Below are 922,746 nucleotides of genomic sequence, written 5' to 3'. Positions count from 1 at the left end.
TATCAGCAGCCGGTTTTTGCCGAACTGACAGCGGTCGAGCGACAGCGTCTGGTGGCCCGGCGGCTGAATAATCGTGGCGAAGACCTGGCGGCGATGCTTCAGGCGACCTCACTGTCGGCGCAGCCGGATCTGTTGCCCGAACTGCGGGAGAAAAATTTCCCATTCCGTTATCTGTGCGGTGAGTGGGATCAGAAATTTTTACAGCTGGCCCGGCAGGCGGCGCTGCCCCCGGCGGTCATTCCAGCGGCGGGGCATAACACACACCTGGCGAACCCCCTGGGGTTTGCCCATCAGCTTGCACGCGTGCTTAATCATAATTAAGGAGCCCTGATGTTGTATCCCGATGAAAAACAGCTTTATGCCCCGGCGCAGTGGCAGGATTGCGGCGCTGAGTTCTGCGATATTCGCTACCACAAAACTGATGATGGCATAGCGAAAATTACCCTCAATCGGCCACAGGTGCGCAATGCCTTCCGTCCGCAGACCATCGTGGAAATCCAGCAGGCGCTGGATAACGCCCGGCGGGATCCGGCTGTCGGGGTCATTGTGCTGACCGGAGAAGGTGACCTGGCCTTTTGCTCCGGTGGAGATCAGAAAGTGCGCGGCGATTACGGCGGCTATCAGGATGACGCCGGCGTTCATCATCTGAATGTCCTCGACCTGCAGCGGCAGATCCGTACCTGCCCGAAGCCGGTGGTGGCGATGGTGGCAGGCTACGCCGTGGGCGGCGGGCACGTACTGCACATGATGTGTGACCTGACAATTGCTGCCGATAACGCGCAGTTTGGCCAGACAGGGCCGAAAGTCGGCTCATTTGACGGCGGCTGGGGCGCTGCCTATATGGCGCGCATCGTCGGTCAGAAAAAGGCACGTGAAATCTGGTTCCTCTGTCGGATGTACGATGCCCGGCAGGCGCTGGATATGGGGCTGGTGAATACGGTGGTTCCGCTGGCCGAACTGGAAAAAGAGACGGTACGCTGGTGCCGCGAGATGCTGCAAAACAGCCCGATGGCGCTGCGCTGTCTGAAGGCGGCCCTCAATGCCGACTGTGACGGACAGGCCGGGCTGCAGGAGCTGGCGGGGAATGCCACCATGCTGTTCTATATGACCGAAGAGGGGCAGGAAGGGCGCAACGCCTTTAACCAGAAACGCCAGCCTGACTTCAGTCCGTTTCGGCGTAATCCCTGATGCGCCGCGCCGCGCTGTACGGATATCAGATTGCGCTGGAGGCCGGGGTGGTATTGCGCCATCAGCGGTTAAAAGTGCGACAGGGGATGCTGGTGAGGCTGTGCGATGGGCAGACGGAGGGCTGGGGCGAGATTGCGCCACTGCCGGAGTTCAGTCATGAAACGCCGGAACAGGCTCGGGAGCAGGCCACCGGCTGGCTGTCACAGTGGTGTGATGGCGTGATGCCTGCAGAAAGTGAACTGCCCTCCGTGGCGTTTGGCATCAGCTGTGCGCTGGCCGGGCTGAGTAACACACTGCCTGCTGAGGGGGAGTATCGTCTGGCGCAGCTGTGCAGCGGCGACCCCGATGAGCTGTTCCAGCGCCTGTGTCAGCAGCCGCAGCCGCTGGCGAAAATGAAGGTGGGCTTGTACGAGGCGGTGCGCGACGGGATGCAGGCCAGCCTGCTGCTTGAAGCACTGCCTCAGCTGACCCTGCGGCTCGATGCTAACCGCAGCTGGACGCTGGAAAAAGCGCTGAGTTTCGCCCGCCATGTCTCACCCGCGCTGCGTTCACGCATCGCGTTTATCGAGGAGCCGTGCAGGGATCGGCAGCAAAGCCTGGCCTTCGCCGCAGAGACCGGCATTAATATTGCCTGGGACGAAACCCTGCGTGAGGAGCAAGACGCGCTGAGCGCAGCGCCCGGCGTGGTCGCTGTGGTGATCAAACCCACGCTGACCGGCAGCATTGAGCGGGTGCAGCGGCAGGTGAGACAGGCGCAGGCGCACGGGCTGACTCCGGTGATCAGCAGTACGCTGGAGTCCAGTCTGGGGCTGACTTTGCTGGCGCGGCTGGCACACTGGCTGACGCCGGGGGTGCTGCCGGGGCTGGACACGCTGCAGCTGATGCAGCAGCAGGTGCTCAGAGCGTGGCCGGGCAGTGCGCTCCCCGTTCAGGGGCACGAGGCGTTATCATGTCTCTGGCAGCGATAACCGACTGGCCGTGGTGTGGCTGGCAGCAGCGTTGCCCGGAGGCGCTGGCGGTTGATGCCGGTCAGCTGCGCCTGACCTGGCAGCAGCTGGGGCAGGCCATCAGCGGACAGGCCGCCGGTTTCCGCCAGCAGGGGGTCAACCCGGGCGACCTGGTGGTCCTGCGCAGCGGCAACAGCCTTGATGCCCTGCTGGCATGGCTCGGGCTGCTGGCCTGCGGCGCGCGGGTGCTGGGACTCAATCCCGGACTTCCCGCTGAACAGCGGGACGCGCTGCTGCCGGGGTTGTCAGCACGTTTTATGCTGAATCTGGCCGGGCCTGTGGCCGCGCCGCTTCCGCCGCTGACGCTGTGCCGGGCGACGGGAAAGAGCAGTGCTCCGTGGCAGCCGGAGCGGATCGCCACGCTGACGCTGACATCTGGCTCCACCGGGCTTCCCAAAGCCGCCGCGCACACCTTTGCTGCTCATCTCTACAGCGCGGCGGCGGTGGCCGCGCTGATGAACGGCAAGAGGGATGACCGCTGGCTGCTGTCACTGCCGCTGTTCCATGTCTCCGGTATGGGGATCCTCTGGCGCTGGCTGTCGCTGGGGGCGACTCTGGTGATCCCGGATGCCCGCGGTTTCCATGCGGCCCTGGCGCGCAGCACGCTGGCCTCGCTGGTCCCTACCCAGCTCTGGCGGCTGCTGCAACAGTCAGCACTGCCCGCCAGCCTGCGTGCGGTGCTGCTCGGTGGCGCACAGATCCCGGGGGAGCTGACCCGTAAGGCTGAAGAGGCCGGGCTGCGCTGCTACTGCGGCTATGGTATGACCGAAACCGCCTCGACCGTCTGCGCCCGCCGTGCAGATCACCGTTCCGGTGTCGGGCCGCCCTTAGCCGGGCATCAGGTTCGTCTGGTGGAGGGAGAAGTCTGGGTTTGTTCGCCGGCGCTGGCATCCGGGTACTGGTCGGCGGGTGCGCTACGGCCGCTGGCTGACGCTGACGGATGGTTACACACCGGCGACCGTGGCCGCTGGCTGCAGGATGAGCTGGTGATTGACGGGCGACGCGATAATCTGTTTTTCTCGGGGGGCGAAGGTGTGCAGCCCGAACAGATCGAAAAAATAGTGCAGGCACATCCAGCGGTCACGCAGGTGTTTATCGTGCCGCAGGCGAGTGCCGAGTACGGTCAGCGGCCGGTGGCGCTGGTCGAAGGCGGAATTGCCCTGGACCGCCTGGCGGCCTGGGCCGCCCCGCGGCTCGCCGGCTATCAGCGCCCGGTGGCATGGTATCCGCTGCCGGCGGCAGAGGGGGGATCCCTTAAACGTTCCCGCCAGCAGCTGAAGGCGTGGGTCGCGCAGCAGCAGAAATAACCGGGCGTTGTCGAAAATGACATTGTGTTTCCCGGAAGGGCTTCCTACAGTGTCATGACATAAGTACACCGGAGAACAACATGATAAGAGTGGAAATGCTCGCGACGGGCGACGAAGTCCTGCACGGACAGATCGTCGACACCAATGCGGCCTGGCTGGCTGGCGTACTGTTTGAACACGGCTTGCCGATGACCAGCCGTCAGACGGTGGGTGACAGCCTGCAGGAGCTGGTCACAGTACTGACTGAACGCAGCAAGGTGGCCGATGTGCTGATCGTCAACGGCGGGCTGGGCCCGACCAGTGATGACTTAAGCGCGCTGGCGGCGGCTACCGCCGCTGGGGTAGAGCTGGAGATCCACCCTGAGTGGCTGGTGAAAATGGAAGCCTTCTTTGCCAGCCGCGGTAAGGCAATGGCCCCCAGCAACCGCAAGCAGGCGGAGATCCCACAGGGTGCCGAGATGATTGATAATCCGGTGGGGACGGCCTGCGGTTTTGCCATGCAGCTCAACCGCTGCTGGATTTTCTTCACCCCCGGCGTGCCCTCTGAATACAAAGTGATGGTGATGGATCAAATCCTGCCGCGCCTCAAGGCGCGCTTTCAGCTGCCGGAGCCGCCGTTATGCCTGCGCATGACAACCTTTGGCCGCGGGGAAAGCGATCTGGCCTCCGATATTGAACCCCTGCCGCTGCCGGAGGGCGTGGTGATGGGCTATCGTGCCTCCATGCCGATCATTGAACTGAAGCTGAACGGTCCGGCGTCAAAAAGAGCAGAGATGGAGCAGTTCTGGCAGCAGGTACGTGAAATTGCCGGGGACAGCGTGATTTTCGAAGGGTTTGAAACTCTACCTGAACAGCTGGCGCGTCGCCTGAAGGAACACAAACTGTCGCTGAGTATCAGCGAACAGTTCAGCGCGGGTCTGCTGCAGTGGCAGCTGATCTCCGCAGGGGCCTCGCTGGTCGCGGGCAACGTATTACCTAATCAGAGTGAGTCGCTGGGGGTGCTGGCGGCGCGCAGTCAGCAGCTGGCCAGGCAGAATCACGCCAGGCTGGCGCTGGTCGTGGGCGGTCTGGAAGACGATCGTCTGGGCTTTGCGCTGCATACCCCGGACGGCACCTTTGCACAAAAGGTGAAATTTAACGTCAGCCGTCACGGCCTGAAAGCCCGCCAGGACATGGTCGCCATGCTGGCGATGAATATGCTGCGCCGCTGGTTGAACGGGCAGAAAGTCACCACCGGACACGGCTGGATTGATGTGGTCGAAACGTTATAAGCATTAAAAAGGGCTGACCCTAAAGAAGGTCAGCCCTGGGGGATGTGTTGCCGTGCGTGGAGGGGGCCTTTTTTTCCGGTCGTGCCGGTGGCGGGCACCGCCGTCTACAACTCGATCTCAATATCCCCGTCGGCCTTGCAGCAGCAGGGCAGAATTTCACCCTGATTGACAAAGGCCAGCGGCGTCGCGTTGTAACTGACTTCTCCCTTCAGCAGGCGGGTACGGCATGAGCCGCAGTAGCCTTCACGACACTGATACTCCACACATACCCGGTGCGACTCCAGCGCGGCCAGCAGGGAAGGGTGCTCATCATCACACTCAAGCTGCGTACCGGAGGTACGCAGTGTAATGCTCGCCATCTTACAGCTCGAAGTCGCTGAGGTCGTCGGCATTCACTTCAGAATCAATCTGACCGACCAGGTAAGAGCTGACTTCCACTTCCTGCGGTGCCACCTGAACGTTATCGGACACCAGCCAGGAGTTGATCCACGGGATTGGATTCGAGCGGGTTTTAAACGGCAGATCCAGGCCGACGGCGTTCATGCGGATGTTGGTGATGTACTCAATGTACTGCCACAGAATATCTTTGTTCAGGCCGATCATCGAACCGCCGCTGAACAGATATTCCGCCCACTCTTTCTCCTGCTCGGCCGCCAGCACAAACAGGTCGTAGCACTCCTGACGACACTCTTTGGCAATCTCCGCCATTTCCGGATCGTCTTCGCCGCTGCGCAGCAGGTTCAGCATATGCTGCGTGCCGGTCAGGTGCAGGGCTTCATCACGGGCGATCAGCTTGATGATTTTAGCGTTGCCTTCCATCAGTTCACGTTCGGCGAACGCGAAGGAACAGGCAAAGCTGACGTAGAAGCGAATGGCTTCCAGTGCGTTAACGCTCATCAGGCAGATATACAGCTGTTTTTTCAGTGCGCGCAGGCTGACGGTCACGGATTTACCGTTGACCTCGTGCGTACCTTCACCCAGCAGATGCCAGTAGCTGGTCATCTCGATCAGATCGTCGTAGTAGCCAGAGATGTCTTTAGCGCGTGACAGGATCTGCTCATTGGTGACGATATCGTCGAACACCAGCGCCGGATCGTTGACGATATTACGGATGATATGGGTGTATGAGCGCGAGTGGATTGTCTCTGAAAACGCCCAGGTTTCAATCCAGGTTTCCAGCTCAGGGATTGAAATCAGCGGCAGCAGCGCGACGTTCGGGCTGCGTCCCTGAATGGAGTCCAGCAGGGTCTGATATTTCAGATTGCTGATAAAGATGTGCTTCTCGTGATCCGGCAGCGCCTGATAGTCGATACGGTCGCGGGAGACGTCAACTTCCTCCGGACGCCAGAAGAAAGAGAGCTGCTTTTCGATCAGTTTTTCAAAGATGTCATATTTCTGCTGGTCGAAACGCGCCACGTTCACCGGCTGACCGAAGAACATCGGTTCCAACAGCTGGTTGTTTTTATTCTGTGAAAACGTTGTGTAAGCCATGATTCAATCCAAATGAGTCAGGGCCAGCATGCTGGCCCCGTAGGGAAATCGTAAAAGGGGCGGCGCTGACCGCCCCTGCCGGTTAGATTTTGCAGGCACCGCTTTCGCAGCCGTCATCCTGAATGGAGGGCACCAGGTCTTCCTGCGTATCTTCCGCACCGTCGCGGGTGTTCTGGTAGTACAGCGTTTTCACGCCGAATTTGTAGGCGGTCAGCAGATCTTTCAACAGCTGCTTCATCGGCACCTTACCGTTGGCAAAGCGCGTCGGGTCGTAGTTGGTGTTCGATGAAATCGCCTGGTCGATAAATTTCTGCATCAGGCCGACCAGCTGCAGGTAGCCATCGTTATTTGGCATATCCCACAGCAGTTCATAGTTATCCTTTAGGCGCTCATACTCCGGCACCACCTGACGCAGGATACCGTCTTTCGACGCTTTAATGCTGATATGACCGCGCGGTGGTTCAATACCGTTGGTGGCGTTAGAAATCTGTGAAGAGGTTTCTGACGGCATCAGTGCAGACAGGGTGGAGTTACGCAGGCCGTGTTTTTTCACCGACTCGCGCAGCGCATCCCAGTCGAGTAGCAGCGGGGTATTACAGATCGCATCCAGGTCTTTCTTGTAGGTGTCGATCGGCATAATGCCCTGGGAATAGGTGGTTTCGTTAAACCACGGGCAGGCACCCTGTTCAATCGCCAGATCGTTTGAGGCCTTCAGCAGCCAGTACTGAATAGCTTCGAAGGTCTGGTGGGTCAGCTCGTTTGCACTGCCGTCGGAGTAACGAACACCGTTCTTCGCCAGGTAGTAAGCATAGTTAATGACGCCAATACCCAGCGTACGGCGGCCCATTGCGCCACGTTTGGCGGCCGGGATAGGGTAGTCCTGGTAGTCCAGCAGGGCATCCAGCGCACGCACAGCCAGCGTTGCCAGCTCCTGCAGGTCGTCCAGGCTTTCAATCGCCCCCAGGTTAAACGCCGACAGCGTACAAAGGGCAATTTCGCCATTTTCGTCGTTGACGTCCATCATCGGTTTGGTCGGCAGGGCAATTTCCAGGCACAGGTTAGACTGGCGCACCGGAGCAATAGCCGGGTCAAACGGGCTGTGGGTGTTGCAGTGGTCCACGTTCTGAATGTAGATACGGCCGGTGGAGGCGCGCTCCTGCATCATCAGCGAGAACAGGTCCACGGCTTTGATACGCTGCTTGCGGATGCTGCTGTCCTGCTCATATTTGGTGTACAGACGCTCAAACTCTTCCTGATTCGCGAAGAAGGCATCGTACAGGCCAGGCACGTCAGACGGGCTGAACAGGGTGATATCTTCGCCTTTCAGCAGGCGCTGATACATCAGCTTGTTGATCTGAACGCCGTAATCCATGTGGCGCACGCGGTTACCTTCCACGCCACGGTTGTTTTTCAGTACCAGCAGGCTTTCCACTTCCAGGTGCCACATCGGGTAGAACAGGGTTGCTGCCCCACCGCGCACGCCGCCCTGAGAGCAGGATTTCACCGCAGTCTGGAAATGTTTGTAGAACGGAATACAGCCGGTATGGAACGCTTCACCGCCGCGGATCGGGCTGCCCAGCGCGCGGATACGTCCGGCATTGATGCCGATACCGGCACGCTGAGACACATACTTCACGATGGCGCTGGAGGTGGCGTTGATGGAGTCCAGACTGTCACCACACTCGATCAGCACACAGGAGCTGAACTGGCGGGTAGGGGTACGGACGCCCGACATAATCGGCGTCGGCAGCGAGATCTTAAAGGTGGAGATCGCATCATAGAAACGCTTCACGTAGTCCAGACGGGTCTCACGCGGGTAGCCAGAGAACAGGCAGGCCGCCACCAGAATGTAGAGGAACTGGGCGCTTTCATAGATATCACCGCTGACGCGGTTCTGCACCAGATACTTGCCTTCCAGCTGCTTAACGGCAGCGTAGGAGAAGTTCATATCGCGCCAGTGGTCGATAAAGCCGTCCATCAGCTCAAACTCTTCCGCGCTGTAGTCTTCCAGCAGGTGATGGTCATATTTACCCATCTCAACCATGCGTTTCACCTGGTCGATCAGCTTCGGTGGCTCAAACTGACCGTACGCTTTTTTACGCAGGTGGAAGATCGCCAGACGGGCGGCCATGTACTGATAGTCAGGGGCATCGCGGGAGATCAGGTCAGCTGCAGACTTGATGACGGTTTCATGGATATCAGAAGTGCGGATACCTTCGTAGAACTGGATGTGGGATCGCAGCTCAACCTGGGAGACGGAGACGTTTTGCAGTCCTTCGGCAGCCCAGTCGAGAACACGGTGGATTTTATCGAGATCGATACGCTCGGTGCGGCCATCGCGTTTGGTTACAAGCAGACTCTGATTCATGTCGCGTTTTACCTGTCCTTAACAAATAATCCCCACGCTTATACACAGATTTCTCATTGTGAGTAACTCTGTGGATAAACACTATATATAGGGGTTGAGGGAAATCTTGATAACAATATGGTGAGTATTCTAGTAATTTCCGCGTGCTTAACAAGGCTTGATTTTCAGGGAAAACTACGGTTGTGGGGGGCGCATTTTTCCTAAGTCCACGTTTCTCAAGGCCCTGGCTCAATGTCAATGGGTTGAGAAATTTTTTAGAATTATGATCGAGCGCGGGTTTCTTGTTCAGCCTGAAAATTTCCAGCATTTTGTTGCTGGAAAAGTACACATAATGAGACGCCTCACGGCCGGGGTCGGCGTGACAGTGACAGCCTACGTCAATCCCGACGCACGCGGTAAGAGGAAAACGATCTGCCCCCTCCGGCGAGAAAACAGCCAGCGGCCAGCGCAGTGACCGGCCGCCGGATGCCCTTACGCGTCGATGGCGCGGTGCGCGTGCACCATATAATTAACGTCGACGCCCGGGGCCAGCTTGAAATGATTAGTCACGGGGTTGTAATGCAGGCCAATGATATGACGTTCCCGCAGTGGCGTTTCATCCACCCAGTTCAGCAGTTCCGCCGGGCGAATAAACTTTTTAATATCGTGCGTGCCGCGCGGCACCATGCGCAGGACGTATTCCGCACCGATAATCGCCATCAGCCAGGATTTGCTGTTACGGTTAAGGGTGGAGAAAAAGACTTCCCCCCCCGGTTTCACCAGACGCGCGCAGGCGTGAACCACGGATCGCGGGTCCGGCACGTGCTCCAGCATCTCCATGCAGGTCACCACGTCGTACTGACCGGCGAACTGCTCCGCGTGTTCTTCCACGGTCTGCTGAACGTAATCAATGGTGACACCGCTCTCCAGCGCATGCAGGCGTGCCACTTCCAGGGGTTCTGCACCCATATCCAGGCCGGTGACGTTTGCGCCTTCGCGCGCCATGCTCTCGGCAAGAATGCCGCCCCCGCAGCCGACATCGAGGATTTTTTTGCCAAACAGGCCATCCGCGTGTTGAGCAATCCAGCCAAGGCGCAGCGGATTGATGCGGTGCAGGGGTTTGAACTCCCCTTCCAGGTCCCACCAGCGTGATGCGACGGCTTCGAATTTGGCGATCTCACCGTGGTCAACGTTCTGTGTGCTCGTGTTTTGTTCTGCATTCATTGGGTTAATACTCCAGCCAAAGTTTGACGCAGTATATACCCGTCATACTTCAACTTGCATCTTTGTACGCGACGCAGGTGGGTGGGGGGCTGGCAGGGTGACGGATCCGCTGAGAGGCAGAATGCAATAAAGCGGCCAAAGCGATGCTTTCCATTCAACACCTGGACGCAATGTGATATACTTTCGCACCTTTGAATCCGGGAATAACAGTAAGGAAAGCGCGTCCATGAGCGACCTCGCCCGCGAAATTACACCGGTCAATATCGAAGAAGAGTTAAAGAACTCCTATCTGGATTACGCAATGTCGGTCATCGTTGGCCGTGCGCTGCCAGATGTCCGTGATGGCTTAAAGCCGGTTCACCGCCGCGTGCTTTACGCTATGAACGTGCTCGGTAATGACTGGAACAAAGCTTATAAAAAATCCGCCCGTGTCGTCGGCGACGTTATCGGTAAATATCACCCTCATGGCGACACCGCCGTGTACGACACCATCGTGCGTATGGCACAGCCGTTCTCGCTGCGTTACATGCTGGTCGATGGTCAGGGTAACTTCGGTTCCGTGGACGGCGACTCCGCTGCGGCAATGCGTTACACCGAAGTCCGTATGTCCAAAATCGCTCACGAATTGTTAGCGGATCTGGAAAAAGACACCGTCGACTTTGTGCCGAACTATGATGGCACTGAGCAGATCCCGGAAGTGATGCCAACGCGGGTACCGAACCTGCTGATTAACGGCTCCTCAGGGATTGCCGTGGGGATGGCGACCAATATCCCTCCGCACAACCTGATTGAAGTGATTAACGGCTGTCTGGCGTACATCGAAGACGAGAATATTACCGTTGAAGGCCTGATGGAGCACATCCCGGGCCCGGACTTCCCGACAGCCGCGATCATCAACGGCCGCCGTGGAATCGAAGAAGCCTATCGCACCGGCCGGGGTAAAATTTACATCCGCGCCCGTGGCGAAGTGGAAGTCGACGCAAAAACCGGTCGCGAAACCATCATCGTGCATGAAATTCCCTATCAGGTGAACAAAGCGCGCCTGATTGAGAAGATTGCCGAACTGGTTAAAGAGAAACGTCTGGAAGGTATCAGCGCACTGCGCGATGAGTCCGATAAAGACGGTATGCGTATCGTGATCGAAGTGAAACGCGATGCGGTAGGTGAAGTGGTCCTGAACAACCTCTATTCGCTGACCCAGCTTCAGACCTCTTTCGGCATTAATATGGTGGCGCTGCATCAGGGCCAGCCAAAAATTATGCCGCTGAAGGATATTCTGGAAGCCTTTGTGCGTCACCGTCGTGAAGTGATCACCCGCCGGACCATTTTCGAACTGCGCAAAGCGCGCGATCGTGCCCATATTCTCGAAGCTCTCGCGGTGGCACTGGCTAACATTGACCCGATTATCGAGTTAATCCGCCGTGCAGCATCGCCATCTGAAGCGAAAGCAGGCCTGATTGCCCAACCGTGGGCGCTGGGTAACGTGTCCGCAATGCTGGAGCGTGCTGGTGATGATGCTGCCCGCCCTGAATGGCTGGAAGATGAATTCGGTATTCGCGATGGCCAGTACTATCTGACCGAGCAGCAGGCTCAGGCGATCCTGGATTTACGTCTGCAGAAACTGACCGGCCTTGAGCATGAAAAACTGCTCGACGAATACAAAGAGCTGCTGGAGCAGATCGCCGAACTGCTGCGTATTCTGGGCAGCTCCGAGCGCCTGATGGAAGTGATCCGCGAAGAGCTGGAGCTGATCCGCGATCAGTTCGGCGATAAGCGTCGCACCGAAATTACCGCCAACAGCGCCGACATCAACATCGAAGACCTGATTAATCAGGAAGATGTTGTTGTGACCCTGTCGCACCAGGGCTACGTCAAGTATCAGCCTCTGACAGATTACGAAGCGCAGCGCCGCGGCGGTAAAGGCAAGTCAGCCGCCCGTATTAAAGAAGAAGACTTTATTGACCGCCTGCTGGTGGCCAACACCCATGACACCATTCTCTGCTTCTCAAGCCGGGGCCGTCTGTACTGGATGAAGGTTTATCAGCTGCCGGAAGCCAGCCGTGGAGCGCGTGGACGTCCTATCGTCAACCTGCTGCCGCTGGAAGCCAACGAACGTATTACGGCGATCCTGCCGGTGCGCGAGTATGCAGAAGGCTTCAATATCTTTATGGCTACCGCCAGCGGTACCGTGAAGAAAACGGCACTGAAAGAGTTCAGCCGTCCGCGCAGCGCCGGTATTATTGCCGTCAACCTGCGTGATGATGATGAGCTGATTGGCGTGGCTCTGACGAACGGCAACGATGAAGCGATGCTGTTCTCCGCCGCCGGTAAAGTGGTTCGCTTCGCAGAGAGTGCAGTGCGTGCCATGGGCCGTACGGCTTCCGGCGTGCGCGGTATTAAGCTGGCTGAAGGCGACCGCGTCGTGTCACTGATCGTCCCGCGTGACGATGGTGCCATCATGACCGTGACGCAGAATGGCTACGGTAAACGTACTGCTAACACCGAGTATCCAACCAAGTCGCGTGCGACCCAGGGCGTGATCTCCATTAAAGTGACTGACCGTAACGGGCCGGTTATCGGTGCTGTCCAGGTTGTCGACAGCGATCAGATCATGATGATCACCGACGCCGGCACGCTGGTCCGTACCCGCGTTTCTGAAGTGAGCGTCGTCGGGCGTAACACCCAGGGTGTTATCCTGATCCGTACCGCAGAAGACGAGAACGTGGTCGGCCTGCAGCGCGTGGCAGAACCGGTGGCGGAAGATGAACTCGATGCTATCGACGGCAGCGTTGCCGAAGGCGATGAGGACATCGCCCCGGAAGTGGAAAATGACGACGATGCACCAGAGGCAGACGAGGAGTAATCCTTAGTCCCCCTGGAGAAAGCCGGTTCATTGCGAACCGGCTTTTTTTTTGCAATCAGGGCTGGTGTGGCACGTTGAGAAAGCCATGCTGCTGCATAAACTGGTCGATGGCCGCCAGCGTCTGCCGATGGACCGCCTCCCGTTCTGCGCGCGGTGTTTCACAGATAAAGGCCTCGCCTTCTTCCGCCAGTATCGCCGTCGCCGCTGGCTGACACACCGGCAGGAAGTCAAAATGCCCCGCGTTCTGCAGCTTCACCTGCGGCAGGGGCAGGCGGTCGACGCCCAGCGTCATGCTGCCGGTGGCACGAATATAATACCCGGCGGCGATCGTCAGCACCGGAACCTTAATGGTCTGGAGGCTGTCGGGGGTCAGGACGTAGCTCATCGCCGGGTCAAGAGCGACGACCAACCGGAAGCGGCTGTCGCGATAGCTGGCCGCCAGTCGGGTATTATCGGTCTTTTCCAGCCGGACACCGCCCCGGGAGTAAAACTGGCAGTCCGGCATCTGCGGCATCGTCTGGCAGTAGTGGTTCAGTCGCTGACGGTTTATCCGGCCACCGGCCAGTGCCAGCACGCTATAGCCGCCTCTGGAGTGGCCCACCGCGCCGATTTTTTGCCGATCAATAGCCTGCTGCCACACGGGACTCGCCAGGTAGTGCGTCAGCAGAAAGGAGAGATCGACCGTCTGCAGGGTCAGGTCGGTAGCGGGCTGCGAGTCACCGGTGGTACTGCCGGGATGGCTGGCCGCCATCACCACGATCCCCCGGGCCGCCAGCGGTACGGCCAGCCAGGCCAGGCTGGTATTATTACCGCCGCTGCCGTGGCTGAGAATAATCAGCGGAAAACGCCCGGCGGCCAGCGGGGCATCAGCGATGGCCGGGAAGCCGGAGAAGACAGCGCTTACCGCCTGCTGCTGCACCGGTTGCAGGGTGCGGGTGGGGTAAAAGAGGCGGACACTGAGGCTGCGCTGTGTGTGCGGATCGACGATAATATCCTGCCGGGTGCCAACGGAAAAACTCCAGACGGGGTAACTGAGTACCAGCAGTATGGCGGAAATAATAGTGCGCATCATCTTCACTCCTGAGCTATAAAAGGCTTATTATCAGAACTTTACGGACGCGTGGCGTCCTCGATCGCGATAGAGTCCTATGCTGATACCGGTTAATTTTCTGCTCAGTCTGATCTGCATTCTGCTGCTGGTGCAGCGTGGCGATCGCGGGCGTCTGTTCCAGCTGCTGCTTGGCCTGTGTCTGCTGCACAGCCTGGTGGCCGGGCTGGCCGTGCTGCTGCCGCAGGTACCTGTCTGGCACAGGCTGCAGCCGGTGACCGCGGCCGCACTGCCGCTGCTGTGCCATCTGGCACTGGTACAGGCGGCAGGAGGCCCGCTGCGCATCGGGTACAGCGGACTGACCCTGGCGATGATGGTTGCCTGCGTGCTCTTTTTCCCGCAGGGCATTGACGTGCTGATGCCCGCGATCTGGCTGGGCTGCGCCTGTCTTATGCTGCGGCGACTGCGAAGCGCCAAGGGGGTGGCGGACAATCCAGGCGCACTGACGCAGCGCGGATGGCAGACGCTGGCGCTGCTGCTGATCGCCGTGGCGTGGCTGGACGTGATTATTTCAGGCTCTGTCGCCTTTGCCGCCGGAAAGGGCAGCGAGGGGTCAAGGCTGGTGGGTAATCTGGTGATGGTGGGCGTGATGTCGCTGATGCTGCTGCTCACCCGGCCGTCCCGGCAGGCTGTCCCCCGCATCGCCAGAACGGCCGGCCCTGAGGACGGGGCGGTGATGGCGCGGATTGATGCTCTGATGCAGGAGGGGCTCTACCGGGAACCCCAGCTGAGTCTTATCCGGCTGGCACGCAAGGCCGGGATCCCGTCGCGGCAGGTGTCGGCAGCAGTGAACGGACTGCATCAGCAGAGCGTGTCACACTACATCAATGGCTGGCGCATTCGGGAGGCGGGCGAACGGCTGAGGAGCAGCGATGAGACCGTCATTGAGGTAATGGAATACGTCGGTTTCCAGACTAAATCTAACTTTAACCGGGAGTTTCGCCGCATCACCGGGAAAACGCCGACGCAGTGGCGAAAAGAAGCCTGGGAACAGGCTGAAAATCACTGAAATAGCGTGCGCCGACGACGGGGATAACTGGCTTTTTTACCATGCTGACGCTACTGTATCGGCAATCATTTTCTTTTGTCCGTTATGGCTGCCAGTGGGTTACGCTTGAAATATCTTGTCTCTTTCCGAACGACGTTAAAGATCTCCCGCTATCTGTTCCGCGCCCTGGCGTTGATGCTGTGGACGCTGGGCGCGTTACTGACGACCTTCTATATCATTAACGTCGTTCACGAAAGAGAATCCCAGGTTCGTCAGGAGTTTAATACCAGCTACGATCAGGCCCAGTGGTACATCCGCCATTCCGCAGACGTGGCGCGCGAGCTGAAGTTTATTGCGGAAAACCGCCTGAACACCGCCGCTAACGGCGCAGATGCCATGAGCGGTTCGCTGTCGGGTAAAGTGACGCCGCCGCAGTTCTATCCGCTTTATGCTGAGTCAGACTGCAGTGCCATGAGCCAAACCTGGAATAACTCCCTGCAGCCCCTCAGCGACTTCCTGAATTACTGGAAAGAGAACTTCGCGTCTTCTTACGAGCTGAACCGCGTCTTTTTTATCGGCAATGACAGCACCTGCCTGGCCGATTTTGGCCCTGCCGCCGAGCCTGCGGAACGGGAACGCGTGCTGAAGTCCCTGCGTGAGCGCGTCCTGAAGTATCGCGGTGGCGATGCCGAGGCACGTAAAAGCAGCCTGTTCTGGGTCTATCCCGGCACGCAGCCTGGCGTGGGTTATTACTATATGATCACCCCGGTTTACGTGGCGAATAAGGTCGCTGCCCTGCTGGGCATTGAGCAGAGCATCCGCATGGATGACCTGATTATGCCGGGCAGTATGCCGGTAACGGCCACGCTGGTGGATGAGAATAACCAGCGCCTGCTCTCCTCCGCCCGTAACGGCCCGGAATTCTCGGCAGAGGATCTGCCGGACGAGGCCGGCTGGTTTGGCTATGTGTCTGACTATGACCAGCTGATTATGAAGAAGAGTCTGCTGCCGTCGTCACTCAGCATTGTCTATTCCGTGCCCACCAATGTGATGATTGAACGGCTCAAAATCCTGATTATCAACGCCCTGTTGTTGAATCTGGTCAGTGCGATCGTCCTGTTTACCCTGGCCTGGCTGTTTGAACGCAGAATGTTTCTTCCGGCCGAAGACAATGCCCACCGGCTGGAGGAGCACGAGCAGTTCAACCGTAAGATTGTTGCCTCAGCGCCGGTCGGGATCTGCATTCTGCGCACCAGTGACGGAACCAATATCCTCAGTAACGAACTGGCGCATAACTACCTGACGATGCTGACGCAGGAAGACAGGCTGCGCCTGACCGAGATCATCTGCGGGCAGCAGGTCAACTTCGTCGATGTGCTGACCGGCAGTAATACTAACCTGCAAATCAGCTTTGTCCATTCACGCTATCGTAATGAGAACGTGGCGATCTGCGTACTGGTAGACGTCAGCGCACGCGTCAAAATGGAAGAGTCGCTACAGGAGATGGCTCAGGCCGCCGAGCAGGCCAGTCAGTCCAAGTCGATGTTCCTCGCCACCGTCAGCCACGAGCTGCGCACGCCGTTATACGGCATTATCGGCAATCTCGACCTGCTGCAAACCAAATCGCTGCCGCCTGGCGTGGAGTCGCTGGTGATGGCGATGAACAACTCCTCCAGCCTGCTGCTGAAGATCATCAGCGATATTCTCGACTTCTCCAAAATCGAATCGGAGCAGCTGAAGATTGAGCCTGCGGAGTTTTCCCCGCGTGAAGTGGTGGCGCATATCACCTCTAATTATCTGGCGATGGTGGTTAAAAAACGCCTGACGCTGTGGTGCTTTATTGACAGCGATGTTCCCGCTACCCTGGACGGTGACCCGATGCGCCTGCAGCAGGTGATCTCCAACCTGCTGAATAATGCCATTAAATTTACCCATACTGGGGGCATTACGCTGCATGTCTACGTCAAGGATGGCTACCTGGCCTTCCGCGTACGTGACACCGGGGTGGGGATCCCGGCGAAGGAACTGACGCGGCTGTTTGACCCCTTCTTCCAGGTTGGAAGCGGGGTTCAGCGTAATTTCCAGGGGACCGGACTGGGACTGGCAATCTGTGAAAAGCTGATCAACATGATGGATGGCGACATTGAGGTCGACTCTGAGCCGGGTATGGGCAGCCAGTTTATTATCCGTATTCCGCTGTATAACAGCCGGGTGGTGACACCGGAATTGAATGACAGCCTGCATGAGAAACAGTGCTGGCTGGCGTTACGTAACGAACAGCTGGAGACCTTCCTGACTCGCCTGCTGCGTGCTCACGGTATTCAGGTCCGACACTATGCCGGCGAAGCGGCGGCAGATGATGTGATCATTACCGATTATGACCTGGAGCCAGCCGGAAGCGTCCGTGCGACCATCCGCTTTGATAACCGTCATAACGATGCCCCGCAGCAGAGGGTGTCAGGGCGCTGGGTGTGTGCCACGACCACGCCGCATGAGCTGCCTTCGCTGCTGGCGCGCATCTATCGCGTTGAGGCAGGTCTGCCGGAGGGCCTGCCAGCGGCACTGGCAAGAGAAGAACAGCACGCCAGCCACGACGACATTCTTATCCTGGTGGTGGACGATCATCCTATTAATCGTATGCTGCTCTCTGACCAGCTCGGGTCGCTGGGCTACCGGGTGAAAACCGCGCGGGATGGTCTTGACGCACTGAACGTGATTGCCCGTAATGAGATAGATATCGTCCTGACCGACGTCAATATGCCGAATCTGGATGGCTACGGCCTGACGCGGCGTTTGCGCGAAATGGGGAAAACCTTCCCGGTGGTCGGGGTGACGGCAAATGCGTTAGCGGAAGAAAAGCAGCGCTGTCTTGATGCGGGAATGGATAACTGTCTGTCGAAACCGGTGACCATGGATACGCTACAGCAGGCGTTAACGCTCTATGCGGAACAGGCGAGAAAGGGCAGGGCAGAGAAAGCGTGAGCGGAGAATAAAGGTCAGGGCTGACCCAGACAGAAGGTCAGCCCCTGCGTTCCGGGGAACTTAGTCTTTTACCGGTGACATGCTCACCGATGACAGATAGTTGAGCAGCGCAATATCGTTGTCCACGCCCAGCTTCATCATTGCTGATTTCTTCTGGCTACTGATGGTTTTAATACTGCGGTTCAGCTTCTTGGCAATTTCCGTGACCAGGAATCCTTCTGCAAACAGGCGCAGAACTTCACTTTCCTTCGGTGACAGACGTTTGTCGCCATAACCGCCCGCGCTGATTTTCTCCAGCAGTTTTGCCACGCTTTCCGGCGTATATTTCTTGCCTTTCTGCAGGGCAGCCAGCGCTTTCGGCAGGTCGGTTGGCGCGCCCTGTTTCAGCACGATCCCTTCAATATCCAGGTCCAGTACGGCGCTGAGGATTGCCGGATTATTGTTCATGGTCAGAACAATGATCGACAGATCCGGATAGTGACGCTTGATGTATTTGATCAGCGTAATACCGTCGCCATACTTTTCGCCAGGCATTGACAGGTCGGTGACCAGCACGTTGGCATCAAGCTTGGACAGGCTGTTAATTAAGGCTGTGGAATCTTCGAACTCACCGACAACATTGACCCACTCAATTTGTTCCAGTGACTTACGAATGCCGAACAGAACAATAGGATGATCGTCGGCAATAATGACATTCAGGTTATTCATATTATTGGTTACCTTGCTGCAGCAGTTCGTTGACGTAATTGTCAACTTCACTGGTGGTATTTTTAATGTTTGAATCGTCACACTGTTGAATGTGATGTTCTAACGTTTCACAAAGCTGCTTGCCGGGTAGCAAATTTAACATGGCAAACACGCCTTTCAGCCGATGCGCAGTCTGAGCAAGCGCACTAAAGTCCCTGTTTGCGGCCTCATTATACAGTCTCTTTACATCATCGGGTACTGTATCGACGAAAAGCTGAAAGTAGCCACTGGCGAAAAGTTGCGCCGTGTCCGGTTGTTCAGCATTTTCGTCATCCAGCCCGTCCTGGGCCAGCTGTTGTTCAATCAACGTCAGCAGTGCATCCTGCATCGCACTACTGATGTTGAAGTTGACCCGGTACTGGTACGGGGCAATCTGGCTGAATCCTGCCTCATCGTCCGTCAGCAGTAATGCCCACGGCGTTAAGTGTTCGGGTTCATCCGTAATCAGCACATCGTGTTCCTGACCGGAGAAACGTTCATCAGGAGTAATGCAGTTGGCCCCCCAGTCTTCAAGCTGGTGAACGACAATTTTGCGTACGTCATCCACCGTAATATCGATCAGGGCGTTAACGCCCTCCAGCAGTTTCTCTTCCTGAAGCAGCTGCGGCTCCAGCGGAACCTGCAGCTGAATGCTGTAACGGGTACCAATGTCCGGGCTGGCGCTGATATCCAGATGGCCACCCAGCTGTTTACACAGCTGTTTACACAGGAAAAAGGCCATGCCGGACGCCTGACCGTAACGGTCTTCGTGAGTTTCGCCCAGATAAGGGAAGTCGGTGTTCGACATTTCATCAGCGGTGAGACCGGCACCGGTATCCACAATCTCAATCATCAGGCGATCCTGACGATCGTCCGGGGCGCTGACAGTGACGCTGACCCTGCCCCAGGTGGTGGTGGTTACCGCATAGTGCAGCAGCGTTGAAAGGATTTTACGGATGGCCCGGCGATCGCCTAAGCGCGTCTCATCGCTGCTGCGGTGGTTAGAAATCATCAGCGTCAGCCCTTTGCGACGCATTACCGGCAGCAGTTCGCTGACCAGCTCATCCAGCAGCGATTGCAGATTGAAACTACCTGCATCCGGAGCCCAGTCGAGGGTCTCCAGTTGATTGAGCAGGACAATATCATCCACCAGGCGGCTCAGTGCCTGCGAGGATTCCAGCGAGACCGCCACTTCTTCCGTCGGCTGCGTCCCGGCCAGCGCCTCCAGGCGGGCAATCACCTCGGTAAGCGGGCGCTGCAGGGCGTGCCCCAGATTTTGAAGCAGCTGCTGGCGCGACTGGTGGTTTTTATCGAGCACCTGCTGCGCTTTCTGCAGCTTCTTATTCACCAGCAGTTCACGATCCTGGTCACGCATCATAAACATCTGCGTGTGCGAGGAGATCATGCTGCGGGCATGGCGTATCTCGTACACCTCGTTATTCACCGTAGCCTGCAACACGCCCTGGTGCTGATCGGACATATTGATAATTTTTTGCAGGTTAAGATGTGGCAGCAGGTGCTCGGCAATTTTATTGCTGATGATGGTCCGGTTATTGGCAAAGTCATATACCAGCAGGCCGACGGGCAGCGTACCTACAATCTCTTCATTCAGCAGCCGCAGTGATTCCAGTTCGGCACTCTGATTTTCGCTTGGGCGCAGCGACTGCTGGCGCAGCAAAAACAGCCCGGCCAGCGACATCAGCAGCAGCGCCAGGTTTGCCAGCAGCGGCCATAGCAGGTTGCGCAGGGTGTCGACGATAAGGCCGGTGACGGGCACCCGATAGACCAGCTGAAGCGGCGTGCTGGCCAGCGAACTGGTGATTTCAATATTAGGGTTGACCCAGCTGATGCGGGTGCTGCCGCTGCTGTCCTGGTTATCATCCCCTTCGGCCACCGGTGTAGTGTCCTGTTTTAACTGGAAATTCTCCAGCGGCATATTCACCGGAATAATGTCGTTGACCGGCAAATCAAAGGCCACCACCGTCGCCAGATGTCCTGGCTGATTAAAGGTGGTACGGACGGTGAAATAGTGGTCGTTCTGCCAGGTAAAGCGGCGCAGCGGCGAGAAGCTTTCGCGCTCATCCAGCGCATTGGCCTGCTGCAACATTTCGGCCCGGCGGGCCTCAACAATATTGCTGATCGCACTCTCTTTATAGCGCGAGGCCATATCTTTCAGCGGCAGGGTAGAGACCAGTATCAGGCTGTTGTCCTGGCCGTTGAGGAAATACATCGACCAGGTGCTGTTTTCTGCCCCCCACAACGTGTCGAGGTAGTTGGACATGCGCAGTGTCATATCCAGCGTGCCGCTGTCGTGCGAACCAAAAATCAGGGCTTCGGTTTTCCGCCGGGTTTTTTCCAGATAATAAACATCCTGACGCAGGCGGGTCTCCTGCAGGCTGTTGCTGGCGGTGCCGGCCGCGCTGGCGGCCAGGTTTTCATAAATTTGCCAGGTGGCGAAGCGATAGGTATCAACACGCTTTTGCATGGCGTGGGTGATATCCGCCATGGCGTAACGCTTTTCCGTCAGCCAGGCGTTAACCGCATTGTGGATCATAAATCCAGATGCCAGCAGCAGAACCAGAATAAACAACACAAAAAAGCGCGTTACATTGCCGGAAGTGAGTGGAAATTTATAAGGCAACATGCAGTAAAACCCCGGTTAACGAGTAATCTGTCGGGCGCTGGCCGCGACGACTAACAGCAGTGCAGCAATGCCGCTGAACGCCACGGACAGGCTGGAGCATTGAGCGATAAACCCGACCAGGGCAGGACCTGCCAAAATGCCGGCATAGCCAATAGTGGTCATGGCGGCGATGGCCAGATTTGCTGGCATCACCTGCTGTTTTCCTGCCGCACTGAACATAATCGGCACCGCGTTAGAGGCGCCAAAACCCACCAGCAGGAACCCTGCCAGCGTCCAGAAAGCATCCGGTACGGCTACCGCCAGTACTAACCCGGCTGCGGCGCAGAGTGTTCCGCAGAACAGCGTCGCGGTGCGGCCAAAAGTCTGCACAATGCGGTCACCGAACAGACGGCCAATGGTCATAGCGACGGAAAAGACGGCGTATCCCAGTCCGGCCTGCGATGCCGGCAGGTCGCGAGTATGAGTCAAAAACAGCGCGCCCCAGTCAAGAATAGCCCCTTCGGTTAAAAACAGAATAAAGCACAGCACGCCGAGGAACAGCACCCAGCCGCGCGGCATGACAAACATCGGCGTGTCCGGCTGGTGCAGGCGCTGACTGAGGATATGACGCTGGCAGTATAGCCACAGCAGCACCAGCAGAATATTGATCATCAGTATCGATATCAGCGGAGAAGCACCCAGTGCCAGCGCGACGCTGACCAGCCCCGCGCCAATAATACCGCCGGCGCTGAAGAAACCGTGAAAACCGGACATCATCGCCTGACGGGCGCTTTTCTCGACCTCAACGGCCTGAATATTCATCGCGACGTCGATCAGGCCGATGGCGGCCCCGAAAACCATCAGCGTCAGTGCCAGCGCCAGGGGAGTGGCAAGCGTCGCCAGCAGCGGTAAGACGCACAGCAGCAGCAGGCTTCCTGCGGCAATCACGCGTTTGCATCCCAGGCGACCGACCAGCATTCCGGACAGCGGCATGGCGATCAGCGATCCCAGTCCAAGAAAAAGCAGCAGGGTGCCGAGGGAGGCGTCACTCAGCAGTGCACGTTCTTTTGCATAGGGAACCAGAGGAGCCCAGGCGGCCATGCCGATACCGGCGATCAAAAATACCGCACGCGTGGCACGCTGGGTGGCCAGCGCTTTCGCCTGTGCGGCAGGGGCTTCCAGTATCGTCATTTTATCCATTTTGCCTGTCGCGTAATCAACCTCATTTTTTACCATAATTAGTGCCAGTTATGAAGCTAAACCCTGCCAGTTTACTACGTCTTCAGCCCGGGTCTCAGGCACCTTTGGAGGAAAGGCAATGTTAATAACCTGAAAAAATAGCGCGGTTAATCGGATTTATCCCTTAAAGCCAAATTTTAAGAAGACTCCTGGAGGTTGGCGGCTCGTCACGCGCTTAACTCAAATTACTGGTGAGATAGAAAAAAATCCCTTTTTTACGCCGCGGCTGAAGGCCGTCCGATGAAAAATTTTACCCGTCTTCACTTGTGCGGATGGTCACGATTCAACATGAAATTTTCGCGTCATTAACCTTACGTTATTACCTGGTTATGGGCGTTTTTTTACCAGAAAGTTGCAAAAAGTAACGTTAAGTAAAATTTTTTTCTGCGAGTTAAATCAAATCATTATTTCAGATTTCCCTTATTTATAGACGTTTTTTGACAACGGCGTAAAATTTGTACTAAGAAGTGAAATAAAAATCCTTTATCTTATCGATTAATTTTAATCAGGTAACACATTCAATTTATTAATTATATCTGTGTGAGGAATTAAACAAAAAAATTGCAGTTCAGGCTGTTTTTAGTCTTTTTTAGCGGGGAGATGCTCTCCCTGACTGTGCATCAGGTGAAAAGTAGCGCCCATCCCGGCGTGAAAAAAATTTATTTAACGTGGCTAAAAGTGAAGTTTTTTTTCACTTTCAGTGCGTTGAATTTTTAATCCTGTTATCTGGTGTACATGAGGTTACTAAAATGGCACAGCTCAATGATGGCCGCGTAGACATTCTCTCACGCGACGACGGAACACTCCTCTCCCAGGCCAGCGCGGGCTCGTCTAAATCCGTTCTTCTCAGCCAACCCAGCATCGTGAAAATCAATGGCACGCGTGACATGGTGGCTGAATTCGAACGCCAGGGTAATGACCTCATTCTGCACATGAAAGATGGCACCACCGTGCGCTATCAGCAGTTCTTCTTCGATGATGTCGATGGCGATCACAGCGAGCTGGTGTTTGACGACGGGGAAAATCCCCCGGAACATGCACTGTTCCCGCTCACCAGTGAGGTGGCCGATGCTCAGACTGCGATGGTTCTAACCCCGCAGTACGAATCACTGGGCAGTATTGAACCCCTGCTGCTGGCTGATACCGGTGCCGGCAATGGCGTGATCACCGCAGCCGGTCTCGGCGCGCTCGGGCTGGTGGGCTTAGGCGCAGCTGCCTTAGGCGGCGGCGGTGGCGGCGGTGGCGGCGATGATGATAACAACAACGGCGGAGGCACCAACCCTCCGGCGGCCACGCCGACCCTGACCATCGGTACCTTTGCCGGAAACAACGTGTTAAGCGCGGGCGAAAAAGACACCAGCCAGTTGTTGAGTGGTACCACCACCAACGTGCAGGCCGGGCAGATTGTGACCATCGTACTGAACGGCGTCACCTACACCGCCACCGTGCAGGCGAACGGCAGCTGGAGCGTGTCTGTGCCGTCCAGTGCCTTGCTGGCCCTGGCGAATGGCTCGACCACCATCACGGCCAGCGTTGCCAACAGCGCCGGACAGACGGCCACCGACAGCCAGGCCATCACCGTTGAACCGACCCAGACCGCGAACGAGCCGCAGATTGTGATTGGCACCTTTGCCGGGGATAACGTCCTGAGCGCTGGCGAAAAAGACAGCAGCCAGTCGCTAAGCGGCACCACCACCAACGTACAGGCCGGGCAGATCGTGACCGTCGTGCTGAACGGGGTTACCTATACCGCCACCGTGCAGGCGAACGGCAGCTGGAGTGTCTCAGTGCCGTCCAGTGCCCTGCTGGCGCTGGCAAATGGTGCCACGACCATTACGGCCAGCGTTGCCAACAGCGCCGGGCAGACGGCCACCGACAGCCAGACCATCACCGTTGAACCGAACCAGACCGCAAACCAGCCACAGATCGCCATTGGCGCTTTTGCTGGCAATGACGTGCTGGACGGCGCGGAAAAACTGGTGACGCAGACCGTGAGCGGGACCACCCTCAACGTTCAGCAGGGGCAGACGGTTACCGTCACCCTGAACGGGAAAACCTACACCACGGTTGTCGGCGCGGATGGCAAATGGAGCGTACCGGTGCCCGCTGCCGATCTCGCAGCACTGGCCACCGGTAACGCCTCGCTTTCTGCCAGCGTCAGTAATACCAGCGGCGTTTCCGCCAGCGCTGCGCACGACTTTAGCGTACAGGCCAGCACCACGCCTGCCGTCAGTATCACTTCACCGATCAGCGGTGATGGCTATCTCAATGCCGACGAAGCCCAGACCACGTTGACCCTCAGCGGGACCGCCAGCGGCGTCGCCCCGGGAACCCAGGTCTCCGTCACGCTGGGCGGACAAAGCTACACCGCGACCACTCAGGCAAACGGCAGCTGGTCCGTTCAGGTTCCTTCAGCCGATCTGCTGCAGCTCCCTCAGGGATCGAACCTGATCGTGGCCACTATCACACTGCCCAATGGCAGTACGCTGACCAACAGTACGACCGTCACCGTAGACGTGATCACCACGCTGCCCAGCCCGGCCATCGATCTGCCGTTCGGTGATGGCGTACTGAGCGGCCAGGAAGCGGGACAGCCGCAGACAATCACCGGGAATACCGGCGTCATCGGGGCGGGTCAGACCGTTTCTGTGGTGTTCAACGGCAACACTTACACCGGTACGGTCAGTAACAACGGCACCTGGAGTGTCACTCTTCCGGCGGGTGCCGTCGCCGGCCAGATAGATGCTACCCTGCCGATGGTGGTGAACGTCACCGACCCGGCGGGGAATACCGGCAGCACCACCCTGCAGGTCAGGGTGGACAGCGCTCCACCGCTGGTGAGCAATATCCAGTTTGATACCACGCTGAATGCGGCGGATATCAGTCAGCCACTGACGGTGACGGGGATCAGTGCGGGTGGGCAGTCGGTGACGATTACTCTGGAGGGGAAAACTTATACCACTACGGTGAATCCCGATGGCAGCTGGAGCGTGAATATACCGTCCTCAGCACTGCAACTGTTGGGCCAGGGTGGGCATAACCTGGTGGTCACTTCCACCGACCAGTATGGCAACGTCTCGACCGGCATCGGTAATAATCTGAACGTCGATACCCAGCCTCCTGCCGTGACGCTGGCCGCCGTCACCGGGGATAACTATGTCTCGGTCAATGAGTTAGGCAATCTGAGCATCAGCGGGACAGCAGAATCGGGCAGCATTATCCGCGTCTTTATTGGCGATCGCGAACTGAGTCTGACCGCCACTGCCAATGGCAGTAATGGCTGGACCATTGTCCTGTCAGATGCGGATAAAGCGGCGCTGGCCGACGGCAGCTATCCGATCAGAGTGGTGGCGACGGATGCGGCAGGCAATGAGGGAACGGCATTGGGTAATGTCGTTCTGGCCGTTGAGCCGGGCAGCCAGCCTTCCCTTACGATCAATCCGTTTGCGGGCGACGGTATCCTGCAAAACGGTGAGCTGCTGGTGGCCCAGGAGCTGAGTGGTTCGGTGCTGAACATTGCCCCGGGGCAGATTGTGACCGTCGTCTTTAATGGCAAAACTTACGATAATATCGTGGTTCAGCCCGGTGGGATCTGGCATGTCAGCATCCCGGCCAGTGAATTTACTGGCCTGGCGAACGGGGCAACCCTCAATTACAGCGCTTCGGTGACGGATCCCCGGGGTGGGACCATCACTCAGCCAGGTAGCGTCAGCGTGGTTCGCGATCCGCTGGTACCCGCACTGGGTATTGCTCCGGTCAGCGATGATAACTGGATCAATGCGGCGGAAGCGAAACTGCCGGTCACCCTCAGCGGTAGCAGCCAGAATCTGGCTGAGGGCACCGAGTTAACCGTCACTTTTAACAACAAAATCTACAGCGCCACGGTGGATGCCAACGGTAACTGGAGCACGACCATCCCGCCAGCCGATCTGCTGGGCGTGGCCAACGGTACCTATGCCATCGTGGTCACCGACCCGGGGAATACCAGCGTGACCGCCACGCTGAATATCGGTGTTCAGGCCAACTTCCCGGATAATGTCACCGTGAATGCCGCCTTTGGTGGCGACAACGTGCTGAATCTGACCGAGTCGGGTACGCCGCAAACCCTCAGCGGCAATACCGGACTGACGCTGCCGGACCAGCTAGTGACCGTTCAGCTTAATGGCAAGACCTATACGGCGACGGTCAATACCGCCACCGGGGCGTGGAGCGTCAACCTGTCGCCAGAGGATCTCAGCAACCTGCCGCAGGGAGGCAATAACCTGGTGGTGGTGGTGCGCGATGCCGCCGGTAACCAGGTCACCCACACTGCCAGCGTCAGCGTGGACACCCTGAGCCCCGAGCTGTCTGTCGGCCCGGTGGCCGGTGATGGCATTGTCAACCGCGCGGAGCAGGGCCAGCCGCTGCCCGTCACCGGTACGGCGGAGGCCAACAGCACCATCACCGTGGTGCTGAACGGCGTGACTTACCAGACCACCGCGAACGGTAACGGCAGCTGGAACCTGAATATTGCGCCTTCAGCACTGCAAACGCTGGCTGACGGCCAGTACGATATCCGTGTGACCGCCCGCGACAGCAGCGGCAACGAAACCACCACGCTGATACCGGTGACCATTGATACGGCCTCACCGACCGTCACCGTGGCTCCAGTTTCGGGCGACGGATATCTCAACGCGCTGGAGCACGCGGCTGCGCTGGCGATTACCGGTACGACCGAGCCGGGGGCTGCGGTGGTGGTTAGCGTGAACAACGTCAACTACACCGCGACGGTGGATCCTCAGGGTAACTGGACGGTCACGTTGCCTGCCAACGTGGTCTCTGGCCTGGCGGACGGGAGCTATACCGTCAGCGTGACGGCCACCGATGCCATCGGTAACACTGGCAGCAGCAGCCAGCCGCTAACGGTAATTGCCGGCAGTGGCTCTCTGCCGCAGATCGCCGTCGGGGCGTTTGCCGGTGACAATATTCTCGATGGGGCGGAAAAGGGCCTGTCCCAGCTGATGACCGGGACGACCAGCAATGTGCAGGCCGGGCAGGTGGTCACCGTCACGCTGAACGGCAGTCAGTACACCGGTCTGGTTCAGGGCGATGGCAGCTGGAGCGTTCTGGTTCCGGCGGCAGCACTGATTAACCTCGCCAACGGTACTGATAATTACACCGTCAGCGTCAGCGATGTTGCCGGAAACCCGGCCAGCAGTAACGGCAGCTTTACCGTGGATAACAGTTTCAGCGCCATCGCCATTGGGGTGATCAGCGATGACAATACCCTGAACGCTTCAGAGGCTCTGTTACCGCTGTCGATCCACGGTTTCAGCCGTTTTGTCACCTTTGGCAGTACGGTGACGGTCTCTTTCCGTGGCAAGTCTTACGTGACCACCACCAACAGCGATGGCAGCTGGGCGGTGAATATCCCGGCAGCAGATTTAGTTGGACTGCTGAACGGCAATCAGCCAGTGACGGCCAGTACCGTGGATGTCAATGGCAACACCATCACCGTGGTACAGGCCCTGAACAGTGAGGTCAATCCGGGCTTCCAGCCAGTGATCGATCCGCTGTTTGGTGATGGCTATCTTAATGCTGCTGAAGCGGGCAGTGTGCAGATCATCAGCGGCTCATCAGGCGTCGCGGGCGCAGGTCAGACGGTCAGGGTGGTCATTGGTGGCATTACTTACACCGGCACTGTCGACGCGCAGGGTAACTGGAACGTTTCTGTCCCTTCTGCCGCGTTGCAAAGCCTGCCACAGGGTGAGAATCCCCTGTCGGTGACGCTCGGAGATACTGCGGGCAACAGCGTGAAAGTCGATACCCTCTTTGAGGTGGACACCCGGGCTCCGGTGGTGTCACTGGACGCGGTCGCCACGGATAACCGTATCAACCTGGCTGAACAGAATGAGGTACAGATTATCGGTGGCTCCGGTGACGTGGGCGACCGCATCACCGTTACGCTCAATGGTCAAACCTATCTAACCATTGTGGACGGTACGGGTAACTGGCAGATTGAGCTGCCGGTCAGTGCACTGAAAGCACTGCCTGCCGGCAGTAGCAATATTCAGGTTACCAGCACCGACGATGCCGGCAACACCAGCACCGTTATTCGCACCGTTGAGGTGGACATAACGCCGCCGCCGGTCAGCGTCAACCCGGTATCGGGGGGGTATATCAATGCCGCCGAAGCGGGGCAGCCACTGACCATCACCGGTAGCGGTGAAGCGGGCGATCTGATCCGGGTTGAACTCGGGAATATCAGCGTTACCGTCGTGGTCGGCAGCAATGGCCAGTGGTCAGCGCTGATCCCGGGCACGGCGCTGTCCGGCGTGGCCGACGGCAGCTACAGCCTGACGGTCACGGCTACCGATCCGGCAGGCAACACCACCACCACCAGCACCCCGCTGGCGATAGATACCGGCGTACCGTCGATCTTCGTCAACAACGTCACGGCAAATAATGTGCTGGATGGCGCAGAACAGCAGGTCGATCAGCTGATCAGCGGCACGGCGTCCAACGTGGAAGCCGGACAGACGCTGACGCTGGTTCTGACCGGCAACGGGGGCAGCTTCAGCACCACCACGACCATTCAGTCCGGCGGTGCCTGGCAGGCCAGCCTGCCAGCCAGCGTGCTGGAAGGGCTGGCGAACGGCACTTATACGCTGACCGCCACCGTGACGGATAAAGCGGGGAATACCGGGACGACGGACAAGGTGTTCAGCGTTAATGATGCGGAGGTGGCCATCGCGGTCAGTCCGATCAGTGAAGATGGCTACCTCAACTTTACCGAATCTCAGGCGGCAGGTGGGCTGGATGTTACGCTTACCACCTCGAACGTGCCGGCAGGCAGTCGGGTCACTTTTGAGCTGAACAACATTACCTATAATGGCGTGCAGCAGCCTGACGGTTCCTGGACTGTCAATATTCCGCGCAGCGACGTGATCCAGCTGACGAATGGCACGCTGACCGGCACCGCGACCGTGCTTGATCCCGATGATGCCGTCCTCGCCACCAGCGAGGCTCCGCTGATCGTTCGCGTCTCCGACCTGCCGCAGCCGATCCTGGATACACCGGTCTTTGGTGATGGCACGCTGGACAATGCAGAAGCGGCGGGTTCGCAGATCCTGCAGGGTACCACCGGGGTATCCGGTAACGGCCAGACGGTAGAAGTGAACATTGGCGGTACAATTTTTAATGCCACCGTTAACAGCTCCGGCGTGTGGAGCCTGACGTTAACCTCCGCCGATCTTCAGGCGCTTCCTGCGGGCACGCAACCCATCATCGTGACGGCGACGGACGCGGCGGGCAATACCGCATCGACAGCGCCAGCCCCGGTGAATATCGCCACAGTTCTGCCTGAGCTGACGCTGGAAACCATCGCCGGGGACGGCATCATTAACGCCACCGAACAGACCCAGCCGCTGGATATCAGCGGCACCACGACGGCGGGGAATACCGTGGTGGTCACGCTGGACGGTAAAACCTATAACGCCGTGGTTGACGCCAACGGCAACTGGACCGCCACTATCCCGGCCGGGGATCTGGCCCTGCTGGATGATGGAGGCTATGACGTCACCGTCACCGTCACCGATCCGGCAGGCAACAAAACGGTCGATACCGAGCTGGTTCAGGTTAACACTGCGGCACCGGTCTATACACTGGATCCGCTGGCCGGAGACGGCATCATTGATAGCGCAGAAGCGGCACAACCGCTGAAAATCAGCGGGACAGGGACAGTAGGCGATACCGTCAGTGTGACCCTGGGCGGTGAGACGCTGACCACGACGGTAGGCAACGACGGCAAGTGGTCGGTCACCGCGCCGGTCAGCACCCTCAATAATCTCGATGAGGGAACCAATCCGGTCACCGTCGTGGTCACCAGTCCGGCAGGTAACAGCGTGACGCAAAACGCGACGGTGGCGCTGGATACCACGATCGTCAATCCACTGCTGGTCAACCCGGTGACGGGCGATGATGTAGTCAATGCTTCTGAAGCGGATGCGGGGATCACCATTACCGGCAGCGTGCCGGAAGGGACGACCAGCGTCGTGGTCACCTTTAACAATCAGTCTTACACCGCAACGGTGGGCAGCGACGGTCTGTGGAGTGCGGCTATTCCGGCGGGCGCGTTTACCGGCCTGGCCGATAACGGCTACACCCTGACCGTAGTCGCCACACCGCAGGGAGGCAGCAGTGTGACGGTCAACCGGCCGATCGTGCTGGATACCACGCCGTCTCAGCCAACCATCAATATCCCGTTTGGCGATGGTTACCTTAATCTGGCAGAAGCCAGTGCCGCCGGTGGACAGACCCTGAGCGGGACAACCGGGGCGGCCGGGGCCGGGCAGATAGTGACGGTCACCGTCAGCGGGCAGGATTACACTGTCACCGCCGACGGCAACGGTAACTGGACGCTGCCTCTCAGCAGCGCGACGCTGCTCAACCTGGGCCAGGGCGAGCTGCAAATCGAGGTGAAGGTCACGGACGCCAGTGGCAATGTGGGCACCGTGACCTCCACTGCAGAAGTGGATCGCACGCCGCCAGCGCTGGTACTTAACCCGGTGGCCACCGACAACGTCATTAATGCGACAGAAATTCTGCAGACGGTCACCGTGAGCGGCAGCACCACGCCGGATCAGGCGGGTCAGCAGGTCAGTGTGACCTTTAACGGTAATCAGCCTGCCTATCTGGCCACGGTGCAGGAAGACGGCACCTGGCGCTTAGACCTGCCGGGTAACGCCACGCAGAACCTGGCCGACGGCAGTTACGTCGTTACCGCCACCCTCACGGACAAAGCCGGTAACCCGTCACAGCCGCTGACGGAAACCGTCGAGGTACGCGCTGCCGCTGGCGATCTGCCGACGATCTCCATCGGTGTCGTATCGGCTGATGACTATATTAATGCCAGTGAGCTGGGCCAGCCGCTCAATCTGAGTGGCACGACCACCAATGTCGCCAATGGCCAGGTTGTTACGATTACCTTAAACGGACAGACCTATGAGGCCGTAGTACAGAACGGGGCGTGGAGTTACGCCGTACCGGCCCTGGCGGTGGGCAATATTGCCGATGGTGCGCAGCAGGTCAGCGTGACGGTGAAAGACCGCTATGACAATGTGGCCGATGACAGCCGTGACTTTACGGTGATTGCGCGGGGTGCCGATCTGCCCACCATCACCATCAATCCAGTCACCAGTGATGACATGATTGATTACAACGAGTCACGTGACCCTGCCGGTGTCACCATCACCGGCAGCAGTCAGAATATCCCTGCCGGTGGGACGATTACCGTCACTGTTAATAATACGCCTTACACCGCAACCGTTGACGCGGATGGAAACTGGACGGCAACTATTCCACAGAGTGCTGCGCAGGCATTGCCGCAGAACAACAATACCGTCACTGCTACCGGCAACGATGTGGCAGGGAACGTAGCGACAGCCAGTGATAACTTCACGGTTCACACGCAGCCACCGCTGCTGGTCATTGATGCCAATCTGGCGACGGACGGTATTCTCAGCCTGGCGGATGCCCTGACCGGCCTGCTGCTGGGGGGGACTACCGGGCCGAATCTTAACGTTGAGATCACTATTGGTAGCAAAGTCTACAGCGTGCTGGCCGATGGCCTGGGTAACTGGAGTACCACCATCCCCAGCGCCGATCTGCTGGCGCTGGCTAACGGTGAGCTGGATATCGGTGTCTCCGTTAAGGATGCTTACGGCAATACCACCAGCGAGGTTATTGAGGCGACGGTCGATGTGCAGGCTACCCTGCTGACGGTGGATACGCCGTTTGCTGACGGCCTGCTGAACGGCGCGGAGGCGACGGTGGCACAGGTGATTAGCGGGACGGTAGCGAACCTTCCGGCTGGCGCAAGCCTGGTGGTCAGCGTCGGTACGCTGACCAATATTCCGGCGGTGCTGGATGGTCAGGGGGGCTGGACGGTGACGCTCCCGGCGGGAGCGCTGGTGGGACAGGGCAACGGTATCATCCAGGTCAGCGTCTCCACCGTGGATGCGGTGAACCCGGTCAGCGTCTCGGTCGATGCCGAGCTGGTGCTGACCACGACACTTAATCCGGTGATTGATCAGCCGTTTGGCGATGGCCTGCTGAACGTGGCCGAAGCTGCGCTGACGCAGACGCTGACCGGTACGACAGGCGCGACGGGCGCAGGACAGACGATTGTACTGACCATCAACGGAACGCCTTACGCTGCCACCGTCGATGCTAACGGAGTCTGGACGGCCACATTAACGCCACAGCAGTTGCTCAACCTGGGCAACAGTCCTGACCACGAAATTGTGATTGTGGTCCGGGATGCGGCGGGTAACGTAGCAGATGCCTCCCTGGAGTTCGGTGCAATTGTCACCGGCCTGCCGACGGTTACCCTCGGTGGATTGCCGCTGGCGGGTGACGGCATTCTGACGCTGAATGAAGTGGCTGGCGGCATTACGCTGGGGGGCAGTGTGACCTACAGCGGTGATGTGGCAGGTACCCGGGTGATTGTTAACGTCAACGGTACACCGATTGAAGCCATCATTACCGGCAATACCTGGAGCCTGGAGTTGCCCGCAGGCACACTGACCACGCTGCCGGACGGAAACTGGCCGGTGTCCGTCACGGTGACGGATGGTGCCGGTAACGTCGGAGCGCCTGTAACGACCTCGCTCACGGTGGCGATTAACGATGTGCCAGACCCTGTCATTAATACCCCGTTTGTTGACGGCTTGCTGAGCCTTGCTGAGGCCACGGCGGGTCAGGTGCTGCGCGGATCGACCGGTATTACCGGCACCGGGCAGAAAGTGACGGTCAGTATTGACGGCGGCACGCCGGTGAATGCGACGGTCAATGTGGACGGAAGCTGGTCACTGAATCTTGACCCGGCGACGCTGACCGGGCTGGCGAATACCACCCATACGATTAGCGTCGTTGCAACGGATAGCTACGGTAACAGTGTACCGGTCAGCGGTAGCTTCGATGCCATACTGAACCTGCCGGATCCGACCATTGTGAACCCGTTTGGCCCGGGCCTCGGCATCAGCGAAGCGGCGGGAGCGGTGATCATCACTGGTACCACCGGTATTCCGGTCGTGGCCGGTCAGGATCAGACCGTCACGCTGAAGGTGGATATCAACGGGGTGGTCTACGACGGCGTGGTGGATGCCAGTGGAACATGGACGGTCACGCTGCCGCAGGGCGCGTTAAGTGGTCTGAGCAATGGGGCACACCAGATTACCGTGACGGTGATTGATGCTGCCGGCAACCCGGCGACGGAAACGCTGGACTTCAATGCCTATCTGACGCTGCCGCAGCCCACGCTGGCCGTGCCGTTTGATAATGGCTATCTCAATGAAGATACGCTGGCCGGAGCCGTGCTGACCGGGACAACGGGGGCGGTTGGCGCAGGACAGAGTGTCAGCGTCTCCTTTGGCGGTCTGGCGGGGTTGCCTGCCGTGGTGAATAACGACGGAACCTGGTCGCTGACCTTAACCGCCGGTGAGATGGCGGATATTCGTGGGCTGGGAGAAAGTCAGCAGAATGTGGTGATCACCGTCACCGACCCGGGGGGGAACACCAATACCCTGACGGAAGGCTTTATTATCGATACGCTGCCCCCGGCGATCACTGCGCTCTCCTTTGCCGGCGACAACATCCTGGATTACGTGGAAAGTCTGAATACGCAGACGCTGACCGGGACATCGGGTGTGAATGACGCGGGTGCCACGGTCACGCTGACCATCGGTACGCGTACCCTGACCGGAGTGGTGGGCGCGGATGGCAAGTGGACGATTAACGTGGGGGCTGAGGCTCTGACCGAACTGATCGCCGTTAACGGAAGCTACAGCGTGGCCATCACCGACGCGGCGGGTAACACTACCACCCTGAACGACACGGTAGCGTTAAATATCAATCCAACCCAGGATGCCTTTATCACCCTGGTGCCGGTTAACGGGGACAATATCGTCAATGCCCTCGACCCGGTCACCACTACGCTGTCCGGGGCACTGAATAACGTGCCTCTGACGGTGTCTGGTGTGATCTCCATTACAGTGGGGGGCGTAGAGGTCGCCACCATCCCGGTTGATGCGCTGCGTGCGAACAATAACTTCAGCAGCGAGCCGCTGGCAAACGCGCTGCTTGGAACGGGTTCGCAAACCGTGGTCGTCACCTTTACCCCGGATAACGGGACCAGCGTTTCCGCCACCAGCACCCTGCTGATCGATGTTGTGCCGCCGACGGTAGCGATTACGCAGTTTGCCGGGGATAACACCCTGACCGCCGCAGAAGCGGCGGTGTCGCAGACCATCACCGGTACGGCATCGGATATCGGCAGTACGGTTTCCGTTACGCTGGGCAGCAAAACTTACACCGCTGTGGTGCAGGCGGGCGGCACCTGGACGGTGAACGTACCTTCGGCTGACCTGCAGGCGCTGAGCCAGGGGGGAGGCACCATTACGGCCAGCGTGAAAGACGCCGCAGGTAACACAGGCGATGCAACACGGCTGGTCGTCATTGATACGGTAGCACCGCTGCTGGATGTGGATGCTCTGCTGGGCAATAACGTTCTCAACTCGGTCCAGGCGGTACTGACGCAAACGCTGACCGGGAAGGTGGAGGGGGCCGACGGACAGACGATTTCTGTCTATCTGGGCAACAGCGGCACGCCGCTGGCGCAGGGAACCGTCCTGAACGGGGCCTTCAGCCTTGCCCTGACGCCGACGGCACTGGCCGATCTGCTGCAGGGCGGTAATCTGCTTACGGTGAGAGTCCAGGATGAAAACGGTAACCAGACCAGCGCTTCGATCACCGTCAACAAGGTGTTCAACAGCCTGCTGGCTCTGAACGTGGATACGGTGTTTGGGGAAACCGGCCTGTCCGGTTATCTGGGGGCCGCCGAGGCGGGGCTTGACCAGCTGATCACCGGGACCGCCGTGTCGGCTATCGGCGGCTTAGTGTCACTGACGCTGGGTAACGGTGAGATCGTCACCGCCACGGTTGGCCAGGGCGGTCGCTGGACGCTGGTGGTACCGACCGATGCGCTGGCGGCATTAGGGGACGGGACGGTACCGCTGGACCTGGTACTGACGGATGTAGTGGGTAACGTGGCTAACGCAACGGCGTCGGTCACCAACATCATCAATAACCTTCCGGTTGTCGGTACGCTGACCAACCTGTTCGGCACGGATAACCTGATTAACGTGCTGGAAGCTCAGGCCGGGCAGACCATCGGCGGGACGCTGAATGCAGTGGCGGGATCGACCGTTACCGTGACGCTGGGAGCGAAAGCCTACACCACAACCGTTCAGGCGGGGGGCGCATGGAGCGTGAATCTCTCACCTCTCGATCTGCTGGCGTTGGGCACCGGCAATCTCTCGCTGGGGGTCAAAGTGGTGGATCCGGCGGGGAATACCGCCAGCAATTCAGTCACTGTCGGTGTGTTTAACAAGCAGCCTGAAATCACGCTGAACACCATCTTCGGTGATGGCGTGCTGAATCTTGCTGATATCACCAATTTTGCCAGCCAGCTGATTACCGGTACGGTGAAAAACGTCGCGGCAGGATCCATCGTGACGGTGAATCTGGGCGGCCTGGTGGATGTTCAGGCCACGGTCGATGCCAGCGGTAAGTTCAGTACCAGCCTGTCGCTGGGACAGCTGCAGCTGCTGACAGGCAATGCGCTGACCGTTTCTGCACAGGTGACGGATATTGCCGGCAACACGGCGACAGCCACAGGCGGGTTGCAGTTAAGCCTGACGCCGCCATCGCTGACCCTCAACCAGACGCAGCTGTTTGGTGATGGCCTGCTGAATGCGGCCGATGCGCTGACGACTCAGCTGATCAGCGGGGTGACCAGCGGAGGAGCCCGCGTGGTGGTCACGGTAGGGAACAGTACCACGCCGCTGGTTGCGGCCACGGCGGACGCGAACGGCGTCTTCAGTCTCGGGTTGACGCCGTCCATGCTGGCCAGCCTGGGTGACGGCAGCCTGTCGCTGAAGGTGACCGTGACTGATACGGCGGGCAACAGCACCAGCAATGCACTGAATGCCATTGTCGGCATCCACTCGCTGCCATCAGTGACGATCAATCCGCTGTTTGGTGACGGTATTTTGAGTGTTTCAGAAGCGCTCTCCTCACTGGGGCAACTGCTCAGTGGTCGCGTGAATAACGTGGCGGCGGGTACCCGGGTCGATATCAAGCTCGGCGCACTCTCGCTGGAAGCGGTCACCGATGCCAGCGGTAACTTCAGCGTGGCGCTCAGTTCCCTGCAACTGCTGTCACTGGCAACGGGTAACCTGACGGTGTCTGCCACCGTCACTGATGTGGTCGGTAATACGGCGAACAGCAGCCTGGGTGTCACCATCGGGGTGACCACGCAGCCAACGCTCACCGTGAACACGCTGTTCGGTGACGGCATACTGAGCGCATCTGAGCTGGCGGTAGCGCAGACCATCAGCGGGACCACCACCAATGCCGTGGCGGGGTCGACGGTCACCTTCAGCATCAACGGTAAATCCTACAGCACCACCGTCGGCAGCAGCGGCAGCTGGAGCGTCAGCGTTCCGAAAGCCGACCTCAGTGCGTTGCCAAACGGTCCGCTGACTGTAAATGCCACGCTGGCGGATCCGTACGGCAACACCGCCACGGGCAGCAGCACCGCGTCGGTCATTGCGCAGACACCGCCATCGATCAGTATCGGTACCCTGTTTGGTGATGGTGGTCTGAATGCGGTAGAAGCCCTGACCGCCCAGACCATATCCGGCACGGCCACCAATGCGGAAGGGTCGACCATCTCGGTGCACGTGGGTGCGGCCACCTTAACGGCTATCGTGGCGGCCAACGGCACCTGGAGCGTATCGGTACCGTCTTCGGCTCTGCTGGCGCTGGCGGATGCCACGCAGTCCATCACGGCGGAACTGACTAACGGCGCGGGCAAGTCGGCCAGCGGATCGGCATCGGTGATTGTTGGCACGCACAGTACGCCTACCGTCACTCTGGGCACCACCGCTGGCTTTAGCGATGGCTACCTCAACCTGGCAGAATCGGGTACGGCGCAGACCATTACCGGTACCTCCACCAATGCCGCTGGCGGTACGGTCAGGGTGGTGATTGAAGGCAACGTCTACAGCGCCGCCGTCGGCAGCAATGGGAGCTGGAGTGTGACGGTACCACCTGCCGGGCTGTCCGGCCTGAGCGACGGCGTTCATTCGGCGGCCATTTCGGTTACCGACCGGGCGGGTAACGTCGCCAATACCAGCGCCAGCTTTACCAGCGTCACACAGAACCTGCCGGTCATCGGGGTCGACCCGGTTGCCAGCCTGTTGAGTGTGTTGCTGACCGGCCTGACGATTTCGGGCGGTACCCTGCGGCTGGCCACCGGAACAACGGTGAATATCACGTTGACTCAGAGTGGGCAGTCGCAGTCAATGACGGCGACGGTGGGCTCTAACGGGCGCTACAGTGCCAAGTTCGTCGGTGGACTGCTGAGTTCGCTGAACCTGAGTTCGGTGGTGACCGTCACGGCGGTGGATACCGCAGGTAACCCGGCCTCGACGGTGACCACACTGCTGCTGGGTTCTCTGATCCCGCTGGCCAGTACCTCGGCAGTCATGATGGCCGCCGCATCTGACGATTCTCTGGCCGTGGTGTCAAACCATACGTCTTCAGCCACTACAGAGGAGAGCAGTGCGGCCACGACCGTGCATACGGCGGCGAAAGTGGCGTCAACGCTGGTGACCGATAGTGATACCAGCAGTACCGACAGTGCCAGCACCAGCGCAGCGGCCTCCACGGCGGCGGTGGCTGAGACGGCGGCGGCGGTGGACGACGGCAGCTACACCATCGGTGGGGTATCCATTCTGCTGGCCGACGGTCAGACGCTGCACGGTGAATCCGTCACCGGCAGTGAAGGCAGCGACACGATCAGTGCGACTACGCTGGACTTCACGCACATCGACGGGGGTGCCGGTATTGATACGCTGGTGTTAAACGGCGAGCATATGACGCTGGATCTCACCGCGCTCGGGCTGAAAATCGAGAACGTGGAGATTATTGACCTGGGCCTTTCGGGCAGTAACAGCATCAAGCTGGATCTGAACGAAGCGCTGAACATCACCGATAAGCCGACCGATGACCTGTTTATCAAAGGGACGCTGGGTGATCAGGTGACGCTGGCCAATACCGAGGGTGGCGTCTGGGCCACCACCGGACAACGCACGGTCGAAGGGCAGACCTTTGACGTTTACCACAACTCGGCGCTGTCGTCGGACAACACGCTTGGTGATGTTCTGATCCAGCACAATCTGCAGGTCCATGTCGTATAAAGAAAAAATAACGCCCGGGCGGGTCGCATTCCCGCTCAGGGTGTCTAAAGTTAAGAAGAAGTGATAGATTGTTAACGAGACAATCCAGCAGCGGCTTCGGCCGCTGTTATTCGTTGTGTGATTGAAAAACTAAAAGAAAAGCAGTTTTCATCCTTTTTCCTTGTTATGGATTACATTGTGATCCGTTGTACACCGGGTAACGCCTGGCGCTATTTTTGTGGCGCTGGCTAATGTTTTGCGTGGAAAAACGGCGTTCAGCCGGTCATTCCCCGCAGGCGTTGACTGATTGACCGGTGCACAAGGGGATACACCATGACTCAGCGTTATCTGGCCCATTATTGCGGCCTGAACACCATCGTTGCTGGCGTCTGCCGGCAGCGCAACCGCCGCGTGTGCGCGCGTGGCGATGCCTTATTCCCCACAGATTTTCCGTCTCTTGCCTGCCTGATCCCTGAAAAAAGTCCGCATCATGACGGACTTGCCCGGCTACATCTATTGAAAAAAAACGCGTAATGGTGGGGCAGAAGAGGCGTGGCAGAGCCCGCCTCTGGCCCGGAATGTCAGGATCACAGGTGTGCAAAATGAAAAACAGGGTAATTGTGCTGTGCTTGACGACCTGCCTGTTTACCCCCGCCCTGCAGGCGGCGAAACAGGAGCCGGTGGCCGAATTTAACTGGCGTGCTGCGCCCACGGAAGAGCAGATTGCCAGCCTGACGCTGCGGGATGCCATTCTGCGTGCGTTTGCCCGCAATCCGAAAATTTCTGAAGCCGCAGCCCAGATCCGCGTAGGGGAAGCCGATCTCGATGCTGCAAAAAGTGCATGGTATCCGCAGGTCTCTCTGGTGGCGAGCGGGGGGCGATCGCAGCAGACCGACTCCGCAGGCAGCCTGAATAACAGCGGCTCCGGCGGGATCACTCTCAGCCAGCTGCTGTATGACTTTGGCCGCACCGGCGGGGCTATCGACGAGCAGCATAAGCTGTCCGATGCCTATCGCTTCGCGCTGTATGACACCATGACCGTCGTGGCCCAGGATACCCTTCAGGCCTATCTGGCGGTGAAGCGCTACCAGGCGCTGGTGGATGCCGCCCGGCTGAACATCGCCTCGTTACAGCGGGTCAGGGACATGGCCAGACTGCGGGCCGATGCCGGATTAAGTTCGCAGTCTGACGTGCTGCAGGCGCAGACCCGTATCGCCGGCATGAATGCCAGCATGGAACAGTATCGTGCGCAGGCGCGTTCGGCGCGGGCGCAGCTGACGGTGCTGACGGGCGTGGTGTCCGAAAACCTGCCCGAGCTACCGCAGGCGCTGCTTAACCAGCAGGTGACGCTGGATAAGATCGCCTATGAAAAGAGTGCCGCAGTGCGCAGTGCGCAGGCCAGACAGGAGGCCGCGCTGGAGCGGGTACGCCAGGCCCAGTCGAACCACTGGCCGACCATCAAAGTGCAGGCGGGGCGCACCCGCTATGAGAACGAAAGCCGTTCTTACTGGGACGACGAACTGCAATTACAGGTGGAAGCACCGCTCTATCAGGGCGGGCTGGTCAATGCCAGAACCCGTGCCGCCGAGGGCGACCGTGCCGCGGCAGAAGCCGCCATCCAGCAGTCAAAACTGCAAATTAATCAGAATGCCTCCACCGCCTATGCCGACATGATCGGTGCGCAGCAGCGCAAAGAGGCCGGGGAGGAGCAGCTACGCAGCGCCGACCATACGCGGGATGTGTACGCTGATGAATATAAACTGAATAAGCGCAGCCTCAATGATCTGCTCAGTGTCGAACAGGATGTTTTCCAGGCCGACAGCAGCCGTCTGACGGCGCTGTACGACGGCTGGGATGCCACGGTTCGCTACGCCGCAGCCGTGGATAATCTGCTGGATATTTTAGGCGTGGATCGGGAAGCAAACAGCGGGCAGACGCTGCCCTCCCTGTGATGACGCTGTGCGAATGACAACCCGATAAGGCTGTTTTTATGACGAAGAAAACCGCAACCACGGAAAACTGGATCGATGCGATGCTGCGCGTGGCGGCCCGTTTTGGTAAACCGGCCGATGGCAAGACCCTGCGCCAGCAGATGCGCTGGTTCGAGCATCTTACCCCGCCGCAGCAGCTGGAGCGCCTGGCAGGGCTGCTCGGTCTGCATCTCACCATGTCCCCGCGTGACAAAATACGCTGGCGACAGGAGGTGACACCCGTGGTGCTGATTATGGACAGCGGCAGCGTGGTGGTGATTGAAAGCATTGATGGGGAGGGCAATGCCCGCTACTGGCTGAGCGACGGTGGCGATGTCGTGCGTGAAAGCGAACTGGCGTCGCTGCTGGAGCAGAGCCAGCCGGAGGTCGGCATTATCGGCGTCGCCGCACGCGGGCGCGATGCGCGCATCGATGAGTTTGTTCAGCCCTACAAGAAACACTGGTTCTGGCAAAATTTTAAAGGCATGGGGCACAAGATCGGTGAGATCTCGCTGGCGTCAATTGTCGGTAACGTGCTGGCGCTGGCGGGCATCCTGTTCTCGATGCAGATTTATGACCGGGTGATCCCGGCGCAGTCAGAAGCCACGCTTTGGGTACTGTTCGGCGGCGTGCTGATTGCCGCGGTGGTGGAATATCTGATCCGCCTGATGCGTACCCAGGTGTCGGATATGATGGGAAAACGCATCGATCTGAAAGTCTCCTCCATGCTGTTTGCACGGGCGATGAATATCCGCAATGAGGCACGGCCAAAATCAACGGGGTCGTTTATCTCCCAGCTGCGTGAAATCGATCAGGTACGTGAGCTGCTGACCTCCACCACCGTCGGGGCAGCGGCCGACATGCCGTTTGTTATCCTGTTCCTGTTTATTATGGCGTTTATTGGCGGGCCGCTGGTGATCGTGCCGCTGCTGGCGATCCCGCTGATCGTCATCCCCGGCCTGCTGATCCAGATCCCGATGGCGAAGCTGGCGAAAGAGGGGCTGCGCGAAGGGGCGCTGCGTAACGCTATTCTGGTGGAAACCATTGAAGGCATTGAAGATATCAAATCACTGCAGGCCGAACCCTATTTCCAGCGTCAGTGGGAACAGACCCATGAAGTGAGTGCAGCGATTGGGATGAAGCAGCGCCTGTGGGGCGCGCGTCTGACCGGCTGGGCCTCCAGTGTTCAGCAACTGACCTATGCCAGTATGCTGGTCTTCGGGGTCTATCTGGTGCTTGACGGGCAGATCACCACCGGGACGCTGGTCGCCAGCAGTATGCTCTCTTCGCGCACCATAGCCCCACTGATGCAGCTGACCATGGTGTTCTCGCGCTGGCAGCACGCCAAGAGCGCGATGACCGGGCTGGATGAACTGCTGAAGAAACCGCTCGACCAGCCGGAAGAGGGCGACATGGCCCACTGCCCGACGCTGACCGGGCATTATGACCTGCGCGGCGTGCAGTACAGTTACGACGAGGAAAATGTCAAAAACGTTATTGCTATTAATCAGCTGCAAATAAAACCGGGCGAACGCATTGCGATACTCGGCCGGGTCGGGGCCGGAAAATCCACGCTGCTGAAACTGCTGGCCGGGCAGGCGCTGGCCTCCCAGGGGAAAGTGATTGTCGACGGCGTTGATCTGCGGCGCATCGACCCGGTGGATCTGCGTCGCCAGCTTGGCTGGCTGTCGCAGGACTCCCGTCTGTTCTTTGGCACGCTGCGTCAGAACCTGATGCTGGGGAATCCCCATGCCAGCGAGCAGGATATGCTGAATGCGCTGCGCATCAGCGGGGCGCTGAGCCTGGTGCAGCAGGATGCTGCCAGCCTGGACCGCATCATTAATGAGGGCGGGCGCGGCCTGTCCGGCGGACAGCGACAGATGGTGATGCTCAGCCGTATGATCCTGCGCCAGCCGCAGGTGGTGCTGATGGACGAGCCGACCGCCTCGATGGATGAGCAGCTGGAAGAGCACGTGATCCGCCAGATGCAGGGCTGGCTGAGCGGCCGGACTCTGGTACTGGTTACGCACCGTCCTGCGCTGCTAAAAATGGTCGACCGCATTATCGTTATGGATAACGGCAGAGTGATTGCCGACGGCCCGAAAGATGACATTCTGAAACGTGCTGCCACCCAGACCGCACAGGCGTCGGCCAGTCCTAAAGGAGATGCAGCATGAGCCTTGTTCTGATGGATCGCAGCATGAAACAGAATGAACGGCGTACCTCAGCCATCATCTGGGTCTGTACTGCTGCGCTGGTGCTGTTCTGCGTCTGGGCGCATTTCGCCATTCTGGATGAGGTGACGGTCGGAACGGGCAAAGTCACGCCGCTCAGCCGCGCACAGGTGATAGAAAGCCTGGACGGCGGCATCGTCGACGAACTCAACGTGCATGAAGGCAATATTGTAGAAAAGGGGCAGATACTGGCAAAACTGGATCCAACCCGCTTCCAGTCCAACTTTGGTGAAGCAGCGGCACGGGCCCGCACGCTGCGGGCATCGGCAGAGCGACTGCGGGCTGAACTGACCGGCGCTTCGCTGAAATTCAGTGCGGAAACCCTGAAAGAACCTGACCTCGTGGCGCGTGAAACCCAGCTGTTCCAGTCCCGCCGACGTAACCTGCAGGAGACCGTCAGCAATCTGGAGCAGTCGAAGAAACTGGTACAGGATGAGCTGCGGATGACGCAGCCGCTGGTGGCTAAAGGGGCGGCAGGGGAGGTGGAAGTGATCCGCCTGCGCCGTCAGGTGGCCGAGCTGCAGGGGAAAATTGATGAAGCGCGCAACGACTATGCCGTCCGGGCGCGCGAAGAGCAGGTCAAAAACAATGCGGATCTGGATGCGCAGCTTCAGGTAATGACCGGGAAAGAGGATCAGCTGACCCGCGCCACGATTTACTCGCCGGTGCGGGGAATAGTGAAGGATATTCAGGTCACCACCGTCGGTGGCGTGCTGCAGCCGGGGGGTAAGCTGATGGAGATTGTCCCTCTGGAGGATCAGCTGCTGATTGAAACGCGCATTAACCCGCGTGATATTGCCTACATTCGTCCGGGGCTGGCGGCCACCGTCAAGGTCACCGCCTACGACTCGTCGATTTACGGCGATCTGCGGGGAGAGGTGGAAACCGTCTCCCCCGATACCCTGCAGGACGAGGTGAAACGGGACCAGTACTATTACCGTGTCTACGTGCGCACCGACAGGGCGGAGCTGACCAATAAGGCCGGGCGTAAGTTTCCGATCGTACCGGGCATGGTGGCCAACGTGGAAATCAAAACCGGTCAGAAGTCTGTGATGGATTACCTGATCAAACCGCTGAATAAGGTAAAAGAGTCGATGCGCGAACGGTAATCCCGTTGCCGGAGAGGGCGTGATGTCGCACCGGGCTGCCGGGACGGTATGCCCGCAGAGCAGGTTCAAAGGGGCGCAATCACGCGGATAATATTCCGGGGGCAGAGAGGACTATTCTGCTGGGCCCACGCAGGTCTGGGTACCTGAAATTTCCAAAAAAAGAGCAAAAAAATGCCAGGCACAAGGCCTGGCAACAATAATATTAGATGGTACAGCTCATTCGGGGTGAATGAAGATAATAATTCAATAAATGATGATAGCGGGATAATAATAGCTGTTAGTAACAGGAAATTTTTATCATTCAGTGCCTAATATTACAGATTGCTGTAATGCGATGAATAACAAGAATTATCTTATTTCTTGTCTTTAGGTGCGCTATTTTTTATCTGTTTGTGCTGTTGAAAAGTTCCCCGATATTTACATTTTGAGATATGTTTGAATCTCAATGAAACATTTTCGGAAGTTTAGTATCATTTTCTTGATGGATATTTACCCTACTCGCCTTAAGATGACACGAAGTGCTTAAAATGATTGATCGGCACGCAGTGGCAAAATAAATCTTATAATCGAGAGGGTATTAAAATGAAACTTCGCGTTCTTTCCCTGATGGTTCCAGCACTGCTGGTTGCCGGTACAGCAGGCGCAGCAGAAATCTACAATAAAGACGGTAACAAGCTGGATCTTTTCGGTAAAGTTGACGGTCTGCACTACTTCTCTGACGACGCCGGTTCAGACGGTGACCAGTCTTATGTCCGCTTTGGCTTCAAAGGCGAAACGCAGATTTCCGATCAGCTGACCGGTTACGGCCAGTGGGAATACCAGGCCGCGCTGAACAACGCCGAAAGCCAGGGAACCGCTGACAGCTACACCCGCGTGGGCTTCGCCGGTCTGAAATTCGGTGATGCCGGCTCTCTCGATTATGGTCGTAACTACGGCGTGCTGTATGACATCGGCGCATGGACCGACGTCCTGCCTGAGTTCGGTGGGGATACCTACGGTGCGGATAACTTTATGTTCCAGCGTGCCACGGGCGTCGCGACCTACCGTAACAATAACTTCTTTGGTCTGGTGGACGGTCTTAACTTCGCCATCCAGTATCAGGGTAAGAACGACAGCAACGCCGAAGTGGCCGGCAATCGCAGCGCGACTGCGCAGAACGGCGACGGCTACGGCCTGTCAGCGACTTATGAGATCGTTCCCGGTTTAAGCGCCGGTGCCGCTATGTTCTCTTCTGACCGTACGGATACCCAGAACAGCAACGCGCTGCTGGGCAACGGCGATAAAGCCGATGCTTACTCTGGCGGCCTGAAATACGATGCAAACAACGTCTACCTGGCGGCTATGTATACCCGTTCGTATAACGCCACCCGCTTCGGCAGCACCGACAACCCTGCGGCCTACGGCTTTGCGGATAAAGCCGATAACTGGGAGCTGGTTGCCCAGTATCAGTTCGACTTCGGCCTGCGTCCGTCTCTGGCCTACGTGACCTCGCGCGCGACCGACATTCAGAACTGGGGTACCCAGAACCTGAAACAGTACGTTGACGTGGGCGCGACCTACTTCTTCAACAAAAACATGTCGACCTATGTTGATTACCAGATCAACCTGCTGGACGACAACAACTTCACCCAGGCGGCCGGTATTAATACCGACAACGTGGTGGGGTTAGGCCTCGTTTACCAGTTCTGATCCCGAACGGGGTAACACCAGGGCTGACCGCAACCGCCGGTCAGCCCCTGAGGCAGAGGCCGATCGTCTGAAGCGATCGGCCTTTTTTATTGGCCGGTTCAGGCGATGGCGTCCGGCTTCTTCCTGCTGTTCTCTTCTTTTATCGGCAGACAACTGCCTTCCAGCCCGATGCCACCCAGCGTAAACAGTGAAAAGCGCAGCAGGCGACGCCTGACCTGGTTCTCTTTGATCGCGTGTTTATTGCGCATTCATTCTTCCCCACAGTGAACAGTGATCTTCACGTTGCAGAAAACGTGCCAGGTCATTTCATTGCGGTTGTCTGGCGGTTCAGGGGGAAAAGAGCAGGATAAGGGGGGCTGACGGGGGCAGGCTGCACCATAAAAGTGCCGGTGATCTCACCCCGGTAGGGCCGGGGGAGGTCACAGAAGCCTTAACGATGGCGTGGACGATGAAGCTGCCGGGTATGGGTGTGCTTGTAATGCTTAAAGCCTGCAAAGATAATCACAGCAATGGAAACCATGAGAAGCGCGTAATAGATCATTATGGCTCTCCTTTATAATAGTGAATGATGGGCACCGGGATGCCCTGTACAGCACCTATCCTGGTGACGTACGACGCTAAGATCAAGGTGTCGAATCTGAGTTTTCTCTGCGGCAAAGCCCGGTTCGGACCAGTTTTTAATCAAGATTACAGGCAGATATGAAGAGTAATTGGCGGTATTTTTTAGGTTTAATGGTGGTTTGCTTGCTGGCAGGCTGTGACAACACTCAGCCCTCAGCGGGATCTGACGGGATGGTACTCGAAGGCCGAACAATGGGAACATTCTGGAGGGTAAGTCTGGCGGGTGTGGCGCCTGAACGCCGGGAAGCGCTGCAAAACGCCATTCAGCTGCAGCTCGACCAGGACGATCGCGAACTCTCCACCTGGAAAAGTGACTCCGTACTGTCACGTTTTAACCAGTATCGCGGCAGTGCGCCACAGCCGGTGAGTGATAATATGGCCGATATCATAACCCTGTCGCTGCGTATTGGTCAGCAGACGGCGGGGGCGATGGACATCACCATCGGACCGCTGGTCAATCTGTGGGGCTTTGGTCCCGATAAACAACCCGTAAAAACACCAACGCAGCAGGAGATCGATGCCGCCCGGGCACAGACCGGGCTGGCGCATTTGCAGGTGATCAACACGGCCGGGCAGTCCTGGCTGCAGAAGGATCTGCCTGGACTCTACGTTGACCTGTCTACCGTCGGGGAAGGGTTTGCCACCGACCATCTTGCCCGCCTGATGGAGCAGGAGGGGATTAATCAGTATCTGGTCTCTGTGGGCGGTGCGGTGCTGACGCGCGGCAAAAATGCCCAGGGCAATGCCTGGCAGGTGGCGATCCAGAAACCCACCGATCAGGAGAATGCGGTGCAGGCGATAGTCGATCTGCAGGGGCACGGCATCAGCACCTCCGGCAGCTATCGTAACTATTATGAACTGGACGGGAAGCGTATCTCACACGTGATAGATCCAGCCACCGGCCGGCCGATCCAGCACCGGCTGGTATCTGCTACGGTGATCGCCACCACCGCGCTGGAAGCAGATGGCTGGGATACCGGGCTGATGGTGCTGGGCACGGAAAAAGCCAAAGCGCTGGCGCTGCGTGAAAAGCTGGCGGTCTATCTGATTTTTAAACAGGGCGACCAGTTCACCAGCTGGATGTCGCCGCAGTTTGCCGCCTTTATTCAGCCGTCACCCGCACACTGACAGCCTGAGGAGTGTTTATGTTCGATCTGTTTGCTGACGATGCCCCGTGGCAGGAACCGCTCACCGAAGGGGCTGTGATCCTCCGCCGTCGCGCCCGCGAATGCGCCACTGAGCTGATGGCGCAGGTGGAGGCGATCGCCGCGCTCAATCCTTTTGAACACCGCATTACGCCGGGCGGCCACCGGATGTCGGTCGCCATGACCAACTGCGGCGATCTCGGGTGGTCCACCGATTCGCGCGGGTATCAGTACAGCGCGCAGGATGAGGTCAGCGGCCAGCGCTGGCCAGCCATGCCGTCGGCCTTCCGCGAACTGGCCGTCGCCTGTGCGGCTGAAGCCGGGTTCAGCGGCTTCAACCCGGACGCCTGCCTGATTAACCGCTATGAGCCCGGCGCAAAGCTGACGCTGCATCAGGATAAAGATGAGCGCGATCTGCGCCAGCCGATTGTCTCGGTGTCGCTTGGGCTCCCGGCGGTGTTTTTATTTGGCGGGTTCGATCGCGCTGATGCCTGCCAGCGGGTGCTGCTGGAGCAGGGCGATGTGGTGGTATGGGGAGGGCCCTCGCGCCTGCGCTACCACGGCATCCTCCCGCTAAAACCGGGTATTCATCCGCTGACGGGACCTTTTCGCTATAACCTGACTTTCCGCCGCGCACGCTAGCGCGCGGCCTGAATACGTCCGAATGAGAATTGTTATTGATCTCGTCTTGCTTCTCATTAAACTGCAAGCTGCTTTTTACCTGCCGGGACGTTTTCATGGAGTTGCTTCACGTTGTTTATAAGCAGTATCGCTGGCCGTTTATTCTGGTTATTGCCCTCAGTCTTCTCAGTGCCGCGCTGGGAATTGGTCTGATTGCGTTTATTAACCGCGAACTGATCGTGACGCTCAATTCTTCGGTGATGGTGTTACCGCAGTTTCTCGGCCTGCTGCTGCTGCTGATGGCGGTGACCCTCGGATCGCAGCTGGCGCTGACCCTGCTCGGCCACCATTTTGTCTATCGCCTGCGCGGCGAATTTATCAAACGTATTCTCGACACGCGGGTTGAGCGCATTGAGCAGATTGGTAACGCCCAGCTGCTGGCCAGCCTGACCAGTGATGTGCGCAATATCACCATCGCCTTTGTGCGTCTGCCGGAGCTGATTCAGGGCATCATTCTGACGCTGGGCTCTGCGGCCTATCTGGCCTGGCTGTCACCGAAAATGATGGTGGTGACCTCCGTGTGGGTGGCGGTGACGATTATCGGCGGCTGGCTGCTGGTGGCGCGGGTGTATCAGCATATGGCGGTACTGCGTGCGACAGAAGACCGCCTCTACCATGACTTCCAGATCATTATCGAAGGGCGCAAAGAACTGGCGCTGAACCGCCAGCGTGCGCAGCAGATCTTTGAAAACGTCTACGGTGAAGATGCCCGGACCTATCGCCACCATATTGTGCGGGCCGATACCTACCACCTCAGCGCCGTGAACTGGTCAAACATTATGATGCTGGGTGCCATTGGCCTGGCATTTTACCTGGCGAACAGCCTGGGCTGGGCGGATACGGCCGTGGCCGCGACCTATTCCCTGACCCTGCTGTTCCTGCGCACCCCCATGCTGTCGGCGGTGGGCGCACTGCCCACGCTGTTAACAGCGCAGGTGGCGTTTGACAAGCTGAACACCTTTAATCTGGCGGCTTATGAGGCTGAATTCCCCCAGCTGCCGGCGGCGAAAAACTGGCAGACGCTGGAGCTGCGCAATCTGGTGTTTCACTACGGCGACAACGGTTTTCACGTCGGCCCGGTGAATATGACCCTGAAGCGCGGCGAACTGGTGTTCCTGATCGGGGGGAACGGCAGCGGTAAATCCACGCTGGCGATGCTACTGACCGGGCTGTATCAGCCGGTGTCTGGCGAGATCCTGCTGGACGGACAAAGGGTAGACACTGAATCAATGGAGAGCTATCGCCGTCTGTTCTCGGCGGTATTCACCGACGTGCATCTGTTTGACCGCCTGATTGACGATCGCGGGCAGGCCGTTGATCCGGCGCTGGTACAAAGCTGGCTGGAACGGCTGAAAATGCAGGATAAGATCAAGCTGGAAGGCAATCGGGTGCTGAACCTGCAGCTGTCGAAAGGGCAGACCAAGCGCCTGGCGCTGCTGCTGGCGACCGCCGAGCAGCGCGACATTCTGCTGCTCGACGAGTGGGCCGCCGATCAGGATCCGCACTTCCGCCGTATCTTCTACCGTGAACTGCTGCCGTGGCTGCAGTCACTGGGGAAAACGGTGTTTGCCATCAGTCATGACGATCACTATTTCCTGCACGCTGACCGTCTGCTGGAAATGCGCGACGGAACGCTGACCGAGCTGACGGGCACCGAGCGTGATGCCGCTACCCTCGATGCGGTCAAGCGTACCGAGACGCTGGGGTAGTTTCAGGCAACGTCCGGGTTGCTGGCCGACCGGTACAGAGGGCCGGCCACCACGGCGGTCACTGTTGCCCTGCAGGGGACGACCCATTTCCCCGGTAGTCCCGTGCTGATGGTGTGAACGCTGGCGCAGGCTGGCCTCACAATACCTTCGCCAGAAAACGCCGCGTCCGCGGATGCTGCGGCTGGTTCAGCACCTGCCAGGCGCTGCCCTGTTCCACAATCTTCCCTTCGACCATAAACACCACGTTATCCGCAACTTCACGGGCAAAACCGATCTCATGAGTCACCACGACCAGCGTCCTCCCGGAGCGTGCCAGCTGTTTGATGGTGTCCAGCACCTCGCCGACCAGCTCCGGATCAAGCGCCGATGTCGGTTCATCAAACAGGATAACCTTCGGATTTAACGCCAGCGCCCGGGCAATCGCCACGCGCTGTTGCTGACCGCCGGAAAGATGGCGCGGCCATGCCCCGGCTTTATGCCGCAGGCCAACGGTGTCGAGCAGCTGTAACGCCCGTTCTTCTGCCGCCGCCCGCGTTAATTGCTTATGGGCCAGGGGCGCTTCGATAATATTTTCCAGCACCGTGAGATGAGGGAACAAATTGAAATTCTGGAACACATAGCCCACACCGATACGCTGCCGGAGGATCGCCTTCTCCTTCAGCTCATACAGCTTATTCCCTTTGCGCCGGTAACCAATGTAGTCACCATCAATGCGGATAAGCCCTTCATCCACCCGCTCCAGATGGTTGATGGCGCGCAGCAGCGTGGACTTCCCTGAGCCTGACGGCCCGAGGATCACCGTGACAGAACCAGGGGGGAGTTCCAGCGATACCTCGTCCAGTGCCTTAAAACGGCCATAGCTTTTACTGACCCCGGCAATGGAAATATGACCCAGCGTGGCCTCACTGTGCAGATCGATAGCTTCAGACATTATGAGCTCCTGGCGGGGGCGATGGCGGCATGCAGCCGGGTAGATGAGAGGCGGCTGACCGGCTCACGGGTGGCCCCGCGTGCCAGCCAGCGTTCAACGTAGTATTGCAAAACTGACAGCACGGTGGTGATCAGCAGATACCAGACTGCTGCTACCATCAGCAGCGGGATCACCTGTTGCGTGCGGTTATAAACCATCTGGATGGTGTAAAAGAGCTCCGGCATCGCCAGTACGTACACCATCGCAGTGCCTTTGGCGAGGCTGATAATTTCGTTAAACCCGGTCGGAATAATGGAACGCAGCGCCTGCGGCAGAATAATGCGCAGCGTGCGGCGAGAAGAGGGCAGACCCAGCGCAGCGGCCGCTTCAAACTGCCCCTGATCCACGCCGGTAATGCCGCCACGTATAATCTCGGCGGTATAGGCTGCCTGCACCAGCGTCAGCCCGATCACCGCCGTGCTGAACTGCCCCAGGACATCAATGGTTTTATACTCCACCAGCGTCAACGGGGTAAAGGGAACGCCAAGTGACAGAGTGTCGTAGAGATAGGAGAAGTTATAAAGAATAATCAGTACCACGATCAGCGGCAGCGAACGGAACAGCCAGATATAGCCGAACGCCAGGCCGGAGAGCAACCAAGAGGAGGAGAGGCGGGCCAGCGCCAGCCCCACGCCCAGCAGAATACTCAGCAGGCTGGCGATCAGCGTCAGCAGCAGCGTCTGCCCGAGACCGCTGAGGATCGCGGGTGCAAAGAACCAGTGGGCAAATACCGACCATTCCCAGCGCGGATTAAAGGCGATGGACTGGATCACCACGGCCAGAATAAACAGGGCAACAACCGCCCCAACCAGCCGCAGCGGATAGCGGGCAGGCACCACGCGCAGGGTTTCATTCGGTTTCATGGGCGGCTCCTGACTCGGCGTGATGGTGAAGTGCTTTGGTAAAACGCAGGCGGCCATCGTAAGGCGGCAGGCTGTACTCTTCCGGGTCACGCTGCGTGTCGAACTGTGGCTGATAGCCGTGTGATAAATAGAGGCGTACCGCTTCCGGCTGACGAAATCCGGTGGTCAGATAAACCTGTCGGTAACCCGCCAGCCCGGCCCGTCGCTCCAGTTCAACCAGCACTTTCAGCGCCAGCCCCTGACGGCGCAGATCGCTGCGGGTCCAGATACGCTTTAATTCGGCCGTCTCCGCGTCGAAAGCCTTATAAGCCCCCATCGCAATAATGACCCCGTCGCGCTCCAGTACTACAAACATCCCCTGCGGGGGCAGATACCATTCGGTCAGTTCGACTTCGGCATCCCGGGCAAAAAAGTCACCGTAGCGGGCGCTGTATTCTCCGAAGAGTCCGTCAATAATAGATGCCAGCTCCGGTGCCTCCGGTGACAGCTGGCGAAATTGTTCATGGCTCATTCGGACCTCCGTTAGTCACCCAGCCCCGGCGGGTTGATTTCAGAACGATCGAGGCGCTCGATACCCTCGCCCCAGCGGTTGAGGACTTTGTCGTACTCGCCGCCTTTGATCACGCCATTTAGCGCAGCGTTTACGGCGGCCACCAGCCCGTTGTCTTTTTTCAGTGTCACCGCGATATGTGCCGCTTTCGGCCAGCCGCCATCCACGGTGCCCACCCGTTTTGTTTTACCGGTCAGTGCGGCTTTCCAGGCACCAATGACGTTCGGCCCGAAATAGGCATCGGCACGACCGGACTGTAATGCCAGCGTCTGGGCCGCATCATCTTTCACGTAGTTAGGCGTGAACGGCTTCAGCCCTTTTTTCTGATTCTCTTCATCCCAGGCCAGCAGGATCGCTTCCTGATTGGTGCCGGAACCAACAATAATGCGCAGTCCGGCAATGTCTTCGGCTTTGGTCAGTGAAGTGATTTTGCTGTCCGATTTCACGTAGAAACCGAGGGAATCTTTGCGGTAGGTAGCGAAATCGAATTTTTCTTTGCGCGCTTTGGTGACGGTGACATTGGTGATGGCGGCATCATATTTGCCGGAGCTGACACCCAGCGGCCAGTCTTCCCAGGAGGTCGGCACCACGTTCAGCTCCAGCCCGAGGCTGTCGGCGACCAGGCGGGCGATATCCACTTCACTGCCCTGCAGGGTTTTGTTGTCATCAGAAAACAGGGTCAGCGGCGGGGAGTTCAGCGCGGCCACCGCCACGGTAAACTTGCCCGGCACGGCCAGTTTAAGGTTCTTCGGCAGCAGGGCCACCGCCTCGGGATTGACCGGCGCATGCACGGGCGCTGCATTCGCCTCGACGCTGATGCCGGTGCCATTAATGTTGACGGTTTCTGCGTTTGCCGTGGTGCCAAGCCACAGGGATGCACTGAGCAGGCCCAGTAATACGGATGTTTTTTTCATAGTGACTGACTCTTATTATGATGAAACTGCAGATGAAAAGGGCCGGTTACTGCCCGTTAAGCGATCTCATTAAGTGCGGCTTCCGCCAGCTGGCTGAAGTACCCGGCGGCCGGCGAGAGCAGGGCCTCATCCGGGTTAAAGCCGGGATGGTGCAGACCGAACTCGCTGTTGCTGCCGATGCTGACAAAGGTGCCCGGCGTGTTATGCAGATAAAAGGCAAAATCTTCGCCGCCCATTTGCAGCTCGGCCTCCTGCACGTCGTAACCCTGACGGGCAGCCACCTGCTTGCTGAATTCTGCCCAGTGCCCGGTGTTGATCAAGGCCGGCGGGCCGGGGTGCCAGTTCAGTTCAGCACGGGCACCCAGCCCTGCGGCAATACCGGTTATCAACTGACGCAGCCGCTGCGGTAGTTCGCTGCGGATGTCGTCGTTATGGGTGCGTACCGTGCCTTCCAGTACTACCTGCTGCGGCAATACGTTCCAGGTATTCCCGCCCTCAATACGCGTTACGCTGACCACCACCGACTCCAGCGGGCTGTAGCTGCGGCTGACCAGGGTCTGTAAGGCACTGACGATCTGACTGGCGATCACAATGGCATCCACTCCTTCCTGCGGACGGGCGGCGTGCGCACCCTTGCCGTACACGTTGATATCAAAACGGTCGACATTGGCGTAAAACGCACCGCCGCGCGTGGCAAAGGTGCCCACCGGCAGCTCCGGCGCATTGTGCATGCCGAAGATCGCCGCGACGCCCGCCAGCGCACCCGCATCGATCAGGGTCTTCGCGCCGCCGAAGCGCTCTTCTGCGGGCTGGAACAGCAGACGTACGCGGCCGGGCAGGCTTTTTTCCCGCGCCTTCAGCAGCCTGGCTGCGCCCAGCATTACGGCGGTGTGTACGTCGTGGCCGCAGGCGTGCATCACGCCCGGGTGCTGCGAACGGAACGGCACCGGCACGATCTCGTCAATGGGCAGGGCATCAATATCGGCGCGCAGGGCAATCAGTGGTTCACCCTCGCCAATCTCGGCCACTACGCCGGTGTTCAGTCCGAAAGGCAGCAGCCGGATCCCAGCCTCGTTCAGCCAGCCTGTGATGCGCTCCGTGGTGGCAAACTCCTCATTGGACAGTTCCGGGTACTGATGCAGTTCGCGGCGCCAGGCCACCAGCTGCCGGGTCAGAGAGAGGGTCATGGTTGGGCTCCTTAAGCGGCTACCGGCTGGTGGGTGGCCAGCAGTTGCAGGGATTTCAGGCGTGGTACACCGGCAGCAATCGGGATATCAATAATGAATTCTTCCACCCCGAAACGCTGATGCAGCGCGTCCAGCTGGTCGTGAACCTGTGCAGCAGTGCCTTTCAGTACGGCAGCTTCACGCGGTTCAATCCGGTGTTGTTTCGCACCGGACTGGCGGATAAAGGCTTCGGCCTGGGCCAGATTGCCCACCGTGACGCTCTGGCCGTTATCTACATGTACGCGGAAGTGCTGTAAATCGGCCGCCAGCAGATCGGCTTCCGCTTCGCTATCGGCAACGATGATCTGCACGGCCAGCAGCGCAGATTGCCCCTGGCTGAGCGTGCGGAAAGCCGTCAGTGCGCGGTCCAGTTCCTGCCTGTCACCATTCAGGTGGGCAGCAAAGACAAACTGCCAGTTCAGCTCTGCGGCCAGCTGAGCGCTGGCTTCACTGGCTCCCAGCAGAAAGCGGGTTGCCGGACGCGGAGGCAGCGGCGTCGCCAGTAACGGATCTTCACCTTCAGGGGCAGGGGAGGCCGTCAGCCACTGATCCAGCGCGCGTAGCTGGCTGGCAAAGTCTCCCTTCACGTCGGGGTCAATACCCTGTTGCAAGGCTTTCGTGGACAGCGGCAGCCCGCCGGGAGCTTTACCGATGCCAAGATCGACCCGGCCCGGGGCCAGGGAGGCCAGCAGATTGAAGTTCTCTGCCACTTTATACGGACTGTAATGCTGCAACATCACGCCGCCGGAACCCACTCGAATGTGACGGGTGTGCGCCAGAATCCAGGCGATCAGTATTTCCGGCGACGGGCTGGCCAGCGACGGGGTGTTATGGTGCTCTGCCAGCCAGATGCGATGATAGCCGAGCGCCTCTGCGCGCTGTGCCAGCGCCAGGGTTCGTGCCAGCGCCGTCACGGCGGTTTCGCCCTCGGCAAGCGGACTCTTATCCAGTAAGCTCAGTCGGTAAGCCATAATGCGTCCTTGAACGGTATCAGTTGCCGGCAATTATTGAAGCCGCACCCGCCGCTGTAAAACAACAATTCTGGCTTAGATCAGTTCAGAAATGGGATTGGGGGCTTATGCCGGGAACTGGCAAAGGCTGTGCAAAATGGGTATTTTGCCGGGCAGAAAGCGTCAGGTTTAATAGAGGTCCACTTCACAGAGGAACAGATGATGAATGGTATCTGGCTGCACTTCACGCGATTCTTTCAGGCACCCTCAGGTATGACCACGCTGGACAGCTGTCGGGTGATCGAAGCAATGATGCCGATGGGTGAACTGTATGGCGTTCATCTGCACGATCTTCCTCCGCTGCAACAGCGCCCGGATGAATCGCGTTAATTTTCCGTCGACGACGAGGCGGTAACCCAGGTCATCACGCGATCGGCGTGCAGCAGGGCTCTGCCTTCGAAGATGCGCCCGACGGTCATTGTCGGGGAAAATGTTTGTGTCAGGCGCAGACGGAGATACTGCAAATCCCCAGTGCAGGCCACTATCTCCGCGGCGCTGAAATCCATAAACTGCTTTATCTGCGGATAGAGCGCCTTATACAGGCTCTCTTTGACTGAGAACGCCACCGTCAGCGCGGTGGCGAAGGGCACCTCACACTGCGCCAGCCGCTTTTTTTCCCCATCATCGATGAACATTCTCCCGGTTTCGCGGGCCATCTCTTCCGTCATGATCGTTTCACAGTCCACGCCCGGCATCACGTCCTGACGCGGCGTCAGCAGAGCACATATTTGCTGATGGGTATGAGACAGAGAGCCGTTAACACCCTGCGGCCAGCGCGGAGCGCGATCCGGCCCGTTACTCAATATAAAATCCGCAATCCCCCAGCTGGCCAGCACCTGTTGCAGGCCGTAGCGGCTGGCGAGGTATTCCGCACGACGCTTTTTAACCGCACGCTGCAGGTGGTCAGGTGGCGGAATATTCAGCTGACCAAACAGAGATTCATTAAAATGAGCGACGTCATAACGCACGTCCAGCAGGCTGATATCTGGGGTGTCAGGCAGCGGTTGCAGCGAAAAGTCAGTAATAAAGGGGGAGGAGGACGAAATGTTCAGTGCAGACATAGCCACTAACCTGTGCAAAAACGATAAATTATTTAAACAGGTTAGTGGCTGGATATCAAAAAACGCCTGGAATTAATGATTCGGTGGGATCGCGAAGCTTTTCAGCGATACGACAAAATGGTCATGCCCTTTGGAGATTTTGGCACCGCGATCGCACCACTGGCTGGCAAGCCGGAAAAAATCGTCACTGTCGATATCATAAGCCAGCTCCACCTTACTAATACCTGAGTGGAGCAGCTCTTCCGCATCTTTGAAGCTCTTAGCTTTAATCATTGCCATTTGAGTTATCTCTGTCTACACAATGCCATAAAAGTGTAACGACAGCGTATGATATTACTGTGACAGTTTTGTTGCAGAGACAGAGATTGAGAGTTTCGCCACGTTTTACGGCGGGGATTTCCTGCCCGGTGACGAATAATCGCCTGTAAAAACAGCAGGGAAGCTCTCCGGTGGCGAAACGCTGATGGTAAAACGGTCAGTCGAGGGTGATTAACCGTTGCCCGATTTTTGCTCCTGGCATCATCTGCTGCAGGCCGTCGACCAGTTCATCGCCGGCGCGGTGCAGTGCGTCCAGTGGCATCTCCGGCAGACTTTCCAGAATAAACCACATCTGGCGGGCGCTGGCATCTAACCGCGTGCGAACGCCCTGGCGCCAGTTCCAGCGGCGGCAGGTCACGCCGACGTCATCACACCAGATCACTTCCCCGGCTTCTGCCGTTTCATACACCGGCTCACCGTCTTTTAGGGTGTCAAACTGCTCTGTCCCTTCCGCAACGATCAGTCTGGGCTGGCCGACATAGGCGGCACTGTTTTCCCCGCCCACCGGCAGCGCATATTTAATGCTGATTGCATTATACAGATCCACGACCGGGTCGATGGCGGGTAGGGTGCCGTCTTTCAGAACGCGCTTGCGTAAGGCTTCCGCCGAACAGGGTGTGCGTTTGGGTTTAGCGCCAAAGGCTTTGAAGACCTCAGACCAGGCGCTGAGATGCGCCCCGGCCCAGGGGGCATCGACCAGCACGCCCTGACAGGCGGCGGCCAGGGCCTGCTGGCCGATGGCCGCATTCACCAGCGGGGCGGCCTCAACCACGATACTCAGCGCCCTGAAGTGGGGGGCGATGGTGGCAATGTCGGGATGGATTGACGGGTGGATGTTAAGCATCAGATAATCCTGTAATGACTATTTTATTGCATGGTAATGACTAATGACGGGAAAAGTCAATATATCGACTTATTCGGGCGCTGATGTGAAATCGGTGAGCCACGCGCTGGCCGCCAGAATAAAAAATTTCCGTAAGCTGCAAAAATTTACCCTCGATGAGTTATCACGTCGGGCGGGCGTCAGTAAAGGGATGCTGGTTGAAATTGAAAAGGGCACAGCCAACCCCAGTATTGCCATCTTATGCAAAATCTCTGCTGCGATGGGCGTATCAGTGGCGGATATTGTCGATGTCGCGGGTAAACCGGCGGTCCATCTTGTTAAGCAGGATGAGATCCCGGTGCTGTGGCGGGGCGATCGCGGGGGGACGGCACGGCTACTGGCCGGGACCAGTGGGCCAGATATGGTCGAGCTCTGGCGCTGGGAGATGTTTCCCGGGGAGCTTTTTTCTTCTCCCGGACACCCCGCAGGCACATTCGAGTTGTTCCATGTTGAGGAAGGAACATTAACCCTTCAGGTGGACGGTACAGAATTGAGGATAGAGAAAGGCTGTGCCGCTGTAGCCAGAACTGACGCCCCCCACCATTATACCAATGCCGGTAACACCACACTTATGTTCACCATGACAGTAGCAGAGCGACAGAAATAAAGACGTTTCTGTTTGTCCGGTTTACCCGCCGGACATTTCTCTTACGTAAAAGCACGATCTGAATTTTCTGTGTTTTAACCCCTGCAAAAGTCAGTCTGTTAATAAGCACGCTGTGGGCGGTACTGCTCACTTCTGAACCTCGTCTGAAGAGCCTTATTGTCACCCCGCTCGTGCAAGCGATGTGGGGTGAGTGGGCTAATTTCATACTGACGAAGAGGGGCTAAGCCTGCTGGTGGGCGGCAGCGCGGCATTAATGCAAACATAGTGACTTATTTGTGACTCTCATCACGATTTATTGACTTTAATCAAGAGGTACATTCATAACAAGGCTTAGATTAGTCAGTGGTTAGTGATTGCACTGACTTAATATAATCAGAGGCTAAAGTCATGAATGGTAAAGTGTTAGCAATGTGTGCTGTATCTCTTTTTTCTGTCTCTGCGGGCGCACAAATGTCCCTGAGCGAGGCTAATGCTAATGCCGATCGGCAGACAGAGAATGTCCATGCTGTCCAGTTGCACAGCGGCACAAACAGCGCCGCTGCCCTGCAGGCTGGCGCAGTCGCTGGCCAGGCAAGCGTACAGCGTCAGCAGGTCAGTCAGCAGGATTTTGGTGCCTACAGGCGCCAGCAGGTTCAGGACGCCCATCAGAAAACGTTTGGACAAGCTTATACGGACGCGAAAAATGAAGTGAACCAGCCCGACAGTCAGCCGTCTTCGGGTTATGGTCAGTCTTATACGGACGCGAAAAATGAAGTGAGCCAGCCAGCCAGTCAGCCGTCTTCGGGTTATGGTCAGTCTTATACGGACGCGAAAAATGAAGTGAGCCAGCCCGCCAGTCAGCCGTCTTCGGGCTATGGTCAGTCCTATACGGACGCGAAAAATAATCAGTCTGCTGGCTGGGTTCAGCAGCCGGGTAACATCACCAATCCGCAGGGTAATCCGGTCTCAATGGTGAATAGGGTGAAAAATGACCCTACCGGCACGCCGGTCTCAATGGTCTCGGGTGTTAAGCAAGATCCTACGGGTAAACCAGTGACGGGCGGCATGCCTTCTTCCGTACAAACTCAGATGCAGGGGATTCAGGCTTCCCTGACCGCCGCTAAATATGCGGCGGCTACGATCAATGTTGCGGCATCTTCTCTGCAGCCCACCACGCAGGTTAACGTGACGCTGGCAGGGGTGACCAAAACGTTACCTGCGTCTGTCCTGGCCCCTGACGTCCAGGTTGCGGTACCGCATATCCCCGCGTTGATCCATGAAGGTCGTGGTAACGGTGTCAGCCATGACAAGGCGACAGGTCGGGTTAGCGGCGATAATCGTGGCAGTGACAACGCTCACAGCCATGCTTTCGGTGGGCACGGTTACGGTGCGGATAACAGCCGTTCAGAGGGGTTCGGCGGGCATTCACATTTCCACTGATAAAGGTGTTTTCCCACGGATAAAACGGGCTTTAATTCGGCGTGATTGGATAAATAGTCACAATGGTTTGAGGCCAGTGGTCGGGCAGGGTTTGACGCTGAGTAAACCCTGTCAAGGCCGTGGCAAGTGCCACAATGCGGACCCGGGTCGGAAAGAGGGTGATACAGGGAGGTTACTGTGGGGAAGGTAAAAATTGGTCGGCACGGAGAGATTTGAACTCTCGACCCTCGCCACCCCATGACGATGCGCTACCAGGCTGCGCTACGCGCCGACGTTGAAACTATATTACTGAACTTCTTCCTGAATGCAAGATGCTAACGTCTTGACTGCTTTAGATTTATACAGTTAATCGGCAATAAAGCGTTTTTCGTCCGTCAGAACCTGAAGCAGAAGCGCCAGCTGGGGTTTATGATCCTTCAGTTTCTGTCCCTGTAAATTCCATGCGGCATAGTTGCCATTGTTATCCAGCACCAGCGTCTCCTGAGGTGTCGTTATCAGCAGTTGATGGTTGGTGCTGCTGGCCACCCAGTTGTGGCGGCGCTGAGCGGCAAACAAATCTTCGCCCTGTGAATAGTCCGCGGCTGGCGTACTGACATGCAGGAGGCGCTGCATCAGGGTGGTCATAATATCCTGATGGTCGGTCAGCTTATTGATGGTCTGCGCCGGTGTCTGCGGCCAGTGAACCACCAGCGGCACCTGCAACATTTCCCGGTTTCCCTGACCTGCTTCGCCATCCAGCACCACGCCGTGCTGGGCAGTGATCACCACCACGGTATTGGCCAGTAATCCTTTCTGCTCCAGCGTGGTCAGCACATTCTGGATCTGCTGGTCGACGCTGGCTGCTGCGCGGTTGTAGCGTCGTGCATTGTACTTCTCTGCGGCATCGCTGTCGTCAGAGGTGGACAGCGACAGATAGGAGAACCACGGCGTATCTTCGCTTTTATGCCCTTCCAGCCAGCGCTGCCACTGACGGGTGGTTTCCGCATTCGACTGGTTCTGCGTCGCCGGTAAAGAGAAGTCGGTGAGCAGAGCCTGACGATAGAGCGGCGAGTTAAAGCCATCGCTGGCAAACAGACCGAACTGATAACCCTGCTGCCCCAGTGCGTTAATCAGCGTGGACGGGATGCGCGATGACAGCACACCGTCCATATAGCTTGGCGAAATGCCGTAAAACAGCCCGAACAGCCCGGTATCTTCACTGGTACCAGAGCTGAAATGCTGGCTGAAGCGCACGTTGCTCTCGGCGAAGCGTGTCAGGTTTGGCAGTGACTTCGCCATAGACGCCTCATTCAGGCCGTCAACGGTGATCACCAGCAGGTTATTACGCGTGCCTCTGTCCCGGAAGGTAATGTCATTCAACGGGTAGGCAACGGAGACGGCTTCAGGATTACCCTGCTGCACCAGGCGGCGCTGATACTCCTGCGCATCCAGCAGGCCGTGTTTTTCCAGAAACCGCCGTGCGGTCATCGGATAAGAGAGGGGCAGGTTAGAACGCTGCATGGTCACAGGACGATAGAAATTGGCGTCGGCCCAGATGTACATCAGGTGGCTGGCAAAGAAGGCGCTGATGAACAGTGCGGCCAGCGGTTTACCAAAACGGCGGCGATTCAGGCTGCGCAGCTTCTGCCAGCTCCAGGTGGCGAACAACATTTCGACCAGGAAGATAGCCGGAACGCTGATAAACATCAGCTGCCAGTCACGCGCCATCTCACTTTGATCGGGGTTGACCACCAGTTCCCAGACTACCGGGTTGAGGTGCAGGTGGAAGCGGGCAAATACCGCGCTGTCGACCAGGATCAGCGTCATTCCGGCGGTAGCGATAATCGCCGAGAGAAAACGCAGCAGCCGCTGCGACATCACCACGAAGGTGAGCGGGAAAACAATCAGCAAATAGGCGGCGAAAACAATAAAACTGAAATGGCCAATCCAGCTGCTGAAGGCGTAAATGCGTCCGGCCAGCGAGGCTGGCCAGTCGGAAACGAACAGGTAACGGCTGCCCAGAATGAAGGCGAAAATGATGTTAAACAGGGCGAACCAGTGCCCCCAGCTAATCATCTGGGAGACTTTTTCACGGTAGCGCTGCCGATTTGTTACCATATTAGGATCAGGATCGTCTCATCAGTGGGCTTTGTCATCGCGTACCGAAGCCTGCAGGGCCTCGGCAAACGAACGTGCCATCGCCTGGCGTTGTGCCGGCGCCACGCTGGTATTCAGTAAGTTGGTCACCATATTTCCCAGAACCATCAGGGAAAGATCGGTTGGGGTCTGGTTTGTTTCCAGGACCTGGACCATTTCTGCGAGGATCTTCTCCACGCGCTCGTTGCTGTAGCGGGATGATTGTGCCATAACGTCTATTTTATTACTGAGGTTTAAAAAGCGCTATCTTACCGTAAGGACGCGCTTTTTTCTGCTTTTTTATCGCAAAGAAACGCGAATGAACTGCACATCATTCTGGCAGTTGATCGAAAGGGCGCACAGTGATTGAATACGCGCCTGTGTCTAAAGGAGAGTTTACCATGAGTCTGGATATCGCCCAGATTGCCCTTCACCAGATGATCAAGCGCGACGAACAGACGCTGGAACTGGTTCTGCGTGATTCACTGCTACCGTCCAATGCGCCGGTAACGGCAATGATGGAAGAGCTGCATCGGGTTTACAGCGCCAAGAGCAAAGCCTATGGCCTGTTCAATGAGGAGAGCGAGCTGGCCGATGCGCTGCGCAACTGTCGTAAGGGTGAAAATGACTTCCTTGCTTTCAGCCGCGCCGCCAGTGCGCGACTGCGCGACGAGCTCAGCAAATATCCGTTCGCGGAAGGTGGCGTGGTGTTGTTTGGCCACTATCGCTATCTGGCGGTGGAGTACCTGCTGATTGCGGTACTGAGCAGCCAGAACAGCATGCGTGTTAACGAAGAGCTGGATATCAGCAGCACCCACTATCTGGATATCAACCATGCCGATATTGTGGCGCGCATCGATCTGACCGAGTGGGAAACCAACCCGGAGTCAACGCGCTATCTCACCTTCCTGCGCGGACGGGTAGGGCGCAAGGTTGCCGATTTCTTTATGGATTTCCTCGGTGCCAGCGTCGGGCTGGACACCAAAGCGCAAAACCGGGGTCTGCTTCAGGCGGTTGATGATTATTGCGCAGAGGCCAGCCTGGATAAAAACGAGCGACAGAATTATCGTCAGCAGGTGTCGGCCTACTGCAATGAGCAGCTTAAATCCGGTGAGGAGATCGCGCTCAAAGAGCTGTCTGACGAGCTGGCTCCGCTGGGGGAGAAAACCTTCCAGGCCTTTACCCAGGAGCAGGGCTATGAGCTGGAGGAGAGCTTCCCGGCCGACCGTGGCACGCTGCGCCAGCTGACTAAATTTGCCGGTAGCGGCGGCGGGCTGACGCTTAATTTCGATGCGATGCTGTTAGGTGAGCGTATCTTCTGGGATCCGGCCACGGATACCCTGACCATCAAAGGTACGCCGCCTAACCTGCGTGACCAGCTACAGCGCCGCACCAGCGGCAAATAACCGACCCGTTACCCGGGTGGCGGGCCTGCTTTTGCGGCCCGCTTCGCATTCTGCTGTCGCAATGAGCGGAAAAGGTCATCTTCTGCCGCAGCGCAAGGCAACCCGACCGGGCTGCTTCAGACGAAAAAAAACGCCGCATAAAGCGGCGTTTTTTTCACATCAAACGAACGAGCGATTAAGCGCGAACGAAGTCGATGTGGTGCAGTTTTGGCTTGAACGGGTGACGCTGAACAGCCTGCACTTTTACTTTGGTTTCTTTGCCATCAACAACCAGGGTCAGAACTTCGTCGTAGAAACCAGGCTTCGCCTGCAGGTTCAGTACGGAGTCGTGGTCCAGTTCGATAGCAACAGCTGCTTCATTTCCGCCATAGATGATGGCCGGGAATTTGTTAGCTAAACGCAGGCGGCGGCTCGCACCCTTGCCCTGCTCTTTACGAGCTTCAACATTAATAGTGAACATTTTTAAGTCTCTTCAAGTTTTATTCCTGCTACAGGCGACCCAGCAACAGGTGGAGTGTTCAGCTTTTGTCCGGCAGAGCCAGGCAAAAGCGGGCGGGATTATACCCGGCTTTGCCCATACAGGCAATGTAATACGTCATAATGCAGGCAGCGCCACGCCGGAAGCCCGTTTTAACGCAATTCGTTCGCCCGCCGAAAGCGTCCTTGATAATCGAATACTTTCTCACGAATCTGCCAGAAATGGCGCTGCTTACGCGCAACGACAAAATCGGGGTGGCGCAGCAGCGGCTGGAGCGCGAGGATATCAGCGGCGTTCTTCCACCCCAGCGGGACCCCAGGGGCACGCTGATGAGGGCGCAGGAACAGCTGCTCAAAGGCGGTGCGCTGGGCCGGGGTTTTCAGTCGGAAACGTTCGCTGACCTCCGTGGCCTCTTCATCAAAGTAGCGCGCCTTGAGCCATTCTCCCTGGGCATCACTGCCGCTTTCCAGCACCATCGCAGCGCAGCGCAGCACCAGAGCGTCTTTCAGCTTCAGCGCGGCTTTCAACATATCATCCGGGTCGACCAGAATGGCATCGCACTCCCGGCAGCGCCGCGCGGCAATATCATTTTCAGCGTGACAGTGCGGACAGTTTTTAAAGCGAAAACGGTAGTCGCACTGTTCGCGCTGCCCGTCATCGTCTTCCAGCACCCCCTGACAGCGACGGCCAAAATGTTCGATAATCGTGCCATCTTCAGTCGCCTTTCCCCAAAAGGTGTTGGCAAAGCCACAGCCCGGACAGAAGACCTGTACCGGCTGGTTGTCGCTTTTTCCCTTCGGTGCGCCCACTTCAGGCGTAAAAAGATCGTGAGGGTTACCGGCATAATCGAGGATCAGACAGTCGGTCTTACCCGGGCTCAGGCGCAGCCCGCGCCCGACAATTTGCTGATACAGGCTGACCGATTCGGTCGGACGCAGAATCGCGATCAGGTCGACATGCGGGGCATCAAATCCGGTTGTCAGCACGGCAACGTTCACCATGTAGCGTAGTTCGCGGGCTTTAAATGCGGTAATCATGGCATCACGCTCTGCTGCAGGCGTACCGGCGCTGATCAGCGCTTTGCTGCCGGGCAGCAGACCGAGTACTTCGCGGGCATGTTCGACCGTCGCGGCGAAAATCATTACCCCTTCGCGCTGTTGGGCGAATTCCACAATCTGCTGGATGATATGTGGGGTGATACGCTGTTGCTGCCTGAGCTCTCGATTCAGGTCCGCCTCGCTGAACAGGCCATTTTCCTGCGCCTGCAAACGGCTGAAATCGTACTGTACCACCGGCATATCCAGCCGCTCAGGCGGGACCAGGAAGCCATGCTTAATCATATAGCGCAGCGGCAGCTCATAAATACAGTCACGGAAGAAAGCGCGTTCGTTGCCTCTGACCATACCGTGATAATGAAACTGATAAATCCAGCCTTTCCCCAGCCGGTAAGGGGTGGCGGTCAGTCCCAGCAGCCGCAGTTGCGGATTGTGCTGACGCAGCTGATTGATAATTTGCTGATACTGGCTGTCTTCCGCATCGCTGATACGATGGCACTCATCGATGATCAGCAGGGAGAACTCTGCGCTGAACTGTGCCAGATTCCGGGCGACGGACTGCACGCTGCCAAAGACCACTTTGGCCTGGCTCTCTTTACGCTGTAGTCCGGCGGCGAAGATATCGGCCTCCAGCCCGTAAGCCTGATATTTAGCATGGTTCTGAGCAACCAGCTCTTTGACATGAGCCAGCACCAGCACGCGTCCACGCGCCACGCGCGCCAGTTCCGCGATCACCAGGCTTTTGCCCGCCCCGGTGGGCAGGACGATCGCCGCAGGCTGGGAGGAGTGGCGGAAGTAGCTGATAGTGGCATCAACGGCTTCCTGCTGATAGGGGCGTAAGGTAAACGACATGAAGACCTGTAAAGCAGCAACAAAGGGACATTATGCCATGAAAGCGCCATAAGAATACGATACCCTCTGTGCCTCAGTGGCTTCTGCCGCTATACTTGTGGCTTATCTGTTGACGTCTCCATTCCCGATGAGCGCCCTGCGCCACATCATAAGACGATTATCGTCCGTTTCCATTCCAAACTAATTACAGGCAGTGCAGAGTTAATGCGACTTGATAAATTTATATCCCAGCAACTGGAAGTCAGCCGTGTCATCGCCGGGCGTGAGATTCGTGCAAAGAAAGTGACCGTAGACGGTGACGTTGTACGCGATAGTGCATTTAAACTGAGCCCGGACAGCGCGGTTGAATATGATGGCAACCCGCTGCAACAGCAGCACGGCCCGCGCTACTTTATGCTGAACAAGCCGGTGGGCTACGTCTGTTCTACAGAAGATCCGGATCATCCTACGGTGCTGTTCTTCCTGGAGGAACCCTCGGCCTACAAGCTTCATGCCGCCGGACGCCTGGATATCGACACCACTGGTTTGGTGCTGATGACCGATGACGGTCAGTGGTCACACCGCATCACCTCTCCGCGCCACCACTGCGAGAAAACCTATCTGGTGACGCTGGAATCCCCGCTCAGTGATGACACTGCGCAGCAGTTTGCTGACGGGGTTCAACTGCATAATGAAAAAACGCTGACCAAACCGGCAACGCTGGAGGTGATCGACCCGCACCAGGTTCGCCTGACGATCAGTGAAGGGCGCTATCACCAGGTCAAACGGATGTTTGCTGCCGTTGGTAATCACGTTGTCGGACTGCATCGTGAGCGCATCGGTGCCATTCAGCTCGATGCTGACATGGAACCCGGCGAGTACCGGCCGTTAACGGAAGAAGAAATTGCCAGCGTCGGACTGACGCGCTAGTTAACTTTTTGTCGATCAAAGGGGCAGTGCGTGGCAAAAGATAAAAACTCGTCCACCGGGTTAGTGGTGATCCTCGGCCTGCTGGCCATGCTGATGCCGCTGTCGATCGATATGTATCTTCCGGCCTTACCGCAGATTGCGCGTGAGTTCTCGGTCCCGGCGGGCAGCGTTCAGATGACGCTGAATGCCTATATCCTCGGCTTTGCGCTGGGCCAGTTAATTTACGGACCGCTGGCAGACAGTTTTGGCCGCAAGCCGGTGATCGCGGCGGGAACGCTGATCTTTGCCATTGCCGCCGCCGCCTGTGCGCTGGCACAAACCATCGATCAGCTGATCACGCTGCGTTTCCTGCACGGCCTGTCGGCGGCGGCGGGCAGCGTGGTGATCAGCGCCCTGATGCGTGACAGCTACTCGAAAGAGGAGTTTTCACGGATGATGTCCTTTGTCATGCTGGTGACGACCATCGCGCCGCTGCTGGCGCCGATCGTCGGCGGCTGGATGCTACTGATCTGGAGCTGGCACGCGATTTTCTGGACGATTTCTGCCGCAGCGGTGGTCACCACGCTGCTGGTAGTGACCCAGATAAAAGAGACGCTGCCAAAAGAGAAGCGGCAGCCCTTCAGTCTGCGAACCACTCTGCGTAACTTCCTGTCGCTTTTCCGCCATAAGCGCGTGTTCAGCTATATGCTGGCAAGCGGATTTTCGTTTGCCGGGCTGTTTTCCTTCCTGAATGTCGGGCCGTTTGTCTATATAGAACTGAACCATATATCGCCGCAGGACTTTGGCTATTACTTTGCCCTGAACGTGGTATTCCTGTTCCTGATGACGCTGCTGAACAGCCGCTGCGTACGCCGCTTTGGCCCGCTGGTGATGTTCCGTTTTGGTCTGCTGATCCAGTTCTCGATGGGGGTCTGGCTGGTGGTGATCAGCGCGCTTAATCTTGGCTTTTTACCGCTGGTATTTGGCGTGGCGATGTTTATCGGCTGCGTGGCGATGGTCTCCTCCAACGCGATGGCGGTGATACTGGAGGAGTTCCCCCACATGGCCGGAACGGCATCCTCGCTGGCAGGGACGCTACGCTTTGGCGTCGGAGCGCTGGCGGGAGCACTGCTGTCGACCTTTACCTTCACCAGCGCCTGGCCGATGGTAGGCGCGATCTTTATCTGCGCCACGGTTTCAATCCTGCTGTTTATCTACGCTTCACGCCCTCGCCATACCCAGGCCGCTGGCTGACTCCGCATCAGGGCGACGACGTATCGTCGCCCTGCACGCGCAGGCTGCCTCGCCATGTTGCTTATTTGTAAAAACCTTACCTGAAAAAAGTAACAATATCGGTTTAAAAACGATTGTTATCGCGTCACGAACGCGGTAAAAGTAACAAATAAATGAGATCTTGCTCTCAAAAAAAGGCCGGAGACAGGTTTTTTTTCGTCAGCCGGTCACTGTCTGCAGGGTAAATAGTACCAGTTATTAGTAGCTTGAACGGCTGGTGCGAAATGATGATTTACCTTGTGAATTATTTGTGAAAAAATTGTTTAAAAATCGCTCTGGGGAACCCTGTTGAATACGCTACAACATTCGGTGGTACATCGTTTGCCGCAACGCTATCGCTGGTGCGCCAGCCCCATCGGGCAGGTGATCGAAGCGCAGGCGCTGAACGGGCTGAACAGTGAAGATGACCTGATAGGGCTGCGTCTGCTGAGTCATGACGGTGCCTGTGCGTGGGAAATCATGCAAAAAATTGAAGCTGCGCTGGCTGAGATCCAACTGGCCTGTTCCGTTGTCGAGTGGGAAGGGGAACCCTGCCTGTTTGTGCATCGCGACGATGAGTCCGCCACCACCTGCCGGCTGAAAAGCTTCGGCGTGGGTATTGCCGAACCTTTTCTTATTGACCGTCGTGCCTGAACGTCTGTCCCTCAGGCCAGTGCCAGCAGCTGTTGCGTTTAACTCTGCTGCGGTGCGCTGAAAATCGCCTCACACCCGCCCTGTTCCACCACTTCTCCCTGACGCAGTACCACCACCTGATGGCACAGCGACCGCACTACGCGCAGATCGTGACTGATAAAGATATACGCCAGTCGGTGCTGCTGCTGAAGCTTTTTCAGCAGTGCAAGGATCTGCTTCTGCACCGATCGATCAAGGGATGAGGTTGGCTCATCAAGGATGATCAGTTGCGGCTGCAGGATCAGCGCGCGGGCAATCGCGATGCGCTGGCGCTGACCGCCGGAAAACTCGGACGGATAGCGTTGACGTGTATCCGGATCCAGCCCAACCTCCTGCATGGCGGTGATCACCCGCGTCTCGCGTTCGGCTGCGTTCAGCTCAGGGTGATGTACCTGCAGGCCTTCGGCAATAATCTGCAATACGTTCAGCCTGGGATTCAGTGACGAGTTGGGATCCTGGAACACCACCTGGATCTGACGGCGTACCGGCAGCATTTCCCGGCGGTTCCACCGGTGCAGCGGCTGCTGGTTAAACCAGATTTCACCCTCCGAGTGCAGCAGGCGCAGCAGGGCCAGTCCGGTCGTGCTTTTACCGGAGCCTGACTCGCCCACCAGGCCGAGGCTTTCGCCCGGCCGCAGGGTAAAACTGAGGGATTTCAGAGCGTGATGGTAGCCCACCGTGCGCCTCATCAGCCCCTGCTTAATCGGAAAGGCGACAGCCAGATTTTCCACGCGCAACAGCGGCTCTGTGTGCGCATCTGCCGGGTCAGGCTGTCCTTCGGGTTCGGCATTCAGCAGCTGCTGGGTATAGGCGTGCTGCGGGGCGCTGAACAGCTGGCGAGTGGTATTGTGTTCTACCGCCTGCCCGTTGCGCATCACGGTGACGCTGTCTGCCAGACGCTGAACAATATTCAGGTTATGCGTAATAAACAACAGCCCCATATTGAGCTCCTGCTTCAGCTCTTTCAGCAGCGTGAGGATCTGTGCCTGCACGGTGACATCCAGCGCGGTAGTAGGCTCATCTGCGATCAACAGTTCGGGCTGGGTCAGCAGCGCCATCGCAATCATCACGCGCTGGCGTTCGCCGCCGGAAAGCTGATGCGGGAAATCGTTCAGGCGGCTGGCTGCCTGACGGATGCCGACGCGATCCAGACAGGTCAGCATTTCGGCCCGCGCCGCCTCACGGCGCATTCCGCGATGCAATGACAGTACCTCGTACAGCTGTTTTTCAATGTTGTGCAGTGGGTTAAGCGATACCATCGGCTCCTGGAAGATCATCGCGATGCGATTCCCCCTCAGCCCGCGCAGCGTGCGTTCATCGGCGTGCAGCACACTCTGTCCGTCAAAGATAATATCCCCCTGCGGGTAAACCACTGGCGGAGTGGGCAGCAGGCGCATCACCGACAGGGCAGTCACGCTTTTTCCTGAACCGGACTCGCCCACCAGCGCCAGCGTTTCACCGGCGTCCACCGACAGGGACAGCCCGTCCACTACCCGGCGCTCTTCGCCGCCCTGGCGAAAAGCAATACTGAGATCCTGAATGGTAAGCAGCGCCATATCAATACACCTTGCTCGGGTCAAAGGCGTCGCGTACCGCTTCACCAATAAAGATTAACAGCGACAGTAGGATCGCCAGTGAGAAGAACGCGGTCAGGCCCAGCCACGGTGCCTGCAGGTTATTTTTGCCCTGTAACAGCAGCTCACCCAGCGAAGGCGATCCCAGCGGCAGGCCAAAGCCGAGGAAATCCAGTGAGGTCAGGGTGGTAATCGACCCGCAGAGAATAAAGGGCAGGTAGGTCAGGGTCGCTACCATGGCGTTTGGCAACATATGCCGGGACATAATGCGCCAGTCGCTGACCCCCATCGCCTGTGCAGCCCGGATATAGTCAAAGTTACGGGTGCGCAGGAACTCTGCCCGCACCACGCCCACCAGGCCCATCCAGCCAAAGAGCACGGTGATACCCAACAGCCACCAAAAACCCGGCTGTATCACGCTGGAGAGCAGAATAATCAGGAACAGGGTGGGCATTCCAGACCAGACCTCGATAAAGCGCTGTCCCCACAGGTCGACCCGGCCGCCAAAGTAGCCCTGCACCGCCCCGGCAAAAATGCCTATCACGCTGGAAGCTACTGTCAGCATCAGCCCGAACAGCAGTGAGATGCGTGTGCCATACAGGATGCGTGACAGCACGTCGCCGCCGTTAGCATCCGTGCCTAACCAGTTTTGCGCTGACGGTGGCGAAGGGAAGGGCACCGTGCTGGCAAAATTAATCGTATCATCACCAAAGCGGATCGGGGCCCAGAGTGCCCAGCCGCTCTGACTCAGACGGGATTTCAGCCAGGGATCCTGATAGTCGGCCGGGGTTGCCAGCGGGCCACCGAAATCGCTCTCCTGATACTTCACCAGCAGCGGGAAGTAAGTGCGGTCCTGATAATGCACGATTAACGGCTTATCATTGGCCAGCAGCTCCGCGCCCAGGCAGACAATAAACAGCACGGCAAAGATCCACAGTGACCAGTAGCCCCGACGGTTATGGCGAAAACGCGCCCAGCGCGCCTGATTAATCGGGTTTAAACGGCTCATGAGCGGCCCTCGAAATCAATGCGCGGGTCAACCAGCGTATAGGTAATATCGCTGAGAATATTCAGCAGCAGGCCAATCAGAGTAAAAATATACAGCGTGCCGAACATCACCGGATAATCGCGCTGAATGGTAGCATCGTAGCCCAGCAGCCCGAGGCCGTTGAGGGAGAACATCACTTCAATCAGCAGTGAACCGGTGAAAAACATGCTGATAAAGGTGGCAGGGAATCCGGCGATGACTAACAGCATGGCGTTACGGAAGACATGGCGGTAGAGAATTTTTTTCTCGTCCAGCCCTTTAGCCCGGGCGGTCACCACATACTGCTTGCGGATTTCATCCATAAACGAATTTTTCGTCAGCATGGTGAGGGTGGCGAAGCCGCCGATGACCGTTGCCAGCACCGGCAGGCAGATATGCCAGAGATAGTCGGTCACTTTGCCATACCACGGCAGGCTGTCAAACTGCGGCGAGACCAGCCCGCGCAGTGGGAACCAGTCAAGGTAGCTGCCCCCGGCAAACACCACAATCAAGATAATACCGAACAGGAAAGACGGAATAGCATAGCCGATGATGATCAGCGTGCTGCTCCACATATCAAAGGCGCTGCCGTTGCGCACCGCTTTTTTTATCCCCAGCGGGATCGACACCAGGTAGATAATGAGTGTGCTCCACAGCCCGAGCGTGACCGAGACCGGCAGGCTCTCTTTGATCAGCTGGATCACTGAACTGCTGCGGAAAAGACTGTCGCCGAAATCAAACCGCACGTAGTTCCACAGCATGGTGAAGTAACGCTCATGCAGCGGCTTATCGAAGCCGTAACGACGGGTAATTTCTGCGATGACTTCAGGGTCAAGGCCGCGTGAACCGCGATACTCACCCTCTCCCGGGGACGCATTGAGGGCGCTGCGGCCGTGAGCCGATCCTTCCCCGGCGGCACCCGGCATCCCGGTAGTCTGGCCGAATTCAATATTGGCAATCGCCTGATCCACCGGGCCGCCCGGCGCGATCTGCACGATAAAAAAGTTAATGGTGATAATCGCCCACAGTGTAGGGATGATCAGCAGTAATCGACGAAGTAAATAAGCACCCACAGTCTGACTCCTTAGCGACGTTGCGCCGGCAACTGTGCGGCTTTGTTGACATCGTACCACCAGTTATCGAAACCCTGCGCATAGGTCGGGCGCGTCACGGGCATCGAAAACTTGTTCCAGTAGGCATAACGGTCGTTGGCGGTATACCACATCGGTATCATGTAATAGTTCCACAGCAGGACGCGATCCAGAACCCGGCCCAGCGTCAGCAGCGCCGGGGCATCGCCCTGATGCTGGTTAATGCGGGCGATCAGATCGTCAATCAGCGGGCTGCTGACGCCTGGCGTGTTGTAGCTGGAATCCATATAAGCGGTTGCCCAGTAAAACTGCAGGCCGGTATCCGGAGTCGGGAAAGCGGAGTAAACGGTTGGCAGCATATCAAAGTCACGTTTGCGCAGGCGTGCCAGATACTGCGAACTGTCCACCTGGCGTACTGACATGGTGATCCCGACACGTGACAGATTATGCTGGAAAGGCAGCACCCACTGGTCATTACCGCCGCTGCGCAGCAGCAGTTCAAAAGCAAAAGGCTTGCCGGTTTTGACGTTCACCAGGCGCTGATTTTTCAGCTCCCATCCCGCCTGCTTCAGCAGTGACAGCGCCTGGAGTAATTTGGGCCGGTCGTAGCCGGAACCGTCAGAGGTTGGTGGTTGATAGATCTGGTCTATCACCTCTGGTGGATACTGCCCCTTCAACGGGCCGAGGATTTCCAGTTCTTTAGCATCCGGGTAGTGACGCGCCGCGTATTCAGTATTCTGGAAATAGCTGTCCACACGTTTGTAGGCGTTATAAAACAGCGCTTTGTTCATCCATTCAAAATCAAACAGCAGGGACAGGGCTTCCCGCACCCGGCGGTCGGCAAACTGAGGTTTTTGCGTGTTAAATGCCAGCCACTGGGTATTGGTTGCCACCGTGTTAGGCAGCTCTTCTTTACGGATATAACCGCGATCGAAGTTAGTGCCGGTGTACTGAGTGGCCCACTTTTTCGCCGCCCCTTCGGTGCGGAAATCAAACGCACCGGCTTTAAAGGCTTCAAACGCCACGTTATCGTCCAGATAATAGTCATAGCGGATGGTATCGAAGTTATAGCGACCTTTATTGACCGGCAGATCCGCCGCCCAGTAATTTTTTACCCGGGAATAGGTGATCGACTGGCCCACTTTATAAGCGGTGATCTGATAGGGGCCACTGGATAACGGCGGCGCAGGCAACGGTTCGCCGAGGTTATGATCCTTCCAGAATTTTTCCGGAAATACCGGAGAGGCGAGCAGAGACAGTATCTTATCGCGGTCACCTTTTGGCAGATCGAAGCGCACGGTGAGGCGGGAGAGGGCTTTTGCCGTGACGCCTTTATAGAACACACGATACTGCGGCACGCCCTGGGTCATAAACATGTGGAAAGTGAAGGCCACATCCGCTGCAGTAATGGGTGAACCATCCTGAAAACGTGCGCGGGGATTGATTGTCACTTCCACCCAGCGAAAATCATCAGGGTAGCGGGCAAACTCCGCAATCAGTGGATACAGGCTGCCCACTTCGTCATCCGAGGAGGTAAACAGGTGGTCATAGAGTGATTCGGTGCCGACGCCCGGGCTGCCGCGCATCGCGAAGCGGTTGAAATTATCATAGGTACCGATGGCCGACAGGGTGACTCTGCCGCCTTTCGGCGCAGCCGGGTTGGCATAATCAAAATGGGTGAAACCCCCGGCATACTTCGCTACGCCGAGCTGGGCAAAACTGTCACTTTGATTGATTTTCTCGGCCTGCACGCTGGCCGCAAACAGGCTGACGATGACTAAGACAAAACACCGCATAATCATGGTTCAACAGACTCCCACCTGAAACAAATTGGTTAATTTCGCCAGCCTGGCAGTAAAACCACGATGACACAATGATATTAAAAGGGTTACCCCGGTCATTCCCGCGCCCCGCTAAGGGACGGGACGGGTTCCTGCCGATAATAGTCGACCAGCTGCGGCACGTTAAGCGGGCGGCTGAACAGGAAGCCCTGCAGGTGCGTAACGCCACGATTAATCAGCCACAGGGCCTGCCCGGCGGTCTCTACCCCCTCCGCGACCGTTTTAAGATTGAGTTTTTTCGCCAGCGTGAGCACGGCATCCAGTACGGGGGTATTCACTGTTTCCATTCCGATACTCTGCACAAAACCGCGATCAATTTTAAGGTAATCAAACTGGAATTTCTCAAGATAGATTAACGCGCTGTGGCCGGTGCCGAAGTCATCAATGGCGATGCGGATATTCTGCTGGCGGATCCAGTCAAATATTTTATCAGCGTTATTATCATTGACCATCGCACTTTCAGTGATTTCAAAGATATATTCAAAATGGTTTGGCGGCATCATGGCTATCCAGTCCAGCACGTCCTGGCGAAAGCTGGGGTGGCTAAGATGATGAGAGGACAGATTGACCCCCATCCGCGTCCCGGCCGGGGCCACCTTGCACAGGCGATGTGCATCCTGTGCCACCAGCGTAAACAGATGCCGGGTCAGCGGCACAATCAGGTTCTGCCCTTCGGCATAGCTGATAAACGAATCGGGCGGAATACGCCCTTCCGTTGGATGCGTCCAGCGCAGCAGCGCCTCCAGTCCGTAAGGCTTGCCGTTATGGGTTTCAATGACCGGCTGATACTCAACGTGAAACTCACCGCGCTTGATACCCAGCATGATCTCTTTGCCAGGGCGCAGGCGAAGCGTGAACAGCTGGAAACATCCGCAGGTGACTAACAGCCCTAACACCAGTCCGGCCAGCAGAATAACAGGGATATCACGCTGTGGCAGGGCATCGCCATACAGATAGAGGGTCAGGGGGTATCCCGGTATGGCGATGGTCCGCAACGCATGCTGTGGCAGGGCGCTTCGCTTTATGACCCGCTCACTCCAGCTGGTCATCGCACTCTCACCGGCCGCCATCGCTATGCCGCTGATTTGCTGATCGCGCGATGCCAGTAAAAGATAGGGGGTGAGGTTGATATTGAGGGTGGTAAAGACGCCGCTGCCTGGCTGTGCAGGATTTTTAAGCCACAGGACGATAGCGGGGTTGCCGCGCATCATCGGCGTACCCGGGATCAGACGAATATCCGTCATGTTGCTGATATCGGTATGGGGGGAAATCTGATGGATATCCATCTGCATCGGCCCGGTTGCCGAGGAACAAAAGGCATTATTCTTACTGACTAACAGAATCGCCCGCACGTTAGGGGCAAAGGCTGAACGCTGCGTGAGGTCGTTACGCACCTGCTCACAGGATGCCAGGGTGTGTGCCTGAAGGGGTTGCAGGGTACCGCGCAGATCAGCGAATACACTGGCCACATAACTCTGTGTATAGCTGGCAAGGCGGTCATGCTCTGCAGATCGGCGATTCCAGGTCAGCGTCAGCATGATGATGATAAACAGCAGAAAAAAGAGAAAACCTGTGGTTGTACTGAGAAAGACTATCTTGCGCGGCTGAGTCACCTGCCGCCTGACGGGGGTAGATAGTGGCATTCGGTGATCTCTCCCGTTTTCGCCGGTTTTATTATTATGGGTTGCGCGCCATTTTATTCTGGTGTCAGCCAGTGAGAATATAACGGAGGGGGGATTCTGTCTCTATCTTATTGTTGATAAGTCAACGCTTTTACTTTTACCCCCTCAGATTATCCTCAGGATGGATCGTCGCGGAACCGTTTTACGGCTATTCCTGAAAATATCGGGCGGGCAGACCGTCAGCAGGGCAGGTGAGGGGCGGGAATAAAAGACAAAAAAAACGCTGCCAGGGCAGCGTTTTCTTATCTCGTGTTCGCAGACTTCAAGGGAATGAAATCAGCTCTGCGTTCGGCTCAGTACCCGACGGGCATCGCGGTAGCGGTTTTTCCAGTAGGAGTCATTCAGGTTCGAAATCATCACACCGCTGCTTGTGGAGGCATGAACGAAGTTGTCATTACCGATATAAATACCGACATGACGACCCGTGGAGCCTGCACGGAACAACACCAGATCACCGGGGCGCAGTTTCGCGCGCTGGATACTTTTTCCGGTATCTTCCTGCTCATAGGTCGAGCGTGGGAGATCCAGACCAAACTGTTCACGGAAGGTAGTCTGGACAAACGCAGAGCAATCAATGCCACGCTTGCTGGTGCCGCCAAGACGATATCGTACACCTTTCCAGTCCGCATACTGGTCCATCAGGCGGGATTTAATATCCACATTCTGAACCATCTGTTCGAATTCATCCTGAGACGCTTGAAGTAAAAAACCGTTCTGGTTTTTAACTGCATGAGTATCAGTTTGTTCATTGTGTCCGCTGTTCGAACTACAGGCTGACAACAGTGTCGCTAATGCGACCGCGGGGAGCACCCGCAAGATATATCTCAGTATAGGTTGAGACTTGACCATTATTTTTGTGATCCCTTGAAGTCCTTAACGACGCAGTCGTTAGCAGAATTGCGAAACGAGACGAGATTAATTAGTGCCGGAGGGTAAGACAATTCGGAAAACGTTAAAATGTGTTATTGAGCACAATTTAAAATGTAACATACCGAAATACTTTAGCCATTTCGCCTAATCGAAGACGAGGTTACCCGATTACAAAGCGCATGGCGAGGGCTTTTGAGCACTTTTTTGTAGGTTTTTGTGATGTGAAATCATTAAGTAACGAATTGATTACAATATCGTCAATTATCAGCTTATCTGTTTGTGCTTAACCGCAACTTTGCTGCGACATGCCACGGGTCAAGCAAAAATCAGAATTATCTGGCTGGACAGGTGCGACTTTCAGGGGTTTGCGCTGAGATCAGGGTGGAAGATAAGGAGCTGGATCTCTCGTATTTTGCCGCCAGATGATTTCTCTGACGGCAGAGTGAAAGACGCAGCATCCTGTTATCTGCGGGCGGGAAATAAGGATTTATTTAACCGGTTTATATTTCCCCGGCAGATTACGGTACAGCCAGTTCACCAGATAATCACTGGCCGGTGTCAGCAACCACCAGCTCATGCCCACCAGCACTATAGACAGGGAACCCACCGCAATATCGGTAAACCAGTGTGCTCCAATCATCACGCGCGGCAGGGCAAAGACCAGCACAATCAGCACCGACAAGGCAAAGGCGCGACGGGTGAAGTACCGCAGCATAAAGCAGGCGAATATCATCAGCATCATACCGTGATCGCCCGGGAAACTGTCTGCCGAAGCGTCCTTGGTGGGGATGCCGGTGAGCTGAGTGACGTGATTCACCTGCGGGAAGAACTTCGTCGGACTGGCGTGTGATACCGGGATCTGATGACCAAGCTGGTTCAGGCCAACCGCCGTGATCAGCATGGTGATGCCGATAGCAAACATGCGGCGACGGCCCTGAGGCGTCTCCCGACGCCAGAAGTGCAGGTACAGAGCCCCCATAGCCAGAAGCGATACGCCATCAAACGCGCGGAAGTTGGTGATGGCCACCAGCCACAGCAGTACCTGGTTCGTCACCAGACGCTGGTTGAACCAGTAGAAAATAGTTTTATCCAGCGTGAACCACTGCCCGTGATCGACGGGCAGATACCAGGAGAAAAACAGTGCCAGGCCAAGCACATTCAGCAGCAGGATGAGTAATAAACGTTTAATAGTCATATCGTTTTAAGGTTTTTTTCAGGAAAGTCGCGCGTAGAGTATGCCTGACATTATAAACGAAGATTCAACAGAGCTGTTTGCAAATCATTCCAGTCGGCAGGTTCTTCATGAATGAGCTCTATTCTGCTGTCCGGCGGCGCAGACTGGCGGGTTTCAATATGGAAATCTGCGCCCTGGCGATTAATGCTCACCAGCCCTTCCGCGATACGCAGCACGCCTTTCACCCGCGATACCGGGGCCAGCCTGGCCCACTCCAGCAGACCTGTGGTAGCAAAAACCGTTTCACTGTCGAAGATCCAGCCGCAGGCGTGATATCCCTGGCCCTGATTGAGCGCGCGTCGCCAGCGGGCCGCGTCGTTCAGCTTCAGGGCGGCCAGGCCGGATCGGGCGGCAGAGTGATGGTGCGACGGGGCTGGCAATACCTGGAGATTGGTCCGGGGAAGGTCCAGCAGCGCCGGGTCAATCTGGCCGTGATCGGTAGCGATCAGCTGGCGCGAGGGCGCAGCATGCTGATGCCAGCGCCGGAGTACTTCCCGGTCAGTCTCTGCCCAGCGGTCCTGCTTATTGGCAATAATAATATCGGCGGCGGCCAGCTGGTCGCGAAAGTTCTCATTGTGGATGACCCGTTCATCCGCCAGCTGTCGCGGATCCAGCAGGCACAGCGTGGCGCGCAGGTCTATCCAGGGCTCATAGACCGCAGCTGACAACATATCGAGGATCTGTCTGGGATGCCCGAGTCCGGTGGGTTCAATCAGCAGCCGGTCAGGTTTGACCTGCGTCAACAGCCTGTTCAGCCCGACCTGCATCGGCAGGCCATTCACGCAGCACATGCAGCCGCCAGGGATCTCCTTCAGCACCGCCCCCGTCTCGGCCAGCAGCGCGCCGTCTATACCAATTTCGCCAAACTCGTTGACCAGTACGGCCCACTGTTCGCCCGCAGGTTTACCCGCCAGCAGATGGCGCAGGGTCGTGGTTTTGCCACTCCCCAGGAAGCCGGTGATCAGATTGACGCGGGTCATGTGCGCTCCTTAGTAAAACTTTAATGATATTTACTGTTCTTCAGCCGTATTTGTTTTCATCACGAGATGGGGCGTTATTGGCTAAGGTAAGAGAGAAAAGAAAATAAATGTTACCAACGAGGTGAAAAATGAACAGCATTCATGCGGCCGTTGCCGTTATGCTTTTTGCCTCATGGACGAGCAATTCATTGGCAGGGAATAGTCAGGAAACAGCAAATTCGGGCACTATTCTTTTTACGGGCAGCATTGTTGAATCCCCCTGCGAATCTGAAATCAATCAAAGATCGGTTCAGGTTTCCTGTCTGCGTAACGGGCAGACACAGGTGACAACACTGGCGCTAAACACCCGCGCTTCAAAGCCGATGCCTTATAATATCGGCCATAGCCAGCTTCATTGGCTGGATGCTGAACACCGATTGGGAATACTCACGATGGAATACCGGTAATTGTTATAATATAACATTAAGGGGCGGTCAGGTGACAGCCCCTTTTTTGACGTCTCTAGTCGGCACGGCTCATGTAACGACGTTCGGGGATGTGGATACGGATCTTATCACCGTTGCTGAGGTACTCGGGCACCTGAACAATCAGACCTGTCGCCATTTTTGCCGGTTTGGTTCGGGCACTGGCTGACGCGCCTTTGATGCCGGGGGTGGTTTCAACAATTTCCATATCTACCGTCTGCGGCAGTTCCAGCGCGAGGATCTGGCCGTCCATCGTCAGAACCTGAATGCCAGGAATACCGCCTTCCGGCAGGAACAGCAGCTCATCTTCAATCTGCTCCTGCTTAAAGTTATAAGGCGTATAGTCTTCGTCATCCATAAAGACGTATTCATCCCCGTCAATGTAGGAGAAGGTGACCTGACGGCGGCTGAGAGAAATGGTGTCGATGATGTCATCGCCCTTAAAGCGCTCTTCCACTTTCATTCCGCTGCGGATATCAGTGAAACGCATCTTATACAGCGTGGATGCGCCACGTGCGCTTGGACTTTGCACATCAATATCTTTCACTAACAGCAGCTTGCCGTTAAAACTCACGGCCATGCCTTTTTTGATTTCGTTAGCTCTTGGCATAAAACAGGTCTCGTATGGAAAAGGATGAGGAAATTTATCGCGACACGTTACTCGCGCCGCTGTCACCAGGCAAGATGGCCCGGAGAAAATATGTGCCTGGCGGAACGCGCAGCAGCGTATTGGCCGCAAGGGTTCCGTCACAAAACAAGCATAGTATTCGCCCCGGCGGACTGCTATTGTCGCGCTTTCCTTCCGGAGGTCAGTCATGGAGTGTCGTGCCGCCTGTGGTGCCTGCTGTACGGCCCCTTCAATTTCATCGCCGATCCCGGGTCATCCGAATGGTAAACCAGCCAACACGCCCTGTGTGCAGCTCGACGAGCTGATGCGCTGCAAAATCTTCGGTTCACCGCTGCGTCCACCCGTCTGTGCAAGCTTGCAACCCGAGGCCGCCATGTGCGGGCACAACCGCGCGCAGTCGATGATTTATTTGCTGGATCTGGAGGCGCAGACCGCGCCCTGATTCAGGCGGCAGTGGCGTTTTCCTCCGCGTCCGGCTCCGGCACCCGTAACAGGCAGAGCAGGGAGGCCGCCATCATCACCACGGCAAACCAGAAAACGGCATGGAAACTCCAGACTTCTGCCACCATCCCCGCCAGCGACCCGCCAACAATCCAGCCCATACGGGTTGAGTTGGTGAACAGCGTCGTGGCCGCACCGGCCTGGCCTGGCATCATGTCCTGGAAGTAGATCATGCCGATGGCCGCCACCACACCAATAAACATCGCGTTCAACCCCTGAAGCAGCAGCATCGACGTTTCTCCGTTGAACAGCAGCGTGCCACTGTAAAACAGGAGTCCGCAGAAAGCCGCGCCGCACATCAATCGCCGCTTACCGCAGCGCCGGGCAAAATAACCGGCCAGCAGCATAACCGGGATCTCCAGTCCGGCGGCCAGCCCCATCATCAGCCCCGCCAGTTTCTCCGGCAGGTGCAGTTCATTCACCACATACAGCGGCATCGTGATCAGATACAGACCGTTGCTCGACCACATCAGGGTGCAGGCAATAAACAGCATCAGGGTGGCGCGGCGGTGGCGGCGCGGCGCCTGTAGAGGCTGGCTCAGGATCACCGTGGTTTTACGCATCGAAGGCAGCAGATAACGCACGATAACGGCACAGAGCACAAAGGCGATAGCGGCGCAAAGGTACATGGTGCGAAAACCGTAGCCCAGGGCGAGGGCAAAGGCCAGCGGTGGGCCAACCATCCACGCCAGTGAGATCTGCGCGCGCATCACCGAGCTGAACATCACATTCTCCCGTCCGATCTTATCGGAGTGCTCACGCGCCAGTGCAAACATCTGCGACGTGGCGCTGCTGCCAAAGCTGGAGAGCAAAACGCCGACGAACAGCAGGATAAAATAGTTACGGTTCCAGGCAAAAAGCAGGGAGGCCATGGCACCCAGCAGACAGCAGTAGAGGATCAGCGTTTTGCGGTCACCCCGGCGGTCGGAATAGCGGGCCAGCAGCTGGCTGACGACGATGCCAATCACCGCGCTGAGCGTGAAGAACAGGCCGACCATAAACGGGCGCACCTGCACTTCCGTGCTGAGGAACAGGCTGAGTGTCGGGGTTTGCAACGCCCCCGCCAGTCCGGAAATAAACGCCACAACAAGAAAGGCCACCGACTGGCTGTCGGGCAGGGAACGGGCGGGCGCAGCAGGAAGAGACATGTTTTGATTGGCCTGAAGAGGAAAAAACGGCGAGATTTTACGCCGTAATGCGAAAAGCGGGAATGGTTTTTCAATAGAAGGCTCGCCAATGCCCTGATTGCGCACTTTTTGCACCCTTTATGCGCTATTGTGCCTGTCAGCACCCCTTCAGCTTTTCTCCCTTCTGCCGCGCTTTTTTCTGAAAAGAAAGGATGAAATGTGCGGGACATCAAAAATCTGCTACGTCGTTCACAGTAAAACTTGCAACAAATCCCGTAAAGGCACCACACTCATTGAAACGTTTCAGCGTTGTCTCGTCAGCTTGTTAGTCCCGGGATAGCGCTTTTTTTCTCAAATTAGCTGAAACGATTCAAATTCAGCAGCGAGGAGAACCATGTTCCAGTTAGAACTCAACGCCATTAAGCCTGGAGCCCAGGCAGGCGACAAACACGATGCCATTCGTCAGGTGGCCGCCGCACTGACCGCCGCCGGTAACGTTGGCGAAGGGTATGTCGACGGAATGCTCGCGCGTGAGCAGCAGACCTCCACCTACCTCGGTAATGGCATTGCCATTCCTCACGGCACCACCGACACCCGCGATCTGGTGTTAAAAACCGGCGTTCAGGTCTTCCAGTTCCCACAGGGCATCGCCTGGGGTGAAGACCAGACGGCATATGTGGTGATCGGGATTGCCGCAAAGTCAGACGAACATCTGGCGCTGCTGCGTCAGCTGACGCACGTGTTGAGCGATGACAGCGTGGCCGAACAGCTGCGTACCACCGACTCGGCTGAAACCCTGCGCAGCATCCTGATGGGAGAAAAGCTGGCCGCAGAATTCAAATTTGACACCTCGCTGATCAGTACCGATGTCGCCGCCAGCGACCTGATGACCCTTCAGGCACTGAATGCCGGACGTCTGCAGCAGGCGGGAGCGGTAGACGCCTCTTTCGTCAGCGACGTGATTGCCGGCAAACCGCTGAACCTGGGGCAGGGTATCTGGCTCAGTGACAGCACGAACGGCAATCTTGCCAGCGCGGTGGCCATCAGCCGTGCGGCGGCACCCTTCAGCGTTAACGGTGAAACAGCGTCCATGCTGATCACCGTGTCCGTTACCGACGATCAGCCGCTGAACGTGCTGAACTACTTAAGCGATCTGTTGATTAAGCAGAAGGCTGACCGCCTGCTGAGTGCGGATGCCGCCGGTATCCTGGCGCTACTGACCAGTGAAGTTTCCGAGCAGGCTGATGTGCTGACCGAAGAGTTCACTATCCGTAACGAACACGGTTTGCATGCCCGTCCGGGTACGGCGCTGGTCAGCGTAATCAAACAGTTTAATTGTGATGTGACCGTCACCAACCTTGATGGCAGCGGGAAACCGGCTAACGGCCGCAGCCTGATGAAAGTGGTCGCCCTGGGCGTGAAAAAAGGCCATCGCCTGCGTTTCACCGCCAGCGGTGAAGATGCCCGTGCGGCACTGGATGCTGTCGGTGAAGCGATCGCTGCCGGTCTGGGCGAGGGTGCGGCATGAGCAGACGTGTTGCCACCATCACCCTGAACCCGGCTTACGACCTGGTGGGGTATACCCCGGAAATCGAACACGGCGAAGTTAACCTGGTGAAAACCACCGGGCTGCACGCGGCAGGTAAGGGCATCAACGTTGCTAAGGTACTGAAAGACCTGGGCATTGATGTGACTGTTGGCGGCTTCCTCGGCAAAGAGAACCAGGACGGCTTCCAGCACCTGTTCAGCGAGCTGGGCATTGCGAACCGCTTCCAGGTAGTGGAAGGCCGTACCCGTATCAACGTCAAACTCACCGAGAAAGACGGCGAGGTGACTGACCTGAACTTCTCTGGTTTTGACGTGACTGCACAGGACTGGGACCGCTTTACCGCTGACTCGCTAACCTGGCTGGGCCAGTTCGATATGGTCTGCGTCAGCGGCAGTCTGCCGGCCGGCGTGGACCCGGACGCGTTCACCGAGTGGATGACGCAGCTGCGCACCCACTGCCCGTGCATTATCTTCGACAGCAGCCGTGAGGCGCTGGTCGCGGGCCTGAAAGCCGCGCCGTGGCTGGTTAAACCTAACCGCCGTGAGCTGGAAATCTGGGCGGGCCGCAAATTACCGACATTACAAGATGTGATTGAAGCAGCACATGCGCTGCGTGAGCAGGGTATCGCTCATGTGGTGATCTCTCTGGGTGCCGAAGGGGCGCTGTGGGTGAATGCTTCAGGCGAATGGATTGCAAAACCACCTGCCTGTGAAGTTGTAAGCACCGTGGGTGCTGGCGATTCGATGGTCGGCGGGCTGATTTACGGCCTGCTGATGCGTGAATCCAGCGAGCACACGCTGCGCCTTGCAACTGCTGTTGCGGCCATGGCCGTCAGCCAGAGCAATGTGGGTGTTACCGATCGTACCCAGTTGGCCGCAATGATGGCGCGTGTCGACCTACAACCTTTCATTAACTAACAGCAGGAGACGCATAATGAAAACGCTGCTGATAATCGATTCCTCTCTTGGGCTGGCAACGGGCTACCTGGCTAAAAATATAACCACTGCGGCTGCGGCAAGCGCAGGACTGACGCTGACCGATAATCCGGCAGAAGCAGATCAGGTTATTGTCGCGGGCAAGAACATTCCGGCTGACAGCAACCTGAACGGCAAAGCCATCTACCTGGCAGATATTGAGCAATTACTGCGTCAACCGGCAGAAGTGCTGGCAAAAGCGCAAACGGATGCCCGCCCTTATCAGGCACCGGCAGCCACCGCCCAGCCAGCAGTGGCTGCGCCGGCGGCCGCAACCGGACCTAAACGCGTCGTGGCCATTACCGCCTGTCCAACCGGCGTGGCACATACCTTTATGGCCGCTGAGGCCATCGATACTGAAGCGAAAAAACGCGGCTGGTGGGTGAAGGTGGAAACCCGGGGCTCAGTAGGTGCGGGCAATGCCATCACCCCTGAAGAAGTTGCGGCGGCCGATCTGGTGATTGTGGCCGCAGACATTGAAGTTGATCTGGCAAAATTTGCCGGCAAGCCAATGTACCGTACCTCAACCGGCCTGGCGCTGAAGAAAACGGCTCAGGAACTGGATAAAGCCGTGGCAGAAGCCCGGGTTTACCAGCCTCAGGGCGGTCAGTCCTCTGCCCCGGATGAGAAAAAAGAGAAAGCAGGCGCATACCGTCACCTGCTAACCGGCGTGTCTTACATGCTGCCGATGGTGGTCGCTGGTGGTCTGAGTATCGCACTTTCCTTCGCCTTTGGTATTACGGCGTTTAAAGAGCAGGGTACGCTCGCCGCTGCGCTGATGCAGATTGGTGGCAGCAGTGCCTTTGCACTAATGGTACCGGTGCTGGCAGGCTTTATTGCCTTCTCCATTGCCGACCGTCCGGGTCTGACCCCGGGTCTGATTGGCGGCATGCTGGCGACCAGCATTAATGCCGGTTTCCTTGGCGGTATCATCGCTGGTTTCATTGCCGGTTATGCGGCGAAGTTCCTCAGCTCGAAGGTCAAACTGCCGACCAGTATGGAAGCGCTGAAGCCGATTCTGATCATTCCCCTGGTAGCGAGCCTGATTACCGGTCTGCTGATGATTTACGTGGTCGGTAAGCCGGTCGCGGGTATCATGTCGGGTCTGACCGCGTGGCTGGCGAACATGGGTACGGCTAACGCCGTGGTGCTGGGCGCTATCCTCGGCGGCATGATGTGTACCGACATGGGGGGCCCGGTAAACAAAGTGGCCTATGCGTTCGGTGTGGGGCTGCTCAGTTCGCAAACCTACGCACCGATGGCAGCGATTATGGCGGCCGGTATGGTGCCACCGCTGGCGATGGGTCTGGCAACGCTGGTTGCCCGCCGGAAATTTAACAAAGGTCAGCAGGAAGGCGGCAAAGCGGCGCTGGTACTGGGCCTGTGCTTTATCTCCGAAGGGGCTATCCCGTTTGCGGCCCGTGACCCGATGCGCGTATTACCTTGCTGCATTATCGGCGGCGCGGTGACCGGTGCGATGTCGATGGCGATTGGTGCCAAACTGATGGCCCCTCACGGCGGTCTGTTTGTCCTGCTGATCCCTGGCGCAATCACCCCAGTCGTGGGTTACCTGGCGGCGATTATTATCGGTACGCTGGTGGCCGGTCTGTCTTACGCGGTGTTGAAACGCCCGGAAGCGGAAGCGCTTAAGGTCTAATCCTGGAAACGGGATGACAAAAAAGGGGCTGACCTTCTTCTCTGGTCAGCCCCTTTTTCATTTCTTCGTTCAGGCAGAGTGTTGCTCTGACTTCAGCCAGGCAATCTCATCTTTCCAGATATCCGGATTGACCGTCTCCAGAATCATCGGGATACCGTCAAAACGCGCATCCTTCATCAGCCAGCTGAACACCGTTTTACCGATATTGCCTTCACCCAGGCTATGGTGGCGATCGACCCGGCTGTTAAATTCGCTTTTCGCATCGTTCAGGTGCATGCCGCGCAGATACTGAAAGCCGACAATGCGTTCAAATTCCGCAAAGGTCTGCACACACTCTTCTTCACTACGCAGATCGTAACCACCGGCAAAGGCGTGGCAGGTGTCAATGCAGACGCCAACGCGGGATTTATCTTCCACGCCGTCGATAATGGCGGCCAGATGCTCAAAGCGGAACCCGAGGTTACTGCCCTGGCCAGCGGTATTTTCAATCACTGCCGTCACGCCCTCGGTTTTGTCCAGCACGATATTGATCGACTCAGCGATGCGCTTGAGACACGCTTCTTCACTGATCTGGTGCAGATGGCTGCCGGGGTGGAAGTTAAGCAATGTCAGCCCCAGCTGCATGCAGCGCGTCACCTCATCATGAAAGGCCTCACGCGACTTCTCCAGCGCTTCCGAAACCGGATGGCCAAGGTTAATCAGATAGCTGTCGTGAGGCAGGATCTGTTCTGGCTTGAAGTGATGCTTTTCACAGGCGGTACGAAAGGCCGAAATCACTTCATCAGTCAGCGGGGCCGCGCGCCACTGGCGCTGGTTTTTGGTAAAAAGCGCGAAGGCCGTGGCTTCCAGCTCCACAGCGCGTAGTACCGCCTGATCCACACCGCCAGCCGCGCTGACGTGGGCACCGATATATTTCATGCCGTTCTCCTGTTGATGATCTGCTCAATGGCAGGCGGGTCATCATAACCGGAAAAGCGCGGAAATTATGCCATCAAATGCGCAACCAGCAGGTTGATCGCACCGCCCCCGACGATCAGCCAGACAAACAGGATCAGCCCCAGCAGGATCGGACGCAGGCCGGCGTGCTTCAACTGTCCGATCTGCGTGGTTACACCGAGTGCCGCCATTGCCATTGCCAGCAGGAAGTTGTCCAGTTGGTTAATGGCGCTGACGGTCGCTGCCGGCAGCAGGTGCAGAGAGTTAAACAGCGCCACGAGAATAAACAGCAGGGCAAACCACGGGAACGAGAGGGCGCTTTTTTTCGCGCCTTCTGTCACCGGCTGAGTACGTTTCATCCACCAGCCGAGGGTGACCAGAAACGGAGCCAGCATCATTACGCGCAGCATTTTAGCAATGACCGCTGCGTTTTCAGTTTCCGGGCTGATGGCATGCCCTGCGGCCACCACCTGGGCAACTTCATGCATGGTTGACCCTGCGTAGACGCCATAGTTTTCCGCCGTTACCCAAGGAAACAGCTGCACAACCAGCGGATAGAGAAGCGGATAAAGGAAAATCGCCACGGTACCGAAGATCACCACGGTGGCAATCGCCACGGCAACCTTTGACGCCTCGGCTTTCAGTACCGGTTCGGTAGCCAGCACGGCGGCGGCACCACAAATGCTGCTGCCCGCGCCAATCAGCCAGGCCGTATCGCGGTCAAGTCCGAGCACGCTGCGCCCCAGCCAGCAGGCCAGCATAAAGGTTGAGCTCAGTGTCAGAACGTCGATGATAATGCCGCTTGCGCCGACGTCCGCAATCTGCTGAAAAGTTAAGCGGAAACCATAAAGAATGATGCCCAGTCTGAGCAGCTTCTGTTTAGCAAAGATAATCCCGCCATCGCAATACTGAGAAATGTGTGGATACAGCGTATTGCCCGTGACGATCCCCGCCACGATAGCCAGGGTCAGTGCGCCCAACCCCAGCGAGGCAATTTCAGGGATGCTGGCGGCCCAGATAGCCAGGGCAGAAATCCCTGCGGCCAGCGCCACACCTGGAATAAAATTCCCGATCGGATGGTGTTGTTTATTGAGCACGATATCAGCCATATCTCTTCCTCCATTAATGACAGGAACAGAATGAAAGATGTTTGCTTAAAAGTGAAATTGATTATATTTTTATAATTAACAACTATAAGTGTTAAGGGAATGGCCGCTGCGTAGCATCATGACGGGCCACATGAAGAATGATTTGTCAGGGGAAGGACCATGCATATAACGTTGCGACAGCTGGAAGTGTTTACCGAGGTACTGAAGAGCGGTTCAACCACTCAGGCGTCTCAGGTACTGTCGTTATCGCAGTCCGCGGTCAGCGCGGCGCTGGCCGATCTGGAAGGTCAGCTTGGCGTACAGCTATTTGACCGGGTAGGTAAGCGTCTGGTGATCAACGAGCACGGGCGACTGCTGTATCCGCGTGCCGTCGGTCTGCTTGAGCAGGCGCTGGAAATTGAACAACTGTTCCGCGAGGACAACGGCGCGCTGCGTATCTCAGCCAGCAGCACCATCGGCAACTACCTGCTACCGGGGATGATCGCCCGCTATCGCCGCGATTACCCGCTGTTGCCGCTGGAGCTGAGTGTGGGCAACAGCCAGGACGTCATCACTGCCGTAGCCGACTTTCGCGTCGATATTGGTCTGATCGAAGGCCCCTGTCACATGGCCGATCTGGTGACTGAACCCTGGCTGGAAGATGAACTGGTGGTCTTCGCCGCCCCGGGGGCAGAGATCCTCAGAAAACCGGTGTCGTTACAGAGCCTGGCGGCTGCGCCCTGGATCCTGCGTGAGCATGGTTCAGGCACCCGTGAAATTGTCGATTATCTGCTGCTCTCCCACCTGCCGCAGTTTGATCTGGCGCTGGAACTGGGGAATTCAGAGGCGATCAAAAACGCAGTGCGGCACGGCATGGGGATCAGCTGCCTGTCCCGCCGTGTGATTGCCGAGCAGCTGGAAATGGGCACGCTGGTCGAAGTGGCGATCCCACTCCCTTCGCTGAAGCGAACGCTGTACCGGATCCATCACCGTCAGAAGCACCTTTCTAAAGCATTGAGTCGCTTCCTCAGTTACTGCACGGAATAAAACAGCAGGATCGTCACACACCGTCAATCTGTCTCAGGCAGGGGGCGATCTTTTTTTCGCTCCCCGTCCCCCGTCCCCCGGTCTCACCACGCCGCGCTAATAATTCGCCGCCGATTATGAAGCTAACTTATAACGTGGTGTTATCGCTATACGACCCCGGGCAGGTTGCTATAATCGCGCCTTATTTTTTGCAAGGCGCAGCGTTTAAACATGGATCATGACACAAAAACAACACAACCCCCTGGGTTAAGACGGGCTCTGAAAGCGCGTCACTTAACGATGATCGCCATAGGCGGATCGATTGGTACCGGCTTATTTGTCGCTTCTGGTGCCACCATTTCACAGGCCGGGCCCGGCGGAGCACTGCTCTCCTATATGCTGATCGGCCTGATGGTGTACTTCCTGATGACCAGCCTCGGTGAACTGGCGGCTTTTATGCCTGTTTCAGGCTCCTTTTCTACCTACGGCGCAAAATACGTCGAAGAAGGCTTTGGTTTCGCCCTGGGCTGGAACTACTGGTACAACTGGGCGGTCACTATCGCCGTTGACCTGGTGGCGTCCCAGTTGGTGATGACCTGGTGGTTCCCGGATACTCCAGGCTGGATCTGGAGCGCGCTGTTCCTCTGCCTGATCTTCCTGCTCAACTACATCTCGGTAAAAGGCTTTGGTGAGGCAGAATACTGGTTCTCCCTGATCAAAGTCGCGACCGTGATCATCTTTATTATCGTCGGCGTCGCGATGATCGCCGGCATTATGCGCGGTGCAGAAAGTGCGGGCTGGCATAACTGGGAAATCGGCGATGCGCCGTTCTCCGGAGGCTTTGCGGCAATGATTGGCGTGGCGATGATCGTCGGCTTCTCGTTTCAGGGCACCGAGCTGATTGGCATTGCAGCCGGTGAATCCGAAGATCCGGCGAAAAATATTCCGCGTGCGGTGCGTCAGGTATTCTGGCGTATCCTGCTGTTCTATGTGTTTGCCATCCTGGTGATCAGCCTGATCATCCCGTATACCGACCCCAGCCTGCTGCGCAACGATGTCAAAGACATCAGCGTCAGCCCGTTCACGCTGGTATTCCAGCATGCCGGTCTGCTGTCGGCGGCGGCAGTGATGAATGCCGTGATCCTGACGGCAGTGCTGTCAGCGGGGAACTCCGGTATGTATGCCTCAACCCGTATGCTTTATACCCTGGCATCGGAAGGTAAAGCGCCGCGCATCTTTGCCAGACTGTCGAAGGGCGGAGTGCCGCGTAACGCGTTGTATGCCACCACGGTGGTGGCCGGGCTGTGCTTCCTGACCTCGATGTTCGGCAATCAGACGGTTTATTTGTGGCTACTGAATACCTCCGGGATGACCGGCTTTATCGCCTGGCTGGGCATTGCCATCAGCCATTATCGCTTCCGTAAAGGCTATATGGCACAGGGACGCGACCTGGCAGATCTGCCGTACCGTTCAGGTTTCTTCCCGCTGGGGCCGATTTTTGCCTTCGTGCTCTGCCTGATCATCACTCTGGGCCAGAACTATCAGGCATTCCTGTCGGATACCATTGACTGGGGTGGTGTGGCGGCGACCTACATTGGCATTCCGCTGTTCCTGATTATCTGGTTTGGCTTTAAACTGACGCGCAAAACGCGCTTTGTGAAGTACAGCGAGATGGAGTTCCCGACGTTCGATAAGTAACGGGCGGCAGGGTAAAGAGAGGCGCGTATCCCGCGCCTTTTTTTACGTTACGAAAAAGACTCAAAATATTACTGATAAGTATTATCATTTGCTTTATTTTAAGCGGCATTACAGACACTGAACAGGTATTGAGTATGAGCTTAACCCAGGAACCCGTGCAGCACGCGGGCAAGGTACCGCCTGAGGGCGTCATGGGCCGTTATCACCAGCTACTGCGCCATCGTCTGTTGATCATGGCGGTACTGGTGGTGGCGATCCTGGCCTCACTGGTGCTGGACTTCACCCTCGGCCCGTCAGGGCTGTCATTGCCGGTGCTGTGGCAAACCCTGCTGTCGCCGGAATCGGTGGATGCCGGCACGCGGGTCATCGTCTGGGACATCCGGCTACCCTATGCGCTGATGGCGGTGATCGTCGGCCTGGGGCTGGGGCTGGCCGGTGCAGAGATGCAGACCATCCTCAATAACCCCCTCGCCAGTCCGTTTACGCTGGGTGTTTCCTCTGCGGCCGCCTTTGGCGCGGCGCTGGCGATCGTGCTGGGCATTGGTATCCCCGGCATCCCCGATCAGTGGTTTATTTCAGCCAACGCCTTTGTGTTTGCGCTGATTGCCGCCCTGATGCTGGATGCGGTCACGCGCTGGACGCAGGTGTCCACCTCCGGGGTGGTGCTGTTTGGTATCGCGCTGGTCTTCACCTTCAATGCGCTGGTTTCCATGATGCAGTTTATTGCCAGTGAAGACACCCTGCAGGGCCTGGTGTTCTGGACGATGGGCAGCCTGGCGCGCGCCTCGTGGGAAAAACTCGGCGTGCTGTGCGTTGCCCTGCTGATTCTGGTGCCGTTCTCCATGTTAAGCGCGTGGAAGCTTACCGCGCTGCGCCTGGGCGAAGATCGTGCGGTCAGCTTCGGGATTGACGTGCGGCGTCTGCGTCTGATGACCCTGCTGCGCATCAGCGTGATCTCTGCGCTGGCGGTAGCATTTGTCGGCCCGATAGGCTTTATCGGCCTGGTTGCACCGCATATTGCGCGAATGATATTTGGCGAAGATCACCGCTTCTACCTGCCGGCCAGCGCACTGACCGGGGCGCTGGTGCTGTCGATGGCGTCGGTGGTGTCGAAGAACCTGATCCCGGGCGTGATCATTCCCGTCGGCATTGTCACCTCGCTGGTGGGTGTGCCGTTCTTCCTGAGTATTATTCTGCGCCATCGGGGGAGTGTCTGATGCAGGGACTGAAAATAAGCGGCTTTCATGCCGGGTATCCAAAACGTCAGGTCATCGATAATCTTAACGTACCGCTGCTGCCACAGGGAAAAATCACCGTTCTGCTGGGCCCTAACGGCTGCGGGAAATCAACGCTGCTGCGTTCGATGGCCGGGCTTAACCGTGCCAGCGGCGAGCTGTGGCTGAACGGAGAAGACCTGATGGCGCTGCCGTTTGCCCGCCGCGCGGCGCGCGTGGTGTATCTGCCACAGTCGCTGCCCGCGGGCGTACACCTGCACGTGCTGGAGTCGATTATCGTGGCACAGCGGGCCAGCGGCGGGCGCAGCAATGCCAGCAGCGAAGCTGAAGTGATGGCCCTTCTGGAGCAGCTGGGTATTGCGCATCTTGCCCTGAGCTACCTTGATCAGCTCTCCGGCGGGCAGAAGCAACTGGTCGGTCTGGCACAGTCGCTGATCCGCCGCCCGGAGCTGTTACTGCTGGATGAACCGTTAAGCGCCCTGGATCTGAATTACCAGTTCCACGTGATGGATTTAGTGCGCCGCGAGACCCGCCTGCGCAATATCGTGACGGTGGTGGTGGTGCATGATATCAACATCGCGCTGCGCCACAGTGAACATGTCCTGATGCTGCAAAACGGTGAGCTGATAGCTGACGGATTACCGGAAGAGGTGATTACGCCGGACAGTCTGGCGCGGGTATACGGGGTGAAAGGGCGGATTGAGCGCTGTTCGCAGGGCGTGCCGCAGGTACTGATTGACGGCCTGGTGGAAGCGCCAGCGTTCTGATGCAGGGGCGACCGTAACAGAAGGTCGCCTTGCAGACAGCCTGATGTAAGGGCCGACCTTTTTGGGTCGGCCTTTTTTTACACCAGCAGGTGCTGCGCGTGGAAGCGCAGATGATCTTCCACAAAGCTGGCGATAAAGAAGTAGCTGTGGTCGTAACCGGGCTGAATACGCACGGTTAACGGGTAATTCAGCTCTGTCGCGAGGGTTTCCAGCCGTTCCGGACGTAACTGATCGGCCAGGAACTGATCGCTGTCACCCTGATCGACCAGCATCGGCAGCACCGCGCCGCCGTTACGCATCAGCCAGCAGCTGTCATACTGCTTCCACGTGCTGACATCCTCTCCCAGATAGGCGCGGAAAGCTTTCTGTCCCCAGGCCACTTCCAGCGGGTTAACGATCGGCGCGAATGCCGAGGCGGAACTGAATTTTCCCGGGTTGCGCAGGGCAATCATCAGTGCCCCGTGGCCGCCCATGGAGTGACCCATGATCGCCTGACGATCGCTGACGTTGAAATTACCGGCGATCAGGGCGGGCAGTTCACTGTTGATGTAATCATACATGCGAAAATGGTCTGCCCACGGCGCTTCGGTGGCATTGAGGTAGAATCCGGCTCCCTGACCCAGGTCATAGCCGTCATCGTTTGCCACGTCATCGCCGCGCGGGCTGGTGTCCGGCATTACCAGCACCAGGCCCAGTTCGGCGGCGACGCGCTGCGCACCGGATTTGACGCTGAAATTTTCGTCACTACAGGTCAGGCCCGCCAGGAAGTACACCACCGGAGGGGGCATGCTGCCCTTAGGCCCGGGTAAAAAAATACTGAAGGTCATCGCGCAGTTCAGGCTGGCAGACTGGTGGCGATAGCGCTGCTGCCAGCCGCCAAACAGGCGATGTTCTTCAAGCAGTTCCAGAGTTGATGGCATCCTTTCCTCTCTTATTTTTTCGCGAAATGCACCACGGAACGGATCGACTTCCCTTCGTGCATCAGGTCGAACGCCTCGTTAATCTCTTCCAGCGGCATGGTGTGGGTAATAAAGTCATTAAGCTGGAACTCACCGTTCATATAGCGATCGACAATACCCGGCAACTGTGAGCGGCCTTTTACGCCACCGAAGGCGGAACCCCGCCATACGCGGCCGGTGACCAGCTGGAACGGACGGGTGGCAATCTCTTCACCGGCACCGGCCACGCCAATAATCACGGATTCGCCCCAGCCTTTATGGCAGCATTCCAGCGCTGAACGCATCACGTTTACGTTACCAATACATTCGAAGGAGAAGTCCACGCCGCCGTCGGTCATCTCCACGATCACATCCTGAATCGGCTTATCGTAATCTTTCGGGTTGATCAGGTCGGTCGCGCCCAGCTTACGAGCCAGATCGTATTTGCTGGTATTGATATCAATCCCGATGATACGGCCCGCTTTCGCCAGTTTTGCCCCAATGATCGCCGACAGCCCAATACCGCCCAGGCCGAAGATCGCCACGGTATCGCCTTCTTTTACTTTCGCCGTATTGGTCACTGCCCCCATGCCGGTGGTGACACCGCAGCCGAGCAGGCAGACTTCTTCCAGCGGCGCTTCTTTGCTGATTTTTGCCAGTGAAATTTCCGGGATCACGGTGTATTCAGAGAACGTTGATGTGCCCATATAGTGGAAAATCGGCTGGCCGTCTTTGAAGAAGCGGGTGGTGCCGTCCGGCATCAGGCCTTTCCCCTGGGTAGAACGAATGGCCTGACACAGGTTTGTTTTGCCGGACAGACAGAATTTACATTTGCCGCATTCCGGGGTGTACAACGGGATCACATGGTCTCCGACGGCGACGCTGGTGACGCCTTCGCCCACGGCTTCCACTACGCCACCGCCTTCATGGCCCAGTACCGCCGGGAACACGCCCTCAGGATCTTTGCCCGAAAGGGTATAAGCATCGGTGTGGCAAACGCCGGTGGCCACGATACGGACCAGCACTTCTCCCTTCTGCGGAGGCATCAGGTCCAGCTCTTCAATTTTTAGGGGTTCACCGGCGGCCCAGGCGACGGCGGCACGGGTTTTAATCATCTGCATGTGTTGCTCCTGTCATTCGGAATAGTGTAATAAGCGTAACCAGGCTTGACGAAAACAGCTGTTAATCGCTGGACTTCTCATCAAATTGTTCAATAATCAGGTACTTCAGCGCCTCGACATTCGGTGTGAAGGCATCGCGACGCCACACCAGTCGGGTCTCGGTATCGCGCAGTTCGGGCGGCAGTGGATGCTGACGCACACGAACATGGCCGGGCATCTGCGCCAGTAGCGCCGCCGGCAGTAAGGCCACTCCCCCTCCGCTGGCGACGCAGGCCAGCATGGCGTGGTAAGACTGGATTTCCATTACGTTACCCGGCTGAATGCCCGCAGCACGGAACCAGTTTTCAAAACGTACGCGGTAGGAGCAGCCGGGACGAAAGGCAAACAGCGTACAGCCTGCGGCATCCCCGGGCGTCACAATCGACGGATGCTCCAGGCTGGAGATCAGTATCATCTCTTCCTGAAACGCCACGCAGCTGTTCAGTTCGTCGCCGTTAACCGGACCATCGGCGAGCGCAGCGGCCAGGGTGCCGATACGCACTCTTTCAATCAGTTCGGCGGAAGTGCCGGTGCTGAGCGCCAGGTTCACGGCAGGGTAGCGCTGGTGAAACTCCGCCAGCAGAGACGGCAGCCGTGTTGCAGCGGTGCTCTCCATTGAGCCCAGCGCAAAGTTGCCTGCGGGTTTGCCTCCGTGCGCCATATTCAGCGCCTCTTCACTCAGCGTGAGAATGCGTTGGGCATAGCAGAGGAAATTGTGGCCCATCGGTGACAGCCGCAGACGCTGCTTCTCGCGGATAAACAGATCGGTACCCAGCTCTTCTTCAAGCTGACGCAGGCGCGTTGTGAGGTTTGATGGCACCCGGTGCAGCTGCTCGGCAGCCCGCACCAGCGAACCGCTGTCGGCAACGGCGCAGAACATTTTTAGCTGGGTCAGATCCATTTATTCTCTTATCGTAAGCAACTTAGTTAGTATTATTCACTTTCCGTGATTCTAACCATCACGCATGCTGATGGCAACTAAAATAGGGCAGGAGTTAAAAATGGCGGTTCGTGTTGCTTTGTGCGCTTTTCTGACGCTGGTGGTGGCCATGGGAATAGGGCGCTTTGCCTTTACGCCACAGGTGCCATTAATGATAGCCGAACATCAGCTGTCGCTGACCAGCGCTGCCGTGGTGGCGGCCTTTAACTACCTGGGCTACCTGTGCGGTTCCTTTGATGCGATGCGGGCGACGCGGCGGGTGGAGTGGCGTCTGCAGGCGGGCGTCTGGGGGGCGGTGATACTGACGCTGATGTCGGCGTGGGCCTCCGGCCCGTGGCAGCACGGGCTGGTTCGCTTTCTGGTGGGCTGGGCCAGCGGCTGGGCGATGGTACTGATTGCGGCGTGGAGTAATGAGCAGCTGCACCGCTACCAGCGGCCCGGATTGAGTGCCGCGGTGTTTGCTGGCCCGGGTACCGGGATTTTCATCAGCGGCATGCTGGCGGTGTGGCTGCACAGTCAGCAGGTCAGTGCCGCCTGGGCCTGGTTTGCCTACGGCGTGCTGGCCCTGATCCTGGTAATGCTTATAGCGCGAACACTGCCGCGTACCGGTCAGCTGCATCGCCCGGAAACGGCCCCGGATCCCCTGCGTCTGACCTCCGGCCTCCGGCGGTTGGTATGGAGCTACAGCCTGGCCGGTTTTGGCTATATCCTGCCCGCGACGTTCCTGGCGCAAATGGCGACCACGCGCTTTCCCGGCCTGATTAGCCAGTTTGTCTGGCCGGTGTTTGGTGGGGCGGCGGTGGTCGGCATCATCATTGGTATCCTGACCCGCCACCTCGGCAGCAGCCACCGTCGTCTGGCCCTGGTGCTGTGGGTGCAGGCGGTCGGGGTATTTGCCTCTGATATGATCCCGGGCCTGGGCGGGCTGGCGCTGGGATCGGCACTGGTTGGCGGCGGTTTCCTCTGCGTGGTGCAGCTTTCCCTGCAGTATGCCCGCGAACTGGCCCCATTGCATACGCGCTATCTGGCCGGATTACTGACCACCGGTTATGCGGTAGGGCAGCTGGTGGGGCCGTTGCTGTCGGCACTCTCTACCGCGCTGACGCACCGGCTGGAACCGGCGCTGTATGTGGCGGGGGCCGCCCTGGTGGTTGCGGGTGCGCTGGTGTGGCGGCGTGAGCCTGCGGCGGAGTGACAGGGTTTCAATGACAAATACGCTGATTCACTGGATCGGACACCAAATGTGTACCAAAATAGCGCCTCAGAAATTCCACCGGGTTGCATTAACCTGGTCAGTCACACCAGCCGGAGAAGAGAAAAACATGGCGACGTTAAGTCAGGAAGCCACACAGGTTCATGAGGCACTGGTTGCCCGTGGCCTGGAAACCCCGCTGCGCGCACCCGCACGTGAAATGGACGATGACACTCGCAGGCAGCTGATCGCGGGTCATATGACCGAAATTATGCAGCTGCTCAATCTTGATCTGGAAGACGACAGCCTGGCGGAAACGCCGCAGCGTATTGCTAAAATGTATGTGAATGAGGTCTTTTCCGGACTGGATTATGCCAACTTCCCGAAAATCACGCTGATTGAAAATAAAATGAAAGTGGACGAGATGGTCACCGTGCGGGATATCACGCTGACCAGTACCTGCGAACACCATTTTGTGATTATCGACGGCCGGGCGACCGTGGCGTATATACCAAAAGATAAAGTCATTGGCCTGTCGAAAATTAACCGTATCGTGCAGTTCTTCTCTTCGCGCCCGCAGGTTCAGGAGCGCCTCACTCAGCAGATCCTGCTGGCGTTGCAGACCCTGCTCGGGACCAATAACGTCGCGGTCTCTATCGATGCCGTTCACTACTGCGTGAAAGCCCGGGGTATTCGTGATGCGACCAGCGCCACGACCACTACGTCGCTCGGCGGGCTGTTTAAGTCCAGCCAGAATACGCGCCAGGAGTTTCTGCGCTCGGTACGCCATCGTTAACAGGGCCTGACGCGGGCGGGTCCCTCGGGGCCGGCTTTGCGCCAGCCATTATCCCCTGTCGGGGCGGACCCTTTTTCGGTCCGCCTTCTTGCCGCAGCGTCGTTGTGGGGAACCTTTTATGTCCCGTATTCTTCCTCTGGATTTTATTCGCGGGCTGGCCATTCTCGGCATTCTGCTGCTGAATATTACCGTCTTTGGCCTGCCGAAAGCGGCCTACCTTAATCCTGCCTGGCAGGGGTTGCCCTCGCTGTCTGACTTCGCCGTATGGGCGGCCATGGATCTCTTCGCCCAGGCAAAATTCCTGACGCTGTTTGCCATCCTGTTTGGCGGCGGGCTGCAATTGCTGCTGCCGCGTGGCAAGCGCTGGATACAGTCACGCCTCTCCTGGCTGGTGATCCTGGGCTTTCTGCACGCGCTATTGCTCTGGGAGGGGGATATTCTGCTGGCCTACGGCCTGACCGGACTGATTGCCTGGCGCATGATCCGCGACGTGCCCGGCACGCGGCAGCTGTTTAATACCGGCGTGATGCTCTATCTGATTGGTAGCGGGGTGCTGGTGGTACTGGGTATGTCCTCCGGACACACGCCTAACAGCTCCTGGCTGCCGGGAGCGGCCGACGTCCAGTATGAAACGTTCTGGCGCACTCACGGCGGTTGGGAGGCGGTGGCCAATCGTCTGGATATGCTGGGTTCCTCGCTGATGGCACTGGCGGCACAGTATGGCTGGCAGCTGGCCGGGCTGATGATGCTGGGGGCGGCGTTAATGCGTTCGGGCTGGCTGCGCGGCAGCTGGAGTCTGCAACACTACCGTCGAACCGGAATACAGCTGGTGATCCTCGGGATGCTGATTGAGGCCGCGTCAATTGCGTTACAGTGGTACGTCAAATGGGACTTTCGCTGGGCCGGATTCTTCCTGCAGGTGCCGCGGGAGATCAGCGCACCCCTGCAGTCGCTGGGCTATGCCGCGCTCTGCTTTGGCTGGTGGCCACAGCTACAGCGCTGGCGTCTGACGCTGAGTGTCAGTGCCGTCGGCCGTATGGCGCTGAGCAATTATCTGTTACAGACGCTGATTTGCACCACGCTGTTTAACCACTTTGCTTTGTTTAACCACTTCAACCGCCTGCAGTTATTGCTGATCGTGCCGCTGATTTGGTGCGTTAACCTGCTGTTTTCTCACTACTGGTTACGGACTTTCCGTCAGGGGCCGGTGGAGTGGCTATGGCGGCGTCTGACCGCTGCCGGACTCTCTGCGGAACAGAAACCCCCGGCGGAAGATGATATACATCACAAACGTTAAAAAATTGTATGTAACCGTTTTCAAGCCTGTGACGGAATTCACGCAGCACACGGCTCCCGCCTGACAGAATAGACGCCAGAATGCGTTTGGGTCAGGAAGAGCTATGCAAAAAATATGCTTCTGTGGTGATTGCTCATGATTACCATACGTGATGTCGCCCGTGAGGCGGGTGTTTCTGTTGCGACGGTCTCGCGGGTGCTGAATAACAGTGCGGCGGTGACCGGCGATACCCGTGAGGCGGTGCTGAAAACGGTTGCCCGTCTTGGCTACCGGCCCAACGCCAATGCTCAGGCGCTGGCCACTCAGGTCAGCGATACCATCGGTGTGGTGGTCATGGACGTGTCCGATCCCTTCTTTGGCGCACTGGTGAAAGCGGTAGACACCGTGGCCCAGCGCCTGCAAAAACATGTGTTAATCAATAACTCCTATCATCAGGCGGAAAAAGAGCGTCACGCCATTGAGGTGCTGATCCGCCAGCGCTGTAATGCCCTGATTGTGCATGCAAAAGCGCTGGGCGATCAGGAGCTTGCCTCGCTGATGCAGCAAGTACCTGGCATGGTGCTGGTCAACCGTATTATCCCCGGTTTTGCCCACCGCTGTGTCTGTCTTGACAACGTGAGCGGGGCGCTGATGGCGATGCGTATGCTGCAGCAGCACGGGCATCAGCGTATCGGCTATCTTGGCTCGGTTCACCCCATCGAAGATAACGACCAGCGGCGCGATGGCTGGTCACAGGCGTTAAGCGAGCAGGACGTCACCCCCGTGGAGAGCTGGTGTGCAGCAGGCGAGCCGGATCTGCAGGGCGGTGAGGCGGCCATGGTCGAGCTGTTAGGCCGTAACCTGCATCTGACGGCGGTGTTTGCCTATAACGACAGCATGGCCGCAGGCGCGCTGGCCGCGTTGAAAGATAACGGTATTGCCGTGCCACAGCAGCTTTCGGTGGTGGGCTTCGACGATATACCCATCTCCCGTTATACCGATCCACAGCTAAGTACCGTTCGCTACCCGATTGTTTCTATGGCAAAACTGGCCACGGAACTGGCGTTGAAAGGCGCGGCGGGAGAGCTGGACAGCAGTGCCCGTCACTGCTTTATGCCAACGCTGGTCCGCCGTCATTCCGTGGCAACCCGGCAAAATGTGGCGGCCGTCACTAACTCAGGTGAATCTGAGATGTAACCGTTTCCAATCTGTGAGTAAATTCACAGTTAATTAACAACGCCTTCTCTATGATGACAGCGTCCTGCAGGGTTTGAAACATTATGTAACGGCAGCCAGGCCCCATTTCATGGTGACGTTGCCTCCCTGTGAAACAGTTTCACACACAGCATTCAGGAAGCATTCCGTACAGGGAAGTCGGGTTTAATGTGATCCATTGTCGGCGAAGCAGATCGTAAAATTAACATTTACGCCTCGCCGTCACCCCACTGATCGCCCCGTGCCCGGTCATCTGCCGGTACGTGGCGTTGAGTACTACCCTATAAAAACCGGAGATACCATGAATAAGAAGGTTTTCACTCTCAGCGCCCTGGTTGCCACCATGCTGTTTGGCGCAACTGCTCAGGCAGCAGATACCCGTATCGGCGTCACCATTTATAAATACGACGACAACTTTATGTCGGTTGTGCGCAAGGATATTGAGAAAGAAGCCAAGAATAACCCGGGCGTGCAGCTGCTGATGAATGACTCGCAGAACAGCCAGTCTACTCAGAACGATCAGGTGGACGTCCTGGTCGCTAAAGGCGTGAAAGCCCTGGCGATCAACCTGGTTGACCCGGCAGCAGCGGCAGTGGTGATCAGCAAAGCCAAAGCAAACGACATCCCGGTGGTATTTTTCAACAAAGAGCCAACGGCAAAAGCCCTGGCCAGCTATGACAAAGCTTACTATGTCGGTACCGACTCGAAAGAGTCTGGCGTGAAGCAGGGCGAGCTGATTGAGAAACACTGGAAAGCTAACGCGGCCTGGGACCTGAACAAAGACGGTCAGATTCAGTTCGTGCTGCTGAAAGGCGAGCCAGGACACCCGGATGCGGAAGCCCGTACCAAATACGTGATCGACACGCTAAACAAAGACGGCATCAAAACGCAGCAGCTGCATCTGGATACCGCGATGTGGGACACTGCACAGGCTAAAGATAAGATGGACGCCTGGCTGTCAGGTCCAAACGGTAACAAAATTGAAGTCGTTATCGCCAACAACGATGCGATGGCGATGGGCGCTGTCGAAGCCCTGAAAGCCCACAACAAATCCTCGGTACCGGTATTTGGTGTCGATGCGCTGCCAGAAGCGCTGGCGATGGTGAAATCTGGCGCAATGGCCGGCACCGTGCTGAATGATGCGAAAAACCAGGCAAAAGCCACGCTGGATATGGCGATTAACCTGGCGGCGGGTAAACCTGCCACCGAAGGCACCGACTATAAACTGGACGGTAAAGTTGTCCGTGTTGCCTATGTACCGGTAGATAAAGACAACCTGGCAGACCTGCCTAAATAAGTACAACCTGATACGGGTGCTGACTGTCAGCACCCGTATCAGGTGTTGAGTCAGGGTGACCTGACTCCACACCACTCAGCCGGGTAGAGATATGGGCAGCGATAACGTGCAAACACAGCGCGAATTTTTACTGGAGATGACCGACGTCAGTAAGTCATTCCCCGGGGTTAAAGCGCTCGATAATGTTAATTTAAAAGTCCGTCCACATTCAATTCACGCCCTGATGGGGGAGAATGGTGCTGGAAAATCAACACTTTTAAAGTGCCTTTTTGGCATTTACAGTAAAGATACGGGGAGCATTCTTTTTCAGGGCGAGGAAGTTAATTACAAGAGCTCTAAAGAGGCGCTGGAAAATGGCGTGTCGATGGTGCATCAGGAATTAAACCTGGTCCTGCAACGTACCGTAATGGATAACATGTGGCTTGGCCGCTATCCGAAGAAAGGTTTTTTCGTCGATCAGGAGAAAATGTATCGCGATACCAAAGCGATCTTCGACGAGCTGGATATTGATATTGATCCACGAGACAAAGTGATTTCACTGTCTGTTTCGCAAATGCAGATGATTGAAATTGCCAAGGCGTTTTCTTATAACGCTAAAATCGTGATTATGGATGAGCCGACTTCCTCCCTGACGGAAAAAGAAGTCAACCATCTGTTTACGATTATTCGTAAGCTGAAGGATCGCGGCTGCGGGATTATCTATATTTCGCATAAAATGGAAGAGATTTTCCAGCTGTGTGATGAAATCACTATTCTGCGTGACGGACAGTGGATTGCCACTCAGCCCCTGGAAGGGCTGGATATGGACAAGATCATTGCCATGATGGTGGGCCGTTCGCTGAATCAACGTTTCCCGGATAAGAGCAACGTGCCGGGCGAGACCATTCTGGAAGTGCGTAACCTCACCTCCCTGCGCCAGCCGTCTATTCGCGATATCTCCTTTGACCTGCGCAAGGGTGAAATTCTCGGGATTGCAGGCCTGGTCGGTGCCAAGCGTACTGATATTGTGGAAACCTTGTTTGGTATTCGCGAAAAGTCAGGCGGCACCATTAAGCTGCACGGCAAGGCGATTAATAACCACAGCGCCAACGAAGCGATTAACCACGGTTTTGCCCTGGTGACGGAAGAGCGTCGTTCCACCGGGATTTATGCCTACCTGGATATTGGTTTCAACTCGCTGATATCTAATATTAGTAAATATAAGAACAGCATTGGCCTGCTGGATAATAGCCGGATGAAAAGTGATACCCAGTGGGTGATTGACTCTATGCGGGTTAAAACACCGGGACATCACACGTCGATTGGCTCCTTATCAGGGGGTAACCAGCAGAAGGTGATTATCGGTCGCTGGTTATTAACTCAGCCAGAAATATTGATGCTCGACGAACCGACGCGCGGTATTGACGTTGGGGCGAAATTTGAAATCTATCAGTTGATTTCAGAACTGGCGAAGAAGGGAAAGGGGATCATTATTATCTCTTCCGAAATGCCAGAGTTGTTGGGCGTTACCGATCGTATCCTGGTAATGAGTAATGGCCTGGTAGCAGGCATTGTCGAAACGAAGACAACCACGCAAAACGAAATATTGCGTTTGGCATCGTTGCACCTTTAATGATGTAAGGGCTGTTACTATGAAAGCAGTGAATAAGAAAAGTGCACTCACCTGGCTGAAAGAGGGTGGGATTTATGTGGTGCTGATGGTATTACTGGCCATCATTATTATCCAGGATCCAACGTTCTTAAGTTTAATGAACCTGAGTAACATCCTGACCCAGTCCTCAGTGCGTGTCATTATCGCCCTGGGCGTTGCCGGTCTGATTGTCACCCAGGGAACAGACCTGTCAGCTGGCCGTCAGGTTGGTCTGGCTGCGGTGGTCGCGGCGACGCTGTTGCAGGCGATGGATAATGCCAACAAGGTGTTCCCGCATCTGGAAACCCTGCCAATTGCGGTGGTGATCGCCATTGTCTGTGCCATCGGTGCGCTGATTGGGCTGATCAACGGCGTGATCATTGCCTACCTGAAGGTGACGCCATTTATCACCACGCTGGGTACCATGATCATCGTTTACGGCGTTAACTCGCTGTACTACGACTTCGTTGGGGCTTCTCCGGTGGCAGGCTTCGATGAGAAGTTCTCCACCTTTGCTCAGGGCTTCCTGCGCCTGGGTGATTTCAAACTGTCGTACATTACTTTCTACGCGATTATCGCCATCTTTGTGGTGTGGATCCTGTGGAATAAAACCCGCTTCGGTAAGAATATTTTTGCCATCGGCGGCAACCCGGAAGCCGCGCGCGTGTCTGGCGTTAACGTGCCGTGGAACCTGATTCTGGTCTATGCCCTGTCCGGCGTGTTTTATGCCTTCGGCGGTATGCTGGAAGCCGGGCGCATCGGTTCTGCTACCAACAACCTTGGCTTTATGTATGAGCTGGATGCGATTGCGGCCTGTGTCGTCGGCGGTGTGTCGTTCGCGGGTGGGGTTGGAACGGTGGCAGGCGTGGTGACCGGGGTGATTATCTTCACCGTCATCAACTACGGTCTGACCTATATCGGCGTGAACCCTTACTGGCAGTACATTATCAAGGGCGGCATCATTATCTTCGCCGTCGCGCTGGACTCCCTGAAGTACGCCCGCAAGAAGTAATCCTCTGATGGCGTGGACAATCTCCGAAAGGTTGTCCACGCTTGACCGGCAGGCATTGCTTATCACTGACTTATCAGGATTGCCCTGATAAGTCAGTTTCAACTCTCCACCCACCGCTTCATTATTTCTTCTGCTGTAAATCCAGTAGCTGCTCTGGCGTGACTGCCGGGTAACTCTGCGCATCTTCAGGCACTTCATACCGGGCCGGAATAGGCACCAGCGGGCCGAGGAAACGGGGTTCCCGCTTCATAATATACAGATCGGCCAGCGCACCCAGCCGCGCACCCACCTCACGCATGCGCACGCTCCACATATTTTTGGGTGAAGGCACGGCGTAACACTGGGCCTGGATGCCCATATGCAGAGCAATAAACAGCGCGCGCTCGCAGTGGAAGCGCTGAGTGATAATAATGAAATCGTTGGTATCAAATACTTTGCGGGTGCGCACTATCGAGTCGAGGGTGCGGAACCCGGCATAATCCAGCACGATATCCGACGGGTCGACCCCTGCGGCGATCAGGTCGCGGCGCATGGTCATCGGTTCGTTATAGCTCTGTTGGGCGTTATCGCCAGACAGCAGCAGATAATTGACCTTACCGCTGTTGTAAGCGTTAATCGCGCCCTGCATCCGGTAAAGGTAATACTGGTTAATCACACCGGTGCGGTAGTACTTGGCCGTACCCAGCACCACGCCAACCTGGCGGTGGGGCAACGCCTTCAGATCGTCGTAAACGTAGGGGGCCGTTTTCCAGCTGATCCAGCGGTCAAGCCCAAGCGCGGTCAGAACCACCAGGGTAATGATGATAATCAGACCATAAGTCAGGCGTTTCAACATGCTGAACGGTGCTCGGGTTGCAAGAGGGAAGTGGATTCAAGGCTACTTGAGCCAGAGGAGTGAAGCAAGTAACAGTGTGTTGAATGGGCTTTTTTCACACAAAACCGGCCCGACTCCCCCTGAAAGGAGCCGGGCGGTGAGCCGTCAGATAGAAGTACGACGGTAATTACGGTACTGCGGCAGCCAGAAGTTGGCCGCGATGGCTTTAGAAAGCACATCTTCGGACGTCACGACCGCGACGCCGGCCAGTTGGGCCGCTTTGCCGACCGCCATGGCGATCAGTTTTGACACACCCTGAATATCTTTCACTTCAGGCAGTACCGGACCGGTACCGTCATTGGCCAGCGGTGAGCAGTCCGCCAGCGCGCGGCTGGCGGCCATCAGCATGCTGTCCGTCACGCGGGTGGCACCGGAGGCAATGACCCCAAGACCAATGCCCGGGAAGATATAGGAGTTGTTGCACTGGGCAATCGGATAGATTTTCTCTTTCCAGCTGACCGGAGAGAACGGACTGCCCGTGGCGACCAGCGCATTACCGTCGGTCCACGCCATGATGTCCTGTGGAGTGGCTTCCACGCGGGAAGTCGGGTTTGACAGCGGCATGATGATCGGGCGTGCGCAGTGCTTGTGCATTTCACGGACGATCTCTTCGCTGAACAGCCCCGGCTGACCCGAAACGCCGATCATGATGTTCGGCTGCACATTGCGCACCACGTCCAGCAGCGACAGGGAATCACTGCTGCTGTCCCAACCGGCCAGGTTTTCGCTTTTCTGCACCAGTTTGCTCTGGAAGTTCAGCAGGTTGGGCAGCTTGTCGGTCAGCAGACCGAAACGGTCAACCATAAACACCCGCGCACGCGCTTCCTCATCGCTCAGGCCTTCTGATTTCATCTGGGCGATGATCTGCTCGGCAATCCCACACCCGGCGGAACCCGCCCCGAGGAAGACCACTTTCTGCTCGCACAGCTTGCTGCCGGCGGCGCGGCTGGCAGCAATCAGCGTACCCAGCGTCACCGCCGCAGTGCCCTGAATATCGTCGTTAAAGCAGCAGACCTCATCCCGGTAGCGCTCAAGCAGCGGCATCGCATTTTTCTGGGCGAAGTCTTCGAACTGCAGCAGCACGTTAGGCCAGCGGCTCTTCACGGCGTGGATAAAGTCATTGACGAAGCTGTCGTACTCTTCGCCAGTGATACGTGGATGACGCCAGCCCATATACAGTGGGTCATTCAGCAACTGCTGGTTATTGGTGCCGACGTCCAGCACCACCGGCAGGGTGTACGCCGGGCTGATGCCGCCACAGGCGGTATAAAGAGACAGTTTACCGATGGGGATACCCATACCCCCGATCCCCTGGTCTCCCAGACCGAGAATGCGCTCACCGTCGGTGACCACAATCACCTTCACATTCTGTTTGGTGGCGTTTTGCAGCATATCTTCAATGTTGGCGCGGTTCGGATAAGAGATAAACAGGCCGCGCGCGCGACGATAAATTTCTGAGAAGTGCTCACAGGCGGCACCCACGGTTGGGGTGTAGATAATCGGCATCATCTCTTCCAGATGATTGTCGAGCAGGCGGTAAAACAGCGTTTCGTTAGTATCCTGGATGTTGCGCAGGTAAACGTGCTTGTCGTTATTGTTTTTGAAGTCCTGGAACTGACGCCATGCCCGCTCTGCCTGCTCCTCAATGCTTTCGACGGTTTCCGGCAGCAGACCATTCAGGTTGAAGTCGTTACGCTCTTCAATGGAGAACGCGCTGCCTTTATTCAGAAGGGGGAATTCCAGCAAGATGGGCCCAGCATAAGGGATGTATAGCGGTCGTTTACTTTCGTATTCGAGTTCCATGCAATTCATACTCTATTAGGATCGGGATGGTGTGGGGCCAATCCTAAAATAATTCATCTGAAAGTACAGCTTTTGTTAACACGCAATAACAAAAGCTGAGATCTTTCTCGAATTACAACGGGTTTTCTTACGACTTCACCAGGGGGAGAGTGCTGAATTGCGTGCATCCCAGCGCGGCCAGCGTGGCGGCGGTGGCGCTTTGCTGACTCAGTGTGGCATCCGGCGCTTCCGCCAGCACCCCACGCTGAATAGTGCTTAATGCGCGGCCGCTAAGATTGAGCAGGTTCAGCGCACCCTGCAACGGCGGCAGGCTGGGGTTGAAGGCGGCATTTTCTGCGTAGCTACCAGCAAAAAGGGCCCCGTCGCTGGTTTGCAGCGCCACGCCGCTCCATGCCTTACTGTAGGGCGCGTGGCTGCGGCTGGCGGCGGCCACGGCAGCCTGTTCCACGGCATCACCGCTGGCGACAAAGCCGTGATCAATCTTATCCATCAGCAGGGTGGTGATCGCCAGGTCACGCGGCCCGAAGGAGTCGGGCAGGTAGTGGCCCAGCGTGGCCGCTGCGCGGCCGGGCAGTTCAATGGTCAGCCCGGTGCCGCTGTTCAGCTCATTCATGAACTGACGGCAGTGGCCGCACGGCGTGTAGTTAACGGTAATACTTTCCAGCGCGCTTTCCCCCCTGAGCCAGGCGTGCGTCACGGCGCTCTGCTCGGCGTGTACGGTCTGCTGCATGGTCGCCCCGGCAAACTCCATGTTGGCACCAAACCACAGCGTGCCGCTTTTGCCGCGTGCTATCGCGCCCACTTTAAAGTCGGATAGCGTCGCTACCGCACAGGCGGCCGCCAGCGGTAGCAGGGCGAAGGCCAGTTCGCTGTCGCTGTAATTGCAATGTTTTTTCAGCGCCTGCGCCTGGCTGGCGGTGATAAATCCGGCAAAATCGTCTGCGGATAAAACCGGCTGCAACGCGCTCTGTAACAGGGTAGGTAGGGTGGCAAATGCCTGCTGATAACGTGGGTGCATAGTGGGGCCTCTTTCGCTGGATGCAGCCCATGGTAGCGGGCCGGCAGCCAGTTATATGTGATCTGCGTCTCCCTATCAATGTAATAAATGAAATAGATCAGCAAAATGCGAGACTTATCGCAAGTTTTAGCCCCAGAGCGCCATCAGCAAAGGGAAAATGAACGGGGCCAGCAGTGAGGTAATGATGCCGCACAGCACCAGCGCCAGCGAGCTGAATGCCCCCTCCTGATAGTCGATCTCGGCGGCGCGCGCTGTGCCCAGGGCATGAGAGGCATTGCCGATGGCCAGGCCGCGTGCCGATTTACTGCGCACCCGTAACAGGTTGAGCAGCATATGACCGAACACCGCCCCCAGTACGCCGGCCAGCAGCACGCAGATGGCGCTGATGGCCGGAATACCGCCCAGCGAACCGGAAACCGCCATGGCTATCGGCGTGGTCACGGACTTGGGCAGCAGGGTGGCAGCAATCTGCGGCGTGGCCCCCAGCCACAGCGCAATGGCCGTGCCTGAGACCATCGCCGTTATGCTGCCAACGAAGCAGACGCTGATAATAGACCGCCAGCGTGAACGGATCTGATGCATCTGCTCGTACAGCGGCAGCGCCAGCGCCACCACCGCCGGTTGCAGCAGATCGTTCAGCAGGGCGCTGCCCTGGAAATAGCGGGTGTAGGGCATCTGTAACAGCAGCAGAAGCGGAATGATCACCGCCATGGCAATCAGCAGCGGGTTAACGATCGACATTTTTACCCTGGCTGCCAGTTTACGCGCGCCCAGAAACACCAGCACGGTCAGCGGCAGCGACCACCAGATATCACTCATCCTGCGCTCCCGTGCGCCGCTGGTGGCGGTCGTTAAGACGTTGCGACATCAGCCCGATGGTCACCAGTACGATCAGCGTACTGACGACGCAGGAGACCACAATCGGACCAAACTGGGCGGTGAGAATATCCATATCGTTCATCACGCCAACGCTAATCGGCACGAACAGCAGCGCCATATAGCGGATCAGCAGGTGGCAGCCGGGCTTGACCCAGTGAACCGGCAGCAGCTGCGAGGCCAGGAGAGCAAACAGCATCAGCATGCCGAGAATACTGCCGGGGATCGCCACCGGCAGCAGGGCAGAAAGTCCGCGCCCGGCATACAGGCACAGATAGATAATGAGAAAAGCGCGGAGGTAGTGCCATAGCGTAACGAGGGCAGTAGGCATTCAGTGTCCTGAACAGTAGGGGGCGACCCTTTTACCGGCCGCCCCGTGCAGATGACTGACATCTTAACAACGGGTTGACCAGTACAGAAGGTCAACCCCTACACAGCATGAGAGTTACTTAACTTGCTGGCCCGGCTGTGCGCCGCTGTCAGGGCTGAGCAGGAAGATATCTGCTCCACCAGGACCGGCAGCCATGACCATGCCTTCGGAGACACCAAAGCGCATTTTACGCGGAGCCAGGTTGGCGACCATCACCGTCAGGCGACCCACCAGCACCGCCGGGTCCGGATAGGCTGCACGAATGCCGGAGAAGACATTGCGCTTTTCTCCACCCAGATCCAGTGAGAGACGCAGCAGCTTGTCAGAGCCTTCAACATATTCCGCGTTCTCAATCAGCGCAATGCGCATGTCGACTTTGGCAAAATCGTCAAAGCTGATGGTGTCCTGAATCGGATCGTCCGCCAGCGGGCCGCTGGCCGGGGCTTTCGCCGCCGCCGCATCTTCCTTTGAGGCTTCGATCAGGCCGTTCACTTTATCCATCTCAATGCGGCCATACAGCGCTTTAAACGGCGCAATGCTGTGGTTCAGCAACGGCTGCTGGATGCCGTCCCAGGTCAGCTCCTGATTGAGGAACGCTTCGGTACGCGCGGTAAGCGAAGGCAGCACCGGCTTCAGCCAGGTCATCAGCACGCGGAACAGGTTGATGCCCATGGAGCAGATCGCCTGCAGGTCGGCATCACGGCCTTCCTGCTTCGCGACAACCCACGGAGCCTGCTCGTCAACATAGCGGTTGGCGACGTCGGCCAGTGCCATAATTTCACGCACCGCGCGGCTGAACTCACGGCTGGCCCAGGCTTCTCCGATGCTGGCAGACGCATCGGTAAAGGTCTTGTACAGCGCGGGGTCAGCCAGTTCAGCGGAGAGCTGTCCGTTGAAACGCTTGGTAATAAAACCGGCATTGCGTGACGCCAGGTTAACGACTTTGTTGACGATGTCAGCGTTCACGCGCTGCACGAAATCTTCCAGGTTCAGGTCGATGTCATCAATGCGTGAGGAGAGCTTCGCCGCGTAGTAGTAGCGCAGGCTGTCGGCATCCAGATGTTGCAGCCAGGTGCTGGCTTTAATAAAGGTGCCGCGCGATTTAGACATTTTCGCGCCGTTAACGGTGACATAACCATGCACAAACAGGTTGGTCGGCTTACGGAAGTTGCTGCCTTCCAGCATCGCCGGCCAGAACAGGCTGTGGAAATAGACGATGTCTTTACCGATAAAGTGATAGAGGTCGGCATCAGAATCTTTCTGCCAGAAAGCATCAAAGTCGATATCGCCACGCTTGTCGCACAGGTTTTTGAACGAGCCCATGTAGCCAATAGGCGCATCCAGCCAGACGTAAAAGTATTTGCCCGGAGCGTCAGGGATCTCAAAGCCGAAGTACGGCGCATCGCGGGAGATGTCCCACTGCTGCAGGCCGGATTCAAACCACTCCTGCATTTTGTTCGCTACCTGCTCCTGCAACGCCCCGGAGCGGGTCCAGGCCTGCAGCATGGCGCTGAACTCCGGCAGGTCGAAGAAGAAGTGCTCAGAGTCACGCATCACGGGGGTCGCGCCGGACACCACGGACTTAGGATCGATCAGTTCGGTCGGGCTGTAGGTGGCCGAGCAGACTTCACAGTTATCACCGTACTGATCCGGTGCCTTACATTTCGGGCAGGTCCCTTTGACAAAACGATCGGGCAGGAACATGCCTTTTTCCGGGTCGTAGAGCTGGGAGATGGTGCGGTTTTTAATAAAACCGTTCTCTTTCAGTCGGGTATAGATCAGTGCAGACAGCTCACGGTTCTCTTCGCTGTGCGTAGAGTGATAGTTGTCGTAGCTGATATCAAAACCGGCAAAGTCGGTCTGATGTTCCTGACTCATATCGGCAATCATCTGTTCAGGCGCAATGCCCATCTGCTGAGCTTTCAGCATGATCGGCGTCCCGTGTGCGTCATCGGCACAGATGAAGTAAACCTGGTTGCCGCGCATTCGCTGGTAACGGACCCAAATATCTGCCTGGATATGCTCGAGCATGTGGCCGAGATGAATGGAGCCATTAGCGTACGGCAGTGCGCACGTTACCAATATTTTTTTCGCGACTTGAGTCATAGTAAGACTTAGCTCATACCTGTTGAAAAAGGGGGTTTAGATGGTAACCGATTGCCTGACCCTGCGTAAACAAGGGGTTCAACTCCTTGCGGTTTTTTCCCGGCCGCTAAGTTACCCCCGAACAGATCTGATATGCTTAAAGGCATAAATACAGAGTCGCCATATCAAGGAACCCAGATGACTTCACAATCCCAGGGGCATCACTCCCCCGAAGCGCTGCGCGCAATCGTGACGGGCGTGCTGACCACGTTTGAACACCCTACGCTGCTCCATAACCTCACCGCACTGAAGGCGCTGCATCACTGTGCGCTGATGGACAATACGCTGCATATAGAACTCAGCATGCCGTTCGTCTGGCAAAGTCCGTTCGAGACGCTGAAAGCCACGGTTAGCGCGGAGCTGCTGCGCCTGACCGGAGCGTCAGCGATTGCCTGGCGGTTAACACTGAATGTGGCCACGCTGCAGCGCGTGAAAAACCGCCCGGGCGTCAACGGGGTGAAAAACATTATCGCCATCAGCTCTGGCAAGGGCGGGGTGGGGAAATCCACGACCGCGGTGAATCTGGCGCTGGCGCTGGCGGCAGAAGGGGCGAAAGTGGGCCTGCTGGATGCCGACATCTACGGACCGTCAATCCCGGATATGCTCGGGGTGCAGGATCAGCGCCCGACCTCCCCGGACGGCACACATATGGCCCCCATTATGGCGCACGGCCTGGCCACTAACTCCATTGGCTATCTGGTCACGGAGGATAATGCGATGGTGTGGCGCGGCCCGATGGCCAGCAAGGCGTTGATGCAGCTGCTGAACGAGACGCTTTGGCCGGAGCTGGATTATCTGGTGCTGGATATGCCGCCGGGAACTGGCGATATTCAGCTCACGCTGGCGCAAAACGTGCCGGTGACCGGTGCTATTGTGGTCACCACCCCGCAGGATATTGCGCTGATCGATGCGCGTAAAGGCATCGTGATGTTTGAGAAAGTGAATGTGCCGGTGCTGGGGGTGGTCGAGAATATGAGTATGCATATCTGCAGCCAGTGCGGACACCACGAGCCGATCTTCGGCACCGGTGGCGCGGCAAAACTGGCGGAACAGTATCATACCCACCTGCTGAGTCAGCTGCCGCTACACATCAGCCTGCGCGAAGATCTGGATAATGGAGAGCCCACCGTTATCCGCCGGCCCGACAGCGAATTTACCGGGCTGTATCGCCAGCTGGCGACGGAGGTTGCCTCCCGGCTTTACTGGCAGGGTGAGGTTATCCCGGAAGATATTGCCTTCCGCGCGGTGTGAGGCTGGCGTGCCGGCCCGTGACAGGGCCGGCCATGATTAGCCTTATGTCAACCGGACATGCCTCTGCTGAAAGCCATCCACCATCGAATAATCAAAATCGATTTTACCGGCATCAAACAGCTGGACGATCAGGGTGAAGTCATTATCGGGCGTTACGTTACAGCGATGGTTAAGCAAGGTGTCCTGAATCGTGAACGCCCGATCGCCACGGGCGATACGGGTCAGGTACTGCAGCATCTCGTAAGCTCGGGCACTGACGCCAGCTTGTTCATGTGGGGGTCTGCTTATCATCGGGAAAGGCCATTCTCTGTGCTAAAACGTTATTATAATCCGTTGTGTTTAATCAACGGCAAGCCGATTTTATATTTTAATGCCATCAGACGCAGCAGCGTGCAGCCCGTAATGGCCAGCCAGGCACTCCACATCTGCGGAATCAACCTGGCCGACCCGGTCAGTTCAATGGCTGCCCCCACCAGCGCTGCACTGGCATAAATATCCTTGCTGAAGATAGCCGGGGGCCTGCCGGTTAACAGGTCGCGCAGACAGCCGCCGCCCACCGCACTGATACACCCCAGTAACAGCGCGAGCTCCACGCTGTGGGTGTGCTGCCAGGTTTTATTGGCACCAAAGGCGGCAAAAAAGCCCAGACCCAGCGCATCAAAAAACAGCGTGGCTTTCTCGAAGGAGAGGATCAGGCGCTGGAAGAAGGCGACGCAGAGGACGGCCACCACAATGATGACCAGATAGGCCAGGCTGACCAGTCCGGCCGGGGGCAGGCTGGCGATGCAGATATCGCGGATAACGCCGCCGCCCACCGCCGTCGTGGCGGCCAGCACAAACACGCCGAAGACATCAAAATCCTCCCGCACGCCTGCCGTGGCACCGCTGAGGGCAAAGGCCAGCGTGCCGGCCAGGTCAACCAGATGAAAGACATTCCACATGTCACAGTCCCTGATGAGCGTGAAAATGATTTTCCAGCGCAGGTAAAACGGCTACAGATAGCCCGTTCAGGGTACCGCGTCGTGAGCAGAAAATGCGCGGACAGCGTTACAGCACGTAGTGCATCAGCAGGTACTCCCCCTGATCGCTGTCTCCTTCAGCCACCACGCGCCAGCCGTGCATTTTGTAAAACCGCTGCGCCTGCACATTTTCCGCCAGGCACTTCAGTGCGCCGGTAGAGGTGAAGCTTTTCTGCACCGCCTGTAACAGGGCACTGCCGGCACCGCTGCCCTGGAAAGCCGGGTCGATAAACAGACTGTGCAGGAAGTTATCGTTATCCAGTACGGCGGCAAAACCGACACGATGACCGTCCTCCTCGGCAACCAGCACCCGCTCGCCAAGGGTGATCCTGTCGAAATCCTCCAGCTGCCACTGGCTGTTATCCAGCCAGGTCCAGTTTGCCTTGCGAGAGGCAAGAAACAGCGTGCGCAAAAAAGGCCGATCCGCTTCGGTAAAGGGACGGATTATCATGGTCATACTCCTGCTACAGATACGCCGGGTGGCTATGGCGCAGAGTGTAGCGCAAAAAAAAAGAGATGAACGCATCATCTCTTTTTTCTCACCCCGTTCGGGTGGTTACCGCATTTTACGTGCGATTTCCGCTACGTATTTACCCTGATGACTGGCAATAGCCAGCTCACGTTCGTCCGGCTGCCGTGAGCCGTCGCCGCCCGCCAGCGTTGACGCACCATAAGGCGTTCCCCCACCAACCTGTGAGATATCAAACAGCTCGGGAGTGCTGTAACCAATAGGCACAATGATCATCCCGTGATGGGCCAGCGTTGTCCAGGTGGAGGTAATGGTCATTTCTTGCCCGCCGCCGGTGCCGGTTGAGGTAAACACGCTGGCCACCTTACCGACCAGCGCCCCTTTCGCCCAAAGACCGCCAGTCTGGTCGAGGAAATTGCGCATCTGAGCGGACATATTGCCGAAGCGGGTTGGCGTACCGAAAATGATGGCATCATAGTCCGCCAGCTCTGCCGGGCTGGCAATGGCGGCGGGCTGATCGGTTTTACCGCCGTACGTTTTGAACGCCTCGCTATCCATGGTCTCCGGCACGCGTTTGACGGTGACCTCGGTGCCCGGGACGCTGGCTGCACCGGCAGCAACGGTATGGGCCAGGGTTTCAACATGGCCATACATTGAATGGTAAAGAACTAAAATCTTAGACATTTTATTTTCCTTATTGGGATGGATGGCATTTTCTTTTGGTGTAAAAAAGCGTGTTAAAAGACGACGTAACACAGTCACTGACAAGCACTCCGCTGAGGGCTAAAGATAAGCCACATTATTGATAAACCGGCACAGAACCCGACTGGGGCTTACCGCGCCTTGCGTCGCGCAGGCGATGACCGATCTCTTCAATTTTAGCCTCGCCTGCGCGTAATGCTGCTTCACTGGTGTGGACGGAGTAGTTGCCCAGTGACAGCGGCCAGGGATGATCGACGGCCGAGCCGATAACAAACCGCGTTTCTTCTTCTCCGGCCTGCAGGGTCACGGGCTTCGCGCCGGGGGTGAAGATGACCATCTCGCCCGTGGTTACCGCATCAGGGGTATGCAGCGTTCCATCACTGAGACTCAGCCACAGGCTGGTATGGTTTTCGGGGGGGATATAGTGCCAGGCAGTACGCGCAGGCAGCGTCACCAGCAGATAGTTGATCCCCTCCGGGGAACGAACCGGACTTTTGACGCCGTTATATTCGCCAAGGATGACCCGGGCCGGACCGGTTTGCGGCACCCACTGTGCTTCAAGATACTGGCTGTCGACAGGGCCGTTTTCCAGCGCCGGGGGCAGGGCCAGCCAGAGCTGAAAGCCTTCTACGCGGGCAGAATCCCCAGCCGACATCTCTTTACCGTGCCAGACGCCGCCGCCGGCACGCATCCATTCGACCCCGCCATAGCCAATGGTGCCCTGTCCCGCGTGCGGATCGTCAAAGCGCAGATCGCCTGCGGTAAGCACGGTGACCGTGGCGATGCCGGAGTGGGGGTGCAGGGGCATATGTTCGATCATCGTGCTGTCGCCGCTGAACCGATCGAGGAAAACGAACGGTTTGGCGAGGGTGCCGAAGTCAGAGGGGCTCATCAGACGAACGATCGGCCCCGTTCCCCGGCCGCGAGTCCGGTAGGCAATCTGGCGTGTAACGGCATGCTTATCGGGAGAAAACGAAGACATATCACTTCCTTATCAGGGAGGAAACGCAGACAAACGGCGGGTATGTCGGGCCGTTCATCACAGTCCTGTATCTTAATCCCCCGGACACGACATGATTAGAGGGTGTAATATCATTGCACTCATCCATTTTTGGACGTAATAGCATGCTCGATCTCAATGACGTTGCGATCTTTGTCCATATCGTTGAAACGGGAAGTTTTGCCGGGGCCGCGCGACGGCTGGGAATGCCGCCTAACACCCTGAGCCGGCGAATTAAGCAGCTGGAGGCGAGCCTCTCTGTGCGGTTATTTCATCGCTCAACCCGCAAGCTGACGCTGACCGGCGCCGGGCAGCGCCTGTACGAACACAGCGCACAAAAAATCAGTGAGCTGAACGCCATCAGCACGCAGCTGGTGGCCGAAAATCAGGCCCCGGCCGGGCGTGTAAAAGTGGCGGCCCCGGCTGATTTTTTTGATCTGTTCTTGATGGAGTGGGTGGCTGATTTTCTGGCGTTATATCCCGGTGTACACCTGGATTTTGTCCTCAGCGACACGCATGCCGATGTGATCGGCGAGGGGATTGATGTGGCCTTTCGCGGGGGGCACCTCAAGGATTCCAGCCTGGTGGCGCGCAAAATCAGCACCGGACGCCGTCTGCTGGCGGCCAGTCAGTCTTACCTGAATACCTCTGGCGTGCCTGAGGATATCCACGCGCTGCAGCAGCATGCCTGTATTACTCACTGCCATGCTTCCGCGCGCACGGTCTGGCATCTGATGGGGCCGGAAGGCGGGGTGCAGGTTGACGTCAGCGGGCGTTTTTCTGCCAATACCGCGCAGGCGCAGCTCAAAGCGGCGCAAAACGGCCTGGGGATCTGTTTTTTACCGGAATCACTGTTGTATGACAGCATCAGACGTCAGCAACTTATCGCGGTACTGCCGGATTACGGGCAGCTTAATAACGATCTGTCGATCGTCTATCCCAGCCGTCATCATATCCCACTGGCCGTGGCGACCTTTGTGGAGCATACCGTCGCGCTGCTGCAGAAGACTATTCTGCAAAAGCACGCCTTGCATGCCGCCGGCAAAGGTTAGGGGATACCGATAAAACGCAGCAGGGCAGTCACCGCCGCCGCCGCAAGGATCACCGCAATCAGCGGCATTTTACGCCAGGCCAGTATGACGGCCACTGCGACGCCGGTGACGCGGGCGACCCCGGCAAAATGGGTGCCTTCGTAGAAGGTACTGGCCAGCGCAACCGCAAACAGCAGGGTCGTGGCCGCGTCAGACAGCAGCCTGCGGGCATCCTCCGACAGTGCCATGCGGGAGCCCAGTTGAGCGCCCGCAAAGCGCATCAGCCATGTGCCCAGCGCCAGAACGGCAATACCGCCAATTAACAGGGTGTTATCTGCCATTATTTTTTCCTCGCCAGCAGGCCGATCATGGAGAGTAGTACGGGCAGCCCGGTCGGGGTAAAGGGCACCGCCAGCAGGGAGATTGCCGCCCCGCTGGAGGCGCGCAGCAGCGTCGTGCGTGATTTCAGTGCAGGGATCACCAGCGCCAGTAAGATCGCCGGAAAGACGGCATCCAGCCCAATCATTTGCGTATCAGGCAACAGCCTGCCAATCACGCTGCCCAGCACCGTCCCCAGCGGCCAGACCAGCGCCACGCCGAGGCCACACAGCCAGAAGGCGGCTTTGCGCTGCGCGGGCGTGGTCTGCGACAGCCCAAACACCACGCTTTCATCGTTCATGATATGGCAGCCCAGGACGGCGGAGAGGCGCGAACCGACGAGGTCGCGCACGGCAATACCAAAGGGAAAGTGGCGCGCATTGACCAGCAGCCCGGCGACGGCCGCCGCCAGGGGGTTGCCGCCTCCCGCGACGATAGCAATAAACATAAACTCCGAGGCACCGGCCAGCACAAACAGGCTGGAGAACAGCGGAACCCAGAGCGGGAAACCATAGGCGGTGGCCAGCGAGCCATAAGAAATACCCACCACCCCGACCGCCAGACAGATCAGATAGATGCCTTTACGTGTGTCCGGGCTGAGTGAAGAAAAATGACGGGTCATCATGAAGTTTTACCATAACGAACGAAGTTTCCATTATAATGAACGCAGTGCAGAAAGAGATCAACCCGAACGTAGCGTTCGATTTAACGAACGATAAGGCCAAAAATGACCCAGCCCATTGCAGTAATTGCAGAAAGTTTGATCCGGGAGCGTACGCTGACCGGGCTGTCCCTGGCGGAAGTCGCCAGGCGGGCAGGTATTGCAAAATCGACGCTGTCCCAGTTAGAGGCGGGGAACGGTAATCCCAGCATTGAAACGCTCTGGGCGCTGTGCGTGGCGCTGAATATCCCTTTTGCCAGACTGCTGGAGCCTGAGCTGCCTAAAACCCAGGTGATCCGGCGCGGTGAAGGACCGAAAGTCGTCGCCGGGGAAGCGAACTATCAGGCGATCCTGCTGGCCAGCTGCCCGCCGGGCGCGCGGCGCGATATCTACCTGCTGATGGCGCAGCCCGGCGCTGACCGCCTTTCACAGCCGCACCCGTCGGGCTCGGTAGAGCATATTATTGTCACGCAGGGACGGGCGCTGGTGGGGTTGAAGGACGAAGCTGAAGAACTGGCACCGGGAGATTACATTTGCTATCCCGCCGATCGTGAGCATATCTTCAGGGCGCTGGAGCCCGACACGCTGGCGCTGCTGGTGGCCGAGCAGGGATAGTGGCGCTTTTTATGCAGCGGTAATACTTATTATTTCCATGTCCTGAAACAGCGCGTCTCTCCCGTCTTCTGCGTGTTGAGGGGAAATAACGAATGACAGCGCTACGTCCGCTGTTCACTCGCTACTGAGCGTGAGTCCTGCATCCTTTGCCTGCCCTCATTGTCTGTCCTGTTCCTGATCAGGCCTCGCCGAAAGAGGGTGAGGCTTTATAACGTATTGCTTCCGGTAATGCCGTTCAGTGCATTCAGGGCGTCATCCGGCAGGTGGAGTGACGCCGCTGCCAGGTTTTCCTGCAGGTGGGCAACGGATGATGTTCCCGGGATCAGCAGGATGTTAGGTGAACGGTGAAGAAGCCAGGCCAGGGCGACCTGCAGGGGTGTGGCGTTGAGCTGTTCGGCAACGCGGGTCAGCGTAGCAGACTGAAGCGGATTAAAACCGTTAAGCGGGAAGAAAGGCACATAGGCAATCCCTTCCCGGGCCAGCGCATCAATCAGCGCATCATCGGTGCGGTGTGCCAGGTTGTAATGATTCTGAACGCAGACGATCTCGCAGATTGCGCGGCCTTCGGCAATTTGCGCCGGGGTGACGTTGCTCAGACCAATATGCTTGATCAGCCCCTGTTGCTGTAGGGCGGCCAGCGCCGTCAGCGGTTCTTCAATGGAACCTTCCTGCGGGCGGGCGGTATTAAACATGATCCTGAGATTGACCACATCCAGCTGCGCCAGCCCCAGGTTTCGCAGGTTGTCATGGACGGCATTGACCAGCTCCCCGGGGGACATGGCCGGGATCCATCCGCCTTTTTTATCTCTCAGCGCCCCAATTTTGGTCACCAGCGTGAGGTCATCAGGATAGGGCGCGAGTGCCTCGCGGATCAGTTTGTTGGTGATATGTGGGCCGTAAAAATCACTGGTATCAATATGATTGACGCCGGCCGCCACTGCTGCCCTGAGAACCGCCAGCGCGCGGTCAGGATCGTTGGGCGGGCCAAAAACGCCGGGGCCTGCCAGCTGCATTGCGCCATAGCCCAGTCGTTTTACCTGACGCGAACCCAGAGAGAAGAGGCCGGATGTACGGATGTTGTGCATAGTCATTTCCTGAAGGAGAGGTGGGATAACACAAGGAACAGCGAGGTTTAATCTTAAGCCCGCGCATCACGTCCTATCCATGCTATAAAGTCCGTATTATCTTTTTAATCGTCCAAAATTAATCATGGATCCTCTTTCTGATATTCTCGCGTTGCTCAAGCCACAACGGTATGTTTCCGGCGTCCTCGACGTGGGCGGAGACTGGGCGGTGCGTTTTCCGCCTAACGCAGGCATCAAATGTTATTCAATGGTGTCGGGCGGCTGCTGGCTGTCTGTCGAAGGGGGACCCGACCCGGTACGATTGTCGGCGGGGGACTGCTTCCTGCTTCCTACCGGACGTCCCTTTGTTATGGCCAGCGACCTGTCACACCCGGCGACAGACTGGGCGGTGGTGTTTGCCGCCCCGCGCGCCGGCGGGGTGATCCGTCACAACGGCGGGGGAGACTGCCTGATGACCGGCAGCCGCTTCTTCCTGGACGACCCCCACGCCACGATTCTGCTGACCATGCTGCCAGCGGTGATCCATCTGCGGGCGGAAAATGACCAGGCGACCCTGCGCTGGCTGGTTGCGCAGATGATGGCCGAGCTGGATGAACAGCGTCCGGGACATGCCCTGATCGCTGAACATCTGGCACATATGATACTGATACAGGCGCTGCGGCAGCATATGGAGTCGGGCGGTAAAGGGCACGCGGTGGGCTGGCTGTATGCCCTGGCCGATCACCAGGTGGGTGCGGCGCTGCAGGCCATGCACGCCGATCCGGCTTATCGCTGGACGCTACAAACGCTGGCACAGCGTGCCGGTATGTCCCGCTCGGCCTTTGCGCTGAAGTTTAAAACAAAGGTCGGGTCCTCAACGATGGACTACCTGACCCGCTGGCGCATGCTGCTGGCCGGGGACAAACTGCTGAATACCGACCTGCCCATTTCTGCGCTTGCTCCCTCGCTGGGCTATGAGTCTGAAAGCGCCTTCAGTACCGCCTTTAAACGCACGATGGGCTGTTCGCCGCGTGACTATGTGCGGCGTCATTCCCCGCCGGGGGGCAGATCGCGCTGAAGATACCCTGATGACCGACGGCAGGGCAGCACGGCCCGGGGCTTGCCAATACTCTGCCACTTCCTTATGCTGGCACCGACTGTAAAAAATCATCACTGACTCGGGGTGCCCTTCTTTGTGAAGGCTGAGAAATACCCGTATAACCTGATCTGGATAATGCCAGCGTAGGGAAGTCAGATGCCCGACCGGCATCGCCTTCTTGATCGCCGGTTGGGAGCGAAGAATGATCCAACCTCAAGACCTCAGCCACACCGATATGGCGCATTCCCTGCGGCTGTATCGTCAGCATTCCCCTCTGACCCACTGTATGACCAATGATGTGGTACAGGCCTTTACGGCTAATGTGCTGCTGGCGCTGGGGGCTTCCCCGGCAATGGTGATCGATCCGCAGGAGGCGGCACAGTTCAGCCCTGTTGCCGATGCCCTGCTGGTGAATGTCGGTACGCTGACCCGCAGCCGCAGCGAAGCGATGCTGGCGGCCATTAATGCCGCCAGGCAGGCCGGGCGTCCCTGGACGTTAGATCCGGTAGCCGTTGGCGCACTGGACTTCCGCACGGCCTTCTGCCAGCAAACGCTGGGACTGAAACCGGCCGCTGTCCGGGGGAACGCTTCCGAAATCATGGCGCTGGCCAGGCAGAGCGTCAGCGGCCGGGGCGTCGACAGCCGGCATGCCTCCACGGCGGCGCTGCAGGCGGCTGTTTCGCTGGCGCAGGAGACAGGCGCGATTGTGGCCGTCACCGGTGAAACCGATTTTATTACCGATGGCCTCCGTACCCTGAGCGTGGGCGGCGGCGACCCGCTGATGACGCGGGTGGTAGGGACCGGCTGTGCGCTGTCGGCGGTCGTGGCCGGCTTTGCCGCACTGCCGGGCGACCGCCTCACACATGTGGCCAGCGCCTGCCGCGTGGTGTCGCTGGCCGGTGAGCGTGCGGCCGCAGCGGTGGACGGGCCAGGCAGTTTCATTCCGGCCTTTCTTGATGCCCTGTACCGGCTGAACCCGGAGGTGCAGTGATGAAAAGGATTAACGCGCTGACAATTGCCGGTACTGACCCCAGCGGTGGGGCAGGGATCCAGGCTGACCTGAAAGCATTCTCCGCGCTGGGTGCGTATGGCACCAGCGTGATCACCGCGCTGGTGGCGCAGAACACCACCGGCGTGCAGTCGATCTGCCGCGTTGAGCCGGCGTTTGTTGCCGCGCAGCTGGATTCCGTTTTGTCGGACGTGCGCATCGACACGATTAAAATTGGCATGCTGTCAGAAAGCGCCATCGTCGAGGTGGTGTCCGGGCGGTTGAAACAGACCCGCGTTCCCTGGGTGGTGCTGGATACGGTGATGCTGGCCAAAAGCGGCGATCCGCTGCTGTCGCCCGAGGCGGTGAGTACGCTACGGGATCGGCTACTGCCGCAGGTCTCGCTGATTACGCCTAACCTGCCGGAGGCCGCCGCAATGCTGGAATGCGCGCAGGCGCGCAATGAGGAGGAGATGCGCGAGCAGGGACGGGCGCTGCTGGCCCTCGGCTGCCAGGCCGTGCTGATGAAAGGCGGTCATCTCAGCGAGTCGGAAAGCCCGGACTGGCTGTTCACCCGTGAGGGAGAACAGCGCTTTACTGCGCCACGGGTGAACACCCGTAACACGCATGGCACCGGCTGTTCACTCTCGGCAGCGCTGGCCGCGCTGCGCCCGCGCCATGATGACTGGCCCACGACCGTTCAGGCGGCCCGGCACTGGCTGCAGGGCGCACTGGAGCAGGCGGACTCGCTGGAAGTGGGGCACGGGCAGGGGCCGGTACACCATTTTCATCAGTGGTGGTAAGCGGTAAAACCCGGGTTCCAGGGGAAGATTTGTTGAAAACAGATCTTTCCCCTTCATCGGTTGGCGAAGGCAGTGCAGTATGCAGTCCACAGCGGGTGTGAGGGCCGTGATGACCAGGCCTGCGCGAGGCCTCTTTGGCCGGTCTGGTTTGCTCAGACGTTACCGATAAAAAAACTGATAATTCATCAGGGGGGCTTGCTTCCTCTTCGGCTACTAATACCATCGCCAGAGGAAGGGGGAGAAAAGCCCTTTACATTCGCCATTCAGCCGCGAGCATTGTGATAGATTTGGCAAACGCATAATCAGTTCTTACCGCAGAGGTGTGCTTTGCATCCTGAATCCGTGTTCCTTAGCCAGTTTAAAGCGATCTCACAGCAACTGATGATCGAACCTCGTGAGAAAATTAATCAACTGGCCCTTCTTTTATCAGAGAATAATATATTTCTGGATGAAAGTAGCGAAACGATTGACATGATTAACGCCATTTCTCATTCGATTGAGAGTGACTTCACAATAGCTTCTTTGCAGGCGATTGAAAAAAGTAACTTCTGTTTCTGGCAAAAGCTATTACTCAATAAGAAGATGGATATTTTCTTTTTCGGTGATGAACGTCATGCTGCTTTCTTTTTTGACATTCTTGATAAAGAAAAGGTCGGCAACCTTTTTTATATCAACGTGCCTGTCGGAGGGGAAATTGATACCGAGGCCTTCCTGCCCCCGTTACAAGAAAGCTGTCATCCGGTAATCATTTATGACCATGGGGCTGATGCGGTAAAGAGTCTCCCTGAAACCCAGGGAATAATGTTGATGGCTGATTTTCAGCAGGTGATGGTATTAAAGGCATTACCTTTCTCTGTTGAGCAGGATCCCTTCATCGCTTTTCTGCAGCATAAACATAATATGATGCTGGCAAAGAAGCCTCCTACGCTCGTGTTGGGGAACTCTTATGGCTATTATGCTTTACCAGCAAACCGTCTGAACAAGGCGGTTAACCTGTCAATGCATAGTCTGGATCTTCGACAAGCACACACCATGATTCAACATTATGCTGAAAGTAAAAAAATCAAATCAATCGTGCTGGTCTGTGGTTATTTCGATCTTTTTTACGAGTTATATAAAACGCGTGAGAAAGAAAACGTGCGTGTGGTACATATCATGAGTCATTATAATCATAAAAATAATATCATCCCTGATAATGATACTGTAACCAAATATCTGCACAATTCTGATGAAGCTCTGCTGACTCATTTTTTACCCGTGCTGAAGTCCAGCGATCGCCTGACGGAATTTAATCACGCACTGGATGATGCAGTCAGTCTCGCCAGCACCAGTGAGAACCTCGAAAAGCAGATTAATCAGGCATCTTCTATTGCCTGTGAATTGTATGAAACCACGTCTGAAACTCGTGCGGCCTTGCACAGTAAGCTTTATAAATACAAGGAAAGTAAAAATATTAATTCAAGATTGATCGCAGAAATGCGTGATCTGGCGAAAGATAAAGGTATTCGCATTCACTATGTTATTCCTCCTTTTCCAGAAAAGTACGTTGAATCCGTTCAACCCGCGATGATCGCTGAAACCCGGGCTTTCCTGAAAAGTATGGAAAGTTATCATTTCAGCTATCATGATTTTAATGAGGATAAAAGCTTTATCCGGACGGATTTTCGTGATGGCGATCACCTTAATTATCATGGTGCGGTTAAATTTGTAAAAGCGCTGAAGAAGAAAGGACTGGTGTTGTAAACCACACGACGTTAGCTCAACGATGTCACGGACAGCTTACCCCGATGTACGCTCATGACAACCGCGCTTTTTTGTGCGGATCGTTCTGAAAAATGGAGTCAGCAATTTGCCTTAGTGCCGGTTTTGGGTTCACCCTGTTGAGGTCAGAAAAACTGACCCGCGGGCCGTGGCAGCATGGCCCCGACACCACTTAACAGGAGTTATCATGACGGACATCGTTCAGTTATTGGGCAAAGAAGCGGATTCTCTTTTGCAACATCGCTGCATGACTATTCCAGCGGACAACCTCTACCTGCCGGGAGCGGATTATGTCGATCGGGTGATGGTCGATAACAATCGTCCCCCGGCCGTACTGCGCAATATGCAAACCCTGTACAACACCGGACGTTTAGCCGGGACAGGTTACCTCTCTATCCTTCCGGTCGATCAGGGCGTGGAGCATTCCGCCGGAGCCTCTTTTGCTGCTAATCCGCTCTACTTTGATCCGAAAAACATCGTCGAGCTGGCCATTGAGGCAGGCTGTAACTGTGTCGCGTCGACCTATGGTGTGCTGGCATCGGTATCCCGCCGCTACGCGCATCGCATTCCTTTTATGGTCAAACTCAACCATAACGAAACTCTCAGCTATCCGACCCAGTATGACCAGACGCTGTATGCCAGCGTGGAGCAGGCCTTTAATCTGGGGGCGGTTGCCGTCGGGGCCACCATCTATTTTGGCTCTGAGCAGTCGCGCCGGCAGATTGAAGAGATCTCGGCAGCGTTTGAACGGGCGCATGAACTGGGGATGGTCACGGTGCTGTGGGCCTATCTGCGTAACGATGCCTTTAAAAAAGAGGGCGTGGACTATCATGCCAGTGCGGATTTGACCGGGCAGGCCAACCACCTCGCCGCGACCATTGGCGCAGATATCGTTAAGCAGAAGTTGGCTGAAAATAATGGCGGCTATCAGGCGCTGAAATTTGGCCATACCGATGCGCGGGTTTACAGCACGCTGACCAGTGAAAATCCGATCGACCTGGTGCGTTACCAGCTGGCGAACTGTTATATGGGCCGTGCGGGGTTAATTAACTCCGGCGGAGCAGCAGCGGGCGAAACCGATACGGCAGAATCAGTGCGGACGGCGGTGATCAATAAACGGGCCGGAGGCATGGGGTTGATCCTGGGGCGCAAGGCGTTTAAGAAATCGATGAAGGACGGGGTGGCGCTGATCAATTCGGTGCAGGATGTCTATCTGGCGAAAAACGTCACCATCGCCTGACGGTAAAAAGGGCTGACCAATAAGGAAGGTCAGCCCCTGCATGACAGGGGACCCAGGCTCTGTCGGGGGCGACCTTTTTCCGGTCGATCCGCTATCGTTTATAGCGTTTCAAACCATTCGCTGTTCTGCTCGGCAATCGGGGTAATGGAGAAAATCATCTCCTGCAGATGACGACGCAGCGCCTGTCCGGCGGCATCGGCATCTTTTGCGCACAGCGCCTGATAAATCTGCTGGTGCTGCTCAATCAGGCTCTCCGGGGGAGAAACCTTACTCAGCGTCAGAAAGCGCACGCGGTCCATCGTCGCCTTGATATTCTCCACGGTCTGCCACGCCAGCTCACAGTCAATACTTTGCGCAATCAGCCGGTGAAATTCATCGTCCAGCAGCAGGAACGCCTGGCTGTCGTGACGATCGGCGGCCAGCCTCTGTAACTGCAGATTATGTTCCAGAGCCGCCAGCCCTTCAGGCGTGGCCTCTGTCGCCGCCCGGCGCACCACGGCAGCCTCAACGGCTTCACGAATAAACCGACCGTCAGCCACCCGCCGGGCGGAAATTTTACGCACAAAGGTGCCACGCTGAGGCAGGATCTGCACCAGGCCCGCCTCAGCCAGCTTGATAAAGGCTTCACGTACCGGCTGGCGGGAAACATCAAAGCGCGTGGAAACTTCTTTCTCGGACAGAAATGCGCCAGGGGGGATGACACAGGTGACGATATCCTGGCGCAGAAAACGGTAGATCTGCTGGTTGACCGGCTCACTGGCGGTAATGGTATAGACAGTCGACATTCGGCAACTTCCCTTTAGCGGCGGGGCGACAGCCCGCCCGCACGTGGCGTGAAAGCCTTCAGTCTAATCAGGCTGGCGCATCAGCGCCAGAGTTAAACGCGGGCAACCAGTTGATGCACGGTTTGTTTTGCACCCCGGGTTAACAACAGCTGGTAATAATGGTTCACCTGGCGCACAAAGGTGTCGTTGCCGGGCAGGTCGTCGCCAAAGATATTCTTTAACCCGAGCAGCGCCGCCACGCGCGGTTCACCCTCTTCTGTCTCCGCTACGCGCTTCGCCAGCTCGTCACGGAGGGGATCGTTGATGGTAACCGGCTGGCCCTGCTCGTCGCGGCCGCTGACGTAGCGGATCCAGCCTGCCACCCCCAGCGCCAGCAGATCGAAGCGGCTGCCGTGGGCCAGATGCCAGCGAATACTGTCCAGCCAGCGCTGCGGCAGCTTCTGGCTGCCGTCGTTGGCAATCTGCGCAGTGCGGTGCTTAATGGCACGGTTGTTGTAGCGGGCGATCAGCGAATCCGCATAGGCCGTCAGATCAACGCCGGTGGCGCGCAGAGTGGGGGCCTGCTGATCGAGCATCAGCTGACGCGCCGCGTTTTTAAAGTGCGCATCGGCCATACAGTCGCTGATGTGCTGATAGCCAGCCAGGCTACCCAGATAGGCGAGGAACGAGTGGCTGCCGTTCAGCATGCGCAGCTTCATCTCTTCAAATGGCAGCACGTCGTCCACCAGCTCCGCCCCCGCTTTTTCCCAGGCCGGGCGGCCGCTGACAAAATTATCTTCAATCACCCACTGGAAGAAGGGTTCGCAGGCGACGGCAACGGGATCGTCACAGCCCAGCTTTTCAGTCAGTGCCCGATGGGTCTCACTGGTCATCGCCGGGACAATGCGGTCAACCATGGTTGACGGGAAGGTCACGTGCTGACCGATCCATTCCGCCAGCTCAGGGGACTGCTGGCGAGCCAGCCCGGTGACCACGTTGCGGGTGACATGGCCGTTTTCCGGCATATTATCGCAGGACATCACGCTGAACGGTGGCAGTCCCCGTTCTCTGCGGCGAAGAATGGCGGCCAGAATAATGCCAGGCAGGGACTGCGGCGCTGCCGGATGGGCCAGATCGTGGCGGATGGCGGGGTGGTCGGGATTTAATTCACCGCTGGCCGGATGATGACAGTAGCCTTTCTCCGTCACCGTCATGGAAACAATCGCCACATCCGGCTGACACAGCGCCTCCAGCACTGCTTCAATACCGTCGCTCTGGCCGTGCAGCGCGTCGGTGACGACCCCGATAACGCGCAGATTAAGCTGGTCATCGGCCATTTCGGCCACGGTGTAGCACAGCTGCTGCTGACGCAGGGCGGTAATAAGCTCCCCGCTGTTCAGGTTGATTTCGCAGTAGCCCCAGTCGCTGCCCTGTTCTGCGGCGAGTCGGTCGCAGCAGACGGCCTGGTGGGCGCGGTGGAAGGCACCAAAACCAATATGAACCATGCGGGTGCGCAGTGCCTGGCGGTTGTACAGCGGGCGCTGCACGTCGGGTGGCAGTGCATCGGTAGATAACATAACCCATCCTCGGGAATAAGCGGGCAGGGCAGACCCCACCCGCGATGATCAGACGGACACCGGAGTATCCAGTTTCTTCGGCGGCTTGATCACAAACAGCACCAGGAAGGCCCCCAGCGCGGCGACGACGCCGGCCAGGATAAAGGCACTGTCGAACTTGCCGGTATGCTGAACGATGTAGCCGGTCACAATCGGGCCGATAATCCCGGAAAGGCTGCCGATCAGATGGATAAACCCGCTGATGCTGCCGACGCGACTCTTGTGAACCACATCCTGAATAATCGCCCAGTAGATCGCCCCGGTGATATACAGGAAGAAGATGGAGATCGACATCAGACCGACTGCTGAAGTGACTTCTTTTACCGTACCGGCAAAGGCGACACAAACCGCCGCTGCCATTAACGAGACCACCAGCACAATTTTGCGCGACAGCAGCAGCTTACCAGTCATCTTAAAGATTTTATCTGAGATGATCCCGCCCAGCGCCAGGCCTACGAAGCCGACAATCCACGGGATCATGGTGGTGATACTCATCGCCTTAATATCCAGCCCGTGCGCCTGTACCAGGTAGGCCGGGAACCAGCTCAGGAAGAAGAAGAGAATATAGTTGTAGCAGAAGAAGGCGAAGGCGGTGACCAGAATAATCGGCTGGCGCAGGTAGTAGCCCAGTCCGTGCTGTGACTGTGACAGTTCCTCTTCCGGGCTGAGCTGCTCGTCTTTCAGCTGGGCAATCAGGGCGCGTTCACGTTCACTTATTAACTTGCTTTTCAGCGGGTTGTCGGCGGCAATAAAGAACCAGATGACCATCCAGACAATACCAATCGAACAGATAATGGCGAACGCGGGACGCCAGCCGAAGGCGAGGGCCAGGTAACCAATAATCGGACCGGCTACCGCGCCGCCGAGCGGGGACCCGGCGCTCAATAGCCCCATTGCCGTGGCTGCCTGCTTTTTGGGGAACCAGCCGTTAATCGCTTTGTTCGCCGAGGCGCAGATTGGTCCCTCAGCCATCCCGAACAGCACGCGCAGGATTAACATCGACCAGAAGCCGGTAGCCAGCGCGGTAAAACCGCAGAAAATTGACCACATGCCGACGGCAACGCCCAGGGTGATTGTCGGGCCGAATCTGTCGGTGGCCAGCCCGCCGACAAAGTTAAAGATCGCATAGCCAAAGAAGAAGCTGCCGAAGATCAGGCCAAACTCTTCAGCGTTGAGCATCAGGTCTTTTTCGATCATCGGCACGGTCAGGGACAGCGCTACCCGGTCAAGGTAGTTGATCATGTAAACAAGGAACAGAAGCAGGACGATCGTCCAGCGCAGGTTTTTAAACATGGTAGTGACTCCTTCCCCTTATAGCGGGGATTATAGGTAGAGGTATTATTGTTAACCGCAGGGCAGGGTCATTCCCCTGCGGCGTTCTGGTGTCAGTTAACCTGTAAAATCACTTTGCAGCAGCTGCGCGGGTCCTTCTCAAACAGCGTCATTGCCTGTTCAATCTGCGCCAGCGGCAGCGTATGGGTCACCAGCTTTTCTGGCTGAATCAGGCCCTGTTCCATCCAGTCGATCACCTGCGGGAAGCGGTGGCTGTTCAGGCGTGAGGTAAACAGCGACAGCTCTTTACTGGTCAGGCTCTGCTGCGTCAGGGGGCAGGGCTCGCTGGAGAAGCCCAGCAGGCCGATACGTCCGGCCGGGGAGGCCAGCGCCGCAGCTTCTGACAGAATCGCCGGGTGGCAGGCCGCATCAATGATCAGGGTCGGCTGTATGCCGTTTAGCTGTTCAGCCAGCGGCGTGGTGCTGTTGTTCAGCGCCTGGTCCGCCCCGTTGGCCAGCGCCATGGTCAGGCGCTCTTCCAGGCGGTCAGCGACGATGACCGTTTTCACCTTATAGACCCCTTTCAGCACCTGAATAGCCGTCAGGCCCATCGGACCGGCCCCGTAGATCAGGGCAATATCCTCAGGCTGTGGCCGGAGGAAGGCGCTGATATTGGCCGCGATGGTAAACGGTTCAACCAGGCTGGCCAGGCTGTCCGGGATCGCCGCCGGCAGGGGGTAGGCATTGGCGGCCGGTGCCAGCGTGTATTCACTGAAGCCGCCGTCAAGATGGACGCCTATCACCTGCAGGGTGCTACAGACGTTAGGGCGACCCACTGAGCAGGGATAGCAGTGACCGCAGCTGACGACCGGGTCTACGGCGACGCGCTCACCGACACGCTTGCTGTCAACGCCGCTGCCCACCGCATCGATCAGGCCGAAAAACTCATGGCCGATCACGCGTGGATAGCGTGCAAAGGGGTTGTGCCCGTGCCAGATATGTACGTCAGATCCGCAGATACTGGCGTATTTCACTTTGATTCTGACTTCCCCGGCCGCCGGCTCAGGCAAAGGGCGCTCATGTAAAAACAGCTCACCCGGACGTTCAATCACCACGCTTTTCATCGGATCTCCTTACCAGTTCCACAGGGTGCCGTCTTCCAGACGGGCGACAGGAAGATAGGCCGGCTCATAGGGGTATTTCGCCGCCAGCTTTTCATCGAACTCAATGCCCAGACCCGGTTTATCGCCAGGGTGCATATAGCCATTATCGAAGCGCCAGCTGTTCGGGAACACTTCCAGCATCTGTTCGGAGTAGCCCATATATTCCTGCACGCCGAAGTTTGGCACCCACAGGTCAAAGTGCAGCGCGGCCGCCATACAGATCGGTGACAGGTCGGACGGGCCGTGGGAGCCGGTGCGCACCTGATACAGCGAAGCGAAGTCGGCGATGCGGCGCATGCCGGTGATGCCCCCGGCGTGGGTGATGGTGGTGCGGATATAGTCGATCAGCTGTTCTTCGATCAGCTGCTTACAGTCCCAGATGCTGTTAAACACTTCTCCTACCGCAATCGGCGTCACGGTGTGCTGGCGGATCAGGCGGAAACTCTCCTGGTTTTCCGCCGGGGTCGGGTCTTCCATCCAGAACAGGCGGTAATCTTCCACGCTTTTTCCGAAGCGGGCGGCCTCAATCGGCGTCAGGCGGTGATGCATATCGTGCAGCAGATGTTCGTCAAAGCCGAACTTATCGCGAATGGCTTCAAACAGTTTCGGCGTGAAATCGAGGTATTTTTCGGTTGACCACAGCTGCTCTTCCGGGCGGGCACCTTTGGTGGCCGGCTCGTAGGCTTCGCCTTTGCCTTTGGCCATCCCGTAGGTGGTTTTCATGCCCGGTACGCCGCACTGCGCACGGATAGCTTTGAAGCCCAGCGCTTTGTGCTTTGCGTAGTCGTCCATCACTTCGTCAATGCTGTGACCGGTGGTGTGGCAGTACACCATCACGCCCGTGCGTGAAGCGCCGCCCAGCAGCTGGTAGACCGGCATATTCGCCGCTTTGCCCTTGATGTCCCACAGCGCCTGGTCGACAGCGGAAATGGCTGACATGGTGACCGGGCCGCGACGCCAGTAAGCGCCCTTATAGAAGAACTGCCAGATATCTTCAATCTGATGGGCATCGCGCCCGATAAGCTGCGGGCAGACGTGATCTTTCAGGTAAGACGCCACTGGCAGTTCACGCCCGTTGAGCGTGGCGTCGCCCACGCCGGTCAGCCCCTGATCGGTAGTGATTTTTACCGTGACAAAGTTTCTTCCGGGGCAGGTCACGAATACTTCTGCTTTTACAATTTTCATTCTGAATCGCCTTGTGCGCCAACAATGATGAAAAAATACGCTGATAACGTACTACCATACAAGTTGCATCTGCAGGATTCGCGAGAGGGATCACATTAGTATCGACAGAGGCGGGGTGGGATGAAGACGAATCCTGGCGTTCAACGGCCAGGATTCATGGGGCTGTTATCGACGGATTACGCCAGCAGTTCACAGGAGGGCGGCAGACGGCACTCCAGTGCAGAGGGCATCACTTCAATACGAAACTCGGTGCCGGTTAACGGTTCGCCATCGAGATTAAAGGTCATCTCATTGGGCGCACGGATGGTCAGCCACGGCAGGGAGGCGGTGATCAGATTAGGATTTTCTTCGTCACTGGTTAACTTATGCACCAGCGCCTGAAGCAGTTCCTGTGAGGTCGCGATACTGAGCTCCAGCTTGCCGTCGTTAATCAGCGCGGTTGGACAGAGGCGCTGCCCGCCCCCCGCCTGGCGGCCATTGCCGATGCCGATCACCAGCGCATCACCCTGCCAGTGAAAATCCGGTCCTTCCAGCGTACAGCTGTCGGCTTTCAGCGTATCCATCCGCATCAGTCCGTGAATAAAGTAGGAGACGCCACCCAGCGCTGACTTGAGTTTTTCCGGCGTTTCGGTGGTAATGCGTGTGCCAAAGCCGCCGGTGGCCATATTGATAAAGTAACGGTCATTATTGACGCGTGCGAGGTCAATGGCGCTGGCTTTGCCCTGAATAGCCAGGCGCAGTGCATTGTCCATCTCCAGCGGGATGCCCGCGCTGGTGGCGAAATCATTGGCGGTGCCGAGCGGCACAATCCCCAGTACCGGCCGACGTTCGGGAGATAACCGCGCCAGGGCGGTCGCCACTTCATTGATTGTGCCGTCACCTCCGGCAGCGATCACTGTTTGTGCCTGCAGTTCAACCGCTTCCTGCACGTAGCGCTCACCGTCACCGTATTCCCAGGTGACGCGGATTTCCAGCGGGAAACCTTCCTCGCGTAGCGCAGCAACGGCTTCGCGCAGCGCCTCATTGCCGGCGCTTTTACCATTTAAAATGGCCAGCGTAAGTGAATGTTTTTCCATTTTTAATCCCTGAAAGCCAGTGTGATTTGCATCAAGATATAGCATACCCTGGGTAAGAAGGTGAGCCACGGGTGAAAAAGCGGAAAGTTTTCTGAAAAGCGCCCGGTGGGGAACCGATAAAAAAAGAAATGGCCCGCACGGGGGAGCCGTGAGAGCCAAATGAGGTGATACAGATCATTCATCATTCAGGCAGAAAGTTGAATGGATCATAACGCTATTTGGAATTATTCGTTAGGAGCGCGGGCATCATAGCGAGGAATCCCACACGGTAATGTGATCGCATTCTAAAATCAGTTACATCACGTAACTTCTTTTGCCAGAACGGCTCCATGAGGGTCCCGTGTGGTGGTCCCCGGCAGGTTGCGCATCAGCAGGGCATACTGTACATCCATCTCTTCCGGCAGGGGGAGCCAGACCAGATGCCCGTTGCCGGGTGCGACGTCAACCGGTTGCGCTTTGCCATTTTCCATTTGCGTCAGGGTGAAGTTGATATTGCCGGAAGGGGACATCAGTTCCAGGCTGTCACCGACGCTGAATTTGTTCTTCACATCGACCTGCGCCAGCGAACCGCGCCGTTCACCGGTAAACTCGCCAACAAACTGCTGGCGGTCGGACACCGAGTAGCCGGCATCATAGCTCTGATAGCTGTCGTGCGTGTGGCGGCGCAGAAAGCCTTCGGTATAGCCCCGATGCGCCAGCCCTTCCAGCGTTTCCAGCAGCGCGGGATCGAAAGGCTTGCCAGCGGCGGCATCGTCAATCGCCCGGCGATAGACCTGGGCGGTACGGGCGCAATAGTAAAATGACTTAGTGCGTCCTTCGATTTTCAGGGAGTGGATACCCATCTGCGTCAGACGTTCAACGTGTGCCACGGCCCGCAGATCCTTCGAGTTCATAATATAGGTGCCGTGCTCATCCTCAAAGGCGGTCATATACTCGCCGGGGCGCATTGCTTCCTCAATCATAAACACTTTGTCCGTTGGCTGCCCTTCGCCCAGCGTCGGTTCCACATTCTGAACGGCAATCGGTGCCTGACGGTGTACAATATTGCCGACCGCGTCCTCTTTGCCTTCCTGCACGTTATATTCCCAGCGGCAGGCATTGGTGCAGGTCCCCTGGTTCGGGTCACGCTTATTGATATAGCCGGACAGCAGGCAGCGCCCGGAATAGGCCATGCACAGCGCACCGTGGACGAAAATTTCCAGCTCCATCTCCGGCACCTGTCGGCGAATTTCGCCGATCTCTTCCAGCGACAGCTCGCGTGACAGGATCACCCGCGTCAGCCCCATCTGCTGCCAGAATTTTACCGTCGCCCAGTTCACGGCATTGGCCTGCACCGACAGGTGAATGTCCATCTGGGGAAAGGCTTCGCGCACCAGCATAATCAGGCCCGGGTCGGACATGATCAGCGCATCCGGCTGCATATCCACCACGGGTTGCAGATCGCGAATAAAGGTTTTCAGTTTGGCATTGTGCGGGGCGATGTTAACCACAACATAGAATTTTTTACCGAGCGCATGGGCTTCATTGATGCCCGTCGCCAGGTTCTCATGGTTAAATTCATTATTGCGAACGCGCAGGCTGTAACGAGGCTGACCGGCATACACGGCGTCTGCGCCATACGCAAAAGCGTAACGCATGTTTTTCAGTGTCCCGGCCGGAGAAAGCAGTTCCGGTTTGTTCATGGTGTCTCAGTCTGATGTCAGGTCAGACCCGCCATAATTCATGCTGCAGAGGCGTTGGCGGCACCCGTTCACCCTGGTCACAGCGTTCTTTCTGCTTCCAGGGCTTATGAGCCTCATCCGGGAGGCTCACCCAGCGGGCCTGCCGCCTGCCTGCAACGTGAATTAATCAGGGTTAATTCGGTTTTGCGGGGGATTGTAAGGCGGCGGCAGGTTGAGGAAATTGATCTAAATCAAACGACAGATATCTGCTTCCCAGCGATAACCCATGCCGTACACGGCGCGGATAAACGGCTGGTCGGCATCCAGCGACTCCAGCTTGCGGCGCAGGTTTTTTATATGGCTGTCGATGGTTCTGTCGGTGACCACGCGGTAGTCGTCATACAGATGGTTCAGCAGCTGTTCGCGGGAAAACACCTTACCGGGTTCCTGCGCCAGGGTTTTCAGCAGGCGAAACTCTGCCGGGGTGAGGTCAAGGGGTTTTTCATCCCAGCTGGCGTGAAAGCGCTTTTCATCGACTTTAAGCAGGGAGACCTGCCGGGCTTCCTCGGGGGTGCGCTGGCAGCGTTTGAGAATGGTTTTTACCCGCGCGACCACTTCGCGCGGGCTGAACGGTTTACAGATGTAATCATCCGCGCCGATCTCCAGGCCCAGCAGGCGGTCAATCTCTTCAATTTTCGCCGTGACCATGACCACCGGCAGGTCGGAAAAGCTGCGCAGCTCACGGCAGACGGACAGTCCGTCCAGCCCGGGCAGCATCAGATCCAGCAGCACCAGGTCCGGAGAGTGTTGTTTCACCCACGGCAGCACTTCATCCCCGCGCAGCAGATGGTGCGTGCGGAAATTCGCCGCCTGCAAATAATCGATCATCAGCTGGCCCAGCTTCGGTTCGTCTTCAACGATTAAAATCAGCGGTGCGGGCGTATCCATATCCAGAGTCATCGTATTACAACCATGTCAGTGAGTCTTATAGGGTAAGTGTACCGTAATTCTCACGCCACCTGCATCGGAGTGCTCCGCAAGGATGGTGCCGTCGTGGGCTTCAACGATGTTCTGACAGATAGCCAGCCCCAGACCGGAGCCGCCGCTGGCGCGGTTGCGCGAACCTTCCGCCCGGTAGAAACGCTCAAAAATTTGCTGCCGCTGCTCGTCGCTGACGCCGGGCGCACTGTCATCAAAGTGCAGCACGTTTCCGCTGGCGCGCGGATGCAGGCTGATATGCAGGCTGCCGCCGGGGTCGGTGTAGCGCAGGCTGTTTTCCATCAGGTTGGTAAACAGCTGCATCAGGCGGTCGGGGTCACCAAACTGCGGGGCCTGATCCGGTAAGGTCAGCGTCAGGGCTAAGGGATGCTGCCCGAAGCGGTGGCGGAAGTTACCGGAAACCAGCTCCAGCAGCGGGACGAGGTCGGTCTGGCTTTTGCGGTAGGCCAGAGCCCCTTCATCAGACATCGAAAGCTGGTGCACGTCGTCAACCAGCTTGGTCAGCGTGGCCACCTCGCCCTGTAATGAAATGATAGATTCCGGGGTCAGCTTGCGCACGCCGTCCTGTATGGCCTCCAGCTCACCGCGCAATATCGCCAGCGGCGTGCGCAGCTCATGCGAGATATCAGCCATAAAGGCGCGGCGCATTTTCTCATTTTTTTCCAGCGTGCTGGCAAGGCGGTTAAAGTCCTGCGCCAGACGGCCGAGCTCATCACGGCTGGAGGCCTGTACCCGGCTGGTAAAATGCCCGGCTGCCAGGTGATGCGTGCCTTCTACCAGTCGCTTAACCGGGGCCAGCAGCCCGCGGGACAGCAGCCAGGTGACCGCAGCGGCCAGCAGCATGGTCAGGCCAACAATCATCCAGCTGGTGCGTTTCTGTTGCTGGTCAAAGTTGATGTCGGCACTGCGCGTCAGGCGTTCCGACGGTGAGCCAATCACCCAGCCAACCACTTTACCGTTGCTGGTGGTAATGCTGCGTCTGGACCCTTCCTGCGGGACGGGCGCGCGCGGGCCAATCATCACGCGGTACTGCTGGTCGATGATCCAGAACTGGGTACGCCAGCCGTGCGGCGGCAGCTGGTTACTGGCATCCGGGTTCTGCTCCAGCGAGCGCAGAATATTGAAAACCAGCTTGTTGTTATTGCGCAGGAAATCCCAGTTGCCATGCTGTTCGTACTGGTCAGCCAGCGCATCGCCCAGCATCGTCAACCGCTGCTCGTTGCCGCGTTTGATGTAGTCAATAAAACCGTGCTCAAAGCTGAGTCGCACCCCCCAGTGCATGGTAATCAGCACCAGCATGCAGGTAGAAAAAATCGCCGCGAACAGCTTGGCGGTGATGCCGATACGTAATTTTGCCAACATTAAGGCTTTCTCCTGCGCGCCAGCAGCGCATTGGGGTGGGGCTCTTTGGGAACACGCCAGAAAACGAAGACCGGCAGGGCAATCACCAGTGCCATACACAGCCAGGTATACATAAAGGCTTCGGTCATCTGGGGGCTGCCGGTCAGCGTCTGGTGGGCGAAGGTACCCAGCAGCAGCCCGGCCACGGTGACGCCGATGCTCATCGACAGCTGCATTACCATCGACAGCAGGCTGTTACCGCTGCTGGCCAGATCGTCCGGCAGCGTTTTCAGCGTCAGGGTGTTCATGGCGGAGAAACGGATAGCATTGACCATTCCCTGCAGGAACAGCACCACCGGCAGCAGGGCAAACCAGCCCATCATCGCCACGGCGGGAAACAGCAGCACCACCAGCGCCAGCGCCAGGGTCGAGCCCACCAGCACGTTGCGGTAGCCAAAACGGTTAACAATCTGCACCACAATGCGCTTCATGCCCATATTGCCCAGCACCATCGGGATCATCATCAGTCCGGCGTGGAACGGGCTGTAACCCATGCCGATCTGCAGAAAAACAGGGGTCATAAACGGCAGCATACCGCTGCCGATACGTCCGGTCAGGCTGCCCAGCAGGCCGATGGCGTAAATGCGGTTATCGAACAGCTTCAGGCTGAACAGAGCGCCCTCGTTATGCCGGGCGTGCAGCAGATAGAATAACAGGCTGAAGACGCCGCAGAGGATCAGCAGACACAGCAGCAGGGGAGACATACCGCTCCCGCGCTGGCCGTCCAGTGCCAGGGTCAGGGTCGCCATGCCCGCAGCCAGCAGCAGATAGCCGGTAAAGTCAAAGCGTCGGGTTTGCAGGGTGAAATTGGACATCAGCATCAGGGTGGCGATGGCCCCGACGATCCCGACCGGGATATTGATCAGGAAAATCCAGTGCCAGCTGGCGTACTCCACCAGCACGCCGCCCAGCGCCGGACCGAGCAGCGGGCCAATCTGGCCCGGCAGGGTCACAAAGGTCATCGCCGCCATATATTCAGCCCGAGGCACCAGCTTCATCACCGTTAAGCGTCCGACGGGCACCATCATCGCCCCGCCAATCCCCTGCAGCACGCGTGAGAGGATCAGCTGGTCCAGCGTGGAGGAGAGCGCACAGCAGAGCGACCCGGCGCTGAACAGCACAATGGCGCTGAAAAACACGTTGCGCACCCCGAAGCGGTCTGCCAGCCAGCCGCTGATCGGCAGCATAATGGCGACGGTCAGCACGTAGGAGACGATCACCGAATGCATATTCAGCGGGCTTTGTCCCAGGCTGGCCGCCATTGAGGGCAGGGCCGTATTGACGATGGTGGTGTCCAGCGTCTGCATAAAAAAGCCGAACGCGACGATCCACAGTTGCCAGCGTACCGAAGCAGGAGAGGCAGTCATGGCATCAGCGTTCCTCTGTGACGGCCGTTAAGCGTGGTTTACGTCGCAGTTTATCCATGTACAGATAAACCACCGGGGTGGTGTACAGCGTCAGCAGCTGGCTCATCACCAGACCACCAACGATGGTGATCCCCAGCGGCTGGCGCAGCTCTGCCCCGTCACCGCTGGTCAGCACCAGCGGCAGTGCGCCAAACAGCGCGGCGAGCGTGGTCATCATAATCGGCCGGAAGCGCAGCAGGCTGGCCTGGAATATGGCGTCGCGCGCCGTCATTCCTCCGTTACGCTGGGCGTCGAGAGCGAAGTCGACCATCATTATGGCGTTTTTCTTCACGATGCCGATCAGCAGCATTATGCCTATCAGGGCGATCAGGCTGAATGGCGCACTGAACAGCTCCAGCGCCAGCAGCGCGCCCACCCCCGCGGAAGGCAGGGTCGAGAGAATGGTCAGCGGATGAACGTAACTTTCATACAGGATCCCCAGGACGATATACACCGTGGCGATGGCAGCGACGATTAGCCACAGCTGGCTGCTCTGCGTCTGCTCAAACACGGCGGCGGTTCCGGAGAAGCTGCCGCGCACGCTGGACGGCACGCCCAGCGACGTGATGCTGCGGTCAATCGCGGCCGAGGCCTGCGACAGCGACACCCCTTCCGGCAGGTTGAAGGAGACGGTAGAGGCCGCAGACAGGCCCTGATGATTCACTGATAGCGGTGAGTTCGCCGGCTGCCAGTGGGCAAACGACGACAGCGGAATGGACTTACCCTCGCTGTTAATCACAAACATCTGCGTCAGGGCGCTGATATCCTGGGTGTAACGCGGGTCTACCTCCATCACCACTTTGTACTGGTTCAGCGGCTGATAGATGGTGGAAATCTGGCGCTGGCCGAAGGCATTATTCAGCAGATTATTGGCATCGGCAACGTCAATTCCCAGTCGCGACATGGTGGCGCGATCGTAGGTCAGCGCCATCTCAGCCCCTTTATCCTCCTGGTCAGAATTGACGTCCGCCAGCTCCGGCAGGGCGGCAAAGGCACGGCGGATTTTGGGCTCCCATTCGCGCAGGTCGTCAAGGCTGTCTGACAGCAGCGTATACTGATACCCGGCGTTGGATTCGCGACCACCAACGCGGATATCCTGCACCGCCATCAGGAACAGGTTGGCGCCAGGTTCTTTTGCCAGCTTGCCGCGCAGGCGGGCAATCACCTGCTGCGCCGTGTCGCTGCGCTGGTTCAGCGGTTTGAGCGAAATAAACATCGAGCCGCTGTTGGTGCGCGACCCGCCGGTGAATCCCACCACGCTGGCGACCGCTGGATCGGCATGGACGATGCGCATAAAGTCTTCCAGCTTGCCGCGCATTGACTGGAACGAGATGCTCTGGTCGGCCTGGATAAAGCCCATCAGCCGCCCGGTGTCCTGTTCCGGCATAAAGGTTTTAGGAATGGAAATATAGAGGTAAACGGTCAGCCCGATGGTGGCCAGGAACACCAGCAGCGTCCAGCGCGCATGGTCCATCACGCGGTGCAGCGTGCGGCCATACCCCTGCTGAACCGCCAGCAGTATCCGGCCAAACCCGCGAATACGCGGCTGGGTGTGCCTGGGCTTATTGCGCAGCAGCAGCGCGCACATCATGGGCGTCAGAGTGATGGAAATCACCAGCGAAATAGCGATGGCCACCGACAGCGTGACGGCAAACTCCTTGAAGAAGCGGCCAATGATGCCGCCGAGCATCAGAAGAGGGATAAACACCGCGATCAGCGAGACGCTCATCGAGACGACGGTGAAGCCGACCTCGCGTACCCCCTGCAGTGCCGCCTGCAGCGGCTTCATCCCGGCTTCGACATGACGAGAAATATTCTCCAGCACCACAATGGCATCGTCGACCACAAAGCCGGTCGCCACGGTCAGCGCCATCAGCGACAGGTTATTCAGACTGAAGCCGCACAGGTACATCGCGGCAAAGGTACCGATCAGCGACACCGGCACGGCCACCGCCGGGATCAGCGTGGCACGGCCGGATCGCAGGAAGGCGAACACCACCAGGATCACCAGACCGACGGAGATGGCCAGCGACTGCTCCACCTCATGCAGCGAGGCGCGAATGGTCGGTGAACGATCCTGGGCGACCTCCAGGTGAATCGACGCGGGAATAATGTTGTTCAGTTCAGGCAGCTCACCCCGGATGCGGTCAACCGTATCAATAATGTTGGCTTCAGGGGCCTTACGGATCAGCAGCAGGATCGCCGGTCGGGCGTTGGACATCCCGGCGTTACGCACGTCCTGCACCGAGTCGGTCACGCTCGCCACGTCCTGCAGGCGCACCGCAGCGCCGTTATGGTAATGCACGATCAGCGGCTGATATTCAGCGGCGGTCTTCAGTTCATCGTTGGTCTTCAGCCACCAGCGCTGGTGGCGATCTTCAATCGCCCCCTGCGGCTTGCGCACGTTGGCGCTGGTGATGGCCGTACGCACCGCATCCAGCGAAACGCCCTGGTTAAACAGCGCCTGCGGATTGAGCGCCACGCGCACCGCTGGCAGTGAGCTGCCGCCGATGCTGACATCGCCGACGCCGTCGATTTGCGACAGTTTTTGCGCCAGCTGCGTCGAGGCATAGTCATACAGCTGCCCCGGGGAGTAGGTGTCTGATGTCAGCGTCATGATCATGATCGGCGCATCTGACGGGTTTGCTTTACGGTAGGTGGGGCGGCCGGGCATCCCGGTGGGGAGCAGGCTCTGGGCGGCGTTAATGGCCCCCTGCACATCGCGCGCGGCACCGTTGATATCACGTTCAAAATCAAACACCAGGATGATGCGCGTACTGCCGAGCGAGCTGGTCGAGGTCATCTCGGTGATCCCGGCGACGCGGCCCAGCGCCCGCTCCAGCGGGGTCGCCACCGAGGAGGCCATGGTTTCCGGTGAGGCACCCGGCAGCGAGGCGCTGACCATGATCACCGGGAAGTCCACCTGCGGCAGCGGGGCCACCGGCAGGAGCCGGAAGCCCAGGATCCCTGCCAGCAGGATCGCCACCGTTAGCAGCGTGGTGGCGACGGGCCGGTGAATGAACAGGGCGAAGAATTTCACTCGGCCTCCCGCTTCACCAGGCGACGCGTTGCCCGTGACAGACGGTCAAACAGCAGGTAGATCACCGGCGTGGTAAACAGCGTCAGCACCTGGCTGACCACCAGGCCCCCGACCATTGCCGTTCCCAGCGGGCGGCGCAGCTCCGCGCCAACGCCGGTACTGAGCATCAGCGGCAGGGCACCGAACAGCGCGGCCAGAGTGGTCATCAGGATCGGACGGAAGCGCAGCAGGCAGGCCTGGTAAATGGCCTCGTACGGGGTCATCCCTTTTTCGCGCTCGGCCGCCAGGGCGAAGTCGATCATCATGATGGCGTTCTTTTTCACGATACCGATCAGCAGAATAATGCCGATGATGGCAATCACATCCAGCTCGCTGCCGCTGATCAGCAGCGCCAGCAGGGCACCCACCCCGGCGGTAGGCAGCGTGGACAGGATGGTGACCGGATGAATAAAGCTCTCGTAGAGCACGCCCAGCACGATATACATCGCCACCACGGCGGCGACAATCAGCCAGACAGTGCTGGACAGCGCGGCCTGGAAGGCGAGCGTGCTGCCCTGGAACTGCGTCATGATCTCCGACGGCATGGCAAGGGATTGTTCTGTCTGGCTGATGGCATTGACCGCCTGCTCCAGCGAGTATCCCTTATTCACATCAAACGAGAAGGTGGTGGAAGGGAACTGGTCAAGGTGGTTAATCGTCAGGGCCGTGTGGCGCTGCTCTACGCTGGCAATCGTACTGAGCGGCACGCTGCCGCCATCGGTGCTTTTCAGCCGGATGCTCTGAAGCGCAGCCAGGCCCGGGGTCCGGGTCGTGTCATGTTCCAGCACCACGCGGTACTGATTGGCCTGGGTATAAATTGTTGATACCAGACGCTGGCCGAAGGCGTTATACAGGGCGTTGTCGACGTCAGACAGCGAGATGCCCAGGCGGCTGGCAACATCCCGGTCAACGCGGATATAGGCTTCCAGCCCCTGATCCTGCCAGTCGCTACTGACGGATTTCAGTTCGGGACGGGTGGCCAGCTTCGCCTGCAGTTTGGGCACCCACAGGCTGAGGGATTCAAGCGAACCGGCCTGTAGCGTGAACTGATACTGCGTCCGGCTGGCCTGGGTATCAATCGTCAGGTCCTGTACCGGTTGCAGCCAGAGGGTAATACCGGGCAGGTTGTCGATCTGCGCCTGCAGACGGGCGATCACCGCCGGAATGCGGTCAGCCCGCTCATCCAGTGGTTTAAGGTTAATCTGCAGTCGCCCGCTGTTCAGCGCGGCATTGGTGCCATCCACGCCAACAAAGGAGGTCAGGCTCTGTACCGCCGGATCTTTCATAATGATCGAGGCCACTTCCTGCTGGCGCTGTGCCATATTGCTGTACGAAACTGACTGAGGGGCCTGTAAGGTTCCCTGAATAATGCCGTTATCCTGCACCGGGAAGAAACCTTTCGGGATCGCCAGCCACAGCAGTACCGTCAGTGCCATGGTGCCCATCGCCACACCCAGCGTCAGCCACGGATGGCGGAGGACTTTTTGCAGCATGCGGCCATAGCGGGCAATCACCCGTTCAAACACCGCTTCGCTGGCGCGGGAAAAGCGGTTCTGCTTGCGCAGGGACTCGGCGCTTAACATGCGTGCGCACATCATCGGCGTCAGCGTCAGTGACACTATCGCTGAGATGAGAATGGCCACCGCCAGGGTAATGGCGAACTCGCGGAAAAGACGGCCGACGATGTCACCCATAAACAGCAGCGGGATCAGGACCGCAATCAGCGAAAAGGTGAGGGAAATAATGGTAAAGCCTATCTCGCCCGCGCCTTTCAGCGCGGCGGTCAGCGGTTTTTCGCCTTTTTCGATGTAGCGCGAAATATTTTCAATCACCACGATGGCATCATCGACTACGAAGCCGGTGGCAATGGTCAGCGCCATCAGGGTCAGGTTGTTCACCGAGAAGCCAAAGAAATACATTGCCGCGAAGGTGCCGATTAATGACAGCGGCACGGCGACGGCCGGAATAATCGTGGCCGCCACGTTGCGCAGGAACAGATAAATAATCATTACCACCAGCGCCAGAGCAAGCAGCAGCTCAAACTGCACATCATGGACGGATGCGCGGATATTGGTGGTGCGGTCGGTCAGCAGTCTGACTTCTACCGACTTGGGCAGCGAGGCGGTAAGGGCAGGCAGCATCTGGCGAATATTATCGGCGGTAGCAATGATGTTCGCCCCGGGCTGACGCTGAACATTCAGTACAATCGCCTGCTGCCGGTTGGCCCAGGCCCCGAGCCAGCTGTTTTCCGCGCCCTGTTCCACGCTGGCGACGTCGCCCAGCCGCACCGGTGCGCCATTCTGGAACGCGACGATCAGCTGCCGGTAACCCTCGGCGGTTTTAATCTGGTCATTGGCCGACAGGGTAATTGAGCGTTCCGGCCCGTCCAGGCTGCCTTTGGCCGAGTTGACGTTAGCATTGCTGATGGCAGTGCGCACGGTTTCGCTGGTGATATTCATCGCCGCCAGCGCCTGGGCATTGAGTTTCACCCGGACCGCCGGGCGCTGACCGCCGGAGAGGGTGACCAGGCCCACGCCGGTCACCTGGGAAATTTTCTGCGCGACGCGGGTTTCCACCATATCGGCGACCTGAGTCATTGGCAGGCTGGTGGTGGTGACGGCCAGGGTCATAATCGGCGGATCCGCCGGATTCACCTTGCTGTAAACCGGCGGGTTAGGCAGGTCAGACGGGAGCAGGTTGGTGGCGGCATTGATGGCAGCCTGCACCTCCTGTTCGGCCACGTCCAGCGGCAGCGCCAGCTGGAACTGCAGGGTGACGACCGAAGCGCCTCCAGCGCTTTGCGAGGCCATCTGTTTCAGGCCAGACATCTGGCCGAATTGACGTTCCAGCGGCGCAGTGATCGCCGAGGTGATCACGTCCGGGCTGGCCCCGGGATACAGGGTCACCACCTGAATCGTCGGGTAGTCGACTTCCGGCAGGGCAGAGACGGGCAGGGCGCGATAGCCGATAATCCCCGCCAGCAGAATAGCAATCATCAGCAGCGTGGTGGCTACCGGGCGCAGGATAAACTGGCGGGAGGGCCCGCCGCCGGGCGTTGGGGGCATCACCTGCATCAGTCGCTGGCTCCTCTGGCGGGCTGGGCACTTTTACCCGAGGTCAGCGGCGTGGCCTGCGGGGCGACCACTTCCACTTTTGCCCCTTCCGTCAGGCGGTCAATCCCGTCGGTGACCACCTTTTCCCCGGCTTCCAGTCCGGCTTTGATCACCGCTTTTTCGCTGTCCTGGAATTCGATGGTGATGATTTTTTTACTCACCTTACTGTCACTGTTGACCACCCAGACAAAGCTGCCCTCGTTGCCCATCTGCAGCGCTGCGGCCGGAATGACAATCGCATCCTGCAGCGTGCTGACTTTCAGGCGGGCGTTAACAAACTGGTTGGGGAACAGGCGGTCATCCTGATTGGTGAAGCGGGCTTTCAGCTTCACCGTACCGGTGGTGGTATCAATCTGATTATCCATACTCAGCAGCGTCCCCTGGGTCAGCAGCGTGCTGTTGCCGCGATCCCAGGCTTCGACCGGAACGGGCCCGCTTTTTTGCGCGCTGAGGATGGCAGAGATATCATTTTCCGGCAGGCTGAACACCAGATCGATCGGGTGGGTCTGGGTGATGACCACGATGCCGTTGGTGTCGCCGCTGGAAATATAGTTGCCGACGTCGACCTGTTTCAGGCCAACGCGACCGTCGATGGGGGCAGTGACCCGGCTGTAGGTGAGATTAAGCTTTGCGCTGGCGACGCTGCCTTCATCGGCTTTCAGCGTGCCCTGGCTTTCGCTGACCAGCGAGCGCTGGGTATCCAGCTCCTGCTGTGACACCAGACTGGTTTTAGCCAGCTTTTCATAGCGGGCGAGGTCGCGCCGGGCATTGGCCAGCGTAGCCTGACTTTTTGCCAGCTGCCCTTCGGCCTGCATTAGTGCTACCTGATAAGGACGCGGATCAATCTCTGCCAGCAGCTGTCCGGCTTTCACTTCCTGGCCTTCTGTAAAATGCAGCGCCATCAGGTCGCCGTCGACCCGGCTGCGCAGCGTAACGGTATTGGCTGCCGTGACCGTACCCAGCCCGGAGAGATACTGCGGCACGCTCTGCCGCACCGCTTCAGCCGCCTGCACCGGCGAGGCCATGCCACCCGAACCACCCGCCCGTCCCGCGCCGCGAGGGCCTTTGCCCCGCGCCGGTTGCGTCCCCTCTGCGGGCTGTGCCTGCGGGCTGCCACTGTGGCTGTACCACCAGTAACCGCCTCCGGCTATCAGCGCAACGGCTATCACCAGTGGGATCAGGGGGAAACGACGCGGTGTATTCATGTTGTTGGCTCTCAGTGGATCAGGCTCATGCCCAGGCAGGACAAAAAGGTGTCCCGAATTTTATAAGGATAGCGAATTTCAACCGCTGAAAAATGAAGGAATTAAGGATAACTGTATAGTTATCCGCTGTCGCGGCGGCATCTTTTCTTTTTTATCTTTTCTGGTAAATACATTGCCACAAATGGACGAAGCACGATCCCGCTTCTTTGTTAGACTTATGGGCTGCGTTACTGGCTTCCAATCAGGAGAATCATTATGAGTACTTTAGAACATCGCCAGCTGGGCCGCTCCGGTATCCAGGTTCCGGTGCTGACCTTTGGTGGTAATGTGTTCGGCTGGACTATTGATGAACAGACCTCGTTTTCTCTGCTGGATGCGCTGGTGGAGAAGGGGCTTAACTTTATTGATACGGCGGATGTCTATTCTCGTTGGGCACCGGGAAATAAAGGTGGCGAATCAGAAGTCATTATTGGTAACTGGCTGAAAAAAAGCGGTAAACGTGACCAGATAGTGCTGGCGACCAAAGTGGGAATGGATCTCGGGGATGGCAAAACCGGACTGGCACCTGCCTATATTCGCCAGGCGGTGGACGCCTCGCTGAAACGCCTGCAAACCGACTATATTGACCTGTATCAGGCTCACCGTGATGATGCTGATACCCCGCTGCAGGAGACGCTGGCCGCGTTCGATGCGTTGATCAAAGAAGGTAAGGTGCGCGCTATCGGTGCTTCTAACTATGCTGACGACCGCCTGCGTGAGGCGTTGAAAATCAGCGCGGACAATGGGCTGGCGCGGTATGAAACGCTGCAGCCGGAATATAATCTCTACGATCGCGCAGGCTATGAGAGCGGGCTGGAGCAGGTGGCGGTGGAGCACGGCCTCGGCGTGATTAACTACTACTCCCTAGCCAGCGGTTTCCTCAGTGGAAAGTACCGCAGTAAAGAGGATGCGGCGAAAAGCGCCCGTGGCCAGGGTGTCGTCGAAAAGTATCTGAACGATCGCGGCCTGAAAATCGTCAATGCGCTGGTCCAGATAGCCGATGCCCGTCATGCCTCGCCTGCGCAGGTGGCACTGGCCTGGCAGATCGCCCGTCCGTCGGTCACCGCGCCGATTGTCAGCGCCACGTCGCTGGCACAGGTCGACGAACTGGCGAAAGCCGCCGTTCTCAGACTGAAAGATGAGGATCTTCGTCTGCTGTCTGAAGTCAGCAGCTACTAAACGTCGCTGAGTATTGCGCACACCAGGCCCGCCTTTGCGGGCCTTTTTTGCGCCGGACAGTCTCCCCAGGCCTGGCCGATGTTCTTTCTGCAGGTTTCAATTCGTTACTCTCCTTCCCGGTGACTTATTGCCGTTTTCAGGCATGATAGGCGCATCTTATCGTTAACCTTTCGTGCCTTTTTGGGTCTCACTGACCTTTTCGCCAGGGGAAATACCATGTCCAAACGATCGCTTCAGGCTTTGTGTCTGATGAGCTTTTTTCTTGCCGATGTGCGTGATGGTCTTGGCCCTTTTTTAGGCATTTTTCTCACCGACAGGCAGTGGACACCGGATGATATCGGCCTGGTGATGACCGCCGGCGGTCTGGCCGGTCTGCTGGTCACTATCCCGGCCGGGATCATGATCGATGCCACCACCCGCAAGCGTCTGTGGCTGCTGGTCTGCTGTGCCCTGATAACCGCGGCCACGCTGTGGCTGTGGTATCGTCCTGAGCCGGTTGCCGTCACACTATCGCAGATAGCGACCGGCATCGCCGCCGCCTTTATTGGTCCGGCGCTGGCCGGTATCACTCTGGGGATTACCGGAGAGGCCGGTTTTAACCGCCAGATGGGGCGAAACGAAGCGTTTAATCATGGCGGGAATATGACGGCGGCGGTGCTGGCAGGCGTCGCCAGCTGGTACAGTGGCATTGGGGCCGTTTTTGTGCTGATGACCGGGATGGCGGTGCTGACCTCCGTTGCTGTTCTTGCCATTCGTGAACAGGATATCGATCATGCCGTTGCCCGTGGACTGACCTCTGCGCAGGAGGCCACTTCGGTACCGCGCCTGTCGGTACTGATAAAAAATCCGCTGTTGCTGATTACCGGGCTGACCCTGCTGCTTTTCCATCTTTCCAATGCTGCACTGCTGCCTATGTTAAGCATGCGCGTCGCCTCGGCGTCCGGTTCCGGGGCCATTAACCCCGGTCTGTATGCGGCTGCCACGGTGGTGATTTCGCAGTGCGTGATGATCCCGGTGGCGCTGTTTACCGCCGCGCGCATCGAGCAATATGGCTACCGGCGGCTGATTATGGTGGCGCTGATGGTGCTGCCTTTCCGTGCCGCGATTGCCGCCGGATTTGCCGAGCCACTGGCGATGATCCCGGTGCAGATTATGGATGGGCTGGCGGCGGGCATTCTCGGCGTGGCGCTGCCGGGTTACGTGGTCAGCGTGCTGAAAGGTACGGGGCATGTTAATGCGGGGCAGAGCATTATTATGTTTATGCAGGGGGCCGGGGCGGCGTTCAGTCCGGCGCTGGCCGGATTTATTGCCACGCGCTACTCGTTCAGCGCGGCGTTTAGCGTACTGGGCGGGGTAGCCCTGCTGTCGCTGATCCTCTGGTGGCGGGCGGGAAGGGCGCGTTCAGTAGTCTGACCGGGCTGGCCGGTCAGACTGCGAACGATTAACGGAACATCACCTGTGCCCAGCGTGCCAGGCCTGCGGTCACAGAGCCGAAGTCATCGCCGCTGGCCAGCGGAATATCCGGCAGCTGCTGCTGTAATGCCGCACGCAGCACCGGCGATTTCGCACTGCCTCCGGTCAGATAAATCACGTCAGGACGCGTGCCGCTGGTATTTAAGGCCAGGGTGACCTGCTCCTGAATGCGTTCCAGCGGCTGGCTGATGGCCGCTTCCAGCGCGGTAACGCTGATGCCTGTTTCCAGTCCGGCGTCGATAAAGTCCAGCGCGGTCTGCACCTCGTCACGCTGCGACAGAATGATTTTGCTCTCTTCGGCGGCACGCACCAGACGATAGCCCAGCCGCTGCTGCCACACTTTAAGCAGGCGCTGTACTTTAGCTGGTTCTGCAGCATCGCGGATCAGGTCCTGCAGCTGCTTGCGTGAGGCGGCGGCATAGAAGTCACTCTGCGCAGGCACATCGTTAATCGCGACGGCGTTCCACCACGGCAGGGCTGGCAGCCCGGTACCTTTCACGGTTTCACCGCCCAGCCCCAGCAGCGGCATCAGTTCCTTAAACGCCAGCATGATATCCAGGTCGTTTCCCCCCACGCGGCAACCGCTGTGACCCAGCAGACTGTCGCCACGATCCGCTTTATCGTGCCACTGCGGGCCCATCAGCAGCATGGAGCAGTCGGTGGTTCCCCCGCCGATATCCACCACCAGCACCCGGGTTTCTTTCGTCAGCGTCGCTTCAAAATCCAGCCCGGCAGCTACGGGTTCAAACTGGAACACCACCTCCTGGAAACCGGCGCGGCTGGCCGCACGTGCCAGAATGCCTTCCGCCTGCTGGTTGGCATCATCGCCGCCCAGTCCCTGGAAGTTGACCGGACGACCGATCACCGCCTGAGTGACGCGCTCGTTCAGATGACCTTCAGCGGTCTGGCGGATGTGCAGCATCATGGCGCAGACCAGATCTTCGAAGAAAGCGACCTGCTGTGGTTTCAGCCCGCTGGCTCCGAGGAACGATTTGGGGGATTTCACAAACCACACGTCCTCCGGGTCATCCATGTACTGTGCCAGTGACGCGAGGCCGAATTTGACGCTGCCCGGCAGGACGTCGATATCCTCTTCGCGGTTAAACGCCAGCGCACGGCGCAGCAGCGCCTGGTTTTCTGCCTGTGGGGTAGGGACCTGATGATGACGGAACAGCCATTCGCTGACGGCATCACGGGTGGGCGCACACAGCATTGAGGGTAAATAAGGCGAGTCCTGCTCTAACGGCAGCAGCTTAGGGGCACCGTTTTCCATGATGGCAATAGAGCAGTTTGCCGTACCGTAGTCGAAACCGATAAACATCGTTTCCTCCGCTGAGTGGGAAAAAAGGGGGCGACTTTAGCCTGAGTGCGCTGGCGGCGCAAGCGGCAAGAGAAGGTTTACCACGTCGTCTTTTATTTATCGGCCGGCTTTGTATAGAATCGCGTCCACAAAATGGAATAACCGCCCTGCCATCCGGCAGAGGGCAGGGAGTGGATGTGAGCTTGTCTGTATTTTTAATCCTGGTGTCGCTGACGATTGCCCCTCTGGCCCTTGGCATCACCGCGCTGGTGCTGGCCCTGCGCTGGCGTCATACCCGTTCCCGCTGGGTACTGCTGGCATCACTGCTGCCACAGTCGCTGATTATCGCTCTGTTACTCTGGCCGGCGGGGCTGAGGGTTGTGGAGTTTGCGCATGAGGTACTGCTGTTAATGGTGTCCCTGCTGACCTGGCTTACGCTGCTGCTGGCTCGCTGGCAGCGGCGCGATGTCCCGCCGGTAAAGGCGCTGGTCACCGGATGGCTGCTGTTTACCGTACTGACTGCCGCCTTCTGGTTTAACCCGGGCCACCAGAGCACCATGGCGTGGACGCGGCACGAGCGGCAGATGCAACATAACCTGGTGTTGCTGGAGCAGGGTGCCATCACGCAGCTGAACCGACTCCCTGACGACAGCGCCCGCGAGCTGTTTTACCGCGCAGCGGCAAAAGCCTATCCCGAACAGACGCTGCGCTATTTTATCCGGCGCGGACTTTCGCCGCTGGATAAAGGGGAAAATGGCTACTCTGTCCTCAGCAATGCGATTGAAAGCCATAATACGGTCGCCCTGAAGCTGTTTTTTTCGGTGATGACCCCGGCACAGATCCAGTCACTCTCCTTTGATTACGATCCGCTGCGCGATCTGCGTCTCGAGCCGCCTGCGGGCGAGGCGCGGCAGCAGCGTTTTTATGCGACGATGGCCCTGCTGCTGGCGGCACGTCCTGACTGGATAAAGCCCCGTCTCCCGGACGCACCCTCTTACATGACCACCGCCCTGTTTACAGGCATCGGCAGCACGGCGAATTTTCTGCTGGCGTATGAGTCAGCCCCGCAGGGCCTCTGGCGGCTGATGCTGCTGGCGCTGAATGACGACACCGCAACGCTGATGGCGGCAGTACGTCAGCAGCCGTTGCTACTCGAGCAAACGCTGTCCGACGGTAGCGGGCGCGATCTGACCCTGATGGCCTGGATGATTAAGTATGCTCCACCACCGACCCGGGCGGCGTTACTCAACAGCGGGCTGATTGTCTGGGATCATTACCTTGAGCCGGAAAGGCAATTTGGTGAGAAAGGGATGACCAATGCGCTGATTGATGAAGCCCGGGGTAACTGGCGCTACCGCGACGAGACCACCAGCGTGCTCCAGCAGGTACTGTCCAGCGCCATTGCACAGGGAGTGACTCTGACGCCGAAGCAGATGCTGGCGGTCTTTCGCTATGAAGATGATCCGCAAACCCTGCACATCATGCTGAAAGCGGGTTTGCGCTGTGCGCCGCTGATGTCGGCCAGCGCACAGCTGCTGACCGGCGCGGAGCAGGATGCGAAGGTGCAGGGCTGGATCACTCAAGCTTGTCTGCACCAGCCGAAATAAGGGTGAATTATTTGATGGCGAAGTAGCTGTTCATCAGCATCGACGCCAGCGGCTGGCGGGGCGCGATGGTATCGCCCCACACCACGTCGATGCCAATGGAGGAGAGCGTGTTAAGGGCCACCGGCAGCTCTACGGGCCCGGCGAGAGTGGCAATACCCAGCCGCCGGGCGTGGCCGTGAATGATCGACACCATCATCTCATCCATCAGGTTACAGTGGACGTTGGCCACCAGCTCGCTGGCGAGGTACAGATAGTCAATTTCGTCGGCCGGCAGCTGGTTAAACGCATCCAGATTGCGGCCAAAGTCGCGCAGGACAATCCGGCTACCGGCGGCGCGAAGGCGGGCAATATTGCGGTGCAGTGCTTCATCTGGCTGGCTGAGAACGTCGGCATTGAGGGCAAACCAGAGGGTATTGGCCGGTACGCTGTAGCGGGCAAACTGGGCCAGCGTATCGTTAATGAAAGCGTCATCGCGCAGCCCGAAGCCGGAGATCGGCAACGCCAGGGTCAGGCCTTTACTGATGGTTCCCTGCGCGTAGTGCTGGAAGAATTCTCTGATCAGCTTGCGGTCCAGTTCGACAAAAAGATCGCTGTCCTGCAGCCCGGCGCGGAAGCTGGTTTCATCAATTTCATCCCCTTCTGGCGTAAACAGCTGCATCTCTGCCAGCCAGAAGCTGGTGGCATGGATTTTTCCCGGCGGGGAGGCCGCCCACACCTGCAGGCGCATCGGTTGATGAGCAATGATATGCGCATTTTCAGCGCGGGTCATGACTGGCTTCAGTCGTTTCAGCAGGTGGCTTTCGTAGAAGGACAGTCGGCCGCGTCCGTTATGCTTGGCGTGGTAGCAGGCAAGGTCTGCCTGCGCCATCAGTTCGCTGGCGCTGTCCGTGCTGACCGGCGTGAGACCGGCGCTGGCACCGACGTGATGCAACCGGCCCTCCCACAGGAAGCCATAATCGCTAACGGCGCTAATAATACGGCCCACTGTCTCGCCGGCTTGCTCCAGCGTGCAGTCCGGCAGCAGGACGCCAAACTCATCGCCGCCCAGGCGGGCGAGGAAATCGCCGGTCCCCAGATGGCGCTGCATCACGCCAGCGATGTCACGCAGCAGGGCATCCCCGGCCGCATGGCCTGCGGTGTCATTGACGGATTTAAAGCGATCGAGATCGATAAACACCAGCACGTGCTGCTGCTCTGCCCCGGAGAGGGTCAGGCGTTTAAGCTGATGCTCGAAGCTGGCGCGGTTAGGCAGGCGCGTCAGCATATCGTGCGAGGCGCTGTAGCTCAGACGCTTCAGCATTTCACGGGATTCACTGACGTCCTGGATCACCATTACGCTGCCGATGTTTTCACCGGCCAGCGTTTTCAGCGGTGACAGGCTGTAATGCACGGCGAACTGCTCACCGGAGCGGTTGTGTAGCACCAGCTCGGCATCGGGCTCTCCCGGGGTTTTCTGCTGCGGCAGGTCGCACAGCAGCAGATTTTTACGCTCCGGGTCCTGGCTGCCCTGGGTCAGATGCAGGATCTCGCTCAGGGGTTTACCCGAGGCCTGATGCTGGAGCCAGCCGCTCATTTTTTCTGCCACCGGATTCATAAAGATCACCCGCATCTCTTCGTCGGTGCTGATCACGGCTTCACCAATGGCATCCAGGGTGATGTGCATGCGCTCTTTCTCTTCATAAAGGGCGTTGGTGAGCAGGCGTAAGTCGGTAACGTCCTGATTTATGCCAAGCATACGTTCGACGTTGCCATTCCGGTCCAGCAAAATATTGCACTGGGCGCGGATATGACGCACGCCGGTGTCCGTATTAATACGATACTCAACGTCGACCGGCATGGCATTTTTAGCGGCGTTATCAAACATGCGGATAGCGCCTTCCCGGTCGGCCGGGTGCAGCCGGTTAACCCAGTCCTGGTACGAGGCCTGGGCATTGGCTGGCATCTGATAGAGCTGGAACATACGCTTATCCCAGCTCATCACGCCGTTTTGTAAATCCCACTCCCAGACGCCGATCCCGCCGGCTTCATTCGCCAGGGTGATCCGTTCCATCAGGCGCTGGTTCACCTCCTCCGTCTTTTTCAGATCGGAGATATCTTCAATCTGCGCAATAAAGTAGAGCGGCTGCTGTTCGCTGTCGCGTACCAGTGATACGGCCAGCAGGACCCAGAGGATCTGGCCGTTTTTATGAATATAACGCTTCTCCAGGCTGTAGCTTCTGATCTCGCCTGCCAGCAGAGCGTGCATCTGTTCCAGATCGGCGTCGAGATCGTCGGGGTGGGTCAGCGTCTGAAAGTTCAGGACGCTGAGTTCCGTCCTGCTGTAGCCCAGTATTTTGCACAGGGAAGGGTTGACCTGCATCCAGTCGCCGCGGGTTGATACCAGCGCCATACCAATAGCTGAATACTCCATGGCGTGGCGAAAGCGCGTTTCGCTTTCAGAGATGTGCTTACGCTCTTCGCGAAATGAGTGCATCACCAGCGTCATGATATGGCTGGGGATCAGCGCCAGCAGGAACGGGACCCAGGGCATGGACACCAGCATCCGGGCATTAATGATGTCGTCAGGGATCAGCTGCAGGGCCAGCATCAGCGACATCATTGAGATGGTCGCAAGGTAGATCACAAAGGCTTCAAAGCGGGGCAGACGGACCGCGCTGTAAAACAGGATCACAATAACAAAGGTAAAAGGCCAGGGGACATAGCGCAGTGAGAGCCAGCACAGTGCCAGCGTGACAATCAGCGTGAGCAGGGTTTCAAACAGCACGTTCTGGCGCAGATGACGGCGCAGATAATCCGGCTGCCACAGCAGACAGACCGGGCCCAGCGCCAGCATGCCAATCACCTCAGAGATGCTCCAGGTGGTGAAGAAACGCAGCGACGAGTGGCCGTCAAAATGCAGCAGCCAGCTGGCCAGTAGCCCACCGATCAGCGGCGTCATAACGCCGACGGCGACCATCATTTTGCACCAGCTAAACAGCGAGTTCAGCGGTTTGTCACGATCCAGCAGCAGGCGCAGCAGTGCGCCCCCCAGCAGAGCCTGGAGCAGATTGACCAGCGGGAACTTCAGGTTGGCCAGCGAGGGACCGATGACCAGGGCGTTGGCCACGGAGACGCCGACAACGCAGCACGCCAGCAGCAGGGGCAGGCGGTGCAGGGGGTGACGGAATACTACGATGGTCATCAGCGCGGTGGAAAACCACAGCGGCGATATCTGGCCGCTGACCTTGATCAGCTCAAGACAGTAAAAAGTGACGACAAAACTTAACACTCCCAGCAGCAGGGCGTTAACCCACTGTTCGCGCCGGGAGGTTACCGGTGATAAATTTTTTGTCGTCATTACATATCCAGCATGGCGCCGATATAGGCATAATCTTAATATCTTATGCCCATGCTGGCATAACAAATAAGCACTATTTTCGCCAAAACCAAAAGATCGCGTTATTCGGACGATTGAACCCAGGTCTGCCGGTGAAAAGAGAGTAAAAATGCCCTCACTGACGCAGTTTGAGCAACTCCTCGCGGGTCCAGGCGTGGTCGATACCGGCAATCTGCACGGACAGCCGCTGCAGGAATTGCTGGGTGGTGGCGATGCGGCCGTGGCCGATCAGTAATAACGGCAGCAGCAGGGCGATCCCCAGCTGTAATGGTGAGAACCCGCGCGGGCGGATGTGACGCTGGCTGAACAGGAAGACGCTGCTGAGGGTAAACCCCAGCGTCAGCCCGGCAACCACCTCACTGACGGAGTGGTAGTTCAGCACCAGGCGGGAAAGACCGACCATCAGTGGGATCAGATAACCACAGGCCACCGCTACGCCCCGCCAGATGTTCGCCAGGCGGCCACTCAGCAGCCAGAGCATCACCGGCCACAGCGTGGCGGACATGGCACTGTGGCCACTGAAACCGGTGAAGTTGAAGCGCGCACTGCCAATGCCAAACCCGAGAAAGGCGATTTTAGACAGGCTGACCACGGCCCCGGCCGTGCAGAAAGCGAGCACCCAATACCAGGCCGTGCGTTTATCGTCGCTTTTATAGTGGAGCAATAACGCCATAATAGCAGCGGTCGGGATCAGCAACATGCTGTCGCCGAAATAGGTTAAAATATGGACGAGATGCCAGGACACACGGTTTCCTTTTTGCTGTTTTTCTGTCGGCCAGTTTATCGGTGAAAGTGATTGTCGCCTAACGGGAAAGTCTGAAAAGGTCCCAGGCGCTTTTTTCTGGCATCAGCAGGGCTAACTCCCTATAATTGCGCCCGCTATACCCTTCAAATTCATGCTGCAGGTGTGTCGGCAGCCACTGTCTGCCTGTAGCGCTAAATCTGCCGGGTGTGCTCACCCTTATATTGTCTCAGAATCAGGTCTTTAATATATGACTGACAAGTCACATCAGTGCGTCATCGTAGGTATCGCAGGTGCTTCTGCCTCGGGAAAAAGTCTTATTGCCAGTACGCTGTATCGTGAAGTACGCGACCGCGTCGGTGATGAAAATATTGGTGTCATCCCCGAGGATGCCTACTATAAAGACCAGAGTCATCTCACCATGGAGGAGCGGGTCAAGACCAACTATGACCATCCCAGCGCCATGGATCATAACCTCCTGTTACAGCATTTACAGATGCTGAAAGCCGGGCAGCCGATCGATCTGCCAGTCTACAGCTACGTTGAGCATACCCGTACCGCGCAGACGCTCTGCCTGAAACCGAAGAAAGTCATTATCCTTGAGGGGATCCTGCTGCTGACCGATGCGCGCCTGCGCCAGGAAATGAACTTTTCAATTTTCGTTGATACCCCGCTGGACATCTGCCTGATGCGACGCATGAAGCGCGATGTTAACGAGCGCGGGCGTTCAATGGATTCGGTAATGGCACAGTATCAGAAGACGGTACGTCCGATGTTCCTGCAATTTATCGAACCGTCAAAGCAATATGCCGATATCATCGTGCCGCGCGGCGGGAAAAACCGTATTGCCATTGATATCCTGAAAGCGAAAATTAATCAGTTCTTCGAGTAACCGAAGTGTCTGCTGGAGTCCCTCATGAGATTATGTGACCGCGATATAGAAGCCTGGCTCGATAACGGCAAACTGGGTATTGAACCGCGCCCACCGGTCGAACGCATCAATGGCGCGACCGTCGATGTGCGCCTCGGTAATCAGTTCCGCACGTTTCGCGGTCATACGGCACCGTTTATTGATTTAAGTGGCCCGAAAGATGAAGTCAGCGCAGCGCTGGATCGCGTGATGAGCGACGAAATCGTGCTGCCGGAAGGGGATGCGTTTTATCTGCACCCCGGTGAGCTGGCGCTGGCGGTGACGCTGGAGTCGGTGACGCTGCCGGACGACCTGGTGGGCTGGCTGGACGGACGCTCTTCCCTGGCGCGACTCGGGCTGATGGTACACGTTACCGCACACCGTATCGATCCCGGCTGGCAGGGCCGTATTGTGCTGGAGTTCTATAATTCAGGTAAACTCCCCCTGGCACTGCGTCCCGGCATGCTGATTGGCGCGCTCAGTTTTGAACCGCTGTCCGGGCCGGCCGCCCGGCCTTATAACAGCCGTCAGGATGCCAAATACAAAGGTCAGCAGGGCGCAGACGCCAGCCGCATTGATAAAGACTAAGCTTAACAGCAAGGCGGGCAGCGTCTCTGCGGGTTGAAAGCATGGGGTTTAAGGAGAAGGCATGAAAAGATTTATTACCACCCTGGCTATCTTACTGGTGGTGATGGTGGCCGGTATGACCGCGCTGGTCGTGCTGGTGAATCCTAATGATTTTCGCGCCTATATGGTTCGCCAGGTGGAGCAGCATAACGGTTATCGCCTGGCGCTGAACGGCGATCTGCGCTGGCACGTCTGGCCGCAGCTCAGTATTCTTTCTGGCCCGATGACGCTGACCGCCCCCGGGGCCTCCCAGCCCGTGGTCAGCGCTCAGAATATGCGGCTGGACGTCAACCTGCTGCCGCTCCTCTCCCATCAGCTTTCCGTTAAGCAGATCATGCTGAAAGGCGCGGTGGTGCGCCTGATGCCCGACAGTGACAGCCAGCGTCCGGCCGATGCCCCCATCGGCCCCGTCGATGACAGTGACGTGACCCGGGTCAGTGACGTCGCCCGTGGCTGGAAGTTTGATATTGCCCACCTGCGCATTGCCGACAGCCTGCTGGTCTGGCAGCAAAATAATGGTGAGCAGCTCAATGTGCGTGATTTTAATCTGTCGCTGGATCAGACGCAGCCGCGCCTGGCGCATCTGACCTTTAGCAGCCGGATTAATCGCGACCAGCGTGAACTGCAGGTCAGTATCGACAGCGATCTGAATATTGCCGATTACCCACGGCGCATTGATGCGGTGGTGAACCAGTTCGATTACCAGCTGAAAGGGGCCGATCTTCCCCAGGAGGGGGTCAAAGGCAGTGCCACCATGAAAGCACAGTGGAATGCCGCCAGCCAGCAGTTCAGCCTGGCGGACATGATGCTGACCGCCAATGACAGCAAGCTGACCGGTAGCCTGGCCGGCACCCTGGGTGCGCGGCCGCAGGTGAGTGCGGATCTGCATGCGGCCAGTCTCAATCTTGATGCCTTGCTGGGGCTGACTCAGGTATCACCCGGCGACGCCACCGGAGGGGACCAGCGTTCCGGTCCTGCGCCGGTGATCGCCGCTCTGCCAGAGTATGACAACGCCAACTCTCCGCTCAATGCGGTGGACGGCAGCATCAGGCTGGCGGCCGACAGGCTGAACTGGCGTGGCATGCAGATAAGTGATGTCCGACTGGATGCCATCAATAAGCAGGGACTGCTGACGGTCAACACCTTCAGCGGCCGTGCCGCAGAGGGGCGTTTCTCTCTGCCGGGAACCGTTGACGTGCGCAACGCTGTCACCAAAGTTACTCTGCAGCCGGAGCTGAATCAGCTGTCGCTCTCCCCACTGTTGAACAGTCTTGAACTGCCGGCCAAAGTCAGCGGGGCACTGTCGATGACGGGCCGTTTCTCAGGCGAGGGGCTGACGGTGGATGCCTTTAAGCGTCACTGGCAGGGCAGGGCAGATCTGAGCATTAAAGATGCGCAGTTTGCCGGGCTCAACTTCCAGCAGCTGATCCAGCGGGCGGTGGAAAACAGCAGTAATAAAGTGCAGGGCCAGAGCAGTGACAATCAGGCGAATCTCCAGCAGGTGCAGGCATCACTGGCCCTGAAAAATGGCGTTTTCGACTTCGGCAAGCTGGATGCACACTCCGGTACGCTTAACTATACCGGGGCCGGATCCATCGATGTGGTTAAACGGGCGCTGGATATTCGTTTTGGTGTGACGGTGACCGAAGGCTGGATTGGCGACAGCACGCTGATACAGCGCTTGCAGCAAACGCCGGTACCGCTGCATATCTACGGCCCCTGGTCGGCCATCAACTACAATCTTAAAGTGGACCAGGTTCTGCGCCAGCAGCTGCGCGATGAAGCGCGCGATCGGCTGAAAAAGTGGATGGAGGGCAACCCGGAAAGCGATAAGAAGGATGATGTCAAAAAGGTGCTGAAAGATCTGTAATGGCGGCTGAGTGACGGGGCAGGGGCCGACCATGCTTTCCGGTCGTCCCCTGCGGATAATCTGCATCCGTCAAAATTAACCTTCGTTGTGATTCGGGATAATCTGCACTTTCTGCACCCGGTGGCTGTCAACCTGCAGGGTGCGGAACAGATACTCCCCGACCTGTACCTCTTCCCCTTCCTGCGGCACGTCCTGTAGATGTTCCATTAACAGACCGGCCAGTGTGTTGTATTCACGTTTTTCATCCAGCTCCAGCGGTAAATGCATCGCCAGGTCATCCAGCGGCATATGGCCGTTGGCCGTCCAGCTGCCGTCAGCATTTTGCTGAATGTCATGGCGGGGGTCGAGCTTTTCCCCCTCATTCGGCAGATTACCGGCAATGGTTTCCATCACGTCACTCAGCGTGACAATCCCCTCGACCGAACCGAACTCATCCACCACAAAGGCGAAGTGGGTGCGGGCGGCGCGAAACTGCTCCAGCGCGGGCAGCAGAGTCAGCTGTTCCGGGAAGACCAGCGGCTGGCGGATCAGCCCCCTTATATCGAGGTCGTTGCCGTGCAGCGCCTGCTTCAGCAGGTCGGTCACGTGGACGACGCCGAGAGGGTCATCGCTGTTCTCGGTAATAATCAGGCGCGTATGCTGATTCTGATCGAGCAGGGCCATGATTTTTTCCGGCGATTCCGCCAGGTCAATATGCTCAATTTCATGTCGGGAGGTCATAATGCTGCTGACGCTGCGCTGGCCCATCGCCAGCACGCGCGCGATCATCATGCGCTCCTGTTTGTTAAAGATGGCTTTGCGTCCGGCGCTGTCGGCCACCAGTGAGGACGTTTCCGCATCCAGTTCCGCCTGCTCATGATGGCCGCGCAGCAGCCTGAGCACGGCTTCTGCGGTGCGCTTGCGCAGCGGTGAGCGCGCAGACAGGAAGCGGCGGCGGTTAAACTGTGCCAGCTGGTTCAGCGCTTCAATAATCACCGAGAAACCAATCGCCGCGTAGAGATAGCCTTTGGGAATGGAATAGCCAAAGCCGTCGGCCACCAGGCTGAAGCCAATCATCAGCAGAAAGCTGAGACAAAGAATAATGATGGTCGGGTGGCCGTTGACAAAGCGGGTGAGGGGTTTACTGGCCAGCAGCATCAGCAGGATGGCAATAATCACGGCTGCCATCATCACCGCCAGGTGGTCAACCATCCCGACGGCGGTGATCACCGAGTCCAGAGAAAACACGGCATCCAGCACCACGATCTGCGCCACCACCGGCCAGAATCGCGCACCGCGCTTTTGCGGCCCCTCTTCTTCATCTTTACCTTCCAGCCGTTCGTTCAGCTCCATTGTCGCTTTAAACAGCAGAAACACCCCGCCCACCAGCATAATCAGGTCGCGGGAGCTGAACGCGTGTCCGCTCAGGCTGAACAGCGGGCTGGTCAGCGATGACAGCCAGGAGATAGACGCCAGCAGCGCCAGACGCATCAGCAGGGCCAGCAGCAGGCCGGTGACGCGGGCACGGTCGCGCAGGGCAGGGGGGAGCTTCTCCGCCAGAATGGCAATAAACACCAGGTTATCAATACCCAGTACCAGTTCCAGCAGGACCAGCGTGACGAGGCCGGCCCAGATTGACGGGTCGGCGATCCATTCGAACATTATTTTCACCTGAACAGCATATGTAAGGATCAATGATGGGTCGTAACCGGCCCCATTTCAACCGCTAATCCGGGTTGAGGCCTCTGTTCCGCCCGCGCTGCACAGGAAAGCAACATGACTGGCCGGGAAATAACCGGAGATGCCGAAAGTCTTAAACTGTTTCTTTTCAGGAATAATCGTATAGGGCCAGATTGATTAAAGAGTAATACTTATCACCGGAATACAAGGAGGTAAGATTAATCTTATTTTTAGGCAGGGAATTAATCTTGAATTTACTTTAAGAGGAGAAAGGGAATGAGCGGTACTGACGCAGCATTAACGTAGTCTTAATCCTAAAAGAAGGTACGGGCGCGGGGAGCCTCTTGTAAACAGGCCAGTTATAACTAGTATAGCAACGTGTTACTGAATGTCTGCGTGGATGTTGAATTTAGCGCAGTGCAGGCGGACCCAATGTTGATTTATGTGAATGAAGACACATTTCCGCTGAATGAACGCTAAAGCCTGCCGTGAGAGATGACAGGTAAACAACATGAAACGGCAACATTTTACAGCGCATTGGCAGCTACAAGCCAGGGGCGGTAGCGTGTCCTGACGAGTCTTGAGACTGTTCAGGAAGCGCCGCGGAACAGTAAACGTTCATGTTGATTTTCTTGCCAAAATCTCTAGCCGCTATGCCAGCTACGATGACCTTTTTGTCAGACTCCCTAAATAAGTTTCCTGTGTAATAACTGATGTGTTGATTAAATACTCATCTCACCAGGTCAGAGACCAATAAAACACAGGCTTTCTAAGATAAAATTAAGAGTTAACTATGCGCGATATTGAATTTACCTTTAAAGGGTTGTTAATAAAACTGTCATTAGCTCTCTCAGATCTCATCTGTTTTAATGCAGCACTGGCCGTGGCCATTTTGCTGATTAATAGTTTCCCTGGTGATATTCTGTCAGATATTCCTTCTGTCGATCTTAAATTGACGATAGCGACACATATTATGCTTTCTGTTGTGTGTGTCGGTTGGTTCTGGGTGAGATTGCGTCATTATACATACCGCAAACCTTTCTGGTTCGAGTTAAAAGAAGCACTGAGAACAGTGCTGGTATTTTCCGTTATTGCCTTGTCCATCAGCGCATTGTCCAAATGGGAACTGTCCCGCTGGATTTGGGCATTAACCTGGCTGCTGGCGATGGTGTTGATCCCCGTCGGCCGTGCGGTGGTTAAACGGGTGCTTAACCGTAAAAACCTTTGGAAGAAACAATCCATTATTCTCGGCAGCGGCAAGAATGCCGAAGAAGCCTGGCAGGCGCTGCAGAGCGAAGAGGTCATGGGCTTTGACGTGGTGGCCTTCTTCGATGTCGACGGCAGTCAGCCAGCCCTTGAGCTGTTTGGTGTGCCGGTGATTAAAGACGAGCAGACGCTGTGGTCGCTGGTGAACAGCGAAACGCAGTTTATTGTCGCCGTGGAATATGAGCAGAGTCAGTCCCGCGATCTGTGGCTGAAAAATCTGGCCAAGCATAACTGCCGTTCGGTGTCGGTTATTCCTTCATTACGTGGTGTACCGCTTTACGGTACGGACATGGCTTATATCTTCAGCCATGAAGTGATGATCCTGCGCGTAAATAATAATCTCGCCAAGCGCACGTCACGTTTCCTGAAGCGCGCCTTCGACCTCGTAGGGGCTCTGAGCATTATTACCATGCTGCTGCCGGCGTTAGCCGCGCTGATCTTTATGGTCTCCCGCGATGGCGGTGCGCCGATATATGGCCACGAACGCGTGGGCTTAAATGGCCGCAAATTTAAATGTCTGAAGTTCCGCTCGATGGTGGTGAATTCGAAAGAGGTGCTGGAAGAAGTCCTGCGCACCGATCCGGCCGCCCGGGAAGAGTGGGACAAAGACTTTAAGCTGAAAAATGATCCCCGCATTACGCGCGTGGGGCATTTTATCCGCAAGACCAGCCTGGATGAATTACCGCAGCTCTGGAACGTGGTTCGCGGTGAGATGAGTCTGGTGGGGCCACGTCCGGTGATCGAAGCCGAACTGGAACGCTATGCGGGTGATGTTGATTACTACTTTATGGCCAAACCAGGCATGACCGGTCTGTGGCAGGTAAGTGGACGTAATGACGTGGATTATGAAACCCGTGTTTACTTCGACTCGTGGTACGTCAAGAACTGGTCACTGTGGAACGATATCGCCATTCTGTTCAAAACTGTTGGTGTGGTTCTGAAACGTGATGGGGCTTATTAAACGGGGCCAGAGGGCTGACAGATTATGACCTACAGATACAGTGCCTGATTTGAGCAATTAGCAACGCTTAGACGCTACACAGCGGCGGTCTCGCCACTATCATTCACATTACTGATAGCGATGAACTAGATGATTACAATCAAAACTAAATTGATTCCCCTGCTGGTTTCAGCAGCGTTCCTTTCCGGTTGTACTATCGAACCGGGTAGCCACCTTTCCACTTCGGGTAAAGATGTTGTCAAACAGCAGGACAGTGATTTCGACATTGATAAATACGTTAATGTCTTCCCGCTGACACCGAGTCTGGTTGAGCGTATGCGGCCAAAACCGGTCGTCGCTCAGGCGAACGATGCCCTGCAGCGTGAACTGCAGTCGTATGAATACCGCGTTGGTGTGGGCGACGTACTGACCGTCACTGTCTGGGATCACCCGGAGCTGACGACACCATCCGGCCAGTACCGTAGCGCCAGCGACACCGGTAACTGGGTCCATTCTGACGGCACTATCTTCTATCCCTATATCGGACGGGTGAAAGTGGCAGGGCGTACGGTGCAGGAGATCCGCGATGAGATCGCGCGTCGCCTGGCTCAGTACATCGAAAGCCCGCAGGTTGATGTCAGCATCGCCTCGTTTAAATCACAAAAAACCTACGTGACGGGTGAGGTGACCACCTCAGGTCAGCAGCCGATTACTAACGTGCCGCTGACCATTCTTGATGCCATCAATGCCGCCGGTGGCTTAACCGCGACCGCCGACTGGCGCAACGTGGTGCTGACGCACAACGGACGTGAGCAGCCGATCTCCCTGCAGGCACTGATGCAGAACGGCGACCTGTCGCAAAACCACCTGCTTTACCCGGGTGACATTCTGTATGTACCGCGTAACGACGACCTTAAAGTCTTCGTGATGGGTGAAGTGAAACAGCAGGCCACCCTGAAAATGGACCGCAGCGGTATGACGCTGTCTGAAGCGCTGGGCAATGCACAGGGCATGGATCAGACCGTTGCCGATGCAACGGGCGTGTTCGTTATCCGTCCGACCAAAGGGCCTAACCGCAGCAAGATCGCCAACATCTATCAGCTGAATACGAAAGATGCCGCCGCGATGGTAATGGGGACCGAATTCCAGTTAGAACCGTATGACATTGTTTACGTCACCTCGACGCCTCTGGCACGTTGGAACCGCGTGATTTCGCAGCTCGTTCCGACCATCAGCGGTGTTTACGATGCGACCCGTACCGTGCAGACGCTTCATAACTGGTAACCGCCGGGAAACATTATGATTAATTCAATCTTAGTTGTTTGTATCGGAAATATCTGCCGCTCCCCCACCGGGGAGCGGCTGCTGAAATCCGCACTTCCTGAGAAGAATATCGCATCCGCGGGACTGGGGGCCATGGTGGGCCAGGCTGCTGACGAGACTGCCAGCAGCGTGGCCGCAGAACGTGGGGTGTCACTGCAGGGGCATGTGGCACAGCAACTGACTTCTGGCATGTGCCGGGATTACGATTTAATCCTGGTGATGGAAAAAAAACATGTCGACCAGGTCTGCCGCATCAACCCTTCCGTACGAGGCAAAACCATGCTGTTTGGTCACTGGATCAACCAGCAGGAAATTGCCGACCCGTATAAAAAAAGCCGCGATGCCTTTGAGGCCGTGTACGGAATCCTTGAAAACGCTGCCCAGAAATGGGTCAACGCATTAAGCCGATAGTTGGGATGATCCATGAAAATAAAAAGTAAGGCACCGTCAGCGCCGCAAGACGATTCGAACGGGTTCGATCTGGCGCATCTTGTGGGGCAACTTATTGACCATCGCTGGATAATTGTTGCGGTTACCGCACTGTTTATGCTGATGGGCACGCTGTACAGCCTGTTTGCCACACCGATATACAGTGCGGACGCGATGGTGCAGGTTGAGCAGAAGAATGCCAACACCGTGCTGAATGACCTGACGCAGATGATGCCGAACGCACAGCCCGCATCAGCGACAGAAGTCCAGATTGTGACGTCACGTATGGTGCTGGGTAAAACCGTGACCGACCTCGGTCTGGATGTGCTGGTGCAGCAGGACTATTTCCCGCTTATCGGTAAAGGCCTGTCGCGCATGATGGGCGGTAAGCCGGAGCAGATCGCCGTTTCGCGCCTGAAAGTGCCGGCCGTATGGGATAAGCGCCAGTTGACGATCGAAGTCAACGGGCCAGACAGCTACACCGTAAGCAAAGACGGCGATGAGCTGTTTAAAGGCAAAGTCGGTCAGTTCGAGCAGCACGGTGATGTCACAATGCTGGTCAGCGATATCAAAGCGGATGAGGGCACCAGCTTCACCGTGACAAAACTGAGCGACCTGCAGGCCATCAAACTGATTTATAACAATCTGACCGTTGCCGATATGGGCAAAGACACCGGCGTGCTGGGCCTGACCTATACCGGGGAAGATCCGGTATTAATTAGCCAGGTGCTGAATCAGATTATCAATAACTATCTGTACCAGAACGTTGAGCGCAAATCTGAAGAAGCGGAGAAGAGTCTGGCCTTCCTGAAAAATCAGCTGCCTGAAGTGCGCGGTAAGCTGGATCAGGCAGAAGATAAACTTAACGTCTTCCGCCGCCAGAATGATTCGGTGGATATGTCGCTGGAAGCGAAGTCGGCACTCGACTCTTCCGTCAGCATTCAGAGCCAGCTAAACGAACTGACCTTCCGTGAAGCCGAAGTGTCGCAGCTGTTTACCAAAGACCACCCGACCTACCGCGCGCTGCTGGAAAAACGCCAGACGCTGGAAAACGAGCAGAAAAAGCTGAACGGCAAAATCAGTCAGATGCCGCAGACTCAGCAGGAAATTGTGCGTTTAACGCGTGACGTGCAGGCAGGGCAGGAAATCTACATGCAGCTGCTGAACCGTCAGCAGGAACTGAGTATCAGCAAGGCCAGCACCGTGGGTGATGTCCGCATCATCGATCATGCTGAAACGGCGGGAACACCTGTCGCACCGAAGAAACTGATGCTGATTGTCGCCAGCCTGCTGGCCGGTCTGGTGGTTTCCGTCGGTCTGGTGCTGCTGAAAGCACTGTTCCACCACGGTATCGACAACCCGGAGCAGCTGGAAGAGCTGGGCCTGAGCGTGTATGCCAGCGTTCCGCTCTCCGAGTGGCAGCGTAAGAAAGATGCGGAGGCCCTGGCCAAACGTAATCTTAAAGGGAAAACCGATCCGCATAACAGCCTGCTGGCGTTGGGTAACCCGACAGACCTTTCAATTGAAGCGATCCGCAGCCTGCGTACCAGCCTGCACTTCGCCATGATGGAAGCGAAAAACAACATTCTGATGATCACCGGTGCCAGCCCGGGGATAGGTAAAACCTTTATCTGTTCTAACCTGGCGACGCTGGTGGCGAAAGCCGGTCAGAAAGTCCTGTTTATTGATGGTGATATGCGTCGCGGTTATACGCACGAACTGCTGGGTGCGGAGAGCAAAACCGGTCTGTCCAATATCCTGTCAGGAAAGACGCCGTTCACGCCGGATCTGATCCAGCATGGCGACTTCGGCTTTGACTTCATTGCCCGTGGTCAGGTGCCGCCGAACCCGTCCGAGCTGCTGATGCACAGCCGCATGAATGAGCTGCTCGACTGGGCCAGCAAGAACTATGACCTGGTGCTGATTGATACGCCGCCAATTCTGGCCGTCACCGACGCCTCCATTATCGGCAAGCTGGCCGGAACCTCGCTGATGGTGGCACGTTTCGAAACCAACACCCTTAAAGAAGTGGAAATCAGCTACAAGCGCTTTGCCCAGAACGGTATCGATATTAAAGGGGTTATCCTCAACGCCGTCGTCCGTAAGTCAGCCAATGCCTATGGTTACGGCTATGACTATTACGACTACAGCTACAAGCAGGATGCGAAAAGCTAATAACCCTGAGGAACCTTTATACCCCGTGGGTAAAGGTTCCTTTTTTTCTGGTGAGTGTCTGTTTGTGACCGTTTATAAAGGTGCCTGGCAATGAAGGATATTTTCTTTTCGATCGTCATTCCTGCATATAATGCATCCGAATCTATCGTGACGACGCTGGACTGCGTGGCAGCCCAGAGTTATCCGCATTTTGAAGTGATTATCATTGATGATAAATCGGCTGACGCAGAGCAGCTGGCCGCTGTGGTGCAGTCAGAGCGATACCGCCATCTCAACATCAACCTGGTGCTGTCGCAGGAGAAGCTGAACGGCTCCGGCGCGCGTAATAAAGGCATTGAGCTGGCGACCGGGGACTATATCAGCTTCCTCGACGCGGACGATGAGTGGCATAAAGATAAGCTGGCGGAAAGCCTGAAGCTGATCCATCAGCTGGAAGAGCAGGGCCAGCAGCGTTTTATCATCTACAGCCAGGTTAACATTATTCAGGACGGTGAATTCCTGAAAGTGCTGCCGTTACAGCAGGTGGGGCGTAACGAAACCGTTGCCGAGTACCTGTTTGGCTGCTACGGCTTTATCCAGACCAGCACCATCGTGCTGAAGCGCGAGTACGCGCAGGAAATTCGCTTTGATCAGAAGTATATCCGCCATCAGGATTACGACTTCTGCATCCGCGCCGACAAACTCGGCTATACCTTCTTTATGATTGACCAGCCGCTGGCTAACTATCATCTGGTGACAAAGTTTGGCTCAAAGCATAAAGGCGAGTCAGTAAAATACTCGTTCTTCTGGCTTGAAAATATGAAGCCGTATCTGACCCGGCGGGATATTCACACCTATAAAGCGTATAAGCTGCCGCTGCGTTACAAGATGGACGGAAAATCCCTCCAGGCCAGCCTGAGCTTTGCCCGCTACTTTTTCTTAACCAATAAAGATAACCGCACCTACTTCCTCAACCGCGTAAAAGACAAATTACGGGCGCGGCTGGGCGGAAAGTAACGTGACCAGAAGAATAATAATTGGGTGGGAAACTCTATGGCAATATATTGGATAGTCAGTTACAGCATACTGATTTTATGCTTTTTTGAACTGGCGACAATCAACCAGGCGAATGAGCCAAAAATGAAGCGCGTGACCACCTACTTCTTCTTTATTGCGGTGGTGGCGTTGATCATGTTTGCGGGTTTCAGGGGCCCGAACTCCGGTATCGATGACTGGCAGTATCTCGGCTTCTTTAATGATTTCTCCCGTCAGACCAGCATCAGTGGTTACGAAACCGTAGCGGATATTTACCGCTATGAGAACCTGTTTATGCTGCTGGCCTGGGTGCTGTCGTGGTTCACCCATGAAAGCTACTTTTTCCTGCTGTTCATCGCCTTTATTGCGGTGTCCACTAACGCCTGGATATTTAAAAAGTACTCTCCGCTGATCCTGTGTTCGCTGTGTCTTTACTCCGCGCACCTGTTTATCAACAAAGATATGAATCAGATCCGCTTCGGCCTGTCCAGCGCCTTTGCGGTTGCCTGCCTCTGCTCGGCGGCGGGGCGCAAGTATTTCGTAGCGTTTGTCTTCCTGGTGTTAAGTACCCAGTCCCACTCCACGGGCTACGCCGTGCTGATGGTTGCACCGTTCCTGTTCCTGCGCGAGCGTAAATACTTCGGTATTGCGATGGTGCTGGCGGCGATCCCGCTGGGTCTGATCGGCGGGAAAAAACTGTTCCTCGACTCTCTGGGGATTGTACCGGTTATCGGTGACCGTGCGATGGGCTACAGCGGGACGGTGTTTGATGCCGCCTCGCCGGTGTTTGGCCTGGCGAACTTAAAAAATATTGCGTTTATCGCCTTCTTCACCGTGGTCTATTTTAACCGGCCGATTAAGCCGGAAGACAGGGTCGCCTATATCCTGTTTATCGCCTATTCAGCCGGTGCGGCCGTGCGCATTATCTTCTCCGACTTCTCTATTATCGGGGGGCGCGTCGGTAATCTGTTCCTGCACTGTGAACCTTTATTGCTGGCGTTCCTGATGACGCGCATACGAAATCCGCTGCTGAACTTTGGACTGCTGTTTGCCATGACCTCTTATTATCTGGCGTATAACACCATCCTCTCCGTGCAGTCGATTAATGGTTACAGCATTGCACCGCTGTTCCGTCTTTTTTAACGTCCGGGCCGGATAGCCGGCCCGAATGATGACTATCACTTAATGAATGACTCAGATTCAGGGTATCAGATGAATAATCAAATCGGCACGGTAGGGATTATTATCCCAATGTACAATGCGCGCGCGACCATTTTGCGGGCGGTACAGTCGGTGATTGATCAAACCTATACCGACTGGCGGATCTATCTTATTAACGATAAATCTACCGATGACTCACTGGAATTTGTGCAGCAGCACTGTACCGATCCGCGCATTACAATCCTCAGCAACGAGGTAAATCGTGGCGCAGCAGAAACTCGCAATGTCGGCTTAACCACAGCGACCGAGCCGTTTATTGCTTTTCTTGACAGTGATGACGAATGGGCCCGCGACAAACTGATGCTGCAGATCGCCCAGCTCAACGCGGGGCATGACCTGGTGATCAGCGATTACCGTTACCAGTCACGTAGCAAAGCTTATGACGTGCGCTACGGTAAGTCACTGTTGATGAAAGATGATTTTGTTAAAAAACAGTTCCGTATCTGTTTCTCTTCCGTTTGCTATCGTCGCCCGGCAAAGCCCGTACTGTTTAAGAAAAAAGGACATGAGGACTTCCTCTTCCTGTATGAACTGTTTGAGCAGTATAAGCAGGCGCGGGTGATTGATAAGAATCTGGTGACCTATTATGAAATGGGTAATTCCCTGTCGCGCAATAAAAACAAAGCGGCAAAGTGGCACCTGGACTTACTGAAATACATTTATAAAAATAATCCGCTTAAAGTTTATTACTACTACGTCTGGTACATGGTTAACGGCGTGTTATTTACCCTGAAGCATCGTTAATCTGAGGTGATGAAGACAATGAAAAAAATCGTACTGGTCATTAAGGATGCCTATTCCTATGCCGGAACTGAGAATATCTGTAATTTCATGTCTGAATGTTTTGGTGAGCAGCATGAGGTGACCATCTATTCGCTGGAAGGGTCGGGGGAACCGTTTTATCCTTTCAACCAGGTACAGCAAATTGTCAGCTTCAACGGCGAAAAAAATCCGCTGAAGGCCGCCGTGAACAAGATCCATCAGCAGCAGTTTGATGCGGTGTTTCTGATCAGCATGGGCCGCCTGAGCGTGATGTTTGCGTTATACAGCATGATGTCGATGAAAAAGAAGCCTGCCCGCGTCTACGCCTGCGAGCATGTGGCCATCAACTCCTTCAGCAAACCGATCAAACTCCTTAAATACCTGGCGCTGCGTTACTACGATCGCGTGATCGTACTGACCGATAAAGACCATCAGGTGTTTAACGGCTGGAATATTCCCAGCAAAACCATCCCCAATCCTGTGGTGTACAAAAATCTTCAGCGCACGCAGCGTCACTATCAGGCGCTGGCGGTGGGCCGTCTTGATCATCAGAAAGGGTTCGATCTGCTGCTGGACGTCTGGCAGGGGTTTGTGGCAACCCACCCTGACTGGAAACTGGTCATTGCCGGCGACGGTGAGCTGAAGGAGGCGCTGGTGGCTCAGGCTGCCCGGCTGAACATCAGCGACAGCGTCAACTTCGTTGGCCGCGTCAGCAATATCAATGACTACTACCGCGACAGCGATATGGCACTGATGACCTCGCGTTACGAAGGACTGCCGCTGGTGCTGCTGGAGGCCAAGTCGTGGTCGTTGCCGGTGGTTGCCTATGACTGCCCGACCGGACCGCAGGAAATTATTAACCACGAGAAAGATGGCTTCCTGGTGGCGATGAACGACAGGGCGCGCTTTATCGACTGTATGAACCGGCTCGCGAGTGACGATGCCCTGTTCTATGCCATGAGCGCGGCAACCCAGACCACCTCGCGCAAATTCGACGGCAAAGTGATTAAAGAGAGCTGGCTGTCCCTGCTTTAAGGGCGGCACAGCTCCGCAGTGAGTATCTCTGGACATCTGTTCCATGCCTGCCTTGCAGGCCCAAAAAATTGACCACGGGATAACACCAATGAAAAGAAGAGAATTACTGACGGCGTTCTCGTCGATTCTTGCCGGGCTGTCTGTCAGCTCGTTTTCCAGCGCCGCAGCGAAAAGCGAGCCTTCCCTGGCGCTGAAAGGGATCGGACCTGGCGAACTGCCTAAGGGCGATGTACCGATCCTGACGCCGGAAAACGTCTACACCATGCCGGATCAGTTCTGGAAGAATTTTAACGGTAAGCTCTGGATCGGTAAGGCGGGTGCAGATCCGACTCAGCCAGGCAACCTGATTAACCTCTATCTACGCGATGCCTCCGGCAAACTGTCGCAGGTACAGCAGCCGGTGGCGCTGAATAAAGGCAGCTTTGAGCAGTTTATTGCCGACAATGCCGCCCTGATCGCCGACCCTTCTCATTCGATGGCGGTGGTCGACGATGCGGGCAATACGCTGTTTAACATCCCGGATGTGACCCGGGGGGCGAATAATTTCAGCCAGCGCCTGGCGCAGCCTGCGGGCTATCAGCTGATTGGTGAAATTGCCTCGGTCGACGATCTGCGGAAAACGCGCCCGCTGTTCAGCGGCGCTAAAATCAAGCTTAAAAGCTGGCATGAAGGGCTGGAAGTGGGCGGCGGCGAATTTGTTGGCACGCTGGAAGCCGCAAAGGACGACGGCGGCGTGACGATCTCCTCCGGAGCGGATTACCACTGGCGTCGCGTGGTCGAAGACTTTAACCGGCTGACCCTGTTTGACTTCGGTGCCATTGCCGATGGTAAAACTGACGCTGCCCCGGCAATAAAAGCGATGTACCAGTGGGCGCAGGACGCCAGCCAGCAGATCTGCCTGCAGTTCCCGGCGGGAACGTTCTTTGTCAGCGGCTGTGATTTTTCCCGCGAGCAGACCCGCTTCTTCCGCGTCTCCGGGGCGATGGTCAACTTTGGCTACTTCCCGGCGACTACCATTGTCTCCGACGGCGAATCTGACTTTGTCTTTAAGGTAAACACCCGCTGGGTAGAGGTCAGTAACCTGCAGTTTAACGGCCGGACGGATACACAGGCGAATAAACAGGGCTTCTTCGACAACAAATGTGAAGGCGGCCAGTATTTCCGTGGAGCCTGTCTGCGCTTTGTACGCGTCGGCGGCACGGCGATCAGCCTGATGGATACCCTCGACTGTAAAATTGACCAGTGGTATGCCCTGCGCTGCAGCGGCGATGTCATTAAGTCGGTCTGGTCTAATGCGCCGAAGGGCAAATGGGACCACAGCACCGCCATCGAGCTGTCCAACTTTAACGCGCAGTACTGTACCGACGGCAAGGTGCTGAACCTGCAACGCTGCGGTCAGTCGCTGATCCACAACGGCTGGATTGAACATACTGAATTCCCGGGGGATATCTCCAACGGGCAGTGGATTATCGATGCCCTGAGCCTGGAAACCTGTAAAAACCCGCTGATTGCGCATAACTCGCGCCTCAACATGCGTCAGACCAATCTGCAGGCCGGAAGCTGGATTGATAATTCGCTGGCGGAAGGCGAGTGGCTGGGGGCCTGGGAGCGGGGGTCAACGCGCGTTGAGTCCTACGGTATCGCCGTTGACGGCAGTATGAAATACAACTACCTGACCTCGCGTTTTCGTATTGAAAACAACACGGCGCAACAGAAGTGGGTTGAACTCGGTAACATTTATACGCCGGACGTGGGCGATGCGTGGGAGATCGAAATCTTTGGTCAGTCCTCCTTCAGCAACGGCAGCGGCAGCGCACCGCTGAATAAGGTGGTGGGCGACAAAACGACCGGCGGCAGGGCGGTAATCAGCCTGCAGCGTAAAACGCACAAATTTGAAGCTGCCTGGCATGCCGAAGGGGCCAGCCCGGTGCTGGACGTAATGATTGAAACCCCGCATGACACGGATGTGCGGGTGTTTATCAAAATCGACGGCTGGGTGGCCTCTGCCGGCGTGCTGATCAAGACCACGGCGAAAGACCGCTTTAAAACCGGTCGCTGCGCCCGTTTCGACAGCAGCATGGCCTTTGGTCAGCCGCCCTCCGGAAAAAACGTCAGCCGTGCCAGCCAGCGTTTCAGCCTGCACAACGGTAAGGCCGGCATCGGGGCGAATGAGGCGGGGGATCTGCTGATGGCTTCACGACCGCTGAGCGCTGACCAGGTCAATACCGATCGCCCGGAAGGGTATGTGTCTGTCGTGCTGAACGGCCGACAGGTCGCCATCCCTTACTTTTCGCTGAAATAAGCGTCAGCTTCCGTTAATACCAGGAATTTTCAGAGTTATCAGGCTGTTTTTCCAGGGCAAGGACAGGCAGCCTGTTTTACATGGTTAGACTGGATCGATCGCATTTTGGCATTTTATAAACAATAAGACTTATTAATTAATCACTTATTGGCTAATTAGGCCTGTAAAAATTACAAAAATTTTTCTGGAGTAGTTATGAAGATTTTATTAGTTGGCAATCATACATGCGGAAATCGCGGGGATGGCGCAATTTTACGCGGGATTATTGATTCGTTAAACCTGGCAAGGAACGATCTCGATATTGATGTGATTAGCCGTTATCCAACCAGTTCTGGTTATCTGCTCCAGCAAGATATTCTGCCTGATGCGCTCTTTTTAGAAACTAAAAAGGGTAAAAATAAGCTGGTCGATAAGATTAAGCGTCGTCTGATGCCAAAGATTATGATGGCCCATATTGCGAATCGGGGGATTTTCAAGCTTTTCCCGGTGCCGGACTATCTCCAGACTTTCAGCGATAACCTGAAGCAATACGATGCGATTATCCAGGTGGGCGGTTCGTTCTTTGTCGACCTGTACGGTCCACTGCAGTTCGAACATTCACTCTGCGCGCTGCTGGCAAAAAAACCGATCCACCTTATTGGCCACAGTGTCGGCCCATTCCAGAAGCCGCGTTTTAATGAGGTTGCGAATTTCGTGTTCGACCGCGTCGACAGTCTGGTGCTGCGTGAGAGCGTCAGCCTGGAGATGATGAAGCAGGGCGGTATCACCACCGGGAAAGTGGTAAAAGGTGCTGATACCGCCTTCCTGGTGCGGGCACGTGAGGTGGCAGAGCCGGGCCATAACCTGGTTCACTGGCAGCAGGTGATTGGCCAGCAGAAGACCATTGCGATCACGGTGCGCGAACTGGCCCCATTTGATAAGCGCCTGGGTGTTACCCAGCAGCAGTATGAAGCGGCATTTGGCCGCGTGATTAACGCGATGATCGCCCGTGGCTACCAGGTGGTGGCGTTCTCTACCTGTACCGGCATCGACAGCTACAACAAAGATGACCGCATGGTGGCGATGACCCTCAGCGATCACATTGATGAGAAAGATAAATACCACGTGATCATGGATGAGTTTAATGACCTTGAGCTGGGTATTTTGCTGGGCCAGTGCCATCTGACCATCGGCACCCGTCTGCACTCCGCGATTATCTCCATGAACTTTGGCACCCCTGCGGTGGCGATTAACTATGAGCACAAGTCTCTCGGCGTGATGAACCAGCTGGGCCTGCCGGACATGGCCAGCGATGTGAAAAGTCTGATGGACGGCAGCATTATCACCCGGGTGAATAATGTGCTGGATAACTACGATGCGGTGAAACAGCAGGTCGACCTTGCTGTGGAACAGGAACGGATTCTGGGTAACCGTATTACCGACGACGTGGTTAAACGCTTAGGGTGAACCCATGAAACTGACATTCTTCACAATGCGATTTCCGGTTTCCTCTGAAACCTTTGTACTGAATCAGGTCACGCATTTTATTGATATTGGCTACGACGTCGAGATTATCTCGGTGTTTCCTGGCGATCTGGTTAACCGTCACGGCGCGTTCGATCGCTACAATCTGGCAGAGAAGACTCACTATCTGCTGCCCGAGGAGAAGGTCACTAATGCCGATAAGCTGAAACAGCGTCTGCAGATTGTCCTGCCAAAAATCCTCAATACGGCCACCTTAAAATCCTTCAACATCGGGCGCTACGGCGCCCAGTCCAGCAAGCTGCTGCTGCCGGCTATCGTCGCCGCTAACAAAAAGCCGTTCGTGGCCGATGTGTTCCTCGTGCACTTCGGCTACGCCGGTGCGCTGGCCAACAAACTGCGCGAGCTGAATGTGCTGCAGGGCAAGCAGGCCACGGTATTCCACGGGGCGGATATCTCCCGCCGTCATATTCTGGACGAGCACAAAGACGACTATGCGCGCCTGTTCACCCAGACGGAACTGCTGCTGCCAATCAGTCATCTGTGGGAAAAAAAGCTGATTACCATGGGCTGCCCCCCGGAGAAAATTCACGTCACGCGGATGGGCATCGAGCCGGAGAAGTTTAATCTCAAAATCCGTGATGCGCTGCACCAGCCGTTACGTATCCTCACCGTGGCGCGCCTGACCGAAAAGAAAGGTCTGGGCGTGGCGATTGACGCCTGCAAGCTGCTTAAAGCCCGGGGCGGCAAGTTTGAATACACCATCGTTGGCAACGGCGATCTGGAAGCGTCGCTGCAGTCAACGATCGAAGCCGCCGACCTGACCGACTGTGTAAAAATGGTCGGGTTCAAGCCGCAGGAAGAGATTAAACGCTATCTGGATGAAGCCGATATCTTCCTCCTGCCTTCCCTGACCGCTGCTGACGGCGATATGGAGGGCATCCCGGTGGCGCTGATGGAAGCGATGGCGGTGGGCTTACCGGTCGTCTCCAGCGAGCACAGCGGCATTCCCGAGCTGATAGAGCACAATGTTTCCGGCTGGCTGGCGCCGGAAGGCGATGCGGAGGCGCTGGCAGCGATCCTGCTGAAGCTGTCACGCGGTGAGGCCGATGTGGCTCCCGTGGTTATCGCCGCCCGTCAGCGGGTGGAAACCGAATTTAACCAGCATATTGCCTACCGTGAGCTGGCAGAAATTCTGGAGCAATTAGCGTGAGTAGTTTAAAAAATCAGGCCGTATGGCTGTTTGGCGGTACCTGTTTCGCTGCGGTGTTACAGGTCGTACAGCTGGGGGTGCTGGCACGCAAGCTGGAGACGCATGAACTGGGTATCCTGGCCATTATCAACGCCATCCTCGCGGTGGCAATGGTACTGCAGGATATGGGGATGAGCAGCTACATCGTGCATCGCCAGAATATTACCCGCAAAGAGCAGAGCACCATCTACTGGGTGAACGTTCTGCTCAGTCTGCTGACCGGGCTGCTGCTGATAGCGATTGCCTGGCCGATTGCCCATTTCTATCATATTCCGGAGCTGACCGGGCTGATCATGCTGACCAGCATCAACTTCCTGGTGCTGGGCTCACTTTCGCAGTATCAGGCCCACTTTGTTAAAGCCAAACGCATGGTGCTGCTGGCCAAAATAGAGATGGTCACTAAGTTCCTGGCGTTTGTACTGACGGTTGGGCTGCTCTACTACTCCCCGCTGAATGTCTCGGCGGTGATCCTCGGGCTGTTTGCTAATGCCGCCATGCGCATACTGTGTATGATCTGGTTTGGTGAGAAGTCGTGGCGGCCAACCTTTGAGTTTGATAAATCGACCTTTTTCAGTTCAATGAAATATGGCGTTTATCAACTGGGTTCGCAGACCATTAACCAGCTGCGTACGCAGGCTGACTCCCTGATTGTCGGTAAAGTGATGGGCGCCGAGATGCTGGGCGTCTACTCGCTGGCCAAGGAACTGGTGCTGCAGCCGCTGAAGCTGGTGACGCCGGTGATTAACCGCCTGGCGCTGCCGCGCTTTGCCGAGAAACAGCACGAACCTGCCCAGCTGCAGAAGCTGTTCCTGAAGGGCACGTTCATGATTATGCTGTTCAGCAGCCTGATGTATCTGGCTATCGGCATTCTGTCACCCGTCGTGGTGCGCCTGCTTTATGGCCCGGCGCATGAGGCGGTGGGGCATCTGATCCCGCTGATGCTGTTGTTCGGTATGCTGCGCCCGATGGGGGGGCTGACGGGAGCGATTTCTCAGGCAAACGGCCGGACCAACGTCGAGTTCTGGTGGAACGTGGTGGCAAGCATCATTGTGGTGATGGTACTGGCAACCACCTGGATCTGGCCGAACGTCTGGTACGTGGCACTGACGCTGTCGATTTCACAGGTGCTGATTTCTGCCTTTGCCCATCCGTTCTTCATTAAGCCGGTGATTGGCATTCCGTTTATCCCTTACGCCCGTCAGTGGATGTCGGTGGCGCTGGTATTTACCGGCATCATGGCACTGGTCAGTTATTTTAATCTGTTCATCAGGCCGGAATGGTTCACGCAGTGGCTGTAACCCGGTAATAAATATAAGGTCACCCGGCGGGTGGCCTTTTTTATTACCGGCCCTGGCTGATAATTTTTCAGATAAAGATTATACTTGTGAATCATCTCTTTATTGCATAATCAGTCAACGTTTTTACTTCATTTATATGGAAACACTATGACCAAGCTTAAAGCAGTTATCCCGGTTGCGGGTCTCGGTATGCATATGCTCCCTGCTACAAAAGCCATTCCTAAAGAGATGTTGCCTGTTGTCGACAAGCCGATGATTCAGTACATCATCGATGAGTGTGTGGCGGCGGGTATCAAGGAAATTGTTCTGGTCACCCATGCCTCCAAGAATGCGGTTGAAAACCACTTTGATACATCTTACGAGCTGGAAGCCCTGCTAGAAGCGCGTGTAAAACGTCAGCTGCTGAGCGAAGTGCAGTCTATCTGCCCGCCGGGTGTGACGATCATGAACGTCCGCCAGCCGCAGCCGCTGGGTCTGGCCAACTCCCTGCTTTGCGCGCGCCCGATGCTGCACGACCAGGCCTTCGTGGTGGTGCTTCCTGACGTGCTGCTGGATAACGCCAGCGCCGATCCGCTGCGTTACAACCTGGCCGCGATGGTGGCCCGCTTTGAAGAGACCGGACGCAGCCAGGTGCTGGCGCACCACATGCCGGATGACGACCTGTCTGAATATTCCGTGATCACTACTCAGGAGCCGCTGGACTTCCCGGGCAAAGTCAGCTCTATTGTTGACTTCGTGGAGAAGCCTGAGAACCCACAGACGCTGAACTCCGATCTGGCCGCCGTGGGCCGCTACGTGCTGTCTGCTGATATCTGGGCCGAACTGGAAAACCTGGAGCCGGGCGCCTGGGGCCGCTATCAGCTCACCGATGCCATCGCTAATCTGAACAAGAAACAGCCGGTTGATGCGCATCTGCTGAGTGGCGACAGCTTCGACTGCGGGCGTAAACTGGGCTACATGAAAGCGTTCGTCACTTGGGGCCTGCGTAATCACGCCCAGGGTCGCGAATTCCGCGAAGAAATTCAGAAAATCCTGGCAAAATAAATGTAATCGATGAGGGCCGCGCCGGGCGTGGTCTGAAGGAGTCAAAATGGCTATTTTAGTAACGGGCGGGGCAGGTTACATCGGTTCTCATACGGTATTGTCGTTATTGCAGCGCGGTGACGACGTGGTGGTACTGGACAACCTGAGTAACGCCTCTCGTGAGTCGATTCGCCGCGTTGAACAGCTGACCGGTAAGACCGCGACCTTCTGTGAAGGGGATATCCTTGACCGGGCCTGTCTGCGCGATATTTTTGCCAGCAACAGCATCACCGCGGTGATCCACTTCGCCGGCCTGAAGGCGGTAGGGGAGTCGACTCGTAAGCCGCTGGAATACTACCAGAACAATGTCACCGGTACGCTGGTGCTGCTGGACGAGATGCGCAGCGCCGGGGTCAATCAGTTTATCTTCAGCTCCTCGGCTACCGTATACGGTGCTGATGCCCCGGTTCCCTATGTGGAAACCACGCCGATTGGCGGAACCACCAGTCCTTATGGCACGTCTAAGCTGATGGTGGAGCAGATCCTGCGGGATTACGCCAGGGCAAACCCGGAATTTAAAACCATCGCGCTGCGCTACTTTAACCCGGTGGGCGCACATGAGTCGGGTCAGATTGGTGAAGATCCGAATGGCATTCCCAACAATCTGCTGCCTTATATTGCCCAGGTTGCCATTGGCCGTCTTGAGAAGCTCGGCATCTTCGGTGGGGACTATCCGACCAAAGACGGTACGGGTGAGCGTGATTACATTCATGTGATGGACCTGGCCGAAGGCCATCTGAAGGCCCTGGACCATATCGCGGCTATTGAAGGTTATAAAGCCTATAACCTGGGCGCCGGGGTAGGCTACTCCGTGCTGGAGATGGTGAAAGCCTTTGAGAAAGCGGCAGGCAAAGCCATCCCTTATCAGATCCTGCCGCGTCGTGATGGCGATTTGCCGGCCTTCTGGGCGGACGCGTCGCTGGCGGACAAAGAGCTGAACTGGCGCGTATCTCGCGGCATCGATCAGATGATGCGCGATACCTGGAACTGGCAGTCTCATAACCCCAATGGTTATCGTTAATCGACTCGCTTTTTCAACGTAATCAAAAACTCCCGCGTCTGGGAGTTTTTTGTTTTATCCGACTTAAGTGTTTTATTTGTTTTGATAATGGTTACACGTTCATAATGTGGAGGGGACGCTTGATTTCTCTCAGTTTGCTCAAAATGCGTGCGTTTTTAAAATTTATCTGTTCAAGAGCTGTTCAAATGAAAAGTTAAGTCAAAATCCTGACAGATTATGCTTGAACCGCCGCGGGTGAAGTATGAGAATTGCGACTCTTTGTGTCAGGACATGTGTGAAAGTGTTTCTGGGAATTTTCCTGGTAAAAATGGACAAGTCTCTTAAGATAGTCAGACTATGCTTATTGAGGACGACTGCGAATGGAGCGATCTGGCAGCTATAGTCAGGGGCGGTAGCGTGGGGGTCCGTAAAAAACACACACTTATACTTCGTGAGCGCGGGTACAGATATGGAAGATATCGTTCTCCTTTTTGTCGGGGCAATGACGCTGTTGTTTATCGCGCGTAAGGTGGCCCGACGTGTTGGTTTAGTGGATAAACCTAATGCCCGTAAGCATCATCATGGGAATATTCCCCTGGTGGGCGGCGTGTCGGTCTATTTTTCGCTGTGGCTGATCTACGCCCTGCAGCCCGGATGGCTGCCTGAATTCCCTGCTTATATGTGCTGCATCACGCTGCTGCTGATCGTGGGGGTGCTGGACGACCGCTTTGACCTTCCCGTGGTTCCGCGCATGCTCCTGCAGGTGGGCGTGGCCGTCATTATGATGTGCCAGGGACTGTATCTGTCTTCACTGGGGAATGTGCTGTTCGGCTATCCGCTGGTGATGGGGGCAGCAGGGTATCTGGTCACTATTTTCGCGGTTATCGGTGCCATCAACGCTTATAACATGGTGGACGGCATAGACGGCCTGCTGGGCATGCTGGCAAGTATCACCTTCTGCTTTCTCAGTATTATCTTCTTTATGGGCGATCGCGAAGACCTGGCCATGTGGTGCCTGGCGCTGGTGGTGGCCTGCCTGCCCTATATTCTGCTCAACCTGGGGATCCCGTGGGGGCGGAAGTTTAAGGTCTTTATGGGTGATGCCGGCAGCATGCTGATTGGCTTTACCGTGATTTGGCTTCTGATTATCGCCTCCCAGGGGCAGGACGCCGTCATGCGTCCGGTGACGGCGCTGTGGATCATCGCGCTGCCGCTGATGGACATGATGCGGGTGATGATATCCCGGCTGCGTCGCGGCCACAGCCCGTTCCGCCCCGACCGTGAGCATTTACACCATATTCTGTGCCGTACCGGGATTAGCGGGCGCGGTACCCTGGCTATTATGACGACCGGACAGGTACTGACGGGCATGACCGGTATCATTCTGGAAGGCTGCCATGTTTCAGATAACTGGCAGTTTATGCTGTTTATTTCCACCTTTCTTTTCTTCCTGTACGCGGTGAGGTCTGTTGAAAAAGTAAAGCACAGCGCTGAATGCAGGGAAGGCAGTGAAATCAGCGTGCAGATCGGTAATCCCCGCCAGTAATATTTTAAAGAGAGAACTCCAGCGTGAAAATTTTAGTCACCGGCGGTGCCGGCTTTATCGGCTCTGCCGTGATTCGCCATATTATTACTCACACGTCAGACAGCGTCATCAACGTAGATAAGTTAACCTACGCGGGCAATCTTGAATCCCTTATCAGCGTCAGCGATGATCAACGCTATACCTTCGTTCAGGCAGATATTTGTGACCGGGTAGCCCTGGAGGCTATTTTCACCACCCATCAGCCTGATCGGGTGATGCACCTGGCGGCAGAAAGCCACGTTGACCGTTCCATTACCGGCCCTGCGGAATTTATCCAGACGAATATCGTTGGTACCAGCGTGCTGCTAGAGTCTGCCCGCAGCTACTGGAATGGACTCGAGGGCGAACGCAAAGCGGCATTCCGTTTCCACCATATTTCAACCGATGAAGTCTACGGTGACCTGCCGCACCCCGATGAAGTGGTAGAAGGGGCAGGTCCCCTGCCGATGTTCACCGAGACCACGCCGTATGCGCCCAGCAGTCCATACTCTGCTTCTAAGGCTTCCAGCGATCATTTAGTCCGTGCCTGGCAACGCACCTATGGTTTCCCGACCATAGTGACTAACTGCTCCAACAACTACGGCCCTTACCACTTCCCGGAGAAACTGATCCCGCTGGTGATCCTTAATGCCCTGGAAGGCAAAGCGCTGCCTGTATACGGCAAGGGTGATCAGATCCGCGACTGGCTGTATGTGGAAGACCATGCCCGTGCGTTATACACCGTGGTGACTGCTGGTAAGGTAGGGGAGACCTATAATATTGGCGGTCATAACGAGAAGCAGAACCTGCAGGTGGTAGAAACTATCTGTGACCTGCTGGATGAAATGGTGCCGAAGTCAGAAAGCTATCGTCAGCAGATCGCTTACGTTGCCGACCGTCCGGGACACGATCGCCGTTATGCCATTGATGCCTCTAAAATCAGTGAAGAGCTTAACTGGCAACCTCTGGAAACCTTTGAGAGCGGCATTCGTAAAACGGTACAGTGGTACCTCGCTAACAGCGAATGGGTTAGCAATGTGAAGAGCGGGGCTTACCAGTCGTGGATTGAGCAGAACTATAGCGAACGTCAGAAATGAATATTTTACTTTTTGGCAAAAATGGTCAGGTAGGATGGGAGTTACAACGTTCACTCGCCCCGTTGGGCAATATCACAGCCCTGGGGACTAACTCGACTGATTATTGCGGTGATTTTACAGATACTGATGGCATTATTCAGACTATCCGTGCTCTGCGTCCGGATGTCATTGTAAACGCCGCCGCTTATACAGCCGTTGATAAAGCGCAAAGCGAACCGGAAAAAGCGCATTTAATCAATGCAACCACCGTAGAGGCCATCGCGAAAGAAGCTCAGGCAATAGGTGCATGGCTGGTGCATTATTCCACAGACTATGTTTTCCCCGGAAATGGCGAACAGCCGTGGTCAGAAGAAGATTTGACCGGACCATTAAACGTATATGGAGCCACCAAGCTGGCGGGTGAGCAGGCAATCAAACAGTATTGCCAGAAGCACCTGATTTTCCGCACCAGTTGGGTTTATGCGACTAAAGGTAATAATTTTGCTAAAACCATGCTGCGTCTGGCAAAAGAGCGCAGTGAGCTGGGGATTATTCACGATCAGTATGGCGCGCCAACCGGTGCGGATTTGCTGGCCGATTGTACCGCTCATGCGATCAGCGCAGCTTTAGGCGACCCAGAATGCGCGGGCCTTTATCATCTGGTCGCTTCGGGTACCACTACGTGGTTTGAATACGCGAGTCTGGTCTTCACTGAGGCGAGAAAAGAAGATGTTGAATTAGCGCTTATTGAGACTAAACCTCTCGCCACCAGTAGCTATCCAACTCCAGCTCAGCGCCCATTAAATTCACGCCTTGAAAACAGCAAATTTCAGCAAACCTTCAGCCTCAATCTGCCTGAATGGCAAACAGGCGTTCGGCGCATGCTGGCTGAGCTTGCAGCCCTTCAGGCAATTTAACCCTACATTCTAATTCTGAGATTTGCTCAGAATGACAGATTAGAGATATCCAATGCGTAAAGGAATTATTCTGGCGGGCGGCTCCGGCACCCGTTTGTATCCGGTCACAATGGCCGTGAGCAAGCAGTTATTACCCATCTATGATAAACCGATGATCTATTACCCACTCAGCACCCTTATGCTGGCGGGTATTCGCGACATTTTAATTATCAGTACTCCACAGGATACGCCACGCTTTGAGCAATTGCTTGGCGATGGCAGCCAGTGGGGGCTTAACCTGCAATATAAAGTACAGGATAGCCCGGATGGGCTGGCTCAGGCCTTTATCATCGGTGAAGAGTTTATCGGTAATGATAATGTAGCGCTGGTATTAGGCGATAACATATTCTATGGGCACGATTTGCCGAAAGAGCTGGAAGCCGCAGTAAACCAGACCTCGGGTGCCACCGTTTTTGCCTACCATGTCAACGACCCGGAACGTTACGGCGTCGTTGAGTTCGACAAAGATGGCATAGCCGTATCCCTCGAAGAAAAACCGCTGGAACCGAAGAGTAACTATGCAGTTACCGGGCTATATTTTTACGATAACAGCGTGGTGAATATGGCTAAAAGCCTTAAACCCTCACCGCGCGGCGAGTTGGAGATCACTGACATTAACCGCCTGTATATGGAGCAAGGGGACCTCTCTGTTGCCATGATGGGGCGCGGTTATGCTTGGTTGGATACCGGTACTCACCACAGCCTGATTGAGGCAAGCAATTTTATTCAGACTATTGAGCAGCGACAGGGTCTGAAAGTCTCCTGCCCGGAAGAGATCGCGTATCGTAAAGGTTTTATTGATGCAGAGCAGGTTAAGAAGTTGGCTGCACCTCTGTCAAAAAATGAATACGGGCAATATCTGCTCAAGATGGTGAAAGGATACTGATGCCATGAACGTAATTAAAACTGATATACCTGATGTACTGATCTTTGAACCCAAAGTGTTTGGCGATGACCGCGGTTTTTTCTTTGAAAGCTTTAGCCAGAAAGTGTTTGAAGAGGCAGTAGGGCGTAAAGTTGAGTTTGTTCAGGATAACCATTCTAAGTCTTCCAAAGGTGTTCTGCGCGGGCTGCACTATCAGGTAGCGCCACATGCGCAGGGTAAATTAGTACGTTGCGTTGTTGGTGAAGTATTTGATGTGGCTGTTGATATTCGGCCTCAATCATCCACATATGGAAAGTGGGTCGGGGTTAATCTCTCTGCTGAGAACAAACGACAGTTGTGGATACCGGAAGGTTTTGCACACGGTTTTTTAGTATTGAGCGAAAATGCTGAGTTTGTGTATAAAACTAACAGTTATTATCAACCTGTTAGTGAAAGATCGATTATATGGAATGATGAGACTTTAAATATTAAATGGCCGATAATGGAAGAATTTGTTTTATCAGCTAAAGATAGTGAAGCCAAGAAAATCGCGGGTAAAACCAGTAGGATTATATGAACAACCGCTTAGCAATAAAAGAAAATATCGCATATTATCTTCCTCAGTTTCATCAAATTGCTGAGAATGATCAGTGGTGGGGAGAGGGGTTTACTGAATGGACACAAGTGAAGTCAGCGCATAAATTATTCAAAGAGCATGATATCTTGCACCCACTGGATGAAGAATATTATGAATTGAACGATGCTTTAATTTTAGAAAAACAATACAAATTAGCTAAGGAACACTCTGTAACAGGTTTCTGCTTTTGGCATTATTGGTTTGGAAATGGTGAAAAACTGCTTGAGAAACCTGCTGAACTCCTATTGAAGAGTAATGCTAATGTAAGGTTTTGCTTTGGATGGGCAAACCATTCTTGGTGGAATAAAAGCATTAATAAACTATTGAAAGAACAAAAATATTTAGGTCGTACAGATCAAGAGTTGCATTTTAATTATCTTTTGGATTTCTTTAGGGATGAACGATATATAAAAATAAATGGCAAACCTGTTTTTCTAGTTTTCAAAATATTTGAAATACCAGATGCGGTTAATTGGGTTAAAAATTTTAGAGAATTCGCAAAGAAAAATGGATTCCCAGACTTATATATAATAGGTGAGTTTTGTAAGTTTGAGGACTTAGAAATATACAATATTGACGCAGTAGTGAACTCTCGTGGAATGTTTAAAAACAGGAGTTTCTACGAAAAAGTACGTGATAAGTTAATACGAAAAAAAATATTACCTGAGAAGTTCTTTAATCCTAGAGTTTATTCATATCCATCACTGGCACCCGGTTTTAATTATGCAGGAACCGCTAAAAAAAATGTGTTCCCAGTAATAATCCCCCGCTGGGATTCAACCATTAGACATGGAAAGAATGGGTGGCTTCTGAATGGTTCTACGCCACATACATTCGAGAATCATGTGCAACAGGTTAAAGAGATTCTTTCAAAGAAAGAGTTGGATGATCGTGTGGTAATTTTGAAATCTTGGAATGAGTGGGCTGAAGGTAATTTCATAGAACCGGATGAAAAATATAAAGACGCCTATCTTAAAGTTATTCAAAAGCATTTTGAAGTAATAAAATGAAAATCATATTGGAACTATACAGATTATTAGGTTTGGCAAAAATTAAAAGTAAAATTAAAAATTTAATTTTTAATATAAAAATGAGGAAAAAAAATATATATCTTTCTTTAGATGCGAGTGTTAAAAATTGCAGTTTTGAAACGAATATTGCAATACTAGGAAATGCAGTTGTATTGAATTCAAATATTGGGAGGGGTACTTATATAGGTAGTGGCTCCTTACTAAAAGGTTGTAAAATAGGGCGATTTTGTTCAATTGCTCCTGATGTGAAAATTGTAACTGGAAATCATCCCACCTCTGGTTTTATATCTACACATCCTATGTTTTACTCCGCTACTAACGAGACTCTACCACTTTTAGGGCTTGATACACTTAAAAAAGACAAGTTCGCCAATTACTCTTATGCTGATTCTGACAAAAAATTTGTTGTAATTAATAATGATGTGTGGATTGGTCAGAATGTTCTTATTATGAACGGTGTATCCATAGGTAATGGTGCTGTTATTGCAGCTGGGTCAGTCGTTAACAGAAATGTAGAGCCCTACTCAATTGTGGGTGGAGTACCAGCCAAGTTGATTAAGAAAAGATTCTCTGAGGATATAATAGATAAAATAAATGGCTTTGCATGGTGGGATCGTGAAATTGATGATTTGAAGATGGATGCGGAATTATTCGAATCAATAGAAGAATATTACAGTAAAAAAGCAAGGTATTTAAGTGATTAGAAAAAATGCTTTTGCCAACCTTCTTGGTAGATTGTGGGGAATTGTTTCTCTTTTTGCATTTGTGCCAGCCTATATATCTTATTTGGGTGAAACTAATTATGGATATATAGGTTTTTACGCAACATTAATGGCACTGTTATCATTTGCAGATTTAGGTTTTTCTTCTACAACCACTCGTGAGTTCGCAAGACTTTCTGTTGATCCTTCCAGGGGGAACGAAAAAGCAAATTTGTTATTTACCTATGAGATATTGTATTTGGGTATTTCTTTGTTTTTATTATTAGCTATGTATTTAAGCTCAAGTTATGTATCCTCTCATTGGCTTAATGTTGAAAATAGTTCAGGGTCAGTATCGTTATTAATATTCCTTATGGGAGCTTGCATTGCAGTTCAATTACCATCGAATCTTTATATTGGTGCACTCATGGGGACCCAATTGCAGGTCCAGGCAAACGTCATCCAAGTTGGATGGGGGGTCTTAAGAGCCGGTGGTGTTATTTTTGTTTTAGAGTATATATCAAATACTCTGTATGCATTTTTCATCTGGCAGTTGCTCACTAATGTTATTTATTTAATAGTTCTTCATCGCGTTACATGGAGAAAGATAGAATATAAATCTCGGTCTATAGATATACTGATTATTAAAAATACTTACAGATATTCATTAAGCATGGCAGGTATGGGGGTGCTATCATCCTTAGTGGTTCAAATTGATAAATTGGCGGTTTCTAAAACATTTAGTATAGAAATGGTTGGTTATTATAGCATAGCCGCCACCTTTTCTTTAATACCTTTAATATTAATAACAACTATAGCAAAAGCAGTATTCCCAAAGTTTACTGCAATGAGAGAAGCTGGTGATCTAACGCAGTTAAATGCCTTTTATTCTAAACTAACGCGCTATTCTTGCTTGATAGTAGTTCCATTATCTTTTGTTTTAGCTGGGTACTCTAAGACACTACTGCAAATATGGACTAAGTCAGAATCGATATCAAACAATATGGCATTAGTGGTTAGTTTTTTGATGATGTCCCAGATGTTGCAGGCGCTTACTGTTTTACCCTACTATTTGTCCTTAGGGTATGCACGAGTAAGAGCCAGTCTTGCTTTTAGTATGGTTTTATTAATTCTAATTCCTATTTTAATAAAAGTCTTATTACCAGACTATGGGGTCAATGGTGTTGCAATGTCAGTAATGATAGCTAATGCAATAATATTTATCCCATATATGGTGTCTATTCATCGGAAGATATTAGTAGGATGCTTGTCGAAATGGTTTGCTTATGTTTTAGGTTCAGTCATATTCTCATTATTGTCGATGTATATATTGACGTTACTTAACATCAAAGATGGTGGTGGGATTTATCATGCCTTCTTTAGTGCATTCTCAACATATTTAATTTTGATTTTGATAAACATTATTGTACTTAAGATATCGTTCAAAGATTTCTACAAAGTAAAAGAACGCGGATAGTTACCCAAATATATATAAGATTATCAGCTTCTTTATATACCTTCAATGCGTCAATTGGATTCGTTTATGTTATTCGTAACTTCACTAGTGCTAAGTTTTATCTTAGCAGCGTCTTTATCTCGTTTCCAACGGAACAGCAGGGTCTATCTAACAGTAGTTTCGTTTTCTTATATTTATAGCATATTTTTTATGTGCCTTATCTTCTTGCTGTTGAAGTTTAATGGTGAGAATGGTTTAGTGTTTCCTGATGAAAGTTTTTATGTCAATGAGAATTCTTCTAAACTACCTTTTTCTATTTACGTGCGGGAGATAAAAGAATTATTTGGACTTGATTTCATCAGGGTTGTAAATATTTTTGTTTTTACAACTGCATTTGCAGCATTAACCTCAGAGATTATGCTGAAAATAGAAAGTAATAAAGCCCGATGGTTAGTCATGACTTTTGCATTCTTGGGGGTTATTGTCGGCGGTTATTGGTCTTATTTCATACTGAAAGAAGCATTCAGTATTGCCGCGCTATCATTTCTTTTAGTTGCGTCTTTAAGAAAGAGTTCCATGTATTTTTTGGGCTCGTTAGTATTCCTAGGTTTTGCTAGGCCTGAACTTTTTATTCTTTACGTAGGCATAGTGTTTAGCTTCTATCTAAAAAAGAAAAACAAAAGTTTATTTTATTTTTTGGTTATAATTTTTTTGCTTGGTTTTATTTATTACCTAAATAGTCCGTATGCTCATACGTTGAAGCTGTTTACTTTGTCTAAGAGGTTTGGTGAATTAAATGTCAGCTATGACGCAGAAACACTCTCCGTTAGTGATTACAATTTAATTCCATTTGTTCTGTCAGGAGCTTTCCATCAAGCATTGATTACGAATATAGTCAGTACATTTTATCCTTTTTTGGATATGAACCCTTTGGTTATTTTACAAAGGATATTCAATATTCTAGCAATGGTGTTATTTTTAAAATGTATTAGAGGTCATTTGTTAAGGGATAGAGCCTTTACCTTTTTATTTGTAATATTAATTGGTCTCTTAACTACCCACTCTGTTTACAGATACATCAATACTTTGCTAATTCCTTTTTCAATATATATTATATATTTAAACGAACAAAAAATAAGAAAGGTTAGTAATGGAAAAGATTTCAATAATAATACCTGTTTATAACTCATCTCAATATTTGAAAGATGCCTTAGATTCTGTTGTCCAACAGGAATTATCAAATTATGAGATTATAATAATTGACGATGGTTCCACTGAAGAAGAACATAATAAATATCAACTTATAATCGATTCATTTAATGAAACGTTACTTTTCACAAAAAAAAATGGTGGTGCAGCATCTGCTCGTAACCTAGGCGCTCAAAAAGCCACTGGAAACATCTTGGCCTTTCTGGATTCTGATGATATATGGCTTCCAGGTAAACTAGCCAGTCAGCTTAAAATCATGAATGAAGAAAAAGCTGACTTAGTGCTTGGGAATATTCTGGTGGCGAACCATAATTTGAATGTTAAATATAAAGCAAAAAAAACTCTTCCTGCTGAATCTAAGAAATGTATGGAAGATTTTTTTTATGGCAAAATTCTAATGAATACACCCACAATTATTGTCAGAAAATCTTTCTTTGAAAGAATGAATGGCTTTTGTGAACTTCTCAAATACCGGGAAGATCATTATTTTCTTATCAACAGTGCTGCTGAAGGAAAAATTGCTCTTGATGATAAATTCCTTACTATTCGGCGCGAACGAGAGAATAGCTTAAGCATGGTTTCAGATATTAACGCAGAAGTATCAAAGCACGCTAAATTCTGGGAGTTGATAAGTAACAAATATGGATTCCTGAACATAAGAAAAGCAAAAATTATATTATTTATAAGGCTGTATGTTTATTATATTAGAAATAATAGAACACGTGACTTATCCGGAACCTTGAAATATATTAAGCTAGAAAGTACAGTATTATATTTCATCTTTAAACCTGCACAGTATTTCGGTTTGCCTGTGAAGATTTTGTTTAATCTTAGAGGAGTTTTAAGACGTGCTTTTAAATAATTCCATAAAACTCATAAGAAGAATTATTTCAGTGATTTATCTTTGTATTCTGAAAATTTTCTTCGGGAAATCAATAAAGTTACCGTGGCTTTTTAGATCTTTTATTGCTTCCGGTTCGCTAATAAATATCATTCAAGGCGACCTTATATTTCATGGGAGATTTTATTCTCGTAGGTTCTTGACTATAAATATTAATGGCGGTCGTGTAGTTATTGGTGATGGAGTTTTTTTTAATCAAAATGTAAGTATCAATTGTCAAAAGCTTATCACAATTGGTGAAAATACTATCCTTGGTGAAAATGTAAAGATCTATGATCACAATCATAAATTCCGTAGTTCTGAACCAATACTCCAGCAGGGATTCAAATCGAAGCAGGTTAATATTGGTAGTAATGTATGGATTGGAACTAATACAGTAATACTTTCTGGTGTATCAATTGGAAACAACACTGTTGTTAGTGCAGGGTCAGTAGTCAAAAAAGACATTCCTGATAATTCACTCTTTGTTGATGGAAATTTCGAGATGATAGTAAGGGATAAATTGTGAGTACTGCGATAGTAACGATAGAGCGAAGATATAAATACTTCAATGGTGAGTTTTACGTTCAAGGAATTGAAGATGATGATTTCTTTAGTCGTTATCTTGATACGTTCGATTTTGTAAAAATCATTGCTAGAGTTGAAACTGTAACTTCTACTCCTGAGAATTATAAAAAATTTAATAATAAGAAAATCAGTTTTTTGCCTATATTTACTACAGGTACAGGGATAAGGGAGTTCGCTACTATTTGGCGAATATTGACAATGCTTGAATGTAGCGGTCACTATTTAATTATTAGGACTCCTGGAATATTAGCATATTTAGTGTCATTGATATGTATATTAAGGAATAAAAGCTTTAGCCTTGAAGTTGTAACGAATCCAGAACAAGAAGCTCTCCATTCTACCAATATTAAATTAATAAACTACGTATTGTTCATCATATTTGGATTCATCTTTAGAATGCAGTTATATTTTTCAAATTTTGTTTCATTTGTCACTGAGCATGAGATTCAAGATCAGTATCTAAAAGAAAATAAAAAAGTGAGTGAAAAGTTTAACTCTTCGTACAGTAGCATAACTTTACCAAAACAACTTTATGCCACAATTGAATCAGTTGAAGAGCGTTCGAGAAGGTATGATCAAAGTGATGATGACATCGTTCTTCTTTTTATGGGTGTATTGGACAGGAATTTCAAAGGATTAGACGTTTTTATTAAAATAATCGAGAAGTTGCCAGTTAATTACAAAGGGATAATTGTAGGTGATGGTTTATTATTAAATAAGTATAAAGAATTAGCCAAGAAGCTAGGTGTTTATGAGCGTGTTTTTTTTACAGGGTACATAAACTCACCTCAGATGAAAAAAGAAATAATGCACCATTCGGATATATTTATCCTTTCATCACGTAGAGAAGGCTTACCAAGAGTGGTTATCGAAGCTATGTCAAATGGACTTCCATGCATTTGCACCAATGTTTCTGGTGTAAAGGAGTTAATATCTTCTTCTATGATATATCCTGTCGATGATTCAGCAAGTGCAGCAGTAATCATTCTTTCCTTGAGTAAAGATGAATACAAATTTCACTCCAATAACAATTATGTTAAAGCATTAGAGTTTGAGAAAAATGAACTTCAACTTAAGCGTAATTTCTTCTATTTTAAGGTAAAGAACAGTGAGAGTTCTTCATTTAAGTAAATATTATAAACCTTTCTCTGGTGGGCTCGAACAGGTTGTCGCTGATATTTGCGAGGGTTTGGTTGAGAAAGGTATTCCTACCAGTGTACTATGCGTAAATCATCTGAAGGAAAGTTTCAAAACCTATTCATATAATAATGTAAGTGTTTCGAGCTGTCCTTCTGATCTTCATCGACATTCCGCCGATTTTTCATTAAGTTATATAAATAAATGCAGGCACATGGTGAAGGATTTTGATATCATCCACGTCCATTTACCTAACCCTCTAGCTAACATAGCGTTGATGACATCTAAACTTAGTGGAAAAAAAATCATTGTCCACTGGCACAGTGATATTATCAAACAGAGAAAAATAAAGTTTTTTTATCAACCATTCCAAGACTGGTTATTACGTCGGGCAGATAAGATTATTGCTACATCATCAGTTTATGCTGAGAATTCTAAAGATATTATTAGGTTTCATCAAAAAGTCGTGGTTATTCCAATCGGTATAGCTCCTAATGGATTGATCCCAAATATAAATGAAGTAGAGCACATAAAGTCTAAGTATAAAAATAAAAAGATTATATTTTCTTTAGGTCGGTTAGTTTATTATAAAGGTTTCGAATATCTTATCGAAGCTGCTAAATTTCTCCCGGAAAACACAGTTGTTGTAATAGGTGGTACTGGGCCAGATAAATTAAAGTTGGAAAAGTTGATTGAGGTCAATAATCTATCTGGAAAGGTAGAGTTGCTTGGTTTTGTTAAAAATGAAGATTTAGCATCATGGTATGAAGCTTGCGATGTTTTTTGTTTACCCTCAATCGAGAAATCTGAAGCTTATGGTGTTGTACAATTAGAGTCTTTTTCACTCAACACACCAGTTGTATCTTGTAGTATCCCTGGCTCTGGCGTTGGCTGGGTTAATAGAGATGGTATATCAGGTTTAGTAGTTGAACCTAAATCTGCTAGATCACTTGCACAAGCCTTGAATTCTATACTTTCTGAGAAAGTAGCTTTTGATAACGTTAGAGCTTATTTCGATGATAATTTTAATTCCAAAATTATGGTCGATAAGACATATGAATTGTATAGATCTCTCGTCTGACTTAATCAACGATTCGCATATCAAATAAGGCATTAAAATGCTACTTCCTGTGATTCTCGCTGGTGGTTCTGGTACTAGAATGTGGCCTTTATCTAGAATGAGCTACCCTAAACAATTTCTTTCTCTGTATTCTGATGATTCAATGATACAGGACACTTTTAATCGAATTAAAAATTTTCATTATGATGAGTCTCTTGTTATCTGCAATGATGAACACAGGTTTCTTGTGGCGGAACAGCTGAGAAGGATTAATAATAAAAAAGTTGATATCCTCTTAGAACCTGTCGGTAAAAATACAGCACCTGCAGTTGCTCTGGCCGCAATAAAAGAGGTATTGTCTGGTCGCGACCCTATTTTGTTAGTGCTCGCTGCGGATCATATAATAAAGGACGTTATCTCCTTTGAAAATGCTGTTCGAGATGCAACAATACTTGCTGAAACGGGTAAGCTAGTTACTTTCGGGATTACGGCTAATAAACCTGAAACTGGATATGGCTACATAAAAAAAGGGGCAAAAATTTCAGAGTGTGGCTACGCAGTAGAGAGTTTTCATGAAAAACCCACCGTGGATTTAGCTCGCGAGTTTCTGTCAGAAGGGAACTACTTATGGAATAGTGGTATGTTTCTCTTTAAAGCTTCATCTTATCTTAGCGAATTAGAAAAATATCGCCCTGATATTTTACTTTCCTGTAAAAAAGCTTATGCCGGTTCTTATAACGATCTAGACTTCATAAGAATTGATGCGAACTCATTCTCAAGTTGCCCTTCTGAATCCATTGATTTTGCTGTAATGGAAAATACTAAAGAAAGTATAGTAGTCCCGATGGATGCTGAATGGAATGACGTCGGTTCATGGTTATCACTTTGGGATATTTCAAAGAAAAATGAAGATGGAAATGTCATCCGTGGTGACGTTATACAAATAAACAGTTCGAATAACTATCTACACAGTGATTGTGGTTTGCTAGCTGCCGTAGGCATTAATGACTTAATTGTAGTCAAAACTAAAGATGCAACTTTAATCGCTAATAGTAAAGACGTCCAAGATGTTAAAAAAGTTGTAGATAAGCTTAAAGAGCTCGAACGTACTGAACATATTAATAATCACGTCATATTTAAACCTTGGGGTGAATTTGACATGATTGAAAACGGAAAAGATTATCAAGTTAGCAGGATTATCCTGCGGCCCGGTAAAAAAATAAACAACCAAATTCATTACCATAGGGCTGAACATTGGATAGTTATATCTGGTACTGCATTAGTTCACTGTGGTGAGAATAAATTTGTGTTAGAGAGTAACAAATCCACGTTTATTCCGGCAGGCGTGAGCCACTCCCTTGAAAATCCTGGTAAAGTGCCATTGGAAGTTATTGAAATCAAGACAGGTAACTATCTTGAAGACGACGACATGGTTAGAATGCCTTAAGGTTTTTTTATTCTGCATACATGGACATTCACATGATTAGCTCTGATATCTTGAACAATAGTGATATTATTTTCGGCACCAGTGGAGCAAGAGGACTCGCTACAGACTTCACAACTGAAGTTTGCCAAGCTTTTACACATTCATTTGTAGATGTTATGCTTAGAAAGTATCAGTTTTCTAAGTTTGCACTTGGCATAGACAATCGCCCAGATAGTGAGATAATCGCCCGTCGTTGTGCTGCTGCTTTGAGTCAGTATGGAATTGAAGTAATCTATTGTGGTGTGTTACCAACGCCGGCGCTGGCCTTTTATTCAATTGAACTTGAAATACCATGTATAATGGTAACAGGCAGCCATATTCCCTTTGATAGAAATGGCCTTAAATTTTACACCCCTGAAGGGGAAATCAGCAAGGTTGATGAAGCTAATATTTTAAATAATAATAAAAATTTCACTCCACTACCACCATTACCATATCTTTTAAAAACGAATGCTGCCAGTGAGCGATATATATCACGCTACACAGACTTTCTTCCATTTGGCATATTAAAAGATAAGACTATTGGCATTTACGAACACTCCAGTGCAGGTAGGGATATCTACCCTGAGATATTTATTCGTCTTGGTGCTAATGTTTTCTCTCTAGAGCGTAGCGATAATTTTGTACCTATAGACACTGAAGCCGTTAGCCCAAGTGATATCCAAAAAGGTAAAAAATGGGCATCTCTTTACGATTTTGACGCAATTTTTTCTACTGATGGTGATGGCGACCGTCCTCTTGTAGCTGATGAAAATGGCGAATGGTTACGGGGGGATATGCTTGGCTTGCTGTGCGCAGAAGAATTGAATATCAATAAGCTAGCAATCCCTGTTAGTTGTACTACGGCAGTCGAATTAAGCGGTAAGTTTGAGAAAGTGTCGCGAACTAAAATCGGCTCCCCATTTGTAATTGAGGAGCTTTGCAGCTTACGTGACCAGAAATCTCGTATCGCGGGTTTTGAGGCCAATGGCGGTTTCCTTTTAGGTAGCGATGTGAATTACAAAGGAGGCTATTTACATTCTTTATATACTCGTGATGCTGTTCTTCCTGCTTTGATGCTTTTGGTGGCTAGCAGAGAAATTTCAATTTCCAAACTCCTCGCAAAACTTCCGTCGAGATATACATCTTCAGACAGGATTAAGGATTTTCCAACAGATATTAGCCTTGCGATTATCTCAATGGCTTTGGCAAATACGCAGGATTTCATTAATGAACTAGGTTTCCCTGAATTGCTAGTTACTAAGGTGGATGTTACTGATGGACTGAGAATTATCCTTAAGAATAATGATATTCTTCATTTACGTCCTTCTGGAAATGCACCTGAATTGCGTTGTTACGCTGAATCTGATGATGCGAATGCTGCTGCTTTTTATGTTAGTCACACATTGGCATACTTTAAAAAGCTTTACCTAAAGTAGGCTATTAGCCCTAAATTATAATGTTAACATCTGCTTAATTGTCTATAAACCATCATTTTTATAAGGTATTCATTAAGTGGTCTCTGTACTGTCTATCGCACCAATCACTACCATCAGCCCCTAAACCTGAGTTAACATGTTCAGAACATTGACCGCAGTCACAGAACTGCTGGTTTTCTCACCCAGACAGGAGTAGGTATGTCCAAGCAACAGATCGGCGTTGTAGGTATGGCTGTGATGGGCCGTAATCTGGCACTCAACATTGAGAGCCGTGGCTACACAGTTTCTATCTTCAACCGTTCGCGTGAAAAAACCGATGAGGTCGTGGCAGAGAACCCGGGCAAGAAACTGGTTCCGCACTACAGCATCGAAGAGTTTGTTGACTCTCTGGAAAAACCTCGTCGTATCCTTCTGATGGTGCAGGCCGGTGAAGCTACCGACAAGACCATCGCCTCGCTGACCCCACATCTCGACAAGGGTGATATCCTTATCGACGGGGGCAACACCTTCTATAAAGACACCATTCGCCGTAACCGCGAGCTCTCTGAGCAGGGCTTTAACTTTATCGGTACCGGCGTTTCCGGCGGCGAAGAGGGTGCCCTGAAAGGTCCGTCCATCATGCCTGGCGGTCAGAAAGAAGCCTACGAACTGGTGGCACCGATCTTAACCGAGATCGCGGCTGTTGCTGAAGGTGAAGCCTGTGTGGCCTATATGGGGCCGGACGGTGCGGGTCACTACGTCAAGATGGTGCACAACGGCATCGAATATGGCGATATGCAGCTGATTGCAGAAGCTTATGCCCTGCTGAAAGGCGCACTGAACCTGAGCAACGATGACCTGGCGAAGACCTTCAGCGAGTGGAACGAAGGCGAGCTGAGCAGCTATCTGATCGACATCACCAAAGATATCTTCACTAAGAAAGATGAAGAGGGTAACTATCTGGTTGATGTGATCCTGGACGAAGCGGCCAACAAAGGCACCGGTAAGTGGACCAGCCAGAGTTCGCTGGATCTCGGCGAACCGCTGTCTCTGATCACTGAATCAGTGTTCGCACGCTACCTGTCTTCGCTGAAAACTCAGCGCGTGGCGGCATCTAAAGTGCTGAGCGGCCCGACCGTGCAGACCGTGAGCGGTGATAAAGCTGAATTTGTTGAGAAAGTGCGTCGCGCACTGTACCTGGGCAAGATTGTTTCTTACGCACAGGGCTTCTCCCAGCTGAAAGCGGCTTCTACCGAAAACAACTGGAACCTGCACTACGGTGAGATTGCTAAGATCTTCCGTGCGGGCTGCATCATCCGCGCCCAGTTCCTGCAGAAAATTACCGATGCCTATGCGGACAACGCTGACATTGCTAACCTGCTGCTGGCACCGTATTTCAAGAATATCGCTGACGAATACCAGCAGGCGCTGCGTGACGTGGTGGCTTATGCCGTGCAGAACGGTATCCCGACGCCGACCTTCTCTGCGGCCATCGCCTACTACGACAGTTACCGTTCCGCGGTACTGCCGGCGAACCTGATCCAGGCGCAGCGTGACTACTTCGGTGCGCATACCTACAAGCGCACTGATAAAGACGGCGTGTTCCACACCGAGTGGCTGGACTAAACTGTTCTTCAACCTCCCGCATGGCGGGAGGTTTCCTACCTCCTTTTAAGAATCTATCCATAGCGTTTTATTCTCAACTCAACTACATTTATTCAGTTAACGCCTCAGGTTAATCTTATTTTCTTTTGCGCAGAGTTTACTGACTATATGAATCCCGATAATAAAAATGTTGAGCTGTCCTCCCATCACCAGAAACGTTTCAATACAGCCGATGAAATCGATTTACTGGAAGTTATTACTCAGCTATGGAATGGCAAAAAAACAATCATTATCGGCGTGATTGTTGCTATGCTGTTCGCTGGAGTATATCTTTTTTTCGCGGAAGAAAAATGGACCTCAACTGCTATTGTTGCTACCCCCACTTCAGGGATGATTGCTAACTACAACGCCTCTCTGAGCGTGCTGTATAAACAAACTCCGGCAGACAAACCACCTCTTCCCGATCTGCAAAACCAGTTCTTTGGCCGCTTTGCAGCCTCGATGACTGCGCTCTCATCAGCGTTGCGTAATCTTGCAGAACCCCAGATGCTTAAAGTTGATCAGGTGGTTAAAGGCAGCAACGATCAGCTTAGCGTTGCTTACACGGCAAATACATCGAAGGATGCGCAGGCGCAGCTGACCAAGTATATCGAACATATCAACGATAAAATCGTCGACGGCTACACCGCCGATCTCAGGCGCACGCTGGGGGTAAAAACCAGCGAGCTTTCCAGCGCGCTGGATACGCAGAAGCAAGTGGCGATTGATAAAAAGCAACAGCGTATGGATGCCATCAAACAGGCGCTGACTATTGCAGAAGCCTCCGGGGTGAAGACTTCGCAGCTGAATCAGGCGGAGTACCTGTCGGATGATACGCTCTATCTGCTGGGTACCAGCGCACTGCAGTCGATGATTCAGAATGAGGCGACTAAACCGTTACTTTACGATCAATCCTACTACGATACCCAGAGCGCCTTGCTGGCGGTGACGCATATGAAGATTGACCTGTCACATCTGCAGTCGTACCGCTACATCTCTACCGCCGACTTGCCCATTCGCCGCGATAGCCCGAAAAAGACGTTAGTGATGCTGCTGGCGATTATTCTTGGCGGGGTAGTGGGTTCAGGGATAGTGATTGGACGCAATGTCAGCGCCAGCTACCGCTTGCGGAAAAACAGTTAACTTTAAAGCATCTAACATTAGGCCGGGATCACCGGCCTATTTTATGTGTAACGATAAAGGCCGGTTAACCGGCCTTTGCTGTTTCTGCTGCCGTTATTTGTGACGCTGACGCAGATTCTCAATGACCGCCGAGAGGTTCAGATCCTGGTCCTGAAGCAGTACCAGCAGATGATAAACCAGGTCGGAGGCTTCATTGGTCAGTTCATGGTGGTCGTTGACCGTCGCGGCCAGCGCCACTTCCACGCCTTCTTCACCCACTTTTTGCGCAATGCGCTTGGTGCCGCTGGCATACAGGCTGGCGGTATAGGAGCTTTTCGGATCGGCGTGCTTGCGCTCTGCCAGCAGCTGTTCCAGCTGGTACAGGAACGTCCAGTCGCTGGCGGCCGGGGAGAAGCAGCTGGAGGTGCCCAGGTGGCAGGTAGGCCCGACCGGGTTGACCAGCAGCAGCAGCGTGTCGTTATCGCAGTCCTGGGTGATGCTGACCACGTTCAGGAAGTGCTCAGAGGTTTCACCTTTGGTCCACAGGCGCTGTTTAGTGCGCGACCAGAAGGTGACTTTGCCGGTTTCCAGCGTTTTGGCCAGCGCTTCCTGATTCATATAGCCGTGCATCAGCACTTCGCCAGAGACCGCGTGCTGGACGATAGCAGGCATCATGCCGTCAGTTTTCACCCAGTCGAGCCGGGACAGTTGTTCTTCAGTTAACACGCGCGAATCTCCACACCTTTTTCAATCAGGAACGCCTTCAGCTCCCCGATATTAATAATCTGTTTATGGAACACGGAAGCGGCCAGTGCGCCATCAACATTGGCATCACGGAAGGCTTCATGGAAATGTTCCGGGGTACCGGCACCACCGGAGGCAATCAGCGGGACGTTGCAGATGGCACGCACCTTCTGCAGCTGGACCAGGTCATAACCGTTGCGCACCCCGTCCTGGTTCATCATGTTCAGCACGATTTCACCTGCACCGCGCTTCTGCACTTCCTGCACCCAGTCGAGGGTTTCCCAGGTGGTGACTTTGGTACGGCTTTCGTCCCCGGTGTACTGATTGACGTGATACTTGCCGCTTTCGCTGTCGTACCAGGTATCAATGCCGACCACGATGCACTGTACGCCGAAGCGATCGGCAAGCCGGGTGATCAGTTCAGGATCGGCCAGCGCCGGGGAGTTAATTGAAATTTTATCTGCGCCGAAAGAGAGCAGCAGGGCGGCATCTTCCACCGACTTAATCCCGCCCGCCACGCAGAAGGGAATATCAATCACCTCTGCCACGCGCGAGATCCAGCTCTTATCGACGACGCGTCCGTCGCTGGAGGCCGTAATATCATAAAATACCAGTTCATCCGCGCCTTCCTGCGCATAGCGCTGTGCCAGCGGCACGATATCACCGATGATCTCGTGGTTGCGGAACTGCACGCCTTTCACCACCTGGCCATCACGTACGTCCAGGCAGGGGATTATCCGTTTTGCCAGCATGAAATTGCCTCCGATACGGTAAATTTATCTTCCAGCAGGGCGCGACCGACGATCACACCCTGTGCGCCACAGCCGCGCAGGGCGGCGATGTCCTCCAGTGAGCCGATGCCACCTGAGGACTGGAAGGCAATGGTCGGGTAGCGCGTGGAGACTTCGCGATACAGCTCAACGTTAGACCCACTCAGAGTGCCGTCGCGGGAAATATCGGTACAGAGCACGTGTTTCAGCCCGAAGGGTAAGAACTGGTCAATGACATCTTCCAGTGTAATCCCACTGGCTTCCTGCCAGCCGCTGATGGCCACGTCTTTACGCCCGCCGTCAATGCGTACGTCGAGGGCCAGCACAATGGCTTCTGCGCCATACTGACGGAACCAGGCCTGCACCTCCTCCGGCTGTTTCACCGCCGTGGAGCCGACCACGACGCGCGTAGCGCCCGCATTGAGCAGGGCTTCTACATCCTCTTTCGTGCGGATGCCGCCGCCCACCTGCACCGGTACGCTGACGCCCGCCAGCAGTTTGGTCAGCAGCGGGATCTGGCGCGCTGCCGGGTTTTTCGCTCCGGTCAGGTCCACCAGGTGCAGCAGCTGCGCACCCTGTGCCTCATAATCCTGTAAGCGCGGCAGTGGGTCGCTGCCGTAGTCACGCTGCTGGCCGTAATCGCCCTGATGCAGACGTACCACGTTGCCATCAATCAAATCTAATGCCGGGATAATCATGCCAGTTACATCTCCAGGAAGTTTTTCAGCAGCTGCGCGCCGGCGGCACCGGAACGTTCCGGGTGGAACTGCACGCCAAAGAAGTTATCTTTCTGCACCGCGGCGGTAAAGGCTTCGCCGTAATGGCATTGGGCAATGGTGTACGCATTCACTGGCATGGCGTAGCCGTGGACAAAGTAGAAATACGCACCGTCATCAATCCCGCGAAACAGGTGGTTACCCGCCTGGGCGGTGATCTGGTTCCAGCCCATATGCGGCAGTGGCAGGCCATGGTCGGTCATCCGCTGCACCGGATGCTCAATAATATTCAGCGTGGTAATACCGCCGCTCTCATCGCTGCCGCTTCCCAGTAGCTGCATGCCCAGGCAGATGCCCAGCACCGGTTGGGTACAGGCTTTGATCAGGTCAATCAGGTCGCGTTCGCGCAGCTGGTCCATCGCGGCCTGGGCGGTGCCCACGCCGGGCAGGAACAACTTATCCGCGTTGAGTACCACATCGGCTTCTTTACTGACGACGGGCTCATAGCCCAGGCGCTGCACCGCCCATTTAACGGAGGAGAGGTTGGCACAGCCGGTATCCAGGATCACCACATCCATCACAGCACTCCTTTTGAGCTGGGCAGCGTATTACCCTCTACGCGGATTGCCTGACGCAGCGTGCGGCCAAAGGCTTTAAACAGGCTTTCGACACGGTGATGATCGTTTTTGCCTTTGGTGCGCAGGTGCAGGGTACTGGCCATGGTGTAAGAGAGCGAGCTAAAGAAGTGCTCAACCATCTCGGTACTCAGGTCACCGACGCGCTGGTAGCTGAACTCGGCTTTATATTCGAGGTGCGGACGGCCGGAGATATCCAGCGCACAGCGTGCCAGACACTCGTCCATCGGCAGCACAAAGCCGAAGCGACCGATACCGCGTTTGTCGCCCAGCGCCTTCAGCAGCGCCTCACCCAGCGCCAGCCCGGTGTCTTCCACCGTGTGGTGATCGTCAATGTACAGGTCGCCTTTCACATCAATGTTCATGCGGAAACCGCCGTGCGTGGAGATCTGGTCAAGCATGTGGTCAAAGAAGCCGACGCCAGTGTTAATTTTGCTGTCACCTTCACGATCCAGCCACACCTCCACTTTAATCTGTGTCTCTTTGGTGTTGCGCTGTACCAGTGCATAGCGGTCGCGCTTTGTCAGCTGCTGTTCAATAGCGTTCCAGTTGAGATCTTTGCCGTACAGCAGGCCGGTAATGCCCATGTTCTGCGCCAGCTGCACGTCGGTGGCGCGGTCGCCAATCACATAGCTGTTGGCGGTATCGATCGCGCCTTCTGCCAGCCAGGCGTCGACCATTTTGGTTTTTGGTTTGCGGCAGTCACAGTTGTCTTCCGGCAGGTGAGGGCAGATCAGCACATCGCTGAACGTCACGCCCTGCGAGCGGAAGATCTGCATCATCAGATTGTGCGGACCGTCGAAGTCACTTTGCGGGAAACTGCGGGTACCCAGACCGTCCTGATTGGTGATCATCACCAGCTGGTAGCCCGCTTTCTGCAGGGACAGCAGGGCCGGGATGACGTCGGGCTCAAAGGCCAGTTTGTCCATGCGGTCGACCTGGTAATCTTCCGGTGGCTCAGAAATAAGGGTGCCATCGCGATCGATAAAGAGGACTTTCTGACTCATGCTTGCTCCTGAGAAACGGGGTAACCGGGTAATGATTTTAGTGCAGCAACGGCGCGTTCGCACTCAGCGCGGGTACCGATTGAGATACGCAGGCATCCGGCCAGACCTGGCTGCTTATTCTGGTCACGCAGGATAATACCCTGGTTCCAGAGCGCCTTAAATACGCTCGCTGAGTCGGCGAAACGCGCCAGGACATAGTTGGTGTCGCTCTCAAACACCTGTTCAACACAAGGTAAGGTACGCAGGTCGGCGATCAGCCGCTCGCGGGTGGCGATCAGCTCGCTGACATGCTGGCGCATCAGTGCGATGCCCTCGTCACTCAGTGCCTGGCCCGCAATGTCAGCGACCGGCGTAGAGAGCGGATAAGGAGCAATCACCTTCATCAGCAGCGCAATCACGTCCGCATTCGCCAGGGTGAAGCCACAGCGCAGGCCCGCCAGGGCAAAGGCCTTGGACAGCGTGCGCAGGATCACCAGGTGGGGATAATCCTTCAGCCAGCCGGCAAGAGACGCCTGCGGGCAGAACTCGATGTAGGCTTCGTCGGCCACGACCAGGGCTTTACCACGCGTCATCTCCAACAGCTGACGGAGATCGTCCGGGTTAATCAGGTTGCCGGTCGGGTTGTTCGGGCTGCAGACATACACCAGCTTTACGCCGTCCAGCTGCCCGGCAATGGCCGGCAGATTAAGCTGCCAGCCTTCACCGGCTTCCACCGTGCGGTATTCAATGCCAATGGTTTCGGCACTGACGCTGTACATACCGTAGGTGGGCGGGCAGAACAGCACGGCATCGTGGCCCGGCTCACAGAAGGCGCGCATCAACAGTTCGATGCCTTCATCAGCCCCACGGCTGACCAGCACCTGCTGTGGCGTCAGGCCGGCGTAGGCGGCATAACGCTCAATCACCTGCTTTGGCTGACATTCCGGATACCGGTTCAGCGTCTGCTGACTGAGCTCAAACGGCACGGCCAGCGGGTATTCGTTGGCGTTCAGCCACACGTCACCGTTACCGCCCAGGCGGCGTGCCGACTGATACGGCGTCAGAGCGCGGATGTTCGCACGGGCCAGATCTTCAATGCTGCTGCTCATGATGGCTCCCTGTTCAGTGCGGCCACCCGCAGGGTGACGGCGTTTTTGTGGGCGGTCAGCTGTTCGGCCGCCGCGAGGATCTCAATGGTCGCAGCCAGACCCATAAAGCCCTCGCGGGTCAGCTCCTGTACGGTCATCCGCTTCTGGAAATCCGCCAGCCCCAGGCTGGAGCAGGTCGCGGTATAACCGTAGGTCGGCAGCACGTGGTTGGTGCCTGATGCGTAATCCCCGGCAGATTCCGGTGACCAGTCACCAAGAAACACGGAACCGGCGCTGGTAATGCTGTCCACCAGGTCGCGCGCCTGGCGCGTCTGGATAATCAGGTGCTCCGGCCCGTAACGGTTGCTGATCTCAACGCACTGTTGCAGATCGCGCGTGACGATCAGGCGGCTGCTCTGCAGCGCTTTCGCCGCCGTTGCGGCACGCGGCAGTTCAGCCAGCTGACGCTCAACGGCGTCTGCCACCCTTTCGGCCATCTTTTGCGACGGCGTCAGCAGGATCACCTGTGAGTCCGGGCCATGCTCTGCCTGCGACAGCAGGTCGGAGGCGACAAAGTCCGGCGTGGCACCGTCATCGGCAATCACCAGAACTTCAGAGGGCCCGGCCGGCATATCAATGGCGGCCCCGTCCATACGCTGGCTCACCTGGCGTTTTGCTTCGGTGACCCAGGCATTGCCCGGGCCAAAGATTTTATCCACTTTCGGCACGGATTCGGTACCGAAGGCGAGGGCGGCAATAGCCTGGGCGCCGCCCACCTGGAAGACTTCCGTCACGCCACACAGCTGCGCCGCGTACAGGATTTCATCGGCTACCGGCGGCGGGGAGCAGAGCACGACGCGGCCACAGCCGGCGATACGCGCCGGGGTAGCCAGCATTAATACCGTGGAGAACAGCGGTGCCGACCCCCCCGGAATATACAGGCCAACGGAGGCAACCGGGCGGGTCACCTGCTGGCAGCGCACGCCAGGCTGCGTTTCGACATCCACGGCGGGCAGCTGCTGCGCGAGATGGAAGGTCGTGATGTTGGCGACCGCAACCGCCATCGCCTGTTTGATCTCGTCACCCAGTCGGGCACAGGCGTCGGCGATCTGCTGTTCGCTGACGCGCAGCGCATCGACCCGGGTTTTGTCGAAGGTCGCACTGTATTCACGCAGTGCGTCATCACCTTCCGTTGACACTCTGTCCAGGATGCCGCGGACGGTGGCACTGATGCTGTCAGAGGCTTCCAGCGCCGGGCGGCGCAGCAGCGCCTGCTGCTGTTCCGCACTGCAATCCTGCCAGGAAATGGGGGTCATCAGGGTCGCCATCGGGTTACTCCATCATCTTCTCAATAGGCAGTACCAGAATGGAACTGGCACCGAGCGCTTTCAGTTTTTCCATGGTTTCCCAGAACAGCGTTTCGCTGCTCACCATGTGCATGGCCACGCGACTCTTGTCACCGGCCAGCGGCAATACGGTCGGGCGCTCGGCCCCCGGCAGCAGGGCAATGATATCGTCCAGACGCTCGCTGGGAGCGTGCAGCATGATGTATTTGGACTCACGCGCCTGAATCACGCCCTGAATACGGGTCATCAGCTTATCAATCAGCTCCTGCTTGGCTACCGGCATTTCACCGTCACGCTGAATAAGGCAGGCTTTTGACCGGTAGATCACTTCCACTTCACGCAGGCCGTTAGCTTCCAGCGTGGCACCGGTGGATACCAGGTCACAGATCGCATCGGCCAGACCGGCGCGCGGGGCGACTTCGACCGAACCGTTCAGCAGGCAGGATTTGAAGCTGACGCCCTGCTTATCGAGGTACTTTTTCAGCAGGTGAGGATAGGAGGTGGCAATCCGGGTGTTTTGTAAGCACTGCGGGCCGGTATACTCATCGTCCACGTTCATCGCCAGCGACAGGCGGCAGCCGCCAAAATCAAGGCGGCGCAGCGTAAAGTAACGCGGATCGTCACCCTGTGCACGGCGGGTCAGCAGCTCTTCTTCCAGCACGTTTTCCCCGATAATGCCCAGGTCAACCACGCCGTCCATCACCAGCCCCGGAATATCGTCATCGCGCACCCGCAGAATATCGATGGGCATGTTTTCAGCGAAGGCGATCAGACGCTGCTGCTGCAGGTTAATTTTGATTCCGCAGCGGGCGAGCAATTCGCGTGATTCATCGCTTAAACGGCCAGATTTCTGCATAGCTATGCGTAAACGGGTGTTATCTAACATGGGTTATTGTCCTTTTCCTGTCTGATGTTGTCGCCGCGTTCTGCTGATCTCAGGGCATAAAAAAAGCCCCCGGAAGGCGATCTTCCGGGGGCTGAGTTTGCGTTCTGCACCACTGGAAGATCCTGATCGTCTTCCAGCACACATCGCCTGAAAGACTAGTCAGGGTGATGGTGATGATGGTGATTAAACTGAACGCGTTTCATAAAATTCTCTTGGATGAATGGATATTCATTTCGTGATAAATAACCTAACGAGAATAGGCGCGTGGCGCAACCCTTTTTTATGAATGTTGAAAAATTCTCTTATCATCTGTGGGTTGTCACCCGGGAAGGGCTGGCGTAGCCTGAGGGAATAACCGTCTGTATAAACAGGAGCTGAGGGATGAAACGAGTCGCAATTGTGGGGCTGGGATGGCTGGGAATGCCGCTGGCCATGTCGCTGACGGCGGCAGGCTGGCAGGTGACGGGGACGAAAACCACCCTCGACGGGGTGAATGCCGCCCGTAACAGCGGTATTGACAGCTATCACCTGGAGCTGACGCCGGAGCTGAACTGCGACGCCGATGACCTTGACGCGTTGCTGAGTGTGGATGCGCTGGTGATCACCCTGCCAGCCAGCCGGACCGCCGCCGGGGGCGAAAATTATCTGCTGGCGGTGCAGCAGCTGGTGGACAGCGCGCTGGCTTTTAGCGTGCCACGCATTATTTTCACCAGTTCGACCTCGGTCTATGGCGATGGCCAGGGCTTGACGAAAGAGAGCAACGTGCTGGAGCCGGTCAGCGTGGCCGGGCAGACACTGAAGACGCTGGAAAGCTGGCTGCATCAGCTGCCGAATACCTCTGTTGATATTCTCAGGCTGTCAGGGCTGGTCGGCCCGGGACGTCATCCCGGTCGTTTCCTCGCCGGTAAGACCGATCTGACCAATGGTTCTCAGGGGGTTAACCTCGTGCATCTGGACGACGTGATAGAGGCGATTTCCCTGCTGCTTCAAACGCCCAAAGGCGGCCATATTTATAACCTCAGCGCACCTGCCCACCCGGCGCGTAAGCAGTTTTACCCGCAGGTCGCCCGCCAGCTGGGCCTTGAGCCGCCTACCTTCGTCGCCGACAGCGACAGCAACACCGGCAAGCTCATTGATGGCAGTAAAATCTGTCGCGAGCTGGGGTTTGAATACCAGTATCCTGACCCGGACAGAATGCCGCTGTCGTAATGAACGACCGGCTGACCAAAACAGCCGGTCAGCCGTTGTAACGGGGGAGGCCAGTCGCGCCATTATCCGGCCTTTTTACGGCCGGCTTCTACACACCCAACCGGTCTCTTAACGCATACCAGGCCGCGCCGATGGCCGTTAACGGCACGCGCAGGCTTCGGCCGCCGGGGAAGGGCAGGTGGGGCAGCGTGGCAAAGGCATCAAAACGCTCTGCGTCACCGCGCAGGGCCTCGGCGATTAATTTGCCCGACAGGTGGGTGCTGGTGACCCCGTGGCCGCTGTCCCCCTGCATGTAGTAGACGCCGTTTTCCAGCCGCCCGAACTGCGGCATGCGCGACAGGGTCAGCAGAAAGTTGCCGCTCCAGGCATAGTCGAACTTTACCCCGGACAGCTGCGGGAAGGTTTTTAGCAGCTTCGGGCGGATCAGGGCATCAATATCCCCCGGGTCGCGTGCGCCGTAGATCACCCCCCCGCCGTACAGCAACCGGTTATCCGCGGTCAGGCGAAAATAATCCAGCAGATAGTTGCAGTCTTCCACGCAGCGGTGACCGGGCAACAGCGACAGGGCCTGGTCTGCTGACAGCGGCTCGGTGGCGACAATCTGCGAGCCACAGGGCAGGCTCTTTTTCGCCAGGCGCGGCTCAAGATGCGGGGCAAGATAGGCATTGCCGGCAAAGATCACAAAGCGCGCGCTGACGCTTCCGCGTTCAGTGCGAAGGTGATGGGGAGAACCATAGTTTACCGCCGTGACCGCGGAGTGTTCATAAATACGCCCGCCGTGGCGGCGCACCGCTTCCGCCTCACCCAGCGCCAGATTCAGCGGATGAATATGCCCGCCGCGCTTGTCCAGTAGCCCACCGACGTAGCGTTCTGAACCGACTTCCCGGCGAATACCGCTCTGGTCAAGCAGCTCAACGTCATGATTACCATAGCGCTGCCACAGCTGGTGCTGGGTCGTGAGATGCTGCATCTGACGGTTATTCAGCGCGGCAAAAATCCCGCCAGGGCGATAGTCACAGTCAATGGCATAGCGATCGATACGATCGCGGATGATCGCCGCCCCTTCAAACATCATGCTACCCAGCAGGCGCGCTGTTTCTTTACCGTAGCGCTGCTCAATGACATCAACATCGCGGCTGTAGGAGTTCACCACCTGACCCCCGTTGCGCCCGCTGGCACCGAAGCCCACGCGGGCGGCTTCCAGCAGGACCACATCGTAGCCCGCTTCGGTCAGAAACAGGGCGGAGGACAGCCCGGTAAATCCGCCGCCAATGATGCAGACGTCACACTGGATATCCTCTTCCAGCTGTGGCCAGGGAGCATGTGCGTTAGCGGTGGCGGCATAGTAGCTGTGGACATGTTCCATGCGCACTCCTTTGATCCGTAAGAAAGTCAGAAGGTGGCCGGCGTATGTGCGCTGATAATGCGGCACGGCCGGGTAGAAGCATTGGTAAAACTGTGGGGTTGACCGGTGTCGATGACGTAGCTTTGACCGGTATGCAGCCGGTAATCCTGGCCACTGAGGGTCAGCACGATCTCGCCTTCCAGCACCGTACCGGTTTCTTCACCCTGATGGCGGATCCGCTCACCGGTGGTCGCCCCCGGGTCATACGTTTCCAGCAGCATTGCCAGCGTACGCTGTGGATCCCCGTTATGGATCAGGCGCAGTGAGACGCCCTGACTGCCAATCTCAACCAGCTCGTGGGCATCAATGACCACTTTTGGCGCTGCATCAATGGCCTTTTCGGCAAAAAACGCCGACAGCGACAGGCCGTAGACCTTCAGGAGTTTTTGCAGGGTACTGACGGCCGGACTGACTTTGTCCTGTTCGATGGTGCTGATGGCGCTGTGCGTCAGCCCGGACAGCTCGGCCACGCGACGCTGCGACAGCCCCATCTGCTGGCGAATTTCTGCCAGCCGCCGTCCGGGGGCGAGAGAGATTTCGTTCATTGTCGTGCATCCGCTCTGGCCTGCAGGCAGGCCGCAATAAAGCCCTCAAATAGCGGGCGGGACAGGGGTGAAGAGTCGCTGTGCCATTCCGGATGCCACTGGACGGCGAGGGCAAACGGGTGCTGACGGTGGCTGACCGCTTCGATCAGCCCGTCTGCGGCGCGGGCCTCGACGCGCAGGCAGTCACCCGCCCTGCGGATACCCTGCTGGTGTAATGAGTTAACCCGGAATGTCTCACCGTCACCGGCCAGCGAAGCCAGCAGGCCACCGGGCTCAACCCAGACTTCATGGGCCGGGGCATACTGCTGGTCAAGGGGGAGCGCTTCATCTTCACGGTGTTCCTGCAGGCCCGGTACCTCGTGCAGCTGACGGTGCAGTGTGCCGCCGGTGGCTACCACCAGTTCCTGCAACCCCCGGCAGATCGCCAGCAGCGGCATGCGGTGTTCAAGCGCATAGCGGATCAGGGCAAAGGCGAGCCGGTCGCGCCCGGGATCAGCCAGTGACTCCGCGCCGCTTTCGCCGTAGTGCCTGGGTTCAATGTTGCTGGGGCTGCCGGTCAGCAGGATGCCATCCAGAACGGTCATCGCGTTTTCTAATAGATCAGGAGACGACATCAGCCCGTGGGGAAGGGCCAGCGGTACGCCGCCGTGCATCAGGATCGCATCGAGATATTTGTTATGCACCATCTGAGTGGGATGGCCGCCTTTGTCAATCTGGCACATCACCACGCCAATCAATGGCTTGTCAAAAATAATGCCCATTACTCCCCCTGTATGCCTGGTCAATATATCAACCACGCGGACCCCGAAAGGCCGGAAACTGTGCAATATATTTTCAATCTAGCAATCACCTGCTTAATATTCAAACGCAATAAGGCCAGAAATAAAGCGCCCTGTAACATTTGCACACTTTTTCTGTTAGCGCTATGTTAAGAGAGTGGCTGTTATTTTGAGCAGTTTTCAACAACCTGAAAGGGTGACGTGATGACCAATATTGTCGAAGTAGAAGACTTCACGCGGCACAGTGAAGAGAAACGAACCAGCGCGTTCCGGAATGAGGTGAAGGCCTATCTGGAACGCTATCCTGACACGCAGTATGCCGATATTCTCCTCAACGATTTAAACGGCGTTTTTCGTGGAAAACGCATCCCCATCGCCAGCCTGATCAAGCTTGATAAAGGCTGCTACTTCCCCGCCTCGGTTTACGCCATGGACATTCTGGGCAATACCGTAGAAGAAGCCGGACTCGGTCAGGCAATGGGGGAACCCGACAATATTTGTATGCCTGTTGAAGGCTCGCTTACCCCCTCTGCCGCCGACCCGCAGCATCTTGCACAGGTCCTGCTGACCATGTGTAATCAAGATGGCACTCCCTTTGACGTTGAACCCCGAAATGTCCTCAATCACCTCTGGCAGCGCCTGCGCAACCGGGGACTGTTTCCGGTGGTAGCGGTAGAGCTGGAGTTCTATCTGGTCGATAAGCAGCGAGATGCGGAAGGGGATATTCAGCCGCCGTGTGCGCCGGGTAGCGACGAACGTAATATGCAGAACCAGGTTTACTCGGTCGATAATCTTGACCACTTCTCTGCGGTGCTGAGTGATATTGACGCGCTGGCGCATCTGCAAGGGATCCCGGCCGAGGGGGCCCTGGCGGAGGCCTCGCCCGGGCAGTTTGAAATCAACCTGAACCACACGCGCCACGTGCTTAATGCCTGCGACTATGCCGTACAGCTAAAAAGGCTGGTGCGTCAGGTGGCCGAGCAGCACGGCATGAACGCCACCTTTATGGCGAAACCTTATGAAGCCTATGCGGGTAGCGGAATGCACGTGCATATCAGCATGCTGGACGCGGCAGATCATAATGCCTTTGCCGGGGATGACGGCAGTGATTCACCGCTTCTCAAGCGCGCGCTGGCCGGGATGATTGATTTGATGCCCGCCTCCATGGCGCTGCTGGCCCCCAATGTAAATGCCTACCGTCGTTTTCTGCCGGATGCGTTTGTACCGCTGCAGGCCTCATGGGGCCACAATAACCGCACCGTGGCGCTGCGCATCCCCTGCGGGGATCCTGACAACCACCGGATCGAATACCGGGTGGCCGGGGCGGATGCGAACCCCTATCTGGTGATGGCGGCCATACTGGCCGGCATTCTGCACGGTCTGGATAATCAGCTGCCGTTGCCCCCTGCGGTAAAAGGTAACGGGCATGAAGCTGAGGGGAACCCGCTGCCCATTCGTCAGAGTGATGCGCTGGCAGCCTTTGAGCAAAGCCATGCGATGCAGGCGCTGCTGGGTAGCCGTTTTGGCTTTGTCTGGCATCAATGCAAACACCATGAACTGATGCAGTTTGAACGGCTGATTACGGCGACAGAAATTGACTGGATGCTGAAAAATGCCTGAGGATTTCCCCCGGCGGGCGGGACTGTCACGCCGGGCTTACTGTTGAGATAACAATTAATTGTAAGTGAAGCTCTCGGGGGCTTGTCATCGTGCCTTAATCTGGTGCAAAATACGCGCCCTGCAAAACGATACCTGTAAACCGACGCTGATTTACCCGGCGGCGGTATTTTTTTATTCGTCGCTTAAGCAGGAACTTTTTTCGCCTTTAAAGAGGCCGGTCCAGAACCGGATAGATATTCGCTTTTAAATACACTTTGACGTGTCTTATTGAGGAAACAACCATGGGGCTTCACCTTCTTACTCCAGCGTTTGCTGGGATCCGCCAGCGCGATGACTACGGCGCCACAGCAGGTTATACCTTCACGCCTGCCTGTTATTCCCAGAATCCTCTTTTGAAAAGCTATCGCACCCTGCGTAGCTCCCCTGTGGTTCAACCCAGAACGGTTGATGCTATGGGGAGATTAAATCATGTCGCTTGATCACCTGAATCCCGCCGCCCAGCCGCGTGCAAAACTGAAAAAAACGCTGACGTTACTGCCTGTTGTCATGATGGGTCTGGCTTATATGCAGCCAATGACCTTGTTTGATACGTTTGGCATCGTTTCTGGCCTGACGGATGGCCACGTCGCGACCGCATACGCATTCGCGCTGATTGCTATTCTTTTTACCGCACTGAGCTACGGCCAGTTGGTACGTCGTTTCCCGTCAGCGGGTTCGGCCTATACCTATGCGCAGAAAGCGATCAGCCCGCACGTCGGCTTTATGGTCGGCTGGTCTTCGCTGCTTGATTATCTGTTTATGCCGATGATCAATATTTTACTGGCGAAAATTTACTGGGAAGCGCTGGTTCCCGGGGTTCCCTCGTGGATCTTTGTGGTGCTGCTGGTGGGCTTTATGACCCTCTCGAACCTCAAAGGCATTAAAACCGTTGCCAACTTCAACAGCGTGATTGTGGTGCTGCAGGTGGTGGTGATGGTCGCGATCATGGCGATGGTGGTCTGGGGTGTGGCGCACGGTGAAGGCGCAGGCACGCTGGTCAGCAGCAGGCCGTTCTGGTCGGAAAACGCCAACGTGGTGCCGATGATCACCGGGGCGACCATACTCTGCTTCTCGTTCCTCGGTTTTGATGGCATCAGTTCGCTGTCCGAAGAGACGAAAGATGCAGAGCGCGTGATCCCGAAAGCGATCTTCCTGACCGCGCTGATCGGGGGCGTCATCTTTATTGTTGTGTCCTACTTCCTGCAGCTGTACTTCCCGGATATCTCACGCTTTAAGGATCCGGACGCGTCACAGCCGGAAATCATGCTCTACGTGGCAGGCAAGGCCTTCCAGTTCGGCATTCTGATCTTCTCCTGTGTCACGGTGCTGGCTTCTGGTATGGCTGCACATGCGGGCGTTTCGCGTCTGATGTATGTGATGGGGCGTGACGGGGTATTCCCGGTCAGCTTCTTCGGCTACGTTCATCCGAAATGGCGTACGCCAGCGCTGAACGTGCTGCTGGTAGGGGTAATTGCGCTGTCCTCCATCACCTTCGATCTTGTGACCGCAACGGCGCTGATTAACTTTGGTGCGCTGGTGGCATTCACCTTCGTTAACCTGTCGGTGATTTCACAGTTCTGGATCCGTGAGAAGCGCAACAAGACCTTCAAAGACAACATCAAGTTCCTGGTGCTGCCGCTGATGGGGGCGCTGACCGTCGGGGCGCTGTGGGTTAACCTGGAAGAGAGCTCAATGATTCTGGGGCTGGTATGGGGGGCGATTGGCCTGCTGTATCTGGCATTTGTTACCCGCAGCTTCCGTAACCCGGTGCCGCAGTGCAGTGAAGATCTGATGTAATCCTGCGGGGTCATCAATCTGTTTTAAGGGCGGACCGCCTGTCGCGGTCCGCCTTTTTCATATCAGGACACCAGTTCCCTTGCATACTCAAACAGCGCCTTCAGCTGGTCGAGCTTCACTTGATCCCCTTCGTACTGATTAAACAGCATCTCCAGCTCCTGGACGTAGCGCTGTACCCGTTCCGGGTTCAGCATCTCGCGGCGATGCTGTAACCAGCGTTTCTGTTCCGCGTCGTCCAGCGTGCCGGGGAAGTTGCGTGCGCGGAAGCGGAATAGCAGCTTCTCGATACGCCCGTCATTAAAGGCTAAATCCAGCGCCGGCAGGTTTTCCGGGGCGGTCTGGCGAATGATATTCATCGCATTCCGGTCGGCGTCGCTGAAGAACCCGTTATAGAGCTGAGCATCTACGTCGTCCGACGGCGTAAAGGGTTCCGCTTCGGCAAACAGGGCCACCACTTTTTCGCGGACTTCAGGATGCTGGCGCAGCAGGGCAAGATTGTCCAGGCAGCGCTGGCGGTCAATGCCGATGCGTTCGGCATCTTCCGGGCGCAGTGTATTCGCCGGAGCCACCACCGGGCACTTGTTAATATGCACCAGCTTTAACGGCACCGGGGAGGCGTCGCCCAGCTCGCCGCGCGGGGTATACAGCCGTTCGCGCAGCGCGTCGGCATCCAGCTCAAGCAGGGGGGTCATATCCCCGCCGAGATCGCAGGTAATCAGGGCATTGCGGTTATCCGGGTGCCAGGCCAGCGGCGCTATCCAGCTGGTGTTGCCGCGTGCGGCACCAAACATGCCCGAAATATGCACCAGCGGCTTCATCTGGGGAATATCCACCAGCGCGCTGATCTTCTGCTTGTTGCGGTGACTGAACAGGAAGTCGTACAGGCGTGGTTGCTTCTCTTTGACCCGCTTCGCCATGGCAATAGTGGCGTAGACGTCCGACATGGCATCATGGGCGTTTTCGTGGGCGACGCCATTGGCTTTGGTCAGATGCTCCAGGCGGAAGCTGGGTAAACCATCGTCATTTTCCGGCCATTCAATGCCGTCCGGACGCAGGGCATAACAGGCCCGCATCACGTCCAGCAGATCCCAGCGGCTGTTGCCGTACTGCCAGCTCCAGGCATAGGGATCATAAAAGTTGCGGTAGAGCAGGTTGCGGGTGACTTCATCGTCAAAACGCACGTTGTTATAGCCGACCACGCAGGTATTGGGTTCGCTGAAAAGCTGATGAATGCGGCGGGTAAACTCCGCTTCGCTGACGCCGCGTGCGAGGGCAATCTGCGGGGTAATGCCGGTGATCATTACGGCTTCGGGCTGCGGCAGGTAATCGTCCGCAGGCTGGCAGTAAAACACCTCTGGCTCACCGATAATATTAAAATCCATATCGGTACGGATACCGGCGAACTGCGCAGGGCGGTCCAGCGACGGGCTTTTACCGAAGGTTTCATAATCGTGGAAAAGGAAGGTGGGTTGATTCGCTTTGTCTTTCACGGTTTCGCTGTCCACTTCTGTTTGTTAACTGTTGAAAACGCAGTGCCTGATTCCCTGTGTGAACCTTCCCGCATTGACATAGGCTGTCAGTGTAAACCATATCTGAAGATGCACGAAATAGGTCAGCGGCTGACCGCCCTGGCACCCTGGCACTGCCTCGCGGCAGGACGGAAACATCCCGCAGGCAGGAGAGGGAAGGCCAGCAAAAAAAATTTCCGCTAATCCCCTGATTTATTCATATTTTCTTGCAATTTAGTCACGCAAAGACATGGCGGATGCCGTACAACAGGCGCAGTTTTTTATTCTGCATATGTTGAGGATCGATCGTTGAAAAAGCATCAGCTTGCAAGTTTGTGTCTGGTCATGGCGTTGAGCAGTGCTGCCGTTACCGCCGGCCAGCCCGCGCAGGACGCGCTGGCGTTCCCGTTAACGTCCCCGGCGATTGATGCCGCCTCCTGGGTGCTGATGGATGCGACCACTGGCCAGATCCTGACATCAGGCAATCCGGATGAGCGGCGGAACCCGGCCAGCCTGACGAAGCTGATGACCGGTTATGTGGTGGATCGCGCCATTGATAAAAAGCGCATCACCCGTGACGATATTGTTACCGTTGGTAAGGACGCCTGGGCCGAAGGCAATCCGGTATTTAAAGGCTCATCGCTGATGTTCCTGAAACCGGGGGATAAAGTGTCGGTGCGCGACCTCAGCCGCGGGGTGATCATTGATTCTGGCAATGATGCCTGTGTTGCCCTGGCCGATTATGTTGCCGGTAGCCAGGCCAGTTTTGTCACGCTGATGAACCAGTACGTCGACAAGCTGGGCCTGAGCAACACCCACTTTGAAACCGTACACGGGCTGGATGCGCCCGGACAATTTACCACGGCTCGTGATCTCGCCGTCCTCTCCCGGGCCATTATCAGCGGGGAGCCAGATTTTTATCAGATGTACAGTGAGAAATCGCTCACCTGGAACGGCATTACCCAGCAGAACCGCAACGGGCTGCTGTGGGACAAAACGCTGCATGTTGACGGTCTGAAAACCGGGCATACCGAAAGTGCCGGCTTTAATATCATCGCCTCCAGCGTCGACGGCCAGCGCCGCCTGATTGCGGTGATCATGGGGGGGAAAAGCTCAAAAGGGCGGGAAGAGCAGGCGCGTAAACTGCTGACCTGGGGCCAGAATAACTTTGATACGGTGCAGCTGTTCCACGCCGGCAAAGAGATTGGTCATGAAACCGTGTGGTACGGTAACCCGCACCGCATTTCGCTCGGCAGTGAAAAAGATGTGTTCCTGGCGCTGCCGCGTGATGAGGTGCAAAAGGTGAAAGCCAAATATGTCATCGACCGTAAGGATCTGGAAGCGCCAATCAAACTGCATGAGCAGGTGGGCACAATCCAGCTGGTAGAAGGTGACAAAACGCTGGCCAGCTATCCGCTGGTGGCGCTTCAGCCGGTTGAGGAGGCTGGGATCGTGACCCGCATCAGCGACTGGATCAAGCTGAAGTTGTGATAAAAGTGTGAATGTCATCCGTCAGAAGAAAACGGGTGATTAATGCTATGTTTCCACAGGGTAAGTTAAGTGTTTTCTGCTGCTTACCCTGATTAAATGAGGGGAAAAACAGCCGTAAAACGGCGATTCTCCGTCTGCTCCCGTCCCCCGCTTCAGGTATGATGTCCCGCTCATTCTTCTTCTTTCGGAGCCACCTTTGCGACCGGACAAGCCGCTGACGGCGTTTGAATTCAGCCTGTATCGTAATTATCGCATCGTGCACGGCGTGCGTATCGCGCTGGCCTTCATTCTGACGTTCCTGCTGGTCAGGGTGATGGCGATCCCGGAAGGCAGCTGGCCGCTGATCACGCTAGTGGTGGTGATGGGGCCGATCTCCTCGTGGGGCAATGTTTTCCCCCGCGCGGTTCAGCGTATTGGCGGCACGATCTTTGGTTCTATCTCCGGGCTGATTGCACTCAAGCTGGAGCTGATCTCCCTGCCGGTGATGCTGATATGGTGTGCAGCGGTGATGTTTATCAGCGGTTTTCTGACACTGGGTAAGCACCCGTATATGGCGCTGCTGATTGGTATCACACTGGCGGTGATTTGCGGCGGGGTGCCGGGTGATATGACCACCGCTCTGTGGCGCGGGGGGGATGTGATCCTCGGGTCGCTGCTGGCGCTCCTGTTTACCAGTATCTATTCACAGAAGGCCTATACCCACTGGCGCATCCAACTCTCCGACCTGCTGCTGGAAACCGCCCGCGTCTATCATGCCGGATTTTCGCCTAACCTGGTGGAGAAACCGCGCCTGACGCGTCCGCTGCAGCGCCTGCTGAGTAATGTGATCAAAATGCGTGCGCTGATTGAGCCTTCCAGCAAAGAGACGCGTACGCCGCGCTCGGTGTTTGAGGGGATCCAGACCCTGAACCGCAACCTGGTCTGTACGCTGGAGCTTCAGCTGAATGCCTGGTGGGCATCGCGCCAGAGCCATCTGATTATGCTGAATGCGCCGGCGCTGCGCAGAACCCAGCAGATGACGGAAAATACCCTGCGCGCGCTGTCACGTGTGATCGTTGAAGGTGACACGGGTAAAATGGCGGCCAACAGCGAGGAACTGGCAGAAATCACCCGCGAATTACGTCAGCTGATCGCGGAATCAGACAGCGACGAGCTGGTGGAAACACCGATCCACGGCTATGTCTGGCTGAGCCTGGAAATGGCCAGCCAGTTAGAAAGACTGACCGAGTTGATCCGCCTGACGTTGCGAAAATAGAATGTTCCAGCAACAACTTACTGCGAGCTGACTCGCTTCAGGGTAAGATAGGGGGAATCCGGTTCAGTAAGTTTAAAATTGCCATCGGCAGCGGCTCGCCGTTAAGCTGATAGCCACGATAATGATGCCTGTATGCGCAGGCCCAAATGAAAGGTGTCTTCATGGAAAATGCAAAACAATCATTTCAGGACGTACTGGAGTTCGTGCGTATGTTCCGTCGTAAGAACAAGCTTCAGCGTGAAATTACCGACAACGAAAAGAAAATCCGTGATAACCAGAAGCGTGTGCTGCTGCTGGACAACCTCGGCGAGTACATCAAGCCAGGCATGAGCGTGGAAGCCATCCAGGAGATTATCGCCAGCATGCGCAGCGATTACGAAGATCGCGTTGATGACTACATCATCAAAAATGCTGACCTGTCGAAAGAGCGCCGTGACCTGTCCAAGAAACTGAAATCTCTGGGTGAACCGAAAGCGTAACGACGCACGGTCAGTTCAGCGCAACACGAGAAAGCCGGGCTTACGCAGCCCGGCTTTTTTATTGCCCGTCATTGTCCAGCTGCTGCGCCAGTCGCCGCAGCTCGGCCGCCACCGGATGCGCGAGGCGTTTTGCCGCACGCGGCGCGGCTGTGCTGGCCCGCACCACCAGGTCGGTGGCAAAGGGCGGCAGCAGCGCCTGCCTGCCGGGCTGTTCAAGCTGGTCAGTCAGCCACTGAACGCTTCTTTCACCCAGATGGCGCATATCCTGGCGCACGGTGGTCAGGGGCGGCTGATACCAGGCACTGTCGGCCGTATCATCGTATCCCACCACCGAGACGTCAGCGGGTACCGCTACGCCCATCTGATGCAGCGCCTGCATCGCACCCAGTGCCATCTGATCGTTTGCCACCAACAGGGCCGTCGGTAAGACCTGCCCCATTAGCTGCATCACGGCCAGATAGCCCGACTGTGCGCTCCAGTCGCCCTCAAACTGGCAGACAGGCGTCAGATGATGCTCCTCCAGCACCTGACGCCAGACCGCCGTGCGTGCGCGTGCCGCCACCGAGTCTGCCGGGCCGTTAAGCAGTGCGATACGCCGGTGCCCGAGCTGCAGCAGATGCTCCGCGCCCTGGCGCGCGCCGGTATGGGCGCTGAAGCTGCAGCTGGGCACGTCGGCGTCGTCAGCGACATCCAGAAACAGACAGGGCAGGGAGGCCGCCATCCGTTCGATCTGCTGCGCCGCCTGGGCATCCAGCGGCACATTGATTAACAGCGCGTCTACCCGCTGAGAGAGCAGATCGCTGACCGCCTGCTGCGCACCACCGTCGTCCGCCATGGCGATCACCAGATGATAGCCCAGCTGGCTGGTTCGCCGCTGGATGGCTGAGGCGATCTGCGCCGGGGCCAGCAGCGCCAGATCGCTGGTGGCGAGACCGAGCGTTCGGGTATTTTTCCCGGCCAGCTGCTGCGCGACCCGGTTGGGCACGTAGTTCAGCGCCAGCATGGCCGCCTCCACCCGTTTGCGGGTCTGTTCTGCGACCTGGCTTGAATGGTTCAGCACCCGGGATACGGTCTGATAGGACACACCGGCGGCGCTGGCGACATCCTCCAGCGTCACAGAGCGGGATCTCATGGTTAACTCCTGTTTTTAATAGCGCAGTTTAGCAATAAAAGGGATCCGCATCCGTTGCTGCGCGGCTGCACCGATTCCGTCCATCCGGTTGAACTCCGGTTTAATTTTGATTTAAACCGCAGAATATACTATTCGCTGAACTCACAGGATCTTACAGCAGTCTATAAGGATATAATATGTCTGAACAATCGTTAACCCGGGAGCAGGTCATCTGTACGCTGCCTCTGACCCGCTGGGATGAGTCCCTGCCCGATACGCACGCGCTGGAGTCACTGGAGCAGGGTAAAGTCCTGTTTCTTCCCCGTCTGACGTTCTCCCTGCTGCCAGAGGAACAGGCGTTACTGAACCCGGCACTGACCGATCCTAAACGCAAAAATATCAGCTTTAATGCAGATAAAGGCCAGCTGCGTGGCATTGCCCGCCCGGAAAATGCCCCTCAGGTTAGCCAGCTGCTGGCGCGTTACTATCGTCACTGTCTGCAACTGGTGGATGCGCTGTTGCCCGAATACAGCCATGTACTGCACTCGCCGGTCAATACGCTGCGCCTGCACCCGGTCACAGCGTGGCGGGAAAAGAGCTCATGGCGCAAAGATGACAGCCGCCTGCACGTCGATGCGTTCCCCTCCCGGCCGATTCAGGGGGAGCGCATCCTGCGTATCTTTACCAATATCAATCCCGCAGGTGAGCACCGCGAGTGGCGCGTCGGTGAACCGTTCCCGGTACTGGCACAGCGCTTTATGCCGCATATGAAAGGCTATTCTCCCCTGAACAGCTGGCTGCAACACCGTCTGGGCATGACCAAATCTTTTCGTACAGGGTACGATCATATGATGCTGCGGCTGCATGATGCGATGAAAGCGGATCAGGGCTATCAGGAGCAGGGGCCCCAGGTCGCCCTGTCTTTACCGGCGGGCAGCAGCTGGATCTGCTTCGCCGATCAGACGCCCCACGCCGCCATGGGCGGTCAGTTTATGCTGGAGCAGACGTTTCTACTGCCGGTAACCGGTATGAAACATCCTGAACAGGCCCCTGTCGCGGTGCTGGAAAAACTGCTGCACCGACGCCTGCTGTAAAGGGACCTGGCGGCCCGGACCGGCCGCCTATTTTTGCCGTATTTTGAAACATAAAAAGACTTTGCATATTGACCGGTCTTTTACCATCATCTGGTTAGCGTAGGCTCATTTTCCCCTGTGAAAAACTGGATCAATCTTGCAAAACCTCAGCGTTTCTCTGCAGCAGGCGATAAAGCGTACTGCATGGTATCCGAAAAGACGTTCTTCACGGGTACTGTTCTGGCGTGAAATAACCCCCCTTGCCGTGCCTATCTTTTTTGAGAATCTTTGCGTCCTGCTGATGGGGGTGCTCAGTACCTTCCTGGTCAGCTGGCTGGGAAAGGAAGCGATGGCCGGGGTTGGTCTGGCCGACAGCTTCAACATGGTGATCATCTCCTTTTTTGCCGCTATCGACCTCGGCACCACGGTGGTGGTGGCGTTCAGCCTCGGTAAACTTAACCGGGAAAGAGCGGTTGCCGCAGCCCGACAGTCGCTGATTATTATGACGGTGTTTGCCGTCCTGCTGGCGCTGACGATTGAGTTCGCAGGCCCGCAGATCATCGATCTGATTGCCGGTGAAGCCGAGCCGCAGGTGAAAGCGCTGGCGCTCTCCTATCTGCAAACCACGGCCTGGAGCTACCCGGCGGCCGCCATTGCACTGATCGGCTGCGGGGCTCTGCGCGGGGCGGGAAATACTAAAATTCCGATGCTGATCAACGGCGGAATGAATATCCTCAACATCATCATCAGCAGCATTCTGATCTATGGCTGTTTCTCATGGCACGGGCTGGGATTTGTTGGTGCCGGGCTGGGACTGACGATTTCACGCTATATCGGCGCGGCGGCGGTGATTTACGTGCTGGTGATTGGTTTTGTCCCGGCGCTGAAAATCTCACTGAAAAGCTATTTTACCCGGCTGAATATGAGCATCCTGCGGGAAGTTCTCGGGATTGGCATCCCGGCCAGTATTGAGTCCGTGCTGTTTAACGGCGGCAAGCTGTTAACCCAGATTTTTGTCGCCGGGATGGGCACCGACGTCATTGCCGGTAACTTTATTGCTTTCTCCATCGTGTCGCTGATTAACCTGCCGGGCAATGCGCTCGGTTCGGCCTCCACGATCATTGTCGGCACACGCCTTGGACGCGGGCAGTTAGGCCAGCCGGAGCGCCAGCTGCGCTATATCTTCTGGATGTCGACCTTCTTTCTCTGTGCGCTGGCGCTGCTGACGGTGCCGTTTGCCGGGCTGCTGGCGCAGTTCTATACCCGGGACGAAGAGGTCATCCATGTGGTGAAACTGCTGGTGTGGCTGAATGCCGCTTTTATGCCGCTGTGGGCGGCATCGTGGGTGCTTCCCGCCGGGTTGAAGGGCGCGCGCGATGCGCGCTATACCATGTGGGTATCCCTGCTGAGTATGTGGGGCGGACGGATTGTGGCTGGCTATCTGCTGGGCGTCGTGCTGGGGTTTGGCGTAGTGGGGATCTGGATGGGGATGTTCCTGGACTGGATGATCCGGGGTGCATGCTTCTACCGCCGGATGAACAGCGGACGCTGGCTGTGGAAATACCGGCCCCTGCCGGAACAGAAATAACGCACAGATTGCACCCTTTTTGCCCGGGGATCAGCACTGACAGTGCTTGCGTTCAAGATATATCATAGATATATTTTACTCTCGAATGAGAATGATTCCTGATTTCAACAAAAACGAAGGGTAAACATGTCCACTGATTCTGTGAAAGCAAGCCGGGTGCCGCAGCGCGTACGCAATGAGTTGCGTTTTCGCCAGCTGACCGTCACCGGCAAAACCCGTGTGGCCGAAAGCTTCTGGCGCATCGATTTTGGCGGCGAGGATCTGTCTGGCTTCATCTCGCCCGGGTTTGATGACCACATCAAGGTGTTCTTCCCCGACAGCAGCGGCACGCTGAACCTGCCGGAGGTCACGGAGGAGGGCGTGGTGTGGAAAGAGGGGGCGCGTCCGGTTTCCCGTGACTATACGCCGCTGTTTTTTGACGGGGTGGCGAACACCCTGACGCTGGATTTCTTTATTCATGACGGCGGCGTGGCCAGCGACTGGGCGGCACAGGCACAGCCTGGCGACAGGCTGGCCATTGGCGGGCCGCGCGGTTCGCTGGTGGTGCCGGATGATTATGCTTTCCAGCTGTATGTCTGTGATGAAAGCGGGCTGCCCGCCTTTAAACGCCGTCAGGAGACCCTCAGCGGTCAGCAGCATAAGCTGTTCGCGTGGGTGGATGAAGCCGTCGGTCAGGCTTATCTGGAAAAGCTGAATGGCGTTGATGTCACCTGGATGGGTAGCGGCAATATGCAGTCAGAAAATCTGGCTGCACTGATTGATACCTTCAATACGCTGCCGCTGCCGGCCGGGGATTACTTTATCTGGCTGACGGGTGAGGGTGAGTTTGTCAAAAAACTCAGTGACTACTTTATTGAACAGCGCGGCTGCGATGCGACCTATGTGCGTGCCGTCGCCTACTGGCACGACAAGTAAGATGCGGTCGGGATCCTCCGCCTGCCAGGCAGATAGTGCAGCCCGCGTGGGCCGCAGAAAGCGTCGGGAAAAAATAGTGGATGCCAGCGATATCCGGTTGCTGCTGCTGCATTTTCTCCATCAGCGCTCCGCGCATGGCTACGAGCTGATCAAAGCCATTGAGGAGCTGTCGAAAGGGGAATATACCCCCAGTCCGGGGATCATTTATCCCAATCTGACGCTGCTGGAGGAGATGGAGTGCATTGCCGTCGTCGACCCGCTGGCGGCGCGTAAAGCTTACCGACTGGAAGCGGCGGGACAGGCGCAGCTGGCGCAGCATCAGCCTGCCGTGACGGCGATTGTCCAGCGTCTTTCCACGCTGGCCGTACTGGTCAACAACCGCAGCCTGCCGGATGTGGAGCGCGCTATCCATAATATGAAGACGGCGCTCAACGTGCGCCTGTCGCAGGACGGGCTGTCACAGCAGACGCTGTTTGCCATTATTGATGCGCTGGATGAGGCCGCAAAGAAGATTGAACGTAGCTGAAACAGACCGGGGCGGTCGGGGATGAACGCCCCGGTCTTCAGTGAACTACTCTCCTAAACGATAGCGTTCCAGCCAGTGCGCATACGTCACAGGCAGAACCCCCGAGGGCTGCTCAACGTTAAGTTTCTTCGCCATGTAGTACGGATAGTGGGGGTTGGCGAGATGGGCGCGGCCAATCATCACCAGGTCCATCTGCTGTTCCGCAATGACCCGCTCGGCCACCTCTGGCACCTCAATGCCCCACGACGACGCCACGGGCAGATCCGCTTCACGACGCACGCGCTCTGCCACCGGAGCCAGGAAGGCAGACCCCCACGGGATCTCAGTTTCCGCAATCGAGAAACCGATGCTGACGTTAAGCATATCCAGGCCACCCTGCTTCATCAGCCGGGTCAGTTCAATGGATTCTGCCAGCGTCTGCTCGTCACGCCCGTCATATTCAATCACGCCAAAACGCGCCGTCAGCGGCAGGTTTTCCGGCCATACGTCACGGACGGCAGCCAGGGTTTCCAGCAGGAAACGGCTGCGCCCGGCGAAGTCACCGCCGTACTCGTCGGTACGCTGGTTGGCGTGAACGGAGAAGAAGCTCTGAGCCAGATAGCCGTGGGCGAAGTGCAGCTCCAGCCACTCAAACCCGGCATCGCGCGCGCGGCACGCGGCAGCGACAAAATCCCTTTTCACCCGGGCAATATCCTCCAGGGTCATTGCCTTCGGCACCTGCGGCAGATGATGGCCAAACGCCACGGCGGACGGGGCGAGGGTCTGCCAGCTGCGCGGATCCCCGGCGGCGATATGGTCGTCGCCTTCCCACGGACGATTAGCACTGGCTTTACGCCCGGCGTGCCCAATCTGAATACCCGGTACGGCACCTGCGGCTTTAATCGATGCGGCAATCCGCGCCATGCCTTCTGCCTGCTGGTCATTCCACAGCCCGGTACATCCCGGGGTGATACGACCTTCCGGTGATACCGCGGTCGCTTCCACGATCACCAGAGCGGCACCGCCGCGTGCCATGGCAGGATAGTGGACCTGGTGCCAGTCGGTGGTCAGACCATCTTCGGCGCTGTACTGGCACATAGGGGGGACGGCAATGCGGTTACGCAGCGTGACATCTTTCAGGGTAAACGGCGTAAACAGTGCGGACATAATCAACCTTTAATATTAATGGGTTAGAGAGACAGTCAGTAACATTACGCCACGAAGCACGCGGGCCGATAAGCGTCGAGTGCTAATCACGACGACAGCGTAGCGAACAGCAGCGCCCGCAGCCAGCGGTGTCCCGCATCGCGGTGGCTGCGCTCATGCCAGGCCACGGTTTTACTGAATCCGCTAAGGGTGACGGGCGGGACCATCTGCACCAGATCGGGAGCGCTGGCTGCCAGACGCTGCGGCACAACGGCGATCAGGTCACTGCTGCGCAGGATCTCCGGCAGCACCAGAAAGCTGCTGACCGCCAGCGTCACCCGGCGCTGCCGGCCGACAGCCGCAAGAGCCTCATCGGTGACGCCACGAAACTGCGTTCCGCTGTGTGAGACCAGCGCATGATCGAGCGCGCAAAAACGATCTAAGGGCAGGGTACCTGCTCCCGCATCCGGGTGCCCGGGGCGCAGCAGGCAGACGTACTGCTCGTCAAACAGGTGGCGGGCATGCAGTTCCGGCGGCGTGGTGTCCGGAGTGACCAGTGCCAGGTCGGTTTCACCCCGGGCCATCTGCTCTGCCAGCCGCCCGTAGATCACCTGCTGCACGCTGACGCGCACGCCGGGTGCCTGCTGGCGCAGCGCGGCAATAAAGGGGACGACAACGGCACTCAGCGCATAGTCGGTAGCGGCAATGTGCAGTGACATCTGTGCGCTGGCAGGCTGAAAAACCGTCGGCTGCAGCAGCAGGCTGACTTCGCCGAGGATCTGTTTCACCGGCGCGGCCAGCTCCAGCGCACGCAGGGTGGGGGTGATGCCGTGACGGGTACGGGTAAACAGCGGGTCATCAAAACACTCGCGCAGCCGGGTCAGCATCCCGCTGACCGCCGGCTGCGTCAGGGCCAGCCGCTGCGCGGCGCGGGTCACGCTACGTTCATCCAGCAGCGCGTCCAGAGTTTTCAGCAGGTTAAGATCCAGCGTGCGGATATCGGTCATGATGGCAGGCTCACGGATTAAGATATTTGTTTTTATGATATCTTAAATAAAAGATGGCGATTGGTTTTATGTCTCAGGCGGGCGCAGCATAGCCTTAACTTCACAACGAAAAGGCATCTCCCTGATGAACAGCATTATCTGGCCGCAAGGCTATATCCCGGGTTTAAGCGACAACTTTGCCTCCAATGAAATGATCGTTACCGGTGTCAGCGTCGCCGCCCTGTGGGACAAGCTGACCGATACGGCGGCATGGCCGGGTTACTACAGCAATGCCAGTGATATACGTTTCCACGATGGCACTGGCCCACGTCTGACGAATGGCGCACGCTTCCGCTTTACCACTTTTGGTTTCCCGGTCGAGGCCGAAGTAAACGAATTTGAGCCACCGCTGGCGGGCAGCGCAGGACGCATCGCCTGGCACGGCGGGTGCGGAGACGACAGCGAAAGCCGCCTGGATGTACATCATGCCTGGCTGATTGAAGCCCTGGCGGATGGCCGGGTACGGGTGCTGACGCAGGAGACGCAGAATGGCAAACCGGCACGGGAGCTGGCGTTAACCCGCCCTGACCCGATGATTAACGGTCATCAGGCGTGGCTGGATGGCCTGCTTGCAGCAGCCCGCACCGCGCAGCAATAAGCTCAGCTTATCAGGTAATAAGTAGAATGTTGCTGGAGGGATAGCGAAACTCTGCCAGGTTATTAACGTGTTTTTCCTCTTACCCTGACGTTAATAATAAAGGTACCCGCAATGAAACAGGACATTCTGATTATTCAGCCACTGATGCCGGAACTGAGCGAGGTTCTGCACCAGCACTATTACTGTCATCGTCTGTATGAACAAACGGACGTGGCCGCCTTTCTTGAGGAACATGCAGGCAAGATCAAAGCGGTTGCCACCCGGGGAGATGTCGGGCTGGCGGCCGATCTGATGGCTGCGCTACCTGCGCTGGAACTGATCGCTGTTTTTGGTGTTGGCACCGATGGTATCGATCTGTCGGCTGCCCGCGATCGTGATATCACGGTGACCATCACCTCCGGCATTCTGACGGATGATGTGGCGGATCTGGCACTGGCTCTGATGCTTGGTGTGTCACGGCAGATCGTGGCGCAGGATGCGTTTCTGCGCAGCGGGGCCTGGCAGGAACGCCCGCCGCAGTTGGGTTATAAGCTGTGCGGTAAACGTGTGGGGATTATGGGGCTGGGTAAGATTGGTGCCGCGATTGCCCGGCGCTGTGTGGGTTTTGATATGCAGATCGGTTACTGCAACAGCCGCCAGAGCAGTGAGCCTGGATGGCAGCGTTTTGGCGATTTGCATCAGCTGGCGCAGTTCAGTGATTTTCTGGTGCTGGCCGTGCCGGGAGATGCGCGTAACCGCAAGAAGGTAGATGCAGAGATCCTCAGCGCGCTGGGGAAAGAGGGCATTCTGATTAATGTTGCGCGCGGAGCGGTGGTGAATGAGGATGACCTGATTGAGGCGCTGCAAAATCATACTATTCGCGGTGCCGGTCTGGATGTGTTTGATAATGAACCGGGGATTGATGCGCGTTTTGCGGCGCTGACCAACACGGTACTGATGCCGCATATTGCCAGTGCAACGGTCGAGACGCGTCAGGCGATGGCACAAAATGTGGTGGATAATCTGGCGGGGTGGTTTGCAGGGAAGGGGGCGGTCACGCCCGTGGAGTAGAAATATCCCCAAAAAAATTAATGGCTTCCTGTCTGGCTTCAGGTCCGGGGCCAGTTTGAGCACGCCGGATCGGCAAGACCCGCCTCCCTGCTGGCCTCGACACGCGACGTTCTGTCGCGTGACGTCCGGCTTACTTCAAACTGGTCCCATCCCCGCAGAATCGTTGCTCGCTGTGGATTTTAAAACCGCAACAGCATGACGCTCTCTGTGTATTGGTTAGGGTTTTGACCTGGGTTTTGATGTTGACCTGGACAATCGTGCAGATCAGCAGAGCCTGCGACAGTTCGCAAAAGCTTAATACTGCCCGTCAATCACTTCTACGCCCTTACCGGCCAGCCAGGGGTCGATCCACTCCCGTTCCAGCTCCCCGCGCTGCGCCAGTTCAAAATTGCGCTCATCAACAATCAGGTAGGCCTGTGCCGCTTCCAGTATCTGTGCGGCGTCTGCTTTGGGGATCACTATCACGCCATCGTGATCGCCGAGAATGATATCGCCCGGCGAGACATGAATATTCCCACAGGCAATCGGCACATTGATCTCACCAGGGCCATCTTTAAACGGCCCGCCGGGCGTGACGCCGGCAGCGTACAGGTGATAATCCATCTTGCTGATGCCCTCAATATCACGGATCGCGCCGTCCAGTACCAGTCCTTCAATATTGCGCTGGCGTGCCCAGGTGGTCATCACTTCCCCCATCAGCGCCTGGCTGCGATCGCCTTCGTTCGACACCACGATCACATCGCCCGCACCTGCCATATCCATCGCTTTATGCAGCATCAGATTACAACCGGAACGGGCTTTGACCGTCACCGCCAGACCGCACATGGTGGAATGGGACGGATTGCTCATCAGCCGAATATCGCAGGCCAGCGCAGGCAGACGGCTCATGCAGTCTGCAACTACAGCCGCAGGCAGGGTGCGGAACGCCTCAACCCAGGGCGCGGCCTGTAAATCACGTTGTAAGAAAATACGGTTACCAACAGTCATAACAATCCTCGTTTAGTTCAGGCTGGCAACGGCAGCGGCAATCAGATCCGCGCCCTGTTGCAAGGCAGGTAAATCGGTAGCAATCGACAGGCGGAAATAAGGCGACAGGCCGTAAGCAGCCCCAGCCACCACCGCAACGCCAGCGGTATCCAGCAACCACAGCACCACGTCGTTATCCGTTGACAGACGTTGCCCTTCCGCCGTGGTTTTCCCCAGCAGACCCCCGCAGTTGACGTAAAGATAAAAGGCGCCTTCCGGCAGACGGCAGCTCAGCCCGGGAATGGCATTCAGACGGGCGGCCATGTCGTCACGGCGCTGGCGGTAAACCTCCAGACTGTGGGTGATAAATTCGGTGCCGCTGTTCAGCGCCGCCAGTGCCGCAGCCTGGCTGACGGAGCTGGCGTTACTGGTGGACTGCGATTGCAGCGTGCCCATCGCCGCGATCAGCGCTTTCGGCCCGGTGGCATAACCGATACGCCAGCCGGTCATAGCGTAGGTTTTCGACACGCCGTTGACGATCAGGGTACGGTCAGCAAGGCGCGGCTCCACCTCCAGCAGATGCACATTCGGCGCATTGTCATAGCGGATATGCTCGTAGATATCGTCGGTCATGATCGCCAGGTGCGGATAATCCAGCAGCACATCGGCCAGTGCGCGCAGCTCGGCACGCGTATAGCTGGCACCGCTCGGGTTGGAAGGGGAGTTAATCAGCAGCCAGCGGCAGCGGCTGGTAATCGACGCGCGCAGATTTTCCGGTGTCAGTTTGAACCCGTCCTGCTCGCTACAGGTGACAATCACCGGGCGGCCATCGCAGGCCAGCACCATATCCGGATAGGAAACCCAGAAAGGTGCCGGGATCAGCACTTCATCGCCGGTTTCCAGCGTGGCGGCAAAGGCGTTAAAAATGGCGCTCTTGGCCCCGTTAGTGACAATCACATCGTCGGCATTCACCGTCAGACGGTTTTCGCGCAGGAACTTCTCTGCGATCGCCGTACGCAGTGCAGGGGTACCATTGTTCTGTGTATAGCGTGTTTCGCCCCGCTCAATCGCGGCGCTGGCGGCCTGACGGATCACCGCGGGGGTGTCAAAGTCCGGCTCACCCACCACCAGATTAACAATCGATTTTCCGGCACGTTTTAGCGCATTGGCGCGGTCGGAAGCGGTACTGCTCGGCGAGGGTTTAATGCGGGTAACGCGATTAGCAATATGGATGGCACTCATGGCAACACTCCGGTCGGTGGCGTAATAGCCTTAAGTTACGAACACCGGCGCGCTTCGGCTAAGAGGAGTTTGTTCTGATTCAAGAGCGAAAGCTTATGGATGGGGCAGAGCCATAAGCAAAAGCCATTTATTGGTGCAGCGCTGCATCACAGAACGGAGAAAAAGGATGTTAAAAAACGGTTAAGATCGAGATCTATCTCACTGTTTTACATATTAACTTTCCTGGTGTGTCGGCGCTCACCCTTAGAGTGGTCTGGATCTTGCTATATTCCCCTTCACCCGATGGTTACCGCAGCGCAGCGCAGAAGAGGAAGGTCACGATGAATCTCAGGCGGCTCAAATACTTTATCAAAATTGTCGATGTCGGCAGTTTGACTCAGGCAGCTGATATTCTGCACATCGCGCAGCCTGCCCTCAGCCAGCAGCTGGCATCGCTGGAAGGCGAAGTCAAACAGCAACTGCTGATCCGCACCAAACGCGGCGTCACGCCCACCGAGGCGGGCAATATTCTTTATGCGCACGCCCAGGCGATCCTGCGCCAGTGCGAACAGGCACAAAGTGCTATTGATGGTGCCGGGCAGGCACTGAGTGGGCAGGTGTCGGTCGGGCTGGCGCCCGGTACGGCGGCCTCGCTGCTGGCCTTGCCGCTGATGGAAGAAGTGCGTAAACAGCACCCGGGCATTTTGCTCTATTTTAATGAAAGCTTCGGCACCACCCTCAGTGAACTGATCATGAGCGGGCGTATGGATATGGCGGTGCTGTATGGCAACCGTCAGGTGCACGGGCTGGCGTTTATCCCGCTGATGAAAGAGGACCTGTATCTGGTGACGCCGCAGGGCACCGCCAGCTTTGGTAAAACCGTTACCCTGCAAGAGATTGCACATCTGGAGCTGTTCCTGCCGCGTCCTTACAACATTATGCGCAAACTGGTTGATGAAGCCTTCGTGCAGAAAAACCTCTCTTACAGCGTAAAATGTGAAATTGAGTCAGCCTCCACGCTGGCGCTGGCGCTGGATAATAACCTCGGTGCCACTATTCTGCCGGAGTCCATTGCGCGCAACATGGTGGCGCAGGCCCATGCACGCATGGCGAAGATTGTCGACCCGGGCATTCAGGCGCCACTCTCATTTTGTACCTCGGATCACCTGCCGCTTTCACAGCCTGCCGAGGCGGTGAAAAAAATCCTGCTGGCGCTGATGGCCGAACGCACCCAGGACAATCGCCCACTGACGCTGGTGGGGTGACCGGCACTTATCCCGGGTACAACGAGTCAATGACTCAAAATCATTCGAGCTGCAGGAAGGCGGCCAACCCGCCAATCCCCAGGGGCATAGATAACTATGTGACTGGGGGGCAGCCAACGCCCCTACAGCTTGAAGGATGAAGAGTAATAAGTCTGTCTTATCCCCCTAAAGCGAAACCCTCTTACAGACTGGCAGAACGACCGGGCTACAGTGGCCTTATGTCGGGCTTTCCGTTGACGGATATGATGTTGAGGATGAGGAATGGATCCAGCAGGTCAGTTACAGGCACCGCAAATCAGCTGGCTGGGCACCCACGCGCTGCTGTTTGAAGCGCCGGGGGCACTCTCACTCGTGAACCAGCAGCGCATCTGGGCGCTGGCAGACTACAGCGCCAGGCTGAACAGTATTCGCGGCGTGGTGCCAGGGATGAACAACCTGATGCTGGTGTTCGACCCACAGTGGTGCGGGGCCGCATTGCTGCCGGAACAGCTGCTGCGCCAGTGGGAGCGTGGGGAGAGTAAAACCTTCTCCGGGCGCATCATCGAACTGAACGTCATCTACGGTGGCGAACCGGGGCCGCATATTTGCGATGTGGCGGAACACACCGGTATGACGATCCAGGAAATCGTTCAGCGCCACAGCGAACCCCTCTATCCGGTTTATGCTCTCGGTAGCCATCCCGGTTACTGCTATCTCGGCAATATGGACCCGCAGATCGCCACGCCACGTCGCAGTACCCCGGTGCAGAGCATTCCCGGTGGTTCAGTGTCGATTGGCGGTGTGCAGACGGGCGTTTCCGCCTCCGCCGGACCGAGCGGCTGGAACACCATCGGCCGCACGGATTTTATCTTCTTTGATGCCCACGCTGAACCGCCGGTGCGCTTGCAGCCCGGTGACAGCATTCGTTTTCGCGTGGAAAAGGTGCTGGCATGATCGAAATTGAACGCACCACACCGCTCACCAGCGTGCAGGACAATGGTCGCTTCGGCGCGCTGCATTACGGCGTCGGTACGGCGGGGGTGATGGACCCTCTGGCGCTGCGCCTCGGTAATGCGCTGCTGGGTAACCACCCGGACGACGCAGTGATTGAAGTCCCGCTGTTTCCTTTCCGTGTCCGTTTTCATAGCGATGGCCTGTTTGCCCTGAGCGGCGGTGACAGCCAGGCCTCGCTGGACGGCAAGCCGGTTCCCGCATGGTGGGTGGCATACGCCCGCGCAGGCCAAGTGCTGACGCTCAATGCCTCGCGTTTTTCCGCCCGCAGCTATCTGCACCTGCCGGGTGGGGTGGATGTTCCCCGGGTGCTCGGTTCGCGCAGCACGCAGTTACGCGGTGAATTTGGCGGCTGGCAGGGACGCGGCCTCAGGGCAGGCGACCGGCTGAACGCCCGCACCCCTGACTATCGCGGTGCCTCTGACTTCGGTATTCCCTCACCACGACTGACGTTGCAAGCAGGCCCATTGCAGGTGTCGGAAATCCGCGTGCTGCCCGCGACCGAATACACCCGCTTCACGGCGGAATCGGTCCAGCGCTTCTGGCAGCAGTCGTGGCGTATCACACCGCAAAGCAACCGCTACGGCTACCGGTTGGAAGGCGAAGGGCTGGTGGCAAAAGTGCCGCTGGAGATGCGTTCTCACGGCATCATCCCGGGCGTTATCCAGGTCACCCATAGCGGCCAGCCGATTATTCAGATGCGTGATGCACAACCCAGCGGAGGCTATCCGAAACTGGGGACGGTGATCGACGCCGACATGTGGCTGTTGGGACAGGTGCCGGTGGGCAGCCAGGTACGTTTTGTGGAAGTGGATCGGCTTCAGGCACAGCAGGCACAGCAGGTGCAGGACCGCTGGCTGGATAACCTGTGTCATCAGATTGAACGTTACCGCCGTAGCGCGGGCTGACCCGATAAAAGGAGAACGAATGTTAGCATTTCGAGAGTTACAGGGCCTGGTCAATCAGATGCAGCGTAGCGGCCTGACCAGCCTGCAAATTAACAGCGCGGACTATGCCATTCGCATGACCTGTCAGCCGGGAAGTCAGCGGCCCGCCGCCGCCCCCGAGCCGGTTGCTGCCATAGCATTGCCCGTCATGCCGGTTGCCGTCACGGCACCGATGCCGGGCCGCCTCTGGTTACAGGACCCGTTGAGCGGTAAAAACGTCGGCCCCGTTTCCGGGCCGGTGGAAGCAGGCTGTCTGTTGGCGCTGGTTCAGGCCGGGCCGCTTTGCCTGCCGGTCCGTGCGCCGCAGGACGGCATCCTGACAAGCATTGAGGCGACACAAGGTCAGGCAGTGGAGTACGCCCAGGCGCTGATGCAATTGCTGCCGCAGGAAAAACCACAGACAGAGGAACAGAGCCATGCGCAGCATCGATCTTAACGCCGACCTCGGCGAAGGCTTTGGCGACTACACCCTCGGGGATGATGCCGGACTGATGGCACTGATCAGCTCGGCGAACGTGGCCTGCGGATTTCATGCGGGGGACGCCACCATTATGGCTCGCAGCGTTGCGCTGGCGAAACAACACGGTGTTGACCTGGGTGCCCACGTTGGTTTCCCGGATTTACAGGGGTTTGGTCGCCGCCGGATGCAGATCGACCCGGCCCGGCTTGTGCACGATGTCACCTATCAACTGGGGGCGTTATCCGGCTTTGCCCGTGCTGCCCACTATCCGCTGACGCACATGAGTTTTCACGGCGCACTGGGCAATATGGCGGCAGAAGAGGAGACCCTGGCACGGCCGCTGTTACAGGCGGTACGGGCTTTTGATCCCGCGCTGATTATCAGCACCACGCCGGGCAATGCCGTTGAACGCTGCGCCCGGGAACTGGGGCTGCACGTTGCCTGTACCTTCCTGGCCGACCGGGCCTTTCAGGCTAATGGCCTGCTGGTGCCGCGCGGTTCGCCGGGAGCCGTTATTCATGATGTGGAAGAGGTGAGCCGCCGGGTGATCGACCTGCTGACCACCGGATCCATCACGGCCATCGACGGCACGCGGCTGCCGATGAATGTGTCCTCCATTTTGCTGCACGGTGACACGCCGGGGGCGCTGGCTCTGATTGCGCGTCTGCGCCGGGATATCCAGGCAAATGGCGGAGAAATCAGATCGCTGTCACAACAAAAAGGCCGTTAAGCCCGGTTATAAGAGTGGCTTATTGCCACAAAGGCTTTACCTCTTACCCCCTGGCAAGCCCGGGGGGATAGAGTCAAAACACCAGAAGAATAACAGGAGTGCATTATGCCTTTTTCAGATTACAAAACGGCCCTGGTCACCGGCGCATCCGCCGGCATGGGGGAAGCCATCGTCGAGCGCCTGTGTAAAGAGGGCATTGTGGTGCATGCGCTGGCACGACGCAGTGATGAGCTGGAACGCCTGGCGGCCCGCACCGGGTGTATTCCCCACGTGGTGGATGTATCGGATGTTAACGCACTGACCGAAGTCTGCCGCGACCTGCCGATTGACATTCTGGTCAATAACGCAGGGGTTTCGCATCCTGGCTCCATTCTTAGTGCCGAAGAACAGCATGTCGACACCCAGGTGGATGTGAACCTGCGCGCCGTGCTGCATCTCTGCCGCCTGCTGGTGCCGGGCATGATGGAGCGTGACTGCGGCCATGTGATCAACATCACCTCGATTGCGGCGATCTACAACTTCGGCGGCAACTCGATTTACCACGCTACCAAAGCGGGCGTACATGCACTCTCCCGTCAGCTGCGTGTCGACTGTTATGGCAAACGTGTGCGTATCACCGAAATCTGCCCAGGCCGTGTGGCGACCGATATCTTCGGTAATGTCTCCGGAGATAAAGAGGGCGCACGCCGCCAGTTTATCGATGGCTTTGAGCTGCCGCAGGCAAAAGATATCGCCGATACCGTGGCCTTTGCGCTGGCCGCCCCGGTGGCGGTGAATATTGGTCATATCGAGATCACGCCGACACTCCAGGTACCGGGTGGGCTGTCGACCATGCGTCCTGGCAATGCTACCCGCTGATAAGCTGATTAACTGAGGGGCAAGCGACAATGAACGGTTCACTTGATTTTAGCGTCATTCTGCATGGCCAGTACGGGCAGATGATCATCGACGGCATGCTGCTCACGCTGCAACTGGCGCTGGGTTCCTGGCTGCTGGCGATGGTACTGGCGATGCTGCTGGTGGTGATCCGCCTCAGTAATCTGCGCGTATTGCAGTGGCTGGTGGCCGCTTATGTCTCTTATCACCGCAATGTGCCTACGCTGATCCAGCTGATGATGTGGTACTTCGCTATCCCCACGCTGCTGCCGGAATCGGTGCAGATGTGGCTGAATGATTTCAACGCCGAATTTGTCTTCTCACTGGTGGCGCTGGGATTGTGCCAGGCGGCGTATTTTTCCGAGGACATCCGCAGCGGGCTGCGTGCCACGCCGGAGGGGCAGACGGAAGCCGCCCGCGCCCTCGGCATGGGATATATGCAGTCGATGCATCTGATCATTCTGCCGCAGGGCATTCGTAATGCGTTACCTGCACTGATTAACCACACGGTGCTGCTATTTAAAAACACCAGTCTGGCGATGGTGATTGGCGTGGCAGACCTGACCTACGTGACGCGGGAAATTGAAAACTACACCTTCCGTACCTTTGAAGCATACCTGGTGTCAACGCTCTGTTACCTGTTCTTCTCTTTGTTGTTGATGGGCGCGGGTGCGCTGCTGGCGCAACGTTTCCAACGTGTCTATGCGAGGTAACGTCTGATGACGGAAATGCTGACGATTTTACAGCAGAACGGCATGTTGTTCCTGATGGGGCAGTATCCGAACGGCCCGCTGGGCGGGGTGCTCTGTACCTTACTGGTGTCATTACTGGCGATTGTGTTTGCGCTGCCGCTAGGCGTACTGCTAAGCGTGGCACGTGTGTCACCTTACCGCTGGCTGCGCTGGCCAGCGACCGCCTGGGTGTACGTGCTGCGCGGTATCCCGCTGCTGATGGTGGTGTTCTGGACCTACTTCTGTCTGCCGCTGTTACTGGGGCACACCCTGAGCGGCTTCGGTACCATGCTTATCACCCTGGTGATCTATGAAAGTGCCTATATCGCGGAGATCGTCCGTGCCGGTATCCAGGCGCTGCCGCCGGGGCAGTACGAGGCATCACGTGCGCTGGGCATGAGCTACACCCGCACCTTCCGTCTGGTGATCCTGCCGCAGGCGCTCTACAACATGTTACCAAGCCTGGTCAGCCAGCTGGTCTCGATTATTAAAGACAGCACGCTGGGCTATGTGATCAATGTTCCTGAGCTGACGTTTGCGGCCAACCAGGTCAATAACCAGCTGCTGACCAAACCTTTCCAGGTGTTTGCCATTGTGGCACTGAGCTATTACATCATCTGTTTCAGTCTGACGTGGCTGGCGAACTGGCTGGAGCGGCGCATTGCGCAGAAACGTAATCGCAGCCATCCGGTGGCCTCTTCACAGTCCGGCACGTTGCTGGTGACCAAACCCGTTATTGAGGAGTAAGGCATGCATCCGATTATCCGGTTTAATCAGGTTAATAAGTGGTACGGCGCGTATCACGCCCTGGCAGACCTCAACGCGGAAGTGAACAGCGGTGAGGTGGTGGTGGTGTGTGGCCCGTCCGGTTCCGGCAAATCTACCCTGATCCGCACTGTCAACCGCCTGGAGCCGATCCAGGAGGGCCAGATCGTGTTCGATGGTCATGATATTCACAGCAGCGGCATGCAGCAGAACAAGCTGCGGGCGCGCATTGGCTTTGTGTTCCAGAGTTTTAACCTGTTCCCGCATCTGTCGGTGGTCGACAACGTGATGCTTTCACCCGTGAAAGTGCTGGGGATGAAGCGCAGCGAGGCGAAGCAACAGGCGCTGGCTTTACTCGACCGCGTGGGTCTGGCACACAAAGCCAATGCCTGGCCCGCTCAGCTCTCCGGTGGGCAACAGCAGCGCGTGGCGATTGCCCGGGCGCTGGCGATGAAGCCCCCAGTGATGCTGTTTGATGAACCGACATCGGCGCTTGACCCGGAAATGGTCGGGGAAGTGCTGAACGTGATGCGCGGTCTGGCACGGGATGGCATGACCATGATGTGCGTGACACACGAAATGAATTTTGCCCGTGAAGTGGCGGACACCGTGTGGTTTATGGATGAAGGAAAGATCCTCGAAAAAGCCCGACCTGAAGATTTTTTTACCCGGCCCGCACATGAGCGCGCCCAACGTTTCCTGACCGATCTGCGTCAGCACTGATCTCACCTGCACAATAACGGAGTCTGTCGATGATGAATAAGAAACTTCCGCTGTCGTGGGCGATCTGCCTGCCCTTACTGCTGAGTGCCACCCTGTCTGCGCAGGCTGATACGCTGTCTGATATTGCCAGCCGTGGTCAGCTTAACTGTGGCGTTTACGCTGATGTCCCGCCGTTCTCCTCACCGGATCCGAAAACCCGTCAGCTGGTGGGGATGGATGTTGACCTGTGCCAGGCGCTGGCGGGTCAGCTGGGAGTCAAGGTGAACCTGATGCCGGTTTCCGTTGAAGCCCGTATCGCGGTGCTGACGACCGGGCGCGTGGATGTGCTGATCGCCAACCTCGCATACACCAAAAGCCGTGCTGCGCAGATCCAGTTCAGCGATCCGTACTACATTGCGAAAGAGGTGCTGGTGGTGAAAAGCCCCAATGCTGATAAAACCCCGGCAGACTTCAAAGGCAAGCGTCTGAGTTCAACGAAAGGTTCCACCTCAGAACAATCCATTCGCATGGCGCAGGCAAAGCCGGTGACGTTCCAGGATACCGCATCGGCCTACTTAGCACTGCAACAGAATAAATCCGTGGGTTTTGTCACCAACGGTATGACCGCCACCCAGCTGGTGAACCGCGCTGCGGCTGACAATATCAAGCTGGCGATGATCAAAGAGCCGATGGCGCTGGAACCGGTCGCCGTTGGGATGAAAAAAGGCGATGAGGCGCTGCTGACCAAAGTGAATGCCGGATTGATGGCGATGGAGCAGGGGGGTGAAATTGACCGCATCTGGAACCGCTGGCTGGGGCCGGACACCGAATACAAAATGGTGCGTGAAGAGAAAGTGCAGCCGCTGAGTAAGCTGAAATTCGTGCCGCTGGAGTAGCACGGGAGGGACTTCCCCTGACCCGGGGTGATGGTGTGCACGACGGTCAACGTCAAGGGCGGTTCGTCCTGGTTCACATCGCTTCCTCAGCGCTGCTTAATTGCCGCCTCAACGTCAAAACCCAGGTCAACATCCCAACCAATGCACAGAGAGCGCCATGTTGTTGCGGTTTTAAAACCCACCGCGAGCAACGGTTCTGCGGGGATGGGGCCAGTTTGAGGTAAGCCGGACGTCACGCGGCAGGGACGCCGCGTGCCGAGGCCCGCAGGGAGGCGGATTTTGCCGATCCGGCGTGCTCAAACTGGCCTCAGACCTGAAGCCAGACTGCCCGCGACGACGTATATTCAGTAGCGACCGGATTTATCCGCATAAAGATGAGAGCCAGATCCCAATCTGTTATGGGAGTCATTGCCAGTTAACGCCGGAAATGATGATAATCGCGGCGCAACGGTTTGACAGGTTGCGCCCTTTTTTATTGCGGCATGTCACTGGTAAAGCAGGCAAGACCAAAATGAAAATGCACGTCCTCTTTGATGAGGCGCATTTTTATTTTGGTCTTTTTTTTTGGTTTTTTTTGAGGGAATACCGTGGATTACAAACAACTCGGCCATGAGATCCTGGCGCTCACCGGCGGTAAAAATAATATCAGCAGGCTGACGCACTGCGCCACACGCCTGCGCCTGGAGTTCAGTGACCCCCGTCTCGTACAGAAGGAGAAGATCGAAAAACTCCCGGGCGTGATCGGTGTGGTGGAGAGTGGCGGTCAGTTCCAGATTGTCGTCGGCAACCAGGTGCAGCAAACCTATCGAACGCTGCTGGATGCCCTCGGCACGGCAGCCCCTGCGGGTAAACCGGCAGCGGCAAAGGGCGGTATTTTTAGCCAGATCATCAGCGTGATATCCACCACCTTCACGCCCGTTATTCCTGCCATCACCGGGGCCGGGATGATTAAGGCGCTGCTGGCTATTCTCAAACTCAGCGGTGCGATCGAAGCCAGCAGCACCACCTATCAGCTGCTGGACACCATTGCCGATGCGGCCTTTTTCTTCCTGCCGGTGCTGCTGGCCTACGGGGCGGCGATCAAGTTCGCCTGTAACCCCATTCTCGCCATGACCATTGCCGGCGCGCTGTTGCACCCGAATCTGGCCCAGATGCTGGCGAAAGGCGGGGAGATCACCTTTATCGGGATCGACGTTCGTCTGGCCGATTATGCCGGTTCCGTGCTGCCAATCATCTTTACCGTGTGGATCATGTCGTGGGTGGAGCGCTTCGCAGAGCGCGTATCCCCCTCGATGATCACCTTCTTTACCAAGCCGATGATTGTGCTGCTGGTCACGGCACCGCTGGCGCTGGTGGCGATCGGGCCTTTCGGTATTCTTCTTAATGATCTCGTCGCCAGCGGCGCAGCGGCGATCAACGTCAAGGCCAGCTGGCTGATCCCTATGCTGATGGGCGGCCTGCAACCCTTCCTGGTGATCACCGGCACGGCCTGGGCGATGACCCCGATTGCCACCATGCAGTTAACCCGTCAGGGATTTGAAACCATTAACGGCCCGGGCATGCTGGCGTCTAATATCGCTCAGGGCGCTGCCACTCTCTGTGTTGCACTGAAAACGAAAAATAAAGATCTGAAGCAGCTGGCCTCTTCCGCCGGTTTTACCGCGCTGCTGGGCATTACTGAGCCCTCCCTGTACGGCGTGACGCTGAAGCTTAAGCGTCCGCTGATTGCCGCGATGATTGGCGGTGGCTGCGCCGGGATCTATGCGGGACTGAGTGGCGTGGTGCGCTATGCCTTTGTCTCACCGGGACTGGCCGCGCTGCCGGCATTTATTGGCGAAAACCCGATGAATATCGTCCATGCGCTGGTGACCTGCCTGATTGCAATTGTGGTCACCTTTGCCCTGACCTGGGTGCTGGGTTTTGACGATCCGGTTAACCCTGATGAAGCGGTACACCCGGATGCGGCAGCAACGCCTGCAGCCCCCGGGGGCGGGGCTCAGGTGAGCGAAACGTTGCTCAGTCCGTTGAGCGGGCCCGTGCTGCCGCTGTCGGCAGTGCCGGATGACGTCTTTTCCAAAGGTCTGCTGGGGCAGGGCATCGCCATCGTTCCGGATCACGGTGAGCTGCGCTCCCCGGTTAACGGCGTGGTGGTCACCTTCCTGCCGTCGAAACATGCCGTCGGGATCCTGTCAGACAGCGGTGCAGAAGTGCTGATCCATATCGGCATCGACACCGTTAACCTCAATGGCACCCATTTCACCTCTTCACTGCAGGTGGGCGATCGGGTACACACCGGTGAGGTACTGGTCACCTTTGACACTGCGGCGCTGATCGCGGCCGGATATGCACTGATCACTCCGGTGTTGATCGTCAACAGCGATGACTACTCGTCCGTGCAGGTGCTGGCCGGAGAGACGGCAGCGATGGGGACACCTTTATTAGCCCTGACCACAACAAAACAGGGGGATACCTTATGATTTATCAACAGTCAGCGCCTTTCCCGGACGGATTTTTATGGGGGGCATCGACCTCTGCATATCAGGTCGAGGGCGCGTGGAATGAGGACGGTAAAAGCCCGTCGATCATCGATATGTGCCAGCACCCGCAGGAAACGGCCGACTTTACCGTCGCCAGCGATCATTATCATCGCTGCCTGGAAGACGTGCAGCTGTTTGCGGAACTGGGCCTGAAAGCCTACCGTTTCTCTATTGCCTGGACGCGGATCCTCCCCGACGGCGTCGGCGAGGTCAATCCCGCCGGTCTGGCCTTCTACGATCGTCTGATTGATGAGCTGAACCGCCACGGTATTGAGCCGTTAGCAACCCTCTATCACTTCGACCTGCCCTGGTGCCTGGAGCAGCAGGGCGGCTGGGAAGATCGCGCGACCATCGACGCCTTTGTGGCCTATGCGCGCACGCTGTTCACCCACTTTGGAGGTAAGGTCAGACACTGGCTGACCATCAACGAACAGAACACGATGATCCTGCATCCTGGCGCTATCGGTCTGCCGCCGGGGGGCGAGCTGCCCTCAGCGGCCTCGCTGTGGCAGCAGAACCATCATATGATGCTGGCTCAGGCACGGGTGATGGCGCTGTGCCATCAGATGCTGCCCGGCAGCAAAATTGGTCCGGCTATCAATACTACCTCAATGTATCAGGCAACCTGCCGCCCAGAGGATGCGATTGCCGCTCACAACTGGGAAACCTTGCGCTGCTGGAGCTTTCTCGATGTGGCGGCACACGGGCGCTATAACTCGCTGGCCTGGCGTTATCTGCAGGATCGCGGCATCGCGCCACAGATGGCCGCAGGCGATGCAGAGATCCTGCTGGCCGGGAAACCGGATTTTCTGGCGATCAATTACTACTCCACGGCGACCATTGCCGCCAGCCGGGGCGATGCGTCGGACGTCAGCGCCCGGGCGGGTGACCAGCAAATCATGCTCGGTGAGCCCGGTGTCTATCGCGCAGCCGATAATCCGTGGGTGGAGAAAACGCCTTATGGCTGGGTCGTTGACCCGGTGGGGCTGCGCCTGACGCTGCGAAAAACCTGGGAGCGCTATCATTTGCCGATTCTGATCACAGAAAACGGCATGGGCGCGCCGGATGTGCTAGAGGAGGGCGATATCATTGCCGATGATTACCGCATTGATTTCCTGCGTCGGCATATTGAGCAGATGCAGCTGGCAATAGACGATGGCGTGTCGCTGATGGGTTACTGCCCGTGGTCTGCCATTGACGTGGTCAGTACCCATCAGGGGTATGGCAAACGCTACGGATTTATTTATGTCGATCGTGACGAGCAGGATCTGAAAGCATTACGGCGCATCCGCAAGGCCAGCTTCGGCTGGTATCAGCGGGTGATCGCCAGCAATGGTGCGGTCCGTTAAGTACGGGCGCACAGCAAGCCGCACAGGGGCCGGGTGGCAGTACGATGAACAAAATGACCGTAGAAAAGGTGCTTAACAACAGCCTGGTGTTATCCCGCAGCGCGCAGCATGGCGAAGTGATTGTCATGGGCAAGGGTATCGGCTTTAACAGCAAGGTGGGGGATACGCTGGACGCAGCGCAGATTGAAAAAATCTTCGTGGTGCAGGGTAGCCAGACCCGCCGCGATTATCTGCGGGTGATAGAAAACGCCCCGGAATCGCTGTTGCCGCTGGTGCAGAACCTGATTGACCGCGCCAGCGTGGCGCTAAACGCCACGTTGAGTGAGCAGCTGTTTTTTACGCTGGTGGATCACATCAGCTTTGCTATCGAACGTTTTGCCAGAGGAATAGCCATCCAGAACCGGCTGCTTTTCGAGGTAAAGCGCTTCTACCCGCGTGAATTCGCGGTGGCGCAGGCGGCGGTGCAGGAGATTAACCGGCAGCTGGAGATCGTGCTTCCGGAAGAAGAAGCCGGTAATATCGCCTTTCACCTGGTTAACGGACAGACCGATGTGCAAAACATGGAAACCACGCTGCAGTCGGTGAAGATGCTGAAGGATATTTTTACCCTGATAAAGTATCACTTTCGTACGGAAATTAATCAGGACTCACTGAATTATCAGCGTTTTGTCACCCACCTGCAGTTTTTTATTCAGCGGTTGATGGAGGGGCGGCAAATGGTCGCCACAGACGACTTTATTTTTACCCAGGTCAAAAGTCAGTACCCCGACCACTTTCGCGCCAGTCAGCTGATTGGTGAGTACGTCCATAACCAGCTGCAGGTGACGCTGACCCATGATGAACTGCTCTATCTGATGATCCATCTGGTGCGGATCGTCGGGCCGGATGACGATGAGTCAGACGCCGGATAAGGCCGGATAGCCTATTTTCTTTTATGGGCGACGGCCATCATGGTGCGGTTGAGCTGTTGCTCGGCGTGGGCGTAGTCGCTCTGGGCGACGACAACGAACAGGGCATCCAGAATGTTAAGCTGCGCCACGCGTGCGGCGGCATTCTCACCGGTGAGGGGCGATCCCTGCGCGGTGGAGCAGAGCACGGTATCGGCCAGATTGGCGAGGGGAGAGCCGGAGTAGTTAGTGATGGCAATCACCGGCACGTGGTTAGCCTGGGCCGCCCTGACCGCCTCAAGGATATCTTTGGTTTGACCCGAGTGCGAGATCGCCAGCACCACATCATTTTTTCCCAGCAGTGAGGCCGACATCAGCATCATATGGGGATCGTCCCAGGCGGTGGCGCGCGCGCCAATGCGCAGAAACTTATGTACCGCATCACGGGCAATCTGCGCTGACCCGCCGAAGCCGTAAAAATCCCGCTGCTGCGCTTTACCCAGCAGCTCTGCGGCGCGTTCAAACGCCTTCATATCGAGGATCGCCAGCGTCTCCTCCAGCGCCTGAGCGGAGGTACGGAAGACTTTGGTGACAATTTCGGCCGCCGTGTCGGTCGGCGACAGTTCCTGATGCATCTCATTGATGGGCAGCCGGTTATATTCCGCCGCTTTGCTGCGCAGCTCGCGAAAGCCGCTAAAGCCCAGCTTTTTCGCCGTCTTGACCACCATCGCTTCCGACATCTCACACCGGGCGGCCACGTCTTTCAGGGCCACGCGTTCGTCGAAGTCGTTCGCCAGTACCGCGTTAACCAGCCGGGTCTCCAGGGGGGTCAGCACCGATACCATCATCCGTAACCGGGGGCCAATCGAACTTGTATCATCGGCAGTATTGACCATGAGATAGCTTATTCCCTGACTAAGTGGTTGTTAATTCATAAAGATATCATGCCATACCGGGAGGGGCTATTGATTTCCCGCACGGTTCCGTGGCGGCCCGTGCGGGAAAAATCAGCGCGTCAGACCGTCCGTGTTCGGGTGGCGGTCTTCGCTTTTGACCGCTCTGACATCCACTCTCTCAGCACCAGTCCGCCCGAGGCCAGCAGCAGGATCGCCCCCCACAGTGCCAGGGTGATAAACTGGCTGAGGTCGAGCAGTATCGAGGCCGTGGACATCAGCTGCAGGATCAGCAGCGACAGGATCACGCCGCTCACCCGGCCAAACCCGCCCAGCGGATCGACCCCGCCGAGCACGGCGGCAAGGATAGCGACCAGCAGATAGCTCTCCCCGTAGGCGGCATTGGCCGAGTCGAAGCGGGCCATCATGATAATCCCTGCTACCCCGGCCAGCAGGGCCGAAATCAGGTAGACCCACACCAGGCTGCGGCGCGTGTTCACGCCGGAGTATTCTGCCGCGCGCTCGTTTGAGCCGATCATGGCGATGGCGCTGCCCAGCGGCGTTTTGTTGACAAAAACGCTCAGGGGGAACACTACCGCCGCAAAGATGATCAGCGCCACCGGGATACCGAGCAGCGTTCCGTTGCCGATAAACACGATGGGTGCCGGGAAACCGGAGATCACGTTACCGTGGCTGAAGCCAATGGCCAGGCCTTTGGCGGCAGTCATGGTGCCGAGCGTCGCCAGCATCGGCGGTACCCGCAGATAAGCCACCAGCACGCCGTTAAGCAGGCCGACCAGCGCGGCCACCAGCAGACCGGCCACCAGCGCACCCACCTGCAACATTCCCCAGCTGACGCCGTGGCTGTCCGGCATCAGCGGCATCAGCGCCGTCAGTGTCCAGGCCACGGTCAGGGCACACAGGTTTGCGGTGGCGATAATTGACAGATCGATGCCGCCGGACAGCATCGGGATCATCATTGCCAGCGCAAGGAAACCCAGTTCAGGCAGCTGAAAACCCATCGACTGCAGTCCGGCAACACCAAACAGTTTGCTGCCTTCCAGCAGACCGAGGCCGGTGATCATCAGCGCCAGCATCACCAGCAGCCGCGCATTGGTGGTACCGACGCGCCGCTGGATACGGTCGGAGAGACGGTTAACGTTATGCTTCATGGCACCACTCCTGCTTCAGCCTGCTTATGACGTTGACGTGTTTCTCTGGCCATCATGATCATGGCGGCAATAATCACCAGCCCGGTGCTGAACAGAGACCAGTACGACGAGACCCCGAGCAGGATCAGCCCGTTCTGTAAGATGGCGATGAGCGCCAGGCCGAGCACGGTGCCGAGCACGGTGCCGGAACCGCCGGTCAGGCTGGCTCCGCCGATCACCACCGCCGCCACCACGTCCAGCTCGCGCCCGACCAGGGCCGTGGGGGAGACCGACTGCACCAGCTGCGCCTGCACCAGCGAAGCAATCCCGGCCAGCGCACCCATGTAGCCGTATACCAGCATATTCAGGCGATAGACGTTGAAACCCACGCGCTGGGCCGCATCGGGGTTGCCACCCATGGCGTAAATCTGGCGGCCGACATTGCTGCGGTTAAGCAGCAGCCAGGTCAGCAGAAACACCAGGAACAGCGCCATAATCTGGAAGTTAATGGTATAGGGGATGCCCCCGGCGTCGGTATAGAAGACAAATTCAAACCCGGCGGTAAACCAGTCCGGCAGGGCGAAGATATCCGCGCCGCCGGTCACGGTGAGCAGAATGCCAAAGAAGACGTTCAGCGTAGCAATGGTGATAATCAGCGCCGAGGTTCTCAGTGAGTTCACCAGCAGGCCGTTAATGAAACCCAGCACCACGCCGAGGCCGACCGCAATAGCAAACACCCCGACCCAGCCGATGCCGAAGTGGTTAGCTACCGTCAGTGCAACAAACTGAGTAATCGAGGCCACGGCGGCAAAGGAGAGATCGATGCCGCCGGTGATGATCACCACCAGCAGACCGGCGGCGAGAATACCGGTAAAGGCCGTGGCACCCAGCACATCCACCAGGTTTTGCAGAGAGGCAAACTCCGGCGTAGAGAAAGCCAGCAACAGTACCATCAGGGTGATGACAATCAGCAGCCGGCACTCATGCGTCGGGATAAAACGCTGGAAAAAATCACGCATTGACCGCCTCCTTCAGCTCGTCTTCAGAGCAGCGCCCTGGGATGTATTCGCCGTTTAAGCGACCGGCACGCATGACCAGCACGCGGTCACTGTGGTAGTAAATTTCCGGAATTTCGTCGGAGATCATGATGATGGCCATACCGCTGGCGGCCAGGCTCCTGATGATGGCGTAAATGCCGTCTTTGGCATGAATGTCGACCCCCACGGTCGGACTGTCGAGGATCAGCAGGCAGGGATTGGTGGCCAGCCATTTGGCCAGCACCACGCGCTGCTGGTTTCCCCCGGACAGCGTTTTCACCTTATTGTCGGGGTTACCGGCCTTAATGGTCAGCGACTCGATGCCGTGACGCACGGTGCTCTCATACCAGTCATCGCGGATCAGGCCGCCTTTACCGACCAGTTGCTCCATCACGGATAGGGTGATATTGGCGCTGATCGACTGTTCCAGCACCAGACCCAGCGCCAGGCGGTCTTCGGATAAATAGGCCACCCCGCGCCGGATGGCATCGCGGTTTGACCGCAGTCGGGTGACCTCGCCGTTCAGCACAATCTCGCCCTGTTCAGGGCGGGTGAGGCCAAACAGCGACAGCGCCAGCTCCGTGCGTCCTGACCCGAGCAGCCCGGTCAGGCCTAAGATCTCCCCACGCCGCACATCGAAGTGAATGTCCTGATATTCGCCAGAGCGCGACAGCCCGCGCACCTCCAGCACCGTTGCCGTTTCAGGGCGATCTTTGGCCGCGCACTGATAGCTGAACTCTTTGCCGGTCATCAGGGTCGCCAGCTTGCGGTCCGACATGTCGCGGGCGTCGTAGGTGCCTAGCATCTTTCCGTCACGCATTACGGTGACCCGGTCAGCAATTTCCAGCACCTCATCCAGACGATGGCTGACAAAAACAATGGTGATCCCGCTGGCCTTCAGCTGCAGGGTCAGTTTCAGCAGCGCGTCCACCTCATAGCGGGTTAAGGAGGAGGTCGGTTCATCCATGATCACCAGGCGCGCGTCGGCGGCCATGGCACGGCAGATCGCGACCAGCTGACGCTGGGCGATCGAGATATCCGCCACCTTATCGTTCAGCGGCAGCGATACGCCGATGCGCTGCATGGCATCGCTGGCCAGCTGTTGTACTTTTTTCCAGTTCACCTGGCGCAGCCCGCCCACGTGCAGGCCGATGGCAATATTTTCCGCCACGGTCAGATTGGGAAACAGCGACAGATCCTGATAAATCACCTGCACGCCGAGGCGGGTGCTTTCGACCGGCGTCAGATGGGCGATCGGCTCCCCGGCGATAGTAATTTTGCCACCAGGTTCAGGCTGGTGAACGCCGGACATGATTTTGATCAGCGTGGATTTACCGCAGCCGTTCTGGCCGCACAGGCAGTGAACCTCGCCGGTTCTGAGCTGGAGCTCCACGTCAGACAGCGCATGGACGCCACCAAATATTTTCGAAATTCCATTTAGCTGTAAGAAAACGGACATCACGCGGCCCCTTGCAATAAGTGAGGGTACAGGGAGGCCGTCCCGGCGGGTCGCCGGGACGGTATCAGGCAAATGGAGTGGTTCAGAGGCCCAGTTTGATGAGCCCGGCGATGTTAGATTTGTTGATGGTCAGGATACGATCGACCATGACCACGTTATTCTCGCTGTCCACGGTCGCTTTCCCCAGGCCTGGGATGGTCATACCGTTTTCAAATTTGGCGTTATCCAGTGCCAGACGGGCAACGGAGGTCATGGCCAGACCGGCTTCTTTCGGGTTCCACAGGAAGCCTTCACGGATCACGCCAGACATAATGTAAGCCCGGGCCTGTGAGGGGATGGTGGTGCCGACCAGCGCAATCTTTTTCTCCAGATGGCGTTTTTTCAGCACATTACCCGCGCCGATAGGCCCGTTAGATCCCATCGACATGATGCCGGTCACTTTCGGATAGGCTTTCAGGATATCCTGGGTGACGCGTTCGGATTCATCAATAAAGTCCGCACCGGGGAAGCGGTCGGCCGCCAGTCGCATGTCAGGGTAGTGTGCTTTCTGATAGGCAATCGCCGCATCCGCCCACTGATTGTGTCCGGTGGTGGTCAGCGTGCCGACCAGTATCACGTAGTCACCCTTTTCACCCATCTCACGGGCCAGCGCCTTCATCTGCGCTTCACCGTAGGCCTGCGCGCTCATCAGCTCGACGTCCCAGGTTTTGCCCGGTTGATTGGGACCTTCCTGGGTGATCACCATAATCCCGGCGTCACGCGCACGTTTCACCACCTGCGCCGTAACTTTGGTGTCCAGCGGCACCAGGCCAATTACGTCCACTTTCTTGGCAATCAAATCTTCAATCAGCTTAACCTGCTGCGCGGGGTCGGCGCGGGTTGGCCCGACCATAGAGGTTTTCAGGTTAAACTGTTTACCGCCTTCCTCCAGCCCCTGATTGAGGATGTTAAACCACGGCACGCCGACGGCTTTCACCACGGTGACCATGGTTTTGGTTTCCGCGGCAGCGGCGATAGTTGACCAGCCGAGACCGGCGCTCATCGAGATAAGCACGGATAAACTCATTGCTTTAACAAAAATGCGGCGATTCATGGTGATACCTCTTCATTATCATAGTTATCTTCACGCATCGTTCTCTGGCAATACGCCGCAGAGGAGCAGGGTGACAGGCTGGCCTGTCGCCCCGGATCCCGTCGGGACAGTGAACGTGGCTAAACGGTAAAAAAGGGAGAAGGTAAGAAGAGGAAGTCCCGTCTTCAGCACCCCTGGAAAACTGTCTCGTCTTCTCTCAGTGCCTGGAACAAACCGCATTAAATGTCCCGCTGGCAAAATTGACTTTACTCAAAAAACTTTCAAAGTAAATTTTATTGCGTAACCAAAGTGTCCTTATTTGATTCAGCTCACAACTCGGATTTCCCTGAGTGATAAAAGCGCGCTAGCGCGACGCCTGCACCATTGCTGCTTCCTGCACGGCCTCCTGCGCGTTGAGATAGCCGAGGGTCAGGGTGAAGCTGGCCGACTCTCCGCCCCTGAGCGTGCGGACGTTGCCGCGCTGTTTTTCAGCCTGGTAGCCTTCCACTCCACAGGTGGCGGGCATGGCAAAAGCGCACACTTTCTGCCGGTTGTTGGCGAGGATCCAGCGCACCAGATGGGAAAATTCCTCCGGGTGGTAACACATTGAAAAGGCGTCACCTTCTGGCCGGCGCAGCATCACATGCACCCGGCCGTCCGGCGCGGTCTTCAGGTTTTTCAGATAGAAAACCAGCTCGGGATCCACGCCGAGGCGGGCGCTGATGGTGCGGGTGACAGAGGGATCTTCCTGCAGCGTTTGCAGGTGGGCCAGGTAGCTGTCGCTGGCCCTGACGAGGGCGGGAACCGAAGTGCGGACCACCATATCGGCGCTGCTGAAGCCGGTGGGCTGCAGGATTTCCCCCCCTTCAACAAACGCAAAGTTCGCGTGGCACATGTACATCAGGTCCATGTCATCCGCCGAGAGGTTTTCCACCGCCATGCGCAGCTCAAAGGTGGCCGCCGCCGGGCGCAGCACTACGCGCGGGCGGGCCATGTAGTGATCGCCAAAGCCCATCAGGTATTCCCGTTCACCGGCCAGCGCCATCCATGGCCCGTGCTCATCCTCTCCGGTTTCAATGCTGGCGCTATCCATGGCTGCCAGCGGCATCTCACCGTGCAGCGCGTGGCTATCCTGCGGGCCGGGATTGCCGTTGCGCAGCAGGCCGGAGTGATACATAAAGCAGCCATAGGTGCCGACAATGTCCGCTGCGGGCCGTGGCTCTTTGAAGGCGCTCTGCATGGTCAGGTCAACGCCATCAAACGTCGCCTGCCAGATCATCTGACCGTACCAGGGCAGGATCACCAGGTGCCCGCGGCGGTTACTCAGACGGACGGCCTCAATGCCGGACGTCGTGCGGTAGATTTCAGCGCGGCAGTCGCCTGACCGCACAATCTCACGCGGTGTGCTGCTGAAAAATGACTTTTTAAGGGTGATTATGGTCTGTGACATCGCTTTCCCCGCGCGGTTTGAATGCGTTAAAATTTACTGCTCGTAATGAAACAGTAAATCTTTCCTCCCGGACGCACAACGGGCAACGCTCCGCTCACGCCTTCCCCGATGTTCAAAATGCGACCTGCAACACAGTTACGCAGATTTTTGCCGTGGCCGGATTTCTGCCGCGCAGATTTCGTGAGGCAGCGCCCAAATTGCTGATGAAAACAGCGGCCGTGGTTGCGGGGAATTTTTGTTGGTGATAGTAATGCACTTGTTCACAAATAAATGTAAAGTTGTAAAGTAATTCACAACTCAACAACCAGGGACACCGATATGTCAGAACTGAAATTTGCTACCCGCCTCAACTCCTTTGCGTCCGGCGCGTGGCGCTACTGGCCAGAGCTGAAAGGCAAGCCTTCCGTGTTGCAGATGATTGAGCGTGCCGCTACGGCCAAAGGCCTGACCCATCTGGATCTGAACTATCCGCAGCACATCACCGACGATGTCAAAACCATGCGTCAGAAAATTGAAGACGTGGGTCTGGCGGTGAACGGCATGCAGATGCGCTGGGATGCACCGGAATTTAAAATCGGCGCGTATACCAACCCGGATGCCAAAATTCGTCGTCAGGCGATCGAACTGACTAAGCGCGGTATTGATGCCGGACGCGAATTTGGTGCCAGCATCATGACGCTGTGGATGGGGCAGGACGGTTTTGATTACTGCTTCCAGGTCGACTACAAAAAAGTCTGGGAAGATGCGGTCAGCGCGGTGCGCGAAGTGGCGGAATATGCCGGGGATATGGACGTCAGTATTGAGTACAAACCCAACGAACCGCGGGCTTTCGCCATCTTCCCTAACGTCACCACCTGCCTGCTGGCGGTGGAAGAAGCTGGCTGTCCGAATCTGGGGATTACCCTCGACTTTGCCCACGTGCTGTATGCGAATGAGATCCCGGCCTATGCCGCCGCCATGGTGGCCCGCCGTTCACGCCTGCTCGGCCTCGATCTGAACGACGGCTGGGGCAAACGCGATGATGGTCTGATGGCCGCTTCCGTTAACCCGCGCGCCACGCTGGAGTTCCTCTGGCAGATGAAGCGCGACGGTTATAAGGGCGCTTACTATTTTGACACTTTCCCGGATGCCAGCGGTCTTGACCCGGTGCGTGAAGCGGAAACCAACATTGCCACCGTTACGCGTTTACTGCGGCTCTGCGACAAGCTGGATAACAACCCGGCCCTGCTGGACGCCATCAGCCGCCAGGATGCCGTCACCTCTCAGCAGATTGTTAACGACATTATGCTGGCACCGTAACACGTCTCTCCCACGGGTTATAAACCCTATAAAAATAACAGGATAGATTATGAAAAAGCACTTACTCTCTGTACTCACCGCGACACTGTTCTGCTCGACCGTTTATGCAGCGGATCTGCCGCCGCTGCAGTCCGATACCGAAGCTGACCGCACCGACTGGACGCAGCTCACTGAAAAATACGGGCCGCTGCCGGCACCGGACAAAAAACTGAAAATCGGTGGCGTATCAAAAACGCTGACCAACGAATACTGGCGCTCGCTGGGTGAAGGATACAAAGCCGCGGGCGCAAAATACGGCATCACCGTCGAATATCAGGCGGCCGCTAACGAAGACGATCAGCTGGGCCAGCTGTCGATCGCCGAAACTCTGATCTCACAGGGCTTTAACGGCCTGCTGGTCTCCCCGCAGACCGATGCCAACCTGCAACCTGCCTATGAAGAAGCGAAAAGCAAAAACATCCCGGTGGTCAACGTTAACGATGCGGTGATGCCGAATGCGGCCCACTACGTCGGCAACGTGCAGAAAGACAACGGCGTACGGGTGGCCAACTGGTTTATCCAGCACTATCCGAAGGGCGGCAAGGTCGCCGTCATTGAAGGACAACCGGGCGTTTACGCCGCCGCACAGCGGACGAAAGGCTTCCGTGAAACCATCACTAAAAACGGTAAGTTCACGCTGGTGGCCAGCGTACCGGCCAACTGGAGCCGCGAAAATGCCTACAACGCCGCCTCGACCATTCTGCAGCAGCACCCGGATCTGATTGGCTTCTATGCCAACAATGACGGCATGGCGCTGGGCGTGGTAGAAGCCGTGCGCTCACAAGGTAAATCGGCGCAGACCGCCGTCTTCGGCACGGACGGTATTTCCGATGCCTATGCTTCGATCAAACGCGGTGAGTTGACCGGTACCGTTGACAGCTTCCCGGTGCTGACGGGCGAAGTGGCGATGGACGTGATGCTGCGCCTGGTCGCTGGCCAGAAACTGTCGCGCGTCGTCTCCACGCCGCAGGCGTTGATCACCAAAGACAATGCCGATGCCTTCTCGACCAAAGACAATAACAAGCTGCGTCAGCTTTTAGCACAGCAGTAATCACGGCGGAGGGTGTATGGAACAGTTTTGTCTGACGATGCGTGGCATCAGTAAATCCTACGGCAGTGCGGCAGCGTTACAGACGGTGGATTTCTCCGTCAGACCGGGTGAGGTTCATGCCTTGATCGGTGAGAACGGCGCTGGCAAGTCCACGCTGCTGAATATTCTCTCCGGCGTACGCCCCGCCGATGCCGGTGAGATCGCCGTCAACGGCGTGGTGGTGCAGATGAAAAATCCCCTGTCTGCGCGCCATGCCGGGATTGCGATGATCCATCAGGAGTTGCAGCACGTTCCTGAGCTCTCCGTGGCTCAAAATATGTTTCTTGGCCGGCCACTGACGCGCTTTAAAGGCTGCTTTGTTGACCGTAAGGCACAGCGTAAGCGGGCAATCGCCATCCTGCGGCGTCTTGATCCGAGCATTGACCCGGACGAGCCGATTAAGAATCTGAAAGTGTCGCAGCAGCAGATAGTGGAAATCGCGCGTGCGCTGCTGGATGAGGCCAAAATCATTGCGATGGATGAGCCGACCTCCAGCCTGACGCCGCGCGAGTTCGACCGGCTGGCTGAGCTGATCTCCGATCTGAAGTCGATGAACGTGGCGCTGATCTACGTCTCGCACAAGATGAACGAGATCTTCAAGGTCTGCGACCGCGCCACTATTCTGCGCGATGGCCGACAGGTCGGGGTGGTGAACATCGGCGATGAAACCGAAGAAACCATCGTCACCAAAATGGTCGGACGCAAAATTGAAAAGGTGCAGCATCAGTCTTACATCACCGGGAAAGAGGTGCTGCGGGTTGACGGACTGGGGCGCGATAAAGCGGTACAGTCCGCCAGCTTCAGCGTTAATGCGGGTGAAGTGCTGGGCATTGCCGGGCTGGTTGGGGCAGGGCGTACGGAACTGCTGAAGCTGATTGCCGGTATTGATCCCTGCACCAGCGGCAGCGTGCGGGTGGACGGCGTGTTGGTGAAAACGCTTAACGTCAGCACCGCCATCAAAGCCGGCATTGGCCTGGTGCCGGAGGACCGCAAAAAAGAGGGCATCATCAAACAGCGTGCGGTGAAAATGAATATGGCGCTGCCGTCGATGATGAAATTTACCCGAGCCGGCCTGTTACGCCAGCGTCAGCTCGATAAAGTGGCGCTGGAAGTGATGAGCGATCTGAATCTGCGTCCGTTAAATATTGAAAAGCCGATTGGCACATTAAGCGGCGGTAATCAGCAGAAAGTGATTATCGGCCGCTGGGTGGCAGCGGATAATAAAGTGTTTCTTTTTGATGAGCCAACCCGGGGAATTGATATTGGTGCCAAATCAGAAATTTATAATCTGATAGAGAAATTAGCCCGCCAGGGCAAAGCGATTGTGGTGGTATCTTCTGAAATGCCGGAAATTATGCGTATTTCAGATCGGGTGCTGGTCATGCGTGAAGGGAAGATCACCAAAGAACTGAGCGGTGAGGCTATCACCGAAGAAAACATCGCCCGTTACGCGATTAACGATCTGGCTTAAGACCGAATAAAGGTAATGATCATGATGACCCAAGAGAAAACTCAGCCAAAAGTGCCGGCCCCGGCACTGTTTAAATTTAATTTGCGCGATGCAGGAACGCTGATTGGTTTATTAATTATTGTGGTGACATTTTCATTTTTGTCACCGGTATTCTGGACCCTGCCAAACCTGCTGAATATTCTGCAGCAGTCATCCATTAATGCCATTATCGCGCTGGGCATGACGCTGGTGATTATTTCCGGCGGTATTGACCTCTCTGTCGGGCCAACGGCGGCATTATCAGCCGTACTGGGTGCCACGCTGATGGTGGCTGGCGTGCCGGTGCCGCTGGCGGTGATGGCGACGCTGGGCGTTGGTGCACTTTGCGGCGTGTTCAGCGGTACGCTGGTGGCCTATGCCGGACTGCAACCCTTTATCGTCACCCTGGGCGGGCTGTCGCTGTTCCGTGCGCTGGCCCTGATTTTTACCAACGGTAACCCTGTTTTCGGCATTCCGATGGCGTTCCGTAACCTGATCAACAGCACGGTGTTTGGCATACCGACGCCGATTATCGTGGTGGTGGTGATTGCCCTGTTCCTGTGGGTGGTGATGAACAAAACTCCGCTGGGCGAATACATTCTCGCCGTCGGGGGCAATGAAGAAGCTGCGCGTGTGGCAGGTGTCCCGGTTAAGCGCACCAAAGTGACGGTGTTTGTCATTTCCGGCGTACTTGCCTCGCTGGCGGCACTGATTCTGATTGCCCGCCTGGGGGCGGCAGAACCCACCATCGGTAACCTCTGGGAGCTGGATGCGATTGCCGCGGCAGCCATCGGCGGTGCCTCGCTGATGGGCGGTAAAGGCAGTATTGTCGGCACGCTGATCGGCGCGGTTATTCTCGGCGCGTTACGTAACGGTCTGACACTTCTGAATATTCAGGCGTTTTATCAATTGCTTGCTACTGGCCTTATAATTATCATAGCGATGTTGATTGACAGAGCGACACGAGGCAAGTAATGAAGCAGGACCCGCGAGCCATAGGCGCTCAAATACGTATGCGATTACCCAGCCTGACCCCTCTGGAAAGAAAGGTGGTTGACTCCGTTACGTCGAAAACGGATTTGTCTGAGCAGACGTCAATTAAAGAAATTGCCCAGATGAATAATGTTTCTGAAGCCATGGTAGTCAAAATTGCCAAGAAGTTAAATTTTTCAGGGTTCAGGGATTTCAGAAGTAGTCTGATTTATTATAACTATTCTGAAGTGGCCGGGATGCATGCGGAAATTGAAGCGGATGACTCGTCGGAGCAATTACTGGCAAAAGTCTTCAGGACGTCACTCCAGGCAATAGAAGAAACACTGACTATTCTTGATGTCTCTGAATTTAACCGGGCAGCGGATATTCTGTTTAAAGCGCGTCACATTGATTTATATGCCGTCGGTGGTTCCGCGACGGTCGCGCGGGATTTATCCCATAAGATGTTAAAGATTGGGATTAAAACCACGGTGTACGATGATGCGCATATTATGCTGATGTCTGCGGCAGTGTTATCGGATGACGATGCAGTGATCGCCATCAGTCATTCCGGCGCGACGCGCGCGGTAAATGACCCGATAAAGCTGGCGGCGCGTAACGGGGCCAAAGTTATTGCAATTACGAACTATGCCGAGTCGCCCATTGCGCGCAGCGCGCATGTGGTGCTCAATTCAACCTCTCAGGGCTCGCATTTGTTGGGGGAAAACGCCGCGTCACGCATTGCCCAGTTGAACATACTGGATGCACTGTTTGTGGCGATTGCGCAGAAGGATCTGAAGACGGCGGAGAAGAACCTGAAGAAAACCCAACAGGCAGTCCAGGATCTCAGAGAATACTAGTATGAGCCACATCTTAGTCATCGGCAGTCTTCATTACGATATTCTGCTGCAGGCCGACCATCGCCCGGAAAAAGGGGAAACGGTGATTGGCAGCGGCTGTGCCTATAAGTTTGGCGGCAAGGGCGGTAATCAGGCCGTGTCGGCGGCGCTGGCCGGTGCCCGGGTGCGCTTTGCCGGTGCCGTAGGCGACGATGTGCAGGGGGCGTTTTTACTCGACGTGCTGCAACAACACGGCGTGGATACCACGCATGTCGCGATCGGCGCGGGTCTCCCCTCCGGGATGAGCGTCGCCATTCAGGATGCGGAAGGCGATTATGGCGCGGTGGTGGTGTCGAATGCCAACAATCACATAACCCTGACGTCCCTCAGCGATGATGCTCTCTGGCAGCAGGTGAGTATGCTGCTGCTGCAGAATGAGGTGCCGGAGGCGGTAAACCATCAGGCCGCCGCCGAAGCGAAAAAGCGCGGCATCCGCGTGTGTCTGAATGCTGCCCCGGCGCGCCCGCTGACCCCGGAAATGCTGGCCGGTGTGGATCTGCTGGTGGTCAATGCGGTGGAGGCCCGCGATCTCAGCCAGATTACCGTGGCCGATTTAAGCGCCGCCTGCCTGGCCGCAGAGAGCCTGGGGCGTGATTTCCCGGCGGTGGTGGTGACGGCGGGGGAACACGGTGTGGCGTTCTGCGAGCAGGGTGCGGACAGCCAGTCGCTGCCTGCCCGCAAAGTGCAGCTGGTCAGCACCCACGGGGCAGGCGACTGCTTTATGGGCATGCTCTGTACCACGTTGCTGAACGGTGAGCCGCTGGCGGTGGCGGTGGATAAAGCCAACCAGGCGGCCGCCGAACACGTATCGCGCCCGTTGCTGTAAAACGGGCTGACCGAAACCGAAGGTCAGCCCCTGGGGGGATATCTCTGGCTGTGTGAGGGATAATGTCCACCTGCAGGGGGCGACCTTTTTTCCGGTCAACCCGTCTATCCGTCCCGGCGGATTAAAAATCCCGCAACCGATCGAACAGATCCATCATGGCGTGTCTGTCGAACCGTTCAGACGCGTCTTGCCCCAGCTGCTGCTCCATCTGGCACAGCAGCCCGTAAATCACTTCGGCAATCTCTTCCCGCTCAATGGTTTCAATACTGCTGCTGCGTCGATCCATCGCGTTGAAGGCCTCTGCCCAGCTGCGTACTAAGGTCTCCGCCGTGGCGTTAACGCTCGCGGCATCGCTGGAACCGTTGATCTCACGCAGGGAGATGCACGCCTGCTTATACAGCGCGGCGGCCTTTTTCGCGTGGGCCGGGCTGATATTTTCGCGGCCGTCCCAGTCGCGAAAGGGATTGGTCAGATTTTCTGCCAGCCACTCTGGCTTGCGTGGTTTAGTGATGGACAGATCGACGCCATCCACCTTTTTCCAGCGCTTCTTCACCGACGTCGCCACATCAGCGGGCATGCTGGTCATCCACAGCATCGCCATGTGGGGCAACGCCTCCGGTGACGGGACATCCTCAGGAGCGAAGCCGAACAGATCGACCGTGGTGAACATCTGCAGCGCAGACAGGCGCGCCAGGCTGTCCATATGGGTCAGAACACCCGGTTTACCCCACAGCCTTAATTGCGCCAGCGCCGGGAAGCGGTCAGCAATGGCGGCGATATCGGCCTGAGCCACCTGGGTAAGATGCAGTCCACGCAGCGCGTCCAGGCCCTGCAGTGAGGGCAGCGTCTGGCCGTGCATCAGCGTCAGATCCCGGCCCTGATGGCGGCTGTGGATCGTCAGATCGGGGGCCGGTGTAGCGCTCAGCGAGAGCAGGTTAAGCCCGTCGTTTACCCTGAGCGAGGTCAGCCCCGTCGGGTCAATAATCAGCCGCTTCAGCGGGCTGCCGCTCAGATCCAGCGCGGTCATACCGGCTGAAGAAGCCCAGTGCAGCTCCATGATAAACGGGTGCTGACGAAGATACGCGGCCAGCCCCTCGCTGCCCTGTGCTGTTTCAACCGTCGTCAGGCAGGGCAGCTGGTCCAGCAGCGCGTAATCCGTCAGGCCCGCCAGATGGGTATCGGTGATCTTTGTCGTATTCTCGGGCAGTACGCCAGCGGGCAGCGTCACCTGCCGGTCGCGCGAGGCGGCTTTAAACCGGGCGCGCTTATCCGCATCAATGGCGTTCCAGTGCCGCTGATTATACAGACTGTTGCCGACGTTCCAGCCGCCTGCATAGCTGTTAACTTCTTCATGGACCAGCGGCGGGACATTCCCGACCAGGGTGTAATGGGGCGGTATGCTGGCCGGCAGGAACGAATGATCGAAGCGACCGCGCCAGAAATAGTAATCGCAGACCAGGGGCCGCATGGCCGCCAGCGCTGCCGCATCCGGCAGGGACGCGCCGCACCAGTCGAGATCGAGCACGGCGACCATATTCTTGTCTTTCAGCGCTGTGATCTGACAGGCGACATACTGTTGAAGGAGGGGATGATAAACACAATAAATATCGCCTGGGGTGGGTTTCATACCGGCTCTGAGTAGTTGTTTAAGTTGTGGAACTATAGCCAAAAACACCCTTTGCCGATAGCGAAAATCCTGGCTGGCGGAGCCCGATCGTTTACCGATAATCAGATAAAACCTCTCTTATTGTAGGGGGACACTTTACTCCAGGCGAAAACGCCGTCATTGTCGTTATTCGCAGGGTGATGGCAAAAAACTCACATTCAGAGCTATCGAATACATAGGGTAATACTGGTGTGACCTGGTGAGCTCTGCGTATAAAGTAGCCATGACAATAAATAAGGGAGTGTGAGCATGAGCCATTCATTTGATGAAAAACCCGAAGAAGAAGCGAAGCCGATCGTTGAGGCTGACCGCGAAGCCCCGGCCGGGAAATGCCCTTTCCATGAAGGAAAGAGTAATAAAGCCTCCGGCGGCGGTACAACCAGCCGTGACTGGTGGCCTAATCAGCTTCGGGTCGACCTGCTAAATCAGCATTCCAGCCGCTCTAACCCGCTCGATGAAGGGTTTGACTACCGTAAAGAATTCGCCAAATTAGATTACTCTGCGCTTAAAGCCGATATTAAAGCGCTGCTCACTGACTCACAGTCCTGGTGGCCTGCCGACTGGGGCAGCTACATCGGTCTGTTCATCCGCATGGCCTGGCACAGCGCCGGCACCTACCGCTCGGTTGACGGGCGTGGCGGTTCCGGGCGTGGCCAGCAGCGTTTCTCCCCGCTGAATGCCTGGCCAGATAACGTCAGCCTGGATAAGGCACGCCGCCTGCTGTGGCCGGTGAAGCAAAAATACGGTCAGAAAATTTCCTGGGCCGATCTCTATATTCTGGCGGGTAACGTCGCGCTGGAAAACTCCGGTTTCCGCACCTTTGGCTTCGGTGCCGGGCGTGAAGACGTCTGGGAACCGGATCAGGACGTGAACTGGGGGGATGAAACCACCTGGCTTGAACACCGTCACCCGGAATCCCTGGCGGCTTCCCCGCTCGGTGCTACCGAAATGGGGCTGATTTACGTCAACCCTGAAGGGCCTGAGCACAGCGGCGACCCGGCGTCGGCCGCCCCGGCGATCCGCGCCACCTTCGGTAACATGGGGATGAACGATGAAGAGATCGTCGCCCTGATTGCCGGGGGGCATACGCTGGGTAAAACGCACGGTGCCGGCGATGCCAAACACGTCGGTGACGACCCGGAAGCTGCGCCAATTGAAGCGCAGGGCCTGGGCTGGGCCAGCACCCACGGCAGCGGTGTCGGAGCCGATGCCATCACCTCCGGTCTGGAAGTGATCTGGTCGCAGACGCCAACGCAGTGGAGCAACTACTTCTTTGAGAACCTGTTCAAGTATGACTGGGTGCAGACGCGCAGCCCGGCGGGTGCCATTCAGTTTGAAGCCGCTAATGCAGCGGATATTATTCCTGATGCGTTCGACAGTGGCAAAAAACACAAACCCACCATGCTGGTGACCGATCTGACGCTGCGTTTCGACCCGGAGTTTGAGAAAATTTCCCGTCGTTTCCACGGCGATCCGCAGGCGTTTAACGAAGCCTTTGCCCGCGCATGGTATAAGCTGACCCACCGCGATATGGGACCAAAAGCCCGCTATATCGGCCCTGAAGTGCCGAAAGAGGATCTGATCTGGCAGGATCCGCTGCCGGTACCGGTGTATCACCCGACGGTGGCGGATATTGCGCTGCTGAAAGAGAACATTGCTGCTTCCGGTCTGACCGTCAGTGAACTGGTCTCGGTTGCCTGGGCGTCGGCCTCAACCTTCCGTGGCGGTGACAAGCGCGGCGGGGCCAACGGTGCCCGTCTGGCCCTGCTGCCGCAAAGGGAGTGGGAGGTCAACGCCACGGCGGCCCGCGTCCTGCCGGTACTGGAGGCGATCCAGCAGTCAACGCAGAAAGCCTCGCTGGCCGACATTATCGTGCTGGCGGGTGTGGTCGGTGTGGAACAGGCGGCGAAAGCCGTTGGCGTGACGATCGAAGTACCGTTCACCCCGGGCCGCGTGGATGCGCGTCAGGAACAGACAGACATTGAGTCGTTTGAACTGCTGAAGCCGAAAGCCGACGGCTTCCGCAACTATCGCGGCGTTCACGGCCGCACGTCGACGGAAAATCTGCTGATCGACAAAGCGCAGCAGCTGACGCTGACCGTACCGGAGTTAACGGTCCTGATCGGCGGCATGCGTGCGCTGGGTGCCAACGCTGACGGCAGTCAGCACGGTATTTTCACCCAACGTGTCGGTGAGCTGACTACTGACTTCTTCGTCAATCTGCTGGATATGCGTACCGAATGGAAGGCGGCCGACGGCAGTGGAGAGCGCTTTGAAGGGCGTGACCGGCTGAACGGCGAGGTGAAGTTCACCGCGACCCGCGCCGATCTGGTGTTTGGCTCCAATGCGGTACTGCGTGCCTCTGCTGAGGTTTACGCCAGCAGCGACGCGAAAGAGAAGTTTGTAAAAGACTTCGTGGCTGCCTGGACGAAGGTCATGAATCTGGACCGTTTCGATATCTGAGCACGCTAACCCTGAAGGCCCGCTGGAGGAAACTCGGGCGGGCTTTTTTTTGCGTTAGGCTTTTTGTCTGGCGTGGTGTAAAGCGTTATCTCAGAGAGCGCAGTCGCTGAGGGGAAAACCTGTCAACGATAAGAATCAGCGCTAACTTCCGCTTTTTGCTCTGCGTTTCACCAGATCCCACTTCTCTGTCAGATTTTTTCCTTACTTAACTGCCCGTGTTGCTCAAGCTCATAGTCGATAAACGCGCCGATCATGGTTCGGTAGACTTTTTCGATAATGACGACGGGAAGGCCTTCCTCAACGGCTGTCTTACACACCTTATCAATAACCTGCTGGACGCGGTCCGGAGCGCGAACAGCCGAGGGGTCTTTTTTAAAAGACGCTGCCGCTTTCACACATTCGGCGCGTTGAGCGATGATGTGAACCAGTTCGCTATCAATCTGGTCAATACGATGTCTCACCTCTTCAATGGTGGTAAAATTCACTGTTGATCTCCATAGCTAGTACATAAGTACATAAGCATACACCAAACCCTGATTTGTTCTATGACTTCATCGCCGTCATGTTCAGACCCCCTTAATCTGCCGATGCCTGTAGAATACCGCCATACTCTCCTGTCTTTTTAACAAGGAACGCCTGTATGAATGCCCGGAATATTTTCGATGCGATAAAGAGGGGGGATGCCGGAGAGGTCAGCGCGTGCATTGCTACAGGTGCCAATCTTGCGGCAGTGAACGATTGGGGGTTCACCGCGCTTCAGGCGGCGGCGATGGGCACTCACAACCTGACGGCGACTCAGCACACCGCGATGCTGGACATCCTGCGTATGCTTATTGATGCCGGCAGCCCGCTGGAGGCCAGGGGCCCCTCCGGAGGCACGGCGCTTTACTATGCAGCCGAATTCGCCAGTGACGTTGCACATGTCCAAATACTCCTCGACGCGGGGGCTGAGGCGGATATCTGCGATGTGTGTGGTAATCACATCATGACGAACGCTTTCTCTGATGAGGTCATCGCGCTGCTTGCTCATGTTACAGGCAGGTCCGTCCCCGTTAAACAGCCAGAGCCTGACCCTGTCAGGATGACCGCCGGGCAGTGGCGAGCCGCTAAAACGCGCCTTGATACCCTCTTTGCCACCCTTGAGCAGGAAGGGCTTATCGCGCTGCAGGATGCGGGTGATACCCAGAGTGACGCCTTTGCGTCCTGTACTGAGCGGTTCCACCAGCATAAGGGTGAAAAAACCGGCATACAGGGGTTCTGTTTCTACACCCGGCAAGATCAAAACCGTGCTAAACGCACAAGCTATCTTTCGCTGGGGTTTTGGGGCGCGCCAGAAGGCGCCGAGGTGGATTTACTGCGCGTTGGCACACTTATCACCGACTGCTGCAACAAGTGCGGCTTTGAGGTGCGCTGGAACGGATCGGCCTCCACGCGACCGGAAGTCAGTCTGTTATGACGGCGTGACGGGCTTTTCAGCCAGTGCTGAGTGTGAGGAGGGCCGTCGGGAGATGTGCCCCTGAAAGCTCAGTCCCCTTCACCTGGCACAGCCCCGGCAATTACAGGTATAATCCCGGCAAATTTACAGCGGATTCAGAAATCACCATGACAAAACTGACCTTACAAGAACAGATGCTGAAAGCAGGGCTCGTCAGCAGCAAAAAGATGGCCAAAGTGCAGAGAACGGTCAAAAAATCCAAAGCGCAGGCCCGTGAGGCCAGAGAAGCGGTGGAAGAGAATAAAAAAGCCCAGATCGAGCGTGATAAGCAGCTGAGCGAACAGCAGAAACAGGCTGCGTTATCCAAAGAGTACAAAGCACAGGTGAAGCAGCTGATCGAAATGAACAGGGTGGATATCTCAAGAGGGGATATCGGCTTTAACTTTACCGATGGCAACCTGATCAAAAAAATATCCGTTGATAAGCTCACCCAGTCCCAGCTGATCAGCGGCCGACTGGCCATTGCGCGTCTGGTGGCCGATAACAGCGGCGAGAGCCAGTACGCCATTATCCCGGCCAGCGTTGCCGACAAAATTGCCCAGCGGGATGCCAGCAGCATTGTCCTGAACAGCGCACTGAGTCAGGAAGAGCAGGACGAAGAAGATCCGTACGCTGACTTTAAGGTGCCGGACGACCTGATGTGGTAAACGGCGCTGGCGGCTGATACGACATTCGCGCCGTATCAGTCCGTCACCGTCCTGTTATCGCCAGCTTGCGCCGGATGCTGCAGCTGTTTACTCAGCATCAGGCAGAAAGCCTCACTGGCCGGATTATGGCGGTGTTCATTGACCCGCAGCAGGGCGTCTACCGCCGGCAGCGGCATCCTCTGCTCCAGTTCTGCAACCGGCTGGACGCCGCGATCCGCGCTGGCTTCATTCAGAATGCCGACGCCCAGACCGGCATGGATCGCCGCCAGCATCCCGGCGATGGAAGGGCACGCCAGCATCACTCTGTAAGGGATATCAGCCTGGTGTAGCTGTTCCTCCGCCAGGCGGCGGTAAAAACAGTCCGGCCCCCAGCTGATAAGCGGCAGGGGCCGTGCGGGCGTGTAGCGCCAGGTCGCAGGCGCGCACCAGTACAGCTTCTCACTCCACAGCACGCGGTCTTCCGCTGAACGAACGCCGGTGAAATCCTGATGCAGTATCAGGTCCCGCTCTCCCGCGTCATAACGCTGCCGCAGCACATGGCTTTGTTCCACCTCCAGCTGAATCTCTACCTCCGGATGATGGTGGGTGAAACGCGCAATCGTCGCACACACCGTGGGCAGCGAGATCTGCTCCGTCACCCCAACGTGCAGCCTGCCCCGCAGCGCCGACGGGGAAAAAAAGGCCACGGCGTTGTCGTGTTCATGGAGTATTTTCTCCGCATGCTGCAACAGCACGCTGCCTTTTTCCGTCGGCGCGGCTTTGCCGGCGACCCGCGTCAGCAGCGGGCAGTGCAGCTGATCCTCAAGCCGCCGCAGCTTCCAGCTCACCGCCGACTGGCTCAGGTTGAGGAGCGAGGCGGCTTTGGTCATGCTGCCGGTTTGCACCACGGTTCTGAATACCCTGAGTGCATCCACTGAAAGACGTTTATTCATTTAAGTATGACAAAAGTGAGTTTTCATCGGTAAACAATGTCACTGGTGTCATACCCCGTCAAGCCGTAGCCTGCTGATACCACGTTAATGTGACTCAGGAGCAGACTATGCCTCGCGAACATTCATTACTGAACCAGCACGTTGTGATTCATGGCTGCCGCATTGCGGCGGGGGTTCACGGTTCCGGTATCCCTCTGGTGCTGGTTCACGGCACCCCAGCCCATACGGTTATCTGGCAGGCGCTTGTGCCGCTATGGGTAGACGCCGGTTTTCAGGTACACCTGTATGACCTGCCCGGGTATGGCGCATCCGAGCGCCCCCTGCAGGCCGATACCTCAGTGGCGGCGCAGGTCGCGTTCCTGCATGATCTGCTGGACCACTGGCAGCTGGAAAAAACGCATCTTTTTGGCCACGATATCGGCGGGGCGATTGCCCTCCGGCTGGCCCTGGACGAACCGCAACGTCTGCTGACCCTGACGGTTGCCGATGCGCCGTGCTACGACTCGTGGCCGTCGCCCACGTGGCGGGATATGCGGGATCGCTACGCAGAGTATGCGCTGACACCGGCCAGTGAGCATCGCAGCACGATGACGCGTCAGCTGAAGATGGCGGTTTTTAATAAGCCGTTGATGGCCGGGGAGCGGCTGGAACAGTTCCTCGCCCCCCTCTGTGGCACGCTGGGGCAGGCCTCATTTTATCAGCACCAGGTAGCCCACTATAATGCCTGCTACACGGCAGACTTCGCGGAAAGGCTCCCGCAGCTCCGGCTGCCCGTGCAGATCTTATGGGGTGCAGACGATGAATGGCAGCCCGTCCACTATGCCCGACGCCTGCAGCACGATATTCCCGGCTCCACCCTGCATATTTATCAGCACGCCGGACACTTTTTGATGGAAGATATCCCCCAGCCTGTCGCTGCACAGGTTATAGCGTTCGTTAATCAATCTACCTGGAGGTAAGCTATGGTTTTGATCGGCATGCTGGATTCGCCCTATGTCAGACGCGTTGCCGTCTGTATGAATGTGCTCGGCCTGCAGTACGAACACCGCCCCCTGTCGGTATTTGGTGATTTTGAGGCGTTCGCTAAAATCAATCCGGCGGTCAAAGCCCCGACGCTGATAACGGATGACCAGCAGATCCTGATGGAATCTTCACTGATTATCCGATATCTGCAGGATCTGTCGCCGCACACCTCTGCGCTGCTGCCTGAATCCGCAGAGGACAGGGTGAGGGATGTGAGCCTGACCGGCCTGGCACTGGCGGCCTGTGAAAAAGCGGTGCAGATCGTTTACGAACGGCGTCTGCGGCCGGAGGAAAAACAGCATCAGCCCTGGGTCGACAGGGTGACCCGACAGCTTCACGGCGTATGGCAGGCGCTGGAAGGGCATCTGCAGGTACACTCTCCCGCTATCCTCACCGACGGGGGGATCAGTATCGCCGTGGCGTGGCGTTTTACCTGCCTGATGCTGCCGGATGTGGTCAGCCGTGCGGATTACCCCGGGGTGGACAGCTTCAGTCAACTGGCCGAACAGCGACCGGCTTTTCTCGCCGCCCCGGCAAACTGAAACGGCAGGCCCGCCGAATTTTTTCCGGGCGGGATCAGAACGGGCTGGGGTGGCGGGCGGTCACCCGCTCTCCGCTGACGGGGTGAACAAAATCCAGTTCGCTGGCGTGCAGCATCAGCCGCGTGGTCTGCTCCGTTCCCGGCAGCAGACGGCCGCCGTACAGGTCACACCCCAGGATGGGGTGACCAAGCTGCTGGCAGTGAATACGCAGCTGATGGGTTCGCCCGGTCTCCGGCATCAGCTGCACCCGCGTTAACGGCACGGAGAAACCTTCCTGCGGTGCAGGGGACAGGCGCTCAATCACCCGATAGCGGGAGCGGGCGGGTTTGCCGTTAAGCGGGCAAATCGACATCCGTGGAAACAGCGCCGGATCTTTGGCAATCGCCGCGTCTATCACGCCTTCATTGTTCGCCAGGTGCCCGCAGAGCAGGGCGCTGTATACCTTGCTCACGGTGCGCTGGCTGAACTGACGGCAGAGGGCGGCATTCACTGCCTTATTGCGCGCCACGACCATCAGCCCGGAGGTACCGAAATCCAGACGGTGGACCAGAGTACAGCCTGGGAAGATCTTCACCAGACGGTGATGCACCGAATCAAGATTTTGCGCATTTTTCCCCGACAGGCTCAGCAGCCCGCCGGGCTTATTGATCAGTACCAGATGGTCATCCTGAAAGAGGATCTCAATGTCGTCATGGCAGGGTGGAGCAATAAAGTCATCAATAATGGCAGACATCAGGCGGCCCGGAGCGAGAGTGGGGGCAGGGAGTACCCCGGCTGAAAGCGTAAATGAAAAAGCCCGCTTAAGTTTCCTTAAGCGGGCTTCTCGAATTTGGCTCCTCTGACTGGACTCGAACCAGTGACATACGGATTAACAGTCCGCCGTTCTACCGACTGAACTACAGAGGAATTGTTGGAACGGGGCGCATCATATCCAGCGGGGCAGGGGATGTCAAAGCCTGATTTCACGCTTTTGGTTCAACTGCTGAATAAAGCAGCACCTTCCTGGCAGCGGTGTGAGTTTCCCCACAATAATGATGCTTTTGCGGCATGCCTTGCAGGGTGTGACGGGGCTTGCAGCCGTGTTGCACTTATTTTCGTCAGGGTGATCACGTTTATTTCATTTTGACGTTGATACGCTAAGTTTCGGTATATACATTCCATGGATGTTGAATGTTTGTTTCATTTTTCTCCCACCCTAAGGACCCACCATGAAAAAAGTCAGAATCGGGCTGATCGGTACCGGTTATATCGGACGCTGCCACGCAATCGCTTATGCTCAGGCCCCGACGGTCTTTAACCTGAAAGGGGAGCTGGTGCGTGAGATGCTGGCAGAGGTCAATCCGCAGCTGGCGAGCGCGCAGGCGGCAACGCTGGGGTTTAACCGGTCGACCGGTGACTGGCGGGAGCTGGTGGCGGATGAGAATATTGATGTGGTCGATATCTGCGCGCCTAACTTCCTGCACAAAGAGATGGCGCTGGAGGCAATCCGGCACGGTAAACATGTTTATTCAGAAAAACCGCTGGCGCTGGACGCGGCCGATGCTGAAGAAATGGTGCGGGCGGCGGAAAAAGCCGGGGTGAAAACGCTGGTCGGCTTCAACTATATGAAAAACCCGACCAGCCAGCTGGCGAAAGAGATCATCGCCCGGGGGGAAATTGGCGAAGTGGTGCATTTTTACGGCACCCACAACGAGGACTACCTGGCTGACCCGCTGACGCCGCTGGACTGGCACTGCCAGAAAGCACTGGCGGGTCTGGGGGCGCTGGGCGACCTGGCGGCGCATATCGTCAATATGGCGCACTATCTGGTGGGCAATATTGATGAAGTCAGCGGCGATATGATGACGGTGATCAAACAGCGCCCGGACCCGAAAAATCGCTCGCTGATGCGTGATGTGGAAAACGAAGATCAGGCCAGCGCACTGCTGCGCTTTGCTAACGGTGCGCACGGGGTGATTGAAACCTCGCGCATTGCCTGCGGCAGCAAAATGGGCCTGACCTACGTAGTGACGGGTACCAAAGGCAGCCTCCGTTACACGCAGGAGCGCATGGCGGAACTGGCGCTGTATATCCATGACGATCCGGCAGGCCGCCAGGGCTTCAAAACCATCCTCACCGGCCCGGCACACCCTGACTATGCGGCATTCTGCATCTCTGCCGGGCACGGCATCGGCTTTAACGACCAGAAAACCGTAGAAGTCCGCGATCTGATTAACGGTATTGCCGCCGGGGATCGCATGTGGCCTGATTTTGCAGAAGGCCTGCAGGTATCGAAAGTGCTGGAAGCGATAGCGGTTTCAGCCGCGGAGCGGCGCTGGATGAAAGTCTGACGCGCTGTCAGGCCGGGGGGACCCGGCCTTTTTCATTTCTCTTCCTGCCCGTCCGCACCGCCCCGCGATAAGCCGTTTAATTTGTTCGCCATTAAATGTATGATAATAAGACTCATTTGCAACGTAATGGCCAAGATGAAAAAACCCTTCTCCTTCCCGGTATTGTGCGCAGTACTGGTTGCCGCCGCCCTGATCTTTGTGGTGTCTGTCCGCAGCTGTTCAACACAGCATATCGCCGATCGGCCGGACGCTTCGCAGGCGGCTGTGGTGCCTGCTCCAGCCTCAGCGGAGGCACAGCAGGGCTGGCCGCGCACCCTGCAAACCCCCAAAGGGCCTCTGACCCTGAAGCAGGCCCCTGAGCGTATCGTCTCTACCAGCGTGACCATCACCGGCACCCTACTGGCCATCCATGCGCCGCTGGTCGGGTCCGGCGGCACCAGCCGTAACAGCACGGTGTCTGACGATCGCGGTTTTTTTAAGCAGTGGAGCGCCGAGGCCGCTCAGATCGGGCTGAAGCCGCTGTATATCACGGAACCCAACGCCGAGGCGATTGCCGCGGCTGCACCGGACCTGATCGTGATTTCCGCTACCGGGGGGGACTCGGCGCTGAAGCTGTACGATCAGCTCTCCGCTATCGCCCCGACACTGGTGATCGACTACGGCGATAAAAGCTGGCAGCAGCTGGCGGTACAGCTGGGGGAGATCACCGGGCATGAGAAGGACGCCAGTGCGGTGATTGACCGTTTCGAACAGCGGGTACAGGCGGTCAAACAGGCGATTGCGTTACCGCCGCAGCCGGTCTCGGCGCTGGTTTACTACGAAGACGGCCGTGGACTGAACCTGTGGACGGAGGCGTCTGCGCAGGGCAAGCTGCTGTCGGCGCTGGGCTTTACGCTGGCGATGCCACCCGCAGACGTACACGGTGGCACCAGCATGGGCAAGCGTAACGATATTATTCAGCTGTCAGGCGAAAATATGGCGGCAGGACTGACCGGGAAAAGTCTGCTGCTGTTTGCCGCAGATGATGCCACTGTAGGCAGGGTACGGGCGAATCCGTTCCTGGAGCATCTTACCGCGGTAAAAAACAACCAGGTGTATGCAATGGGGCCGGATACCTTCCGCCTCGATTACTTCAGTGCCAGCAATATGCTGGACAGTATCGAACGGCACTTTAAAGCCCGCTAAGCGGACCGTTTGACAGAAGGCCCGCCTGTTTGTCCGGCCGGCCCCTGTCAGATGATGCCGGTTACGAATGGGTTACCGGCTCTGACGCCTCCGACGGGGCAGGGGGCGCTGTCGTCAGCGTTGCCCGCCGCAATGTCCCTACCAGACCGGCCAGCACCACCGCGACACCGGCCGCTGCCGCACCGAACGACAGTACGCTCACCACCGGCGTAAACAGCTTACCTAATACGCCCAGGCCCAGCGCCCCTACGGAATCTCCCGTCACATCCTGAGCAGTACCCAGACTGTTGACGCGCCCCAGCAGGTGGTCAGGCGTATGGTGCTGAATCAGCATATATTGCAGCAGCGAAGCAATGGCATTGCAGTAGCCGTATACCACCAGGGCGAGCAGGGCAGGAATAAAGTGGCTGTAAAGCCCCAGCGAAGCAATCGCCAGGAACGCGCAGGTGGCGCTGACCAGCACCAGAATCCCCGGCCGTCCGTGACGCGGTACCCAGCCGCTGGTAAAGGCACCTATCATCGCCCCCAGCGGGACGGCGGAGTACATCAGGCCAATGGCGGAGGCATCCGCGTGATAGCTGATGGCCAGCGCCGGAAAGAGGATGCGCACCGCGCCAACAATGCTGACCAGCATGCCCAACAGCACCACGGAACCTACCACTTTCTGCCGGCAGACAAACTGAATGCCGCTGGCCAGCGCGCGCAGCGGGTGTTCCGGCTCCTGGGCGTCCGGTTTCATCGTCGGCAGGCGTACCAGGGGGATCAGCGTGGCCAGCGTGCCGATGGCAGCAACAGCAAACGCCCAGCCGACGCCACCGGCGACAATGATCACCCCGCCAATCGCCGGGGAGAGGATCGCCCCGAGGCGCACGGTCACCATACTCAGCGCCCCTGCCGCACCGAGATTTTCCCGGCCGACCAGCAGCGGGATCACCGCCATCAGTGCCGTCATCCCCAGCGCCCCAAAGAAGCCATCCCACGCCGCCAGCACATACAGTGCCCACAGCGACGGTGCGGGAAGAAACGCATTGAGGCTCAGGGCGGCAAAGCCAATACCGCAGGTACCGCGGGCAAACAGGATCAGCTTACGGCGGTCAAGGCGGTCCGCAAGGATGCCGCCGAGCATTAAGCCAATAAACATACCGACCCCATCCAGCATCACCGCGACCCCCACCTGCAGGGTGGAGCCGGTCATGGCCTGGATCTGGATCGGCACGCCGACGGCCAGCATGCCCAGCGAGAAGACGGACAGCATGCGGGCGCAAAAGATGGCGCGGAAAGGGGCGTTATTTTTCAGCAGACTGAAATCAAGCAGGATGGAGGGCTTAGCCATGAGTGTCCATGTGTGTTGATGGGCCGGTGCCTGGCGGCCGGAACGCTGTCCGGTGCGGCGCGTAAGGATGCCGATGTTTTTCTGGCGGTGCGCATGGTAACATATTCGGTTAGTAACGTTAATGATAATAATACTCATATTCATTTGCATGTATGGAGGATCTGTCAGGGATGTCATTGCAGCACGCTTCCCCTCGTACCACTCCACTGTCGGCAGGTATTTCACGCGCCGGCGGTGTCATTATCTGCCTGTGCCTGCTGGCGGCCGTCAGCCTGGCAAGCCTGATGCTGGGGGCCAAATCCATTGCGCCGGCCGTGGTGTGGCAGAGCCTGTCCGGTCAGTTGACCAGTGCTGACAGCATCATCATTCTCAATGCCCGTCTGCCGCGCACACTGGCCGGGATCCTGGTCGGCCTGGCGCTGGGCGGTGCCGGGGCGGTGATCCAGGCGCTGACGCGCAATCCGCTGGCCGACCCCGGCATACTGGGTGTTAATGCCGGAGCCAGCTTTGCCATGGCCGTGGGCATCACCCTGTTTGGCGTCAGCGGCATGGCCGGCTGGCTGGGGTTTGCCTGGGGCGGCGCGCTGATTGCCAGTATTGCCGTCTGGGCGATTGGTACCCTCAGCGGGGGACGGGTGAATCCGGTCCGCCTGACGCTGGCAGGGGTAGCGCTGAGTGCGGTACTGGGCGGACTGACCTCCTCACTGTCGCTGCTGAATCCGCAAACCTTTGATCAGCTGCGCTTCTGGCAGGCGGGAACGCTGGATATCCGCACAATGGACAATCTGCTTATTGTTGCTCCGGCGATTGTGGCGGGAGCGGTGCTGGCGCTGGCAGTATCGCGTTCGCTGAACAGCCTGAGCATGGGCGAGGACATTGCCGCCGCGCTGGGCACAAGGGTGGTGCTGATCCGCCTGCTGGCGCTGCTGGCGGTGATGCTGCTCTGCGGATCGTCTACCGCGCTGGTGGGGCCGATTGGTTTTGTCGGCCTGATGGTGCCTCATGTGGCGCGCTGGTGGGTGGGGGCCGACCAGCGCTGGATACTGATCTATTCATTTTTAATGGCCCCGGTGCTGCTGCTCACCGCCGATATTGCCGGGCGGTTTATGGCGCAGGGCGAATTACGGGTGTCGATTGTCACCGCGTTGATTGGGGCCCCTGTTCTGATTTGGCTGGTCCGTCAGCGCAGGCATTAGGCTTTGTTACCTGCCATTTTGCAGCCCGGTTGAGTTGAAGCCGGGCTTTAAGGGAGATCTGCATGCACAGCAGAACGTTAATAATAGGGCGCGCGGACGGCTGGCTGAATCTGCGCCTGTCATCCCGGGTGATGTGGGTTAACCTGACGCTGCTGCTGCTGGCCGTTGCGCTGGCGCTGTTTGCCCTGTGCTACGGCACGCTCAGTATTCGCCCCGGGCAGGTGTGGCAGGCGCTGCAGGGAGAGGGACCGCGCGGTATTATCACCGTCATCCGGCAGTGGCGTGCGCCACGCGCGATGTTAGCACTGGTGCTGGGGGCCGGCCTCGGCGTCAGCGGCGCAATCTTCCAGTCAGCCATTCGTAACCCGCTGGGCAGTCCGGACGTGGTCGGTTTTAATACCGGCGCTTTTACCGGCGCACTGGTGATGATTATCGCGTTTGGCGGCGGCTATTATCAGATTGCGGCAGGGGCACTGGTCGGCGGCATCGGTGCGGCGGCGCTGGTCTATCTGCTGGCCTGGCGTCAGGGCATTGTGGGTTTCCGCCTGATTATCGTCGGTATTGGCGTCGGCGCGGTGCTTTCCGCGCTGAATACCTGGCTGATTATCAGCGCTTCGCTGGAAAGTGCCATGAGTGCGGCGCTGTGGGGGGCCGGATCGCTGAACGGTATCACTTGGGCGAAAGGTCAGCCTGCGCTGCTGCTGGTGCCGCTGACGATTCTGGTCGCGCTGCTGCTCAGCCGCCGTCTGCAACTGATGGAGATGGGCGATGACAGTGCGCGGGCGCTGGGGATCAGTGCAGAATCCAGCCGCCTCTGGCTGATGCTGTGCGGCATTATCCTTACGGCGATTGCCACCGCCAGCGCCGGGCCCATCGCCTTTATCTCTCTGGCCGCCCCGCAGATCGCAAAGCGGCTGACCGGCGCACATGCTGTGCCGCTGTTCTCTGCCGCCACAACCGGGGCGCTGCTGCTGCTGCTGGCAGACGTCGTCGCGCAACATGCTTTTAACGGGATACAGCTGCCGGTGGGGGCCGTCACGGTCAGCATCGGCGGGCTGTATCTCATCGGGTTACTTATCAGGGAGTCACGTCGTTAACCATGGAACTTTCTTCCCCCTCACGCCTTCAGGCCAGCGGAGTGACGCTGGCCTACGACCAGAAGGTGATCGCCCGCGAACTCAGCGTGCAGATCCCCGACCGCAGGTTCACGGTGATCATTGGCCCGAACGCCTGTGGCAAATCAACGTTATTGCGCGCCCTGTGTCGTCTGCTGAAGCCGCGCAGCGGCCAGGTACTGCTTGATGGCGAGGATATTCACCAGATGGGCACCAAAGCGCTGGCGCGCCAGCTGGGTCTGCTGCCACAGCATGCCATTGTGCCGGAGGGGATCAGCGTGGCCGATCTGGTGGCGCGCGGGCGCTATCCGCACCAGAGCCTGCTGAAGCAGTGGAGCGAAGCCGATCGCCAGGCGGTGGACGGCGCGATGCAGGCGACGAACGTCAGTGAACTGGCAGAGCGCAGCGTGGATGAGCTCTCCGGCGGACAGCGTCAGCGCGTATGGGTAGCGATGGTGCTGGCACAGCAAACGCCCCTGCTGTTACTGGACGAGCCGACCACCTGGCTGGATATCGCCCATCAGATCGAACTGCTGGATTTGTTCCGTCAGTTAAATCAGGAACGCGGGCATACGCTGGTGGCCGTGCTGCATGATTTGAATCAGGCCTGTCGCTATGCCGACCATCTGGTGGTGATGCAGGAAGGGCAGATCGTGGCCCAGGGCCAGCCAGCAGAGATCGTTGATGCGTCGCTGGTCCGGCAGGTCTTTGGCATGGAATGCGTGGTGATTGACGATCCGGTATCGCACACGCCGATGATCGTCCCCTGCGGACGTTATCACCGGCCATAAAAAAAGGCCGACCGTTATAAAAGGTCGACCTTGATACGAGGATCCCAGAGGCGGACCGGGTTTTGGGTCCGCCTCTGTTTTAGGCCAGGTCTTTACACTCCACCATCAGCTGCGCCAGCAAGGGCCCCAGTGTGACCAGGGATGCCGGGGACAGGATATCCATGTGATCGCAGTCCAGTTCGTGTACCCGTAACTGCTGCAGGTAAGGTGCCCAGCTTTTCTGCACATCCATCCCGGCGGGCAGCGTCTTTTTCGCCACAAACAGCGTGGCCTGACCGGCAAAGCGCGGGGTAGAGGCGGTGCTCAGACGCTGGACCGCATCCGCGTAGTTCGCCACGATGGTACTGAACATCGCCGCTTTTTCCGCCTGTAACAGCGCATCGTCACTGTCGGTCGCTGCCATAAACTCCGCTTCCTCACGTTCGACTTCCGCGCGGGCCTCCTCCTCTGACGGCCGTGTCCAGTCCTGACCCTCTGGCGGATAGGTATCCAGCAGACCCAGGAAGCTTACCGTCTCCCCCTGCTGCTGCAGGCGGGTCGCTATCCCGTGGGCAAGGGTGCCGCCCAGCGAGTAACCCAGCAGATGGTACGGCCCCTGCGGCTGAATGCTGCGCAGTGTCGCCAGATGGCGATCGCACATTTCATCCACGCTGGCACAGGCGGCGATCACACCGTCAGGACGCGGCGACTGCAGGCCAACAATCGGGAAGTGACCGCCAAGATGACGCAGCATACCGGAATACTGCCACGCAAAGCCGGATGCCGGATGAATACAGAACAGCACCGGCCCGGTCCCGCTGCGGAAGGGCAGGCTTTCACCGTTGGCACGCGTCCCGGCGTTGGTGCCGTGGGCACCCTCATCCAGCAGACGGGCCATGTTCTCCACGCTGCGCGCAGCCATGATCTGCCCGATAGTGAGCGGCGTTGCCAGGCGACGACGCAGTTCGGCAGCCAGACGCATCGCCAGCAGCGAGTGCCCGCCCAGCGCGAAGAAATCATCATCGGCATACACGGTTTCACGCGCCAGCAGGCGGGCGAAAAGTTCTGCCAGCAGTTGCTCATGCTCACCGTGCGGCAGGCGGCCAGCCGACTGCGGGGCCTGTGGGGATGGCAGGGCCTTGCGGTCCAGCTTGCCGTTGGCGCTCAGCGGGAAACGGTCGGTCAGCACGTAGCTGACCGGCAGCATATGCGCCGGCAGGCGCTGCGCCAGCTGCTGGTGCACGACCCGGGTATCCAGTGCCAGCTCCGGTTGGGCAATCAGCCAGGCTACCAGCTGACGGGCATCGGCCCCGACGGCGGCCACGCTGCCCAGTTCGCGCGCGCCAACTACCGCCTGCGCCACGCCGTCCAGGGTCAGCAGCGCCTGTTCAATTTCGCCCAGCTCAATGCGCTGACCGCGAATTTTCAGCTGATCGTCGCTGCGGCCGAGGTATTCCACGGCACCGCTGTCCAGCCAGCGGGCGATGTCGCCGGTGCGGTACATGCGCTCACCGTCGGCAAACGGATCGGCGACAAAGCGCTGGGCAGTCAGGTCGGCACGGTACAGATACCCCTCCGCCAGCTGCACACCGCAGAGATACAGGTCGCCCGCCACGCCGACAGGCACAGGGCGCAGCAGGGCATCAAGGATGCGCAGTTCGGTGTTCCACACCGGGTAGCCAATCGGTACGCCCGCGCCGCTGCACTGCTTCAGACTTTCACCGCTGGCCGGATGCCAGGTCACATCAACGGCGGCCTCGGTCGGGCCATACAGGTTATGCAGCGGGGCGGCGATCAGGGCTTCATAGCTGGCGGCCAGCTCGCAGGAAAGGGCTTCCCCGCTGCAGAACACGCGACGCAGGCTGTGACAGCCTTTATCCTCGCCGTCGCGGCTTTCCAGCGCCGTCACCCACGCCGCCAGCATCGATGGCACGAAGTGCATCGTGGTCACGGCGTAGTCTTCAATCAGCTGTACCAGTGCCTCCGGGTCGCGATGGGCTTCCGGCGGGGCCATCAGCAGCGGCGATCCGACCATCAGCGGCCAGAAGAATTCCCACACCGAGACGTCAAAACTGCACGGGGTTTTCTGTAACACCACGTCGCTGGCGTCCAGCGGGTATTCGTCCTGCATCCACCACAGGCGGTTAACGATAGCCTGCTGGCCCACCACCACGCCTTTCGGTCGCCCGGTGGAGCCGGAGGTGTAGAGGACATAGGCCGGGCGGGTGCTGTCTGCCGGTGGCAGCGGGTGCCGTGGCGAATGCGGTTCCTCTTCCAGCTGGTCAAAGGTCAGTATCGGCCCCATCACGGCAAAGCGCGCGGCTAAGGCGCTTTCGCTGATAATCAGACGCGGCCGCGCATCGTCCACCATATAACCCAGACGGTCATCCGGGTAGCCGGTATCCAGCGGCAGCCAGGCAGCGCCGGCCTGCAGAATAGCGGTCAGCGCCAGGCTCAGGCGTACCGAGCGCGGCAGGGCGACGGCGACGATATCCCCGGGTTTTACTCCGGCATCAATCAGGCGGTCGGCCAGCCGCCGCGCCTGCTGCTGCATCTGGCGATAGGTCAGACGATGTTCGCCGTCCAGCAGCGCCAGCGCATCCGGCGTGCGATTCACCTGCTGCTCAATGGCCCCCTGCAGCGTGCCGGGGGCGACCGGGTAAGCGGTGTTATTGATGCTGGCAATCAGCGCCCGTTCATCCGGCGTCTGCAGCTGCCAGCGCGCCAGCGGCAGGTCAGGCTGTGCCACCAGCTGGGCAATCAGCATCAGCAGGCGGTCGGCAAAACGCTGCGGGTGCGGCACCGCATCGCGATACTCCATCAGCAGGTGCAGGCGCTCGCCCGGTAGCACCAGCAGGGTGAGTGGGTAGTGGGTGTAGCCCCGGTTGCTGATATGGTCGCAGCGCAGGCCGTTGTGCCCCTGCAACAGGTCGGTGTTATCCGGATAGTTCTCCACCACCAGCAGGGTGTCGAACAGCGTGCCGCTGCCGGCCAGCTGCTGGATCTCGCCCAGGCCCAGATCGTCATGTTCAATCAGCTGGATCTGCTGTGCCTGATGATCGGCCAGCTGCTCCAGCAGCGGTCGCTGGCTGTCAAAGCGAACCCGCACCGGCAGGGTGTTACTGAACAGGCCAACATGCTGATCCTGGCCGTCAATCTGACCGAAGCGGCCGGACACCGGGGAGCCGAACACCACGTCCTGATGGCCGCTTTCAATCGCCAGCTGCATGCCCCAGAGGCCCTGCATAACGCTGTTCAGGGTCAGGCCACGGCGGCGGCACAGCGCCAGCAGGCCGCGTTCCAGCTCAGGCTCCAGCACCAGATCAAGGTCGTGCACCGGGCCAGTGTGGGCCTCACTGCCGAACAGCAGCGTCGGGCGTACGTCCTGTAATACCTGCTGCCACCGCTGACGCGAGGCCGCCGCGTCGCGCCCGGCAAGCTGACGGACGATATCCGCGTAGCTGAAGCGGTGCGGCGTCAGCGCCTGCGGGCCGTGCCACAGGGCGGTAAACAGGTCGGCTAAAATCACCGGCGTTGACCAGCCGTCCACCACCAGGTGATGGGCGTTCAGCATCAGGGTAAAGCGGTCGCCTCCGGCGTGCTCCACCAGCAGCGCGTGCAGCATCACCGGCTGGCTGAACAGGTCCCGCGCCAGCTCGCGTTTTTCCAGCGCCAGCAGGGCGTTTGTTTCGTCCTGCGGGGGGAGCACCGGCAGCGTATGGCGGTCGAGCGTCCAGACGGACTGGCCGACCGGCAGCACCGGGATCAGCTGCAGCGGCTGAAGTGTCTGCTCGCTGTCAAAACGTGCTGCCAGCTGCGGATGGTGACGCACCACGGCATCCAGCGCCGCCCGCAGGCGATCCTCCTCCAGCGCGCCGCTAAAGGTCAGGCGGGTCAGGGAGTTATAGCTGCCGCTGTTATCGGCGGTGGCCGCATGGAACAGCAGCCCCTTCTGCAGCGGCAGCAGCGGCAGCACGGCGGCCAGCGGGCCGTGGCGGTCACCCAGCGCCACCACATCCTGCTGGCTGACATCGGCCATCGCGACCTCGGCGGCCACTAAGGTATCGCATGCCTGCTGAGGATGGCGGCGGGCAAACCCGGCCAGCGCATCGCAGGCGTCTGCCATGGCCTGATGCAGGGCATCAATATCCTCTTCGCTGAATACGCCGCTGAGCCAGCCCCAGTTGATCGCCAGCTGCGGCATCGCGCCGTTTTCATCCACAAAGATATTCACCTCCAGCCCGTGCAGCTGCGGCATCGCCGGGGACTGATACACGGCAAAGGCGTCGCGGAAATGCCTGCGTGTGCGCTGGGGTGTCCAGAGTTCGTCCCCGGCGCTGAAGCGTCCGAGGTAGTTAAACAGCACTTCCGGTGCGTGCTGCTGCGCCAGTGTCTTAAGCTCTGGTCCACGGACGGCGTCGAGGTAGCGCAGCTGACCGTAGCCAATGCCGCGATCCGGTACGGCCCGCAGCACATGTTTGACCGCGCGGACGGTGTCGCGCAGCGTGCCGTTATCGCTATTTCCCAGCGTGACCAGCAGCGGGTATTCGGCGGTCAGCCAGCCGACAGTGCGGGCCAGGTCACGATCGCCTTCCAGTTCAGCGCGGCCGTGTGACTCCAGCGTATAGCGCAGCTGGCGGACCTTAAAGCGATCGGCCAGTGCCAGCGACAGGGTGCAAAGCAGCGTCTCCTCCACGCTGGCGCGGAACTGTTGCGGCAGCGTGGAGAGCAGGGCCTGCGTCTGACTGCCGTTCAGCAGCGTGCGCTTCTCTTTCATCTCACCGTGGGTATCCTGTCCGTGCACAGCGCGCTGGCCGAGCAGCGGAACAGGATCCTGCAACATGCTCTGCCAGAACGGCAGCTCAGACGTCCGGTGGGCGGTATCGCGCAACAGTGCTGCTGACCAGTCATGCAGTGAGGTTTCTTCAGGTGGCAGCGTCAGCGGCGTGCCGTTGATGGCCGCTTCGGCCGCTTCGCGCAGATCTTCCAGCAGGACGCGCCAGGAGACACCGTCCACGACCAGATGGTGGATCACCAGCACCAGACCGAACGTCTGTCCCTTATGCTGCAGCAGCGTGGCCTGCATCATCACGCCGTTCGCCGGATCAAGACGGTGAACGGCCGCGTCAAACGCATCTTCGGCACAGGCTTCCGGTGCGTCATTCAGCATCAGCGTACTGACCCGGGGGGGCGGTCCGGCCGGAGGCGCTTCGCCGACCACCAGCTGGCCGTCGCGGGTAAAGGCGGCCAGTGCCGGATGTGCCTCGCTGAGGGTGGTCAGCGCCTGCTCAAGCTGCGCAGGCTGCAGCGCCGCCGGTACCCTTAACCAGACGCCGTGGGCAAAGCGCTGGTTAATACCGCCGTGTTGGTTAAACCAGTGCAGGATCGGCAGGCCAGCGATCGCCCCCTGTTGTTTCACCTGACTGAACGCCGCGCGGGTCGCCAGCGGCGGCATATTCTGCGCCATGCGCGCCGGGGTGCGCTGGGCAAAAATATCGCGCGGGCGCAGCAGATAGCCTGCGCGGCGGGCGGCGGTGCCGAGCCCCATTGCAGAAATACTGTCGCCGCCGAGGGCGAAGAAATCATCGTCAGCGCCGACGCGCTCCATGCCCAGCAGGTCGGCCACTGCCTTGCAGATCAGCGTTTCTTCCGCTCCCTGCGGTTCGCGGCCGGGAGTAAAGGCCATCTGTTGCGGTTCAGGCAGCGCCTGACGGTCAATTTTCCCGTTGACGTTAAGTGGCAGCTCATCCATCACCATCAGGATGGCCGGCACCATATAGTCGGGCAGGGTCACGGCCAGCTTCGCCAGCAGCTTCGCTGAGAGCTGCGCGTCGGCGCGCAGGGCATCGTCAGATACCGAGCAGTAACCGATCAGCCGGTTTGTGGCCCCGACAGGCTGGGCGATCACCACGGCGGTACTGACTTCTTCCAGCGCCACCAGGGCATTTTCCACTTCCCCCAGCTCGATGCGGAACCCCCGCACTTTGATCTGATGATCCACGCGGCCAATAAACGCCAGTTGCCCGTCGCTGCGCCAGCGCATCAGATCGCCGCTGCGGTACATCACCTCGCCCTCAAGGAACGGGTTGGCGACGAAACGGACAGCGGTCAGGTCCGGACGGCGGAGGTAGCCACGCGCCATCCCGGTGCCGGAAATGTAAAGTTCACCGACACAGCCCACCGGGACGGGGCGCAGCCTGCTGTCCAGCAGCCAGACCCGGGTGTTACCCACCGGGCGGCCGATCACCGGCTGGTCAGAAACCATTACGCTGGCACCCAGCGTATCGATAGTGTATTCGGACGGGCCGTAGTAGTTATGGATCTCCAGTTCCGGGTGCTGCTGCATCAGCTTCCACAGGGTCGGCGTGGCGGCTTCACCGCCGATCATCACAAACGCCGGGCGGTGGCTGTCGGCCTCAAACAGTCCCGCATCAATCATCTGCGAGAAGAACGACGGGGTGATATCCAGCAGGTCGACCGGCACCTGTTTCATTTTCTGTAACAGGCCCCACGCATCACGGCGCAGCTCTTCATCAAAAATGTTCAGCTCACAGCCCATCATCATGCAGAACAGCGGCTCCCATGACGAGTCGAAGGAGAACGAGGCGGTGTGGCCGGTGCGCATGCGGCGCGGCTGGTTGCGGTGGAAACGCTCAATGGCCGGGCCGAACAGGTTGGCCTGGTGCGACAGGAAGAGGTTCAGCAGGCCGGCGTGGGTGCTCATTACTCCTTTCGGGCGACCGGTAGAGCCGGAGGTGTAGATCATATAGGCGAGGTGCTCACCCTGCTGGGCGACGCGGCGTTCGCTGTCGCTGACCGGGGTGGCAGCGCGGGCATCACAGCGGGCGCGCACGTCGGCGTCATCAATACACAGACAGACCCCTTCCGGCATGCGAGCCACCAGGCTGCTGTGCGTCAGCAGCAGCTGTGGCTGCGCATCGTCACACATCAGCGCAAGACGTTCGCGCGGATAGTCGAGATCCAGCGGCATATAAGCGGCACCGCTGGCGAGTACGCCAAAAATGGCCACCAGCGAATCCACTGAGCGCGGAAGGCCAATCGCCACAACATCATCCGCGCCCAGACCGCGCGCTATCAGCTCACGTGCCAGCTGCATTGCCCGGGCAGAAAGCTGTCCGTAGGTCAGGCTGATATCACCGCAGACGACGGCGGTGGCATCGGGCTGTGCCTCCACCTGGCGCTGCAGCATGGCCAGTATCGACACCACGCCCTCCTGCGGCGTCACGGCGATCCCCTGCGACCACTCATCAATCTGCTGCTGCTCGTGCCCGGCAACCAGCGCCAGTCTGGCCAGCGGCAGACGCGGCTGCTGCGCCAGCTGTCTTGCCAGACAGACGATCCGTTCGCCGTGCCAGACCAGCGTCTGCGCGTCATATTTATCGGGGTTGGCGACCAGCGTGACCTGAAGCTGGCCAAGCTGGAAGCCGATCTCGAACTCCAGATCGTCCACCGGCCCCATCGCCAGGGTGTGGCTGACGGCATCAATGCCGTCAAATGCCAGGCTGTCGTGATAAATCTTGAGGTTAATAACCGGGCCATACAGGGGCTGGCCACTGCCGACCAGGCCGAGATCGCGACGCAGCTGCTCTGCTTCATAACGCTGGTGACGGCGCACCTGTTTGATTTCACTCTGCAGGGCCTGGCTGACATCGGCCAGCGTCATGCTGTCATTAATGTCAGGCAGCAGCGGCAGGACGTTGACCACCGGCCCCGTAGCGGCCAGCGCGGCCGAACCGATCCGGCGCATAAACGGGAAGCCGATGCTCAGACGGGATTCACCGCTGATGCGTGCCAGATAGGCAACCAGCAGGGCGCTGGCAATCTCCGCCGGGGCGGTTTCCCGCAGGCCGGGCTGCTGGGCCAGGGCCGCCAGCAGGGCGGGCGGCAGGGTGACCTGCTGTTTCAGCGGAGCCGTGTGGCCGTGGTGGCTGAAGGTTTCACCCGACAGGGAGATCGCCGTTGGAAAGTCTTTACCGTGCTGCTGCCAGAACAGCGCCGCACGCTCACAGGCCGGTGAGTGCTGCCAGGCCTGATATTCGGCAACCACCTCACCAAAGGAGATAAACGGGGAGGGCGACGGCGTCTGGCCCGCCCGCAGAGCCTGATAGACTGCCGCCACGCGGCGGGTCAGGGCTTCGAAGCTGAAGCCGTCCAGCATCAGATGGTGATAGCGCTGATACCAGAACCAGCAGTCAGCGCTGACGCGGATCATCACCTGCCGGTACAGCGGACGGTCACCGTCAGCAGGGAGGTCGGCAGCCAGGTCTGCCTGCATCAGATCCTGTGCCGCCTGCACGGCATCGCTGCGCTGGCTGACATCTACCCATTCAACAGGCTGTACCTGATCGGGGGTACGCGCATGCGGAAGCCGCTGAACGACGCTGCCGTCTTCCGCAAGGCAGAAAACCGCCTGCACGGTATCCGCCTCGGACATCGCCTGGCGGATCGCGGCGTCCAGGCAGGGGCGGTCAATGTTGCCGTGCAGCTCACTGTAGTGGGCGACGGCATAGCTGTTTCCTGTCGCGGCGATCTGATCGGCGATCCAGATCCCCGGCTGCGCGGCAACCAGCGGATATTCGGTAAATTCAGCCTGTATTTCAGGCGTGATCTGAGCTTCTGACACGGTGGCAATTCCTGTCGATAGAAAATGAAAATCCAGTGTGAAAACGGTGGGGCCAGGGCTGACTGAAACAGCAGGTCAGCCCCTGGGCGGCGTGAATTTTTCCGCCCGCCCCGCCGGGCAACGATGGCGTGATCAACCCGCCGTTTTCAGCCCGGCCGGGCGCATGTCCTGCCAGTGCTCTTCGATATAGGCGATACAGGCCACACGCGTCGTCGGGCCAGCCATGGTCTGCCAACCGGCAGGCACGTCGGAAAATGCAGGCCACAGGCTGTACTGCTGGCGCGCGTTGAGCAGCACCAGGAAGTCGATGCTCTCATCATCGAAGGGATTGAGTTGTTCAGTCATGGTCGTTACCTGTTCCTGCCAAAAGTGGTGGAGTGTTTAAGTCGGCCAGCAGCCAGCGTAAGCCGTCAAGCAGCCCGCCGCGCCAGCACAGGGCATCATGCCCGCCGGAGAAAATACGGAAGTTGATGTCATGTCCGGCCGCCAGCAGCGCCTTGCGCATCTGCTGGTTGACCCAGGCCATATCGCCTTCGCGATCGCCCGCTTCCTGGAAGATTTTTAAGTGGCTGTCAGGCAGGTGCCCGTTGATCGCCTGTTCGGTCAGCCAGCCCATGTCGTGTTCCTGAGCCTCAGCAAAATGGGTCACCAGACGGACGTTGGGCCACCAGAACGATCCGGACTGGCTGAGGACGCGGCCAAAGCGTTCAGGCCAGTGCAGTCCGGCATACATCGCGGCCAGCCCGCCATAGCTCTGGCCGGCCACCACCGTGCGGTCACCCCGTTCGCTGAAGGCCGCGTGACTGCGTGCCAGCGGCAGCAGCTCCTCCTGTACAGCCCGCCAGAACGCGGCATTGCAGGGCAGCTCTTTTTCCCGCCAGTCACCGTTGATCACATCGATAAACAGCCAGCAGGCGGCGGGCAGCTGGCCACTGCCGGTGGCGGCCTGCAGGGCAGAAAACAGGGGTTGTCCCTCTACCCAGTTCTGGCCATCCAGCAGGATCACCAGCGGACTGTCTTCCGCGACCGGGAACGTGCCGGTGGTAAAGAGCCAGATTCGGCGCTGGTTGCCGAGCAGGATGCTGTCCCAGCTGAAGGTGTGCAGGCGCTCTGCATCGGGCTGCAGCGGATGTCCGGCATCCGGCGCATGCCACAGCGACTGGTCGGGTGCCGCAGGCATATGGGCGGCGGACAGGGCCTGTCCGCGACTGTTGAAATGGGGGGCGCAGCGGTTAAGCGGGTCGGCGATCGCCAGCGGGAAAAGGGAGATCCACCATTCTCGCTGCTGTTTTCGCCGCGTGTCGTGATCGTCACTGAAGGCCGGGGGCAGGCGGTCGGCCCCGACCGGGATCAGGCTGTAGCTGCCGCGCCAGTGTTCATCAATCTCCGTTGACCAGTGCCAGACATCGGTGCCGGGTAAACGCTGCAAACTTTGCGGCTGCGGACTGTGGTGATCGGTCACGCAGTTAATGTCGATATAGACCTGGCGTATCGCCGACCGGCTTTCGTCCCCTGCCGGATCGCGCCAGAGAAAGGTCATCCTGACGCACCCTTCACGCACCGCTTCCACCCGCGGTGTACCGTGCGCGGCGATTTCCTGCCACCAGCGATCTTCACCGGCATCACCAGCGGCCAGCCATTTTGCGGTGCTGCCTGCGGGCTGACTTAGCGGCCATAGTCTGTGCCGTGTTGTCACGATAATTTTCCTTGATTTACATTTAATGACGTAAACAGAGAGACTTTAATCTCTCTTACAGTAAACGACGCTAATGCAAATACTATTGAGAATAGTTTGCATTTGCAATAAGATGCGTCGCAACTTTCTAAAGAGCCTGTTATTTGTGCGTCATTACGGGTTTTCTTAAGAAGGGAAGAGGAACTGACGCCAGGAGTGGCAAAGGGGGTTCTTTCTGACCACCGCAGCCAATCAGCGCAACTAATGAATTGGCGGGGTTTAACGTTTTTTTTATCGGCAAGTCTGTTCAGACGGGATAACAGAACATGTTTAATAAAATTAAAAAGCAGGCATCACCAGGCATTGCAGCATTCTCTGATAAATACAGCACGCGTTTATTACTGGCATCGGCACTGTTTATCGCTCCTGCCGCGCAGGCCGCCACCGATGCCGACAGTACGATGACGGTCACGGCAGAAAGCCAGGAAAGTGTCACTGCGCCTAACAAAGGGATTGTGGCGAAAGCGAGCGCCTCCGGCACCAAGACCGCCACGCCGCTGCGCAAAACCCCGCAGTCGATTTCCGTGGTGACGCGCGATCAGATGGACGACCAGGATGCACGCTCCGTGGCTGATGCACTGGGCTACACCAGCGGCGTGGTCGCCACCTATCGTGGTAATTCCAACCGTAATGACGAAGTGATCAGCCGCGGGTTTCGCTATGCTCCCAAGCTGCTGGATGGCCTGCACTTCGGTCTCTCTTCAGAAAACGGCGGGGCGGGGCAGCTCGATCCCTGGCTGTTAGAGCGCGTGGAACTGGTCCACGGCCCGGCCTCGGTGCTGTATGGCCAGGTCAGCCCGGGCGGTCTGGTGCTGATGACCAGCAAGCGCCCAACGGCAGAAAGCATTCATGAAGTTCAGCTCAGTACCGGTAACCGCCACTATGGCGAAGCGGCCTTTGATTTTGGTGGCAAGCTGAATGACGACAATACGCTGTTTTACCGCCTGAACGGCATTGCCAGCACCCGGAACGAGTTTGTGAAGAACAGCAAACAGCAGCGGATGGCGATTGCCCCGGCACTGACCTGGCTGCCAAACGAAGACACCAGCTTCACGCTGTTAACCAGCTACCAGGACGATCCGAAAGCGGGGTCACGTAACTTCCTGCCGCGAGCGGGCACGCTGTATCCCACCGCAGCGGGCTATGTGCCTTACGATCTGAACGTCAGCGATTCCGACTTTGCCAAATCAAAACGCCAGCAGACGTCCATCGGTTACAGCCTGGAGCACAGTTTTAATGAGGCGCTGTCATTTACCCAGAACCTGCGTTACACCCACCGTGATGAAGATTACAAATATCTGGTGTACAACGTCGACGATGGCGACCATACCCTGACGCGTCTGGCCCAGCATGAAACGGCGATGACCAACGAGTTCAATGTCGATAACCAGCTGAAAGGCGTGTTCGACACCGGCGAGGTGCAGCATACGGTGCTGACCGGCTTTGATTATCGTTACTCCCATATCAACAGCAAGCTGTACCGTGACTACGGCAGCAGCTACCCGATGGACTGGAGGACCCAGAGCCGCGTGGACGTGGACGAAAGTCTGTTAGCGCTGGCGACCGATACTAAAAAGACCCTGAATCAGTACGGCGTGTATTTGCAGGATCAGCTGGAGTGGAATAACTGGAACCTGCTGCTGTCCGGTCGTAACGACTGGTCGCAGGTGCGCAATCAGGATCAGACCACCGGCGGATCGGACATCACCTATAACGACAGCGCCTTTACCGGTCGTGCAGGTCTGTTGTACGCCTTCGATAACGGCATCTCCCCTTATGTCAGCTACAGCACCTCGTTCGAGCCGGTGCTGGAACAGGCCGCACCGGGAGCCGACCCCCTGAAGCCGACGACCGGGGAACAGACCGAAGTCGGGGTGAAATTCCAGCCGAAAGGCGTCGATGCCATGATGACCGTTTCCTGGTTTGATATTAACCAGAAGAACGTCTCCTCATATAACCGTCTGACTAATGCCTATGAGCAGATTGGTAAAGTGAATTCTCAGGGGGTGGAAACTGAACTGCATATGCAGCCCACCCCGGAAATTAAGCTGACGGCGGCCTATACCTACACCGACGTGGTGACTAAAAGCGCCACTGACCCGGATAAAGTGGGCCACAGCCCGAACGCCATTCCACGCCATGCGGCGTCGGCCTGGGGCAGCTACAGCTTCCTGAACGGCGCGCTGAACGGCCTGACCGTCGGTACCGGGGTTCGCTATGTCGGGAAAGCGCCGGGGGATGACATCGGCGAGTATACTGTGCCGCATTACACGCTGTATGACGCGATGGTGAAGTATGAGCTGGGCCAGGCTGTTCCGGCGCTGAAAGGCACCACGCTGCAGTTTAATGCGCAAAACCTGACGGATGAGCATTACGTTTCATCCTGTGCCGGTCAGTATGCCTGCTTCTATGGGGCAGGGCGGACGTTTGTCGCCTCAGTCAACTACCGCTGGTAATTCCCGCCGGCGACCCGCGTGAAAGATCATCGTGCAGCCACCCCAACGGGTGGCTTTTTTTTGCCTGTTCCCTGTCCGTTGCCTCTTCCTGTTTTTTCCCGGCCCTCGGGCCGGAAGGATGTCTCTCGTTCGACACGTTAATTTTCTTTGATTTACATATTGTTGCATTTATTTGCTGCGCTATCGTGCCTGCGGGATAAGGAAAGCTAATGCAAATGCTATTGAGAGTGATTTACATTTGCATTAATATGCGTCGCAACTTCGCTTAATTCAGCGGTAACGCTGTATTTCGTCAGGTTTTTTTTACGCTGATCGCGCGTGAGTACGGGCAGGCATGACTCGTACCACGCTGGGATCCAGCCCTCGCCAGTCAGAAATACTAATGGATGGGTGGGCTTTACCGGTGCTTTTCGCAGGCAAGGCTGTTTCAGACGAGATGACAATTCATGACTAAAATGATGAAAGCCCAGGCACGACCTGGTGTGGCAGTAACCTCTGGTAAGGCCAGTTTGCGCCTGTTAGTGGCTTCAGCGCTGGTGGGGGTACCGGTGTCTCAGGCCGCCACAGAAAATACCCTGACCGTGACGGCAGAAACCCGTGAAAGCGTCACCGGGCGTAACAGCGGGCTGGTGGCAAAGGAGAGTGCGGCAGGCACCAAAACGGCCACGCCGCTGCGCAAAACGCCGCAGTCGATCTCCGTCGTGACGCGCGAACAGATGGATGACCAGGCGGCCGCTTCGGTGTCTGATGCGCTGAGCTACACCAGCGGCGTGGTCACTAATTACCGCGGTAACTCCAATCGTAACGACGAAATTATCAGCCGGGGCTTTCGCTATGCGCCGAAACTGCTGGATGGCCTGCACTACGGCCTCTCCAGCTCCAGCGGTGGCGCAGGGCAAATCGACCCGTGGCTGTTAGAGCGCGTGGAGATGGTCCACGGCCCGGCAGGCGTGTTATATGGTCAGGTCAGCCCCGGCGGGCTGGTGGTGATGACCAGCAAGCGGCCAACGGCGGAAACCGTGCGTGAAGTGCAACTCAGTAGCGGTAATCATCATCAGGGGGAAGCTGCCTTTGACTTCGGCGGTCAGCTGGACGACGACAGCACGCTGTTCTATCGCCTGAACGGCATCGCCAGCACCCGGCATGAAGACGTCAAAAACAATAAGCAGGAGCGCGTCGCCATTGCCCCTGCCATCACCTGGCTGCCGGATGCCGACACCAGTTTCACCCTGCTCGCCAGCTACCAGAACGATCCGAAAGCCGGCTCGCGCAACTTCCTGCCGATGGCCGGGACGCTGAAAGCGGCCAGCACCGGCTATATTCCGTATGATTTCAATATCAACGACCCGAATTACTACGGCAACCGACGGGAACAGGCGTCCGTGGGCTATGAATTTGACCACAGTTTCAATGAAGCCGTGTCGTTCACCCAGAACCTCCGTTACACCCATCGTGATGAAGACTATAAATATATGGTCTACACCACCAGTTCTCCGGTGAACGATCACACTATTGAGCGTCGTCCCCAGCACGAAACGGTGATGACCAACGAAGTGGGGGTGGATAACCACCTGAAAGGGCTGTTTGCGACCGGTGACGTCGGGCATACGCTGCTGGGCGGGCTGGATTATCGCTGGAGCCGTGTTGCCAGCACCCTGTCCCGTCACACCTCCAGCCAGTATCAGCTTGACTGGGCGAACCCGACCCGGGTGGACGTGGACGAGGGTGATATGAGCGTCAGCAGTAATACGCTGAAGCAGCTACACCAGGTGGGCGTTTATCTGCAGGATCAGATGGAGTGGAACCACTGGAATCTGGTGCTCTCCGGCCGGAATGACTGGTCCCAGATCCGCACGGTTAACCGTCTGTCCGCCACCGATGAGAAGCAGAACGACAATAAGCTGACCGGTCGCGCCGGGTTGCTGTATGCCTTTGATAACGGCCTGTCACCTTACGTCAGTTACAGCACCTCGTTTGAGCCGAACCTCAGCACCGGAGAGCCGGGAAGCGATCCGTTCAAACCGACGACCGGTGAGCAGACCGAGCTGGGGGTGAAGTTCCAGCCTGTGGGCTCGAATACGGTGATGACCGTCTCCGTGTTTGATATTACGCAGAAAAATATCACCTCCGTTAACCCGGTAACCAAGTATAACGAGCAGATTGGTAAGGTTAAATCGAAGGGCCTTGAGGCTGAAATTCATGCGCAGCCGACGCCGGAAGTGAAGCTGATTGCCGCCTACACTTATACGGATGCAGTCACCAAAGAGACGTACAACGCTACGCAGCTGGGGCACAGCCCTGCCAGCATTCCGCGCCATGCGGCCTCAGCATGGGGCAGCTACAGCTTCCAGGATGGCGTGTTAAGCGGTCTGACCGTGGGGACGGGCGTGCGCTACACGGGCGATGCCCCTGCCGACAGTACCGGGACTGACGAGGTGCCGCACTTCACACTGTACGACGCCATGGCAAAGTATGAACTGGGCGAGGCGGTGGCCAGCCTGAAAGGCACCACGGTTCAGCTGAACGTGCAGAACCTGACCGACAAGCACTACGTCGCCTCCTGCAGCGGCAGTGAGGCCTGCTTCTATGGTACCGGTCGCAACATTGTCGCCTCAGTGAATTATCGCTGGTAATGGCCGCGACAGCGCTTACCGCTGTATGACGGCGAGACGCTGCAGTGCAGAATGATTGCCCGTTAACCACCCCGTTGGGGTGGTTTTTTTTGGGCGCTCTGTCAGACTGAGTGCAGCCGAAACAGGAGAAGACTATGTCGTCATTAACGGGCCGTCAGCGTGCTGGCGCACTCTGTTTTGCTGCGGGTGGGCTGCTGTATTTGCTGGCAGAACGCCTCAGCGCGCTGGCCTGGCATTACCCGGCCTATCGTTACAGCCACAACTATATCAGCGACCTGGGGATCCCGGGCTGCGGGCCACAAATCTGTTCTCCGCTGCACGACGTAATGAATGCTGGCTTTGCGGCGGAAGGGCTGCTGTTTATACTGGCCTGCGGGCTGCTGCGCCGGGAGGTCCCTGGTCTGACCGGTGGGGCCGCGCTGCTGGCAGGGGGTCTTCACGGCACCGGCGGAGTGTTAATTGCGCTATTCCACAGCGGCGGCCCGGCAGCAGGCATCACGCTGCATCAGATCGGCGCAGTCATGGCGATTGGCGGCGGTAACCTCTGCCTGATCGCCGTGGGCCTGGCAGGGCGGCGAGTATCCGGTGTTTATGCGTCTTTCAGCCTGATACTGGGGGGCTGTGGCCTGGTCTGTATGCTGGCGATCCCCTGGGTTCCCGTGCCCGTCGGCCTGATTGAGCGGGCCGCTGTCTATCCCATCACCCTGTGGCAGATCGTTACCGGAGTGTCGTTGCTGCTGGCGGGGTCCCGTTATCGTGTCGTTAAATAACGCTGGCAGAGGTATCCCTGCCACCCCACTGCGCCTCCGCGCAGGTTCCTGAGGAGAGTGTCTTGAATCATAGCCAGCGTGAACATATCGCCGCCGTGGCTGCCACCGTCAGCCAGCATGCCTCTTCCCTGGCGCTGCGCCAGCACGATAGAACGATCCTTGACTCGTGGCAGCGCTGTGTCGACCATCACGGGCTGGATCCCAGCCGGATGCAGGCGGCGCGGATCCTGCCGTGGCATGAACTGCGTGAGCACCGCCAGCAGCTGGAGGAGTTTCGCCACATTGCCCGTCACGGCCTGGAGGCGCTCTACCGGCAGATTGCGCCGGCGGGCTATGTCCTGCTGCTGACGGATGCCACGGGGGTCACGGTCGACTATTACGGTGATGACAGTGCAGAAATCAGCCTGCGTCGCGCCGGGCTGTTTCTGGGCGCACACTGGTCGGAGGCCTGGGCGGGCACCTGTGCGGTCGGCACGGCGCTGGCAACCGGAAAAGCACTGACCGTCCATCACAATGACCATTTCGATGCCACCCACATCGCGCTCTCCTGTTCGGCGGTGCCGCTGTTCGATCCCCAGGGACAGCTGTACGCCATCCTCGATGTCTCTGCGCTGACCTCGCCGCAGCCAAAAGCCGGTCAGCAGCTGGCGTTGCAGCTCGCCAGGCTCTGCGCGCAGCGGATTGAAAATGCGTGGTTTGAGTACCGGCACCGTCACGACTGGATACTGAAGCTCAGTGCGGAAACGCCGTTTGTGGAGGTCAGCCCGGACTATCTGATTGCCATCGACGCAGGCGGCCGGCTGGTGGGGCACAACCACCGTGCGCAGCGCATGCTGGAACAGGAGCTGGGCCTGACCGCGCCATCCCCCCACAGCCGCAGTGTGCTGCCGGGCATGCCAATCGAACAGCTGTTTCACACCTCGGTTGACCGCCTGCCGGACTGGCTGGCCAGCGCCAGCGGGCGGCACGGCCAGCTGCAGCGGATCAACAGCGGGGAGCGACTGTACGTAACGGCGGTGCAACCCGCTACGCGGCCTCAACGGCAGGCCGTTACCGTGCCAGCGCCGCTACCCGCCCCGCTGGCGTCACTGACCGGGGGCGATCCGGCTTTTCAACAGCAGTTACAGCGTGCGTCACGCCTGCTGAACGCGTCCCTGCACCTGGTGGTACAAGGTGAAACCGGCTGTGGCAAAGAGTATTTTGCCCGGGCGTTTCACCAGGCCAGCGCACGCCGGTCGCAGCCGTTTATTGCGGTGAACTGTGCTGCGATAGCCCCGACGCTGATTGAAAGCGAGCTGTTTGGCCACCTGCCGGGCAGTTTTTCGGGTGCCGGCAGCCGGGGCCGACGCGGGCTGATCCAGGAGGCCGATGGCGGCACGCTGTTCCTCGATGAAATCGGCGATATGCCGCTGGAGATGCAGACGCGTCTGCTACGCGTGGTGGCCGAACAGGAGGTGCTGCCGGTCGGGGCATCGCGTCCGGTGCCGGTCAATATCCGCATTATCTCCGCATCCCACCACGCGCTTGAGCAGCGGGTTGAACAGGGACGCTTCCGTGCCGACCTGTTCTATCGCTTACAGGGGGCGCGGATCTCCCTGCCGGCGCTGCGTCACCGCGACGATCTCGACTGGCTGATTGCTAAGCTGCTGGGCAACCGGGCTTCGCTGACGGTCGCAGCCCGCCAGCGTCTGCATCAGCATGAGTGGCCGGGTAACCTGCGCGAGCTCAGTAATGCGCTGGAGTATGCGGTGGCCATGAGCGACGGCGGTGAGATAACGGTACAGGATCTGCCGGAAACCCTGACCGGCCCTGCTGAACCGGCGTCGTTCCAGACGGATATCCCACCGGAGGCCGCGCTTCTGCTGCAGTCCCTGCGGGCCGCACGCTGGAACCACAGCGCGGTCGCACGTCAGATGGGCATCAGCCGCATGACGCTCTACCGCCGGATGCAGCGCTACGGCATTCAGTCGCCGAATACCGCCCCGGATCGCGGCGCAGAAGGAGAATGATGAAAGCATTTTCTCCTGTTACAGGTGAGGGGCCGTTTTCACTTCCTGAAGGGGGACGGCAGCACTGTGCGGACCCGACTCAGGCTGAGAGTGGGCTGTTTGAGTTAGCGGCCGCTGGTCAGAAAGTCGCCCGTATCTGGTCCGGGCCAGAGTCACTGGTGGTGCCCGCCAGCTACCGGCGTTTTGCCCGGCTGGAGGCGGTGCGTGAGCCCTTTGCGGCTGACGGCTGCCCGGTATTTTTACGTAAGTCCGGCGGCGGGCTGGTGCCGCAGGGGCCGGGGATCCTCAACCTCAGCCTGGCGTACCCGACGGCGCTCACGCTCGGCGAAGCCGCCGAAGGGGTGTATCGTCATCTGTGCGCGATCTTAAGTGATGCGCTGGCGGAGCTGGGTGTGGTAACGGGCTGGCAGGCGGTGGAAGGATCGTTCTGCGACGGGCGGTTTAACCTTGCCTGCGGGGAGGGCACGGCGGCACGTAAAATTGCCGGCACGGCGCAGTACTGGCAGGCGATACCCGGCCAGACCTTCGACGGGCCGCGTCGCCACGTAGTGCTGGCGCACGCGGTGCTGCTGGTGGACTGCGATCTGACGGCGGCGCATCGTCTGGCGAACCAGTTCGAAGCGGCACTCGGCAGCGGGCGCTTTTATCTGGCAGCGAAAACCGTCAGCGTGGCGCAGAGGCTGCCAGCGCCGTCTCCGCATCTGCGGGATGACGTCATGGAGGCGATCATCGCACAACTCGCGCAGGGATGACCCGGCTCATCCCGCACGGTCGTTGTCTGAACGACCGGAGGCCTGAGCGGGCGGGATGCCTGCTCAGGCCTCCGGTTTGCCGCTTTACCTGCCGGACACCGGCTTCGCATACCGCACAAAATACCCATACCTGACCCTTTATCCGGGGAAAAAGCTGCGCTACTCTTTTATCTTGCGCACTAGATAATCAAGCAGCAGATAAAAATCGGAAATGAAGATGCAGACACCACAGCAAATCGGTACCCAACTCTCCTTCGCGTTATACGGCGCGGCGAACCGCATGAACCGGCTGCATAAGCCTTTTCTCGATCCGCTGGGCCTCACGTTCCCTCAGTATCTGGTGATGCTTGAACTGTTTAACGGCACGCCGCGCACGGTGGGGGACATCGGAACCCAGCTCGGTATGGACACCGGCACCATCACGCCCGTTCTTAAACGGCTGGAGGCCGCCGGGCGCATCTGCCGCACGCGGGACCGCAGCGATGAACGGCGGGTGCTGATTACCCTGACGGAGGCGGGGAGTGCCCTGCAAACCGAACTGTGGCGCGTTACCGACCGCATTAAATCAGCCTGTCAGTTATCAGAGACAGAGCTGGTGGCGCTGCGCGACACCCTGAATAATTTCGCGCATCCTGCTGAAAAATAATATTTTTCCACTCAGACCCTAAGGTGTACTTATGAACATAGGCATTATCGGCGCGGGAAATATTGGCTCAACGCTGGCGCATAAACTCGCCGGGTGTGGTCACACTGTTAAGCTGGCGAACTCGAGAAGCCCGGATACCATCGCGGAACTGGCGCGTCAGCTGGGGGTAACGGCGGTAGAACGTCAGGAGGCCGTTCGCGATGTTGAGGTGATCATTCTCTCTACGCCTTTTGATAAACATGCTGAACTGGCCACCCTGTTGCGTGACGTGCCGCCAGCGGTGATTGTCATTGATACCGCCAACTACTATCCCTTCCGCGATGGTGATATTGAGGCGCTCCGCCAGGGCACCCCTGAAAGTGTTTACGCCAGTGGCCTCCTGCAGCGTCCCGTGGTGAAGGCGTGGAATGCTGTCCTGGCCGGGACGCTGAAGGAAAAAGGCGTGGCTGCCGGTTCAGCAACGCGTATCGCCATCCCGGTAGCTGGCGACAGTCCTGCAGCAAAATCCGTGGTGATGTCGCTGGTCAGTGACACCGGTTTTGATGCCGTTGACGGCGGCACGCTCGGTGAATCGTGGCGGCAGCAGCCCGGTACGCCCGCCTACTGCACGGAACTGGACAGTGACGGACTGCGTGCGGCGCTTCAGGCGGCCGATAAAGATCGTGCCCCGCTGAACAGAGAGGCGTTGCTGCAGGAATTTATGTCAGCGGGCGACAGGCTCACGCATGAGGCCATTGTTGAACGTAACCGGGCGGTCACGGCCTGAGCCTGAGGAACACAATATGAAACACACAGAAAATCTGCGTATCGGCATCCTCGGCACTGGTCACATCGGCAAAACGCTGGCGCGCACACTGGCCTCCGCCGGTCATCGCGTCAGGGTGGCCAATTCCCGTGGGCCAGAAACGATCGCCGCAGAGGTGCTTGCAACGGGTGCGGTTGCCACGGACGCCGCCGCTGCGCTGGCAGAGGTGCAGGTGGTGATCCTGTCGGTGCCGCTGACCCGGCTCAGCGATCTCGTCCCGCTTATTCAACAGCTGCCTGAAGACGTGATTATTGCCGATACCTCGAACTATTACCCGCATCGGGACGGCACCATCAGCGCGATCGTTAACGGGCAGGTTGAAAGCCTGTGGGTTGCCGGGCTGCTGGGGCGACCGATCGTCAAGGCGTGGAACGCAATCGGTTCGGACTCGTTGGTGAAGAAAGGCCTGCCTGGCAAAAGCGCGGCACGGCTGGCCATTCCCGTGGCGGGCGATACCCTGCAGCGCCGCACGGTGATTATGGAACTGGTGAATGACACCGGTTTCGATCCCTTCGATGCAGGAACGCTGGCCGAATCCTGGCGACAGCAGCCTGGCGCACCCTGCTACTGTACCGATCTCACCCGGGAAGAGATGGGACCCGCACTGGCCTCTGCGGAGATAGCGCGTTTACCGGCCCGACGGGATCTGGCGGTGGCGGCGATTCAGGAGCGGATGGGGGACAACAAAACCAACCCAGATGCGGATTATCTCGTTCGCCTGCACCGGGCACTGTTCATGTAGCGCAGTCCGGCGGCCCGCCAGCGCATCGTCTTACATCTTGTCTTCTAAAAACGTAATAAAGGCCCTGACTTTTGAGTTCAGGGCCGAACGTTCATTGACGCAGGCATAAATATTCATGGGTGAAGACTCGGTGTAACGCCCGTCACTGTTGTCTGCGCTGAATAACGCCGTGAGCTGGCCGTTAGCGATCAGTGGCCGGGCAATAAAACTGGCCAGCCGGGCAATTCCCCCGCCGTTAACGGCTATATTGGCAATAATATCAATATCATCGCTGATGAATTCCGGATTAAGCTTCGCGTTAACAGGCTGGCCGTCGACGATAAAATGCCAGGGAAGAAAACGGCCGTCTGTCGGATAGCGGAACACCAGGCAGGCGTGGCGGCTGAGGTCTTCGGGTGAGCGGGGAAGGCCGGCGCGCGCCAGATAAGCGGGGGCCGCACAAACGATAAACGGCAGCGAGGCGATTTTCCTGGCGATCAGCTGATCGTTCAGCTGTGCCTCGATGCGGATACTGACGTCAACGCCTTCCAGCCGGTGATCGACGTTGCGATCGGTACTGATAAGCTCAATATCAATATCGGGAAAAGAGGCTTTAAATTCGGGCATCAGTGGCGCGATAACGTAGCGGCCAAACGCCGCTGTGGTCGCGATGCAAAGGGGACCCTGCGGCCGGGACTCCATCGATGCTGCCTGCGAGGCCAGGTCGATATCATGCGGAATATGGCGCACTTTCTCAAAATAACGCTGCCCGCTTTCGGTCAATGTCATGCTGCGGGTGGTGCGCGACAGCAGACGCACGCCCAGATGGGTTTCCAGGCGGGAAAGACTCTGGCTTACTGCCGCCGGGCTCATCCCCCTGGCACGGGCCGCTGCGGCAATACTGCCGTTTTCCACCACGCGGATAAAATTGCCGATCAGCCCCAATAGGTCCATCGATCCCTCCCTCTCTGATTCGTCACATTTGCTTAATAATGAATAAAGCATAACGGCTCTACCGCCGCCCGGGCCGGCTTGTTAGGTTAGTCGCTGTTTTTCACTTACCCACCAAAGGGACCCGATGATGACCCCTGTTATTGCGAAAAATAGTGCCCGCACCCGCCTGCCAAAACCGGCTTCACCCTATATATTTGCGCTGTATATGGCAACGATTATGGCGTATTTAATGAGCCTGGTGATCACGCTGGCGGAATCGGGCATCGGCCCACATTACATGGGAAATGTGATGAATGCTTATAAAGTCGCCATGCCGTCGGCTTTTGTCTGCATCCTTGTTGTACGTCCGATGGTGATGCGGCTGGTAGGGCTGACGGTGCACGGTCACTGAGTCAGCCTGAGCTTCTGTTTGTTTGCGGCACGCTGTGAGCGTCGCGCACGTTAATGGCGCGGTAGATGAATGCCGTTGTGGACGGGGGCGGGCGGGAGAGTGGGGCAATCCCAGCGGGGGATTGCCCTGAGCAGTCAGTTACTGCGGTGGACGGACCAGGATTTTCACCTGGTTTTTCTCTTTCACCAGCGCGTCGAACCCTTCGGTCACCAAATCGTTCAGTTCAATGCGTTTGGTGACCAGCTTGTCGGCCTGGAAATACCCCTGGGTCATCAGCTCCATCACCGCCGGGAAAATATGGCGATAGGCGATGATGCCTTTCACACTGCGTTCGGCCAGTACCACCCTGTTCGGGTGGAAGGAGGCTTCGCCCTCCCAGATGGAAACGATGATGGTTTCGCCTTCGTAGCGGGTGGCATCAATACACTGCTTCAGCACCACCGGCACGCCGGTCACTTCGAACGACACGTCAACGCCGCCTTTGCTCAGTTCACGAATGGTGGCTACCGCATCCTGCTTGCCCGGGTCGATGACCACGTTAGCCCCCAGCTCGCGGGCTTTTTCGGCGCGCTGCGGCGACAGCTCGACGACGTAAATCTCCGAGGCACCCGCCGCACGCAGGGCTTCGATCACCAGCAGACCAATCGGGCCGGCACCAAATACCGCCGCTTTATCCCCGGCTTTCAGTTTGCTCATGCGCACGGCATGCAGGGCCACGGCGGCAGGTTCCACCAGCGCGCCCTGTTCGTAAGAGAGGCCGTCCGGCATACGGTGCACCATATGCTCATCGACCATGGTAAATGACGAAAATCCGCCACCGCCGCCGGACAGACCGTGGAAGCCCAGGTCGCCGCACAGATTGTATTTACCCTCGCGGCAGGCTTCGCATTCGCGGCACGCAAGGATTGGCTCGACCACCACACGGTCGCCCGCTTTAAATTTACTGACGCCAGCACCAACCTCAACCACTTCGCCCGAGAACTCGTGGCCCATCACGATAGGAGCAATGTCGTGGCTGATTTTATGCGGTTTATCGACCGGAACAAAGATCGGCCCGGCGAGGTATTCGTGCAGGTCGCTGCCGCAGATCCCGGTCCAGGCTACTTTGATTTTCACCTTACCGGCTGAAACCTCAGGCTCTTCGATATCGTCAATGCGGATGTCATGTGCTTTATACCAACGTGCTGCTTTCATCTTCTTTTCCCTTGAGATTGGTCTACATCCTGTCCACTGCCACTGATGGGGCCGGATCAGGAACTCAGGGCTGCATAGTGCGAAAAGCGTGCCAGAAGTGAGATTTTTGGTAACCTGTTGATTTTTTGAGAAGGGGTTTGGCGTCAAAGCAGAAAAATGCGTAAGGGTGTGACAGGTGTAACGGGGTGCGGGTGTAACAGGTGAGAGGCGGGGGGAGGGGGAGATTGAGAGTGTTCGGGAAAAGTGCGGGCGTCTTCTTTGTGCCAGGAGCGGAAATTATCATTTTGGAATCATCAATACTGCTAATGGCTTTCGGTTGTGTTAAAAAATTGCTTCAAGTCAGTAGTGTCTGAAATCTTATGGAGCAGAAATGAGAACGCAAAAGCGATGCATGGGGTATGTGGCTATCGTGGTCGACGACTATGACCGTGCAATTGATTACTACACCGACAAGCTGGGCTTTACGCTGGTAGAAGACACACCCCAGCCGGGTAAACGATGGGTCGTTGTGACGCCCAATCCCGAAAGCCACTGTAATCTTCTCCTGGCCCGTGCTTCAAACGAGCGTCAAGAAGGTTTTATCGGCAACCAGTGCGGCGGGCGGGTATTTCTGTTCCTGCAGACTGACGACTTCTGGCGCGACTATAACGCCATGAAAGAAAAGGGTGTTCACTTCTGCCAGGAACCGCGGGAGGAGGAGTACGGGATAGTCGTTGTGTTTGAGGACATCTACGGCAATCGCTGGGATCTTTACCAGAACAAGCAAGATTAAAGCTCTTTTACAGTTGGGGCATCACGACTTTTCCGGCCCCACTACAATGTCCGCTTTTCGCTCTTACCCGCCTTTCATCCCCTAACACCCACACAAAAAAAATGCCATCCCTCAACGGGATAGCATTCTGAATTTATCCAAACAGCGCTTACCTCAAAGGCATAAGCGGTTTTACCCTAAATATCGATCATCACCGGAACGGCGGCTCATTAAACGTCCGCAGCTTGCGTGAGTGCAGGCGGTCGCCCTCGGCGCGCAGCAGATCGATGGCGCGGATACCAATCTGCAGGTGCTCGGAGATCGCGCCTTCGTAGAAGCGGTTGGCCTGACCCGGCAGCTTGATCTCGCCGTGCAGCGGCTTGTCAGAGACGCAGAGCAGGGTGCCGTAAGGCACGCGGAAGCGGTAGCCCTGGGCAGCAATGGTGGCGCTTTCCATATCGACCGCCACGGCGCGGCTGAGGTTGAAACGCAGCGCGGAAGCGGAATAGCGCAGCTCCCAGTTGCGATCGTCGGTGGTGACCACCGTACCGGTGCGCAGCCGCTCTTTCACCGCTTCACCCGGCATGCCGCTCACCTGTTTGGTGGCGTCGTACAGCGCGCGCTGCACTTCGGCAATGCTCGGAATAGGGATATCCGGTGGCAGCACGGCGTCCAGAACGTGGTCGTCGCGCAGATAAGCATGCGCCAGTACGTAATCACCAATGGTCTGGCTTTCCCGCAGCCCGCCGCAGTGGCCAATCATCAGCCAGGCGTGCGGGCGCAGCACGGCGAGATGGTCACAGATGGTTTTGGCATTGGACGGACCCACGCCAATATTCACCAGCGTGATCCCCTGGCCGTCTTTGGCGATCAGATGCCAGGCCGGCATCTGGTGCTTTTTCCACGCCAGGTCGGAGATCGTTTGCTCCGGGTGCGGCGTGTCGTGAGTCAGGGTGGTGCCTCCGGCGCAGGACAGGGCCAGATAAGGGGAGTCCGGGTCTGCGATCTGTTCGCAGGCCCAGGAGACAAATTCATCCACATAGCGCGTGTAGTTGGTAAACAGCACGTAGGGCTGGAAATCTTCCACCGGGGTGCCGGTGTAGTGGCGCAGGCGGGCCAGCGAGAAGTCGGTACGCAGCGCGTCGAAGTGGGACAGCGGAAACGTTTCGCCCGGCACCAGCAGCCCGTCGGCGTTCTCATCACCAATCTGCGACAGTTCGGTGGTGGGGAAATGCTGGGCGATGCCTGCGCTCATACTGCGATCCAGCGCCAGTCCGGACCCGTCAATCACATAGGGGAACGGGATCTCCTGCTGCGAGGGCAGCACGTCGATCTGCACCTGATATTCACCGGTCAGCATGGTCAGCTGTTCGCTGAGGTAGTGGCGCAGCAGCGCCGGGCGGGTAATGGTGGTGCTGTAGCTTCCGGCGCGGGTAAAGCGGCCGAAAGCACGGGTCAGACGCTGCGAGGGTGCCACGCCATCCCAGGTGACGCGCAGCTGCGGGTAAACAAACAGCCCGGCGGCGCGCCGGGTCGCATCGGGCAGGCTGCCGTCAGCGACAAAAGCGGTGATCGCCTCGCGCAGGGCCTCAACGGCGGCGTTGTAATGGTTTTCCAGGCTATCCAGCGCTTCAGTGACGGTCAGGGATCGCGCTACGGGGTAAGTCATGGTATCTCCTTGAATCGTTTGCACGTTTGTCTCACAGACTACCTGAAGATAACAGCAAAAGGATAGCGCATGAAACCCCTCAGCTGCTGGCCCCGGGTTCCAGGCTGAATCTGACCTGTTCTTCCTGCGGCGACGGGGCATCATCCAGCATCGCCATCAGCTGCTGTCCCACCTGGTGTCCCAGCTTTTCGTAATTGAGGCGCATGGAGGTGAGGGCGGGGAAGGTGTGATCGCAGTTGTCAGAACCATCCAGACACGCCACGGCCAGGTCGTAAGGCACCTTCAGCAGCCGGCGCTGGCACTCAGACAGTACGCCAAAGGCGATCTCCTCATGGCTGCAAATAATCGCGTCCAGATCCGGCTGGCTTTGCAACAGCTGGCCCAGCGCATAGCGGCCAAACTGCAGGCTTGGCGCATCCGGAACGGTGATCATCAGATCCGCATTCTGATAGTGCATCAGCATCGCTTTGTGCCAGCCATTAAGCTGCTGTTTGTGCAGGCGGTTATCTGTCTGCGCACCGATAAACCCGATGCGGCGATAGCCTTTATCCAGCAGATGGGCGGTCAGCCGTTCAGCGGCATCGTTGATGGCAATATCCAGGGTGATGTCGGCGGAAAAACGTTCCGCACCGCAGACGTTCACCGTCACCAGTTCGGCGGATTCAATCAGCTCACAGGTCTTTTTCGACAGCTGTGCGCCAAACAGGACGAGGGCAGAGGGGCGGTTTTGCAGCAGTTTTTCTACCAGCGGCGTTTCGCCATACTGATGATATTCGTGGCAGGCCATAATCAGCTGGAAGGGCTGCTTACTCAGCGTCTGCTGCAGGGCCTGAACAAAGCGGGTGCTGGCGCGGTCGTGCTGAAAAGGGTACAGCACCGCAACGGTGTGCAGCTGCGAGGAGGCCAGACTGCTCGCGGCCTGATTGGGCACATAGCCCAGCTCCCCCACGGCCTGGCGGATTTTCTCCAGCGAGGCCGCAGAGACCTGGCCCGGATCGCGCAGCGCACGGGAGACGGTCATCGGGCCGACGCCGGCATGGCGCGCGACATCCTGTAGGGTCACGCGGTTTACCCCCTGCGCTGACAGCGCGCTGGCTTCCGTATTGGCTTCATAGCCGAGGACGCTGGCGGCCTGTTCAACCTGATTGCGAACTTTTTCAGAGACCAGCTCCGGCGTCCGCATGACGCGCGACACGGTCATGGCCCCGACACCGACATAATCGGCGATATCCTGCAACGTTACCCGGCCACTGCCGCGACGCTTGCGCATCCTGGTTTCTCCTTTACAACCCTGTTTATGACACCTTCGCAGTGTGCCGATACCGATATCCGGCAACAACTTATTCTCCGGCAGATGATAGGCCGGTCACAATTAATGATAGTTATAACAGTTAGCGTTATCTTTTTAGATATCCGTCACATTATTCCCTTCGCTCTGGCACTACTCTGCTCCTGCGATTAGAGAGAGGTGACAAACAATGCTTAAAGAATTACTGACAGCCGATGTTGTTCAGATTATCCCTGCCTGTGCTGACTGGCGTCAGGCTGTCTCACTTTCCTGCCAGCCGCTGCGTGATAACGGCACCATTGAAGCCCGCTATGTCGAAGCGATTTACCGCTCACATGAGGCCATTGGTCCATATTACGTGGTTGGCCCCGGCATCGCTATGCCTCATGCGCGTCCGGAAGACGGCGCGAACAAAATGGGCGTCAGCCTGACGGTGATCCGCGAGGGCGTTAACTTCGACTCTGAGGGTAACGACCCGGTGCATCTGCTGATCGTGCTGGCCGCGACCGACAGTAACAGCCATATCGGCATTATTACGGCGCTGGCCCATCTGTTCGATACCCCTGAGGATACCGCGTCGCTGATGGCGGCGACGCAGCCAGAGCAGATTTTATCCATTATTTCACGTTATTAATAATCTCCAGAGGACAATATGAAAATTACCGTGGTATGTGGCAATGGTTTAGGTACCAGCCTGATGATGGAAATGAGCATTAAGAGCATCGTTAAAGAACTGGGCGTGAATGCAGAAGTCGACCATGTTGATCTCGGTTCCGCCAAAGGGACCGCCAGCGACATCTTCGTCGGTACCTCCGACATTGCCGAGCAGCTGGTCGCCCAGCAGGTGGGCGGTAAGATTGTCTCCCTGAAAAATATGGTCGACAAAGTGGCAATGAAAGAGCGTATTTCAGCGGCTCTGACAGAGCTCGGCGCGTTATAACAGGGAGCCAAAAATGGAATTTTTCCGTTTTTTAATGAGTGACGTGTTATCGGAGCCGTCAATTCTGGTCGGCCTGATCGCGCTGATTGGCCTGGTGGCGCAAAAGAAACCGGCGACGGAAGTGATCAAAGGGACGGTGAAAACCGTCATGGGCTTCCTGATCCTCGGTGCCGGTGCGGGCCTGATTGTGTCATCGCTGGGTGACTTTGCGGCTATCTTCCATCATGCCTTTGGTATTCCTGGCGTTGTGCCGAACAACGAAGCGATTGTGGCGGTGGCGCAGAAGAGCTTTGGCACTGAAATGGCGATGATCATGTTCTTCGCCATGGTTATCAACATTGCGATTGCCCGTTTCACCCCGTGGAAATATATCTTCCTGACCGGTCACCACACGCTGTTTATGTCAATGATGGTGGCGGTGATCCTGGCCACGGCAGGTATGAAGGGTGTTCCGCTGATTGCCGTGGGTTCGCTGGTGGTGGGGGTCTCAATGGTCTTCTTCCCGGCGATTGTTCATCCGTACATGAAGAAGGTCACCGGCTCAGACGACGTCGCCTTCGGCCACTTCTCGGCCATTTCTCAGCTACTTTCCGCCTGGATCGGCAGCAAATTTGGTAACAAAGAGAAATCGACCGAAGATATGGAAGTGCCGAAAAGCCTGCTGTTCCTGCGTGATACGCCGGTGGCCATCGCCTTTACCATGTTCTTCATCTTTATCTTTACCTGCCTGGTCGCGGGCCCGTCAACGGTCAAGGAGATGAATGCCGGGGGTAAAAACTGGTTTATGTTCTCACTGATGCAGTCCATCACCTTTGCGGCCGGTGTTTACATCGTCCTGCAGGGTGTGCGCATGGTGATTGCGGAAATCGTCCCGGCGTTTAAGGGGATCTCTGACCGGCTGGTGCCGAATGCCAAACCGGCGCTCGACTGCCCGGTGGTATTCCCGTATGCCCCGAACGCGGTGCTGGTGGGCTTCCTCAGCAGCTTTGTGGCCGGTGTACTGGGCATGTTCCTGCTGTATGCGCTGAACATGACGGTGATTATTCCGGGCGTGGTGCCACACTTCTTTGTCGGTGCTGCTGCCGGGGTGTTTGGTAATGCTACGGGTGGCCGCCGGGGGGCGATTCTCGGTGCCTTCACCAACGGTCTGCTGATCACCTTTATCCCGGTGTTCCTGCTGCCGGTACTGGGCAGTATTGGCCTGGCGAACACCACCTTTAGTGACTCTGACTTCGGTGCCGTCGGCATCCTGTTAGGCCTGATTGTGCGTTAATCTTCCCGCAAAGCCGGTCATCTGATGACCGGCTTTTTTTCACTCCTCACTGCCGTTCTCGCCTTTCGTCCTTTCAAATGCCCGTAAAAGCACATTCATCGGGATCCTACGTTTTCTCTGGCTGAAACGGTGCGCAAGGCGGCCTGGGAAGAGGATATTTTCTACGCTTTTCGGCAGGGCTCGCAGAAAAATGCCGCCAGAAGCGGAGGGAGGTTACCGATAACAATTCAAATAAAGTTGTGTTTATATCGGAATTTTTTAGTTAAATTAGTGTAAGTACGTTGTAATTATATGTCAGTTAATAATTACGCACTTTAACACTAAGGGATACCAATGCTTAACAAGATAACCGGTATAGTCATCGCAATCGTTGGGATTGCGCTGCTCTATATGGGGACAAAACTGCTGCTGGTCGGCGGAACACCTTTTTATGTGCTGATGGGTCTTGGCCTGTTAGTCACGGCCATCCTGCTGTTGATGAGAAAGAGAATTGCGCTGTCTCTGTACGCTCTTCTGATGTGGGCGGTACTGGCATGGATGATTTATGAAGTCGGTTTCGACAAATGGCAGTGGATCCCCCGTGGTGACATCATCGGGGTCATCGGCCTGTGGCTGGCGCTTCCCTGGGTGGTTCGTCCGCTGTACCCCCAGCAGGGACGCCGCTTTCATCCGTTCCTCGGCACTACGGTTATCCTGATCGTGGCGCTGGTGGTGGGAATGATGTTTTACGATCCGCTGCCGCAGGCAGGCACCATCACCACGCAGCGTCAGAGCAGCGATACTGAGGTGGCGGGCAGGGACTGGACGGCCTACGGTGGCACCAGCAACGGTCTGCGTTTCTCCGACCTGAAGCAGATCACCAAAGACAACGTCAGCCAGCTGGACGTCGCCTGGACGTACCATACTGGTGACGTGCGTGACGCGGCCAAAGATGCCACTGAGTACACCTTTGAAGCGACGCCGCTCAAGGTGAACAACACGGTCTATTTCTGTACCCCGCACAATGAGGTTCATGCGCTGAACCCGGAAACGGGCGCGCTGAAGTGGAAATATCAGCCAGCGAAAGAGGCCTCGTACCTGCAGCAGCATCAGACCTGCCGTGGCGTGAGCTATTATGATGGCAGCAGCGTGCAGGCGGAGGCGACGGCAGCCCAGCCAGCGATATGTCGCAAGCGCATCTACAACGCCAGCAACGATGCCCACCTGATCGCCCTGGATGCGGATACCGGCAAGCTGTGCGCAGACTTTGGCGATAACGGCGTGGTGGATCTGCACGCCAATATGGGCACAGTCCGCCCTCATGCGCTGATGCAGACTGCGGCCCCGCTGGTGGCGGGTAACCTGGTGATTGTTGGCGGCTCGGTGATGGACAACGGCTTCAACAGAGGCAATCCGTCCGGTGTGATCCGCGCGTATGATGCAATAACCGGTAAGCTGGTATGGAACTTCGACCCGGCCAACCCGGAAAATACGCAGCCGATTGCCGCTGACCAGAACTACCCGCAGGATACGCCTGTGGCCTGGGGAACGCTGAGCGCCGACCTGAAAAATGGCCTGGTGTATGTGCCGTTTGGCAATGCCTCGCCGGATGAAGTCGGTATCGGACGTGATGCTAACAGTAACACCGAGAAATTCCGCGATACGCTGGTGGCGCTGGATCTGCAAACCGGCCGTTTTAAATGGCGCTTCCAGTCATCAAAAAATGACCTGTGGGACCGGGATAATCCGTCGCAGCCTTCGCTGCTGGATATCGACTATCAGGGCCAGAAACAGCCGGTGGTGATCCTGCCGACCAAAACCGGCAACCTGTTTGTGCTGAACCGTCTTACCGGGCAGGCCGTCTATCCGGTTAACCAGGTGGACGTCTCTACGCAGGGTATCAGCGGTGAGCAATACGCCCCGACGCAGCCGGTCTCCGCGCTGAACTTTATCCCGGCACCGCTGACCGAAAAAGCGATGTGGGGGCTGACCCCGTTTGACCAGATGGCCTGCCGCATCGACTTTAAGTCACTGCGTTATGACGGCAATCCGTGGACGCCAGCAACGGAAGCCGGGTCGATTATCTTCCCGGGTAACATTGGCGTGTTCAACTGGGGCTCGGTGGCGGTCGACCCTGAGCGTCAGATCCTCATCGCCTCGCCGGTGCGTCTGGCGTACAAATATAATCTGATCAAACGCACCCCGGCCAATGCGGATCAGCGCCTGTTCACCAAAGACGGTACGCCGTACTGGAATGAGAACTTTGACGGGGATTACGCGATCCACATTCAGCAGCTCTCCTCCAGCCTGGGCATTCCGTGCATTGCACCGCCGTGGGGTCGGATGGTTGGCGTGGATCTGAAAACCGGTAAAACCGAGTGGCTGCGCCGCGTGGGCACCACGAAGAACCTCAACACCAGTTTCCTGCCGGGACGCTTCCCGATAGGCTTCCCGATGGGGATGGTGGCACACGGTGGTCCGTTAACCACAGCGGGTGACGTGGTGTTCCACGGTGCAACGGCAGATAACTTCTTCCGCGCCTACGATGTCAGCACCGGTGAGCTGCTGTGGCAGACTGAACTGCCTGCGGGTGGCCAGGCAACGCCAGCCACCTACATGGGCAGTGATAACAAACAGTACGTGGTGATTGCTGCGGGGGGACACGGTTCACTCGGAACCAAAGCGGGTGATGCCGTGGTGGCTTACCGTCTGAAGTAAACGTTGTTTCACGCGGGCTGACCGAAACATCCGGCCAGCCTGAACCTGAAGGGCCGATCTTATTTTTCGATCGGCCCTTATCTTTTCAGTCAACAAGACAGATGCGGCAGGTATTCGCGCTGCCAACCTGCCCGACGCTGTCACCCTGCGACAGCACGACCAGATCCCCCGAATTCAGATAGCCTGCCTCACGCAGCACGGCAATAGCGTCCTGCGCCGACTGCACCCCTTCTGCATGACCGTTAAACAACACCGGCGTCACGCCACGGTACATCGCGGTAAGATTCAGCGTGGCCTGATGGCGGGAGAGGGCGAAGATCGGCAGAGGCGAGGTGATACGTGACATCATCCTTGCCGTGCGTCCGGATTCGGTCATGGCAATCACCGCTTTAACGCCGGTCAGGTGGTTAGCGGCGTACATGGCGGACATCGCCGTCATCTCTTCGATATTGCTGAACTCAACCTCCAGACGGTGTTTAGAGGTTGTCGTGCCGGGCACCCGTTCTGCCCCCAGGCAGACGTTATGCATGGCGGTTACCGCCTCTACCGGGAAGCTGCCTGCGGCGCTTTCCGCTGAGAGCATAACGGCATCGGTGCCGTCGAGAACGGCGTTCGCCACGTCCATGACTTCTGCACGGGTGGGCATCGGATTGGTGATCATCGACTCCATCATCTGGGTGGCGGTGATCACCACGCGGTTAAGCTGACGGGAGCGGGCAATCAGGCGTTTCTGCACCGCGACCAGTGCGGCATCGCCGATTTCAACGCCCAGATCGCCGCGCGCCACCATAATCACGTCCGAGGCGAGGATCATATCGTCCATGCTTTCCTCGCTGGCGACCACTTCGGCGCGTTCCACTTTCGCCACAATCAGCGCCTTACAGCCCGCTTCCCGCGCCAGCCGACGGGTGAGGCGAAGATCTTCCCCGCTGCGTGGAAACGACACGGCCAGATAGTCGACGTTCATTCTGGCGGCAGTGAGAATATCGGCTTTGTCCTTTTCGGTCAGGGCATCGGCGGACAGACCACCGCCCAGCTTATTCACCCCTTTGTTATTGGACAGCACCCCGCCGACGGTAATCTCGGTGTAAATTTCGTTACCCGCCACGCGCTGCACGCGCAGCTGAATGCGGCCGTCGTCCAGCAGTAAGATATCGCCGGGCACCACGTCGCCCGGCAGGGATTTATAGTCGATGCCGACGCGCTGGTTATCACCCAGGCCTCTCTCCAGCAGCGCATCGAGGATAAACACCTCGCCCACCGTCAGCATCGCCTTACCTTCTTTAAAGGTAGACACGCGGATCTTGGGTCCCTGAAGGTCGCCTAAAATCGCCACCTGGCGGCCAAGTCGGTGGGCGACATCGCGGACCTGCTGTGCGCGGGCAATATGGTCGTCGGCGGAGCCGTGGGAGAAATTCAGCCTGACGACGTTGGCCCCGGCCCGGATTATTTTTTCGAGGTTATTATCCCGATCGGTCGCGGGGCCCAGGGTGGCAACAATTTTCGTGCGTCGTAATACTTCAGACATGATCACATCCTTGGTTAAATTACATGTTAACGCCCCGGGCCACTGACGCATCAGTGCAGGCGGGGTGTGAAGTCAGATAGCAGCGGTTTTTTTAAGTAAACGGCCAATGTTTTCGCAGGTGCGCTCCATATTTTGCCTCCCTTCCTGCAACAGAGAGTGAATATCCGCCGCGTGCGGAATAATACCGAAAATGGCATCAATACCCGTGTCATAGAGTGACGCCACATCATCGCCAATACTGCCTGCCACGGCAATCACCGGCACATTATGCTGGCTGGCTATCCGGGCCACGCCGTAAGGCGTTTTGCCAAAACGGGTCTGGCTGTCAATGCGGCCCTCACCGGTGAAGCAAAAATCGGCACCGGCCATTTTGTCGCTCAGGCCACTGTACTCAACAACGATGTCAATTCCTTTGCGCAGCGTGCAGGGAGTAAACGCCATCAGCCCGGCACCCAGGCCACCAGCGGCCCCTGCGCCGGGCAGGGTGGCCACGTCCTTAGCCAACTGCTGCAACACCATTGCCGCGTAGTGTGCCAGGTTGCGGTCCAGCAGGGCGACCATCTCCGGGGTGGCTCCTTTTTGCGGCCCGAAGACGGCGGATGCGCCTTCAGGGCCGCACAGCGGGCTGGTCACGTCGCAGGCAACCTGTATATCGACACCGGCCAGCCTGCTGTCCAGCCCCGTGATATCAATGTGATGCAGCGCGCCCAGCGCGCCTCCCCCCGCCGGTAGCCGGTTGCCCTGGCGATCGAAAAAGCCGACACCCAGCGCCTCCGCCATGCCCGCGCCGCCGTCGTTGGTGGCGCTGCCGCCCAGCCCGAGAATGATTTTTTTAATGCCGCGATCGAGGCAGGCCAAGATCAGTTCACCGGTCCCCCGGCTGGTGGTCAGCAGCGGATTGCGGGTGTGCTGATCCACATAGTGAATGCCGCTGGCGGAGGCCATCTCAATCACCGCGGTATCACCGCTGCCCATGATGCCGAAGCAGGCGGTGACGGGGGTTCCGAGCGGGCCGGTCACCGACAAAGAAATCAGCTGCCCGCCGGTGGCATCAATCAGCGACTGGGTGGTGCCTTCACCGCCGTCTGCCATGGGAACGTGAAGATAGCGGGCATCAGGAAAGACGCGTTTGAGTCCGGTTTCCATCGCGATGCAGACCTGCTTTGCGGTCATGCTCTCTTTAAAGGAGTCAGGGGCTAATACAAAGGTCTTTTTCATCCGGGAGCCTTATTTTAATCTGCAAATCGTGGGGAGGATGATGACCAGCGTCATACGTTGCCGCAGGAATGTCAATAAACGCGCCGGTCAGGGTAACGGCGGCGGGGAAGGTGGGCGTCAGGCGGCACCCGCGAGGGTGCCTGCCAGAACAGAAAAGAGAATAAATTACAGGGAAAGAGAAAAGTGTTTATTCAGCTGTAAGCGGCCTTTTGCCGTCAGCGTCACCACCCGATAGCCGGGTGCTCGCGTCAGCCAGCCCTGTTTTTCGCCGTGCTGAAACAGTGCGGCCCCCACGTAGCCGCCCACGTGAAAGCATCGCTCACTCCAGTCCAGACAGGCGCAGCAGTTTTTACGCCGCGTGGCCGCCTCTGGTGGGATCCCCATGTCCGCCAGTTTCAGTCTGCCGGCGGCGGTCAGCGTCGCGCCATCACCGGTCAGCCACTGTTCCCTGAGCATGGCATCATAAATCTGTACCGCCACTTCTCCCGCCAGATGGTCGTAACAGGTCCGGGCAAAACGCATATCAAGTGGGGTACGGGATACCGGGCCGGGGACGCGCCGCCATGAGACTCCCATCATGGTTTCAATCAGCTGCGCAATATCACTGCCCGCCAGCCGGTAGTAGCGGTGCCGCCCCTGGGACAGGCAGACGATCAGCTGACTCTGTACCAGCCGCGCCAGGTGGGCGCTGGCGGTGGACGAGGCGACACCGGCCACCGCGCTTAACTCAGTAGCCGTCCACGCCCGTCCGTCCATTAAGGCACAGAGCATTTTGACCCGGGATGTCTCGGCCAGGGCCGCCGCCACGGCGACCATAGCCGACTCCAGCAGCGGTTCATCATCGGTGACTACCGTCAGTTTCTGCATATTTACTCTGCTGTTACGGCCCAGGGTCGGGTCACGCGTTCGGCGACGGCGGGGTTATCCGTCACCAGGATTAACTGATTAGCATGATCGCTGTACTGTGTGAAAACAGAGACCCCGGCCCCGGCCAGCGCGGCGGCAATCTCGCCCAGTTCCCCCGGGCGAAGCTGCGGCAGCTTGCGGATCAGCGGCTGGCAGACATTCTCTACCTGAAATCCCGCCGCCTCAAGCACCTGACGCGCGCGCGGGCCTTCTTCCACCAGAAAATGTGCATGGCTGACCTCGCCGGCGCTGAACACACCACCGCCTTCCAGCCCGATGCCGTTACGCCCCAGCAGGCCAGCCAGGGCGGCGAGGGCCCCGGGAGTATTGGGTAACAGGATATGGAGATCAAACATGCTGTAGTCCTTGCGTATCAGAGGCGTAGTCGCGCACAACCTGAGCAATGCGGATACGGTAATAAGAGAAGATCGACTCGCGACCTTCACGCTGTGCGGCCTGGTGGAAGATATTCTGTTTCCAGGCCAGTACGGCGGCTTCATCCCGCCACCAGGACAGTGACAGGATCCTGTCTTCGCAGGCCAGACTGCGAAAACGCTCGATGGCAATAAACCCGTCAATCTCATCCAGCAGCGGTTTCAGTTCTGCGGCCAGATGCAGGTAACGTGTTTGCCCGTCAGGGCTTATTTCGGCTTCAAAAAGGACGGCGATCATCAGTACGCTCTCTGTCAGGGTGAGCCACCAGATTACGCAATAAAAACAGCAATACTTCGGCCTCTGGCGAAGTATGAACGGCGGGGCAGACGCAGCGCTATCGCGGGGACAGCGCTGCGAAGAGGGGATTACAGCCGGGCAATATCCAGCAGGTCGTCTTTGGCACCCGGCGCTACGGCCAGCACTGGCGCTCCGCGCAGCAGGTGGTCACCCTCGGTGTTGAATGGGTGCGTCCAGCCGCCAGCCTCACTGACCAGGCAGTAACCCGCCAGGCAGTCCCAGGCGTGCATATAAGGTTCGTAATAGCCGACCAGACGTCCGGCAGCCACATAAGCCAGCATCATCGCTCCTGAACCGTTACGGAAAAAATTACCGCCGACGGCGATAATCCCGGCGGCAATTTCACCCACCCGCTCCGGGGTGACATAGCTGTTGGCACCAAAGCCGGTGACATGGTTCTGCATGGTACGCGCCGGGTCCACGCGCAGCGGCCTGCCGTTGAGCGTTGCGCCCTGGCCACGGGCAGCGACAAAGCACTCCTGCTGACACGGAGCCATAATCACCCCAATCACCGGCTCACCGCCGGCGATCACCGCAATCGATACGCACCAGTTCGGCATGCCGTTAACAAACGGGCTGGTGCCGTCAATCGGGTCCACCACCCAGGTGAAACCCGACTGACCCGCCTTTAAGCCGAACTCTTCACCGAGAAAACCGTCTTCCGGGAAGGCGGCGGCAATCTGTCCGCTGATCAGCTGCTCAACGTCGCGATCGGCAATCGACACCACATCCTGGGCATCGCGTTTTGTTTCAATCACCAGCTGGTCGCGGCGGTTAAAAAAGTCCAGCGCTTTAGCGCCAGCCTCGCGTGCCACCCGTTCGGCCAGCGCCAGGCGGCGGGAAATATCGTCACTCATATGCAGTCCTTATTAAAGAGGGATCACTGGGCAATCAGCGCCAGACCCTGAGGTTTGAAATCCACGGCGACACCGGTGCCCGGTGCCAGCTGGCCTTCCATCTGTACATCGATAATAAACAGTGCGCCCAGCGCGGTCTGAACTTCATATTCAATATGATCCCCCAGCCAGGTGCTGTGGGTGACTTCGCCGTTAAGCGCCCCGGTCGGATCGGTACGCAGCGTAATAAACTGCGGCCGCACCGACAGCTGCGCCGATCCGGGGCGGGCGTGAGCACCGGGAACGCGGTACTCGCGGTTGCCCAGAGCCACCACGGCTTCATTGCCTTCTATCCGGCGAATATCGCAGGGCAGGATATTGGCTTCGCCCATAAAATCAGCGATAAACACCGAGGCGGGCGACTGATACAGCTCCTGGGGCGCACCCTGTTGGGCAATATGCCCCTCTTTCATGACAATTATCTTATCGGAAACCGCCAGTGCCTCTTCCTGATCGTGGGTAACGTACACCGCCGTAAAGCCCAGGCGCTGCTGCAGGTCGCGGATCTCGGTGCGCACGCGGCGGCGCAGGCGTTCATCCAGGTTAGAAAGCGGTTCGTCCAGCAGCAGCACCTGCGGCTCCAGCACCAGCGCACGCGCCACGGCGATACGCTGCTGCTGGCCACCCGACAGCTCCGCCGGTAAGCGCTGGCCCATGCTCTCCAGCCCGACCAGCTTCAGCCCTTCACGGGCGCGATCCTGCGCCTCTTTTTTGGACAGCCCGCCGGACAGCAGGCCGTACATCACGTTATCCAGCGCGTTCATGTGCGGGAAGAGGGCATAAGACTGAAACACCATTGCCACGTCGCGCTCGTTGGCGGGCAGATGGGTGACATCTTTGCCGCCAATCAGAATCCGCCCGGAGGTAGGGTGCTCCAGCCCGGCCAGCAGGCGCAGCGTGGTGGTTTTGCCGCAGCCGCTGGGCCCGAGCAGCGTCACCAGCGTACCCGGCTCCACGGTCATTGACAGGCCGGGCAGGGCGTTAAAATCGGCAAACTGTTTGGTGACATTGTCAAATACCACCGAGCCTGAGCGAATGGTCGTCATACGGCACTCTCCTGATGTAAAGCCGGGGGCGTGGCCACCGGGGCTGCAGCAATGCGGGTGGCGCGGCGCAGGCGGCGTTCACCGACCAGCAGCTGGAAAGTGATAATCACCGCCAGCATCACCACAATAAGAACGGAGGAGTAGGCAATAGCCACGCCGTACTCTCCGTTTTCGACCAGGCCTACGATGTACGAGGTGGCCATGTTGTACTGCGCGCTGACAAGGAAAATCACTGCGCTGATGGAGGTGATCGCGCGGACGAAGGCATACACCAGCGCGGCGCTGATCGCCGGTTTCAGCAGCGGCAGGATCACCTTGCGCAGCGTACGGAAGCTGCTGGCCCCCAGCGTCAGCGAGGCTTCATCCAGGCTGCGGTCGAGCTGGCTCATGGCGGCAATCCCCCCGCGCACGCCCACCGGCATGTTACGGAAGACAAAGCACGCCACAAGGATCAGCGCCGTCCCGGTGATCTCCAGCGGCGGCAGGTTGTAGGCCATGATGTAGCTGACGCCAATGACCGTGCCGGGAATGGCAAAACTCAGCATCAGCATAAACTCGAAGGTCTGACGTCCGGCAAACTTCTGCCGTACGATCAGCCAGGCAGTCAGCAGGCCAACGATGGCGGTGAGCGGGGCGGCAATCAGGGCGATTTCCATTGTGGTCCAGAACGAGTTCCAGGCCACACCGGTCCAGACGATTTGCCCTTCGCCCCAGTGGAAGCCAAAGGCCCGGGCGTAGTGCGCCAGCGTCAGGCTGCTGTCCAGGCCCCACGACTGCACAAAGCCGCCAATCAGGATCATGCCGTAGATCACCAGGGTAAACAGGCCCCACGGGATCACCAGCGCATAGACGCCATAGCGCAGGGCGCGCGGCAGCCCGCAGTGCTGGCCGGAGTCCCCTTTGCCGGTGACGGTGGCAAAGTTTTTACCCGACAGCCACAGGCGCTGGAGAATAAAGGCGCTGAGGGTGAAGCACAGCAGGATCATTGCCAGCACCGCCGCCCGGCTCGGGTCGTTCTGCGCCCCGACCACCGAGAAGAAGATCTCCGTCGACAGTACGCCGTGGCTGCCGCCCAGCACCATCGGATTGCCGAAGTCGGCCATACTCTCGATAAAGCTGATCAGGAACGCATTGGCCAGCCCCGGGGCCATCAGCGGCAGGGACACATAGCGGAAGGTGCGCCAGCGGTTAGCGCGCAGCGTCTGGGAAGCTTCTTCCAGCGACGGGCTGACGCCCTCGACCACGCCAATCAGCACCAGGAAGGCGATGGGCGTAAACGACAGCACCTGGGCTATCCAGATGCCGGTCAGCCCGTACAGCCAGCGACCCGGTTCGATGCCAAACAGCGTTGCCAGCAGCTCGGTGACCACGCCAGCGCGACCGAACAGCAGCATCAGCGCGAGGCCAATAACAAACGGTGGCGTAATAATGGGCAGCACGGTCAGCATGCGCAGCGCTTTTTTAAACGGTAGCGGCGTGCGGGTAGCCGCCAGTGCAAAGGCCAGACCGAGCAGCGTAGAGCCTCCGGCGGTCATCAGCGCCAGCCACAGCGTGCGCCAGGCGGTGCCACAGCCGCCGCTGCCGGTCAGGCAGCCGAGGCTCCATATCGCCGGATCCTGAATACTGGCGATCATCCCGTCCGGTTTAAAGGAACCGTCCACGTCCTGTACCGAGGCGACAAACATGCTCAGTACCGGGTACAGCACGAAGGTGGTCACCAGCGCCACCAGCAGCACGATGGCTGCCACCACAAAGGCGTCACCGCGCAGCACGCCGCGCTCTGCCAGCGCAAACGAGAACAGCAGCAAAAAGGTGGTCAGCAGCAGAATCGCTCCGGCACCAAAGGCAGGCTGCCCGTCGCTGAGTGCGCCAAACAGCTGTTCGCTCCACAGCCAGTTCCAGCCGGTATAGCCGATAGCATGGCCTTCAAACAGCAGGAACAGGACGCCAGCGGTCGCGGCCCCCATGATCAGCCCGCTGCGCTTATTGCCGACGGGCAGCAGGCGACCCAGCCCGGCGGTCAGCAGCATCAGTACGGCGACAGCCAGCCACGGACGCTGGAACAGCGCAATCTGCCACAGGGCCGGTGCGCTGTCGCGATCCGTCCAGAGCGTTGTCACCCAGTTAAAATCGAAAAAACCGGCTTCCAGGCTGTACCAGGGCAACAGCAGGATGGCAAATGCGCCCAGCGCTAAAGCCCCGTTCAGGCGGCGGTTTTGAGCATTCATCATAACCTCGATCGTTCATTGCTCTGCCTCCCGCCAGGGCGGGAGGGGGAGGGGGCGGGATTATTGTGCGCTGGCACCGATCTCTTTATCCCAGCGGCTGAGCAGGGCTTTGCGTTTAGCCGAGTCGCCATAGGTTTTAAAGTCGTAGTCGATCAGTTTGATGTTTTCGAAGCGCGGGGCATATTCAGAGATGGCCGCATTTTTATTCGACGGAAGCTGGAAGGATTTGGCGTCTTTCATATGGGACTGCGCGTCAGCACTCAGCGCCCAGTCGTACCACACTTTGGCGGTCTTCAGGTTCCGCGCGCCTTTCACGATTGACATCGAGCCGATCTCATAGCCGGTGCCTTCGCATGGCGCGACGGCTTTGATCGGGAAGCCATCCACCTGCATGGCGACGGCATCATGCATAAAAACGATGCCGATGGTGGTTTCGCCGCGTGCGGCTGCTTTCACCGGAGCCGAGCCGGATTTCGTGTACTGGGAGATATTGGCGTTGAGTTTTTTCAGATAGTCGAAGGCTTTCTCTTCGCCCATGATCTGCACCAGCGTGGCCAGCGTGTTGTAGGCCGTACCGGAGGAGTTCGGATTAGCCATCTGGATCTCCCCTTTCCACGACGGGTCCAGCAGGTCGGCCCAGCATGCCGGGGCTTTGTGTTTTTTCTCTGCGACCAGTTTGGTGTTGTAACCCCAGCCCAGCGCCCCGGCATACACGCCGACGGTACGGTACTGCGCGCTTTCCGCCTGCTTACGCGCCCAGTCCTGCTGCTGGTCGAGCAGCGGGGACTGATAGGCCTGAGTGAGGCCTTCATCGGCGGCCTGCATATGCGGGTCACCCGTGCCTGCCCACCAGATATCGGTGCGCGGGTTGCGGGCTTCGGTACGGATACGGGCGTAGGCTTCCCCTGCGGAGAGGCGCACCATACTCACTTTGATATCCGGGTGCTGTTTCTCGAACAGGTTGGTCATCTGTTCACAGACAACCACATCGGCGGAGCAGATCATATTCAGCTTTTCTGCGGCCTGAGCCGGCAGGGCGGTGAGCGCAGAGCCGGCGGCGATGACCGCCATCAGAGTGACGCGAGGCATGGTGTTCTCCTTAGGTGTAGGGTCGGCGATACGTTGTCGCCGGTTTTAATGTGCATACGTTTTGCACGTGTGTGCAATTAATTAATGGTTAATAATTACCCTGTCAATCGTGCCGTAACGCAATTCAGTCACTGCGTCACAAAAATGAAACAATTACACAACATAAATAATTGCACAGCCGTGCAAAGTGCGACAGACTCACAGCAGGTCAACCCTGCGGACAACGTAAAACCATGGAAAAAGCAGCAGTCAGTGCGAAAGACGTCGCCGAGCGGGCGGGGGTATCCCGTTCGGCGGTCTCACGAACCTTTACACCGGGAGCCAGCGTATCGGCAGCCACGCGTAAAAGGGTGATGCAGGCGGCGGAAGCTCTGGGCTATCACGTTAACCATCTGGCGCGAGGTCTGGTGAGTAACCGCAGCGGTATCGTCTGCCTGATTGTCTCGGATCTGGCGACCCCGTATCGTGCCAGCCTGGTACGGCTGGTCACCCAGCACCTGCAGGAAGCCGGGAAAATCGCCATGCTCATCAACACTGACCGCTCCGATGACAGCGTGTCTCAGGCGTTGCAGCAGGCGATTAACTTCCGTGCAGACGCTTCGTTTGTGCTCTCCGGGATGCCGGAAAGCGCTATTGCACGCCTGTGTCATAAGCACGGGCAGCGCCTGGTGCTGATAAACCGTGACGATGTCCTGCCGGGATCACTGAGCATCAATCTTGATAACGGAGAGGCAGCCAGCCGGGTGGTGATGGCCTTTGCCCGGGCGGGCTGCCAGCACGTGGCGTTTGCCAACTCGCTGGCAGGAACGCCCAGCCTGATGGCGCGTGAAAACGGATTTATCCAGGCCGCCGTTGCTGCGGGTATGAAGGTGAGCGTGGAGCGCTTCGGTACGACCTCTTATGAGAGCGGGCAGATCCTCGCACATCGTCTGCTGACCCGCCGCGACCGCCCGGAGGCCGTATTCTGCGTCACCGATCTGCTGGCGTGCGGCTTTATGGATGAGGCGCGTCACCGCTTCTCGCTGCGTATTCCCGACGATCTCTGCGTGGCGGGTTACGATGACATTCCCCAGGCGGCCTGGTCCTCCTATCATCTGACCACCTTTACGCAGCCGGTCGAACAGTTTGCCCGCGACTCGGTCGCCTGGCTGGTGAGTGAGGAGCAGCGTGAAGACAGCCAACCCCCCGTGCTGGGGCAGGAGATGCCCGGTGAAACGCGGATGTATCACGCGGACTTTATCTGGCGCGGGACGATACGCGGCGGATAACCCGTACAACAATGGGCAACCCTTTGCCAGCCCTATTTGCCCACGCGTTACGGGTATCAGTGCAGTAAGGCGGGAAGGGAAAAAGTTACTGTATCAGCAAATCCCCACTCCAGGCCGGTATCATTGTCTACTATCTTTACCGCCCGCAGCGGTGGCTGACGTCAGCGCCCGCCAGACGACGGCGATGGAGTGGGGTTTTCATCTTGCCATGTTCTGTGCCGGCGTTGCCTGTCTGGCATCAATGTCGCGTGACAGCGCATAGTGCGTACCCGATGAGCGACTGTGGCGTGTAAGCTGATACTTTCATTCGCTGGCATCAGCCAGAAACAGATCAATCAGGAGAAGATGATGAAAGCAGTAGTGATTAATACCCCCTTTAATCTCGACAGCGTGACGCTCACCGAACTCAAGGATCCGGGGCAGCCGGGTAAAGGGGAGATCAGAGTGGCAATTAAAGCCAGCTCGCTCAATTTCCATGACCTGATGGTGGCCACAGGCGGCATGGCCGTTGACGATGGCCGTATCCTGCTGTCTGACGGTGCCGGTATTGTTGAGGCGGTAGGCGAAGGCGTAACGGAGTTCCGCGTGGGTGATGCCGTGGTTTCCACCTTCTTCCCGGTATGGGCGGCAGGTAAAGCGACCCCGGCCGTGGGCGGATTTGCCCATACGCCTGGCGATGGCGTCGATGGCCTGGCCTGTGAAAGTGTCGTGCGCGCGGAAAGCGCCTTTACCCACGCGCCGGCAGGCTGGTCGCACGTGGAAGCCGCCACCATCACCACCTCCGGCCTGACCGCGTGGCGGGCATTAGTGGTTAATGGCCGCTTAAAAGCGGGTGAAACGGTACTGGTGCAGGGCACCGGCGGTGTTTCCATTGCCGCGCTGCAGCTGGCCAAAGCGATGGGTGCGCGGGTGATTGCCACCTCGTCCTCTGATGAGAAACTGGCGAGAGTGCGCGAACTGGGCGCAGATGACACCATTAACTACCGCACGACGCCAGAGTGGGGCGACAAAGTCCTTGAGCTGACCGGCGGCATCGGTGTTGATCACGTGGTTGAAGTGGGCGGCCCCGCCACGCTGAATGAATCCCTGAAAGCGGTGAAGGTTGGCGGCCATATTGCCGTGATCGGCGTGTTGTCCGGCACGGATGCGGCATTGTCCGTCTTCAGCGTGCTGGCAAAACAGGTGCGCATTGAGGGGCTGATCGTCGGCAGCCGCCAGGATCAGATCGACTATGTCAATGCGCTGGCGCTGATGGCGCAGAAACCGGTCATCGACAACGTCTTCAGCTATGACCGCTTAGGCGAGGCGTTTGCCCATCTGCAAAGCGGCAAACACCTGGGTAAGGTGTGCGTGAGCTGGTGATTGTTGCTGGTTAAATTCCGAGGCCCGCTCCAAAAAAATGAGCGGGCTGTTTAATGTCAGGCACGGTATATCGCTAACCTGCAAGCCCCTGTTTGCCCGCTCTTATCCTCGCAATAAAATTATCCGTGATGACATCCTCACCGCAGGCATTCCAGGCGACGCCAATCTGCCAGCTTATCGACTTGCCAGTTAACGGAATAATATTTAACCCCAGAGGCGCAATGTGAATAACGCTTTGTGGCAATAGCGCAACGCCAATACCGGCAATCACCAGGGCGACGATGGTATGAATATCCTCAGCCAGCTGAGTGGCAGAGGCAAGCAGCCCGTTGTCCTGCATATAGCGATCAATCTGGGTATTCAGACCGCGGCCGCGTTCCGTGCGCAGCCGCAGCAGAGGCCACTTTTTCAAACAGTCAGCCACGCTGACCGACGAGGTATCCGCCGCGACCAGCACCAGACGGTCAGTAAACAGCGGCAGATAATCCAGCGGTGCAGCAGGGGGCACCCGAACAAATCCCACCTGGAGTTCGTTGTTTTGCAGCTGCGCATACTGCTGCGCGGAGGGCAGGTCGGTTAACGTGACCTCCACACCGGGAAAATGCCGGCGAAATTCGGCCAGATACTGTGGGGCCAGGTAAAAACTGGAGAGTCCGAATCCCACCGCCAGAGTGCCCTCGTGGCCTTTTGCCACCTGTCCGGCATGGTGCAGGAAGGATCGCGTCTGCCCGAGCACCTTCTGCGCCTCCGGCAGCAGGCGACGACCGCCGGACGTCAGCGCCGTACCGTGCCGTCCGCGTGAAAAAAGAGCGACGTTGAGCTGTGATTCCAGCAGGTTTATCTGTTTGGTTAATGCCGGTTGCGAGATAAACAGGGCCCGCGCGGCTTCGGCATAGTTTCCTTTTTCTGCCAGCATCACGAAGGCGTTCAGCAACCGAAGATTCATTAGGACATTCCAGAAAGTTATCAGAATTGAAAATAGTTTGATTATACCGTTATCAACCAGCCTGCTGTAATGTATTTCCGATCACTTCTGGAGTTTCATCATGTCAGAGAGAACCCCCCTCAAGGCCGCCACCGTACAGTTTCAGCATCAGGCCGGAAATAAGCAGTACAACCTGCTGGTCATGGAGAAGTTTATTCAGCAGGCCGCCCTGCAACAGGTAAAGATTCTGACCTTCCCGGAAATGTGTATCACCGGTTACTGGCATGTGCCCCGGCTCTCCGCCAGTGAGGTGTCTGCGCTGGCTGAACCGGTGAACAACAGCCCCTCGCTGGCGCTGATCCGTGCGCTGGCGATAAAACATCAGATGCTGATCGGTGCCGGGCTGATCGAACGTGCCGATGACGGGCGTCTTTATAACGCCTATGTGGCCTGTATGCCCGACGGTTCAGTGCATACGCACCGCAAGCTTCACGCTTTTGAGCACCCGGCCATCAGCAGCGGCGACAGATTCACCGTGTTTGATACCCCCTGGGGCGTGAAAGTGGGGATCCTCATCTGCTGGGATAATAACCTCGTTGAGAACGTGCGCGCCACGGCGCTGCTCGGTGCCGATATTCTGCTTGCCCCGCACCAGACCGGGGGAACACAGTCGCGCAGTCCCTGTGCCATGAAGCCGATCCCGCTGGAGCTCTGGGCGCAACGGGCGACGCGCAAAGAGGAAATCACGGCGGCATTTAAAGGGGCCAGCGGCCGGGAATGGCTGATGCGCTGGTTACCCGCCCGCGCCCATGACAACGGGCTGTTTGTGTTATTCAGTAACGGCGTGGGCGCAGACCAGGACGAAGTGCGCACCGGCAATGCGATGATCCTTGATCCCTATGGCCGGATGGTGGCAGAAACCTGGGCGGCAGAGGATGCGATGGTCAGTGCCGAACTCGATTTAACCCTGCTGGCGATGAGTACGGGCCGGCGGTGGATCCACGGCCGTCGCCCGGACTTATACCAGATACTGACCGAACCGCAGGGCTATGAGCGCGACGCGATCAGCGCCAGATTCTCAACGGATATCCCCCGCCGGCAGGATCGGTAACGGCCCGGTCGCCGGGCCAGCCCTTCATCCCCCGTGCGAGAGGGGCAGATCATCAGTGATGAAAGGCTGGCAGGGGGGAACTGTCGCCCGTTAACCCGGGATCATGGCCGGTTTTCAGCCATGATCCCGGTGAGGTTATGCGGCTGGTAACAGGCTTCGAGAAAGTGAATCTCGTCCTCACTCAGCTTCAGGTGAACCGCCTTAACCGCACCGTCAACGTGGTGTCGGCGGGTGGCACCGACTACCGGTGACGTCACACGGGTCAGTAACCAGGCCAGCGACACTTCGGTCATCGACACGCCCCGGCGCGAAGCCAGCTCACTGACACGGTTGATGATCGCCTGGTCCGCGTCGGCAGTACTGTCGTATTTGCCTTTTGCGTAGCTGTCCTCACGGGAACGCCGGGTCTGCGGGTCTGCTGCCCGTGACAGCCTGCCGCTGGCCAGGGCGCTGTAGGGCGTCATGGCAATGTTATCTTCCGCGCATAACCCGGCCAGCTCCCGCTCGTCTTCGCGCATGATCAGGTTGTAGTGGCTCTGCACCGACACAAACGGCGTCAGGGCTTCCTGCCGCGCAAGGGCATTGGCTTTGGCCAGCTGCCAGGCAAAGCAGTTGGAAAGGCCTATCGCACGGACTTTACCGGCGGTCACGGCCTGATGCAGCGCTTGCAGAATCTCCAGGATCGGCGTGTGGTAATCCCACCTGTGGCAGATATAGAGGTCAATGTAATCCATACCCAGGTTCTGCAGGCTCTGCGTCAGTGAGAGGGTAATGGCCTCTTTAGCCGTCACTCCCGCTGCCATTTGCTGCGCGGTACGCGGCAGAAATTTCGTCGCCAGCACCACCTCATCCCGTTTTGCCATATCGCGTAATGCCCTGCCAACATAGCGCTCACTGGAGCCGTTCTGATAGGCAAGGGCGGTATCAAAAAAATTGATACCGTTTTCCAGCCCGTAGCGGATGATGTCGCGGCTTTCCGCTTCGTCCAGCGTCCAGCTGTGTGGTCCGGTGGTCGGGTCGCCAAAGCCCATGCAGCCCATGCAGATGCGTGAAACGTTCAGGTCGCTGTTGCCGAGGGGGGTGTACTGCATGCTGCCTCCTTGAGGGGGTTATTTTCTGGCCAGCTGCCGGGCCAGTTTCCTGATCCCGTCAACGATCTCCGCCGGTGTATGTGCGGCAAAGCCGAACAGGATCGCCTGCTTTTCCGGCCGCGTCTGGCAGTAGCGTGAAAGGGGTTGCGCGCCCAAACCCGCCTGACGACAGTGCGCAATAATAACCGAACCGTCAAGGTGCTCCGCCAGCCAGCAGACAAGATGAATGCCGGAATCGGCGGGTTCTACGCTGAGGATGTCGGGAAGATACCGGTGGATGGCCTCCGCCATGACCCTCTGGCGCTCCTGGCAGGCTTTCCTCACCCGCCTGACGTGGCGGGCATAGTGCCCCTCAGCGATAAAAGTGGCGAGGAGGGTTTGATCCTGATAAGCCGTCCGCGTGTCCGCATAGTACTTCGCGATTTTAAAGGGTTCCACCAGATGTTCAGGCACCACCAGGAAACCCAGATGAAACCCCGGGAACATCATTTTTGAGAAGGTTCCGGCGTAGATCACCCGCTGGTGCTGATCCAGCCCCTGCAGCGCCTGAATCGGCTGGGCGGCATAGCGGAATTCACTGTTGTAATCATCCTCGAAGATCCACGCATCACGCTCTGCAGCCCACTCCAGCAGTGCCATTCTCCGGGACAGACTCAGGGTTCCGCCCAGCGGAAACTGATGGGAAGGAGAGGTGAAGATCATTTTCGCCCCGGGCCACTGCCGGATACCGCTGGCGATGTCCATTCCCTGTTTATCCCCGTTCACCGGGCGGATGACCGCACCCGTGGAGGTAAACGCCCCCCGGGCACCGTCGTATCCCGGTTCATCGAGCCAGACTTCATCCCCCTTCTGTAACAGCACCTGCGCGGCCAGATTCATCGCCTGCTGGGTTCCACTGACGATCAGGATCTGCTCCTCTGTGCAGTTCAGGCCCCGAGTGGTGCGGACATAGTCGCAGATAGCCTGTCTCAGCGGTCGGTACCCCATCACTTCATTGTGCCTGCCGTCCAGCTGACGATACTGCCGCCAGAGGCGGCCGGACAGCCGCCCCCACAGCGCGTAGGGAAATAAGTCCGTGCAGCCGATACCAATATTAAACGTCAGGTTTTGCCCGGAGTGGGGCAGCGTGGCGTCCCACAGCTGCTTCATCACCTGCGTCTGCGGATTCAGCCGGGGGCGGCTTTTTTCCCGCGTTGCCTGGGGGGAGGGGGCCACAGCGGCGGTGTGGATCATCTCATCAGGAATGACCGGGGCAACAAAGGTGCCCGCGCCCTGTCGGGTTGTCAGATAGCCCTCATCGCAGAGGCGTTCCAGACCCGACAGTACGGAGTTCCTTGAAATGGCCATCATTTCAGAAAACGTTCTGCTGGAGGGCAGCTTCCGCCCGGCTTTAAGCTCCCCGGTCAGGATCATCTCTTTAATCACCTGATAGAACTGTTCTTTAATTTTCCCTTTTTTAAGCAGCAGGCCCGGGAAGCTGGCAACGTTCTTTTCTGGGCGCAAAGTGGATCCATAAAATTTCAATAAAGTGTATCTTACAGGATACCACTGTGCGCGTTACTCTTGCATCTTCTTAACGATGAGGAGAATATAAATGATTGATAAAATGAGAGAAAGTGCAGAAGTTGCTGTCATGCCTGTTCAACAGAAAGATTACGCACAGTGGCTGCCACACTGGCTGAGTTATCAGGCTTTCTACGAAGTTCAGTTATCTGAAGACGCTACGGCCGCCGCCTGGCAGCGTTTTTTTGACGCTGACAGCCCCATTTTTTGTGCGGTTGCCCGGGAGGGGGAAACCGTTATCGGGTTTGCTCACTACCTGTTTCATCCCTCCACCTGGGCGGTCAGTGAGTACTGCTATCTTGAAGACCTGTTTGTTGCCCCCCACTGTCGCGGCAGAGAGACGGGAAAACAGCTGATTGAATATGTTCAGCAACAGGCCCGTGCGCGGCAGTGCGACAGGCTGTACTGGCACACCCAGGAAAAGAACGCCACGGCCCAGCGGCTGTACGATCGGGTGGCCGAGAAACCTGGCGTGATCCAGTACAGAATGCCGCTGTAAGGCGACGTATCCGTCGCGTCGTTTTCTCCATAATCAGATCGGGGCGGTCAGGGGAGGACGGAGAGCAGATGGCGCAGGCCGTTTTGCCCGCCTGCCGGGATTGCTTTACCCGTCGCGGGCTAATGGGTAAGCTCAGGCAGGTTGTCTTTCCCTGCCGACGCTGAAAGGATATCTGTCGCTATGCCCGTCAATTTTGATCTCAACGATCTCTACGCCTTCCGCGCACTGGTTGAATACGGTAATTTTCGGCTTGCAGCCGAGTCCATCTGCCTGTCTCAGTCGGCACTGAGCCGCAGGATTGAGAAGCTGGAGTCTGCGCTGGGCATCCGGCTGTTCGACAGAACCACCCGGCGCGTGACGCTGACCCTTTACGGGCAGACCTTCGCGGCGCGTTCCGACCAGCTGCTGTTTAATGTTGAGTCGCTATTAGGGGATATCACTAAGGTCAGTCAGGAACGCGTCGGGCTGGTTACCGTCGCCACGGTGCCCTCGGCGGCGTACTATTTTATGCCTGATGTGATCCGCCGTTTTCAGGCCCGCTACCCGCAGGTACGCGTCAGGATTATTGATAGCAGCGCAGGGAATGTTATCGAAGCCGTTGCCAGCGGTGAGGCGGACTTCGGCCTCTGTTTTGCGCGCAGTCTGCAATCCAATATCGAATTTCTGCCGCTGGTGGGGGATGTCTACGTGGCGGCCTGTCGGCGCGATGGTCCCATCGCCAGCAGAAAAAGCCTGACGTGGCGGGAATTCTATCAGCAGGACTATGTGGGGCTGGATAAGACCTCCGGCAACCGTAACCTGCTCGATCAGATGCTGGAACACATCATCCCTGAGCGCCCCAGTATCTGCGAAACCCGTCATGTCACCACCATGCTGGGCATGGTTGAAGCGGGGGTCGGTATTGCCGCCGTCCCGGCGATGTCGATGCCCTCGTCAGAATATTCGGTCCTGACATCCGTACCGCTGACTGACCCGGTGGTCAGGCGGACGGTGGGGCTGATCAGGCGCAGCGGACGGATGCAGTCTTACCTTGCTGCCGAACTGGAAAAGCTGATCACGGAACAGTATCACGCGGCGTAACAGGGTGTTCAGCGCTGACCGTGACCATGCCGCTGGCCTGTATAACGTTTTGTGCCGAAGCCGAAGATAAAAAAGCCAGTAGCGCTTTGCCTTCCCGGGGGTGATCTGCTTTCGCGGTGACCGCACCGGCAAAGCGGGTCACGTACTGCAGATCTGCCGGCAGTTTGCCAATAAAGGTGACCCCCGCAACGGGGAGCAGCTCACTGACCTGCTGGAAACCGAGCGTATATTTCCCTCTGGCCACTTCGGACGCCACCGGAATGCGCTCAATCATCTGCGCTTTGTGCTTCATTTCGTCTTCAATACCCAGTTTTTTAAACAGCTGGCCGCTGACATAGCGGCCGCTGGCGCTGTCTGAATACGCTACCGATCTGGCCTGCAACAGGGTATGACGCAGTGCCGCCGCGTTGTTAATATCAGGTTCAGGGTCCCCCTGTCTGACGACCATGCCAACCGGTGAGTCAGCCAGCTCCACGCGGGAACCAGGTTGCAGCCGGTTACCCTGTGCCAGATGAGTCAGCGCGTCACCGACCATGATCACCACGTCGGCCTTTTCTCCCCGCGCCAGCCGCGACGGGATCGCCTGTGGGCTGTTCCCCATTGAGGGGCCGGGAACCAGCCTGATCGTGTCACCGCTGCTGGCTTCATACTGCGGGGCCAGTTTTTCCAGGGCCGCTTTAAAGCCCCCTGAAATCATCACGGTCACTTCTTCGGCCGGTACGCGCTGGCTGACGGAAAACAGCAGCAGCGTAGCCGGGAGTAAACAATAAAATTTTTGCATGATAGCGTCCCTGTTTTAACCTGCGGTTTGCAGTGATAAGCCGATGCGGCGGTACAGATAAAGCGTTGCCAGTAAGGCACAGACGGCGGCAAAGCTCATCCAGTAGCCCGGTGAGGCCTTATCCCCGGTGTACTCAATCAGCGCGGTGGAGATGACCGGGGTAAATCCGCCAAACACGGCGGTGGCCAGACTGTAAGCCAGCGAGAAACCGGCCACCCGCACTTCCACTGGCATGATCTCCGTCAGCGCCGGGATCATAGCACCGTTATACAGGCCATAAAGGAAGGAGAGCCAGAGCAGCACCGCCAGCATCATCGAAAAACTGGGGGCCTGAGCAAGCAGGTGAAGCGCCGGATAGGCCGTGACCAGGGCCAGCAGCGCCATGGTCACCAGCACCGGTTTGCGGCCAAAGCGGTCTGACAGAGCGCCCCCTACCGGCAGCCAGAGGAAGTTCGATACTGCCACCAGCAGCGTGACCAGCAGGCTGTCCGGGGCGCTGAGCATCAGGACCTTCTTGCCGAAGGTGGGGGCATAAACAGTGATCAGATAGAACGCGGTGGTGGTCATGGCGACCATCAGCATTCCGGCTATTACCACCTGCCAGTTCGCTAACAGGGTGGTAAACACCTCGCGCATCGCCAGAGGGTTGCGGCGGCGGGTGAACTCTTCTGTCTCCTCCAGCTTACGGCGCAGTAAAAAGATAAAGGGCACAATCAGGCAGCCAAACAGGAAAGGCAGACGCCAGCCCCAATCGCGAATGGCACTCTCTTCCATCAGCATATTGAGGGCAAAGCCCATGGCCGCAGCGACCATAATCGCCACCTGCTGACTGCCGGATTGCCAGCTGGTGTAAAAGCCCTTACGGCCCGGCGTGGCAATTTCCGCCAGGTAGACGGAGACGCCCCCCAGCTCTGCGCCCGCCGAGAAGCCCTGCAGCAGGCGGCCCGCCAGCACCAGCAGTGGTGCCCAGAGCCCAATCGCCTGATAGGAAGGGATCAGCACAATCAGGAAGGTGCCTGCGGCCATAATCGACAGGGTGACAATCAGCCCTTTACGCCTGCCGACTTTATCGATGTAGGCACCCAGCACGATGGCACCAATCGGACGCATCAGAAAGCCTGCCCCAAAGACCGCGAAGGTCATCATTAATGAGGCAAATTCACTGCTGGCCGGAAAGAAGGTATGGGCAATGTAAGTGGCATAAAATCCGAACAGGAAAAAATCGAACTGCTCAAGAAAGTTGCCAGAAGTCACGCGCAGTATCGCGCTAATTCTTGCCCGGGTGGTCATAAGGGCGTGAGAGGAATGCATGGTTATCTCCAGTTTGTCGTTGACGCTTTTGCCGCGCCTGTTGCCGCAGACTGGATCAGAAAAATAAAGTAAATAAGCGCAATATAATCATCGACTGATGCGTCTGGCGCATCAATCGATGATTAACCTTCACGCGAGGTCAGCCGTAACAGCCCATTAACAGGGTTTACCTGGCTAACCCGTTTCATCACAGACGAAAACATTCATTACCGTTTTGTGACAAGGCGCATACGGGTAAAGCCGCGGATCGCGTACGGGAGAGCAGAAGGGCGGGCTGCCCGTCAGCGGGACGCTTACGCGATAATAATCTGGATGGCCGAGCAGCGATCGCCATTGGTCGGATGGAAGTCAACTGAACAGGCAGTGATAATCACCCAGAGATCGGCTTCAGCACGCAGCAATACATTTCCGCCAGGAGGATTGTCTGAGGCCAGCACCTCCAGCCGGCCATCTGGCTGCGGTTGCGAACGCTGGAACAGATTAACCGGGTCGGGAACGACAGGCAGGCTCAGGCTGGCGTTGCGCAGTGCGGCAAGAAAATTGTCGCGGCAGTTAGGATGATCAGTCAGGCCGGCACGCTGGTACAGGCCGGGGTTACAGGCCGGAAAAAGCATGTCATGGGGGCTGGGTGAGTTATCCTGGACCAGAGTGATCAGCGGTCTGGCCTGCTCGCTGTAAAAGGCTTCCCCAACGGCAGGAAATAAACGCTCGGTGATATCGCGTGTCTGAGAAGTACTGAGCCAGTCTGTTTCCTTATTACCGGTCGCGATTGCCCATAAGTCTGCCACCTGCTGCCCGTCGGGATCCACCACGCGAAACGTCTGGCCTTTTGCTACCTGAAATCCGCGACCTTCCTGTGGAGGGATGTCGATCTTCACCTGTTTGCTCACGGTATGATGTCCTCACTAATCATCTGGCATCATAGTGTAACCTGGTCGGCTCGCTGGGGGGACAATAACACCTGTCAGCCATGCCCGCTGGCCGGACGATGACAGATGACAGGTGAACGGGGTGGGACAAGCGTGACCTTCAGGTTTGCCCCGGGGCGCAAGGGAAAATGTCCCAGTTGCAGAGGATTGAGTGAAATACGCACGGGAATGCGCTTTAGCGTCTTGTCCCGGTCTGTTGCGCTTTTGGGCGCGGACAGACGCGGCAGTGGCTTATCCGGGGTCAACAGAATCTCTTCAATATGTCCGTCAAACACCACGCTGGCACCATAAACATCAGTGACAATCGATGCCCTTTGTCCGACCGTCAGTCCGCAACGGTGTGCCACACTGAAGTTGGCCATTATCCACATCTCACCGGCGGGCATCACCGTCATCAGAGGCTGGGCGGCAGTGACGCTCGCAGTATCATCAACATGGCGCTGGACAACATACCCGGCTACCGGGCTTCGTACCTGAGTGCGTAAAAGCGCCTGCTGCGCCTGCTGTCGTTCCTTCCTTGCCTGCGATATTTGCCGCTGATGAGCCGCATCTGCTGCCTGAAGCCGTTGCTGATTTTCACGGTATTTGCGGATAGCAACATCCAGGGCGTGTTTGGTGCTGTCGACGGCTTTGAGTGACTGTTGCAGATCGTGTTTTGCTATCACCCGCGCGCCTTTTGACAGGATCCGTCGGTGATACTCATTAAGTGCCTGCTGATAGGCCATCTGGGCTTTGAGTATACGGGTGTTATTCTGGTCAATGTTGACATAGCGGTCCTGATTTTTTTTTATTGTGTCCGACAATGTTTTCTCTGCCTGTCTGTACCGGTTCAGCGCGTCGGTGTTGTCCATACTCACCAGGATATCGCCATTGTTTACCCAGTCGTTGGAGGGTAGGTGGACGTGCGCCACCCGGCCACTGAGGGGGGCAGGTACGGTGATTTTGTTGCCGGTAATAGAAGCATCCCTGGTGCTGGGTATAGGGCAGTAGTTAAATTGCCCCCTGTTGGTGAAAAGAAAACACGAAATAAAAATAATCAGGCTGAAAAATAATCGTGTTTTATTTATTTTTTTGAGGGGCAACTGAATGCGATGTGTTTTTGCATTGTGCCGTTGTTTCATGAAAAATCTTATCCCGGCGGGCTATTGAATATAAAACCTCACGCGTTGCTTAGCTGGCCGTACAGAGCGAATTAAATGTCAGGCTTAAAATTTATCGAGTAAGATTAATCTTTAGTTCTGTTCAAATACAGGGGGTTTGTCGGAAGTTTTTGCAGGAGGCGTCCTACACATGAAGTCCAAAATACTATTTTAAATTAAAGCTGACTATTTCTTTTAACGCCAATGGCAATGGCTTTAGGGATGATATAGACTCAATATCAATCCGTTCCCGGAAAAGAAGAATGCTATAGCATGAGAAAAATAAATACGCTGAATGCTGTCATTGTTGACGATCACCCGCTGGCTCGCATGGCGATCAAAACACTGCTTGAAAGTGAAGGCATTTCTGTTGTCGGGGAAGCTGAAGATGGCGCGAAAGCGCTGTTACTGGTGGAGGAGCACTATCCGGACCTGGTCATCATTGATGTCGATATCCCGGTAATGAGTGGTATCGAAGTGGTAGAGAAACTCAGGAAGCAGGCTTTTAGCCGTATTATCATTGTGGTTTCTGCAAAAAATGATTTGTTCTATGGCAAACGCAGCGCGGATGCCGGTGCGAATGCGTTTATCAGTAAAAAAGAGGGAATGACGAATATTATCGCCGCCGTAAATGCCTCTCTCAATGGTTACAGTTATTTCCCATTGTCGCTGCACGCTTTTATGGGAAGCCTGTCTTCTGAGCAACAAATGTTACAATCTCTGTCGAGTCAGGAAATCAAAGTGATGCGCTATATTCTGAGCGGGGCAGAGAATATGAAAATTGCCTCTGATATGTGCCTGAGCAATAAAACAGTGAGTACGTATAAAAGTCGCTTAATGGAAAAATTGAATTGCAAGTCGTTGATGGAACTCTTCTCTTTTGCCCAGCGCAATAAAATTGGTTAAGGGCGTGAAAATCAGAGCGATCGGTTGCTTTATTATTCTTCTGTCGGTGTTATGTCCGGCACGGGCCGCCACGCCTCAACCGGAGACGCTAACGCTTGCCAGCGATTACGACGTTTATACGCCCGCGCTTCCCTTAAACCATTTCGACCTGTTATGGCTTGCCGCCAAACGCTCACTGACTATTGGGGTTTACGGTACCGAAACCCCACCGCTCAACATGAATACTTCCACGGGGCGTTACCGGGGAATGAATGCGGATTACCTGCTGCTGTTGGAAAAGTCACTGCAGGTCACGCTGTCCCTCAAACATTACGCTAATGAGGCAACAGCATTAACCGCGCTCCGGGATGGCAGCATCGACGCCATCCTCACGTCACCCGCTGGCGATGAGGCACTGAAACCGCCGTATCTGGCGTCATTACCGCTGGTCCGTGCCTTTCCGACGTTAGTGAGCCGTCAGTCCGATGTGATGAATCCTCTTTACAATGAGAAAGACGACGTCAGGGTGGCGATAAAGCGGGGATATCCCCCGGAACAGTTTATAAAACTGGCGTTCCCGAAAGCCAAAATCACTGCCTATGCTGATAATTATCTTGCGCTGGCCTCCGTCGCGAATAAGCAAAACGACTATTTCTTCGGTAATAACCTGACCTCCAGCTTTATTCTTACCCGTGATTTTTATCAGTCGCTGCAAATGGTGAAATTCTGGCGTGAACCTCAGACAGGTAACCACTTTGTCGTGCTGGATAATCAGCGGCAACTGCGGGGGATCCTCGACACCTTTATCAGTTCCCTGAGTGAACAGACACACAAACAGGTAGCACAATCCTGGGTCGATACCGGCAATGTGTCATTTTTAAATAAGGCGATGAAATTTACGCCACGGGAAGAACGCTGGATAGCCAGGCATCCCGTGTTGCAGGTGCTGATTAATCCGTATTATGCCCCGCTCAGTATGATGGATGACAACAATGAAATCAGAGGATTACTTGGCGATATCCTGAACCTGATCCAGATCCAGACCGGGTTAACATTCCAGCCGGTGATCGCGAATTCCAACAGCGACATGGTCGACCTTATGCGCAGGGGGGGCTGGGATCTGGTGCCGACGGCCACCTATAGCGTCGAGCGTGAAGAAGACATGCTGTTCACGCACCCCTTTATCGCCACTCCCTTTGTTTTAGTGACGCGCGCCAGCAGCGATGAGCCGGAGATGCTGATGCCCGGTTCCAGCGTGGCGATCCCCGCTTATCATCCGCTGAGTGAAAAACTCAAAAAGAAATACCCCGGCGTGACGTGGGTGATCGCCGAAAACACCAGTACCGCGCTGAGTAAACTGATGCTGGGAGAGGTGGATGCCGTAGTCTCTACCCAACTGGCTTCGCGGTTTATCATCGATCACTATTATCCTGAAAAAATGAGTTACACGCGGATCCCTGATGAGCCTTCAGCACAGATTGCTTTTGCTATTCCGCGCGGCTCGCTGGAACTACAAAGTATTCTTAATAAAGCGCTGGATGATATTCCACCGAAAGAAATTCTGAACGTCGCGGGAAAATGGGTTAAGGCACCGGATGTCAAAATCGGCACCTGGAATTTGTACAACCGGCCATTTTATCTGGTGGCCGGCCTGGCGGCCTTGCTGGTGATCAGCAGCCTGTTGTGGGGCGTCTACCTGCTGCGCGCCATCAGCCGGGGGAAAGCCTCTCAGGCCGCGTTAAGCTATCAGCTGATCTTGCGACAGACGCTTTCTAATGCCATCCCGGTGCCGGTTTACGTGATCACCCCCGAGGGAGAGCTGGAAAGTTTTAACAGCGCGTTTAACGAATTTTTTACCCCGACACTGCGTGATGCCCTGCGCTATTCCCTTTATGACCGGCGTAGTCCGCTGGCGGAAATATTCCCTGACGTTCAGCAGGACATCCAGCAGGGGCTGATCCCGGAGGAGGTGATCACCCACCAGATGATGCTGAACAACGGTGAAGAGGACCGGCTTATTCTGCACTGGCTCACCTCATGTCAGATGCCGGAAAACATGCCCGCCACGCTGATTTGCGGGTGGCAGGACATCACGGAATCACGGCAACTGATGAAAGCGTTGCAGGTGGAGAAAGATAAAGCTATCGATGCCAACCAGGCTAAAAGCCGGTTCCTGGCGGATATGAGCCATGAGATCCGCACGCCGGTCAGTTCCATTATGGGTTTCCTTGAGCTGTTAACCACGCATAAGCAGAGCCCTGAAGAAGCCAGAGAGGCGATTGATCTGGCCTACAGCACGGCGCAAACGTTGATTGGCCTGATTGGTGATGTCCTTGATATGGAAAAGATCGAGTCGGGTAACTTTATGCTGGTACCTGAATGGGTGGATCTCCGATCGCTTATCCACGCCACGGTGGCAAATTTTGAGGGGCTTGCACGCCAGAAAAACCTCCGGCTGACAACCGATTGCCGTCTGGAAGAGGGGAAGATGCTGTGGCTTGATCCTCAGGCGACGAAACAGGTCCTGGCTAATCTGATCAGCAACGGGGTGAAATTTACCTCAGAAGGTGCCATTGACGTGATAGCGCATACCCAGGCGGTGGGCGAGGAACGGGTGTTTCTTTCACTCAGCGTCAGGGATACCGGCGCGGGAATTAGCGAACAAGAGCAGCAGCAGCTGTTCAAGCCATTCCATCAGACCGCATTGGGTAAACGCAGTGCAGGATCAGGGCTCGGGCTGGTGATTTGTCGGGAGATAGTCGAGCGTATGTCCGGGCAAATCAATATTACCAGCCAGCCTGGTACGGGAACCACCATGACCGTCACCCTGATGACAGGCACTTCTGACAAGGCGCAGGGTGAGCCGCTGATGGCGCAGGAGGAGGTGGATCTTCCGGCGACGCTGCGCATCGTGATTGCCGAAGATAACCCGGTCAATCGCCTGCTGCTGCGCCGGCAGCTGGATACGCTGGGATATCACGTTGATGAAGCGGAAGACGGGGTGGAGGCACTGAATCTGATCAATTCACGTGAGTATGATTTGCTGATAACCGACCTTAATATGCCAGACATGGACGGGATCACGCTGACGAAAAGGGTTCGGGAAATCCATCAGCAGATCCTAATCTGGGGATTGACGGCTAATGCACAGACGGATGAAAAAGAGCGGTGCATGGCAGCAGGCATGAACCTGTGTCTGTTTAAACCCATCGACCTGCAGCAGTTAAAAGCCGCGCTCAGTGGTGCACATTTTCCCGCGAACCTTCTGATGCTGGAAGCGTTTGTGGATATGCCGACACTTGAGGCGCACAGCCTGGGCGATAAAAAACTGATGTGCCAGATGCTGGAACAATCGCGGGTGGAGAATGATAAGGATCTTACCGCCGCTATGCAGGCATTCGGACGACAGGAATGGACGTTACTGCAACACCATCTGCACCGCATCAACGGTACAATGCAGCTTCTTGGCGCGACGGAGTTACAGCGGCTGGCCGAGACGTTAGAAAATGCCCTGGCGAACGGAGAATACCACGTCATTCAGGAAGGTACTGAGCGGCTTAAACAGCAATTAACGGCGTTTAATGCCGCCATTAAACATTATTCCCATTCCACCGGACAGTAAGCTATGCTTTACCGGAGTTTTATTGTTCTCTGAGATGAGCTATAACATATTTTTTGTGTGCCGGTTCCATCTCAGGCTGGGTGTTAGTGGTTTGAAATAATCTACTGCCTACACGTGTAGTCTGAGCCTTTCATTGAAATAATCCCCCTCCCATATTTATCCTTCTTTAGTGTGTTTATTATACGCACATCAGTTGAGACAGACTGGTGTGCGTATTATCTCTGTCATAATGACATCTATTTAACGAAGGATTTTATAATGAAAAAAATTATCGCTCTTGCGCCTGTTGCTATTATTTTTGCGGTCGCGGGACAGGTTCAGGCTGCCACTCAGGCTGACGTTGAGCTGCAAGGGACAATTGTAGATACCACTTGCGAAGTTACCGCAAATAATGGTGCTGCAACCCTGAACGTCGGTTCTTTTGATAAAACTGATTTTGACACGCCGAAAAAGCAGGTTGGCAATGAGCCACTGCTGGTTACCCTGAAAAACTGTAGCGAAAATGAAGCCGGTGCGCTGCAGGTGAGCGGCATCGTGGGTGCAGGTAATGAAACACTCTTTATGAGTGATGTGGCACAGACCGCAGGCTTCATGTTAACCCGTGAAGACAACACCACGCCCGTGACCAACAATAACAGCATCCCTGTGGTTGCTGACGCGTCTGGTTCACTGAGTTATACCTTCAGCACCGGTATGGCGGTACTGGACAAAGCGAATGTTATGCCGGGTGCTTACCATGCGCCGATCAAAATCTCCTACATCAGCAACTAAGTGTAGGTTGCCCGTCACGGGGAATTAAGCGTTCAGAAAAGAGAGGTTCTGTACAACCTCTCTTTTCATTTTACTGGCAGAAAAGACAATGAAGTTATATCAAAAATGGGCGTTACTGATTAGCCTGATTATATTACAGGTGCCAGTGTCAATGGCGAATATCGCTGTTGGTGCATCACGTATTATTTACCTGGCATCGGAAAGTGGTAAGAGCATTGATATCAGCAACCGGTCTCATCGTCAACCTTATCTCATTAGCGTCGGCATTGATGACAGTCTGACGGCTAAGTCTGCAAGCAGTGTATTTATGCCAACGCCTGCGCTTTTTCGCATTGAACCCGATGCTGATAATAAAATTCGTATTCTGAAAAAGTCGGATGGTCTGCCGCAGGATCGGGAGTCGGTTTCTTATTTAACTATCACGGCCATTCCGACCGGGAAAGCTATTGACGATAGCAAGAAAAACAACGTCGGCGGTAACCTTCAGGTTGCTACCGGTAATACCGTGAAGCTGTTCTATCGCCCGGATAATTTACCGATCACCCAGAAAGAAGCGATGGGAAAACTGCAGTTTTCTCGCGAGGGTCAGTCCACCAGAGTGACAAACCCGACACCTTATTTTATCTCGCTCAACAAACTGACGATCGATGGCAAAAAGGTTCCGCTTGATGTGATCAAAGGCACCAGCATGATCGCGCCCTACGCTTCCCATCTCTATCCGGTGAGCGCCGTGCAGGGGAACGCGCAGTGGGTTGCCATTAACGATTTCGGCGGTACGGAGACCTTCCATGGCGCGCTTCATTGATTCGTTTTCGTCAGGCATCTTGCTGATGTTGTGCGGAATAACCGTCGGCCAGGCCATCGCAGCAACGACAGACTTTACCGCCACCGTGATGGATGGACACTGCCAGGTCGCGATCGACACGCCAACCCTGCGCTTCGATCGCCACAATATTACGGAATTCTCAGACGGGACTGCGCAAATTCTTCCGCTGGACGTGAGTGTGAACTGTGAAGGGATGAAAGGGCAGGAACCATCAATGACGGTGAGTGGTGAATCGTCCCAACTCACTGATACGCGGCTGTTCCGTGCGGGTAATTCATCGGCCAGCCACGTCGGTTTTATGCTGAAAAAAGGCACGCTGAACAATCTGAAAGATTTTTATAACGCGGCTGGAACGGTCGCGCCCGGCGATACGGTGGCGATCGCTCAGGACGATGGCGGCTCTGTTCAGCCCTTTTCTGTTGGCCTGGTGCGCAGCGCCGGCGATCCGCCGCTGACGGCGGGTGCAGTAAATGCCAGCATCACATTCGCCTTTATCTTTCCCTAACGCTTTTAACAGACAGACACAATGAAAAATCAAAACACATTATCAGAGCACTTCGTTGCCCTGAGGGGTTCGCTTTGCCTCTGCCTGCTGAGCCTGTCCACCGGGGCGATGGCCACGGACGTGCAGTTTACGGCGACATTTCAGGCACCTACCTGTCAGGTTTCAGCGCCGCCGGTAATTGATTTTGGTGCAGTGCAGTCTTCCGCCATCAGAAACGGGGACAGCCTGGCCGATCCGTTACCGCTGACGATCACCCTCACGCAATGCGCCGGGTTTGTCGGTGCGGTGCAAAAACCTGGCGTGAAGGTCTCTGGCGCAGGTAATACCGGTTCCGGCGACTTCCTGTTCCTGCAACCGGCAGCGTCCCAGGCCATTAATTACGGGGTACGGCTTGTCACCTCAACAGGGGACGTGGTGGATAACAACACGCTACTGCCGGTAGCCCTGGACCAAACCCATTTTGACGGGGGCAGCGTCAGCATTCCCCTTAAAGCGGCGCTCTCCTGTGGCAATAAATGCAGTGATACCGCCACCAGAAGCGGGGCGCTGAATGCCAGCGTGACCTTCGATTTTGCCTATCAGTAAGGGGTCGCTGTGCATTTTATTCCTCCATTTTTACGCCGGACCGGTCTGGTGATCGGGTTCATGATGTCGCTGATGCAGGATGTCTCCGCTGCAGAGGGAGGCGTCAGCCTCAGTCGTACACGGGTGATTTTCCTGTCCACCGACAGCACACAAACGCTGACGGTTCAAAACTACGGCTCCCGGCCCTATCTGCTGCAGTCGGCGGTAATCGGGTCACCGCAGGGCGGTGAAGCCGCACCCTTTATGACCACGCCACCGCTGTTCCGTCTGGAAGCGAACAGCAAAAACACGCTGCGCATTGTGCGCAAAGGGGACGCGGCGCTGCCTGCCGATCGCGAATCGGTGTTTTATTTCACCGCGATGGCTGTTCCGTCGATGACGCAATCCAGTGCGTCAGAAGATACCTCGCTGGCGGCGCGTGTATCAGTGGGTATTAAGAACACCATCAAGGTGTTTTATCGCCCGGTGGGTTTGCCACTGAGCGCGGAAGACGCGCAGGGGCGTCTGACGTTTCATCATCAGGACGGCAACGTTGTGGTGAACAATCCGACCCCTTACTTCCTGACACTCTCCCGTCTGGTGTTTGACGGCAGGGAGGTCGCTGCGCGCGCGATTGTGCCGATGATTGCGCCTTTCTCACAGGCCAGTTACCCGGTCAACGGGCCTGTGCGACAGGCACAGTGGAGTGTCATTAATGATTATGGGGGTAACAGTCCCTTGCACTCAGCGGCCGTACAACGCGGAGAAAAGCCATGAAGCCTTTGCTGATACTGCCTGTGTTGATCGCCGCGCTGACAGCGACGTCGCCGTGCCTCGCTGCACAGGCTCCGCCGGAGGGGCTGTCAGTGAATCAGTTCCGGCTGGTCTATCCGGGGGCGGATAACAAAGGCATCACCTGGTCACTGACCAACAATACCCCCAGGGCCTATCTGATGCAGTCATGGATACGCGCCGTTGATGTTAACACCGGCTTACCGGCGGCGGGGGACATCAGCGCACCGGCAAAGGCCATCCCGATGCTGGTGACGCCGCCGCTGAAACGTGTTGACCCTGGCGAGCAGCTGACGCTGCGGATCCGCCTCACCGACAGTTCACTGCCGCAGGACAGGGAGTCCATTTTTTACCTTTCGGTAAAAGGGATCCCGTCGGTGCCGGATAAAACCCGTCAGGCCGGGGGGCAACTGGTGGTGGCATTAGTGAACAACATGAAGCTGTTTTACCGACCGCAGGGATTGCCGGCTGGTGGCGTCACCAGGGCATCTGAACAGCTGGTTTTCAGCCTGCAAGGTGATGCACTGGTTGTCGATAATCCGACCCCTTTTTACATCAATTTCAGTCAGCTGAAAGTGGGGGATAAGCCACTGCCAGCCGCAGAGCTGCGCAAGCTGGTACCGCCAAAAGGCCAGCAACGTTATCCCGTCGCACGCGGTTCGCGAAGCGCGGTGGAATGGCAGGCGATCGGTGAAGACAGCCGGGCGACGCCAGTGCAGCGCCAGACATTTTAATGCCGGCTCAAACCGGCATGGCTAATCATTTATTGCAGAGCAGGGAACCACCTTGAGTAAGAAATTAACATCCTGTATAGGGACTGACGAAATCGCAGCCAGCAGCCGCGCCTTCCTGCGCAAGACGCTTGCGCTATTTATCGTCATCGGGGGCCAGAACGCGTGGGCCGCTGACTATTTTGATCCGGACCTGCTGATGCTGGGTGCCGGCACCTCTGATGTCGATCTTTCTGCGTTTTCACAGGCAGGCGGCATGGCGGAAGGGACATACCCGGTGACGATTTTTGTCAACCAGCACGAAGCGATATCCCGTGAGCTGACGTTTGCCAAAAATGCACGCGGCAATATCGCGCCAGCGCTGACCCCAGGGTTGCTGACTGAGCTGGGCGTTAACGTTGACCAGTTACCCGTATTCAAGGGATTAGCCAACGACAGGCCGGTAGAGGATTTGACCACACTGATCCCACAGTCGGCGGTGAAATTTGATTTATCACGCCTGCGCCTGGACGTGAGTATTCCGCAGGTGGCGATGCAGCCTGGCGCAGACAGCCAGATGGATCCGTCTCAGTGGGACGACGGTATCCCTGCCATGCTGCTTAACTATAACGTCAGTGCCGGTCGCAATGAGCAAAGGCTCAACAGCGATGCCCGTACCAGCAATAACCTGTTTGCCAACGTGCAGACCGGTGCCAACGCCGGTGCATGGCGTCTGCGCAGCACCCTGACGCACAGCCATTCTGACACCAGTAGCAGCAACAGCACGCGTTTTTCCAGCACCTACTTATCGCGTGATATTCGCGACTGGCGTTCACGTCTGACGATGGGGGAAGCCAATACCGGCAGCGATGTGCTGGACGGCGTGCCGTTCCGTGGGGTGCAACTGAATTCATCCGAACAGATGATGCCTTCACGGCTGCGGGGTTTCGCGCCGCTGATTAACGGCGTGGCGGGCAGCAACGCCCGCGTTACCGTGCGTCAGAATGGCTATGTTGTTTATGAAACCTACGTTGCGCCCGGGCCGTTCGAAATCAACGATCTTTATCAGGCAGGCACGTCTGGTGACCTTGACGTGGCAGTGACAGAAGCGGATGGCAGCGTGCACAGCTTCGTGGTGCCGTACTCCTCCCTGCCGGTGATGCTGCGTCCGGGGGCGGTGAAATATGAAGTGACTGCCGGCCGTTATGATGGTGGCACCACGCAAGGATCACGTGAATCAGCCTTTATGCTGGCGACGCTGGTTTACGGTTTACCGAAAAATCTGACGCTCTACGGCGGCCTGCTGACGTCGCAGAATTACAGTGCGCTGAGCATGGGGTCGGGCGTATCGCTGGGCGACCTGGGCGCGATGTCTGCCGATGCGACCTTTTCCAGCACCCGGACAGAGGATAACGAACGTCAGGCGGGCGGCTCCTGGCGCTTACGCTATGCCAAAAGCTTACTGACCACCGGAACCTCCTTTGATCTGACCGCGCTGCGTTACTCCACCCGGAATTATTACAGTTTTGGCGAGTACAACAGCATGGGCTATGCGCAAAAGGAGGAGGTTTCACCCTGGACAATGAGCCGGCGTCGGAGCAGCTTCCAGACCCAGGTCACTCAGCAGCTTGCCGAATACGGATCGCTCAGCCTGCGAGCCACTCGCGATGATTACTGGGGATCTACCAAAACGCTGACCAGTCTCTCATCTGGCTATAACGGCAGTGTTCGTGGCATCAGCTATGGCGTTTATTACACCGTCGACCGCATGAAAGGCAACGGCGACTGGCCGGAAAACCGGCAGGTTTCGTTCAACATGAGTGTGCCGTTCAGTATTTTCAGCTATTCGCCTGCGCTGCAAAACAGTTACGCCAACAGCCTGATCACGCACGACAATCACGGGCGTACCCAGAACCAGGCAGGGATTTCCGGCAGTAACAGCGACGGTGCGCTGTCATACAGCGCGATGCAGGGCTGGGGCAATCAGCATCAGGCCAGCAACAGCAACCTCAACCTGGGTTATCAGGGAAGTAAAGGGAACGTTTCTGCGGGTTACGGCTATTCAACAGCCATGCGCTCAATGAACCTCAACCTGAGCGGTGGCGCGGTGGTTCACTCTGAAGGTGTGACGCTGTCGCGCTCGCTGGGGAGTTCCGTGGCGCTGGTGAGCGCGCCGGGTGCGGAAGGGGTCAGCCTGTCCAGTGGTGGCGGTAAAACCGATGCCCGTGGTTTCGCCGTGGTGCCTTATCTGTCCGATTACAGCCGTAACAGTGTTGGCCTGGATCCGGGCACTTTACCGGACAACGTCGATTTGCCGCAGAACCAGCAGACGATATATCCAACGCATGGCGCGGTGGTGAAAACCGATTTTGCTACCCGGCTGGGTTATCAGGTGCTGATGACCCTGAAACGTAGCGGAGGATCGGCCCTGGTCCCGTTCGGCGCCACAGCCTCACTGCAGGGGAGCGCGGGTCATGAAGATATTACCGGCATCGTGGGTGACAACGGTCAGGTGTATCTGACCGGCCTGCCGCAAAAAGGTCAACTGTCCGTCTCCTGGGGCAAGGGCAGCGATAAGCAATGCCGCGTCATCTACGACCTCCGGGAACGCAAAACAACGGCACAGATGCCGGTTATCCAACTTAACGGCGAATGCCTCTGATATCAGGCCGCGCAGGGTTGTGCGGCGCTGATAAACACTTTTACGAAGGAGCTGTCATGACAGCAAAGATGTTAACTGCAACGCTGGCCCTGCTGTGGGGAGCGAACTGCAACGCACTGGAACTGAAAGCCGGTTATCAGGTTGTCAGTGAGGTGAGCAATATGACTCTGCCGTGGACCAGCGGCGACGTCGTGCCGGGCAACAAACCCGGCTGGAATTATTCACAAAACCTGGTGGCGTTTCTGGCGTCGGGTCTGGCAGGAACGGTGACGGTATCCGCCACGCCGCTGTCCAGCGCGGAATGCCAGTCTCTCTATCCGATGACATCTTACGACGGCTATCGTGGTTATGAAATTTCGCCGGGCATCCTTGTGATCCCGTTTGGCACACTAACCGGGCCGGTTAACGCGATTTCAGGCACGATGGGCTCGGCGATAAGTGGCGGCACATTTACCGCTAACGGGGGTGTGGATCTGAGCACCGTATCCTCGGCGACATGGGACAAATCCGGCACGGGGAGCGGGGACGTCAGTGTTCGCAGCGACTGTCTGGCTCTCGCCACCGTTTACAACCAGTCGTATGCCGTGGTCGAAATGAACACCAACGGGGGGTCAACGTCGGCGATGGGCTATGGCGTGTATGTCAAACCAGACGCGCCGAAAATGTCGATGAAAGACGTCTATGTCCAGGCCGCTCGTGGCTACCGCTGGAATCACCTGTCGTCAACGTTTGACCGCAGGACGTTGTCCCTGGCCTGGAACTCAATGCAGTGTACGGTGCATACTTCTCCTTCCATTTCATTCGGGGATGTGACGCCGGATGACCGTAACGTGACGGTGGGGTCATCGGTGGATGTGACGTGCCAAAACCCCTCCGGTACCGCGATGCCCGTTTCTTATTCGGTGTTGCCGAAAACCCAGGGCGGCGACCATTTCAGCATTCCTTTAATGTCGGAGCACGGTGCTGTGAGCGGAGACGTTCGGGGCTTCCTCGGAAATGCTGCCTTCTCAGAGGCAGGCTGTACAGACCGAAGTTCTTCACTCCCCATGGACGGTACCAGAGTCAGCCTGCACACGGTCACCACCGATACGACATGGTCTGACCCGCTGGTCTGGGTGTTGTGCCCGCGAAACACCGCTGAACCCGGCCCTGCGACAGCAGCGGTGACCCTTGACCTGAACTGGTAACAGGAAAGCGCTGGACAGGAGGTGAACAATGGCGGGTGTGAGGCGGGCGGTTGCGCACTAATCCGCCTCCATCCTCGTCTTAATATCAGGCAGGGGGACGTAAGATTATTATAAAAACGATTTGATAAAGGCAGTGCGTTAAGCAAATTATAAATAATACAGTGGTAAAAATGTGTTTAAGAATAGCACTACAGATATAGTCTCTGGCGGACATAAAAATAATACTAAGCTGCTAGTGTGGTTTTTTAGACTGTGTGAAAATTAAACCTATCGGAATAATAAACCTCTGGGTCTTTTAGTGTGTAACCACAATAAATGGAATTCTGATAGGTGATCAGGTGAAAATGACAGGCTAAAAGAGAATGAATATGGACTCATCAGATATCATTTTTTCTGCAGATAGTTACTTCAAGTCCGGTCTGAGCCCTTTGTTATCAGGGACGTTTGTGAACCAGGGCTATTGCGTCGTCGATGTTGAAACCACCACCTACCAGCAGGTGACAGATTGCCTCTTCCAGGGAGGGAAGGTGTTGGCGTTTATCTCCAATGACATGGATTATCATGCTTTAAAGCATCTTGAGAATGTGACGCTGATTGACAGGCACAGTCCGATAAATGAAGTGCTCTCCTGTTTAAGGATGGGGGCTTCACATTATCATTATCATGTTAAATTTAAACTTTCTGGTCGTGAAAATATTATTTTAGGCTATATGCAGAAAGGGGTGTCTTCAGAAGAAATAAGCCGGCGCCTGGGAATGAGTATGAAAAAATTTTATGCTTACCGCACCCGCATTATGAATAAAATGCAAATAACCAATCGTATTGTTTTATACAGGAATATCGCCAGACATAAAGCAACGAACTAGCGTCAGCAAAGGCATTAAAACAGCATAAAAATCAGCACTCAGCCTTGCCCGCGAACGGGGGCAAGGCGGTGTTGTTTTCCTTTTCCTGATTTACAACGTGTTTTTTATGATGCAGCCATCTTTCATGATCATCCGGAATGCCTGTTCGGGGTGAGCGATAAGGTCAATATCCTGCAGCGGATTGCCCGCAACAATAATCATGTCTGCCAGCGCATTCACTTCGATCACGCCCAGCTTACCCTGATAAGGGTTTCGCGGACCTGAGAGCGCGCAGAGTTCAGCGTTCACGCTGGTGGCCATTTTCAGGATCTCAGCGGGCGTATACCACCGTTTTAGCTTGGCTAACTGTGCGCCCTGGCGGGTAGCAAGATGGGCATCGAACAGCGTGTCGGTTCCCCAGGCTGTTTTGATCTGATATTTTTTTGCCAGACGATAGGCTGTATCCGTACCCGCAGACATGACCCGTTGCTTGGCGCGGGATGCCGGTGTGGCCATTGGCACCGCATCTTCATCATTCAGAAACGGTTGCAGACACCACCATATCTGCTGTCTGGCCATCTCCTGCACGGTCTCCTCATCCACTAACTGGCCGTGTTCAATACACCTGACGCCGCCTTTGATCGCCATGGTCACGGCCCGCGCCGTGTAGGCATGGACGGTCACGTAAGTTCCCCAATTTTCAGCCGCCGTCACTGCGGCCTGAATTTCTGCCACCGAACCTTCGGTCACATCAATACCGTCATACAGTGATGCCACGCCGCCACCCGCCATGTATTTGACCTGAGAGGCTCCGCGCATCAGCTGTTCCCGCGCACGCAACAGAACCTGATCGCTTCCGTCAGCGATGGCGGTAATGCCCACCCGTTCGATGTAGCTCAGCGTATCTGAAGGCGCGCGGGGGACTTCATGTAACATCCGGAAATCGCCGTGACCGCCTGTCTGGGAAATGAATGCGCCTGACGGATAAATGCGTGGTCCAGGCGTAACCTTTTCGTCAATCGCACGTTTGAGGCCAAATACCGGCCCGCCCATATCGCGCACTGTGGTAAACCCCCGCAGCAGCGTGGCCTGTGCCTCGGCAATGGCCAGTGCCTGAATGTAGTTAAAGTCAGCCGTCATTGCCGTCATCATTGACGGGCGCGCCATAATGGCGTGCCAGTGCGCGTCAATCAGGCCCGGCATCAGGACGCCCCCTGCACCATCAATGACCTCCGTCCCTTCACCCAGAGGCGAACCGGCAGGCTCAATCGACGTTATCTGGTTACCTTCGACAGTGACCTGCAGGTCATCCCGCAGCGAGTCAGACACGCCATCGAAAATACGGATGTTGATCAATGCCCGCCGGCCCGCCGCTGAACCGGTCGCTTCATCCGGTGGAGAGGGATGTGCGGGGAGAGCGGCAGCGGCCATTGCGGCAGATATGGGGGGCGCGTTCTGAGCATCCCGTGTCAGCACCGTATTGATGCGGTGAAAAGCCGGGCTGTGACACAGACAGGGCTCATCATGTTCATGTGCCGTATGAATCAACGAAACGGGTCGCATAACGCAACACTCCTCAACAGGGATGCACGAAGGAATAAATTCAGCGAATGACAGGTTTAGCCTCATCCGTGATGTAAAGGTCGAAAGGAAACTATAAAGCGACCTGTAAAAATATGCAGGAATAAATCTGATAAACGTGTTCAGGATCAGAGGCTAATTATTCATTGAAAATAACAAAAGGTATATCACTCAACGCCGGTTAATCATTATTCTTTGGGAAAATTATTTTATAAAAATAAAGGGGAGTGACATGACAAAGACAATGCCCGGCTCTTCAAGCCCCGGCCGGGGCTACTAATCAACGGGGAGCAGGTCACATGGCATAAACAAGGCGATTTGCTGAGTTGAGTAGTGCCCCATCATCTGAGCTGGGGCGGGGCAGATTTGTATTTATTGACAGTGCATAGCCACAAGCTAACCAGAAGCACGCGCCGAACCACGATCAGAAGCTATATGTCACCTTCAGGCTGCCAGTGGGCGACGTTTTTCGTTGAACAATAGGACTATTTCGCGCATCACCAGCCAACTGCGTAAAACCTGCTGCGGCAATGACGCTCCAGTCTTGATTAAGCTTGTGCGTCCAGTCCATATTCAGTGAATAAGCATAAATTCCCGACCTGGCATCATATCGGGTAAACCCCGATGCGGCCGACTGTGCTGCACTTACCCCGTAGTAAGTCTGCATGTACTTGCTGGTCCCCCAGCTACTGGTCAGCGCCAGCGTCACAGCGTTTTTCGATGACGTATAGAGCGGGCTGACAATGCTGAAATGCAGGGCCTCACCATTGCTTCGCTGAGAAACCGGCACCTCAGCCTGCAATTGCACATTAAGCCAGTCGGTCACCTCGTATCCCAGGCCAGGCAAACCGATAGCTGAGCCCTTAACATCACCCATACCTCGCAAGTCGTCGCTACCGTAGCTGAGCGAGTCGCTGTCCACGTCACGATCCTTTCTGCCTGCGCGATAACTCAGGGCAGCGCTGTAATCAAACTTGCCGATGTTGTTGCCGTAACCGATACCCCGCGTGGAGCTGACAAAAAAACCATTTTCCATAGCGTAATCAATCACCAGGGCCGTCGTGACCCGGCTTTCATCCGAACCAGAATAACGTGGCGCAACATCCACGCCTCCTCCCAGGGTCAACTCGTTGCCCTGGTTCTGTTCTGCAGCCAGTATGGGGGTTGCCAGTAACGCGAGGACCAATCCTGACAATAATTTTCCCAGGGGTTGCCCCGAGAGTGAAGGGAGGAACTTATGACTCAGTTCGATGTTTCTCATTAAGGAAGTCCTTGTGGGTTCAACTGACTACGATACAAGCGGTTTTAAACGCCAGAACGCTCAGTCTGAATGCTGACCCTGAAGTTCTTATGAGCCAAAAATGAAGAAACACTGAAGTACGTACCCGTTCTGCAAAGCTGATAGATTTACTGACACCGTTTATTTCTTCAGACGTTCTTCATTCACTGTTGATAAAGTAACTATTGTGAAAATTCTCCTCATCGAAGACGACATCGATCTGGGTAATGGCGTACGTATTGCCCTTACAGACCAGGGATTAGATGTCATATGGGTTCGCCGTAAAGTGGATGCTCTGCATCAACTCGATCTGTGCGTGCCAGAACTTGTATTGCTCGACCTCGGCCTGCCCGATGGTGATGGCATGAGCCTGATGACGCGTCTGCGTCAGCAGCTCAAGGGGATCCCCGTCATCATCCTGACTGCCCGGGGCACTCTGCAAGATCGCCTGACCGGGCTGGATGCCGGTGCAGATGACTATCTCGTCAAACCTTTTGTTCTCGCTGAGTTATTGGCCAGGGTGAGAGCACTTGTGCGGCGCAGTTACGGTTTTCAGAATGAGGTCATTGAGATTCGAGGACTGTCTCTCCATGTGCCGACTCGTCGCGTGACAGTGCGCGAAGGTCATGTTGATTTAACGGCAAGTGAATACGCGCTGCTTGAAACGTTAATGTTGCGTTCTGACCGTGTTCTGACCCGTCGTTTTCTGGAAGAAAGGATCTTCGGTGCAAAAGAAAATATGAGTAATGCGCTCGATGTCCATATGGGAAATTTGCGTCGCAAAATCGGTGACGGCTATGTGCGAACGGTGAGAGGGGTGGGGTTTGTCATTGACACCGTATCCCTTCAGAAGGGGGCCGGGTAATGCGTAATTTTTGGCGCTATCTGCGAGTTCCAACGCTCGTACGGCGAATGATGATTGCCCAGATGCTCTTACTCACGCTGCTGTGGTGTGTTTTTCTCACCTACATTTTATGGGACAACCTGCGCAGCCCTCCAATGCTATCAGGCAACAAAACCTATGAAACCATTCTGACACTGGTGGATCGTATGGCGGATCGCCCGCACGATCTCACCGCTGTGCTGGAAACGTTCAGCAAGGCATTACGGGAAGGCTATGGCGGAGGTGAAGACCCCAAAATGTCGATCAGCCTAATCGTCCGGAAGAATAAAGAGATCATTTATTCCTCTGCCGGCGCTCCATCAGGAGTGACAAACACCGCTTATGGGATGATTCAGCGTGTGCAGAGTAACGGCCGCACCTGGACTAGCCGTACTCTGAAGTCCGGGAACGCCGACACAGAGGTGACACTGCTCACTCCTGCTGGCGGTTGGAATTTCTTCATATATTTGAACTCGCGCGGATACTACATATTACCGCTGCTGGTCTGCATTCCTTTTCTTCTGTTTCCAGCGTGGCTGTCAATCCGTATTGCAATGCGTCCCTGGAACAAGGTGGCAAATGAAGTTTCCTTACGAACACCCGACGATCTTTCTCCCTTAAAAGCCGTGCCAAAGCACAAGGAGCTTCGCCAGATAGTGGACGCGATTAATATCTTCCTTGCCAGGGTACGAGAAAGCACTGAACGGGAACGGACTTTCATTGCCGATGCCGCTCACGAGTTGCGTACTCCCCTGGCTGCCATGCGAGTCAACGTTGAGGCTTTGCAGTCCGATGTCAGCAACGTCAGGCAACAGGAATTGCTTGCAGGGATTATTCGTAGCAACAGCCGTGCTGCTCGCCTCGTCAATCAGTTGCTGCTGCTGATGCACAGTGAAGCGCGCATTGACACTGTGATGGAGCCTGTGGCGCTGACGACGCTGATACAAGAGCGAATGGCTGAGTTGGCACCGCTGGCTGCAGAGAGCCGGGTTGAGCTTGAATTCTATTCTCATGATGAAGTCTGGATGACAGGTGTCAGGGAACGCCTGATGTCGCTGATCGACAACTTAATTGAAAATGCTGTGAAGTACAGCCCTGAGGGCGGGCGGGTTGAAGTAGAGGTACGATCGTTAGAAAAATCCATTCAATTGCGTATCTCAGATGCGGGGCCCGGGATCCTGGTTGAACTGAGGGAGCGGGTGTTCGACAGATTTTTTCGTGATCCCAATCAGATACAAAGCGGGAGTGGATTGGGGCTTGCCATAGTCAAAGCGGTTGCGCAGCAACATCACAGCAGTGTTTTACTCAGTACCTCTGCAGAAGGTGGGCTGATGGTGATTGTTGATATCCCCAATCACCATTCCGTCTGAAAGATTACGCAATATTAGTCCCAATCATGCTCAGGACATTGACCAGAATAATGGAGCATAAATTGAAATATTTAGCCCTGGCTACACTATTATTTTCTCTGTCACTTAGTGGATGCGCCATAACCGTCAGCGATTTGAAAAACAGCAAATCCTCCTTAGACGGCAGTTTCATTAGCAAGACGGGGTCCTCCGATACTTATCGAACCCTGAGGCACATGGCAAGGCAGTGTCTGGAATATGAGTCATATTCAGGAAACCCGGTCATCGTATTAAGCGAGTTTGACGGTGAGCGTAAAGAAGGTGAGATCACTCAAAAGCTGCTTTCAGAAGGACTGTTGATCAACAACATGCTCATTCAGATAGAAAGTGATGATGGTGATAAAGCTAAGATCAGCCTGTACACAACCAAAAATATCTTGAGTACGGGCATCAGGTCGCCAAAAGTGAGTGATATCAAGCGCTGGGCTGAGGGCGACAGAACGTGCTGACGCGACACTCTCGTACAACTCAGCAATACCGCGAAGCCTCCTGGCCTGAAAAGTAGCCATTGCCCTGAAATTAAATTTTCCCACGCGCCAATTACTGATTTTAAGGTTTAACAGTCATTTCAAGTAAACCTTTTTTCCCGATACCTTTCAGCAGGTCGATAACGTGACGGGTTTTCAGTTCTGTGACTATTTTTTATTACTTTTATGCCACTCCAGCGTCCCTGTTTTCAACATGGTCTCCGCCGAGCGTGAGCCACGTGCAGCGGCTCGAAGCGAGATGGTGTCCAAAGAGCTCTGACGGTCTGCTCTGTGCCAGGAGCGGACGTTCAAGTAAAAATAGAAAACAGCACTATCACAGGAGCTGTCCATAATACCAACGCTCTCCGGTGAACCATTCATCAGGATCCTCACTCCCATAATATTCGAGCGTAATACCCAGTTCCTGCACATTAGCGGGAAGAATGAGCCCCCACTCAGCAACCAGGCTGCGCTCTTTAATCAAAGCGGTGACACCATTTTTAGAACGGTCTTCAGTAATAAAGCTTTGGTAATAGTCTTCTGATCGATAGAGACAGATTTCGCTTGTAAACATATCCGGAAGGCATATAACCGCAGTAATCCGGGGGCTGTAATTCATACCAGCAGTTGCCGTTATAAGATTTGAACAAGCATTAATCATGGCCTGCGCGCAATCTGCTTTGGTTTTAAGTGTACTGTACTTACCCTGAACAAGATTAATCTCTACCGGAATTTTGAAGTTCCAGTAATGCTCATCCTCTGAAAACACGCTTCGTTGAGGGTTATGAAATGTATCAGCCCACCGGTTAAGAGCTTTCAAGCGGCGAGGAATATTTCTGACTTTGGTTCGATGATCTCTGTTAAGCCGTCTGCTCATGAGTATTTTAATTTTCACCCTTTCAAATGATTTAGGCTGTGTACAGCTAATCGTTAAGAACTAATATAACTCACCTTTCTCGATTTGAAACGCCTTATGGCCGCTCCTCGCTCACAGCGGACCGTGCCACGTTCGCAATGGCTGCTGTGTGCCAAAAACGGAGGTTTAAGCGTTCAGGGAAAACTAATCTCTTAGGAATTTTCCATCGTTTTATCTGGTCGCAAGCAATAATTTACATTTCAGATTTTTTAATTTTTTGAACACTGTCATGAGGAGTTCGTGGCCTTTTGCGAATTCACCTGTGAAAAATTGTCGAGCTGTCTAATCCCAGGGACCAGGCAGGTTGCTAAAGTTGCTATCACTACTGCTATCGCTGAAACCAGAAGCACATTACTACTACCATAATGAATTGCCAGCGGCCCAGCGACCAGTTCACCTAAGGGAATGGCCACAAACGAACCTACAGCGTCATAGGCGTACACGCGAGCCAATTTTTCCTGAGGAATATGAGTTTGTAGTGAATGAGCCCAGGAGACTCCGAATAGACCGAACGTTACGCCAGCAATAAAAAAAGCTGTAATAAGCCATGTTGCAGAAGCAGGTTGACTAAGCATAAAAATGGGCACTGAGCATAGTGCTACTAGCATTACACCAATGAAAAGATCGCGTCGTGGACGCCATCTTAGGGCGAAGAACGAACCTGTCATAAGGCCAACGCTTTGCGCAGCAACCATAATTCCCCAATTAGCTCGCCCAAAAGAATCATCAGCAATCACAGGGCCAAGTACCATCATTACGCCACTAAATGCTGCATTGATAATGGTGAATTGGACCACAATTGCCCATACCCAAGCTCGGCTTGTGAATTCGTCCCATCCTTCTTTTAAGTCCTGCAGGATATTACCTGATGGTAGGCATGCTTTGATTGATGTAATACGAATTAAGAAATAAAGCGGTGCAGAGGCAGCGAAACCTATCGCATCAATTGCCAGTCCCCAACCGGGTCCGACAAAACTGATTAGGATCCCACCAAGCGAAGTGCCGATAATCGTACCGCCATAAATACCAAGCTGAATTAAGGCATTCGCTGCTCGCAAATTCTGCACTGGAACAGTTTGGGGGACCAGCGCTGAGGATGCAGGTAACGCGATGCCAGCTGCTGCTCCATTCAACGTTCCTAGTAATGCCAGACTCATCACAGTTGCTGAACCGTCCAACACAGACCATGCGACAATAGCTTGCGAAACTGCCGCAATAACAGAAGAGGATACTAATACCTGGTTACGAGAGTAGCGGTCCGCTAATACGCCCCCGATCAACAAGAATAAAACGTTAAAGATGGAGCGGGACGCAACAACGAGACCTAAATCAGATACCGATCCGCCAATATCAAGCACTGCGAACGCTAATGCAATCGGTGCAATACCATTGCCCAGAACGGTAAGAAGGCGAGCAGCAAACAGATAACGAAAAGGACTGAAGTGAAAAACGCTAACTTTTTTAGTAAATGTTTTCATTATGAAAATGGCTTCTGGATAAGAGGATTTATTTTAGAACGCCTGTATTTTGCTAATACTTTAGCATGATCTGATAGTTACACTGCATTATGTCGTTTAGGTAAGCAGAGAAAAAACTTCCGCTCCTCACTCCTCAAGGACATTGGCCTGCATGTCAGTCCGCCTCGTGCCAAGAGCTGACTTCGCGAACATCACGACACGTTAAGGAAAGATATCTAAAATCACGTGGCCGGGTTTTACGGGATGTCTACAAAGCACTGAAGAACGACAAAAGCTATATTTTCAAGGCCGCCAGTGCAGCGTCCAAAGCGCATCGTTATGTGATGGATAAAATCTGAGTCTGTTAGCGATTCACTAATCACACAAAGCAAAAAGCCCGCTCAGGTTTCCCTGAGCGGGCTTTTCTAAATTTGGCTCCTCTGACTGGACTCGAACCAGTGACATACGGATTAACAGTCCGCCGTTCTACCGACTGAACTACAGAGGAATCGTGTGAACGGGGCGCATGTTAACGGCGTGTCTGCGAAATGTCAAAGCCCGAATTGACCCCTGCGGTGCGTTTGCTGGCAAAAGCAGCAGGATGCGGGTTTTTTATCTTGATTGGACAATCTTCAATCTCTGCGCCAGATCTCACTTTGTTGTCTTTCGCTGGCCGATGTTAGAGGTGTGTCAAATTTTTGTTATTTGCTGATTTTAAAACATGCGTTTCGATGCTTTCATGATGAAAGTTTCAATTGACGTTATTATGAAACAAAAAAACTGCTCTGCGGCAACGCAGGTGGGGATGACAGAAAGAGAAACAGCAGAATGGCATTTAACTTACTGTTTTTAAATTTAAAATAAGCACCCGACACTGAGTAAAAAGAGCGATAGTTTTACCCAAAATAGTTACCTCCTACACTTTAATAACGCCGTGGGTGGGGTGAGGTGAATGTAAAAGAAATTTTTCATTCGCAGGATCCGACACCTTCGCATGCTAATGATAAAAAGGGCCTGGACATGAACGTGAAAAAAACAATTTTAGCGTCACTGTTAGTCTGCATGTTACCCGTTACCAGCTTTGCCAAAGACCTGCAGGTAGGCGTCTCTATGGCACTGTTTGATGACAACTTCTTAACGATTGTCCGTAACTCCATTACTAACGAAATGAAAACGGAAAACGTGAAAGGCCAGATTGAAGACGCCAAAGGTGACGTCGCACAGCAGCTGCAACAGGTTCAGAACTTTATCGGGCAGGGCGTTGACGCCATCATTATCAACCCGGTGGATACCAATGCGGTAAAACCGATTGTTGATCTGACCAGCAAAGCTGGCATCCCGCTGGTGTTTGTTAACCGTAAACCGGCAACCGAACTGACCGGCAAAATGGCCTATGTGGGTTCCGACTCTGAACTGGCGGGTCGCCTGCAGATGGAAGCCCTGGCAAAGCGTATGGACTACAAAGGTAACGTTGCCATCCTGCTGGGTGACCTGGCAAACGAAGCTACCCGTGACCGTACTAAAGGCGTTGAAGCGGTAGTGGCGAAGTACCCGGGCCTGAAAGTGGTACAGAAACAGACCGCGAAATTTACCCGTAATGACGCGGTAGACGTGGTGAGCAACTGGATGACCGCCGGCGATGATATCCAGGCCATCGCGTCAAACAACGACGAAATGGCTATCGGTGCCCTGCAGGCGTTGGGGAAAAACGATCAGAAAATCCTGATCGCGGGCGTGGATGGTACACCGGACGCGCTGCAGATGATTAAAAACGGAAAAATGGTCGCGACCGTCTTCCAGGATGCGAAAGGTCAGGGTGCCGGTGCCGTACAGACAGCCGTGAAACTGGCGAAAGGTGAGCAGGTGCAGAAAAACGTCTTTATCCCTTATCAGCTGATTACCAAAGATAACTACACCAACTTCACCAGTAAAAACCTGAAATAACTTTCGCTGAACTCGTAGTACGGAGGGTGTTAAATGACCGCATATGCGCTTGAAGCCGAAGGCATCAGCAAGTTTTTCCCGGGCGTGAAGGCGTTAAGCAACGTCTCATTCCGTATCAAGCCGGGAACGGTGCATGCTCTGATGGGTGAGAATGGCGCAGGTAAATCCACGTTAATGAAGTGCCTCATCGGGATTTATCGTCCCGATGAGGGACAAATTCGCATTAAAGGACAACCTGTGCAGTTTACCGATACGCTGGACGCGCTGCGTTCAGGTATTTCCATGATTCACCAGGAGCTTAATCTGGTACCGCATATGACGGTCGCCGAAAATATCTGGCTGGGTCGCGAGCCAATGAGGCTCGGCTTTGTTGACCACGGTAAGTTAAACCGTTTAACCCGGGACCTGCTGACTAAGCTGAATATTCGTCTGCGTCCTGAGCAAATGGTGGGCGATCTCAGCATCGCCTCCCAGCAGATGGTGGAGATCGCCAAGGCGGTTTCCTGGAACTCCGATATCGTGATTATGGATGAACCGACCTCGGCACTGACGGAAACCGAAGTGGCGCATCTGTTCACCATCATTCGCGACCTGCGGTCGCAGGGTAAAGCCATCATCTATATCAGTCACAAAATGGATGAAATCTTTGCCATTACCGATGAAGTCAGCGTGTTCCGTGACGGCACCTGGGTGGCCAGCAACGATACGGCGAGCTACACCCGCCAGTCGCTGATCACCCAGATGGTGGGACGTGAACTGACCCAGCTGTTCCCGAAAACGGACAGCAATATCGGTGAAGACGTACTGACGGTGCGTAACCTGACGCGTAAGGGTGTGTTCCACGACGTGAGCTTTAATGTTCGTCGCGGGGAGATCCTGGGGGTGGCGGGTCTGGTGGGTGCCGGACGCAGTGAGGTGATGGAAAGTCTGTTTGGCATGACCTCCATCGACAGTGGTGAGATCCTGATTGACGGTGTTCCGACCACGATTGACTCACCGGCCAGCGCCATTGAAAAGGGGCTGGCGTTCCTGACCGAAGACCGTAAAAAGTCAGGCCTGTTCCTGGTGCTGTCGGTCATGGAAAACATGAGTATCGTCAAAATGACGGACTACAGCGCCAATGGCGGGTTCGTTAATCATGGCAACATGGCCAAAGACTGTCTGGAACAGATCAAGCGTCTGAATATCAAGACGCCGACCATGGACCAGATCATCAATAACCTCAGCGGCGGTAACCAGCAGAAGGTACTGATTGCCCGCTGGCTGCTGGCCCAACCGAAAATCCTTATCCTTGATGAACCTACCCGTGGTATCGACGTCGGCGCAAAGGCGGAAATCTACCGTCTGATCAGCGAACTGGCGAGCCGTGGCGTCGCCATCATTATGGTCTCCTCAGAACTGCCGGAAATTATCGGTATGAGTGACCGCGTGATGGTCATGCACGGGGGACGTATTACCGGCATCCTCAATAAAGAAGAAGCCGACCAGGAAACCATATTGTCGTTGGCGTCCGAGTAAGGGCGTAAGGTAAACAAACATGAGTGATGTGAAAATGACAACGCAACAGTCCGCTGAAACCCCGTCGTTCTTCAGCAACCTGAAAGGCAAACTGCCTAAAGATACCGGTATTTTCGTGGTCATGGTCGGCATCGCGCTGATTTTTGAAGCCTTCGGCTGGTATGTCCGCGATCAGTCATTCCTGATGAACCCGAACCGCCTGGTGCTGATCGTGCTGCAGGTCGCTATCATCGGTATTATCGCCGTGGGCGTAACCCAGGTAATCATTACCACGGGCATCGACCTGTCATCCGGGTCAGTGATTGCACTGACGGCGGTGGTGGCGGCCAGCCTGGCGCAAACCTCTGAAAGCCTGTCACCAATGTTTCCTTCGCTGGTCGACATGCCTGCCGTGCTGCCCATCGGGGCGGGGATCGGGGTCGGTATTCTGTGCGGTATCGTTAACGGCGTATTGATTACCAAAACCGGCATTCCTCCCTTTATCGCCACGCTGGGGATGATGGTGTCGGCACGCGGTCTGGCACAGTACTACACCCAGGGTAACCCGATCAGCTTCCTCTCCGACGGCTTCACCGCCATCGGGCAGGGCGCAATGCCGGTGATCATCTTCCTGGTGGTGGCGGTGATCTTCCATATCGCACTGAAACACACCCGCTACGGGAAGTACGTTTACGCCATCGGCGGCAACATGGTGTCGGCGAAAGTCTCCGGTATCAACGTTAATAAATACCTGATCATCGTCTATACCATTGCGGGCGGGCTATCCGGCCTGGCCGGTGTGGTACTGGCAGCGCGCGTCAGCAGCGGTCAGTCAAGCATGGGCCTGGGCTACGAGCTGGATGCGATTGCCGCAGCGGTCATCGGCGGCTCCAGCCTGATGGGTGGCGTCGGGCGCATTACCGGTACGCTGATTGGTGCGGTGATCCTCGGCCTGATTAAAAGCGGCTTCACCTTTGTCGGTGTCGACGCCTACATTCAGGACATCATCAAAGGGATGATTATTGTCGCAGCGGTCTCGATTGATATGTACCGCAACCGCAGCAAGCGTTAATCCCCCTGTCGGGGCTGACCGAAGTACGGGTCAGCCCCCGACAAAAAAGCCTGCACACCCTCAACGCATATTCTGCACCATCCCTGTGCAATAGCCGGAAAGGGATCTGACCTGTCAGATATTCCACGCCCTTATTATTCCTGCGTCCGTAATCAGATTCTCTTATTTTACGGCCTGTTAGCCTGCATCCCGCCTGCCTTGTCGCCTTTAGGATAAATCTGGCACGTCCCTTGCAAAACCTGTTCTGTCAGAGTGAAAACTTATTATAACGGCCAGCATCGCTGGCACCCGGGGAACCGTGACGGAGGCAACATGAACTTAAGACGACTGAAGTACTTCGTGAAAATCGTCGATATTGGCAGCCTGACGCAGGCGGCAGAAGTGCTGCATATTGCACAGCCGGCTCTCAGCCAGCAGGTGGCAACGCTGGAAAATGAACTTGACCAGCAGCTGCTGATCCGCACCAAACGCGGCGTGACGCCGACCGACGCGGGCAAAATCCTCTATTCCCACGCCCGCACTATCCTGCGCCAGTGCGAGCAGGCCCAGTCGGCGGTCATTAATGCCGGTCAGGCGCTGTCAGGCCAGGTATCTATCGGGCTGGCACCGGGAACGGCGGCCTCGTCGCTGACCATGCCGCTGCTGCAAACCGTGCGTGAGCAGTTTCCCGACGTGCTGGTTTACCTGCATGAGAACAGTGGCGCGCTGTTAAACGAAAAAGTGATGAATGGTCAGCTGGATATGGCCGTGCTGTATGACCGCTCCCCGGCTGCCGGCATCACCAGCATTCCGCTGATGAAAGAAGAACTTTACCTGGTTGGGGCCAGCGCCTGCCCCGGCCAGACCGTCGACCTGACCGACGTCGCCGGGATGAACCTGTTCCTGCCGCGTGACTACAGTGCCGTGCGCAAGCGCGTTGATGAGGCTTTCTCCCTGCGTCGCCTCAGTGCCCGCATTATCGGTGAGATTGAATCCATTGCCACGCTCACCGCCGCGGTATCCAGTGGCATGGGTGCGACGGTGCTGCCAGAGTCAGCCGCGCGTGCGCTGGTCAACGCCACGGATGCGTGGATGGCACGTATTACCAGCCCGACGCTGAACCTGCCGCTGTCGCTGAATATTTCCGCCAGAGGCCCGCTGTCACCTTCCGCCCAGGCGGTAAAAAATATCCTGCTGTCACTGCTCAACACCCCCGTATCGGAAGATCGTGAGCTGATGCTGGTCAGCTGATTTCCCCCTGTGCCGGGCGCGCAACCGCGCGCCTCACTTCCCCGCCTTATCGCTAAAAAGCATATAAAACCTCTTTTTATTATTTGTTGCTATCAATGTGCGTCCTTAACATGCAGGAAACCAACAAATAACAGAGGGAGGAGCGCGCGTGAATTTTCAGCAACTTAGAATCATCAAGGAAGCAGCACGCTGCGAGTTTAATCTTACCGAAGTGGCCAATGCGCTGTTTACCTCTCAGTCCGGCGTCAGCCGCCATATTCGCGATCTGGAAGATGAACTCGGGGTCGAGATCTTTATCCGGCGGGGTAAACGCCTGCTGGGCATGACCGAGCCCGGCAAAGCGCTACTGACCATTGCCGAACGCATTCTCGATGAAGCGGGCAAAGTGCGTCGCCTGGCCGACGTGTTTACCAACGAATCCAGCGGCGTGCTGACCATTGCCACTACCCATACGCAGGCGCGTTACAGCCTGCCGAGAGTGATTAAAGCCTTCCGTGCGCTGTATCCCAACGTGCGCCTTGAGCTGAATCAGGGGTCGCCGCAGGAGATTGTTTCCATGCTGGTGGCGGGCGAAGCCGATATCGGTATTGCCAGTGAGCAGGTAGTGAATAACCCGGCGCTGGCCGCTTTCCCGTGGTTCAGCTGGCACCATGCGCTGCTGGTGCCGAAGGGTCACGAGCTGGAACAGCAGCAGCCGCTGACGCTGGCGGCCCTCAGCCGCTATCCGCTGATCACCTACCGTCAGGGGATCACCGGGCGGTCGAAGGTCGATCGTGCCTTCCATGCCGCCAGTCTCCAGCCGGATATTGTGCTCAGTGCGCAGGATTCTGACGTGGTGAAAACCTACGTTGAGCTGGGCCTGGGCGTTGGGGTACTGGCCGATCAGGCCTGCCAGCTGGATGAACACTCCCCGCTGACGCGGCTGGAAGCCCGCCATCTGTTCGACTCCAATACCGTCTGGCTGGGGCTGAAGCGCGGTCAGTTACAGCGCAATTTTGTCTGGCAGTTCCTTGAGCTCTGCAATGCCAACCTGTCGCTGGAAGAGATCAAGCGTCAGGCACTGTCGCTGAACGATGAAGAGCCGGTGATCGACTTCCAGATCTGACATGGCGTCCGGTGCAGCTATATACTGACAGGCGTGTGTCTTCCGCCTTATCCCTTAACGGCATAAGCTCCGGGTACCTTTATCCGGGAGCTTAAGCCATGACCTCATCTCTTCCCCGTTCTTCCTCCGGCCCGCTTTGTGCGCTGGCCTTCAGTATGCTGATCTCCTCAATGGGCAGCAGTATTGCCAATGTCGGCCTGCCGACGCTGGCGGTGGCGTTTAACGCCTCTTTTCCGCAGATACAGTGGGTGGTGCTGGCGTATTTGCTGGCCGTCACCGCCTCAGTGCTGGCGATGGGGTGGCTGGGCGACCGGTTCGGACGACAGCGGCTGCTGGGCTACGGCGTGCTGCTGTTCAGTGTGGCATCGCTCGGCTGCGGTCTGGCCACCCACATCGGCTGGCTGATTGCGGCGCGGGTTGTGCAAGGCCTGGGCGGCGCGATGATGATGGCGAATACCCTGGCGCTGGCGATCCAGGTGTTGCCTGCCGACCGCACCGGGCGCGCCATGGGGCTGCTGGGCACCGTCTCTGCCATCGGCACGGCGCTGGGGCCTGCGCTGGGTGGCCTGCTGATTGCGGGTTTCGGCTGGCAGGCGCTGTTTCTGATTAACCTGCCGCTTGGGCTGCTGGCCTGGGGGCTGATCCAGCATTCTCTGCCGCCTGCCGTTACCAGCGTAACGGCTGCCCCTCGCGGTTCGCTTCGGGCGTTGCTGCGTCACGGGGGTCTGACGCACGGGCTGCTGATGAGCATGGCGGTGACGATGGTGATGATGACCACCTTCATCGTCGGGCCGTTTTATCTGAGTCACGGGCTGCACCTCACCCCGCGCCACACCGGGCTGGTGATGGCGGTGGGCCCGCTGGTTGCGGCACTGAGCGGTCTGCCCGCCGGGCGGCTGGTGGACGGCCTGGGCGCTCGCTTTACAACCTCAGCCGGATTAGCGGCCGTGGCGGCGGGGTGCCTGCTGCTGGCCGCTCTGCCGCCCGCCGCCGCAGCGGCGGGTTATATGGCCGGGCTGGTGCTGCTGACGGCGGGCTATGCGCTGTTTCAGGCAGCGAATAATACCGCTTTGCTGAAAGGGGCCGATCCGGCGCGGCGCGGTCTGGTCTCGGGGCTGATGAATCTGGCACGTAATCTGGGCTTTATTGCCGGTGCCGCACTGATGGCGGCCGTCTATGCCGCCGGGGTGCGCTACGGGCATTATGCGGCGGATCTGGCATCGTCTCATGGCATGCGGGTGACGTTTGGCCTGGCGGCAGGGATGGTGATGATGGCATTTCTCCTTTCGCGCAGTGCCGGGCGCTGACCGCTGGGGCTCTATTTTTGCCCCTGAATGCGGCGCAAACCCGTCCTCATCACCCCGACGGCATAAAATTTCGTATCCTGCCGCAATTCACGCGCCGCCGCGCATCGGCCTGAGCGATAACGCAGCATTGCCTGCGCCTCCTCCGCTACAGTGAAATGAATCGATTAAGGAGACGCTATGCTCGCAAAACGTTTACAGGATGCCACTCTGCTGCGCCAGCAGGCCTATTTTAACGGGCAGTGGCAGGATGCTTTTAACGGTGATACCCTGCCGGTGATTAACCCCTCCACTGGCGATGTGCTCTGTACCATTCCCTCGCTCGGGGCGGCAGAAACAGAACAGGCGATTGCCTTTGCCGATGCTGCCCGCCAAAGCTGGGCGAAAACACCGAATGCGCAGCGCGCACTGCTGCTTGAAAAGTGGCATCAGCTGATCCAGGACAACGCTGAGGACCTGGCGATTATCATGACCGCCGAGCAGGGCAAACCGCTGGCGGAAGCCCGTGGGGAGGTGCTGTACGGTGCCGGGTTCGTTAAATGGTTTGCGGAAGAAGCCCGCCGCATCTACGGCGATACCATTCCGGCCCCCAGCGACGACCGCCGCATCCTGGTGCTGAAACAGCCGGTGGGCGTGGCGGCGGCGATTACCCCGTGGAACTTCCCGATTGCGATGATCACCCGCAAAGTCGCCCCGGCGCTGGCGGCGGGCTGTCCGATCATTGTTAAACCCTCAGAGCTCACGCCGCTGTCGGCGCTGGCGCTGGTGGAGCTGGCCCGGCGGGCGGGCATCCCGGCCGGCGTACTGCAGGTGGTGACCGGGTTGCCGAAGGCCATCGGGGAAACCCTGACCGCCAGCCGCACGGTGCGCAAAATCTCCTTTACCGGCTCAACGCGTATTGGCCAGCTGCTGATGCAGCAGAGCGCCGACAGCATTAAACGTCTGAGCCTTGAACTGGGCGGGAATGCGCCGCTGATTGTCTTTGATGATGCCGACCTGGAGATTGCCATCAGCGGAGTGATGATGAGTAAGTTCCGCAACGCCGGGCAGACCTGCGTCTGCGCCAACCGCATCCTGGTGCAGCGCAATATCTACCCGCGCTTTGCCGAACGCCTGCTGGCGGAAGTGGCAAAGCTGAAGGTTGGCGACGGCTTTACTGAGGGCAGCACCATCGGGCCGCTGATCAACCAGGCGGCGGTGACTAAGGTGAATAGTCATATAGAAGACGCGCTCAGCCACGGCGCGGAGCTGCTGGCGGGCGGTATCAGCAGCGGCAACGGCACCTTTGTTGCGCCAACGGTGCTGGGCGGCGTCACCCGCGCGATGCGTATTGCCCACGAAGAGACATTCGGGCCGGTGGCACCGCTGTTTATCTTCGATACTGAAGAGGAAGCGATTGCGATGGCCAATGACACCCCCTTCGGTCTGGGGGCGTATTTCTTCACTGAAGATATTCGCCGTGCCTGGCGGGTAGGCGAGGCGCTGGAGTTTGGCATGGTTGGCTTTAATACCGGGTCGGTTTCGCTGGAAGTGGCACCGTTTGGCGGGATTAAATTATCCGGCGTTGGGCGTGAAGGTTCGCGCTACGGCATCGAAGAGTATCTGGAATCGAAAGCCTTCCATTTCGGCAGTCTCTGACCTGTCCGTTTTCGTTCCGGCCGCAGGCGCACTGCCTGCATTTATTCACCCGGTCACTGAGTTGAGTTATCTGAGTGTCCGGGGATCCATTCCCTTACCACCATGCGAATTATTTTTAGTAAGAATGACCGTTAATCGTTAAAAAAAGGCCCGCGACCTGAAAAGGTGCGGGCCTTTTTTTATCTGTAATACCGACACTTAACGCAAAGCGCTTACCGTCATCGCGCTTATTTGGTGCAAGTTTAGTACCGGATTCACCGCCGTGGTGCGTTTATTTTGTGATGAAAATCATCTATTTACTCAGTCGGTTTATCTGTCATAAAACACTCGCCATTACGGCAGAAAATTTTTTTGCACCCGCTTTTACGCATTATTATTTTTTTGCACGGGTGGCATACTTTCTGCATTGCTTAATACAAATGAAATAACTCAGACCAAAAAGTTCTGGTCAACATTAAGGGTCCGTACATGCTCAGTTTCGATCCCGATAAAATAGCGATACCGGCAGGACATTTCATTAATGGTCAGCATCTGACCGGAAACGGAGAGGCGATAACCGTTAACCGTCCGTCCGACGGCCAGCGTGCCGCCGACCTGTTTGAAGCCGATGCCGCGCTGGTGGATGAGGCCGTGACCGGTGCCGACCGGGCGGTGCGCGACAGCGGCTGGGCATCGTGCCCGCCGCGCCAGCGCGGGGCGGTACTGCATCGCTGGGCCGACCTGATTGCCGCCGACCCGTTACTGGCACAGCTGGAGTCACTGGGTTCAACCCGACCGATTTACGATGTGGTCAACCACGAAATTCCGTTTACCGCTGAAGCCATCCGCTTTTATGCCGAATGCGCCGACAAATACAGCGGTGACGTGCTGCCGACCCGTGATACCAGCCTGGGGATGCTGGTGCCGGAGCCGTATGGCGTGATCGGGGCCATCACGCCGTGGAATTTCCCGCTGTCGATGGCGTCGTGGAAATGTGGCCCGGCGCTGGCAGCAGGTAATGCTGTGGTGCTGAAACCTTCGGAGCTGACGCCGTTTTCCACCGTGCGTATGGCCGAGCTGGCTGTTCAGGCTGGCCTGCCCGCCGGGGTACTGAATATTATCCAGGGGGGCGGGGCGGTCACCGGCAGTGCGCTGGTGGCACATCCTCTGGTGCGCAAAGTCTCTTTCACCGGGTCCACCGCCACCGGGGCACGCATTATGAGCGACGCCGCCTTCAACGGCATGAAGCCGGTGACGCTGGAACTGGGCGGTAAAAGCCCGCAGCTGGTGTTTGATGACTGCGGTGATATTGATGAAGTTGCCGGGCGGATCCTGCGCGGCTTCACCGCCAACGGCGGCCAGGCCTGCGTCGCCGGCACCCGTCTGATTGTTCAGCGTGGCATTCACGACGCGCTGATGAGCAAACTGATTGAACTGTGCCAGGGGTTCCGTGCTGGCGTGACCTGGGACGAAGCCAGCCGCTATGCGCCGATGATTGACCGCCGGCAGGCGGAAAAAGTGGCCTCGGTGGTCTCCAGCGCCCGTCAGCAGGGGGCAGAAGTGCTGGTCGGCGGCGAGCGCTTTGCGGATACCGGGGAGGGCTACTTCTGGCAGCCGACACTGCTGGCGGTGAGCGGCCATGACAACCCGGCGGTGCAGGAAGAGATCTTCGGCCCGGTGCTTACCGTGCAGATCTTTGACGATGAGGCTGAAGGGCTGGCACTGGCTTCCCACCCGACCTACGGCCTGTGCGCCGGGGTGCATACCAAAAATATTGACCGTGCCCTGCGTGCGATGCGCGGTATTGCGGCCGGGACGGTGTGGATCAACCGTTACGGGCGCTCCGGCGACTTTATTATCCCCACCGGGGGCTTCCACGGCTCCGGCATCGGCAAAGATCTGGGTCGTCAGGCTTTCGAGGCCTGCCAGCGCTACAAAAGCGTGCTGATCGACTTCTGAATCCCGTTTCATCCTTAAACCGAACTCTGTAGAGGTAGCGCAATGGCTGTGTTTAAACCGAAATACATCACCTTCGACTGTTACGGCACGCTGATCAACTTCGACATGGCCGGTGCCGCTGCCGCCATCTTCGCCGACCGCGTCAGCCCGGCGCAGATGCTGGCGTTCACCAATGACTTTTCAAGCTACCGCCTGGACGAAGTGCTGGGGGCATTCAAGCTTTATCCGCAGGTGGTGGCCAGTGCGCTGTACCGCACCTGTAACAAATGGGGCGTGGAGTGTACGGAGGCCGACTGCGCGGCGGTGATGACCGCCTGCGCCACCTGGGGCCCGCACCCTGATGTGCCTGCCGGCCTGGCGGTGGTGGCCAGAGAATTCCCCCTGGTGCTGCTGACTAACTCGACCGATGAGCTGATCAAAAACCACGTCCCGCGCCTGGGCGCACCGATCCACATGACCATTACGGCAGAAGAGGTGGGGGCCTACAAGCCGCAGATGAAGGGCTTTGAGTACATGCTCAACAAGCTGAACTGCGGCCCGGAGGAGATCCTGCACGTCTCAAGCAGCCTGCGCTACGACCTGATGACCGCCTATGACCTGGGCATCAAAAACAAGGTCTACGTTAACCGCGGTCACGGTCCGGGCAACCCGGCCTATGAGTATACCGAGATCAGCGGTATCGGTGGTCTTCCGGGCGTTGTCGGGCTGTAAGCCGCAGAGGAGCAGGGCATGAAACTGGAATCATTCTGGCAGGCAACGGCCCCGGTATTCACCGGGGCAACCCCCGGCGACCTGCCAGCCACCGCAGATGTGGTGGTGATTGGCGGCGGCTTTACCGGCATCTCTGCCGCACTCAGTCTTGCCCGCAGCGGCGTCAACGTGGTGGTGCTGGAAGCGGGTGAGGTCATGAGCCAGGCCTCCGGGCGCAACGGCGGTCACTGTAATACCGGGGTGGCACAGAACTTCGCCGCGATGGTGGAGTCCCAGGGCGTCGAACAGGCTACCCGCTACTACCGGGCCTTTGCCGATGCGGTGGACTACGTGCAAGGCGTGGTCGCCAGCGAGCAGATCGACTGTGATTTCCGCCGCTGCGGCAAGCTGAAGCTGGCCAGCAAGGCGTCACATCTGCCGTCGCTGGTAGCGGCGTGCGAGATGATGAAACGCCACGTTGACCCGGATGTGGAAATCCTCAGCGCCGATGAAGTGAAACGTGAGATTGACTCGCCGCAGTTCCACGGTGCGCTGTTACAGCATCACGGCGGTCAGATGCACATGGGTAAGTTTGGCGTTGGCCTGGCGGAAGCCGCTGCCCGTGCCGGTGCGGCCATCTATCCGCACCGGGCAGTCACCGGCCTGACGCGGCTTAACGGCTACCGCCACCGGGTCAGCACCGCGAAGGGCGATATTGTGGCCGAAAAAGTGCTGATGGCCACCGGCTGCTCGAATAGCGGCCCGTTTGAGTGGTTCCAGCGGCGCATTATCCCGGTGGGCAGCTTTGTGGTGGTCACTGAACCGCTGGAAGCCGGTCTGCTCAACCGTTTACTGCCGGGTGACCGCACCTATGTCACCTCGCTGAACCTGGGCAACTATCTGCGCACCACCGCCGACCGTCGTCTGGTGTTTGGCGGCCGCGCCCGCTTTGCCATCAGCAACCCGATGTCGGATGCGAAAAGTGGCGAAGTACTGAAAGCGGGGATGCAGGCCATGTTCCCGGCGCTGGGTAACGTTGCCATCGATTACTGCTGGGGTGGACTGGTGGATATGACCGCTGACCGACTGCCCCATGCCGGTGAACAGGACGGGGTGTTTTACTCGCTGGGCTACAGCGGGCACGGCACCCAGATGTCCGTGTGGATGGGCCGGGTGATGGCCGATCTGATAGCAGAAAAAGTAACGACAACCCGTGGCAGCGCAACAGCTGGCCAGCGGTTCCCGGCTACTTCGGTAAGCCCTGGTTCCTGCCGGTAGCGGGGCTTTACTACAAAGCCAAAGATAAATTTTCCTGATCTCCGCCATTCTTTGGGCCACCGACACGCTGGCTTTCACCACGGGCTGACAATGGCTCGCGGGGATCCGCTACGTTGCCGTTCTGCGGCGGCTCCAATGATTCAGGGGGTCGCTGATTTCAACATCGAGGGTATGCAAATGAGTAAATTTCGCAAAGAATTTAGCCGCGTTAACCCGAATCTGACCCAGGCGATAACGGATGTTGCCATTTCCCGACGCGGCATGATGAAGCTGCTGTCCGCCGGTGCGGTGATGAGTACCGGCCTGATTGGTTTCCCGGAGTTCAGCTTCGCTGCGGAAACGCCGGTCAAGGGGGGCAAACTGCGTGCAGCGGTCGCCAACGCTTCGGCCAGTGATACCCTCGACCCGGCGAAAGGCAGCAACAGCGGCGACTACTGCCGTCAGTTTATGTTCTACAGCGGCCTGATGGAGCTGGATAAAGACCTGAAGGCACAGCCCGCGCTGGCAGAGTCAATGACCAGCACCGACGGTCTGGTCTGGCAGGTGAAGCTGCGCCCTGGCGTGACCTTCCACGACGGTAAAGCGCTGACTGCCGCCGACGTGGTCTACTCCCTCAGCCGCCACAAAGACCCGGCGGTCGCCTCAACGGTCATCACCCTCGCCAGCCAGATGAAAGAGATCAAGGCGGTGAGCCCGGGGGAAGTGCAGATCACGTTAGATCAGCCTAACGTCGACCTGCCGTCGATTCTGGCCACCAGCTCTTTCCTGATCGTGCAGGACGGCACCAAAGACTTCAGTAAAGCGATTGGCACCGGGCCGTTTGTGCTGACCTCATTCCAGCCGGGCGTACGCACCGTCGGCAGCAAAAACAAAAACTACTACAAACCGGGCCTGCCTCACCTTGATGAAGTGGAGCTGATGGGGGTGACGGATCCTGCGGCACGCGTCAACGCCCTGATGTCCGGCGACCTGCATATGGTGTCCACGCTCTCCGCCAATGACGTTAAACGCCTGCGGCAGAACGGCAAATTTACCATCATGGAGAGCAAATCAGGCATGTACAGCGACCTGATTATCCGTACTGACCGTGCGCCGGGTAACCACCCGGACTTCGTGCTGGCGATGAAATATCTGCAGCCGCGCGAGATGATCGTCAAGACCGTGCTGCAGGGCTTTGGGGATATCGGTAACGACACGCCGGTGCCGCCGTGGCATCCGATGTTTAACAAGGATCTGCCGCAGCGTCCGCTGGATCTCGATAAGGCGAAGTTTCACCTGAAGAAGGCCAATATGGTCGGCGCGAAAATAGAAGTGATCACCACGCCGAACATCGAAGGGGCCGTTGAAGGCGGCCAGCTGCTTCAGCAGATTGCCCGCTCTGCCGGTCTTAACGTGGCGGTACGTCGCGTGCCGTATGACGGTTACTGGTCGGCCCACTGGATGAAAGATCCCATTGGTTACGGTTCGGTTAACCCGCGTCCGACGCTGGATATGCTGTTCTCCCAGTTCTATTACTCCACCGCATCCTGGAACGAATCGGGCTGGAAAAATGCCCAGTTCGACCAGCTGGTCACCGCCGCCCGGGGTGAAAGCGACCAGGCAAAACGCAAGCAGATGTATGGCGACATGCAGAAGCTGGTGTACGACAACTGCGGCACGCTGATCCCGGCCTTTATCAGTACGATGGATGGCTGCAGTAACAAAGTGAAAGGGGTAGAAGCGATGCCGTCAGGCATGATGATGGGCTATCGCTTCCACGAGTACGCCTGGCTGACGTCGTAAATTTTTAAACTTTCACCAGGAGAATGGCGATGAACAGGTATCTTTTGACACTGATATTCCGGCGCATCGGGTCGGGCATACTGACGCTGCTGATTGTCTCGGCGCTGGTGTTCTTTATCACCAGCATGCTGCCGGGGGACGCCGCACAGATGATCCTCGGCCAGTCCGCGACGCCGGAAACGGTCGCGGCACTGCGCCAGCAGCTCGGCCTCGATCAGCCGCTGGTGATGCGTTACTTCAGCTGGCTGGCCGGGATGTTTCAGGGCGACTTTGGCACCTCGTTCGCCAGCAATCTTCCGGTGACGCAACTGGTGGCACAGCGTATACCGGCCACCTTCCAGCTCGCCGTTACTACCACCCTGGTGTCGGTGCCGCTGGCGCTGTTTATCGGCATTACCGCGGCCATGAAGCGCGGATCTCTGCTCGATCGTGCGCTGGTAGTCAGCACGATGGCCGTGGTGGCGGTACCGGAGTTTCTGGTTGCCACCGTGGCGGTGATTATCTTCGCGGTCAAACTGCAGTGGGTGCCGGCGATGTCGCTGGGCTCCACCCATCAGGACTTCCTCGGCTTTCTGCGGACCTTTGCCCTGCCGGTGATGACGCTGTGCTGCGTGGTGGTGGCACAGATGGCAAGGATGACCCGGGCAGCCATCGTCAATCAGATGGACAGCCCGTATCTGGAAATGACCCTGCTGAAAGGCGTCTCGCCGCTGCGTGCCATGCTGCGCCACGCGTTGCCGAATGCTGTGGGCCCGATTGCCAATGCCATCTCACTCAGCCTCTCGTACCTGTTTGGCGGCGTGATCATTATCGAAAGTATCTTCAGTTACCCGGGGCTGGCCAGCCAGATGGTGGATGCGGTCAGCAACCGCGACCTGCCGGTGGTACAGCTGTGCGTCATGTTCTTCGCCGTCTGCTATCTGGTGCTGTTGCTGGCCGCTGACATTCTGACTATCGCATTCAATCCTAAGTGGAGGGGCTGATGAATCTGTTGACGCTGCCGTGGCGCTTCTTTCAATCGCTCACCATCAGTGGCCGTATCGGTCTGCTGATCACCCTGTTCTGGATCTTTATGGCGGTGTTTGGCACTGCCCTCGCGCCGCACAACCTGGAGGATATCGGCGGCGGTCCGCTGTTTGGTGACTTCAGCCGCGAATTCTGGTTCGGCACCGACTACCTCGGGCGCGATATTTTCAGCCGTATCCTGTTCGGCGCACGCTACTCTATCGGCCTGGCGCTCACTGCAGCCGTGCTGGCCAGCCTGGTCGGTACGCTGCTGGCGCTGCTGGCGGCCGTCGCCGGGCGCTGGCTGGAAGAGGTGCTGGGGCGCATCAACGACGCCATGCTGGTGCTGCCGGGCAAAATCCTTGCGCTGATGATCGTCGCGGTGTTTGGCTCGTCGCTGCCGATGCTGATTATTACCGCCGTGTTTACCTACTGGCCGGGGGCGTACCGCATTGCCTACGCCATGGCCTCCAGCCTGCGTTCGATGGATTATGTCCAGGCCTCCCGCCTGCGCGGAGAGAGCCGTCTGTACGTGGCAATCCACGATATTCTGCCGAATATGCTGCACCCGATGCTGACCGACTTCGGCCTGCGCTTTGTCTATATCGTGCTGCTGCTCAGTGGTCTGAGCTTCCTCGGGCTGGGCGTGCAGCCGCCTTATGCCGACTGGGGCACCCTGGTGCGCGAAAACTTACAGGGATTATTTGATGGCTCCCCGGCGGTGCTGATGCCGGCAGTGGCGATTGCCAGCCTGACCATCGGGGCCAACCTGTTTATTGACAGCCTGCAGTCGATGCGTTCCTTAACCGTCGTTGCTAAGGGGGTTGCATGAATATTACGCCACATGCGTCTACGCCGGTGGTCTCCGTTGATGGCCTGCGGGTCACTGCGCAGGCCGATGACGGGCGCGAAATTGCGCTGGTCTCCGACATTCACTTCACCGTGCAGAAGGGGGAAGTGCTGGCCCTGATTGGCGAGTCCGGTTCCGGCAAAACCACCATTGCCCTGGCGCTAATGGGCTATGCCCGCCACGGCTGTCAGATTGCCGGGGGCACCGTCCACCTTGCCGGAACGGACGTCACCTCGCTTACGCCGTCACAGCTGTGTCAGTTCCGCGGCAATAAAGTGGCCTATATCGCCCAGAGTGCTGCGGCCTCTTTCAACCCGGCGATGAAGATCATGGACCAGGTGGTGGAGCCGGTGGTGATCCACGGCGTGATGAACCGCGCCGATGCGGAAACCAAGGCCATTGAGCTGTTCCGCGAGCTGGCGCTGCCCAACCCGGAAACCATCGGTGACCGCTATCCGCACCAGGTGTCCGGCGGCCAGCTCCAGCGTCTGATGACCGCCATGGCGCTGATCAGCGACCCGGAGGTGGTGATCCTCGATGAACCGACCACTGCCCTGGATGTCACCACCCAAGTCGAAGTGCTGAAAGCCTTTCGCCGCGTGGTACGCCAGCGCGGCACCACCGCCATCTACGTCAGCCATGATCTGGCGGTGGTGGCGCAGATGGCGGATAAAATTCTCGTGCTGCTGAAAGGGGCCATTGCCGAATACGGCACCACCGAACAGCTGCTGCGCGCACCGAAAGCGGAGTACAGCCATCTGCTGCTGGAAGCGGCCAGGCAGAAACCGCGACCGAGTCCGTGGCAGGCTCAGGATGACAGCGTGCAGCCGCTGCTGCAGGTGCGCGACCTGTCCGCCGGTTACGGCCCGCTGGACAGTGACGGCCAGCCGAAAATTAAAATCCTGCAGGAGATTAACTTCAGCCTGTATCGCGGCCAGGCCATTGGCATTATCGGGGAGTCCGGCTCGGGCAAAACCACGCTGGCCCACGCCATCGCCGGGATGAACAAGCCGTGCAGCGGCCATATTCTGTTTAACGGTCACTACATTGCCGGGGATATGCGCCAACGCCCGGAAAACGAACTGCGCCGCATCCAGTATGTGTTCCAGATGGCGGATACCGCCCTGAACCCGGCGCACAGTATTGAAACCATTCTAAAGCGCCCGCTCAAGCTGTTCCACGGCCTGCGCGGTCAGGCGCTGGAGCGGCGCATGTTGCAACTGCTCGATCTGGTGCGCCTGCCGCGCAGCGTGCTGTGGCGTAAGCCCTGGTCGCTGTCCGGGGGGCAGAAGCAGCGCGTCAACCTGGCCCGTGCGCTGGCGGCCGAGCCGGACCTGATCCTGTGTGATGAGGTGACTTCGGCGCTGGATACCGTGGTGGCAGCGGCCGTGCTGGATCTGATCACCGAGCTGCGCCGCGAGCTGGGCCTGTCGGTGCTGTTTATCAGCCATGACCTGCATGCGGTGCGTTCGGTGTGTGACGAGATTATTGTGGTGAAAAATGGCCGGATGGTCACCCAGGTCGCGCGCGCCGACTACGACAAGCCCTCCACCGAGTTGTACTATGAGCGGCTGAAACGCGCCGTGCCGGAGCTGCGTCAGGGCTGGCTGGACGAACACGAAGAGAGCGACATCGCCTTGTAAGACGGGGCGACCGGCAATGCCGCAGTCGCTGATTGATGAAGGGGGGGATCTTTTTTCCGGTCCGCCCGTCACACTATTTTCAGGTAAGGAACAACATGCCCGCACCCATTCGATACGTACAGGACAGCCCGCATTTTCCGCCTGCGGCCGATGTGGTGGTGATTGGTGCCGGCATTGCCGGGGCCGCTGCTGCCTATGAACTGGCGAAAAAAGGCGTCAGCGTGGTGCTGATTGAAAAGGGCCTGGTCAGCGGCGAACAGTCAAGCCGCAACTGGGGCTGGTGCCGCCAGCAGAATCGCGACGAGCGCGAGCTGCCGTTAATCAAATATGCGCTGCAACGCTGGGGTGAGCTGGGGGCGGAAACCGGGGAAGAACTGGGCTTCCGCCGCAGTGGGCTGGTGTACGCCACCCAGAACCAGGACGACATCAACGCCTGGGAAGCCTGGAATAAGATGGCCAGAGGCTATGACTTCCACAGTGAGATCCTCACGGCGGAGCGCGCCAGGGCGATGACGCCGGGCAGCACCAGCGCATGGCTGGGAGGCGTGTCCTCGCCCACTGACGGACACGCCGAGCCGTCTCTGGCGGCACCGGGCCTGGCGATTGCCGCCCAGCGGCTGGGCGCGATGGTGTTTCAGCAGTGTGCGGTGCGCGGGCTGGATATTTCCGCCGGCCGCGTCAGCGGCGTGCTCACCGAACGGGGGCTAATCAAAACCAGCAGCGTGATCTGCGCAGGCGGCACCTGGACCTCGATGTTCTGCCGCCGTCACGGTATCGATCTGCCTCTCGGCAACGTCATTGGCACGGCGTTCCGCACCGCGCCCATCGAACAAAAAATTGCCCTGCCGCTGTATACGCCGGGCTTCGCCTGCCGCCCGCAGCTGGACGGCAGTTACACCGTGTCTGTCTCCGGGCGCGGACGCCTGGAGCCCGGCCTGCAGGGTCTGCGCTATGCCCGTCAGTTCTGGCCAACCTTTAAGGCGCGGCGCAAAAACCTGAAGATCAACCTCGGCATTAGCCCGTTTATCACCGGGCCGGAAGCGTACGCCCACTGGCGTATGGACGGCATCTCACCGTTTGAAAAAGTGCGCATTCTCGACCCGTCCCCGGATATGGCGATGGTGCAGGAGGGGCTGAGCGCCATGCGTAAAGAGTTCCCGTCGATGGAGAAGGTGCGCCTGGAGCAGGCCTGGGGCGGGATGATCGACAGCACCGCCGATGCCGTGCCGGTGATCTCCCCGGTTGCTAAACTGCCTGGCCTGGTGCTGTCCGCCGGTTACAGCGCCCACGGTTTTGGCATTGGCCCCGGAGCCGGGCGGCTGGCCGCTGACCTTGCCACGAAAGATACCCCGATTGTTGATCCGACGCCGTTCCGCTACGAACGGCTGATCGACGGTTCCGGCCTTGATGCGCCGGGAATGATGTAAGGAGCCGAAATGACGATTGAATTTGTTGCGATGAACGAAACCCATCTGGATGCCGCCTTTGCCCTGACGCAGCAGGTGAAATGGCCGCACCGCCGTGCCGACTGGCAGCAGGCGCTGCGGCTGGGTGAAGGCCTGGTGGCCGTGGAGAAGGGCGAGGTGATTGGCACCGCGCTGCGCTGGCGCTGGGGGCGTGATTACGCCACCCTCGGGCTGGTGATTGTCAGCGGGGACCAGCAGGGGCGCGGCATTGGCAGAGATTTGATGCAGCAGACGCTGGCGAAGCTGGAGGGGAGCCACGTGCGGCTGCACGCGACGGAGGCGGGTAAACCGCTGTATGAAAAGCTGGGCTTTGTCGCCACCGGCCACGTTGAACAGCATCAGTGCCGGGAGCTGGCGGCGGTCTCCGCCATTGCCTGTGGGCCACAGCAACAGCTGCGCAGCGCCAGCGTGCAGGATGCCGCGCTGCTGACCGCGCTGGATCGTCAGGCGCTGGGGCAGCACCGCCCGCTGCTGATCGCCAACCTGCTCGACAGCGCAGAGCGTTTTCTGGTGCTGGAAGAGAACGGAACGGCCGCCGGGTTTGCCTGCCTGCGCCGCTTCGGTCACGGCTATGCGATTGGCCCGGTCATCGCACGCAGCCCGGGGAATGCGAAGCTGCTGGTCAGCCAGCTGTTAAGCGGGGTCAGCGGTCAGTTTGTGCGCATCGATACCGACCGATCGGCGGGGATGGGGCCGTGGCTCACCGGACTGGGTCTGGTGGAAGTGGATACCCCGGTCACCATGTACAAAGGGGTGCCGTGGCAGCCTGAAACGGGCGGGATGCAGGCATTCGCCCTGATGAGCCAGGCGCTGGCCTGATGAACATTGTCTATAAGTCTGAGCCCGAACGTGGAAAAAAATGGGCCGCGCTGGTGGCGGAACGGGCACCCGCTACCCGCTTTCATCTGTGGCCGGACACCGGCAATCCGGAAGAGGTCGGGTACCTGGTGGCGTGGATACCGCCAGATGACATTATGCAGCAGTTTCCCAACCTGAAAGTGCTGTTTTCGGTGGGAGCAGGGGCCGATCAGTTTGACTATGCCAGCCTGCCACCGACGCTGCCGGTGGTGCGGATGATCGAACCGGGCCTGACCCGCGGGATGGTGGAATATGTCACCTTTGCCGTGCTGGGCCTGCACCGTGATATGCCGCGCTATCTGCAACAGCAGCGGGAGGGCCTCTGGCAGGCGCACAGCGTACACACCGCTGCCAGCCGCCGCATAGGCGTGATGGGGCTGGGCACGCTGGGCGAAGCGGTGCTGCAGCCGCTGGTGGCCCTGGGCTTTGACTGCGCGGGCTGGAGCCGGTCGCCGCGCGACCTGCCGGGCGTACAGTGCTATGCGGGCAGTGACCGCCTGGGCGAGTTCCTTGCGCGCACCGACATTCTGATCTGCCTGCTGCCGCTCACCGCCAGCACCGAAGGGATGCTCAATGCGGATCTGTTCAGCCAGTTACCCCGTGGGGCGGCGCTGGTACAGGTCGGGCGCGGCGCGCAGCTGGATCATGACGATTTAATCCGCGCCCTCGACAGCCAGCAGCTGCGGGCAGCGGTGGTGGATGTCACGGCACCGGAACCGCTGCCGCCCGGTCATGCCTTCTGGCAGCATCCTGCCGTCTGGCTGACACCTCATATCGCCAGCCAGACGCAGCCCGAGAGTGCGGTGGAGGCGCTGCTGGACAATATTCGTCGCTTTGAGCGTGGTGAACCGATGATCGGCGTGGTCGATCGTGAAAAAGGATACTGATATGGATCTTGCCGCATTAGTGGCGCTCCGGCGCGATATTCATCAGCACCCCGAACTGGGTTATCAGGAGCACCGCACCAGCGCGCTGGTGGTTGAGTTCCTCACCCGCCTGGGGCTGGAGGTTCATCAGGGCATCGGTAAAACCGGCGTGGTCGGCGTCCTGAAGCGCGGCAGCAGCACGCGTACGGTTGGCCTGCGCGCCGATATGGATGCGTTGCCGATGGCCGATAACGGCAGTCAGCCGTGGAAGAGCCGTCAGCCCGATGTCTGCCACGCCTGCGGGCATGACGGCCACACCGTTATGCTGCTGGGGGCCGCTCAGGCGCTGGCGGCGGAGAGCAGTTTTGACGGTACGGTCTGTTTTATCTTCCAGCCGGCGGAGGAGGGGCTGGCCGGGGCGCAGGCGATGATCGACGACGGCCTGTTTACCCGCTTTCCCTGTGACGCGGTCTATGCCATTCATAACTGGCCGCAGCTGCCGCTGGGCACGGTACAGACCCGGCCAGGGCCGATTATGGCCGCTGGCGATGCCTTCAGTATCACCGTGGAGGGCGGCGGCGGCCATGCTGCCCAGCCGCAGCTGACCGGCGATACGCTGCTGGCCACCAGTGAACTGGTGGTGGCGCTGCATACGATTGTCAGCCGCGATCTGGACCCGTGCGATCCCGCCGTGCTGACGGTGACGCGCATTAACGGCGGTTTCTCCCATAATATGATCCCGGCGCAGGCGACCCTGAGCGGGACGGTACGCACATTTGATGCTGGCGTGCAGGATCGGATTGAACAGCGCATGCGCGAACTGGCGCAGCATGTCACGGCGGCACACGGGCTGACGGCGCGGGTGACCTACGATCGCTACTATCCGGCGACCATCAACGGTCAGCATGAAGCCCGGGTGGCGCTGAACGCCGCGCGCCGCGCCGGGCTGGAGCACGGCCCCGCACTTAAACCGGCAATGACCTCGGAAGACTTCTCCTTTATGTTGCAGGCCACACCCGGGGCCTATGTCTGGCTGGGGTCGGCGGAAAGTCGCCCGCTGCATCACTCTGAATATGACTTTAACGATGCGCTGATCCCGTACGGCATCCGCTGGTTCTGCGCGGTGGTGCAGGAATCCCTGCCGGTAAAAATTTAATTCAACGTTTGGGACAAATTACGAAAGTTAATGCTGCTGCCGCCCGTCGAACGGCAGCTTTCCCTGACGGCTTATTGCGATACTTGACCCATGCCCGCTCAGGGCAACTATTCATCTTGACGTCAATGAGGCAAATCAATGCACAATTTACTGGCTGAACAGCAGACATTCTCTGATAACGCCCTGTTTCTGGACGCGCGTGCAGAAAATGTTCCCCGTGGCGTAGTCACCGCGCACCCGATTGTGATTGCCAAAGGCAAAGGTTCTGAAGTCTGGGATGTGGAAGGGAATCGTTATTTAGATTTTGTCGGCGGCATTGGCGTATTAAACGTAGGCCATAACCATCCTGCCGTGGTGAATGCCGTCACCGCGCAGCTGCAACGGGTATCCCATGCCTGTTTCCAGGTAGCCGCTTATCCGGGTTATATCGAGCTGGCCCGGCGTCTGAATGCGCTGATTGGTGCCGGTGAAGAATTTAAAAGTGTGTTTTTCACCAGCGGGGCCGAAGCGGTAGAAAATGCGGTGAAAATTGCCCGCGCACACACCGGCCGTCCTGGCATCATCGCTTTTGACGGTGCGTTTCACGGGCGGACCTTATTAGGCGTGACCTTAACCGGAATGAGCCAGCCCTATAAGCAGAACTTTGGGCCGTTCCCGGGGGATATTTACCGCGTCCCGTTCCCTAACGCCTTCCATCATGTGTCCGAACAGGACTGTCTCAACGCACTGGATACGCTGTTCGCCGTGCAGATCCTGCCGGAGCGTGTCGCGGCGATCATCATCGAGCCGGTACAGGGTGACGGTGGCTTCCTGGCGGCGTCACCGGCCTTTATGCAGGCGCTGCGCGAGATCACCCAGCGTCACGGTATTCTGCTGATCTGCGACGAAGTGCAGACCGGCTTTGGCCGTACCGGTAAGATGTTTGGCTTCCAGCACAGCGGCATCGTGCCGGACCTGGTTACCGTGGCAAAAAGCCTCGGCGGCGGCCTGCCGATTTCTGGCGTGGTCGGCAAAGCGGCCATCATGGATGCGCCAGCGCCGGGCGGGCTGGGGGGCACCTATGGCGGTAACGCACTGGGCTGTGCGGCGGCGCTGGCGGTACTCGATCTGTTTGAGCAGGGCGATCTGCTGGCGCGGTCGAATCAGCTCGGCCAGCAGATGAATGCGCGTCTGCATCAGTTGGCAGAAAAATATGCCTGCATTGGTGAAGTGCGGGGCATTGGCTTTATGCAGGCGGTGGAGATAATTGATTTTGAAACCAAAAAGCCCGATGCCGCGCTGACGCAGAAGATCCTCGACAGCGCCTGTCAGGAAGGACTGTTGCTGATCAAATGTGGTCTGCACCGCAATACCGTGCGCTTCCTGGCACCGCTGGTGACAAGTGATTCGCAGCTGGAAGAGGCTCTGCATATCTTTGATATCGCCCTGGCACGCGCCACGGGGCGTTTAGGCTGATAATTCTTCCTCATTGATATTATTACATTTATTGATAATTACGCCCGGATAGCACGCGATGTTAAAATACTGGCGTCTCAGTGATTAAGCGTGCTATACCAGTTGGGTGACGTGAACCAATGAGGGGTCTTATGAACGGCTTAATGAAACTGGACCGTATCGACATTAACATTCTGGTTCAGCTCCAGAAAGATGGCCGTATCAGCAATGTGAACCTGGCCGATGCCGTTGGGCTTTCGCCCAGCCCCTGTCTGCAACGCGTCAAGCGCCTGGAAACCGCGGGTTTTATCACCGGTTATGAGGCGCATATCAATCTGACGAAAATCACCGATTCCGTCACGGTGTTCACCGAAGTGACTCTGTCCGGGCATCGCCGCGAGGATTTCCTGAAGTTTGAGAATGCGATCCGCGAAGTGGATGAGCTGATGGAGTGCCATCTGATCACCGGGGGGTATGACTACCTGCTGCGCTTTATCACCCGCAGTATTGAGCACTATCAGGAAGTGATTGAAGGGCTGCTCGATGCCAAGGTGGGCATTGATAAGTACTTCAGTTATATCGTGATCAAGTCCCCCATCATGAAAAGCAGTGTGCCGCTGCGGTCGCTGATTACCCGCCACACCCAGGTCGAGTTTTAGTCCCATTTCACGCCCGGGCTGACCCTTTTTTCAGGTCAACCCGAGGTGAGGATGTGCGCCATTGTCCAGGTCAACGTCAGAGGCGCGCCGCGCGCCCGCGACAGCACCATGCCTGGCACGCGGGCTTCCCTCATCCGGCAGAATATTTCCCCGCCCGCCCGCAATTCCCTACAAAACGCCGTACTGACCCCGCACAACCAAAAAACTGCGCCTGCTAAAGGGCTTACACTCTTTTTATCCGCTAAAAAAGAGCCAGGAGTCCCTATGCTCAAGCCGGTTGTCCCCGTGGTTGCCGAATGGCAGCGCGATGAATATCTGTTAAGCAGCGATACCCGCAAACTGGATATCGCGTGGGTGCATGCCCAGCTGGCTGAAAAAAGCTACTGGGCCGCCGGGCAGTCGCTGGCAACCACCGAGCGATCTCTCGCCGCATCCATGCCCTTTGGTCTTTATTACCGCCAGCAGCAGGTCGGATTTGGTCGTCTGATCACCGATTACAGCCGCTTTGCTTACCTCAGCGACGTGATGATTGATGATGCCCATCGCGGCAAAGGGCTCGGCCGCTGGTTTGCCGCCACCGTGCTCACCCATCCCGAACTGCAAACAATAAAACGCTGGATGCTGGCCACCGACGATGCTCACGACGTTTATCGTCGGGCGGGCTGGCAGCCCGTGGCACAGCCACAGCGACTGATGGAATTTATTCCCAACCCACCAGAGGACAACACCCCATGAGCTACCGCGTTGGCGTCGATATTGGCGGATCGTTCACGGATTTTGCGCTGCTGGACGAGCGTGATAACAGCATCCGTACCCTGAAAGTCCTGTCACGCCCGGACAGCCCCGGCAGCGAGATCACCACCGGGCTGGCGCAGTTTGCGCAGCGCGATGGGATTGATCCTGCCGACATCCATTACTTTACCCACGGCACGACGGTCGGCGTTAATGCGGTGATCCAGCGCAAGGGGGTGAAGCTGGCGCTGTTTGCCACGGAAGGGTTCTGTGATGTGCTGGAGCTGGCGCGGCTCAAAATTCCACATATTCACGATCTGTTTTCACGCCGTCCGGCCCCGCTGATCGCCCGCGACCGCGTTTTCGCCATCAGAGAGCGCAGCGACCGCGACGGCAACGTGCTGCAGACGGTGGACCGCCAGAGCGTCATCGATGCGGTGGAGGCGGCGCGCGCGGCGGGCTGCGAGGGTATTGTCGTCTCACTTCTGCACAGCTATCGCAACGGCAGCAATGAAGCGCAGGTGCGCGAGATCGTGGCTGAAATCGCCCCTGACCTGCTGACCTCCTGTTCGGCAGAGATCTGGCCGATCATCCGCGAATATGAACGCACCATCACCGCGGTGATCAATGCCTACGTGCAGCCGAAGGTAATCCAGTATCTGGATGCCTTCGAGCGGGCGCTGAAAGCGATGGGGGTACCGGTACCGCCGCGTATCACCAAATCTAACGGCGGGGTGATGGGCCTGGCGCAGGCAAAAGCCGAGTGCGTGCAGATGGTGCTGTCTGGCACGGCGTCCGGGGTGATGGGCGCGAGCTATATCGCTGAAAGCTGCGGTTTTGACCGCCTGCTCAGTCTGGATATCGGCGGCACCAGCGCGGATGTGGCGGTGATCATCGACGGCCGTCCGGAATACGGCAACGGCGAAATTATCGGTGATTTCCCGATCTATATTCCGTCCGTCTCTGTCACCTCGGTGGGACAGGGCGGGGGATCGATTGCCTGGATCGACAGTCTGGGGGTGTTGCAGGTCGGCCCGGACAGCGCCGGATCGCTGCCGGGGCCGGTCTGCTTCCGCCGTGGCGGCACCGAGGCGACCGCCACGGATGCCTTTGCGGCCTGCGGCCTGATGGGGCATGGCGACCTCGGTTACAACGCGGTGCAGGTGGACGTCGCCGGCGCGCGTGCGGCGGTCGGGAAACTGGCCGGCCCGCTGGGGATCAGCATTGAGGAAACTGCCGAAAATATTATCGCGCTGGCGATCTCCAGCATGTACAGCGACACCAGCGGGCTGATCTCGCGCTTTGGTCTGGATCCGCGCGAATTTTACTTCCTGGCGTTCGGCGGTGCCGGGCCCATGATGGGCTGCTTCCTGGCGCGTGAGCTGAAGCTGAAAGGCGTGGTGGTGCCCCCCACGCCAGGCGTGCTTTCGGCGCTGGGTGGCCTGGTGGCCGATATCAAAAATGACTTTATCCGCACGCTGTACTGCGACCTGACCCCGGCGGTCAGTGACCGCCTGCAGCAGAGTGCGCAGCAGCTCAGTGACGAAGCGGAAGGCTGGCTGGCACGGGAATATGGTGCCGATCTGCCGTACGAACTCAGTTTCTCGGCAGATATGCGCTATCGCGGACAGTCGTTTGAAATCGATGTCGTCCTGCAGCGATGCTGGCTGCTCGAAGGGGACCTGCAGGCAATCCGCAGCGCCTTCGATGCTCATCACACCCGTCTGTTTGGCCATCACGATGCGCAGGCACCGGTACAACTCATCAACCTGCGGCTGGTGCTCTCCTCCCCGACGCCAAAACCACGCCTGACCACGCTGCCTGAGGCAGACGGACCGGTTCCGGTACAGCAACAGGTTGAGGCCTGGATTGACGGGCGCTGGTGGCAGCTGGATGTTGTTGCCCGCAGTGCGCTGCGCGCCGGACACCAGCTGACCGGGCCGGTGATTATTGCCCAGGATGACTGCACCACCTGCGTTCCGCCGCAGATGCAGGTCGATGTTGACCAGTACGGCAACCTGATTATTACCCCGCTAACCGGAGCACATCATGGCCATTGATGGACGTAACCTGCAAATTCTCGCCAACTACTGCGCGGCCGCCGCCGATGCCATGGCATTTACGCTGATGCGAACCGCGCACTCCACCTTTGTCAAAGAGACGGAAGATTTTTCCTGTCAGATTGTCAGCCGTGACGGGATGGCCTTTGCGTCACCGCGCAGCTTTGGTGCGCCCTGGTACAGCGGCATTGATTATGGCCCGGTGCTGGCGCTGATTGACGGCTATCAGGAAGGTGATATCTGCATCACCAACGATTCGTATGCGGGTAACGTGGCTACCCATTCACCGGACATTCATATCTGGAAACCGGTGTTCCACGACGGCGAAATCACCTGTTTTGTGGTGGGCCACATCCATAACACCGACGTGGGGGGAGCGGTACCGGCCTCGCTGTCGCGCTCGCTGACGGAGATCGTGCAGGAAGGCATCCGTATCCCGCCGCTGAAGATCATCAGCGGGGGTGTGCTGAACGAAGAGGTGGCGCGCATTATGCGGCTGAACGTCCGTGCGCCCGATCAGAACTGGGGAGACTTTAACGCCCAGATTGCGTCGGTAAATATTGGCGAACGCAAAGTGCAGGAGATTATCGCCCGCTTTGGCATTGAGGACTTCCTCACCGGGGTTGAGGGGATCCTCGATTACGCCGAGCAGCAGGCGCGCGGCATTATCAGCACCATTCCTGACGGGGAGTACTTCTACGCCGATTACGCGGACGAAGATGGCGAGGGCGGTTATCCCTGCCGTATTGCCGTCACGCTGCGGGTGAAAGGCGACAGCCTGGTGCTGGACTATACCGGCAGCGATCCGCAACTGATGTCCTCCCTCAATATGCCTACCGGGGGGCGGGAACGTCACCCGCTGGCGCTGGTGGGGGTGACATACGTGCTGTCGACGCTGGATCGTTCCCTGCTGCTGAACGCCGGAACGCTGCGCCCGACGCGGGCGATTTTACCGCCGGGCACCATTATGAACTGTGAAGCGCCAGCGGCCGTAGGCATGCGCTCCCTGACCTGTGCCATGTCGCAGATTGCTACCGTGGGCGCGTTTTCCCTGGCGATGCCGGATCGGCTGCCGGCCAACTCCCCGGGGGGGAACTCCATCATTAATATCCGCACCGTTGACGGCCAGAACCGCAGCGTGGTGGCCTCCCTCGGCCCGGTAGGCGGCGGGGCGGGCGGTACACCGAAACACGATGGCCCGGACGGTTCCGGCGGCCTGTCGGCGTTTCTGAAGAATACGCCAATAGAGATCAACGAAGCGGAAGTCCCGGTGCGGTTCCTGCGCTATGGTCTGGCGACCGATAGCGCAGGTGCCGGGGAGTATCGCGGCGGGCTGGCGACCGAAATGGCGTTTGAGGTGTTTGCCCCTAATACCACTATTACGGCCCGCAACCGCAATCGTTCGGTCTTCTCCTCCGCCGGGGCGGCGGGCGGACGGGCGGGTAGCACCTCATGGTTTCGCACCGAGCATGCCGATGGCCGCGTGACGGAGCACGGGAACACCGATGTGATCCACTGCGGGCCGGGTGACGTGGTGGCAATCAAAGGCCCGGGTGCCGGCGGCTACGGGCTGGCGAAAAACCGCCGCGCGCAGGCGGTACTGCAGGATGTACAGTGCGGCTTCCTGACGGAGCAGGCGGCTCGTGAGCAGTACGGCGTGGCGCTGCAGTGCGGAGAGATTGACGACGTCGGGACGGCGCGCCTGCGTGCGGCAATGCCGGCGGGGACTGGCGAGCACTTCGACGTGGGGGACGCCCGGCGCACCTTTGAAGCCCTGTGGACACCGGAACGCTATCAGCTGTTAACGGTGTTTCTCGCCCGGCAGCCGGTAGTCTGGCGTCATTTTCTCAAGCACCAGGTGTTTGCGGCGGTAAACGCGGGCGAGGGGGCGGACCTGCCGCTGGAAGCGCAGATGTCCGCTCTGTTTAGCGGGTTGCAACAGCGTTTTCCGGCACTGAGCGGGAGATAAGTCCTGCCCCCTTGAATTCTGCGATCCATCCCGAAAAACGGGATTTAAGGGCGGCTGCTTTATTATTTTGTGATGATCTTAGTTTTTATTTTCGGTAATATTTTTGGTGTGCTCAGGAGGTTTTACTTTATTAATGGAGTAAGTTATGGAGGTGGAAAATGGATTTCAGTCTTAAAACGTTAATACATGCAGTAATAGGTGGGGGGGGCTGGGGGTTGGCACTTTCGGGATTTGTCCCCCTGTTATTTCCGGCCATTACACTCACGCCTTATGTGATCAACTGCGGTGTGGTGACAGGAGGAACCCTGCTCAGTGCTTTGTACCTGTTCGCCGTCTGGCGCGCAAGTTGATGCGCTTCTGTTCGTTCTTGCCACAGGGTAGTCAGCAGCTGGTCTATTTCTATTTTTCTGTTTGTACCCTCTATCTGATGATTCACCTTATCTGGGACTGGCGGTCAACGCATACGCCGCCATTTTCATTACACAAGCTGCAATATAAATTACATCAGGTGTTTTCTGGCGCGACCTTTGCATCGAGTTTGTTTTTTTTGGTTATTGCGCTGGACCTGAATAATCCCTTGCGCCACTCTGAGGCGTTTATTTTCCCCCTTATTTGTACTTCACTGTGTGGCATTATGGTTTCACTGGCCAATATCGCCCCCGGCCCTCACGAGCCAGGGTGAAATTATTTCACCAGCGCCAGCGAGAAGCCGTCCCAGCCTTTTGCCCCCACGGTTTGAATCGCGGTCGCGTCAAGGCGGGGATCGCTGCCCATCATGGTCAGAAAGTCACGTATCCCCTGAATATTCCAGTCGCTGGTATCGCCGTCAGCGACGTGACCATTGCGCACAACGTTATCGCCAATAATCAGCGTACCCGGGCGCGAATAGCGGATCGCCCACTCCAGGTAGGCCGGGTTATTACGTTTATCAGCATCAATAAAGATCATATCAAACGGCGCGGCGTCAGCCAGCGTCGGCAGGGTATCCAGCGCGGCGCCGACGCGCAGGGTGACCCTGTGTTCCAGCCCGGCGCGGCGGATATTCTGTGCGGCGATCTCCGCGTGGCGGGGTTCATATTCCAGAGTGATCACTTTGCCCCCTTCGGGCAGCGCACGCGCCATCCACAGCGTGCTGTAACCGCCAAGCGTGCCGATTTCCAGTATGCGTTTCGCCCCGGTCATTTTTGCCAGCAGGTTGAGCAATTTGCCCTGGTTCGGGGCCACATCAATGGCCGGTAAGCCCGCGGCCTGATTGTTTTCCAGCGCGGCCAGCAGTGCCTCATCCTGTGGCACCAGCTGTTCTGTCAGATAGTTATCGACCTCTGTCCAGCGTTGTTGATTCATGATTTCTCCTTGCTAAGGGGGAGCAGGCTGAGCCGAAAAGAAGGTCAGCCCTGCGGGTTAAAGAACCGGTATCAGCACTGGGTTTACTCTGTACAGGCCTGTGACCGGGTGGTTTTCAGATCCGGGATCAGCGTTAACAGCCCGCACAGCGCCATACCTGCTCCGATCCACAGCGGCGCGCTCAGCCCGAAACCGTACTCAATACCCAGGCCGCCGAGAAGCGACCCGAGCATCAGCCCGAAGGTGATCATCGAGGTGTGCAGCGTGTTCACCAGCTGTCGGTTACCGGCAGCGGCCATCACGCGCGTCACCATCGCCGGATTCATCGTCACGCCAAACAGCCCGACACCGACAACCGAGGCAATGGCGACCGGTGGCAGATGAATAAAGCGGGCAAACAGCGCAAAACAGCAGGCCAGCGCCAGCAGACCCGTGGCGATCGCCGGCAGCGCATAACGCCCGGCAAGGCGACCCACCACGGCATTACCCAGTACGGTGGCCATGCCGTATACCAGCAGCAGCACGGTCACTTCGCCGTGGCTGAAACCGGTCTGCGAGCTGAGGATCGGGGTAAAGTAGCTGAAACCGGCGAAGGTCGCGCCAATAATCAGCAGGCTGGTGCTGTAGGCGCGCCACAGCGTCGGGTTTTTTAACGCCCGCAGTTCATCGGCCAGATTGATGTCGTCCGGTTTCAGCGTGGCAGGCACGGTTCTGGCGGTCAGCCACAGGGCGAGCAGGGCAATGACCACCACTGACCAGAAGCTGACGCGCCAGCCTGCCAGATTGCCGATAAAGCTGGCCAGCGGCAGGCCAAGCACGGTGCCGATCATCAGCCCTCCCAGCACGACGGTGATGGCACCGGAGATCTGCTGTTGCGGGACCAGCCTGACGCCGGTGCTCACCGCGCAGCCGATAAAGGCACCCGCCACCGCCCCGGTCAGGATGCGGGCAATCACCAGCGGCAGATAGCTGCCCGCTAGCGCTCCCAGCGCCTGGCTGGCAACAAACAGCGCCAGCAGGATCAGCAGACTGCGGCGCGGCGGATGCTTCAGTAACACCAGCGCGAGCAGCGGCCCGCCTGTCGCCATTGCCAGCGCGTACAGGGTAATCAGATAACCGGTCATCGGCAGGCTGATATGCAGATCGGCGCTCATGATATTCATCAGTGCGGCAACCTGGAATTCGCTGGTCACCAGCGCAAAAACACCAAACCCCAGCGTATACACGGCTGCGGGGAGGCGGATGGAAGACGACGACATAACGTTTCCTGATAATCGATAAGTGAAGAACAAGTGTAGAGGCTGAGGCCGCTGCGTCCAGCTAGCCTTTAGTAGAGGGGGGGCGGCAGAGAGTTGAGCTCCAGCGCGCGCCGGATGGCATGTTTACCGTTGCTGACGCCCAGTTTGCGCGTGGCGTTAGCCATATGAAATTTCACCGTACTGGGCTGAATACCAAGGATGACAGCAATCTCGCCGTAGGTTTTCCCCCGGCTGCTCCACAGCAACACTTCCTGTTCACGCCCCGAAAGCGCCGGATGATGGCTGGAGCAGAGGGCTGTTTTTTCATGCAGGGCCACTAACAGCATCTGCAGGTCAGCCAGCCGGGAAATCACCTCATGGGAAAACGTCAGATTATCGCGGCGGCGGATGACGCTGAGCAGTGACATCTGCTGCTGCGGGTCGTGCACGGTGAAGGTGTAGCCTTTGACCCGCTGGCACCGGTTACCCGCCTCACACAGCCCGGCGTTGGGCCGTGCGCAGTCCTGCCAGTTAAATGGAGAAATGCGCTGCTGTGCCGCCAGCACCACAGGGTCTTTCAGATAACGGCGACGTTCGCTGTAGTCATTCACCCAGTCTGCCGCGTGGCTCGATACGACCAGTGCGTCACCGGGGGCATGCCGGTTCTGACGCAGATAAAGAAAATCAACGTCTCCCAGCGGGGCCAGGCGCTGACGGAGTACGGCTTCTGTCTGTGCAATGATGGTACGTTCGCTGGCGTGCTCCACGCTGACTCTCCGGCAGACAGGGATAAGGCCGTCCATCCTCGCACATTATCAGCGCGTTTTAAAAACCTTCATCTGGTGTTAACCCCACTGTCACACAATCCCTTCAATGTTACTGCCATCAGTCACCGGGAACTTAACGCAAATTTCCCTGCTATCCGGCCTTGTCCCGTGGAGATTTTTTTTATGCTCAACTTATCCAGACATCCGACCACTTTATATCAGGCGATAGCGGCCCAGCTGGAAGACGAGCTGCGCAGCCGCTACCGCAGCGGTGAGTACCTGCCGTCTGAAAAACAGCTGGCGGCGAACTATGCCGTTAACCGCCACACCCTGCGCCGGGCGGTGGATGAGCTGGTGGACAAGGGGCTGGTGCAGCGCCGCCAGGGGGTGGGCATCCTGGTGCTGATGCGGCCCTATAACTATCCCCTGCACGCGCAGGCACGCTTCAGCCAGAACCTGATGGAGCAGGGGAGCCACCCGACCAGTGAACGCCTGCTGGCGGTGCTGCGCCCCTGTAATGCTGAAGTGGCGACGGCGCTGGGCATTCACGAGGGCGATACGGTGATCCATCTGCGCACCCTGCGCCGGGTGAACGGCGTGCCGGTCTGCGTGATTAACCACTATCTGCCGGACCTGAGCTGGTGGCCGCAGCTGCAGCAGTTCAGTCACGGCTCGCTGCATGACTTTATCCGCCTGCATCTCACCGCCGGGCTGACGCGTAAGCAGACGCGGATCACCGCGCGCCGGGCGCAGGCAAAAGAGAGCAGCCTGTTGCAGGTTTCCCTGCACGCGCCGCTGCTCTCGGTGCGCACTCTGAACACCTGTACCGACAGCGGCAGCATGGCGGAATACTCCGTCAGCCTGACGCGTGCCGACATGATTGAACTGACGCTGGAGCATTAAATGGAAGCACATAAGGCACGTCAGCACTGGCTATCGGTGCTGGCCCACAGTCAGCCGCAGCAGCTGCTGGCGCACTGGCCTGCGGATTTACAGCCAGCGTACCAGCTGCTGCGCGCGCCGGAAACGGGCCTCACCCGCCTGCAGGCGCGCATGGGCGGCACCGGTCGCCGCTTTATCCTCGGGGATACCACCGTGACGCGCGCCGTGGTTCGCCTTGAAAACGGCGTGTGCGGTTACAGCTACCTTCTCGGGCGGGATAAAGCCCACGCCGAACGCTGTGCGCTGCTCGACGCCCTGTTGCAGGATGACAGCACACATTACCTCCATCAGCAGATTATCGTGCCGCTGGCGGCCCTGCGTGACGAGCAGCGTGCGCTGCGCTCACGGGAAGTTGCCAGCAGCCGGGTCGATTTCTTTACCCTTGTCCGGGGAGACAACGCATGACATTACTGGCCAGTTTTAGCCATCCCGTGGCGGATGCGCAGCGTGCCTTCCGCCGTATTCTGAAAGCAATGAGTGAGCCAGGTGTGATGGTGTCCCTGCCTGCGCTGCCCGCCTGGGGTAACGCTTCCTGTGCGGCCACCGCGGTGATGATGACCCTGGTGGATCGTGAAACCCCGCTGTGGATTGACGATGCCCTGCGCGACGACGCGCTGTTGAGCAACCTGCGTTTCCATACCGGCGCGCCGGTGACCGACAGCCCGGAAGCGCCGTTTGCCCTGCTGCATGCCCGATCCGGCATCAGCCTTGACCGTTTTTCCCCCGGTGACAATGTGTCACCGGAAAAAAGCAGTACGCTGATCATTGACGTTCCTGCCCTCAGCGGCGGCCTGACGCTGCGCCTGCGCGGCCCCGGCCTGCAGGAGCGTCGTGCCATCGCCCCCCAGCTTCCCGACAGCGTGCTTCACTACCTGCGTGAACGGCACCACCGTTTCCCGCAGGGTATTGATCTGATCTTTACCTGTGGTGAAAACATGATGGCGCTGCCGCGCAGCACCGATGTGGAGGTCTGCTGATGTACGTCGCCGTGAAAGGGGGCGAGAAGGCCATTGCCGCCGCCCATCAACTGCAGGAGAGCCTGCGCCGGGGGGACAGTGACCAGCCGGAGCTGTCCTGTACGCAGATTGAACAACAGCTGGGACTGGCGGTGGATCGCGTGATGACCGAAGGCGGCATTCACGACCGCGAACTGGCGGCGCTGGCGATCAAACAGGCCGCCGGTGACCTGGTCGAAGCGATTTTTCTCCTGCGCGCCTACCGCACCACGCTGCCGCGTCTGGCTGACAGCCTGCCGCTGGACAGCGGGGCGATGCGCGTCGAGCGCCGTATCTCGGCGGTGTATAAAGATCTGCCCGGCGGACAGCTGCTCGGGCCGACCTTTGACTACACGCATCGCCTGCTGGATTTCACCCTGCTGGCCGAAGGCAAGACCCCGGTGACGCCGCGTGCAGAGCAGCCGCTGGCGGCAGAGTGCCCGCATATGTTTGATCTGATGACACGGGAAGGGCTGGCCCGGCGTGAAGAAGATGACGGCAGTGAGCCGCTGGATATCACCCGCGATGCGCCCGCCTACCCGATGCCGCGATCGGCGCGTCTGCAGCAGCTGGTGCGCGGCGATGAAGGCTTTCTGCTGGCGCTGGGGTACTCCACGCAGCGCGGATACGGGCGCACCCATCCCTTTGCCGGGGAGATCCGCACCGGATGGGTCAGGGTCGACATTATCCCGGAAGAGCTGGGCTTTCCGCTGGACATTGGTGAAGTGATGCTGACCGAGTGCGAAATGGTCAACGGTTTTACCACGCCGGAAGAGGATGCGCCGCACTTTACCCGCGGTTACGGGCTGGTGTTTGGTCGTGCGGAACGGAAAGCGATGGCGATGGCGCTGGTGGATCGGGCCCTGCAGACGGAGGAGCACGGTGAACGGATAACCAGCCCGGCGCAGGACGAAGAATTTGTTCTCTCGCATGCGGATAACGTTGAAGCGGCGGGATTTGTCTCACACCTGAAGCTGCCCCATTACGTGGATTTCCAGGCTGAACTGGAGCTGCTGAAACGCCTGCGGGCGGAATACCAGGAGGCGCACCGTGACTGAACTGAGCGGTTATAACCCCGGCTATCTTGATGAACAGAGTAAACGCACCATCCGCCGCGCCATCCTGAAAGCCGTCGCCATTCCCGGCTATCAGGTACCCTTTGGTGGCCGCGAGATGCCGATGCCCTACGGCTGGGGCACCGGCGGTATTCAGCTGACGGCCAGCGTGATCGGCGAACATGATGTGCTGAAGGTGATCGACCAGGGGGCGGATGACACCACCAATGCGGTCTCTATCCGCCGCTTTTTCCAGCGCGTCAGCGGGGCGGCCACCACCGAGCGGACGGTGGATGCCACGCTGATCCAGACCCGGCACCGCATTCCTGAAACGCCGCTGAGTGAAGACCAGATCCTGATTTACCAGGTGCCGATCCCGGAACCCCTGCGCTTTATTGAGCCGCGGGAAACCGAAACCCGCACCATGCACGCGCTGGAGGAGTACGGCATCATGCAGGTCAAACTGTATGAAGATATTGCCCGCTACGGCCATATCGCCACTACCTATGCTTACCCGGTAAAGGTCAACGACCGTTACGTGATGGACCCGTCGCCGATCCCAAAATTTGATAACCCGAAGATGGACATGATGCCCGCGTTGCAGCTGTTCGGTGCCGGACGTGAAAAGCGTATTTACGCGCTGCCGCCCTATACCAAAGTGGAAAGTCTCGACTTTGATGACCATCCCTTCACGGTACAGCAGTGGGATGAGCCCTGTGCGCTGTGCGGGTCACGCGACAGCTACCTGGATGAAGTGGTACTTGATGACGCCGGCTCCCGCCTGTTTGTCTGTTCCGACACCGACTACTGCCATCAGCAACAAGAGACCCTATCATGAAGCGCGAGTCCCCCCTGCTGGCGGTCAGTCAGCTAACCCATCTTTATGCCCCGGGCAAAGGGTTCAGCGATGTCTCTTTCGAGCTGTATCCCGGCGAGGTGCTGGGCATTGTCGGCGAGTCCGGCTCCGGTAAAACCACGCTGCTGAAGTCGATCTCTGCCCGCCTGGCCCCGCAGCACGGCGAGATTATCTATCAGGGGCAGGACCTTTATGCCCTCAGCGAAAGCGACCGCCGCCGCCTGCTGCGCACCGAGTGGGGTGTGGTGCATCAGTATCCAATGGACGGCCTGCGGGCGCAGGTGTCTGCCGGGGGCAACATCGGTGAGCGGCTGATGGCGGTCGGCCAGCGGCATTACGGGCAGATCCGCGAAACCGCTGGCCAGTGGCTGCAGGACGTGGAGATCCCGCTGTCGCGCATTGACGACCTGCCGGGCACTTTTTCGGGCGGTATGCAGCAGCGGCTGCAAATTGCTCGCAATCTGGTGACCCACCCCACGCTGGTGTTTATGGATGAGCCCACCGGCGGGCTGGACGTGTCGGTACAGGCACGCCTGCTGGACCTGCTGCGCAGCCTGGTGCGCGACCTGAATCTGGCGGTGGTGATTGTCACCCACGATCTCGGCGTCGCCCGCCTGCTGGCCCACCGGCTGCTGGTAATGAAAGAGGGCAGGGTGGTCGAGAGCGGACTCACCGACCGGGTGCTGGACGACCCGCACCATCCGTACACCCAGCTGCTGGTGTCATCGATTGTCTGAATCCGGCGTTGCTGGCCGACCGGAAAAGCGGGTCGGCCACGACGGAGACGAGGTGACCTTTTTGTGGTCGTCCCGTTGGGGGATTAACCTTTTTGCAGGGAATGAAAATGAATCTGAAACTGCGCGTCGAAAATCTGTCAAAAACCTTTGTGATGCACAATCAGCACGGCGCAGAGCTGCCGGTACTGCGTAACGCCTCGTTGCAGGTGGCGGCGGGAGAGTGTGTGGTGCTGCACGGTCATTCGGGCAGCGGTAAGTCCACGCTGCTGCGGTCGCTGTATGCCAACTATCTGCCGGACAGCGGGCATATCTGGGTGGCGCATCAGCAGGAGTGGGTCGATCTGGTGAGTGCCCCGGCGCGGCAGATCCTCGCTATCCGCCGCGAGACGATCGGCTGGGTCAGCCAGTTCCTGCGGGTGATCCCACGGATTTCCACCCTTGAGGTGGTGATGCAGCCGCTGCTGGAGCGCGGCGTGGCCCGTGACGAGAGCGAAGCGCGGGCAAAATCCCTGCTTTCGCGTCTTAACGTGCCGCCGCGACTGTGGGCGCTGGCACCCTCAACCTTCTCCGGCGGTGAGCAGCAGCGCGTTAATATCGCCCGGGGGTTTATTGCCGACTCACCGATCCTGTTGCTGGATGAGCCAACGGCCTCACTCGATACTGCCAACAGCGCTGCGGTGGTGGCGCTGATTGAAGAGGCGCGGCAGCGCGGCGCGGCCATTGTCGGCATTTTTCATGATAACGCGGTGCGCGATCGCATCGCTGACCGTCTGCATGTGATGCAACCTGTTGCCCTGGAGCACGCCGAATGATCATCAATAACGTCAAACTGATCCTGGAAAATGAAGTGGTGGCGGGGTCACTGGCCTGTGAAAACGGCGTGATCCGCGCCTTCTCTGACACACAAAGCCAGCTTCCGGCAGCGATGGACGGCGAGGGCGGCTGGCTGATGCCCGGCATGGTCGAGCTGCATACTGACAATCTGGATAAATTCTTCACCCCGCGCCCGAAGGTGGACTGGCCTGCGCACTCTGCCATGAGCAGCCATGATGCGCTGATTGTTGCCAGCGGCATTACCACGGTGCTGGACGCCATCGGCGTCGGCGACGTGCGCGACGGCGGCCACCGCATGGAGAATCTGAACAAGATGATCGATGCGATCCGCCACAGCCAGAAGCACGGCCTGAACCGCGCGGAACATCGCCTTCACCTGCGCTGTGAGCTGCCAAATGATTCCACGCTGCCGCTGTTTGAACAGCTGATGTGCAATCCGGCGCTGTCGCTGGTGTCGCTGATGGATCACTCTCCGGGCCAGCGTCAGTACGTGTCGCTGGCGGCATGGCGCACCTATTTTGGCGGCAAGTATCAGCTCAGCGACGTTCAGCTCGATGCCTATGAGGCCGATCAGCTGCGGCTGGCCGCACGCTGGTCAGCCCCGAACCGCGAGGCCATATCCGCCTGGTGCCGTCAGTATCATATCCCACTGGCCAGCCACGATGATGCGACGTATGAGCACGTCGTGGAGTCGAAAGGGGTCGGTAGTGTGATCGCAGAGTTCCCGACCACCGAAGAGGCCGCACGCGCTTCGCGCGAGCTGGGCCTGCAGGTGCTGATGGGTGCGCCGAATATTGTGCGCGGCGGCTCGCACTCCGGCAACGTGGCGGCCAGCGCGCTGGCGCAGATCGATCTGCTGGATATCCTCTCCTCTGACTACTATCCGGCCAGCCTGCTGGATGCGGCATTCCGTCTGGCCCGTGATGAAAGCAACAACATGACCCTCCCTCAGGCCGTGGCGCTGGTCACGCGTAATCCCGCCCGCGCCATCGGCCTTGACGATCGCGGCACGATCGGTGAGGGCAAACGTGCCGATCTGGTGCTGGTGCGCCAGCACCGGGAACAGGTGCATGTTGCCCGCGTCTGGGCGCAGGGCAGGCCGGTGTTCTGATGGGGCGGTTGATCTGGCTGATGGGGCCTTCGGGCTCCGGTAAAGACAGCCTGCTGCTGGCCCTGCGCGAGTGCGCACCGGAGCGGGTCATTGTCGCGCATCGCTATATTACCCGCAGCGCCAGCGCCGGGGGCGAGAATCACGTTGCCCTCAGCGAGCAGGAGTTCCGACGGCGGCGTGCGCATGGCCTGTTTGCTCTCGACTGGCAGGCGCATCAGTACTCCTATGCGCTCGGCATTGAAATCGACCGCTGGCTGGCGGCCGGGCTGGACGTCGTGGTCAACGGTTCGCGGCTGCATCTGCCCGCGGCCCGCCAGCGCTACGGTGAACAGCTGCTGGCTGTCTGTTTGCAGGTATCGCCTGAGGTGCTGGCCAGCCGCCTGCGCCAGCGCGGGCGCGAGGATGAGGCGGCCATCAGCCAGCGGCTGAAACGCGCAGCGGAGCCGGGCCCGGCAGGGTGCATCACGCTGAATAATGACGGGCCGCTGGGCGAGACATTACAGCGCTTTTCGGCGCTGCTGGCGCAGCCTGATCGGTAGGGCGTGTAAGGCAAAAAATGTTCCCGGTGACAGTCGTTTCACCCGCCAGCCCTCATGGCATCTGCAACCATTCTCAGTACGGATGATATTCCCACCCCCGATTTTCCCCTGCTCCCGGGAGCCAAAAGGCTCCTGTCATTTTTCCATCACCCCCCTGTCATTAAAGTTTCATCGCTGGCGTACTTAATAGGGCCACAGCGAATCACGCGCAACCTGACGACGGTAGACATATGGCACAGGCATTATTAAAGATTGCTTCCGAGCAGCAGACGGTGCCACAGGCTGCTCTGCGCGCGAAAGTGCTGGCGGTTAAGGGCTTAGGCAAATCTTACGGCACGCAGACGCGCGTCCTGCAGGATATTAATTTTGACCTGCATGGCGGGGAACTGGTGGCGGTCATTGGCCGCAGCGGCGCAGGCAAATCGACCCTTTTGCACGTGCTCAATGGCACCATCCCGGCCAGCGAAGGCGAGATCCTCAACTTCCATGAAAATGGGCAGCAGCAGAACATCGTTGAGCTGAATACCCGGCAGATGCGCCAGTGGCGCAGCGAATGCGGCATGATCTTCCAGGACTTCTGCCTGGTACCGCGGCTGGATGTGCTGACCAATGTTCTGCTGGGCCGCCTGAGCCAGACATCGACCCTGAAATCTTTCTTTAAAATCTTCCCCGACGCAGACCGCGCCCGCGCCATTGGCCTGCTGGAGTGGCTGAATATGCTGCCCCAGGCGTTACAGCGTGCGGAAAATCTCTCCGGCGGGCAGATGCAGCGGGTGGCTATCTGCCGTGCGCTGATGCAGAACCCGAAAATTTTACTGGCCGATGAGCCGGTGGCCTCCCTCGACCCGAAAAACACCCGACGCATTATGGATGTGCTGCGCCAGGTGAGCCACAACGGGATCAGCGTGATGGTCAACCTGCACTCGGTGGAGCTGGTGAAAGAGTACTGCACGCGCGCCATCGGCATCGCTAAGGGGCGTATTGTGTTCGACGGGCACCCCTCGGAGCTGACGGACGATCTGCTGCACGTGCTTTACGGCGACGACATTTCTCAACGTAACGAAGACCTCCAGGCCTGACCGGGCAATACTACTTTTATGGGATACGGAACTCAGCAATGAAAAAAATCATTCTCGCAGCGGTAATCAGTAGCGTCATGGTAGCCAGCGTTAACGCCGCCGATGCACCAAAAGAACTGAACTTAGGTATCCTCGGCGGTCAGAATGCCACGCAGCAGATTGGTGATAACCAGTGCGTGAAAGACTTCTTCGACAAAGAGCTGAACGTGGATACCAAACTGCGTAACTCGTCTGACTACTCAGGCGTGATCCAGGGGTTGATTGGCGGCAAGGTCGACATGGTGCTGAGTATGTCACCCTCGTCTTATGCCTCGGTGTACATTAACGATCCTAAGGCGGTCGACGTGGTCGGCATCGTCGTGGATGACGCGGATAAATCACGCGGCTACCACTCGGTGGTGGTGGTCAAAGCCGACAGCCCGTACAAAACGCTGGCTGACCTGAAAGGCAAATCCTTCGGTATGGCGGATCCGGATTCCACTTCCGGCTTCCTGATCCCCAATGAAAGCTTTAAGAAAGAGTTCGGCGGCACGGTGGACGATAAATATAACGGCCACTTCTCCAGCGTCACCTTCTCTGGTGGCCACGAGCAGGATGTGTTGGGCGTGCTGAACGGCCAGTTTGACGGGGCCGTGACCTGGGCTTCGATGATCGGGGATTACAACACCGGTTACACCAGCGGCGCGTTCACCCGCATGATCCGCGCCGGTAACCCGGACCTGATGAAGAAAATTCGTATTATCTGGCAGTCACCGCTGATCCCGAACGGGCCGATACTGGTCAGCAACAAACTGCCGGCTGATTTCAAGGCGAAGCTGATCACCGCCATCAAAAAGCTGGATACCGAACACCACAGCTGCTTTGTTAAAGCCGTTGGCGGTGCGCAGCATATCGGCCCGGCCACCGTCGCCGACTATCAGGCGATTATTGATATGAAACGTGCGCTGACCAAAGCCCGTTAATCCTCTGCTTATTTCTCCACTGATCAGGGCCGTCGTCTGACGGCCCTTGACGCCGGTATCCGCATGACACATCCCGATTTTGAACGCTATTACCAGCAGGTTCGCGGCAGGCAAAAGCGCGATACGCTGCTGTGGTCACTGACGCTGCTGGTGCTGTATCTCGCCTCCGGCCATCTGGCTGAATTTAATCTGCACACCATCTGGGTGTCGCTGCCGAACTTCTTTGATTATCTGGCCGAAACCGTGCCGGTCCTGCACGTTTCTCAGCTGTTTGCCGACAGCCATACGGAAGGTTCGTTTGCCTACTGGGGCTATCGCCTGCATATCCAGCTGCCGCTGATCTGGGAAACGCTGCAGCTGGCGCTGGCCGCCACGCTGGTGTCGGTGATGATTGCCGGCGTGCTGGCCTTTTTTGCCGCCAGCAACACGCAGACACCGCGCGGCGTCAGTTTCGCTATCCGCACCGCCGTGGCTTTTCTGCGCACCATGCCCGAACTGGCGTGGGCGGTAATGTTCGTGATGGCGTTTGGCATTGGGGTGATCCCCGGTTTCCTGGCGCTGGCGCTGCACACCGTAGGCAGCCTGACCAAGCTGTTTTATGAAGCTATTGAAAGCGCCTCCGACAGGCCGGTGCGCGGGCTGGCATCGTGCGGGGCGTCGTCGCTCCAGCGTATGCGCTTTGCCCTGTGGCCGCAGGTGAAGCCGGTCTTTCTCTCCTATGGTTTTATGCGCTTCGAGGTGAATTTCCGTCAGTCGACCATTCTCGGGCTGGTGGGGGCAGGGGGCATCGGCCAGGAGCTGATGACCAACATTAAACTCGACCGCTATGACCAGGTCAGCATGACGCTGATCCTGATTATTCTGGTGGTCTCCCTGCTGGATATGGTCTCCGGCCGGGTGCGTCGACGTGTGGTGGAAGGGAACCGGCTATGATGGGATTGATCGGCAGTGAAAAACTGGCAGGAATGAAACAGCAGCATCAGGCGCTGTTTGCCATCCAGCGGGCTTACCTGCGCCGCACCGGGCTGATTGCCGGGGCGATTGTGCTTTATTACGTGTTTTTCTTTACGCAGTTCGGTATCAGCTGGCAGCAGCTGACGATTGGCCTGGGCCAGCTGGCACACTATTTTATGCGCATGTTTGTCTGGCATGACGTGGCGAACTGGCCGTTTGCGTACTATTTCAGCCAGATTTTTATCACCATTGCGATTGTCTTCGCCGGGACACTCACCGCGACGCTGCTGGCACTGCCGCTCTCGTTCCTGGCGGCGCGTAACGTGATGTCATCACCGCTGCTGCGGCCTGTCGCGCTGGTGGTGCGCCGTCTGCTGGATATCCTGCGCGGCATTGATATGGCGATCTGGGGGCTGATTTTCGTCCGTGCCGTCGGCATGGGGCCGCTGGCCGGGGTGCTGGCGATTATCATGCAGGACATCGGGCTGCTGGGTAAACTCTATGCCGAAGGTCACGAGGCGGTGGAGCGTTCACCGGGTCGCGGGCTGAATGCGGTGGGGGCGAACAGCCTGCAGAAACACCGCTACGGCATTTTCACCCAGTCTTTCCCCAGCTTCCTCGCCCTCAGCCTGTATCAGATTGAATCGAATACGCGTTCCGCTGCGGTTCTGGGCTTTGTCGGGGCGGGCGGCATCGGGCTGGTCTATGCCGAAAATATGCGGCTGTGGAACTGGGATGTGGTGATGTTCATCACCCTGATCATGGTGGTGATTGTGATGATGATGGATTATATTTCCGCGAAGCTGCGTAAGCGCTACATCAGCGGGCAGCCGGTGCCGCTGTTTGGCCAGCAAACGAATCCGCCGTAAGCCCCCCGCAGGCCAGGGCGGGCCCGTCAGCGCAGTACGTTAACCGGGGGCGCGCAGATAGCGTAGGGTGGCATCAACCACCAGCTTCCGGTTACGCGTCAGGCTCTGCTGCCCGGTTTCACTGCCACCGAACAGCGCATTAAAGGTGTAGTGATTGGCGACATTATGAAAGCTGATACTGCTGATCAGGCGATGGACGTCGACAGTGGTGACGGCGGCATCAAACTCCCCGCTCTGCTTCCCCCTGATCAGCACGGCATCCAGCACGTCCAGCGCACTCTGGTTAAGCGCCTTAATTGTCTCTGACTGGCTGATATAGCGCCCGCGCATCAGGTTTTCACTACAGATCAGCCGCATAAAGTCAGGATGAGCCACGTGATAGTCGAAGCTGGCCTCGGCCAGCCGCGCGATGGCCTGGGTCGGCGACATATCGGCCAGGTTCAGTCCGCTCTCGTGCTGGCGGATCTCGCGATACACCAGGTGCAGAACCTCAATATACAGCTGCTCTTTATTACTGAAGTGGTAGACCACCATACGTTTAGTGGTCTGTGCCTCTTCAGCGATCTGTTCCATGCGCGCACCCTGCAGGCCGAACGCGGCAAAGGTGGTCAGGGCGCTGGCGAGGATGCGTTTTTTTAATCCTTCCGGATCGTTTTTGCGTCTGGCGGGGGCTGGCATAATGACTGAATACCCGTAATGCTGAGTGAAAACCGCGGCCAGAGTAGCGCCTGAAGCGCGGATTTTCAAACATCACGGCACAGAACACCTGTTGCGCTGAATCCGGGAGCTCGGAAGGCTTAAGGGATCACAGGGTCGAAAACCAGGGGTGGGTGCGGTCGGTGACGCTGGCGTGATGGTGCTTAATGCGCGCCGCCAGCTGGGCTTCTGTCGGCAGCGGGCGGCCGCGCAGCACCGCTTCGGCAGTGGCACCAAAGGTGATAATGCCGCGTGTCGCGATGTCAGCGGCTGCCACGTAGCCTGCCAGCCCCACCTGTTCGCCTCCGTGCTCGTCCGCTTTCTGGCGGCAGCGGACCAGTAATCCCTCCAGCGCCCGGTAAAGTTCACGCGCCTCGCCCAGCACCGGGATTTTCCCACTCGAATCATGCAAAACCTGCTCCAGGCGCTGAAAGACCGTCGCGTTATCACCGGCGCTGAACAGCGTTTCTAACGTCTGCTGCCAGTGGTGCCAGGTGCGGACGAACAGGGCGTTCTGCACCAGCGCCAGGCTGGCGTGCTGCCAGTGGAAATGCTCACTGAGCTGGTTGACGCGCTGCTGAAGCGCACAGAACTGGGCTTCACCGGACAGGTGGTCAGGGATCACCGGCGTGAGTTCCGCGATGAACTGCTCGACTTCTCTGGCGGTTTCAGCAGGGAGCACCGGCATAATTTTGCGCTGCTGCAGGAGCTTAAGCAGGCTGAGGTCATAAAACGCCGCACTCACGCGTTCTCCGGCCAGTAACGCCCGATTAACGGTATGTATCGCTTCGGCTGACGCTGCGCGGGAACGCTGTTCAAGCAGGGCGGCATGCAGCTGGCCGTAGGCAGGGGATGGGCTGAGTTCAGTATTCATCGTGCGCCTCACGGTAAAGAGGGCCGGGGCTGAGCCAGGCAGTGCCAGAGAGTATGGCAGAATCTCAGCCACTCATCAGGCCATTCTGGCCTTCTCTCGCCGCCACTGGGTGGGGGAGCAGTGAAAATGCTGTTGAAAGACTTTGGCAAACTGCATCTGGCTGGTGTAACCCAGTGAGTAAGCGATAATTTTTACCGGAAGGCTGTGATCGGACAGTAGGGATGTTGCCACGTCCATACGCAGCAGGAGCAGATACTGTTTTGGCCCGTAGCCAAACTGCTGCTGGAACAGCCGGCTGAGATAGCTGCGGTCAATGTTGCAGTATTGCGCGACCTCGCCAATGCTCACGCTGCGGTGGTAGTGGCGTTCCATAAACTGAACGGCATTATCCAGATGTTTGTTACCGCTGCCTGCTTCTTCCTTCTGCTCGTGATGGACGTTGGCGATTAAGGCATCGAGGAACAGGCAGGTCAGCCCGGCAATTCTCAGCGAATGCACCGGGTCCTGTGCCACCAGCTGTTGCAGGCACTGCGCGGCGTCGTTCGCAGAAAGCGTATCTTTTGGCCGCCAGATCGGCATATCACGACGTAAACCACATTTTTCCAGGCTTCTTATGGCAATCAGCCCGTCCAGTTCCAGCCACATATATTCCCAGGGCCGCTGCTTATCGGCTTTATAGGTGGTGATCTCATGCGGATGGATAAGGAAGGCTTCCCCCTGGCGCACCGGCCAGCGTCGGTCACCGGCGAACAGTGTTCCGCCCCCGCTTATCACATAATGAATAAGATAATGCTGGCGGACCGCCGGGCCGTAGCTGTGCTGACTGGCACAGACCTCATGACCATACTGATAAATGTTCAGTCCAAACTGGGCGATGTCGTGGGGGTGAATATCTTTCTGCATCACTTTTTCCTGTTTTTTATCAGCTTATTACAGCATTTATTTTCTTTCATGCTCAGCGCGGTAACGTCATTTTGTGATATCAAACGGCAATCATGACGGCCAGCGGCAGTATTTAGCGAGCCAGATCACAGTTCGATTCCGGCGTCATTTTTCACCATATCAATGTCAAAAAATGACATAGGCAGCTGGCCCCCCGCTGCCTAGAGTGAGGGCAACTTCACTTCACTGGTTAAAAGGGCACAACAATGAAAATTACCTTTCTTGGGGCGGGCAGTACGGTTTTTGCGAAAAACGTGCTGGGGGATATTCTGGCCACGCCGGCATTACAGCAGGTTGATATCGCCCTGTATGACATCGATGCCGAACGGCTAAATGACTCGTGGCTGATGCTGAATAACCTCAATGCGAATCTGTGCCAGGGCAAAGCGAAAATTGAAAAATTTGCCGGCGTTGAGCAGCGTCGCCGTGCGCTGGCGGGGGCCAGCTATGTGATTAACGCCGTTCAGGTCGGCGGTTACGATCCCTGCACCATCACCGATTTTGAGATCGCTAAAAAATATGGCCTGCGCCAGACCATCGCCGACACCCTCGGTATTGGGGGCATCTTCCGCGCGCTGCGCACCATCCCGGTGATGATGGACTTTGCCCGTGATATGGAAGCGGTCTGCCCGGACGCGTGGCTGCTGAACTACACCAACCCGATGGCCTCACTGACCGGCGCCATGCTGCAACACACCGGCATAAAAACCGTCGGCCTGTGTCACAGCGTGCAGGTGTGTGCCGAAACGCTGTTGAAGTCTGTGGATATGCCGACGGACGGGGTGAAATGGCAGATTGCCGGGATTAACCATATGGCGTGGCTGCTGAATATCACCCGCAATGGGGAAGATATTTACCCGGAGATCAAACGTCGCGCGCTGGCGCTGACCGATAAGCATGACGATATGGTACGGCATGAAATCATGCGCGTGTTTGGCTATTACGTCACCGAGTCCTCAGAGCACAATGCGGAATATATGCCGTACTGGATCAAGCGCAACTACCCTGAGCTGATCGAGCGATTCAATATTCCGCTGGATGAGTATCCGCGCCGCTGTATCGAACAGATTGATCGCTGGCACCAGCAGCGTGACAAGCTGACGCAGAACGAGAATCTGACCCACACCCGCAGCCATGAATATGCCTCGTGGATGATTGAAGCGATGGAGACCGACGTTCCCTACAAAATTGGCGGTAACGTGCTGAATCACGGGTTGATCACCAACCTGCCGACCGAAGCCTGTGTGGAAGTGCCGTGCCTGGTGGACGGGCAGGGCGTGACACCGTGCTTCGTGGGCGACCTGCCGCCGCAGCTGGCCGCGCTGAACCGCACCAATATCAATACTCAGCTGCTGACTATTGAGGCGGCCATCACCGGCAGGAAGGATCATATCTATCACGCCGCACTGCTCGACCCGCATACCTCCGCTGAACTGTCGATTGATGACACGGTGAAACTCTGTGATGAGCTGATTGCCGCCCACGGCGACTGGCTTCCGGCTTACCGCTAACGCTCTCTGGCGCAGGGCTCCTTTGCGGGGCCCTGCATGATGACACTGGCAGGGACAGACAACGATGACAGTTTCAGTAAAAACAAAAATCAGCTACGGGCTGGGGGCTTTCGGTAAGGATTTTGCCATCGGCATTATCTATATGTATCTGATGTACTACTACACCGACGTGGTGGGTGTATCGGTGAGCATGGTGGCTTCGCTGTTCCTGGTCGCCCGTATTCTGGATGCTTTTTTTGACCCGGTCATGGGCTGGATTGTCGAGCGTACCCGGACGCGCTGGGGCAAGTTTAAGCCCTGGATCCTGATCGGTACGCTGACGAACTCGGTGGTGCTGGTGTCGGTATTCTGTGCCCATCACTTTGAGGGCGGCGCGCTGATTGCCTGGATCTGGGCCACTTATCTGCTGTGGGGCTTTACCTATACCCTGATGGATGTGCCGTTCTGGTCGCTGGTGCCCTGCATCACCCTCGACAAGCGCGAACGTGAAGCACTGATCCCGTGGCCGCGTTTCTTTGCCAGCCTGGCCGGTTATACCACCGGCGTCATCGGTCTGCCGCTGGTTAACTACCTGGGGGACGGCAATAAAGGGCAGGGATTTATGCTGTTTTCGCTGATCCTCGTGGTGTTCTTCATCCTGTCGGCCCTCATTACCCTGCGCAATATTGAAGAGAAATATTCCTCATCTGCCGTGCCGAATGCGCCAGAGCACACCACGATTAAAGCGGTGGTCAGTATGATTTTCCGCAACCGTCCGCTGTTTGCCCTGCTGTTGATGGCCCTGGCGTGGAACCTTGCGCACAACGTCATTACGGCGTTTGCCATCTATTACTTCACCTATGTGGTGGGCCGGGCGGAGCTGTTCCCCTGGTACATGATGTACGCCGGGATTGCCAACCTGATTGCCATTCTCTGCTTCCCGAAACTGGTCGCACGTTTCTCCCGCCGGGCGATCTGGATCAGCGCATCGGTGCTGCCGGTAATGAGCTGCCTGCTGCTGCTGGCGGTGGGGATGTACGCACCGCAAAGCGCCACGCTGATCTCCCTGTCCGGGATCCTGGTGAATATTGGCGGCGCATTCTTCTGGGTAATGCTGGTCATTATGGTCGCGGACACCGTCGACTACGGGGATTATGCGCTGGGGGTGCGCATCGAAAGTATCGCCTTCTCGGTGCAGACGATGGTGGTCAAAGCCGGTGCGGCCTTTGCCGGGCTGCTGATCGGCGTCATGCTGGGGGTGGTGGGCTATGTGCCGGGCGTGCAGCAGTCGGCCAGCACTATCGTGGGAATGCAGGGGATCATGATCGGCGTACCGCTGCTGTTCTTTGTCCTGACGCTGTGGATCTATCTGCGCCACTACAAGCTGGATGGCGAAATCCTGCATGAGATGCAGCGGGCCTTACAGCATAAATATGGCGAAGGTGAGGGGGTGATGACGGCGCAGGTCAGGCCGCTGGAGAGTGACGCTGAGGGCAGATATGCCTCTGAGACGTTGAATCCGGGTCACCTCAAACCGTAGTGGACGTGTTTGAGGTAAGCCGGACGTCACGCGACAGGACGTCGCGTGACGAGGCCCGCAGGGAGGCGGATTTGCCGATCCGGCGTGCTTAAACTGGCCTCAGACCTGAAGCCAGACTGTCAGCGACAAAAAAGACTGACACACCCAGGCGGTATCCCAATGCACACAGAATCCCCGTTAAATACGGGGAACTGTAACCATCGATTGCCAATTGTAATGTTATAAAGTAACAGTTATCATCCGCAGCGCGGGCTTCAGCCTGCGCTGTTCCGTTTCTCTGGATAAAGGATTGATAATCTGATGCACACTTTTTTACGCTCGCCGCTGCTGGCCCTGATGCTGGCAGCCATAGCCGCCCCGGCCAGCGCAGCCCCTGAGCGGGTTGCCGCGCTGGTGGCCCCCTTCGAAATCAAAGGGACTGACCCGACGCTCTCCGGCGATATCTTTCTGAAAATGTCGATTGTTGAAACCCTCGTCAGTGCTGATACCGCCGGGCAACCGCTGCCGGGTCTGGCGACAAGCTGGACAGTGTCTGACGACGGCCTGCTGTGGCGCTTTACGCTACGTCCTGACGTAAAGTTCCATGATGGCAGCGCGCTGACGGCAGAGAGCGTCGTCCATGCGCTGGACGTTTCGCGCAGCAAGCCTGGCCTGCTGGATAAAGCCCCGATTACCGCCATTCGTGCCGAAGAGGGAAAAGTGGTTATTGCCCTCAGCCAGCCGTTTACCCCATTGCTGAGTATGCTGGCGGAAAACCGCGCCCAGATCCTCGCCCCGGCTGCTTACGATGCGAAAAATAAAGTGGTACAGATTGTCGGCAGCGGCCCGTATCGCCTGACCTCACTGCAGGCACCGCAGAAACTGACGGTCACCCGTTTTCACGACTACTGGGGCAAAGCGCCTGCCATAGAACAGGCCAGCTATATGGCCGTAGGACGTGCGGAAACCCGGGCGCTGCTGGCGGAAAGCGGCAATGCCGATATGGTGCTGAACCTCGATCCTGCCAGCCGCAGCCGCCTGAAAAATAACCGCAATGTGCAGCTGCTGGCGGTCTCCATTCCGCGCAGCGTGCTGCTGAAGGTCAATGCGGGCCACCCGCTGCTGAAGGACGTACGCGTTCGTCAGGCGCTGAGTATGGCGCTGGATCGTGAAGGTATCGCCCGGGCGATCCTGCGTTACCCGGCGGCGGCCAGCCAGCTGTTTCCCCCGTCGGTGGCGCAGTGGCATAACGCCAGCCTGACCCCGCTGACGAGTCAGCCACAGCAGGCGAAGGCGCTGCTGGCAGAACTGGGCTGGACGCCGGGAGCCGGTGGCACGCTGCAGCGTAACGGCAAGCCGTTTTCCCTGACGCTGACCACCTATCCCGATCGCCCGGAGCTGCCGCTGATTGCCGCAGCCATCCAGCAGCAGCTGCGTGAAGTGGGCATACAGGTTGCGATCAATACCACTAACTCCGGGGAAATTGCGGCTAAACACCATGACGGCACGCTGGAACTGGCCCTGGTGGCCCGTAACTTCGCGTTGACCCCGGATCCGCTGGGGACGTTGCTGCAGGACTATGCCCCACAGGGTGGGGACTGGGGGGCGATGAACTGGCACAACGCCACTTTTAACCAGACGCTGGCCGATCTGGTACAGGGCCGCGACCCGGCAAAAAGCCAGGCCGAACGCCAGCAGCTGACGCATATTCTGCAAACCGACCTGCCGGTTATTCCGGTGGCCTGGTATCAGCAGACCGCCGCGGTATCCCCACGCCTGAGCGGGGCTACTCTCGATCCGTTCGAACGTACCTTTGGGCTGGAAAAGATGGAGTGGGCTGAATGATACGGATACTGGGCTACCGCCTGCTGCAGGCCGGACTGGTGGCACTGCTGGTCGGCGGCCTGACGTTTGTCCTGATGCGCTCGCTGCCGGGGGATATGGCTTACCGCATCGCCGCCGGGCGCTACGGCTACGACCGGGTGGATGCCGCCGCCGCCAGTGCGGTTCAGCAGGAGCTGGGGCTGGACCGTCCGGCCTGGCAGGCACTGGCCGACTGGTTTGTGCAGCTGCTGCACTTCAACCCCGGCAACTCGCTGATTTCCGGTGCGCCGGTGATGGAAGAGGTGGGCCATCAGCTGGGGCAGACCCTGCTGCTGGCGGCGGTAGCGCTGCTGCTGTCGCTGCTGCTCGGTCCGCCGCTGGGGATCCTCGCCGGACTGTCCCCCGGCGGCCGGCTTGACCGGATGCTGCTGGCCCTGTCCACCACACTGCGCGCGCTGCCGCACTTTGTGCTCGGGCTGATTCTGGTACTGATTTTCGCCCTCGGCCTGCGCTGGCTGCCTGCGGCCGGGTATGGCGACGTGCAGCACGTGCTGCTGCCGGCGCTGACGCTGGCGCTCGGGCTGGCGGCGGTGTCCAGCCGGGTGGCGCGCAACGCCATGCGCCAGGTCACGGAGGCGGCCTGGTATACGTTTGGCCGCACCAAAGGGCTGAAAGAACGCACGCTGTTCTGGCGTCACGGACTGCGCAACGTCAGCGTGCCGCTGGTGACCTACCTCAGCGTGCAGTTTATTTACCTGATCGAAGGGGTGATCGTGGTGGAAACCCTGTTTGCCTGGCCGGGCATTGGCCATGCGCTGGTACACGCCATTTTTGCCCGTGACGTGCCGATGATCCAGGGAACAGCCCTGGTGATGGGGCTGATGTTTGTCCTGCTCAATGCCCTGAGTGACGGGCTGTGTTACTGGCTGGATCCGCGAAGGAAGAACGCATGATGATGACGATAGTGCGCCGCAGTTCGCTGGCGCAACGCACCGGTGCGGCGCTGCTGCTGCTGCTGGTGATCTTTGCTTTTGTACTGCCGCTGCTGTGGCCGCAGGATCCGGTGCGCCAGAAGCTGATGCTGGCGCTGCAGTGGCCCAACCTCAGCGCGCCGTTTGGCTATGACCACCTGGGACGTTCGCTGTTTGCCCGCCTGACGGCGGCCATCCGCCTGTCGCTGGGGCTGGCGCTGGTTAGCGTGCTGAGTGCGATGATCCCCGGCATCCTGCTTGGAGTACTCGCCGCCTGGCGGGGGGGCGTGGTCGACCGGGGCGTGTCGCTGCTGGCCGATGCTTTTCTCGCGCTGCCGGGGCTGCTGCTGGTGCTGCTGCTCACCGCGCTGGTGCCGGACTCCGCCGTGATGCTGTATGTCGGTATTTCGCTGCTGCTGTGGGTTGAGTACTTCCGCATCAGCCGCGCCATTGCCCGGCCGGTGCTGAGTTCACCCGCTGTTCAGGCTTCGCGGCTGCTGGGACTCAGTCCGTGGCTGATCTTTCGCCGCCATCTGTGGCCGGAGATGGCCCCGGTGGTGCTGACCGTCGCGGCGTTTGGTGCGGCCAGTGCCGTAATGGCGATCGCCGCGCTCGGCTTTGTCAGCGTTGGCGTACGTCCACCCACCCCGGAGCTGGGGCTGATGATGACCGAACTGCTGCCGTACTACGAAGAGGCACCTTATGCGTTGTTGCAGCCGGTGGCCGTGGTCTTTTTACTGGTGTTAAGTCTGCTGCTGCTGGCAGGGAGGGAGAAATCATGATCCTGATGGATATTGACCAGGCGACGGTGACCGGCGGCGACCTGCCGGTGCAGCCGATCTCCTTCACCCTGCGGGCCGGACAGCCATTTACGCTGCTGGGAGAGACCGGGTCCGGTAAAAGCCTGCTGGCTCAGGCGGTGATCGGCACGCTGCCGCCGGGGCTGGAAGCCGGGGGCACCCTGCACTTTGCTGGCAGGGCGCACCCGCTGGCCAGCCGCCCGGCACGCGCACTCTGGGGCCATACCCTGGGGATCCTGCCGCAGGAACCCTGGCTGGCGCTTGACCCGACCATGCGGGCGGGGGAACAGGTGGCAGAGAGCTACCGTTTTCTGCGCGGCATGAAGAAGGGACCGGCGCGGGAAGCGGCGCGGGACGATCTGGCGGCGCTGGGCGTGGCCGGAGCGGCAGATCGCCTGCCACAGGCGCTGTCCGGCGGGATGGCCCAGCGCGTGGCCTTTGCCGCTGCACGTGCGGGGGGAGCGAACATTATCGTCGCCGATGAGCCAACCAAAGGGCTGGACGTGGCGCGGCGCGATGAGGTGATCGCGCTGCTGTTACAGGAAGTGCAGGCGGGCGGCGGGCTGCTGACCATTACCCATGATATTGAACTGGCGCGGCAGATTGGCGGCGAGGTGGCGGTGATGCTGCGCGGCGAGATTGTCGAGCGGGGGCGTGCAGAGCAGGTACTGACGCAGCCGCAGCACCCTTACACCCGGGCACTGCTGGCGGCCGATCCGTCCCGCTGGCCCGCCCACCGGCGGGCGGTGCCCACGCGGGAGGTGGTGCTGGAAGCCCATAACCTCAGCCTGCATCGCGGCGGACGTCAGCTGTTCAGCAACCAGTCACTGCGTATCCATGCGGGTGAGGTTATCGGTATTACCGGCCCCAGCGGCTGCGGCAAGAGCAGCTTCGGCGATATCCTGCTCGGCCTGCTTTCCGCCGACAGCGGGACGGTGGTGCGCGACCGCCAGATAGCGGCAGTGCGCTATCAGAAAATATTCCAGGATCCGCCTTCTGCCTTTGCCCCGCGCGTGACGCTGCGTCAGGCGCTGGGCGACGTGGTGAAACGGCACCGGCTGAACGGCGACCGCATTGCGCCGCTGATGGCGCGTCTGAAGCTGCGCCCGCTGCTGCTCGATCGCCACCCCGGCGAGATCTCCGGCGGTGAGCTGCAGCGTTTTGCCCTGCTGCGCGTGCTGTTGCTGGATCCGGTGTTTCTGTTTGCCGATGAGCCGACGTCACGGCTCGATCTGCTGACCCAGCAGCAGACCATTGAGCTGCTGGTGGAAGTGGCTGCGGGGCAAAACTGTGCGCTGCTGGTGGTCAGCCATGATGAGGCGCTGATTGACCACATCAGCCACCGGCGTATTCGCTTTGGTGAGGAGCATGCCCCTTCCATGCTGAGTCAGGAGGCCGCGATCGTATAATCTCAGGCAGACACCCCCCACCTCGGGTGCGGGGGTGTCTGTCACCCCGAAGATAAAACCGGGTTCTCTTTCATTTTTCCTTCCGTTCATTGTGGGCTATATTGGCAGCCAATCGACAATAATCCCTCTGTGACAGGTAACACCGGCAATGGCTCTGATCCCCAAAAACTACGCGCGGCTGGAAAGCGGCTACCGTGAAAAAGCCCTGAAAATTTATCCGTGGGTCTGCGGACGCTGCGCCCGCGAATTTGTTTATTCCAACCTGCGTGAATTAACGGTTCACCATATCGATCACGACCATACCAATAACCCGGAAGACGGCAGCAACTGGGAGCTGCTGTGCCTGTACTGCCACGATCACGAACACTCGAAGTACACCGAAGCTGACCAGTACGGCACCCGCGTGGTGGCGGGAGAGGACGCGCAGAACGACGTAGCAGCGGCAACCTACAATCCCTTTGCTGACTTACAGTCGCTGCTGAATAAGAAGAAATAGGCTGTCGGTGGAACCGGGCCGTGGCAAACGCGACGGGCCGGTTCTTTCAGGCCGGGACAGAGTTTTACAGCGCCCGGCCCAGAATCTCGCCAGGCAGACCGTCGAACTCCCTGAACTCCTGCGACGTGAAATGGTGATTGATGAGAATTTTTCTTGAGGCCAGATTCGCAGGATCGATGATGGCTATCAGGTGGGTTAACGCTGTAGCGTGGTGCGCCCGATCCATCAGCCACGCGGCAACCTGGCTGGCAATGCCTTTGCCCCAGTAATCCGGTAGCAGCATATACCCCAGCTCCGCGGTCCCGGGCGGGTCAGCAAGCGGCAACAGTTTACCCAGTCCGATGAAGTGGCCATCCTGCGCATCTGAAATCCTGAAATGCCCCAGCTCTGCGGATTCCGCATTGTCTTTTAACAGCTGGTCATAATCGCGGCGGGCTTCATCATGGGGGACAGCACGCTCGGTGATCATCGCCATCACCTGTGCATTGCTGACCAGCTTAAAATAGTCAGCAAAGTCCTGTTGACTGAATTTTTCTAAGACAATATTCAACGTTAGCCTCTTGTTTTTACAAAGCGTGAACGACAGGTAAAAGAGTATATCGGGTGAGCAGCGGTGTTTGAAGTCAACCAGGAAAGGGACTGGATAATTGCGCAGCGGCGGTAAACCCAGGGTGTACGCTATGAGCGGGGAGCGGAAGTTCGCAGTGGCACCAGACAGATATAGATTTGGCTTAAATAGTTCATAGTAATCGGAAAGAGGTTACTTCCTACAAAAAAATGAAATTAACCAAGGCTGACAATGACAAAGCTCGATGAATTAAAAAGCATTTATCCTGGTGCACTTGCATGGCATTTTGGCGACAGCCCTGAACTTGCTGACGAACTCGTTCAACTGGTTTTGAGTGGGATTAAAACAGCAACATGCTGTTCGGCAGCTTCTTTTCAGCGTGAATATGAACGAGGCGAAGCTCCCAGCGTTGGAAGTTACAATATCATTCTGGACGGAACCGGACAGCCTGTTTGCGTGATCCAGACTATCAGGATGCAGGTCATTCGCTTCTGTGAAATGACGAGCGAGCTGGCCAGCAAAGAAGGTGAAGGTGATTTAAGTCTGGAGTATTGGAAGGAAGGGCACAAACGTTATTTTGAACGTGAAGGCACTTATTCTGAGGAAATGGAACTTGTCTTTGAGGAATTTGAGCTTACCGATATTTTGTAAAGGTCCGCAGTGAGCGAATAGCGGACTTCTAAACAAGGCAAATTAAGCTGCTGTCCTGAAGCGTTTTGGTCATGTGCTTTGCCATTCTGCCTGGTTGACCCTGATAAATAACCTCTGCATCAGGCATGGCGATGTTTACCCCACAGAAGAAGGTTACAGAGGTGAGTATGAAAAAAGGATGGTCATGGTGGGGGCCTGAGAAGCAGGCTCAGAGGCGCAGAAGTGGCTTCTGTCACCCAATACTCAACAGGTGAATCCTGTTCTGCAGGATGGGTATCCCGTTCCTGGCTTTACTGATGAGAGCGAGAGCGTCTATGTCGCAGTTATGCACCCAGCTGTTACATGCGCCGCTACAATCGGCAGGCGGGTTTCTGAAGAATTACGCGGCGGTAAGAACGATAAGATCCCGGAGAGCTACCGTCTCTCTCGCTTCACCGCCAGCGGCACCTAATAAACGTTGGCAGAATTCTCAAAATGACAGGTACCGGAACATCCGCTGATACACACGTAAAAACGTACCTGGCTATATCTGCACTCATAATGACTTTCATGCCGGATGTCTGCGCTTCCACTCGGCGACAACCTCCGCCAGAGTTTTGCGCGTGTCATTTCGTATCCAGGCCATAAAGTCGCGGTCGAAGCGAAAGCGTTCACCGCACTGTGCGATCATAAAGCGGCGGACGTTTTGCGTATTTTTATAGCCTGCATCCACCAGGGTTTCAGGGGTCAGCGCGGCGCTGTGCCAGTCAGTTTTCATGTTTGCCTGTTCCTGATAACGCGTCATCGTGATGACGTCACCGGCCCTTGTCTCTTCCGCGTCCAGCAGAGGCCCCGCTCAGTCAGCGCTTCAGCCATGATGCCAGAACCGCTCCTGCCCACCGATCATGAAGATGACTCATGCAGCGGTGAAATTAAATCACTTTTACTCATTCAGCGACTCTGTCATAAATAAGCCATGCAATAAGCTCTGGCCAGTATGAAGATGACTGAATAAGAAAACCAGAAAAATTAAAGTAAAAAACACTGAAAAAGCAAGAAATACCTTCAGGTTTTTATATCAGAAATCAGGACAAGCTAACGATGAATAATCAATTAAAATTTACGATTAAAAGCCTTACTTTTGACGAAAATTATAATCCCTCTGAAAATACGCGCATTACGACCAACTTCGCTAATTTGGCCAGAGGGGACAAGCGTCAGGACAATCTGCGCAATGCGCTGAAAATGATCGACGACCGTTTTAACACGCTCGCCTGTCAGGATAATCCACAGGGCGATCGTTATTCCGTTGAGCTGGAAATTATTTCTGTAGCCATGGATGTTGAAGGGAAAGGTATTCCCTTTCCGGTGATCGAAATACTGAAAAACCATATTGTGGACCATAAAACGGGCGAGCGTATTGAGGGTATCACCGGCAATAATTTCTCCTCTTACGTGCGTGATTATGACTTTAGCGTCGTTCTGTTAGAGCACAACAGGAACAGCACTGAATTCAGTACGCCCGACAATTTCGGTGACCTGCACGGTAACTTATTTAAAAGTTTCGTCAATTCGGATACCTATAAAAGCCATTTTTCTAAAGCACCGGTGATCTGTCTGAGTGTGTCGAGTAAAAATACCTATCACCGGACTGACTATCGCCATCCGGTACTGGGTGTGGAATATCAGCAAAATGCCCTGTCAATGACTGACCATTACTTCAATAAAATGGGTCTGCAGGCGCGTTATTTTATGCCGTCAGGTAGCGTTGCGCCGCTAGCCTTTTATTTTACCGGGGATTTGACCGGCGACTACACGGATCTGGAGCTGATCGGCACCATCAGCACCATGGAAACGTTCCAGAAGATCTACCGCCCGGAAATTTATAATGCGAATGCGGTGGCGGGGCAGGAATATCAGCCTGACCTGAATCAGCAGGATTATGTATTAACGAAAATTGTATACGATCGCGAAGAACGCAGCCAGCTGGCTATTGAGCAGGGTAAATATACTGAAGAACATTTTATCAAACCCTACCGTGCGCTTCTTGAGCAATGGTCTGCCCATTACGTTCTTTGATTAACTAAAAAATTAAGGTCACCTGTTATGAAAATTTTGTTACCGACATCGACGTCAGGCAGTCTGCCGAAACCGTCCTGGCTTGCACAGCCTGAGACACTCTGGTCACCCTGGAAACTGGAAGGGGACGAGCTGATCGACGGTAAACACGACGCACTGCGCCTGTGCCTGGAAGATCAGCGTCAGGCGGGTATCGATATCGTCAGTGACGGCGAACAGACGCGCCAGCATTTTGTGACCACCTTTATTGAGCACCTCAGCGGCGTAGATTTTGCGAAACGTGAAATCGTCAAAATTCGCAATCGCTATGATGCGAGCGTGCCGACCGTGGTCGGTGCTGTCAGCCGCCAGAAGCCGGTGTTCGTGGAAGACGCGAAATTTTTACGCCAGCAAACCAGCAAACCAATCAAATGGGCACTGCCAGGCCCGATGACCATGATCGACACGCTGTACGACAGCCACTATAAAAGCCGTGAAAAACTGGCCTGGGAATTCGCTAAAATTCTCAATCAGGAAGCCAGAGAATTAGAGGCGGCTGGTGTCGATATTATTCAGTTTGATGAGCCTGCGTTTAATGTGTTCTTTGACGAGGTGAATGACTGGGGTATTGCTGCCCTGGAACGGGCCATTGAAGGGCTTAAGTGTGAAACGGCGGTGCATATCTGCTACGGCTATGGCATCAAAGCCAATACCGACTGGAAAAAAACGCTGGGGTCAGAATGGCGGCAGTATGAAGAAATTTTCCCTAAGCTGCAGACGTCTAACATCGATATCGTTTCTCTGGAGTGTCAGAACTCTCGCGTGCCGATGGATCTGATTGAACTGATCCGCGGTAAAAAAGTGATGGTCGGGGCGATTGATGTGGCAACCAATACCATTGAGACCCCAGAGGAAGTCGCGGAGACGCTGCGTAAGGCCCTGCAGTTTGTTGATGCCGACAAGCTTTATCCTTCGACCAACTGCGGGATGACCCCGTTATCCCGTCAGGTTGCCAGAGGTAAGTTGCAGGCGTTAAGCGCCGGCGCAGAGATCGTGCGCCGGGAACTGACGGCGAAATAACGCCATCAGATCGTCGCCATTCTGCATAACGATGTTGTAGCGCAGACGGTAAGCCGCCCCGCAGAGGAGGCATGCGGCTCACTTGGTTAGGCAGCAGGGAAAGACCGATCGCGCTGATATTCAGCGCGATTGGTCAGCGATCGGGAAAAGATTATTGCGGGTGATATTCGATATTAATCGGTTCATCCGGCAGTTGGGTGAACGTGCGGATAATGTGATGATAGTCCGCGGTCGGGTTGGTCTGGCTGAACTGCTGCGGGTAGAAGTCCTTCGCCAGCATTTCAATGCCAATAATGTTATACGGGTGGTTATAGAAGTGGTGGTAAACCGCGGCGACTCTGCCCGCTTTCACCGCCGGGATATCTTTCACACCGGTACGATCGCGCAGATGGTCGAAGCTGGCTTTGATCTCGCTGATATCAGTATTGTAACCCAGAGGGATCACCGGGCTGGCTTTACCGCCGCGCTTCGAGCCGCTCATCACATAGTAGTCCGGGTTCAGGCTGATCACTTTCTCCACTGCGATGGTGCCGCTGGTGCCCGGCAGCAGGTCAGAACCTATATTTTTTGCCCCCGTCGCTTCAATTAACGCGCCCCAGCCGTTATGGCCGTGGGTGAAGCAGCAGGCCCCGCCGCCGCCGATGCCGGCAATCGGCTCAACAAACACCCGCGGTTTTGGCGACACGTCTTTGACCGCAGCCTGAACGGCATTGAGCTTCTGCGTGTAATAATCCGTGTAGGCCTTCGCGCGCGCTTCCTGATCCAGCACCGTGCCCAGCAGAGTGACGCTGGCCGCGGTATTCTTAACCGGGTGCAGTTCATCATCGACAAACAGCACCGGGATCTTCAGCGCACTGAGCTGGTCCAGGACGCCGGTCTGTTGCAGGGCGGGTTTGGCGCGCAGCTGGGCAATCATCAGGTCAGGCTTTCTGGCGATGACGGTTTCAAGGTTCACTTCCCCCTGGTCAGAAAAGCCCATGTCGAGGATCTTGTCTGCCTCGGGCCAGCGTTTTTTCAGCATCTCCCAGCTGCCGGTATCCTGTTTTTTCAGCAGGTTATTCCAGGCAACCACCCGCTTAAACGGGTCTTCACGGTCGAGCAATGCCAGGTTCAGAATGTCGCGGCCATCCTGCAGGATCACCCGCTGCGGTGGGTGCTGTATCACCAGCTTCTGTCCGTCCATATCGGTGACGGTCACAGGATAGGTGGTGGCAAACGCCAGGCATGGCATCGCGGCGAGCAGCAGCGCGGGTAAGGTTTTCAACGGGCTCATGGTATCGGTATTCCTGCCAGAAAAGAGATGATAATTATTATCATTTTTATTCATCAGTTGTTAAACGAAAGCTAAACAACCTCTGAACGATAAATGCTGTTGTTGCAAGAGACTGTTTCAGGACCGCGCCCTGAAACGACGCGGCTTCTCGCGGCGAAAGCCCAGACCGATAATCCAGCCAAAGACATACGGCAGAAACGGGAAACGTTTAATGATGCGCGGCAGCGGGCTGCTTTCCCCCTCTTTACGCTTTTTGCCACTCATCTTTATCTGGATAAACTGCGTGGCGCGGGTAGGGAACTGACGCCGCTGCTGCACTTTTTTTAGCAGACGCAGGGGAACGCTGCCGCTGCGCAGGGCGGGCGTGAGAATATTGGCCGCGGCCACCGCATCCTGGATGGCGAGGTTCACCCCGACACCGCCGATAGGTGACATGGCGTGAGCCGCATCCCCGATGCAGAGCACCCCGGGCTTCATCCACGCATCCAGCCGGTCGATACGAATATCCAGCAGTTTGACCGGCTGCCAGTCCGTCAGCTCCGTCATGCGTTCAACCGGGAACGGGGCGACGGCAGCAACCTGCTGTTTAAACGCCTCAATCCCGTTCTCCTTTATCGGTTCGTAATCCCCTTTGGTGATGGAGTAACCACACTGCCAGTAGCTGCCGCGATCGAGCATGATAAAGTTCTGCTTCGGCCCTTTATGACCGGTGTTCCATTCCGGGTCATCGTCACGCTTGTTGAGCGGGAACCACAGCACATCCCGTGGCGAACCGAACGAACGCCCGGTCAGTCCGGCCTGCTGTCGGACCCTGGAGTGCCGCCCGTCGCAGCCCACCACCAGCGCTGCGCGGATCTCGCTGCTGCCGCTGGCATGGGTGGCACGCACGCCGGCGACGCGGTCAGCGTCATGCAGCAGTTCGCTGAAGGCCGTGGCGGGATAGAACGAAAACGTCGGCAGGGCGGCGGCTTTTTCTTTCAGAAAGTTGAGGAAATCCCACTGCGGCATAAACGCCATAAAGCGGCATTTGACCGGCAGGCGGGAAAAATCCGCCAGCGTCACCTCTTCACCGCCGATCTCTGCCTCCAGGCGCGGCGCACGCTGGTGCGGTAGCTGCAGCAGTTCGTCGAGCAGGCCAAGGTGGTGCATGATTTGCAGCGTGGAGGGATGGATGGTGTCGCCACGGAAGTCGCGCAGAAAGTCGTCGTGTTTTTCAATTACCACCACCTGCACACCGGCGCGGGCCAGCAGGTAGCCGAGCATCAGTCCGGCCGGGCCGCCGCCTGCGATGCAGCAGTCGGTGGTAAGGCGTTCAGGGGGGAAGGGGGACATAGTGACTCCGGGGAGGTGGGTGTGAGATTTATGATAATAGTTATCATTATCTCTGGCGAATTTTTATCGCCGGGTAAGGTCGGGTCGTGCGAAAAAGAAGCCCGACCCGGCAATCGAAGAGTGCTGCTGCGACTGTGCCGATGATGCACACGGGATGTGATGAACGCCTTTTTTCCGGTCGCCCGCAGGGGGTTAGTGCAGTTCCACCGCGTAGTCTGCAACCGGGGTGATCTTTTTCAGCAGCTTATTGTTAAACAGGAACTGCTCGTAGTCGGTGTAGCGTTTCACGTCGAGCCATGCCGGATCGCGGGCAAACAGCGGCAGGGTTTTCTGCCAGGCGACGCGGTTCAGCTCCGTGTTCAGTTCCGGGTGCGCTTTAGCAAAGGCCAGCCAGCTCTCCTGCGGGTGTTTCTGCAGATAGTCGTTGCCTTTTTTCAGCGCTGCGAGGAATTTCTTCACCTTCGGTTCGTTCACGCTGTCGCGGTTGGCGACAATCACCAGCTCGTCATAAGCCGGTACGCCGTAATCCTCGACGTTGAGCACCACCGGATCTTTACCCTGCAACCTTAGCTCCTCCGCTTCAATATTGCGGTAACCGCCGATCACCGCATCCACCTGCCCGGCCAGCAGGGCGCTGGTCAGCTGGAAGTTAACGTTAATCATCTTTATCTCTTTCAGGCTGAGTTTCTGATGCTTCATCATGGTGCTCAGCGTCACCTGTTCAATGCCGCTGACCGAATAACCGACGGTCTTGCCTTTCAGCCCTGACGGGGAGGTAATACGCTTATCCAGGGTGATGACGGTATTCAGCGGTGTGTTAATCAGCGTTCCCACGCGGACCAGCGGCAGGCCATCATCGGCGAAAAAATGCAGCTGGGGCTGATAGGTGATGGCAAGGTCCGCCTGTCTGGCCGCCACCAGACGCGGCGGCAGCGACGGGTCGGAAGGCGGGATAATCGTCACGTCCAGTCCCTCGGCCTTAAAGGCACCGATCTGCTCTGCCACCATAATCGGCGCATGATCCGGATTAATGTACCAGTCAAGTACCAGCGTCAGTTTCTCGCCAGCCATCGCCCCACTGCTGCAGGCTCCGCTTAACAGCAGTCCGGCGCAGATGTTCTTGATCATTTTATCTTCCTTCCAGAGGTTATCATCATGATTCAGGTGCCCAGTTAATCAGGCGGTGGAGCAGGGTGTCGACGGCCATCCAGAGTAAGACGGTCATCAGCACCAGAATAAACAATGCGGCAAAACACTGATCCGTCTGCATGCGTGCGTTGGCGTTCAGCATAACGAAGCCCAGCCCTCCGGCGGACCCGACCCATTCCCCGATAATCGCGCCAATCGGTGCCACGGCGGCGGCCATCCGCAGGCCGGAACCGAAAGCCGGTAACGCCGCCATCAGACGGACGTGGCGCAGCTGGGCCCAGCCAGAGGCCCCCATGGTGCGCGCCAGATCCAGGTAGTCCTGATTGACCCGCCTGAGCCCGTCAAACAGGGCCGACGTTACCGGGAAAAAAATCACCAGCACCGCCATCGCCACTTTGGCACTGAGGCCAAAGCCAAACCACAGAACCAGCAGCGGGGCCAGTGCAAATACCGGAATGGCCTGGCTGGTCAGCACCAGCGGCATCAGCCAGCGCTGCAGACGGGGGGGAGACGATCATCAGGATGGCCAGCAGCGACCCCAGCAACACGCCCAGCACCAGCCCGGCCAGCACTTCCGATGCGGTGATCAGGCTGTGATAAGCGAGAAAGGCGCGCCACTCCCACAGCGCACTGGCCACCGCGACCGGTGAGGGCAGCAAAAAGGCCGGGATCGTGCTCAGGGTGGCCAGCCACCACAGCAGGATCAGTCCGCTAAAAATTATCAGCCCGCGAGCGTGACCTGCCAGGCTGGCCCTCATCCTGCCGCCCTCAGCAGCTGTTGCAACAGCTGCCCCTGGCTTTTCAGCAGGTCGGCATCATCCGGCGCACGCGGCGGCAGGCCGCCAATGGTGTGACTGTCGTCGATGCCCGCAGGGTGCCCGGAGAGCACCAGCAGATGGTGGCTCAGACGGCAGGCTTCCATCGGGTCGTGGGTGATCAGCAGTACGGTGCGGTCCGCCAGCACCTCAGCGGCCAGCGTCTGGATCTTCGCCCGCGTCAGCGTGTCGAGCGCAGAGAAGGGTTCGTCCATCAGCACAACGGGGCGGTTCTCATACAGGGTGCGGGCGATGGCCGCACGCTGGCGCATGCCGCCGGAGAGGGCGGCGGGATGAAGGCCGGCATAGTCGTGCAGCCCGACGCGCGCCAGCAGGTGGTCAGCCCGGGCACTGTCAACGGGCTCCCTGCGCAGCCGCGCGCCGAGGGTGACGTTGTCGCGGATCGACAGCCACGGATAAAGCAGATCTTTCTGACCCATCCAGGCGATGCGCCCGGCCAGCGGCAGGCCGTCGCTGCCGCAGACCGAACCGGCATCGGGCGGGAGCAGCCCGGCAATGATCTTCAGCAGGCTGGTTTTGCCGCAGCCGCTGGCCCCCAGCAGCGCAACAAAACGCCCGGCGGGAATATCCACGCTGAGATCGCTGAAGAGCGGGCGCGGGCCGAAGCGCAGCGTCAGATGGCGAACCGCGATGCCCGGCGGTGGCGAAGCGGAATGGGCGGTCACGGGGTCGGTACCGCGTTGAGTCCCATCTGCCAGAAAGCCGACTCCAGGCGGGTAGCGGTGGTAAAAATCTCGGACAGGGCAGGGAAGCGGCTGCCGGCTCCCCGCTGCTGGCCGACCGTTTCCAGCAGTGCAAGGGCGGCACGTACCCCGGTCAGGTAGTCCGGGTCCGCATAGTTGCGGATCCAGGAAGCGTAAGGGCTGCCTGCCAGCACCGTGCGGGGGGAGGCCAGCAGGCCCAGGCCGATTTCGGCATACCCTGCCACACAGGGGAGCAGGGCGGCCAGCAGATCCAGCGCATCCCCTGAGTGACCGATATCCAGCACGTAGCGGGTGTAGTTCATGGTTTCTGCCGCCTCCGGTTCAGCGGCCATCTGTGCCTCGTTCAGCCCCCAGCTCTCGCAGTAGCGGACGTGCAGCGGCAGTTCGCTGACAATGGCATTGAGCGAGGCGGTAGCGGCACGCATCTCCGGCAGCGTGCGCAGCTTGCTGACCAGCAGCGCCCAGGCACGGGCAAAGTGGATCAGAAACAGGTAATCCTGGGTCAGATAGCGGCGAAAGGCGGTTTCGGGCAGCGTGCCCGTTGAGAGCTGCTGAATAAACGGATGCGCCACATAGTCCTGCCAGTCGTTGCCCGCCTGCTGGCGTAAACGTCCGTACAGGCCGTGGCTGAAATCGACAGGCTCAATGGTGTTCGACACAGAATCCCCTCATTTAAGTGGCGATCCAGGTGCGCGGAGGTGTGATCAGGCGAGAATAATGCCTACCCGTCCCTTCGCTGGCATGACCCAGATCAGGTTCAAAGGGTTCGGCTTATTACGCCATCTCAGCCCATACAGGACACCCCTCGGAGTGAATTGTTATACGATAATTCATTTTGGATAGCAATCCTTGCCAGCTGGCGAGATAGCGCGTACTTATACTGAATTGATTCGTTTTATCCTGTTGAGAAACCCTATGAAAAGTATTGGATTCCTGTCATTCGGTCACTGGACACCGTCCCCGCAGTCCGGCACCCGTTCAGCCGCTGACGCCCTGCTACAGTCTATCGACCTGGCCGTGGCGGCGGAAGAGCTCGGCGCAGACGGCGCGTATTTTCGCGTCCACCACTTCGCCCGTCAGTTAAGTTCACCCTTCCCGCTGATGGCCGCCGTCGGGGCGAAAACCCGGCGCATTGAGATTGGCACCGGGGTGATCGATATGCGTTACGAGAACCCGATGTATATGGCGGAAGATGCCGGTTCCGCTGACCTGATTTCAGGGGGGCGTCTGCAGCTGGGCATCAGCCGGGGTTCCCCTGAACAGGTGATCGACGGCTGGCGCTATTTTGGCTATCAGCCTGCGGAAGGGGAAAACGAGTCGGATATGGCGCGTCATCACACCGAAGTGCTGCTGGATGTGCTGCGCGGCGAAGGCTTTGCCAAACCGAACCCGCAGCCGATGTTTCCTAACCCGCCGGGCATGCTGCGCGTGGAGCCGTTCTCTGAAGGGCTGCGCGACCGCATCTGGTGGGGGGCGGGCTCCAATGCCACGGCGGTGTGGGCGGCCAGGCTGGGGATGAATCTGCAAAGCTCGACGCTGAAGGATGATGAAACCGGCGAACCTTTCCACATTCAGCAGGCGGCACAAATCCGCGCCTATCGTGAAGCGTGGAAAGCCGCGGGACACCTGCGTACGCCGCGCGTCTCGGTCAGCCGCAGTATTTTTGCGCTGGTGAACGAGAAGGATCGGGCGTACTTCGGCAACAGCGGTAAAGAAGGGGATAAGGTGGGGTATCTTGATGAGAAAACCCGGGCGATTTTTGGCCGCAGCTACGCCGCAGAACCTGACCGGCTGATTGAACAGCTGGCGCAGGACGAAGCGATTGCCGAAGCCGATACGCTGCTGCTCACCGTGCCGAATCAGCTGGGGGTGGATTACTGCGCACACACCATTGAAGCGATCCTTAAGCATGTGGCGCCAGGGCTGGGATGGCGTAACTAAGCGGGGGCTGGGGAACCGCCAGGCGTGCCTGGCGGTGACGTCAGCGTTAAAAGAGGTATTTCGCCCGCACGCGTGCGCCGTAACGTGGCTGATGATTTCCCCGATCGTCATCGGCGGCATTCAGCCATGACGCGTAACCGCCAAGATAGACCGTGAAGTTGGGCATATCGAGGATATCGGGAAGCTGCCAGGAGGTATGCAGGGTATGAATGTCGTAGCGCCCCGGCTGGAAGATAGCGCAGTCAGCGGTACACTCCTCACTGACACCGGACGCTGAGAATTCCGTGATATTATTATGGGCGTAGATATAGCCCAGTTCGACACGATGCCAGAGAGCATTAATCCCGGCGCTAAAGTCGGTTTCCTCCCGGGCATCCATATAGGCCGTATTCACGTTCACCACGGTGCCATTCTGCGGGTTGTTCTTTAACGTATTCCACGTCATGGTCAGCCCGTAGCCGGTGCGCTCCGACTGATCGCGCCAGCGGCCGTCACGGTCGGTATAGCCATAGGCGTTATTCACGATATTGCTTTCCATGGCGGCGGCGACGGACCAGATATCGGATCGCCATGCCACGACCGGGCGCACGTACATCACATTTTTCTGGTTTTCCATCGTGCGGCCGTGATAACGCTGATCCACATACAGCGCGCTGCCATCCTCAATCAGGGTGTTCACTTCAACGTACCACTTATCCCAGGTTTGGCTCAGCAGCAGGTTACCGCCGCTGTTACTGCGGCCACGCGCCTCCTTCATCATGTAGATATAGCCGTAGCCGTCGCTGTACAGATCGTTAGCGGTATTGCCCGAGTATTCGATAAAGGTGTCCTGATTGAGGGGAAACATATCCCAGGCTTCAAACCGCCCGGTCTTCACCTGCCAGTGGTCTTTCTGACCGAAAAAGAAAGCCGCATCGTCCAGATTCATTTTTCCGCGAATATCGGCCAGCGGCTGAACGTTGAATCCGGCATATTTCCCCTCAGTACCCTGGCGGATCCCCTCCACGCCTAACAGTATGCGGCCGTTAATATCCCAGCGTTCTTTATTGCCGGGAGCCCAGCTTTTATTGCTGCTGGTTTTTAACGATGTCAGGCTGCCCGTGCGGCTGGCCGCGTCGCCATTAAATTCCACATCGCCATAAAAACGCAGTTCCGCCGGGGTGTTCAGGCTCACGTCGAGGGGGCGAGCGGTGCCCGCGTGGGCGGTGGCGGCGTTATCCCCCCGGGTGTTCTGTTTTAATTTCACCATTTCCGCTTCTGCCCGGTCGGCGCGGTTTTCTGCCTTTTTCAAACGCGCTTCGAGTAATAAAAAACGCTGTTCAACGGTTAAGGTACTTTCAGCAAACAGGGTGACCGGAAAGATCCCGGCGCACAGCATCATCCCGACGGCTATTTTCATCGATGAATTCCTTGCACATGATTTTGTAGGGAGGCAAAAGGCTCACCCGTGGTCACGGGTGAGCAGCAGGGCAGTGCGTCAGGCTAAGTCCCAGGCTCCACACGCGGTGACGTCCGCGCTGCCGGACCAGGCAAACAGCGACAGCTGACGCTGCCCGGGGAAAATACGGCTGGTCAGGCAGGCTTCGCCATCGTTGACAAACACTTCCACCGAGGAGCGGTCAAAGAAGATGCGCAGGGAGAGCGTATCCCCGGCAGGGAGCGCGACGCTACGTTCGCCACTCAGACCGCATAGCGGATAGTGACGTGCCAGCAACAGGCGCTGGGACTGGCTGTCGACATACAGGCGCAGACCGTCTGACAGGCTGATGCCATACTGTTCCGCATCGCTGGTGGCCCGGTTCCAGCTGATGAGTACCTCACTGATTTCACAATTTTCCATGACGCACTGCTGCTGGTTTTTTAGCTTCCCGGCAGGCCACGGGTGCCAGCTCTGGCGCAGGCATTCCACCTCTCGCGCCGGGGTCATCTGCAGACGATGATCGGCCGTCAGGGTGAGCTCCCGGGGCAGGGTAAGCATGCCGCACCAGCCGTCCTGCTGCTCTGGCATCGCTGATTCCCAGGTGTTCATCCACGCCATCACTATCCGGCGGCCATCCGGTGTGACGAAGGTCTGCGGGGCATAAAAATCATGGCCGCGATCCAGTTCGGTGAAGTCGCCCTCTTGGGTAAAGTCGGCTCCCGGCTGCCAGTGGCCGACAATATAACCACTCTGGAACAGGTTGCGGTGGTCATAGCCCCGGGCCTGGATGCCCTGGGGGGACATCAGCAGGATCTGTTTGCCTGCCAGGGTGAAGAAGTCCGGGCACTCCCACATAAAGCCGAGGTGCGGCGGGGCCTCAGCCAGTATTCCGGCATCTTCCCAGCGGTGCAGATCGTCAGAACGGTAAAGCCTGACCTGCCCGGTATGCGCTTCACGGGCACCGACCACCATGTACCAGTGCCGCCCTTCCCGCCACACTTTAGGATCGCGGAAGTGATGCAGCCCGGCAGGGGTATCCAGCACCTGACCCTGACGGCTGAAGTGGATGCCATCCCGGCTGGTGGCCAGGCACTGCACCTGGTAAAGGTTATCGTCACTGGAGGGGTCGCCGTGAAATTTATGGCCGGTGTAAATCAGCGCCAGCTCATCCCCGTTGACCACCGCTGAACCGGAAAAGCAGCCGTCTTTATCTTCCGGCCCTTCCGGTGCCAGGGCGACGGGCAAATGCTCCCAGTTGACCAGGTCAAGGCTGCGCGCGTGGCCCCAGTGCATCGGCCCCCACTGCGTGGAGTAGGGATGATGCTGATAAAAGGCGTGATACCAGCCGTCAAACCATACCAGCCCGTTCGGGTCGTTCATCCATCCCGCCTGGGGAGCAAGATGATAACGGGGATACCAGCGGAGGGTAATCTGGTCGCGCTGGCGGATCAGCGCCTGTTCAGCATCTTCAAGTCGACATGTCATGATTGTTCACTCTTGAGTAGTGAGGGGGAAGAAGGGGCCGGAGGCGCGCCTTCTGATAAGGATTTCTGATTACGCAGCAGGAAGACGGAGAAAAAGGTGGTGCAGAACACCATCAGCCCCATGATCAGGTAGGACTGAGCAAAGCCATATTTCTCGTAGCTGTAGCCCGCCAGCGGGGACAATACCGTTGCAATCACCGAGCTGGTGCAGGCAAAGCCCACCAGGTACAGGGTTGAGGAGAGGCGTTTGTCAAAATGCAGGCTGTTGTATTTAAAAATGGACACCAGCAGCACCGGCAGTTCCAGCGCGTGCAGCAGTTTGGTGATGGAAATCAGCAGCGGGCCTTCCACCATACCTGACGCCACCATGCGCAGCGCCATCACCATCCCGGCAAAGATCAGCCCGTTTTTAGCGCCGATACGGTTTACCAGCCACGGGGCGCAGAACATGCCGGCGGCTTCCAGAAAGACCTGGAAGGAGTTCAGGTAGCCGAACATGGCATTGCCTTCGCGCAGGGTGGGGAACTGGGAGGCGAAGTAGACCGGGAACTGCTGATCGTACACCCCGTAAATACAGGTGCCGACCACGAAGAACACCAGCGCCCAGAAGCGGGGCAGGGTCAGTAAGCGCAGGGCATCTTCCAGGGTCACTTTACTGATGCCGGTCTCCAGCTTTTCCAGGCTGGCGGGGGTGCTGACGTTAAGCCGCGCCAGCAGAATAAAGAACACCACGCCAGAGCAGGAGGCCACCAGGAAGTTGAGTTTCGGGTTGAGATTAAACAGCAGCCCGGCGAAGAAGGTCGCCACCGCCCAGCCCAGCGAACCCCACATGCGGGCTTTACCAAACTCAAAGGTGCTCTGCCGTGCCACGCGCTCGGTATAAGATTCCAGCACGCCGATGCCGCCGTTAAAGGTCATGCCCACGAACAGTCCGCCAAAGATGCTGCCGGCTAAAATATTGATTTTCAGCAGGTAGCCGAACAGTAAGAAAGCCGGGCCGGAGAGGATCAACAGGGCGGTCATGTACCACAACAGGTTTTTCCGTAAGCCCAGCCGATCCTGAATAAAGCCGTAGCAGACCTGCGCGCACAGCGCCGACACCGACAGCACAGAGAAAATAATCCCGGTGTCCGAGGCCCGCATCCCCACTTCCTGATGCAGCCAGATGGAAAACAGCGAGCTGGAGGAGGACCAGCTCACAAAGAAGAAGAACAGCAGGGCGCTCAACAGCGGATAACTACGAGAATGATGTTTTTTCATCATTATGGTCTCAGTAAGGAAGATGGCGCATGATAACGTTAACATTCTGTGGTTGAGCAGCGTATTGGCGGCGATATATGATGTTAATCACAGAGGTTAACGTTAACATTATCAAACTGAGACGGCGATCAACTTTTTTGACGGTGTGAGGCTGGTTTCGGCGGCGGGGGTCAAAATATCGCAGGCTCCTTTTTACTTCATAAAGGGAGTTGTATAGCCTTACGCACAGTCGTGGACGGCGATGGCTTAAATCAGGACAGAAGGTTATGGCGTCATTAAAAGATGTGGCACAGCGTGCAGAAGTTTCCCTGATGACCGTTTCACGGGCACTCAATGCCCCTGAGCGGTTAAAGCCTGAAACGCTGATCCGGGTGCAGGCGGCAATCCGGGAGCTGAACTATGTGCCCGATCTGTCAGCCAAAAAGATCCGTGGCGCACGTGCAACGCCAAGAACCATCGGCGTGCTGGCGCTGGATACCGTGACCACGCCCTTTTCCGTGGAGATCACCCTGTCGATTGAGGAGACGGCGCGCGCGCACGGCTGGAACAGTTTTGTGGTGAATATGTTTTCGGACGACAGCCCGGAAACCATGGTCGATCTGCTGCTTTCCCACCGGCCGGGCGGCATTATTTACACGACGATGGGCCTGCGGCAGGTGCCGGTCCCGGAAAAGCTGCTGACGCTTCCCTGCGTGCTGGCCAACTGTGAAAGTCTGCACCAGCCGGTAGCCAGCTATATCCCGGACGATGAGCAGGGGCAGTACGCCGGGGCAAAAGGGCTGTTCGCCGCCGGGTATCGCCGTCCGCTATGCCTGCATCTGCCGTCGCAGCATCTGGCCACGCGCCGGCGGCGTCAGGGGCTGGATCGCGCCTGCCATGAAGCCGGCATTGACACGGAGAGCCTGACCCACCGCTATATGACCTATGGCGATGAGCATTATCGCGATATCCCGGCCAGCGTTCTGTCGCAGTTTTCCCGGGGGAAACCCGTTTTTGATTCGGTGATCTGCGGCAATGACCGGGTGGCGTTTATGGTTTATCAGACCCTGCTGGCGCAAGGCGTCCGTATTCCCGAAGAGGTGGCCGTGCTGGGGTATGACAATATGGTGGGTATTGGCGATCTGTTCCTGCCGCCGCTGTCGACGGTGCAGCTTCCGCACTATGATATTGGCCGCCTCAGTGCGCTGCATATCATCAACGGTCAGACGCATCAGAACACGGTCCGCGTTCCCAGCCCGTGGCTGGAGAGAGCGTCGATTGCCCGCAGGCCAGCCTGATGGCGATGGCCTGCGCCTGCCCGCCAGACGTTCAGCGGGCAGGTACTGGCGTTAAAACGAGGTCCACTCCTCTTCTGCCGCTTTAGCCGGTCGGGACGGCACGGCAAGCGCTGGCGTCTGCGCCGCGCCGCTTACCCACTCACCTTCGTGTACCTGGCTGGCAGAGATTTTAAAGATAGCGACCATCTCACTGAGTTTTTTCGCCTGCTGTTCCAGCGAAATGGCGGCAGCCGAAGACTCCTGAACCAGCGTGGCGTTTTGCTGGGTGGTGGAGTCCATCTCGGTGACGGCTTTACCGATTTGCTCAATCCCCTGACGCTGTTCACTGGAAGAGCTGGAAATTTCGTCAATAATCTGGCTGACGTGGGTCACCGAACTGACGATATCCTCCATGCTGGCTCCGGCGCGGTTGACCAGCTCCGTCCCGGTGCCAATGCGCGCCACGGAATCATTGATCAGCGATTCAATTTCTTTCGCGGCATCCGCGCTTCGCTGCGCCAGCGTTCTGACTTCCCCCGCGACCACGGCAAACCCGCGTCCCTGTTCACCCGCTCTGGCGGCTTCTACCGCCGCGTTCAGCGCCAGAATATTGGTCTGGAAAGCAATGCCGTTGATCACGCTGATAATCTCGGTGATCTTCTTCGAACTGGTCGCAATACCGTTCATCGTACTGACCACTTCACCCACAATCTGGCCACCTTTGCGTGCATCGGCGCTGGCGCTGGCGGCCAGTTTGCTGGCCTGCTGGGCATTATCGGCGTTTAACCTTACCGTCGACGTCAGCTCCTCCATGCTGGAGGCGGTTTGTACCACGGCCGCTGACTGCTGTTCGGTGCGGGAGGCTAAGTCCGTATTTCCGGCGGCAATCTGTGACGAGGCGCTGGCAAGATGGCTGACGCTTTCACGGATGCCCGAGATCATGTCGCGCAACCGCGTGTTCATGGCCCCCATGGTTTGCGTCAGTCTGCCAAGCTCATCCGTTGAGGACGCCGCGATCTCTGCCGTCAGGTCGCCTGCGGAAATACGCTGGGCCAGCGCCAGGTTTTCACCAACGGGACGGGTGATCTTACGGGTGATGACCCAGGCCGTCAGCAGTCCGGCAACCACGCCCGCCAGCGACAGCGCCGAGATAATCATAATGGTGTTAACAATCAGCTGATTATTGAAGTCTGCCTGGGCTGCGATCAGCTCCTGGGTCGACCGGTTCAGCGACTCTGCGCCGGTGCCCATGGCGTCGGCAGCTTTCTGCGTGGCGGCGATGGCGGGCAGGAAGGTGTCAACGGCGCTTTTCAGCGCCTGATAACGTTCCCATGCCGGGGTCAGCACAGCGCGGGTGCTGTCGGAGGCGCTGGTCTGGGCATCACTGTACAGTGACTCCGCGTGGGTGAAGGCCTGTTCGAAGCGGGATAAAGCGTCCGGGGTGTGCTGGACCACCAGGTTATCTGCCGCTTCACTGAGCAGGGTTAAGGCAAACAGCAGATCATACAGTCTGGCACTGACGTCAGCCTCGGGCGCGGTATTCTTAATCTGGCTTTGCAGGTCAGCGATGGTGCGTTTGTCACTGTACTGGTGGACTTTCTGTGACAGCTGATTGCTCTGAACGCTTTTCTCATGGAAGGTGGTACGCAGCTGGCTGTAGTTGCGGATCAGGCCACCGAGCTGATCGAAGTGGGCCTTAGTGTCCCCGCGCCAGTTATACCTGCCAGCCTCGCTGTGCAGTGCCTGCATGGATTGGATGGCTTCACCGTTTTCTTTCATTTTCTGTTCGTCACCGGTCTGCATATAGAGCAGGCGGTTTCTTCTGGCGGTATCCAGCAGATTACCAATGTCATTGGTGATCTGGGTTTTTATCGAGTTACGCTCAATGGATTTTAAAGAAGAAATACTGTATCCGGATATGCCAATAATGATGGCGATCAACAGAATAAAACCTGAAAACAGTTTTTTTCCTATTGAGTAATTATTGAAATCAAATGCGCGCGTAATCATATTAAATCCCTTATAAACATAATTAATGGTCTTGGAGGTGTCTCTTCCCCAGGCGTATTTTTTAAGACATTGCTTCGAAGAACCTATCGGCCTGATGAAAGCGATCATTAATGTTTATTTACAATTTAGCGCTAAATGTTTTTATCCCGCTGAATTTAAAACAATGATTTTTATTGTGATGGATTGACAGCCTGGCAGGGGATAAAGCGAAACGGCAGGCGGGGATGCGCGGAAAGGATAAACAGCCAGGGGGGCAGTTATTCGTCGGCACGGGCCTGGAAGGTCGCGGGATGTTTTGGGCGCAGACAGCGGAGCCTGCGCCCGGGCGTTTTCGCTCAGTTCAGTGCGGCCAACCCCTAGCGTTTACGGCTATCCGGGATAATCAAATCACCCCTCAGTACGCAGGCACCCAGCATATCCTGGGTTTTTTCCGTCAGCCAGCTGACGATGCGCGCCGCCATGGCGTCCATTGAATATTCAATGGAGGGAATGGTCGGGATGCCGGGCAAATCCAGCGAACCCGCCAGGCTGAAGATCATAATATCGCCGGGTACCGCCTTATTAAACGCCTGGAGCTGGCTGATGACCCGCTGTGCCTCCTGCTCGTCTGCCACCAGCAGGGCATTGAAGTTGACGGTAGTGGCATTGTTCAGCAGTACCTGCACCGCCACGGAGGAGGTGGTGGAATCCATAAACACCAGATTACGGTTAAATGGCAAAAAATTGTTCTCCAGCGCCAGCTTATAGCCAAGCAAAACCTGGTCGGCGTGGCCCCGGGTATCCGGATGGATCAGGGCAATCTGGCGTCGTCCCTGGCTGATCAGATAATTGCAGGCGGTTTCCGCCGCGAAGGCGTGATCAAACTGGATGCTGTTCGGCGTGTCGGCATCGACACAGTCGATCAGGATCACGTGGTCATCGGCAATATCCAGCGGGAAGCGGGCACCGATAATCAAGACGTCGTCACACAGGCCGCAGGACAGTTCATCCAGCGCATTCATCACCCCGGCTTTGCTGTTGGCAAAGCGCAGCAGCAGATGTTTCTGGTGCTGACTGAGCTGTTTTTCCAGCGCGTAGAGGTAGCCGGTGGTCTGATTAATATTTTCCTGGGCGCAAATCACGCCAATGCAGCCGGTGGACTGGGAGAGTAAAGACTGGGCAATGACATTTGGCCGGTAATTGAGCTCTTCAGCAGCCTGTAATACCGCCAGGCGGCTGGCTTCTTTCACCCCGCGCGACCCGCTCAACACCCGTGATACGGTGGCTTTGGACACCCCAGCCAGACGCGATACATCGTTGATTGTTGACATTTATCTCCCCTGAACGCCGCAATATCAAACCGGCCAGACTGGCCGCAATAATGGCGCAAAATTCGCCACCGCCAGTATAGCGTCTTCCTCAAATCATGGAAACCGATTTTCCATATCATCTCAAAAGTGTCCATATCGGCGGTAATTCTGTGATGTGAATCGCGGAAAAATCCCTTTTCAGTAGGGGTTTATGATGAGGTTCACAGTTCTGTTTCCGCTTTATGGAAAACGGTTTCCGTATGGTGTCCAATCGTTTCCACATTTACGTTCCATTACATTTTGAGGTGAAGGATTTATGGTCAGGATTATGCTGTGCTGCTCTGCCGGGATGTCGACCAGTATGCTGGTAAGGAAAATGGTCGAGGCGGCGAAGGAAAGGGCGCTGGACGTGGATATTGAAGCCTACGGCGTTGCCGAGTTCGATAACCAGTTCCCTCACTATCAGGTCGTACTGCTGGGGCCTCAGGTCAAATATATGTTGAAAACCCTGTCAGAAAAGGCGGCCGCACAGGGCATTCCCGTTCAGCCCATCGATCCGATGGACTATGGCATGCAGCGCGGCGACAAGGTGCTGGACTTCGCGCTGTCTTTGATTAACGCGGTTCACTAAAAGGTGTTCATATGAGTTCGTTATATCAGTCCATGATTGCCGTTATCGAGCAATCGATTACCCCGCTGGCGGGGCGTCTCGGCCAGCAGAAGTATGTCATTGCCATCCGCGACGGCTTTACCGCCGCACTGCCGTTTATGATCATCGGCTCGTTTATGCTGGTGTTTATCTTTCCGCCGTTCTCGGCGGAGACCACCAACAGTTTTGCCCGCGGCTGGCTGGACTTCTCCCTGACTTACCGTGAACAGCTGATGCTGCCGTTTAATCTCAGCATGGGGGTCATGACCTTCTTTATCTCCGTGGGGATCGGTGCCAGCCTCGGGCGACAGTTTAATCTGGATCCGGTGATGGCCGGCCTGCTGGCGTTTATGGCATTTCTTCTGGTCGCCGCCCCCTATTCTGACGGGCATATTTCGACGCAGTATCTCTCCGGGCAGGGGATATTCACCGCGCTGATCACCGCCATCTACTCCACGCGGGTTTACGCCTGGCTGAAACAGAACAATATCACCATCCGCCTGCCGAAAGAGGTGCCGACCGGAGTGGCGCGTTCCTTTGAAATCCTGATCCCGGTGGTGGTGGTGATGGGCACGCTGCACCCGCTGAATCTGTTTATTGAAGCGCAGACCGGCATGATTATGCCGCAGGCGATCATGCACCTGCTGGAGCCGCTGGTATCGGCGTCGGATTCCCTGCCCGCTATTCTGCTGTCCGTACTGCTGTGCCAGATCTTCTGGTTTGCCGGCATCCACGGTGCGCTGATTGTGACCGGGATTATGAACCCGTTCTGGATGGCCAACCTGTCGGCAAACCAGGCGGCGCTGGCGGCGGGTTCCGCGTTACCGCACATCTATTTACAGGGCTTCTGGGATCACTACCTGCTGATCGGCGGGGTGGGCTCCACGCTGCCGCTGGCCTTCCTGCTGTTGCGCAGCCGCGTCACCCATCTGCGGACCATCGGCAAAATGGGCGTGGTGCCGAGCTTCTTTAATATCAATGAGCCGATCCTGTTTGGCGCGCCGATCATCATGAACCCGATGCTGTTTCTGCCGTTTATCTGCGTACCGATGGTCAACGCCTGCCTGGCCTATGGGGCAACCAAACTGGGGTGGCTGGCGCAGGTGGTATCCCTTACGCCGTGGACCACACCTGCACCGATAGGCGCGTCCTGGGCGGCGAACTGGGCCCTAAGCCCGGTAATAATGTGTCTGGTCTGTATGGTGATGTCGGCCCTGATGTACCTGCCGTTCCTGCGCGCCTACGAGCGCTCGTTACTGAAAGCTGAAGAGCAGAAAGTACAAAGTGCCGCCGCACCCTCAGGCGAAACCGTCCGCACTAACTGATGATCATGGAGAGTGAAACAATGAAATACCGATTTCCGGATAATTTCTGGTGGGGCAGTGCCAGCTCCGCGCTGCAAACCGAAGGCGAAAGCCAGCCGGGAGCCCGCGGTGAAACCACCTGGGACGCCTGGTATGCCAGCCAGCCGGAGCGCTTCCACCAGCAGGTGGGGCCACAGGATACGTCGGGTTTTTATCAGCACTGGCGTGACGATATTGCGTTGCTGAAACAGCTTAATCATAACAGTTACCGCACCTCACTGAGCTGGTCGCGGCTGATCCCGGACGGTACGGGGGCGGTGAACCCGCAGGCCGTGGCGTTCTATAACAACGTGATTGATGAGCTGCTGGCACAGGGGATCCAGCCGTTTATTACCCTGTTCCACTTTGATATGCCGGTAGCCATGCAGCAGCAGGGCGGCTGGGAGAGTCGTGACGTGGTGGCCGCGTTCAGTCGCTATGCCAAAATCTGCTATGAGCTGTTTGGTGACCGCGTGCTGCACTGGTTTACCTTTAATGAGCCGATTGTCCCGGTGGAAGGGGGGTATCTGTATGACTTCCACTATCCCAACGTGGTCGATTTCAAACGGGCGGCAACGGTGGCCTACCACACCGTGCTGGCTCATGCTCAGGCGGTACGTGCGTTCCGGGCAGGATCGTTCCCCGGGGAAATTGGCATCGTGCTCAATCTCACGCCGTCCTATCCGCGCTCTCAGCATCCGGCGGATGTGACAGCGGCACGCCATGCCGACCTGCTGTTCAACCGCAGCTTCCTCGATCCGGTGCTGCGCGGCGAATATCCGGCGGACCTGATGACGCTGCTGCAACGTTACGAGCAGTTGCCGGCCTGCCAGCCGGGGGACCGGGCATTAATTGCTGAGGGAAAAATCGATTTGCTGGGGATTAACTATTACCAGCCGCGTCGCGTGAAGTGCCGTGACAGTGCAGTGAATTTACACTCACCGTTTATGCCGGAATGGTTATTCGATCATTACGAGATGCCCGGCAGAAAAATGAATCCCTACCGGGGTTGGGAAATATATGAGCCGGGGATTTATGACATCCTGACTAATTTACGGCTTAATTATGATAACCCGCGCTGCTTTATTTCTGAGAATGGGATGGGCGTGGAAAATGAGCAGCGCTTCACAGAGAACGGCCAGATTCAGGACGATTATCGCATTGAATTTGTCACCGGACATCTTAAATGGCTGCATAAAGGGATCGCTGAAGGCAGCCACTGCCTGGGCTATCACATGTGGACGTTTATTGATAACTGGTCATGGTGTAACGGTTATAAAAACCGCTACGGCTTCGTGCAGTTAGATTTAGCCACACAGCAGCGCACGGTGAAGAAAAGCGGAGAGTGGTTTGCCCGCACTGCCGCAGATAACGGCTTTGGTGAGGAAGGTAACAATGATTGATTTAGAAGAAGCGGTGATGGAGATCATCGTCAATGCCGGGCAGTCGCGCAGCCTGTGCTTTGAAGCCCTGCACGCGGCACGCGGTGGCGATATAGCGCACGCGAAAGCGCTGCTGACTGAAGCCGACGGCTTCTCACGGCAGGCCCATCAGATGCAGACAAAGCTGATTGAACAGGATGCCGGAGAAGGGCGTCAGCCGATGACGTTAATTATGGTTCATGCACAGGACCATTTAATGACCTCGCTGCTGGCGCGTGAATTATCTGAAGAAATTATTCATTTATATCAGCGTTAATAGTGAACCCTTACGCACAGGAGAAACCGTAAATAGCAAAAAATAATTCACTCTGATGATAGCCTGATACCTTACTTTCAAAATAACAGCACTCACGCTGCTTTATCAGCGCGGCCTCGTGCCGGCTGATAAAAGGCAGAGTCATAATGAGAATATTATGAAACTAGTTAATCAATTGCCGGTTACCCTGGCGGTGATGGCCGCCCTTTGCTCTGGAAACGTCGTTGCACAAGAATTTACGCAGGAACAGATAGACGCCATCGTGGCAAAGGCGGTCGATAAAGCTCTGGCCGAACGCCAGGCTAAAATAGACGGAGCCGTGGATAAAGCCCTCGCCGATCGCCAGGCGAAAATCGATAAGGCCGAGGCGAAAAAGGCCGATGTGATCACCGAGCCGCAAACCCCCGCGCAGTCACCGGATATGGCGATCCCGTTTGGCGTCCAGTTTACCGGGTATGCCCGCTACGGAGCACAGTTCCAGGGCGGCGACCAGAAATTTGTCGGCGTGGATGGCTCCTATAACGGCTCCTCGGCCATCGGTCGCCTGGGCAACGAAGGCAACGGCGGCGAGTTCCAGCTTTCCAAAGCGTTTAAGGGGGATAATGGTGCCATCTGGGACGTTAACGTGATGATCGACCACTGGGGCGATGAGGTGAACCTCAAGAAGGCCTACGCGGGCGTCACTAACCTGTTTGACTCGAATCCTAACGCCTACCTGTGGGCCGGGCGCGACTTCCATCAGCGTCCACAGCAGGGGATTAACGACTACTTCTGGATGAACCACGACGGCCAGGGGGCCGGGGTGAAAAACTTCGAACTGGGCGGCGTGAAGTTTGACGTGGCGACGGTGGCCGCTGTTGAGGCCTGTAACCCGGAAATCATGGATGAAGAGGGCAACCCGTCGCGCATCAGCTGTACCGGCGGATCGGGGACCGGTGATAAAGGCAATTATGCGCTGACCTCGAAAATACACGGCATGAAGGTCGGCCCGCTGGATCTGGAGCTGTATGCCAATTACGGCTTTGACTCTAAGGCTGTCGAGAGCGAAGAGCGTCTGAAGGCCTGGCAGGGCGGTGCGGTGTTGAGTCACACCGGGGAAAACGGGGTGAATAAAGTGATCACCCGTTACTCGAATAACGCCGACAACAGCGTGTTCAACAAAACCGATGAGCTGACCACCGTCTACGCCAGCTTTGAAGGCAACTATAAGTTCACCCAACAGGCGCAGGTGGAGTATCTGCTGGCCTTCCACGATTATTCCAATAAAGCGGATAACACCGACGATCGCCGCAACTACGGCGCGATTGTCCGGCCGATGTACTGGTGGAACGACGTGCATTCGACGTGGCTGGAAGCAGGTTATCAGCGGGTTGACTACGACCAGGGCGGCGATAACCACGGCTGGAAGATGACGCTGTCGCAGAACGTATCAATCGCCATGGGGCCGGAGTTCCGTCCGATGCTGCGCTTCTACGTCACCGGCGGCGAGGTGGATAACAAGCGCACCGCGCGCATCAACGGCAGCGATGACGATACCCAGCTGGATTCGTTCAACGTTGGCGCGATGTGGGAAGCCTGGTTCTGATCAGGGTGTAAAACCAGGCCGGTTTTGAGCTGGTCGTGATACCGTGGCGCTTCTCAACCTGGCGCGAACACAATGGACAGCGGGCATTGCCTCAGCCTGCGGTCAGCCAGATGTGACGCGCCACGGATGGCGCATGTTGAGGGGCGCTGGGATGTCGGGGTTGCCGATCCAGATCTGCTCAGGCCGCCTGGTCCTGCGGCAGGGGAATATCCGCGCTGATCCGCAGCCCGTCCCGATCGAACACCATGCACTGGTGTGCAGAGAAGGCGGGACGCAGCATTTGATAGGGCCGGAAGTGAACATCGCCCGGCAGTAACATTTTAAAGCCGTCGTGACCATATACCTGACCAAACAGGTAGGTGTTATTCCCCAGCCTTTCCACCACTTCACAGTGGAAGTCGAGATGCAGCGTGGCATCGCTGTTGACCCGCAGATGTTCCGGACGGATGCCCAGCGTCAGCTCCTCCCCGGGTTGCAGCTGGCGTGCCGGGGCGGGCAGCACCAGCCTGTTGGCCCCTTCATTAACGGTGACGGTCAGCGCCTGCGCGCTACAGTGCTCGACGTGCGCGGGCAGGAAATTCATCTTTGGCGAACCGATAAACCCGGCCACAAAGCGGTTTACCGGGTTGTAGTAGAGTTCCATCGGTGAGCCGACCTGTTCCACCTTACCGTAGTTCATCACCACGATTTTATCGGCCAGCGTCATTGCCTCTATCTGGTCATGCGTGACATACACCATGGTGGTTTTCAGCTCCTGGTGCAGTTTGGCAATATGCAGTCGCATATCCACGCGCAGTTCCGCATCCAGATTCGATAAAGGCTCATCAAACATAAATACCCGCGGGTTACGCACGATCGCCCGGCCGATCGCCACGCGCTGGCGCTGGCCGCCGGAAAGCTCTTTCGGCTTGCGCTCCAGCAGGTGAGAGAGTTGCAGCGTTTTGGACACCATCTCCACCTGATGGCGAATTTTCTCTTTCGGTACGCCGTTGACCTTCAGGCCGTAGCCCATATTTTCGGCCACCGTCATATGCGGATAAAGCGCGTAGGACTGGAACACCATCGCCACGCCCCGGTGGGCAGGAGCCACGTCGTTCATTAACTCATCACCGATCAGGATCTCACCGTCACTGACTTCTTCCAGCCCGGCAATCAGCCGCAGCAGGGTGGATTTGCCGCAGCCAGAAGGACCGACAAACACGGTAAATTCACCGTCTTCAATATCCAGTTGAATATTATTGAGCGTTTCTGTTTTGCCAAAACGCTTACACACGTTTCTCAGTCTGATGCTGGACATGCGGAACCTCTTCGAAAGGGGTGTTTAAGAAAAAATGTATTACGTATTACAAATCACTTTTGTGACACGCGAACCCTTGTGGCGTCTGGCTTGACTATAAACCCCAGCTGCAGAGCACCCTAGGGGGGATTTTGATTTCTGTAATACCGATCACATATTAGTGAGAACAGGGTGGAGGACACGCGCCGTTCCGCGTAGCGTATGACATCAACACGCTGTAACACTTTTCCTTCTGCAAGGCATATTAACCGGGCTTTGCGCAGTAGCGGTGAGAACATCAGCGATATAAAAAACGGATAAATGTTATACCTTCACATGAGGTCAGCCATGAAAGTTAAAACCCGCATCACTCTGCTACTGTCAGCCCTGGTTCTGGGGCAGGCTGCCCACGCCGCACAGCAACTGACCGTCTGGGAAGATATTAAGAAGTCGGACGGTATTAAAACGGCCATCGCTGATTTTCAAAAGCAGCACAACGTCGAGGTCAAGGTGCAGGAGATGCCGTTTGCCCAGCAGATTGAAAAGCTGCGTCTGGACGGCCCGGCCGGCATCGGCCCTGATGTGCTGGTGATCCCGAACGACCAGCTGGGCAGCGCGGTGGTGCAGGGCCTGCTGTCACCGATCAGCGTCGATGCGGCGCATCAGGCGGCGTATACCCCGTCAGCGATGGCGGCCTTCATCCAGAATAATGTCGTCTACGGGGTGCCGAAGGCGGTGGAAACCCTGGTGCTGATCTACAACAAAGACCTGTTGCCAGCCCCGCTGAAAACCCTGGATGAATATCGTGAGTTTTCTAAGAAGCAGCGCGAAGCGAAGCAGTACGGCCTGTTGGCTAAATTTGACCAGATTTACTACAGCTGGGGTGCCATCGCGCCGATGGGCGGCTACATCTTCGGTAAGGACGGGAAGGGCGGGCTGAACACCCAGGATATCGGGCTGAACACCGCAGGCAGCGTCGAGGCCGTCACCTACCTCAAGAGTTTCTTCACTCAGGGCCTGCTGCCGTCCGGCATTCTCGGTGACAACGGCCTGAATGCTATCGACTCGCTGTTTACAGAGAAAAAAGCCGCCGCGGTGATCAACGGCCCGTGGGCGTTCCAGCCTTACCAGTCAGCGGGCATTAATTATGGCGTGGCACCGCTGCCTTTGCTGCCTAACGGTAAACCGATGAGTTCTTTCCTCGGCGTGAAAGGCTATGTGGTTTCCACCTGGAGTCAGGACAAAGCGCTGGCGCAGCAGTTTATCCAGTTTATTAACCAGCCGCAGTACGTCAAAGAACGCTTCCAGAAGACCCAGGAGATCCCGCCGGTGGTGGCCCTGATGAACGATCCGCTGATTAAAAACGATGAAAAAGCCAATGCCGTGGCCGTGCAGGCGGAACGCGCCGTTGCCATGCCGGGGGTGCCTGAGATGCAGGAAGTCTGGGGCCCGGCGAATACTGCGCTGGAACTGAGCGTGACCGGTAAGCAGGAGCCAAAAGTGGCGCTGGATAACGCGGTGAAGCAGATCACCATGCAGATTGAAGCCATGCAGGCCAGCAACCAGTAAGCCGGGCTCACCCAACGGCACGAATGAAGAAGGATAATGCTGTGATGATTTCCCCCAGTGAAAAACTGATGCTCAACAAGCGCACCCGGCAGCACGCGCTGACTGGCGCACTGCTGGCGCTGTTACCGGGTTTCGGCCAGTTTTACCACCGCCAGTGGGCGAAGGGGATCTGTTTTCTGATCCTGCTGACCAGCTTTTACGGTGTGTTTCATAACTTCCTGCAGCAGGGGCTGTGGGGGCTGGCGACGCTGGGGGAAGAAGTCCCCCGCGATAACTCCATCTTTCTGCTGGCAGAGGGGATTATCAGCGTACTGATCATCGCCTTCGGCATCACGATATGGGGGCTGTCGGTGCGCGACGCGTGGCTGAACGGCTGTCGTCGCGATGAGGGAAAACCGCTGCACGGCGTGCGCAAACAGTATCAGCTCCTGCTGCGCGAGGGCTTCCCTTACCTGATGATCACCCCGGGGTTTATCCTGCTGGTGTTTGTGGTGGTATTCCCGATCCTGTTTGGCTTTGCCATCGCCTTTACCAACTACAACCTGTATCACACGCCGCCAGCTAAGCTGGTGGACTGGGTGGGGCTGAAAAACTTCGTCAATATTTTCACCCTGTCTATCTGGCGCTCGACCTTCTTCGACGTGCTGCAGTGGACCGTCGTCTGGACGCTGCTGGCTACAACGCTCCAGTGTTCGGTGGGAGTGATGCTGGCGATTCTGGTCAACCAGAAAGACCTGCGTTTTAAACCGCTGATCCGCACTATTTTTATTCTGCCCTGGGCGGTGCCCGGCTTTGTCACCATCCTGGTGTTTGCCGGCATGTTTAACGACAGCTTTGGCGTGATTAATAACGCCATCCTCGACTTCTTTGGGATTGCGCCAAAGGCCTGGATGACCGATCCGTTCTGGACCAAAACCGCGCTGATCATGATGCAGACCTGGCTGGGCTTTCCGTTTGTCTTTGCCATGACGACCGGCGTGTTGCAGGCCATCCCGGATGACCTGTATGAAGCGGCAATGATGGACGGTGCCGGGCCCTGGACGCGCCTGCGCACCATTACGCTGCCGCTGGTGATGTACGCCATTGCGCCGATCATCATCACCCAGTACACCTTCAACTTTAACAACTTCAATATTATCTACCTGTTTAACAACGGCGGGCCGGCGGTAGCGGGATCGAACGCGGGCGGCACCGATATTCTGGTGTCGTGGATCTACAAACTCACCATGTCGTCATCGCAGTACGCGATTGCCGCCACCATTACGATTTTGCTGTCGATCTTTGTGGTCGGTCTGGCGCTGTGGCAGTTCCGCGCCACCAAATCGTTTAAACAAGATGAGATGGCATAAGGGAGCATCATGGCTAAGTCAGTGAGTATCAAACGCGAAAAATGGCTGCGCCTGTCGCTTACCTGGCTGGTGGTGCTGATGGTGTCGACCATCATTATCTACCCGCTGGTGTGGACGGTAGGGGCATCGCTGAATGCCGGTAACAGCCTGCTGAGCAGCTCTATCATTCCCGAGAACGCCTCGCTGCAGCACTATCGCGACCTGTTCAACGGCACGGTGCCGTACCTGACGTGGTACTGGAACTCGATGAAAATCAGCTTCTTCACCATGGTGCTGACCTTAATCAGCGTCAGCTGCACGGCCTACGCCTTCTCGCGCTTTCGCTTTAAAGGGCGGCAGAACGGTCTGATGCTGTTTCTGCTGTTGCAGATGATCCCGCAGTTTTCAGCGCTGATTGCCATCTTTGTGCTGTCGCAGCTGCTGGGGTTAATCAACAGCCACCTGGCGCTGGTACTGATCTACGTTGGCGGCATGATCCCGATGAATACCTACCTGATGAAGGGCTACCTCGACGCCATTCCGAAGGATCTGGATGAGTCCGCACGCATGGACGGGGCCGGGAATTTCCGCGTCTTTATTGAAATTATCATGCCGCTGTCAAAGCCCATCCTCGCGGTGGTGGCGCTGTTCTCCTTTACCGGGCCGCTGGGGGATTTCATCCTCTCCAGCACCATTCTGCGCAGCCCGGACCAGTTCACGCTGCCTATCGGTTTGTACAATCTGGTTTCGCAAAAAATGGGGGCCAGCTACACCACCTACGCGGCGGGGGCCGTGCTGATTGCCGTTCCGGTCGCCATCCTCTACCTGGCGCTGCAGAAATACTTCGTTTCAGGCCTGACTTCAGGAAGTACAAAGGGATAAATCATGACACCAAAAACGCTGTTTCTCGCCCTGGCCATGGTCTGGGCTGTGCCTCTCTTCGCCGCGAATACGCCGGCAATCCCTGCCCTCGGGCCGGTGCCAGCAGACTTTGTTAAGGGCGCGGATATCTCCACACTGCCCGAACTGGAGAAGCTGGGCGTTAAATTTTACAACGCTGACAATCAGTTACAGGACCCGATTGCCATTTTGAAGGCGAACGGTATCAATACGCTTCGCCTGCGACTGTGGGTGGACCCCTATGATGCCAGCGGTAAAGCGTACGGCGGCGGGACCAACGATCTGCCTACCACCCTGGCGCTGGCGAAGCGCGCAAAAGCGGCAGGTATGCAGATCCTGCTGGACTTCCACTACAGCGATTTCTGGACCGATCCGGGCAAGCAGTTCAAGCCGAAGGCCTGGGAAAAACTCACCTTCCCGCAGCTGGAAACGCGCATTCATGACTACACCCGCGACACCATTGCGCGCTTTAAAGCCGAAGGGGTGCTGCCGGATATCGTGCAGATCGGCAACGAGCTGAACGGCGGCATGCTGTGGCCGGAGGGCAAAAGCTGGGGGCAGAACGGCGGTGAGTTTGACCGTCTGGCCGGGCTGCTGAAAGCGGCAATTAGCGGCCTGCGGGAAAACCTCAGCGACCCGTCACAGGTCAAAATCATGCTGCACCTGGCGGAAGGAACGAAAAATGACATGTTCCGCTGGTGGTTCGACGAAATTACCCGCCGCCAGGTGCCGTTCGATGTCATTGGTCTGTCGATGTACACCTACTGGAACGGCCCGATCAGCGCCCTGAAAGCCAATATGGATGATATCAGCCAGCGCTATCAGAAAGACGTGATGGTGGTGGAGGCCGCCTACGGCTACACGCTGAAAAATTGCGACAGCGCGGAGAACAGCTTCCAGTCGAAAGAAGAAAAAGACGGGGGCTATCCGGCTACCGTTGCGGGCCAGGCCGCCTATCTGCACGACCTGATGCAGGCGGTACTGGCGGTGCCGGATCACCGTGGCAAGGGCGTGGTTTACTGGGAGCCGATGTGGATAGCCGCATCGGGCAATACCTGGGCCACGCCGGAAGGGATGAAGTACATCCACGACGAGTGGAAACAGGGCAACGCCCGTGAGAACCAGGCGCTGTTTGACTGCCAGGGCAAAGTGCTGCCGTCAATTCAGGCTTTCCATTAATTTACAGGCCTGAGGGCCGGTGTCGCTGACACCTCTGAGGAACCGTTATGTCTAAATTCCCCCCGCTTTCTGCCGGCGTTAACGCGCTGCTGCACGGTGCGGATTACAACCCCGAACAGTGGGAAAACTCGCCGGGCATCATTGATGACGATGTTGCGATGATGCAGCAGGCGCACTGTAATGTGATGTCGGTCGGGATCTTCAGCTGGGCCAAACTTGAGCCGGAAGAGGGCCGCTATGACTTTGGCTGGCTGGATAACGTGCTGGAAAAGCTGCACCAGAAGTCAATCCGGGTGTTTCTGGCCACCCCGAGCGGCGCACGCCCGGCGTGGATGTCGCAAAAATACCCTGAAGTGCTGCGTACCGGTCGCGACCGCGTGCCCGCGCTACACGGGGGGCGTCACAATCACTGTATGACCTCGCCGGTGTACCGGCAAAAAGTGCAGGCGATGAACGTACAGCTGGCCACGCGCTATGCGCATCATCCGGCGGTGATTGGCTGGCATATTTCCAATGAGTACGGCGGCGAGTGCCACTGCGATCGCTGTCAGCAGGCTTTTCGCGGCTGGCTGCAGCGGCGCTATGGCACTCTGGAGCAGCTCAATCACGCCTGGTGGAGTGACTTCTGGAGCCACACCTATACCGACTGGTCGCAGATTGCCTCGCCCTCGCCGCAGGGGGAGTCATCGATCCACGGTCTGAACCTTGACTGGCGGCGCTTTATGACCGACCAGGTGACCGACTTCTGTGCGGAAGAGATCAAACCGCTGAAAGCGGCCAACCCGGCACTGCCAGCGACCACTAACTTTATGGAGTATTTCTACGACTACGATTACTGGAAGCTGTCGCAGCCGTTGGATTTTATCTCCTGGGACAGTTACCCGACGTGGCATAACGAGAAGGATGAAACCACGCTGGCCTGCTACACCGCCATGTATCACGATCTGATGCGTACCCTGAAGCAGGGCAGACCGTTTGTGTTGATGGAGTCAACGCCGGGTGCCACCAACTGGCAGCCAACCAGCAAGCTGAAAAAGCCGGGGATGCATATCCTCTCGTCATTACAGGCGGTGGCCCACGGGGCGGATGCGGTGCAGTACTTCCAGTGGCGTAAAAGCCGCGGGTCGGTGGAAAAATTCCACGGCGCAGTGGTCGATCACGTCGGTCATCTGGACACCCGCATTGGCCGGGAGGTGACAGAACTGGGCCGGATGCTGGCGGCAATGACGCCAGTGCAGGGCACCCGCGTTGAGGCGAAAGTGGCGATTATTTTCGACTGGGAAAGCCGCTGGGCCATGGACAATGCCCAGGGACCGCGCAATATTGGCCTGCACTATGAGCGCACGGTGACAGAACACTACCGTACCTTCTGGGAACAGGGCGTAGCCGTGGATGTGATCAACGCCGATGCGGACCTGAGTGGCTACGCGCTGGTGATCGCGCCGATGCTGTATATGGTCCGCGACGGCTTTGCCGCACGGGTGGAACAGCATCTGCGCCAGGGCGGGCAGTTTGTTGCCAGCTACTGGACGGGGGTGGTCAATGAAAGCGACCTCTGTTATCTCGGCGGTTTCCCGGGTCCGCTGCGGCCGCTACTGGGGGTCTGGTCTGAGGAAATTGACAGCCTGACGGATGACGAGAGCAATGGCGTACGTGCCCTTGCCGGTAATGAGCTGGGTTTACAGGGGTCGTATCAGGCACGTGAACTTTGTGAACATATTCACCTGGAAGGGGCGACGGCGCTGGCGGTTTACGAAAGCGATTTCTATGCCGGTAAACCGGCGGTGACCGTCAACCGGGTGGGCGAAGGGCAGGCGTGGTATATCGCTTCGCGTAACGACCGCGCGTTCCACCGTGATTTCTACGGCGCACTGATTACCCGGCTGGCCCTGCCGCGTGCGCTGGCCGTAGACTTCCCGCCCGGCGTCACCGCGCACCGCCGTACCGATGACGAACACAGCTTTGTCTTCCTGCAGAACTTCACGGCGCAGACGCATACCGTTGTGCTGCCCGCAGGGATCAGCGACCTGATCGACGGTGCGCCGCTCTCCGGCACGCAGAGTATTCCTCCCTGGGGCTGTCGCGTGCTGCGCGCCCCGCTGTAATCGTTGTCTCACTGGCGGGCCTCTGGCCCGCTTTTTTTTTGCCTGAAGCAGTAAGGAGAGAGTTATGGTCAGTCTGAAATTATTTAAGCGCTACTTCAGCCGGGAACCGGCCACGACGGAGGCCACTCCGGAAGACAGCGTGCTGCTGGACCGGCTGATGAGCTGCTTTGGCGGGCGGGACAATATTGTCCAGGTAGAGGCCTGCCTGACCCGACTGCGGGTGACAGTGAAATCCCTGGCTGCGGTGGATAATGCCGGGCTGCAGCAGGCCGGTGCGCTGGGCGTGGTGATTCTGGGCCATGAGGTCCATGCGATCTTTGGCACGCAGTCAGACCGCCTGCGCGAGCTGATGGAGGCCCGCTTCTTTCGCCAGCCCTGAATGAAAAAAAGGGATAACCGGTGACGGTTATCCCAATAAGCGATCCAGTGTTTATCCAATGATGATGAAGGCGTTTAGTCGTGCATTACCACCAGGCTTCAACCTGCACACCGAAGTTCCAGGTGTTGCTGGCGGTACCGTCCTGGAAGCTGTTCCCCTGCTCGGAGTCGTTCAGGTATGAGGTGAAAATACGCAGCTCCGGGCGTGACATAAATTCCGGACCGGCGGCAAGACCGAGAGCGAGGGTATATTTCTGTCCGGCCTGTTTGTAGTCGCTGCCGTCTTTATTCTGGTCTTTCTGCATAAACGTACCGGCTTCACCGATACCGCGCACATAGTCGGTGAACTGATACTGCGCGCGACCGACGAGAGAGAGCAGGGTGCTCTTATCCGTGAACGCGGTGACGTGGTCAGCCGCGCCCCAGGTGATGACCTGATTCAGCGACAGGCGGTCAGTGATCGGCAGCAGGCCGGTATTGATCACGCGGTAGCCCGTGGCATCACGCGTGTCGTTATACATGTCATACCAGCCGCCGCCCTGGGAGATCATGTTCTGTGCCAGTCCTTTGTTGGCATACTGCAGCACCAGCTTCTGATAGCCGCCCCACATGTCCTGGCTGATCTCACCGGTCAGCATCACGCCATTTTCCGCGTCGTACAGCTCACCGTACTCTTTCTGCTTGTTGGTCGGGTTCGGCATGGCGTAATCGATGCCAAACTCCGTCCACGCCCCGCTCCACGGCTTCAGACCGGCGTAGCGCACGTCCAGGTAGTTGATATTGACGTCGTTATCCCCGTCGGCACGGTAGTCAACGTCGTTGGCATCACCGCGGATCCAAGCGACGGAAATCGCCCCCGGACCTAAAGTGTAGTTTTCAATACCGGCACCGGAGCCGGAGATGTTCCAGTATTTGGTATCGATAATATGCAGGTCATGGCGCTGGTAATAGCGTTTACCGCCCCAGATCACCGCGTTTTTATCGCCGGGGATCAGCCCTTTGATCTGCAGGTTGAGCTGACGCAGGCCGAACTGCGCATCGTCACCTAAGGTGGTTTCATTGTCGTTGGAGCCGTCGGAAAACATGCTGACCATCGAGTCGACATAAAAACTGACGTCGTCCTTTTTGTACACTTCACTGCCCAGCTCAATCTCACCGTAGGTGTCAGCTTCGTTACCCAGACGACCAATTTTATTTTTCTGCCACTCCTCCATGCCGCCGTCGCGCGAAACGCCCACGCCACCGCGCAGATAGCCGTGGAAATCGATATTGTCGATGGCTGCGAAAGCAGGAGAAGTCAGTGTGGCTGCCAGTGCCACCGCGGTCGCCGTTAGTCTTGTGTTCATGTCACCCTCTGTTTATATTTGTCATACGTTCACACGATGGCGACAGTAAACGCCCGCTGACGAGAGGTGCGCAAACGGAGTGTCGAAATTGTGTGATTTACTGCAAGTATTTAGGCGTAAATTGTAACGATTGGTGAGATTGATCACCAAATATCAAATGTGAACGTCATACTTATTTGTCATTTTCTGACAGTGTGACCGGGTTAACCTGAGCGTTACTGGCCTTGTGATACAATTTGTCCATCGGTTAACAGGGAAGAGAAACATGAAATCAAAGAGCGCCACTCTGGAGGATGTCGCCCGCCATGCAGGGGTGTCATATCAAACGGTTTCCAGAGTGCTGAATAAGTCGGCGAATGTCTCGGAAGGGACGCGCAGCAAGGTAACAAAGGCGATAGAGGCGCTGCGTTATGTGCCCAACCGGCTGGCACAGCAGCTGGTCGGGAAGCAGAGCACGACGCTGGGCCTGGTGACCACCTCCCTGGCCCTGCATGCCCCCTCTCAGGTGGCGGCCGCGATCAAGCGTTACGCCAACGTGTCGGGGTATCAGGTGCTGATCGCCATGATTGATGAGAACGTCAATCAAAGTTTGCAGGAGTCGATCAATGAACTGAAGTCGCAGCTGGTGGATAAAGTGATTATCAACGTCCCGCTGGACACCGCCTGCGCAGAGCGCATCGTTGAGGAGAACCAGGACATCCTCTGTCTGTTCCTGGATGTTGACCCGTACTGCTCAGTGTTTAACGTTTCGTTTAATCCGGCGGACGGCACCCGCGCCAGCGTGAAGTATCTCTATGAACAGGGGCACCGCGCGTTTGCACTGCTGGCGGGGCCGGAACAGTCTGTCTCTGCCCGGCTGCGGCTGAAGAGCTGGCTGGACACGCTGGAAAGCTACCGGCTGGAACCCGTCAGCGTGATCCACGGCAACTGGGACGCACAGAGTGGTTACAGCGGCATTTTACAGCTGATGCGGGAAAATCCGCACTTCAGCGCACTGCTGGTGGGCAACGATCAGATGGCGCTCGGCGTACTTAGCGCGCTGCATCAGCAGGGCATTGCGGTGCCGGGGCAGGTGTCGGTGGTGGGGTACGATGATACCTACGAGAGCGCGTTTTTCCACCCGGCGCTGACCACGGTGTCGCTGGACCTGGACTTACAGGGAAAAGAGGCGGTGCAGCGTATCCTGCAGGCCAGCGATGACGACCACAGTCGTTCCTCCTCGATCCTGCCTGCCCGTCTGGTGGTGCGTAACTCGACGACAGCGGCCGGGCAGCAGCAGCAGGATCTGAAGCAGATTGCTGAACAGCTGCGGCTGATTGCCAGCCGCCTGGGGTAGCGGCAGCGTGAGGAAAGGGGCGTTGGGTCTCCGTGGGTCGGCGGCGACCCTCGGGCCGACCGGAACAGAAGGTTGGCCCTTCAATACAACGGGAGGTCGGGCCCGAAAATCCTGACGGAATGCCGGGCCCTGCCAGTGAAGCTGTGGGGGGCTGATAAGGGTTATTTCGCCCCAAAACAGGCGTTCAGCCCGGCCTGGGTGTCTTTACTGGCCAGACCCGGCATGGGTTTATCGGCGATCAGCGTCACGCCGGTATCCACATAGCCAGAGGCTTTTTTACCGTGACGGGCCCAGGCCACCGCCGCGTCAACGCCCATCGCCGCCATGGTCAGCGGGTACTGCTGCGCCGTGGCGGCAATTTTACCGGCCCGCACGTTGTTCACCCCGGCACAGCCGCCGTCCACGGAGACAATCATCGCGCTCTTCTCTTTGCCCGCCTCCAGCAGCGCCTTATAGGCCCCGGCCGCCGCAGGTTCATTGATGGTATACACCAGGTTGATGTCAGGATGGCTTTTCAGACAGCTGGCCATCACTTCATAACCCTGCTGTTCTGCCCCCTGCGAGAACCCGGCACACACCGTTTCAGGCGTCACCGACAGCTCGCTGGAATCTGCTCCTACCGCCGGTAAGCCCAGCCCGGTCATAAACCCGTTATGGCGTCTTGCCCCGACTAAGTGACCGGGAGAGAGGTCCAGCATGGCGATTTTCAGCGGCTGACCGGGATATTTCAGCGGCATGGCGGCTTTGGCATACTGGCCGATAAGCTCGCCTGCTTTGTAGTTATCCGTGGCGAACAGGGCATCTACCGCCGATATCGGGTCAGTCGGGGAGTCCAGGGCGATCACCTGAACCCCTCTGGCACGCACTTCGTCCAGCGCCGGCACAATCGCCTTTGCATCACTCGGTGTGATCAGCAGGGTGGTGGCCCCGGCGGCCACCATTTCCTCGATCGCCAGGATTTGTGCCGGATAATCGCCATCTTCTTTGCCCGCTGCCGTCAGAAGTTTGACGCCATGCACCGTCGCCCCCAGCATCGCCCCTTCCTTCATTTTCAGAAAGAACGGATTGGTGTCTGTTTTCGTGATCAGCCCGATGGTAATCGTGTCACTGCTGGCCACTGCCGTGGAGGTGACCACGGCAGCCAGCGTTAAAGCCCAGGAGAGTTTCATCGCAATTCCTTAGCGCAGGGTCGCTGTTGTGTCGCTGAGACGACCGGCACGGGAGATATCGAACGCAGAGATCCCCTCCAGCAGTAAATACGCCTGCTGTTTCAGGCTGGCGGCAGCGGCGGCACTCTCTTCAACCAGTGCGGCGTTCTGCTGCGTGGCCTCATCCATATTGACCACGGCTTTGTTCACCTGGTCGATACCGGTATGCTGCTCGCTGGACGCCAGGGTGATTTCAGCCATCAGGCTGTTAACGCCTTTCACCGCGTTCACCACTTCCTGCATGGTGCTGCCAGCTTCGTCAACCAGCTTAGAACCGGTATTGATACGATCAACCGATTCGTCGATCAGATTTTTAATTTCCCGGGCGGCCGTGGCGCTGCGCTGGGCGAGGATGCGGACTTCGCCCGCGACCACGGCAAACCCGCGACCCTGTTCCCCGGCGCGTGCGGCTTCCACCGCGGCGTTCAGTGCCAGAATGTTGGTCTGGAAGGCAATGCTCTCAATCACGGTGATAATCTGCGTGACTTTGCCGGAGCTGCTGGCGATGTCGTGCATGGTGGTGACCACGCGCTCGACCACGTTACCGCCGCGCTGCGCGACGTCGGAGGCGTTGGTTGCCATCAGATTCCCCTGATGGGCATTATCGGCGTTGTGTTTAACCGTGGCGGTCAGCTGCTCCATACTGGCGGAGGTCTGCTCCAGCGACGAGGCCTGGGCCTCCGTGCGGCGGCTTAAGTCCTCATTGCCCAGGGTAATTTCACTGGAGGCAGAAACAATGCTTTCGGCAGAGTTGGCGACCTGGCTGATAAGCTGATGCAGTTTCTCCTGCATTTCACCGATAGCCGCCAGCACGCTGCCGGACGGTGCCGTACTGGCCCCGTTCACCTGGCTGAGGTCGCCCTGCGCAATGCGCTGCACCACCTGGCCTAACACTGCGGGCTCTTCGCCCAGCGCACGGAACAGCGAACGGATGATCATCGCCCCGAGGATCACCGCCAGCGTCAGCGCCAGCAGGCTGATAGCGATAAAGATGATCCGGGTCTGCTGGTAAGCCGCCTCAGCGGTGTTCAGACTTTCGTCCGCGCGTTCGGTGCTGTATTGCAGATACTGGTTGGCTGAGGTGAGTAACTGGGTTAACTGCGGGCGCAGTTCCCGGTTCATGCGGTCAATGGCTTCTGCCTTCTTTTCTGCCAGCGCCAGCTCAACGATGTTATGAGCAACAGGGCGATATGCCTCTTCGGCACGGGCAATGGCGGCCACAAACTGCCGGTCCTGATCGGTAACGTCAGTATGCCTTGTCACCGCCGCCTGCAGCTGTTTCAGTGCCGTGGCCGTTTTGTCTTCTGCTGCCGCGACCTGTTTTTTACCGGCCTCAATATCTGCGGCTTCGCTGACCAGCACCAGGCCATAAAGACTTAGCGAGCTGTCTTTCACGCCGCTAAGGATCAGGTTGACGGAGGACTCACGCGCTGCGACCTGTTGTACATGGGTTTTAAAGCGGTCATTGGCGTTACTGAGCGAGTTCATCGAGAGAATGACGACGGCAAGCACAATCACCACTAACACGCCGAAGCCCAGGGTCAGCTGGGTCCGGACGGTTGTATTTTTGAATTGCATAAATTGACACCCCTGAAAAATCGACGAAAAGTTAAGCGTTCGGCCTTGATATGAGCAGTAATGAACATAAATTTGTTAAGCTGAATGGATTCAGTCAGCAGACCTGATTACAGTAGCCAAACAGGGTTCATGGGGATCACATTCGGGCTGGCGGCATAAACTCATAAAAAGAGCCTGATCGTTTTAACGGCAGGCCCGCCGCGAACTTGACAGAGTAAAAAGGAAGGGCGGCGCTCTTTTTTAAAAGTGTGACGGATATCTACTTATTAATGTCATTGACCCGGGAGCCGGCTGGCCCTGCCGCACGAGGAGGCAGAAAAAATGAGGCTCGCACCCGGCATGACTAATGTGTAATTTAATCATAGTGTCGGTATTCAATTTCAGAGGGTAATGATAGTTATTTTAGCTATTTTCAGGGGTGAACATGCCATTCGCGAAATATGAAGACGGACTTTTTACCAAAAGCGAATCACGGAAAAATTTGCTGGTGCCGCTGCTGTTTTCCGCCGCACTGAGTGTACTGGTAATGGTGTTCAATCTGGCCCTGTTTCTGCCTAAATCAGGCGAAACACACTGGATACAGCAACCCGGATGGTTATTTGACGGAATGCAGTTCGGCATTCTCAATTTTATTCTTTACAGCTTTAACCGGCTATCGGTACAGCCGCGTTTACGCCGCTGGATGAACACTGGCTTGATCGTCTGGATTATTTCAGCAGCCTTTGATTTGATGGATGAAGTGATTATTCAGCCCGCCTGGGTGGGCTATTACATTGAGGATATTACCCAACTGAGTGGAATGCTGTGCGTCTCTGTCGGTGTTTATCACATTGTTCACTATATTAATGACCGCTACGCCGACGTCAGCATTGATTCGTTTCGTGACGAGCTGACGCAGCTACCCAACCGCCGCTATTTTTCCAACGTGCTGCTGGATTTGCGCGGGGTGAATTACTCCCTGTTTTTAGTCGATATTGATCATTTCAAATCAGTGAATGACCGCTACGGACATGACCAGGGGGACGAGGTACTCAGGCAGTTCGGTGCAATGCTGGCGTCGTTATACGATGATAACGTTATCGCGGCCCGAATCGGCGGGGAAGAGTTTGCGGTTATTCTGCAAACGGCTTCGCCGGAACAGGCTGAAGCGCTGGCCCGTGATATTCTCAAGCGTACCCAGGCATTGATCATTGACGATGATATCCGCATCACGGTCAGCATTGGCGTGGCGCAAAAAAGAGAGAATGAGCGACTGGAAAAACTGCTTAAGCGCGTCGACATCGCTCTATACCAGGCCAAACGGCAGGGGCGCAACCGGGTGGAGTGGGCACCCCGCTAGCGGGGGCCTGTTGTCAGACGTTTTCTTCATTTAAGCGCAGCGGACGGGCGAAACGGCCATCCTTGAGTAAACTTGATCGAGAGCATGGGCGGACGTTTCCGCCCCGCCAGCCTTACCGCACAGCGGCAGGGCGAGGACAATGTGTCATCACGTTGATGAAATGGATAAGACAACCCTGACGAGGTAGCGGTATTAATGAAAAAGGTCGCAATAATCGGCGCCGGGCCCACGGGGATTTATACGTTATATTCGCTGTTGAAACAGGCTGTTCCCCTGTCTGTTACGGTGTACGAGCAGGCGGACGAGGCCGGGGTGGGGATGCCTTACAGCGATGAAGAGAACTCGCGAATGATGCTGGCCAATATCGCCAGCATAGAAATCCCCCCCCTGTTTATGACTTACCTTGACTGGTTACGCACGCAGAGCGACAGCGCGCTGACCCGCTACGGTGTTAATCCCGATACGCTGCACGTCAGACAGTTTTTGCCGCGTATTTTGCTCGGTGAGTACTTCCGTGCGCAATTTCTGGCCATTGTGGCCGCTGCCAGAGAGCAGGGCTTTGAGGTGAAGGTGCTGGAACGCTGTCCGGTAACCGATCTGCAGGCGATGCCTGAAGGCGTGCAGATCTGGGTCGGGGAGCAAGCCAGCCCGCAACAGTTTGACCTGGCCGTGGTGGCCACCGGCCACGTCTGGCCGGATGACAGTGAGGCGACGCGCACCTTCTTCCCCAGCCCGTGGTCAGGTCTGATGGATGCGGCCATTCCCGCCTGCCACATCGGCATCATGGGTGCGTCGTTAAGCGGTATTGATGCGGCGATGGCGGTGGCGGTTCAGCACGGAGACTTTGCTGAACCGGAGGGGGGGAAGACCACCTTCACGTTGAATAAGGGGAGTGAGGCGCTAAAAATGGTGCTGATGTCCCGGTCGGGCATCCTGCCGGAAGCCGACTTTTACTGCCCCATTCCGTATGAACCTCTGACGGTTGTCACGCCCGATGCGATTAAACAGGCGGTGGCGGCCGGATCGACAGGGCTGCTCGATCGCATTTTCGGGCTGATGGTGGCAGAGATTGAAGCCGCCGATCCGGACTGGAGCCAGGCGATCGCCCTGCGGTCACTGGACGCGGACAGCTTTGCTGACGCCTGGTTTGCCGGGCGGCATCAGCATCATCCTTTCCGGTGGGCGCAGGCCAATCTGGAGGAGGTTGAGCGCAACAAGCGCGACAGACGCACTGTCGCCTGGCGCTATGCCCTCTTACGTCTGCATGAAGCGGTGGAGGAGATTGTGCCGCATCTTGACCAGCAGGACGGGGAGAGATTCAGCCGGGGACTGGCCCGCGTGTTTATCGATAACTATGCCGCGATCCCTTCCGAGTCTGTTCGCCGGCTGCTGGCACTGCGTGAGGCCGGGATCATCAGCATCCGCGCGCTGGGGGAAGACTATCAGCTCAGTGTAACCGGGGAAAAAACAGCGATTCTGACCGCAGGAAAAACAGTCACGTTCGACGTGTTTATTGATGCCCGGGGGCAAAAATCCATGAAGACAAAAGACCTGCCGTTTCCCAGGCTGCGCGTCCAGCTTGAGTCCTGCGGTGATGAGATCCCCGATGTGGGTGACGATTACACGCTGCTCTCGCCCGAGAGTGCCCGTGGCCGTATTGCCTTTGCTGCGCTGCCCTGGCTGATGCACGATCGCCCCTTTGTGCAGGGCATCACCGCCAGTGCTGAAATCGGCGAAGCGATTGCCAGAGCTGTCTGCATGCCGTCCACCCGGGCGCGTAAACGTTTAATGCCCACAGACAGTGAGTAGGGCACTGGCGACTGCCGGGGATAGCCACCTCTGCATGTCGTGAGGGCTGAATGCCGGTTCAGGGAGCGTCCCCCCGCAGTGTTATGATGAACATCATAGTCTACCGGATGCTCCGCTGGACCCTGGCAATCCCTGCCGCCCTCCGGCAGAACCGGCATTTCCACCTTCTCCACCGGCCCCGCCCGCAGCGTTATCAGATGCGCCGCCATTCCCTCCATTCCCTCCATTACCCCCGTTCCCGCCATTACCCCCGTTCCCGCCATTACCCCCGTTCCCACCATTACCCCCGTTCCCACCATTACCCCCGTTCCCACCGTTACCCCCATTCCCGCCGTTACCTCCTTGTAAACAGCCGTTGATGGCTGAGCCATCTTTGCCATTCTGCCCATCTTTGCCGTTCTGCCCGTTCTGCCCATTTCCCCCATTCTGCCCCTGAAGGCTGTCGCAGCCCGATTGCTGAGAGGTCACAGAAAAGGGTGGCCGTGCTGAAGCAGGTGTCGCTGTCATAACACAGGACAACAAAAGGGTGCTCAACGCCAGTGTGAGTTTTTGATGTGGCATTTTCCGTCCTCTGACAGGGTTATAGAGATAATGATAAGCCTGGTGGTTAACTGTAAAACCGTTGATTCCATTTAAGAGAAGCGCAGTGAAATATCAAAATGGCTTAATGTAAGTGACTGTGATGGGCAGTAATATTTTATTTTTCCGTAAAAAAACACGATGAGAAAATCGCATTAAAACGGAAATATGACGTTAAGTAATAATACCTTAGCCAGTGAAAAAGGAGTCTGAGAGTGAATGACACTGTTACCGGTTGATACGTATTACCGCATGATGACGCGATCAGAGGATAACCGGGGTCATGCGTCTGACAGGATGCGCTGACCCGGGCGAGAGAAGATGTCAGCGTATCGTTTGGCTACGCCACCAGGCCATCGTGCGATAAGCGGTTTCAGGCTTTAACCTTTGCGCTTTTGTCTTTCGATACGGCAGGCAGGCGTTAACGATGTCCCCTTAAGGCATCAAGCACCAGCGAAAAGGCCGGAGAAGGCTGCTTACGGCTGGGATAATAGAGGTAATACCCGGGAAAAGGCTGACACCAGGGCTGTAAAATACGTATCAGGCGACCCTCAGCAATATGCGCACCAAACTCTTCCTCCGGTAAGAACGCAATGCCCAAACCCGCCAGCGCCGCATCAATAATATGCTCAGAGGTGTTGAAGGTGAGCTGACCGCGCACGCGCACGTTCAGATCGCCCCCGTCCTGATCGAAATCCCAGACATAAAGCCCCCCCGATCTGACCATGCGCTGGTTAATGCACTGGTGCTGCGTGAGTTCATGCGGGGTTTGCGGTATCGGGTAGCGGGTAAAATAATCCGGTGAGGCCACGGCCGCCATACGTAGTTCCGGGCCAATCGGCAGGGCGATCATATCTTTGTCAATGGTATTACCAAGGCGAACGCCGGCATCAAACCGGTCGGCGACGATATCGCGAAAGCCGTGGTTGGCGTCAAATTCAATATGAATGTCCGGGTACTGGTGCAGCAGCGGCGTCAGCCTGGGGAGCAGGGTCGTGCGCAACACATCCGGCCCGCAGGTAATGCGCACCGTACCCGCCGGTTTATCGCGTAATTCAGTCAGCATCTCCAGCTCTGACTCAATTTCATCAATACGGTGTCCGACGGCCTGCAGCAGGCGCTCACCGGCGGCAGTGGGTGAGACGCTGCGGGTGGTGCGCGTCAGCAGACGGATTTGCATCCGCGCTTCCAGTGCGGAGATCGCCTGGCTGAGTGCCGGCTGGGTGACGCCCAGCTTTGCTGCCGCCCGGGTGAAGCTGCCTTCACGCGCCACGGCGGTAAAGTAAAGGAGGTCATTGAGGTTACGTTTCATCCACCGGAGCCCTTGATTAATAAGCAGGGGTTATAAGCCCATTAAGTATTCATTAGCTAGTTACCCTACACCCGTCGTGTAAAATTTTCAGCAAGAGATAACCTCGCGCGAAGGATAACGTTCTCTTCTCACCATTAACGCCTGTTTTACTGATGTTATTCCGCGGAATAGCGTCCGGACCCGGCTGGCCTGTCATCGTCTGGCAGGGGGAAGGGCAGGCACAACATCGATCACCTGAAGGAAAACACGATGAAGCGATTCTTTTTGGCACTGGGCATGATCCTCAGCTCGGCAGTGGCGACGGCCGCCGATCTGTCTCACGGCGCGGATAACTTTTACACCAGTGATAAGGTTACCCGGCAGAAAGTGACGTTTAAAAATCAGTATCAGATGAATGTGGTCGGTAACCTGTTTGTCCCCAGGGGACAGCGGCAGAATGACAGACGTCCGGCGATTGTGGTGGGGCATCCGATGGGGGCGGTGAAAGAGCAAAGTTCCAATTTGTACGCGCAAAAGCTGGCGGAGCAGGGGTTTGTCACCCTGGCTATTGACCTCTCATTCTGGGGCGAGAGCGACGGTAAACCGGGCCACCTTATTTCACCGGAAATCTATTCCGATGATTTCAGCGCTGCCGTGGACTATCTGAGCACCCGGACGTTTGTTGATCCGGATAAAATAGGCGTGCTGGGGATTTGCGGCAGCGGCAGCTTTGTCATCAGCGCGGCGAAAATTGATCCGCGCATGAAGGCGATCGCTACGGTCAGCATGTACGATATGGGTTCGGTGTTCCGTCAGGGTCTGAAGCATGCTCAAACTGCAGCACAGCGTCAGGCCGTGATTGCCTCGGCCACAGAACAGCGCTTCGCCGAGTTTACAGGCGGAGAGACGGTCTATATTCCCGGCACGGTGAATAGGCTCGATGAGACAACGCCTGCAATCCAGCGCGAGTTCTTCGATTTCTACCGCACGGCACGTGGGGGGTTCACCCCGGAAGGACAGCAGGAAGCGCTGACAACAAAACCGATGTTAAGCAGCGTCGGCAAGTTTATGAACTTCTATCCGTTTAATGACATTGAGACGATCTCTCCCCGCCCGATGCTGTTTATCACCGGCGATCGCGCCCATTCGAAAGAGTTCAGCGAAGATGCCTGGCAGCGCGCCGGTCAGCCGAAAGAGCTGTATATCGTTCCGGGGGCAGGTCATGTGGATTTGTACGACCGTACTGACCTGATCCCCTTCGCTAAACTGACCACGTTCTTTAACGATCACCTAAAATAATCGGGTCGGCCGCATCCTCCCGGATGCGGTCTGTCTCACCGGGGGCGACATGAAATATTGGGGACTGTTAATCGGTTGTCTGCTGGCAGCCAGTGCGACTGGCGTGCTGGCCAGCAATACCCCTCACGCGGAAAAAGGAACCACCATGAGAGTGAATATGAAGGTTAATCAACAGGTTTACCACATTGAACTGAGCGACACACCGGCGGCACGGGCCTTTGCGCAGACGCTGCCGGTGACGCTGAAAATGGACGATCTGAACAGGAACGAAAAATTCGCCGAACTGGCACAGGCACTGCCAACCCGCGAGGCGCGGGCCGGGACGATCCACGCCGGGGATATAATGCTCTACGGTACGCAGACCCTCGTCGTCTTTTACCAGACCTTCGCCTCAGACTACCGCTATACGCCGCTGGGGAAGATCGTGGCACCCGACGGGCTGGAAGCGGGGCTGGGTGAGGGGACGGCAGAAGTGACCTTTTACTGAGCGCCCCCGGTCACTTTGGTTCCTGAGCCAGAAGACGGGCCTGGCACACTGCCAGGATCTCATCGGCCAGGGGGGAATCATCCGGGCAGGCGCGGGACAGCACCATGGCCCCGACCAGTTGGGCAAGAGTGGCGATTGTTCCGGCACGCGCGGTGCTTTCCGCCCCATTTTCACCGGTTAACTGCGCCAGCTGATGTTCAAGTCCGGCGGCAAAGCTGGCTTTGATGGGGGTGGACTGGCGGGCCGTATCGCTGCTGAGGGCCGACATGACACAGCCTTTCCCCATCCCGTCGCGATGCTGCCGTGACAGGTAGTATTTAACGAAAGTCTCCCGGTCCGATCCCGCCACGCTTTCCGCGGAACGTGAAAAGCCGCAGCGCATGGCTTCCGCCATCAGATCGGCTTTTGACCCGAAATGTTTGTAAAAACCACCGTGGGTCAGTCCTGCTGCCGACATCAGCTCAGCCACCCCCACGCCATCGAAGCCCCGCTCCCGAAACAGTTCAGAGGCAGTTTCAACAATGCGCCGCCGGTTTTCGCGAACCTGCTCTTTCGACACCTTCATCGTTTTATCTCCTTTCTAAAGAAAGCACCCTGCCATTATACATTGATGATGGTCGTAATCAAAAAGTTTGACATTTTAGATTATGACCATCATCATTACGTTCAGACTTTCACTCACCCACTGTCCCGGAGAGCATCATGAGCCACCAACCGATCTTTCAGCCTTATCCTCTTGGGCCTGTCACGCTGACGAACCATATTGTGATGGCACCTTTAACCCGTAACCGCGCCGGTAAGGGCCTGGTCCCCTCTGAGCTGGCTGCGACGTATTACGCCCAGCGGGCCTCGGCAGGGCTGCTGATCACCGAAGCCACGCAGATTTCAGCCCAGGCACAGGGTTATCAGGATACCCCCGGTATCTACACGCCAGCGCAGATTGCCGGGTGGCGTAAGGTCACTGATGCGGTTCATGCCGCGGGCGGGCACATCTTCGTGCAGCTCTGGCACGTGGGGCGCATCTCGCACGTTGACTTACAGCCGGGGGGCGCGGCACCCGTTGCACCTTCAGCTCTGCGCGCGGAGACAAAAACCTTTGTTAACAACGGTTTCTATGACGTGTCTGAACCCCGCGCACTGGAACAGGACGAGATTCAGCAGATCGTGGAAGATTTCCGCACCGCATCTGCCAGCGCCATGGCCGCCGGGTTTGATGGTGTGGAGATCCACGGGGCCAATGGCTACCTGCTGGAGCAGTTCCTTAAAGACGGGGCCAATCAGCGTACGGATGAGTATGGCGGTTCGGTGGAGAACCGGGCCCGCCTGCTGTTAGAGGTCGCCGCTGCCGTGAGTCAGGAGATCGGTGCCGGCCGCACCGGCGTGAGGATTTCGCCCGTGTCTCCGGCGAATGCGATTTCCTGCAGCGATCCGCAGCCGCAGTACAACTATCTGGCCGAAAAGCTCGATGCACTTGGCATCGTTTACCTGCACGTGGTGGAGGGCGCGACGGGTGGGCCGCGCGATAACGCTCCCTTTGATTACGCCGCACTTCGCCAGCGTTTTACCCGGACCTATATTGGTAACAACGGCTATGACCTGACGCTGGCCGCTGCTCATCTGGCAGAAGGCAAGGCCGACCTGTTCGCCTTCGGACGTCCGTTTATTGCTAACCCGGATCTGGTGGCCAGGCTGAAGTCCGGCGCGCCGCTGGCAGCGCTTAACCCGGCAACCCTGTACGGCGGTGGGGCAGAAGGCTATACCGACTATCCCGCCCTGAACGACGGTGGCCGTTAAGCCCCGATCCTGTTTCGCCGTTCCCCCTGACCGGGAGCGGCCTTGTTTCCTCTTTTAACCAGAGAATAAAACCATGACACAGTCCTCAGTTCTTATTACCGGCGCATCCACGGGTATCGGTGCAGTTTACGCAGAACGCTTTGCCCGCCGTGGCCACGACCTTGTGCTGGTGGCCCGCGACCAGGCAAAGCTGGAACAGCTTGCCGCGCGCCTGCGCCAGGAAACCGGCGTATCGGTAGACGTGCTGCCGGCGGATCTGACCCGGGCGGATGACCTGGCCAGCGTTGAAGCCCGCCTGCGTGACGACGCGCGGATCGGGACGCTGATCAATAACGCTGGCATTGCCCAGTCGGGCGCGTTCAGCGAACAGTCGGCGGCCTCTGTTGACTCGCTTATTGCACTGAATATCAGCGCGCTGACGCGACTGTCCGCCGCAGTGACCCCGCGCTTTCTGCAGGCAGGTGAGGGTGCTATCGTCAATATCAGTTCTGTGGTCGGTCTGGCCCCGGAATTTTTGATGTCGGTGTATGGTGCCACCAAAGCCTTTGTCCTGTTCCTGTCCCAGGGGATGAGCCTGGAGCTGGCACCGAAGGGAATCTATGTGCAGGCCGTACTGCCCGCCGGAACCTATACCGAGATCTGGGCGCGCGCCGGTATCGATATCACTAACGCGCCTGAAATGATGGAGGTCGGGGAAATGGTGGATGCCGCACTGGTGGGCTTTGACCGCCGTGAGCGCGTGACCATCCCACCGCTGCACAATGCTGCCCGCTGGGATGCACTGGATGGGGCAAGACAGGCCCTGCTCTCTGATATCAAACAGGATGAAGCAGCAGCGCGCTATAAAACGCGGTAATCAGTGTATAACAGGCAAAATGTTGTCGCTAAAGGCCTGCGCCCGGGCCTTTATAATATTACAAGTAAAGCCTTGTTTTATTGCCGTGCGATCGGATAGCTTAGAGGTTCTCTGATCAACAGGACGATGACATGCCTCTTTTACACACGGCACAGGGCGATATTGATTATCAGGACAGGGGGGCGGGCGAGGTCACGCTGTTCCTTATGCCGGGCTGGTGCCAGCCGAAAACCGTCTTCGACGCTTTTGCCGAACAGGCGGCTGCTTACTATCGAGTGGTCACGCTCGACTGGCGGGGCCACGGAAAATCATCGACAGACGGTGAGGATTTTGATGGTGCTGCATTAGTATCAGACGCCCTGACACTGATTGAATATCTGGGACTTACGCAGCTGATACCGGTATCTGTTGCCCATGCCAGCTGGGTTGCCGTTGATCTGGCAGAGCGTTTGCCAGAACGTATCCCTGCGGTGGTCTTTCTGGACTGGATTATGAATTCGCCAGAGCCGATGTTTTTTACCTCGATCGATGCGATGCAACATGAAAATCGCTGGCAGGCCGCCCGCGATGAGCTGTGTGAATGCTGGCTGGCTAACAGCGACTCTCCGACCATGATCCATCATCTGAAAACCGAGATGGCCCAATCCAGTTATCAGCTCTGGCGACTGGCAGGGCAGGCCATCACCGGTGTCTATCGTCAGTACGGCTCGCCGCTGCAGTCCCTGGATAGGCTTCCTCACCCACCTCAGACGCTGCATCTCTATTCTCTCGACAGAAATGACGAATACCTGGCTTTGCAGCAGCGGTTTGCGAAGACGCATGATTTTTTTCAGGTGAAACGACTGAAACAGGCCAGAACGCACCTGGCCGTGCTTGAAAGCCCGGAGACGGTATTGACGGAGATCCTGCTCTTCCTTCAGCGCTGATACACCGGCGGCTTAAGTCCGTTAACAAGAAATGGTAGGGTGAACACAGGCACACAGAGATTAACTTTCGGGGAAGGGCATGACCAATATCGCAACCATCAGAGAACGGGCGGGCAAAAGAGGTTACCGGGATAATCCTGTTTATCGTCAGGCGATGATCAACATGCGGTTGGATGCCTTAACGGATGAGGATGTGCAGTATCTGGAGGCGCTTTATCAGGCATCGAAAGACGCTTTCAGTCGCAACCAGATTTTGTGCGCTTTCGCTTTAACCCCGCCGGATAGGAACCTGAAGGCATTTTTGCTGGCCGCTTTCAAAAAGGAGCGCATGGTTGATATGCGCCTCGCCGCCCTGCGCGGCTTCGCCCATTATGCCACCGAGGAGGAGGTGTCGCCGCTGATGGATAAGCTGACAGAGGCCATCAGGAAACTTCCGGAGCAGGCACGTTATCCCTATCAGGAATATGAACTGTTACGGTCGCCCTTTGGGCTGCCTTATCTGGTTGAAAGATATGGCTACCCCTGCTTTGTCCGGGCCTCTGAGCAACTGGATGCGCAGTATCAGGCGCTGCCGGCGTTATGCAAAGGCTTCTTCACGCTGGATGCACAGGGAAGGCATATTGCCCTGCTTCCCCCGGAGGAGACGAAAGCCAGGCTGGCAGAGCTGTTAAGTCAGACGGTGTAAATGCCCGGCGGGGATGTCTGCCGTTAACGCAGAATGACCCGTTTCCATTGATTATTGGCTTAAGGGCACCTTTCTGCGGCGTCAGTGAACGGGTAATGTAAACCCTGTGCTGTGACTCCTCCCGAAACCAGGAACCGAAAATGAAAAATGCCCTGATCGTTATTGATATTCAGAATGATTATTTCCCCGGCGGCGCTTTTCCGCTTGAGGGCGCTGACACAGCCTGTCAGGCTGCGGTGAGCGCGATTGAAAAAGCCCGTAACGAGGGCTGGCTGATCGTGGCTATCCAGCATATCGCCACTGCGGATGCGCCGTTCTTCAAACCAGACAGTGAAGGGGCGAACATCCATCCGTCGGTTGCGGCGGCACTGGGTGATGCGCCGGTGGTGGTGAAGAAAGAGGCAGACAGCTTTTACCAGACCCGCCTTGAGTCGCTGTTACGCGACAGCGGCATCACGGATCTTTATCTTACCGGTATGATGACGCAGCACTGTGTCACGCATACCGCGCTGTCACCGCAGGGGCAGGGGATGAACGTCCATATTATCACTGCAGGCTGTGCGGCCCCCTCGAAAGCGTTAAGCGACCTTGCCCTGTCCGGACTGGCTGTTCGCTGCCGCCTTCAGTAATCCGCAGCAATCGCCCCATCTGTACAGGAGGACGGTGTTACCCGGTAACACCGTCCTTTTTACTGGCTGTCCTCCCTCTGCCACTTTTCTTCATCCCTGTGCGTGGCCACCGCAATCTTCTGCAGGGTGATTGACCCGATTTCATCGACTAATGACCTGTGAGTCTGTCACGGCGTTTTTCTATCTCATCCTATAGTAGGACCACTGGCCGCTACCCTGTTCAGACACTACCGACAGGGCTGATGGGCCGAAAATCTGATGAATGAAGGGAACAGGTTATGAAACTCACACAAATCCGTAATGCCACGCTGGTGCTGGACTATGCTGGTAAAAAATTTCTTATTGACCCGATGCTGGCAGAAAAAGAAGCCTGGGAGGGGTTTGCCGGTAATGCCCGCCCGCACCTGCGTAATCCGATGGTAGCGCTGCCGGTACCCGTCGAAGAATTACTGGCGGTGGATGCCGTTATCCTGACGCATACGCATGCCGATCACTGGGATGAAGCGGCACAGCAGGCGGTTCCCAAAGATATGCTGATCTACACCCAGGACGAGCACGACGCGGCGCTGGTCCGTTCTCAAGGTTTTGAGAACATCCGCGTTCTGCAGGATGAAAATGCGTTCGCTGACGGGCTGACCCTCTACAAAACGGACGGTCAGCACGGTAGTAACGAACTCTACGCCGATGCGCAGATGGGGGCGTTACTGGGGGATGCCTGTGGGCTGGTGTTCACCCACCACCATGAAAAAACGCTCTATATCGCCGGGGATACCGTCTGGGTGAAACCTTATGCAAAAAACCTGCAGCGTTTCCAGCCGGAGATTGTGGTGTTAAACATCGGCTATGCTGTTAACGACCTTTACGGCCCGATTATCATGGGGAAAGAGGACACGCTGCGCACGCTGAAAATGCTGCCAACGGCCACGCTCGTTGCTTCACATATGGAATCGGTTAACCACTGCCTTTTGACCCGCGCCGAGCTGCGGGAGTACACCCTGGAGCACGGCATCGGGGATAAGGTTCTGATCCCCGCTGACGGTGAGACGCTGGTTTTCTGATAAGCTGGGTCCCTTGACGGCGGGGGACCCTATCAGTCCGGTTGCCCCTCCGTTATCCCGGGGCCGGCGTGTGTCAGCGGCCTTTCGGTGGTGATGATTTACAGTGAGGTTAACGTTATGTCTGCACTGACGGTCGCCGTGATGGCCACGGCCGGATTCAGTCCGTTTCACTTTTCCGTACCCTGTATTATTTTTGGTCAGTCCATGCCGCAGCCGGATCTGTTTCGCGTGGCGATCTGCGCTGAAAAGCCGGGTGTGGTCCTGTCTGATATCGGGCTGTCCATCCATGTTGAACAGGGTCTGGCGTTGTTTGACCAGGCGGACATTATTATTATTCCCTACTGGAATAACCCGGACGAAAGGCCCTCGCAGGCATTGCTGGAGGCGTTGAGGAAGGCCTGGCAACGCGGCGCGGAGGTGGTCGGCCTGTGTTTAGGGACCTATGTTCTGGCCTACGCCGGTCTGCTTGATGGCCATCGTGCGGCCACGCACTGGGAGTTCGAAAAGGACTTTACTGAACGATTTCCTGCCGTTCATCTGGACAGTAATTCGCTGTATACCAGCGATGAACGCCTGATCACCTCCGCCGGGACCGCCGCCGGTATTGACTGCTGCCTGAATATCATTCGCGATCATTACGGCTCGGCGGTGGCTAACCGGGTGGCAAGAAGGATGGTCGTTCCCCCTTACCGTGAAGGCGGACAGGCGCAGTTTATTGAGCGCCCGGTGCCGGTGTCGACGCGGGACAGCAAAATCAACGAACTGATTGAGTACCTGCGCCGCAATCTGGATAAGCCGCACGATCTCGACTCACTGGCCGGATTTGTCAGTATGAGCAGACGCACGCTGACGCGTCATTTTTCCCGGGCAACCGGCACAACGCCGGGAGAATGGCTGAATGCGGAGCGCCTGCAACGAAGCCAGGAACTGCTGGAAACCACGGACAGGAGCATTGAAAGCGTCTCGGCGCTGTCGGGTTTTCAGTCTCCCATTTCGTTTCGCCAGAGTTTTAAAGCGAAGTTTAGCGTCAGCCCCAGCGAGTGGCGGCGGGCATTTCGCGGCCCCGAGCCTGTTGACCGTGAAAGCCTGTGACCACGTCGCCTCATCACGGCATTGCCTGCCTCTGCGACTCAGGGAATAAGCTGCTGATTGCGTGCCCACCGCGTGATCGCCTCGCGCGCTGACGGAGCGGGTCCGAAGAACGCCTCCTGCCTGGAGATGTCCGAGACATAACGCCCCGTTCTGAAGAACAGGAACATCTGGATCAGATCATACCCGAGTGCGGAAAACAGCCTGACCGGCCGTGCGGCCACCCGAAGCAACCACCAGGGAATGATCTGCATCTTCAGAGGCTTGTTGATGACCTCAGCGATGATAGCGGCCAGCTCCTGCTGGCTCTTCGGACCGTCACGCCAGCCGACATCGATCGTCTGGTTGATAATGTCGCTGCCTGGATAGATCGCCGCCTTCGCCAGACAGGAGGCAAGGTCATCCGTCAGCACGTAGGACCAGCGAGTGCTCTTATCCCCTGCACCCTGGAATTTCCCCGCTTTCACGGCCCTGGCAATAAAATCCGTACTCTGGTCGAGAAACGAGGGCGCTCGCACAAAGACGTACGGCACGCCTGACAGTTTGATCAGGTCCTCAGCCACTTTCTTGGCGTGGAAATGAGGGACTGCAGACGCACTTTCACAGCTCACAATGCTGAGAAAAACCAGTCTGCTCACTTTTGCCCGCGCAGCGGCCTCGATGAGGTTTTTGTTGCCCTGAAAGTCGGTATCGAGGCTGCCCTTCATATAACTGTTCGCTGAGCTGACCACAACGTCAACGCCCTGCAAGGCGCGGTCCAGCGACGTCGGGTCCATCATATCGCCGCGAACCCATTCGATGCAGGCATCCCTAGCTGCGGGGGGGCCTTTTCGCGACATGGCAACGACGGCCGCGCTTTTATCAGCCGCGAGGTGGTACAGAATCTTGGCACCGAGGAAGCCTGTTGCGCCGACGACCAGAATTTTCTTTCTCTCCGGCGCGTTGATATCCGCAGCGGTCGCACGTTGAGGTGATTGAGCCATTATTTAATATCCTTTGTCGGCCGGTCAGTGTGTGGCTTCCCCCATGCTCCAGTGTGAATACAGGATTCATATGGGGGGTTCCCTGGGTTGAAAGCACCATCTACTCTCTACCATTCCGATTTCGGGATAAATACACTATATTTGAAAACAGAATTCCATATATGGAGCAATCAAATGGAGCTGTTGAATGATATGGCACTGTTTGTGGAGGTCGCGAGGGCCAGGAGCTTTCGCAAGGCAGCAGAAGCCGTGGGCATGCCTAACTCCACCCTGTCACGCCGTATCAGTGCGTTGGAAAAGGCGATTGGTTTGAGGCTCCTGCATCGCACAACGCGTAAGATTGAGCTGACCGAGGCGGGGCAGCTTTACTATGCGCGCAGCAAACCTATCGTCGAGGAGGCCCGGCTTGTGCATGAGCAGCTTGGCGAGATGCTTGAGCAGCCGGGCGGGACCCTGCGGGTTTCGCTGCCTGTCGATTTCGCCACGCTTTATCTCACACCGCTCATCGCCGATTTCGCCGCACAGTATCCCGGCATCCGGTTTGAATTCGACCTGACTCCACGCCGTGTCGATCTGGTGACTGAACCGTTCGATGTTGCGATCCGCATGGGTAAACTGGAAGACTCGGGTCTGATCGCTCGCCTGATCGGGCGGCACTCGCGCTATCTCTATGCGTCTCCCGACTATATCGGGGCGTCTGGCGCGCCTGCCACACCGGCGGATCTGCCGGCGCACGAATGCCTCTGCATGACGAAGGTTCCGACCTGGCACTTGCAGCAGAGTAGGAGTAAGGCAGAGGTTGAGGTGGGCGTTCATGGCAGGTTTACGCTCAACAGCGTTGGGATGATCCGTACTCTCGCCTTGAAACATCAGGGTATTGCACTGCTTCCCGAGAAGATTGTCGCGGACGATCTGGCCTCCGGCCAGCTGATGCGTGTGCTTCCTGAGTGGAAAGGGTCAGCCGTCAGCATTTATGCCGTCACCGAAACGCGACTGACGCCTGCCAGGACTCAGCGTTTTATTGAATTCTTGTCTTCCAGACTAATGGAAGCCTGAAAATGGGTTTCAGGCTATTCGTTCAACTTAGTAAATCTGCTCTGAGGGGGCCGACATGATCACCTTTCATCAACTTACCGCTACCCGCCTGGGGGGGCAGCTCAGCTCTCTGGCTGACTATGCTGGCAAGCTGGTTCTGGTGGTGAATACCGCCAGCCATTGCGGCTTCACGCCACAGTATGCGGGCCTTGAAGCGCTCTACAAGAAGTACGCCGCGCAGGGGCTGGTGGTGCTTGGTTTTCCCTGTAACCAGTTTGGTAAGCAGGAACCCGGCGACGCCGACGAAATCGCCCAGACCTGTCATATTAACTACGGAGTGAGCTTTCCGATGTTTGAGAAAGTAGAGGTCAACGGTGCTGCGGCGCACCCGGTGTTTCGTTATCTTAAAAACGAATTGCCGGGCGTTCTGGGTGGACGGATCAAGTGGAACTTCACTAAGTTCCTGATCGGGCGTGACGGCAAACCCCTCAAGCGGTTTGCACCCTTCACCACGCCAGAGAAAATGGAAGCCGTCATTCTTGCTGCACTTGAACGGTAAGTTATCCTGTAACCAGAACCGTACCCGTATGATTACCGTCCGGTTGCCGCTGCAGGTTCAACGGGCCGATGTAACGCCTGTCAGGTAGCCAGCTTTAGTGTGCCAGGAAACACTGACAAGGGACGGGAATGAAGGGTGAAGCCAGCACGGTGAATCTGAAGCAGTAGCCTGATGAAAACAAAAAGCCCGCTCAGGTTTCCCTGAGCGGGCTTCTTTAAATTTGGCTCCTCTGACTGGGATCGCCTTTGCCAGTAACTAGCTAATAAATAGGCTAAACCTGAATTCTCTTTCTGTCAAGACCACCAGAATGACCACTAATGGGCAAATGTCATAAAAGCTGATGTGAGATCCCTCATTTCATATGGCGACCGTTACTATGGTGTTCCTCTCCCAAGAAGCGCTGAGCCACACCGGCGGATATATAGTAGCCAATCAACCATTCGGCTGCGGGCAGGCGTGGTTAACGCCCTGTCGATAATCCAGCTGCAGATCTAGACGTTTGCGTCTGGGTAAAACGATGCAGGAGAGAACGGATAATGCTAGACAGCAACGTTCAAAATCAATACAACATTAAGGTAACTACGGCTGCAGTTTCCTGCGTCAGCCTTCGCAGCCCTGAATTATTACCCTATTAACCCTGCCGATCCTGTTATTTAGGATGCTTCTCGCCATTACTGAGGAAAGGAAGCCCGATGAAAATTCAATATATAGATATCCAGAATTACAGAAAGCTGAAAACCTGCAGAATTCGCCTGACTGAAGAAGAAACCCTGCTCGTCGGGGCAAATAATAGTGGCAAGACGTCTGCCATGGATGCACTTATTTTCTTTCTGGATCAACGGGGGAGAACGGCTGCGAACATTTCATCGGGTAAATCTCAGTCATCACGGAAATTAGGCGCGGCTGATTTCACCCTGTCAAACTGGCATAAGCTGAATCAATTTGGCCAAGCATGGGCGAACGCCGAAGAAGATGGTGAAAAAATCAGCGACTGGCAGCCTTTATGCCCAACGCTGGATGTCTGGTTAAAAGTTGAGAAAAGTGAGATCCACTTAGTACGCCATCTGATTCCGACATTAAAATGGGATGGCGGGTTGTTAGGCATCAGAATTATTTACCAGCCTAAAAATCTTGATGCTCTAAAAGCCGACTTCATTGCCAACTTCAGGGCCGCTGAGCAGCTTAAAATCACGGCAGAAAACGCCGAAAAAAAACCAGAAGGTTCAGCATCTGAGCCCAGCGATTTCAAATTTTCAGTCTGGCCGGGATCGCTGCATGAATACCTAGAAAGAGAGATGTCTAGGGCTTTTGAGATAAAGTCTTACATACTGGATCCTGCAAAGCTTTCCACGGACCCGGAGAGTGAATTCAGGCCCCAACTGCTGGCAGAGGAGCAATTGCCACTGGACTTTTATCCTTTCAACGGACTTTTCAAGGTCGATATCATTGACGCAACTCGCGGGTTTTCAGACCCCTATGTGGCCACCAGTTCTCAGCATGGAAGCTCTAATCTAGCCGGGCAGATGAACCATTACTATAACCGTCATTTAAACCCTACAGATCTGCCCTGCAATGAAGATTTGGATGCCCTCAAATCCATTGCCTATGCACAACACTCCTTTGATGAAAGACTCAATGAGGTGTTTACCAAGCCGCTACAAGAAATTGAGAAGCTGGGATATCCGGGGTTCTCCGATCCCCACATCAAATTATCGAGCAGGGTTAACCCGATCGATAATTTAGACCATGAAGCCGCCATTCTCTTTGAAATCCAGAAAGCCAGCCACGACACAGGGATTCCCCTGATGAGTCTGTCAGAGAAATACAACGGACTTGGTTACAAAAATCTGATATCCATGGTCTTTACTATGATGAGCTTCAGGGATCAGTGGATGCGTGTAGGCAAGGCCGGACTAAGAAAGCCGGAGGAGGATGTCTTTGTCGAGCCACTGCACCTTATTCTGATTGAAGAGCCGGAAGCTCACCTGCATGCGCAGGTTCAGCAGGTGTTTATCAAAAAAGCCTATTCTGTGCTGCGTAATCATGATGATTTGCGCACATCTGTGCAGTTCTCGAGCCAACTGGTAGTCAGCACGCATTCGAGCTACCTCGCACATGAAGTGGGCTTCGAAAAACTAAGGTATTTCAAACGTAAGCCCGCGGCAGGGCCGCATGAAGTGCCCACGGCAGACGTAATTGATCTGTCCTGCACCTTTGGTAGCGGTAAGAGCCTTCCGGATGATGTCTCACAAACGGCTCAGTTCGTCGCCAGATATCTCAAAACAACACACTGCGATCTTTTTTTTGCAAACGGGATAATTCTTGTCGAAGGGGCGGCAGAACGTATTCTTATGCCACATTTCATTAGAAATAATCCCAATGCCAATACTAGCCTAGATAACAGCTACATTTCGATTCTTGAAGTGGGAGGAGCTCATGCTCACAGACTGCGGGCATTGATTGACATACTCGGGCTTCCCACACTTATCATTACGGATACCGACGCCCAGAATCCACCCCTTAAATTACCGGGAGATGATCAAAAAAGTAGCTCAGGTGCTAAACCCAAAGCCATAAGACCGGAACTTGGCAAGGGATACATTACTGGCAGCCATACCATCAAAATCTGGCTCGGCATTGAGGGCAAGCTAGATACAGTCCTCAAAATGCCGAAGCATGAGAAAATTCGCGGTAAGGTCATGATTGCATTTCAATACGGCATCCCTATTAAAGTAGGAAAAGATGAGGAGGCAGAAGCTTTCCCTTACACCTTTGAAGACGCTATTGCATTAACGAATTCCGAGCTCTTCAAAAAAGTAGAAAAGCCCACCGGAATGATGAGGAAAATGCAGGATGCACTTAACCTCGATACGCTTGAGCAGTGCTGTGAAAAACTCTATTTAGCCCTCAAAGATGACAAAGCCGAGATGGCACTCGATTTACTGTATTGTGCCGACCCCGCCGAACTCACTGCGCCAACATATATCCAGGAGGGACTGGATTGGCTTAAAATAGAGCTGGAAGTAGCGAGTAGGGACCTTACACCGGAAGTGCCCAAAGTCATAGACGTGCGGGAGGGCGAATAATCATGGATACACCATCCGCGAACGAACCTATTGTCGAGCAGTTATTCAGCTATCTGGATCTGGACAACCCCAGAAGCTTTCTGCTTTTTGCTGGTGCGGGGTCTGGGAAAACCCGAACGCTGGTCAGCGTGCTGGCAAAAATGAAACAACGGTATTCTGCGGAGCTGTCTAAATCCGGAAAAAGGATAGGTATTATTACGTTTACCAACGCAGCCTGTGAGGAAATACAAAGACGGTTATTCTTTGATGCCAACTTTATGGTTTCAACCATACACAGCTTTTGCTGGGATTTGATCAACCCATTTACAGCAGACATAAAGCTGTGGCTTGAAAAGGAACTCACGGAGAGTATTGATCAACTCACCCGCGACATTGGAAAAAGCAGAAAACCTGAAGGCGTTACGGCGAAAAAAAACAGGCGGAGTTTAGCCAGCAAAATGAAACGGTTGCAATACCTTGATAAAATAAAAAAATTCAGTTATTCCCCTACAAGCAGCAGGCCTGAAAAAGGATCGCTGAATCACAGTGAAGTGATAAAAGCCACCGCCTGCCTCCTGCAGAATGAAGTCCTGCTCAGAGAAATTTTATTCAGCAGATTCCCTGTGCTTTTGATTGATGAAAGCCAGGACACGAATAAATATCTCATTGAGTCGCTTATCACGACGCAGCAGGAAAACCCCACAAAATTCTGTATTGGGCTGTTTGGCGATATGATGCAGCAGATATTCAGCGGGGGAAAATCTGATCTGGCTACTCCTTTACCCGCTGGATGGGAATCACCTGAGATAAAAATTAACCACCGTTCACCAGTGAGAATTGTCACCCTGATTAATGCCATCAGGCAATACAATGACAAACATACACAGGATCCGGCACCATACGCCCAATCTGGAACCGCACGCTTGTTTGTGGTCGACATGAACACGCACAAGGAAAGAGCTGATATTGAGCGTCAGGTAGCTGAGAAGATGGCTGCATACGCGGATGATAAGGCGTGGAATAACATAAAGTCAGTCATGGTGCTTACGCTTGAGCACCATATGGCTGCTAGACGCGGTGAGTTCGAAAATTTCTTTCTGCCCCTTCTGGAGGTTGACAGACTAGGCGATGCGGCAATCAATGGAGAAAGCCAAGAGATAACGTTCTTATCCTCACAACTCTGGCCACTTATTGACGCGATTCGCAGTGGTGATGACTTTAAAATTGCTACCATCATGCGCAAGTATTCGCCTATTTTTTCGGGCTCGCGGCTTGAATCTGTAGACGATCCGCTACAGCTCTTTCTGGAAGCACAACACCAGATAGACAAGATAAAGACCCTCCTTGACGAGAGTTCGGCTCATTCCATCTTAGATGTGTGCAAACTGATTCATGAAGGGGAATTGCTGATCTTACCTGAGGCATTCCTGCTTCATTTGGCACTGGCGCTGCATAAGGATGATGAATCCACCGAGGAAGAGGACGTCAATAAAGAGCATGACGCCTGGAGCCGATCTCTGAGCGCATCCACCCGCGAACTGGAAAACTACATCAGCTATATTTCATCCACATCGTCTTACGATACCCATCAGGGAGTGAAGGGGCTTCAGTTTCCCCGTGTAATGGCTATTTTGGATGATGAAGAGGCCCGTGGATTCATGTTCAGTTACGATAAGCTGTTGGGCGCCACACCGCACTCTAAAACTGATCAAGAAAACGACAGAATGGGTGCTGACTCTTCGCCTAAAAGATCGCGGCGTCTTTTTTATGTTATTTGCAGCAGGGCACAAAAGAGCCTCGCTGTAGTTGCATATACGAAAGCGCCCGATTTAGTTGAACGGACCGTGATTGCATCAGGCTGGTTTGACAGGGATGAAATTACGCGCATGTGAACTGGGCCGCGTAGAGTTGACCCGCTTCCCGTATGTGATCCTGCCATAATCAGGAATAACCGGCTTCATTCTGGCTGCATATTCTGGCAACCGGCAGATCCTGCAAATTCAGAGCCGTTATCGGTTTTCAGCAACTGCGGTAACGGACGCCTTAGCGCTATGCTGTTCAGCATTTCTGTCACTTCTGTTGAACGCAGATTCTGCCCCACGCAGATCTCCAGGCATTCGCGGGTGTACAGATCGATAACCCTCAGCAGGCGTAGCCGTCGTCCGTCAAACAACGCATCAGAGACAAAATCCATGCCCCAGACGTGATTCGGATACAGATCCTGAGGCTGCGGCTGGCGCCGCTGTGCGGATTTATTGCGCCGTGGCCGTTTGAGGCGCAGCGACACCCCCTGTTCGCTGTAAAGCCGGTAGATCCGTTTGTGGTTATCGCGCCAGCCTTCCCGCCTGAGCATCACGTGTACCCGGCGGTATCCGTAATGCACCCGGGTTTCGGTGATCTCACGGATGCGCAGCCGCAGTGCGCTGTCGTCGGCAGCCACAGAACGATAGCGAAACGAGCTGCGGCTGACCCGCAGCGCAAAACAGACCTGTCTCTCACTGCCACCGTAGCGGGCCTGCAAATCCCTGACCCATTCGCGCAGGCGTGCCAGCGTCAGCTCTTTTTTGCCAGCACGTCCTGTTGTCGAGGCTTAGATCGGCAACCAGCCTCTTCAGCCGCAGATTTTCCTCTTCCAGCTGCCGCATATGTTTGAGTTCAGAAGGGGAAATCCCGCCATACTTCTTGCGCCAGGTATAAAACGTGGCGTCGGAGATGCCCAGTTTGCGGCAGACTTCCGGCACGGGCGTGCCCAGTTCAGCCTGTTTCAGGGCAAAGACAATCTGCTCTTCGGTGAATCGTGACTTTTTCATCGGCACCACCTCCGTTCAGGGGAGTGTTTATCATGCCGGAATTCTGTTTCTGAATGGAGCAGGATTTCGGGTCAGGGTCACTGTTGACTTTTAATGCTTGGACTGTTATAAGAAGTAAAGCTCTGAGTTTTTTGACAGGATAAACTCGCCACAAATTGCGTGGTGACTTTAGAGAGTTAAAAAAATGATAACCGTGTTAAAACTCATAGTTATTTTCTTAGAGTTCATTCTTGTTTTTTTAGAATGACGTACTCCCCCTCTTAACTGAGGGGGATTTCGTTTAGGATAGAATAATGGAAAATATACTATCAAAATATGTTCTTCGATTCGACCAGAAAACTTCAAGGATTGACTTAGGAATTCTTGGGCAGAGATGTATTTTTTGCAATAAAGATTATTCAGAAAAATTGTTTAATACTGAGGCTCATGCAATTTCTGAGTTTCTTTATAACAGAACAATATTCCACCATAATGAATGTAACGATTGTAACGAGAAATTCAAAAATATTGAAAGAGACTTTTCAAACTTAATCGAAATGGATAAATCTATATTATCAATGTATGGTAAGAATGGGGTTGTCCAAACAAACCTATCCAAAGTAAAAAATTCATCAAGAATAAAGTTTGATAAGAAATATAAAATTCCGGTCCTTAATAATGCAAGGCCTGAAGAAGGATCTCTGAGTATAGATCCTGAGAGTGGTGATGTTAAAATTAAGAACATTAGAAATAGCTACTACAATACTAATATTTTTAAATGTTTAACAAAATATGCTTTATCTATCATGCCAATAGAATTAATTGGTAATTATAGCATTTTGACTCGGTTTGTTTTACAAGATACTGATTTACCCTATCCACTTGGTTATTACCTCTGTGAAAAAAAAGGATTAAACAATAATGCTGTTGAGGAGATACCCGTAACAATCAGTTTTAATAGTTACATGGCTATCCATAAAGCATATTTTTTATCCGTCATGCCTTTTAATGGTATTGAAGTTAAAATTATTAATGATGAAAACATAGATGGTTTAGCTATTTTCTCTATTTTTTTTGGAAGTACAGCTTTTCAGATTTTTATTCCCAATGATGATTTTTTCTATCGAGGTGCTGTAAAAGCATACAATAAAGAACCTCTAAATATATCATTCCCACAAATTGTGGCTACAGATTTCAAGCATAACTTTAAGAATATTGAAACAACAGTAATTGATTGTAGTATTCATAAGAAAATAGAAAAAGAAATTGATGAACGTCACTTCTCTAGTGTTTTAGTTCCAGTCAATAAAGAAATGTTAGGTCTTGATGAAAAAGGTGATCTTGTTATCGGATCTTTACAAATTAATATTGATGAGCCTTATAAGTTAATGAGGTTATGGAGTTTAAAGCTAACGCTTTTATGGTGATGGTTTTGTGTGGCAAGAAAAAAACCTATATATTATGCCCTTTTAAAATCAATCTTTTTATACTGAGATTAATTATGACTTAAATGTTGGATAATTCCTTTTTCTTTTTGATAAATTTGAAATGGAAGGCAAGCAATCATGACCAATATCGGGTAGTGTTGGCTTAACCGGACGACTTGGAAAACGTCTCACCTCCTCTTTGGTTGGACTATAACTGTCACTGTTAAATCTGGCACGTCTATCATGCTCGGCGCGTGAAACATAGATACCCTGAACCTCATCAAACACATAGTTTTCAGCAATACGCTTATCGTGTTCCGCATCGACTGAAACAGGATCTGGCTTCTTCTTGGCCCAGACATGCATGGCATGAAAGAGCAAATTGTTGACTTTGAGATGAACAATGCTGATATCCACTACACTGTGCGGCATATCAGCATTAATGCCGTTGTGCGCCTCTCACCACGATGTGTAACAATTTTTACCGCTGGATAATCGACAAATCCAACTGATCTGTGGAGTTGATGAAATGTGGTCATTTGTCTGCAATAAGTAGATACTGCGTAAGTTACTAAAGTTGCTTTCAGGTGTACGGATATCTTCCGCGCTTATGAGTTGCTGCCGAAGGCAAAACAGATTACTTGCTAGCTTTACACACAGCTCATCGAACGTTAAAACTTGAACCTCAGGAACAGACTGAAACGACTCAACCGGAATGCTCTGGGATATTCAAAATCCACAGAAATGCACGACAAAGTGATTGGCACATTTTTTGAGCGAAAGTATTACCTACAATAACAGAAATCAACACATTGAATACTTGGTTAAAATGTGACATGAAGATATGGTTTTATATCTTATATTAACTATAATAAATGGGTTATTCATTATCTTACTAAAATCAAAAGGATATTGCTCTTATGAAAATAATTTCGGTTATAAACTATAAAGGCGGTGTAGGGAAAACGACTGTTACAGCAAACCTTGCTGCGGAGTTAGCAAAAAGGGGGGCGCGAGTATTGGTATTAGATATGGATGCGCAGGCTAGCCTAACATTTTCTTTCATATCGCCTGATTATTGGGATGCATCAATAAAAAATACGCACACAATAAAAAATTATTTTGACAATATAAGTCAGGGGCATCAACCTATAAGTTTATCCCAATTGGTTTGTAAACCTTTTAATGTTAACAACTGGCTTTCACAGGTAGGTTCAACAGGATGTGTAGATCTCATTAGTTCCCATTTGGGACTTATTAATGTAGATCTTGAATTGGCAACATTGCTGGGTGGTGCTAATCTTAATCAGGCGAAATTAAATTACTTGAAAATACATGGAAGGTTGCGTGATTCCATTAGGGATTTTGCATCTCATAACTATGATGTTGTTTTAGTTGACTGCCCCCCAAACTTTAATATAGTTACAAAAAATGCGCTTATAGCTTCTGATCAGATATTGATTCCGGCTAAACCGGACTATTTATCAACGCTAGGAATTGATTACTTAATAAGAAGTGTGCAACAGTTAATTCGGGAGTTTAATGAGTTTGCTTCTATGGATAGCAACATTTTACCTTCTAAACCTGAAATGCTGGGTGTTGTTTTCACTATGATACAAATATATTCTGGCGTGCCTATTGCCTCACAAATGCAGTATATAGAACAGACAAAACGATTAAATATGCCAACATTTCAATGTTATTTCAGAGAGAATAAATCTATTTTTGCATCAGCACCACAAGATGGAATTCCTGTAGCTTTGCATGGATATAGCAATGGAACATATTCTGATATAGTTGATGAAATCAATTCATTTGTGAGTGAGTTTATCCAAAAGGCGGGAATATAATATGAATACAAGAAAGATTGTATCCTCTATTTTTCTTGAAATACAAAAGGAAATTGAATCTCTATCTGATGTTGATATAAAGAAAATAGAAAGTGGAGATTTTACTATTGCTATAAGGGTTGTAAAAAACACAACCGTACAGAATAATGACAAAATATTGTCAGAGAAGATAGCTAATGAGCTATTAAATGAATTGAAAGGGTGTAAAAATAGAGAGATTGGTTATGAAATTCTATCGAATAAATTTAAAACTCGTAAGGAATTAGAGTTTTTTGCAAAAAAAATTAATGTTTATATTATGAAACAAGACAAAATCGATAAGGTAAAAGAAAAAATAATAGAGGGAGTGATCGGTGCTTCGCTAAGATCTAGTGTTATTCAAGGTGAATGACAATTAATATTTTGAAAGCCAGTACTTTTGAAATTGAGTGCTGGCTATTAATATATTCTGGTTAGTTATTTATCAAACTCAAACGGCCTGACCATATCGTTGCTGTTTGCATCAATGAAATCAGCCCACCATTGGAGCATCAGGCGGCGCTGTTCGAGGTGTTTTGCCTTGTGGGTATAAGCAGCACGGACACTGTTGCTTTCCCTATGGCTCATTTGAAGCAATACAGCGTCTTCTGACCACAAACCTGACTCAATTAAGGCACTACAGGCCAGTGTGCGAAAACCGTGTCCACAGATGTCTTGCTTCGTGTCATAGCCCATATTGCGCAGGGCTTAGTTGATGGTGTTTTCGCTCATAGGCTTAAACGAGTCATAACAGCCTGTAAAGGTTAATCCATCATCATGGCCTTCTTCATAAGTCAGTTGTCGGATCTCTTTCAGTATCCTCATAGCTTGCTTACAAAGGGGGACGAAGTGCTTACGCTTCATTTCGGCACCAGGAGTCGAATGTTTGACGTTTTCAATCGCTTCTCGCTGTTCAGGGATCACCCACAACTTACTTTTGAAATCAATTTCAGACCAACGGGCGAAACGAAGTTCACTGGAACGAATGAAAATCATCTGATTGAACTGGATTGCCAGTATGGTTAGCCTACGGCTTTTGTATTCGGCAATTTTTTTGCAGTTGAGGGATTTTTTCCAGTTCCAGCGCGGGGCGATGTTCAGTATGTGGTTTCTGAACAGCACCTTCCATATCATAGGCTGGGTTATAGCGGATAAGTTGTTGCTGGATGGCATAACGCAGGATAGAGGTGACGTATTGCTTAACTCGTGTAGCAACTTCGAGATAGCCAAGGGCTTCAACTTTTTTTATGGGGGCTAACAGATCGCCAGTGGCAAGTTCGGTAACGTCTCTGTTGCCAATATCCGGGAAGATATAGGTTTCAAGGCGGGTCAATACGGTATGACGATAATCTTCAGACCATTTCTTTTTGGTAGCAAACCACGCTTTGGCAACAGCTCTGAAAGAACGGGTCTTATCACGCTTAGCTTTTAGCTCTTTAACTTCTGCCTGTTTCTTTGCATTAGGGTCAATGCCCTCAGCAAGAAACCTTCTGGCCTCATCACGGCGTTGTCTTACATCAGAAAGAGAAACAGCAGGGTAAACACCTATAGAGAAGATTTTTTGCTTCCCGTCGAAGCGGTAAGCCATTTGCCAGTATTTGGAACCTTTAGAGGTAACGCGAAGGAACATACCAAAGCCATCGGTAAGCTTGTATTCCTTATCAAGGTGTTTGGCATTTTTTACTTTGGTATCAGTAAGTGGCATAACGGCATCCCACGTTTATTGGTAAAAACGCAATCGAACTACCATTACCAACATTTTTACCAGCAAATGTGTATGGCTTAGAGTGGTTTTTAGTGAACGAAGGTGAACTTGAAGAAGGGGATAACCAACTGATAGAAATGCAGAAAGCAGACGTCAGTGAACGTCTGCTTCCCTTAAATTGGCTCCTCTGACTGGACTCGAACCAGTGACATACGGATTAACAGTCCGCCGTTCTACCGACTGAACTACAGAGGAATCGTTTGAACGAGGCGCATAGTAATCATCGCGGCAGGGGGTGTCAACGCGAAATATCATCGCAGGCAGCCAACTGTCGATGTTTGCACCAATATGCTGATTTCCTCAACATTTTTCCCTTTTTACGCGGGTTAACCCCGGCCGGTACTGTGTGGAAAACACCGGGAGGGTGGCATAACCCGCCCAGGCGACGCTGTACTTGCGCAGCCAGTCCCTTTTCTGCAATCGGTTTCATAGTGCTGTTATCCCCGTCATTTTTGCTCTACTATTTCTGCCGTTCGGGCGGCGCTGAAGTCGGGTCATCGCATGGCGGCCGGGCTGCGGCTCCGCTAACTATCGGTATCATTTAAGGAAAAGTGGCATGAAAGAAAGGTTTCCGCAGGGCTTTATGTGGGGCGGCGCAACGGCGGCCAATCAGGTTGAAGGGGCTTATGATGTGGATGGCAAGGGTCTGTCGATTGTCGATGCCATTCCGGGCGGCAAGCAGCGCCTGAGCATTGTTGCCGCACCGGAGTTTGACTTCACGCTGGATGAAGCCCGCTACACCTATCCCAACCACAAAGGCATCGATCACTATCACCGCTTCCGCGAAGATATTGCCCTGTTTGCCGGGATGGGTTTCAAATGTTATCGCTTTTCCATTGCCTGGACGCGCATCTATCCGAACGGTATCGAACAGCAGCCGAACGAAGCGGGCCTCAGTCACTATGCTGAAGTCATTGATACCTGTATCGCCCACGGCATTGAACCGGTGATCACCCTTTCCCACTATGAAATGCCGCTGCATCTGGCGACCGCGTTCGGCGGCTGGAAGAACCGTGAGCTGATTGGTCACTTCGAGCGCTTTGCCCGCACGGTGCTGGAACGGTTTGGCCACAAGGTGAAGTACTGGATGACCTTTAACGAGATCAACAGTGCGGCGCATTTCCCGATGATGAGCCAGGGTCTGACGGTGAAAACCGGTGCGCTGGAAGCGCAGGCGAAATTCCAGGGCTGGCATAACCAGTTTGTCGCCAGCGCTCTGGCGGTAAAAATCGCCCATGACACTGACGCGCAGATCCAGATGGGCTGCATGATCCTGTTTGCCACCAACTATGCCTATGACTGCAATCCGCTGAACCAGCTGGCAGCAATGCAGGAAAACCAGTCATTCAACTACTACTGTGCTGACGTGCAGGCGGGCGGTAAATATCCGTATTACGCCCGCAAGCTGTGGCAGTCGCTCGGCGTCACGCTGGATATTCAGCCGGGCGACCTTGAGCTGATCAAAGCGCACACCGTCGACTACATCGGTTTCAGCTACTACATGTCTTCCACCACCTGTGCCACCGACCCGGATGCGGCGGCGGCCAGCGGCAACCTGCTGGGCGGGGCGCGTAACCCGTTCCTTGAAGCCAGCGACTGGGGCTGGGAGATCGACCCGGTGGGGCTGCGTATCGCGTTGAACCAGCTGTATGACCGCTATGAAAAACCGCTGTTTATTGTGGAAAACGGTCTGGGCGCGGTGGACAAGCCGGATGCCGATTTTAACATTGCCGATGACTACCGCATTAACTATCTGCGTAAGCACATTGATGCGATGGCAGAAGCGATAGACGACGGCGTGGAGCTGATGGGATACACCCCGTGGGGCTGCATCGATCTGGTCAGCATGTCGACCGGGGAGATGAGTAAACGTTACGGCTTTATCTACGTCGATCTGGATGACAGCATCAGCGGCACCGGTAACCGCTACAAGAAGAAATCCTACCACTGGTATCAGAAGGTGATCGCCAGCAACGGCCAGGACATCAGCTAACACAGACAGAAACGGCGTCCATTGCGGACGCCGTTTTTTTTGTCGTTACGACAGCACCATGCGCCGATCGCGCCGCACCGACCAGATAAAGGCGGCGATAAACAGCAGGGCGAACAGCACCACGATCGTCGGGCCGGGCGCACTGTCCAGGAAGAACGACAGGTAAGTCCCGCTAAAGCACACCACCACCGACAGCGCGACGGCGAAAATCATCACGCTGGAGAAGCGGCGCATCAGCAGCACGGCGATCGCCCCCGGTGCAATCAGCAGCGCAATCGACAGCACAATGCCCACCGCCTTCAGGGTGGCAACGATGGTCAGGGCAATCATACTCAGCAGGCCGTAATGCAGCAGCGTGGTGTTCAGCCCGCTGGCTTTCGCCTGGTGCGGATCGAACGCATGCAGCACCAGGTCGCGCCACTTGACGCCGATAATCAGCGCAATCAGGCAGGCAATACCGCCGCTTTGCAGCAGGTCGCTGGTGGAAATGCCCAGCATATCGCCAAACAGGATGTGGTCGAGGTGAACCTCTGATTTGACCGAGATATAGAGGATCAGCCCGGCGGCAAACATCCCGGAGAAGACGATGCCCATCACCGTATCCTGCTTGATGCGGCTGTTCTCTTTCAGGTAGCCGGTGGCCAGCGCGCAGAACAGTCCGGCGCAGAACGCCCCGACCGCGAGGGGGATGCCAATAATCCAGGCGATCACCACGCCGGGAAAGACCGCATGGCTCATTGCATCGCCCATCAGCGACCAGCCCTTGATCACCATAAAGCTGGAGAGCAGGGCGCAGGGGACTGCCACAATCACCGAAATAGCCAGTGCAGTGTGCATAAAATCAAACTCAAACGGGCTTAACAGCAGTTCGATCATAGTCATATCGCCTCCTGCTGCGGGCTGGCCGCGCGCCGGCGTCGGGCCAGCAGCCCGTGTTTAGGCGCAAAAACAAAGGCGATGAGGAAGACCAGCGTCTGCGCCACGACGATGATGCCGCCAGTGGCTCCGTCCAGGTAGTAACTGACCCACGCGCCGAAGAAGCTGGTGATGCTGCCAATCAGTACGGCAATCACCAGCAGCCGCTGGAAGCGGTCGGTCAGCAGATAGGCCGTGGCTCCCGGGGTGACCACCAGGCAGATCACCAGAAACGCGCCGACGGTCTGCAGGGCAGCAATGGTGCAGGCCGCCAGCAGGGTGAAGAACAGCAGCTTGAGGCGCGTCGGGTTCAGGCCGACAGAGCGCGCATGATTCTCGTCAAAGAAGGTCACCATCAGGTCTTTCCATTTCACCAGCAGGATCAGCAGCGAGACAAAGCCGATGACCGCCAGCTGGATTATATCCTCCGGCGCTATCGCCAGGATATTGCCCAGCACGATGGTCTGAATATTCACCGAGGTGGGGTTAAGCGACACCATAAACAGGCCAAGGCCAAAGAAGGAGGAGAAGATCAGCCCGATAATCGCGTCCTCCTTCAGCCGGGTACGCTGGTTGAGGAACAGCATACTGCCTGCGGCCAGCCCGCCGGAAAGAAACGCGCCGAGAGCAAAGGGCAGGCCGAGCATATAGGCTCCGGCCACGCCGGGGACTATCGAGTGGGAGAGGGCATCGCCAATCAGCGACCAGCCCTTCAGCATCAGATAGCAGGAGAGAAACGCGCACACGCCGCCCACCAGCGCCGACACCCACATGGCGTTAAGCATGTACTGATAGTGAAAAGGTTCAGCCAGCCACGCCATCAGCCGTTCCCCCTCACCACCGACAGCGCCGGCTGCGTGTGACCATCGCCAAACACCACATCGCGCAGCGCACCGCTAAAGGCATTTTCCAGGTTTTCCCGGGTGAAGGTGGTGGCGGTCGGCCCGCAGGCCAGCACCGTGCCTTTCACGATCACCGTGTGGTCACAGTATTCGCTGACGGAGGCCAGATTGTGGGTGGAAACCAGCAGGGTGCGGCCCTCATCGCGCAGTTCGTGCAGCAGGCTGATAATCTGACGTTCGGTGTTGACGTCCACGCCGGTAAAGGGTTCATCCAGCAGGATCACCTGGCCGCGCTGGGCGATGGCGCGCGCAAGGAACACGCGTTTTTTCTGGCCGCCGGAGAGTTCGCCAATCTGCCGCAGGCGAAACTCTGCCATACCGACGCGCTCCAGCGCCTCGGTGACCAGGCGCTTATCCTCTGCGCGGGCGATGCGCAGCATGCCCATATGGCCGTAGCGGCCCATCATCACCACATCTTCCACCAGCACCGGAAAAGACCAGTCAACGTCCTCCGACTGCGGCACGTACGACACCATATTCTGTTTCAGCGCGCGGTGTGCGGGCTGTTCCAGCAGGGTAATCGAGCCCTTCGAGAGGGGGACAAACCCCATAATGGCTTTAAACAGCGTCGATTTACCGGAGCCGTTGATCCCCACCAGCGCGGCGATGCTGGCACCGGGCACCTGTAAGGTGGCATCGCGCAGGGCGGTGTGCCCGTTGCGGTAGGTGACCGTCAGGTCGTTAACCCGAATGCCGTCGGGTACCGTCTGTGTGTTATTCATTTTGCCAGCCCCTGCTGAATGCCTTTAACGATGGTGTCGCTGGTGACGCGCAGTAAGTCGAGATAGGTCGGTACCGGCCCATCGGCAGCGCTGAGGGAGTCAACGTACAGTACGCCGCCGTAGTGGCTGCCGGTTTCGCGCGCCACCTGGCGGGCGGCCTTATCGGAAACCGTGCTTTCGCTGAACACGGCCGGGATCTTCTCCTGCTTCACTTTATCGATCACTTTACGTACCTGCTGCGGGGTACCCTGCTGATCGGCGTTGATCGGCCACAGGTAGAGCTCTTTCAGCCCGAAGTCGCGCGTCAGGTAGGAGAACGCGCCCTCGCTGGTAACCAGCCAGCGCTTGTCCGCCGGGATCTGCGCCAGCGCCTGCTGCACCGGAGCCACGGTGGCGCTGATTTTCTCTTTATAGGCGGCCGCATTTTTGCGGTAAGTGTCGGCATTGGCCGGGTCATACTTCACCAGCGCATCGCGGATATTATCCACGTAGATCAGCGCATTTTCCGGCGACATCCAGGCATGGGGATTCGGTTTACCGCTGTAGGGGCCGTCGCTGATCCCCATCGGGACAATGCCGTCAGACACCACCACTTCCGGCACCCCGGGAAGATGTTGATAAAAGCGCTGGAACCACAGTTCCAGGTTCAGACCGTTGGCGAGGATAAGCTGGGCACCCCGGGCGCGTTTGATATCACCCGGTGTGGGCTGATATTCATGGATTTCTGCTCCGGCTTTGGTGATCGACGCGACGTCGGCAGCATCACCCGCCACGTTTTTCGCCATATCCGCAATCACGGTGAACGTGGTGATCACTTTGAATTTTTCCTGTGCTACTGCCGGTGCCAGCGGCAGCGCGGCAAGCAGAGCAGCACAGATCCATCCTTTTAACTGGAACAGTAAACGCATAGAAATCTCCCAGAAAGCGCTTAAAAATAGAACGTAATTAGCAGTTGCTATAAGGTATAGCACAGGCTATATCGCCATGTGAATGTTTTTTGTGTGGGATTACGCAGATTGACAATTGACCGTCTGAGAAATAAAACCGCAGGGATTGCTTGCGATGAGGGGGACAAATGTTATCCCGGCGGATGACTGTCCCGCGCCAGATGGCGATTATTCCTACGCAGGCGGTAAATTTATCGTCCAGACTTAAACCAAAGGCATAGTCTGCGCCCGCATTGTGCTTTACACTGCGCGCTGCAAAAACTCAGTAGATTAATGACAGAACAGGCGGAAATGGCGATGAACGGAACAATCACAACCTGGTTTAAAGATAAAGGTTTTGGTTTTATCAAAGACGAAAACGGCGATAACCGTTATTTTCATGTGATTAAGGTCGCCAACCCGGATTTGATTAAAAAAGACGCGGCAGTGACGTTTGAGCCCACGACCAACTCTCGGGGCTTATCGGCCTTCGAGGTGAAAGTGCTGCCGGAAAGTAACTATATTTATATCGCCGGTGAGCGCCTTAAGCTGACGTCGATCAAGTCTTACCTGGTGTACAGCGAAGAGGTCCCTGCCGATACCCGTATTGATAAAGAAAATACGGTGCTCTCCGTGGGCATTCTGATGAGTAGCATCCGGCCGAAAACGGCCACCGCGCCGGGTGAGATGCGCACGCTGAAAAAGCTGGCGATCACCACCTTCCAGGGGACGACATTAATTTTCTCGGAAGATGAAATTGACGTGGACAGCACGGTAAAAATGCTCAAAATCTGACGGCTGACGCAGTGCCGGCAGTGAAATAAAAAACCCGCTCAGGGAAATCTGAGCGGGTTTTTTATTCTGCGCCAGTGCTCCGTCATTTCCTGATAACACCGCTAAAAAAACAACGCTATGCTGTCAGGGTGCCGGAATGATCATCCGGGCGCTGACAGACCGCCCTGCGACAGAAGCGGATTAAGCGTGAAAAAGGCGTATTACCTGATGAGCCGCAGTCCTTTGGCCACCAGATTGCTGAACCCTTCACAATGGGCATGATCCTCTGCGCTACAGCGGGCAGCATGCTTCAACCCCCGGCTTAATCGTTGCAATCTGCGGACAGTGGCGTCAATTTCCTGGGCTCGATCAGCAAGACGCTCCCGGTCGATGACGGTCCCACCTTGCTTATTGAACATGGCGGCCATTTCATCCAGGGTAAATCCGGCAGCCTGCCCCAGGGCGATCAGCTGCAGTTTATTCAGCACATTTTTGTGATACTGCCTTCTCAGGCCATTACGGCCAATGGGATGAATGAGTCCTTTCGTTTCGTAAAACCGTAACGCGGAGGGCAGCACGCCGGAAAGATGAGCCACTTCCCTGATATCCAGTTCTTCCATCATTGACTTCAACCTGACTTTAAGTTGCACACTGGCGACCAGCTTACCATTCTCATTAAATAAGGACGAAAAAATGGACAGTGTGACGCTCATTCAGGCGGTTATAACAGGTATTTTCGCCACTCTGGCGATGGATTGTTGGTCACTGATCCAGAAGCCTGTCTTCGGCGTTCCGCCGTTGAATTATGCCCTGGTCGGACGCTGGGTTTTATGGCTGCCCAGAGGAAAAATGCGCCATAACACCATCGCTTCCACCGCATCTGTGCATAACGAACTTTTAGTCGGGTGGGGTGTTCATTATCTGACCGGGATCCTGTTTGCTTTCATACCGCTTTTACTGGACGGGCCGGACTGGTTCCGTGAACCTTCTGTTACCACGGCTATGCTGGCAGGCCTGTTAACACTCATTGCGCCTTTCCTGATCCTGCAGCCCGCCCTGGGTTTTGGCATTGCGGCTTCCCGCACGCCCCGCCCATGGCGGGCCCGACTGCTGAGTGTGATCACCCATCTGGCGTATGGGTCAGGACTGTATATCGCGGCTCTGGTTATAAACTCATAAAGGTAAAGCCGTTGAGTCAGCCGTTCGAAGGTCAGCCCGTTTACCGTTCAACGCGGCCTGCCAGCGGCATCCGCTTAAAAGCAGGTGCAATCTGAGAGGCTTTCCGTTTACACAGGGGATGCCTTAAACTACGCTGCGCAGGTCACCACCGATGGGGGATCCGCTATTCATTCTGAGGAAGTAAAATGCGTTTGCCCGATACCTGCCTGACACAAACCCTCTGTCCATTGGCATCTGAAGAATGAGTCGTCCACTGTTTGTTTCTCTGGATGGCCCTAAGGGAGCCGGTAAAACTACCCTGCTGGAGGCCATGACAAAAGTGCTGAGAGCTGACAATAAAAAGGTGATCCGGCTTTGCGAGAGAAAAAGCGATCCCTACAGGGCGGAAACCATGGCCCTTGTTAACCGGCTCGCCAGGGATCCCGATCTGGAGTTAGAACGGGAGATTTGTCAGCGTCTGGCTGACAGCCGTGCCTGGATTTCCCGACACGTGCTGACGAAACAGCCTGCGGACAGCATTATTCTGATGGATCGCTGGTACCCGTCAGATGCCGCGTTTCGCCGGATGGTTCCCTTTGCAGAAATTTTACAGCTGAACACGGAACGACAGGTGCGAGCACCTGACCTGCTCGTCGGGGTTGTGACTGCGCCTGATATATCATGGGCCAGGGCCACGTCCCGGCCGCGTGGGCTGAGCAGTACGGTGATGTCTACGCTGGAAGAGCATGCTGCCTGTACCAGGGCATTTGAGCGGGAAATGGCAAATCACGGCTGGGTACTGTGCCGTAATGAAGGAACGCTCGAAGACGCAACCATGCAGATTATTGCTGAGATCAACAAACTACCCGCATGCCCCACCGGCGTCGTTTTCCCGGCAGATGCGGTATGAGTATATTAATCGCAACAGCAAAAAGCCCGCTCAGGTTTCCCTGAGCGGGCTTCTCTAAATTTGGCTCCTCTGACTGGACTCGAACCAGTGACATACGGATTAACAGTCCGCCGTTCTACCGACTGAACTACAGAGGAATTGTGGAACGAGGCGAATAGTAGCGATACGCCTCCTGCCTGTCAATAGCAAAAAACAGTTTAGCTTTCAACTGGCTGCGTTTGAATCAACCCGGCTGATTAGTGAACAATTCCGCCCGCATTATGGTGTAACTGCTGCTGATCCAGCCGCTGATGCGGATCCTGGCGATAAAACTGGCGAAAACGCTGGTAGAGTGCGGGAAAGCGGGTGAGCAACAGCTCCGGCGCGCTGAAAAAATATTCAGACAGGACGGCAAAGCATTCCGCCGGTTCGCTGGCGGCATAGGCGTCAATGCTGGCGGCATTTTCGCCGACCAGGTCGATCTCATCCTGGATATCGTTCATTGCCGCGCGCAGATCGCGTTCCCAGCCGACCACGTCACGCAGTGCCATGGCCGGAACGCCGTTGGCTTCACCGCTGCCGCGCGCGTCGAGCTTATGCGCCATTTCATGAATAACAAGGTTATAACCGGACAGGTCGAACGAATCCTGCACGTCCAGCCAGTTCAGCACGATCGGGCCCTGCTGCCAGCTTTGTCCGGCGTGGACGACCTGTTCCCGGTGTACCAGACCAAATTCATCCTGCCATTCGTCATCGACCATAAACGGGGAGGGGTAGATTAGCACTTCATGAAAACCATCCAGCCAGTCGTAGCCCAGACTGAGGACCGGCAGGCAGAACAGCAGTGCCAGGCGACAGCTTTTCAGCTCATCCAGCTCAAACCCCTGCAGCGGAACCAGGCGCTTCTGACGTAAGAAACGCGTCGCAAGCTGGCAGAGTGCCTGGCGTTCACCGCTATTCAGGCTCGCCAGCAGGGGAATATCCAGCGCCTGCTGCCAGGGCAGCCCGCTTTCCACGGCGTCATCGCCGCCTTTCCACGGCCATTTGATCATGCTGCTATTCCTCCCGCCTGATAAGAAACCGGTCCCTGAGCATTCCTGGATCACTGACGCTGTCGGCTGCTTTCCCGGGCTGGTATGAGGCGGGAGAACAGCGTGACAATTACGCAGGTGAATAAGGGGAATATTCAATCAGTTATATTGAGGGCTGTCTGTGACAAAACGCAAGCAGCGCTGAAAAAAATCAGCGCTGCAGTGGGTCAGAGGCGGGCAAACTCGATGACCCAGACCCAGGGGTTCACTTCCCAGCTGGTGCCACCGTACTGCAGGGCCCACTGTTTGCGGTAGGCATCTTTTGCTGATACCGCTTCACTGTGCATGGTGAAGAAGTTATTGAGGAAGTGGGAGTCGACCTGCACCCCCTCCGCCATCACATCGTCGTCACTGATATCCTGAATGCGCTCAACGCGAATGGCGGTGATGGTCAGGTCAATGCGGCTGGCCCAGCGCGGCATATGAATGCCTGCCTGCCAGCCAAAGTTTTCATCGGTTTCCTCAGTGCTGTAGACACTGGAGTCGGCGCGGTACTGGCAGTAATCAATATTTTTAAACTGCGCGGGTGACTGCTGGTACAACGCCATTTCACCGGGGGGCACCACCGGGCCACGCCAGGTTTCCCGCACCCAGAGGCGGTCACCAGGCTGGCCATAGGGGCAATGGTAGCTGAGATTTTCCATGCCCAGCACCCGGTTACCCTGTAGATTATTGCTTAAAACATCAATGCCATAACAACCTTCATGATTGTCCTGGCCAGGCCCAAAAAGTTGGGACTTCATGATGCGCCTTGTCTGCTTTTGCTGGCCTGACAGCAGGGCGCGCACCCGTTGATCGCTAAATAGAATCGGGCGTTCTTTCATGGTTTAACCTCTAATAAGACTTTCTTAACCAGTTCCTGGTTCATAAGCAAAGTAAAAACACAATACAGATAACTCCTAACATTAGCTCAAAAAAAAGAATTGGATTATTTTTTTAAGTAATCATCAGAGTCTCTTATTAAAAAACACCAGGACCGTGTGGCAGTGGGTGTAATGATGGTGACGTCATTGTGGTCTGTTGCTGTGGCTCGCTACGGGCTGCCTTCAGCGTCACCATAATGACATTTTACCATATTACAATGCGTTAGTGCGACGGGCAGCAATCGCCTCCCCGCACCGGTCACCGCCCTGACGGCTGGCACGGCAGGCCATAAGTCGGGGGTGCTTTTACGATGCGTTTTGTCGGTCTTTCACATGGGTTGCCTCCACTTCTCATAACCTTTATTTATCAATATGGTCACAAACTAGTCATTAAAAAAGAAGTGGAAAAGACTGAAAATGGAAAAAATGCTGTAACAACCGCAATAGTGCGGCTATAAGTTTGATGTAGATCGCATTTTTATGCCAAAACGGGGATCGGCTCACGCCGGACTGATCCCTCTGACCTCTCAACAAGTTCAAACAATTAAGGAGACGTCGATGACGCTGACTCACTGGCAATCACGCTTTGAACACTGGCTGCACGAGACCTGGCAGAAAGAAGATAAAGCCCATGATGTGGCGCACCTGACGCGCGTCTGGCAGTCGGCACAGCGCATTATGGCCGGAAGCGATGCCGATGCGCTGGTGGTACTGGCGGGCTGTTATTTCCACGATATTGTTAACCTGCCGAAAAACCACCCCGAGCGTCATCTGGCCTCCGCCCAGGCCGCCGATGAGACCCGGCGCGTCTTGCGGCAGGTGTTTACCGACTTCCCGCCGGAGAAAATAGAGGCGGTGGCGCATGCCGTCCACGCTCACAGCTTCAGTGCCGGGGTGGCCGCCGAGACGATCGAAGCAAAAATCGTGCAGGATGCTGACCGCCTGGAGTCGCTGGGTGCTATCGGGCTGGCGCGGGTGTTTTATGTGTCAGGAGCGTTAGGGCGATCTCTGTTTGACAGCCGTGACCCGCTGGGACGCGAGCGGCCGCTGGATGATGCCGAGTGGGCGCTGGATCACTTCCAGAAAAAGCTGCTCAAATTACCTGAGACGATGCAAACGGACGAGGGCAAAAGGCTGGCTGAATACAACGCCAGTTTCCTGGTGACCTATATGGCGAAACTCTGCGCCGAGCTGAAAGGCGATTTTTGTGCGCTGGATCAGGATGTTCTGACGGAATTTACGCCGGACGGGATGAAATATTAAATTTTTGTGACAGTATGGTTAAACCGCACGTTCCGGGTTACGTTGTTGGGACAATTATCAGGAGAATCAGGCAATGACCGACAAAGTAAGCTTAACCATCAAGATCGATCCCGCTTTAAAAGAAACGATTAAAACGCTCGCTCTGGACAGTCAGCTTTCTTTAAGCGATCTGGTGACCCAGCATCTGGTGAAGAGCTTTTCCGCTCAGGCACCGGATGCGGTAGACAGCACTCATACAGAAGAAGAGACCTCAGAGCAGCTCAGTCAGAACGAGCTGAAACAGGTTCGCGCGCTGCTGAAAAAATCGAAAAAGAAAAAGTAATCCTTGCCTCTGCGCGTCTCTCCGCCGGAGAGACGCGTTTATCACGCGTCGTCATCACCGTAATAGAGCACCCCCAGCTTGATTAATGGCCGCCCCTGACTTTTGCGGTGCAGATTACTGTCGCGCAGCGAATAGACACAGCCGCAGTACTCCTGCTGATAAAAACGCTCCCGCTTGCTGATTTCGATCATCCGCGACGATCCCCCTTTTTTACGCCAGTTATAGTCCCAGTAGCGAATGCCGGGGTAGGGTTCGGCGGCCCGAACGCCGCAGTCATTGATTTGCTGCATATTTTTCCAGCGCGAGATCCCCAGCGAACTGGAAATGACCGGAAATCCGTGTTCAAACGCGTAGAGGGCGGTGCGCTCGAAGCGCATATCAAAACACATCGTGCAGCGAACCCCGCGCTCAGGCTCCCACTCCATGCCTTTTGCCCGTTCAAACCAGTTATCGGTGTCGTAGTCGGCGTCAACAAAGGGGATGCCATGCTGTTCAGCAAAGCGGATATTCTCTTCTTTTCGCAGCAGATACTCTTTCTGCGGATGAATATTAGGGTTGTAAAAGAAGATGGTGTAGTCAATTCCCGATGCCTGAAGCGCTTCCATCACCTCGCCGGAGCAGGGGGCACAGCACGAGTGCAGCAGCAGTTTTTTAGCGCCGTCGGGCAGGGTCAGCAGGTCGCGTTGGGGTGCGCTCATCGGTAATGTCTCCATGTTTAACGCCGTTAACCGCGCAAGTGTAGTCGCCTCTTTTCGCACTGTCACCCGTCTCCGCCGACGGCGTGGCTAATTTCCGCCTGGCGCTGGGTCAATGAAGTGATAAACTGACACCCGTTTATCCCTTTTATTGAGTGATTATGAGCGATTTTGACCGCGTGGCTGCCGGGCTGGCAGAGCAGGCACGAGTGCAGGCACAGCATAAAGAAGAGCAGGATCGCCAGCTGTTGCTGCGCGTGCTGGAGATTTATGACCAGAAAACCGTGGCAGCCACTCTGCGTAAGGTCAGCCAGCAGGAATGGACCCGGGAGTCAGTTAACCGCTGGGTAAAAGGGAACAGCCGTAAAACCCTGAATGAGGCCGAGGTCAGCCTGCTGCGCAATATGCTGCCTGCGCCACCGGCACACCATCCCGACTACGCTTTTCGCTTTATTGACCTGTTTGCCGGCATTGGCGGGATCCGCAGCGGGTTTGACGCTATTGGCGGGCAGTGCGTGTTTACCAGCGAGTGGAACAAACACGCGGTGCGCACCTATAAAGCTAACTGGTACTGCGACCAGCAGCAGCACCGCTTTAACCAGGACATCCGCGATGTCACTCTGAGCGGCGATCCGCAGGTGGATGAAGAGCAGGCCTATCAGCACATTCGTGAGCAGATACCCCAGCACGACGTGCTGCTGGCGGGCTTTCCCTGCCAGCCGTTTTCGCTGGCTGGCGTCTCGAAGAAAAATGCGCTGGGGCGTAAGCATGGCTTCGAAGATGAAGCCCAGGGAACGCTGTTCTTTGATGTGGCGCGTATTATCACTGCCAGAAAGCCGGCGATCTTCGTGCTGGAAAACGTCAAAAACCTCAAGAGCCACGACAAGGGCAATACCTTCCGCATCATTATGTCGACCCTGGATGAACTGGGCTACGAGGTAGCCGATGCGGCCGTGACCGGTTCACCGGATCCGAAAATTGTCGACGGCAAACACTTCCTGCCCCAGCACCGCGAACGCATTGTGCTGGTCGGCTTCCGTCGCGATCTGGCGCTACCGGCCTTTACGCTCAGTGCCTTACCTTCCCTCTATCCGCAGCAGCGCACGCCGCTGAAAGCGCTGCTGGACCCGGTGGTGGACGAGAAATACATCCTGACGCCAACCCTGTGGAAGTATCTTTATCAGTATGCGAAAAAACACCAGGCCCGCGGCAACGGATTTGGCTACGGGCTGGTTGACCCGGCGGTGGAGCAGGGCGTGGTTCGCACGCTGTCGGCCCGCTATTACAAAGACGGTTCGGAGATCCTTATCGATCGCGGCTGGGATAAAGCCCTGGGAGAAGAAGATTTTGATCATGCTGATAATCAGCAGCGCCGGCCGCGCCGTCTGACGCCGCGCGAATGTGCCCGACTGATGGGATTCGAGCAGCCGGGGGAGCAGCACTTCCACATTCCGGTCTCAGACACCCAGGCCTATCGTCAGTTCGGTAACTCGGTCGTGGTACCGGCCTTCGCTGCGGTGGCCCGACTGCTGCTGCCGTGGATCGAGCAGGCGGTTCAGCAGCGTCGGTGAAATGTGGCCCGCTGCTACGACGGCAGGGCCGCTTTTAGCTACACTTAAGGTCTTCTTTAAAGGGATATCAAGATGGCCGACGTTCACTCTTCAGACGTGCGTAGCAAGAACATGCGAGCCATTCGCACCCGCGATACGGCAATCGAAAAGCGGCTGGCAGAACTGCTGGCAGAACTCGACCTGCGTTACCGGGTGCAGGATAAGTCCCTGCCCGGCCGCCCTGACTTCGTGCTCAGTGACTATCAGGCGATCATCTTTGTGCACGGCTGTTTCTGGCACCGGCATCACTGCCATCTGTTTAAGATGCCCGCCACACGCACGGCATTCTGGCAGGGGAAAATAGACAGCAACGTGGCGCGCGACAAGCGCTATATCGACGAGCTGACCGCCAGCGGCTGGCGGGTCATGCTGGTGTGGGAGTGCGCGCTGCGGGGTAAGACGCGTCTGGAAGAGGAAGCCCTGCGCACGCGGCTCGAGGAGTGGCTCTGCGCCGCGACGGGCAACGGCGAGATCGACGCCCGGGGAATTCGTTCCCTGCCTTAGGGGCGGATGTCCCGCCCCGGGCTGACGGCTATTTTTCCGCGCTGGGCCTGATAACCGGTTTGGCCGGGAACAGATATTTGCCCAGCGTCACCAGCACCACGGCCAGGATGATAATCCCCAGCGCCAGCCATTCGCGACCGGACAGGCTTTCCCCCGCAAAGGCGATACCCAGCAGCACGGCGACCACCGGATTGACGTAGGCATAGCTGGTCGCAATAGCCGGTGTGACGTTACGGATCAGGAACATATAGGCGTTAATGGCAATCACTGAACCAAACAGGCTGAGGTAACCGAGGGAAAAGAAACCCGCCAGCGACGGCTTCTGCACCAGGTGCTCGCCACTTAACTGACTGGCGATCAGCAGCACCCCGGCGGCAGCCAGCATCTCAATGGCCCCGGCCATCATGCCGTGCGGCAGGGCAATGCGGGAACCCCACACGGAGCCGAATGCCCAGGTCAGTGAACCGCCCAGAATCATCAGTGCGCCCCACGGATTACCCGCCAGGTGTCCGCCGCTGTTGAGCAGAATAATCCCCACCAGGCCGACGGCGATCCCCACCCATTCGATCCAGCGGGTGGCGATGCCGAACAGGCGGCTGAAGCACATGGCAAACAGCGGTACGGTGGCGACCATCACTGCTGCCAGCCCGGAAGGCACGTGCTGATGCTCGGCTACGGTGACCGCGCCATTGCCCATGGCCAGCAGCAACACGCCGATAATGGCGGCATTACCGGCTTCACGCCACGAAGGCAGCTTATGTCCTTTAAGCAGCAGATAAGTCAGCAGCACGACACCTGCCAGCAGAAAGCGCAGTCCGGCCAGCATCATCGGTGGCCAGCTTTCGACACCAATGCGGATCACCAGATAGGTGGAACCCCAGATGAAATAAAGCGTAAACAGGGCAGCCAGGAGGGGCAGCAGGGCGGGGGCACGGCGTAACGTCATGTCAGGATTGTCCTTGTTATAGCAAGTTATAAAACTGTTATAGGGGGCTAATTCTGCCACTAATTATTACGGCCGGAAGGATTTTTTTTACAAAATTTGCACTCCCTGGCCATAATTGCTTAGATCAGTGCCCTCTATCAATACAGCCAGCCAGGGGTAAGCCATGGCCAGTGTCAAACTGACGGTAAGACGTTTGTACAAACTCAGCGGCGAACGCATGGTCAATACCCAGGCGACGGCGCGTATTTATGTGGGCGACTGCCTGATAGCGACAGAAGAAATTAGCGGGATGACGGAAAGCCCGGTGAGCAAATATCTGCACCATACCCAAACGCAGGGGCAGAGAGTGCGCGTTGAGTGGGACTGCGATGGCATCGCTGATATGGCGGTGGCTGAAATTGAGCGGTGCCCCTGTTGTCAACATGATGAAAATGAATAAGGAATCTGATTTTGGCCGGAAGCAGTTTACTGACCTTACTGGACGATATTGCCACCCTGCTGGACGACGTTGCAGTGATGGGCAAAGTGGCGGCAAAGAAAACCGCCGGGGTACTGGGGGACGATCTCTCGCTGAATGCCCAGCAGGTCAGCGGAGTGAAAGCGAACCGTGAGCTGCCGGTGGTGTGGAGCGTGGCAAAAGGGTCATTTCTTAATAAGCTGATCCTGGTGCCGCTGGCGCTGCTGATCAGCGCCTTTGCCCCCTGGGCGATCACCCCTTTACTGATGGTGGGCGGTGCTTATCTGTGCTACGAAGGCGTGGAGAAGGTGCTGCACAGTCTGCATAAAGACAAAAGTCAGGAGACGCCGGAAGCCCGTGAGCAGCGCCTGCTGAAAGCCGCGCAGCAGGACCCGGCAGAATTTGAAAAGAAGAAGGTCAAAGGTGCGGTCCGCACTGACTTTATTCTCTCTGCTGAGATCGTGGCGATTACACTTGGTATTGTGTCAGAAGCGCCATTGCTCAACCAGGTGATCATCCTCGCCGGCGTGGCGATTCTGGTCACCGTCGGCGTGTACGGCATTGTGGCGGGGATTGTCAAAATTGACGACCTGGGGATGTGGCTGCAGAAGAAAACATCGGCGGCCGCGAAAGCCATCGGTGGCGTACTGCTGGTCGCCGCCCCCTGGTTGATGAAGATCCTGACGGTGGTCGGTACGCTGGCGATGTTCCTGGTCGGTGGCGGCATTATCGTGCACGGCCTGCCGTGGCTGCACCATCATATTGAAGCCTTCAGCGCAGGCATGCACGGTCTGCTGGCGATGCTGGTCAGCAACCTGGCCAACCTGATCATTGGCTTAATTGTGGGGTCGATTGTGCTGTGTTCGGTAAATTTGATTGCCAGAATGCGCCAGAAATCAGTATAAAGACGGGCTTAACCGAGTAAACAGGCAGGAGTGAAAGATGAACGACGATATGTTTGAATTCGATATTGATGCGCAGCTTGAGCAGGCAGAAGCCAACGCGCAAAAGAAAGCGGCCGAAGTGCCGGCGGATTTAGGTGATGAAGCCGACTGTGAAGGTTGCAAAATCTAAGCGCAAATTGCGACAGGTTTCACATAAAAAGCGTGTAGTAAAACTACACGCTTTTTTTATATTCAGCGTTTTTAACTGCTTATTTTGATTTAACATATATTTTACCTGTCGTTAACAGCACGGATTATATTCAGATGCTATAACTGATTGACGATTGATAACCGAAAAGGGAGGTGCTTTATATGAACTTTATGATCAGTGATGAAGTGCAACATAAGGAAGGTGGCCCCGCTATGATTGTGACCGGGGTGGCCAGTGGCATGGTGGAGTGTCGCTGGTATGATGGTTTTAGCGTGCGGCGGGAGGCGTTCCGGGAAGAGGAGCTGTTTTCACTGTCATCCGCTACCCGTCTGGCCGGGTAATCCGGTCTGTCTTTTTCGGCAGGGCAGAGCGAAATCAGGCGCTGCCCTGCGTGTGATTACAATTCGTTTTTAATACAGAACGCTTCCCACGTCATGCCCAGTGCCTCTGCCTGCGAACGCAGGTAGGTTTCAATCGCTTCCACCATCACCGCTTTATCCGGCTCGGCCAGCTGAATGGCAAACAGCATCCCATCGAGTTTTTTCTCACGCACGTAGGCCGCATAGGCCCGGTCTTTCTGCATGGACTGTAGCTGTTCAACGCTCATACCCATCGTGGCCGCCTGTTCTGCGGTCAGGTTTTCTATACCGGCTTTCAGCGTCGGGTGTGCCTCAAGAAACAGATCTTTGGCAATGGCGTAATATTCTTCAACGGTTTTCATAGCAATGTGCCCGGGTAAGTGCGTGGAAATATGCAGGCGATAGTGTACACGGCGGGGCAGAGTGGGGAAAGTCAGCGCAACAGCATGCGTCGGGCTTGCGGCGGGGCAGGTAAAAATTATAACGTAGCGCGTGAATGATAAAATCAGGATGAGAAAAATGAAAAAGTGGATGTTTGCAGCCGCCGCAGCGCTGACCCTCAGTGGCTGTGCGCAGTTAGCCGATTACGCCAGCGCGGTGAAAACCCCGCCACCGGCGACGCTGGTGGGTAACTGGCAAACCTTTGGCCCGCAGAGCGGCCTGGTGAGCGATCAGGCGCAAGCCAGCCTGATTATTACCGCGGAGGGCGATACTCTCGACTGCCGTCAGTGGCAGCGGGTGATTGCCAAACCGGGCAAAGTGACCTTTTTTAACGGGGAGTGGGTGAACGTCAACCAGCAGCTGCGGGTCATGCCGCTGGCGCTGGAAGGGACGGAGCTGCACTACGACAAGCTGGTGATGCAGAAAGTCGCGCAGCCTACCGCTGAATGCCAGAAAGCGCTGGCTAACCGGGCGAAAGCGCAGACGCCTGCCCCGCAGCCGACGGCAGGGGCCGCCACCGCGCAGCCTGTGGCAAACGGCACCACGCCGCCAGCCCAACCCTGATCGGGCCTGTCGTGGCCGTCCTGGCCACGACAGGGAGGTCAGCTCACGACCCAGACGCTGACGCTGCCAGCCGCACAGCGGAACACGGCATTGCCCTGATCGTCACTGTCGACTGGCTCACCCACCTGCTCCAGCAGATCGTGCCAGCGTTTTCCGGCGTAATTTTCCCCGAGATCCAGCGTTTTTTCTCCCGCCTCGCCGTTTGACATGATCACTACGCAGCCCGGCAGTTCCTGGGTGCCACTGCGGGCGAAGGCAATGCAGTTGGGATGGTCAAACCATTCGCGCTGTTCACCGTGGGCGTACTGCTGGCGTGCGCGTATCAGGGTTTCCAGCCCGGGAATAACCGGCATCTCAATCTGATGCTGCTGTCCGTCGCCGCCTTCATCCTCATAGCGGGCACCAAACAGGTCAGGGTAGAACAGCGCGGGCACGCCGTTCTCACGCAGCAGGATCAGCGCATAGGCCAGCGGTTTAAACCAGGACTCAACGGGGGCTTCCAGCGCCTGCAGCGGCTGTGTATCGTGATTGGCGACGATGGTCACCGCATGCCACGGGTCAGTGGCGACCAGCGTATCGTTGAAGATCTGACTCAGGTCATAGTCGGCACCCTGCTTAGAGGCGGTATGAAAATTCATCTGCAGCGGGGCATCAAACAGCATGGTTTTGCCCTCCACCTGATGAATATACTGCTGCAGCTTGTCCACCTCGTGTGACCAGTACTCTGCCACGATAAACAGCGGCTGCTCCGCCACCTCCTGAACGTGTTCAATCCACTCTTTGTAAAACCAGGCGGGGATATGCTTCACCGCATCCAGGCGGAAGCCGCTGCAGTGCACTTCGTCCATGACCCAGCGCGCCCAGTACTTCAGCTCTTCGGTGACCGCACGGTTGCGGAAGTCGATATTGGCTCCCATCAGGTAGTCAAAATTGCCCAGCTCGTTATCGACCTGATCGTTCCAGCCTTCGCCGGTATAGTCGTTAACGATTTTGAACACGCCGTTCTCATTGGGGTTTTCGATGTGGTCGACGCCGCTGAAGCACTTATAATCCCAGACGAATTTTGAATACTGTCCGGCACGAACCGGGAAGGTAAAGCGCGTCCAGGCTTCGGCCTGGATCACTTCCGGGTCTATCTCATCCCGGTTATCCGGATTAACGCGGTTAATCTGCACCTGCTCTTTCTCATCGGCCCCCATCTTGTGGTTAAGAACCACGTCAAGGATCACGCCGAGCCCGTGAGATTTCAGCGTATCGACGGCGGTCAGCAGCTGCTCTTTATCGCCGTACTTGGTGGCGCGGGAGCCTTTCTGCCCGAACTCCCCCAGGTCAAACAGGTCGTAGCTGTCATAGCCCACCGAATAACCGCCGGATTCCCCTTTATACACTGGGGGCAGCCAGACGTCGGTAATACCAATCTCAGCCAGCCAGGGGGCACGTTCTGCCGCTTCCGGCCAGAGTTTGCCGCCTGTAGGGTAATACCAGTGAAAAAACTGTAGCAGGGTGGGATTGCGCATGTAGGTGATCCATTTTCGCCAGACGGGAAAATGAAGTATGAGCGAGACGGGGAGAAAAGGGCGGGCCAGCGTGGAAATATTTATTTCACGCTGGCCCACTGGAAAAAACAAGCAGGGGCGGGCGGGTTAAAAATCAGGTTTATCCGTTGGCCCCGGTGGGAAACAGCACCACGCCGGCACTTCTGGTGTAGGCATTATTGACCGACTTCTGACGTCCTGCCTGCTGGATCAGACCCGAGATTTCATCCTGACGCAGCTTGAGCAGCTTTTTCAGTTCTGACTCGTTATCAAGAATATGACGCAGCACGGGACGCAGCTGTTCCTGCGTGTGTGCAGGCACCGGCTGGTGCTGGGTTGTTTTCGCCAGTTTTTCCACGGCGCTGAGGTAGTTCACTTCCATATCAATCAGTTCGTCCCACTGTCCTTCTCCAGCCAGACGCAGCATGGACTGACTGTGAGTCAAAATTTCCTGATAAATCGCGAGCAGATGTGGGGCAATGTTCATGTCTACAGAGTCCTAAACCAGAGCGGTTGTGCCAGATACCTCTTTCCAGGCATCGGCGATATTGCGCAACAGCGCTTCGACTTCTTCAATGGCGTGTACATCATTATCGATGTTAGCCCGCAGCAGGCGATTGACCATATAGCGGTACAATCCCAGCAGATTCTGCGTTAACTCGTCTTCACTGGCCTCATCCAGACCCAGCTTCAACCCGTTATCGATAATATTAATCGCTTTAGAGAGAGATGCCCCTTTCATGATCGTATTACCGTCCTGCAAAAAAAGACGGGCGCGAACCAGGGCACTGAGTGCCCCATCGAACAGCAGAGTGATCAGCTGGTCATTGCTGGCACTCATTACAGCACTTTCGACGCCGACTTTTGCATAGGCCTTGGTACCGCTTGCGCTATACATGATGGTTCCTTACTTGTTGGTGCTGTTAGTTGTCGCAAACTGCTGTGTCAGATAGCTGCTGGTATTGTTCAGTTTGCTGATCATCACGTCGAGCGCGGTAAACTGGGTTTTCAGTCGTGCGATGGTGTCATCGATGCGATCGCTAATCTTGTTGTACTGCGCTGTCAGGTTGTTCAGTGTTTTGCTGACGCCATCTGTCGCCGCCTGAATAACCCCTTTGGTGGATAACCAACTGGTCAGGTTCGAGTCCAGCTTGGTGGTAATCCCGGTGGTTTTACCGTCACCCATAAACATCGCTTTGATCCCTTCCGAATCTTTTGCCAGTGCGGCATCCAGCTTAGTCTGATCGGTGATCAGCTTGCCGTTGGTAGGATCAGTAGTGATACCAATCTGCGAAAGGGTTTTATAAGTGGACGTGCTGGCGGTATTGGTCAGCATGTCTTTCATCTGCGATTGAATCGTACGCAGGGTGCTGTCACCGAGCAGGGCGCCGTTGCTGGTATCCTGTGCAGTGGTACCCGCATCAACGGCGGTATATTTGGTCAGCGCGCTTAAGCTGTCCTGCAGCGTGTTATAGGCAGTCGCCCAGGCTGCAATAATATTAGATGCACTGCTGGTATCTTTAGTGATGGTCAGCGATTGTGTGCCGGTGGTTTCCGCCGTCAGATTAAGCGTAATCCCTTCCAGCGCATCACTGATGGTATTGCTGCTACTTTCGATATCCACGTTGTTGACTTTCAGCATCGCGTTTTGCGCGGCAACGCTCTGGGTCATATTGCTGCTGTTAGTGCCATCGTAATTCAGCATACCTTGCAGCGTGCTGTCGCCCGTCACGCTAATGGTCGCTGAGTTATCCGTACCGGTTTTATCTGAGGTCAGCGACAGACGATAGCTGCCGTCACCGGTTTTGATAATGCTGGCGGTCATACCGGTATCAGCGGCGTTGATCGCATCACGGATGCCGGTCATCGAAGAGTTTGCCGCCGTCACTTTAACGTCAACGGCCTTATCGCTGCCCGCCAGTTTAATCGAAATGGTACTGTCAGACGTGGCCAGCGCAGTAGAGTTGCTGGTCTGAACGCCGGAGGTCAGGGTCTGAGACGAGGCCAACTGGGAAACGGCAATCGTATATTTACCCGCGACGGCACCTGCTGTTGTCGTGGCACTGAATGCGGTGCTGGTGCTGCTGGTCTTGGTTGAACTGAAAAGGTTGGCACTGTTCAGCTTGGTATTGGCTGCCTGAAACGTCGTTAAGGCACTTTTCATGGTGCTGTAGGCGCTGAGTTTGGCGGTATAAGCCGTCTGCTGCTTAGAGATAGGCGTCAGTGCTGCTTTCTCTGCGCTTTCAGTCTGCGCAAGGATAGTGCTTAATTCGAGGCCGGAGCCGATACCTAAGGTAGAGATACTAGCCATGATGTTTCCTTTATTTAATCAGGACGGAGTATGAATACCGAGGTTATCGGCTATTGATGCATAAAGTTTACGATTATTTCTTCAGCGGCAATAAAGCGAATAGCGGCAATAAGGAGGCGTATTTCATCGGGTAGGGTAAAACGAAAAAAAAACGCGGTGAGGCTAAAAAAATTCTAAAGGTTACTGAGGGGCAGACGATAACAACTTTGACGGCGATGAAGCCGGGGGGCAAACAAGCCCAACCACTTAACCCGAAATGATTTAACAGGAATCTTAATCATGGCACAAGTAATCAATACCAACAGCCTCTCGCTGATCACTCAGAACAACATCAACAAAAACCAGTCTGCTCTGTCTACTTCTATTGAACGCCTGTCTTCTGGCCTGCGTATCAACAGCGCTAAAGACGATGCAGCGGGCCAGGCAATTGCCAACCGCTTCACTTCTAACATCAAGGGTCTGACTCAGGCTGCCCGTAACGCTAACGACGGTATCTCTGTTGCACAGACCACTGAAGGCGCACTGTCAGAAATCAACAACAACTTACAGCGCGTTCGTGAACTGACTGTACAGGCTTCAACCGGTACTAACTCAGATTCTGACCTGTCTTCAATCCAGGACGAAATCAAATCTCGTCTGTCTGAAATCGACCGCGTATCTGGCCAGACTCAGTTCAACGGCGTGAACGTTCTGGCTAAAGACGGTAAAATGTCTATCCAGGTTGGCGCTAACGATGGCGAAACCATCGATATCGACCTGAAAAAAATCGACTCTAAAACTCTGGGTCTGGACAGCTTCAACGTTAACGGTCCTAAAGGGACTCTGACTGCGGCTTCAGGTACTGCTGCTTTCAGCGGTTACTATGGTGCTACCACCAGCGTTTCTGGTGCGACTGTAGCAGAATCTGGCGCAGCAGACGACCTGTCTACTCGTCTGGGTCTGGCATCTGGCGGCGCAGAAGTAGATGGCACTAACGTTTATAAAGACGAAAGCGGCAACCTGTACGCTAAAGTGACCATTAAATCAACTTCAGCTGCTGAAACTAACAACCTGAAAGCGAACGGCTTCGACATCGCCAGCGGCGCAAGCGAAGAGTTCTATGTGGCTGTTGATCCACAGTCTGCTGATACGACCACTGCCGGAACCGCAGCGTTCAAAATTGACACCAAAGCACTGAGCCTGTCTAACCTGACCCAGGGTTCTACCTCTGGTCCACTGGATAAACTGGACAAAGCCATTGCTTCTGTTGATGAATTCCGTTCATCACTGGGTGCGATTCAGAACCGTCTGGGTTCAGCGGTAACTAACCTGAACAACACCACCACTAACCTGTCTGAAGCACAGTCCCGTATTCAGGATGCTGACTACGCGGTTGAAGTTTCTAACCTGTCTAAAGCACAGATCATTCAGCAGGCGGGTAACTCAGTGTTGGCGAAAGCTAACCAGGTTCCACAGCAGGTTCTGTCTCTGCTGCAGGGCTAATTACCCCCGCGATAATCTTGCTCTCAAACCCCGCTTCGGCGGGGTTTTTTCGTTTTTGAGGGGGGAAAAGCATTAACGCTCAGATTAGCCCTGTATTCACTTTCTTTTTTGGCGATTGATTCTTGCGGTGCTGGCTATCATAGCCAGAATCATTTTCCCTGCGTCGACGTTTAATGGACAGCGGGGGCCGGGAGAGCCATTATTCATGACCCAGACAGCACGTGTTAGCATTATTATTCTTGCTCAGTATCCCATCTGGTTTAACGATGCGCTTAGTAGTGCACTAGCCCAGGATTATCCCCACTGTGACATTCTGATCGCTGACTGCAGTGGCGATAAGTTTATCGGAAACATGCTGACAGCCCGGACGGGGAGAGACCGCTTCCCTGTCACACATACTATTTTTGACCGACATCAGCAGGATATTTGCGACGCGTCTGTCCGGCTCGTGGAGGGGGAATATATTAAATTCCTCAGCCATGCGGAACGATTAGAACCAAATTGTATCAGTCAGTTAGTCGCAGGTTTACAGGCCAGGCCCGAGTGTCGTATTGCTGCATCGAAACGTCAGCGGCTCGATCCGCACGGCAAAATATTGCCCGATGTGCTTAACACTGCCCCGTTGCATAACGCGGACTGCATCATTGACGGCCGTGATTTTCTTCGTTGCCAGACACACGCTCATCACAGTCTGGCGGGTGAACTTTCTGCATCAATGTTTTATCGCGATGATCTTCTCGCCCTGACTGCCAGTCAGCACCCTCTCTTTGCGATTAATGATCAATCACTGCCGGATTTAGCTGGGTTGGTGGTTTACAGTAAGTTGCTGCCCCAGACTAACCTGCTGTGGTTTGTGCAGCCCTTGCTCGGCATACGTTTCTCGATGATGTACAAACAGCCGCATCAGAATGAAAACGATGAAGAAGTTATTAAAGTTATTGAATCGATTAAGGCGCAGCCCTGGTATTCAGATGGCGCTGCCCGCAATAACGTGCGGCTTGCCGAACTCGATCGTCCAGACTGTTTCGAAGCAAAAGACATCCTGAGTACACAACATCAATATGTCGTGCAGACGGCGCTGAAAGCGTGGAACGGTGTGCGCAGCCTGCAGCCCTTCCAGCAAAAAAGATTACAGCAGATGGCCGCCGAGTTTCCATCCTCCGTGAATGTCGCCGTGGTGATCTCTGTCACCGCCGAAAACCGTGAAAAACTGTCCTTAACACTGGATTCACTGACGCATCAGGGTATTTCGACGTTGAAACTCCATCCACTGTTAGTCGGTGAGGTGGATAGCGCTTTCAATGGGTTACCCTGCTATCCGTCAGTAGCGGAAGATCGCATCGCCACCTTTAACAAAATCATTGAACAGCATGATGCTGGCTGGTTTATCTTTGTAGAGGCCGGCACCTGTTTCCAGCCATCAGGTCTGATCGCTCTGTCTACAACCCTCCCGCAGGCCGATGGATTATTTGCGATTTATGCCGATGAGTATTTCTATCTGGGTGACGAACCCTCTGGTATGTTTTTCAGGCCGGATTTCAATCTTGATCTGTTCCTGAGCTCTCCCAAAATGATGGCGCAGCACTGGCTGTTCCGCCGTGAACTTCTGATCGCAGCAGAAGGTTTTGACCCGAACTATCCCCGGGCGGCAGAATTTGATTTGATCGTTAAGTTGATTGAGTCACAGGGGCTGAATGTGGCCGGTCATCTTGCCGAACCCCTGCTGACGGCACCGCTAATCAATCGGGCGATAGTGGAGGATGCGGCCGTTATAGAACGCCATCTTAATAACAGAGGCTATCCTCAGGCGCAGATTGCGTTAGACAATCACTATAATTACCGGCTGCGTTATGAGCATCCTGGACAGCCCAAAGTCTCCATCATCATTCTGGCGAACTGGCATTTACCGTCGCTGATCAGCTGTGTGACCACGTTGCTGGAGAAAACACGTTACCTGAATTATGAGCTGTTAATCGTTGCTGATAGTCAGGGAACGACGGAACGTGACAGCTGGCTGGCGACCATAGCGGGTGTCGACCCCCAACGTATACGCGTCATGCATCACAGCGGCAGTTATCATCATGCCAGCATGGTCAACCTGGCCGCAGAGAAAGCCACAGGAGAATACCTGATGCTGATGCACTGTGAACTGGCTGTTATTGATGGCGAGTGGCTGGACAACCTGTTGAATCACGGACAGCGTCCCGAGGTCGCTATCGTCGGTGGTAAGCAGTTAACTTCAGACAACAGGGTACGTCATGCCGGTTATATCCTCGGGATGAACGGTGCGGCAGGTGATGCTTTCCGGGGGATGGATGACAGCCATCCCAGCCAGCAGGGGCGTCTCCATCTCGATCAGAATTACAGTGCGGTATCGGGCGACTTTATGCTGGTTCGAACGGCGGTATTTTTCGAGCTGGGCGGATTTGACAGTGACAGCCAGCTTTACGATGACGTCGACCTTTGCCTGCGCGCCCGCAACGCGGGGTATATGACCGTATGGACGCCTTACGCACGCATACTTCGCCCGGCGGCCCGCAGCAATCCTTTTCCTGGGGAAACGGTGCATACTTCCAGCAAGCTTAAGCAGCTGGAAGAGGACAAGCTCTTTGCCCGCTGGATGCCGGTGATCGCCAACGATCCGGCATTTAATGCCAATCTGTCGCTAAGAAGTCGCCACTTCGATATTGAAGGTGACAGCCTGTTGAGCTGGCGTCCCGCACCCCGCGAAAATTTACCTGTTTTCCTTGTCCATAATGCGGACATGACGGGCTGCGGTCATTACCGCATGATGAAACCCTTTGAAGCCATGCAGAACGACGGACTGGCAGAGGGTAAAGCCGGCATGACGCTGCTGAATATCAGTGAAATTGGCCGGTTTAAGCCCGATAGCCTGATTATACAGCGCCGCTACTCACCGGCTTTCCATAACTGGATTGAACGGACCGGAAAACTGCACAACGTGTTTAAAGTGTTTGAACTGGATGATTACCTGCTCAACGTGCCGATGAAACACAACAATCGCCAGCATTTTAAGCAGGAAATTACCGGACAACTTCGTAAAAGTCTGACTTTCTTTGACCGTTTTGTGGTTTCAACAGCACCACTGGCCGATGCGATGAGCAATATGCATCCGAATATTCTGGTGGTTAAAAACCGGCTTCCGGCAGACATATGGGCACCGTTGTACAGCCTGCGCAATCAGGGGCGTAAGCCACGCGTCGGCTGGGCTGGTGGTTCCAGCCATCGCGGTGATCTTGAAATGATCGTCGATATTATTAAAGAATTTGCTAACGATGTGGAGTGGGTATTTCTGGGGATGTGCCCGGACAAGCTCAGACCGTATATCCATGAGTATCATCAGGGCGTTGATATCGTTCTCTATCCTGAAAAACTGGCTTCTCTGAATCTTGACCTCGCCCTGGCGCCGGTTGAAGACAATATCTTTAATGCCTGTAAGAGTAACCTGCGTCTGCTGGAATATGGTGTCTGCGGCATCCCGGTGATTTGCAGTAATGTGGCCTGCTATACCGATGATGACCTGCCGGTGACTCGCGTCAGTAACCGTTTTATTGAATGGCGTGATGCGATTCGTATGCATCTGGCTGACCCGGATGCCAGCGCGCGAATGGGCGCAGAGTTGCAAACGGCGGTGCGGCGCGACTGGATGCTAACCGGAGATAACGTAGTCGAGTGGGCTAATGCATGGAGCGCAAACTAAACCATGGATAAAAAAAGCATCACTTCTCCGACGCCATATATCCTGCTGGCACCAGGCTACAAAGAGTCTTCGCTGGGGATCCAGGTGGTGCACCGGCTGTGTCATTTGCTGAATGAAGCTGGCCAAGATGCACGACTGATTGAGTGCGAGGTTAACCCGGCATGGAATACGCCCGTTATCTCGTTTGAAGACCACCTGGCCTATTCAGAGGGCGGTGAACCCTTTATCGCCATTTATCCTGAAGTGGTTGAAGGAAATCCTCTGAATGCCCCCGTTGTCGTGCGTTATATGCTTAACCGCGAAGGGGTGATTGAGAAAAATAGCATGGAGGCCAGAGCGGAAGATCTCTACTTCTGGTACCGAAGTGAATTTGCAGGTAAGGCATTCCAGCCTGATTTACTGACCCTGGAAGCCTATGACACCGCTTTATTCTGTGATGATGCCCCCGTCAAAGACCTTGATCTGCTCTATTTGAACCGTGTTCCGGCAGCAAAGATAGATTTCAGTACGTTGCCTGCCGGTATTCGCGTGCTCTCTATGCAAAATCCGCTGACGCTGGCAGAGCTGGCTGCCGTACTGAAGCGGGGCCGGGTCATGTATTCCTATGAATCCTCAGGCACCTGCTTCCTCGCCAACCTCTGTGGATGCCCGGTTGTGGCCCGCACGCTTCCGGGTTATGAAAAGTTTGCTATCACCGACAGTACGTTGACCGACAATGCCGGTGGTATTGCCTGGCACGATAGTCCTGACGAAATTGAGCGTGTTCGGCTGACACTGCCAGAGGTGCGACAATGGCTTTATAAGCGTCGCGAAGACGTCGATCGTCAGCTTCAGACCTTCATTTCGGTGACGCAACAGCGTGCGGCAGAAAAACGGCAACATTTGCCGGGTTACTCCACGCAGAACTGGTTAAAACTGCGCGGGATGACGCCAGATCAGCAACGTCAGATGGCGCAACACGTCGCCGGTTTGCAGGAGCCGCAATCTCTGTTGATTGTGGTGCGTAACGACAGTCACGACAGCCATGCTGTTGAACTGACGCTGAACAGCCTCGCCACCTGCCGGGAAACTTACCCCTATTTTCGCGTGGTATTGACCCATAACGCTGGCAGTATCAATGTCCTGCCAGACTGGGTAAGTGTCAGCACCAGCACCAGCCTGTTAAGCCATGCTCAGGAGCAGTGGATGCAGGTGGTCGCTGCCGGTACGCTTTACCTCAGCGACAGCTTCAGCACAGTGGGATTGAGTCTCAATCAGGGCTCTGACTGTTTTGCCATTTACACGGATGAGCTGATACAAGAAGAAAAGGGGGAGTACACCAGCGCGCTGAGACCGGACTTTAATCTCGACCTGATATTAAGTATGCCGTGGCTCTATGCCCGTCGCTGGCTTTTCCGTGTTGATGTCTTGAACACAATTCCTGTGGAGTTGCCTGTGCATTCCCCGGGTTGGGAATTGGAGGCCATTACGCGTTTAATTGAACAGGAGGGCATTTCTGGTATCGGCCATATCAGTGAACCCCAACTGGTGGTTCCCAGGACGTTATTGCATCCCGAGCCCATTGATATCGCCATCATTCAGCGACACCTCCAGCAACGCGGATATCCGGCAGCCGAGGTCCGTGTTAACGGCAATCATTCCTGGCATCTCTGCTATGGTGAAACACCATCCTGTTTTGTCTCCGTCATCATGCCTGCCAGTCAGGATTTGAAGAACATGCAGGTTGGCATTAACCAGATGTTGTCGAACACGTCTCATGAACACTATGAAATTATTATCGTAAGAGATCGTGCGATGAATTCCGCCGTTAATCAATGGCTCGATACTATTGATGAGGCAAAAATAAACAAGATTCAAATTATTACTGTTGCTGAAACAGCCAATGATGCTGCGCGCTATAACGCCGGAGCAGCAGCGGCGCGTGGTGATTATATTCTGCTGGTCAACCCCTACGTTATTGTCATTGAGAAAGACTGGCTGACGCACCTCCTTAATCATGCACAGCGGCCTGAAATTGGCAGCGTTGGTAGCAAGATTATTTCGCTTAACCGGCACCTGGTTTTATCTGCGGGAGAGATGCTGGGCGGTGAGGATCTTTGTGCGCCTGTCGGTTATGGTGCCGCCGCTAATGAAGGCGGTTATATGGGGCGGCTGCAAAGCGATCAAAATTATACGGTGCTCAATTATTCCAGCCTGATGATAAAAAAAGAAGCCTGGGATAATGTTGCCGGGATGGACGACAGTTTGCCTTCCCTGCAACAACAGAATATTGATTTGTGTCTGAAATTGCGCCATGCCGGATATATGTCAGTATGGACCCCTCACTCAGTGATCGCCTGTGATGTTTATCATCTCTATCCGCAAACCAAACGGATGACCCTTGAGGAGGAGCAGGGGAGATCCAGGCTCTATGCCAACTGGCTTTCTCAACTGCTTCGCGACCCCTCTTATAACGATAATTTTTCCTCGTTGCGGCGTTTGTTTAAACCAGAGTGTCGTCCTGCCTTCATTCGTCATCCCTTTGCCGATCGTCAGCGGCCTGTTGTGCTGGGGATCGCATTACCCTGTCACGCCGGTCAACCAGCGACACTGACCGCCATCACAGACAGCCTGACGCGCAGACAATACATCAACGGCCTGGTGACTGAAAATGCACAAGATTATTCGCTTATCCATCGTATCGATGCCGATGCGATCGTCATTGAAGATACGTTAAGCGCCGAAACATACAGCGTGATTAGCCAACTGAGGAAGCGCCATAGCTGCGTCATTTCTCAGATCATTTCACCTTCCTGGATTATTGCACAGGGCCGACATCTGCCTGAGTTCAAGGGTATTGATCGCCTGATTGTGCAAAACCATGCCCAGGCTGAAGCTTTACGCCACTCCGACCGGCCTGTTGCTATCCTGTCACGCGCCCTGATCCCCTTTACCCCTTTGCATAAAGTGACCCGTCGTGAAGGAGAAAAACTGCGTGTGCTGTGTAATACCTGCGAGCTCAACGATGCTGATATCGAACTGATTCATAATCTGGTGCGTGAACTCGCCAGTGAAGTGACCTGGCAGGTGCTGGGGCCGTTGCCTGCCGGCTGGGAACCCTGGATAGAAGAACACTACCGTTATCCGGGGCACGAATATTATCTGCCTTTTTTAGCCAGCATTGATACCGATCTGGCCATCGTCCCGCGTGCTGATACTAAATTCAATCGCCTTAAAGATAACTTTTGCCTGCTGGAAACGGCTGCCTGCGCTATTCCTGCGCTGGTCAGTGATGTTGGCAGCTTGCAGAGTCATATTCCTGCTATTCGCGTGCGTAACCGTAAGGTTGACTGGCTGGCGGCTATCCGCCTTGCGGCCAGTGAACGCTCAGACTTAGCGAATTTTGCACACAATGCCCGGCACGCTCTCCAGGATTCGGACTGGCTGACTGGCGAAATTATCAACCAACACCTGCATGCCTGGCTGCCGTAAACAGTGTGAGCTAAATAAGGGTTAAGACAATGAAAGATAATATTTTTGTAACCAGTCCGTTGATGCCTCCCTTAGAGGAGTTTATCCCCTATCTGGAGCAAATCTGGGATAACAAGCAACTGACCAACGGCGGTCCATTTCACCAGGCCCTGGAGCAGGCGCTGGCGGAATACCTTGGCGTTGAGCATATTTGCCTGTTTGCTAACGGTACGCTGGCGCTGGTGACGGCACTGCAGGCGCTGCGCGTCACCGGTGAGGTGATTACCACGCCATACTCCTTTGTTGCCACATCGCACTCGCTGTTATGGAACGGTATTAAACCCGTGTTTGTTGATATTGACCCGGTGAGTTGTAACCTGGATCCCGCGAAAATTGAGGCGGCGATCACCCCGCAGACTAGCGCGATAATGCCGGTGCACTGTTATGGTATCCCGTGCGACGTCGATAGCATTCAGCATATTGCTGATAACTACGGTCTTAAGGTGATCTATGACGCTGCGCACTGTTTTGCGGTGAAGCAGGAAGGCGTCAGCATCCTCAATCACGGCGACCTGTCCATACTCAGTTTCCACGCCACAAAAGTGTTTAACACCTTTGAGGGCGGGGCGATTATCTGTCCTGATGCTAAAATTAAACGCCGCATTGATTACCTGAAAAACTTTGGTTTTGCGGATGAAACCACCGTGGTGGCGCCGGGTATTAATGGCAAAATGAATGAGTTTCAGGCCGCGTTTGGCATGTTGCAGCTAAAGCACATTGATGCCGCGCTGGCGGTGCGTAAGACTATTTATGATACCTACCGCCAGGCGCTGGCACATGTGCATGGCCTGACGTTTCTTGAAGCAGAGGAAAATACCCAGTGGAACTATGCCTACTGTCCGGTGTTTATTCATGATGCGCTGTTCCCGATGAGCCGCGATCGGCTGTACCAGGAACTCAAAGATCAGGGGGTATTTGTCCGCCGCTATTTCTATCCGCTCATTTCCGAATTCCCGATGTATAAAGGCTATGCCTCTTCGGCTGCGGAGAATCTGCCTGTCGCCAGCAGGATGGCACAGAGCGTACTTTGTCTGCCCATACACCCCTCTCTTTCTGCTATCGAACAGACGAAGATTATCGATATTATTATGCGGGCAAGTGCTGTCAATGCTGCCTGATATCAGACGGGAGACCGCTATAACGGTGCTCCCGATCACGCCAGCCTGGACCGGGTGAGAGTCCGCAGATAGCTTTACTTTTTACTTTATCGCGCCACGATGTGCCAGGAACCTCTGTTCCACTTCAAGGAGCTTTTTTTTCCTGTCTTTGATTTTTTTTGCCGGCGCACCAAAATACATACCCCATTCAGGAAGGCTTTTGGTCACCAGCGAGAGTGCCCCAACGCTGGCACCTTCACCTATGGTGACCTTCGGCAGGATCACTGTGCCTGAGCCAATGATGACATGACGTCCTAATGTCACTTCGCCTGAACTGACCCCGGTATAGTCTGCATCAACAGTAGGGTTGGTTAAGTAATTTCCTGAGTAATCATCGGTTTTACTGTAAATTTTAACCCCCTGCGAAAGCCCGCTAAAGTCGTGCAGGGTGATACCGGCACCGGCCGAGAGCAGAGAGTAACCACCGATATGTATAAACGAACCCAGGGTTAGAAATCCCTCACCGCTTGCGACGATAGTGGTGTAGCCGTCTATTCTGACATTGTCACCAATAGCGATGTTTTCCAGCCCGACAATGGTGCAATTTTTTGCAATAGATACGTTTTTACCTAACCGTTTAAAACCACATTCTCTCAGTTCATTTTCTGAGTAATAACCCACGTCAAAAGGATTCATAAGTCACCTGCATGCTCAGTGGAAGGTCGGGCTAAAAATCGCAGAGCGAATCAGCCCATGTGTACAGCGATGACGCCCGACACACTTCCAGCGGATAATATTGCTGGAATTCACTCTGTCAGAAGTGGGGGGGATCGACAACCTGGCGCAGGGCACGCTGCCAGTCAGAGCGAACAATTCCCAGATTCTCAATACGCTGGCAGTCCAGCACTGACATCGCCGGGCGCTGCACCGCTGAAGAATACTCTGCCGCGCTGATGGCGTTGACCTGCGGGGTTGTCGCCTCGGGACGGTGGCTTTTCATCAGTGCAAATATGGCTTCTGAAAACTCAAACCAGCTAACCGCGCTGTCTCCGCAGTAGTGATAGATGCCGTGAGCGTCCGGATGCTGCGCCAGTGCGATCAGGCATCCGGCCAGATCGCCTGCATAGGTCGGGCAACCTACCTGATCTGCAATGACGCTCAGGCAGTCATGGCTTTGTGCCAGACGCATCATGGTTTTAACAAAGTTTTGACCATACTCGCTAAAGACCCATGAGGTACGGACGATAATCGCCTGCGGCAACAGCGCCTGAATGTTTTTTTCCCCTTGCCATTTCGTCATCCCATAGACGTTTAACGGGGCGGGAATATCGTCCTCCCGCCAGGGGGTGGTGCGATTGCCATCAAAAACGTAATCTGTCGAAATGTGGAGCAGTCGTGCACCGGACTCAGAGGCAGCTGCAGCCAGGTTGGCGGCACCGGTGGCGTTGACGGCCATCGCCTGTTGGGGATCGGTTTCAGCCTTATCAACTGCGGTCCATGCCGCGCAGTTGATGATCACTGTCGGTTGAAATTCAGTGACCATGGCACTGACCATGCTGGCGCGGGTGATATCAAGCTGTTGTGAGTTGCAGGCGCGAACCACCCACCAGGCCGGCAAACGGTCACTCAGGCAGCGCCCGAGTTGCCCGTCTGCGCCGGTCATCAGAACCCGCATAGTTGAAGTTCTCCCAGGCGTAAGCCCTGCTGATCTTTAGCAGACAGCAGCGGAGTGCTGACGGGCCAGTCGATGGCGATCGTCTCGTCCTTCCACAGCAGGCAGGCTTCGTCATCAGGTTGATAATAATCGGTGCATTTATACTCAAAGTCAGCCACGTCTGACAGAACAACAAAACCATGTGCCAGGCCCGGTGGGATCCAGAGCTGCTGCTTATTCTCTTCAGAGAGAATTAAGGCATCCCACTGACCAAATGTCGGTGACGCAGGGCGGATATCAACCGCAACGTCAAACACTTCACCGCGAACGACGCGGACCAGTTTGCCCTGCGGGCGTGTTCGCTGATAATGCAGTCCACGCAGAACATGCCTGCCGGATCGCGAGTAGTTGTCCTGGACAAAATCCAGCTGGATATCCAGCATTTCGCTGTAGCGATGCTTTTCGAATGTTTCAAGGAAAAACCCCCGGGCGTCGCCAAATATACGAGGTTTGATGATCTTCACATCATGAATCCGGGTATTTAATACCTCCATTTATATCTCCTCAGCCAGTTGACGAAGATAGCTGCCGTACTGAGTTTTACCCAGCCATGTTGCCCGTTCCAGCATCTGGTCTGTGCTTATCCAGCCTTTACGCCAGGCTATCTCTTCAAGACACGCCACTTTGAAACCCTGACGTTTTTCGATGGTATGAATAAAGGTTGAGGCTTCCAGTAAACTATCGTGCGTTCCGGTATCCAGCCAGGCAAAGCCACGCCCCAGCACTTCAACATTCAGCAGACCATCATTAAGGTACATCTGATTCAGCGAGGTTATTTCCAGCTCTCCACGTGAAGAAGGCTGAACCCGTTTTGCCATCTCTACGACATTATGGTCATAGAAGTAGAGTCCGGTGACGGCATAGTTCGACCTGGGTTTTAGCGGTTTTTCTTCTATCGACAGTGCTTTGAATTCTTTATCGAACTCCACGACGCCAAAACGTTCCGGATCCATCACTTGATAACCGAAAACCGTCGCTCCCTGCGAACGGGCAGCCACGTCCTCCAGCTTTTTCGCAAAACTTTGTCCGAAGAAGATATTGTCGCCCAGCACCAGCGCACAGCCTTCTCCCGCGAGAAAACTTTCACCAATCGTGAAGGCCTGCGCCAGGCCATCGGGTGTGGGCTGAACGGCATAGGTCAGTGTAATGCCCAGATGGCGGCCATCTTTCAGCAGGCGCTGAAAGGCCTGCAGATCTTCCGGAGTGGTTATCAGGAGAATATCGCGGATCCCTGCCAGCATCAGCACTGACAAGGGATAGTAAACCATGGGTTTGTCGTAGACCGGCAGCAGTTGTTTAGAGACGCCGCAGGTCACAGGATGAAGGCGGGAACCTGTGCCTCCTGCAAGAACAATACCTTTCATAGAGTGTCTTCTTTTTTATCAGAATGTGGGCAGGAGGGCATTCGCCCATCACTTACTGAAATTGTAAAAGGATGGCAGCGGATCAATGGCTGAAATAACGGGAATAAAGAGGGGTATTCAAACCTATAGCGGCAGAAAAATGTGCCGAAAAAGGAAACAACCTTACAGATCCTTAACATTCTGCCGATAACACGTTATTGCGATTTTTAACTTTTCGCCTGCGTGCAGACACTGTACGGGGTACTTATCGGTCTGCTGGGGTAGGGTGCTATGCGCTTCAATTATGACTTGTTACCTGGGGAACTGCTGCCGTTTGAGGAGATCAATGACCGCTACAGCAGAAAGTATCCCGACGATAAATCGCTGACGACCCGGGGCTTGTTGAGTCCGTCGACGTCCAGCAAAAACTGGACGATACGCGCTATCTTTGCCAGCAAGGACAGCCATATTCCGCTGGAAGACCTGCTGTTTATTACTAACGACAACGAACGGAAAAATTACCTGCAGCGCTTCGAGCACTATTTGCAGCGTCAGGAGAGTTTTCTCTATTTTCGTCGTCCGCTGGAGCCCACGCCCTGGAATACCTGGAAGGTGATGGGCGATAGCAAGGTGCTTGCCATGCTCGATCCGGCCTCGATCATGGCGCAGAGCCTGCTGCAACAGCGTGGATTCACCCTCACAATGCTGCGCAACGACGAGGATGATGAATACTGGCAGCTGTATGACCGGCAGTCGCAGCCGTGCTTTGAGTACTCACGCCAGCTGCAGTTTATCGTGGTGCTGACCTCACCGCTGCTGCCACCACCGGCCGGGGTGATCCCCGGGACCCAGGTGGGGCGTCGGGTCAAGGCCCGGCTGTGGCACCGCGCCAGTCATAATGAGTTCAGCCATTCGGTCCGTGAGCGCTATGGTGCCTGTGTGATCACCGGCACGCTGCTGACCGACGAGCATGCGTCGCCGTGGGTCGAGGCCTGCCACATCGATGTGCGGGAGAATGAACAGGGCTTCCTGCTGGACAACAGTGCGGATAACGGTCTGTTTCTGCGCAGTGACCTGCAGCGTCTGTTTACCAGCCGTCGTATGACTATCGACCCGCTGCACGGCACGGTGCATTTTCGCCGCACGCTGCTGGAAGATCAGACGCTGATACCGTTTTATCAGGATCTGGAAGGCAAAGTCTGTGCCCTGTGGCAGCAGGTGCCGGAAAACACCCGACAGCGGCTGTTGCGTAAAAACTGAACGCGTTAACGCTGAACGATCCCCACGCCTGAAAATCGGCTGCCGGGGATCGTTCAACCCCACAAAAATGAAATAACCCGCCTTTATGACCGCTATTCCCCCAATCAACTTGCCCTACAGAAACAGATAATCGTGCCGATAACTTAATTACTGCAGGGTAGGTCAGAGTGAACGATCTATATACCGCCGATGGCGTGATGGACAAACATTCGCTGTGGCAGCGATACATACCGCTGGTTCGCCATGAAGCACTGCGTTTGCAGGTACGCCTGCCCGCCAGTGTCGAACTGGACGATCTGTTACAGGCAGGGGGAATCGGGCTGCTGAATGCCGTAGAGCGTTACGACGCACTGCAGGGCACAGCATTCACGACCTACGCCGTACAGCGCATTCGTGGTGCCATGCTTGATGAACTTCGAAGCCGTGACTGGGCACCACGCAGCGTGCGCCGCAATGCGCGCGAGGTGGCGGGGGCCATGCATCAGGTGGAACAGGCGCTGGGTCGCTCTGCCACCGAGCAGGAAGTGGCTTCGCAGTTAGATGTATCGCTGGAAGAGTACCGGCAGATCCTGCTGGATACCAATAACAGCCAGCTGTTCTCTTACGATGAATATCGTGAAGAGCACGGTGACAGCGCAGAGCTGGTGACGGACGGCCATGAAGAAGCCAATCCCCTGCATCAGCTTATGGAAGGGAGTCTGCGTGAGCGAGTCATTGAAGCCATTGAGGCCTTGCCCGATCGCGAAAAAATGGTGCTGACGCTCTATTACCAGGAAGAACTGAACTTAAAAGAGATTGGCGCAGTGCTGGAGGTGGGCGAGTCCCGTGTCAGCCAGCTGCACAGTCAGGCGATTAAACGCCTGCGCGCCCGGTTAACGGGAGCGCGCTGACCAGGTCAGTTTTGCACTCTCAACACCAACCGGGGAATCTCGAATGGGATCCAAAACGAAAATGAGGCCGTTGAGCCGTTATTTGAAAGACTACAAACACAGCCAGAGCAATTGCTCCCACTGCGGAAAAGTACTGGATCGCATGGCACTGGTTTTTCGTGGTCAGATCATTAACAAAGAGGCCATCGCCCGGATGGATCAGCTGATCGACGATCAGGTCTGGTTAAAATTACAGAATGAGCTGACGGCACTGTGCCGTTTTTGTAGCGACATTTATTGCAACACCCATCCGACTTACTTTGACATCATGGCGTTCAAACAGTACCTGTTTGAGCAGACCGAAATGAGCCACAGCACGATTCGCGAATATGTTGTTCGCCTGCGTCGACTTGACGATATGCTGTCAGCCAGGGGCTTTCCGGCAGAGCGCCTGAGCGGACCGAGCTGGCATGAGTGCCTTGAAAACGATCTGCCTGATGCGGGAAATAATAACTACCGCATAGCGCTGCGCAAGTACGATCAATTTCTCGGCTGGCAGCGCAATTAACTGGCGTTGGGACTGAACGCGGCAGCTGTAATGGCTGCGGCCCTCATCGTCAGGCTGTTTTAAAGCGTGAATGGGAAGGTGACCACCGGGTCATCTTCTGTAACACTGTAAGGATAACCTGAATGCCTGCTCTGGAGGCCGCGTTGTCCTTATACAATATTGCTAATTTTCCCCGCGTTGAACTGCTGGGTTCGCCCACCCCCTTAGAACACCTCCCGCGTCTGTCCGATTATCTCGGCCGCGATATCTTTATTAAACGTGACGATGTCACGCCCGTCGCCATGGGCGGCAATAAACTCAGAAAGCTGGAGTTTCTTGCGGCCGACGCACTGCGTGCCGGAGCCGATGTGCTGCTGACGGCGGGGGCCATTCAGTCAAACCACGTTCGGCAGACGGCGGCGGTGGCGGCGAAGTTGGGCCTCAAGTGCGTGGCGCTGCTGGAAAATCCTCTCGGCAGTCAGGCGCAAAACTATCTCACCAACGGTAACCGGCTGCTGCTGGAGCTGATGAATACGGAAGTCGTCATGGTCGATGCGCTGCATGCGCCGGATGAACAGCTGGAACAGCAGGCCACGCTGCTGGAAGCCCAGGGCTTCCGTCCTTACATCCTGCCGGTGGGGGGCTCGAATGCGCTGGGCGCGCTGGGCTACGTTGACTGCGCGCAGGAGATTGCCCACCAGTCTGAGGGCGTGGTCGATTTTGCCGCCGTGGTGGTGGCCTCTGGCAGTGCAGGCACACACGCCGGGCTGGCGGTAGGGCTGGAGCATCTGCTACCGGATACCGAGCTGGTGGGCGTCACCGTCTCGCGCAGGGCGGCTGACCAGTTGCCAAAAGTCGAGAGCATCCGTCAGGCCGTGGCACAGTCGCTGGAGATGACCAGCCGCGCCCCGATCACCCTGTGGGATGACTACTTCGCCCCGCGCTATGGCGAGCCCAATGAAGAGGGGATGGAGGCGGTGAAGCTGCTGGCACGGCTGGAAGGGATTTTCCTCGATCCGGTCTATACCGGCAAAGCGATGGCGGGACTGATTGATGGCATCAGCCAGCAGCGTTTTCGCCGTGAAGGGCCGATTGTCTTTATTCACACCGGCGGCGCGCCCGCATTGTTTGCTTACTGCTGACAGAACGCGCCCGGATAACAGGGCGCTTTTTTTAATAAGGATAATCTTAAATAAATACACTACCTGATTGTAATCAGACGGGATTACTGAAGAGGTTTTATACAAAGGGAAATATTAAGAAATCTTTCAGACGATCCTCATAGTGATCCGCCGGGGTAAAGGCGATACTCCCGGGATAATATGATGAAATCAGGTTTGCATTTTTATGTCTGTCACTGGCAAGCAAGAAGTCCTCTGGATTAATACCCTCAAGGGGGGCTGTATATTACTGGTGGTCCTGCACCACACCATTATCACCACGTTTATTCCCTCCCTGCCTTATCTGACGGCCGGAATGATACCGTCTGAAATGTGGGTGATCTTTAATAAATACCTTTCACCGCTGCGGATGCCGGCCTTCTTTTTCGTCTCCGGTTTACTGGCGGCCAGTGCCATCAGTAAAAAGAGCTGGAGTGAGGTATTTACTAAAAAATTCACCAATATTCTCTATCTGTATATCCTCTGGGGCGTGATCCAGTGGGCCAGTATTTATAATATTTCTGCCAATCTTATTGGACAAAAACTCTCGACCTCGGTGAATGCGGCTTATGCCAGTACGCCACTGGAGTTTGTTAAGCTGCTGACGCTGTCAATGACCAGCCTGTGGTACCTGTACGCGCTGGCAGGCTATTTTATCGCCGCGAAACTGTTCCACCGTCAGAAGACGTTACTGCTGGTGGGGGCGGTCCTCCTCAACTACGCCACCCAGTTTCATCTGGTGCCAGGCTGGGGGCCAAACGGGGTGGTACAGAACTTTGTTTATTTCGTGCTGGGGGCCTTCTTCAGCCATACGCTGGTGGAGATCAGCCAGCTGTCGCGTCGCCATCTGACGCTGCTGGCCGCGATGGTACTGATCGGGGTAGCGCACCACGCTGCAGGCATGATGAAAAACCCGTTCTACTGCATCGTGGCAATTGTGGCCGGTATTGTATTCTGCCGGGCGCTGAATAATCGTTTCAATATGGCCTGGCTGAACTGGATTGGTCGTAACACCCTGCAGATATACGTGCTGCACCGCATCTTTATTGAACTGCTGGGCCTGACCATGCTGACGCTGGCGGTGAAATACAGCCTGTTCGACAGTCAAGCCTTCTCGCTGACCTGGGCGCTGCTGCTGCCGGTAGCGGCGGTGGCGGTGACCACCTGTATATCCCTGGTCGCCTGGAATCTGTTAAACCGCGGTCCCGGTAAAGCGCTGTTTGTTTATCCGCGACTGCTGCGTAAGCGGCCGCCTGCGGAAAAAGCCGTCAGCAACGGCTGATGCAGACTCTGATGGCCGGTAATCTTTATCGGCCTTTTTTATGCCCGCCAGGCCCGGTAACGGAATACGGCGGGTTGGTATATTAAGAAAACCAATAAATATAATAAACCGTGCATAACGGAGGCAGACTTTCTCTTTTTTCACCACCACACCACCACAGCAGGAGTCCCGTTATGTCATCGACTCAGAAAAAAGATATCGCCTGGGTAAATACCCTGAAAGGCGGATGTATTTTACTTGTTGTCCTTTATCACGTCGTCCTTCCCGGTTACGCGGATATCATTCCCCATCTGACCGCCGGGCAGTTTCCGGCCCGGCTCTGGCTGGCCTTTAATCATCATCTCTCACCGCTGCGCATGCCGGCATTCTTCTTTGTCTCTGGCCTGCTGGCGGCGAATGCGATCCGCAACCGGCCCTGGAAGCAGGTATTCACCAGCCGCGTCACCAACCTGTTTTACCTCTATTTTCTCTGGGGGGCGATCCAGTGGCTGATGATTAACGGCGTGTCGCAGGGGATGATGGGGCAGCGCCTCTCCGGTAATCTCAATGCCGCCTGGGCGGACTCGCCGTGGCAGTTCATCAAGCTGATGTTGCTGGCGATGAGCGCCTCCTGGTATCTCTACGCTCTGGGTCTGTTTTTCCTCTTTGCCCGGCTGTTCCGCGATCGGAAGCGGCCACTTCTGCTGGTCGCCGTGGCCATGAATTACGCCGCGGTGGCGAATATCATCCCGGGCTGGGGGCCGGAGAGCCTGTCGCAGTACTTTATCTTCTTCCTGCTGGGATCGTTTTACAGTGAGATCCTGATCCGCTGGAGTGAATGGCGGCGTGAGAATCTGCTGCCGTGGGCGCTGTTGCTGCTGCTGACGGCCGGGCACAGCCTGCTGGGGCTGGAACAGAGTCTGTTCCTCTGCGTGGTGGCGATCCTCGGCTGTATTGCCGCCTGCCGCGGGCTGAACCAACAGTTTTCCCTGCGCTGGCTAAACTGGGTGGGTAAAAATACGCTGCAGATTTACGTGCTGCACCGTATTTTTATCGAGTTTTTTGGTCTGTCGGCGATCCTGTATGCCGTCGGCCATCAGCTCTTCGCCATCCCGGCGTTTTCTCTGCTGTGGGCGGTGGGTTTCCCGCCGATGATGACGGCGCTGTGCGTCGGCTGCTCCGTGGCGGTGTGGACCCTGCTCAACCGCGGCTGGGGTCAGTCCCTGTTTATCTACCCTAAGCTGCTGCGTATGAAGTTTGACGCCCGCTAGCCGCGGGCCCGGCGCAGCAGAAATTCACTGACGGCCTCGCTGAACGCCTGGGGACAGGCGATGCAGGAGAGGTGCGAGGCCGGTAACCTGGCCAGCGAGGCGGCGGCAATATGGCTGGTCAGCCAGCGGGCATCTTCGACGGTGGTAACCGGGTCCTCGTCTCCGGCGATGACCAGCAGCGGCACCGTCATCCGCCGTACTTCCGCGCGCAGGTCGGCCGCGGCCAGCACGTCGCAGCATGCGGCATAGCCTGCCGGGTCGGCGTTCGCCAGCTGCATGACCAGCCGGGTAACCTGAGGATGGGCCGCACGCACAAACGCCGGCGTGAACCAGCGTGATGAACAGGTGGCGGCGACTGTACTGAGACCGTCCCGGCGTATCTGCGCCGCGCGGTTTAACCAGTTTTGCTGCGTGCCGATGCGTGCGGCGGTGTTAGCTACCACCATGCGCTGAAAACGCTGCGGATAAAACCGGCTTAACCACAGGCCAGTCAGCCCGCCGAGCGAAACACCACAAAACAGCGCCTGCTCCACCTGCAGCTTATCCAGCAGATCGATCACATCCAGACCGAGACGTTCGAGGGTCAGCGCAGACGCGGGCAGGGGGGTGGCACCGTGCCCGCGCGCGTTATAGCGCAGCACACGGAAGTGGCGGGTCAGCTCTGCCATCAGCGGCTGCCACAGGTCAAGGGTGGTACCTAACGGATTGGATAACACCAGCAGCGGTGCTTCCACCGGGCCATCCAGCCGGTGATCGATGTTCATGTTATGCCCTCTCCAACATCAGGGCGATGCCCTGACCGACGCCGATACACATGGCGCAGAGCGCGTAGCGGCCCCCGCCTTCCTGCAGGGCCCAGGCGGCATTCATCACCAGCCTGGCCCCCGATGCACCCAGCGGGTGACCCAGCGCAATGGCCCCCCCGTTCGGGTTCACCCGCCCGTCATCATCCGGCAGCCCCAGCGCACGGGTCACGGCCAGCGACTGGGCAGCAAAGGCCTCATTCAGTTCGAACACGTCAACCTGCCCGAGGCTGAGCCCTGCACGCGCCAGCACCTTGCGCACTGCCTGCACCGGGGCAAAGCCCATGATCGTGGGTTCAATACCGGTGACCGCGCTGGTGATGATGCGGGCCAGCGGCCTCAGCCCGGACTGCTTCAGGCCGCGATCGCTGGCCAGCAGCAGCGCACAGGCGCCGTCGTTCAGGCCGGAGGCGTTGCCCGCCGTCACGCTGCCCTGTGGGTTAACCACCGGCGGCAGCGTGGCCAGCGCCTGCAGCGAGGTGGCCCGGGGGTGTTCATCCCGGGTGACCCAGTGCGCTTCTCCTTTTGGCGATGAGACGCAGACCTTCATTACCTGGCTGGCGTAAAACCCCCTGTCGCGTGCGGCAGCGGTAAGACGCTGACTGCGCAGGGCGAAGGCGTCCTGGTCTTCCCGGCTGATGCTGAAGCGCAGGGCAACGTTTTCTGCCGTCTGCGGCATCGTCTCAACGCCGTACAGGGCCTTCATTTGCGGGTTAATCAGCCGCCAGCCCATGGTGGTATCTTCCAGCTGCATCTGCCGGCTGAAGGGGTGTGCGGCCTTGGCCATCACGTAGGGCGCGCGCGACATGCTCTCCACGCCCCCCGCAATCATCAGGTCAGCGTCGCCGGCGCGCAGGGCTCTGGCCGCCGTGGCCACCGCGTCCAGGCTGGAGCCACACAGGCGGTTCAGCGTGCAGCCGGGGACGGAAGTCGGCAACCCGGCCAGCAGCAGTGCCATGCGGGCCACGTTGCGGTTGTCCTCGCCGGCCTGATTGGTGCAGCCCAGCAGCACATCGTCCAGCAGGCTCCAGTCCAGCGCCGGGTAGCGCTGCATCAGGCGGGAGATCGGCAGGGCGGCCAGGTTATCGGTACGCACCGTGGCCAGACAGCCGTTCAGCTTGCCGAACGGGGTGCGGACAGCATCACAGAGCCAGGCGGCGTTCATTGCGCTGTCCCCGGCGTCAGGTCAAACGTCAGTTCAGCGGGCGTCACTGCCTGGAGCTGCTCAGGGGTGATACCGCAGTGAAGTTCGCGCACCACCAGGCCCGCCGGAGTAATGTCCATCACTGCCATATCGCTGTAAATCCGGCGGATACAGGCGACGCCGGTCAGCGGATAACTGCACTGCCTGACGATTTTACAGACGCCACTTTTGGTCAGATGTTCGGTCATCACTATCACCTGGCGCGCACCGATAGCCAGGTCCATCGCCCCGCCCACCGCCGGGATCGCCTCCGCTTTGCCGGTGCTCCAGTTAGCCAGGTCACCCCCGGCGGAAACCTGGTAGGCCCCGAGCACGCAGATATCCAGGTGACCGCCGCGGATCATGGCGAACGAGTCCGCGTGGTGGAAAAAACAGCCCCCGGGCAGCAGGGTAACCGTCTGTTTACCGGCGTTGATCAGTTCGGGATCCTCGTGACCGGCGGCCGGGGCCGGGCCCATACCGAGGATGCCATTTTCGCTGTGCAGAAAAATGTCTTTATCGGGCGGAAGGAAATCCGCGATGCGGGTTGGCAGGCCGATGCCCAGGTTGACGTACGAACCTTCCGGTATATCCCGGGCGATGCGGGCGGCCAGCCCGTCATGACTGAGTCTGGCAATCTCCATTTCAGGGGTGTCCTTCTGTGGCAGCGGGCAGCGACCGGGAGGCGACCACCACGCGTTGTACAAAAATGCCGGGGGTGACGACCGCCTCCGGATCCAGCGACCCCAGCGGCACCTGATGGTGGGTTTCCGCGATGGTGCAGTCGGCCGCCATGGCCATAATCGGATTAAAATTACGGGCGGCTTTATTGAACGTCAGGTTCCCCCAGCGGTCGGCGCACTCCGCGCGTATCAGCGCATAGTCGGCCCGCAGCGGCAGTTCAAAGACGTACTGACGTCCGGCAATGTCGCGCACTTCCTTGCCTGTCGCCAGTGCGGTGCCCACGCCGGTGGGGGTGAATATCCCGCCCAGGCCGGCCCCCCCTGCCTGGATACGGGCCACCAGGTTACCCTGCGGTACCAGTTCCAGGTCGATGTCGCCCCGGCGGTAAAGGCGGTCAAACACCCACGAGTCCGGCTGGCGCGGGAAAGAGCAGACCATTTTTCGCACACAGCCCGCGTTGAGCAGGGCGGCCAGCCCGTGGTCGCCGTTACCCGCGTTATTGCTGATCAGCGTCAGCCCGCGGGGGCGGCGGCGGACAAGGGCATCCAGCAGCGAGCAGGGCTGGCCGGCGGGGCCAAAACCGCCGATCATCACGGTGGCGTTATCCTGGATATCTGCGACGGCAGCGTCAGCAGAAGAGCAGCTTTTGTCGATCATGTTTATTCCTGAGCAGGCAGACAATGTTGACAGGGGCCAACTTATGAGATGAAAAAATTGTCAGCAAGGGCGAAAAGAGCGAAGTGTCGCGCAGGGCATCACAGGCCTGGGGGCGTTACCCCCCCGCAGGTCTGATATAGGGGATATTGCGCTCCTCATACAGCTGGTAAATCAGGCGCAGAAGCCGGGAAATATCCTCTGACCGGTCCTGCTGGCGGGTGCTCATCACCACCGGTGAAAACAGTTCAGGCTCCGCCAGCGGCCGGTAAACCACCGCATCGCGCTGCAGGTTCTGAAGGCACGCCGGGACCAGCGCGGCGCCCTCGCCGGCGGCAGCCAGCGCGAGGGCAAGCTGAAATCCGGCAACTTCGACAATACGGCCTGGTGCAAACGCGTTAGCACGGCAGGCCTGCAGCAGCGGGTCAGCCGGACCCGGCTGCGGTGCCTGCGGGCAGACCAGCAGGGTGTCCCTCCGCAAATCGTGCAAGGTTAACGCCGCTGCGCCGGCCAGCGGGTGGTGATGCGTCATCGCCACCATCAGCGGTTCCTGGCGCAGAGTGATCTGCCGCAGCCCTGTATCACCGTCACAGTGGCGACCAAACCCGACGTCGATAACCCCGTCTTTCAGCGCCAGCCCCTGTTCAGCGGCTGCCGTTTCCTGCAGATGAAGGGCCACCTGCGGCAGATCGGCACGAAAGCGCTGCAGGATCGGCGGCAGCATGCCGTACAGCGTTGAGGCGGCCACCCCGAGGGTGAGCGTGCGTCCGGGCTGGCCGATGCGCCGGGTCATCGCCTTCAGCTCCCGCGCCCCGGCAAGTAACTGCACGGCGTGATAATAGAAAAACCGTCCTGCCCCGGTCAGCGCCAGCGGACGCGATGCCCGGACAAACAGCTCCGCCCCGAGATCGTCTTCCAGCTGGCGTATCTGGCGGCTTAACGGCGGCTGGCTGATATGCAGGCGCAGGGCCGCCCGGCTGAAGTTTTTCTCTTCTGCAACGGCTACAAAATAGCGTAAGTGGCGCAGTTCCATGGCGATACCTTCCGGGTATGAAGATCAGTTGAAATGGGTGTTGGACGCCTTTTTACAGGACGGTATAGGGTCATCTTCATGGCAAACTGACCCGGCTGTTGGACAAAAAATATGATCATTGACTCCGTGGAAACCCTGTTATTAGACGTGCCCGCCATCCGCCCGCATCGCCTGTCAATGACCACCATGAAGGTGCAGACCCTGGTACTGGTGCGCATGGTCTGCGACGACGGGATCACCGGCTGGGGCGAGGCGACCACCATCGGCGGTCTGAGCTATGGCGAAGAGAGCCCGGAAAGCATCAAGGCTAATATTGACGGCTGGCTGGCACCGCTGCTGATTGGTCAGGATGCGCAACGGGTCGCCCCGGCGATGGCCCGTCTGGAACGCGCGGTGAAGGGCAACCGCTTTGCCAAATGTGCGCTGGAAACGGCGCTGATGGATGCGCAGGCCCGGCGGCTGAATATCCCGCTCAGCGAGCTGCTGGGAGGGCGCATGCACGAAGCGCTGCCGGTGGCCTGGACGCTGGCCAGCGGCGATACCGGCAAAGATATTGCCGAGGCGCAGAAAATGCTGGATCTGCGGCGGCATCGTATTTTCAAACTCAAAATCGGCCTGCGCGATGTCAGTGCCGATATTGCCCACGTGCTGGCTGTCCGGCGGGCGCTGGGGGAGCAGGCCTGCCTGCGGGTGGATGTCAATCAGGCCTGGGACGAGCGGGAGGCGGAGCAGGGAATGGCCGCACTGGAATCCGCCGGCATTGCCGCCGTTGAGCAGCCGATCCGGGCGGAAAATCACGCCGGACTGGCGCGGCTTGCGCGCCGCTTCAGCCTACCGATCATCGCTGACGAGGCCCTGAACGGCCCGCAGGATGCCCTGACGCTGGCCAGCCGGGCGGCAGCAGACGTATTTTCCGTCAAGATCAGCCAGTCAGGAGGGCTGACGGCCGCCCGCCAGGTCGCTGATATTGCCCGCCTGCACGGTATCGCCCTGTACGGCGGCACCATGCTGGAGGGGGCACCGGGTACGGCCGCATCGGCACATCTGTTTTCCACCTTCAGCGAAATGACGTTTGGCACCGAACTGTTCGGGCCGCTGCTGCTGACGGAGGACATTCTGACCACGCCGATGGTCTGGCGCGACTTTATGCTGCAGGTTCCTGCCGGCCCGGGGCTGGGCATTGATATTGACACCGACAAAGTGGCGGCACTGCGTCGCCGATGAGAGAAGGAGTGACTTATGTTGTTTCACGTCAGAATGGACGTCTGCCTGCCCCACGCCCTGCCGCAGCGAGAGGTGGCGTCCTTAAAAGCCGAAGAGAAGGCGCGGGCACAGGCTTTGCAGGCCAGCGGCCAGTGGCGTCATCTGTGGCGCATCGCCGGGCAGTATTCCAACATCAGCCTGTTTGACGTGGCGTCCGTGGAGGAGCTGCATCAGTTACTTTCCACGCTGCCGCTTTTTCCCTGGATGCAGATTCAGGTGATCCCGCTGTGCCGGCATCCGTCTTCGGTCCGCGAGGACGATCGCTAGCGCACCCGCTAACTGTACCCTACTGCCCCCTGTCTGCGGCCGCAGAGCCGCGCCCTGCTTCACCGGCAACAGGGGGTATAACAACCTGAAAGGGAGTTGCACTATGGACAAGCAAGAAATCGGCATACTGGTTCAGCGTTTTATTGTTAAAACGGCCAGAGGAGAGGTCAATCCCCGTGTGCAGCAGGTGACGGTCCGCCTGCTCACTGACCTGTTTAACGCCATCGAGGATCTGGACCTGCAGCCCGGTGAAGTGTGGAAAGGGCTGGAGTATCTGGCCGACTGCGGTATGGCTCATGAGATGGGCCTGCTGGCCGCCGGGCTGGGGCTGGAACGGTTTATTGATATCCGCTCGGATGAGGCAGAAGTTCGTGCCGGGTTACAGGGCGGGACGCCGCGCACCATCGAAGGGCCGCTGTATGTCTCCGGCGCGCCGGTGTACCACGGCTTTGCGCGGCTGGACGACGGCACGGAGGAGGAGAAAGGCGAGGTGCTGTTTATGCAGGGCACCGTACGTGATGAAGAGGGCAAGCCGCTGCCGCGTGCCAGCGTCGAGGTCTGGCACGCCAATACCCTCGGTAACTACTCCTATTTTGATAAGAGCCAGCCCGCATTCAACCTGCGGCGGACTATCATGACCGACGATAACGGCCGTTACCAGCTGCGTACCATCATGTCTGCGGGGTACGGCTGTCCACCGGAAGGCCCCACCCAGCAGCTGCTGAACAGACTGGGGCGTCATGGCCGCCGGCCGGCCCATATTCACTTTTTTATCCGGGCTCAGGGCTGCCGGATGCTCACCACCCAAATCAATATCGATGGCGATGAGTATCTGTGGGATGATTTTGCCTTTGCCAGCCGGGAAGGGCTGGTACCGAAGGTACATAAAATCACAGCGGCCGGGGCGCTGGCCGTGAAAAAACTGACCCGGCCATTCTTCTCGATTGATTTCGACTTCACCCTGTATGGTGATCGCGACAGCATGCCGGGGACAGAGGTCGATCGCCAGCGGGCACATGCCTGAGGGCAATAAAAAAGGCTGCCCGCAATAATGAGGGCAGCCCGGTTGGCGCGGATACCTTCCGCCAGAGGACGGCCCTGACGGGCCGTTTTGCTGTATCAGCCGATGGTCATCAGACTGGCATTTCCGCCTGCAGCGGCCGTATTGACGCTCAGTGAACGTTCCAGCAGCAGGCGTTCCAGCAGCAGATTGGTCTCCCCACGGGCAAAGCCCTGTACGGAAATAATCGCGCCGTCGCGGGCGGCCACGGCCTGACAGAGGTCGCGCAGCTGGTCAGCATCGCCGTGGTAAATCACCGCGTCAACGGTACGGTTTTCCAGCGGCTGTGCGGCAAAGGCAATCCGCTGCTGAACCTGTGCCGGCAGCTGTTGCCACAGGCTGCGGTGCAACTCATCGTCAGACCATAGCGCATGACTGCCCACTGCGGTGACTGCAGCCAGCTGGACCAGCGCATCCTGCTCGTTATCTGCCAGGCACAGCACCCGCTCACGCGGCAGCAGGGCGAAGGTGTTGCGTTCGCCCGTTGGACCAGGCAGCAGGCGCACGGTGCCCCCCTGGCCCAGTTCGGCAAAGCGCGCGCAGCAGGCCGCCAGGTCCGGGCGGTCGGCGGCCCACTCACTCAGCGCCTGATGCGCTGCCAGCAGGGCCGGTCGCAGAGCCGCATCCACCGGGCGCTCTTTATCCTGGCGGTTAAGGGTGACACTCAGCGCATTGTCCGGGCGGTGTGACAGCAGACGATACAGGTAGAGCGGTCCTCCGGCTTTCGGCCCGGTACCCGACAGGCCTTCGCCACCGAACGGCTGCACGCCCACCACGGCCCCGACCATGTTCCGGTTCACGTAGAGGTTACCAACGTGGGCCTTCTGTACCACCTGATGGATAGTTTCATCAATGCGGGTATGCACGCCCAGCGTCAGGCCGTAGCCGGAAGCGTTGATCTGATCGATGACCTGCGGCAGCGTGTTGCGGGCGTAGCGCACCACGTGCAGCACCGGACCGAAGATCTCTTTGTCGAGATCTTCCACTTTATTCAGCTCAATCAGCGTTGGCATCACAAAGGTGCCGGTCTGCCATTCACGACGGCCCGGGGCCTGCGGCTGTGCCGCCTGGAATACGGTGAAGCCCTTACTGCGCATCGACTCAATATGCTGCTCAATGCCTTCTCTGGCCTCGGCATCGATCACCGGGCCAATATCGGTAGAGAAGCGCTCCGGGTTACCCATACGGCACTCGGCCATCGCGCCGCGCAGCATTTTCAGCGTATGTTCGGCCACGTCGTCCTGTACGCACAGCAGGCGCAGGGCAGAGCAGCGCTGTCCGGCGCTGTCGAAGGCAGAGGCCACGATATCCGTCACTACCTGTTCGGTCAGTGCAGAGGAGTCAACAATCATCGCATTCATGCCGCCGGTTTCCGCCACCAGTGGCGTCGGGCGGCCCTGCGGGTCAAGACGTCCGGCCAGGTTGCGCTGCAGTAGCGTGGCGACGGCAGTGGATCCGGTAAACATCACGCCGCGTACGCGCTCGTCCTGAACCAGCTGCGCCCCCACGGTTTCACCCGTGCCTGGCAGTAGCTGCAGTGCGCCTACGGGGACGCCTGCTTCATGCAGGATAGCCACGGCCTGGGCGGCAATCAGCGGGGTCTGTTCCGCCGGTTTGGCCAGTACGCTGTTACCGGCGGCCAGGGCGGCCGCGATCTGGCCGCTAAAGATGGCCAGCGGGAAGTTCCACGGGCTGATGCACACCACCGGGCCTAACGGGCGGTGGGTTTCATTGTCAAAATCATCGCGCACCTGGCCCGCGTAATAGTGCAGGAAGTCCACCGCCTCGCGCACCTCCGCAATGGCGTTACTGAAGGTCTTACCGGCTTCACGCACCAGAATGCCAATCAGGCTCTGCATCTGGCCTTCCATCATTACCGCCGCGCGCTCCAAAATAGCGGCGCGCTCCTGCGGTGGGGTGGCGAACCAGATCGGGCCGACGCTGACCGCCGCATCCAGGGCAGCCGACACCTCGTCTGCGGTGGCGCTGCGGACGTAGCCGACCACGTCGCCCGGCTCCGCCGGATTGATCACCGGGCTGCTTTCACCCGAAGCCAGCGGGGCATCGATGACCGGCTGCACCTGCCAGCTCTGGCTGGCGCTGTTAAGCAGGGCGCTGGACAGCGAGGCCAGGCGATGTTCATTCGCCAGGTCCAGCCCGGCGGAGTTCTGCCGATGCTCACCGTACAGCGCGCGCGGTAACGGAATTTTCGGGTGCGGCAGGCCGACCGCGCCTTCGCTGCGCGCCAGCGCTTCCACGGCGGCGACCGGATCGGCGACCAGCTCGTCCAGCGGCAGGGTGGCATCGGCAATGCGGTTGACAAACGAGGTGTTCGCACCGTTTTCCAGCAGGCGGCGAACCAGATAGGCCAGCAGTGTTTCATGCGTGCCCACCGGGGCATAGATACGGCACGGGCGATTCAGCTTGCCGTCGGCGACTTTCCCCACCACCTGTTCGTACAGCGGCTCACCCATCCCGTGCAGGCACTGGAACTCATACTGTCCCGGATAGTAGTTGTTGCCCGCCAGCTGATAAATCGCCGCGAGAGTATGGGCGTTATGGGTGGCGAACTGCGGATAAATCAGGTTTGGTACCGCCAGCAGCTTGCGGGCGCAGGCGAGATAGGAGATATCGGTATACACCTTACGGGTGTAAACCGGATAGCCTTCCAGCCCTTCAGTCTGGGCGCGTTTGATTTCGCTGTCCCAGTACGCGCCTTTTACCAGGCGGATCATCAGGCGGCGGCGGCTGCGCTGGGCAAGATCGGTCAGATAGTCGATGACCATCGGGCAGCGTTTCATATAGGCCTGGATGACGAAGCCGATGCCGTTCCAGCCTTCCAGTTCCGGCTCGAAGCAGAGTTTTTCCAGCAGGTCGAGCGACAGCTCCAGGCGGTCGGCTTCTTCGGCATCAATATTAATACCGATGTCATAGCTGCGCGCCAGCAGCGTGAGGGATTTCAGGATCGGATACAGCTCTTCCATTACGCGTTCGTACTGCGCGCGGCTGTAGCGGGGGTGCAGGGCGGACAGTTTAATAGAGATGCCCGGGCCTTCATAAATACCGCGTCCGTTGGAGGCTTTACCTATGGCATGGATCGCCTGCTGGTAGGAGACCAGGTAGGCTTTGGCATCCTGCGCGGTCAGCGCGGCTTCACCAAGCATATCGTAGGAGTAGCGGAAACCGGTCTCTTCCAGCTTGCGGGCATTGGCCAGCGCTTCGGCAATGGTTTCCCCGGTGACAAACTGCTCACCCATTAGCCGCATCGCCATATCCACCCCTTTGCGGATCAGCGGTTCGCCGCTTTTACCGATAATGCGGTTAAGCGAGCGCGACAGGTTGGCTTCGTTATGCGTGGCCACCAGACGACCGGTAAACAGCAGGCCCCAGGTGGCCGCGTTGACAAACATCGATGGGCTGCGGCCCAGGTGGGAGTGCCAGTTACCGTTGCTGATCTTATCGCGGATCAGTGCATCCCGCGTCGGCTTGTCGGGAATACGCAGCAGGGCTTCCGCCAGGCACATCAGTGCCACCCCTTCCTGAGAGGAGAGTGAGAACTCCTGCAGCAAGCTTTGCACCATGCCGGCGCGGCCGCCTGCCCCTTTCTGGTGCCGTAGCTTATCGGCCAGCTGCCAGGCAAGGCGGTGCGTCGGCTCGGCCAGCGCCTGCGGTAAACGGGCCTGCTCCAGCAGCATCGGCACCGCTTCGGGTTCCGGGCGACGCCAGGCCGAGGTGATGGCAGCGCGGGCCACCGACTGCGGCAGGATCTGCTCGGCAAAGTCGAGGAATGGCTGGTGCGCCTCGTCCTGCGGGCGTTCGTCGCTTTCTACCGTGGCGGCACCGGCCGGGATTTCAGCCAGCGCGGCTCCCTGCTCAATCTGTTGCAGATAGTTGAAGATCGCCTGCTTAATCAGCCAGTGCGGCGTACGATCGATCTGTAGCGCGGCCTGTTTAATCCGGTCGCGCGTTGCGTCGTCCAGTTTCACGCCCATGGTAGTTGTGCCCATGCCTTACAGCTCCTGAATCAGTGGATAACAAATGACAGAATGCAATATCACTGATGTTGCAACTTTGTGCAACCTCGTTAAATGTGACCCTATCCTCATTCTTTAAAACTGCCTTTTTGTTAACGCCAAAAAAGCGGCATGGATATTGCTGCAAGAATCCCGCCAGGTGTGAATTAACCCTGCAAGCCCTGGTTTTAATAAGGTTGTTGTGCGGGTGCAACCCGATGAAATGTGATGCAGTGCAACCTGCCAGCAATTAGTCGTAACAACCTGGTGAAATGAATGTGCAAGCTGTGTTAAATCGTTTGTGCCACACAGCCGTTTACGGCAGGATACCGCCCCCGGCTGGATGCCAGACCCAGTGCGCGCCTTTGCTACGTTCCGGCAAGTGCCGCCTATGCAGCCTCCCGCTGTGGAAACTAATAATAAGTGGAGAACCTGAATGACTGTAAGTACGCCAATGATGGTGACATTTTGTATTTATATTCTCGGCATGGTGTTGATTGGTTTCATCGCTTACCGTTCAACGAAAAACTTTGACGACTATATTCTGGGTGGCCGCAGTCTGGGCAGCTTTGTCACCGCGCTCTCTGCGGGCGCATCAGACATGAGCGGCTGGCTGCTGATGGGCCTGCCGGGGGCGATCTTCCTGTCCGGTATCTCCGAAAGCTGGATTGCCATCGGCCTGACTCTCGGGGCCTACCTTAACTGGAAAATTGTCGCCGGGCGGCTGCGCGTGCAGACCGAACATCACGACAATGCCCTGACCCTGCCGGACTACTTCTCCAGCCGCTTTGAAGACACCAGCAAGCTGCTGCGGGTGATCTCCGCGCTGGTGATCCTGGTGTTCTTCACTATCTACTGCGCCTCCGGCGTGGTGGCTGGCGCACGCCTGTTCGAAAGCACCTTCGGCATGAGCTATGAAACCGCCCTGTGGGCCGGTGCGGCGGCGACTATTGTCTACACCTTTGTTGGCGGTTTCCTCGCGGTCAGCTGGACCGATACGGTGCAGGCGACGCTGATGATTTTCGCACTGATCCTGACGCCGGTGATGGTTATTCTGGCCGTCGGTGGCCTGGATGATGCGATGACCGTCATCAGGGCGAAGAGCATCGAGAACGTCGATATGCTGAAAAACCTCAACATTGTGGCCATTATTTCCCTGCTGGGCTGGGGCCTGGGTTACTTCGGTCAGCCGCATATCCTGGCGCGCTTTATGGCGGCAGACTCTCACCGCTCAATTCGAACCGCCCGCCGTATCGGGATGACCTGGATGATCCTGTGCCTGGCCGGTGCCGTGGCCGTGGGCTTCTTTGGTATCGCCTACTTCCAGAACCATGTGGAGCAGGCAGGTGAGGTGTCGCAGAACAGCGAGCGTATCTTTATTGAACTGACCCGCATTCTGTTCAACCCGTGGATTGCCGGTGTGCTGCTGTCGGCCATTCTGGCAGCGGTGATGTCGACCCTGAGCTGCCAGCTGCTGGTGTGCTCCAGCGCCCTGACGGAAGATCTGTATAAGAACTTCCTGCGTAAAGGTGCCAGCCAGCGCGAGCTGGTGTGGGTAGGGCGTATGATGGTACTGCTGGTGGCGGCCATTGCTATTGCTCTGGCGTCAAATCCGGACAACCGCGTGCTGGGTCTGGTGAGCTACGCCTGGGCCGGTTTCGGTGCGGCATTTGGACCGGTGGTGCTGCTGTCACTGGTGTGGAAGCGCATGACGCGCAACGGCGCACTGGCCGGTATGATCGTCGGTGCCGTGACGGTGCTGGTCTGGAAGCAGTGGGGCTGGCTGGATCTCTACGAGATCATCCCGGGCTTCCTGTTCGCCAGCATTGCCATTGTGGTATTCAGCCTGTTCGGCAAAGCGCCATCTGCCGCTGCACAGCAGCGATTTGATGCCGCTGAAGCGGAATACCAGGCCGACTAAGGCCGTTCCTGTCCGCTGGTACCGCCCGGTGCCAGCGGATCTTTTCCTCTGATCCCCGTTTTTCCCTTTTTCCGCCTCAGCCCGTGTCGACCCATCAGATTCTGCCAGCATTAACGAATAAGTGGCAAACCGCTCAAGGCTGACAGGGCGCTTTTATTCCTACACTCCGCAGTGAACGTCTCAATCACTACACGGAGTTCTCTCATGAGAAATGGATTTAACGCGTTGAACCGCAGCCTGCTGTCAGCAGTGCTCCTTATTCTGCCCTTACTGACCTGTGCAGCACCGAAGAATACTGAGGACGATGGCGTGCTGCGTTTCTATCTGGTGCGCCACGGGCAGACCCTGTCCAATAGTAAAGCGATGACAATTGGCGGAGGCGGCAATGCCGAACTCACGGCGAAAGGACGTTATGATGCCAGCAGCCTCGGACTGGGACTGGCTGACATTCCCTTTATTGCTGCTTACAGCAGTACCCTTGGCAGGGCATTCCAGACGGCAACCCTGATCCTGCGCGACCGTAATATAGCAGTGACGCAGATTGATGGACTGAAGGACATCTCCTGGGGGGCGGCGGAAGGGGGGCGCATTGATGATCTGACCGCACAGTTTGGTCATTCCGGTAATGATTTTGCCTTCTACTTTGGCCGCCCAGATGATGTTGATTTTGTCTCTCCGGTGCAGGCGGAAAATATGGCGGTTTTCTCTCATCGCTTCGAGAGCGCTTTGCGTGCTATTGCCCGGCAGCACAGGGGAGAAAGTGGCAATATTCTGGTTGCCGCGCACTCTTCGATGGCATTTTATCTGCAAAAGTACCGGCCAGACCAGCCGTTATCGGGTCTGGCAAACACCAGTGTATCGGTGCTGGAGTGGCGAAAGGGGGCGTTCAGGCTGGTCGATTTTAATAATACGGCCTTGCTGCAATCCGGTTACCTGAAGGCAGCCGCACTGGCACCGCTGGAAATGACGGTCGTGGTCAATTCCCTCACCCGGCTGAAGCAGTCGGGTGTCATGGAGGGAACCTCTGATTCTGATTTTTCAGCGGCCGGCGATCGGGCCAACCAGCGTCTGGCTGAACATCTGCAAAAGATGGCGTTTATCGGGGCCTGGAGCAGTGAACTGGGCAGGGCGGTGAAAACATCGCAGGCAGTCATGTTATCGCACCACCAGCAGGTAGTTCAGGATAAACGACTAAATGAACTGTTCCTCGGGCCGTGGGAAGCAGAAAAGATAGCCACACTGCGCACCCTCAGCGCGGCAGAGCCGCTGTTTTCCCCGGGTAAAAGGATCAATGCTGTCCCTGCAGAGCAGGGAGAACGCGGTGAGGTGGCCGCAGCGCGGTTAGATGAGGTGTTGTCACAGATCGGCTATCAGTACGAACACAGTCAGGGACGGGTCGCGGTCTTTACCCATCCGCTGATACTGGACGCTTTTCTTAGCAAGCGCATGCCAGGCTATCTGCCTCCGCCCTGTGAGGCGGCGTGTATTCTGACGCTGACCTATAAGAACGAGGCGTTTCAGGTCAAAGAGGCCCTGACCTTCTGAATCGAAGATTAATTTACCGGGCCAACAGGTTGTTGGCCCCACTGGGTTACATTTGCTTAAATTTTACCCCCCGCAAAACGCGAAAATAAGCCCGCGCCATCTTGTATTTCCTTAGCCGATAATGATAATCGATATCGTTCTTATTTTACTTATCTTTACTGAAATTGACCGGGTTTCACATTTGAGGTGTCAGGCATGTTTGTCCCGTTTCTGATTATGTTACGTGAAGGGCTGGAGGCGGCGCTGATTGTCAGCCTGATCGCCAGCTATCTGAAGCGGACGCAGCGCAGCCAGTGGTTTCCGGCCATGTGGACGGGCGTTTTTGTGGCGGCGGCCCTGTGCCTTGCTCTCGGCTGGTTTATCAATGAAACCACCGGAGAATTCCCGCAGAAACAGCAGGAGCTGTTTGAAGGGCTGGTGGCCGTGGTCGCCGTGGTGATCCTCACCTGGATGGTGTTCTGGATGCGTAAGGTGTCGCGCAATGTGAAAGCCCAGCTCGAAGATGCCGTCGACAGCGCATTACAAAAGGGCAACAGCAGCGGCTGGGCGCTGGTCATGATGGTGTTTCTCGCCGTGGCGCGTGAAGGCCTGGAATCCGTATTCTTCCTGCTGGCCGCTTTCCAGCAGGATGTCGGTTATGCGCCGCCGCTGGGGGCGATGCTGGGCCTCGCCACGGCCGTGGTACTGGGCATGCTGATCTATTGGGGGGGCGTACGCCTGAACCTGGCCAGCTTCTTTAAATGGACCAGCCTGTTTATCATTTTTGTCGCCGCCGGGCTGGCCGCGGGGGCAATACGGGCCTTCCACGAGGCCGGTCTGTGGAACCATTTCCAGTCGGTGGCGTTTGACTTCAGCCACACCCTGACCACGCACAGCGTCTTCGGCACCCTGCTGGAAGGGCTGCTGGGCTATCAGGAAGCCCCAAGCGTGAGCGAAGTGGCCGTCTGGTTTATCTATCTCGTTCCCGCGCTGCTGCTGTTTATGATGCCTGCGCGAACCGTTGCACCCTCTGCGCGCACCACGCGCTGAATCTGGCCGCGCAGGTCACCGACCTGCCGCTTATAACACTTAGACTGGGATGACCCTATGACCACTCATTTTCGCCGTCAGGCACTGAATGCTGCCCTGCTGGCGGCGCTGACCACCTCCGGCGCTGCGCTGGCTGCGGATATTCCGCAGGTCAACGTCAGCGTAAACGACAAGCAGTGTGAACCGATGTCCCTGACGGTTGATGCGGGTAAAACGCAGTTCATCATCAAAAACAACAGCCAGAAAGGGCTGGAGTGGGAGATCCTGAAAGGGGTGATGGTGGTCGAAGAGCGTGAAAATATCGCGCCGGGCTTTACGCAGAAGATGACGGCGAACCTGGAAGCGGGTGAATACGATATGACCTGTGGCCTGCTGAGCAACCCGAAAGGTAAGCTGATCGTCAAAGCCAGCGGCAGCAAAGTCAATGACGGCAAGCCGGATGTGCTGCAGCTGGTAGGCCCGATTGCCGACTATAAGCTGTATGTCACCAAAGAAGTGGAACAGCTGGTCGCCGGAACGAAAGCCTTTACCGATGCGGTAAAAGCGGGCGATGTGGAAAAAGCCAAAGCCCTGTTCGCCCCGACCCGCCAGCACTATGAGCGTATCGAGCCGATTGCCGAGCTGTTCTCTGACCTGGACGGGGCGATTGATGCCCGTGAGGACGACTTTGAGAAGAAAGCAGAAGACCCGAACTTCACCGGCTTCCACCGTTTAGAAAAAGTCCTGTTCGCCGACCACACCACTCAAGGGCTGGATAAGTATGCTGACCAGCTGTACAAAAATGTGCTGGAGCTGCAGACCCGCATCAGTGAGCTGGCGTTCCCGCCGGGTAAAGTGGTGGGCGGTGCCGCCGGTCTGATTGAGGAAGTGGCTTCCAGCAAGATCTCAGGTGAGGAAGATCGCTACAGCCGCACTGACCTGTGGGATTTCCAGGCCAACGTTGATGGCGCACAGAAAATTGTTAACCTGCTGCGTCCGCTGGTGCAGAAAGCGAATCCGCAGCTGCTGGCGAAAGTGGACGGTAACTTCAGGAAGGTGGATACCATTCTGGCGAAGTACCGGACCAAAGATGGCTATGAGTCTTACGATAAATTAACCGATGCTGACCGCACGGCGCTGAAAGGTCCGATTACGGCACTGGCCGAAGACCTGGCGATGCTGCGCGGTACGCTGGGTCTGGATTAAGCACACATGGCAAAACCTGTTGATGATGTAGCGCTGGCGTCACGCCGGCGCTTGTTGAAAGGGATGGGCATCCTCAGCGGTGCCCTGGCACTGGCGGGCGGATGCCCGGCTCATGCCGAGGTCGACGAGAAAACGTCCTCCCCGGGCACGCTGTCTCCGGGTGCCCGCCAGGAACGCCAGCCGTTTTATGGTGCGCACCAGGCGGGGATCACCACCCCGCAGCAGGCGGCAATGATGCTGGTCGCCTTTGATGTGCTGGCCAGTGACAAAGCCGATCTGGTGCGTCTTTTCAGGCTGTTAACCGACCGCATTGCGTTTCTCACCACCGGCGGTAAAGCGCCGCTGGTGACCAACCCGCAGCTGCCGCCGATGGACTCAGGCATTCTGGGCGATGATATTTACCCGGATAATCTGACGATTACCGTGTCGGTGGGAAGCTCACTGTTTGACGAACGTTTTGGTCTGGCTGCACTCAAGCCGCTGAAACTGCAGCGGATGACGCGCTTCCCGAATGACTCGCTGGACGCCAGTCTGTGCCACGGCGATCTGCTGTTGCAGATCTGCGCCAACACCAATGACACCGTGATCCACGCGCTGCGCGATATTATCAAGCATTCACCGGATCTGCTCAGCGTGCGCTGGCGGCGGGAGGGCTTCATCTCTGACCATGCTGCACGCAGCCGGGGCAAAGAGACGCCGATCAACCTGCTGGGGTTTAAGGATGGCACGGCTAACCCGGACAGCAGCGATGATCGCCTGATGGACAACATCCTGTGGGTTAGCAAAGGGCAGGGCGAACCGGCGTGGGCAGTGGGCGGCAGCTATCAGGCGACGCGCATCATTCAGTTTCACGTCGAGTTCTGGGACCGCACGCCGCTGCGTGAACAGCAGACAATATTTGGCCGGGAGAAACACAGCGGTGCGCCGCTGGGTATGTATCATGAGCACGATGTCCCGGACTATACCCGCGATCCCGACGGCGATGTCATCCCGATGGATGCCCATATTCGTCTGGCTAACCCGCGCACACTGGAAACACAAAGCAGCCTGATGCTGCGCCGGGGGTACAGTTATTCCCTGGGGGTGTCTAACGCCGGACAACTGGAAATGGGTCTGCTGTTTGTCTGTTATCAGCACGATTTAGAAAAAGGTTTTCTTACCGTGCAGAAACGTCTCAATGGCGAAGCGCTGGAAGAATATATAAAACCGATTGGCGGGGGATATTTCTTTGTGCTACCCGGCGTGCCGGATGCACAGCACTTCCTGGCCCAGGGATTGCTCGAAGCCTGATTGTATTTAGCGGATTAATCTTAATCCGCTCTCTTTACCCTGACCTCATCCCCTGTGCGTTGACATCAATAAAACCTCTCTGGTTAAAAAGCACTCAATCACGTCAAAAAACCGCCGCCATAAAAATAAATTCCTGTAGCTAATATGATGATCTAAAACGCTTTCATACAAGTGTAATAATAACGTTAAAAAAAGTGTTGCAATTTTTAGCTAATATGAAGAATATGAATTTGCTGTTGATTTTCGCATATAGTTTTCCACTCTGGAGATAGCGAATGCAGAAATCCTTTACCGGATCGTTTTATCAAAAGTCTCATTTCGCAAAACTTTGCGGGGAATACATTTCCTCTTCAGCTTTCTCTTCTTTTACAACTCAACGGCGTTTCCATTCCTTTAACCCTTTCCGGTGTTCAACAGACATGTGTTCTGGAGTGCATTCGTTTCAACGGCCAGACAAGGCTTAAAAGGAAGCCACGACCTCTAAAGCGTTCACGTAATCGCATCGACATAACGGATGCGGGAAATGAAACCAACTGTAAGGTGCCACTATGGGAAGACAGAAAGCAGTGATCAAAGCGCGTCGTGAAGCAAAACGTGTGCTTCGTAGCGATTCACGCAGTCACCGTCAGCGTGAAGAAGAGTCGGTCACCTCGCTGGTGCATATGGGTGGGCTGGATTCGATTGGCATGGCACGCGATACGCGCGACCACTCGGCCATTGAAGCCAGAAATGAAGCTCAGGCGCACTATCTCCATGCCATAGAAAATAAAAAACTGATTTTCGCCACCGGCGAAGCAGGCTGCGGTAAAACCTGGATCAGCGCGGCAAAAGCCGCTGAGGCCCTGATACATAAGGATGTCGACAGGATTATTGTTACGCGTCCGGTATTGCAGGCGGATGAGGATCTGGGATTCCTTCCCGGGGATATCTCTGAGAAATTTGCGCCATACTTCCGGCCGGTCTATGACGTTCTGGTTAAACGTCTGGGTTCGTCCTTTATGCAGTACTGCCTGCGGCCTGAGATTGGCAAAGTGGAGATCGCTCCCTTTGCTTACATGCGCGGCCGCACCTTCGAGAACGCCGTGGTGATTCTGGATGAGGCGCAAAACGTCACCGCTGCCCAAATGAAAATGTTCTTAACCCGACTTGGGGAAAACGTCACGGTGATCGTCAACGGGGATATTACCCAGTGTGACTTACCGGCGCATGTGAAGTCCGGCCTCAGCGACGCGATGGCGCGCTTTGAGGAGGATGAGATGATTGGCGTCGTGCGTTTTGATAAAGAGGATTGCGTGCGTTCCGAACTTTGCCAGCGCGCGCTGCAGGCTTACAGCTAATACCCATTTATGCAGACAAAAGCCCGGCGCATGCCGGGCTTTTTTTATGCTTATTTATCGATGCCAAAGCCCTGCTGCAGGATAGCGGGCTGAACGTCCGGGAAATAAATATTCTGGTAATAGCTGGCGGTATTGTTACCCCAGTTATCGCCATCCTCGCGCCCGGTGCTCTGCCAGTGAGCGACCAGCACCTGGTTATAGGCCTTGATGACGTCTGGCAGGATCGCCGCGTCGTAACGCTCGTGATGGCGGAAACCCGCCAGCGACATGCGCGGCTTCTGTACGGCCGGCTGGTCAATATAACCCAGTACCACGCCGGCGACCGGGAACGTCAGGTCGGGCAGGTTAAGCAGTTCGACCATGGCCTGCGGTTGACGACGGATACCGCCGATAGGCACCACGCCAAGGCCGTGAGAGCGGGCAGCGGTCATCACCGCACCCAGGGCAATACCGATATCGGTGGCCCCGGAAATCAGGCTCTCCAGGCTTTCATGAGCAATCTGCGATTTTCCTTCTGCTTCAATACCCAGCTGGCTTTTATACATATCCAGTACGAAGGTGATGAACACTGGAGCCTGGGCGATCCACGGCTGGCCGCCGGCAATTTCGGCAATGCGGGCGCGCGTGGTGGCGTCACGAACCACCACCAGAGAGACCTGCTGCGAGTTAACGGATGTGGGCGCACGCCAGGCCGTTTCGATGATGTCTTCCAGCACGGCATCATCAATAGGTTTATCAAGGTAGCTGCGATCGCTGCGATGGCTTTTCAGCAGTTGAGTGACTTCATTCATGGGGTAACCTGGTTGGGATTAAGAGTGGCGCAAGGTGCTAAGAATAGTGAAGGTGGGGACAATCCAGTAACCCGTTTGTGCGGCCGATCACATTTTGTACGGCACGACACGGCATCGCAGGTCTGCGGGCAGCCTGCGGCTGTGCAAAACGGCTGTCCTGCCGTTTTGTCGACCCCTTGCGGGGGTTCTTCACGCCCTCTCTGGCCGTGCCACAGGCAAAAAAAATGCCTGAACTTTCGCTCAGGCATTCTCTTGAAATAGGGTGGTGAGAGAGGGGGCTCACGCGCGCCATCCCTGGCGCTCGCCCTGCGGGCAGCCTGCGGCTGTGCAAAACGGCTGTCCTGCCGTTTTGTCGACCCCTTGCGAGAGTTCTTCACGCCCTCTCTGGCCGTGCCACAGGCAAAAAAAATGCCTGAACTTTCGCTCAGGCATTCTCTTGAAATAGGGTGGTGAGAGAGGGGGCTCACGCGCGCCATCCCTGGCGCTCGCCCTGCGGGCAGCCTGCGGCTGTGCAAAACGGCTGTCCTGCCGTTTTGTCGACCCCTTGCGAGGGTTCTTCACGCCCTCTCTGGCCGTGCCACAGGCAAAAAAAATGCCTGAACTTTCGCTCAGGCATTCTCTTGAAATATGGTGGTGAGAGAGGGGTTCGAACCCTCGATACGTTGCCGTATACACACTTTCCAGGCGTGCTCCTTCAGCCACTCGGACACCTCACCATATTTTTACTGCTGTCACCCGCAGGGGGCAACGGGGCGCTACTATAGGCAGTCGCGGTTAATGGGTCAAGCAGTATTTTTCCCTGTGGTTCTATTCGCTTAACCCATGAGCAATCAGAGAAAACAGCCCGTTATGACGATCGCCCGTGAAACCTGATGGTCATCCTGCTGACACGAAAATGAAATAGTTGTATCGCAGACTGACGCCTGGAAACATTAAGTTAAATTTATTCATGGAGATCGCCCTAAATGAAACATAAAGCTTTTGCTCTTTCCCTGCTGACATCCCTGATCTGCTCTTCCGCCGTGGCGGATATTGCCACCTATCATCGTGCCGCCCAGGGGGATATTACTCAGCCTGGCGGGGCAAGACGCCTTACCGAAGATCAGACCGAAGCGCTTAAAGCGTCACTGAGCAACAGCACAGCGAAAAATGTCATTCTGCTGATTGGTGATGGCATGGGCGATTCGGAAATTACCGCAGCGCGTAACTATGCAGAGGGCGCAGGCGGCTTCTTTAAAGGGATTGATGCCTTGCCATTGACCGGGCAGTACACCCACTACTCGCTGGATAAGAAAACCCATAAACCGGACTACGTGACTGACTCTGCTGCGTCAGCGACCGCCTGGGCCACCGGCGTAAAATCCTATAATGGTGCGATTGGCGTGGATGTGAACGGAAAGGATTATCCCTCGCTGCTGGAGCTGGCCAAAGCGGCCGGTAAAGCCACGGGCAATGTTTCTACCGCCGAACTGGAAGATGCCACCCCGGCTGCGCAGATTGCCCATGTCACCTCGCGTAAGTGTTATGGCCCGGTAAAAACCAGTGAACTCTGTGCCAGCAACGCGCTGGAAAAAGGCGGGAAGGGCTCCATTGCCGAGCAGCTGCTGAACGCCCGCGCCGATGTGACGTTGGGCGGCGGTGGCAAAACCTTCGCCGAAACCGCAAAAGCAGGGGAGTGGCAGGGTAAAACGCTGGAGGAGCAGGCAAAACTGCGTGGCTATCAGTGGGTGAACGATCTGGACGGCATGAACGCGCTGACCGAAGCCAGTGACGCTAAGCCGGTCCTGGGCCTGTTTGCCGACGGCAATATGCCGGTACGCTGGAAAGGGCCGAAAGCCACTTATCACGGCAACCTCGACGGTAAACCCATTACCTGTGAAGTAAATGCAGAACGTCCGGCCTCAACCCCGACACTGGCGCAGATGACGGAGAAAGCGATTTCGCTGCTGGACCGCCAGGAGAAGGGCTTCTTCCTGCAGGTGGAAGGGGCGTCTATCGATAAGCAGGACCATGCTGCCAACCCGTGTGGTCAGATAGGGGAAACCGTCGATCTGGATGAAGCGGTGCAGAAAGCACTGGCGTTTGCACGCAAAGATGGCAATACGCTGGTGATTGTGACTGCTGACCATGCGCACTCCAGCCAGATTATTGCCAACGACAGCAAAGCACCCGGCCTGACGCAGACGCTGATCACCAAAGATGGCAGCCCAATGACCCTCAGCTACGGTAACTCAGAGGAAGACTCTCAGGGGCACACCGGCACGCAGCTGCGCATTGCGGCTTACGGCCCGCATGCGGCCAACGTGGTGGGACTGACCGATCAGACCGATCTGTTCTATACCATTAAAGCGGCACTGGCTCTTAAATAAAACGCTTTCCGGGCGGGTTACCGCCCGGTTCAGGCGAGCCCCCCGTCAAAGGCGCTGACGATCTTTGCTTTAATCCACTCGGTGGGTTCTCTTTTGGCGCTGCGCCTGTGCGAGAAGATCTTTACGGTAAAGGGCGGGGCGGCAAAGGGGAGTTTGAATATTTTCAGTCCTGCGGCCGGGGCGAAGATGGACGCAACATATGAGGGGATCGCCATCAGCAGCGGGCTGTCGGCGATGATAAACGGGGCCCCCATCATTGAGGGGGTCCTGATGGCAATTTTGCGCTTCAGGCCCAGCCGGGTCAGGTGCGTGTCCAGCAGCCCCTGTTTTTCATTCCACGGCGTCACCACCAGATGTCCGGCGGCCAGATACGCTTCCAGCGTGAGGCTGTCACGCCGCGCATCGCTCACCACCACAAACTCGTCGCTGAATAAATCCGTTTCTTCCAGATCGGGGTGCCCCCTTTCACCCGGCTCGCTGAAGCTCAGAGCCATATCCATTTCCCCGGCAAGCAGTTCGTTGAGCGCTGGGTTATGCGGCAAATGGCAGAGTTCGAAACTCAGGCCTGGAGCCTCATGTTGTAGCATCTGCATCAGGCGGGGAAACACGCAGAAAGCCGTATAGTCCGTCACGGCGATGTTGAACGTGACCTCGCTGGTCGCCGGGTCAAAGGCTTCTGCCGGGCAGAGATAGTGGTTAAGCGCCGCCAGATTCTGAGCAATGTGAGGGGCCAGCTGGCACGCGTAAACGCTGGGACTCATTTTGTGTCCGTCGCGAAAAAACAGCGGGTCCTGCAGAAACTCCCGCAGTCTGGAAAGGGCATGACTCAGGGCAGAGGTGCTCATCGACAGCTCAACCGCAGCCAGTCTCACGGAGCGATGCCGGTATACCGCGTCAAAAACGGGCAGGAGATTTAAATCCAGCCGCCGCAAAATAGGGTGCATGAAATTCATCCGCTATTGATTATATTGCACTTAATTCATCGAAGATTACCGATTATGCTGATGCTCATCAATCCCAATAAGTAAGTGATCGCGCTATGGCTATTTCGGTTCGCAAGGCCACCCCCGAAGATGCAGAGTCTGTCTACGGTATGATTGCCGGATTATCGGTGTACGGGCATGGACTGCCGCCGCCGCTGACCAGTGCAGAGGCGCTTGGCAGGACGCTGTTTGATCCGGCGGGCAATACCGAAGCTTTTATCTGCGAAATGGACGGTGTGATGGCGGGCTTTGCTGTGGTCTCAGTCAGCTATTCCGCCTGGCTGGGACGCAGTGGGTTTAACCTGGAGGATCTCTATTTCTCTCCCGACTATCGCGGTCTGGGGGCCGGAAAGGCGTTGCTGCAGTTTATCGCCCGGCAGGCGGTACAGCGGCAGTATGGCCGGATTGAATGGAGTACCCTGAACTGGGATCAGTCGGCCAAAGATTTTTACCAAAGTATTGATGCGTTGCCCCTGAATGAATGGGTGCGCTACCGGCTTGACGGTGCGGCGCTGCAGCGATTTGCCGGGGCGGAGGCGGTCTGAATACGCCGGGAGGCGCAGATAAAAAAAACCGCCCCGCGAACAGGCGGGACGGTGGCAGGCAGGGCGGTTTACGCTGGCATCAGAAGGCGAAGCAGCTGCAGCCGAGCGCCCCCCAGAAGGCATTTTCCTCAGAAACTGGCAGACGAGCACCCCGGGCGACATCGTGTGAGTGACTGTGGACACCGCAGGGACCGCTGCACTGGTGGGGCTGCTGCTGCATGCCCACTCTGGCGGCGGGTGGCGCACTGCGATAGTGACCCGGCACGTTAACCACCGGCGACCACTCCGGCAGCACAGGGATCGGCGGTGGGGCTTCAGCGCTGAATGAACCGGCGGCATACACAATATTGCCGTCGACAACGGTCAGGACGGACTCAATGCCCTTGATCTCCTCTTCCGGCACGCCGAAGTAGTCTTTGCTCAGTACCGCCATATCCGCCAGCTGGCCAACTTTGATCTGGCCTTTTTTGCCCTGTTCGCTGGAGAACCACGCGCTGCCCTGGGTCCACAGCATCAGCGCCGTTTCGCGATCGAGGCGGGCGTTGACATCATACATCTGCATTCCGCCTACGGTGCGGCCAGACACCAGCCAGTAGAGGGCGGTCCACGGATTATAGCTGGCGACGCGGGTAGCATCGGTTCCCAGGCCGACAGGGACCCCGGTTTCCAGCATCCGTGCTACCGGTGGGGTATGGCGGGTGGCTTCAATGCCATAGCGCTCGGCAAAGTATTCGCCCTGGAATGCCATACGGTGCTGCACGGCAATGCCACCGCCCAGCTCCTTGATACGGTCAATATTACGCTGCGTCACCGTTTCGGCATGGTCGAAGAACCAGTGCAGGCCGTTAAACGGGATATCGCGATTGACCTTCTCAAACACGTCCAGCATGCGGCTGATGGACTCGTCGTAGGTGGCATGCAGGCGGAACGGCCAGCGGTGCTCAACCAGGTGACGCACCACGTGCTCCAGTTCATCTTCCATTCCTGGTGCCAGATCAGGACGGGGTTCGAGGAAGTCTTCAAAGTCAGCGGCCGAGAAGACCAGCATTTCGCCGGCGCCGTTGTGGCGGAAGTAGTCGCTGCCCTGGCCTGGCGTCAGCATATCGGTCCACTTTTCGAAGTCTTCCAGCTCATGCCCGGGACGCTGGGTAAACAGGTTATAGGCGATGCGGATCGTCATCTGCTGCTTCTCGTGCAGTTCGGCGATCACCTGATAGTCCTCGGGATAATTCTGGAAGCCGCCGCCGGCGTCGATGGCACTGGTCAGCCCCAGGCGATTCAGTTCACGCATAAACTGACGGGTGGAGTTTACCTGCTGTTCCAGCGGCAGGGTCGGGCCTTTTGCCAGGGTGGAATACAGGATCATGGCATTGGGGCGGGCAATCAGCATACCGGTTGGATTGCCGTTGCTGTCGCGCTGGATCTCCCCGCCCGGCGGGTTGGGCGTGTCTTTGGTGTAGCCGACAACCCTCAGTGCGGCGCGGTTGAGCAGGGCACGATCGTACAGGTGCAGGACAAAGACCGGCGTATCCGGCGCAGCTTCATTAATCTCATCCAGCGTGGGCATACGGCGCTCGGCGAACTGAAACTCCGTCCAGCCGCCGACCACCCGCACCCACTGTGGGGTTGGCGTACGGAACGCCTGCTCTTTCAGCATACGCAGCGCATCGGCGACGGAAGGCACGCCTTCCCAGCGCAGCTCCAGGTTGTAGTTCAGCCCCCCACGGATCAGGTGCAGGTGAGAGTCGTTCAGTCCGGGAATGGCGGTATGGCCTTTCAGGTCGATGACGCGAGTGCCTTCACCGTGATGCTGCATCACCTCCGCCTGGGTGCCGACCTGCAGAAATTTCCCGTTACGGATCGCCACGGCATCAGCCAGCGGATTCTGGCGATCGACGGTGTGAAAACGGCCATTGGTCAGAATGATGTCGGCTTTATCGAGAGTAACCATAGTACCTCCTGAGGAGCTGTCCGGCGCGGCGGCAGGGCCGCAGACAGAGAGATGTCCTGCTGCAAGCGCAGGGATAAGTAAGTGACGGGATTATGATCGGCAGGTCAGGGAAACGTCCAGTTATACAAAAGGATAGGTATACCTTCGTATAGTTATACCTAGAGATAATAGTTTGAAAAGTCGATGCTTCCTACACTGCGTTCAGACAGTGGCCCCGACGACCGCTCACTGCCGGGCAGTCGATCGGGGAGCCACTCCGTTTCTTAAGGCCGGAACACCGGTCTCGTGACCTACCTCTATCAACCTCAATGGGAACCAACATGACCAAGAGCAAACTTGAAGTCCTGACGCCGCAAAACTGCCAGATTATCTTTATCGATCAGCAGCCACAGATGGCCTTTGGCGTGCAGTCAATTGACCGCCAGGTATTGAAAAATAACGTGGTGGCCCTGGCGAAAGCGGCCAAAGTTTTCAATATTCCCACCGTGTTGACCACCGTTGAGACAGAAAGCTTCTCGGGTAACACCTTCCCTGAGCTGCTGGATGTGTTCCCGGGCCAGGATATCCTTGAGCGTACGTCAATGAACTCCTGGGACGACCAGAAAGTGCGTGACGCCCTGGCAGCGAATGGCAAAAAGAAAATCGTGGTGTCCGGCCTGTGGACGGAAGTGTGTAATAACACCTTCGCCCTGTGCGCGATGCTGGAAGGGGATTACGAAATCTATATGGTGGCAGATGCCTCAGGCGGCACCACAAAAGAAGCCCACGACTATGCCATGCAGCGCATGATCCAGGCGGGGGTGATCCCGGTCACCTGGCAGCAGGTGATGCTGGAGTGGCAGCGTGACTGGGCGCACAAAGAGACCTACAACGCGGTGATGGATATCGCGAAAGAGCATTCCGGCGCCTACGGTATTGGCGTGGATTATGCCTACACCATGGTACATAAAGCGCCTTCCCGCCAGAAGAGCGAGCACCGTACGCTGGCCCCGGTCCCTGCGCCGGTTCGCTAATCTGTCCCGCGGGCGGCTCAGTGATGAAGCCGCCCGTTTAACTAAGGAGGCTCTGTGAGTCCTTTATTCCTCTCTCTTGGGGCGGGCGTACTGATTGGCTTGCTGTATGCGCTGCTCAGGGTCCGCTCTCCGGCACCGCCTGCGGTTGCCCTGGTGGGCTTACTCGGCATGATCGTCGGCAGCACCCTGGGCACTAAACTGCTTTACCATGATGCCACGGCGGCTGTTCCGGCGGCCACCCGTCTGCCGGTCGTGGCGGAGCAACAGGCGCTCTCCCCGCAACCTGACGTGAAGCAGGCAGGCTGATGATGCTTAAAACCTATATTGTTTCGTTTTCCGCGGGCATCCTCGCCGGTATTGTTTATGCGGTGATCGACGTGAATTCGCCTGCGCCGCCGGTGATTGCGTTGCTGGGGTTGTTTGGTATGCTGGTCGGCGAACAGGTTATTCCACTGTGCCGGCGACTGATCCACCGCCAGCCGGTGACCCTGGCCTGGTTCCGCCAGGAGTGCGTACCTAAAATCAGCGGCACCCCCCCGCCGTCGGATGACAAAACCTCCTAAGGATGCGCCTCAGGGAGTGGTAAATCATTAAGGAAAACAGCATGAAGCTGTCGCAGCGCATTGTCGTTATCGATGATGAAGGTTCTGTTCGCAGTGGCTTGACCAATTTACTGCAGTCTGAGGGGTACCTGACCCGGTCATTTGCTTCGGCTGAAGCCCTGCTGTGCGATCGGGGGGCGCTTGAAGATGCGGCATTATTTATTATTGACGTTGAGCTCAGCGGTATGTCAGGGCTCGGTTTATTCCGTGAGCTGAACAGGCAACTGCAAAATCCCGCGGGGATTATTATCTCTGGCAACGGTAATGACGAAATGCACCGCGAGGCAATTGCGCTGGGAGCAATGACTTTTATGCAAAAACCCATTGATATTGATGCGTTATTCGAACAGGTCCGTCAGGCATTTTCCACCCGGACAGCGCGTCTGTGAGTTCGCTTCTGCTCTCTTTGAACAGCGCCGATGATGCGGGCTTCACGCTCAGCGAAGAGATGATCTTCACCCCGCTGGCGCAGGAAGGGAACGTCGAATGGTTACATGCCCGTCACCCTCTGACAGAGGAGGTTTTCGTGCTGGCCACGGCGGCCCGGGAAGAGGCGGTGTTGCCGGTGACCCCGTTGCTGAAAAATGAATTTTCGCTGCGCAGCAAATTATCCCCGGCGTGGTCGCTGAAGCCGTTCCGGCACACCTTATATCAGGGACGCTACGCCCTGATGTATACCGCCTTTCCCTACCGCACGCTGGCAGACAGCGTCAGCCGCACGCCCGGCAGCCTGCAGGCGTTTTTCCGCAGGGCGGGGATGCTGTGTCAGGCACTCAGCATGCTGCATCAGCAGGGTCTGGTACACGGCGATATTAAACCCTGTCACTTTTTTTTAGACGAAGACAACAGCGTCCGTCTCGGGGGCTTCGGGCTGGCCTCCCTGGAAGCCGATCTTCTGCAGCAGACCCGGATGCCGGTCAGCGGCGGTACGCTGGCTTACATGTCACCTGAGCATACCTCGCGCACGGCACATCGCGTCTCCCGGGGCAGCGATCTTTACAGCCTCGGTATCGTGCTTTATGAGCTACTGACCGGCAAGTTACCCTACGGCAGCGCCGGGGGAGGGCTGGCAGAGTGGGTTCACCATCATATTGCCTCCGAGGCACTGCCGCCCCACCGGCTGCGCCAGGAGGTGCCAGACGTCCTGTCGTCGATAGTGATGCGGCTGCTGGCTAAGTCGCCTGAACAGCGTTACCGGACGGTTGAAGGACTGCTGGCCGATCTCCGGCGCTGCGAGTCCAACCTCAAGCCTGACGGCAGCCTTGAACCCTTCCCGCTGGGCTTGCAGGATGCGCAACCCTCCACACTGTCAGCCGATACGCTGTTTACCGATCACCCCCAGGCCGGTGAGATTCTGGCGGCGTTTGACCGCGTCAGTAGCAGCGGTAAACACCAGCTGGTGGCCATCTGCGGGTCGGAAGGCGCAGGAAAAACGGCCCTGATGGCGTCGGCAGTCAAAGGCCTGCTGCAGAAAAAAGCCTTACTGACGGCGGTGAGGGCAGACCAGCATTCTCCCGTGTTACCTTATGCTATTTTCATCTCTGCCTGCAGAAACCTCGTCCTGCACCTGCTGGGCCTGCCGTCAGAGGCGATGGCGCACTGGAAGTCGCATATTACCCGCCTGCTGGGCGACTACGCCGGACAGGCGATCGGCCTGGTGCCCGAACTTGGCATCCTGCTGAACCAGGCGGCGGTCGTCGACGACGATCCGCACTCCCCGGACGCCCGGAAACGCTTAAATCTGGCAGCATGCAGCCTCGTCAAGGCCTTTACGGCTCCCCTGCGGCCGCTGGTGATCGTCATTGATGATGTTCACTGGGCGGATCAGGCCACCTTTCAGCTCCTGCAGGATCTGCTGCAGTCGAGTGACGATATCCCCCTGTTGCTGGTGATTGCGCACCGGGATAATCTGTCCTTACCCTGTCCGGCCGTCGATGCCAGTCTTGAACGTATCCGCACGGCCGCCAGCCGCATCAGCGACATTACCCCGCAGCCGCTTTCCGCCGGATGTATTGCGCGCTGGCTGGCCAGACTGTTCCATTCGCGCAGCCAGGAGACGGTGGAGCTGGCGCAAATAATTTATGAAAAAACGGCAGGTAACCCTCTGGCGACGCGGGCGTTTTATCAGCAGGCCCTGCAGGACAATCATATTGTCTGGCGTGCGCCGTTTAAATGGACCTACGATTTTAATGCACTCAGACAGGCCCACTATGCCGCTAACGTTGCGGCAGATGTCTTACCGCACCTTGCAGCACTCCCCGACGCGGCACGCCGCCTGCTGGGCCAGTTAGCCTGCAGCGGCAGTAGTGGGACGCTTGACGTCACCGTCAGTATCCTTGGTCTTCCGCTATGGGGCATCACGTCAACCCTGCTGCCGGCAGTGAACGCCAGGCTGCTTTCCCTTACCGGAAGCCACTACGCCTTTATGCACGCCAGCGTCTGTGACGCCGCGCGCGGGTTACTCTCCGCTGAGGACAAGGAGCACTTTCACCGTGCTGCGGCCCGGTATTACCTGCACGCTTACTGCCAGGATAAGCACCACACCACGCTTTTCAGGGCTGCGCATCACGTTATTACCCTCAAGAACAGGGCGCGGCTATCCCCAGATACAGGACGTTTCGCGCAGTTACTCCTCAGCGCCAGCAGGCAGGCGAGGATCGGCGGTGACGCCGTTTCAGCCTTGCGTTTTATCCGAGCCTCACACGGGCTGTACGGCCAGGCGGGGGCAGAAGAGCGTGGGGTGTTTCTGCTGGAAGAAGCGGAGTGTGAGTTTCTGAACGGTAATCTGTCTGCGGCGCTGGGGGTCAGCGCAAAAATTCTCGCCTCACCCGGTGACGTTATCGATAAAGCCGATGCGGCCAGTCTGATCGCCGAAATCCATATGCGGCAGTCTGACAGCCAGCGGGCGCTGGAAACGGCGCTGGCCTGGTTAGCCGTGTTTGGTATTGAGATGCCTCGCCACCCCGACAAAGCCGACTGTGATGACGCCAGGCTCAGACTGAAAGAGGATGTGGGGAAAAACCCCTACACCCGCTTTCGTTCCCTCCCGCGCCTGACCTGTCAGAAGACCGAAGCGATAATGGATCTGCTGGCCAGCGCCAGTACCTTCGCCGCCTTTACCTGCCCGCGTCTGCAATTTATGATCCTGTGCCGGCTGCTGCATATGACTCTGGCCCGCGGGATCAGCGGCGCGTCTACTCTGGCGCTGGCCTGGTATGGCGTGGTATGCGGCGACCGCTACGACGAGTACAGCCGGGGATTTGCCAGCGCACTGCTGGCCAGGGAACTGGTAGATAAACATGACTTTGTCCGTTATAAAGCCCGCACGCTGCTGCCGCTGGATCAGGTCAGCATCTGGACCATGCCGCTGACCTATGCCATTGAGTGCGCCAGAGCGACATTTGATGTTGCTGTTGAAACCGGGGACCGTACCTCTGCATGCCTGGCACTGCGCCACATCACCATGAATTACCTGGCGCGCGGCGATCATCTGGATGGCGTACATACCTCCATTACCCGCAGCATGGTGTATGCCCACAAAGCGCACTATCGCGATGTGGAAGTGATTCTGGGTATGCAGCTGGACTATGTGATGTTCCTGCGTAAACCGTCAGGAGAGCCATTCTCAGGCGAGGCGTTTACCGTGCCCGTTCTCAGCGGCGTGCAGCGGAAAAATGCCATTGAACCGGTGTTTCTGATGCAGTTCTGGACGCACCTGTACAAAGGGATGGCACACTTTTTTGCCGGGGAATATAAGGCTGCCTGCCGCTGCTTTACCGAGGCGGAGCCCTTTACCGGGCTGATCCCCGGGCATGTCCATATGCTCGACTTTCATCTTTACAGTGCGCTGTCGCGCACCATTCCACTGGAGCCTGCAGATTTCAGTGAAGACGACCGTCAGGGACTGATGCGTCATCTGGATAAAATCGCTCTCTGGTCCTGTGAGAACGAGAAAACCTTTGCTGACAAAGAAGCGTTACTGCGTGCGGAATTGTCCAGGCTGGAGCAGCAGCCTCAGCAGGCGATGGAGCAGTATGAAAAAGCCATTGAGCTGTCGCGCAAGGAGCAGTTCCACCATATCAACGGCCTGGCGTTTGAGCTAGCGGCGCGGCAGGCACAGGCCCGTGGCATGACCTTTGCCGCCGGGGCCTATCTGAGAGGGGCTCTGTCCGCGTGGGAGCGCTGGGGGGCGGGGGCGAAAGTCTGCCAGCTGGAAACGCGCTACCCTGATCTCGCCCGGCAGCCGGCCCACACCGCGCTCAATACGGTCACCTTTGAACAAAGCGCGGCGATGAGCGATATGCAGAGCATGGTCACGGCCATGCGGGCACTGACGGAAGAAATTAATCTCGATCGCCTGATCCACACCCTGATGGTGATGCTGGTTGAACGGGCCGGGGCACAGCACTGCCTGCTGATCCGCCTGACCGGGGGCAATATACCGGAGATTCAGGCCAGGGCGTCGAGCACCGTCGACGGGGTGCGGGTCCGAAGGGTGAAGGAGCTGCCGGTGGCGACGGATTTGCCGCTGTCCGTGTTATCTGCCGTGATCCGTACCGGACAGGAAATTCGCACCGGTAAACCGGACGTGTTCAGCCCCTTTAGTCAGGATAATTACCTGGTCGCATCCGGCGCGGCGGTGATGTGCGTACCGATGTTCCGTCAGGGGAAGATGGTAGGCGTGCTGTATCTGGAAAACCGCCTGATGCCGGATGTGTTTACCGCCGAGCATTCGCGGATTGTTGCCATGCTGGGTGCGCAGGCCGCTGTTTCGCTGGAAAATGCCCTGCTGTATGCCGACCTGGTTGATGAAAATATACAGCGCGGCAAAGTCGAGAAACAGCTTCGTGCCAGCCAGACCTCGTTAATGCTCGGTGAAAAGATCAGCCATACCGGCACCTGGCACTGGCATCTTGCGCCGGATATTCAGTATATTTCCGATGAATATAAACGGATTATGGGACTGCCGGCCGACCAGACCCGCACCTCAATGGCCGAATTCCAGCGCCGCGTCCACCCGGATGATATTGACTGTCTGAAAGAGCTGATTGAAACCAGCGTGCGGCAGGGCGTCAGCATGCGGGCAGAATTCCGCATTATCCGCGATGATGGTGAATGCCGTTATATCAAAGGCATTGGTGAACCTGTCGAAAACTGGCCCGAGGTGGCGGAGTTCTTTGGCACGCTGACGGACATCACCGCACAGCGTCACGCTGAAAACGCCGTCAGAATCGCCCAGGCTGAGCTGGCCCGCGTCGCCCGCGCCACTACGGTGGGGCAGCTGACCTCCTCGATTGCCCATGAAATTAATCAGCCGCTGATGTCGATTGTCGCTAATGCGGGTGCCAGCCTGCGCTGGCTGAAACGCGACCCGCTGCACCTTGAAAACGCCAGCCAGAGCCTGGAAGAAATCATCAAAGAAGGCCGCCGCGCCGGGGAGATCATTCGTGGACTGCAGGCGCTGACCCGGAACAGTCAGTCAGCCTTTTCCCCAACCAGGCTGCACCTGCTGGCCCGGGATATCTTGAGCCTGTCACGGCTGGAGCTTGAGCGGCGCAGCGTGTCACTGGAGCTGGAATTCAACGCCGAAACCGACGAGGTCATCGGCGAAAGCGTTCAGCTCCAGCAGGTGCTGCTGAATCTGGTGATTAACGCGATTGAGGCTATGTCGGATAATCCGGGGCCGCGCACCCTGCGGCTGGCTTCGTCTAACCCCGGCGGGGAGGTGATCCGCATTGAGGTGGCTGACAACGGCACCGGGATGTCAGACGAGGTGATCGGCAGAATATTTGATTCTTTCTACACCACTAAAGCGGAAGGGATGGGCGTGGGGCTGACCATCAGTCATGAGATCATCAAACGCCACGGTGGCGTCCTGAGTGCGGAAAACCGGCCCGGTGGCGGCAGTCTGTTCTGGTTTACGCTGCCGCTGAACAGGGCGCAATGACTCTGAGCGACAGGCCGCCGGGACGGGCGGCTTTATCATGGCCTGGGGGCAGGTTATTCGTCCTGAAACAGGTTCAGCTTTTCGGCCGCCCGAACCAGTTCTGACACCGAACGCACCTGCATTTTATCCATGACTCTGCGCTTATGCACTTTCGCCGTGATCTCACTGATGCCCATTTCTGCGGCGATCTGCTTGTTGAGTAATCCACGCGTAACCCACTGCATCAGCTCTTTCTCCCTGGGCGTCAGTGAGTGAAAGCGCACGGTGAGTCCCACTTTTTCCTGTGAAGCGGTCATGCTTTTCTCAGCCAGCTGCAGGGCGTCACGCACCACGTTCAGCAGCTCGTCAGGCATGACCGGTTTGGTGAGGAATTCGAATGCACCGGCTTTCATTGCCCTGACGGTGATCGGAATGGTGCCGAACCCGGTAAGGAAAATAGTGGGGATGGTGTAACCCCGTGCGGTGAGGCTGTGGGAGACGTCAAAGCCGTCAGGACCGGGCATATTCAGGTCAACAATCAGGCAGGATGGGGTGTGGTACTGAGGCTGGGATAAAAATTCGTCAGGGGACATAAAAGCGGATACTGAATAGCCCTCTGAGCTCAGAAGGTTTCGCAGGGCGGTGATGATGGATTCGTCATCATCAACGAGATACACCGTTTGATTCATAAACGCTCATTTATATTTTACGACTTCTTTTAGCGTTCCAATATACCTTTTATTGGGGTTAACCGGAATGATAAAACTAACCTGAAAACGGCTGTCCTGCCGTTTTGTCGACCCCTTGCGAGGGTTCTTCACGCGCTCTCTGGCCGTGCCACAGGCAAAAAAAATGCCTGAACTTTCGCTCAGGCATTCTCTTGAAATAGGGTGGTGAGAGAGGGGGCTCACGCGCGCCATCCCTGGCGCTCGCCCTGCGGGCAGCCTGCGGCCGTGCAAAACGGCTGTCCTGCCGTTTTGTCGACCCCTTGCGAGGGTTCTTCACTCCCTCTCTGGCCGTGCCACAGGCAAAAAAAATGCCTGAACTTTCGCTCAGGCATTCTCTTGAAATATGGTGGTGAGAGAGGGGTTCGAACCCTCGATACGTTGCCGTATACACACTTTCCAGGCGTGCTCCTTCAGCCACTCGGACACCTCACCATATTGTTGCCGCAGCCGGGGCTGCTGACCGGCGCTAATGTAGGGGATAAGGCCCGGTGCGGTCAACCGTCATTCCAGAAAAATGTGTGCGTTTAGTCAGTTTTACACCACTTTGCTGATTTAAACGGCAGTAGCACCGATCAATCCCCACTTTACCCCCTATCCGTGCCGCCCCGGACGGTGAAAAGGTGCATAATGATCCGCTTCATTTGGCAGGAAATACTGAGGTTAGTTGTGGAGCAGTCCAACCCTATACCCCAACAGCGCGTGCCGGGCGGAACCGGTGCGCTGTTCTTTATTCAAATCTTCGCCACCATGGGCTTTGCCGTGCTGTATTCCAGCCTGGTGCTGTACGCCACTAAGCGATTAGGGTTCAGTGAAGGGCAGGCCAATACCATGATGGGCGTATTTGGCGCCTTTAACTACGGGTTACATCTGTTTGGTGGCTATCTGGGAGGGCGTTTTCTCAGCAACCGCAATCTGTTCGTGCTGGGCATGGTGCTTCAGGTGGCAGGCTGCTGGACACTCTCCGGGCAGAGCGCCGAAGGGCTGTACTGGGGGCTGGCGATGTTCCTCACCGGCAGCGGCCTGAATGTCACCTGCATCAACATGATGCTGACCCAGCGTTTCAGACCGGAAGATAACCGCCGTGAGAGCGCCTTCCTGTGGAACTACGCCGGGATGAACCTCGGGTTCTTCCTCGGGTTTACCGGCGCGGGCTATTTCCAGCTGAGTGAACACTATGAGGCGTTGTTCCTGTTTGCCACCGTCGGTAATGCTGTTGCCATTGTGATCTCGCTGCTGTGCTGGAAAATCCTTGCTGATATCAATACCCCGCTGCTCCAGGCCAGTCCGCGTCAGTTCCGCTGGCGGATGCTCGGCGGGCTGGCGGTGCTGCTCCTGCTGGTGCCGACAATCCGGCTGATGCTCAACCACGCGGGCTTTACCGGAACCTTTGTCCTCGTGCTGGGGGCGGCGATATTTCTGCTGCTGTGCCTGACCACGCTGCGCCACCGGCCTCGCGACGAGCAGCGCCGGATGGGCGCATACCTGATCCTGGCGCTCGGTTCACTGGTGTTCTGGACGCTGTATCAGCTGGCGCCGATGGGGCTGATGCTGTTCACCGAACACAATATCAACCTCAAAGTCTGGGGCATTCGTGTGGCTCCGCAGTGGGTACAGAATATCAATACGCTGGTGATTGTTATCGGCGGGCCGCTGCTGGCGCTGCTGTTCCGTAACCTGCGTGAACGCGCATGGCGCATTGATATTCCGCTACAGTTCTCTGCTTCTTTATTCTTCATTGGTCTTGGTATGCTGGTTCTGCCGCTGGGTATTGCGCTGGCGGGGGGCGATGGCATTGTGGCGTTCAAATGGATCGTCATCAGCTACGTCCTGCAGAGCATCGGTGAGCTGCTGATCTCACCCATCGGTTACGCGATGATCGGCAGGCTGGCTCCGCCACGCTATCAGGGGATGATGATGGGCTGCTGGATGATGGTCACCGGCGTGGCGTCAGTGCTGTCGGGCCACGTCTCCGCGCTGATGCCGGAAAACAGCGGCAGCACGCCGCTGCTCACCAACCCGGGCTACAGCCATATCTTCAGCCTGCTGGGCTGGGGCAGCGCCGCGACTGGGTTGCTGCTGGTGTGCCTGATCCCTTTCTTACGTCGTCTGATCCAACAGGTTGAACACCGCTAACCAGACCGGGGCAGACCGCTGCCCCAGATTTCACTTGCCAGCTGCGCGGTTTTCTACCATAAACAGAAAAACAGGAGAAAAAACGTGGATATCATTTTTTATCATCCGTTCTTTAAGGCAGAAACCTGGATCAACGGATTGCAGCAGCGGTTACCCCATGCCCGGATCCGCCCGTGGCAGCCCGGTGACAACGCCCCGGCTGATTACGCGCTGGTGCGCCAGCCGCCGGTGGAGATGCTGGCGGGGCGCAAGCTGAAAGCCGTATTTGCGCTAGGGGCAGGGGTGGACGATATCCTTGGTCAGCTGCGGGAAAATCCCGATATGCTGTCGCCGGGCGTGCCGCTGTTCCGCCTGGAGGATACCGGCATGGGCCGTCAGATGCAGGAGTACGCCGTGTATCACGTGCTCGGCTGGTTCCGCCGCTTTCCTGAATATCAGAAACAGAAAAATGAAACGCTCTGGCACCCTCTGCCTAACCGCAGCCGCAGTGATTTCTCCATCGGCATTCTGGGGGCCGGGGTGCTGGGCCGTAGCGTGGCGCAGAGCCTGCTGGCGTGGGACTTTCCGGTTAGCTGCTGGAGTCGCTCACCCAAGCAGATCGATGGCGTCACCAGCTTCCACGGGGAGGCGGGGCTGGGCGCGTTTCTTTCTTCCACCCGGGTCCTGATTAACCTGCTGCCAAATACGCCCCAGACGGCAGGTATTCTGAACCGGGCGCTTCTCAGCCAGCTGCAACCCGGCGCATTCCTGCTGAACCTGGCGCGCGGGGCGCATCTGGTGGAGGCCGATCTGCTGGCAGCGATGGAGGCCGGAGAGGTCAGCGCCGCCGCGCTGGACGTCTTTAACCATGAGCCGCTCCCGGCGGAACATGCGTTCTGGTCGCATCCGGATATCGCCATCACGCCGCATAATGCGGCTGTAACCTTACCCGACGAAGCTATGGACTACATTGCGCAGGCGGTACTGCGATGCGAGCGTGGCGAAATGCCACCGGGGCGCGTGGATATCAGCCGTGGCTATTAAATAAAAGGAGAGAACTCATGTACCCCGTTGACCTGCATATGCACACCGTCGCCAGTACCCATGCCTACAGTACGCTACGTGACTACGTTTTACAGGCACAGACCTGTGGCGTAAAGCTGCTGGCGATCACCGACCACGGCCCGGATATGGCCGATGCCCCGCACTACTGGCACTTCGTTAATATGAAAGTCTGGCCGCGCGTGGTCGACGGCGTTGGCATCCTGCGCGGCATTGAGGCGAATATTAAAAATGTTCAGGGCGAGATAGACTGCAGCGGGCCGATGCTGGACTCGATTGATATTATCGTTGCCGGCTTCCACGAACCGGTGCTGGCCCCGCAGGATAAGGCGACCAATACCGCAGCGATGATCGCTACGATGGCGAACGGTCTGGTGCATATCATCAGCCACCCGGGCAACCCGAAATACCCGATCGACATTCAGGCGGTGGCCGAAGCCGCCGCGAAGTACGACGTGGCGCTGGAGCTGAATAACTCCTCCTTTACCACCTCCCGCCTCGGGAGTGAACCGAACTGCCGCGCGGTGGCCGCTGCGGTGCGCGACGCCGGGGGACGCCTGGCCCTGGGCTCGGATTCGCACACCGCATTCACCCTCGGTAACTTCGATCACTGCCTGCGCATTATGCGCGAGGTGGATTTTCCCGAGGATCGCGTGTTAAATGTCACGCCGCGCCGCCTGCTGGACTTTTTAACCCTGCGCACCGGCAGAAAGATTCCCGAATTTGCTGATATGTGACACTGTCACACATAACCCCTAACGGAACTGAAAGACATGAATGAGTTTTCCATCATCTGCCGCATTCTGGGCTCGCTGTATAATCGCCAGCCTCAGGACCCGCTGCTGGTGCCGCTGTTCACCCTTCTGCGTGAAGGAAAGTTACAGCAGCACTGGCCGCTGGAGCAGGATGAGCTGTTAACCCGCCTGCAGCAGCACAGCGATCCCGCTCTGCTGGCCGCTGATTACAATGCGCTGTTTGTCGGGCCTGAATGCAAGGTGTCGCCGTATGCGTCGCAGTGGGAGAATGGCCCGCAGGAGGCTGATGTCCGCGCCTTCCTCGGCCAGCGTGGAATGCCACTGACCGACGCGCCTGCCGACCATATTGGCGCGCTGCTGCTGGCCGCGTCCTGGCTGGAAGATCAGTCAGAAGAGGATGAGAGTCAGGCGCAGATCCAGCTGTTTGATCATTTCCTGATGCCGTGGGTAGGTGCCTTCCTCGGCAAGGTTGAGGCGCATGCAGAAACGGCGTTTTACCGCACGCTTGCCGCCATCAGCCGTGAGGCCATCCAGGCGATGCGTGACGAGCTGGAAGATGAGGCACAGGGCACGCCGGAATAACGGCTGTTGTGCGCATTAAACAGGCCGCTCCTCACCGGGGCGGCCTTTTTTTATCCGTCAGCCGGTCGGACATCAGCGCCAGGCGGGCGGGGCGGAGCCGAACGGGGAAGGGGCGCGGGACCAGGCCAGCGGGGTGCCGGGCAGCCAGAACGGCGAGCGCAGCCGGTAGCTGATACCCCATGGAGAAATCAGCGCCTCCGGGTCGTCGTCCTGCGGCAGGCGCGGCCCGAGACCGGCAGGCCGTGCGTCCTGCGGATAAGGCGCATCGGTCAGCAGGCAGGCGGTACGCGCCAGCGACAGGCGGGCGGTAAAACCGGTGCCGTGCAGCAGACGCTGACGTAATCCCTCCAGCACGGCGGCGGCCATCATATAGCCGGTTGCGTGATCCAGCGCCTGCACCGGCAGCGGCACGGGGGCATCACTGCCCTGCCACAGGCGGCCGCGCCCGGCGATGCCGCAGGCCATCTGCACCAGGCTGTCAAATCCGCGCCGGTCGCGCCAGGGGCCGGTCCAGCCCCAGGCGTTCAGGCTGACCTCTACCAGCCCCGGCTTCCGCTGCTGCAGCGCCTCGCTGTCATAACCCAGCTGGCTCAGTGCATCAGCGCGGTAGCCGTGAACCAGCACATCGCTCTGGCTGAGTAACTGCTCAAACTGGCGGCGGCCGTCGGCGGTTTTCAGATCGAGGCGGGCACAGCGTTTTCCGGGGGTGATCTCTTCCTCCAGGGAAGGTTCCTGCCAGCCGGGTGGGTCAATGCGCAGCACCTCTGCCCCCAGCCCGGCCAGAAATCGGGTGGCCACCGGACCGGCAATAATCCGCGTCAGGTCAAGCACGCGCACGCCGAGCAGCGGGCGTGCCGCCGGCAGACGCCACGCCGGGGCCGGGCCGCAGGCCTGCAGCGTTTGTGCGATCAGCGATTCCCGGCTGACGCTCTGCCCCTGTGGATGCTGCTGCCATTCGCTGTAACTACGCAGGGCGGCGGCGCAGCCGCCTGCATCCACCACTGCCTGTTCCAGATCGCTTTTATTCCATGTGGCTACGGCGGCAGCCAGCCGCGGACGGCTGGCGTGTCGGCCCAATACCTGCTCCATCGCCGCCCGGTGATGCGGGGCGTTAGTGTGCAGGCGCAGCCAGCCGTCCGCCGTGGCGTAGTCCCCGGCAAAAGGATCCCACAGGGGCGGGGACGGGCGGTTAACCGGGCGCAGAGCCTGCTGAAACCAGCGCGAGGCCAGCGTGCCGTCGACCGTCACGGTAGCTGCCGCCCCGATCAGGCTGGCGGTAGCCTGCGCGGCGAGGCCGACGCTGGTGGCAGCCAGTTCGCTGACCGGGTAAGCGGAGACCAGTGCCCGCTCGCCGGTGAAGCGGAGTTCAGGCAGGGGCGTGCTGCTGTTACGCAGCCCGTGCCACAGCTGTTGCCACAGGGCAGTGGTCAGGCGATGATCCATTCGGCTCTCCTTGGTCGTTGGTCAGGAACGGGGGCCTGTTTTCCGCTGACGGTCAAAGCGAAAGCGTGACAGACGGGCGTGCATCTTCAGATTGCGCAGGTTAATCACCGCAATGGCCGTCCCGGCAATCACCAGCAGCGCGCCGATAGCCTTGTAGCCGTTCATACTGTCCCCCAGCACCACCACGCCCATGATAACGGCCAGCACCGGGGTGAGCAGTGAGTAAGGCATAATCAGGTTGACGTTGTAGTGTTTCAGCAGGCTGTACCACAGGGAGTACGCCACGATGGACGAGCCAATGGCGCTGAACAGAATGCCAAACCAGCCCCGCCATGAAGAGTGTAGCAGCAGATGAAGCTGATCTGATTCGGTCATCCACGAGGCAAGAGCCACCAGCGGAATGGCAAAAAACGACAGCCAGCCGGTAAGGGTTAACGGGCTGATGGGCGGTGATTTTTTAACAATCAGATTACTGATTGCCCAGCCAAAGGCGCTAAGGATCAGCATCAGGAATATCCAGATGTTAGGGATGGTCGGGCTGCCTGCCAGCACCACCACGCCGCTTAGGGACAGGGCGATGCCTGCCAGCTGGATCAGGCGGAGCTTCTCTTTCAGGATCACCATGGCCAGCAGCATAGCGATTGGGGTTCCCAGCTGGACGATCACCGCCGCGGTGCCGGCATCGGTATACTTCAGGCTGACAAACAGCAGGGAAAAGTGCATAAAACCGAAGGTGAAACCCAGCGGCATCAGATACCAGAGCTGCTGACGGGTGATGCGAGTGAAGGGCACCAGAATCAGGGCCACCACCACAAAGCGCAGGGTAATCATCAGCAGGGGCGGCAGGTCGAGCAGCCCCCATTTAATGGCGATGTTATTAAAGGCCCAGATAGACACCACCAGCAAAATCAGTAAAAAATGACGCAAAGCCACCGCAAAGTCCTTAGCAAACGAAGTAGTCCTGATAATCATGGCATGAAAACCGCCGGATGAGGCGCGGAACTGCACAGTTTTTTCGCCGCCGGTGGCGCAGAGGCGGGCGGGAAGCCGGTGGGTTATCAAGACAATACAAGAAAATGTTATGAGACAGCGCGGCGGTAAGCTGCCATGATCGTCGCCGGGGTAAGCGGCCCCGCAGCGATCTGAGGACAGATTACGATGACAGCGAGACTTCCTTTAGCCATTATTCAGCTTGAATCACCGCCCGGGGCGGTCAGCGCGCGCGTCGGCGAGCAGGCGCAGTGGTTTGTGGCGGCACTGGAGCTGTCAGCCAGTGACTATATTGTCGTCCGTCCGGATCGGGGGGAGGCTCTGCCCGATGTGCACGCGATTTCTGCCGCCATCCTCAGCGGCTCCTGGGCGATGGTGACCGATCGCGCCGACTGGAGTGAGCGAACGGCGGCCTGGGTGCGGCATGCCGTAGCAGAGCAGCTGCCGCTGCTGGGCGTCTGTTACGGACATCAGCTGATGTCTTATGCCCTGGGGGGCAACGTCGGGGATAACCCGGCGGGTTGGGAACGGGGGGCAGTAAGGGTGACAGGGGATGCGGGGATGCGGCAGGACCCGCTGCTGTCGGCACTTCCCGATCGGTTCACCGCCTGGCTGTCACACCGCCAGTCGGTACTGACGCCGCCGGTGGGCGCGCAGGTGCTGGCCCGTTCGCCGCAGGACGGCTGTCAGATTATCCGCTATAGCGCCCAGGCGCTGTCGGTGCAGTTTCATCCCGAATTCACCCCTGAGATTATGACCGCCTGCCTGCAGAACAGCCTGAGTGAGGTTGAGGTTGCCCGCCTGATGACGGCGCAGCCGGTACCGCAGTGGCCGGCCCGGTTATTAGGTGATTTCTGGCAGCAGGTGCAGCCCGTCGCTCAGCGGGCGTGATGCTGCGGCCCTGCCGTGCGCCTGCGGCAGTGGCCCTGTGCGCTGCCTCACAGCGCTGGGCTAAAATGCCGTTTTCCTTTCGATGCCGTCACAGTTTACGGCCCGGCAATCTGACATGCTCACCGTTATTGATAATGTTAATAATGAGTTATTTTATTGTTAACATTTAGTTCGCCACGGCGATTTCTTTAACAGGAGAGCGATGATGCGCTATGTATATCCGGGCAGTAAAGAGTCTCTGATTACCCTGCAGTCACAGTATGGTAACTACATCAACGGCGAGTTTACGCCGCCGGTTAACGGCACCTGGTTTACCAACACCTCACCGGTCAATGGGTCGGTAATTGGCGACTTTCCGCGCTCCGATAAAGATGACGTGGAAAAGGCGCTGGATGCTGCGCACGCCGCCGCTGACGCGTGGGGAAAAACGTCGGTCCAGTCCCGATCTCTCACGCTGCTGAAAATTGCTGACCGTCTGGAGCAGAATCTGGAGATGCTGGCGGTCAATGAGACCTGGGATAACGGCAAACCGGTGCGCGAAACGCTGGCGGCCGATCTGCCGCTGGCCGTGGATCACTTCCGCTATTTTGCTGGCTGCCTGCGTGCCCAGGAGGGGACGGCAGCGGAGATTGATGAGTTTACTGCGGCTTATCATTTTCATGAACCGCTGGGCGTGGTGGCACAGATTATTCCCTGGAACTTCCCGCTGCTGATGGCCGCGTGGAAGCTGGCACCGGCGCTGGCCGCAGGCAACTGCGTGGTACTGAAACCGGCCGAGCAGACCCCGCTGTCGATCACGCTGTTCGTCGGGCTGATCGGCGACCTGCTGCCTGCAGGCGTACTGAATGTCATCCACGGCTTCGGGCGCGAAGCCGGGGAGGCGCTGGCCTCTCACCCGCGCATTGCCAAAGTGGCCTTTACCGGCTCAACCGCAACCGGCGGGCATATCCTTGAGCTGGCGGCAAAAAATCTGATCCCGTCTACCGTTGAGCTGGGCGGGAAGTCACCGAACATTTTCTTTGAAGATATTATGCAGGCGGAGCCGTCATTTATTGAAAAAGCGGCAGAAGGCGTGGTGCTGGGCTTTCTCAATCAGGGGGAAGTCTGTACCTGTCCATCACGCGCGCTGGTACAGGCGTCGATTTATGAACCCTTTATGGCTGCGGTGATGAAACGGGTCAAAACCATCAGGCGCGGCGACCCGATGGATACCGATACCATGGTGGGCGCACAGGCTTCGCAGCAGCAGTTTGACAAAATCCTCTCTTATCTTGAGATTGCGCAGAACGAGGGGGCGGAAATCCTCACCGGCGGCGGCGTAGAAAAACTGGAAGGTGATCTGGCTGGTGGATATTACATCCAGCCGACCCTGCTGAAGGGAAATAACAGCATGCGCGTGTTTCAGGAGGAGATCTTCGGGCCGGTAGTGGGGATTACCACTTTCAACGATGAAGCAGAAGCCATCGCCATGGCCAACGACTCCATCTACGGCCTGGGAGCGGGGGTGTGGACGCGCGATATTAACCGTGCCTATCGCGTAGGGCGCGCCATTAAGGCAGGGCGCGTGTGGACCAACTGCTATCACCTCTATCCGGCGCATGCCGCCTTCGGGGGCTACAAGAAATCAGGGATTGGCCGCGAAACGCATAAAATGATGCTCGATCACTATCAACAGACTAAAAACCTGCTGATCAGCTACAGCATCGAACCGCTCGGCTTCTTCTGATATCGCGGGCCGGAACGCCGGCCCGTTTCATTCCCGACCTGATTCAGCTGGCTTCTCGCGGGTTAACCAGCCCGGCTATCTGCTCCCGGGGAACCGCCTCAGAGAACAGATAGCCCTGGAGATGGTTACACCCGGCCCGGGCGAGGGCTTTCATCTGCCCGCGATTTTCCACTCCTTCAGCTGTAACCGTCAGGCCCATCGCATGCCCCAGTCTGACGACGGATTCGATAACTGCGGCGGCGTTACCGCTCATACCCAGCGACTGGGTAAAGGAGCGATCAATTTTGATCTTATCCACGGAAAAATGGCTGAGATAATTCAGGCTGGAGTAGCCGGTACCGAAGTCATCCAGCGCAATACGAAAGCCTGCCGCCCGCAGGCCGTCGATGATGCCTTTTGCCCTCTTTTCATCGTCAATTAGCACGCCCTCGGTGATTTCCAGTTCGATACGTGAAGGGGAAACCTGCTCTTTACTGACGATAGCCCTGATACGCTCAACGAAGCCGGGCGCGCGGAACTGCAGCGGAGAGACGTTAACGGCGAGGGTCAGGTCGGGCCACTGGCGCGCTGTCTGGCAGGCTTCGCGCAGTACCCATTCTCCCAGCGGGGCGATAATCCCCATCTCTTCGGCAATGGGGATAAACTCGGTAGGGGAAATCATGCCCTGCACCGGATGCTGCCAGCGCACCAGTGCCTCAAAGCCGACGATCCGCTGTCCGCTGATCTCTACCAGCGGCTGGTAATGCACGCTGAGATCGCGTCGGGTTTGCAACGCCAGCCGCAGGTCAGCGCCAATTTGCTGGCGCGTTTTCAGTGATTCATCCATGACGTGTTCAAATATCCGGTACTGTCCGCGTCCCTGATTTTTTGCCTCATACAGCGCAATGTCAGCTTTACGCAGCATCTCCATGCGCTCGGTGGCGTCGTCGGGGGCCAGCACCACGCCAATGCTGACGCCGATCCAGGTCTCATTGCCCAGCAGCGTAAAGGGGCGGTTCAGTGCGTCAATAATGCGCTGGCAGAGCAGATGCGTTTCCCGTGAGGTGGTGATGTCTTGCTGAATAATGACAAACTCATCGCCGCCCAGGCGGCCTACTGTATCGCGATGGCGTACCAGCCCGTTCAGACGGTGCGCCACTTCGACGATCAGCTCATCCCCGGCCTGATGACCATAGGTATCATTAATCGTTTTAAAGCGGTCAAGATCCAGCAGCAGCAGGGCCAGTTTCTCCTGCTGGCGGGGCAGATGCACCAGCGCCTGGTTAAGCCGCTCATCCACCAGCGCCCGGTTTGGCAGCCCGGTGAGGACATCGTGAAAAGCGAGGTGCTGTGCCTGGGCTTCGCTGGCACCCAGCTGCAGCAGGGAGTCGGAAAGCCGCATGGAGGAGAGCCACAGCCGCCGGATCATCACCACAGAGATCAGCACAATCACCAACAGGACCAGCGCCATGGCCGGTGCAAGAACCTCAAGCATGCGGGTTCCGGGGCGGTCTGCCGTCCATGCCAGACTGCCGATGGGGACTCCCTGCGGCGTCTTCAAAGTAAAATAGCCAGGGGTGCCTGCCGGGACGACCCGGGGTGTAAAACGCAGATCGTGGAGCAGACCGCGCCGGGCGAGGGATTGCAGCCAGTCGCTGTCCAACCGGCGGATACTGAGCATGGAATACGTGCCTCTGTCGGCTGCGTCAGCGCTGATTTCACCCAGCGTCACGATGGCAGGGGCGTCATCAATCAGGACAAAACCTGTCCGGTCGCTGCGGGCAGTCCCGGGGCTGTGGCGATGTGTCAGGCTCTGCTGGAAGGGACGTACCGCATAGGCGACGTGGGCAAAGCGATCAGGCGGAACGTTACGTCCATCCTCCCACAGATAGACGGGGTGTCCGCTGGCATCCAGCAGGTAGATCAGCTGATGGTCAAACATACCGGACAGCCAGGCCCCGACGTTTTCATTCAGCCAGCCCAGATCGTGCGGCGTCTGTGCCAGGCGCTCTGCCAGCGGCGGCCAGTGGGTGAGGCTGCGCTGCTGCTTCTGCATCCCGGCAACACTGTGCGACAAGGCACTGTCAACGATCTGCTGCTGCTGACGGGTTTCATCCTGGTTAGCCCGTGATGTGGCCCACAGCAGCGTGGAAATACCTGCAGCGGACGTCAGCAGTAAAACAAAGGTCAGGGGTATCAACACGTCTTTAATGAAATGATGACGGAAACTGTCAGAAATCTTCATATTTTAATCGCCCGGATGGATCGTTTCTGTCGCCTGAATTCTGTAAAAGGCTAGCACAAATGCCTGACAGCAGGGCCTGGTGGACGATCGGGCTTTGATGCAGTTCTGATTTCTGACTTTTTTTGGTTAGCAGGGGTTAACTTATCAGGAGCTTTTATCACTCACGCCGGAAACGACCACAGAATGTTACGAACAGTAATAAATACCAACGCGCCTGGCGGAATATTCACCGAAAGGATGAAAAAGTAAGCGATTGACCCGTTCCGCCGATAAAGAGGGCGGGAGTCAGTAGCGTGGCCGCTGGCGGGGTCGGAAGGTGACTTTTTCAGAGGGTTAACCATTTTTTCAATCAGAGTGGTCTGCTTTTTCAGCCTGCCGCGTGCCGGCCAGCAGGGGCACAACGCGGCAGGCTGAAAAAGCAAACGTAAACAGCTATTTCAGCGTTGTTCACCCCGCCGTTCTTTGCTGAATGCCGGGTATATCGCTAACATCACGTTTTTCATCACTATTCCCCGCGCTGCCGGTTAAATACAGGTGCTGTTCATTAAGAAAATCCCTGGGGAGGGGTTACAGAATGACATTTATTTTTCAGCGATTTCTCTCGATCTCACCGGCCGTTGATTCATTGTTCATCTTCGTGCGCTGTCAGAATTAAATCAACAGGCAAAAACAAGGAACATTAAGATTAAATTAAGAGCCTGTAAATAATTGGTGTTAAATAAAGTGGTGTTTACTGTTCGTTTAATTTTATTTTTTCTGAATATTTATTTGTGTCATTTTATATCTTGTTTAAATTTCTCTTATGAAATTTTCCCCAAGAGGTAAGTTTTATCCTAAACGCTATGCCGGGCGTCACCCGTCGTTGTTTTTTATTATTTTCTGGTGTTAATTAAAACCAAATCTGAAATGGCGAGACGAATGTGATGACGCGAAAACTGCTGTCAGTAATTATCCCTGCGTATAACGTAGAGAATTATATTGTTGAATGTGTCGATTCACTGCTGGCACAAATACCAGCGCCAAATGAATTAATTATTGTTAATGACGGTTCGACCGATAATACGCTGGCCCTCATTCAGGCACGCTTTGGTAATGACCCACGGGTCAGGATCGTCAGCGTGGAAAATGGCGGAGCGGGACGGGCACGTGACCACGGCATTCACCTCGCCAGCGGAGAGTATGTTTTCAGTTGTGATCCGGATGATGTTGTTTGTGAAGGCTTTTATACGGAGTTTTCCGCACGGGTGGTGCAGTATCCTGCACTGGAGTTGTTCTGTTTTAACTCGGAGATTTTCACCGATGGCAACCCGGACGACAGCTGGCCGAAAGTACAGCATACGCTGTCGGGACTGTCCTCTTCGCAAACCGTATTTCGCCATCTGCTGCGCAAGGGGGCCTACACCTCGGCCAGCTGGAATTATGTTCTGAAAAAAGAAATCATAGACAGATTTAATTTGAAATATATAGAGCGGGTTCATGAGGACCATTGTTACACGCTCGACGCTTTTCTGCGGACCCGAGTCGCGTTTGTCAGTGAAAATGTCTATTACCGGCAGCGGCTGCGTCGCGGGTCGTTAACCCAGGGGGTTAAAACGGAAGGGTATTTCCGTCATCGTTATGATGCTTTTATACAGTCCTATGAAAAAATGATTAAACTGACGGCTGATCTCGACGACCGCAGCGAGTTACGACGCTTATATCTTATTCACTCCTTTAAGCTGATGATCCACCTGTCGCTTTCCAGCGGAAGGTCCGTGCCGCAATATGTGCATCACGCCATTGATTATTTCGGGAAAAATCTGAAACCAGGGGGGGCAGCCAACTGGCTGCTGTTAAGACGGCCGGAATTGTACTCTAATCTGCTCAGGATAAAGCGGAGTCTACGCAAAGCATGAAGGGATTTTTTTTAAAGGTCAGGGGCTGATGGCTAAAGTAATCGATAAAACGCTGTTAATTAATGTACTGTCGCTGCTGGCGTATCGCGGTGCCTCATTTATCATTCCACTGGCAACGCTGCCTTATCTGGCTCGCGTTCTCGGCGTTGAACATATGGGGCTGCTGGCGCTGGGGTTAGCCTGCGTGATGTACTGCAGCACGATCTCTGACTGGGGATTTAACATTTATACCACCAAGGATATTGCCCAGCATCGGGACGATAAGCAACGCGTTACCCAGCTATTCTGGTCGACATTCAATGCCAAACTGCTGCTGGGGACCGCATCGCTGGCGGTGCTGCTGGTCGTCACCTGGCTTAATCCCGCCTGGCACGCGCTGTTCTTTATTGCCCTTGCTAACTCTACGGTGCTGTACGGGCAGCTGCTCTCTTTTGGCTGGCTGATGCAGGGCTTTGAAAAGCTCGGTAAAACCGCAGTGATTTCCACCGTCGGGCAGCTGACGTCAATCCCGCTGACCTTTTTGCTGGTCAAATCACCCGAGGATACGTGGCTGGCGGCGCTGGTGCCCGGTGTGGTGGCGTTTGTCACGGCGATCATTACGCTGACTTTTGTGGTCAAAATGCGCGTGATCGGGGCGTATCGCTTCGAACCCGGGGAGATCCTGCAGCGCACGAAAGACAGCCTGCACGTCTTTATGTCTATTCTGGGGGCCAACCTCTTCAACAACATCAACGTGCTGATCCTGGCCAGCATGACCAACACCTATATGGTGGGGCTCTACAACGGGTCCGATCGTCTGAAGAAGGCCGCGAACTCGGTGCCGGAACAGATCGGTAATGCTTTCTTCCCGCGAGTCAGCCATCTTTTTCATAAGGATCGCGCCGCTGCGGTCGCGGCCACGCGTAAAAGCATCAGCCTGTCGTTCGGTCTGAGCGTATTTATCGTGGTCTTCACCTTCTTCTTCGCGGACTTTGTCGTACGGCTGCTGCTTGGCCCGGCGTTTCATGAGTCAGCGGATGTGCTGCGTATTGCCGTGTGCGGCTTTATCTTCGGTAACATCAGCTACCCGGCAGGCCTGCAGATCCTTATCCCGCATGGCCTGGCAAAGCAGCGTATGTATCTGATGTTTATCGTCGGTGCCGCGAACATTCCGTTCTGCTGCCTGATGGCGTGGAAGTTTGGTGCAATCGGCGCGGCCTGTGCGCTGGTGTTCTCAGAGGTGCTGGTGTTTATCGGCATTATTTACCTGCTGGTGAAACACAACATTCTGAAAACCTACCTGACCCGGCCTGCGGCTTATCAGCGTCCGGGCAACGAACAGGCGTGACCGACGGCGTCACTTCCGCTGCAGGCGGGACTGACGCCAGTTCATTAACGGCGTGACGGAGATGCCGTGCACCACCACGCTGGCCACGATCAGTGTAAAGGCCATATCGGCCATGCGCGCGGCGTCGGCACCCGCCAGACCGTGCGTATAGGCCCAGGCAATATAGTTTATGCTGCCGATACCGCGGATCCCCAGCCAGCCGATAGTGGCCCGCTGCAGGGCAGGAGCCGGCGTGCCGACGGTAGACAGCCACACCGACAGAGGGCGAATGGCAAAAAACAGCAGCGCGGCCATCCACAGCCCGGTGGTGTTCCAGTGCTGTGCCAGCGTTACCCCCAGAACAATAATGATCGCCGCCGCAAACAGGCGTTCAATGGTGTCGCCAAAAGAGAGCGCATCGCTGACCACCAGCCCCGCCGAGCGCGCCGGATGGGTCTGGTCGGTCTGATGGCGCGCATTAGGGTTTACCAGCTCCTCCGCAGGGGGATGGTAGTCACTCTCCTGGAACTCTTCTGTCGGGAAATGCCGCACCACGCGCATCTCGGCGCGACGCAGGCCGACACCTGCCGCAAAGGCCGACAGAAAACCGGAGGCATCCAGCGACTGCGCAATGGCGTAGCTGAGGGCGATCAGCGCCAGCGCCAGGAAGTCATTGGGGGCGACATCCTGATGCGTGTGTCTCAGATGTGAGGCGTACTGACCAATCAGCCTGCCCAGCCCAAAACCGATGGCGCTGCCGCCTGCCACCGCCCACAGGACATCCTTCAGCGCCCAGTGGCTGATAAACGACCAGGACATCTCTGCACCGCCGGCGAGCAGGGCCACCGCCAGCATCAGCAGCGGCAGGGCGGTGCCGTCGTTCAGCCCGGCCTCGCTGGAAAGTGAGACGCGCAGGTTATCGTCGTCGCGGGCGTCGTTAACCGAGATCAGGCTGGCCAGCACCGGGTCGGTCGGCGCAACGATGGCGCCAAACGCCAGCGACAGCGGCCAGGAGAAACCGACCAGAAAATGCGTGGCCAGCGTCACGCCTGCCACCGTCAGCAGCATGGCGGGAAACGCCAGCCGCACCCCCATTCGCCAGCCCGGGCTGTTCAGGGGCAGGCGCAGCTTGAGTCCGGTGATAAACAGTGAGGCGGCCATGGCAATTTCCGTCAGATTTTTTGCCAGATGCGCGTGGGCGGCGATATCAATCCGCAGCAGGTCCAGTACCCAGGGGCCGCAGAGGATCCCGGCAATCAGATAAAGTGCGAACGAAGTGACCGGGCCACGACTTATCCAGCCTGAGGCCAGCGACATCAGTAACAGCAGCCCGCCGGTGGCCGCCGTCCAGCCAAGAAATCCCATTTTTTCTCCCGTTATGATTAGGCCGTGTTTAATTTTCTCCTGTACAGGATAGATAACTTATTACTGATAATGGGGAGATATGTGCGCGAGTGCAGCGGCGTACAGAAAAATAAGGCGGGGGCGGGTATTCGCTCCGGCAGGCTGTTGCCTGCCTGCCGGAGGGGAAATTAGCGGCGGGCTTCCTGAGCCAGGGCGGCCAGCTGCGCCGTCAGGTGCTGACGGGTACTTTCATCGGTGACGTTGGCACTGTCTGCATCAATCCGGCTGGTGGCCTGACCGATCATAATCTCCGGCTTGTTCAGCACCCGTGCATTCAGGAAAACCAGGCTCTGCCGCAGGTGATACTGGGCGCGCGCACCGCCAATCATCCCCGGTGAGGCACTCTGGATCGCCACGGGTTTATCGGCAAACGGGTTGTCCGGCAGACGTGACAGCCAGTCGATGGCGTTTTTTAGCGCGCCGGGTACGGAGTAGTTATATTCCGGCGTGACAATAATCACTCCGTCCGCAGCCGCAATCGCTTTACCCATTGCCAGCACGGCAGGCGGGAAGCCTTCGGCCTGAATATCGGCGTCGTAATGGGGGAAGTCGGCAACCGACCCCAGGGCGTGGATCTCAACGCCTTCGGGTGCCAGCGCGGGCAGGTTACTGGCGACAACGGCATTCAGGGAGGCCTTGCGCAGGCTGCCCAGCAGGGTGACGAAGGTTAACGTCGCGTGTTCAGACATGGGGTTTCCTTATGGATAAAAAGAAAAAGTCCCCCTTATAAAGCGCTATCTACGGCGCGCTTTCAAGTGAGTCCTGTGCGTGCAACCGCGAAAAATGAATCATTCTGTGCCGGGGAGGGCTGCCGGTATCGCGCAGGCATTGTCATCCTGCGCCCGGAGGTATACTGTTAGCGCACTATTCATATTTATCATCGCCGGTGCCGTTGACCGGTGTATGACCCGCTAAACAGAGGTTGTTTTGTCCAGCTATTCTCCAGTCCAGCGCCCACGACGCCTGCGTCAGTCTGCATCTCTCCGCTCCCTGTTTCAGGAAAGTTCCCTCAGCCTGAACGATCTGGCTCTGCCGATCTTTGTTGAGGAAGGACTTGATGACTATAAGCCTATCGCCGCCATGCCGGGGGTGATGCGCATCCCTGAAAAACGTCTGGCATATGAAATTGAGCGCATTGCCAGAGCGGGTGTGCGGTCGGTGATGACCTTTGGCATCTCTCACCATACCGATGCAGACGGCAGTGACACCTGGAATGAGAACGGGCTGGTGGCGCGCATGTCGCGCATCTGCAAGGAAACCGTGCCGGAAATGATCGTGATGTCCGACACCTGTTTCTGTGAATATACCAGCCACGGCCACTGCGGCGTGCTGCACGACCACGGGGTGGATAATGATGCCACGCTGATTAACCTTGGCCGTCAGGCAGTGGTTGCCGCTGCAGCGGGTGCCGACTTTATTGCCCCGTCAGCGGCAATGGATGGTCAGGTCGCGGCGATCCGCCACGCGCTGGATGCCGCAGGCTTTACCGACACGGCAATCATGTCCTACTCCACCAAGTTTGCTTCCTCCTTCTATGGCCCGTTCCGTGAAGCCGCTGGCACCTCGCTGAAGGGCGATCGGAAAACTTACCAGATGAACCCGATGAACCGCCGCGAAGCCATTCGCGAGTCACTGATCGACGAAGCGGAAGGGGCGGATGCGCTGATGGTGAAACCGGCAGGCGCATACCTGGATATTCTGCGCGACGTGCGTGAGCGCACTCAGCTTCCGCTGGCGGCGTATCAGGTGAGCGGGGAGTATGCGATGATTAAATTTGGTGCGCAGGCGGGAGCCATCAGTGAGATTGACGTCGCGCTGGAAAGCCTGGGGTCGATTAAACGGGCCGGAGCCGATATTATTTTCAGCTATTTCGCTCTGGATCTGGCCGAAAAGAATATCCTTTCCTGAGGGGGGGGGCTGGCCGGGACACCGGTCCAGCCCGGCACACGCCACGGTGGGCAGCGGAGGTGAACACCCGGCTGCCCGCTGCGCTTTAATTAACGCGTAACACTTCAGACACCAGCTTCTGCGACTCCACATTAGTAAAATTAGCCACATCCGCTGCAAACTCTGCACCATGTTCTGCTATCACTTTGTCGAATGTCGCCCTGTCCGGGCAGTAAATATGGCAGGCCGCGATATACGGCATATTGCTGTCGAGCGGCGTATCAATTTCATACTGCTGACAGGCAGCGCCCATGCGTGACTGGATCAGCGGCAGATGGACGTCGCGATAATAGTCATGGTCGAAATGAGCGCCTGGCTGGCGCGGGTAAAGTACGCTGAATTTGATCACGGGTCTTCCTCTGATGGGGAGTGGTTAAAAAGGCGAGTATAGCGAACGGCAGCCGGGGCGGGTTAGCGCAACGAGCGCTAGCGGGCGGGTGAGGTTCTCAGGGCCAGAGCGATAAAGGCCTCAATATCCTGCATCACTGCCTGATGAGCCTCTGGGTTGGGGGAGACAATCAGCTGGTCGGCATAGCCGTTGAGCATGGCGCTCAGCTGGCGCGTCACCCGCTCCGGTGCCGGGCTGAAAAAAGCCCGATCCTCAATACCCTGGTGGATAATGCTGCCCAGCAGGCGGTGCCACTGTTCCATCATCGACTGGGCGATCGCGGCCCACTCACCATCGTGAATGGCCAGCTGCCACAGCGAACTGTAAAGCTGCCAGGCGGCATCGGCTGCGGCAGGCAGATAACCAGCAACAAACGCGGTCAGCCGCTGTTCTGCCGTCAGGCCTGTGATGCTGGCGGCAAACGCTTCCCGATCCTGCTGTAAGTAGAGGGCCATCGCCTCTTTACTCAGCATTTCCCAGTCGCGGAAATAATGGTAGATGTGGCTGCGTGAGATGCCAAGGTGCTCGGTCAGCTCGCGCGTGGTCACTTTTTCAATGCCTTTTTCCATAAACAGCGCGATCGCGCCCTGCAGAATTCTGGCTTTCAGCGCTTCCCGGGTTTCTTTCATCATTTGCCCTGCGTTGACTTTGAGCAAGCGCTCAAATAGACTGGATTTCAGTTTTGAGCAACCGCTCAAACGCAATCCTACCAGAATTGAGCCTCATGCAAACCTGTAAATTACCGGGAACCGTCGCGGTTGCCGGCAGTGCCGTCGCCACCCTGAAAAGGCTGGGTCGCCGCCACAGTCGTAAACTGGTCATCACCTTACTGCTGGTGGTGGCCGAAAATGTAACCTATCTGCTTTATCCGCTGCTGGCGGGTTTTGCCATTAATGCCACGCTGAATGCCCAGCCGCTGCACGCCCTGCTGTATGCCCTGATGGTGATGGTAATGTGGGCGATCGGCGCGGCCAGGCGCAGCGTGGATACCCGCACCTTTGCGCGTATTTATGCCGAACTGGCGGTGCCGGTGATCCTGCAGCAGCGGGAGGATCGGCATACCCACTCCACTATTGCGGCGCGCGTGGCGCTGTCGCGTGAATTCGTCGACTTCTTTGAAAAACACCTGCCGGTACTGATCACCAGCGTGGCGTCAATCAGTGGGGCGGCGGTGATGCTGCTGGTTATCGAATTCTGGACGGGGGTGGCCTGCCTGGTCATTCTGCTGTTTTTCTCATTTTTCCTGCGCAGCTATACGAATAAAAATGAGCGCCTGTTTGGACGACTGAATAACCGCCTGGAGCGGGAAGTGCGTTTTGTCAGCCATGCCAACACCCCTTCGCTGATCCGACACTACCGCGTGCTGGCAGGGCTGCGCATCCGCCTGTCCGATCGCGAAGCGCTGGGCTATTTGTCGATTGGCGTGATGGTAGCGCTGCTGTTTGGCCTGACCCTGATGCACATGGCCCGCAGCGGAGGGAACGACGCCGGACATATCTATTCGGTAATGACCTATATGTGGATGTTTGCCATGAGCCTGGACGATGGTCCGCAGCTGCTGGAGAAGTACTCCCAGCTGAAGGACATTGGCAAACGGGTGAATACCGGACGGCTGTAAGCGTCTAGCCGGACTCTCTCAGCACCAGCTCACCCGACACCACTATGCGCTGGGGTGGGAGCGCGTTCTGCCCGATTTTACGCAGGATCAGCGCGGCGGCCTGGCGGCCGGTTTCATCGCTGGCCGACGACACATAGGTAAAGGAAGGGGAGCTGAGGTTGATCTGCAACATATCTTCGAACCCGAGCAGCGAGACCTGCTGAGTCAGAAACACGTCTTTGCCGACGGTACGACCCACCTGATGAATACCGTTCAGGCAGCCAATGATCGCATGAGAAGAGTGGCACAGCAGGGCGGTGATCTTATTATTGCTCTCCAGCAGCCGCCGGGTTGCCAGGCGTGCTGCATCTGTCTCCTCCCGGCAGGCGGGTGTGAACTCTTCCTTATAGACCAGACCATAATGCTGCAGGGCCATACGGTAGCCCGCCAGCCGCTGGTCGCGGATCAGGTCGTTTTCCTCACCGCCGATATAGGCGATATTACGGTGGCCGCGCTCGATCAGATAGCGGGTCGCCTGCGCAGCGGCCTGGCGGTTGTCGCGCATTACCAGATCGTACTGCCCCTCGATCATCGCCTGAGAAACGGTCACCAGCGGCAGCGCACAGTGGCGAACCGCCCCGGGCAGGGTTTGCCGGGTAACGCTGCTGGTCAGGTAGATCACCCCGGCAACCCCCTGACGGGTGAACGAGAGCAGACACTGTTCCAGCCGGGCCTCATCATCCTGCGGATGTGCCAGAAAAACCATATAACCCTGCTGCTCCAGCGCCTGGACAATGCTGGTGATCACTCTCAGATTAAAGGTGTCGCTGAAGTCGCGGACAATCAGGCCAATCAGATTTGAGGTGCTGGCACGCAGGTTAGCTGCGGCCACGTTGTGTACGTAGCCCAGTTCAGCGATAGCGGCCTGGACCTTTTCAATGGTCTGCGTTGAGATCTTCCCTTTTTGGCGCAGCACCAGCGACACCGTGGAAACGGAAACACCGGCCTGTTTTGCCACATCAACAATGCTGACCTTCTTCATTGTATTCCTTGTAAAAAAATCGTCTCCCGTAGCATACAGGAGACGATAATTTGTGCCAGCTAGCGCCCGGTCACTGGGGCCATCTGTTGCGCAATAAACTGTGCTCTGGCCCCGAAGATTATCTGGATGCCATTATCCCCGACAAACACCACCCCGCGTGCGCCGAGGTGGTAAAGCCCGTCTTTGTCCACCAGTTCACTGTTTTCAACTTCCAGCCGCAGGCGCGTGATGCAGGCACCCACGCTGCTGATATTATGACTGCCACCCAGCAGACCGGTGATCTCGCTGGCCAGCTCTGCATCGCTTTTGTCACCGGCATTCGCCGTGATATCTGTGCGCCCCGGTGTTTTAACGTCAAAGCGGCGGATCACAAAGCGGAACACGACGTAGTAGATGGCCGCCATCGGCACGCCCACGATCACCGCGCTGAGATAGTGAGTCTGGAAGCCGTTAAAGGAAGGCAGGATGCCAAACGAGATATAGTCGATCAACCCGGCAGAAAATGACTTGGCAATATGCGCATCCAGCAGGTACATGCACATATAGGAGAGGCCCGCCATGATGGCGTTAAAGACATACAGGATCGGTGCCACAAAGATAAAGGTGAACTCTACCGGCTCTGTGATCCCGGTCAGGAAGCAGGTCAGCGCCGCCGAAAACAGGATACCTGAAGCGATTTTTTTGTTTTTGGTGTTGGCTTCATGGTACATCGCCAGACAGGCGGCTGGCAGGGCGAAGAGCATCAGCGGGAACTCACCCTGCATAAACTTACCGGCGTTCTGGTAGGTATTGCTGCTAAAGGATTTGGTGCCTTCTTCCAGCATTTTGAACCAGATGGTCTGATCGCCGTGAATAACCTGTCCGGCCTGGGTGGTGTAGTCACCGAAGGAGTACCAGAAAGAGGGGTACCAGATGTGGTGCAGCCCAAGAGGGATCAGCGCACGCTCGACCAGACCGAAGATAAAGGTCGACAGCGCCTGATTATCGCCGTTCACCACCACCGACAGCGCATCAATGCCGGCCTGAATATGCTGCCAGATGTGTGGCAGTACCAGCCCGAGCAGGAAAGAGAGGAAGGCGGTGGCAATGGCGACAAAGCGTTTACCAGAGAAGAAGCCGAGAAACTCAGGCAGCTGCAGTGTATGAAAACGGTTATAGCACCAGGCCGCCAGCACGCCACAAATCAGCCCGCCGAACACCCCCATCTGTAAGGTGGGTATGCCGATAACCATCGCGTATTTCCCACCGCTGGCCGCCATTTCCGGGGTGATTTGCATCACGGTGCCGATGGTCATATTGGTGATCAGGACGGACACGGTGGCGGCCAGAGCGGCAATGCCGGATTCAGACGCCAGGCCGACGGCAGAGCCGACGGCAAAAAGCAGCGGCAGGTTATCAAAGATCACACCGCCGGCATTCATCATCAGTGGCAGATGAAACTTATCCCCGAACGCCAGCAGCAGGCCCGCCGCTGGCAGCAGTGAGATCGGCAACATCAGCGCACGGCCAATCATTGATAATCTGGAAAGCGATTTAAAGAACCCGGTAAAAAAACGCATAGTGTCTCCCGCTGGGACAGAGTTTTAAGAGTAAAAGGGCAGGTGTGGTGCAAGTAGAACGTTTTAGTAGAACGTTCTACCTATAGTTATTGAGCGGGTTTACTTACGCAACGAAAATGTCACATTGGGTCAGATCAAATTGTTATTTTATGACGCAGCTCCGAAAAGAGCCGCGTCATAACAGGGATCAGCCGCGCGCCAGCTTAACGGTAAGCGCCACCGCGCCAAGGGCAATGATCACCAGAAATGCGCCGACGGCAATCATGGAACCGAAACCAAACTGATTAAACAGCATCAGGCCCGCGATGCCGCCGGTCAGGAAGGAAAAGATGGTGATCAGGTGGGTGATAAACTGTTTGCGCTGCGCGCTGACCTGTTTTGACGGGTCGTGGCGGAAGAGCACGGCCAGTAAAGAGCCGAGCGCAATGCCCGCATCCGTCAGCGTGCCGGTAATATGGGTGGAACGCACGCGCCCATTGGAGAGCTGAGTAGAAGTGGCGTTATGGATCCCCATTAAAAACCCGAGGAAGACGATCACTTCACGGTTATTAGCTGAAGAGTAGTACAGCAGTTCAAAGGCTGACATCGCTATCAGCAGAATCCCCTCCACCAGCAGGATAAGACTGAAGATGGTGCGTATATTTTGCCGGATACCGACAATCACCAGCAGGCGTGCGCTGACGCAGCCGCTGACAAACGCAACGATCATGGACAGCAGAAACGTCATATCCCGGATATCCACGCTGGACACCTCCGAGGAGAGCTGCGACGTATTCCCTGACATATGGGACGGAAAAATGCCAAAGGCCCCCAGCGCCATCGCATTCAGCAGTCCGGCGCTGGTGGCCAGCACCAGCGCCAGGTAGCGATCTTCCGTATGCCGGCGCTGGCGTTTTCTTTTTATCATCATGTCTAACATTGGTATCAGGCCCCCTGAGAAAAATGACGGCGCGTCCGTCAGACCGCCGCCCTGGTGTTCAGGCAATGTAGCGCATCAGCGCGCAGCCTGTGGCTTCCATCAGCGATTTTTCCCTGATTCCAGACGGCTCCGAACGTGACGGTGAAGTTTCGTCTGCTTTATTCAGTTTCTGTCAGCCGAACCGGCACGCTGGCGCGGTATTCCACCGCCTGATCCGGGCCACACATCAGTTCTGAAGACGTGACCGTGGGCACATCTGGCGTCAATGCAGGCCGATAATCCGCCGTTTCACGTCAGCATCCCGCAGGTTTTTTGATCATCTGCCGATAGTGATCAGGGAATGGAATTCATACTGTCAGGGGGAGAACCGGATGATCATCAGTATTGCAGTGAATGAACTGCAGACAGGGATGTTTTTGCACAAGCTGGACGTGTTCTGGCTTAAGCATCCGCTGGTACACAATGAGATGCTGCTGACCGAGACGCGCCAGGTGCGGGCCATTCAGGAAAGCGGCGTGCGCGAGGTATGGATTGACCTGTCTCGCGGACGGGCCCCTGAGCTGTGCATCATGGCGGAGGAGGGGACACCACCGTCAGATCCTGACCCCACGGTCGCGTACGTTTCGCCGTCTGCAGACGCAGACAGTGCAGTGACCATGCACAGTGAAATGGCCCAGGCGCAAAAAATCTGCCTGGCGGCCAGGGGCCCGGTGATGACCATGTTTGGCGATGCCCGGCTCGGGAAGACGATTGATGCGCGAAGCACCGTTCCGCTGGTGAACGATATTGCCGGTTCGCTTAATCGTCATCCGGCGGCGCTACTCAGCGTGGTGCGCCTGAAGTCCCATGACGATTACACCTATCTTCACTCGGTAGCGGTGTGTGCGCTGATGCTGTCGCTGGCCGATCAGCTGGAACTGGACGAAGCGCAGAAGAAAAGGGCGGGAATGGCAGGTCTGCTTCATGACGTCGGTAAAGCGGCGATTCCGCTGGCCATCCTGAATAAACCCGGCAGGCTGACGGAGGAGGAGTTCGATCTGATGAAGTATCACCCGGTGGCCGGTGCAGAGATTTTACGGCGCAGCGGAGCCGAAGATGACCTGCAGGATGTTGCGATGCATCATCATGAAAAGGTGAACGGCAGCGGATATCCCCATGGATTGCGCGCCGGGGCAATTACCCTGCTGTCGCGGATGGCCGCGATCTGCGACGTCTACGATGCCGTAACCTCCGACCGGCCCTACAAGGCAGGGTGGAATCCGGCCAGCGCCATGCACCAGATGGCCAGCTGGCCCGGGCATTTTGACCGTAAACTGCTCTACGCGTTTGTGAAAGCCGTCGGTATCTATCCGGTCGGATCGCTGGTCCGCCTCTCCTCCGGGCGGCTCGGGGTGGTGACGGAACCCGGGGAGCACTCGTTACTGCAGCCTAAAATCTGCGTTTTCTTTTCACTGAACAGCGGGAAGCGGCTGACGCCACATATTATCGATCTCGCCAGTCTCTACTGTGAAGATCATATTATCGGCCCGGAAGAGGCCAACCACTGGCCGGATATTGATGTGAATTCTCTGTGGCAGCAGCCAGTTAGCGCATGATTTCTGGCAGGTTCTGGAAACCCCGCTATACTTTAGGCTGATGTTGTCTGCACTGAGGGCTGACGCTGCCGTACTGCTGCCCTCGACTACGTCTGACGACAGGCTTAACACCACCGCCGCTCGTCAGACGACCGCTGTCCCCCTCATTGTCAGCAGCATCTCCCGATCGTTAACTCAGGAGGAATGTGTGACAACCCAAACAGATTTCGTTCCCCCCCTGCAGGCGGCCACCCGCTATGCCTTTTTCTTCGACGTGGACGGCACCCTGGCAGCGATTAAGCCACGCCCTGATGAGGTCTCTATTCCGGCTCAGGTGCTGGATAACCTCAACCGGCTGGCACAGCGCTGCGAGGGGGCCGTGGCACTGATCTCCGGTCGTCCGATTGAACAACTGGATGCGCTGGCGTCCCCGCTGGTACTGCCGATGGCCGGTGTTCACGGTGCGGAGCGACGCGACAGCGAAGGGCAGATCACACGTCTCCGCCTGCAACCTGCCACCGTGACCGCGCTAAGTCAGGCGCTGAACACGGCCATGGCGGTACTGCCGGGCACCCAGTTGGAAAGTAAAGGCATGGCGTTTGCCCTGCACTACCGACAGGCCCCCCAGCACCAGCAGGCCGTGGAGCAGCTGGCCGACTCGCTGGTGGCGCGCTTTCCTGAACTGGTGCAACAGCCGGGTAAATGCGTGGTCGAACTGAAGCCGCGCGGCGTGAACAAAGGCGCGGCCATTGAAGAATTTATGCAGCACCCTCCTTTTGCCGGACGCGTTCCGGTCTTTCTGGGAGATGATTTGACCGACGAGGCAGGGTTTAACGTGGTCAATGCCATGGAGGGCATATCAATTAAAGTCGGTGCCGGAACCAGCGCAGCGCAGGGCCATCTCAGCGATGTTGCCGCCGTGTATCACTGGCTGGAACAGGCACGAATAAAACTAGATGAAGACGTGATAACGTCAGTAAGGAGTTAAGGTTATGAGTCGCTTAGTTGTCGTATCTAACCGTATTGCTATCCCGGATGGCAGTAAGGCCAGTGCAGGAGGGCTCACCGTCGGGATCGTCGACGCGTTGAAGACTACCGGGGGCGTGTGGTACGGCTGGAATGGAGATATCACTGAAATTGGTGAAGATGAAGAAGAGCTCAGTATGCTGGAGCAGGACGGCATCACCTATGCCTCTTTCGGTCTGAACCAGAACGATTATGACCTCTATTACCTGCAGTTCTCCAATGCCGTGCTGTGGCCTGCTTTCCACTATCGTCTTGACCTGGTCAATTTCCAGCGTGAGGCCTGGGATGGCTATCAGCGCGTGAATACGCAGCTGGCCCAGCGTCTGGTACCGCTGCTGCAGGAAGACGATGTGCTGTGGATCCATGATTATCATCTGCTGCCGTTTGCCGCTGAACTGCGCAAGCTGGGGGTGAATAACCGTATTGGATTCTTCCTGCATATTCCCTTCCCGACGCCAGAGATTTTCAACGCACTGCCGCCTCATGCCGATCTGCTGGAAATGATGTGTGATTACGATCTGCTGGGCTTCCAGACGGAAAGCGATCGTATGGCGTTCCTTGAGTGTGTGGCACTGCAGACCACGCTGAACAGTGAGGGTAAACAGCACCGGGCATTCGGCAATCGCTTCACTACGGAGGTCTATCCGATAGGGATCGAGCCCGACAGCATCAAAGAGATGGCAGAAGGGCCGCTGCCGCCGAAGATGGTGGCGATGAAAAAAGATCTCGGTGATGCAAAAAATATCATCGCCTGTGAGCGTCTGGACTACTCGAAGGGATTGCCGGAGCGCTTTCTTGCCTATGAAGCGTTGCTGGAGAACTACCCGGAGCATCGCGGCAAAATCCGTTATTCACAGATTGCCCCGACGTCGCGCGGTGACGTGCAGGCCTATCAGGATATTCGTCATCAGTTGGAAACGGAAGCCGGGCGGATCAACGGCAAGTACGGCACGCTGGGCTGGACGCCGCTGTACTATCTGAATCAGCATTTTGATCGCCGTCTGCTGATGAAGATTTTCCGGCTGACGGATATCGGCCTGGTGACCCCGCTGCGTGATGGCATGAATCTGGTGGCAAAAGAGTATGTCGCTGCACAGGACCCGGACGATCCTGGCGTGCTGGTGCTGTCACGCTTCGCCGGGGCGGCTAACGAACTGACGTCGGCGCTGATTGTTAACCCTTACGATCGCGATGAGGTAGCCGCTGCACTGAATCAGGCGCTGACCATGTCACGCACGGAACGTATCTCCCGCTATAACGACATGATGAACGTGCTGCGCCAGAACGACATCGCCCACTGGCGGGAAAGCTACCTGCAGGACCTGCAGGCGCTGCCGATTCAGGGGAGGGCCATTGAAAAGGAGAATAATGTGGCCGCTTTCCCGAAACTCGCCTGATCAGGCGGTCCAGTATAAATAAGAAAGGCAACTGAAAGGGGGCGTCGCCCCCTGTTTTTTTCCCGCCCCGCTTAACCATCCTTCATCGTCTCTACGTAATTTATGCGGTTAATTGTCGAAAAAACAGACACCAGGACCACAGAAAATCAAATAAATCTACTTTTCGCTAAAGATTCTACGCGGGTTGTCGATAATCATAAGGTTATTCCTAGTGTTTCCACCTATTCATTCATATCTCTTATGTAACGGCTGTTTACATCTTCTGGCAGACCCTAAACATAAGGGGTGAACTGCTTACAAACCGTTATCACTTCCTTTAAAAAACCTGAGCTGTGTCACATTTCTGCCTTCATGTAGTGGTCAAATATTCACCGTGAGTAACTAATCCTTACTGCCTTCCCCGTGCCATTAATTAGCATAAAACTCTGCAAAAATACGCTTAAGTTATTATTATTCTCTATCAACTCGTCAGGCGACCGCTTGGCTTCGCTTTAATGTTCCATCTGAGGTTGTTTTGCCTGGCTAATGGTTGCTCACGGGGTGAAATTTACAAAAAATGAGCATAATGATTAGTTAGTGAGCTAATCAACAGCGTTACTGATGGGTTTTTGGGAATTATTTGCCTTAAAAGTGTGACCTGCGTCACACTTTATCTAAAATTTGGCTTGGCTCTCGTTGTATGTCGCGATCAGAGGGGATAGAGTTGCGTTGTTTTAGGAATAGTCCTAAAAGAATGTAACAAGAAGTCACGGAAGAAGTCAGGGATGAGATGGCTCAGGAATGGCCACTGGCAAAATGAATTCATGATTATTTCCTGGCTTGGTTCACCGAAAACAAGACAGCTTATTTATACGTTTGGCGTTTGCCACTAATTTTTTGCCATCTTTAGATTTACCAACCAGCAACCATGGTAGCGGCTTAAGCCGCACACGTTAAAAGTAGTGTCAGTCAGGATGGAAAAAAAAATGGGTACATCAGAATTACTCAAACATATTTACGACATCAATTTGTCTTATTTATTACTCGCACAACGTTTAATTAATCAGGAAAAAGCCTCTGCAATGTTCCGCCTGGGTATCGATGAGCCAATGGCCGATGCTCTTGCAGGTCTGACGTTGCCTGAAATGGTCAAGCTGGCAGAAACCAATCAACTGGTGTGTCAGTTCCGTTTCAACGATCACAAATCAATTAGCCGTTTAACTCAGGAATCACGCGTGGACGACCTGCAGCAGATCCATACGGGAATTCTGCTCTCCAGCCGTTTATTACGTGATGTATCGAAAGATGCAGAACCGAAAAAGAGGGCGGCAAGCTGATGAGTGAGAAAAGTATCGTTCAGGAAGCACGCGACATTCAGTTGGCGATGGAACTCATTACATTGGGTGCCCGCCTGCAGATGCTCGAAAGCGAAACGCAGTTAAGCCGCGGCCGCTTAATCAAACTGTATAAAGAGTTACGCGGTAGCCCACCTCCAAAAGGAATGCTGCCGTTCTCTACCGACTGGTTTATGACGTGGGAGCAGAATATCCATGCTTCTATGTTCTGTAATGCCTGGCAGTTCCTGGTGAAAACCGGGTTATGCACCGGGGTTGAGGCCGTGATTAAAGCGTACCGCCTCTACCTGGAGCAGTGCCCACAACAGGACGAGGGCCCACTATTAGCGCTGACACGCGCCTGGACCCTGGTCCGGTTTGTTGAAAGTGGAATGCTGGAATTAACTGGCTGTAAGTGCTGTGGCGGAAGCTTTATTAATCACGCCCATCAGCCCGTCGGCAGCTTTACCTGCAGCCTTTGCCAGCCCCCATCCCGGGCGGTAAAAAGACGTAAACTTATCGCAGAAACTGCCGATAACAATTCACAACTGCTGGATGAACAGGTTAAACAAGCCGTTTAATAGTGTTCGCCACGTGGAGTGAATCCAGCAGCGGTCTTTGACCGCTGCTTTTTTTTTGCCCACGCCTGGTGTCCCTACCTGAATAATCTGGCTTTCACCCACCCACACGTTTACAGCGTAAGGATTTTTCGTGCTGATTATATTGGGTTACATCCTTGTCCTCGGGTCGGTGTTAGGCGGCTTCGCAATGGTCGGCGGCCACCTCGGCGCGTTATACCAACCCTCAGAAGTGCTGATCATTGTCGGATCGGGCATTGGCGCATTTATCGTCGGTAATAACGGCAAGGCGATTAAAGCGACGGTAAAAGCGTTACCCCTGCTGATGCGCGGCTCGAAATATAACAAAGCCGTGTATATGGATCTGATGGCTCTGCTGTATCGCCTGATGGCGAAATCACGTCAGCAGGGCATGCTGTCGCTGGAGCGGGATATCGAAAATCCACAGGAAAGTGAGATTTTCGCTAATTACCCGCGCATTCTTGCCGATAAAAGATTAGTGGACTTTATTACCGACTATTTACGCCTGATGGTCAGCGGCAATATGAATGCCTTTGAGATTGAAGCGTTGATGGATGAAGAGATCGAAACCTACGAACACGAGTGTGATGTGCCGGCAACGGCACTGGCCACCATGGGGGATTCCCTTCCGGCCTTCGGGATTGTTGCTGCGGTAATGGGGGTCATCCATACCCTGGCGTCTGCAGACCGACCCGCGGCAGAGCTGGGTGCGTTGATTGCGAACGCCATGGTGGGAACCTTCCTCGGGATTTTGCTGGCGTACGGTTTTATCTCTCCGCTGGCGGGGGTATTACGCCAGAAGTGTGCAGAGAACACCAAGATGATGCAGTGCATTAAGGTCACGCTGCTTTCCAGCCTCAACGGTTATGCCCCGCAGATTGCGGTGGAGTTTGGTCGTAAGACGTTGTATTCGACCGACCGACCGTCGTTTACCGAGCTGGAGGAGCATGTCCGTAATGCGAAATCCACTAAGCAGACTTCGGACCAAGACGCATGAAGCATAACAATCACCCCATTGTGCTGGTAAAGCGGAAAAAGTCGAATAAACATGCCGGCTCGCACGGTTCATGGAAAATCGCCTACGCCGACTTTATGACGGCCATGATGGCTTTTTTTATGGTGATGTGGCTGATTTCTATCTCTAGTCCTCAACAATTGATTCAGATTGCCGATTACTTTAAGACGCCACTGAAAGTGGCGTTAACCGGCGGGCAGCGCAGCAGTGACAGCTCAAGCCCGATCCCTGGCGGTGGCCAGGACCCGACGGAAAAGAGTGGTGAAGTGCATAAAGTTGTCGATATGGATGCGCAGAAACGCAAGCTGGAGGAGATTCGTCTGAACCGCCTGCGTGAAAAGCTGGATCAGCTGATTGAAGCCGATCCCCGTCTGCGGGCGCTGCGTCCACACCTGATTATTAATATGGTTGAAGAGGGGCTGCGTATTCAGATTATCGACAGCCAGAACCGACCGATGTTTAAAACCGGTAGCGCAGAGGTTGAACCCTATATGCGCGATATTTTGCGCGCCATTGCCCCGATTCTGAATGATATTCCGAACCGGATCAGCCTGGCGGGCCATACCGATGATTTTCAGTATGCCGGGGGCGACCGTGGCTACAGTAACTGGGAACTCTCTGCTGACCGCGCCAATGCGTCGCGGCGCGAGTTGGTCCTGGGAGGGCTGGACGGTGGCAAGATGCTGCGCGTGGTGGGCATGTCTGACACCATGAAACTGAAAAATCGCGGCGGAAACGACTCGGTAAATCGACGCATCAGTCTGCTGGTGTTGAACCACGACACTGAAGCTCAGATTGAGCGGGAAAATGCCGAAAGTGATGCGGTACAGATTAATGATGCAAGTAGCCTTAAACAGATAGCGGCGCCGGAAGTTCCTTCCACAGCCACAAATAACCAAGACCCTCAACAATCACAGGCTGAGTCTGTCAGTACTGCTGCACCGGTAACCTCGTTACCGGCCGCACCGGCACCAACGACCCAGACCGATCGCGACTCACAGCCGAGGTGATACCGTGAGCATGGATATCAGCGATTTTTACCAGACGTTCTTTGATGAAGCCGATGAATTGTTGGCGGACATGGAACAACACCTGTTGGGTCTTGACCCGCAGGAACCAGATTCGGAACAGCTTAACGCTATCTTCCGTGCGGCCCACTCGATTAAAGGCGGGGCGGGTACCTTTGGTTTTACTGTGTTACAGGAAACCACGCATATTCTGGAAAACATTCTTGACGGTGCGCGCCGCGGCGAAATGCAGCTCAGTACCGATATCATCAACCTGTTTTTGGAAACCAAAGATATTATGCAGGAACAGCTGGATGCGTATAAAACCGCCTCAGAGCCCGATGCCGCTACGTTCGCCTACATTTGTCAGGCTCTGCGCCAGCTGGCGCTGGAAGCGAAAGGTGAAGCCCCGGTGTCTGAAATTTCTGCGGTGCCTGCGGGAGGAACGGCTTCCGTTGCTTCCAACGGTCTGCGTATTAAGCTGACAGCGCTGAAGGCGAACGAAGCCGACCTGATGCTGGAAGAGCTGGGTAATCTGGGCACGGTTTCTGATGCGGTAAAAGGCGCAGACTTCCTGGAAGCCACGCTGGACTCCTCCGTCGGTAAAGACGATATCGTTGCGGTGCTGTGCTTTGTGATTGATGAATCACAGATCCACTTCCCGCAGGCCGATGTGGTGGATATCGCCACCGCAATGGCCGACGCACCCGCTGTTGAGGCTGAAGCCGAGATGGAGGTCGCCGCGGAACCTGAGCTGGCTGCCGTCAGCGATGTGGTTCAGCTTAAGCGTGAACCTGCGAAGAAAGCGGCTAATCCCAAAGTCAGTGAGTCGACCAGTATCCGCGTCGCGGTAGAGAAGGTCGATCAGCTGATTAACCTGGTCGGCGAACTGGTGATCACCCAGTCGATGCTGGCGCAGCGTTCGGGTGAACTTGATCCGGTTAACCACGGCGAGCTGCTGAACAGCATGGGACAGCTGGAGCGTAACGCCCGCGATCTGCAAGAATCGGTCATGTCGATTCGTATGATGCCGATGGAATACGTCTTCAGCCGTTTCCCGCGTCTGGTGCGTGACCTGGCCAGCAAGCTGGGTAAAGAAGTGGAACTGACCCTGATGGGCAGCTCGACCGAACTGGACAAGAGCCTGATCGAGCGCATTATCGACCCGTTAACGCACCTGGTGCGTAACAGCCTTGACCACGGTATTGAAACGCCGGAAAAACGTCAGGCGGCAGGGAAACATGCGGTCGGGAATCTGACGCTGTCTGCGGAACATCAGGGCGGCAATATCTGCATCGAAGTTACCGATGACGGGGCCGGCCTGAACCGCGAACGTATTCTGGCGAAAGCGCTTTCTTCCGGGCTGCCGGTTAGCGAATCCATGAGCGATGAAGAAGTCGGCATGCTGATCTTCGCGCCGGGCTTTTCGACCGCCGAGCAGGTTACGGACGTCTCCGGCCGTGGCGTTGGCATGGACGTGGTGAAACGTAATATCCAGGAGATGGGTGGGCACGTTGAAATCGCGTCCCGACAGGGTAAAGGCACGACGATCCGCATCCTGCTGCCGCTGACGCTGGCAATCCTTGACGGGATGTCCGTGCGCGTGGCAAACGAAGTATTTATCCTGCCGCTGAATGCCGTGATGGAATCCCTGCAGCCACTGGCAGATGACCTGAAAGCACTGGCAGGCGGTGAACGCGTGCTGGAAGTCCGCGGTGAATATCTGCCGCTGGTTGAGCTGTGGAACGTCTTTGAGGTCCAGGGGGCCAAAACCGAAGCCACGCAGGGGATTGTTGTCATCCTGCAGAGCGCCGGGAAACGCTATGCGCTGCTGGTCGATCAGCTGATTGGTCAGCACCAGGTGGTAGTGAAAAACCTGGAAAGCAACTATCGCAAAGTGCCGGGCATCTCCGCCGCTACCATCCTGGGTGATGGCAGCGTAGCGCTGATTGTGGATGTCTCTGCACTGCAGTCTCTGAACCGTGAAAAGCGTGTGGCGGGAGCCGCAGCCTGACAATAACTGATTAAGGGTAGAATTATGACTGGAATGGCCACTGTCACTAAACTCGCCGGCGAAACCGTGGGTCAGGAGTTCCTGGTGTTTACGCTGGGTGACGAAGAATACGGTATTGATATCCTGAAAGTTCAGGAGATCCGCGGGTACGATCAGGTGACGCGTATTGCTAACACCCCGGCGTTTATTAAGGGTGTGACTAACCTGCGCGGTGTGATCGTGCCGATTATTGACCTGCGCATCAAGTTCGCACAGCCGGGTGTGGTCTATAACGACAACACCGTGGTCATTGTGCTGAATCTGGAACAGCGCGTGGTGGGCATCGTCGTGGATGGCGTGTCTGACGTACTGTCCCTGACGCAGGATCAGATCCGGCCTTCCCCGGAGTTCGCCGTCACCATGTCGACCGAATATCTGACCGGTCTGGGTGCGCTCGGTGAGCGTATGCTGATCCTTGTCGATATCGAGAAGCTGTTAAGTAGCGAAGAGATGGCGCTGATGGATACACTGCGCAGCGCGTAGTAGCGAGAAGGGCGGATCGACGATCCGCCCTTTTATTATCCTCATCCCTTTTGTCACTGACCTTAACACCGAAAGAACAGACCTCTCCCTGACCCCCTCCTTGCTGTATTTGTCTTCTCCTGTTTTATTCCGTTGATATCTGAATGTGATCTGAGGTTTCGTGACAGGGTGAAAATATGCTCTGCGATGCTGTTAAATGCACCTTTTTGTCCCTGTAAATACAGGGTGTATAGGCGGAGTCAGTCCCAAAAAAGGAGGAAAATTCGCGTCTCTGCCTCTTTTAGTTATTTAACCCTTCACAACATAAAGATCGCCGTCTCCCGACCGATACCCCCAGTGTTATTCCATAAATTACACCAAAGGTTACCTATGTTTTCGCGTATTAAAGTCGTTACCAGTCTGATTCTGGTGCTGTTGATCTTCGGCATTCTCCAGCTGGCCGCCGGCGGCCTGTTTATCAACGCGCTCACCCACGATAAAAACAGCTTTGCCGTGTCCAAAACGGCCAATGATAATGTCTCCCTGTTTACCGATGCCTGGGTGACGCTCAACCAGACGCGTATCACGCTGAACCGCGGCATGTTGCGGATCCAGAGCGAAGCCGCCAACAGCGGCAGCAGCGCGTCCCTCGCCACGCTGAGCGCACAGGCCAAACAGCAGCTGATTGCCGCGCAGAAATCGTATGATGCGTTCCAGGCAACCCCGCCGACGCCGGGCATCGATCCACAGCTGACCGAACGCCTCCAGCAGCGCTATGCTGATTACGTTCAGGCGCTGGAAGTGATGACCGGGCAGATGGAGAACAAGCAGCTGGATGCGATGTTCAAACAGAACATCGAGAAGAAGCAGATCGCCATGCAGGGCGTCTATACCGAATGGCGTAATCTGCAAAATGAACTGAGTGCCAAAGGAGCCGTGCAGAACCAGCAGGCTTACGTGCATATGCTGTGGACCATCGGTGCCGTGATGGTGCTGGTGATGGCCCTGATTGTGCTGTGCTGGTTTGGCCTGCGTAACATCCTGATCCGTCCGCTGCAAGCCACCATTGGCCACATCCGTAACATTGCTGAAGGCGACCTGACGAAGCACATTGAAATCAGCGGGCGCAATGAAATGACCCAGCTGGCGTCCAGCCTGCATGATATGCAGCAGGCGCTGGTGAAAACGGTCAGCGTCGTGCGCGACGGCTCCGATGCGATTTATACCGGGGCCAGTGAAATTGCCGCCGGTAACAATGATCTCTCCGCGCGTACCGAAGAGCAGGCGGCCTCGCTGGAGCAGACCGCTGCCAGCATGGAACAGCTGACCGCGACGGTAAAACAGAATGCGGAAAATGCCCGTCAGGCCTCGCAGCTGGCGTTGAACGCGTCGGTGACGGCCCGTAAGGGTGGCCAGGTGGTCGATGGCGTGGTGAAAACCATGAATGACATCGCGGGCAGTTCGAAGAAGATTGCTGATATTACCAGCGTGATTGACGGAATTGCTTTCCAGACCAATATTCTGGCGCTGAACGCGGCGGTAGAAGCTGCCCGCGCCGGTGAGCAGGGCCGTGGATTTGCAGTGGTCGCGGGTGAAGTCCGCAATCTTGCCCAGCGCAGCGCCCAGGCAGCGAAAGAGATCAAGAGCCTGATTGAAGATTCTGTGGCACGCGTGGACAGCGGGTCAGTGCTGGTGGGTACCGCCGGTGAAACCATGACGGATATCGTCAACGCGGTCAGCCGCGTGACCGACATCATGGGCGAGATTGCGTCCGCCAGCGATGAACAGAGCCGCGGTATTGACCAGGTCGGCACGGCAGTGACTGAAATGGACCGCGTCACCCAGCAGAATGCCTCACTGGTTGAAGAGTCTGCCTCGGCAGCCGCTTCCCTGGAAGATCAGGCCAGCCGACTGACTCAGGCCGTCGCCGTCTTCCGCATTGCCCGCCAGGGAAGCGTGGCTCCGGCCCCGCTGAAGCGGCCAGTACTGAAACCTGTCACCGTCGGTAAGCCGCAGGCCGCCGCGTCTGACAGTCACTGGGAAACCTTCTGACCACCCGTTGAACCGCAGAGGGCGGCCCGTTCGGTGGCCGCCCCGCACGGTGGATTACCCTGGCAATATGCGGGGAGAGAAAGGATAACGGAGGGTTTCATGGCCCTCTCTGCCAGATAACTGACTACCTTAACCGCAACGCGACCACATAAAGATCCGCAGCCGCCTGCCGATAACAGCAGCGTCAACTGTTTAATAAGGAACATTATGTTTAAGCGTATGAAGGTCGTCACCAGTTTGATTCTGGTGCTGGTGTTTTTCGGTTCATTACAGCTCATCACAGGGGGCTTGTTCTTCCAGGCCCTGAAAGGCGATAAAGACAACTTCGCCGTCTCCCAGCAGCTTCGTCTGCAACAGTCCGCACTCAACCAGTCATGGATCGCGCTGATTCAGGCGCGTAACACGCTCAATCGATCGGGGATCCGCTATACCCTGGATGCTAACCGTGAAGGGATCAGCGAGGCGGTGAAGCAGCTGCTGAGCGAGGCTCAGGGGCAGTTGACCCTGGCAGAAAAAAATTATGCACTGTGGCATTCCCGCCTGTCAGAACAGGGCAAAACGGCCGACAACGTACTGGCTATCCAGAAAAATTATGACATCCTCCACTCGGCGCTGAGCGAACTGATCCAGCTGATGAACGCCGGGAAAATTAATGAGTTTTTTGATCAACCGACCCAGGGCTATCAGGATGGTTTTGCTCATGCCTATGATGCCTGGCTGACGAATAATGACGCACAGGCCGCTGCGGGGGCAGAAGAAAACCTGCGCGCTTACGGGCAGGCGATCTGGATCCTCGGCCTTGCTCTGGTGGTGTCGCTATTAGTGATTACCGGTGTATGGAGCGGCATTCGCCATATCCTGCTGCGTCCGCTGCAAACCAGTATTGAGCATATCCGCCGCATCGCCAGCGGCGATCTGACGCGTCCCATTGCTGTGGAAGGGCGTAATGAAATGGCCCAGCTTGCGGCCAGCCTGCAGCATATGCAGGAGGAGCTGATCCGAACGGTCAGCGTGGTGCGCGACGGTTCTGACGCCATCTATACCGGGGCCAGCGAAATCTCCGCCGGGAATAACGACCTCTCCTCCCGTACCGAACAGCAGGCCTCGGCGCTGCAGGAAACTGCCGCCAGCATGGAGCAGCTGACCGCCACGGTGAAACAGAACGCCGAAAATGCCCGCCAGGCCTCTCAGCTGGCCCTCAGCGCCTCGGAGACCGCGCAGAAGGGCGGGAAAGTGGTGGATGGTGTGGTGAAAACCATGAGTGACATCGCCGGCAGTTCGAAGAAAATCGCCGATATTATCAGCGTAATCGACGGTATTGCCTTCCAGACCAATATCCTGGCACTGAACGCGGCGGTGGAAGCCGCCCGCGCCGGTGAGCAGGGCCGTGGTTTTGCGGTGGTGGCCGGGGAAGTGCGCAACCTCGCTGGTCGCAGTGCCCAGGCGGCAAAAGAAATTAAGGGCCTGATTGAGGATTCTGTCTCGCGGGTGAATACCGGTTCGGTGCTGGTGGAAAGCGCCGGAGAGACCATGAATGATATCGTCAGCGCGGTGACCCGCGTCACCGACATCATGGGCGAAATCGCCTCCGCCAGCGACGAGCAGAGCCGCGGTATCGACCAGGTTGGCACGGCCGTTAACGAGATGGACCGCGTCACCCAGCAGAATGCCGCCCTGGTGGAGGAGTCAGCTTCCGCTGCCGCGTCGCTGGAAGATCAGGCCAGTCGGCTGACCCAGGCCGTGGCCGTGTTCCGCCTCAGTCAACAGAAAACCATACCGGCGGCTGTGCTGAAACGGCCCGCACTGAGCGCCTCTGCTGCGCCGAAGCTGGCGGCACCTGCTGCCACCGGGGATCACTGGGAAACCTTCTAGCAATACAGATGGGGCTGTTCTCAGCCCCGATATGCTTAAAAAAAAGACGAACGCCCCCCCTGGCCCGCTATTCTGCGGGCTTTATTCATAACCTGGTAAAGATCCCGCTATCACTGCCGATAAATCACAGTAGCTATCCAACTGGGGAAAGGTATGTTCAAGCGTATGAAAGTGGTGACCAGCCTGGTGCTGGTCCTGGTAATATTTGGCTCTTTGCAGTTAATTTCTGGTGGGCTGTTTTTCCAGTCTCTGAAAGGGGATAAGGAAAACTTCAGTCTGACACAACAGATTCGCCGGGAGCAGGCCAATCTTACCTCCGCATGGATAGCACTGGTACAAACCCGTAACACACTGAACCGCGCCGCCACGCGTTATCTGCTGGATGAAAAAGGGCAGGGAACCGGCTCAACGGTACCTGATCTGGTTGCGCTGGCGAAATCGCAGCTGGCGACCGCAGAGCAGGAATTTGCCGAATACACCAAAGAACAGCCGGCGGATGTGGTTAACCTGCCGCACGTGCAGGGTGTGAATGACAACTACAAAATTTTGCACGCCGCCTTAACCGAGCTGATTCAGATGCTGACCAGCGGAGATTTTAAAGGTTTCGTGGACCAGCCAACGACGGGCTTCCAGAACGGGTTTGAGCAGGCGTATACCGTCTGGCTGAAAAATACCGATGCCATGCTGGCAGCCGGTGCGGCGCAGAATGAGAGCGCCTATCAGCGTGCCATCTGGGTACTGCTGACCATCCTGCTGGTGTCGGTGATCATCATTGCCACGGTCTGGACGGGGATCCATCAGATCCTGCTGCGCCCGCTGAAATCCAGCATTGACCATATCCGTCATATCGCCAGCGGCGATCTGACGCAGCAGATCGATACAGAAGGGCGCAATGAAATGGCTCAGCTGGCGGTCAGCCTGCAGCATATGCAGCAGGAGCTGGTGAAGACGGTGAGCGTGGTGCGCGACGGATCTGACGCCATCTATACCGGTGCCAGCGAAATTGCAGCCGGAAATAACGATCTCTCCTCCCGTACCGAAGAGCAGGCGTCCGCGCTGCAGCAGACCGCTGCCAGCATGGAGCAGCTGACCTCCACGGTGAAACAGAACGCCGAAAACGCCCGTCAGGCGTCGCAGCTGGCCCTCAGCGCCTCTGAGACCGCGCAGAAGGGCGGCAAAGTGGTGGATGGCGTGGTGAAAACCATGAATGACATCGCCGGCAGTTCGAAGAAAATCGCCGATATTATCAGCGTGATCGACGGTATCGCCTTCCAGACCAATATCCTGGCGCTGAATGCGGCGGTGGAAGCGGCCCGCGCCGGTGAGCAGGGCCGTGGTTTTGCGGTGGTGGCCGGGGAAGTGCGTAACCTGGCCCAGCGCAGTGCCCAGGCGGCAAAAGAAATTAAAGGCCTGATTGAGGATTCCGTGTCACGCGTGGATACCGGCTCGGTGCTGGTGGAAAGCGCGGGAGAAACCATGAATGACATCGTCAGCGCGGTGACCCGCGTCACCGACATCATGGGTGAGATCGCCTCCGCCAGTGACGAACAGAGCCGGGGCATCGACCAGGTTGGTACGGCCGTTAATGAGATGGACCGCGTCACTCAGCAGAATGCGTCCCTGGTGGAAGAGTCGGCTTCCGCAGCGGCATCGCTGGAAGATCAGGCCAGCCGGCTGACTCAGGCCGTGGCAGTTTTCCGAATTCGTAAAGAAAATGTCACCGCGGCCGTTAATAACAACAGGGCGCAGGTTTCTCCGTTGCTGTCACCTCCGTCAGCATCGCGTAAAGCGCTGCCGGCCAGCAAATCAGATGATAACTGGGAAACGTTTTAATTCCTGAAGCGGGCATCACGTCACAAAGGGCCAGCCCGGTTAACGGGCGGTCCGATGAAAAAGAATCATTTTTGTTGCCTGTATCAGGTGACTTTCCGGGGAGTGCGCAATGTTAGGTCGTTTACGTATATCTGGCACCATCATCGCCCTGCTTGGCGTGTTTTGTCTGATGCAGATCGCCTCCAGCGGACTGTCCTTTAACTCTTTCCGCCTGGATGCTGACAATATTCACCAGGTTGAAATCAGCGGAGACCAGCGTGACGCGCTGGGTGAAAGCTGGGCAGCGCTGCTCAGCACCCGTGTGACACTGAGCCGTGCCGGCACCCGTGCAGCACTGAATGTGCCGCGTGAGCAGGTGGTCAGCCTGATGACCAAAGCGCAGAGTGACCTTGATCGGGCCGACAAAGCATTTAAAGAATTTAAAGCGATCCCTGTGGTCACCCCGGAAGGGCTGGCATTAGAAAAAGATATCGTGGCGGCCTATGACGTCTATTACAGCGAGCTGTCACAGCTGATCGCCTGGCTGCAGAACAATCAGCTGCAGGCGTTTCTTGATTCTCCCACGCAGGGCAAGCAGGACAAGTTCCAGGTGCAGTACCAGCGCTGGATGAAACACATCGATGAACTGCGTGACCACGCCGGGGCCGCCAGCAAAGGCTTCTACTTCCAGTCGAAGGTGATTTTCGCGGTTTCAGTGACACTGTCACTTCTGGTCACCCTGGCGGCGCTGTGGTGGGTGAAGCAGGCACTGATTGCGCCACTGGCGCGGATGCGCAGCCATTTTGAGCGCATTGCCTCCGGTAATCTGAACGGCGAAGTGGAAGCCGGAAGCCGCAATGAACTGGGCCAGCTGTTCACCAGCCTGCAGCATATGCAGCAGGCGCTGGCCTCGACCGTGCGTGACGTGCGTGACGGCAGCCGCGCCATGCAGACCGGTATTGGCGAGATCGCCGCCGGTAACAACGATCTCTCCGCCCGCACCGAACAGCAGGCGGCCTCACTGGCGCAGACAGCGGCCAGCATGGAGCAGTTGACGGCGACGGTATCTGCGAACGCCGATAACGCCCGTCAGGCTTCAGACCTGGCGCGTGAAGCTTCGGGAACGGCGCACAAAGGGGGCGCTCTGACCGGCAATGTGGTGACCACCATGAACGCCATCGCCGGCAGTTCAAAGCGGATTGCCGACATTACCAGTGTCATTGACGGTATTGCCTTCCAGACCAATATTCTGGCACTGAATGCGGCGGTCGAAGCGGCCCGCGCCGGAGAGCAGGGACGCGGTTTTGCGGTCGTTGCGGGTGAAGTGCGTAACCTCGCTCAGCGCAGCGCGCAGGCGGCGAAAGAGATTAAAACCCTGATTGAAGAGTCGGTCAGCCGGGTCGATCAGGGGGCTAAGCAGGTCGCTTCAGCCGGGGAAACGATGGATGAGATCCTCCAGTCGGTCAACCGGGTGAACGACATTATGGGCGAAATTGCCGCCGCCAGCGACGAGCAGCGACGCGGGATTGAACAGGTTGCACTGGCGGTAGGCCAGATGGATCAGGTGACCCAGCAGAATGCCGCCCTGGTAGAAGAGGGCGCGGCTGCAACGGGAGCACTGGAAGCACAGGCAGAATATCTGACAGCGGCGGTCAGCCGCTTCGCACTGGATGAGCGTGCAGAGTAAAGAGCGTTCCCGCGGCCCGACGGCCGCCGGGCACGAGACACCCTAATAATACCTTTATCCGCGCTTTGCAGGATGGCTACATGAAGAAATCGACGTTGTTAGCTCCACCGGAAAACGCAACGCTGCTGTCGCAGATGGTACAGCGCCTGCCGTTATCCGATACGCATTTTAAGCGTATCAGTCAGTTGATTTATCAGCGAGCTGGCATCGTTCTCGCCGATCACAAGCGAGAAATGGTCTATAACCGCCTGGTTCGCCGGCTGCGGATGCTGAATATCGACGATTTTGGTCGCTATATGGCCCTGCTGGAAAATGACCCTAACAGCGCCGAGTGGCAGGCCTTTGTGAATGCCCTGACGACCAACCTGACAGCCTTTTTCCGCGAAGCGCATCATTTCCCGATCCTGGCGGAACATGCGAAACGTCGCCAGGGGAACTACAGCGTATGGTGTGCGGCGGCCTCCACCGGTGAAGAGCCTTACTCCATTGCGATGACCCTGGCTGAAACCCTGGGGACCGGGCCGGGTAAGTTTCAGATCCACGCCAGCGATATTGATACCCAGGTGCTGGAAAAAGCGCTGGCGGGCGTCTATCGCCAGGAGGAGCTGCGTACGCTCTCCCCGCAGCAGCTGCAACGTTTTTTCCTGCGGGGCACCGGGCCGCATGAAGGCATGGTGCGTGCCCGCCCTGAGCTGGCCAATATGGTGACCTTTGCCCAGCTCAATCTGCTGGCCAATGACTGGGCGCTGCCCGGACAGTTCGATGTGATTTTCTGCCGTAATGTCATGATCTATTTCGACAAAGAAACTCAGGAAAAGATTTTACGGCGTTTTGTTCCGTTACTGAAACCTGGCGGTTTGCTGTTTGCCGGTCACTCAGAAAACTTCAGCCAGATTAGCAAAGAATTTTATCTGCGTGGCCAGACGGTCTATGGACTGACTAAGGAAAGATAATGAGTAAAATCAGAGTGTTGTGCGTAGATGATTCGGCGCTGATGCGCCAGTTGATGACCGAAATTATCAACAGTCATTCCGATATGGAGATGGTGGCGTCTGCACCGGACCCGTTGGTGGCACGGGATTTGATCAAGCAGTTTAACCCGGATGTACTGACCCTGGACGTGGAAATGCCGCGCATGGACGGCCTCGATTTTCTGGAAAAGCTGATGCGCCTGCGCCCGATGCCGGTGGTGATGGTTTCGTCACTGACCGGCAAGGGGTCTGAAATTACGCTGCGTGCGCTGGAACTGGGAGCCGTCGACTTTGTCACGAAACCGTCGCTGGGTATTCGCGAAGGGATGCTGGCTTACAGTCAGATGATTGCCGATAAAGTGCGTGCCGCTTCACGCGCCCGTCTGCACACCCGTGGGCCACAGCCTGCGCCAGTGATGCTGAAAGCCGGGCCGTTGCTGAGTAGCGAAAAACTGATTGCCATCGGCGCGTCTACCGGCGGCACTGAAGCGATTCGTCATGTGCTGCAGCCGTTACCGGCTACCAGCCCGGCGCTGTTGATCACCCAGCATATGCCTCCGGGCTTCACCAAATCGTTTGCGGAACGTCTGAACAAGCTGTGCCAGATTACGGTGAAAGAAGCGGAAGACGGCGAACGTATCCTGCCGGGACATGCGTATATCGCGCCGGGTGCGATGCATATGGAACTGACGCGCAGTGGCGCGAACTATCAGGTCAAATTGAATGACGGACCGCCGGTGAATCGTCATAAACCGTCGGTCGATGTGTTGTTTAACTCAGTGGCGCAGTTTGCCGGTCGTAACGCCGTTGGCGTGATCCTGACCGGAATGGGGAACGATGGTGCCGCAGGGCTACTGGCGATGAACAAAGCCGGTGCCTGGACCATTGCCCAGAACGAAGCGAGCTGTGTGGTATTTGGCATGCCCCGGGAGGCAATTGCCCTCGGGGGGGCCAGTGAGGTGGTGGATCTTCACCAAATCAGCCAGCACATGCTGGCAAAAATTAGCGCCGGACAGGCGTTGCGTATCTAACGCGGTCCTCGCGGGCTACATATTACGGGAGTAGGTATGGTTGATAAAAATATGCGGTTTCTGGTGGTCGACGATTTCAACACGATGCGTCGTATCGTCCGTAACCTGTTAAAAGAGCTGGGCTTCAGCAACGTTGAAGAAGCTGAAGACGGTGTGGATGCGCTGAACAAGCTGCGTGCTGGGGGCTTTGACTTCGTGGTATCTGACTGGAACATGCCAAATATGGATGGACTGCAGCTGCTGCAAACCATCCGTGCCGACGCCGCGCTGAGTAAGCTGCCGGTGCTGATGGTCACGGCAGAAGCCAAGAAAGAGAATATCATTGCGGCTGCACAGGCGGGTGCCAGCGGCTACGTTGTTAAACCATTCACAGCGGCTACCCTGGAAGAGAAGTTAGGTAAGATCTTCGAAAAACTGGGTATGTAAGGAGCTGAGATGAACACTATTCCGAAACCAAATGTTGATGCAGCTTCGGCGCAGGACATAATCTCTAAAATTGGTTCACTGACGCGTATGCTGCGCGACAGTCTGCGTGAGTTAGGCCTTGATCAGGCTATCGCAGAAGCCGCAGAGGCGATCCCGGATGCCCGCGATCGTCTTGATTATGTGATTCAAATGACCGGCCAGGCGGCCGAGCGTGCACTAAACTGCGTCGAGGCCGCGCAGCCCCGTCAGACAGTGATGGAGAATGGGGCGAAAGCACTGAAAGTTCGCTGGGATGAATGGTTCGAAAACCCTATCGAGCTGTCAGATGCCCGCTCTCTGGTTTCGGATACTCGTGGTTATCTGGACGAAGTACCGGGGCATACAGGCTTCACCAATGCCCAGCTGATGGAAATCATGATGGCTCAGGATTTCCAGGATCTGACCGGGCAGGTGATCAAACGTATGATGGATGTGATCCAGGAAATTGAGCGTCAACTGTTGACGGTCCTCATGGAAAACATCCCTGACCAGAGCGCCCGCGTGAAGAAAGATACCGACAGCCTGCTGAACGGCCCGCAGATCAATGCTGCGGCTCCGAACGTGGTGGCAAGCCAGGATCAGGTTGACGATCTGCTGGACAGCCTCGGCTTCTGATAACAGAGGCGGAGCCATTCCGCCTCTGCTGATGCCAGTGCCCGCTCAACTGCGCGGGCACTGACTTTAGCCCATTCCCTAAATAACCCCCTATTTACCCGTTTACTCGTGGCATTACCCCTGCGCGAATTTGGCATTCTACTCTCAGTCATTCCGCACTGAAGGTTTTGCTACCGTGTCTCAGGATAGCGATCAGGAAAAAACAGAGTCCCCCACGGCCCATCGACTTGAAAAAGCACGAGAAGAAGGGCAAATCCCGCGATCGCGTGAGCTGACATCCATTTTGATGCTGGTGACCGGCCTGAGCATTCTGTGGGTCGGCGGCGAGTGGATGGGGCGGAAACTGGGTGCGCTGGTGGCCGATGGTCTGGTCTTTAATCACTCCGTAGTCAGCGATACCAGTCAGATGCTTCATCAGATAGCCAATCTGCTGATGCAGGCCGTACTGGCCATTCTGCCGATGATGTTCGGCCTGGTGGTGATGGCGATTGCTGCACCAATGCTGCTGGGCGGGCTGGTGATCAGCGGTAAGTCGATTAAATTCGATTTTGGCAAAATGAACCCGATAAAAGGCCTGGCGAAACTGGTGTCCGCACAGTCAGCGGCCGAGCTGTTAAAAGCGGTGCTGAAAGCGACCCTGGTGGGCGTGGTGACCTGGCTGTATATCTGGCATCACTGGGCAGAAATGCTGCGCCTGATCAGTGAATCGCCGGTGACGGCCCTGGCCAGCGCGCTGAATATGATCGCCATGTGCAGCATTCTGGTGGTGCTGGGGCTCTCCCCGATGGTGGGGTTTGACGTCTTCTTCCAGCTGTACAGTTACTTCAAAAATTTACGCATGTCTCGTCAGGATATTATGGACGAGCACAAGCAGCAGGAAGGCGACCCGCACGTTAAAGGGCGTATCCGTCAGCAGATGCGGGCGGCCGCCAGGCGGCGCATGATGCAGGACGTGCCGAAGGCGGACGTGATTGTTACCAACCCGACCCACTATTCGGTCGCGTTGCAGTACGACGAAAAGAAAATGAGCGCACCTAAAGTGCTGGCGAAGGGCGCAGGGGAAATTGCTCTGCGCATTCGTGAACTGGGTAAGGAGCACCGTATCCCGATCCTTGAAGCACCGCCGCTGGCACGTGCGCTGTATCGCCATAGTGAAATTGGTCAGCATATTCCCGGGACGCTTTATGCCGCGGTGGCTGAAGTCCTTGCCTGGGTGTGGCAACTCCGCCGCTGGAAAGTGGAAGGGGGGCTGATCCCGAAGAGACCTGTTAAATTGCCGGTGCCGGATGCGCTGGACTTCGCTGGAGAACAAAAATCTGATGGCTAATCTGGCCGCTTTACTTCGCTTACCCGCTAACATGAAAGACACGCAGTGGAAGGTGCTGGCCGGGCCGATCCTGATCCTGCTGATCCTGTCGATGATGGTGCTGCCGCTGCCGCCGTTTATCCTCGATCTGTTGTTTACCTTCAACATTGCCCTGTCGATCATGGTGCTGCTGGTGGCGATGTTCACCCAGCGTACGCTGGATTTCGCCGCCTTCCCGACCATTCTGCTGTTCTCCACCTTATTACGCCTGGCGCTGAACGTGGCCTCAACGCGTATCATCCTGATGGAAGGCCATACCGGGGCTGCTGCCGCCGGGCAGGTGGTGGAAGCCTTTGGCCACTTCCTGGTGGGCGGGAATTTCGCCATCGGTATTGTGGTGTTTGTTATCCTGGTGATCATCAACTTTATGGTCATCACCAAAGGGGCCGGGCGTATTGCCGAGGTGGGGGCACGTTTCGTCCTCGACGGCATGCCGGGTAAGCAGATGGCGATCGATGCCGACCTCAATGCCGGACTGATTGGCGAAGAGGAGGCGAAAAAACGTCGTTCTGACGTGACCCAGGAAGCCGACTTCTACGGTTCGATGGACGGGGCCAGTAAGTTTGTTCGCGGTGATGCCGTCGCCGGTATCATGATCATGATTATCAACGTCATCGGCGGCCTGCTGGTGGGCGTGGTACAGCACGGGATGGACGCCGGACATGCGGCCGAAACCTATACGCTGCTGACCATTGGTGATGGTCTGGTCGCGCAGATCCCGGCGCTGGTGATCTCGACCGCTGCCGGGGTTATTGTCACCCGCGTCGGCACCGATCAGGACGTCGGTGAGCAGATGGTGGGCCAGCTGTTTAATAACCCGCGCGTGATGATGCTCAGTGCGGGCGTCCTCGGCCTGCTCGGCCTGGTACCGGGAATGCCGAACCTGGTCTTCCTGCTGTTTACCGCCGCCTTACTGGGCCTGGCCTGGTGGATACGCGGTAAAGAGATGAAGCCTCAAGGCAGCGAAGTGCCGGCCATGTCAATGGTCCGCCAGCCGGAAAGCGCCGCCAGCGTTGAAGCCACCTGGGGCGATGTCCAGCTGGAAGATTCCCTCGGGATGGAAGTTGGCTACCGGCTGATCCCGATGGTGGACAGCGCCCAGGACGGCGAGCTGCTGGGACGTATCCGCAGCATCCGTAAGAAATTTGCGCAGGAGATGGGCTTTCTGCCGCCGGTGGTGCATATCCGCGACAACATGGATCTGACGCCGGCCCGTTACCGTATTCTGATGAAAGGGGTGGAGATCGGCAGCGGTGACGCCTATCCGGGGCGCTGGATGGCGATTAACCCCGGCACGGCGGCAGGGACACTTCCGGGAGAAGTGACCGTTGACCCGGCCTTTGGTCTGGAGGCGATCTGGATTGACAGCGCGCTGAAAGAGCAGGCACAGATTCAGGGCTTCACGGTGGTGGAAGCCAGTACCGTAGTGGCCACGCATCTTAACCACCTGATCGGCCAGTACGCCAGTGAGCTGTTCGGCCGTCAGGAAGCGCAGCAGCTACTGGATCGCGTGACCCAGGAGATGCCGAAGCTGACGGAAGATCTGATCCCTGGCGTGATCACGCTGACCACGCTGCACAAGGTGCTGCAGAATCTGCTGGCGGAGCGTGTTTCTATCCGCGATATGCGCACTATTATTGAGACCCTGGCGGAGCACGCGGCGGTGCAGACCGATCCGCAGGAGCTGACTTCGGTGGTACGTGTGGCTCTTGGCCGGGCGATCACTCAGCAGTGGTTCCCGGGCAACGGGGAAGTGCAGGTCATTGGCCTGGATACCACCCTTGAGCGTTTGCTGCTGCAGGCGCTACAGGGCGGTGGCGGTCTGGAGCCGGGTCTGGCGGATCGCCTGCTGGCGCAGGCGCAAACTGCGCTGCAGCATCAGGAAGGGCTGGGCGCGCCGCCGGTGCTGCTGGTGAACCATCCGCTGCGTGCGCTGCTGGCCCGCTTCCTGCGCCGCTCGCTGCCGCAGCTGATGGTTATTTCAAATATGGAACTGACCGACAACCGCAATATCCGAATGACGTCCACTATTGGGGGGCACTGATGAAGACGCTGGCAGGACTGTTGCTGCTGCTGCCTTGCCTGAGCCTGGCGGCTGACGGTGGCTGGCAGGCGAGCGCAACGGGCCCGGCACTCTCAAACCGGGGCGTACAGGCGTCATCGCGCCCTCTCAGCCCGCCTGAAGTGGTGCCCGGTATGATGACTGATGTGGTGTGGCGCTATACGCTCAGTGCGCCTGCCCCTGCCGGTTTGCAGGTTCGCTTATGCTCAGAGAGCCGTTGTGTGCCGATTGAAGGGGCCAGCGGTTCAACGCGCGGGCTGACCAACGTGGCCGCCGGAGAGACGTTACGCTTTATCTATCAGGTAGAGGGAAAAGGGCGGGTGTTTCCGGTGTTGCGGGTGGTCAGCAATGAGGTGATGGTGAATTACCGCCAGGCGTCGGCGCTTCCTGCGGTTTATCCGCACTGATCACCGGGTCTGATCTCTGTTTCTGCCGGGTACTTTCGCGGTGGGAACCGCGTCTGGTTCCGGGGGGAAGGGCTGCTTTCTGCACCGGCACGAGCGCATCCCTGGCCGTGAGTCTGCTGGCCTCAGACTGACCGCTGAACATTTAACGAGGGAAAGTTGAGGGCAGAGTTCCGGGGCGACCCTTGTTCCGGCCGCCCCTGAGCGCTTACATCCGTTCTACGGTTTCAATACCCAGCGTATCCAGACCCTGCTTCAGGGTTTTCGCCGTCAGCAGCGCCAGACGCAGGCGGCTCTGCTTTGTCGCCTCATCTTCAGCCGTCAGGATCGGGCAGTGCTCGTAGAAGCCGGAGAACAGCCCGGCGAGATCGTAAAGATAGCTACACATCACATGCGGCATCCCGTCGCGGGCAACCTGAGTAATGGTCTCTTCGAACTGCAACAGCCGGACGGCCAGCGCTGCTTCACGATCTTCCGCAATGGCGGTCGCGCCAGTAATGCCGTGCTCATCAATGCCGGCCTTACGGAACACCGACAGCACGCGCGTATAGGCGTACTGCATGTAGGGTGCCGTGTTACCTTCAAACGCCAGCATGTTGTCCCAGTCGAAGATATAGTCGGTAGTGCGGCTTTTCGACAGGTCAGCATATTTCACGGCCCCGATGCCGACGATATTCGCCAGCGCCTTCAGTTCGTCCGCAGGCATGTCCGGGTTCTTTTCGGAAACCAGCTTCGTCGCACGCTCAATGGCCTCATCCAGCAGATCGGAGAGCTTGATTGTGCCCCCGGCGCGGGTTTTAAACGGCTTACCATCTTTGCCCAGCATCATGCCGAACATATGGTGCTCCAGCGGGATGGAGGCCGGAACGTAACCGGCTTTCCGTACGATAGTCCAGGCCTGCATCAGATGCTGGTGCTGACGTGAATCGATGTAGTACAGCACGCGATCTGCTTTCAGGGTTTCATAGCGGTATTTAGCGCAGGCAATATCCGTGGTGGTGTAAAGATAGCCGCCATCCTTTTTCTGGATGATCACCCCCATCGGCTCGCCTTCCTTGTTTTTGTATTCATCAAGGAATACGACCGTCGCGCCTTCGCTCTCTACGGCCAGGCCTTTGGCTTTCAGGTCGGCAACGATACCCGGCAGCATATCGTTGTACAGGCTCTCGCCCATCACATCGTTGCGGGTCAGGGTGACATTCATACGGTTATAGATCAGCTGGTTTTGCGCCATCGTGATATCCACCAGGCGTTTCCACATCTTACGGCAGTATTCGTCCCCGCCCTGCAGTTTCACCACATAACCCCGTGCGCGTTCGGCAAATGCCGGGTCTTCGTCGTAGGTACGCTTGGCTTCACGGTAGAACACTTCCAGATCCGCCAGGGCGATCTCTTCATGCTGTTCGTTTTGCTGCTTCTCAAGGAAGGCAATCAGCATACCGAATTGCGTACCCCAGTCGCCGACATGGTTGGCGCGGATCACGTTATGGCCGAGAAACTCCAGGGTCCGGACGGCGGCGTCACCAATAATGGTGGAACGAACGTGGCCAACGTGCATCTCTTTAGCCACGTTAGGCGCAGAGTAGTCAATCACCACAGTCTGAGGCTCAACGGGGGCGACACCCAGCTTCGGCGCGGCCAGCACGCTGTCGATCTGGGTGGACAGCCACTCGGGAGCGAGGAAAATATTGATAAACCCGGGGCCGGCAATTTCCACTTTTTTGGCAATGCCGGTGAGGTCGAGCTGCTCCAGCACTTTTTCGGCCAGCTGTCGTGGTGGCATCCCCAGGGTTTTGGCGACGGCCATCATGCCGTTAGCCTGGTAGTCACCAAACTGTGCTTTAGCCGACTGGCGTACCTGAGGTTCACAATCCTGGGGCGCACCCACTGCGATCATCGCCTGACTGACTTTTTCTGAGAGAAGAGCCTGAATATTCACCGAGTTACCTTAATTTTTTTGAAAGCCCTTGCGCCGCAGCGCAGGCCGTTGTCACCGCGCCGCCGTTAACAGGATAGAAGTGGCCCGTGGCGTCAGCGCTTAAAAAAGAAGGGGAAAAGTATACTGCATTTAGGAACAAGTTATCCAGGAACCTGCACGCCTGGATAACTTGCAGGATAAGCGTGGGAAAACCGTGCGGTGGGGCGGTGTTCTGGCAGACGGAATTAACGGCGGCGTTGCGGCCGGTGCGGACTCGCTACAGTCGTTTTTCCGTTTCGTACCCGCCAGTGGCGTACAATCGCCAATGCCATCATCGCGATCAGCACGGCGACAAGCAGTATCATAAGCATTGAGCTTTTCCTTGTGTTGATGGTCGGGACAAATCTATAAGAAAGCAGAATAGCCTACAATGGACCCTTTCCGATTTAGGAATTGTCGCATTGTATAAATTTAACTAAACTAAAACATAAACTTAAAGGCCATTTTCTAAAAATAAAACTGGTACTGAACCACCCGGTACTGGATGCTGCAGGGGCTAAAGGGGCAATTAATATGAATAATTCCGATAAGAGGGGAGTTTTCTATTCAATTACCTGGTCTTTAAATTCCTTCCCGGCGAAGGGTATTAATAAGAAAAATTACTGTAAACGAAGGATTTCAGCAGGATGAACATCAAAAATGTCGAGGAACTCAGCGATCTGGCTAATGATTTGCCGCGCTTTTTACACTCCCTTTACCATCTTGCCGACCGCCTGGAGCTCGGCCTTGACGGGTTAGAGGTGGATCATATTGCGGTCAGGTGCCATCAGAACACGACGGCTGAACGGTGGAAAAGGGGCTTGCTGCGCTGCGGTGCTCTCTTCTCTGAAAAGGAGATTGGTGGGCGGCCAGTGGCTTTGTTTGAATTAACCACCCCGCTTGAGGTGGGGCCCTGGCAGATTAGCCTGGTGGAGCTGCCGTGGCCGGGGCAGCGGCTTTACCGTCATGAAGGCTGGGAGCATGTAGAAGTGGTGCTGCGCGGTGATGTGCAGACGCTGGGTGCCCGTGCGCTGGCGCTGATGGGGGATGCAGGTCTGACCCGGCAGGGTATTACGATTAAAACCAGTGCGCCCAAAGGCGCGGGTGAACGTCTGCCGAACCCGACCCTGGCGGTGACCGACGGCCAGGTGACCATCAAGTTCCATCCGTGGAGCCTGAAAGAGATCGTAGAGAGTGAAACCGCCGGCTGAAATTAACGCCCGATGGCCAGCGCCAGCGTCATGCGGCGTAATGCTTCGTCCAACATCGCACGCTGGCAGCCGAAGTTGAAACGAATAAATTTATCGTCGCCAAAGTCCCGGCCCGGTGAGAAGCCCAGCCCGTGTTTTTCGAAGAACAGCGCCGGGCTGGCGACTTTCAGCTTGCTGGCATCAATCCAGGCCAGATAGCTGCCTTCCGGGGCGACCATGCTCAGGCCCGGCAGTGTATTGACATGCCGGGTCAGGCAATCTCGGTTGCCACGCAGGTAGTCCAGCTGTGCATCCAGCCAGGGCTGGCCGTCCCGCCAGGCAGCGGTCGCTGCGACAAAGGACAGCACGTCGACATCCGGCACCAGGCCTTTGCGCTGCCGGTTAAAGCGCTCACGCAGATCCCGATCGGGAATGATCGCCAGTGAAGCCCCCAGACCAGCAATATTAAAGCTTTTTGACGGCGACAGCAGGGTAACGGAGCGGCGGGCGGCATCTTCGCTGAGGCTGGCAAACGGGATATGCTTCACGCCCGGTTCCAGCAGCAGGTCGCAGTGGATTTCATCGGAGCAGACGACCAGGTCATGGCGCTGGGCAAAACGGAGCTGTGCCTCCAGCTCTGCGCGACGATACACCGTACCGCCGGGATTGTGCGGGTTACACAGTAATAACAGTTTTTCGTTACCGGTCATCTGTTCATCCAGCCTGTCCAGATCCATCACCCAGCGCTGGTCCTGCAACTGCATCGGTGCGCGGATCTGGGTGCGTCCGGCGAGTTTTGCCGCCTGCATGAACGGAGGATAAATCGGGGTCGGTGCGACAGTGCCCTGGTGCGGTTCGGTAAAGGCGCGCACGCTCAGGTTGAGACCGGTGACCACGCCGGGTAAAAATACCAGCCACTCCGGCTGTATATGCCAGCCGTAGCGCGCACTCATGCGCTCGATGACAAGGTGAATCAGCTCTTCGGGGGGCACCCCATAACCAAAGATCCCGTGTGAGATACGTGTCTGTAATGCTTCGGTAATACAGTCTGCTACGCGATAATCGGTGTCGGCGACCCACAGCGGAAGGATATCCCGATCACCATATTTTCGCCATTTCAGGCTATCGCTGTGACGGCGGTCTATCCGTTGGTCAAAATTGAATGCCATGATGCTGATTCCCGTTAAAATAAATACCTGCAATACCGATCAGACTAATCATCGGCATCGAAATAAACAACCAGCCAGCAGTGATAAACCGGAGGATGGGATGCGAAAACTGGAAATATGCTGCTACGGAGTGGACTGTGCCGTTACGGCAGAACGGGCAGGGGCTGACCGGGTAGAGCTGTGTGCGGCACCGGCAGAAGGGGGGCTGACACCGTCGGCGGGGGCACTGATGTCTGCACGGCAGCGTGTGTCCATTCCGGTTCACCCTATTGTCCGGCCGCGCGGCGGCGACTTCTGCTACAGCGAAATTGAATTCGAACAGATGAAGTCAGATATCGACTTCATCCGCGAACAGGGTTTTCCCGGTCTGGTGATCGGCCTGCTGGACGTTGACGGCCATATTGACCTGCCGAGGATGCAGCAGGTAATGAGGCAGTGCCAGGGTATGGAAGTGACGTTTCATCGCGCCTTCGACCTTTGCCACAGCCCGCTGCTGGCGATGACCCAGCTCACCGAACTGGGTGTGGCGCGTATTCTGACCTCCGGGCAGCAGCAGAGCGCAGAGAGTGGACTTCCACTGTTAAGGGAACTTACCCATAAAGCCCGTGGTCTGAAAGTCATGGCTGGCGCAGGCGTCCGCCTCAGCAATGTGCAAAAGTTTATTGATGCCGGCGTTATTGAACTCCACAGTTCCGCCAGCCAGCGTTTGGGGTCGTCCATGCGCTATCGTAAGGCCGGTGTGTCGATGTGTTCAGACGTCGAAAATGACGAATTCACCCGCACCTGTGTTGACGGTGACGTGGTGGCCGCGATGAAAAGCGCCATGTCTTTCGGTGCCCCGGTCAAAGTCGCCTGAGCGCGCGAATGATAATCCTCATGGTATGCGTCGCCCGCTTTCCATGATGATGCCCCCCGATTTTGCCGCGCAGCACGCCGAACCCTGACGTGATGTTTGCAAGTACCAGACCCCAGCTACCTTTGTTGGGGTTTTTTTTGCTTCAGACGCCGGTTACAGGTGCGTTAATACACAAAAAAACTCTACACTGCCTGCATCTCTTTACTCTGTCATGGAAGTCGTGATGAAGATTCATTTTTTAAGGTATTCGCTGATCGCTACGCTGACGCTGCTGGTCACTCCGGCGCTGCAGGCGGCACCTGCCTGTCAGCCCGGGTATCAGCAGGTCAACAGTAATAACAGCATCGTCATGCTGGGCGGAACGGCGAAAGGGCCGATAAAGCAGTTTGTGTTGGGTGAATTTGGCAAGGATGTAAACCAGCAGAAGCGCATGATCGGGGAGTTTGATCGCTGCGGCGTTATGCAGCGGGCCGATCTCCGCTACGACAAACTGGAAGGCCGCCTGCAGATTGGGCTGGTGCAAAATTTTGAACGCGTCAGTGATGGCTGGCTCTCCCACTATGAGATGACGGTGTCTGAGCTGCGCGGCGGTGAACCCGTGGTGATCAATGACAAACGTGGCACCACGCACTACCGCACCGATAAGCGCGGTATGATCGTCAGTTCGGCCGATGCCTTTACGCTGAAGGGGGAAAGTGGGTTCACGGAAACTACGCACTTTTTTGACCGCCAGTCGCGTCTGATCCGCAGCACATCCCGGGGCACGGACACCAACAGCAACGGCGTACTCACTTACCGCTGGAATAAAAAGAATCAGCTGGTGGCTTCAGACTCTGAGCGGCAGAAAATGACCTGGGACTATGACAGTCGGGAGCGTGAGCTGCGGCTGAATACCCGCTCTGACAGCCCGATGAGCAGTATGACAACGGAGGACGAATGTCAGCTCTGGGACGATCAGGGCAACTGTACGCTCAGTTATGCTCGCGAGATGGAAGTGTTCCCCGGGGGAATTGTCCGGCGAAATATCACGGCGGCTTACCGCTATGAGTACTGGAAGTAGGCCGGTCTCGGCTAAAAAGGCCGGCCAGCGTGGCCAGCCTGTCACGGCAGAGCTTACTTCACCGACTGGCTAAAGGCATCGACGGCCAGAATGGCATGGGCCACGTCGACGGCGCTCAGGCCGGGGTTAAGATTTTTCAGGGTATCCCCGTCGTTACCGGCCAGTGCGCCAATTTTCACCAGGTTTTCCCAGCTCTCATTTTCCAGGTGCATCTCTTTCAGCGTGGTCGGCATGTTTATCGCGCGGTAAAAACGGACGTAGCGGGCAATCTCTTCGTCCGGGCGCTGTTCGAGGATCATCTGCGTCAGCGTGCCGTAGGCGACTTTTTCACCGTGCGTCAGATGATGGATATCCCCTTCAATCGCCGTAAAGCCGTTATGGATAGCGTGAGCACCCGCCAGACCGGCATTTTCAAAGCCCAGGCCAGAAAGGAGCGTATTGGCCTCCACCACCGCTTCCACTGCCGGCGTCACCAGCTGTTTTTCCACCGCCTGACAGGCACTCAGGCCCCAGGTGAGCAGGGTTTTCTCACAGGCTTCAGCAATGGCCATCCCGGCAATCGTCGGATCACCGTTGACCATGGATTTGCTGTGCGACCGCTTGACCGCCCGGGCTTCAACGTAGGTGGCCAGCCCGTCAGCGATGCCGGAGGCAAACAGACGCACCGGAGCACGAACGCAGACCTGAGTATCCACCAGCACCAGATCCGGATTTTTGTTATAGAAACGGTAGCTTTCAAATACACCGCTGTCGGAATAGATCACCGACAGCGCGCTGCAGGGGGCATCAGTGGAGGCAATGGTCGGCACGACGGCAACCGGCTGCTTCAGTTCGTCGGCGACCGCTTTCACCGTGTCAAGGGTTTTGCCACCGCCCAGGCCGACCACGATGCCGGTGCCTTTCTCTTTTGCCAGATTAGCCAGCCGGGTAATTTCGCTGCCTGAGGCTTCGCCGTTAAACGCCGCGTAGTGAAAGTCGATATTGCTGGCCGCCAGTGACGCTTTGACCGTTTCGCCGGTCAGCCCCCAGACGATATCGTCAGCCACCACGAAGGCGCTGCTGCCCAGTTCGGCAAGGTATTCGCCCAGGTGATCGAGCTGCCCGGCACCCTGAATGTATTTCCGTGGTGATGAAAAAACAAATTTACTCATACCAGTTACTCCTTTCAGGTGAAATGAACGCATAACTGACTTTAGACTAATCCCTTAGTATTAAGATTTTTACCCAAAATGAGGTATTTAATAAAAAAGGACAGGTTGATTGACGGGGATCAGAAATGGGACGGCGCAGTGACGAGGGGGGAAGGGAAATACAGGGCCGTCGTGTGACGATCGGCCCTGGCATGGTCAGGGTTTGGTCGCGACCAGTACCGCGCGCAGCGGGGCAGGGTAGCCCTCAACGGTTTTCGTCGGGTCATTCGGGTCGAGAAATTCGGCCAGCGACTCGCTGGTCATCCAGCTGGTGCGACGCTGTTCGTCAGTGCTGGTCACCGAGTAGTCGGCAATACGCACGTTAGTGAAGCCGCATTTCTCCAGCCAGTTTTTCAGCGCCCCGGTGGACGGGATAAAGTAAACGTTGCGCATCTGAGCGTATCGTTCACCCGGCACCAGCACCTGCTGGTCATCCCCTTCCACCACCAGCGTCTCCAGCACCAGCTCACCGCCGCTGACCAGCTGATTTTTCAGCTGGAACAGATGATCGAGCGGAGAGCGACGATGGTACAGCACGCCCATGGAGAACACGGTATCGAACGCTTTAAGCTCCGGTAACTGCTCAATGCCCAGCGGCAGCAGGTGCGCACGCTGGTCGTTGCCCAGCAGCTTACGCACTGCCTCAAACTGGCAGAGGAACAGCTGCATGGGATCGATACCCACCACCAGGTTCGCGCCGGCACCCAGCATCCGCCACATGTGATAACCACTGCCGCAGCCGACATCCAGCACTGTACGTCCGGCCAGCGGGGAGATATGCGGCAAAACACGCTCCCATTTCCAGTCGGATCGCCATTCGGTATCAATGTTCACCCCATAGAGTGAAAACGGCCCTTTACGCCACGGCATCAGGTTGCGCAGCAGCTTTTCAATCCCTTCGCGCTGGCGGGCCGACAGCTGGCTGCTGTCCGCAGTGACGCTGTGCAGCAGATCCAGCGTTTCCGGCGTCAGCGCTGGCAGGTGTTCAACCGACCGGTCCCAGTTTTTAAAGTGCCCGTGCAGGGCTTCGCGCTGCCAGGCGGCGATTTGTGCGGGCAGCGTTTCCAGCCAGTGCGACAGCGGACTTTTGGCGATCAGTTGATAAAAATTTCCAAAATCCATCAGGCGTGACCTGCTTTTAAGGCCACCAGAGAGCCAAAGTTGAAACACTGGAACCACAGTTCGGCGTGCGGGAAGCCGGCCGTATGCAGGCGCTGTTTGTGGGTTTCCACGCTGTCAGTCAGCATCACATTTTCCAGCATGCTGCGCTTCTGGCTGATCTCCAGTTCGCTGTAACCGTTAGCCCGTTTAAAATCGTGGTGCATATTAAACAGCAGCTCGCCCATATCAGGGTCAGCAAAGCTGAATTTTTCTGACAGGACCAGCGCACCACCGGGGCGCAGCCCCTGGTAAATCGTGTTCAGCAGCTGCTGACGCTCTTCAGGAGCAAGAAACTGTAAGGTGAAATTCAGTACAACCAGGGACGCATTTTCAATCGGGATCTGGCGAATGTCAGCCTCGATCACCTCCACCGGGGTGTCGGCACGGAACGCATCAATATGGCGTCGGCAGCGTTCTATCATCGCCGGAGAGTTATCCACGGCGATGATCTGACAGCCAGGGGCCTGAATGTGGCGACGCACCGACAGGGTGGCCGCGCCCAGCGAACAGCCCAGGTCATAAACCCGGGAGTCGGGCTGAACAAAGCGCCCGGCTAACATCCCAATCATTGAAATAATGTTGGAATAGCCGGGCACGGAGCGCTGAATCATGTCGGGAAACACTTCAGCAACGCGCTCATCAAACGTCCAGTCGCCCAGTTTGGCAATTGGCGCGGAGAACAGCGTATCGCGGTTAGACATAGTGGTAAGTCCGGGGAAGCTAACGGAAAGGGCATATTCTGGCAGAAAGCGATGCGCGCTGCACCTTTTCTGCCAGCCTGACCGTCAGGAAAGGCCAAACACCAGGTCCCAGGGCAGGAACAGCAGATTGACCAGCACCATTCCTGCCAGCGACAGGAGCGTCAGGATCATCCCATTACGTCGCCACAGTACGGTGCGGCTGCGCAGGCCCCACGCATGCATCATGCGGCCAAAGAAGAAAAACAGGCCCAGCAGGTGCAGCATCCAGATATCGGCACCGTTCATCTCCATCATCACCAGCAAAAACATGGCGATGGGAATATTTTCTACCGCATTGCCGTGGATGCGAATGGCCAGCTGCAGATCGGAGACGCCGCCATCACCTATAGATACCCGGTACTGTCGACGCAAACGCACGACGTCGAGTAAAAACTTCAGGATAAACAGCGAACCAAGTACCACGTAAAGTGCACTGACCATCTCTCACTCCATGATGTAAGAATTATCTTGCCGAACAGGGTAGCGAAGAAACTTCAGGCTGTCGCCTGCCCGTCGATCAAAACAGCATCTCCTGCTGTGGCCAGTCGGGGACATCACCGATGCCGGGCACTGCCTGCCGCAGGGCAGGCCAGAGCGCGCGCACCAGATCGGGAGCGAAACCCACATCCGGTGTATGAATAAACAGCCAGGGCTGGCCCGCTGCACACCACTGCGGCAGACGCTGTACCCACGCCTCAAACCAGCCCGCATTGGCGGTGAGGTTATCACCTCCGATAAAGCGGATCATCGGCGCATCCGCCGTCATCACGGCGTGAACGGGCAACTTCGGTTTTTTACGCTGCGCTTCGATAATTGCCGGAGAGGAGGGAATGGCGCTGTGAACCCCACGCGTATCGAGGATCACCCGGTTTACACCGCGCTGATGCAGTCCGCGATTCAGCGTCTGCTCTGCCTCACCCTTGGCGAAAAATTCAGGGTGGCGTACCTCAACACCGTAGCGGAACGCCGCCGGCAGTCCGTCCAGAAACTGCCAGAGTGCGGGCAGGTCAGCGGGTGAAAACGCTGACGGCATCTGCAGCCAGAACTGCCCCATGCGATCGGCCAGCGGGGCGAGCAGATCAAAAAATTCGGCGGTCAGATCGTCACACTGTCGCAGCGCCGCCTGATGGCTGATGGTGGCCGGAAATTTAAAACAGAAGCGGAAGTCATCATGGGTCATGGCCCGCCAGCGCTGAACCACCTCCGGGCGCGGTAGCGCATACAGCGTGGTGTTGCCTTCGACACAGTTAAAGTAGCGGGCATAATCTTCCAGGGTGGTCATCCCCAGCTTTTTCCATTGTGGGTGCTGCCACTGCGGCAGGCCGAGATACAACGGCGTCATCGCATTTCCTGTTTAGGTGAACTGCGGGCGACTGTAACGTGCGAAGAGGGAGGAGCGCAACACAGATTGCGGAGGAGGGTGACCGGTTCCCTCCGGTCGGGACTGCCCTATTTTAGCGCGGCTATAATCTCCTCACTCTGGCGAACGCGGGCAATGCGCGGGAAGATCCATTCGACGCTGGCGTGATGCTGTTCCGCCGTCGCGGTGCTGCAGATGTCCTCGGCAATCACCAGATTGAAGCCCATTTCCCAGGCATTGCGGGCGGTTGACTCCACGCCGATATTGGTGGCAATGCCGCCCAGCACAAGGGTGTCAATGCCGCGTCGGCGCAGCTGTAGTTCCAGGTCCGTGCCGTAAAATGCACCCCACTGGCGTTTGATAACGTACAGATCGCTGGCCTGGGCATTCAGTGCCTCAGGGTAGTCCCACCAGTTGTCCGGCAGCGCACCGCCGGCATGGGCGGCATCCACCGGCTGTGTCAGCGCCTCCGCAAAATCGGCAGACCAGCCAACGCGAACCAGCACTACAGGAGCATTAACGGCGCGAAAATGCGCGGCCAGCGTGGCCGATCGGCGGACGACGTCATCGGCGGAATGCGGAGCATGGCCAAAGGGCAGAATGCCTTCCTGCAGATCGATCAGAACCAGAGCGGTGGTGTTGGGGTTAAGTTTCACTATCAGAATCTCCGCGAGAGAGTGGGAAACCGTCAAGAGTACAAATAAAAGGCCTCAGGCGGCGATGAAAATGATGTCGGTAAAGCGCAGTGTTTTGTTAGCGGTTATGTCGTGGTGATGATGTTTTGTTAACCATCTGCTCCTGTGAGAGAGCATATCGAGTTTTTTCTGCCCCTTTCCCGCGCCGACAGCACTTATCCTGTGAGCCATTTTCCATTATAATGGCAGCCATTTTTCGCGGCAGCAGCGCTCCTCAGAGCAGGATATTGACCATAAAGCTGTGCCAGCAGCGCTGAAGTTAAAAGGATATCATTATGCGTACTGAGTATTGTGGGCAGATCAATCTGTCTCATGTAGGCCAGCAAGTGACACTGTGCGGTTGGGTTAACCGTCGCCGCGATCTCGGCAGCCTGATCTTTATTGATATGCGTGACCGTGAAGGCATCGTGCAGGTGTTCTTTGACCCGGATCGTCAGGAGGCCTTCAAACTGGCCTCTGAACTGCGTAACGAGTTCTGCATCCAGTTAACCGGCACCGTCCGTGCGCGCGATGAGAAGAACAAAAACAGCGATATGGCGACCGGCGAGATCGAAGTGTTCGCCACCGATCTGACCATCATCAACCGCTCTGAACCGCTGCCATTAGACTCCAATATGGCCAACAGCGAAGAAGCGCGTCTGAAGTATCGCTATCTTGACCTTCGTCGTCCGGACATGGCGAACCGCCTGAAAGCCCGTGCGAAAATCACCAGCTTTGTGCGCCGCTTTTTGGACGAGCACGGTTTCCTGGATATCGAAACCCCGATGCTGACTAAGGCGACGCCGGAAGGTGCCCGTGACTATCTGGTGCCAAGCCGCGTACACAAAGGCAAGTTTTATGCGCTGCCACAATCACCTCAGCTGTTCAAACAGCTGCTGATGATGTCCGGCTTTGACCGTTACTATCAGATCGTAAAATGCTTCCGTGACGAAGATTTACGTGCGGATCGTCAGCCTGAATTTACCCAGATCGATGTGGAAACCTCCTTTATGACCGCACCGCAGGTGCGTGAAATCATGGAGCGTCTGGTACGCAACCTGTGGGTCGACGTGAAGTCAGTGGAGCTGGGTGATTTCCCGACCATGACCTTCGCAGAGGCGATGCGCCGTTATGGTTCCGATAAGCCTGACCTGCGTAACCCGATGGAGCTGGTGGACGTAGCCGATCTGGTGAAAGACGTCGAGTTTAGCGTCTTCTCCGGCCCGGCCAATGATGCCAAAGGCCGGGTGGCGACCCTGCGTGTACCGGGTGGCGCACAGCTGAGCCGCAAGCAGATTGACGACTACACCAAGTTTATCGAAATCTACGGGGCCAAAGGCCTGGCGTGGATGAAGGTCAACGAGCGGGCTAAAGGTCTGGACGGTGTCGCCAGCCCGGTTGCCAAGTTCCTCAATGCCGGGATTGTTGAAGAGATTCTGGCGCGTAACGGCGCTGCTGACGGGGACATCATCTTCTTCGGCGCGGGCAGTGCGAAAGTGGTGGCTGATGCGCTGGGTGCCCTGCGCCTGAAGCTGGGTCGCGATTTGAAAATCACCAACGAAGCTGCCTGGGCTCCGCTGTGGGTGGTTGACTTCCCGATGTTTGAAGAAGACGGTGAAGGTGGCCTGACGGCCATGCATCACCCGTTCACCGCGCCAAAAGAGATGACGCCGGACGAACTGAAAAATGCCCCGGAAACCGCTATCGCCAACGCTTACGACATGGTGATCAATGGTTATGAAGTGGGCGGTGGTTCCGTGCGTATCCATAACGGTCAGATGCAGCAGACCGTGTTTGGCATTCTCGGTATCACCGAGCAGGAGCAACGTGAGAAGTTTGGCTTCCTGCTGGATGCGCTGAAGTTCGGTACACCACCGCACGCCGGTCTGGCCTTTGGTCTGGACCGTCTGGTGATGCTGCTGACCGGCACCGATAATATTCGCGACGTCATCGCCTTCCCGAAAACCACCGCAGCGGCCTGTCTGATGACCGAAGCGCCAAACTTTGCTAACCCGGCCTCGCTGGCCGAGCTGGGCATTGAAGTGGTGAAGAAAGTGAAAGATCAGCCGTCAGAGAACGAATAATGGCGTTTAAGCATCCGGTTTCGGTTCTGGTGGTGATCTATGCCCTGGATACCCGGCGGGTGCTGATGTTGCAGCGACGTGATGATGTGGACTTCTGGCAGTCGGTCACCGGCAGCCAGGAGCCCGGTGAAAGTCTGCTACAGACCGCACAGCGGGAAGTACAGGAAGAGATCGGAATTGATATTAACGCCGGACAGCTCACATTCGAGGACTGCCAGCGTCATATAGAATTCGAAATCTTTGCGCACTTTCGCCACCGCTATGCGCCGGAGACTACCCACAACCGGGAACACTGGTTTACGCTGGCGCTGCCTGTGGAATGCGACATCACATTGAGCGAGCATCTGGCCTTTCAGTGGCTGGATGCCCCGGCCGCCGCCGCGCTCACCAAGTCCTGGAGTAACCGCCAGGCAATTGAAGAATTCGTAGTGTAATTTTTGTTTTTTATCTTTTGAACTTAGCCAAACGTTCAGGCGTCTGTCGGTGCAGCGAGATTGCAGCCAGCAAGACAGCCTGTTCAGCGTTGATTTGGAGACAAGAGTAAATGGCAGGACATAGTAAATGGGCGAACACCAAGCACCGCAAGGCTGCTCAGGATTCCAAACGCGGTAAAATCTTCACCAAAATCATTCGTGAGCTGGTGACGGCCGCCAAACTGGGCGGCGGTGATGCAAACTCTAACCCGCGCCTGCGCGCGGCAATGGACAAAGCCCTGTCGAACAACATGACCCGTGACACCATGAACCGTGCTATTGCGCGCGGCGTGGGCGGTGACGATGACAGCAACATGGAAACCATCATCTATGAAGGCTACGGCCCGGGCGGCACCGCTGTCATGGTTGAGTGCCTGAGTGACAACCGCAACCGTACCGTGTCTGAAGTGCGTCATGCCTTCACCAAAACCGGTGGCAATCTGGGCACCGATGGTTCCGTGGCGTACCTCTTCACCAAAAAAGGGGTGATCACGTTCGCACCGGGCCTGGAGGAAGATACGGTGATGGACGCTGCGCTGGAAGCGGGTGCGGACGACGTGATGACCTGGGATGATGGCACGATCGATGTGTATACCGCCTGGGAAAATCTGGGCGCGGTCAAAGAGGCGCTGGAAGCGGCGGGTCTGAAGGCAGAAAGTGCCGAAGTCACTATGATCCCGTCCACCAAGGCGGATATGGATGCTGAAACCGCACCTAAACTGCTGCGTCTGATTGATATGCTGGAAGACTGCGACGACGTGCAGGAGGTTTACCATAATGGTGAAATTTCTGACGAGGTAGCGGAAACCCTGTGATACACCGACCATCACATCTGGTGAGCGCGTAATGGCTATTATTTTGGGGATCGACCCTGGTTCGCGCATCACCGGTTACGGTGTGATCCGGCAGGTGGGGCGGCAGTTAACCTATCTGGGCAGCGGTTGTATTCGTACCAGTGTGACTGATTTGCCGACGCGGCTGAAGCTGATTTATGCCGGAGTCAGCGAAATCATCACCCAGTTTCAGCCTGAGTTCTTCGCGATAGAGCAGGTCTTTATGGCGAAGAATGCGGACTCTGCGCTCAAGCTGGGGCAGGCACGGGGGGCGGCTATCGTGGCCGCCGTCAACCAGGATTTGCCGGTGTTCGAGTATGCCGCGCGCCAGGTTAAGCAGACCGTGGTGGGCATCGGCAGCGCCGAGAAAAGCCAGGTGCAGCACATGGTGCGGACGCTGCTTAAGCTGCCCGCCAATCCGCAGGCAGATGCGGCGGATGCGCTGGCGATTGCCATTACGCACTGCCACCTGAGCCAGAATGTTAACCGCATTGGTGAGGGAAAACTGAACCTTGCGCGCGGCCGCCTCAGTTAGCAGCGGAAGACCGCGAATCAAAATCAGGCTGGATATTCATCCAGCCTTTTTTATGCTATAAACTCCACTCTGAATAGTTATCTGAAGGAAGCGAATGTGATAGGTCGTCTGAGAGGCATTATCCTGGAAAAACAGCCGCCTGTAGTGTTGCTGGAAGCCGGCGGCGTGGGTTATGAGGTGCAGATGCCAATGACCTGTTTTTATGAGCTTCCCGACCTCAATCAAGAAGCGATTATTTTTACGCACTTTGTGGTTCGTGAAGATGCGCAGCTGCTGTTTGGCTTCAACAGTAAACCGGCGCGTGCGCTGTTCCGTGAGCTGATTAAGGTCAACGGCGTCGGGCCGAAGCTGGCGCTGGCGATCCTCTCCGGCATGTCTTCCCAGCAGTTCGTCACCGCCGTTGAACGCGAAGAGATCGCCGCGCTGGTCAAACTGCCGGGCGTGGGTAAGAAAACTGCCGAACGCTTAGTTGTGGAGATGAAAGACCGCTTCAAAGGGATGCACGGCGATCTGTTTGCCACCGATGCGCCGTTTGCGCTCACCAGCGAAATGCCGGCCGAAGCCGCTAATGATGCTGAAAGCGAAGCCGTCTCTGCGCTGGTCGCCCTGGGCTACAAGCCTCAGGAAGCCAGCCGCATGATCAGTAAGGTAGGTAAACCGACCGCTGACTGCGAAACGCTGATCCGCGAAGCCCTGCGCGCTGCTATTTAACTGAGGTAGAGCATGATTGAAGCCGATCGCCTCGTTTCCGCCGGGGTTGTTACCGAAGAAGAAGTCATTGATCGCGCCATTCGCCCGAAAATGCTGGCGGAGTATGTCGGCCAGCCGGTGGTGCGCGAACAGATGGAGATCTTCATTGAAGCCGCTAAAAATCGCGGTGATGCGCTCGACCATCTGCTGATTTTCGGCCCGCCGGGCCTGGGGAAAACCACGCTGGCGAACATTGTCGCCAACGAGATGGGCGTGAATCTGCGGACCACCTCCGGGCCGGTGCTGGAGAAAGCAGGCGATCTGGCGGCTATGCTGACCAACCTCGAACCTCACGACGTGCTGTTTATCGATGAGATCCACCGGCTGTCACCGGTGGTGGAAGAAGTCCTCTATCCGGCTATGGAAGATTATCAGCTGGATATTATGATTGGCGAGGGGCCGGGCGCCCGGTCAATCAAGCTCGACCTGCCGCCGTTCACCCTGATTGGGGCCACCACCCGCGCCGGATCTCTGACCTCGCCGCTGCGTGACCGCTTTGGTATTGTGCAGCGCCTGGAGTTTTACCGGGTGGAAGACCTGCAGCATATCGTCGGCCGCAGTGCTTCCTGCCTGGGGTTGCCGCTGAGCGATGACGGCGCGCTGGAAATCGCCCGCCGTGCCCGGGGAACGCCGCGTATTGCTAACCGACTGCTGCGGCGGGTGCGCGACTTTGCCGAGGTTCGTGCCGCCGGTAATATGAGCGGTGACGTTACCTCAAAGGCGCTGGATATGCTGAGTGTCGATACCGAAGGCTTTGACTATATGGACCGTAAGCTGCTGCTGGCGATCATCGATAAGTTCATGGGGGGGCCAGTGGGGCTGGATAACCTGGCGGCAGCAATCGGTGAAGAGCGCGAAACCATTGAGGACGTGCTGGAGCCGTATCTGATCCAGCAGGGGTTTATTCAACGCACCCCGCGTGGCCGTATGGCGACCGGGCATGCGTATAAACACTTTGGCATCACCCGCGAAGAGCAGTAGGTAGCAAACCCCGGGTACGAGGCGACCGGAAAAAGGTCTCCTCCCGGGAGGGAGAGGGGCTGCCCTTTTTCGGTCAGCCCGCCACCATCCTGATCACACCGCCGGCTTCTTCACCATACTGATGATAAACATCACTGCCGCGCCCAGTACCACGGACGGGCCGGCTGGCGTATCGTAAAACGCTGAGAACGTCAGACCCGCCGTCACCGCCAGAATACCGAACACTACGGCCAGCGCCGCCATCTGCTCAGGTGAACGGGCGAAGCGCCGGGCGGTCGCCGCCGGGATAATCAGCAGGGAAGTAATAATCAGTGCCCCGACAAACTTCATGGCAACGCCGATGGTCAGCGCGGTGATCAGCATCAGGATCATTTTCGTGCGCTGAATATTGACGCCATCGACCTGTGCCAGGTCAGGACTGATGGTGAGCGACAGCAGCGCGCGCCACTGCCAGGTCAGCAGCAGCAGCACCACGACCACGCCTGCCACAATTGTCCACAGGTCAGTGGGGGTCACCGCCAGCAAATCGCCAAACAGATAGGCCATCAGGTCTACCCGCACGTCGGACATCAGGCTGACGACCACCATACCCAGCGACAGCGCACTGTGCGCCATGATCCCCAGCAGCGTATCAATGGCCAGGTGGGGACGCCGCTCCAGCCAGACCAGCACCAGCGACAGCAGCAGCGTCACGGCGATCACCGCGTAAAAAGGGCTGACGTTAAGCAGCAGACCAAAGGCCACCCCCAGCAGTGAGGCATGCGCCAGCGTATCGCCGAAATAGGACATGCGCCGCCAGACGACAAACGAACCCAGCGGCCCGGCGGCCAGAGCCAGCAGGACGCCCGCCAGCCAGCCCGGTAATAACAGTTCAATCATGACGGCCCGTTCCTTTGCGCAGGATAATTCGTCCCTGAAGATCGTGACGGTGGTTGTGATGGTGACGATAAATGGCCAGCTGCTCCGCGCCTCGCGGGCCGAACATCGAAATAAATTCAGGGTGTCGGGAAACGGCCTCCGGGGTGCCGGAACAGCAGATATGATGATTGAGGCACAGTACCTCGTCGGTTTTAGCCATCACCAGGTGCAGGTCATGGGACACCATCAGTACGCCGCAGTTCAGCTCGCGGCGCAGCTGGTCAATCAGGTCGTACAGCGCAACCTGACCATTCACGTCCACGCCCTGTGTCGGTTCATCCAGCACCAGCAGCTGCGGCTGATTAAGCAGCGCCCGCGCCAGCAGGACGCGCTGCATCTCCCCGCCTGACAGTTTCTGCAGCGGGTACTCCAGCAGCTGTGCGGCCTGGACTCGCTTCAGCGCCGGCAAAATATCCCCGCGCTTTACCCCTGGGCGCAGGCGCATAAAACGGTCGACGGTCAGGGGCAGGGTGACATCAAGGTGGATTTTTTGCGGCACGTAACCGATGCGCAGCTGCGCCGGACGCAGCACAGTGCCGGTGGTGGGTGCAATCAGCCCCAGCACCACGCGCACCAGCGTCGATTTGCCCGCGCCGTTCGGCCCCAACAGAGTCAGGATACGCCCGGGCTGCAGCGAGAGTGAAACGTCGGACAACACGCGGCGCTGACCGAAGCTCACAGAAATTTTATCAAGAGCAATCAAAGATGACATGTTCATTACGGGTTGCAGAAATTTACGGATGTTATAATATCACAATCCATCGACACTTCACGATGGATTGAATCATTATGTTACATAAAAAAACGCGTGTATTTTCAACGCTGGCTGGCCTGAGTATCGCCGCTTCGCTTGCCCTTCCTGCCCAGGCCGATGTTGTGGCCTCCGTTAAGCCCGTCGGCTTTATTGCAGCAGCCATCGCTGATGGTGTCACCCCGGTACAGGTTCTGCTACCCGATGGCGCTTCCGAACATGATTACGCCTTACGTCCTTCTGACATTAAACGCTTGAAGAGCGCGGATTTAGTCGTCTGGGTGGGCCCGGAAATGGAAGCCTTTATGACCAAATCCGCCGCCGCTTTACCTGCCGGCAGGAACGTACAAATGAGCGGTCTTCCCGGGGTGAAACCCCTGTTGCTCAAAGGTGGAGAAGACGAAGAAGAAGAAGAACATGAGGGGCATTCAGGGCACTCACATGGGGCAGCTGACAGCCACGAGCACCACCACCACGGTGAATATAATATGCATCTGTGGATGTCCCCGGAAATTTCGAAGAAAACTGCGATTGCAATCCATGCAAAATTATTGGAACTTATGCCGCAAAGCAAGGACAAACTAGACGCAAACCTGCAGCACTTTGAGGCAGAACTGGCGTCAGCCGATGCGAAAATCAGTAATCAGTTGGCCCCGGTGAAAGGGAAAGGGTATTTCGTTTTTCATGATGCTTACACCTACTTTGAAAAACACTTCGGTCTGACCCCATTAGGTCATTTTACCGTCAACCCTGAAATCCAGCCCGGCGCACAACGTTTACATCAAATACGAACACAGTTGGTTGAGCAAAAAGCGACCTGCGTTTTTGCTGAGCCACAATTCAGGCCGGCCGTGATTGAAGCCGTTGCCAGAGGGACCACCGTGCGTTCGGGCACACTGGATCCACTCGGGACGGACATCACCCCAGGTAAAGACAGCTATGTGACATTCCTCTCACAGCTGTCCAGCCAGTATGCGAGCTGCCTGAAAGGAGAATAGAGGATCATTTAAGTGCAGCAGATATCCCGCGCTGTCGCCCTGGCGTTTAATAACCTTCCGCGGCCCCATCGCATTATGTTGGGGTCTTTGACCGTGGTGACGCTGGCCGTCACCCTGTGGCGGCCTTACGTTTATCATCCGGGTAATGAAAGCCCGATTGTCAAAACGGTCGAACTCGAAAAAAACCAGTTACGAACCCTTCTTCCGGAAGCCAGCGAACCGATAGATCAGGACACCCCTTCTCCGGCTGACGACCTGCCCAAAGATGAAATTGACGAAGATGTTGCCGACGAAAGCGGCACGCACGATTACGTCATTTCTACCGGTGATACCCTGAGCAGCGTACTTAACCAGTACGGCATTGATATGTCTGATATCAGCCAACTGGCGAAGAGCGATAAAGATCTGCGTAATCTGCAAATTGGTCAGCAGCTCTCATGGACGCTGAACGATAACGGTGAACTTCAACGCGTGACCTGGGAAGTGTCCCGCCGTGAAACCCGGACTTACGATCGTTCGGGTAACGGCTTCAAACCCTCATCGGTGATGCAAAAAGGCGAATGGCAGAACAACGTTCTGAAAGGCGTTGTTAACGGCAGCTTTGTCAGCAGCGCGAAAAAAGCGGGTCTCACCAGCAGTGAAATCAGTGCGGTGATCAAGTCACTGCAGTGGCAGATGGATTTTCGTAAGCTGCGTAACGGCGATCAGTTCTCCGTTCTGATGTCGCGTGAAGTGTTGGACGGTAAGAACGAGCAGAGCGAACTGGTCGGCGTACGACTGAACAGCGGCGGCAAGGATTACTATGCTATCCGTGCCGAGGACGGCAAGTTCTACGATCGTAATGGCTCCGGGCTGGCGCAGGGCTTTATGCGTTTCCCGACGGTGAAACAGTATCGCGTGTCATCGAACTTTAATCCGCGTCGTGTAAACCCGGTAACAGGTCGCGTTGCGCCGCATAAAGGTGTGGACTTCGCCATTCCGGTGGGAACGCCGGTGCTGGCCGTGGGTGACGGTGAAGTGATTGTGGCTAAACGCAGCGGCGGGGCAGGTAACTACGTTGCTATCCGTCATGGCCGCCAGTATATGACACGCTACATGCACCTGAAAAAACTGCTGGTCAAACCGGGTCAGAAAGTTAAACGTGGCGACCGGATTGCTCTTTCCGGTAACACCGGGCGGTCTACCGGGCCACATCTGCACTTTGAAATCTGGATCAATAATCAGGCCGTTAACCCACTGACGGCGAAAATGCCGCGTATGGAAGGTCTGTCCGGTAAAGACCGCCGCGATTACATCGCTAAAGTCCGTGACGTTGTGCCACAGTTACGCTTTAAGTAACCTTGCTGCACCATAAAAAAGCCGATGGGTGATGCCATCGGCTTTTTTTTAGTGAAAAATGAGCATTCTTGCCAATAACTTTGCAAAATGCCTCGTCAGCACTATCATAAGCCCGTTATTGTCCGAGGCGAGTGCATGGAAAACACAAAAAAAAGTCAGATTGAATTTATACCCACTTTTAAAAGAAGTTTTTTATTACCGCGTTACTGGGGAAGCTGGTTGGGCGTAGGTGCGTTTGTTGGTCTCGCCCTGTTAACACCGCGTGTGCGCGATCCGCTGCTGGGCTCGCTTGGCCGGCTGGCGGGAAAATTCGCCCGCAGCGCACGTCGTCGTGCGCAGATCAACCTGCTGTACTGCATGACTGATAAATCCGAAAGCGAGCGCGAAGCGATCATCGATGAGATGTTTGCCGTCGCCCCGCAGTCGATGGCGATGATGGCCGAACTGGCCCTGCGCCCGGAACACGCTAAAAAGCGCATCCGCTGGCACGGCAGAGAAATTATCGAAGAATTACAGCGTGACGGGAAAAATGTCATTTTCCTCGTGCCTCACGCCTGGGCTGTTGACCTGCCTGCGATGGTACTGGCGTCTGAGGGGCAGCCGATGGCGGCCATGTTCCACAACCAGAGTAACCCGGTGATGGATTATGTCTGGAACCGAGTGCGCCGCCGTTTTGGCGGGCGCATGCACGCGCGCAACGACGGGATCAAACCCTTTATTATGTCTATCCGCCAGGGATACTGGGGCTATTACCTTCCTGACCAGGATCACGGCGCGGAGCAGAGTGAGTTTGTTGAATTCTTTGATACCTATAAGGCTACGCTGCCTGCGGTAGGGAGAATGATGAAAGTCTGTCGCGCGAAAGTTGTGCCGTTATTCCCGTCCTATGACAGTAAAAACCATTGTCTGGACATCTACCTGCGACCGCCGATGGACGACCTGCCAGATGCTGATGATGTCTCTCAGGCCCGCCGACTGAATGAAGAGGTGGAAGTCTTTGTCCGTCCTCATCCGGAACAGTACACCTGGATCCTGAAGCTGCTGAAAACCCGTAAGCCGGGTGAGAAAGAGCCGTACGATCGCCAGGAGCTTTATCCAAAGAAGTGACAGGCAAAACAGGGGGCAACACTTCTGCCCGTTACCCCCTGTTTTTCAGTTAAGTACCGACCGGCGCTGCCACTCCTTTAGAAAGCCCCTCACCAGAATAAACCACACGACGCCAAAGGCCAGGTTGACCAGGCTGAACGCGCGGGACCCGTCGCTGAAATAAGCAAATTTCGCCAGTTCGATCCCCAGAGCAAAGACCAGAATACTGATCATGCCGAGCATGGCGGCCACGCTGCCTTTTCCTGCCTCGCTGGAAAACAGCGTCAGGCGATAGAGCCCGGCGTTGACCAGCCCGGTACCAAAGCCGTACAGGCTCAGTCCGGCCGTGAGCCAGAGATAGCTGTGATTATCGATCGCCGAGGCCAGCGCAGCGATGCCCAGACCCAGCAGGATTGGCCAGGCCCCGAAGCGCAGTGGGCGATCGATGGGCAAGCGTGATGCCAGCTTACCCAGCGTCAGGTTACCGGCGATCATCGCCACAAACACCGGCAGTTGCAGCAGGGCATAATCAAGGCGGGACAGCCCTTCATCATGGATCAGGATCACCGGTGAGAGCGCCACCCAGGCGAGGCAGGGGATGCTCACCAGGCCGATAGCCAGAGAGCCGCTCATTACCTGACGATCTTTAAACAGCGCCAGATAGCCTTTACCCAGGGACGACAGGGAGATCGAAACCTGCTTATCCCCGGCGGTTTCTGGCATGGTTCGCCACAGTCCGACCAGGGCGACAGCGGTGACGATAGCGAACAGCCAGAACATCGTGCGCCAGTCGCCGATTTCCAGGAAGGCCGCACCGGCCAGCGGGCCCGCCAGGGGAGCCAGCAAGGCGACGTTGGCCATCAACGCCATCATTCGCACACTCAGGGCTTCATTGAAGGCCTCCTGAATGGCGGCATAGCCCACAGCGCCGATAAAGCACAGGCTGATCCCCTGCAGAAAGCGCAGCAGAATGAATTGCTCAATGCTCTGTACCCAGTGGGTGGCCATGCAGGTGAGCATAAAGAAGGTGACGCCTGCCAGCATCACCGGCCGGCGTCCCAGTTTGTCCGACAGCGGCCCCAGCAGCCACTGTAAAACAATGCCGCCGACCAGATAGGCCGTCAGCGAGGCCGAAACCCACTCCGGCCCCACACCAAATTCACGGGTGACCAGCAGCATTCCCGGCTGGATCATATCGTGAGCAATATAGGTCGCAAATTCGAACAAAACTAATGACAGGGGAAAAATAAGGTGCCGACGGGTAAGGGTCGACACGGGGACATATGACGCCATTCTGGCTCCCTCCAGTGTGTTCAAAACATTCATTACGGGCAGTCGCCTGAACAGGCTCGCTAACATACCGCATTTTCACCTGTGCAGACTGCACTAATGTGAATAAAAGCGTGATGACAGCGCACGGACAGGGCGACAGAAAAACGAGGGGGAAAGAGGAGGACACTTCCTGCCCGGGCTGACAGTGCCCGGGCAGGTCACAGCGTATTATTCAACGCGCAGCACGCGGCTGGTGTTGGTTGTACCCGTGGTGCTCATCACATCGCCCTGAGTGACGATAACCAGATCGCCTGACATCAGGAATCCTTTCTCACGCAGCAGGTTGACCGCATCGTGTGCCGCCGCCACGCCGTCGCTGTTGCTGTCGAAAAACACCGGCGTCACGCCACGATACAGTGCAGTGAGGTTCAGCGTGCGCTCGTGGCGCGACATGGCAAAAATCGGCAGGCCGGAGGTGATACGTGAAGTCATCAGCGCGGTACGGCCGGATTCGGTCATGGTAATAATCGCGGTGACACCCTGCAGATGGTTCGCCGCATACATGGCCGACATCGCGATGGCTTCTTCGATATTATCAAACTGCACGTCAAGGCGGTGCTTGGAGACGTTGATGCTGGGGATCTTCTCCGCGCCCAGGCAAACCTTCGCCATGGCAGAGACGGTTTCGGCGGGATACTGACCTGCTGCCGTTTCCGCTGACAGCATCACCGCATCGGTGCCATCGAGCACGGCGTTGGCCACGTCCATGACTTCCGCACGGGTTGGCATCGGGTTAGTGATCATCGACTCCATCATCTGGGTGGCGGTAATGACGGAACGGTTCAACTGGCGGGCGCGGCGAATAAGGGCTTTCTGGATCCCGACCAGCTCAGGGTCGCCAATTTCAACGCCCAGATCCCCCCTGGCGACCATCACCACATCCGAGGCCAGGATAATGTCATCCATCGCTTCCTGGCTGGCTACGGCCTCTGCGCGCTCTACCTTGGAGACAATCATGGCCTCACAGCCAGCTTCGCGCGCCAGACGGCGGGCATAGTGCAGGTCTTCACCACAGCGCGGGAAGGATACCGCCAGATAGTCGACGCCAATTTTAGCGGCGGTCAGAATATCCGCTTTGTCTTTTTCCGTCAGGGCTTCGGCCGACAGGCCACCGCCCAGCTTGTTAATCCCTTTGTTATTGGACAGTGGGCCACCGACGGTCACTTCGGTAAACACTTTCATGCCCTGAACTTCCAGCACTTTCAGCTGAACGCGGCCGTCGTCGAGCAGCAGAATATCACCAGGAACAACGTCAGCTGGCAGGCCTTTGTAGTCGATGCCGACTTTCTCACGGTCGCCTTCGCCTTTACCCAGGCTGGCATCCAGCAGGAAGCGCTCACCAATATTCAGGAAAACTTTGCCTTCTTTAAAGGTTGATACACGGATCTTCGGGCCTTGTAAGTCCCCCAGAATAGCCACGTGGCGGCCGAGTTTAGCGGCAATTTCACGCACTTTATCCGCACGCATCTGGTGATCTTCGGCGGTGCCATGCGAGAAGTTCAGACGAACGACGTTGGCGCCGGCAGCGATGACTTTTTCAAGGTTATTATCGCGATCGGTGGCGGGGCCCAGTGTGGTGACAATCTTGGTTCTTCTGAGACGACGGGAGGTGGACTTTGGGATTACGGCTGGAGACGACTGGTTAATCATTTAGGGTACACCTTTTGTGAATTGTTATGTCGAATCTATGACTAAATATACTCGTCTGTGTCGCAAGGTCTGTCAGCTCTCTTGGGCACATAAGAGGATAAACAGGCGGGCTGACCACGGCAAGACACATGTCAGATTCCATCATGCCATAGCCGCACCTCATATCACAATCTGTCCGCTCGTTAAACAGAGAGCGTTTCAACCGTCATAACGATGATAAAAATTCTAACTTATGTGCCAAACATCTCTGGCCGGATGCTGGCGACTTGTGGATGCCTACATCGGTTTATCAAGTGAAAGCTGTAAATTTCAGACGGGATTGCGTCAAAAAAACCAGCATAACGTGCTTAACGTTATGAAAAAAAATAAGTGCTGAAGGGTTTTAATCTCTTTGATGCCCACTTTTATATTAGAGCTTTCAATATGGTATTTTTTTGATTTAATATGTCTCTTTCTGATTTGTATTTTCTCCATTATTTCATCCTGCGCCAGGCTAAACTTTAAGTGATTAAACGCTTTTCAGAAAAGCATTCAGCCTTTATGATTAACGAAGAAATATATTTATTCTGGGGCGTGTGTTTTAACTTAAAAGATTTTATCATTAGGTGATGTATGAATTTTAAAAGGTTTTTTTTAATTTTAATTATGATGATATTTTTTATTAAAGGTGCAGGTGCCGGGATGGTTCCTATCTATAATAATATGGATCATCGACTTGTTGAGAGTGAAGGATTGCACCGGGTCGCCTACGGGATGCCAACGTTTATTGACGTGGGGCCATGGACAGAGAGACCGCTGGGAAGTCGTGATTTTTTTCAAATGATGATTTTTAAAAACATAAACGGCAAGGAGGTTTCAAGCGGCAGAGGTACATTTGTTGCACAACCTAAAGATAACCCTGCTATGAAGACCGTCGGGGACCTGTTAGTTTACGGTGCCAATAAAGTATATGCAGATTCCCCAGGCGATTACGTTTTCTTCGGAACTCAGCCCAATGATGGTACTAACTACTGTATTGCTGCAACGGTATATTCATACGATCTGGTTCAATATACGTATGCCCCCGGAACCTGCCGGTATCTACCTGCATACCCCTCTGAATGTAAAATACTGACTTCCGAAATAGTGCTCGACCACAAAACGGTTGTGGTGGACAGAATGGCAGAGTCCATAGCGGAAAGTAATTTATGGGTTAACTGTACACTAAAAGGGACTGTTCAGTTTTCGTTAGCGGACAGAAAGACCACGCTGGATATTGGCGGTGGTACCTCCACCATTAGCATCAACAATAAGCCCCTGCTGAACTATATTGATGTGCAGGCGGGTGATAACTATTTGAAAATCACCTCTGAACTGAAAAATGTTCAGCCAGGTCAGTGGCAGTCGAGCGCTGTTCTGATAGTCAATGTCGTTTAGCTGTCGCAGACTCTGGATAACAAAGCGGGGCAACAGAGTTTGCCCCGCCGGTCTGCCATCAATAAGAAGATGTCATACTACGGACCAGCAAGGCGTGAGAGCGCGCTGTCTTTATCAAACCGGGACTCCCGCAGTGCCTCTTTCACCCGTTTGAGATTATCACGAAATTTTTCACCGCGACGCAGAGTAAAACCGGTGGCCAGCACGTCAATCAGCGTGAGCTGCGCCAGGCGGGAAACCATCGGCATATAAATATCGGTATCTTCAGGAACGTCCAGCGTTAGGGCTAAGGTTGCCTCACGGGCCAGAGGAGAGTCAGGGGAGGTGATGGCCAGCACGCTGGCATCATTTTCCCGCGCCATCATCGCCAGTTCAACCATACTTTTGGTCCGGCCGGTATGGGAAATAAGCACCATTACGTCGCCTTCTCCGCTATTCATACAGCTCATGCGCTGCATGACAATATCATCGGAATAGATCACCGGCACATTGAAACGAAAAAATTTATTCATTGCATCATGCGCCACGGCGGCAGAGGCCCCGAGGCCAAAGAAAGCGATTTTTTTCGACTGGGTCAGCAGGTCCACGGCGCGATTGACGGCACCAGTATCCAGGCCCTGCCTGACCCGATCCAGTCCGGCCATTGCCGATTCGAAAATTTTCCCGGAATATGACTCCACGGTGTCGTTTTGTTCGACGTGGCGGCTGACATAGGGCGTTCCGCTGGCGAGGCTCTGCGCCAGCTGCAGTTTAAAGTCCGGGAAGCCTTTCGTTTTCAGTCGGTGACAGAAACGGTTCACCGTCGGTTCACTGACCGCCGCTGTGCGGGCCAGCAGGGCAATACTGGAATGCATCGCCGTGGCAGGAGAACCGAGGATAACCTCGGCCACTTTCCGTTCTGACTTGCTCAGATTTTCCAGCTCTGCGTGGATTTTTTCCAGCATATTCATAGCGCTACCTGTTCATACATTCTGACGATTTCAATCAAAGGAGAAATCGATGTCATTTTGTAGAGAATATACAATGCACGACAGCCCGGGTGGCAGTAGCATAACGACATTCAATGACATTTATTGCCAGAGTTTGAGCTGTGTCTGATTTTCAGAATGGTAAGAACAGTAACAAAAATGACGAAAAATTACGCATAAACTGCTGGCCGACCGGGGAAGGTTGCCTCTAAATTAAGCACTGACTGAATACATTGTGCCGCAGCGGCTTCGTCTGGTTTACGCGGAGCAGGCAAAAGCAGTACATTGTATTGAAACAAAATTACAATAAGAGTCTGTCCGACTACGGAATTTCAGGGACAGGCTAATCCTGCAACGAGGAGAATGAAATGGCGGTTACACAAACAGCCCAGGCATGCGATCTGGTGATTTTCGGTGCCAAAGGCGATCTCGCGCGCCGGAAACTGTTGCCCTCACTGTACCAACTGGAAAAAGCCGGTCAGATTCATGAAGATTCCCGCATTATCGGCGTAGGTCGTGCCGAGTGGGATAAGGCTGCCTATACCAAAGTGGTACGCGAGGCACTGGAAACCTTTATGAAGGAGAAAATCGACGAAGCGCTGTGGGACAAACTCAGCAACCGCCTCGATTTCTGCAACCTGGATGTCAATGACAGCGGTCATTTCCCCCGCCTTGGTAAGATGCTTGACCAGAAGAAACGCGTCACCATTAACTACTTTGCGATGCCGCCAAGCACCTTTGGTGCAATCTGTAAAGGCCTGGGCCAGGCAAAGCTGAACGCCAGTCCGGCGCGTGTCGTGATGGAAAAACCACTGGGTACCTCGCTGGCCACCTCGCAGGAAATCAACGACCAGGTGGGTGAATACTTCGAAGAAAACCAGGTGTTCCGTATTGACCATTACCTGGGTAAAGAGACGGTGCTCAACCTGCTGGCACTGCGCTTTGCCAACTCCCTGTTCGCCTCCAACTGGGATAACCGCACCATTGACCACGTGCAGATCACCGTGGCGGAAGAAGTGGGTATCGAAGGCCGCTGGGGTTACTTTGACCAGGCCGGTCAGATGCGCGACATGATCCAGAACCACCTGTTGCAGGTACTGACCATGGTCGCCATGTCGCCACCGGCCGACCTGTCAGCAGATCGTATTCGTGACGAGAAGGTGAAAGTGCTGCGCTCCCTGCGCCGCATTGACCACACTAACGTGCGCGAAAAAACGGTGCGCGGTCAGTACACTTCCGGTTTTGTGCAGGGCAAAAAAGTGCCGGGCTATCTGGAAGAAGAGGGCGCGAATAAATCCAGCACCACGGAAAGCTTCGTCTCTATCCGCGTGGATATCGACGACTGGCGCTGGGCAGGGGTTCCTTTCTATCTGCGTACCGGCAAACGCCTGCCGGCCAAGTGCTCAGAAGTCGTGGTTTATTTCAAAAACCCGGCGCTGAACCTGTTTAAAGAAACCTGGCAGGAACTGCCACAGAACAAACTGACTATTCGTCTGCAGCCGGATGAAGGCATGGACATTCAGATCCTCAACAAAGTGCCAGGGCTGGATCACAAACACAATCTGCAAACCACTAAGCTGGATCTGAGCTTCTCCGAAACCTTCAATCAGTCACATCTGGCAGATGCCTACGAGCGGCTGCTGCTGGAAACGATGCGCGGTATTCAGGCGCTGTTCGTGCGTCGTGATGAAGTGGAAGAAGCCTGGAAGTGGGTCGACTCCATCATGGATGCGTGGGCATCGGATAAAGAGCCACCGAAGCCTTATCAGGCGGGCACCTGGGGGCCGGTGGCCTCCGTGGCCATGATCACCAGGGACGGTCGCTCGTGGAATGAAATCGAGTAATCCGCTCTGACAGAAGAAACCCGCTACGGCGGGTTTTTTTTATGAGCAAAATAGCGATTTATAAAAATTGAACCTGCATTTTAAAAAAGACAAGGATGACATGGACGCTCGCGGGGGTTCTCCTGTATGGTAGAGGACGCAATCACTTCCTGACGCCAGGCGCGTCACTTTTGCCTGCTACGCTCCGCCAGGACGGAAGGCAGGCCAGACAGGAGAACGTCGTTGATGAGTAACTGGAAAACAAGCGCTGAACAGATTCTGAAAACCGGCCCGGTCGTGCCGGTTATCGTGGTCAACAAACTCGAACACGCGGTGCCGATGGCGAAAGCGCTGGTGGCAGGCGGGGTGCGCGTACTGGAAGTCACTCTGCGCACACCCTGCGCGATGGATGCACTGAAAGCGATGATCAGAGAAGTGCCGGAAGCCATTGTCGGGGCAGGAACGGTGCTTAACGCGCAGCAGCTGAAAGAAGTGACCGACGCCGGAGCGCAGTTCATTATCAGCCCGGGCCTGACCGAGCCGCTGCTCAGAGCGGCCGTGGACGGTTCTGTCCCGCTGATCCCGGGTATCAGTACCGTGTCGGAATTGATGACCGGGCTCGATTATGGCCTGCGCGAGTTTAAATTCTTCCCGGCAGAAGCCAACGGCGGTGTGAAAGCGCTTCAGGCGATTGGCGGTCCTTTCCCGCAGGTGCGTTTCTGCCCCACAGGCGGCATCTCGCCGGCCAACTACCGTGACTATCTGGCGCTGAAAAGTGTGCTGTGCATTGGCGGATCGTGGCTGGTACCGGCAGACGCACTGGAAGCGGGGGATTACGATCGTATTACCCGCCTGGCGCAGGAAGCGGTGGCAGGCGCCACGCGTTAAATGAGCAGGGGCGGCTCACCCGCCCCTGAATAGCCTGCAGATTACCCGCTGACCGAGACGCTGGCGGCGGCATCAATAGCGCGCTGAACCGCATCATCAATATCGCTGCCGGTGGCCAGCGCCACGCCAAGACGACGTTTCCCCTGAATGTCTGGCTTACCGAACAGACGCAGCTGTAACCCGGCCCCCAGCGCGGCCGAAAGATTAGCAAAGCGGACGTTATTGCTTTCCAGCTCGGGCAGGATCACCGCAGAGGCCGCCGGACCGTACTGACGGATAGCGCCGACCGGCAGACCGAGGAAGGCGCGCACGTGCAGGGCAAATTCCGACACGTCCTGCGAGATCAGTGTCACCATGCCGGTATCGTGCGGGCGGGGGGAGACTTCACTGAACACCACTTCATCGCCACAGACAAACAGCTCAACGCCAAACAGGCCGCGTCCACCCAGGGCCTCTACCACGTTGCGGGCGATATCCTGTGCGCGCTGCAGGGCGAGATCGCTCATCTGCTGGGGCTGCCACGACTCCCGGTAGTCACCGTCTTCCTGACGATGCCCGATGGGCGCACAGAAGTGGATGCCGTCCACCGCGCTGATAGTCAGCAGGGTAATTTCAAAATCAAACTTCACCACGCCCTCGACGATCACGCGTCCGGCACCGGCCCGGCCCCCCTGTTGGGCATAATCCCAGGCGGCGTCCAGCTGAGAGGCCTCACGGATAAAGCTCTGGCCTTTGCCAGACGAACTCATTACCGGCTTAACGATGCACGGCAGCCCAATCTCCTCTGCTGCGGCCAGGAAAGCCTCGCGGCTGTCGGCGAAGCGGTAGCTGGAGGTCGGGAGCGCCAGCTCTTCTGCCGCCAGACGACGGATGCCTTCACGGTTCATGGTCAGCTTTGCCGCGCGGGCGGTGGGCACGACGTGCTGGCCCTGCTCCTCCAGTTCCACCAGCATATCGGTGGCGATAGCTTCAATTTCCGGGACCACAAAGTGGGGTTTTTCCCGGGCGATGAGCTCGGCCAGGGCGGCACCATCCAGCATATTGATCACATGGCTACGGTGGGCAACGTGCATGGCCGGGGCGTCGGCATAGCGATCCACGGCAATCACTTCCACACCCAGACGCTGGCATTCCAGCGCCACTTCTTTGCCCAGCTCACCCGATCCTAACAGCATTACACGGGTGGCATCAGGACGCAGTGCTGTTCCAAGAATTGTCATAATCGATACCTGAAGGGATTGAAAAAATCGGCCGCAGTATAAACGAAAACGTTTGCGTCCGCATCCCGCAGTTTAGGGTTGAGTCAGAAAAGCGGCGCTGGTATACTGTATAAAAATACAGTTAAACAGGACGAAAATCATGGCTGTTGAAATCAAGTACGTTGTCGTCAGAAAAGGTGAGGAAAAGATGACATTTGCCAGCAAAAAAGAAGCGGATGCTTACGACAAGATGCTCGACCTGGCAGAAGTCTTCGCCGACTGGCTGATCGCCAGCAAGCTGGAAATGGAAGAGCAGCAGGGTGAGGCACTCGGCCTGTTTATGGCAGAAAACAAAGATGCCCTGCAGCAGATCCTGCGCAGCGGAAAGCTGCCCGAAGAAAACAGCGCTGCGGACGACAGTGAAGATAGCGCCGAAGGCAAGCTGCGGGCGGTCAAATCGGCCTGATCGCCACCCATTGCGACAAATCTATCCCTGTGGAGTGGCTGACCTTTATTTTCGGTCAGCCTTCCTGATGTTTTTTCGCTGCCCACCTGATGCTTAAGTGCAGTTACCCTCCCTGCAATAAATGCCGTAACGATGCCATCGCCGCGTCTGCCGTCTGTGCCGGACAGGCCGCCTGACGGGCATCGTTAAACACCTCCAGCCCAAGCGGTCCCTGATAGCCGATCTGCTGCAAATGCCGCAATAATGCCTTCAGGGGGTAGTGTCCTTCACCGGGTAACAGGCGCTGATGACGGGCGGTATCGACCAGCTGATGTGCATCCGGCTGCCAGTCAAGGTCTGAGAGCTGTACCAGAAAGATCTTTTCTGCCGGTATTCCCGCCAGGTCTGCCAGAGTTCTCTGCCGTACAAACAGGTGAAACGCATCCACCACCAGCCCCAGATTCGCCGCGTCAATCTTCCGCACGCGCTGCCATGCTTCGGCGGGATTAGTGACGTGACGACTCCAGGCCATCGCTTCATAGGCAATACGCAGGTCATGCTCTGCCGCCTTCCGGGTCAGCCAGCGCAGATCCTCGTCAATGCGTTCTGCGCAACAGTGCGGGTGCGTCGAGGCGGGGACCAGCAGCGTCGTGGCACCCAGATGCTGCGCCGTCTTCATCATCGTCAGGGCTTCCCGGCGCTTATCATCGCGCAGGTCGTCAGGGGCACCGTCAAAGTCCAGCAGGACCTGATAGTCTGTCAGCCCCAGCGGCAGTGCCCGGCACAAACCGGCCAGCGCGTGGGCCCCCCCGGGGGCATTTTCCTCATCCTGCTGCCACAGCTCCACCTGGTCGAAGCCGGCCAGAGCCGCCGCCCGCAGTTTCTCTTCGCTGCTGCCGCCGAGCAGGACGGTATTAATAAATAACGGGTTTGCTGAAAATGACATGGTTGCCGTTTCTCCTCTGCGGTTGATGCCGTTTCAGGGTAGGTGCGTTGGGCTGTTTTAACAAATCATCCGCCTGAATGCGGACAAAAACGGCTCATGCAGCGCGGGATAACGGGAAATTTTACAGCCTTTGCATCGTTTGACGTTTCCTGACGTGGGCTGTTCTATTGTGGTGCTTTCTGGCAAACAAGGACTGACTATGAGCAACTGGCTGCAACAGATCCAGACGGTATTAGGTAAAGCAGGTAAATCTTCTGGCGGCGGAGAAGGGCTGAGTAAAATGCTGGCTCCCGGCGCACTCGGCGGGCTGGCAGGGTTGTTAATTGCCAGCAAGTCCTCACGCAATCTGCTGATGAAGTACGGCAAAAATGCTGTCATCGTCGGTGGCGGCGCGGCCGCAGGCGCACTGCTGTGGAATAAATACAAGCAGCGCGTTAGCGAAACGCATCAGGATCAGCCTGATTTCGGCCAGCAGAGCTCGCCGGTGGACCGCCGGGCAGAGCGGCTGATCGAGGCGCTGGTGTTTGCCGCCAAAAGTGACGGACACATCGACAGCGACGAGCGTAAAGCCATTGATGAGCATATTCGTCAGTCCGGACTGGGGGCGCAGGGTGAGCAGCTGGTGCAGCGTGCCATCGATTCTCCGCTCGATCCACACAAGCTGGCCGTGGACGTAAAAAACGAAGAAGAGGCGCTGGAGGTCTATTTCCTTAGCAATCTGGTGATCGACGTCGACCACTTTATGGAGCGCAGTTATCTGCAGGCGTTGGGGGATGCGTTAAAAATTCCTCAGGACGTGCGCCAGTCGATTGAAACGGATATCCGTGCTGAGAAACAAAAACTTCCCGCCTGATCCGTACGCGGACGGTTAACGTCGTCCGCGTAGCCCCCCTAAAAATTGTGGCCAGTCTCGATAACTGCTTGGCAATCAGCGCGCTTGCTGCCAACCTTACAGACAGGCACAGCAACAGCGAAGAGACCATGACACCTCCACAAGCGAAAAAAATCCCCCATACCCTGTCATTGCACGGCGATACACGAACTGACCACTACTACTGGCTGCGCGACGACGAGCGTGAAGATCCTGAGGTGCTGGCCTACCTGCGCGAAGAGAACGCCTTCTGTGAACAGCAGCTGCAGCCGCAGAAGACACTGCAGGCTGAGTTGCTGCAGGAGATTATCGATCGCATTCCGGCGCGTGACCACTCGGTGCCTTATGTTAAGCGCGGCTACCGCTATCAGAGCCGCTATGAAGAGGGCAATGAGTACACTATTTACGCCCGCCAGCCTGCCGAAACGACCACGCCTGAGCAGTGGGATACGCTGCTTGATGGTAATCTGCGGGCGGAGGGACACGAGTTCTATACCCTCGGCGGCGTGGCCATCAGCCCGGATAATCAGATCATGGCAGTGGCGGAAGATTTTCTCTCGCGTCGGGTATACGGCATTCGGCTGTGTAATCTGCAAAGCGGGGAATGGTATCCGGAGGTGCTGGAAGGGGTTGCCTCCGCAATGGCGTGGGCCAGTGATTCGCATACCCTCTACTATGTGCTGAAGGACAAACAGACGCTGCTGCCTTACCAGGTCTGGCGGCATACGCTGGGTACGCCGCAGCAGCAGGACCAGCTGGTCTATGAAGAGCAGGATGACACCTTTTACGTCAGCGTCTATAAAACCACGTCAGAAGCGTACGTGGCGATTGCCCTTGGCAGCAGCACCACCAGCGAGATCCTGCTGCTGGATGCGGCACAGGCCGATGCACAACCCCGTCTGTTCTGTGCGCGGCGTAAAGATCATGAGTACAGCGTTGACCACTACCAGGATCACTTTTACGTGCGTTCCAACCGTGAGGGCAAGAACTTCGGGCTGTACCGCACCGACACGGTGGAAGAGCATGAGTGGCAGGCGGTGATTGCGCCACGCGACACCGTGGTGCTGGAAGGCTATACGCTGTTCCGTGACTGGCTGGTGGTGGAAGAGCGTGAGCAGGGGTTGACCCGGCTGCGCCAGATTAGCTGGGCGAGTGGAGAAAGCCGCAGTATCGCCTTTGATGATCCTGCCTATGTCACCTGGATTGGTCATAATCCGACGCCCGACAGCAGCAAGGTGCGCTATGGCTATTCTTCCATGACCACCCCGGATACGCTGTTTGAACTGGATCTGGACAGCGGTGAACGTGAGGTGATGAAGCAGACCGAGGTTAAAGGCTTTGATGCCAGCGCCTATCGCAGTGAACGCCACTGGATCACCATGCGGGACGGCGTGGACGTACCGGTATCACTGGTTTACCGTAAGGATCGCTATCTGCCGGGGACGAACCCGCTACTGGTCTATGGCTATGGGTCCTACGGCAGCAGTATGGATGCCGATTTCAGCGCCAGCCGCCTCAGCCTGCTGGATCGTGGCTTTGTTTTCGCACTGACCCATATTCGCGGCGGCGGTGAGATGGGACAGCAGTGGTACGATGATGGCCGCCTGCTCAACAAGATGAACACCTTCCACGACTTTATCGATATCACCGATGTACTGATCGAAAGGCAGTACGGTGACCCGGAAAAACTGTACGCGATGGGCGGAAGCGCGGGTGGCCTGCTGATGGGCGCGGTGTTGAATATGGCCCCGGCGCGTTTTCGCGGCGTTGTCGCTCAGGTACCGTTTGTTGACGTGGTCACCACGATGCTGGATGAAAGTATTCCGCTAACCACCGGCGAATATGACGAGTGGGGCAACCCGGCGGAGGAGCAGTATTATCACTACATCAAGCAGTACAGCCCCTATGACAACGTCACGGCGCAGGACTATCCACATCTGCTGGTTACCACCGGCCTGCATGACTCCCAGGTACAGTACTGGGAACCAGCAAAATGGGTGGCAAAACTGCGGGAACTGAAAACCGATGACCATCTGCTGCTGCTGCATACCGACATGGATGCCGGGCACGGCGGTAAATCAGGGCGTTTCAAAGCCTATGAAGGAGTGGCGCTGGAATATGCGTTTCTGATCGCGCTGGCAACCGGCCTGCTGCCGGCAACCGCTTAATCTACCGCGCTTAACGCCCGCTGCATCGCGCTGCGTAAGTCGGGTTTCAGATCCGGGATGTTTTTTAACATCCACTTTAAGTATCCCGGGTCTGACTTCGCCACATCATCCACTTTCTGCCCGCGATATTTCCCGAACGGGAACGTATTGAACGATCCCTTGACGTTTATCCGGCGGATCATTTCCGGCGCATCCCAGCCGCTAAACGACATAATACGGATCAGCAGCGCGGCGGTGACATAACAGTCGTACAGGGCCCGGTGTGCGTGCAGGTCGGCAGGCGGGGTAACCTCCAGCTGGAGTGCCTCGCGCAGGGCCTGGTTACTGTATTTCAGACCCGGCCACAGGCGGCGGGAGAGGGCCATGGTGCAGATCCATTCCCCGTGCATTTCCGGCAGCATACGCCGGTCGAAGCTGGCATTATGTGCGACGTAATAGGGGCTGCCGTGATAACGGCTGATGGCCTGTTCAATCGTCGGTTTGCCCCGCACCATCGCTTCCGTAATCTTATGTACCGCCATCGCCTGATGACTGATAGGCCGGTCGGGTGAGATCAGATCGCTCATCGGATTGACGATCTGCCCGGCGATCACATCCACCGATGCCACCTCGACAATCCCCCCCTGCAGGCCGCAGGTTTCCGTGTCTATCACGCGTAACATAATTTCTCCCGTTTACAGAACCGACGGGCAGGGTAACGAATGCGCCTCCCCTTGCCAATGATTACCGTCACGGCGGGCGATAATCAGCTGCTCTCCCTCGCCACCCCGGATCACCTGGCGTCCCTGCGCGTCCCAGAAGGCACTTTTCCCGGCGCACTGATAACCACCCGTAGGCCACGCGTGGTTTGCCATCAGTACCGCCATTTTATACTCCCGTGACCAGCGGGCCAGATGTCCGCAGTCGGTGTCATACCCCTTTTCCGAGACCAGCACGCTGGTGGCATAGAGGTCGGCACCGCGTACCGAGGCATCCCGGGCAAACTCTTCAACGCTGATATCGGCACAGATGGCCATGGCAACCTGATGATGCTGATAGCCAAAAATCGGCACCGTATTACCGGGGGTGAAAATCTCTTTTTCCGGGCCAAAAAGGTTGCGTTTGCTGTAGGCAATGCGGGTACCATCCGGCAGGAAGGTCAGGGCGGAGAGACGTACGTTATCGCCTGCCTTTAACGGCAGCCCGATGCTGATCCCCATCTGATGATCCTGCGCCGCAGCGGCAAAAGGGTGCAGCAGCGCATCGTCCACCGACAGGGCCAGGTCGGCCACCAGCGGAAGCTCGTAGCCCGTCAGGGAGAGTTCGGGAAACATCAACAGGTCAACCCCCTGGGTGGCAGCCTGCTCAACGAAATCAAGATGATGCCGGATATTCCAGGACAGGTCACCCGGCCGGGAACCTGACTGTGCTGCTGCGATAGTCCACTGGGCCATAAAAGCTCACCGTTAAAGGGATGATTAATGCCTTATCTCAACCGAAGCGGCAATAAAACACAAGTCACTATTTTGGCTTCGGTTCATACGGCAGACGTGAGAGGGACAGCGAGGCCTGGCGATAGTGGGTTAACCGTTCACGAAACCAGTCATGCAGCGCTTCGGGCTGCTCGCGCAGCACCATTTCCGCGATAACCGGCATATTGTAGCGCTCTTTAAATGCGACACCCGCGGCGGCCAGATCGACGTTGACCTTGTCTTTTTCGTCCTGCGGCAGCGTGGCCAGATTGTAGCTCATGGTTTTCTCCCCCTGTTAAGGGGCAAAAAATAATGCAGAAGGCACGGATTAGCAAGCCCGGCGAGCCATTGATCGTCGCTCTCACCTCGACACCCGTTTTTAAGCGGGGTATCCTTTCGGCCTCAGCAGCCAGGGGCTGCGTCCCGCTAAGGAACATTGCGACATATGCGACACTTCTTCAGGGTTTCCGGCGTACTGATCGCCGCACTTTTTGCCCAGCAGGCTTCTGCCCACGCCCATCTGAAAAGCCAGTATACGGCGGTCAATCCGGCCGGCAGTGAATGGCCCGAATCGCTGACCATCATGTTCAGCGAAGATATTGAACCGGCGTTCAGTGGGGTAGAGGTCAGCCGCACGGACAAACAGCCCGTTGAGCAGCTTAAAGCCGCGCGCGACGCGCAACAGCACAACACCCTGCGCGTGCAGTTTAAGCAGCCGCTTTCCCGCGGGGAATATGCGGTGAAGTGGCATGTGCTGTCGGTGGACGGCCATAAAACGAAAGGGAATTACACCTTTAGCGTGAAATAAGATGGCGCTGACCAGCTTCTATATTCTGTGCCGCTGGCTGCACTTTGCTGCACTGATGTCGCTGGCCGGAGCAGCGATATACATCGCGTGGTTGGCCCCGGAGCGTTACCGGACCCGCCTGGCGCAGCGGCTGATGCCGTCAGCCATCGTCGCCTGCTGGCTGGCGCTGCTGAGTGCGGTGCTGCTGCTGGCAGCACAGACCGGTCAGATGGGCGACGGCTGGCAGGATACGCTGGATCCCGACGTCTGGTTGGCCGTCCTGCAGACGCAGTTTGGCCGCATCTGGCAGGGGCAGCTGGCCCTGGCGCTGCTTGGCTGCCTGAGCCTGACGTTACAGGGGGAGCCACGCCAGCGTACGCTGCTGATCTGCGCGCTGTTTCAGCTTGCCGGGCTGGCTTTTACCGGTCACGCGGCGATGCTGGACGGCTGGAGCGGCCTGTTTCAGCGCGTGAATCAGGTGGTGCATCTGCTCAGTGCCGCCTTCTGGGCAGGCGGGCTGCTGCCGCTGATTATCCTGATGCGCGACGCACAAAGCCCGGGGCAGCGTTACGATGCCGTAGTGACCATGATGCGCTTTTCGCGTTACGGGCACCTGGCCGTCACGCTGGTGGTGGTCAGCGGCGCGATCAACGCGCTGCTGCTGTTAGGCTGGCCGCCTGCCAGCTTCCGGCTTTACAGCCAGCTGCTGGTGGTGAAAACCCTGCTGGTCGGCGCGATGGTCGCGATTGCCCTTTATAACCGCTACTGCCTGGTGCCGCGCTTTCAGCGCAGTGCGGGTGGGGCGGAGCAGCGGTTTATCACCAGCACGCTGGTGGAGGTTGGCCTGGCGGCGGCGGTACTGCTGGTGGTGGGGGTGTTTGCCACGCTGGAGCCTGCCTGAGTGTGGCAATGGCCCGACACGTTATTCCTGTTCAGTAAGTGATTTATCGTTTGAGGTATTAACAAAATGAAAAAGTTGGCATTTTTATGCATCGCTCTCGGCATCAGCGGCAGTGCCGCAGCCGGTATTGAAACCGTTAGCCGTTTTGATATGGGCAAAGATAACTGGCCGTTCGTGCGTGAAGAGATGATGCTGAGCTGTGAAAAAGGGAACGTGCTGCTGGCGATTAATGACGGCACGCTGGTGCAGTATCCGCTTAACGCCGCCGCAGAAGAGAAGGTGAAATCCGGGCAGATTAAAGCGGGATTCCCGATTGAAAAAATCCTTGCGGATGATCCGGCCAACCCGGGACATAAAAAGAGCCTGGCCCCGATCGTGGCCCGTGCGGAAAAGCTCTGTCGCTGACCGCCCTGAGCAGGCATCTCCCACAGGAGGTGCCTGCGACCCGTTGGCATTCCCTACGCTGAACCCCGCCTGTCCGTTTCTGCCGCCGCGATCACAACGCTGATAATCCGTCCCCCGGTTGGGCCGCCTGCCGCTGGAAAAGCCCTGCGTCTGGTCTATCTTTTAAAGTGCAAGGCGAATCGCCTGCAATAATGCCAACTTTTAGCGCACGGCTCTGAAAAGAGCCATTTCCCTGGACCAAAGACAGGAATCGTCTTTGGTCTTTTTTTATATCATCCCCACCCTAAATAGCTTTATTCATTTCTCAATGCTTCAGTTTTATTCATATTGCGTAATGCGGGTTTCTGCTCTACGCAATAGCGGTATTTAAAATACGGCTTTAACTTACCCGAAAGATAATGCACGCGTCTTTTTAGGGGTGATTTTTTTGTTGTAAATGAAAAGGGCAAAGGTGTTACAAATATCTCTCTGCTAACTGACTGATGCCTATCAGTTTGGTTATTTATTTTTTTAATACCGCCATTAGTCTGAACTGCCACCTATACTCAAAACGCAAACGGTAATAATTCCTGTAATTTCAGACTGGAGTATAAAAATGGAACTGAGAAAAGAGCTGGCGCTCACCAAACGTGTTTCGTGGGGAAGTATTATTGCCGGTGTGGTAACGGCGATGGCGATCTCTCTTCTTTTAACCATGCTGGGCACCAGCCTGGGTTTATCCATGCTGTCGCCTAAGTCGGATGACATAGTCAATGGTGCCGACACGGCGGTATTAGCCTGGTCTGTTATCGGCGTGGTGATCAGTCTGGCGTGCGCCGGCTTTATTACCGGCCGTCTGGCCGGCACGGACGGGGCCATTCACGGCTTCCTTATCTGGGCTACGTCCCTGCTGGTGGCCACGGTACTGGGCTTTGCCGCCGTAGGCGGGATCCTGAATACGGCCGGAAGCGCTGTGGGCAGCGTGGCGTCAGCCACCGGCAGCCTGGCCAGCGGATTGGGCAGCGTGGCGGGTCAGGCCGCACAGGGGGCTGCCAGCATCGGACAGAATATTTATGGTGATCTTGGCCTGGATACCAAACTCAGCCCGGATAATGCCGACGACCAGGTTATTCAGGCTCTGAAAAAAAGCGGTATTAAAGAGCTGCAGCCGGAATATCTGCAGACCCAGCTGGAAGAAGCGGGTAAAGATGTCGCCAGCGCGGTAAAAAACCTGGCGGTGAATCCTGATAACAGCGATGCCGTTATTAAGGGGTTAACGGATAAACTTAAAGGCCGTGCGGAAACCCTTAGCCAGGCGATTGATAAAAATGAGGTGAAGCAGGCGCTGGTGCAGAATACCAGCATGACGCCTGAAGAAGCGGATAAAGCCGTCGAAAACTTTATTCAGACCCGCGATAAAACCGTACAGGAAGTGAATCAGCGCCTGTCGCAGTTAGAAAAGAATGTGAACGACGCGAAAGTGAAATACGCAGAGTTTAAAGAAAAAGCCAAAGAGAAAGCCGATGCCGCCGCTAAGGCCGGCGCGAAAATTGCACTCTGGTCCTTCATCGGATTATTAATTGGCGCGATTGTCAGTACGCTGAGTGGTTTCTGGGGCGTCAATACGCATCCTGAATACCGTAAAGTCAGAGCCTGATCATTACGCGCTTAAAAGGCCCCATCGGAGGCCTTTTTCATTGGCGGGCCTGCAGAACCGCGCACCTGGCACTCAGCGGTCGGCCCCGGTTGACCATATGGCGGGCTGGCCGATAAAGGTCCGCAGTGCATTCATAAACAGGCTCACCCGCGCCGGCGGGTTTCTCAGCGCCCGCAGGGCGTGGATGCCGGTCACCGCAGCCGGCTGCTGTGACCACGCCGGACAAAGCTGGGTCAGTAATCCCGCCCGGATATCTTCGCCGGCAACCCAGTCCGGCAGGTAGGCAATGCCCATGCCTTCTACTGCCGCCAGGCGCATGGCCTCAAAATCATCGCAGCCAAAGACCGGCGGGGTAGGCTGGCTGCGCGCCGGATGCCCCAGCACGTCTGCCCACCCCAGAAGATCGGCCCCGTGCAGCTTATCGATAAGGCGGTGGGCGGCGATCTCAGACAGCGCCCGGGGTGTCCCCGCCTGGGTCAGGTAGGCCGGGCTGGCACAGAGTACCCGGGTCTGCTGCGCGATGCGCGTGGCAATCAGCGTGCTGTCGGGCATATCACCAATGCGGATCACCACGTCAAGCCGCTCGGCCACCGGATCAGCAATGCGCTCGGTCAGATCCAGCTCTACGCTCAGCTCAGGGTACTGACGCATAAGCTGGCCCATCACCGGCAGCACGTAGCGCTTGCCGAACGTCGGGTAGCAGGCCACCCGCAGGATGCCGGTGACCTCGCCCTTCATGGAGGCCAGCTCCTGCCGGGCATCCTCCAGAGAATCGAGGATCTGCCGGGCACGGATCAGCAGCGCTTCCCCGGCATCGGTCAGCGTCAGGTGGCGGGTAGAGCGCAGGAACAGCGGTGTTTCAAGATAGGATTCCAGCGCGTCAATCTGACGCCCGATGGATGAGGGCGTCCGTCCGCGACGGCGTCCTGCGCCGGAAAAGCTGCTCTCACGCGCCACGTCGACAAATACGCCTAAAAACTCAGCAAATTTTTCTGACTGCATCTGTGCATTCTTTGCATAGCGGTTGTGGGTGAGGGCTATCTTATCAGTAATCCACTTCCCCCTTAAGCTTCTCCTCATCAGCCAGACACTCCCGCAAACGCCTGAGAGGAACAATAACATGCAGACCCACGCTTACGATCCGCTTTATCTTTTCATTAACGGCCAGTGGTTAACCGCCGGGGCCCGCGATACGTCAGCAGTGATTAATCCCGCCAGCGGTCAGACGCTGGGTCACCTGCCAATGGCGACCCGCGACGATCTCAGCCTGGCGCTGACCGTGGCAGAGCAGAGCTTTACCGTCTGGCGTCACACCGTCCCGGAAGAGCGTGCCCGTATCATGAAAAAAGCCGCTGCGCTGATGCGCGACCGGGCAGAGCACATTGCGATGCAGATGACCCTGGAGGAGGGAAAACCGCTGGCGGAAAGCCGGGATGAAGTCGAGCGTGCGGCCGATTACTTTGAATGGTTCGCTGAAGAGGCACGCCGCATTGACGGCCGCGTCGTTCCGGCCAACCGCCCCGGTGTGCAGCAGCTGGTCACCCGGCAGGCTATCGGACCCGTGGCGGCCTTTACGCCGTGGAATTTCCCGGCCATCACCCCGGCCCGCAAGCTGTCTGCGGCGCTGGCGGCGGGCTGTAGCGTGATCCTGAAGCCGGGGGAGGAGAGTCCGGCCACGGCGCTGGCGCTGGCCCGCTGCCTGGATGATGCGGGACTGCCTGCTGGCGTACTGCAGATCGTGTTTGGCGTACCGGATACCGTCTCTGCCACGCTGATCGCCTCGCCGGTGATCCGTAAGGTGGCTTTTACCGGCTCGGTACCCGTGGGCCGTCTGCTGTCTGAGCGGGCCGCAGCGGGGGTCAAACCTGTTTCACTGGAGCTGGGCGGCCACGGCCCGGTGCTGGTGTTTGCCGACGCGGATATCGACGCGGCTGCGGAAAACGGTGCGGCAAACCGCTTTCGCGGGACCGGGCAGATCTGTATCTCCTCAACCCGCTTTCTGATCCAGCGTGCGGCCTACGACCGCTTTGTCGGGCGCTTTGTGGCGGTGACGGAGGGCCTGATTGTCGGCGACGGTACGGCGGCGGCGACCCAGGTGGGCCCGCTGGCCAGTGCGCGTCAGCTGGAAAAAATGGCCTCACTGGTCGCGGACGCGGTGGCTAAAGGGGCGGTGGTGCTGACTGGCGGCCAGCGAATTGACCGCCCAGGCTTCTTCTTCGCCCCCACCGTGCTGGCGAATGTGCCGATGAGCGCGCGCATCATGCATGAAGAGCCCTTTGGCCCGATTGCCATCGTGCGCCCCTTTGACCAGCTTGAGGACGGGCTGGAGGAAGCCAACCGGCTGCCCTATGCGCTGTCGGCCTATGCCTTTACCACCGATGCGCGCACCGCACTTGACGTCGGCCAGCGGCTGGAAGCCGGCATGATTGGCATTAACCAGTATCGCATTGTCGCCACCGAGCTGCCCTTTGGCGGGATGAAAGAGAGCGGCCACGGCTCTGAAGGCGGACGCGAGGGCATTGCTGCTTACCTGACCACGAAATTTATCAGCCAGATCTGAATATCCTCCGGAGAAAAAAGCGATGAAAGCGATTGATTTTACCCTTCCACGTGACGCCGCGCGCCCGTTTACCCCCAAACTGGCCGATTTTGTCGAGGAGCCGCTCTACTCACAGGTGTGGAGCGATCCGGCCCTGGCCCCGCGTGACCGCAGCCTGATCACCATCGCCTGCCTGATAGCGATGGGGCACGCCAACGAGTTACCTGCTCACCTGCGGCGCGGTATCGAAAATGGCCTGACCCGGGCAGAACTGAGTGAGGCGATCACCCACCTTGCGTTTTACGCCGGATTCCCGGCGGCGATTACCGCATCCGCGTATGCGAATGCCACGTTTGCCGATACCAACACCGATTAAGGGAGAGTGAAACGATGCAGGCGATTACCTTTAATGAATTTGGAGCACCCGACGTCCTGACGCTGGCCGGGGTAGACGAACCACTTCTGCGGCCGCACGATCTGCTGGTACGCACCCGCGCGGCGGGGGTGAACCGGGCCGACCTGACCTATCGTCGGGGAGGATATGGACGGCCTGATTTCGGCGACTCTTCCCTGATGGGGCTGGAAATTGCCGGAGAAGTGATCGCGATGGGGGACGCCGTGGAGGGCTTCCGGCCGGGCGATCGGGTAATGGGGATTGTCGGTGGGGGGGGCTATGCTGAACGGTCGCGCATCGATTACCGCATGGCGATGCCTGTCCCGGAAAGGCTGGACTTTATTCAGGCGGCGGCCATCGCCGAGGTGTTCGTTACCGCCCACGAGGCGCTGATCCACCTTGGCAGGCTGCAGCCCGGAGAAACCGTGCTGATCCACGCTGGCGTTGGCGGCGTTGGCGGGGCCGCTGTCCAGCTGGCAAGCGCCTCCGGGGCCACGGTAATGACCACGGCAAAAGCGCACCATCACGATCTGGCCGCGCGTCTTGGCGCACATTTTTCGGTCGACTATGAAAACGAAGACTTTGCCGATGCGGTGAGCCGCCTCACCGACGGGAAGGGCGTAGACTTGATACTTGATTTTATTGGCGCACCCTATTTTGAACGCAATATTAACGCGCTGAACTTCGGCGGACGCCTGGTGCAGATCGGTATTATGGGCGGAACTGAACACGCCAGCATACCGCTGGACCGGCTGCTCTACCGCCATATCCACATCATGGGAACGGTGATGAAGTCACGGTCGCAGGACGTTAAGCACGCCATGACGCGCCGCTTCCGCGAGCAGTGGCTGGACAGTTTCAGCAACGGCAGCCTGCAGTCGGTGATTGACAGCGTCTTTCCTCTGGCCCAGGCGGCCGCAGCCCACCAGCGGATGGAGGCCGGTCTGAATGCCGGTAAAATTGTGCTGACAGTGTAAGCGCGGGCAATAAACGGGCCTGCGGGCTCGTTTTATCCTCATCGCTTTATCTGGTGCCATGCTGAAATGCTGCTCAGATTAAACTTGTGTAAACCCGGGGCCAGCGTTTGCTTTTACCGGTTCCTTATCGCACTATCTTCAACGGCTTACTGCATCCGGTGTAAGCTGCTGCGGGCACCGTTGCCCGGTATGGACTGGGCCTCGACTGAAAAAGGTGTTGTGATGGGAACCATGTTAGGGCTGCTGGGCTTAATGCTCGGGGCGTGGGCGGTACGCAGTATTTGCATGAAGCCGATGGGTGACGTTAAAAAAGTGACACTGTCACTGATTGCCGGGCTGTTCTTCTTATCCGCCGGGGGGATTGGGGGGACAGAAGAAGATAAGATGCCTTACGCTATCGTAGCCATGCTGATGGGCGCGGCGGCTGTGTGGTACGGAAACCGCCTGTATCATCAGGCCGTTACCAGAGAAGAAAGAGGGCATGATGACCGATCGCGCCACCCCTAATCTGCCTTCGCGCAATTTCACTGAAACAGAAGCCTTTTATTCCCGGGCGGGATTTACCCCCACCTTTAAAGACGATCACTGGTTAATACTGGTTCGGGGAGACCTGACGCTGGAGTTTTTTCCACATCCCGGGCTTGACCCTGACACCAGCTGGTTTAGCTGCTGTCTGCGGCTTGATGATGTCGATGCGTTTTATGCCGCATTGCTGGCGGCAGGAATCGAGGAGAAGAGGGCCGGTCTGCCTCGTCTTCATCCTCCTGTTGCCCAATCCTCTGGCATGAAGATCGGCGCGCTGCTGGATGGTGATGGTACGCTGATACGACTCATCGGCAACTGAACCGGCAGGCGTTCCTGGCGGAAAAAAACGGGGCTCACTGAGCCCCGCTGAGGATTATGACTTGCTCTCTTTCTGCAGCGCCGCCTCTTTCTGCAGGGCTTCTTTCTCCAGCAGTTCCCGCTCCTGGTTTTCCTGATGCGTCTGACCTTCCTCGATAAAGTCGGGGTCAATCTCGTCGGTATTCCCCTTGTGATCTTTACCTGACAGTAGGTTCCAGCAGGAGATAAACAGGGCGGCAATCAGCGGCCCGATGACAAAACCGTTCAGACCGTAGATCTCCATCCCGCCCAGGGTGGTGATCAGGATCAGGTAATCCGGCATCTTGGTGTCTTTGCCCACCAGCAGCGGGCGCAGGATGTTGTCGATCAGACCAATCACCACGACGAAGAAGAAGGTCAGCGCCAGCGCTTTTACCATCGCCCCGGAGAAGAAGAAGTACAGCACCACCGGTAGCCAGATGATCGCCGAACCAACGGCCGGGATCAGGGACAGGAACGCCATCAGCGAACCCCATAAAATGCTGCCCTGAATATCCGCGAACCAGAAGGCAATCCCTCCAAGCGCACCCTGTACGGCGGCGACCACCACCGTGCCCTTCACCGTGGCGCGGGAAACCGCCGCGAATTTGACAAACAGATGCTGTTTAACAAACTGCGACAGCGGGATCGCGTCCAGCGTCAGGCCGACCAGGTAGGCACCGTCCTTCAGCAGGAAGAACAGCAGATAAAGCATCACGCCAAAACCGATGGTGAAGCTGAAGGTGCTTTTACCAATCATCATCAGGCTGCCGGCGAAGAACTGGCCGCCTTTCATGGCCACGCCGGAGAGTTTTTCCTGAATGGCCCCGGCATCGTTCATATTGTTTTCGGCCAGGAAGTGACGCAGCCAGTCCGGCAAATGGTTAACAACGCTTGCCGCGACAGTGGTCAACTCGGTCTGGTTACCCTGCAGCCGGTTGTAAAGCGCGTTGAACTCCACCGCCAGCGACGAGGCGACGATGGCCAGCGGAATAAACACTATCAGGCAGATGACCAGCAGCGTCAGCAGGGAGGAGAGCCCGTTCCTGTCGCCGAGGTGTTTTCTGATTTTAGTTTTCAGCGGATGGAAAATAATCGCCAGGATAGCAGCCCAGAGGATGGCGGAAAAATACGGTCCCAGAATGTGAAAAAAAGCCAGCGTGGTGACGGCCAGTATAAAGATAAAGAAGCCCTTACTAATGCCCTTAATAATCATTTTATTGTCTCGGTAATTAACTTATTCCTTGCCCGCGCTAAAAATAGACCACGTCTGGGTTAGCAGCAATGGTTATGCGTTATTTAGCCGTAAGAAAGTAAAATGGTGGCCGCCGCTAAGGGGCAGGCCAGAAAGCCAGCTTTTGCGCCAGCGGACTCATATCGGTGGCAAAGTCGACGCCCGTTTCTTTCATCTGCTGTTTCCATCGGGCAAGCGGACGGGATAATTGCGACGGGCTGGCATAAATCACGACGTTACCAGTAGGTGTAGTGCAATAGAGCACGGTCGCGAAAAGCGCGGTCAGGGCAGAGGAGAAGGGTGAGCCGGCCTCCGGCTTATGGGCGTGATTCAGCACCAGCCATCCCCCATCCTGCAGCTTAGCGGCGCAGTGGCGAAGAAAGGCTGCAGAGGTCTGCAGCGGCGCAATGGCGTTGGCAGAGTAGAGGTCGGAGAAAATCAGCGAGTAACGGCGGCCATCGTCATGCGCAACAGCCTCACCGGCATCCGCCACCAGGTAGTGAATGCTGCTGCTGACCGGCAGGTGGAAATAGTCCTGCGCCACCGTCAGCACCGCCTGACGCAGCTCAACCACGTCTATTTCGACCGCCGGGTCGCGGGCAAAGAGTGAGCGCACCAGGCTGCCGCCGCCGAGTCCGAGCAGTAAAACCTGCCTGGCCGGTGTCAGCGCCACGGCCATCAGCATCGCCCGGATGTAATAATGCACCGGCAGGGCGGCGTGATGCTTCTGCATTTTGCTCTGTTCGAATATCCGGTCAAAACTTAAAATGCGGAAGGTTTTATTGTCGATGACGATCACCTCGCCGTAGTCATCTTTCACTGTGGCCACAATGTCGCCACGAATACGAAAGATCGGGGAAGAGGTGTACAGATCGATATCGGACATAGTGATAACTCCGTGACGTTCAGCCTGCGCTGCGTTCCTTTAATGTATCCAGAGGCCATGTTTGCATGTTACCGCCGTGCAGAGCAATGACCGTACAGTACCGCCAGACCAGCAAATGCCTTATTTCGGCTGAATTTTCAGCAACCGGCAATAAATCGGTCCGTCAGCGGGCTAATCAGCATAAACATATCTCAAATTCTTGCATCGTGTCTTGTTTACCGGCGTCCGGCACTTTACGATGGCAGGTGGCCCAGTGTTTCGGATACCCGTGGCACTGATAACTGGCCAGGAGCCTGTTGCATGAAAAGCGAGAAAGAAATTTCCATCGACCAGTTTACGGAAGAAGAAAAAGTATTGGTGGAGCAGCGGGTTAAGACGTTGACCGATAAACTGAGTCACGTTGCCAGTAAGAAAGAAGAGAAAGAGATCCTGAAAGAAGCCAAGCGCCTGGTGATGAAAGAGCGCGTAGTGCGCGAAAGCAGCAAAGTCGTTCTGGCGAAAAAGCCGCGTAAACCTTCAGCGGCCAAAGAGAGTGAAGTGAAAGATTTTAACTGGAGTGCCTCGCTGCGTAAGAACCCGCGCGCGTTGAAATAATCTGGTTTCCGGGGCTGTGGTGGCCCTGGCACTTCCCGTCTTGTCCTATCCCACGATAATCAAATGTACCAGCCTTGCCAGCACTTCGATAATCAACAGACTGCCTGCCGTAATAAGCGCCAGCGTCAGGTAAAACTGCGTGCGATTGTTCATGGCTTTCGAATCCGTGAAGGTCAGAAAAGAGTCAGTTTAATCTGCATCCGGTAAACCGGGCGTCAATACGTGCGGAATAAATGCAGATAAGTGCAGGCTGGCGGCGATTAAACGCCGCCGGCTGTTTACAGACTGAAAAGCTTCCCGTCGCGAACCAGTTCGCGGGGATAGTTATTTTTGATGCGGCTTCCTACCTTTTTGGCCAGGCCAATCGTCTGCTGCTGATAACAGATAATCAGTTCATTTCCCGGCAGGTCGCGTTCCGGATAAATATCCCGGCCGCGATACCACTCCTCCGCCTCACTGGCGGTCAGCTCCACGGCATGGGCTGCCGTCGCATCGGCAAGGGCAATCGCCGCCTCATGCTGCCAGCGGTAACCTTTCGGGAACGTTTCAGCCAGTTTTAGTCCGATCCGGGAAAAACGGACCCGGCCCAGCAGTGACTCCATCGCACGCGGGAAAAGCCAGAGCTCTTTGTCACGCTGCCACAGGGCCAGTTCCTCTTCGTCCCAGCGCAGGCCGGAGCGCGCGGCGGCGGCAACCACCTCCTGCTGCTCCTTGCGGTTCAGCGGCGTAAAGGGGGGCTTGCCCACCTTATAACCGGGCAGCGGCAGCGGTGGTACGCTGGCCGTTTTCCGCAGTCTGGCGACAAAAAAACCTTCGCTGTCGAAGATTTGTGGGAACACATGGAGGAAACCCTCCGGTGTGGCGGCCTGGTCAGCCCCGGGGAAGAGGCCGTCCAGCGGCTCAATTTCAACCGCATCCGGATACTGCGCTATCAGCCAGGCTATCACCGCCTGATTTTCACTGCGGTTCAGTGTGCAGGTGGAGTAAATCAGCGTACCGCCCGGGCGCAGGGCGTGAAATGCGTTGTTAATCAAATCCTGTTGGGTAGCAGCAATATCTGCGGTGCTGGCCTCAGACCAGTTGCGCAGGGCGTCCGCATCTTTGCGTATTACCCCTTCGCCCGAGCAGGGCGCATCCAGCAGAACGGCATCGAAGCACTCCGGCAGCGCCGGGCCGAAGACGCGTCCGTCGAAGTGGGTCATTGCCGTGTTGCTGACGCCGCAGCGGCTGAGGTTAGCATGCAGCACCTTGACGCGGCTGGCAGAGAACTCATTAGCGAGGATTGTCCCCCGGTTCTGCATGCAGGCCGCCATCTGGGTGGTTTTCGACCCTGGGGCCGCGGCCATGTCCATGACGCGCTGCGGGGCGGTATCACCGCTGAACAGTGCGGTGACCGGCAGCATGGAGCTGGCCTCCTGAATATAGAACAGTCCGGCCAGATGTTCGGCGGTACTGCCCAGCGGCAGCGTGTCGGCATCGTCGCGGCTGATCCAGAAGCCTTCCTGACACCAGGGAACCGGCGTGAGCGCCCACTGGTAAGGGGCCACCAGGGCAAGAAAGTCCGCCACGCTAATTTTCAGCGTGTTGACGCGCAGGCTGCGGCGAAGCGGCGTCTGGCTGATGGCAATAAAGCGCTCAAAGTCGGCGCTGTCAGGAAGTAACTGCTGCATGTGATCGAGAAAGGCTGGCGGAAAATAGACGCGTGAAGAGTGAGACACAGGCTGGATCCAGGAGGAAAAAGTCCGAGTAGTTTAGCATGGCTGGGGGAAAGGGAAAAAAGAACAGGCCAAAAAAAGCAGTATATCCCGGCAAAATACCGCAGATAAAAAAAGAGCCTTATGTCGCGACATAAGGCTCATGGAATGTAACGCGCCGTATTACTGCGGCAGGGCGGTGCCCCATTTACGCCACTCTTTTGGTTCTTCATCCTCCAGCAGGAAGTGTTTACCGGAAGACGCCTGCGGTGCCAGCGGTACCGTTGGCGGGGTGGCAAAGGCGATGCCGCCCTGAATAAACTGCTGGAAGGTGCCGGTCTTCACCACGCCGCCGATCAGGCCAAACTTCAGGTTATAGCCGGAAGCCAGCCAGAACACCGAGTTGTTGCGCACCAGGTGCTGGTACTTTTTGCTGATCCGCAGGGTGATCTGCACGCGGTCGGCCATGGCGCCCAGCGACGTTCCGGTGATCGTGCCGACTTCCACACCCCGGAACAGAACCGGGGTGCCCACCGAAAGCGAGCCGCCTTCCGGCGCATCCACCACCACGTTCAGCCCGTCAAGATAGCGGGCGTCGGTAATGGTCGACTCCTGCAGTTCGAAGCTGCGCTGTCCGCGTCCCTTGCCGGGATCGACATTGATATAAGGCTGCAGCAGGGTTTCCAGGTGATTCACGCCAGCGGCGGAAATCTGTGGAGAAACCACCGAGAAGCGGGTGCCAAGTCGGGCGAAGTCCTGAACGTATTCGGGGTAGAGCACCGCTTTCGCGATGACCTGCTTATTCCCTTCCCCCAGCGCCAGCGACTCCAGCTGCCCGATGGTGATGCCCAGATAGCGGATTGGCATTCCCGCCGACAGCTTGCTGGCATCATAGGTGCGCAGGGTGATCTGGCTGCCGACGGCGCGCGCGGCGGTTTCGGAGTCGTAGAGCACGCGTTTATCTTTACGCGTTAAGCCCACGCCAGCGCCCGTCAGATTGTCAAAGCTGATGGCTCCTTTCAGGGCCCGGTTCAGCGGGGAAGCCTGTACCGTCAGCCCGCTGCCATTGAGCTGCACTTTCGCACCACCCTCGGCCCAGAATACGCTGCTCTGCGACAGCAGGCGGCGATACTCCGGTTTAATATGAACGTTCACATCAAACGAATCGGACAGCGGCGTCACGCTGACAATCTCCCCAACCTGGTATTTACGGAACAGCACCACCGAACCGGCCTGAATATCCGGCAGGCTGCTGGCGGTCAGGGTCAGCGTGGTGGGCAGGGTGTCACCGATGATGCCTTCCTGCGCTTTTTCACTGTTGGCGTAAAGCGGATAGCGGGCGCGGGCATCGCCTTTCTTGCCCGGATCGAGGCGGATGCCGCCGTCGACCCACTCGCGCGCGCTGGCCCCCAGCACCTCCATTCCGTCAATGCCCAGTTTGACGTCAAGACGACTGTTAATAATAAATTTACTGTCTGCGTGCACCAGATCGCGATATTCGGCGGCCACGGCCACGTTGAAGTCCACGCCTTTCTCGGTCAGCGTACGTTTAACCACCTGGCCAATGCGCATTCCGTGCAGCATCAGCGGCTGGCCGGCATCAATGCCATAGCTCTCCGGGGCGGTCAGCGTCAGTTCCAGCACATCGGGCTGTTGCAGCGGGGACTCATTGTCCGGCAGGACCACAAAATGGGTCTGTGGCGCGCCTTCGCCCGGGATCAGCTCCAGCGTATTACCGGTCAGCAGGCTGCTCAGACTGGTATCGCTCAGGCTGACTTTCGGACTGCGCATTTCAATGCGCGTGCCGGTGCGCATCAGGCCGGTCACCGATGGGTCAAGCGTCAGTTCGCCGCTGACTTTGCCATTGTCCAGCAGCGTCATTTTGGTCAGCGTACCCACCTCAAGCCCCTGATACATCAGCGGAGTACTGTCCTCCTTGAGGTTTTTGCCGTCCGGCAGGTCGAGTGAGATCATCACGCCGCGCTGGCTCTGGGCCAGATCGGGGTAGAGCGAATAGCTGTCGTCCGATTTGGCCGCTGGCGATGTTTCCGGCGAATCGAAGGCAATCGCCCCGTTGACCAGGGCCGCCAGGCTTTCCAGCTGGACTTTTGCTCCGCTCAGGCCAACATCGGCCTTCACGCCGGAGACATTCCAGAAGCGACTCTCTTTTTTCACCAGATTGGTGAAGCGGCGCTCAATCAGCACGTCGATAGTCACGCCCTGATTACCGGCGTTCAGGCTGTAGTCATAGACACGGCCGACCGGTATTTTACGGAAATAGACCAGCGATCCGCTGTTCAGCGCCCCGAGATCGGGGGCATGTAGGTGGATCATCATTTCGCCGGTGTTGACCCGGTATTTAGGCTGAGTGTCCAGGGCGACAAAGTTCTCACTCGGTTCCCCTTTGCCGGGCATCATGCCGATGTAATTCCCGCCCACCAGCGCATCCAGGCCCGACACACCGGCCAGTGAGGCTTTTGGCGTCACCAGCCAGAACTGCGTATCTTTGCGCAGGGCATCGCGCATGTCGCTCTTGATGCTGGCCTTGATTTTAATGGTGCGCAGGTCATCGGTCATGCTGATCCCCTGCACCAGACCCACTTCCACTCCCTGATAGCGTACCGGGGTACGGCCCGGCACAATGCCGTCCGCCGTCGCGAAATCAATGGTGACCGTTGTGCCGCGCTCCTGATAGTTCGTCCAGATCAGCCAGCCGGCAATCAGCAGAGCAATAAACGGCAGCAACCAGAAAGGCGATATTTTGCGCCGGTTTTTGATGCGTGCGCTAGTCGGTGTAGTCGGCGTTTCCTGTTGCATGTGCATCCCAAAGTAAACGGCTATCCAGCCACTCAACGGCGAGGATAGTGAGTATGACTGCTGACCCAAAATAGAAGGCAGCCGGTCCCATAGTAAAAGCCAGTAACTGGTCGCGGTTGACCAGTGACATCGTTAATGAAATGACAAACAGATCGAGCATGGACCAGCGGCCCACCCACTTCACCACGCGCAGCAGGCGGATGCGGGTTCTCAGACCCTGTTCACACTTGAAATGGATGCTGACCAGCAGCGTCAGCAGCACAATCACTTTCGTAAAGGGTACTAATATACTGGCAATAAACACCACGATAGCCACCGGAATATTACCGGAGGCCAGCGAAAGTATCCCGGAGAGGATCGTATCCTCCTGTCGGGCCCCGTTCAGGTAGATGACAGAAATGGGCAGCAGGTTCGCCGGGATCAGTAAAATGATTGAGGCGATCAGCGATGACCAGGACTTCTGCAGGCTGAAGCGGCGGCGGAAGCGCAGGGGGGTGTGGCAACGCGGGCAGCGTCCCCGATCGTCAGCCAGGCCCGTATGATGGCAGCTCAGACAGACCCGCAGCTTGTCGGGGGCGACATGAGGATGCGGCTGCGGATAGAAACGGTGCCACAGCTGCTCCACATTAAGATGAATCAGCGTTACCAGGCTCAACACCGTCAGCAGAACAAAGGCCACCAGACCGATCCCGGGCGTAATGTCCGCATACTCCTGGACCTTAATGGAGGCAATCGCGACCCCCACCAGATAGATATCCAGCATCACCCACTCTTTCAGGCGGTCTAGCATCAGCAGCACCGGGCGCAGGTTCATCCCCAGCTTTTGACCGAAGTACAGGTAGGCAATCGACGCCACCAGGGTCACCGGGGCCCCGATCGTACAGAAGGCGACCATCGAGGCGGTGATCACATCGCCCTGCTGGGTCATCTGCACGATGCCGCCCAGCAGGCTGGCATAAATATTGGTGCCGAGCAGGCGGATCGACATCAGCGATTCATTAAACGCAAAGGGCATCAGCAGCAGCATGGTGACGGCCATCGCGGTCAGACGTGTCATGGACCAGTCGCGCCCGTTAAGGATAAGCGCGTTACAGCGCGGGCAGTGCGCGGACTGGCGGGATTTCACATCTGGTAAGGAAAAAAGGGTATCGCATTGTGGACATCGCTGATAACGTGCCTGTGGCAGAGCATGACTGATGGCGTGTATTTTCATATTCCCGATCGTGCTTTAGCCCAGACAGCGCAGGTACAGGGCAGGGTTAGGCTGATTAACGCCATAAGAGCTAGACTCAGTATAGCCATGCTTCAGTATTAGGATAATTCTAAGGTTATAGTAACTAACAGAATGATTCATCTTAGCCGCTGGTTTTTTAATGCTTAATATTATCAGGCGAAGCGCTAACGCGCTTCGTTTCAGTTTCTACAATGGTTAAATAATGACAAAAGCAGAATTTTATACCGACCTCAATCGTGACATGCGCGCACTTCTCAGCGGTGAAACCAGTTTCCTGGCGGTGATGGGCAATTGTAGCGCGCTTTTATATGAACGTCTTGATGGGGTTAACTGGGCAGGTTTTTATCTGTTAACGGAAGAGAATACGCTGGTCCTCGGGCCGTTCCAGGGGAAAATCGCCTGTGTGCGCATTCCTGTCGGGCGCGGCGTCTGCGGGACGGCGGTGGCTGAAAACACCGTGCAGCGTGTGGATGATGTTCACGCTTTCGCCGGACACATCGCCTGTGATGCCGCAAGCAACGCTGAAATTGTGCTGCCGCTGGTGGTCAATGGCAGTGTGATCGGTGTCCTTGATATTGATAGTGTTGAATATAACCGCTTTGATAGTGAGGATGAAGCGGGGCTAAAAGCGTTAACGGACGGGCTTTGCGAGGTGCTTGCCGGATCGGATGTGGAAAAATTTATTCACATGAAACGCACCTAAAGCGCTGGATCACGTAGCAATTGCTGATGGGGTCATTATAATGTCGCCTGTTCATGCCTGCGCTGATTGGCAAACCCGTTGTAATCAGGAAATTTCATGGAAAATCAACCTAAGTTGAATAGCACCAAAGAAGTCATCGCCTTTCTGGCGGAGCGTTTCCCACAATGCTTTAGCGCCGAAGGCGAAGCACGACCGCTGAAAATTGGCATCTTTCAGGATTTAGTCGACCGCGTGCAGGGCGAAATGGGCCTGAGTAAAACTCAGCTTCGTTCAGCACTGCGTCTTTACACTTCCAGTTGGCGCTACCTTTATGGCATCAAAGCGGGCGCAACGCGCGTTGACCTTGATGGTAACGCGTGCGGTCAACTGGACGAACAGCATGTAGAACATGCGCGCAAACAGCTTGAAGAAGCCAAAGCGCGCGTGCAGGCACAGCGCGAACAGCAGCAGGCGAAAAAGCGTGAAGCGGGTGAAGAGACCACCCCGCGTCGTCCGCGTAAACCTGTTCGTAAACCTGCGGCAGAAGGTGAGCAGCCACGTAAAGTGCGCAGCAAGCCAGCACGTCCTCAGGCAGAACAGTCTGCTTCCGCTCCTCGTACCGAGACCCAGCCGGAACCGCGTAAGCCGGTTACCGACACCTCAGCGTTGCAAGTCGGCCAAAATATTAAAGTCACCGCAGGTAAAAGTGCAATGGACGCCACCATTCTGGAAATTTCCAAAGATGGCGTCCGGGTACAGTTAGCTTCCGGCCTGGCAATGATAGTACGCGCAGAACACTTGCAGTTCTGATACGGAGGCTAATCAGGGCATGAACACTCTTTTTAAAAGCACGATCATTGCGGGCCTGCTGATTGCAGGCAATGTATTTGCGGCCGATAATCTTACGCGTGCCGACCAAATCCCGCAGCTGCATCAGGAAGCACAGCATGCCACCGTGAGTGAGCGTGTGACATCCCGTTTTACCCGATCCCATTATCGCCAGTTCGATCTCAACAAGGATTTTTCAGTAAAAATCTTTGAACGATACCTGAACCTGCTCGACTACAGCCACAATGTGCTGCTGGCGTCGGATATTGCGCAATATGCGGACAAAAAAACGACGCTGGGCGAAGAACTTAAAAGCGGCCAGCTTTCGGCGTTTTACGATCTCTATAACCTGACGCAAAAACGCCGTTTCGAACGTTATCAGTACGCGCTGTCCGTACTGAATAAGCCGATGAATTTTACCGGCAATGACACCATCGACATCGACCGCAGCAAGGCGCCGTGGCCGAAAAGCACCGCAGAGCTTAATGAGCTGTGGGACGCCAAGGTCAAATATGATGAGCTGAGCCTCAAACTGGCCGGTAAAGATGAGAAAGAGATCCGAGAGGTTCTGACCAAACGCTACCAGTTTGCCGAGCGTCGTCTGGCGCAGAGCAACAGCGAGGACGTATTCCAGCTGGCAATGACCGCCTTTGCCCACGAGATTGATCCCCACACCAACTATCTGTCACCGCGTAATACTGAACAGTTCAATACTGAAATGAGCCTGTCTCTGGAAGGTATTGGTGCGGTGCTGCAGATGGATGATGACTATACGGTGATCAATTCTATGGTGGCAGGGGGTCCGGCGGCGAAGAGTAAAGCGATTACCGTTGGCGACCGTATCGTTGGCGTAGGCCAGCCGGGTAAACCGGTTGTCGATGTGATTGGCTGGCGTCTGGATGATGTCGTGGCGCAAATCAAAGGACCGAAGGGCAGTAAAGTTCGCCTTGAGATCCTCCCGGCCGGTAAAGGCACAAAGACCCGCACTGTGACGCTGACGCGCGAGAAAATCCGCCTTGAAGATCGGGCAGTGAAAATGACCGTGCACAACGTCGGCAAGCAGAAGGTGGGCGTGCTGGACATTCCTGGTTTCTATGTGGGTCTGACCGATGATGTCAAAGTGCAGCTGCAGAAGCTGCAGAAGCAGAATATCGACAGTATTGTTATCGATCTGCGCACTAACGGCGGCGGAGCGCTGACGGAAGCGGTATCGCTCTCCGGCCTGTTTATTCCGAGTGGCCCGGTGGTCCAGGTTCGTGACAACAACGGTAAAATCCGGCAGGACAGCGACACCGATGGCGTGACCTACTATAAAGGCCCTCTGGTGGTGCTGGTGGATCGCTTCAGTGCCTCGGCGTCAGAGATCTTTGCGGCGGCTATGCAGGACTATGGTCGTGCACTGATTGTCGGTGAACCGACCTTCGGTAAAGGCACCGTGCAGCAGTACCGTTCACTGAATCGTATTTACGATCAGATGCTGCGCCCTGAGTGGCCGGCCCTTGGCTCTGTACAATACACCATTCAGAAATTCTACCGCATTAACGGCGGCAGTACCCAGCGTAAAGGGGTCACCCCGGATCTGCTGATGCCTACCGGCGTGGAAGCGGTTGAAACAGGCGAGAAGTTTGAAGACAACGCCCTGCCGTGGGACAGCGTGAATGCGGCAAGCTACGTGAAAACCGGTGACCTCAAGCCCTTTGAACCGCAGCTGATCAAAGATCATCAGGATCGTATCGCGAAAGATGCTGAGTTCCAGTACATCATTAAAGATATCGCCCGCTTTAATGCTAACAAGGACAAGCGCAATATCATTTCACTCAACCTTGCCGAGCGCGAGAAAGAGAATCGTGAAGATGATGCCCTGCGTCTGGAACGCATCAATGCCCGTCTGAAAGCGGAAGGGAAAAAACCGCTGGTGAAGCTGGACGATCTCCCTAAAGATTATAAAGAGCCTGACCCGTATCTTGATGAAACGGTGAAGATTGCCAATGACCTGGCGCAGCTGGAAAAACAGCAGCCGCCGGCGACACCGGCAGCGGCCCAATAATCGCCACAGGCACAGCAATCGCTGTGCCTTTTTTTTATCACCCTCTGCGCGGCGCAAAAAAGTAAGACAAAGTGTAAAGTTATGTCTTTTTAAACACTTAAAGATTAAGAGTGCTTGAAAAGCGCCGTATTGACCTTACGATGGTGTTACGCGAAAAGCGGAATAACTGAGGAAGAATAAATTTTATGATGCGTATTGCTCTTTTCCTGCTAACCAACCTTGGGGTAATGGTGGTTTTCGGGCTGATCCTCAGCCTGACAGGGATCCAGTCAAGCAGTGTTATGGGCCTGATGATCATGGCGGGTCTGTTTGGCTTCGGCGGTGCGTTTGTTTCACTGCTGATGTCGAAATGGATGGCGTTACGCTCCGTTGGCGGTGAAGTGATTGAACAGCCACGCAACGAAACCGAGCGCTGGCTGATGGAAACCGTGGGCCGTCAGGCACAGCAGGCGGGTATCGCCATGCCGCAGGTGGCAATCTATCATGCGCCTGATATCAACGCGTTTGCCACTGGTGCCCGCCGTGATGCCTCGCTGGTGGCAGTGTCGACCGGACTGCTGCAGAACATGAGCCGTGACGAGGCTGAAGCGGTGCTGGCGCATGAAGTCAGCCACATTGCTAATGGTGATATGGTGACCATGACCCTGATTCAGGGGATCGTGAACACCTTCGTGATCTTTATCTCACGTATCCTGGCGCAGCTGGCCGCAGGCTTTATGTCCGGAAACCGGGACGAAGAGGGGAGCAGCAACGGCAACCCGATGGTCTACTTCGCGGTGTCCATGGTGCTGGAGCTGGTCTTTGGTATCGTCGCCAGCATCATCACCATGTGGTTCTCGCGTCACCGTGAGTTCCATGCGGATGCGGGTGCTGCACGCCTGGCCGGCCGTGAAAAGATGATTGCCGCACTGCAGCGTCTGAAAACCAGCTACGAGCCGCAGGAAGCCAGCAGCATGATGGCCTTCTGCATCAACGGCAAGTCCAAGTCGATGAGCGAGCTGTTTATGTCGCATCCGCCGCTGGACAAACGTATTGAAGCGCTGCGCAGCGGTGAGTACCTGAAATAGGCCAATCCCTGATGTGTTAAAAACCCGCCGCTGGCGGGTTTTTTTATGTCAGCCGTTTCGCGGCTGGGTCATTCTCAGGGCGCTGACCACGGCGGCTACGCTGGCAAAGCTGCCCGCCAGCAGCAGCGAGAGAGGGGTACCCTGCGTGGAAAACAGATTAAACATCAGCGCCACCAGTGCAGCGCCGCTGGACTGGCCGAACAGACGCGCGGTGCCCAGCATGCCGCTGGCCCCGCCGCTGCGGTGGCGTGGCGCGGACGAAATAATGGTGTGATTATTGGGTGACTGAAACAGCCCGAACCCGGCACCACACAGCACCATGCGCCAGATAATATCGGCGTCGGTGGGGGTGGCAGGGAGCATCGCCAGGGCAAACAGCCCACTGGCGAACAGTGCCAGCCCGACAGCACCCAGCAGTCCCGCGTGGTAACGCTCAATCAGCCGGCCGGCAAGGGGGGCCATCACCATCGTTGCCAGTGGCCAGGGTGTCAGCAGCAGGCCGGTGGCGACTTCGCTGCGTCCCAGTGTGCCCTGCAGAAAGAAGGGGAGTGACACCATCGCCAGCATCTGCGCGCAGAAAGAGCAGATTGAGGTGCCGATAGAGAGTGCAAACACCGGGATGCGAAACAGGTCGACCGGCAGAAGCGGGATGCTCATTCGCAGCTGGCGGCGGATAAACAGCGTGCCGACGATCGGCAGCAGCAGCAGTTGTACCAGTAGCAGCGTGCCGCTGACGCCCTGAGCAAAGCCACTCAGGAGTGAAATCAGCAGGCCGAAGGTTAGCGCGTTCATCACCCCGCTGGTGACATCAAAACGCTGTTCCCGGGCCTTTTGCGGGTTATCGGGCAGGAAGCGCAACGCCAGGAACAGCGCCATAATGCCCACCGGGATATTGATCAGGAACAGCCACTGCCAGGAGGCGACGGAAAGAATGGCGGCGGCCACCGTGGGCCCGGCGGCGCTGGAGACCGCCACAATCAGCGAGTTAATCCCCATGCCCCGACCGAGATGATGCCGGGGGTAGATGATGCGTATCAGCGCGGTGTTCACGCTCATCAGCGCCGCTCCGCCGAAACCCTGCAAAACCCGCGCCACGGTCAGCATCGTCAGCGAGTCTGACAGGGCACAGAATAACGACGTACAGGTAAACAGCACCAGTCCGGCCTGATAGATACGGCGATAGCCAATCATGTCCCCGAGGAAGGAGAGCGACAGCAGGGACATAATGATCGCCAGCTGATACGCATTCACAATCCAGATCGACTGTGCCGGGCTGGCATTGAGTTCACGGGCGATAGTAGGCAGCGCGACATTGGCAATGGCACCGTCCAGCACGGCGACCGTAATACCCAGCGCAATCGCCATAATGGCACCGTAGCGCTGGGGCAAGGGTAAACCGTCGGTCGAAGGATCTGCAGGCATAGTAGTGAAATAATCAGGGGGGCGAATATCATCATGCTAATGGATTTTACGAAATTATCCAGTCTGTAAACGACTGAAAACCATCAGTGGATGTGTCGGCTAGCGTGCGGGCAGCATTGCACCGGGGCGGCCTGAATCGTATACTGGAAATGGCGTTCCATTTTTTATAAAACAACAAAGGATAAACATGACCAGTGCCGATACTGATAAGCAGCCTGATTCCGTTTCTTCGGTAATGAAAGTGTTCGGCATTTTGCAGGCACTGGGTGAGGAGCGTGAAAACGGCATCACCGAACTGTCGCAAAGGGTGATGATGTCGAAGAGCACCGTCTATCGTTTTCTGCAAACCATGAAAAGCCTTGGCTATGTGTCACAGGAGGGAGAGTCCGAGAAATATGCCCTGACGCTCAAGCTGTTTGAGCTGGGGGCGAAAGCGCTGGAGAATGTGGATCTGATCCGCAGTGCTGACGTGCAGATGCGCGATATTTCCCGCCAGACCAAAGAGACAATCCATCTTGGGGCGCTGGAAGAAGACAGTATTGTCTATATCCACAAGGTGGATTCGCTGTATAACCTGCGCATGTACTCGCGCATAGGCCGCCGTAATCCACTGCACAGTACGGCGATTGGTAAAGTGCTGCTGGCGTGGCGTGACCGTGCAGAAGTGGAGGCGATCCTGAGCGGCGTGGAGTTTACCCGCAGTACGTCGAAGACGCTCGACAGCAGCGCGGCGTTACTTCCGGTACTGGACAGAGTGCGTGCGCAGGGGTTCGGGGAAGATAACGAAGAACAGGAAGAGGGGTTACGCTGTATTGCCGTACCGGTGTTTGACCGTTTTGGCGTGGTGATTGCCGGTCTGAGTATCTCTTTCCCGACCATTCGCTTCTCTGAAGATCACAAAAAAGATTATGTGGCGATGCTGCATCATGCCGCAAAAAACATCTCTGAGCAGATGGGTTATCACGACTATCCCTTCTGAGTGAAACGGGCCGGCAGCGTGCCGGCCCGTACAATCCCTTAGTTATCGACGACTTCCGTGCTTTTTCTCAGCAGTGGGCAGTCGGTCACGCCGACAATCCCGCTGTCGGTATGCAGATACTGCGCAATAACCATCCCGCGAGCCGTCAGGTACTGGCACTGCAGACCCATTCCCGCAACATTTTTAGTGCTGCCCGTCAGGACGCCATAGCCTGTTAACAGCATGGCCAGCCAGATGATGGCCAGCAGGGCAACGATGCGTAGCAAGAACTTCATGTGTATCCCCTTATTATTTTTCGGCCGGTGTCCTCACCGCCCGCGCTCATCATAACAGCATGATGCGCACTGTCGTTAAAATCGATAAGAGGATGCTGAATCCGCGTCCTGCCCGCGCAAGAAGATTTGTGTGATCCCGCTATCAATTATCCTTCGGGCAGGTAAAATCATGCCTGCGGCGCGGCCGTTTTCCGGTCGCCCATTTTTTAGTTTTGAGGCAGGTATGAACGAAATGACAACGGGTGCGATGGATGTCGTATCGATGGGGATGGGCGCGGTACTGGTGCTGGCCGGTCTGCTGGTCTGGTTTTTCGTCAATCGCGCCAGCGTGAGAGCGAATCAGCAGATACAGCTGCTGGAGTCGCTGCTGGAGGAGCAGAAACGCCAGAATGTGATGCTGCTGCGGCTGACCAATGCGGTGGCCGGAAAAGAGCAGGCTGAAAAAGCCAGCGATGCAGGTGATAACAAGGACTTTACCCGCCTGATCCCCGAGCGCTGAGTCAATAAAGGAGCCGTCATGGCCTGGCAGAACCCCTGGTATAATCCGTCCCTTGCGCACCACACGCGTGAGGGATTCCGCAACGCCGAAGCGGATATGCGTCAGGACGGCGACCTGAAGCGCTGGCGGCGGGAACGTAAACAGCAGGGGCTGCCGCTGCCACCGGCCGGGGGGTATAAGCAGTTTATCCACCAGTGGTGGCAGCCTGCCAGCCTGAGCGGGGAAGCCGACGCCGTCTGGTGGCTCGGTCACGCCTGCCTGCTGTTGCGCACCGCAGGGCGCTATACGCTGATCGACCCGGTACTTTCCAGCAGAGCATCGCCGCTGAGTTTCATCGGGCCTGCGCGTAAAACCCCGCCAGCGCTCGCCGTGGACGACCTGCCCACCCTGGACGTGGTGCTGATTTCACATAACCACTATGATCACCTTGACCGCACGACAATAAAGAAAATCCTGCGTCGTTTCCCGCAGGTCACTTTTGTGGTGCCGCTCGGGCTGCAGGTCTGGTTTCAGCGGCTGGGTGCCCGTCAGGTGGTGCCACTGGACTGGTGGCAACAGACGCAGGTGGCCGGTCTGACGGTACATGCCGTGCCCGCCCGTCACTGGAGTATGCGTACCCTGTGGGACCGTAACCGTTCCCTGTGGTGCGGTTGGGTTATTCAGCATGCGGGTCTGAATTTCTGGTTTAGCGGTGACAGCGGATATTCAGAAAATCTGCTCGAGATCCCCCGCCGTTTAGGGCCATTCAATCTTGCCGCCTTACCGGTAGGGGCCTATGCACCAAAATGGTTCATGGCCGGTCAACATATGGACCCGGATCAGGCCGTGTCTCTGCATCGGGCTATCGGGCAACCGTATACTGTTCCCATCCACTGGGGCGTGTTCGAACTGGCTGACGAAGCGCTGGATGAGCCGCCGCGTGAGCTGCGGGCGGCGATGCAGGCGGCGGGCCTGGACGACAGTCGCTTTAGCGCATGGAAGATCGGCGCTGAAATGTGGCTGGATAATATAAATTAGGATTAATCCTAACGATATGTTGTTATATCGTCATCCTGATAGAGAGAATGGCATATAATTAATCAAACAGATTGCACATAATATTGATAATACCCGTATGCAGATCAATGCATTTAAATGGGGCAGGGGATCGGGCTCTTTCCTTCTTTTGGTGCAACGCAATTAAAAAATGGCGCTAATGGCCGGTTCCTATACAAAACCTTAACGCATTGTACAGATAAAGTGGCGTTGAGCGCGGCCGTATTGAAAAAGCTTTGCCATATTTATGCAATAATAACAACGCTAAATATTTTCTTTATCCCGTCGCGAAACAGACTTCTAGTCTGCTGCAGTTTAAGATGGAAGGCGTAATGAAAAGGCGCTGGCACGGCAAACCGTGCCAGCTGGTGAAACATCAGGCATTAATGTGCAATCTGTGCCCGCTATCGTTTTAAATGTGTGCGACATCTCTATCCCTGTTTAAAAATGACTTGCCATTAATTAACGGATATGTGATAAAACATTCGGGTAAAACGAGGTACAGTTCTGTTTATGTATGGCATCTTGAGTAAAGAAGTTCTGAGTAAAGACGTTGACGTTGAATACCGCTTCCTTGCCGAGCCTTAATTAGTGCCTCATGCAGTAATGTCTCTGGTTTTTCTGTACGTAAAGCCCACGGGCGAATAAACACTCTAAGGAATTTGCAAAATGGCAAAGATTAAAGGTCAGGTTAAGTGGTTCAACGAGTCTAAAGGTTTTGGCTTCATCACCCCAGCAGACGGCAGCAAAGATGTATTCGTACATTTCTCTGCAATCCAGGGTAATGGCTTCAAAACTCTGGCTGAAGGCCAGAACGTTGAGTTCGAAATTCAGGACGGCCAGAAAGGCCCTGCTGCTGTGAACGTCACCGCTATCTAATTTTCGATCTGAGCCTGTCAATAACGCCCTGTGCGTAATCCAGGCTGAAATCTGAATCCTAAAGCCTCGTCAGCAATGACGGGGCTTTTTTGTGTCGGTAAAGCGGCGTGACTACGGGATTTTAGCTGGTGTTTACAGTACACTGCCGCGTCATGTGAATTATGGAGTGTTTCTTATGTCGTACCAGTGTCCCCTCTGCCAGCAGCCGCTGTTGTTAAACCAGCGCACCTGGCGCTGCGAAAACCAACATCAGTTCGATCAGGCCAGAGAGGGCTATGTGAATCTGCTGCCGGTACAGCATAAGCGCTCAAAGCAGCCGGGTGACAGTGCCGATATGATGCAGGCGCGGCGTAACTTCCTTGATGCCGGTCACTACCAGCCGCTACAGGAGCTGGTTAGTGAGCTGCTGGCGCGGGTGCTACCGGAGGGGCCTCTGAACGTGCTGGATATTGGCTGCGGGGAAGGGTACTACACCCACCACGTTGCCAGCCGTCTGGCGGCGAAGGGTGAGGCGAAAGTCTGGGGGCTGGACGTGGCTAAAATTGCCATACGCGCCGGGGCAAAGCGTTATCACAACGTGGCGTTTTGCGTCGCCTCCAGCCATCGCCTGCCCTTCAGTGACGATCGCTTTGACGCCGTGCTGCGTATCTACGCCCCCTGCAAGGCCGAAGAACTGGCCCGGGTGGTAAAACCCGCAGGCTACGTCCTGACCGTGACCCCTGGCCCACGCCACCTGATGCAGTTCAAAGCGCTGATCTATCAGGAAGTGCAGCTGCATGACACCACGCCGGAAACGATGCCGGGCTTCACGCTGGTGGAAGAGCAGCAGCTCAACTATCCCATGGTGTTGAACAGCGAAGAGTCCGGCGCTCTGCTGCAGATGACGCCTTTTGCCTGGCGTGCCCGCCCGGAGGTCTGGGGCATTCTCGCGACCACAGAGCAGTTTGCCTGTGAAACCGACTTCACACTGCGCCTGTGGCAGCGTGACAGCCAGCAAGCCCCGGTGGTTAACGACTTTCCAGCATAACCTGGTAGATCTTCTCCAGGTCATCTAACTGGCGAACGTGGATCAGTAACCGGCGGTTTTCCAGCGCGATCACCAGCACGCCATCTTCCGACAGGTTGATGGCGCTGATGCGTTCCCAGCGTATAAATACATTGGCGTAGAAAAACCCCGCCTGTTTGAGCAGCAGCTTGGGTGCCCGTATCCAGAATAGCCATACCGCCAGCGCACTCAGCGCCATCAGCAGCAGAGTGGTAAGCTGCGGGCCGCTGTCGCTGACGTTCTTGTAGATCAGGATAACCAGCAAACCAATAAAAATAAGGCTGTCGATCTTATTACGGCGCTGCAGCAGGACTTTCAGCCGCGTCGGGCCGTGAAGGCGGTCCATAATCCACTCATCGTAGATGGCATAAAGCAAAATTAACGCAATAAACAGCACGATAAAATAATCAGTCAAAAACATAACAGAGCCCATAAAAAGGGGCCAGACTGTGCTGGCCCCGGAGTGAAAGCAAAACTAACTGACTTCAGACACCCAGCAGACCAATCCAGTAGCCGAAGATACCAATCGCAAAGAAGCCCATGATAATCCACAGCGCGTTGACTTTACGGCGCAGCAGCCACATACAGCCGAAGGTAAGCAGCAGAGGGATCAAACCCGGCATCAGCTGGTCAAGAATCGACTGAACGGTGGTGACGGTGGTTTTACCCGTCTGGTCAGTGATCCTGGACACCACCAGCGGAACGTTAACATGCGTCCATTTATTTACCAGCGCTCCCATGACAAACAGGCCGAGAATGGACGCCCCCTCAGTCAGTTTCTGCAGGAAGCCGCCACCCATATCGCTGACGATATCCACCCCTTTACGGTAGCCGTAAGCCACACCGTAATAACGCACCAGTAAACGTACCAGGTTAAACAGCACAAAGAACAGCAAAGGACCCAGCAGGCTGCCGCTCATAGCAATCCCGGCACCCAGTGCAGCAAAGACCGGACGCACGGTTCCCCAGAAGATAGGGTCACCGACACCCGCCAGCGGTCCCATCAGGCCCACCTTGATGCCGTTAATTGCCGCGTCATCAATGGCTGCGCCATTAGCGCGCTGCTCTTCCATCGCCATCGTCACGCCCAGCACCGGGGCCGCAACGTAAGGGTGGGTATTAAAGAACTCCAGATGGCGTTTAATGGCCTGTTTGCGGTCGTCATTGTTCTCAGGGTACAGGCGGCGGATCACCGGCACCATGGAATAACAGAATCCCAGGGCCTGCATACGTTCGAAGTTCCACGAACCCTGAAACAGGTTAGAGCGTAAGAACACACCGCGAATATCGCCTGGCGTCAGTTTCTTTTGCGTAGCGGTAGTTGTTGTATCAACCATTTCTCTCACCTTTCCTTAATCGAGTTCGTTATCAAGGTCGTTATGTGCCGGCCCTGACGCCTGTGCACCCGCAACACGGTTATATTTTGGTGCCAGCTGGATATACAGGATAGCCATCACCACGCCAATCACGCCCAGCGCGACCAGGTTGAAGCTGGTAAATGCGGCAGTAACAAAACCCAGGTAGAAGAACGGCATCAGGTAACCGGCACGCATCATGTTGATCACCATGGCGTAACCGACGACCACGATCATGCCACCGGCAATATTCAGACCGTTGGTGACCACGTCCGGGATCGAGTTGAGCAGCTCCTGTACCACGTGGGTACCAACGGATACAGCCACAATCAGCGCGGGGATAGCAATACGCATCGCCTGCAGCACCAGCGCAGAGACATGGATCCACGAGATAGCGGTCAGGTTGCCTTTTTCAGCGGCTTTATCGGCCGCGTGCTGGAAGGCCACAGTGATGGTACGCACGATAATGGTCAGCACCTGGCCTGCGGCAGCAAGCGGGATAGCCAGTGCAATACCGGCACCGACGCTTTGTCCGCCAGCAATAACCAGAATGGTGGAAATGATGGAGGCCAGGGCCGCATCGGGCGCGACGGCGGCCCCGATATTCATCCAGCCCAGGGCGATCATTTCCAGTGTACCGCCGATAATAATACCGGTTTTCATATCGCCCAGTACGGCGCCTATCAACGTACAGGCCACTAAGGGCCGGTGAAACTGAAATTCATCCAGGATGGAACCCATGCCTGCGATACAGGCCACGATAAATATCAGTACAATTTGTAGCGTGGTAATCTCCATTACACTTTTCCTCTTTCATGCCAGAACGGAGTTCAACCTGAGCAGTCAGGCCACGGTCTATTGCGTCATTTTGTCGATCAGATCCATCATTTTCAGGCGCTGGTCGCTGGAGACCTTACGGACTTCCAGTTCGATACCCCGCTCATTCAGCTTTTTAAACGCCTCAATATCTTTAGCGTCGACCGATACCGCGTTATTCACCTGCGTTTTTCCCTGACGGAATGCCATGCCGCCGATATTCACTGTGGTGATGTTGACGCCTTCCTCGACCAGACGCAGGACGTCAGTCGGGTTGGTAAATAACAGCATCACTTTGTCTTTTCCGTATTTGGGGTTATTCCATACGCGAACCATTTTAGCGACGTCGACAACGTGTGCGGTGACACCCGGTGGGGCCACCTGAGTGAGCAGCGTTTTACGCACGTTATCAGCGGCGACTTCATCGCTGACGACGATAATGCGCGTGACGTTGGTCTCTTTGGTCCAGCGGGTGGCCACCTGACCATGGATCAGACGGTCATCGATGCGCGCAAGCCCAATTTTCATATGATCGCCGGGCTGCATGGGGGCCTGGGGAGGTGGGGGCGCTTTGACGGCGGCGACAGGCGTTGCCTCGGGCAGCTTCGCTTTCAGTGCCTTCACGCCTTCACGTCCGGTTTCAACCGCCAGAGCAACCAGCTCATCGAAGGTGGGATTATCGTCACGCGCCATCAGTACTTCGACCAGCATCGGGATATTGACCCCGGCGACCACGTCGTAATTCTCTTTATCGACGACCAGGCGACTGGCCGCATTGAACGGGCTGCCTCCCCAGGTATCGACGAGGAAAAGCACGCCCTGTGCACTGTCCATCTCTGCCAGACGCGTCTGGTATTTCTCCATCAGCGTTTCGGCATTTTCCCCGGGGACAAAGTCGATCCAGCCGACATTTTCCTGCTCCCCTAACAGCATTTCGGCAGTCTTCAGTAGTTGTTCTGCCGCCCAGCCGTGTGTGCCGATCATAATAGCAATAGTCACTTGCTACCTCCTTTATACGTTGGCAACGGCTACAGCCAGCTAGCCGCGCAAGGGTCATCTGAATCAACAGGCATTCAGTATGATTAAAGTCCAACTTTTACTGCGACGTGCTCAAAACGGGTCAGTAGTTCTAAACACACAGCCATAAACGGGATTTATTTTAGTATGCGAAAAAATAAATATTGTGACGGTGCTCAGTTATTTAGACGTTAACCTGGATTTCAGGAAGCCTGATGAAACATTATCCAGAAAGTGGCAAAACATGCCCGAGTGTAAGAAATTATTTTGACGCTACTGTTTCAACTGCTAAAGTAATGATCCTTTTTCAATACAGGAGTAACGGGCCTCAGCCCTCCCTATGGACTGTCACCGAAGTCGCTTAATCATGCCGCCGGGCTACCCGGTCTTGTTTTCAACGTCGCCAGACGTCACCTTACATTCCACTCGTTGTCATCCCTGCTGCACGCTCACCCGAACGTTTGCTGCCTGTTCCCGTTCCTTTTTCCGGAGTCTGTCATGGAATTTCTCTTAGACCCCTCAATCTGGGCAGGTCTCTTTACGCTCATCGTTCTTGAGATCGTGCTGGGTATCGATAACCTGGTATTTATTGCCATCCTTGCCGATAAGCTGCCGCCGAAACAGCGTGACAAAGCCCGGCTGATTGGCCTGTCCCTGGCCCTGATTATGCGTCTGGGCCTGCTATCGCTGATCTCATGGATGGTGACGTTAACCCGTCCTCTTTTCAGCGTCGGCGACTTCAGCTTCTCGGGCCGTGATCTGATCCTGCTGGTGGGCGGATTGTTCCTGCTGTTCAAAGCTACGATGGAGCTGCACGAACGGCTGGAAAACCGCGATATGAACGCCGGTGGTAATAAAGGATATGCCAGTTTCTGGGCCGTGGTGGTGCAGATTGTCATTCTTGACGCCGTGTTCTCCCTGGATGCGGTGATCACCGCCGTCGGGATGGTGAATAACCTGGCCATCATGATGACTGCGGTGATCATTGCGATGGGCGTCATGCTGCTGGCGTCTAAGCCGCTAACGAACTTTGTTAACGCGCATCCGACCGTGGTGGTGCTGTGCCTGAGCTTCCTGCTGATGATTGGTCTCAGCCTGGTAGCGGAAGGTTTTGGTTTCCATATTCCCAAAGGCTACCTGTACGCGGCGATTGGCTTCTCCATTCTTATTGAGCTGTTCAACCAGATTGCGCGCCACAACTTTATGCGTCATCAGGAGCGGCGTCCGATGCGTGAACGTACCGCAGAGGCTATTCAGCGACTGATGGGCGGACGTCGCCAGAACGAAAGCCACAGCAGTGAAAGCAGTGAAGTTGCCGCTATCATGCCGCAGCAGGCGTTTAAAGACGAAGAGCGCTACATGATCAATGGCGTTCTGACGCTGGCCTCCCGTTCGGTGCGCAGCATCATGACCCCGCGCGGTGAAATCTCCTGGGTAGATGCGCTGCGTCCGATCGATGAAATCCGCATTCAGCTGCTGGATACCCCGCACAGCCTGTTCCCGGTCTGCCGGGGTGAACTGGATGAGATTATCGGCGTGGTGCGTGCCAAGGAGCTGTTAGTGGCGCTGGAGCACGGCATTGACGTGGCGACATTCGCGGCGGCAACACCGGCGATTATCGTGCCGGAAACGTTGGATCCGCTGAATCTGCTCGGGGTTCTGCGTCGGGCGAAAGGCAGTTTCGTTGTGGTGACCAATGAGTTTGGCGTCGTACAGGGGCTGATTACGCCGCTGGACGTGCTGGAAGCCATTGCCGGCGAATTCCCGGATGAGGATGAAACCCCGGATATCATTGCCGACGGTGATGGCTGGCTGGTGAAGGGCGGCACCGACCTCCACTCGCTGCAGCAGCTGCTGGATACCCAGGACCTGGTGCGCCCGGAAGACGATCACGCTTCTCTGGCCGGACTGCTGATTGAGCAGAAAGGGCAGTTGCCTAAGCCAGGAGAAGTGATCGAGATGCCGCCGCTGCGCTTCCAGATTATCGAAGCGACGGACTACCGCATCGATCTGGTGCGCGTAACCCGAGAGCGCAATGAGCATGATGAAGACGATCAGTAATCCTTACTGACGCGCAGGCAATAAAAAGCCGGGGATTTCCCCGGCTTTTTTTATGCTGCATGGCGGACTCAGATGCCCAGCGACTCATCATGACTCATCAGCCAGTCCGGGAAGTCGCCTAACGGCATCGGCCGGGCATAGAAATACCCCTGCAGGACATCTACGCCTTTCTCGCGCAGGTAGGCTGCCTGTTCTGCCGTTTCCACCCCTTCGGCCACCAGGCTGATATTCAGCCGCTGTGCCAGGGAAATCACCATATCGGTTACGGTGGCATTAATGGCGTCCGTACCGATAGCCGCGGTGAACACTTTATCGATCTTCAGCACATCCGGACTGAGCGTTTTCAGATACGAAAGCGAGCTGTGCCCGGTACCAAAGTCATCGATCGCCAGCTTCACGCCAATATCATGCAGATGCGACACCACGCGCTGATCCACCACCGGCAGGGAGTCCCGTTCGGTCAGTTCTACGATCAGCTGCGGTTTCGGGTTGGCCGGCCACCACAGGCGTTGGAGATCGTCGATGATGGCCCGCTCGTGGAAGTGGCTGGCCGCAACGTTAATGGCGATATGAAACGAGGAAGAGGCCGGCAAATCTGGCAGGTGCCTGACCACTTCACCGATCACAAAACGCGTCAGTGGGGCGATCAGGTTTTGCCGTTCTGCCAGCGGAATAAAGACGTCAGGCGGGATCCAGCCCTGGCGGGGGTTATGCCAGCGCAGCAGCAGCTCAATGCCGTCACAGGCACCGGTACGGGCGTTGATCAGCGGCTGACAGTAGACCATAAACTCACGGGCGGTGATGCCATAGCTGATTTGCCAGGAGAGACTCATGCGGTTGGCCGTGGCCAGCCAGACGATATAGCCCATCAGTAAACTGAGTAGCAGCGCCAGCGGGAGCTGGGAAGGGACGGTCATCAGCGCCAGGCGCGACGGCGAAGGGCCGAACAGCGTGATAGAGAAGGGATAACGCAGCGACGACTCTTCGTAACTCACTTCGTCATCCGACGGTACCGCAGGCTCAATCATCGGATTACCGTATTCCAGACTCTTACCGGCGACGTTGAAAATCGCCCGTTCCACCCAGGGCAGCGTGGGCTCCAGCAGATAATTGGTCATCAGCTCAATGTTAATGACCTGGATGATGCCTGAGCGGTTATCCAGCGAACGTGGCGTCCAGAACAGCAGTACCGGTGAGCCTTTAATCAGATGCTCATCCACCGCCAGCAGCATGCGCTGGTTGTTTACCGCCAGCTCAGGATACGTGTCGGTAAACGGAATGTCAGCGCTGCCGTAAATGCTGGAACAGTAAATGCGATCTTCATCCACCAGCAGAATCGATCGTACCGTCTGCAGGGAGGCCAGTTTTTCAATCAGCGGAAAGCGGATTTCACCACAGGTGAGGCCAACCAGTCCGATCGTATTATTGGCCGCCACGTCCAGCGGCGAAAACATGCGGTCAAAGCGCTGGATAGCATTATCAGCAAAGGTCCGCGACTGCTGCTCTATCCGGTTTTTCTCTTCCAGAAAACGGAAGGTTAATGTGAGAATGAGCACCAACGCGGCAACAACCGCAGCGATAAGTAATCGCTTACGGCGAAACTGTCCGAATACTTCCTGGGACATTTGCATCAGTAACCACCCTTAAGATCAAGACGCGTACACAGAGATCGAATACCAATTATCGGCAACTGAGGCATTAAGTTTAGTAGTGCGGAAGAGAAAAGCTGAATGGCTCAAAAACAGGAACTTACTCTCACAAACACGCTAAAACACTTTAGCTATTTCCTGATGCTGGCGATAGCAGGGCGGTGAATTATTTTTGGTGAGGGGGAATAAAAAACGCCACCCGGGAGGGTGGCGTCGGTATCAGTCACACTGGACTTTAATCGCCAGCCCACCGCGTGATGTTTCGCGATATTTCGCGTTCATATCTTTGCCGGTTTCGTACATCGTCTCGATAACCTTATCCAGCGAAACACGGGCCTCACTGGTGCGGCGCATCGCCATACGGGCCGAGTTGATGGCTTTCACCGAGGCAATGGCGTTGCGTTCAATGCACGGCACCTGCACCTGACCTGCGACCGGGTCACAGGTGAGACCCAGGTTATGCTCCATGCCAATCTCTGCGGCAACGGCAACCTGTTCCGGGCTGGCGCCAAGCAGTTCTGCCAGACCGGCCGCTGCCATCGAACACGCGACCCCCACTTCCCCCTGACAGCCTACTTCCGCCCCGGAAATCGACGCATTCATTTTATACAGAATGCCGATCGCCCCTGAGGCCATAAAGTAGCGGGTAAAAATTTCCGGGGTCACCGGCTCAATAAAGTGATCGTAGTACGCCAGCACGGCAGGAACAATACCGCAGGCACCGTTGGTCGGCGCGGTGACAACGCGGCCGCCGGCAGCATTCTCTTCGTTCACCGCCAGCGCAAACATGTTCACCCAGTCGATGACGATCATCGGGTCACTGGACATTTTATCGGATGAGACCAGCAGGCGACGCAGGGCAGACGCACGGCGCGGCACCCGCAGCGGCCCGGGCAGAACGCCTTCGGTATTCAGACCGCGATCGATACACTCACGCATGGTGCGCCAGATGTCAGTGAAGTAGCTTTCAATATCGGCGCGACTGTGTACCGCCAGCTCATTCTTCATCACCATGCCGGACAGTGACAGGCCGGTCATCTGACAGTGGGCCAGCATCTCTTTTGCGGAGTTAAACGGGTAGGGGACGGAGACTTCATTCACTACCGATTTGCCGAAGTTCTCTTCATCGACAATAAAGCCGCCACCCACGGAATAATACGTTTTGCTGTAAATACGCAGCTCACCGGCAAAGGCGTGAATGGTCATACCGTTTTCATGCAGAGACAGATTATCGCTGCGGAACACCATGCCCCCTTCACGCGGGAAGTCCACTTCATGCGCCCCGTTGGCCAGCAGCAGCCGCTGACGTTGTTCAACGTCGCGAATAAAGGCTGGAATACCGTCGATATCCACACTTTCCGGTGAGGCACCGGACAGACCCATAATAATGGCGATATCAGTATGGTGCCCTTTACCGGTCAGGGAAAGGGAACCGTAAACATCGACAGCAATACGCGTCACCGAGGAGAGCTGGCGATTGTTCACCAGATCGTCGACGAACTGTTTGCCGGCTTTCATTGGGCCAACCGTATGAGAACTCGACGGACCAATGCCGATCTTAAACATGTCGAAAACGCTAATCACGTTGTACGCTCCTGTAAGGATTTTAAATCACGCTGTGGGAGAGGTAAGAACGGGTGCCCACATTTTGCGAGAAATATAAATGAAAAAGCACCGTATTGCAGTGATTTGGATCGCCCGTTGGCAATAATCTGGTGAAAAATAATGTAAAGGCGGCTTTTGAAGCAACTAATGGCTGCATTTTAGCCGATTTCTCAGGATTTTGCCACTTGCAGGCTTAGCTGACGGATAATCCCGCCTGTCATACCCCAGATAAAGTAGTCATCGAACCAGGACAGCCAGATGCGATGGGTCTGACCGGCACGGTGAATATCCAGCGCAGAGTAACGGCCTGGGCGCAGCGCTTCTTCCAACGGCATCTCAAAGACGGACTCGACTTCCCCCTCATTTGCCTGCCAGCGCAGACCGGGGGGCAGCACACCAACCACCGGCGTGACCTGAAAACCGGTGCTGCTGGTCACCGGGGGCAGCACACCGATCACCTTCACCGCAGCAGGAGGGATTGCCACCTCTTCCCAGGCTTCGCGCAGGGCCGTGACAACCAGAGAGGCATCGCTGTCGTCCTTCATCCCCCCGGGGAAAGCCACCTGGCCTGCATGCTTACGCAGCGTGGCGGCACGGCGGGTCAGCAGCAGGGTCGGTTCAGGGTGGGCAATAATGGGCACCAGTACCGCCGCCTGGCGGCGCGGTAAGTTACGCTTGCCTTCTGCCGGAGGCTGTAACAGAAAGCGCGTCAGAAACTGCGACAGAACAGAGTCATCAGGGCTCATCGGGCGACGACTCCAGACAGGGCAGAATGCGGTTCACTTTATCCAGGGTTTCCTGGTACTCCGCCGCTTCATCACTGTCGGCAACGATGCCGCCCCCGGCCGCACAGTAAAGCGTGCCCTGCTCGGCGATCAGCGTGCGGATGGTTATGCTGCTGTCCATTCGCCCGCAGACGCTGAGATAACCTATGCTGCCGCACCACGCATTTCGCCGCTGGGGCTCCAGCGTTTCAATGATCTCCATCGCCCGGACTTTTGGCGCGCCGGTGATGGAACCGCCGGGGAAACAGGCACGGAGCAGGTCGCAGGCGGTCAGGGCGGGCTTCAGCTCCGCGGTAATGGTACTGACCAGGTGGTGAACTGCCGGGAAGGGTTCGACGACGAACAACTGCGGAACCTTCACGCTGCCCGGCACGGCTACGCGGCCAATATCGTTGCGCAGCAGGTCGACAATCATCAGGTTTTCACTGCGGTCTTTCGGCGACTGCGCCAGCTTCTCTCCCTGCAACCGGTCGGCGTGCGGATCGGCCAGCCGTGGCATTGTGCCTTTGATAGGTCGGGTTTCAATCTGCTGTCCAGTGAGTTTAATAAAACGCTCGGGCGACAGGCTGAGGATCACGCTGTCCGGCAGGCAAATAAAGGCGCTGAAGGGGGCACGATTTTGTCGGCACAGACGTAAAAATGCCTGCCATTCGTCACCCTGATAGCGGGCGGCAAAGCGCTGAGCCAGATTGACCTGATAGCAGTCGCCAGACAGCAGCCATTGCTGGATCTGACGAAATTTATCACCGTATTCTTCACGCGACATATTGGCCCGCCAGGGGCCAATCAGATGGAAGTCCGAAACCGGCGGGGCCTGCTGTGCGTCCAGCCACTGAAGGCGTGCCTTGAGGTCTCCCTGCACCACCAGCGTCAGCTTCTGTTGCTGATGGTCAGCAATCAGCGCCCAGTCATAAATCCCGACGGCCATATCCGGCGTCGTCAGCTGTGCCTCTGCCGTGGTCTGCAGCTGTTCAAAACGGCGGCCGAGGTCATAGCCAAACAGACCCAGTGCGCCTCCCTGAAAAGGCAGATCCGGGTGCTGCTCAGCCTGCAGTCCACAGGTGGCTAACTGCTGTTGCAGCAGCGTCAGCGGGTCGTCACCTGAACGCTGTTGCGCACCACCGGCATCAATGGTGGTGTGACTGCCGCGGGTGGTCAGCGTGACGCGGGGGTCGGCCACCATAATATCGAAGCGGTTATCAGCGTGATCGGCAAACCCGGAATGCAGCAGCATCGCCCAGGGGAGATGAGCGAGGCGGGCAAAATGATGCTCAATGGCATCTGGCGTATAATTCAGACAATGATAAACAGGCGACATAGCTCTTCAGCAGACAAAATTCATTGATACGCCAAGCGTGACATATTTTTATGTCGCTGGCATCTCTTTGTCGCCCGTGGAATAATCCGCACCGCAAACCACCTCAGGAGTCACTATGTTTACAGGATTACCCGCGCTGTCACATGAGCAGCAGCAGGACGCGGTAGAACGCATTCAGAAGCTGATGTCAGAGGGAATGAGCAGCGGCGAGGCGATAACGCTGGTCGCCGCTGAAATCCGTGAGAACCACACCGGCGGTCACGTCCCGGTGATGTTCGATGAGGATGAAGAAGATTATATGGGCGACAATAACCACGACGAAGAAGAAGAAGAGTACGACGAATAAGTGGTTAACCCCTGCCGGCCCGGCAGGGGAATGTATTATCGTGCGGCAACGATTTTAATTTCTACCCGGTATTTCGGGTTCATCAGGTTAGCCTGCACCGTACAGCGCACCGGCGCGTTACCCGGCGACACCCACGCATCCCACGCGCGATTCATCGCCGCGAAATCGGCTTTATCCACTAGGAAAATGGTGGCATCCAGGATTTTACTTTTATCCGAACCGACGCGGGTCAGCAGGTTATCGATCACTGCCAGGGCATTGGCCGTCTGCGCTTCTGCATCATCATCCAGATTTTCCGGCACGCTGGTGTAATACACCGTATCGTTATGGATCACGGCTTCGGACATCCTGTGTTCAGGATCGATACGTTCGATGGTCATATGAGTTCCTTTTTTTCAATGCGCTTAAAACCGCGACAGACTGGCACAGATTACCGTTATCTGTCACCTAAAGGGTGGAGTGCACAGGCGGATACTGACATAATTACAGTAGTATTGACCAGGTGGTGAGGGTATGTGGTAGACGATTTTGCAGCAGAAGGCGCACTGGCGCAGGCGATCCCCGGCTTCCGGCCGCGTGAACCTCAGCGCGAAATGGCGGCGGCGGTGGCGCAGGCCATTGATAATAAAAGTGAGCTGGTGGTTGAAGCAGGAACCGGCACGGGGAAAACCTATGCCTACCTTGCCCCGGCGCTGCGTTCCGGTAAAAAAGTCATTGTATCAACCGGGTCTAAAGCTCTGCAGGACCAGCTTTACAGCCGCGATCTGCCGACGGTGGCCAGGGCGCTGAAATTTAAAGGCAGCATGGCCCTGCTTAAGGGGCGTTCAAACTATCTCTGCCTTGAGCGGCTTGAACAGCAGTCGATGGCCGGTGGTGAGCTGGCGGTCCAGGCGATGAGCGATCTGGTACACCTGCGTGGCTGGTCGAACGAAACCGTCGACGGTGATATCAGCACCTGCGGTGGCGTGGCCGAAGACAGCCCGATCTGGCCACTGGTGACCAGCACCAATGATAACTGCCTGGGCAGCGACTGCCCGCAGTACAAAGACTGTTTTGTGGTGAAGGCGCGGCGTAAAGCAATGGATGCCGACGTGGTGGTGGTCAACCATCATCTCTTTCTTGCTGATATGGTCGTCAAAGAGAGCGGCTTTGCTGAACTGATCCCCGAGGCTGACGTGATGATCTTCGATGAGGCGCATCAGGTTCCGGATATTGCCAGCCAGTATTTTGGCCAGCAGCTCTCCAGCCGCCAGCTGCTTGACCTGGCAAAAGATATCACCATCGCCTACCGCACCGAGGTGCGGGATATGCAGCAGCTGCAGAAATCAGCGGACCGGCTGGCGCAAAGTGCCCAGGATTTCCGCCTCGCCTTAGGGGACCCCGGGTTTCGCGGTAATCTGCGTGAGCTGTTGAGTAACCCGCAGATCCAGCGCGCACTGCTGCTGCTCGATGATGCCCTGGAGCTGTGCTACGACGTGGCGAAACTCTCCCTGGGCCGTTCTGCGCTGCTGGATGCGGCTTTTGAGCGGGCGGCCCTGTATCGGGGACGGCTTAAGCGGCTGAAGGACACCACCCAGCCGGGTTTCAGCTACTGGTATGAATGCAACGCCCGCAACTTTGTGCTGGCACTGACGCCACTGTCCGTTTCCGATCGTTTTCGCGAGGTGATGGATGAGCGTCCGGCAAGCTGGATCTTTACCTCCGCCACTCTCGCGGTCAACGAGCAGATGACCCACTTTGTGGAGCGGCTGGGGGTGAGTAAAGCTGAAACGCTGATCCTCAACAGCCCCTTTGACTTTGCCCGTCAGGCCCTGCTGTGCGTGCCAAGAAATCTGCCGTCACCCAATCAGCCCGGCGGTGCCCGACAGCTGGCCAGGATGATGCGCCCGCTGATCGAAGCCAATGACGGCGGCTGCTTCTTCCTGTGTACCTCCCATCAGGTGATGCGCGAGCTGGCCGCTGAATTCCGGGCCACCATGACATTGCCCGTGCTGCTGCAGGGGGAAACCAGCAAGGGGCAGATCCTCAAACAGTTTGTGGCGGCGGGCAATGCGCTGCTGGTGGCCACCAACAGTTTCTGGGAAGGGGTGGACGTGCGCGGTGATGCACTGTCGCTGGTGATTATCGACAAGCTGCCGTTCACCTCACCTGAGGACCCGCTGCTGAAAGCCCGTATGGAAGACTGCAAAATTCGCGGCGGAGAACCTTTTGATGACGTGCAGCTGCCGGATGCGGTTATCGCTCTGAAGCAGGGCGTTGGACGTCTGATCCGCGACGTGGACGATCGTGGCGTGCTGGTGATCTGCGATAACCGGCTGGTAATGCGTCCGTACGGTGCGGTGTTTGTGAACAGCCTGCCGCCCACGCCGCGCACGCGTGACCTGCAAAAGGCGATAGACTTTCTGCAAAAAATGGGCGGCAGTAAGCATTCCGACGGTGATGTGCTATGATGCGCGCCGAAAATTTTTCTCCCCTGAGGTTGTTATGTCCACGCGAATTTTAGCCATTGATACGGCCACGGAAGCCTGCTCGGTTGCCCTCCTGAATGACCAGCACCAGCTGGCACATTTTGAACTCTGTGCGCGTGAACATACGCAACGTATTTTGCCGATGGTGCAGCAGATTTTACATGAAGGCGACGTCACCCTGAACGATCTGGATGCGCTGGCCTTTGGCCGGGGGCCGGGAAGTTTTACCGGCGTCCGCATTGGCATCGGCATCGCGCAGGGGCTTTCTCTGGGGGCCGGACTGCCGCTAATCGGTATCTCGACGCTGATGACGATGGCGCAGAGCGCGTGGCGGCTGCACGGGGCGACCCGGGTGCTGGCCGCCATTGATGCACGCATGGGCGAGGTGTACTGGGCTGAATACCAGCGGGACGGGCAGGGTAACTGGCAGGGAGAGGTGAGTGAGGCGGTGCTGAAACCGGACGCGGCAGCGGCGCGCATGGCGGCCCTGAGCGGAGAGTGGACCTGCGTGGGGACGGGCTGGCAGGCCTGGCCGCAGCTGGGAGAAAACAGCGGCCTCGTGCTGACGCGCTCATCGGTGACGCTGCCCTGTGCGGAAGATATGCTGCCGCTGGCGCAGCAGGCGCTGGCCGCTGGCATGACGGTTGCGCCGGAACACGCGGAGCCGACCTACCTTCGTAACGAAGTGACATGGAAAAAATTACCCGGACGTGAGTAGTACAGAGCAACTATTTGAACCGGCAACAGTCGAAGTAGGATAACAACGTGGGAGCGTCTATGCGTAAATCCAGTGTCTGGCAGTGCAGCATTCTGTTTTTAGCGTCGCTGGTGTTAAGCGGCTGTGTCACCGTGCCCGACTCCATTAAAGGGCATTCGGAGACGCCACAGCAGGATCTGGTGCGGGTACTCAGCGCCCCGGAGGTGTTTACCGGCCAGGAGTCACGCTTTGGCGGTAAGGTTATCAAGGTGGATAACCGCAACGGGATGACCCGTCTGGAAATCGCGGCGATGCCGCTGGACGAGGGAGCCAGACCGGTTCTCGGTTCACCGTCGATGGGCCGCATCTTTGCCGATGTGAATGGCTTTATCGATCCGGTCGACTTTAACCAGCAGATGGTCACCGTCGTCGGCACCATTAAAGGGACGGAAAAGGGCAAAATCGGTGAAGCCCAGTATCAGTTCCTGGTGATCGGCGTAACGGGTTATCAGCGCTGGCATATGACACAGCAGATCGTGACCCCACCTCAGCCTATCGATCCGTGGATCTGGTATGGCCCTGGATACGGACGTCATCGTGGCGGCTACTGGGGGCCGGCCCCGTGGGGCTTCTACAATACCGGTCCGGCACAGGTACAGACCATCCTTACCCAGTAAGTTAAAAGCCAGACATTAATCGGCGGGTCCGCTGGATTTCAGCGGACCGGCCTTTTTTTTGATCCTCTCCGGACGAGAGAAATTTAGTGATGGACTTCGCAACCTCAAAACAGAGACCTGAGCAAACTGGTACGCTGAGTTAAAATAATGTTAACAAGTGCCGACCGGTCGAGGCTGCGATGACAACAAATAATAATTTTCGAGGTGATTCCTTGCATAAGGTTTGGTTAAACCGCTATCCCGCCGATGTGCCGGCTGAGATTAATCCCGATCGTTACGGTTCCTTAATTGACCTTTTCGAGCATGCAGCACTCCGCTATGCGGCGCAGACCGCCTTTATCAATATGGGGCAGACCCTTTCCTTCCGTCAGCTGGACGATCGCAGCCGGGCGTTTGCCGCCTATCTGCAGCAGGGCCTCGGGCTGAAGAAAGGCGACCGTGTGGCGCTGATGATGCCCAATCTGCTGCAGTATCCCATCGCGCTGTTTGGTGTGCTTCGCGCCGGTATGATTGTGGTGAACGTCAATCCGCTCTATACGCCACGCGAACTTGAGCATCAGCTGAACGACAGCGGTGCCAGCGCGATTGTGATTGTCTCCAACTTTGCCCATACGCTGGAAAAAGTGGTGGCCAAAACCGCAGTAAAACACGTTATCCTGACCCGCCTTGGCGACCAGCTCTCCCCGGCGAAAGGCACGTTGGTAAACTTCGTTGTGAAATACATCAAGAAGATGGTGCCGAAGTATTATCTGCCCGGCGCCATTTCGTTCCGTCAGGTGCTGCAAAATGGTGCGCAGATGACTTACACCCGGCCGGAAATCCTCAACGACGATATCGCTTTTCTGCAATATACCGGCGGGACGACCGGCGTGGCGAAAGGGGCGATGCTGACCCACCGCAATATGCAGGCGAACCTTGAACAGACTAAGGCCACCTATGGCTCCCTGTTAAAAGCCGGGGAGGAGACGGTGGTTACTGCGCTGCCGCTATACCATATTTTTGCCCTGACCGTGAACGGCCTGTTATTTATTGAACTGGGCGGCGCGAATCTGCTCATTACCAATCCGCGTGATATTCCGGGCCTGGTTAAAGAGTTAAGCAAATATCCGTTTACCGCCATTACGGGCGTCAATACGCTGTTTAACGCGCTGCTGAATGATGACGGATTTAACAAGCTGGATTTTTCTACCCTGGCGCTGTCAGCCGGGGGAGGAATGGCGGTGCAAAAAGCGGTGGCAGAGCGCTGGGAAAAACTCACCGGTCATTATCTGCTGGAGGGGTATGGCCTGACCGAGTGTTCGCCACTGGTCTCGGTAAACCCTTATGACATTCAGTGCCATAACGGCAGCATCGGGCTGCCGGTGCCTTCAACCGATATCATGCTGGTGGATGATGAGTGGAATGAGGTGCCCGTGGGAGAGCCCGGTGAGCTTTGTATTAAAGGGCCGCAGGTGATGGCGGGTTACTGGCAGCGGTCGGAGGCGACGGAGGAAGTTTTAAAAAATGGATGGCTTCGCAGCGGTGATATTGTTACCGTTGACCACGAAGGTTTCCTGCGCATTATCGATCGCAAAAAGGATATGATTCTGGTCTCCGGGTTTAATGTTTATCCCAACGAGATTGAAGATGTTCTGATGCTGCATCCGAAAGTCCGTGAAGCTGCCGCCATCGGCGTGCCGAATGATGCGGCGGGTGAAACAGTGAAGATTTGCGTGGTGAAGAAAGACGACTCACTGACCAAAGACGAGCTGATCGCCCACTGTAAGCGTCATCTGACTGGGTATAAAATCCCCCGAATTGTTGAGTTTCGGGATGAGCTGCCGAAGACCAACGTGGGTAAAATCCTGCGCCGCGAACTGCGCGAGGAAGCGATGAAAACGCAACAACCGTCAGTCTGACAACGGCTGTTTTGCTGATAACGAATTATGCCGGGCTACCCGGCATTTTTATTGCGCACCGACCACTGACCGCTGGCCTGCCTGCCCGCGGCGAGAGAACGCTATTTTGAATTACATCATGATCACCACTAATGAAGCGCTGGCCGAAGTTTGCCAGCGTGCCCGTCAGGTTGCCGCTCTGGCGCTGGACACTGAATTTGTTCGTACCCGCACCTATTACCCTCGTCTGGGCCTCATCCAGCTGTTTGACGGTGAAACCATCTCCCTGATTGATCCGCTGCCAATCACCGACTGGACGCCATTTCGCGACCTTCTGCTGGATCAGCAGGTCGTCAAGTATCTCCATGCAGGAAGTGAAGACCTGGAAGTGTTCCAGCACGAGTTTGGCGTACTGCCGCAGCCGATGATAGATACGCAAATTCTGGCGGCATTCAGTGGGCGTCCGCTGTCCTGTGGTTTTGCCACTATCGTCGAGTCCTTCACCGGTATTGCGCTGGATAAGAGCGAGTCACGCACTGACTGGCTGGCGCGTCCGTTAACAGAAAAACAGTGTGACTACGCCGCCGCGGATGTGTTCTATTTGCTGCCAGTGGCAGAAAAGCTGGTGGCGGAAACGGAAGCGGCGGGGCAGATGGCCGCTGCCCTTGATGAGTGCCGGCTGCTCTGCCAGCGTCGCACCACGGTGACAGACCCGCAGGAGGCGTACCGCGATATCACCAATGCCTGGCAGCTACGCCCCCGTCAGCTTGCTGCACTGCGCCTGCTGGCGGCCTGGCGCCTGACGCTGGCCCGTGAAAAAGACATGGCGGTAAACTTTGTCGTGCGTGAGGAAAATCTGTGGAAGGTAGCGCGCTACATGCCGGGCTCTCTGGGCGAACTTGACCATCTTGGCCTGCCGGGGCAGGAGATCCGTTTTCATGGCAAAGCGCTGGTAGCGATGGTGGCTGAAGCCAGCGCGCTGGATGAGGGTCGGCTACCAGAGCCGGTACCGAATCTGATCGACTACCCACACTATAAACAGGTATTTAAAAGCCTGAAGGCGCTGGTGGCGGAGACCGCAGAAAAGCACGGCGTCAGCCAGGAACTGCTGGCTTCACGTCGTCAGATAAATCAGTTGCTGAACTGGCACTGGAAGCTGAAACCACAGGCGGGTAAACCGGAGCTGATAGATGGCTGGCGTGGGGCGCTGCTGGAAGAGGGCATCGCTGCCGTCCTGGAGGCGGAATAAGCCTGCAATTTTCCCCTGCATTAGCAGGGGAAAATCATGAGCAGGAGAAGATCATTTCGGTGTTTCTTCCGTTTCCGTTTCCGGTAACGTCACGTTCAGTTCGAGAATAGAAATATCGTCATCTTTTTGATCCAGCTTAACGCTCAGCATCTCCGGATCAATTTTCACGTACTTACAGATCACTTCCAGAATGTCCCTTTTCAGCTGCGGCAGATAGTGGGGCTCGTTATCGCCCCTCCTGCGTTCCGCCACGATAATCTGTAGCCGTTCCTTGGCAATATTGGCTGTGCTCTTTTTTCGGGATAAAAAGAAATCGAGTAAGGCCATGGTTTATCCCCCAAACAGGCGTTTCAGGAAACCCTTCTTCTCTTCTTCAATGAAGCGGAAGGGGCGTTCTTCACCGAGCAGACGATCAACGGTATCAGCATAGGCTTTACCTGCGTCAGATTCGGCATCCAGGATCACAGGCTCACCCTGGTTCGAGGCACGTAATACTGACTGGTCTTCCGGGATCACGCCTGCCAGAGGGATACGCAGAATTTCCAGTACGTCCTCCATGCTTAACATGTCACCACGGTTAACGCGACCTGGATTGTAGCGGGTCAGCAGCAGGTGTTCTTTAATCGCATCCTGGCCTCGTTCCGCGCGGCGCGACTTGGAAGAGAGAATGCCAAGGATACGGTCGGAGTCACGCACGGAGGAGACTTCCGGGTTAGTGGTGATGATCGCTTCATCGGCAAAGTACAGAGCCATCAGCGCGCCGGTTTCGATCCCGGCCGGGGAATCACAGACGATGAACTCAAAATCCATGGTCGCCAGGTCATCCAGCACTTTTTCAACGCCGTCACGGGTCAGCGCATCTTTATCACGCGTCTGGGAAGCGGGAAGAATAAACAGATTTTCCGTACGCTTATCTTTAATCAACGCCTGATTCAGCGTGGCATCACCCTGAATAACGTTCACAAAGTCATACACTACGCGGCGCTCACAGCCCATGATCAGGTCAAGATTACGCAGGCCGATATCGAAGTCGATAACGACGGTTTTTTTACCTTTCTGCGCTAAGCCGGTAGCGATGGCCGCGCTGGACGTGGTTTTCCCAACGCCTCCCTTACCCGATGTAACAACAATAATGCGTGCCATATAATAATTTCCTTAAGAAAAGAAAGGGCTCGAGAGCCTGGCTCAGTTCAGTGTTTGTATAGTCAATGCGCCGTCTTTGAGGCAAAGACGCGACGCTTTTCCAAAAAATTCAGCAGGGATCTGATCCATCAGCCAGTAGTTCCCGGCAATAGAGACCAGCTCTGCAGATAAACTGGTGCAAAATATCTGGCAGTTTTTATCGCCAGAGGCACCCGCCAGAGCGCGACCGCGCATCATGCCATAAATGTGGATATTACCGTCTGCAATCAGTTCGGCACCGGCGCTGACGCTGCTTGTGACAATCAGATCGCAGTTTTTTGCATAAATTTGCTGTCCGGAACGGACCGGGGAAGCGATAAGCCGGGTCTTGGTGGCGGGCTGTTCAAACGGAATAGCCACCGGCTTAGCCTCGGCGCTGCGCTTTTGTTCTTTGCCTTCGCTTAATACGGGCAGGCCGGAGCGCGAGATCATCCGCTTTAACTGCTCATCTTTGCAGCCGCTGATGCCAACAATGTGCAAACCCGCTGAGACTATCGCCTGCTGCATCTGGCGCCAGTTAACATCGCTGGTTAACGAAGAAACATTGATCACCACCGGGGCATTTTTCAGAAACGCCGGGGCCTGACTGACCTTTTCCTCAATGGCTTTACGCACGATTTCAGGATCGGTGTGATGCAAATGAACGACCGACAGCGTGAAACTGCTGCCCTTTAACTCGATTGGCGATTGTGACATCTGTCCCGCTCAGTCCTGTTATTTCCTGTCCCGGCTAAATCAGCACCACTTTCAGGTGCTTAATCAAGGCAGGCAATATTCCGAAGTTCTGCAAGCATGTTATAGTTACTGTAATATTCAGGCAAGTGACCATCCCTGTTAATTCGAGTAAAAAATATGTTTTGTGTGATCTACAGAAGTCCCCAGCGCGACCAGACTTATCTTTACGTTGAAAAAAAAGACGATTTTTCTCGCGTCCCGGAGGCGTTGCTTAAGGGCTTTGGTAAACCTAAGCTTGCCATGGTGTTGCCACTGGACGGGAGCAAGAAGCTGGTAGGGGCAGATATTGAGAAAGTGAAAACCGCACTGCGCGAAGACGGTTTTTATTTACAACTTCCGCCCCCACTGGAAAGTCTGCTTAAGATGCATCTTAACGATGTAAAAAAAGATTAATTCGGAATCATCTGCAAATATATCTCTGCCGGACAGGATGCGTCCTGATATTTAAACATTACGGTAGAGATAGCGATAAAAAGGATGCCCGCATGAAGCCGTTAGCCCTTAAAGCCCTCGTTGTTTCTCTTGTACTGACCGGCAGCAGCGTCAGTGACGCCAGCTTCCTTAACCCACCCGCCAGCACCAGCAGTGCCGGTTCCACCGACAGCACGCTGGCAGCGCAGGGGCGCGATCCCGCGCAGTTCCCTGCCTATGTATTGCAGCTCAAAGAGCAGGCCCGCCAGCAGGGCTTCGATCAGGCGACCATCGATACGGCGTTTAACGGGGTTCACTTTGTTGACCGGGTGATCAAATCTGACCGGGGTCAGCTAGAGAATAAGGTGACGCTGGATGACTATCTGACCCGGGTAATAACCCCGGAAAAAATTGCCCAGGGGCGGGAATACCGCCAGCAGTATCAGAACGCACTGCAGCCAATAGCGGCGGCCTCAGGGGTACAGTCAGACTATATTGTTGCTCTGTGGGCGCTGGAGAGCCATTTCGGCAAGATACAGGGTAAGGAAGAGGTGGTATCGGCGCTGGCCACGCTGGCGTTTGAAGGGCGACGTGAAGCCTTCTTCACCAAAGAGCTGATGGCTGCCGTGCGTATTATTCAACGCCAGCAGATGACCGCAGCCGATCTGAAAGGATCCTGGGCCGGTGCGATGGGGCAAAGCCAGTTTATGCCCAGCTCCTTCCTGAACTACGGCAAAGATGGCGACGGCGACGGCAAAATTGATATCTGGAATAATCTGGATGACGTGTTTGCCTCCATTGCTAACTATCTGCAACGTGAAGGCTGGCGCGCCGGGCAGGGCTGGGGGACGGAGGTTACGCTGCCCGCAGGGTTCGATGTGCAGCAGGCCGGACTGAAAACGGCCCAGGCGAAAACACCGGCCCAGTGGCAGCAGGCTGGCGTTCAGGTGATCGATCCGGCAAAGAATAGCGCGCCGGGCCAGCGGGCCTGGATTATCACCCCCCAGGATGGCGGCGGGCGTTCGTTCATGGTTTATGACAATTTCCGTACGCTGATGAACTGGAATCGCTCGTACTATTTCGCTATCAGTATTGGCATGATGGCCGATGCCATTGCCGCGCAGTAACATGACAACCAGCCGCGCTGAGACGGCATGATGCCGACGCAGCCACGCTCACTCATCAGAGGTAAAAGCATGTATCAGCATCATAACTGGCAGGGCGCACTGTTAGATTTTCCGGTAAGCAAAGTGGTGTGTGTGGGCAGCAACTACGCCCAACACATTAAGGAAATGGGCAGTGCCACCCCGACGGAGCCGGTATTATTTATCAAGCCTGAAAGCGCTATCTGTGATATCCGCCAGCCGCTAGCGATCCCCCAGCATTTGGGTGCCGTGCATCACGAGATCGAACTGGCCGTTCTGATTGGCTCTACGCTGAAGCAGGCCACGGAGCAGCATGTGGCGCAGGCGATTGCCGGCTATGGCGTGGCGCTGGACTTAACCCTGCGCGACATTCAGGCGGGCTGTAAAAAAGCCGGACAGCCCTGGGAAAAAGCCAAAGCCTTTGATAATTCCTGTCCGCTGTCAGGGTTTATCCCGGTCAGTGAATTTACCCACGACCCTCAGAATGTAGAGCTGAAACTGATGGTCAATGGCGAAATTCGTCAGCAGGGATCAACGGCAGATATGATCCATAAAATCCTGCCGCTGATTGCCTATATGAGTCAGTTCTTCACGCTGCGCGCGGGTGATGTGATCCTTACCGGCACGCCAGCGGGCGTGGGGCCAATGGCCTCAGGCGATCGTCTCGAAGTCTCGCTGGGCGGTCACGGTGTGGCTACCCGGGTACTGTAAAGTCGGCTGAAAACTTGCAACTGAAGCCCAAACCCTCTATAAGGGCGGGGCTTTTTACTTTTACCGGACACCCAACATGACTGATACCCCTTTCTGGCAGCGGAAAACGCTGGAACAAATGAGCGACGAGGAATGGGAGTCCTTATGTGATGGCTGTGGCCAGTGCTGCCTGAATAAACTGCAGGACGCCGACACCGATGAAATCTATTTCACCAACGTCGCCTGCAACCAGCTGAACATTAAAACCTGTCAGTGCCGCAATTACGACACCCGCTTCGAGCTGGAAGAGGATTGCATTAAGCTGACCCGCGATAATCTGCCGACCTTCCAGTGGCTGCCGCCGAGCTGCGCCTATCGCGTACTGGCCGAAGGCAAAACGCTGCCGCCCTGGCATCCTCTGCGCAGCGGTTCGCGTGCTGCCATGCATGCCGCGCGGATCTCGGTACGCCATATTGCCGTGCATGAAAGCGAAGTGGTTGACTGGGAAGAGCACATTATTAACCGTCCGCGCTGGTACGGTAAATAATCACGCAGGTGGGAACAGGATGGGAAAGCTCCGCTGAGGCGGGGCTTTTTTTATGCCCGCGAGAAAAGAGCAGTACAGGCGGGCCGTAGCCCGCCCGCCGGGATTAACGCGAGAACAGATCGCGTCGTTTCGGCCGGAAAGGCTGACTGATCAGCACCAGTACGGCGATAGCCAGATACACGGCAAAGATACCTGCCAGCCACTGCGGCATGCCTAGCGTCAGGAAGGACCAGGACTTCTCAGCACAGTCACCGCTGGCAACGAAGACCGAAGGCAGCCACTTATCCAGCGGAAGCCAGGTTGGGAAGCGGGCCGCAAAATCGCAGGTGGCAAACGGAGAAGGGTGCAGCTGGATCATAGTGTGTTCCCACGCCAGCCTTACGCCTTCCCAGGCACTGTACAACCATATCAGGATCGCCACCCAGCGCAGCGGTGTTTTGGGGGCGATGGCACCGACAAGGCCTGCGCCCATAATGCCAAACAGGGCACAACGTTCATAAATACACATTACACAGGGTTTCAGCATCATGACATGCTGAAAGTAGAGTGCGGTCATCTCAAGCGCAAAAGCAGTCAGGGCCATCAGCAGCCACGCACCACGACCGCGAGAGCAGCTATTCAGGTATCTCAACATTCGTCTGTCCGTCTGGAATACATTTGTACGGCAGTGTAAACGAAAAGCCGCTGCAATCCAGCCAGCCGGGAGAAAAATTTAAGCAGGAAAATGACTTAAATTAATTCTGCCGGGAATAAATATCCTTTTTCCTGCCTGGGTCAGATACCTGACAAAGCGTGGCTGAACACCCCGTCTGACGGGCAACAGAGAAAGTCAGTTTTTTGCAGACGATCGCTTTTTCCTCCCCGGGTGAGCTAGGTGATGCCTGGTGCGTCTGGTATGATGAGCTGAATATTGAAGAAATAAACGCAACGGAAAAAGAACGCTATGGTCATTAAGGCGCAGAGCCCGGCGGGTTTCGCTGAAGAGTACATTATTGAAAGTATCTGGAACAGCCGCTTCCCCCCTGGGTCAATACTGCCCGCTGAACGTGAACTGTCTGAACTGATCGGCGTGACCCGTACAACATTACGTGAAGTCCTGCAGCGACTGGCACGCGACGGCTGGCTGACAATCCAGCACGGCAAACCCACCCGGGTCAATAACTTCTGGGAAACGTCCGGACTGAGCATTCTTGAAACTCTGGCCCGTCTTGATCACGACAGCGTGCCGCAGCTGGTGGACAACCTGCTCTCCGTACGGACCAATATTTCTTCAATCTTTATCCGTCGTGCTATACGCACCTACCCGGATAAAGCGCGTGAAGTGCTGGAAACTGCCAATCACGTTGAAGATCAGGCTGAGGCCTATACCAACCTGGATTACAGCATTTTCCGCGGACTGGCATTTGCCTCCGGCAACCCGATTTATGGCCTGATCATCAACGGCCTGAAAGGGTTATATACCCGCGTGGGGCGTCACTACTTCTCTAACCCTGAGGCGCGGCGTCTGGCCCAGGCTTTTTATCAGCAGCTCCTCACCATTCTGCAGACCCAGCAGTACGATCAAATCGTGGATAGTGTGCGTGACTACGGTCGCCGCAGCGGTGAAATCTGGCACGCCATGCAAACCAGCATGCCGACCGATTTACCCCCCCCGCGCCGTTAACCGACGCCAGCAATGTAAAAAGGGCTGACCGCTACTGCGGTCAGCCCTTTTTTTGTCAGGCGGCAGACCGGCTGCCGGGCCGGTCACTGCCGGGTGGTGTCAGAGCGTGCCTCCGGGACGGGGAGGGCAGCGATCAAGAAGTTCGACGGTGCCATCATCATTCTGCTGTTCCAGATTGATGTCGAAGCCCCACAGGCGGTGCACGTGTTTCAGCACCTCACGACGGCTTTTGTCCAGCGGCGCACGGTTATGCGGCACGTAACGAAGGGTCAGGGAGCGGTCACCGCGCAGATCGACGTCATAGACCTGAATATTGGGTTCCAGATTGCTCAGGTTGTACTGGGCGGAAAGCTGCTGGCGAATCGCCCGGTATCCCGCCTCATCATGGATCGCCGCAATCTCCAGGAAGTTATTCCGGTCATCATCCAGCACGGTAAACAGGCGGAAGTCCCGCATCACCTTGGGCGACAGGAACTGACTGATAAAGCTCTCATCCTTAAACTCCTTCATGGCAAAGTGCAGCGTATCCAGCCAGTCTGAACCGGCAATATCCGGGAACCAGTGGCGGTCTTCTTCCGTCGGCGCTTCGCAGATACGCTTAATATCCTGGAACATCGCAAAGCCGAGCGCATACGGGTTGATACCGTTGTACCACTGGCTGTTGTAGGGCGGCTGGAATACCACGTTGGTGTGGCTGTGCAGGAACTCCAGCATAAAGCGCTCTGACACTTTTCCTTCGTCATACAGATGATTCAGGATGGTGTAGTGCCAGAAGGTCGCCCAGCCTTCATTCATTACCTGGGTTTGTTTTTGCGGATAAAAATACTGGCTAACCTTTCTGACAATGCGCAGGCATTCACGCTGCCACGGCTCCAGCAGCGGGGCATTCTTTTCCATAAAATAGAGCAGGTTTTCCTGTGGTTCGGCAGGATAGCGAGTGCTGGAAAAAGGGGTTTCCTCACGCTCACGGCGCGGCAGAGTGCGCCACAACATATTGACCTGGCTTTGCAGGTACTCTTCGCGGCTCTTCTGCCGGGCTTTCTCCTCCTGCAGGGAAATTTTCTGCGGACGTTTATAGCGGTCTACGCCGTAGTTCATTAAAGCGTGGCAGGAGTCCAGCAGGCGCTCAACGTTTTCCACGCCATACCGTTCTTCACACTCGGTAATGTAATTACGCGCAAAGATCAGGTAATCAACGATTGAGCTGGCATCCGTCCAGCTGCGAAAGAGATAGTTATTCTTGAAAAAGGAGTTGTGCCCGTAGCAGGCGTGGGCCATGACCAGCGCCTGCATCGTCATGGTGTTCTCTTCCATCAGATAGGCGATACAGGGGTTGGAGTTAATGACGATTTCGTAGGCCAGGCCCTGCTGACCATGCTTGTAACGCTGTTCGGTTTCGATAAATTTCTTACCGAACGACCAGTGCGCATAGTTGATGGGCATCCCCACGCTGGAGTATGCGTCCATCATCTGTTCCGAGGTGATCACCTCGATCTGATGGGGATAAGTATCCAGCCGGTAGGATTTCGCGACGCGGTCAATCTCCCTGAGGTATACATCAAGCAGATCGAAGGTCCAGTCTGGTCCATCATCGAGTCGTTTGCTGTCCTTAACCGGAACGTCAAAGATCGTGGTCATAGCGCACTCCTTTTTATAAAACCGGATTATCCTGCGGCAGAATCTCCGTTTTCATGTCGACCTGTCCGCACCCGGATGGCGCGGAGAAGCCTGGAATTAAAGCCAATATCTCAATGATAGTTCACTGTCTCTTATCCCTCCCGTTAAAACAATTGAAATCTACGATACAAAATCCATCCTTGTTTAAAAAAAGATTTTTACGTGATGGTAAATCCACTTTCAACACTCTTTTGTGGAATAAAATTCTGTTTATAACCTTATGTTATGGCACGGTGGGAATGTTCTGGCATTAGCGCATTTATGCTATTTACTGTTTATTATCTGCTTTAAAAAGCAATAAGGCAGATTATGCTACTGAATTTGGCGCTCAATGTTGTTTTTATTTACCTGCAGGGTAAAAAAGATGTGAAATATGCCAGCGCAATGTGAATGTTATCACTGGTGTTTTCCTCCGTCATGTGGGCGATAATCCAGTGCATAATGCTATTATTTTTGTCTGTGGGGGTAGGTATGCGAGTTGTCATTTTGGGCAGTGGCGTCGTCGGCGTGGCCAGCGCCTGGTATCTGGCCCAGGCCGGGCATGAGGTGACGGTTATCGATCGTCAGCCAGCCGCCGCGCTGGAAACCAGCGCGGCCAATGCCGGTCAAATCTCGCCGGGCTATGCCGCTCCGTGGGCGGCCCCTGGCGTGCCGCTGAAAGCCGTTAAATGGATGTTCCAGCGCCATGCACCTCTTGCCATCCGCCTGGACGGCAGCCGTTTCCAGCTGGCCTGGATGTGGCAGATGCTGCGCAACTGCGACATGCGTCATTACCAGCAGAATAAGAGCCGGATGGTGCGCATTGCGGAGTACAGTCGCGACTGCCTGAAAGCACTGCGCCAGGAAACCGGTATCGCCTATGAGGGGCGACAGGGCGGCACGCTGCAACTGTTCCGCACGGCCCAGCAGTATGAGAGCGCGGCAAAAGATATCGCCGTACTGAAAGAGGCGGGTGTGCCCTATGAACTACTGGAAGCTGCCCAGCTTCGTCAGGCAGAACCGGCGCTGGCGGCCACTCAGCATAAGCTGACCGGCGGGCTGCGTTTGCCTAATGACGAAACGGGAGACTGTCAGCTCTTTACCCAGCGCCTGGCAGCCATGGCTGCGGAGGCGGGGGTAACTTTCCGTTACAACACTGCAGTGGATGCTCTGGAACAGGAAGGGAATCGTATCACCGGCGTCAGATGCGGCAGTGAACGGATCACCGCCGACGCCTACGTTGTGGCCTTTGGTTCATTTTCGACGGCGCTGCTGGACGGCATTGTTAACGTGCCGGTTTACCCGCTAAAAGGGTATTCCCTGACAATACCGATAACGGATGCCGGGGCTGCCCCGATCTCTACCGTGCTGGACGAAACCTACAAAGTGGCCATTACCCGATTTGATGACCGTATCCGTGTTGGGGGGATGGCCGAAATCGTCGGGTTTAACACCCGTCTGTTACCTGCGCGCCGCCGCACGCTGGAGATGGTAGTCGGCGATCTCTTCCCCCAGGGGGGCAATATTGAACAGGCAACGTTCTGGAGCGGTTTACGCCCGATGACACCGGATGGAACGCCTGTTGTAGGTCGTACCCCTTTGAAAAACCTGTTCCTTAATACCGGTCATGGTACTCTTGGCTGGACGATGGCCTGTGGTTCTGGACAGCTCCTGGCGGATCTTATTTCCGGCGTGACACCGGCGATTTCTGCTGACGATCTGTCCGTTATGCGCTACCTGCCCGGTTTTATTCCGGCACCGGCCCGCACGACGCTGCACAGCGCCAACGTTCGTTAACGCATCGTATTGTTTTACAAGGAGAGGGTATGGCTCGTCCGATTGTCGCAACGATTAACCGCGCCGCGTTGCGGCAAAATCTGGCAGTAGCGCGCCAGGCTGCTGGCGGCTCACGCCTGTGGTCAGTGGTCAAAGCCAACGCTTACGGACACGGGATTGAACGTGTCTGGCAGAGCCTGGCGGATACCGACGGTTTCGCCCTGTTAAATCTTGAAGAGGCGATCCTGCTGCGCGAGTGCGGCTGGAAAAAACCGATCCTTCTGCTGGAGGGATTCTTCCATCCTGAGGACCTGGCGATCGTCGATCGCTACCGGCTGACCACAAGCGTACACAGTAACTGGCAGATCCAGGCCCTGGCGAAAGCGTCCCTCTCTGCCCCGGTGGATATCTACCTGAAAATGAATAGCGGAATGAACCGGCTGGGCTTTCAGCCCGGACAGGTACATAACGCCTGGCAGAAGCTGCGTTCGCTCGGTAACGTCGGTGAGATAACGCTGATGGCCCATTTTGCCGAAGCAGAAACAGCGGAAGGCATTGCCGAACCGCTCAGACGCATTGACGAGGCCGCCGAAGGTCTGAACTGCCCACGTTCGCTGGCGAACTCGGCCGCCACGCTGTGGCATCCGCAAACGCACCATGACTGGGTGCGTCCGGGGATTATTCTGTATGGTGCCTCTCCGAGCGGCCAGTGGCAGGACATTGCCAGCAGCGGTCTGCAGCCGGTGATGACGCTGACTTCCGACATCATCGGCATTCAGCAGCTGACGGCCGGTAGCGGAGTCGGCTACGGCAGCCGCTACCGTGCAACGGGCGAGCAGCGTATCGGTGTGGTGGCCTGTGGCTATGCAGACGGCTATCCGCGCCATGCTCCCACCGGTACGCCGGTGATGGTGGATGGGGTGCGCACACAGGTAGTGGGCGCCGTTTCGATGGATATGATCACCGTCGATTTAACCCCGTGCCCGCAGTCTGGCATCGGCAGTCAGGTGGAGCTGTGGGGGAATAACGTGAAGATTGATGAAGTGGCTGCGGCATCCGGCACCGTGGGATATGAGCTGATGTGCGCGCTCGCCCCCAGAGTGCCGGTGATTGTTGACTGAACTCAGAGCGCGGTCAGCGTACCGCGCACTTTTTTGCTCATCCGCCACGCGGTCAGTGCCAGCAGGGCTCCGGCCACCATCATCAGAGCCAGGGCAGATTTTTCTGCAATGGGCAGCGCCATCACCAGCAGACCGGCGGCCGAACCGCCCGCCATCTGAATGAAACCAGCCAGCGCCGAGGCCACCCCCGCCTGCTGCTGATAAGGTTCCAGCGCGTAGCTGGTCGCGGGTCCCACGGTGAAAGCCAGCCCGGCAACGGAGATGGCCACCGGCAGCATATACAGCGCCCAGTGCGTCTGTGCGGCGACAGGGAACAGCACTACCCCTGCCATCAGTGATACCGCGCCCAGCGTCATCGCCAGTGCGCCTGTGGCCAGACAGACAGGACGGCCGAGCTTGCGGATCATCTTATTCACCAGCACACTCACCAGCATGATCCAGAATCCGTTGGCCCCGAAGGCAATGGAGAACTGGAGCGCGCTGAGTTTTCCTTCGGTCATCAGCACCTGCGGGGCCAGCGAGACATAGGTCAGTACCATACCCAGCGCCCCGGCGTTAGCAAAGGCGAAGGCAAGGAAACGCGGCTGACGCAGGATCTGCCAGTATTGCCGTACCGGCAGGCTTTTTACCTTCTGCGTATCGGCAGGACGGGTTTCCGGCAGGAAAACGATCACCAGCAGGGTGATAAACAGCGCATAGCCCGTCAGGAACCAGAAGTTCGCCCGCCAGCCGAACGCACCGGCCAGCACTCCACCAAGTAAAGGGGCGAGCGCCGGAACGATATTCAGGGCACCGTTTAAAAAACCGTAGGCGCGTGCCGCCTCGTCGCCATTCAGGCGGTCGCGCACGCCGCTGAATGCCACTACGGCGGTACAGCATACGGCACAACCCTGAATAACGCGGGCGCTGAGGAACTGAGGCCAGCCACTGGCCGTTGCCGCCAGTACGCTGCCCGCGACATACAGTAACAGGCCGGTCAGCGCGACAGGTTTACGGCCAAGATTATCAACCAGCGGACCGGCAATAATCTGACCCAGGCCCATCACCAGTAAAAACAGCGGGATGGTGGTCTGGATAGCAGAAACCGGCGTGTTCAGACCGACAGCGATATCGGGCAGCGTGGGCAGATAGAGATCGATGCCCAGTGGCGCAAGCAGCACCAGGCTCAGTAACAGTAGCGTAAATTTTTGCATGGCAGGTGAGGCGTCCAGAGTAAAGCAAGCCGGACAGGGTAAAGATAACCGACAGAAAAGAAAAGGGGAAAGTGATCAACGCGGGGAGGGAGAGTGTCAATCGTCATTGCCACGGTGGCAATGACGATGACAGTCAGAGATACAGAGCGGGCCGGTTAATACGCACCGTCGCGGCGCAGTACCACCCCGGCGGTTTTAAACAGAATGGCAATATCCGTCCACAGCGCCCAGTTTTTGACGTACCAGGAATCGAAGTACACGCGGGTATCATAATCGATATCGTTGCGGCCGCTGACCTGCCACAGGCCGGTCATGCCCGGTTTGGCCATCAGATAGTAATCAACATCACCGGCGTAACGTTCCAGCTCGGCTTCGATTACCGGACGCGGCCCCACCAGACTCATTTCTCCGCGGATCACATTCCATAGCTGTGGCAGTTCGTCCAGGCTGGTCTTGCGCATAAATGAACCAATCTTCGTCACCCGGGGATCGTTCTTCAGTTTGAAGTCCTTATCCCATTCGGTCCGCGCCTCTTCGCTGGTGGCCAGCAGTGTTTCCAGCACTTCTTTAGAGTTCATCACCATTGAGCGGAATTTAAGGCATTTAAACTTTTTACCGTCCTGGCCGACACGTTCATGGCCGTAAATCGGGCTGCCGCCATCACGGCTGACCAGCCAGCAGATCAGGCCAAAGGCCGGGGCCAGAAACAGCAGCAGCAGCGACGCGACGACCACATCAAAGGTACGCTTGAGGAAGCGGGATGAACGTTTCGCCAGGTTATTGCTGACGCGTAGCAGCATTACTTCATGACTGAAGATAAAGGACATGTCAGTGCCGTACAGGGGAACCCCTCGCAGGGTGGGCACCACGGAGACAGAACGACACTTCTTCTTCGACAGTAGCTTCAGCCATTTATCGCGACTGGCGCGCTGGTCGTTCTCCATGGCAACGATAAACTGGGTGTTATCCAGGTCGACGCTGTCCCAGACGATATCCTTATGGGTGATCACCGGAATACCGTTGAACGACTCCGCGCCATCCTTCTCCCCGGAAGCGGCGACAAACGCTTTAACGTCGTAACCCAGCAGCTCTTCACTTTGCAGCGCCGCATAGGCTTCACGGGCATTTTTACCGGAACCGATGATAATCGTGTGTTTCTGCCACTGGCCGGCTTTCAGGATGGCATTCTTTACGCAGGAGCGCAGGAGAGGCACCAGAATTAAGGCATACAGCCAGGTGAAGCTCCACAGCATGCGGGAAAAATCCCATTTGGAAAACGCAATCAGTGCCAGGTCTAACAGTGAGAAAATCACCAGCGTTTTAATAATTTCTTTTAATTCAAACCAGAAGGGTTTGCGATAAGTATAGTGACGCAGCCGCATCCAGAACCAGGCGGTACATAATACTGACATTACGGATTGTGCAATAAAACGGACTTCAACTTCCTGCGGTGGGATAAAAATATCCAGGTTACCCCAAATACCCTGCAATGTGGCAGCGGATAAAAACAGGGCCAGATTGATAGAGAGTAAATCTGAAAAACTTAACGCAACTTTCGCAATAACATTCTTACGTGTGCCGCTAAACGTACGGCGACTGTCGTTGAGTACCAGAGTACTTGCCATAATGCCTGCTCTCTTTTAATGAGAAATCAATGACCTGACGAGGATTCAGCCCGCGTGCAGGCGTCTCTACATTAACCCCTTTGGGTTTATCAGACTGACGTTGTGTGGCCATTATTGTTACGGTGTTCAGGGCAGCGGAGCGGTGGTTTAAAGAGGGTGACCACACAATTCCGTCACATAATGAAGAATGAAGTATGCAGGAGTTAATTGTGTTAGTTAATACGGGATAATCCTAAAATCAGGTGAAAAATCAAACAGCGGATTAATCTTAAGGGGAGAGTGAAGCGGGCTGTAATAATTAAAAATGATGACAGTGGGATAAATGAATAAAGGCGATTTGATGAATCTGAACGCCTCACAGATAACAATTCTGTATTCCAATTTTGTCAGAAGGCAGAGTGCCTCTGCCAGCGGGCAGAGGCGCGGAGGAGGTTATTCTTTCTCTTCCTGAACCTTGACGCCAATCTTCACAATTTCATTGGCTTCTTTTTCTGCTACCGTCCAGATCATGTTTTTCCATTCCACCTGATCACCCACCACCGGTGCTCCGCCAATCAGGCCCAGCACCAGTTGGCCCAGCGTCTGATGCGTGTCGGCATCGTCATCCAGCTCAATACCGTAAATCTCTGAGACATCGTGCAGGCGGGCATCGGCCTGCAAAATAAAGTCACCAAAGAAGCGCTGATCGAGCGAAACCGGCGGTGACTGGCTGAACAGCTTACCCAGTGCCGGAAGATCCCGTTCGCGGCCGATGACGCACAGCACGTCATTCTCTCTCAGGCGTGTGCTACCCGTCGGGTGCAGCAGCAGATTGTCACGGAAAAGGGCAGCAATGCGTGTTTCCCGTGGCATCACCAGGTCGCGCAGCGCGGCACCCACACACCACTTGTCCGCGCTGAGCTGATAAACAAACTGCTCCCACGGGTTTTCCGGGTGAATATCCAGACCCACGCGGGAGATGGGGGAAGCCATCGGCGGCACCACCACGCGCGCCTTGCGCGCTGCCCAGCCCAGTGATGTTCCCTGAACCATCAACGATACCAGCACCACAAAGAAGGCAATATTGAAGAACAGCGAGGCATGGGGCAGCCCCGCCATCATCGGGAAGACGGCGAGAATGATCGGCACCGCGCCGCGAAGTCCGACCCAGCTGATAAACACCCGTTCGCGAATGTTGAAGCCGCGAAACGGCAACAGTCCGATCATCACCGACAGCGGACGGGCAACCAGAATCAGGCAGAGCGACAGCAGGGTGGCAGGGATAGCGATATGCCACAGGTCCGTCGGATTAACCAGCAGACCAAGAACCAGGAACATGCCAATCTGACTCAGCCAGGCCATACCGTCGAAGGTTTGCAGAATGCCATGCCGGTTGCGGATCGGCCGGTTGCCCAGCACATAGCCACACAGATAAACGGCCAGGATACCGCTGCCTTCCAGGACGGTGGTCAGGGCAAACACCAGAATGCCGCCGCTGACCGCGAGCAGTGGATAGAGGCCGCTGGCCAGTGAAACGCGGTTAATCAGCTGCAATAAGGCCCAGCCGCCGCCCAGACCGAGCACGATGCCCAGGCCAAACTGCTGTACCAGGTGCACGACAAACATCCAGCTTAAGCCACTCTCGCCGTTCTGGATCATTTCGATCAGGGTGATAGTCAGGAAAACGGCCATCGGGTCGTTGCTGCCGGACTCAATTTCCAGTGTGGCGCTGACGCGTTCGTTCAGCCCCTTGCCGCCCAGCAGAGAAAACACGGCGGCGGCATCGGTGGAGCCGATAATGGCCCCAACCAGAAAACCGTTCATCAGATTGAGGTCAAACAGCCAGGCAGCGGCCAGTCCGGTCAGGCCTGCGGTGATCAGCACGCCGACCGTAGCCAGGGACAGCGCCGGACCTAACGCCACTTTAAAGGAGCTGGCCTGAGTTCGCATTCCCCCATCCAGCAGGATCACGGCCAGAGCGAGGTTACTGATCAGATAGGCGGCAGGATAGTTGTCAAAAGCAATCCCGCCGATGCCGTCAACGCCGGCCAGCATGCCCAGCACGAGGAAGATCACCAGAATCGGAATGCCCAGCCGGGAGGAAAAAGAACTCAGGAGAATGCTCGACGCAACCAGCACAGAACCAATAATGAACAAACTATAAATCGCGCTGGCTTCCAAAGGGCACCTCTCAGTCACGTAAAAAAAACCGGATTCACCGGGGCGGCAGGCCGCAGTAAAAGGTCAAAATCTGAACGCAAGCTATGTGCATCCAGAAAAAATTTATAACTCAGGATAAAATATCGCAAAACAAGCAGAAGTAAATGCCGCACAGTGCGCCGAAAATGGCCTTTAATTGGCCAATGGGCGACTGGGCATCAAATAAACGGTATGAAAACGCGATAAAAGCCTGTTACTGGCTATTATGCCACGTGAAAGCCGTCGGTAAGGTAACAATGCGAGGACAGGGCAGAAATATCTCAGCCGACAGGGTGCCGGCTGAGGAGGCGGCGTCAGTATTTCTCTTCCACCTGTTTATGGAACAGGGCGCGGAACACCGGATAAATGTCTTCGGGTTCACGTATGTGCTGAATGGCAAAATTATCGAACGTGGACTGCAAATGTTCATATTCGCGCCACAGGGTCTGGTGGGCGCGCCGGGTGATTTCAATATAACTGTAGTAACGCACCACCGGCAGAATGTTTTTCGCCAGAATTTCGTGGCACAGCGGGGAGTCATCAGCCCAGTTGTCGCCATCCGAGGCCTGTGCTGCATAGATGTTCCACTGTGTGGGGTCGTAGCGCTCCCTGACTACCTCATCCATCAGTTTGAGCGCGCTGGAGACAATTGTCCCGCCAGTTTCCTGCGAGTAGAAAAACTCCTGCTCGTCGACCTCCTTTGCCTGGGTGTGGTGACGAATGTAAACCACATCGACATTTTTATAAGTCCGGCTGAGGAACAGATACAGCAGGATATAAAAGCGCTTGGCCATATCCTTAGTGGCCTGGTCCATCGAACCGGATACATCCATCAGGCAGAACATAACGGCCTGGCTGGAAGGCTCCGGTCGCTTCTCGAAATTCTTATAGCGCAGGTCAAATGTATCAATGAAGGGCACGCGCTTGATGCGGGCGCGCAGTTCATCAATTTCCAGCCTGAGGCGCTCCTCTTCCAGCAGTTGAGCCGGTTCGCTGTTTTCAACCCGCAGCAGGGTCTCTTCCAGTTCGGCCAGTAAACGACGCTTACCTGCGGTCATAGCGGTGCGGCGTGCCAGCGAGTTCTGCAGGGAGCGCACCACGCTGATATTGGCCGGTACGCCGTTAGCGGTGTAGCCTGCACGGTGGGTTTTATACTCATTCAGCTGCCGGTGCTGGTTTTTTTTCAGATTCGGCAGGGCAAGGTCCTCAAACAGCAGATCGAGGTATTCATCTTTAGAAATGTTAAAGACAAATTCATCCTGGCCTTCACCGTCCTTGCCGGCATTTCCCTGACCACTTCCACTGCCGCCACCCCCTCCCTGAGGACGTTCCACCCGGTCATTTTGCACAAAGTGGTCATTTCCCGGGTGTACGCGATGGCGTTCACCGCCGCGGCCCTGGTGAAATCCCGGCTCGTTAATATCTTCTACTGGAATAGAGACGGATTCCCCGCTCTCAACGTCGGTCACCGAACGCTTGTTGATGGCCTCGGAAATCGACTGTTTGATTTGCGATTTATAGCGGCGCAAAAAGCGCTGACGGTTCACCGCGCTTTTGTTTTTACCGTTAAGACGCCGATCGATAAAATAGGCCATAGCTCCCCCAAACAGTGTTGCCGTCCGGACCAGCCTTGCTGCACGGGTCCGGATGGGTGCGACTTCCGAATCAGGATGATTTTCTAACGCGCAAATACCATTCACACAGCAGGCGAACCTGTTTGCGGGTGTAGCCTTTCTCCATCATGCGGTCGACAAAATCGTCGTGTTTTTTCTGCTCATCCGTGGATGTTTTTGCGTTAAAGGAGATAACCGGCAGCAGCTCCTCGGTATTCGAGAACATTTTCTTCTCGATCACGGTGCGGAGTTTTTCATAGCTGGTCCAGTTCGGATTCCGCCCGTTATTATGTGCCCGGGCGCGTAGCACGAAGTTGACAATCTCATTACGGAAATCTTTCGGGTTACTGATCCCCGCCGGTTTTTCAATTTTCTCCAGCTCCGCATTCAGGGACTCACGATCAAACAGCTGGCCGGTATCCGGGTCGCGGTATTCCTGATCCTGGATCCAGAAGTCAGCGTATGTGACGTAGCGGTCGAAAATATTCTGACCATACTCGGAATAAGACTCCAGGTAAGCCGTCTGGATCTCCTTGCCGATAAACTCAGCGTATTTCGGGATCAGGTAGCCTTTCAGATGTTCAAGATACTTCTCAGCCTGTTCCTGAGGGAACTGTTCGCGGTCGATCTGCTGTTCCAGTACATAAAACAGGTGTACCGGGTTGGCTGCCACTTCCGCGTGATCAAAGTTAAACACGCGGGAAAGTATTTTAAAGGCAAAGCGCGTGGATAAACCGTTCATTCCTTCGTCCACGCCCGCATAGTCACGGTACTCCTGATAGGATTTCGACTTAGGATCGGTATCTTTCAGGCTCTCCCCGTCATAGACGCGCATCTTCGAATAGGTGCTGGAGTTTTCCGGCTCTTTCAGGCGTGAAAGAATTGAGAACCGTGCCAGGGTTTCCAGCGTGCCTGGCGCACACGGTGCGTGCGTCAACTCGCTGTTCACCAGCAGTTTGTCGTAAATCTTAATCTCTTCCGAGACCCGCAGGCAGTAAGGGACTTTGACAATGTAAACACGGTCAAGGAAGGCCTCATTGTTTTTGTTATTGCGGAAGGTCACCCATTCAGATTCGTTAGAGTGGGCAAGGATAATACCGTTGAACGGCAGGGCAGAGATCCCCTCCGTCCCGTTGTAGTTCCCTTCCTGCGTGGCGGTCAGCAGGGGATGCAGCACCTTAATCGGTGCCTTAAACATTTCTACGAACTCCATAATGCCCTGGTTGGCCCGGCACAGCGCCCCCGAATAGCCATAGGCATCCGGATCGTTCTGAGCGTGATTTTCCAGCTTACGGATATCCACTTTCCCCACCAGCGCAGAGATATCCTGGTTATTCTCATCACCGGGTTCAGTTTTGGCTATGGCCACCTGTTCCAGAATGGAAGGCCAGACTTTGACGACTTTAAAGCGGGTGATATCGCCGCCAAAATCATGCAGGCGCTTTGCCGCCCACGGCGACATGATGGTACCCAGGTAGCGGCGCGGTACGCCGTACTCTTTTTCCAGAATATGGGCATCTTCCTGCGGATTAAACAGGCACAGCGGATGGTCGTTGACCGGGCTGCGCTCCCCGTCCGCCGTCAGCACATAAATCGGTACGCGTTGCATCAGGGATTTGAGACGTTCAGCGAGGGAAGACTTCCCGCCGCCCACCGGTCCCAGAAGGTAGAGGATCTGTTTCTTCTCTTCCAGTCCCTGTGCTGCGTGTTTCAGGTAGGAGACAATCTGCTCAATCGCATCTTCCATACCATAAAATTCTTCAAAAGCCGGATAACGGGCGACCACTCGGTTTGAAAACAGTCGGGAAAGTCGTGGCTCCAGGGCGGTATCCACCATCACTGGCTCACCAATAGCCATTAACAGTCGTTCCGCCGCGTTGGCGTAAGCACTGCGATCCTGACGACAAATGGTCAGAAATTCCTGCAGTGTGAACTCTTCGTCCTTGGCAGCTTCATAGCGCTGACGGTAGTGATCGAATATATTCATGGGATGCCCGTCCTTTCTTTTTTAGCACAGGTACCAGGAGCCTAAGAAGAGTCAGCCCCTGAAGGAACTTAAGTGAGTACAGCAACCCTTATGCCAACCTGACGGTTTTATCGGGCGGGATAACATTGCCGCTCACTCTACTCGTTGGAATTTAGCGTCTTATAATTAAGCGTAGATCGCATTCAGGAAATTTCCTGACGGGTCTGCCATTTTCAATGAAATTTCAATAACAAAGTCATAAAGCGGCAAAACAAAGGCCTTGTCTGACGCGGGCTGACAGACTTTTGTAAAACAACCCTGCCCATTACAATTGGGAATGTGTCGGATAATTGATGATATGTGCTACTAATCATGTAAATTTATGACTCTGTCCGCCCATACTGTTTAAACTGATCAGTTGATTGTTATATTAATGGAATGAATAAATTGTGAACCAATTCAAACTTACAGCGCTTACTGTTCTTTTACCTGCCTGTTTTGCTGCGCCACTCGCACAGGCCAACCCGCTGACGCTGGGCGCGTCTCTGCTTTACAGTCAGAGCCCTTATAAAAGCGGGCAGGACCGTTACTATCCCGTGCCCATCGTTAACTATGAAGGCGACAGCTTCTATATCCGCAGTCTGCAGGCGGGTTACTATCTGTGGAAAGATCCGCAGGACCAGCTGTCTCTGACCGTGCTGGGCTCACCGCAAAACTACGATCCAGACGATGCGGACGACAGTGACATGAAGTCACTGAATAAACGGCATATGACCCTGATGGGCGGTGTCGCTTACCGTCACAGTGCCGACTGGGGGATTGTCCGCACTACGCTGGTAGGGGATATGCTGGATAACAGCAACGGCATTATCTGGGACCTGACCTATCTCTATCGCTTCGAATTCAGCCAGTTCAGCCTGACGCCGGGTATCGGTGCGCTGTGGAGCAGTTCTAATCAGAATAACTATTACTACGGTATCTCGTCTGCGGAATCGCGCCGCAGCGGACTGGATCGCTACGATGCAGACAGCAGCTGGAGCCCGTATGTTGAACTGACCGCCGGCTGGAATATCAGCGAACACTGGAATGCCACGCTGGCCGGCCGCTACAGTCGCCTGGGCGATGAGATCAAAGACAGCCCGATGGTCGACACCAGCTCTCAGATGCTGCTGTGGACCGGGGTCAGTTATACCTTCTGATGCCAGCCAGTCTGCACCATAAAAGGGCGCTTCGCGCCCTTTTTGCCAGATGAACTGCGCGAAAACCGTGCAAGGAGAAACCAGTGAGCCGCAAAATCACCTTTGCCGATGGGACCGTTTTACCTGCTATAGGTCAGGGAACCTGGTTTATGGGAGAAGATCCGGGTCAGCAACGCCATGAAATCGCTGCACTGCAGGCCGGTCTGGAACGGGGACTGACGCTGATTGATACTGCTGAAATGTACGCGGACGGGGGCGCAGAACGCGTGGTCGGCAAAGCGCTCGAAGGGCGTCGGGATCGTGCGTTTGTGGTGTCTAAGGTTTACCCGTGGAATGCCGGCGTGGACGATGCAGTGGAGGCGTGTGAGCAGAGCCTGAAGCGCCTGAACACCGATTATCTCGACCTGTACCTGCTGCACTGGCGCGGTAATATTCCGCTGGAAGAGACAATACGCGCCATGATAGTTCTGCAGCGGCAGGGTAAGATCCGCCGCTGGGGCGTGTCGAATTTTGATACTGACGATCTGCAGGAGTTACTCGCCCTGGAGGGCGGCGGGCGTTGTGCGACCAATCAGGTGCTTTACCATTTGGCCTCCCGGGGGATTGAGTACGATTTACTACCCGAGTGCCAGCGGCTGGCGATGCCGGTAATGGCTTACTGTCCGCTGGCGCAGGCGGGGCGACTGCGCACTGAGCTGATGAATCACCCGCCGCTGGTCGGCATTGCGAGGCAGAAGGACATCAGCGTCGCCCGCCTGCTGCTGGCATGGGCAATCCGTAAAGAAGGGGTGATGGCGATCCCCAAGGCGGGCAGCATCGCACACGTGGAAGACAATGCCGCCGCGCTGGACGTGTCACTGAGCAATGAGGAGCTGGCGCTGATCAATCAGGCTTTTCCACCTCCCGCTTCAAAGCTGCCACTTGACGTGGTCTGAAGCGGCAGGGAGCCCCCGGCGGGGGCTCCTGACCGGATCCTCAGCGGCGGTTACGCACGCGGAAAGTGGTCGCCAGGCGGGCGGGTTGTTCACCTGCACTGATCATCGGCTTACTGACGTGTGCGGTTTCAACGCAGACCATCGTTTTAAAGCCTTCATTCGCCATGTCTCCCATGCTGCAGGAAAGTTCTGCACCCGGGTTCCAGGTGACAACGTCACTTTGGTAATGGTGATGGACTTCAATGACCCGCTGTCCGGCCTTATCCTCAATGACGCTGCAGTCTGACGGCTGCGTATAGATGCGGTCGATACGCTGCGGGTAGGTCTGTTTGCCGTCCACAGCGGTGCCGGTGATGCCGTTATTCACCTTGTCGATGTAGCTCTGCCCCAGGCCGCTGACTTCCACCCCTGCAATGTCAGCCACGGCAAAATAGCTGTGCAGAGCGGCGGTGGCTTCAAAGTCTCCGTGCGCTTCCAGTTCGATCTCACAGCGGTCCCCCAGGCGGAAGCGGGCAAGAAGCGTGAAATCGTGTGGCCACAGTTTCCGGCTCTGTTCACTGCTTTTTAATTCAAAGGTCAGCATTACGCTGCTCTCATTTTCATCATGCGCCGTTAAGGTCCACGGCAGCGTGCGGGCAAAGCCATGTGCCGGCTCACCGGCGGGCCCGAACCACGGCCAGCAGATCGGCACACCGCCGCGAATAGCCTTGCCCGGCGTCCACGCCGTTTTTTCGCTTAACCAGATAACGGGTTTTTCACCGGCAGGCTGCCAGGCGATCAGCTGCGCACCCTGCAGCGTCACCGCGGCACGCACTTTGGGATGCACGACCACTACCACGGGCAGGTCGCCCACCTGGCGCTGGGAGAGGTAAGGGGTAATCTGGTTAATCACCGGCAGTGAAAAAAGTGTCTCGTTCATCATTCAGCCTTCTGAAATTTAACCATAAAAAAAGGGCGACATTGTCGCCCTCATCATCATCGTTCCACGTCGCTTATTTAGCGATGTGTGCAACCAGGTCCAGGACCTTGTTGGAGTAGCCAGTTTCGTTATCGTACCAGGAAACCAGTTTAACGAAGGTGTCGCTCAGTGCGATACCGGCTTTAGCATCGAAGATAGAAGTCAGTGTTTCACCGTTGAAATCGGTAGAAACCACTTCGTCTTCGGTGTAGCCCAGAACGCCTTTCATTTCGCCTTCAGCAGCCGCTTTAATGACAGCACAGATTTCTTTGTAAGAAGCCGGTTTAGCCAGACGTGCAGTCAGGTCAACAACAGAAACGTTAGGGGTAGGAACGCGGAACGCCATACCGGTCAGTTTGCCGTTCAGTTCAGGGATCACTTTACCTACCGCTTTAGCTGCACCGGTAGAAGAAGGGATGATGTTCTGAGATGCGCCGCGGCCGCCGCGCCAGTCTTTGTGAGACGGGCCATCAACGGTTTTCTGAGTCGCTGTTGTCGCATGCACAGTGGTCATCAGTGCTTCAACGATACCGAAGTTGTCGTTGATTACTTTTGCCAGCGGTGCCAGGCAGTTGGTGGTACAGGAGGCGTTAGACACGATATCCTGGCCAGCGTAAGACTTGTGGTTTACACCCATAACGAACATTGGGGTGTCATCTTTAGATGGACCGGTCAGAACAACTTTCTTCGCGCCCGCTTCGATGTGTTTACGTGCAGTTTCGTCGGTCAGGAAGATGCCGGTTGCTTCTGCAACCACATCCACGCCTACTGCATCCCACTTCAGGTTAGCCGGGTCGCGCTCAGCGGTAACACGGATGGTTTTGCCGTTAACAACCAGATGGCCGTCTTTGACTTCCACGGTGCCATTGAAACGGCCGTGAGTTGAGTCGTATTTCAGCATGTAAGCCATGTACTCTGCGTCCAGCAGATCGTTGATTGCAACGATTTCTACATCAGAACGTTCCTGAGCAGCACGGAAAACGATGCGACCGATACGGCCAAAACCGTTGATACCTACTTTGATAGTCATATATTCCACCAGCTTGTTGATAGTGAATAAAAGGTTGGCTGTAAAATTACAAAAACCATACCAGGCGTCAAGCGGAATCGTGTCAATTGTTGCGACAAATCAAACTGTCGAACAGGAATTATTCAACGCGAAACCTTATTCTTGACGCACGAACAGCATTGATCTTGGGGCATGTTGCCCGAATATAAAGGGGGCAGCACGCTAAAGGGTGATCTGCGTCACAAAATGAGTGCAGACTGGATCACCCTGTGCTGACGATGCGAAAAATTCACCTGATCTTGTTAAGTATTTGTTAGAATACTAACCGATATTTCCAGAATAACACTGCCAGAGAGTCTAGCATGGCTAAAGATAATACACCTTCCTCACCCGAAAATGAGTTAACTGAGATGCAGCGCTACGTGACCCAGCAGCGGGGAACCGAACCGCCGTACTCAGGAAAACTGCTGCACAACAAAAACGAAGGCATCTACCATTGCCTGGTGTGTCAGGCGCCGCTGTTCCTTTCTGAAACGAAATATGACTCTGGCTGTGGCTGGCCAAGCTTTTACCAGCCCTACAGTGACGAGGCCATTCGCTACCTGGAAGATGACACCCACGGTATGCAACGTATTGAAATTCGTTGCGGGAGCTGCGATTCGCACCTTGGTCATGTTTTCCCGGATGGCCCGCAGCCGACCGGTGAACGTTTCTGCGTCAACTCCGCCTCGTTGAGCTTCACCGACGACGACGGCCACAGTACCCAGGGGTAGGAGGCACGATGGAACTGGAAGAGATGATTGCCAGCATGACGCCGGAAGTCTATCAGCGTCTGGTGACGGCTGTGGAAACGGGCAAGTGGGGGGATGGCGTGGCTCTGACCCCGGAGCAGAAAGAGAACAGCCTGCAGTTGGTGATGCTGTGGCAGGCCCGTCATAACGACAATCCGCAACATATGAGCATTGCGAAAGGCGGAGAGATCGTGACAAAGAGTAAAAAACAGCTGAAAGAAGCCTTCGGGATCCCCGACGATGCCGTAACGCGTATCAAGCTGCAATAAATTATTCCTGCAGGAATAATTTGCATCATGCCTCAGTCGGGGCCAGCGACACTGTGCCCCGTTTTTATCCGTCCTGAATGATGCTGGCCCCGGCCTGCGCCATTTCTGCCAGCGCCCGTTCACTGTCATTTTTCTGCAAGTTAACCCCGCGACAGCCAGCGCTGACGACCCTAACCCGGTAGCCCAGCATCAGAGCGTCCAGCACGCTGTATTTCACGCAGTAGTCGGTGGCCAGCCCCATGACGGTCAGTGCGGTGATCCCCCGCGCCTGTAGCCATTCGTGCAGCACCGTTTGCTGGCGATGCCCGTTATCGTAAAAGGCGCTGTAGCTGTCGATGTGCGGATCCTCGCCTTTACGCACCTGGAACGTCAGCCGTGACCGATCGAGCCCGGGATGCAGTTCGGCTCCCGCGCTGTGCTGAACGCAGTGATCCGGCCACCACACCTGCGGCAGACCGTGCAGCTCGCCCAGCGTACCCGGCAGCGTACCCGCATTGCTGGCAAAACTCCCGTGATCTGCCGGGTGCCAGTCGAGGGTGGCAATCACCGGCTCCCCGCGCTGGTGGAACGCGGCGGCCAGCGCATTAGCGGGGGCGATAGTCTGATCGCCCTCACTTACCGCCAGCGCGCCGCCGGGGCAGAAATCATTCTGTAAATCGATTAATAACAGCGCCTGGCGGTCATACATGATCAGTCCTGGGTCAGTTCGCCGCGCAGGTTCTGCGTCATCAGCTGGCGAATGTCGTCCGTGGACAGATCCTGACTGAGGAGGAAGTGCAGTTTGGTCAGCGTCGCCTCCACGGTCAGGTCAGCCCCGCTCACCACCCCGGCATGTGCCAGTGCGTTACCGGTGGCGTAGCCGCCCATGTTGACCTTACCCGACATACACTGGGTCAGATTGATCACGACAATGCCGCGCTCCGACGCGGCTTTCAGCTCCTGCAGAAACGCTTTATTCTGCGGGGCATTGCCGACGCCGTAGGAGCGCAGGATCAGGGCCTTAACCGGCTGTTGCAGGAAGTTACGCACCACTTCAGCAGAGATCCCCGGATAAATGGTCACCACGCCAATGGGCTGCGGCGTGATGGGGTGGACAATCAGTCCCCCCTGGCCTGCCGGTGCGGGCAGCGTATTCAGACGACGAATGTGGATACCGGCTTCCAGCAGCGGTGGCAGGTTAGGGGAAGCAAAAGCATTAAAACCGTCAGCATGCGCCTTGGTAGTGCGGTTGCCACGGTAAAGGGTGTTATTGAAGAACAGCGTCACTTCATTGATCGGATAGTTAGCCGCAACGAACAGTGAGTTAAGCAGATTTTGCTGACCGTCGGAGCGCAACTGCTCAAGGGGGATCTGGGATCCGGTCACGATGACCGGCTTGGCCAGGTTTTCCAGCATAAAAGACAGCGCCGAGGCGGTGAAGGCCATGGTATCGGTGCCGTGTAAAATGACAAAGCCGTCGTAATGGTCGTAATTCAGGCGAATGTCATCAGCAATCGATTGCCAGTCCTGCGGCGTCATATCCGAGGAGTCAATCAGCGGCTGGTATTCATGGATAGTGAAATCAGGCATTTCCGGCCGGTGAAACTCAGGCATATTTGCCAGCTGGCGTTGCAGGTGCCCGGACACCGGGATAAAACCGTGCTCGGAGCGCTGCATACCGATCGTTCCGCCCGTATAGGCGACATAAATGGATTTCTTTTGCATTAGTAAACTCGGGACTTGCCAAAAAGGCGCAGTATAAGGGGAAAGCGGGGGAAAAGCAGCCCGACCAGATGGCGTCGGGCTGATTAGTGAACCGGGTCACATCTACTTGACGTTACCGCAGGTCAGGCAGAAGGCATAGCGGTTCTGCGGGTCATTCAGCTGTCCCATCAGTCCTGGCTGCGCTTTCATGGCGTTCATCACGTCCAGCATCGGCGCAGGAAGGTAGGCCTTCAGTGCGTCAGGCAGGGCCGCATGTGCCGAAGCATCGACCTGACTGAACAGCACTTCCAACAGGCCGGGCTCGGTCTGATACCAGTCCAGCTGCACGTCATTCAGCTTCGCCAGCTCTTTGGCTTTCGCCACGGCATCGTCGAAATCACCCAGCGCATCCACCAGGCCATTGGCTTTGGCATCACTGCCGGTCCAGACGTGACCCTGCGCGATCTGGTCAATCTGTTCCGGGGTTTTATTACGCGACTTCGCCACCAGGCCAATAAAGTTTTTATACCCATTTTCAATGGTTAACTGCATCATCTGCTGGACTTCCGGCGGCAGCGCCTTGGTACTGGCAACGTCAGCCAGCGGTGAGGTGGCCACACCGTCGGTGTGTACGCCAATCGCATCCAGTGAGTTTTCCACGGTGTTGATCACGCCGAAGATCCCGATAGAGCCGGTCAGGGTATTCGGGCTGGCGATAATGTAGTTCGCCGGCGTCGACACCCAGTAGCCGCCTGAAGCTGCCATGCCGCCCATAGACACGACCACCGGCTTACCGGCGGCTTTTGCTGCGGCCAACTCTTCACGAATCATCTCAGAGGCGGTCACGCTACCGCCCGGGCTGTTGACGCGGAATACAATCGCTTTGATTTTCGGATCCAGACGGGCATCGCGGATCTCAAGCGCGGTGGTATCGCTGCCGACGCTCCCTGGCGTTTCTTCACCGTCCATAATGGCACCGTTAGCGGTGATCACTGCCACATTACCGTCAGTCGTCGGCGCATTTTTCAGCGGATAATCATAAATGCTGGTGCCGTTATAATCCTTCGCCTGCTTGTCCCAGCCGAAGGTTTTCACCAGTTGCTGATCGACCACCGATGGTGAAGCCAGTTCGTCCACCAGCTTGCTGTCCTTCGCATACTGCGCCGTGTCGCCGCCAACTTTATTCAGAGCATCAAGGACGCCCTGGGCCCCCGGGAACACCTGATCAGCGGTGATCTGACGGTTTGCCGCCAGTGTATTCACATAGTTCTGCCACAGCTCGCCGACCCAGCGGCTGTCGGCATCGCGCGCCGCTGGTGACATATCGTCACGCAGGAACGGCTCTACCGCCGATTTATAGGTGCCAACGCGGAACACGTGTGAGCTGACCTTCAGTTTGTCCAGCAGGGTTTTATAGTAAAGGCCGTTGGTGGCGAAACCGTGCAGATCTACCGTTCCCTGAGGCGAGAGGTAAATCTTACTGGCAAAGCTGGCCAGATAATATTGCGCCTGAGTGTAGCTGTCACCGATGGCGTAAATGGGTTTACCGCTGTCGCGGAACTCGCGCAACGCCTTACCGATATACTGTAACGAAGGCTGATCGGCCCCGGCGAAATTACGCAAATCCAGCACCATGCCGGTGATTTTTGCATCGCCCTTTGCCTGACGAATGGCATCCACCACGTCAAACAGCGAATTTTCTTTCAGGCGGTCGCTGCTGGACCCCAGAAGCTGACGGCCCAGTTTACTCATGGTGTTGCTGACGGAGGGTTTGTCCACCACCACACCGCTGAGATCAACCGTCAGTGCCCCTTTCTGCACGTCGGCCGGGGTGTTCGCACTGTTAAACTGCAACCAGATCCCGGCCCCGACGAGGATCAGCAGAACGAGGAAAAGGTTAAGAATAAATTCGCGTACAAAATTCAGCACCCGCCATGTCCACTTGAAAATATTAGCGATAATTCGCCACAAGACGCGCATAAACTCTCCATAATCGCAATGAAATGCCCGGCGCGGTGCGTGTCGCTGACAACGTAACCGCTAAACCGGGCAGTAATACACCACATCCTAATTAGCAGTGGCGTAATTGTCAGCAGGAAAAAGTGCAATGCTGTAACAAAACATCATCCTGTGCTAGTTTCTGCGGGATACCGATCATTATCAGGAGGAAGTAATGGACGCTCTGGAATTGCTGGTCAACCGTCGTTCTGCATCCCGTCTGGCCGCGCCAGCCCCGGCAGGTGAGGTACTGGAAAACATTCTGCGTGCAGGACTGCGTGCTCCCGACCACGGCACGCTGCAGCCGTGGCGCTTTATTGTTATCGAAGAGGAAGGGCGCGATCGCTTTAGTGCGCTGCTGGAAAAAGTGTCCCGTGACGGCCAACTGGACGATAAAGCCATTGAGAAAGCCCGACAGGCACCGTTTCGCGCACCGATGATCATTACCGTGGTGGCGCACTGCGAAGAGCATCACAAGGTGCCGCGCTGGGAGCAGGTTGTTTCTGCCGGTTGTGCTGTCATGGCGATGCAGATGGCGGCAGCCGCCCAGGGGTTTAACGGTATCTGGCGAACGGGGGCCTGGACAGAAAATGACGCCGTGCGTCAGGCCTTTCACTGCCGCCCGCAGGATGCCATCGTGGGCTTTCTTTATCTTGGTACACCGCAGCTTAAATCTTCGACAAATGTTTTGCCGACCGACACTGCGCCATTTGTCAGCTATTTCTGAGTAATGGAAAGATGAACGAAAAACCTCTTCGTCTGACGCAGTACAGCCACGGAGCCGGCTGCGGTTGTAAAATATCCCCCCGGGTGCTGGACACTATTCTGCACAGCGATCACCCCCTGCGTCACGATCCTCGCCTGCTGGTGGGGAATGAGACCCGTGACGATGCCGCCGTTTATGACCTCGGTAACGGAACGGCGGTGGTCAGCACCACCGATTTTTTTATGCCGATCGTCGACGATCCCTTCGATTTCGGCCGGATTGCCGCCACCAACGCTATCAGTGATATCTGGGCGATGGGCGGCAAACCGATTATGGCCATTGCCATTCTCGGCTGGCCGGTCAACGTCCTGGCCCCGGAGATTGCCCGCAGGGTGATTGAGGGTGGCCGCAGCGTTTGTGAGCAGGCGGGTATCAGCCTGGCGGGCGGGCACTCCATCGACGCACCGGAGCCGATTTTCGGGCTGGCCGTGACGGGGATCGTGGCCACTGACCAGGTCAAGCGTAACAGTGAGGCACAGCCAGGATGCCGTCTGTATCTCACCAAGCCGCTCGGCATCGGCGTGCTGACCACCGCCGAGAAAAAAGCGTTGCTGCGGCCTGAACATGCCGGGCTGGCCACGGAGACCATGTGCCAGCTTAATCAGGTGGGCGCGGCGTTTGCCCCGGCAGCGGGGGTCAGCGCAATGACCGACGTGACCGGCTTCGGGCTGCTGGGGCATCTGAGCGAGATGTGCCAGGGTGCGGGTCTGCACGCTAATCTCTGGTTCAGCGCCATCCCGCGCCTGTCGGGAGTAGACGAGTACATTGCCCTGGGCTGCGTCCCGGGTGGGACAGAACGCAACTTTGCCAGCTATGGCCATCTGGTGGGAACGATGAGCGACGCACAGCGCCAGCTGCTGTGTGATCCGCAAACCTCCGGCGGCCTGCTGCTGGCAGTGCTGCCCGGTTCAGAGGCAGAGGTGGAGGCGATCGCCACCGCGTACGCTATTTCGCTTACACCCATTGGCGAACTCCTGACGGCGCAGGCCGGAAGGGCCATTATTGAAGTCAAACCCTGAGCAGGATTTACCCCCGGATGCGTTTGTTTATTGCCGAGAAACCCAGTCTTGCCCGTGCTATTGCGGATGTCCTGCCAAAACCCCACCGTCGTGGCGATGGTTATATTGCCTGTGGCACGGACCAGGTGGTGACCTGGTGCGTGGGGCACCTGCTGGAACAGGCACAGCCCGACAGTTATAACAGCCGCTTTGCCCGCTGGTCGCTGGCCGACCTGCCGATTGTGCCGGAAAAATGGCAGTTACAGCCGCGCCCCTCCGTGGCGAAACAGCTAAACGTCATCAAAGGGCTGCTGGCGCAGGCGAGCATCGTGGTACACGCCGGTGACCCGGATCGCGAAGGCCAGCTGCTGGTCGATGAAGTGCTGGACTACCTGACACTGCCCGCCGAAAAGCGGGCGCAGGTGCAGCGCTGTCTGATCAACGATCTTAACCCGCAGGCCGTCGAGCGGGCGATCGATCGCCTGCGTGAAAACCGCGAATTTATTCCGCTCTGTGTCTCTGCCCTGGCTAGATCCCGCGCCGACTGGCTGTACGGTATTAATATGACCCGCGCCTATACGCTGCTGGGTCGTAATGCAGGCTACGATGGTGTGTTGTCGGTCGGCCGCGTGCAGACGCCGGTACTCGGGCTGGTCGTGCGTCGTGATGAAGAGATCGAAAATTTCGTCGCCAAAGATTTTTTTGAAGTTAAAGCACATATCGTCACCCCGAAGGACGAGCGTTTTGTGGCGCTATGGCAGCCCAGTGACGCCTGTGAGCCTTATCAGGATGAAGAAGGGCGTCTGCTTCATCGCACCCTGGCCGACCACGTGGTGGCGCGTATCGGCGGTCAGCCTGCGCGGGTCACCAGCTACAACGACAAACGGGAAAATGACACGGCGCCGCTGCCTTTCTCCCTGTCGGCATTACAGATTGAGGCGGGGAAGCGGTTCGGCCTGAGTGCGCAGACGGTGCTGGACACCTGCCAGCGTCTTTATGAAACCCATAAGCTGATCACCTATCCGCGTTCTGACAGCCGCTATCTGCCGGATGAGCACTTTGCCGGACGTCAGGCGGTGCTGAATGCCATCAACATCCACCAGCCGGATCTGACCCCGCCGGCAGATTTCAACAGCGACCAGAAGAACCGCTGCTGGGACGATAAAAAGGTCGACGCCCACCATGCGATTGTGCCCACTGCCCGCAGCAGTCGGGTGAATCTGTCCGATAATGAACAGCAAATTTACCGGCTGATTGCCACGCAGTATCTGATGCAGTTCTGTCCGGACGCGGTGTACCGCAAATGCGTGATTGAGCTGGATATTGCCGGCGGTAAGTTTGTCGCAAAGGCACGTTTTCTTGCTGAAGCCGGGTGGCGTGCGCTGCTGGGCAGCAAAGAGCGCGATGAAGAGAATGACGGCACGCCGCTGCCGGTAGTGAAGAAAGACGATGAGCTGCTGTGCGAACGCGGGGAAGTGATGGAGAAGCAAACGCAGCCACCGCGTCCCTTCACTGACGCTACGCTGCTGTCAGCCATGACCGGTATCGCACGCTTTGTTCAGGATAAAGATCTAAAGAAAGTGCTGCGTGCGACCGATGGTTTAGGGACTGAGGCGACGCGTGCCGGGATCATCGAGCTGCTGTTTAAGCGCACCTTCCTGTATAAAAAGGGGCGCTATATTCACTCCAGTCCGGCTGGGCGCGCGTTAATTCATTCACTGCCTGAGATGGCCGCGCGCCCGGATATGACGGCGCAGTGGGAGTCGACCCTGACCAAAATCAGTGAAAAGCAGTGCCGCTATCAGGACTTTATGTTCCCGCTAGTGGAAACCCTGCACAGTCTGATCCACCAGGCGCGGCAGCAGCCAGCTGCGCACGCATTCCGGGGCCTGCCTGCTCCGGCCACGAACAAAGCGAAAAAGCCGCGACGCAAGGCGGCGAAAGAGAAGGAAAATGAGTGATGAGAGTGCATCTGGCTATGCTGCTGCTGTGTGCCGTCAGCGCCCCGTCGCTGGCAGAGCGTTATATCAGTAACGGTCACGGCGGAAGTGGTCAATACGGCGGCGGCGGTAACGCTGACGTGGTGGTGGACATGCCACCGGAAGTGTGGACGCAGGGCAGTCGCGACAGTGCGCCCGCCTGTCAGCGCTGCTGCACCTTTGAGAACCGCAGCTATACCGAAGGGGCCGTGCTGAAAAGTGAGGGCGTGCTCCTGCAGTGCGTGCGTGACGAAAGATCGCTGGGCACCAATAACCTTATCTGGCGTATTGTAAAATAGCGGTGTGCGTCGGGAAGGGCGACTCTGCTTTCCCGTCCCGACGCTTACCGGTCAGGATGACAGGTTGAATTCAGCCCAGATCGGCGCATGGTCGGACGGTTTTTCCATGCTGCGGATCGCATAGTCAATCCCGGTGGCAACACAGCGCTCTGCCAGCGGCCTGCTGGCCAGCACCAGGTCAATACGCAGTCCGCGATTGTCATCAAAGCCTTTTGAACGGTAGTCAAACCACGAGAACCGGTCGTTGACATCCGGGTTCTGGGCGCGCCAGGTATCGACCAGACCCCAGTTCATCAGCCTGTCCATCCACTCGCGCTCTTCCGGCAGGAAAGAGCACTTCCCGGTGCGCAGCCAGCGCTTACGGCTATCTTCACCGATACCAATATCCAGGTCGGTGCTGCTGATATTCATATCACCCATGATCAATACCTGATTGCCGGCATTCTGCTGCTGTTCGAGGTAATTTTGCAGATCGCGATAGAATTTCTCTTTCGCCGGGAATTTTGTCGGATGGTCGCGGCTTTCTCCCTGGGGGAAATAACCATTCAGTACGGTGACGATCCCTGAAGGGGTCTGGATGTCTGCCATAATCATCCGCCGCTGGGCCTCTTCATCATCACCATCAAAACCCCGGCGCACGGCGACAGGCTCTGCTTTGGTCATCAGTGCGACGCCGTAGTGGCCTTTCTGCCCGTGATAAAAGACGTGATAGCCCAGTTTAGCCACGTCCTCAAGCGGGAACATATCGTCATGTACTTTTGTTTCCTGCAGGCCGATGACGTCCGGCTGGTGCTGCTCAACAATCGCTTCAAGCTGATGCGGACGAGCACGCAGCCCGTTGATATTAAAAGAAAGAAATTTCATAGCGCAGGCCATTTTGCGTGAATAAAGAGGCCGGAATGGTAGCAGGTTTCAGACGGAGAGAGAAATAGTGCTGTGACAGAAGGCAGTGTCTCACTGCGTTCGGCACAAACCTTCGTGTCGAAGGTTCTCATCCTTCCCATCGGGAAAATGAGGGTGCAGGATAAGTCAGTGAATTCAGGGAGTAATGAAGATGGTGGTGGGGGAAGGATGACTGCGTCGCTGCGCGCCTTGCCCTGCGGGCCGCCATGACTGGCGTTGTCTCACTGCGTTCGGCACAAACCTTCGTGTCGAAGCTTCTCATCCTTCCTATCGGGAAAATGAGGGGGGCAGGATAAGTCAGTGAATTCAGGGAGTAATGAAGATGGTGGTGGGGGAAGGATTCGAACCTTCGAAGTCGATGACGGCAGATTTACAGTCTGCTCCCTTTGGCCGCTCGGGAACCCCACCAGGGGAAGCGTGTTAACCAATGCAAAGCGTGAGGCACATTTTCATATAAAAACAGTCTGAAAATGGTGGTGGGGGAAGGATTCGAACCTTCGAAGTCGATGACGGCAGATTTACAGTCTGCTCCCTTTGGCCGCTCGGGAACCCCACCACTGGCCTTACTCACTCTGCTTGTTAAGCGGGGCGCATCATATCAAATGAAGTGACGCTGTAAAGCCCCGTTTTGTATAAAGCAGCGTGTTTGCCGTTTTTTTGCCCGGGATGCTGTTTTGTCAGACAAAACAGCATCATCCGGCTTACAGAATGATGGTGCGGTTACCGTAAACAAAGACGCGCTGTGCCAGTACCTGATAGAGCGCGCGGCTCAGGGCATTCTTCTCAACGTCACGGCCGGCACGCATCATATCTTCCGCGGTATAGGTGTGATCGACGTGGATCACGTCCTGCATAATAATCGGACCTTCATCCAGATTATCATTCACATAATGCGCGGTCGCGCCGATGATCTTCACGCCGCGCTCATACGCCTGATGGTAGGGGCGTGCGCCGATAAAGGCCGGCAGGAATGAGTGGTGAATGTTGATGATCTGATTCGGATAACGCTGGACAAAGCCCGGCGTCAGTACGCGCATATATTTAGCCAGCACCACGTAGTCAGGCTGATAGCGGTCAATTTCCGCCGCCATATTCGTGTCATGCTCATCGCGGGTTAACCCCTCGTGGCTGACCAGAACGAAAGGTATATCAAAGCGTTCGACCAGGGTGCGCAGCGTATCGTGGTTACCGATAACCGCTGCAATCTCCACGTCCAGACCGCCGTACGCGCTCTTCATCAGCAGGTCGCCCAGGCAGTGTGCCTCTTTGGTGACCAGAATAACAATGCGGCGACGACCCGCTGGCTGCAGCTCTCGAACAGAGCCCGCAGGCAGCGCGCTGTCAAGGTCAGCAAGCAGCGTACCGTCGTTAAAAATACCTTCCAGCTCGGTACGCATAAAGAAACGCCCGGTACGGTGATCAACGAACTCATTGTTTTGCACAATGTTCAGTTCGTGTTTGTAGCAAATATTAGTAATTTTGGCGATCAGCCCTTTAGCATCCGGGCAGATGGTGCGTAAAACTTTACGTTGCAGTGTTTGCGCTTGCATTGCGATGGTAATCCTGTCGATACAGATGGGAAATCCAGGTCACTACTGACCACAGCATTTCTTGTATTTTTTGCCAGAGCCACAGGGGCACGGGTCATTACGCCCGACTGGCGGGAAGGTTCCGTCAATATAGTACCAGCGTTGCTCCTCCTGAAGAAAGCGCGAACGTTCATGAATGAAACTTTCGCGGCCATTTTCCGTAAAACGCGCAAAAAACGTCACATAACCCACGTTACTTTCCGGCACGGTTTCCATTGAAAGAAGGGTTAATCCGCGCCACTGGGTACTGGCATAGCTCTCTTCAATACTTGTGGCAAAGTGCTGTGCGTGACAGGAGGGATGCCAGGTTGCCACCAGATAAGGTGTATCCTGCTTTACATAAGCACTGTAGCGAGAGCGCATCAGGGCTTCTGGCGTGGCCGGGAGTGTGCTCCCGTTTAGATACGGCTCGCAACATAGGCTATACTGCAATCCGCTACCGCACGGACAATGTTCAGACACGTTGACTCCGGAAGTTTTTATAACAGGTAAAATGAGATTCAGGCGTCATGATAACCGGGGAGACGCGGTGATGCCATTTTGATCGTTGAGTACTGGCCAGAGGTGGAATGAGACAGGTAAAGATCGGGCTTGCGCTGGGATCGGGAGCAGCCAAAGGATGGGCCCATATTGGGGTAATTAACGCGCTGGAGCGCGCCGGCATACGTATTGATGTCGTGGCGGGTTGTTCGGTGGGCGCGTTGGTTGGCGCCGCTTATGCGAATCAACGTTTACCGTTGATGGAGCGCTGGGTCCGGTCTTTCAGCTACTGGCAGGTGATCCGATTAATGGACTTTTCCTGGCAGCGCGGGGGATTACTTCGCGGCGAACGTGTTTTCAGCCATGTCCGCAGCCTGATGGCATGCGACACTATCGAGCAGTGCTCTCTTCCTTTTGGGGCCGTCGCCACTAACCTCAGCACCGGTCGTGAACTGTGGCTGACGGAAGGGGATATTCATCAGGCGGTGCGTGCTTCCTGCAGTATGCCAGGCCTGCTGGCACCGGTAAGCTGGAATGGCTACTGGCTGGTGGACGGTGCGGTGGTCAATCCGGTTCCTGTCTCTCTGACGCGTGCGCTCGGCGCAGACATAGTTATTGCCGTCGATCTGCAGCATGACGCTCATCTAATGCAACAGGACTTGTTTTCCGTGACGCCGGAGCCTGCCGGCCCGGATACCCAGCTGCCCACTGATAGCTGGAGTGGTCGCCTGCGGCAGCGTATCGGGCGCTTTAAACCGCGTAAAATGAATTACACGCCCGGTGCCATGGAAATCATGTCTACATCCATCCAGGTCCTGGAAAACCGGCTTAAGCGTAATCGCATGGCGGGTGACCCTCCTGATGTTCTGATACAGCCATTCTGCCCGCAAATTTCCACCCTGGATTTTCATCGGGCAGAGGAAGCGATTGAAGCGGGGAGACTATCCGTTGAGAAAAAAATGGACGAACTGTTACCGCTGGTGCGTGACAGACAATAGCGTGGTCGATTAAGCATGCTACTTCAGTCAATTCTGAGAGGCGCAAAGGGCGTTTATAGACCACTATTGAGGTATCTGTTATGCAGGGGGACACAATGGAAAAACCATTAAGCGGAAAACATATTCTCATCGTTGAGGACGAAATCGTTTTCCGTTCCCTGCTGGATAATTTTCTAACAGCCCTCGGAGCTGTAGTCAGTCTGGCAGATGACGGTATTCACGCGCTCGAAACCATGAGCCGCAGCCAGCCCGATCTGATGATTTGCGATCTGGCGATGCCGCGAATGGGCGGCATCCAGCTGGTTGAACATATTCGCAGCCGGGGCGGCACGCTGCCGATCCTGGTGATTTCCGCCACGGAAAATATGTCGGATATTGCCAATGTGCTGCGTATCGGCGTGCAGGATGTGCTGCTGAAGCCGGTGAAAGACCTGGGCCGGCTGCGTGAAGCGGTATTTGAGTGCCTTTATCCGTCGATGTTTACCTCTAAGGTGGAGGAAGACGAACAGCTGTTCCAGGACTGGGATGCACTGGTTAACGATCCTCAGTCGGCGGCGAAATTACTGAAAGAGCTCCAGCCGCCTGTTCAGCAGACCATCGCCCACTGCCGGGTGAACTACCGTCAGCTGACCATGGCTGAACAGCCGGGACTGGTGCTGGACGTGGCGGCTCTGTCGGAGAAAGATCTGGCTTTCTACTGCCTGGATGTTACCCGGGCGGGGGATAACGGGGTTCTGGCCGCCTTGCTGCTGCGGGCCCTGTTCAATGGGCTGTTGCAGGAACAGCTTTCGGGGCAGGGCACAAGGCTGCCTGAGCTCGGCGCACTGCTGAAACAGGTCAACCTTCTGCTGCGTCAGGCGAATCTGAAAGGGCAGTTCCCACTGCTGGTAGGGTATTATCATCAAGGTTTAAAAAATCTGATTCTGGTTTCTGCTGGTTTAAACGCCACTCTTAATATCCATTCCCATCAAATTCAGTTGAGCAATGGCGTTCCGCTGGGCACGCTGGGCAGCACGCATCTTAACCAGATCAGTCAGCGGTGTGATGCCTGGCAATGTCAGGTATGGGGTGCCGGAGGGCGGCTGCGCCTGATGTTGTCGTCAGAATGACCACTGCCGAAGACTTTCCATCTGGCCCTGACTGACAGGGCCACGGATAACCTTTACAATTGGGTAATAGTCTTAATTTATGCAGAAAAGGTTTATCCAGGATAAATCCGCGTGGGTTCCACTGGTATACTCACTTCGTTATTTTAACTCGACATATCAAGTAATAACTTGAACGGCCTAAAGAGAGGTACTTTGATGTCTGCCTATAAGTCCAAAGTAAAAAAAGCGGTAATCCCAGTTGCTGGTTTGGGAACGCGTATGTTACCTGCCACCAAGGCAATTCCAAAAGAGATGCTGCCACTGGTTGATAAGCCGCTGATTCAGTATGTCGTAAACGAGTGTATCGCAGCAGGGATCAATGAAATTGTGCTGGTTACGCACTCTTCTAAAAACTCCATTGAAAACCACTTCGATACCAGTTTTGAGCTGGAAGCCATGCTGGAAAAACGCGTTAAGCGCCAGCTGCTGGAAGAAATCCAGTCTATCTGCCCACCGCATGTGACCATCATGCAGGTGCGTCAGGGCCTGGCGAAAGGCCTTGGCCATGCGGTTATGTGTGCCTGGCCAGTGATTGGCAATGAACCCGTTGCGGTTATCCTGCCTGATGTGATCATCGACGAATACGAATCGGACCTGTCGAAAGATAACCTGGCAGAAATGATGAAGCGTTTTGACGAAACGGGTCACAGCCAGATCATGGTAGAGCCTGTTGCCGATGTGACCGCCTATGGTGTCGTTGACTGCCAGGGTGCTGAACTGAAGCCAGGCGACAGCGCACCAATGGTTGGTGTGGTAGAGAAACCAAAAGCAGACAAAGCGCCTTCGAACCTCGCGGTGGTCGGTCGTTACATTCTGTCTGCCGATATCTGGCCACTGCTGGCGAAAACGCCTCCAGGTGCCGGTGACGAAATTCAGCTGACCGACTCGATTGCGATGCTGATGGAAAAAGAGACAGTGGAAGCTTATCACCTTAAAGGGATCAGCCACGACTGTGGTAACAAACTGGGCTATATGCAGGCCTTCGTTGAGTACGGTGTGCGTCACAACACGCTGGGCAGCGATTTCAAAGCCTGGCTTGAAAGCACCGTTAATAATAAAAAGTAAGTTTAATTTCTAACCGGGACAATTCAATGAAAGTCACCGTATTTGGTATCGGCTATGTTGGTCTGGTTCAGGCTGCGGTTCTGGCCGAAGTCGGACATGACGTTCTTTGCATCGATGTCGACGAAAATAAAGTCGAGAATCTGAAGAAAGGGATCATTCCTATTTTTGAACCGGGCCTGACGCCGCTGGTGATGCAGAACTATGAGGCAGGTCGCCTTAAGTTCTCTACCAACGCTGAAGATGGCGTTAACCATGGTGTTATGCAGTTTATTGCTGTCGGCACACCACCGGATGAAGATGGTTCGGCTGACCTGAAATATGTCACAGCGGTTGCGCGTACCATCGCGCAGCACATGAAAGACCACAAAGTGGTGCTGGACAAGTCGACGGTTCCTGTTGGAACGGCCGATCGGGTTCGCAAGGTAATGGAAGAAACACTGAAGGAGCGTGGTGAAGCGCTGACTTTTGATGTGGTTTCTAACCCGGAATTCCTGAAAGAGGGGGCTGCGGTCAGCGACTGTATGCGTCCTGAGCGTATCGTTATCGGTACTGATAACGACGAAGTGGTTGAGCTGCTGCGTGAGCTGTATGAGCCGTTCAACCGCAATCACGACCGTATGATCCTGATGGATATTCGTAGTGCTGAACTGACCAAGTATGCGGCTAACTGCATGCTGGCGACAAAGATCAGCTTTATGAACGAAATCTCTAACCTGGCAGAGCGCCTGGGTGCAGACGTAGAGAAAGTGCGTCAGGGTATTGGGTCAGATTCACGTATTGGCTACTCGTTTATCTATCCTGGCTGCGGCTACGGTGGCTCCTGCTTCCCGAAAGACGTGCAGGCACTGATCCGTACGGCAGAGCAGATTGGCTACAAGCCGCGTCTGTTGCAGGCTGTGGAAGACGTTAACGACTCGCAGAAGAACAAGCTGCCGACCTTTATCAAGCGTCATTTTGGCGACAACCTGCAGGGCAAAACCTTTGCCGTGTGGGGCCTGTCCTTTAAGCCAAATACCGATGATATGCGTGAAGCCTCCAGCCGTGTGCTGATGGAAGCACTCTGGCAGGCTGGCGCGACGGTTCAGGCGTTTGATCCGGAAGCAATGGATGAAGCACAGCGCATCTATGGGCACCGCAGCGACCTTAAGCTGATGGGAACCAAAGAAGCAGCGCTTCAGGGGGCTGATGGTCTGGTCATTTGTACTGAATGGCAGAATTTCCGCGCCCCTGATTTTGATGTGATTAAAAATGCGCTTAAAGAACCCGTGATTTTTGATGGTCGTAACCTGTATGATCCAGAAAGAATCAGCAAACGCGGTTTTGTTTATTATGCAATCGGCCGCGGAGCATCTCTTAACATTGCATAATTAACGAGGGCAGTATGAAATATCTGGTCACCGGCGCAGCAGGATTTATTGGCTTTCATGTCACTCAACGTCTGCTTGCCGCCGGTCACCAGGTTGTCGGTCTCGACAACCTGAATGATTATTACGATGTAAACCTTAAGACTGCACGTCTTGATCTGATTAACCCCCACCCTGATTTTACCTTTGTTAAAGGCGACCTTGCCGATCGTGAAGGCATTGCTGAACTATTCCGCTCTCAGCGCTTTCAGCGCGTTATCCACCTTGCCGCTCAGGCGGGGGTCCGTTATTCGCTGGAAAACCCGCTGGCTTACGCTGATGCCAATCTGATTGGCCACCTTAATATCCTGGAAGGGTGCCGACATAATCAGGTGGAACATCTGCTGTATGCTTCTTCCAGTTCGGTATATGGGCTCAACCGTAAAATGCCATTCTCTACGGACGACTCAGTAGACCATCCGGTATCCCTTTACGCGGCGACGAAGAAAGCCAATGAGCTGATGTCCCATACTTATTCCCATCTGTATGGTATTCCCACCACAGGCTTACGTTTCTTTACTGTTTATGGCCCGTGGGGGCGTCCGGATATGGCGTTGTTTAAATTCACCCGCGCGATAATTGCCGGTGAAAAAATCGACGTTTATAACCATGGCCAGATGCGCCGCGACTTTACCTATATTGACGACATCGCCGAGGCTATAGTTCGCCTGCAGGATGTCATTCCTCAGGCAGATAAAGAGTGGACGGTGGAAAGCGGCAGCCCGGCGACCAGCTCAGCGCCTTATCGGGTTTATAATATCGGCAACAGCCAGCCGGTTACGCTGATGGCCTATATTGAGTCGCTGGAAAGTGCCCTTGGCCAGGTGGCCGAAAAGAATATGCTGCCGATGCAGCCTGGCGATGTGATGGAAACCAGTGCCGATACATCGGCGCTGTATAAAGTCATCGGTTTTAAACCGCAAACCTCTGTGGAAGCGGGCGTGGCACGCTTCGTTGCGTGGTACAAAGACTTCTATAAGGTTTAATCGTCCGCGCAGAGGGCAGAAAAAAGGGAGCCAGATGGCTCCCTTTTTTAATCTTACCTGGTAACGACAACGTAAAAATAGGACCAAAAAAACCCCATTTAATTATGGGGTAGTAGAGAAGGACCCTGAGCAGAATTACAGCAGAAAGTCTTCCAGTTTCTTGCCTTGCTCTTCAATCGCTTTTTTAATCACAGCAGGCGTGCGGCCCTGGCCTGTCCAGGTCTTACTTTCGCCATTCTCATCAATGTAAGAATATTTAGCAGGACGTGCTGCACGCTTGGCTTTACCCGGTGCTTTAGCCGCTGCCAGGGTAGAAAGTAATTCGTTAGGGTCGATACCATCAGCGATAAGCATATCGCGATACTGCTGAAGTTTGCGGGTACGCTCTTCAACTTCTGCCTGAGCCTGGCTATCTTCTTCGCGGCGTTCGTTGACAACAACTTCCAGTTTTTCCAGCATTTCTTCCAGCGTTTCCAGGCTGCATTCTCTTGCCTGAGCACGCAGTGTGCGGATGTTGTTCAGGATTTTAAGTGCTTCGCTCATTGTCCAATTCTCTAATTTATATTGATAGGGATGTTTCTGCCTGATAATAATAGTGTTCGCCATTACGAACTGCAATAGATAATTTTGTAAGAAAATCGAATCAGGTAATAGCGTCTAAACGAATGGGTGAATTTGATGCTTTAATAGGAGGAAGGGATGAAAATAATGCCCATCGCCGAGCATGTCGACTGCGTCAATGCTACCGTCGGCTGGTACTGATTAATAGTTAACATGGTGTAAAGGTCTGCTAAACAAAGACGCTGTTTTTGCTGTTCCAGCCAGATATTCTCTCCCGGTGAAAGGCTTTCATTCCCTTACTTTATGATACACTGCGCTCCTCTTTGATGACTTTTGGAGTAGGGCGGGTGGCTCAACTTTATTTCTATTACTCTGCCATGAATGCCGGTAAGTCTACGGCATTACTGCAATCTTCTTATAATTATCATGAGCGCGGAATGCGCACGCTGGTGTATACCGCAGAAATTGATAACCGCTTCGGTGCAGGCAAAGTCAGCTCAAGAATTGGCCTTTCATCACCAGCAAAATTGTATAATACCGCGACGTCATTGTATGCGGAGATAAGCAAAGAGCATCAGATGGAACCGGTTCACTGTGTGCTGGTAGATGAAAGTCAGTTTTTAACTCGCGACCAGGTTAGGGCGCTTTCAGAGGTGGTGGATCATTTAGATATCCCGGTACTCTGTTATGGCTTGCGTACGGATTTTCGTGGTGAACTGTTTACCGGAAGTCAGTACCTGCTGGCATGGTCCGATAAGCTGGTAGAATTAAAAACCATCTGCCACTGCGGAAGAAAGGCCAGTATGGTATTACGCCTGGATGAAAGTGGAAAACCCTTCGAAGAAGGGGAGCAGGTGCAAATTGGCGGCAATGAGCGCTACGTCTCGGTGTGTCGTAAACATTATTACGAAGCGTTAAACAGTGGTGCGATGACGGCTATTTTCGGTCACCGCCACCTGACGTCCGGCAACTGACGATATACACCAGCAGGAAGGTGAGTGAGCAGCGTGTCTATCCGGTCAGTAAGCGTGGCTTACGGATAGTGAAATAAAAAACCCGCCAGATGGCGGGTTTTTTGCGTCACGGGTGGCTTAACGTTTTACTTTGCGTTCGCTTTTTTTCGTTTCTGCGGCAGCCACTGGCGCTGTTACCGCCTCTGCCACATTAGCGAAAGGCTCGACAAAGTCACGGCCGTAGAAGCTGTCCAGCATAATCTGCTTCAGTTCTGCAATCAGCGGGTAGCGAGGGTTAGCGCCGGTACACTGGTCATCAAAGGCATCGTCAGCCAGTTTATCAACTTTCGCCAGGAAGTCCGCTTCCTGCACGCCAGCTTCACGGATAGACTTAGGAATGCCCAGTTCTGCTTTCATACCGTCCAGCCAGACCAACAGTTTTTCAATTTTCTGTGCGGTACGGTCGCCAGGTGCGCTGAGACGCAGGTGATCGGCAATTTCAGCGTAGCGGCGACGCGCCTGAGGGCGGTCATACTGGCTGAAGGCAGTCTGTTTGGTAGGGTTATCATTCGCGTTGTAGCGGATAACGTTACAAATCAGCAGGGAGTTAGCCAGTCCATGTGGAATATGGAACTCTGAACCCAGTTTGTGGGCCATAGAGTGACACACCCCAAGGAAGGCGTTCGCAAAGGCGATACCGGCGATGGTGGCCGCGTTGTGCACGCGTTCACGTGCTACCGGATTTTTCGCCCCTTCGTTGTAGCTGGCAGGCAGGTTTTCCTGCAGCAGTTTCAGTGCCTGCAGAGCCTGTCCGTCTGAGTACTCATTCGCCAGTACGGAGACATAGGCTTCCAGGGCGTGAGTCACTGCATCCAGTCCACCGAAGGCGCACAGGGATTTCGGCATGTCCATCACCAGGTTGGCATCCACAATGGCCATGTCCGGTGTCAGGGCATAATCGGCCAGCGGATATTTCTGTCCGGTCGCATCATCGGTCACCACGGCAAACGGGGTAACTTCTGAGCCGGTACCAGAGGTCGTGGTCACCGCAATCATTTTGGCTTTTACGCCCATTTTCGGGAACTTGTAGATGCGTTTACGGATGTCCATAAAGCGCAGCGCCAGCTCTTCGAAGTGAGTTTCAGGGTGTTCGTACATCACCCACATAATTTTCGCTGCATCCATCGGTGACCCCCCCCCAAGGGCGATAATCACGTCAGGCTTGAAGGAGTGCATCTGCTCGGCACCCTTGCGGACGATACTCAGCGTCGGGTCAGCTTCCACTTCAAAGAACACTTCAGTCTCTACGCCACGCGCTTTCAGCACGTTAACGATTTGGTCAGCGTAGCCATTGTTAAACAGGAAGCGGTCAGTCACGATAAAGGCGCGTTTGGCCCCATCTGTTGCCACCTCGTCAAGCGCGATAGGCAGTGAGCCACGGCGGAAGTAAATAGACTTAGGAAGTTTGTGCCACAACATATTCTCTGCTCGCTTGGCCACGGTTTTCGTGTTGATCAGATGTTTAGGACCCACGTTCTCAGAAATCGAGTTACCGCCCCATGAGCCGCAGCCCAGCGTCAGGGAAGGGGCGAGTTTAAAGTTATACAGGTCACCGATGCCGCCCTGCGAAGCCGGGGTATTGATCAGGATACGTGCGGTCTTCATCTTGTCGCCAAACAGATTGACGCGGTCACGCTGGTTGTCCTGGTCAGTGTACAGACATGAGGTGTGGCCGATACCGCCCATTGCCACCAGTTTTTCAGCCTTGCTGACGGCGTCATGGAAATCTTTCGCGCGGTACATGGCCAGGGTCGGAGAAAGTTTTTCATGGGCGAAGGGTTCTGACTCATCAACCAACTTCACTTCGCCAATCAGGATTTTGGTGTTACCCGGCACGGTAATGCCGGCCATTTCGGCAATTTTCACTGCGGGCTGCCCTACGATGGCAGCATTCAGTGCACCATTTTTCAGGATGATATCCTGAACCGCTTTCAGCTCCTGGCCCTGCAGCATGTAACCGCCGTGGCTGGCGAAGCGCTCACGAACGGCGTCATACGCGCTGTCGACCACAATCACAGACTGTTCAGAGGCGCAGATAACGCCGTTATCAAAGGTTTTTGACATCAGGATGGAAGCGACAGCGCGTTTAATATCCGCAGTCTCATCAATCACCACCGGGGTATTACCCGCCCCCACGCCAATCGCCGGTTTACCTGAGCTGTAAGCGGCTTTCACCATACCCGGGCCGCCAGTGGCCAGAATCAGGTTAATATCCGGGTGATGCATCAGCTGGTTAGACAGCTCAACGGAAGGAACATCGATCCAGCCAATGATATCTTTGGGTGCACCGGCGGCAATCGCAGCCTGCAGAACGATATCGGCTGCTTTGTTGGTGGCATTTTTCGCGCGGGGATGTGGCGAGAAGATAATCCCGTTGCGTGTTTTCAGGCTGATCAGCGCCTTGAAGATAGCGGTAGAGGTGGGGTTAGTGGTCGGCACAATTCCGCAGATGATGCCAATAGGTTCTGCGATAGTGATTGTGCCGAAGGTATCGTCTGTGGCAAGGATGCCGCAGGTTTTTTCGTCTTTATAGGCGTTATAAATATATTCAGAGGCGAAGTGGTTCTTGATCACTTTGTCTTCAACGATACCCATACCGGATTCGGCGACGGCCATTTTGGCCAGAGGAATACGGGCATCGGCAGCGGCCAGGGCAGCGGCACGGAAGATCTTGTCTACCTGTTCCTGACTGAAGTTAGCGAATTCACGCTGGGCTTGTTTAACACGTTCAACAAGGGCATTTAGTTCAGTGATATTAGTAACGGCCATGAGGCACTCCTGAAAGTTAAACTCTATTAGTAAACAAGTCAGAACTAGAAATTATAGTCACCCTGCCTGTCACTGCCCGCTAAGGACTTGTCAGAAGACTAAAAACATTCCAATAGGTTTACTAAAAGAGTCTGCCATAGCGCCCGGCTACGGCTCCCTTTAGGTACTTTACCAACTCCTTTTGATGTCACTGAGCATAGCGGTTGTCTTGGGGTGAAAAGATGATTTAGATCATCAATTGTGCAAGCTGATACCTTTCAGCCCGGACAAAAATCGGTGGTTGACGCGCTCATTTCCCTCCCGACGGTGTCGTTGCGATGAGCTTGTTTTATTATGCTGGTATTTATGTGTTTTTTAGTGAAAAAGGCTGGATTTAAGTCTTTAATATAGGGTGATATTCCATACGTTGGGGGATAGTCATCATCGGGGATTTCCATTACATTAGCCGCCATGAATTCGTCCCCCTACAGGAGCGCAGTGTGAATCCTGCATTATTAGATCTCTCAGGCTATATCAAATTTTTCGTAGGCCTGTTTGCTCTGGTCAACCCCATCGGGATCATCCCGGTTTTTATCAGTATGACCAGTTATCAGGTTCCGGCGGCAAGGAATAAAACTAATCTGACGGCCAACCTGTCGGTGGCGATCATTCTGTGGACGGCGCTGTTCCTGGGTGACGGTATTCTGCATATTTTTGGTATCTCCATTGACTCTTTCCGCATTGCTGGCGGTATTCTGGTGGTAACTATCGCGATGTCGATGATCAGCGGAAAGCTGGGCGAAGATAAGCAGAATATGCAGGAAAAGTCAGAGAGTGCCATTCGTGAAAGTATCGGCGTAGTGCCGCTGGCGCTGCCGCTGATGGCCGGCCCCGGTGCGATCAGCTCGACCATCGTATGGAGTACGCGCTATCACAGCTGGCAAAACCTGTTGGGCTTTACCGTGGCGATTGCCCTGTTTGCGTTCTGCTGCTGGCTGTTATTCCGTGCGGCACCGCTGATGGTCAGAGTGCTGGGGCAAACCGGGATTAACGTGGTGACTCGTATTATGGGCTTATTACTGATGGCGCTGGGGATAGAATTTGTGGTGACAGGGATCAGAGCACTCTTTCCAGGGCTAACTCATTAACCCGGTTTATATTCTGCATTGTCTCAGCTAAAGCGCATTTAATGCGCTTTTTTTTTGGCACCCGACGCTTCACTGCACTATTAAAGTGCGAATTGCCCATTGCGTGTTCTATTTTGGTGCATTAATTCATTTCTCTTACCTTGCCGCAGTAATTATTAATGTAATTACTGCAAACCAAAAATAAATCCATTCGTTTGTAGTGGGTGTGATTTTTTTAACATTACAACGTAGTGCATTCTGACCGTAATGATAGTTTTATATGCTGCATTAGTCACAAATGTTAGTGTTGTTATGACTATTCTTCGTTTTCAGACGATATTTGCTTAAAATTCAGCCGAAAAATTGTTTTTTTTCGATCTTTTTATCGTCAAAATCTCATTTTATGTTTATTTTTCATTAAGTTATCTGTTATTTTTCAATAATAAATAACACTTTTCCCCTGCTTTTTATCATGATAAAAGAGAAATGGTTAACATTTTTGCTATTTAGCTTTAGCGGAAATCAGTCCCTTCTGATAATTTTTTAGTGGCCTTGATAAAAAGTGGCACTGGAAATGCAATCCACAAGGGCCGTGACCGGTGATGAGCGTCGTCATCCTCCGTCAGCACAGATAGTCCTTATCTGACCCGACACGACAGCGTGCGGCCCGGCCGGGCGCTGAAAGGTGATAGCAGGCAGTCCTCAGCAGTTATGAGTATAAAAAAACAAACCGGGCGGCCTCGTTCCGCCGCCCGGTGAAGTTTTCCCTAAAAATGGGGTAACCACGGTGCCCGGCACACGTCGGTATTAATAAAAACAGGAGTAGGTAAAAAATGATCAACATCACGAAGAAAAGTCTGATCGCCGCTGGCGTGATGGCCGCACTGGGGTCAATGACAGCACATCAGGCGCTGGCCGCTGAGGTACCTGCGGGCGTCGAACTGGCCGCCAAACAGGAACTGGTGAAAGGGAACGGTGCTGAACTGCAGTCGCTGGATCCCCACAAAATCGAAGGTGTGCCGGAATCTAACGTTAACCGCGACCTGCTGGAAGGCCTGGTCATCAGTGATACCAAGGGGCATCCTATCCCTGGCGTGGCGGAAAGCTGGGAGAATAAAGACGGTAAGGTGTGGACCTTCCACCTGCGCAAAGATGCCAAATGGTCAAACGGTGAGCCCGTCACTGCCCAGGACTTCGTCTATAGCTGGCAGCGCCTGTCCGATCCTAAAACAGCGTCACCTTACGCAAGCTATTTGCAATACGGCCATCTTGAGAATATCGATGATATCATCGCCGGCAAAAAAAGCCCGGATACGCTGGGCGTGAAAGCCATCGACGCGAATACGCTGGAAGTTACCCTGAGTGAGCCAGTGCCGTATTTCTTTAAGCTGTTGATCCATCCCTCCATGTCCCCGGTGTATAAACCAGCGGTCGACAAATTTGGTGAAAAATGGACCCAGCCCGCCAACTGGGTCGGCAACGGTGCCTTTAAACTGTCCGAGTGGGTGGTGAACGAACGTATCGTCCTGGTGCGCAATACCGACTACTGGGATAACAAAGACACTAAACTGGATAAAGTGACCTTCCTGCCGATCTCGTCTGAAGTCACCGACGTCAACCGCTATCGCAGCGGCGGCAGCGATATGACCTACAACAACATGCCTATCGAGCTGTTCCAGAAACTGAAAAAAGATATCCCAGGTGAGGTTCACGTTGATCCTTATCTCTGTACCTATTACTACGAAATTAATAACCAGAAGCCGCCATTTAACGACCCGCGCGTGCGTGCCGCACTGAAACTCGGCATTGATCGTGACATCATCGTCACCAAGGTGAAAGGTCAGGGCGATCTACCGGCTTACAGCTACACCCCGCCATACACCGAAGGCATTAAACTGACCCCGCCAGAGTGGTTTGGCTGGACTCAGGAAAAACGTAATGAAGAGGCAAAAAAACTGCTGGCAGAAGCCGGCTACACTGCTGACAAGCCGCTGACGTTTAGCCTGCTGTATAACACCTCCGATCTGCATAAAAAGCTGGCCATTGCCGCCTCGTCGATCTGGAAGAAAAACCTGGGTGTGAACGTGAAGCTGGAAAACCAGGAGTGGAAAACCTTCCTGGATACCCGCCACCAGGGGAACTATGATGTCGCCCGTGCCGGTTGGTGTGCCGACTACAACGAACCGACCACGTTCCTGGGCACCATGCAGTCCAACAGCAGTAACAACACCTCGCACTATAAGAGCGAAGCCTTCGATAAAGCGATGGATGCGGCGCTGTCCTCCCCGGATGAAGCGACTCGCGCAACCCGTTATGCCGATGCTGAAAAAATCCTCGATAAGGATTCAGTGATCGTACCGGTCTATTACTACGTAAATGCCCGTCTGGTGAAACCTTACGTCGGCGGTTATACCGGTAAAGATCCGCTGGATAACGTTTACGATAAAAACTTATACATCATCAAACATTAATGACCGGCGTCGGGGAGGGTAATACTTCCCCGACAGGCCTTTTTCAAAGCAGTGTTGTGGCAGTCAGCCGGGCAGGTAGGGCAATGTTAAAATTTATATTTCGTCGTTTTCTTGAAGCGATCCCGACGCTATTTATTCTGATCACCATCTCCTTCTTTATGATGCGACTGGCACCGGGTAGCCCCTTTACCGGTGAACGTACGCTGTCGCCAGAAGTTATGGCCAATATTGAAGCCAAATATCATTTAAATGATCCGATCCTGACCCAGTATTTCAGCTACCTGAAACAGCTGGCGCACGGAGATTTTGGTCCTTCATTTAAATATAAAGATTATTCCGTCAACGATCTGGTAGCCGGGTCATTCCCTGTTTCCGCGAAGCTGGGGGCGGCGGCGTTTCTTTTCGCCCTGGTGCTCGGCGTGGGGGCTGGCGTCATCGCCGCCCTGAAGCAAAACACCAAGTGGGACTATGCGGTGATGGGGGTGGCAATGACCGGGATAGTGATACCCAGTTTCGTCGTTGCACCGCTGCTGGTATTGCTGTTCTCAATCACCCTTAAGTGGCTACCTGGCGGTGGCTGGAACGGTGGGGCACTGAAATTTATGATCCTGCCAATGGTGGCGCTGTCGCTGGCTTACATTGCCAGCATCGCGCGTATTACCCGGGGATCGATGATTGAAGTGCTGCACTCCAACTTTATCCGTACCGCGCGTGCCAAAGGGCTGCCGATGCGCCGTATTATACTGCGTCACGCGCTGAAGCCTGCGCTGCTGCCGGTGCTGTCCTACCTCGGACCAGCATTTGTCGGCATCATTACCGGCTCAATGGTTATTGAAACCATCTACGGTCTGCCCGGTATTGGTCAGTTGTTTGTTAATGGTGCGCTGAACCGCGATTATTCGCTGGTATTAAGTCTGACCATCCTGGTCGGAGCGCTGACCATCCTCTTTAATGCGATTGTAGACGTGCTGTATGCGGTCATCGATCCGAAAATTCGTTACTGATCCTGGAGCCGGGAATGATGTTTGCTAAGAAAAACAGCGAAGCTCTGGATAACTTCACTGAAAAGCTAGAAATCGAAGGTCGCAGCCTGTGGCAGGACGCGCGCCGACGCTTTATCCATAACCGCGCAGCGGTGGCCAGCCTGTTTGTTCTGCTGCTGGTGGCCCTGTTTGTGATCTTTGCCCCGATGCTGTCTGCTTTTACCTATGACGACACCGACTGGGCAATGATGTCGGCGGCACCGGATATGACGTCAGGTCACTACATGGGAACCGACTCCTCCGGGCGCGACCTGCTGGTTCGCGTGGCCATCGGGGGACGTATCTCCCTGATGGTCGGCATTGCTGCCGCGTTGGTGGCCGTGGTGTTAGGTACGTTGTACGGTACGCTGGCAGGCTATTTGGGGGGGCGCACTGACTCGGTGATGATGCGTCTGCTGGAGATCCTCAACTCCTTCCCGTTTATGTTCTTCGTCATCCTGCTGGTGACCTTCTTTGGTCAGAATATCCTGCTGATCTTCGTGGCTATCGGCATGGTCTCCTGGCTGGACATGGCACGTATTGTGCGCGGTCAGACCCTGAGCCTGAAACGTAAAGAGTTTATCGAAGCCGCCGAGGTTGGCGGTGTCTCAACCTTTAATATCGTCCTGCGCCATATCGTGCCTAACGTGCTCGGTGTGGTGGTGGTATATGCCTCACTGCTGGTGCCCAGTATGATTCTGTTTGAATCCTTCCTCAGCTTCCTCGGCTTGGGGACGCAGGAACCCCTGAGCAGCTGGGGAGCGCTGCTCAGTGATGGTGCTAACTCGATGGAGGTTTCACCCTGGCTGCTGCTGTATCCGGCAGGTTTCCTCGTGATCACCCTGTTCTGCTTCAACTTTATCGGCGATGGCCTGCGTGATGCCCTCGACCCGAAAGACCGTTAAGGAGTTTCCCGATGAGCGTAATTGAACAACAGCCTGTAATGGCAAACACCCGGGGAAGCGAACGGCTGCTGGAAGTGAAAGATCTTCGGGTCACCTTTTCCACCCCTGACGGCGATGTAACCGCCGTAAATGATCTGAACTTCAGCCTCAGTGCCGGGGAAACCCTTGGCATCGTCGGTGAGTCAGGGTCGGGTAAATCACAAACGGCCTTTGCCCTGATGGGGCTGTTGGCCAGCAATGGGCGCATTGGCGGTTCGGCGCGTTTTAACGGCAGTGAGATCCTTAACCTGCCGGAAAAACAGCTTAACAGGCTGCGTGCCGAACAGATTGCGATGATCTTCCAGGACCCGATGACCTCGCTTAACCCGTACATGCGCGTGGGCGAGCAGCTGATGGAAGTATTGCAGCTGCACAAGGGTCTGAGTGGAGCGCAGGCATTTGAAGAGTCAGTGCGGATGCTGGACGCGGTAAAAATGCCGGAAGCCCGCAAGCGGATGAAAATGTTTCCGCATGAGTTCTCCGGTGGGATGCGCCAGCGCGTGATGATCGCCATGGCGCTGCTTTGCCGGCCGAAACTGTTGATCGCGGACGAACCGACCACGGCGCTGGACGTAACCGTACAGGCGCAGATCATGACGCTGCTGAATGAACTGAAGCGCGAATTCAATACCGCCATTATTATGATCACCCACGATCTGGGCGTAGTGGCCGGGATCTGCGATCAGGTGATGGTGATGTACGCCGGGCGTACCATGGAATATGGTAAAGCGCGTGATGTCTTCTACCATCCCTCACATCCATACTCCATCGGCCTGCTGAATGCGGTGCCGCGCCTGGATGCAGACGAAGGTGAAACGCTGATGACCATTCCCGGCAATCCGCCGAACCTCTCCCGCTTGCCCAAAGGCTGTCCTTTCCAGCCGCGCTGCCCGCACGCCATGGACATCTGTTCCACTGCACCCCCGCTGGAGGCGTTCGGAGAAGGGCGCCTGCGAGCCTGCTTTAAGCCCGTGGAGGAACTGGTATGACAGAGGTTGCAGAAAAGAAAGTCTTACTCGAAATTGCCGACCTGAAAGTGCATTTCGATATCAAAGACGGGCGTCAATGGTTCTGGCAGCCGTCGAAAACCCTGAAAGCCGTGGATGGTGTCAGCCTGCGCCTGTACGAAGGGGAAACCCTGGGCGTGGTGGGCGAGTCTGGCTGTGGTAAGTCGACGCTGGCGCGAGCGATCATCGGTCTGGTGAAAGCCACGGAAGGACGGGTGGCCTGGCTGGGGCGTGACCTGCTGGGACAGAGTGCCGAAGAGTGGCGCGCCGCACGCAGCGACATCCAGATGATATTCCAGGACCCGCTTGCCTCACTGAACCCGCGTATGAATATCGGTGAGATCATTGCAGAGCCGTTGCGCACTTATCACCCGCAGATGCCGCGTCAGGAAGTAAAAGACCGCGTGAAGGAGATGATGATGAAGGTGGGCCTGTTGCCTAACCTGATCAACCGCTATCCTCACGAGTTTTCCGGCGGTCAGTGCCAGCGTATCGGTATTGCGCGGGCGCTGATCCTCGAACCCAAGCTGATTATCTGCGATGAACCCGTGTCAGCACTGGACGTGTCGATCCAGGCACAGGTGGTCAACCTGTTACAAAAGTTACAGCGCGAGATGGGCCTGTCGCTGATCTTTATCGCCCATGACCTGGCGGTGGTGAAACATATCTCTGACCGTGTGCTGGTAATGTATCTGGGGCATGCCGTGGAGCTGGGCACCTATAAAGAGGTGTATCAGAATCCGCAGCATCCTTACACCCGGGCGCTGATGTCGGCGGTGCCGATCCCTGACCCTGACCTGGAAAAGCAGAAAGTGATTCAACTGCTTGAAGGGGAACTTCCTTCACCGATTAACCCGCCGTCCGGCTGCGTGTTCCGTACCCGCTGCCCGATTGCCGGGCCCGAGTGCGCCAAAACCCGGCCTCTGCTGGAGGGCAGCTTCCGTCATGCCGTCTCCTGTCTGAAAGTCGACCCGCTCTAATCGCTTTTTCTTTGTTCTCGTTATCTTCCCGCATTGAGCATTCAATGCGGGTTTTTTTTCTTCCTCCGCTTAGTGCTTGATCTTCTGTCTGCTGCCTCCTAGTAATACTCCTTTGCAAAGGATTGCCGGAGGGCAAATGACCGATCAGGAACTGGGCTGGCGTCACCGTCTGTTTGTTTTTTTGTTTGATGTGCGCAGCCCGGCCGGGCGGCGCTTTGAACTTTTTTGGGTGGTGACCACCCTGATCAGCGTGATCACGCTGTTTATTGAGTCTTCTGAACCGCACAAAATCGCGCTGCCATTGAAAGAAGCCTCCATATTTCTTCTGATGGAGTATGTTTTTACGCTGCTGTTCAGTCTGGAATATCTTCTGCGTGCGATCGCCACGGCGCGTCCGCTGCGCTATATGCTGAGTTTTTTTGGCATTATCGACCTGATTACCACGCTGCCGTTGTACATTTTCTGGCTCTGGCCCGATATCGCGCTGCAGTACATGATGGCAATACGTTTGCTGCGGGTCCTTCGCCTGCTGCGCCTGATGAAGCTACTTCGCTACATGGGGTCGGCCAGCGTGCTGTGGGAGAGTCTGGTCAGTGCGCGAAAAAAACTGCTGCTGTTCTTCGGCGGGGTGATGATACTGCTGTGCATATTTGGCGGGCTGATGTATGTGATAGAAGGGCCGGAACACGGCTTTACCAGCCTGCCGGTAGCGGTCTACTGGGCGGTCGTCACCATGACTACGGTGGGCTATGGTGATATCACGCCGCACACGCCGCTGGGACGGATGGTCTCCTCAGTGCTTATCCTGCTGGGGTATTCACTGATTGCTATCCCCACCGGGGTGATGAGCTCGTATATGACCGAGGTGATGCAGCGCAACCGTTACCGGCGTCACTGCAGCACCTGCAGGCAAACCGGACACGATGCTGACGCCCATTACTGCAAAAGCTGCGGGGGTGTGCTGGAAGAGAAACAGGAATAAGGCCCGCACCCGGCGGGCCCGCAGAGGGGAGTAATGCTTACTCTTTCCACAGAATATGGCAAAGTTTGTGATCCTTTTCGCGGCACAAAAGTACGCGGGCGAAAACATCGGTGATCGGTTCACCGTCTTCTTCGCCCAGACCAATCACCACTTCGGCAAAAAAGTCAGGATTAAGGTCGAAGTCGACGTGTTCCGCCCAGTCTTCTGCCGGGTCATACAGTTCCGCGCCGCCGCGCTCCTCAAACTGCAGGTTAAACAGAATAACGTCGGCCGGGTCGAGGTTATCTACCGCCAGCTCAAGAAAAATATCGTAAGCCTGTTCGAGGGTTTCATCTTCGGTAAGGCGGTTATTTAAATCCATAATATTTCCTGTCATGCCCCGGAAGGCGCTGTGCATTTTCGCTCGTTTTACAGCAATGGACTGAAGAAGTAAAACAGTCGTTCAACGATACGCTGCCAGTAAGCACGGTGCGCCCAGCGTTTACCGTCTACCAGGCGTGAACGGGCAATGTAATCCTCCTGCACCCGCGCCAGATCGCTGCCGAAACCGTCATCATCAATGACCAGCGTGATCTCGAAGTTCAGCCACAGGCTGCGCATATCCAGATTGACCGTTCCCACCAGGCTGAGCTGGCCATCCACCAGGATACTTTTGGTATGCAGCAGGCCCCCCTCGAACTGATAGATCTTCACGCCAGCGTCCAGCAGTTCGCCAAAGAAGGCGCGGCTGGCCCAGCCGACCAGGACGGAATCGTTGTGCCGGGGCACAATAATAATCACTTCCACGCCGCGGTATGCTGCCGTACAGATGGCGTGCAGCAGGTCATCGCTGGGAACAAAGTAGGGAGTGGTCATGATCAGCTGTTCACGGGCTGAATAGACCGCCGTCAGCAGCGCCTGATGGATCATATCCTCCGGGAAGCCCGGGCCGGAAGCGATCACCTGAATGGTGTGTCCGCTTTCCGCCTCGAAGGGCATGATATTATCGTCCGGCGGTGGCGGCAGAATACGTTTACCCGTTTCAATTTCCCAGTCGCAGGAGTAAATGATGCCCATGGTGGTGGCCACCGGGCCCTCCATGCGCGCCATCAGATCAACCCACTGACCCACGCCAGCATCCTGTTTGAAGAAGCGGGGGTCCACCAGGTTCATGCTGCCGGTATAGGCGATGTAGTTGTCGATAAGCACCACCTTGCGGTGCTGACGCAGATCCATCCGCCGGAGAAAGACGCGCAGCAGGCTGACCTTGAGTGCTTCAACCACGTCTACCCCGGCGTTACGCAGCATCGCCGCCCACGGGCTGCGGAAGAAGTCGACACTGCCGGCGGAGTCCAGCATCAGCCGGCAGTGAACGCCGCGACGTGCAGCGGCCATCAGCGCCTCCGCAACCTCATCGGCCTGGCCACCGGGCTGCCAGATATAGAACACCATTTCGATATTATGACGTGCCAGCTGAATATCGCGTACCAGGGTACGCAGGGTATCGTCGGTACTGGTCAGCAGTTGAAGCTGGTTCCCTTTGACTCCAGCTATCCCCTGACGATTCTCACACAGCTGAAACAGCGAACGGGCAACGTCACTGTTGGTCTCAGCAAAAATATGATGACTGGACTTCAGTTCACTCAGCCAACGTGCGGTAGAAGGCCACATGGTACGGGCCCGCTCTGCCCGGCGCTTCCCCAGGTGCAACTCACCGAAAGAGAGATAGGCAATAATGCCCACCAGCGGCAGAATATAGATAATCAGCAGCCAGGCCATGGCAGAAGGGACCGCGCGACGTTTCATCAGGATGCGCAGGGTCACACTGGCGATCAGAAGCCAGTAACCAAATACCAGCAGCCAGCTCATCAGGGTGTAAAAAGTGGTCATTAAGTGAAAAATCCTGTTCACGCGTAAGTCTTAGGAGTTTACGTGCAGATGACTACGCTGGGAACCTTTAAACCATAATCGTTTGAAAGACATCGGACCTGGTACGGATTAAGAAAGGTTTATACTGCGCCGCGAGTTTTAACGTACACAGATGTGAAGACTGAGGGTGTGATGAGACGAAGCAGAAATGAAGTAGCACGCTGGCGGATGAGTCGTCAGGTTCAGCGTCGCCGGGCGCGCTGGTTAGAAGGGCAGTCGCGTCGTTATGGTCGTATGCACTCCTTCCGGCATATGGTTAGCCAGCAGCAGCGCCGTTCTATTCTGTTTATCACCCAGCATCACTGATGCCAGAGGCACGTCCGGCGGTTCAGCGAACCGCCGGAATGCGTTAAAACGCCCGTTTGAAGGGTTTAATGTCGACGTGTTTATAAACGCCTGCGGCGATATAAGGGTCATCCTGCGCCCAGGACTGTGCTGATTCCAGTGACGGGAACTCGGCAATGATTGTTGACCCGCTAAAGCCCGCCACACCGGGTTCATTGCTGTCCACCGCAGGCATCGGGCCGGCGATAATCAGACGACCTTCATCACGCAGTAACTGCAGGCGCGCAAGGTGAGCAGGGCGCACGGCGGTGCGTTTTTCCAGTGAGTCACTATTATCTTCAGCGTAAATTACGTAGAGCACCTTCTGAACTCCTGTCGGGGATGAGATTCGGCATCACGTTAAGTGATCGTTAACATTTGTGCAAACGAAAGATAATTTGTGCTTGATAAAGGTCAGGCTGTCGCGCTTTATAGCGCAAATTAGCGATTCCTTGTGAGAGCTTATTGAAATTGATTGCTATTTGCATTTAAAATCACTCCCTCACATTTTGACCAGAAAGATTATGACGACGCTAATAACCGATCTACCTCGCCGCTCACCTCTGCCCCTGCTGATTTCGGTCTTACTGCATGGATCGGTGATCGGGGCGCTGCTGTATGCCTCCTTTCATCAGGCGGTCGAAATGCCTAAAGCGTCTGAACCTATCAGCGTGTCGCTGGTGGCACCCGAAGTGCAGCCTGAACCTCAGCCTGCACCGCCGGTGGTTGAGCCCGAACCAGAACCGGAACCTGAGCCGGAACCTGTGCCGGAGCCCCCGAAGCCGGAACCCGTCCCCATCCCTAAACCGGAGCCTAAGCCAAAACCTAAACCCCGGCCTAAGCCGGTGAAGAAAGAGGTGGTCAAACCGAAGCAGGAAGTGAAGCCACGTCCCGCAGCTCCGGCAGAGACCCGGCCGACAGAGCAGACCCGGCCCTCTACGGCACCGAAAACCTCGCAGACCCCGTCAACGGCCGTATCAACTGGCCCGCGCGCGCTGACGATCGGCAAGCCTGGTTATCCGGCGCGTGCCTTTGCACTGCGTGTGGAGGGGCGTGTACGCGTCCAGTTTGATGTTAACAGTGCCGGCCAGGTCGAGAACCTGCGTATTCTGTCGGCAGAGCCGCGCAATATGTTTGAGCGTGAAGTGAAGCAGGCCGCTCGCAAGTGGCGTTATGAAGCCGGGAAACCGGGCAAGGATGTGACGATGAATATCGTCTTTAAGATTAACGGGGGCAGCAGCATCGAATAACACCGCCCTTGCGGATATTCCGGGCCTTACTGGCTTAAGCGCCCGGGACGGATGCGGGCACTGACTCTGAGTCAGGCCGACAAAAAAAAGGCGTCAGTCTGTTTCTAAGGTGAAATGACTTTTATCATCCGGCAGCGGACGCGGTTTCCCCTCCGGATCGACAGCCACGTAGATAAACACCGCTTCGGTCGTGCAGTAGCGTTGCCCGATAGGTTCAGACGACACTTTTTTAATCCACACTTCGATATTAATGGTAATTGAACTGGTACCCGTGCGGATACAGCGGGCATGACATGTGACAACATCCCCCACGGCAACCGGCTTCAGGAACGTCATGCCGTCGGCGCGCACTGTCACTACACGACCTTCAGCAATCTCTTTAGCCAGTATCGCCCCGCCCATATCCATCTGCGACATCAGCCAGCCACCGAAAATATCGCCATTGGCGTTGGTGTCGGCGGGCATGGCCAGGGTGCGCAGCACCATTTCACCCTGCGGTGTTCTTTGTTCTTCACTCATGGTGGTATTCCCCGACATTGCTGACCGCGTCAATCCGCTTGCACCCGGCAGGCTTCTGCCGGGTAGCGCGGGTTATTTTTCTTCTTGTGGCATCAGGCGATAAATATACACGCCGCTTAACAGCGTAAAGACCAGGGTTAAGGCGCTTAGACCAAACACCTTAAAGTTCATCCAGATATCCTGAGAAAGCCAGAAGGCCACGTAGATGTTAGCCAGCCCGCAGGCAAGGAAGAACAGCGCCCAGGCAATATTGAGACGACGCCAGGCAAACTCAGGCAGTTGGATCTCTTTACCCAGCATTTTTTGAATCAGCGGCTGCTGCATAAAGAATTGGCTGAACAGCAGAGCAAGGGTGAACAGGCCGTAAATAATGCTCACCTTCCATTTGATAAAGTCCGGGTTGTGCAGCGCAATGGTCAGGGTACCGAACACCGCAACCAGCGCGAAGGTGATCAGTGACATCTTCTCCAGCTTGCGATACAGGAACCAGCCGACGACCAGCGCCAGAGCGGAGGCGACAATCAGTGCCCCGGAGGCGACAAAAATGTCATACAGCTTATAAAAAATAAAAAACACCACGAGGGGGATAAAATCGAGTAACTGCTTCATAGCGCTTCCAGATGACAAATAAACCGAAATATCATTAACCAGCAGAATGCCCCTGTCGAGGCATTCCTGATTAATTAACGTAACAGCATATACAGACGGGACAAATAGATAATCAGTATGGCTGAAACCAGATTGCTCAGACCATTAATCACCACTGACGCCACATCAGGCGGCAGGCGCAGCATGGATGAGGCCAGCAGCAGCAGGATCAGTTTGGCGACTATCCATAAGATAACAGCCGGGGCAATCAGGCGCATCTGACCCCATCCCAGGCGCACGCTTGACCGCATGGCGGCAAAGACACCCACCTTTTCTGTGGTCATGATCATCGGCGACAGTGCCAGCGTCACCGCCAGCAGTACGCCCGGCACAACCAGCACCATAAAGCCCAGTTGGATCACCAGCGTCATCAGGAACGTCAGCAGTAGCAGGCGCGGCAGGTAGGGTGCAGAAGCACCGATGGCGCGCAGGGCGCTGACACGCTGGCCGGAAGAGACCATCGGGATCAGGCATAGCATACCCCCCAGCAACAGGACATTACCGACCAGTGAAGCGAATGTGCCTGCCGCAGAGGCCCGCAGCAGAACGGCCTGTTGCTCCGGTGACATGTTCTGCACCATCTCCATCAGGCTGCTGGCGGAACCCGCCGCACCATCGCCGAGGATCTGCATCTGGTCGGCATCGGGCGAGAAGGCCTTACCGATCAGCATAGTGATAAATGAGGTCAGTAAAGCCATCAGCACAATCGTAACCAGCTGATGGCGGAAGAAATTCCCCGTGTCACGGTATAGCGAACCCGCCGTGATAGACATGTACTCTCCTTGAAAGATCGGTGTTGGCGATCCGGCGATTGTACATGCTCAGATGGGGTGCTGGCACCCAGATTGACATAACTTTCGATTTAAGAAGGGATTAGGCTCTTTTTTGGCCTTTAGTGTTTCACCTCACTTTTTGCCACGCCACGCCGGGGGCCGTCAAATCGATTTACCTCTGCCGATCAATAAGAATCCAGCTACGCCTGGCTGGATAAAATTGATCTAAATCAACCCACTGTTTTATATCAACTTTATTGGGATTGATTTGAATGATTTTTAGCGTAAATCAGCGTAAATATGTCTCGTGATTATGCACCAAGGCCTCGAAGCAGGTCACATGCTGACGATAATTTGAAGAAAAGGAGTGGTCTATGAAACTGAAAGCACTGGCACTGGCCGTTGTCACCCTACTACCGGTTGTCGCCTCCGCGCATGAAGCGGGCGATTTCTTTATGCGTGCCGGGTCGGCTACCGTCCGCCCGACCGGAGGATCGGATAACGTCATGGGGCTGGGGGAGTTTAATGTTGATAACAATACCCAGCTTGGCCTCACATTTACCTATATGGCAACCGACAATATTGGTGTGGAACTGCTGGGCGCAACGCCGTTCAGGCACCATGTTGGTCTGCGGGCTACCGGCACGCTGGCTACCGTGCACCAGCTGCCGCCAACCCTGATGGCGCAGTGGTACTTTATGGGGAACACCAGTAAATGGCAGCCCTACGCCGGGATTGGTGTTAACTACACCATGTTCTATAACACCGACTTCAATCAGACCGGGCGTGATGCCGGCCTGAGCAACCTGAGTGTAAAAAATAGCTGGGGCGTGGCGGGGCAGTTGGGTCTGGATTATCAGTTAACGCCGGACTGGATGCTGAACGCCTCTCTGTGGTACATGGATATCAACACAAAAGTGCGCTTCGATTCTGCGGCGGCGGGTCGTCAGAGTATTGAAACCCACATCAACCCGTTCGTCTTCTTCTTTGGTGCAGGGTACCGTTTCTAGGCCCCTCCCACAGAAACAAGAAAGGCGCGATATTCGCGCCTTTCTTATTTGGTACGTGATATTACTTAATTTGCATATTGTTCACGACGGATTTCACGCCAGGCACCCCGCGCGTCACCTGTACGGCACGGTTAGCCGCCTGCGGTGAACTGACAAACCCACTCAGCTGTACGCGGCCTTTAAAGGTCTCAACGTTAATTTCCGTCGACTTCAGCGATTTATCACCCAGCAGCTCCGCTTTGACCTTGGTCGTCACCACGGTGTCATCAATATATCCACCGGTGCCTTCTTTGGTTGGCGTTGGCGCACAGGCGCTTACGGACAGTGCAACCACCGCAGCAATAACAACACCTGATAAGACTTTAAACAATTTCATTGCATCTCTCCCTGTCATCATCAAAAGGCCGTAACCAGCATAATTGCGGTTCACAGTAATAGTTGTTCAGAGAAGGAAAGAAAGCAAATGAGAAGTGTGAGAAACGGAAAGAAAATAATGCCTTATCGCGCGATAAGGCATTCATCTGGATTAACGGCGCGTGGCGGCTTTCAGGCTGGCGGCAAAGTCGGTCAGTTCTTTCAGCATCACATCGGGATGTGACACATTGCGCTCAATGATTTTGACAATCGCCGACCCTGAGATCGCACCTGCAGCGCCGGAATCAATCGCTTCCCTGACCTGTGAGGCTTCAGAGATACCAAAGCCCTGCAGCGCAGGCGCAGCGTGATACTCGCGCAGTTTATCCACCAGATGCTTCAGCGGCAGATTCGCGCGGGTTTCTGAACCCGTGACCCCGGCGCGTGACAGCAGGTAGGTGTACCCCCGGCCGTGCGAGGCGATTTCGCGCAGCAGATCGTCACTGGCATTCGGCGGGCAGATAAAGATCGGCGCGACGTTATGACGCATGGCCGACTGGCGGAAGGGGGCGGACTCCTCAACGGGAACATCGGCAATCAGTACCGAATCTACGCCCGCCTGCTGACAGCGGGCATAAAATTCATCGATGCCATTAGAAAACACCAGGTTGGCGTACATCAGCAGACCAATCGGCAGATCAGGGTACTTCTGACGAACCGTGGCCAGCATCTCAAAGCACTGTGACGGTGTCACGCCTGCCGCAAAGGCACGCAGGTTAGCATTCTGAATCGTCGGGCCATCCGCCAGCGGATCGGAAAACGGTATGCCTACTTCCAGCGCATCCGCGCCGCCGGCGACCAGCGCATCGATAATCTTTAATGAAAGCTCCGGCCCCGGATCGCCCAGGGTGACGAAAGGCACAAACGCGCCTTCCTGACGTTCTGCAAGACGTTTAAAACAGCGGTCATAACGTTCCATCAGATCTCTCCCTTCGCAGTCAAAATGTCATGCACAGTGAAAATGTCTTTATCGCCACGGCCGGAGAGGTTAACGACCAGAAGTTGCTCTTTCTCCGGGTTTTCGCGCATCATTTTCAGCGCATGGGCCAGCGCGTGGGACGACTCCAGGGCGGGAATAATCCCTTCGCTGCGGCACAGGATCTTAAACGCGTCCATCGCTTCATCGTCGGTAATGGAGACGTAATCGGCGCGTCCGATGCTGTTAAGATGGGCGTGCTGCGGCCCCACGGACGGGAAGTCCAGCCCGGCAGAAATCGAATAGGACTCTTCAATCTGGCCGTCGGCGGTTTGCATCATCGGGGACTTCATACCGAAATAGATGCCCACGCGTCCGTGTTTTAGCGGCGCACCGTGCTCCCCGCTGTCAATTCCGTGCCCGGCCGGTTCAACGCCGATCAGACCAACGCTGCTTTCATCAATAAAGTCGGCAAACATACCAATGGCGTTGGAGCCCCCGCCTACGCAGGCAATCAGCGCATCTGGCAGGCGACCTTCTTTTTCCAGAATCTGTGCTTTTGTCTCTTCGCCGATCATTCGCTGGAACTCACGCACAATAGTCGGGAACGGGTGCGGGCCGGCAGCGGTGCCCAGCATATAGTGGGCAGTGTCATAGCTGCCAGACCAGTCGCGCAGGGCCTCATTGCAGGCATCTTTGAGCGTGGCAGATCCGCTGTGTACCGGGATGACCTCTGCGCCCATCAGTTTCATACGGAAGACGTTGGGCGACTGGCGCTCAATATCCTTGGCCCCCATATAAATGCGACACTTCAGGCCCAGCAGGGCGCTGGCGAGGGCGGAAGCCACGCCGTGCTGACCGGCACCCGTCTCGGCAATAATTTCATTTTTACCCATGCGTTTTGCCAGCAAAGCCTGGCCCAGCACCTGGTTGGTTTTGTGTGCACCGCCGTGAAGCAGATCTTCACGCTTAAGATACAGACGGGTTTTTGTGCCTGCCGTCAGATTTTTACACAGCGTCAGGGCCGTCGGACGACCCGCATAGTTTTTCAGCAGGTCGGTAAATTCCGCCTGGAATGCCGGGTCACTCTGTGCGCTGATAAAAGCCTCTTCGAGTTGAAGAAGCGCGGGCATCAGGATTTGCGGCACATACATGCCGCCAAACTCACCAAAATACGGATTTAATCGGGTCATGTTATTTCTCTTTATCAGTAGGCTTTCAGCGTCTGAAACACTGAAGCAATTTTACCGGCATCCTTCACTCCGGGGGCGCTTTCAACGCCGGAGTTGAAGTCAAGACCTGCGCAGCCGAGCTGTGCGGCCTGTACGCAGTTATCCGCGCTAAGTCCCCCTGCCAGCAGCACGTTATCCAGCGTTTCACCCTGCAGGAGAGACCAGTCAAAGGCCTGACCGCTGCCGCCCTGACCGTGATCGAACACGTAGCGATCAACGCCTTCCCAGTCGCGGGCGGGCAGGCTGCCGTCGATGCTGAACGCTTTCCAGATCTGCACGGTTTCCGGCAGCTGGCGTCGCAACGCGGCGACGAAATCGCGGTCTTCATCACCGTGCAGCTGTACGGCGGAGAGAGAGAGCTGTCGGGTTAAAGTGACAATGTCACTCATTTTATTATTGCGGAAGACACCGACATATTTCAGGGCGGCCGCCGGGATAATCTGCTGCGCCTGCTCGATACTGATCTGGCGCGGAGAGCCTTCTGCGAAGATCAGACCGCCATACAGCGCCCCGGCCTCGTGCGCGCTTCGCGCGTCTTCGGCACGGGTCAGACCGCAGACCTTATTATCACCCGTAATGACCCGACGCACTGCGGCAGCGAGGTCATCTTCGGACATCAGGGCTGAACCAATCAGGAAGCCATTGGCGAAGTGGCTCAGTTCCCGAACCTGGGCGTAGCTGTTAATCCCGGATTCACTGATCACCGTTACACCGTGGGCGACTTTCGGGGCCAGGTGACGGGTGCGGTCGAGGTCGATAGAGAGATCGCGCAGATCGCGGTTGTTAATCCCAACTACTTTGGCCCCCAGCGCGGTGGCGCGCTCCAGCTCTTCATCGCTGATCACCTCGGTCAGCACGCCCATATTCAGGCTGTGGGCAACGGCGGCCAGCTGGCGGTACTGTTCATCGTTCAGCACCGACAGCATCAGCAGAATAGCGTCGGCCTGATAGTAGCGTGCCAGATAGATCTGATAGGGATCGATAATAAAATCTTTGCACAGTACCGGCTGAGTGACGATATCGCTGACAACAGGCAGAAAATCGAAGCTTCCCTGGAAATATTTCTCATCCGTCAGTACGGAAATGGCGGAAGCATAATGTTTATATACCCCGGCTATCACCGCCGGGTCGAAGTCCTCGCGGATCAGGCCCTTAGACGGGGAGGCTTTCTTACACTCCAGAATAAAGACGGTGCGTGCGCCGCGCAGCGCATCATAGAAGCTACGCGTTGAGGGGGTAACGTCATTCTGGAAGGTGGCCAGCGGCTGCTGCTGCTGGCGGTCTGTCAGCCACAGCGCTTTATCCTGGACGATTTTAGTGAGTACGGTTTCCTGCATGATTATCCTCTTGCTGCCAGTGCGGCCACATGCTCATAGGCTTTGCCGCTGCGAATGGTTTTCAGCGCCTGCCGGGCATTGTGCCGTAAGTCTTCGTGACCAAAAATTTTCAGCAACAGGGCGACGTTTGCCGCCACGGCTTCTTCGTGTGCCAGCTCGCCATTACCCTGGAGTAAACGGGTCAGAATGTCACGATTTTCTTCCGGCGAACCCCCGGCCAGCGCCTCCTGGGGATGGTAGCTCAGGCCAAAATCTTCGGCGGTGAGCTGGTAGCTGGTGATCTCACCGTCACGCAGTTCTGCCACGTGTGTGGCACTGTGCAACGCCACTTCATCCATGCCGCCGCCGTGAACCACGGCCGCGCGCTGATAGCCCAGTACTTTCAGCGTCTGGGCGATCGGTAGCACCAGCTCCGGACTGTATACGCCAATCACCGCCAGCGGCGGGCGCGCGGGATTAATTAGTGGCCCGAGCACGTTAAATAGGGTTCGGGTCTTTAGCGCCTTGCGTACCGGCATCGCATGGCGAAAGCCGCTGTGGTACTGCGGGGCGAACAGGAAGCAGACGTTAAGCTCATCCAGCGCCTGGCGGGCCTGTTCCGCCGGTAAATCCAGGCTGATGCCGAAGGCAGCCAGCAGATCGGACGACCCCGACTTGCTGGATACGCTGCGGTTGCCATGCTTTGCCACCTTCAGGCCACAGGCCGCGGCCACAAAGGCACTGGCAGTGGAGATATTAATGCTGTTACTGCCATCCCCGCCGGTACCAACGATGTCAGCGAACGGATAATCAGGACGCGGGAAGGGTTTGGCATCTTCCAGCAGGGCGGTCGCCGCCCCGGCAATCTCCTGGGGCTGCTCACCGCGCACTTTCATGGCAATCAGGGCCGCCGCCAGCTGGGTTGGCTCCAGCTGACCGGTAATAATGGCGGAAAATAGCTGGTGGCTCTCTGCCTGCGTCAGGATCTCGGCCTGGTATAATTTTTCCAGAATAGTGTTCATCGCTATCTCCATGATTACGCCAGCGCCCAGGCAAGGGTTTGTTCCAGCAGGCGTGCGCCCTGACTGGTCAGAATGGATTCCGGGTGGAACTGGAAGCCGCAGACGCGGCGTGCGTCGTCACGGACCGCCATGACCATTCCGTTATACGTCGCGTTCACCGTCAGACCGGCAGGGATGTTGCTGCCGACCAGGGAGTGGTAACGCGCCACCGGCAGTGGGTTACTTAACCCGGCAAACATGCCCTGGTCATCATGCACGATAGCCGACGCTTTACCGTGGAGGATCTCGCCCGCCTGGCCGACATGCCCGCCATAGGCTTCGACAATCGCCTGATGACCCAGGCAGATACCGATAATTGGTAGCTGGCCGCGTAACGTTTGCAGCAGCTCAGGCATACACCCTGCTTCGGAGGGCGCACCCGGGCCAGGGGAGAGCATCAACACCGGGTTCTCCATCTGCTGCAGGCGCGCCGTCAGCTGCTCCACCGGAACGTTATTACGGTAAATCACCACGTTGTGGCCAAAGGTACGTAACTGGTCGACGAGGTTATAGGTAAATGAGTCGAAGTTATCGAGCAGCAGAATATCGGCCATCAGAACATCTCCTTGCTGTGGTGCGCAGTGGCAATCGCGCGCAGAACCGCACGGGCCTTATTGCGGCTTTCATCCGCCTCCGCCTGCGGATTAGAATCCAGAACCACACCGGCTCCGGCCTGAACCGTCGCCACGCCATCTTCAACGTATGCGGAACGGATAACAATGCAGGTATCAAGGTCGCCGCTGGCGGTGAAGTAACCGACGGCACCGCCGTAGCTGCCGCGACGGGTCCCTTCAGCTTTTGCAATCAGCTGCATGGCGCGCACCTTCGGGGCGCCGCTCAGGGTGCCCATATTCATACAGGCACGGTAGGCGTGCAGGACGTCAATATCGGCACGCAGCTGACCGACTACGCGGGAAACCAGATGCATAACAAAGGTGTAACGATCGACTTTTGTCAGGTCGGCGACATAGCGCGTGCCGGGCTGGCAGATGCGCGCCAGGTCGTTGCGGGCGAGGTCGACCAGCATCAGGTGCTCGGCCATCTCTTTATGGTCGGTACGCATCTCCAGCTCAATACGGCTGTCCAGGTCGCGATCCAGCGTGCCGTCCGCATGACGACCGCGCGGACGTGTCCCGGCAATAGGATAGATTTCAATCTGATTGCTGATGGCGTCATATTTCAAGGAACTTTCAGGCGAGGCACCAAACAGGCTGAAATCGCGATCCTGCATAAAGAACATATAAGGGCTGGGATTGCTGTTTTTCAGCGTGTCATAAGCCGCCAGCGGCGACGGGCAGGGCAGGGAAAAACGACGCGACGGTACTACCTGGAAGATCTCACCAATGCGGATCGCCTCCTGCATCTGGCGCACCACCTGGCAGTAATCCTCATCACTCTGGCTGACGCTCAGACTCATTTTCTCAACGGTCTGCACCGGCAGCGCGGTGGCTGGCTGCAACATCTGACCGCGCAGCTGTTCGATACGACTTTGCAGGCGTAAAAATTCAGAGGAGGCAGACGTGAACAGGCTGGCCTGCAGTCGGGCGCTCTGCGTCTGGTGGTCGATGACCAGCAGCGTCTCGGCCAGATAGAAACAGTAATCCGGGCAGCGCTGCTCGTTTTTCAGTGCGGGCAGGACCTCAAACCCGGCCACCAGATCATAGGCAAACAGGCCGCCGAGCAGAACGGCTTCACGCTCTTCGCCGGGGGCACTGACCAGTTGGGGAATAAGGCGCAGTGCATCAAATACCGACAGCGCGCGCAGGTTAGCATCTTCATCAAGGAATTCATGATTAACCGGGAATACTAGCTCACGGCCATCTGGTCGCACGATATTGTTCACCACAGAGGGCAGCGCGGCATCCAGCAGCGGCAGCAGGGCGCGACCATTTTCTGACAGTGCCTGCACCTGAACGCGGTTATCCAGTGCGCTGATGCGCAGAGCGCTGTCGACAATCAGCAGGCTCTTCAGGTTACGCTTACTGTCAACGTCAGCGGACTCCAGTAGCAGCGTTTCAGAACGTGCGGCGCAGAGCTGATGAAAAACCGCCGCCGGATCTTCACGATAAGGTGCGTTGCCGGTAATCAACTTCACTCCAGGTCTGGCATTTTGCATGTGATGTTCTCTGTTTTTTGCTCAAAAAAAAGCCCGCGTCATGCGGGCCTGAGTATCTGCACTCTGTCTTAAGTGTGCATGACCATCTCGCCCGTTCAGGGGAAAGGACGCCACCAACCAGTCATCAGAGAGAATGAATATGTCATGATACAGATACCTTGCTTGTGAACTTGCGTACTAGTTAACTGGTTCATGGAGAAAAAGTCAATACTCTTTTTCCCTCAGGATCAAATGACGGTATCATGCAGCGATGTTTTTTTGTTTGCCGGAGTCGTTTTGACCGCAGTTGCCCCCCCAATGAGTGCTTTCCCGATATATGACCTGCACAGCCACACCCGCGCCTCCGACGGCCTGCTGAGCCCGGAGCAACTGGTACTGCGGGCGGTAGAACACCGCGTAGGCGTGCTGGCCATCACCGACCACGACACCACGGAGGGCATCAAGCCTGCCCGGGAGGCGATAGCGCGTCATGCGCTACCGCTGCAGCTGATCAACGGCGTGGAGATCTCCACGCTGTGGGAAAACCATGAGATCCATATCGTCGGGCTGGGGATAGACATCGACCATCCGGCGATGATCGCGTTCCTCGCTGAACAGAGCGCGCGGCGCATGGCGCGGGCAGAACTGATGGCTGCGCGGCTGGAAAAAGCGCATATTCCCGGTGCGCTGGCGGGGGCCCTGGCCCTGGCCGAAGGCGGTGCCGTCACGCGCGGGCATTTTGCCCGTTTTCTGATCAATGCCGGTAAGGCGGATACCATGCAGCAGGTATTCAAAAATTACCTGGCGCGGGGCAAAACCGGTTATGTCCCGCCACAGTGGTGTACAATTAAACAAGCCATTGATGCCATTCATCATTCTGGTGGCCGGGCCGTGGTCGCCCACCCGGGCCGCTACGGCCTGTCGGCCAAATGGCTGAAGCGCCTGCTGGCTCACTTCAGTGAGCAGGGCGGCGAGGCAATGGAAGTGGCGCAGTGCCAGCAGGCACCCAATGAGCGTCAGCAGCTGGCACGCTACGCGCAGGACTATCAGCTGGCGGCCTCGCAGGGGTCTGACTTCCATCAGGCCTGTCCCTGGATTGAACTGGGGAAAAAATTATGGCTGCCGGGCGGCGTAGAAGCGGTGTGGCACCGGTTTCCTGAAATTGCTAAATAAGTCTGTAGCGATGACGCGCAGAGTAAGAGGTGTGTAATGAGTCAATTTTTCTATATTCACCCGGACAATCCTCAGCCACGTCTGATCAAACAGGCGGTGGAAATGCTCAATAAGGGCAGTGTGATTGTTTATCCGACCGATTCGGGCTATGCCCTGGGCTGTAAGCTGGAAGATAAAAATGCGATGGAGCGTATCTGCCGCATCCGCCAGCTGGACGGCAACCATAACTTTACGCTGATGTGCCGGGATCTGTCCGAGCTGTCAACCTATGCCCATGTCGACAACACAGCGTTTCGTCTGATTAAGAACAACACGCCAGGCAACTACACGTTTATCCTGAAGGCGACCAAAGAAGTGCCGCGCCGTCTGATGAGTGAGAAGCGTAAAACCATTGGGCTGCGCGTGCCGTCAAACCCGATAGCACTGGCCTTGTTGGAGGCGCTCAATGAGCCGATGATGTCGACCTCGCTGATGCTGCCGGGCAATGACTTTACCGAGTCCGATCCTGAAGCCATTCAGGATGAAATTGGCAAACTGGTCGATTTGATTATTCACGGCGGTTATCTCGGACAGCAGCCAACCACCGTCATTGATTTAACGGAAAATACCCCGGAAGTGATCCGCGAAGGGGTAGGCGATATTCAACCCTTCCTGTAAGTCATAATTAACAGGCCGCTGAGAATGGGCCTGTTAATTATTCTCATTCATTGTTATTACGATGTAGATTTTTCCAGCCACTCTTTAAAATCCTTATACGGGATATACAGAGAAACATCCTTAAGAGGAACTGGCGATTTGCGCGGTCTTTTTATTTCATCGGTAAAGCCAACGATGACGCCGCCAATCGTGTCGTCGCTGTTATATACCGCACCGCCCGACATTCCTTTCACCACGCCTGCATTGGATGCCATCGCGATGCACGGGCGCTTATTCCACTCATTGCGGATCCCCGTCAGGGCGAGATTAACGCCTGCTGATTCCACCGGCATGGCGGAAATAAAACTGTAGCCGTACATTTTTATCGGATCGCCGACCGCGCCGCTGCGGAATTTCGGCAGCGTTTTCAGGTCATTTTTGTGGTAGATGATGGCGAGGTCGCAATAGGGGTGATAAGCCTTTACTTTCTGAACAGAAAGTCTGGCGACATGCGCTGCGGTGAGGCTGTATTCAGGGGTAACAGGAATGCTTGAGCCCAGTGCGCCGATACCAAGAATGGTCGGAATACCGGTAAAATTCATGTCTACGCGTTTCATAGCTTCGCTGCTGTAGTCATATTTGCCTACAGAACAGCCGGTCAGCATTAGCAAAGCCAATGCTGGCAGGGTATTTTTGATTTTCATTATGATCACACTTTGTCGGACACGTCGGTAAAATCCCTGGTGAGGAGTTATGACGTGTAATGCCGATGCTGAGGATATCTCAGCGTTTTTTTAGACGCTTTCGCGGCTGTTTTTACTGCTTACAACGAAAAGAAAAACAAAAAGTCATGTGTCACGTTTAACGTGTACTTGTAATATATACTTATGTATCTATTTATTCGGCGCTGTTTTGCCTGAATGAATTCTACACAAACTAATAAGCAGAGCAAATTAATATGACGGTGATCACTATAAAAGCTGGGATAATCCAGAATTAACTCAACCTGCAATATTAAAGAACTGATTATTTGATGTTTACACTCCGTTATTCACGCCTGATAGTCTTTAAGTCAGCATAAAATATCGAAAAAATTTAATCATCCGGTGCATGAGACCAGAAAATCGATAAAAACTGGGGTGACGGACTAAAGGTGAGGCGCACAACAGGCATAACAGGCCGGGAGGCCATACGGGCTGCCGCTGAGGGTAAAGAGAGGGATACGGAATAATGGCATAGCAAGTGGCTGTTATTGCAGTTAATTCGAAACAGCGTGAATAGAGAATATAAGGCTGAATGATAAGTGATTATCATTTCATCACTTTTCTTTACTGTTAAGCGATTCCAATCTTTACCGCAGGCCACCAGGGCAGCAGATCCCTGCGCTATTTTTTTTACCGGCCATGGCCGCCCGCACTAAGCAGCGGCAACAAACAGGGTTACAGTAAGGTAAAAAGGCTGTATAATGGCACGTGATACACAACTTAAGTTATTGAAAACAAAAGAAATTATGTTTTCACCATGACGCCTGGGAAGGCGACACAGAGGGTGCTCCATGAGCGAGAAGTTACAAAAAGTTTTAGCACGCGCCGGGCACGGTTCCCGTCGTGAAATTGAAACCCTGATCTCTGCCGGACGCGTCAGCGTCGATGGCAAGCTGGCAACACTGGGTGACCGGGTTGAACCCAGCGCATCAATGAAAATTCGTGTAGACGGCCATATCGTCCCCGTCAGTGAGTCCATTACCGAAGTTTGCCGCGTTCTGGCGTACTACAAGCCGGAAGGTGAGCTCTGTACCCGTAACGACCCGGAAGGACGGCCAACGGTGTTTGACCGTCTGCCGAAGCTACGCGGTGCCCGCTGGGTAGCCGTCGGGCGTCTGGACGTCAATACCTGCGGTCTGCTGCTGTTCACTACCGATGGTGAACTGGCTAACCGTCTGATGCACCCAAGCCGCGAAGTCGAGCGTGAATACGCGGTACGCGTCTTTGGTGCCGTGGATGATGAGAAGATCAAACTGTTAAGCCGTGGCGTGCAGTTAGAAGATGGCCCGGCGGCCTTTAAGACCCTGAAGTTTACCGGGGGCGAAGGGATCAACCAGTGGTATAACGTCACGCTGACCGAAGGTCGTAATCGTGAAGTGCGTCGCCTGTGGGAAGCCGTAGGGGTTCAGGTCAGTCGTCTGATTCGCGTCCGCTATGGCGATATCGATCTGCCCAAAGGGCTGCCGCGCGGCGGCTGGACGGAGCTGGATCTGGAGCCGACTAACTACCTGCGTGAGCTGGTCGGTCTGGCACCGGAAACGGTCAGCAAAGTGCCGGTAGAAAAGGATCGTCGTCGTACCAAGGCGAATCAGATCCGCCGTGCGGTGAAGCGCCATACCACCACCACGACCAAAACCAGTAAGCCGGGCAGCAACCGCCGCTCGTCGAAACGCCAGCAGGGCTGACGCCCGCTCGGTGATAAAAAGGGACCCCCGGGTCCCTTTTTTTATGGGGGCAGATTACCAGTCAATTCCCTGTTGCGCCTGGATCCCGGCGTCAAAGGCGTGTTTTACCGGACGCATTTCGCTGACGGTATCTGCCAGCGCCAGAATATCCCGGTGACAGCCGCGTCCGGTAATAATCACACTCTGCCGGGCAGGGCGCTGCCGCAGTGCCTCAAGGACCTCTTCCAGCGGTAAATAGTCAAAACTCACCATATATGTCAGCTCATCCAGCACCACCAGGTCCAGCGTCGGGTCCTGCAGCATCCGCCTGCCGTGCTCCCACACCGCCAGGCAGGCGGCGGTATCGGTTTCGCGATTCTGCGTATCCCAGGTAAAGCCGGTGGACATCACCTGAAACTCCACACCGTGCGGCTCCAGCAAATTACGCTCGCCGTTCGGCCACTCCCCCTTGATAAACTGGATCACGCCCACGCGCTTCTGATGGCCAACGGCGCGGCTGGCGGTGCCAAACGCGGCGGTGGTTTTCCCTTTGCCGTTGCCGGTAAAGACCATCAGGATGCCGCGCACGTCGGTGGCGGCCGCAATGCGCGCATCGACCTGTTCTTTCAGACGTTGCTGGCGCTGTTGATGGCGGTCGGTAGACATTATTCTGCTGCCCCCGCTTTGCGTCCGGGTTGCGCATCAAAGGTCTGCCCGGTTTTGCGCCTGCTGTCATCGCCCATCAGCCAGAGATAAAGCGGCATAATTTCGGCTGGCGTCTTGAGCTTGCGCGCATCCTCATGCGGAAAAGCGCTGGCGCGCATTTTGGTCCGGGTGCCGCCGGGATTAATGCAGTTCACCCGCAGCTGACGCGCATCATACTCTTCGGCCAGCACCTGCATCATGCCCTCGGTGGCAAACTTCGACACAGAGTAAGCTCCCCAGCCCGCGCGTCCCTGACGACCGACGCTTGACGAGGTGAAGACCAGTGATGCTGCATCGGATTTGAGCAGCAGGGGAAGCAGTGCCTGGGTGAGAAAAAACGTGCCGTCAATATTGACGCGCATCACCTGTTGCCAGGTGGCCGGGTCCTGCTGATCCATGGGGATCACATCACCCAGAAGCCCGGCGTTATGCAGCACACCGTCAAGGCGCGGCACCTGAGTGGCAAGTGTCTCTGCCAGTACACGGCAGCTTTCGGCTGTGGCGGTTTCCAGATCGAGAGTAAACCACAGGGCGGTGGCCTGGCCGTGCGCGTTTATTTCGTTACAGACGCGTTGCAGTTTCTCTGCATTCCGGCCCAGCAGCAGCACCTGCGCGCCGTAGCGGGCGTAAGAGAGGGCGGCTTCACGACCTATACCATCGCTGGCACCGGTCACAAGAATAATTCGGTTATTGAGCAGATCGCTTTTCGGTTGATAGTACACGGGGAGATCCTCTGGCGATGGGGAATATCAGGGGCAGACTGCGATTTTCGCCTGACGTAAGCCCTTGCACGGATTGAATAAAGTGTTTTATGCCTGAAAACGGCGCTGAGTTCAATCGCCCGCCAGGGTTATTGGGAGACTGAAACGGGTTGCAGGCGACTCCTGAGCGTGACTCAGCTACACTAAGCCTGTCTCTAACATAATGTAAATCAAGGCGGATTGAGTGGACCTACTCTCTTATTATGGACTTTTCCTGGCGAAGACCGTCACCGTAGTGGTGGCGATTGTGGCGATTGCCATCACTATCGCCACCCTGGCCATGCGTAAACGTGCTCAGGGCGGGCAGCTAAAGCTGACGCACCTCGACGAGCGCTACCGCGACATGCAGGACACGATGCGGCTGGCGAAGATGAAGCCGCTGCAGCAAAAACTGTGGCACAAAGCGCAGAAGAAAAAAGACAAGCAGGAAACAAAGGCGGCAAAGCAGCAGGCGAAGCTGGGGCATACGCCACCGCAGGAAAAACCGACCCTCTACGTGCTGGATTTTAAGGGCAGCATGGATGCCGGGGAAGTCTCTTCGCTGCGTGAAGAGGTGTCTGCGGTGATGGCGGTGGCGGCCGCCGGCGATGAAGTTCTGCTGCGTCTGGAAAGCCCGGGCGGCGTGGTACACGGCTACGGACTGGCCGCATCCCAGCTGCAGCGGCTGCGTGACAAAAAAATCCCCCTCACCGTGGCCGTAGACAAAGTCGCGGCCAGCGGGGGCTATATGATGGCCTGTGTGGCTGACCGGATTGTCGCGGCGCCGTTCTCGATCATCGGCTCTATCGGTGTCGTGGCACAGATCCCCAACTTTAACCGCCTGCTGAAGCGTAATGAAATCGACGTTGAGCTGCACACGGCGGGTGAATATAAGCGGACGCTGACGCTGTTTGGTGAAAATACCGAGGAGGGGCGTGAGAAGTTTCGCGAAGATCTGAACGAGACGCACGTGCTGTTTAAACAGTTTGTGCATCAGATGCGGCCTTCACTGGATATTGACAGCGTGGCAACCGGTGAGCACTGGTACGGCACGCAGGCGCTGGAAAAGGGTCTGGTAGACGCCATCAGCACCAGCGACGACCTGATCATCGAACGCATGAACGACCACCAGGTGGTCGGCGTGCGCTATGCACGTCGTAAAAGTGTGATGAGCCGTTTCACCGACAGTGCCTCTGCCAGCGCCGAGCGTCTGCTGCTGCGCCTGTGGCAGCGCGGCGATAAACCGCTGCTGTAACCTGCTGCTAACGCCCGCTTTTGCGGGCGTTATGCTGTTAAAACGCTGACGGCATCAGCAGACACTCCTGCTCCAGACGGTCGCGCAGGAGCACAAAGGCGGTCAGCGTCTTCACCAGCTCCTCAGGGTCAGCACCCCGCAGTCGTGTGGGGATCTGAGCCGCCAGTTTCGCCAGCCTTGCAAATCCACAGCGCTGAAGATCGGCTGCCAGGGCTTCGGCCTCCCGGCAGGCCCGCTGCTCCTGATGATGCAACCCGTTATGCAGCCAGTCGACCAGCATCTGCTGGCAGCGCTGAAGCAGCTGCAGCGAAAGCGGCAGGGGATGGTCAACGGCAGCCGTCGGCAGAGCCTGCGGCGAAGGCGGACCGGCCTGCAGTACCCAGGCCCGTTTACCGGTCATCACCACCAGAGGTTCCAGCGTCAGTTTCCCTCCGGCCACGGAAACCAGGCCGGAGACCTGACAGGGCGGATCGTCCTGCTGTTGCAGCACGCGGATAAGCGCGTCAATGGCACCCGGCGCGGCGGGGGAGACGCTGAGTGACAGACACAGCACATTATCTTCGCCGGGGCCGCTGATCGCCTCGGCTTCCAGCGTCTGACGCCCGGCATCCCAGCGCAGGCTCAAACACTCACCCAGCGGCAGAATAAACAGGTTATCGCTTTCACTCAGCGGACGGGTAAAGGCAGGTGGACGATGCAGCAGGTACTGGCGCAGCGCCACCACGCCGGGCTGACAGAGTGGAATATCAGGAATGGCCCAGGCGGCGGGCGTCAGGGGGGCCACGGCATTCAGGCGATCGCGGGCGCTGAGGTGAAGTTCACCCTTGGCATCACGCTGCGCCGCCTGGGAAATAATCTGGCCGCCCGCCAGCATATCCGCCTGAAAGCCGGCAATCCGCCGCTGCCAGCCCGGGGCATTCTCCTGTTCCGCCAGTGGCCACTGACGCGAGAGATGCAGCACGCTGCCGGTATCGGGATCGGTAAACCAGATACGCACCCCATAATGCTGCTCGTTCTGCCAGCTCTGCATCCCCAGCGACACCAGCCGCAGGTGATCCAGTCTGACCTGGTCCTGCACGCCGTGACCGACCAGGCTGCGCCAGGGCTGCGTGGGCGTCCGATCTTCAGCGGCGATGCCGGCCATCTCCCGGGCGGCGCGCAGGCGGGCCGTCAGTGCGGCGAACTGACTGAGAAACACCCCTGCACGATAGTGGGAGGCGCGTTGATGAAAGTCATCAATGCCTTCCGATACCTGTTGCACTGCCAGCGTGACCCAGCGCCAGTCCGCCTGTTGTGCGTGACGCGCGGCGCGAACCAGCAAAGGTGAGCAGGTTACGGCAGGCTGGCTGATGCCGCCGGTCCACAGGGCGTAACTCAGATCATTCAGCTGCGCCAGGCCATCCTCCTGCGGCATCTGCGTCGCGGGTTCCCCGGCGATCCCGGCCCCGGTCTGCCAGCTGAGATGATCGAAACCGGGATGGCGGGCTTCGGCCGCCGCAAAGGCCTGCACTGCAAGGATAATATGTTCGCACAGCGTGCCCTCAATACAGTCACAGCGGGCGAAGCGCATACTGCTGCGCGAGAAAAACCGCACGTCGCTCATCGGCAGCCTGGCGGCAGGCACCTGGCCTGGGGCACAGTGAAGTTCAATGACCAGCCCTTTTCCGGCCAGCTGCTGCGCCCGTTTGCGGGTGGTCGCAGGCAGGGAGGCGAGTTCGTCCAGCCATTCCCCTGGCTGCCAGCGGGTTTCCGGGGGGGGTGTCACCGGGGTGTGGATCTGCTGGTAACCCAGTACCAGCATCACCCGATGGCGACACATGCCGCTGGCGTTGCAGGTGCAGCTTGCCTCTTTCAGCCCCTGGCCCTGGTTCAGGCGCGTCACGGTGCCCTCGCTGAACCGGGCCGTCAGCACACCTTCTGCATCGCTGAACAGCGGCAGGTTTCCGGCGGCAATCTCCTTCTGGCTGCGTTTAACCAGGCCAGCGTTGCTCAGGGCGATCAGCGCCTGGGGCGTCAGTTCGAGCAGTTCATTGCGTACGGGAGCACTCATGATTGTAGATTCTCTGCGAGCCACGCCGCCAGCTCTCCCGGCGTCATCGCGGCGATCTGCGCCCCGACATTCACCAGCCGCTGGGCCATTTCCCGGTCGTAACTGGGTGCGGCTTTGTTGTCCAGCGCGGCCAGACCGAGGACTTTAGTGCCGTCCTGCACGCACTGTCTGACCTGGTTTATCAGCAGAGAGGGGGAACCGCCCTCGAAGAAATCGCTGACCAGCACAATGGCACTTTTTTCCGGCTGCGCGATCAGCTGCCGGGCGTACTGCACGGCTTTGCCGATATCCGTGCCGCCACCCAGTTGCACCTTCATCAGCAAATCGACCGGGTCCTGCACGTCGGCCGTCAGGTCAACCACGCTGGTATCAAATGCCACCAGATGGGTACGAATGCCCGGCAGCTGCCACAGGCAGGCGGCCATTACCGCTGAGTGGATCACCGAATCCACCATCGATCCGCTCTGATCGACCAGCAGCACCAGCTGCCATTTTTCACTGTGGCGTTTCACCCGGCTGATAAACACCGGGGATTCAATGTACAGACGACGGCGTTCCGGGTCCCAGCGATGCAGATTTTCACGCAGCGTGCTTTTAAAATCGAAGTTGCGAGCGATCGCGACCGGCGACCGCCGCCGCCGGTCGCGGGAGCCAGAAAAGGCCTGGCGGACGTCAGTCGCCAGCCGTGCCATAATCTGCTCCACGACCTGGCGCACCAGCCGGCGTGCTGCCTGTAATACCTCAGGGTTCATCAGGTGTTTGGTATGCAGGACGGCGCGCAGCAGTCCCTCCGAGGGCGCAATGCGCTCCAGGACATCCAGATTGGTGACCACGTCATCGATGCCAAACCGCAGCACTGCGTCACTTTCCAGGCGCTCTATCACCTCAGCCGGAAACAGCTGGTGGATGGCGTTGATCCATTCTGGCGTGGTGAGCTGCGACCCCTGCATTCCGCCGTGACGTTCTCCACGCTGGATACGCTGCGGATCGCGCCCGTACAGCCACTCCAGGGCGTTATCCACGGCGCGGGCCTGCTCATCCAGCCCGCTGAGGCTGTTTTCTGCCGCCTCACCCAGTAGCAGACGCCAGCGCTGCAGCTCACGGCTGGATAAAATATCAGAGAGTTCGGGCATCAGTGTTCCTTTACAGTATGCCCCAGGCGCGCAGCTGGTCGGCCGCACGTTGATCCTGCTGCTGGTGACGGAAGAGTTCGGCGGGTGTACAGGATGTCGCCTGCGGCGTCTGTAACAGATGCTCAGGCAGGTGTGTGAGCTGATAATGCGCCAGCACCTGACGCGCCAGCGCTGCCCGTTCACGCGGTGGCAGCCAGGCGAGCGCCGCCCGCATGTCGGGCAGGGCGTGAATAAACGGATCATCGTCAAGCTGCATCAGCCGCTGATTAAAACCGACGATAAACGCGGGGTGTGAGGCCAGCTGATGGCGGGCAAGGGCAATCAGTCCATGCAGTGCTTCACCCAGCAAATCTGGCGGAAGATCGTCCAGTAGCGCCAGCGCCGCCTGCGCACCGGCGTCGGGTTGCTCCAGTCGGATCAGGGCACCCAGTGCGGCTCCCCGGCTGAGCGCGCAGGCTTCCTTCGCCCTGAACCGGCGGGTCAGCACGGCCAGCGCACGCGGCAGCGGCACAAGATCGCCTGCGGGCTGACGGTTCTGTTCATCACGCAGAATATGGCACAGCGCCTGCCAGCTGTGCAGGTGGGCGCTGACCAGGGGCGTGGCAATCAGTCCGGTCGACTCCGCCAGCCACAGGGTACGGTCGACCGCCGCCCGCAGGGTGGTTTGCAGAACTGCCGCGTCGCGCATGCCGTTGATTGAGTCGTGACGCCACAGGGCGTAAAGCACCTCCAGCGGTGGACCCATCGCTTCAAAATGACTTTCAAGCGCAATCTGCTGCTCCAGCCGGGTAAGCAGTACCTGGCTGAACGCCGACAGACCGGCGAGCGTCGCACGCTGCAGCCAGCCCGACAGGGGACCAATGCCCTCTGACTCTGCCATGGAGGATGACAGCCGGTTACGGGAGGCTTCTTCCAGGGTTGCACCATAGCGAGCAGCTTCGATCAGGGCGGCATGCTGCGTTAACGGCCGCGTCAGCGCCCACTGCTCTTCGCCGTCACCCGACAGAGCCAGCGTGTTACCCGTAAGGCAGGTTATTCCCGGGATCGCCAGTACGGCAAGACGGTGCAGAACCTGACTTTGTTGCAGGCCTGTCGCGTCGTAGCGGTTAAGCGACAGCGTGGCGGGCAACGTGATGCCGACCCGCGCCAGTTCGCCGTTCACATCCTGCGGCAGGGGCGGTTGCGGGGTAGTGGTGGCCAGCTCACCAAAACGCTGGCCTGCGAGTATATCCACCAGCACCATAAGGATGGGGTCCGTGCCGGACTGCAGGGTACCGCGATAGCTCCACGGCAGCGGCGTATTGAGGGCTTCTTTGATCAGGCTGCCAGCCAGCGCATCCAGCCAGTCGTTACGCAGAGGGAGACGATGTCCGCGCAGGGCCGCCAGCGCCTGCGCCTGGCTCAGGGCGTTGGCCATATCCGCTGTTGATGCCGGTAAATGGCGCTGGCGCAGCGCGGCCAGCACCGCTTCCAGCAGAGACAGTCCGGCCTGTCGTTGGCCGACTCGCCAGCACCAGTCCTGCCAGACCGGGGCGGGCATCCCGGACAGATAGCCCGCCAGCACGTCCAGTCGCTTTTCACTGTAGGGCGTCAGATAGCTGCCGCTGACCGCGTCCGGCACCACCGGTTCCGGTAACGGAGGACGCTCGGTTGCGTCAGCACCGCGCCACAGGTGGGCCAGCGCCGGGGCGTGCCAGCCCCCGCAGACGACCAGCACCGGGCCGCTGTTCTGTGCAACCGCCCAGGCGATCCATCTTGCCATGTAGGCTTCCCGTTGCCGATCCTGCACGCTGCCGCCGCTGTCCGCGCGCAGTTGCTGAAACCACAGTGCCAGCGCCTCCGGCAGGCTGGCCTGCTGCGCCTCATCCTCGAACAGGTGGTCCCACAGCGCATCACTGTTCTCCATGCCGCAGGCGTCGAGCATGGCCTGCTGGCGTCGGTGATAGTGTGCGTCTGCGTCTTCACTGTCATCATCGTCAGACAGGGCCCAGACGGGCAAATCAATAAAACAGGTCTCTGCGCCGATTTCTCCTGCAGCACGCAGGGCCTGCCACTCCGGGGACCACTCCGCAAAGGGGGTCCAGGCCCCTGTACCGGGCCTCTGGTGATCCTGAAACTGACAATAGCTATAGATGGCAACCGGCAGGGTATGCGGCAGCAGCAGCTCGCCGAGGCGGGGTGTAAAATCAGCCGGCCCTTCGATCAGCACCCAGGCCGGGCGCAGCTGTTTGATGCTGCGCTGCACCAGGCGGGCGCAGGCGGGGCTGTGATGGCGAATGCCGAGGATCAGCGGCTCTGTGGGCGTGAGTGTCATGGCAGGCGGTGACGTGCCTGATAGTAGGCCTGCCAGTGCGCTCCAGTGCGGCTGCCGACGCGCTGCTCAAAGTAGCGACGCAGGCGTGCCCGGTCATCCTCATTATCTTTAACGATGGTACCACCGATACAGTCCACCAGGTCGGCCGGTTCGCTGGCGCGCTGCTCAAGGAACCAGGCGCGCACCCCAACCGCATGGGCTACGTTAACGGCTTCGGCGGTGGACATAATCGCGTTCAGACTGTCCATCGCGCTCTTTTTCTCCCCGCCGCTGCGCAGATCGCGAAAGGTGTTAACCAGCAGTTCCAGCACGTCGTCCGGCACGGTGTGTGGAATACCGCTGTGCGCCAGCAGGCGGGCCGAGGCGGTGGACACTAAATCCAGTTCCTGCTGGAAATTCATGATCGGGAACACGGTTTCGAAATCAAAACGCCGCTTCAGCGCCGCGCTCATTTCATTCACTCCCCGATCGCGGGTGTTGGCCGTGGCAATGATATTAAAGCCTTCCCGGGCGTAGAGCTGGCTCTCTTCACCGCTGAGCTCTGGCACCGCCATCACCCGGTCAGAAAGCATGCCCAGCAGGCAGTCCTGCACCTCCAGCGGGGCACGGGTAATCTCTTCAAAACGCACAATCTTACCGTCGCGCATTCCCTGATACAGCGGTGCCGGAACCAGGGCGGCGGTGGACGGCCCCTGGTTGATCAACAGGGCATAATTCCAGGCATATTTTATCTGATCTTCGGTGACCGAGGCTCCCCCCTGGATGGTCAGCCCTGCATCGCCGCTGATGGCGGTGGCCAGCAGCTCCGACAGCAGTGACTTTGCCGTACCCGGTTCGCCAACCAGCATCAGCCCGCGCCCGGTGGCCAGCGTGACCAGCATGCGCTCCACGCTGGCCACCGGGGTGACCACTTTGGCGGTGATGCCGCGTCCGCTGTCCCCCAGGATAAAGGCGCGAGCCGCGGGCAGGCTAAGACGCCAGCCCGGTGGACGCGGGCCGCTGTCATCCTGCATCAGCTGCGCCAGTTCTGCGGCGTAAAGCACGGCGGCAGGGGGCCGCTGTAACATGTCAGACATGGTCTTTCCTTATTTCCGGCTGCCGGACATTAGTCAAACAGCGCATCAATATCACTGAGCATTTCGCTGGCGGTGACAGGGTGCAGGCACGAGAACGGCTGTTTCTGCGGGTGTCGTTCTCCCCAGCCATACTGGTGCGCATCCCCCTCCCACAGCCAGATGCTGCTCAGCGTCTGCTCTTTGTTAAACTCATCCGGTGCCATGCCAACGCCCAGTCCTTCTCCCATTTCCAGCACCAGCGTCAGATCGCCCAGCGGTTTCAGCATCCAGCAGATCCAGCCGGCATCCTGCGGCACGCCGCGCAGCCAGCCTCGGGCCGTCAGGCCGGCCAGGCGGCCACTCGGGCAAAGCCGTCCCTGCCAGCGCTGCAGGTCGACCGATGCCGCTTCCTCTGCGGTCAGCTGATAGCGGTTGCGATCCAGCTGGCGGAACGGCGGCAGCAGCTCATAGTCAGCAAACAGCTGGCCAAAAGCCGCCGCTTCAGCCAGTGGGATCTCAAGAACGTGGGGGATGCCGATCTGCGTCGCATCCGGCGACAGGACGTAGAGATCATCTCCGGCGGTACTGTAGCTGTCGTCTTCCGCCACGCGGAAGCAGCTGATCAGCTGATTATCGGCATCATACGCGCCCCAGACCAGGCGGCGGGTGAGGTGGCCAATCAGCGGGTGACCGACCAGAAACTCTCTGAACTGTTGCTCCGTCCAGCGACGGCGCTGACACATAGCGGTTTCCAGACGGGCGATCTGCTGGCTGGCGATGGTGCGCGCATCTTTCTTCAGCAGTTTGAAACGATTTACCGCATCGGCAGACAGCCCGGCATCATCGCTTTTATTCGGTTTAGGCAGATCCTTCAGGCGGCTGCCGCTGCCGTCGCGGACGAAGGGTTTCAGCGTCTCATCGAAGCTGACGGTAAACTGACGTGGGCCAAAATCAAGCAGCATTGAGCCGTTATCGTCCAGCCCCAGATCGGGCGCAAGGCGGTCTTCCAGCTCTGCCACCGTCAGCTCACGCTTTTCGGCGATCTGGCTGATTTTTTCCCGTGCCCGCTCCTGCAACGCTTTAAATTTCAGCTTCTGCGCAATACCGTTAAGCTGCATCAGCGCGATATCAGTACCAATATCGGCCAGGATCTCCAGGCCGGCAACCGCCCGCTTATGCTGCGATTCACCCGGCCAGCTGCGGATTAACGGGGTTAACCGCCGGGCGATATCATCATTGCCAAACAGTCCCAGCGTGCTGAAGGCCCAGCCCTCTTTAGGGGGGGCCGAGGCCGCCATCCAGGCGTTGTACAGGTCCCAGGCAAAGTTGGCCAGCGACGCCGGGGTACAGGCCGCTTTCACCTGATCCAGGCCGGGATAGCGGCCATTTTCGGTCGGGAAGCGCAGCATAGTCCCCAAATGGGTCAGCGCCTCTTCAGGCAGCGCCTTGCCGTTGTGCAACTGCGGACGTGTCCACAGTACCGGTTGCCAGAAAGGCGGCAGGGCCGGGCGTTTCGCCGGGAAATCGTTGAGCGGGTCAAGCTCTACCAGCGCACTGACCGCCGCCAGCACCTCCGGCTGCTGATACCGTCCGGCGACCTCTTCAATCAGCGCCTGATGGCCGTTGTCCAACAGCAGGCGCAATGCCAGACGTGCATTATCCTGCGCCTCACCCGCTTTGCCGAACGCGATCGGTAGCAGTCCCGCTACGGCATGTTCCGGGTATTTAAGCAGCCAGCTGCGCGCCTCTTCGCGCAGGGTTTTCAACTTAGAGAAAGCGCGGGCGACAGGGACCGCCAGTTCGGTACTGCCGACGCAGATGGCCACGGTCAGGGCTTCCTGCGGCTGGCGTCCGATGCTGTTGATAAAACCAGGCAACCCATCCAGACCAAAGTGGGCCATCACCAGGGCGATGCCGGTGTGATGTTCGCTGCTGAGAACGTTCCACAGGCCAAGCGCTTTTTCTCGCGGCAGCGCGGGAAGAATATAAAGGTTCCAGTCGCTGGCATAATGCGCGTGGTTGGACGCCCAGTCGGCGAGCAGCTGAGGGTAATCGTCCTCTTCATAGGCCTGGACCGCCGTGGCAGGCAGCGACTGATTCCAGCTGGTGAAGCCGAGACGGGCCAGAACCTGGTCGGACGGCAGACCGGCGACCTGCAGCTTACTGTGATTTGACCAGCTTGACAGGATATCTTCCGGCACGCCGTCGAAGACCGCTGCGACCGGTTGTACCGCCAGCGACAGCAGCGGAATGCTACTGGCCTGTTTTTTGTTCAGCCATGGGGGAGACACCAGGATAGCAGGCAGCATATCGGCGCTGGCGCAGTCGGTTTTCACATTCAGCTTCTGCTGGCTGCGGTTCACCAGGTCGGCCTCTTCCGCCGACAGCCACGGCGCGACCTCAACCGCCAGCTGCGGCTGATTATGCAGTAAAGCATGCAGCTGGGTGCGCCAGAGAGCCTCTTCTCTGCCGTTCAGCAGGCGAACCAGCGCGGTGAAAGCCGCGTGAGGAAAACGCTGGCTGGCCCTGGCCGCACGCTCATAGCTGCGCTTACCCTGGCCCGCCGCGCGAATTAACATCTCCAGCGCCAGCGGATGATTGACATGCATCAGCACTTCCCCGCAGCGATCGCCGTGGGCATAGGGGGCAAAGCGCGGCAGGGCGCTTACGCCCTGTTCCAGCAGCACCGTGGTGGTGAGCAATTCACCGTAGTACCAGCTGTCGAAAACGTCGAGGCTTTTAAACGAGTCCAGCGCGCGGAGCGTGCTGTCACGGGTAGCAGTGATCTTCAACAGCTCAAGCGCCCCGATATCACCGTCGGGTCCGGTCAGGTTGAGGATCTCATCGGCCAGCTCAGGTTTTTCCGGCAGCAGGAGCGCCACCAGCGGCCTGCGCCAGGCAGGCGTATGGGGCAGGGCGGCGATCAGACGGTCGGCACACGCCTGCCACATCGCTTCAGGGGCAGCTGAAAGGTGCCAGCGCAGACGCATTTCATGCTCGGCAACGTTTTGCTGATAGCCGGCAGGGGCAATATCAGCAGGATAAAATGAAATCTGGCGGGTGCGGTAGTCGCGGTCGAGACCAATCTGCAGGCTGGCAATCATCATCTCAGTGGCATACATCAGGCCATAGTGAGCAACAATGGCATCAATCAGCAGCGTGGCTTCTCTGCCTGCGTAAGTCTGGTTAATTTTAATCATTGCCGCACCCGCCATCGGAGAGCGCTGAGGGATGGCTTTGCCCTCTGCCAGGCACTCCTGCGCCAGGGCTATCGCCTGCTGCCAGTCGCTGTCACAGCGACTGGCATCCAGCGGCAGAGGACCGTTCTTACGGACCTCCTGACTCAGTATTTTCATGCGCCGCAGCTGCTCAGACGGCTCTTCCACTTTGCCCGCAGGTGGGAGCGGCCGGTGACGATGGCTCAGGGCCAGCACCGTCAGCTTTTGCGGTAGATCAATCGCCTGACCTGCGGTCAGCCACAGGGGGGCAGCATCGCTGGCCACCGTGGCGATTGGTGGTGCAACCGGAGCCGGAGCCGCTTCAGGCAGGGCGTCAGGGGCCGGATCGGGCACAGCGGTTTTCTTCACGGGAGAAGATGCCTTGACGGTAGCGTCCGGGCTGGCGCTGGCCAGCGTCGCCTCATCCGGTGGCTGATACCCTTTGCGCGTCTTTTCTTTTATTAACTTTTCACACGCTTTTCTGGCCTGTTCTTCATCGTCAAAGCTTTTAATCTGGCTTTGCCCCTGAGTCCCCACGCGCCCCCAGTTGAGATGGAGTTCCTGCTGTTGCTGTACAACGGTCCAGAATTTGTGGGATTTTTCATCCTGATAGATCAAGGTGGTCATGAGGATTCCATTTTCGTTAACGCGGAGTGCGCCAGCACGGCGAACTCCGTCAAAGAGAAGCGATTCTCCGGGCACCTGCCGCTTTATTTAGCGGCTGCGGTAACAGGCCGACGGGTCAATGTAATCAACGGCAGAAGGGGGTTCAAGTGGAAAAATCCAGATGATATCCCCCCCGGCTTGCGATACTGCGCCGCAGAAACATAAAATCTGACTTTTCTTCCTTTATAGCCGTACCGTCAGGTTATTTTATCGTTACGGATAATGATCCATCAGGTGGATAAGGTGCGAACAATTTTTTTTCTTTTTGACGGCATTCCTGGCGTAAATGGAGGCTTGATGCTAATTAAGTTGCGTAACAGATTTTATCAGGTAGAGTGTGGGCGTTTCGGGTTCCGGGCGTAAAACAGACTTTACGCCATGTTAGAGATTCGCTTAACAGGTGGTAAAAAGTACCGTTTATCAATTGGTTGCAACGTGCATTATTAAGACCGAATTGATGAAAAGTTAGCCGGGTTGGATCTTTATATCCCGATAACCTTAACGTTAGTGCGCGATGTGATGAGCATAAACGGCACAAAATACTCTCGGATGTTTTAATCAGGTAAAGGTAACTATGGGAAAAGCTCTCGTAATAGTTGAGTCCCCGGCAAAAGCCAAAACGATCAATAAATATCTCGGTAATGACTACGTGGTTAAATCCAGCGTGGGCCATATCCGCGATTTGCCGACCAGTGGATCAACAGTTAAAAAGAGCGCTGACTCTACAACCAGTAAAACAACCAAAAAGGTCAAAAAAGACGAAAAGACGGCGCTGGTTAACCGTATGGGCGTCGATCCTTATCATGGCTGGGATGCGAATTATCAGATCCTGCCAGGCAAGGAAAAAGTGGTCGCTGAACTGAAGGCGCTGGCTGAGAAAGCGGACCATATCTATCTCGCAACGGACCTTGACCGCGAAGGGGAAGCCATTGCGTGGCACCTGCGGGAAGTGATCGGTGGCGATGAGTCGCGGTACAGCCGCGTTGTGTTTAACGAAATCACCAAAAATGCGATTCGCCAGGCCTTTGAAAAGCCGGGTGAGCTGAATATCGACCGTGTTAATGCCCAGCAGGCGCGCCGCTTTATGGACCGCGTGGTGGGGTATATGGTCTCGCCGCTGCTGTGGAAAAAAGTGGCGCGTGGGCTGTCCGCTGGCCGCGTCCAGTCGGTGGCGGTGCGGCTGGTGGTCGAGCGTGAGCGTGAAATTAAAGCCTTTGTCCCGGAAGAGTACTGGGACCTGAATGCTGAACTGACCACGCCGAAAGGGGTGGATCTGCCGATGCAGGTCACCCATCAGGGCGACAAGCCTTTCCGCCCGGTCAACCGTGAGCAGACCCATGCTGCCGTCAGCCTGCTGGAAAAAGCACGCTATGTGGTGGCCGATCGCGAAGATAAGCCGACCAGCAGTAAGCCTGGAGCCCCGTTCATTACCTCCACGCTTCAGCAGGCAGCCAGCACCCGTCTTGGCTTTGGCGTGAAGAAAACCATGATGATGGCCCAGCGTCTGTATGAAGCCGGCCATATTACCTATATGCGTACTGACTCAACCAACCTGAGTCAGGACGCGGTCAGCATGGTTCGCGGCTACATTGAAGATGAATTCGGTGCGAAATACCTGCCGAAAGCGGCGAATGTTTACAGCAGCAAAGAAAACTCGCAGGAAGCACACGAAGCCATCCGTCCGTCGGATGTCAAAGTGCAGTCTGAACAGCTGAAAGACATGGAAAATGATGCCCAGAAGCTGTATCAGCTGATCTGGCGTCAGTTCGTGGCCTGTCAGATGATGCCTGCGCAGTACGATTCCACCACGCTGACCGTGGAAGCAGCCGATTTCAAACTGAAGGCAAAAGGGCGCACGTTGCGCTTTGACGGCTGGACGCGCGTCATGGCGGCACTGCGTAAGGGTGATGAAGATCGCGTGTTACCCGACGTGGCGGTAGGCAGTGAACTCAGCCTGCAGCAGCTGGTTCCGAGCCAGCACTTCACCAAACCACCGGCACGCTTCAGCGAAGCCTCTCTGGTCCGTGAGCTGGAAAAACGCGGTATCGGCCGTCCTTCCACCTACGCCTCGATTATCTCGACCATTCAGGATCGCGGATATGTGAAGGTGGAAAGTCGTCGTTTCTATGCGGAAAAAATGGGTGAAATCGTCACCGATCGGCTGGAAGAGAGCTTCCGCGATCTGATGAATTATGACTTCACCGCCCACATGGAAGACAACCTCGATAAAGTCGCGAAAAACGAAGCGCAGTGGAAAGCAGTGCTGGATCAGTTCTTCGCCGAGTTCAGCGACCAGCTGGCGAAGGCAGAGAAGGATCCGGAAGAAGGCGGCATGCAGCCTAATCAGATGATCCTGACCTCCATCGACTGCCCGACCTGTAGCCGTCAGATGGGGATCCGCACGGCGAGCACCGGCGTGTTCCTCGGCTGCTCCGGCTATGCGCTGCCGCCGAAAGAGCGCTGCAAGCAGACGATTAATTTGATCCCTGAGAATGAAGTGCTGAATATTCTCGAAGGGGACGATGCGGAAACCAACGCGCTGCGCGCCCGTCGTCGCTGCCAGAAGTGTGGCACGGCGATGGATAGCTACCTGATTGACCCTCAGCGTAAGCTGCACGTCTGTGGTAATAACCCGGAGTGTGATGGTTACGAGATCGAGCAGGGCGAGTTCCGTATTAAAGGCTATGACGGCCCGATCGTTGAGTGTGAGAAGTGTGGTTCTGAAATGCACCTGAAAATGGGGCGCTTCGGTAAGTACATGTCCTGTACTAACGATGAGTGCAAAAATACGCGTAAAATTCTGCGCAGCGGCGAAGTGGCTCCTCCGAAGGAAGATCCGGTTCCGCTGCCTGAGCTGCCTTGCGAGAAGTCAGACGCCTACTTCGTCCTGCGTGACGGTGCTGCCGGGGTGTTCCTGGCCGCTAACACCTTCCCTAAATCGCGTGAAACCCGCGCGCCGCAGGTGGAGGAGTTGCAGCGCTTCCGCGATCGTTTACCGGAGAAACTGCGCTATCTGGCGGATGCCCCGGCGACCGATCCGGACGGCAATAAAGCCGTGGTGCGCTTCAGCCGTAAAACGAAACAGCAGTATGTCAGCACAGAAAAAGACGGAAAAGCCACTGGCTGGTCTGCCTTCTTCGTTGACGGCAAATGGGAAGTCACCGCGAAGAAGTAATCTCGCGCTTTCCTTCAGTGAGCGGGCCGCCCCGTGCGGTTCGCTCCTGCTTTATCTTCTCTCTGGCTTTGCTCTCCCGCTACTATACATCTCCCTCATTTTTGATATAGTTGTTATAGATAATCCCTTTCTTATTATTTATTCGCATTATAACCTTCGGACCTGAAGCTGCCGCTGCATGAGCCCTTTCGCTTTGCCGCATCGCCAGTGATGACGGTTTCAGACCGGTTACCTGAGTCCGGCTCTCGTTTGCTACCGGGTTGTCGGCGCATTGTTTCAAACCCTGGATGGAATGAAAAATGAAATTGCAGCAGCTGCGTTACATCGTTGAAGTGGTGAATCACAATCTCAACGTCTCTTCAACGGCCGAAGGACTCTATACCTCGCAGCCCGGGATCAGTAAGCAAGTGCGTATGCTCGAAGATGAGCTGGGTATCCAGATTTTTGCCCGTAGTGGCAAGCATTTAACCCAGGTTACCCCCGCCGGCCAGGAAATCATCCGCATTGCGCGCGAAGTGCTGTCGAAAGTGGATGCCATTAAATCGGTTGCCGGTGAGCATACCTGGCCCGACAAGGGTTCGCTGTACGTTGCTACCACGCACACGCAGGCCCGCTATGCGCTGCCGAATGTGATTAAGGGATTTATTGAGCGCTATCCCCGGGTTTCCCTGCACATGCACCAGGGCTCCCCGACGCAGATTGCAGAAGCCGTGTCGAAAGGAAATGCGGACTTCGCCATTGCCACCGAAGCGCTGCACCTGTATGACGACCTGATCATGCTGCCGTGCTACCACTGGAATCGCGCCATCGTCGTGACGCCTGACCATCCGCTGGCGGCAAAAAGCAAAGTGTCCATTGAAGAGCTGGCGGAGTATCCGCTGGTGACTTATACCTTCGGTTTTACGGGCCGTTCAGAACTGGACACGGCGTTTAACCGTGCCGGGCTGACCCCGCGTATCGTCTTTACTGCCACGGATGCTGACGTGATTAAAACCTACGTCAGACTGGGCCTGGGCGTCGGGGTTATCGCCAGCATGGCGGTTGATCCGGTGTCCGATCCTGATCTGGTGCGCATTGAGGCTACTGATGTGTTCAGCTTCAGCACCACGAAAATCGGTTTCCGCCGCAGTACGTTTCTGCGCAGTTATATGTATGATTTTATTCAACGTTTTGCTCCGCACCTGACACGTGATGTGGTTGATACCGCCGTCGGACTGCGTTCAAACGAAGATATCGAAGCGATGTTTAAAGACATTAAACTCCCGGCGAAATAATCACGACAGGGCGTGCATCGAGGAGAAAGAGCCGCAGCGCGGCTCTTTTTTTTTACTTTTATTTGCCCAGCCATCACCATTCGTTAAGGCTCTTTCATTATTTTTCCGTAAATGAAACATGTATCACATGTTTATTGATTGTTATTTCTTAAATGAGAAACAGTACACATTTTTCAATCTGCCTCTTTGCGTGACCTTAGGATGATTCTCATACTCTAGTTATAACTCTTAAAGAGTGCCTGCATGTAAAGGATAACGAAAAGGAACTCCAGTTATAAATGGATCTACGGTGGAACCCGGCGGGTTGAATTTGTGTTAAGGATTATTTATTACGGCCCAGTTGAGTTAGGACCTTTAATTAATCTTATTCATGCTTGATTAAACCTGTTAATCGTTTTGTACAATAAAAATTACTGGATTTTGCAACAGAGAATGTTTAGGATTCATCCTAATTTCTGATTGGTTCAAACAATCGTTTCTAATGAGAGTGATTATCAAAAACTATGGCGACGAGATTATCTGTACAACCCGGTTTCGGGGACAAGACCATCAAGGTGGAGCGTAACAGCAATCTGAGACGCAAAGCCTGGTTGGCGGTTTTCGCTGCTTCAGCACTGTTTTGGGTGGTGGTGGGCTTATTCGTTTGGCGGATGTGGGGGTAATCAATGCACCTGAGACAGCCTGAGCAAAAAGTACAGCAGTTACGCAAAACCAACGAGCGTTTCTGTAAAGCTAAAAAAAATGACACTCAGCAGGCGATCCCGGCATCCTGGGAAATGAATGACCTGCAGCGTAATTTTATTGAATCACTGTTTGAAGATACCAAAGCCAATTAACGCGGGCAGTATCCATACTTAGCTTTTTTCTGAGACTTGAAAATAAAATAGCTCTTATTACCATTCAGGCCGATGTACTGGTCAGGGCATTTTGACGCCCGCTTTTGATGCTAACAGCATCACTTAACGGTAAAACGCTCACCGCTTACGATCAGCGTTTCATTATGTACGTTTTGGTCAGAATGACCTGAAGGAGTCTGAAAGTGAACTTAACTCAAATTACCTGGTTCAGCACCTGGACATTTTCTGCCCTGTTCTGGACCAGCGCGTTATGGATTGCACTGATGGTGCGTTAATACCCATTTAGTGATCTTTTCCGCGCCTTAACAAATAGCGCCCCGCTGGCAAGTACAGCGGGGCGCTTTTGTATTTTATTTTCAGTTTGTTTCAGCTGTTGTCAATTAGTGTTGTTATCAAAACGTTGCGATTCGATTGTGCTATCTTTAAACAGACCTTGTTATTAATAAGGTTTTACCCGGCATCTGCATTTGTGGGTTTGCTGCCTCTGCGATGATTTGGGTTTACTGTCAAAAGAACACGCAATGGAGGAGCAATGTCGACAACCCTACGCCAACTCACTCAGGACACCCTGTCTGTCCACGATCGCCAGTATCACTATTACAGCCTGGCAAAAGCCGCGACTGAACTGGGCGATATTTCACGTTTGCCAAAATCCATGAAGGTACTGCTGGAAAACCTGCTGCGCTGGCAGGATGGCGACTCGGTTACCGCAGAGGACATACAGGCGCTGGCCGGCTGGCTGAAAGACGCTCATGCTGAACGTGAAATCGCCTACCGGCCCGCGCGCGTGCTGATGCAGGACTTTACCGGCGTGCCGGCGGTGGTGGACCTGGCGGCGATGCGTGAAGCCGTAAACCGCCTCGGCGGCGATGTGGCCAAAGTGAATCCGCTCTCTCCCGTTGACCTGGTGATTGACCATTCAGTGACGGTTGACCACTTCGGCGATGATGACGCCTTCGAAGAAAACGTTCGTCTGGAGATGGAACGTAACCACGAGCGTTATGTTTTCCTACGCTGGGGGCAAAAAGCCTTTAACCGCTTCAGCGTGGTGCCGCCGGGCACCGGGATCTGTCATCAGGTTAATCTGGAATACCTCGGGCAGGCCGTCTGGCACGAAGATCAGGGTGGGCAGGAAGTGGCTTACCCCGATACCCTGGTTGGCACCGACTCGCACACCACGATGATAAATGCCCTTGGCGTGCTGGGCTGGGGCGTGGGAGGCATTGAGGCCGAAGCCGCCATGCTGGGACAGCCGGTGTCGATGCTGATCCCGGATGTGGTCGGTTTCAAGCTGACCGGCAAGCTTAAACCCGGGATCACCGCCACTGACCTGGTGCTGACCGTCACGCAAATGCTGCGTCAGCACGGCGTGGTGGGTAAATTTGTCGAATTTTACGGTGATGGTCTGGACGATCTTCCGCTGGCTGACCGAGCCACCATTGCGAATATGGCCCCCGAGTATGGGGCGACCTGTGGTTTTTTCCCGGTTGATGCCGTGACGCTGGGTTATATGAAGCTGACCGGACGCAGCACCGAGCAGGTGGCGCTGGTCGAAGCCTACAGCAAGGCGCAGGGATTGTGGCGTGAAACCGGTGACGAGCCGGTCTTTACCAGTGCGCTGGCGCTGGACATGGGGCAGGTGGAATCGAGCCTGGCCGGACCTAAACGTCCACAGGATCGGGTCGCCCTGGGCGATGTGCCAGCAGCGTTTCGCGCCAGCAATGAGCTGGAAGTGAATCGCGCACTGAAAACCCATAAAACCGTCACCTACCAGGACAGCAGAACCCGTCAGCAGCACTCACTGGAGGACGGCGCGGTAGTTATCGCTGCCATTACCTCCTGCACCAATACTTCCAATCCCAGCGTGCTGATGGCCGCCGGTCTGCTGGCAAAAAAAGCCGTTACCCTGGGGCTGCATCCTAAACCCTGGGTTAAGGCATCGCTGGCACCTGGTTCAAAAGTGGTGTCTGACTATCTTGCCGCCGCGCGCCTGACTCCCTATCTGGATAAGCTGGGCTTTAACCTGGTGGGCTACGGCTGTACCACCTGTATTGGTAACTCCGGTCCGCTGCCTGATGAGGTCGAAAACGCCATCAAAGAAGGGGACCTGACCGTGGGTGCCGTACTGTCAGGGAATCGTAATTTTGAAGGTCGCATCCATCCTTACGTCAAAACCAACTGGCTGGCTTCGCCGCCGCTGGTCGTGGCTTACGCACTGGCCGGCAATATGACGCTCAACCTGCAAACTGACCCTCTGGGGGAAGACACTACCGGCAAACCTGTTTATCTCAAAGACATCTGGCCCTCTCCGGAGGAGATTGCCGAAGCCGTCCAGATGGTTTCTACCGATATGTTCCATAAAGAGTACGCCGAAGTGTTTGAAGGCACGCCCGAGTGGCAGGCGATCAAGGTCAGTGAGGCGGCCACATACGACTGGGACGAGGGGTCGACCTATATCCGCCTGTCACCTTTCTTTGATGATATGGAAAAGGAACCGAAACCCGTTACCGATATCCGCGGCGCACGCATCCTGGCGATGCTCGGGGATTCCGTCACCACCGACCATATCTCTCCGGCCGGCAGTATCAAGGCCGACAGCCCGGCAGGACGCTACCTGCTGGAACACGGTGTGGCGCGTGAGGACTTTAACTCTTACGGTTCCCGTCGCGGGAATCACGAAGTAATGATGCGCGGTACTTTTGCCAATATCCGTATCCGCAACGAAATGGTACCGGGGGTGGAAGGGGGGATGACCCGCTATATTCCCGGTGATGAACCGATGGCGATCTATGATGCAGCCATGCGTTATCAGCAGGCAGGCATTCCGCTGGCCGTGATTGCCGGTAAAGAGTATGGCTCCGGTTCCAGCCGAGACTGGGCAGCAAAAGGTCCACGCCTGCAGGGTGTAAGGGTGGTGATCGCCGAGTCGTTCGAGCGTATTCACCGTTCTAACCTGATCGGTATGGGTATTTTACCGCTGGAATTCCCCACCGGCGTGACGCGAAAAACGCTGGGGCTGACCGGAGATGAGCGGATAGATGTGCAGGATCTTCAGCAGCTGACGCCGGGCTGCGTGGTGAAAGTGTTGCTGACGCGGGCTGACGGAAGTCAGAACGTGCTGGATGCGCGTTGTCGTATCGATACGGGTAATGAGCTGACCTATTATCAGAACGACGGCATTCTGCACTATGTGATCCGCAACATGCTGCAGTAAGCGGGCGGGTAGCCCGACATCGCATAAAAAACCCCGGCTGTCAGGCCGGGGTTTTTTTATGCGTGAGAGGGACTCGCGGAATTACTTCGACAGCAGGTGGCCCATCTTCGCGGCTTTAGTATCCAGATAGTGCGCGTTGTTAGGATTTCGTCCGACGATCAGCGGGACGCGCTCGGTAATGTTAATGCCGGCTTCCGTCAGGATCTCCACCTTACGCGGATTGTTGGTCAGCAGGCGGACTTCATGCACGCCCAGCAGCTTGAACATGTCTGCACAAAGGGTAAAGTCACGCTCGTCGGCAGCGAAACCTAACTGATTGTTCGCCTCGACCGTGTCGTAGCCTTTATCCTGCAGCGCATAGGCGCGGATTTTATTTAACAGGCCGATATTACGGCCCTCCTGGCGATGATAAAGCAGGATCCCACGTCCCTGCTCGGCGATCTGCGTCAGTGCGGCCTCCAGCTGGAAGCCACAGTCGCAGCGCAGGCTGAACAGGGCATCGCCGGTCAGACACTCCGAATGGACGCGCGAAAGCACTGGCTTGCCGTCAGAAATATCGCCGTAAACCAGCGCAACATGGTCATGCCCGGTTGCCAGTTCTTCAAAACCTACCATAAGGAAATCTCCCCATGGCGTGGGCAGATTTGCTTCTGCTACCCGTTTAAGCTGCATGTGACTCTCCAGAAACTTCAGGTGTTGCGCTATTATCTGATAACGCAGTGTCAGTGACCTGACGCAAACAATTGAGGCTATTTTGCCACAACACGACGCGCGGCGGTTAACACGTTAGAGCGATTGATTTAATAGCGCACAATTATCGCTATCACAATCCTTATGTTATTATTTTTAAAGCTAATCTTATATCAAGGTTGTGATATCAACGGCGCTAAGGAAAAACACATGGCAGATATCCTTAAACGAACCACCTTCGGCATGCTGTTGCTCCTGCTGATGCCGCTCGGTGTAATGCTGTCAGGCTGGCACTGGCAGCCCGTCGCGATGGGATGGGGCCATAAGGTGCTGTTCTGGTTTACCGAAACGGTCACCAGCCCCTGGGGGATACTCACCAGTGCTATCCTCAGTGCCTGGTTTCTCTGGTGCCTGCGTTTTCGCTGGAAACCCGCTGTATTTCTGCTGGGCATCATTATTGGCGCGCTGTTAACCGGGCAGTACACCAAAAGTTTGATCAAAGAACAGGTGCAGGAGCCACGTCCCTATGTGCTCTGGCTGGAAAAGACCTATGGCATCAGCGGTCAGGCATTTTATGAGCAGAAGCGACGGCAGCGCAGCGTGATGGTGCGTGATGCGGTGGCAGATAACCCGCAACTGCCCGACTGGTTAAAGAAACACTGGGCCTTTGAAACCGGGTTTGCCTTCCCCTCCGGGCATACGATGTTTGCGGCCAGTTGGGCGTTGCTGGGCGTTGGCCTGCTGTGGCCGCGCCGCCGCTACGTCACCATTGTTTTGCTGATGGGGTGGGCGGTGGCGGTGATGGGAAGCCGCCTGGTTCTGGGCATGCACTGGCCGCGTGATTTAATCGTTGCCACCCTGATCAGCTGGCTGTTTATCACCCTGGCGACCTGGCTGGCACAGCGATTCTGCGGTCCGTTAACCGTGCCGCCGCAGGAGCAGGAAGAGATCGCCGGGCGGGAAAATGACGCCAGCGGATTGTAAAGACGCTATTCTGTCCCCACCTCTTATGTTCACCTGCCGTAGTTGGCAGACTTAAGCGCGGTGGCCGCAGTGGAATGTGACGATAACTCTCGCATCTGGACAAGCATCAGAACGTTTTTTTTGGCATAATTCATCTGGTTAACACCAGGTTATGGGATGGACTGTGAAATATTTGCTGATTTTTTTAGTGGTGCTGGCGATTTTCGTCATTTCTGTCACGCTGGGCGCGCATAACGATCAGGTCGTTACGTTTAACTATCTGCTCGCGCAGGGTCAGTTCCGCGTGTCAACGCTGCTGGCAACGCTGTTTGCGGCTGGTTTCCTGCTGGGGTGGGCAATCTGTGGGCTGTTCTGGCTACGTGTTCGTGTTTCACTGGCGCACGCTCAGCGTAAAATTAAACGTCTTCAGCAGCAACTGGGGCAGACAGACGAAACTGTGACAACGTCACAGGTTACTGTCGTCAAGGAATAAACACCTATGTTAGAACTGCTGTTTCTGTTACTCCCCGTCGCCGCCGCCTATGGCTGGTATATGGGGCGCAGAAGTGCGCAACAGGATAAGCAACAGGAAGCCAGCCGCCTGTCACGCGACTATGTGACCGGGGTTAACTTCCTGCTTTCTAACCAGCAGGATAAAGCCGTTGACCTGTTCCTGGACATGTTGAAAGAGGACAGTGGAACGGTCGAAGCGCACCTTACCCTGGGTAACCTGTTCCGTTCACGCGGTGAGGTTGACCGCGCCATCCGCATTCACCAGGCCTTAATGGAAAGTGCCTCTCTGACCTACGACCAGCGACTGCTGGCCATCCAGCAATTGGGCCGTGACTATATGGCCGCTGGCTTTTACGACCGTGCTGAACAGATGTTTGGCCAGCTGGTGGATGAAACCGACTTCCGCATCAGCGCTCTGCAGCAGTTACTGATTATTCACCAGGCGACCAGTGACTGGCCAAATGCAATTGAAGTGGCAGAACGGCTGGTTAAGCTGGGTAAAGACCGTTTGAAGATGGAAATTGCCCATTTCTACTGTGAACTGGCCCTGCAGGCCATCAGCAGCGACGATCTTGACCGTGCCATGGGGCTGCTCAAAAAAGGGGAGTCGGCCGATCGCGACAGCGCCCGCGTTTCCATCATGATGGGGCGTATCCACATGGCGAAGGGCGAATATGCCAAAGCGGTGGGTCACCTGCAGCGGGTGATTGAGCAGGATAAAGAGCTGGTCAGTGAAACGCTGGAGATGCTCGAAGGCTGCTATCAGCACCTCTGCCAGCCTGGCGCATGGGCAGACTATCTCAAACGCTGCGTGGAAGAGAACACCGGGGCGGCAGCAGAGCTTTACCTCGCCGGTATTCTCGATCGGGAAGAGGGGGCTGAAGTGGCCCAAACCTATATCACGCGCCAGCTTCAGCGGCATCCGACCATGCGTGTTTTCCATCGGCTGATGGATTTTAACCTGCAGGAAGCCGAAGAGGGCCGTGCCAAAGACAGTCTGATGGTGCTGCGTGATATGGTCGGGGAACAGATCCGCACCAAACCGCGTTACCGCTGCCATAAATGTGGCTTCACCGCCCACGCACTTTACTGGCACTGTCCGTCATGCCGCGCCTGGTCATCGGTGAAACCGATCAGAGGTCTGGACGGACAGTAAAAATGACCCGCCTGTGGCGGGGAATGACCCGCTTTAGTTACAACATACTAAGCAGTAATAAACATAAAGATGCCAGCAGCCACAGCGTCGGTAAGGGTCAGACAGGAAGAGGGTCGATTCTCTGTGCATTTGCCTTTGTCACAGGTAGAATGCATCCCGTTTATCGTTTGCGCCATGCGCTGCTCCATTTGAAGAGGGTATTCCATGCTTTCACCTCAGGTAACCGGCTCACCGATTGTGGTGGCGTTAGATTATGCCGATCGCAATAGTGCCCTGGCCTTTATCGACCACATTGAACCCGGCAGCTGCCGCCTCAAGGTGGGCAAAGAGATGTTTACCCGTTTCGGGCCACAGTGGGTAGACGATCTGCAACAGCGCGGTTTTGAGGTTTTCCTCGATCTGAAATTTCATGATATTCCCAACACGACAGCCCATGCCGTTGCGGCCGCAGCTGATCTCGGCGTATGGATGGTTAATGTCCACGCCAGCGGTGGGGCACGGATGATGACGGCGGCACGAGAGGCCCTGTTACCCTTTGGCAAAGATGCGCCGCTGCTTATTGCGGTCACCGTGCTGACCAGCATGGATACGGAAGATCTGCGTGGCCTGGGCATTGAACTTTCTCCAGCGGAACAGGCCGAACGCCTGGCGCGGCTCACCCATCAGTGCGGACTGGACGGCGTGGTCTGTTCTGCTCAGGAAGCCCGGCATTTTAAACAGATCCTCGGCCAGACGTTCCGGCTGGTCACTCCGGGCATTCGTCCGGTAGGCAGCGATGCGGGCGATCAGCGGCGGATTATGACCCCGCAGCAGGCGCAGCAGGCAGGGGTCGACTATATGGTGATCGGGCGACCGATTACCCAGTCCAGCGATCCTGCCGCCACGCTGCGTAGCATCGCTAACGAGTTACAGGGGGCATAATGGCAGATGACAACAGCCGGCTGGTTTACTCCACGGAAAGCGGACGCATCAACGAACCTGAAGCGACAGTGCCGCGTCCGAAAGGGGATGGCATTGTCCGCATACAGCGTCAGACCAGCGGCCGCAAAGGAAAAGGCGTATGCCTGATTAGCGGTATTGATCTTGATGATGCGGAGCTGGCAAAGCTGACGGCTGAACTAAAAAAGAAGTGTGGCTGCGGTGGTGCGCTGAAAGAGGGGGTGATCGAGATTCAGGGCGATAAACGCGACCTGTTAAAAACGCTGCTCGAAGCCAAAGGTATGAAGGTCAAACTGGCCGGCGGGTGAGTTTTCCCCTTAACAGGGCCGAACGAAGTTCGGCCCGCGATACGCTGCTTTATTATTTGTCGATTTGATGTCCGATGATCCCACCTACTGCGGCACCCCCCAGGGTACCCAGTCCACTTCCGTTTGTCAGAACAGAACCACCAATAGCGCCAGCACCTGCGCCGATTGCTGTATTACGATCGCGTTTAGACCAGTTTGAGCATGCGCTCAGGGAGAGAACTAATGTAGCGGCCAGCAAGCCAGCGGTAATGCGTTTTGCAGTGATTGACATATTTACTACTCCTTAATTGCAGCAACAGAGATACTCATTAAGTATAGAAGATGCTCTGCGTTATCGATCCTGCACCGGCTTGTTTTCTGGTGATTTATGTCACCTAACGCGTAAAATTCGCGTAAATAATCGTCTGTGTGTGAATCCGCCGGGTCAGGACTCCCTCACCTTAACCGGATAGTGAGATCTCTAACTATCACTGGGGTAAAGGCAATGACTTATTTTGAAATATTGCTGGACGTCTTTACAGGTAAAAAATCTTAATTTCCGCGCCTATTTTTTCCGTACCGCCCCGCAAAATAGTGCCTTCAGCCGGATCCTGCCTCTGATACAGCCAATGTCTCCATACCCGCCTGTACCTCTCGCGCAGACAATAACTCCCTGGCCACAGTGGAGAGAACGACATGCTGGAACAACTTAAGCAACAGGTACTGGACGCTAACCTTGCGCTACCGCGCTATGGACTGGTGACTTTTACCTGGGGCAACGTCAGCGCCATTGACCGTGAGCAGGGCGTTATTGTCATCAAACCCTCCGGCGTCAGCTATGACGATATGAAGCGGGACGATATGGTCGTCGTAGACCTGTCCACGGGGCAGGTGATTGAAGGCGATAAACGGCCCTCATCTGACACCGATACGCATCGTGCGCTCTATCTCGCCTGGCCTCATATTGGGGGGATTGTCCATACACATTCGCGTCATGCCACCATCTGGGCGCAGGCAGGAAAAGATCTGCCCGCATGGGGCACCACCCATGCCGATGATTTCTACGGGGCCATTCCCTGTACCCGACAGATGCGCGACGACGAAATCCGCGATCGCTATGAATGGCAAACCGGGCAGGTGATCATTGAAACGCTGCAACAGCGCGGTATCGATCCGTTAGCAATCCCCGCCGTGCTGGTTAACTCACACGGACCTTTTGCCTGGGGGCGCAGCGCTCAAGACGCTGTACACAGCGCGGTGGTGCTGGAAGAGGTGGCCTATATGGGCATTTTCAGTCAACAACTGACCCCGCAGCTACCGGCGGTGCAGCAGGTCTTGCTGGATAAACACTATCTGCGCAAGCACGGTAAAAATGCCTATTACGGACAGAAATAGCTGGTATATCCGCGGCTAACCGCCATCCATGCGGTTGTCAGCATGACGCAATACTCAGCGGCAGGTCGTCAGCGTGGCGGCCTGCGCCCACTTCCCTCCTTCACCAGTCTTTTCTCCTTTTTCCTCCCGCCAGCCTGCAGGCGCTATCGCGCGTATTCCCGGCGGCTTTATCTGTTATTTTTCTTAAAAATCAAACACCCATTTAGCACGGACAGACTCTGGATTAGGCTGGGGCTGCGTATAACGCATAACTAAACAGAGGATAATTCTATGACCGTTGTAAATCAGACTACCTGCAGGCTGTTTAACGAAGCGGGACAAATGACCCAGCTGTCCGCTTATTACGAGGAAGAGCGCCGCACGATGTGGATGATGCTGCGAGCGCAGCCGCGTCCGAGTTTTAACCATCAACTGATCGAAGAGATCATGAACCTCAGCTATGCCGCACAGCGCTCAGGATTACAGATAGACTTCTGGGTAACGGGTTCACTGGTTCCCACCATGTTTAATGCGGGGGGCGATCTGCGTTTTTTTGTCGAGTCTATCAAGAACGGGCGGCGGGAGGCGCTGCGGGCCTATGCCCGCGCCTGCGTTGACTGCATCCATGCCGCTGCACGCGGCTTTGATACCGGAGCCGTCAGCATTGCGATGGTGGAAGGCAGTGCGCTGGGCGGAGGCTTTGAGGCCGCACTGGCGCACCACTTTATCCTGGCGCAAAATACGGCCAGGATGGGGTTCCCGGAGATTGCGTTTAATCTCTTCCCGGGAATGGGCGGGTACTCTCTGGTGGCGCGTCGTTCTGGAATGAAGCTGGCAGAGGAACTGATCTGTGAAGGGGAGTCGCATACGGCGGAGTGGTTTGAAACCCGGGGCCTGGTCGATCGTCTGTTCCAGCCGGGGGACGGCTACCGCTGTACCCGCACCTTTATCGATACGCTCAGACCGAAACTTAACGGGGTGAGGGCAATGCTGAAAGCGCGTCAGCGCGTGCTGCAACTCTCCCGGGCGGAACTGATGGACATCACCGAGGACTGGGTGGACTTCGCCTTTACCATGGAGCCGAAAGACATTGCTTATATGGAACGCCTGGTGCAGTTGCAAAACCGGCACAGCGCGCAGACCCTGCTCAAAGCGGGATAAATCTCACCTTCAGGGAGCCGTGATGGCATGATGCCGCGCAAGCCAGTGTCCCAGCTCCTCCACGGGCATTGGCTTCGCGTAGAGAAACCCCTGACGGATATCCACGCCGTTCGCCATGACAAACACTGCTTCCTCCTCTGTTTCAATGCCTTCTGCGATCACCTCTAAATTAAGGGCTTTAGCGACCGCTACAATCGCCCTGACCAGCGACTGAGACACCTCATGATGATTAACGCCGCGGATAAAGCTCTGATCCAGTTTAATGGCATTAATTGGCACGCGAGCCAGCTGTGACAGGGAGGAGTACCCAGTGCCAAAATCATCAAGATGCACCGCCGCACCCAACGTCTGGAACTGTTCCATCAGCGTCTGCGCCTGCTGCTCATTTTCAATCAGGCAGCTTTCTGTCAGCTCAATATCGATGGGGCAGTCAGTCAGCCCCGCCTGGTCCAGCGCCAGTTTCAGGTCGGTATAAATGTTCTGGTCGATCAGCTGACGTGGCGAAACATTGACCGCGACGCGCAGAAATATCCCCTCTTTCCTCCAGAGCAGGATTTGTTCCAGCACGGCCAGCATAACCCAGCGTCCCAGCGGAATTATCAGCCCTGACTCTTCGGCATAGGAGATGAAACTGTCCGGGGGGATCAGCCCGCGTTCGGGCGACATCCAGCGCACCAGTGCTTCCACGCTGGTCACCGAACCATCGGCATTCAGCTTCGGCTGATAGTGCAGCACCAGCTGATGCTGGTCGAGCGCTTTACGAAGGTTGGTGTCGAGCCAGAGATATTCGAAGACGCGCTGATTCATCTCGGCAGAAAAAATACAGAATTTTCCGCGCCCGTTCTCTTTCGCCGTATACATGGCCGTATCGGCATTACGGATCAGACTCTCACGATCTTCGCCATGCTGCGGGGCGAGGGCGATGCCGATCGAACAGCCGGAATACACTTCGATCAGGCCAATACGGAACGGCTGTTTAAGGCGCACAAGGATACGGGAAGACATCGCCTCCAGCGCGGCCTGGCTGGTATCCTCTGCCAGCACAATAAACTCATCACCACCCAGACGTGCCAGGGTCTGATCCTTATCCAGGCAGCTCAGGATGGCCAGAGAAACCGCCTGCAGAAGCTGATCGCCAAACATATGCCCGTAGGCATCGTTCACTTTTTTAAAATTATCCAGGTCAAGGTAGACCACGCCAGTCTGCTGAACGGTACGCTTTTCCAGGGCTTCGGTGATTTCCTGATTAATGGCGTTACGGTTTGGCAACCCGGTAATGGTGTCGGTATTGGCCAGCACCCGCAGGCGCTCCTGTGCGCGGCGTTCTTCAGTGATATCCATGCCCGAACAGATCAAATAAATTTCATTTTTCCCGCTACCGCTGTGTACAAATTTATTGCGGAACAGGAAGAGACGCTGACCTTTCCGGGTCTTGATCCAGCGTTCCACTTCATACGAGCTGCCTTCACGAAAAAAGGTACTGATATTTCGTCGTGAGGCTGCCGCTTCCTGACGAGACATAAACAGCTGGAAGACATTGCGACCAATGACTTCCTGTTCTTTCAGCCCGGTATACTCTTCCGACAGGCGATTAAAGCGCTGAATATTGCCTTGCTGATCGACGATGACGATCACCGAATTCGCTTCCGAAACGACCTGTTCTGCAAACGACAGGCCCAGCACCAGGTCACGGGCAACGGAGGAAGTGTCACCCCAGGCGGAGGCGGTACCGGCCCAGGCGATCTGCGACACTTTTCTGCCGACAAGGTGCATGGAAAGCTCCGTGCCATGAAGCGTAATGGTGAGATTCACACTGGAGGTGATGACGGTCATATTGCGCAGCATACCGGCCTGGGAGGCCGTCAGGGGAACGGCGATATTGGTGATACCGCCTTCATCTTCAGCAAAATGCAGGGCATCGCTGTCGGAAGATAAACGCCAATGAGGGCTGCTGGTGCCAAAATACGCATACAGAAGCGATTGCCCTTGTTCATCGGTCATTTTTTTTCCCTCGATGCTACTTAGCAGATGGTATCTTCTTATTTTAGCAACAGTATTCGGCAACCCGCAGGATCACAAGTGACCAGGACAATATATTTTTTTGCTGAAAATTTCCGGGTAGCATAAAAAACCCCGATCGGGCGATCGGGGTAGCATATTAGCAGGATAATTTGACTAAGTTGATCACTTTATCGGCCTGGTTTGCCTTGCGCACGATGTATTTTAAGTCCTTCACAATTGTCGCAAAAATCATCACATGTTGACTTTTTCGTCGCGAAGCACCACCGGGCTTTCGCGCACGGTGGGGGTCGTGCTCAACAGGGCACGGCGAATAGCGAAAAATGCGGCGACCAGCATGGTCACGGCGACCAGCATAAAGAAGGCGCAGAGTCCGGCATTAATCTGATTGCTGAGAACAATGGTCTGCATATCTGCCACCGTTTTAGCCGGTGCGATCACGATGCCCTGGTCAATACCGTTGCTGAATTTCTTCGCCTGGGCAAGGAAACCAATCGCAGGTTTCTCGTGGAAAATTTTCTGCCATCCGGCAGTCATCGAGGTGATAAACAGCCACGCCGTCGGGATAATCGTGACCCAGGCATAGCGCTGTTTTTTCATTTTAAACAACACTACGGTGCCGAGGATCAGCGCCATTGATGCCAGCATCTGGTTACCAATACCAAACAGCGGCCAGAGGGTATTAATCCCGCCCAGAGGATCAATTACCCCCTGATAGACGAAGAAGCCCCATCCCGCTACCGCCACGGCGGTGCCGATAATATTGCCCAGCCATGAACGGTTGTTGGCCAGGGCCGGTACCATCGTCCCTGCCAGATCCTGCACCATAAAGCGGCAGGCACGCGTCCCGGCGTCGACGGCGGTCAGGATAAACAGCGCTTCAAACAGAATGGCGAAGTGATACCAGAACGCCATCATCGCCCGGCTGTTAAACACCTCGGTAATAATGTGTGCCATCCCGACAGCAAAGGTGGGTGCGCCACCGGCACGCGAAAGCACCGAAGTTTCACCCACGTCGCGGGCAATGGCGGTTAGCATTTCTGGCGTCACCACAAATCCCCAGCCGTTGATCGCCTGGCTGGCGCTTTCCACCGTGGTGCCGATCAGGGCCGCTGGCGCATTCATAGCAAAGTAAACACCGGGGTCGATCACCGAGGCGCAAATCAGCGCCATAATAGCCACGAACGACTCCATCAGCATTGCACCGTAGCCGATCATGCGGATATGACTTTCACGTTCAATCAGCTTCGGCGTGGTGCCGCTGGAAACCAGTGCATGGAAGCCGGAGATGGCTCCGCAGGCGATAGTGATAAACAGGAACGGGAACAGGCCGCCGGAAAATACCGGACCGCTGCCATCAATAAACTGGGTCACTGCCGGCATTTTCATTTCCGGCATAGCAAAGACGATGCCAACGGCAAGGCCGACAATTACACCAATTTTGAGAAAGGTCGACAGGTAATCACGTGGAGCCAGCAGCAGCCAGACGGGCAGCACCGACGCCACAAAGCCATAAATCACCAGTACCAGCGTCAGGGTGGTGCCTTTGAGCGTGAAGAACGGGCCCCAGTAAGGGTGCAGGGCAATATCGCCCCCGTAAATAATTGCCGCCATCATCAGCACAAAACCGATCAAGGACACTTCGGCAATTTTACCCGGGCGCAGAAAGCGCATGTACACGCCCATAAACAGGGCAATCGGCAGGGTCGCTGCCAGGGTAAAGAGTCCCCACGGACTGTTGGTCAGCGCCTTTACCACCACCAGCGCCAGCGCAGAGAGAATAATGATCATTACCCCCAGTGCCCCGAGCATGGTGATCACGCCGGCGAAAGCCCCCAGCTCTTGTTTCGCCATTTCGCCCAGCGAACGGCCGTCGCGGCGGGTGGAAATAAACAGGATCAGGAAGTCCTGCACGGCACCGGCCAGCATCACCCCAATCAGGATCCACAGCGTGCCCGGCAGGAAGCCCATCTGTGCGGCAAGGACCGGCCCGACAAGGGGACCGGCACCGGCGATGGCGGCGAAATGATGGCCAAACAAGACCCACTTATTGGTCGGCACATAGTCGAGTCCGTCGTTATTGCGCTCTGCGGGGGTCAGACGGCGGTCGTCGAGTTCGAATATCCGGCGGGCAATAAACAGACTGTAAAAACGATAAGCGATGCTGTAGCAGGCAACGGCGGCCACCACCAGCCACAGCGCGTTAACGGGTTCGCCGCGGTTGAGCGCCAGCATGGCAAAGGCGCAGGCACCGGCTAACGCCACCAGTAACCAGACCAACCCGGTTTTGACGTTGTTCATCACAGTACTCCTTGTCAGATCCGTAAAAGGGGGGACAAGTTAAACGTAATGTAAAAGAATGTTTATGAAAGTAAATGGAATGAGAAATGTGAGGCGCAGAGAGTTTTTTCTTTTTTGCGGAGCGCGGCAGATGGAGGTGGAGAGGGAGGGAATAAAAACGGGACAGCGGTCAGGCTGTCCCGTTGAGCGATATCAGACGGCCGGACGGGCAACGACGCTGCGGGTTTCCATACGCACTTCGGCGATGGTCACTTCAATCAGGTCGGTTACGCGGTAGGCGACTTCACCTTTGATCTGCACGGTGCCATTTTCATTACTGCACACCAGTTCATCACGCACGGCGTGAATAAACGGGGCAGGAATAAAGGCCACCGCACCGTTGTCCTGCAGGCGAACGCGCATGCCACCGCGGGAAACGTCGATCACTTCCGCACTGAAACGCTGATCGGTACCCACTGCCTTCTGCAGGAAGCGTGAATAGAGCCAGTCACCCACATCGCGCTCGGCCATCCGGTTCTGACGGCGACGTTCAGCCATCTTCACCGTCAGCGTATCGTCAGGACGGCTCGCCGTTTCCCCTTTGATGATCGCTTTCAGCAGGCGGTGGTTAACCATGTCGCCAAACTTACGGATGGGGGAGGTCCAGGTGGCATACGCTTCCAGGCCAAGACCAAAGTGCGGCCCTGGCGAGGTGCTGACCTCGGCAAACGACTGGAAGCGGCGAATACGGCTGTCGAGGAACTGCGTCGGCAGGGTATCCAGTTCACGGCGCAGCGTGCGGAAGCCTTCAAGCGTAGCAATCGCCAGCGGATCGGCCACCACGCCGTGATTCGCCAGAACAGCAGCAGCCTGCTCGGCGTTCACCTCATCGAAGCCCAGGTGGACGTTATAAATACCGAAGCCCAGCTTATCGCGCAGCACGCTGGCAGCGCAGATGTTCGCCAGGATCATCGACTCTTCAACGATGCGGTTGGCGATGCGGCGGTGCTCGGCGATGATATCCAGCACTTCGCCTTTCTCACCCAAAAGGAAGCGGAAGTCAGGGCGATCTTTGAACACCAGCGCATGGCTCTGACGCCATTCGCTGCGCGCCAGGCACAGGCGGTGCAGCAGGCGGATCTGCGCAGCAATCTCCCCGCTTTCCGGCTGCCATTCACTGTTGCCGTCGGTTTCCAGCCAGTCAGAAACGTTGTCGTACACCAGCTTGGCGCGGGACTCAATCCACGCGGCGAAGAACTGAATGTCCTCGCCCGGGGTACCGTCGGCTGCCACCGTGACACGGCAGGCCAGCACCGGCCGGCGAACGTTGGGGCGCAGAGAACAGATGTCATCAGACAGCTGACGCGGCAGCATCGGAATATTAAAACCAGGCAGATAGTTGGTAAATGAACGCTCGGCGGCAATGGTATCGAGCTGGCTGCCGGCCGGTACATAGGCTGTCGGGTCGGCAATGGCAATCGTCAGCTTCAGCGCGCCATCGGCGGCTTCTTCTACGTACAGCGCATCGTCCATATCTTCCGTGCTGGCACTGTCGATAGTCACGAAGGCGAGGCCAGTGAGATCTTCACGCTCAAGCTGTTCGTCCAGCATCTCTTCCGGCGTGGCCACATCCGGCGCTTCACGCTCCAGATTATGGCGTGACAGGGTGACCCACCACGGCGCTAAATGGTCATCCGCCGTGGTAATAAATTCAGTCAGTTCAGCGTAGAAACCGCGATCGCCTTTCAGCGGGTGACGGCGCATTTCAGCCACTGCCCAGTCACCGGCCTGGAAGTCATGCTTCACATTACGGTCAGGACGGCACTGAATGGCGTCTCTCAGCAGCGGATGGTCAGGAATAATCGACAGGCGATCGTCTTTCTTCTGCACGCGGCCGACAAAGCGGGTCAGGAACGGTTCGATCAGCGTTTCCGGATCGGCAACTTCACGATCTTTATCAGTCTGAATAACCGCACTCACACGGTCACCGTGCATGACTTTTTTCATGAACGGCGGCGGAATAAAGTAGCTTTTCTGTGCATCGACTTCCAGGAAGCCGAAACCTTTTTCAGTGCCTTTTACCACACCCTCAACACGCGGCGTCTGGGAGTGGAGTTTCTCTTTAAGCTGCGCGAGCAGCGGGTTATCCTGGAACATAATTTCAACAGTTTTCGTGGCCTAAGAGCGGCAGACAGTTTTACGCGATTAACCGCGTTACGGCAAGTAAAAAGCCGTGACACCCACAGACACAGGGCGGCCGTTTTGTGTCGGCCGCCCTGAGGTCATCAGGCGATGCGTAAGCCGGTTGTCGCCGGTGACAGGCTGATTTTCACCGGTACTGACTTCGACGTCGGCGTGCCGCTGCCGTCACCAAAACTGGAGAGCGGAACCAGCGGATTGGTTTCGGGATAATACGCGGCGAGATTGCCGCGTGGAATGGCATAAGGCACCAGCTTAAAGCCGCTGACTTTGCGGGTGATACCGTCATTCCACAGGGTTTCAATATCCACATGGTCACCGGCGGCAAAGCCCATTTTTTCCATATCATCCTGGTTGATAAACAACACTTCACGCTGACCGTAAACGCCACGATAGCGGTCATCGAGGCCGTAAATCGTGGTGTTGTACTGGTCGTGTGAGCGCAGCGTTTGCAGCGTAAAAGGCACCTCAACATCCAGCTGCGGGAACAGAGAAGCGGGCAGGGCAGCAGCGCTGAACTGGGCTTTATTGTGCAGCGTATTGAAGCGCAGCTCGGCAGCGGCATTGCCCAAATAGAACCCGCCTTTCAGGTCGCATTTGTCATTGAAATCGCTGAAGCCCGGCAAAGTCGCGGCAATATGGTCGCGGATTTTATTATAATCACCGGCCAGCGACAGCCAGTCTACTTTTTCACTGCCGAGCACGGCATGGGCGATCCCGGCGACGATCCAGGTTTCAGAGCGCTGAGTGGCTGCAATGGGTTTGCCAACGCCTTCGGAGGCATGCACCATGCTGAAGGAGTCTTCCACGGTAATAAACTGCGGTCCGCTCGCCTGAATATCCTGCTCCGTGCGGCCAAGTGTGGGCAGGATCAGGGCGTCAACCGCACCCGGGCACAGATGGCTGCGGTTAAGCTTGGTGCTGATCTGCACCGTCAGATCGCAGCGTTTCAGGGCCTCTTCGGTGCGCGGGCTGTCCGGTGCAGCCGCCGCCAGATTGCCCCCCAGCGCGATCAGCACTTTGATCTCATCACGCAACATCGCTTCCAGTGCTTCAACGGTGTTGTGACCGCTCTCACGAGGGGGCTCAAAGTCAAAATGCTGGCCGAGGCTGTCGAGAAACGCCTGAGAGGGTTTTTCATCAATCCCCATCGTGCGGTTACCCTGCACGTTGCTGTGTCCGCGCACCGGGCACAGACCCGCGCCTTTTTTGCCCAGCTGGCCAAAAAGCAGCTGCATATTGACGATTTCACGCACGGTATCCACTGAGTGCTTATGTTGGGTGATGCCCATTGCCCACGTGCAGATCACCCGTTCTGAACTCTGGTAAATCGCCGCCGCTTCACGGATCTGCTGTTCGCTCAGGCCCGACTGGCTGACAATATGTGACCATTCAGTGGCATCAACGGCGGCCAGGTACGCCTCCAGCCCCTCGGTTCTGGCATTGATAAATATCTCATCAAACAAGCCTTTCTCACCGGCCGCCACCCGTGCGCGGTGGTTTTCGGCCAGTACTTTCACCATACCGCGAACCGCCGCCATATCACCGCCGAGATTAGGCTGGTAATAAGTCGAGCTGATTTTTCCTGCCATGCTGGTGACGACTTCCAGCGGTTTTTGCGGATCGGCAAAGCGCTCCAGTCCCCGCTCGCGCAGCGTGTTAAACGTGACAATTTTCGCGCCGTTATCGGCAGCATGGCGCAGGCTGTGCAGCATGCGCGGGTGGTTAGTGCCCGGGTTCTGGCCGAAGACAAAGATCGCATCCGCGTGGTCAAAGTCGTCCAGACGAATGGTGCCTTTTCCTACGCCAATACTGCGCTTCAGGCCGGTACCGCTGGCTTCATGGCACATATTCGAGCAGTCGGGGAAGTTGTTACTGCCGTTCATGCGGCCAAAGAGCTGATACAGCCATGAGGCTTCATTACTGGCACGCCCGGAGGTGTACAGCTCCATGCGGTTCGGATTATCCATCGCCTTAATATGGCGGGCTATCAGTGCGAAGGCATCGTCCCAGCTGATGGGCTCGTAGCGATCGGTGGCGCGGTTATAGCGCAGTGGTTCGGTCAGCCTGCCCTGATATTCAAGGAAATAGTCACTCTGCTGACGCAGGGCGGAGACGCTGTACTGAGCGAAGAATTCTGCCCCGATATGGCGGCGGGTGGCTTCCCACGTGACGGCTTTCGCGCCATTTTCACAAAAGCTGAAGGTACTTTTATTATCATCACCCCAGGCACACCCCGGGCAGTCAAAGCCTTTCGCCTTATTCATGCGCATCAGATTGCGCATGTTTTTTAACACCTGTTTGCTGTCGAGGACGAAACGGGTGGTGGCTTCCAGTGAACCCCAGCCGCCAGCGGCAGCGTCGTATGGCTTGATGGCTTCTTTAAATTTCATTTTTTTCGCAGGCTTATGTTTATGAGTTGTTAAGAAGTTATGACTTCTTTTTGGCGATTTTGCTATTCGCCCGCCTCATTGTCTAATTGATTGCAGAGATGGTGCGATAGGTGGCATTTATCGCGAAATGTGCGGAAGTGTGAAGCTGGTCAAAAAATATTCTCTTAAATTCCCCCCTGGCGCGGTCATCGCCGTTCATGCGACGCATACTTAGCCGGTTGCCATTTCTGCGGGAGAGTCCTGATGAAAGAGTTTGCCAGTAAGATCCATGCCTTCGGCAAAGCCCTGATGATGCCGATTTCCGTGATTGCTGCCGCCGGTATTTTTCTGGGCGTGGCAGCGGCGCTGCAGAACCCGGTGATCACCGGAGAGGCGTTTGCCAGTATGCAGGTACCCCAGCTGGTGATTGGGTTTATCCGCAAGGTGGCCGGTGCGCTGTTTGCTAACCTGCCGCTGTTCTTTGCCGTCGCCAGCGCCATTGGTCTGGCGAAGGCGGAAAAGCCCACGGCAGCGTTTGCCTCGGTGATTGGGTTTATTGCCATGCACGTCGGCATCAGCGCCACGCTGGCTGCCCGGGGGCTGACAGCGGCGACCACTACCGCTGCAGCGCTGCAACAGCAGGGGATGGATCAGACCGCCGCAATGATGACCTCGGCGGAATATATTCAGATGCTGGGGATATTTACCTACAACATGAGCGTGCTGGGCGGGGTGATCGCTGGCCTGGTGACGGTTATGATCCATAACCGCTGCTATACGGTCCAGCTGCCGGCGGCGATTGCCTTCTTCGGCGGGCGGCGCTTTGTACCGATTGTTACCGTGTTGGTCCTGCCGCTGACTGGCGTGTTGCTGGCTCTGATCTGGCCTACGATTGGGGCTGGCATCGCGTGGGTGGGAGAGCTGATCGGCAAAAGTGGCCAGTACGGGGCCTTTCTCTATGGCACCAGCGAACGGCTGCTGATCCCGACCGGCCTGCACCATATTCTGAATGAAACGGTGCGCTTTACCCCCATCGGCGGGATCGCCACGGTGGACGGGCAGACCCTTGTCGGGGCGCTGAATATCTTTAATACCTCACTGACCCACCCCGGTTCAGTGCCGGATGCGACGGTACAGGAGGCAACGCGTTTCCTGGCGCAGGGTAAAATCCCGGTAATGATGTTTGGCCTGCCGGCGGCGGCGCTGGCGATGTACCACTGCGCCCGCCCAGAGCATAAGCAGCGGGTCAAAGCGCTGATGCTGGCCGGGGCGCTGACCTCCTTTACCACCGGTATTACCGAGCCGCTGGAGTTCTGCTTTATCTTCGTGTCACCGGTGCTCTATCTCCTTCACGCGCTGCTGAGCGGGCTGTCGTTTATGCTGATGTCGCTGATGCACCTGATGATTGGCAATGTACAGGGGGGAGCGATTGACCTTGTGGTGTTCGGCATCCTCGGCGGCAGTAAAACGGCGTGGTGGTGGAGCGTTGCGCTGGGCCTGATCTATGCCCCGGTTTACTACTATAGTTTTCGCTTTATCATTATGCGTATGCGGGTGGAAACGCCGGGTCGGGAGTCGGATGAGGCCCCACAGGTTAGCGTTACGGCGGATGAACGCACCCGGGTGATCATCAGCGGACTGGGCGGCGAGGGCAATATCGACGACGTTGACTGCTGCTTTACCCGCCTGCGGGTCAAGGTAAAACAGATGAATGAAGTCGTCGACCAGACCCTGATGACCACCGGTGCTAACGGCGTTAATCGCGTCAGCGACCACGACGTGCAGGTGATTTATGGGCCACAGGTAGAAAAAATCGCGAATGACGTGAAAAGTGCGTTGGGGATGTCCTGAGTGGCCCGGTATGATGACCACTAAAGAATGGCGCTAACCTGCCGATAATATTGCGTAAATCTGATTACGCGGACAGGACCCAGGTGACATGGACAAGATTAAAACGACGGTGGTACTGCTCTTGCCGCTGCTGTTGCTTGCAGGCTGTAAGCAACAGGAAGATGAAGGTATTACTAAGAAAATCAGAAACCTGTCTTATCTATATCAGTTTGAGGCTATTCCTGGAAAACTGAAGAGCACCCATCAGACGATTTTCGAGGATAACGGTGACAAGCGTTATGACGGGGTGTTTAATTTCGATAAAAACGGCTGCGTGACGGATTTTGAAGTGACTAATCTTGATATCGGCAGCATCAGCGCGCGGCGGGAGAAAGACCAGCTCATCGGAGAGGAAAATGGTAAACCCCTGGTCCTTAAACTGGACAGCGAGTGTAATGTGCTGTCCAAAACCAGCGGTAATTTTACCATTGATATCGCCTACAACAAGCAGGGACTGATTTCCGGACTTTCCTCCCGCCAGTCCGATTTTCGCGTCGCGCTGACCTATGATGCACAGGGCCGCCCGATTGGACAGAAAGCGTTCAGTGGCGATCGTCAGATTTCAGAAGGCGTACAAAACTACACGTCAGACGCCGGCGATAAACCCTCCGATGCCGTCACGAAAAGCACAACGCCAGAGGGCACCCGGGAGACCACCACCCGCTGTGAATATCAGCAGGCTGTGCCTGTCAGCTGCGTGTTCACGGTGAAAACCTCCACAAGCGACACGGTGACTGAACGCCATGCAAAGCTCACCAGTGAGTTTTATTAGCAGCAGCCCGCCCATCGGGATACGCGTTCACACACTAATGAAGACAGCATCACGCCTCATTATGAACAAATCTTACTAAACTGACAGGACTCACACTGCATGGATATGATGAAGACAACGCTGGCGCTGCTGTTGCCCGCGCTGCTGCTGACAGGCTGTAAGAATGAAGAACCACAAGGGGTATCGACAACGGTCAAAAATATGTCGACGCTTTTTCGCTTCGAACCCATCCCCGGAAAGCTCAAAAGCACCCATCAGACGTTGTTCGATGCCAGCGGTGAGAAACAGCACGAAGCCACGGCCCGCTTCGATCAGCAGGGCTGTCTCACCGATGTTATCGTGACCAGCCTCTACGTAATTAACGACCGCAAAATCCACTCGAACACCAGCCTGCGGCGGGACAAAGACACGCTGGTCGGTGAGGAGAACGGTAAACCGGTATTGATGAAACTGGACGGCAAGTGCAACGTCGTGTCAAAAACCCGCGGCAATTCTACGCTGAATATCAGTTACAACGACCGTGGGCTGATTTCAGCTTACTCTTCCATCCAGGATCCTCTGCGCATTGACATAACCTATGACGAGCAAGGGCGAATGGTCAGGCAGAACATAAGGGAAGGGGCTCGTCTGATCAGCGATGACAAGCAGACATTTGCTACGACAGAGGCGGATAAACGGCTGGATGGGGTGATGCTCACTACCTACCCGGCCTCGACGAGAGAAATCACCACGCGCTGTGAGTATCAGCAGGGCGTTCCCACTTCCTGCCACTATAAAATTAAAACCTCGCCCGGTGATAACGTCATTGAACGCCAGTCGACGCTGGTCAGTGAATTTTATTAGCAGCAGCCCGGCCGTCGGCACACGCGTTCGCACACTAACGAAGACATCATCATAATGGACATTAAACAGCTCATCTATTTATGTAACCTGGAGCGAGAGCGCCACTTTGGCCGCGCTGCTGAGGCCAGCTTTGTCAGTCAGCCCACGCTTTCCATGCGTCTGAAAAATCTGGAGCGTGAGCTGGGGCTGTCGCTGATCAACCGCAGTAATAACTTTGATGGTTTTACGCCGGAAGGCGAGCGCGTACTCTCCTGGGCGCGGGAAATTGTCTCGGTCTATCAAGGATTAAAGCTGGAAGTCGAGTCTCTTAAACACGGCGTGACCGGTACGTTGCGTCTCGGCGTGGTGCCCCAGTGCAGTATGTCACTGGCCGTGATGCTGAAAGCCATCAGCGACCGCTATCCCCAGCTCGACTATCGGGTCGCGGTGCTGAGTGCCGACCAGCTGCTGGAGGCACTGAACAGTCATACGGTGGATGTTGGCATCGGCTTCTTCGAGCTGGCGACGCTGCGTGAGTTACATTTCCAGGCGGAGACACTGGCGGATAATGGCGTAGAGCTACTTTATCATCCGCAGCACTTTCCTCAACTGGAAGGCGACACTCAGCTGTCGCTGCACGAGGTGGCGGCACTGCCGCTTTGCCTGGCGGAACAGACGCGCTATTTTCGTCGTTACGTTGACGGCCACTTCCGGGAGGCCGGGCTGTCGATGCGCGTTGTTCTGGAAACCACCTCAGTATTTCAGCTGTTGCAGGGCGTTCAGGTCGGGTTAGGCTGCATGGTGTCACCGGTCGGACACCTGATCGACGGCATGACCAGCGGACTGCAACGACGAAAAATGGCGCTGCCGCCCATGTCCCGCCAGGGAGCCGTGGTAATTGCAGAGCCGGGTCGCGCCACGCCGCTGGCGCAGCACTTTTTTGATGAAGTCAGGCGCTGGCTGATGAACTGATGCCCAGCCCCTGCATCAGCCGGTTACCCCAACTGGCGGCGGCAACGCTTAAGATCACATCAAAGATCTGGCCGCTGCTCAGACCGGCCTCTTTCAGCGGCTGAAGATGCGCGGCATTGACCCGCTCCGGCGATCGGGTCAGTTGGGCGGCAAGGGCAATCAGTGCCTGCTGCTGTCTGTCTGCCGCGTTCAGCGCCGGTTCCACCCCTTCGTGTAACGCAGCGAAGAGGTTGCTGTCATCGGCATAGCGGCCGAAACAGCAGGCACTGCCGTTGATACGCGAGGTGACGGCGGCGGCCAGCCGCGAGGCGCTGCTGCTGCGCGCTGTTTTCAGGCTCTCCAGCAGACGTCCCCAGCCGTACAGCACTTTACCGTCGTGGGCAAACAGCCAGGCACCGGCTTCCAGCTCCGCCAGCGGCTGGCAGAAGGTTAACGCCTCGAGCTGGTCGGGCGCGGCATAGCGCAACTCCAGCGGCGGCAGCGACGGCCGCCACACACTGTCTGCCAGCAGCGTCTCACGACAGGCGTCGGGGGGGATGGTGACGCCGGGCATCCAGCGCACCGGCAGCGCCAGCATGGCGTGGACGCCCGCCACGACGCGGGCCTGATAACTGACAAAGCCGACAATCTGGCCAAGGCTGATAATATCAGGGGCGGTTAGTCCAACCTCGTCCAGCCGCTGCACGGACACCGCGTCAATCAGGGTGGGCTGGCTGGCGAGCTGGCGAGCGTATTCGGTGATTTGCGTCAGGCGATGGTTACTCTCCCGCGACGAATCCGGCCCCGGCAGCGGGTTTAGGCGCGCGGCATAGTGGTTGCATAAGCGCTGCACGCCAGTGACCTGGGCTACCGTCAGGGCAATACACAGGCGATCGTAAAGCGTCAGCGTGTGGGTCAGTGTGGTGCTGAGTGCCGCCGGGAAAAGCAGCGAGTAAACATCGCGGGAGGCCAGCAGGGCGGGCTGCCTTTGCTGTAAAACAGTGCTCAGTTCTCCTTCCGTCTGTTGCGCCAGACCCAGTAAAAAACGGTCTTCAACGGTGGCAGCTTCAGGCATCAGCGGTGCACGCTGGGCGGGCAGGCTGGACTGGGTTTCATGATACCAGTGGTTATTGCCGGTAAAGCGGCGCTGTTCCATGATCATTCCTTTTCAATTACGGCACGGTTATCCTGGCGTAACCCGCAGCGCGAAAGAAATAATGATCTGTACTATCAAATAGCTGGAAAGCATAAGGGGCGAAAAGGAAAGGCGGCCCGATATCAGGGCCGCCCGGCGGCAGGTTTAACGGTCTTTACGCCAGGCATCGGCGGTCAGGGCTTCACCAAAATGGCTGGCGATCAGACGGCGGGTCAGGTCATGCAGCGGGCAGGCCAGGACTTCCGCCGTGCTGCCACGCTCCACCACTTCGCCCTGGTGCATCACCAGCACTTTATCGCTGATATGTTTCATCATGCCCAAATGCTGTGTCACGTAAATATAGGAAATGCCGTGTTTCGCCTGCAGTTCCAGCATCAGATTAATCAGCTGCGAACGCATCGACATATCCAGCGCGGCCAGCGCCTCATCAGCAACAATCACCTTCGGCTGTAATATCAGGGCGCGCGCCAGGCCAATGCGCTGCTTCTGGCCGGGGGCAAGCATGTGCGGATAATAGGAGGCGTGATCCCGCAGCAGGCCGACCTGGCGCAGCGTGGCAATAATCCGTTTTTCCCGCTCCTCGCTATTGAGTTCGGTATTCAGCCTCAGCGGAAAATCGAGGATCTGGCTGATGCGCTGGCGCGGATTAAGCGAGGTAGACGGGTCCTGAAAAATCATACGGATACGCTGGCTGCGGTAGCCATAATCGCCGTACTCCAGCGGATGGTCATCAATCACAATATCACCGGAGGAGGGGGCGATCATACCGCTCAGCATGCGGGCCAGCGTTGATTTACCGGAGCCGTTTTCCCCGATGATCGCCAGCGTCTGACGCTCCTTCAGGGTAAAACTGACCTCTTTCACCGCCTCAACGTGCTGCCGCCGGAACAGACCGGTACGGTAGCGAAACGTTTTACTGAGGTTGCGCACTTCCAGTAGCGTTTCAACCATTACTGACTCTCCATATTCAGCGGGAAGTGGCAGGCAAACAGATGACTTTTCGACCCTGAGAGGCGCGGAGTTTCAATACAAGTTTTCTGCGCGTAGGGGCAGCGCGGTCCCAGGCGGCAGCCAATCGGTAAATGCTCCAGCGACGGGATCGCGCCCGGCAGCGTATTCAGGCGGCTTTTATGCGGCAGCGAGCGGCCAAAGTCTGGCATGGCGCGGATCAGCGCCTGGGTATAGGGATGGTGTGGCGCGGTGATCAGGTCTTCACTGACCGCCGTTTCGACCGTTTGTCCGCAGTACATGACATTGATCCGGTCGGCCCAGTGACTGAGCATCTGCAGGTCATGGCTGATCAGAAGGATCGTGGTGTTATTATTCTGGTTCAGGCGCGACAGCAGGCGGAATATCTGCGCCTGGGTGGTCGGCTCCATGGCATTCGTCGGCTCATCGGCAATCAGCAGACGCGGCTGGTTGGCCAGCGCAATGGCAATCATCACCTTCTGGCACTCCCCGTCGGTCAGCTCATAGGGGAAGCTGCTCATAATATCTTTATGATCCTTGATCCCCACCCGGTGCAGCAGTTCAATCGCCCGGCGGTGACGCCAGCCAAAACGCTGAAACCAGCGGCCTTTCCACGTCCAGCGCGGAATGGCCTGCTTAAGCTGGGTACCGATACTTTCTGACGGGTCGAGACACGACTGCGGCTCCTGAAAAATCATCGACACGTTATGGCCGACGATCTTGCGCCGTTCACGCGGCGACAGGTGCAGCAGGTCGATATCATCAAAGCGCATCCGATCTGCCGTGATGCGCCAGTTATCTTTGGTCACGCCGCAGATCGCTTTAGCGATCAGGCTTTTTCCTGAGCCGGACTCACCGACCAGGCCACGCACTTCGCCTTCAGTCAGCGTCATACTGACCCGATCCACTGCTTTCACCGGCCCGTCGGCCGTCATAAATTCAATGGTCAGGTTACGAATATCGAGCAGCGGCATTATTCAACTCCCGCATCGATGGCCCGGCGAACGCCGTCACCCAACAGGTTAACAATCAGAACACTGAGCATAATCGCCGCACCCGGTAGCATCACGGTCCAGGGGGCCACGTAGATCAACTCCAGTGAATCACCCAGCATCGCGCCCCACTCCGGTGAGGGAAGCTGGGCACCTAAATCGAGGAAACCCAGCGCGGCAATATCGAGGATAGCCATCGACAGGGCGCGGGTAAACTCGGTAACCAGCAGCGCCAGTATATTCGGCAGGATCGCATACCAGAGAATATCCAGGCTGCTGGCGCCATCCAGACGGGCGGCCACTACATACTCTTTTTCCAGCTCTTCATGTACCGCGCTGTAAATGGCGCGCACCAGACGGGGCAGGATCGCCAGATATACCGCCAGCATGGCGTGTTCCAGTCGGGGTCCCAGAAAAGCCACGACAATAATGGCCAGCAGCAGCGAAGGGATTGACAGCAGGGTGTCAAGAATATGGTTCATCACCGCCGAGCGCAGCCCGTGGGTCAGTCCGGCCATCACCCCAAGCACCATCGCACACAGCGAGGCGAAAAGCGTCACCACAATCGCTGAACCCACCGTCGGAGCGGCACCGCTTAATAACCGGCTCAACAGGTCCCGCCCCAGATCGTCGGTCCCGAGGAAGAACGAGACGTCGCCATAATGTGACCATGACGGGGGAAGAAGCTGATAGCCCAGGAACTGCTGATCCAGTCCGTAAGGGGCCAGCAGCCCGCCGAAAATACACAGCAGCAGAACGGCAATAAAGGCGTAAAAACCGATCATCGCCGTGGTATCGCGATAGAACAGCCCCCAGGTATGACGCAGCGGGCTGGGGGGCCGCTTTTCAGCGTAAATATTATCGGAGGGCATACCACTCCTTATGTTTCAGCGGATTTGTCATAGCACCTAAAATATCAGAGAGCACATTCACGGCGATCACCAGTCCACCCACCACCATTACCCCGGCGGAGATCGCCGCGTAATCCTGCTGGCGGATAGCGTTAATCAGCCAGCGCCCCAGGCCTGGCCAGCTGAAGACCATCTCGGTGATCATCGCCAGCGTCAGCATCGTGGAAAATTGCAGGCCCAGACGCGGGATCACTGGCGGCAGCGCGTTATGCAGCACGTGGCGGCGAATAATGGTCCACAGCGACAGCCCTCGCGTGGCGGCGGCTTTCACGTAGTTCTGCTCCATCACCTCACGCGTGCTGATGCGCAGCAGGCGGATTACCTCCGTGGTCGGTGCGACGGCCAGGGCGGTCACTGGCAACACCATATGCTTCAGGGCGCTGACGATCATTTCATGCCGCCACGGGGAGTCGGTCAGCCAGGCGTCAATCATGGCAAATCCGGTGACATGCTGCACGGGATACAACAGGTCAAAACGCCCGGAGACCGGTAGCCAGCCAAGATTGAGCGAGAAAAACAGCGTCAGCAGCAGCGCCAGCCAGAACACCGGCAGGGAAAAGCCCAGCAGCGCCACGGCGCTGATCGCCTTATCCTGCCACTTATTACGCATTACTCCGGCGGCGATACCGAGTGGGATGCCCACCATCAGGGCGAGGCTGAAGGCCATGAAGCAGAGCTCCAGCGTGGCCGGGAACACCTCACGTAGTTGCAAGTTTATGGACTGCCCGTTAATGCTGGATACGCCAAAATCCAGCTGCAGGATGCCTTTAAACCAGAACAACCAGGCATCCAGCAGCGACGCTCCCTGCAGAGGGGCGTGAGGGGTAAAGTAGCTCAGGCTGAAACCGAGCAGCGTCAGCATAAACAGCGTGACAACAAACAGCACCAGTCTGCGAAGTGTATAGATAATCACGGTGACTTCTCCTCGCCGCCATCACGGTGTACACCCGCAAATGAGGCATTACCAAACGGGCTCAGTACCAGACCTTTGATGTCGTAGCGGTAAGCCTGCAACCGCAGGGAATAGGCCAGTGGCAGAACGGGCAGTTCCTGAGACAACATCGCCTGAGCGCGGTCATAATAGTCGATGCGTTTCGCCAGCTGTTGCGACAACAGCGCTTTATGCAGTAATTCATCAAACCCGGAATTGCACCAGTGCGCATAATTTGTCTGTGAGGCAATGGCGGCACAGCTGAGGAGAGGGCGGAAGAAGCTGTCCGGGTCATTACTGTCCGTTGCCCACCCCGTCAGCGTCAGGTCGTGATTCATCTCCATCAGCCGCGCCTCCTGGAAGCGACCTTCAACCTGCACGATGGTTACCTTTACGCCGACCTGAGCCAGGTCGGCCTGGATCAACTCTGCTGTCTTCAGCGGACTGGGGTTCCACGACTGCGAGGCCGACGGCACCCACAGATTCAGATGCAAATCTTCAATGCCCAGCGCTTTCAGCGCTTCACGCGCCTTTTGTGGATTATACGGCGTGACGCGGGCATCGGTGTCGTAGGCCCAGGACGCTCGCGGCAGGATCGACGCGGCGGTTTCCGCCGTGCCGTAATAAATCGACTCCATCAGGCGTTCATTGTTGATCGCCAGCGCCAGTGCCTGACGCACCTCGGGGCGGTCAAGGGGGGCCTTACGGGTGTTAAACGCCAGATAAGCAATGTTCATCCCCGGCCGCAGCGTCAGGCGCAGGCGGGGGTCGTCGCGCAACACAGACAGCTGGCTGGCGGCAGGATAGGCCAGCACATCACACTCGCCCGTCAGCAGCTTGGACATGCGGCCGGTGCCACCTGCACCCATATCTATCACCACCTGAGACATGCGCGGCTTGCCTTTCCAGTAGGCGTCGTTGCGCTGCAGGCGCACATACTGCCCGGCCCGGTAGTCATTGAGCATAAACGGCCCGGTACCGACCGGTTCACGATCCAGCTGCTCCTGACGGTCAACCCGGGTCAGCTGGTCGGCATACTCGGCCGACAGCACCGGCGCATAGTGGGTCGCGAGGTGCCAGAGGAACGACGCATCGGGACTGTTGAGGCGGATTTCGACGGTATTTTTATCCAGCTTTTTCACGCTCTGTACAGCGTCAGAAAATTGCAGGCTGTCGAAATAAGGGTAGCTGCCACCGTTGACATTGTGCCAGGGGTGGTTGCGATTAAATATCCGTTCAAAGCTGAACACCACATCATCGGCGTTCATCGTCCGGGTGGGCGTAAACCAGGCGGTATGCTGGAAAGCCACTTTCTGACGCAGATGGAAGCGATAGGTGGCCCCGTCGTCCAGCACTTCCCAGCTGTCCGCCAGCTCAGGGATCAGCCGGTAGGTATAAGGATCAACGTCAAGCAACCGGTCGTAGAGCTGGGCGGCGAGCGTATCGACCACCAGCCCGCTGCTGGCCATCTGCGGGTTAAAGGTATTCATTACGCCATTAACGCAATAGACGAAGCCGCTCTGACGAATATCGCCAGGCGTGGATGACCAGACCGGAGCACTCAGCGTACTCAGGCTGAGAAGCAGGGTGGAGATTAGTTTGCGCATAACTCTTCTGAAAATTCAGGCAATAAACACAGTGTACCGCACTCTCTGGCTGCACCCAAAGTTTGCAGCGGCGAGCCCGCGTTTTTCCGACAGAAAGATCGCCACAGGGGGAGGTGAAAGTGGAATACGCCTGATGTTGTTATGGTAATGAGAAAAATTCTCAACAAAACGCTTTACAGATAATATTGAGAATGATTATTATTCACTTGCACCTCAACGGTGGCTCTGCCGGTGAGGAGCACGACATTGCTCACATTGCTTCCAGTATTATTTAGCCCGCTTAACGCGGGTTTTTTTTTGCTCACGACTCACCGGCTCAGGCTTCATCGACGCCGATATCATCAACGCTGATATCGTGCTTTTTCAACATGGCGCGAAGCTGATGATAAGTCACCCCCAGCAATCCGGCGGCACGGCGCTGATTAAATCGCGCCTGGGCCAGTGCTTTCTCCACCAGCGCTTTTTCCTGATGAAGCTGCCAGTGGCGCAAATCGAAGGGCAGCGCAGGCAGGGCGTCCGCAACAGCATCTGCCGGGATGGCGTCCGGTTCCGCACGCTGGAAAGGGTTAATAATGATGTTATCCAGCGGGATTTCGCTGCTGGCGTGACGGTACACCGATCGTTCAACCACATTTTTCAGCTCACGCACGTTACCCGGCCAGGCGTAATCCAGCAGACGCTGTTCTGCCGCAGCGGTGAAGCCGGGAAACAACGTCAGCCCCAGTTCACGGCACATCTGAATGGCAAAATGCTGCGCCATCACCAGGATATCGCTGCGACGCTCGCGCAGCGGGGGCAGCTGCACCACATCAAACGCCAGCCTGTCCAGCAGGTCGGCGCGGAACTTCCCCTCCCGCGCCAGCAGCGGCAAATCGTCATTGGTCGCGCAGACCAGCCGCACGCTGACCTGCAGCGGTTGGCTGCCGCCGACGCGCTCCAGCTGGCCGTATTCAATCACCCGCAGCAGTTTTTCCTGAACCAGCATCGGTGCCGTCGCCAGCTCATCCAGAAACAGCGTCCCGCCGTCGGCCCGCTCAAAGCGGCCGAGATGGCGCTTCTGCGCCCCGGTAAACGCCCCGGCTTCATGACCGAAAAGTTCTGAATCCAGCAGGTTCTCATTCAGGGCCGCACAGTTGAGCGAGATAAACGGTCCCTGCCAGCGTTCGGAGAGGTAATGCAGACGGCTGGCAATCAGCTCTTTTCCGGTGCCGCGCTCACCGATCACCAGCACCGGCTTATTGAGCGGTGCCAGACGTGACACCTGCTCCAGAACGTCGATAAAATTGTTGGACTCGCCGAGCAGGGTATCAGGATTTTCGCTCATCATTAATTTCACCAGATGTTAGTGATAAAAACCACTTTAGTCTTACTGTCTGCCCCTGTAAAGTCATCAGATCATGTAAAATCAATAAGATAAAAACTGGCACGGCTTTTGAATAGTGTTATGCAGCTTAACCGCATTATTCGACACCCGGCGTAATGCCAGACAATGACTGAAAGAGGATTTTGATTATGGGTATTTTTTCCCGCTTTGCCGACATCGTGAACGCCAACATTAACTCCCTGCTGGAAAAAGCAGAAGATCCGCAGAAGCTGGTGCGCCTGATGATTCAGGAGATGGAAGATACGCTGGTTGAAGTGCGTTCCACATCAGCCCGGGCCCTGGCCGAAAAGAAACAGTTACAGCGCCGAATTGAGCAGGCCGAGACTCAGCAGGCCGAATGGCAGGAAAAAGCCGAACTGGCCCTGCGCAAAGAAAAAGACGATCTGGCCCGTGCCGCGCTAATGGAAAAACAGAAGCTCACCGACCTGACGGTATCACTGCAGCAGGAAGCAGGGCAGGTTGAAGAGAGCCTGACGCGGATGAAAGGTGAAATTGGTGAGCTGGAAAGTAAACTGAGCGAAACCCGTGCCCGCCAGCAGGCGCTGACGCTGCGTCATCAGGCGGCATCCTCATCACGCGACGTGCGTCGCCAGCTAGACAGCGGCAAAATTGATGATGCCATGGCCCGCTTCGAATCTTTCGAACGCCGCATCGATCACATGGAAGCGGAAGCCGAAAGCCACAGCTTTGGCAAAAAGAAATCGCTCGATCAGGAGTTCGCTGAGTTACAGGCTGACGATGAAATCAGCCAGCAGCTCGCGGCGCTGAAAGCAAAAATGAACCGCAGTGAGTAACGGAGCTGGCCACGGCGGTGGCCGGCATCGCTAAGATTAACTTTCAAGGAACGTGAATGAGTGTCTTCATTATTGCCATACCCCTGACGTTGTTTCTGCTGTTTGTCGCGCCGATCTGGCTCTGGCTGCATTACACAAAACGCCAGAATGGTGGGGCGGAACTGACGCAGAATGAACTGCAGCGTCTGCAACAGCTGACCCAGGACGCGCGTAAAATGCGTGAACGTATCCAGGCGCTGGAAGCCATCCTCGATGCCGAGCATCCTCACTGGAGGCAGCCATGATTCAGAAGAAACTGTACTGCATCCCGGAGCAGGGAAAGCTCAAAGGCGTCTGTGCCGGGATTGCCGAATACCTGGGTGTGCCGGTCATGCTGGTCCGCGTTATCGTGGTGATGTCGATGTTTTTCGGCCTCTTTGTCCTGACTATCGTCGGCTACTTCCTGCTGGCGATGCTGCTGCCGGACTTGCCGGCCAGCGAACAGGGGCGTGATAAACCGCTCAGTGCGCGACAGCTGCTGGATGAATTAAGCGCAGAGCTGAACGGCGGCGAACGGGAATTGCGTGAGGTGGAGCGTTATGTCACCTCAGAAACCTTTAGCGTACGCAGCCGGTTCAGCCAGCTGTAATCTACGGTGCTTTTTCAGGAGTGAATCAATGAGAAACTGGCAGCCCCACCCGCGCCTGAAAAAGGCCGGTAAATTTGTCCTTATCAACGCGCTCACTTATGGTCCGGCAGGGTTAAGCGGTTGGGCGGTGAAGTCCGTCGCCCGCAGGCCGTTAAAAATCCTGCTGGCCTGGGCGCTTGAGCCCCTGTTTAAACGCGTGATGCGCCGGGCCGCCGCGCGCTGGGTAAAACCCGCGCCCTGAGTCAAAGAAGCGGCAATGGCAGGAGGATGTTACGATAAGGAATATTAACGATAAGGTGCCAATGCCACAGATGAAACGACTACAACATGAATTGCTGTCGCTGGTGAATCGCGGCGCGGATCGCCATCTGCGCCTGGCGGTGACCGGATTGAGCCGCAGCGGCAAGACCGCTTTTATCACCTCCCTGGTTAACCAACTACTTAACGTCAATTCCGGTGCGCGTCTGCCCATGTTCTCTGCGGTGCGCGAGCAGCGCCTGCTGGGCGTCAAACGTGTGCCACAGCGCGATCTTGGCATCCCGCGTTTTACCTATGATGAAGGCGTGGCGCAGCTGTACGGCACGCCGCCAGACTGGCCGACCCCCACCCGGGGCGTGAGCGAAATGCGCCTGGCGTTACGCTACCGTTCGCAGGCCTCCCTGCTGCGCCATTTTAAAGAAACCTCCACGCTTTATCTGGAAATCGTCGACTATCCCGGTGAATGGCTGCTCGACCTGCCGATGCTGGAACAGGATTACCTCAGCTGGTCACGGCAGATGACCGGCCTGCTGCAGGGCGATCGCGCGGAGTGGGCACAGCGCTGGCGTCAGCTGTGTGAGGGCCTTGACCCGCTGGCGCCCGCCGATGAAAACCGCCTGGCCGAGATCGCCGCCGCCTGGACCGACTACCTGCAGCGTTGTAAACAGGAGGGACTGCACTTTATCCAGCCCGGCCGCTTTGTGCTGCCGGGTGAAATGGCCGGTGCCCCGGCGCTGCAATTTTTCCCGTGGCCCGAAATAGCGGAAGGGGGCGAAACCCGCCTGGCCCAGGGGGATGCTGCCAGCAATATCGGCATGCTGCGTGCCCGCTATCAGTTCTACTGCCAGCACGTGGTGAAGGACTTTTATAAAAATCACTTCCTGCGCTTCGACCGTCAGATTGTTCTGGTGGATTGCCTGCAGCCGCTCAACAGCGGGCCGCAGGCGTTTAACGACATGCGCCTGGCGCTGACGCAGCTGATGCAGAGTTTTTCGTACGGCCAGCGCACCCTGTTCCGCCGGCTGTTTTCTCCGGTCATCGACAAGCTGCTGTTTGCGGCGACAAAATCCGATCATGTCACCGCCGACCAGCACGCCAATCTGGTGTCGCTGCTCCAGCAACTGTTGCAGGACGCCTGGCAGAACGCCGCGTTTGAAGGGATCAGGATGGAATGCGTCGGGCTGGCCTCGGTACAGGCCACACAGAGCGGCCACGTCGAACATCAGGGTGAGAGTATCCCGGCCCTGCGCGGCCACCGTCTGACCGACAACACCCCGCTGACCGTCTATCCGGGCGAAGTCCCGCCGCGTCTGCCGGGCAGCGCCTTCTGGCAGGATCAGGGGTTTCATTTTGAACAGTTCCGCCCGCAGGATCTGGATGTTGACCGGCCACTGCCGCATATCCGGATGGACGCGGCGCTGGAATTTCTTCTGGGAGATAAACTGCGATGACCGCACCGATTAAACCGCGTATCGATTTTGCCCAACCGCTGAGTGATGAACCGGTTCCGATCCTGCGTCCGTCAAAGGCGTTTGCCGATCGTCAGGATCAGTTTGTCGCCGCTGATCCGGCGCAGGACGTAGAACCTGAAGGACCCGGAGAACTGGCGGTAGAAGCCGCGCTGCGGCCTAAACGCAGCCTGTGGCGCAAGATGGTCATTGCCGGGCTGAGTCTGTTTGGCGTCAGCGTGGTAGCGCAGGGCGTACAGTGGACGCATCAGGCCTGGGTTGCTCAGGACTGGATTGGTCTGGGCGGAGGCATTGCCGGAGGGCTGATCGTAGCGGCAGGGACCGGATCGCTGATCGGTGAATGGCGACGTCTGTACCGACTGCGTGAACGTGCGGAAGAGCGCGATGTGGCGCGTGAGTTGCTGGCCAGCCACGGTAGCGGTAAGGGTCGGGCGTTTTGTGAAAAGCTGGCACAGCAGGCGGGGCTGGCGTCCGGGCATCCGGCGCTGCAGCGCTGGCACGCCTCACTGCATGAAACCCAAAACGATCGCGAGGTCGTCGAGCTGTACGCCCAACTGGTGCAGCCGGTACTGGATCGGCAGGCCCGCCGCGAAATCAGCCGCTATGCCGCTGAATCTACGCTGATGATCGCCGTCAGCCCGCTGGCGCTGGTCGATATGGCCTTTATAGCCTGGCGTAACCTGCGTCTGGTGAACCGTATCGCCGCCCTCTACGGCATTGAACTGGGCTATTTCAGTCGGCTGCGACTGTTCCGTCTGGTCCTGCTGAACATCGCGTTTGCCGGCGCGTCAGAGCTGGTCCGTGAAGTGGGCATGGACTGGATGTCACAGGGTCTTGCCGCCCGACTTTCCACCCGCGCCGCCCAGGGGATCGGGGCCGGTCTGCTGACCGCCCGCCTGGGAATTAAAGCCATGGAACTGTGCCGCCCGCTGCCGTGGCTGGAAGGGGATAAACCCCGCCTTGGTGATTTCCGCCGTGAGCTGATAGGGCAGTTAAAAGAGAGCGTACAAGGCAGGAAAGTGGATGCCCCTTAATAAACACCTCACGTCATTCTGTATTTCAGAAGGACGTGAAACGTTTACGGCGGATGGTCAAGGAATTTTCACAGGTGCAGCAATCTCTTTATGCCAGCGTTGGATAAAATCCTTGGACGCCAGTAATGCGCTATAACAGACCGCATCCCATTGATTAAGGTTTTTATCAGCAATAGAGTCTCGGGTACGAATAAGATGTTTGCACAGCCCTGTTTCGCCCTCGTCCCGATAGAGACTCTGAAAATTTAGGCGATTTGACGTTAGTAATGATGCAGCATTGCTGGCATAAAGTGACTTTATTGCCAGCGTTTCGAAATGATTCTGCACCCTCGATTTTAGCGTTGCTGACCAGTTTGTGGGAGGGTCAACATAATAGATAATACGTACGATAGGATCTTTGACAACCCGCGCAAAAAGCCACTGTTGATTTTCGATATTATCGAAATACGGATTAATCGTTTGTTTTCCTTTCGTCAGCTTTTTTTTGTCACCTTTGGATTTGTTACAGTCTGTGCAGCAGGGATATAAATTAATCGGTGAAATCGCATATTGCGGATAATGTGCTTTGGGTAAGTAGTGGTCGAGTGAATTGACCTTTCTTAACGCACATAGAGGGCAGATATCTTCAGGTGATGATGCTATCAGCGTGTCATAATGTTTTCTGCCAGCCACCAGCGTGACCATCCCATTAGTATACAAATTTTCAAGATCAGCGCCTGAAATACTGCCAAAGACTATTTTTAACACAGGTAATGTATGTAAAGACGCAGTCTCTGCTTTGATATGAAATATTTTATTAAAAAAATTAATGCTGTATGAAATATATGCTTCATTATAAGTCAATTTTTCTCTGAAGGTATTGTTTTCAGAAATGCAGTCTTCATAAACACAGTACAAATCGATGTTAGGTTTTGCTAGTCTGAGCATGTCGGAAATCTCTTTTTTAGTCCATTAAACTCGCAAGAATGGTGATCGCTTCTGATCCCAATTGTCCATTGGTTTCCGCCAAAATACTATCAAACGTTTGGCCCTTGTGAACTTTCTCTTTCAACAGATTGACATAACCACTGTGAGTATTGTCCAGTCCGAACACTAAATGGGTTAATAAAGAGACGTTTTCACCGAAGGTTTCATAGCTGGGTTTAAACGATTTTGTTAAGGTACCTGGACGGCTGAGAACGGTCACACACGAGGCGGGCACTTCCTGCAACACGACTGGAGAGTGGGTGGCCACGAGCGCAACTCCATTCGTTTTAATCAGTAGAAAAGAGAGTGCTCGAACCAGGCTTGACAGCATTGGCGGGTGCAGATGTACCTCTGGTTCATCAAATAGCACAAGACTTTTTTCTTCAATTTTCTCAACCAGTGATGTCAGTGTCAGTAACACAATTTTATGACCCGAACTGAGGCTGTTAAAAAATTGAATGCTGTCATACTGAGATACGGCCTGATATTCGTTGGTCGCGTCATTATTTACCAACTGTGCCAACTTTTGCTGAGTGGTATCATTCCAGTTGAATTGCTGAATAACGTCTAACCACAGTTCTTTTTTTGGTGAATATTTACAGGCCTGGAGGGAAGTAATGAAATCAAATCCCAGTTCATACTTATCATCAGGATAACTTTTTCGATAGAGGTCCACTGCGTCATTCTGCGGGCGGCTTTTATTCAAACCTATATATGAATAATGAATCAGACTCTGTTGATCATGTGAGGGCATATCAAAATTTTCAAATGCGCTAAATGAAACGGCGATAAGATTAGCAAAGATGTTATCACCCAACATTCCTACGCGCATATCCCCTTCTTTAAACCGCAGGCTGCGGGTAATGGCCTTAAGGAAATGGGATTTACCAACGCCATTATTGCCAATGATAGTATGGATATTGGTCGGCGGGAATGACTCCGGAATAACGTTAACAACAAAGTGCACATCGGCAGAGACTGACTCAGAATCACAAGAAAAACGGTAGTGGCTGAGTGCTTGGCGACCATTGATAATGTTGCTGAACTGCCCCAAAATTGTTGATTCCGAAACATAACGCTGTAGTGAATCAGTCATTACTGGCTGCATTTTGTTGAGGCAATAAAATTCAGGATTGAATACCACATCATTAAGAGCGCGCAAAATTTCACCTGAGACCTCCGGTCCCAGTGTCATAAGATTACTGTAGTACTCATCACTCTGGCCCAGACTGTAAAATTCGGCGCCCAGCATCGGGAATGTTTTGCCTGTTGGGGGCCTTTTGCTTTCCAGTAACGGTTCCGGGCAACCAATTTTGACATAGCCAATGTCGTGGTTATTCCTATGGTCGTCGAAATAGGTCAGATAATACTGAGTATTGTATTTTCCCCAGTCATCCCAATTGTCTTTCTTCAGAACAACAGTATTTTGTGGGCGGTAATCTCCGCTTTCACTTCGTTCCATAACTGAAAAGGTCAACATATTGTATTCCATTGCAAAAGAGTAGGGAGTCAAGTCTGTTTTCGGCAGGTAAGAAAAGACCTTTAGGCGTTTGTCTTGTAAAATGGGACGAAGTGTCAACTTTTCATGACAGAACACTTCTGGCCTGACGAGGGATAGCGTATTATCCATCAATACGCTCCGCACGGTGATAATAAAGGTTAAAACGCATGCGTCTTGAAGTCTTTTGCCAGGACCGAATCGGCCTGACCCGCGAACTACTGGATCTGCTGGTTGAACGCCGCATCGATCTGCGCGGTATCGAAATTGCCGCCATTGGCCGCATCTATCTTAATTTCTCCACCATCAGTTTTGAGCAGTTCAGCCAGCTGATGGCGGAGATCCGCCGGATCCCCGGCGTGACTGACGTACGTACCGTCTCCTTCCTGCCTTCCGAGCGCGAACACCGCGCCCTGAGCGCACTGCTGGTGGCGCTGCCGGACCCGGTATTTTCCATTGATCTGAAAAGTAAAGTTGAGCTGGCTAACCCGGCGGCACAAAGCCTTTTCGCGCTCAATGAAGAGAAAATGCGGAACTACAGCGCCGGATCGCTGATCAGCGGGTTTAACTTCCAGCGCTGGCTGGAAAGCGAGCGGATCGCACCCGAAGCCCACCACGTTGTGCTTCAGGGCCGCGACTTCCTGATGGAGGTCACCCCGATCTACGCGGAGGAAGAAGAGGGCGCACTGCCTAACCCCGTTGGCGGCGTGGTGCTGCTCAAGTCCACCGCCCGTATGGGACAACAGTTGCAGAACCTGGCGGTGAACGACGACAGTGAATTCCAGCATATTGTTGCCGTCAGCACGAAAATGCGTCAGGTGGTGGACCAGGCGCGCAAGCTGGCGATGCTGGATGCACCGCTACTGATCGTCGGGGATACCGGCACCGGCAAAGACATGCTGGCGCGGGCCTGCCATCTGCGCAGCGCTAGGGGTAAAAAACCATTCCTGGCGCTGAACTGTGCCTCGCTGCCGGATGATGTCGCGGAAAGTGAACTGTTTGGCCATGCGGCCGGAGCCTATCCGAACGCGCTGGAAGGCAAAAAGGGCTTCTTCGAACAGGCCAGCGGCGGGTCAGTGCTGTTGGATGAGATCGGCGAAATGTCGCCCCGCATGCAGACCAAGCTGCTGCGCTTCCTTAACGACGGTACCTTCCGTCGGGTGGGCGAAGAGCACGAAGTGCATGTTAATGTCAGGGTGATCTGCGCCACGCAGAAAAACCTGATGGAACTGGTGCAGCGCGGGGAGTTCCGTGAGGACCTGTTCTACCGTCTGAATGTGCTGACGCTGAACCTGCCGCCGCTGCGCGACCGTCCGCAGGATATTCTGCCGCTGACCGAAATGTTTGTGGCGCGCTTTGCCGATGAGCAGGGCGTATCCCGTCCGAAACTGTCTGCCCAGCTTAACGCCTTCCTTACCCGCTATACGTGGCCGGGTAACGTGCGTCAGCTGAAAAATGCCCTGTATCGCGCACTGACACAGCTGGATGGTTATGAGCTGCGTCCTCAGGATATCGTCCTTCCGGAATATGCAATGGAGATGCCGCTGGCTGATGACGCAATAGAGGGATCGCTGGACGATATCACCAGTCGTTTTGAGCGGTCGGTGCTGACCCGGCTCTATCTGTCGTATCCCAGTACGCGAAAGCTGGCAAAACGCCTTGGCGTATCCCATACGGCGATTGCCAATAAGCTGCGTGAGTATGGATTGAGTCAGAAAAAAACCGAGGCGGATTAGCGATCGGCAGAAGGGCTGACAGGGGGCAGACTGTGAAAGCAGTCTGCCCTGGACGTTACTTCAGGGATGCCAGAGCGGCATCGTAATCCGGTTCAGTGGTAATTTCATTCACCAGCTGGCTGTAAATAACTTTATCCTGCTCATCCAGCACCACTACGGCACGCGCCGTCAGGCCGGTCAGTGGGCCGTCAACAATAGCAACACCGTAGTCTTTTTTGAACTCGCTGCCGCGCAGGGTAGAGAGCGTCACCACGTTGCTCAGGCCATCAGAGCCGCAGAAGCGTGACTGGGCAAACGGCAGATCGGCAGAAATACACAGCACCACGGCATTATCCACTTCACCGGCGCGCTGATTAAACTTGCGCACGGAGGTGGCGCATACGCCGGTATCGATGCTGGGGAAAATGTTCAGGACTTTACGTTTGCCCGCATAGTGGGACAGAGAGACATCGGAGAGATCTTTGGCCACCAGGGTGAACGGTTTTGCCGCCTGGCCCGGTGCTGGCAGTTGCCCGTCAACGGAAACCGGGTTGCCCTGGAAATGTACGGTCTGAGACATAATCTATCCTTTTAATGTTAATGGTGTTTAACCTGCTTCAGTGTATGCCATGCTGAAGCAGTGAGACAGTATAAATACGACATAATATGCGCCCGCCAAACCAATTGAAGGATTTGAGCATGAGATCGGTAAAAGCCTGGCCGGAAAACTGGCCGTTACATTCGCCGTTTGTGATCGCACGCGGTGCCCGCAGTGACGCGGGCGTGGTGGTGGTTGAGCTGGAAGAGAACGGTATCAAAGCGGTGGGGGAATGTACCCCGTATCCACGCTACGGCGAGAGTGAGGATTCTGTGCTGGCGCAAATCAGCGCGCTGCTGCCAGCGCTGGAGCAGGGGCTGACGCGAGAAGAGCTGCAGCAGCGGCTGCCCGCCGGAGCAGCACGCAATGCTATCGACAGTGCCCTGTGGGGCCTTGAGGTGGCCCGCGATGGCCAGAATCTGTGGCAGCTGACCTCACAGCAGGCACCGGCGCTGATTGAGATTGCACAAACCGTCAGTATCGACGGCCCGGAGATGATGGCCAGCAGCGCGCTGGCGCTGTGGGAGAACGGTGCGCGGCTGCTGAAAATAAAACTGGATCATCATCTGATCACCGAACGTCTTGTGGCCATCCGCAGTGCGGTGCCGGAGGCCACGCTGATCGTCGATGCCAACGAGTCCTGGCAGAGCGAAGGGCTGGCAGCGCGCTGTCAGCTGCTGGCCGATCTTGGCGTCGCGATGCTGGAACAGCCACTCCCTGCCGGGGAAGACGCGGCGCTGGAAAACTTCATTCATCCGCTGCCCATTTGTGCGGATGAAAGCTGCCACACCGTAGAAAGCCTGCCGGCGCTGCGCGGACGCTATGAGATGGTGAATATCAAACTGGACAAAACCGGCGGTCTGACGGCCGCGCTGACGCTGGCGCAGGCCGCAGCAGACCAGGGGTTTGGCATCATGCTTGGCTGTATGCTGTGCACCTCACGCGCCATTCGCGCAGCGTTACCGCTGGTGCCGCAGGCGCGTTTTATTGATCTTGATGGCCCGACCTGGCTGGCGGTGGATGCGGAACCCGCCCTGCCGTTCAGCTGCGGGCGCATCGAGCTGTCACGGCTGCCAGTAGAGTAAATCGACCAGCGCCCCGAGATAGCGTTCGCTGGCCTCATCGGCGGCCACTGGCGGGAATTCCGCCGTAATGCAGGGCAGGCTGATATCCGCACACCAGCTGCCAAACGAACCCGGCGTGGCATAGCCGACGCTGCTGACCAGCGGCAGGCCGGTTTTTGCCGCCAGCCAGTGACCCAGCGGACTGCTATCAGGGTCTTCGATACAGGCCAGCGGCTCATGGAACGTGACAATCCAGGCAGGGGACAGCCGGTGGATCAGCTGGCACAGCGCCGCCGTTTCCGGCTCTGAACCGGCATGTTCCCCGGTGGAGAGCAACACATCGCGCTCATCGGCCACGCTGTTCCAGCGGTACACCGTTTCACCGTGCTGCCAGTTGGCAGCAGGAAAGTTGCGGTTAAGGTCGACCCCACTGGCATTGGCGCGCAGGCCAAGCTGACAGCCATCGGGGTTCACCGCCAGCACCACGTGATGACGACGATGACTGTCCTGTAACGTGCGCATGGCGCAGGAGAGGGTCACCACGGCGGCAGTTTCATCTCCGTGCGTTCCGGCCAGGATCAACCCGCTGTCCTCGCTGGCCAGCGGGGCCGGGAACCAGAGCAGTGGCGCACCCAGCACCGACTGCCCGTACTGTTGCGGGCGGGCATCAAGGCGACCGCGCAGCGGGCGGGGGTGGAATAACGACATGGGCAGGGCTCCGGATAGACTGTTCTGTGCTAAAACTAGCATATTGCCCGGGAAGGTACATCGCCTGGGTGTTGAATAAAAACACTATTTCACCGCATGTCATTTGCGTTACAGTGCCAGCAGTAAGAAAATCCCGCAGTTTTGCTGACAGGTAAGGATCCCGGAATGAGAAAATCCCCCTCTTTTGCGCTGGCCGCTCTGGCGCTGTGTATTGTCTCCACGTCTCGCGCTGCCGATGTTCCGGCGGGCACTGCGCTGGCCGCGCGCCAGGAAATCGTTCGTCACATTAAAGATGAACCCGCCTCGCTCGACCCGGTAAAAGCGGTGGGGCTGCCGGAGATCCCGGTGATCCGTGACCTTTTTGAAGGCTTAACCAATCAGGATGCCAGCGGAAAAATCGTACCGGGCGTCGCTACCACCTGGCAGACCAACGACAATAAGACTTGGATCTTTACGCTGCGCAAAGATGCCCGCTGGTCAAACGGTGACACTGTCACTGCTGCGGACTTTGTTTACAGCTGGCGGCGGCTGGTCGACCCCAAAAATACTTCAACCTTCGCCTGGTTTGCTGAACTGGCGGGCATACAGAATGCCGGGGCCATCGTTAAAGGTGATATGAGCCCGGACAAGCTGGGCGTCAGCGCCATCGATGATACCCATCTGCAGGTCACGCTCGACAGGCCGGTGCCGTATTTTGTCAGCCTCACCGCTAACTTCAGCCTGTTCCCTGTACCTGAAAAGGTTATCGCCACCTATGGCGACCAGTGGACGCGTCCGGGTAATCTGGTGGGTAACGGTGCCTACCAGCTGAACAGCCGGGTGGTAAATGAGAAAGTCGTGCTGGTTCGCAATTCGCACTACTGGGATAACGCGCATACGGTGCTGACCAAAGTGACCTATGTGCCGATCAGTGAAGAGTCCAGTGCCACCAAGCGCTATCGAGCGGGGGATATTGATATCACCGAATCGTTCCCGAAAGAGCTGTATGGCTTGCTGAAAAAACAGATCCCCGGTGAGGTTTACACCCCTGACCAGTTGGGCACCTACTACTATGCGTTTAATACCCGCAAAGGGCCAACGGCTGACGTGCGTGTGCGTCAGGCGCTCTCCTGGTCCATCGACCGCAAAATTATTGCCGAAAAAGTGCTGGGAACCGGAGAAAAACCGGCCTGGCACTTCACGCCTGACGTCACGGCTGGCTTTACGCCGAAAGCCAGCTTTATGCAGCAGCACAGCCAGGAGGAGCTGAACGCTCAGGCGAAAGCCCTGCTGGCCGCGGCGGGTTACGGGCCGACCCATCCGCTTAACCTCACGCTGCTGTATAACACCTCAGAGACGCACAAGAAAATTGCGATTGCCGTCGCCTCAATGTGGAAGAAAAACCTCGGGGTGGACGTGAAGCTGCAAAACCAGGAGTGGAAAACCTATATTGATAGCCGCAACAGCGGCAACTTTGATGTGATCCGCGCGTCCTGGGTCGGGGATTATAATGAGCCGTCCACCTTCCTCAGCCTGCTTACCTCCACCCACAGCGGTAATATCTCCGGCTTCAAGAGTGCAGAGTACGACGCCGTGCTGGCCCAGGCCAGCCGTCAGACGAATGACAAGGCGCGTAACGACGACTATAACCGGGCGGAGCAGATTATCGCCGGACAGGCCCCGATCGCGCCGATTTATCAGTACACCAACGGACGGCTGATCAAGCCGTATGTGAAGGGTTATCCCATCACCAACCCGGAAGATGTCGCCTACAGCCGTACCCTGTATATTTTAAAACACTGACCGTACGTCCGGCGTCATCGCCAGGATAAGCCGCGGCACCGGTTGCTGCTTATGCCATTGAGCCGCGGGGATGTGGTGCATAATGCAGCAACTCAGTTTGACGGTGATGATGATGAAACGATTTGCTCTGCTTGTGTTTGTGGTGATGCTCAGTGGCTGCGCACTGAAACAGTATCCTGCTTCTCCGCCGGTTAGCGCGGTGCAGGCCGATCAGCTCGACTGCCAGGGCGTGCAGCAGCAAATCGCTGAACAGAAAAAAGTGCAGCAGGAAATTGATAAAAAAGGGGAGTTTGATGCCCTGACCGTGGTAGGTGCCGCAATGGACTTTGGCATTGGCAACGGTATAGCCAAACAACAGGCGCAAAAACACGCCACGGAGCGTGAACGGCAGTTGAACGATCTGGCCACCCGCAAATGTTCCCGGCGCGTTTAGGAAACAGATCGTTACAAAGCGCGAGCTCTATCACAGAACGGCAGACCGGTGCTTGAGACCCGCGTATAATACCTTATCGTGTGAACACTGGATTGTTACTGCATTTTAGCAGGCAAAACCTGACCACCGGAGCTCCTCCGGCGGTCAGGTTTTTTTGTTTTCAGGCCGGGAAATGAAAATAGCAAAAGTGTTAAATAATAACGTGGTCATTGTCCATGACGAACAGGGGCATGAACTGGTGGTGATGGGTCGTGGGCTGGCGTTTAAAAAGCGCAGCGGAGAAGAACTCGATCCGGCGCTGGTTGAAAAAACCTTTGCGCTGAAAAGTCAGGAGCTGACCGGGCGTCTGGGCGAACTGCTGTCTGAAATCCCGCTGGAGGTAGTGATTGCCACAGAATGTATCATTGCGCTGGCGCGGGAGCAGCTCGGTAGTCCGCTTCATGACAGTCTGGCTATTGCGCTGACCGATCATGTTAATTTTGCCCTGACCCGGCATCAGCAAAACCTGCCGATCCGTAACGTGCTGCAGTGGGAGATCCGAAGCCTCTATCCGAAGGAGTATGCAATCGGGCTGGCGGCGCTGGATATTATCGAAAAGCGCCTGCAGGTACGACTGCCGGAGGATGAAGCCGGGTTTATTGCCCTGCATCTGGTTAATGCCCAGCTGGGCAGCGAGATGCCCGCTGTGATGCACATCACTAAATTTATGCAGGAGATCCTGCATCTGGTGAAGTACCAGCTACAGCTCGATTATCAGCCCGACTCGCTAAGTTATAACCGCTTTGTCACCCATCTAAAATTTTTCTCGCAGCGGATGCTGGGAAAACGCGGCGTTTATAGCGATGACGAATCGCTGCACGATGTGGTTCGCGATCGTTATCCTGCGGCCTACCGGTGCGTGGACAAAATTGATCGCCATGTGAGAAAGAATTACGACTACGCGCTGGGCAGTGAGGAGCGGATGTTTTTAACAATCCATATTGAGCGTGTCAGGAAGGAGACGCTGGCGCTGGATGATGATAAAGATGAGGCCTGATGGCCTCATCTCCTCACATGCTGTGAAAGTTTACGCCGGGTTCAGCACCCGGCGCGTGCGGCCTGAGCTCAGGTAGTCCGCAATATAGTCCTGGGAAATCTCTCCGCTGTAGCGACCGTCCTCGTCGACAATGGGCATCCACACCATATTGTGTTCATACAGCTTGGACAGCACCACGCGCAGGTTCTCTTCGGCTTTACCGGTGACGGTAAAGTGATGCAGCCTGTCGGCACAGACACCGCTGGCACCGCGCGCCTCGCGGCGTTTAACAAAGCCCAGCGGTCGGCCGTCCTCGTCGACCACCGTAATCGAACGCAAATCGTGATCGTCCATCATGCCGAACGCATCCGCCAGCGGGGTAGACTTTTGCACGGTATGGGTCGGCTGCTGGTCGGTGACATCGCCCGCCTGCACCAGTAACAAACGCTTCAGCGTACGGTCCTGGCCGACGAACGATCCGACAAATTCATTGGCCGGCTTCGCCAGCAGCTCGTCCGGGCTGGCACACTGCACGATCTTTCCCTGACCGAACACGGCAATGCGGTCACCCAGTTTCAGCGCTTCATCAATGTCATGGCTGACCAGCATCACGGTCTTTTTCAGCTGGCGCTGCATATCAAGAAACTCATTCTGGATCACCTCGCGGTTAATCGGGTCGACGGCACCGAACGGCTCATCCATCAGCAGCACCGGTGGATCTGCCGCCAGTGCGCGGATGACGCCGATACGCTGCTGCTGGCCGCCCGACATTTCACGCGGGTAGCGCTGCAGAAACTTATTCGCATCCAGCGCCATCATGCTCATCAGCTCGCTGGCACGCGCCTTACAGCGCTGCTTATCCCAGCCCAGCATGCGCGGCACCACGGTGATGTTCTCTTCAATAGTCATATTCGGGAACAGGCCAATCTGCTGGATGACGTAGCCAATATTACGACGCAGCGTCACGGTATCCAGCCCGCTGGTGTCTTCACCGTTGATGAGGATTTTACCACTGCTGGACGGGATCAGCCGGTTGATCATTTTCAGCGTGGTGGTTTTACCACAGCCGGAAGGGCCGAGCAGTACGCACATCTCACCCTCAGGGACATTTAGGCTGACGTTGTCGACGGCATTAAAGCTGTTGCCGTTTTTCTGCCTGAAGGTTTTGGTGAGATTTTCCAGTTTTATCATTATCGAATCCCCTTAGGTGTCAGTGCTATCTGCAAACGGTGCAGCAGCCAGTCAAGCACGATCGCCAGTAAGCAGATCATTAATGCACCAGCAATCAACATGCGGATATCGCTTCCGCTAATTCCATCCAGCAGCAGCAGGCCAAGACCGCCCGCGCCAATCACCGCTGCGATGGCCATCACGCCGACGTTCATCACCACCGCCGTGCGGATACCGCCAAAAATCACCGGCAGGGCCATAGGAATTTCGACCCAGCGCAGGCGCTGCCAGAAAGTCATCCCAATCCCGCGTCCCGCTTCACGCAGGCCGTCGGGCAGATTTTCCAGCGCCGTGTGGGTGTTGCGCACAATCGGTAACAGAGAATAGAGAAACACCGCTGTGACGGCGGGCAGGACACCAATGCCCTGACCGATCAGTGAAAAAAGCGGGATCATCAGGCCAAACAGGGCGATAGAAGGAATGGTCAGCACAATAGTGGCCAGTCCAAGTACCGGCGTCGCCAGCCATTTAAAACGCACAATCAGAATACCGAGCGGCACGCCCGCAACAATGGCGAAACCGACGGCCAGCGCCACCAGCCACAGGTGCTGAAAGGTGAGGGTGCCGAGATAGCCGGCATTATCAATCATATAATGGATCGTCTCCACGAAGCCTCCTTACAGCATGTTGTGGGATGTCAGGAAATCACGGGCCACCTGCTGAGGCGACTGGTGGTCGATATCCACACGCTTGTTCATTTCAGTGATGGCTTCGTCGGTGATCAGCGGCGACAGCTTATTCAGCGCCGCTTCCAGACCCGGATGATCCCGCAGCGCTTTCTCGGTCACCACCGGAGTCACCGCATAGCTGGGGAAGAAACCTTTGTCATCTTTCAGCACTTTCAGTTCGAAGCCTTTTACCCGGCCGTCGGTGGTATATACCAGTCCGGCGTCAACAAAACCGTCACGAATGGCGTTATACACCAGTCCCGGATCCATCTGGCGGATCTGCGGGCGATCCAGCGGCATATTGTAGGCTTTCTGCAGGGGTTTAAGCCCATCTGAACGTCCGGCAAACTCCAAATCCAGTCCCAGCATCCAGTTGTGGTCAGGGTCGTTTTTACGCACCTGCTCAATTTTCGCCACCAGCTGCGACAGAGTCTCAATGTTTTCGGCTTTCGCACGTTCGGCGGACATCGCAAAGGCGTAAGTGTTGTTCATCGGGGCGGGTTTCAGCCACACCAGCCCCAGCTTTGCATCCAGCTTTTTCACCGTCTGATAGGCCTGCTCTGACGACATGCGCTGAGTGATGTTATTGAAAATAATCAGCGAGGTGCCGGTATACTCCCAGGCCATGTCGACCTGTTTATTGATCATCGCGTTACGGGCAATCACGGTAGCAATATTGGTCTTGGGTTCAACCTCAAAGCCCTGTTTACGCAGATACTGCGTGGTGAGCGCAGATAAAATATGCTGCTCGGTAAAACTCTTGGTGGTCATGACAATAGGCGCGGCAGCGGCCATACCGCTTAACGCCAGTGATGCCGCCAGGGCAAGCGCGCTCGCCTGAAGCCAGCGGGAAAGAAGGGGGGTACCAGCCATAGTCAGCTCCCTGTTATTTTTAAGCCGTATGCGGGCTGAGAAGACGGCCGAGGCCGGCCAGCAATAAATCGAGGATCAGGGCAAAAAGCGCCGTTGCCGTTGCCCCCAGGATCAACGTCGGGAAATCATTGAGGTAGATACCGGGGAAAATCAGCTCACCGTAACTGCTGGCACCAATCAGAAACGCTAGCGGAGCTGTACCCACGTTGATCGCCATCGCCACGCGAATGCCGGATAACATCACGGGCATTGCATTAGGAAGCTCGACCTGACGCAGGCGCTGTCCCCGGGTCATGCCGATACCGTCGGCCGCTTCCAGCAGCGATGACGGTACCGAACAGAGCCCGGCATAGGTGTTACGCACAACCGGCAGCAGTGAGGCGAGGAAGAGGGCAACGATCGCCGGACGGTCACCGATGCCGATCACCACCATCGCCAGCGCCAGTACCGCCAGCGGCGGCAGCGTATTGCCGATGTTAAAGATCTGCATGATGTACTCTGCCCAGCGGCGCGCGCCAGGACGGCTGAGGGCGATACCGCTGGGGATGCCCACCAGCAGCGCAAACAGCATGGACCAGAACACCAGCGTCATATGCTGCTGGCCCAGATAGATCAGATCGACGCGTTTTGCCTTAATGGTTTCAAACCCCAGCCCCCAGACCAGCAGGGCAACGATCGCGGCAATAAAAAGCGCCGCCAGTAAGGCACGCCGTAACAGCGTGGTAGGTTGCATATCAGTGTTCTCCCTGGAACGCGGGTAAGCATTAAAAGTGTTGATCTCATGGGCGATTATCACTTTACCCGGTAAACTAGCCCTCAAATCTATAGCAGCGAAACGGCAGAACTGGCAAATTTTTGGCTGAAAATCAGCAGGATACTTTTTCGCTAAATGTGCCTGCAGCCCTTGATAGCACAGGAAAAATTAACGATGAAAAAAATTCATCGTCAAAAGGTGACACCGTCACAAAAGTAAAAATAAGCACAATTCGGAAACTGCCGTGCGAAATATCATCCACACTTTCAGGCTCTACTTCAGAAAGGGACACCATGTCGGAATCAATTGCTACGCCCGTTAAGTCACGCCACTGGATCCTGATTGCCTCGATGCTGGCCATGTTCATGGCGGCGATTGAAGTGACTATCGTGGCCACCGCGATGCCGACCATCATTGCTGAACTGGGCGGTTTTTCGCAGTTTGGCTGGGTTTTTTCTATCTATCTGCTGACCCAGGCGGTCAGCGTGCCGATTTACGGGCGGCTGGCCGATCTGTGGGGCCGCAAACGCATGTTCTTTATCGGCACCGGGCTGTTTCTTGTCGGGTCTGTGCTGTGCGGGTTCGCCACCCATATGGGCTGGCTGATCCTGTTCCGCGCCTTCCAGGGGTTAGGGGCCGGGGCCATTATGCCGCTGACCTCGACGATTATTGCCGATGTCTATCCGCCCAAAGAGCGGGCTGGCGTTCAGGGATGGCTGTCGAGCGTCTGGGGCGTTGCCGCCATTGTCGGGCCGCTGACCGGAGCCTGGCTGGTACAGCATTTCAACTGGGCACTGATTTTCTGGGTCAACGTGCCCATTGGCATCCTGTCAATGCTGCTGCTGGCGCGCTTCTTCCCGGAGTCGAAAGCGCGCAGCCCGCACCGGCTTAACCTGGCGGGCAGCGCGTGGCTGATGCTGACCGTCAGTGCGCTACTGGTGGCCTTGTTACAGGCTGAGGCGCTTGGTGCTACGCGGGTGGTGGGACTGTTGCTGCTGGCCGTGCTGACCGGGATAGCACTGGTACGGCACGAACGCAGCGCCCGCGAACCGCTGTTCCCGGCGGCGATCTGGCGCAGCCGCACGTTGCTGGCCGGTAACGCGGGCAATCTGATGATTGGGGCGGCCATGATGGGCATCAGTGCCTTTCTGCCGACGTGGATACAGGGGGTTAACGGCGGCACGCCGCTGCAGGCGGGCAGTGCGCTGGCCATGATGTCGATCGGCTGGCCGCTGGCCAGTACCCTCAGTGGCCGACTGATGCAGCGTACTTCTTACCGTTTTACCGCGCTGCTGGGCTCGGTGCTGCTGATCCTCGGTACCGGTCTGCTGCTGACGCTGCACCGTGAAAGTCCGGTGTGGCACGCCGGGCTGTTCGCCTTTGTGATCGGGACGGGAATGGGCATGACCAGCACCACCTTCCTTATTGCCGTGCAGAACACCGCAGACTTCGCCATTCGCGGTATCTGCACCGCATCGATTATGTTTAGCCGCATGCTCGGGTCGGCACTCGGCACTGCGGTGATGGGCGCGGTGCTGAACTACAATTTGCTATTGCGCCTGCCAGACGATACCGATCCGGTGCAGCAGGTGATGTCACACGGCCAGCGGCAGCAGATTGACCCGTCAACGTTGACGGTGATGTTGAATGAAATCGCGCATTCGCTGCACTGGGTGTTTGCCGTTTCGGCCGTTATCGCGGGGATGAGTCTGGTGATTTCGCGCTTTGTTCCGGCAGAAAAGCCGATCTGAAACGGGAGAGGGGGGTGGGCCGGTTTGCCGGTCACCCCGCCGGGGTCATACGTTACTGTGCCGGGGCATCCTGCGAGGTGCCGGCGCTGGCAGGAACGCTGCTGTCAGCATCGTTACCACTGCGCTTATAAACAATTTTCTGCGTGTCGTTTTCACAATGGCCGACAACCTGTCCGCCAGCCTGATCCGCCTGATCGTTAGGAACCACATCCAGCGTAAAGCCAGAGGCGGGAACCCCATTATTAATAATTTTCTGATTAATATCCGCTTTGACCGTTTCGCACGAAGCCTGTACCGCAAGCGGTGCGGCAAAGAGCAGTGCGGTTAATACCCAATTAATGCCTTTCATTTGTTCATCCTTTTTGCATGAAATCTGCGCTAACTATAGCAGGAAAGTCAGCTTATGGCGTAACAGCACGACCGGTACGGCGATCGAGGCAGCGCAGCGTATTAGGCTCCCAGTACGCATTGAGGTTCATGCTCTTTTCACAGCCTTCCTGGGTGTCAAAAGCCTGATCCACCCGGTCAAACTCTTTTTCCACGCGGTTATTCACTTTGCCACGCAGGCGGTGAGTGGCATCCCACTGCTCTTTCTGTTCGCGGGCCTGCTCTTTCGTCAGCGCATTATCGCCATCCTGAATAATCAGGTGGTCAGTGCGCGCCTGGGCAGCGTGCTGAACGGAAAACAGCGCGGTCAGCAGCAGCAACGGCAAAGAGGCCTTAGCCAGACGTTGTTTTACAGTTTTCATGATGTTCGTTTCCTTGTTGGGGAGCATACAGCCACGGCATCTGCACTTGGCAGATCATGTGTTGTAGTATATCACCAGCTTTCGGGCACCCACCAGCCGTGCGGTACCGCCGTTGAACATTAAGAGAGAAAAGTCCCTGTGTTGACCACAACATTACTGTTTTTTGCTACGGCCCTGGCCGAAATTATTGGCTGCTTTCTGCCCTACCTGTGGCTAAAAAAGAATGCGTCTGCCTGGCTGCTGCTGCCTGCAGGACTCAGCCTGATGGTGTTCGTCTGGCTGCTGACGCTGCATCCGGCGGCCAGCGGTCGCGTCTATGCGGCCTATGGCGGCGTGTATGTGGTCACCGCGCTGCTGTGGTTACGTATCGTTGACGGGGTAAAACTTAGCAGCTACGACTGGGTCGGTGCTGCCGTGGCATTTTGCGGCATGCTGATTATTGTCGCGGGGTGGGGACGGGCCTGAAAACAGACCCGGAGAGACTGAATTACGCTTTATGTACCCGCAGACCCGCCTGGCTCTGACCGACCGGCATCATCTCCAGCGCGCTGATATTGACGTGCTTTGGCAGGGTGGCCACCCACCACACGGCCTCGGTCACATCCTCCGGCGTCAGTGGTTCAGTACCGTCATACACACTGTCGGCGCGGCTGTCATCGCCTTTAAAACGGACGTTCGAAAACTCCGTACCACCAACCAGGCCCGGTTCAATATCGGTCACACGCAGTGCGGTGCCGTGCAGGTCGGTGCGCAAGTTAAAGCTGAACTGGCGGACGAACGCCTTGGTGGCACCGTAAACATTGCCGCCCGGATACGGCCAGCTGCCGGCGATAGAGCCGATATTAATGATATGACCGACATTGCGCTCCACCATGCCGGGCAGCAGCGCGCGTGTCATATACACCAGGCCTTTGTTGTTGGTGTCGATCATATCCTCCCAGTCTTCCAGGCTGGCACGCTGTGCAGGCTCAATGCCCAGCGCCAGTCCGGCATTGTTGACCAGAATATCGATGTTGCGCCACGCCGCAGGCAGGGAGGCCACGGCCGCGTCGATGCCCGCACGGTCGCGCACGTCCAGCACCAGCGTGTGAATACTGTCGCCGTATTCTTCTTTCAGCGCATCCAGACGTTCCTGGCGGCGGCCGGTAGCAATCACCTGATGGCCCTGGCTGATAAAGCGGCGGGTAATGCTCTGACCAAATCCAGCGGTCGCCCCGGTAACAAATACAATCATCTCGCTGTTCCTTAACCCGTTTTAGATTTTTCCCACCTTATCATTTCAGGGCAGAGCTGATAAGGCGCTATTGATGGTGACGAATAAGAAAAGCTGCACCAACAGCGTGCAGTCGCCGCCTGGCCTGCCTTATGGCAGTGCGCTACAGGCGGGCAGAATGCGCGGGCCAGGTGTTTTTTACTTCAGAGCAATCGGTTGCCTTTTTAGCAACCGGTTGCGCAACCGTTTTACTCTTTTAAAATGCGCCTTCACTCCTCTTTTTCTTTGTAACCATTTGAATAAAAGAGAAAAATTGAAAACTGGACGAATGGCATAACTCTTGCAAATCTTAAGCGATACGATCCCGCACTGCCGACCCGCATCGCGGCCTGATTTTAAGGAACAGTTATGACACAGCACTATACCCAGGCCATTCGCGCCCGTTTTTTTGATATCACCCGAACGGTGGAAGAACCGCAACAGCTGCCCGAGGCGGCACGCTATTTTGATGATGGCCTGCTGCTGCTGGATGGCGGTACGGTCGTCGGGTTGTGGGACTGGGAGGAGGGCCGTCATCTGCTACAGGACGGCAGGACGCTGCTGGACTGCCGTGACCGGCTGATTGTGCCGGGGTTTGTCGATACGCACATCCATTACCCGCAAACCGAGATGATCGGTGCCTTTGGCGAACAGTTGCTGGAGTGGCTGGATCAGTACACCTTCCCGGTGGAAAGCCAGTATCACTGCCCACAGCACGCCGCCCGCATGTCAGACTTTTTTCTGCAGCAGTTGCTGAGTAACGGCACGACCACCGCGCTGGTCTTTGGCACCGTCCATCCGCAGTCTGTCGAGGCCCTGTTTACCGCCGCCTCAGCGCTGGAGATGCGCTTGATTGCCGGTAAAGTGATGATGGATCGCAACGGCCCGGACGCTCTGATGGAAACGCCGGAGCAGAGCTACCGGCAGACCCGGGAACTGATTGAACGCTGGCACCGTCATGGCCGCCTGGGCTATGCGCTGACGCCGCGTTTTGCCCCGACGTCGTCCCCGGCGCTGCTGGCGAAAGTGCAGCAGCTGCGTGAAGAATTTCCGGACACCTGGCTGCATACGCATCTCAGCGAAAATCCGCAGGAGGTGGCGTGGGTAAAAGCCCTGTTCCCCCAACACAGCGGCTACCTGGATGTGTATCATCAGTATCAGCTGACCGGTAAGCGCAGCGTGTTCGCCCACTGCCTGCATCTGGACGACAGTGAGTGGAACTGTCTGCACCACACCGGCTCGGCGGTGGCCTTCTGTCCGACGTCGAACCTGTTTCTCGGCAGCGGCCTGTTCGACCTGAACACCTGCTGGCATAAAGGGGTCAAAATGGGGATCGGCACTGACGTCGGGGCAGGCACCACCTTTAATCTGCTGCAGACAATGGGCGAGGCGTACAAGGTAGGCCAGCTTCAGCGCTATAAGCTCTCCGCGTGTGAGGCGTTTTACCATGCCACGCTGGGTGGGGCGAGAGCCCTGGATCTGGATGGAAAGATTGGTAATTTCATGCCGGGTAAAGAGGCGGATTTTGTGATGCTCGATCCAGCAGTTTCGCCGCTGCAGCAGATGCGTCACGCCAACAGCCGCGATATCTGGGAGCAACTGTTTGTGCTGATGACCCTGGGCGACGACCGCAATATTGCCGCCACCTGGATCAACGGCCGCTGCGTATGGCAGCGTGACGAGAAGGAGCAGGCCGCATGATCCAGTTCTTACTTAACCAGCGCCTGGTCAGCGAGGACCATATCGACCCCAATACGACGGTGCTGAACTATCTGCGCCAGCATCAGCGCCGCTGCGGCACGAAAGAGGGCTGCGCCTCCGGCGACTGCGGCGCGTGTACCGTGACGCTTGGCCACGTGGAGGGAGGGCGCATGCGTTACCAGACGGTTAACAGCTGCCTGACCTTTGTCAGCCATTTGCAGGGCAAGCAGCTGATCAGCGTGGAAGATCTGCGCCAGCCGGAGGGACTGCACAGCGCACAGCAGGCGATGGTGAACTGCCATGCCTCACAGTGTGGCTTCTGCACTCCCGGATTTGTGATGTCGATTTTTACCCTGCAAAAAAACGGCGGTGAGGTGGAAAACCACCAGATAGAGCAGGCACTGGCCGGTAACCTCTGCCGCTGTACCGGCTACCGGCCCATCGTCGACGCCGCGCGACAGGCCTGCGCTGCAGAGGGGACAGACAGCTTTCAGCAGCAGGAGGCGGCCACCGTGGCGCAACTGCTGTCACTGCACTCCCAGGAGATGCAGGAACTCCGCTGGCAGGGCAACCGCTGCCTGCTGCCGAAAACCATCAAACAGCTCAGTGATGCGTTGCTCGCTCACCCCGGGGCGATGCTGCTGGCCGGCGGTACCGACCTCGCGCTGCAGGTTACACAACGCGGCGAAACCCTGCCGCTGCTGATCGCGGTTGGCCAGATCGATGAGCTGAAGCAGTGCGTCAGTCATGATGACGAGAGGGTGATAGGCGCGGGGGTATCCCTGAGTGCATGCTGGCAATGGCTGGGCGAAGCGATCCCGGCGCTGACGCAGATCCTGGCGCGGTTTGCCTCGCAGCAGATCCGTAACCTCGGTACGCTGGGCGGCAATATCGGTAACGCCTCACCGATTGGTGATATGCCGCCGATGCTGCTGGCGCTGGATGCCTCCCTGATCCTGCAGCAGGGCGACCAGCAGCGTCGCCTGCCGCTGGCGGATTTTTTCCTTAGTTACCGCAAAACGGCACTGCGTGAGGGCGAATTTATCCGGGCGGTGGCGATCCCCCATAGCGCAACGGAAGAGCATTTCCGCGCCTGGAAGGTCTCAAAACGGCGTGAGGACGATATCTCGGCGGTATTTGCCGCCTTTACGCTGGCCACCGATGACGCAGGCCGGGTCAGCCGCGTGCGTATCGCCTTTGGCGGTATGGCGGAAACTCCCCGACGCGCCTTTCACTGTGAACAACAACTGCTGGGGCAGCCGCTGACCGCCGCGACGGTTGAGAACGCCTGCCGCGCCCTGGAGCAGGATTTCCAGCCCCTGAGCGATTTTCGCGCCAGCGCGGCCTACCGCCTGCAGCTGGCAAAAAACCTGCTGCGGCGTTATCACGCCTCAATGAGCGGTGAACTGACTCTGACGGAGGTCTCTGACTATGTCCCATAAACCCCCGGTCGTTATACCGGATGCGCTGGCGCAACAGTTTCAACAGGACACTCCGGGTGGCGTGGGCAAAAGCACCCGCCACGACAGTGCCGCGATGCACGTCAGCGGCGAAGCGCGCTATATCGACGATCGCCTGGAGCTGCCCGGCATGCTGCATCTCTGGCCCCGGCTCAGCGAACATGCTCATGCGCGCATTCTCAGCATTGATGTCGCGCCATGCTATCGTGTTCCGGGCGTAGTTCAGGTGCTGACCTGGCAGGACGTGCCCGGCGAGCTGGATATCGGGCCGCTGGAACCTGGCGATCCGCTGATGGCAAAAGAGATCGTGGAATACGTCGGGCAGATGGTACTGGTGGTGGCGGCAGAGAGTGAACAGGCGGCCCGTCAGGCCGCCGCACTGGCAGTGATAACCTGTCAGCCGCTGACCCCGATCCTGGATGTAAAGCAGGCTCTCGCTCAGGGCAGCTTTGTTCAGCAGCCGCATGTCCACCGGCGCGGAGATGCAGATGCGGCGCTGAAAAAAGCGGTGCATCGCCTGCGCGGAGAGTTTCATATCGGCGGGCAGGAGCACTTTTACCTGGAAACACAGGTGGCGCTGGTGGTGCCGGGTGAAGACCGCGCCCTTCAGGTGTACTCATCCACGCAAAACCCGACCGAGGTGCAAAAGCTCGTAGCGTCGGTGATGGGCCTGACGATGAACAAGGTGACCATCGATATGCGCCGTATGGGCGGGGGATTCGGTGGTAAAGAGACCCAGGCCGCAGGTGTCGCCTGCCTGTGCGCAGTGGCGGCACGCCTGACCGGACGACCGGCCAAAATGCGTCTGTCCCGGCGCGATGACATGCTGACCACCGGCAAGCGGCATCCCTTTTTTGTTCGTTACGAGGTTGGCGTGGATGCCGGGGGCCGTTTTAGCGGGGTAAAAATTGACCTGGCGGGTAACTGCGGCTATTCCCTGGATCTTTCCGGATCGATTGTCGATCGTGCGATGTTTCACGCCGATAATGCCTATTATCTGGGCGATGCGCTGATCACAGGCTACCGCTGCCGCACCAATACGGCCTCCAATACCGCCTATCGCGGCTTTGGTGGCCCGCAGGGCATGGTCGCGATAGAGCAGATTATGGACCATATCGCCCGCGAGCTGGGCCTTGACCCGCTGACGGTGCGCAAACGTAATTACTACGGCAAAGAGACGCGCAACGTCACCCATTATCATCAGACGGTACAGGATAACCTGCTGGATGAGATCACCGCACAGCTTGAGCAGAGCGCAGACTATGCCGCACGACGGGCGGAGATCGCCGCTTTCAACGCGGCCAGCCCGGTGATGAAACGCGGCCTGGCGCTGACTCCGGTAAAATTTGGCATCTCTTTTACCTCCAGTTTTCTCAACCAGGCGGGCGCGCTGCTCCTGATTTACACCGACGGCACGGTGCAGTTGAACCACGGTGGTACGGAGATGGGCCAGGGGCTGAATACCAAAGTGGCGCAGATTGTGGCGGAAGTGCTGCAAATTGACATCGACAGTATTCAGATCACTGCCACCGACACCGGCAAAGTGCCCAATACCTCCCCGACGGCGGCCTCCAGCGGTACCGATCTTAACGGTAAAGCGGCACAGAACGCGGCGGAGATCCTGCGCGACCGTCTGGTCGCCATGCTGTGCAGGCTGCACGCCTGCGAAGCGCAACAGGTGCGATTCAGTAACGGCGTGGTACAGGTCGGTGAAAACTATTTCAGCTTTGCCGAGGTGGCGCAGCTGGCCTGGCTGAATCAGGTACCACTGTCGGCCACCGGGTATTACCGCGTGCCGGGGATCCACTATGACCGCCTGGCCGGGCGCGGTGAGCCATTCTATTACTTTGCGTTTGGCGCAGCCTGTGCGGAGGTGCTGATCGACAGCCTGACCGGCGAGTATCGCCTGCTGCGTACGGACATCCTTCATGACGTCGGTGCCTCGCTCAACCCGGCTATTGATACCGGGCAGGTGGAGGGGGGCTTCGTACAGGGCATGGGTTGGCTGACCACGGAAGAACTGGTGTGGAATGATCAGGGGCGGCTGCTGACCGACGGCCCGGCCAGCTATAAAATTCCAGCCATTGGCGATGTGCCACACGACCTGCGGGTCACGCTGGTCGAAAATCGAAAAAATCCGAAGGACACGGTGTTCCACTCCAAGGCGGTGGGTGAACCGCCATTTATGCTGGGCATTTCGGTCTGGTGTGCATTACAGGATGCGGTGGCCAGCATTGGCGGTTATCGTCAGCACCCGCTGCTGGATGCGCCCGCTACGCCGGAGCGGGTGTTCTGGGGCGCAGAGAAACAGCGTGCAGGAGGCGGGCATGCGTAGCGACGACTGGATCACTATTCTGGCCAATCTGCGCGATCGCGGTGAGCCCTGCGTGCTGCTGACGGTGCTGGACGATCGCGGATCCGTGCCGCGCGATCGCGGCAGCAAGATGGTGGTGTCCGCCACTGCGACCTGGCTGACCATCGGTGGCGGCCATCTGGAACATCAGTCGGTGGCTATTGCGCGCGACATGTTACTCAACGGTCATTCACAGGCGCGCTGCGAACAGTTCAACCTGGGGGCCCGTCTCGGGCAGTGCTGCGGCGGGGTGTGCAGCGTGCTGTTTGAACCGCTGATACAGCCGCAGCCCCAGATCGCCGTGTTTGGTGCCGGACATGTCGGGCAGGCGCTGGTGAGCATTCTGGCTACGTTACCCTGTCACGTTTTCTGGGTCGATGAACGGCCGGAACAGTTTTCACGTGTGCCGGAGGGCGTCACTGTCTGCTGCCCCGAGGATCCGACAGAGCAGGTGAGGCAAATGCCGGCAGGCAGTTACTATGTGGTGATGACGCATCACCATCCGCGCGACCAGCAGCTTTGCGAGGCCATTCTGCGCCGTGACGATGCTGCCTATGTCGGCATGATTGGCTCGGCGACCAAGCGCCAGCGCTTTGAATACCGGCTGGAAGGGAAAGGCTTCAGCCGCGGGCAGATAGATCGCCTGCACTGCCCGATTGGTCTGCCGGAGGTGACGGGCAAGCTGCCCGCTGAAATCGCCGTCGCGGTCGCCGGGGAGATCGTTGCCTGTTATCAACGGCGGCAATGATTTTGCACGACCGTCCTCTGGCGATTATGCTGAGAGTTCAGCTACATGGAATGGGAGCAAAGAAATGAGGATCGCACCGTTAGTCTGGGCTATCAGTCTGGCCCTGACCGCCAGCGCACAAACCGCGCTGGCGGCAGAGTCGCAAAAGGAGAGTCGCCACATGGCATCGCAGCAGAATAATCCCTTCAGTCACGCCAGCCCACTGCCTTTTCAGGCTCCGCCCTTTGACCGTATCTCTGCCGGGGATTACCGTCCGGCGCTAACGGCGGCGATGGCGCAGAAGCGTGAAGAGATTGCCCGCATTGCGGATAATCCCGCCCCTCCGACGTTTGAAAACACCTACCAGGCGCTGGAGCAGAGCGGACAGAGCCTGCGGCGGGTAAATAACGTCTTCAGCGCCATGACCTCGGCCAATACCAGCGATGAACTCCAGGCGCTGGATGAAGAGATGTCACCGAAGCTGGCCGCGCTGGACGATGATATTAAACTGAACGGCAGGCTGTTTGCGCGGCTGGATAAGGTGTATCAGCAGCGTCAGCAGTCAGGCCTCGACGCGGAATCGCTGCGCCTGGTGGAAGTGACCTGGCAGGCATTTGTGCTGGACGGTGCGCGCCTGAGTGAGACAGAAAAAACCGAACTGAAAGCCCTGAATCAGGAGTCAGCCACGCTCGGCACCCGCTTTACCAATCGCCTGCTGGCAGCCACCAAGTCCGGCGGCGTGCTGTTTACCGATGCGCAGGCGCTGGCCGGTCTGAGCGAGGCGGATATCGCTGCCGCTGCCGGGGCGGCTGAGGCACGCGGCCTGAAAAATCAGTGGCTACTGGCCTTACAGAACACCACCCAGCAGCCCGATCTGCAGGCGATGAGCGACCGCAGCGCGCGTGAAAAACTGTTCACCGCCAGCTGGACCCGTGCCGAAAAAGGGGACGGTAATGATACCCGGGAACTGATTGCGCGACTGGCACAGGTGCGCGCAAAGCAGGCAAAACTGCTGGGCTATGACAGCTACGCCGCGTGGAAACTGCAGGATCAGATGGCAAAAACCCCCCAGGCCGCCCTTGATTTTATGCGGCAGATTGTGCCGGCGGCTACCGCCCGGGCACAGCGTGAAGCAGGGGATATTCAGGCGGTGATTGACCGGCAGAAGGGCGGCTTTACGCTGCAACCCTGGGACTGGCTTTTCTACGCTGAACAGGTGAGACGAGCGAAGTACGATCTGGATGAATCGCAGATCAAACCCTTCTTTGAGCTGAATAACGTGCTGGAAAATGGCGTGTTTTATGCGGCTACACAGCTGTACGGCATTACCTTTAAACCACGGCCAGACCTGCCGGTGTATCACCCGGATGTGAAGGTATATGAAGTGCTGGATAAGGATGGCAGCCCGCTGGCGCTGTTCTATGCCGACTGGTTTAAGCGTGATAACAAAGGCGGCGGCGCCTGGATGGGCAACTTTGTTGAGCAATCAACGCTGCTGGGCACCCGTCCGGTGATCTACAACGTGGCCAACTTCAGCAAACCTGTTGCCGGGCAGCCCGCGCTGCTCTCCTGGGACGATGTGATCACGATGTTCCACGAGTTCGGCCATGCGCTGCACGGTATGTTCGCCGACCAGCGCTATCCGAGCCTCTCCGGCACCGAAACTCCGCGCGACTTTGTGGAGTTTCCGTCACAGTTTAACGAGCACTGGGCCAGTTATCCTCAGGTGTTCAGTCATTTCGCCCGTCATTACCAGAGCGGGGAACCGATGCCTGCGGCACTGCGCGATAAAATGCTGCGTGCCAGCACCTTTAACAAAGGCTATGACATGAGCGAATTGCTGGCGGCAGCACTGCTCGATCTGCACTGGCACAGCCTGCGCGAGGGAGAGCCGCTACAGCAGGTGGATACCTTTGAGCAGGGCGCGCTGGAAAAAGAGCACATCCGTCTGGCGGCCGTACCGCCGCGTTATCGCTCCAGCTATTTCCAGCATATCTGGGGGAACGGCTATGCCGCCGGGTATTATGCCTATCTGTGGACCGAGATGCTGGCCGACGACGGGTTTACCTGGTTTGAGGAGCACGGCGGCCTGACACGGGAAAACGGCCAGCGTTTTCGTGATAACATTCTGTCGCGCGGTAACAGTGAAGATCTGCAGCAGCTCTATCACGACTGGCGCGGTCACGACCCGGTGATTGAGCCGATGCTGCACAACCGTGGCCTGAAATAAATCTTTCGCTGAAAGGAATTCTATGACGATTTTACTGCAACGCCGCCAGCTGCTGGTGGCGGGTGCGGCGCTGGCGCTGACCGCCTCGCTGATGCCATTGAACGTATTTGCAGCCAGTGATTCGCTGCAGCGGCAGCTTGCCGCACTGGAAACAGAGGTGAACGGCCGCATCGGGCTGGCCCTGATCGACAGCGCCAGCCAGCAGGCGTGGAGCTATCGCGGCGACGAACGCTTCCCGCTGTGCAGCACCTTTAAACTGCTGCTGGTCGCTGCCGTTTTAAAACGCAGCGAGTCGCAGCCCGCCCTGATGCAACAAACCCTGCACTGGACACCCGCAGATCATCTGAGCTATATGCCAGTAACGGCGAAGCATCCGCAGGGGATGACCGTCAGCGATCTGTGTGCGGCCGCGCTGCAATACAGTGACAACCTGGCGGCCAACGTGCTGCTGACGCTGCTGGGAGGACCCTCATCGGTAACGCGGCTGGCCCGATCTTTAGGTGACAGTGTCACGCAGCTCGACCGTAATGAACCGACGCTCAACACCGCCATCCCGGGCGATCCGCGTGACACCACCACGCCGCTGCATATGTCGCATAGCGTGCAGCAGCTGTTGGTGAAGTCGGGATTACAGACTGCCCAGCGACAGCAACTGATCGCCTGGCTGAAGGGGAACACCACGGGTAAAAACGCCATTGCTGCGGCGCTGCCTGCTGGCTGGGAAATCGGGGATAAGACTGGTAGCGGGGGCTATGGCACAACCAACGATGTCGCCATCCTCTGGCCTCCGGGCAAGGCTCCGCTGATCCTTTCTATCTACTTTACCCAGCATGCCCCGGAGGCGCAGAGTCGTCAGGACGTGCTGGCGAAAGCCGCCAGCATTGCACTGAAATCCTTTATCTGATCGTTAAGGGTCACCCGCTTCAGCCGGGCGGCCCGCGATCAGCGTGATTTATCCAGCGACCAGGTCGCTGAACTGACATTCACTTTCACCGGCAGCAGCCCAATCTGGGTAAATTTATCGGCCAGTGCCTGCTGCTGCTTAAACACTTCCGGCGTCATCCGCTCCGCACCATAGGGCATTCTGGCCAGCGCCCGCTGCCAGATGGGCTGCGGCAGACCGGTGGATGCCGACAGGATCCCGGCCGCCTGCGCCGGGTGAGCATTAGCCCAGTCACTCAGGGTACCCAACTCATCCACCACCTGCTTTGCCGTCTGCGGCCAGCGGTCGGCAAACTTGCGACTGGCAAGGTAGAAGGTGTAGTGCGGTACCAGGCCTTCCGCATTTTTGACCAGGCGCGCGTTGGCACGGGTTTCCACTTCGGCGTAGTACGGGTCCCAGATCACCCACGCATCCACCGCACCGCGCTGAAACGCCGCACGGGCATCCGCCGGCGGAAGGTATACCGGGGTAATGTCCCTGTAGCTCAGTCCGGCATCTTCCAGTGCGCTGACCAGCAGGTAGTTCACGTCAGAGCCTTTATTCAGCGCCACGCGTTTCCCTTTCAGGTCAGCCACGTTTTTAACGGGCGAGTTTTCCGGCACCACAATAGCCTCGGTTTTGGGATTCGCCGGGGAGTGGGCCAGATAGACCAGATCAGCCTGGGCCGCCTGAGCAAAGACCGGCGGTGCATCCCCGGTTGCCGCCAGATCGATGCTACCTACGTTCAGCCCCTCCAGCATTTGTGGCCCGGCGGGAAACTCCACCCAGCGCACGGCAATACCCTGCTTTTTAAACTTTTCGTCCAGGGTGCCGCGGTATTTCAGCAGGGCGAAAATATTGGCCTTTTGATAGCCGATGTTAATGGTTTTTGGCACAGATTCTGCGGCCGCAGCCGACAGGGTGGTCGCAGTAACGATGGCGGCGATCAGACCGCTTAAGCGTGCTTTTTTCATGTTATTTCCCCAGGAGATAAGAGCAATGGGAAAACATAACAAAATGCCTGGGAGAGGCTTAACGAGGAGTTATGATAACGATATGCGCAGAGCGGATAATGCGCTTGTCTGTCGCACGGAGTGAGGAAAGCCTCAATCCGTGCGGCAACGGTGCTTACTGATACTGCAGATAGGCGACGTGGGTTTGCAGATACTCTTCCAGCCCGTGACGGCCATCGGCACCGCCAATGCCGGACTTACGCCAGCCTGCATGGAACCCCTGCATCGCTTCGAAATGCTCACGGTTGACGTAGGTTTCACCAAACTTAAGCTGCTTCAGTGCCAGCATCGCCGTGTTGAGGTTGCGGGTGAAAATAGAGGAGGTCAGGCCGTAGTCGCTGTCGTTGGCCAGCGCGATGGCTTCATCTAGCGTACTAAATTTCATCACCGGAAGAACCGGGCCAAATGTCTCGTCCTGCATAATGTCCATCTGCTGCTCTACGTTGGTGAGCAGGGTCGGTTCGAAGAAGAAACCGGTGGTGCCCGCCCGTCTGCCGCCGGTGACGATGGTCGCGCCCGCAGCGACGGCATCCGCCACTTTCTGCTCTACGCGCTGCAGGGCGGCCGCTGTGATCAGCGGGCCCATATCCAGTCCTTTCTGCGTTGCAGGATCACCCCAGGTGACTTTTTTAAAGGCTGCGCTCAGGCGCTCAACCACCTCATCGTACACTCCGTCCTGCACATACAGGCGCTCGGCGCAGTTACATACCTGCCCGGTATTGATCATCCGCGAGGCAACAACTGCCCTGACGGCCAGATCGAGATCGGCATCGTTCATAATAATCGCCGGAGCTTTACCGCCTAACTCCAGCGAGACTTTAGTGATGTTGTTTGCCGCCGCCTGCATGGTAGCAACACCGGCCCCTACGCTGCCGGTCAGGCTGACCAGGCCGACTTTCGGGCTGGCCGCCAGCGCATGGCCTACCACCGGGCCATAGCCCGTCACCAGGTTAAACACCCCAGCAGGCAGACCGATGTCGTGCACAATCTGTGCGAATATGATCGCGTTGTTCGGCGTCAGTTCACTGGGTTTTATCACTATCGTATTGCCAGTCAGCAGGGCCGGAGCGGCCTTACGGGCGATCAGGAAGAACGGGAAGTTCCACGGCAGGATGCCGGTGGTCACGCCAATGGCTTTCTTAAAGACCAGAATATTTTCCTGCGGGCGGTCGCTCTGGACAATCTCGCCCTCGTAGCGGCGGGCCCATCCGGCCATATAGTCCAGGTAGTCAGCGGTGAAAAAGACCTCGGTTTTGGCCAGTTCCTGCGTTTTACCGCCTTCCGCGACAATGACAGCCGTCAGTTCGTCGGCACGCTGACGCACGCCCTGAGCGATTTTCTGCAGCCAGTGACCGCGCTCGATGGCGGGCAGCGCTTCCCAGCCGGGCTGGGCAGCCGCAGCGGCATCAATGGCCCGCTGTGCATCGTCAGCACTGCCTTCGGGAATACGCGACAGCAGGGCTTCCGTCGCCGGGTTGATCACCTCTATCCAGCGATCGGCGCGGTTTTCGACAAATTCACCGTTGATGTACATCTGTTGCTGAACTGGGTTCATGGCAGCTTCTCCGTGACATGATTTTTACAGGGTTGTTAACGGACAGCATAAAGGCTGTTGCAGGCCTGAAACGGTGCAACAGCCGGGCCGCAATCACCTTGATCTGGCTGCCATCAATGAGAGCTGGCTGGCAAAATCCGCAAGAACCCCGTGTCGCATCTGGCATTTTTGAGATTTAGTGTTGAATATGAGCGGTTTAGCGAAAATCACGCCATGACGGGTGGCCAGCGCTGAGATCGGTGATTTGTGATCGTGGTCGGTGGAAGGCGCTGAATTTTGCCAGATTTGCTGCCAGTGGGGCAGCCAGCGTAAGGTTGAACGGTACGCATTCTCCGTAGACTCCTTCGTCATCAGGGCAAACAACAACGAAGGAAAACAAAAAATGAATGAAGCCATCGTCTCCGGTATTTTGTGGCATCTGGTCGGGGCCGCCAGTGCTGCCTGCTTTTACGCACCCTTTAAAAAAGTTCGTCACTGGTCATGGGAAACCATGTGGTCAGTGGGGGGGATCATGTCGTGGATCGTGCTCCCCTGGGCGGTCAGCGCCATCCTGCTGCCCAACTTCTGGGCCTACTACAGTTCATTTACCCTTGCCCAGCTGATGCCGGTCTTCCTGTTCGGCGCAATGTGGGGGATCGGAAATATCAACTATGGCCTGACCATGCGTTATCTCGGTATGTCGATGGGTATTGGCATTGCTATCGGTATCACCCTGGTCGTCGGTACGCTGATGACCCCGCTTCTGCAGGGGCGTTTCGTTGAGCTGTTCAGCTCTGCGGGAGGCCGGATGACCCTTCTGGGTGTGCTGGTCGCCCTGGCGGGCGTGGCGATTGTCTCCCGTGCCGGGCTGTTAAAAGAGCGGGCCATGGGCATCACCGCAGAAGAGTTCAATCTGAAAAAAGGGCTGGTGCTGGCGGTGATGTGCGGGATCTTCTCCGCCGGCATGTCATTCGCCATGGATGCCGCCAAACCCATGCACGACGCCGCTGCGGCGCTGGGTATCGACCCGTTGTACGTGGCACTGCCAAGCTATGTGGTGATCATGGGCGGCGGTGCGCTGGTTAACCTTGGCTTCTGTTTTGTCCGGCTGGCCACCCGATCAGACCTGTCCGTCAAGGCCGATTTCTCCGTGGTGAAGTCGGTGCTGATGGCCAATATTGCGCTCTCCCTGCTGGGCGGTACCATGTGGTATCTGCAGTTCTTCTTCTATGCCTGGGGCCATGCACGAATTCCGGCACAGTACGACTTCGTCAGCTGGATGCTGCATATGAGCTTCTATGTGCTGTGTGGCGGCCTGGTGGGGTTGATACTGAAAGAGTGGAACAACGTCGGACGTCAGCCGGTGCGCGTGCTGAGCGTCGGCTGCTTTGTGATTATCCTGGCAGCGAATATTGTTGGTTTGGGAATGGTTTCCTGACGGCAACGTCAGGGTAGCAGTCAGGGGCTGGCCAGGCGGTCAGCCCTTGTGCATGCTGCGCATCAGGCTTTTTCGTGGCGGGCGAGGGAAGGCGGACGAACAAATTGCTGGCGCCATGCGCTGGGTGTCATGCCGGTCTCGCGGGTAAACACCACCGAGAAATAGTTGCTGTCATCGAAGCCGCAGCGGGAAGCCACTTCGCCAATCAGACCGTCACTGGTTCGCAGCAGGTGCTTCGCCTGGCACAGCTGCAGCTGGCGGAGGTAATGACCGACAGTCATCCCGGTCTGCTGGCGGAACAGCTGTTTTAGCGCCCGCTCGGCCAGCTGATGCTGTTCGCAGAAGGTGGCGAGGTCGAAAGGCACCGCTATCTGCCCCTGAATGGCCGCCATCAGCAGATCGAGCTGTTCCCCCTCCGGCATCTGCCAGGCGCGATCGGACGCATAGCGATGGCGCTGCAACACCAGCGCCAGCTGTAAAAACAGCGCTTCCGTCAGCTGACGCGACAGCACGTCGCTTTTGCGGCTCTCCTGTTCCAGCTGCTGGATCACGCCGCGTGCCAGCGCCATCCCCCGCGTGGTTAACCGCCATGCGGCGGACTCGGGCGGGGGCAGCAGCTGCGACCAGTCCAGACTCAGCTGAAAGCGCTCCGGGCAGTAAATAATATTATCCAGCGCCAGCTCATTGACCGACTCATAGCTGTGACAGTCATCGGCATTCAGATAGAAGATGTCGCCGCAGGTGACCAGCCAGGGCCGATCATTCATCACATGCAGGCCATTCCCGCGCCACACCAGCACAATCTCATTGAATTCGTGAACGTGAGGCGGGAAGGAGGGTTGTGAGGTACGTTCAGCCACCGCAACGGGCATTTGTTCAGACGGTAAATAGTCAGCTTTTGCCAGCCGAAGGAGAGCAGTCACGGATCACCTCATCAGTTATGTTGTCGCAGTGTACGGGGAGAACAGCCAAACTCACGCTTGAACAGCGTAGAAAAGTGATTGCTGTCACCAAAACCACAGTGAAACGCAATATCGGTAACGCGCATTTCGCTGTGGCGCAGCAGATGACGGGCCTCCAGCAGCCGCAGGCGGTTAAGGTAGCGCTGGGGCGTACTGCCGGTCTGATGTTTTAACTGGCGATGCAGCGTGCGCAGTGAAAGTGAGAAGCGGTCAGCCAGGCCTTCCCAGTCAACGTCCTCACTGTAGTGATCCGCCAGCCAGTCCAGCAGACCACGCAGGCGGCTGTCCTGATCGTCACTGTCCGCAGCACTGCATCCCTGACGCAGCAGGACCAGCAGGCGCATGAAATACATCTCCTGTTCCGCCTGACTGCTGAGGCTGTCATTCAGCGGCGGCTGCACAAGGTGGTCGAGCAGCTGCCTGGCCTGGGCCAGTACCTTATTGCCGATGCGCCAGTGGGAAGGGTAGTGGCCGTCCTGCTCCTGGGGCAACAGATGTTCCAGCCCCGCCAGAAAACGGAACGACTCCGGCCCGCGATACAGCACGTTTGTCAGGCACAGATTCTCGGTTTGCTCATACAAGTGGCGATCATGGCTGCGGACAAAACAGACACAGCCGCTGCATAACGGCTGCGACTGCCCGTTAAACACATGAATGCCTGCCCCCTGCTCAACAATGACGATTTCATGAAAATCATCATGATAGTGTTCAGGAAACACGCCCTGCGGCGCACGGGGTTCAATGGCGACGGGGAAATGCCCTGTCGGGAAGAAATCAACGCTGTGCAGCACGGTCATGATCGTTTCCTCTTTAACATTCAGGTAACAGAGTCTACGCAGCAGCGTAAAACGACACCTTGAATTTTTGACCGGGAATCGCGCTATCCCGGTGATTTTTTCAAGAAAAAGCGGGAATGCGTCAGAAATGCGGGCAGCATCACATCTGCCTCACCGGCCCCATCGATGCCAAACTGTGATTTACTTCACGTTCATCTTTGCCATCCTGCCAGCCCGCCGGTCCCGCTGGCAGTAGTAAGAAGGTAGCGAAAACAGGCTCTTTTACACTGGTGACATCGAATCATCAGGAAGCCATCACATGAGCCTTCGTCACTTTGTTGCCATTGATCTTGGCGCATCCAGCGGCCGCGTTATGCTGGCGCAGCATGACTCACAGAGCGGAGCTATCACCCTTAGCGAAGTCAGCCGCTGCACCAATCAGCTGATCACCGTTCAGCATCGCCAGTGCTGGGATATTGACGCCCTGGAAGGGTTTATCCTTGCCGCGCTGGAAAAAATTGACGCGCAGGGCATCGTGCCGGAAAGCATCGGTATTGATACCTGGGCGGTGGATTTTGTGCTGCTGGATGCGGAGGGGAACCGGGTCGGGCTGCCGGTCGCTTACCGTGACGATCGTACGCACGGGCTGATGGCCCAGGCCTGCCGTGAACTGGGCCAGGAGCAGATTTATCAGCGAACCGGCATTCAGTTCCTGCCGTTCAATACACTGTATCAGCTGCGGGCGCTGTGCCGTGATGGGGCGACCGGGACTGATCGGGTCGCCCATGCACTGATGATCCCAGATTATCTTCATTACCGGCTGACCGGCGTACTCAACTGGGAGTACACCAACGCTACCACGACGCAAATGCTGAATATCAGCAGTGGCGACTGGGACACGGAGCTGCTGCGCTGGAGCGGGGCGGATCCGGCCTGGTTTGGCCAGCCCTCGCAGCCAGGCCAGGGAGTGGGGGTCTGGAACAGTCCAGCGGGTAAGGCCATCCCGGTGGTGGCCGTTGCCACCCATGATACCGCCAGTGCCGTGCTGGCCACACCGCTGACCGGCGACAATGCGGCCTATCTCAGCTCCGGTACCTGGTCATTAATGGGCTTTGAGAGCCTCAAGCCCTGTACCGGCCCGGGGGCACTGGAAGCGAATATCACCAACGAAGGCGGGGCTGAAGGGCGCTTTCGGGTGCTGAAGAATATTATGGGCCTGTGGCTGTTACAACGCGTGTGTAACGAACTGGCCGTCAGCGACCTCTGCCCGCTGATCGCAGAAGCACAGCAGCAACCCGCCTGCCGCTGGCTGATCAACCCCAACGACGATCGCTTCATTAATCCCGCCAGCATGGTGCGCGAGATTCAGGACGCCTGTGCCGGGCAGCGTATGCCGGTGCCCTCGACACCGGCAGAACTGGCCCGCTGCATCTTTGACAGCCTGGCCTTTTGTTACCGCCAGGTGCTGCTGGAGCTGGAACAGGTACGGGGAACACGCTTCAGCCAGTTGCACATCGTCGGCGGCGGCAGCCAGAACCCGTTTCTTAACCAGCTGTGTGCCGATGCCTGTGGCATTCCGGTGTTTGCCGGGCCGGTGGAAGCCTCCACGCTCGGCAACGTCGGCAGCCAGATGATCGCCGCCGGTGCCGTCGCTGATGTCACGGCTTTCCGCCAGCAGCTGGCACAGCATTTCCCGCTTACCCGTTATGACTCTCACGGCAGTGACGTATTTCGCCGTCATCTGCCGCGTTTTCAGTCACTGACCCATTCTGTAAAGGAGCTTTGTATATGACTCAGGCCATTGAACAGGCTTTCGCCCTGGCGAAACAGCGCTTTGCCGATATCGGCGTAGACGTGGACGCCGCGCTGGCGCAGCTCGACCAGCTACCGGTGTCGATGCACTGCTGGCAGGGGGACGACGTGCGCGGTTTTGAAAATCCCCAGGGCGCGCTGACCGGCGGTATTCAGGCCACCGGTAACTATCCCGGTCGCGCACGCAATGTGGCAGAGCTGCGCGCCGATCTCGATCTGGCGATGTCGCTGATCCCCGGGCCAAAACGGCTGAACCTGCACGCTATCTATCTGGAAAGCGAGCAGGCGGTAAAACGCAATGAAATCAAGCCGCACCATTTTTCTGGGTGGGTAGCGTGGGCCCGCGACCGGCAGCTGGGTCTGGACTTCAACCCCAGCTGTTTTTCCCATGAGCTGAGTGCTGACGGTTTTACCCTGGCCCACAGCAATGCGGAGATCCGCCAGTTCTGGATCGAACACTGTCAGGCAAGCCGAAAGGTATCCGCCTGGTTTGGTGAACAGCTCGGATCGCCCTCGGTGATGAATATCTGGGTGCCGGACGGTATGAAAGATGTGACCGTCGATCGTCTGGCGCCGCGCCAGCGCCTGATGGACTCTCTGGATGAGGTGATCCGCGAAAAACTGGATCCGGCACACCATATCGATGCGGTAGAGAGCAAGCTGTTCGGCATCGGCGCGGAAAGCTATACCGTCGGCTCCAACGAATTCTGTCTTGGCTATGCTGCCAGCCGCCAGACGGCGCTGACGCTGGACGCCGGGCATTTCCATCCGACCGAAGTGATCTCGGATAAGATCTCCACCGCCATGCTCTACGTGCCGCGCCTGCTGCTGCACGTCAGTCGCCCGGTTCGCTGGGACAGCGACCATGTCGTGCTGCTCGATGATGAAACGCAGGCGATTGCCAGTGAAATCGTGCGTCAGCGCCTGTTCGATAAAGTACACATTGGTCTCGACTTCTTCGATGCTTCAATCAACCGCATTGCGGCCTGGGTGATCGGCACGCGTAACGCCAAAAAAGCCCTGCTGCGCGCCCTGCTTGAACCGGTTGATACACTGAAAACGCTGGAAAACGACGGTGACTACACCGCACGTCTGGCGCTGCTTGAAGAGCAAAAATCCCTGCCGTGGCAGGCCGTGTGGGAGGCCTGGTGCCTGCGCCACGAAGTGCCCGCCGGGGCCAGCTGGTTAGGCGAAGTCCGCCAGTACGAACAACAGATCCTCAGCCAACGTTAAGGTAACTCTATGCATCAGATTCTCAACGCCTGGTTTGTCCAGGGAATGGTAAAAGCAACAACCGATATGTGGCTGAAGGGCTGGGACGAACGCAACGGCGGAAATGTCTCATTGCGCCTGCTGGATGAGGAAGTCCAGCCCTTTGCCGCTGATTTTGACCACAATCCGCGTACCCTTGAGCTGAGTCAGCCCGCGCCCCTGCTGGCCAATGACTGGTTCCTGGTCACCGGCTCAGGGAAGTTTTTCCGTAACGTGCAGCTGGACCCGGCTGACTGTCTGGTGTTGCTGCGCGTCAGTGAGGACGGGCGGGCGTTCACCATTCACTGGGGCCTGACCCACGGCGGCGTACCGACGTCGGAGCTGGCTTCACACTTCCAGTCGCACAGCGTGCGTAAGCAGCTAACCGACGGCGCAGACCGGGTGATTATGCACTGCCATGCCACGAATTTTATGGCGCTCAGCTATGTAGTCGAGTTGGACTCTGCCCGCTTTACCCGCCTGCTCTGGGAGGGCAGTACCGAGTGTCTGGTGGTGTTCCCGGACGGCGTCGGTATTGTGCCGTGGATGGTGCCGGGCACTGACGGTATTGGCCGCGCGACTGCAGAAAAAATGCAGTCACACTCACTGGTAATGTGGCCGTTCCACGGCATTTTCGGTGCAGGGCCGACGCTTGATGAAACCTTTGGTCTGATAGATACCGCCGAAAAGTCCTCTGAAGTGGTGGTAAAAGTGCTGTCGATGGGGGGCATGAGGCAGAGCATTACCACCGATGAACTGATCGCGCTCGGCGAACGTTTTGGCGTCAAACCCTGGCGCGCCGCGCTGGAAGCGAAGCATAATCATGTTGCGTAAGGCTTTTGTGATGCAGGTACATCCTGACAAACATCAGGCGTATCAGCAGCGCCACAATCCGATCTGGCCTGAGCTGGCAGAGACGCTGAAAGCGCACGGCGCGCACCACTACAGCATTTTTCTGGATGCGCCGCGCAGTCTGCTGTTTGCCGTCGTGGAAATCGAGTCAGAAGCGCGCTGGAATGCGGTGGCGAAAACAGAGGTGTGCCAGCGATGGTGGCAGTCAATGAGCGAACTGATGCCGTCGAATGAGGACCACAGCCCGGTGAGTCAGGCGCTGACCCCGGTATTTTATCTGGACTGAGGTGACAGCAGGGGGCCGATCGCATTGCCGATCGGCCCTTTCCGGTTGTTAACCATTTAACCGCAACTGCGGATAACGCTTCATACTCCACGCACACCACAGCAACGCCAGGGTGCCGATCGCACCGCCGACATAGCCTACGCTGGCCATATTCAGATGCAGACTCACCTGATTGCCCAACAGCGCGCCCGCGCCGATACCAATATTATAAATCCCCGACAGCAGTGACATAGCCACATCCGTCGCATCCGGTGCCAGCGCCAGCACGCGCACCTGGACCGCCAGGCCAATGATCATCATCGCCATCCCCCAGATAATGCACAAGGTGGAAATGGCCAGCGTATGGGTGGCGGATAAATACAGCGACAGCATCGACAGGGTAATCAGCGCAATGGCCCCGAGTAAAAATGTCGCCGGATATTTATTGCCGTAAATACTGAACAGCACGCTGCCGACAATCCCTGCCGCGCCGAAAATGAGCAGCAGGAACGTGGTGAAGCCACCGCTCAGGGCGGCGACGCTCTGAATAAACGGCTCAATATAGCTGTAAGCGGTGTAGTGCGCGGTCACGGTCACCGCAATCAAAATATACAGGGCGACCAGGGCCGGGCGACGGAACAGCATCGGCACGCTTTTCAGCGACCCGGTATGTTCGCTGGGCAGCTTAGGCAGCAACTTCACCAGCAGCAGCATGGTGACCAGCGCCACTGCACCAATAACGGCAAAGGTGATGCGCCAGCCGAGCAGCTGGCCGATCATGCGACCAATCGGCAGGCCGAGCACCATCGCCAGCGCGGTGCCGGTCGCCAGCATACTCAGCGCCTGGGTTTTTTTCCCCGGTGGAGCGACGCGGATCGCCAGTGAGGCCGTGATCGACCAGAAAACAGCATGTGAAAAGGCGATGCCGATGCGCGACACCACTAACGTGGTGAAGTCCCAGGCGACGGAAGAGAGTGCGTGGCTGGCAATAAACAGCACAAAGATCACAATCAACAACAGTCGGCGTTCAATATTACGCGTCAACAGCATCATCGGCAGCGACATTAATGCCACCACCCAGGCATAAATGGTCAGCATCAGGCCGACCTGTGCCGTGGGCATGGAAAAACTGCTGCCGATATCGGAAAGCAGGCCGACCGGAACAAACTCCGTGGTATTAAAAATAAACGCACCAATAGCGAGCATTACCACGCGTAGCCACGCGGTCTTACGGGAAACAGTAGTTGATTGCATTGAAGTTAACGACGTGTTGAGGGAATGTTAACCTGAAGGTCAGGTAAAAGAATAACGCCGGATATTGTCTTTTATTTACCCGCCAGATGAAATAAAAAAATCCACAAAATTGTAAATCAGAATTTTTATATAAACGGGCGTTATGCTGCCGTTATATTTCAGTCGTTAAAATTATGTAAAAAAACTCACGCCTTCTTCCTGTCAATAATTGACGCCGCTGCGGCCAGGCCGCAGAATCGCCCGGGAAATGAAACCATCAGGCCAGCGGCAGAGGAAAGGTTAACGTGAGTGTTCTGGACAATGCGTTGTTGAGTGAGATCCTCGATCAGGTTCGCCCGTTAATCGGGCAGGGGAAGGTGGCTGATTACATCCCGGCGCTGGCGGATGTGTCCGCAGACCGGCTCGGCATCGCGGTCTGTATGCTCGACGGCACCGTTTATCAGGCGGGGGACGCAGAGGAACGCTTTTCTATACAGTCCATTTCCAAGGTGCTGTCGCTGACGCTGGCACTGACGCGTTATCAGGACAGTGAAATCTGGCAGCGGGTCGGCAAAGAACCGTCCGGTCAGCCGTTCAACTCGCTGTTACAGCTGGAGCTGGAACAGGGGAAACCGCGAAATCCCTTTATCAACGCCGGGGCGCTGGTCGTATGCGATATGCTGGAAACCCGCCTGACCGCTCCCCGGCAGCGTATGCTGGAAGTGGTCAGGGGTCTGGTGCAGGAGCCTGAAATCGCCTATGACCGCCACGTCGCGCGTTCCGAGTTCGATCATTCCGCCCGCAATGCCTCCATCGCCTGGCTGATGAAATCCTTTGGCAATTTCGACAACGACGTGCCAACAGTGCTGCAAACCTATTTCCATTACTGCTCAATGACGCTGAGCTGCGTGGAACTGGCTCGCTGTTTCCTCTATCTTGCCAATCATGGCAAAGGACCGGGGCAGGATGACGTGATATTGACGCCAAAACAGACCCGTCAGATCAACGCCCTGATGGTCACCAGCGGCATGTATGACGGGGCCGGGGAGTTCGCATGGCGTGTCGGAATGCCCGGTAAGTCCGGGGTAGGCGGCGGGATCATTGCCGTGGTGCCGGGTGAGATGAGTATCGCCGTCTGGTCGCCAGAACTGGATACGTCGGGCAACTCTTTAGCGGGTACAGCGGCGCTGGAGCGTCTGGCCGAGCGCATCGGGCGATCGATTTTTTAGTGACTAACGGCCTGATGTCGGCAGGAAATCAATTTCCGTGAGTAATAATTGATCTGCGTCAAATAATTACCCAGCACAAACCGCTAATATTTCGCGAAGAAAAATAACTATTCGCACAGCAGCAGAACCTGAGAGGGTAAAAAATGACAATTCCGGCACGGCAGTTAACGCTTAATCATCAACTGCGTCAGTTTGGCATGCTGGTTAAACTGGCGATGATACGCAGCACCCCGCAGAGCATCGAAGTCTGGACCACCAGCGGAAACCGGATGCGCTTTACGCCCGCCCAGCAGGTGGAGGCGCAGCTAGTCGTATGATGAACGTCCGACTTTTACTGATCGCCGCCGCGATCATGCTGGTAGTCACCGCGCTGGGTGTGATCACCCAGCCCCTTCCCGCGCTTTACTCCTACGATGACACGCCGTCGACAAAATAATGCCCTGTGGCAGGGCAGGCTGTTCTAAGCGTGCAGATTAAGCTACCCTGGTAAGGTTCCTGCGACGCGTGCGCGTTGCGTTTATACACCTTCACCAGGGAGACAACCTGTGACGTCACTTCCTACGGTCGCCGTGCTCGGTCTGGGCGCGATGGGCCACGCCTTTGCTGCCAATCTTCTGAAAAATAACTTCCGAGTCTACGGCTGGAACCGCACGCGTCAGCGTGGCGAAGACCTGATCCCTGCGGGCCTGATGATGTGTGACAGCGCCAGTGAGGCCGTGGCAGAGGCGGAGGTGGTTCTGATCATGCTCTCCGACGGAGCGACCACGTTGTCCACCTGTGAGTCGATCCTGCCGCAGCTCCGGCCGTCTGCCGTACTGTGCCAGATGGGCACCATCGGCATAGACGCCACGCAACAGCTTATCGACTGCGTTCAGCATACACGCCCGGACGTGGTGCTGCTGGATGCGCCCGTATCCGGCACCAAAGCCCCGGCTGAACAGGCACAGATCCTCGTGCTGGCCAGCGGCGATCGTCAGCGCGCGACCGCCATTGAACCCGTTTTTGCGGCGATTGCCAAAAGAGCAACGTGGCTGGGCGCGGCAGGTGCCGGTTCAAAGATGAAACTGGTGGCGAACGCCTGGCTGGTTTCGATGATGCAGGGCGTGGCGGAAAGCACCCAGCTGGCGCAGCAGTTAGGATTTACCCCCGATGATTTCTGGCAGGTGCTGGAAGGTGGGCCGCTGGCTGCTCCCTATGTAAAAGGCAAACTGGCCATGATTACCGACGGGGAGTATCCGGCGCAGATGCAGCTGACCTGGGCGCTGAAAGACGCACGGCTGGCGCTGGATGCGGCGGGCGACAGCACCATGCCCGTGCTGCAAACCATTGCCACACAGTGGCAGGAGGCGGTAGAAGCAGGATACGGTGACAAAGATCTGTCGGTTGTCTATCGCTATCTGCAGGATCAGCAGAATAAAGCGTAAAAGAGGCGGGCAGGGTGCCGTTTATAATTCCCTGCAAATCATCATGATAGGCCCAATAGCCCGTACTGCTTAGTGGGCGTCTTCAAAATTGTATCTAAGTTTGTTATATTATCAAACTCATGTATTTTATAGTTGACTGATTTTTAATGCTTTTTATTGTAGTGATTCGTTCTCTGATGAGCCGAAAAAAGCAAGGATCACATCATGCTTGATATTCGTTTTCCTACCGCCATGCAAATGGTGCTGTGTATCGCTAAGGCGGATAGCGAGGGACTGCGCTGCACCAGTAAAATTCTCGCCGATGGCCTGGATGCTAATCCCAGCTTCGTGCGCAAGATGATGGTGCCACTGACGCGTGACGGCATTATCGTCTCGACACTCGGCCGCTGCGGCACAACGCGCCTTGGCCGCCCGGCAGACCAGATAACGCTGTGCGATATCTACACCTCAGTGATAGAAGATAAGCCGCTGATGGCCGGTCGCCCGGACGTTCCGGCACTCTGTGTCGTTAGCGCCAATGCCTGCTGGTACTTTAAACAGCTGGCCAAAGAAGCCGAACAGGCGTCGCTTGATGTGCTCGCCCGACGTACCGTCGCCGATGCCCTGCGTGAAATTATGCAGCGTAACGACCTTCACCCCGATCAGCGCTGCGCCTCCTGAATACCCCCTGATTTCCCCTGTGCCCGCGGTGCGCGGGGGAAATAACCTCCCTTAATCTCTCCCGACAGCGGTGCCCGTCCGTTCCTTTACCCTTCCGGCGATCGCACTTAATGCAACAATAAAACTTGCATTATAACGGTGGCTGTCTTACCGTTATTAAGTGCATTCGTCACAGTTGCTCTTTAGGAGCCACCTGCTCAGTCAGAACGACTGCACACTAATGACATTATTGCCTTAATCAATTCAGGGGAAGTCCGATGAGCCATGATGATTTTATTAACGATCTCGTAATGTGGATCGATACGCACATTGAAGGGAAAATGGATTTAGACACCGTGTCCGCACGCGCTGGCTATTCCAAGTGGCACCTGCAACGCATGTTTAAACAGCACACCGGCTACGCGCTGGGTGAATATATTCGTGAACGCCGTCTGAAAAAATCCGCTGAACGCCTCGCACGGGGCGGTGAGCCGATTCTGGACGTGGCGATCAGCTTTGGCTTTGACTCCCAGCAGTCCTTCAACCGCAGCTTTAAGCGTCAGTTTGGCCAGTCTCCGGGGGCATGGCGTCGTCAGGTTCAGATCGCCGCGCACGCGGCCTGACAGACGCATTCCCCTGTGGCGTGGTTGGGTATGAAAGTATCCATCCGCGCCAGCCAGGCAACGCTGTTGCTTTTCATTTCTTAACCCGCCATGCCGCCCGTCCAGCATTACGGTCAGATCCTCTCCGTACTCTGAGCGCTTTCCGCGCCAAAAGAAAATAACATTCCCGCATTTAGAATTGCAGACTGACCTTATCTGCGATTGTGCCAACCTTTGCCACTATTGATATTTTACCTGCCGCGCAAAAAACGGAATATTCCCTCTATCAGCCGGAGCGCCTGCCGCTCGCCCTGACCGCCCGACGTTTCGCCGCGTGTCATAAACCCTGTTACGGAGTTTCCATGAGCCAGATTACCTCATTACCGATCCTTGATTTCGCCCAGCTCGACGGTGATGCCGCACAGCAGAAGGCCTTTTTGCAAAAGCTCAGCCGGTCGGCGCGCGACGTGGGCTTTTTCTATCTGATTAATCATGGGGTAGATGAACAGCTGTCGGCACGCGTACAGCAGCTGTCACGGCAGTTTTTTGCACTGCCGGAGGACGACAAGCAGCGGGTATCGATGATCCACTCGCCGCATTTTCGTGGTTATAACCGGGCGGGTTCCGAGGTAACACGCAGTCAGCCAGACTGGCGTGAACAGTTTGATATTGGTGCGGAACGTCCCGCACTGCCGTTGCAAAAGGGGGAGGCGGGCTGGAAACGCCTGCAGGGGCCGAATCTGTGGCCTGAAGCTTTACCCGAACTCAAACCGACGCTGCTGCACTGGCAGCAGGAAATGACCACCATGTCCCAGCGGCTGCTGCGTGCTTTTGCTCAGGCGCTGGAACTGGCGCCGGATGCCTTTGATTCGCTTTATGGTGAAAAGCCTAACGAGCATATCAAGCTGATCCGCTATCCCGGGCAGACCACAGAAACCACCCGTCAGGGCGTCGGCGCACACAAAGACTCCGGCTTCCTCAGCTTCCTGTTACAGGATCAGCAGCGCGGATTACAGGTGGAGGTCGAGCCGGATCGCTGGGTGGATGCGCTGCCGCTGCAGGGGGCATTTGTGGTGAATATTGGTGAGCTGCTGGAGCTGGCCAGCAATGGTTACCTGCGCGCTACCGTGCACCGCGTGGTGTCACCGCCCAACAACCAGGATCGCCTGTCCATTGCGTTTTTCCTTGGCGCACAGCTGGACGCCGTCGTGCCGGTCTTTACGCTGCCGGAAGAGATTGCCCGGCTGGCACAGGGCCCGGCCAGTGACCCGCTCAATCCGCTGCTGCGCGATGTCGGCTGGAACTATCTCAAAGGCCGGCTGCGCTCCCATCCTGACGTGGCAGCCCGCTGGTATCAGGAATTACAACAACAACCTCAACATACGGCTTAAACAAGGAAACACCATGACACCTCAGGCTTCATTTTCTCTGGCAGGGATCGCGTTATCACTGACGCTGGCTTTTTCCGCTCAGGCGGCGCAACCCCTTCGCGTGGCGGCCGATGCCGTCCCGCACGCTGAAATTCTTAACTACGTGAAGAAAATCGACCCCTCGCTGGATATTAAAATCATTGAGCTGACCAGCGGCATCAACGCCAACGAGCTGCTGGCACACGGGGACGTGGACGCCAACTACTTCCAGCACGTGCCTTACCTGCGCGATCAGGAGAAAGCCCTGGGACAGACGTTTACCGTCGCGGCCACGGTACATATTGAACCGCTGGGGATCTACTCACGTAAAGTGAAAAGTCTGAAGGATGTGCCGGAGAAGGGCACCGTGGCGGTACCAAACAATGTTACCAACCTCAGCCGCGCCCTCTATCTGCTGCAAAGCCAGGGGCTGATCACGCTGAAACCAGGGTTCAGTGACCCGGCAAAAGACCAGGCCACGCCGAAAGATATTGCCACCAATCCTAAGCAGCTGAAGATCCTGGAAGTGGAATCCCCGCAGATCCCCCGGGCGCTGGACGATGTCGATCTGGCCGTTATTAACGGTAACTATGCGCTGGAAGCGGGGCTTAATCCGGCAAAAGACGCGCTGGGGCTGGAGTCAGCCAAAAATAACCCGTACGCCAATATTCTGGTCACCACGCCGAAACTGGCGAACGACCCCCGTATCATACAGCTGGCTAAAGATCTCCAGTCGAAGCAGGTCGCTGAGTACATTCAGCAGACCTATAAAGGCTCGGTGATCCCGGTGACAGGGCAATAAGATGATTGAGATTGAGAATGTCACCCGCCGCTATCATCCGGACCAGCCCCCGGCGCTGGATAATGTTTCGCTGACCATACCGGACGGCTCGATTTTTGGCATTCTCGGCCGCAGCGGGGCGGGAAAGAGCACCCTGATCCGCTGCCTTAATCTGCTTGAACGGCCGGACGCCGGGCAGGTCCGTGTCGACGGCCAGGATGTTACCGGGTTGAGTCAGTCGGCTCTGCGCCGGCAGCGGCTGCGTAGCGGTATGATCTTCCAGCATTTTAACCTGCTGCATTCGCGCAGCGTGGCGGGTAACGTGGCCGTACCGCTGGAAATAGCTGGGATGAAATCCGCCGTGCGGCAGGCGCGCGTAGCTGAGTTACTGGCCCTGGTGGGGCTGAGTGATAAAGCGGAGGCGTTTCCCTCCCAGCTTTCCGGGGGACAGCAGCAGCGCGTGGGCATTGCCCGTGCGCTGGCGGCCAGGCCGGACTACCTGCTGTGCGATGAGGCCACCAGCGCGCTGGATGTCGAGACCACCGCCTCGGTGCTGGCGTTGTTGCAGGAGATTAATCAGCAGTTCGGACTAACCATCGTGATGATCACCCATCAGCTGGAAGTGGTGAAGGCGATCTGCGATCGCGCTGCGCTGCTGGAGGGGGGCAGGATCGTCGAGAGCGGGGCGCTGAGTACCCTGCTGCGTCAGCCGGACTCAGTATTGCGCAACGCACTGCTTCACGACCCTGCCGCTGAACGGCGTTTCCTGCAGCGTCACGGTATTCACGGAGGTGAACTGTGCGCGGTAGCCTGAATCTGGATGAACTCTGGTCGCTGATGTCGGCGGCCACGCTGGAAACCCTGTATATGGTTTCCCTGGCCGGTCTGTTTACGCTGCTTATTGGTCTGCCGCTGGGGGTGCTACTGAAAGTGGCCCGTCACGACGGCATTTTACCGTTACCGCGTCTTAATGCCGTGCTGGGAACTGCCGTCAATATCGGACGTTCACTGCCGTTTGTGGTGCTGCTTATCGCCCTGATCCCGTTAACCCGCCTGATAGTCGGTACGACGCTCGGCAGCAGTGCTGCCGTGGTGCCGATTGCGCTGGGGGCTATCCCGTTTTTTGCCCGTATCGTTGAAAACGCGCTGGATGAGGTGCCAAAAGGCCGCATTGAAGCGATGGAGTCCATGGGCGGCAGTGGCTGGCATGTGGTCAGTAAGGTGCTGCTGCCGGAAGCGCTGCCGGCCCTGCTGGCCGGGATGACGCTGACGCTGGTGATGCTGATTGGCTTTTCATCCATGGCCGGAGTGATCGGTGGCGGTGGGTTGGGGGATCTGGCGATCCGCTACGGTTACCAGCGCTTTAATCAGCCGGTCATGATCGCGACCGTGGTGATGCTGGTACTGATGGTGCAGGGGGTTCAGATGGCCGGTGACCGGCTCGTGCGGCGTCTGGCTCATCGCCGTTAATTCAGCAAAAATCCCTGCCCGCATAGTATACTGTCTGAATTCGCTTCACTTTTTTCCTTTCGGACAGGACAGGTCATGGAAATACGGAACGTTAATCGGGCGCAGTTATGTCAGGCAACCAGCTATGGGCTGATTTTTATTGCGCTGTTTGCCATCTTCCCGCTGCGTTTGTTGCCCTGCTTTCTGGCAGGTTTTATCGTTTATGAAACCATCCTGGCACTGACGCCACTGGTGGAGCGGCTGGTGAAGGGGCCGATCGCCCGCTGGATCAGCATTATGTTCCTCAGCGTGGTGATTATTCTGTCGCTGGTGACCGGTATTACCAAGCTGATCGGCTTCCTGCTGCATGACTTCCAGAATCCCGCCGCGTTTCACGCCACGGCCAGTAAACTGCTGGAAGATGCCCAGCATACGCTGTCGCCGGTGATCACACGCTATCTGCCTTCCGATATCGACGAATTGCAAAATCAGGTCGTCGCCTGGCTGCGCGAACATCTGGTGGTGGTGCAAACCTTCGGCCGCAGTGCCGCCCACACCTTTGCCACCATGCTGATCGGCATGCTGCTGGGAGCGATTATCTCGCTGCGCATCAGCAGCGGCGTGCGCCCGGAAGCGCCGTTAAAGCAGGCCATGCTCGATCGCCTGACCACCCTGGCGGCGGCGTTCCACAACGTAGTGTTTGCCCAGATCAAAGTCTCGCTGGTCAACACGGTTCTCACCTGCGGTTTTCTGTTTGGCGTGCTGCCGCTGTTTGGCCTGCATTTTCCGTTTGCCAAAACCGTAGTGGTACTGACCTTTATCGCCGGACTGTTGCCCATCATCGGTAATCTGATCTCGAATACGGTCATTGTGCTGATCGGTCTCTCTATTTCGCTGGAGGCGGCGCTGATTGCCCTGATCTACCTGGTGCTGATCCACAAGCTGGAATACTTCATTAACGCACGCATTTTTGGCAGCCGCATCAGTGCAAAAACCTGGGAGATCCTGCTGGCAATGCTGGTGTTTGAATCGGCCTTTGGCCTCGCTGGTGTCGTAGCGGCCCCCGTATATTACGCCTATCTGAAGGCGGAACTGCGCGCGTCGAGACTGATTTAACGCGATTTCTGGCCGGCTGATACCGGCCCTGACGGAAAACTCCCATGTCTTTGCTGGCCACGCTGTTCCATCAGATCCTGATTGCTTTGCCGCTGTTCGTGCTGATCGGGCTGGGCTGGCTGCTGGTGCGCTGGCGTCAGTGGCCGGACAGCATCACCAGCGCTCTCAACCGCCTGGTGTTCCGCGTGGCTCTGCCCGTTATGCTTTTCCGTCTGATGTGTGATTTTTCCGCCGGGCCGCCGGTCGATGCCCGCCTGCTTATTGCCTTCTTTGGCGGCTGCCTGCTGGTGTTTGCCTTTGGCAGGGTGGTGGCATCACGGCTGTTTAAGCTGGATGGCGTGTCCGGGTCGGTTTTTGCCCTGGGCGGTATCTTTTCGAATAATGTGCTGCTTGGCCTGCCGATTGCGCGGGTGATGCTCGGCGATGCCGCCATCCCGTCCGTCGCCCTGGTGCTGGTTTTTAACGGACTGATCCTCTGGACGCTGGCGACGGTATCGGTGGAGTGGTTCCGGCACGGCGCGCTTAATCTGCGCGGCTTTGGCCAGACGGCCGTCAGCGTGCTGAAAAATCCGCTGATTATCGGCATCCTTTCCGGCACGCTGTTCAGCCTGACCGGCCTGCCATTACCTGAATTTATCGACCAGCCGCTGAGTATGCTGGGGCAGATTGCCGTCCCACTGGCGCTGGTGGCGCTGGGGATGAGCCTGGCGGGGTATCGCATCGAAGAGGGGCTGGCCATCAGCTATGCACTGAGCGCCATCAAACTGATTGTGCAGCCGCTGGTGGTGTGGGGGCTGGCGTGGATAACAGGGCTGCCCCCGCTGGAGAGCAAAGTGGTGGTTCTGCTGGCCTCTATGTCCGTGGGCGTGAACGTCTATCTGATGTCGCAGCAGTTTAATGCCCTGACCGGGCCTGCCCTGACCGGGCCTGCGGCGACCAGCATGCTGTTGACCACGCTTTTTTCGGCAATAACCACCCCAGTGCTGATGATGACGATGGACTGGGTGTATGGGTGAGCGAAGATAACCTGACGGTAGTCAGAAGGGTATGTCGCTGGGGACGCGTTGAATGGCAAAGGCTGTGCAACGCCATTCACGGCAGTTCAACGAGTATGTCTGAGAGATGATGATAAATAATCAAGGCTAAGGAAGATGTCTTTATGCGGACTGTTATTGTAGTGCCATATGATGATAAATGGCCTGAGATGTTCGAAGCTGAAAGTTTACTGATAAAGGCATTACTCGGTGCAGTGGCTGTGAGTGTCCATCATATTGGCAGTACGTCAGTGCCAGGCCTCTCTGCAAAACCCATCATCGACATACTGGTGGAAGTTACCGATATAAATGAACTGGATACATACAATCTTGCTATGGTCAGTGCAGGGTACATTCCACGCGGTGAGAACGGCATTCCGGGGCGCAGATATTTTATTAAGGGGAGTGGTCAGCGTAGTCATCAAGTGCATGCGTTTGCCATAGGCGATTTGCAGGTCTTAAGACATCTTATTTTTCGTGATTATCTTAGAAAAAATAGAGATATTGCAGGGGAATATGCTGAGATAAAACACTCGGCAGCTTTACTCAGTCAGAACGATGTTCACCGCTACAGTGCGCTAAAAGCGGACTTTATAGCACATCATCTACGGCTGGCGCTGACTGCCTGAGGTTCATCACTGAAGCGGATCGGCACTCAGCAGCGCCGTCACCCTGCGCAACGCATGGAGTGCGGCAGTGTGGATCACTGTTTCTGGCGGCCCCGCGATCTGCTGAACTTCAGCGACGGTCCGCTCTCCCGGTAATCCCCATGCAAACCACACCGTACCGGCGGGGGTGCCGTCTTCTCCGCCTTCCGGTCCGGCATAACCACTGATGGCCAGACTCACCGCTTCGCCCGACAAACGCTGTGCGCCCACGACCATTTCCCTGACGGTTTCTTCGCTGACTGCGCTGTACGTCTTCAGGGTGGTTTCGCTCACGCTGAGGATACGGTGTTTAGCAGAATCGCTATAGGTGACAAAACCCGAGGTGTAAAATTCGCTGCTGCCTGATGCCGCGCCCAGCGACATGGCGACCAGCCCGGAGGTACAGGACTCCGCCGTCGCCAGCCGCAGTCCTTTTGCCTTTAACCGCGCACCGAGCGCTTCGGCAGCCTGTAACAGTTGTTGATCCATAGGGCTCCTTATAAACCATCGGGGCTACCCTTTGCGCCAGGCAGCCCGGGACGATCGGGGTAAAAATGACCGGCACGGTTATGCCGTCGGTCTGATAAGGCGGATGGCGTGTTCCAGTACCTTTTGCTCTTCGCGGTCAGCGTCAGACCGTAACTGACGCGTCTGCTGTAGCAGGTCGGTGAGGGTGCTGCGCTGGGTGTTTTTACCATCTTCTGCCAGCACGATCACGGCGTCACCAATCACGCGACACACCTCATCATAATATTCTTCACTGAGCACATCTCGTTTCATCGGCGTTCCTCATATATATACCGTTCTGATACCTTTTTCATTGTAGACAACGTAAATTTCCTTGCAGGAATAAATGTGTTCAGTACGCAATGAAATAAACAGCCTCACCGTACGGTAGCGATGCGCTAAATAAACCACACCCGCATTTCATATCAGAAATCGCGCACTTCTTCGCTTCGCTTAAAAAGAAATTAGGATTTTTCTTAAATGAGTGAGGTGGAAATAAATAACCGCAGCGCAACCATTTCACTTTCGCTTTCATGTGCCAGGCTTAATCCTCAAATACCCAGGAGGAAGAATGAAATCAGTTATCTTAACAGCAGTGTTATTAGCGGTGACCGGTTCAGCAATGGCAGAAAAAGGCGGCTTTGAAGCCGGTGAGCAGGCTCCCCCGGCTCACAAGCAGGATGCCGGCTATAAGGGCACGGAAGACACCACGGAAAGCCAGGTAAAAACCCTGCGGGATATGAAAGAAGGCAGCTGGGTCACGCTTGAGGGCAATATTACTGAAAAGCATTCCGGCGATCGCTATACCTTCAGGGACAAATCAGGCTCTCTTCCGGTGACCATCAGCCAGAAGGTGTGGAAAGAGCGAACGTATAATGCCGCCGACCTGGTCCGCATCAGCGGGCGCACGGAGGGCCAGGGCAAAAATATAGCCCTTAACGTCGAGCGCCTGGATGAACCTTAAACAGCGGGCGTGATGTCCGCCGCGGCGGGTGGAAGAACAGACACCCTGACAGGTGATCACATGACTGAAAAAGAGCCCCCTGTGACGCCACGCGGCGTTGATGAACGTCCACGCTGGATCGCTATTGAGCAAAAGATCAGGGCCTGGGGCACCCTGTTACTTTTTATCTTCACCTGCGCAGGCGCGCTCGGTCTTTTTTCAAAAGGCTATCTTAGCGAAGGCGTGGTGGCAAACTCCACCGACGATCTTAGCGTAGAATATGAACGCTTTGGCCGGATAATCAGCGATATGGACCTGAAGGTCACCTGGCGGGGAAGCGGGCAAACCGGCTCCACGCTGACCCTCGGCGGGGATTTTATGGATCGCTTTGAAGTCCTTACCCTGCATCCCCGTCCGCTGCGTGCTTACAGCCGCGATCGCCAGCTTATTCTTGAATATCCTGCCAGCGATGCGCAGCACATCCATACACTGTGGATCGGTGTGCAGCCCCGTCAGGCCGGAGTGGTCCGGGCAACGTTCCGCGTTGACCGCAAGGAGCCCGTGACCCTGTCCCAGCTGATCTATCCGTAACGGGAGCAGACTATGGAAACCGTACTTCGCGCCGTGGGGATCTACTTTATTCTGCTGATTGTCTTTCGTATCGCCGGCAGGCGGGCGCTTTTGCAGATGACCTCATTCGACCTGATCCTGCTGCTGATTATCAGCGAGGCAACTCAGCAGGCGCTGCTGGGCGATGATTTTTCGGTTACCGGAGCGGCCCTGACCATTATTACCCTGGTGGTGTTAGACATCACACTGGGCTATATCAAGAAAAAGACCGGGTGGTTTGATTATCTGCTGGATGGCTCTCCGGTTATTCTGGTGGAAAATGGCAGGGTGCTGGAGAATAAGTTGAAAAAATCCGGAATAACGCTCGATGATATTTTAGTCTCTGCCCGGACTAATCAGGGGGTGTATGAGATAGCCAAAATTAAATTCGCCATCCTGGAGAAAAACGGTCATATATCCATCATCCCCTTTGAACAGTAGTGTCCCGAATGGGCGTCCACGTTCCCGCGCCAGTGCCCACAGACAGGCAGGTTATTGATCGTTTTTTCCGGCATCGTAGCCTTCAGCCAGCAGCGCGGTGGGGGGGGATAGCAGGTGGGGGAGAAACAGAAATGTACGGCCGGTAAAAAATACCCGGTATACACCGGGTGGTATAATCTGCACCATTAACGGAACCAGCAACGATCCCGGCCGTAAGAATAGCCTCAGGTAGCAAAAGCGCCAGTCCGTAAGCGATAAATATTTTTACCGGCTTTTTCCCCTTCCTAAAGCGTGATGAATGTTACGATTCCGTTAAATTTCGATTGCTGAAAAATCATTTATTTCATTATCCTCAACATGCGGTTGTAGCATTTCATTTTTCCAGCCGCAGATACGTTGCTGCCTCTGGAGATGATCATGAAAACGATAAAAAAACTGCTGCTTGTCGCGGCGTTAAGCTGCTCTTCGTCCGCTATGGCGGAAACCATTGGCGTGTCGATGGCCTATTTCGATCAAAACTTCCTGACGATTATCCGCCAGGCCATCGATAAGGAAGCCCAGGCGCGTGGCATCACCGTGCAGTTCGAAGATGCGCGCGGGGATGTAGGCCGCCAGACGGATCAGGTACAGGCCTTCATCAGCGCCGGAGTGGATGCCATAATTGTTGATCCGGTAAACTCTGCCGGGACACCGGCCATGACGAAACTGGTCAGTCAGGCAAACATTCCGCTGGTCTATGTCAACCGCACGCCGGGCGATAAGACACTGCCGCCGGGCGTGGTATTTGTCGGCTCCGACGAAAAACAGTCGGGAACGCTGCAGATGGAAGCGCTGGCGCGTCTGGCCAATTATCAGGGCAATGTCGGCGTGATGATTGGTAACCTCAGTGACGCGGGCGCACTGCAGCGCACCCGGGACGTGGAGCAGGTGGTGGCTAAATACCCGAAAATGAAAGTGGTCCAGAAGCAGACGGCAAACTACTCCCGCAGCGAGGGTATGGACCTGATGTTGAGCTGGATCACCAACGGTGAAGCGATCGATATCGTCGCGGCTAACAATGATGAAATGGCCATCGGGGCCATTATGGCACTTGACCAGTCGGGCAAGAAAAAGGGCAGCGTGCTGGTGGGGGGTATCGATGCGACACCGGACGGACTGAAAGCGATGGCCTCCGGCAAGATGCAGGTGACGGTTTTTCAGGATGCGGTCGGTCAGGGTAAAGCCTCAGTGGCGGTGGCCCAGCGCATGATAAAAGGGGAGAAGGTGGAGTCCTATCACTGGATCCCGTTCGAGCTGGTAACGCCGGAAAACATGAAACATTACGCGGAGAAATAATCCCTTCCTGACGCGCGGCCTCCCGACGAAGCCGCTGCGTTTTCTTCTACGCCTGTCGTTCACCGTTTGCTAAACTGCGCCCATGAATAAGAAACTGATTATTGCCGCCATCCTGGCGCTGGTGGCCAGCTATGCCGGGCTGCGCGAACACGGGCAACCGCAGCAATCCGCCGTCCCGACTTCAACGCCGGTATCTGCGCCCCAGTCCCCGGGCGATGACATCAGCGTGCTGACACAACAGCAGCGCGTGGCAGACTATCTGCGTCAGCATCGCCAGCTTCCTGGCTACTACATCCGCAAAGGGGAAGCACGTCAGCAGGGCTGGGATCCGTCTAAAGGCAATCTGTGTCAGGTGCTGCCGGGGCGGGCGATCGGCGGCGATCGCTTCAGCAACCGGGAAGGGGGCCTGCCGCAGAAAAGCAGCCGGCGCTGGTTCGAGGCGGACGTTAACTACGCCTGCGGGCGACGCGGTGCGGATCGCCTGCTCTATTCCAGCGACGGTCTGATTTACGTCACCCGTGACCACTATCGTCACTTTCAACAGGTGAACTGAGATGCAAAGGGTGACGTTTGATTTACAACATATCGGCAGTGCCGGTGAATTTTACCGACAGTTTGCCCGCAAGTTCGACCTGTGTTATTTCGGTGACAATCTGGATGCGCTATGGGATATGTTAACGGCAGGCATTCCTTTGCCGGTGCGAATTACCCTGCGCCACCTTAACGGCCACCCGCAGCAGGCAGCGCTGCTGCGGATCCTGCAGGTCATGCAGGAGGCCGAAGAGGAAACCGGCGGGGCTTTCAGCGTGCGCGTCAGCGCCAAGCCCCCCGGGGATTAACGGCGGATCAGTTTTAAAATCTGTGCCAGCTTCTCACGCTGCTCCTGGCTGATTTCGCGTGAGGCGGCATAGCCGGCGTTCTGCACAATCATCTCATTGAGCCCCACCAGCCAGTCATAGATGTAAAACGCAGCATGGTTGTTGGGCTTTAATGCCAACCGCGTCAGACGCTGCCCCGGACCCAGATTAACGGTCTGCGCCTCCGGCTTGGCAAAAATCTTCTGCCCGCGATTGATGCGGCTGTCAGGTCGCTGAGCCTCCGGCAACTGCTGGAAGCCCAGCCAGGCGACAAAATCACCCAGTACGCTGAGCGCCCGTGAGACCTGACGGTCAGCGATCTGTTCGGCAGGCAGTCCCTGAGCATCGCTGTCTGCCAGCACCCGCACCAGCGCACCTTCCAGCTCCTGACGGACGCTGGCGGTGATCAGCTCTTCGGTCAGCATCTCCAGCGTGGGTTTGCTGACGCCCAGCAATTCCAGCAGCGGCGCGTTATCCGGCAGCAGGCGCAGCTGATTAACCCAGTGACGATAGACGCTCTGCGCGAATTCCGCCTCCTGGTCGACGACCGGCACACTGTGATAGCTGGTCTGTACGGCCGTCAGCGGCTCGTCGCTCAACAGATCAATGGTCATGCCGATGCCGAAGGGATCGTCTTCGCTGATGCTGTATTCATCGGCGGCCGTCCGTTCGGTACGGAGCTGGCGCTGCAGGAACAGGTGACGCAGGGTATCGCGCACGGGCACCAGCCGCTCTAACAGTTCACCGTGAACCCCGGTACGGGTTTGCAGGGCTTTCAGCAGGCTTTCGGCGATGCGCAGACGCTCCGCCGGGTCTTCGCCTTCGGCCGCCTGATACCAGCGCCCGAGCAGGTTGTCACACAGTTCACGCTGGATCTCCACGCGCTGGGCGGCAATGCGGGCAAGCTTGCTGTCAGCACGAACCTCATTGACCAGATACCCGGCCATGCGCTGTACCCCTTTCTCATCCATCGCCAGCATCGCCCCCCAGGCATCACCGGGGTTACCCACGAAACGCTGTACCGCCGCATCGTGGTTATGACCGTGGGTAATGCGCTGATCGAACGGCGTCATGGCCCAGATCAGTCCTGGTTTACGCCCGCTGCGCAGGGCAGTGGTTTCCCCCTGGGTCTGCTTAACCCAGAAATCGAGCAGGCGGCCAGTACGGCGGGTTTCATTCCGGTGTACCGAGGCGCTGCAAACCAGCAGATGGGTGACATCCTGTTCAACGGCGGCACGCTGCAGCAGGAACGGACGTCGGGCCTGTAAAAACTCCAGCGCCAGCTCATGCTGCTCATCGTCAGGCAGTACGGTTAAATCAATAAAGCCCGGGAAGTCGAGCAGATCGACTTCACTGAACAGCGCCTCACGCGGTGCGCTGTACAGGGGCAGCAGCACTTCCCGGCTGAGCAAGGTCAGTTCCGCCAGCGCCACGCTGACCGGTGCCAGGCTGCGGCCCGCATGGCGCGGTACCACCTGCAACGTCAGGTCGGCTGTGGCGTTAAACTGGCTGACGCCGGTGCTGTTCAGCAGGCTGTAAGAGGGCTCATCCAGCACGCTTAACGGTGCCAGCACCCGCGTTACGCAGGCAAGGTGATGAAGAACGTGTGCCAGCTGGCGGTAAAGGGCGGTGAGCTGACGATCTTCGCCCCACAGCAGAGAGAACAGGCGGGCACGATCGTCCACGCCCAGCAGCGGTGCCAGCTCGACGGCCTGCGGCCAGAAGTGGCTGTCCAGCGCGCTGCTGCGCGCCAGGCTGATATTCAGGCCGTCCCACAGTGCAACCATCTGATGACGGTTGATCCCGTCGACCGGTTCGGGTTGGCGGTACATCGCCACGTTCTGCACCCGATCGCCCAGCTGGGATTCATCCAGCGGCGCGGCAACGTCGCCACCGCGCTGTGCGTACTGCAGCGCCAGCACCGCGACCAGTTCACATTCGGTCAGCAGATCCAGCTGAACCGGCCAGCTGCTGTCGCTGCTCTGCTGCTGCCCGCTGAAACGCTGTACCAGGTTGGCAGTATGCTGCTGAGGATTAAGCTGGCTGGCGTAATCGAGCACGCTGTTGCCCAGCGCGCACTCCATGCGGCCTTTTTCGCTGGCGGCGAGGGCATTGATCAGGTAGGACTTACCCGCCTGCGCCAGGCCAAACAGCCCGATGGCGCAATTCTGCGGCGTATTACGTGCCAGTACGCTGGCATGATTGTGCTGACGCAGAAGCTTGATCGCCAGACGGTCGGCTTCCATATTCAGACGCGGGGCCTGCTGGCGGTTAACGTCCAGCCAGGCGAGCGCCTGCTCAATACCCTGGGTCAGGGCATCACGCTTTTTATTGGCCTGTGCGGTCAGGATTTTATTGAGAGATTTCATTTCTTAAAGACGCTCCCGCTGTCTATCCAGTAATGCGCCATACCCGAGGCCCCGCTGGCCAGCGTATTCAGGCGCAGGCGCAGGTGCTCCAGCGGCACCTGGCTGCCGTCGTCCAGGACGGCATCGGCGATATCAAATCGTTCCGGGCCAAACTCTCCAAACGGACGGCTGACCGCCAGTTTGATACGTAATACTTTATCCCCGGCGACGCTGCGCGCCAGCTGCGGGTCGACGATAGTCAGCGTATAGAGCGGCGAGGCGGGCCAGCGGTCATTGTCCAGCTGACGGAAACCGAGGGTGATCGCCCCCCGCACCTGGAAGCGGCTGCGCACATCCAGGGTAAAACCGTGCTGATCCAGGTCGATATCGCTGTACCAGACATTGTCGGACGTCAGCGCACCGGTACCGTCCAGCATCCCCAGATAGCGAATGGTCGAGTAGGGCTGGAAGTCACCGGCCTTAAACCAGAAGTTGGCCAGGCGCAGATCGAGCGACAGCAGGCAGAGCATCGCCCCCACCGCCGCCGTCGATTTCGGGTTCTCGATTTTTCCCTGCTTATTGAAGGGATACCAGTCGTTGGTGTGGTAGCCATCCAGCGACAGAATACGGCTCACCGGCAACGGTTGCAGGTGGCGGAACAGCGCCTGCACGCCGGGGAAGCGTGAAGGGCGGCCGGTCAGCAGCAGCACGTCGCAGTCGTATACCGCCACCACCTCTGACATCGACCGCAGACTGTGGGTGATATTCATGCGCGGCGACAGGAACTCGGCGTGCAGCTTGCTGAGGCGAACAATCAGCGGCACCGCCAGGATATCAAAGCCTTTCGCTTCGCCCGGCAGTTCGCGCTGGATCTCCCGGTTGATGTAGTCGAGCAGCTTTTCCGTCGGTGCCTGGGCCAGCAGCTCACCGAAGCGCGCGTCAATTTCAGCGGTCAAATCAAGCGGGTCGAACGTTTCATAAGCTTCGAGGATCGCCTGACCTAACGGAATAAAGATCTGTAGTGTGACCTGCTGCCGCAGGGTGGAGTGCCCGTCAAGACGGCCTTCGTGCCCAAACAGCCGGGTCATCACCGCTTCCGGGTTGACCATGCCTGCCTGCTTAAAGGCAGCCTGTAAGGCGGGCAGGACGTACAGCTGGATCACATCCAGCAAAATATCGTCACCCGCCAGCTTAAAGCCTTCGCGGAACAGCAGGCGGGGCATAATTTTAACGTTGTTGCCCACGCCATCGTCCAGACGGTACTGCGTGATGGCCAGGTCAGTGGTACCACCGCCGATATCAATCGAGGCGATACGCAGGGTTTTTCCTGCCGGTTCATCAGCGGCGCGGGCGCGATCCGGGCGCGCCATGCTGGCAAAGAACGCCTCAGCGCGGCCGCCAAAGTTAACCTGCGTTTCATTATACAGATAGACCATCTGGCCGCAGGTGGCCTCATCCCACTCCATCTGCACGTCGGGAACCGGTACGCTGCTTTTCGCTTTATCTTCCGCGTGAGTGAAATCGTCATCCATCGGGTGCCAGCCCATTGATTTCCACACCAGGGCGATAGCCTCCAGCATGCGGCGGCGGAAGATCTCCCGCTCCGGCTTCGGCATGGCCGAGGGCAGGGTAAGGATGATATTGCGCAGCTGGCGTGGCGCGCTGCTGTGCAGCATCTTCTGCCGCTGTAAGGGGCTGTTCATCTGCAGCAGCGCCTGCGCCAGCAGTTCGGAGAGCATCAGGCTCATCACCGAGCTGCGGCTGTAATGCGGGGCAAACACCGGCAGGCGCTCTTCCAGCGGAATCGTGTACAGAGGCTGGCCTTCATCGTTGATCAGATAGGTCAGCGGCAGTGCGGTGGCCAGCGGCTCCTGCTGCAGATTGCCCGGTGTGCGGCTGAAGCGCCACCCGGGGGTGTAACTCTCTTCATCCCACAGATAACGGCGCGGGCTGGAAAGGCCGGTTGCCCCTTCGGTCCCCAGGCGCTGGAGCGCCAGCTGGCCCGCCTCACGTCCCACGCGGGTAATCGACGGCCAGATAAAGGCGTCGTCGCGGCCGCTTTCCAGCGAAAAGTTTTGCTTACCGAAGCTGGCCTGGGCAAATTCCACGCGGCTTTCAAACAGCTCGTTATAGAGCTGATGCGGCTCACTGAGATTTCGCATCTGTAATTCGTAGGTGTGCTTGAGGCCCTGGTGATCATCGACATGATCTTCCACCATAATGCCGCAGGTGTGGGAGTTACCCACGTCGAGGATCAGATCGACAGCAATCGCTGGCTCCTGCAGCGTCGCCGCGCTGATTTTGAGTTCAGGAATGGAGAGCTGCTGCCCGAGCAGATGCAGGATATTTAGATAGTGCGCCTGATACTCAAACTCACGCAGGGCAGCTTTGATATTGACCTGCGGACGCAGTTCCAGTGCCGAGGCGGCCTGGGTAAAGGCTTCACGCAGCCAGCCGTCCACCCAGGTGTGATCGAGGAATTCTCCCAGTTCGTCGCTGCGGTGCGCCAGCGCAAAGCTGACGCCATTTTTCACATCATTTTCATTCAGCGCCAGCGACTCATCTTCGCCATCTGCCCAGACTTTGGTATCGAACGCCAGCACCACGCGGTGGCTGTTGCCACTGGCATCCGGTTTATCCAGCGCCACCACGCGCACGCGCGCCCAGTTATCCGGGCCGCCGATAAACGTTCGCGGCGGGTTAAAGCGGAAAAACGGCAGCGGCAGCCACTGGCCGTTAAGCAGTGTCAGCGACTGGGCCAGCGGGAAACTGAACTCAGGCTTCACCACTTCCGGGCTGCTGCCTGCGGCCTGCGGCAGCAGGTATTTTCCGGTCTGCGCATGGTAATTCAGGCGCAGCAGCGGGCCGTTGGCGGTCTGACGGACAAATTTGCCCGGCCAGTCAGCATTGAGATCCGGTATCAGGGCAAAGTCGAGGAACTGGACGCCGCTGTTCTGCACCAGCGTCATGTTTGGTTTAAAATCCGCAATTGTCGCCAGCATTATGATTTACTCTCACGCTTCATGGTCATCGGCAACACCGTATCGGCGTTATAGCTACCGCTGCACTCGGCAGGGCCGGTCAGGCCCTGTTTACACACCAGCTCCGGCATCTGATAGCGGGAGCCATCGCTGCAGCGCGCTTTAGTGCGGCTGTTGATCACCAGGTTACCGGAGGACATCAGCCCGGCGAAGACCTCCACCTTACAGCTGACGCCGTCACCCTGAGTAATGCGCGCGGTGCCTTTGCCATTCTTCATCTGATACTTGAGCATCGGCGGGGTACCGGTCGGCAGGTTTTTCTGCACCAGGACGCGCCAGCTGCCGTTAAGGAACTTGGTTGAACCCAGTTTGACCGCATCACCCGGCAGGACCAGATCGTCCCGGGCAACGGGACGCGCCTCCGCGACGGTTTCCACGGCTGGTGCCGGTGCAGGAGCAGGGGCAGGCGTGACTGGAGCAATCACGGCCGCCGCCAGCGGTAAGGTTGTCGGTTTAACGTCTGCGACCGGGGCAGGCTGGGCGATCGCCGGGGTAACAGCCGGCGTGACCGCCGGTACCGACGGGGTTGCTCGGGCCACCGGTGCGTCCGGTGCCACTTCTGCCGGTTTGTCGCTGCCTTTTTTCAGTTGGAAACCAAACACCACCAGCAGTGCCACTGCAGGTAGCACCCAGCCATAGCGCAGCCAGATATTCACCTTTGGCTTCACCGGCAGCGCAGCGGACGGCGTTTCATCTGCAACGTCTTCTGGCTCATCGATAATGTCCAGCGCGGGCATCGGCGGAACAACCACCGGTGGAGGGACAGGAACCGTCGCCGCAGCGGCGGGTTCAGGCGTAATCAGCGGTGCAATCACCGGGGAGACGGAGGCAGCAACCGACAGCGGCGTTGCCACGGGGGCAGGGGCCAGCAGGGAGAGACCCGGTTTGGGCTCATCGTCCTCAATCTGCAGGCAGTCAAATACGTCCTGGCGGGATTTTTTATCCAGGCTGACAAACCCCCAGAAGGTGATCACCGGTTTACCGCCCACCAGATACACGTAGTTCTGGTCAGGGAACTGCAGGGCTTTATTCAGCAGGGCGCCAAACAGTTTCTGGCTGGGCTTATCAGACTGCCGGGCACGTTCACCGATTTCCGCAATGGCGGTCTGGCAGGCCTGCAGCTGACTGAGCGCGGCGGTACGCGCGCTGTTGCTGGCGGCGGCCCAGGAGGTCACCTTACCTGCCACCGGTGAGTACCAGTCCAGGCGGGTGCCTGCGTCGTCAGGCTGGGGGATCGCCAGACAGTCGGCAACCTGCGACTGTTTTCTCAGGCGCAGGGTTTCGCGCAGTTGCAAAGCCGAAAGATATACCGGCTGTCCGTTCTCACCCAGAGCGAGAACAGCGTCAAGATTACCGCTGCGTAAGAAGATTTTTGCCACGCAAAGAGACCTTATAGTCAGAGTTCGGAAGTAAAAAGCGTGTGTAATCAGACTATTTTAGTGGTACGTGACTTAAATCAAATGCGCAAATAAGCAATAAAACAGGTGAGTACTTAGGGCTTAGGCTCGCAGCCACGTCAGCACGGAAGGGCCGACCAATGAAAAGGTCGACCCGTGAAACGTTCTATGATGCGCTCTGAAGCGCCTTTAAGCGCGCAATATCCCCGGACGTTATCGCCGCCAGATTCTGCGTGATCTTCTCTGGCGGCCAGTCCCACCAGGCAATGTTTTCCAGCTCAACAATCACTTCATCGCTGAAACGCTGACGGATCACCTTTGCCGGATTTCCTCCCACAATGCTGTACGCAGGAACATCAGACACCACCACTGAACGTGACGAGATAATCGCGCCGTTACCGAGGGTGACGCCGGGCATCACCAGGCAGTCATAACCGATCCAGACATCATTACCCACGCGGGTGTCGCCTTTATACGGCAGGTCACCGGGCTGCGGCGCAGCACTTTCCCAGCCGTTGCCGAAGATAAAGAAAGGGAAGGTAGAGAGGCCGGAGGTCTTATGATTGGCCCCATTCATGATAAATTTCACCCCGCGCGCCAGGGCGCAAAACTTACCAATAATCAGCTTATCGCCGATGAACGGGTAGTGATAGAGCACGTTGCGCTCAAAGTTCTCTGCACCTTCCGGGTCGTCGTAATAGGTGTAATCACCAATGATGATATTGGGACGGGTGACGCTGTTTTTAATAAAACAGACCTGAGGGAAGTCAGGTAAGGGATGTTTCTCGTCCGGATGGGGTCCGTACATAAAGTCCTCCTGTAGTCATAGCGTAAAGAGAGTGTAATTCAGAGGATACCGATCCGCCTAAGCTGTATTCAGGCACAGAGGGGCGTTATGATAGCTGCGCCAAATTCGGCCGAGGAGAATTCGCCATAATGTTGTATCGTTTTACGCTGGCAGCCGTCGTTGCCGCCACCACGCTGACCGGATGTGCTGCTTTTAAACCGGCGTCCACGCAGGCCCCGGTGACGGAGGCCGCCACTGCGCCCGTTGCCACCGCACAACCGGCAGAATCTGCACAGCCGGTAGAGGCTGCACAACCTGTCCCGCCTGCCCAGCCGGCAGAATCAACGCCGTCGGCAGACACCGCGCAGCCAACACCTGTCGAACAGCCGGTGCAGACGCAGCCGATCACCGCACCGGGTGCCGTTACAGAGCCCGTCACGCCAGCGGCGGCGACCACAGAGACACCGGCCAGCACGGCCGAAGCGCCAGTCACCTCACCGTCAGCCGACGCCCCCGCTGCGACCGCCAGCGCGCCGGTCCCCGTCGAAGAGACGGCACCTGCTGCGGCGGCACCGGTGAAGGACGAGAAAATTTCAGCGGCAGAAAGCACTCAGGCCGTGGCACCTTTCAGCAGCGGCCCGACGCAGATTGATGTTTCGCATATCGTGACCCGTGCAGATGATGGCTCTTCCATCACGCTAACCATTGACGGGACGGAAGCGGGGGTCCTCAAACGGGGTGAGAAACGGGTGGTATTTGTCGAACCCGGCAAGCATCAGGTGGGCGGTTACGTGCAGACGCTGTTCGGCCTGGGCCGCGTGACCATCCCGCCGGTGGAAATCACCACCGTACCCGGTAAAGTCAAAAAGGTGGCTTACTCGGTGACCCGCACCAAACCCGCTTTTACGGAAGCAACGGACAGTCAGAACAGCGCGGGATGATGTGCATCCCCGTATTCAGCGCATAAAAAAGGCCGATCCTGAGGATCGGCCTTTTTCACGTCAGAAGGCGCTTACAGTGCCATGTCGTGCTGCGGGTTGTCGGCGCGCTTCTCTGGCTGAGAAGGGGCGTCTGCCTGCTTGTTGTGATCCATATCGATAACCGGTGGCTTAACCAGCTGCAGGGTGGCGGCGGTATCATCCCACACCTGCTGAGTCAGCGCGCTGTTGCCGTTTAACTGCTGGCCATAGCTCGGCACGATAGTGCGGATCTTGCTCTGCCACTCCGGAGAGTTAAACTGCTCAGGGAACAGTTTTTTCATCACGTTCAGCGCAATAGGAGCCGCCGTGGAAGCACCCGGGGAAGCACCCAGCAGGGCCGCCAGGGTTTTCTGCTGATCGGTCACAATTTCCGTACCCAGTTTCAACACGCCGCCTTTTTCTTCATCTTTTTTGATGATCTGAACGCGCTGGCCTGCCTGAATTAACTTCCAGTCTTCTTTACGCGCGGCGGGGTAGTACTCTTTCAGTGCTTCAAAACGGTCGTTGTCATCCAGCATCACCTGACCAATCAGGTATTTCACCAGGTCGAAGTTATCCATACCAACGTGGGTCATTGGCATGAAGTTGCTGGTGGTGGTGGTGCTTAACAGATCGAACAGCGAACCATTTTTCAGGAACTTGGTGGAGAAGGTCGCGAACGGCCCAAACAGCACCACGCGTTTGCCGTCGAGGAAGCGGGCGTCCAGGTGAGGTACGGACATCGGCGGCGCGCCCACGGAAGCCTGACCGTACACTTTTTCAGTGTGCAGTTTGGTGATTTCCGGGTTCTCAGTCACCAGGAAGGAACCGCCTACCGGGAAGCCTGCGTAGTTATCCGCTTCCGGAATGCCGGTTTTCTGCAGCAGCTTCAGCGCGCCGCCACCCGCACCGATAAACACATATTTGGCATCGACTGCGTGCTCTTCACCGGTTTTGACATCGGTGATGGTCACATGCCAGGAGTTATCCGGGTTACGTTTGAAATCGGTCGCTTCAGCGGAAGTTTCCAGCTGGAAGTTTTTATCTTTCTTCAGGCTGCCGATCAGCTGACGGGTAATTTCACCGTAGTTGACGTCGGTACCCACCGGGGTCCAGGTCGCCGCGACTTTCTGCTGCGGATCGCGGCCTTGCATGGTCAGCGGTGCCCACTGTTTGATCTGATTCTGATCGGTGGAGAACTTCATGCCCTGGAACAGGGTGGTCTGCTGCAGCGCTTCATAGCGCTTGGTCAGGTAGTTAACGTTGGTGTCACCCCAGACCAGACTCATATGCGGCGTAGAGTTAATAAATGAGTGCGGGTTGTTCAGGATGCCGCGTTTGACCTGGGCCGTCCAGAACTGACGGGAAATCATAAACTGTTCGTTAATGTCCAGTGCCTTAGACACATCAATAGAACCATCCGGACGCTCGGGCGTGTAATTGAGCTCCATATTGGCGGAGTGACCTGTACCGGCATTATTCCAGCCGTTAGAGGATTCCAGCGCCACGCCGTCCAGCTTCTCTACCATCAGCTGTTTCCAGCCCGGCTGAAGTTCCTGTAACCAGGTACCCAGAGAGGCGCTCATAATACCGCCGCCGATCAGCAGGACATCGGTTTTTTCCGTGGCAGGAGTTTCAGCCCAGGTACTGGTGCACACCAGCACTGCTGACAGCGAAAGCAGGGGGATCGTTCTTTTAAAGTTAGACATATTAAATAAGGCATCAATATAGGTTAACAAATTGAGCGCATATTTTAGGCTCAATTTAACGAAAAGTTAATAACTATTTATTATATTTAAATCAAATCCCTAAATTAATTTACTTACTTAACGTTTAATTTAATTACCCTCTGAGTTTATTTACTTATAAATAGGCAAAAGCCTGTTATTCAATTATCGCGGAAAATGAAAAAACAGCAGCGGACTTTATGCCCGGGCCGGGGCAATGCCGCACACTCTCTTGCCCACGCTGTCGGCCAAAAAAGGTGACACTTTTTTCGAATAGAACACCGTCCTCAGGTGTTAACTGAACATCTTCCACTGCGACAGGAAAACCCTCGCGATGTCATTACCTCCCTCACGGCCCCTGCGTCAGCGCTATGACGCTCTGACCCTGGCGCTGCACTGGCTCACCGCCGGCAGCGTTATCTTTCTGTTTGCATCAGCGCATATCTGGGCGCTGCTGGAGCGCGGGACGCCGCTGCGTAAAGGCTTACAGTCAGTGCATATCTCCTGCGGCATTCTGCTGGCGACCGTCATGGTTATCCGTCCGCTGTGGCGTATCTTCAGCCAGCACCGGGCGCGCTTTGCCCTGCCACCTGCAGCAGGATCGCGCCTGTCACGTGTTGCCGCGCTCGCCGTCCACGGGGCGCTGTATCTTCTGCTGTTCACGCAGACAGGCCTCGGCTTTATGTTGCGCTGGGCGCAGCAGGAGCCCTTTACCTTCTTCGGTCTGTTTCATATCCCTGCGTGGATCGCCGTCGATCCCGGCCGACGCCATCAGCTGGCAGGCTGGCACGACAATGTGGCGTGGGCGCTGATTATTCTGGCGGGCGCACACGCGCTTGCCGCACTGTTCCATCACTATGTTCTGCGCGACAGCGTCCTGCGCCGAATGCTGCCCGTTCGCAACACTTCCGCTTCCTGACAGGATAACGACCATGAAAAAAATGATGTTACTGATGACGCTTCCGGCGCTGCTGTTTACCCTGCACGCACCGCTGGCGCAGGCCATGGGTGATGACAATAGCGAGAGCAAAACCCCGGACTGCCCGAAAGGTCAGGTGTATGACAGTCCCCGCAGGCAGTGCGTCGTGGAAAAAACCAGCCGCCTCAGCGATGAGGATAAAACCCGCTACGCCTACCACCTGGCGAAGAAGGGCGATTATCAGGCCGCGCTGAATCTGCTGGACAGGCTTAAAAATCCGGATACCCGCGAGGCATGGAATTATCGTGGCTATGCCACGCGGAAATCAGGGCGTACGGATGAGGGGATAGGCTATTATCAGCGCTCGATAGCGCTCGATCCACACTATGCCCGGGTACGCGAATACCTCGGTGAGGCATGGATGATCAAAGGGCGTCCTGACCTGGCGCGCGAGCAGCTGGCGGTTATTCGCTCCCTGTGCGGGGTGAACTGTGAAGAGTACCGGGATTTACAGGCGGCGATTAACGGCCACCCTGAGTCCTGAACGGCCGGCGGCCTGGAGAAGAAAACATGACCAGCAGCGAAGTCCGCCATCATCTGGCAGACCATCTTACGCGCCTGTGGCGCTACGGGATGGTGCTGTCCCGTAACAACGAGGTGGCCCGGGAGCTGGTGCAGACCACCTGCGTCCGGGCGCTTGAGCGCAGCGCACAGTTTACCCCCGGTACGCGCATCGACCGCTGGTTATTTACGCTGCTGCATTCGGTGTGGATCAACGATCTGCGCGCGCAGCGCGTGCGCCAGGGGCAGGGATTTGTCGACAGCGACGAGCTTTATGCCCCGGACACCTGGCAGCATGACGATAACCATCTGCACTATCAGCAGGTGATGCAGCGCGTGGCCAGACTGCCCGAGGCGCAGCGGAATGCCGTGTTCCTTGTCTACGTTGAAGGTTTTACCTATCAGGAAGCAGCTGACACGCTGACCGTACCGATCGGCACCATTATGAGCCGTCTGGCGGCGGCAAGGACTACGCTGGCACGAGCCGAAACCGGTACAGCGACCGTAAAGGAGAAACGCCTGTGAACAGAGAACGGTTAAGCGCCCCCTGGAGCGATGAAGCGATTACCGCGTGGCTGGACGGTGAGATGAGCGCAGACGAGATGCAGGACTTTGAGCAGCAGCTGAAGCGTGATCAGACGCTGTCCGCCCGCACCGCCGCCCTGATGAAGAGCAACCAGCCGTTTGAAGCGGCCTTTGAGCCGCTGCTGGCGGCGGCACCGGCGGCGCAGATGAAGAAAGACCTCGATCGCCTGCTGGCGCAATCGCCCGCCCCGGCAGCCACCGGACAGGTCAGCCGACGGGCGCTGATTGCCGCCTCGCTGAGTTTCCTCGCGATCGGCTCCAGCCTCGGCTATTTTGCCCGGCCCGATGGGGCGCAGCGTGAAAGCGAGAAGATCCGCGACCTGGAAGCCGGGTATATGTCCCTCTACAGCCCGCAAACGCTGGCCGACGTGGACAGCTCCGCGCCGCTGATTGCGCGGGCGCTGGAACGCACCTCGCAGCAGATGGGCCTGCAGCTCAGCGCGGAACAGCTGGCGTTACACAATGCCGCGCTGAAAAGCGTGCGGCTGCTGCGCTATGACGATACCAGCATCGTGCAGATCGCCTGGGAACATGCCCAGTGGGGGCCGGTGGCACTCTGCGTCTCGCGTGAAAAGCATGAAAATGAAACCGAGATACAGGCGGAGCGGCGTCACGGGATGAACCTTGCCTGGTGGCACGCCGGGGGATATCAGTTCGTGCTGATTGGCCGCAGTCCGGCACAACAGCTGCAACAGAGCGCCGGGAGGCTGAGGCAGGGGTTGAGCGCAGCCTGAGACAAACAGAAAAAAGGGGTAAATCCCTTGTTTTCTGGCACCGTTATGACAGGGTGAAAAACCAACCTTATCCGTCAGGAGCCATTAACGTGAATTCACACCCGATACGACGCATCATAGAAGCCTGTGACCGGGCGATCACCGCCCGGGATTTTGACAGCCTGATGGGCTGGTATGCCGCTGATGCCAGCCTGGTGGTGAAACCCGGGATGATTGTGCAGGGGCACGATGCCATTCGCCGGGCCTTTGTGGCGATTGCCGACCACTTTCAAGGCCAGCTCAGGGTAGAGCAGGGCGAGATGCAGGTCATCGAAGGCAGCGGAAACGCCCTGGTGATAATGGAAACGGTCCTGCACTATCCTGACGGCGCGGGAGGAACCGTCACCACCACGCGCCGGGCCACCTATGTCTTTCGTCAGGAGCCGGACGGCGGCTGGCTTTGCACTATCGATAACTCTTACGGCACCACGCTGCTGGACGGTTAATCTCCGCAAGACTGGCGCGCCGCCCGCCGGTAGAGCGTGCTGCGCGCCACCCCCAGTGCCTCCGCCGTTTTACTGACGTTGCCGTTAAAGCGTTGCAGCGTTGCCGCAATCAGGGCGTCGTCATGCTGTTGCAGTGCGGGGCGCGGTGGGGCAGCACAATGCTGATACTCCGGCGGCAGACTGTCCGCATCCAGCTGGGTGTCATCATCTGCCAGCGCCAGTAACACCTTCAGCACGCTGCGCAGCTGCCGGACATTTCCCGGCCACGCCTGCTGTGTCAGGGTAGCCAGCAGCCGCGGCGACAGACCGATGCCCCGCTGTTCCCCACCCATTTCCTGCCAGAGCTGCAGAATAAAGGCGGGCAGTTCCGGCCACTCGCGCAGGGGGGGCAGAGTCAGTGAAAATTCCTGCAGACGGTAGAGCAGGTCTTCGCGGAACTCACCGCTGGCGACCCGCGCGGGCAGGTTGCGGTGCGTCGCGCAGATCACAGCAAAATTTACCGGCCAGCTGCGGCTTGATCCCAGCGGAGCGACCTCTTTTTCCTGTAAAACACGCAGCAGACGGGTCTGCAGCGCCAGCGGCATATCGCCAATTTCATCCAGAAACAGCACCCCGCCGTCGGCTTCGCGAATTTTACCGATATAGCCGTTCTTGCTGGCACCGGTAAAGGCCCCCGGCTGATAGCCAAACAGTTCCGATTCGATCAGCGATTCGGGGATCGCTGCGCAGTTAATGGCAACAAATTTCCCCTGACGCCAGCGACTCTGCTGATGCAGCATCCGGCTGACATACTCTTTGCCGCTGCCGGTTTCGCCCTGTACGCAGAGAGATACCCCGGCATTCAACAGGCGCACCAGCTTATCTCCGCCGTCACGCAGCGGCAGCGGGAGAGGGCAGGCTCCGGTCTGCAGGGCAGGAACGTGGCGACGTGCCGGGGCTCGCAGGCGGAAAAAATAACGTTGTGCATCACAGGTGGTCAGGGACTGCGGGACCTGATTAGCGTGCTGTTGCAGATGCGGGAAGAGCTGCTGAAAGGTCAGGCTGCCCATCTGTTCAGCGCGCAGCGTCAGCTCACGCATCGCGACACGGTTGGCCGCCATCAGAATATTGTCAGAAAACACCAGTAACAGCTCTTCAGCCCGGTCCAGCCCCTGCAACTGCAGATGCAGGCTCATCAGCCACTGGTCAGGATGCAGGGTCTGCTTCACCCAAAGATACTCAATTTGTCTGGCTGCCTCATTGATCCATGCCAGCGTATGCGGATGGGCAAAATGCGCCGGACCGGAAATATCCAGTACCCCGGCGACCTGCCCGCCGGGGGTTTGCAGCGGAATGGCCGCGCAGTACAGGCCCTGGTTACGGGTGAGAAAATGCTGCTGACCGTCGATTTCACAGCAGTCATCAATGGCCAGCGCCGTGCCGATGGCATTGGTGCCGCGCCCGCACTCGCTCCATAAATTACCGGGTGCCAGTGCAAAACGTTCGGCTTTTTTCAGCGCCTGCATATCGCCAAAGGTGTTCAGGACCAGACCGCTGGCGTCGGAGAGGATCACCACGGCCTGCTTGTCGGCCACTTTTTCGGCGAGGGCATGGATGGCAGGCCGGGCAAACTGCTGCAGCGTGGCGTGGTGGGCCAGCACATCCGCCAGTTCCCCCTGACGCAGTCGGGGAAAATCATCGGAAAGGCGATCCAGACCGTATAGCTGGCTGCGAAACCAGGAGTCGCTCAGAAGGGGATCGGGCGCGATCGCGGAGGGAATGGCCGGTGACGAAAATCCCTGCATTGATAACCTCATACCGTCGTCAGAGTGTTGCGACATTGTAGCTATCTGGTATTCAGGGTGTTGCGATTTGCAACACAGTTGCGGAATTTCGCTCTCAAACTTCCCGTTACTGATAATAAGAACAGCCCATCCTGCTGATTTTTAACATCATTATAAACGGTGACATATCGTCCCGAAACTGGCACGCCATATGCAACAGGGATCGTTCAACCGTGACAACGTATGAACAACAGTACGGCGCGGTTGATTATCTCTCTGAGAACCCCCTACAAGAGGATTTTGCGATGCGTTATTCCCATCCCGGCACGCCCGGAGCCCTGGTGTCCTTTAAGGCCGCCTACGGCAACTTCATTGATGGCAAATTCGTCGAACCGCTGAGCGGCCAGTATTTTATGAATACCTCGCCGGTGAACGGCAGTGACATTGCACAGTTTCCACGTTCCGATGCCCGTGATATTGACGCCGCGCTGGATGCCGCACACCGTGCAGCGGACGCCTGGGGAAAAACCAGCGTTCAGCACCGTTCCAACCTGCTGTTGCAGCTGGCGGACCGGATCGAAGCGAACCTGGAATACCTGGCTGTGGCAGAGAGCTGGGACAACGGGAAACCGATCCGCGAAACCCTCAATGCGGACCTGCCGCTGGCCGTGGATCACTTCCGCTACTTCGCCGGATGTCTGCGCGCGCAGGAAGGCAGCGCCGCCGAGATTGATGAGAAAACCGTTGCTTATCACTTCCACGAACCGCTGGGCGTGGTCGGGCAGATTATCCCGTGGAACTTCCCGCTGCTGATGGCGGCCTGGAAGCTGGCCCCGGCGCTGGCAGCCGGTAACTGCGTGGTGCTGAAGCCCGCTGAACAGACACCGCTGGCGATCACGCTGCTGCTGGAACTGGTCGGGGATCTCTTCCCGCCCGGGGTGCTCAATGTCGTGCAGGGCTTTGGCCGGGAAGCCGGAGAAGCCCTGGCCACCAGCCGGCGTATCGCCAAGATTGCCTTTACCGGTTCAACGCCGGTAGGCCGCCATATTATGGCCTGTGCGGCGGAAAACATCATTCCCTGCACCGTGGAGCTGGGCGGTAAATCACCGAACATTTACTTTGCCGATGTGATGAACGGGGAGCCTGATTTCATTGATAAAGCGGTAGAAGGGCTGGTGCTGGGCTTCTTCAACCAGGGCGAAGTCTGCACCTGCCCGTCACGCGCCCTGATCCATGAAGCGATCTATGCACCCTTTATGGAAAAAGTGATGGCAAAAGTCGCCACCATCAAACGCGGTGACCCGCTGGACACAGAGACGATGATCGGGGCGCAGGCATCACGCCAGCAGTTCGATAAGATCCTCTCCTACATCGATATCGCCCGCCTGGAAGGCGGCAAAATTCTCACAGGTGGTGAACGCGCCAGCCTGGGCCCGGAGCTGGACAGCGGCTACTACATCCAGCCGACGCTTATCCAGGGGGATAACCAGATGCGCTGTTTCCAGGAGGAGATTTTCGGGCCGGTGATTGGCGTGACGCGCTTCCGGGATGAAGCGGAGGCGCTGGCCATCGCCAATGAAACCCAGTTTGGCCTGGGGGCGGGCATCTGGACGCGCGACTCGAATCTCGCCTATCGCATGGGCCGCAGCATCAAGGCCGGACGCGTGTGGACTAACTGTTATCACATATACCCGGCTCACGCCGCCTTTGGCGGTTACAAGCAGTCGGGCGTCGGGCGCGAGACGCACAAGATGGCACTGAACGCCTATCAGCAAACTAAAAACCTGCTGGTCAGCTATGACACAGCACCGTTAGGGCTGTTTTAAGCCTGTTTTCCCGTAAGGAGTGCATAATGAAAACCATGAAAGCTGCCGTCGTGAAAGCCTTTGGTCAGCCGTTAGTGATTGAACAGGTGCCGATCCCCGAGGTGGGACCGGGTCAGCTGCTGGTCAAAGTCATCGCTACCGGCGTCTGCCATACCGACCTGCACGCCGCCGAAGGTGACTGGCCGGTCAAGCCGCAGCCGCCGTTTATTCCGGGGCATGAGGGTGTCGGGTATGTGGTGGCGGTCGGCGAAGGCGTCAAACATATTAAAGAGGGCGACCGCGTGGGCGTACCGTGGCTCTACTCCGCCTGCGGCCACTGCGAACACTGCCTGGACAGCTGGGAAACCCTCTGCCATTCGCAGCAAAACGCCGGTTATTCGGTGAACGGCAGCTTTGCCGAGTACTGCCTGGCCGATGCTAACTATGTCGGGATCCTGCCGGACAATATCGATTTTAATGAAATTGCCCCCATTCTGTGTGCCGGTGTCACGGTCTATAAAGGACTGAAAATGACCGAAGCCAAAGCCGGGGACTGGGTCGTGGTGTCCGGTATCGGCGGGCTTGGCCATATGGCGGTTCAGTACGCGGTGGCCATGGGCTTTAACGTGGCGGCAGTCGATATTGATGATGACAAACTGGCCTTTGCCAGACGACTGGGGGCCAGCGTCACGGCCAACGCCCGCAACGTTGACCCGGCGAAGGTGTTTAAAGAGGCGTTCGGCGGCGCACACGGCGTACTGGTCACGGCCGTCTCGCCCAAAGCCTTTGAGCAGGCCATTGGCACACTGCGCCGCGGCGGAACCATGGTGCTGAACGGGCTGCCGCCGGGCAAGTTTGACCTGTCGATTTTCGATATGGTGCTGGATGGCATTACCGTGCGCGGGTCGATTGTGGGTACGCGTAAGGACCTGCAGGAAGCTCTGGACTTCGCCGGTCGCCACAAGGTGGCGGCGAATATCGCCGTCGAGCCGCTGGCCAATATCAACGATATTTTTGCCCGCATGCATGCCGGTAAAATTGAGGGGCGTATCGTTATCGATCTGGCTCTGTAGCCCGGCCGGCCGGGCCACCTCCGGCCGCCATCACAGGCACGGCAGCGCGCTGTGCCTGTTCGCAAACCACCCACTTTCAGTGCTATCATCGGGCGGATGTTTCCCTGGTATAAAACCCGCTTATGACGCTGACCCTGCAGGATACTGAGCACTTGATGGCACCGACTGGCTTTGCGGCGAGCGTGCGCTGAGATGGCTGAAGCTGATTTGAACTTGCTGATCGCCCTGGACGTCCTGCTGGCCGAAGTCAGCGTGGCGGCGGCTGCGCGCCGTCTGGGGCTCAGTGCCTCCGCCATGAGCCGCACCCTGAGCCGCCTGCGCAGCGTGACCGGCGATCCGCTGCTGGTGCGGGCGGGGCGGCAGATGGTGCTGACGCCCCGGGCCGAAGCCCTGCGTGAAAGCACCCGGGGTGCCGTAACCGAAGCCCGTGCCGTGCTGCGGCCCGCCAGTACGACGCTGGAACCGGCCACCCTCGATCGTGAGTTCACCCTGCGCGCCAACGACGGCTTTGTGGAAGCCTTTGGTCCGGCGCTGATCGCCGCAACCGCCAGCGCAGCCCCTCTGGTGCGGCTGCGGTTTGCTCCAAAACCGCAAAAGAGCGTAAAGCCGCTGCGAGAAGGTCTGGTGGATATTGAAATTGGCGTCGCCGGAGAGATGGGCCCGGAAATTCGCCTTCAGGCGCTGTTTCGCGATCGTTTCGTCGGCGTGGTCCGCCGGGATCATCCGCTGGCGCAGCAGGCGGACGTCAGCGTCACTCAGTATACGGCTTATGGCCATGTCGTGGCCTCACGCAGCGGCCGCAGCACGGGGCCGGTGGATGCGTCGCTGGCGGAACTGGGCCTGCAGCGCAAGGTGCAGGCCGTGGTGCCGGGCTTTCCCGCCGCACTGGCGGTGGCCCGGGCCTCTGACCTGGTGGCGCTGGTGCCGGCATCCTTTTTAATTAATCAGCCGGAGGGCTGGCTGGCGATGTTTGAACTGCCGGTGAAAACTGCCCCCATTACCGTGTCGCAGATGTGGCACCCGCGATCGGAGGTCGACCCCGCCCACCGCTGGCTACGGCAGTTGCTGCTCACCGTTTGCCGTCAGCACGTTCCTTTGTGACAGTGTCACACTAAGCCGTCTGCGTCGGCAAATCGCAAGGTCAGGAATGGGGAACGACAAACAGGGATTTGCAGGCGGGGCAGAGCAGCGTTTTTTGTTGACGAATTTTGATCGCAGCATGGGATGAGCGATGCCCGCAAACCGGACACACGGCCTGGGTAGTTGACGCCGTGGCGCTGGTTAAGCGCTTCATAACATCATTGATAAATGACATAAAACCTCACTGACTGGCGGTGAATATTATTGCTGCGAGAGTGCCGCTGACGGTTCCCTGGCCGGAAATAAACAACCTTTCGACATGCCAGAGGAGCCGGTTATTGCCGGGAACCAGCAGAAAACGCGCCCGGCCTGAGTGCCGACACTTTATACCGACAGAAGCACAGTGTCCGGTTAAACGCGCCAAATAATGTACAACGCCGCAATGTCTGTTTTATTTAGCGTTGCCTTCTTTAGTGCGCCGCTTTGCGCTGCTAATCAGCAGATATCACTATCGCCTGTACCCTAACCAGCATCACTGTCTGAGTTATTCCGCGTGCGTCTGGCGGCAAAGCCGTTCAGCCTGTGCCAGGCTGGATAAACGAACGAGGCTAATTTAGCTAAGGAACGGAGATGAAGGCGTTTGACTACCAGAAGGACTACACACAGCTCGACTGCCGCAGGCATCCGGAACACTACCAGGTCGGGCGCGGGGAGCAGGGCGTACTGATGGTGGAGCCCTATAAAGGGGAGATCCTGCCGCACTGGCGTTTTAAAACGGTGGCGATAGCGGAAGCCTCCGCTAAAAAGATTATGGCAATGTTTGAAGACTACCGGAATAACGACGATTTTGTTGGCATGGACATGGCCCGCAAATTTATTCAGATGGGTTACACGCGCGCCCGCCGCTATGCCAACCATCAGGGCGGTAAGAAATACGACGCTGACGGAAATATTCTGCCTTATACCCTGAATGAAGAGAAAGCCGCTGCGGCCGCCGTGTTTAAAGCCTGCTGGGACAGTATTCGCGCCGATAAAGATTACCTGGCGCGCAGGAAAAAACATCAGCAACAGTATGGATAATACTGGCAGGGGCTACACCAGACATTTAGTCAGATAATATCGCTGTATGCCCGGGTCGGGAAAATCCGCTAAGGTCATCTGCAACTGATAGCCCTGTTTTTGATAAAAGGGCAGCGCCTGAAAGCTGAAGGTATCCACCAGTGCCTGGCGCGTCCCTTTTTTAATCCCTTCGCGCTCCGCCGTGTGGAGCAGCGTCGCCCCCAGCCCGCTGCCTCTGGCCGCTTCGCTGACCCACAGGTATTCAACATTCAGCCACAGCCCGACTCTGGAAGCGATCAGCCCGCCCAGAAGGACGCCGTTATCACCGCGACTAAACAAGCCAAGATCGCCCCAGTTATCTTTATTGATAAACTGGCGGTTATAGCTTCTTAATCCGGCCAGCAAATCCTCTTTGTCCGACTCTGAAATATGTTCAACAACGGTTACATTCATGAGTCACCTTATACGCAGGAATAAAAAAGACAGAGCAGTGGCCGGTAAACATAGTCGGGAATTCAGGATAATAACAGGAAAAAAAAGAATTTTTTGTTAACTCAGTGGCAATAACAAATTGTTACCAATAGGTGATAGTAAAGTAACTAAATAAACTATTTCTCGCCCCTGCGCTGCCGATAACTGAGCGATTTACTAAAACAAGCGTCGTTCAACAAAGGAAGTTTATTTAATGAAAAAGTTGTTTTTTTACTTTGAGAATATGGCCGTTGGAAAAAAGTTAATGTCAGGTTTTGGCCTGGTTCTGATCCTGAGTATTGCCGTGGCACTCTGCGGGATCAAAAGTCTGGATGATATTGGCGATCGCGCCGGTAAAGTGCGGATGTTGAAAATACTGACCGATCAGTTTGCTTTAGCGAAAGATTCCCGCCTGCAATATATCAAAACACACGATGAGCAATTTATCAGCGCCAACGACCGGCACCTGCAGGAGGTTGAGGCGCAGATTAATGAACTGAAACAGCGCCACTGGAGCGGGGAAAAACGAGCGCAGCTCGACAGCCTGACCGGCTATATCGCGACCTATCGCGATAAACGCGCGGAAACGGTGCTGGAAACCCAGAAGCGCAGCCAGATCGCCTCTGCGCTGTCCGTCAGCAAAGAAAGAGACACGATAGCCGGTCTTTCTGCCGCATATGCCGGTCAGCCCGAGTTTGCTGCGCCCGCAGCGGCCCTGGCGGAGTCGGTTAAACATCTTGATGGCGTCGCGACCCGCCTGACGCTGCTGGAACTGCAGAACAGTGAAGCGGCGCAAGATTCACTGGCAGGCTTTATAACTGAATCGATTCAGTTATTGCAGGCGGTGGCACCTCAACTGAGGCCCACAGAGCGTGAGCGTCTGGAGTCCGTCGTCGCTACGCTGGAGATGAAAAAACCACAGGTCGCCAGCTATCGCACTTCATTCCTGGCGGAACAGGAAGCCACCCGGTCACTGGCAGCAGCCGGACTCAAGCTCACTTCGATTAGCGCACAGCTGTTCGAACAGGAAATTGATGCCACCCAGGAGGATATCCGGCAGGCGGTTGTCTGGATGGTGGCAATCCTGCTGACCGCCGTAGTGACCGGCATTGTGATTGCGATGGTGATCACCCGCCAGATCACCCGTCCGCTGTCATCCATTCTGACATTCACCCGGCGCATTGCCTCCGGCGATCTCAGTATGAATATGGCCACCACGCGGCGTGACGAGATGGGTAAACTGATGAATGCAGTCGGCGGTATGAATGACGACCTGCGCCGCATTATCAGTGATATCCGCAACGGCGTCTCACAGGTCAATCTGGCCTCTGCTGAGATTGCAGCGGGTAATGAGGATCTCTCGTCAAGGACGGAACAGCAGGCCGCAGCGCTGGAGCAAACGGCCGCCAGCATGGAACAGCTGACCGCCACCGTGAAAAATAACGTGCAGAATATCCATCACTCCACCAGCCTGGCGCAAACCACCGCGTCTATTGCCAATAAAGGCGGCAGTATCGTCACTCAGGTGACGGAAACGATGCGCGCCATTACCGCCAGCTCAGTGAAAATTAATGACATCACTACCGTCATTAACAGCATTGCCTTCCAGACCAATATTCTGGCGCTGAATGCTGCCGTTGAAGCGGCGCGGGCGGGCGAGCAGGGACGGGGCTTTGCCGTGGTAGCGACGGAAGTCAGAAACCTGGCCCAGCGCAGCGCAGAGGCCGCCAAAGAGATTGGCACGCTGATCGAGGCGTCGGTAAAACAGATCGACTCCGGCGCGGTGCTGGTGGAGCAGGCCGGTGGAACCATGCGTGACATTGTCACTTCAGCCGAGAACGTTACCGGCATTCTTAATGAGATCGCGCAGGCCTCTGATGAGCAGAACAGCGGTATTTCGCAGGTTGGCGTAGCCATTACCGAAATGGATAACGTTACGCAGCAAAATGCCGCCCTGGTGGAACAGTCTTCTTCAGCGGCGAATGCCCTGCGCGATCAGGCAGAAAGCCTGTTGAATTCAGTATCACGCTTTACCACCCACGCCTGACGGAGGGCCACGAAAAAGCCCGGTGCGCCAGCACCGGGCCTGACCGGATCAGCTGAGATGGGGCCAGGCCACCGCCGGGATGCCGTTCAGCAGCGGCCGGGCAAACAGATATCCCTGAAAGTGGTGGATCCCTGCCGCTTCCAGCCAGCGCCACTCGGCGGCCGTCTCCACCCCTTCCGCTACCACGGTGATCTCCAGCGATGCGCAGCAGTTGACGATGGCTCTGACAATCGCCTGTTTCGGCCCATTGGTCTGAATCGACTCAATCAGGCTGCGGTCAATCTTCAGTTTTTCTGGCTGCAGCCTGGCCAGCAGGGAGAGGCCGGCAAAACCCGCACCAAAGTCATCAATCGCCAGGCCAATCCCGGCATAGCGCAGCTGGTGAATAGCCTTTTCAAATTCATCAAACCGCGAGATAAACTCATCTTCGGTCACTTCCACGATCACCTGTTCCGGCTCCAGCCCGTGCCGCGTAATCTGCTCCAGCAATATATCTACGGCTGAAGGCACCAGCACCAGCGACATGGGGCGCAGATTCACCGCGATCTGCGCGTGGCCGATATCCAGCTGACTGGCGAGAGCAAAGGCCGCATTCTTGGCATGCAGATCCGCCTCATACAGCTTATCCGCGGGGAGCGCGGCAAAATAATCCGCCGGGGAGCCGCCAGACGGGCTGCGGATCAGGGCCTCCAGATAGCCGATGCTGCGGGCACCAGGATTCACCACCGGCTGCAGAGCAAACTGACAGGGTTCGCCGTCAGGAGCGAAAGTCCGCTTCTGCATGGCGTCCGCTTCAGCGGTGAACCGCCACTCAGCGCTGTCATCGGGGAGCGACAGGTGATTCTTTCGCGGTCCGGTAACAAAGGTTTTGATAAATTTGAACACCCGGTCGCCATAATTCAGCGGATATTTAGCGGTGCCGCGGCTGAGGACGTTGTCCAGGATCCGCTCAGAGGTGAGATTGCGCATATCGATCACCTCCATGCCCAGCCTGCCGAACCGACGCTCAGGGGCATAATCACGCATCAGCTGCACAATCTGCGTGTGTCGTGGATCGGTACGTACGCGGTTATACACCCTGTCAATGGCCTCAGCGGGGCCTTCGAGGATCTGAAAAAAATAGTCACCATCAAACAGCAAGATACCGGTGACGCTGACCGTTTCATTAAAGCGCTGCGCTTTTCCCGCCAGCTGGGCCAGAAAATGTACGCTGACGCTGCGACACAGGCGACTACGGTAAATAAGCGTCGTTAACATGCGTTCCTGACCTGGTTGACGTGAGAAGGGCGTTAGTTACAGTTGAATTTATCGCAGAGTGATTGTTGGTCGCAAGAAAACACTGGGTAATGCGGAAAGTAAAAAAGCCGGCCCGGTGGCCGGCGGAGACAACGAGCCAGTCTGTAGCGCTATGACAGCCTGCCCGGCGAGGGGGATACGCCGGATCAGGGGAGGTGTAAACTCACCTCCTGGTTACCCCTGGTGGTGGGCATCGAACTGTTTCCAGGTATCGGTCAGGTCAATCACCTGGCGGGTTTTGCGGGCTTCATCAATCTTAATCGCGGTCAGGCCCGCTTCCAGCGCATCCACCACCGATACTTTCAGCGGCGTGCCCTGGGTAATGTGTTTGACAATCTCTTCTGCCATCAGCGCGTCGGCCCCGTAGTGGCCGTCGTAGGCATTGCCGCTGTAGGCGGTATCCACTTCTTTTTCGCCGGTGCGGGCGTTGTGTACGCGGAAATAGTTGCGGACAAAGTCCCCCTCGGCCATCCCGTCAGTGCCGATGACACAAAAGCGGCGAAACTCATCAGGGACGTTGAGGTTGGCGTGGAACGACAGGGCAGCCCCGCTGGCATACTCAATCATTGCCGTCTGGTAGTCGACAATATCCGCATCGCTGTCAAATACTGCATCGGTCGATGACCAGCCACTGGGTTTTACATGGTAGACCTCTGAGTCTGCCGTCACGGCCCCCTGTGGAGCATGCTGCGGAGTGAATGACTTCCGGCCACCGAAGCTGGCCACCCTGACGGGACGTTCGCCGATCAGCCCCTGATAGAGATCGATATCATGGCAGCATTTTTCCAGAATATAGGGACCGGCATACTTCTCCAGCCGACGCCAGTCACGCTGAAAGAATGCCCCGTGATAGGGCTTAATATGCTCGGTGGCTTCGATCGAGGTAATTTCACCCAGCTGGCCGGCATCCCGGGCGGCCAGCAGATCGTGATAGAGGGGGGAGTAACGCAGCACCAGCCCGACCAGAATACGGTCCTGACCATATTCGCGTACCAGCTTCGCCATTTCCATCGTCTGCGCTTCGTCAATCACCACCGGCTTTTCAGTAAACACGCGATAACCCGCCGCCAGTGCCTGACGAATATGCTCAAGGTGCATGAAGTTAGGCGACCCCACCAGGATCAAATCGAGATCGCCATGCTGTAACAGCGCGTCCACTGAGCCATAAGCCGTACCGGCAGCGATACCAACGTTCTGGAGGTTCGCCAGACCTGCCGGGGCCGGGTCGTAATAGCCTGCCAGTTCAAACGTCGCATCGGCTTTGCTGAACTCGTGAACGACATGGGACAGGCGGAAACCCAGACCGATAATGCCTACTTTCATGTTAAAACCCCTGACGGAAATGCCGAAGCATGAGGTAACGGTAAGCTGACCCGAAAGGGGCGTCAGCTGGAGATTATCTGACCACCAACTTATTACGACAGAAAAAGTAATGTCAATATACGCGCCATCACACTTACGGGATAAAAATCTTAATATATTGATTTTAATCAATTTAACATTGCATGATTTTCGTCATATTTATTTGTTATTGCGATTTAAGTTTTTTTCACCTATCGTTCGCACACTACAGTCACCTCTGTTCACCTGGCTTAATTGGGAGGAAACGCGTGCACCCAGACTATCTCCTCGGTATTGACGGCGGAGGCACGCGCAGCCGTGCGCGGCTAACCGATTACAGCGGCCGCGTGCTGGCCGAAACCACCGGCGGACCGGCCAATGTCTGGTCCGATTACGCGCAGGCTATCCAGGGGACAGATCAGCTTATCGCCCGGACCATCGCAGAAGCAGGCCTGCCGCCCGATGCACTGACCAGAACCGCCCTGGTCGCCGGACTGGCCGGGGCCAATGTCGCCTCGGTACAGGCACGCCTCGCCAGCTGGCGGCCTGCCTGTGCCGCTGTGCAGGCCATCACCGATGTTGAAATTGCCTGTGCCGGGGCGCACGACGGCCAGCCAGGTGCCGTGCTGATTGTCGGCACCGGCAGCCAGGGTGCGGCCTGGAACGGGGAGCATTTTACGCTGCTCGGCGGCTGGGGCTTCGCACTGTCAGACCAGGGGGCAGGTGCCGACCTTGGCCGCCGGACCCTGCGTCTGGCGCTGCTGGCCCATGAAGATATCATCGCAAAAACGGACTTGACTCACAGCGTGATGGCGCGCTTTCAGCAGAGTGCAGAGTCAATGCTACTCTGGACGCGCACCGCCACGCCGGGCGACTGGGCCAGCGTCGTGCCCGACGTGTTTAGCGCCGCCCACGCTGGCGATCCTCATGCCGTGGCGCTGATCCAACAGACTGCTGACGACATCGCTCTGCTGGTGCGCCGTCTGCACCGCCTTAGTAACGGGCGCATTGCCCTGATGGGCGGGCTGGCCTCACCTGTTGAACGCTGGCTGCCTGACGCGGTCCGCACGCTGCTGGTGGCTCCCCGGCAGGATGCCCTGGCGGGCGCACTTTATCTGGCCCGCCATAACGCCTCACTGGCAGAAACAAGGGATATATGACCGCGCCAAACGTAACCGCGCGCATTCTGCGCCTGATTGTTGAAAATGCCCCCATCAGCCAGTCCGACCTGAAAGTGCGGACTGGCTTAAGTATGTCGACCGTTTCCCAGGCCACTAACCGCCTGCTGGCCCATGAGGTCATTCAGGAACTGGGCCTGCGCCGCGTATCGATGGGGCGGCCAAAAACGCTGCTGGGCCTCAACCCTGACCGGGCCAGCGTGGTAGGCATTCAGCTCAATGCTGAACGTAACCTGATCGTGATGACCGATCTGAACGGTAACCTGCTCAGTGAACAGCAGATCCCGTCGGGGGCAATGACCCCACGTCAGCTCAGTGATGCGCTGGCAAAATTTTTGCGCGGCGTGGAAGGTAAACGCGTCGGTGCCATCGGCCTGGCGCTGTCCGGCCTGGTGGACGCGGAGCAGGGCATCTGCATCCGTTCCAACGTGCTGGACTGGGATAACGTGCCGATAGCACAGCTGCTTGAAGCGCGCTTTGACCTGCCGGTGTTTATCGAAAATGACGCTAACGCGATGGCCCTGGCAGCGATGGTGTTTGGTCAACTGGGAAACGTACAGTCGGCGGTGATCGCGACCTATGGCAAAGGTATTGGCGCAGGTATTCTGCTGGATCGTCAGCTCTATCGCGGGCGTCACGGTAAAGCCGGAGAGATTGGTCATGCGTTACTGGGTGACGGGTCATTACGTCTGCTGGAAGAAGTGGCTTCTTCAAGGGCGGTGCTTCAGCGGGTCAGCGGACCTGAATCCACGTCAGCCACGCTGAAGTCGCTGGACAGCAATCCGACACCGGAAGTGCTTGAAGCGCTGGAAGAAGCGGGGCGACATCTGGGGATCTCCCTGGCCAACCTGTCCATTGCCTACGATCCGGACGTGGTCTATCTGGCGATGGAGCCGCAGATGGCATCCCGTATTCTGCTCGATCATATAACGCTTAACTTCCAGGCCTATCGTCTGAAGCTGACGCCGCAAACCACGCCGCTGCAGTTCCTCACCGAGTCGAGCCGCATGTGGGCGCTGGGAGCCGCCGGGTTTGCCATTAATAAGCTGCTGGATCTGCTGGCCGCCCGGGCCAATGACGAGGCAGAATCGCCGGTATAACCGGCGGATGTCCCCTGATGCGGTGGCGTCCCCTTTGTGAGCGGTCCGCCCGGTGTCTTACCCCGGCCCGACTAGCGGATCCGCTGCCCCTGCTCATCAAACAGCAGACAGTGGGCAGAGGGGATCGTCCACGTCACCGGCGTCCCTATCTCCCGCTCGTGTACCTCGCGCTCTTCCACCACCAGCATGGCGTCGCTGCCGGTCTTCAGGTACAGATAGTTGGTGTGCCCCAGTAGTTCACTGTAGGTCAGCTCCGCGCTGAAACGTGCGGCCGGGCCCTCCCCGCTGAACGGCTGGAAATGCTCGGGCCGGATGCCCAGCGTCACCCGCTGCCCCTCATGGCAGTCTGAATGCAGGGGCAGCGTCAGCATGTCGATGCCTAAAGACGGCAGGCGCAGCTGCACTTCTCCGGCCCGACAGGCCAGCACCTCCCCGGCAATAAAGTTCATTTTTGGCGACCCAATAAACCCCGCCACGAACAGATTATCCGGATCGTGATACAGGGAGAGCGGAGACCCGACCTGCTCAATGCGCCCCTGGCGCAGCACCACGATGCGATCGGCCAGCGTCATCGCCTCCAGCTGGTCATGGGTCACATAAATCATCGTGTTCCCGAGCGAAGCGTGGAGGCGGGCAATCTCAATGCGCATCTGCAGGCGCAGCTCCGCATCCAGGTTAGACAGCGGCTCATCAAAGAGGAAAATACGCGGATGACGAATAATGGCGCGGCCAATCGCCACCCGCTGACGCTGGCCCCCCGACAGGGCGCGCGGGTGCCGATCGAGTAATTCGGTCAGGTGCAGTTTGTCAGCGGTTTCTGCAATCGCGCGGGCGATCTCTGCCTTGGGTTTTTTTGCCACCTCCAGCGGGTAGGCGAGGTTGCCGCGCACCGTCATATTGGGATAGAGCGCGTAGGACTGGAAAACCATCGCCACGCCGCGTTCGGTGGCCGGACGCTGCGTCATGTCCTCTTCATCAATCAGCAGCTGCCCGCCGCTGATCTCCTCCAGCCCGGCAATCATCCTCAGCAGGGTGGACTTCCCGCAGCCGGAAGGCCCGACAAAGACCACAAACTCTCCGCTGTTAATGGTCAGATCAATGCCTTTGATCACACTGATATGGTCGTAAGACTTTTCAACGTTCTGCAATCGCAAACTGGTCATCGGCTGCCTCACTCAGAGTAACTGGCCCATATAAATGGCGTTGCTGCGCAGCAGGGGCCGGAAGCCCATCCGCTCGTAAAAAGCACACACCTGCTCGTTTTGCAGACTGACGCCCAGATGAACCCCACGTACCCCTGAGGCCCGCAGCGCATTCAGCTGATGCTCAATCATTTTGCGGCCCCAGCCGCCTTTCTGCTGCGCCGGTAACAGGTTGATATGCAGATGGGCAGGCCAGTCGCTGACCAGCTCTTCCGCGGCGGTCTCAGGATGGCGGATACTGTTCAGCAGGTTGCCATCCAGCGGGGCTTCCGGCTGGCGCTGGCGGTACTGCTCTTGTAAGGCAGGCCACCATGATTCATTCAGCCGGGCCTCAAACGCCCGCGTATCCGGTGCGGCCACAACGTAACCCATCACTTCACCGCCGACGTCGAGCACAAAGGCGAAGTTGGGTGCAAAGCGGGCATAGGGCACAGCAAAGCGCTGACCGGGATAGTCCGGGTCAGAGTAGAGCGCCGTGGCGTCCTGACCGGCATGGGCGGTTTGCAGACAGATGCGGTACAGCGCCGGATAGTCTGCGGGGGTGGCCGCACGGATCCTACTGGGATTATTCATTTTCTCTTCTCGTTGGTCAGCCATTGAGCCATTTCAACGTTAATGAATGCCGACTTAGTTTTCAAGATGAAATAATTGCGTTACTTCACAAAGCGGGGCGAACGCACGCCCCCAGATGGCCCGGTAACGGTTACAGAGGCCGTCAGCACCCCTGTAGCCCTGCGGCTTTGGTTAGTTAACAAGAGAGTGCGGTGGCGACAATTCGCGGCGGCATATGATTTTCATATGGTTTTACAGAGGCTTAGTTTTCAGACCATTTTATCAGTGCATCGTGCTGGCAGTGCAGAGTCATAGCGGATTGATCGCCAGAGGTACAGCGTTCTGGCGCGATAACCTGCGGGTCCGCTGCGCAACCTGCTGATTTTTCGCCCCGGATCACAGTGCGGAAATTCCCCCCGACAGGGGTTTGACTTTGTTTTCCTATTAAAGTAAGTATTGAGAGATACGATAATAATCGTGGCGTCAGTCTGCGGGATGAGCAGATGTCGAGATGAAGGGATGCCCATTCCGTGATGGAGAAACCGAGCACTATGTCTAATTCATCTGTTCGTTCGTCCCAGTTTCGCGCTTCCGTACGCCTGCTCTCACGCCTGATTGCAGCGGGTACGCTGGCCGGATGTCTGGCGCAAAGCGCCCATGCCGCCGTCACGCTTAATGAATGGGATATCTACAACTACCCGCAGCAAACCGCCGCCGTGGATGAAGGGATTAAAGCCTTTTCCCAGAAAAACCCGGGCATCATTATTAACCGCTCCGTGCACTCCTTTGAAGACACCCGCATTCCGCTGAAGCTGGCGTTAACCGCCGGGGACGGCCCACAGATTGCTCAGGTCAATCAGGGCGGTGGGGATATGGGCTCGCTGGTCAAAGATAAGCTGCTGATCCCGCTGGACGGTTATGCCAGCACTTACGGCTGGACCCAGCGCTTCCCGGACTCCATCCTCAAGCGTAACCGCTGGTCTGATAAAGGTGATTTCGGCAGCGGTAAGCTTTACGGCGTGGCCAGTCTGGGTGAGATGGTCGGGCTCTACTACAACAAAGCCCTGCTGGATAAAGCCGGGATTGCCGTACCGAAGACGCTGCCGGAGCTGGAAAGCGCTATGGCGAAGCTGAAAGAGCAGGGTGTAGCCCCGATGATGCTGGGCCTGCTGGACGGCAATATGGGCCAGCAGATGCTGAGTACCCTCTGGCAGGCACAGATCGACAGTAAAGACCGTAAAACGCTTGATGATCTGATCTATGACGTGGGCGGTAGCTTCAAGGATCCGAAACTGACCAAAGCCGGAGAGATGCTGAAAAGCTGGAATGATAAAGGCTGGTTCTTCCCGGGCTTCCAGGGCATTGGTAACGATGATGCGGCCACCCTGTTCCAGAACGGTCAGTCAGCCTTCCTGATCAGCGGTACCTGGTACCTTGGCCAGTTTAAAGATAATAAAGATATCCACTTTGCCGCCATGCCGGCAGGTGCCGGGGTCACGCATCCTTTGATGGTCGGCGGTACGGACCTGGCCTTTTCGGTGACCAGCACGGCAAAAGACAAAACCCAGCAGGATGCAGCGGCGACCTTTATTGACTACATGGTGTCAGACGCCATGGCTGACCGCTGGTTAAAAGCCGGTTTCCTGCCAGCCAGCTCGAATAAAAACGCGCAGGTGCCTGCCGATAATGTGCTGCTGAAAGAAGCCTGGCAGGTGTGGTTAACCCTCAATGAGCATGACGGGCTGGGCCACTACGTTGACTGGGCCACGCCGACCATGAACGCCGAACTGAATCAGAACGTCCAGCTGCTGCTCGGTGGCCGCCAGACGGTCGATAAGATGGTGACGAACTTTGACGACAACTATCAGCGCTACCTGAAAAGCATGAAGCATTAAGCCGCATGGCCCGGCGGTACACTGCCGGGCCTAAAGACGTTCTGGCCTGTGAGTACGTTTATGTTGAATCTGAGTCCCTGGCGTAACTTTCTTTATCTTCTTCCGGCCGTGCTGGTGTACGCCGTGTTTATCCTGCTGCCGCTGCTGGCCTCGCTGGGCATCAGCCTGACGGAATGGGATGGCACCTCATCACCGCTGTTTGTCGGTATCAGTAACTATCTGCGCATGTTCAGCGACCCGGTATTCTGGATTGCGCTGGGCAATAATGCGCTGCTGATGCTGTTCTATACGCTGCTGCCGATCGGCATCGGCCTGCTGCTGTGCAGCTTCCTGAATGATATGCGCAGTAATACCGAGCGCAGCCTGCTGCGTATTCTCTTTTTCCTGCCCTACATCATGCCGATGGCGGTGCTGGGCGTGGTGTGGCGCTGGCTGTATAACCCGGCCTTTGGCCCGATTGACCAGCTGCTGCGCGCCGTGGGCCTGCCGCATCTGGCACTGTCGTGGCTGGGGGACTTTACCTGGGCACTGCCGGCGGTCGGGATGGTGGCCACCTGGTACTTCTTTGGCTTCTGTCTGGTGCTGTTTATGGCGGGGCTACAGCGCATGGATCCGTCGCTGCTGGAGGCGGCCGACCTTGACGGGTCATCACGGCGGCAGAAGTTTATGCGCATCACGCTGCCGGGGTTACGCCCCGAAGTGCGGATCGCGCTGCTGCTGACCGTCATTGCCAGCCTGAAAACCTTCGACCTGGTGTACGTCATGACCCAGGGCGGCCCCGGGACATCCACAATGGTGACCAATATCTTTATGTACAAGCAGGGCTTTGACCTGCACTATTTTGGCTATGCCTCTTCGGTTGCGGTCTTCAGTATGCTGATCGTGCTGCTGATTAACTGGCTGATTCTTCTGGCGTTGAAGGAGCGTTGATCATGAACAAAACGCCGCTGAGTTCCCGCGCGCTGATTTGGCTGGTGGCGCTGCTCACCATCCTGCCGTTTCTGCTGGCGCTGCTGACCTCATTTAAAACGCAGATGGAGCTGTTTCAGGGCGTGTTCACCTTGCCCGGTTCACTCAACGTGAAAAATTACATCACCGCCTGGCAGCAGGGACACTTTAACGTCTACTTTCTGAACTCCGTGCTGGTGGTGATCCCGGTCGTGATCTGCAGTCTCTTTCTCGGCATCCTGGCCGGCTTCGGCTTTGCCTGGCTGAAGGTGCCGGGGAAGCGGGCGATCGCCGCCATGTTTGCGCTGGGTATGGTTCTGCCCGGCGAGGCATTTATCATTCCGCTGTATCACGAGCTTCGCTGGATGGGGCTGACCAATACCTATCTGGCACTGATTATCCCGCAGATTGCGCTGTCGCTCCCGTTCACCACGCTGATGATCGCCAGCGCTTTCCAGCAGGTACCGAAAGAGCTGGTGGAAGCGGCGGTAATGGACGGTGCATCACGGGTTAAAATCCTCTGGGGACTGCTGGTGCCAGCCATTGGACAGACGCTCTCCACCCTGGCGCTGCTGCTGTTTATCTGGACGTGGAATGAGTTTCTGATGCCGCTGATACTGGTCAATAAAGATGAACTGCGCACGCTGCCTATCGGCATGATGCTGTTCCAGAACCGCAACACCATTGATATTCCGGTGCTGATGGCAGGAGCGATGATCGTGATCCTGCCGCTGATGGCGGTGTTCTTACTGTTCCAGCGTAAATTTATCAGCGGCGTGACGGAAGGGGCAGTGAAGTAACCGGGACGATAACTTCAGGGGCGGCGCTTTTCCAGACGGATATCCCCGTCGCCGATATCGGTTTCATTCCCCCATCCGGTATGGCGGTAAAACGCCGCTGCACGGGTGCGCTTTCCGGTTTCCAGCCAGGCGCAGGGATGCAGGGTGAACAGCGCATCCTCCGCCACGCTGACCAGCCGTTTGCCGATCCCTTTGCCCTGATGACCGGGAAGAACAAAGGCGGCAAACAGGCAGGCTTCCTCCGGGATAATCATCGAAAAGCCGATGATTTCTTCGCCCTGCGTGGCAACCCACGCACAGTCTGACGCCGCTATCATGGCGCTGACCGACGCCTCTGTAATGCCCAAAGCCTGCATTTCTTCGCGGGTCATCACATTTTCCTGCACTGAGGTGCGCACGGTAAATAAACCGTTAACATCGGAGGGCACGGCTACGCGTATCCTGACAGACATGACATTTCTCCCTGGCCGGGTTAACGGCCTTTTTCTTTTCTGACTAACGCCGGGTAACTGTACTCCGCTGAGTGGCCGGTGCGGATATCCAGCACCCGGTAGCGGGCATCGGGAAAGCGACCGTTTTTGTCGGTGATCAGCAGGGCGCGTCCGCGTTGGTCATTAAACATTTTTCCGGCGGGATAGGTTGGCGCATCCGGGTTCTTGCAGGGACAGTCTGACTGGCAGGCCATGATGTTGCCTCACAGAAGGGGTAAGGGGTGTTGTCACGGTGTCTATTCTGCCACAATGCGCGGCAGAATAGGGCTGTTCATTTCGCGGGTGAATTAAAAAATGAAGTTTTCATTTCCTCTGATCCTTCTGCACTGGCTGACGGTATTGCTGCTGCTACTGGCCTATGGCTCTATTCTGATCAGCGACTACGCCCGGCCGGGTAGCTGGCACGGCTACGCCATCGCCGTCACCCACGTCACCGCCGGGGCCACCGTCTTACTGACGATGGTGGCGCGACTGGTGATACGGCTGCATCAGCGGTCCCCGGCCATCATTCCGCCCCCGAAACGCTGGCATACCGCGCTGAGTCATCTGACCCATGCCTGCATCTATGCGCTATTCATTTCCCTGCCGGCCCTGGCGCTGGCGTCACGCTACTTCTGGGGAAGTGAGTGGAGCCTTTACGGTCTGGCCATGCCCTTTAGTCAGACCGCCCGTCCGGCGCTTTCCGCCAGCCTGAACCACTGGCATACCGTGCTGGCACCTGTGGGCTACTGGCTGATTGGCATCCATGCGCTGGCAGCACTGGCTCACCATTATATTCTCCGCGATAACACCCTGATCAGGATGATGCCGTCACGGCAAAAAACGAGCTGAAGATCACACTTTTGTCACCCGCGTGGCTGATAATATGCAGCCCACAGAAGCGAAAACCTACGGGGGAATTGCCATGCCAGATATCATGCCCGCCCGCTGCCACTGCGGTTCGGTGATGTTTAACGTCACGCTGGTCGACGGGCTGAACACCGCCCGACGCTGTAACTGCTCCTTTTGCCGGATGCGCGGTGCCGTGGTGGTCTTTGCCTCAGCGCTGGATATCACCAAAGGCCAGGAGAGCCTGACCGAGTACCGTTTTAACAGCCGGGAGGTGGCACACTATTTCTGCGCTGTGTGCGGTATTTATACCTTCCATCAGAGCCGATCAAATCCGCAGCAGTACGGGGTTAATGCCGCGTGCCTGGCCGGGATTTCCCCCTTTGACTTTGCCTCGGTTAACGTCACGGATGGCATCAACCACCCGAAAGATGGCGGAGCAGGCGGCATTGCCGGCACGTTGTCCTTCACCCCCACACCGCCCGATGATCATTGAACATCACTGAACACGGCTACCAGCGCTGATGCACCCAGGGGGCAATTTTATCGTCATACAGACGTTTCAGCGCGGCCAGCGTCTCGTCCGGCAGGGCACTCATCGCGCTGGCACGGGCGTTACCTGCCGACTGGACGGCATTTTTTGCACCGGGGATCACTACGCTGACGCAGTCATTCATTAAGATCCAGCGCAGGGCGAACATGGCCATCGTGTCATCTCCCTTCACGTACTGGCGGATCGCCTCCACCGCCTCAAGGGCGACATCCCACGGGACGCCAGAGAAAGTTTCACCTTTATCGAAAGCTTCACCGTTGCGGTTAAAAGTACGGTGATCGTCGGCAGAGAAGGTGGTGGCCGCCGTCATCTTGCCGGTCAGCAGGCCAGAGGCGAGCGGCACCCGGGCAATAATACCGACGTCGCGACGCTTCGCCTCGCGCAGCAGCAGTTCGGCCGGTCGCTGGCGGAAAATGTTATAAATCAGCTGGATGGAGGCTACGTTGGGGTATTCCAGTGCCTTCAGACCTTCCTCGACCTTTTCCACCGACACGCCGTAATGGCGAATTTTCCCGGCCGCCACCATCTCATCCATGACTGCAAAAACCTCCGGGGTGTAATAAATCTCGGTTGGCGGACAGTGCAGCTGCACCAGGTCCAGGGTTTCCATTTGCAGGTTGTCGCGTGAGCGATCGATAAAAGCATTCAGATTTTGGGCAGTGTAACCCTGTGCCTCATGGGGGGAGAGGCGGCGGCCCAGCTTGGTGGCGACGAACGGACGCTCTCCTCCGCGCTGGTTCAGCACCTCAGCAATGATTTTCTCTGAGCGGCCGTCACCATACACATCAGCGGTATCAATAAAGGTCATACCGGCATCCAGCGCAGCATTTAAGGCTTCCCGGGCATCGTCCAGACTCACTTCACCCCAGGTGCCGCCAATTGCCCATGCACCGAATCCGATCTCCCCGACCCGCTGGCCTGTTTTGCCAAGCATTCTCTGTTTCATCATCGCTTCCTTCATACGGTTAGGTAACGCGGGTGAGCGCGTGCGTACGCGCGTCGCCGCCTGAATCATTTCATCAGCTTAACGTTTACGCCGGGGGATAACCCGTGCTAAAAGATGAATGCCATTCATCCTGACAGTTAACCTGGTTCACCTTTCTATGGAACGTGTTGATTTTGCCGACCTGCAAATTTTTCTGACGGTGCTGCGCTGCCGCAGCTTTAAGCTGGCCGGTATTGAGCGCGGGTTATCATCATCAGCGGTGAGCCATGCGATACGGCGGCTGGAGACCCGCTTAGGCGCACGCCTGCTGAACAGAACCAGCAGAGCGGTCTCTTCTACTGCGCTGGGCCAGGACCTGGCCGAAAAGCTGGCAGGGGGGTTTGACGCCATCGCCGCCGCGCTGGAAACCCTGAATGCCCCCGGCCGGGGCAGCTTTGGTGTGCTGAGGTTGAATGTCTTTGCGGATGCGGCGCATCAGCTTATTGCGCCTGCGCTGCCTGAATTTGCCGCGCAGTGCCCGCAGGTGCGCTTAACCATCGTCGTGGAAGACCGGCCGGTGGATATCACCGCCGGAGGATTTGACGCAGGCATGCGCTACGGCCATCTGGTGCCGGAGGATATGGTTGCCGTACCGCTGACCGGGCCGCAGCGGTGGATAGTGGCCGGTTCCCCTGATTACCTCCGACGCCGCGGAACGCCACAGACGCCTGCCGACCTGGCCGGCCATCACTGTATTCAGCTACTGCTGGGCGATAACGCTTACTTTCGCTGGGAGTTTGCTGGCCCGGACGGCACTTACAGCCTCAGTGTGCCCGGCTTAATCACGCTGAAGGATACGGCCACCTCGATATCGGCGGCAAAGGCAGGTATGGGCTTAACTTACGTGCTCGAGTCCCGTATAAAGCAGGAGCTGGCAGAAGGGACGCTGGTCAGTACCTTGCCGGCACACGCTGCGCACGGTGACCCCTTTAACATTTATTACAGCAGCCGCCGGTATGTGCATCCTGCGCTGAGAGAATTGGTGAATATCATTCGTACCGGCAATGGCCTGCAACCCTTGCCCGCGATTCCGAGCGTCACGCTGCAGGAATAGTACCGGTCCGATACCCCTCTTTGTCTATAACCCTAATGACTATCAGGCAGATAACAATGAACACTATCCTGGCCGTGCTTCTCACCCTGACATCGTTTTCCGCTATGGCCAACGCGACACCCGCCGCGCTGAAACCGGTTCCTCTGATTGCCATAAAAAAACAGAGTGAGCAGTATCATGAGGTCTGTCAGGCGATAAAGAGCGGATGCCCGGCGGAGTCAACGCTCTGGCGGGAAAAAGGGGACGGGAGAGCCGTTTACTTAACCAGCCCGGGGCCCACATTAATCAGAATGAACAGGGCGAATGGCGAATGGGTGATGGATGGCCGCTGGGACTTTAGCCACCACGAAAGCCGCGATAACAGCGATGACGGCGAGCTGACCCGCAGTGAGGTTGCTCTGTTTCCGGCACTCTATCCTCTGAGCCAGACAAAACAGGCGGTGGCGCTGGTATCCACCTGGTCAACGGGGTACTCCGGCGGCGGGCGGGAAGAAGCGTATGCCGACTTTCTGATGCTGAATGCTGACGGGGGGGTTCAGACCGCATTCAGTAATGTTCCTTTTTCCTCACGGGAGATGATCCGGGCCTGTTTTTCTGAGGAAGATTATGCCAAAAAATCGCACTGTCATGATGAAAGCTGGCGCATTCTTACCCTGCAGTTTACAGACGAGGGCAGGGAGTATTACAGCTGGAAATTTATCACCAAAGCCTCGGACTGGCCTTCCTTTACTGATAAATCGGCCATTACCGTCGGCGTAACGGAGAAGACAGCCTATCCCTTCCAACCCGATACGTCAGCGCAGTAATCATGGCCGAAAACGTCGCGTTAACGCGCGTGTGGCAGGGGCAGCGTCACCGTATCCTGATGCTCCGGGGTAAAGCGCTGCCCGGCTCTGGCTAACAGTCGCCTTAATACCGATCGGAATTCATCAAGATCGATATTATCAATCTGACTGCCGACCACAATGGCTTCTGAAATATCCTGCATCGCAGGCCAGCGCGTCTTGTAATTGGCATAAACGGCGATAGCCGGAATATTATAGGCGCTGGCCATATGCAGAACAGATGTATCCGGCGTGATGGCAAAGGTCGCGTTTTTTATCACTGCCGCCGAGCGTGCAATCGACGGGGGGAGTGAAATACGGTGTACACGGTTATAAAGCCGGGTTAATGCGGTCGCTTTATCGCAGCCGTCAGGGCCGTGAACAATCACTACAGGCATTTTTGTTTCACCGGTAATCCGCGCAATCAGCTTTATTGCCGTGGCCAGCGAGAAGGTGCGCTCCGCTACGCTTCCGTCCAGATTAAGGGCAATATACGGATCAAACTGCCGGGTTTCCTGACTCACTTCGTCCAGCACATGATCACTGAGGGGAAATTCAAACGCGGGTCTGACTGACGGAAAACCCGCTTCTCTCATCAGCACTGACCAGGTCATGGGCACGGGCGCACGGAAAACTTGATCCATTCGGGAGGCTATCTGACACAAAGGTGAATAACACTTCATCGTTAAGCCCACGGCCTGTAAATTTGTTTTTGCCCTTAACCGGCTGATAAAGAGCATGGTTTTGAAGTTCTTTTTACGCATAGCCTCAATGCAGAGATCCGGTACGCCGTATTCCTTTCTTATTTTCCCGGCTACCGCCTTAATGTCCTGATACGTTGCCTCGTCCTGACAGGGCATACTGATAACGGTCAGCGTTGTGTGCCTGAGCGTGAGGGCGTCGAAGACGGGTCTGTTGAGTCGCGAAGCCACGATGATCAGGCGATCGATGCGGTGATACTCCAGCGAACGGATAAGTGGGAATATGGACATCGCATCCCCGATCTGGTCGGGAATATGAATAACGGCAAGGGAAACAGTGTCAGTGTTTATTGCAGCTGCTGGGTAGTCGTAAAAAGAATAGGCAAAGTGCCTCAGCCCGGACAGTAATGACATATTACGACACGCTCCCTGCGAAAATAGTCATCCCTTATGACCAAACAGGCCGCTGATTATAACGGCCCCGAAGCGGGGCCTGTAAGGTAATATTGCTCCGGCCCCCCTTCAACACTACCAGCCCCTTTTCGCACGTTGTGTTTGTTCCGGCGTCAGCAGGCCCGGCCCCTTCAGGCTGCCGTACCCCGTACTGCCCGCCGGTGCCCCATACGGAAGAACACCAGACCGGCAACAGAAAAACCAATCAGGGCAATAAACATCACCGGCGGTGGGGTAAAACTGAGTAAAAAACCGCACAGTACGGGGTTAATCGCACCGCCGATATTACTCAGATTCTGCATTCCGTAGTAACTGCCTTTCATATGGTCGGGCGCAATGAAATCGATAAACATATACTCCACCGGGATGACGATCAGTTCGCCAAAGCTGAAAATGACCATCGCCAGCATCCACAGCAGCACCGACGGGCCGGCCAGCATAAATCCGGCCAGACCGAGAATAAAGAACAGCGTGCCGAAAAATAGCCATTTGAACAGGTTATCCTGCTTCATACCGCTGCTCATCACGTACTGAAAGGCAATCACAATCGTCGCGTTAGTGATCATGATGGCACCAATCACTTTATAGGCATAAGCGGCATCGGCGATAATGATCAGGTACTGCGACAGATAACCGGTGAACTGCCCGAAGACAATCGACCCGCAGGTGCTGCCCAGCGTAAACCAGACCAGACAGCGGTCTTTGAGCAGGATAGAAAACGTCTGGCGCAGACCGGGTTTTTCCAGCGGCTTCAGCTCGATATCATGACGTTCCGGGCGGTCAGGAATATGGCGTAATCCCACCATCAGGGTGATAACAGTTCCCAGCGCCAGCGTGCCGGAAATCATAAACGGCAGACGGGGATCAAAACCAGCCAGCCAGACGCCAAGCGAGGACCCCACGGCCCAGCCGACATTGATCAGCGTGTAGTTCATTGAAAAGGCTTTGACCCGTTTTTCCACTGGCAGCCAGGCGGCAATGCAGGCCTTAATGGTAATACTCAGAAGGGCGTATGAGGCATTGAGCAGGGCGATGACCATCACCACGCTGCCCACTTCCGGCAACAGCGGCAGTAAAAAAAAGCTGAGTGCAAACAGGCTGACTGAAAAACCAATCAGCTTACGGTGACTGAACCTGTCAACCAGATAACCGCCGTAAAGACTGCTGAAGATGCCGATGGCCACGCTCGCCCCCATGATGAGACCGACGCTTTCAGGCAGCAGATGATAGTGCTCAGTCAGATAAATAGTCAGGAATGGCAGCGTGACACCACGACCGATGGTCAGCACCAGGGAGCCTGCAAGCAGGGCAAGAATAAGCGGCGGCATTCCTTTCATTTAGTTCACATTCTTCCATCAAAATATTAACAACAAGTCCTGTTACTCTACGCGGTTACGCAGGATTTTTTGTGTCGTTAAAGCAACGTTTATCAAGGTGTTAATAAGACAAAATGCTACAGAAACTTCTTATTGTGGTGGGGAATAGGGACACCGCGATCCGCTGTTTCTGCCCACGCCGCTGACGTGAGCAGAAGCGCCATTATTTTTTGCGCGTCAGGGTGATACGGGTCAGTTCCGAGGGGCGTCCTAAGCGTACCGCCATCCCCGGCCAGAGCCCGGTTCCGTTGTTCACGTACAGCTGCATGCCGTCGACTTTGTACAGGCCGGACACAAAACCGCCGTTGGGCGCGGCAAACAGGCGGTCAAACCCCAGGATCAAACCGCCGTGCGTATGCCCGGAAAGCTGAATATCCACCCCCTGCGTTGCATTCTGGCGGGCATTTCGCGGCTGATGGTCAAGTAACACCACCGGCGCGTTGTCCGGTGCTCCGGCCAGTGCCTTGCTCAGATCTGACCCTTCAGCCCCCCGCGCGGACGCGGAGGCGTCCGTCAACCCGGCGATCACCAGCTTTGCGCTGCCGCGAGTAATAACAGTATGGCGGTTGAGCAGGGGATGCAGCCCCAGCGTGGCCAGATGCGCCGTCCAGGCTTCCTGCTCAAAAAAATACTCATGGTTGCCGGTGATCGCCAGGACACCGTCGGGGGCCTGTAATCCCCGTAACGGTGCCACGTCCTGCCTGCGGTTTTCCAGCGTACCGTCAATCACGTCCCCGGTCACCACAATCAGATCCACGTTCAGTGCCGTGGCCCGCTTCACTAATTCCGCAGTCCAGCGGGCATTAAACAGCCGGGTGATATGTAAATCCGTTAACTGCAGAAGCTGATAACCTTCAAACTCTTCCGGCAGATTGGCAACCGGGATGGTGACATCCTTCAGAGCCGGCACGCGGATGGCCTGCTGCACGCCGTAGGTGGCCAGGCCGATGGCCAGTATGGCAGCCAGGTAGCGCACGCCCGGGACGATGGTCAGCGGATGCCTGACCAGCATTGAGATCAGCGTCACCGCATCAATCACGATCTGTATGAATGCAAGGAACAGCACGACACTGAAGGCCCAGTTAAACAGGATAATCAGCGTTCGCGGCATCTCCGGGGCAAAAACACTGCCAGAGGTAAAACGGCTGACTAACAGGTACTGGGTGGCCAGCAGAGCCAGCAGCGACAGGATGATTTTTAACGCCAGGGGCAGGGACAGCGGAACGATAAACCGCCCAATGACATACCAGGCGGGGAGACTGAAAATAAGGTGAAACATCATTATTTCCCTAACAAAAGTGCGTACTTACGCAAAAAAAATGAAAACAGCGGATTTTATCGACTGACGGTTAACCTGTGACGACGAAAACGTGAAAAAGGTGTCAGATCAGAGGCCATTACACAGTACACTTCTTACTGAATCAGAGATTAACCCTGGAGAGCGACTGATGAGTAATGACGTACCCCTGAAATTTTATGACATCGTAGATGAGTACTCGACGGAAACCACCCAGCCGGTGCAGGAAGCCGATCGCACACCGCTGGCACACTATTTCCAGCTGCTGATCACCCGCCTGATGGACGGCGAAGAAATTGGTGAGGATACACAGAAAGAGATCGCCAGTGAAGCCGGTATTGACGCGGAACGGATTGATGAAATCGCCACGTTCCTGAATCAATGGGGCAATGAGTAGCCGCTGATGCCGGTGATGTGAATTTCACTCGGGCATTCACATCACCTTCATCACGTGGCACGTTTCTCTGCCCGCTATCATCGGGTCACCGGCAGAGCAGGGAAGTGAGGTCTCAGTAAAAATCCTCCCATTCGCCCCGGGAAGGCATCGGGGTCGTGCAGGGCTTATATTGAATGACAGATCCCATTTGGGCATTATCAATGGGTTTCACCGTGATCGTCTGACCGTCCATCAGCGACCCCGTATCTAACGTCAGTTTAAAATAGCGCCGCCGGGCGTTGGGGACTGTGTTATCACAGGTTTCGGCAACTTCAATATACAGGCCGGTCAGATACAACGCGGTAAAGCCGAGTGAGCCGCTGGCGGGGAATTCGCCCTTATAAATAGACTCTTTATTCGAGGTGCCACAATTCTTGCCACCGCCGCCCAGTGACGGAATGCTGAGGCAGAAAAACCGGTCGGGGCCAGGCACGAGCTGGTAAACTTTTATCGCCGTAGGGGTCAGCGGCCCACCGTTCTCATCCTCTACGCGCACGGTGAGGTGCAGCGGTTTGCGTAAAAGATGATCTTCCTTGTGCGTCATGCAGGTAGTCAGGGACAGTGTTATAACGGCCAGCGTGGCCAGGAGAGGCAGTAATTTCATCGGTGATGTGATTCTCTGTGATTCAGTCCCGGAAAACCGTCCCGTGCTGACGACCTCACAGGGGGAAACGTACAGGATTGTAGCACGTTATGTCAGACCGGCACGGGTGCTTCAGTAAATAGCCCTTGTCGCTGCATCACCGAATAGTATTGATAACAGGGATATTTACATGAGATTTATTGCTGCCATTATTGTTTTAACGTCATTCACCTCTTCTGCTCAATCTCATGCCATCGAATGGAAAACACGCTGTGATGACGAGGGATTTTCACTGCCAGTTGATCAACAAAGCCATCCGTTAGTGGTCAATGAAAATCAGATAGTAATATCGGTTCATACGAAACGTATTGACGCTAATAAGATTGGGTTCTTCCTGGATAAGACGCTCGATCTTGGCACGGGAGGCATGACGCTTAACTGGGACAACTTTAGTAAAACAGCAAAAATAGCGGATATGACCTTTAAGGGCAGGGAAGGCGTATTTCGCTGGTATGGTTTCTTTGATAAAGATCAGCAGAAACGCGTCTGGGTGGCGCAACCTGACTTTGTGGAAACCTATGCCCAAAATGGCCAGATTAAACTGATCACATGTGATTAATTTTCCCATTACTCAGTAGGCAAAATATCCGCGCGAACGGCGATAGTGGTAAATATAGTCCCGTGAAAACCGCAGGATGCTTTGTTAACACGGATTTTATTAGATATAAAAGGGCGGGTTCTCTCACCCTTCGTCACCAGAACGCGTTTAGTTCAGCCGCTGACCTTGTTCATCAACCACTCTCTCACCGTCCTCTTTCGTGAACGCGCCTTTCTGTGCATCAGGAAGAATATTCAGCACGACGTCAGAAGGGCGGCATAGCCGGGTACCCAGCGGCGTCAGCACGATGGGGCGATTGATCAGAACAGGATGCTGCAACATAAAGTCGATTAACTGATCGTCAGTAAAGCGATCTTCCGCCAGCCCTAACGCTTCAAAAGGGTCGACATTCTTACGCAGCAGCGCCCGTACCGAAATGCCCATATCCGCAATGAGTTTGACCAGTTCATCTCGTGAAGGGGGTGTCTCAAGATAATGAATAACGGTCGGCTCTTTACCGCTGTTGCGGATCAGCTCAAGGGTATTGCGTGACGTGCCGCAGTCCGGATTATGGTAAATAGTGATGTTGCTCATATCAGTATCCTCGCTCTAATTGAAAGACAGACGAAGCGCCAGTGCAGCCAGCGTGAACCCGTTTAAAGGCATCGATATAGTCATAACAGCCTTGCAATAACTGAGCATCGCCATTTTCTGTCAGGGGAAACCGGTAGGCATAATCATGAATTATCTTCGCCAGCTGTCGCTGTTCCGCGGTTAAATTGACCATATTCTCTCCTCAGTAGTAGCGTCAGAGGAAGGAGATATCTCCTCTGATTTCCTTCGTTATCAGGCACAACAGCGATCGTTCCAAGAATCACGATAGTTAATATTTCCTTCCGTATATTTCCAGGTAATCGCCTCATAACGCAATTCGAGTGTTTCAAGATGGGTGCTGCTCATGCCATTAGGGGCAAGGTAAGGAGAAATCGTCGTAATTTTGACGTTTTCCAGGACGATATTGAAATATTCAGATTCAATGCCCGATTCCAGTATTCGGTACATTTTCATCGTTGCTTTTTTCAGTGTGCGGCCTTCACATATGGCGCGATACAGAATAGGTGTGGTTTGGTCAAATTCTTTCACTATCGTGATCGGGCTATGAACGCGCGTTCCGGTGAGTTTTCCCCAGCTGGGATCTACTGGAATGGTTACACCATGTGAAAATGATTTTAATTCGATGGAACCCAAACGCAGGGGCATTAAACAACTGCCAATAATCGGCGATCCGTTTTCATCTTCAAGCCATAAACACGGGAAAGCGTCCGATATACAGTCGGACGCGAAACGGAAAATAATTCAGCCAAACCGCTGAATGGATAGTTGAGCGCGTATCGTCAGCCAGTAGTTTAAAAAGTTGAACCGGTTGTAACATGTTAGATCCCTCTAAACATAGCCATACAGATATAATATTTCATATCTGTATATTTTAACAGCATCGTTTAAACAACGGCAGGTTTGTATGACGCATTTACCCCTAATCGAATCTGAGTTCGTGCGGGGGGCCATTGTCCGCAAAGCTGGCCATCACCAGTGGGCTACACAGCCATCAGACGGGCAGGGAAGTCGCGTTCCTGTGTGAATTCTGGTGTGCCATACCCCTGCGAAAATCGCAGAATTCACGTAGCGCGATCATCTTTTATTTTCATTATTTATGAGGACAGTGCTGTACGGCTGACGCTGACAGGGCTGATTTTTCTGAACGGTTGATGATCCTTCAGTACCCGAACATAGCTTTATCAGGCGGGTTAACGCCATGTTGGTTCAACACATAAAACTGCAGCGGATGACTGAACAGCGATGGAATGTTGTTTATCGTCGGGGATTGGTCATAGTCCCGGGCAAACCGCGACGGCTGTTCGTCAGCCCGGCAGCACCGGACTCCCGGAAGCGGTTCATCAGACGCTGCACCTGACGTTCAGTGAGATCCAGCTGACGCTTTTCAACAACGCCCTGGATCAGCGGCAAGCGGTGAAGTTCTTTATAGGACATGGTTACCAGCATCAGAAAAGATCTCCCAGAAAGGTGAAAATGCGCCGTATCTGGGTGACATCATAAACTAGCTAAAAAGTGACATTATCAAAGGGGACTTACAACTTAGGTGCGTATAATGTATATTATGTTAAATTGAATATCAGATCAGGTACCCGGCCGTGGGCTTTGCTCACGGGTACCTCGCCTGCCTCTCTTTGCCGGAGCCGTTCAATCTTTTGCAGGCGTCCCCTGATGGAAACGCATCTGCCAGTGACCGACCTTTGCAGACCAAATCCAGATAGATGTTCGCATGGTCCTGTTAGCCGTTATCCCTGTCGCATCCCGTTGCGTACTGATGTAATTCAGCAGTACCACGCCATCGGCGAGCATGGTCAGTGTAAAATCACCGGCTTCGATGGCTGTTCGATCACGTTCCTTCGCCAGCGCGTCAATGACTTGCTGCCGGCTATAGCGTATCCCTGACCGGCCAGTCTCTGTAAAATCCTGATGCAGCAACGCATTAACCTGCTGCGCATCATGCCGAATAGCCGGCTGATGCAGTTGGATTTCCAGCCGCTGAAGGACCAGCAACAGCTCAGATAAATCAGTCAAGAGACCTCCGCAGAACTCTGGAAATGAAAAAATAAGGGTTAACTAAAACCGATCGCGCTACGTGAATTCTATGAGGTTATCAGGGGTATGACGCGCCAGAATTCACACAGGAGCAGCAAAAAACGCACCTCCCTGCCCTCTGATGAGACTTATCAAGATCGCAGCAGTTCGCCAGTCTGGTGACAGGTAGCGTATCAACGCGGCTTTCAGTATGGATGCGCAGAGTAAATTTTATTCCTGTTGTGACCCTGGATGACAACATAAAGAGACATATCCTACATATATCGCCGGGGATTCTGATTTTTTAAGCATGCGGTATTTGACAGAATAATCCCATACCAACTTTGGAATATATTGGGAATTCAAATGAAAACATTGCTTAACTACACCAGCCAGCGAGGAATGCTTCGTCCACTCACCTGGATGACGCTTATTGTCAGCGGTTGCATGTTCTGGGGGATGCTATTCATGACACTAAGCCGTTGATCTGCCAGGTGCCGGAGGTCATCGCGCTGTGTATAGAGGCCATTGTCAGGCACGGATACAGCTGGATTCGTCACATTTTATCCGTCTGATCAGACCATTTTTGCCATAGGGAAAACGAATGTCATGCCACTGGCGGACACCGGACTTCTCTGTCCCGATCCATTGACTTTGCCCCGGATAGGTTGAGAATGTCCTTTGCATTCAATCCTCAGATAAAACCGGAGCTTATCATCACCCGTTCCCGTCGCATTGCCTCTGCCGCCACCGCGAAAAAAGCCAGCGCTTTCATTGTGGCCGCCGCGCTGTTACTGGCCAGCTGCTCCACCCAGCCACCAAAATCTCTGGTCACGCCGTTTCCCTCTCCGGTTAAACCGCCGGTATCAGGCCAGCCCGTGCAGAGTTCACAGCCGATGCGCGGCGTCTGGCTGGCAACGGTATCACGCCTTGACTGGCCACCGGTCTCTTCGGTGAATGTCAGCAGTGCGGCCCTGCGTATCAGCCTGCAGCAGAAGGCGCTGACCGATAAGCTGGATAAGCTGAAACGTCTTGGCATCAACACGGTATTTTTCCAGGTGAAGCCTGACGCCACCGCACTGTGGAATTCTAAAATTCTGCCGTGGTCCGATATGCTGACGGGCAATATCGGCGACTATCCCGGCTACGATCCCCTGCAGTTTATTCTCGATGAAGCGCACAAGCGGGGCATGAAAGTGCATGCCTGGTTTAACCCCTATCGCGTTTCCGTTAATACAAAATCGTCCACGGTGGCGGAGTTGAACCGGACGCTGTCGCTCCAGCCCGCCAGCGTCTTTGTGCTGCACCGCGACTGGATCCGTACGTCAGGCGACCGCTATGTGCTCGACCCGGGGATCCCGGAGGTGCGGGACTGGATCACCAGCATCGTGGCCGAGGTGGTGGCAAACTACCCGATCGACGGCGTGCAGTTCGATGACTACTTCTATGCAGAGTCTCCCGGTTCTGCGTTGAACGACAGCCAGACGTTCCGGCAATACGGCCAGGGGTTTATCAGCAAGGCCGACTGGCGGCGACACAATACGCAGCAGCTGATCGAACAGGTATCCCGCACCATCCGGCAGCTGAAACCGGGCGTTGAATTTGGCGTGAGTCCGGCAGGCGTCTGGCGCAATCTCTCGCACGACCCGGCGGGTTCGGATACACGCGGTGCGGCTGCCTATGATGAGTCTTACGCCGATACCCGCCGCTGGGTGCAGCAGGGACTTCTCGATTATATTGCGCCACAGGTTTACTGGCCGTTCTCGCGCCAGGCCGCCCGGTATGACGTGCTGACAAAATGGTGGGCCGATGTGGTCAGGCCAACGAAAACCCGCCTTTACATTGGCATTGCGCTGTATAAAGTGGGCGAACCGTCAAAAACTGAACCTGACTGGACGGTACAGGGTGGCGTGCCGGAGTTGAAGAAGCAGCTCGATTTAAATGAATCTCTTCCCGGCGTCAGCGGTACCATTCTTTTCCGCGAGGACTACCTTAACCGGCCGCAGACTCAGGATGCGGTGCGCTATCTGCAAAGCCGCTGGGGCGATAAATCCAAAACACAATAAAATAGCTTACAGGATCAGCGAGTTCTCGCCCGCTGGTCCAGTCTCCTCTGCAAGATCCTCGCAAAAGTTTCTACCAAACTCAGGCCGGTTTGCATGCAAATATGTTAACGGACACCTTAAAAATTCCGCATTGTTTTTAGCAAACCCCTTACTCTGAATAACGAAAGCATACCGCATGACAGTGCGTTTTTATCCCCCTGCCGCCATTATTAGGTGACAGTGTCACCAACAGGAACTCATTGATATGAAAGTGCAAAAAATAGAACAACCTGCCACCATTAAGACGATGGAATCCTGGGGTACGGTTGAGGGTCTGCCGGGCACCGGCACCATTCCGTTATCCGGCATTCAAACAGTCATCCCGGGCAAAGAGAATATTGATACCGGAATTTTTGAGTGCGGTGCGGGCAGCTATCGCCGGGGGGTAAAGCAGGCTGAGGTGATGCATTTTCTCAGCGGCACGGGCTCCTTTACCCCGGACGGCGAAGCCACATTACCCTTTAAAGGGGGCGACAGTTTCTTCTTTGCTGCTAACACCGAAGGCACCTGGGTGGTCGATACACCGATGCGCAAGCTGTATGTTATTTTTGATGTCGGGACAGAATAAATCATGCCGGATCGGTCTGGCCTGTCGCGTTATCTGACATCAGCATTTTCCGCATCCGGTAGTTAATAAACTGCTGACCGCGCACCCTGACCTGCTGTGCCTCAATCATCCGGAAGCCCTGCCGGCTGAAAAACGGTCTGGCGGTGATACTGGCTTCAGTGAAAATGGCCGGTAGCGCCCTATCGGCCACCGCCTGCTCCAGTCGTTTCAGCAGCGCGGTCGCCACGCCGCAGCGCTGATGCCCGGGATGGGTAAATAACATATCCAGATGCCCGTCAAACTCCACGTTGCCAAAACCGGCAATCTCGTCATGGCGAACCGCCAGCCAGCAGCAGCTTTGCTGAAATCGCTTCTCCCAGCTTATCCGGTCTACCTGTGACCAGGCCGCTATCTGTTCAGGCCGGTAATCCCGTGACGCGATCTGTCGGACGGATGCCTGAAACAGCGTAATGACGGCATCGAGGTCACTCACCTGGAATGCTCTGATAGTGATGCTCATCTTCCCCCTCATTTCCTTCTGGCCTGCGGGTCGTAACATCCTGGTCTATGATTGTAATGCCCTGACCGCTATCCATATCCTGAAGACACCTTTACCCGACTGATATCTTACCCCCTTTGCCGGGGTGCCGCCGTGATGTCAGCGATTTTTGCGTACTGGACTTAAACGAGGAGACCGAATGGAAACCCGATCATTCCCGAAAAGTTGGGGTGCCGAATTTGTGGCTGCCGACACCGTGCGTTTTCGTCTCTGGGCCTCTGGCCAGAGCGAAGTCACCCTGCGACTTTCCGCGAAAGACATTGAGATGACGCCAACCGGCAACGGCTGGTTTGAAGTTGAGGTCGCTGGCGTCAAGCCCGGCGAAGAGTATCAGTACGTGCTTGCCGACGGCAAGACGGTCGCGGACCCGGCCTCCCGCGCGCAGCGCGATGACGTCGGCGGGCCGTCGCTGGTTATCGACCCTGCCCGCTATGCCTGGCAGAATACCGGCTGGGCAGGCCGCCCCTGGGAAGAAACCGTGGTATACGAGCTGCATATCGGCACCTTTACCCCGCAGGGAACGTTCCGTGCCGCTATCGACAAACTGCCGCACCTCGCCGGGCTGGGGATCACCATGGTCGAGGTCTTACCCCTCGCCCAGTTCGGCGGCCGTCGCGGCTGGGGCTATGACGGCGTACTGCTCTATGCTCCTCACGCGGCGTACGGTTCGCCGGAGGACTTTAAAGCCTTTGTCGACGCCGCGCACGGCTACGGTATCTCGGTGGTGCTGGACATCGTCCTGAACCATTTTGGCCCTGAGGGCAATTATCTGCCCCTGCTGTCTCCCGACTTTTTCCATCCGGAGCGCACCACGCCCTGGGGAGCCGCAATTGCCTGGGACGTGGATGCGGTACGCCGCTACATCGTCGAAGCCCCGCTGTACTGGCTGCAGGAATACAATCTGGACGGGCTGCGCTTCGATGCCATTGACCAGATTGAGGACAGCCAGCAGCCGCACGTGCTGATCGAGATCGCGCAGCGCATCCGGGCAGAGATACCGCAGCGCCCGATCCACCTCACTACCGAAGACTGCCGCAACGTGATCTTCCTGCATCCCCGCGATGCCGACGGCAGTGCTCCGCTGTTTACCGGCGAGTGGAACGACGACTTTCATAATGCGGTACACGTGTTCGCCACCGGTGAAACACATGCCTATTATCAGGACTTCGCTGATCAGCCCGAAAAAGGCGTGGCCCGGGCGCTGACGGAAGGCTTTATCTATCAGGGCCAGGTGTCTCCGCAGTCCGGCGAGGCGCGCGGCGTGGACAGCCGGGGGCAGCCGCCGGTGACCTTTGTCGATTTTATCCAGAACCACGATCAGGTCGGCAACCGGGCGCAGGGAGACAGGCTGATCTCCCTGGCCGGGGCCGACCGCAGCAAAGTGATGCTCGCCATGCTGCTGCTGTCCCCGCACATTCCGCTGTTGTTTATGGGGGAAGAGTACGGTGAGACCCATCCTTTCCTGTTCTTCACCGACTTCCACGGCGACCTGGCCCGAGCGGTACGCGAAGGCCGGGCAAGGGAGTTTGCCGGCCACGCCGGGCATGAAGGTGAAAGCGTGCCCGATCCGAATGCGGAACAAACCTTTATTGCTTCCAGGCTCGACTGGCACAAGCCGGAAACCCCGGAAGGTCAGGCGTGGATGGCACTGACCCGCCAGCTGCTGACGCTGCGTCAGCAGTATATTGTGCCGCTGCTGGCCCGCGCGGGCGGCCATAGCGGAAACGTGGTGAAAACGGCATCCGGCTTCCTCGCCGTCAGCTGGACGTTCCCGCAGGGGACGCTGTCGATGGCGGTAAATATCGCTGCCACTCCGCAGCCGCTGCCGGATTTGCCCGGCGAGACGATCTTTGCCTGGCCCGATCGGGGCGAGGATCTGCCGCCGCATTCCATTCTTGTTCGCCTTCTACCGGGAGATGCAACGTGACTATACCTGTCGCCACTTACCGTATTCAGTTTCGCAACGGCATGACCTTTGACCGGGCGGCGGCCCTGGTGCCGTACCTGCAGCAGTTGGGTATCTCGCATCTTTATGCCTCGCCGATCTTTACCGCCACCCGCGGTTCCACGCACGGCTATGATGTGACCGATGCCAACGAGATTGAGCCGTCCATCGGCGGCCGGGCGGGCTTCGACCGCATGGTCAGCGCGCTGAAACAGGCGGGGATCGGCCTGATCCTCGACATCGTGCCCAACCACATGGCCGCCTCGCTGGAAAATGCCTGGTGGCATGACGTGGTTGAACATGGCGAAAAAAGCCGTTATGCCCGGCATTTTGATATCGACTGGTCGCGCCGTCTGACGCTGCCGTTCCTCGGTGATGACTTTGAAACCGTGCTGGACAACGGGGATATTGCGGTTAAAGCCGACCCGGTAACGGGCAGGCCCGCCCTCGCCTGCTATGATGCCTTTTACCCGCTGACGCCTGACAGCTGGCAGGGCCGCGAGGCGGACGTGCTGGCCATCACCGATAAAGCAGACATCAACGCGCTCCACCAGCAGCAGCCGTGGCGGCTGATGTGCTGGCGGGACGCCGCGCAGGATCTCTCCTACCGGCGCTTCTTTGAAATCACCGGTCTGGTGGGGGTCCGCGTAGAAGACGAAGGAGTCTTCGAAGATACCCACCGTCTGATCCTTGAGCTGGTGCATTCCGGCGCGGTTGACGGCCTGCGGGTGGATCATGTCGACGGGCTGGCCGATCCACAGGGCTATCTTGACCGTCTGCGTCAGCAGGCCGGAGCGGACTGCTATATTACCGTGGAAAAAATCCTCGGCGAGGATGAGCACCTGCCTGACGACTGGCCGGTCTCGGGCACTACCGGCTACGAATTTATGGCCGCGCTCTCCGATGCACTGGTGGACGGCAGTCAGCTGGCTAACCTGCGTAAAATCTATAATAAGGTGGTCGATCGCCCGGTAAATATGGCCGCCGAGCTGCGCGCTGCCAAGCTGCTGATGGCCGATAAGAACTTCGCCGGAGAGTTCTCCACCCTGCTCACTCTCGCCGTCGGCCTGGCCGGGACTGAACGCGCCACGCCAGATGAGAATGCCCTGCGTCAGGCGCTGCGCGAACTGCTGGTTGCCTTCCCGGTGTACCGGACTTACGGTACCGCCAGCGGCATGCCGGACGCCGATCGGCAAAGGCTGCACACCGTGGCCACCAGAGTCAAAAGCAGCGCCAGCGCGCCCGATCCTGCGGCGCTGGATTTTCTTCTGCGTATCCTGACCGGCGAAGTCTCTGACGCATCCCACCAGCAGGCCACAACGTTCCGTACCCGCTTCCAGCAGCTGACAGGGCCGCTGATGGCGAAATCCGTCGAAGATACGCTGTTCTTCCGCCAGCACATGTCGCTGGCGCTGAATGAAGTGGGTGCTGAACCGCTGCCGCGTTCGTTCTCTCCGGCGCGTTTTCACCGGGAAATGGCGACCCGCCTGGAGCGCCAGCCGGATGCGCTCTCCGGCACCACGACCCATGATACTAAACGCGGAGAGGATGCCCGTGCGCGGCTGTATACGCTGTCGGAAGCGCCGGAACACTGGGCGGCCTGCGTAACGCGCTGGCGCGAAATGAATCAGGAAAAAGTGGCCCATCTGAATGACGGCCCGGCACCCCGGCCCGCCGTCGAGTGGATGCTCTATCAGGCGCTGGCCGGCGTCTGGCCCGCCACGCTGCAACCAGGGGACACGGCCGGTCTGGCCGCGCTGGAAGAACGCTTTCTCACTTACGTGCAGAAGGCGCTGCGGGAGGCCAAACAGCGCACCAACTGGACCGCCGTGAACGATGATTATGAGAATGCGGTGCTCGACTATGCCGCTCACCTGCTCGCGCCGTCAAATCAGGCTTTTCTGCGTGACTTTACCGCCGCGCTTCAGCCATTTATTCGCGCCGGGTTGATCAACAGCCTGACCCAGACCGTGGTCAAGCTGACCGCGCCGGGCGTGCCGGATATCTACCAGGGCAGTGAGACGCTGGACTTCAGCCTGATCGACCCTGACAACCGTCGTGAACCTGACTTTGCCACGCTGCAGCAGATGCTGGCAGAGCACCGGATCCCGCTCGACACCTCTGCGCCGCGCTGGCTGAGCGGTCAGCTTAACCAGCATGTGATAACCAGCCTGCTGCGTTTACGTCAGGCCCGTCCACAGCTGTTTCGTCGGGGAAATTACCTGCCGCTGCACGCGGAAGGCCAGGGCGAAGAGCACATCATCGCCTTTGCCCGCTGCGACAGCGCGGACGCGCTGATTGTGGTCTCTCCCCGTCTGATGCTCAGTCTCAGCGGGAAGCCGGCGACCGCTGGTGACAGCACAATCGCGCTGGATGCGCCTCTCGCCCGGCGACGTTACCGTAATATTCTTAACGGGGAAGTCACTTTCCTGACGGACCACCTCAGCCTGCCGCCGGACAGCCAGGGCGTACCGCTGATACTGGCCAGTGAATAATGACTTTGAACCATGGACGTCATGCCTTACCGCTGGCGATTCACTCTGCAACAGGATAAAAAAACACCATGTCAGATAATCAACCTTTTGCAATAGAACCGGGACTAAGCCACCAGCTGGGGGCCAACTTTGATGGTGAAGGGGTGAACTTTGCCTTGTTCACCGCGCATGCCGAGCGCGTGGAGCTGTGCCTGTACGATGAGAGCGGTACGCAGGAAATTGCCAGGCTGACGCTGCCTGAATACACCCATGAGGTGTGGCATGGCTATGTGCCAGGCCTGCGGCCGGGGGCGCTGTACGGCTACCGGGTTTATGGCCCGTACGATCCGGAAAACGGACACCGGTTTAACCCGAACAAGCTGCTGATTGACCCCTATGCGCGCGAGCTGTCGGGCGACATCGAGTGGAACGAAGCCCACTTTGCCTATGACCTGTACGATGATGATAAAGATCTGACCTTTGATACGCGCGACAGCGGGCCGTTTACGCCCAAATGCCGCGTTATCGATCCGGATGAATTTCACTGGCATGATGAAAACCGCCCGGTTATCCCCTGGTCACACACGGTGATTTATGAAACCCACCTGAAAGGGTTTACCCAGCTGAATACGGCGGTGCCGGAGGCGCTGCGCGGCACCTATGAAGGCATGGGGCATCCGGCGTCCGTGGAGTATATAAAGAGCCTGGGCGTCACATCGGTCGAACTGCTGCCCGTTCACTGGTTCCCGGACGATCAGCACCTGCTGGACAAAGGACTGAAAAATTTCTGGGGGTATAACACCCTGGCCTTCTTCTCGCCTGCGTCGCGCTATTTCGGCCCTAACGGTATTCAGGGGTTCCGAGATATGGTGCGCGCCTTCCACGATGCCGGAATCGAGGTGATCCTTGATGTGGTTTACAACCACACCGCTGAGGGTAATGAGCTGGGCCCCACGCTCTCCTTTAAGGGCATCGATAACTTCTCCTATTACCGCACCCTGCCCGATCAGCACCGTTACTATATTAACGATACAGGCACCGGTAATACCGTCAACACTTCCCACCCGCGCGTGCTGCAGATGGTGATGGACTCCCTGCGTTACTGGGCGCAGTCGATGCACATCGATGGTTTTCGCTTCGACTTAGGTACCATTCTCGGCCGTGAACCGGGCGGTTTCGATCCGCGCGGCGGCTTTTTTGACGCCATCATGCAGGATCCGGTGCTGTCAAAGCTGAAGCTGATCGGAGAGCCGTGGGATATTGGTCCGGGCGGCTATCAGGTGGGCGCTTTCCCGCCGGGCTGGGCCGAGTGGAACGACAAGTATCGTGATACGGTGCGGGAATACTGGAAGGGAGACAATGTGTCGACCGAGTTTGCCGCCCGCCTGCTGGGATCGGGCGATCTGTACGATCAGCGCGGCCGACGCCCCTGGGAGAGCGTGAATTTTATTACCGCACATGACGGTTTTACGCTGAATGATCTGGTCTCTTACAACGAAAAGCATAACGATGCCAACGGTGAGGACAATAACGACGGTCATAATGATAACCGGTCATATAACTATGGTGCGGAAGGCCCTACGGAGGATGAAGGCATTAATGCGGTGCGTGAACGTCAGAAACGTAATTTTCTCGCCACCCTGCTGTTCTCCCACGGTACCCCGATGCTGCTGGCCGGGGATGAGTTTGGCCGCAGCCAGGCCGGGAATAACAACGGCTACTGCCAGGATAACGAAATCTCGTGGATCCACTGGGACGCGGTGCCGGAAAGTGGTGAAGCGCTGCGCGAGTTTACCCGACAGGTGATTGCGCTGCGCGCCGCACAACCGCTGCTGCGCCGTGAAAGCTGGCGTGATGATATGGAAATCAAGTGGTTCAACGCAGGCGGTGGTTTTCAGCAGCCTGAGCAGTGGGACGAAGGGTCAACGCTCGGGGTCTATATTGGCCGGGCGGATCTGGCCGACCAGGAAGGGATATGGCATGACGTGCTGATGCTGTTTAACCCGTATGAGGGCAATGTGCCCTTCCTGATCCCACAGTTTGGTGAAGGGGGCTGGGTGCTGGAACTCAGCACCTCAGACCGGGCCAGGCCCGGTAAGGTGATCACCAAAGAGAAGAACGTGGAACTGGAAGGTCGCAGCATTGCCCTGTACCGCAGGCCATAACGCGTCAGTTGTATTGATGCACAGGTCAGCTTAGCGGCTGACCTGATGCCCGATCACCCCGCCGATAGCCGCGCCCCCCAGGGTGCCCCAGGTACTGCCCCCGGTCAGAACAGCCCCACCTACTGCACCCACACCCGCACCAATGGCCGTATTTCTGCCACGGTGAGACATGCCACAGGCCGTGACCGAAAGCGTAATCAGTAATACCATGGCTATTGTACCGCTGCGTTTTAAAAGCATTAAAAACCTCGCCACCATCATGTTGATGGAATGCAAAAAAAGTGAGTCTTATTGGTTTTTTACCCTTCTCCGGGTAACAACGGGCGTCCTTCGCAGCAGAATATAATCGTTACTCTGGAAATCCGGCAGGTAAATATTCTTATAAAAAAGCGCTATTTTTCAGACCGCCTCCCCCCACTTTATGCACTGCGGCAGCGCTAAGGTTCGCCCCCCTCTGCCAGATGCTGCAAAATCACCCCTGCTTCCGCCGGTAATCTTCGCTGTGAAACAGCTCACGCTCTGATATGAAACCGGTTGCAGAAATGGATCGCACTGATAGCATGAAATCGGTTTCACCCTCTGTTACATCACTCTCTACCCATAAAAAAAGGTCGAAATAAATGGCAGTTATCAGGGATTACAATAAGTTAGCAACTGATATACTTCACGAGGTTGGTGGCGAAAATAATATCAGTACCTTTTCACGTTGCGCCACCCGCCTGCGGCTGGTGTTAAATGAAACGCCGGAGGGCGCGAAGGCAAAAGTGCAGGGGCTGGCGGGCGTGATTGCGGTCGTGGAGAGCGGCGGCCAGTTTCAGGTGGTCATCGGTACGCACGTGGCCGATGTTTTTAATGCCCTCTCTTCGCTGATAGGTGAGCAGCACGGTGGCGGCCAGGCAAAACAGAAAACACGCTGGCTGGATGCCGTGATTGGCACCATGTCGGCGGTCTTTGCCCCGATTGTCTATATTCTGGCGGCGGCGGGGATCCTGCAGGGAATATTAATCGTCGTCGGCCTGATTGATGCGGATATTAAAACCACCGGCACCTTTGCCATCTTCAACTTTATGTCATGGACGCCCTTTGCTTTCCTGCCGGTGTTTATCGCCATTACCGCCGCCCGACACTTTAAATGTAACCCGTTTATTGCCGTGCTCTGCTGCTGCGCCCTGATCAACCCGGAGTGGACCGCGATGGCAGGCCGCATCGCCGGGGGGGAAACCATCAGCTTCCTGTTTATCCCGCTGGCAAAAACGGTCTATACCTCCTCGGTGCTGCCACCGCTGTTCCTTGTCTGGGCGCTGTCATGGCTTGAAAAGCGCGTTGAACGGCGGCTGCCCGAGGTAGTCAGCGCGCTGTTTACGCCGCTGATTTGCTTCGTGGTGATCGTCCCGCTCACGCTTATCGTCATTGGCCCCATCACCACCTGGGCCGCGATGGGCGTGGCCAGCGGTTATAACGCGCTGTTCGCCTTTGCTCCGGCCGTGGCTGCCGCCGTGATTGGTGGGGTATGGCAGATCATTGTCATTTTTGGCGTTCACTGGGGGATCACCCCGGTGATCATGGCCAACTTCGATACCCAGGGTTATGACTCCTTCCAGGCCTATCAGACCATCGCGGTGATCGGACAAATGGCTGCGGTGTTCGGGGTTTTCCTGAAAACGCGCAACAAAGCGCTCAAGGCGACCTCCCTGTCGGCAGGCGTGACCGCGATATTCGGCATTACCGAACCGGCGATATACGGGGTGACGCTGCGCTTTAAAAAACCCTTTATCTGTGGCTGTATTGGCGGGGCAATCGGCGCGGTCGTCGCCAGCCTGTTTGGCTCACTCTACTATGCCTACGCCGCCCTGCCGGGCCTGTTCACCTTGGTCAATGCCATCAGCCCGGACGCGCCGATGTCGTTTATCGGCGAACTGGCAGGCAGTGCGACGGCGATTATCCTGACTATTGTCATGGTACAGTTTGTGGGCTTTGACGATCCGCTGGCTGAAGAGACGCTAACCGAAACGACGACGTCCCCGTCCCCGGCTCCGGCCGCCGCCGTGCCAGCCCAGACCCGCAGCCTGGATCTGATGAGCCCGCTGCCGGGTACGGTGATATCACTGGAAAGCGTTGCCGACGAAACGTTCGCAGGAAAAATGCTGGGCGACGGCATCGCTATTCGCCCCAGTGAAGGCCAGGTGGTGGCACCGTGCGATGCCGTGGTCGCCACGCTGATCGACTCTCACCATGCAATTGGCTTACTCTGCGATAACGGCGCTGAGCTGCTGATCCACGTCGGGCTGAATACCGTTGCGCTGGAGGGCAGGTACTTCCACCCGCTGGTGAAAGAAGGTGACAGAGTGACGGCCGGGATGCCGCTGCTGGCATTTGATAAGGCTGAAATCGAAGCGGCGGGTTACGACCTCACCACCCCGGTGCTGGTGGTGAACAGCGATGAATTCCGGCTAAAAAAACACCAGTCGCAGGGCGCAATAGAACCGCTGATGCCGCTGATGAGCCTTTCCTGATGATCTCTCGGCAGAGCATACCCGCTCTGCCGTCTCCTGCTTAATGCTTTACGCCTCGCGTACGCCTTCTGCTCATCCCCATTTATTTTCTCTCACCCGCAGATTTACCATGAACGCGTAAAAGAAAATGATTATGATAATGATTACCATTGAACTTTAGCTAAGCCGCCCTGTCCCTCCGCGCTTCTCGCCGCCGGAGGACATGATAAAAAACGGCGATGCTGCATACCCACCTTATTGAAGGGATCTTTCTATGCCGCTCTGCTTCAGGCTTTCGTCCCCCCGTGAAAGTCGTGCCCCGCTGCGCGCTCCGGGTCGCCAGACAGCCCTGTCCGTTTCACTTCTGGCGCTGACGATCCACGCCCTGCTTACCCCGGCCCAGGCCCGCGAGGCCACGATGTCAGAAGATCTGGTGGTCGACGCTTCCGTGGACGACACGGCCACGGGCAATCAGCAGGACTATGCGGTGCAGACCACCCGTGCCGGCACCAAATTGCTGATGACCCCGCGCGATGTCCCGCAGTCATTAAGCGTCGTCACTGAGCAGCGGATGCTGGACCAGAATCTGCAAACCGTGGGCGAGGTGCTGGATAACACCACCGGGATCGCCACCCAACTGGTCGACAGCGAACGTTCCAGCTATTTCTCACGCGGTTTCCAGATCACCAACTACACCTTTGATGATATCCCGACGTCGGCGGCAGATAACTGGAACTACGGCGATGCCGGGGAAGACACCGCCATCTATGACCGCATCGAAGTCGTGCGCGGCGCCACCGGGCTGATGAGCGGTGCGGGCAGCCCGTCGGCGTCGGTCAATATGGTACGCAAACATGCCGACAGCAAGACGGTGACCGGCAATCTGAGCGCCAGCTATGGCCGCTGGAATACCCAGCGGTACGTGGCCGACCTCTCTGCCCCGCTGAACGAAGAAGGCACCGTACGTGGCCGCGTTATCGCCGGTTACCAGGATCAGGACGGCTGGCTGGATCGCTACCATAAAAGCAAAAAGTTCCTCTACGGCGTGCTGGATGCCGATGTGACCGACAACACCACGGTGTCGCTCGGCTACGACTATCAGGAGAGCAACACCGGCAACCCGACCTGGGGCGGATTGCCGACCTGGTACAGCAACGGTTCGCGCACCCATTACAGCCGCAATCTCAATCCGTCGGCCGACTGGGCGCGTTACAGCCTCGATTCGCGTAAGGTTTTTGCCAACGTCAAACATGACTTTGATAACGGCTGGACCTTCCGCGTCAATGCCACGCACGCTGAGCAGACTTTTGCTGACAAGCTGCTGTATGTGATGGAGTTCCCCGATGCGGTGACCGGTAGCGGAGTCAGCGGCTATGGCAGTCTGGATCGCGGTAAGCGCACGCAGGAATCCATTGATACCTATGCCAGCGGTCCGTTTGAACTGCTGGGGCGTCATCATGAGTTGATGGCCGGCGTCAGCTACAGCCGCCAGCATAACCAGACCTACAGTGTGGACGGTGCGCTGGATTATGCACAGATGGGCAGTTTTGATAACAACTGGAACGGCAACGTTCAGGAGCCGGAATGGGGTAACTGGTATCTGAATGCCGATGACGTGATCCGCCAGAAATCGGCCTACACCGCCGCCCGCTTCTCGCTGGCCGACCCGCTGTCGCTGATCCTCGGCGCGCGTTATACCCAGTGGAGCACCGACGGCAGCAGCGGAACAATGGCCAAAAACAATATCACTCCCTACGGCGGGCTGGTGTACGACATCGATGACACCTGGTCGGCTTACGCCAGCTACACCTCGATCTTCCAGCCACAGACCTACCGTGGCACTGATGGAGCCTATCTGTCGCCAGTGACCGGGAAAAACTATGAAACCGGACTGAAGTCTGACTGGTTTGATGGGCGTCTGACCGCCACCTTTGCGGTATTCCGTATTGAGCAGGAGAACGTGGGTCAGGAACTCAGCGGCACCTTTGTGAATGGTTCCAGCGAGCAGGCGTATGTTGCGGCTAAAGGCGCGGTCAGTAAAGGCGCGGAGTTTGAGCTGAACGGTGCCGTCACCGACAACCTGCAAATGACCTTCGGGGCAACGCGCTATGTGGCGCGAGATACCTCCGGCCGCTTTAACAGTAATATGCCGCAGACCTCATTTAAACTCTTCTCCCGCTACCGTTTACCGATGTTGCAGGACCTGACCCTCGGCGGCGGGCTTAACTGGCAGAACCGCACCTTCCAGGACGCCACCGGCCCGGATGGAGAAGTCCAGCGCGTTTACCAGGGAAGCTATCCACTGGCCAACCTGTTTGCCCGCTATGAGGTCACGAAACAGCTGGCAGTGCAGGCGAACGTCGATAACCTGTTTGACCGCTCTTATTACTCATGGGGCAGCGATTATGTGGTTTACGGCGAACCGCGTAGCTACTCGGTCAACCTGTCGTACGCCTTCTGATAAAAAAATCCCCGGCACGATGCCGGGGCTGATCATGCAGACAGCGCGATGACTGCATATGAGTTGATCATTGTAATCCCTTTTCTCGTTTACCAGGCCGCGCCTTATCAGCGCGGTAACAATCGATGCGCTGAATCCTTATAACCGACATGAACACAGTGTGACAGGATGGTGTTATCCGCGCCAATGCGCCCTGTCACCGTCATTAAGGAGTGCCTGTGTCTGCTATCGAATCCCTGGCTGAAGCCACTGAATTTTATGTTAACTCCCCGGAACACTTTGCTCCGCTGCCGCGACCGTCACAGCCTGCGCATATCATAACCAGCGATGCTGAAGCGATTACTGTCGCGGAACGGCTGGCGGAACAGTTTGCACCGGGCGCTGCCCGCCGCGACCGTGACGGTATTTTACCGGTGGCCGAACTGGACGCGTTCTCTCAAAGCGGCCTGTGGGGCATCAATATCCCACGGGAATACGGTGGCGCAGGTGTTTCCTATGCAACGGTCGCGAAGGTGATTGCCATTATCTCCGCTGCGGACTCGGCGCTGGGGCAGATCCCGCAAAACCATCTGGCGGGTGTTGCCCATCTGCTGGAGGACGGTACGGAAAACCAGAAGCAGACGCTGCTGGCCGGCGTCTTGTCCGGATTACGCTGGGGCAACGCCTTCTCAGAAAAAGGCACCGCCACGGTGGCCGATTTCAAAACAACGGTGCGCCAGCATAACGGTGAACTGGTAGTGAATGGCGAGAAGTTCTACGCCACGGGTGCGTTGCTGGCGCATCTGGTGCATACCGTGGCGGTAGATGAAGAGGGTCGCGCCAATCTGGTGGTGCTGGATCGCGATGCAGCGGGCCTGACTGTGATCAACAACTGGTCGAGCTTCGGCCAGCGCACTACTGCGTCCGGCACCGTGCTGCTGGACAATGTTCATGCACCGCAGGAACGACTGATTCCCGTCTGGCAGGCATTTGAACGTCCTACTGCCGCTGGCCCGATTTCACAAATTATTCAGGCGGCGGTGGATACCGGCATCGCACGCGGCACGCTGGCCGATACGCTGGCGTTTGTGCGCGAGAAATCACGCCCGTGGATCGACAGCGGCCAGGAACGCGCCAGCGACGATCCATTCACCATTGCAGCCATCGGCGACCTGCAAATCCGTCTACACGCGGCCGAAGCGCTGCTGTGCCGCGCCGGCGAGCTGATCGACGTTGCTATCACCACACCCAGTGAAGAAACAGTGGCCGCCGCTACCGTCGCCACGGCGGAGGCCAAGGTGCTGTCGACCGAGATCGCCATTCTTGCGGGTAACAAGTTGTTTGAACTGGCCGGCACCCGCTCCACGCTGGCGGAATATCAGCTTGATCGCCACTGGCGCAATGCCCGCACGCACACGCTGCACGATCCAGTGCGCTGGAAGTATTTCCATGTCGGAAATTACTATCTGAACGGCGTTAACCCACCGCGCCATGCGTGGAGTTAATGCAGAAAAAAGCCCGCATCAGCGCTGAGGTATCCCCACAAAAATGAATGGCTGATCATTCGGCTTCAGGTCTGAGGCCAGTTTGCGCACGCCGGATCGGCAACTGCCGCATCCATGCGGGCCTCGGCACGCGGCGTCCCTGCCGCGTGACGTCCGGCTTACCTCAAACGGGCCCCATCCCCGCAGAACGTCTGCTCGCTGTGGGTACCCACCTTGTGACAGCCTCTGCGGATTGATTTGAATCAGGATTTTGGATCTGGGTTTTGACCTGGATTTTGACGTTGAGGCGGCATTCAGCAGCGCTGAGGAAGCACAGTGAACCAGGACGAACCGCCACGACGGCGGTGAGAGGGAGAGCCGGCACAGGGATGTGTCGTCACGAACGGTGCATCGGTGAACGACGCTTGCGAAGGCATCCACGCAGTGGACGCAGCGCCTGCCGCAAAGCCCGGGTCCCCAGGGTGGGGGCGACTGCCCACCCTGGGTCGCTCAGCCCGCGCAGCGGGAAAGCGAAACGCCCTTGACGTTGACCTGAACCTGGCCATCGTGCATGCCCGCTTCACTGGCCGACCGGAAAAGAAGGTGGCTGCCAAGAATGCAGGTCTTGTTTTGTGGGGATCCCTCAGCGCATCAGCGGGCTTGATGATCAGACGGCGCGTTTCTGACGCAGGGCATTAAGATGTTGCTGTATCCCCTCCTCAAGACAAAACACGCAATTCAGATGTGAGCAGTCTTCCAGTATCTGGAACCGCAGATGAGTGTTGCCATGCTGTTTAGCAAATACCGCCATCGCCTGCGCGCTGAACAGCTCATCGTCGCCAGCGGCAAACCACGAGGTGGACAACGGTAGCGCCGCCAGCTGTTTTGCAGGATGACGTGGGGTCAGCGCATTCGCCATATTGACACTGTAGTGCTGCACAAAATCCAGCGCGGTAGCCTTCACTTTATCCGGGAAATTCAGCCGCACCGCCGGGTAGTTGCCCAGCAGCCAGCCACCACACAACGCGTTGATGATAAAAGGCCACTGGCTTACCCTGGCAAAGGGCACTGAGGTCGTGCGCTGACGTACTTCCGGGGCAAAAGGACCCAGTTCCGGGGCCAGAAAAATCAGGCTGTCAGTTCTTTGTTGCGGAAGGTGCCGCGTAAAATAGTTAATCAGCATACCCGCCCCGCTGGAGTGCCCAAGCAAATGCATCGCGGAATGTGGAAAAAGGGTTCGCATCCAGCTCACCAGCATATCGACATCACGCCAGACCGAGGCAACGTTCGCCAACTGGCCTTTTGCCCCTGTCGATCCGCCGTGGCCACGAATATCCACCAGACAAACTGCGATGCTTTCATCCTGTGTTATCTGCCGGGCAAGAATGTCATAGCCAGCATCCAGATGGACGCCGCCACCATGATAAACAATGATCAGATCATTGGGCGTCTTTAATGACTGATAAAGGCGGTAGTGCAATCCCTCTCTGTTAGTCGTGGTAATCTGCGCAGGGCGCGGTAGCACCGCGTCAAAGTGCGACGCCTGTTCAGTGAAACGGTCAAAGTTAATCACATCAATCCTTCCCTGAGAGTAGGGGCTGAGGGCAGCAAAATCTCGTTCGCCATCGTCCGGTCAGCATGACGACAGGTATGCGCCGTTCACCCTGCCAGAGCCGCCCTGCTGGCAGGCGATTAAACTCACCGGCGTGTGGATGTTTCGCGCACGGATGGTATTATCCCTGCGCCGCTAAAAAGTTCAATGGAGTCAAGCATGTCCACACTGCGTTTACTGGTATCTGATTCATACGACCCCTGGTTCAATCTGGCGGTAGAGGAGTGCATTTTCCGCCAGATGCCTGCGACCCAGCGGGTCCTGTTCCTGTGGCGTAACGCAGAAACCGTGGTGATTGGCCGTTCGCAGAACCCGTGGAAAGAGTGTAACACCCGGCGGATGGAAGAGGACGGCATCCGCCTGGCCCGGCGCAGCAGCGGCGGCGGCGCGGTGTTCCATGACCTCGGTAATGTCTGCTTTACTTTTATGGCCGGGAAGCCGGAATACAATAAGAGCGTCTCCACCGGCATTATTCTGCGGGCCCTCGCCTCGCTGGGCGTACCGGCCGAAGCCTCCGGGCGCAACGATCTGGTGGTCAGCACCGCCGACGGGGTACGTAAAATTTCCGGTTCCGCCTATCATGAAACCCACGATCGCGGTTTCCACCACGGCACCATCCTGCTTGATGCCGATCTCTCCCGCCTGGCCGATTACCTCAACCCGGATGTGAAGAAACTGCAGGCCAAAGGCATTACCTCCGTCCGTTCGCGCGTGGCGAATCTGGAAGAGCTGGTGCCGGGGATTACCTTTGAAGCGATTTGCAGCGCGGTGACGGCGGCCTTCTTCGACCATTTTGGCGAAGCATGCCAGCCCGAGCATATCTCCCCGACGTCCCTGCCCGACCTGCCCGGCTTCGAGGCGCAGTTTGCTAAACAGAGCAGCTGGCAGTGGAATTTTGGCCAGGCCCCGCAGTTTCAGCATCTGCTGGATCACCGCTTCAGCTGGGGCGGCGTAGAGATCCACGTCGATGTTGAACGTGGCAAGATCAGTCGCTGCCAGATTTTCAGCGACAGCCTGAACCTGACGCCGTTAGAACAGCTGGCAGAGCAGCTGCCCGGCACCGAGTATCGGCCGGAGGCGCTGGCAGCCCAGGTGGCACGGCTGAGGGAGGCGTTTCCTCAGCAGGCGGTGGAGCTGACGGAGCTGGAGTTGTGGCTGGTTAACAGCATTCGTTGAGGATGCCGCTGGCTGTTTTCAGTCAGCGATCTTGATAACAATTTTACCGAAGGCACCACGGGAAAGGTGTCTGAACGCTGCAACTGCGTCGCTGAAGTGATAAACCTGCTCAATAGGAATGCTTATTTTTAAATATTTACATGGTAAATAAAATGGAACTTGATTCTGACTTTAAAATTTTAAACAATGCGATAAACTCTTTCCTGAGAGATGAGTCTATTAAAAATAAACTCAGCCATATAATTAAAAGGCCCAATAAAGATTGGGAAAAGTGGCTTCAAATTGAATTGGAATATCATCTTGAAAAAAGGTGTAATTGCACTACAAAAAGAGAGGTCTCTGCAAAGCCAAACCATCGGTATCGATCAGGAAAACTGGGGATGTATATTGATCTTTTAATTAGGAAAAGGTTATTTGAAGAAGATCATTACATATATGTTGAATTGAAATGTGATGTTAATGCAGGGATTTTATTTGGCAAGATGTTAGTGGATCAAAAGAAATTAGAATCAATTAAGCAATCTTTCCTTGATAAATCTAATACAAAGATGCGTTCATATTGGTGCATTGGTTTTTTTCAAACAACTGATCACGGCTCGACTGAAGCCATCAAAATATTTTTAAAGGAATACTATGCACATTATAAAAACAAATGTGCAATAAAGAGTCTATGCACTTGTTATAGTGAGAAAAAATGCAAATGTGGAAGTATTGGTTACATAATTTTCTAACCGGTTCGGAGATAATTTTTGTCACGGCACAGGCGGATGAAAACATGCTGCGAAAAATCACGATCATTGCCTAATGTGGGAAGGAAAATATTACGTTGATTAATTGAGATATTTTTTCCAGCGATTTTCACAACCGTGAGGGGTGCTGAGTACTGGCATGGGGAAGTGCTTGGTAGTTACCATTGATTACACGCAGGCCCATTGCCTGATATCTCAAAGACTTTCTCTATGAACGCCCTGCCAGGTTTTGAGGCCCTGTGGCCAAACAGAGCTGCACATGACGGTGATGGCACTCTGCCCCGATCCTGACATTGTGGTGTTCGATGAACCCACCACCGCGCTGGATGTGACCGCTCAGCGGGACGTTCTCAAGGCGATCCGCCACGCGGTGCGCCAGACGCATACGGCAGCGTTGTATATTTCGCATGATATCGCCATGGTCAATCAGATCGCCGACCATCTGCTGGTGTTACGTGACGGGAAAATGATTGAGGCCGGTACACCAACCCAACTGGTCTCTGCGGCGGTGCATCCCTACACCCGGGCGTTATAACAGTTTTAAAACCCACAGCAAGCAACCGTTCTGTGGGGATGGGGCCAGTCTGAGGTAAGCCGGACGTCACGCGGCAGGGACGCCGCGTGACGAGGCCTGCATGGATGCGGATTTTGCCGATCCGGCGTGCTCAAACTGGCTTCAGACCTGAAACCAAACTGTCAGCCACAAAGAAATGACTGAGCGCGTTAAACGCCCATCACCAGCACACATTGCCCTGTTCGCACCGATGACCCCGGTTCCACCCGAATGGACTCAATGACCCCACTGACTGGTGCCAGCAGCGGTATCTCCATTTTCATCGCTTCGATAATCACCAGTACATCACCTTGCGTGACACTGTCACCCACTGCGCACTTCACCTGCCACAGATTGCCGGCGATCGCACTCTCCACGGCCAGCAGCCCGGCGGCTAACGGGGCGTCCTCGCTCAACCCGGCGGCGGCCTCCTGGCTGTCAAAATGCGCCTGGCCGCTGGCGATCCAGCGTTCACGTTCGGCGTTGAACGCCGCGCGCTGATGCTGACGGAAATCGCTGATGCCCGTCGCCTGCTCCGACAGAAACTGCTGGTAGTCTGACAGGGCCAGTTCGGTCTGCTCAATGCGTAACGGATAGCGCCCGAGCGGAAAATCGCGGCGAATACGCAGCAGCTCCTCTGCGGAGACCGGGTAAAACCGGATCTGGTCGAAGAAGCGCAGCAGCCAGGGTTTACCGCCGAAGTCGGCCACCTCACGGTAGCGGTTCCACATCTGCAGTGTGCGTCCGACAAACTGGTAGCCTCCCGGCCCTTCCATACCGTACACGCACAGATACGCCCCACCAATCCCTACCGAGTTTTCCGCCGTCCAGGTGCGTGCCGGGTTATATTTGGTGGTCA

The 922,746-nt window shown here is 56.6% G+C and carries 793 protein-coding genes, 9 tRNA genes, 1 other RNA gene, 17 pseudogenes, 2 riboswitches and 2 other annotated features (2 of these 824 cut by a window edge); of the genes and pseudogenes, 482 read left to right on the top strand and 338 right to left on the bottom strand.

Annotation, left to right across the window (positions count from 1 at the left end):
* The 5 genes from menH to ACZ3HG_RS06985 all read left to right on the top strand — a co-directional run.
* On the top strand, positions 1 to 321 hold the final stretch of the coding sequence (menH, locus tag ACZ3HG_RS07005; protein WP_191932999.1) for a 2-succinyl-6-hydroxy-2,4-cyclohexadiene-1-carboxylate synthase. Its footprint begins 447 nt before the window's first position; 321 of the gene's 768 nt are visible here — the last part of the coding sequence; the start codon falls outside the window, past its left edge; the stop codon is at positions 319 to 321.
* 9 nt (positions 322 to 330) lie between these two features.
* Complete coding sequence (gene menB, locus ACZ3HG_RS07000) at positions 331 to 1,188, top strand: 1,4-dihydroxy-2-naphthoyl-CoA synthase (RefSeq protein ID WP_191932998.1); 858 nt, start codon at positions 331 to 333, stop codon at positions 1,186 to 1,188.
* Positions 1,188 to 2,156, top strand: coding sequence for an o-succinylbenzoate synthase (menC, locus tag ACZ3HG_RS06995; RefSeq protein ID WP_465332451.1), 969 nt, complete (start codon positions 1,188 to 1,190; stop codon positions 2,154 to 2,156). The genes menB and menC overlap by 1 nt, the downstream gene beginning before the upstream one ends.
* A complete protein-coding gene (gene menE / locus ACZ3HG_RS06990; RefSeq protein ID WP_244633619.1) occupies positions 2,138 to 3,502 on the top strand; it encodes an o-succinylbenzoate--CoA ligase in 1,365 nt (454 codons plus the stop codon). Before menC ends, menE begins: the two co-directional genes overlap by 19 nt.
* 80 nt (positions 3,503 to 3,582) lie before the next feature.
* On the top strand, positions 3,583 to 4,773 hold the full coding sequence (locus ACZ3HG_RS06985; RefSeq protein ID WP_465332449.1) for a nicotinamide mononucleotide deamidase-related protein YfaY: 1,191 nt from the start codon (positions 3,583 to 3,585) through the stop codon (positions 4,771 to 4,773).
* Between the two features lie 104 nt (positions 4,774 to 4,877).
* Here ACZ3HG_RS06985 and yfaE read toward each other — a convergent pair whose 3' ends face one another.
* The 4 genes from yfaE to ubiG form a co-directional block, all read right to left on the bottom strand.
* Positions 4,878 to 5,132 (bottom strand): class I ribonucleotide reductase maintenance protein YfaE, encoded by a 255-nt coding sequence (gene yfaE / locus ACZ3HG_RS06980; RefSeq protein ID WP_191932995.1) that lies wholly within the window; start codon positions 5,130 to 5,132, stop codon positions 4,878 to 4,880.
* A 1-nt stretch (position 5,133) separates the two neighbouring features.
* Positions 5,134 to 6,264, bottom strand: coding sequence for a class Ia ribonucleoside-diphosphate reductase subunit beta (nrdB, locus tag ACZ3HG_RS06975; protein WP_062742936.1), 1,131 nt, complete (start codon positions 6,262 to 6,264; stop codon positions 5,134 to 5,136).
* 82 nt (positions 6,265 to 6,346) lie between these two features.
* Entirely contained in the window at positions 6,347 to 8,632 is a 2,286-nt protein-coding gene (nrdA, locus tag ACZ3HG_RS06970; protein ID WP_062742935.1) for a class 1a ribonucleoside-diphosphate reductase subunit alpha, read from the bottom strand.
* Positions 8,633 to 9,103: 471 nt separating this feature from the next.
* The gene (gene ubiG / locus ACZ3HG_RS06965; RefSeq protein ID WP_465332445.1) at positions 9,104 to 9,835 is read right to left on the bottom strand and encodes a bifunctional 2-polyprenyl-6-hydroxyphenol methylase/3-demethylubiquinol 3-O-methyltransferase UbiG; all 732 of its coding nucleotides are present in this window, start codon (positions 9,833 to 9,835) and stop codon (positions 9,104 to 9,106) included.
* A gap of 226 nt (positions 9,836 to 10,061) precedes the next feature.
* Between ubiG and gyrA the strand changes: the two genes are divergently transcribed.
* Positions 10,062 to 12,698, top strand: coding sequence for a DNA topoisomerase (ATP-hydrolyzing) subunit A (gyrA, locus tag ACZ3HG_RS06960; protein WP_191932993.1), 2,637 nt, complete (start codon positions 10,062 to 10,064; stop codon positions 12,696 to 12,698).
* 55 nt (positions 12,699 to 12,753) lie between these two features.
* On the opposite strand, the gene ACZ3HG_RS06955 is transcribed toward gyrA, so the two are convergent.
* Positions 12,754 to 13,770 (bottom strand): alpha/beta hydrolase family protein, encoded by a 1,017-nt coding sequence (locus ACZ3HG_RS06955; protein ID WP_465332443.1) that lies wholly within the window; start codon positions 13,768 to 13,770, stop codon positions 12,754 to 12,756.
* Between the two features lie 76 nt (positions 13,771 to 13,846).
* On the opposite strand from ACZ3HG_RS06955, the gene ACZ3HG_RS06950 reads away from it, so the two are divergent.
* Both ACZ3HG_RS06950 and rcsC read left to right on the top strand, forming a co-directional pair.
* Complete coding sequence (locus ACZ3HG_RS06950) at positions 13,847 to 14,815, top strand: helix-turn-helix domain-containing protein (RefSeq protein ID WP_191932991.1); 969 nt, start codon at positions 13,847 to 13,849, stop codon at positions 14,813 to 14,815.
* Between the two features lie 105 nt (positions 14,816 to 14,920).
* Positions 14,921 to 17,776 carry a two-component system sensor histidine kinase RcsC gene (gene rcsC / locus ACZ3HG_RS06945; RefSeq protein WP_191932990.1) on the top strand — a complete coding sequence of 952 codons (2,856 nt, stop codon included), beginning with the start codon at positions 14,921 to 14,923 and terminating at the stop codon, positions 17,774 to 17,776.
* 60 nt (positions 17,777 to 17,836) lie between these two features.
* Here rcsC and rcsB read toward each other — a convergent pair whose 3' ends face one another.
* Genes rcsB through ACZ3HG_RS06930 form a run of 3 tightly spaced genes read right to left on the bottom strand, consistent with a single transcriptional unit; the run spans position 17,837 to position 22,316 of the window.
* Complete coding sequence (gene rcsB, locus ACZ3HG_RS06940; protein WP_191932989.1) at positions 17,837 to 18,484, bottom strand: response regulator transcription factor RcsB; 648 nt, start codon at positions 18,482 to 18,484, stop codon at positions 17,837 to 17,839.
* Between the two features lies 1 nt (position 18,485).
* Positions 18,486 to 21,146 (bottom strand): phosphotransferase RcsD, encoded by a 2,661-nt coding sequence (rcsD, locus tag ACZ3HG_RS06935; RefSeq protein ID WP_465332440.1) that lies wholly within the window; start codon positions 21,144 to 21,146, stop codon positions 18,486 to 18,488.
* A 15-nt stretch (positions 21,147 to 21,161) separates the two neighbouring features.
* On the bottom strand, positions 21,162 to 22,316 hold the full coding sequence (locus ACZ3HG_RS06930) for an MFS transporter (RefSeq protein ID WP_465332592.1): 1,155 nt from the start codon (positions 22,314 to 22,316) through the stop codon (positions 21,162 to 21,164).
* 797 nt (positions 22,317 to 23,113) lie between these two features.
* Here ACZ3HG_RS06930 and ACZ3HG_RS06925 point away from each other — a divergent pair.
* The 6 genes from ACZ3HG_RS06925 (at position 23,114) to ompC (ending at position 45,649) form a co-directional block, all read left to right on the top strand.
* A complete protein-coding gene (locus tag ACZ3HG_RS06925; RefSeq protein WP_465332438.1) occupies positions 23,114 to 38,668 on the top strand; it encodes an Ig-like domain-containing protein in 15,555 nt (5,184 codons plus the stop codon).
* A gap of 312 nt (positions 38,669 to 38,980) precedes the next feature.
* Entirely contained in the window at positions 38,981 to 39,181 is a 201-nt protein-coding gene (locus tag ACZ3HG_RS06920) for a hypothetical protein (protein ID WP_465332436.1), read from the top strand.
* 68 nt (positions 39,182 to 39,249) lie between these two features.
* Entirely contained in the window at positions 39,250 to 40,599 is a 1,350-nt protein-coding gene (locus ACZ3HG_RS06915; protein ID WP_191932985.1) for a TolC family outer membrane protein, read from the top strand.
* A gap of 38 nt (positions 40,600 to 40,637) precedes the next feature.
* Positions 40,638 to 42,794: a type I secretion system permease/ATPase gene (locus ACZ3HG_RS06910; RefSeq protein WP_191932984.1), complete on the top strand. Its 2,157-nt coding sequence runs from the start codon at positions 40,638 to 40,640 to the stop codon at positions 42,792 to 42,794.
* Entirely contained in the window at positions 42,791 to 43,960 is a 1,170-nt protein-coding gene (locus ACZ3HG_RS06905; protein ID WP_191932983.1) for a beta-barrel domain-containing protein, read from the top strand. The genes ACZ3HG_RS06910 and ACZ3HG_RS06905 overlap by 4 nt, the downstream gene beginning before the upstream one ends.
* A 582-nt stretch (positions 43,961 to 44,542) precedes the next feature.
* Positions 44,543 to 45,649, top strand: a complete 1,107-nt coding sequence (gene ompC, locus ACZ3HG_RS06900) for a porin OmpC (RefSeq protein ID WP_191932982.1) — start codon at positions 44,543 to 44,545, stop codon at positions 45,647 to 45,649.
* Positions 45,650 to 45,747: 98 nt separating this feature from the next.
* Here the strand turns inward: ompC and ACZ3HG_RS06895 are convergent, their stop codons facing one another.
* Positions 45,748 to 45,897: a hypothetical protein gene (locus tag ACZ3HG_RS06895; RefSeq protein ID WP_191932981.1), complete on the bottom strand. Its 150-nt coding sequence runs from the start codon at positions 45,895 to 45,897 to the stop codon at positions 45,748 to 45,750.
* A 451-nt stretch (positions 45,898 to 46,348) separates the two neighbouring features.
* Between ACZ3HG_RS06895 and apbE the strand changes: the two genes are divergently transcribed.
* The 3 genes from apbE (at position 46,349) to ACZ3HG_RS06880 (ending at position 49,805) form a co-directional block, all read left to right on the top strand.
* Complete coding sequence (apbE, locus tag ACZ3HG_RS06890) at positions 46,349 to 47,398, top strand: FAD:protein FMN transferase ApbE (RefSeq protein WP_465332433.1); 1,050 nt, start codon at positions 46,349 to 46,351, stop codon at positions 47,396 to 47,398.
* Positions 47,399 to 47,415: 17 nt separating this feature from the next.
* Positions 47,416 to 48,057, top strand: a complete 642-nt coding sequence (gene alkB / locus ACZ3HG_RS06885; RefSeq protein ID WP_465332431.1) for a DNA oxidative demethylase AlkB — start codon at positions 47,416 to 47,418, stop codon at positions 48,055 to 48,057.
* A 95-nt stretch (positions 48,058 to 48,152) separates the two neighbouring features.
* Entirely contained in the window at positions 48,153 to 49,805 is a 1,653-nt protein-coding gene (locus ACZ3HG_RS06880; protein ID WP_191932978.1) for a multidrug ABC transporter permease/ATP-binding protein, read from the top strand.
* Between the two features lie 136 nt (positions 49,806 to 49,941).
* On the opposite strand, the gene ACZ3HG_RS06875 is transcribed toward ACZ3HG_RS06880, so the two are convergent.
* The 6 genes and pseudogenes from ACZ3HG_RS06875 to ACZ3HG_RS06850 all read right to left on the bottom strand — a co-directional run bounded on the left by ACZ3HG_RS06875 (position 49,942) and on the right by ACZ3HG_RS06850 (position 55,299).
* Positions 49,942 to 50,736: an amino acid ABC transporter ATP-binding protein gene (locus ACZ3HG_RS06875; protein WP_191932977.1), complete on the bottom strand. Its 795-nt coding sequence runs from the start codon at positions 50,734 to 50,736 to the stop codon at positions 49,942 to 49,944.
* Positions 50,736 to 51,638, bottom strand: a complete 903-nt coding sequence (locus ACZ3HG_RS06870) for an amino acid ABC transporter permease (RefSeq protein WP_465332429.1) — start codon at positions 51,636 to 51,638, stop codon at positions 50,736 to 50,738. The genes ACZ3HG_RS06875 and ACZ3HG_RS06870 overlap by 1 nt, the downstream gene beginning before the upstream one ends.
* On the bottom strand, positions 51,625 to 52,149 hold the full coding sequence (locus ACZ3HG_RS06865; RefSeq protein ID WP_191932975.1) for a GNAT family N-acetyltransferase: 525 nt from the start codon (positions 52,147 to 52,149) through the stop codon (positions 51,625 to 51,627). The genes ACZ3HG_RS06870 and ACZ3HG_RS06865 overlap by 14 nt, the downstream gene beginning before the upstream one ends.
* 11 nt (positions 52,150 to 52,160) lie before the next feature.
* Positions 52,161 to 53,114 (bottom strand): annotated as a pseudogene (locus ACZ3HG_RS06860) (ABC transporter substrate-binding protein); the annotation flags it as partial.
* Between the two features lie 44 nt (positions 53,115 to 53,158).
* Positions 53,159 to 54,289, bottom strand: a complete 1,131-nt coding sequence (locus ACZ3HG_RS06855; RefSeq protein ID WP_191936628.1) for a M20 peptidase aminoacylase family protein — start codon at positions 54,287 to 54,289, stop codon at positions 53,159 to 53,161.
* Positions 54,290 to 54,300: 11 nt separating this feature from the next.
* On the bottom strand, positions 54,301 to 55,299 hold the full coding sequence (locus ACZ3HG_RS06850; RefSeq protein ID WP_191932972.1) for an LLM class flavin-dependent oxidoreductase: 999 nt from the start codon (positions 55,297 to 55,299) through the stop codon (positions 54,301 to 54,303).
* 201 nt (positions 55,300 to 55,500) lie between these two features.
* On the opposite strand from ACZ3HG_RS06850, the gene ACZ3HG_RS06845 reads away from it, so the two are divergent.
* Positions 55,501 to 55,668 carry a hypothetical protein gene (locus ACZ3HG_RS06845; RefSeq protein WP_465332426.1) on the top strand — a complete coding sequence of 56 codons (168 nt, stop codon included), beginning with the start codon at positions 55,501 to 55,503 and terminating at the stop codon, positions 55,666 to 55,668.
* Here ACZ3HG_RS06845 and ACZ3HG_RS06840 read toward each other — a convergent pair.
* From ACZ3HG_RS06840 to ACZ3HG_RS06830, 3 genes are all read right to left on the bottom strand, one after another.
* Positions 55,665 to 56,399 (bottom strand): 4'-phosphopantetheinyl transferase family protein, encoded by a 735-nt coding sequence (locus tag ACZ3HG_RS06840; RefSeq protein WP_465332424.1) that lies wholly within the window; start codon positions 56,397 to 56,399, stop codon positions 55,665 to 55,667. The genes ACZ3HG_RS06845 and ACZ3HG_RS06840 overlap by 4 nt on opposite strands.
* A gap of 72 nt (positions 56,400 to 56,471) precedes the next feature.
* A complete protein-coding gene (locus ACZ3HG_RS06835; RefSeq protein ID WP_137269784.1) occupies positions 56,472 to 56,678 on the bottom strand; it encodes a hypothetical protein in 207 nt (68 codons plus the stop codon).
* A 196-nt stretch (positions 56,679 to 56,874) separates the two neighbouring features.
* Positions 56,875 to 57,561, bottom strand: a complete 687-nt coding sequence (locus ACZ3HG_RS06830) for a B3/B4 domain-containing protein (RefSeq protein ID WP_191936626.1) — start codon at positions 57,559 to 57,561, stop codon at positions 56,875 to 56,877.
* A 43-nt stretch (positions 57,562 to 57,604) separates the two neighbouring features.
* Between ACZ3HG_RS06830 and ACZ3HG_RS06825 the strand changes: the two genes are divergently transcribed.
* On the top strand, positions 57,605 to 58,207 hold the full coding sequence (locus ACZ3HG_RS06825; RefSeq protein ID WP_465332421.1) for an XRE family transcriptional regulator: 603 nt from the start codon (positions 57,605 to 57,607) through the stop codon (positions 58,205 to 58,207).
* 450 nt (positions 58,208 to 58,657) lie between these two features.
* On the top strand, positions 58,658 to 59,626 hold the full coding sequence (locus ACZ3HG_RS06820; protein ID WP_465332420.1) for a hypothetical protein: 969 nt from the start codon (positions 58,658 to 58,660) through the stop codon (positions 59,624 to 59,626).
* 194 nt (positions 59,627 to 59,820) lie between these two features.
* Here ACZ3HG_RS06820 and ACZ3HG_RS06815 read toward each other — a convergent pair.
* The 3 genes from ACZ3HG_RS06815 to ACZ3HG_RS06805 form a co-directional block, all read right to left on the bottom strand.
* Positions 59,821 to 59,897 (bottom strand) — tRNA-Pro (locus ACZ3HG_RS06815).
* 74 nt (positions 59,898 to 59,971) lie between these two features.
* A complete protein-coding gene (gene yejM, locus ACZ3HG_RS06810) occupies positions 59,972 to 61,723 on the bottom strand; it encodes an LPS biosynthesis-modulating metalloenzyme YejM (RefSeq protein WP_465332418.1) in 1,752 nt (583 codons plus the stop codon).
* Between the two features lie 21 nt (positions 61,724 to 61,744).
* Complete coding sequence (locus ACZ3HG_RS06805; protein WP_191932966.1) at positions 61,745 to 61,972, bottom strand: YejL family protein; 228 nt, start codon at positions 61,970 to 61,972, stop codon at positions 61,745 to 61,747.
* 170 nt (positions 61,973 to 62,142) lie between these two features.
* Between ACZ3HG_RS06805 and yejK the strand changes: the two genes are divergently transcribed.
* Positions 62,143 to 63,147 carry a nucleoid-associated protein YejK gene (gene yejK / locus ACZ3HG_RS06800; protein ID WP_191932965.1) on the top strand — a complete coding sequence of 335 codons (1,005 nt, stop codon included), beginning with the start codon at positions 62,143 to 62,145 and terminating at the stop codon, positions 63,145 to 63,147.
* A 175-nt stretch (positions 63,148 to 63,322) separates the two neighbouring features.
* Here yejK and rplY read toward each other — a convergent pair whose 3' ends face one another.
* Entirely contained in the window at positions 63,323 to 63,607 is a 285-nt protein-coding gene (rplY, locus tag ACZ3HG_RS06795; protein WP_191932964.1) for a 50S ribosomal protein L25, read from the bottom strand.
* 170 nt (positions 63,608 to 63,777) lie between these two features.
* Positions 63,778 to 65,532, bottom strand: coding sequence for a DNA repair helicase RadD (gene radD / locus ACZ3HG_RS06790; protein ID WP_191932963.1), 1,755 nt, complete (start codon positions 65,530 to 65,532; stop codon positions 63,778 to 63,780).
* A 204-nt stretch (positions 65,533 to 65,736) separates the two neighbouring features.
* Between radD and rsuA the strand changes: the two genes are divergently transcribed.
* The 3 genes from rsuA to ACZ3HG_RS06775 all read left to right on the top strand — a co-directional run bounded on the left by rsuA (position 65,737) and on the right by ACZ3HG_RS06775 (position 68,346).
* Entirely contained in the window at positions 65,737 to 66,441 is a 705-nt protein-coding gene (gene rsuA, locus ACZ3HG_RS06785) for a 16S rRNA pseudouridine(516) synthase RsuA (protein ID WP_191932962.1), read from the top strand.
* A gap of 30 nt (positions 66,442 to 66,471) precedes the next feature.
* Positions 66,472 to 67,674 carry a Bcr/CflA family multidrug efflux MFS transporter gene (locus tag ACZ3HG_RS06780; RefSeq protein ID WP_465332414.1) on the top strand — a complete coding sequence of 401 codons (1,203 nt, stop codon included), beginning with the start codon at positions 66,472 to 66,474 and terminating at the stop codon, positions 67,672 to 67,674.
* Positions 67,675 to 68,001: 327 nt separating this feature from the next.
* On the top strand, positions 68,002 to 68,346 hold the full coding sequence (locus tag ACZ3HG_RS06775) for a YejG family protein (protein ID WP_244633618.1): 345 nt from the start codon (positions 68,002 to 68,004) through the stop codon (positions 68,344 to 68,346).
* A gap of 38 nt (positions 68,347 to 68,384) precedes the next feature.
* Here ACZ3HG_RS06775 and yejF read toward each other — a convergent pair whose 3' ends face one another.
* From yejF to ACZ3HG_RS06730, 9 genes and pseudogenes are all read right to left on the bottom strand, one after another.
* Positions 68,385 to 69,941, bottom strand: a complete 1,557-nt coding sequence (gene yejF, locus ACZ3HG_RS06770; RefSeq protein ID WP_465332411.1) for a microcin C ABC transporter ATP-binding protein YejF — start codon at positions 69,939 to 69,941, stop codon at positions 68,385 to 68,387.
* 1 nt (position 69,942) lies between these two features.
* Complete coding sequence (locus tag ACZ3HG_RS06765) at positions 69,943 to 70,968, bottom strand: microcin C ABC transporter permease (RefSeq protein ID WP_191932959.1); 1,026 nt, start codon at positions 70,966 to 70,968, stop codon at positions 69,943 to 69,945.
* A complete protein-coding gene (locus ACZ3HG_RS06760; RefSeq protein WP_465332409.1) occupies positions 70,965 to 72,059 on the bottom strand; it encodes a microcin C ABC transporter permease YejB in 1,095 nt (364 codons plus the stop codon). The genes ACZ3HG_RS06765 and ACZ3HG_RS06760 overlap by 4 nt, the downstream gene beginning before the upstream one ends.
* An 11-nt stretch (positions 72,060 to 72,070) precedes the next feature.
* Entirely contained in the window at positions 72,071 to 73,879 is a 1,809-nt protein-coding gene (locus ACZ3HG_RS06755; protein ID WP_191932957.1) for an extracellular solute-binding protein, read from the bottom strand.
* Positions 73,880 to 73,974: 95 nt separating this feature from the next.
* Positions 73,975 to 75,561 (bottom strand): cyclic di-GMP phosphodiesterase, encoded by a 1,587-nt coding sequence (locus ACZ3HG_RS06750; RefSeq protein ID WP_465332407.1) that lies wholly within the window; start codon positions 75,559 to 75,561, stop codon positions 73,975 to 73,977.
* 315 nt (positions 75,562 to 75,876) lie between these two features.
* Positions 75,877 to 76,449, bottom strand: coding sequence for a bifunctional murein DD-endopeptidase/murein LD-carboxypeptidase (gene mepS, locus ACZ3HG_RS06745; protein WP_191932955.1), 573 nt, complete (start codon positions 76,447 to 76,449; stop codon positions 75,877 to 75,879).
* Between the two features lie 508 nt (positions 76,450 to 76,957).
* The gene (locus tag ACZ3HG_RS06740; protein WP_191932954.1) at positions 76,958 to 77,665 is read right to left on the bottom strand and encodes a phosphatase PAP2 family protein; all 708 of its coding nucleotides are present in this window, start codon (positions 77,663 to 77,665) and stop codon (positions 76,958 to 76,960) included.
* 50 nt (positions 77,666 to 77,715) lie between these two features.
* Positions 77,716 to 78,138 (bottom strand): annotated as a pseudogene (locus tag ACZ3HG_RS06735) (GTP-binding protein); the annotation flags it as partial.
* A gap of 68 nt (positions 78,139 to 78,206) precedes the next feature.
* Positions 78,207 to 78,684: pseudogene (locus ACZ3HG_RS06730) on the bottom strand (CobW family GTP-binding protein); the annotation flags it as partial.
* 128 nt (positions 78,685 to 78,812) lie between these two features.
* Between ACZ3HG_RS06730 and ACZ3HG_RS06725 the strand changes: the two are divergent.
* Complete coding sequence (locus ACZ3HG_RS06725) at positions 78,813 to 79,130, top strand: hypothetical protein (protein ID WP_465332405.1); 318 nt, start codon at positions 78,813 to 78,815, stop codon at positions 79,128 to 79,130.
* A 55-nt stretch (positions 79,131 to 79,185) separates the two neighbouring features.
* On the opposite strand, the gene yeiP is transcribed toward ACZ3HG_RS06725, so the two are convergent.
* A complete protein-coding gene (gene yeiP, locus ACZ3HG_RS06720; RefSeq protein ID WP_062742893.1) occupies positions 79,186 to 79,758 on the bottom strand; it encodes an elongation factor P-like protein YeiP in 573 nt (190 codons plus the stop codon).
* 205 nt (positions 79,759 to 79,963) lie between these two features.
* On the opposite strand from yeiP, the gene ACZ3HG_RS06715 reads away from it, so the two are divergent.
* A complete protein-coding gene (locus ACZ3HG_RS06715; RefSeq protein ID WP_465332403.1) occupies positions 79,964 to 80,218 on the top strand; it encodes a YkgJ family cysteine cluster protein in 255 nt (84 codons plus the stop codon).
* Position 80,219: 1 nt separating this feature from the next.
* On the opposite strand, the gene ACZ3HG_RS06710 is transcribed toward ACZ3HG_RS06715, so the two are convergent.
* Positions 80,220 to 81,425: a sugar efflux transporter gene (locus ACZ3HG_RS06710; RefSeq protein ID WP_465332402.1), complete on the bottom strand. Its 1,206-nt coding sequence runs from the start codon at positions 81,423 to 81,425 to the stop codon at positions 80,220 to 80,222.
* A 373-nt stretch (positions 81,426 to 81,798) separates the two neighbouring features.
* Here ACZ3HG_RS06710 and fruB point away from each other — a divergent pair, with 373 nt between their 5' ends.
* From fruB to fruA, 3 genes are read left to right on the top strand one after another with little or no spacing between them, the layout of a single operon-like run.
* Complete coding sequence (gene fruB, locus ACZ3HG_RS06705) at positions 81,799 to 82,932, top strand: fused PTS fructose transporter subunit IIA/HPr protein (RefSeq protein ID WP_191932949.1); 1,134 nt, start codon at positions 81,799 to 81,801, stop codon at positions 82,930 to 82,932.
* A complete protein-coding gene (gene fruK / locus ACZ3HG_RS06700) occupies positions 82,929 to 83,870 on the top strand; it encodes a 1-phosphofructokinase (protein ID WP_191932948.1) in 942 nt (313 codons plus the stop codon). The genes fruB and fruK overlap by 4 nt, the downstream gene beginning before the upstream one ends.
* A gap of 16 nt (positions 83,871 to 83,886) precedes the next feature.
* Positions 83,887 to 85,584 (top strand): PTS fructose transporter subunit IIBC, encoded by a 1,698-nt coding sequence (gene fruA / locus ACZ3HG_RS06695; RefSeq protein WP_191932947.1) that lies wholly within the window; start codon positions 83,887 to 83,889, stop codon positions 85,582 to 85,584.
* 69 nt (positions 85,585 to 85,653) lie between these two features.
* Here the strand turns inward: fruA and nfo are convergent, their stop codons facing one another.
* Positions 85,654 to 86,502 carry a deoxyribonuclease IV gene (gene nfo, locus ACZ3HG_RS06690; RefSeq protein WP_191932946.1) on the bottom strand — a complete coding sequence of 283 codons (849 nt, stop codon included), beginning with the start codon at positions 86,500 to 86,502 and terminating at the stop codon, positions 85,654 to 85,656.
* 65 nt (positions 86,503 to 86,567) lie between these two features.
* Positions 86,568 to 87,629 (bottom strand): YeiH family putative sulfate export transporter, encoded by a 1,062-nt coding sequence (locus ACZ3HG_RS06685; RefSeq protein ID WP_191936618.1) that lies wholly within the window; start codon positions 87,627 to 87,629, stop codon positions 86,568 to 86,570.
* Between the two features lie 159 nt (positions 87,630 to 87,788).
* Between ACZ3HG_RS06685 and yieE the strand changes: the two genes are divergently transcribed.
* The 4 genes from yieE (at position 87,789) to ACZ3HG_RS06665 (ending at position 92,334) form a co-directional block, all read left to right on the top strand.
* Entirely contained in the window at positions 87,789 to 88,655 is an 867-nt protein-coding gene (gene yieE, locus ACZ3HG_RS06680) for a DNA-binding transcriptional regulator YeiE (RefSeq protein WP_191932944.1), read from the top strand.
* A gap of 210 nt (positions 88,656 to 88,865) precedes the next feature.
* A complete protein-coding gene (locus ACZ3HG_RS06675; protein WP_191932943.1) occupies positions 88,866 to 90,332 on the top strand; it encodes an amino acid permease in 1,467 nt (488 codons plus the stop codon).
* Positions 90,333 to 90,466: 134 nt separating this feature from the next.
* Complete coding sequence (locus ACZ3HG_RS06670; protein WP_191932942.1) at positions 90,467 to 91,549, top strand: FecCD family ABC transporter permease; 1,083 nt, start codon at positions 90,467 to 90,469, stop codon at positions 91,547 to 91,549.
* Positions 91,549 to 92,334 carry an ABC transporter ATP-binding protein gene (locus ACZ3HG_RS06665; protein WP_191932941.1) on the top strand — a complete coding sequence of 262 codons (786 nt, stop codon included), beginning with the start codon at positions 91,549 to 91,551 and terminating at the stop codon, positions 92,332 to 92,334. The genes ACZ3HG_RS06670 and ACZ3HG_RS06665 overlap by 1 nt, the downstream gene beginning before the upstream one ends.
* Positions 92,335 to 92,411: 77 nt before the next feature.
* On the opposite strand, the gene fghA is transcribed toward ACZ3HG_RS06665, so the two are convergent.
* The 3 genes from fghA to ptrR form a co-directional block, all read right to left on the bottom strand.
* Complete coding sequence (fghA, locus tag ACZ3HG_RS06660; protein ID WP_137269484.1) at positions 92,412 to 93,254, bottom strand: S-formylglutathione hydrolase; 843 nt, start codon at positions 93,252 to 93,254, stop codon at positions 92,412 to 92,414.
* Between the two features lie 11 nt (positions 93,255 to 93,265).
* A complete protein-coding gene (locus tag ACZ3HG_RS06655) occupies positions 93,266 to 94,393 on the bottom strand; it encodes an S-(hydroxymethyl)glutathione dehydrogenase/class III alcohol dehydrogenase (protein ID WP_191932939.1) in 1,128 nt (375 codons plus the stop codon).
* A gap of 61 nt (positions 94,394 to 94,454) precedes the next feature.
* Complete coding sequence (ptrR, locus tag ACZ3HG_RS06650) at positions 94,455 to 95,333, bottom strand: putrescine utilization regulator PtrR (RefSeq protein ID WP_465332396.1); 879 nt, start codon at positions 95,331 to 95,333, stop codon at positions 94,455 to 94,457.
* A gap of 100 nt (positions 95,334 to 95,433) precedes the next feature.
* Between ptrR and ACZ3HG_RS06645 the strand changes: the two genes are divergently transcribed.
* From ACZ3HG_RS06645 to mglC, 7 genes are all read left to right on the top strand, one after another.
* The gene (locus ACZ3HG_RS06645; protein ID WP_191932937.1) at positions 95,434 to 96,567 is read left to right on the top strand and encodes a YbfB/YjiJ family MFS transporter; all 1,134 of its coding nucleotides are present in this window, start codon (positions 95,434 to 95,436) and stop codon (positions 96,565 to 96,567) included.
* Between the two features lie 127 nt (positions 96,568 to 96,694).
* Positions 96,695 to 97,360 (top strand): GTP cyclohydrolase I FolE, encoded by a 666-nt coding sequence (gene folE, locus ACZ3HG_RS06640; RefSeq protein WP_062742877.1) that lies wholly within the window; start codon positions 96,695 to 96,697, stop codon positions 97,358 to 97,360.
* A gap of 118 nt (positions 97,361 to 97,478) precedes the next feature.
* Positions 97,479 to 98,657, top strand: coding sequence for a DUF418 domain-containing protein YeiB (gene yeiB / locus ACZ3HG_RS06635; RefSeq protein ID WP_465332393.1), 1,179 nt, complete (start codon positions 97,479 to 97,481; stop codon positions 98,655 to 98,657).
* A 135-nt stretch (positions 98,658 to 98,792) separates the two neighbouring features.
* Positions 98,793 to 99,833: an HTH-type transcriptional regulator GalS gene (gene galS, locus ACZ3HG_RS06630; RefSeq protein WP_465332391.1), complete on the top strand. Its 1,041-nt coding sequence runs from the start codon at positions 98,793 to 98,795 to the stop codon at positions 99,831 to 99,833.
* A gap of 319 nt (positions 99,834 to 100,152) precedes the next feature.
* On the top strand, positions 100,153 to 101,148 hold the full coding sequence (gene mglB, locus ACZ3HG_RS06625) for a galactose/glucose ABC transporter substrate-binding protein MglB (RefSeq protein WP_062742875.1): 996 nt from the start codon (positions 100,153 to 100,155) through the stop codon (positions 101,146 to 101,148).
* Positions 101,149 to 101,239: 91 nt separating this feature from the next.
* Complete coding sequence (mglA, locus tag ACZ3HG_RS06620; RefSeq protein ID WP_062742874.1) at positions 101,240 to 102,760, top strand: galactose/methyl galactoside ABC transporter ATP-binding protein MglA; 1,521 nt, start codon at positions 101,240 to 101,242, stop codon at positions 102,758 to 102,760.
* Positions 102,761 to 102,779: 19 nt separating this feature from the next.
* Positions 102,780 to 103,790 (top strand): galactose/methyl galactoside ABC transporter permease MglC, encoded by a 1,011-nt coding sequence (gene mglC, locus ACZ3HG_RS06615; protein ID WP_191932934.1) that lies wholly within the window; start codon positions 102,780 to 102,782, stop codon positions 103,788 to 103,790.
* 121 nt (positions 103,791 to 103,911) lie between these two features.
* Here the strand turns inward: mglC and sanA are convergent, their stop codons facing one another.
* The 6 genes and pseudogenes from sanA to metG all read right to left on the bottom strand — a co-directional run.
* Positions 103,912 to 104,625: an outer membrane permeability protein SanA gene (sanA, locus tag ACZ3HG_RS06610; protein WP_191932933.1), complete on the bottom strand. Its 714-nt coding sequence runs from the start codon at positions 104,623 to 104,625 to the stop codon at positions 103,912 to 103,914.
* A gap of 144 nt (positions 104,626 to 104,769) precedes the next feature.
* Complete coding sequence (locus ACZ3HG_RS06605) at positions 104,770 to 106,467, bottom strand: NAD-dependent malic enzyme (protein WP_191932932.1); 1,698 nt, start codon at positions 106,465 to 106,467, stop codon at positions 104,770 to 104,772.
* A 127-nt stretch (positions 106,468 to 106,594) separates the two neighbouring features.
* Complete coding sequence (cdd, locus tag ACZ3HG_RS06600; protein ID WP_191932931.1) at positions 106,595 to 107,485, bottom strand: cytidine deaminase; 891 nt, start codon at positions 107,483 to 107,485, stop codon at positions 106,595 to 106,597.
* Positions 107,486 to 107,611: 126 nt separating this feature from the next.
* Positions 107,612 to 108,304 (bottom strand): CidB/LrgB family autolysis modulator, encoded by a 693-nt coding sequence (locus ACZ3HG_RS06595; protein ID WP_191932930.1) that lies wholly within the window; start codon positions 108,302 to 108,304, stop codon positions 107,612 to 107,614.
* Positions 108,297 to 108,692, bottom strand: coding sequence for a CidA/LrgA family protein (locus ACZ3HG_RS06590; RefSeq protein WP_191932929.1), 396 nt, complete (start codon positions 108,690 to 108,692; stop codon positions 108,297 to 108,299). Before ACZ3HG_RS06590 ends, ACZ3HG_RS06595 begins: the two co-directional genes overlap by 8 nt.
* Before the next feature lie 114 nt (positions 108,693 to 108,806).
* Positions 108,807 to 110,846: pseudogene (gene metG, locus ACZ3HG_RS06585) on the bottom strand (methionine--tRNA ligase); the annotation flags it as partial.
* 168 nt (positions 110,847 to 111,014) lie between these two features.
* On the opposite strand from metG, the gene apbC reads away from it, so the two are divergent.
* Positions 111,015 to 112,127, top strand: coding sequence for an iron-sulfur cluster carrier protein ApbC (gene apbC / locus ACZ3HG_RS06580; RefSeq protein ID WP_465332387.1), 1,113 nt, complete (start codon positions 111,015 to 111,017; stop codon positions 112,125 to 112,127).
* Positions 112,128 to 112,169: 42 nt separating this feature from the next.
* Here the strand turns inward: apbC and ACZ3HG_RS06575 are convergent, their stop codons facing one another.
* The 5 genes from ACZ3HG_RS06575 to ACZ3HG_RS06555 form a co-directional block, all read right to left on the bottom strand.
* Positions 112,170 to 112,418, bottom strand: a complete 249-nt coding sequence (locus ACZ3HG_RS06575; RefSeq protein ID WP_194710584.1) for a hypothetical protein — start codon at positions 112,416 to 112,418, stop codon at positions 112,170 to 112,172.
* A gap of 32 nt (positions 112,419 to 112,450) precedes the next feature.
* Positions 112,451 to 113,068, bottom strand: a complete 618-nt coding sequence (locus ACZ3HG_RS06570) for a trimeric intracellular cation channel family protein (RefSeq protein ID WP_465332384.1) — start codon at positions 113,066 to 113,068, stop codon at positions 112,451 to 112,453.
* Positions 113,069 to 113,174: 106 nt separating this feature from the next.
* Positions 113,175 to 113,597, bottom strand: a complete 423-nt coding sequence (locus tag ACZ3HG_RS06565) for a GNAT family N-acetyltransferase (RefSeq protein WP_465332382.1) — start codon at positions 113,595 to 113,597, stop codon at positions 113,175 to 113,177.
* 105 nt (positions 113,598 to 113,702) lie between these two features.
* Positions 113,703 to 114,299, bottom strand: a complete 597-nt coding sequence (gene wrbA / locus ACZ3HG_RS06560; protein ID WP_191932924.1) for an NAD(P)H:quinone oxidoreductase — start codon at positions 114,297 to 114,299, stop codon at positions 113,703 to 113,705.
* Positions 114,300 to 114,414: 115 nt separating this feature from the next.
* A complete protein-coding gene (locus tag ACZ3HG_RS06555; RefSeq protein ID WP_191936613.1) occupies positions 114,415 to 115,299 on the bottom strand; it encodes a pirin family protein in 885 nt (294 codons plus the stop codon).
* Positions 115,300 to 115,442: 143 nt separating this feature from the next.
* Here ACZ3HG_RS06555 and ACZ3HG_RS06550 point away from each other — a divergent pair, with 143 nt between their 5' ends.
* Positions 115,443 to 116,369, top strand: coding sequence for a LysR family transcriptional regulator (locus ACZ3HG_RS06550; RefSeq protein ID WP_465332380.1), 927 nt, complete (start codon positions 115,443 to 115,445; stop codon positions 116,367 to 116,369).
* On the opposite strand, the gene ACZ3HG_RS06545 is transcribed toward ACZ3HG_RS06550, so the two are convergent.
* Positions 116,366 to 116,689 (bottom strand): AzlD domain-containing protein, encoded by a 324-nt coding sequence (locus ACZ3HG_RS06545; protein WP_191932921.1) that lies wholly within the window; start codon positions 116,687 to 116,689, stop codon positions 116,366 to 116,368. The two genes, ACZ3HG_RS06550 and ACZ3HG_RS06545, sit on opposite strands and share 4 nt — an antisense overlap.
* Positions 116,689 to 117,348: an AzlC family ABC transporter permease gene (locus ACZ3HG_RS06540; RefSeq protein ID WP_191933132.1), complete on the bottom strand. Its 660-nt coding sequence runs from the start codon at positions 117,346 to 117,348 to the stop codon at positions 116,689 to 116,691. The genes ACZ3HG_RS06545 and ACZ3HG_RS06540 overlap by 1 nt, the downstream gene beginning before the upstream one ends.
* A gap of 105 nt (positions 117,349 to 117,453) precedes the next feature.
* Here ACZ3HG_RS06540 and ACZ3HG_RS06535 point away from each other — a divergent pair, with 105 nt between their 5' ends.
* Positions 117,454 to 118,002, top strand: a complete 549-nt coding sequence (locus ACZ3HG_RS06535) for a helix-turn-helix domain-containing protein (RefSeq protein WP_465332377.1) — start codon at positions 117,454 to 117,456, stop codon at positions 118,000 to 118,002.
* A 206-nt stretch (positions 118,003 to 118,208) separates the two neighbouring features.
* Here the strand turns inward: ACZ3HG_RS06535 and ACZ3HG_RS06530 are convergent, their stop codons facing one another.
* Positions 118,209 to 119,087 (bottom strand): aldo/keto reductase family oxidoreductase, encoded by an 879-nt coding sequence (locus ACZ3HG_RS06530; RefSeq protein ID WP_465332375.1) that lies wholly within the window; start codon positions 119,085 to 119,087, stop codon positions 118,209 to 118,211.
* Positions 119,088 to 119,211: 124 nt separating this feature from the next.
* On the opposite strand from ACZ3HG_RS06530, the gene ACZ3HG_RS06525 reads away from it, so the two are divergent.
* From ACZ3HG_RS06525 to fbaB, 5 genes are all read left to right on the top strand, one after another.
* The gene (locus ACZ3HG_RS06525) at positions 119,212 to 120,144 is read left to right on the top strand and encodes an AraC family transcriptional regulator (protein WP_465332373.1); all 933 of its coding nucleotides are present in this window, start codon (positions 119,212 to 119,214) and stop codon (positions 120,142 to 120,144) included.
* A gap of 91 nt (positions 120,145 to 120,235) precedes the next feature.
* Positions 120,236 to 120,332, top strand: a riboswitch (TPP riboswitch).
* 35 nt (positions 120,333 to 120,367) lie between these two features.
* Positions 120,368 to 121,156: a hydroxyethylthiazole kinase gene (gene thiM, locus ACZ3HG_RS06520; protein WP_465332371.1), complete on the top strand. Its 789-nt coding sequence runs from the start codon at positions 120,368 to 120,370 to the stop codon at positions 121,154 to 121,156.
* A complete protein-coding gene (gene thiD, locus ACZ3HG_RS06515) occupies positions 121,156 to 121,956 on the top strand; it encodes a bifunctional hydroxymethylpyrimidine kinase/phosphomethylpyrimidine kinase (protein ID WP_465332369.1) in 801 nt (266 codons plus the stop codon). The genes thiM and thiD overlap by 1 nt, the downstream gene beginning before the upstream one ends.
* 327 nt (positions 121,957 to 122,283) lie before the next feature.
* The gene (locus tag ACZ3HG_RS06510) at positions 122,284 to 123,699 is read left to right on the top strand and encodes a hypothetical protein (protein WP_465332367.1); all 1,416 of its coding nucleotides are present in this window, start codon (positions 122,284 to 122,286) and stop codon (positions 123,697 to 123,699) included.
* A gap of 205 nt (positions 123,700 to 123,904) precedes the next feature.
* Complete coding sequence (gene fbaB / locus ACZ3HG_RS06505) at positions 123,905 to 124,957, top strand: class I fructose-bisphosphate aldolase (protein WP_465332365.1); 1,053 nt, start codon at positions 123,905 to 123,907, stop codon at positions 124,955 to 124,957.
* 98 nt (positions 124,958 to 125,055) lie between these two features.
* Here fbaB and ACZ3HG_RS06500 read toward each other — a convergent pair whose 3' ends face one another.
* The 13 genes from ACZ3HG_RS06500 to ACZ3HG_RS06440 form a co-directional block, all read right to left on the bottom strand.
* The gene (locus tag ACZ3HG_RS06500) at positions 125,056 to 125,742 is read right to left on the bottom strand and encodes a GntR family transcriptional regulator (protein WP_191932914.1); all 687 of its coding nucleotides are present in this window, start codon (positions 125,740 to 125,742) and stop codon (positions 125,056 to 125,058) included.
* 92 nt (positions 125,743 to 125,834) lie between these two features.
* Positions 125,835 to 127,298 carry a mannitol dehydrogenase family protein gene (locus ACZ3HG_RS06495; protein ID WP_465332362.1) on the bottom strand — a complete coding sequence of 488 codons (1,464 nt, stop codon included), beginning with the start codon at positions 127,296 to 127,298 and terminating at the stop codon, positions 125,835 to 125,837.
* Positions 127,299 to 127,346: 48 nt separating this feature from the next.
* Complete coding sequence (locus ACZ3HG_RS06490) at positions 127,347 to 128,630, bottom strand: MFS transporter (protein ID WP_191932912.1); 1,284 nt, start codon at positions 128,628 to 128,630, stop codon at positions 127,347 to 127,349.
* 92 nt (positions 128,631 to 128,722) lie between these two features.
* Complete coding sequence (locus ACZ3HG_RS06485; RefSeq protein ID WP_465332360.1) at positions 128,723 to 129,733, bottom strand: Zn-dependent oxidoreductase; 1,011 nt, start codon at positions 129,731 to 129,733, stop codon at positions 128,723 to 128,725.
* A 9-nt stretch (positions 129,734 to 129,742) separates the two neighbouring features.
* Complete coding sequence (gene manD, locus ACZ3HG_RS06480; RefSeq protein ID WP_191932910.1) at positions 129,743 to 130,957, bottom strand: D-mannonate dehydratase ManD; 1,215 nt, start codon at positions 130,955 to 130,957, stop codon at positions 129,743 to 129,745.
* A 176-nt stretch (positions 130,958 to 131,133) separates the two neighbouring features.
* Positions 131,134 to 132,033, bottom strand: a complete 900-nt coding sequence (gene yegS / locus ACZ3HG_RS06475; protein ID WP_191932909.1) for a lipid kinase YegS — start codon at positions 132,031 to 132,033, stop codon at positions 131,134 to 131,136.
* Between the two features lie 299 nt (positions 132,034 to 132,332).
* Positions 132,333 to 133,715 (bottom strand): prephenate-dependent tRNA uridine(34) hydroxylase TrhP, encoded by a 1,383-nt coding sequence (trhP, locus tag ACZ3HG_RS06470; RefSeq protein WP_191932908.1) that lies wholly within the window; start codon positions 133,713 to 133,715, stop codon positions 132,333 to 132,335.
* Between the two features lie 225 nt (positions 133,716 to 133,940).
* On the bottom strand, positions 133,941 to 134,654 hold the full coding sequence (gene baeR, locus ACZ3HG_RS06465; protein ID WP_425459680.1) for an envelope stress response regulator BaeR: 714 nt from the start codon (positions 134,652 to 134,654) through the stop codon (positions 133,941 to 133,943).
* Positions 134,655 to 134,669: 15 nt separating this feature from the next.
* On the bottom strand, positions 134,670 to 136,055 hold the full coding sequence (baeS, locus tag ACZ3HG_RS06460; protein WP_191932907.1) for an envelope stress sensor histidine kinase BaeS: 1,386 nt from the start codon (positions 136,053 to 136,055) through the stop codon (positions 134,670 to 134,672).
* The gene (gene mdtD, locus ACZ3HG_RS06455; protein ID WP_191932906.1) at positions 136,055 to 137,461 is read right to left on the bottom strand and encodes a multidrug transporter subunit MdtD; all 1,407 of its coding nucleotides are present in this window, start codon (positions 137,459 to 137,461) and stop codon (positions 136,055 to 136,057) included. The genes baeS and mdtD overlap by 1 nt, the downstream gene beginning before the upstream one ends.
* 4 nt (positions 137,462 to 137,465) lie before the next feature.
* Entirely contained in the window at positions 137,466 to 140,540 is a 3,075-nt protein-coding gene (gene mdtC, locus ACZ3HG_RS06450) for a multidrug efflux RND transporter permease subunit MdtC (protein WP_465332356.1), read from the bottom strand.
* A complete protein-coding gene (locus tag ACZ3HG_RS06445) occupies positions 140,537 to 143,653 on the bottom strand; it encodes an MdtB/MuxB family multidrug efflux RND transporter permease subunit (protein WP_465332354.1) in 3,117 nt (1,038 codons plus the stop codon). The genes mdtC and ACZ3HG_RS06445 overlap by 4 nt, the downstream gene beginning before the upstream one ends.
* The gene (locus ACZ3HG_RS06440) at positions 143,653 to 144,897 is read right to left on the bottom strand and encodes an MdtA/MuxA family multidrug efflux RND transporter periplasmic adaptor subunit (RefSeq protein WP_465332352.1); all 1,245 of its coding nucleotides are present in this window, start codon (positions 144,895 to 144,897) and stop codon (positions 143,653 to 143,655) included. The genes ACZ3HG_RS06445 and ACZ3HG_RS06440 overlap by 1 nt, the downstream gene beginning before the upstream one ends.
* Positions 144,898 to 145,152: 255 nt before the next feature.
* On the opposite strand from ACZ3HG_RS06440, the gene ACZ3HG_RS06435 reads away from it, so the two are divergent.
* Both ACZ3HG_RS06435 and ACZ3HG_RS06430 read left to right on the top strand, forming a co-directional pair.
* The gene (locus ACZ3HG_RS06435; RefSeq protein ID WP_191936600.1) at positions 145,153 to 146,115 is read left to right on the top strand and encodes an aldo/keto reductase; all 963 of its coding nucleotides are present in this window, start codon (positions 145,153 to 145,155) and stop codon (positions 146,113 to 146,115) included.
* Positions 146,116 to 146,331: 216 nt separating this feature from the next.
* Positions 146,332 to 147,528: an MFS transporter gene (locus tag ACZ3HG_RS06430; protein ID WP_465332350.1), complete on the top strand. Its 1,197-nt coding sequence runs from the start codon at positions 146,332 to 146,334 to the stop codon at positions 147,526 to 147,528.
* 28 nt (positions 147,529 to 147,556) lie between these two features.
* Here ACZ3HG_RS06430 and yegD read toward each other — a convergent pair whose 3' ends face one another.
* Complete coding sequence (yegD, locus tag ACZ3HG_RS06425) at positions 147,557 to 148,909, bottom strand: molecular chaperone (RefSeq protein WP_191932900.1); 1,353 nt, start codon at positions 148,907 to 148,909, stop codon at positions 147,557 to 147,559.
* A gap of 182 nt (positions 148,910 to 149,091) precedes the next feature.
* Between yegD and ACZ3HG_RS06420 the strand changes: the two genes are divergently transcribed.
* Positions 149,092 to 150,495: a hypothetical protein gene (locus tag ACZ3HG_RS06420; protein ID WP_465332348.1), complete on the top strand. Its 1,404-nt coding sequence runs from the start codon at positions 149,092 to 149,094 to the stop codon at positions 150,493 to 150,495.
* Between the two features lie 7 nt (positions 150,496 to 150,502).
* Here the strand turns inward: ACZ3HG_RS06420 and ACZ3HG_RS06415 are convergent, their stop codons facing one another.
* Both ACZ3HG_RS06415 and ACZ3HG_RS06410 read right to left on the bottom strand, forming a co-directional pair.
* Positions 150,503 to 153,832, bottom strand: a complete 3,330-nt coding sequence (locus ACZ3HG_RS06415) for a diguanylate cyclase (protein ID WP_465332346.1) — start codon at positions 153,830 to 153,832, stop codon at positions 150,503 to 150,505.
* Between the two features lie 154 nt (positions 153,833 to 153,986).
* On the bottom strand, positions 153,987 to 154,616 hold the full coding sequence (locus ACZ3HG_RS06410) for a phosphatase PAP2 family protein (RefSeq protein WP_342214441.1): 630 nt from the start codon (positions 154,614 to 154,616) through the stop codon (positions 153,987 to 153,989).
* Between the two features lie 247 nt (positions 154,617 to 154,863).
* On the opposite strand from ACZ3HG_RS06410, the gene udk reads away from it, so the two are divergent.
* The 3 genes from udk to asmA all read left to right on the top strand — a co-directional run bounded on the left by udk (position 154,864) and on the right by asmA (position 158,020).
* Positions 154,864 to 155,505 (top strand): uridine kinase, encoded by a 642-nt coding sequence (gene udk / locus ACZ3HG_RS06405; RefSeq protein WP_062742835.1) that lies wholly within the window; start codon positions 154,864 to 154,866, stop codon positions 155,503 to 155,505.
* 24 nt (positions 155,506 to 155,529) lie between these two features.
* On the top strand, positions 155,530 to 156,111 hold the full coding sequence (gene dcd / locus ACZ3HG_RS06400; RefSeq protein WP_191932897.1) for a dCTP deaminase: 582 nt from the start codon (positions 155,530 to 155,532) through the stop codon (positions 156,109 to 156,111).
* 61 nt (positions 156,112 to 156,172) lie between these two features.
* Positions 156,173 to 158,020, top strand: a complete 1,848-nt coding sequence (gene asmA, locus ACZ3HG_RS06395) for an outer membrane assembly protein AsmA (protein WP_191932896.1) — start codon at positions 156,173 to 156,175, stop codon at positions 158,018 to 158,020.
* Between the two features lie 75 nt (positions 158,021 to 158,095).
* Here asmA and ACZ3HG_RS06390 read toward each other — a convergent pair whose 3' ends face one another.
* Entirely contained in the window at positions 158,096 to 159,661 is a 1,566-nt protein-coding gene (locus ACZ3HG_RS06390) for a TerC family protein (protein WP_465332342.1), read from the bottom strand.
* A gap of 811 nt (positions 159,662 to 160,472) precedes the next feature.
* On the opposite strand from ACZ3HG_RS06390, the gene wbaP (ACZ3HG_RS06385) reads away from it, so the two are divergent.
* The 31 genes from wbaP (ACZ3HG_RS06385) (at position 160,473) to wzzB (ending at position 197,070) form a co-directional block, all read left to right on the top strand.
* Positions 160,473 to 161,906 carry an undecaprenyl-phosphate galactose phosphotransferase WbaP gene (wbaP, locus tag ACZ3HG_RS06385; RefSeq protein WP_191932894.1) on the top strand — a complete coding sequence of 478 codons (1,434 nt, stop codon included), beginning with the start codon at positions 160,473 to 160,475 and terminating at the stop codon, positions 161,904 to 161,906.
* Between the two features lie 129 nt (positions 161,907 to 162,035).
* Positions 162,036 to 163,169 (top strand): polysaccharide export protein, encoded by a 1,134-nt coding sequence (locus ACZ3HG_RS06380; protein ID WP_062742830.1) that lies wholly within the window; start codon positions 162,036 to 162,038, stop codon positions 163,167 to 163,169.
* Positions 163,170 to 163,184: 15 nt separating this feature from the next.
* Entirely contained in the window at positions 163,185 to 163,619 is a 435-nt protein-coding gene (locus ACZ3HG_RS06375) for an arsenate reductase/protein-tyrosine-phosphatase family protein (protein WP_062742829.1), read from the top strand.
* A gap of 12 nt (positions 163,620 to 163,631) precedes the next feature.
* Positions 163,632 to 165,812: a tyrosine-protein kinase Wzc gene (gene wzc, locus ACZ3HG_RS06370; RefSeq protein WP_187510081.1), complete on the top strand. Its 2,181-nt coding sequence runs from the start codon at positions 163,632 to 163,634 to the stop codon at positions 165,810 to 165,812.
* Positions 165,813 to 165,902: 90 nt separating this feature from the next.
* Positions 165,903 to 166,808, top strand: coding sequence for a glycosyltransferase family 2 protein (locus ACZ3HG_RS06365; protein WP_191932893.1), 906 nt, complete (start codon positions 165,903 to 165,905; stop codon positions 166,806 to 166,808).
* Between the two features lie 123 nt (positions 166,809 to 166,931).
* Complete coding sequence (locus tag ACZ3HG_RS06360; protein WP_244633617.1) at positions 166,932 to 167,969, top strand: EpsG family protein; 1,038 nt, start codon at positions 166,932 to 166,934, stop codon at positions 167,967 to 167,969.
* A gap of 69 nt (positions 167,970 to 168,038) precedes the next feature.
* Positions 168,039 to 168,791 (top strand): glycosyltransferase family 2 protein, encoded by a 753-nt coding sequence (locus ACZ3HG_RS06355; protein ID WP_465332338.1) that lies wholly within the window; start codon positions 168,039 to 168,041, stop codon positions 168,789 to 168,791.
* An 18-nt stretch (positions 168,792 to 168,809) separates the two neighbouring features.
* Complete coding sequence (locus tag ACZ3HG_RS06350; protein WP_465332336.1) at positions 168,810 to 169,844, top strand: glycosyltransferase family 4 protein; 1,035 nt, start codon at positions 168,810 to 168,812, stop codon at positions 169,842 to 169,844.
* 88 nt (positions 169,845 to 169,932) lie between these two features.
* Complete coding sequence (locus tag ACZ3HG_RS06345; protein WP_465332334.1) at positions 169,933 to 172,146, top strand: phage tailspike protein; 2,214 nt, start codon at positions 169,933 to 169,935, stop codon at positions 172,144 to 172,146.
* A gap of 195 nt (positions 172,147 to 172,341) precedes the next feature.
* A complete protein-coding gene (gene wcaK, locus ACZ3HG_RS06340; RefSeq protein ID WP_465332332.1) occupies positions 172,342 to 173,592 on the top strand; it encodes a colanic acid biosynthesis pyruvyl transferase WcaK in 1,251 nt (416 codons plus the stop codon).
* Between the two features lie 4 nt (positions 173,593 to 173,596).
* Entirely contained in the window at positions 173,597 to 174,820 is a 1,224-nt protein-coding gene (locus ACZ3HG_RS06335; RefSeq protein WP_191936591.1) for a glycosyltransferase, read from the top strand.
* Entirely contained in the window at positions 174,817 to 176,157 is a 1,341-nt protein-coding gene (locus ACZ3HG_RS06330) for a lipopolysaccharide biosynthesis protein (protein ID WP_187510082.1), read from the top strand. The genes ACZ3HG_RS06335 and ACZ3HG_RS06330 overlap by 4 nt, the downstream gene beginning before the upstream one ends.
* Positions 176,158 to 176,304: 147 nt before the next feature.
* Positions 176,305 to 177,201: a UTP--glucose-1-phosphate uridylyltransferase GalF gene (galF, locus tag ACZ3HG_RS06325; RefSeq protein ID WP_062742820.1), complete on the top strand. Its 897-nt coding sequence runs from the start codon at positions 176,305 to 176,307 to the stop codon at positions 177,199 to 177,201.
* A 46-nt stretch (positions 177,202 to 177,247) separates the two neighbouring features.
* Complete coding sequence (galE, locus tag ACZ3HG_RS06320; protein ID WP_465332329.1) at positions 177,248 to 178,261, top strand: UDP-glucose 4-epimerase GalE; 1,014 nt, start codon at positions 177,248 to 177,250, stop codon at positions 178,259 to 178,261.
* A 448-nt stretch (positions 178,262 to 178,709) separates the two neighbouring features.
* Positions 178,710 to 179,786, top strand: coding sequence for a UDP-N-acetylglucosamine--undecaprenyl-phosphate N-acetylglucosaminephosphotransferase (wecA, locus tag ACZ3HG_RS06315; RefSeq protein ID WP_465332327.1), 1,077 nt, complete (start codon positions 178,710 to 178,712; stop codon positions 179,784 to 179,786).
* 23 nt (positions 179,787 to 179,809) lie between these two features.
* A complete protein-coding gene (gene rfbB, locus ACZ3HG_RS06310) occupies positions 179,810 to 180,901 on the top strand; it encodes a dTDP-glucose 4,6-dehydratase (protein ID WP_465332325.1) in 1,092 nt (363 codons plus the stop codon).
* Entirely contained in the window at positions 180,898 to 181,797 is a 900-nt protein-coding gene (rfbD, locus tag ACZ3HG_RS06305) for a dTDP-4-dehydrorhamnose reductase (RefSeq protein WP_465332323.1), read from the top strand. The genes rfbB and rfbD (ACZ3HG_RS06305) overlap by 4 nt, the downstream gene beginning before the upstream one ends.
* A 52-nt stretch (positions 181,798 to 181,849) precedes the next feature.
* Positions 181,850 to 182,722 (top strand): glucose-1-phosphate thymidylyltransferase RfbA, encoded by an 873-nt coding sequence (gene rfbA / locus ACZ3HG_RS06300; RefSeq protein ID WP_465332321.1) that lies wholly within the window; start codon positions 181,850 to 181,852, stop codon positions 182,720 to 182,722.
* Between the two features lie 4 nt (positions 182,723 to 182,726).
* Entirely contained in the window at positions 182,727 to 183,278 is a 552-nt protein-coding gene (rfbC, locus tag ACZ3HG_RS06295; RefSeq protein ID WP_465332319.1) for a dTDP-4-dehydrorhamnose 3,5-epimerase, read from the top strand.
* The gene (locus ACZ3HG_RS06290) at positions 183,275 to 184,348 is read left to right on the top strand and encodes a glycosyltransferase WbsX family protein (RefSeq protein ID WP_465332317.1); all 1,074 of its coding nucleotides are present in this window, start codon (positions 183,275 to 183,277) and stop codon (positions 184,346 to 184,348) included. The genes rfbC (ACZ3HG_RS06295) and ACZ3HG_RS06290 overlap by 4 nt, the downstream gene beginning before the upstream one ends.
* The gene (locus ACZ3HG_RS06285; RefSeq protein WP_062742812.1) at positions 184,345 to 185,073 is read left to right on the top strand and encodes a CatB-related O-acetyltransferase; all 729 of its coding nucleotides are present in this window, start codon (positions 184,345 to 184,347) and stop codon (positions 185,071 to 185,073) included. Before ACZ3HG_RS06290 ends, ACZ3HG_RS06285 begins: the two co-directional genes overlap by 4 nt.
* The gene (locus tag ACZ3HG_RS06280) at positions 185,066 to 186,547 is read left to right on the top strand and encodes a lipopolysaccharide biosynthesis protein (protein ID WP_465332314.1); all 1,482 of its coding nucleotides are present in this window, start codon (positions 185,066 to 185,068) and stop codon (positions 186,545 to 186,547) included. Before ACZ3HG_RS06285 ends, ACZ3HG_RS06280 begins: the two co-directional genes overlap by 8 nt.
* Positions 186,548 to 186,613: 66 nt before the next feature.
* A complete protein-coding gene (locus ACZ3HG_RS06275; protein WP_465332312.1) occupies positions 186,614 to 187,711 on the top strand; it encodes an O115 family O-antigen polymerase in 1,098 nt (365 codons plus the stop codon).
* Complete coding sequence (locus ACZ3HG_RS06270) at positions 187,677 to 188,597, top strand: glycosyltransferase family 2 protein (protein ID WP_465332310.1); 921 nt, start codon at positions 187,677 to 187,679, stop codon at positions 188,595 to 188,597. The genes ACZ3HG_RS06275 and ACZ3HG_RS06270 overlap by 35 nt, the downstream gene beginning before the upstream one ends.
* Entirely contained in the window at positions 188,584 to 189,144 is a 561-nt protein-coding gene (locus tag ACZ3HG_RS06265; RefSeq protein WP_465332308.1) for an acyltransferase, read from the top strand. The genes ACZ3HG_RS06270 and ACZ3HG_RS06265 overlap by 14 nt, the downstream gene beginning before the upstream one ends.
* Positions 189,141 to 190,334: a glycosyltransferase gene (locus ACZ3HG_RS06260; protein WP_465332306.1), complete on the top strand. Its 1,194-nt coding sequence runs from the start codon at positions 189,141 to 189,143 to the stop codon at positions 190,332 to 190,334. The genes ACZ3HG_RS06265 and ACZ3HG_RS06260 overlap by 4 nt, the downstream gene beginning before the upstream one ends.
* A complete protein-coding gene (locus ACZ3HG_RS06255) occupies positions 190,312 to 191,421 on the top strand; it encodes a glycosyltransferase (protein WP_465332304.1) in 1,110 nt (369 codons plus the stop codon). Before ACZ3HG_RS06260 ends, ACZ3HG_RS06255 begins: the two co-directional genes overlap by 23 nt.
* Before the next feature lie 37 nt (positions 191,422 to 191,458).
* Positions 191,459 to 192,847 carry a mannose-1-phosphate guanylyltransferase/mannose-6-phosphate isomerase gene (locus tag ACZ3HG_RS06250; protein ID WP_465332302.1) on the top strand — a complete coding sequence of 463 codons (1,389 nt, stop codon included), beginning with the start codon at positions 191,459 to 191,461 and terminating at the stop codon, positions 192,845 to 192,847.
* A 32-nt stretch (positions 192,848 to 192,879) separates the two neighbouring features.
* Positions 192,880 to 194,304: a phosphomannomutase gene (locus ACZ3HG_RS06245; RefSeq protein ID WP_465332300.1), complete on the top strand. Its 1,425-nt coding sequence runs from the start codon at positions 192,880 to 192,882 to the stop codon at positions 194,302 to 194,304.
* A 198-nt stretch (positions 194,305 to 194,502) separates the two neighbouring features.
* Positions 194,503 to 195,909, top strand: a complete 1,407-nt coding sequence (gene gndA / locus ACZ3HG_RS06240) for an NADP-dependent phosphogluconate dehydrogenase (protein WP_118663760.1) — start codon at positions 194,503 to 194,505, stop codon at positions 195,907 to 195,909.
* Positions 195,910 to 196,056: 147 nt separating this feature from the next.
* The gene (wzzB, locus tag ACZ3HG_RS06235) at positions 196,057 to 197,070 is read left to right on the top strand and encodes an LPS O-antigen chain length determinant protein WzzB (protein WP_465332297.1); all 1,014 of its coding nucleotides are present in this window, start codon (positions 196,057 to 196,059) and stop codon (positions 197,068 to 197,070) included.
* Positions 197,071 to 197,163: 93 nt separating this feature from the next.
* Here the strand turns inward: wzzB and hisIE are convergent, their stop codons facing one another.
* The 9 genes from hisIE to hisL form a co-directional block, all read right to left on the bottom strand.
* Positions 197,164 to 197,775: a bifunctional phosphoribosyl-AMP cyclohydrolase/phosphoribosyl-ATP diphosphatase HisIE gene (hisIE, locus tag ACZ3HG_RS06230; RefSeq protein ID WP_465332295.1), complete on the bottom strand. Its 612-nt coding sequence runs from the start codon at positions 197,773 to 197,775 to the stop codon at positions 197,164 to 197,166.
* Positions 197,769 to 198,545 carry an imidazole glycerol phosphate synthase subunit HisF gene (hisF, locus tag ACZ3HG_RS06225; protein WP_191932874.1) on the bottom strand — a complete coding sequence of 259 codons (777 nt, stop codon included), beginning with the start codon at positions 198,543 to 198,545 and terminating at the stop codon, positions 197,769 to 197,771. The genes hisIE and hisF overlap by 7 nt, the downstream gene beginning before the upstream one ends.
* Complete coding sequence (gene hisA, locus ACZ3HG_RS06220; protein WP_191932873.1) at positions 198,527 to 199,261, bottom strand: 1-(5-phosphoribosyl)-5-[(5-phosphoribosylamino)methylideneamino]imidazole-4-carboxamide isomerase; 735 nt, start codon at positions 199,259 to 199,261, stop codon at positions 198,527 to 198,529. The genes hisF and hisA overlap by 19 nt, the downstream gene beginning before the upstream one ends.
* A gap of 5 nt (positions 199,262 to 199,266) precedes the next feature.
* On the bottom strand, positions 199,267 to 199,857 hold the full coding sequence (hisH, locus tag ACZ3HG_RS06215; protein WP_062742798.1) for an imidazole glycerol phosphate synthase subunit HisH: 591 nt from the start codon (positions 199,855 to 199,857) through the stop codon (positions 199,267 to 199,269).
* Positions 199,857 to 200,921, bottom strand: a complete 1,065-nt coding sequence (gene hisB / locus ACZ3HG_RS06210; protein ID WP_191932872.1) for a bifunctional histidinol-phosphatase/imidazoleglycerol-phosphate dehydratase HisB — start codon at positions 200,919 to 200,921, stop codon at positions 199,857 to 199,859. The genes hisH and hisB overlap by 1 nt, the downstream gene beginning before the upstream one ends.
* Positions 200,918 to 202,009 (bottom strand): histidinol-phosphate transaminase, encoded by a 1,092-nt coding sequence (hisC, locus tag ACZ3HG_RS06205; protein WP_465332291.1) that lies wholly within the window; start codon positions 202,007 to 202,009, stop codon positions 200,918 to 200,920. The genes hisB and hisC overlap by 4 nt, the downstream gene beginning before the upstream one ends.
* A complete protein-coding gene (gene hisD, locus ACZ3HG_RS06200) occupies positions 202,006 to 203,316 on the bottom strand; it encodes a histidinol dehydrogenase (protein ID WP_465332289.1) in 1,311 nt (436 codons plus the stop codon). Before hisD ends, hisC begins: the two co-directional genes overlap by 4 nt.
* 4 nt (positions 203,317 to 203,320) lie before the next feature.
* Positions 203,321 to 204,220, bottom strand: a complete 900-nt coding sequence (hisG, locus tag ACZ3HG_RS06195) for an ATP phosphoribosyltransferase (RefSeq protein ID WP_191932869.1) — start codon at positions 204,218 to 204,220, stop codon at positions 203,321 to 203,323.
* A 57-nt stretch (positions 204,221 to 204,277) separates the two neighbouring features.
* Positions 204,278 to 204,400, bottom strand: a sequence feature (His leader region).
* A complete protein-coding gene (gene hisL, locus ACZ3HG_RS06190; protein WP_118665699.1) occupies positions 204,376 to 204,423 on the bottom strand; it encodes a his operon leader peptide in 48 nt (15 codons plus the stop codon). It overlaps the preceding feature by 25 nt.
* Before the next feature lie 178 nt (positions 204,424 to 204,601).
* Between hisL and ACZ3HG_RS06185 the strand changes: the two genes are divergently transcribed.
* Positions 204,602 to 205,429 (top strand): SDR family oxidoreductase, encoded by an 828-nt coding sequence (locus ACZ3HG_RS06185; RefSeq protein ID WP_465332286.1) that lies wholly within the window; start codon positions 204,602 to 204,604, stop codon positions 205,427 to 205,429.
* Positions 205,430 to 205,517: 88 nt separating this feature from the next.
* Here ACZ3HG_RS06185 and ACZ3HG_RS06180 read toward each other — a convergent pair whose 3' ends face one another.
* Genes ACZ3HG_RS06180 through puuD form a run of 3 tightly spaced genes read right to left on the bottom strand, consistent with a single transcriptional unit; the run spans position 205,518 to position 208,140 of the window.
* Positions 205,518 to 206,795, bottom strand: coding sequence for an NAD(P)/FAD-dependent oxidoreductase (locus ACZ3HG_RS06180; protein ID WP_191936573.1), 1,278 nt, complete (start codon positions 206,793 to 206,795; stop codon positions 205,518 to 205,520).
* Positions 206,796 to 206,821: 26 nt separating this feature from the next.
* A complete protein-coding gene (gene puuR, locus ACZ3HG_RS06175) occupies positions 206,822 to 207,379 on the bottom strand; it encodes an HTH-type transcriptional regulator PuuR (protein ID WP_465332284.1) in 558 nt (185 codons plus the stop codon).
* On the bottom strand, positions 207,376 to 208,140 hold the full coding sequence (gene puuD, locus ACZ3HG_RS06170; RefSeq protein WP_465332282.1) for a gamma-glutamyl-gamma-aminobutyrate hydrolase: 765 nt from the start codon (positions 208,138 to 208,140) through the stop codon (positions 207,376 to 207,378). The genes puuR and puuD overlap by 4 nt, the downstream gene beginning before the upstream one ends.
* Before the next feature lie 219 nt (positions 208,141 to 208,359).
* Here puuD and ACZ3HG_RS06165 point away from each other — a divergent pair, with 219 nt between their 5' ends.
* Both ACZ3HG_RS06165 and ACZ3HG_RS06160 read left to right on the top strand, forming a co-directional pair.
* Positions 208,360 to 209,778, top strand: a complete 1,419-nt coding sequence (locus ACZ3HG_RS06165; protein WP_465332280.1) for a glutamine synthetase family protein — start codon at positions 208,360 to 208,362, stop codon at positions 209,776 to 209,778.
* Between the two features lie 468 nt (positions 209,779 to 210,246).
* Entirely contained in the window at positions 210,247 to 211,614 is a 1,368-nt protein-coding gene (locus tag ACZ3HG_RS06160) for an APC family permease (protein WP_062742788.1), read from the top strand.
* Between the two features lie 62 nt (positions 211,615 to 211,676).
* Here ACZ3HG_RS06160 and sbcB read toward each other — a convergent pair whose 3' ends face one another.
* Positions 211,677 to 213,104: an exodeoxyribonuclease I gene (gene sbcB / locus ACZ3HG_RS06155; protein WP_191933128.1), complete on the bottom strand. Its 1,428-nt coding sequence runs from the start codon at positions 213,102 to 213,104 to the stop codon at positions 211,677 to 211,679.
* 363 nt (positions 213,105 to 213,467) lie between these two features.
* Here sbcB and dacD point away from each other — a divergent pair, with 363 nt between their 5' ends.
* The 3 genes from dacD to ACZ3HG_RS06140 all read left to right on the top strand — a co-directional run bounded on the left by dacD (position 213,468) and on the right by ACZ3HG_RS06140 (position 216,347).
* Positions 213,468 to 214,613, top strand: coding sequence for a serine-type D-Ala-D-Ala carboxypeptidase DacD (gene dacD, locus ACZ3HG_RS06150; RefSeq protein WP_191933127.1), 1,146 nt, complete (start codon positions 213,468 to 213,470; stop codon positions 214,611 to 214,613).
* 196 nt (positions 214,614 to 214,809) lie between these two features.
* Positions 214,810 to 215,868: an FUSC family protein gene (locus ACZ3HG_RS06145; RefSeq protein ID WP_062742787.1), complete on the top strand. Its 1,059-nt coding sequence runs from the start codon at positions 214,810 to 214,812 to the stop codon at positions 215,866 to 215,868.
* Between the two features lie 161 nt (positions 215,869 to 216,029).
* The gene (locus tag ACZ3HG_RS06140; RefSeq protein ID WP_062742786.1) at positions 216,030 to 216,347 is read left to right on the top strand and encodes a DUF496 family protein; all 318 of its coding nucleotides are present in this window, start codon (positions 216,030 to 216,032) and stop codon (positions 216,345 to 216,347) included.
* Between the two features lie 58 nt (positions 216,348 to 216,405).
* Here the strand turns inward: ACZ3HG_RS06140 and ACZ3HG_RS06135 are convergent, their stop codons facing one another.
* Positions 216,406 to 217,479, bottom strand: a complete 1,074-nt coding sequence (locus ACZ3HG_RS06135) for a LacI family DNA-binding transcriptional regulator (protein WP_191932863.1) — start codon at positions 217,477 to 217,479, stop codon at positions 216,406 to 216,408.
* A gap of 176 nt (positions 217,480 to 217,655) precedes the next feature.
* Here ACZ3HG_RS06135 and ACZ3HG_RS06130 point away from each other — a divergent pair, with 176 nt between their 5' ends.
* The 4 genes from ACZ3HG_RS06130 to ACZ3HG_RS06115 all read left to right on the top strand — a co-directional run bounded on the left by ACZ3HG_RS06130 (position 217,656) and on the right by ACZ3HG_RS06115 (position 221,560).
* Entirely contained in the window at positions 217,656 to 218,552 is an 897-nt protein-coding gene (locus ACZ3HG_RS06130; RefSeq protein WP_191932862.1) for a Kdo hydroxylase family protein, read from the top strand.
* Between the two features lie 136 nt (positions 218,553 to 218,688).
* Positions 218,689 to 220,119 carry an EmmdR/YeeO family multidrug/toxin efflux MATE transporter gene (locus ACZ3HG_RS06125; RefSeq protein ID WP_191932861.1) on the top strand — a complete coding sequence of 477 codons (1,431 nt, stop codon included), beginning with the start codon at positions 218,689 to 218,691 and terminating at the stop codon, positions 220,117 to 220,119.
* Positions 220,120 to 220,245: 126 nt separating this feature from the next.
* A complete protein-coding gene (locus tag ACZ3HG_RS06120; protein WP_465332276.1) occupies positions 220,246 to 221,034 on the top strand; it encodes a siderophore-interacting protein in 789 nt (262 codons plus the stop codon).
* A gap of 1 nt (position 221,035) precedes the next feature.
* Positions 221,036 to 221,560, top strand: a complete 525-nt coding sequence (locus ACZ3HG_RS06115) for a PadR family transcriptional regulator (RefSeq protein WP_191932859.1) — start codon at positions 221,036 to 221,038, stop codon at positions 221,558 to 221,560.
* Positions 221,561 to 221,689: 129 nt separating this feature from the next.
* Here the strand turns inward: ACZ3HG_RS06115 and ACZ3HG_RS06110 are convergent.
* Together ACZ3HG_RS06110 and ACZ3HG_RS06105 are read right to left on the bottom strand one after the other, a co-directional pair.
* Positions 221,690 to 222,706, bottom strand: a pseudogene (locus ACZ3HG_RS06110) (NADH:flavin oxidoreductase/NADH oxidase); the annotation flags it as partial.
* Between the two features lie 86 nt (positions 222,707 to 222,792).
* Positions 222,793 to 223,695 carry a LysR family transcriptional regulator gene (locus tag ACZ3HG_RS06105; protein WP_465332588.1) on the bottom strand — a complete coding sequence of 301 codons (903 nt, stop codon included), beginning with the start codon at positions 223,693 to 223,695 and terminating at the stop codon, positions 222,793 to 222,795.
* Between the two features lie 121 nt (positions 223,696 to 223,816).
* On the opposite strand from ACZ3HG_RS06105, the gene ACZ3HG_RS06100 reads away from it, so the two are divergent.
* A complete protein-coding gene (locus tag ACZ3HG_RS06100) occupies positions 223,817 to 224,329 on the top strand; it encodes an SRPBCC domain-containing protein (RefSeq protein ID WP_465332273.1) in 513 nt (170 codons plus the stop codon).
* Between the two features lie 111 nt (positions 224,330 to 224,440).
* A complete protein-coding gene (locus tag ACZ3HG_RS06095) occupies positions 224,441 to 225,379 on the top strand; it encodes a 2-hydroxyacid dehydrogenase (RefSeq protein ID WP_465332271.1) in 939 nt (312 codons plus the stop codon).
* Between the two features lie 294 nt (positions 225,380 to 225,673).
* Here the strand turns inward: ACZ3HG_RS06095 and ACZ3HG_RS06090 are convergent, their stop codons facing one another.
* Entirely contained in the window at positions 225,674 to 226,366 is a 693-nt protein-coding gene (locus tag ACZ3HG_RS06090; protein WP_191932854.1) for an RraA family protein, read from the bottom strand.
* Between the two features lie 12 nt (positions 226,367 to 226,378).
* Positions 226,379 to 227,587 carry an aspartate transaminase gene (locus ACZ3HG_RS06085; protein WP_191932853.1) on the bottom strand — a complete coding sequence of 403 codons (1,209 nt, stop codon included), beginning with the start codon at positions 227,585 to 227,587 and terminating at the stop codon, positions 226,379 to 226,381.
* Between the two features lie 320 nt (positions 227,588 to 227,907).
* Here ACZ3HG_RS06085 and nac (ACZ3HG_RS06080) point away from each other — a divergent pair, with 320 nt between their 5' ends.
* The 13 genes from nac (ACZ3HG_RS06080) to licT (ACZ3HG_RS06020) all read left to right on the top strand — a co-directional run bounded on the left by nac (ACZ3HG_RS06080) (position 227,908) and on the right by licT (ACZ3HG_RS06020) (position 240,725).
* On the top strand, positions 227,908 to 228,831 hold the full coding sequence (gene nac, locus ACZ3HG_RS06080) for a nitrogen assimilation transcriptional regulator NAC (RefSeq protein WP_137269430.1): 924 nt from the start codon (positions 227,908 to 227,910) through the stop codon (positions 228,829 to 228,831).
* A 261-nt stretch (positions 228,832 to 229,092) separates the two neighbouring features.
* Positions 229,093 to 229,764 (top strand): 5-oxoprolinase subunit PxpB, encoded by a 672-nt coding sequence (pxpB, locus tag ACZ3HG_RS06075; protein ID WP_191932851.1) that lies wholly within the window; start codon positions 229,093 to 229,095, stop codon positions 229,762 to 229,764.
* Positions 229,761 to 230,729, top strand: a complete 969-nt coding sequence (locus ACZ3HG_RS06070) for a 5-oxoprolinase subunit C family protein (RefSeq protein WP_465332268.1) — start codon at positions 229,761 to 229,763, stop codon at positions 230,727 to 230,729. The genes pxpB and ACZ3HG_RS06070 overlap by 4 nt, the downstream gene beginning before the upstream one ends.
* Before the next feature lie 19 nt (positions 230,730 to 230,748).
* On the top strand, positions 230,749 to 231,204 hold the full coding sequence (locus ACZ3HG_RS06065) for an acetyl-CoA carboxylase biotin carboxyl carrier protein (RefSeq protein WP_191932849.1): 456 nt from the start codon (positions 230,749 to 230,751) through the stop codon (positions 231,202 to 231,204).
* The gene (locus ACZ3HG_RS06060; RefSeq protein ID WP_465332265.1) at positions 231,185 to 231,958 is read left to right on the top strand and encodes a LamB/YcsF family protein; all 774 of its coding nucleotides are present in this window, start codon (positions 231,185 to 231,187) and stop codon (positions 231,956 to 231,958) included. The genes ACZ3HG_RS06065 and ACZ3HG_RS06060 overlap by 20 nt, the downstream gene beginning before the upstream one ends.
* A 105-nt stretch (positions 231,959 to 232,063) precedes the next feature.
* Positions 232,064 to 232,816, top strand: a complete 753-nt coding sequence (locus ACZ3HG_RS06055; protein WP_137269425.1) for an SDR family oxidoreductase — start codon at positions 232,064 to 232,066, stop codon at positions 232,814 to 232,816.
* Between the two features lie 29 nt (positions 232,817 to 232,845).
* Positions 232,846 to 233,547: an amino acid ABC transporter permease gene (locus ACZ3HG_RS06050; protein WP_133841587.1), complete on the top strand. Its 702-nt coding sequence runs from the start codon at positions 232,846 to 232,848 to the stop codon at positions 233,545 to 233,547.
* A 6-nt stretch (positions 233,548 to 233,553) separates the two neighbouring features.
* Positions 233,554 to 234,312 (top strand): amino acid ABC transporter permease, encoded by a 759-nt coding sequence (locus ACZ3HG_RS06045; protein WP_191932846.1) that lies wholly within the window; start codon positions 233,554 to 233,556, stop codon positions 234,310 to 234,312.
* A 3-nt stretch (positions 234,313 to 234,315) separates the two neighbouring features.
* The gene (locus tag ACZ3HG_RS06040; RefSeq protein WP_191932845.1) at positions 234,316 to 235,053 is read left to right on the top strand and encodes an amino acid ABC transporter ATP-binding protein; all 738 of its coding nucleotides are present in this window, start codon (positions 234,316 to 234,318) and stop codon (positions 235,051 to 235,053) included.
* 32 nt (positions 235,054 to 235,085) lie between these two features.
* A complete protein-coding gene (locus ACZ3HG_RS06035) occupies positions 235,086 to 235,928 on the top strand; it encodes an ABC transporter substrate-binding protein (RefSeq protein ID WP_423244814.1) in 843 nt (280 codons plus the stop codon).
* 587 nt (positions 235,929 to 236,515) lie between these two features.
* Complete coding sequence (locus ACZ3HG_RS06030; RefSeq protein ID WP_465332261.1) at positions 236,516 to 238,405, top strand: beta-glucoside-specific PTS transporter subunit IIABC; 1,890 nt, start codon at positions 236,516 to 236,518, stop codon at positions 238,403 to 238,405.
* Positions 238,402 to 239,814 carry a glycoside hydrolase family 1 protein gene (locus ACZ3HG_RS06025; protein WP_465332259.1) on the top strand — a complete coding sequence of 471 codons (1,413 nt, stop codon included), beginning with the start codon at positions 238,402 to 238,404 and terminating at the stop codon, positions 239,812 to 239,814. The genes ACZ3HG_RS06030 and ACZ3HG_RS06025 overlap by 4 nt, the downstream gene beginning before the upstream one ends.
* Before the next feature lie 53 nt (positions 239,815 to 239,867).
* Positions 239,868 to 240,725 (top strand): BglG family transcription antiterminator LicT, encoded by an 858-nt coding sequence (licT, locus tag ACZ3HG_RS06020; RefSeq protein WP_191933126.1) that lies wholly within the window; start codon positions 239,868 to 239,870, stop codon positions 240,723 to 240,725.
* 11 nt (positions 240,726 to 240,736) lie between these two features.
* On the opposite strand, the gene ACZ3HG_RS06015 is transcribed toward licT (ACZ3HG_RS06020), so the two are convergent.
* The 6 genes from ACZ3HG_RS06015 to ACZ3HG_RS05990 form a co-directional block, all read right to left on the bottom strand.
* Positions 240,737 to 241,597 carry a MurR/RpiR family transcriptional regulator gene (locus ACZ3HG_RS06015; protein ID WP_191932841.1) on the bottom strand — a complete coding sequence of 287 codons (861 nt, stop codon included), beginning with the start codon at positions 241,595 to 241,597 and terminating at the stop codon, positions 240,737 to 240,739.
* Between the two features lie 119 nt (positions 241,598 to 241,716).
* Positions 241,717 to 242,766: an ABC transporter permease gene (locus ACZ3HG_RS06010; RefSeq protein ID WP_062742774.1), complete on the bottom strand. Its 1,050-nt coding sequence runs from the start codon at positions 242,764 to 242,766 to the stop codon at positions 241,717 to 241,719.
* On the bottom strand, positions 242,763 to 243,764 hold the full coding sequence (locus tag ACZ3HG_RS06005) for an ABC transporter permease (protein WP_191932839.1): 1,002 nt from the start codon (positions 243,762 to 243,764) through the stop codon (positions 242,763 to 242,765). The genes ACZ3HG_RS06010 and ACZ3HG_RS06005 overlap by 4 nt, the downstream gene beginning before the upstream one ends.
* On the bottom strand, positions 243,757 to 245,241 hold the full coding sequence (locus tag ACZ3HG_RS06000; RefSeq protein ID WP_191936558.1) for a sugar ABC transporter ATP-binding protein: 1,485 nt from the start codon (positions 245,239 to 245,241) through the stop codon (positions 243,757 to 243,759). The genes ACZ3HG_RS06005 and ACZ3HG_RS06000 overlap by 8 nt, the downstream gene beginning before the upstream one ends.
* Before the next feature lie 82 nt (positions 245,242 to 245,323).
* Positions 245,324 to 246,334, bottom strand: coding sequence for a substrate-binding domain-containing protein (locus tag ACZ3HG_RS05995; protein ID WP_062742771.1), 1,011 nt, complete (start codon positions 246,332 to 246,334; stop codon positions 245,324 to 245,326).
* 343 nt (positions 246,335 to 246,677) lie between these two features.
* A complete protein-coding gene (locus ACZ3HG_RS05990; protein ID WP_191932837.1) occupies positions 246,678 to 247,763 on the bottom strand; it encodes an aldose 1-epimerase family protein in 1,086 nt (361 codons plus the stop codon).
* 318 nt (positions 247,764 to 248,081) lie between these two features.
* Between ACZ3HG_RS05990 and ACZ3HG_RS05985 the strand changes: the two genes are divergently transcribed.
* The 6 genes from ACZ3HG_RS05985 to ACZ3HG_RS05960 are packed head-to-tail and all read left to right on the top strand — an operon-like array spanning position 248,082 to position 254,377.
* A complete protein-coding gene (locus ACZ3HG_RS05985) occupies positions 248,082 to 249,062 on the top strand; it encodes a sugar phosphate isomerase/epimerase family protein (RefSeq protein ID WP_118663779.1) in 981 nt (326 codons plus the stop codon).
* A 49-nt stretch (positions 249,063 to 249,111) separates the two neighbouring features.
* Positions 249,112 to 250,152, top strand: coding sequence for a sugar ABC transporter substrate-binding protein (locus ACZ3HG_RS05980; protein WP_062742768.1), 1,041 nt, complete (start codon positions 249,112 to 249,114; stop codon positions 250,150 to 250,152).
* Positions 250,153 to 250,168: 16 nt separating this feature from the next.
* On the top strand, positions 250,169 to 251,662 hold the full coding sequence (locus ACZ3HG_RS05975; RefSeq protein WP_191932835.1) for a sugar ABC transporter ATP-binding protein: 1,494 nt from the start codon (positions 250,169 to 250,171) through the stop codon (positions 251,660 to 251,662).
* Between the two features lie 21 nt (positions 251,663 to 251,683).
* Positions 251,684 to 252,655: an ABC transporter permease gene (locus ACZ3HG_RS05970; RefSeq protein ID WP_062742766.1), complete on the top strand. Its 972-nt coding sequence runs from the start codon at positions 251,684 to 251,686 to the stop codon at positions 252,653 to 252,655.
* Positions 252,655 to 253,512 (top strand): MurR/RpiR family transcriptional regulator, encoded by an 858-nt coding sequence (locus tag ACZ3HG_RS05965; RefSeq protein ID WP_191932834.1) that lies wholly within the window; start codon positions 252,655 to 252,657, stop codon positions 253,510 to 253,512. The genes ACZ3HG_RS05970 and ACZ3HG_RS05965 overlap by 1 nt, the downstream gene beginning before the upstream one ends.
* Position 253,513: 1 nt before the next feature.
* On the top strand, positions 253,514 to 254,377 hold the full coding sequence (locus tag ACZ3HG_RS05960; protein WP_191932833.1) for a ribokinase: 864 nt from the start codon (positions 253,514 to 253,516) through the stop codon (positions 254,375 to 254,377).
* A 121-nt stretch (positions 254,378 to 254,498) separates the two neighbouring features.
* Here the strand turns inward: ACZ3HG_RS05960 and ACZ3HG_RS05955 are convergent, their stop codons facing one another.
* The gene (locus tag ACZ3HG_RS05955; protein WP_465332252.1) at positions 254,499 to 256,004 is read right to left on the bottom strand and encodes a hypothetical protein; all 1,506 of its coding nucleotides are present in this window, start codon (positions 256,002 to 256,004) and stop codon (positions 254,499 to 254,501) included.
* Between the two features lie 288 nt (positions 256,005 to 256,292).
* On the opposite strand from ACZ3HG_RS05955, the gene katG reads away from it, so the two are divergent.
* Positions 256,293 to 258,506 (top strand): catalase/peroxidase HPI, encoded by a 2,214-nt coding sequence (katG, locus tag ACZ3HG_RS05950; protein WP_191932831.1) that lies wholly within the window; start codon positions 256,293 to 256,295, stop codon positions 258,504 to 258,506.
* Between the two features lie 188 nt (positions 258,507 to 258,694).
* Here katG and ACZ3HG_RS05945 read toward each other — a convergent pair whose 3' ends face one another.
* The gene (locus tag ACZ3HG_RS05945) at positions 258,695 to 258,991 is read right to left on the bottom strand and encodes a chorismate mutase (protein ID WP_191932830.1); all 297 of its coding nucleotides are present in this window, start codon (positions 258,989 to 258,991) and stop codon (positions 258,695 to 258,697) included.
* 155 nt (positions 258,992 to 259,146) lie between these two features.
* On the opposite strand from ACZ3HG_RS05945, the gene ACZ3HG_RS05940 reads away from it, so the two are divergent.
* Positions 259,147 to 259,962: an ankyrin repeat domain-containing protein gene (locus ACZ3HG_RS05940; protein WP_465332249.1), complete on the top strand. Its 816-nt coding sequence runs from the start codon at positions 259,147 to 259,149 to the stop codon at positions 259,960 to 259,962.
* Between the two features lie 146 nt (positions 259,963 to 260,108).
* A complete protein-coding gene (locus ACZ3HG_RS05935; protein WP_062742759.1) occupies positions 260,109 to 260,648 on the top strand; it encodes a DUF2058 domain-containing protein in 540 nt (179 codons plus the stop codon).
* A gap of 35 nt (positions 260,649 to 260,683) precedes the next feature.
* On the opposite strand, the gene ACZ3HG_RS05930 is transcribed toward ACZ3HG_RS05935, so the two are convergent.
* Positions 260,684 to 261,580 carry a LysR family transcriptional regulator gene (locus tag ACZ3HG_RS05930; protein WP_465332247.1) on the bottom strand — a complete coding sequence of 299 codons (897 nt, stop codon included), beginning with the start codon at positions 261,578 to 261,580 and terminating at the stop codon, positions 260,684 to 260,686.
* A gap of 107 nt (positions 261,581 to 261,687) precedes the next feature.
* Here ACZ3HG_RS05930 and ACZ3HG_RS05925 point away from each other — a divergent pair, with 107 nt between their 5' ends.
* On the top strand, positions 261,688 to 262,539 hold the full coding sequence (locus tag ACZ3HG_RS05925) for an alpha/beta fold hydrolase (protein ID WP_465332245.1): 852 nt from the start codon (positions 261,688 to 261,690) through the stop codon (positions 262,537 to 262,539).
* A 3-nt stretch (positions 262,540 to 262,542) separates the two neighbouring features.
* Positions 262,543 to 263,145, top strand: coding sequence for a glutathione S-transferase (locus ACZ3HG_RS05920; RefSeq protein ID WP_465332243.1), 603 nt, complete (start codon positions 262,543 to 262,545; stop codon positions 263,143 to 263,145).
* A 34-nt stretch (positions 263,146 to 263,179) separates the two neighbouring features.
* Here ACZ3HG_RS05920 and ACZ3HG_RS05915 read toward each other — a convergent pair whose 3' ends face one another.
* Complete coding sequence (locus ACZ3HG_RS05915; RefSeq protein ID WP_465332242.1) at positions 263,180 to 263,878, bottom strand: RluA family pseudouridine synthase; 699 nt, start codon at positions 263,876 to 263,878, stop codon at positions 263,180 to 263,182.
* Positions 263,879 to 263,975: 97 nt separating this feature from the next.
* Positions 263,976 to 264,051: transfer RNA gene (locus ACZ3HG_RS05910), tRNA-Asn, on the bottom strand.
* 302 nt (positions 264,052 to 264,353) lie between these two features.
* Between ACZ3HG_RS05910 and ACZ3HG_RS05905 the strand changes: the two genes are divergently transcribed.
* Positions 264,354 to 265,475 (top strand): Gfo/Idh/MocA family protein, encoded by a 1,122-nt coding sequence (locus ACZ3HG_RS05905; RefSeq protein ID WP_465332240.1) that lies wholly within the window; start codon positions 264,354 to 264,356, stop codon positions 265,473 to 265,475.
* A gap of 135 nt (positions 265,476 to 265,610) precedes the next feature.
* Positions 265,611 to 266,660 carry a Fe2+-enterobactin ABC transporter substrate-binding protein gene (gene fepB / locus ACZ3HG_RS05900; RefSeq protein ID WP_191936688.1) on the top strand — a complete coding sequence of 350 codons (1,050 nt, stop codon included), beginning with the start codon at positions 265,611 to 265,613 and terminating at the stop codon, positions 266,658 to 266,660.
* Between the two features lie 61 nt (positions 266,661 to 266,721).
* Here the strand turns inward: fepB and entS are convergent, their stop codons facing one another.
* Entirely contained in the window at positions 266,722 to 267,993 is a 1,272-nt protein-coding gene (gene entS, locus ACZ3HG_RS05895) for an enterobactin transporter EntS (protein ID WP_191936549.1), read from the bottom strand.
* Positions 267,994 to 268,163: 170 nt separating this feature from the next.
* Between entS and fepD the strand changes: the two genes are divergently transcribed.
* The 3 genes from fepD (at position 268,164) to ACZ3HG_RS05880 (ending at position 271,095) form a co-directional block, all read left to right on the top strand.
* Positions 268,164 to 269,189: a Fe(3+)-siderophore ABC transporter permease gene (gene fepD / locus ACZ3HG_RS05890; protein WP_191932821.1), complete on the top strand. Its 1,026-nt coding sequence runs from the start codon at positions 268,164 to 268,166 to the stop codon at positions 269,187 to 269,189.
* Positions 269,190 to 269,251: 62 nt separating this feature from the next.
* Positions 269,252 to 270,286 (top strand): iron-enterobactin ABC transporter permease, encoded by a 1,035-nt coding sequence (fepG, locus tag ACZ3HG_RS05885; RefSeq protein ID WP_191932820.1) that lies wholly within the window; start codon positions 269,252 to 269,254, stop codon positions 270,284 to 270,286.
* Between the two features lie 2 nt (positions 270,287 to 270,288).
* Positions 270,289 to 271,095, top strand: coding sequence for an ABC transporter ATP-binding protein (locus ACZ3HG_RS05880; protein WP_465332238.1), 807 nt, complete (start codon positions 270,289 to 270,291; stop codon positions 271,093 to 271,095).
* A 79-nt stretch (positions 271,096 to 271,174) separates the two neighbouring features.
* Here ACZ3HG_RS05880 and ACZ3HG_RS05875 read toward each other — a convergent pair whose 3' ends face one another.
* The 3 genes from ACZ3HG_RS05875 to fes form a co-directional block, all read right to left on the bottom strand.
* Positions 271,175 to 279,718, bottom strand: a complete 8,544-nt coding sequence (locus ACZ3HG_RS05875; protein ID WP_465332236.1) for an amino acid adenylation domain-containing protein — start codon at positions 279,716 to 279,718, stop codon at positions 271,175 to 271,177.
* 132 nt (positions 279,719 to 279,850) lie between these two features.
* Positions 279,851 to 280,063, bottom strand: coding sequence for an MbtH family protein (locus ACZ3HG_RS05870; protein WP_465332234.1), 213 nt, complete (start codon positions 280,061 to 280,063; stop codon positions 279,851 to 279,853).
* Complete coding sequence (fes, locus tag ACZ3HG_RS05865; protein WP_465332232.1) at positions 280,056 to 281,414, bottom strand: enterochelin esterase; 1,359 nt, start codon at positions 281,412 to 281,414, stop codon at positions 280,056 to 280,058. The genes ACZ3HG_RS05870 and fes overlap by 8 nt, the downstream gene beginning before the upstream one ends.
* 305 nt (positions 281,415 to 281,719) lie before the next feature.
* On the opposite strand from fes, the gene ACZ3HG_RS05860 reads away from it, so the two are divergent.
* From ACZ3HG_RS05860 to ACZ3HG_RS05825, 8 genes are all read left to right on the top strand, one after another.
* Positions 281,720 to 283,909: a TonB-dependent siderophore receptor gene (locus ACZ3HG_RS05860; protein ID WP_191936545.1), complete on the top strand. Its 2,190-nt coding sequence runs from the start codon at positions 281,720 to 281,722 to the stop codon at positions 283,907 to 283,909.
* 455 nt (positions 283,910 to 284,364) lie between these two features.
* Positions 284,365 to 286,542 (top strand): TonB-dependent siderophore receptor, encoded by a 2,178-nt coding sequence (locus ACZ3HG_RS05855; RefSeq protein WP_423244813.1) that lies wholly within the window; start codon positions 284,365 to 284,367, stop codon positions 286,540 to 286,542.
* 134 nt (positions 286,543 to 286,676) lie between these two features.
* The gene (locus ACZ3HG_RS05850; RefSeq protein WP_222682139.1) at positions 286,677 to 287,312 is read left to right on the top strand and encodes a DUF998 domain-containing protein; all 636 of its coding nucleotides are present in this window, start codon (positions 286,677 to 286,679) and stop codon (positions 287,310 to 287,312) included.
* Between the two features lie 62 nt (positions 287,313 to 287,374).
* Complete coding sequence (locus tag ACZ3HG_RS05845) at positions 287,375 to 289,321, top strand: sigma-54-dependent Fis family transcriptional regulator (RefSeq protein WP_465332230.1); 1,947 nt, start codon at positions 287,375 to 287,377, stop codon at positions 289,319 to 289,321.
* A complete protein-coding gene (locus tag ACZ3HG_RS05840; RefSeq protein WP_465332228.1) occupies positions 289,321 to 290,073 on the top strand; it encodes a lipoyl protein ligase domain-containing protein in 753 nt (250 codons plus the stop codon). The genes ACZ3HG_RS05845 and ACZ3HG_RS05840 overlap by 1 nt, the downstream gene beginning before the upstream one ends.
* A 217-nt stretch (positions 290,074 to 290,290) precedes the next feature.
* Positions 290,291 to 290,719 carry a MarR family winged helix-turn-helix transcriptional regulator gene (locus ACZ3HG_RS05835; protein WP_244633615.1) on the top strand — a complete coding sequence of 143 codons (429 nt, stop codon included), beginning with the start codon at positions 290,291 to 290,293 and terminating at the stop codon, positions 290,717 to 290,719.
* 31 nt (positions 290,720 to 290,750) lie between these two features.
* The gene (locus ACZ3HG_RS05830; RefSeq protein ID WP_465332225.1) at positions 290,751 to 291,485 is read left to right on the top strand and encodes an NADPH-dependent F420 reductase; all 735 of its coding nucleotides are present in this window, start codon (positions 290,751 to 290,753) and stop codon (positions 291,483 to 291,485) included.
* Positions 291,445 to 292,266: an NADPH-dependent F420 reductase gene (locus ACZ3HG_RS05825; RefSeq protein ID WP_274604276.1), complete on the top strand. Its 822-nt coding sequence runs from the start codon at positions 291,445 to 291,447 to the stop codon at positions 292,264 to 292,266. The genes ACZ3HG_RS05830 and ACZ3HG_RS05825 overlap by 41 nt, the downstream gene beginning before the upstream one ends.
* Before the next feature lie 30 nt (positions 292,267 to 292,296).
* Here ACZ3HG_RS05825 and ACZ3HG_RS05820 read toward each other — a convergent pair whose 3' ends face one another.
* On the bottom strand, positions 292,297 to 293,199 hold the full coding sequence (locus ACZ3HG_RS05820; RefSeq protein ID WP_191932813.1) for a LysR family transcriptional regulator: 903 nt from the start codon (positions 293,197 to 293,199) through the stop codon (positions 292,297 to 292,299).
* Positions 293,200 to 293,326: 127 nt separating this feature from the next.
* Here ACZ3HG_RS05820 and ACZ3HG_RS05815 point away from each other — a divergent pair, with 127 nt between their 5' ends.
* Positions 293,327 to 293,590: a DUF2798 domain-containing protein gene (locus tag ACZ3HG_RS05815; RefSeq protein ID WP_465332585.1), complete on the top strand. Its 264-nt coding sequence runs from the start codon at positions 293,327 to 293,329 to the stop codon at positions 293,588 to 293,590.
* A gap of 138 nt (positions 293,591 to 293,728) precedes the next feature.
* Here ACZ3HG_RS05815 and ACZ3HG_RS05810 read toward each other — a convergent pair whose 3' ends face one another.
* A complete protein-coding gene (locus ACZ3HG_RS05810; RefSeq protein WP_465332223.1) occupies positions 293,729 to 294,784 on the bottom strand; it encodes a 2,3-butanediol dehydrogenase in 1,056 nt (351 codons plus the stop codon).
* A 370-nt stretch (positions 294,785 to 295,154) separates the two neighbouring features.
* On the opposite strand from ACZ3HG_RS05810, the gene ACZ3HG_RS05805 reads away from it, so the two are divergent.
* Entirely contained in the window at positions 295,155 to 295,556 is a 402-nt protein-coding gene (locus ACZ3HG_RS05805) for a VOC family protein (RefSeq protein WP_465332221.1), read from the top strand.
* 190 nt (positions 295,557 to 295,746) lie between these two features.
* On the opposite strand, the gene ACZ3HG_RS05800 is transcribed toward ACZ3HG_RS05805, so the two are convergent.
* On the bottom strand, positions 295,747 to 297,204 hold the full coding sequence (locus ACZ3HG_RS05800) for an AMP nucleosidase (RefSeq protein WP_062742738.1): 1,458 nt from the start codon (positions 297,202 to 297,204) through the stop codon (positions 295,747 to 295,749).
* A 79-nt stretch (positions 297,205 to 297,283) separates the two neighbouring features.
* The gene (locus tag ACZ3HG_RS05795) at positions 297,284 to 298,474 is read right to left on the bottom strand and encodes a LacI family DNA-binding transcriptional regulator (protein WP_191932809.1); all 1,191 of its coding nucleotides are present in this window, start codon (positions 298,472 to 298,474) and stop codon (positions 297,284 to 297,286) included.
* Positions 298,475 to 298,682: 208 nt separating this feature from the next.
* Between ACZ3HG_RS05795 and ACZ3HG_RS05790 the strand changes: the two genes are divergently transcribed.
* The 4 genes from ACZ3HG_RS05790 (at position 298,683) to ACZ3HG_RS05775 (ending at position 303,402) form a co-directional block, all read left to right on the top strand.
* The gene (locus tag ACZ3HG_RS05790) at positions 298,683 to 299,126 is read left to right on the top strand and encodes a PTS sugar transporter subunit IIA (protein ID WP_062742736.1); all 444 of its coding nucleotides are present in this window, start codon (positions 298,683 to 298,685) and stop codon (positions 299,124 to 299,126) included.
* An 18-nt stretch (positions 299,127 to 299,144) separates the two neighbouring features.
* The gene (locus ACZ3HG_RS05785; protein WP_062742735.1) at positions 299,145 to 299,432 is read left to right on the top strand and encodes a PTS sugar transporter subunit IIB; all 288 of its coding nucleotides are present in this window, start codon (positions 299,145 to 299,147) and stop codon (positions 299,430 to 299,432) included.
* A gap of 13 nt (positions 299,433 to 299,445) precedes the next feature.
* A complete protein-coding gene (locus ACZ3HG_RS05780; RefSeq protein WP_062742734.1) occupies positions 299,446 to 300,705 on the top strand; it encodes a PTS ascorbate transporter subunit IIC in 1,260 nt (419 codons plus the stop codon).
* A 333-nt stretch (positions 300,706 to 301,038) separates the two neighbouring features.
* A complete protein-coding gene (locus ACZ3HG_RS05775; protein ID WP_191932808.1) occupies positions 301,039 to 303,402 on the top strand; it encodes a membrane-bound PQQ-dependent dehydrogenase, glucose/quinate/shikimate family in 2,364 nt (787 codons plus the stop codon).
* A gap of 85 nt (positions 303,403 to 303,487) precedes the next feature.
* On the opposite strand, the gene pyk (ACZ3HG_RS05770) is transcribed toward ACZ3HG_RS05775, so the two are convergent.
* The 9 genes from pyk (ACZ3HG_RS05770) to ACZ3HG_RS05730 form a co-directional block, all read right to left on the bottom strand.
* Positions 303,488 to 304,930: a pyruvate kinase gene (pyk, locus tag ACZ3HG_RS05770; RefSeq protein WP_191932807.1), complete on the bottom strand. Its 1,443-nt coding sequence runs from the start codon at positions 304,928 to 304,930 to the stop codon at positions 303,488 to 303,490.
* Between the two features lie 72 nt (positions 304,931 to 305,002).
* Complete coding sequence (locus ACZ3HG_RS05765; protein WP_465332215.1) at positions 305,003 to 306,148, bottom strand: glycerate kinase family protein; 1,146 nt, start codon at positions 306,146 to 306,148, stop codon at positions 305,003 to 305,005.
* 165 nt (positions 306,149 to 306,313) lie between these two features.
* Positions 306,314 to 307,015 (bottom strand): ArsR/SmtB family transcription factor, encoded by a 702-nt coding sequence (locus tag ACZ3HG_RS05760; RefSeq protein WP_465332213.1) that lies wholly within the window; start codon positions 307,013 to 307,015, stop codon positions 306,314 to 306,316.
* 2 nt (positions 307,016 to 307,017) lie between these two features.
* The gene (locus ACZ3HG_RS05755; protein ID WP_465332211.1) at positions 307,018 to 307,410 is read right to left on the bottom strand and encodes an amino acid-binding protein; all 393 of its coding nucleotides are present in this window, start codon (positions 307,408 to 307,410) and stop codon (positions 307,018 to 307,020) included.
* Entirely contained in the window at positions 307,403 to 307,726 is a 324-nt protein-coding gene (locus ACZ3HG_RS05750; protein WP_191932803.1) for an antibiotic biosynthesis monooxygenase family protein, read from the bottom strand. The genes ACZ3HG_RS05755 and ACZ3HG_RS05750 overlap by 8 nt, the downstream gene beginning before the upstream one ends.
* Positions 307,727 to 307,854: 128 nt before the next feature.
* Positions 307,855 to 308,643, bottom strand: coding sequence for an inositol monophosphatase family protein (locus ACZ3HG_RS05745; RefSeq protein ID WP_191932802.1), 789 nt, complete (start codon positions 308,641 to 308,643; stop codon positions 307,855 to 307,857).
* Between the two features lie 23 nt (positions 308,644 to 308,666).
* Positions 308,667 to 309,728 (bottom strand): ABC transporter ATP-binding protein, encoded by a 1,062-nt coding sequence (locus ACZ3HG_RS05740; RefSeq protein WP_062742724.1) that lies wholly within the window; start codon positions 309,726 to 309,728, stop codon positions 308,667 to 308,669.
* A complete protein-coding gene (locus tag ACZ3HG_RS05735; RefSeq protein WP_465332583.1) occupies positions 309,725 to 311,956 on the bottom strand; it encodes an ABC transporter permease in 2,232 nt (743 codons plus the stop codon). Before ACZ3HG_RS05735 ends, ACZ3HG_RS05740 begins: the two co-directional genes overlap by 4 nt.
* 60 nt (positions 311,957 to 312,016) lie before the next feature.
* A complete protein-coding gene (locus ACZ3HG_RS05730; RefSeq protein ID WP_191936531.1) occupies positions 312,017 to 313,045 on the bottom strand; it encodes an ABC transporter substrate-binding protein in 1,029 nt (342 codons plus the stop codon).
* A gap of 233 nt (positions 313,046 to 313,278) precedes the next feature.
* On the opposite strand from ACZ3HG_RS05730, the gene ACZ3HG_RS05725 reads away from it, so the two are divergent.
* Together ACZ3HG_RS05725 and ACZ3HG_RS05720 are read left to right on the top strand one after the other, a co-directional pair.
* Positions 313,279 to 314,313 carry a LacI family DNA-binding transcriptional regulator gene (locus ACZ3HG_RS05725; RefSeq protein WP_191936530.1) on the top strand — a complete coding sequence of 345 codons (1,035 nt, stop codon included), beginning with the start codon at positions 313,279 to 313,281 and terminating at the stop codon, positions 314,311 to 314,313.
* Positions 314,314 to 314,661: 348 nt separating this feature from the next.
* Positions 314,662 to 315,675 carry a zinc-dependent alcohol dehydrogenase family protein gene (locus tag ACZ3HG_RS05720; RefSeq protein ID WP_191933121.1) on the top strand — a complete coding sequence of 338 codons (1,014 nt, stop codon included), beginning with the start codon at positions 314,662 to 314,664 and terminating at the stop codon, positions 315,673 to 315,675.
* A gap of 73 nt (positions 315,676 to 315,748) precedes the next feature.
* Here ACZ3HG_RS05720 and ACZ3HG_RS05715 read toward each other — a convergent pair whose 3' ends face one another.
* Positions 315,749 to 316,621: a LysR family transcriptional regulator gene (locus tag ACZ3HG_RS05715; RefSeq protein WP_465332208.1), complete on the bottom strand. Its 873-nt coding sequence runs from the start codon at positions 316,619 to 316,621 to the stop codon at positions 315,749 to 315,751.
* Positions 316,622 to 316,721: 100 nt separating this feature from the next.
* On the opposite strand from ACZ3HG_RS05715, the gene ACZ3HG_RS05710 reads away from it, so the two are divergent.
* Positions 316,722 to 317,711 (top strand): nitrilase family protein, encoded by a 990-nt coding sequence (locus tag ACZ3HG_RS05710; RefSeq protein WP_191932798.1) that lies wholly within the window; start codon positions 316,722 to 316,724, stop codon positions 317,709 to 317,711.
* A 101-nt stretch (positions 317,712 to 317,812) separates the two neighbouring features.
* Here ACZ3HG_RS05710 and ACZ3HG_RS05705 read toward each other — a convergent pair whose 3' ends face one another.
* Positions 317,813 to 318,802, bottom strand: a complete 990-nt coding sequence (locus ACZ3HG_RS05705; RefSeq protein ID WP_465332206.1) for an aldo/keto reductase — start codon at positions 318,800 to 318,802, stop codon at positions 317,813 to 317,815.
* Between the two features lie 18 nt (positions 318,803 to 318,820).
* Positions 318,821 to 320,305: a MocR-like pyridoxine biosynthesis transcription factor PdxR gene (gene pdxR / locus ACZ3HG_RS05700; protein WP_465332204.1), complete on the bottom strand. Its 1,485-nt coding sequence runs from the start codon at positions 320,303 to 320,305 to the stop codon at positions 318,821 to 318,823.
* Positions 320,306 to 320,396: 91 nt separating this feature from the next.
* Here pdxR and ACZ3HG_RS05695 point away from each other — a divergent pair, with 91 nt between their 5' ends.
* Both ACZ3HG_RS05695 and psrA read left to right on the top strand, forming a co-directional pair.
* Positions 320,397 to 320,864: a GNAT family N-acetyltransferase gene (locus ACZ3HG_RS05695; protein WP_191932796.1), complete on the top strand. Its 468-nt coding sequence runs from the start codon at positions 320,397 to 320,399 to the stop codon at positions 320,862 to 320,864.
* Positions 320,865 to 321,044: 180 nt separating this feature from the next.
* Positions 321,045 to 321,944 carry an L-proline-binding transcription factor PsrA gene (gene psrA, locus ACZ3HG_RS05690; protein WP_465332202.1) on the top strand — a complete coding sequence of 300 codons (900 nt, stop codon included), beginning with the start codon at positions 321,045 to 321,047 and terminating at the stop codon, positions 321,942 to 321,944.
* Here the strand turns inward: psrA and ACZ3HG_RS05685 are convergent.
* The 4 genes from ACZ3HG_RS05685 to ACZ3HG_RS05670 form a co-directional block, all read right to left on the bottom strand.
* Entirely contained in the window at positions 321,919 to 322,725 is an 807-nt protein-coding gene (locus ACZ3HG_RS05685) for a substrate-binding domain-containing protein (RefSeq protein WP_465332200.1), read from the bottom strand. The genes psrA and ACZ3HG_RS05685 overlap by 26 nt on opposite strands.
* 15 nt (positions 322,726 to 322,740) lie before the next feature.
* Positions 322,741 to 324,036 carry a tricarballylate/proton symporter TcuC gene (tcuC, locus tag ACZ3HG_RS05680; protein WP_465332198.1) on the bottom strand — a complete coding sequence of 432 codons (1,296 nt, stop codon included), beginning with the start codon at positions 324,034 to 324,036 and terminating at the stop codon, positions 322,741 to 322,743.
* A 293-nt stretch (positions 324,037 to 324,329) separates the two neighbouring features.
* Positions 324,330 to 324,926 (bottom strand): DUF1989 domain-containing protein, encoded by a 597-nt coding sequence (locus ACZ3HG_RS05675; RefSeq protein WP_199771305.1) that lies wholly within the window; start codon positions 324,924 to 324,926, stop codon positions 324,330 to 324,332.
* 74 nt (positions 324,927 to 325,000) lie between these two features.
* A complete protein-coding gene (locus ACZ3HG_RS05670) occupies positions 325,001 to 326,086 on the bottom strand; it encodes a hypothetical protein (protein WP_465332196.1) in 1,086 nt (361 codons plus the stop codon).
* Positions 326,087 to 326,395: 309 nt separating this feature from the next.
* Here ACZ3HG_RS05670 and evgA point away from each other — a divergent pair, with 309 nt between their 5' ends.
* The 11 genes from evgA (at position 326,396) to ACZ3HG_RS05615 (ending at position 339,494) form a co-directional block, all read left to right on the top strand.
* Positions 326,396 to 327,010, top strand: coding sequence for an acid-sensing system DNA-binding response regulator EvgA (gene evgA, locus ACZ3HG_RS05665; RefSeq protein ID WP_191933120.1), 615 nt, complete (start codon positions 326,396 to 326,398; stop codon positions 327,008 to 327,010).
* A gap of 4 nt (positions 327,011 to 327,014) precedes the next feature.
* The gene (locus ACZ3HG_RS05660; RefSeq protein ID WP_465332194.1) at positions 327,015 to 330,611 is read left to right on the top strand and encodes a response regulator; all 3,597 of its coding nucleotides are present in this window, start codon (positions 327,015 to 327,017) and stop codon (positions 330,609 to 330,611) included.
* A 258-nt stretch (positions 330,612 to 330,869) separates the two neighbouring features.
* Positions 330,870 to 331,382: a fimbrial protein gene (locus ACZ3HG_RS05655; protein WP_465332192.1), complete on the top strand. Its 513-nt coding sequence runs from the start codon at positions 330,870 to 330,872 to the stop codon at positions 331,380 to 331,382.
* Between the two features lie 151 nt (positions 331,383 to 331,533).
* Positions 331,534 to 332,187, top strand: a complete 654-nt coding sequence (locus ACZ3HG_RS05650; RefSeq protein WP_465332190.1) for a fimbrial biogenesis chaperone — start codon at positions 331,534 to 331,536, stop codon at positions 332,185 to 332,187.
* Positions 332,171 to 332,713, top strand: coding sequence for a fimbrial protein (locus ACZ3HG_RS05645; RefSeq protein ID WP_465332188.1), 543 nt, complete (start codon positions 332,171 to 332,173; stop codon positions 332,711 to 332,713). The genes ACZ3HG_RS05650 and ACZ3HG_RS05645 overlap by 17 nt, the downstream gene beginning before the upstream one ends.
* 21 nt (positions 332,714 to 332,734) lie before the next feature.
* Positions 332,735 to 333,298, top strand: coding sequence for a fimbrial protein (locus ACZ3HG_RS05640; RefSeq protein WP_191932788.1), 564 nt, complete (start codon positions 332,735 to 332,737; stop codon positions 333,296 to 333,298).
* Between the two features lie 9 nt (positions 333,299 to 333,307).
* A complete protein-coding gene (locus ACZ3HG_RS05635; RefSeq protein WP_191932787.1) occupies positions 333,308 to 334,054 on the top strand; it encodes a fimbria/pilus periplasmic chaperone in 747 nt (248 codons plus the stop codon).
* The gene (locus tag ACZ3HG_RS05630) at positions 334,051 to 334,803 is read left to right on the top strand and encodes a fimbrial biogenesis chaperone (protein WP_465332185.1); all 753 of its coding nucleotides are present in this window, start codon (positions 334,051 to 334,053) and stop codon (positions 334,801 to 334,803) included. Before ACZ3HG_RS05635 ends, ACZ3HG_RS05630 begins: the two co-directional genes overlap by 4 nt.
* Positions 334,804 to 334,855: 52 nt before the next feature.
* Entirely contained in the window at positions 334,856 to 337,441 is a 2,586-nt protein-coding gene (locus ACZ3HG_RS05625) for a fimbria/pilus outer membrane usher protein (protein ID WP_465332183.1), read from the top strand.
* A 56-nt stretch (positions 337,442 to 337,497) separates the two neighbouring features.
* Complete coding sequence (locus tag ACZ3HG_RS05620; protein WP_465332181.1) at positions 337,498 to 338,628, top strand: hypothetical protein; 1,131 nt, start codon at positions 337,498 to 337,500, stop codon at positions 338,626 to 338,628.
* Between the two features lie 362 nt (positions 338,629 to 338,990).
* Positions 338,991 to 339,494: a helix-turn-helix domain-containing protein gene (locus tag ACZ3HG_RS05615; protein ID WP_465332179.1), complete on the top strand. Its 504-nt coding sequence runs from the start codon at positions 338,991 to 338,993 to the stop codon at positions 339,492 to 339,494.
* Positions 339,495 to 339,584: 90 nt separating this feature from the next.
* On the opposite strand, the gene ACZ3HG_RS05610 is transcribed toward ACZ3HG_RS05615, so the two are convergent.
* Entirely contained in the window at positions 339,585 to 341,036 is a 1,452-nt protein-coding gene (locus ACZ3HG_RS05610; RefSeq protein WP_191936513.1) for a metal-dependent hydrolase family protein, read from the bottom strand.
* 442 nt (positions 341,037 to 341,478) lie between these two features.
* Positions 341,479 to 342,315 (bottom strand): MipA/OmpV family protein, encoded by an 837-nt coding sequence (locus ACZ3HG_RS05605; RefSeq protein ID WP_465332177.1) that lies wholly within the window; start codon positions 342,313 to 342,315, stop codon positions 341,479 to 341,481.
* Positions 342,316 to 342,520: 205 nt separating this feature from the next.
* Between ACZ3HG_RS05605 and ACZ3HG_RS05600 the strand changes: the two genes are divergently transcribed.
* The 3 genes from ACZ3HG_RS05600 to ACZ3HG_RS05590 are packed head-to-tail and all read left to right on the top strand — an operon-like array spanning position 342,521 to position 345,074.
* Positions 342,521 to 343,198 carry a response regulator gene (locus ACZ3HG_RS05600; protein WP_465332175.1) on the top strand — a complete coding sequence of 226 codons (678 nt, stop codon included), beginning with the start codon at positions 342,521 to 342,523 and terminating at the stop codon, positions 343,196 to 343,198.
* Positions 343,198 to 344,586, top strand: coding sequence for a sensor histidine kinase (locus ACZ3HG_RS05595; RefSeq protein WP_222682160.1), 1,389 nt, complete (start codon positions 343,198 to 343,200; stop codon positions 344,584 to 344,586). Before ACZ3HG_RS05600 ends, ACZ3HG_RS05595 begins: the two co-directional genes overlap by 1 nt.
* Positions 344,587 to 344,636: 50 nt before the next feature.
* Positions 344,637 to 345,074 carry a hypothetical protein gene (locus tag ACZ3HG_RS05590; RefSeq protein ID WP_191932779.1) on the top strand — a complete coding sequence of 146 codons (438 nt, stop codon included), beginning with the start codon at positions 344,637 to 344,639 and terminating at the stop codon, positions 345,072 to 345,074.
* A 115-nt stretch (positions 345,075 to 345,189) separates the two neighbouring features.
* Here ACZ3HG_RS05590 and ACZ3HG_RS05585 read toward each other — a convergent pair.
* The 3 genes and pseudogenes from ACZ3HG_RS05585 to ACZ3HG_RS05575 form a co-directional block, all read right to left on the bottom strand.
* Positions 345,190 to 345,344, bottom strand: a pseudogene (locus ACZ3HG_RS05585) (integrase); the annotation flags it as partial.
* Between the two features lie 82 nt (positions 345,345 to 345,426).
* A complete protein-coding gene (locus ACZ3HG_RS05580) occupies positions 345,427 to 345,969 on the bottom strand; it encodes a DUF3916 domain-containing protein (protein ID WP_465332173.1) in 543 nt (180 codons plus the stop codon).
* A gap of 266 nt (positions 345,970 to 346,235) precedes the next feature.
* A complete protein-coding gene (locus tag ACZ3HG_RS05575) occupies positions 346,236 to 347,486 on the bottom strand; it encodes an MFS transporter (RefSeq protein ID WP_465332171.1) in 1,251 nt (416 codons plus the stop codon).
* Positions 347,487 to 347,734: 248 nt separating this feature from the next.
* Here ACZ3HG_RS05575 and ACZ3HG_RS05570 point away from each other — a divergent pair.
* Positions 347,735 to 347,824: pseudogene (locus ACZ3HG_RS05570) on the top strand (hypothetical protein); the annotation flags it as partial.
* Between the two features lie 73 nt (positions 347,825 to 347,897).
* On the opposite strand, the gene ACZ3HG_RS05565 reads toward ACZ3HG_RS05570, so the two are convergent.
* Positions 347,898 to 347,973: transfer RNA gene (locus ACZ3HG_RS05565), tRNA-Asn, on the bottom strand.
* A 512-nt stretch (positions 347,974 to 348,485) separates the two neighbouring features.
* Between ACZ3HG_RS05565 and ACZ3HG_RS05560 the strand changes: the two genes are divergently transcribed.
* The 24 genes and pseudogenes from ACZ3HG_RS05560 to ACZ3HG_RS05445 all read left to right on the top strand — a co-directional run bounded on the left by ACZ3HG_RS05560 (position 348,486) and on the right by ACZ3HG_RS05445 (position 378,323).
* Positions 348,486 to 349,409, top strand: coding sequence for a sugar ABC transporter substrate-binding protein (locus ACZ3HG_RS05560; RefSeq protein WP_118665712.1), 924 nt, complete (start codon positions 348,486 to 348,488; stop codon positions 349,407 to 349,409).
* A gap of 33 nt (positions 349,410 to 349,442) precedes the next feature.
* Entirely contained in the window at positions 349,443 to 350,927 is a 1,485-nt protein-coding gene (locus ACZ3HG_RS05555; protein WP_137269317.1) for a sugar ABC transporter ATP-binding protein, read from the top strand.
* 19 nt (positions 350,928 to 350,946) lie between these two features.
* Positions 350,947 to 351,978: an ABC transporter permease gene (locus ACZ3HG_RS05550; RefSeq protein ID WP_062742693.1), complete on the top strand. Its 1,032-nt coding sequence runs from the start codon at positions 350,947 to 350,949 to the stop codon at positions 351,976 to 351,978.
* 312 nt (positions 351,979 to 352,290) lie between these two features.
* A complete protein-coding gene (gene nac / locus ACZ3HG_RS05545; RefSeq protein WP_191932774.1) occupies positions 352,291 to 353,208 on the top strand; it encodes a nitrogen assimilation transcriptional regulator NAC in 918 nt (305 codons plus the stop codon).
* Positions 353,209 to 353,356: 148 nt separating this feature from the next.
* Positions 353,357 to 354,313 carry an HTH-type transcriptional regulator Cbl gene (cbl, locus tag ACZ3HG_RS05540; RefSeq protein ID WP_191932773.1) on the top strand — a complete coding sequence of 319 codons (957 nt, stop codon included), beginning with the start codon at positions 353,357 to 353,359 and terminating at the stop codon, positions 354,311 to 354,313.
* Between the two features lie 98 nt (positions 354,314 to 354,411).
* On the top strand, positions 354,412 to 355,620 hold the full coding sequence (locus tag ACZ3HG_RS05535; protein ID WP_465332168.1) for an MFS transporter: 1,209 nt from the start codon (positions 354,412 to 354,414) through the stop codon (positions 355,618 to 355,620).
* 177 nt (positions 355,621 to 355,797) lie between these two features.
* Positions 355,798 to 357,255: an NAD-dependent succinate-semialdehyde dehydrogenase gene (locus ACZ3HG_RS05530; RefSeq protein ID WP_465332166.1), complete on the top strand. Its 1,458-nt coding sequence runs from the start codon at positions 355,798 to 355,800 to the stop codon at positions 357,253 to 357,255.
* A 468-nt stretch (positions 357,256 to 357,723) separates the two neighbouring features.
* On the top strand, positions 357,724 to 359,193 hold the full coding sequence (locus tag ACZ3HG_RS05525) for an aldehyde dehydrogenase family protein (RefSeq protein WP_191932770.1): 1,470 nt from the start codon (positions 357,724 to 357,726) through the stop codon (positions 359,191 to 359,193).
* Between the two features lie 42 nt (positions 359,194 to 359,235).
* Entirely contained in the window at positions 359,236 to 359,904 is a 669-nt protein-coding gene (locus ACZ3HG_RS05520) for a haloacid dehalogenase type II (RefSeq protein ID WP_062742688.1), read from the top strand.
* Between the two features lie 18 nt (positions 359,905 to 359,922).
* Positions 359,923 to 361,199 (top strand): annotated as a pseudogene (locus ACZ3HG_RS05515) (NAD(P)/FAD-dependent oxidoreductase).
* Positions 361,200 to 361,338: 139 nt separating this feature from the next.
* Positions 361,339 to 362,943: an ABC transporter substrate-binding protein gene (locus ACZ3HG_RS05510; RefSeq protein ID WP_191932768.1), complete on the top strand. Its 1,605-nt coding sequence runs from the start codon at positions 361,339 to 361,341 to the stop codon at positions 362,941 to 362,943.
* Positions 362,944 to 362,972: 29 nt separating this feature from the next.
* Positions 362,973 to 363,926 carry an ABC transporter permease gene (locus ACZ3HG_RS05505; RefSeq protein WP_062742686.1) on the top strand — a complete coding sequence of 318 codons (954 nt, stop codon included), beginning with the start codon at positions 362,973 to 362,975 and terminating at the stop codon, positions 363,924 to 363,926.
* Positions 363,926 to 364,780 carry an ABC transporter permease gene (locus ACZ3HG_RS05500; RefSeq protein WP_137269314.1) on the top strand — a complete coding sequence of 285 codons (855 nt, stop codon included), beginning with the start codon at positions 363,926 to 363,928 and terminating at the stop codon, positions 364,778 to 364,780. The genes ACZ3HG_RS05505 and ACZ3HG_RS05500 overlap by 1 nt, the downstream gene beginning before the upstream one ends.
* Positions 364,777 to 366,441 (top strand): ABC transporter ATP-binding protein, encoded by a 1,665-nt coding sequence (locus ACZ3HG_RS05495; RefSeq protein WP_191932767.1) that lies wholly within the window; start codon positions 364,777 to 364,779, stop codon positions 366,439 to 366,441. The genes ACZ3HG_RS05500 and ACZ3HG_RS05495 overlap by 4 nt, the downstream gene beginning before the upstream one ends.
* Positions 366,442 to 366,536: 95 nt before the next feature.
* On the top strand, positions 366,537 to 367,868 hold the full coding sequence (locus ACZ3HG_RS05490; protein ID WP_191932766.1) for an NAD(P)/FAD-dependent oxidoreductase: 1,332 nt from the start codon (positions 366,537 to 366,539) through the stop codon (positions 367,866 to 367,868).
* A 9-nt stretch (positions 367,869 to 367,877) separates the two neighbouring features.
* Positions 367,878 to 368,726, top strand: coding sequence for a GNAT family N-acetyltransferase (locus ACZ3HG_RS05485; RefSeq protein WP_118663832.1), 849 nt, complete (start codon positions 367,878 to 367,880; stop codon positions 368,724 to 368,726).
* On the top strand, positions 368,726 to 369,652 hold the full coding sequence (locus tag ACZ3HG_RS05480) for a 2-hydroxyacid dehydrogenase (protein WP_118663833.1): 927 nt from the start codon (positions 368,726 to 368,728) through the stop codon (positions 369,650 to 369,652). The genes ACZ3HG_RS05485 and ACZ3HG_RS05480 overlap by 1 nt, the downstream gene beginning before the upstream one ends.
* A gap of 1 nt (position 369,653) precedes the next feature.
* Positions 369,654 to 370,787: a M20 aminoacylase family protein gene (locus ACZ3HG_RS05475; RefSeq protein ID WP_465332161.1), complete on the top strand. Its 1,134-nt coding sequence runs from the start codon at positions 369,654 to 369,656 to the stop codon at positions 370,785 to 370,787.
* 138 nt (positions 370,788 to 370,925) lie between these two features.
* A complete protein-coding gene (gabT, locus tag ACZ3HG_RS05470) occupies positions 370,926 to 372,242 on the top strand; it encodes a 4-aminobutyrate--2-oxoglutarate transaminase (RefSeq protein ID WP_191936975.1) in 1,317 nt (438 codons plus the stop codon).
* A 131-nt stretch (positions 372,243 to 372,373) separates the two neighbouring features.
* Entirely contained in the window at positions 372,374 to 372,880 is a 507-nt protein-coding gene (locus tag ACZ3HG_RS05465) for an Lrp/AsnC family transcriptional regulator (protein ID WP_062742678.1), read from the top strand.
* Between the two features lie 264 nt (positions 372,881 to 373,144).
* Positions 373,145 to 373,615, top strand: a complete 471-nt coding sequence (locus ACZ3HG_RS05460) for a GNAT family N-acetyltransferase (RefSeq protein WP_465332159.1) — start codon at positions 373,145 to 373,147, stop codon at positions 373,613 to 373,615.
* A complete protein-coding gene (locus tag ACZ3HG_RS05455; protein ID WP_465332157.1) occupies positions 373,612 to 375,672 on the top strand; it encodes a hydantoinase/oxoprolinase family protein in 2,061 nt (686 codons plus the stop codon). Before ACZ3HG_RS05460 ends, ACZ3HG_RS05455 begins: the two co-directional genes overlap by 4 nt.
* Positions 375,662 to 377,641 carry a hydantoinase B/oxoprolinase family protein gene (locus tag ACZ3HG_RS05450; RefSeq protein ID WP_191936976.1) on the top strand — a complete coding sequence of 660 codons (1,980 nt, stop codon included), beginning with the start codon at positions 375,662 to 375,664 and terminating at the stop codon, positions 377,639 to 377,641. Before ACZ3HG_RS05455 ends, ACZ3HG_RS05450 begins: the two co-directional genes overlap by 11 nt.
* Positions 377,642 to 377,990: 349 nt before the next feature.
* The gene (locus ACZ3HG_RS05445; protein ID WP_465332582.1) at positions 377,991 to 378,323 is read left to right on the top strand and encodes a hypothetical protein; all 333 of its coding nucleotides are present in this window, start codon (positions 377,991 to 377,993) and stop codon (positions 378,321 to 378,323) included.
* A 2-nt stretch (positions 378,324 to 378,325) separates the two neighbouring features.
* Here the strand turns inward: ACZ3HG_RS05445 and ACZ3HG_RS05440 are convergent, their stop codons facing one another.
* The 3 genes from ACZ3HG_RS05440 to ACZ3HG_RS05430 all read right to left on the bottom strand — a co-directional run bounded on the left by ACZ3HG_RS05440 (position 378,326) and on the right by ACZ3HG_RS05430 (position 381,026).
* Positions 378,326 to 378,985, bottom strand: a complete 660-nt coding sequence (locus tag ACZ3HG_RS05440) for an O-methyltransferase (protein WP_191932759.1) — start codon at positions 378,983 to 378,985, stop codon at positions 378,326 to 378,328.
* An 83-nt stretch (positions 378,986 to 379,068) separates the two neighbouring features.
* A complete protein-coding gene (locus ACZ3HG_RS05435) occupies positions 379,069 to 380,244 on the bottom strand; it encodes an MFS transporter (protein ID WP_465332155.1) in 1,176 nt (391 codons plus the stop codon).
* A gap of 68 nt (positions 380,245 to 380,312) precedes the next feature.
* Positions 380,313 to 381,026 (bottom strand): LuxR family transcriptional regulator, encoded by a 714-nt coding sequence (locus ACZ3HG_RS05430; protein WP_465332153.1) that lies wholly within the window; start codon positions 381,024 to 381,026, stop codon positions 380,313 to 380,315.
* 147 nt (positions 381,027 to 381,173) lie between these two features.
* Between ACZ3HG_RS05430 and phnF the strand changes: the two genes are divergently transcribed.
* The 13 genes from phnF (at position 381,174) to phnE (ACZ3HG_RS05365) (ending at position 391,923) form a co-directional block, all read left to right on the top strand.
* Positions 381,174 to 381,893, top strand: a complete 720-nt coding sequence (gene phnF, locus ACZ3HG_RS05425; RefSeq protein WP_118663839.1) for a phosphonate metabolism transcriptional regulator PhnF — start codon at positions 381,174 to 381,176, stop codon at positions 381,891 to 381,893.
* Positions 381,894 to 382,337 carry a phosphonate C-P lyase system protein PhnG gene (gene phnG / locus ACZ3HG_RS05420; RefSeq protein WP_191932757.1) on the top strand — a complete coding sequence of 148 codons (444 nt, stop codon included), beginning with the start codon at positions 381,894 to 381,896 and terminating at the stop codon, positions 382,335 to 382,337.
* On the top strand, positions 382,334 to 382,909 hold the full coding sequence (gene phnH, locus ACZ3HG_RS05415) for a phosphonate C-P lyase system protein PhnH (RefSeq protein ID WP_191932756.1): 576 nt from the start codon (positions 382,334 to 382,336) through the stop codon (positions 382,907 to 382,909). The genes phnG and phnH overlap by 4 nt, the downstream gene beginning before the upstream one ends.
* Complete coding sequence (locus tag ACZ3HG_RS05410) at positions 382,909 to 383,985, top strand: carbon-phosphorus lyase complex subunit (RefSeq protein ID WP_191932755.1); 1,077 nt, start codon at positions 382,909 to 382,911, stop codon at positions 383,983 to 383,985. The genes phnH and ACZ3HG_RS05410 overlap by 1 nt, the downstream gene beginning before the upstream one ends.
* On the top strand, positions 383,978 to 384,820 hold the full coding sequence (locus tag ACZ3HG_RS05405) for an alpha-D-ribose 1-methylphosphonate 5-phosphate C-P-lyase PhnJ (RefSeq protein ID WP_191932754.1): 843 nt from the start codon (positions 383,978 to 383,980) through the stop codon (positions 384,818 to 384,820). The genes ACZ3HG_RS05410 and ACZ3HG_RS05405 overlap by 8 nt, the downstream gene beginning before the upstream one ends.
* Positions 384,817 to 385,575 (top strand): phosphonate C-P lyase system protein PhnK, encoded by a 759-nt coding sequence (gene phnK / locus ACZ3HG_RS05400; RefSeq protein ID WP_062742666.1) that lies wholly within the window; start codon positions 384,817 to 384,819, stop codon positions 385,573 to 385,575. The genes ACZ3HG_RS05405 and phnK overlap by 4 nt, the downstream gene beginning before the upstream one ends.
* A gap of 107 nt (positions 385,576 to 385,682) precedes the next feature.
* Positions 385,683 to 386,387, top strand: a complete 705-nt coding sequence (gene phnL, locus ACZ3HG_RS05395) for a phosphonate C-P lyase system protein PhnL (protein ID WP_191932753.1) — start codon at positions 385,683 to 385,685, stop codon at positions 386,385 to 386,387.
* A complete protein-coding gene (gene phnM, locus ACZ3HG_RS05390) occupies positions 386,384 to 387,520 on the top strand; it encodes an alpha-D-ribose 1-methylphosphonate 5-triphosphate diphosphatase (RefSeq protein WP_465332150.1) in 1,137 nt (378 codons plus the stop codon). Before phnL ends, phnM begins: the two co-directional genes overlap by 4 nt.
* The gene (gene phnN, locus ACZ3HG_RS05385) at positions 387,520 to 388,059 is read left to right on the top strand and encodes a ribose 1,5-bisphosphokinase (RefSeq protein ID WP_465332148.1); all 540 of its coding nucleotides are present in this window, start codon (positions 387,520 to 387,522) and stop codon (positions 388,057 to 388,059) included. Before phnM ends, phnN begins: the two co-directional genes overlap by 1 nt.
* 230 nt (positions 388,060 to 388,289) lie before the next feature.
* Complete coding sequence (gene phnC, locus ACZ3HG_RS05380; RefSeq protein WP_191932750.1) at positions 388,290 to 389,138, top strand: phosphonate ABC transporter ATP-binding protein; 849 nt, start codon at positions 388,290 to 388,292, stop codon at positions 389,136 to 389,138.
* A gap of 38 nt (positions 389,139 to 389,176) precedes the next feature.
* Positions 389,177 to 390,100 (top strand): phosphonate ABC transporter substrate-binding protein, encoded by a 924-nt coding sequence (gene phnD, locus ACZ3HG_RS05375; protein WP_191932749.1) that lies wholly within the window; start codon positions 389,177 to 389,179, stop codon positions 390,098 to 390,100.
* Positions 390,101 to 390,163: 63 nt separating this feature from the next.
* Complete coding sequence (gene phnE, locus ACZ3HG_RS05370) at positions 390,164 to 391,033, top strand: phosphonate ABC transporter, permease protein PhnE (protein WP_062742657.1); 870 nt, start codon at positions 390,164 to 390,166, stop codon at positions 391,031 to 391,033.
* A complete protein-coding gene (gene phnE / locus ACZ3HG_RS05365; protein ID WP_191932748.1) occupies positions 391,030 to 391,923 on the top strand; it encodes a phosphonate ABC transporter, permease protein PhnE in 894 nt (297 codons plus the stop codon). The genes phnE (ACZ3HG_RS05370) and phnE (ACZ3HG_RS05365) overlap by 4 nt, the downstream gene beginning before the upstream one ends.
* Positions 391,924 to 391,962: 39 nt before the next feature.
* Here the strand turns inward: phnE (ACZ3HG_RS05365) and ACZ3HG_RS05360 are convergent, their stop codons facing one another.
* The 3 genes from ACZ3HG_RS05360 to ACZ3HG_RS05350 all read right to left on the bottom strand — a co-directional run bounded on the left by ACZ3HG_RS05360 (position 391,963) and on the right by ACZ3HG_RS05350 (position 394,396).
* Positions 391,963 to 392,601 (bottom strand): TetR/AcrR family transcriptional regulator, encoded by a 639-nt coding sequence (locus tag ACZ3HG_RS05360; RefSeq protein WP_191932747.1) that lies wholly within the window; start codon positions 392,599 to 392,601, stop codon positions 391,963 to 391,965.
* Positions 392,602 to 392,728: 127 nt separating this feature from the next.
* A complete protein-coding gene (locus ACZ3HG_RS05355) occupies positions 392,729 to 393,493 on the bottom strand; it encodes a hypothetical protein (RefSeq protein ID WP_191932746.1) in 765 nt (254 codons plus the stop codon).
* Positions 393,494 to 393,568: 75 nt separating this feature from the next.
* Positions 393,569 to 394,396, bottom strand: a complete 828-nt coding sequence (locus ACZ3HG_RS05350; RefSeq protein ID WP_465332145.1) for an AraC family transcriptional regulator — start codon at positions 394,394 to 394,396, stop codon at positions 393,569 to 393,571.
* Between the two features lie 245 nt (positions 394,397 to 394,641).
* Here ACZ3HG_RS05350 and melA point away from each other — a divergent pair, with 245 nt between their 5' ends.
* The 7 genes from melA (at position 394,642) to yajD (ending at position 402,944) form a co-directional block, all read left to right on the top strand.
* Positions 394,642 to 395,946 carry an alpha-glucosidase/alpha-galactosidase gene (gene melA, locus ACZ3HG_RS05345; RefSeq protein WP_191932744.1) on the top strand — a complete coding sequence of 435 codons (1,305 nt, stop codon included), beginning with the start codon at positions 394,642 to 394,644 and terminating at the stop codon, positions 395,944 to 395,946.
* A 64-nt stretch (positions 395,947 to 396,010) separates the two neighbouring features.
* Positions 396,011 to 397,465, top strand: a complete 1,455-nt coding sequence (gene melB, locus ACZ3HG_RS05340; protein ID WP_137269295.1) for a melibiose:sodium transporter MelB — start codon at positions 396,011 to 396,013, stop codon at positions 397,463 to 397,465.
* A 300-nt stretch (positions 397,466 to 397,765) separates the two neighbouring features.
* Positions 397,766 to 399,289 (top strand): ABC transporter substrate-binding protein, encoded by a 1,524-nt coding sequence (locus ACZ3HG_RS05335; protein ID WP_465332143.1) that lies wholly within the window; start codon positions 397,766 to 397,768, stop codon positions 399,287 to 399,289.
* Positions 399,286 to 400,221, top strand: coding sequence for an ABC transporter permease (locus ACZ3HG_RS05330; protein WP_465332141.1), 936 nt, complete (start codon positions 399,286 to 399,288; stop codon positions 400,219 to 400,221). Before ACZ3HG_RS05335 ends, ACZ3HG_RS05330 begins: the two co-directional genes overlap by 4 nt.
* The gene (locus ACZ3HG_RS05325) at positions 400,221 to 401,021 is read left to right on the top strand and encodes an ABC transporter permease (protein ID WP_062743078.1); all 801 of its coding nucleotides are present in this window, start codon (positions 400,221 to 400,223) and stop codon (positions 401,019 to 401,021) included. The genes ACZ3HG_RS05330 and ACZ3HG_RS05325 overlap by 1 nt, the downstream gene beginning before the upstream one ends.
* Positions 401,018 to 402,448 (top strand): ABC transporter ATP-binding protein, encoded by a 1,431-nt coding sequence (locus ACZ3HG_RS05320; RefSeq protein WP_465332139.1) that lies wholly within the window; start codon positions 401,018 to 401,020, stop codon positions 402,446 to 402,448. The genes ACZ3HG_RS05325 and ACZ3HG_RS05320 overlap by 4 nt, the downstream gene beginning before the upstream one ends.
* Before the next feature lie 148 nt (positions 402,449 to 402,596).
* A complete protein-coding gene (gene yajD, locus ACZ3HG_RS05315) occupies positions 402,597 to 402,944 on the top strand; it encodes an HNH nuclease YajD (RefSeq protein ID WP_062742647.1) in 348 nt (115 codons plus the stop codon).
* Between the two features lie 64 nt (positions 402,945 to 403,008).
* On the opposite strand, the gene ACZ3HG_RS05310 is transcribed toward yajD, so the two are convergent.
* A complete protein-coding gene (locus ACZ3HG_RS05310; protein WP_191932740.1) occupies positions 403,009 to 403,494 on the bottom strand; it encodes a GNAT family N-acetyltransferase in 486 nt (161 codons plus the stop codon).
* A 249-nt stretch (positions 403,495 to 403,743) separates the two neighbouring features.
* On the opposite strand from ACZ3HG_RS05310, the gene ACZ3HG_RS05305 reads away from it, so the two are divergent.
* Positions 403,744 to 404,163 (top strand): ASCH domain-containing protein, encoded by a 420-nt coding sequence (locus ACZ3HG_RS05305; protein ID WP_118663854.1) that lies wholly within the window; start codon positions 403,744 to 403,746, stop codon positions 404,161 to 404,163.
* Between the two features lie 547 nt (positions 404,164 to 404,710).
* Here the strand turns inward: ACZ3HG_RS05305 and ACZ3HG_RS05300 are convergent.
* Positions 404,711 to 404,920 (bottom strand): DUF6434 domain-containing protein, encoded by a 210-nt coding sequence (locus ACZ3HG_RS05300; protein ID WP_191932738.1) that lies wholly within the window; start codon positions 404,918 to 404,920, stop codon positions 404,711 to 404,713.
* A gap of 323 nt (positions 404,921 to 405,243) precedes the next feature.
* Between ACZ3HG_RS05300 and ACZ3HG_RS05295 the strand changes: the two genes are divergently transcribed.
* Positions 405,244 to 406,221, top strand: coding sequence for a DUF1852 domain-containing protein (locus tag ACZ3HG_RS05295; protein ID WP_191932737.1), 978 nt, complete (start codon positions 405,244 to 405,246; stop codon positions 406,219 to 406,221).
* Between the two features lie 27 nt (positions 406,222 to 406,248).
* Positions 406,249 to 407,280 carry a methionine synthase gene (locus ACZ3HG_RS05290; RefSeq protein WP_191932736.1) on the top strand — a complete coding sequence of 344 codons (1,032 nt, stop codon included), beginning with the start codon at positions 406,249 to 406,251 and terminating at the stop codon, positions 407,278 to 407,280.
* Between the two features lie 151 nt (positions 407,281 to 407,431).
* Here ACZ3HG_RS05290 and ACZ3HG_RS05285 read toward each other — a convergent pair whose 3' ends face one another.
* The 6 genes and pseudogenes from ACZ3HG_RS05285 to ACZ3HG_RS05260 all read right to left on the bottom strand — a co-directional run bounded on the left by ACZ3HG_RS05285 (position 407,432) and on the right by ACZ3HG_RS05260 (position 413,221).
* A complete protein-coding gene (locus tag ACZ3HG_RS05285; RefSeq protein ID WP_062743076.1) occupies positions 407,432 to 408,553 on the bottom strand; it encodes an ABC transporter substrate-binding protein in 1,122 nt (373 codons plus the stop codon).
* A 117-nt stretch (positions 408,554 to 408,670) separates the two neighbouring features.
* The gene (locus tag ACZ3HG_RS05280; protein WP_465332136.1) at positions 408,671 to 409,885 is read right to left on the bottom strand and encodes an FAD-dependent oxidoreductase; all 1,215 of its coding nucleotides are present in this window, start codon (positions 409,883 to 409,885) and stop codon (positions 408,671 to 408,673) included.
* 192 nt (positions 409,886 to 410,077) lie between these two features.
* Positions 410,078 to 411,013 (bottom strand): ABC transporter substrate-binding protein, encoded by a 936-nt coding sequence (locus tag ACZ3HG_RS05275; protein ID WP_191932733.1) that lies wholly within the window; start codon positions 411,011 to 411,013, stop codon positions 410,078 to 410,080.
* 25 nt (positions 411,014 to 411,038) lie between these two features.
* Positions 411,039 to 411,792: pseudogene (locus ACZ3HG_RS05270) on the bottom strand (ABC transporter permease).
* Complete coding sequence (locus tag ACZ3HG_RS05265; protein ID WP_465332134.1) at positions 411,789 to 412,535, bottom strand: ABC transporter ATP-binding protein; 747 nt, start codon at positions 412,533 to 412,535, stop codon at positions 411,789 to 411,791. The pseudogene ACZ3HG_RS05270 and the gene ACZ3HG_RS05265 overlap by 4 nt, the downstream one beginning before the upstream one ends.
* Positions 412,532 to 413,221: a TenA family protein gene (locus ACZ3HG_RS05260; RefSeq protein ID WP_465332579.1), complete on the bottom strand. Its 690-nt coding sequence runs from the start codon at positions 413,219 to 413,221 to the stop codon at positions 412,532 to 412,534. Before ACZ3HG_RS05260 ends, ACZ3HG_RS05265 begins: the two co-directional genes overlap by 4 nt.
* A 64-nt stretch (positions 413,222 to 413,285) precedes the next feature.
* Positions 413,286 to 413,390: riboswitch (TPP riboswitch) on the bottom strand.
* A gap of 99 nt (positions 413,391 to 413,489) precedes the next feature.
* Between ACZ3HG_RS05260 and ACZ3HG_RS05255 the strand changes: the two genes are divergently transcribed.
* On the top strand, positions 413,490 to 414,515 hold the full coding sequence (locus ACZ3HG_RS05255; protein ID WP_465332132.1) for an LLM class flavin-dependent oxidoreductase: 1,026 nt from the start codon (positions 413,490 to 413,492) through the stop codon (positions 414,513 to 414,515).
* Between the two features lie 46 nt (positions 414,516 to 414,561).
* Here the strand turns inward: ACZ3HG_RS05255 and ACZ3HG_RS05250 are convergent, their stop codons facing one another.
* From ACZ3HG_RS05250 to ACZ3HG_RS05240, 3 genes are all read right to left on the bottom strand, one after another.
* On the bottom strand, positions 414,562 to 415,914 hold the full coding sequence (locus tag ACZ3HG_RS05250; protein WP_465332130.1) for a carbohydrate porin: 1,353 nt from the start codon (positions 415,912 to 415,914) through the stop codon (positions 414,562 to 414,564).
* A 78-nt stretch (positions 415,915 to 415,992) separates the two neighbouring features.
* Positions 415,993 to 417,420 (bottom strand): glycoside hydrolase family 32 protein, encoded by a 1,428-nt coding sequence (locus ACZ3HG_RS05245; RefSeq protein ID WP_465332128.1) that lies wholly within the window; start codon positions 417,418 to 417,420, stop codon positions 415,993 to 415,995.
* Entirely contained in the window at positions 417,417 to 418,682 is a 1,266-nt protein-coding gene (locus ACZ3HG_RS05240; RefSeq protein ID WP_191932728.1) for an MFS transporter, read from the bottom strand. The genes ACZ3HG_RS05245 and ACZ3HG_RS05240 overlap by 4 nt, the downstream gene beginning before the upstream one ends.
* Before the next feature lie 263 nt (positions 418,683 to 418,945).
* Here ACZ3HG_RS05240 and ACZ3HG_RS05235 point away from each other — a divergent pair, with 263 nt between their 5' ends.
* Positions 418,946 to 419,956 (top strand): LacI family DNA-binding transcriptional regulator, encoded by a 1,011-nt coding sequence (locus tag ACZ3HG_RS05235; protein ID WP_465332126.1) that lies wholly within the window; start codon positions 418,946 to 418,948, stop codon positions 419,954 to 419,956.
* A gap of 51 nt (positions 419,957 to 420,007) precedes the next feature.
* On the opposite strand, the gene ACZ3HG_RS05230 is transcribed toward ACZ3HG_RS05235, so the two are convergent.
* Positions 420,008 to 421,945 (bottom strand): methyl-accepting chemotaxis protein, encoded by a 1,938-nt coding sequence (locus ACZ3HG_RS05230; RefSeq protein WP_191936996.1) that lies wholly within the window; start codon positions 421,943 to 421,945, stop codon positions 420,008 to 420,010.
* A 356-nt stretch (positions 421,946 to 422,301) separates the two neighbouring features.
* Entirely contained in the window at positions 422,302 to 423,255 is a 954-nt protein-coding gene (locus ACZ3HG_RS05225) for a LacI family DNA-binding transcriptional regulator (protein ID WP_191932725.1), read from the bottom strand.
* Positions 423,256 to 423,550: 295 nt separating this feature from the next.
* Between ACZ3HG_RS05225 and ACZ3HG_RS05220 the strand changes: the two genes are divergently transcribed.
* The 5 genes from ACZ3HG_RS05220 to ACZ3HG_RS05200 all read left to right on the top strand — a co-directional run bounded on the left by ACZ3HG_RS05220 (position 423,551) and on the right by ACZ3HG_RS05200 (position 428,509).
* Positions 423,551 to 423,865, top strand: a complete 315-nt coding sequence (locus tag ACZ3HG_RS05220) for a PTS sugar transporter subunit IIB (protein WP_191936997.1) — start codon at positions 423,551 to 423,553, stop codon at positions 423,863 to 423,865.
* A gap of 11 nt (positions 423,866 to 423,876) precedes the next feature.
* Entirely contained in the window at positions 423,877 to 425,208 is a 1,332-nt protein-coding gene (locus ACZ3HG_RS05215) for a PTS sugar transporter subunit IIC (protein WP_191932723.1), read from the top strand.
* Positions 425,209 to 425,228: 20 nt separating this feature from the next.
* Positions 425,229 to 426,629, top strand: a complete 1,401-nt coding sequence (locus ACZ3HG_RS05210) for a glycoside hydrolase family 1 protein (RefSeq protein WP_465332123.1) — start codon at positions 425,229 to 425,231, stop codon at positions 426,627 to 426,629.
* Complete coding sequence (locus ACZ3HG_RS05205; protein WP_191932721.1) at positions 426,622 to 426,924, top strand: PTS lactose/cellobiose transporter subunit IIA; 303 nt, start codon at positions 426,622 to 426,624, stop codon at positions 426,922 to 426,924. The genes ACZ3HG_RS05210 and ACZ3HG_RS05205 overlap by 8 nt, the downstream gene beginning before the upstream one ends.
* Before the next feature lie 157 nt (positions 426,925 to 427,081).
* Entirely contained in the window at positions 427,082 to 428,509 is a 1,428-nt protein-coding gene (locus tag ACZ3HG_RS05200; protein ID WP_465332121.1) for a carbohydrate porin, read from the top strand.
* Between the two features lie 178 nt (positions 428,510 to 428,687).
* Here ACZ3HG_RS05200 and ACZ3HG_RS05195 read toward each other — a convergent pair whose 3' ends face one another.
* Positions 428,688 to 429,806 (bottom strand): ABC transporter ATP-binding protein, encoded by a 1,119-nt coding sequence (locus ACZ3HG_RS05195; protein WP_191932719.1) that lies wholly within the window; start codon positions 429,804 to 429,806, stop codon positions 428,688 to 428,690.
* A gap of 327 nt (positions 429,807 to 430,133) precedes the next feature.
* On the opposite strand from ACZ3HG_RS05195, the gene ACZ3HG_RS05190 reads away from it, so the two are divergent.
* The 6 genes from ACZ3HG_RS05190 to ACZ3HG_RS05165 all read left to right on the top strand — a co-directional run bounded on the left by ACZ3HG_RS05190 (position 430,134) and on the right by ACZ3HG_RS05165 (position 437,245).
* Positions 430,134 to 431,354: an extracellular solute-binding protein gene (locus ACZ3HG_RS05190; RefSeq protein WP_465332119.1), complete on the top strand. Its 1,221-nt coding sequence runs from the start codon at positions 430,134 to 430,136 to the stop codon at positions 431,352 to 431,354.
* A 41-nt stretch (positions 431,355 to 431,395) separates the two neighbouring features.
* Positions 431,396 to 432,703, top strand: a complete 1,308-nt coding sequence (locus tag ACZ3HG_RS05185; protein ID WP_191932717.1) for an ABC transporter permease subunit — start codon at positions 431,396 to 431,398, stop codon at positions 432,701 to 432,703.
* Between the two features lie 9 nt (positions 432,704 to 432,712).
* Positions 432,713 to 433,564: a sugar ABC transporter permease gene (locus ACZ3HG_RS05180; protein WP_191932716.1), complete on the top strand. Its 852-nt coding sequence runs from the start codon at positions 432,713 to 432,715 to the stop codon at positions 433,562 to 433,564.
* A gap of 36 nt (positions 433,565 to 433,600) precedes the next feature.
* A complete protein-coding gene (locus tag ACZ3HG_RS05175; protein ID WP_465332577.1) occupies positions 433,601 to 434,761 on the top strand; it encodes a glycoside hydrolase family 53 protein in 1,161 nt (386 codons plus the stop codon).
* Between the two features lie 47 nt (positions 434,762 to 434,808).
* Positions 434,809 to 436,866, top strand: coding sequence for a beta-galactosidase (locus ACZ3HG_RS05170; RefSeq protein ID WP_465332116.1), 2,058 nt, complete (start codon positions 434,809 to 434,811; stop codon positions 436,864 to 436,866).
* A 64-nt stretch (positions 436,867 to 436,930) separates the two neighbouring features.
* Positions 436,931 to 437,245: a PTS sugar transporter subunit IIB gene (locus tag ACZ3HG_RS05165; protein ID WP_191932713.1), complete on the top strand. Its 315-nt coding sequence runs from the start codon at positions 436,931 to 436,933 to the stop codon at positions 437,243 to 437,245.
* 85 nt (positions 437,246 to 437,330) lie between these two features.
* Here the strand turns inward: ACZ3HG_RS05165 and ACZ3HG_RS05160 are convergent, their stop codons facing one another.
* Entirely contained in the window at positions 437,331 to 438,590 is a 1,260-nt protein-coding gene (locus tag ACZ3HG_RS05160) for a maltoporin (protein ID WP_191932712.1), read from the bottom strand.
* Positions 438,591 to 438,855: 265 nt separating this feature from the next.
* On the opposite strand from ACZ3HG_RS05160, the gene ACZ3HG_RS05155 reads away from it, so the two are divergent.
* Positions 438,856 to 439,926 carry a LacI family DNA-binding transcriptional regulator gene (locus ACZ3HG_RS05155; protein ID WP_191932711.1) on the top strand — a complete coding sequence of 357 codons (1,071 nt, stop codon included), beginning with the start codon at positions 438,856 to 438,858 and terminating at the stop codon, positions 439,924 to 439,926.
* A gap of 161 nt (positions 439,927 to 440,087) precedes the next feature.
* Here ACZ3HG_RS05155 and ACZ3HG_RS05150 read toward each other — a convergent pair whose 3' ends face one another.
* The gene (locus ACZ3HG_RS05150; protein ID WP_191932710.1) at positions 440,088 to 441,095 is read right to left on the bottom strand and encodes a substrate-binding domain-containing protein; all 1,008 of its coding nucleotides are present in this window, start codon (positions 441,093 to 441,095) and stop codon (positions 440,088 to 440,090) included.
* A 9-nt stretch (positions 441,096 to 441,104) separates the two neighbouring features.
* The gene (locus ACZ3HG_RS05145) at positions 441,105 to 442,712 is read right to left on the bottom strand and encodes a methyl-accepting chemotaxis protein (RefSeq protein ID WP_191932709.1); all 1,608 of its coding nucleotides are present in this window, start codon (positions 442,710 to 442,712) and stop codon (positions 441,105 to 441,107) included.
* A 424-nt stretch (positions 442,713 to 443,136) separates the two neighbouring features.
* Here ACZ3HG_RS05145 and ACZ3HG_RS05140 point away from each other — a divergent pair, with 424 nt between their 5' ends.
* Both ACZ3HG_RS05140 and ACZ3HG_RS05135 read left to right on the top strand, forming a co-directional pair.
* Complete coding sequence (locus ACZ3HG_RS05140) at positions 443,137 to 444,051, top strand: GGDEF domain-containing protein (protein WP_191937002.1); 915 nt, start codon at positions 443,137 to 443,139, stop codon at positions 444,049 to 444,051.
* A gap of 195 nt (positions 444,052 to 444,246) precedes the next feature.
* Entirely contained in the window at positions 444,247 to 445,860 is a 1,614-nt protein-coding gene (locus ACZ3HG_RS05135; RefSeq protein ID WP_465332112.1) for an FAD-NAD(P)-binding protein, read from the top strand.
* 1,000 nt (positions 445,861 to 446,860) lie between these two features.
* On the opposite strand, the gene ACZ3HG_RS05130 is transcribed toward ACZ3HG_RS05135, so the two are convergent.
* Positions 446,861 to 447,751: a LysR family transcriptional regulator gene (locus ACZ3HG_RS05130; protein ID WP_191932705.1), complete on the bottom strand. Its 891-nt coding sequence runs from the start codon at positions 447,749 to 447,751 to the stop codon at positions 446,861 to 446,863.
* A gap of 249 nt (positions 447,752 to 448,000) precedes the next feature.
* Between ACZ3HG_RS05130 and ACZ3HG_RS05125 the strand changes: the two genes are divergently transcribed.
* Together ACZ3HG_RS05125 and ACZ3HG_RS05120 are read left to right on the top strand one after the other, a co-directional pair.
* The gene (locus ACZ3HG_RS05125) at positions 448,001 to 449,029 is read left to right on the top strand and encodes an alpha/beta hydrolase (protein WP_465332110.1); all 1,029 of its coding nucleotides are present in this window, start codon (positions 448,001 to 448,003) and stop codon (positions 449,027 to 449,029) included.
* A 49-nt stretch (positions 449,030 to 449,078) separates the two neighbouring features.
* Positions 449,079 to 449,516, top strand: coding sequence for a cyclophilin-like fold protein (locus ACZ3HG_RS05120; protein WP_244633609.1), 438 nt, complete (start codon positions 449,079 to 449,081; stop codon positions 449,514 to 449,516).
* Between the two features lie 10 nt (positions 449,517 to 449,526).
* Here ACZ3HG_RS05120 and ACZ3HG_RS05115 read toward each other — a convergent pair whose 3' ends face one another.
* Positions 449,527 to 450,081: a TetR/AcrR family transcriptional regulator gene (locus ACZ3HG_RS05115; protein ID WP_191932703.1), complete on the bottom strand. Its 555-nt coding sequence runs from the start codon at positions 450,079 to 450,081 to the stop codon at positions 449,527 to 449,529.
* Between the two features lie 137 nt (positions 450,082 to 450,218).
* Here ACZ3HG_RS05115 and ACZ3HG_RS05110 point away from each other — a divergent pair, with 137 nt between their 5' ends.
* From ACZ3HG_RS05110 to ACZ3HG_RS05080, 7 genes are all read left to right on the top strand, one after another.
* Positions 450,219 to 451,310 (top strand): alkene reductase, encoded by a 1,092-nt coding sequence (locus ACZ3HG_RS05110; RefSeq protein ID WP_191932702.1) that lies wholly within the window; start codon positions 450,219 to 450,221, stop codon positions 451,308 to 451,310.
* A 73-nt stretch (positions 451,311 to 451,383) separates the two neighbouring features.
* Complete coding sequence (locus ACZ3HG_RS05105) at positions 451,384 to 452,166, top strand: SDR family NAD(P)-dependent oxidoreductase (protein WP_465332108.1); 783 nt, start codon at positions 451,384 to 451,386, stop codon at positions 452,164 to 452,166.
* Positions 452,167 to 452,297: 131 nt separating this feature from the next.
* Entirely contained in the window at positions 452,298 to 453,092 is a 795-nt protein-coding gene (locus ACZ3HG_RS05100) for an alpha/beta fold hydrolase (protein WP_465332106.1), read from the top strand.
* Positions 453,093 to 453,171: 79 nt separating this feature from the next.
* Positions 453,172 to 453,777, top strand: coding sequence for a hypothetical protein (locus ACZ3HG_RS05095; protein WP_191932699.1), 606 nt, complete (start codon positions 453,172 to 453,174; stop codon positions 453,775 to 453,777).
* 140 nt (positions 453,778 to 453,917) lie between these two features.
* The gene (locus ACZ3HG_RS05090; protein WP_465332104.1) at positions 453,918 to 454,406 is read left to right on the top strand and encodes a cysteine hydrolase family protein; all 489 of its coding nucleotides are present in this window, start codon (positions 453,918 to 453,920) and stop codon (positions 454,404 to 454,406) included.
* A gap of 278 nt (positions 454,407 to 454,684) precedes the next feature.
* Positions 454,685 to 455,464 (top strand): MBL fold metallo-hydrolase, encoded by a 780-nt coding sequence (locus tag ACZ3HG_RS05085; protein ID WP_191932697.1) that lies wholly within the window; start codon positions 454,685 to 454,687, stop codon positions 455,462 to 455,464.
* A 117-nt stretch (positions 455,465 to 455,581) separates the two neighbouring features.
* Positions 455,582 to 456,556: a GlxA family transcriptional regulator gene (locus ACZ3HG_RS05080; RefSeq protein WP_191932696.1), complete on the top strand. Its 975-nt coding sequence runs from the start codon at positions 455,582 to 455,584 to the stop codon at positions 456,554 to 456,556.
* A 38-nt stretch (positions 456,557 to 456,594) separates the two neighbouring features.
* On the opposite strand, the gene ACZ3HG_RS05075 is transcribed toward ACZ3HG_RS05080, so the two are convergent.
* On the bottom strand, positions 456,595 to 457,536 hold the full coding sequence (locus ACZ3HG_RS05075; protein WP_465332102.1) for an SDR family oxidoreductase: 942 nt from the start codon (positions 457,534 to 457,536) through the stop codon (positions 456,595 to 456,597).
* 174 nt (positions 457,537 to 457,710) lie between these two features.
* Between ACZ3HG_RS05075 and ACZ3HG_RS05070 the strand changes: the two genes are divergently transcribed.
* From ACZ3HG_RS05070 to ACZ3HG_RS05055, 4 genes are all read left to right on the top strand, one after another.
* On the top strand, positions 457,711 to 458,592 hold the full coding sequence (locus tag ACZ3HG_RS05070) for a LysR family transcriptional regulator (protein WP_465332100.1): 882 nt from the start codon (positions 457,711 to 457,713) through the stop codon (positions 458,590 to 458,592).
* 55 nt (positions 458,593 to 458,647) lie between these two features.
* Positions 458,648 to 459,130 (top strand): glutathione peroxidase, encoded by a 483-nt coding sequence (locus tag ACZ3HG_RS05065; RefSeq protein WP_191932693.1) that lies wholly within the window; start codon positions 458,648 to 458,650, stop codon positions 459,128 to 459,130.
* A 692-nt stretch (positions 459,131 to 459,822) separates the two neighbouring features.
* Positions 459,823 to 462,216 carry an AAA family ATPase gene (locus ACZ3HG_RS05060; RefSeq protein WP_465332098.1) on the top strand — a complete coding sequence of 798 codons (2,394 nt, stop codon included), beginning with the start codon at positions 459,823 to 459,825 and terminating at the stop codon, positions 462,214 to 462,216.
* Between the two features lie 2 nt (positions 462,217 to 462,218).
* Entirely contained in the window at positions 462,219 to 464,087 is a 1,869-nt protein-coding gene (locus ACZ3HG_RS05055) for a UvrD-helicase domain-containing protein (protein WP_465332096.1), read from the top strand.
* Between the two features lie 104 nt (positions 464,088 to 464,191).
* Here ACZ3HG_RS05055 and ACZ3HG_RS05050 read toward each other — a convergent pair.
* Positions 464,192 to 465,005, bottom strand: a pseudogene (locus tag ACZ3HG_RS05050) (IS3 family transposase); the annotation flags it as partial.
* Positions 465,006 to 465,298: 293 nt separating this feature from the next.
* Here ACZ3HG_RS05050 and ACZ3HG_RS05045 point away from each other — a divergent pair.
* A complete protein-coding gene (locus ACZ3HG_RS05045) occupies positions 465,299 to 466,411 on the top strand; it encodes a hypothetical protein (protein ID WP_465332094.1) in 1,113 nt (370 codons plus the stop codon).
* Positions 466,412 to 466,483: 72 nt separating this feature from the next.
* Here the strand turns inward: ACZ3HG_RS05045 and ACZ3HG_RS05040 are convergent.
* Positions 466,484 to 466,771 (bottom strand): annotated as a pseudogene (locus ACZ3HG_RS05040) (MobQ family relaxase); the annotation flags it as partial.
* A 6-nt stretch (positions 466,772 to 466,777) separates the two neighbouring features.
* Here ACZ3HG_RS05040 and ACZ3HG_RS05035 point away from each other — a divergent pair.
* The 3 genes and pseudogenes from ACZ3HG_RS05035 to ACZ3HG_RS05025 form a co-directional block, all read left to right on the top strand.
* Positions 466,778 to 467,209 (top strand): annotated as a pseudogene (locus ACZ3HG_RS05035) (IS1 family transposase); the annotation flags it as partial.
* A 122-nt stretch (positions 467,210 to 467,331) separates the two neighbouring features.
* Entirely contained in the window at positions 467,332 to 468,261 is a 930-nt protein-coding gene (locus tag ACZ3HG_RS05030) for a ParA family protein (RefSeq protein WP_249651996.1), read from the top strand.
* A gap of 1 nt (position 468,262) precedes the next feature.
* The gene (locus ACZ3HG_RS05025) at positions 468,263 to 468,652 is read left to right on the top strand and encodes a hypothetical protein (protein ID WP_249651995.1); all 390 of its coding nucleotides are present in this window, start codon (positions 468,263 to 468,265) and stop codon (positions 468,650 to 468,652) included.
* Positions 468,653 to 468,717: 65 nt separating this feature from the next.
* On the opposite strand, the pseudogene ACZ3HG_RS05020 reads toward ACZ3HG_RS05025, so the two are convergent.
* Together ACZ3HG_RS05020 and ACZ3HG_RS05015 are read right to left on the bottom strand one after the other, a co-directional pair.
* Positions 468,718 to 469,984 (bottom strand): annotated as a pseudogene (locus tag ACZ3HG_RS05020) (tyrosine-type recombinase/integrase).
* A 179-nt stretch (positions 469,985 to 470,163) separates the two neighbouring features.
* Positions 470,164 to 470,239, bottom strand: a tRNA-Asn gene (locus ACZ3HG_RS05015).
* Positions 470,240 to 470,600: 361 nt separating this feature from the next.
* Between ACZ3HG_RS05015 and ACZ3HG_RS05010 the strand changes: the two genes are divergently transcribed.
* The gene (locus ACZ3HG_RS05010; protein ID WP_062742587.1) at positions 470,601 to 472,037 is read left to right on the top strand and encodes a glycoside hydrolase family 1 protein; all 1,437 of its coding nucleotides are present in this window, start codon (positions 470,601 to 470,603) and stop codon (positions 472,035 to 472,037) included.
* A 45-nt stretch (positions 472,038 to 472,082) separates the two neighbouring features.
* On the opposite strand, the gene ACZ3HG_RS05005 is transcribed toward ACZ3HG_RS05010, so the two are convergent.
* The 4 genes from ACZ3HG_RS05005 to ACZ3HG_RS04990 are packed head-to-tail and all read right to left on the bottom strand — an operon-like array spanning position 472,083 to position 475,484.
* The gene (locus tag ACZ3HG_RS05005; RefSeq protein WP_274604275.1) at positions 472,083 to 472,919 is read right to left on the bottom strand and encodes a metal ABC transporter permease; all 837 of its coding nucleotides are present in this window, start codon (positions 472,917 to 472,919) and stop codon (positions 472,083 to 472,085) included.
* Entirely contained in the window at positions 472,916 to 473,773 is an 858-nt protein-coding gene (sitC, locus tag ACZ3HG_RS05000; protein ID WP_191932691.1) for an iron/manganese ABC transporter permease subunit SitC, read from the bottom strand. Before sitC ends, ACZ3HG_RS05005 begins: the two co-directional genes overlap by 4 nt.
* Positions 473,773 to 474,576 (bottom strand): manganese/iron ABC transporter ATP-binding protein, encoded by an 804-nt coding sequence (locus tag ACZ3HG_RS04995; RefSeq protein WP_465332091.1) that lies wholly within the window; start codon positions 474,574 to 474,576, stop codon positions 473,773 to 473,775. Before ACZ3HG_RS04995 ends, sitC begins: the two co-directional genes overlap by 1 nt.
* Positions 474,573 to 475,484, bottom strand: coding sequence for a metal ABC transporter substrate-binding protein (locus tag ACZ3HG_RS04990; protein WP_191932689.1), 912 nt, complete (start codon positions 475,482 to 475,484; stop codon positions 474,573 to 474,575). Before ACZ3HG_RS04990 ends, ACZ3HG_RS04995 begins: the two co-directional genes overlap by 4 nt.
* Positions 475,485 to 475,814: 330 nt before the next feature.
* On the opposite strand from ACZ3HG_RS04990, the gene ACZ3HG_RS04985 reads away from it, so the two are divergent.
* Positions 475,815 to 476,297 carry a cold-shock protein gene (locus ACZ3HG_RS04985; RefSeq protein ID WP_062742582.1) on the top strand — a complete coding sequence of 161 codons (483 nt, stop codon included), beginning with the start codon at positions 475,815 to 475,817 and terminating at the stop codon, positions 476,295 to 476,297.
* A 200-nt stretch (positions 476,298 to 476,497) separates the two neighbouring features.
* Here ACZ3HG_RS04985 and ACZ3HG_RS04980 read toward each other — a convergent pair whose 3' ends face one another.
* Positions 476,498 to 476,896 carry a MerR family transcriptional regulator gene (locus ACZ3HG_RS04980; RefSeq protein WP_191933112.1) on the bottom strand — a complete coding sequence of 133 codons (399 nt, stop codon included), beginning with the start codon at positions 476,894 to 476,896 and terminating at the stop codon, positions 476,498 to 476,500.
* A gap of 73 nt (positions 476,897 to 476,969) precedes the next feature.
* Between ACZ3HG_RS04980 and ACZ3HG_RS04975 the strand changes: the two genes are divergently transcribed.
* Entirely contained in the window at positions 476,970 to 477,455 is a 486-nt protein-coding gene (locus tag ACZ3HG_RS04975) for a DUF2938 domain-containing protein (protein ID WP_465332089.1), read from the top strand.
* A gap of 241 nt (positions 477,456 to 477,696) precedes the next feature.
* On the top strand, positions 477,697 to 478,344 hold the full coding sequence (locus ACZ3HG_RS04970) for a dTMP kinase (RefSeq protein WP_191932687.1): 648 nt from the start codon (positions 477,697 to 477,699) through the stop codon (positions 478,342 to 478,344).
* 61 nt (positions 478,345 to 478,405) lie between these two features.
* Here the strand turns inward: ACZ3HG_RS04970 and ACZ3HG_RS04965 are convergent.
* The 3 genes from ACZ3HG_RS04965 to ACZ3HG_RS04955 form a co-directional block, all read right to left on the bottom strand.
* Positions 478,406 to 478,481: transfer RNA gene (locus ACZ3HG_RS04965), tRNA-Asn, on the bottom strand.
* Positions 478,482 to 478,580: 99 nt separating this feature from the next.
* Complete coding sequence (mtfA, locus tag ACZ3HG_RS04960) at positions 478,581 to 479,375, bottom strand: DgsA anti-repressor MtfA (RefSeq protein WP_191932686.1); 795 nt, start codon at positions 479,373 to 479,375, stop codon at positions 478,581 to 478,583.
* A gap of 206 nt (positions 479,376 to 479,581) precedes the next feature.
* A complete protein-coding gene (locus ACZ3HG_RS04955) occupies positions 479,582 to 480,238 on the bottom strand; it encodes a hypothetical protein (RefSeq protein ID WP_191932685.1) in 657 nt (218 codons plus the stop codon).
* A 597-nt stretch (positions 480,239 to 480,835) separates the two neighbouring features.
* Here ACZ3HG_RS04955 and ACZ3HG_RS04950 point away from each other — a divergent pair.
* Together ACZ3HG_RS04950 and ACZ3HG_RS04945 are read left to right on the top strand one after the other, a co-directional pair.
* Positions 480,836 to 481,540, top strand: a complete 705-nt coding sequence (locus tag ACZ3HG_RS04950) for a phosphohydrolase (protein WP_191932684.1) — start codon at positions 480,836 to 480,838, stop codon at positions 481,538 to 481,540.
* 73 nt (positions 481,541 to 481,613) lie between these two features.
* Positions 481,614 to 481,862, top strand: coding sequence for a hypothetical protein (locus tag ACZ3HG_RS04945; RefSeq protein ID WP_062742569.1), 249 nt, complete (start codon positions 481,614 to 481,616; stop codon positions 481,860 to 481,862).
* 41 nt (positions 481,863 to 481,903) lie between these two features.
* Here ACZ3HG_RS04945 and ACZ3HG_RS04940 read toward each other — a convergent pair whose 3' ends face one another.
* Positions 481,904 to 482,560, bottom strand: coding sequence for an epoxyqueuosine reductase QueH (locus tag ACZ3HG_RS04940; protein WP_191932683.1), 657 nt, complete (start codon positions 482,558 to 482,560; stop codon positions 481,904 to 481,906).
* A gap of 158 nt (positions 482,561 to 482,718) precedes the next feature.
* Between ACZ3HG_RS04940 and ACZ3HG_RS04935 the strand changes: the two genes are divergently transcribed.
* Together ACZ3HG_RS04935 and ACZ3HG_RS04930 are read left to right on the top strand one after the other, a co-directional pair.
* Positions 482,719 to 484,128, top strand: coding sequence for a DNA cytosine methyltransferase (locus ACZ3HG_RS04935; RefSeq protein WP_465332086.1), 1,410 nt, complete (start codon positions 482,719 to 482,721; stop codon positions 484,126 to 484,128).
* Between the two features lie 72 nt (positions 484,129 to 484,200).
* Positions 484,201 to 484,671, top strand: coding sequence for a very short patch repair endonuclease (locus ACZ3HG_RS04930; RefSeq protein ID WP_191932681.1), 471 nt, complete (start codon positions 484,201 to 484,203; stop codon positions 484,669 to 484,671).
* 28 nt (positions 484,672 to 484,699) lie between these two features.
* Here the strand turns inward: ACZ3HG_RS04930 and yedA are convergent, their stop codons facing one another.
* Complete coding sequence (gene yedA, locus ACZ3HG_RS04925; protein ID WP_191932680.1) at positions 484,700 to 485,617, bottom strand: drug/metabolite exporter YedA; 918 nt, start codon at positions 485,615 to 485,617, stop codon at positions 484,700 to 484,702.
* Positions 485,618 to 485,780: 163 nt separating this feature from the next.
* On the opposite strand from yedA, the gene ACZ3HG_RS04920 reads away from it, so the two are divergent.
* From ACZ3HG_RS04920 to ACZ3HG_RS04905, 4 genes are all read left to right on the top strand, one after another.
* Positions 485,781 to 486,056 carry a hypothetical protein gene (locus ACZ3HG_RS04920; RefSeq protein WP_191932679.1) on the top strand — a complete coding sequence of 92 codons (276 nt, stop codon included), beginning with the start codon at positions 485,781 to 485,783 and terminating at the stop codon, positions 486,054 to 486,056.
* Between the two features lie 11 nt (positions 486,057 to 486,067).
* Positions 486,068 to 486,979 carry a DUF808 domain-containing protein gene (locus ACZ3HG_RS04915; protein WP_465332084.1) on the top strand — a complete coding sequence of 304 codons (912 nt, stop codon included), beginning with the start codon at positions 486,068 to 486,070 and terminating at the stop codon, positions 486,977 to 486,979.
* Between the two features lie 37 nt (positions 486,980 to 487,016).
* Positions 487,017 to 487,148, top strand: coding sequence for a hypothetical protein (locus ACZ3HG_RS04910; protein ID WP_255210125.1), 132 nt, complete (start codon positions 487,017 to 487,019; stop codon positions 487,146 to 487,148).
* 182 nt (positions 487,149 to 487,330) lie between these two features.
* The gene (locus tag ACZ3HG_RS04905; protein ID WP_465332082.1) at positions 487,331 to 487,510 is read left to right on the top strand and encodes a YodC family protein; all 180 of its coding nucleotides are present in this window, start codon (positions 487,331 to 487,333) and stop codon (positions 487,508 to 487,510) included.
* A 56-nt stretch (positions 487,511 to 487,566) separates the two neighbouring features.
* Here the strand turns inward: ACZ3HG_RS04905 and ACZ3HG_RS04900 are convergent, their stop codons facing one another.
* Positions 487,567 to 487,890: a DUF6388 family protein gene (locus tag ACZ3HG_RS04900; RefSeq protein WP_191932676.1), complete on the bottom strand. Its 324-nt coding sequence runs from the start codon at positions 487,888 to 487,890 to the stop codon at positions 487,567 to 487,569.
* A gap of 157 nt (positions 487,891 to 488,047) precedes the next feature.
* On the opposite strand from ACZ3HG_RS04900, the gene yedD reads away from it, so the two are divergent.
* Positions 488,048 to 488,533 (top strand): lipoprotein YedD, encoded by a 486-nt coding sequence (yedD, locus tag ACZ3HG_RS04895; protein WP_465332080.1) that lies wholly within the window; start codon positions 488,048 to 488,050, stop codon positions 488,531 to 488,533.
* A gap of 38 nt (positions 488,534 to 488,571) precedes the next feature.
* Here yedD and amyA read toward each other — a convergent pair whose 3' ends face one another.
* The 4 genes from amyA to fliD all read right to left on the bottom strand — a co-directional run bounded on the left by amyA (position 488,572) and on the right by fliD (position 492,379).
* On the bottom strand, positions 488,572 to 490,050 hold the full coding sequence (gene amyA, locus ACZ3HG_RS04890; protein ID WP_191932674.1) for an alpha-amylase: 1,479 nt from the start codon (positions 490,048 to 490,050) through the stop codon (positions 488,572 to 488,574).
* A 139-nt stretch (positions 490,051 to 490,189) separates the two neighbouring features.
* Positions 490,190 to 490,555 (bottom strand): flagella biosynthesis regulatory protein FliT, encoded by a 366-nt coding sequence (gene fliT / locus ACZ3HG_RS04885; RefSeq protein ID WP_191932673.1) that lies wholly within the window; start codon positions 490,553 to 490,555, stop codon positions 490,190 to 490,192.
* A gap of 12 nt (positions 490,556 to 490,567) precedes the next feature.
* On the bottom strand, positions 490,568 to 490,966 hold the full coding sequence (fliS, locus tag ACZ3HG_RS04880) for a flagellar export chaperone FliS (protein WP_465332078.1): 399 nt from the start codon (positions 490,964 to 490,966) through the stop codon (positions 490,568 to 490,570).
* 9 nt (positions 490,967 to 490,975) lie between these two features.
* Positions 490,976 to 492,379 (bottom strand): flagellar filament capping protein FliD, encoded by a 1,404-nt coding sequence (fliD, locus tag ACZ3HG_RS04875; RefSeq protein ID WP_465332076.1) that lies wholly within the window; start codon positions 492,377 to 492,379, stop codon positions 490,976 to 490,978.
* A gap of 279 nt (positions 492,380 to 492,658) precedes the next feature.
* Here fliD and ACZ3HG_RS04870 point away from each other — a divergent pair, with 279 nt between their 5' ends.
* From ACZ3HG_RS04870 to ACZ3HG_RS04855, 4 genes are all read left to right on the top strand, one after another.
* A complete protein-coding gene (locus ACZ3HG_RS04870) occupies positions 492,659 to 493,861 on the top strand; it encodes a FliC/FljB family flagellin (RefSeq protein WP_062742555.1) in 1,203 nt (400 codons plus the stop codon).
* A gap of 715 nt (positions 493,862 to 494,576) precedes the next feature.
* Positions 494,577 to 497,582 carry a glycosyltransferase gene (locus ACZ3HG_RS04865; RefSeq protein WP_465332074.1) on the top strand — a complete coding sequence of 1,002 codons (3,006 nt, stop codon included), beginning with the start codon at positions 494,577 to 494,579 and terminating at the stop codon, positions 497,580 to 497,582.
* A 3-nt stretch (positions 497,583 to 497,585) separates the two neighbouring features.
* Entirely contained in the window at positions 497,586 to 501,053 is a 3,468-nt protein-coding gene (locus ACZ3HG_RS04860; RefSeq protein ID WP_465332072.1) for a glycosyltransferase, read from the top strand.
* Positions 501,054 to 501,082: 29 nt separating this feature from the next.
* Positions 501,083 to 502,210, top strand: coding sequence for a DegT/DnrJ/EryC1/StrS family aminotransferase (locus ACZ3HG_RS04855; RefSeq protein ID WP_062742552.1), 1,128 nt, complete (start codon positions 501,083 to 501,085; stop codon positions 502,208 to 502,210).
* A gap of 81 nt (positions 502,211 to 502,291) precedes the next feature.
* On the opposite strand, the gene ACZ3HG_RS04850 is transcribed toward ACZ3HG_RS04855, so the two are convergent.
* The 4 genes from ACZ3HG_RS04850 to rfbA (ACZ3HG_RS04835) form a co-directional block, all read right to left on the bottom strand.
* On the bottom strand, positions 502,292 to 502,885 hold the full coding sequence (locus ACZ3HG_RS04850) for an acyltransferase (RefSeq protein WP_062742551.1): 594 nt from the start codon (positions 502,883 to 502,885) through the stop codon (positions 502,292 to 502,294).
* A gap of 118 nt (positions 502,886 to 503,003) precedes the next feature.
* Positions 503,004 to 503,864 carry a dTDP-4-dehydrorhamnose reductase gene (gene rfbD, locus ACZ3HG_RS04845; RefSeq protein ID WP_465332070.1) on the bottom strand — a complete coding sequence of 287 codons (861 nt, stop codon included), beginning with the start codon at positions 503,862 to 503,864 and terminating at the stop codon, positions 503,004 to 503,006.
* Positions 503,852 to 504,397, bottom strand: coding sequence for a dTDP-4-dehydrorhamnose 3,5-epimerase (rfbC, locus tag ACZ3HG_RS04840; RefSeq protein WP_465332068.1), 546 nt, complete (start codon positions 504,395 to 504,397; stop codon positions 503,852 to 503,854). The genes rfbD (ACZ3HG_RS04845) and rfbC (ACZ3HG_RS04840) overlap by 13 nt, the downstream gene beginning before the upstream one ends.
* Positions 504,398 to 505,267, bottom strand: a complete 870-nt coding sequence (gene rfbA, locus ACZ3HG_RS04835; RefSeq protein WP_465332066.1) for a glucose-1-phosphate thymidylyltransferase RfbA — start codon at positions 505,265 to 505,267, stop codon at positions 504,398 to 504,400. It lies immediately after the preceding gene.
* Positions 505,268 to 505,537: 270 nt separating this feature from the next.
* On the opposite strand from rfbA (ACZ3HG_RS04835), the gene ACZ3HG_RS04830 reads away from it, so the two are divergent.
* The 6 genes from ACZ3HG_RS04830 (at position 505,538) to ACZ3HG_RS04805 (ending at position 511,614) form a co-directional block, all read left to right on the top strand.
* Positions 505,538 to 506,506 (top strand): HNH endonuclease signature motif containing protein, encoded by a 969-nt coding sequence (locus ACZ3HG_RS04830; protein ID WP_465332064.1) that lies wholly within the window; start codon positions 505,538 to 505,540, stop codon positions 506,504 to 506,506.
* Between the two features lie 167 nt (positions 506,507 to 506,673).
* Complete coding sequence (locus ACZ3HG_RS04825; protein ID WP_062742546.1) at positions 506,674 to 507,396, top strand: RNA polymerase sigma factor FliA; 723 nt, start codon at positions 506,674 to 506,676, stop codon at positions 507,394 to 507,396.
* Between the two features lie 43 nt (positions 507,397 to 507,439).
* Positions 507,440 to 507,943 (top strand): flagella biosynthesis regulatory protein FliZ, encoded by a 504-nt coding sequence (gene fliZ, locus ACZ3HG_RS04820; protein ID WP_062742545.1) that lies wholly within the window; start codon positions 507,440 to 507,442, stop codon positions 507,941 to 507,943.
* A gap of 122 nt (positions 507,944 to 508,065) precedes the next feature.
* The gene (locus ACZ3HG_RS04815; protein ID WP_425459767.1) at positions 508,066 to 509,064 is read left to right on the top strand and encodes a D-cysteine desulfhydrase; all 999 of its coding nucleotides are present in this window, start codon (positions 508,066 to 508,068) and stop codon (positions 509,062 to 509,064) included.
* A 205-nt stretch (positions 509,065 to 509,269) separates the two neighbouring features.
* A complete protein-coding gene (locus ACZ3HG_RS04810; protein ID WP_465332061.1) occupies positions 509,270 to 510,364 on the top strand; it encodes an acyltransferase family protein in 1,095 nt (364 codons plus the stop codon).
* Between the two features lie 173 nt (positions 510,365 to 510,537).
* A complete protein-coding gene (locus tag ACZ3HG_RS04805) occupies positions 510,538 to 511,614 on the top strand; it encodes an acyltransferase family protein (RefSeq protein WP_465332059.1) in 1,077 nt (358 codons plus the stop codon).
* Here ACZ3HG_RS04805 and pcaD read toward each other — a convergent pair.
* The 5 genes from pcaD to ACZ3HG_RS04780 form a co-directional block, all read right to left on the bottom strand.
* Complete coding sequence (gene pcaD, locus ACZ3HG_RS04800; protein WP_191937035.1) at positions 511,611 to 512,378, bottom strand: 3-oxoadipate enol-lactonase; 768 nt, start codon at positions 512,376 to 512,378, stop codon at positions 511,611 to 511,613. The two genes, ACZ3HG_RS04805 and pcaD, sit on opposite strands and share 4 nt — an antisense overlap.
* Position 512,379: 1 nt before the next feature.
* Positions 512,380 to 513,582, bottom strand: a complete 1,203-nt coding sequence (pcaF, locus tag ACZ3HG_RS04795; RefSeq protein WP_191937036.1) for a 3-oxoadipyl-CoA thiolase — start codon at positions 513,580 to 513,582, stop codon at positions 512,380 to 512,382.
* Positions 513,579 to 514,244, bottom strand: coding sequence for a 3-oxoacid CoA-transferase subunit B (locus ACZ3HG_RS04790; protein ID WP_191932663.1), 666 nt, complete (start codon positions 514,242 to 514,244; stop codon positions 513,579 to 513,581). The genes pcaF and ACZ3HG_RS04790 overlap by 4 nt, the downstream gene beginning before the upstream one ends.
* A gap of 1 nt (position 514,245) precedes the next feature.
* Positions 514,246 to 514,941 (bottom strand): 3-oxoacid CoA-transferase subunit A, encoded by a 696-nt coding sequence (locus ACZ3HG_RS04785; protein WP_191932662.1) that lies wholly within the window; start codon positions 514,939 to 514,941, stop codon positions 514,246 to 514,248.
* Positions 514,942 to 515,056: 115 nt separating this feature from the next.
* Positions 515,057 to 515,971, bottom strand: coding sequence for a LysR substrate-binding domain-containing protein (locus ACZ3HG_RS04780; RefSeq protein WP_465332056.1), 915 nt, complete (start codon positions 515,969 to 515,971; stop codon positions 515,057 to 515,059).
* A 111-nt stretch (positions 515,972 to 516,082) separates the two neighbouring features.
* Between ACZ3HG_RS04780 and ACZ3HG_RS04775 the strand changes: the two genes are divergently transcribed.
* The 3 genes from ACZ3HG_RS04775 (at position 516,083) to catA (ending at position 518,525) form a co-directional block, all read left to right on the top strand.
* A complete protein-coding gene (locus ACZ3HG_RS04775; RefSeq protein ID WP_465332054.1) occupies positions 516,083 to 517,195 on the top strand; it encodes a muconate/chloromuconate family cycloisomerase in 1,113 nt (370 codons plus the stop codon).
* A gap of 15 nt (positions 517,196 to 517,210) precedes the next feature.
* Positions 517,211 to 517,501, top strand: coding sequence for a muconolactone Delta-isomerase (catC, locus tag ACZ3HG_RS04770; RefSeq protein ID WP_191937039.1), 291 nt, complete (start codon positions 517,211 to 517,213; stop codon positions 517,499 to 517,501).
* Between the two features lie 103 nt (positions 517,502 to 517,604).
* Entirely contained in the window at positions 517,605 to 518,525 is a 921-nt protein-coding gene (gene catA / locus ACZ3HG_RS04765) for a catechol 1,2-dioxygenase (RefSeq protein ID WP_465332052.1), read from the top strand.
* 95 nt (positions 518,526 to 518,620) lie between these two features.
* On the opposite strand, the gene putA is transcribed toward catA, so the two are convergent.
* A complete protein-coding gene (putA, locus tag ACZ3HG_RS04760) occupies positions 518,621 to 522,568 on the bottom strand; it encodes a trifunctional transcriptional regulator/proline dehydrogenase/L-glutamate gamma-semialdehyde dehydrogenase (protein WP_191932657.1) in 3,948 nt (1,315 codons plus the stop codon).
* 442 nt (positions 522,569 to 523,010) lie between these two features.
* On the opposite strand from putA, the gene putP reads away from it, so the two are divergent.
* The 6 genes from putP to phoH all read left to right on the top strand — a co-directional run bounded on the left by putP (position 523,011) and on the right by phoH (position 530,881).
* Positions 523,011 to 524,495 (top strand): sodium/proline symporter PutP, encoded by a 1,485-nt coding sequence (gene putP / locus ACZ3HG_RS04755; protein ID WP_191932656.1) that lies wholly within the window; start codon positions 523,011 to 523,013, stop codon positions 524,493 to 524,495.
* 204 nt (positions 524,496 to 524,699) lie between these two features.
* Positions 524,700 to 526,040 (top strand): histidine phosphatase family protein, encoded by a 1,341-nt coding sequence (locus ACZ3HG_RS04750; protein ID WP_465332050.1) that lies wholly within the window; start codon positions 524,700 to 524,702, stop codon positions 526,038 to 526,040.
* Positions 526,041 to 526,235: 195 nt separating this feature from the next.
* Positions 526,236 to 527,069, top strand: coding sequence for an iron uptake transporter permease EfeU (efeU, locus tag ACZ3HG_RS04745; protein ID WP_191932654.1), 834 nt, complete (start codon positions 526,236 to 526,238; stop codon positions 527,067 to 527,069).
* A gap of 57 nt (positions 527,070 to 527,126) precedes the next feature.
* Positions 527,127 to 528,254 (top strand): iron uptake system protein EfeO, encoded by a 1,128-nt coding sequence (gene efeO, locus ACZ3HG_RS04740; RefSeq protein WP_191932653.1) that lies wholly within the window; start codon positions 527,127 to 527,129, stop codon positions 528,252 to 528,254.
* Positions 528,255 to 528,260: 6 nt separating this feature from the next.
* Positions 528,261 to 529,544 carry an iron uptake transporter deferrochelatase/peroxidase subunit gene (efeB, locus tag ACZ3HG_RS04735; protein WP_465332047.1) on the top strand — a complete coding sequence of 428 codons (1,284 nt, stop codon included), beginning with the start codon at positions 528,261 to 528,263 and terminating at the stop codon, positions 529,542 to 529,544.
* Between the two features lie 548 nt (positions 529,545 to 530,092).
* Complete coding sequence (gene phoH / locus ACZ3HG_RS04730) at positions 530,093 to 530,881, top strand: phosphate starvation-inducible protein PhoH (RefSeq protein ID WP_191932651.1); 789 nt, start codon at positions 530,093 to 530,095, stop codon at positions 530,879 to 530,881.
* A gap of 50 nt (positions 530,882 to 530,931) precedes the next feature.
* On the opposite strand, the gene ACZ3HG_RS04725 is transcribed toward phoH, so the two are convergent.
* A complete protein-coding gene (locus ACZ3HG_RS04725) occupies positions 530,932 to 531,672 on the bottom strand; it encodes an NADPH-dependent oxidoreductase (RefSeq protein WP_465332046.1) in 741 nt (246 codons plus the stop codon).
* Between the two features lie 628 nt (positions 531,673 to 532,300).
* A tRNA-Ser gene (locus ACZ3HG_RS04720) sits at positions 532,301 to 532,388 on the bottom strand.
* Between the two features lie 249 nt (positions 532,389 to 532,637).
* Here ACZ3HG_RS04720 and phoA point away from each other — a divergent pair.
* Positions 532,638 to 534,041, top strand: a complete 1,404-nt coding sequence (phoA, locus tag ACZ3HG_RS04715; protein ID WP_191932649.1) for an alkaline phosphatase — start codon at positions 532,638 to 532,640, stop codon at positions 534,039 to 534,041.
* A gap of 29 nt (positions 534,042 to 534,070) precedes the next feature.
* Here the strand turns inward: phoA and ACZ3HG_RS04710 are convergent, their stop codons facing one another.
* Positions 534,071 to 534,994 carry a LysR family transcriptional regulator gene (locus ACZ3HG_RS04710; protein ID WP_191932648.1) on the bottom strand — a complete coding sequence of 308 codons (924 nt, stop codon included), beginning with the start codon at positions 534,992 to 534,994 and terminating at the stop codon, positions 534,071 to 534,073.
* 86 nt (positions 534,995 to 535,080) lie between these two features.
* Between ACZ3HG_RS04710 and ACZ3HG_RS04705 the strand changes: the two genes are divergently transcribed.
* A complete protein-coding gene (locus ACZ3HG_RS04705) occupies positions 535,081 to 535,569 on the top strand; it encodes a GNAT family N-acetyltransferase (RefSeq protein ID WP_465332044.1) in 489 nt (162 codons plus the stop codon).
* Between the two features lie 79 nt (positions 535,570 to 535,648).
* Here the strand turns inward: ACZ3HG_RS04705 and ACZ3HG_RS04700 are convergent, their stop codons facing one another.
* Positions 535,649 to 537,520, bottom strand: a complete 1,872-nt coding sequence (locus ACZ3HG_RS04700) for an amidohydrolase (RefSeq protein WP_465332042.1) — start codon at positions 537,518 to 537,520, stop codon at positions 535,649 to 535,651.
* 320 nt (positions 537,521 to 537,840) lie between these two features.
* On the opposite strand from ACZ3HG_RS04700, the gene ACZ3HG_RS04695 reads away from it, so the two are divergent.
* The 5 genes from ACZ3HG_RS04695 to ACZ3HG_RS04675 are packed head-to-tail and all read left to right on the top strand — an operon-like array spanning position 537,841 to position 545,082.
* Positions 537,841 to 538,533: a hydrolase gene (locus ACZ3HG_RS04695; protein ID WP_191932645.1), complete on the top strand. Its 693-nt coding sequence runs from the start codon at positions 537,841 to 537,843 to the stop codon at positions 538,531 to 538,533.
* Positions 538,534 to 538,587: 54 nt separating this feature from the next.
* On the top strand, positions 538,588 to 538,839 hold the full coding sequence (locus tag ACZ3HG_RS04690; RefSeq protein ID WP_465332039.1) for a DUF1427 family protein: 252 nt from the start codon (positions 538,588 to 538,590) through the stop codon (positions 538,837 to 538,839).
* A gap of 2 nt (positions 538,840 to 538,841) precedes the next feature.
* Positions 538,842 to 539,096 carry a XapX domain-containing protein gene (locus ACZ3HG_RS04685; RefSeq protein ID WP_191933110.1) on the top strand — a complete coding sequence of 85 codons (255 nt, stop codon included), beginning with the start codon at positions 538,842 to 538,844 and terminating at the stop codon, positions 539,094 to 539,096.
* A gap of 41 nt (positions 539,097 to 539,137) precedes the next feature.
* Complete coding sequence (locus tag ACZ3HG_RS04680; protein ID WP_191932643.1) at positions 539,138 to 539,524, top strand: response regulator transcription factor; 387 nt, start codon at positions 539,138 to 539,140, stop codon at positions 539,522 to 539,524.
* Entirely contained in the window at positions 539,521 to 545,082 is a 5,562-nt protein-coding gene (locus ACZ3HG_RS04675) for a trifunctional serine/threonine-protein kinase/ATP-binding protein/sensor histidine kinase (protein WP_465332037.1), read from the top strand. The genes ACZ3HG_RS04680 and ACZ3HG_RS04675 overlap by 4 nt, the downstream gene beginning before the upstream one ends.
* 53 nt (positions 545,083 to 545,135) lie before the next feature.
* Here the strand turns inward: ACZ3HG_RS04675 and ACZ3HG_RS04670 are convergent, their stop codons facing one another.
* Together ACZ3HG_RS04670 and ACZ3HG_RS04665 are read right to left on the bottom strand one after the other, a co-directional pair.
* A complete protein-coding gene (locus ACZ3HG_RS04670) occupies positions 545,136 to 545,750 on the bottom strand; it encodes a response regulator transcription factor (protein WP_465332035.1) in 615 nt (204 codons plus the stop codon).
* Positions 545,751 to 546,133: 383 nt separating this feature from the next.
* Positions 546,134 to 546,221, bottom strand: a tRNA-Ser gene (locus tag ACZ3HG_RS04665).
* Between the two features lie 195 nt (positions 546,222 to 546,416).
* Here ACZ3HG_RS04665 and ACZ3HG_RS04660 point away from each other — a divergent pair.
* The 4 genes from ACZ3HG_RS04660 (at position 546,417) to ACZ3HG_RS04645 (ending at position 550,300) form a co-directional block, all read left to right on the top strand.
* The gene (locus ACZ3HG_RS04660) at positions 546,417 to 547,922 is read left to right on the top strand and encodes a peptide MFS transporter (RefSeq protein ID WP_465332033.1); all 1,506 of its coding nucleotides are present in this window, start codon (positions 546,417 to 546,419) and stop codon (positions 547,920 to 547,922) included.
* An 84-nt stretch (positions 547,923 to 548,006) separates the two neighbouring features.
* Positions 548,007 to 548,945 carry a glyoxylate/hydroxypyruvate reductase GhrA gene (gene ghrA / locus ACZ3HG_RS04655; protein ID WP_191932639.1) on the top strand — a complete coding sequence of 313 codons (939 nt, stop codon included), beginning with the start codon at positions 548,007 to 548,009 and terminating at the stop codon, positions 548,943 to 548,945.
* Positions 548,946 to 548,962: 17 nt separating this feature from the next.
* On the top strand, positions 548,963 to 549,700 hold the full coding sequence (locus ACZ3HG_RS04650) for a phosphatase (RefSeq protein WP_191932638.1): 738 nt from the start codon (positions 548,963 to 548,965) through the stop codon (positions 549,698 to 549,700).
* 36 nt (positions 549,701 to 549,736) lie between these two features.
* The gene (locus ACZ3HG_RS04645; protein ID WP_191935782.1) at positions 549,737 to 550,300 is read left to right on the top strand and encodes a TorD/DmsD family molecular chaperone; all 564 of its coding nucleotides are present in this window, start codon (positions 549,737 to 549,739) and stop codon (positions 550,298 to 550,300) included.
* Positions 550,301 to 550,372: 72 nt separating this feature from the next.
* Here the strand turns inward: ACZ3HG_RS04645 and ACZ3HG_RS04640 are convergent, their stop codons facing one another.
* Entirely contained in the window at positions 550,373 to 551,743 is a 1,371-nt protein-coding gene (locus ACZ3HG_RS04640) for a CoA transferase (RefSeq protein WP_465332031.1), read from the bottom strand.
* Between the two features lie 21 nt (positions 551,744 to 551,764).
* Positions 551,765 to 552,676, bottom strand: a complete 912-nt coding sequence (locus ACZ3HG_RS04635; RefSeq protein WP_191932635.1) for an EamA family transporter — start codon at positions 552,674 to 552,676, stop codon at positions 551,765 to 551,767.
* A gap of 219 nt (positions 552,677 to 552,895) precedes the next feature.
* Here ACZ3HG_RS04635 and ACZ3HG_RS04630 point away from each other — a divergent pair, with 219 nt between their 5' ends.
* Together ACZ3HG_RS04630 and exaC (ACZ3HG_RS04625) are read left to right on the top strand one after the other, a co-directional pair.
* Positions 552,896 to 553,624, top strand: a complete 729-nt coding sequence (locus ACZ3HG_RS04630) for a glutamine amidotransferase (protein ID WP_465332574.1) — start codon at positions 552,896 to 552,898, stop codon at positions 553,622 to 553,624.
* 205 nt (positions 553,625 to 553,829) lie between these two features.
* Positions 553,830 to 555,350: an acetaldehyde dehydrogenase ExaC gene (gene exaC, locus ACZ3HG_RS04625; RefSeq protein WP_191933109.1), complete on the top strand. Its 1,521-nt coding sequence runs from the start codon at positions 553,830 to 553,832 to the stop codon at positions 555,348 to 555,350.
* Positions 555,351 to 555,393: 43 nt separating this feature from the next.
* Here the strand turns inward: exaC (ACZ3HG_RS04625) and ACZ3HG_RS04620 are convergent, their stop codons facing one another.
* Positions 555,394 to 557,574, bottom strand: coding sequence for a putative bifunctional diguanylate cyclase/phosphodiesterase (locus ACZ3HG_RS04620; RefSeq protein WP_465332029.1), 2,181 nt, complete (start codon positions 557,572 to 557,574; stop codon positions 555,394 to 555,396).
* A gap of 923 nt (positions 557,575 to 558,497) precedes the next feature.
* Between ACZ3HG_RS04620 and ACZ3HG_RS04615 the strand changes: the two genes are divergently transcribed.
* A complete protein-coding gene (locus ACZ3HG_RS04615; RefSeq protein ID WP_465332027.1) occupies positions 558,498 to 559,469 on the top strand; it encodes a glycosyltransferase family 2 protein in 972 nt (323 codons plus the stop codon).
* Positions 559,470 to 559,497: 28 nt separating this feature from the next.
* The gene (locus ACZ3HG_RS04610) at positions 559,498 to 560,796 is read left to right on the top strand and encodes a flippase (RefSeq protein WP_191932631.1); all 1,299 of its coding nucleotides are present in this window, start codon (positions 559,498 to 559,500) and stop codon (positions 560,794 to 560,796) included.
* A gap of 9 nt (positions 560,797 to 560,805) precedes the next feature.
* Here ACZ3HG_RS04610 and ACZ3HG_RS04605 read toward each other — a convergent pair whose 3' ends face one another.
* Together ACZ3HG_RS04605 and ACZ3HG_RS04600 are read right to left on the bottom strand one after the other, a co-directional pair.
* Complete coding sequence (locus ACZ3HG_RS04605; protein WP_191932630.1) at positions 560,806 to 562,140, bottom strand: cation:proton antiporter; 1,335 nt, start codon at positions 562,138 to 562,140, stop codon at positions 560,806 to 560,808.
* Positions 562,141 to 562,307: 167 nt separating this feature from the next.
* Positions 562,308 to 562,868 carry an NADPH-dependent FMN reductase gene (locus tag ACZ3HG_RS04600; RefSeq protein WP_191935787.1) on the bottom strand — a complete coding sequence of 187 codons (561 nt, stop codon included), beginning with the start codon at positions 562,866 to 562,868 and terminating at the stop codon, positions 562,308 to 562,310.
* A gap of 238 nt (positions 562,869 to 563,106) precedes the next feature.
* Between ACZ3HG_RS04600 and hemB the strand changes: the two genes are divergently transcribed.
* Entirely contained in the window at positions 563,107 to 564,087 is a 981-nt protein-coding gene (hemB, locus tag ACZ3HG_RS04595) for a porphobilinogen synthase (protein ID WP_191932628.1), read from the top strand.
* Between the two features lie 85 nt (positions 564,088 to 564,172).
* Here the strand turns inward: hemB and ACZ3HG_RS04590 are convergent, their stop codons facing one another.
* Complete coding sequence (locus ACZ3HG_RS04590) at positions 564,173 to 564,475, bottom strand: EthD family reductase (RefSeq protein ID WP_191932627.1); 303 nt, start codon at positions 564,473 to 564,475, stop codon at positions 564,173 to 564,175.
* A 77-nt stretch (positions 564,476 to 564,552) separates the two neighbouring features.
* A complete protein-coding gene (locus ACZ3HG_RS04585; protein ID WP_244633608.1) occupies positions 564,553 to 565,146 on the bottom strand; it encodes a TetR/AcrR family transcriptional regulator in 594 nt (197 codons plus the stop codon).
* A gap of 92 nt (positions 565,147 to 565,238) precedes the next feature.
* Here ACZ3HG_RS04585 and ACZ3HG_RS04580 point away from each other — a divergent pair, with 92 nt between their 5' ends.
* Entirely contained in the window at positions 565,239 to 566,132 is an 894-nt protein-coding gene (locus tag ACZ3HG_RS04580) for an ABC transporter six-transmembrane domain-containing protein (protein ID WP_465332024.1), read from the top strand.
* 4 nt (positions 566,133 to 566,136) lie between these two features.
* Here the strand turns inward: ACZ3HG_RS04580 and malI are convergent, their stop codons facing one another.
* The 3 genes from malI to ACZ3HG_RS04565 all read right to left on the bottom strand — a co-directional run bounded on the left by malI (position 566,137) and on the right by ACZ3HG_RS04565 (position 569,631).
* Positions 566,137 to 567,153: a Mal regulon transcriptional regulator MalI gene (gene malI / locus ACZ3HG_RS04575; RefSeq protein ID WP_191932625.1), complete on the bottom strand. Its 1,017-nt coding sequence runs from the start codon at positions 567,151 to 567,153 to the stop codon at positions 566,137 to 566,139.
* A gap of 59 nt (positions 567,154 to 567,212) precedes the next feature.
* On the bottom strand, positions 567,213 to 568,712 hold the full coding sequence (locus ACZ3HG_RS04570) for a PTS transporter subunit EIIC (protein ID WP_191932624.1): 1,500 nt from the start codon (positions 568,710 to 568,712) through the stop codon (positions 567,213 to 567,215).
* 187 nt (positions 568,713 to 568,899) lie between these two features.
* Positions 568,900 to 569,631: a YoaK family protein gene (locus ACZ3HG_RS04565; protein ID WP_191932623.1), complete on the bottom strand. Its 732-nt coding sequence runs from the start codon at positions 569,629 to 569,631 to the stop codon at positions 568,900 to 568,902.
* Between the two features lie 371 nt (positions 569,632 to 570,002).
* Here ACZ3HG_RS04565 and ACZ3HG_RS04560 point away from each other — a divergent pair, with 371 nt between their 5' ends.
* From ACZ3HG_RS04560 to flhE, 20 genes are all read left to right on the top strand, one after another.
* Positions 570,003 to 571,226 carry an HD-GYP domain-containing protein gene (locus tag ACZ3HG_RS04560; RefSeq protein ID WP_191935789.1) on the top strand — a complete coding sequence of 408 codons (1,224 nt, stop codon included), beginning with the start codon at positions 570,003 to 570,005 and terminating at the stop codon, positions 571,224 to 571,226.
* Positions 571,227 to 571,413: 187 nt separating this feature from the next.
* Positions 571,414 to 572,193, top strand: a complete 780-nt coding sequence (gene otsB, locus ACZ3HG_RS04555) for a trehalose-phosphatase (RefSeq protein ID WP_465332021.1) — start codon at positions 571,414 to 571,416, stop codon at positions 572,191 to 572,193.
* 4 nt (positions 572,194 to 572,197) lie between these two features.
* Positions 572,198 to 573,628 (top strand): alpha,alpha-trehalose-phosphate synthase, encoded by a 1,431-nt coding sequence (gene otsA, locus ACZ3HG_RS04550; RefSeq protein ID WP_191932620.1) that lies wholly within the window; start codon positions 572,198 to 572,200, stop codon positions 573,626 to 573,628.
* A gap of 965 nt (positions 573,629 to 574,593) precedes the next feature.
* Entirely contained in the window at positions 574,594 to 574,944 is a 351-nt protein-coding gene (gene flhD / locus ACZ3HG_RS04545; RefSeq protein WP_191932619.1) for a flagellar transcriptional regulator FlhD, read from the top strand.
* The gene (gene flhC, locus ACZ3HG_RS04540; RefSeq protein ID WP_191932618.1) at positions 574,944 to 575,522 is read left to right on the top strand and encodes a flagellar transcriptional regulator FlhC; all 579 of its coding nucleotides are present in this window, start codon (positions 574,944 to 574,946) and stop codon (positions 575,520 to 575,522) included. Before flhD ends, flhC begins: the two co-directional genes overlap by 1 nt.
* 130 nt (positions 575,523 to 575,652) lie before the next feature.
* Entirely contained in the window at positions 575,653 to 576,537 is an 885-nt protein-coding gene (gene motA, locus ACZ3HG_RS04535) for a flagellar motor stator protein MotA (protein WP_062746345.1), read from the top strand.
* Entirely contained in the window at positions 576,534 to 577,565 is a 1,032-nt protein-coding gene (gene motB / locus ACZ3HG_RS04530) for a flagellar motor protein MotB (RefSeq protein ID WP_191932617.1), read from the top strand. The genes motA and motB overlap by 4 nt, the downstream gene beginning before the upstream one ends.
* A gap of 10 nt (positions 577,566 to 577,575) precedes the next feature.
* Positions 577,576 to 579,576, top strand: coding sequence for a chemotaxis protein CheA (cheA, locus tag ACZ3HG_RS04525; protein ID WP_191933107.1), 2,001 nt, complete (start codon positions 577,576 to 577,578; stop codon positions 579,574 to 579,576).
* 24 nt (positions 579,577 to 579,600) lie between these two features.
* Positions 579,601 to 580,098, top strand: coding sequence for a chemotaxis protein CheW (gene cheW, locus ACZ3HG_RS04520; RefSeq protein ID WP_062746338.1), 498 nt, complete (start codon positions 579,601 to 579,603; stop codon positions 580,096 to 580,098).
* 369 nt (positions 580,099 to 580,467) lie between these two features.
* Positions 580,468 to 582,129, top strand: a complete 1,662-nt coding sequence (locus ACZ3HG_RS04515) for a methyl-accepting chemotaxis protein (RefSeq protein WP_191935790.1) — start codon at positions 580,468 to 580,470, stop codon at positions 582,127 to 582,129.
* Between the two features lie 207 nt (positions 582,130 to 582,336).
* Positions 582,337 to 584,001: a methyl-accepting chemotaxis protein gene (locus tag ACZ3HG_RS04510; RefSeq protein WP_191932615.1), complete on the top strand. Its 1,665-nt coding sequence runs from the start codon at positions 582,337 to 582,339 to the stop codon at positions 583,999 to 584,001.
* Between the two features lie 153 nt (positions 584,002 to 584,154).
* Entirely contained in the window at positions 584,155 to 585,834 is a 1,680-nt protein-coding gene (locus tag ACZ3HG_RS04505; protein WP_191935792.1) for a methyl-accepting chemotaxis protein, read from the top strand.
* Between the two features lie 109 nt (positions 585,835 to 585,943).
* A complete protein-coding gene (locus ACZ3HG_RS04500; protein WP_465332015.1) occupies positions 585,944 to 587,500 on the top strand; it encodes a methyl-accepting chemotaxis protein in 1,557 nt (518 codons plus the stop codon).
* A gap of 80 nt (positions 587,501 to 587,580) precedes the next feature.
* Positions 587,581 to 588,453, top strand: a complete 873-nt coding sequence (gene cheR, locus ACZ3HG_RS04495; protein ID WP_118664003.1) for a protein-glutamate O-methyltransferase CheR — start codon at positions 587,581 to 587,583, stop codon at positions 588,451 to 588,453.
* On the top strand, positions 588,453 to 589,502 hold the full coding sequence (locus tag ACZ3HG_RS04490) for a protein-glutamate methylesterase/protein-glutamine glutaminase (protein ID WP_062746328.1): 1,050 nt from the start codon (positions 588,453 to 588,455) through the stop codon (positions 589,500 to 589,502). Before cheR ends, ACZ3HG_RS04490 begins: the two co-directional genes overlap by 1 nt.
* Positions 589,503 to 589,538: 36 nt before the next feature.
* Positions 589,539 to 589,928: a chemotaxis response regulator CheY gene (gene cheY, locus ACZ3HG_RS04485; RefSeq protein ID WP_191935793.1), complete on the top strand. Its 390-nt coding sequence runs from the start codon at positions 589,539 to 589,541 to the stop codon at positions 589,926 to 589,928.
* 9 nt (positions 589,929 to 589,937) lie between these two features.
* Positions 589,938 to 590,582 carry a protein phosphatase CheZ gene (cheZ, locus tag ACZ3HG_RS04480; protein WP_062746324.1) on the top strand — a complete coding sequence of 215 codons (645 nt, stop codon included), beginning with the start codon at positions 589,938 to 589,940 and terminating at the stop codon, positions 590,580 to 590,582.
* Between the two features lie 175 nt (positions 590,583 to 590,757).
* Positions 590,758 to 591,909, top strand: coding sequence for a flagellar biosynthesis protein FlhB (gene flhB, locus ACZ3HG_RS04475; protein WP_191932611.1), 1,152 nt, complete (start codon positions 590,758 to 590,760; stop codon positions 591,907 to 591,909).
* The gene (gene flhA, locus ACZ3HG_RS04470) at positions 591,902 to 593,992 is read left to right on the top strand and encodes a flagellar biosynthesis protein FlhA (protein WP_191933106.1); all 2,091 of its coding nucleotides are present in this window, start codon (positions 591,902 to 591,904) and stop codon (positions 593,990 to 593,992) included. Before flhB ends, flhA begins: the two co-directional genes overlap by 8 nt.
* Positions 593,992 to 594,417 (top strand): flagellar protein FlhE, encoded by a 426-nt coding sequence (flhE, locus tag ACZ3HG_RS04465; RefSeq protein WP_191932610.1) that lies wholly within the window; start codon positions 593,992 to 593,994, stop codon positions 594,415 to 594,417. The genes flhA and flhE overlap by 1 nt, the downstream gene beginning before the upstream one ends.
* 205 nt (positions 594,418 to 594,622) lie before the next feature.
* Here the strand turns inward: flhE and argS are convergent, their stop codons facing one another.
* Positions 594,623 to 596,353 (bottom strand): arginine--tRNA ligase, encoded by a 1,731-nt coding sequence (gene argS / locus ACZ3HG_RS04460; protein ID WP_191932609.1) that lies wholly within the window; start codon positions 596,351 to 596,353, stop codon positions 594,623 to 594,625.
* Positions 596,354 to 597,018: 665 nt separating this feature from the next.
* On the opposite strand from argS, the gene ACZ3HG_RS04455 reads away from it, so the two are divergent.
* The gene (locus tag ACZ3HG_RS04455) at positions 597,019 to 597,582 is read left to right on the top strand and encodes a VOC family protein (protein ID WP_465332011.1); all 564 of its coding nucleotides are present in this window, start codon (positions 597,019 to 597,021) and stop codon (positions 597,580 to 597,582) included.
* A gap of 2 nt (positions 597,583 to 597,584) precedes the next feature.
* Here the strand turns inward: ACZ3HG_RS04455 and ACZ3HG_RS04450 are convergent, their stop codons facing one another.
* A complete protein-coding gene (locus ACZ3HG_RS04450) occupies positions 597,585 to 598,730 on the bottom strand; it encodes a MalY/PatB family protein (protein ID WP_191935796.1) in 1,146 nt (381 codons plus the stop codon).
* Positions 598,731 to 598,830: 100 nt separating this feature from the next.
* Between ACZ3HG_RS04450 and cutC the strand changes: the two genes are divergently transcribed.
* Positions 598,831 to 599,586, top strand: coding sequence for a copper homeostasis protein CutC (gene cutC / locus ACZ3HG_RS04445; protein ID WP_191932606.1), 756 nt, complete (start codon positions 598,831 to 598,833; stop codon positions 599,584 to 599,586).
* Positions 599,587 to 599,809: 223 nt separating this feature from the next.
* Positions 599,810 to 600,646 carry a hypothetical protein gene (locus ACZ3HG_RS04440; RefSeq protein WP_465332008.1) on the top strand — a complete coding sequence of 279 codons (837 nt, stop codon included), beginning with the start codon at positions 599,810 to 599,812 and terminating at the stop codon, positions 600,644 to 600,646.
* Positions 600,647 to 600,699: 53 nt separating this feature from the next.
* Here the strand turns inward: ACZ3HG_RS04440 and ACZ3HG_RS04435 are convergent, their stop codons facing one another.
* The 6 genes from ACZ3HG_RS04435 to ACZ3HG_RS04410 form a co-directional block, all read right to left on the bottom strand.
* Positions 600,700 to 601,797 carry a glycerol dehydrogenase gene (locus tag ACZ3HG_RS04435; RefSeq protein ID WP_191932604.1) on the bottom strand — a complete coding sequence of 366 codons (1,098 nt, stop codon included), beginning with the start codon at positions 601,795 to 601,797 and terminating at the stop codon, positions 600,700 to 600,702.
* A 195-nt stretch (positions 601,798 to 601,992) separates the two neighbouring features.
* The gene (cmoB, locus tag ACZ3HG_RS04430; protein ID WP_191933105.1) at positions 601,993 to 602,961 is read right to left on the bottom strand and encodes a tRNA 5-methoxyuridine(34)/uridine 5-oxyacetic acid(34) synthase CmoB; all 969 of its coding nucleotides are present in this window, start codon (positions 602,959 to 602,961) and stop codon (positions 601,993 to 601,995) included.
* Positions 602,958 to 603,698, bottom strand: coding sequence for a carboxy-S-adenosyl-L-methionine synthase CmoA (gene cmoA / locus ACZ3HG_RS04425; protein WP_191932603.1), 741 nt, complete (start codon positions 603,696 to 603,698; stop codon positions 602,958 to 602,960). The genes cmoB and cmoA overlap by 4 nt, the downstream gene beginning before the upstream one ends.
* An 84-nt stretch (positions 603,699 to 603,782) precedes the next feature.
* Complete coding sequence (locus ACZ3HG_RS04420; protein ID WP_191932602.1) at positions 603,783 to 604,178, bottom strand: MAPEG family protein; 396 nt, start codon at positions 604,176 to 604,178, stop codon at positions 603,783 to 603,785.
* A 76-nt stretch (positions 604,179 to 604,254) separates the two neighbouring features.
* Positions 604,255 to 605,079 (bottom strand): DUF72 domain-containing protein, encoded by an 825-nt coding sequence (locus tag ACZ3HG_RS04415; RefSeq protein WP_191935798.1) that lies wholly within the window; start codon positions 605,077 to 605,079, stop codon positions 604,255 to 604,257.
* 107 nt (positions 605,080 to 605,186) lie between these two features.
* On the bottom strand, positions 605,187 to 605,756 hold the full coding sequence (locus ACZ3HG_RS04410; protein ID WP_465332570.1) for a hydrolase: 570 nt from the start codon (positions 605,754 to 605,756) through the stop codon (positions 605,187 to 605,189).
* A 311-nt stretch (positions 605,757 to 606,067) separates the two neighbouring features.
* Here ACZ3HG_RS04410 and aspS point away from each other — a divergent pair, with 311 nt between their 5' ends.
* The 6 genes from aspS to ruvB all read left to right on the top strand — a co-directional run bounded on the left by aspS (position 606,068) and on the right by ruvB (position 611,427).
* The gene (gene aspS / locus ACZ3HG_RS04405) at positions 606,068 to 607,855 is read left to right on the top strand and encodes an aspartate--tRNA ligase (RefSeq protein WP_465332005.1); all 1,788 of its coding nucleotides are present in this window, start codon (positions 606,068 to 606,070) and stop codon (positions 607,853 to 607,855) included.
* Complete coding sequence (nudB, locus tag ACZ3HG_RS04400) at positions 607,855 to 608,289, top strand: dihydroneopterin triphosphate diphosphatase (RefSeq protein ID WP_191932599.1); 435 nt, start codon at positions 607,855 to 607,857, stop codon at positions 608,287 to 608,289. Before aspS ends, nudB begins: the two co-directional genes overlap by 1 nt.
* A 110-nt stretch (positions 608,290 to 608,399) precedes the next feature.
* Positions 608,400 to 609,143, top strand: a complete 744-nt coding sequence (locus ACZ3HG_RS04395) for a YebC/PmpR family DNA-binding transcriptional regulator (protein WP_191932598.1) — start codon at positions 608,400 to 608,402, stop codon at positions 609,141 to 609,143.
* 31 nt (positions 609,144 to 609,174) lie between these two features.
* On the top strand, positions 609,175 to 609,696 hold the full coding sequence (gene ruvC / locus ACZ3HG_RS04390; RefSeq protein ID WP_118664008.1) for a crossover junction endodeoxyribonuclease RuvC: 522 nt from the start codon (positions 609,175 to 609,177) through the stop codon (positions 609,694 to 609,696).
* 96 nt (positions 609,697 to 609,792) lie between these two features.
* Entirely contained in the window at positions 609,793 to 610,407 is a 615-nt protein-coding gene (gene ruvA, locus ACZ3HG_RS04385) for a Holliday junction branch migration protein RuvA (protein WP_062746285.1), read from the top strand.
* A gap of 12 nt (positions 610,408 to 610,419) precedes the next feature.
* On the top strand, positions 610,420 to 611,427 hold the full coding sequence (ruvB, locus tag ACZ3HG_RS04380; protein ID WP_191932597.1) for a Holliday junction branch migration DNA helicase RuvB: 1,008 nt from the start codon (positions 610,420 to 610,422) through the stop codon (positions 611,425 to 611,427).
* 93 nt (positions 611,428 to 611,520) lie between these two features.
* Here ruvB and znuB read toward each other — a convergent pair whose 3' ends face one another.
* Both znuB and znuC read right to left on the bottom strand, forming a co-directional pair.
* Entirely contained in the window at positions 611,521 to 612,306 is a 786-nt protein-coding gene (gene znuB, locus ACZ3HG_RS04375; RefSeq protein WP_191932596.1) for a zinc ABC transporter permease subunit ZnuB, read from the bottom strand.
* Positions 612,299 to 613,057 carry a zinc ABC transporter ATP-binding protein ZnuC gene (gene znuC / locus ACZ3HG_RS04370; protein WP_191933103.1) on the bottom strand — a complete coding sequence of 253 codons (759 nt, stop codon included), beginning with the start codon at positions 613,055 to 613,057 and terminating at the stop codon, positions 612,299 to 612,301. The genes znuB and znuC overlap by 8 nt, the downstream gene beginning before the upstream one ends.
* 77 nt (positions 613,058 to 613,134) lie before the next feature.
* Here znuC and znuA point away from each other — a divergent pair, with 77 nt between their 5' ends.
* The 3 genes from znuA to lpxM all read left to right on the top strand — a co-directional run bounded on the left by znuA (position 613,135) and on the right by lpxM (position 616,539).
* Complete coding sequence (znuA, locus tag ACZ3HG_RS04365; RefSeq protein ID WP_465332001.1) at positions 613,135 to 614,094, top strand: zinc ABC transporter substrate-binding protein ZnuA; 960 nt, start codon at positions 613,135 to 613,137, stop codon at positions 614,092 to 614,094.
* Positions 614,095 to 614,106: 12 nt separating this feature from the next.
* A complete protein-coding gene (mepM, locus tag ACZ3HG_RS04360) occupies positions 614,107 to 615,432 on the top strand; it encodes a murein DD-endopeptidase MepM (RefSeq protein WP_465331999.1) in 1,326 nt (441 codons plus the stop codon).
* Positions 615,433 to 615,567: 135 nt separating this feature from the next.
* On the top strand, positions 615,568 to 616,539 hold the full coding sequence (gene lpxM / locus ACZ3HG_RS04355) for a lauroyl-Kdo(2)-lipid IV(A) myristoyltransferase (RefSeq protein ID WP_465331997.1): 972 nt from the start codon (positions 615,568 to 615,570) through the stop codon (positions 616,537 to 616,539).
* Between the two features lie 45 nt (positions 616,540 to 616,584).
* Here lpxM and ACZ3HG_RS04350 read toward each other — a convergent pair whose 3' ends face one another.
* Positions 616,585 to 617,811 carry an MFS transporter gene (locus ACZ3HG_RS04350; RefSeq protein WP_191932592.1) on the bottom strand — a complete coding sequence of 409 codons (1,227 nt, stop codon included), beginning with the start codon at positions 617,809 to 617,811 and terminating at the stop codon, positions 616,585 to 616,587.
* 207 nt (positions 617,812 to 618,018) lie between these two features.
* The gene (gene pyk, locus ACZ3HG_RS04345; RefSeq protein ID WP_191932591.1) at positions 618,019 to 619,500 is read right to left on the bottom strand and encodes a pyruvate kinase; all 1,482 of its coding nucleotides are present in this window, start codon (positions 619,498 to 619,500) and stop codon (positions 618,019 to 618,021) included.
* A gap of 612 nt (positions 619,501 to 620,112) precedes the next feature.
* Between pyk (ACZ3HG_RS04345) and ACZ3HG_RS04340 the strand changes: the two genes are divergently transcribed.
* Positions 620,113 to 620,916 (top strand): hypothetical protein, encoded by an 804-nt coding sequence (locus ACZ3HG_RS04340; RefSeq protein ID WP_465331995.1) that lies wholly within the window; start codon positions 620,113 to 620,115, stop codon positions 620,914 to 620,916.
* 77 nt (positions 620,917 to 620,993) lie between these two features.
* On the opposite strand, the gene ACZ3HG_RS04335 is transcribed toward ACZ3HG_RS04340, so the two are convergent.
* The gene (locus ACZ3HG_RS04335; RefSeq protein ID WP_191932589.1) at positions 620,994 to 621,866 is read right to left on the bottom strand and encodes a MurR/RpiR family transcriptional regulator; all 873 of its coding nucleotides are present in this window, start codon (positions 621,864 to 621,866) and stop codon (positions 620,994 to 620,996) included.
* 386 nt (positions 621,867 to 622,252) lie between these two features.
* Between ACZ3HG_RS04335 and zwf the strand changes: the two genes are divergently transcribed.
* Together zwf and ACZ3HG_RS04325 are read left to right on the top strand one after the other, a co-directional pair.
* On the top strand, positions 622,253 to 623,728 hold the full coding sequence (gene zwf, locus ACZ3HG_RS04330) for a glucose-6-phosphate dehydrogenase (RefSeq protein WP_062746267.1): 1,476 nt from the start codon (positions 622,253 to 622,255) through the stop codon (positions 623,726 to 623,728).
* Between the two features lie 225 nt (positions 623,729 to 623,953).
* Complete coding sequence (locus ACZ3HG_RS04325; RefSeq protein ID WP_191935805.1) at positions 623,954 to 624,595, top strand: bifunctional 4-hydroxy-2-oxoglutarate aldolase/2-dehydro-3-deoxy-phosphogluconate aldolase; 642 nt, start codon at positions 623,954 to 623,956, stop codon at positions 624,593 to 624,595.
* Positions 624,596 to 624,636: 41 nt separating this feature from the next.
* On the opposite strand, the gene purT is transcribed toward ACZ3HG_RS04325, so the two are convergent.
* Positions 624,637 to 625,815 carry a formate-dependent phosphoribosylglycinamide formyltransferase gene (purT, locus tag ACZ3HG_RS04320; protein ID WP_465331991.1) on the bottom strand — a complete coding sequence of 393 codons (1,179 nt, stop codon included), beginning with the start codon at positions 625,813 to 625,815 and terminating at the stop codon, positions 624,637 to 624,639.
* Between the two features lie 139 nt (positions 625,816 to 625,954).
* On the opposite strand from purT, the gene ACZ3HG_RS04315 reads away from it, so the two are divergent.
* Positions 625,955 to 626,260 (top strand): YebG family protein, encoded by a 306-nt coding sequence (locus tag ACZ3HG_RS04315; RefSeq protein ID WP_191932586.1) that lies wholly within the window; start codon positions 625,955 to 625,957, stop codon positions 626,258 to 626,260.
* A gap of 103 nt (positions 626,261 to 626,363) precedes the next feature.
* Here the strand turns inward: ACZ3HG_RS04315 and ACZ3HG_RS04310 are convergent, their stop codons facing one another.
* Positions 626,364 to 627,185 carry a sugar phosphate isomerase/epimerase family protein gene (locus ACZ3HG_RS04310; RefSeq protein ID WP_465331989.1) on the bottom strand — a complete coding sequence of 274 codons (822 nt, stop codon included), beginning with the start codon at positions 627,183 to 627,185 and terminating at the stop codon, positions 626,364 to 626,366.
* A 199-nt stretch (positions 627,186 to 627,384) separates the two neighbouring features.
* On the opposite strand from ACZ3HG_RS04310, the gene ACZ3HG_RS04305 reads away from it, so the two are divergent.
* Entirely contained in the window at positions 627,385 to 628,038 is a 654-nt protein-coding gene (locus ACZ3HG_RS04305) for a tellurite resistance TerB family protein (RefSeq protein WP_465331987.1), read from the top strand.
* Positions 628,039 to 628,166: 128 nt separating this feature from the next.
* Positions 628,167 to 630,224 carry a S9 family peptidase gene (locus ACZ3HG_RS04300; protein ID WP_465331985.1) on the top strand — a complete coding sequence of 686 codons (2,058 nt, stop codon included), beginning with the start codon at positions 628,167 to 628,169 and terminating at the stop codon, positions 630,222 to 630,224.
* Here the strand turns inward: ACZ3HG_RS04300 and exoX are convergent.
* The 3 genes from exoX to ACZ3HG_RS04285 form a co-directional block, all read right to left on the bottom strand.
* On the bottom strand, positions 630,221 to 630,886 hold the full coding sequence (gene exoX, locus ACZ3HG_RS04295) for an exodeoxyribonuclease X (protein ID WP_062746249.1): 666 nt from the start codon (positions 630,884 to 630,886) through the stop codon (positions 630,221 to 630,223). The genes ACZ3HG_RS04300 and exoX overlap by 4 nt on opposite strands.
* A 12-nt stretch (positions 630,887 to 630,898) precedes the next feature.
* On the bottom strand, positions 630,899 to 631,657 hold the full coding sequence (locus ACZ3HG_RS04290; protein ID WP_191935809.1) for a carbon-nitrogen hydrolase family protein: 759 nt from the start codon (positions 631,655 to 631,657) through the stop codon (positions 630,899 to 630,901).
* 67 nt (positions 631,658 to 631,724) lie between these two features.
* Positions 631,725 to 631,955: a DNA polymerase III subunit theta gene (locus tag ACZ3HG_RS04285; protein ID WP_062746245.1), complete on the bottom strand. Its 231-nt coding sequence runs from the start codon at positions 631,953 to 631,955 to the stop codon at positions 631,725 to 631,727.
* A gap of 165 nt (positions 631,956 to 632,120) precedes the next feature.
* Between ACZ3HG_RS04285 and copC the strand changes: the two genes are divergently transcribed.
* From copC to ACZ3HG_RS04265, 4 genes are all read left to right on the top strand, one after another.
* The gene (gene copC, locus ACZ3HG_RS04280; RefSeq protein WP_191932581.1) at positions 632,121 to 632,483 is read left to right on the top strand and encodes a copper homeostasis periplasmic binding protein CopC; all 363 of its coding nucleotides are present in this window, start codon (positions 632,121 to 632,123) and stop codon (positions 632,481 to 632,483) included.
* A 1-nt stretch (position 632,484) separates the two neighbouring features.
* Entirely contained in the window at positions 632,485 to 633,363 is an 879-nt protein-coding gene (copD, locus tag ACZ3HG_RS04275) for a copper homeostasis membrane protein CopD (protein ID WP_465331981.1), read from the top strand.
* 66 nt (positions 633,364 to 633,429) lie between these two features.
* Positions 633,430 to 633,768 (top strand): YebY family protein, encoded by a 339-nt coding sequence (locus ACZ3HG_RS04270; protein ID WP_118664022.1) that lies wholly within the window; start codon positions 633,430 to 633,432, stop codon positions 633,766 to 633,768.
* Between the two features lie 595 nt (positions 633,769 to 634,363).
* Positions 634,364 to 635,404, top strand: a complete 1,041-nt coding sequence (locus ACZ3HG_RS04265) for a TIGR04086 family membrane protein (protein ID WP_465331979.1) — start codon at positions 634,364 to 634,366, stop codon at positions 635,402 to 635,404.
* A gap of 72 nt (positions 635,405 to 635,476) precedes the next feature.
* Here the strand turns inward: ACZ3HG_RS04265 and ACZ3HG_RS04260 are convergent, their stop codons facing one another.
* Positions 635,477 to 636,406, bottom strand: a complete 930-nt coding sequence (locus ACZ3HG_RS04260; protein WP_191932577.1) for a LysR family transcriptional regulator — start codon at positions 636,404 to 636,406, stop codon at positions 635,477 to 635,479.
* A 118-nt stretch (positions 636,407 to 636,524) separates the two neighbouring features.
* On the opposite strand from ACZ3HG_RS04260, the gene ACZ3HG_RS04255 reads away from it, so the two are divergent.
* The 5 genes from ACZ3HG_RS04255 to ACZ3HG_RS04235 all read left to right on the top strand — a co-directional run bounded on the left by ACZ3HG_RS04255 (position 636,525) and on the right by ACZ3HG_RS04235 (position 640,158).
* The gene (locus ACZ3HG_RS04255; RefSeq protein ID WP_465331977.1) at positions 636,525 to 637,964 is read left to right on the top strand and encodes an NAD-dependent succinate-semialdehyde dehydrogenase; all 1,440 of its coding nucleotides are present in this window, start codon (positions 636,525 to 636,527) and stop codon (positions 637,962 to 637,964) included.
* 22 nt (positions 637,965 to 637,986) lie between these two features.
* Positions 637,987 to 638,319 (top strand): carboxymuconolactone decarboxylase family protein, encoded by a 333-nt coding sequence (locus ACZ3HG_RS04250; protein ID WP_465331975.1) that lies wholly within the window; start codon positions 637,987 to 637,989, stop codon positions 638,317 to 638,319.
* A gap of 14 nt (positions 638,320 to 638,333) precedes the next feature.
* Positions 638,334 to 639,314 carry an NAD(P)H-quinone oxidoreductase gene (locus tag ACZ3HG_RS04245; RefSeq protein WP_465331973.1) on the top strand — a complete coding sequence of 327 codons (981 nt, stop codon included), beginning with the start codon at positions 638,334 to 638,336 and terminating at the stop codon, positions 639,312 to 639,314.
* 222 nt (positions 639,315 to 639,536) lie between these two features.
* Positions 639,537 to 639,821 (top strand): hypothetical protein, encoded by a 285-nt coding sequence (locus tag ACZ3HG_RS04240; RefSeq protein WP_187509079.1) that lies wholly within the window; start codon positions 639,537 to 639,539, stop codon positions 639,819 to 639,821.
* Positions 639,799 to 640,158, top strand: coding sequence for a bleomycin resistance protein (locus ACZ3HG_RS04235; protein ID WP_191933102.1), 360 nt, complete (start codon positions 639,799 to 639,801; stop codon positions 640,156 to 640,158). Before ACZ3HG_RS04240 ends, ACZ3HG_RS04235 begins: the two co-directional genes overlap by 23 nt.
* A 54-nt stretch (positions 640,159 to 640,212) precedes the next feature.
* Here ACZ3HG_RS04235 and ACZ3HG_RS04230 read toward each other — a convergent pair whose 3' ends face one another.
* Together ACZ3HG_RS04230 and ACZ3HG_RS04225 are read right to left on the bottom strand one after the other, a co-directional pair.
* A complete protein-coding gene (locus ACZ3HG_RS04230) occupies positions 640,213 to 641,391 on the bottom strand; it encodes an AI-2E family transporter (RefSeq protein WP_465331970.1) in 1,179 nt (392 codons plus the stop codon).
* Between the two features lie 115 nt (positions 641,392 to 641,506).
* Positions 641,507 to 642,295 (bottom strand): spermidine synthase, encoded by a 789-nt coding sequence (locus ACZ3HG_RS04225; protein ID WP_465331968.1) that lies wholly within the window; start codon positions 642,293 to 642,295, stop codon positions 641,507 to 641,509.
* Between the two features lie 300 nt (positions 642,296 to 642,595).
* Here ACZ3HG_RS04225 and ACZ3HG_RS04220 point away from each other — a divergent pair, with 300 nt between their 5' ends.
* Positions 642,596 to 642,889, top strand: a complete 294-nt coding sequence (locus ACZ3HG_RS04220) for a hypothetical protein (protein ID WP_191932573.1) — start codon at positions 642,596 to 642,598, stop codon at positions 642,887 to 642,889.
* A 278-nt stretch (positions 642,890 to 643,167) separates the two neighbouring features.
* On the opposite strand, the gene rsmF is transcribed toward ACZ3HG_RS04220, so the two are convergent.
* The 3 genes from rsmF to yebS form a co-directional block, all read right to left on the bottom strand.
* Entirely contained in the window at positions 643,168 to 644,607 is a 1,440-nt protein-coding gene (gene rsmF, locus ACZ3HG_RS04215; RefSeq protein ID WP_465331966.1) for a 16S rRNA (cytosine(1407)-C(5))-methyltransferase RsmF, read from the bottom strand.
* Positions 644,608 to 644,766: 159 nt separating this feature from the next.
* Positions 644,767 to 647,400, bottom strand: a complete 2,634-nt coding sequence (locus tag ACZ3HG_RS04210; protein WP_465331964.1) for a PqiB family protein — start codon at positions 647,398 to 647,400, stop codon at positions 644,767 to 644,769.
* The gene (yebS, locus tag ACZ3HG_RS04205) at positions 647,369 to 648,613 is read right to left on the bottom strand and encodes a membrane integrity lipid transport subunit YebS (protein WP_191932570.1); all 1,245 of its coding nucleotides are present in this window, start codon (positions 648,611 to 648,613) and stop codon (positions 647,369 to 647,371) included. The genes ACZ3HG_RS04210 and yebS overlap by 32 nt, the downstream gene beginning before the upstream one ends.
* A gap of 223 nt (positions 648,614 to 648,836) precedes the next feature.
* Here yebS and ACZ3HG_RS04200 point away from each other — a divergent pair, with 223 nt between their 5' ends.
* The 4 genes from ACZ3HG_RS04200 to htpX all read left to right on the top strand — a co-directional run bounded on the left by ACZ3HG_RS04200 (position 648,837) and on the right by htpX (position 653,258).
* Complete coding sequence (locus ACZ3HG_RS04200; RefSeq protein ID WP_191932569.1) at positions 648,837 to 649,337, top strand: GAF domain-containing protein; 501 nt, start codon at positions 648,837 to 648,839, stop codon at positions 649,335 to 649,337.
* A 96-nt stretch (positions 649,338 to 649,433) separates the two neighbouring features.
* Entirely contained in the window at positions 649,434 to 650,126 is a 693-nt protein-coding gene (gene proQ, locus ACZ3HG_RS04195) for an RNA chaperone ProQ (RefSeq protein ID WP_191932568.1), read from the top strand.
* 19 nt (positions 650,127 to 650,145) lie between these two features.
* Positions 650,146 to 652,191 carry a carboxy terminal-processing peptidase gene (gene prc / locus ACZ3HG_RS04190; protein WP_191932567.1) on the top strand — a complete coding sequence of 682 codons (2,046 nt, stop codon included), beginning with the start codon at positions 650,146 to 650,148 and terminating at the stop codon, positions 652,189 to 652,191.
* A gap of 185 nt (positions 652,192 to 652,376) precedes the next feature.
* Positions 652,377 to 653,258, top strand: coding sequence for a protease HtpX (gene htpX, locus ACZ3HG_RS04185; protein ID WP_062746218.1), 882 nt, complete (start codon positions 652,377 to 652,379; stop codon positions 653,256 to 653,258).
* A gap of 48 nt (positions 653,259 to 653,306) precedes the next feature.
* On the opposite strand, the gene ACZ3HG_RS04180 is transcribed toward htpX, so the two are convergent.
* Positions 653,307 to 654,680, bottom strand: coding sequence for an MFS transporter (locus tag ACZ3HG_RS04180; RefSeq protein ID WP_191932566.1), 1,374 nt, complete (start codon positions 654,678 to 654,680; stop codon positions 653,307 to 653,309).
* Between the two features lie 187 nt (positions 654,681 to 654,867).
* On the opposite strand from ACZ3HG_RS04180, the gene kdgR reads away from it, so the two are divergent.
* On the top strand, positions 654,868 to 655,659 hold the full coding sequence (gene kdgR / locus ACZ3HG_RS04175) for a DNA-binding transcriptional regulator KdgR (protein WP_191932565.1): 792 nt from the start codon (positions 654,868 to 654,870) through the stop codon (positions 655,657 to 655,659).
* Between the two features lie 38 nt (positions 655,660 to 655,697).
* Here kdgR and ACZ3HG_RS04170 read toward each other — a convergent pair whose 3' ends face one another.
* Entirely contained in the window at positions 655,698 to 655,934 is a 237-nt protein-coding gene (locus ACZ3HG_RS04170) for a YobH family protein (RefSeq protein ID WP_191932564.1), read from the bottom strand.
* Positions 655,935 to 656,157: 223 nt separating this feature from the next.
* Between ACZ3HG_RS04170 and ACZ3HG_RS04165 the strand changes: the two genes are divergently transcribed.
* From ACZ3HG_RS04165 to rlmA, 5 genes and pseudogenes are all read left to right on the top strand, one after another.
* Positions 656,158 to 656,433, top strand: a complete 276-nt coding sequence (locus ACZ3HG_RS04165; RefSeq protein WP_191932563.1) for a YebO family protein — start codon at positions 656,158 to 656,160, stop codon at positions 656,431 to 656,433.
* Positions 656,434 to 656,451: 18 nt separating this feature from the next.
* Positions 656,452 to 657,450 (top strand): MBL fold metallo-hydrolase, encoded by a 999-nt coding sequence (locus tag ACZ3HG_RS04160; protein WP_465331960.1) that lies wholly within the window; start codon positions 656,452 to 656,454, stop codon positions 657,448 to 657,450.
* 531 nt (positions 657,451 to 657,981) lie between these two features.
* Positions 657,982 to 658,151 (top strand): annotated as a pseudogene (locus ACZ3HG_RS04155) (DUF2627 domain-containing protein).
* Positions 658,138 to 658,347, top strand: a complete 210-nt coding sequence (cspE, locus tag ACZ3HG_RS04150) for a transcription antiterminator/RNA stability regulator CspE (RefSeq protein ID WP_001062678.1) — start codon at positions 658,138 to 658,140, stop codon at positions 658,345 to 658,347. Before ACZ3HG_RS04155 ends, cspE begins: the two are co-directional and overlap by 14 nt.
* A gap of 175 nt (positions 658,348 to 658,522) precedes the next feature.
* Positions 658,523 to 659,374, top strand: coding sequence for a 23S rRNA (guanine(745)-N(1))-methyltransferase (rlmA, locus tag ACZ3HG_RS04145; RefSeq protein ID WP_465331958.1), 852 nt, complete (start codon positions 658,523 to 658,525; stop codon positions 659,372 to 659,374).
* Here the strand turns inward: rlmA and ACZ3HG_RS04140 are convergent.
* The 4 genes from ACZ3HG_RS04140 to manX form a co-directional block, all read right to left on the bottom strand.
* Positions 659,355 to 659,813 (bottom strand): DUF986 family protein, encoded by a 459-nt coding sequence (locus ACZ3HG_RS04140; RefSeq protein ID WP_191932560.1) that lies wholly within the window; start codon positions 659,811 to 659,813, stop codon positions 659,355 to 659,357. The two genes, rlmA and ACZ3HG_RS04140, sit on opposite strands and share 20 nt — an antisense overlap.
* A 64-nt stretch (positions 659,814 to 659,877) precedes the next feature.
* Positions 659,878 to 660,729, bottom strand: coding sequence for a PTS mannose transporter subunit IID (locus ACZ3HG_RS04135; RefSeq protein ID WP_191932559.1), 852 nt, complete (start codon positions 660,727 to 660,729; stop codon positions 659,878 to 659,880).
* Between the two features lie 15 nt (positions 660,730 to 660,744).
* The gene (locus ACZ3HG_RS04130) at positions 660,745 to 661,545 is read right to left on the bottom strand and encodes a PTS mannose/fructose/sorbose transporter subunit IIC (protein WP_062746202.1); all 801 of its coding nucleotides are present in this window, start codon (positions 661,543 to 661,545) and stop codon (positions 660,745 to 660,747) included.
* Positions 661,546 to 661,602: 57 nt separating this feature from the next.
* Positions 661,603 to 662,562 carry a PTS mannose transporter subunit IIAB gene (gene manX, locus ACZ3HG_RS04125; RefSeq protein WP_465331955.1) on the bottom strand — a complete coding sequence of 320 codons (960 nt, stop codon included), beginning with the start codon at positions 662,560 to 662,562 and terminating at the stop codon, positions 661,603 to 661,605.
* A 516-nt stretch (positions 662,563 to 663,078) separates the two neighbouring features.
* Between manX and ACZ3HG_RS04120 the strand changes: the two genes are divergently transcribed.
* On the top strand, positions 663,079 to 664,641 hold the full coding sequence (locus ACZ3HG_RS04120; protein ID WP_191932557.1) for a TerC family protein: 1,563 nt from the start codon (positions 663,079 to 663,081) through the stop codon (positions 664,639 to 664,641).
* A 68-nt stretch (positions 664,642 to 664,709) separates the two neighbouring features.
* Here ACZ3HG_RS04120 and ACZ3HG_RS04115 read toward each other — a convergent pair whose 3' ends face one another.
* The 4 genes from ACZ3HG_RS04115 to pabB all read right to left on the bottom strand — a co-directional run bounded on the left by ACZ3HG_RS04115 (position 664,710) and on the right by pabB (position 669,998).
* Positions 664,710 to 666,272: an EAL domain-containing protein gene (locus ACZ3HG_RS04115; RefSeq protein ID WP_191932556.1), complete on the bottom strand. Its 1,563-nt coding sequence runs from the start codon at positions 666,270 to 666,272 to the stop codon at positions 664,710 to 664,712.
* 237 nt (positions 666,273 to 666,509) lie between these two features.
* Positions 666,510 to 667,874, bottom strand: coding sequence for an L-serine ammonia-lyase (locus ACZ3HG_RS04110; RefSeq protein ID WP_191932555.1), 1,365 nt, complete (start codon positions 667,872 to 667,874; stop codon positions 666,510 to 666,512).
* A gap of 191 nt (positions 667,875 to 668,065) precedes the next feature.
* The gene (locus ACZ3HG_RS04105; protein WP_191932554.1) at positions 668,066 to 668,641 is read right to left on the bottom strand and encodes a CoA pyrophosphatase; all 576 of its coding nucleotides are present in this window, start codon (positions 668,639 to 668,641) and stop codon (positions 668,066 to 668,068) included.
* Positions 668,631 to 669,998, bottom strand: coding sequence for an aminodeoxychorismate synthase component 1 (gene pabB, locus ACZ3HG_RS04100; RefSeq protein ID WP_465331951.1), 1,368 nt, complete (start codon positions 669,996 to 669,998; stop codon positions 668,631 to 668,633). The genes ACZ3HG_RS04105 and pabB overlap by 11 nt, the downstream gene beginning before the upstream one ends.
* Positions 669,999 to 670,113: 115 nt before the next feature.
* Here pabB and ACZ3HG_RS04095 point away from each other — a divergent pair, with 115 nt between their 5' ends.
* Positions 670,114 to 670,344, top strand: a complete 231-nt coding sequence (locus ACZ3HG_RS04095; RefSeq protein WP_062746189.1) for a YoaH family protein — start codon at positions 670,114 to 670,116, stop codon at positions 670,342 to 670,344.
* Positions 670,345 to 670,379: 35 nt separating this feature from the next.
* Here the strand turns inward: ACZ3HG_RS04095 and ACZ3HG_RS04090 are convergent, their stop codons facing one another.
* Positions 670,380 to 670,724, bottom strand: a complete 345-nt coding sequence (locus tag ACZ3HG_RS04090) for a RidA family protein (RefSeq protein ID WP_191932551.1) — start codon at positions 670,722 to 670,724, stop codon at positions 670,380 to 670,382.
* A 135-nt stretch (positions 670,725 to 670,859) separates the two neighbouring features.
* Here ACZ3HG_RS04090 and ACZ3HG_RS04085 point away from each other — a divergent pair, with 135 nt between their 5' ends.
* From ACZ3HG_RS04085 to rnd, 5 genes are all read left to right on the top strand, one after another.
* Positions 670,860 to 672,794, top strand: a complete 1,935-nt coding sequence (locus ACZ3HG_RS04085; RefSeq protein ID WP_191932550.1) for a helicase C-terminal domain-containing protein — start codon at positions 670,860 to 670,862, stop codon at positions 672,792 to 672,794.
* A gap of 34 nt (positions 672,795 to 672,828) precedes the next feature.
* A complete protein-coding gene (tsaB, locus tag ACZ3HG_RS04080) occupies positions 672,829 to 673,530 on the top strand; it encodes a tRNA (adenosine(37)-N6)-threonylcarbamoyltransferase complex dimerization subunit type 1 TsaB (protein ID WP_465331948.1) in 702 nt (233 codons plus the stop codon).
* A 59-nt stretch (positions 673,531 to 673,589) separates the two neighbouring features.
* Positions 673,590 to 674,186, top strand: coding sequence for a Slp family lipoprotein (locus tag ACZ3HG_RS04075; RefSeq protein WP_465331946.1), 597 nt, complete (start codon positions 673,590 to 673,592; stop codon positions 674,184 to 674,186).
* Positions 674,187 to 674,398: 212 nt separating this feature from the next.
* Positions 674,399 to 676,084: a long-chain-fatty-acid--CoA ligase FadD gene (fadD, locus tag ACZ3HG_RS04070; RefSeq protein ID WP_465331945.1), complete on the top strand. Its 1,686-nt coding sequence runs from the start codon at positions 674,399 to 674,401 to the stop codon at positions 676,082 to 676,084.
* 118 nt (positions 676,085 to 676,202) lie between these two features.
* A complete protein-coding gene (gene rnd, locus ACZ3HG_RS04065) occupies positions 676,203 to 677,312 on the top strand; it encodes a ribonuclease D (protein ID WP_465331943.1) in 1,110 nt (369 codons plus the stop codon).
* 51 nt (positions 677,313 to 677,363) lie between these two features.
* On the opposite strand, the gene minE is transcribed toward rnd, so the two are convergent.
* From minE to minC, 3 genes are read right to left on the bottom strand one after another with little or no spacing between them, the layout of a single operon-like run.
* A complete protein-coding gene (gene minE, locus ACZ3HG_RS04060; protein ID WP_191932545.1) occupies positions 677,364 to 677,639 on the bottom strand; it encodes a cell division topological specificity factor MinE in 276 nt (91 codons plus the stop codon).
* Positions 677,640 to 677,642: 3 nt separating this feature from the next.
* Complete coding sequence (gene minD / locus ACZ3HG_RS04055; RefSeq protein ID WP_191932544.1) at positions 677,643 to 678,455, bottom strand: septum site-determining protein MinD; 813 nt, start codon at positions 678,453 to 678,455, stop codon at positions 677,643 to 677,645.
* Between the two features lie 42 nt (positions 678,456 to 678,497).
* Positions 678,498 to 679,190, bottom strand: a complete 693-nt coding sequence (gene minC, locus ACZ3HG_RS04050) for a septum site-determining protein MinC (protein WP_191932543.1) — start codon at positions 679,188 to 679,190, stop codon at positions 678,498 to 678,500.
* 156 nt (positions 679,191 to 679,346) lie between these two features.
* Here minC and ACZ3HG_RS04045 point away from each other — a divergent pair, with 156 nt between their 5' ends.
* The 4 genes from ACZ3HG_RS04045 (at position 679,347) to ACZ3HG_RS04030 (ending at position 682,022) form a co-directional block, all read left to right on the top strand.
* The gene (locus ACZ3HG_RS04045; protein ID WP_191932542.1) at positions 679,347 to 679,622 is read left to right on the top strand and encodes a YcgL domain-containing protein; all 276 of its coding nucleotides are present in this window, start codon (positions 679,347 to 679,349) and stop codon (positions 679,620 to 679,622) included.
* A 92-nt stretch (positions 679,623 to 679,714) separates the two neighbouring features.
* The gene (locus ACZ3HG_RS04040; RefSeq protein WP_191932541.1) at positions 679,715 to 680,767 is read left to right on the top strand and encodes a lytic murein transglycosylase; all 1,053 of its coding nucleotides are present in this window, start codon (positions 679,715 to 679,717) and stop codon (positions 680,765 to 680,767) included.
* Between the two features lie 69 nt (positions 680,768 to 680,836).
* Positions 680,837 to 681,496: a fumarylacetoacetate hydrolase family protein gene (locus tag ACZ3HG_RS04035; RefSeq protein WP_191932540.1), complete on the top strand. Its 660-nt coding sequence runs from the start codon at positions 680,837 to 680,839 to the stop codon at positions 681,494 to 681,496.
* A 76-nt stretch (positions 681,497 to 681,572) separates the two neighbouring features.
* Positions 681,573 to 682,022 (top strand): YcgN family cysteine cluster protein, encoded by a 450-nt coding sequence (locus tag ACZ3HG_RS04030; protein ID WP_191932539.1) that lies wholly within the window; start codon positions 681,573 to 681,575, stop codon positions 682,020 to 682,022.
* 103 nt (positions 682,023 to 682,125) lie between these two features.
* Here ACZ3HG_RS04030 and dsbB read toward each other — a convergent pair whose 3' ends face one another.
* A complete protein-coding gene (gene dsbB / locus ACZ3HG_RS04025; protein ID WP_191932538.1) occupies positions 682,126 to 682,656 on the bottom strand; it encodes a disulfide bond formation protein DsbB in 531 nt (176 codons plus the stop codon).
* Between the two features lie 309 nt (positions 682,657 to 682,965).
* Between dsbB and fadR the strand changes: the two genes are divergently transcribed.
* The gene (gene fadR / locus ACZ3HG_RS04020; RefSeq protein WP_191932537.1) at positions 682,966 to 683,685 is read left to right on the top strand and encodes a fatty acid metabolism transcriptional regulator FadR; all 720 of its coding nucleotides are present in this window, start codon (positions 682,966 to 682,968) and stop codon (positions 683,683 to 683,685) included.
* Positions 683,686 to 683,784: 99 nt separating this feature from the next.
* On the opposite strand, the gene ACZ3HG_RS04015 is transcribed toward fadR, so the two are convergent.
* A complete protein-coding gene (locus tag ACZ3HG_RS04015; RefSeq protein ID WP_191932536.1) occupies positions 683,785 to 685,323 on the bottom strand; it encodes a SpoVR family protein in 1,539 nt (512 codons plus the stop codon).
* Positions 685,324 to 685,833: 510 nt separating this feature from the next.
* On the opposite strand from ACZ3HG_RS04015, the gene ACZ3HG_RS04010 reads away from it, so the two are divergent.
* Positions 685,834 to 687,138 carry a D-amino acid dehydrogenase gene (locus tag ACZ3HG_RS04010; RefSeq protein ID WP_191932535.1) on the top strand — a complete coding sequence of 435 codons (1,305 nt, stop codon included), beginning with the start codon at positions 685,834 to 685,836 and terminating at the stop codon, positions 687,136 to 687,138.
* A gap of 29 nt (positions 687,139 to 687,167) precedes the next feature.
* Entirely contained in the window at positions 687,168 to 688,238 is a 1,071-nt protein-coding gene (gene dadX, locus ACZ3HG_RS04005; RefSeq protein ID WP_191932534.1) for a catabolic alanine racemase DadX, read from the top strand.
* A 2-nt stretch (positions 688,239 to 688,240) separates the two neighbouring features.
* Here the strand turns inward: dadX and ACZ3HG_RS04000 are convergent, their stop codons facing one another.
* The 5 genes from ACZ3HG_RS04000 to yeaG form a co-directional block, all read right to left on the bottom strand.
* Positions 688,241 to 689,431 carry a multidrug effflux MFS transporter gene (locus ACZ3HG_RS04000; RefSeq protein ID WP_191932533.1) on the bottom strand — a complete coding sequence of 397 codons (1,191 nt, stop codon included), beginning with the start codon at positions 689,429 to 689,431 and terminating at the stop codon, positions 688,241 to 688,243.
* A gap of 155 nt (positions 689,432 to 689,586) precedes the next feature.
* Positions 689,587 to 691,056 (bottom strand): undecaprenyl-phosphate galactose phosphotransferase WbaP, encoded by a 1,470-nt coding sequence (gene wbaP / locus ACZ3HG_RS03995; protein WP_191932532.1) that lies wholly within the window; start codon positions 691,054 to 691,056, stop codon positions 689,587 to 689,589.
* A gap of 432 nt (positions 691,057 to 691,488) precedes the next feature.
* Positions 691,489 to 693,216 carry a potassium/proton antiporter gene (locus tag ACZ3HG_RS03990; protein ID WP_191932531.1) on the bottom strand — a complete coding sequence of 576 codons (1,728 nt, stop codon included), beginning with the start codon at positions 693,214 to 693,216 and terminating at the stop codon, positions 691,489 to 691,491.
* A gap of 332 nt (positions 693,217 to 693,548) precedes the next feature.
* Complete coding sequence (locus ACZ3HG_RS03985) at positions 693,549 to 694,829, bottom strand: YeaH/YhbH family protein (protein ID WP_191935821.1); 1,281 nt, start codon at positions 694,827 to 694,829, stop codon at positions 693,549 to 693,551.
* Between the two features lie 70 nt (positions 694,830 to 694,899).
* Positions 694,900 to 696,834, bottom strand: a complete 1,935-nt coding sequence (gene yeaG, locus ACZ3HG_RS03980) for a protein kinase YeaG (protein ID WP_191932529.1) — start codon at positions 696,832 to 696,834, stop codon at positions 694,900 to 694,902.
* A 428-nt stretch (positions 696,835 to 697,262) separates the two neighbouring features.
* Between yeaG and ACZ3HG_RS03975 the strand changes: the two genes are divergently transcribed.
* Both ACZ3HG_RS03975 and ACZ3HG_RS03970 read left to right on the top strand, forming a co-directional pair.
* Positions 697,263 to 698,012, top strand: a complete 750-nt coding sequence (locus ACZ3HG_RS03975) for a MipA/OmpV family protein (protein ID WP_191932528.1) — start codon at positions 697,263 to 697,265, stop codon at positions 698,010 to 698,012.
* 83 nt (positions 698,013 to 698,095) lie between these two features.
* Positions 698,096 to 698,947 (top strand): aldo/keto reductase, encoded by an 852-nt coding sequence (locus tag ACZ3HG_RS03970; RefSeq protein ID WP_191932527.1) that lies wholly within the window; start codon positions 698,096 to 698,098, stop codon positions 698,945 to 698,947.
* Between the two features lie 40 nt (positions 698,948 to 698,987).
* Here ACZ3HG_RS03970 and ACZ3HG_RS03965 read toward each other — a convergent pair whose 3' ends face one another.
* Together ACZ3HG_RS03965 and gapA are read right to left on the bottom strand one after the other, a co-directional pair.
* Complete coding sequence (locus tag ACZ3HG_RS03965; protein WP_191933101.1) at positions 698,988 to 699,866, bottom strand: D-hexose-6-phosphate mutarotase; 879 nt, start codon at positions 699,864 to 699,866, stop codon at positions 698,988 to 698,990.
* A gap of 73 nt (positions 699,867 to 699,939) precedes the next feature.
* On the bottom strand, positions 699,940 to 700,935 hold the full coding sequence (gene gapA / locus ACZ3HG_RS03960; RefSeq protein WP_191932526.1) for a glyceraldehyde-3-phosphate dehydrogenase: 996 nt from the start codon (positions 700,933 to 700,935) through the stop codon (positions 699,940 to 699,942).
* A 341-nt stretch (positions 700,936 to 701,276) separates the two neighbouring features.
* Between gapA and msrB the strand changes: the two genes are divergently transcribed.
* Both msrB and ACZ3HG_RS03950 read left to right on the top strand, forming a co-directional pair.
* Positions 701,277 to 701,687: a peptide-methionine (R)-S-oxide reductase MsrB gene (msrB, locus tag ACZ3HG_RS03955; RefSeq protein ID WP_191932525.1), complete on the top strand. Its 411-nt coding sequence runs from the start codon at positions 701,277 to 701,279 to the stop codon at positions 701,685 to 701,687.
* An 8-nt stretch (positions 701,688 to 701,695) separates the two neighbouring features.
* Positions 701,696 to 701,974, top strand: a complete 279-nt coding sequence (locus ACZ3HG_RS03950) for a YeaC family protein (RefSeq protein ID WP_191932524.1) — start codon at positions 701,696 to 701,698, stop codon at positions 701,972 to 701,974.
* A 64-nt stretch (positions 701,975 to 702,038) separates the two neighbouring features.
* Here ACZ3HG_RS03950 and pncA read toward each other — a convergent pair whose 3' ends face one another.
* The 3 genes from pncA to sppA all read right to left on the bottom strand — a co-directional run bounded on the left by pncA (position 702,039) and on the right by sppA (position 705,637).
* Complete coding sequence (gene pncA, locus ACZ3HG_RS03945; RefSeq protein WP_465331933.1) at positions 702,039 to 702,662, bottom strand: bifunctional nicotinamidase/pyrazinamidase; 624 nt, start codon at positions 702,660 to 702,662, stop codon at positions 702,039 to 702,041.
* Between the two features lie 2 nt (positions 702,663 to 702,664).
* A complete protein-coding gene (ansA, locus tag ACZ3HG_RS03940) occupies positions 702,665 to 703,678 on the bottom strand; it encodes an asparaginase (protein WP_465331931.1) in 1,014 nt (337 codons plus the stop codon).
* A gap of 102 nt (positions 703,679 to 703,780) precedes the next feature.
* Positions 703,781 to 705,637: a signal peptide peptidase SppA gene (sppA, locus tag ACZ3HG_RS03935; RefSeq protein ID WP_465331928.1), complete on the bottom strand. Its 1,857-nt coding sequence runs from the start codon at positions 705,635 to 705,637 to the stop codon at positions 703,781 to 703,783.
* A 193-nt stretch (positions 705,638 to 705,830) separates the two neighbouring features.
* Here sppA and ACZ3HG_RS03930 point away from each other — a divergent pair, with 193 nt between their 5' ends.
* Genes ACZ3HG_RS03930 through ACZ3HG_RS03915 form a run of 4 tightly spaced genes read left to right on the top strand, consistent with a single transcriptional unit; the run spans position 705,831 to position 709,697 of the window.
* Positions 705,831 to 706,382, top strand: a complete 552-nt coding sequence (locus ACZ3HG_RS03930; protein ID WP_191932520.1) for an NAD(P)H nitroreductase — start codon at positions 705,831 to 705,833, stop codon at positions 706,380 to 706,382.
* 11 nt (positions 706,383 to 706,393) lie between these two features.
* Positions 706,394 to 707,440 carry a selenide, water dikinase SelD gene (selD, locus tag ACZ3HG_RS03925; protein WP_191932519.1) on the top strand — a complete coding sequence of 349 codons (1,047 nt, stop codon included), beginning with the start codon at positions 706,394 to 706,396 and terminating at the stop codon, positions 707,438 to 707,440.
* A 17-nt stretch (positions 707,441 to 707,457) separates the two neighbouring features.
* The gene (locus ACZ3HG_RS03920; RefSeq protein ID WP_191935823.1) at positions 707,458 to 709,380 is read left to right on the top strand and encodes a DNA topoisomerase III; all 1,923 of its coding nucleotides are present in this window, start codon (positions 707,458 to 707,460) and stop codon (positions 709,378 to 709,380) included.
* Positions 709,380 to 709,697, top strand: coding sequence for a DUF1496 domain-containing protein (locus ACZ3HG_RS03915; protein WP_191935998.1), 318 nt, complete (start codon positions 709,380 to 709,382; stop codon positions 709,695 to 709,697). Before ACZ3HG_RS03920 ends, ACZ3HG_RS03915 begins: the two co-directional genes overlap by 1 nt.
* 51 nt (positions 709,698 to 709,748) lie before the next feature.
* On the opposite strand, the gene xthA is transcribed toward ACZ3HG_RS03915, so the two are convergent.
* From xthA to ACZ3HG_RS03885, 6 genes are all read right to left on the bottom strand, one after another.
* Positions 709,749 to 710,561: an exodeoxyribonuclease III gene (gene xthA / locus ACZ3HG_RS03910; protein WP_191932517.1), complete on the bottom strand. Its 813-nt coding sequence runs from the start codon at positions 710,559 to 710,561 to the stop codon at positions 709,749 to 709,751.
* 191 nt (positions 710,562 to 710,752) lie between these two features.
* A non-coding RNA gene (locus tag ACZ3HG_RS03905) (RtT sRNA) lies at positions 710,753 to 710,883 on the bottom strand.
* 40 nt (positions 710,884 to 710,923) lie between these two features.
* A tRNA-Tyr gene (locus tag ACZ3HG_RS03900) sits at positions 710,924 to 711,008 on the bottom strand.
* Positions 711,009 to 711,071: 63 nt separating this feature from the next.
* Positions 711,072 to 711,156: transfer RNA gene (locus tag ACZ3HG_RS03895), tRNA-Tyr, on the bottom strand.
* Between the two features lie 145 nt (positions 711,157 to 711,301).
* Positions 711,302 to 712,150 carry a formyltetrahydrofolate deformylase gene (gene purU, locus ACZ3HG_RS03890; protein WP_191932516.1) on the bottom strand — a complete coding sequence of 283 codons (849 nt, stop codon included), beginning with the start codon at positions 712,148 to 712,150 and terminating at the stop codon, positions 711,302 to 711,304.
* Between the two features lie 42 nt (positions 712,151 to 712,192).
* On the bottom strand, positions 712,193 to 712,651 hold the full coding sequence (locus ACZ3HG_RS03885) for a YchJ family protein (protein ID WP_191932515.1): 459 nt from the start codon (positions 712,649 to 712,651) through the stop codon (positions 712,193 to 712,195).
* Positions 712,652 to 712,758: 107 nt separating this feature from the next.
* On the opposite strand from ACZ3HG_RS03885, the gene rssA reads away from it, so the two are divergent.
* The 5 genes from rssA (at position 712,759) to ACZ3HG_RS03860 (ending at position 718,269) form a co-directional block, all read left to right on the top strand.
* Positions 712,759 to 713,667, top strand: coding sequence for a patatin-like phospholipase RssA (gene rssA / locus ACZ3HG_RS03880; RefSeq protein WP_191935825.1), 909 nt, complete (start codon positions 712,759 to 712,761; stop codon positions 713,665 to 713,667).
* A 95-nt stretch (positions 713,668 to 713,762) separates the two neighbouring features.
* Positions 713,763 to 714,776, top strand: coding sequence for a two-component system response regulator RssB (gene rssB / locus ACZ3HG_RS03875; protein ID WP_191932513.1), 1,014 nt, complete (start codon positions 713,763 to 713,765; stop codon positions 714,774 to 714,776).
* A gap of 195 nt (positions 714,777 to 714,971) precedes the next feature.
* Complete coding sequence (gene galU, locus ACZ3HG_RS03870; RefSeq protein WP_062743114.1) at positions 714,972 to 715,880, top strand: UTP--glucose-1-phosphate uridylyltransferase GalU; 909 nt, start codon at positions 714,972 to 714,974, stop codon at positions 715,878 to 715,880.
* Between the two features lie 26 nt (positions 715,881 to 715,906).
* Entirely contained in the window at positions 715,907 to 717,247 is a 1,341-nt protein-coding gene (locus tag ACZ3HG_RS03865; RefSeq protein WP_062743115.1) for a UDP-glucose dehydrogenase family protein, read from the top strand.
* 14 nt (positions 717,248 to 717,261) lie between these two features.
* Positions 717,262 to 718,269: an NAD-dependent epimerase gene (locus tag ACZ3HG_RS03860; RefSeq protein WP_191932512.1), complete on the top strand. Its 1,008-nt coding sequence runs from the start codon at positions 717,262 to 717,264 to the stop codon at positions 718,267 to 718,269.
* 135 nt (positions 718,270 to 718,404) lie between these two features.
* Here ACZ3HG_RS03860 and hns read toward each other — a convergent pair whose 3' ends face one another.
* A complete protein-coding gene (hns, locus tag ACZ3HG_RS03855) occupies positions 718,405 to 718,812 on the bottom strand; it encodes a histone-like nucleoid-structuring protein H-NS (RefSeq protein WP_191933099.1) in 408 nt (135 codons plus the stop codon).
* A gap of 365 nt (positions 718,813 to 719,177) precedes the next feature.
* Between hns and tdk the strand changes: the two genes are divergently transcribed.
* Positions 719,178 to 719,804 (top strand): thymidine kinase, encoded by a 627-nt coding sequence (gene tdk / locus ACZ3HG_RS03850; protein WP_191932511.1) that lies wholly within the window; start codon positions 719,178 to 719,180, stop codon positions 719,802 to 719,804.
* A 117-nt stretch (positions 719,805 to 719,921) separates the two neighbouring features.
* Here tdk and adhE read toward each other — a convergent pair whose 3' ends face one another.
* Positions 719,922 to 722,612, bottom strand: coding sequence for a bifunctional acetaldehyde-CoA/alcohol dehydrogenase (gene adhE, locus ACZ3HG_RS03845; protein WP_465331921.1), 2,691 nt, complete (start codon positions 722,610 to 722,612; stop codon positions 719,922 to 719,924).
* Between the two features lie 479 nt (positions 722,613 to 723,091).
* Between adhE and ACZ3HG_RS03840 the strand changes: the two genes are divergently transcribed.
* The 7 genes from ACZ3HG_RS03840 to ACZ3HG_RS03810 all read left to right on the top strand — a co-directional run bounded on the left by ACZ3HG_RS03840 (position 723,092) and on the right by ACZ3HG_RS03810 (position 731,124).
* Entirely contained in the window at positions 723,092 to 723,739 is a 648-nt protein-coding gene (locus ACZ3HG_RS03840; protein WP_465331919.1) for a YchE family NAAT transporter, read from the top strand.
* A gap of 812 nt (positions 723,740 to 724,551) precedes the next feature.
* On the top strand, positions 724,552 to 726,189 hold the full coding sequence (oppA, locus tag ACZ3HG_RS03835) for an oligopeptide ABC transporter substrate-binding protein OppA (RefSeq protein WP_191932509.1): 1,638 nt from the start codon (positions 724,552 to 724,554) through the stop codon (positions 726,187 to 726,189).
* A gap of 83 nt (positions 726,190 to 726,272) precedes the next feature.
* Positions 726,273 to 727,193, top strand: coding sequence for an oligopeptide ABC transporter permease OppB (gene oppB / locus ACZ3HG_RS03830; protein ID WP_191932508.1), 921 nt, complete (start codon positions 726,273 to 726,275; stop codon positions 727,191 to 727,193).
* A 14-nt stretch (positions 727,194 to 727,207) separates the two neighbouring features.
* Complete coding sequence (gene oppC / locus ACZ3HG_RS03825; RefSeq protein ID WP_191932507.1) at positions 727,208 to 728,116, top strand: oligopeptide ABC transporter permease OppC; 909 nt, start codon at positions 727,208 to 727,210, stop codon at positions 728,114 to 728,116.
* A gap of 11 nt (positions 728,117 to 728,127) precedes the next feature.
* Complete coding sequence (gene oppD, locus ACZ3HG_RS03820; protein WP_191932506.1) at positions 728,128 to 729,144, top strand: ABC transporter ATP-binding protein; 1,017 nt, start codon at positions 728,128 to 728,130, stop codon at positions 729,142 to 729,144.
* Entirely contained in the window at positions 729,141 to 730,142 is a 1,002-nt protein-coding gene (oppF, locus tag ACZ3HG_RS03815) for a murein tripeptide/oligopeptide ABC transporter ATP binding protein OppF (RefSeq protein ID WP_191932505.1), read from the top strand. Before oppD ends, oppF begins: the two co-directional genes overlap by 4 nt.
* Before the next feature lie 136 nt (positions 730,143 to 730,278).
* Positions 730,279 to 731,124: an ion transporter gene (locus tag ACZ3HG_RS03810; protein ID WP_465331915.1), complete on the top strand. Its 846-nt coding sequence runs from the start codon at positions 730,279 to 730,281 to the stop codon at positions 731,122 to 731,124.
* 37 nt (positions 731,125 to 731,161) lie between these two features.
* Here ACZ3HG_RS03810 and ACZ3HG_RS03805 read toward each other — a convergent pair whose 3' ends face one another.
* Positions 731,162 to 731,485: an HI1450 family dsDNA-mimic protein gene (locus ACZ3HG_RS03805; protein ID WP_048915935.1), complete on the bottom strand. Its 324-nt coding sequence runs from the start codon at positions 731,483 to 731,485 to the stop codon at positions 731,162 to 731,164.
* Between the two features lie 47 nt (positions 731,486 to 731,532).
* Positions 731,533 to 732,993, bottom strand: a complete 1,461-nt coding sequence (cls, locus tag ACZ3HG_RS03800; protein ID WP_191932502.1) for a cardiolipin synthase — start codon at positions 732,991 to 732,993, stop codon at positions 731,533 to 731,535.
* A 171-nt stretch (positions 732,994 to 733,164) separates the two neighbouring features.
* On the opposite strand from cls, the gene ACZ3HG_RS03795 reads away from it, so the two are divergent.
* Entirely contained in the window at positions 733,165 to 733,338 is a 174-nt protein-coding gene (locus ACZ3HG_RS03795) for a YciY family protein (protein WP_137269397.1), read from the top strand.
* Positions 733,339 to 733,381: 43 nt separating this feature from the next.
* Here ACZ3HG_RS03795 and ACZ3HG_RS03790 read toward each other — a convergent pair whose 3' ends face one another.
* Positions 733,382 to 733,678 (bottom strand): YciI family protein, encoded by a 297-nt coding sequence (locus ACZ3HG_RS03790; protein ID WP_062743128.1) that lies wholly within the window; start codon positions 733,676 to 733,678, stop codon positions 733,382 to 733,384.
* Between the two features lie 202 nt (positions 733,679 to 733,880).
* Between ACZ3HG_RS03790 and tonB the strand changes: the two genes are divergently transcribed.
* Entirely contained in the window at positions 733,881 to 734,606 is a 726-nt protein-coding gene (gene tonB, locus ACZ3HG_RS03785) for a TonB system transport protein TonB (protein ID WP_194710577.1), read from the top strand.
* 93 nt (positions 734,607 to 734,699) lie between these two features.
* On the opposite strand, the gene yciA is transcribed toward tonB, so the two are convergent.
* The 3 genes from yciA to ACZ3HG_RS03770 form a co-directional block, all read right to left on the bottom strand.
* Positions 734,700 to 735,125, bottom strand: coding sequence for an acyl-CoA thioester hydrolase YciA (yciA, locus tag ACZ3HG_RS03780; RefSeq protein WP_191932501.1), 426 nt, complete (start codon positions 735,123 to 735,125; stop codon positions 734,700 to 734,702).
* A gap of 72 nt (positions 735,126 to 735,197) precedes the next feature.
* The gene (locus ACZ3HG_RS03775) at positions 735,198 to 735,734 is read right to left on the bottom strand and encodes a septation protein A (RefSeq protein WP_191932500.1); all 537 of its coding nucleotides are present in this window, start codon (positions 735,732 to 735,734) and stop codon (positions 735,198 to 735,200) included.
* 74 nt (positions 735,735 to 735,808) lie between these two features.
* Positions 735,809 to 736,546: a YciC family protein gene (locus ACZ3HG_RS03770; RefSeq protein ID WP_191932499.1), complete on the bottom strand. Its 738-nt coding sequence runs from the start codon at positions 736,544 to 736,546 to the stop codon at positions 735,809 to 735,811.
* A 374-nt stretch (positions 736,547 to 736,920) separates the two neighbouring features.
* Between ACZ3HG_RS03770 and ompW the strand changes: the two genes are divergently transcribed.
* Positions 736,921 to 737,556 carry an outer membrane protein OmpW gene (ompW, locus tag ACZ3HG_RS03765; protein WP_191932498.1) on the top strand — a complete coding sequence of 212 codons (636 nt, stop codon included), beginning with the start codon at positions 736,921 to 736,923 and terminating at the stop codon, positions 737,554 to 737,556.
* A gap of 61 nt (positions 737,557 to 737,617) precedes the next feature.
* Here the strand turns inward: ompW and ACZ3HG_RS03760 are convergent, their stop codons facing one another.
* The 6 genes and pseudogenes from ACZ3HG_RS03760 to ACZ3HG_RS03735 all read right to left on the bottom strand — a co-directional run bounded on the left by ACZ3HG_RS03760 (position 737,618) and on the right by ACZ3HG_RS03735 (position 744,611).
* The gene (locus ACZ3HG_RS03760; RefSeq protein ID WP_191932497.1) at positions 737,618 to 737,932 is read right to left on the bottom strand and encodes a BON domain-containing protein; all 315 of its coding nucleotides are present in this window, start codon (positions 737,930 to 737,932) and stop codon (positions 737,618 to 737,620) included.
* A 150-nt stretch (positions 737,933 to 738,082) separates the two neighbouring features.
* Complete coding sequence (trpA, locus tag ACZ3HG_RS03755) at positions 738,083 to 738,889, bottom strand: tryptophan synthase subunit alpha (protein WP_465331909.1); 807 nt, start codon at positions 738,887 to 738,889, stop codon at positions 738,083 to 738,085.
* On the bottom strand, positions 738,889 to 740,079 hold the full coding sequence (gene trpB, locus ACZ3HG_RS03750; protein ID WP_191932495.1) for a tryptophan synthase subunit beta: 1,191 nt from the start codon (positions 740,077 to 740,079) through the stop codon (positions 738,889 to 738,891). The genes trpA and trpB overlap by 1 nt, the downstream gene beginning before the upstream one ends.
* 14 nt (positions 740,080 to 740,093) lie before the next feature.
* Entirely contained in the window at positions 740,094 to 741,455 is a 1,362-nt protein-coding gene (gene trpCF / locus ACZ3HG_RS03745) for a bifunctional indole-3-glycerol-phosphate synthase TrpC/phosphoribosylanthranilate isomerase TrpF (RefSeq protein WP_465331907.1), read from the bottom strand.
* A gap of 2 nt (positions 741,456 to 741,457) precedes the next feature.
* Positions 741,458 to 743,049 (bottom strand): annotated as a pseudogene (trpD, locus tag ACZ3HG_RS03740) (bifunctional anthranilate synthase glutamate amidotransferase component TrpG/anthranilate phosphoribosyltransferase TrpD).
* A complete protein-coding gene (locus tag ACZ3HG_RS03735) occupies positions 743,049 to 744,611 on the bottom strand; it encodes an anthranilate synthase component 1 (protein ID WP_191932491.1) in 1,563 nt (520 codons plus the stop codon). The pseudogene trpD and the gene ACZ3HG_RS03735 overlap by 1 nt, the downstream one beginning before the upstream one ends.
* Before the next feature lie 23 nt (positions 744,612 to 744,634).
* Positions 744,635 to 744,733 (bottom strand) — a sequence feature (Trp leader region).
* A 175-nt stretch (positions 744,734 to 744,908) separates the two neighbouring features.
* Here ACZ3HG_RS03735 and rnm point away from each other — a divergent pair.
* Together rnm and ACZ3HG_RS03725 are read left to right on the top strand one after the other, a co-directional pair.
* Positions 744,909 to 745,763 (top strand): RNase RNM, encoded by an 855-nt coding sequence (rnm, locus tag ACZ3HG_RS03730; RefSeq protein WP_191933097.1) that lies wholly within the window; start codon positions 744,909 to 744,911, stop codon positions 745,761 to 745,763.
* Between the two features lie 36 nt (positions 745,764 to 745,799).
* A complete protein-coding gene (locus ACZ3HG_RS03725) occupies positions 745,800 to 746,420 on the top strand; it encodes an L-threonylcarbamoyladenylate synthase (RefSeq protein ID WP_062743141.1) in 621 nt (206 codons plus the stop codon).
* A gap of 56 nt (positions 746,421 to 746,476) precedes the next feature.
* Here the strand turns inward: ACZ3HG_RS03725 and ACZ3HG_RS03720 are convergent, their stop codons facing one another.
* Positions 746,477 to 747,103, bottom strand: a complete 627-nt coding sequence (locus tag ACZ3HG_RS03720) for a serine protease family protein (RefSeq protein WP_465331904.1) — start codon at positions 747,101 to 747,103, stop codon at positions 746,477 to 746,479.
* Between the two features lie 851 nt (positions 747,104 to 747,954).
* Here ACZ3HG_RS03720 and rluB point away from each other — a divergent pair.
* A complete protein-coding gene (rluB, locus tag ACZ3HG_RS03715) occupies positions 747,955 to 748,848 on the top strand; it encodes a 23S rRNA pseudouridine(2605) synthase RluB (protein ID WP_118664066.1) in 894 nt (297 codons plus the stop codon).
* Between the two features lie 54 nt (positions 748,849 to 748,902).
* On the opposite strand, the gene cobO is transcribed toward rluB, so the two are convergent.
* Both cobO and ACZ3HG_RS03705 read right to left on the bottom strand, forming a co-directional pair.
* Complete coding sequence (gene cobO / locus ACZ3HG_RS03710) at positions 748,903 to 749,493, bottom strand: cob(I)yrinic acid a,c-diamide adenosyltransferase (RefSeq protein WP_465331902.1); 591 nt, start codon at positions 749,491 to 749,493, stop codon at positions 748,903 to 748,905.
* Complete coding sequence (locus tag ACZ3HG_RS03705) at positions 749,493 to 750,254, bottom strand: YciK family oxidoreductase (RefSeq protein WP_191932489.1); 762 nt, start codon at positions 750,252 to 750,254, stop codon at positions 749,493 to 749,495. The genes cobO and ACZ3HG_RS03705 overlap by 1 nt, the downstream gene beginning before the upstream one ends.
* 223 nt (positions 750,255 to 750,477) lie before the next feature.
* On the opposite strand from ACZ3HG_RS03705, the gene sohB reads away from it, so the two are divergent.
* A complete protein-coding gene (gene sohB, locus ACZ3HG_RS03700; protein WP_191932488.1) occupies positions 750,478 to 751,527 on the top strand; it encodes a protease SohB in 1,050 nt (349 codons plus the stop codon).
* 37 nt (positions 751,528 to 751,564) lie between these two features.
* On the opposite strand, the gene ACZ3HG_RS03695 is transcribed toward sohB, so the two are convergent.
* The 5 genes from ACZ3HG_RS03695 to ACZ3HG_RS03675 are packed head-to-tail and all read right to left on the bottom strand — an operon-like array spanning position 751,565 to position 761,924.
* A complete protein-coding gene (locus ACZ3HG_RS03695) occupies positions 751,565 to 753,577 on the bottom strand; it encodes an SWIM zinc finger family protein (RefSeq protein WP_465331899.1) in 2,013 nt (670 codons plus the stop codon).
* Positions 753,574 to 754,710, bottom strand: coding sequence for a vWA domain-containing protein (locus ACZ3HG_RS03690; RefSeq protein WP_191935828.1), 1,137 nt, complete (start codon positions 754,708 to 754,710; stop codon positions 753,574 to 753,576). Before ACZ3HG_RS03690 ends, ACZ3HG_RS03695 begins: the two co-directional genes overlap by 4 nt.
* A gap of 10 nt (positions 754,711 to 754,720) precedes the next feature.
* Positions 754,721 to 757,024: a DUF5682 family protein gene (locus tag ACZ3HG_RS03685; RefSeq protein ID WP_465331897.1), complete on the bottom strand. Its 2,304-nt coding sequence runs from the start codon at positions 757,022 to 757,024 to the stop codon at positions 754,721 to 754,723.
* A complete protein-coding gene (locus tag ACZ3HG_RS03680; RefSeq protein WP_191932485.1) occupies positions 757,021 to 758,100 on the bottom strand; it encodes an ATP-binding protein in 1,080 nt (359 codons plus the stop codon). Before ACZ3HG_RS03680 ends, ACZ3HG_RS03685 begins: the two co-directional genes overlap by 4 nt.
* A 29-nt stretch (positions 758,101 to 758,129) precedes the next feature.
* Positions 758,130 to 761,924, bottom strand: a complete 3,795-nt coding sequence (locus ACZ3HG_RS03675) for a DUF4132 domain-containing protein (protein ID WP_465331895.1) — start codon at positions 761,922 to 761,924, stop codon at positions 758,130 to 758,132.
* A 613-nt stretch (positions 761,925 to 762,537) separates the two neighbouring features.
* On the opposite strand from ACZ3HG_RS03675, the gene topA reads away from it, so the two are divergent.
* The 5 genes from topA (at position 762,538) to acnA (ending at position 770,483) form a co-directional block, all read left to right on the top strand.
* A complete protein-coding gene (gene topA, locus ACZ3HG_RS03670; RefSeq protein WP_191932483.1) occupies positions 762,538 to 765,138 on the top strand; it encodes a type I DNA topoisomerase in 2,601 nt (866 codons plus the stop codon).
* Between the two features lie 299 nt (positions 765,139 to 765,437).
* Complete coding sequence (cysB, locus tag ACZ3HG_RS03665) at positions 765,438 to 766,412, top strand: HTH-type transcriptional regulator CysB (protein WP_062743153.1); 975 nt, start codon at positions 765,438 to 765,440, stop codon at positions 766,410 to 766,412.
* 503 nt (positions 766,413 to 766,915) lie between these two features.
* Entirely contained in the window at positions 766,916 to 767,074 is a 159-nt protein-coding gene (locus ACZ3HG_RS03660) for a YmiA family putative membrane protein (protein ID WP_191932482.1), read from the top strand.
* 3 nt (positions 767,075 to 767,077) lie between these two features.
* Positions 767,078 to 767,248: an AraC family transcriptional regulator gene (locus tag ACZ3HG_RS03655; protein WP_191933143.1), complete on the top strand. Its 171-nt coding sequence runs from the start codon at positions 767,078 to 767,080 to the stop codon at positions 767,246 to 767,248.
* 553 nt (positions 767,249 to 767,801) lie between these two features.
* Complete coding sequence (gene acnA, locus ACZ3HG_RS03650) at positions 767,802 to 770,483, top strand: aconitate hydratase AcnA (RefSeq protein ID WP_191935831.1); 2,682 nt, start codon at positions 767,802 to 767,804, stop codon at positions 770,481 to 770,483.
* Between the two features lie 81 nt (positions 770,484 to 770,564).
* Here acnA and ribA read toward each other — a convergent pair whose 3' ends face one another.
* Complete coding sequence (gene ribA / locus ACZ3HG_RS03645; RefSeq protein ID WP_191932480.1) at positions 770,565 to 771,155, bottom strand: GTP cyclohydrolase II; 591 nt, start codon at positions 771,153 to 771,155, stop codon at positions 770,565 to 770,567.
* Between the two features lie 228 nt (positions 771,156 to 771,383).
* Here ribA and pgpB point away from each other — a divergent pair, with 228 nt between their 5' ends.
* The 5 genes from pgpB (at position 771,384) to yciH (ending at position 775,052) form a co-directional block, all read left to right on the top strand.
* On the top strand, positions 771,384 to 772,157 hold the full coding sequence (gene pgpB, locus ACZ3HG_RS03640; protein ID WP_191932479.1) for a phosphatidylglycerophosphatase B: 774 nt from the start codon (positions 771,384 to 771,386) through the stop codon (positions 772,155 to 772,157).
* 163 nt (positions 772,158 to 772,320) lie between these two features.
* Positions 772,321 to 772,629: a lipopolysaccharide assembly protein LapA domain-containing protein gene (locus tag ACZ3HG_RS03635; RefSeq protein WP_191932478.1), complete on the top strand. Its 309-nt coding sequence runs from the start codon at positions 772,321 to 772,323 to the stop codon at positions 772,627 to 772,629.
* A gap of 6 nt (positions 772,630 to 772,635) precedes the next feature.
* The gene (lapB, locus tag ACZ3HG_RS03630; RefSeq protein WP_191932477.1) at positions 772,636 to 773,805 is read left to right on the top strand and encodes a lipopolysaccharide assembly protein LapB; all 1,170 of its coding nucleotides are present in this window, start codon (positions 772,636 to 772,638) and stop codon (positions 773,803 to 773,805) included.
* A 204-nt stretch (positions 773,806 to 774,009) separates the two neighbouring features.
* Positions 774,010 to 774,726 (top strand): orotidine-5'-phosphate decarboxylase, encoded by a 717-nt coding sequence (gene pyrF, locus ACZ3HG_RS03625; protein WP_191932476.1) that lies wholly within the window; start codon positions 774,010 to 774,012, stop codon positions 774,724 to 774,726.
* Positions 774,726 to 775,052 carry a stress response translation initiation inhibitor YciH gene (yciH, locus tag ACZ3HG_RS03620; protein ID WP_191932475.1) on the top strand — a complete coding sequence of 109 codons (327 nt, stop codon included), beginning with the start codon at positions 774,726 to 774,728 and terminating at the stop codon, positions 775,050 to 775,052. The genes pyrF and yciH overlap by 1 nt, the downstream gene beginning before the upstream one ends.
* A 52-nt stretch (positions 775,053 to 775,104) precedes the next feature.
* On the opposite strand, the gene osmB is transcribed toward yciH, so the two are convergent.
* Positions 775,105 to 775,323 (bottom strand): osmotically-inducible lipoprotein OsmB, encoded by a 219-nt coding sequence (gene osmB, locus ACZ3HG_RS03615; RefSeq protein WP_062743161.1) that lies wholly within the window; start codon positions 775,321 to 775,323, stop codon positions 775,105 to 775,107.
* Between the two features lie 404 nt (positions 775,324 to 775,727).
* Between osmB and araD the strand changes: the two genes are divergently transcribed.
* Positions 775,728 to 776,426, top strand: a complete 699-nt coding sequence (gene araD, locus ACZ3HG_RS03610; protein WP_465331888.1) for an L-ribulose-5-phosphate 4-epimerase — start codon at positions 775,728 to 775,730, stop codon at positions 776,424 to 776,426.
* A 270-nt stretch (positions 776,427 to 776,696) separates the two neighbouring features.
* Positions 776,697 to 777,566, top strand: a complete 870-nt coding sequence (locus ACZ3HG_RS03605) for a crotonase/enoyl-CoA hydratase family protein (RefSeq protein WP_062743163.1) — start codon at positions 776,697 to 776,699, stop codon at positions 777,564 to 777,566.
* Positions 777,567 to 777,575: 9 nt separating this feature from the next.
* On the opposite strand, the gene pdeR is transcribed toward ACZ3HG_RS03605, so the two are convergent.
* From pdeR to ACZ3HG_RS03585, 4 genes are all read right to left on the bottom strand, one after another.
* A complete protein-coding gene (pdeR, locus tag ACZ3HG_RS03600; RefSeq protein WP_465331885.1) occupies positions 777,576 to 779,567 on the bottom strand; it encodes a cyclic di-GMP phosphodiesterase in 1,992 nt (663 codons plus the stop codon).
* Between the two features lie 252 nt (positions 779,568 to 779,819).
* Positions 779,820 to 781,886, bottom strand: a complete 2,067-nt coding sequence (locus ACZ3HG_RS03595) for a carbon starvation CstA family protein (RefSeq protein ID WP_465331883.1) — start codon at positions 781,884 to 781,886, stop codon at positions 779,820 to 779,822.
* Positions 781,887 to 782,078: 192 nt separating this feature from the next.
* Entirely contained in the window at positions 782,079 to 784,022 is a 1,944-nt protein-coding gene (locus tag ACZ3HG_RS03590) for an exoribonuclease II (RefSeq protein ID WP_191932471.1), read from the bottom strand.
* A 128-nt stretch (positions 784,023 to 784,150) separates the two neighbouring features.
* Positions 784,151 to 786,457 carry an FdhF/YdeP family oxidoreductase gene (locus ACZ3HG_RS03585; RefSeq protein ID WP_191932470.1) on the bottom strand — a complete coding sequence of 769 codons (2,307 nt, stop codon included), beginning with the start codon at positions 786,455 to 786,457 and terminating at the stop codon, positions 784,151 to 784,153.
* 243 nt (positions 786,458 to 786,700) lie between these two features.
* Here ACZ3HG_RS03585 and ACZ3HG_RS03580 point away from each other — a divergent pair, with 243 nt between their 5' ends.
* The 4 genes from ACZ3HG_RS03580 to ACZ3HG_RS03565 all read left to right on the top strand — a co-directional run bounded on the left by ACZ3HG_RS03580 (position 786,701) and on the right by ACZ3HG_RS03565 (position 790,892).
* Complete coding sequence (locus ACZ3HG_RS03580; protein WP_191932469.1) at positions 786,701 to 788,287, top strand: PTS transporter subunit EIIC; 1,587 nt, start codon at positions 786,701 to 786,703, stop codon at positions 788,285 to 788,287.
* A gap of 88 nt (positions 788,288 to 788,375) precedes the next feature.
* On the top strand, positions 788,376 to 789,098 hold the full coding sequence (locus ACZ3HG_RS03575) for a YnfC family lipoprotein (protein WP_465331880.1): 723 nt from the start codon (positions 788,376 to 788,378) through the stop codon (positions 789,096 to 789,098).
* A gap of 99 nt (positions 789,099 to 789,197) precedes the next feature.
* The gene (locus ACZ3HG_RS03570) at positions 789,198 to 789,941 is read left to right on the top strand and encodes a YnfC family lipoprotein (protein ID WP_465331878.1); all 744 of its coding nucleotides are present in this window, start codon (positions 789,198 to 789,200) and stop codon (positions 789,939 to 789,941) included.
* A gap of 54 nt (positions 789,942 to 789,995) precedes the next feature.
* Positions 789,996 to 790,892 (top strand): LysR family transcriptional regulator, encoded by an 897-nt coding sequence (locus tag ACZ3HG_RS03565; protein WP_191932466.1) that lies wholly within the window; start codon positions 789,996 to 789,998, stop codon positions 790,890 to 790,892.
* On the opposite strand, the gene ACZ3HG_RS03560 is transcribed toward ACZ3HG_RS03565, so the two are convergent.
* The 7 genes from ACZ3HG_RS03560 to pspF form a co-directional block, all read right to left on the bottom strand.
* A complete protein-coding gene (locus ACZ3HG_RS03560; RefSeq protein WP_465331876.1) occupies positions 790,870 to 792,027 on the bottom strand; it encodes a CMD domain-containing protein in 1,158 nt (385 codons plus the stop codon). The genes ACZ3HG_RS03565 and ACZ3HG_RS03560 overlap by 23 nt on opposite strands.
* Before the next feature lie 144 nt (positions 792,028 to 792,171).
* Positions 792,172 to 792,978: a putrescine export ABC transporter ATP-binding protein SapF gene (gene sapF / locus ACZ3HG_RS03555; protein ID WP_191932464.1), complete on the bottom strand. Its 807-nt coding sequence runs from the start codon at positions 792,976 to 792,978 to the stop codon at positions 792,172 to 792,174.
* Complete coding sequence (sapD, locus tag ACZ3HG_RS03550) at positions 792,978 to 793,970, bottom strand: putrescine export ABC transporter ATP-binding protein SapD (protein ID WP_191932463.1); 993 nt, start codon at positions 793,968 to 793,970, stop codon at positions 792,978 to 792,980. Before sapD ends, sapF begins: the two co-directional genes overlap by 1 nt.
* Positions 793,970 to 794,860, bottom strand: a complete 891-nt coding sequence (gene sapC / locus ACZ3HG_RS03545; protein WP_191932462.1) for a putrescine export ABC transporter permease SapC — start codon at positions 794,858 to 794,860, stop codon at positions 793,970 to 793,972. Before sapC ends, sapD begins: the two co-directional genes overlap by 1 nt.
* Entirely contained in the window at positions 794,847 to 795,812 is a 966-nt protein-coding gene (sapB, locus tag ACZ3HG_RS03540) for a putrescine export ABC transporter permease SapB (RefSeq protein ID WP_191932461.1), read from the bottom strand. The genes sapC and sapB overlap by 14 nt, the downstream gene beginning before the upstream one ends.
* On the bottom strand, positions 795,809 to 797,437 hold the full coding sequence (gene sapA / locus ACZ3HG_RS03535) for an ABC transporter substrate-binding protein SapA (protein WP_191932460.1): 1,629 nt from the start codon (positions 797,435 to 797,437) through the stop codon (positions 795,809 to 795,811). Before sapA ends, sapB begins: the two co-directional genes overlap by 4 nt.
* Before the next feature lie 316 nt (positions 797,438 to 797,753).
* The gene (gene pspF, locus ACZ3HG_RS03530; RefSeq protein ID WP_465331872.1) at positions 797,754 to 798,764 is read right to left on the bottom strand and encodes a phage shock protein operon transcriptional activator; all 1,011 of its coding nucleotides are present in this window, start codon (positions 798,762 to 798,764) and stop codon (positions 797,754 to 797,756) included.
* Positions 798,765 to 798,949: 185 nt separating this feature from the next.
* Between pspF and pspA the strand changes: the two genes are divergently transcribed.
* The 6 genes from pspA (at position 798,950) to ACZ3HG_RS03500 (ending at position 803,004) form a co-directional block, all read left to right on the top strand.
* Positions 798,950 to 799,615 (top strand): phage shock protein PspA, encoded by a 666-nt coding sequence (pspA, locus tag ACZ3HG_RS03525; protein ID WP_191932458.1) that lies wholly within the window; start codon positions 798,950 to 798,952, stop codon positions 799,613 to 799,615.
* A gap of 56 nt (positions 799,616 to 799,671) precedes the next feature.
* Positions 799,672 to 799,899 (top strand): envelope stress response membrane protein PspB, encoded by a 228-nt coding sequence (gene pspB, locus ACZ3HG_RS03520; RefSeq protein ID WP_062743180.1) that lies wholly within the window; start codon positions 799,672 to 799,674, stop codon positions 799,897 to 799,899.
* On the top strand, positions 799,896 to 800,243 hold the full coding sequence (pspC, locus tag ACZ3HG_RS03515) for an envelope stress response membrane protein PspC (RefSeq protein WP_191932457.1): 348 nt from the start codon (positions 799,896 to 799,898) through the stop codon (positions 800,241 to 800,243). Before pspB ends, pspC begins: the two co-directional genes overlap by 4 nt.
* 28 nt (positions 800,244 to 800,271) lie before the next feature.
* Positions 800,272 to 800,484, top strand: a complete 213-nt coding sequence (gene pspD / locus ACZ3HG_RS03510) for a phage shock protein PspD (protein WP_191932456.1) — start codon at positions 800,272 to 800,274, stop codon at positions 800,482 to 800,484.
* Positions 800,485 to 800,554: 70 nt separating this feature from the next.
* A complete protein-coding gene (locus ACZ3HG_RS03505) occupies positions 800,555 to 801,952 on the top strand; it encodes a YcjX family GTP-binding protein (RefSeq protein ID WP_465331869.1) in 1,398 nt (465 codons plus the stop codon).
* Positions 801,949 to 803,004, top strand: a complete 1,056-nt coding sequence (locus ACZ3HG_RS03500) for a TIGR01620 family protein (protein ID WP_465331867.1) — start codon at positions 801,949 to 801,951, stop codon at positions 803,002 to 803,004. The genes ACZ3HG_RS03505 and ACZ3HG_RS03500 overlap by 4 nt, the downstream gene beginning before the upstream one ends.
* A gap of 57 nt (positions 803,005 to 803,061) precedes the next feature.
* Here the strand turns inward: ACZ3HG_RS03500 and ACZ3HG_RS03495 are convergent, their stop codons facing one another.
* Entirely contained in the window at positions 803,062 to 803,931 is an 870-nt protein-coding gene (locus ACZ3HG_RS03495; protein WP_465331865.1) for a hypothetical protein, read from the bottom strand.
* 16 nt (positions 803,932 to 803,947) lie between these two features.
* Positions 803,948 to 805,600, bottom strand: a complete 1,653-nt coding sequence (locus ACZ3HG_RS03490) for an AAA family ATPase (RefSeq protein ID WP_465331863.1) — start codon at positions 805,598 to 805,600, stop codon at positions 803,948 to 803,950.
* A gap of 38 nt (positions 805,601 to 805,638) precedes the next feature.
* Between ACZ3HG_RS03490 and tyrR the strand changes: the two genes are divergently transcribed.
* Entirely contained in the window at positions 805,639 to 807,204 is a 1,566-nt protein-coding gene (gene tyrR / locus ACZ3HG_RS03485; protein WP_465331861.1) for a transcriptional regulator TyrR, read from the top strand.
* 55 nt (positions 807,205 to 807,259) lie between these two features.
* On the opposite strand, the gene tpx is transcribed toward tyrR, so the two are convergent.
* Positions 807,260 to 807,763, bottom strand: a complete 504-nt coding sequence (tpx, locus tag ACZ3HG_RS03480) for a thiol peroxidase (protein WP_191932452.1) — start codon at positions 807,761 to 807,763, stop codon at positions 807,260 to 807,262.
* A 119-nt stretch (positions 807,764 to 807,882) separates the two neighbouring features.
* Here tpx and ycjG point away from each other — a divergent pair, with 119 nt between their 5' ends.
* Complete coding sequence (ycjG, locus tag ACZ3HG_RS03475; protein WP_191932451.1) at positions 807,883 to 808,866, top strand: L-Ala-D/L-Glu epimerase; 984 nt, start codon at positions 807,883 to 807,885, stop codon at positions 808,864 to 808,866.
* Here ycjG and mpaA read toward each other — a convergent pair.
* On the bottom strand, positions 808,846 to 809,553 hold the full coding sequence (mpaA, locus tag ACZ3HG_RS03470) for a murein tripeptide amidase MpaA (protein WP_191935844.1): 708 nt from the start codon (positions 809,551 to 809,553) through the stop codon (positions 808,846 to 808,848). The two genes, ycjG and mpaA, sit on opposite strands and share 21 nt — an antisense overlap.
* Before the next feature lie 165 nt (positions 809,554 to 809,718).
* Between mpaA and ACZ3HG_RS03465 the strand changes: the two genes are divergently transcribed.
* From ACZ3HG_RS03465 to licT (ACZ3HG_RS03455), 3 genes are all read left to right on the top strand, one after another.
* Entirely contained in the window at positions 809,719 to 811,335 is a 1,617-nt protein-coding gene (locus ACZ3HG_RS03465; RefSeq protein ID WP_191935845.1) for a peptide ABC transporter substrate-binding protein, read from the top strand.
* 82 nt (positions 811,336 to 811,417) lie between these two features.
* Positions 811,418 to 811,768, top strand: coding sequence for a hypothetical protein (locus ACZ3HG_RS03460; RefSeq protein WP_465331858.1), 351 nt, complete (start codon positions 811,418 to 811,420; stop codon positions 811,766 to 811,768).
* Positions 811,769 to 811,940: 172 nt separating this feature from the next.
* Positions 811,941 to 812,804, top strand: a complete 864-nt coding sequence (gene licT / locus ACZ3HG_RS03455; protein ID WP_191935846.1) for a BglG family transcription antiterminator LicT — start codon at positions 811,941 to 811,943, stop codon at positions 812,802 to 812,804.
* Between the two features lie 30 nt (positions 812,805 to 812,834).
* Here the strand turns inward: licT (ACZ3HG_RS03455) and osmV are convergent, their stop codons facing one another.
* From osmV to ACZ3HG_RS03435, 4 genes are read right to left on the bottom strand one after another with little or no spacing between them, the layout of a single operon-like run.
* Positions 812,835 to 813,974, bottom strand: coding sequence for an osmoprotectant ABC transporter ATP-binding protein OsmV (osmV, locus tag ACZ3HG_RS03450; RefSeq protein ID WP_191932447.1), 1,140 nt, complete (start codon positions 813,972 to 813,974; stop codon positions 812,835 to 812,837).
* The gene (osmW, locus tag ACZ3HG_RS03445) at positions 813,974 to 814,621 is read right to left on the bottom strand and encodes an osmoprotectant ABC transporter permease OsmW (RefSeq protein WP_191932446.1); all 648 of its coding nucleotides are present in this window, start codon (positions 814,619 to 814,621) and stop codon (positions 813,974 to 813,976) included. Before osmW ends, osmV begins: the two co-directional genes overlap by 1 nt.
* 9 nt (positions 814,622 to 814,630) lie before the next feature.
* Positions 814,631 to 815,554 (bottom strand): glycine betaine ABC transporter substrate-binding protein, encoded by a 924-nt coding sequence (locus tag ACZ3HG_RS03440; protein ID WP_191932445.1) that lies wholly within the window; start codon positions 815,552 to 815,554, stop codon positions 814,631 to 814,633.
* A 19-nt stretch (positions 815,555 to 815,573) separates the two neighbouring features.
* Positions 815,574 to 816,287, bottom strand: a complete 714-nt coding sequence (locus ACZ3HG_RS03435; protein ID WP_465331855.1) for an ABC transporter permease — start codon at positions 816,285 to 816,287, stop codon at positions 815,574 to 815,576.
* 314 nt (positions 816,288 to 816,601) lie between these two features.
* On the opposite strand from ACZ3HG_RS03435, the gene ACZ3HG_RS03430 reads away from it, so the two are divergent.
* The gene (locus ACZ3HG_RS03430) at positions 816,602 to 818,059 is read left to right on the top strand and encodes an MDR family MFS transporter (protein ID WP_191932443.1); all 1,458 of its coding nucleotides are present in this window, start codon (positions 816,602 to 816,604) and stop codon (positions 818,057 to 818,059) included.
* A 52-nt stretch (positions 818,060 to 818,111) separates the two neighbouring features.
* On the opposite strand, the gene ACZ3HG_RS03425 is transcribed toward ACZ3HG_RS03430, so the two are convergent.
* Together ACZ3HG_RS03425 and ACZ3HG_RS03420 are read right to left on the bottom strand one after the other, a co-directional pair.
* Positions 818,112 to 818,408, bottom strand: coding sequence for a DUF1161 domain-containing protein (locus ACZ3HG_RS03425; protein ID WP_191932442.1), 297 nt, complete (start codon positions 818,406 to 818,408; stop codon positions 818,112 to 818,114).
* Between the two features lie 52 nt (positions 818,409 to 818,460).
* Positions 818,461 to 818,808 (bottom strand): DUF1283 family protein, encoded by a 348-nt coding sequence (locus ACZ3HG_RS03420; protein WP_191932441.1) that lies wholly within the window; start codon positions 818,806 to 818,808, stop codon positions 818,461 to 818,463.
* Positions 818,809 to 818,946: 138 nt separating this feature from the next.
* Between ACZ3HG_RS03420 and ACZ3HG_RS03415 the strand changes: the two genes are divergently transcribed.
* The gene (locus ACZ3HG_RS03415) at positions 818,947 to 819,273 is read left to right on the top strand and encodes a YnfA family protein (protein ID WP_191932440.1); all 327 of its coding nucleotides are present in this window, start codon (positions 818,947 to 818,949) and stop codon (positions 819,271 to 819,273) included.
* Between the two features lie 22 nt (positions 819,274 to 819,295).
* On the opposite strand, the gene ydfG is transcribed toward ACZ3HG_RS03415, so the two are convergent.
* Complete coding sequence (ydfG, locus tag ACZ3HG_RS03410; protein WP_191932439.1) at positions 819,296 to 820,042, bottom strand: bifunctional NADP-dependent 3-hydroxy acid dehydrogenase/3-hydroxypropionate dehydrogenase YdfG; 747 nt, start codon at positions 820,040 to 820,042, stop codon at positions 819,296 to 819,298.
* Between the two features lie 73 nt (positions 820,043 to 820,115).
* Between ydfG and ACZ3HG_RS03405 the strand changes: the two genes are divergently transcribed.
* From ACZ3HG_RS03405 to bla, 7 genes are all read left to right on the top strand, one after another.
* On the top strand, positions 820,116 to 820,358 hold the full coding sequence (locus ACZ3HG_RS03405) for a hypothetical protein (RefSeq protein WP_191932438.1): 243 nt from the start codon (positions 820,116 to 820,118) through the stop codon (positions 820,356 to 820,358).
* Between the two features lie 71 nt (positions 820,359 to 820,429).
* Complete coding sequence (gene guaD, locus ACZ3HG_RS03400) at positions 820,430 to 821,761, top strand: guanine deaminase (protein ID WP_465331851.1); 1,332 nt, start codon at positions 820,430 to 820,432, stop codon at positions 821,759 to 821,761.
* Entirely contained in the window at positions 821,758 to 823,203 is a 1,446-nt protein-coding gene (gene xdhA, locus ACZ3HG_RS03395; RefSeq protein WP_465331849.1) for a xanthine dehydrogenase small subunit, read from the top strand. Before guaD ends, xdhA begins: the two co-directional genes overlap by 4 nt.
* On the top strand, positions 823,193 to 825,556 hold the full coding sequence (gene xdhB, locus ACZ3HG_RS03390; protein WP_465331847.1) for a xanthine dehydrogenase molybdopterin binding subunit: 2,364 nt from the start codon (positions 823,193 to 823,195) through the stop codon (positions 825,554 to 825,556). Before xdhA ends, xdhB begins: the two co-directional genes overlap by 11 nt.
* Complete coding sequence (gene xdhC, locus ACZ3HG_RS03385; RefSeq protein ID WP_191932434.1) at positions 825,549 to 826,322, top strand: xanthine dehydrogenase accessory protein XdhC; 774 nt, start codon at positions 825,549 to 825,551, stop codon at positions 826,320 to 826,322. The genes xdhB and xdhC overlap by 8 nt, the downstream gene beginning before the upstream one ends.
* A gap of 64 nt (positions 826,323 to 826,386) precedes the next feature.
* Positions 826,387 to 828,531 carry a peptidyl-dipeptidase Dcp gene (gene dcp, locus ACZ3HG_RS03380; protein ID WP_191932433.1) on the top strand — a complete coding sequence of 715 codons (2,145 nt, stop codon included), beginning with the start codon at positions 826,387 to 826,389 and terminating at the stop codon, positions 828,529 to 828,531.
* A 22-nt stretch (positions 828,532 to 828,553) separates the two neighbouring features.
* Positions 828,554 to 829,435 (top strand): class A beta-lactamase, encoded by an 882-nt coding sequence (bla, locus tag ACZ3HG_RS03375; protein WP_465331845.1) that lies wholly within the window; start codon positions 828,554 to 828,556, stop codon positions 829,433 to 829,435.
* A 38-nt stretch (positions 829,436 to 829,473) separates the two neighbouring features.
* Here the strand turns inward: bla and ACZ3HG_RS03370 are convergent, their stop codons facing one another.
* From ACZ3HG_RS03370 to ACZ3HG_RS03360, 3 genes are all read right to left on the bottom strand, one after another.
* Positions 829,474 to 830,427, bottom strand: a complete 954-nt coding sequence (locus ACZ3HG_RS03370; protein ID WP_465331843.1) for a sulfonate ABC transporter substrate-binding protein — start codon at positions 830,425 to 830,427, stop codon at positions 829,474 to 829,476.
* A 154-nt stretch (positions 830,428 to 830,581) separates the two neighbouring features.
* A complete protein-coding gene (gene aldA, locus ACZ3HG_RS03365; protein ID WP_191935856.1) occupies positions 830,582 to 832,021 on the bottom strand; it encodes an aldehyde dehydrogenase in 1,440 nt (479 codons plus the stop codon).
* Positions 832,022 to 832,114: 93 nt separating this feature from the next.
* Positions 832,115 to 832,417, bottom strand: a complete 303-nt coding sequence (locus ACZ3HG_RS03360) for a hypothetical protein (RefSeq protein WP_191932429.1) — start codon at positions 832,415 to 832,417, stop codon at positions 832,115 to 832,117.
* Between ACZ3HG_RS03360 and rhaT the strand changes: the two genes are divergently transcribed.
* Positions 832,404 to 833,438, top strand: coding sequence for an L-rhamnose/proton symporter RhaT (gene rhaT / locus ACZ3HG_RS03355; RefSeq protein WP_191932428.1), 1,035 nt, complete (start codon positions 832,404 to 832,406; stop codon positions 833,436 to 833,438). The genes ACZ3HG_RS03360 and rhaT overlap by 14 nt on opposite strands.
* Before the next feature lie 62 nt (positions 833,439 to 833,500).
* On the opposite strand, the gene rhaR is transcribed toward rhaT, so the two are convergent.
* Both rhaR and rhaS read right to left on the bottom strand, forming a co-directional pair.
* Entirely contained in the window at positions 833,501 to 834,361 is an 861-nt protein-coding gene (gene rhaR, locus ACZ3HG_RS03350; RefSeq protein ID WP_191932427.1) for an HTH-type transcriptional activator RhaR, read from the bottom strand.
* 11 nt (positions 834,362 to 834,372) lie between these two features.
* The gene (gene rhaS, locus ACZ3HG_RS03345; protein WP_191932426.1) at positions 834,373 to 835,197 is read right to left on the bottom strand and encodes an HTH-type transcriptional activator RhaS; all 825 of its coding nucleotides are present in this window, start codon (positions 835,195 to 835,197) and stop codon (positions 834,373 to 834,375) included.
* Positions 835,198 to 835,495: 298 nt separating this feature from the next.
* Between rhaS and rhaB the strand changes: the two genes are divergently transcribed.
* The 4 genes from rhaB to rhaM are packed head-to-tail and all read left to right on the top strand — an operon-like array spanning position 835,496 to position 839,377.
* A complete protein-coding gene (gene rhaB / locus ACZ3HG_RS03340) occupies positions 835,496 to 836,968 on the top strand; it encodes a rhamnulokinase (RefSeq protein ID WP_465331841.1) in 1,473 nt (490 codons plus the stop codon).
* A complete protein-coding gene (locus ACZ3HG_RS03335; protein WP_191932424.1) occupies positions 836,965 to 838,221 on the top strand; it encodes an L-rhamnose isomerase in 1,257 nt (418 codons plus the stop codon). Before rhaB ends, ACZ3HG_RS03335 begins: the two co-directional genes overlap by 4 nt.
* 9 nt (positions 838,222 to 838,230) lie before the next feature.
* Positions 838,231 to 839,073: a rhamnulose-1-phosphate aldolase gene (rhaD, locus tag ACZ3HG_RS03330; protein WP_465331839.1), complete on the top strand. Its 843-nt coding sequence runs from the start codon at positions 838,231 to 838,233 to the stop codon at positions 839,071 to 839,073.
* Positions 839,063 to 839,377, top strand: coding sequence for an L-rhamnose mutarotase (gene rhaM, locus ACZ3HG_RS03325; protein ID WP_191932422.1), 315 nt, complete (start codon positions 839,063 to 839,065; stop codon positions 839,375 to 839,377). Before rhaD ends, rhaM begins: the two co-directional genes overlap by 11 nt.
* Before the next feature lie 48 nt (positions 839,378 to 839,425).
* Here the strand turns inward: rhaM and ACZ3HG_RS03320 are convergent, their stop codons facing one another.
* Positions 839,426 to 840,610, bottom strand: coding sequence for a sugar transporter (locus ACZ3HG_RS03320; protein ID WP_062743214.1), 1,185 nt, complete (start codon positions 840,608 to 840,610; stop codon positions 839,426 to 839,428).
* 284 nt (positions 840,611 to 840,894) lie between these two features.
* Between ACZ3HG_RS03320 and glsB the strand changes: the two genes are divergently transcribed.
* The 13 genes from glsB to ACZ3HG_RS03255 all read left to right on the top strand — a co-directional run bounded on the left by glsB (position 840,895) and on the right by ACZ3HG_RS03255 (position 850,901).
* Positions 840,895 to 841,818, top strand: a complete 924-nt coding sequence (gene glsB / locus ACZ3HG_RS03315; protein ID WP_191935858.1) for a glutaminase B — start codon at positions 840,895 to 840,897, stop codon at positions 841,816 to 841,818.
* 143 nt (positions 841,819 to 841,961) lie between these two features.
* Positions 841,962 to 842,135, top strand: a complete 174-nt coding sequence (locus tag ACZ3HG_RS03310) for a hypothetical protein (protein WP_191932420.1) — start codon at positions 841,962 to 841,964, stop codon at positions 842,133 to 842,135.
* The gene (locus ACZ3HG_RS03305) at positions 842,132 to 842,254 is read left to right on the top strand and encodes a hypothetical protein (RefSeq protein ID WP_274604274.1); all 123 of its coding nucleotides are present in this window, start codon (positions 842,132 to 842,134) and stop codon (positions 842,252 to 842,254) included. Before ACZ3HG_RS03310 ends, ACZ3HG_RS03305 begins: the two co-directional genes overlap by 4 nt.
* Before the next feature lie 109 nt (positions 842,255 to 842,363).
* On the top strand, positions 842,364 to 843,242 hold the full coding sequence (locus tag ACZ3HG_RS03300) for an NAD(P)-binding domain-containing protein (protein ID WP_191935859.1): 879 nt from the start codon (positions 842,364 to 842,366) through the stop codon (positions 843,240 to 843,242).
* Positions 843,243 to 843,446: 204 nt separating this feature from the next.
* Positions 843,447 to 843,902 carry an RrF2 family transcriptional regulator gene (locus ACZ3HG_RS03295; protein WP_191932418.1) on the top strand — a complete coding sequence of 152 codons (456 nt, stop codon included), beginning with the start codon at positions 843,447 to 843,449 and terminating at the stop codon, positions 843,900 to 843,902.
* A 257-nt stretch (positions 843,903 to 844,159) separates the two neighbouring features.
* The gene (locus ACZ3HG_RS03290) at positions 844,160 to 844,504 is read left to right on the top strand and encodes a helix-turn-helix domain-containing protein (protein WP_062743218.1); all 345 of its coding nucleotides are present in this window, start codon (positions 844,160 to 844,162) and stop codon (positions 844,502 to 844,504) included.
* A gap of 341 nt (positions 844,505 to 844,845) precedes the next feature.
* A complete protein-coding gene (locus ACZ3HG_RS03285) occupies positions 844,846 to 845,874 on the top strand; it encodes an isopenicillin N synthase family dioxygenase (protein WP_465331835.1) in 1,029 nt (342 codons plus the stop codon).
* 13 nt (positions 845,875 to 845,887) lie between these two features.
* Entirely contained in the window at positions 845,888 to 846,694 is an 807-nt protein-coding gene (locus ACZ3HG_RS03280; RefSeq protein ID WP_191932416.1) for a MetQ/NlpA family ABC transporter substrate-binding protein, read from the top strand.
* Between the two features lies 1 nt (position 846,695).
* A complete protein-coding gene (locus ACZ3HG_RS03275; RefSeq protein WP_465331833.1) occupies positions 846,696 to 847,487 on the top strand; it encodes a methionine ABC transporter ATP-binding protein in 792 nt (263 codons plus the stop codon).
* Positions 847,488 to 847,510: 23 nt separating this feature from the next.
* Positions 847,511 to 848,143, top strand: a complete 633-nt coding sequence (locus ACZ3HG_RS03270; protein WP_194710611.1) for a methionine ABC transporter permease — start codon at positions 847,511 to 847,513, stop codon at positions 848,141 to 848,143.
* 75 nt (positions 848,144 to 848,218) lie between these two features.
* Positions 848,219 to 849,238: an AI-2E family transporter gene (locus ACZ3HG_RS03265; protein ID WP_062743222.1), complete on the top strand. Its 1,020-nt coding sequence runs from the start codon at positions 848,219 to 848,221 to the stop codon at positions 849,236 to 849,238.
* Between the two features lie 44 nt (positions 849,239 to 849,282).
* Positions 849,283 to 850,254 (top strand): AEC family transporter, encoded by a 972-nt coding sequence (locus ACZ3HG_RS03260; protein WP_465331832.1) that lies wholly within the window; start codon positions 849,283 to 849,285, stop codon positions 850,252 to 850,254.
* Positions 850,255 to 850,397: 143 nt separating this feature from the next.
* Positions 850,398 to 850,901, top strand: a complete 504-nt coding sequence (locus tag ACZ3HG_RS03255; RefSeq protein ID WP_465331830.1) for a GrpB family protein — start codon at positions 850,398 to 850,400, stop codon at positions 850,899 to 850,901.
* A 6-nt stretch (positions 850,902 to 850,907) separates the two neighbouring features.
* On the opposite strand, the gene ACZ3HG_RS03250 is transcribed toward ACZ3HG_RS03255, so the two are convergent.
* Entirely contained in the window at positions 850,908 to 851,408 is a 501-nt protein-coding gene (locus ACZ3HG_RS03250) for a CinA family protein (RefSeq protein WP_465331828.1), read from the bottom strand.
* 78 nt (positions 851,409 to 851,486) lie between these two features.
* Complete coding sequence (locus ACZ3HG_RS03245) at positions 851,487 to 851,699, bottom strand: DUF2767 family protein (RefSeq protein WP_191932410.1); 213 nt, start codon at positions 851,697 to 851,699, stop codon at positions 851,487 to 851,489.
* Between the two features lie 298 nt (positions 851,700 to 851,997).
* Here ACZ3HG_RS03245 and ACZ3HG_RS03240 point away from each other — a divergent pair, with 298 nt between their 5' ends.
* The 6 genes from ACZ3HG_RS03240 to ACZ3HG_RS03215 all read left to right on the top strand — a co-directional run bounded on the left by ACZ3HG_RS03240 (position 851,998) and on the right by ACZ3HG_RS03215 (position 855,593).
* Positions 851,998 to 852,390 (top strand): YgiW/YdeI family stress tolerance OB fold protein, encoded by a 393-nt coding sequence (locus tag ACZ3HG_RS03240; protein WP_465331826.1) that lies wholly within the window; start codon positions 851,998 to 852,000, stop codon positions 852,388 to 852,390.
* Positions 852,391 to 852,450: 60 nt separating this feature from the next.
* Positions 852,451 to 852,960, top strand: a complete 510-nt coding sequence (locus tag ACZ3HG_RS03235; RefSeq protein ID WP_465331824.1) for a hypothetical protein — start codon at positions 852,451 to 852,453, stop codon at positions 852,958 to 852,960.
* A gap of 12 nt (positions 852,961 to 852,972) precedes the next feature.
* Entirely contained in the window at positions 852,973 to 853,419 is a 447-nt protein-coding gene (locus ACZ3HG_RS03230) for a DUF421 domain-containing protein (protein WP_191935862.1), read from the top strand.
* A gap of 417 nt (positions 853,420 to 853,836) precedes the next feature.
* Positions 853,837 to 854,754 (top strand): substrate-binding domain-containing protein, encoded by a 918-nt coding sequence (locus ACZ3HG_RS03225; RefSeq protein WP_465331822.1) that lies wholly within the window; start codon positions 853,837 to 853,839, stop codon positions 854,752 to 854,754.
* Positions 854,755 to 854,836: 82 nt separating this feature from the next.
* On the top strand, positions 854,837 to 855,307 hold the full coding sequence (locus tag ACZ3HG_RS03220) for a ribonuclease domain-containing protein (RefSeq protein ID WP_465331820.1): 471 nt from the start codon (positions 854,837 to 854,839) through the stop codon (positions 855,305 to 855,307).
* Between the two features lies 1 nt (position 855,308).
* Positions 855,309 to 855,593, top strand: coding sequence for a barstar family protein (locus ACZ3HG_RS03215; RefSeq protein WP_191932403.1), 285 nt, complete (start codon positions 855,309 to 855,311; stop codon positions 855,591 to 855,593).
* On the opposite strand, the gene ACZ3HG_RS03210 is transcribed toward ACZ3HG_RS03215, so the two are convergent.
* The 4 genes from ACZ3HG_RS03210 to ACZ3HG_RS03195 all read right to left on the bottom strand — a co-directional run bounded on the left by ACZ3HG_RS03210 (position 855,590) and on the right by ACZ3HG_RS03195 (position 863,205).
* Positions 855,590 to 857,980, bottom strand: coding sequence for a virulence factor SrfC family protein (locus tag ACZ3HG_RS03210; protein ID WP_191935865.1), 2,391 nt, complete (start codon positions 857,978 to 857,980; stop codon positions 855,590 to 855,592). The genes ACZ3HG_RS03215 and ACZ3HG_RS03210 overlap by 4 nt on opposite strands.
* A complete protein-coding gene (locus ACZ3HG_RS03205; RefSeq protein WP_465331818.1) occupies positions 857,977 to 860,961 on the bottom strand; it encodes a virulence factor SrfB in 2,985 nt (994 codons plus the stop codon). The genes ACZ3HG_RS03210 and ACZ3HG_RS03205 overlap by 4 nt, the downstream gene beginning before the upstream one ends.
* Positions 860,961 to 862,379 (bottom strand): SrfA family protein, encoded by a 1,419-nt coding sequence (locus ACZ3HG_RS03200; RefSeq protein ID WP_465331816.1) that lies wholly within the window; start codon positions 862,377 to 862,379, stop codon positions 860,961 to 860,963. The genes ACZ3HG_RS03205 and ACZ3HG_RS03200 overlap by 1 nt, the downstream gene beginning before the upstream one ends.
* Before the next feature lie 184 nt (positions 862,380 to 862,563).
* The gene (locus ACZ3HG_RS03195) at positions 862,564 to 863,205 is read right to left on the bottom strand and encodes a Vat family streptogramin A O-acetyltransferase (protein ID WP_191932399.1); all 642 of its coding nucleotides are present in this window, start codon (positions 863,203 to 863,205) and stop codon (positions 862,564 to 862,566) included.
* Positions 863,206 to 863,333: 128 nt separating this feature from the next.
* Here ACZ3HG_RS03195 and ACZ3HG_RS03190 point away from each other — a divergent pair, with 128 nt between their 5' ends.
* Complete coding sequence (locus ACZ3HG_RS03190; protein ID WP_465331814.1) at positions 863,334 to 864,125, top strand: hypothetical protein; 792 nt, start codon at positions 863,334 to 863,336, stop codon at positions 864,123 to 864,125.
* 71 nt (positions 864,126 to 864,196) lie between these two features.
* Here ACZ3HG_RS03190 and mqo read toward each other — a convergent pair whose 3' ends face one another.
* Positions 864,197 to 865,852 carry a malate dehydrogenase (quinone) gene (gene mqo / locus ACZ3HG_RS03185; RefSeq protein WP_191932397.1) on the bottom strand — a complete coding sequence of 552 codons (1,656 nt, stop codon included), beginning with the start codon at positions 865,850 to 865,852 and terminating at the stop codon, positions 864,197 to 864,199.
* A 352-nt stretch (positions 865,853 to 866,204) separates the two neighbouring features.
* On the opposite strand from mqo, the gene ACZ3HG_RS03180 reads away from it, so the two are divergent.
* The 5 genes from ACZ3HG_RS03180 to ACZ3HG_RS03160 all read left to right on the top strand — a co-directional run bounded on the left by ACZ3HG_RS03180 (position 866,205) and on the right by ACZ3HG_RS03160 (position 869,154).
* Positions 866,205 to 866,789, top strand: a complete 585-nt coding sequence (locus ACZ3HG_RS03180) for a cytochrome b (RefSeq protein ID WP_465331812.1) — start codon at positions 866,205 to 866,207, stop codon at positions 866,787 to 866,789.
* Between the two features lie 13 nt (positions 866,790 to 866,802).
* Positions 866,803 to 867,333: a tetratricopeptide repeat protein gene (locus tag ACZ3HG_RS03175; protein ID WP_465331810.1), complete on the top strand. Its 531-nt coding sequence runs from the start codon at positions 866,803 to 866,805 to the stop codon at positions 867,331 to 867,333.
* A 26-nt stretch (positions 867,334 to 867,359) separates the two neighbouring features.
* A complete protein-coding gene (locus ACZ3HG_RS03170) occupies positions 867,360 to 867,875 on the top strand; it encodes a sigma-70 family RNA polymerase sigma factor (protein WP_191932394.1) in 516 nt (171 codons plus the stop codon).
* Positions 867,872 to 868,669, top strand: coding sequence for an anti-sigma factor (locus tag ACZ3HG_RS03165; protein WP_191932393.1), 798 nt, complete (start codon positions 867,872 to 867,874; stop codon positions 868,667 to 868,669). Before ACZ3HG_RS03170 ends, ACZ3HG_RS03165 begins: the two co-directional genes overlap by 4 nt.
* Positions 868,670 to 868,758: 89 nt before the next feature.
* Positions 868,759 to 869,154: an SgcJ/EcaC family oxidoreductase gene (locus ACZ3HG_RS03160; protein ID WP_191935870.1), complete on the top strand. Its 396-nt coding sequence runs from the start codon at positions 868,759 to 868,761 to the stop codon at positions 869,152 to 869,154.
* On the opposite strand, the gene ACZ3HG_RS03155 is transcribed toward ACZ3HG_RS03160, so the two are convergent.
* Positions 869,151 to 870,938: a sigma-54-dependent Fis family transcriptional regulator gene (locus ACZ3HG_RS03155; protein WP_191933094.1), complete on the bottom strand. Its 1,788-nt coding sequence runs from the start codon at positions 870,936 to 870,938 to the stop codon at positions 869,151 to 869,153. The two genes, ACZ3HG_RS03160 and ACZ3HG_RS03155, sit on opposite strands and share 4 nt — an antisense overlap.
* A gap of 284 nt (positions 870,939 to 871,222) precedes the next feature.
* On the opposite strand from ACZ3HG_RS03155, the gene exaC (ACZ3HG_RS03150) reads away from it, so the two are divergent.
* The 3 genes from exaC (ACZ3HG_RS03150) (at position 871,223) to ACZ3HG_RS03140 (ending at position 874,896) form a co-directional block, all read left to right on the top strand.
* The gene (exaC, locus tag ACZ3HG_RS03150) at positions 871,223 to 872,743 is read left to right on the top strand and encodes an acetaldehyde dehydrogenase ExaC (RefSeq protein WP_191933093.1); all 1,521 of its coding nucleotides are present in this window, start codon (positions 871,223 to 871,225) and stop codon (positions 872,741 to 872,743) included.
* 26 nt (positions 872,744 to 872,769) lie between these two features.
* Complete coding sequence (adhP, locus tag ACZ3HG_RS03145) at positions 872,770 to 873,795, top strand: alcohol dehydrogenase AdhP (protein WP_191932391.1); 1,026 nt, start codon at positions 872,770 to 872,772, stop codon at positions 873,793 to 873,795.
* A gap of 192 nt (positions 873,796 to 873,987) precedes the next feature.
* Positions 873,988 to 874,896: a LysR family transcriptional regulator gene (locus tag ACZ3HG_RS03140; RefSeq protein ID WP_465331806.1), complete on the top strand. Its 909-nt coding sequence runs from the start codon at positions 873,988 to 873,990 to the stop codon at positions 874,894 to 874,896.
* A gap of 40 nt (positions 874,897 to 874,936) precedes the next feature.
* Here the strand turns inward: ACZ3HG_RS03140 and ACZ3HG_RS03135 are convergent, their stop codons facing one another.
* Complete coding sequence (locus ACZ3HG_RS03135; RefSeq protein ID WP_274604273.1) at positions 874,937 to 875,110, bottom strand: YnfU family zinc-binding protein; 174 nt, start codon at positions 875,108 to 875,110, stop codon at positions 874,937 to 874,939.
* A gap of 395 nt (positions 875,111 to 875,505) precedes the next feature.
* On the opposite strand from ACZ3HG_RS03135, the gene ACZ3HG_RS03130 reads away from it, so the two are divergent.
* Entirely contained in the window at positions 875,506 to 875,955 is a 450-nt protein-coding gene (locus ACZ3HG_RS03130; protein ID WP_191932389.1) for a DUF4385 domain-containing protein, read from the top strand.
* Between the two features lie 12 nt (positions 875,956 to 875,967).
* Here the strand turns inward: ACZ3HG_RS03130 and ACZ3HG_RS03125 are convergent, their stop codons facing one another.
* The gene (locus tag ACZ3HG_RS03125) at positions 875,968 to 876,387 is read right to left on the bottom strand and encodes a GNAT family N-acetyltransferase (RefSeq protein WP_465331804.1); all 420 of its coding nucleotides are present in this window, start codon (positions 876,385 to 876,387) and stop codon (positions 875,968 to 875,970) included.
* Positions 876,388 to 876,619: 232 nt separating this feature from the next.
* On the opposite strand from ACZ3HG_RS03125, the gene ACZ3HG_RS03120 reads away from it, so the two are divergent.
* Positions 876,620 to 878,452 (top strand): methyl-accepting chemotaxis protein, encoded by a 1,833-nt coding sequence (locus ACZ3HG_RS03120; protein ID WP_465331802.1) that lies wholly within the window; start codon positions 876,620 to 876,622, stop codon positions 878,450 to 878,452.
* 48 nt (positions 878,453 to 878,500) lie between these two features.
* Here the strand turns inward: ACZ3HG_RS03120 and ACZ3HG_RS03115 are convergent, their stop codons facing one another.
* Together ACZ3HG_RS03115 and ACZ3HG_RS03110 are read right to left on the bottom strand one after the other, a co-directional pair.
* Positions 878,501 to 879,709, bottom strand: coding sequence for a diguanylate phosphodiesterase (locus tag ACZ3HG_RS03115; RefSeq protein WP_465331800.1), 1,209 nt, complete (start codon positions 879,707 to 879,709; stop codon positions 878,501 to 878,503).
* 213 nt (positions 879,710 to 879,922) lie between these two features.
* Positions 879,923 to 881,071 carry a Gfo/Idh/MocA family protein gene (locus ACZ3HG_RS03110; RefSeq protein WP_191935874.1) on the bottom strand — a complete coding sequence of 383 codons (1,149 nt, stop codon included), beginning with the start codon at positions 881,069 to 881,071 and terminating at the stop codon, positions 879,923 to 879,925.
* 287 nt (positions 881,072 to 881,358) lie between these two features.
* Between ACZ3HG_RS03110 and ACZ3HG_RS03105 the strand changes: the two genes are divergently transcribed.
* Together ACZ3HG_RS03105 and ACZ3HG_RS03100 are read left to right on the top strand one after the other, a co-directional pair.
* Positions 881,359 to 882,249: a BadF/BadG/BcrA/BcrD ATPase family protein gene (locus ACZ3HG_RS03105; protein WP_191932384.1), complete on the top strand. Its 891-nt coding sequence runs from the start codon at positions 881,359 to 881,361 to the stop codon at positions 882,247 to 882,249.
* Positions 882,246 to 883,367 (top strand): ROK family transcriptional regulator, encoded by a 1,122-nt coding sequence (locus ACZ3HG_RS03100; protein WP_191932383.1) that lies wholly within the window; start codon positions 882,246 to 882,248, stop codon positions 883,365 to 883,367. Before ACZ3HG_RS03105 ends, ACZ3HG_RS03100 begins: the two co-directional genes overlap by 4 nt.
* A 71-nt stretch (positions 883,368 to 883,438) precedes the next feature.
* Here ACZ3HG_RS03100 and ACZ3HG_RS03095 read toward each other — a convergent pair whose 3' ends face one another.
* A complete protein-coding gene (locus ACZ3HG_RS03095; RefSeq protein WP_191932382.1) occupies positions 883,439 to 884,530 on the bottom strand; it encodes an ABC transporter ATP-binding protein in 1,092 nt (363 codons plus the stop codon).
* 12 nt (positions 884,531 to 884,542) lie between these two features.
* A complete protein-coding gene (locus tag ACZ3HG_RS03090; protein ID WP_465331797.1) occupies positions 884,543 to 885,142 on the bottom strand; it encodes a GNAT family N-acetyltransferase in 600 nt (199 codons plus the stop codon).
* A 530-nt stretch (positions 885,143 to 885,672) separates the two neighbouring features.
* On the opposite strand from ACZ3HG_RS03090, the gene ACZ3HG_RS03085 reads away from it, so the two are divergent.
* From ACZ3HG_RS03085 to ACZ3HG_RS03075, 3 genes are read left to right on the top strand one after another with little or no spacing between them, the layout of a single operon-like run.
* Entirely contained in the window at positions 885,673 to 887,016 is a 1,344-nt protein-coding gene (locus ACZ3HG_RS03085; RefSeq protein ID WP_465331795.1) for an ABC transporter substrate-binding protein, read from the top strand.
* A gap of 60 nt (positions 887,017 to 887,076) precedes the next feature.
* Positions 887,077 to 887,946, top strand: a complete 870-nt coding sequence (locus tag ACZ3HG_RS03080) for a carbohydrate ABC transporter permease (protein ID WP_191932379.1) — start codon at positions 887,077 to 887,079, stop codon at positions 887,944 to 887,946.
* A gap of 2 nt (positions 887,947 to 887,948) precedes the next feature.
* Positions 887,949 to 888,764: a carbohydrate ABC transporter permease gene (locus ACZ3HG_RS03075; RefSeq protein WP_191932378.1), complete on the top strand. Its 816-nt coding sequence runs from the start codon at positions 887,949 to 887,951 to the stop codon at positions 888,762 to 888,764.
* 14 nt (positions 888,765 to 888,778) lie between these two features.
* On the opposite strand, the gene ACZ3HG_RS03070 is transcribed toward ACZ3HG_RS03075, so the two are convergent.
* Positions 888,779 to 889,216, bottom strand: a complete 438-nt coding sequence (locus ACZ3HG_RS03070) for a GNAT family N-acetyltransferase (RefSeq protein WP_191932377.1) — start codon at positions 889,214 to 889,216, stop codon at positions 888,779 to 888,781.
* 20 nt (positions 889,217 to 889,236) lie between these two features.
* On the bottom strand, positions 889,237 to 889,449 hold the full coding sequence (locus ACZ3HG_RS03065) for a hypothetical protein (RefSeq protein WP_062743257.1): 213 nt from the start codon (positions 889,447 to 889,449) through the stop codon (positions 889,237 to 889,239).
* 100 nt (positions 889,450 to 889,549) lie between these two features.
* On the opposite strand from ACZ3HG_RS03065, the gene ACZ3HG_RS03060 reads away from it, so the two are divergent.
* Together ACZ3HG_RS03060 and ACZ3HG_RS03055 are read left to right on the top strand one after the other, a co-directional pair.
* Positions 889,550 to 890,086, top strand: a complete 537-nt coding sequence (locus tag ACZ3HG_RS03060) for a cytochrome b/b6 domain-containing protein (protein ID WP_191932376.1) — start codon at positions 889,550 to 889,552, stop codon at positions 890,084 to 890,086.
* A 73-nt stretch (positions 890,087 to 890,159) separates the two neighbouring features.
* Positions 890,160 to 890,579: a GFA family protein gene (locus ACZ3HG_RS03055; protein ID WP_191933092.1), complete on the top strand. Its 420-nt coding sequence runs from the start codon at positions 890,160 to 890,162 to the stop codon at positions 890,577 to 890,579.
* 16 nt (positions 890,580 to 890,595) lie between these two features.
* Here ACZ3HG_RS03055 and ACZ3HG_RS03050 read toward each other — a convergent pair whose 3' ends face one another.
* The gene (locus ACZ3HG_RS03050; RefSeq protein WP_187509148.1) at positions 890,596 to 891,582 is read right to left on the bottom strand and encodes an aldo/keto reductase; all 987 of its coding nucleotides are present in this window, start codon (positions 891,580 to 891,582) and stop codon (positions 890,596 to 890,598) included.
* A gap of 157 nt (positions 891,583 to 891,739) precedes the next feature.
* On the opposite strand from ACZ3HG_RS03050, the gene ACZ3HG_RS03045 reads away from it, so the two are divergent.
* Together ACZ3HG_RS03045 and ACZ3HG_RS03040 are read left to right on the top strand one after the other, a co-directional pair.
* The gene (locus ACZ3HG_RS03045; RefSeq protein WP_465331790.1) at positions 891,740 to 892,675 is read left to right on the top strand and encodes a LysR family transcriptional regulator; all 936 of its coding nucleotides are present in this window, start codon (positions 891,740 to 891,742) and stop codon (positions 892,673 to 892,675) included.
* Between the two features lie 56 nt (positions 892,676 to 892,731).
* A complete protein-coding gene (locus tag ACZ3HG_RS03040; RefSeq protein WP_465331789.1) occupies positions 892,732 to 893,481 on the top strand; it encodes a hypothetical protein in 750 nt (249 codons plus the stop codon).
* A gap of 20 nt (positions 893,482 to 893,501) precedes the next feature.
* Here ACZ3HG_RS03040 and ACZ3HG_RS03035 read toward each other — a convergent pair whose 3' ends face one another.
* From ACZ3HG_RS03035 to ACZ3HG_RS03025, 3 genes are all read right to left on the bottom strand, one after another.
* Complete coding sequence (locus tag ACZ3HG_RS03035) at positions 893,502 to 894,614, bottom strand: glycosyltransferase family 9 protein (RefSeq protein WP_465331787.1); 1,113 nt, start codon at positions 894,612 to 894,614, stop codon at positions 893,502 to 893,504.
* A 170-nt stretch (positions 894,615 to 894,784) separates the two neighbouring features.
* Positions 894,785 to 895,990, bottom strand: a complete 1,206-nt coding sequence (locus ACZ3HG_RS03030; RefSeq protein WP_191932372.1) for an MFS transporter — start codon at positions 895,988 to 895,990, stop codon at positions 894,785 to 894,787.
* 202 nt (positions 895,991 to 896,192) lie between these two features.
* Entirely contained in the window at positions 896,193 to 897,308 is a 1,116-nt protein-coding gene (locus ACZ3HG_RS03025; protein ID WP_465332566.1) for a metallophosphoesterase, read from the bottom strand.
* Between the two features lie 169 nt (positions 897,309 to 897,477).
* Between ACZ3HG_RS03025 and ACZ3HG_RS03020 the strand changes: the two genes are divergently transcribed.
* Positions 897,478 to 897,723, top strand: a complete 246-nt coding sequence (locus ACZ3HG_RS03020; protein WP_062743265.1) for a YmjA family protein — start codon at positions 897,478 to 897,480, stop codon at positions 897,721 to 897,723.
* A 112-nt stretch (positions 897,724 to 897,835) separates the two neighbouring features.
* Here the strand turns inward: ACZ3HG_RS03020 and ACZ3HG_RS03015 are convergent, their stop codons facing one another.
* The gene (locus tag ACZ3HG_RS03015) at positions 897,836 to 898,366 is read right to left on the bottom strand and encodes a hypothetical protein (protein WP_191932371.1); all 531 of its coding nucleotides are present in this window, start codon (positions 898,364 to 898,366) and stop codon (positions 897,836 to 897,838) included.
* A 169-nt stretch (positions 898,367 to 898,535) separates the two neighbouring features.
* Here ACZ3HG_RS03015 and ACZ3HG_RS03010 point away from each other — a divergent pair, with 169 nt between their 5' ends.
* The gene (locus ACZ3HG_RS03010) at positions 898,536 to 898,964 is read left to right on the top strand and encodes a hypothetical protein (RefSeq protein ID WP_465331784.1); all 429 of its coding nucleotides are present in this window, start codon (positions 898,536 to 898,538) and stop codon (positions 898,962 to 898,964) included.
* A gap of 147 nt (positions 898,965 to 899,111) precedes the next feature.
* On the opposite strand, the gene arsC is transcribed toward ACZ3HG_RS03010, so the two are convergent.
* The 5 genes and pseudogenes from arsC to ACZ3HG_RS02985 form a co-directional block, all read right to left on the bottom strand.
* Positions 899,112 to 899,537 carry a glutaredoxin-dependent arsenate reductase gene (arsC, locus tag ACZ3HG_RS03005; protein WP_465331782.1) on the bottom strand — a complete coding sequence of 142 codons (426 nt, stop codon included), beginning with the start codon at positions 899,535 to 899,537 and terminating at the stop codon, positions 899,112 to 899,114.
* Between the two features lie 55 nt (positions 899,538 to 899,592).
* A pseudogene (locus ACZ3HG_RS03000) lies at positions 899,593 to 899,730 on the bottom strand (arylsulfatase regulator); the annotation flags it as partial.
* Between the two features lie 59 nt (positions 899,731 to 899,789).
* Complete coding sequence (locus ACZ3HG_RS02995) at positions 899,790 to 900,272, bottom strand: Hcp family type VI secretion system effector (protein ID WP_465332564.1); 483 nt, start codon at positions 900,270 to 900,272, stop codon at positions 899,790 to 899,792.
* Between the two features lie 564 nt (positions 900,273 to 900,836).
* A pseudogene (locus tag ACZ3HG_RS02990) lies at positions 900,837 to 901,004 on the bottom strand (ISNCY family transposase); the annotation flags it as partial.
* A 198-nt stretch (positions 901,005 to 901,202) separates the two neighbouring features.
* On the bottom strand, positions 901,203 to 901,586 hold the full coding sequence (locus tag ACZ3HG_RS02985; protein WP_191932366.1) for a nuclear transport factor 2 family protein: 384 nt from the start codon (positions 901,584 to 901,586) through the stop codon (positions 901,203 to 901,205).
* A gap of 674 nt (positions 901,587 to 902,260) precedes the next feature.
* Here ACZ3HG_RS02985 and ACZ3HG_RS02980 point away from each other — a divergent pair.
* Together ACZ3HG_RS02980 and ACZ3HG_RS02975 are read left to right on the top strand one after the other, a co-directional pair.
* A complete protein-coding gene (locus tag ACZ3HG_RS02980) occupies positions 902,261 to 903,652 on the top strand; it encodes a glycoside hydrolase family 10-like protein (protein WP_191935885.1) in 1,392 nt (463 codons plus the stop codon).
* Between the two features lie 244 nt (positions 903,653 to 903,896).
* A complete protein-coding gene (locus ACZ3HG_RS02975) occupies positions 903,897 to 904,259 on the top strand; it encodes a cupin domain-containing protein (RefSeq protein WP_191932364.1) in 363 nt (120 codons plus the stop codon).
* 1 nt (position 904,260) lies between these two features.
* Here ACZ3HG_RS02975 and ACZ3HG_RS02970 read toward each other — a convergent pair whose 3' ends face one another.
* On the bottom strand, positions 904,261 to 904,758 hold the full coding sequence (locus ACZ3HG_RS02970; RefSeq protein ID WP_191935887.1) for a GNAT family N-acetyltransferase: 498 nt from the start codon (positions 904,756 to 904,758) through the stop codon (positions 904,261 to 904,263).
* Between the two features lie 178 nt (positions 904,759 to 904,936).
* On the opposite strand from ACZ3HG_RS02970, the gene treZ reads away from it, so the two are divergent.
* From treZ to glgX, 3 genes are all read left to right on the top strand, one after another.
* On the top strand, positions 904,937 to 906,724 hold the full coding sequence (treZ, locus tag ACZ3HG_RS02965; protein WP_465331779.1) for a malto-oligosyltrehalose trehalohydrolase: 1,788 nt from the start codon (positions 904,937 to 904,939) through the stop codon (positions 906,722 to 906,724).
* Positions 906,721 to 909,237 (top strand): malto-oligosyltrehalose synthase, encoded by a 2,517-nt coding sequence (gene treY, locus ACZ3HG_RS02960; RefSeq protein WP_465331777.1) that lies wholly within the window; start codon positions 906,721 to 906,723, stop codon positions 909,235 to 909,237. Before treZ ends, treY begins: the two co-directional genes overlap by 4 nt.
* Before the next feature lie 68 nt (positions 909,238 to 909,305).
* Complete coding sequence (gene glgX / locus ACZ3HG_RS02955; protein ID WP_191932360.1) at positions 909,306 to 911,381, top strand: glycogen debranching protein GlgX; 2,076 nt, start codon at positions 909,306 to 909,308, stop codon at positions 911,379 to 911,381.
* Positions 911,382 to 911,411: 30 nt separating this feature from the next.
* Here the strand turns inward: glgX and ACZ3HG_RS02950 are convergent, their stop codons facing one another.
* Positions 911,412 to 911,621, bottom strand: a complete 210-nt coding sequence (locus ACZ3HG_RS02950; protein ID WP_062743284.1) for a glycine zipper 2TM domain-containing protein — start codon at positions 911,619 to 911,621, stop codon at positions 911,412 to 911,414.
* A 380-nt stretch (positions 911,622 to 912,001) separates the two neighbouring features.
* Here ACZ3HG_RS02950 and ACZ3HG_RS02945 point away from each other — a divergent pair, with 380 nt between their 5' ends.
* The 3 genes from ACZ3HG_RS02945 to ACZ3HG_RS02935 all read left to right on the top strand — a co-directional run bounded on the left by ACZ3HG_RS02945 (position 912,002) and on the right by ACZ3HG_RS02935 (position 917,818).
* Positions 912,002 to 913,894, top strand: coding sequence for a beta-glucoside-specific PTS transporter subunit IIABC (locus tag ACZ3HG_RS02945; RefSeq protein WP_191932359.1), 1,893 nt, complete (start codon positions 912,002 to 912,004; stop codon positions 913,892 to 913,894).
* A 253-nt stretch (positions 913,895 to 914,147) separates the two neighbouring features.
* Positions 914,148 to 916,334 (top strand): ferric-rhodotorulic acid/ferric-coprogen receptor FhuE, encoded by a 2,187-nt coding sequence (fhuE, locus tag ACZ3HG_RS02940; RefSeq protein ID WP_465331774.1) that lies wholly within the window; start codon positions 914,148 to 914,150, stop codon positions 916,332 to 916,334.
* 227 nt (positions 916,335 to 916,561) lie between these two features.
* Positions 916,562 to 917,818 carry an SfnB family sulfur acquisition oxidoreductase gene (locus ACZ3HG_RS02935; protein ID WP_465332562.1) on the top strand — a complete coding sequence of 419 codons (1,257 nt, stop codon included), beginning with the start codon at positions 916,562 to 916,564 and terminating at the stop codon, positions 917,816 to 917,818.
* Positions 917,819 to 918,464: 646 nt separating this feature from the next.
* Here ACZ3HG_RS02935 and ACZ3HG_RS02930 read toward each other — a convergent pair.
* Positions 918,465 to 919,370 carry an alpha/beta fold hydrolase gene (locus tag ACZ3HG_RS02930; RefSeq protein WP_465331772.1) on the bottom strand — a complete coding sequence of 302 codons (906 nt, stop codon included), beginning with the start codon at positions 919,368 to 919,370 and terminating at the stop codon, positions 918,465 to 918,467.
* 198 nt (positions 919,371 to 919,568) lie between these two features.
* Here ACZ3HG_RS02930 and ACZ3HG_RS02925 point away from each other — a divergent pair, with 198 nt between their 5' ends.
* The 3 genes from ACZ3HG_RS02925 to ACZ3HG_RS02915 all read left to right on the top strand — a co-directional run bounded on the left by ACZ3HG_RS02925 (position 919,569) and on the right by ACZ3HG_RS02915 (position 921,869).
* Positions 919,569 to 920,585, top strand: a complete 1,017-nt coding sequence (locus ACZ3HG_RS02925) for a lipoate--protein ligase A (RefSeq protein ID WP_465331770.1) — start codon at positions 919,569 to 919,571, stop codon at positions 920,583 to 920,585.
* 152 nt (positions 920,586 to 920,737) lie between these two features.
* Positions 920,738 to 921,316: a hypothetical protein gene (locus ACZ3HG_RS02920; protein WP_465331768.1), complete on the top strand. Its 579-nt coding sequence runs from the start codon at positions 920,738 to 920,740 to the stop codon at positions 921,314 to 921,316.
* A gap of 277 nt (positions 921,317 to 921,593) precedes the next feature.
* Positions 921,594 to 921,869 carry a hypothetical protein gene (locus ACZ3HG_RS02915; protein ID WP_465331766.1) on the top strand — a complete coding sequence of 92 codons (276 nt, stop codon included), beginning with the start codon at positions 921,594 to 921,596 and terminating at the stop codon, positions 921,867 to 921,869.
* 188 nt (positions 921,870 to 922,057) lie between these two features.
* Here the strand turns inward: ACZ3HG_RS02915 and uca are convergent, their stop codons facing one another.
* Positions 922,058 to 922,746, bottom strand: the end of a protein-coding gene (gene uca, locus ACZ3HG_RS02910; RefSeq protein ID WP_465331764.1) for an urea carboxylase. The gene runs 2,908 nt beyond the window's last position; the window shows 689 of its 3,597 coding nt (coding positions 2,909-3,597); its start codon lies beyond the right edge, outside the window; its stop codon occupies positions 922,058 to 922,060.

The sequence above is a fragment of the Erwinia sp. PME.40.26/001 genome (assembly GCF_055556675.1).
Note: the sequence above shows the minus strand (reverse complement) of the source record. Positions and strands in the feature narration are given on the sequence as shown.

Bases quoted from the DNA above. Each gene is read 5' to 3' on its own strand.
- ACZ3HG_RS03335 (WP_191932424.1), top strand. From the start codon at position 836,965: ATGACTCAGGCCATTGAACAGGCTTTCGCCCTGGCGAAACAGCGCTTT.
- ACZ3HG_RS05140 (WP_191937002.1), top strand. From the start codon at position 443,137: ATGCCATTCGCGAAATATGAAGACGGACTTTTTACCAAAAGCGAATCA.
- htpX (WP_062746218.1), top strand. From the start codon at position 652,377: ATGATGCGTATTGCTCTTTTCCTGCTAACCAACCTTGGGGTAATGGTG.
- aldA (WP_191935856.1), bottom strand. From the start codon at position 832,021: ATGAACCCAGTTCAGCAACAGATGTACATCAACGGTGAATTTGTCGAA.
- ACZ3HG_RS04990 (WP_191932689.1), bottom strand. From the start codon at position 475,484: ATGCGTTTACTGTTCCAGTTAAAAGGATGGATCTGTGCTGCTCTGCTT.
- copD (WP_465331981.1), top strand. From the start codon at position 632,485: ATGGCGCTGACCAGCTTCTATATTCTGTGCCGCTGGCTGCACTTTGCT.
- ACZ3HG_RS05860 (WP_191936545.1), top strand. From the start codon at position 281,720: ATGTTTAATAAAATTAAAAAGCAGGCATCACCAGGCATTGCAGCATTC.
- ACZ3HG_RS06865 (WP_191932975.1), bottom strand. From the start codon at position 52,149: ATGAGCCATGAACAATTTCGCCAGCTGTCACCGGAGGCACCGGAGCTG.
- ACZ3HG_RS05150 (WP_191932710.1), bottom strand. From the start codon at position 441,095: ATGAAACTCTCCTGGGCTTTAACGCTGGCTGCCGTGGTCACCTCCACG.
- pyk (WP_191932591.1), bottom strand. From the start codon at position 619,500: ATGATTAACCAGTCGTCTCCAGCCGTAATCCCAAAGTCCACCTCCCGT.
- ACZ3HG_RS05810 (WP_465332223.1), bottom strand. From the start codon at position 294,784: ATGAAAGCAGCACGTTGGTATAAAGCACATGACATCCGCATTGACGAT.
- ACZ3HG_RS03090 (WP_465331797.1), bottom strand. From the start codon at position 885,142: ATGAATAATCCCAGTAGGATCCGTGCGGCCACCCCCGCAGACTATCCG.
- ACZ3HG_RS04250 (WP_465331975.1), top strand. From the start codon at position 637,987: ATGAAAGCGATTGATTTTACCCTTCCACGTGACGCCGCGCGCCCGTTT.
- ACZ3HG_RS04810 (WP_465332061.1), top strand. From the start codon at position 509,270: ATGTCTGTCACTGGCAAGCAAGAAGTCCTCTGGATTAATACCCTCAAG.
- nudB (WP_191932599.1), top strand. From the start codon at position 607,855: ATGGCGTTTAAGCATCCGGTTTCGGTTCTGGTGGTGATCTATGCCCTG.
- ACZ3HG_RS04945 (WP_062742569.1), top strand. From the start codon at position 481,614: ATGACCGACAAAGTAAGCTTAACCATCAAGATCGATCCCGCTTTAAAA.
- ACZ3HG_RS05450 (WP_191936976.1), top strand. From the start codon at position 375,662: ATGGCCATTGATGGACGTAACCTGCAAATTCTCGCCAACTACTGCGCG.
- sapA (WP_191932460.1), bottom strand. From the start codon at position 797,437: ATGCGCAAACTAATCTCCACCCTGCTTCTCAGCCTGAGTACGCTGAGT.
- ACZ3HG_RS03505 (WP_465331869.1), top strand. From the start codon at position 800,555: ATGAAACGACTACAACATGAATTGCTGTCGCTGGTGAATCGCGGCGCG.
- hisD (WP_465332289.1), bottom strand. From the start codon at position 203,316: ATGGCGACCCTGATGACCCCCATTTCCTGGCAGGATTGCAGTGCGGAA.
- baeR (WP_425459680.1), bottom strand. From the start codon at position 134,654: ATGACTCTGGATATGGATACGCCCGCACCGCTGATTTTAATCGTTGAA.
- ACZ3HG_RS04860 (WP_465332072.1), top strand. From the start codon at position 497,586: ATGGATAAAAAAAGCATCACTTCTCCGACGCCATATATCCTGCTGGCA.
- pncA (WP_465331933.1), bottom strand. From the start codon at position 702,662: ATGTATGACCGCCAGGCGCTGTTATTAATCGATTTACAGAATGATTTC.
- pspF (WP_465331872.1), bottom strand. From the start codon at position 798,764: ATGATGAGCGAAAATCCTGATACCCTGCTCGGCGAGTCCAACAATTTT.
- ACZ3HG_RS05780 (WP_062742734.1), top strand. From the start codon at position 299,446: ATGGAATTTTTCCGTTTTTTAATGAGTGACGTGTTATCGGAGCCGTCA.
- ACZ3HG_RS04610 (WP_191932631.1), top strand. From the start codon at position 559,498: ATGGCTAAAGTAATCGATAAAACGCTGTTAATTAATGTACTGTCGCTG.
- flhA (WP_191933106.1), top strand. From the start codon at position 591,902: ATGGCTAATCTGGCCGCTTTACTTCGCTTACCCGCTAACATGAAAGAC.
- radD (WP_191932963.1), bottom strand. From the start codon at position 65,532: ATGTCGTTTACCTTACGCCCCTATCAGCAGGAAGCCGTTGATGCCACT.
- ACZ3HG_RS03125 (WP_465331804.1), bottom strand. From the start codon at position 876,387: ATGAATGTAACCGTTGTTGAACATATTTCAGAGTCGGACAAAGAGGAT.
- ACZ3HG_RS04710 (WP_191932648.1), bottom strand. From the start codon at position 534,994: ATGAATTTCATGCACCCTATTTTGCGGCGGCTGGATTTAAATCTCCTG.
- ACZ3HG_RS05775 (WP_191932808.1), top strand. From the start codon at position 301,039: ATGCTTAACAAGATAACCGGTATAGTCATCGCAATCGTTGGGATTGCG.
- ACZ3HG_RS03270 (WP_194710611.1), top strand. From the start codon at position 847,511: ATGTCGGCGGCCACGCTGGAAACCCTGTATATGGTTTCCCTGGCCGGT.
- ACZ3HG_RS05255 (WP_465332132.1), top strand. From the start codon at position 413,490: ATGAAAAGTATTGGATTCCTGTCATTCGGTCACTGGACACCGTCCCCG.
- pcaF (WP_191937036.1), bottom strand. From the start codon at position 513,582: ATGAACGCCGCCTGGCTCTGTGATGCTGTCCGCACCCCGTTCGGCAAG.
- ACZ3HG_RS04030 (WP_191932539.1), top strand. From the start codon at position 681,573: ATGACTGATACCCCTTTCTGGCAGCGGAAAACGCTGGAACAAATGAGC.
- ACZ3HG_RS06765 (WP_191932959.1), bottom strand. From the start codon at position 70,968: ATGAGCCGTTTAAACCCGATTAATCAGGCGCGCTGGGCGCGTTTTCGC.
- ACZ3HG_RS05115 (WP_191932703.1), bottom strand. From the start codon at position 450,081: ATGAAGGTGTCGAAAGAGCAGGTTCGCGAAAACCGGCGGCGCATTGTT.
- ACZ3HG_RS05920 (WP_465332243.1), top strand. From the start codon at position 262,543: ATGGTTTTGATCGGCATGCTGGATTCGCCCTATGTCAGACGCGTTGCC.
- ACZ3HG_RS03810 (WP_465331915.1), top strand. From the start codon at position 730,279: ATGACCGATCAGGAACTGGGCTGGCGTCACCGTCTGTTTGTTTTTTTG.
- ACZ3HG_RS05710 (WP_191932798.1), top strand. From the start codon at position 316,722: ATGTCAGAGAGAACCCCCCTCAAGGCCGCCACCGTACAGTTTCAGCAT.
- rcsD (WP_465332440.1), bottom strand. From the start codon at position 21,146: ATGTTGCCTTATAAATTTCCACTCACTTCCGGCAATGTAACGCGCTTT.
- thiM (WP_465332371.1), top strand. From the start codon at position 120,368: ATGATCCAACCTCAAGACCTCAGCCACACCGATATGGCGCATTCCCTG.
- cmoA (WP_191932603.1), bottom strand. From the start codon at position 603,698: ATGTCTAACCGCGATACGCTGTTCTCCGCGCCAATTGCCAAACTGGGC.
- rnm (WP_191933097.1), top strand. From the start codon at position 744,909: ATGAGTGCTTTCCCGATATATGACCTGCACAGCCACACCCGCGCCTCC.
- ACZ3HG_RS05555 (WP_137269317.1), top strand. From the start codon at position 349,443: ATGACCGCATATGCGCTTGAAGCCGAAGGCATCAGCAAGTTTTTCCCG.
- trpB (WP_191932495.1), bottom strand. From the start codon at position 740,079: ATGACCCGATTAAATCCGTATTTTGGTGAGTTTGGCGGCATGTATGTG.
- ACZ3HG_RS06895 (WP_191932981.1), bottom strand. From the start codon at position 45,897: ATGCGCAATAAACACGCGATCAAAGAGAACCAGGTCAGGCGTCGCCTG.
- ACZ3HG_RS06805 (WP_191932966.1), bottom strand. From the start codon at position 61,972: ATGGCACAATCATCCCGCTACAGCAACGAGCGCGTGGAGAAGATCCTC.
- ACZ3HG_RS06495 (WP_465332362.1), bottom strand. From the start codon at position 127,298: ATGTTATCTACCGATGCACTGCCACCCGACGTGCAGCGCCCGCTGTAC.
- ACZ3HG_RS05805 (WP_465332221.1), top strand. From the start codon at position 295,155: ATGAGAACGCAAAAGCGATGCATGGGGTATGTGGCTATCGTGGTCGAC.
- putP (WP_191932656.1), top strand. From the start codon at position 523,011: ATGACTGTAAGTACGCCAATGATGGTGACATTTTGTATTTATATTCTC.
- ACZ3HG_RS05060 (WP_465332098.1), top strand. From the start codon at position 459,823: ATGAAAATTCAATATATAGATATCCAGAATTACAGAAAGCTGAAAACC.
- ACZ3HG_RS05825 (WP_274604276.1), top strand. From the start codon at position 291,445: ATGAGGCCATTGTTGAACGTAACCGGGCGGTCACGGCCTGAGCCTGAG.
- melB (WP_137269295.1), top strand. From the start codon at position 396,011: ATGACAGTTTCAGTAAAAACAAAAATCAGCTACGGGCTGGGGGCTTTC.
- ACZ3HG_RS03655 (WP_191933143.1), top strand. From the start codon at position 767,078: ATGCACCTGAGACAGCCTGAGCAAAAAGTACAGCAGTTACGCAAAACC.
- cysB (WP_062743153.1), top strand. From the start codon at position 765,438: ATGAAATTGCAGCAGCTGCGTTACATCGTTGAAGTGGTGAATCACAAT.
- ACZ3HG_RS03055 (WP_191933092.1), top strand. From the start codon at position 890,160: ATGCCAGATATCATGCCCGCCCGCTGCCACTGCGGTTCGGTGATGTTT.
- acnA (WP_191935831.1), top strand. From the start codon at position 767,802: ATGTCGACAACCCTACGCCAACTCACTCAGGACACCCTGTCTGTCCAC.
- pyrF (WP_191932476.1), top strand. From the start codon at position 774,010: ATGCTTTCACCTCAGGTAACCGGCTCACCGATTGTGGTGGCGTTAGAT.
- yfaE (WP_191932995.1), bottom strand. From the start codon at position 5,132: ATGGCGAGCATTACACTGCGTACCTCCGGTACGCAGCTTGAGTGTGAT.
- ACZ3HG_RS05105 (WP_465332108.1), top strand. From the start codon at position 451,384: ATGACACAGTCCTCAGTTCTTATTACCGGCGCATCCACGGGTATCGGT.
- ACZ3HG_RS04855 (WP_062742552.1), top strand. From the start codon at position 501,083: ATGAAAGATAATATTTTTGTAACCAGTCCGTTGATGCCTCCCTTAGAG.
- ACZ3HG_RS03275 (WP_465331833.1), top strand. From the start codon at position 846,696: ATGATTGAGATTGAGAATGTCACCCGCCGCTATCATCCGGACCAGCCC.
- ribA (WP_191932480.1), bottom strand. From the start codon at position 771,155: ATGCAGCTTAAACGGGTAGCAGAAGCAAATCTGCCCACGCCATGGGGA.
- fruK (WP_191932948.1), top strand. From the start codon at position 82,929: ATGAGCAGACGTGTTGCCACCATCACCCTGAACCCGGCTTACGACCTG.
- ACZ3HG_RS03570 (WP_465331878.1), top strand. From the start codon at position 789,198: ATGGATATGATGAAGACAACGCTGGCGCTGCTGTTGCCCGCGCTGCTG.
- ACZ3HG_RS03080 (WP_191932379.1), top strand. From the start codon at position 887,077: ATGTTGAATCTGAGTCCCTGGCGTAACTTTCTTTATCTTCTTCCGGCC.
- ACZ3HG_RS06090 (WP_191932854.1), bottom strand. From the start codon at position 226,366: ATGACTGTTGGTAACCGTATTTTCTTACAACGTGATTTACAGGCCGCG.
- ACZ3HG_RS06925 (WP_465332438.1), top strand. From the start codon at position 23,114: ATGGCACAGCTCAATGATGGCCGCGTAGACATTCTCTCACGCGACGAC.
- ACZ3HG_RS05160 (WP_191932712.1), bottom strand. From the start codon at position 438,590: ATGAACACAAGACTAACGGCGACCGCGGTGGCACTGGCAGCCACACTG.
- pgpB (WP_191932479.1), top strand. From the start codon at position 771,384: ATGGCAGATATCCTTAAACGAACCACCTTCGGCATGCTGTTGCTCCTG.
- ACZ3HG_RS05765 (WP_465332215.1), bottom strand. From the start codon at position 306,148: ATGAAAAAGACCTTTGTATTAGCCCCTGACTCCTTTAAAGAGAGCATG.
- ACZ3HG_RS02915 (WP_465331766.1), top strand. From the start codon at position 921,594: ATGACGGTGATGGCACTCTGCCCCGATCCTGACATTGTGGTGTTCGAT.
- galU (WP_062743114.1), top strand. From the start codon at position 714,972: ATGTCTGCCTATAAGTCCAAAGTAAAAAAAGCGGTAATCCCAGTTGCT.
- alkB (WP_465332431.1), top strand. From the start codon at position 47,416: ATGTTCGATCTGTTTGCTGACGATGCCCCGTGGCAGGAACCGCTCACC.
- ACZ3HG_RS03865 (WP_062743115.1), top strand. From the start codon at position 715,907: ATGAAAGTCACCGTATTTGGTATCGGCTATGTTGGTCTGGTTCAGGCT.
- ACZ3HG_RS05965 (WP_191932834.1), top strand. From the start codon at position 252,655: ATGAAGCAGGACCCGCGAGCCATAGGCGCTCAAATACGTATGCGATTA.
- ACZ3HG_RS04285 (WP_062746245.1), bottom strand. From the start codon at position 631,955: ATGAGCTACAATCTGGCCACGCTGCCGCAGGACGAAAAAGACAAGGTC.
- ACZ3HG_RS04560 (WP_191935789.1), top strand. From the start codon at position 570,003: ATGATCATCAGTATTGCAGTGAATGAACTGCAGACAGGGATGTTTTTG.
- ACZ3HG_RS03025 (WP_465332566.1), bottom strand. From the start codon at position 897,308: ATGTTTCACCTTATTTTCAGTCTCCCCGCCTGGTATGTCATTGGGCGG.
- phoH (WP_191932651.1), top strand. From the start codon at position 530,093: ATGGGAAGACAGAAAGCAGTGATCAAAGCGCGTCGTGAAGCAAAACGT.
- ACZ3HG_RS05435 (WP_465332155.1), bottom strand. From the start codon at position 380,244: ATGTCGTCGTCTTCCATCCGCCTCCCCGCAGCCGTGTATACGCTGGGG.
- nrdA (WP_062742935.1), bottom strand. From the start codon at position 8,632: ATGAATCAGAGTCTGCTTGTAACCAAACGCGATGGCCGCACCGAGCGT.
- galE (WP_465332329.1), top strand. From the start codon at position 177,248: ATGGCTATTTTAGTAACGGGCGGGGCAGGTTACATCGGTTCTCATACG.
- psrA (WP_465332202.1), top strand. From the start codon at position 321,045: ATGCCCGTCAATTTTGATCTCAACGATCTCTACGCCTTCCGCGCACTG.
- ACZ3HG_RS03295 (WP_191932418.1), top strand. From the start codon at position 843,447: ATGCTTGATATTCGTTTTCCTACCGCCATGCAAATGGTGCTGTGTATC.
- ACZ3HG_RS03220 (WP_465331820.1), top strand. From the start codon at position 854,837: ATGAATAAGAAACTGATTATTGCCGCCATCCTGGCGCTGGTGGCCAGC.
- ACZ3HG_RS04950 (WP_191932684.1), top strand. From the start codon at position 480,836: ATGACGCTGACTCACTGGCAATCACGCTTTGAACACTGGCTGCACGAG.
- ruvB (WP_191932597.1), top strand. From the start codon at position 610,420: ATGATTGAAGCCGATCGCCTCGTTTCCGCCGGGGTTGTTACCGAAGAA.
- ACZ3HG_RS04300 (WP_465331985.1), top strand. From the start codon at position 628,167: ATGACACCTCCACAAGCGAAAAAAATCCCCCATACCCTGTCATTGCAC.
- rplY (WP_191932964.1), bottom strand. From the start codon at position 63,607: ATGTTCACTATTAATGTTGAAGCTCGTAAAGAGCAGGGCAAGGGTGCG.
- rfbD (WP_465332323.1), top strand. From the start codon at position 180,898: ATGAATATTTTACTTTTTGGCAAAAATGGTCAGGTAGGATGGGAGTTA.
- ACZ3HG_RS03985 (WP_191935821.1), bottom strand. From the start codon at position 694,829: ATGGCCTATTTTATCGATCGGCGTCTTAACGGTAAAAACAAAAGCGCG.
- ACZ3HG_RS04415 (WP_191935798.1), bottom strand. From the start codon at position 605,079: ATGACGCCGTTGTATCTCGGCCTGCCGCAGTGGCAGCACCCACAATGG.
- ACZ3HG_RS04995 (WP_465332091.1), bottom strand. From the start codon at position 474,576: ATGAATAACACACAGACGGTACCCGACGGCATTCGGGTTAACGACCTG.
- ACZ3HG_RS06710 (WP_465332402.1), bottom strand. From the start codon at position 81,425: ATGTCTCTTCCTGCTGCGCCCGCCCGTTCCCTGCCCGACAGCCAGTCG.
- ACZ3HG_RS04815 (WP_425459767.1), top strand. From the start codon at position 508,066: ATGCCTGCTCTGGAGGCCGCGTTGTCCTTATACAATATTGCTAATTTT.
- rluB (WP_118664066.1), top strand. From the start codon at position 747,955: ATGAGCGAGAAGTTACAAAAAGTTTTAGCACGCGCCGGGCACGGTTCC.
- nfo (WP_191932946.1), bottom strand. From the start codon at position 86,502: ATGAAATATATCGGTGCCCACGTCAGCGCGGCTGGCGGTGTGGATCAG.
- ACZ3HG_RS04515 (WP_191935790.1), top strand. From the start codon at position 580,468: ATGTTTTCGCGTATTAAAGTCGTTACCAGTCTGATTCTGGTGCTGTTG.
- fbaB (WP_465332365.1), top strand. From the start codon at position 123,905: ATGACGGACATCGTTCAGTTATTGGGCAAAGAAGCGGATTCTCTTTTG.
- purU (WP_191932516.1), bottom strand. From the start codon at position 712,150: ATGCAAGCGCAAACACTGCAACGTAAAGTTTTACGCACCATCTGCCCG.
- ACZ3HG_RS05085 (WP_191932697.1), top strand. From the start codon at position 454,685: ATGAAACTCACACAAATCCGTAATGCCACGCTGGTGCTGGACTATGCT.
- ACZ3HG_RS06845 (WP_465332426.1), top strand. From the start codon at position 55,501: ATGAATGGTATCTGGCTGCACTTCACGCGATTCTTTCAGGCACCCTCA.
- ACZ3HG_RS03915 (WP_191935998.1), top strand. From the start codon at position 709,380: ATGAGAGTGCATCTGGCTATGCTGCTGCTGTGTGCCGTCAGCGCCCCG.
- ACZ3HG_RS04705 (WP_465332044.1), top strand. From the start codon at position 535,081: ATGGCTATTTCGGTTCGCAAGGCCACCCCCGAAGATGCAGAGTCTGTC.
- efeO (WP_191932653.1), top strand. From the start codon at position 527,127: ATGACCACTCATTTTCGCCGTCAGGCACTGAATGCTGCCCTGCTGGCG.
- ACZ3HG_RS05605 (WP_465332177.1), bottom strand. From the start codon at position 342,315: ATGAGAAACATCGAACTGAGTCATAAGTTCCTCCCTTCACTCTCGGGG.
- ACZ3HG_RS06855 (WP_191936628.1), bottom strand. From the start codon at position 54,289: ATGACCCTCTCTCTGACCCGGCAGCTGGTGGCCTGGCGCCGCGAACTG.
- ACZ3HG_RS05130 (WP_191932705.1), bottom strand. From the start codon at position 447,751: ATGAAACGTAACCTCAATGACCTCCTTTACTTTACCGCCGTGGCGCGT.
- ACZ3HG_RS03460 (WP_465331858.1), top strand. From the start codon at position 811,418: ATGCAGCAACTCAGTTTGACGGTGATGATGATGAAACGATTTGCTCTG.
- guaD (WP_465331851.1), top strand. From the start codon at position 820,430: ATGACACAGCACTATACCCAGGCCATTCGCGCCCGTTTTTTTGATATC.
- ACZ3HG_RS05535 (WP_465332168.1), top strand. From the start codon at position 354,412: ATGACCTCATCTCTTCCCCGTTCTTCCTCCGGCCCGCTTTGTGCGCTG.
- ACZ3HG_RS04700 (WP_465332042.1), bottom strand. From the start codon at position 537,520: ATGGTTACTCTCGATAAAGCCGACATCATTCTGACCAATGGCCGTTTT.
- ACZ3HG_RS03040 (WP_465331789.1), top strand. From the start codon at position 892,732: ATGAACACTATCCTGGCCGTGCTTCTCACCCTGACATCGTTTTCCGCT.
- ACZ3HG_RS05800 (WP_062742738.1), bottom strand. From the start codon at position 297,204: ATGACTTACCCCGTAGCGCGATCCCTGACCGTCACTGAAGCGCTGGAT.
- fepD (WP_191932821.1), top strand. From the start codon at position 268,164: ATGTCATTGCAGCACGCTTCCCCTCGTACCACTCCACTGTCGGCAGGT.
- ACZ3HG_RS02970 (WP_191935887.1), bottom strand. From the start codon at position 904,758: ATGAGCATCACTATCAGAGCATTCCAGGTGAGTGACCTCGATGCCGTC.
- ACZ3HG_RS04075 (WP_465331946.1), top strand. From the start codon at position 673,590: ATGCGTAAATCCAGTGTCTGGCAGTGCAGCATTCTGTTTTTAGCGTCG.
- minC (WP_191932543.1), bottom strand. From the start codon at position 679,190: ATGTCACAATCGCCAATCGAGTTAAAGGGCAGCAGTTTCACGCTGTCG.
- ACZ3HG_RS05735 (WP_465332583.1), bottom strand. From the start codon at position 311,956: ATGAATGCTCAAAACCGCCGCCTGAACGGGGCTTTAGCGCTGGGCGCA.
- ACZ3HG_RS03210 (WP_191935865.1), bottom strand. From the start codon at position 857,980: ATGAAATCTCTCAATAAAATCCTGACCGCACAGGCCAATAAAAAGCGT.
- ACZ3HG_RS06575 (WP_194710584.1), bottom strand. From the start codon at position 112,418: ATGATAAGCAGACCCCCACATGAACAAGCTGGCGTCAGTGCCCGAGCT.
- ACZ3HG_RS05905 (WP_465332240.1), top strand. From the start codon at position 264,354: ATGAAAAAAGTCAGAATCGGGCTGATCGGTACCGGTTATATCGGACGC.
- ACZ3HG_RS04225 (WP_465331968.1), bottom strand. From the start codon at position 642,295: ATGTCCGATATCGATCTGTACACCTCTTCCCCGATCTTTCGTATTCGT.
- asmA (WP_191932896.1), top strand. From the start codon at position 156,173: ATGAAAAGATTTATTACCACCCTGGCTATCTTACTGGTGGTGATGGTG.
- ACZ3HG_RS04570 (WP_191932624.1), bottom strand. From the start codon at position 568,712: ATGCGTTTTTTTACCGGGTTCTTTAAATCGCTTTCCAGATTATCAATG.
- ACZ3HG_RS05225 (WP_191932725.1), bottom strand. From the start codon at position 423,255: ATGTCAACAATCAACGATGTATCGCGTCTGGCTGGGGTGTCCAAAGCC.
- pspA (WP_191932458.1), top strand. From the start codon at position 798,950: ATGGGTATTTTTTCCCGCTTTGCCGACATCGTGAACGCCAACATTAAC.
- dadX (WP_191932534.1), top strand. From the start codon at position 687,168: ATGGCTCGTCCGATTGTCGCAACGATTAACCGCGCCGCGTTGCGGCAA.
- ACZ3HG_RS05190 (WP_465332119.1), top strand. From the start codon at position 430,134: ATGAAAGTTAAAACCCGCATCACTCTGCTACTGTCAGCCCTGGTTCTG.
- ACZ3HG_RS06000 (WP_191936558.1), bottom strand. From the start codon at position 245,241: ATGTCCGTTTTCTTACAGCTAAATGGAATTTCGAAAATATTTGGTGGC.
- gapA (WP_191932526.1), bottom strand. From the start codon at position 700,935: ATGACTATCAAAGTAGGTATCAACGGTTTTGGCCGTATCGGTCGCATC.
- ACZ3HG_RS06565 (WP_465332382.1), bottom strand. From the start codon at position 113,597: ATGATAATCCGTCCCTTTACCGAAGCGGATCGGCCTTTTTTGCGCACG.
- ACZ3HG_RS06605 (WP_191932932.1), bottom strand. From the start codon at position 106,467: ATGGAACTCGAATACGAAAGTAAACGACCGCTATACATCCCTTATGCT.
- cobO (WP_465331902.1), bottom strand. From the start codon at position 749,493: ATGTCTACCGACCGCCATCAACAGCGCCAGCAACGTCTGAAAGAACAG.
- ACZ3HG_RS04160 (WP_465331960.1), top strand. From the start codon at position 656,452: ATGGCCTGGCAGAACCCCTGGTATAATCCGTCCCTTGCGCACCACACG.
- ACZ3HG_RS05455 (WP_465332157.1), top strand. From the start codon at position 373,612: ATGAGCTACCGCGTTGGCGTCGATATTGGCGGATCGTTCACGGATTTT.
- ACZ3HG_RS03770 (WP_191932499.1), bottom strand. From the start codon at position 736,546: ATGTCTATCACGGCGGGTTCGCTATACCGTGACACGGGGAATTTCTTC.
- araD (WP_465331888.1), top strand. From the start codon at position 775,728: ATGCTGGAACAACTTAAGCAACAGGTACTGGACGCTAACCTTGCGCTA.
- cheZ (WP_062746324.1), top strand. From the start codon at position 589,938: ATGAACACTATTCCGAAACCAAATGTTGATGCAGCTTCGGCGCAGGAC.
- ACZ3HG_RS03490 (WP_465331863.1), bottom strand. From the start codon at position 805,600: ATGGATAATACGCTATCCCTCGTCAGGCCAGAAGTGTTCTGTCATGAA.
- ACZ3HG_RS05445 (WP_465332582.1), top strand. From the start codon at position 377,991: ATGCGCTTCTGTTCGTTCTTGCCACAGGGTAGTCAGCAGCTGGTCTAT.
- ACZ3HG_RS06850 (WP_191932972.1), bottom strand. From the start codon at position 55,299: ATGGCTTACCGACTGAGCTTACTGGATAAGAGTCCGCTTGCCGAGGGC.
- ACZ3HG_RS04695 (WP_191932645.1), top strand. From the start codon at position 537,841: ATGACCAAGAGCAAACTTGAAGTCCTGACGCCGCAAAACTGCCAGATT.
- ACZ3HG_RS03320 (WP_062743214.1), bottom strand. From the start codon at position 840,610: ATGCAATCAACTACTGTTTCCCGTAAGACCGCGTGGCTACGCGTGGTA.
- phnC (WP_191932750.1), top strand. From the start codon at position 388,290: ATGGCACAGGCATTATTAAAGATTGCTTCCGAGCAGCAGACGGTGCCA.
- ACZ3HG_RS05760 (WP_465332213.1), bottom strand. From the start codon at position 307,015: ATGCAGAAACTGACGGTAGTCACCGATGATGAACCGCTGCTGGAGTCG.
- ACZ3HG_RS05145 (WP_191932709.1), bottom strand. From the start codon at position 442,712: ATGCAATTCAAAAATACAACCGTCCGGACCCAGCTGACCCTGGGCTTC.
- mqo (WP_191932397.1), bottom strand. From the start codon at position 865,852: ATGTCTAACTTTAAAAGAACGATCCCCCTGCTTTCGCTGTCAGCAGTG.
- ACZ3HG_RS05165 (WP_191932713.1), top strand. From the start codon at position 436,931: ATGGTCAGTCTGAAATTATTTAAGCGCTACTTCAGCCGGGAACCGGCC.
- sapD (WP_191932463.1), bottom strand. From the start codon at position 793,970: ATGCCGCTGCTCGATATTCGTAACCTGACCATTGAATTTATGACGGCC.
- ACZ3HG_RS05955 (WP_465332252.1), bottom strand. From the start codon at position 256,004: ATGAAACCCACCCCAGGCGATATTTATTGTGTTTATCATCCCCTCCTT.
- ACZ3HG_RS06250 (WP_465332302.1), top strand. From the start codon at position 191,459: ATGCTACTTCCTGTGATTCTCGCTGGTGGTTCTGGTACTAGAATGTGG.
- znuC (WP_191933103.1), bottom strand. From the start codon at position 613,057: ATGTCATCTTTGATTGCTCTTGATAAAATTTCTGTGAGCTTCGGTCAG.
- ACZ3HG_RS05355 (WP_191932746.1), bottom strand. From the start codon at position 393,493: ATGAATACTGAACTCAGCCCATCCCCTGCCTACGGCCAGCTGCATGCC.
- ACZ3HG_RS04910 (WP_255210125.1), top strand. From the start codon at position 487,017: ATGAACGACGATATGTTTGAATTCGATATTGATGCGCAGCTTGAGCAG.
- tpx (WP_191932452.1), bottom strand. From the start codon at position 807,763: ATGTCTCAGACCGTACATTTCCAGGGCAACCCGGTTTCCGTTGACGGG.
- ACZ3HG_RS05620 (WP_465332181.1), top strand. From the start codon at position 337,498: ATGACAGCAAAGATGTTAACTGCAACGCTGGCCCTGCTGTGGGGAGCG.
- ACZ3HG_RS05285 (WP_062743076.1), bottom strand. From the start codon at position 408,553: ATGAGCCCGTTGAAAACCTTACCCGCGCTGCTGCTCGCCGCGATGCCA.
- ACZ3HG_RS04775 (WP_465332054.1), top strand. From the start codon at position 516,083: ATGATCATTGACTCCGTGGAAACCCTGTTATTAGACGTGCCCGCCATC.
- ACZ3HG_RS02945 (WP_191932359.1), top strand. From the start codon at position 912,002: ATGGCAGTTATCAGGGATTACAATAAGTTAGCAACTGATATACTTCAC.
- aspS (WP_465332005.1), top strand. From the start codon at position 606,068: ATGCGTACTGAGTATTGTGGGCAGATCAATCTGTCTCATGTAGGCCAG.
- ACZ3HG_RS05550 (WP_062742693.1), top strand. From the start codon at position 350,947: ATGAGTGATGTGAAAATGACAACGCAACAGTCCGCTGAAACCCCGTCG.
- nac (WP_191932774.1), top strand. From the start codon at position 352,291: ATGAACTTAAGACGACTGAAGTACTTCGTGAAAATCGTCGATATTGGC.
- ACZ3HG_RS04045 (WP_191932542.1), top strand. From the start codon at position 679,347: ATGTTTTGTGTGATCTACAGAAGTCCCCAGCGCGACCAGACTTATCTT.
- cheR (WP_118664003.1), top strand. From the start codon at position 587,581: ATGAAGAAATCGACGTTGTTAGCTCCACCGGAAAACGCAACGCTGCTG.
- hisA (WP_191932873.1), bottom strand. From the start codon at position 199,261: ATGATTATCCCGGCATTAGATTTGATTGATGGCAACGTGGTACGTCTG.
- ACZ3HG_RS03010 (WP_465331784.1), top strand. From the start codon at position 898,536: ATGAGATTTATTGCTGCCATTATTGTTTTAACGTCATTCACCTCTTCT.
- ACZ3HG_RS05525 (WP_191932770.1), top strand. From the start codon at position 357,724: ATGCTCAGTTTCGATCCCGATAAAATAGCGATACCGGCAGGACATTTC.
- ACZ3HG_RS03195 (WP_191932399.1), bottom strand. From the start codon at position 863,205: ATGTACGGACCCCATCCGGACGAGAAACATCCCTTACCTGACTTCCCT.
- ompC (WP_191932982.1), top strand. From the start codon at position 44,543: ATGAAACTTCGCGTTCTTTCCCTGATGGTTCCAGCACTGCTGGTTGCC.
- ACZ3HG_RS04790 (WP_191932663.1), bottom strand. From the start codon at position 514,244: ATGGAGATTGCCAGACTCAGTCATGACGGGCTGGCCGCCCGCATCGCC.
- rnd (WP_465331943.1), top strand. From the start codon at position 676,203: ATGATCACCACTAATGAAGCGCTGGCCGAAGTTTGCCAGCGTGCCCGT.
- phnE (WP_062742657.1), top strand. From the start codon at position 390,164: ATGACACATCCCGATTTTGAACGCTATTACCAGCAGGTTCGCGGCAGG.
- otsA (WP_191932620.1), top strand. From the start codon at position 572,198: ATGAGTCGCTTAGTTGTCGTATCTAACCGTATTGCTATCCCGGATGGC.
- ACZ3HG_RS06345 (WP_465332334.1), top strand. From the start codon at position 169,933: ATGAAAAGAAGAGAATTACTGACGGCGTTCTCGTCGATTCTTGCCGGG.
- trpCF (WP_465331907.1), bottom strand. From the start codon at position 741,455: ATGCAGGAAACCGTACTCACTAAAATCGTCCAGGATAAAGCGCTGTGG.
- ACZ3HG_RS04660 (WP_465332033.1), top strand. From the start codon at position 546,417: ATGATCCGCTTCATTTGGCAGGAAATACTGAGGTTAGTTGTGGAGCAG.
- rssB (WP_191932513.1), top strand. From the start codon at position 713,763: ATGGAAAAACCATTAAGCGGAAAACATATTCTCATCGTTGAGGACGAA.
- pspD (WP_191932456.1), top strand. From the start codon at position 800,272: ATGAGAAACTGGCAGCCCCACCCGCGCCTGAAAAAGGCCGGTAAATTT.
- ACZ3HG_RS05510 (WP_191932768.1), top strand. From the start codon at position 361,339: ATGAGTAAATTTCGCAAAGAATTTAGCCGCGTTAACCCGAATCTGACC.
- ACZ3HG_RS05695 (WP_191932796.1), top strand. From the start codon at position 320,397: ATGATTGATAAAATGAGAGAAAGTGCAGAAGTTGCTGTCATGCCTGTT.
- yegS (WP_191932909.1), bottom strand. From the start codon at position 132,033: ATGGAAAAACATTCACTTACGCTGGCCATTTTAAATGGTAAAAGCGCC.
- ACZ3HG_RS03660 (WP_191932482.1), top strand. From the start codon at position 766,916: ATGGCGACGAGATTATCTGTACAACCCGGTTTCGGGGACAAGACCATC.
- ACZ3HG_RS05095 (WP_191932699.1), top strand. From the start codon at position 453,172: ATGACCAATATCGCAACCATCAGAGAACGGGCGGGCAAAAGAGGTTAC.
- oppF (WP_191932505.1), top strand. From the start codon at position 729,141: ATGACAGAGGTTGCAGAAAAGAAAGTCTTACTCGAAATTGCCGACCTG.
- wrbA (WP_191932924.1), bottom strand. From the start codon at position 114,299: ATGTCTAAGATTTTAGTTCTTTACCATTCAATGTATGGCCATGTTGAA.
- ACZ3HG_RS04645 (WP_191935782.1), top strand. From the start codon at position 549,737: ATGAATGAGTTTTCCATCATCTGCCGCATTCTGGGCTCGCTGTATAAT.
- ACZ3HG_RS03720 (WP_465331904.1), bottom strand. From the start codon at position 747,103: ATGAAAATCAAAAATACCCTGCCAGCATTGGCTTTGCTAATGCTGACC.
- yedD (WP_465332080.1), top strand. From the start codon at position 488,048: ATGAAAAAGTGGATGTTTGCAGCCGCCGCAGCGCTGACCCTCAGTGGC.
- ACZ3HG_RS03260 (WP_465331832.1), top strand. From the start codon at position 849,283: ATGTCTTTGCTGGCCACGCTGTTCCATCAGATCCTGATTGCTTTGCCG.
- ACZ3HG_RS03060 (WP_191932376.1), top strand. From the start codon at position 889,550: ATGAAGTTTTCATTTCCTCTGATCCTTCTGCACTGGCTGACGGTATTG.
- ACZ3HG_RS06445 (WP_465332354.1), bottom strand. From the start codon at position 143,653: ATGCAGGTGATGCCCCCAACGCCCGGCGGCGGGCCCTCCCGCCAGTTT.
- ACZ3HG_RS03305 (WP_274604274.1), top strand. From the start codon at position 842,132: ATGATGAACGTCCGACTTTTACTGATCGCCGCCGCGATCATGCTGGTA.
- ACZ3HG_RS03680 (WP_191932485.1), bottom strand. From the start codon at position 758,100: ATGTCTGACATGTTACAGCGGCCCCCTGCCGCCGTGCTTTACGCCGCA.
- hisB (WP_191932872.1), bottom strand. From the start codon at position 200,921: ATGAGTCAGAAAGTCCTCTTTATCGATCGCGATGGCACCCTTATTTCT.
- ACZ3HG_RS06015 (WP_191932841.1), bottom strand. From the start codon at position 241,597: ATGGTCAATACTGCCGATGATACAAGTTCGATTGGCCCCCGGTTACGG.
- ACZ3HG_RS04640 (WP_465332031.1), bottom strand. From the start codon at position 551,743: ATGGATCATCGCCTGACCACTGCCCTGTGGCAACAGCTGTGGCACGGG.
- fliT (WP_191932673.1), bottom strand. From the start codon at position 490,555: ATGAACATTGCCCCACATCTGCTCGCGATTTATCAGGAAATTTTGACT.
- copC (WP_191932581.1), top strand. From the start codon at position 632,121: ATGCGACACTTCTTCAGGGTTTCCGGCGTACTGATCGCCGCACTTTTT.
- menB (WP_191932998.1), top strand. From the start codon at position 331: ATGTTGTATCCCGATGAAAAACAGCTTTATGCCCCGGCGCAGTGGCAG.
- ACZ3HG_RS04290 (WP_191935809.1), bottom strand. From the start codon at position 631,657: ATGGCCCAGTGGACTATCGCAGCAGCACAGTCAGGTTCCCGGCCGGGT.
- ACZ3HG_RS04500 (WP_465332015.1), top strand. From the start codon at position 585,944: ATGTTAGGTCGTTTACGTATATCTGGCACCATCATCGCCCTGCTTGGC.
- ACZ3HG_RS05465 (WP_062742678.1), top strand. From the start codon at position 372,374: ATGAACGGCTTAATGAAACTGGACCGTATCGACATTAACATTCTGGTT.
- ACZ3HG_RS06985 (WP_465332449.1), top strand. From the start codon at position 3,583: ATGATAAGAGTGGAAATGCTCGCGACGGGCGACGAAGTCCTGCACGGA.
- ACZ3HG_RS06040 (WP_191932845.1), top strand. From the start codon at position 234,316: ATGCATCCGATTATCCGGTTTAATCAGGTTAATAAGTGGTACGGCGCG.
- exaC (WP_191933109.1), top strand. From the start codon at position 553,830: ATGCGCTATGTATATCCGGGCAGTAAAGAGTCTCTGATTACCCTGCAG.
- ACZ3HG_RS03690 (WP_191935828.1), bottom strand. From the start codon at position 754,710: ATGCCCGAACTCTCTGATATTTTATCCAGCCGTGAGCTGCAGCGCTGG.
- ACZ3HG_RS04235 (WP_191933102.1), top strand. From the start codon at position 639,799: ATGACCGATCGCGCCACCCCTAATCTGCCTTCGCGCAATTTCACTGAA.
- ACZ3HG_RS04315 (WP_191932586.1), top strand. From the start codon at position 625,955: ATGGCTGTTGAAATCAAGTACGTTGTCGTCAGAAAAGGTGAGGAAAAG.
- ACZ3HG_RS03285 (WP_465331835.1), top strand. From the start codon at position 844,846: ATGAGCCAGATTACCTCATTACCGATCCTTGATTTCGCCCAGCTCGAC.
- ACZ3HG_RS04325 (WP_191935805.1), top strand. From the start codon at position 623,954: ATGAGTAACTGGAAAACAAGCGCTGAACAGATTCTGAAAACCGGCCCG.
- ACZ3HG_RS03135 (WP_274604273.1), bottom strand. From the start codon at position 875,110: ATGTCATTTATCAATGATGTTATGAAGCGCTTAACCAGCGCCACGGCG.
- ACZ3HG_RS06065 (WP_191932849.1), top strand. From the start codon at position 230,749: ATGTTAGCATTTCGAGAGTTACAGGGCCTGGTCAATCAGATGCAGCGT.
- ACZ3HG_RS04115 (WP_191932556.1), bottom strand. From the start codon at position 666,272: ATGCAAATGTCCCAGGAAGTATTCGGACAGTTTCGCCGTAAGCGATTA.
- ACZ3HG_RS04780 (WP_465332056.1), bottom strand. From the start codon at position 515,971: ATGGAACTGCGCCACTTACGCTATTTTGTAGCCGTTGCAGAAGAGAAA.
- rlmA (WP_465331958.1), top strand. From the start codon at position 658,523: ATGTCGTACCAGTGTCCCCTCTGCCAGCAGCCGCTGTTGTTAAACCAG.
- ACZ3HG_RS04955 (WP_191932685.1), bottom strand. From the start codon at position 480,238: ATGAAAGAACGCCCGATTCTATTTAGCGATCAACGGGTGCGCGCCCTG.
- ACZ3HG_RS06025 (WP_465332259.1), top strand. From the start codon at position 238,402: ATGATTTATCAACAGTCAGCGCCTTTCCCGGACGGATTTTTATGGGGG.
- ACZ3HG_RS04350 (WP_191932592.1), bottom strand. From the start codon at position 617,811: ATGGCGTCATATGTCCCCGTGTCGACCCTTACCCGTCGGCACCTTATT.
- ACZ3HG_RS06920 (WP_465332436.1), top strand. From the start codon at position 38,981: ATGACTCAGCGTTATCTGGCCCATTATTGCGGCCTGAACACCATCGTT.
- ACZ3HG_RS05745 (WP_191932802.1), bottom strand. From the start codon at position 308,643: ATGAGTGACGATATTTCCCGCCGCCTGGCGCTGGCCGAACGGGTGGCA.
- ACZ3HG_RS03115 (WP_465331800.1), bottom strand. From the start codon at position 879,709: ATGTTAACGACGCTTATTTACCGTAGTCGCCTGTGTCGCAGCGTCAGC.
- ACZ3HG_RS02920 (WP_465331768.1), top strand. From the start codon at position 920,738: ATGGAACTTGATTCTGACTTTAAAATTTTAAACAATGCGATAAACTCT.
- ACZ3HG_RS05840 (WP_465332228.1), top strand. From the start codon at position 289,321: ATGAAAGCATTTTCTCCTGTTACAGGTGAGGGGCCGTTTTCACTTCCT.
- fliD (WP_465332076.1), bottom strand. From the start codon at position 492,379: ATGGCTAGTATCTCTACCTTAGGTATCGGCTCCGGCCTCGAATTAAGC.
- ACZ3HG_RS04585 (WP_244633608.1), bottom strand. From the start codon at position 565,146: ATGATGAAAGAAACCCGGGAAGCGCTGAAAGCCAGAATTCTGCAGGGC.
- ACZ3HG_RS05175 (WP_465332577.1), top strand. From the start codon at position 433,601: ATGGTCTGGGCTGTGCCTCTCTTCGCCGCGAATACGCCGGCAATCCCT.
- ACZ3HG_RS05410 (WP_191932755.1), top strand. From the start codon at position 382,909: ATGTACGTCGCCGTGAAAGGGGGCGAGAAGGCCATTGCCGCCGCCCAT.
- ACZ3HG_RS03420 (WP_191932441.1), bottom strand. From the start codon at position 818,808: ATGAAAACTGTAAAACAACGTCTGGCTAAGGCCTCTTTGCCGTTGCTG.
- ACZ3HG_RS05925 (WP_465332245.1), top strand. From the start codon at position 261,688: ATGCCTCGCGAACATTCATTACTGAACCAGCACGTTGTGATTCATGGC.
- ACZ3HG_RS03760 (WP_191932497.1), bottom strand. From the start codon at position 737,932: ATGAAATTGTTTAAAGTCTTATCAGGTGTTGTTATTGCTGCGGTGGTT.
- lpxM (WP_465331997.1), top strand. From the start codon at position 615,568: ATGGAAAACACAAAAAAAAGTCAGATTGAATTTATACCCACTTTTAAA.
- ACZ3HG_RS06130 (WP_191932862.1), top strand. From the start codon at position 217,656: ATGTCTGAACAATCGTTAACCCGGGAGCAGGTCATCTGTACGCTGCCT.
- ACZ3HG_RS06185 (WP_465332286.1), top strand. From the start codon at position 204,602: ATGAAACGAGTCGCAATTGTGGGGCTGGGATGGCTGGGAATGCCGCTG.
- apbC (WP_465332387.1), top strand. From the start codon at position 111,015: ATGACTTCACAATCCCAGGGGCATCACTCCCCCGAAGCGCTGCGCGCA.
- trhP (WP_191932908.1), bottom strand. From the start codon at position 133,715: ATGAACAAACCGGAACTGCTTTCTCCGGCCGGGACACTGAAAAACATG.
- yeiP (WP_062742893.1), bottom strand. From the start codon at position 79,758: ATGCCAAGAGCTAACGAAATCAAAAAAGGCATGGCCGTGAGTTTTAAC.
- ACZ3HG_RS05440 (WP_191932759.1), bottom strand. From the start codon at position 378,985: ATGAATCAACAACGCTGGACAGAGGTCGATAACTATCTGACAGAACAG.
- ACZ3HG_RS05935 (WP_062742759.1), top strand. From the start codon at position 260,109: ATGACAAAACTGACCTTACAAGAACAGATGCTGAAAGCAGGGCTCGTC.
- amyA (WP_191932674.1), bottom strand. From the start codon at position 490,050: ATGCGCAATCCCACCCTGCTACAGTTTTTTCACTGGTATTACCCTACA.
- ansA (WP_465331931.1), bottom strand. From the start codon at position 703,678: ATGCAAAAGAAATCCATTTATGTCGCCTATACGGGCGGAACGATCGGT.
- adhE (WP_465331921.1), bottom strand. From the start codon at position 722,612: ATGGCCGTTACTAATATCACTGAACTAAATGCCCTTGTTGAACGTGTT.
- ACZ3HG_RS04685 (WP_191933110.1), top strand. From the start codon at position 538,842: ATGCTTAAAACCTATATTGTTTCGTTTTCCGCGGGCATCCTCGCCGGT.
- ACZ3HG_RS03565 (WP_191932466.1), top strand. From the start codon at position 789,996: ATGGACATTAAACAGCTCATCTATTTATGTAACCTGGAGCGAGAGCGC.
- ACZ3HG_RS06115 (WP_191932859.1), top strand. From the start codon at position 221,036: ATGCGGTCGGGATCCTCCGCCTGCCAGGCAGATAGTGCAGCCCGCGTG.
- ACZ3HG_RS06415 (WP_465332346.1), bottom strand. From the start codon at position 153,832: ATGACGACAAAAAATTTATCACCGGTAACCTCCCGGCGCGAACAGTGG.
- ACZ3HG_RS06550 (WP_465332380.1), top strand. From the start codon at position 115,443: ATGCTCGATCTCAATGACGTTGCGATCTTTGTCCATATCGTTGAAACG.
- ACZ3HG_RS04200 (WP_191932569.1), top strand. From the start codon at position 648,837: ATGACAAAAGCAGAATTTTATACCGACCTCAATCGTGACATGCGCGCA.
- ACZ3HG_RS05180 (WP_191932716.1), top strand. From the start codon at position 432,713: ATGGCTAAGTCAGTGAGTATCAAACGCGAAAAATGGCTGCGCCTGTCG.
- ACZ3HG_RS05590 (WP_191932779.1), top strand. From the start codon at position 344,637: ATGGAGCATAAATTGAAATATTTAGCCCTGGCTACACTATTATTTTCT.
- ACZ3HG_RS03045 (WP_465331790.1), top strand. From the start codon at position 891,740: ATGGAACGTGTTGATTTTGCCGACCTGCAAATTTTTCTGACGGTGCTG.
- ACZ3HG_RS06050 (WP_133841587.1), top strand. From the start codon at position 232,846: ATGAACGGTTCACTTGATTTTAGCGTCATTCTGCATGGCCAGTACGGG.
- ACZ3HG_RS03155 (WP_191933094.1), bottom strand. From the start codon at position 870,938: ATGCAGGGATTTTCGTCACCGGCCATTCCCTCCGCGATCGCGCCCGAT.
- ACZ3HG_RS05460 (WP_465332159.1), top strand. From the start codon at position 373,145: ATGCTCAAGCCGGTTGTCCCCGTGGTTGCCGAATGGCAGCGCGATGAA.
- ACZ3HG_RS04230 (WP_465331970.1), bottom strand. From the start codon at position 641,391: ATGATTATTAAGGGCATTAGTAAGGGCTTCTTTATCTTTATACTGGCC.
- ACZ3HG_RS04015 (WP_191932536.1), bottom strand. From the start codon at position 685,323: ATGACCACGATCTTTGACGTTCCGGTTAAGGACAGCAAACGACTCGAT.
- ACZ3HG_RS05880 (WP_465332238.1), top strand. From the start codon at position 270,289: ATGGAACTTTCTTCCCCCTCACGCCTTCAGGCCAGCGGAGTGACGCTG.
- ACZ3HG_RS04305 (WP_465331987.1), top strand. From the start codon at position 627,385: ATGAGCAACTGGCTGCAACAGATCCAGACGGTATTAGGTAAAGCAGGT.
- ACZ3HG_RS03075 (WP_191932378.1), top strand. From the start codon at position 887,949: ATGAACAAAACGCCGCTGAGTTCCCGCGCGCTGATTTGGCTGGTGGCG.
- ACZ3HG_RS04265 (WP_465331979.1), top strand. From the start codon at position 634,364: ATGGAACTGAGAAAAGAGCTGGCGCTCACCAAACGTGTTTCGTGGGGA.
- ACZ3HG_RS06870 (WP_465332429.1), bottom strand. From the start codon at position 51,638: ATGAAACCGAATGAAACCCTGCGCGTGGTGCCTGCCCGCTATCCGCTG.
- yebS (WP_191932570.1), bottom strand. From the start codon at position 648,613: ATGAAAATACACGCCATCAGTCATGCTCTGCCACAGGCACGTTATCAG.
- ACZ3HG_RS05220 (WP_191936997.1), top strand. From the start codon at position 423,551: ATGGTCAGGATTATGCTGTGCTGCTCTGCCGGGATGTCGACCAGTATG.
- ACZ3HG_RS03225 (WP_465331822.1), top strand. From the start codon at position 853,837: ATGAAAACGATAAAAAAACTGCTGCTTGTCGCGGCGTTAAGCTGCTCT.
- rfbD (WP_465332070.1), bottom strand. From the start codon at position 503,864: ATGCGGGTTCTGATGACCGGCGCAGACGGGCAACTCGGGCGCTGCCTG.
- ACZ3HG_RS03290 (WP_062743218.1), top strand. From the start codon at position 844,160: ATGAGCCATGATGATTTTATTAACGATCTCGTAATGTGGATCGATACG.
- znuA (WP_465332001.1), top strand. From the start codon at position 613,135: ATGTTACATAAAAAAACGCGTGTATTTTCAACGCTGGCTGGCCTGAGT.
- ACZ3HG_RS03370 (WP_465331843.1), bottom strand. From the start codon at position 830,427: ATGAAAAAAGCACGCTTAAGCGGTCTGATCGCCGCCATCGTTACTGCG.
- ACZ3HG_RS04450 (WP_191935796.1), bottom strand. From the start codon at position 598,730: ATGGCATTCAATTTTGACCAACGGATAGACCGCCGTCACAGCGATAGC.
- ACZ3HG_RS04395 (WP_191932598.1), top strand. From the start codon at position 608,400: ATGGCAGGACATAGTAAATGGGCGAACACCAAGCACCGCAAGGCTGCT.
- ACZ3HG_RS03070 (WP_191932377.1), bottom strand. From the start codon at position 889,216: ATGTCTGTCAGGATACGCGTAGCCGTGCCCTCCGATGTTAACGGTTTA.
- ACZ3HG_RS03310 (WP_191932420.1), top strand. From the start codon at position 841,962: ATGACAATTCCGGCACGGCAGTTAACGCTTAATCATCAACTGCGTCAG.
- ACZ3HG_RS03675 (WP_465331895.1), bottom strand. From the start codon at position 761,924: ATGACCACCTTGATCTATCAGGATGAAAAATCCCACAAATTCTGGACC.
- yejK (WP_191932965.1), top strand. From the start codon at position 62,143: ATGAGTCTGGATATCGCCCAGATTGCCCTTCACCAGATGATCAAGCGC.
- ACZ3HG_RS04935 (WP_465332086.1), top strand. From the start codon at position 482,719: ATGAGCGATTTTGACCGCGTGGCTGCCGGGCTGGCAGAGCAGGCACGA.
- yciH (WP_191932475.1), top strand. From the start codon at position 774,726: ATGGCAGATGACAACAGCCGGCTGGTTTACTCCACGGAAAGCGGACGC.
- udk (WP_062742835.1), top strand. From the start codon at position 154,864: ATGACTGACAAGTCACATCAGTGCGTCATCGTAGGTATCGCAGGTGCT.
- dcp (WP_191932433.1), top strand. From the start codon at position 826,387: ATGAGGATCGCACCGTTAGTCTGGGCTATCAGTCTGGCCCTGACCGCC.
- ACZ3HG_RS05730 (WP_191936531.1), bottom strand. From the start codon at position 313,045: ATGCCTCGCGTCACTCTGATGGCGGTCATCGCCGCCGGCTCTGCGCTC.
- dcd (WP_191932897.1), top strand. From the start codon at position 155,530: ATGAGATTATGTGACCGCGATATAGAAGCCTGGCTCGATAACGGCAAA.
- ACZ3HG_RS06430 (WP_465332350.1), top strand. From the start codon at position 146,332: ATGTCCAAACGATCGCTTCAGGCTTTGTGTCTGATGAGCTTTTTTCTT.
- fghA (WP_137269484.1), bottom strand. From the start codon at position 93,254: ATGCCATCAACTCTGGAACTGCTTGAAGAACATCGCCTGTTTGGCGGC.
- glgX (WP_191932360.1), top strand. From the start codon at position 909,306: ATGTCAGATAATCAACCTTTTGCAATAGAACCGGGACTAAGCCACCAG.
- pxpB (WP_191932851.1), top strand. From the start codon at position 229,093: ATGGATCCAGCAGGTCAGTTACAGGCACCGCAAATCAGCTGGCTGGGC.
- ACZ3HG_RS05870 (WP_465332234.1), bottom strand. From the start codon at position 280,063: ATGACTGAACAACTCAATCCCTTCGATGATGAGAGCATCGACTTCCTG.
- ACZ3HG_RS06275 (WP_465332312.1), top strand. From the start codon at position 186,614: ATGTTATTCGTAACTTCACTAGTGCTAAGTTTTATCTTAGCAGCGTCT.
- ACZ3HG_RS05855 (WP_423244813.1), top strand. From the start codon at position 284,365: ATGATGAAAGCCCAGGCACGACCTGGTGTGGCAGTAACCTCTGGTAAG.
- xdhC (WP_191932434.1), top strand. From the start codon at position 825,549: ATGCGTAGCGACGACTGGATCACTATTCTGGCCAATCTGCGCGATCGC.
- cheW (WP_062746338.1), top strand. From the start codon at position 579,601: ATGACTGGAATGGCCACTGTCACTAAACTCGCCGGCGAAACCGTGGGT.
- ACZ3HG_RS06045 (WP_191932846.1), top strand. From the start codon at position 233,554: ATGACGGAAATGCTGACGATTTTACAGCAGAACGGCATGTTGTTCCTG.
- ACZ3HG_RS04240 (WP_187509079.1), top strand. From the start codon at position 639,537: ATGGGAACCATGTTAGGGCTGCTGGGCTTAATGCTCGGGGCGTGGGCG.
- cdd (WP_191932931.1), bottom strand. From the start codon at position 107,485: ATGCACCCACGTTATCAGCAGGCATTTGCCACCCTACCTACCCTGTTA.
- ACZ3HG_RS05485 (WP_118663832.1), top strand. From the start codon at position 367,878: ATGACGATTGAATTTGTTGCGATGAACGAAACCCATCTGGATGCCGCC.
- ACZ3HG_RS03255 (WP_465331830.1), top strand. From the start codon at position 850,398: ATGCGGACTGTTATTGTAGTGCCATATGATGATAAATGGCCTGAGATG.
- sapF (WP_191932464.1), bottom strand. From the start codon at position 792,978: ATGGTTGAAACGCTACTGGAAGTGCGCAACCTCAGTAAAACGTTTCGC.
- ACZ3HG_RS03250 (WP_465331828.1), bottom strand. From the start codon at position 851,408: ATGGATCAACAACTGTTACAGGCTGCCGAAGCGCTCGGTGCGCGGTTA.
- yejF (WP_465332411.1), bottom strand. From the start codon at position 69,941: ATGGCGCTGCTTACCATTCAGGATCTCAGTATTGCTTTTCGCCAGGGC.
- phnN (WP_465332148.1), top strand. From the start codon at position 387,520: ATGGGGCGGTTGATCTGGCTGATGGGGCCTTCGGGCTCCGGTAAAGAC.
- ACZ3HG_RS05940 (WP_465332249.1), top strand. From the start codon at position 259,147: ATGAATGCCCGGAATATTTTCGATGCGATAAAGAGGGGGGATGCCGGA.
- fliS (WP_465332078.1), bottom strand. From the start codon at position 490,966: ATGTATAGCGCAAGCGGTACCAAGGCCTATGCAAAAGTCGGCGTCGAA.
- ubiG (WP_465332445.1), bottom strand. From the start codon at position 9,835: ATGAATGCAGAACAAAACACGAGCACACAGAACGTTGACCACGGTGAG.
- apbE (WP_465332433.1), top strand. From the start codon at position 46,349: ATGAAGAGTAATTGGCGGTATTTTTTAGGTTTAATGGTGGTTTGCTTG.
- ACZ3HG_RS03030 (WP_191932372.1), bottom strand. From the start codon at position 895,990: ATGAAAGGAATGCCGCCGCTTATTCTTGCCCTGCTTGCAGGCTCCCTG.
- rfbA (WP_465332321.1), top strand. From the start codon at position 181,850: ATGCGTAAAGGAATTATTCTGGCGGGCGGCTCCGGCACCCGTTTGTAT.
- ACZ3HG_RS04095 (WP_062746189.1), top strand. From the start codon at position 670,114: ATGTTTACAGGATTACCCGCGCTGTCACATGAGCAGCAGCAGGACGCG.
- galF (WP_062742820.1), top strand. From the start codon at position 176,305: ATGACCAAGCTTAAAGCAGTTATCCCGGTTGCGGGTCTCGGTATGCAT.
- ACZ3HG_RS04850 (WP_062742551.1), bottom strand. From the start codon at position 502,885: ATGAATCCTTTTGACGTGGGTTATTACTCAGAAAATGAACTGAGAGAA.
- ACZ3HG_RS06365 (WP_191932893.1), top strand. From the start codon at position 165,903: ATGAAGGATATTTTCTTTTCGATCGTCATTCCTGCATATAATGCATCC.
- efeB (WP_465332047.1), top strand. From the start codon at position 528,261: ATGGCAAAACCTGTTGATGATGTAGCGCTGGCGTCACGCCGGCGCTTG.
- ACZ3HG_RS05670 (WP_465332196.1), bottom strand. From the start codon at position 326,086: ATGAAACAACGGCACAATGCAAAAACACATCGCATTCAGTTGCCCCTC.
- yegD (WP_191932900.1), bottom strand. From the start codon at position 148,909: ATGTTTATCGGTTTCGACTACGGTACGGCAAACTGCTCTATTGCCATC.
- rfbC (WP_465332319.1), top strand. From the start codon at position 182,727: ATGAACGTAATTAAAACTGATATACCTGATGTACTGATCTTTGAACCC.
- yciA (WP_191932501.1), bottom strand. From the start codon at position 735,125: ATGAGTGAAGAACAAAGAACACCGCAGGGTGAAATGGTGCTGCGCACC.
- ACZ3HG_RS05995 (WP_062742771.1), bottom strand. From the start codon at position 246,334: ATGAATCGCCGCATTTTTGTTAAAGCAATGAGTTTATCCGTGCTTATC.
- ACZ3HG_RS06160 (WP_062742788.1), top strand. From the start codon at position 210,247: ATGTCGCTTGATCACCTGAATCCCGCCGCCCAGCCGCGTGCAAAACTG.
- ACZ3HG_RS04650 (WP_191932638.1), top strand. From the start codon at position 548,963: ATGTACCCCGTTGACCTGCATATGCACACCGTCGCCAGTACCCATGCC.
- ACZ3HG_RS03735 (WP_191932491.1), bottom strand. From the start codon at position 744,611: ATGCAAAATGCCAGACCTGGAGTGAAGTTGATTACCGGCAACGCACCT.
- mpaA (WP_191935844.1), bottom strand. From the start codon at position 809,553: ATGTCGTTATTCCACCCCCGCCCGCTGCGCGGTCGCCTTGATGCCCGC.
- ACZ3HG_RS06955 (WP_465332443.1), bottom strand. From the start codon at position 13,770: ATGATGCGCACTATTATTTCCGCCATACTGCTGGTACTCAGTTACCCC.
- ACZ3HG_RS03140 (WP_465331806.1), top strand. From the start codon at position 873,988: ATGGCTGAAGCTGATTTGAACTTGCTGATCGCCCTGGACGTCCTGCTG.
- ACZ3HG_RS04340 (WP_465331995.1), top strand. From the start codon at position 620,113: ATGAATTTTAAAAGGTTTTTTTTAATTTTAATTATGATGATATTTTTT.
- ACZ3HG_RS04245 (WP_465331973.1), top strand. From the start codon at position 638,334: ATGCAGGCGATTACCTTTAATGAATTTGGAGCACCCGACGTCCTGACG.
- ACZ3HG_RS03190 (WP_465331814.1), top strand. From the start codon at position 863,334: ATGTTGTATCGTTTTACGCTGGCAGCCGTCGTTGCCGCCACCACGCTG.
- mglB (WP_062742875.1), top strand. From the start codon at position 100,153: ATGAATAAGAAGGTTTTCACTCTCAGCGCCCTGGTTGCCACCATGCTG.
- ACZ3HG_RS03580 (WP_191932469.1), top strand. From the start codon at position 786,701: ATGAAAGAGTTTGCCAGTAAGATCCATGCCTTCGGCAAAGCCCTGATG.
- gndA (WP_118663760.1), top strand. From the start codon at position 194,503: ATGTCCAAGCAACAGATCGGCGTTGTAGGTATGGCTGTGATGGGCCGT.
- ACZ3HG_RS04130 (WP_062746202.1), bottom strand. From the start codon at position 661,545: ATGGAGATTACCACGCTACAAATTGTACTGATATTTATCGTGGCCTGT.
- ACZ3HG_RS04565 (WP_191932623.1), bottom strand. From the start codon at position 569,631: ATGTTAGACATGATGATAAAAAGAAAACGCCAGCGCCGGCATACGGAA.
- ACZ3HG_RS05685 (WP_465332200.1), bottom strand. From the start codon at position 322,725: ATGCAAAAATTTTATTGTTTACTCCCGGCTACGCTGCTGCTGTTTTCC.
- ACZ3HG_RS04165 (WP_191932563.1), top strand. From the start codon at position 656,158: ATGAACGAAATGACAACGGGTGCGATGGATGTCGTATCGATGGGGATG.
- ACZ3HG_RS04670 (WP_465332035.1), bottom strand. From the start codon at position 545,750: ATGAATCAAACGGTGTATCTCGTTGATGATGACGAATCCATCATCACC.
- ACZ3HG_RS04805 (WP_465332059.1), top strand. From the start codon at position 510,538: ATGTCATCGACTCAGAAAAAAGATATCGCCTGGGTAAATACCCTGAAA.
- ACZ3HG_RS05655 (WP_465332192.1), top strand. From the start codon at position 330,870: ATGAAAAAAATTATCGCTCTTGCGCCTGTTGCTATTATTTTTGCGGTC.
- ACZ3HG_RS05755 (WP_465332211.1), bottom strand. From the start codon at position 307,410: ATGTTTGATCTCCATATCCTGTTACCCAATACTCCCGGGGCCCTCGCC.
- ACZ3HG_RS06135 (WP_191932863.1), bottom strand. From the start codon at position 217,479: ATGAGATCCCGCTCTGTGACGCTGGAGGATGTCGCCAGCGCCGCCGGT.
- rhaT (WP_191932428.1), top strand. From the start codon at position 832,404: ATGAATGAAGCCATCGTCTCCGGTATTTTGTGGCATCTGGTCGGGGCC.
- ACZ3HG_RS05215 (WP_191932723.1), top strand. From the start codon at position 423,877: ATGAGTTCGTTATATCAGTCCATGATTGCCGTTATCGAGCAATCGATT.
- fepB (WP_191936688.1), top strand. From the start codon at position 265,611: ATGAAAAAACCCTTCTCCTTCCCGGTATTGTGCGCAGTACTGGTTGCC.
- ACZ3HG_RS04220 (WP_191932573.1), top strand. From the start codon at position 642,596: ATGAAAAGCGAGAAAGAAATTTCCATCGACCAGTTTACGGAAGAAGAA.
- flhD (WP_191932619.1), top strand. From the start codon at position 574,594: ATGGGTACATCAGAATTACTCAAACATATTTACGACATCAATTTGTCT.
- ACZ3HG_RS04180 (WP_191932566.1), bottom strand. From the start codon at position 654,680: ATGCCTGCAGATCCTTCGACCGACGGTTTACCCTTGCCCCAGCGCTAC.
- ACZ3HG_RS03180 (WP_465331812.1), top strand. From the start codon at position 866,205: ATGTCATTACCTCCCTCACGGCCCCTGCGTCAGCGCTATGACGCTCTG.
- rssA (WP_191935825.1), top strand. From the start codon at position 712,759: ATGAGACAGGTAAAGATCGGGCTTGCGCTGGGATCGGGAGCAGCCAAA.
- yejM (WP_465332418.1), bottom strand. From the start codon at position 61,723: ATGGTAACAAATCGGCAGCGCTACCGTGAAAAAGTCTCCCAGATGATT.
- ACZ3HG_RS05045 (WP_465332094.1), top strand. From the start codon at position 465,299: ATGGAAAATATACTATCAAAATATGTTCTTCGATTCGACCAGAAAACT.
- ACZ3HG_RS05720 (WP_191933121.1), top strand. From the start codon at position 314,662: ATGAAAGCAGTAGTGATTAATACCCCCTTTAATCTCGACAGCGTGACG.
- ACZ3HG_RS05630 (WP_465332185.1), top strand. From the start codon at position 334,051: ATGAAGCCTTTGCTGATACTGCCTGTGTTGATCGCCGCGCTGACAGCG.
- sitC (WP_191932691.1), bottom strand. From the start codon at position 473,773: ATGGCGTGGCTGGCTGAACCTTTTCACTATCAGTACATGCTTAACGCC.
- nac (WP_137269430.1), top strand. From the start codon at position 227,908: ATGAATCTCAGGCGGCTCAAATACTTTATCAAAATTGTCGATGTCGGC.
- ACZ3HG_RS04970 (WP_191932687.1), top strand. From the start codon at position 477,697: ATGAGTCGTCCACTGTTTGTTTCTCTGGATGGCCCTAAGGGAGCCGGT.
- cutC (WP_191932606.1), top strand. From the start codon at position 598,831: ATGCGAAAACTGGAAATATGCTGCTACGGAGTGGACTGTGCCGTTACG.
- xdhB (WP_465331847.1), top strand. From the start codon at position 823,193: ATGTCCCATAAACCCCCGGTCGTTATACCGGATGCGCTGGCGCAACAG.
- ACZ3HG_RS05520 (WP_062742688.1), top strand. From the start codon at position 359,236: ATGGCTGTGTTTAAACCGAAATACATCACCTTCGACTGTTACGGCACG.
- ACZ3HG_RS05430 (WP_465332153.1), bottom strand. From the start codon at position 381,026: ATGGACGGCCTTATCCCTGTCTGCCGGAGAGTCAGCGTGGAGCACGCC.
- ACZ3HG_RS06665 (WP_191932941.1), top strand. From the start codon at position 91,549: ATGCAGGGACTGAAAATAAGCGGCTTTCATGCCGGGTATCCAAAACGT.
- selD (WP_191932519.1), top strand. From the start codon at position 706,394: ATGAACGAAAAACCTCTTCGTCTGACGCAGTACAGCCACGGAGCCGGC.
- ACZ3HG_RS04135 (WP_191932559.1), bottom strand. From the start codon at position 660,729: ATGGTTGATACAACAACTACCGCTACGCAAAAGAAACTGACGCCAGGC.
- rcsB (WP_191932989.1), bottom strand. From the start codon at position 18,484: ATGAATAACCTGAATGTCATTATTGCCGACGATCATCCTATTGTTCTG.
- tsaB (WP_465331948.1), top strand. From the start codon at position 672,829: ATGTCCACGCGAATTTTAGCCATTGATACGGCCACGGAAGCCTGCTCG.
- ACZ3HG_RS06500 (WP_191932914.1), bottom strand. From the start codon at position 125,742: ATGTCGACTGTCTATACCATTACCGCCAGTGAGCCGGTCAACCAGCAG.
- phnH (WP_191932756.1), top strand. From the start codon at position 382,334: ATGACATTACTGGCCAGTTTTAGCCATCCCGTGGCGGATGCGCAGCGT.
- ACZ3HG_RS03695 (WP_465331899.1), bottom strand. From the start codon at position 753,577: ATGAGTGCTCCCGTACGCAATGAACTGCTCGAACTGACGCCCCAGGCG.
- ACZ3HG_RS05970 (WP_062742766.1), top strand. From the start codon at position 251,684: ATGATGACCCAAGAGAAAACTCAGCCAAAAGTGCCGGCCCCGGCACTG.
- ACZ3HG_RS04830 (WP_465332064.1), top strand. From the start codon at position 505,538: ATGCGCTTCAATTATGACTTGTTACCTGGGGAACTGCTGCCGTTTGAG.
- ACZ3HG_RS03860 (WP_191932512.1), top strand. From the start codon at position 717,262: ATGAAATATCTGGTCACCGGCGCAGCAGGATTTATTGGCTTTCATGTC.
- ACZ3HG_RS06085 (WP_191932853.1), bottom strand. From the start codon at position 227,587: ATGAGTGCCATCCATATTGCTAATCGCGTTACCCGCATTAAACCCTCG.
- phnM (WP_465332150.1), top strand. From the start codon at position 386,384: ATGATCATCAATAACGTCAAACTGATCCTGGAAAATGAAGTGGTGGCG.
- manD (WP_191932910.1), bottom strand. From the start codon at position 130,957: ATGAAAATTGTAAAAGCAGAAGTATTCGTGACCTGCCCCGGAAGAAAC.
- znuB (WP_191932596.1), bottom strand. From the start codon at position 612,306: ATGATTGAACTGTTATTACCGGGCTGGCTGGCGGGCGTCCTGCTGGCT.
- ACZ3HG_RS06540 (WP_191933132.1), bottom strand. From the start codon at position 117,348: ATGACCCGTCATTTTTCTTCACTCAGCCCGGACACACGTAAAGGCATC.
- wbaP (WP_191932894.1), top strand. From the start codon at position 160,473: ATGCGCGATATTGAATTTACCTTTAAAGGGTTGTTAATAAAACTGTCA.
- ACZ3HG_RS05240 (WP_191932728.1), bottom strand. From the start codon at position 418,682: ATGATGAAAAAACATCATTCTCGTAGTTATCCGCTGTTGAGCGCCCTG.
- phnF (WP_118663839.1), top strand. From the start codon at position 381,174: ATGCTCAACTTATCCAGACATCCGACCACTTTATATCAGGCGATAGCG.
- ACZ3HG_RS04725 (WP_465332046.1), bottom strand. From the start codon at position 531,672: ATGAATGAAGTCACTCAACTGCTGAAAAGCCATCGCAGCGATCGCAGC.
- ACZ3HG_RS03495 (WP_465331865.1), bottom strand. From the start codon at position 803,931: ATGCTCAGACTAGCAAAACCTAACATCGATTTGTACTGTGTTTATGAA.
- ACZ3HG_RS03725 (WP_062743141.1), top strand. From the start codon at position 745,800: ATGAGTCAATTTTTCTATATTCACCCGGACAATCCTCAGCCACGTCTG.
- ACZ3HG_RS05280 (WP_465332136.1), bottom strand. From the start codon at position 409,885: ATGTCCCCCTTCCCCCCTGAACGCCTTACCACCGACTGCTGCATCGCA.
- ACZ3HG_RS05010 (WP_062742587.1), top strand. From the start codon at position 470,601: ATGAAAGAAAGGTTTCCGCAGGGCTTTATGTGGGGCGGCGCAACGGCG.
- ACZ3HG_RS06100 (WP_465332273.1), top strand. From the start codon at position 223,817: ATGAACAGCATTATCTGGCCGCAAGGCTATATCCCGGGTTTAAGCGAC.
- ACZ3HG_RS04680 (WP_191932643.1), top strand. From the start codon at position 539,138: ATGAAGCTGTCGCAGCGCATTGTCGTTATCGATGATGAAGGTTCTGTT.
- ACZ3HG_RS05070 (WP_465332100.1), top strand. From the start codon at position 457,711: ATGGAGCTGTTGAATGATATGGCACTGTTTGTGGAGGTCGCGAGGGCC.
- ACZ3HG_RS05135 (WP_465332112.1), top strand. From the start codon at position 444,247: ATGAAAAAGGTCGCAATAATCGGCGCCGGGCCCACGGGGATTTATACG.
- ACZ3HG_RS05120 (WP_244633609.1), top strand. From the start codon at position 449,079: ATGAAATATTGGGGACTGTTAATCGGTTGTCTGCTGGCAGCCAGTGCG.
- ACZ3HG_RS05235 (WP_465332126.1), top strand. From the start codon at position 418,946: ATGGCGTCATTAAAAGATGTGGCACAGCGTGCAGAAGTTTCCCTGATG.
- ACZ3HG_RS05505 (WP_062742686.1), top strand. From the start codon at position 362,973: ATGAACAGGTATCTTTTGACACTGATATTCCGGCGCATCGGGTCGGGC.
- ACZ3HG_RS06355 (WP_465332338.1), top strand. From the start codon at position 168,039: ATGAATAATCAAATCGGCACGGTAGGGATTATTATCCCAATGTACAAT.
- ACZ3HG_RS05640 (WP_191932788.1), top strand. From the start codon at position 332,735: ATGAAAAATCAAAACACATTATCAGAGCACTTCGTTGCCCTGAGGGGT.
- ACZ3HG_RS06120 (WP_465332276.1), top strand. From the start codon at position 220,246: ATGTCCACTGATTCTGTGAAAGCAAGCCGGGTGCCGCAGCGCGTACGC.
- trpA (WP_465331909.1), bottom strand. From the start codon at position 738,889: ATGGAACGTTATGACCGCTGTTTTAAACGTCTTGCAGAACGTCAGGAA.
- ACZ3HG_RS03775 (WP_191932500.1), bottom strand. From the start codon at position 735,734: ATGAAGCAGTTACTCGATTTTATCCCCCTCGTGGTGTTTTTTATTTTT.
- motB (WP_191932617.1), top strand. From the start codon at position 576,534: ATGAAGCATAACAATCACCCCATTGTGCTGGTAAAGCGGAAAAAGTCG.
- ACZ3HG_RS05610 (WP_191936513.1), bottom strand. From the start codon at position 341,036: ATGCGACCCGTTTCGTTGATTCATACGGCACATGAACATGATGAGCCC.
- ACZ3HG_RS05835 (WP_244633615.1), top strand. From the start codon at position 290,291: ATGCAGACACCACAGCAAATCGGTACCCAACTCTCCTTCGCGTTATAC.
- mglC (WP_191932934.1), top strand. From the start codon at position 102,780: ATGAAAGCAGTGAATAAGAAAAGTGCACTCACCTGGCTGAAAGAGGGT.
- ACZ3HG_RS03440 (WP_191932445.1), bottom strand. From the start codon at position 815,554: ATGGCTGGTACCCCCCTTCTTTCCCGCTGGCTTCAGGCGAGCGCGCTT.
- mepS (WP_191932955.1), bottom strand. From the start codon at position 76,449: ATGGTCAAGTCTCAACCTATACTGAGATATATCTTGCGGGTGCTCCCC.
- minD (WP_191932544.1), bottom strand. From the start codon at position 678,455: ATGGCACGCATTATTGTTGTTACATCGGGTAAGGGAGGCGTTGGGAAA.
- ACZ3HG_RS06380 (WP_062742830.1), top strand. From the start codon at position 162,036: ATGATTACAATCAAAACTAAATTGATTCCCCTGCTGGTTTCAGCAGCG.
- oppC (WP_191932507.1), top strand. From the start codon at position 727,208: ATGATGTTTGCTAAGAAAAACAGCGAAGCTCTGGATAACTTCACTGAA.
- ACZ3HG_RS05125 (WP_465332110.1), top strand. From the start codon at position 448,001: ATGAAGCGATTCTTTTTGGCACTGGGCATGATCCTCAGCTCGGCAGTG.
- ACZ3HG_RS03425 (WP_191932442.1), bottom strand. From the start codon at position 818,408: ATGAAAGGCATTAATTGGGTATTAACCGCACTGCTCTTTGCCGCACCG.
- ACZ3HG_RS06755 (WP_191932957.1), bottom strand. From the start codon at position 73,879: ATGATTATGCGGTGTTTTGTCTTAGTCATCGTCAGCCTGTTTGCGGCC.
- ACZ3HG_RS03685 (WP_465331897.1), bottom strand. From the start codon at position 757,024: ATGACACTCACGCCCACAGAGCCGCTGATCCTCGGCATTCGCCATCAC.
- ACZ3HG_RS03120 (WP_465331802.1), top strand. From the start codon at position 876,620: ATGAAAAAGTTGTTTTTTTACTTTGAGAATATGGCCGTTGGAAAAAAG.
- ACZ3HG_RS05110 (WP_191932702.1), top strand. From the start codon at position 450,219: ATGAGCCACCAACCGATCTTTCAGCCTTATCCTCTTGGGCCTGTCACG.
- ACZ3HG_RS03575 (WP_465331880.1), top strand. From the start codon at position 788,376: ATGGACAAGATTAAAACGACGGTGGTACTGCTCTTGCCGCTGCTGTTG.
- ACZ3HG_RS06435 (WP_191936600.1), top strand. From the start codon at position 145,153: ATGAGTACTTTAGAACATCGCCAGCTGGGCCGCTCCGGTATCCAGGTT.
- fruB (WP_191932949.1), top strand. From the start codon at position 81,799: ATGTTCCAGTTAGAACTCAACGCCATTAAGCCTGGAGCCCAGGCAGGC.
- ACZ3HG_RS06290 (WP_465332317.1), top strand. From the start codon at position 183,275: ATGAACAACCGCTTAGCAATAAAAGAAAATATCGCATATTATCTTCCT.
- ACZ3HG_RS05200 (WP_465332121.1), top strand. From the start codon at position 427,082: ATGAAACTAGTTAATCAATTGCCGGTTACCCTGGCGGTGATGGCCGCC.
- ACZ3HG_RS05990 (WP_191932837.1), bottom strand. From the start codon at position 247,763: ATGTCACAGACCATAATCACCCTTAAAAAGTCATTTTTCAGCAGCACA.
- topA (WP_191932483.1), top strand. From the start codon at position 762,538: ATGGGAAAAGCTCTCGTAATAGTTGAGTCCCCGGCAAAAGCCAAAACG.
- ACZ3HG_RS06835 (WP_137269784.1), bottom strand. From the start codon at position 56,678: ATGGCAATGATTAAAGCTAAGAGCTTCAAAGATGCGGAAGAGCTGCTC.
- ACZ3HG_RS06390 (WP_465332342.1), bottom strand. From the start codon at position 159,661: ATGTTCGAATGGATCGCCGACCCGTCAATCTGGGCCGGCCTCGTCACG.
- ACZ3HG_RS02925 (WP_465331770.1), top strand. From the start codon at position 919,569: ATGTCCACACTGCGTTTACTGGTATCTGATTCATACGACCCCTGGTTC.
- ACZ3HG_RS05960 (WP_191932833.1), top strand. From the start codon at position 253,514: ATGAGCCACATCTTAGTCATCGGCAGTCTTCATTACGATATTCTGCTG.
- hisG (WP_191932869.1), bottom strand. From the start codon at position 204,220: ATGTTAGATAACACCCGTTTACGCATAGCTATGCAGAAATCTGGCCGT.
- ACZ3HG_RS05195 (WP_191932719.1), bottom strand. From the start codon at position 429,806: ATGTCCAGCATCAGACTGAGAAACGTGTGTAAGCGTTTTGGCAAAACA.
- ACZ3HG_RS04615 (WP_465332027.1), top strand. From the start codon at position 558,498: ATGACGCGAAAACTGCTGTCAGTAATTATCCCTGCGTATAACGTAGAG.
- ACZ3HG_RS05985 (WP_118663779.1), top strand. From the start codon at position 248,082: ATGTCAGAACTGAAATTTGCTACCCGCCTCAACTCCTTTGCGTCCGGC.
- ACZ3HG_RS05580 (WP_465332173.1), bottom strand. From the start codon at position 345,969: ATGAGCAGACGGCTTAACAGAGATCATCGAACCAAAGTCAGAAATATT.
- ACZ3HG_RS05300 (WP_191932738.1), bottom strand. From the start codon at position 404,920: ATGAAAACTGACTGGCACAGCGCCGCGCTGACCCCTGAAACCCTGGTG.
- ACZ3HG_RS05650 (WP_465332190.1), top strand. From the start codon at position 331,534: ATGGCGAATATCGCTGTTGGTGCATCACGTATTATTTACCTGGCATCG.
- ACZ3HG_RS05100 (WP_465332106.1), top strand. From the start codon at position 452,298: ATGCCTCTTTTACACACGGCACAGGGCGATATTGATTATCAGGACAGG.
- ACZ3HG_RS05615 (WP_465332179.1), top strand. From the start codon at position 338,991: ATGAATATGGACTCATCAGATATCATTTTTTCTGCAGATAGTTACTTC.
- ACZ3HG_RS05750 (WP_191932803.1), bottom strand. From the start codon at position 307,726: ATGATCGCCGTCCTTTTTGAAGCCGAAATAAGCCCTGACGGGCAAACA.
- dacD (WP_191933127.1), top strand. From the start codon at position 213,468: ATGGCGTTGAGCAGTGCTGCCGTTACCGCCGGCCAGCCCGCGCAGGAC.
- ACZ3HG_RS06335 (WP_191936591.1), top strand. From the start codon at position 173,597: ATGAAACTGACATTCTTCACAATGCGATTTCCGGTTTCCTCTGAAACC.
- ACZ3HG_RS03110 (WP_191935874.1), bottom strand. From the start codon at position 881,071: ATGAAAGTAGGCATTATCGGTCTGGGTTTCCGCCTGTCCCATGTCGTT.
- pabB (WP_465331951.1), bottom strand. From the start codon at position 669,998: ATGTCGCCTGTTTATCATTGTCTGAATTATACGCCAGATGCCATTGAG.
- ACZ3HG_RS06375 (WP_062742829.1), top strand. From the start codon at position 163,185: ATGATTAATTCAATCTTAGTTGTTTGTATCGGAAATATCTGCCGCTCC.
- efeU (WP_191932654.1), top strand. From the start codon at position 526,236: ATGTTTGTCCCGTTTCTGATTATGTTACGTGAAGGGCTGGAGGCGGCG.
- ACZ3HG_RS04010 (WP_191932535.1), top strand. From the start codon at position 685,834: ATGCGAGTTGTCATTTTGGGCAGTGGCGTCGTCGGCGTGGCCAGCGCC.
- ACZ3HG_RS03215 (WP_191932403.1), top strand. From the start codon at position 855,309: ATGCAAAGGGTGACGTTTGATTTACAACATATCGGCAGTGCCGGTGAA.
- ACZ3HG_RS04255 (WP_465331977.1), top strand. From the start codon at position 636,525: ATGCAGACCCACGCTTACGATCCGCTTTATCTTTTCATTAACGGCCAG.
- ACZ3HG_RS04985 (WP_062742582.1), top strand. From the start codon at position 475,815: ATGGCGATGAACGGAACAATCACAACCTGGTTTAAAGATAAAGGTTTT.
- cheY (WP_191935793.1), top strand. From the start codon at position 589,539: ATGGTTGATAAAAATATGCGGTTTCTGGTGGTCGACGATTTCAACACG.
- ACZ3HG_RS06180 (WP_191936573.1), bottom strand. From the start codon at position 206,795: ATGGAACATGTCCACAGCTACTATGCCGCCACCGCTAACGCACATGCT.
- ACZ3HG_RS05245 (WP_465332128.1), bottom strand. From the start codon at position 417,420: ATGACATGTCGACTTGAAGATGCTGAACAGGCGCTGATCCGCCAGCGC.
- ACZ3HG_RS05480 (WP_118663833.1), top strand. From the start codon at position 368,726: ATGAACATTGTCTATAAGTCTGAGCCCGAACGTGGAAAAAAATGGGCC.
- ACZ3HG_RS05815 (WP_465332585.1), top strand. From the start codon at position 293,327: ATGACCCCTGTTATTGCGAAAAATAGTGCCCGCACCCGCCTGCCAAAA.
- osmB (WP_062743161.1), bottom strand. From the start codon at position 775,323: ATGTCAATCACTGCAAAACGCATTACCGCTGGCTTGCTGGCCGCTACA.
- ACZ3HG_RS03590 (WP_191932471.1), bottom strand. From the start codon at position 784,022: ATGTTCCAGGATAACCCGCTGCTCGCGCAGCTTAAAGAGAAACTCCAC.
- phnE (WP_191932748.1), top strand. From the start codon at position 391,030: ATGATGGGATTGATCGGCAGTGAAAAACTGGCAGGAATGAAACAGCAG.
- ACZ3HG_RS05495 (WP_191932767.1), top strand. From the start codon at position 364,777: ATGAATATTACGCCACATGCGTCTACGCCGGTGGTCTCCGTTGATGGC.
- tcuC (WP_465332198.1), bottom strand. From the start codon at position 324,036: ATGCATTCCTCTCACGCCCTTATGACCACCCGGGCAAGAATTAGCGCG.
- ACZ3HG_RS03805 (WP_048915935.1), bottom strand. From the start codon at position 731,485: ATGGATTTAAATAACCGCCTTACCGAAGATGAAACCCTCGAACAGGCT.
- minE (WP_191932545.1), bottom strand. From the start codon at position 677,639: ATGGCCTTACTCGATTTCTTTTTATCCCGAAAAAAGAGCACAGCCAAT.
- menC (WP_465332451.1), top strand. From the start codon at position 1,188: ATGCGCCGCGCCGCGCTGTACGGATATCAGATTGCGCTGGAGGCCGGG.
- ACZ3HG_RS04270 (WP_118664022.1), top strand. From the start codon at position 633,430: ATGAAAAAGTTGGCATTTTTATGCATCGCTCTCGGCATCAGCGGCAGT.
- pcaD (WP_191937035.1), bottom strand. From the start codon at position 512,378: ATGAACATCGATCACCGGCTGGATGGCCCGGTGGAAGCACCGCTGCTG.
- ACZ3HG_RS02980 (WP_191935885.1), top strand. From the start codon at position 902,261: ATGTCCTTTGCATTCAATCCTCAGATAAAACCGGAGCTTATCATCACC.
- phoA (WP_191932649.1), top strand. From the start codon at position 532,638: ATGAAACATAAAGCTTTTGCTCTTTCCCTGCTGACATCCCTGATCTGC.
- ACZ3HG_RS05350 (WP_465332145.1), bottom strand. From the start codon at position 394,396: ATGCAGAAAGATATTCACCCCCACGACATCGCCCAGTTTGGACTGAAC.
- ACZ3HG_RS06915 (WP_191932985.1), top strand. From the start codon at position 39,250: ATGAAAAACAGGGTAATTGTGCTGTGCTTGACGACCTGCCTGTTTACC.
- wbaP (WP_191932532.1), bottom strand. From the start codon at position 691,056: ATGGCAAGTACTCTGGTACTCAACGACAGTCGCCGTACGTTTAGCGGC.
- ACZ3HG_RS05785 (WP_062742735.1), top strand. From the start codon at position 299,145: ATGAAAATTACCGTGGTATGTGGCAATGGTTTAGGTACCAGCCTGATG.
- prc (WP_191932567.1), top strand. From the start codon at position 650,146: ATGAACACTCTTTTTAAAAGCACGATCATTGCGGGCCTGCTGATTGCA.
- mdtD (WP_191932906.1), bottom strand. From the start codon at position 137,461: ATGACTGCCTCTCCTGCTTCGGTACGCTGGCAACTGTGGATCGTCGCG.
- licT (WP_191935846.1), top strand. From the start codon at position 811,941: ATGAAAATAGCAAAAGTGTTAAATAATAACGTGGTCATTGTCCATGAC.
- msrB (WP_191932525.1), top strand. From the start codon at position 701,277: ATGGCTAAAGATAATACACCTTCCTCACCCGAAAATGAGTTAACTGAG.
- ACZ3HG_RS03595 (WP_465331883.1), bottom strand. From the start codon at position 781,886: ATGAACAACGTCAAAACCGGGTTGGTCTGGTTACTGGTGGCGTTAGCC.
- oppA (WP_191932509.1), top strand. From the start codon at position 724,552: ATGATCAACATCACGAAGAAAAGTCTGATCGCCGCTGGCGTGATGGCC.
- rfbA (WP_465332066.1), bottom strand. From the start codon at position 505,267: ATGAAAGGTATTGTTCTTGCAGGAGGCACAGGTTCCCGCCTTCATCCT.
- catA (WP_465332052.1), top strand. From the start codon at position 517,605: ATGGACAAGCAAGAAATCGGCATACTGGTTCAGCGTTTTATTGTTAAA.
- ACZ3HG_RS06645 (WP_191932937.1), top strand. From the start codon at position 95,434: ATGGCGGTTCGTGTTGCTTTGTGCGCTTTTCTGACGCTGGTGGTGGCC.
- xdhA (WP_465331849.1), top strand. From the start codon at position 821,758: ATGATCCAGTTCTTACTTAACCAGCGCCTGGTCAGCGAGGACCATATC.
- wecA (WP_465332327.1), top strand. From the start codon at position 178,710: ATGGAAGATATCGTTCTCCTTTTTGTCGGGGCAATGACGCTGTTGTTT.
- ycjG (WP_191932451.1), top strand. From the start codon at position 807,883: ATGAGATCGGTAAAAGCCTGGCCGGAAAACTGGCCGTTACATTCGCCG.
- ACZ3HG_RS06525 (WP_465332373.1), top strand. From the start codon at position 119,212: ATGGATCCTCTTTCTGATATTCTCGCGTTGCTCAAGCCACAACGGTAT.
- ACZ3HG_RS06905 (WP_191932983.1), top strand. From the start codon at position 42,791: ATGAGCCTTGTTCTGATGGATCGCAGCATGAAACAGAATGAACGGCGT.
- sapC (WP_191932462.1), bottom strand. From the start codon at position 794,860: ATGCCCTCCGATAATATTTACGCTGAAAAGCGGCCCCCCAGCCCGCTG.
- ACZ3HG_RS04905 (WP_465332082.1), top strand. From the start codon at position 487,331: ATGAACTTTATGATCAGTGATGAAGTGCAACATAAGGAAGGTGGCCCC.
- yieE (WP_191932944.1), top strand. From the start codon at position 87,789: ATGCATATAACGTTGCGACAGCTGGAAGTGTTTACCGAGGTACTGAAG.
- ACZ3HG_RS06285 (WP_062742812.1), top strand. From the start codon at position 184,345: ATGAAAATCATATTGGAACTATACAGATTATTAGGTTTGGCAAAAATT.
- puuD (WP_465332282.1), bottom strand. From the start codon at position 208,140: ATGGGCATTATTTTTGACAAGCCATTGATTGGCGTGGTGATGTGCCAG.
- ACZ3HG_RS05335 (WP_465332143.1), top strand. From the start codon at position 397,766: ATGCACACTTTTTTACGCTCGCCGCTGCTGGCCCTGATGCTGGCAGCC.
- ACZ3HG_RS04035 (WP_191932540.1), top strand. From the start codon at position 680,837: ATGTATCAGCATCATAACTGGCAGGGCGCACTGTTAGATTTTCCGGTA.
- ACZ3HG_RS03280 (WP_191932416.1), top strand. From the start codon at position 845,888: ATGACACCTCAGGCTTCATTTTCTCTGGCAGGGATCGCGTTATCACTG.
- ACZ3HG_RS03170 (WP_191932394.1), top strand. From the start codon at position 867,360: ATGACCAGCAGCGAAGTCCGCCATCATCTGGCAGACCATCTTACGCGC.
- xthA (WP_191932517.1), bottom strand. From the start codon at position 710,561: ATGAAATTTCTTTCTTTTAATATCAACGGGCTGCGTGCTCGTCCGCAT.
- ACZ3HG_RS04090 (WP_191932551.1), bottom strand. From the start codon at position 670,724: ATGACCATCGAACGTATCGATCCTGAACACAGGATGTCCGAAGCCGTG.
- ACZ3HG_RS03930 (WP_191932520.1), top strand. From the start codon at position 705,831: ATGGACGCTCTGGAATTGCTGGTCAACCGTCGTTCTGCATCCCGTCTG.
- oppB (WP_191932508.1), top strand. From the start codon at position 726,273: ATGTTAAAATTTATATTTCGTCGTTTTCTTGAAGCGATCCCGACGCTA.
- yedA (WP_191932680.1), bottom strand. From the start codon at position 485,617: ATGACGTTACGCCGTGCCCCCGCCCTGCTGCCCCTCCTGGCTGCCCTG.
- ACZ3HG_RS04040 (WP_191932541.1), top strand. From the start codon at position 679,715: ATGAAGCCGTTAGCCCTTAAAGCCCTCGTTGTTTCTCTTGTACTGACC.
- ACZ3HG_RS05725 (WP_191936530.1), top strand. From the start codon at position 313,279: ATGGAAAAAGCAGCAGTCAGTGCGAAAGACGTCGCCGAGCGGGCGGGG.
- zwf (WP_062746267.1), top strand. From the start codon at position 622,253: ATGGCGGTTACACAAACAGCCCAGGCATGCGATCTGGTGATTTTCGGT.
- ACZ3HG_RS06140 (WP_062742786.1), top strand. From the start codon at position 216,030: ATGGAAAATGCAAAACAATCATTTCAGGACGTACTGGAGTTCGTGCGT.
- licT (WP_191933126.1), top strand. From the start codon at position 239,868: ATGACCGTAGAAAAGGTGCTTAACAACAGCCTGGTGTTATCCCGCAGC.
- ACZ3HG_RS03465 (WP_191935845.1), top strand. From the start codon at position 809,719: ATGAGAAAATCCCCCTCTTTTGCGCTGGCCGCTCTGGCGCTGTGTATT.
- ACZ3HG_RS04870 (WP_062742555.1), top strand. From the start codon at position 492,659: ATGGCACAAGTAATCAATACCAACAGCCTCTCGCTGATCACTCAGAAC.
- ACZ3HG_RS05475 (WP_465332161.1), top strand. From the start codon at position 369,654: ATGGATCTTGCCGCATTAGTGGCGCTCCGGCGCGATATTCATCAGCAC.
- nrdB (WP_062742936.1), bottom strand. From the start codon at position 6,264: ATGGCTTACACAACGTTTTCACAGAATAAAAACAACCAGCTGTTGGAA.
- exaC (WP_191933093.1), top strand. From the start codon at position 871,223: ATGCGTTATTCCCATCCCGGCACGCCCGGAGCCCTGGTGTCCTTTAAG.
- ACZ3HG_RS03795 (WP_137269397.1), top strand. From the start codon at position 733,165: ATGAGACGAAGCAGAAATGAAGTAGCACGCTGGCGGATGAGTCGTCAG.
- ACZ3HG_RS06530 (WP_465332375.1), bottom strand. From the start codon at position 119,087: ATGCACAACATCCGTACATCCGGCCTCTTCTCTCTGGGTTCGCGTCAG.
- pyk (WP_191932807.1), bottom strand. From the start codon at position 304,930: ATGTCTGAAGTATTACGACGCACGAAAATTGTTGCCACCCTGGGCCCC.
- ACZ3HG_RS03175 (WP_465331810.1), top strand. From the start codon at position 866,803: ATGAAAAAAATGATGTTACTGATGACGCTTCCGGCGCTGCTGTTTACC.
- ACZ3HG_RS05930 (WP_465332247.1), bottom strand. From the start codon at position 261,580: ATGAATAAACGTCTTTCAGTGGATGCACTCAGGGTATTCAGAACCGTG.
- ACZ3HG_RS05320 (WP_465332139.1), top strand. From the start codon at position 401,018: ATGATCCTGATGGATATTGACCAGGCGACGGTGACCGGCGGCGACCTG.
- ACZ3HG_RS05155 (WP_191932711.1), top strand. From the start codon at position 438,856: ATGAAATCAAAGAGCGCCACTCTGGAGGATGTCGCCCGCCATGCAGGG.
- pspB (WP_062743180.1), top strand. From the start codon at position 799,672: ATGAGTGTCTTCATTATTGCCATACCCCTGACGTTGTTTCTGCTGTTT.
- ACZ3HG_RS04920 (WP_191932679.1), top strand. From the start codon at position 485,781: ATGGCCAGTGTCAAACTGACGGTAAGACGTTTGTACAAACTCAGCGGC.
- cheA (WP_191933107.1), top strand. From the start codon at position 577,576: ATGGATATCAGCGATTTTTACCAGACGTTCTTTGATGAAGCCGATGAA.
- phnK (WP_062742666.1), top strand. From the start codon at position 384,817: ATGAAGCGCGAGTCCCCCCTGCTGGCGGTCAGTCAGCTAACCCATCTT.
- ACZ3HG_RS04260 (WP_191932577.1), bottom strand. From the start codon at position 636,406: ATGCAGTCAGAAAAATTTGCTGAGTTTTTAGGCGTATTTGTCGACGTG.
- ACZ3HG_RS05975 (WP_191932835.1), top strand. From the start codon at position 250,169: ATGGAACAGTTTTGTCTGACGATGCGTGGCATCAGTAAATCCTACGGC.
- ACZ3HG_RS06360 (WP_244633617.1), top strand. From the start codon at position 166,932: ATGAAGCGCGTGACCACCTACTTCTTCTTTATTGCGGTGGTGGCGTTG.
- ACZ3HG_RS03020 (WP_062743265.1), top strand. From the start codon at position 897,478: ATGAGTAATGACGTACCCCTGAAATTTTATGACATCGTAGATGAGTAC.
- ACZ3HG_RS04620 (WP_465332029.1), bottom strand. From the start codon at position 557,574: ATGAAGATTTCTGACAGTTTCCGTCATCATTTCATTAAAGACGTGTTG.
- ACZ3HG_RS04210 (WP_465331964.1), bottom strand. From the start codon at position 647,400: ATGCAACAGGAAACGCCGACTACACCGACTAGCGCACGCATCAAAAAC.
- ACZ3HG_RS05360 (WP_191932747.1), bottom strand. From the start codon at position 392,601: ATGCCAGCCCCCGCCAGACGCAAAAACGATCCGGAAGGATTAAAAAAA.
- wcaK (WP_465332332.1), top strand. From the start codon at position 172,342: ATGAAGATTTTATTAGTTGGCAATCATACATGCGGAAATCGCGGGGAT.
- fadR (WP_191932537.1), top strand. From the start codon at position 682,966: ATGGTCATTAAGGCGCAGAGCCCGGCGGGTTTCGCTGAAGAGTACATT.
- rsuA (WP_191932962.1), top strand. From the start codon at position 65,737: ATGCGACTTGATAAATTTATATCCCAGCAACTGGAAGTCAGCCGTGTC.
- hns (WP_191933099.1), bottom strand. From the start codon at position 718,812: ATGAGCGAAGCACTTAAAATCCTGAACAACATCCGCACACTGCGTGCT.
- yeiB (WP_465332393.1), top strand. From the start codon at position 97,479: ATGTCCCGTATTCTTCCTCTGGATTTTATTCGCGGGCTGGCCATTCTC.
- ACZ3HG_RS06830 (WP_191936626.1), bottom strand. From the start codon at position 57,561: ATGCTTAACATCCACCCGTCAATCCATCCCGACATTGCCACCATCGCC.
- ACZ3HG_RS04140 (WP_191932560.1), bottom strand. From the start codon at position 659,813: ATGTTTTTGACTGATTATTTTATCGTGCTGTTTATTGCGTTAATTTTG.
- ACZ3HG_RS05850 (WP_222682139.1), top strand. From the start codon at position 286,677: ATGTCGTCATTAACGGGCCGTCAGCGTGCTGGCGCACTCTGTTTTGCT.
- ACZ3HG_RS05330 (WP_465332141.1), top strand. From the start codon at position 399,286: ATGATACGGATACTGGGCTACCGCCTGCTGCAGGCCGGACTGGTGGCA.
- ACZ3HG_RS04580 (WP_465332024.1), top strand. From the start codon at position 565,239: ATGCAAACCTGTAAATTACCGGGAACCGTCGCGGTTGCCGGCAGTGCC.
- thiD (WP_465332369.1), top strand. From the start codon at position 121,156: ATGAAAAGGATTAACGCGCTGACAATTGCCGGTACTGACCCCAGCGGT.
- ACZ3HG_RS04170 (WP_191932564.1), bottom strand. From the start codon at position 655,934: ATGAAGTTCTTGCTACGCATCGTTGCCCTGCTGGCCATCATCTGGCTG.
- fliZ (WP_062742545.1), top strand. From the start codon at position 507,440: ATGGGATCCAAAACGAAAATGAGGCCGTTGAGCCGTTATTTGAAAGAC.
- folE (WP_062742877.1), top strand. From the start codon at position 96,695: ATGGCGACGTTAAGTCAGGAAGCCACACAGGTTCATGAGGCACTGGTT.
- ptrR (WP_465332396.1), bottom strand. From the start codon at position 95,333: ATGGATCTGACCCAGCTAAAAATGTTCTGCGCCGTTGCCGACAGCGGT.
- ACZ3HG_RS06055 (WP_137269425.1), top strand. From the start codon at position 232,064: ATGCCTTTTTCAGATTACAAAACGGCCCTGGTCACCGGCGCATCCGCC.
- ruvC (WP_118664008.1), top strand. From the start codon at position 609,175: ATGGCTATTATTTTGGGGATCGACCCTGGTTCGCGCATCACCGGTTAC.
- ACZ3HG_RS06655 (WP_191932939.1), bottom strand. From the start codon at position 94,393: ATGCAGATGATTAAAACCCGTGCCGCCGTCGCCTGGGCCGCCGGTGAA.
- ACZ3HG_RS05210 (WP_465332123.1), top strand. From the start codon at position 425,229: ATGAAATACCGATTTCCGGATAATTTCTGGTGGGGCAGTGCCAGCTCC.
- ACZ3HG_RS04000 (WP_191932533.1), bottom strand. From the start codon at position 689,431: ATGCAAAAATTTACGCTACTGTTACTGAGCCTGGTGCTGCTTGCGCCA.
- ACZ3HG_RS06930 (WP_465332592.1), bottom strand. From the start codon at position 22,316: ATGACGATACTGGAAGCCCCTGCCGCACAGGCGAAAGCGCTGGCCACC.
- ACZ3HG_RS06590 (WP_191932929.1), bottom strand. From the start codon at position 108,692: ATGCCTACTGCCCTCGTTACGCTATGGCACTACCTCCGCGCTTTTCTC.
- treZ (WP_465331779.1), top strand. From the start codon at position 904,937: ATGGAAACCCGATCATTCCCGAAAAGTTGGGGTGCCGAATTTGTGGCT.
- ACZ3HG_RS04310 (WP_465331989.1), bottom strand. From the start codon at position 627,185: ATGTCATTTTCAGCAAACCCGTTATTTATTAATACCGTCCTGCTCGGC.
- sppA (WP_465331928.1), bottom strand. From the start codon at position 705,637: ATGCGCGTCTTGTGGCGAATTATCGCTAATATTTTCAAGTGGACATGG.
- ACZ3HG_RS06350 (WP_465332336.1), top strand. From the start codon at position 168,810: ATGAAAAAAATCGTACTGGTCATTAAGGATGCCTATTCCTATGCCGGA.
- ACZ3HG_RS05915 (WP_465332242.1), bottom strand. From the start codon at position 263,878: ATGTCTGCCATTATTGATGACTTTATTGCTCCACCCTGCCATGACGAC.
- ACZ3HG_RS03560 (WP_465331876.1), bottom strand. From the start codon at position 792,027: ATGGAACAGCGCCGCTTTACCGGCAATAACCACTGGTATCATGAAACC.
- mglA (WP_062742874.1), top strand. From the start codon at position 101,240: ATGGGCAGCGATAACGTGCAAACACAGCGCGAATTTTTACTGGAGATG.
- ACZ3HG_RS03240 (WP_465331826.1), top strand. From the start codon at position 851,998: ATGAAATCAGTTATCTTAACAGCAGTGTTATTAGCGGTGACCGGTTCA.
- ACZ3HG_RS03230 (WP_191935862.1), top strand. From the start codon at position 852,973: ATGGAAACCGTACTTCGCGCCGTGGGGATCTACTTTATTCTGCTGATT.
- ACZ3HG_RS05560 (WP_118665712.1), top strand. From the start codon at position 348,486: ATGAACGTGAAAAAAACAATTTTAGCGTCACTGTTAGTCTGCATGTTA.
- ACZ3HG_RS06035 (WP_423244814.1), top strand. From the start codon at position 235,086: ATGAATAAGAAACTTCCGCTGTCGTGGGCGATCTGCCTGCCCTTACTG.
- ACZ3HG_RS05795 (WP_191932809.1), bottom strand. From the start codon at position 298,474: ATGCGCAAGCGTCGCGGCAGTGGCCGGGTAACGTTGCAGGATATCGCC.
- proQ (WP_191932568.1), top strand. From the start codon at position 649,434: ATGGAAAATCAACCTAAGTTGAATAGCACCAAAGAAGTCATCGCCTTT.
- ACZ3HG_RS06490 (WP_191932912.1), bottom strand. From the start codon at position 128,630: ATGTTTAAAAACCTGCGCTGGACGATCGTCCTGCTTCTGTTCCTTGTT.
- rhaM (WP_191932422.1), top strand. From the start codon at position 839,063: ATGTTGCGTAAGGCTTTTGTGATGCAGGTACATCCTGACAAACATCAG.
- ACZ3HG_RS03235 (WP_465331824.1), top strand. From the start codon at position 852,451: ATGACTGAAAAAGAGCCCCCTGTGACGCCACGCGGCGTTGATGAACGT.
- ACZ3HG_RS04120 (WP_191932557.1), top strand. From the start codon at position 663,079: ATGGAATTTCTCTTAGACCCCTCAATCTGGGCAGGTCTCTTTACGCTC.
- fhuE (WP_465331774.1), top strand. From the start codon at position 914,148: ATGCCGCTCTGCTTCAGGCTTTCGTCCCCCCGTGAAAGTCGTGCCCCG.
- ACZ3HG_RS04600 (WP_191935787.1), bottom strand. From the start codon at position 562,868: ATGTCTGAACACGCGACGTTAACCTTCGTCACCCTGCTGGGCAGCCTG.
- ACZ3HG_RS05205 (WP_191932721.1), top strand. From the start codon at position 426,622: ATGATTGATTTAGAAGAAGCGGTGATGGAGATCATCGTCAATGCCGGG.
- putA (WP_191932657.1), bottom strand. From the start codon at position 522,568: ATGGGCACAACTACCATGGGCGTGAAACTGGACGACGCAACGCGCGAC.
- ACZ3HG_RS05025 (WP_249651995.1), top strand. From the start codon at position 468,263: ATGAATACAAGAAAGATTGTATCCTCTATTTTTCTTGAAATACAAAAG.
- baeS (WP_191932907.1), bottom strand. From the start codon at position 136,055: ATGTTGGCAAAATTACGTATCGGCATCACCGCCAAGCTGTTCGCGGCG.
- phnD (WP_191932749.1), top strand. From the start codon at position 389,177: ATGAAAAAAATCATTCTCGCAGCGGTAATCAGTAGCGTCATGGTAGCC.
- phnL (WP_191932753.1), top strand. From the start codon at position 385,683: ATGAATCTGAAACTGCGCGTCGAAAATCTGTCAAAAACCTTTGTGATG.
- flhE (WP_191932610.1), top strand. From the start codon at position 593,992: ATGAAGACGCTGGCAGGACTGTTGCTGCTGCTGCCTTGCCTGAGCCTG.
- yajD (WP_062742647.1), top strand. From the start codon at position 402,597: ATGGCTCTGATCCCCAAAAACTACGCGCGGCTGGAAAGCGGCTACCGT.
- gyrA (WP_191932993.1), top strand. From the start codon at position 10,062: ATGAGCGACCTCGCCCGCGAAATTACACCGGTCAATATCGAAGAAGAG.
- ACZ3HG_RS06245 (WP_465332300.1), top strand. From the start codon at position 192,880: ATGATTAGCTCTGATATCTTGAACAATAGTGATATTATTTTCGGCACC.
- hisH (WP_062742798.1), bottom strand. From the start codon at position 199,857: ATGGATGTGGTGATCCTGGATACCGGCTGTGCCAACCTCTCCTCCGTT.
- ACZ3HG_RS05055 (WP_465332096.1), top strand. From the start codon at position 462,219: ATGGATACACCATCCGCGAACGAACCTATTGTCGAGCAGTTATTCAGC.
- ACZ3HG_RS05790 (WP_062742736.1), top strand. From the start codon at position 298,683: ATGCTTAAAGAATTACTGACAGCCGATGTTGTTCAGATTATCCCTGCC.
- ACZ3HG_RS03605 (WP_062743163.1), top strand. From the start codon at position 776,697: ATGACCGTTGTAAATCAGACTACCTGCAGGCTGTTTAACGAAGCGGGA.
- pspC (WP_191932457.1), top strand. From the start codon at position 799,896: ATGATTCAGAAGAAACTGTACTGCATCCCGGAGCAGGGAAAGCTCAAA.
- ACZ3HG_RS06820 (WP_465332420.1), top strand. From the start codon at position 58,658: ATGTCCCTGAGCGAGGCTAATGCTAATGCCGATCGGCAGACAGAGAAT.
- ACZ3HG_RS02950 (WP_062743284.1), bottom strand. From the start codon at position 911,621: ATGCTTTTAAAACGCAGCGGTACAATAGCCATGGTATTACTGATTACG.
- ACZ3HG_RS06485 (WP_465332360.1), bottom strand. From the start codon at position 129,733: ATGAAAAGCGTGGTGATTGAACGTCCGGGTGAGCTGTTTTTACATGAG.
- ACZ3HG_RS06725 (WP_465332405.1), top strand. From the start codon at position 78,813: ATGAACAGCATTCATGCGGCCGTTGCCGTTATGCTTTTTGCCTCATGG.
- wzzB (WP_465332297.1), top strand. From the start codon at position 196,057: ATGAATCCCGATAATAAAAATGTTGAGCTGTCCTCCCATCACCAGAAA.
- kdgR (WP_191932565.1), top strand. From the start codon at position 654,868: ATGACCAGTGCCGATACTGATAAGCAGCCTGATTCCGTTTCTTCGGTA.
- ACZ3HG_RS05080 (WP_191932696.1), top strand. From the start codon at position 455,582: ATGTCTGCACTGACGGTCGCCGTGATGGCCACGGCCGGATTCAGTCCG.
- ACZ3HG_RS06825 (WP_465332421.1), top strand. From the start codon at position 57,605: ATGACGGGAAAAGTCAATATATCGACTTATTCGGGCGCTGATGTGAAA.
- ACZ3HG_RS06840 (WP_465332424.1), bottom strand. From the start codon at position 56,399: ATGTCTGCACTGAACATTTCGTCCTCCTCCCCCTTTATTACTGACTTT.
- entS (WP_191936549.1), bottom strand. From the start codon at position 267,993: ATGGCTAAGCCCTCCATCCTGCTTGATTTCAGTCTGCTGAAAAATAAC.
- ACZ3HG_RS05500 (WP_137269314.1), top strand. From the start codon at position 363,926: ATGAATCTGTTGACGCTGCCGTGGCGCTTCTTTCAATCGCTCACCATC.
- ACZ3HG_RS04490 (WP_062746328.1), top strand. From the start codon at position 588,453: ATGAGTAAAATCAGAGTGTTGTGCGTAGATGATTCGGCGCTGATGCGC.
- ACZ3HG_RS04980 (WP_191933112.1), bottom strand. From the start codon at position 476,896: ATGGAAGAACTGGATATCAGGGAAGTGGCTCATCTTTCCGGCGTGCTG.
- ACZ3HG_RS05295 (WP_191932737.1), top strand. From the start codon at position 405,244: ATGAATAATCAATTAAAATTTACGATTAAAAGCCTTACTTTTGACGAA.
- ACZ3HG_RS05250 (WP_465332130.1), bottom strand. From the start codon at position 415,914: ATGAAAATAGCCGTCGGGATGATGCTGTGCGCCGGGATCTTTCCGGTC.
- ACZ3HG_RS04900 (WP_191932676.1), bottom strand. From the start codon at position 487,890: ATGAAAACCGTTGAAGAATATTACGCCATTGCCAAAGATCTGTTTCTT.
- ACZ3HG_RS06095 (WP_465332271.1), top strand. From the start codon at position 224,441: ATGAAACAGGACATTCTGATTATTCAGCCACTGATGCCGGAACTGAGC.
- ACZ3HG_RS03065 (WP_062743257.1), bottom strand. From the start codon at position 889,449: ATGGCCTGCCAGTCAGACTGTCCCTGCAAGAACCCGGATGCGCCAACC.
- ACZ3HG_RS06535 (WP_465332377.1), top strand. From the start codon at position 117,454: ATGACCCAGCCCATTGCAGTAATTGCAGAAAGTTTGATCCGGGAGCGT.
- ACZ3HG_RS05075 (WP_465332102.1), bottom strand. From the start codon at position 457,536: ATGGCTCAATCACCTCAACGTGCGACCGCTGCGGATATCAACGCGCCG.
- ACZ3HG_RS05305 (WP_118663854.1), top strand. From the start codon at position 403,744: ATGACAAAGCTCGATGAATTAAAAAGCATTTATCCTGGTGCACTTGCA.
- ACZ3HG_RS06595 (WP_191932930.1), bottom strand. From the start codon at position 108,304: ATGAGTGATATCTGGTGGTCGCTGCCGCTGACCGTGCTGGTGTTTCTG.
- ACZ3HG_RS05090 (WP_465332104.1), top strand. From the start codon at position 453,918: ATGAAAAATGCCCTGATCGTTATTGATATTCAGAATGATTATTTCCCC.
- ACZ3HG_RS06875 (WP_191932977.1), bottom strand. From the start codon at position 50,736: ATGTCTGAAGCTATCGATCTGCACAGTGAGGCCACGCTGGGTCATATT.
- ACZ3HG_RS03950 (WP_191932524.1), top strand. From the start codon at position 701,696: ATGGAACTGGAAGAGATGATTGCCAGCATGACGCCGGAAGTCTATCAG.
- ACZ3HG_RS05715 (WP_465332208.1), bottom strand. From the start codon at position 316,621: ATGAATCTTCGGTTGCTGAACGCCTTCGTGATGCTGGCAGAAAAAGGA.
- fepG (WP_191932820.1), top strand. From the start codon at position 269,252: ATGCACAGCAGAACGTTAATAATAGGGCGCGCGGACGGCTGGCTGAAT.
- ACZ3HG_RS06545 (WP_191932921.1), bottom strand. From the start codon at position 116,689: ATGGCAGATAACACCCTGTTAATTGGCGGTATTGCCGTTCTGGCGCTG.
- purT (WP_465331991.1), bottom strand. From the start codon at position 625,815: ATGACAATTCTTGGAACAGCACTGCGTCCTGATGCCACCCGTGTAATG.
- ACZ3HG_RS03430 (WP_191932443.1), top strand. From the start codon at position 816,602: ATGTCGGAATCAATTGCTACGCCCGTTAAGTCACGCCACTGGATCCTG.
- ACZ3HG_RS05065 (WP_191932693.1), top strand. From the start codon at position 458,648: ATGATCACCTTTCATCAACTTACCGCTACCCGCCTGGGGGGGCAGCTC.
- tonB (WP_194710577.1), top strand. From the start codon at position 733,881: ATGACGACGCTAATAACCGATCTACCTCGCCGCTCACCTCTGCCCCTG.
- ACZ3HG_RS06740 (WP_191932954.1), bottom strand. From the start codon at position 77,665: ATGACTATTAAACGTTTATTACTCATCCTGCTGCTGAATGTGCTTGGC.
- rfbC (WP_465332068.1), bottom strand. From the start codon at position 504,397: ATGGAGGTATTAAATACCCGGATTCATGATGTGAAGATCATCAAACCT.
- ACZ3HG_RS04750 (WP_465332050.1), top strand. From the start codon at position 524,700: ATGAGAAATGGATTTAACGCGTTGAACCGCAGCCTGCTGTCAGCAGTG.
- puuR (WP_465332284.1), bottom strand. From the start codon at position 207,379: ATGAACGAAATCTCTCTCGCCCCCGGACGGCGGCTGGCAGAAATTCGC.
- ACZ3HG_RS03095 (WP_191932382.1), bottom strand. From the start codon at position 884,530: ATGACCAGTTTGCGATTGCAGAACGTTGAAAAGTCTTACGACCATATC.
- ACZ3HG_RS06950 (WP_191932991.1), top strand. From the start codon at position 13,847: ATGCTGATACCGGTTAATTTTCTGCTCAGTCTGATCTGCATTCTGCTG.
- ACZ3HG_RS04505 (WP_191935792.1), top strand. From the start codon at position 584,155: ATGTTCAAGCGTATGAAAGTGGTGACCAGCCTGGTGCTGGTCCTGGTA.
- galS (WP_465332391.1), top strand. From the start codon at position 98,793: ATGATTACCATACGTGATGTCGCCCGTGAGGCGGGTGTTTCTGTTGCG.
- ACZ3HG_RS05230 (WP_191936996.1), bottom strand. From the start codon at position 421,945: ATGATTACGCGCGCATTTGATTTCAATAATTACTCAATAGGAAAAAAA.
- ompW (WP_191932498.1), top strand. From the start codon at position 736,921: ATGAAACTGAAAGCACTGGCACTGGCCGTTGTCACCCTACTACCGGTT.
- rhaS (WP_191932426.1), bottom strand. From the start codon at position 835,197: ATGACCGTGCTGCACAGCGTTGATTTCTTCCCGACAGGGCATTTCCCC.
- rhaD (WP_465331839.1), top strand. From the start codon at position 838,231: ATGCATCAGATTCTCAACGCCTGGTTTGTCCAGGGAATGGTAAAAGCA.
- ACZ3HG_RS03920 (WP_191935823.1), top strand. From the start codon at position 707,458: ATGCGTTTGTTTATTGCCGAGAAACCCAGTCTTGCCCGTGCTATTGCG.
- malI (WP_191932625.1), bottom strand. From the start codon at position 567,153: ATGAAGAAGGTCAGCATTGTTGATGTGGCAAAACAGGCCGGTGTTTCC.
- catC (WP_191937039.1), top strand. From the start codon at position 517,211: ATGTTGTTTCACGTCAGAATGGACGTCTGCCTGCCCCACGCCCTGCCG.
- bla (WP_465331845.1), top strand. From the start codon at position 828,554: ATGACGATTTTACTGCAACGCCGCCAGCTGCTGGTGGCGGGTGCGGCG.
- ACZ3HG_RS03035 (WP_465331787.1), bottom strand. From the start codon at position 894,614: ATGTCATTACTGTCCGGGCTGAGGCACTTTGCCTATTCTTTTTACGAC.
- ACZ3HG_RS03500 (WP_465331867.1), top strand. From the start codon at position 801,949: ATGACCGCACCGATTAAACCGCGTATCGATTTTGCCCAACCGCTGAGT.
- ACZ3HG_RS06880 (WP_191932978.1), top strand. From the start codon at position 48,153: ATGGAGTTGCTTCACGTTGTTTATAAGCAGTATCGCTGGCCGTTTATT.
- cspE (WP_001062678.1), top strand. From the start codon at position 658,138: ATGGCAAAGATTAAAGGTCAGGTTAAGTGGTTCAACGAGTCTAAAGGT.
- adhP (WP_191932391.1), top strand. From the start codon at position 872,770: ATGAAAACCATGAAAGCTGCCGTCGTGAAAGCCTTTGGTCAGCCGTTA.
- ACZ3HG_RS04440 (WP_465332008.1), top strand. From the start codon at position 599,810: ATGAAGATTCATTTTTTAAGGTATTCGCTGATCGCTACGCTGACGCTG.
- ACZ3HG_RS02975 (WP_191932364.1), top strand. From the start codon at position 903,897: ATGAAAGTGCAAAAAATAGAACAACCTGCCACCATTAAGACGATGGAA.
- ACZ3HG_RS06060 (WP_465332265.1), top strand. From the start codon at position 231,185: ATGCGCAGCATCGATCTTAACGCCGACCTCGGCGAAGGCTTTGGCGAC.
- osmV (WP_191932447.1), bottom strand. From the start codon at position 813,974: ATGATAAAACTGGAAAATCTCACCAAAACCTTCAGGCAGAAAAACGGC.
- oppD (WP_191932506.1), top strand. From the start codon at position 728,128: ATGAGCGTAATTGAACAACAGCCTGTAATGGCAAACACCCGGGGAAGC.
- ACZ3HG_RS04785 (WP_191932662.1), bottom strand. From the start codon at position 514,941: ATGATCGACAAAAGCTGCTCTTCTGCTGACGCTGCCGTCGCAGATATC.
- ACZ3HG_RS03085 (WP_465331795.1), top strand. From the start codon at position 885,673: ATGTCTAATTCATCTGTTCGTTCGTCCCAGTTTCGCGCTTCCGTACGC.
- ACZ3HG_RS03405 (WP_191932438.1), top strand. From the start codon at position 820,116: ATGGTGACGAATAAGAAAAGCTGCACCAACAGCGTGCAGTCGCCGCCT.
- ACZ3HG_RS05005 (WP_274604275.1), bottom strand. From the start codon at position 472,919: ATGACTATGATCGAACTGCTGTTAAGCCCGTTTGAGTTTGATTTTATG.
- ACZ3HG_RS05575 (WP_465332171.1), bottom strand. From the start codon at position 347,486: ATGAAAACATTTACTAAAAAAGTTAGCGTTTTTCACTTCAGTCCTTTT.
- pdeR (WP_465331885.1), bottom strand. From the start codon at position 779,567: ATGACCGATGAACAAGGGCAATCGCTTCTGTATGCGTATTTTGGCACC.
- ACZ3HG_RS06440 (WP_465332352.1), bottom strand. From the start codon at position 144,897: ATGAATACACCGCGTCGTTTCCCCCTGATCCCACTGGTGATAGCCGTT.
- menE (WP_244633619.1), top strand. From the start codon at position 2,138: ATGTCTCTGGCAGCGATAACCGACTGGCCGTGGTGTGGCTGGCAGCAG.
- ACZ3HG_RS03100 (WP_191932383.1), top strand. From the start codon at position 882,246: ATGACCGCGCCAAACGTAACCGCGCGCATTCTGCGCCTGATTGTTGAA.
- ACZ3HG_RS05170 (WP_465332116.1), top strand. From the start codon at position 434,809: ATGTCTAAATTCCCCCCGCTTTCTGCCGGCGTTAACGCGCTGCTGCAC.
- ACZ3HG_RS04335 (WP_191932589.1), bottom strand. From the start codon at position 621,866: ATGAATATGCTGGAAAAAATCCACGCAGAGCTGGAAAATCTGAGCAAG.
- ACZ3HG_RS06670 (WP_191932942.1), top strand. From the start codon at position 90,467: ATGAGCTTAACCCAGGAACCCGTGCAGCACGCGGGCAAGGTACCGCCT.
- ACZ3HG_RS06005 (WP_191932839.1), bottom strand. From the start codon at position 243,764: ATGCGTGATTTTTTCCAGCGTTTTATCCCGACGCATGAGTGCCGGCTG.
- ACZ3HG_RS06715 (WP_465332403.1), top strand. From the start codon at position 79,964: ATGGAGTGTCGTGCCGCCTGTGGTGCCTGCTGTACGGCCCCTTCAATT.
- ACZ3HG_RS05980 (WP_062742768.1), top strand. From the start codon at position 249,112: ATGAAAAAGCACTTACTCTCTGTACTCACCGCGACACTGTTCTGCTCG.
- ACZ3HG_RS04105 (WP_191932554.1), bottom strand. From the start codon at position 668,641: ATGAGCCCTGATGACTCTGTTCTGTCGCAGTTTCTGACGCGCTTTCTG.
- ACZ3HG_RS03205 (WP_465331818.1), bottom strand. From the start codon at position 860,961: ATGCTGGCGACAATTGCGGATTTTAAACCAAACATGACGCTGGTGCAG.
- exoX (WP_062746249.1), bottom strand. From the start codon at position 630,886: ATGTTACGCGTGATAGACACGGAAACCTGCGGCCTGCAGGGGGGGATT.
- ACZ3HG_RS05325 (WP_062743078.1), top strand. From the start codon at position 400,221: ATGATGACGATAGTGCGCCGCAGTTCGCTGGCGCAACGCACCGGTGCG.
- ACZ3HG_RS03435 (WP_465331855.1), bottom strand. From the start codon at position 816,287: ATGCAACCTACCACGCTGTTACGGCGTGCCTTACTGGCGGCGCTTTTT.
- ACZ3HG_RS03360 (WP_191932429.1), bottom strand. From the start codon at position 832,417: ATGGCTTCATTCATTTTTTGTTTTCCTTCGTTGTTGTTTGCCCTGATG.
- rhaB (WP_465331841.1), top strand. From the start codon at position 835,496: ATGAGCCTTCGTCACTTTGTTGCCATTGATCTTGGCGCATCCAGCGGC.
- ACZ3HG_RS04865 (WP_465332074.1), top strand. From the start codon at position 494,577: ATGTTTTATCGCGATGATCTTCTCGCCCTGACTGCCAGTCAGCACCCT.
- wzc (WP_187510081.1), top strand. From the start codon at position 163,632: ATGAAAATAAAAAGTAAGGCACCGTCAGCGCCGCAAGACGATTCGAAC.
- ACZ3HG_RS04975 (WP_465332089.1), top strand. From the start codon at position 476,970: ATGGACAGTGTGACGCTCATTCAGGCGGTTATAACAGGTATTTTCGCC.
- hisC (WP_465332291.1), bottom strand. From the start codon at position 202,009: ATGAGCAGCAGCATTGAAGATCTGGCCCGTGCGAACATCCGCGCTCTG.
- ACZ3HG_RS03245 (WP_191932410.1), bottom strand. From the start codon at position 851,699: ATGAAACGAGATGTGCTCAGTGAAGAATATTATGATGAGGTGTGTCGC.
- ACZ3HG_RS05275 (WP_191932733.1), bottom strand. From the start codon at position 411,013: ATGATCAAGAACATCTGCGCCGGACTGCTGTTAAGCGGAGCCTGCAGC.
- ACZ3HG_RS06750 (WP_465332407.1), bottom strand. From the start codon at position 75,561: ATGCCACTATCTACCCCCGTCAGGCGGCAGGTGACTCAGCCGCGCAAG.
- ACZ3HG_RS06685 (WP_191936618.1), bottom strand. From the start codon at position 87,629: ATGGCTGATATCGTGCTCAATAAACAACACCATCCGATCGGGAATTTT.
- ACZ3HG_RS05595 (WP_222682160.1), top strand. From the start codon at position 343,198: ATGCGTAATTTTTGGCGCTATCTGCGAGTTCCAACGCTCGTACGGCGA.
- ACZ3HG_RS05530 (WP_465332166.1), top strand. From the start codon at position 355,798: ATGCTCGCAAAACGTTTACAGGATGCCACTCTGCTGCGCCAGCAGGCC.
- fruA (WP_191932947.1), top strand. From the start codon at position 83,887: ATGAAAACGCTGCTGATAATCGATTCCTCTCTTGGGCTGGCAACGGGC.
- sanA (WP_191932933.1), bottom strand. From the start codon at position 104,625: ATGTTGAAACGCCTGACTTATGGTCTGATTATCATCATTACCCTGGTG.
- ACZ3HG_RS04455 (WP_465332011.1), top strand. From the start codon at position 597,019: ATGAACATCAAAAATGTCGAGGAACTCAGCGATCTGGCTAATGATTTG.
- ACZ3HG_RS03265 (WP_062743222.1), top strand. From the start codon at position 848,219: ATGGAAATACGGAACGTTAATCGGGCGCAGTTATGTCAGGCAACCAGC.
- ACZ3HG_RS04435 (WP_191932604.1), bottom strand. From the start codon at position 601,797: ATGAGTAAATTTGTTTTTTCATCACCACGGAAATACATTCAGGGTGCC.
- ACZ3HG_RS04940 (WP_191932683.1), bottom strand. From the start codon at position 482,560: ATGAGCGCACCCCAACGCGACCTGCTGACCCTGCCCGACGGCGCTAAA.
- ACZ3HG_RS05820 (WP_191932813.1), bottom strand. From the start codon at position 293,199: ATGGACCTATTGGGGCTGATCGGCAATTTTATCCGCGTGGTGGAAAAC.
- ACZ3HG_RS03050 (WP_187509148.1), bottom strand. From the start codon at position 891,582: ATGAAACAGAGAATGCTTGGCAAAACAGGCCAGCGGGTCGGGGAGATC.
- yeaG (WP_191932529.1), bottom strand. From the start codon at position 696,834: ATGAATATATTCGATCACTACCGTCAGCGCTATGAAGCTGCCAAGGAC.
- ACZ3HG_RS06570 (WP_465332384.1), bottom strand. From the start codon at position 113,068: ATGTGGAATGTCTTTCATCTGGTTGACCTGGCCGGCACGCTGGCCTTT.
- ACZ3HG_RS05830 (WP_465332225.1), top strand. From the start codon at position 290,751: ATGAACATAGGCATTATCGGCGCGGGAAATATTGGCTCAACGCTGGCG.
- arsC (WP_465331782.1), bottom strand. From the start codon at position 899,537: ATGAGCAACATCACTATTTACCATAATCCGGACTGCGGCACGTCACGC.
- ACZ3HG_RS06070 (WP_465332268.1), top strand. From the start codon at position 229,761: ATGATCGAAATTGAACGCACCACACCGCTCACCAGCGTGCAGGACAAT.
- tyrR (WP_465331861.1), top strand. From the start codon at position 805,639: ATGCGTCTTGAAGTCTTTTGCCAGGACCGAATCGGCCTGACCCGCGAA.
- cls (WP_191932502.1), bottom strand. From the start codon at position 732,993: ATGACCACTTTTTACACCCTGATGAGCTGGCTGCTGGTATTTGGTTAC.
- hisF (WP_191932874.1), bottom strand. From the start codon at position 198,545: ATGCTGGCAAAACGGATAATCCCCTGCCTGGACGTACGTGATGGCCAG.
- ydfG (WP_191932439.1), bottom strand. From the start codon at position 820,042: ATGATTGTATTTGTTACCGGGGCGACCGCTGGATTTGGTCAGAGCATT.
- ACZ3HG_RS03965 (WP_191933101.1), bottom strand. From the start codon at position 699,866: ATGAACGAGACACTTTTTTCACTGCCGGTGATTAACCAGATTACCCCT.
- ACZ3HG_RS04930 (WP_191932681.1), top strand. From the start codon at position 484,201: ATGGCCGACGTTCACTCTTCAGACGTGCGTAGCAAGAACATGCGAGCC.
- ACZ3HG_RS04605 (WP_191932630.1), bottom strand. From the start codon at position 562,140: ATGGGATTTCTTGGCTGGACGGCGGCCACCGGCGGGCTGCTGTTACTG.
- gabT (WP_191936975.1), top strand. From the start codon at position 370,926: ATGCACAATTTACTGGCTGAACAGCAGACATTCTCTGATAACGCCCTG.
- ACZ3HG_RS06675 (WP_191932943.1), top strand. From the start codon at position 88,866: ATGGATCATGACACAAAAACAACACAACCCCCTGGGTTAAGACGGGCT.
- ACZ3HG_RS05645 (WP_465332188.1), top strand. From the start codon at position 332,171: ATGGCGCGCTTCATTGATTCGTTTTCGTCAGGCATCTTGCTGATGTTG.
- dsbB (WP_191932538.1), bottom strand. From the start codon at position 682,656: ATGTTGAGATACCTGAATAGCTGCTCTCGCGGTCGTGGTGCGTGGCTG.
- ACZ3HG_RS05490 (WP_191932766.1), top strand. From the start codon at position 366,537: ATGCCCGCACCCATTCGATACGTACAGGACAGCCCGCATTTTCCGCCT.
- ACZ3HG_RS05290 (WP_191932736.1), top strand. From the start codon at position 406,249: ATGAAAATTTTGTTACCGACATCGACGTCAGGCAGTCTGCCGAAACCG.
- ACZ3HG_RS05705 (WP_465332206.1), bottom strand. From the start codon at position 318,802: ATGCAGTACACCCCCCTCGGCAACAGCGACCTGAACGTTTCACGCATC.
- ACZ3HG_RS06555 (WP_191936613.1), bottom strand. From the start codon at position 115,299: ATGTCTTCGTTTTCTCCCGATAAGCATGCCGTTACACGCCAGATTGCC.
- ACZ3HG_RS05030 (WP_249651996.1), top strand. From the start codon at position 467,332: ATGAAAATAATTTCGGTTATAAACTATAAAGGCGGTGTAGGGAAAACG.
- flhC (WP_191932618.1), top strand. From the start codon at position 574,944: ATGAGTGAGAAAAGTATCGTTCAGGAAGCACGCGACATTCAGTTGGCG.
- ACZ3HG_RS05740 (WP_062742724.1), bottom strand. From the start codon at position 309,728: ATGACGACCATTCGCTCAGGCTCGGTGGTATTTGACAATGTCACCAAA.
- ACZ3HG_RS06910 (WP_191932984.1), top strand. From the start codon at position 40,638: ATGACGAAGAAAACCGCAACCACGGAAAACTGGATCGATGCGATGCTG.
- katG (WP_191932831.1), top strand. From the start codon at position 256,293: ATGAGCCATTCATTTGATGAAAAACCCGAAGAAGAAGCGAAGCCGATC.
- ACZ3HG_RS06010 (WP_062742774.1), bottom strand. From the start codon at position 242,766: ATGAAGCATAACGTTAACCGTCTCTCCGACCGTATCCAGCGGCGCGTC.
- ACZ3HG_RS03015 (WP_191932371.1), bottom strand. From the start codon at position 898,366: ATGAAATTACTGCCTCTCCTGGCCACGCTGGCCGTTATAACACTGTCC.
- ACZ3HG_RS06270 (WP_465332310.1), top strand. From the start codon at position 187,677: ATGGAAAAGATTTCAATAATAATACCTGTTTATAACTCATCTCAATAT.
- ACZ3HG_RS03130 (WP_191932389.1), top strand. From the start codon at position 875,506: ATGAAGGCGTTTGACTACCAGAAGGACTACACACAGCTCGACTGCCGC.
- ACZ3HG_RS04420 (WP_191932602.1), bottom strand. From the start codon at position 604,178: ATGGTCAGTGCACTTTACGTGGTACTTGGTTCGCTGTTTATCCTGAAG.
- mtfA (WP_191932686.1), bottom strand. From the start codon at position 479,375: ATGATCAAATGGCCGTGGAAAGGCGGCGATGACGCCGTGGAAAGCGGG.
- ACZ3HG_RS03585 (WP_191932470.1), bottom strand. From the start codon at position 786,457: ATGAAATTTAAAGAAGCCATCAAGCCATACGACGCTGCCGCTGGCGGC.
- phnG (WP_191932757.1), top strand. From the start codon at position 381,894: ATGGAAGCACATAAGGCACGTCAGCACTGGCTATCGGTGCTGGCCCAC.
- ACZ3HG_RS04510 (WP_191932615.1), top strand. From the start codon at position 582,337: ATGTTTAAGCGTATGAAGGTCGTCACCAGTTTGATTCTGGTGCTGGTG.
- lapB (WP_191932477.1), top strand. From the start codon at position 772,636: ATGTTAGAACTGCTGTTTCTGTTACTCCCCGTCGCCGCCGCCTATGGC.
- melA (WP_191932744.1), top strand. From the start codon at position 394,642: ATGAAAATTACCTTTCTTGGGGCGGGCAGTACGGTTTTTGCGAAAAAC.